We start from the raw sequence: 896309 nt of genomic DNA on the forward strand, positions 1-896309 counted from the left end.
CCAGAGACAGCAGCATCAAGCGCTTGTACAGCACGCTGGCGGTGGGGCCGTCGTCGATGCCGCGCGTCTCGTCGAGATAGCGGTTCTCGGCGGCATAGCGGAACAGCTGGTGGCATTCGAACCACAGGCCGGCCGGCATCGCCATGCAGACACGGCTGCTGGTCTGATACAGCCGGTAGTAGAGCGCCAGGATCTGATGCACCAGCTGCGGCGCAAGCTTGTTACTGCCGAACAGGAAGCGCTTTTCCAGCCGCTCCATCAGTGCCACCTTGTAGCCGGTGGCGAGCTCCTGCCACAGGCTGCGCACCAGTAGCGCGGCCTGGCGGGCCTTGTCCTTCAGCGGAAAGCCGGTGGCGTGGTACAGCGCCTCGAAGCCGCCGGCCAGCAGCGCCAGCGCGCTGTGGTATTCCTCCAGCAGCTTGACTCGTATCTCGGCGTCGATGTCCACCCGGTTGCAGCTGGCCAGTGCGTCGAGGATCTGGCGCCCGGCGTCCAGCGGGCTGTTGTTGGGCAAGGCGGCGAGCCAGGCGCGCAGCTCGTGCGGCCGTGTCTCGACGAAGCCGGCGAGCTTGGGATCCTTGGGGGGCAGTTCAAGCGACAGCAACATCATGACCTCTCGCGCCGGCGGCAAGCGCGGCGTCCAGTGCGGCACGGGCAGCGGCGGCCAGGTGGGCGGCTTCGTTGTCCGACAGTGTGTAGGGGGGCATCAGGTAGACGGTATGGCCGATCGGCCGCAGCAGCGCGCCGTGCGCCAGCGCGGCAGCGAAATAAGCCTGGGCGAAGCCGGCTGGCGCATCGGCCACATCGAAGGCCCACACCATGCCGTGATGACGGAAGTGGCGGACCTGTGGGTGGTCGGCCAGTGGGCGGAACAGTGCATCCCAGCGCGCGGCGCGTGCGCGGTTGGCTACGAGCACATCGTCGGCATCGAAGATATCGAGCACCGCCAGCGCGGCGGCGCAGGCCAATGGATTGCCGGTGTAGGAGTGCGAATGCAGGAAGCCGCGTGCCACGTCGTCGTCGTAGAAGGCGGCGTAGATCTCATCGTTGGTCAGCACGGCCGCCAGCGGTAGGAAGCCACCGGTGATGCCTTTGGACAGACAGACGAAATCGGGGCGGATGTCGGCCTGCTCGCAGGCGAGGAAGGTACCGGTGCGGCCGAAGCCGACAGCGATCTCGTCGGCGATCAGGTGCACGCGATAGCGGTCGCACAGCGTGCGGGCACGGGCGAGATAGGCCGGATCGTGCATCGCCATGCCGCAGGCGCCCTGGATCAGCGGCTCGACGATCAGCGCGGCGATCTCGTGGTGATGTTCGGCCAGCAGCGTTTCCAGGCCAGCCGCGGCACGCCCGGCGACATCGGCAGCGCTCTCGCCAAGCCGTGCGTTGCGGGCGTCCGGGCTGGGGGCGGTGAGGCCCGGCTGCAGCAGCGGCGCGTAGGCTTGGCGAAAGACCGGCACATCGGTGACGGCAAGGGCGCCGGCGGTCTCACCGTGATAGCTGCCTGCGAGGTGGATGAAGCGGTGTTTGGCTGGCTCACCCCGGTTACGCCAGTAGTGTGCGCTCATCTTCAGCGCGATTTCGGTAGCAGAGGCGCCATCCGAGGCATAGAAGGCATGGCCAAGACCGGTAAGCGCGGCCAGCCGTTCGGAGAGCTCGACCACCGGCCGATGGGTGAAGCCGGCCAGCATCGCGTGTTCCAGCGTATCGAGCTGGGCGCGGATCGCCGCCTTGATGCGTGGCTCGCCATGGCCGAACAGATTGACCCACCAGCTGGAGATACCGTCGAGATAGCGGCGGCCATCCATATCCACCAGCCAGACCCCGTCCCCGCTTGCGAGCGGGATCAGCGGCAGGCTTTCGTGCCGCTTCATCTGGGTACATGGGTGCCACACTGCAGCGAGGCTGCGAGTGAGCAGGTCGGCGTTGGACATGCGCGAGTCTGACGACATGGGAAGTGGCAACGATTTTGCCAAGTTAAGCCATGTTGCGCCATTGCGGCGCATCTTGCCATGCCGGCTAGGGGTGCATTGGTCGGCTCCGAACGGCAAATTTGGTGGTGTGGTGTCAGCCATTTGCTGACAAGCAGAAAGCTGAAGCTTGCAGGGTTATCCTGCATTGCTGCTGTGGCAGCGCAGGCGCAGCATGTATAGCTACTTCCGGAGAAGCACCATGATCGATTTGCGCAGCGATACCGTAACCCAACCGACCCCGGCGATGCGCCGGGCGATGTCCGAGGCGGAGGTGGGGGACGACTGCTATGGCGACGATCCGACGGTGCTGCGGCTGGAGCAGAAAGCTGCTGGCCTGCTGGGCAAGGCAGCGGCTTTGTTCGTGCCCTCCGGTACCTTCGGCAACCAACTGGCGCTGGCGACACATTGTCAGCCTGGCGACGAGGTCATCGTTGGCGACGATTGCCACATCGTCCAGCATGAGGTCGGCGCGGCCGGGTTGATCGGCGGGGTGCAGCTGCGCACGCTGGATAGCCAACTGGGCGCGCTCGATGCCGAAGCCATCCGCCGCCGCATCCGTATCGGTGACGACATCCATATCCCGCGCACCGGGCTGATCTGCCTGGAAAATGCCCATTCCAACGGCCGGGTGATCCCGCTCGCCGCGATGCGTGATGCCGCCGCCGTGGGGCGTGAACACGGCGTGCCGCTGCATCTGGATGGCGCGCGGATCTTCAATGCAGCAACTGCGCTCGGTGTGGACGCCGCCGAGATTGCGGCGCATGCCGATACGGTGATGTTCTGCCTGTCCAAAGGACTGGCGGCGCCGGTGGGCTCGCTGCTGGCCGGACCGGTCGACTTCATCGCGCGGGCACGCAAGCGGCGCAAGCTGCTGGGCGGTGGCCTGCGCCAGGCCGGGGTACTGGCGGCCCCGGGGCTGATCGCGCTCGACGCGATGCGGCTGCGGCTAGGTGAGGACCACGCCCGCGCCCGCGCGCTGGCGACGTGCCTCGCCGCCTTGCCGGGCATCGAGCTCGACCTGGGAAGCGTCCAGATCAACATGGTGTGGTTCCGCTTCACAAGGGCCGTCGATGAAGTGGCGCTGATGACAGCGCTGGCTGCGGCCGGCATCAAGGCCAATCCGCCCGAGTTTGGCTGGATGCGGCTGGTGACGCACTGGCAGATCGACGATGCCGCGCTCGATACGGTGATCACCGTGCTGGCGAATGTGCTGCGCCGCTGAGCCGGACTTGCCGGCTCCGCTTGCTGGCGTCTAGCTTGGACATGCCAACTACATGGAGGGCAAAGACATGGGCTTGATCATTGCCATACTGGTCGGCGCGCTGATCGGCTGGATCGCCAGCAAGATCATGGGCACCGACAGCCAACAGGGCGCAATCGCCAACATCCTGGTTGGCATCATCGGCTCGGCGCTGGGTTCCTGGCTGTTCGGCTCGGTGCTCGGCATCGGCGCGGCCGGCGCCGCCGGTGGTTTCTCGCTGGCCGGTCTCACCTTTGGTGTGCTGGGCGCCGTGGTGCTGATCTTCATCCTCAAGGCGCTCAAGGTGTTCAAGTAGCCGGTACGCGGTCCGGCTTTCAAATCAACGGCCGGGTTGCTACCATTGCGCGTTTGAACCTGGGGTGCCCGGCCATGTATAAGTGCTTGTTTTCCCTGATGCTTGTTGCCAGCGTCGCCCAGGCGGGACGCATCCTGCCGCCGCAAGGCACGTATGGCGAGCTGTCGCTTTACAGCCCGACCACGCGCGAGGCCAAGATCGACGACAAGAAGTACACGCTGGCCCCAGGCCTGCGCGTGCTCGGCACGCAGAATACACTGCTGATGCCGGCCGCGATTCCACAGAAAGCCTATGTCTGGTACCAGATCGAGGGCAACACCGGCTTCCTGTGGCGGATGTGGATCCTCACCGAAGCCGAGTATCAGCAGTACAAGCACATGGCCAAGCCCACGCCGACACCCACTCCCGCGCCGACCGCAACGCCGACGCCCACTTCCAGCAATTGATTCCTGAAGTTAGCCATGAGCAAGAAAGTATTCATCAAGACCTTCGGCTGCCAGATGAACGAGTACGACTCGGACAAGATGGTGGATCTGTTGAACGCAACCGAAGGGCTGACCAAGACCGACGATCCGGCCGAGGCCGACGTCATTCTGTTCAACACCTGTAGCGTGCGCGAAAAGGCGCAGGAAAAGGTGTTCTCCGATCTGGGCCGTGTGCGCGAGCTCAAGCTTGCCAACCCCAATCTGGTGATCGGCGTCGGCGGCTGCGTTGCCTCGCAGGAAGGCGATGCCATCGTCAAGCGTGCACCCTACGTGGACGTGGTGTTCGGCCCGCAGACGCTGCACCGCCTGCCCGAGCTGATCGCCAGGAAGCGCCAGACCGGCAGCGCCCAGGTCGATATCTCCTTCCCGGAGATCGAGAAGTTCGACCATCTGCCACCCGCGCGTGTTGAGGGCGCCACCGCCTTTGTCTCGATCATGGAAGGCTGTTCCAAGTTCTGCAGCTTCTGCATCGTGCCGTATACCCGCGGCCAGGAAGTGAGCCGTCCGTTCGAGGATGTGCTGGCCGAAGTGGCCGGGCTCGCGCAGCAGGGCGTGAAGGAAGTGACGCTGCTCGGCCAGAACGTGAACGCCTATCGCGGCCGGATTCTGGACGGTGAGGACGACGACATCGCCGACTTCGCCATGCTGCTCGAATACGTGCATGAAGTGCCCGGCATTGAGCGTATCCGCTATACCACCAGCCACCCGCGCGAGATGACGCAGCGCATCGTCGATTGCTATCGCACACTGCCCAAGCTGGTGTCGCACCTGCACCTGCCGGTGCAGAGTGGCTCTGATCGCACCCTCGTCAACATGAAGCGCGGCTATACCTCGCTCGAATACAAGAGCCTGGTGCGCAAGCTACGCGATGCCCGGCCGGATATCTGCCTCTCAAGTGACTTCATCGTCGGCTTCCCCGGCGAGAGCGACGACGATTTCGAACGCACCATGAAGCTGATCGAGGACGTGCAGTTCGACGCGAGCTTCAGCTTCATCTACAGCGAGCGCCCCGGCACACCGGCGGCCGACCTGAAGGACGATGTGCCGGCCGAGGTGAAATCGGCCCGGCTGATGCGCCTGCAAAAACGCATCGACGAGCTCGCCAGCGAAGTGAACCGCTCCATGGTCGGCACCGTGCAGCGTGTGCTGATCGAAGGCCATGCGCGCAAGAACGCCGAGGAGCTGGCGGGCCGCACCGACAACAACCGCATCGTCAACTTCGCCGGCCCGGCACGTCTGATCGGCCAGTTTGCCGAGGTGATCGTCACCGAAGCCTTGCCGCACAGCCTGCGCGGCGAGATCCTGACCCGCGAAACCGTCACCCACTGAGGATAACCATGGCCAGCAAGGGCTTTGCCAAAACCACCGTCGCACCGCTCTCCGAGGCTGAACTCGACGAGCTGGCCGAATTCCTGACCTCGGACGCCGTCTCGGATGAGTGCATGGATCTATCGATGCTGCACGGTTTCCAGACCGCACTGCTGATCGGTCCGGAAGAGCCGCTGCCCGACGCCTGGCTGCCGCAGGTCTGGGGCGAGGCCGACCAGAAGCCCAGATTCGCATCGACGGCGCAGCAGACGCACATCGAGGACCTGATCCTGCGGCTCTACAACCAGCTCGCCGATGAGCTGACCAGCGAGCCGCCGACGTTCACGCCCATGGTCTACGTCGACGAGGAAACCGGTCGCGACATCGTCCAGCAGTGGTGCTACGGCTTCATGCTGGGTACTGCGCTGGATCAGGAAGCCTGGCAGTCGATGTTTGACGACGAAGATGGCGCGCAACTGCTGGCGCCGATCTTCGATTGCGCCGACGAAGAGGCGCGCGAGGAAATCGCCGCCGAAGGCGAGGACCTGACCGAGTTCGAGCATGAACTCGCCAGCATCCTGCCAGAGGCCATTTCCGAGATCCGCAGCTGGTGGCACGCCAGCCAACCGGTGGCGCCCGCGCCACGGCAGGGGCGTCGTCGGCACTGAGCGCCGTGCCCGGTTTCATCCGCCCTGTCGTCGCAATCCTGGCTGCGAGTGCGGCGATCGCGCTGGCGTGGTGCTGGGATCAGCCGTTCTTCGATCACGATGATCTGGCTCTGGTGCGGCAGCTGGGCACCCACCTGATGATTGGCTACACCGACGAGACCGCGCTGCTGCCCTTGTTGGAGCGCGGAGCGGTTGGTGGTGTCTTCGTCACCCGCCGCAATATCGAAGGGCTGAATGCGGCGCAGATCACCGCGACGATCTCGCGTTGGCAGGCCTTGCGCCGGGCGCGGCAGCTGCCGCCGCTCGTCGTCGCTACCGACCAGGAAGGCGGCATCGTTTCCCGCATGGCGCCCCCGTTGCCGCAGCAACCGCCGTTGCGACAGCGGTTCGCAGACCACGTCGACGACGTGGCGGTGGCCGAGGCCTACGGCGCGGTGCAGGGGCAGGGCCTTGCCGTGCTGGGCATCCAACTCAATTTCTCTCCGGTGATCGATCTGGATTGGGGCATCAGCAACCCGGACGACCGCTATTCGCGGATCGGGCTGCGGGCGCTGGGCGCGCAGCCGGACGAGGTGACCCGGCGTACCCGGGGCTATTGCGCCGGCTTGCGTCGCTTCGGTGTGGACTGCACGCTCAAGCATCTGCCGGGATTGGGACGGGTGTATGAGGATACACATGCGCAATCGGCGCGCATCACCGCGCCGCTATCCGCGTTGCAGCAAACCGATCTCAAGCCGTTCCGGCAGTTGATGAGCGAAGGGGCCGGCATGGTGATGCTGTCCCACGCCACGGCAACAGCCATCGATCCCGACCATCCTGCTTCCAGCTCACCCACGCTGATCGGTGATCTGGTGCGCGGTCAGTGGCGTTACCAGGGCCTGTTGATCACCGACGATCTCTCGATGTCCGCTGCGCGCGAGCAGGCTGGCGGGCTGGAGGATGCAGCGGTGCGCTCGCTGAACATCGGTGCCGACTGGCTGCTCATCGCCTGGGACCCTGCCTTGTACTACCCGGTGATGGCGCGCCTGTTGGAGGCCGCGCAGCAAGGCGAGCTGTCACAAGGCCGCCTTGCCGCGAGCCGGCAGCGCATTGCGCGCTGGCAGTCGCGGTTCGCCGCACACTGAAACGCGCCCAGCTCCCAAGACTAGGATTGTGCCGGCTGCTTGGCGTACTGATCGATGGCCGCCTGTGCATTGAACAGCAGGCGCTCGCGGCCGAGGCGCTCAGCCAGCGTGGTGTGGCGCACTGCATCGAGCACGCCGGGGTTGAGCCCCGCCAAGCAATAGACGATACCGAGCGCAGCGAGCTTGTCCTCTGCTTCGACCAGCATCTGCAGGGCCGAATACTCGACATCCTGCACGGCGCTTAGATCGAGGACCAGCACGCGTGGCTGGTGCGCCTCTACCTGTGCGCGCAACTGGTCGGCCAGGCTTTGCGCATTCAGGAAGAAGATGCGTCCTTCCGGGCGCAGCACCAGTACGTCGCCGAACGATTCGTCCTCGGGGTGCTCGTCCGAACGCGGTCGCAGGATGTCGGTGCCTGGCTTGCGCCCCAGCACCGAGAGGCGCGGATTGGCGCTCTGGCTGGCGAGCCCAAACAGGGACACGATGATGGCGATGACGATGCCCTGCAGCGTGCCAAACAGCAGTACGCCCAAGCAGGCGACCAGCGCCCAGCGGAATTCCATGCTGCGCACGCGGCGGATCGCCATGAATTCGCCCGGCTGGATCAGACCCACCGAATAGACGATGACGACGGCGGCGAGCGTGGCATTCGGCAGCTTGGCCAGCAGTGGTGCAAGCAACAGCATCACCGCCAGCGCGACCGCTGCGGTAACGAGGCTGGCGCGTTGCGACACCGCGCCGGCTGCGCGAACCACCGCCGTCTGCGAGGTGCCGCCGCCGGCCGGCATCGCGCCAAGCAGCGCGCCTGCGGCATTGGCTGCACCGGTGGCGGCCAGTTCGCGATTCGGGTTGACGTAGGGATCACCATCACGGGCGAAGGCACGTGCGGCGGCGATCGATTCGGTGAAGCTCATCAGTGCGATGCCGACCGCGCCGGGGATCAGCTGCCGTACCAAGTCCAGGTCGGGCAAGGTCAGTGCTGGCAGGCCTTGCGGAATGGGGCCGACCACTGAGACGCCGAGCGCGGGCAGGCCGAACAGTGCAGTCGCAGCAATGCCTCCGGCCACGGCGACCAGCGGTGCTGGCGAGTGTGGCCACAGTTTTTCCATCAGCAGCAACAGCCCCAGCGTGGCGAGCGCCACGGCCAGCGTCAACAGTGAGGTCTGCGGCACGCTTTGCACCAGTGCCAGCAGGTCGTGGAAGAAATCCTGCTTGTGGATGTGCACGCCCAAGAGCTTGGGCAACTGGTCCAGCACGATCACGAGGCCGATGCCGGTCTTGAAGCCGGTGAGCACCGGCGTCGAGATGAAGTTGGCGATGAAGCCCAGCCGCAGCACGGACGCCAGCACCAGCACGATGCCCACCAGCAGGGTCAGCGTGGCGGCGGCGGCCAGCATGCGCTCGGGATTGCCATCGGGTACCACCATTGCCAGCTCGCTACCGACCAGGATGGCAAGCGTGGTGGTCGAGGTGACGCTGAGCACCCGCGACGAGCCGAGCAGCGCATACACCACCAGCGGGATCAGCGCGGTATAGAGCCCCGCGGCGACCGGTAGGCCGGCAACGGTGGCATAGGCCATGGCCTTGGGCAGCACCACGGTCGCGGCGATCAGGCCGGCAACCAGATCGAGCCGCAGGGCAGGGGCGGTGGTGTGTGGCGTGGCATTCATCTGCGGGATTCCGATCGGGCAGTGCGTGGGGCGGCGAGCAAGAAAAAACCCCGCCGCGTAAGCGACGGGGTCGGCACGTCAGGTGAGTATGACGTATGACTTAACGCTCGGACAACGCCACCACGCCTGGCAGGGCCTTGCCTTCGAGGAATTCCAGTGAGGCGCCGCCACCGGTGGACACGTGGCTCACCTGCTCTTCCAGGCCAGCCTTCTCGATCGCGGCAACCGAATCGCCGCCACCGATCACGGTGATGGCACCGCTGGCGGTGACATCGGCCAGCGCGTGGGCGATGGCGAAGGTGCCGGCGGCCGAAGCGTCGATCTCGAACACGCCCATCGGGCCGTTCCACAGGATGGTCTTGGCGTTCTTGATGATTTCGGCGTAGCGCGCGCGGGTGGCGCTGCCGATGTCCACGCCTTCCTGGTCGGCCAGGATGGCGCTGGACGGCACTTCGACGAGGCCGTCGAGCGTACGGGCATCAAAATCGAGGTGCTTGGTGACCATGGTGTCGATGGGCAGCTCCAGCTTGTCGCCGGCTTTGGCCATCAGCTCGCTGGCCAGCTCGACCTTGTCGTTCTCGCACAGCGACTTGCCGATCTCGAAGCCCTTGGCCTTGAGAAAGGTGAACGCCATGCCGCCGCCGATCAACAGCTTGTCGACCTTGGGCAGCAGCGCCTCGATCACGTCGATCTTACCGGAGATCTTGGAGCCGCCAATGATGGCCACCAGCGGGCGCACCGGGCTGTTCACCGCTTCGCCGAGGAAGTCGAGCTCCTTCTTCAGCAGGTAGCCCGACGCGCGCGGCAGGTTCACGCCGACCATGGACGAATGCGCGCGGTGTGCGGTGCCGAAAGCATCGTTGACGAACACGTCGCCCAGCTTTGAGAGGCTGGCACGGAACGCTTCGACCTTGGCCGGATCGGCCTTCACGCTGTTGCCCTCGGCATCTTTGGCCTTGCCTTCTTCCTCGATATGGAAGCGTACGTTCTCCAGCAGCACCACCTGACCGCTACCGAGCTGGGCGCAGGCCGCTTCGACCTCGGCGCCGACACAGTCGCTCAGGAAGGTGACGGGCTTGCCCAGCAACGCTTCCAGACGCTGGGCGACTGGCGCCAGGCTGTACTTCTCGACGCGCGCGCCGTTCGGGCGGCCGAGGTGGCTCATCAGCACCACCGAGGCCCCCTGGGCCAGCGCGTACTGGATGGTGGGCAGAGCCGCGCGGATGCGCTTGTCGCTCTCGACCACGCCATTCTTCACCGGCACGTTGAAATCGACGCGGATCAGCACGCGCTTGCCCGCCAGTTGCAGGTCTTCGATGAACAGCTTGGTCATGGTGGCTCCAGATCAGTCGGATGGGGAATGGCGCGATTGTACCGCCTGAGCGTGGGCCGGCAGTAGCGCGAAATCAAACCGGGACGGCAGAATGGCGCGCCGTTTTCTTCCACTCCTTCCCGAGAGCGTGACCTGTGTTCCGAATTCTGCGCTGCATCGTGTTTGGCTTGATGGGCCTGTTGTTGCTGGCGCTGGCGGGGATCTGGCTTTGGCGGCAGTTCGACGAGCCCTTGAGCGCGGAGTCTCAAATCTGGCTGGAGCCGGATCGCCGAGCCGTCGCCGATACGGACAATGCCTATCTGGCAATGCTGGCGTTCGAGTCGACCGCGCAGCAGCCCTTGCAGCGTGCTGCGCAGGTGCAGGCAAGGCTTGATGAACTGAACCGTTTGTCTCGGCCAGTGAAGCAGTATGAATACGATGCTGTTCTGACTGATTTGCAGCTGCGGAAGGCCAGCGGCGAGTTCCCCAAGCTGTGCAAGCGGGATGCTCCATCGTGCCTGAATGATTTGCAGCAACATCGCGCCGAACTGCTGAGCTGCGTGATCGGCGCGCGCAGAGTCTTGCGCGCTATCAGGCAATGCTGGCCATGCCGCAATTCCTCAATCGCACCCCACTCTGCGTGGCCTCTTTGTTGCAGCATGCACCGGTGATGCAGGCGCACACCTTGTACGACAGTCTGATCGTCGAGGATGTGCTGGCTGGAAACGAGCGCGATGCCTTGGTCAAGTGGAGTACTCAGCAGCAGTTCTGGTGGCGCATTGCTGAGCATGCCGGCGATCTTTTGACCTTGATGATTGCAAACGCGCATCTGGATCGAGGTGCGCGCCTGCTCAACGAGCTGTTGGAGCGGCGGCCCGGATTTGCGGCATCGATCGGTGAGCGCGAGCGTGATGTGCTGGCAATGAGTGCACACGAGAACCATTGGCTCCTGCAAGCTGCGCACGGCGAGTTTCGGTTCTTCGCGCATATCATCCAGCGTGCGACGCCGATCAACGCGTTGCGGGAGCATTGTTGGCGTTCATTACCGGAGGCGCTGATCACCGCCATCTGGCTGCGGCCCCACCACACGATCAATCGGTATCAGCGGCAGCTGGCCGGCGAGATGGCGCGCCTGGGGCTCGCCCCCGCTGTCAGCAATGAGCTGGAGCAATACACGTGTGGCGGCCCGATCCGGTGGTGGGCAGCGGACTGGGTGGGTGAGCAGATGGCTTGCGCGGGCACGACGGACTGGTCGCGCTATCTGCAGAGGGTGGAACAACTGCGCAAGCACAGCCAGTCCGTGCTCGATCGCCTAGATCGCGTGAACGGCGCCGGAGCTGAGCATCATGCCGTGCGATAATTGCGGTTCAACCGTTTGCAGGCACTCTTTTGCATACTGATACCATTTCCTTCCTGCCCGCCGACAATACCCGGCTGGCCAATCTCTGCGGCGTGCTCGATGAGAACCTCAAGCAGATCGAGAACGCGCTCGATGTGAACATCGCCCGGCGCGATGCGCATTTCCGGGTGTCCGGCAAGGCGCAGCAGGTACGCTTTGCGCTCGATGCGCTCGAATACTTCTACAACGAATCGCATGAGGCGCTGGAGCTCGACGACATCCAGCTGGGCCTGATCGAGATCACCCGTGGCCCAAGCGAGGAAGCGGCAGATGCAGATGGACCGCAGCTGCGCACCCGGCGCAGCGATCTGCGAGGCCGCACGCCGCGGCAGACGCAGTACATCAAGGCGATCCAAGAGCACGACATCACCTTCGGCATCGGGCCGGCCGGTACCGGCAAGACCTATCTCGCGGTGGCGTGCGCGGTCGATGCGCTGGAGCGCGATGTGGTGAAACGGCTGGTGCTGGTGCGCCCGGCAGTCGAGGCCGGCGAGAAGCTGGGCTTTCTGCCGGGTGACCTGGTGCAGAAGGTCGATCCTTATCTGCGGCCGCTCTACGACGCGCTGTACGACCTGATGGGCTTTGACAAGGTCACCCGCTGCTTCGAGAAGGGCATCATCGAGATCGCACCACTGGCCTTCATGCGCGGCCGCACGCTGAACCACAGCTTTGTCATCCTCGACGAATCGCAGAATTCCACGCCCGAGCAGATGAAGATGTTCCTCACCCGCATCGGCTTTGGCTCCAAGGCGGTGATCACCGGCGATCCGACGCAGATTGACCTGCCGAAGAACCAGAAATCCGGCTTGGTGGATGCGCAGGAGGTGTTGAAGGACGTGCGTGGCATCGCGCTGCATCACTTCACCAGCGAGGATGTGGTCCGCCATCCACTGGTGCAGAAGATCGTCGATGCCTACGAGAAGAAGCACAAGGAGCGTGAGCTCGAGGCAGCGCAGAAGAAGGCGGAGCGCGAGGCGGCCCGCCAGGACGGAGCGCGGGAATGAGCTGTAATGGGGCCGGTGGCTATCGTGCCGGCCTGCTGCTTGCCCTGCTTTGCCTAGGGCAGGCATCGCCAGCCATTGCCGAGCAGTCCTACCCGGGCGAAACCCGTGTGGTGCCGAAAGCGCTGGCGCTGGATGCCGATATTGATGGCTTCGAGGACGGTGAGTCGCGCCAGTTGGCGGCGGCCGGCTGCCGCAAGATCCGCCTCGATGGCTACCCGACCCCACCCTGCCTGTATGCCTACACCAGCGGGCAGGCGCTGCACCTGTGGTTCAATCCCAGCCAACCCAATGAGCGCAAACTGGCGATCAGTTCCTGGTACCACAGCAATCGGCTCGGGCCGCTTGCGCTATTCAGCGGCCGGGCACCGCTGCTGAGCCTGACCACGACCGGTGTGCGCGGTACCGGCGTGCACCAGCGCCTGTGGCTGCTGTTAGGCGCGGAAGCGGCGCGGTGCCGGCCGCTGCTGCTGGAAACGCTTTCCGCCCACCAGTGGGTGATCGGCGATGCCGATTACCGCTTGACCGTGATGCCGACGCTACAGGCTGGCCGTTTGCCGCGCATCGTCATCGACTATGAACTGCGTCGCGTCCCCAACGACGACGGCGAAAGTCGCGTCACGCATCGCTGGCGCGATACGCTGCGCTGGCAGGCAACAACGCAGCGCTTCGAGCTGTTGACACGCAGCGGCCAGCCGTTTGCGCCAGCGGTTGCCGAGATCGATGTGACCCGCGCGCGCCTGAGCCGGCTCGACTGCGGCGACTTCGATACCGGTGGCAAGGCGTGGCAGATGTTGCCCATCATGAGCGTGCTCGATGGGGTATCCAAAGACCTTTCCGCTTCACCGCAATCCGATTGAATCCGCACCATGAGCCGACGCCTGACACTGAGCCCGCAAATCGCCAGCACCGCTGCCATCCTGCCCGGCAGGGCCGAGCTGAATGCCTGGGCCGAAGCAGCCCTGCAACCTAGTGTGAAGCTTGCGGAGATCACCGTGCGCTTCGTCGATGCCGAGGAAGGCCAGCAACTGAATCGCGACTATCGCGGCCGCGATTACGCGACCAATGTGCTGACCTTCACGTTCGACGAGGGCATGCCTGATATCCCCGGCCTGCCGCTGATGGGCGATCTGGTGCTATGCGCGCCGGTCGTCGAGCGCGAGGCGGCAGAGCAGGGCAAGCTGCTGCTCGCTCACTATTGCCATATGGTGGTGCATGGCGTGTTGCACCTGCAGGGTTACGACCATCTGGAAGATGCCGAGGCGGAGGAAATGGAGGCGCTGGAAACGCAAATCGTCACCACCCTCGGTTATGATGACCCGTATCGAGACGACAGGGCCTGACCCCGCTACCCGATGGACGACAGCCCATCCCAGAAGAACTGGCTGGAACGCCTGACTCATTTCCTGCTGCGCGAGCCCGAAAACCGTGGCGAGCTGGTGGATATCCTGCATTCGGCCTTTGAGCGCCATCTGCTCGACGCCGATGCGCTGGCCATGATCGAAGGCGTGCTCAACGTCGGTGACCTGCAGGTGCGCGACGTGATGGTGTCGCGCTCGCGCATGGACGTGATCGATCTCACCACGCCGCACGCCCACCTGATCGCCCATGCCATCGATACCGCGCATTCACGCTTTCCGGTGGTCGACGGCAGCCTCGACGAGGTGATCGGCATCCTGCTGGCCAAGGACCTGCTGCGCTATGCGAGCGGCCGGCAGATGCTGGATCTGCGCACGATGCTGCGCCCGGCGGTGTTCGTGCCGGAAACGCAGCGGCTCAACGTGCTGCTCAAGGCCTTCCGCGACCAGCGCAACCACATGGCCATCGTCGTCGACGAGCACGGCAGCGTGGCGGGGCTTGTCACCATCGAGGACGTGATCGAGCAGATCGTCGGCGATATCGCCGATGAACATGACGTGACCGAGCAATTGATCGTGCCGGCCGGTGCCACGCGTTGGCGGGTGCAGGGCGCCACCGAGTTGGATGCGCTCAACCTGGCGCTGGGCAGCGAGTTGCCGCGCGGCGACTACCGCACGGTGGCCGGCCTGGTGATCGACCATTGCGGCCACGTGCCGCTGCGGGGAGAAAGCGTGGTCATTGATGGCTGGCGGCTGCGGGTGATCCGCGCCGACCGGCAACGCGTGCATGCCTTGCTGGTCGAACGCCTGCCGCAGCCGGTGGTGCCGGAGGAAGCATGAGGCGCACGTTGCCGGGCTGGGCTCGCCATGTCGTGCTGGCCGCCTGCGGGGCGGCCAGCGTGCTTTCGTTTGCGCCACTGTATTGGGCGCCGCTGATGTGGCTGTCGCTGCTGGCGCTGTTCCTGGCGCTGGCACAGGCCCAAGGTGCGCGCTCGGCCGCATTGCGTGGCTTGGTCTGGGGCATTGGCTATTTTGCGGCCAACGTGCACTGGATCTTCATCAGTCTGCACACCTTCGGTGGCATGCCGGCCTGGATGGCGGCGGGATGCACGCTGCTGTTCGCGCTCTATCTCGCACTGTTCCCGGCGCTGACCGGCTGGCTGGCGTGGCGGCTGCCTTGCCCGGCAGTGCTGCGCTTGCCGCTGCTGATCCCCACGTTGTTCGTCGCCACCGAATACCTGCGCGGCTGGTTGTTCACCGGTTTCCCCTGGGCCAGTGTCGGCACCTCGCAATTGCCCATCACCCCACTGGCGGGGTACGCGCCGCTGGTCGGTGCCTATGGCGTAGGTCTGATTCTGGCGCTGTGCATCGGCCTGCTGGCTCAGGGTTGGCGCGTGCCGCGGCGTTGGGCCGTGGTCGCGGCGGTCTGGTTGGTTGGCCTGGGCTTGCTGCAGGTGGAGTGGACGCGGCCACTGGGCAAGCCGGTCACGGTGTCACTGGCACAGGGCAATATCCGGCAGGATCTGAAGTGGGATGCCGCGCATTTCGTCGATAACCTGCGCACCTATCTGTGGCTCACGCGAGAAGCGCGTGGCGAGATTGTGGTGCTGCCGGAAACCGCGATCCCGGCCTTCCTCACCGATGTGCCGGCCTGGTATCTCGCTGAACTGCGTCAGGCGGTGGGCAAGCGTCATCTGGTCAGCGGCGTGCCCATCCTCGGCCCCAAACCGATGGAGTACTACAACAGCGTGCTGGCCCTGAGCGCGATGAAGCAGCCGGCCTACAGCAAGCACCACCTGGTGCCGTTTGGCGAATTCGTGCCGGTGCCGGCGCTGTTCGGCTGGATGTACGACTTCCTCAACATGCCGTTGTCCGGCTTCACGCCGGGTTCGGCCCGGCAACCGCCGTTCGTATTGGGGCCAACCCGGCTGGCTGCCAACATCTGCTACGAGGACGTATTCGGCCGCGAGATCATCCGCGCCTTGCCGCAGGCGACCATGCTGGCCAACTTCAGCAACCTTGCCTGGTTCGACGGCTCGTGGGCTGCAGATCAGCATGGTCAGATGAGTCAGGCCCGGGCGTTGGAGACGGGGCGCTACATGCTGCGTGCCACCAACACCGGGCTTACCGCCATCATCGACCAGAAGGGCCGCATTGTTGCGCGGCTGGCGCCGATGAAAAAGGGCCTGCTCGAAGGGCAGGCCCGCAACTTCATCGGCATGACGCCGTATGCCCGCCTAGGTGACTGGGCTTTCCTGTTGGCCTGCGGCCTGTTGCTGCTTGGCCTTGGTTGGCGCCAGCACCAAGCGCGTACCCGCGAAACGGTCGTGCAGTAGCAGTCGCTCGCGGTCGACGATGGCCCAGAAGAACGGTGCAATGAACCAGGCCAGCGCCAGCCAGGCGTAGGGAATCCACTGTGGATCGCGCCGCGCCAGCATCCAGAGCGGCAGCAGCGGCAGGTAGCAGAGGGTGGCGAGACCGAACCGACCCAGCATCTGCGATAACCGGGGCGTGTGGCCTTGCGCGTCGACCAGGCGTAGTCGCCAGGTCTTCATTGCCAGCGTTTGGCCACTGCGCAGCCAGCACCAGGCGAAGTAGCCGAAACTGGCGGTGATGAACCAGGCGAAATTGAGGGCGTGGGCCAGTGGCGTATCGATGGAGCCATCGACCTTGCTGCCCAGCACCAGTTGCACCAGCGCCTGCGCTGCAACGGGCGGAATCGCCAGCAGCAGCAGCACCGGAATCAGCAGCAGTAGCTCGTACCACCACGCGAAAAACCGACGCCACCAGCCGGCGGGTTGCAATGCCGTCATTACCTGTCCTTGTCGCGTGGGCCGCCGCCGTGCCGTCCACGCGGTGGGCCATCATCGTGCTCGCGCCGATAGCGCTCGATCGCATCGCGTCGCTGATCCGGCGGCATTTCCTTGAAGCGTTGGTAGTTCTCGCGTGCCCGGGCGCGCTCGGAGGGCGACAGCGTCGCCCAGCGCCCGATGCGCTCGCGCACTCGTGCCTGCTTCTCCGGCGGTAGCTGCGGATAGCGCTCGGCGAGGTGCGACAGCCGTTGCTGTTCCTCGGCATCGAGCGAGCCCCACTGCGAGGCCAGCGGCGCCAGCACTGCGCGCGCGCCGGGGCTCAGGCTACCCCATTCCTGGGCGCAGGCGAAAGCCGGCAGTGCCAGCAGCAGGGCGATCAGTTGGTGGCGGCAGTCCATTTCTCGAAATCGTTGCTTACGTACATGTCGAGTGGCACGTCGTCGGCCAGCAACTGCAGGTCGACATTGGCGTCGAGCGCGCGCACCTGCTGCCATTGCCACACGCCGCCAAATGCGATGGCCAGCCCGAAGGCCAGACCGGCGCCCCAAGCGGTGGGATGGGAGCCGAACTGGCGTGACAGCCAGTGGGTCAGCGAAAACGGTCTTGCTGCCGGCGCAACGGCACGCTGGCGTGCCTGGGCCAGGCGGGTGGCGACGGCCGGGCTGAGCGGGGCTGCGTCGAGTGCAGTGCACACGCAAGCCACGACCGCATCGTCGTGCAGATTGTCAGCCATGATCGCCTCCCCGAGCTTCCGTCTGTTGCCAGTTTATACCGTGCTGCCGCATCCAGTCCGCCAATGCCTGCGTGGCACGCGAACAGTGCGTCTTCACGCTGCCTTCCGAGCAGCCCATGATGCGGGCGGTCTCGGCGGTGTCGAACTCTTCCCAGTAACGCAGCAGGAAGGCTTCGCGTTGACGTGCCGGCAAACGTGCGACACCAGCCTCGATCAGCGCCATGGTCTGCGCCTGGATGCGCTCGTCCTCGGGGTTGGCCGCCTGCGGCTGTTCGGGCAGCCAGTCGAGCGGGTCGCTGCCGTCCTCGTCGTCGTCCTTGCGGAACGACGAGAACAGCGTCACCCACCAGTTGCGTACCTTCTGCCGTCGCATATGGTCGCGGATGGCATTCTGCAGTATGCGCTGGAACAGCATCGGCCACTCTTCATGCGGCTTGTCGGCGTAGCGCTCAGCCAGCCGCATCATCGCGTCCTGCACGATGTCGAGCGCCGCCTCGTCGTCGCGCACGGCATAGGCGGCGTGCTTGTAGGCACGGCGCTCGACCGAGGCGAGGAACTGGGACAATGCGGACTGCGCGGCGTGCATCGCGGATGGCTTCGAGAGGCGGAAATACGAACCGGCAGATGCTAGCACGGTCGAGGCGACGACCGGTTGTGCTTGCTACCAGCCGCAGGGTGACGCGGCTCACGTCCGGCGACGCATGCAGCAGGGGCTTGCGCGGCGCAGCAAAACTTGCCAAGTCCTTGTCTATCCGTTACCTTTTGCGGTTCGCGCACTATCCAGATGCGCGAGATTGCGGTCCCGTTCCATCACCGGGCCCGCACACCGAATGGCACCGCCCGCGCAACACCGCAGTCGTCCTACTCGGGCCACAAGCCCGATTCAAGGCGGACAGTCCGGTTTCGGTGGCAAAGCTCGCTTTACCACCTGAGGAAGGCCGATCGGCACTGCCGATGCCCAGCAGCAAGTGGATCGTTGTGTTACCGCACCGCGATCCGGACCCGGAACACGCCCGTTCCCGGACCACCCGCTGCCCTGGTGCTCAAGCAGGTCGTCAGGTCGCATTGCCCTGCCCAACACGGGGTAATGTTTTCTGAAAACGTTGATACCCGATCGATCGGCCAAGCCGGATCGGGAAAGGGTGACTCATGGAACACCTCTCTGGTGCCGAGATCGTCACGCGTTGCCTGCAGGAAGAGGACGTCGAATTCGTCTTCGGTTATCCCGGCGGCGCAGTGCTCGAGATCTACGACGCGATCTTCCGTCAAACCAATTTCAAACACGTGCTGGTGCGCCACGAACAGGCCGCCGTCCACGCTGCGGACGCGTATTCGCGCTCCAGCGACAAGGTGGGCGTCGCGCTAGTGACGTCGGGTCCTGGCGCGACCAATGCCATTACCGGCATTGCCACCGCCTACATGGATTCGATTCCGCTGGTGGTGATCTCCGGCCAGGTGCCCTCCGGTGCCATCGGCCTCGATGCCTTCCAGGAAGTGGACATGGTCGGCTGCTCGCGCCCGATCGTGAAGCACAATTTCCTGGTGAAGGATGTGCGTGACCTCGCCGCCACCTTCAAGAAGGCGTTCTACATCGCCGCATCCGGCCGTCCCGGTCCGGTGGTGATCGACATCCCCAAGGATGTGACGATCGCCAAGTGCGCGTACGAATACCCGGAAAGCGTCAACATTCGCAGCTACAATCCGCCGACCAAGGGCCACCCGGGGCAGATCAAGAAGGCGGCGCAACTCTTGGCCGAAGCCAAGCGCCCGTACATCTACGTCGGTGGTGGCGCAGTGCAGGGTGGCGCGTCGGCGCAGGTGACCGAGCTCGTTCGCATGCTAAACGTGCCGTGCACCAATACGCTGATGGGTTTGGGTGCGCTCGACGGCACCGATCCCAATTTCGTCGGCATGCTGGGCATGCACGGCACCTACGAAGCCAACTTGGCGATGCAGTACTGCGATGTGCTGATCGCCATCGGCGCGCGTTTCGATGATCGCGTGATCTCGGTGCCCAACCAGTTCCTGTCGAACCCGAAGAAGATCGTCCATATCGACGTCGATCCCTCCTCGATCGCCAAGCGGGTGAAGGTGGACGTGCCCATTGTCGGTGACGTCAAGCATGTGCTGACCGACCTGATCGCAGTGCTGAAGGAAACCGGCGCTAAGCCGAACGCCGATGCGCTCGCCAACTGGTGGAAGCAGATCGACGAGTGGCGCAAGCCCAATTCGCTGCTGTACACGCCGTCGACCGAAGTGATCAAGCCGCAACACGTGATCGAGTCGCTGTGGAAGGTGACCAATGGCGAAGCCATCGTCACCTCCGACGTCGGTCAGCATCAGATGTGGGCGGCGCAGTACTACAAGTTCCGCCGGCCCAAGCAGTGGATCAACTCCGGTGGCCTTGGCACCATGGGCTTCGGCCTGCCGGCCGCCATGGGCGCGCAGCTCGCCAACCCGGATGCTCAGGTGGCCTGCGTGACCGGCGAAGGCTCGATCCAGATGAACATCCAGGAGTTGTCCACCTGCAAGCAGTACCACACGCCGGTGAAGGTGCTGTCGCTGAACAACCGCTACCTCGGCATGGTCCGCCAGTGGCAGGAGTTATTCTACGGCACCCGCTATTCCGAGTCGTACATGGATGCGCTGCCGGACTTCGTGAAGATCGCCGAGGCTTATGGTCACGTCGGCTTCAAGGTCGAGAACCCGGCCGATGTCGAGCCGGTGCTGAAGGAAGCCTTCGGCCCAGCGCTCAAGGAGCGTCTGGTGTTCATCGACTTCCGTACCGACCCATCGGAGAACGTGTTCCCGATGATCCAGAACGGCAAGGGCCTGAACCAGATGGATCTGCCGGAACACATGCGCGGCCTGCAGCAGACGCCGTTCGAAAACAACCGTGACTACGGCAACCTGTGCTGAGGAGGGATTGAGCATGCGACATATTCTTTCCGTCCTGATCGAGAACGAAGCCGGCGCGCTGAGCCGTGTTACCGGCCTCTTTTCCGCACGCGGCTACAACATCGATTCGCTGACGGTGCAGACCACCGAAGATCCGACGCTGTCGCGGATGACCATTGTCACCCACGGCTCGGACGACGTGATCGAGCAGATCACCAAGCAGCTGAACAAGCTGATCGAAGTGGTGAAGGTGATCGACCTGAACGAGGCCGATCACATCGAGCGCGAGCTGATGCTGATCAAGGTGCGCGCAGCCGGTCGCGATCGCGACGAAATGAAGCGGATGGCGGACATCTTCCGCGGCCGCATCATCGATGTGACCGAGAAGACCTACACCGTCGAGCTGACCGGCACCGGCGAAAAGCTGGATGCCTTCATCAAGGCGCTTGATCCGGCAGCCATTCTCGAAACCGTGCGTACCGGTGCCTCGGGCATCGCGCGCGGCGAACGTATCCTGAAAATCTGAAATCGAGTGGGGAGCGAGGCGGTCAAGGTAAACCCGCCTCACCCCTCTTCCCTCACACAGCAAGGAGCTTTATCCCATGGCACTGAACGTTTACTACGACAAAGATTGTGATATCTCGATCATCCGCGGCAAGAAGGTCGCCATCATCGGCTACGGCTCGCAAGGCCACGCCCACGCCTGCAACCTGAAGGATTCGGGTGTCGACGTCACTGTCGGCCTGCGCCTGGGTTCGGCCACCGTGAAGAAGGCAGAAGCCCACGGCCTGAAGGTCACCGACGTGAAGACTGCCGTAGCCGGCGCCGACGTGGTCATGATCCTGACCCCGGACGAGTTCCAGTCCAAGCTGTACAAGGATGAGATCGAGCCGAACATCAAGCAAGGCGCAACGCTCGCCTTCGCCCACGGCTTTTCCATCCACTACAACCAGGTCGTCCCGCGCAAGGATCTGGACGTGATCATGGTTGCACCGAAGGCCCCGGGCCACACCGTGCGTTCGGAGTTCGTCCGTGGCGGCGGCGTGCCTGACCTGATCGCCATCTTCCAGGATGCATCGGGCAAGGCCAAGCAGACCGCACTGTCCTACGCTTCCGGCGTGGGCGGCGGCCGTACCGGCATCATCGAAACCACCTTCAAGGACGAGACCGAAACCGATCTGTTCGGCGAACAGGCCGTGCTGTGTGGTGGCGCCGTCGAGCTGGTGAAGATGGGTTACGAGACCCTGGTCGAAGCCGGCTACGAGCCGGAAATGGCCTACTTCGAGTGCCTGCACGAACTGAAGCTGATCGTCGATCTGATGTTCGAAGGCGGCATTGCCAACATGAACTACTCGATCTCGAACAACGCCGAGTACGGCGAGTACGTGACCGGCCCGCGCGTGATCAACGAAGAATCGCGCAAGGCCATGCGCCAGGCGCTGAAGAACATCCAGACTGGCGAATACGCCAAGCAGTTCATCCTGGAAGGCCAGACCAACTACGCATCGATGACCGCTGCACGCCGCAACAACGCGGCACACGGCATCGAAGTGGTCGGTGCCAAGCTGCGCGCAATGATGCCGTGGATCCAGGCGAACAAGATCGTCGACCAGTCCAAGAACTGATCGCCGTAGCGGGTGTTCAGCCCGCGGTTCGACCAGAAAAGGCCTGCAGCAATGCAGGCCTTTTTCATATGTGGCAGTGGACGGGCCATCAGGCGATGGCAGCGCCAGCATCTGTCGCTGCACTGGCGTCCACAGTGACGGGCGTGGCTACGTCCGCTCCGATTGTGACCGCGGCCTCGCTCGTCGCCGGGCTGGCGTTTGATGCGCCCTCGGTTGATTGGCCACCTTCGTCGGCCTGCTTGGCCAGTTGTTCGATCTCGGCCAGTTCCTGATCGATCTTCCTGGCGTTTTTCTCCTTGTCCTCGACGATCTGGCTCTTGAGCAGCGCCATCAGGCTCTTCAGTTTTCGTGCCGCGCTGCGGATCAGGTCGCCATCACCGCTACCGGCATCGCCTCGGCCGGTGGCTGTTACGCTGGCACCGGAGGCAATGGGGCGTTCTTCGCCCTTTTCGCTTTCCTTGGCGAGCGCGTCGGCGGTGGGCGACGTCGCTTCCTGCAGTGCCGTCTCGGCTTGTTGTGTCGCGGTCACAGCCTGTTCGGCGACTGCGGCATCAGTCGGTGTACTGCCGGTTGGGGCTGCTGCAGCCTCGGGTGCTGTGCTACCGGTATCCGTATTCGCAACTGCGCCCTGTGCGGTCGGCGCCGCGCTGCCTGTTGCGCCTTGCACCGCAACGGGCAGTTGCGCCAGGTTGCCGGTCGCGCCACCTCCCGAGTTGGCGAGCGTGGCGGCGGCAGCTTTCAACTGCGCGGCAAGACCGCGTAACTGGCTGAGCATGGCCTTGGCCGCCTTGGGGTCGAGGCCCGCGGCAAATTGCTGCATCTGCTCGATCTGTGCCTTGATCATGGCAATGCGTGCCCTGGCGGCTGCCTTGCGCTGGTCGTCCGAGAGCAGGCCGCGGCGCCGTTTCAGCTGGCTCAGGTCGGTCAGTTGATCGAACAGCGAGGTGGCGCGGGTTTCGCGTTCACAGGACAGGGTGACGTAGGTGGAAGGCGAGGCCGCTGATTCGCTGGCTGCTGCCTCTGGCGCTGTCGTTCCCGCTGAAGTCATAAAGCGTTGCACGAATGGAAGAGGGTCGCTGGGTGCGATCTTCATGAGGCGTTCCCGATGGGTGATGTCCTTCCTATCGGGCCAGGAGCAGGCTTCTTGAGTGCAAAGTGCGTGTTGTGCGCGCTACAGGCGGACCGATGTGCCCGATTGCGCAGGCTGGGCACATTCGCGTGGCTTAAAGGCTCTGGTGTTCGCGCAGACCCTCGACCAGGTGGTCGATCAAGACCCTGAGCTTGGGCGCGATATAGCGCTTGGGTGGATAAAGCGCCCAGGCGGTGCCGGTATAGGCACCCATGAACACCCAATCCGGCAGCACCTGCACGATGGTGCCGGCGGCGAGCGCGTTCTGCGCGGTGAAATGCGGCAGGCAGCCAATACCGAGATCGGCCATCACTCCTTCCAGCCGGATCTCGCTGTGGTTGGCGACGTAGCGGCCTTCCACGGCGACGGTCACCCGCTCCTTGCCGCGACGAAAGCGCCAGCGTCGGTCATCGGGATGTTCGCCGAGGTAGAGGCAGCTGTGGCCGGCCAGTTCGCGCGGGTGCTCCGGTGTGCCTTGCGCCTGAAGGTAGGCAGGCGTTGCGCACAGCACGTGGGTGACCGTCATCAGTGGCCGTCCGGCCAAGCCTGGCGGCGGGGCATCGGTGATGCGGATGGCCAGATCCACATCGAACGCGACCGGATTGAGCACCTGGTCGGTGACCACCATCTGCACGTCCACTTCCGGATAGCGGCGCAGGAAGGCCGGCAACAGCGGGTGGATCACCTGCCGGGCGAAGGCCTTGGGTGCGGACAGCCGCACCTTGCCGCGCGGCGCTTCGCTGAACTTGCCGGCCGCCTCCAGCGCACCGCGTGCTGCTGCCACCATTTCCCGGCCGTACTGGTAGACCTCGCTGCCCGATTCGGAGAGCCGCAGCTGCCGCGTGGTGCGCTCCAGCAGCCGGGTCGACAACGTGCGCTCCAGCCGCGCGATCTGTCGGCTGACGGCTGAGGGCGTCAGCCCCAGCTGCCGGGCTGCGGCCGAGAAGCTGCCGCTGTCGACCACGGCGGCGAAGGCGGCGAGATCGGACAACAACGTGGTGGGTTGATTGATTCCCATGGCGCAAAAGAATTATTCCCAAGCATCGGATTATCGCATTTGAAAGCGAATCGCATAATCCCCGCCTGTCACTAGCTTTCACCAGAATTCCGAGGGGGCGGACGAAATTATGCAGAACAGCATCAGGAGCAGGGCGGATCTCGATTGGGTCGGCACGCACTGCGATCACGTACTCACGCTATTCAGCGGCGGGCTCGACAGCAGCTATGTGCTGCATGCGCTGGCGGGTCAGCGCTGCAAGGTCACCGCGCTGACCATCGATCTGGGTGACGGCGTCAATGTGCCGGACCTGCAGCAGATTGCATCGCATTTCGGCGCGGAACTGCGGGTCATCGACGGTTGCCAGCGCTTTGCCGAGGAGGCGGTGCTGCCGGCGGTGCGTGCGCAGGCGCGCTACATGGGGATGTATCCGATCAGCTCGTCGCTGTCGCGGCCGGTGATCGCGCAATACGCGGTGCAGCTGGCGCACGAGCTCGGCTGCGATGCCATCGTGCATACCGCCAATCAGTCGCAGAACAGCCTGCGCCGGCTCAACGGCGCGCTGGCGCAATTGGGCTACACCGGACACTACGGCACGCCCTACGAGTACACCGCCATCTCGCGCGAGGAAAAGATCGAAGCCTTGCGTGCCGAGGGGCTCACTCGCTTCCAGGCGCGCGGCATCAGCGGCGACGCCAATCTGTGGTGCCGCGAGTTCGAATCGGGCTCGCTCGACAACCCGGAGGCGTTCTGGGTGCCGGAAACGCTGTTCGAATGGACCCGCCCGCGCTCGCAGTTGCCGGATACCGAGATCACGCTGCATTTCGCTGCCGGCCGGCCGATCGCCGTCGACGATTTCGCCCTGCCGCTCACCGAGCTGATCGCGGCGCTCAACGAGCGGGTCGGTTCCTTCGGCGTCGGGCGCTACAGCGGGCTGGAGCACCTGGCCGGCGGCGAGAAGGTGCTGGAAGTGCGCGAAGCCCCGGCCGCCACGCTGCTGATGGATGCCTATCGCCATCTGGAAACTGCGACGATCGATGCGGAAACGCTGCGCGAAAAGCAGGCCATGGAACAGCTGTGGGTGCGCGAGGCGCTGGAAGGGCGCTGGTTCGGCGGGCTGCGGGCTGCCTGCGAGGCCTTCATCCAGGCCACCACCCGCACCGTCAGTGGCACCGTCGGCTACCGCCTGCGTGCTGGCGCCGCGGACGTGTGCTCGATCCGCGCCAATTCGCCGCGCTATCTCACCGATCGCGATGGCTGGGAAAAACAGGCCGCCCGGCATAGCGCCAGCCGCGGTCTGGCCGAGCTGATGCAGTCGCATCGGGAGGCCGCATGATGGACGCCGTCGCGCCGATGTCGCTGGCCGACACCATGAGCGCAGGCCTGGTGACCGCGCTGCGTAGCAAACAATACGCCTTCGTACCGGGCCGTTCCCTGCAGGCAGCCTGCGGCCTGGAGCCCGAAGTCTGGGCCGAATTCGCCGATTGCTGGGAGCGGCTGACGCTCGATCACTACATGGGCGACGGCGGCCGTTATCGCTATCGCCGCTACGGCGCCTTCCTGCTCGGCGCACACGGCGAATTGGTGCTGCAACCGCATGGCCCCTATGAGCAGCCGCGCTACATCAACACGCTCAATGGGGGCGTCGCCCGCCATTTCGATCCGCTGGAACCGAGTTTCGTCCACAACCGCTTCCTGCGCGGCCTGTTGCGTGCACTGGGCCGGGCATTCGATGCGGCCGAAGGCACGAACGCGCCGTGGCTGGTGCGGCTGCATCCGTATCGCATCCGTGCCGACGGCGCCATGCTGGGCCAGCCGACCCCCGAGGGGCTGCACCGCGACGGCGTCGACTTCATCTGCACGCTGATGGTCGAGCGCCACAACGTCGAGGGTGGCGAAACCCGCATCACCGATGCCGCTGGCAACCTGCTGCACGCGCTGACGCTGTCCGATCCGCTCGATCTGCTGGTCGCCAACGACGTGACCACCATGCACGGCGTCAGCCCCATCACCGCCGCCCGGCCCGACCGCGCGGCCTGGCGCGACGTGCTGGTGATCGCCTATGCCCGCCCCTGAATCCGGAGTCCTTATGAATCGCCCCCTCAGCTCGCTCCCGTGGCTGGCCGATCTCATGTTGTTGCTGGTTGCCGTGGTCTGGGGCACCAGCTATGGCGTCGCCAAGTCTGCGCTCGCCTTCTACCCGGTGCTCGGCTTTCTTGCCGTGCGCTTCTGTCTCACCTTCGTGCTGCTGCTGCCCACGCTGCGCGAACTGGCCGCAGAACGCGGGCAGCAGGCGCTGAAGGCCGGCCTGCCGCTCGGCCTGATCCTGCTGTGCATCTTTCTGTGCGAGACCTTCGGCGTGGCGCTGACCAGCGCCAGCAATGCCGCTTTCCTGATCAGCCTGACCGTGGTGCTGACGCCCTTTGTCGAATGGCTGCTGCTGCGGCGCCGGCCTGATAGCCAGGCCTTTGTCGTGGCCGGGATCTCGTTGATCGGCGCCTGGTTGCTTACCGCTTCGGTCGAGTTTGGCCGCTTCAACATCGGCGATGGCCTGATGCTGGCAGCGGCGTTGCTACGTGCACTGATGGTCAGTGCCACACAACGGCTGACCGCCGGCAAGACCATGTCCATGCTCACGCTTACAGCCATCCAGTCCGGCGTGGTCGGCAGTGGCTCGCTGATCGTGGCCACGCTGATGCTGCCGCATGGCCTGCCGGCCTTGCCGCACCAGCCGGCGTTCTGGATCGCCACCATCTACCTCGTGTTGTTCTGCACCATCTTCGCCTTCTTCGCGCAGAACTACGGCGTGCGTCATACCGGCAGCCCCAGCCGGGTATCGCTGCTGATGGGTAGCGAACCGGTGTTTGGTGCATTGTTCGCCGCATTCTGGCTGGGCGAGCGGCTGGCGCCGGAAGCCTGGCTGGGCGGTGCGCTGATCGTGGGCGCTGCGCTCTGGGCAAGCTGGCCGCGCAGCGTGCTGCGCCCCGCGGCGATTGGATGAGCCGGGTGGCGCCAGCGGTTGGTGTGCTACCGGGTGCAGGAATGCGTATGGCGCTCGTCGCCCGGTAGCTGCAACACCAGTCGTTCACTGCTCAGTTCATTGATCTGCAGCGTGATCGTCGGCGGGTCGAACTGCGGTACCGAGAGCGTCAACGCATCGCTGCGTACCCAGCGGTAGCTGCCGTTGAAACGACTCCGCTTGCCCGAGCCTTCGCCGAGGGAGAAGACCAGCATGCCGCCGGGGCTGAATTCATAGCCATAGCGACGGTCGTTACCCACGGTGGTGGTGCAATCCCAGTAGCCATAAAGGTTTTCGTTCACCTCGACCTGGCCGCCGGTAGACGGTGCTTGGGCACGGGGTTGCGGTTCCTCCCCTGGCAACAGCGCGTCGCGGTTGCCGTCACGCTGCGGCAGCAGGGCGATCCACTCGGCCGGCACGGCGAAATTGAGGTTCTGTCCGGTCCTGGATTGGAAGGTGGTGATGCCGACCAGCCCTCCACGTTCGTCGAACAGGCCGCCGCCGCTGGAGCCCGGCGAAATGGCCGCAGTCGTTTGGATCAGCTTGGCCTTGTCGAAGTCGCGCAGCGAGGAGACGATGCCTTCGCTCAGCGACAGCTCCAGCCCCTGCGGAGCGCCCAGCGCAAACACCTTGTTGCCTACCCGCAAAGGCCCACCCAGCCGTGCCGCCGGTGCGTCGAGGCCGGACACCGACAGCTGGCAAAGATCGTGACCGTGATCCTGGTAGCGCACCCGCGCTGAATAGTCCTTGCCCTGGTAAAGGACTTTCACATCGGGTGTTTGCGCCACCACGTGGCAGTTGGTGACGACTTCGCCGCGCTCGATCACCACGCCGCTGCCCAGACTGCTCAACTGGGTATCACCATTGCGGCCGACCACCACCACGATGCTGGGGCTGGTCGCCTCGAACAGCTCGCTGCTCGATAGGATCGCCGGTGGCGCGCTTTCGGGAGTTTCGGCCAGGGCGGGTTGCTGCACGGGCATCGCCTGCCGGCGTTCCGGTTGATTCGAACTGCGATGCCAGCCCCACCAGGCCAGCAACACGAGTGATACCCCGGCCAACAGCCAGATCCAGCGCCGGTCCGGCGCCTCATCGGCGAGGCCGTCGTCGGCCGGGCTGACGCTCACCGGGGCCGGTGTTGCCAGGCGTTGATCGTAGCGGGCGCGCAGCGTGGGGTTGCTCAGCGTATCGAACGCATGGCGGATGAACTTGCGTTGGTTTTCCACGTCCGGATCGGCCGAGTGTTGTGCCAATTCCTCCAGCCGCCCGCGATATTGGGCTTCGATCTCTGCCTGTGTCGCCGTCGCTGGCACGCCCAGCAGATCGTACAACGTCTTTTTCATGCTTCGGCCCCCGACGATATGCAGCGATGATGGCGGCATGGCCGGAGGAAGGAAACTGCCAGCCGCGGAATCGGATGCCATCGTCGTGGCGGCACCACAGTTGGCCCTGATTCAACCCAAGTGCCCGACGTAGCAAGGTTTGAGTGCCAAGCGGCGTGGCTTCAGCAGAAAATGCCTGCCGACCAGATGCCCTGCAACGACCCTGTGTTGTCGTTGCGCCGCTGTTGTGACGCTGGACAAGAAGATTTGCACCCGCGCTGTCATCGCTTCACAGTTGCAGCGACTCATGCTGCAGAAGGCCTGTTGCCTTCGCCCAATCCCCAAGGAGAACTGCCATGAACAAGCCCCTGCTTGCCGCTTCCGCCCTCGCCGCCGTGCTCGGGGCCACTGTTGCGACCCCTGCACTCGCGGCGGAGAAGGAAAAGTGTTTCGGCGTGGCCAAGGCCGGACAGAACGATTGCAAGGCCAATGGCCATTCCTGCGCCGGGCAGGCCGCCGCCGACAACGACAAGGCCGAATGGAAGTTCGTGGCTGCGGGCACCTGCGAGAAGATGGGCGGCTCGCTCAAGGCCATGTGATGGTGGGGCGCGGCCGCGGGCTGCGCCATGCGTGATCGACATGGTCCATCGTTCCGCGCAGGCCGGGCTCGGCCTGCGCTCCCCCCATATCGCCGAGGTGCTGGCTACTTGGCCCGACGTGGCCTGGTGGGAGGTGCACAGCGAAAACTACTTTGGTGGCGGCGAGCCGATCGCCGCGCTGGAGCGCGTTCGCGCGCACTACCCGGTGAGCCTGCACGGTGTCGGCCTGGGCCTTGGCAGTGTCGATCCGCTCGATGCGGTGCATCTGGCGCAACTCGTTGCACTGGTTGAGCGTATCGAGCCGATCAGGGTGTCCGAGCACCTGTGCTGGAATCGCCATGACGGGCGCTACTTCCCGGACCTGCTGCCGGTGCCACGGCTGGAGGGTGTACTGCCCTTGCTGGCCGAGCGGATAGGCGCGGTGCAGGACGCACTGGGGAGCCAGCTATTGCTCGAAAACGTCTCCGGCTACGTCGCGTTTGCCGGTGAAACGCTGACCGAGGCCGAATTGCTGGCCGAGCTGGTAGCCCGCACCGGCTGCGGCGTGCTGCTCGACGTGAACAACCTGCACGTCAATACACTCAACCTTGGTATCGATGCACGCGCCGAGCTCGCGCGGCTGCCCGTTGGCGGGGTCGGCGAAATCCATGTGGCTGGCTTCGAGGTGTTCGACGGCAGGGCCATCGATACCCATGGTGCGCCGGTGTGCGATGCCGTGTGGTCGTTGCTCGATGCCGCGCTGGCGTGCTTCGGGCCGCAGCCGGTGCTGCTCGAACGCGATACCCGGTTGCCGCCGTTGCCAGCGTTGCTGGCCGAGTACGACATGCTGCGTGCGCGCATCGGCGCGGCGGAAGCGCTGCCATGCTGAGCTATGCAACCGCGCTCGCCGATTTCGCCCAGGCGCTCGAAGACCCCGTGCGTGTTCCAAACGGGTTCGCCGATGCGGCGGGGCTCGCGGTCTATCGCAATAACGTGCTGCTGAACCGGGTACATGCACTCACGCAGGCCTATCCGACGGTAGCCGAGCTGGTCGGCGAGGCTGCATTCGCGGCGCTGGCACGCGACTACGTGCGGGCAACACCGGCGGAATCGGCCAACCTGCACGATGACGGCGCACCGCTCGCGGCCTTTCTTGCCGGCTATACGCCGGCGGCCGGGTTGCCGTATCTGGCGGATGTGGCGCGCTTCGACTGGGCGCGTCATCGTGCGTACTACGCTGCTGATGTGGCGCCGCTGGATCCGGTGCGGCTCGCCGGCCTCGATGCCGAGTCCTTGATGTCGGCGCGCTTGCGATTGCATCCGTCGTTGGCCGTGGTGGCATCGAGCCATTGGCCGATCGCCGATATCCAGGTCATGCATGAAGGCGGCATGCCGGCAGCACTCGACGCCGGCGCTCAAACCGTCATGGTCTGGCGCGCGGGTTTGAGCGTGTGCTGGCGGGCGATCGATGCCGTCAGCGCCCACCTGCTGCAGGCGTTGCTGTCCGGCCAACGCGTCGGCGAGGCCCTGACCGACGAGGCGCAGAACGTGGCACTGGCGCTGGTGTTTGCCGAGCAACTGGTCACAGGACTGGAGTGATGATGATGTTGCACCGTTGTGTTGCCTGGTATGCGGCTGCCTGCCGCCTGCTTGATCGCTTGCAGCCGCTATTCGCGCTGGCAGCCAGGATCTATCTTGCGCGCGTATTCCTGCTTGCCGGCCTCACCAAGCTGCGCGACTGGGATGTGACGCTGTTGCTGTTCACCGAGGAATACCATGTACCGCTGTTGCCGCCAGGCGTCGCGGCAGTAGCCGGTACGGTGACCGAGCTCTTCTTTCCTGTCCTGCTGCTGTTCGGCTTGGGCGGCCGTGTGGCTGCACTGGTGCTGTTCGTGTTCAACACCGTGGCAGTGATCTCGTATCCGGGGCTGGAGGCAGTGGAGATCAAGGACCATGTGCTGTGGGGCGTGCTGTTGATGTACCTGGTGGTCCATGGCACTGGTACGTGGTCACTGTCGCGCTGGGTTGGGCGGGGAAGCACATCGAGATGAACGCCAGGGACTGGCACGCCGATGACTACCTTGCCACCTTGCGACGCGATCTGCTGCGCTTTGCCCTGCTGCAGCTGCGCGATCTCGCGGCGGCCGAGGATGCGGTGCAGGAAGCGCTGGCAGCGGCCTGGGCGGGCGAGTCCGAATTCGCCGGCCAGTCGCAACACAAGACCTGGGTCTTCGGCATTCTGCGCCACAAGCTGATCGACACGATGCGCCGGCGGCGGCGCACGGTGAACCTGTCGGCGCTGGAGGACGAGCTGGCCGACGATGCCGCGCTGGACCAACTGCTGTTCAATGCCAGTGGCCATTGGGATGCTGCCGTGCGGCCCCGCGCCTGGCCGCAACCGGAAACCGCCGTGCACCAGCGGCAGTTCTGGCAGCTGTTTCATGCCTGCCTCGATCTGTTGCCGGCACAGACCGGGCGCGTGTTCGCGATGCGCGAGCTGTTGGATATGGAGCCCGACGAGATCTGCGGCGAGCTCGCCATCAGCAGCAACCACTGCAGCGTGCTGCTGTACCGGGCGAGGCTGCGCTTGCGCACCTGCCTCTCCGAAAAAGGCTATGGCGCGAGGGAACTGAGCGATGAAGTGTAGAGAAGCAACCCGGCTGATGTCGGATGCACAGGACCGTGTCTTGACCGCACCGGAGCGGTTGGCGCTGGCGGCCCACCTGCCGCTATGCAGCGGCTGCCGCAACTACCGCAAGCAGCTCGCTGTGATGCGTCATGCGGCGATGGTGCTGCGCGAGGGCGGGGCGGACGAGGACGCGATCGGGCGCTGAGCCGCTCAGCCTGCCATGGCTTCGCCGAGCCGTATCGATCGGGCCGGAGCCCAGTCCGGATTGAAATCGAGTGCCTGCGGGAACAGCAGGACCACGGTGGAGCCCAGCAGGAAGCGGCCCATTTCCTCGCCCTGCTTGAGCGTGATCTGCTGATCGTCGTAGCGCCACTCGCGCACCTCGCCAGCGCGCGGCGGGTTCACCACGCCGTGCCAGACGGTAGCCATGCTGCCGACGATGGTGGCTCCCACCAACACCAGCACGAACGGACCTCGCGCTCCGTCGAACACGCACACCACGCGCTCGTTGCGGGCAAAGAGGCCCGGCACGCCACGGGCGGTGGCGGGGTTTACCGAATAGAGCTCGCCCGGTACATAGATCATGCGGGTGAGCCGGCCATTGCACGGCATGTGGATGCGGTGATAGTCCTTGGGACTGAGATAGATGGTGGCAAAGCTGCCGTGCTCGAACTCCTTGGCAAGGGCCGCGTCGCCGCCGACCAGCGCACGGGTGGTATAGCTGTGGCCCTTGGCCTGGAAGATCTGGTCGCCATCGATGCGGCCGAACTGGCTGATGGCGCCATCGACGGGGCAGACCAGCGTGGAGTCGGCCAGTGGGCGGGCGCCGGGCTTCAGCGCACGGGTGAAGAAATCGTTGAAGCTCTTGTAACTGGTGATGTCCGGATCGGCCGCTTCCGCCATGTTCACGCCGTACTTCCTGACGAAGCGCTGGATGATGCGGGTAGTGACCCAGCCGCGCTGCGGTGTGGCCACCCAGCCGGCGAACACGGTCAGTGCCAGCTTGGGCGCAAGGTGCTGGAGCAGGACGAAGAGACGGTCGGACACGGCTGGCGCTTTTCCACGAGGTAAAGCGCGCCATTGTAACGCATGCGATTGCCGTTACCGCATGCCGGCGGGCTTTAGCCAGACAGCGCGGGCGCGGGTCGGCTACAATTTCCAGTTCTGCCGGCGCGCGTTTGCCGGCCCGTGCCCGAGGCCCGTCATGCATCACCCGATCAAGCGACCGCTCAACTTCAAGCGCCAGAGCATCTACCTCTTGCCCAACCTGTTCACGCTGAGCGCGCTGTTCGCCGGTTTCTACGCCATCGTGCAGGCCATGAACGGGCATTTCGAGCAATCGGCGGTCGCCATCTTCATCGCGATGATCCTCGATGGCCTCGATGGCCGGGTGGCGCGGCTGACGCATACCCAGTCGGAGTTCGGTGCGGAGTTCGACAGCCTGTCGGACATGGTGTCGTTCGGCGTGGCGCCGGCCCTCATCGCCTATGAGTGGATGCTCAAGGATTTCGGCAAGCTTGGCTGGGCGGTGGCCTTCATCTACTGTGCCGGTGCCGCGCTGCGGCTGGCGCGCTTCAACACCAATATCGAAGTGGTGGACAAGCGCTGGTTCCAGGGCCTGCCGTCGCCATCGGCTGCCGCACTGGTGGCGGGCCTCGTCTGGATCGGTATCGAATACGCCAGCGATCTGGCGGTGTTGCGGCCGGCGCTGCCCTATATCGCGCTGTTCTTTACGCTGTTTGCCGGGCTGACCATGGTTTCCAACGTGCGCTTCTGGAGTTTCAAGGAGTTCCACGCGCGCAAGACGGTGCCCTTCGTCGCCATGCTGGTGGCGGTGCTGGTGCTGTTGATCGGCGCGTCGCGCCCGGCACTGGTGCTGTTCTGCTTCTTCATCGGCTATGCGGCGTCCGGTTATGTCTACTGGGTATGGTGCAAGCTGAAACGCCGGCCCAACATGGCTTGATTTGGACTTTTTGTCCGATATTTTTGCGTTTGTCCGGGAGTGTTAAGCACTTCTCGATTAAATTCGCGAAATTTGTTTGACGTTGTGTCGAAGTCGCGTTTATCCTGAGCTCATTGTTAGCCAGGAGTGACGCGTGCAATTCGACATCGACCGCCTGATCGCCGACTTCGGCGGCCCCGCAGCCCTTGCGGACGCGCTGAATCAGGCCTTCCCCGATGATCCTGTCAGCCGCGCCGCAATCTACAAGTGGCGCGAGCGCGGCAGCCTGCCGCTCTCGCAGATCGACAAGCTGGCTCGCCTCGCGGCGCGCCAGAATCGCGACTTCAACATTCACAGCTATCGCGTCGGCGAAGTGCCGACGAACCACACCGGAGCCAGTGCCATGGGCGATCGTTTGTACATTTTCGACACCACCTTGCGCGACGGCGAGCAATCGCCCGGCGCTTCGATGACCCGCGAAGAGAAGATCCGCATCGCCCGCCAACTGGAAAAGCTGGGCGTGGACATCATCGAGGCCGGCTTTGCCGCAGCAAGCCCAGGTGATGCCGACGCGATCCGTGCCATTGCCGAAGTGATCGAAAACAGCACCGTCTGTAGTCTGGCCCGTGCCAATGAGCGCGATGTGCGCGCCGCGGGCGAAGCGATCAAGCCAGCCAAGCGCGGCCGCATCCACACCTTCATCGCCACCAGCCCGATCCATATGGAGAAGAAGCTGCGCATGAGCCCGGATGAGGTGGTCGATGCGGCGGTGAAGGCGGTGAAGATCGCACTCGAATACACCGACGATGTCGAATTCTCGGCCGAGGATGCCGTGCGCTCGGACATGGATTTCCTCTGCCGCATCTTTGGCGAAGTGATCAAGGCCGGTGCCAAGACCATCAACGTGCCCGATACCGTGGGCTACAGCGTGCCGTCGGTCTGGGCCGAGCGCATCCGCGATCTCATTGCCAAGGTGCCGGGTGCCGACCAGGTGATCTGGTCCACCCACTGCCACAACGATCTGGGCATGGCCGTGGCCAACTCGCTTGCCGCCGTACAGGCAGGTGCGCGCCAGGTGGAGTGCACCATCAACGGCCTCGGCGAACGCGCGGGCAATGCCTCGCTCGAAGAAATCGTGATGGCGGTGAAGACCCGCAAGGACATCTTCGGCGTGGAAACCGGTATCGACGCCACCCAGATCGTGCCGACCAGCAAGCTGGTTTCGACCATCACCGGCTATCCGGTGCAGCCGAACAAGGCCATCGTCGGCGCCAACGCGTTCTCGCACGAATCCGGCATCCACCAGGATGGCGTGCTCAAGCACCGTGAAACCTACGAGATCATGAGTGCCGAATCGGTGGGCTGGTCCGCCAACCGGCTTACGCTGGGCAAACTCTCGGGCCGCAACGCGTTCAAGACGAAATTGCAGGAACTCGGCATCGTGCTCGATACCGACGAAGCGCTGAATGCGGCCTTTGCCCGCTTCAAGGATTTGGCCGATCGCAAGCGCGAGATCTTCGACGAGGACCTGCACGCGCTGGTGTCGGATGAGATGGTGTCCATCGAGCAGGAAACCTACCGCTTGAGCTTGCTCAAGGTGGTGTCGGAAACCGGCGAAGTGCCAAGCGCGCAACTGGTAATGGTCGACGACGGCGCGGAGCGCCAGGCCCATGCCGATGGTGACGGCCCGGTCGATGCCACCTTCAAGGCAATCGAATCGGTGGTGAATAGCGGCGCCGAGCTGCTGCTCTATTCGGTGAACGCGATCACCCAAGGCACCGACAGCCAGGGCGAAGTGACAGTGCGCCTTTCCAAGGCGGGCCGGGTAGTGAACGGCCAGGGCGCCGATACCGACATCCTGGTTGCCAGCGCCAAGGCGTATATCTCGGCGCTGAACAAGCTCTCGAACAAAAATACCCGCGTCAATCCGCAGATCGGCGAGGCGGTTTGAACGGAATCGCGGTGCGCCGGGCGTGGCGCGCTGCGATTCAACTACCGGATTTCAGGCAGTAAACCACCGAGGCGGGCGCCCCACCAGGGCGTGAACCGCGCGGCGCAACCCAGGCGCCGCAAGCCAGCGCGCTCCTTCGCGATCCGCGAACGAGTCAGGCCATGGACCGGCGGCAGCAGTAAGAACCCGATCGACGCAGGCCACGTCGACCGGGTTTTATTTTGCCTGCAGCATCCCCGCGTGACGCTGGCGCGGGGGCGTTTTGCTGCTGCACCGCACCCTGGGCTGGATCAAGCGGCCCAAGTTCGGGGTGCAGCGCAATCGATCAGTAGTGCTCGGCGACGAAGCGGAATGGATAGCTGCTGCTGTCGCGGCGCTTGATCTTGCGCTTGGGCAGCTTCACTTCCTCGCGCGGCAACGCCTCGTACGGCACATGGTCGAGGATGTGGCGGAGCACATTGAGCCGCACTTTTTTCTTGTCTTCCGAGCGCGCGACGAACCAGGGCGCCCACGAGGTATCGGTGGCGGCGAACATGTCGTCGCGCGCCTGGGTGTAGTCATCCCAGCGGTCGTAGGATTTCACGTCCATCGGCGAGAGTTTCCAGGTCTTGCGCGGATCGTCGATCCGGTCGCGCAGTCGCCGCTCCTGCTCCTCCGGGCTCACTTCCAGCCAGTACTTCAGCAGGATGATGCCGGATTCGACAATGGCCCGTTCCGCCAGTGGCGTGGATTCCAGGAATTTCTCCACCTGCTCGGCGCTGCAAAAGCCCATCACCCGCTCGACGCCGGCGCGGTTGTACCAGCTGCGATCGAAAATGGTGATCTCGCCTGCGGCCGGCAGGTGCTGCATGTAGCGCTGGAAGTACATCTGGCTCTTTTCCCGCTCTGTCGGGGCCGGCAATGCCACCACGCGGAATACCCGCGGGCTCACCCGTTCGGTCAGTGCCTTGATGGTGCCGCCCTTGCCGGCGCCATCGCGGCCCTCGAACACGATGCAGACCTTGAGGCCCTTGGCGACCACCCATTGCTGCAGCTTGACGAGCTCGCCATGCAGGCGTTTTAGCTCCTTGTCGTATTCCTTGCTGCCCAGCGCTTCAACCGGTGCGGCGGGGGCGAGTGCTTCCTTGCGCTTCTTGCTCATGACGGATCCTCTGTGGATGGGCGATGCATATGGAATGTAGCGCGTATCGTACAGAGATGGCGGATTTCGCAGTGAGGAAGCCGGCGAAATCAGAGGATGCCGCTGGATCGCCTGGCCGCCCGGGCTATCGGCGCTACTATTGCTGCGACAGCGATGGCCGTGTCCAGTATGCGTAGTACACCACCGCGACGAACACCCAGACCGACAGCACGATTTCCAACACGGCCAGTATCTGTGACAGCCCCGATTCGGCCCAGCCGCGCATCACCCCTTCGATGAACCACGCCAGGATGTACATGCTGCACCACTGGTAGGTGTAGCGACGGCCCTTGAGCAGCCCCGGCAGTGGCGCCAACAGCAGCACGGCCTTGAATACCAAGAGCGATCCGCCCGGGCGCAGCGGCGCCAGCCAGAGCTCCCAGGCCAGGCACAGCGCGATCAGCGCGATCAGGCCGATGATGGCGGCCCATTGCGCGCGGGGCCGCCAAAGCGCGAGATCGATGCTCATTGCGCGGCAGCCAGTTTCTGCGCTACTTCGGCCAAGCGCTTGCCCTGGGCGATGGCGAGCTGCTTTTCCGCTTCGCTGATCGGCAGCTTGGATTCCGGCCCGGCCACGTGCGACGGACCATACGGCGTGCCACCGGAGGTGGTGGCAGTGAGCTGGCTCTCGGTGAACGGCGTGCCGACGATCAGCATGCCGTGGTGCAACAGCGGCAGCATCATGGTGATCAGCGTGCTCTCGTTGCCGCCATGCATCGACGCGGTGCTGGTGAACACGCACGCGGGCTTGCCGGACAGTGTGCCCTTGAGCCAGTCGCCGGCGGTGCCATCCCAGAAATACTTCATGCTGGCGGCCATGTTGCCGAACCGCGTCGGGCTGCCCAGCGCGACGCCCGCGCATTCGGCCAAGTCCTTCAGTTCCACATAAGGGGCGCCCGCTTCCGGCACGGTGCTTTCGGTGGCTTCGCATACGGTGGAGACGCGCGGCACGGTGCGCAGCCGGGCGCTGCAGCCCGGCACGGCTTCGATGCCGCGGGCGATCAACTGGGCCAACTGCCGGGTGGCGCCATGGGTGCTGTAGTAGAGGACGAGGATCTCGGTCACGGGGCGGTCCTGTTGGATTCTGGGAGCCATTTGCCCGCGGTGGGGCGGCGGCCCGCTATTATACGGGCTCACCTCACCCTGACGGCGTCGCCATGGTCAGCCCCCGCACCTTTACCCAGTTGCTTACCGTCGAATACTGGCGCCGCGCTGCCGGCTTTTCCCGTTTCGTCGGCCACCGGCTGATCGTGGATCGCTGCCTGCAGACTGCCGGCAGCCTGACCTACACCACGCTGCTCGCCATCGTGCCGCTGTTCACCATCGCGCTGACGATGTTCTCGGCGTTCCCGGTGTTCTCGCGCTATGCCTGGCGCTTTCGCTCCTTCCTGCTGTCCAACCTGGTGCCCGAGACCGGTGGCAAGCTCGTTGGTACTTATATGCGCCAGTTCGCCGACAACGCCGAGCGGCTGACGGCGCTTGGCATGGTTGGCTTGGTGCTGACCGCGCTGCTCTTGGTGTTCACCATCGAGAAGACCTTCAACCAGATCTGGGGCGTGAACCGGCCGCGAAAGCTGATGTCGCGCACCTTGATCTACTGGGCGACGCTGACGCTAGGGCCGGTACTGATCGGCGTATCGCTGTCGCTGACTTCGTGGCTGTTCAAGCAGAGCACCTTCCTCGATGGCCTGCCGTTCGCCGCCGACCTGCTGGTGCGCATCGGCCCGCTGTCGCTGATGTTTGCCATGCTCACGCTGCTCTATGTGGCCGTGCCCAATTGTTATGTACCACGCAGTCACGGCATTGCCGCTGCTGCCGTCGTGGCGGTGCTGCTGGAGCTGATGAAGATCCTGTTCGGCTACTACATCAAGCAGTTTGCTACCTACCAGCTGGTCTACGGCGCGTTTGCCGCCTTCCCCATTTTCCTGGTGTGGCTGTACGTGTGCTGGGTGATCGTGCTCGGCGGCGCGGTATTGTCGGCGTCGCTGTCCTACTGGCACGGCGATGGCTGGCGCTGGGAGCGCCACCATGGCACCCGCTTCGAGCAGGCGGTGCGCATCCTGATGACGCTGGCGCAGGCGCATACCCACGGCGAGGTGCTGCACATCGACGCGCTGCGCCGCCGCGTCGGCCTCGGCATCGACGCCACCCACGGCCTGCTGGAACTGATGAGCGAGCGCGGCTGGGTGGAAGCGTCGCGGGAGGGCGCTTGGCTGCTCGCCACCTCGATCGACCGCATCCGCCTGGTCGACATCTTCGAAACCGTGGTCACGCCGTTGTCGGCCAGTGTTGAGCACGGTATCCGCCTCAATATCAACGGCATGGTGGCGGCGCTGGATGAGACGCTGGCGGATTATGCGGAGCGGCTGGGGCGAGAGGATGAAGGGCAGCCCGCCTAGGCGGCGGTCTGCTCGATGGACAGGACCGGGGTTGCGACAGGGCAGTCGAGGACGGTGCGGTGGCCGAGTTGAAGCTCGAAAGTGGCATGCTGGCCGTGGACCGACACAACCAAGCGCTTTTCGAGCCACTCGATTTCAAGCCGGGGCGTGGTATCAGCCTGGGTAATCAGTTGGTACCTGCCCCCGGCGGTGAGTGAGTATTCAATGCCCCAAGGCTCGACAACAATGGCCTGCACGTGGGCATTGGCCTGAATCACCAGGTGCGCGGACTCCCGGTGCGGATTCCGCCTCAGCCAGCGCTGAAGGTGATTCACGGCGATCTTCATCAAGGCTTGCATCTCATTCAGCTGTGGCGTTGGGGCGAGGAGTGCACGTCTAGCTAGGATGACGGATCAGGCGCAGCCCGCTTCCAGCGCAGCCACCACCTGCTCCCGCGTCAGCTCGCCGATATAGGACTGGCCGAGCTTCTCCATCAGGATGAACTTGATCTTGCCGGCGTCCACCTTCTTATCCTGTGCCATCAGGTCCAGGTAGCGCTCGTTGCCAAGCTGGGGCGAAACGACAGGCAGGCCGGCTTTGACCAGCAGCGCCTTGATCCGCGCGATGTCGGCATCGCTTACCTTGCCCAGCTCGCGCGAGGCGTAGGCGGCCAGCACCATGCCGGCGGCGACGGCCTCGCCATGCAGCCACTCGCCGTAGCCCAGACCCGCTTCGATGGCGTGACCGAAGGTGTGGCCGAGGTTCAACAGCGCGCGTTGGCCGTTTTCCTTTTCATCGGCGGCGACGATGCGCGCCTTGTTCTGGCAGCTGTGTTCCACCGCCTGGGCCAGGGCGTCGGTATCGCGCGCCATCAAGGCGTCGATATTTGCCTCCAGCCACTCGAAGAAGGCCAGATCGTCGATCAGGCCATACTTGATGATCTCGGCCATGCCGGCGGAGAACTCGCGCGGCGGCAGCGTATCGAGCGTGGCGAGATCGGCTAGCACCAGCTGCGGCTGGTAAAACGAGCCGATCATGTTCTTGCCGAGCGGATGGTTGATGGCAGTCTTGCCGCCGACCGATGAGTCTACCTGCGCCAAGAGCGTGGTCGGGATCTGGATGAAGGGCACGCCGCGCTGGTAAACCGCGGCGGCAAAGCCCGTCATGTCGCCGATCACGCCGCCGCCCAGGGCGATCAGCGTGGTCTTGCGTTCGGCACGCGCCTGCAGCAGGCCGTCGAAGATCAGGTTCAGCGTTTCCCCGGTCTTGTAGACCTCGCCATCGGGCAGCACGATGGCCTCGACCTTGACGCCGCGCGCCTCCAGCGCCGATTGCAGTGGTGCGAGATACAGCGGTGCGACAGTGGTGTTGGTAACGATGGCCACGCGCGGCTGCGGCAGCAGCGACACGATGTGCTCGACCTGGGCCAACAGGCCGCGGGCGATATGGATGTCGTAAGGGGCGTGATCGAGGTCAAGCTTGACGGTGCGCATGGTGGTGCTCGAGTTTGGCGAGGAGGGCTTGGGTGAGTTGCTGCACCGATTGGCGACTGGTGTCCACGGTGAGGTCGGCCACTTCGCGGTAGAGCGGATCACGTGCTTCGAACAGCTCGCGGATGCGCTCCTTCGGGTTGGCCGTCTGCAGCAAGGGGCGGTTCTTGTCGTGGGCGGTGCGCTGGTAGATGTCGTCGACGCTGGCGCGCAGGTAGATCACGAAGCCGCCGCGGGCGAGTGCCGCGCGGCTATCGGGATTGAGCACGGCGCCACCGCCAGTGGCGAGTACGATGTCCTTCTGCGCAGCGAGCTCGGCGATCATCGCCGCTTCGCGGGCGCGAAACCCCGTTTCGCCCTCGACCTCGAAAATGGTCGGAATGCGCACGCCGGTGCGCGATTCGATCTCGTGGTCGGAATCATAGAAATGCTTGCCCGTGGCCTTGGCCAACGCGCGCCCCACAGTGGTCTTGCCGGCGCCCATCATGCCGACCAGAAAGTAATTGCCAGGCAGTTTCATGGCCGCAATTCTACCTCGGATAGCGGTGATGGTCGCCAGCCGCTTGCGCGCGGCATGCCGCCGATCCCGCGTCGGCGCACGCTCGACATGACATCGTGCTGCCGCCCAGCTACACCATTCCTATGGACCAGCGAGGTGTGAGATGGGAACGAGGATGATGGGATGGGCCGTCACGCTATTGGCGGTGGGGTTGAGCAGCCCGGTGGGGCTGGCTGCGGACAACGGCAAGCTTGAGCAGGATGCGAAGGCTGCGCTCAACCGGCTTTATGCCCGGGTGCCGGCGGCCAAGACATTGGGTGTAGAGGCACGGGCTACGCTGGTGTTCCCGGCGATCAAGAAGGCGGGGCTCGGCATTGGTGGCCAATATGGCGAAGGGGTGCTATTCCGCGGCGGCAAGGCGGTTGCCCGCTACAGTACGGCTGGCGCCTCGTGGGGCCTGCAGGCCGGCGTGCAGACCTATGGCTATGCGATGTTCTTCATGACCGACGCGGCCTTGAACGCGCTCGATGCCTCCGAGGGCTTCGAAGTTGGCGTTGGTCCCAGCGTGGTGGTGATGGATGAGGGCCGCGCCCGCAACCTCACCACCAAGACGATCCAGGATGACGTCTACGCCTTCGTGTTCAGCCAGAAAGGCCTGATGGCCGGCGCCGGCGTGCAGGGCAACAAGATCACCCGGCTCGACAAGTAGGCCATCAGGCGAACAGCAACGAAGGATTGAACCCTGCTTCGATCAGGCTGTTGCTGCGGTTGAACACGCTGTTGCCGGTACCGCCGCCGGCTACCCAGTCGGCCACGCTACCGAGCACATGCTCGATACCGGTCTGGCCGAGGATGTCGTCGTTGAGATTACGTCCGAACAGCTCGAGCTCGCGATCGGGGAAGGGCATGCCGTACACGCCGCCCTTCACGCTGCCACCGATCACCAGCACCGCGTTGCCGCGGCCATGATCGGTGCCGGCATCGCCGTTGGCGGCGAGCTGGCGGCCGAATTCGCCGTAGATCACGATCACCAGGTTATCGCGCGCGGCCTGGTCCAGCTGCTGCCAGACCAGGTCCAGCCCCTTGCCGCTGGCGAACAGGTCGTCGAGATTGGCCTCGATATCCGCCTGCTGCGCCTTGTGGGTGTCCCAGCCACCGTAGTCCATCGATAGCACTGGGGTATTGAGCACATCGGACAGCGTCAGCACGTCGTGCAGGTTGCGCGCCTGCATGCCCCAGTAGCGGCTCTTCCACGGCAGGCCGTCCGCATACAGCGCGCGGATGGCTGCAGGCACTTCGACCAGCGCGCCGCTGGCAGTGGTTTCACCGCTGCCCAGCCGCGCGGTGACACGGCTGCCCAGATCGCGCAACACCTTCTCGTGGTTGGCGATGCGCGCCAGTGCCGGATCACTGAAGCGCTTGGCTTGGTAATAGGCCTTGAGGCTGAGTGACAGTGCCTTGTCGCTGGAGGCGACCTGCCAAGCCGGGCCACCGGGCGTATATGGTTTTTCCGAGAGCGCCAGCTTGCGCGAGTTGGCAAGGCCGATCACCAGCTCGGCGCTGGCCCGGCCGCCCGCGCCGGGGCCCAGGCACATCGCGCGCGGCGAGCTGGTGAGCGCCGCCACGCGCGCATTGCTGCCCAGCGCTGCCGCCAGTCGCCCGCCCCAGCCGGGCTTGTGGTTGTCGATGGGGCCGGAGCTGCGATCGCCGTGGTCCATCACCAGCAGCGAGTGCGCGTGATCGCGCGAGATGGCGCCGACCACGTTGTGCACGATGGCGAGCTCGCCCGCATCCCAGCGCTGCTTCAGCCAGCCGCAGCTTGCCAGAATGCCGAAGCCGGCCGGCGTGGCGGTGCCCGGGCGGTTCAGTGGCTGGTAGGCATTGCTGTAGCGCTGGTAGTAGCCATCGCGATTGCGCTGGGCGGCATCGATGCCCTGGCTGGCGGCGCGGGCCGCCCACCAGCGAAAGGCGTAGCTGTCGCTGGCTTCGTTAGCGGCGATGGCGGGTGGGAACAGGTGGCGGAAATCAGGCCCGCCGGCGAGTGTGATCGACAGCACGCTGCGCCGGGCCAGCGTGACCGCGGCGGAGGCGGAGGGTACGAGGCCAGGGAAGGCGGAGAGGCCGCCAGCCAGCAGGCCGAAACGCAGGAAATCGCGACGTTGCATGTGGGGTTCCTTATTCGCCGTGCAGCAGCTGCGCCTGCGGCAGCGCGCTGATGAAAGCCACGGCATAGGCCACGCGGCGGTTGGCATCCTTGCGCCGGGTGGCATCGGTGCTGGCCAGGTCCAGCGTTTGTGCCGCCAGCGTGGCGAGGCAGTTGCGGCCGCCTTGGCCGGTGTTGAAATCGGCATCGGTGAAGACGTAATCCGGGTTGGTGCCGGCGGCGCCGTTGCCAGTGCAATAGAAACCGGCATCGCGGCCGGTGGCGAGCAGGCTGTAGGTGTAGAGCCGCTCGAAGTCACCAAAGCCTGCGAGGCGGCTGGCGGTGAAGCGTTGCCATAGCCATTCGGCCACCAGGTCGGTGCGCCAGCTGCCATCGGCTTCGCGCGGTGCCAGCGCCCCCCAGTTCTTCTCCCACGCCGGCGCCTGCTCGGTGAGGCTGGCGTCACCACTGCTCTCCACCCGCGCCACGCGCCACAGGCTGTCCACGCTCCGGTTGTACACGGTCTTGAACAGGTCGGCCGATAGCGATGCCTCTTCGCTGGTCTGGTGGCCGAACACGTTGTGCGTGGGGCTGAACGCGGTGTAGCCCTCTTCCCAGGTAACCAGCGCCATGGGCGAATACCAGCTGGTGAATTCGCTCTCGGTGCGGTTGAGCGCGAAGCGGTTGAGGAAGATGAGATTGCGCTCCAGCGGCGTCAGGTATTTCACCCGGCCCGGCTGGTGGAATTGCCGCGAGATCGCATAGGTCTGCAGGAAGGTGAGCAGGCTCTTGTTCTGGCCCATCTGCTGCCAATAGCTGCGCAGCTGCGCCATGTCCGCTTCGCTGAGGTAATCGTTGGCCAGGCCCTGGATGATTTTCACCGGCAGGTTGGCTTCCGATTCCGGATGGCGGATCGCCACCTCGGCCAATGCAAAGATCTTGTTGCGCGCGGTGGTGCCGGCGATCTGGCTATGCAGGATTTCCAGCGCCGCCGCGTGGTGCCTGGCGGTGCCGAAGGTGAGCTCCTCGGCATCCTCGCTCTGCTCGCTCATGTCGGTGAGCATGCGCGCCGTGTTCTTGACGGTGACCACTTCGTGGTAACTGCCCTGCCCGCCGCGCGCGGGTTGGCATCTTCCGCTCGGGTGGTGCCAAGGATGCCGAAGAACAGCTGGTGGAATTCGCGGGCGAAATCCTCGTTGCCACGGAACACGCCAGTGCTGTTGTTGAACTGATTGCGGTTGTGGCCGTACTGCCGCGCCACCGCGGCCGACATCGCGGCGCGCGCCAACACGCGTGAATACGATTCGCCAGCGGTGAGTGCAGCCAGCAGCGTGTCGTAGTCGCGCGCGATCTGTACCTGGGGCACGCCGGCGCCTTGGTTCACCGCCAGGTGATAGTTCAGCTCCCAGAACAGCACGCGATGCAGGAAGGGATTGAGCCCTTGCGTGATGCCCGCCTGCAGGCCAGTGCGCTGCAGGCCGCCCCAGTCGTTGCGGTAGTCGAATGCGGCGCGGCTGCTGCTGGCGAAGGGGCTGCTGCTGCCACTCCAGTAGCGCGACAGCCCATCGAGCGTGCCGCCGGTGGCGCGCAGCGGATCGGCCTCGCCGCGACCGGGCGACAGCCGGGCGTTGAACGGCGAGAAGGTCAGCATCTCGGTGATGGCGACCTGCGGGTTCATGTCCGCCCAGGCGCGTACCTGTGCATCGCTCGCCTGCCCGCCATAGGCGAAGGCGTGCAGCACATTGCGCACCGCTGTGTCGTCCCATTCGGCATCGGAAACCGGCGGCAGCACGCTGCTTACCGGCAGCGGTGCAGGCGTGGGGGCCGGCGGTGTGCCGCCGCTATCGCCATCTCCACCACCGCCGCCGCAGGCGGACAGCAGCAGCGCCAGCACGGCGCTTGCGGCGATTCGTTTGCAATACATGTTCTCTCCCTCGATACGCCAGTCGACGCATCCTGCATATCAGCGTCTCATGAAGTACGAACAGTCCCGCCGCCGGGCATCCGTGCTTTGTTCACGGTTGGCGGCGTGGGCAGATGGAGGGATGAAAACGAAGTGCCGGCGGTGTGCGCCAAGGCTGGGTTGATGCTGGCCTGCGATCGCCACGGGCCTTGCCTACGGGATGAGATCGCTCCGGGGTTGGGCGGAATCCGGCTTGGCCGCGTGCGATCCGTGCTGCTTCAGGATTCGCGATCGAGCTCGTGCTGCAGCTTTTCCAGCTCGTCCAGGATGCGGATGAATTTGGTACCGAATGGCGTCACCGTGTATTCAACGCGCGGTGGCGATTCGTCGTAGGCGATGCGTTCCAGGATGCCGAAATCCATGTTTCTGCGCAGGCACTCGTTGAGTACCTTGGTCGTCAGGCCCTCCACGCTGCGCACCATCTCGCCGGGGCGGTTGATCCCGTTGGCCAGCAATTGGTAAACAGTCAGCGACCATTTGCAGCCAAAAATGGCTTCCACCATCCGCGCGCTGCGCTCCGGTGCTGATTTCCTGGCATATTTTTTCGCTTGGCTATTCATCAACTTGTACCGATAAGTACCTGCCGTACCAATTTGTGCCTGCTTTTCAGCGGGTAGCACAAATCCATAACCTGCGATCTCCGGTAACAACTTGAGATGGAAGGTGATCTGATGGAGCGCATCATACAACCGCTGGCACTGATCGTTGGCGGCTCCAGTGGCATGGGTTTGGCAACCGCAAAATGCCTGCTGCAACGCGGTATCCCGACGGTGATTGTGGGCAATTCAGCTGAAAAATTGGATGCGGCGAGAAAGACGCTTGAGGTATTCGGCCGCGTTGAGGCCTTGCAGGCCAATCTGTATGAAGAGCGCGATGTGCAGCGCGTGGTTGCCTATGCCGAAGCGCACGATCGCCCCATCAGATATCTGGTGAATGCGGCCGGCTACTTCAAACCGACGCCGTTCCTTGAGCACCAGCGCAGCGACTACGACACGTATCTGGACTTGAACCGGGCGACCTTCTTCATTTCGCAGGCGGTGGCCAGGAACATGGCCGCGAATGGCGGTGGTGCCATCGTGAACGTAGGCTCGATGTGGGCGAAGCAGGCGATCAAGGCTACTCCGTCCTCCGCGTATTCCATGGCCAAGGCGGGCCTGCATGCATTGACGCAGCATATGGCGATGGAGCTGGCCGATTGGCATATTCGCGTCAATGCGGTTGCGCCGGCCGTTGTGAAAACGCCTATTTACCAGGCCTTTATTGAGCCGGACAAAATCGATGAAACGCTGGCTACCTTCAACAGCTTTCATCCGATCGGGCGGATTGGCACGCCGGATGATGTGGCAAATGCCATCGCCTTTTTGCTCAGTGACGACGCCAGCTGGGTTACCGGTGCAGTCTGGGATGTCGATGGCGGCGTGCTGGCTGGGCGCAACTGACGATGGTTCAAACCATTGGCCTATGCCTACATGAGGGCATGCCCAATGCAAAAGCCCCGACCGAAGTCGTGGCTTTTTGGTATCTCGCGGTATGACGGGAACCTGAAATCTCGATGTATGCCGCTATTTTGTTGGGTTTTTCGTATTCGATAAAGAAAATGTACCAACAAATGTACCAACAATCCGTTTGATGTGACGTGTAGGTGCCCACAACGAGGTGCAAGCAGCAGCGCGAAGCGGTACTCCCTTGTCTGCCTCCAAAGTGATCCGCGAGCCATCGTCACAGCTGGGCCGAAGGTGTGGGCGTGGAAGAGGTCTATGCTCGCTGCCCTGGCCGTGAGCACATCCGCGAGCCTGGAGGGAGAAGCGCATGTCCCCAGCCTTTCGCTATCGAAGTAGGGGCCGAGGAAGGGCTGCAGGTGATCCACCAACTCGCCGGGCAGTGCGATCTGGTATTTGCCGGTGATCGTGATCCTAAAGAGCCAATAAGCGAAAACACGGTGGATGCAGTATTGCGCCGAATAGGATACGACACCGAACCGAAATATGCAGCCATGGATTTTTGTACCATGGCATGCAGTGCTTTGAATGAATCCGGACATTGGAGTAAAGATGCGATTGAACGGCAAATGAGCCATCAAGAGCGGAATGGCGTTCGGGCTGCATATATCCACAAAGCGGAATATGTAGCTGAGCGTAGAAAGATGATGCAATGGTGGGCAGATTATTTAAGCTATTTGCAGAAATCCTGGTATGTCGATTCGGCTGATTTTAAGTAATAGCTAACTGCTAGTGTGCCTCTGTATTTGGGGGTGAATTTAATACCACTTTCTCTTGGGCTCTCATGTGCCCCTCCGCCCCCACATTTTTGGGCGGTCCCGCTGGTCCCGACGGTCCCATCCGCATAAATGCTGGGTTTGCGAGCTGGTCCCGACGGAGCTGAAGTGGTCGGCATGGTCCCAGTTTTATTTTGTACTAGATTCTCGTGAATGCAGGAAAAATAAGGCTTTCCGCGAAGTGTGTGCACTCCTGCTCATTGTTTAAAATGGGGTCAGCGTTGAAACTGGGAGTGTGTAGTTCTGCTAGGGTGCTGGGCATATGCCCTGTGGGAGGATGATACCAATTTTGAATTGCTTACGAGTAAGGACGAGAGTTATAGTCAACTCTTTGGTATGAGTACGAAGCATCAGCGCGAAATAAAGAATACGAGCAATATTTTTATCTTGCGGGCTGAAAAATTAACCTTTAACCTCGGTCGTAGCGGTTGAGCCAAGAATTAAGATCATTAAATTCCTTAAGTTCAATTCTATCTCCAATGCGTACCTTCTCTTTAATTGCGTCTTTAGTGAATGATGAAGATGTAATTACTAGTCCAAGGTTGGCGCGATGAAGCTCAGTCACGGCAAAAACACTTCGGATTACCTCAACGCCCACTTTGTTTTCGGGTGAGTATCGCTTGCACTCTGCTAAAAAAACCGGGCTGGCAATTATTCCTTTTATTCGCCCAAAAATATCGTATCCGCCGTCGCGGGTCCGCTTGGTTAATGTCACTTCACAGCCATTATCTTCAAGAAGGCGAGCAACTAATTCTTCAAATTTTCTCGGATCTAGTTGATGCATTAAATGCGGCTGACGTGCAAGCACCTTTAATAATTCTAAATTTATAGAATGGACAATTTCAATTCGATTTGCTAACGGTGCCTTGTCTTCAAAGATTTGGCTGGTTGTTATGTGCTTTCTTTTTAGGAAATCTAAAAGGGTAGATTTGTGTTCATAATCTATAAAAGAATGTTCAGATAAGTTGATGACTCCTGCACTTTGAAATTGAGTAATAAGCTCGGCTACTGGAATTCTGAGTTGATCGGCAAAAAATGCCAAAGAATCCCTTGGATGAATCGACGGCACTTCGCGAAACGGTTGCATTAAAAAGTCGGGCGCTTCAGTCGTCGTAGGTTTGGAAGTTTTTTGAAGACCCAAAAGTGCTTTCCTCGTGGCTTGCCTCATATTTTATACACTAACGTTGAGGTGGTAGGCGGCCGAAGCCAAGTCGCGGCGAAGGAGACCCCCAAGCGTAGCGTGTTGGCGAGTCCATTCGGTGGGGATATTTGGCCAGTTTTGAATCATGCTTGAATTAGTGCTGCGTTTAAACGTAACAAGACAAATTGTGCGAGCGTAAGAGACAGTTGGCGAAGTAAACGTGCTTGGTCAGACTCCGCCATGTAAGGATGGGCACCGGTCTCGCTTAGCAGCCCATATAGCTTGTCTATTGACTCTCGCTCTTTGCGCTCGAACAAGCCCTCTCGCTCCAAGTATTGGCGAACTTCGACTGGCCGCTCAAATATAGATTTATCAAATTTTTGCCCCTTTGATGTAGAAAGCGCTTTTGCTCCTTCTTGAAGAGTCAACTCAAAAAATTTACGGACGTTCGATATACAGTCTGACCATCTGGCTGCAACAAAGTGCTCTTCGCCAAGGCGCAGAAATTCAAAGGCATCATTTGCACGCCCAAGCTTTGCGGAAATAAATAGGCGTTCTAGAGCACTTTTTTCTTCTTCTACATTTAACACATCACTTTGTGGCTGAAGGAGATCGCCGTCTCGAAAAATATAGCCGTCTAGTTCAAGATGTCGTAGCAGGTGTTGTGTATCATCGCCGTAGAACTGCGCATACAAGCCTTCAGACTTTACGGAGTCAAACCATCGAAGGTGGTCACGGGCCATATCACGCAAATATCGCTGCCCTAGATTTCGTCGCTGCTCCCATGACCAGTCTTGTGTAGCAGTGGCGAACGATTCTCCCGTGTGAATTTTCATAAACCATTCTTTTAAGCCCCGAACACTGACATGGCTTTTAGAAAGATTGCAGAACCATGCCTCATATTCGTTTGCATAGAAAAAATCATAAATTTTATCGCGATATACTTTTTCTGTAGACCGCCCGTGTGAACGTGATACGAGTGAAAAACGTGCGGTATATGCTTTGGCAATTGCTAATGAAGTGGGGCGGCTAATCATTGGAAATCTCGAGATGGTGTACCTTCGGAGTTACGCTGCCCGCTTTAACAGATCCACTTGAATTCCTTTTCGGCGGCAAGAGTTATGCTCGGTGCGATTTTAGGCCGTTGAAGAACGCGCTTCGTACAGCCCATCGTACGGCGTCGTCGGTTCTGACGCTTTTCCAATGGTCAGGATGGCGCATCACATCACGTACTTCGTAGCGATCATTCTGCGGATAACGCACCTCTAGAAAACCAATTCGGTACAAGAATCTCGCGAGCGCAATATCGGAATCGCCATACGAAACACCTTTTTGAAGCTTGACTTGTCCGTTCCCAATTAGACCTCGTAGATGCTTGTATAGGTCCGAAGCAATCCACTCCAACGGTTTTCCAGTGAACGACTGCAGACAAATATCTAGACCTATACAAAGCCCACTAAACTCTGTTTTCAAGAATTCAAGCTGGTCAGTTGAATAACTTACTTCGGCGTCTTGAATGGCCGACTCGGGGACGGGAAGTATATCTGCAATGTCAAGTGAAAATTTAGTAAATGCCCGCAAACTACGCGGCGTATACATCGACCTCCGAACAATATAGCTAAAAGAGTCGCTTTTGGATTGGTCTTTTAACTGCACTTCAGGAGTGAAGAATATGTGCCACATGTCATCAAAGGGCAATTTAATATTTTTGGGGTCAGTATTCAAAGCGACTCCAATCGCAAGCCGAAGTCTTTGTGCCATCCATTTTTTTAGATCGCTGACATCCCAATTAAGGTGAACGACACCGCTAACTTTATCTGAGTAATGCCAGCCGGGGCTAATGTTGAGCCATAGATCTTGTCGCATAAACAGGTGGACTTCAGCGTTTTCGTTGTGGTGGGTAATCCTGTCTGCCGCCTCGATAGCATCTCGGATCAAGCGCATATTTGTAGCACCGCCTTCCTCTTGTAGATTATCGAAGTCATCAACATACAGTGCAAAGCTGGTAGCCTGTGCAACACGAGTAATTCTCTCGTCACTGTTCTTTTTCAGTCCGTCGCTCTCGGCAGCAACGGCCTTGGCCCAAGGCACAAGAGTTTTCAGAACATCGACAATACGTTCGCCAAAATCGCGCTCTGTAATTCCATCTGTCTTTGCCCACGCACGAACCGCGATCTCGTCGTCGCTGGTTAGGAGATGCCCACTCATTTCGCGAGCTAGTTTTCGACAAATCATGTCTGCATATATCTGCATCCAATCGGAAACCGCTCCATATCCTCGTGCAGTTGCTTGCGCTAAGCGTTCTGCGTGTAGCGAGGCGAGTTCGTCTGCCGAAGCTTCTACTATTAGTGTTTTGGAGTCTGATTTACGACGTTCAATGCTTGTTAACCGAACTGCGGATTTGCCGGCACCTTTTCGAGCTACGGCGACTGTTACCGCTTTGGATGTCGCGTTTGTAAACCAATCTGGCTTTACGAGCAAATTGTCGAACCAACTATTGTGGACAGTGTCACGTTCCGCATCCGGGTAGCCGATAAAGGATGAATCACCTTTCCAATGGGAGCGAACCACTCGTACTTGTTCTGTTGTTAGTGATTTAATTTCAGAGATCATTTTTCCCCCATAAATTGCACAGTGGTTTGAATTTTTTGCCTAGTTGTAAATAGACTGGCCTCTTTGTCCGTACATGTTTAAATAAGTAAGCACCGACGTCCCCCCAAGTTTGAGTAGCACGCAGCTTTAGAGTCCAATCCCTTCCATCAAGGAGACTGGACGTGAAGAAACGCTTTTCCGAAGAACAAATCATCGGCTTCCTGCGCGAGGCCGAAGCGGGCTTGCCCATCAAGGAACTGTGCCGCCGGCACGGTTTCTCCGAAGCCAGTTACTATCTCTGGCGCAGCAAGTTCGGTGGCATGAGCGTCTCCGACGCCAAGCGGCTCAAGGAACTCGAGGCCGAGAATGCTCGGCTCAAGCGCATGCTGGCCAATTCGATGCTCGAAAACGAGGTCATCAAGGAAGCACTGCAAAAAAAGTGGTGACCGCACCAACGCGACGCGAGCTGGTGCGGTTCCTCGCCGGACGGGGTCTGAGTGAGCGCTGGGCGTTGCGCATCGCCCGAATGAGTCCGAGCGCCTTGCGCTACCGGCCCAAGCCGGATCGGAACGGCATGTTACGGCAGCGGATCGTCGAACTGGCGCAGCGCCATCGTCGCTACGGTGCAGGGATGATCTATCTGAAGCTGCGCCAGAGCGGCTGGGCAGTGAACCACAAGCGGGTAGAACGGCTATATGCACTGGCCGGGCTGCAAGTGCGGCGACGCAAGCGCAAGAAGGTGCCGCCATCGGAGCGGCAGCCGCTGATCCGGCCGCAGGTCGCCAATGCGGTCTGGTCGATGGACTTCGTGTTTGATCGCACGGCCGAAGGACGAGTGATCAAATGCCTGACCGTTGTCGACGATGCCACGCATGAAGCCATTGCGGTGATCCCGGAGCGAGCCATCAGTGGCGAAATTCTGACGCGGCAACTGGATCGATTAGCGGTCTCACGCGGCTTGCCGCAGGTGATTCGCACTGACAACGGCAAGGAGTTCTGCGGTCGAGCGATGCTGCACTGGGCGTACCGGCGCGGCATCACGCTGCGGCAGATTGAACCGGGCAAACCGAACCAGAACGCTTACATCGAATCATTCAATGGCCGGCTGCGGGACGAATGTCTGAACGAGCACTGGTTCACCAGCTTGGCGCATGCGCGGGTGGTGATCGAAGCCTGGCGACGGGAATACAACGAGGAGCGGCCGAAGAAGGCGTTGGGCGGGCTGACGCCATCGGCCTATGCCCGGCAGCTAGCGAGGAAGAAACCGGTAATATCGGGGGCCGGACTCTAAAGCGAAATGCTATTCATGAGGGGGTGACGTCGGCACAGTAAAAGTAGCTTTGTGGTTTTGATACCGAGCGATTTTCTGCGGTGGTGTCCTTATATCCAAGCAGATCGTCTAGTCACATAGACCCTGCAGCAGGTTGACGCTTCTGCATACTTTCTCGTGCTTAAGTACGTTGGCATGAAAGTGTTTATAGCAACGTTTTTGAGCCGTTTTGAACCTGAGAGTAGCGTGCTCCACGCTGGTCTGGGCTCTCCCATCCGCCCGTAACCCGCGCCGTTATTAGCTCCAAGCCCTAACCACCCCGCCTCACCCCCGCCCCGGAAATCCATCCACAGGCGCGTCACACCGGACTGTTGGACATTGCTCCCGTCTCATTCGGAGCACACCAACATGAACATTCCTTCCAACGAACTGGGCTTGCCCACCGATCTGGTGGCGGAGGTCGAGGCGGCTGCCGTGCTGGGCTGGCCGTTGCCGGTGCTGATCGAGCGCCGGGCATTGGGGATCGGGCCGCGCTGCTAGGTCCTGGGCGATAATGGATCATCGCCGGCGCGGCTACGGCCAGGCCGAATTGCAGGCGATGCGGCGCGGGGCGCACTCGCGGCTATCCAATGATGTAGCGGAAGTGTTGTAGCTCGGTATTCATCTCGATCATCTCCATCAACTGGAGCAAAGACCGGCGTCGATCGGGCGTGTACATTGCGCATCCCCCATCGCGCCAACAGGCATGGCGAGCTACTTATTTGTGCGAAACAAGGATCGACTCGATGCTTCACGATCTGCGCAATCTGCGCATTCCCACCGCGCGCTTGCTGCTGCGCACTTTCTCTCAGAATGATCTGACTGCCCTCGTCTCGCTGGTCCGCCAGCCCGAAATCACCACAAACCTGCCCGACTGGGCCATGACGATCGAGCAGTGCGAACAGTGGCTGGCTTGGCAGGAAACCAACTTGGTGCGGTTGGACAGCGACAACCCGGCCGTACCCCTCGCGATCTGCCTGCCCGATGGTGAACTGATCGGCTGGTTGGGGATTTGGCCCAAGCCCAGTGTTCACGTCGATTCGCCTGAGGTTATGTACGCGTTATCGCGCACGTATCGCGGCCGCGGTTACGTCAGTGAAGCTGTTCGCGCTGCAACGCAGTGGCTGTTTGGGCTGTCGCCTCTGCCGCAACTGATGGCCGTGGTGAAGCCGTCTAACCCGGATTCTCGTCGCGTCGTCCTGCGTAGTGGCTTCGCTGCCAGCGGCACGGTCCGGTGCGATGACGACGGCTGGTTCGATTACTTTGTCCTGCAGCGCCCCGAGGCAATGGATGGTTGTCCGCCTGCCTGAATGTTGGCAGTAGGGGCTGACTGCGCGAGCGGCTGAGTCAGTTGCACGAGCGATGCACCGGCAAGGGTGACGACGTGCCAATGCAAAAAGCCCCGACCGAGGTCGGGGCTTTTTGGTATCTGGTGGCTATGACGGGACTCGAACCTGTGACCCCAGCATTATGAGTGCTGTGCTCTAACCGACTGAGCTACATAGCCAAAGAGTCGGGCATTGTGCCGCCGGCCAGAATGGCTGTCAAGCCTACAGCCGCCAGGAATCGTCGGCGCGCGAGAAGCCGGGTAGCAGCGCGGGCAGGGCGAGATTGCGCGAGAAGGCGATCGCCTTGAATAGCTCGCCCATCTCCGCAGGGCTGGTGAGCTTGTTCAGTGCCGAGGCGGCGGCGAGGTATTGGGCCGGTTGCAGTTGTTCCAGCCGCGCGGCGGCGCTGGTATCGAGCAGGTATTGCGCCTGGCTGGTGTAGCCCTCCAGTTGCAGGCCGGCTGCATCGGCGGCGGCATAAACCGCGGAAAAATCGACGTGACAGGTCAGGTCGGTCAGGCCCGGATGCCAGAACGGATCGGTCAGGCTGTGGTGGCGGTAATGCGCCATCAGCGTGCCGGCGTTGCGCTGCGGGTGGTAGTACTCGTTGGCGGGAAAGCCGTAGTCGATGAACAGCGCCGCACCCCGGCTCAGGCTCTGTGCCACGCTGTGGATGAAGCCGCGCATCTGCGGCTGGACCTCGGTGAGGTAGTCACGCGGTAGATCGAGCGCAGTCGCGAGCTCCAGTAACGGGCCAGGGGCCAGCAGCCGGTCTTCGTAGACCAATCCCTCGCGCCAGACCACGCCGCGCTCGAACAGCGCGCCCGCCGCATCACGGTAGACCAGGTTGCAGGGGATGGCATCGAGCACCTCGTTGCCGACGATGCAGCCGACGAAATCCTTGGGCAGCGCGGTCAGCCACTGCACGCGCTCGACCAGGTGTGGCACCAGTGCGGTCAGCGTGGCGCGCTGGCGGGCGGCAAGTTCGGCAGAGAGGTCGACGATGTAATAGCGGCGCGGCAGCCGTTCCCACCGTTCCAGTTCGGCAAGAATCTGCGCGGCGAGCTGGCCGGTGCCGGCACCGAACTCCAGCACATCAGCGTCGCCCAGCGCGAACAGCACCGGGGCGATGGTCTCGGCGACGCAGGCGCCGAACAGCGGGGAGAGCTCCGGCGCGGTGACGAAGTCGCCGGCTTCGCCGAACTTGGTGGCCCCGCCGCTGTAGTAGCCCAGGCCCGGGCTGTACAGCGCCAGCGCCATGTAGTCGGCGAACGACAGCCAGCCATGCGCGTCGATCTCGGCGCGGATATGGGCGATCAGGCGTTGCGACGCATCGAGGGCGTCGGCGTTGGGCGGGGGCAGCGGGGCTGGCTTCACGCGGGGGCTTCCTGGGCGGCGATGGCCTGGATTCTACCGCGCACCGTGGCGGGGCGCGTCGTCGTGCCGGCTTTCCTTTGCTCGGCGCCATGGTCGATGCCATGATCGCAGGCAATGTCTTTCCCAGCTGGTGCCATGCAACAAACAGTTCCGGTGGATCTTGATGTGTTGATCGTGGGCGGTGGCGTCGGCGGGCTGACGGCCCGGCGCTGGCTCAGCGGCCTGGGGCGTCGGGTGGGCGTGATCGAGCGCTCCGCCGTGCTCGGCGGCTGCCTGGCAGCGAGCGACTATCCGCTCAAGTGGTTGCCGGGCTGGGGCGAGATTGCCGGCAGCAGCTACATCGCCAAGCTGGTGGCTGATTCCGGGGCCGGGCCGCTGTGGCTGCAGCAGGAACTGACCGCGGTCGGCTACGAGGGCGGCGTCTGGCAACTGCACGGGCGGGGTGATTTGCGCTGGCAGGCCAGGGCACTGGTGCTGGCCTGTGGCGCCGAGCCCTATTCGCCCTATCCCGCCCATCCACGCCTGATCGTCGGTGCGCAGCGCGAGCATCTGCTTGCTTTGCAAGGCCAGCGGGTGGCCATTCTCGGCGGTGGGGACAATGCGATCGAGCATGCCTTGCTGCTGCATGCTGCCGGCTGCTGCGTCACCCTGCATGCGCGTGGTGCGCTGCGTGGCAATCCGGCAATGCTGGCGCGGCTGCATGCTGCTGCGGTGCCATTGCTTACCGGCTTGGGGCCGATAGCGGTGCAGGCCGATGCGGACGGCGTGACAGTCTGCGGCGCCCGTTACGACCATGCCGCAGTGTTCTTCGGCTATCGGCCGTCATCCTTGCTGCAGCAATGGCCACAGCTGGCGTGCGACGGGCTGCCGGATGCCACGCGGCAGGTGTACTGGGTGGGCGACATGCGTGCACCGCGCTTTCCCAATGTGCTGTCGACCCAGGGCGATGCGGCCGTGGTGGCCAAGGCGCTGGATGCGGCCCTGCCGCCCACAATCGATTGAAAGTCATCAGCCAAAGCCGGCCAAGCGCTGCGCCCGACGCCATGTTACAAAGCGCGCTTTTCCCAGACGGACAACGCAACAATGACGTATCGCATCGACGTGCGCCACGGGGCCGATCATCAGCAATCGGCCAGTGATGACATCAACCGCGCGCTGAGGCAGTTCAACGAGTCGGTGCTCGGCCCGTATACGTTCACGCGGGTCAGTGCCGCTGCCTATAGCGACGATGGTCAGCTGCAAGGCGGTGCCACCGGGTATTACGGCCTGGATTGCCTGCAGGTCGAAGGATTGTGGGTCGATCCCGCGCTGCGTAGCCAAGGGCTGGGTGAGCGCCTGCTGACCGCGATCGAGGCGCAGGCTGCCTCGGCCGGCATACGCCTGGCCAAGCTGGAAACCGCGAGTTTCCAGGCGCGCGGCTTCTACGAGAAGCAGGGCTATGTGGTGTTTGGCGAGCTCGACGACTATCCGCCGGGGCATCGCTATTTCTTCATGCGCAAGGCTCTGCTACCGGCCGAGCGCTGAAGCGAACGCGATTCATGGCGAAGCTGTGCTGATTGAGGGTAAAATCGCCGTCAATTCAAACATCTACGACGGGGCGCTGCGCGCCCCGTCCGCATTCCCACCATGATCCAGCATTCCAGCCCTGAAACCGCCGCCCTCGTCGACGCCGAGAAGAAGGCCCAGTACAACCTCAACAAGCTGTCCAAGCGCCTGCGCCACCATGTCGGCGATGCGATCAACGACTTCAACATGATCGAAGAGGGCGATCGGGTGATGGTCTGCCTGTCCGGCGGCAAGGACAGCTACACCATGCTGGACATCCTGCTCGGGCTGCAGAAATCCGCGCCGATCGATTTCTCCATCGTCGCGGTCAACCTCGACCAGAAGCAGCCAGGCTTTCCCGAACACGTGCTGCCCGAGTACCTCGCCGCGCTGGGCCTGGAATACCGCATCATCGAGGAAGACACCTACAGCATCGTCAAGCGGGTGATCGAGGACGGCAAGACCACCTGTGGCCTGTGCTCACGGCTGCGCCGGGGCATCCTCTACCGCGTGGCGGATGAATTGGGCGCGACCAAGATCGCGCTGGGCCACCATCGCGACGACATCCTGGAAACGCTGTTCCTCAACATGTTCTACGGCGGCAAATTGAAGGGCATGCCACCCAAGCTGGTATCGGACGACGGCCGCCATATCGTGATCCGCCCACTGGCCTATTGCCGTGAGAAGGACATTGAGCGCTACAGCGAAGCCAAGGGCTTTCCCATCATCCCGTGCAACCTGTGCGGCTCGCAGCCGAATCTGCAAAGACAGGTGGTCGGCGACATGCTGCGCGACTGGGACAAGCGCTTCCCCGGCCGGCTGGAAACCATGTTCACCGCAATGTGCAATGTGGTGCCGTCGCACCTCGCCGATACCACGCGCTACGATTTTGCCAGCCTCAAGGCGGACGGCACGCCGCGCGCCGATGGCGACAAGGCCTTCGACAAGGAAAGCTTCGCCGAGCCCAATCGCATTTCCATCCTCGCCTCCAAGCCGCGCGATACGGGCGGTTGCGGGGGCGATGACTGATGCTGTTCCGCTCCAAGCGTGTTTCCGCGGCAGCGGCGGATGAGATCGTCATTGATATCTCGGAGGAGTTCGGCATCCGCAAGCTGCATTTCGGCGGTGACGACACCCAGAGTGCGATGCGGGTGTCCGATCCCGAGGAGCTGGTGCTGGCCTACACCCGCTGCCTGTTCGGCTTCCTGCTGTTCATCGAACCGCCGCGGGAGGCCTTGCTGATCGGTCTCGGTGGCGGCTCGATCGCCAAGTGGATCCACGCCCGCTTGCCGGAAACCCGGCTCAGCTGCGTGGAGCTGCATCCGCAGGTCATCGCCGTGGCCCGCAGCATGTTTGCGCTGCCACCGGACGACGAGCGACTGGCCGTGCTGGCAGGCGATGGCGCCGCACACGTGGCCAAGTTGGCGGATGGCGCCACTGATTTGATCATCATGGATGCCTACTCGGCCACCGGCATCGCGCCGCCGCTGGCATCGGCCGAATTCTTCGCCACCTGTCGTGACAAGCTCAGCGACAACGGCGTGCTGGCAGTGAACCTGTGGGGTTCGGACAAACGTTTTTCCACATATTGCGAGCGGTTGTCCGAGGTGTTCGACGGGCGATTGTTGTGCCTGCCGGCGCGGCAGAAGGGCAATGTGATGGCTTTCGCTTTCCGCCGTGGCCAGAACAGCCCGCAGTGGGAGCGCCTTGCCGAGCGAGCCAGCCGGCTGGAGGCGCAATACGGGCTGGAGTTCCCGGAATTCGTCGCCGATCTGGCGCGGCTCAACCCGCATAACGACCGGCGCCTGTTCGTCTAGCCGTCGATTTGTCCGCCATGCTGCGCTGCCGCGGTTTGCAAGCTGCGCCGGATGTGGAAAAATCAACGTTAACTAACGGTTACAAGGTATTACCCCATGCTCGATCGTGACGGCTATCGCCCGAACGTCGGCATCATCATTCTCAACCAGCAAAATCAGGTGTTCTGGGGCAAGCGGGTGCGCGAGCATTCGTGGCAGTTCCCGCAAGGCGGGATCAAGCAGGGCGAATCGCCCGAGCAGGCAATGTACCGCGAGCTGATGGAAGAAGTCGGTCTCGCGCCCGAGCACGTGCGTATCGTGGGCCGTACCCGCGACTGGTTGAAATACGATGTGCCGACCAACTGGGTTCGCCGCGAGTGGCGCGGCACCTACAAGGGGCAAAAGCAGATCTGGTTCCTGCTGCGGCTGGTCGGTCGTGATTCCGATGTCTGCCTGCGCCGCAGCACGCATCCGGAGTTCGACGCCTGGCGCTGGAACGAGTACTGGGCGCCGCTCGACGCGGTGATCGAGTTCAAGCGCGGTGTCTACGAAGCCGCGTTGTCTGAGCTGTCGCGTTACCTCGACAACGCGCCATTGCGCGCGCAGGGCTGAGAGCGGGCGGCATGCGAGCGCCCATGGTGAGCGAGGTCTACTGGCGCTCGCTCAGCCTGCTCAATACCTTCCGGCTGTTGTCGGTGGTGGCGCTGCTGGTGGGCGTGGGCTGGTATACCCCAGGTGCCTTTGACAGCGAACTCGCGTGGCGTGCCTTCCTGTGGCTGTGCAGCGGTTACACGCTGGCGGCGTTGCTGTTCCTCTTTGGCATCCGCTTCCGCCTGCCGCGCTTCGATCTGCAGCTGACGCTGCACGCGGCGACCGACATCGCCTTCATCGTGGCGCTGGTGCACCTGTTTGGCGGGCTGCGCAGCGGCCTTGGCATCCTGTTGCTGTGTTACATCGCGGCAGCCGGCCTGATTGCCCGTGGCCGCATGACGCTGTTCCACGCCGCGCTTGCGACCATTGCGCTGCTGGTTGAACTGTCTTCGCGCATCTACCTGGGCGGCGCGCGCGACGATGATTACGGCAACGTGGTGCTGCTGTGCGTCGCCAGCTTTGCCGTGGCTTGGCTGGCGCACCGGCTGGCGCGCTATGCACGAGAAAGCGAGGCGCTGGCGCACGCGCGCGGCATCGACCTGGAAAACCTCGGCCAGCTCAACGCGCGCATCCTGCAGGATGTATCGGATGGCGTGCTGGTGGTCGATGCGTCCGGTATCGTTCGCCAGGTGAACGAGCAGGCGATGCGGCTGATCGGCGAGCGGGCCGACGACGACGTCGCGCTGGCCAACTATCTACCGGAGCTCGCCGCGGTGCTGTTCCGCTGGCGTGACGATCCCTATACCAAGCCTGCCCTGGTGACCGCCATGGCCACGCGCAAGACGCTGCGGCCCCGCTTGGTGCCGGCGTCGTTCACCGTCAGTGGCGACGTGCTGATCTATCTCGAGGACATGGACCGGTTGCGTCGCGAATCGCAGCAACTGAAGCTCGCCGCACTCGGGCGGCTGACCGCCAACCTCGCGCACGAGATCCGCAATCCTTTGAGTGCCATCACCCATGCGGCGCAGCTGCTGGCCGAGGAGGCCGGCGACGATCCGCTGGGCCGCAAGCTCACTCGCATCATCAACGACAACGCGGCGCGGCTGGAACGCATGGTGGCCGACGTGCTGGAGCTCAACCGCCGTGATCGCCTCAAGCGGGTCGAGATCGAGCTTGGCGCGTGGCTGAGCACCTTTCTCGATGAGGTGCGGCAAAGCGAAGGCATCACGGTGCCGATCGCCTGTCATTGCCCGGACGAGGCCAGCATCAAGTTCGATCCCGCGCATCTGCAGCAGGTGCTGTGGAATCTGGTACGCAATGGCTGGCGCTATTGCAGCAAGCGGCCGGGCAGCCTGCGCCTGGCGATCGAGCGTGACGACGCAGGCCGCTGGCGGCTCGACGTGCAGAACGACGGCCCGCCGGTGCCGGCCGATGCCCAGACGCAACTGTTCGAACCGTTTTTCACCACGGAATCGAAAGGAACCGGCCTCGGGTTGTATATTGCCCGCGAGATCTGTGCCGCCAATTCGGCCTGGCTCGAATACGTGCCGGTCGAGTCGGGCGCGTGCTTCCGTATCGTTTTCGAGGTGACAGATGGCGAGAAAACCTAGAAATGCCCGCCGTGTGCTGGTGGTCGACGACGAGGTCGATCTTGCCGAGCTGCTCGAACTCACGCTGATCAAGATGGGGCTGGACGTCGACACCGCTGGCGGCGTGGCGGAGGCCCGCGGCATGCTGGCGCGCACCGCCTACGACCTGGTGCTGACCGACATGCGCATGCAGGATGGCGAGGGGCTGGAGATTGTCCAGCACATCCAGGACAAGCGACTCGATGTGCCGGTGGCCGTGATCACCGCCTACGGCAGCACGCAGAACGCGGTGGCAGCGCTCAAGGCCGGTGCGTTCGATTACCTTGCCAAGCCGGTGTCGCTGGAACAGCTGCGCACGCTGGTGAAATCGGCACTGCGCCTGGAAGACTCGGGCGAATCGGCGCCGGTCGAGGTGGCCAGCGCTGATCGGCCGCTGCTCGGCGAATCGGCGGCCATCCGCCAAGTGCTGGAGCTGGTGGAGAAGCTGGCGCGCAGCCAGGCGCCGGTCTACATCACCGGGGAATCGGGCAGCGGCAAGGAGCGCGCGGCGCGGCTGATCCACGCCCGCAGCAACCGCGCCGAGCAGCCCTTCGTGGCGGTGAACTGCGGCGCCATCCCCGAGAACCTGATGGAAAGCGAGTTCTTCGGCTACAAAAAGGGCGCCTTCACCGGGGCCGATCAGGACAGAGACGGCTTCTTTCAGGCCGCTACCGGCGGCACACTGTTCCTCGATGAAGTGGCGGACCTGCCGCTGGCGATGCAGGTGAAGCTGCTGCGCGCGATCCAGGAGCGCAAGGTACGCAAGGTGGGCAGCACGGCAGAGGATTCGGTCGACGTTCGGCTGATTTCCGCCACCCACCAGAACCTGGCGCGCTGTGTGGAAGCCGGCAAGTTTCGCCAGGATCTGTATTACCGGCTCAACGTGATCGAGCTCAAGATGCCGCCGCTACGCGAGATGGGCGACGACATCGTACTGATCGCCCGGCAGGTGCTGGCACGCCTGGCGCAGCAGAACGGCATGACCATGCCGGAGGTATCGAGCGATGCGCTGAGGGCGCTGCGCCAGTATGCATTCCCCGGCAATGTGCGTGAGCTGGAGAACACGCTGGAGCGGGCGCTGGCGCTCTCCGACGGGTTGAGCATCACCGCCGAAGACCTGCAGTTGCAGCCACAGGCCTTCGAGGGCGAGGCAGAAGGTGGCGGCGCGGGCGGCCCGTTGCAGGATTACCTCGACAAGGTAGAGCGCAACGCCATCCTCGACGCGCTGGAAAAGACCAATGGCAACCGTACCCAGGCTGCCAAACTCTTGGGCGTGACCTTCCGCTCGTTGCGCTACCGGATGGACCGGCTGAGTCTGGCCGGCAAGGACTAGCGCGCCATGCTGTTCCGCTTGCCGCGCTGGGTCTGGCTGGGCGGTTTCGTGCTGGCCTGGGTGGCGGGCCTCGTCAATGTGGTTGGCTATCTGAGCTTCGAGCACCAGGCGGTGACCCACCTGACCGGCACCACGACATTGCTCGGTGCCGCACTGGCGCACGGGCAGTGGTCGGCTGGCGGTCATCTGCTCGCCGTGCTGGCATCGTTCGTCGGTGGCGCGTTGTTGAGCGGCCTAGTGATCGGCGATGGCGCGTTGCAGCTGGGCCGGCGCTACGGGCTGGTGCTGGGCCTCGAGACCATTACGCTGGTGCTGGCTGTGCCATTGCTGGAGCGCGAGCTGGTGTGGGGCAGCTATCTGGCCGGGCTTGCCTGCGGGTTGCAGAACGGCATGGGCACCACCTACAGCGGTGCCGTGGTACGGACCACGCACGTGACCGGCATGCTGACCGATCTGGGCCTGGCGCTTGGGTTATGGCTGCGCGGCCGCCCGGTCGAGCCGCGCCGGCTGAGCCTGTGTCTGGTGGTGGTATCGGGCTTCTTTCTCGGCGCCGTGTGTGGTACCTGGCTGTTTGCCGCACTGCACTATGCCGCGCTGTACGTGCCGGCTGCGACCACGCTGGCGCTGGCACTCATCTATTGGCTGTACCGCTGGTGTTCACACCGGCACAGCCCTACGGAACCCAAGCATGCGGATCGATGAACTCGGCTATTGCGACGCGGCCCGTCAGGTCGCCAGCCCCAATTGCGATGCGCGCCAGCCCGGTGAGGTGATCCGGCTGGTGGTGGTGCACAACATCAGCCTGCCGCCGGGGCAGTTCGGCGGCGATGACATCGAGCAGCTGTTCACCAACCGCATCGATCCAGCGGCGGCGCCGGGCTATGACGAGCTGGCGCGGCTGCGCGTGTCCGCCCACTTCCTGATCCGTCGCGACGGCGAGCTGGTGCAGTTCGTGCCGACCGCGGCACGGGCCTGGCACGCTGGGGCGTCGCTATGGTGCGGCCGCGAGCGCTGCAACGATTTCTCGGTGGGCATCGAGCTCGAGGGCAGTGATTTCGTACCGTTCGAGCCGGCGCAATACCAACGGCTGCTCGATCTGCTGGTCACGCTGGCTGAGCGGCACCCGATCGAAGCCATCGTCGGGCACAGCGAAATCGCGCCGGGGCGCAAGACCGATCCGGGGCCGTTTTTCGATTGGTCGCGGGTACATGCTGCATTGCCGCAACTGCGGCCGGCAAATCCGGGTGAGTCTGCGACGGCGCGGCTATAATCCGCGCAACCTCGCATCCACGCCACGCCCACTCCATGCAACCCTCCCAGAATTCTCCTTCCGGCCAGGCCGCGCTGACGCTGGCTGCGCTCGGCGTCGTCTACGGCGACATCGGCACCAGCCCGCTCTATACGCTCAAGGAATGCCTGAACGGCCATGTGCCGCTGCCCATCATTCAGGAGAACGTGTTCGGCATGCTCTCCATGGTGTTCTGGGGGCTGGTGCTGGTGGTGTCGATCAAATACGTGGTGCTGATCCTGCGGGCCGACAACCGTGGCGAGGGGGGGGTGCTGGCGCTGATGGCACTGGCGTTGCGCGAGGCGGGCGGCAACAGCCGCAAGGCGCTGTTCTTCACCGCGCTCGGCATCTTCGGCGCGGCGCTGTTCTACGGCGACAGCATCATCACGCCGGCGATCTCGGTGCTGTCGGCGCTCGAAGGGGTGGGTGTGATCTCGCATCGCTTCGACAGCTACATCGTGCCGGCGACCATTGCCATCCTGATTGCGCTCTTCATCCTGCAGGCACGCGGTACCGCCAGCGTCGGCAAGCTGTTCGGCCCGGTGATGGTGCTGTGGTTCGCCACGCTGGGCCTGCTCGGGCTGTGGCAAGTGATCCAGCATCCCTACGTGCTGGCGGCAATCAACCCGATCTATGCATTCCAGTTCATCTCCCACCATGCCTGGCAGGCCTTCGTGCTGCTGGGCGCCGTGGTGCTGGCGCTGACCGGGGCCGAGGCGCTCTATGCCGACATGGGCCACTTCGGCCGCCCGGCCATCCGTCGCGCCTGGTTCGGCCTGGTGTTACCGGCCCTGGTGCTCAACTATTTCGGCCAGGGTGCACTGCTGTTGCAGGATCCGACCGCCATCAAGAACCCGTTCTTCCTGCTGGCGCCGTCCTGGGGCCTGCTGCCGCTGGTGGTGTTGGCCACTGTCGCCACGGTGATCGCATCGCAGGCGGTGATCTCCGGTGCATATTCGATGACGAGCCAGGCCATCCAGCTGGGCTTTGCGCCGCGGATGAATGTCGAGCACACGTCCGACACTGAAATCGGCCAGATCTACATGCCGGGCATCAACTGGTTCCTGCTGATCTCGGTGATCATCCTGGTGTTGCTGTTCCGCTCTTCCGGCAATCTCGCTTCGGCGTATGGCTTTGCGGTTACCTGCACCATGGTGATGACCACGCTGCTGGCCTTCACCGTGCTCGGCCGCCGCTTCTCCGGCCCGGCGCGGATCGGCATCTTTGCGCTGCTGTCGGTGATGCTGGTGATCGACATCATGCTGTTCTCGTCGAACGCGCTGAAGATCCACGACGGCGGCTGGTTCCCGCTGCTGGTCGGCGTGATCGCCTTCACGCTGATGATGACGTGGAAGCGCGGCCGCGCACTGCTGAACGAGCGACTGCACCAGGGCGAGCTGCCGCTGGAAGGCTTCGTCGACATGATCGAGGCCAGCCCGCCGCAACGGGTGGAAGGCACGGCCATCTTCATGACCGGCGATGCGGACCGGGTGCCGCACGCGCTGCTGCACAACCTGAAGCACAACAAGGTGCTGCACGAGCAGGTGGTGCTGATGACGGTGGCGATCACCGACGAGCCCTATGTGCCGACGCGCGAACAGGTGGTGGTCAAGCGGCTGGGCGAGACCTTCTACCAGATCGTTGCCACCTACGGTTTCAAGCAGGAGCCCAGCGTGCCGGTCATCCTCAAGCAGGTGGCGGCACTGCAGCCGGACCTGGACCTCGATCCGATGCAGACCTCATTCTTCCTGTCGCGCGAGACCATCGTCGCTGCCAAGTACCCGGAGATGGCGCTGTGGCGGCGCAAGCTGTTCGCACTGATGAACCGCAATGCCGCGCGCGCGACCAGCTACTTCAAGATCCCGCCGAACCGGGTGGTGGAGATGGGGACGCAGGTCGAGCTGTAACGGCCGGCCATCCTGCAAAACGGGCACTGCGGTGCCCGTTTTTCATTGCCATGCGCGGCGCAGCGGCAGGTGGTGCAGCGCGGACAGCAGCACGTCCGCCGCCGCATGGCCACGCCGGTGGCGACGTAGCCAGACTGTCTTCATGCCGAGCCGCTTGGCTGTCCGCAGGTTGGCGATGCTGTCCTCGACCATGATGCAGCGGCGTGGCTGCAGCCGCAGCTGGCGACACAGCCGGCGATAGCTGCGGATGAAGGGCTTGGGCAGGTGATCGAGCGCATCGACGCCGATTACCCGGACGAAATGCCGCGAGATCCCGAGCGCTGCCAGCATGGCTTCGCCGTAATAGGTCGGCCCGTTGGTATAGAGCACCTTGCGGCCGGGCAGCCGTGCCAGCGTGCGCTTGAGGCCGGCAGCGGGGTGGGTGGGCGCGAGCAAGCGCGGCAGCGGGTGCACGGCTGTGAGAAAGGCGTCGGGATCGATATCCGGATGATGGCGGATCAGTCCGAGCAGCGTGGCGCCGTAGCGCTGCCAGTAGTGCCGGCGCAGCCAGTCGGCTTCCTCGGCCGGCACCGCCAGCCGGTCGGCGATCCAGCGCGTCATCTCCCCATCGATGACGGGAAAGACATGGCGGTGTGCGTGGTGCAGCGTGTCGTCGAGATCGAACAGCCAGGTGTGCGTGCGGGTAGGCATGGCAAGAAAAAGGCCGGCGCAGGCCGGCCCAAGCTGCGTGCGGGTGGTCAACGCCCGTGAATGTAATGCGAAAGCTGCTCGATCGTGTATTCCTGGTCGGCGATTTTTTCCCGGACCAGATCACCGATCGACAGCACGCCCAGCACGCTGTCGTCGTCGAGCACCGGCAAATGGCGGATGCGTTTTTCGGTCATCAGCGCGAGGCATTCGTCGACCAGCATGGTCGGTGGCACACAGACCAGGCGCCGGGTCATGATGTCGGCAACGGCGGTGCCGGCGGAGGTCTTGCCCATCAGCACCACTTTGCGTGCGTAATCGCGCTCGGAAAAGATGCCGACCAGCTTGTCGCCCTCCATCACCAGCACGGCGCCGATGTTCTTCTCGGCCATCAACTGCAGCGCCTGGTAGACGGTGGCCTGGGGCGAGATGGAAATGGTTTCGTGCAACTGCTTCTCGACCAGGAGGTGACGGGCATTCTTCATGGTGATCCTCGAGCGGTGGACATGCTTCCAATCTAGCCGCGCCCCGGCAATCCGCAAGGCGCTGCGTGCTGCGTCGGGCGGCGATCAGTGGGCGAGCATCTGCACCAGCAAGGCCTTCACACTGTCGGTATCGAAGGGCTTGTCGCAGATCGCGGAGACGCCGGCCTCCTGCACCGCGGCGAGCCGGCCCTCGTTACGCTCGGACGACACCATCAGCACCGGTACGGTGCTCTGAACGCTGCGGTTGCGGATGTGTTCGGTCAGCTCGCGGCCATCGACTTCGGGCATGTTGTAGTCGGTGATGACGAGGTCGAACATCGCTTCGTCGAGCGCTGCCATCGCCTCACGACCGTTCATCGCCTCGGTGAAGCGCTCGAAACCGAGCTTTTCCAGGATGCCGCGGATATGGCGGCGCGCAGTGCTGCTGTCGTCCACCAGCAGCACCTTGAGTTCGTCCACGTGCAGGTCGGCAAAGGCGTCGCGATCGACTTCCGCATTGAGGAAGGACAGCGTGTTGTGGAGCGCGAATGCGAGCTGCTGATGGGTGAAGGGCTTGGGCAGGATGGCGAGCGATCCGGCCTGGCGGATCGGGTCGAGCACCTGCGGGCGCGTCTCGGACGAGATCAGGATGAAGGGCAGGTTGCCATGCTCGGCATCCTCGCGCAGTTGGTAAACCAGCTCGGTGCCGGTCATGTCCGGCAGGTAGAGCGCGCAGAGCAGTGCGTCGAGCGGTGGGCCGCCGACGATGCGCTCCATCGCTGCCTGTCCGCTGGTGACATGCTCGACCCGGGTGACGCCGAGCTTGGCGAGTTCCTGCTGGATGAAATGAGCCTGCACGCCCGATGGTTCGATCAGGCACAGGTTCAGGTATTTGAGCTCGATCATGACTGCCCCCTTGTCAGCTTTGAGCTTTGGCCCGTGGGCGAAGCTTGTCAAGACGGACGGTCAAGCAAAAGGCCACCTCGCGGTGGCCTGTGCTGTATTCGGGCAAGTCCCGCTTACTTGGCGCGGATCATGGTGCCCACGCCCTGCTCGGTCAGCACTTCCAGCAGCAGCGCGTGCTTCACGCGGCCATCGATGATGTGCACCGAGTTGACGCCACTCTTGGCGGCATCGAGCGCCGAGGCGATCTTGGGCAGCATGCCGCCGGAGATGGTGCCATCGGCAAACAGCTCATCAATGCGGCGCGCAGTCAGTTTGGTCAGCAGGTTGCCGTCCTTGTCGAGCACGCCCGGGGTGTTGGTCATCAGGATCAGCTTCTCGGCGTGCAGCACTTCGGCGAGCTTGCCGGCGACCAGATCGGCATTGATGTTGTAGCTTTCGCCACTGGCGTCGACGCCGATCGGCGCGATCACCGGGATGAAATCGGCGGCGTCGAGATGGGCGACGATGGACGGATCGATTTTCTCGATCTCGCCGACCTGGCCGATATCGACCAGCTCATCGGCGTTGGCGCCCTTGAGGAACATCTTGCGTGCGCGGATGAAGTGGCCGTCCTGGCCGGTCAAGCCGACGGCCTTGCCGCCGTGCTTGTTGATCATCGACACGATTTCCTTGTTCACATGGCCGCCCAGCACCATCTCGACCACATCCATGGTTTCGGCATCGGTCACGCGCATGCCCTGGATGAACTCGCCCTTCTTGCCGATGCGATCGAGCAGATCGTTGATCTGCGGGCCGCCGCCGTGCACCACCACCGGGTTCATGCCCACCAGCTTGAGCAGCACCACGTCCTGGGCGAAGCCTTCCTTCAGCTCCTCGTCGATCATGGCGTTGCCGCCGTACTTGATCACGATGGTCTTGTCGAAGAAGCGCTGGATGTAGGGCAGGGCTTCCGAAAGGATGTTGGCCTTTTCTTGCGGGGTGATGGCGACGCTCATGTCGGCTCCTAGGCGGGCAGCGAAAACGGTGCGGATTGTACCGCCGCCATTCGGGCTTGTGCGTGACGAAACTGCACGATGGCGGATTTATCTGTACCGCCGCCGTTCGTCTCCCTGACACGGCACGGACCGTGTCTGTCATTGACGACAGCTGGCCACGCCCAGAATAATAAATGAACATTCATTTATTAATTTCAGGCCGTGCCCATGATCTGCCCACTGAGCAAACGCTGGTCCCGGCGCAAGGAAGCGCGGCCACAGGAAATCCTCGAAGCGGCGCTGGAGGTGTTCACCGAAAAGGGCTACTCCGCCGCCAAGATCGAGGACATTGCCAGCCGCGCCGGGGTGACCCGCGGTACTCCCTACCTCTACTTCAGCAACAAGGAAGAGATCTTCAAGGCGGTACTGCGCGAACTGCTGCTGCCGCAGCTGGGCATGGCCGAGCTTGCGCAGACGCCGCTTGAGGGCAGTGCCACCGACGAGCTGCGCAAGATCGTCGGCCTGTGGTGGGAGCGCATGGGTGCAACGCGTTTCTCGGCGCTGCCCAAGCTGATGATTGCCGAGGCGCGCAATTTCCCCGAAGTCGCGCAGATCTATTACGACGAATTCATCGCGCCCGGGCAGGCGCTGTTCCGGCGGGTGCTCGAATACGGCATCGCCCGCGGCGAATTCCGCCAGGTCGACATCGACAGCCTGCTGCACCTGATTCCCGCGCCCATCGTGATGCTGATGATCTGGCAGCACGCCTTTGCCCCGTGTACCCAGGGCGAACCGCTCGAACCGCAACGCTATCTCGACGCCATGCTGGCCACGCTGCTGCATGGCATCGCCACCGATTCCCCATGATCCGAGGACCTGTTCGATGAAGCATCGAGTTCCCCGCCGGCGGCTGTGGCTGCTGGCCTTGGTGGCGAGCGCCGCGCTCGCCGCCTGCAAGGAAGAAGCCAAGACCGCGCCCGACGTGCGCCCGGTACGCGTCATGCAGGTGGGCGGCCCGGCCGCACAGGCGGGCGCCGAGCTTGCCGGCACTGTGCGTGCGCATGTGGAAACACCTTTGTCATTCCGCATCGGCGGCAAGCTCATCGAACGGCGGGTCGACATCGGCAGCGTGGTCCGGCGCGGTGAGGCGATTGCGCGGATCGATCCGCAGGATGCCTCGCTCAATGCCGCAGCCGCCGATGCCCAATTGGCCTCGGCCAACGCGCGGCTGGCGCAGGCCAGGATGGACCATGACCGCTCGGTACAACTGTTTGCGCAGAAGTTTGTCAGCCAGGCCGAAGTCGACAATCGCAAGACCGCGCTCGATGCCGCACGTGAGGCCGCCCGGCAGGCTGCAGCGCAGCGCGATCTGGCGCGTAACCAGGCGGGCTACACCACGCTGACGGCTGATGCCGACGGCGTGATCACCGAGGTGCTGGCCGAACCGGGCCAGGTGGTCGCGGCTGGGCAGGGCGTGGCCAAGCTGGCGCGCGATGGGGTGCGCGAGATCGCGCTCGATGTGCCTGAGCAGCTGCGCGGCGCAGTCAAGGTCGGCGATGCGGTGCTGATCCGTATCTGGGCGCTGCCGGGGCGGGAGATCAAGGGCCACGTCAGCGAGCTGTCGCCGGCAGCCGATGCCGCCGCGCGGACCTACCCGGCGCGGGTGGCGTTCGACGAGGCAGTGGCCGACGTGCAGCTGGGCATGAGCGCCAGCGTACGGCTGGCACAGGCTGGCAGCGTGACCGCCAACGGCCGTATCCGCGTGCCGCTGACGGCGCTGTTCGGCAATACCGGTGCACAGAAGGTGTGGCGTTTCGACGCCGGCAGCGGCACGGTGAAGGCCGTGCCGGTGAAGGTGGCCGCACTGGTCGATGATGCGGCGCTGATCGAGGGGGTGCGCCCGGGTGACCTCGTCGTGACCGCTGGTGTGCACTTGCTGCGCGAAGGCCAGCAGGTGAAGCGGCTGGCCGACGCGGGAGCCGGCGCATGAACGAGCAGAATGCCCACCCCGCTGCCCATGCCACGCACGGCAATCTGTCGGCCTGGGCGCTGAAGCACCAATCGCTGGTGCTGTACCTGATCGTGGTGCTGTCGCTGGCCGGCATCTTTGCCTATTCCAAGCTGGGGCAGAAAGAAGACCCGGAATTCACCTTCAAGGCCATGGTGGTGCGGGCATTCTGGCCCGGCGCTTCGGCTGGCGAGGTCGAGCGCCAGCTCACCGATCCGCTGGAGAAATCGCTGCAGGGCATCGCTGCCATCGATTTCACCCGTAGCTACTCGCGTGCCGGCGAGACGCTGATCATCATCAGCCTGGAGGAGTGGATACGCGGCCATCAGGTGGATGATGCCTGGTACCAAGTGCGAAAGCGCGTCAACGACCTGCAGCGCCAGGGCGGCTTGCCGCAGGGCGTGTCCGGACCGTTCTTCAACGATGAATTCGGTGACACCTACGGCAATCTCTACGCGTTCACCAGCGACGGCTTCACCATGCCGCAGGTCAAGGCCTATGCCGAGGACGTGCGCCAGGAATTGCTGCGCATCCAGGACGTGAACAAGGTCGAGCTTTTTGGCGTGCAGGATCAGAAGATCTACGTCGAATACTCGGCAGCCAAGCTCGCCGCGCTCGGCATCGCGCCATCGCAGATCAACCAAGTGCTGGCCGCGACCAATGCGCTGTCGGCGGCCGGCGTGGTCGAAGGGCGCGACGAGCGGGTGTTCGTGCGTGTCACCGGCAATTTCGATGCGGTACAGCGCATCGCCGATACCGTGCTCGACGTGCAGGGCAAGCGCTTCCGCCTGGGCGATATCGCCACCGTGCACCGCGCCACCATCGATCCGCCGGAGAGCAAGATGCGCTTCCAGGGGCAGGAGGCGATCGGGCTCGGCGTATCGATGAAGAAGGGCGGCGACGTGCTGGCGATGGGCCGGCAGCTCGACGAGACACTGGCCAAGGTACGCGCCAGCCTGCCGGTCGGCGTGGAATTCCACGCGGTATCGGACCAGCCGGCAGTGGTGAAGAACGCGGTCAGCATCTTCATGCACTCGCTGGCCGAGGCGGTGATCATCGTGTTGGCGGTGAGTTTCCTCAGCCTGGGCTGGCGCACCGGCATTGTCGTCGCACTGTCGATCCCGCTGGTACTGGCACTCACCTTCCTCGGCATGCTGCTTGCCGGCATCGACCTGCAACGCATCTCGCTCGGCGCGCTGGTGATCGCGCTTGGCTTGCTGGTCGACGATGCGATCATCGCGGTGGAGATGATGGCGCTCAAGCTGGAACAGGGCTGGGATCGCTTCAGCGCAGCCACCTTCGCCTATTCCAGCACCGCCATGCCGATGCTGACCGGCACGCTGATCACGGCGGCGGGCTTTCTGCCGGTGGGCCTTGCCAAGTCGAATGCCGGCGAATACACGTTCTCCATCTTTGCCGTGGTCGGCATTGCGCTGATCCTGTCGTGGATCGTTGCCGTGGTGTTCACGCCCTACATCGGCTTCAAGCTGCTGCCGCAGAAGATGCAGGCGCACGATCACGACGTGTACCAGGGGCGCTTCTACCGGCGCTTCCGCGCGCTGGTCACCTGGTGCATCACCTGGCGCAAGACCACCATCGCCGCCACGGTGGCGGCCTTCGTGGTGGCCATGCTGCTGTTCGGCACGGCGGTGCAGAAGCAGTTCTTCCCGGCATCGAGCCGGCCCGAGTTGATGGTCGACCTGTGGCTGCCGTACGCGGCGTCCTATCAGGCGACCGAGCGCGAGGCCAAGAAGCTGGAAGCGGCGCTGATGAAGGATCCGGATGTCGAGAGCGTCACCACCTACACCGGCACCGGCTCGCCGCGCTTCTACCTGCCGCTGGACCAGCAGCAGCCCAACCTGAACTACGCGCAGCTGATGGTGATGACGAAGGGCGAGAAGGTGCGAGAGAACGTCTACACCCGCATCAACCAGCTGTTCGCCAGCGACTACGCCCAAGTGCGCGGCCGGGTCACCCGGCTGGAGAACGGTCCGCCGGTGGGCTACCCGCTGCAGTTCCGCGTGGTCGGTGAAGACCCTGCCAGGCTGCGCCAGATCGGCGAACAGGTGGCAACGGCAATGCGCGCCAATTCGCATACCCGCGATGTGCACTTCGACTGGGGCGAACAGGTGAAGGTGCTGCGCGTGCATGCCGACCAGGACAAGCTGCGCGAACTGGGGTTGACCACGCAGCAACTGGCGCAGTACCTGCAGCTGGCGGTGTCGGGTGTGACGGCGACGCAGTATCGCGAGGACAACGAGCTGATCGACGTGATCGCCCGGCTCATCCCCGAGGAGCGCACGTCGCTGACGGCGATCCGCGATCTGCCGGTCAAGCTCGCCAACGGCCGCAGCGTGCCGCTGTCGCAACTGGGTGAGGTGAAACTGGAGGCCGAGGAGAGCCTGATCTGGCGGCGCAACCGGGTGAAGACACTGTCGGTGCGTGCCGACGTCAACGGCGCGCAGGCCCCGGACGTTACCATGGCGCTGCAACCGAAAGTGGACGAGATCGCTGCGCAACTTCCGTCCGGCTATCACATCGAAGTCGGCGGCACGCTGGAGGCTTCCAAGATCGGCCAGGAATCGATCGCCGCGGTAATGCCGCTGATGCTGCTGGTGGTGATGACGCTGCTGATGATCCAGCTGCAGAGCATGCGCCTGATGGTGATGGTATTGCTGACCGCGCCGCTGGGCCTGATCGGGGTGACGATGACATTGCTGTTGTTCAACGCGCCGTTCGGCTTCGTGGCGCAACTCGGCGTGATCGCGCTATCGGGTATGATCATCCGCAATTCGGTGATCCTGATGGACCAGATCAAGCAGGACATCGCGCAGGGCCATGATCCGTGGACGGCGGTGGTGGAATCGGCGGTACGGCGGTTCCGCCCCATCATGCTGACCGCAGCAGCGGCCATCCTGGCGATGATCCCGCTCACGCGCGACACTTTCTGGGGCCCGATGGCAGTGGCCATCATGGGCGGCCTGCTGGTGGCCACGGTGCTGACGCTGCTGTTCCTGCCGGCGCTCTATGCAGCCTGGCAGCGCATCGCACCACCGGCCACGGCAAACGAATAAATGATGCAGGGGAATGCAATGAAATTGACGTCGATCGCGGCCAGCCTGTTGTTGCTGGCCCCGCTGGCGCAGGCTGCCGACCTGATGGCGTCCTGGCGTGCGGCGCAGCAGTACGACGCCAGCTACCAGGCGGCCAAGTCGGCGCTGGAAGCAGGCCGCGAAAAGAAGGCCCAGGGTCAGGCATTGTGGCTGCCCAAGGTTACCGTGGACGGCAGCGCCAAGACGGTGCGCGAGGTATACGATCCAGGTAACGAGTCCGTCATCACGCCGTCGACGGACGCGCATGGCGAGCAGTACGGCGCCTCGGTCTCGCTGCAGCAGCCGATCTACCGCGCCGACGTGTTTGTCGGCGCCGACCAGCTCTACAAGCAGGCCGACCTCGCCGAGGTGGAATACCGTAGTGCCGAGCAACAGCTGATCCTGCGCGTGGCGCTGGCCTATTTCGAAGTGCTGGCTGCCGAGGAGAAGGTCAAGCTCGCCGTGTCGCAAAAGGAGGCGGTGAGCCAGCAGCTGGCGCAGGCCAAGAAATCGTTCGAGGTGGGGGTGGCCACCATCACCGACACCAACGAGGCGCAGGCGCGTTTCGATGCAATCACTGCTGGCGAGATCGCCGCGCGCAACGAGCTCGATATCAAGCGTAACGCCTTCGAGTTACTCACCGGGCTTGACCCGGCTCAGCTCGCCAAGATCACTGACGGCAAGCGGCCGGCGCCGCCGGCGCCGCCGGTGATGTCGGACTGGACCGCGCGCGCGCAGGCCAACAACTTCGCGGTCAAGGCGCAAGAGCTGGGCCTCGATATCGCCAAGCGTGAGATCGATCGCTACCGCGCCAGCACCGCGCCGACGCTCGATCTGGTCGGCAGCTACGGTTCGAGCTGGAACAGCGATGGCATTTCCCGCTCCGGCGGAACAGATCGCACCACCAGTGGCGTGATTGGCGTGCAGTTGTCGATTCCGCTCTATACCGGTGGCGATCGCAGCTCGCGCCTGCGCGAAGCGATTGCATTGCGTGACAAGGAAAGCTACACGCTCGACGCTGCCAAGCGCGACAGCGTGCAGCAGGCGAAGCAGGCCTTCCTCGGCGTGCAAAGCGGTGCTGCCCAGATCGGTGCCTTGGAACAGGCGGAGAAATCCAGCCTGTCCTCGCTGGAGTCGACCAAGCTCGGTCGCGAAGTTGGCGTGCGGACCACGATCGACGTGCTCGATGCCGAGCAGAATTACTATCAGGTGCGATATGACTTGGTGGTGGCGCGATATCAGTATCTGTATGCGCGGCTGCAACTGGCCAATTCGGTTGGCGAACTCGATGAAGGCGATGTCACCGATGTCAATGCCTGGCTGCAATAGCTGGGTTGATTGAACCTATCGCGGTGTGTTCTTTCCAACGCTGCTTGCTGACACCTCGGTCGATACCGGGGTGTTTCAATATGCGCGATCGGTATTGGATATCAGCAGGTATTAATGTCAATTGCACAATGCTTGTATTCGATTGGCGCGCTGTGCATAATGCCCTTCACCGAAGTACCGAATACCAATCAGATCACACGATATTGGAGAAACCCGATGGACCTGTCCGCACTGTCGCTGCCGCAACTGTTTCAACTGGAAAAAGATCTTGCCCGCGAAATCGAAAAGCGCAAGGTGACCGACAAGCAGAACCTGATTGTGGAACTGCAAAACCTCGCCGCCGCCAAGGGTTTCTCGCTCAATGAAGTGCTGGGCCTCGAAGCCGCCAAGAAGGGTGCCAAGAAGGCCGCCGTGGCTGGCAAGGCGCAATTCCGCAATCCGGCCGATGCCAACCAGACCTGGTCCGGCCGTGGTCGCAAGCCGCAATGGGCGCTGGATTGGATCGCATCGGGCAAGTCGATCGACGATCTGCGCATCTAAGCGACTCGCGCATCGCACTCGGGGCAGCCAGACGGCTGCCCTTTGTTTTTAGTACAATCGTTCTATCAAGCACCCGACTGGCCGTACCGATGACCCACCCGCTTACCGCCTACCTCAATCCTGAACAGGCCGCCGCCGTGACGCTTCCCGCGGAGCACGCGCTGATCCTCGCGGGAGCCGGCAGCGGCAAGACACGAGTACTGACCACGCGCATCGCCTGGCTGCTGTCCACCGGCCAGGTCAGCCCGGCCGGCCTTCTGGCCGTGACCTTCACCAACAAGGCGGCCAAGGAGATGCTGACGCGCATCACCGCGATGATGCCGCTCAACCCGCGTGGATTGTGGATCGGTACCTTCCACGGCCTGTGCAACCGCATGCTGCGGTTGCACTACCGCGATTGCGGATTGCCGGCGACCTTCGTCATCCTCGACAGCCAGGACCAACTGGCCGCGGTAAAGCGTGCGATGAAGACGCTGAATGTCGATGAGGAGCGCTATCCGCCGCGTACGGTGCAGCAATACATCAATGGCCACAAGGAAAACGGCCGCCGCGCCCATGATGCGGAAAGCTGGGACGATTACTCGCGTACCCTGCGGCTTATTTATGCCGAATACGAGGCGCAATGCCGACGTGAAGGCGTGGTGGACTTTGCCGAATTGCTGCTTGCCAGCTATGAATTGCTTTCACACAACGAAGCCTTGCGTGAACATTACCGTGCTCGTTTCCGCCATGTGCTGGTAGACGAATTCCAGGATACCAATCGCTTGCAATATGCGTGGCTGAAGCTGTTGACCGGCGAGCATTCAGCATTGTTTGCCGTGGGCGACGACGATCAATCGATCTACGCGTTCCGTGGGGCCAATGTCGGCAATATGCAGGATTTCCAGCGCGATTTTGCAGTGCGTCATGTGATCAAGCTGGAACAGAATTACCGTTCACATGGCAATATCCTTGACGCAGCCAATGCCGTGATTGCCCACAACCGCGAACGGTTGGGCAAGGAGCTGTGGACTTCAGAAGCGGCCGGCGAATCAATCCGCGTCTATGAGGCGGCGAGCGACTACGAAGAGGCGCATTTCCTCGTCGATGAAATCACCCAGCTGCATCGCGACGGCATCGAGCTGGGCGAGGTCGCCATCCTGTACCGCTCCAACGCCCAGTCGCGCATCGTCGAGCACGCGCTGGTCGAGGCCAATCTGCCGTATCGCGTCTACGGTGGCCTGCGCTTCTACGAGCGGCAGGAAATCAAGCATGCGCTCGCCTATCTGCGGTTGATCGCGTCGAACGACGACGACAACGCGCTGCTCAGGGTGATCAACTTTCCCACACGCGGCATCGGCAATCGCACCGTCGAAACCATCCAGGAGACGGCGCGCATCACTGGGGTCAGCCTGTGGCAGGCGGCGTGCGCCAGTGGCAGCGGCCGCAGTGCAGCGGCGGTGGGGCGCTTCGTGCAACTGATCGAATCCATGCGCCAGCAGAGCAGCGGTTTGCCGCTGCCGGATCTGGTGTCGCTGGTGCTGGAGGCGTCTGGCCTCAACGGGCATTACCGTAACGACAAGGACGGCGAGGAACGCCTCGCCAACCTGGGCGAACTCATCAATGCCGCTGCCAATTTCGTCACCGAGGACGAGAACAACCTGGTGGCCTTCCTCGCCAATGCCAGCCTCGAGGGTGGCGAGCATGAGGCACGCCCCGGCGAATCGGCGGTGCAACTGATGACGGTGCACGCCGCCAAGGGGCTGGAATTCCACGCGGTGTTCCTCACCGGGCTGGAAGAAGGCCTGTTTCCGCACGACAACAGCGCGGCCGATCCCAAGGGATTGGAGGAGGAGCGGCGGCTGATGTATGTGGCGATCACGCGGGCGCGGCGCCGGCTTTATCTATCGCTGGCGCAGAGCCGCATGCTGCACGGCCAGACCCGCTACCCGCTGGCCAGTCGCTTCCTCGACGAGATCCCGCAGGAGCTGCTGCACTTCCTCAACCGGGGCTACGCTCCGCAGGGTGTTTCGCCGGCAAGGGTGGCCAAGCCGCAGGACCCGGGGCACGGCCTGGCCATCGGCATGACGGTGCAGCACCCCAAGTTCGGCGTCGGCGTGGTGATCGACCACGAGGGCGGCGCCACCGGCAATGTACAGGTCAATTTCCGCGACCACGGCGCCAAGTGGCTGGCGGTGGCCTACGCCAAGCTGCAGCCTGTCGTCTAGCCGCGCTACAATCGCGCGCCGCGACGCCCGGTACTGGGCAAAATGGACACTGTAAGCTAGAAATGTAAGACACACGGGATGACCCGCGTCCCGACTCATACCAGGATGGCCATGGCCGATACTCGCCGCCCCCTCACGCTCGCCGGCGGACGCGCGCTGGTGGTCGATCGCGCGAGCGAAATGCGCGCGGCGATCGGGCGCGGGCTGAACGAGCTCGGTGTGGTCGACATCGACTATGCCGCACGCTCCGGCGATGCAGTTGCGCGCCTCAACCAGTCCGGTTACGACATCGTGCTGTGCGAGTTCGATCTGGGGCAGGGCTTCGACGGTGTACACCTGTTCGAAACCTGTCAGCGCCATCAGCTGCTCAAGCCGTCAACCATCTTCATCCTCGTCACCGGCGAGCGCCGCGTGGCGCAGGTGATGAGCGCTGCCGAACTCGCCCCCGACGACTACCTGCTCAAGCCATTTTCTGGCGGAGAGCTGATCGGCCGCATCGAGCGTGCGCTGCGGCGCAAGGGGCGCTTCCGGTTGATCGACGAGGCCGTGCGTGCGGGGGACTACCTGTCGGCACTGACCGCCTGCGATACCGCCACCGCGGGTGACACGCAGGATATTGCCGAATTCCGCAGGATGAAGGGACGGTTGCTGGCGCAGATCGGCGAGCATGCCAGCGCACGAGACCTCTATCGCGAACTGCTGGCCGAGCATGAAACGGTCTGGGCCTTGCTGGGCCTGGGGCGTGCGCAATTCGCGCTGTACCAGTATGGCGAGGCGCAGCAATGCTTCGAGCGGGTGCGTGCTGGTCACGATCTGGTGATCGAAGCCTACGATTGGCTGGCGCGCACGCTGGTGGCGCAAGGCGATCCGGCGGGCGCCCAGGCGGTGCTGGCCGAGGCGGCAGCCAAATCGCCACTGGTGGCGCAGCGCCAACGTGTGCTCGGGCGGCTGGCGCATCGCAACGGCGATCTCGCGGCAGCCGAGGCCGGCATCAACCAGGCAATCGAGCTCGCCCGTACCTCGTTCTGGCGCGATGCGGCGCTCTATGGCGAGCTGGCGCGGGTCCAGCTGGAACGTGATGACCCCGGCGGCGCGCGGCGCACCGCGGCGCGGCTGAAGAATGATTTCCGTGGCGATGCCGCTGCCGGCGTGGTGCATCAGCTGATCGATGCCGCCGTCACCTCGCACCTGGGAGGGGAGAGCCGTGCCGAGCGCGACAAGGCCCGCCAGGTGCTGGAGGAGGCCTGTGGTGTGCTCGATGCCATCGATGATGCGCCCGCATCGGTCCTCCTGGAGGCGGCCCATGCCTGCTATGCGAGCCGCCTGCCCGATGCTGGTGCTGGCTATGCCCGTGCCGCACTGCGTAGCAGCCACGACGATACCGAGTTGATTGCCAGCGTCGAGGGGTTGTACCGGCACATTGGCGATCCGGAAACCGGCGCTGCGCTGATCAAGGCGGCCACGGCTGATATCCTCGAGCTCAACAACGAGGCGGTGCGAGCGGCGCAATCGGGTGATCTCGCCGGCGCTGCCGAGCGCTTTGTCACCGCGCTGGAATCGCTGTCCGGCAATGTGCAGGTGCTGCTCAACGCCGTGAACGCCATCCTTGTGCTGGTGAACCGCGATGGCTGGCACGCCGAATACATGACGCTGGCGCATGGCTATCTGAATCGGGTGCGCAAGCTTGATCCCGGCAACGGCAAGGCACGCCAGCTGCTCGATGCCTATCGTCGCACCTTGCGCCGCTACGGCGTCGATGCTCCGGGTACACTGGTAGCCGCTGCCGCCTAGTTTTCCCACGGAGATCCCATGCAAGCCCTGCTTACCCTCGCGCCGCCGGTTGCCCATGTCCGCCTCGATGGCCAGTTCACCTATGAGGCGCACCGCGCTTTCAAGGAGGCGACCACGCCTGCGCTGGAGGATGCGGCGATCAGCCAAATTGAGATCGACTTCGCCTTGGTGTCCTATCTCGATTCGGCGGCACTCGGCATGTTGCTGTTGCTGAACGAGCGTGCCGGCAGCAAGACGGTGCGGCTGGTCAATGCCAAGGGAACGGTGCGTTCGGTGCTGGAGATCGCCAACTTCGGCAAGATCTTCGAGATCGAATACACCGGCTGAGCGTAATTCTCATAGCAAAAGGCCCGGGCTAGCCGGGCCTTTTGCACGTCCGGTGTTGCTGCCTAGACCTCGCCGTCCATGCCTAGCTCCTGGATCTTGCGCGTGAGGGTATTGCGGCCCCAGCCCAGCAATTCGGCGGCTTCGATGCGCTTGCCGCCGGTGTGCGCCAGCGCGCGCTCGATCACCGTACGCTCGAAGGCGGGCATGATCTCGTCGAGCACCCGGCTCTCGCCACGCGCAAGGCGCGCACCCAGGTCCTCCGCCAGCATCAGCTTCCAGTCGCCGGACGGCGCGAAGTGACCGTTGAGGCTGACGGCCTGCTCGCTGATCTCCGGCGGCAGATCGTCGGCTTCGACCACCGCGCCCGGGGCCATCACGGTGATCCAGTGGCACAGGTTCTCCAGCTGGCGCACGTTGCCGGGAAAGGCGAATGCGGTAAGCCGGGCCATGGCCTCCTCGGACAGGCGCTTGGTCTCGACGCCGAGTTCGGCGGCCGAGCGCACGAGGAAATGCTTGGCCAGCAGCGGAATATCCTGGCGCCGTTCGCGCAAGGACGGAAGGCGCAGCCGGATCACGTTCAGCCGGTGAAACAGATCCTCGCGGAAGGCGCCGGCCTTCACCCGCTCCTCCAGATGCTGGTGGGTGGCGGCGATCACCCGCACATTGGCCTTGATCGGCGCGTGGCCGCCGACGCGATAGTAGAAGCCATCGGACAGCACGCGCAGCAGCCGGGTCTGCAGGTCGGCGGGCATGTCGCCGATCTCGTCGAGGAACAGCGTGCCGCCCTCGGCCTGCTCGAAGCGGCCCTGGCGCCGTGCCTCGGCACCGGTGAACGAGCCGCGCTCATGGCCGAACAGTTCGGATTCCAGCAGCTCCTTGGGAATGGCGGCGGTATTGATGGCGATGAACGGTTTGGCCGAGCGCGGGCTGTGGCGATGCAGCGCGCGGGCGACCAGTTCCTTGCCGGCGCCCGATTCGCCGGTGATCAGCACGGTGGCGGCGGATTGGCTCAGCCGGCCGATCGCGCGGAACACGTCCTGCATGGCAGGCGCCTGGCCGAGAATGTCCGGTGTGGAGACTGGCAGCTCTTCGTGCCCGCTCTGGCGCTCGCCCTCGGCCAGTGCACGCTGCACCAGCGCGATCGCGGCGTCGACATCGAACGGCTTGGGCAGGTATTCGAAGGCGCCGCCCTGAAACGCGGAGACGGCACTTTCCAGGTCCGAGTGCGCGGTCATGATGATGACCGGCAGGCCCGGGTGGTTGCGCTTGACGATGTCGAGGAAGGTCAGCCCCGATTCACCGGGCATGCGGATGTCGCAGACCACGGCCTCGGGCACATCGCGTTCCATGCGCGCCAGTGCCTCGGTGGCGGAGGAGAAGGTCAGGTGAGCGATGCCCTCGCGGGTGAGCGCCTTCTCGAACACCCAGCGGATGGAACGGTCGTCATCGATGATCCAGACGGTACTCATGCGTGGTCTTTTCCTTGTCCATGGGCGACGGGCCAGCCGTTGAGCGGCAGGTGCAGGGTGAAGCAGGTGTAACCGGGGCGGCTGTCGAAATCGACGGTGCCGTGATGTTGGGTGATGAAGGTGTGTGCCAGGTGCAGACCGATGCCGGTGCCGCCCGGGCGGCCGGAGACCAGCGGGTAGAACAGCGTGTCCTTCAGCGCCTCGGGGATGCCGGGGCCGTTATCGACGATCTGCACCACGATGGCGAGCGGGAAGCGCTTGCGGTTCAGCGTCACCTGCCGGGCGATGCGGGTGCGCAGGAAGATCTCGCCGACGCCGGCCATGGCCTGCACCGCGTTGCGTACGATATTGAGCACGGCCTGGATCAACTGCTCGCGATCGCCGATCAGGTTGGGCACGCTGGTGTCGTAGTCGCGTTTCACCGCCAGGCCATTGGGCGTTTCGGCCAGCACCAGGCTGCGTACGCGCTCCAGCACCTCATGCACGTTGATTTCCGACAGCTGCGGCAACCGATGCGGCGTGAGCAGGCGATCGAGCAGGCTTTGCAGCCGTTGCGATTCCTCGATGATGACCTGCGTGTATTCCTTGAGCTGCGGGTTCTCCAGCTCGCGCGACAACAGCTGCGCCGCGCCGCGGATGCCGCCGAGCGGGTTCTTGATCTCGTGCGCCAGGTTGCGGATCAGCTCGCGGTTGGCCTGTTGCTGCGCCTGCAGCCGCTCCTCGTTGGCGATGCGGCGTTGCTGGTCGATCTGGCGGATCTCGACGAGAGCGATGGCCTCGGCGGCCTCGACCGGGCTCGCGGTCAGCGAGACATAGGCTTCGCCTTGCGGCGTCGGCAGCAGGATTTCGTGTTCGGTGATGCTCTGGTTCACCCGGCAGGCATGGCGCACGGCCTGGGTGATGGCGCTGCCGCTGCCAAGGCACGCTTCGAGCGGCAGGCCGAGCTGTTCATCGCGCAGGCCGAGCAGGTCGGCCGCGGCGGGGTTGTGATAGGCGAGGCTACCGTCGCCGGCGATGGCGAGGATGGCCGCGTCGAGAAAATCGAGACCACTGAAGGCGGTATGGGGCATGACAGGGGCCAGGGAGAACGCTTGGGCGCATGCCAAGCAATTTGCGGGCCAGCGGCACAAACGCGCGTGTTTGCGGCACGGCGTGCAAGTGCTTCGCGGATTTGCACCATTGTAGTGCGTGTCGATGTCGGTGTTGGTGCGCGCAGCAGTGGTGGCGCCGTCGCGCGGTGCCCCGAATCGGTTCCGGGGCGCACCGTGTGCAGGGAAGGAGGGGCGGTGCCTGGCTGCGGTCTAGCGTTGGCGGCCGAGTTCGGCGTTGAGCGCGGCGACGTTCTTTTCGTGCATCACTGCTGCTTCGCGCAGCCGTGACAGCCGCTGCACGTACTTCTGCGGGTTCTGCTTTTCCTCGGCTGTCTTGGTGGTCTCGGCGTCGGCCAAAGCCTGGCGCGCCTCGGCCAGCGCACGCTGCTCGGCGGCGAGCTCTTCCTGCAGGATCGCGTTGCGGTTGGTGTCGCGCGCCTTCTGTGTGGCGCTGTCCACCTTAGGGAAGCTGCCCGGCGATGGCGCATTCACGCGCGTTGCACCACCGGCGCTGGCCTTGGTGCGTGGCTTGCTCGGCCCCGGAATCACCGAGATCGAATCCACATAGATGCGCTGTGCGCCTTTCTGCGGGATGTTGGAAAAGGTGACCCGGCCTTCCTCGTCGACGTACTTGTAGATGTCGGCACGTGCCACGGCAGGAGCCAGGCAGACAGCGAGGGCGAGAAGGGCAGGGGTGAGACGCGCGTTCATGGCGAAAACCTTACCACAGCTGCCGTCTATTCGGATTTCCGACGGTCGCTGTGGCCCAGCGACCTGTCGGGCGCGATCAGATCGCGGATGCGTTGCTTGAGCTCGGCGGCCTGGGGAAAGCCATCGTCGCGCTTGCGATCCCAGATCGCCACGTCGTCGCAATCGATGGTGAACACGCCACCGCTTGCCGGGCGCAACGCCACTTCACCCAGCTCCTCGCCGAAGGTGGACAGCAGCTCCTGGGCCAGCCAGCCGGCCCGCAGCAACCACTGGCATTGCGTGCAGTAGGTGATGGTGACGCGCGGTTTCATCGTTTCAGAATTCCAGTCCCAATTCCCGCAGTTGCGCCTCGGTATGGCGCGCATCGACGTGATGGATGCCGTGCCAGCCGACGCGGCGGGCTCCTTCGGCGTTGATGTGACTATCGTCGATGAACACCAGTTCCGCCGGGGTGATATCGGGCAGGTGCCGGGCAATGCGTGACTGCATCAGGGCGTAGATCGCCGGATCCGGCTTCACCAGCTTTTCGTGGCCGGAGACCACGATCTCACCGAAGCGTTGCAGCAGCGGATAGTTGTTCCAGGCATAGGGCCAGGTCTCGGCCGACCAGTTGGTCAGGCCATAGAGCGGAATCCCGGCGGCTTCGAGCTTCTCCATCAGTGCCACGCCTTCGGGCAGCAGCCCGGCCAGCGTTTCCGGCCAGCGGACAAGCCAGGCACGGATGTGTTCGGCGTACTGCGGGTATTCGGCGATCAGTGCTGCCTCGCCGTCGGCGAAGCTGCGGCCGCCATCCTGCTGGATGTTCCAGGCGCCATTGCAGACCTGGCTGAGGAAAAAGCGGCGCTCGGTTTCGTCCGGGATCAGCTTGCGATAGAGATACTCGGGGTTCCAGTCGAACAGGACCCCGCCGAAATCGAACACGACGGCGCGGATGGGCATGGCGGTGATGGTGGCGATGGAAAGCGCGGATTCTACCGTAGTGCGGTGTCGTCGCCGTGGCAGGGCGGTGTGCACCCCTTGCCATCAATCGGTACCGAGTGGCTCGGCATCGATCACCACGCGGTTGCGGCCCGCTCGTTTGGCGGCGTAGAGCGCATCGTCGGCACGCTTGATCAGATCGTCGAGGTCGCTATCGGCAGGGCGCAGCGTGGTCACGCCGATGCTGATCGTCACGGTGATGGGGTCATTGTCGCCATCGGGGACCTGGGCTGCGGCAACGTTGCTGCGCAATTTCTCGGCAACTCGGGCTGCCTCGATCAGCGGTGTGTCCGGCAGCATCACGACGAATTCCTCCCCGCCCCAGCGCCCCAGATTGTCGGTGGTGCGCAGTGTGGCGAGACAGGCCTGGCTCACGGCACGTAGTACCAGGTCGCCGACCAGGTGGCCGTGGTTGTCGTTGACCGATTTGAAGTGATCGAGATCCAGCATCAGCAGGCTGATCGGCTCGCCATTGCGCCGGGCCAGCATCATGGTTTCGGCACCGCGGCGTTGCCATTCGCGCCGGTTGTTGAGCCCGGTCAGCTCGTCGGTGGTCGCCATCTCCGCGAGGCGGGCGTTTGCATGCTGCAGCTCGCGGGTGCGCTCGCTCACCGTGCGCTGCAAGTCGCGCCGCGCCCGGAGCAGCTGCTCCTGCCCCAATGCCAGGTACTGCAGCATGATGCCGACCGAGAACAGGAACAGCTGCAGGTCGACGTGGCGCATGGCGATCACTTGCGCGGCAAAGGGGCCGAAGCCGGCCAGCGTGGCAGCGGACAGCGTCACGGCGACCAGCAGCATGGCGATCATCGCGCCCGGCCAATAGTAGTGGACGGTGACGGCCAGCAATACCGGCAGCAGCAGCACCAGGGCGTTGCCGTGCAGCATCAGCGCCAGCAACAGCACCCCGGGCACGGCCAGCGCCGACCACCACTTGCGCCGCGGCGGCCAGCGCCAGCTCCATTCGGCGCGGTCCCGCCAGGCGACGAGGCATGGCGCCAGCAGCAACGTACCCAGGGTGTGGGCGAGTACCAGATAGGGCAGCTGGTTGAGGTTGGTTGCCGGCAGACTGGGTATGACGAAGCGGAGCATGGTCAGCACGGCGAACAGCAAGGGCAGGCAGAACAGCGGGGGTAGCAGGCAGATGCGCAGCCAGAAGTAGCCCAGTTCGGTCGAGCGCTGCAGGAAGCGGCGGCGGTGCTGGCGTTCGCGTTCACGCCAGGCCCGCGCGGCGAGGCCAGCCTGCAATGTGGCGGCCAGCGCCACCGGCAACTGGCCGATACCCCAGTTGCCCGGTGGGCCACCCTGACCATAGAGCAGGCCATCGGCCAGCAGGCTGCAGCCGAACACCAGCGCGCCACCAACGCGCCCGAAGATCAGAAAGCTGGCCGTCGCGATGCCGGCCGGCAGCCAGTACAGCGGCGGCATGTCGGGCAGGGCCCGCCCCAGCGCCAGGCTGCAGGCGGCGCTGGCGAAATAGGCAACAACGAGGGCCAGCGCGAGGCGCCAGCGCAGCGGCGGGCCGGTCGGGGACGATGGCATGGCGCTTCCCGGTACGGGGGTGCTGCCAGTGTAGCCAATGGAGACGGAATGGGCGTGGCGCTTCAGCGGTTGCTGTTGCGCTGCAGCAGGGCGAGCAAGCGCGCGCCATTCGTGCTGCGGCCACGGTGCCGCATGCCGGCCGGAATCACCAGCAGCGAGCCCGGCATCAGCGTGTGCCGCGCTGTTGTGGTGTCGACGGCGTAGTCGCCTTCCAGCAGCAGGCGCAGCTCGTCGCTGTCCGGATGTGCGTGCCATGGTGCACAGGCGCCGGCCGCTGCGGCATGGACCTCGACATCGGCGCTGTTGAAGCGGGCCAGCAGCGCCTTGTTGTCGTCGGCAAGCGCATGCGCCTGATCGGTGGCGGAAACGGCATGCATGGCATTCCTCGCGACAAAGAAAAACCCGCACAAGCATGGCCTGTGCGGGTTGGCTGGTCCAGCGTGGCCTGCGGGCAGGCCGGATGGATTACAGCGAGTAGTACATGTCGAACTCGACCGGGTGAGTCCACATGCGGATGCGGTTCACGTCGTTCTGCTTCAGTTCGAGGTAGGCATCGATCCACTCGTCGGTGAACACGCCGCCACGGGTCAGGAACTCGCGATCCTTGTCGAGCGCATCCAGGGCTTCGTCGAGCGAGGCGCACACGGTCGGGATCAGCTTGTCTTCTTCCGGCGGCAGGTCGTACAGGTTCTTGTCGGCCGGATCGCCCGGGTGGATCTTGTTCTGGATGCCGTCAAGGCCGGCCATCAGCAGTGCGGCGAAGCACAGGTACGGGTTGGCCAGCGGATCCGGGAAGCGGGTCTCGATACGGCGAGCCTTGTCGGATGCCACGTGCGGGATGCGGATCGAGGCCGAACGGTTCTTGGCCGAGTAGGCCAGCTTCACCGGGGCTTCGTAGTGCGGCACCAGACGCTTGTAAGAGTTGGTACCCGGGTTGGTGATGGCGTTCAGCGCCTTAGCGTGCTTGATGATGCCGCCGATGTAGTACATGGCGGTTTCCGACAGGCCGGCGTAGCCATTGCCCGCGAACAGGTTCTTGCCGTCCTTCCAGATCGACTGGTGCACGTGCATGCCCGAGCCGTTGTCGCCAACGATGGGCTTCGGCATGAAGGTAGCAGTCTTGCCGTACTGGTTGGCCACGTTGTGGACCACGTACTTCAGGATCTGGGTCCAGTCGGCGCGCTCGACCAGGGTCGAGAACTTGGTGCCGATTTCGTTCTGGCCGGCGTTCGCCACTTCGTGGTGGAACACTTCGACCGGCACGCCCAGCTCTTCCAGCACCAGCACCATGGTGGCGCGGATGTCTTGGTGGCTGTCGACCGGCGGAACCGGGAAGTAGCCGCCCTTGACGCGCGGACGGTGGCCGAGGTTGCCGCCTTCGAACTTCTCGCTGGTCGCCCAGGCGCCTTCTTCCGAGCCGATCTTCACGAACGAACCCGACAGGTCTGCACCCCAGCGGATGTTGTCGAAGATGAAGAATTCGGGTTCCGGACCGAAGTAAGCGGTGTCACCGATGCCGCTGGCCTTCAGATAGGCTTCGGCGCGACGGGCGAGCGAGCGCGGATCGCGGTCGTAACCCTTGCCGGTGGCAGGCTCGATCACGTCGCAGGTGATGAATACGGTCGGCTCGTCGTAGAACGGGTCGATCTTGGCGGTGTTGGCGTCCGGCATCAACAGCATGTCGGAAGCCTGGATGCCCTTCCAGCCGGTGATCGAGGAGCCGTCGAAGGCGTGGCCGTGTTCGAACCAGTCTTCGTCCACCACGTGCGACGGCACGGTCACGTGCTGTTCCTTGCCAATGGTGTCGGTGAAACGCAGGTCAACGAAACGGATGTCGTTGTCCTTGATCAACTTGAGAACGTCGGCTGCCGCCATCTTAAGCTCCTTAGCTTGACGATGATGTAATTTGGAATACTGTCCGGTGCGCCTGTCTGACGCGGGATGGCGAATACGTAAGCATGATCCGTGCCAGCCCGGAATTTGGGGACGGATCATTGTGCCACAAACGCTCCACGCTGCCGTGCCGTTTTGATGACGCCCAAGTGAGGTGCATTGCACCGTGTGAGTGCACTTATTTGGTGCGAATTGCCGTCATGGCGGTGCGCGTTAGAATGAAGGCCTCGGCGCACCGGGTGCGCAAAACCGCATGGAGCCAAGCATGACCACCGTCAACGACATCCTGCTGCGAGCCCGCGAGCGCGCGGCCCAGCTCGGCTTACCCTATTCCGGTGCGGTCACGCCTGCCGAGGCGCATGCATTGACCGAAGCGCTGGAGAGCGCGTGCATCGTCGATGTGCGGACCACGGCCGAATGGCAGTTCGTCGGCGTGGTGCCTGGTGCCGAGCTGATCGAGTGGAAACGCTTCCCGGACATGGCGCTCAATCCGGATTTCCTCACGCAACTGCAGACGCGCGTCGATCGGCAGCAGGTGGTGCTGTTCCTGTGCCGTTCCGGTGCGCGCAGCCACGACGCGGCCAACCTCGCGGCCAGCCACGGCTACGCCGAGGCCTACAACATCCTCGAAGGCTTCGAGGGCGACAAGGATGCCGCGCAGCACCGCAACACGGTGAACGGCTGGAAGGCCGCTGGCCTGCCTTGGGTGCAGGGCTGACCATGCGTTACGCCGTGTTTGGCAATCCGATTGCCCATTCCAAGTCGCCGCAGATCCACGCTGCGTTTGCCGCGCAGTTCGGTCTCGCAGATTTCCAGTACGACAAGCTGCTGGCCCCACTCGATGGTTTTTCTTCGGCGGTGCACGAGTTCGTCGCGGCGGGCGGGGCCGGCTGCAATGTGACCGTACCGTTCAAGGAGGAGGCATTCCGCCTTGCCGGCTCGCTCAGTGCCCGGGCCAAGGCGGCGGGCGCGGTCAATACGCTGCAGTTGCTGGAAGACGGTAGCCTGTTCGGTGACAACACTGATGGTGCGGGCCTCGTTGCCGATCTGCTGCGGCACGGTGCGCTGGAGGGCAAGCGCATCCTGCTGCTCGGTGCAGGCGGTGCCGCACGCGGCACGCTGTTGCCGCTGCTGGCCGAGGCGCCGGCGCTCTTGGTAATCGCCAACCGGACGGAGGCCAAGGCGCGCGTGCTGGTCGACGAGGTCGTGACGCCGTGGCTGGCTGCGACCGCGCTGCCGGTGGCGCGGCTGCCGCAGTACGGTGTGGCGACTTTCGATTTCCTGGTCGGTGGCGTCCCGCTGGAACTGCAGGGTGGCGCCGATCCGCTGCATGAACTTGGTGCGCATGGACTGCAATTCGACGTGGTGATCAATGCAACTTCGGCCAGCCTCGGTGGCGCGGTGATCCCGTTGGCGGACGCAGTGTTTGCGCCGGGTGCGCTGGCCTACGACATGATGTACGGCAAGGACGAGACGCCGTTCCTGGCGCAGGCGCGCGTGGCGGGCGTGACAACGTGCATCGACGGGCTCGGCATGCTGGTCGGCCAGGCGGCCGAGGCGTTCGCGCTGTGGACCGGGCGCCGTCCCGATGTGGCCCCGGTGCTGGCCAGCCTGCGCGCTGCGCTGTAACGCAACGTCACGTAGTTCTCGTGCCGGCTCGCCGATAATCGTCGCCGATTCAAGGGCATGGGCGCGCCATGGCAACGCAGGGCAGGCGGGGTTTCGGTTGGTGGTGCAAACGGGTGCTGTTGGCGCTCGTGCTGCTGTTCGTGGTGTGGAATCTGTGGATTCTCGGCCACGTGGTGATGTGGCGTTGGGTCAACCCGTCCGAGACCGCCTTCATGGAGCACCAGCTCGATCGGCTGCGCGACGAGGATCCGCAGGCCGAGCTGCGTCACCAATGGGTGCCCTACGCCAAGATCTCCAATCATCTCAAGCGCGCGCTGGTGGCGAGTGAGGATGCCAAGTTCCTCGAGCACGACGGCTTCGACTGGGAAGGTATCCAGGTGGCCTGGGAAAAGAACCTGAAAAAGGGCCGCATTGTCGCCGGCGGTTCGACCATCAGCCAGCAACTGGCCAAGAACCTGTTCCTCTCCGGGCGTCGCACGCCATGGCGCAAGCTGGAGGAGGCCATCATCACCGTGATGCTGGAGGCGGTGCTCGATAAGCGGCGCATCTTCGAGATCTACCTCAACGTGATCGAGTGGGGCGACGGCGTGTTCGGCGCCGAGGCGGCGGCCCGCCATTACTACGGGGGGCGCGCCGCCAGCCTCAGCCGCGCCCAGTCGGCCCGGCTCGCCGCGATGGTGACGAATCCACGTTATTACGATGTGCATCGCGGCGATCGCCGCCTGGCGCGCAAGGCGGCCATCATCCAGCGCCGCATGGGCTACGCCGACATTCCCTAGGCTGACGAAGGCGCCGCGCTGCCGCCTGTGTGCTTTTCGTCTCAGTTGGTCTTGTTTCCCCGTTTGAAACGCGCGTTGGCAGGCCTATCAATAGTACGATGCGCTTAAAAACAAGGGTGCGGGGCATGGGGATGAAGCGGGGGCTATGGCGGCGGGACTGGGTGGTGGCGCTTGTCGTCACAGCCGTCTTCCTGCCGCTGTGGTTGCTGACGTCGCTGGTGAGCGGCATCGAGAACCGCGCCTACGACATGGGCGTGCGGTTGACGGAGCGCAGCCCCGATCCGCGCATCGCGGTGATCGCGATTGACCAGCAGAGCCTCGACAATATCGGCCGCTGGCCGTGGTCGCGCGAGGTGCATGCCAAGGCCATCCGCCAACTGGCCGGCGGCGGCGCCAAGGTGGTCGCCTTCACCGTATTCTTCACCGAGCCGCAGGCCGACCGCGGCCTGCCCTACCTGCAGCAATTCCAGCGCCGTTTCCGCCAGAACCCTGAAGCGTATCCCGATGGCTTCGGCCGCCAGATCGACGAGGCGCTGATCGCGCTTGACGTCGACAGCCAGCTCGCCACCAGCATCAAGCAGGCCGGCAACGTGGTGCTGCCGATGTTGTTCGCCTTCGGCGAAGGCCAGGGCGAGCCGGACAAACCGCTGCCAGATTACGTCGCCCGTATCGAGCTCGAGCCGGGTGGCGATCCGGCCAACGGCTTGCCATTGCCGGTGAACGCCGCGGTGGTGCCGATTCCGCAGCTCGGCGCCGCGGCGACGGCGGTAGCCAGTGAATCTCTGCTGCCGGACAGCGACGGCGTGGTGCGGCGGGTGCCGCTGGCGGTCAACTACTTTGGCGCACTGTTTCCCACCTATCCGTTGACGGTGGCGGCGCGTACGCTCAACCTCGACACCGGCCGCATCGGCTTCGACCTCGGTCGCAGCGTCACGCTCGGCAATGTGACGCTGCCGGTGGCGAGCGACGCCACCTTCATGCCGTATTTCTACAGCCGCGACGGCAAGCCGGCCTTTACCGTCGATTCTTTCTACGACGTCTACGCCGGCAAGATCCCTGCCGAGAAATACCGTGGCAAGGTGGTGTTGATCGGCGCCACCGCGCTGGGCGTCGGTGCGAGCTATGTCACGCCGGGCTCCGCGGCAACGTCGCCGGTGCTGCTGGCAGCGAACACGCTTTCCTCCTTGCTGCAGCAGCACTATTTCGTGGCACCGCACTGGGCGCCGGGGGCGACGCTGGGGCTGGTGCTGCTGGTTGCGCTCTATCTCACGCTGCTGTTGCCGCGCCTGGGTGCCGGCATGGCGGCTGGCGTCACGCTGGCGCTGCTGGTGGCCTTCCTCGTGGCGCATTTCGCGCTGATGACGCAGGCCATGCTGTGGGTACCGTTGATGGCGCCGGCGTTGCTGTTGTTGCTGGGCCACGCGGTGCTGACCACCAAACGTTTCCTCGTTACCGAGGAGCAAGGCCAGAAGAGCGCTGCCGAATCGGCCGAATCGAACCGCATGCTGGGCCTGGCGTTCCAGGGGCAGGGCCAGCTCGACATGGCGTTCGACAAGTTCCGTCGCGTGCCGCTCGACGACGACGTGATGGAGCTGCTCTACAACCTGGCGCTCGATTTCGAGCGCAAGCGGCAGTTCAACAAGGCCGAGAACGTCTATCGCTACATGGCCAAGCACGACGCCAAGTACCGCGACCTGCCGGAAAAGCTCAAGCGCGCCAAGCAGATGTCCGAGACGGTGATTCTGGGCGGCGGCAGCGCGGCTGGCGGCACGGTGCTGCTGGCCGGCGGCGATGTGGAAAAGCCGATGCTGGGCCGCTACCAGGTGGAGAAGGAACTCGGCAAGGGCGCGATGGGCGTGGTCTACATGGGGCGCGATCCCAAGATCGGCCGCGTGGTAGCGATCAAGACCATGGCACTGTCGCAGGAGTTCGAGCCGGACATGCTGGATGAAGCGCGTAGCCGTTTCTTTCGCGAGGCGGAGACGGCGGGCCGGCTGAGCCACCCCAATATCGTGGCGATCTTCGATGCCGGTGAGGAACATGACCTCGCCTTCATCGCGATGGAGTTCCTCAAGGGACAGGACCTGGCGCCGTTCACCCGGCCAGACCAGTTGCTGCCACTGATCGATACCGTGGCCGTGGTGCGCCAGGTGGCCGAGGCACTCGACTACGCGCACAAGAACGGCGTGGTCCACCGCGACATCAAGCCCGCCAACATCATGTACGAGCCGGAGGGCAAGACGGTGAAGGTCACCGACTTCGGCATCGCGCGCATCACCGATTCGTCGAAGACCCGCACCGGCATGGTGCTGGGTACGCCGTCCTATATGTCGCCCGAGCAGTTGTCGGGCAAGAAGATCGATGGCCGTTCGGACCTGTTCTCACTCGGCGTGATGCTGTACCAGCTCAGTACCGGCCAGTTGCCGTTCACCGGAGAATCGATGGCCGAGCTGATGTTCCGCATTGCCAACGAAAGCCCGGCCGATCCGCGCACGCTCAATCCCCGGCTGCCCGGCATGCTGGCGGCCATCATCATGAAGGCCTTGCAGAAAAAGGCCGAGGAACGCTTCCAGAGCGGCGCGCATTTCGCCGCGGCATGCGCCAAGCTGGAAGCGGGCCTCAAGCAAAGGGCGCAACAGCATGGCTGACCTGAGCCGCATCCTGCAGATCGAAGGCGCGACCGATCCGGGCCTGGTGCGGGACCACAACGAGGATGCGATCGGCTTCGATCCGATGCTGGGCTTCGCCGTGCTGGCCGACGGCATGGGCGGTTACCTCGCCGGCGAAGTGGCGAGCGGCATGGCGATCGAGATGATGCTGCACGTGGTTCGCGGCGCGTTGCAGTCGCGCTCGGCACACCAGCTGGTCGACGCCGAGCCTTACGGCCACCAGGTGCTGGAGGACGCGGTGCAGCAGGCCAATGCTGCCATCTACGGCACCGCGCTCAGCCAGCCGCAATGCGCCGGCATGGGCACCACCGTTGTTGCCACGCTGTTCTACGACGATCGCGTGCTGGCTGCGCATGTTGGCGATTCGCGGCTCTACCGGCTGCGCGGCGAGATGTTGGAGCAACTGACGCGCGACCATTCCTTCCTGCAGGAGCAGATCGACAGCGGCCTGATCACGCCGGAGGAAGCGCGGCACTCGCAGAACCGCAATCTGGTCACCCGCGCGGTCGGCATCGATCCGCTGGCCGAGGTGGAGCTTGCCGAGCATCCGGTCGAGGTCGGGGACCTCTACCTGCTGTGCTCGGATGGCCTGACCGACATGCTGGACGACGAGCACATCGCCGATCTGCTGGTGGCGATGCGCGCCAACCTGCCGCTGGCGGCGCAGCAGCTGGTGCTGGCCGCCAACGATGCTGGCGGGCGCGACAATATCTCGGTGCTGCTGATCGAAGTGAAGAAACCGTTCCCCGGCAAGGGGGCGATCTGGACCAAGGTGTCGTCGCTGCTGCGCGGCACCCGATGAAAACCAGGGCCACGACGGCCCGGAGAGAGAACCATGGCAAAAGTGCTTTTGTGCCTCGATGGCACGGTGATCAAGGAATTTCGCATCACGCGCGATCGCACCAGCGTGGGGCGGCGGCCGAGCAACGACATCCAGATCGAGAACATCGCGGTATCGGGCGAGCATGCGGTGTTCGACCGCGTCGGCCGTGACATCTTCGTCGAGGACCTTGGCAGCACCAATGGCACGCTGGTCAACGGCAAGCCGGTGCAGCGCCAGTTGCTCGCCAATGGCGACGAGATCACCGTCGGCAAGTACACGTTGAAGTACTGGCAGGATGCGCAGCCGGCCGGCGGCGATTTCGACAAGACCATGATCATGCGCCCAGGCCAGGCCGCTGCGCCGCAACCGGCCGCGCGGCCCGCTGCCGCCCCGGTGGCTCACGCGCCGGCTGCACAGGCTGTTGCAGCGGATGCCAACGGCCCGGTCGGCGTGGTCAAGGTGCTGACGGGGGCCAATGCCGGTCGCGAGTTGCTGCTCAACAAGCCGGCCACCACGCTGGGTAAGGCCGGCACCCAGGTGGCCGTGATCAGCAAGCGGCCCACTGGCTATTTTCTGATCCATGTCGAGGGCAAGCAGCATCCCAAGGTCAATGGTGCCGAGATCGGCGCCTCGGCGCGCCAGCTCAAGGAAGAGGATGCCATCGAGCTGATGGGCGTGCAGATGGTGTTCTTCCTGCGCTGAGCTGCGGCAAAGCACCATGCGTCGTCCCGTCCACTGGCCGCAATGGCTGCTTGGCTTGCTGGTGCTGTTGCTGGTTGTCGCGCTGCAGCTCGGCGTGTTGCCGGGGCGCGGCCTCGCAGCGCTCGACGACGATCTGTACGACCTCAGATTGCGCGCCACGGCGCCGGGTGGGATCGACCCGCGCGTGGTCATCGTCGATATCGACGAGAAGAGCCTCGCCGCGCTCGGCCGCTGGCCGTGGCGGCGCGACAAGCTTGCTGGCCTTGTCGATGCGTTGTTCGCACGTTATGGCGTCAAGGCGCTGGGTTTCGACGTGGTGTTCGCCGAGCCCGACGAAAGCGGCCTCTCCCGGCTGCGCGAGCTTGCCGCCGGCCCGCTGGCCGATGTGCAGGGGCTGGCGCCGGCGCTGACCCGGCTCGCGTCGCAACTCGATACCGATGCGCAGTTTGCCGCGTCGTTCCGTGGCCGGGCGGTGGTCACCGGCTTCTATTTCACCGGTAGTGCTGGCGAGCGCTCCAGTGGCGTGCTGCCGCCAGCGGTGCTGCCGGCCGAGGCGCTGGCCGGCACGGCCCAGACGCTGACCTCGGCCAACCACTACGGTGGCAATCTGGCGGTACTGCAGCAGGCCGCGCTGGCCGGCGGGCACTTCGTGCCGGCGATCGATGCCGACGGCGTGACGCGCCGGGTGCCGTTGATCGCGCGCATCGGCGATCACTATTACCCCGCCTTGTCGCTGGCGCTGGTGCGTGCCGCGCTTGGCCAGCCACCGTTGTCGCCGGTGGTGCAGTCGGGCGGTGGGCAGGAGATGCTGGAGGCGCTGCGCGTCGGGCCGATGTCGCTGCCGACCGATGCGCGGGGCTGGGTCGTGGTGCCCTATCGTGGCGAACAAGGCAGCTTCCGCTACGTATCCGCCATCGACGTGCTCGAAGGCAAGGTCGAGCCCGGCTGGCTGCGCCAGCGTATCGTGCTGCTCGGCACCAGCGCGCCGGGGCTGAAGGACCTGCGGGTGACGCCGGTGGGTGAGGCCTATCCGGGCGTGGAAATCCACGCCAACCTGATTGCCGGCATGCTGGACAACGCGTTGCCGCAGCAGCCGGGCTATCTGCTCGGGGCAGAGTTCCTGTTGCTGGTGCTGCTGGCGCCGCTCGCCACCTGGCTGCTGGTGCGCCATCCGCCGCTGACAGCCACCGCGCTGCTGCTGGGGCTGACGCTGCTGGCGGTCGGCTTCAATCTGTGGCTGTGGGCGGCACATCGGCTTGACATGCCGCTGGCGGCAACACTGCTGCTGCTTGGCCTGCTCTACATCGGCAACATGGCCTGGGGCTACGTGTTCGAAGCGCGGCGCAAGCGCCAGCTGACCCGCCTCTTCGGCCAGTACGTGGTGCCCGAGCTTGTCGAGCAGATGAGTGAGGACCCGGAGCAATACACGATGCGCGGGCAGAGCCAGCAGCTCACCGTGCTGTTCACCGATGTGCGCAATTTCACTGCATTGTCGGAAGGCCTGTCGTCCGAGCAGTTGGCGTTGTTCATGAACGAATTCCTCACCGAGATTTCCACGGTGATCCGCAGTCGTTACCTGGGCACCATCGACAAATACATCGGCGATTGCGTGATGGCGTTCTGGGGCGCGCCGGTGTTCGATCCCGATCACGCCGACAAGGCGGTACGCGCTGCGCTCGACATCCAGACCGCCATCGCCGCGCTCAACCCGCGCCTAGTCGCGCGCGGCTGGCCGCAGATCTTGGTGGGCGTCGGCGTCAACACCGGCACGGTGACCGTCGGCGACCTCGGTTCGCGCTTTCGCCTCACCTACACGGTGATGGGCGACGCGGTGAACCTCGCCTCGCGCATCGAGGGGCTGACCAAGGTCTACGGCGTGGGTGTGCTGGTGGGCGAAGACACCCGCACTGCAGCGCCGCAACTGAGTTACCGCGAGATCGATCGCGTGCGCGTACTCGGCCGCGACGAGGCGGTGACGCTGTACGAGCCGCTGCCGCCGAACGACGCGGCGGCACAGGATCGCGCCGCGCTGTTTGCCGAGGCGCTACGCCGCTATCGCGCCCGCGAATGGGATCTGGCCGAACTGCAGCTGTTGCAGCTGCAGGCTGCCGAGCCGCAGTCTGCCGTCTACGCGCTGTACCTCGCGCGGATCAGTCAGTGGCGCGCTGTGCCGCCAGCGGTGGATTGGGATGGGGTTCATAGCTTCGAGCATAAATAAGCGCCTATTCTTGCTGCATGCGGTGGCAGACCACGATTGTGAGGACGATGCGTTGAGGAAGTACGGGGTGGCCGGCAGCTTTGCCGGCGCAGACGGGGCAAGTGGCGGCGCTGGCCGGAGGCGAACATGACGCAGCTGCGTGTGCTCGGCTGCAGCGGCGGCATCGGCGGCACCAATCGCACCACTGCCTTGTTGCTTGGCGATTCGGTGCTGCTCGATGCCGGTACCGGCGTGGGTGATCTGACCTTCGACGAACTGGTGCGTATCGACGATGTGTTCCTCACCCATGCCCACCTCGATCACGTAGCCTGTCTGCCGATGCTGATCGATACGGTGTTTGGCAGCCGCAAGACGCCGATCACCGTGCATGCGACGCCGGCGACGCTCGGCATCCTGAAGCAGCACGTGTTCAACTGGCTGGTGTGGCCCGACTTCACCACCATTCCCAACGTGGAAAACGCCATGCTGCGCTTCGCGCCGATGGACGTCGGCGAATCGCGCGCGGTGCCGGGTGCGGTGCTGACCGCCTTGCCCGCGCTGCACACGGTGCCGGCGGTGGCGTATGCCATCGATTCGGGCAACGCCACCGTGGTGTTTTCCGGCGACACCGCCGATTGCGTCGAGCTGTGGCAGGCCGTCAACGCCATCGACAACCTGAAGACGCTGATCATCGAGACCGCCTTCGCCGATCGCGAGGAAGGGCTTGCCAAGCTGTCGCGCCACTTCTCGCCACGCCTGCTGATCGAGGCGCTGGCCCAACTCGATCGACCCGCCGAAGTCGAGCTGCTGATCACCCACCTCAAGCCGGCCGACCACCAGCTCACCATGCAGCAGGTGCTCGCTGCCGGCCACGCCTACCGCATCGCCCGCCTGGAACAGGGGCAGGTGCTGACCTTCTGAGAGACACGATGAACCAGTCCGTCACCGCCCCCGATGCCCTCGACTTCATGCGCCAGCTGCAGGCGCTGACCACGCGGGTGCATGACACCGCCAACCTCGACGAGATCCTGCTGGAGATCGGCCCGGCCGTGTGCGAGGTGTTCGGCGCCGAGCGCATCACCATCTACATCGCTGGCGACGACGGTAACGAGATCGTCTCCCGGCTCAAGACCGGGCTGGAAGGCTTTCGCGAGCTGCGCATCCCGGTGGATGACCGCAGCATCGCCGGCTACGTGGCCAACCACAAGCGGCTGGTGAACATCCGCAATGTGTACGACGCGCAGGAGCTCGCTGCCTACAGCCCCACGCTGCAGTTCCTGCAGGCGGTGGACAAGCAGACCGGCTTCAAGGCGCGCGAGATGCTGGCCGCGCCCATCCTTGCCGAGGCAGACGGCACGCTGATCGGGGTGATCCAGCTGATCAACCGCCGCAGCCAACAGCCGTTCGACGCGATGGGCGAGGAGGGCGTGCGCCTGTTTGCCAAGACGCTCGCGGTGGCCTTGCGCCAGCGCCAGCAGCCGTTCCCGTTCGGCCCGTACGGCAAGTACCAGGGGCTCGTCACCAGCGGCGCGATGACGCCGTCGGCGTTCCAGGTGGCGGTGCGTGAGGCGCAGCGTGCCAAGCTCGATCTGGAAACGGTGCTGACGCAGAACTACCAGGTGAAGCCGGCGGTGCTGGGGGCTGCGCTGGCGCAGTTCTTCGGCGTGCCCTACGAGCCGTTCCGTGCCGAGCGGGCCAAGCCGCTCGATCTGATGAAATCGATCAAGCGCGAGTACGCGGCCGAGCACGAATGGCTGCCGGTGGAGGGCGACGGCAAACAGCTGACCGTGATCGCGACCGATCCGGAGCGCGTGCGCGCCGGCCACGTGGTCGCCCACGTGTTCCCAGGCCGGCAGGTGGCGTTCCGCATCACCACCCGCGCCGAATTCCAGCAGACGCTGGCGCAGTTCTTCGGCGAGGAAAACGGCATCGGCGGTGGCGACATCGATGCGCTGCTGTCGGGCATGGAAGGCGACGAGATCGAGACGCTGACCAGCGAGGACATCACCGCTGCGCAGGACAACGAGCTGGTGAAGCTGGTGAACCAGATCATCGTTGACGCGCACCGCCAGGGCGCCTCCGACATCCACATCGAGCCCGCCCCCGGCAACGACAAGCTGCGCATCCGCTTCCGCCGCGATGGCGCGCTGTCGGTCTACCGCGAAGTGCCGGCGGCGTACCGCAGCCCCATGGTCACCCGGCTCAAGATCATGTGCGATCTCGACATCTCCGAACGGCGCAAGCCGCAGGACGGCAAGATCAAGTTCAAGAAATTCATGCCGGGCCTCGACATCGAGCTGCGCGTCGCCACCATCCCGACTGCAGGCGGGGTGGAGGACGTGGTGATGCGTATCCTCGCCGCGGGCGAGCCGCTGCCGCTCGACAAGCTGGCACTGTCGCCGTACAACCTGACGACGCTGAAGTCGGTGGTCGCCAAGCCCTACGGCCTGTTCTTCGTCTGCGGTCCCACCGGCTCGGGCAAGACCACCACGCTGCACTCGGTGCTCAAGCACCTCAACACCGACGAGACCAAGATCTGGACTGCCGAAGACCCGGTCGAGATCACGCAGAAGGGCCTGCGCCAGGTGCAGGTGAACGTGAAGGCCGGTCTCACCTTTGCCAGCGTGATGCGCGCCTTCCTGCGCGCTGATCCGGACATCATCATGGTCGGTGAAATGCGCGATGCCGAGACCACCGGCATCGGCATCGAGGCCTCTCTGACCGGCCACCTGGTGCTGGCCACGCTGCATACCAACAGCGCGCCCGAATCGGTGATCCGCCTCCTGGACATGGGCATGGACCCGTTCAATTTCGCCGATGCGCTGCTCGGCATCCTGGCGCAGCGGCTGGCGCGACGGCTATGCAGCTGCAAGAGGCCCTATGTGGCAACGCAGGCGGAGCTGAAGCTGATGCTCGACGAATATGCCAGCGAGCTGCAGCACACCCGGGCCTGGCAGGAGAATCCCAAAGCGAGCTTCGAGGCGATCTACCAGGAATGGATCAAGCGCTTTGGTGGTGAGGACGGCAAGATCACGCTGTATGAGCCGGTGGGCTGCGAGGCTTGCAACAACACTGGCTACAAGGGCCGGGTGGGCCTGCACGAGCTGCTGGTGGGCAGCGACGAAGTCAAGCGGCTGGTGCAGGAGCGCGCCCGGGTGGCGCAGATCCTGGCGCAGGCGCTGGAAGAGGGCATGCGCACGCTGAAGCAGGATGGCATTGAGAAAGTGCTGGCCGGCATCACCGATCTGCACCAGGTGCGCGCCGTGTGCATCAAGTAGCACCGCCGGTCCGAACATCAATGATTGCTAATGTTTGACGGCGTAAGATTAAAGCTTTCGATCTGATGGGGTTGGCTATGCCTTCCGCTGCCCGAGCGGCGCAAGAACCGGTATTGCGACGTGCCACTGTCGGCGTGCTGGCGCTGGTGGCGCTGGTGGCGCTGACGTTGCTGCTGCTGGTCTGGCATGAATACGGCATGAATCGTGTGCTGCGCATCGATGCGCAGTCCAAGGTGGCCTTCCACGCCATTGACGATCGCAGCCAGGGTGGCAGCTCGGTGGCGCGGCTGGTGCGCAGCGAGCGCGGCGTTGGCGTCGACTGCAAGATCGAGATGACCTACCAGTGGCCTTTCTGCGAGCTGAAGATGGTGCTCGCCAAGCCCCCGCAGGGGCTGGACCTCAGCCGCTTCGATACCATTCGCCTCAAGCTGCACTACAGCGGTCAGAGCAAGCGGGTGCGGGTCTATCTGCTCAACCACGATCCGCGCTATTCGCGGGCGGATAACCCGGTCTCCGACAAGATCAACGAGCTCTCGTACGAGCCTGCCCGCTATCCGCAAGGCTTGACGGTGGGCTTGGGCAATTTCTCCGTGGCCGGCTGGTGGCGCGAGGAGATGAACATCCCGCTTGAGCACAGCCAGCCCGATTTTCGCCATATCACTGCCATCGACATCGCCACCGGCGAAATCACCACGCCCGGTGCACACCGCATTGAGGTAGAGTCGATCGAATTCCACGGCAAATGGCTGAGCGCGGCGCAGTTGCGGCTCGCCATCATCGCCATGTGGCTGCTGGCCTCCGTGGTCTACCTGGCGGCCGCTTTCTCGCGCGCCCGGTTGGCGTTGCGATTAGCACGCGATCGCGAAGCCGATCTGCAGGCGCTGAACCAGAGCCTGCAGCTCAAGGGCGAAGAGCTCACCCACATGGCGCATCGTGATCCGCTGACTGGTGCATTGAACCGCGCCGGTGCCCGCGATCTCTTGTACGACGGCTCGGTCGAGGCGCAACAGCAGGGGCGGCATATGTCGCTGTTGTTTGCCGATCTCGACCATTTCAAGCGCATCAACGACAGCCACGGCCACGCCATGGGTGATGCGGTGCTGGTGCGTTTCGTCGAGGTGATCCGCGCCGCAACGCGCGGCCAGGATCAACTGGTGCGCTGGGGCGGCGAGGAATTTCTGCTGGTGCTGCCCGATACCACGCTGGACGCCGCCGCCGCGCTGGCCGGCAAGCTGCGCGATGCAATGCAGTCAGCGCAATGGCCGATCGCCGAGGGCGTGACGGCCAGCTTTGGCGTGGCCGAGCTCAAGCTGGAGCGCATCCAGGATTGCATCAGTCGCGCGGATGCGGCGCTGTACCGGGCCAAGCAGGGCGGTCGGAACCGGGTGGAACTGGCTGACTGACGCTTGCTGGGGACAGGTATGGCGCCAGTAGCAACAGCAGCCGGGCCACGCAGCTGGCGTGATCGAGCACGCTGGTGTCGAGCGCCAGCGCCGCCTGTGGCGGCTCGTACGGCGCATCGATGCCGGTCAGTCCCTTTACCGTGCCGGCACGCGCCGCGGCATACAGGCCTTTGGGATCGCGCGCTTCGCACACGGCCAGCGGCGTGCTGCACCACACTTCGATCAAGGCACCGTCCACTGCCGCGCGCAATGCGCTGCGATGGATTGCACGCGGCGCAATCAGTGCCACCAGCGGCAGGATGCCGTCCTGCCGTAGCTGCTGCGCCATCGCGCCGGCGCGGCGGGCCTGTTCCAGCCGGTCGGCATCGCTGTAGCCAAGATCGGCACAGGGGCCGGCGCGCAGCACATCGCCATCGAGCACCTGGTTGTTGAGGCCGCGCTCGACCAGTGCAAGCGACAGCGCATGCGCCAGTGTCGATTTGCCGGCGCCAGGCAGGCCAGTGAACAGCAGGGCGGGCAGCATGATGGTCACCTCAACGTAAACCCGCCTAGAATGCGGCATCCCCAACCCGATGTCATCCCGAGCATGCCCGCGCTGCCGCTCTGTTCCCGCTTGCCGTTGTCGTTCGATCCTGCGCAGCTGGCAAGCCTCCTGGCCGCCGTGCCCGAGGCGGCATGGCACGCGCACTTCAATACCGGCAACTACGTCGGCGGCTGGTCGGGCGCTGCGCTGGTCGCTCCGGCACAGGCGCCGACGCCACTGGCACCGCCCGGGCGCGACGAGACGGTCATCGAAACGGCGCTGCTACGGGCGCAACCGGGCTGGCGTGCCGTACTGGCGGCATTGCCCGGCACCGCGCGCAGCGCGCGGCTGCTCAAGCTCGCGCCCGGCTCACGCATCCTCGAGCATGCAGATCCGGATCTTGGTGACGCGGACGGCGACCTGCGGCTGCATATCCCGCTGCAGACCGACGACGCTGTCGAGTTCTGCGTGGCCGGCCGGGCCATCCCGATGCGGGTGGGCGAGTGCTGGATGCTCGATCTGTCGTTGCCGCATCGTGTCGACAACGCGAGCCCTCGCGATCGCGTCCATCTGGTGGTCGATGTGCGCCGCGGGCCGGCGCTGCTGGCCGCCATTGCTGCCGGCCTCGCCGGTACCCCGGCGCCACAGCCAGCCCGTGGCGAGCGCGAACTCGCCCGCTTTCGGGATGCGGTATTGGCCGATCCGGCCAGGATGCGGGCATTGGCCGAGCTCACCGACCCATCGGCTTTCCGTGTCGCAGTGCTGGGCGAGGCTGCCGCGATGGACTACCACTTTGGCGAGGATGATCTGGCTGCTGCAATGCGCCGTGGTCGGCGTGACTGGATGACGCAATGGATCGTCTGAGTCCGCCCGCCTTTTTCGCCCAGCCCGGCTGGCTGCCGATCCGCGCCTGGCGCGCCGACGATGCATGGCGTTTCGATTGGGCCTGGTTCGATCGGCAGCCGCTCGATGCGCCGTTCTTTCGCGATAGCGTGGAGGATGCGCTGCGCCTGCCGTTCAACCAGGCATTGCGCCCGTCGTGCACGCCGGAGGCGCTCGCTGCCGGTGACTGGCCGGCGGTGCCGCTGACTGCGCTGGTCTATCATGCCTCGCGCTGTGGCTCGACGCTGATCGCACAAATGCTGGCCAGCCAGCCCAGCCACGCCGTCTACGCGGAGGCCATGCCCATCGACCAGCTGCTGCGGGCGCGCTATCGCGATCCGGGCTGGAGCGAAGCCGAACAGGTCACCGCGCTGCGCCAGCTGGCGCGCGCCTATGGCCGGCCGCGGCGAGGCAGCGAGCGCGCGATGGTGTTCAAGCTCGATGCGTGGAGCGTGGCCGAGGCCGGCCTGCTGCGGGCGGCGTTTCCCGGCGTGCCGGCGCTGTTCGTCTACCGCGACCCGGTCGAGATCGTGGTTTCCCACCTGCACCAGCCCGGCGTGCACACGGTGCCGGGCGTGAACGGCCCGTCGCCGTTGTGGGACGACCTGCCGGTCACCTTGCCGCGTGCCGAATACATTGCCCGGGTGATCGGCCGCATCCTTGCCGCCGGGCTTGCCGAGTGCCGCGCCGGCACCATGCGGCCACTGGCCTATCCCGCGCTGCCGCAGGCGATCTGGGGCGAGCTCGCACCGGTATTCGAGCTGGGCGCGGCTGCGCGCGACGCACTGGCGATCGCTGGCCAGCGCAATGCCAAGCGCCCGGATGAAACGTTCCGCGCCGATAGTGCCGACAAGCAGGCCGCTGCCGATCCGGCGCTGCTCGAGTTGGTCGAGCGCTGGGCCGGCGAGCCCTACCGCGCGCTCGAGGCCCTGCGTGGCGGAGCCAACGGCGGGAACCGACAGGTGGCTGGCTTGCCGTAGCGCAAGGCCGCGCCGCTTCTCCTCGCGTATAACCCCAATGGATTTGTGTGTGCTTCTGTTGTCCGCACGCCGACGAGACGGGATAATGGCTGGTTTTCGCGCGCACGCGCCGCGACCCGTTTTACATCACCAACACTGAGGATTTTCAATGGCTACGCGTACCGATCTCGCCAATGCCATCCGCGCCCTGGCGATGGATGCCGTCCAGAAAGCCAACTCCGGTCACCCCGGCATGCCCATGGGCATGGCCGAGATCTCCGTGGCGCTGTGGGGCGAGGGAAACTACCGCCACAACCCGCAGAACCCGAAGTGGGCCAACCGCGATCGCTTCGTCCTCTCCAACGGTCACGGCTCGATGCTGCAGTACGCACTGCTGCACCTCACCGGCTACAACCTGCCGATCGAAGAGCTGAAGAGCTTCCGCCAGCTGCACAGCAAGACTCCGGGCCACCCGGAATATGGCTACACCGACGGCGTGGAAACCACCACCGGCCCGCTGGGCCAGGGCATTGCCAACGCCGTGGGCTTTGCGCTCGCCGAAAAGCTGCTGGGCCAGGAGTTCAACAAGCCGGGCCTCGATATCGTTGACCACCGTACCTGGGTGTTCCTGGGCGACGGTTGTATGATGGAAGGCGTGAGCCACGAAGCCTGCGCGCTGGCCGCCACCTGGGGCCTGAACAAGCTCGTCGCCTTCTGGGACGACAACGGCATCTCCATCGACGGCCACACCGACAAGTGGTTCACCGAAGACATCCCCGGCCGCTTCGAAGCCTATGGCTGGAACGTGATCCGCTCGATCGACGGTCACAACACCGAAGCCGTGCTGGCTGCCATTGAGCAGGCCAAGCAGGAAAACCAGCGTCCGACGCTGATCTGCTGCAAGACCATCATCGGCAAGGGCTCGCCCAACAAGGCCGACAGCCATGATTCGCACGGCGCACCGCTGGGCGACGCCGAAATCGCCGCCACCCGCGCTGCCATCGGCTGGAACCATGGCCCGTTCGAAATCCCGGCCGATGTCTATGCCGGCTGGGACAAGAAGGAGCTGGGCACCAAGTGGGAAGGCGAGTGGAACGCCCTGTTTGCCAAGTACGAAGCCCAGTTCCCGGAACTGGCTGTTGAATTCAAGCGCCGTAACGCCGGTGAGCTGCCGGCCAACTGGGCCGACGTGGTCAAGGCATCGGTCGCCGAAGCCAACAGCAAGGCCGAGACCGTGGCCACCCGCAAGGCGTCGCAGAACGCACTGAACGCCTACGCCCCGGCGCTGCCGGAATTCCTCGGTGGCTCGGCCGATCTGACCGGTTCCAACCTGACCAACGTCAAGACCAGCGTGCAGCTGACCCGCGAAGCGGACAACTCGCTGTCGGGCAACTACATCAGCTACGGCGTGCGCGAGTTCGGCATGTCCGCCATCATGAACGGCATCCTGCTGCATGGCGGTTATCGCCCGTACGGCGCCACCTTCCTGATGTTCAGCGAATACGCCCGCAATGCGCTGCGCATGGCCGCGCTGATGAAGATCCCGCAGCTGTTCGTGTTCACGCACGATTCGATCGGCGTCGGCGAAGACGGCCCGACCCACCAGCCGGTGGAGCAGACCGCCACGCTGCGCTACATCCCGAACATGGACGTGTGGCGCCCGGCCGACACCGTGGAAAGCATGGTGGCATGGGCTCATGCCATCGAGCAGAAGGCCACGCCGTCGACGCTGATCTTCACCCGCCAGAACCTGCAGTTCCAGGCTCGCAATGATGAGCAGATCGCCGCCATCGCCAAGGGTGGCTATGTGCTGCGTGATGCGGCCAACCCCAAGGTCGTGATCATTGCCACCGGTTCGGAACTCGATCTGGCCGTGAAGGCCCACGAAGCGCTGGCTGCTGAAGGCGTCGCGTCGCGTGTGGTGTCGATGCCGTCGACCAACGTGTTCGACAAGCAGGACAAGGCCTACCAGGCCAGTGTACTGCCGGCCGGTGTGCCGCGTCTGGCGATCGAAGTGGGCGTGTCCGACTTCTGGCGCAAGTATGTCGGCCTCGAAGGCGACGTGCTGGGCATGGACCGCTTCGGCGAATCCGCTCCGGCACCGCTGCTGTTCAAGGAATTCGGCTTCACCGTCGAGAACGCAGTCGCCAAGGCCAAGGCCATCATCAAGTAAGTCGTATCGCTTGATGCAGAACGGGCAGCCTGCAGGCTGCCCGTTTTGTTTTGTCGGTGCAAAACCGGCTCAGCGTGCCTTGCGCGCGAACTCGGCAAAGCCCGCGACAAAGGCACGCAGCTGCTCGCGGGTGCGCTCGTCCACCAGCTTGCCATCGTCGTCGAACGCCTGGTTGGCGCGCGACAGCATCAGTCGCCCACCCGCCCACTGCTGTGCGCCCAGCGTGCGCAGGATGGGCAGCCATGCCGCCTGTGCCAGGATGGTGCCGAATCCGCCGGGCGAGGCGCCGATCACGGCGAACGGCCGGCCCTTGAATACCTTCTCGCTGTCGGCCGGTGGTCGTGACAACCAGTCGATCGCGTTCTTGAACACGCCGGGCACGCCGTTGTTGTATTCGGGCGAAACCAGCAGCACGCCATCTGCCGCGATCACGCGCGCCTTCAACGCCTCGACCGCCTCCGGCATCCCGGCCGCCTCCACGTCGCCGTCGTACAGCGGAATGCCATGCAGCGTGGCGACGTCGAACTCGACGTCTTGGCCGGCCAGCCGCTGGGCCTCCTTCAAGAGCGAGGTGTTGTAGGACTGGGCGCGCAGGCTGCCGGATATGCCAAGAATGCGGGTCATCGCTTGCTCCGAAAAGGAATGGTCGAACCAGACTAGAGCACGCCCCGGCGGGCAGCATGTGAAGATTGCCCGGTGCCGTGCCGGGCGGCGTGTGGCGGGAGCACGACGCTGCCGTCGGCGACGGGCGCGGAGTGGTCTCAAACCGGATACCATCGCGCTACCACTTGCATCCCCTCGTCATGCACCGCTTGCGTCGCCCCTTCTACGGCTGGTTCGCTCTTGTCGCGCTGGCCCTGCACCTGCTGTTGCCGCTGGTCCATGCTGGCACGGCCAGCAGCGGCACGCTCGCGCTTGCCATGTGTTCCAGCATGGGCCAGCAGGTGCAGCTGGTGCCCTTGTCGGGCGACGATGGTCAGGCCGGGCAGGCGCTGGTCAAGACCTGCCCGATCTGCGCCGCGCAGGCGGCACACGGCGTGCTGCCGCTACCCAGCAGCACGCAGGTGGTGCCGCTGGCCACGCACCTGCCGCCGCCCGTAGCGGCAACGGTGGCGCTCTCCGACAGCCATCCCGAACACCACCACCCCCCTGCCCAAGGCCCGCCCGGCGCCTGATCGACCGTTCCCGTTGCCGCCCCGGTTTGCCGCTGCGCCGCGTTCGCGTGTGTCGGCGTTGCTGACCTGTGGGCGGCCCACCAGATCATGGCCGGGCCCAATGAGCCCCGGCCGAGCAGGGGAATACCATGTTTTGCCGTCCCAACCTGGCGGTGCGCGCGCTGGCGCTCGCCGTTGCCTCGAGCTGCGCCCACGCCGCGGATAGCACGCTCGATACCGTCATCGTCTCCGCCGAGCGCGGTGGCGCCGCACTCAAGGACACTGCCGCTGCCGTCGGCGTGGTCAATGCGCAGCAGCTGGAGCAGCTGAAGCCCACCTTCATCGGCCAGGCGCTGAACCAGACGCCGGGCGTGCTGATGCCCAATCTGGGCAACGAGCAGCACAACCTCTCGATCCGCCAGCCGATGACGTACAACGCCTACTACCAGTTCCTGGAAGATGGCGTGCCGATCCGTCCTGTCGGCATCTTCAACCATAACGCGCTCTACGAAGTGAACCTGCCCGGTGCCGACGGCATCGAGGTGGTGCGCGGACCGGCTTCCAGCCTGTTCGGTGCCAATGCCGTTGGCGGTGCGGTCAATTTCAACACCCGCGCGCCGCGGCCGGGATTCGGCGGCGAGGTGGCCGTGCGTGGCGACGATCACGGCTACTGGCGCGGCGACGTGGTGCTGGAAGGCGGACGCGACGATCTCGCGGCCCGTTTTGCCGGCTATGTGGCGCGCGGTCGTTCGGATTGGCAGGACTACGCCGACTTCGACAAGGAAGGCGGTACCTTGCGAGTGGACAAGTGGTTCGGCGACACGCTGTGGAAGACCACCGTCACTGCCAACCACCTGTACACCGACATGGCTGGCAGCCTGACGCCATCGCAGTTTGCCGACGATCCGAGCTTCAGCCAGCAGACCTTCACCTATCGCGAGGTCGATGCGCTGCGCGCCACCACCCAGCTCTCCGGCAGTTTCAACGAGGGCGGCACCAGTACCGCCACGCTGTACCTGCGCGACAACCGCACCGAGCAGCTGCCGAGCTACCTGATCTTCAACACTGGCGCGAACACCGCGTCCGGCCGCACCACCGACAACCGCTTCACCTCCTACGGCCTCGATGCCCGCCATGAACAGGCGCTTGGCGACTGGCGGCTGGTCGGCGGTGCCACGCTGGAACGCAGTCCGGACGAGCAGACCGAATACAACCTTGCGGTGAGCCGCGATGCGGCCAGCGGCAAGTACACCGGCTATACCCGGCTCGGATTGCGCCGTGACTACGAGGTGATGCTGGACAACAGCGCGCTCTATGGCGAAGCGCACTGGCAGGCCGCCCCGGCTTGGCGCGTGTCGGCCGGCCTGCGTTACGACCATATCGGCTACGACTACGAAAACCGGCTGCAGCCCTCAAGCCAGACCGGCGCACCCAGCCAGGACAAGACCTTCTCCGCCGTATCGCCACGCCTGGGCGTCACCTGGCAGGCGAGCGAGGCGATCAATGTCTACGCCAGCATGTCGCGCGCCTTCACCCCGCCCGAAGTCAGCGCGCTGTTCTCGTCCTTGGATGCGCCGGATTTGAAGGAGTCGACCTTCGACAACCTGGAGGCTGGCATCCGGGCCGAGCCGCTGGCGGGCTTGGCGCTGGAAGCCACCGTGTACCGGCTGACCGGGCACGACGAGGTGGTCAACTTCAGCATCCAGCCGGGTCGCTCCGAGCCGCGCAATGCCGGCAAGACCCGCCATACCGGCGTGGAATTCGGCGCGTCGTGGCGCGATGCCCGCTGGGACGCGCGTGTCAGCGGCGCGTGGGCCCGGCACGAGTTCGTCGAGTACCAAGCCTCACCGACCCTGTCCTACGACGGCCGCGACATGCCGGCCGCACCGGACTGGATCGCCAACGCCGAGCTCGGCTTCAAGCCGCTGCCCGCTGCCCGCATCGCGCTGGAAGCGCAATACGTCGGCGAGTACTGGATGAACAACGCCAATACCGAACGCTACGGCGGCTACACGCTGCTGAACCTGCGCGCGAGCTGGCAGCTCAGCCAGTGGGAGCTATGGGGGTCGGTCAGCAACCTGACCGACCGGCATTACGCCGAGATCGCCGCATCCACCTACACCGGTGTCGGCGCCCGCAATCCGGAAGCACAGGACACCTACACCGCTGGCGCACCGCGTACCTTCCTGGTCGGCGCCCGATATCGTTTCGGAGGAGCAGGGCAATGAGCGCACGTGAACCCATTTCCATGGTCGCCCCTGCCCGGCAGCGGACCGTACCGGCCTGGCTGACGCGCTGGCATCGCTGGCTGGCGTGGCCGGCCTTCATTGCAGTGCTGTTGTGGGGCGCCACCGGGGTGATGCACCCGGTGATGTCGGCGCTGACGCCCAGCCCGGCGCGGCTGGCGCCACCACCGGCGCTGCCGGCCGACCTCCAGCCGGTGCCGCCGCCAGCGGTGAAGACGCTCGCCGCGCTACGGCTGACCATGCTCGATGGCCGGCCGGCCTGGCGGCAGCACGGTGATGGCCAGGTGCGCTGGTTCGATGCGGCAAGTGGTGGGGAGATCGCCGGTGCTGATCAGCGCGAGGCCGAGCGGCTGGCGCGAGGTTTCGCTGGCGATGCCGTGAGTCCCATTGCCCGCATCGAGTCGGTCACCCGCTTCGGACCGGACTACCTGCCGATGAACAAGCTGCTGCCGGTCTGGCGCGTTGATTTCGCCCGTGAGGACGGGCTGACCGCCTTTGTCGATACCGACGGCGGGCGGTTGGCGGCGCTGACCAATGACAGCAAGCGCGTGCTGTCGACGATCTTCGTGTTCGTGCACAGCTGGGCCTGGGCGGGGGACGGCGTGGCCAAGCAGGCTGGCATCAGCCTGCTGGTCGGTACGGCTTTCGTCACGTTGCTCGGCGGCTTCACGCTGTACGCATTGCGCTGGCGGGCCGGCACTCTACGCGCAAATCAGCCCACGGGCCGCCGTGTGCATCGCACGCTGGCACTGCTGGTGGGTGCGGCCGGCCTGCTGCTGACAGGCAGCGGCTTGATCCACTTGTGGTTCTCCCGACCCAATCCCCCCGCACCGGCCATCGCGGCGCTGCCTGCCATTCCAGCGCTGGCGAGCGTGCCCGAGGGCGTGACGGCACTGGTTGCGGTCTCGCTTTCCGGTGCGCCAGCCTGGCTGGCCGCTGCGGCGCCGCTGCCGGCGGGTGGCGAGCACGCTCACCACCATGACCATGCCGCGATGTCCGCGCTACCGCGCTATCACGACGGGCGGGCCTGGCTGCCGGAAGGCACGGCCGAGGCTCACGCCGGCCAGCTGGCACGGGCGGCTGGGGCGCCGGATGCACCGATTGCCAAGGTCAGCCTGGTGAGCGAGTTCGGGGGAGAGTACGGCTTCTTCCAGAAGCGGTTGCCGGTCTATCGCGTCGATTTCGCTGCACCCGGGCATCCGGCCTGGTATGTGGAGCCGGCGACCGGTGCCTTCTCCACCCGGGTGGAGGATGCTGATCGCAATGAAGGCTATGTGTTTGCCACGCTGCACAAGTGGCACTGGCTTGATGGTCTCGGCAAGACGCCGCGCGATCTGATCCTGGCGAGCTTCGCCGCGGCGAACGTGGCGGCGGCGGTGGCAGGTATCCTGCTGTGGCGCAGGCGGAGACGCTGATGGGGCAGGGCGGGCTGGTGTCGCCCTAGTTGAACTCCGCGTATTGCGGCAGCGCGTCGGTAATCTCGAACCAGGGCGCCTTGGAGCCGACGAAGATATGCGCCGTGGGGCGCAGGCTGGGCGCATCCTGCAGCGTGCCCAGCGTCACGTGCACGTAGGTGCCGTCGTGCACCACCGAATAAAGCAGCGAGCCGCACCGGCCACAGCGGATGTCGTGATCGGCACCGTCGCCGTAGCGCAGCAGCGCTTCGCCACTACCGTGCACGGTGAGCTTGTCGCGTTTGATGCCGGCGAACGACTTGAACGCGGCACCGGTGGCGCGGCGGCACTGCGAGCAATGGCAGTTCAGTGCGTATTCGAAGGCATCTTCGACCGCGTAGCGTATGGCGCCGCATAGACACTGGCCGAATAGGGTTCGGGTCGGGGCTTGGGTCATTCCGTCAGTGTAGCGCTCGAAGGCTCGCCATCATCGCGAGGCGAGTCGTTCCATCACTCGCGTTGTTCGTGGGGCAGGAGCTGTAGTCGGCTCTGGTGCATGTCCGAAAGTCTGCTGATGCCTGATGCCTGATGCCTGATGCCGACAGCTCAAGGGCGTGGCCGTAGGCTTCGAATAAACCGCAAAAACAATGGCCCGCAGCGCGGGCCATTCCGGGCGGATGCGCGTGTGGTCAGCCTGGTGGATCCTTCAACCGGGTTCGTGATACCGCCACCATGATGCCGATACCGAGCACGATCACGCTGGTGATGCCGACATAAACGGTAGCGACGCCAGCGGTGATCAGGCCCCAGGCGACACCGCCGACCAGTAGCACCAGCCCGAGCAGAAACAGCACGAATGACATGGCGAGACTCCTTGTACCAGCCGGTGACCCGGCAGCCTTCCCACTTTAAGCAGGCGGAGGGGGATGACGGATCGGTACGCTGCTGAGCCTCACGTAGGCAGGGTCCTACTGCGGTCACTGCTTGGGATATGCACGCGGCAATGCCGTATCGCACGGTGCTGGCTCAGCGCGGATTCAGCAGCTTCCAGTTGGTGACGCGGCTGTTGAAGAAGCCGCCGGCCTCGTAGGCCTGACGGATACGGCCTTCGGCACGCAGCCTTGAGAGGCCGATGTCGAGCGCGCGGGAGACGCGCTGGCCGGTGGGTGTGGCGGCGATGGGGAAATGGCGGCTGCCCGGCATTGCCACCTTGTAGCCGGCCAGCGGCATCAGCTTGATGCCTTCCAGCTCGAAGGAAAGATCGGGCGTGGGCTTGAACGAGACCAGCGTGATGTCGGCGCGGCTGGCCTTGAGCATGCGCGCGATCATCGGGAAGGTGGGGGCGCTCTCGATATGATTGAAGCCCAGCCGTTGCAGCGTGGCCACGTCGTTGGTCCACGCCTTGTTGGTGATGGCGGTCTTCTGCGGGAACTGCGCCGGTGGTGTGGCGAGCGCGGCGGGGTTGCCGGCATAGGCATACAGCCCGACCACGTACTCGCCTTCCTCGATCAAGGGGCGCGATAACCGGATCGGGCGGTCGACCACGTCCGCGGCCCATACCGAGGTGCCGCCAGCGACGATGCTGCCGTTTTCCACTTCCTGCAGGATGCGGGCGTAGCTGTTCAGCGTGGAGAATTCCACCGGCTCGTGTTCCCCGCCGAGGCGCAGCGCCTGCTGGAACAGGATGAGCTCGACCGTGTCACGCCGTGCGCCGGGGCCGCTGTAGTCGCGGATGCTGGCGACGCTGCGGCCGGCGACCAGCTTCTCGTAGTCCACCAGCACGTCGTGCGGTACGGCGATGCGCAGCACGGCGTGGGCCGGGCCGGCGCCGAGCGCGAGCAGCGCGGCAAGCATCAGGAAGGTGGAACGGAGCGGACGCATGGCTGCAGTGTAGCTGGCTTACAGGGGATCGTGTCCGCGTGCTGAGCGCGGCCAGAAAAAAGGGCACCGCAGGGGTGCCCTTCACAACGCAGGACAGCCGCGCTCAGCCCTTGGACGAGCGCAGGTTGCCCGGCTTCAGGCGGTTGAACGCCATGCCATCGCGGTCGAACACGTGGAACGAGGCGGCCGGGGCCGACATGGTGATCGCCTGGCCCAGCTCCACTTCGCGCTCGCCATTGCCGCGTACCACGATGTCCTGACCGGTCGACAGCGTCACGTACAGGTAGTTGGCTTCACCCAAGTGCTCGACCAGGTTGACGGTGCCGGCGAAGCGTTCGCTGCCCTCGCTGTTCTCCCACAGGTGCTCGGCGCGGATGCCGATGGTGACCCGATCGCCGATGGTGGCGCGGCTGGCATCGACCTCGGCCTTCAAGAGCTGGCCGCCGGCCAGCGTCACCGTCACGCCAGTGGCGGAGGCTTCGGCGACCACGCCTTCGAGCAGGTTCATCTTGGGCGAGCCGATGAAGGTGGCGACGAACAGGTTGGCCGGGCGCTGGTACAGCTCCAGCGGCGTGCCAGCCTGCTGGATGTGGCCGTCGTGCATCACCACGATCTTGTCGCCCAGCGTCATGGCTTCGACCTGATCGTGCGTCACGTAGACGATGGTGGCGTTGAGGTCGCGATGCAGCTTGGCGATCTCGAGCCGGGTCTGTACGCGCAGCGCGGCATCGAGGTTGGACAGCGGCTCGTCGAACAGGAACAGCTTGGGTTCGCGCACGATGGCGCGGCCGATCGCTACACGCTGGCGCTGGCCGCCGGACAGTTCGCGCGGCAGGCGGGTCAGCAGGTGGTCGATCTTGAGGATGCTGGCGGCGTGCTTGATGCGGCGCTCGATCTCATCCTTGCTCGCGCCATGGATCTTCAGGCCGAACGCCATGTTCTTGTACACATTCATGTGCGGGTAGAGCGCGTAGCTCTGGAACACCATGGCGATGCCGCGTTGGGCCGGCGGCAGGTCGTTCACGCGCTTGTGATCGATCTCCAGGTCACCACCGGAGATTTCCTCCAGGCCGGACAGCATGCGCAGCAGCGTCGACTTGCCGCAGCCCGATGGGCCGACCAGCACGACGAATTCGCCGTCCTCGATTTCCAGGTTGATGCCGGCAAGCACATCGGTCTTGCCGTCGTAGCTTTTCTTCAGGTTTTTCAGCGATACGTGGGACATGGTGGTCTCCATTGTGGGGCGCTGCGCGCTGGCAGCGCCCGGTCATTCTTGAAGCGGGTGGAAGCGTGTTTACTTGACGGCGCCGGCGGTAATGCCGCGGATCAGCTGGCGCGAGAAGAACATGTACAGCACCAGCACCGGCAGCACGGCGAGCGAGAGCGAGGCGAGCACGGCGTTCCAGTCGGTCGCGTACTGGCCGATGAACTGCTGCACGCCCAGCGTGATGGTCTGCGTTTCCTCACCCGGGGCCAGGATCAGCGGGAACCACAGGTCGTTCCAGATCGGCACCATGGTGAACACGGCCACGGTGGCGACGGCCGGGCGGATCAGCGGCAGGATCACCTGGAAGAAGATCTTGAATTCGCCCACGCCGTCGCAGCGCGCGGCTTCCTTCAATTCCTTGGGGATCTGCTGCATGAATTCACTGAGGATCATGATCGCCAGCGGCAGTCCCTGCGCGATGTAGACCAGGATCAGCGCAGTCAGCGTGTTCACCAGCTCCAGCGATACCATGATCTTGAGGATGGACACGGTGCCCAAGCGGATCGGCACCATGATGCCGAAGGCGAACAGTGCCATCAGCCAGCGGTTGCCGCGGAACTTGTATTCCGACAGCGCCCAGGCTGCCATCGCGCCGAACAGCAGGATGAAGAACAGCGAGGTCACGGTGACGATCATGCTGTTGCCGAAGAAGCTGAAGAAGTGCGCGTTCTTCATCGCTTTTTCGAAGCCGATCAGCGACCACGACTCGCTGTTGGGCAGCGCCAGCGGCGAATCGAAGATCGAGGCGCGGTCCTTGAAGGCGTTGATCGCGATCAGCACGATGGGGAACAGCGCCATGATCGAGTAGCCGGCGAGGATCACGTGGGTGAACGTCGATCCGGCGAAGCGGGTTACCTTGTGTTGCATGGCCGGCTCCTCAGAAGCTGAAGCGCTGCAGCTTGCGCTGCACGAAGAAGAAGTACACGCCGACGCCCGCAAGGATCACCAGGAACATCAGCGTGGCCACTGCGGCGCCGAGCGTCGCGCTGCCCAACTGGCTCTGGTAGCCGAAGAAGGCGCGGTAGAAATAGGTGCCGAGGATGTCGGTGCTGTAGTTGGGGCCGGCGAGTGCACCCTTCACCGAGTAAATCAGGTCGAAGGCATTGAAGTTGCCGACGAAGGTGAGGATGGTGACGAGGCCCAGCGTGGGCAGGATCAGCGGCACGCGGATGGTCCAGAAGATGCGCCAGGCCGAAGCGCCTTCCACCACGGCGGCTTCGATGATCTCGTCCGGGATCGCGATCAGCGCGGCGTAGATCAGCATCATCGGGATACCGACGAACTGCCACACCGACATCATCGACAGCGTGTAGAGCGCGGTTTCCTCCTGGCCGAGCCACGGCTGGAACCAGTCGGCGAGGCCAACATAGCCGAGCAGCGTTTCGGAAACGCCCCACAGCGGCGACAGGATCAGCTGCCAGATGAAGCCGATGATCACCACCGACAGCAGCGTCGGCAGGAACAGCACGGTCTGGTAGACCTTGGCACCACGCACGCCGCGCATGCTCAAGAGGGCAGCGAGCAGCAGGCCGATCGGGTTCTGGATCAGCATGTGCACGAGGAAGAACTTCAAGTTGTTCCCCATGGCGTTCCAGAAGCCTTCGGACCAGTGCGGGTCGAACATCAGCATCTTGTAGTTGGCGAGCCAGGCGAAATGCTGGCTGCCGGTGTCGCTCGTCACGTAAAAGCCGAGCCGCAGCGTGTCGATCAGCGGCCATGCGCTGAACACGACATAGATCAGCAATGCCGGGGCGAGGAAGACCACGATATGCCAAGGCAACGGCTTTTTCATGGCAGGTACTCCGAATTCATGGTGCGATGGTTATCAGGCTAGAAGCCCACGTCGCAACAGGCAAAAAAAGGGCCGGCGGCTGGGCCGCCGGCCAAGACGAGTTGAATGGAGAGGAAGACCCATTCGATGCGCCGTGACGCCGCGCTCCAGTACGCGACATCATTGCTCGGTAGGCGGCAGCGCCGCGGGGCGCTGCCGCATGCGGCCGATTACTTGGCCGGCTTGTACCACTTGGAGAAGCCGTTCTGGATGCGGTCGGCGGCTGCCTTCGGCGTCATCTTGCCGTTCAGCACGGCCGAGTTGACGGTCCAGAGTTCGGTTTCCATGTTCGGCTCGCCACGGTTCAGGATCTGGGCGTTCAGGCGGATGGTCGAGCCGCAGGTCTTGCGCCAGTCGATCATCTGCTTGGCCACCGGGTCCTTCACGGCGATCAGGTGGTTGGACAGCGAGAAGAAGCCGGTCACCTTGTTGGTGTAGAGATCGGCGAATTCCTGGCTACCCACCCATTCCAGGAATTTCTGCGCGTCGGCCTTGTTCTTGGACTTGCTGTTCACGCCCAGACCGATGTCGGTGTGGTCGGAGATGTAGCACTTGTCACCGGCCTTGGCGACCGGGGGCGGGAAGGCGCCGAAGTCCACGCCTTGCTGGTTGTAGTAGCCGATGTCCCACGAACCGGCGGCAACCATGGCGGCGCGGCCCGAAGCGAACAGGTTCTGGGTGTCGCCGTAGGTCTGGGCGCTGTAGCCCTTGGCCAGGTACGGGCCCCACTTGCTCATTTCTTCCCAGGCTGCGACGAATTGCGGATCGGTGAACTTGGCCTTGCCGGCGATCAGCGCCTTGCGGCCTTCCTCACCCTTCCAGAAATTGGGGCCGATGCCGGTGAACACGATCTGGCTCGATTCCCACTGGTCGGCGGTACCCAGGGCGATCGGGGTCTTGCCGGCCTTCTTCACGGCCTCGGAAACCTTGTGCAGCTCGTCGATGGTTTTCGGCGGTTGCAGGTTCAGGTCCTTGAAGATCTTCTTGTTGTAGAAGAAGCCATGGATCACCGACGCCATCGGCATGCAGAAGGTATCCTTGCCGTCGTCGGTCTGCCACGCCACCTTGGCCGAGGCCGGGAAGTTCTGCATGCCACCCTTGCCGTCGAGCTTGTCGAGGTTGCCCTTCTTGTAGAGGTCGAGCGACTTGTCGAACGGGCGGCAGGTGATCAGGTCGCCTGCGGTGCCACCGTTCAGGCGGGCTTGCAGGGCGGAGTCGTATTCGGTCGGAGCGGTCGGCGAGAATTTCACCTGGATGCCCGGGTTCTTCTTCTGGAACGCGGGGATCAGCACGTCTTCCCACAGGCCCTTGTCGTCGACGCGCCACGATTCGATGGTCAGCGTGCCTGCCTGGGCGGCACCGGCTGCGAGCATGGCGGCGATCAGGGCGCCTTGGGTCAAGCGAATGTTCTTCATTTCAGGGTATCTCCTCAGATCCTGTAAAAGCCCGCGGATCAATGCGGGACGATGCAACTTAGCACCCGGGTTTTCGTGACGCCATGCGGCGTATCATTAGCTGCTTATTGTTGTTAAGTGTTTGTTATTGAAGGTTTTTGTGTTTGGATTGCCAATGGGGTATGTTGCATTTCTTTACACGGTGCAGCCAGACGAATGGCAAGCACGGTGATGCCACTGGCGTTTGGCTGCGTTGCAAGGAACGGATAAAGCCGCACAAGTGCTGCGTTGACGGACCGTTCATGCAGGGTGGACGCCGTCTTGCAGCGACAAGTGGAAGATTTCCTCCCAGCACAATGCTGCGCAAGAAAATGCAAGGTAATGTTACAAATATGCCGGGATGATTACGCTATGCTCGGCGCCGCAACGGCGGGCAGGCGACAGGTTCAGAACAATGCATGCGATGGGGAGGGCGGGGCAGTGGCTGTGGCGTATGGGCGCCGGGCTGCTGTGCCTGCTGTGGATCACGACGGCTTCGGCCGCGCAGACGCTCGACGTGCTGCATTGGTGGACCTCGCTCAGCGAGCGTCAGGCCGCCAATACGCTCGCGGGTGCGCTGCAGGACGAAGGCATCGTCTGGCGTGACGCCGCCATCCCCGGCGGCGCCGGCATCGGTGCCTTCAAGGTGCTGAAGAGCCGCGTGCTGTCCGGCCGAGCGCCGGATGTGGCGCAGCTGATCGGCCCTACGCTCGACGACTGGGGCGAGCTTGGCCTGCTGCTGGAGCTCGACGATGTGGCGATGGATGAGGGCTGGTCGGCGGCCTTCTTCCCCACCATTGCCGCGCTGGTGCGGGTGCAAGGGCATACGGTGGCAGTGCCGGTGGGCCTGCACCGGATCAACACCCTGTATTACCAGCCCAAGCTGTTTGTCGAGCAAGGCCTGCGCCCGCCGCGCAACTGGGCCGAGTTCGAGCGGGTGGCTGCGCGGCTGCAGCGCGCCGGCATCACGCCGCTGGCCCAGAGCAGCGAGCCGTGGCAGGTGGCGACGTTGTTCGAAACCCTGCTGCTGGCGGAGACCGGTGCCGCCTATTACAAGCAGCTGCTGCAACTGCGCCGCCCGGACGACTGGTTCGATCCACGGGTATTCCGTGCTTTGGAGCGCCTGCGCAGCCTCAAGCGCTGGATGGCGCAACCGGTGCCGCAGCGTGGCTGGGAGGAAGTGGCGCGCAGCTTTGCCCGCGGCGATGCCGCGATGTGGATCATGGGCGATTGGGCGCGGGGGGAACTCTTGAGCCTGGGGCTTGATGTCGACCGCGAGTTCGCTTGCATCGCGGTGCCCGGCACCGGCGGTGCGCATCTTTACAGCGTCGACACCTTTGCCATGATGGCGGGCGGCTACGGCAAGCAGCGCGAGCAGGAAACGATGGCGCGCAGCTTGGCGAGCGTGCCGCTGCAACTGGCTTACAATCGCATCAAAGGCTCGGTGCCGGTGCGGCGCGACATCGACCCGGCCGCGCTCGACAGCTGCGGCCGCGATTCCTGGCAGACGTTCAGCCGTGGCGCAGCGGTACAGGCGCCGAGCATCGTCCACCGCATGGCGACCGATGAAGCGATGAAGGATGCCATCATCGCCCAGATCTACCGTTACTTTACCGATGACCAAGTGGCGGCGACCGAAGTACAACGCCGGCTCGCCACCATCATGCGCGCCCTGCAGAACGATACAGGCGTGCGGAGAACGCCGCGATGAACCGCAAGATCCTGATCGTCGACGACGACCAGAAGACCCGCACCCTGCTCAAGGCCTATCTGGAAAAGAACCAGTTCGAGGTGCGCCTGGCGCAGGACGGCGCCAGCTTCATGCAGGAGTTCGAGCGCTATCGCGACGAGCTCTCGCTGATCATCCTCGACGTGATGCTGCCCGATACCGATGGCTTCCAGCTCTGCGCCTACATCCGCAAGCGCTCACAGCTCCCCATCATCATGCTGACCGCGAGCGCGGACGACACCGACAAGATCGTCGGCTTGGAGATGGGCGCTGACGACTATCTGGGCAAGCCGTACAATCCGCGCGAACTGTTGGCGCGGATCAAGGCGATCCAGCGCCGCAGCGGCCTCGACAACGCCGCACCGCCACGCTATTTCCGCTTCGCGGGCTACGTGCTCGACGTGGTCGGGCGCACGCTGACCGACCCGGACGGCGTCGAGATCAAGCTCACCGGCCTCGATTTCCAGCTGTTGAAGTACTTCGTCGAGCATCCGGGCGAGGTGCTTGATCGCAGCATCCTCGCCGAGGAGACGCGCGGGCGTGATCTGGGCCCGCTCGATCGCTCGCTCGACGTGCAGGTCAGCCGGCTGCGCCAGCGCTTGAACGACGACGGCCGCCAAGCGCAGCTGATCAAGACCGTGCGTGGCAGCGGCTACGTGTTCTCGGCCGAAGTCGCCGCCGAACGGGGCTGATTGCCGGTGCGCTGGTTGCCGCGTTCGCTGTGGGGACGGCTCACGCTGGTGATGCTGGCGGGCGTGCTCGTCACCCAGCTGATCGCCAACCTGATCTGGGCACAGCAGATCCGCGCCCAGGCCGAAGGCGAGGCCACGGCAGCGGCGCAGCATCTCGGGCGCTCGGCGGCGGCGGCGGTACGTTTCTTCAAAAGCCTGCCGGTGAACTACCGCCCGCTCCTGATCGAACAGCTGCGCGAAATGGGCGGCACCCGCTTCTTCGTCAACACCAATGGTGGCGAGATCCCGGTGACGCCGATCGCGCCGACCGAGCTGTCGCAGGCGGTGCTGACGACGCTGGACGCCACGCTCAAGCGTGAATTGCCGCGCCTCGTCGACTACCGCATCGCCTTCGCCTCACCGCAGGACCTGCAGGTGGGCGACAACGGCGTGCTGCTGTCGGATCTGCCGGACGACTGGGTGCAGCACACGCTGATCGTCAAGCCGCGCCCGGCGCCGATCCTGGTGATCCAGGCCGAGCTCGCTGCCGGCGAGTGGGTGTATCTGGCCGCGCTGATGCCCGATCCCTACTTCATGGACAGCGACAACCCGCTGACCGCCGACCGGCTGGCCTTGCAGCTCGCCACGCTGGTTTCGGTACTGTTGCTGTCCTTGCTGGTGGTGCGCTGGTTGACCCAGCCACTGGCCAAGCTGGCCGATGCGGCGCAGGCCTTCGGCCAGGGCGGGCTGACCGAGGCGGTGCCCGAGGAGGGCAGTCGCGAGTTCGTCGCCACGGCGCGCGCGTTCAACGCGATGCAGGATCGCATCCAGCGCTTCATCGACGACCGGGAGCGGCTGTTCTCGTCGATCTCGCATGATCTGCGCACGCCGATCACCCGGCTCAAGCTGCGTACCGAGCTGCTGGATGACGACGAGGCACGCCAGGAATTCCACGAGGATCTCGATGAGCTCGACGTGATGGTGAAGGGCGCGCTGCAAAGCGTGAAGGACACCGACATCCATGAGAACCGTACTGCCATGCGGCTCGACAGCCTGATCGAACGGCTGGTGGCCGATGCCAAGCTGGCGGGGCAGGAGGTGGCGTTCGCCGGTGGCGCGGTTACCGTCGAGGCCAAGCCGCTCGCGCTCAAGCGCGCCATCACCAACCTGATCGACAACGCCGTCAAGTACGGCGGCCGTGCCGAAGTGTTGCTGTCCGAGGCCGGTGACACCGTCGAACTCACCATCCGCGACTATGGCCCCGGCGTGCCCGACGAGGTGCGCGATACGCTGTTCCAGCCCTATGTGCGGCTGGAACATGGCCGCCAGAGCAACAGCGGCGGCATGGGCCTGGGCCTCGGGATTGCCCGCAACATCATCCACGCCCACGGTGGCGAACTCTCCCTCGCCAATCACCCGGACGGCGGCCTCGTCGCCCGCCTGCTGCTACCCGGCCGTCACAGCTGATCCCGCTGTCTTGTTGCGTGCTTGCTGCACCGCGATGGCGCGTATTGCCGTCAAATATTAGTGCGTGTTTATATTTGATCGGCATGGCCATGCCGAAGCATTCTCGCTGTCGTGCACCGCTGAAAAAGCCTGTGAATTCTGCCGAACGGGACTAAGGTGAAAGCGGGCCTGCGGGCCCATACCAGTGCCGGTCTCCGCTTATCTCTAGATGCTGACAAATCCATGCGTATCCCCTCCCTGGTCCTCGCCCTGGTTCAACTCGTCGTCTTCCTGTTACTGGCATCCGTGTGGTGGTGGGGGCTGATCGCCGGCCTGCTGTTCGGCGGCGCATTGCTATGGCTGACACGGCCTGAACCCGCTGCTGTCGTCGAGCCGAACCGCTACGAGCCGGCGCGGCCGGAAGTACCGGTGACGGCGCCACTGGCGGACCTCGTCGAAGGCGTGTTGCCGCTGTGGCACCGCCATGTCGGCCTTGCCCGCAGCCAGACCCAGGATGCCATCGACAATCTGGCCATGCGCTTTGCCGGCATCAACCAGCGTTTGTCCGGCACCGTCGCGCTGGCTGGCGGTGGGCAGAGTGGCGAGGTGATGGACGTGATCCACGACGCCGAGGGCATGCTGGGCCGCATCGTCGACGCGCTGGAGCAGGTGCTGGCGGCACGCGAGGCGCTGCTCAAGGAGATCGAGGGCCTGGGGCAGTTCAACGACGAACTCAAGCGCATGGCGAGCGATGTGGCCGAGATTGCCGGCCAGACCAACCTGCTGGCGCTGAACGCGGCCATCGAAGCGGCCCGTGCCGGCGAGGCCGGTCGTGGTTTTGCCGTGGTGGCGGACGAGGTGCGCAAGCTTTCCAATATGTCGGGCGAGACCGGCAAGCGCATCCGCAGCAAGGTGGATTCGATCAACCAGACCATCGGTGGCGCGCTGGCCACCGCGCAACGGCTGTCGGCCGACGAGGTCTCGATGATCGGCGAATCGAAGAACGTGGTCGGCCAGGTGCTGGGCCGCTTCCAGCAGGCGGCCGAGCACCTGTCGAGCACCGTGGCCCAGCTCGAGGGTGAGAGCCGCGCGGTCGAGCAGGAGGTGCAGGACGTATTGGTCAACCTGCAGTTCCAGGACCGGGTCAGCCAGATTCTCGATCATGTGCAGCGCGACATGGACAAGCTCAATACCTTCGTCGCCGGGCGCGGCACGCTGCCGGCGCGCGAACAGTGGCTTGCCGAGCTCGAACGCACCTACACCACCATGGAGCAACGCCAGGCGCATGGCGGCCGGCAGAACGCCAACGTGGCGAGCTCGCAGGTCGATTTCTTCTGAGCCTTTTCCCGTTTTCCGGTTATTTCTCGCAAGGGTAATTCATGAGCAAGACCATTTTGATCGTCGACGATTCGTTCAGCCTGCGCCAGACCGTGGGCATCGCCCTAAAGGGCGCCGGATACGAGGTGGTCGAGGCCAGCGACGGCCGCGATGCACTCGGCAAGCTCGACGGCCGCAAGTACAACCTGATCATCTCGGACGTGAACATGCCCAACATGGACGGCCTGTCGTTCGTGAAGGCCGCCAAGCAACTGCCCAACTACAAGTTCACGCCCATCATCATGCTGACCACCGAGGGCGACGAGACCAAGAAGCAGGAAGGCAAGGCCGCCGGCGTGCGCGCCTGGGTGCTGAAGCCGTTCCAGCCGCCGGTGCTGCTCGACGCCGTCGCCAAGCTGGTCCTGCCCTGAACCCCAAGCCGGGAGCCGCCATGCCGCTGACCGCGTTAGCCGAAGGTGAAAGCGCCCAGTTCCGCCTCGATGGCGAACTCACCATCTTTCATGCCGCAGAACTCAAGGATGTGCTGCTTGCCGCACTCGGCGAGGGCGGCGGCCCGCCGCTGACCATCGATCTGTCCGGCGTCGACGAACTCGATACCGCTGGCGTGCAGCTGCTGCTGCTCGCCAAGCGCGAGGCGGCGCGGCACGGCCGGGCACTCGCCTACAGCGGCCACAGCCCGGCGGTGATCTCGGTACTGGAGCTTCTCGACCTGGCGGGCACGCTGGGCGATCCGGTGCTCATTCCCAACGCTAGCCGCTGAGGTCGATCATGGACATGGACAACGCACGCGACGCGCTGGTGCAGGAGGCGCGCGAACTCTTGGCCGCCATGGAAATGGCGCTGATGCAGATCGAGGCCGAAGGGGCCAGCAGCGAGGCGATCAACGCGATCTTCCGCGCCGCGCACACCATCAAGGGCTCGGCCGGGCTGTTTGCATTCGAGCGCATCGTCAGCTTCACCCATGTGGCCGAGAGCGTACTCGACAAGGTGCGCAACGGCAGCCTGCCGCTTGATACCAACCTGCTGTCGCTGCTGCTCGAATGTGGCGACTACATTGGCGAGCTGGTCGAAGCCATTGCCGCCCGCCGCGAAGAGGAGGAGCCGGATCCGGTCAAGCGCGGCCGGCTGGAGCTCTCGCTCAACGCCCTGCTCGGCGTAACCGCGGCGGCCCATCCCGCCGTGCATGCCATGGGTGCAGCCGCCGACACCGCGCAGATCGAAGTGGACGACGGCAGCGCCGTCAGCAGCGACAACTGGCATCTTTCGCTGCGCTTCTCGCCCGACGTGTTGCGCAACGGCATGGACCCGCTGTCCTTCCTGCGCTACCTCGGCACCATCGGCCGTATCGTCCATATCGTCACGCTGCCGGATGCATTGCCCGATGCGCGGGTGATGGACCCGGAAGCGTGTTACCTCGGCTTCGAGGTGGACTTCGCTTCGGACGCCGATCGCCAGACCATCGAGGGCGTGTTCGAGTTCGTGCGCGAGGACAGCGAGATCCGCATCCTGCCGCCGCACGGCAAGATCGCCGAATACATCGGCCTGATCCAGTCGTTGGCCGAGCCGGCCGGGCGGCTCGGTGAAATTCTGGTCAAGGGCGGCGCGCTGACGCCGTCCGAGCTCGACAACGTGCTGGCGCAGCAGGCCGCCGAGCCGGTGCCGGCCAAGCCGCTCGGCACGCTGCTGGTCGAGCAGGACAAGGTGCCGCAGGCCGTGGTGGCCGCGGCGCTCACCAAGCAGAAGCAGGGCGAGGAAAAGCGTACCCAGGAGCAGAAGTTCATCAAGGTCGAGGTCAGCAAGCTCGATGCGCTGATCGATCTTGTCGGCGAGCTGGTGATTGCCGGTGCCGCTGCCAACCTGGTGGCCCACCGTGAGAAACACGCGCGTTTCGAGGAGGCCACCCAGGGCATTTCCAGCCTGGTCGAGCAGATCCGCGATGCCGCGCTGACGCTGCGCATGGTGCCGATCGGCGAAGTGTTCCAGCGCTTCCCGCGCGTGGTGCGCGACATCTCGCGCGAGCTTGGCAAGGAAATCCAGCTGCTGGTGACTGGCGCCGACACCGAGCTCGACAAATCGATGGTCGAAAAGCTGTCCGATCCGTTGATGCACATCGTGCGCAATGCGATGGACCACGGCATCGAGAGCAAGGAAGCGCGGGTGATGGCCGGCAAGGCGGTGGAGGGCACGCTCCGGCTCAACGCCTACCACGAGTCCGGCAGCATCGTGATCGAGGTCTCCGACGATGGTCGTGGCCTGGATCGCGACCGCATCCTGGCCAAGGCCATCGAGCGCGGCCTCGTCAGCGCCGAGCAGCAGTTGTCCGATGGCGAGATCTACCGGCTGATCTTCGAGCCGGGCTTCTCCACGGCCGAGCAGGTCACCAACCTGTCCGGTCGCGGCGTCGGCATGGACGTGGTGAAGAAGAACATCGAATCGCTGCGTGGCGAGGTGGAGATCGTCAGCCGCCAGGGCCAGGGCACTACGGTGCGCATCCGCCTGCCGCTGACGCTCGCCATCATCGATGGCTTCCAGGTCATGGTCGGCGATTCGCAGTTCGTGATCCCGCTCGAGCTCGTGATCGAGTGCATCGACATCAGCAGCCACGACATGCGGCACAACATCGTCAAGCTGCGCGGCGAGCCCTTGCCCTTCGTGCGGTTGCGCGAGCTGTTCGATCTGCCCGAAGCCGAGCACGTGCGCGAGAGCCTCGTCGTTGTGCAATACGGCCAGCAGCGCGCCGGCCTTGTCGTCGACAAGCTGTTGGGCGAATTCCAGGCGGTGATCAAGCCGCTTGGCCTGCTGTTCGGCGAGGTCAAGGGCATCAGCGGCTCGACCATCCTCGGCGACGGTCGCGTGGCGCTGATCCTCGACGTGCCGCATCTCGTACAAAGAACCATGCGCGCCAATGTGGCGCAGCTGGCCCACCAACATCACATAACGGGCTGATTTTCAGGGGGAATTGATCATGGGTTGGTTCATGCGGTTGAAATTGGGCACCAAGTTGCTGGCTGCCTTCCTGGTGGTGGCCTTGCTGACGCTGCTGATCGGTGTCTGGGCGCTCGTCAATATCGAAAAGGTCGGCGCCGGTGGTGAATCGATCTACAAGACCAACCTGCTGGCGATCAGCAACATGGATCGGGCCAATCTGTTCATCCTGTTGCATAGCCGTGGCGTCGTGAGATCGATGACGCAGGTCAGCGATCCGGCGGTCTACGCGGAAACGGTGAACCGCGGCAAGAGCCATATCGAGAATTTCTATAAGTACTGGGGCATCTACGCCAAGACCGAGCCGTCCGATGTTGAGGCCAAGTTGCGCGCTGACCTTGATCGGCTCCTGCCCGAGTACCTGCAGCTGTCCGACAAGGTCGATGGCCTGGTGAAGCAGGGGCTGAACGACGAGGCGGTACAACTGGTCAACGGCGATCTGCGCAAGAAGCTGGGCGAGCTCGACGACGTGTTCGAGGGCATTGCCGTAGACAACGAGAAGCAGGCCGATGCCGCCAACGCCGCCAATGCGGCACAGATCGACACGGTACGCACCACCACCATTGCCATCATCGTTGCCTCCTTCCTGCTGTCGGTGGTGCTGGGCGTCCTGCTGGCGCGCATCGTCACCCGCCAGGTCGGTGGCGAGCCGGATGAAGCGGTGCGCATCCTGCAGCAGGTGGCCGATGGCGACCTGACGGTGAATGTGCATCTGCGCCAGGGTGATCAGACCAGCATGCTCTACAGCATGCAGCAGATGATCGCCAAGCTCACCGATGTGCTCGGCGATGTGCGCGGCGCCGCCGGCTCGATCGCCTCAGCGTCGGAAGAGGTGTCCGCGTCGGCGCAGGCGCTGTCGCAGAATGCGTCTGAGCAGGCGGCCAACGTCGAGGAGACCAGCGCCTCGGTCGAGGAGATCTCGGCCACGGTGGCGCAGAACGCCGAGAACGCCCGCGTGACCGACGGCATGGCGACGCAGAGTGCGCAGCACGCGGTGGAAGGGGGAGAGGCGGTGAAGCAGACGGTTTCGGCGATGCGGCAGATCGCCGGCAAGATCGGCATCATCGACGACATCGCCTACCAGACCAACCTGCTGGCACTGAACGCCGCGATCGAAGCCGCGCGGGCCGGCGAGCACGGCAAGGGCTTCGCCGTGGTGGCGGCCGAGGTGCGCAAGCTGGCCGAGCGCAGCCAGGTGGCGGCGCAGGAGATCGGTGAAGTGGCCGCCAACAGCGTGACGCTGGCCGAACGCGCCGGCACGCTGCTCGACCAGATGGTGCCGTCCATCCGCAAGACCGCCGATCTGGTGCAGGAGATCACCGCCGCCAGCCGCGAGCAGACCACCGGTCTCGACCAGATCAACACGGCCGTGAGCCAGCTGGCGCAGACCACGCAGATGAACGCATCAGCCTCGGAGGAACTGAGCTCCACGGCCGAGGAAATGAGCGCGCAGGCGATCCAGCTGCAGGAGCTGATCCAGTTCTTCCGTATCGGCAGTGCGCCGGTGGCGCGTGCTGCTACCACGCGCCGTACGGCGTCGGTTGGCGCCGTGTCGCGCCGCATGCGCAGCGACGACGAGGGCGTGGACGAATCGTCGTTCACCCGTTTTTGAGGGAGGTGACATGGCCAACTATCCGACCACCGCAGGCGGCACCGCACTGGCAGAGCGTGGCATTCCGCGGCAGTACCTCACGTTCACGCTGGCGGGCGAGCTGTTTGCCATGCCGATCGAACGCATCCGCGAAATCATCGAATTCGCCGGCCTTACCGAGATCCCGCTGATGCCCACGTTCCTGCGCGGCGTGATCAATGTGCGCGGCGCCGTGGTGCCGGTGATCGATCTGGCGGTGCGCTTTGGTCGTGAGCGGACCGAGATCGCACGCCGCACCTGCATCGTGATCATGGAGCTCGAGCAGGAAGGCCAGGTGTTGTTGCTGGGCGTGCTGGTCGATGCGGTGAACGAGGTGCTGGATGTGGAGCCCGGCCAGATCGAACCGCGGCCATCGTTCGGTGCGAAGATCCGCGCGGAGTTCATCGAGGGGATGATCAATCTCAACGATCGCTTCGTGATCGCGCTCGATATCCATCAGGTGCTGTCCGTCGACGAGCTTGCCACGCTGATTGGCGTGGCCGCCGGCGAGCCGGAAACGCTGGAATAGGAGGAGGTCGTGGTCGTGATGCAGGCGCCCCCTCTGGTCAGCGACGAGGAGCTCAAGCTCTTCCAGGGCCTGTTCAAGCAGCATATCGGCCTGCACCTGTCGCGGGAGAAGAAGGCGCTGCTGGCGAGTCGGCTCGCCAAGCGCATTGCCGAGCTCGGGCTCGACAGCTTTCGCGACTATCACCGGCTGATCGCCAGCGAACACGCCGAGGCGCAGGCCGAGCGCCAGCGCGCGATCGATCTCATCACCACCAACGAGACCTACTTCTTCCGCGAGAAGAAGCACTTCGATTTCCTGCGCGGCCAGATCCTGCCGCGGCACCCGCGTGACAAGGCCTTCGCGGTGTGGAGCGCGGCGAGTTCCAGCGGCGAGGAGGCGTACAGCATCGCCATGCAGCTCGACGATGTGCTGGGCGAGGCGCCGTGGAGCGTGTTCGGCTCGGACATCAGCCAGCGCATCCTCGCCAAGGCGCGACGCGGGCTCTATCCGATGGTGCGCTGCGAGCAGGTACCGCCCGAATATCTGAAGCGCTACTGCCTGCGTGGCCAGGGCGAATACGCCGGGCAACTGCTGGTCAGTCGCAGCGTGCGTGAACGGGTGAGTTTTTCCCAGCTCAACCTGATGGCGCTGCCGCAGCGACTGGGGCCGTTCGACGTGGTGTTCTTGCGCAATGTGATCATCTATTTCGACCTGCCGACCAAGATCGAGGTGGTGAAGGCCGTGACCCGCCATTTGCGGCCTGGCGGGCATCTGTTCGTCGGGCATTCGGAATCGCTGCACGGCATGCCGTTGCAGCTCGAGACCGTCGCGCCGTCGATTTACCGGAAGCCACCATGAGCCGCCGCGTGTTCCTCAATCCGGGCGAGCTGTATTTCGGCAGCGGCGATGTCGTTGTCGAAACGCTGCTGGGCTCCTGCGTTGCCATCGTGCTGCGCCATCGCGAGCGCGCGGTCGGCGGCGTCTGCCACTTCCTGTTGCCTGAGCGCATCGTGGCGCCCAAGGGAGTGGCCTCCCTCGATGGGCGCTATGGCGAGGATGCATTCCGCCTGCTGCTCGCGCAGCTGCGCCGCGCCGGCCACGGCCCGGAGGATTTCGAGGCCAAGCTGTTTGGCGGTGCGCGGGTGTTCGATACGCCCACCGTCACCGAGAGCGTGGGCGAGGGCAATGCCCGCTTCGCGCGCCAGTTGCTGAAGCAGTCGGGCATGAAGCTGGGTGGCAGCGATCTGGGCGGCAGCGGGTATCGCTACCTGCGGGTGGATGTGGGTCGCGGCGAGGTCTGGGTGCGCTACGGCGGCGCGATGCCGACATCGGAAAAAACCAAGACGGGAGTGAGCGGATGATCAAGGTGATGATCGTCGACGACTCGTCGGTCGTGCGGCAGGTGATGCAGGACGTGCTGGCCAAGCATCGGGACATCGAGGTGATCGCCACCGCGTCCGACCCGATCTTCGCTATGCAGAAGATGAAGGCCAACTGGCCCGACGTGATCGTGCTCGACATCGAGATGCCGCGTATGGATGGCATCACCTTCATGAAGCAGCTGATGACCATCCGCCCGACGCCGGTGGTGATCTGTTCCACGCTGACCGAGCGCGGTGCCGACGTGACCATGCAGGCGCTGGCTGCTGGCGCGCTCGGCATCATCACCAAGCCCACCATCGGGCTGAAGGATTTCCTGCAGGATGCCTCGGCGGATCTGGTCTCGGCGATCCGTGCGGCATCGCAGGCCAAGGTATCGCGGCTGCGGCTCAATCCCGGCGTGACTGGCGGCAGCGCCATGCCGCTGCCTGCGCCAGCGGCTGGCCTCGGCGCGCCGCGACGCGAACCTCCGCCCTCGCACGAACGCATGGGTGGCACCAAGCTCACCGCGGATGCCATGCTGGATGCGCCTTCAGCCAACCAGCACCTGCCCACCACTGACAAGCTGGTGGCGCTGGGCACCTCCACTGGCGGCACGCAGGCGCTGGAAGTGGTGCTGACCGCGCTACCCGCCACCAGCCCCGGCATCGTGGTGGTGCAGCACATGCCGGAGAAGTTCACCCAGAGCTTTGCCGCGCGGCTCAACAGCCTGTCCAAGGTCGAGGTACGCGAGGCCAAGCACGGTGACCGCGTTGCCGCCGGCATTGCGCTGATCGCACCAGGCGGCAAGCACATGATGGTGAAACGCAGCGGGGCGCAATATTACGTGGAGGTGGCGGATGGTCCGCTGGTGAGCCGTCATCGCCCATCGGTGGACGTGCTGTTCCGCTCGGTGGCCAAGGCCGCTGGCCGCAACGCCATCGGCATCATCATGACCGGCATGGGTGACGACGGCGCACGCGGGCTGAAAGAGCTGCACGACACCGGTGCCACCACCTACGCGCAGGACGAGGCGACCTGCGTGGTATTCGGCATGCCCAAGGAAGCCATCCAGTTGGGCGGCGTCAGCGAGGTGCTGCCGCTGGAACGCATTTCATCCGTTATCGAGCGCCTCGCGCGCTGAGTACCCTTTTCATGCAACTGGAAAACCAGCCCCTGTCCCTGCAGCTCGACGCCATTCTGGTGGTCGACGACAGCACCGTGCAGCGGGCGCATACGGTGGGGCTATGCCGCGAGCTGGGTGTTGGCGTCATCTACGAGGCCGGCAACGGCGTCGAGGCGCTGGAAATGCTGGTGCAGCTGCCGATCCCGCCCAACGTGCTGGTGATTGATCTGGAGATGCCGGGCATGGACGGCGTCGAGCTGATCCAGCAGCTGGCGCAGCGCAGCGTGCATGTGCCGCTGATCGTGGCCTCCAGTCGCGAAAGCGCGCTGATCAGCTCGGTGGAGACCATGGTGCAGGCGCTTGGCATGCAAGTGCTGGCCGCGCTGCAAAAGCCGCTGAACCTGCCGCAGCTTGCCGCGGCGCTGCAGCGCTACGGCCGCTCGCAGGCGGCGCGCCCCAGCCGCAAGGAAGCCACCTTCGGCGTGGAGGAGCTACGCACCGCGCTGGAGGCCAACGGCATCGTGCCGTACTACCAGCCCAAGGTGGACGTGCGCACCGGCGTGATCAAGGGGGTGGAGGCGCTGGCGCGCTGGCCACAGGCTGATGGCAGCATGATCCCGCCGGACCGCTTCATCCCGATGGCCGAGCAGCATGGTCTGATCCATGCGCTGACGATGCAGATCGCTGAACAGGCCTGTGGCCAGATCGCCCGCTGGAACAAGCATGGCTTGCGGCTCTCGGTGGCGATCAATCTGTCGCCCATCCTGCTCGATTCGACCAACTTCGTCGGCGAGGCTGCCGAGCTGTTGGAGCACCATGCACTCGGCGCAGACCAGGTGGTGTGGGAGATCACCGAAAGCTCGGTGGTCGCCAATCTTGGCGCGGCGCTGGGCATCCTGGCGCGATTGCGGCTCAAGGGCTTTGGCCTGTCGATCGATGATTACGGCACTGGTTTCTCGTCGATGCAGCAACTGGCACGCATCCCGTTCACCGAGCTCAAGATCGACCGCTCCTTCGTCAATGGCGCGGCCGAGCGGCATCACTTGCGGGTGATCCTGCAATCGGCCTTGGACATGGCCAATCGCCTCAGCCTGATCACCGTCGCGGAAGGCGTGGAAACGGTGGAGGACTGGAAGCTGCTGCAGGATTTTGGCTGCACGCTGGGCCAGGGCTACCTGATCGCCAAGCCGATGCCGGGTGACGAGCTGCCGATCTGGCTGCGCAAGCACACCCAGCACCTGCGCGCACTGCGCGAAGGGCGACTGCACGACAAATCCGACGGCCTGTCCTGAGCCTGCTGCGCGGGTGACCGACACAAAAACGCCCCGCATGCTGCGGGGCGTTTGTCCATCAATGCCTTCAGTTCAGCTGCAGCGTCACGTCGCCCTTGCTGTTGTCGGCACTGATCCGGTAGCGCCCCGGGGCCAGCGTCTGCACCGGCAGCGTGGCGCCAGCCTGGACGGCTTTGGCGGTCGTCACCGGCTTGTCGCTGGTGAATTCCAGCGTCAGCACGGTGGCGTAGCGCTGGCAATCGGCGTTCTGCGGGAAGCGCAGCGTATCGCCGTTCACCACCGACGGACCGCAGGCTTCGCGGGCAAAGCGATAGCGGATCACGTCGGACGGCGGTGCCATCCACAGCTCACCGGCATCGACCTTGGACTTCACGTAGTCGAGGTGGGCGGTGTAGCGGGCCAGCGGGATGGTCTCCCAGGAGCCGTCCTCGACGCCGTGCGCGGTGCGTAGCGCCCAGCCGCCCTGGGCGATGGCGGCATCGACGTGCAGGTTGAGGATTTCGCTGCCCTGCGGATAGAGCGACCAGATGCCCGATTGGGTGAACAGGTCCCACTTGATCGCGTACGGGTCGGCGAAGTTGGCCGCGTTCACGCCAGCGGCGGTGCCGTACTGGATGTTGCCGTTCTCGTCGACGCGGTTGGCGGCGCGGCCACCGAGGTAGCCGGGCTGTGACTTCAGGTAGGCCAGCGGCGCATCGGGCGTGATATCGGACGGCCAGGCGAAGAAGCTCGGCGTATAGCCGTCGAGGTGGGCGGCGATGTCGGCGGCGGAGCCGGCGATCTCGGCCTCGTTGTTCCAGGCAGTGGTATTGCTGTTCACATGGTTGCGGCTGTGGCTGAAGATTTCGTGGCCGGCGGCGACGAAGGATTTGGCCGCTTGCCAGTGGTAGGGCGCGCAGGTGGCGCTGATGATGCCGAAGGCCGCGCGCAGCCCGCGCTTGTCGAGCTCGGGTGCGGCGTGGTGGATCTGGCCATCCGTGATGTAGGCGCACAGGTCATCGTGCACCAGGCTGTAGGCGCCCTTGGCACCACCAGCCCAAGTGGTGGGAGCGACCGCTGTCGCCTGGGGCGGGTTGCACAGGTCGCCGACGCTGCTGGTGCAGCTGCCGAGCGTTTTCCACAGCGACACGGCTGCCACCGGGTTCCAGCCTGCACCTTGCCAGGCAGTGTGCGCCTGCAGTGTCTGATAGCGCTGACCCTGGTATTGCACCACGTTGCCCACGGCGTAGCTCACGCCTTCCTGCCACTGCGGCAAGGCTGCCGCGCCGGCGACACCGGTCGCCAGTGCGGTCAGCACGCCCAATACACCCATCTTGTTCATTCGTCTTCTCCATCCTGTTGTGATCTATGCCGTCATGCTGCGGCAGCGCTGACTATGGCAACGGCATCGTCACAAAGTAAGGGCTGATCACCGGTTACTTCACGAATGGCGAAGGTGAGATTGGCAAGTGATTGATAGGAAAGAAGAAAGGTGTTCTGGAAGACCCACCGTAATTCACGAATTGCAGGCCGGCTGCAATGCAAACCAGTGCGGAAATCGCTGCTTCAGCCCGGCAAGATAAGGCCGGGCGATCGGAATGCGGTGCGGGCCGACCTGCAACTCCATACCACCACCGCGTGCCCGCTGCGCGCCGTCAACGGCGTCGGGTCGCACCAGGTAGGAGCGGTGCACCTGCAGCAGCAATCCCTCGTCGAAGTAGAGCCGCAGTGCCCGCAACCGCAGGGTGATATGCACCGGGCAGGTCAGGTCGGTGGCGTGGATGCCGCTGTAGCCGCGATCCGCGCGGATGAACAGCAGCTTCTCCTTGCGGCAGGCCACCTCGTAGAGCTCCGCGAGCAGTTGCGGCTGGCGGGCCAGCGTCTGCAGCTGGCTGCGGATCAGCACCACTTGGCTCGCCAGGCTGCGGAAGTAGATTTCCTCGGTCTCGGTCAGCGGGGCCTTGAATTGCACCGCGACGTGGTAGTCGGCCAGCGTGGCGTGGCGCACCAGCGCCTCCTGCCGGGTGGCCGACAGCGTCAGCACATCGTCGTCACTGCCGATGGCGACCGTCTCTTCGGGCTCCATCAGCTCGGCGGCGGCCACGCGATCGTCGTCGGACAGGTAGCGCAGCAGCGCTTCCAGCATGCGCTCCAGGCTGCGCTCGCCAGCGAGCTCGGTGGAGAGCTTCTGCAGTTGCAGCAGGTCGTCGCTGGCGGTACGGCGCCCGGCCACACTGCTGGACAGTGGCAACAGCTGGCGGCACAGCACCATGCTGTCGTCGGCCAGCCGGGCAAGCTGGCGCTGTGCCGGTGGCGGCAACACCGCGCGTGCGCGTAGCCGCTGTGCCATATGGGCTGCCATCCGCAGCTCGTCGGGCAGGGTGATCAACGTGCCGACCAGCACCTCCGCAGTCTGCTGCTCCTGGCGCAGTACCAGGCGCCGGCGCCGGCTGGCATGCCAGAACAGGCCGGCTGCCAGCGCGGCGAGGCCAACGAAGGCAAGCACCAGCCAGATCAACCCGTTGCCGGCCCAGCCGCGTAGCGCGAACCAGGCCGAGCGCCAGGGATGCTGGTGGCGGAACACTTGGCCAGTCAGCCCGTCGAGGCCGGGCAGGTCGCTGCTTACCTCCCATAGCGCGATGCCGCCAAGGCCCTGCTCGTCGGCCCACGCCAGTTTCCCGGCGAGTGAGCGCTCGCTTTCATACGACAGCAGCAATCCATCCTGTGCCCGATACAGCGTGTTGGCCTGTGCCAGTTCGTCCCAGTGCTCGACGAAGGCGGGGTCGGCGCGCATGTCGAGCACTTCGCGATAGGTGAAGATACCCGAGGGACCCGTCTTCTCGTTGTCCCAGGTGCCCCAAGGGGAGCCCTTGTGCAGCTGGCCGAGGCCATGGTTGCCTGCCGGCGCGCCCTGCCAGCTGCTGGCCTGCGCCGGCAGCATCAGCACCAGCTTGTCGGCAGGCACCCCGAGCTTGCGCAGGCCGGCAATGCCGGCCGAGATCGAGGGCTGGCCGGTGGGGGCATGGAGGGGGGACTTGTGGCCGGTCTCGCCGCTCCAGCTGCCGCGGAAATCGGTGGCGATCAGCGAGATGAAATCGGCTTCGCGGCTGAGCGCGGCCCAATCGCCGGGGGGGCGGGCCTCCGGTTGCGGGCTGGCGGTCAGCGCCAGCTCGCAGGCCTGGTGCCGTGCCTGGCAGGCAGCGCGCAGCTCGCGCAGCAGCCGCTGGAAGTTGACGAAATCGTCCGGCCGCTTGCCGGCATCCGGATGGCCGCCGACCACGGGAAAGCGCCAGTCGAGCTCGAAACCGTCGAAGCCGTGGCGGCGCGCCAGCGTCAGCGCGCTATCGATGAAGCGCTGGCGTTTGGCTGCATCGGCTGCCACATCCGAGAAATGCAGCGACCAGTTCCAGCCGCCGATCGACAGCAGCACCTTCAGTTGCGGGTTGCGCTGCTTCACCAGCGGGATCAGGCCGTAGTTGCCACGGTAGAGCTGCTTGTCAGCGCCGATGCGGATGCGTACCTGGTCGGCGAAGAAGTCGCCGGGCAGCAGCGTGCCGTCGGGCTGCAGCTTGCCGAAGGCGTAGACCAGGTGGGTAAGCGCTTCGACCGGCGCATCGCTGAGTGCGGCACCGTGGCTGTAGCTGGCCCAGAATGGGAAATAGGCGATCAGCCGCTGCGGCGCGGCGAAGGCGGCAGGGCAAAGCAGGCAAACGAGGAGCAGCAGCCGGTACACCGTCACCATCCCTGAGTCGCAATTGGGTGGCGTCCGATTGTAGTGGCCGTCCCGCCACTACGGCGTTGCGGGCGGCGTGCGCGGCCTAGTCGGTGTGACGGATGGTCGGCAGACGCACCGCCATGGCCAGCACCAGCACTGCCATGGTCAGACCGAACACCGGCATGATCCAGGCGATGCCGACGTGCAGCGACAGCAGCAGGGTCACCAGCGCATAGGAGATTGGCGACAGGCCCATCGAGGCCATGGTGTTGAGGCTCATCACCCGGCCGATCTTGTCCCGATCGGTGTAGTGCTGGATCAGCGACATCATCGGCACGTTGTTGGCCGCCACGCCGAGCCCCAGCAGGAACTGCAGGCATACCGCCACCGGCGTCCAGTGGGTGTGGCCGAGCAGGCCCAGTACCACACCTTCCGCTGCGATCACCAGCACGATCATCAACAGCCGCTTCTTCATCGGCGGGTATACGGTGAGCAGCGTGCCACCGGTGACCATGCCAGCAGCGAACGCGCTTTGCAGGAAGGACAGCGTGCTGGCCTCGCCGGCGAGGTTGTCGGTGACCACAATGGGAATGCCCAAACCCAGCGGCCCCATGAACAGCAGGTTGGCGATGGCGTAGATGATCATCAGCGAGCGCAGCACCGGGCTCGCCAGCGCGTATTTCACGCCTTCCTTCAGCTCCGCCATCATGCGGCTCTCGCCGCGCCGACGTACCACCTCCGGCTCCTTGAGGAAGGCGACGCAGCCGGCGCCGATCGCCAACATTACGCCGGTGAGCGAGAACACCGCTTCGTACGACAGCAGCGCCAGCAGGATGCCGCCCAGCACCGGGCCGAACACCAGGCCGATCTGGTTGGTGGTCAGCATGATGGAATTGGCGCGGGTCAGGTCGCTGTCGCGCACGATGCCGGGCATCACCGCGTCGCGCGCCGGCCAGAAGAAGGCGTCGAGCGCCCCATAGAGGAAGGCGAAGGCCGTGAGCACCCAGATATTGAGGTCGCCCAGCGCCAGCAGCGCCACCAACGCAAACAGCAGCAGCACGCGCACGCTCATCGATACGGCGATGATGCGGCCACGCTTCATGCGATCGGCGATCACGCCGCCGACCGCCATCAGTGCGATGCGTGGCACCGAGCCTGCGATCATCACGAAGCCAAGGTCCTCCTTCACGCCCAGCGTCTTCACCACGTACCAGGTCTCGGCCAGCATGGCGATGGCGAGCGCGAGGTTGCCGATGATGCTGGCAAGCCAGATCAGGAAGAAATTGCGGTTGCGCAGCAGCGGCGCGGCCTGTGGCGAGGCGGGGCCGGCAAGGGGCATGGAGGCGGAGGAATCGTGCATGCCAGCATGTTAAGCGGGTGCTCGCGGCGCTGCGAGACGCACCCGGCGCTAGCGCAATTTGGGCAAAGGTAGCATTGCCACCGCGCAGGCGTGCTCCATGCTGCGGTAACATCGCGGCACAAGCCGCGCATGAACGTGGCACTACCAAACAACAGGATGGAGCCTATGAAACGAATCACGATCACCGCCGCGTTGCTCGCTTGCGCCAGCGGCGCGATGGCCAGCGAATCGCTGATCGAAGCTGCCGTGGCCAAGCGCGACTACACGCTGGCCTTCGCCACCGCCAAGGCCGACCTCGCCGACGGCAGCGCCACCGAATACACCCGCATGGTGATGGCGCAGCTTTACCTGCAGGGCCTCGGTACCGATCGCAATCCGCGCGCGGCCGAGCAGGTGCTGCGGCCGGTGGCCGAGCGCGGCGTGGCCGAGGCGCAGTTCCTGCTTGCCGGCGCATTGATGGGCCTGTCGGCCGAGCAATTGAAGGACCAGGACAGCCAGCTCGACCGCGCCAAGCTGGCGGCCCAGGCGGCCAAGCCCGCCAAGGATCGCCCGCTGGAGCGTGAAGCGGCCGAATGGAACTACAAGGCGGCGCAGCAGGGGCTCGACCGTGCGGTGCATATCGTCGTCACCGAGCTGGGCAATTTGGTGTCGGGTGTACCCAGCGCCGAGCGTGCCGCCTGGTTCGAGCAAGGCAGCAAGCCCGAATGGGCGGCCGCGGTGAGGCTGGGCGAAAGCGTCGCCTCGCTGCGCCAGCGGCGCGAGGCGCTGCAGCACCCGGATATCGAGGCCGAGATACAGCGCCAGCAGCTTGCCGCCGATTGCCCGGACGAGAACGCCAAGATCGTCGCCACCCGGCTCGACGGCCCGGTGGAAGGCGCCGATTACCTGGTGCTGCAAGCGGACAAGCCAGTGAACTACACGCTGCTGGCCGGTCATTGGCGCGAGGTGTGGACCTTCGGCGCCTGTGGCAAGCAGTTCCCGGTGACCGTGGCCTTCCAGGCAGACGGGCTCGGCGGTGCGAAGGCCAGCCTGGCAAAGCCAATCGCCAAACAGTGACGGGGCAACTGGTTTTGCAGCGCAACGCAAACTGGTTTCAGTACTTTCCCCAACGCTGAAAGCCCCGATTCGTAGTGGATTTCGGTGGGACTACATTGGTGTTGCGATGCAACATGAAGGAGTCCTGCCATGCCCCTCGTCAGTCTGCGCCAGGTGCTCGATCACGCCGCCGAAAACGGCTATGGCGTGCCGGCATTCAACGTCAACAACCTCGAACAGGTCCACGCCATCCTGCAGGCGGCCGATGTCACCGACAGCCCGGTCATCCTGCAGGCCAGCGCCGGTGCGCGAAAGTACGCCGGTGAAGCGTTCATCAAGCATTTGATCCAGGCCGCGGTGGAAAGCTATCCACAGCTGGCCATCGTGATGCATCAGGACCACGGCACCAGCCCCGCGGTCTGCGCCAGCGCCATCGAGCTCGGCTTCACCAGCGTGATGATGGATGGCTCGCTGAAAAGCGATGGCAAGACGCCGGCAGATATCGACTACAACGTGGCCGTTACCCGCGAGGTGGTTCAGCTGGCGCATGAGCGTGGTGTGTCGGTCGAGGGGGAACTCGGTTGCCTCGGTAGCCTGGAAACCGGTCATGGCGAAGCGGAAGACGGCGTCGGCGCTGATCGGGGATTGAGCCGCGATGAATTGCTCACCGATCCCGACGAAGCGCGGCGTTTCGTCGAGGCCACTGGTGTCGACGCGCTGGCCATTGCCATCGGCACCAGCCACGGCGCCTACAAGTTCACCCGCCCACCCAGTGGCGAAGTGCTGGCGATCGACCGGGTCCGCGAGATCCACGAGGCCATTCCGCATACCCACCTGGTGCTGCACGGCAGTTCCAGCGTGCCGCAAGGTCTGCTCGACGAAGTGCGGCGCTTTGGTGGCGATCTCAAGCCGACCTGGGGCGTACCGGTAGAGGATATCCAGCGGGCGATCCGCTATGGCGTACGCAAGATCAATATCGATACCGATCTGCGGCTGGCCATGACCGGGGCGATCCGCCGCCATTTCGCCGAACAGCCGGCCGATTTCGATCCACGGCAGTACCTGAAGGACGGCATCGCCGCGATGCGGGCCGTCTGCGTGGGGCGATTTGAAGCGTTTGGCGCGGCGGGGCAGGGCAGCCGCATCTGGCCTGAGCCGCTGTGGCGAGTGGCGCGGCGCTACCGCCGGGGCGAACGGGCAGTGGCCTGAGACGGCGGGCAAGTCGCAGCAAAACAAAACCCGCGCAAGGCGCGGGTTTTCAGCGAAGAGCCCACCCGGCACCGCAATCAGGGGGCGGGGTACGGTGCCGGGTTATTGCGGGCTCGTGCGCTTGCAGTGTCTGGGCGAGACAGGGTGGGCGCGCCGGACACTGCAGGCTAGGCCGGATTACTCGGCCTTCTGTTGCTCAGCCTTCGGCGTGCTGGCTTCATCGGCCTTCGGAGCATCAGCGGCGTGGGCGGCGCCGATGGTGAAGGCGGAGAGGGCGGCAACAGCGGCGAATTTGGCGATCAGGTTGCGGATTTGCATTGTGTAAAGCTCCGTGTTTGCAGATGTGCGTGGCACCGAACCGGGCCACGGCAAGGGTATTAACAACTTCCGTGCCAGCTTATTGAAAGTGACCATTAATCAATGGCTTGATGCCAAAACCGCGCTTTTGGCGCGCGAGCGGTGCCAGCCGCGGACTTCAATTTGTCGCCGCATGGCGACAGGTTGTGCCGACTTTCTGGCAACTGACTGAAATTGCTCAGGTTTTGTTGTCGTGATCTGCCGACGAGCGGTTGGGCACCACTGCGGCGCAAAAAAGCCGCCCAAGTGGGCGGCCAACGAGGGTGGATGCACACGGGCCTGAATCAGGCGAACAGTGTGTCGAGCAAGCTGCTGGTGCTGTCGTCGCTGCTGCCGTAGCGGGTACCAAGCTGGGCGATCAGTTTCTGGATCAGCGCCTCGGCATCGGCTTGCTGGGTTGGTGGCGCGGGGGCCTGCTCGTCGGCCTGGGCGACTTCGTCGCTACTCAGTACGCCGTCGCCATCGGCATCGAGGGCATTGAAAAAAGCTTCGGACTGGGTGCTGTCCGCATCCTTGGGGCCACCGGCCTGGAATTCGCTCAAGCTGATGGCACCATCGTCATCCTCGTCGAGCCCCGACAGCATTTCGGACAGGCTGGGCGGCTGGCTGCGGAACTGCAGCGCGGCCTGCTGGAACTGGCTTTCCATCTGCTTGATGGCTGCGTCGTTTTCATCGCTGTCGATCACGCCGTCGCCGTTGGCGTCGAGCTGCTCGAACAGCGCCGCCCTCTGCTCGGTGGACACGTCGTCCGGCTTGCCGACCGAGAATTCGTCCAGCGTGAGGCCGCCATCCGCGTCGGCATCCAGCGCCTTGAAGCGATCCTGCGGCGAAGGTCGGGTCATGCCGCTGTATGCAGCGGTACTCCAGCTGCTGCTCGATGAGATGCCACTGATCATGATGATCTGCTCCGGGCTGGGCCTGTCCATGGCGTCGGGCCGACAGGCGAGTGGGCGCACGAGGCGCTACGGTGCTCATTGCAGCACGCGGTGCGCAGGGCTGCGTTTGCCAGGCTGGCCGGTTTGTCACGATTTGGTCATCGAGCCCTGCCGCCATTTACAAGCGAGTTACACAGCCACGTGTTCCGCCGTGGGGCGCGGCGTTACCATGGCCCGATGGACAAGGAACATCTGCTGGTCGTTGACGACGACAGCGAAATCCGCGCATTGCTGGGCGACTACCTGGCAGCCAATGGCTACGCCGTGAGCGTGGCGGCCAATGGCACCGAGATGCGCCGCGTGCTGGCGGCGGCACCGATCCGGCTGGTGGTGCTCGATGTGATGCTGCCGGGCGAAGATGGCCTGGCGCTGTGTCGCCAGCTACGCGCCGAGGGGGAGTTGCCGGTGCTGCTGCTCACTGCGCTTGGCAGCGAGACCGACCGCGTGGTCGGGCTGGAGCTGGGGGCCGACGATTATGTGACCAAGCCATTCAGCCCGCGCGAGCTGCTGGCGCGGATCCGGGTCATCCTGCGCCGCGCGCGGCAAGCCGCGCCGACGGCGGAACCGCGCATCAGCCATTTCTCGGGCTGGCAGCTGCAGCACGCGGGACGGCAGCTGATCTCGCCAGCCGGCATTGCCATTGCGCTGAGCCTGGCCGAGTACCGGCTGCTGCGGGTACTGCTCGATCACGCCAACCAGGTGCTCAGCCGCGATCAGCTGCTCGATCTGACCCGCGGGCGAGAGGCCGCGCCGTTCGATCGCAGCGTGGACATGCTGATCAGCCGGCTGCGCCAACGCCTGGCCGACGATGCGCGCGGCCCCGGCCTGATCCGCACCGTGCGCAACGAGGGTTACATGCTATGCAGCAACGTGCAGCTCGAACGCTGATCGAGCGCCTTTTGCCGCGCTCGCTGTTCGCGCGGGTGGCGCTGGTGATGTTCGTCGGCTTCATCGTGATGCAGCTGGTCGGCCTGTCCATCTTCGGCCAGCTGCGCGAGCGCGATGAAGGCCATATGGTCGACCGCAGGGTGGTCGAGCGCAGCCTCGACGTGCTGGCGCTGTTGCAGCAGCAGGATCTGAGCAAGCTCGATCCGGAACTGCTGGCTGCGCGCAAGCTGGCGGTCTTGTCGTCTGCCACCACTGTGCCGAACGATGCGCGGTTGCATGCCGCGCTGCTGGCTGCGGCGCCGGCGGGCTCGCGCTTTGCGCTGTGGGTGGCGCGCAGCCACATCGCCGCCGACCATCAGCCACGGGAAACGCGGGTGACGCTGCAATTGCCCACCCGGGCAGTGGTAACGTTCGCCGTGCCACGCAGCCCCGGATTCGGGCCACCGCCGCCAGCGCCTGGTGGTACCGCTGACGAGCCGCCAGGTCCGCCGCACTGGCTGGGTCTGCCCTGGCCCATCGTGGTCGACCTGTTGATACGTGGTGCCATCCTGCTGGGGTTGTCGCTGCTGGTGGTGCGCTGGTTTTCCCGGCCGCTGACGGCGCTGTCGGATGCAGCGGAGCGTATTGGCAACAACCTGCAGACGCCGCCGCTGGCCGAAATCGGTCCCATCGAGGTGCGCCGCGCCGCCCATGCCTTCAACCGCATGCAGGCGCGATTGCAGCGGGTGATGGAGGAGCAGACCCGCATCCTCGCAGCGGTCTCGCATGACCTGAAAACCCCGCTGACCCGGCTGCGCCTGCGCGCCGAGAGCGTGGAGGGCGAGGTGTTGCGCGGCAAGATCCACCGCGATCTCGACGAGATGGATGCGCTGCTGAACGCGGCACTCGATTTCCTGCGCGGCGAATCGTGGCGCGAGGCCAGCGTGCCGGTCGACATCAATGCGCTGCTGGCCGCGCTGGCGGACGATGCGGTCGCGGGTGGTGGCACCGTCACGCTGCACAGCCTGGCGCGCCAGCCCTATCCGGCGCAGCCCTTGGCACTGAAGCGCTGCCTCGACAATCTGCTGCAGAACGGCCTGAAGTATGGTGGTGGCCGGGTCGACATCGATGTATCCGACCAGCCGGATCGGCTGGTCATCACCTTGCGCGACCAAGGGCCAGGCATTCCCGAGGCGCTGTTCGAGCAGGTGTTCGAACCGTTCTATCGCGTCGAGGGCTCGCGCAGCCGGGAGACCGGTGGCACCGGGCTCGGGCTGGCGATTGCCCGCAGCATTGCCCGCGCGCACGGCGGCGACATCCAGCTCGCCAATCGGGCGGGGGGCGGCCTAGCGGCAACACTCTCGCTGCCGCGGCGCTGAGGGGTGGAGGCCGGCTCAGCCGGCGCGGTGCAGTTCCTCGATCAGCCCGGCGATGCTGCCGACGCCGAGCTTGGCGTAGATCGCCTGGATGTGGTTGCGCACTGTTGCCGGCGAGCGATCCAGCATCTTGGCGATCTCCTTGTATGAGCTGCCTTTGGCTACCAGCTGCGCGATGGTGTGCTCGCGTGCGGTCAGTTCATCCACCCGGCAACGTGTGCGACAGCTGAGGAACAGCAGGCCGTGCTCGGCGCGGTGGGTGATCACGATGTGGCTGCCAAGAAAACGCCCGCGCCCGCTGTGAAAGGCCTGTATCACCCGTGTTGGCAACGGGCCGCCGCGCCAGCCTTCCCATTCGCGCTGCAGCAGTGCGTCGAACAGCGTGTCGCGGTGGTAGACCACGCCGCGCAGATCGGCGATGGCGGCGCCCATGCTTGGCGCGCTGGCCGACAGGCGCTGCAGGTGGATCACCCGGTTCATGGCCAGCGCCTGCATCAGGTGCGGTGCCAAGAGGTCGAGCAGCCGCTCCTCCTCCGGCCGGCAATGGGCATCCGGGTCGGCGCGAAACAGCGAGATCCAGTGCATGAATCGGGTTGGCGCATCGTGCCGCGTGGTGATGAAGATGTTGTTCTGCTCGTAGCGCTGCAGGTAGTCGAGGAATTCGCGCTCGTGTGGTGCGCCGAACCAACTGGCCGAATTGAAGCCCCGAGTGGCCTGCGGCACGGCGTACAGGCTGGCGGCGGCAGTGTCGAAATGCTTCATCGGCGTGTAGTCGAGCATCATCTGCGGCGACTTCTGGTGCAGATGCAGCGTATGCACGTCGATGCCTTCAGGCGCAGTCGTTGCCGTGCCCCACATCGACGCATCGAAAGGCAACACCTGCTTCACCAGCGTGAGCGCAGCATCCTGGAAAGATTCGATGGGGAGTTCGTTGCTCAAACCATACAGTGCGAGCAACAGCTTACTGAAGTCGGCGGCGGTGCTGTTTGCCTGATCCATCATCCCTCGGGCCGAATCTGCAAGAACGGCGAGCTTGCCACCCTATCTGCAGTGATGCATATGCACTATACCAAGCGGAGAAGTTTGTTTACTAATATTGCCAGAGCATAGTTGTGTGCTCTGCAAGTCACACGGATAAACAATTCATATCAGCGGGGATAAGAGATGCATAAGGTTGTGAAGGCAGCGTTGCTCGCGATGAGCACAGGTTTGTTGTTGAACGCTTGTGGCGGCGGTGGTGGTGGTGGCGACGATCCGGTGCCGACCCCTGCGCCGACCCCGGCTCCCAGCCCTTCCATCAGCGGCGTGGCCGCGGCCGGTGCGCCGCTGTCCGGCACGGTAACCGTGAAGGACGCCAATGGCGTGACCCGCAGCGTGCCCATTGGTGCCGATGGCGGCTATCGCGTCGACGTCGCTGGTCTGACCGCACCGTTCGTGTTCCGCGCCGAAGGCGTGGTCGGCGGCCGGCTTTACGTGGTCCATTCGGCGGCGACAGCTGCCGACGTTGGCGGCACCATCAACGTCACTCCGCTGACCGATCTCATCATCGCCAATATCGCGGGTGACCTGGCGAGCAATTTCTTCGACAACCCCAACTTTGCCAGCCTGACCGCGACCGAGCTCGCCGAGCAGTCGAACGCGCTCAAGGCACGGCTGCAGGACGTGCTGACGGGTCTGGGCATCGAGAGCACCATCGATCTGTTGCGCACCAGCTTTGCCACCGATCACTCCGGCCTTGATGCCGCGCTCGACGTGCTGCGCGTCACTGTCGATCCGGCCACGCAGCAGGCGACCATCACCAACCTGTTGACCAATACCGCGATCACCGACGACCTCAAGTCCAAGGCTGATGCCACCAAGCTGCCCGATCCGGGCGATATCAAGGCAGTGGTCACCGATCTGCAGGGCATCGAGGCGGCGCTCAAGGCCTTTACGGGCAAGTTCGCCAACGGCCTGCCGACGATTGCCGAAGTGGAACCGCTGCTGGATGCGGATTTCCGCCAGGAAGACCAGAACCGTGCCAATTTCCTTGCCGATGTCACGTCCGATCCCAACAACGTCGGCATCCAGTTCACCGGCGTGACGCTGGAAAGCCCCGCCCAGGAAACGCAGGACGGCACCATTGCCCGCGTTGGCTTTACCGTCCTGAACAAGGACGGCAAGCTCGACAATATCGAGACCGGTTGGCGCGTGAAGAAAGTCACCGACGGTGGCAGCACCCGCTGGCTGCTGATGGGCAACCGCGCCCGTTTTGTGGCAGAAGCCTATCCGCTGGCGCTGCGCAATTATCACAACGGTGAGGTCACCTACAGCACCGGTATGGAGTTCTGGATCGAGGACGAGAATGCTGGCAACAACAATGGCGTAGTCAGCTATGCCTTGGTGAAGGGGCCGGGCCTGCCCGATACCGGCGTGCGCTACAACGTGCCGCAGCTTGGCGGCCACTTCTGCCTGGCTGGCGGCCCGCAGGGTTATTGCAACACGCAATACGTGCTGAATGATGTGGCGATCAACAGCATTCCGGACAACAGCAGTTACGACTTCGAGTTCTACACCGCTGCTGATCAGAAGCTGAACATCACCACCACCAGCACCAAGCAGACGCGTGTGATCCTGCGTCGGCCGCATACCAATGGCGAACTGGCCAACCTCACCTTCCCGGTGCTGGTGAAGCCGGCGCCGACCGAGGCCGGCCTCTACAACGGTGGTCCGATTGCGATTCAGGCAACCTTCCCCACCGGCTATGCCTTCGGGGTGACCGCCAGCTACGCAACTACCGGCGGATACTCGGAATACGTCGACATCTGGCAGTACGATTCGCCGGCCACGTTCTCTGAAACCTTCGACCTCGCTGCCGTGCCGTCTGGCCAGACCGTCAACTGGGCGCAGATCAAGCTCGACTACTCCGACGAGAAGCTGCGCAACATCCTGTCTGTGTTCACGGTGACCAAGAACATTCAGTAAATCTCAGCGGTTGCTGTTCTCGCGTTGCTGACCGGCCCTTCGGGGCCGGTTTTTTCATGTGCGCTGGAACAGTGCAAGCGCCAGCTGGCGCTGCACCGCGTGATCGACGATGGGCTCGGGGTAGTCGCGACCCAGCACGATGCCCGCCGCAGCGAGATCGATCGGCTTGGCGCGCCACGGCGCGTGCGCGAGCTTGGCCGGCAGCGCGGCCAGTTCCGGGCAGTAGCGCTTGATGAAGCGCGCTTCGGTGTCGAACCGTTCGGACTGGGTGACCGGGTTGAAGATGCGGAAATAGGGCTGGGCATCACAACCGGTGCTGGCGGCCCATTGCCAGCCGCCATTGTTGGCGGCGAGATCGAAGTCGAGTAGTTGCGTTGCGAAGTAGCGCTCGCCCCAGCGCCAGTCGATCAGCAGGTCCTTCACCAGGAAGGAGGCGGCGATCATGCGCAGCCGGTTGTGCATGTAGCCGGTCTGGTTGAGCTGCCGCATCGCGGCATCAATGATGGGATAGCCGGTGCGCCCCTCGCACCAGGCGGTAAACCAGTCTTTGCGATTGGGGAAGGGTAGCGTGTCGTACTCGGGCTTGAAGGCGTGCGCTACCACGTCCGGCCGGTGATGCAGGATCTGGTGATAGAAATCGCGCCAGCACAATTCGGATAGCCAGGTTTCCGCACCCGCGCCGCCCTGTTGCCATGCAAAGCGCGCCAACTCCCGGATCGACACGGTGCCAAAGCGCAGGTGGGTGGAGAGATAGGACGGCCCCTTCACCGCCGGATAGTCGCGTGCCTCGTGGTAGCGGTCCATGCGTTGCTGGAAGTCGGCGAACAGCGTCTCGCCACCGGCCATGCCGGTTGGCAGCTTGAGCGTGGCGAGATTGTTGCGGGTGAAGCCCAGCGTTTCCAGCGTTGGCATCGTTTGCGCCGGTAGCTGTGCGTAATGCGCTTCATACCTCGCGACCGGGTAACTCTTCAGATAGAACGCATCGAGCTTGGCGAGCCAAGCGCGTTTGTACGGCGTGAACACGCTGTACATGCTGCCGGCCTGGGTGAGCACTTCGTCGCGCTCGAAGATCACTTGGTCCTTGAAGGTGTGAAGCGTGACGCCCTGTGCCGCGAGGCTGCCGGCGACGGCGTCGTCGCGCTCGCGCGCGAACGGATCGTCGTCGTGATTGGCGTAGACGGCGACAACATCGAACTCGGCCGAGAGCTGCGGCAGCAGCATGCGGGCACTGCCGTTGCGCACCACCAGGTCCGATCCGCGTTGTTGCAAGGTGCGCTTGAGCTCGGTGACGCTTTCCCAGATGAACTCGACCCGGCGATCGCTACGTGGCAAGGCATCGAGGATATCGGTGTCGAACACGAACACTGGCACCACCCGCTCGTGGCGGCGCAGCGCATGATAAAGCGCGGCGTGATCAAACAGGCGCAGGTCGCGCCGCAGCCAGACGAGGGCGGTATCGCTCATGATCATCCGTTCGGAGAAGGGGGGCTCATGATAGCGGCTCGCTGCGACCGGCCGAGCGTGAGGTTGCACGGCGCTGTTGCCGCGCTGTCACCGACGCTGGCAAAGCCATGTGCGATAATGCCGCCATGGACCTCAATCTCTCCCGCCATTTCCTGATTGCCATGCCCAATCTGGTCGATCCCATCTTCGCCCGGACGCTGGCCTACGTCTGCGATCACAACGAGCGTGGCGCGATGGGCATCATCGTGAACCGGCCGCTGGGCATGACACTGACCACGCTGTTCGAGCAGATCGATGTCGAATTGCATCGGCCCGACGTGGCCGAGCTGCAGGTGTGCTTTGGCGGCCCGGTGCAGACCGACCGTGGCTTCGTGCTGCACAAGCCGCTGGGCGACTGGCAATCGACGCTGCCGGTGTCGGACGATATCGGCCTCACCACGTCCAAGGACATCCTGCTGGCGGTGGGCGAGGGCACGGGACCGGAGCAGATCTTCGTCACCCTCGGCTATTCGGGCTGGGAAGCCGGGCAACTGGAGAACGAGCTGGCGCAGAACGCCTGGATCTCGGTCGAGGCTGATCCCGAGGTGATCTTCTCGCTGCCGGCGACCGAGCGCTACGAGGCGGCGCTGAAGCTGCTCGGCATCGATATGGCGATGCTGTCAGAAGATGCCGGCCACGCCTGAACTGTGCCGTATCGCCGGGCTGCACCGCGCCATGCTGGTGTTTTGTGCTGCCCACACGGCATGCAGCGACACTGCTGCGAAACCAGCGATGACAAGCGCGAAAGCCTGCATCCGCCGTACTATTTCGTGGTTTGAGTGCTTTCGGGGTTTTTGCTGCAAACCCGGCTTGCCGCAGTGAAATCAGCTTTCTATTTCACTTACGAACGCGACTGGCGAGCTGCACCTGCAGCATTCTGGGTACACAAACCTGTTTTTGGGGTCCAAGACGCTTACGAGCCACCTGCTCCGATGGCGATACCGCGTTTCGGCTATGCAATCCTGCATGTGGTCTTTGGAGCTCATGAGCTTCAATTCAGCGCGTTGGCGCAACTGGAGCACGTCATTGACGTTTTGTCGCGCAAGCCGCTTCCAACTTCACGGCAGCTTTCATGTGGCCGAGGCGTGTCGGTGGGGCCGAACGGTCACTGGTTGAGTCGTTTTCCCCGGGAACTTAAATCCCCGCGCAAGCGTGAGAAGCTGGTACGGATGCTCAGTGCGATCCACGTGGATATCGCTGGCAGGTGGTCTAAATAACTGTTTCACTCGGTCAAACGCCGTCTGTAGCGGATGAACTAAACGCTTACTTTGCCCATGCCCTCCATTCTTGCATTCGATTTCGGTGAAGCCCGCATCGGTGTGGCCGTTGGCAGCTCCGAGCTGGGCATACCGCATCCGGTCGAGACCATTGCTGCCGAAGGCAATGATGCGCGCTTTGCCCGCATCGCCGCGCTGATCGCCGAGTGGCAGCCGGAACGGCTGGTAGTAGGGTTGCCGTTGTCGCCGGTCGGCGAGGAGCACGAGTTGACGCGGCTGGCGCGCAAGTTTGCCAATCGGCTGAATGGCCGCTTCGGTTTGCCGGTCGATCTGGTTGATGAGCGCTATTCCTCGGCTGCCGCAAGTCAGGCGCTGAACGAGACGGGCGTGCGTGGCCGCAAGCAGAAGCCGGCGCTTGATCAGGTGGCGGCGATGCAGATCCTGCAGGCCTGGTTCGACGGCACGCGCGCCCCATGATTCGCACCGCCGCAACGACGCTGGTGCGCTAAGCTCAAACTCGGTTACCGGGGATGCATGATGTGGCGCTGTTGGGCATGGCTGCTGTTGTGCTGGGTAGGCTGGGCCAATGCCGCGCCGCAGCCAGTGCCGCTCTATGTCTATCACGATTTTCCGCCCTATATCGTGGGTGGCCAGCCGGATCTGTCGCATGCGCTAGCCGATCAGCTCAGCCGTCGCTCCGCCGGCCGTTATCGCTTCAAGGTGGTGGTGCTGCCACGCAAGCGCGTTGATGTGCTGATCGCCACGCCCGGCTGGCGCGGCGTCGTCGCCTGGGTGAATCCGCGCTGGATCGGCGACAACGCGGCACACTTGGCCTGGACCGCACCGCTGCTTGACGAGACCGAATGGTGGGTGGTGCGCCGCGCCGCGCCACAAAGCCTGCAACAGATTGCGCAGGCCGATGGCTACCGCTTCGGTGGCCTGATCGGCCACCATTACGCCGAGCTCGATGCCGCAGTGCGCGCCGGGCGCATCTTCCGCTTCGACACTGCCAGCATGCAATCGCTGGTCAGCATGTTGCTGGCGGGCCGGGTCGATGTGATCACCATGCCGAGTGCCACCGAGCTATGGTTCCACGGTGCCTGGCCGCGCTGGCGCGAGCGCGTGCTGCTGTTGCCGCGTGGTGCCGCCTATCAGCGCTACCTGGTCAGTGATCGCGGCGATCCGGCGCTGGTGCGCTTCCTGGCCGACAGTGTGGTTGCATTGCGCAACGATCCGGGCTGGCAACCGCTTCCCGCGCCGCTGCCGCCACCGTAAAGCGCCGCCGTGTCGCTACCCGGGGCTGGTCAGCGCCGGCCGGATCACCGAAAATCACGCCATCGCAACCAGCCGCCGGCAAGATAGGGCGGCGTTCCTGCCGAGATTCCCATGTACAACCCCCAACTGAACGCCCAGGGCGAGCTGGTGCACCTGCTCACCACCGAAGGGCTGCCGCGCCGCATCCTGACCCAGATCCTCGATCGTGCCGGCGAATTCATGGCCGAGGTGGACGCCGGCAATAAGAAATTCCCTACGCTCGCCGGCCGCTCGGTGTTCAACCTGTTCTTCGAGAACAGCACCCGCACCCGTACCACCTTCGAGATCGCCGCTAAGCGGTTGTCCGCCGACGTCACCAGCCTCAACATCCAGGCTTCCAGCACGGCCAAGGGCGAGACGTTGCTCGATACCATCCACAACCTGGAAGCGATGGGCGCCGATCTGTTCGTGGTACGCCACGCGCAATCGGGCGCAGCGCACCTGATCGCCGAGCATGTGAAGCCCGGCATCGCCGTGGTGAACGCAGGTGATGGCCGTCACGCGCATCCGACCCAGGCGTTGCTGGACATGTACACCATCCGCCACTACAAGGGCGACTTCACCAATCTGCGCGTTGCCATCGTCGGCGACATCCTGCACTCGCGCGTTGCGCGCTCGCAGATCCACGCGCTCTCCACGCTGGGCTGCCCCGAAATCCGCGTGATTGCACCGAAGACGCTGCTGCCCACCGGCATCGAGAGCCTGGGCGTGCACGTTTACCACGATATGGCCGAAGGCCTGCGTGACGTGGACGTGGTGGCGATGCTGCGGCTGCAGAACGAGCGGATGAGCGGCGCCTACCTGCCGTCCACGCAGGAATTCTTCAAGCACTACGGCCTGACCGAGGAAAAGCTCGCCTACGCCAAGCCCGATGCCATCGTGATGCACCCTGGGCCGATGAACCGCGGCGTCGAGATCGATTCGGCGGTGGCCGACGGCGAGCGCGCCGTGATCCTGCCGCAGGTGACCTTCGGCATCGTCGTGCGCATGGCGGTGATGGAAATCGTGGCGAACAACCAGCAGCAGGCCCGCTAATGAACAAGACCAAGATCACCCGCACCATGAAACAGATCGTCATCCGCAACGGCCGTCTGATCGATCCGCTGCACGGTACCGACACCGTCGCCGACCTTTTCATCGCCGAGGGCAAGATCGCCGGCATCGGCGCGGCACCGGCCGGTTTCGTGGCCGAGGATGCGATCGATGCAACCGGCCTCGTGGTGACCACCGGCCTGGTCGATCTCGCGGCGCGGCTGCGCGAGCCGGGCTTCGAATACAAGGCCACGCTGGAATCGGAGATGGCTGCTGCGGTGGCTGGCGGTGTCACCAGCATCTGCTGCCCGCCCGATACCGATCCGCCGCTCGACGAGCCGGGCCTCGTCACCATGCTGCGCCAGCGTGCCAAGAACCATGACCTGGCGCGGCTCTACCCGGTGGGTGCGCTCACCGTAGGCCTGAAGGGCCGCCAGATCACCGAGATGGCGCAATTGCGCGAGGCCGGCTGCGTGGCGTTCTCGCAAGGTGATGTGCCGATTGCCGACCTGCAAGTGCTGTACCGCGCAATGCAGTACGCCGCCAATTTCGGCTTCGCGCTGCGGCTGCGCCCGGAAGAGGCCAGCCTGGTGAATGATGGCGTCGCACACGATGGCGAATACGCATCGCGGCTGGGCCTCACTGGCATCCCGGTGGTGGCCGAGACCATTGCCATTGCCCAGATCACCCAGCTGATGCGCGCCACCGGCTGCCGTGTGCACCTGGCGCGGGTGTCCAGCGGCGCCGGCGTGGCCATGGTGCGTGAGGCCAAGCAACATGGCCTGCCGCTGACTTGCGATGTCGACATCAACCATGTGCATCTGGCGGACGTCGACATCGGGTACTTCAATAGTCAGTACCGGTTCGATCCGCCGCTGCGTGGCGTGCGCGACCGTGATGCCATCGTCGCCGGCCTGCTCGACGGCACCATCGATGTAATCTGCTCCGATCACAGCCCGGTCGACGACGACGGCAAGTTGTTGCCGTTTGCCGAAGCCGAGCGCGGCGCCACTGGCCTTGAATTGCTGTTGCCGCTGACACTGGCCTGGGCCGAGCGGGCCGGCGTGAGCCTGCCACAGGCGCTGGCCAAGGTGAGCAGCACGCCTGCGGCCATGGTTGGCTTCGAGGCCAGCCTGTCGGTCGGTGCACGTGCCGACCTCACGGTGTTCGATCCGGGCGCCAGCTGGCAGGTGACGACCGACGCGCTGAAAAGCCAGGGCAAGAACACGCCCTTCCTTGGCTACGAGCTCAAGGGCAAGGTGCGGCACACGTTGGTCAAGGGCAAGCGGGTGTTCGACGCCTGAACCGGCAAGACGGAATGCGGTCGTAGCAAGGGCGGGCAGATGCCCGCCTTGTCATTGGGAGGCCGCATGACGCCATTGCTGAATATCGATGTACCCGATCTCGACGCTGCGATCGCGTTCTACACGGATGGCTTGGGCTTTGCACTGAGCCGGCGTTTCGACGACGAGTTCGCCGAGTTGCAGGCCGGCGATCTGCTGGTCTACCTGCTGCAAAAGCCTGTTGGAAGCGAGCCCGCACCCGGCGCTGCGCCGCGCGACTACACGCGGCATTGGACGCCAGTACACCTGGATGTGCGGGTGGACGATGTGACGGCAGCAACCGAGCGCGCCGTTGCAGCAGGCGCCACGCTGGAATCGCCGCCTGCCGCCAAGCCCTACGGCGAGCTCGCGATGCTGGCCGATCCGTTCGGCCATGGCTTCTGCCTGATCCACCTCAATGCTGCCGGTTACGATGTATTCGAACGCCGCAGCTGAGCGTATTGCATCCGGGTTTCCCTCTTTTGCCGAGCGGTGAGCCAGCGCTATACTGGTGCAGTTATCAAACACACGTTTGAAATTTATTGGAGCGCATTACATGTCCGATCTCGCCGCCCGTTTCAAGACTGCCCAGGAAGAAGTCGTCCAGCTCAACGATGCGCCGGACGTGCAGACCAAGCTCAAGCTCTATGCGCTGTTCAAGCAGGCCAGCGAAGGCGACGTCAGCGGCGATCGCCCGTCGGCCATCAATTTTGTTGCACAGGCCAAGTACGATGCCTGGGCCAAGCTCAAGGGGCTGACCAACGAACAGGCGATGCAGCAGTACGTGGCGCTGGTCGAGGAACTGAAGGCCAACGACGACTGAGCGTGCCGCTTCCCAGCAAACAAAACGCCCCGGATTGGGGCGTTTATGTTTTGGTGTATCCGCATTCAGCCACGGGCTAGCAAGGTCTCGACTTCGTCGCGTGTGGCGGCATAGGCGCCATGCTGGGTGCAGGCGATCGCTGCGGTAGCGGCGGCAAAGGCCAGGTGATCGGCCGGTGTGGCATCGGGGCGGGTGAGCACGCTGGTCATCCAGCCGCCCATGCTGGCATCGCCGGCGCCGACGGTGTCCAGCACTTCGACCTTGAACACCGGTCGCTCGACCGCACCGGTGGGACTGAACAGCGTTATGCCATTGCCACCACAGGTATAGAGAATGTCGGCCGTCGGCGCCCACCCGCGCAGCGTGGAGAGTGCCTGTTGTTCGGTCTGGCCGGGGAACAGCTTGCCCAAGTCCTCGTCGGAGATCTTGATGTAGTCGGCGAGGCCCGCCATCGTGCGCAGCGTGGCCTGGTAGCTGTCATCCATCAGGTTGCGATGGTTGGGGTCGAAGCAGATGCGCTTGCCCGCGGCCTTGACCTGCCGTGCTATCCCGATCAGGCGGCTGGCGAGCGGCTCGCGCACCAGGCTGATCGAACCGAAGTGCACGATCTCGGCGGCGTCGAGCCAATCTTGTGGCAGGTGCGCCGGATCGAAGTGCAGGTCAGCCGAGTCGTCGCCGACGAAGAAATAGCTGGGGGGCGATTTGGCGGCAACGATGGCGAGGAATGGCGAGCGATCATATTGCTGCGTATAGCGCGCATCGAGCCCGGCTGCGGCGGTCAGCCTTGCCAGTTCTTCGCCGAACACGTCCCGGCTGTAGGCGCCGGCAAAACCGGTGGGCACGCCGAGCCGCGCACCGACGCGGGCGACATTCCAGCACGAGCCGCCGGCCACGGCACGCCAGTACGCGCCTTCTTCGCGGATCAGGTCGGTGAGTGCTTCACCGAACACGACAAAACGGGCAAGTGGCATTGCAGGGCTCCCAGACGATGCTGCATCTTGCCCTGCCGGGCTTGGCAGCGGCATCCGGTGTAAGCCCTAGCCCACGCGCGGCGCGGTGATTTCCTGCAGCGCAAGGCCAGGATGCTGCTGCAGGAAGTTGCTGAACTCCCGGCTGGGCAGTGGGCGGCTGAAGTAGAAACCCTGGATCGAATCGGTGCCGGCGCCGTGCAGGAAGCCCAGTTGCTCGCGGGTTTCCACGCCCTCGGCGAGCACGGCCATGCCGAGTGTTTTGCCCAGGCCAATGATGGCCAGCACGATGGCGGCATCGTTGGGGTCGGTGGAGATGTCGCGCACGAAGCTCTGGTCGACCTTGAGCTTGTCGAAGGCGAAGCGCTTCAGGTACGACAGGCTGGAATAGCCGGTACCGAAGTCGTCGATCGACAGTTTCACGCCCATGCGCTTCAAGCCATGCAGCATGGACATCACATGTTCCACCTCCTGCATCACCACCGATTCGGTCACCTCGAGCTCAAGGTACTGCGGTTCCAGCCCCGACTCGGCGAGCGCCTCGGCGACGATTTCCAGCAGGTTGGCCTGGTGCAGCTGCAGCGGCGAGAGGTTGACCGCGATGGTGAGCTGCGGCATGCCGCTCTGCTGCCATGCCGCGGCCTGGCGGCAGGCTTCGCGCAGCACCCAGTTGCCGATCGGTACGATCATCCGCGACTCTTCCGCCACCGGGATGAACTTGCCCGGCGGGATCAGGCCCTGTTCCGGGTGGCGCCAGCGGATCAGCGCTTCGGCGCCGATCACGCTGCCGTCGTCCAGGCTCACCTGCGGCTGGTAGTGCAGCTCGAATTCCTCGTTGGCCAGTGCCTGGCGCATGCTGGTTTCCAGCACCAGCCGCTCGGAGGCGCGTACGTTGAGGTCATTGGTGAAGAACTGGTAGTTGCTGCGGCCGTTGGCCTTGGCCTGGTACATGGCGACGTCGGCGTTGCGGATCAGCGTGTCGGTGTCGGCGCCATCCTCCGGATAGACCGCGATGCCGATCGAGGTGGAGCTGGCAAAGCCGCCCGCTTCCAGCTCGAATGGCTCGGCGAACGAGGCCAGCACCTGTTCGGCCACACTGCTGGCGGTCATCGCGTCCTGGATCTCGGTCAGCACCACCACGAATTCGTCGCCGCCCTGGCGCGCCAGGATGTCGGACTTGCCGATGATGCGACGCAGGCGCTCAGCGACCTGAGTCAGCACCTGATCACCGGCTGCGTGGCCGAGCGAATCGTTGATGGTCTTGAAGCGGTCCAGATCGAGGAACAGCACGGCGAGCTTGCGGTTGAAGCGCTCGGCCGCCGCCACGGCAAGCCGCAGCTCGTCGCGCAAGAGGTTGCGGTTGGCAAGGCCGGTGACCGTGTCGAAGTTGGCGAGCTCGGTGATGCGATCCTGCGCTTCCTTGCGCTCGGTGATGTCGGTGACGGTACCGATCAGCCGGGTGGGGCGACTGCGGCTGTCGAATTCGATGAAACGGCCGCGGCATTGAAACCAGTGGTACTCGCCGCTCTTGAGGCGGCGGCGGAACTCGATCACCAGCTGGGTGGCCGCGCCGTTGTAGTAGTCGCGCACTGCGTTGATCACCCGGTCGCGGTCGGACGGGTGCAGCTGGCTCTTCCACTTTTCGAAGGTTTCCAGTAATTCGCCCGGCTCGTAGCCGAGCAGGCGGTCGTATTCCGGGCTGGTGGCGGCGGTGCGGCGGCCTTCCAGCGGCATGTCGAAGAGGCCGGTGTTCGATGCTTCCAGCGCCAGACGCAACTGCTGCTCGCTCTTGACGATGGCCTCCTCGGCGATGCGGCGCTCCGAGATGTCGCGCACCACCGCGCAATTGAACTCGCGGCCCTTGAACACGATGTAGTTCGAGTAGATCTCGATCGGGAACTCGACGCCGTCGCGTGTTTTGAAGCTGACCTCGTCCAGCAGGTGCTTGTGCTCACGCAGCTTCTGCCAGAAGCGTGGCCACTGCTCGGACTTGAAGCCGGGGTTGATGTCCTTCAGCCGCATCGACAGCAGCTCGCGCTCGCTGTAGCCGAGCCGGTGGCAGGCGGTGGCGTTCACGTAGCTGATGCGGCCATCGCTGTCGAGCCAGACCGCGAGGTCGGCGCCGCGCTCGATCGCCACCTTGGTCAGGTAGAGATCGGCCTCGGTCTGCTCCAGCCGGCGCAGCTGGTACAGCACGTAGAACAGCAGGCCGGCGGCGGCGGCCAGCATCATTGCGGTGATGGCGAGGTTGATCAGGTTCTCGCGCTGCCAGCTGGCGAACACCTCGGCGCGGCTCAGGCCCACCGTCACGCCCAGCGGCCAGCCCTGCACGCGGCGCCAGCCGTAGATGCGCTGGATATTGTCCTGGGCGTCGTGGTAGATGCCGGCCGGATCGCGCATGAAGGCATCGGCAAAGAAGGCGCGGCCGGCGATGTTGCGCCCGGCTTCGTCCGGGTCGGCCGGGAAATAGAACAGCGTCGAGCCATCGTCGCGGAACAGCCGCAGTGTCATGCCGCGGCCGGTGTCGATCGATTGGGCGAAATCGGTGAAATAGTCGGGTGCAAGCCCGGCGACCAGCACGCCGGCGAATTCGCCGGCCGGGCCGCCCAGACCGGTGGCGACCGGGATCACCCGGGTGTCGCTGCCGAGATCGGTTTCCACCTCGGCAATGTAGCTGGGGGTGCCCGGCTGGGCCTGGATCGCGCGGAAGTAGCGCTTCTGCGCGAAATTGACGCGCGGTGCTGGATACAGCCGGGTGGTGGCGAGGAGCTGGCCGTCGGCGCCGACCACGGCGAGCGAGCCGAGCTGCGGGTTGCGCAGCGTGACGCGGCGCAGGTAGGCGTGCAGGCAGGCGCCGTCCTGCGCAGCGAAACAGCTGCGGAACAACTGGTCCTGCTGGATGGAGAACAGCGCGGTGGCCGATGCTTCCATGGTACGACCGACATGTTCGTCGGCGGTGCGCGCCAGCAGCAACAGTTGCTGTTCGGCCCGGCTCAGCGTGTCCTGGTAGGAGCGCCAAGCCGACCAGCCGAGTGCGCCGACCGCGAACAACGCCACGGCGACCGACAACACCACCAGCAGCACGCGGAGGCGCGCGAACGAGCGGTCGTCGTCGTGCTCGCTGACGGGCGGGGGGGTCAAGGCACTCCTCTCCTGATTCGTGGGCGGGCAGGCGCGCTGGACGTCATCGTGTTGTCAGGCGCTGCGCCGCCTAGGCGTTTTCCCCATTCTTGGGGCAAAGCCGCGCGGCTGGCAAGCGGGCCGGCGTTCAGTGTGCAATGACGGCACCGAGGTCGTGGCTGCGTTCGATCTGGCGTGCCGCGGCCTCGGCACTGCCGCGGTCAGCGTACGGGCCGAGCCGCACCCGATGCAGGTTGCCGCTGGACTGGATCGTCAGCGATGCGCCCGGCTGCAGCTCGCCAGCCAGGCGTTCGCGGAAGGCTTCGGCATTGCTCAGGCTGGAGAAGGCTCCCAGCTGCACATAGAGTTGACTGCCTTCACGCGCGACCGGCGCGGGTGCGGCTGGTGTCGGCGGCTCACGCTCGACCACCGCCGGCGTGGCCGGTGCACGGCCGTCGGCGGCCAGGCTTTCGACGATGACTTCGCTGCTGCCCTGCATTGCATAGCCCAGGCGGCAGGCGGCGACGAAGGAGAGGTCGATCACCCGGCCCTTGTGGAACGGGCCGCGGTCGTTGACGCGCACGATGACGCTGCGGCCGTTCTTCACGTTGGTGACGCGCGCGTAGCTCGGCACCGGTAGTACCGGCGAGGCAGCGGTCATCGCGAACATGTCGTAGGTTTCGCCGATCGAGGTCTTCTGGCCGTGGAACTTGCGGCCATACCACGAGCCGACGCCCTGCGCCTTGTATTGGCCCACTTCGGCGAGGGGAGTGAAGCTTTGCCCGAGCACCGTGTAGGGGCGGTTGGCGAAGCGGTGCAACGGCTCGGCACGTGGCGTAGGCTCGGGTACCAGGTCGATCCACGGCGGCAGATCGAGCGGACCGTCGTCCTTGTAGAAGCCGCCATTGGCCGCGCGCACGTAGGTACAAGGGTAGTTGGCCGGCTTGTCGGCGAGTGGGGCCGTCGGTGCCGGGGCGGCAGGTGGCTGCTGTGGCGAGGCCGGCGCCGGAGTGCGCGGCGGGCTGCCGCAAGCAGACAGCAACACTGCCAACAGCAAGGGAATACGGGGTAGGGGGCTGCGGATCAAACGTCTGTCCTCATCGCTCGGAGCGGGCGCTGGGCTCGCATCACACCTTCATCAGCTTGCGGTCGCGCTGCACGCTCATCAAGAGGCCAAAGCCCGCCAGGATGGACACCATGGAGGTACCGCCATAGGAAATCAGTGGCAACGGGACACCGACCACGGGCAGAATGCCGGACACCATGCCCATGTTGACGAAGGCGTAGGTGAAGAAGTTGAGCGCGATCGAGCCTGCCAGTAGGCGGCCGAACACGGTCGAGGCATTGTACGAGATCATCAGCCCGCGGCCGATCACGCACAGGTAGAGCAGCAGCAGCAGCGCATTGCCGATGAGGCCGAATTCCTCGCCGAACACGGCGAAGATGAAGTCGGTGGTGCGCTCGGGAATGAAGTCGAGGTGGGTCTGCGTGCCAGCCAGCCAGCCCTTGCCCAGCCAGCCGCCCGAGCCGATGGCGATGGTGCCCTGGATGATGTGGTAGCCGGCGCCGAGCGGGTCGCTGGTGGGGTCGAGCATGGTGGCCACGCGACGGCACTGGTACTCGTGCAGGATGTTGATGCACAGGTCCCAGTGGGTGACCACATAGGCGAGGCCGCCGAAGGCGAGGACCATCAGCGCGATGAAACGCCACGACAGTCCGGCGAAGAACAGTACGTAGAAGCCGCCCGAGGTGATCAGCAGTGCCGTGCCGAGGTCCGGCTGCTTGAGGATGAGCGCGACCGGAATCACGATGATGATGGCGGCGACGATGAAGTGCCGCCAGTTCACCTGCGTCTCGAAATGGTGGAAGTACCACGCCAGCATCAAGGGCAGCGCGATCCGCATCAGCTCGGAAGGCTGGATGCGGGTGATGCCGATGTTGAGCCAGCGTGTGGCGCCGTGGCTGGTGATGCCGAAGAGTTCCACGGCGATCAGCAGCACCACGCCGACGATGTAGGCGGGCAGCGCCAGCCGCATCAGCGTCTGCTGGCGGATATTGGCCACGCACCACATCAGCACCAGCGCGATGCTCATGAAGGTGAGCTTGTCAGACACCCGATCCCAATCCTGGTTGGATGCCGAATACAGCAGCACTGACGACACCAGAAATACCAGCAGGGTGAACAGCAGCAGCCAGGGATCGACCGGCTGTTTGATGCGTTGCCAGAGACGCAGGAACACGGATCAGTCTCCCAGCAGTTGCGGGGCGGCAACCGCCGATGCGGCCGAAGCGGCCTGCGGCGCAGGCTGGTCGGGCTTCTTGCCGGTCAGGTAGTAGTCGAGCACCTTGCGCGCGATCGGCGCAGCGGCCTGGGCGCCGAAGCCGCCATTCTCGACGATGACAGCGAGTGCGATCTTCGGGTGCTCGGCCGGAGCGAAGGCGATGAACCAGGAGTGGTCGCGCAGGCGTTCGTTGATCGCCCGCGCGTTGTACTTGGCGCCCTTCAGCGAGAACACCTGCGCCGTGCCGGTCTTGCCGCCGGAGGTGTACTGCGCGCCGCGGAACACGGTGGCACCGGTGCCGTTGGTCATCACGCTGACCATGCCATGCAGTACGCGATCGATGTTCTCGCGCTGCCACGGCAGTGTACGCACCGGTTTCGGTTCCACCGGCACCCGGATGTTGCTCACCGGGTCGACGATGGAGGCCACGATGTGCGGCTTGTAGACCACGCCGTAGTTGGCGAGCGTGGCGGTGGCGTGGGCCATCTGCAATGGGGTATAGCTGTTGTAACCTTGGCCGATGCCGATGGACACGGTCTCGCCGGCATACCATTTCTGTTGCGCCGGCGTGCGAAAGCGCTGCTTCTTCCATTCCGGGCTCGGCAACACCCCAGGGCGCTCGCCGGGCAGGTCGATGCCGGTGCGGCGACCGAAATCGAGGCCGCTCATGAAGTCTGCGATGTAGTCGATGCCCATTTGCACCGCGAGCTGGTAGTAGTAGGTATCGCTCGACACCGTCAGCGAGCGATCGAAGTTCATGCTGCCGTAGCCACCCACCTTGGAATCGCGGAAGCGGTTGCCGCCGAAGATGTAGTAGCCCGGATCGGGGATGGTCTGGTGCACCAGCGGGAAATTGCCTTCCAGTGCGGCCATCGCCATGAAGGGTTTGAAGGTGGAGCCCGGCGGGTATTCGCCGCGCAACGCGCGGTTGAGCAGCGGGTGGTCCGGTGATTCGTTCAGCTCCTTCCAGGTCTGCGGATCGATGCCGTCGACGAACAGGTTGGGGTCGAACGTGGGCTTGGACACCAGCGCCAGCACGCCACCGGTGGCCGGTTCGATCGCGACCAGCGAGCCGCGACGGCCATCGAACAGTTGCTCGACCACCTGCTGCAGGCCGATGTCGACCGACAGCTGTAGATCCTGGCCGGACTTCGGTGGCATGCGTTTCAAGGTGCGCACGGCACGGCCGCCCGAATCGATCTCCACCTGCTCGAAGCCGGTCACGCCGTGCAGGTAGTTCTCGTAGCTGGCCTCGATGCCGACCTTGCCGATGTGCTCGGTGCCGCGGTAGTTGGCGCGCACGCCGGCCTCGTCGAGCTCGACCAGATCCTTGTCGTTGATGCGGCCGATGTAGCCGATCAGGTGCGAGGCGATTTCGCCGAGCGGATAGTGGCGGAACAATCGCGCCTTGATCTCGATGCCGGGAAACCGGTAGCTCTGCGCGGCAAAGCGTGCTACTTCCTCGTCGCTGAGCCGGGTCTTGATCGGCAGCGACTCGAAATCCTTGCTCTCTTCCTGCAGCTTCTTGAAGCGGCGCCGATCCTTGGGCGTGATCTCTACCACGCCCTTCAGCGCAGCGATGGTGGCATCGAGATCACCAATGCGCGACGGCGTGATTTCCAGCGTGTACGCCGAATAATTGTGCGCCAGGATCACGCCGTTGCGATCGCGGATCACCCCGCGCGACGGTGCCACCGGCACCAGCGCCACGCGATTGGCTTCGGCCAGCGTCATGTAGCGATCATGCTGCAGCACCTGCAACCAGAAGAAGCGCGCCAGCAGCACGCTGAACAGCGCCAGCACGAACAGGATCGCTGCAGCGAAGCGCAGCTCGTAGGCGGTACGCTCGATCCGGTCGTTCTTCAGCTGGTTGCCGCCGCCTCGGCGGGTCCTGCCACGGGCAGGGACGCCGAACAGCGGGCGCCGGTTGGTCGGCCTCATAGCGATTCGGGGATGGGCTTGCGCTGGTAGGCCAGCAACAGGTTGGAGACCGGCACCCACAGGAAGGCGGTGAGCAGCGGGCCGAGGAAATAGCTGAAGCCGGGCAGCTCGGCACCAGCGACGAGGCGCACTGTGGTCATCAGCACCTGGGCCAGCAGCATCAGGCCCAGTACGGCCAGCGCCTGCTGCCAGAACGGGAAGATGTTGAGCTGGCGCTGCCGCGACAGCACAAGGTAGGTGATCACCGAGTAGGCCAGCGCGTGCTGGCCCAGCATGTTGCCGTCGGCCACGTCCATGCAGATGCCCAGCACGAAGGCCCAGCCGACGCCGACCCGGCGTGGCTGATTCAGCGTCCAGTAGAGCAGCATCAGCGCGACGAAGTCAGGGGCGAAATGGTTGCCGATCAGCTGCCAGGGCAACAGGTTGAGCAGCAGCGCGATGATCAGCGTCAGGATGATCTGGCCGGGGCGCACCGGGCGCAGCAGATGACTGGTGACCGGCATCAGGAGGCACTCGCGGCAGCGGTCTCGGGCGCCGGATAGGCCGGGCGCGCGGGCGGGGGGTCGAGGATCAGCAGGAAGCGGTGGTCGTCGATGCCGGCTGCCGGGCGACAGAGGATGCGCGGGAACGGCGAGCCGGATGGGCGCTCGACGCTGACCACCGTGGCCACCGGCAGGCCGGCAGGGTAGGTGCCGTCAAGGCCGGAGGTGACCAGCAAATCGCCGGGCTTGATGTCGGCATTGGGCGCGAGGAAGCGCACTTCCAGCTGCTGGCCTGCACCGCGGCCGTACACCACAGTGCGCAGCTGGCTGCGCTGGTTCATCACCGGCACCGTGTGATTGCGGTCGGTGATCAGGCGGATTTCCGAGGTCATGGCCTGGGTACGCACCACCTGGCCGACCACACCCTGGGTATCGATGGCGATCTGCCCGGCCTTCACCGCCTGGTTCTCGCCGCGGTCGACGATCAGCCGTGCGGAGAATGGGTCACGGCCGCTGTAGAGGATTTCGGCGAGCTGCGACGGCGCTTGGCTGCGGCGGAAGTCGAGCGCACGCAGCTGGGCGTTCTCGGCGGCGAGCCCGTCCAGCCGCAGCGCCTTGGCTTGCGCCACCAGCAACTGGTCGTTGAGCTTGCGGTTCTCCGCGATCAGCTCGGTCTGGCGGGTGAGGAAGTCGCGTGCCGAGTGCAACGCCGCAAACGGCGCCGTGGCGAGCCACTGCAGCGGGTAGAGCACGATGGCGACCTGTTCGCGCACGCGGCCCAGCATCTGCAACTGGGCGTCGCCGATCATCAGCGCGATCGACAGCGTGGAAAAGATCAAAAGCCGCGTCAGCGGCTTAGGGCCTTGCTTGAAAAAGGCAGGTTGGGTCGCTTGCATGGGGTACGGTGCTGGCGAATCAAACAGGCGGGGCCGGGCCCCACCTCACGGTACAAGCGAATCGATCAGTCGTTGATGAAGATCGCGACGCCGCCCTTGTCCAGCTTCTCGAGCGCCCGGCCAGAGCCGCGCACCACGCAGGTCAGCGGATCGTCGGCGACGATGACCGGCAGACCGGTCTCTTCCATCAGCAGGCGGTCGAGGTCGCGCAGCAGTGCACCGCCACCGGTCAGCACCATGCCCTTCTCGGCGATGTCGGCACCCAGTTCCGGCGGGGTCTTTTCCAGCGATTGCTTCACTGCCGAGACGATCTGGTTCAGCGGCTCGGTCAGCGCTTCGAGGATTTCGTTCGACGAGATGGTGAACGAGCGCGGAATGCCTTCGGCAAGGTTGCGGCCCTTCACTTCCATCTCGCGCACTTCGGCACCCGGGAAGGCCGAGCCGATGCGCTTCTTGATGTCTTCGGCGGTGGTGTCGCCGATCAGCATGCCGTAGTTGCGGCGGATGTAATTGATGATGGCTTCGTCGAACTTGTCACCGCCGACGCGCACGCTGGAGGCGTGTACCACGCCGCCCAGCGAGATCACGCCGACCTCGGTGGTGCCGCCGCCGATGTCGACCACCATGGAGCCGGTGGCTTCCTCGACCGGCAGGCCGGCGCCGATCGCGGCGGCCATCGGTTCCTCGATCAGCTCCACCTTGCGTGCGCCGGCGCCCAGTGCCGATTCGCGGATCGCACGCTTTTCCACCTGGGTGGAGCCATAGGGCACGCAGATCACGATGCGCGGGGGCGAGCTGAACAGGCGGCTCGGGTTCACCTTCTTGATGAAGTGCTTGAGCATCTGCTCGGTGATGGTGAAGTCAGCGATCACGCCATCCTTCATCGGGCGGATGGCATTGATGCTGCCTGGGGTGCGGCCGAGCATCTTCTTGGCTTCGGCGCCAACGGCGAGGATCGTCTTCTTGCCCGAGGGGCCGCCTTCCTGTTGGATGGCGACGACGGAAGGCTCGTCGAGCACGATGCCCTTGCCTTGGGTGTAGATCAGGGTGTTGGCGGTGCCGAGGTCAATGGCGATATCGTTGGCGAAATAGCCGGAGAGCATGCCTAGCATTGGGTTCTCGCAGTTCGAATTCGTGGGGGCTGGGCAGCGTGCGGCAGCGCGCCGCCTGGTGTTCGGTTGGCTCTTGCGCCAGCCCCGGGCTGCCATCGCGAAACGGCGCCACGCGGGGCCTCGCAGGGGCCCTCCGCCCGGTTTGGGCGAATCAAGCCCGGTATGATACCCTAAGGCGCCAGAAATCGGGCCGCTTTGTTGCAGCGCATTGCGTGCTTTTTTGGCCCCGATGCGAAAGGAATAACACCCCATGTCGCTCTCCCTCGATGACGTCAAACGCATCGCCAAGCTGGCCCGGATCGCCGTCACCGACGACGAACTCGCGGCCTCGCAGAACCAGCTCAACCGCATCCTCACGCTGATCGATGAAATGCGCGCGGTCGACACCACCGGTATCGAGCCGATGTCGCATGCGCAGGACGTGCAACTGCGGTTGCGCGACGACGCAGTGACCGCGGCCAACCGCCGCGAAGCCTTCCAGGCCGTGGCGCCCGCAGTCGAAAACGGCCTCTATCTCGTGCCCAAGGTGATCGAATGAGTCTTGCCGACGTCCGTGCCCATTTCGACGAGGCCGCCGCGCTGCTGGAGCGTGTGCGTGCCGACGATGGTTTCTTCGCCGCCATTGATGCCGCCGCCAAGGTGCTGGTCCATGCCTTCCAGCACGATGGCAAGGCGATTTCCTGCGGCAATGGGGGCTCGCACTGCGATGCCATGCATTTCGCCGAGGAGCTGTCCGGTCGCTACCGGGGCGATCGCCCGGCGCTTGCCGCGATGGCGGTGTCCGATCCCAGCCATATCACCTGCGTCGGCAACGACTACGGCTTCAACGAGATCTTCTCGCGCCAGGTGGCGGCGTTCGGCCGGCCGGGCGACGTGCTGCTCGGCATCACCACCAGTGGCAATTCGGCCAATGTGATCCGCGCGGTTGAAGAGGCGCGGGCCCGTGGCATGCAGGTCATCCTGCTGATGGGCAAGGATGGCGGCAAGCTCAAGGGCGCGGCCGATGTCGAGATCATCGTGCCGCACTTCGGCTACGCCGATCGCATCCAGGAAATCCACATCAAGGTCATCCACACGCTGATCGATCTGGTCGAGCGTGGCATGGGCTACGTGCCCACCAACTGATATCCCACATGATCGAATCCTCGCTCAAGCAACTGGCCGCCGCACTGGCGGCCAAACAGGTTTCCGCCGTCGAACTCGCCACCGAGTTCCTCCGCCGCGCCGAGCAGTACAACGGCACGCTCAATGCCTACATCACGCTCGATCAGCAAAAGACGCTGGCCGAAGCCCTGGCAGTGGACCAGGCGCGTGCCAATGGCCCGGTCGGGCCGCTCGCCGGTATCCCGGTGGCGCACAAGGACATCTTCTGCCAGGAAGGCTGGCGTACCACCTGCGGCTCGAAGATGCTCGGCAACTTCGTCTCGCCGTACTCGGCGCACGTGGTCGAGCAATGCCAGGCAGCCGGCCTTGTCACGCTGGGCCGCACCAATATGGACGAGTTCGCCATGGGCTCGTCCAACGAGAACAGCTACTTTGGCGCGGTGCAGAATCCGTGGGATGGCGCTGCCGTGCCCGGTGGCAGCTCGGGCGGCTCGGCTGCTGCGGTTGCGGCGCGACTGGCGCCGATCGCCACCGGCACCGACACCGGAGGCTCGATCCGTCAGCCAGCGAGCTTCTGCGGCATCACTGGCATCAAGCCGACCTATGGCGTGGTGTCGCGCTTCGGCATGATCGCCTATGCCAGCTCGCTCGATCAGGGCGGCCCGATGGCCAAGAGCGCCGAGGATTGCGCGCTGCTCTTGAACGTGATGGCGGGCTTTGATGAGCGTGATGCGACGAGCCTCGAGCGCGAACGCGAGGACTACGCCCGCGATCTGGATCGACCGCTGGCCGGCCTGCGCATTGGCCTGCCCAAGGAATACTTTGCCGAAGGCCTGGCGCAGGATGTGGCCGGTGTCATCGATGCGGCGATTGCCGAGTATAAAAAACTCGGCGCCGAGGTGGTCGAGATCAGCCTGCCCAATACCAAGCTGGCGATCCCGTCCTACTACGTGATCGCGCCGGCCGAGGCGTCCTCCAACCTCAGCCGTTTCGACGGCGTGCGCTACGGCCATCGCGCTGCTGCTTTCGACGGCCTCAATGGCATGTACGAACAGAGCCGCGCCGAGGGCTTTGGCTGGGAAGTGAAGCGCCGCATCCTTACCGGTGCGTATGTGCTGAGTCACGGCTACTACGACGCCTACTACCTGCAGGCGCAGAAGATCCGCCGCCTGATCGCCAACGATTTCCAGGCCGCATTCACGCATTGCGACGTGATCGCCGGTCCGGTGGCGCCGACCACGGCGTGGAATCTGGGCGAGAAGAGCAACGACCCGGTGGCGATGTACCTCGCCGACATCTACACGCTGGGCGTGAACCTCGCCGGCTTGCCGGCGATGAGCGTGCCGGCCGGCTTTGGCAGCAACGGCCGTCCGGTGGGTTTGCAGCTGATCGGCAACTATTTCAGCGAAGCGCGGCTGTTGAACACGGCGCATCAGTTCCAGCTGGCGACGGACTGGCACACCAAGGCGCCGGCGCTGTAAGGGGCTGCTGGTGGCTGAAACGCGGATCGCCCTGCTGGAAGCGCTGACGATGTCGGCGTGGCCGGCGCTTAGCACCGAGGTTTTCGATGGCTGGGCGCTGCGCTTCGCCGATGGCTACACCAAGCGCGCCAATTCGGTGGTGCCGCTGTATGACGGCGCGCTGCCGGACGATGCCAAGCGGGCTTATGTCGAGCGCCGTTATCGCGCCGCCGGGTTACCTGCCGTCTTCAAGCTGACGGTGGAGAATGCTGCGCTGGACGAGCAACTGGCGGCACTTGGCTACCAGCAGGTCGATGTGTCCAGCGTTCAGACCCTGGCGTTGGAACAGCGCTACGAGCAGGACCCGGAGGTGACCCTCTGGCGTAAGCCAGACCCGGCTTGGTTTGACGCATTTGCTGCAATGGGCGTGTTGACACCGGGCCAGCGGATAACGGCCCAGCGCATGTTGGCGGGCTATGCCTGCGAAACCGCATTCGCCGCGTTGCATCATGAAGGACGAGCGGTGGCTTGCGGTTTTGCGGTACGGCAGTGGGATAGCGTGGTGCTGTTCGACATTGTCACCGAGCCCGCCTCGCGTCGCAGCGGTTATGGCCGCCGTTTGGTGCACAGCTTGCTGGCCTGGGGCCAGGAGACGGGCGCCACACAGGGATTGCTGCAAGTGGTGGCGGACAACGCCCCCGCTGTGGCGCTATATGCCAGCCTCGGCTTTGCCGAGCAGTATCGATATTGGTATCGCCGTCAGCCCGCCTGACGACGACAGAACGAATCAAAGAGAGCAGACACCATGAAATGGGAAGTCGTCATCGGGCTGGAAGTGCATACCCAGCTCACCACCCAGTCCAAGATCTTCTCGGGCGCCAGCACCGCCTTCGGCGCCGAGTCGAACACGCAGACCGCCGTGGTTGATATTGCCTTGCCCGGCGCGCTGCCGGTGATGAACAAGATGGCTGTCGAGAAGGCCATCCAGTTTGGCCTCGCCATCGGCGCCAAGGTGAACCGCCGCTCGGTGTTCGCCCGCAAGAATTACTTCTACCCCGATCTGCCCAAGGGCTACCAGATCAGCCAGTTCGAGCTGCCGGTGGTCGAGGGCGGCAGCATCACCATCAATGTCGACGGCGTCGACAAGGTGATCAACCTGACCCGCGCCCACCTGGAAGAGGACGCAGGCAAATCGGTGCATGAGGATTTCCACGGCGCATCGGGCATCGATCTGAACCGTGCGGGCACGCCGCTGTTGGAAATCGTGTCCGAGCCGGAAATGCGCTCGGCCGCCGAGGCGGTGGCGTATGCCAAGGCGCTGTACTCCTTGGTGACCTGGATCGGCATCTGCGACGGCAATATGCAGGAAGGCTCGTTCCGCTGCGATGTGAACGTCTCGGTGCGCCCTGAAGGCCAGGCCGAGTTCGGCACCCGCCGCGAGATCAAGAACCTCAACAGCTTCAAGTTCATCGAGCAGGCCATCGCCGCCGAGGTGCGCTATCAGATCGAGCTGATCGAGGACGGCGGCAAGGTGCAGCAGGCCACCGTGCTGTTCAACCCGGATACCGGCGAAACGCGCGCCATGCGCAGCAAGGAAGACGCGCACGACTACCGCTATTTCCCCGACCCGGACCTGCCGCCGCTGGTGATAGCCGAGGAGTGGATAGCGCGCGTACAAAGCGAACTGCCCGAGCTGCCGGCCACGATGCAGGCGCGTTTCACGCAGCAATACGGCATTCCGGCCTACGATGCGGTGACCCTGACGGCATCCAAGGCGCTGGCCGCCTATTACGAAGCCACGGTGGCTGCCGGCGCCGATGCCAAGCTCGCCAGCAACTGGATCATGGGCGACATCAGCGCCACGCTGAACCGCGAGGAAAAGGAGATCACGCAAAGCCCGGTCTCGGCGCAAGCACTGGCCGCGCTGATCCGTCGCGTGATGGACAACACCATCAACAACAAGACCGCCAAGGATGTGCTCAAAAAGATGTGGGAAAGCGGTGATTCCGCCGACACCATCATCGAGCGTGACGGCCTGAAGCAGGAAACCGATACCGGCGCGATCGAAGCGATTGTCGATGCGGTGCTGGCCGCCAACCCCAAGGCGATCGAGGAATATCGCAGCGGGAAGGAGAAGGCGCTGAATGCACTGGTGGGGCAGGTGATGAAGGGATCGAGCGGCAAGGCCAACCCGGCGATGGCGCTGGAGTTGTTGAAGAAGAAGGTGGGGTAAAAACAAAGCCGGCTTTGTTTTTTCGGCGCTAAGGGAGGGACGTTGCTTTGATGGGTTCCTTCCACTGAGCATCGTGCCTATCTTCCATTTACCTCTCTATTTCCCATACGCAATGATGCTGCTGCGTGGTTGGTTGAAGGACGTTCCATAGCGATCATGGTGTCTGATCACTGCTAAAACTCGGAAATAGGTAAGGAAAAGACGCAAAATCAGCCGCTGCCGCACTTGAGCGAGAAATGAAATGCGGGCGTGCAAGGTTTTGGACAGCACCGGCTTCTGCGAACAGGTTTTTCAGCAGCCTGTTGATGCAGGCAGATAGGAAAAGGCAGTGGAGCTGATCATTTTTGTCGGCCCGCAGGGTGCGGGCAAAAGTACGTTTTATCAAACCACGTTTGCTGATACTCATATCCGTATCAATCGCGACATGCTTAAGACCCGCCACCGCGAGCGGCTGCTGTTTCAGGCTTGCCTGGAGATGAAACAGCCTTGTGTGCTCGATCGCACCAATCCGACGCTTGAGGAGCGCGCGCCCTTCATTCAGGCGGCTCGGGCGCAGCATTTTCGGGTGCAGGCCTACCATTTCGTCACCAGTTATGAGGATGCCTTACAGCGCAACAACCAGCGCGAAGGCAAGGCGCGGATTCCCGAGGTAGGACTGAAAGCCGTATTCAAGCAATTGTGCCCGCCGACGCGCGGGGAAGGCTTTGATGCCGTGTTTGAGGTGCGTTGCTTGCCTGCAGGGCAATTTGATGTGAAGGAAGTCGACAATGCGATTTGACGAACTCGATAGCCGGATGCGGGTATATGAAACAACCCACGATCACTATGTGATGCCTGGCATCTATATGGTGGTGCGCCTTGATGGTAGAGGTTTTACTCGTAATACCAAGGATGTCTGGCAGTTTGAGGCACCGTTCGATGAGCGATTTCGCGATCTCATGCTGGAGACGACCAGCCATTTGATGAATTGTGGCTTCAACGTCGTCTACGGCTATACCGAAAGCGACGAAATTTCATTGTTGCTGCGCCAGGATGAGGACACTTTCAATCGCAAGACCCGTAAGCTCATCTCGATTCTGGCGGGTAAGGCCAGCGCGCGTTTTTCGCTTAGCCTTGGGCAGATGGCCTGCTTCGACGCCCGGATGTGCGAGTTGCCCAACCGCAATCTGGTGCTGGATTACTTCCGCTGGCGACATGAGGATGCGCACCGTAATGCGCTCAATGCGCATTGCTATTGGCTTCTGCGCAAGCAGGGCGAGGAGCCGAATGTGGCAAGTGGTCGGATCTCTGGCATTTCCACCGCGGACAAAAACGAGCTGCTGTTCCAGAACGGCATCAACTTCAATAATCTGCCGGCTTGGCAAAAGCGGGGGATGGGTGTGTACTGGGAAACCTATCAAAAGCCGGCCGTGAACCCACAGACGGGCGAGGCGACACTCAGCGGGCCGCGCCGACGCTTGACTACTAATCTGACCTTGCCGCTGGGCGATGCCTATGCCGATTTCGTCAAAGGTATGATCGAGGCGGCAACGGCGGTGTAAGCTCGTAAGCAGTGCCGCGTGGTCAAATCTTGGACGGCTACAACCTCGCTCACCGCTGCGGCAGCAAATGCCGGCGCAGCATCGGCGCCAGTGCGTTGCGGCGTTGCAGCGCGGCGATGCCGGCGTCGAGTTCGGCGAGCAGTTCGGCGGCTCGCGGGTGCTTGCGGCTGACCATGAAGTGGATGGGCACCGGCGTGGCGCCGGGCAGGGCGATCACGCTGAATTGTCCGCGCGCGAAGCCGTGCCGCTGCAGGTGAATCAGCGCCTGCCCGACTTCCACCTGGTCGAGCACGGCGTCGCAACGGCCGCGCCGCAGCTTCTGAACCACCGATACATAGTCGTTCGATAGCGTATCGATGCGTTCGGGGGCAATGCCGGACCAGCTGTAGTTGAAGGCGTTGATACCGCAAACACGCTCGTGTTGCAGCGCGGCAGCGGGCTTGGGGTCGTCGGCGCGGCGCGGGCCGAAGCGCACATAGCCCGGATGCAGCAGATAGTAGGGGCGGCTGTAGTAAAAGTCGCGCGCGCGTTCCTCGCTGTAGAAGGCGCTCATCGCAATGTCGATATCGGCCTGGCGTACCGCCTGCAGGCAGCGTGCCCACGGCAGCAGCGTGATTGCCACGCCGTGCTCGCGTGCCAGCAGCGCGGCGCGCAGCACGTCGATCGAGTAACCGACGGTTTCGGTCTCGCCATTCGCGCCGGTGACAAAGTACGAGGCTGGCGGCCATTCGTTGGCGCCCCCGCAGGCACGCAGGCCGTCGTGGGCCTGGGCGGCACAGGCCAGCAGCACACTGGCCCAGTACAGTTGGCGCAGGCGGGTCATCATGCTCGGGAGCGGTGGAATGGGGCTTGAAAAGGGGCGGAATCAACCCACATAGTGGGCGCCCTCCTTGTTCCGTGCAATTTTTCTCATGGCTAACGCAAATCCTCGTGGAGTTTCCCCGCCGCCGCATGGCTCCCGCATCGGCATGGTGATTTTCTGGAGCCGCTGGCTGCAGCTGCCCATTTACCTTGGATTGATCGTCGTTCAGGGCGTGTATGCCTACAAGTTCCTCGCCTCGCTGTGGACGCTGCTGAGCAATCTCACCACGCTGACCGAAACCGAGATCATGCTGGCGGTGCTGGGCTTGATCGATGTGGTGATGATCGCCAACCTGCTGCTGATGGTGACGGTGGGCGGTTACGAAACCTTTGTGTCGCGGTTGCGCATCGATGCGCACCCGGATCAGCCCGAATGGCTGAGCCATGTGAATGCTTCCGTGCTGAAGGTGAAGCTGTCGTTGGCCATCATCAGCATCTCGTCGATCCACCTGCTGCAGACCTTCATCAATGCGCCCAAGCTGCCGGGCGAGACCATGATGTGGCAACTGTTGCTGCATCTCGGCTTCCTTGTCTCCGCGCTGGCAATCGCTTACACGGATCGTATCGTCCATATGACGCAGGCGGGTAAATAAGTCACTTTCCCCGCAGGCGGACCCTGGTTTGCAATGGGTGTTTTGCAAGCCGGAGCGGGCAATGAAGTGGCTGATCCTGGTGCTGTTCATCGTCAGCGCGGTCTACGTGCACTACCGCGGTCGGGTGCGGCACGGGTTCTGGCGGCAGCTGACCGATCACTCGACCTTCATGGCGCCGATCAACTGCTTCATGTACCTGTTCTCGCGGGTGCCGACCACACCCTATGTGCCGGTGGCGGCGTTTCCCGATCTGGAGCAACTGCGCGCCGCCTGGCCGGCCATGCGGGCCGAGGCCGAAGCGCTGTTCTCGGAAGGGCATATCAAGGCCTCGGCCAAGCGCGACGACGCGGGCTTCAATTCCTTCTTCAAAAGCGGCTGGAAGCGTTTCTATCTCAAGTGGTACGGCACGCCGCATCCGTCGGCGCAGCAGTTGTGCCCCGAGACATCCCGCCTGTTGGCGGCGATGCCGGGGGTGAAGGCGGCGATGTTCGCGGCACTGCCGCCGGGTAGCCGACTGGTGCGCCACCGCGATCCGTATGCCGGTTCGCTGCGCTATCACCTGGGCCTCATCACGCCGAACGATGACGACTGCTTCATCGAGGTGGATGGTCAGCGCTACAGCTGGCGAGATGGCGACGCAGTGGTCTTCGACGAGACCTACATCCACTACGCCGACAACCAGACCGACACCAACCGCATCATCCTGTTCTGCGATCTGGAGCGCCCGATGCGCTACCGCTGGGCGCAATGGGTAAATCGCGCCGTGGGCCGCGTGTTGTTGGCCGCCGCGGCGGCGCCGAATCAGGAAGGTGACAAGACCGGTGCGCTCAACAAGGCCTTCGGCACGCTGTATGCCATCCGTCAGGTCGGCAAGGCGATCAAGCAGCGCAGCAAGCCGCTCTACTACCTGATCAAGTGGGCGTTGATCCTGGGCATCCTGGCCCTGATCTTCTGGTAACACAGCGGCCTCGGGATTGCGCTACGCTGCAGGGCTATCCCATCCCGTCGGAGGTCTGACATGCGATTGTTGATTGGCAACAAGAACTACTCGTCCTGGTCGCTGCGGCCCTGGCTGGTGCTGAAGCATGCTGGCATCGCCTTCGAGGAAACGCTGGTCCCCCTGTATCAGGATGACAGCAAGGCGCGCATCCTCAAGGACAGCCCGTCCGGCAAGGTACCAGCGCTCAGCGATGGCGATCTGGTGGTGTGGGACAGCCTCGCCATCGTCGAATATCTGGCGGAGAAATTCCCCGAGCGCGGCATCTGGCCGGCCGATCCGGCGGCACGCGCCGTGGCGCGTTCGGTCTGCGCCGAGATGCACGCAGGCTTCACGCAGCTGCGCACCCATCTGAGCATGGACATCCGCGGTCGCAAGACCGCCCAGATCGATGCGGCGACACAGGCTGAAATCGACCGCATCCTGGCGATCTGGACCGACTGCCGCAACCGCTTCGGCGATACCGGCCCCTTCCTGTTCGGGACCTTCTCGGCGGCGGATGCGTTCTACGCGCCGGTAGTCACCCGCTTCGTCACCTACGGTGTGGCTGTGCCGGACAGCGCACGACAATACATGACGGCGGTGCTCGCGTTGCCGGCGATGCAGCAATGGCTGGCAGATGGCGCAGCCGAGCCCTGGTCGCTGAGCTTCTGATCCGGGGTTTCCGGAAACGACAAGGCCGCCCTCGGGCGGCCTTGTCGTTGGGCGTGGCGCCTTCACCCCTTGCGGCGGATTAGCGAGACCACGAACAGGATCAGGAAGATCACGAACAGTACCTTGGCGATCCAGGCCGCGGTACCGGCCACGCCGCCGAAGCCGAGTACCCCGGCAATCAGCGCGATCACGAGAAAGACGATGGCGTAGTGCAGCATGTGTAGTTCTCCTCTAGTTGGTTGCGTCCTTCACGGCGTCCTTGGCGTCGCCAGCCGCGTCCTCGACCTTGTCGCCGGCATCTTCGACGGCGTCCCTTACCGGCTCGGCCGGGCGGCGATCGAGCGCGTCGTCGACCTTGTTCTCGACCTTGTCCATCGTGGTTTCCGGCTTGTCGCTGCAGGCAAGGAGCGGCAGCGTCAGCGCGGTGGCAAGCAGCAGGCGGATCAGCATCGTTCACCTCGTTGGCGTTACGGTGCTGTCAGCCTAGGGGCGAAGTGAAGGCGGGAGATTGTAAATAGTGGCGGCTGCTGTCCGGTGCTAATCGGGTGGGGGCAGTAGTTGCAGCAGCTCACGGCGGATCGCGTCGAACTTGTCGCCCTGCTCGAAGGTGCTGCAGTTGGCCGCGATCTGGCGTTCCGGTGCTTTGCCGGTCTGTGCCAGCACCATTTCGCAATCGCAACGCAGCCGGGCTTTCAGCTGACGTTTGCGATCGTGTACCTCGGCAATCCAGCAGGCATCGGCGCAACCGCAGCTGCGATAGCGTGCCGTCTCCTGCCGGTTGGGCCAGTCGAGTGGCTGCCAGGTGCCGGCGGCGTGGGCGAGCGGCATGGCGATGAACAAGGGGAGGAGCAAAGCGAGGGCGGTGCGCATCGCGACAGCATAGAGCGATTTCGCATGAACACCGACGGTATGATGCGGATCGCCCTCATTTGCCCGGAGTTGAAGATGCGTGCGCTGTCGCTTGTCGTCGTGCTCTACCTGTTGGCGCCGTTGCTGCATGCCGAGTCAACGGTGCCGGAGCGCAAGCAGATCCTCGATGCGGCCCGGCCCGCCATCGAACGGGTATTGCGGCAGCCGGTGCAGTTCGTGGTCGATCGGCTCAACGTCGATAGCGATTGGGCGCTGCTGACCGGGGAGCTGCGCCAAACTAGCGGCAAGCCGATCGACTGGCGCAAGGCGCCGCCCGGGTTCTGCGAGCCCGATCTCGACAAGATGTTGTGGCTGGTGCTGGCCAAGACCCATGGGCGCTGGCGGGTGGCGCAGTTCGAGGTCTGCGCGGCCGAGCCGCCATATTGGTATCTGGACGAGCGTGGCGGCTACCTGTGGCCGTGCGGCCTGTATGCCGGGTTGCGTGGTGGCGAAGGGATCGACCTGGCCGCCGATTGCCGCCGGCAGGCCGCGCCACGCTGATGTCCACGGGTGCTTGCCGACAGCCCGACTTTTCTGCAATTGCGGTTTTTGTCTTGGCGCTTCTCATGCGTTGACCTTGATAGTTTTTGACTATAGATTGGCCTGGGCATGGCCGATTGATGGCAAACGGCCATGCTGAAACCGGAACGCGAACATGGCTTCGCCTATTTTTTGCCGGTTTCGATAGCAAAAAACAATTCAAAACAACAATTCAATGGTTTTCTTATCTATTGAATGATGGTTGGAGGCAATCATGAAAAACGGACACAAACCCGCACTCGCGCTGGCGATGCTGGGCCTTGGCGGCATCGTGCATGCGGCCTGCGCGAGCTGGAGCGAGGGTGGGTCATACATGGCGGGCCAAGTGGTGCAGCACCGGAGTCAGGCCTATACCGCGCTGGTCAGTCATACCGCTTATATCGGCGCCGGCTGGTCACCCGAGGCGGGTAGCAGCCTGTGGCGCGTGGGCGGCAGCTGCGAGGGCAGCCCGGCCGCCACGCCGCAACCCACCGCGGTGGCGACGCCACGACCGAGTACCCCGACCAGCGCACCGACCCCGGCTGCCGGCAGCTGTAGTGATCCGGCCTGGAGCAGCGCCAGTACCTATACCGGCGGCCAGCGGGTGCGCCATCTGGGGCAGCGCTACGAGGCGCGCTGGTGGACGCAGAACGAAGACCCGACGAAGTCCGGCGCCTGGGGGGTGTGGAAGCTGCTGGGGCCATGTGAAACCACCACACCCACGCCGACTGTCACCCCGAGCCCGACCCCAACGCCGCAGGTCACACCGGCCGGCGTACTGGCGCAGGTGAATCACGGTGGCCGGCTGCAGCCCGATAGCCGCGAGCAGGTGAGCTTTAGCTGGCCTGGCGTGTATTTCGAAGGACGCTTCAGCGGCACCGGCGTGGGCCTGGTGCTCGACGACAGCGTGGGCCACTACAACGTCGAGATCGATAGCAAACCCTGGGGCAAGATCGCGCAACCGGGCCGCACCACCTACTGGATCGATCAGCTGCCGGCTGGCGAGCACACGGTCAGGCTATCCAAGCGCACCGAATCGATGTGGAGCGCGGCGCGCTTCGGCGGCCTGGTTGCGGCGAGTGGTGGGCAGATCCTGCCGCCGGCAGCGCCGCCGCTGCGGCAGATCGAGTTCATCGGCGATTCCTACACCGCGGGCCTTGGCGCGGAATCCGGCAAGCGCGAATGCACCGATGCCGAACTCACGGCCAGCACCAACGCCGACGCCACCTTTGGCGTGCGCACCGCCCGCCACTACGGTGCGGCCTACCAGCTCAACGGCTATTCCGGCCTGGGGCTGGTGCGCAACTACGGTGGCAACCTCGCCACGGTGAACTATCGCAGCTACTACGACCGCGCCATCGTCGCCGATGCGGCCAGCGTGTGGCAGAACCCCGGCAATTGGCGGCCGCAGGTGGTGGTGGTGGGTCTTGGCATCAACGACTTCTCTACGCCGGTGGCGGCGGGCGAGGCGTACACCGCCGAAACGCTGCGCAGTGCCTACAAGAGCGCATATCGCGACTTCATCGCCAAGCTGCGCCAGCAGTACGGCAATCCCTATGTGGTGGTGAGCGCAACTGCGCTGTGGCCGGACAACACCTTCCGCGAAGTGGCGCAGGAGATCGTGAACGAGGCCAAGGCCGCCGGCGACAGCCGCATCGCCTACTTCTACTACGACGGCCTCGATAGCCTGGGTTGCCAGTGGCACCCGTCGGTCAAGGACCACCAGCTGATCGCCGACAAGCTGATCGGCCTGCTCGACGGCCTGCAGGTCTGGCAGTAACGCACGAGGGGGCCGCCGTGCCGGGCGCGGCGGCCTTGCGCATGCCCGCCATCGTGGCGGGCGATCGGAACTGGAGGTTTGCCTGATGGTTCAGCTCATCGAGGACAATGGCTGGTATCTCACCCCGCAACAACAGCTGCGCCAAGCCGAAGTCGCGATCGGTCGGGCCGCCGATGCGGCCGATCCGCTGGCGCTAGCCGGTGGCCTGCTCGACGCCGGGCGTTGCCTGGAGGCACTGTGGCAGCCGCAGCAGGCGTTGCATGCATTCGAGGAGGCGCAATCGGCCGCCGCGCGGCTGGATGGCCCACAGGCTGGCCAACTGCGCTGCCACGCTCGCCTTGGCAGTGCCGCCATCCATTACGCGCACGCCGACTATGCACGTGCGCTGGGCGACTGGGGCCAGGCACTGACGCTGGCGGATGCCGTGCACGATCCGGTGGCCCAAGGCGAGGCACTGGTCGGCATAGGCAGGATCTGCCAGGTGTGGAACCGCGCCGATGCCGCGCTGGGCCTGCAGCAGCGGGCATTGGCGCTGCCGGGGCTCGATGCGCGGATGCAGGCGATGGTGGCGCTCAATGTGGTCTCCAACCTCAACGCGCTGCATCGTCACCATGAGATGCTCGGCCAGTTGGCCGAGGCGCGTGCGCTGATCGATGCCACACCGGGCACGCCCTTCCTCGCTGAATGGCATGTGTACTGCGCGCTGGCGCACGCCGGGATTGGCACGCTGCAGATCTCACGCCGGCATCTCGACGCTGCGCTCGCGCTGGCTGACGGCGCCAACAACCACTGGGCCCGGGCGTTCTGCCTGCTGGAAACCGGCAAGCTGGCCATGCGTGCGCACCAGCCGGTTGTCGCCCGGCAGGCGCTGGAGCAGGCGCTGGAAATCGCCGAGGCGCTGGGGCTGGTGCACACGCTCAAGGACATCCACCAGGCGCTGACGCAGCTGTGCGAGCAACAGGGCAATGTCGCCGAAGCGTTCGAGCATCACAAGCTGTTCCACCAGTACTACGCCTGGGCGCAGCAGGGGATGCAGCACAGCCTGCTCAGCGACTGGCTGCAGTAGGCGGCGACCGGTTCAGTCCACGCCCACGCGGGTGGTGTCGTCCATGCCAAGGCGGCCGACGAAGGGCAGGCGCAGGCCGGGCCGGTTGAGATCGACGCCGGCATTCAGCCCCAGCAGGTTGAGTTCGATGCCTTCCTCCAGCCCCAGGTTCAGCCCCAGCAGGCCGAACAGCGAGAACTGCAGGCCACGGCCCGATGGCGACAGGCCGAGTGGCCGTGTCAGCGGGCGATAGTCCTTGCCGATGGCATTGGCCGGCAGGTCCAGCCCCAGTGCCGGCACCTCGCGGCCGATGTGGGCAAGGAAGGTGTTGCTGTTGGGGCCGGGATAGGCGCGGTACTCGTGCGGGTAGGGATAGCTGCCGATGGCGGCCTCGATCCGGGCAATCAGCGCATCCACGCCCTCGCCGCGACGGTCGAGCAGCAGCTGCGGCTGCGCGCCGTACCACAGGCCGTCGGGCAGCGCGTAATCGCGCTGGACCACGTCGCTGCCGGCCCAGCCGACCACCTCGTAGCGGGTGTAGCTGTGCTCGCCGCTGCGCTTGAAGATGAGCCACGGGTGCACGGCAAACAGGCCGCGCCAGCCAAAGGTGGGCGCCATGTAGACCTGGATGATGGCGGTATCGGCCAGCTGGACCGGATCGGGGGCCACGCCGGCCGAGTGTCGCGGCGCCGTCATCCAGCTTTGCCCGGATGCGCCTTGGCCGGCACGCGAGGCATTGGCCACGCTGAGGCCGAACGACAGCAGCAGCGCGAGCAGCAGGCCAACGGCGAGGCGACGGGTAGACCGCATCGGATGCTCCGGATCGGGGAATGCGGCCATGATACCGGCCGGTTTCCGCAGCGTGCCAGCGCCTGTGCTCAGCGTAGCTGGCGCGTGGGAGCATCGGAGAAGCGCGCATCGCGCGGCGCCAGCGCGCCCGGCATCGGCGCAGTCAGCAGGCCATAGAGCTCGGGGCGGCGGCCACGCAGCCAGCGCTGACCAGTGCAGCGATCGAGCAGCCCCAGATCCAGCCGCGCGCTGACCATGGCGTCGGCCGCCTGCCAGGTTTCGCTGAGGATGCGGCCGTAGGGATCGAGGATCATTGCGTTGCCGGTGCGCACCTCGTCCTCGTCCGGGCCCACGCCATTGCTGAACACCAGGAAGAAACCATTGTCGTGCGCGCGCGCCGGCAACCAGCGCAGCAGCCATTCGCGCCCGCTCGGGCCGCGGAATTCGGCCTCGATGGCGGCCGGGTCCTCGTGGCGTCGCAGCCATTTTTCCAGGGCAATGGGTTTCATCGCGTGCGGGCTGCGGCTGTGGGTGCCACCGGTCTGGTGTGGCGCCAGCAGCAGCTCCGCCCCCAGCAGTGCATTGGCGCGCGCGTTCTCGACCAGATTGTTGTCCCAGCAGATCAGGATGCCGACGCGGATACCCCAGGGCGTATCGAACACCGTGTAGCGATCGCCGCTGGCGATGTCCGGATGCTCGAAGGCGTGCAGCTTGCGATGGCAGTGCCGCTCGCCGCCGGGCAGGCATACCGCGTAGCTGTTGAAGAAGCGGCCATCGTCGGCGCGCTCCAGCCAGCCCACGCCGATGGCGATGCCGAGTTCGGTTGCCAGCGCGGCCACCCGTTGCAGCGAGGGGCCATCGATCGGCTCGGCCAGCGCCGCCAGCCCAGCCCGGTCCAGCCGTGGCACATGCCAGTAGCCCGTCACGCACATCTCCGGGCAGACCACCAGCTGGCTGCCGGCAGTGGCGGCGGCCCGGGCGTAGTGCTCGATGCGACCGAGGTTGTACGCCTTGTCGCTGGCGCGATGCTGGAATTGAACGGAAGTCACTTGCAGGTCCATCTTGCTGCTCCTTGGAGTGGAAATGCAGCGAGATTGGAGCAGGTGTCATATCCATTCGTATAATGAATTGTTTGAAATAAAAAATTCCTCAATAGAATGGAAATCAAGCTGCTCCGTGCATTCTCGGTGCTGGCGGGGCTGGGCCACTATGGTCGGGCGGCCGATCAGCTGTGCATGACGCAATCGACGCTCACCAAGCAGATCCAGACGCTGGAAGCCACGCTCGGCGTTGCGTTGTTCGAGCGCGGCCGCCACGGCGCGGTGCTGACGCCTCAGGGCCGGTTGTTCCGCAAGGATGCGCAGGCGCTGCTCGACCAGCACGCGGCGCTGCTGGCACGGATGGGCCAGGTGAGCGCCGGGACAGTGGGCCAGCTGGCGCTGGGCTTCGGCTTGTCCACGCTCGAGCGCGCGCCAGCGCTGATCGCGGTTTTTCGACAGCAGGTACCCGATTGCCGGATCACGCTTGACGATGTGCCGTCGGTCGAGCAACACCGCCGTTTGCTGGCGGGCAGCCTCGATGCCGGCTTCTGTCGTGCGCCGGTGGCGGGCAGCGGTCTGGCCTTTTTGCCGCTGATGGAGGAGCGGCTGGCACTGGCGTGGCCGATGCATCTGGTGTTGCCTGCCCAGCGCGAGGCGCTCAACACGCTCGGCTTTATCGCGCTGTCTCCGGCGCGCGGGCCAGGGCTCACCGCGCAGATCGCGCAGTGGTCGCGCGCTGCTGGCTTCACGCCCAGGGTGACGCAATACGCCGACGATCTGCTGACCGTGCACGCCGTCGTTGCCGCCGGGCTCGGCGCGGCGCTGCTGCCGTGGCACGGCGCATCGGCGCTGGCACAGCGCACGCAGCTGCAGCCGTTGCCGGAGGCAGCGGCCTGCTGGCCGGTGGGGCTGTGCTGGCGCGAAGGCGACAGTCATCCGCTGTTGCAGCGTTTTGTCGCCTTCGTGCGCGATCAGCGCTAGAACTTGATCGTCATTCCCGGTTGCGCCTGCGCCTTGGTGTAGGTCACGCCGTCCACGCGCAGCCCGTCCGGGTTGAGCAGCGTGATCAACCCGCCCTTGTTCGGCAGCATGGCGGGTGCCTGCAGCGTGATGCGCAGCGTGTCGCCGGCGCCGATCCGGCCCGACAGCGGCATGGCGTGCTTGTCGCGATCGAGCAGCCGCCAGCCCGCGAGATCGATTTCCTCGCCGGTGACGTTGAGCAGCGTCACCGTTTCCACCTCGGGGGACACCAGCGCGTTGGCCAAGGCCGCAACGATGCGGATCGCGCCATCCGGCGCCTGCGGCGTAGGCAGGCCACCGGGCTCGAACGGATCGGGGGTGTTGCCGGTGTCGGACGGCGGGCCGCTCACATCCGGCTGCAACTGGTGGCCATTCACGTCGTCGGTGTGCCAGGTCTGCGACTGGAACTTGAGGAACACGCCCACCCATTGGTCCTGTCGCGGGAAGTGCAGCAGCAGCGCGCCATCCTGGTACACGCCATCGTCCTTCACGTAGGGGCCGACGTTGCCCTGGTTCATGTGGATGTCGTGCACGCCGTTGCCTGGCAGAAAGCCGAAGATCTTGTCCTTCTTGCCGGCTTCCGGGCCCCAGCGTTCGCCAAACGCATAGATCGTCGCCTCTTCGTCGGCGAGCGCGCGCTGGATGTAGTGGTCGATCTTCTCGTTCAGATCGTTGTCCGGGCCGGGCACGTTGAACGGCAGTGGCACCAACTTGCGCGGATCGAACAGGTTGGCGCGGATGAAGTCGAGCGCCGGCCCGCCCGGTTGGTGGGGCAGCGTATGCCAGCCGATCGGTAGCGCCGCCAGCTGGTCCAGGAAGGGGTGCTGGAAGTGCGATTCGATCAGGTATTCCAGTTCCGATGGCGAAAGCGCGGAGGCGACGTTGACAGCGATGCGGTAGTCGGTGGTGTCGTCGACGACATGGACCTGGTAATGCGGGCTTTGCCCCGCGCCCAGCTTGCGCGCGACCGGGCGTCCCTTGAGGACGCCGTAGTTCTTCAAAGGCATGCGATTTGCTCCTGTGACGAGGATTGGGGCACGTCTGCCGACGGCGCGTGCCACGTAAGCTTGGCGCTACCGAGCGCCCGGGGAGCAGTGGGGTTACGGCGGGCACGCAAGGACGCTTGCTCACTATGCAATCGGCTTATTGGGCTGGTTTTACGTCTTGATGACACGCGACTGGCGGCACATTCCGGCTGGGCAAGGTGGCGCGCCATCGGCCTGGAGGCGGCGTGCAGGCTGGTTCGGAGAGCAATGCTGTGGAAAGGCTGGCGCGATTCGAGGCGAGGCAGTGCTCACCCCGCTGATGGCTCGTGCACTAGATGCGGTGCGCGAAATGCAACAGGTAAAAATTACAAGAAAGCACTTTGCTTTCAAAAAAAACATTCAAGTCTATATATCAGGTTACGCGGGCTGTTTTTGACTGGAAGGTGATGGGCCGGAGCGGATGGCGCCGGCAGGGGGGCGGGGAAAGCATGGTCAAACGGGTCAAGATCCGCTTGGGCGATATTCTGGTGCAGCACGGCATCATCAGTGATGACCAGCTGAAACAGGTACTGGCCGAGCAGCACCGCACCGGTCGCCGGCTGGGCAAGCTGCTGATCGAGCAAGGGCGCGCCAGCGAGCAGGACGTCTGTCAGGCGCTCGCCATCCAGCTCAACATCCCCTTCATCAGCCTGACCCATTACCCCCTCGATCCGACCTTCTCGCGTCGCCTGCCTGAAGCCGCAGCACGCCGCACCCGTGCGCTGCTGCTGGAAGAGCGACAGGGCGCCCTGCTGGTCGGCATGGTCGATCCAGGCGATCTCCATCTATACGACGAGCTGTCACGCGCGCTGAAGCAGGAGCTGATGCTGGCCGTGGTGATGGAGAGCGAACTCAATGTCGCGCTCGATCATGTGTACCGCCGCACCGAGGAGATCAGCGGGCACGCCCGGGCGCTGGAGCAGGACCTGAGCGACCTGGATGCCGCCGCGGCCGAAGAGGCCGGGCAGGACGAAGCGCCGGTCGCTAAGCTGGTGCAGTCGCTGTTCGAGGATGCAACGCTGGCCCACGCATCCGATGTGCATATCGAGCCGCAGAGCGATCGCATCAACATCCGTTTCCGCATCAACGGCGCGCTGCAACTGCAGACGGTGGCCGACAGCCGCATTGCGCCGGCATTGGCGCAGCGGCTCAAGCTGATCGCCGGACTCGATATCTCCGAGCGGCGGATGCCGCAGGATGGCCGCTTCCAGATCGCAGTGCGCTCCGGCCCGCTCGATGTGCGGATTTCGACCATGCCGACGCCGCACGGCGAATCGATCGTGATGCGCTTGCTGAGCCAGTTTGACCAGGTGCTGCAGCTCGATCGGCTCGGCATGGGCGAGGATGTGCTGCGCAAACTGCGCGCACTGCTGGCCAAGAGCAGCGGCATGCTGATCGTCACCGGGCCCACCGGCAGCGGCAAGACCAGCACCCTGTACGCGGCGGTGCACGAGGTCAACGATGTCAGCACCAAGATCGTCACGGTCGAGGATCCGATCGAATACCGGCTGCCCGAAATCACCCAGATCCAGGTTAACGAGAAGATCGACCTGAGCTTCGCCCGGGTGCTGCGCTCGGTATTGCGCCACGATCCGGACGTGATCCTGGTCGGCGAGATGCGCGATCAGGAGACCGCGCAGGTCGGCATGCGCGCCGCCATCACCGGGCACATGGTGCTGACCACGCTGCACACCCGCAACGCCGCGACCACGCCGGTGCGGCTGATCGACATGGGCGTGCCGCCCTATCTGGTTTCGGTGGCGCTGCAAGGGGTGATTGCCCAGCGGCTGGTACGGCTGATCTGCGACCAGTGCAAGCACAGCGCCCAGCCCGACACCAAGGAGCGCGAGTGGCTGACGCGGACCTATGGCGAGCAGGCCAGCCGGCTGCAATTGATGACCGGCAGCGGTTGCACCTATTGCAACAACACCGGCTATGCCGGGCGCGCCGGCATCTACGAGATGCTGGAGATGAATGCCCAGCTGACCGAGCTGATCGGCCGCGGCGACAGCGCTGCCTTCGTTGCCGCCGCGCAGGTGCAGATGAAGGGCCACACGCTGTATGACCAGGCCCTGCGGCTGCTGGAAGCAGGCCGGACCACCGCGCGCGAAGTGATGCGCCTCGCCAACCTGCTGGAGGAGTGAGGGCATGCAACGCTTTCGCTACCGGGGACGCAATGCGCAGGGCGAGCTGGTGAGCGGCCACCAGATGGCGCTGAGCCCGGACAGCCTCGCCAGCCAGTTGCTGAACAGCGGCATCGTGCCGATCGAGGTGGTCGAGGAAGCGGAAGCCACGGCACAGGGCGGGCTGCTCGGGGGGCTGTTCGCCCGCATCGGTGCCGAGGACATGCTGCTGTTCACCCGGCAGATGCACGCGATGCTGAAGGCCGGCATTCCCTTGATGCGCGCGCTGGCCGGGCTGCAGCGCACCAGCGCCAATCCGCGGCTGGCCGCGGTGATCCAGTCGCTGCGCAACCGGCTCGACGAAGGCCGGCAGTTGTCGCAGGCGATGCGCCAGCATCCAGCCGTGTTCTCGTCGTTCTTCGTCAACCTGGTGCAGGTGGGCGAGCTGACCGGCCGCCTCGACGAGATCTTTCTGCGGCTGTTCCATTACCTGGAGTTCGAGCACGCCACGCGGCGCCAGATCGGCTCGGCGATGCGCTATCCCACCTTCGTGCTGGTGGCCGTGGTGGCGGCCATCATCACCATTAACGTATTCGTGATCCCGGCGTTTGCCCGGGTCTACCAGAGCTTCAATGTCGAGCTGCCGCTGCTCACGCGGGTGCTGATCGCGATCTCTGAATTCACCGTGGCCCATGGCGCGTTGCTGGCCACGGCCGCCGTCGCCGGGGTGCTGGCGCTCGGCTACTACCTGCGCACCGAACAGGGCCGCTATCGCTGGCATCGCCTGAAGCTGCGTCTGCCCATCGTCGGCCCCATCCAGCAAAAGGCCAGCCTCGCCCGTTTTGCCCGCGGGCTGTCGATCACGCTGCTCAGCGGTGTGCCGGTGCTGCAGGGCATGGCCGCGGTGGCCCAGGTGGTCGACAACGACTACATCGCCCGGCGCATCGAGCAGATGCGGCTCGGCATCGAGCGCGCCGAAAGCATGACGCAGACGGCGACCGCCGCCGGCGTGTTCACGCCGGCCGTGCTGCAGATGATCGCGGTCGGCGAGGAAACCGGCGAGCTCGACGCGCTGATGGCCGAGGTGGCCGCGCTCTACGAGCGCGAAGTGGACTACGCCGTCGCCACGCTGGGCGCGCGGATCGAACCGCTGATGATCGTGGTGCTGGCGGGCGTGGTGCTGGTGCTGGCGCTCGGCGTGTTCCTGCCGATCTGGGATCTGGGCCGGGTGGCCATGCATGGCGGAACGTGAATCGGGGAAAGGACATTCGGGACGGGGCTGATGGTCAGCGCCGCCCATGGAGGACGTCACCGCCGGTGGCGCATTGCAAGGAGGAAGGGCAGATGAAACGGCATCAAGGCGGCTTTACCCTGCTGGAACTGGTGATGGTGATCGTGATCCTCGGCATCCTGGCGGCCGTGGCGTTGCCACGGTTCTTCGATCTGTCGGGCGACGCCAGCAAGTCGTCGCTGGCAGGCACGGTGGCGGCGATCAATTCCGGCAACACCATCAACTACGCGGCGCGCAGCCTCGATACCGCCAACGGCGTATCCACCAAGCGCGGCGTGGCGGTGGACGATTGCTCCGATGCCTGGGGCCTGATCGGCAACGGCTCGGCCGCGGCGCCGGCGGGCTACAGCATCACGCCGGTCGCTACCGTGCCGAGTGCCACCGGTGCCCAGTTCAACTGCACCGTGAGCGATTCGCACAGCAACACCGGGACCGTGATCCTGACCGTGATCCCTTGAAGCGGCGATGCGGCATTCCTCCGGCTTCACCCTGATGGAGCTCGTCATGGTGCTGTTGTTGCTTGGCATCCTGCTCGGCATCGCCGTGCCGCGGATGTTCAGCGGCGAACGCTTCGCCGCGCATGGCTACGCGGACCAGTTGCTGGCGGGCCTGCGCTTTGCGCGCAGCCTCGCCATCGCGCAGCGCACGCCGGTGTATGTGGTGGTCACCAGCAGCGAGGCGCGCTTCTGCTTCGATCTGGCCTGTGCCACGCCGGCGATCGGCCCGGATGGCAGCCGGCCGTTCCGCCTGCGCGCGCCGGCCTCGGTGGCGCTGGGCTATGCCGGCAGCTTCAGTTTCGATGCGCTGGGCGCGCCCGACTTTGCTACCGCGCTGCAGTTGCCGGTGACGGGCGACGTCACCCGCGTGCTGACGGTGGAAGCGGAGACCGGCTATGCGCATTGAGTTGGCGGAAGCACGGCAAGACGGCGTGACGCTGCTCGAACTGGTGTTCGCGCTGCTGATCATCGCCATCGCCGTGGCGGGCGTGGCGCAGGTCTACGCGGTGACGGCCGGCGCCAGTGCCGACCCGCTCAGCCGCAAGCAGGCGCTGATGATTGCCGAGGCGCTGCTGGAGGAGGTGACGCTGCAGTCCTTCGCCGTGCCAACCGGTGGCTACAGCGGTGGCAGCCGGGCGTTGTTTGACCATGTGTCCGCCTACGACGGCTACAGCGCCACCGGCATCCGCGATGCGGACGGCAATGCGGTGGCGGGGCTGGAGGCCTACCGCGTGGCGGTGGCGGTGGCGCACCCGGCGGCCGCCATCGGCGGCATCGCCACCGACCGGATCTGGGTGGTGACGGTGACCGTCACCGATGGCCTCAACCGGATGACGGTGCTGACCGGCTACCGTTTCAACTATGGGTGAGCCCGCCGTCATGCCGCCCCGCGCCGCCGGTTTCTCGCTGCTGGAGCTCACCATCGTGCTGACCATCCTCGCGGTGGCCACCGCGACCATGGCGGTGTTCCTCGATGGGCCCATCCGCAGCTACTTCGCCAACCGGCAGCGCAGCGACCTGGCGTCGTCCGCCGATGCGGCGATGCGGCGGCTGGCGCGGGATCTGCGGCTGGCACTGCCCAACAGCATCCGCCTGGCGAGCGTCGGCGCCGGGCAGACCTATCTCGAGTTCCTGCCGGTGCGCACCGGCGGGCGCTACCGCGACCAGGCGAGCGATGGCAACCAGGGCGATCCGCTGTCGTTCGGCGGGGACAGCGCCTTCGATACGCTGGGCACCCTGCCGGCTTCCGGACGCAGCGCCGTGGTGCCGGGGCAGGACCAGCTGGTGGTCTACAACCTTGGCTTCGCCCCGGCCGATGCCTATGGCGGACAGAACCGCAGCACGATACGCAGCGTGAGCAGCGGCGCGCTGGCGGGCGAGAGCCACCTGGTGTTCGACAGCAGCGCGCTGTCGCTGGCCTCGCCGTATTCGCGCTTCCAGATCATCAGCGGCGCCGCGAGCTATGTCTGCCAGCCGGGGGCAGTCGATGCCCAGGGCGACGCCAGCGGCACGCTGAGCCTGTGGTACGGCTACCCGATCCAGACTGCGCAGCCCACCAGCCTGCCGGGGAGCGGCCGCACTGCGCTGCTCACCCGTTATGTGAGTCGCTGCAGCATCAACTACGCGCCATCGCCCAGCCTTGCGCAGCAACGCAACGGCATCGTCAGCGTGCAGCTGGCATTGACCCGTGCCAACGAGACGGTTTCGCTCTATCAGGTGATCCATGTCGCCAACCTGCCGTGACGCCGGCTTCGCGCTGATCAGCGCGCTGTTCCTGCTGCTGGTGCTCAGTACCATGGCGGCGTTCACGCTCACGCTCTCGAGCAGTGCGCAGCAGGGCGCCACGTTGGATGTGCAGGGCAGCCGCGCCTATCAGGCCGCCCGTGCCGGCATCGAGTACGGCGCCTTCCAGGCGCTGCAGAACGGGCAGTGCGCCAGCAGCAGCCAGCTGACGCTGCCCGCGCCGATGGCGGATTTCTCGATCAACCTCGCCTGCAGCAGCAGCGCGCACAACATCGCCGGCAATACCGTCACGCTGTACCGGCTGACCGCCACCGCCTGCAACCTGCCCGCCGGCAGTGGCTGCCCTCCAGCGACCCGCACGCTCAATTACGTGGAGCGGCAGATCAGCGCCACGCTGTCGCGCTGCACCGAAGCCGGGGGAGGGGGGTGCGCATGAGCGTGTCCCGCCGCCTGCTCGCCCTAGTTTGCGCCGTGCTGGTGCTGCTGTACAGCGCGGACGCCGCGCGGGCCGCCATCACCCAGGTGGCGGCCAGCGTCGCGCAGCAGCTGGTGCCCACCAACAGCACGCTGACCATTCCAGTGCCGGCAGGTACGGTGGCGGGCGACGTGCTGCTGGCCCAGGTGACCGGCTCGGCGAACCCACTCATCATCACGCCGCCCGCCGGCTGGACGTTGATCCGCTCGAATAGCCAGAACCTGCTGGCCGCCGGCATCACGCAGGCGCTGTACTACCGCGTCGCCACGGGCAGCGAACCGGCGTCGTACACCTTCACGCTGTCGGTCGCGGCCTGGGTGGCGGGCAGCATGATCACCTTCCGCGGCGTGAACACTACTACGCCGGTGCTGGGCCACGCCGGGCAGGGCGGGGTGCTGCTGCTGGCCACCGCCCCGGCCGTGGCGGGCTGCCCGGCGGGGGCGATGCAGGTGGGCTTCTTCGGCTTCAACACCGGCGCGCTGGGGCTGACCATTGGCGCGGGTCAGACGCCCTATGCCACCACCACCACCAATGCGTTGCTCGGCGTCACCATCCTCAATGGCGGGGTGATCCTGGGCAGCGCCGGCAGCTGCACCGCTGTGACCACGCTGGCGGTGAATGTCACCGCCAACGTGGCGCAGCAGGTGGTGCTGAACCCGTCACCGGTACCGGCGCCGACCATCCACCACTTCGAGATGAACCCGCCGACCACCGGCATCACCTGCAAGGCGCAGAGCATCACGATCAAGGCCTGCATGGATGCCGCCTGCAGCAGCGTCTACAACGGCGCCGTCACGGCCACGCTGGCGCCGGCGGCCGGCTGGCGTACCGGCGCGGTGCAGGTGCTGGCAAGCGGCAGTGGGGTGGTGCCGTTCCAGCCGCTCACCGCCGGCACCTATACGCTGTCGGTCACCGCCTCGACACCGGCACTGGCCAGCGGTGGCGGCACCACGTGCCCCACCGGCGGCGACGGCACCTGCACCATCCGTGTCTACGACACCGCGCTGGCGTTCAGCACACCCAATCTCGTGGCCGCGCTCAATTCGCCGACCATCACCGTGTCGGCACTCGGGACCGATCCACAGACCAAGCAGTGCATCCCGGAATTCGCCAGCGTGACGCGCGCGGTGTCGTTCTGGACCAGCTACACCAACCCGGCCAGCGGCACGCGTGCGCTCACGCTGATCGCCAACCCGGCCGGCAGTGCCACCTCGACCGTGCTGGCGACGAGCTCGCCCGGCACAGCCGTCAGCCTGGCCTTCAACGCGTCCGGCCAGGCGCAGATCCAGCTCAATTATCCGGACGTGGGCCAGCTCGCACTCAATGCCGCCTACACCGGCACCCTCGCCAACAACGATGTCGGCCTCAGCATGACCGGTAGCAGCAGCTTCATCACCAAGCCCTATACGCTGGTGCTGAGCAACATCCGGCGCACCAGCGATGCCAGCGCGCCCCCCGCCAATCCCACCACGGCCAGCTCGCCGCTGTTCGCGCGGGCTGGCGAGTCGCTGACGATGACGGTGACCGCGCAGAACGCACTGGGCGCTGCCACGCCGAACTACGGCCGGGAAACGCCGGCACACCGCGCCGTGCTGATCTCCAGCCTGGTCGCGCCCGCTGGCGGCAGCAATGCGCTGGCACAGCCGGCCGCCGGCGTGAGCCAGTTCGGTGGTTACTTCGCCAATGGCAGCTATAGCAGCGGCGCGACCACGCTCACTGATCTGGTCTGGAACGAGGTCGGCATCTTGCGTCTGACCCCGCACGTGGCGAGCGCCAGCGGGCTGGGCTATCTCGGCCTGGGTGACCTCGGCAGTGGCGATGGCTCGGTGCTGACTGCCTCGGCCAATATCGGCCGCTTTGCGCCGCACCGTTTCATGTTGTCCTCGCCCGGCCTCGTCAACCGCCAGGCGCTCGGTTGCAGCCCCGCTTCGCCGTTCACCTACCTGGGTGAGGCAATGCGGCTGCAGGGCCAGCTCACCGCGGTGGCTGTCGGCGGCACCACCACCACCAACTATGACAGTGCGCTGGGTTTCGCCAAGCTCGGCAGTGCTTCGGCGCTGGGCATCGCCGCAGCCAATGTCAACGGCGGCACCATCACGCCGTTGTCGGCCCGGTTGACCACGGGGGGCGCTGCACCCAGCTGGTCGGGCGGCACCACCACTTTGCTGCAGACGGCCACGGTGGCGCGCACCAGCGCACCGGACGGCCCATTCCTCAACGCCCGGCTCGGCATTGCCCCGACCGACAGCGATGCCACGGCGCTGGCTGCCAGCGCGCTCAATCTCGACGCGCAGAACAGTGGCAGCGCCAGCCACGCCAGCCTTGGCACCACCCAGTTGCGTGCCGGCCGGCTGAAGCTGTCGAACGCCCTGGGTTCGGATCAGCTCGACTTGCCGGTGCCGGCGCAGCTCGAGGCCTGGAACAACGGCTTTACCCGCAACACGCTGGACAACTGCACGCCGGTGGTCCCGGCCGGCATCGGCGTGGCCACGTTCGGCAATTACCTGGGCGGGCTCAACAGCAGCAACCTGGGCGCGAGCCGTCTGCAGTTCGGCACGCCACCGCAGCTGGCGAGCCAGGGGCGGGTCGGCGTCACGGTCACGCGGCCCGGTACTGCCGTGCGCGGCAGTGCCGATCTCACCTTCGACCTGGATGCCAATGGCTACGGCTATCTGAAGGGCTATGTCGCGGGTGGCAACTACACCGCCACGCTGCAGCCGTGGGCGCGCGTGACGTTCGGTGGCTACGACCTGAAGCAGCCGTTGATCTTCATCCGGGAAAACTATTGATGGCCGGCCGGCGGCCATGGAGGCAGGCAGATGATGCGGTTCCCCTTCGGCAAGCGGTGGTTGCGACGGCGACGCGAGCAATGGCTGGCGATCGCGCCCGTGGCCGGCGAGTGGGCGGTGATGCGGCTGGTGGCCGATGGCAACGGCGTGCGCATGCAGGCCTACCGCAGCTACAAGCCGGACGAGACCGCCTTGCTGCGTGTTCCGGCGCAGCAGCAGGTGACCACGCTGCTCGACGCGGGCGACTACCGCCTGCTGCAGCTGGAAGCACCCAACGTGGCACCGGATGAGCTGCAGGCGGCCGTGCGCTGGCGCCTGCGCGAGATGCTCGATGGCCCGGTGGATGACCTGATCGTCGACGTGATCTGCATCCCGAACGGCCCCAGCGGCCTTGGCCGGCCGGCGCTGCTGATCGCGGTGACCGCCCATACCAATGTGGTCCGTGGCCGGACCGAGGCGTTTCGCGAGGCGCGGCTCAAGCTCGATGCGATCGACATTCCGGAGCTGGCACTGCGCAACGTCGCCACCCTGTTCGAAACCCAGGGCGAGGCGGTGGTGCTGCTGTGGTTCGACCAGCAGCACGGGCACCTGCTGCTGGTGTATCAGGGCGAGCTCTACATGTGGCGCACGCTCGACGGTGCCGCGCCAGGGATGGACCAGCCGCAGCGGCTCGAGCGCATCGTTCGCGAGATCCGCCGCACGCTTGATCATGTGAGCCACCATTTCAGCGACCTGGAACCCGGGCGCATCGTGGTGCTGACGCCCTATGCCGCGACGGCGCTGCTCGAATACCTGGCCGAGCAGATCGATCTGCCGGTGGTCGAGGGCGACCTGACGACGGTGATCGGCGGTCTGACCGATTTCGTGCCGGAGCGGGTGCGGCAGGTCGAGCTGTCGCCATTGATCGGCGCGGCGCTGCGGCGTAGCGGCGGGAGGGCGTGATGGCGCAGCAGATCAACCTGCTCTCCCCGTTGTTCCAGCAGCGCGCCACGTCGTTCGGCGCGCGGTTCTGCCTGACCGTGATCGTGATGGTACTGCTGGTGTTGGCGCTGATGGGCGTCGGCGAATATCGCCAGCTGCAGCAATTGCGACAGCAACTGGCTGATCTGCAGGCCGCCAAGTCGCAGAAGACTGCCAGCGTGGAGGCTTATTTCAAGAGCCATACCACCAGCCAGAATGCGGCGCAGCAACTGGCCGACAGCGAACGCATGCTGCAGACGCGGCTGCAGATCCTGCAGCGCTTCCAGCGGGATGAGCGCCGGGCACCGTTCTCGGCCTATCTCGATGCATTCGCCCGCATCCATGTCAACGGCGTGCGTCTGGCCCGCATCCGCGTGGCCGGCGACGCGCTGGAACTGGAAGGCCGGGCGCAGACGGCCGAGCAGATCCCGCGCTACCTGTTGGCGCTGCAGGCCCAGCCGGTGTTTCACGGCCGCCAGTTCGCCGCCATCCATATCGACCAGACCCCCGATGCGACCGGTACCGGCTTGCGTTTCCAGCTGACCAATCCCGGGGCCACGGCACCCACGCCAGTGGCGGGAGGAGCGCGATGATGCGGGCACTGCGCAATCTGCTTTCCAGGCTGGGCTTTCGCCTTGACAGCGTATCGCTGCGGCAGCGGTTGCTGATGCTGGGCACCGGCGTGATGCTGCTGGTGCTGGTGATCGACTATATGGCGCTGCGCCCGCTGGAACGGGAGCAGACGCAGACACTGCAGCAGATCCGGCTGGTCAGCGGCGAACTGGTGGCGCTCGATCGTCGTGTCAGCCAGGAAAGCCGCACACGCAGCGGGCAGGAGCAGGCGCGCATCAGCGGCATCCAGCGTGACATCGTGGTGCGCGATCAGGCACTCACCGAATTGCGCCGCCGGCTGATCTCGCCGGCGCAGGCCGACCAGATGCTGCAAGGTCTTGTCAGCGCCGATCCGCGCCTTGCGTTGCTGCAGCTGGAAAGCATTCCGCCCACGCCACTGGGCACCGGGGATGGTGCGCAGCAGGCGCTGTGGCAGCACGGCCTGCGGCTGGCGCTGCGCGCCGACTACTTCGCCATTCGCGACTACCTGAAGGCGCTGGAGTCGAGCGACTGGCCGATCTACTGGGAGTCGCTGCAATTGCAGAGCGACGGCACCAGCCCGGTCACCGCGAACCTTACCCTGTCCACGCTGAGCGAGGCCGCACCATGGCTGCAACTGCAGTGATCCGCCTGCTGGTGCTGCTGCTCGGGCTCAACTGCGCTGGCGCGGCCGAACCCGGGCTGCGCGATCCGATGCGCCTGCCTGCGGTGCCCGTCGCACGGGTGGCCTCGGGCCCCGCGGCCGCACCGACGCCCGCGCCCAAGCTCACGCTGGTCCGCATCCGCGCTGGTCAGCGCACGGCCTGGATCAACAACCGCCCCTACCAGATCGGCGACCAGCTCGACGATGCACGCATCGTGGCGATCGATCTCAAGGGCGTCACCCTGCAACGCGGCAGCAGCCAGCAGCGCCTGCCGCTGCAGGACACCCGCTATGTCCAGCCGGTCGGCACGCTCAAGCGGCCGCCGCTTCCTTCACCTGCCACCAAGACCACGCCATGACTCCAACCCGACTCTGCCTCATCCTTGCGCCCATCTGGCTATCCGGCTGCGCCTCCACGGTGGACCGGGAAGCCAATCTCGCCGAGATCCGCCGCGCCGTGGCCGAAGCGCAGGCCGCCCAGGTGCCGAGCGATGCCGCGGTGCAGGCAGCGCTGCTGCCGCCGCTGGCCGTGCCGCCGCCGAGCCAGAGCGCCCGCGAGATTGTCTCGCCCAGGTTCGACCTGGTGGTGAACGATGCGCCCATCCAGCAGATGCTGATGGGCATGGTGGTGGACACGCCATACAACATGCTGGTCCATCCCGAGGTGAAGGGCTCGGTGACGTTGCAGCTGAAGAACGTGACGGTGCCCGAGGTGATGCAGGCGCTGCGCGATGTCTACGGCTACGACTACCGCATCGACGGCAATCGGGTGATGGTGCAGCCAGCCGGCCTGCGCTCGCGGGTGTTCCATATCAGCGCGCCCACGCTGATGCGCAATGGCGAATCCGAAGTACGGGTGATCTCCGGCGCCATTTCGGACAGCACCAGCGGCGGCGTTACCGCCACCGGGGCGACTACCGGCACCACCAGCAATACCGTGGTCAACAGTACCCGCGTGCGCACCACCAAGCAGGCCAATTTCTGGGAAACGCTGCCAGCGTCGCTCTCTGCGCTGGTCCCAGCCACCGAGGGGCGCAGCGTGGTGATCAATGCCATGGCCAATCTGGTGGTGGTGCGCGCCATGCCGGACGAGCTGCGCGCAGTGGAGGATTTCCTGCGCCAGGTGCAGGGCAAGATGGTGCGGCAGGTGACGCTGGAGGCCAAGATCCTGGAAGTGCGGCTCAGCGATGGCTTCCAGAGCGGCATCAACTGGGCGGCGTTCGGCTCGGTGAACGGTCATGCGTTCGGCTTCGGCAGCGGGGTGAACGGCAATGCGCTGAGCTTTCCCGGTGTGGGTACCAGCACCACCAACGGCACCACGCTGGCCGCTGCACTGGGTGGCGGGCTGGCGGCCACCGGGCGTACCGCAGGCGGCTTGTTCGCCATGGCGCTGCAGACCGACGACTTCAGCGCCATGCTGCAGATCCTGAGCACCCAGGGCTCGGTCGAGGTGCTGTCGAGCCCGCGCATCGCGACCTTGAACAATCAGCAGGCGGTGCTCAAGGTCGGCACCGACGAATTCTTCGTCACCGGGGTGACCAGCAACAACACCAGCAACGGGCTGTCGACCACCTACTCGCCGTCGTTCACCACGCAGCCGTTCTTCTCCGGAGTGGCGCTGGACGTGACCCCGACCATCGACGACGAGGGCTTCGTGGTGCTGCATATCCACCCCTCGGTCAGCGACGTGAATACGGTCACCAAGCAGATTGACCTCGGCGAGGCGGGTACCTTCACGCTGCCGCTGGCGTCGAGCACCATCAAGGAGACCGACAGCATCGTGCGGGCGCGCCATGGCCAGGTGATTGCCATCGGCGGCCTGATGAGCCGCGTATCCAGCCGCACCCGCAATGCGGTGCCAGGCCTTGGCGACCTGCCGCTGGTGGGTTCGCTGTTCAGCAACGATGCCACCGCCAGTGCCAAGCAGGAGTTGGTGATCCTGTTGAAGGCCTCGTTCGAGGAAGATGAGCTGAACACCATGCTGCAGCTGTCCGACCGCTTGTCGCAGATGGCGGCGCCACCACAATGAAACACGCTGTCTGGATGCTGCTCGGGGTGCTGAAGGTGGCAGGTGCAAGCCCGGTGACGCCGCCGCCGGTGAAACACATCTCGCCACAGCAGCAGGATGAGTACCGCTGTGCGGCGGCCTTGGCCGTGCCCAACCAGCCTGCCAGCGCCTCGGCGCGGCTCGACGCGCTGCGCGGCTGCCTGGCGCGCCTGCCCCGCCATGCCGCGGCACGGCTGGAACTCGCGGCCATGCAGCTCGGCCAGGGCAATTTGGTGGAGGCGCAAGCCGTGTTGCAACAGGGGCTGGCGGTGAATCCAGGCGACACCAGCATGGTGCTGGCACTGGCGCGCATCCAGTATGCCGAGGGCCAGGCCGCGACGGCGTTGACCACGTTGCAGAACTACCACCTGGTTGGCGCCCGCCTGCCCGAAACGCTGGCGTTCGAAGCTGCGCTGCAACTGGAGCTGGGCGATGCCGAGGCTGCTGTCGCCACCTATCGCTTGGTGCTGGCGCGGGTCAACGTCAATGGTGTGTGGTGGCTGGGGCTGGCACGGGCGCTGGCGCAGACCGGCCAGCTGGATGCCTCGCGCCAGGCCTACCAGCAGGCGCTGCAGACCGGCACCCTGCCGCCGGGGCTGATCGCCTATGCCCGCGCTGAACTCGCCAAGGCGACGCCCCCCCACTGAGCCGGACGATCAGCTGCTGCTGCGGCGCTTGAACAGCACGTTCAACTCGTGCTGGTGGAAGGCCTCGCGCATCTGCTGTACCAGCTGCGTCTTGTCCCATGGCTTGGGCACGTAGCGGAACACGGCCCCTTCGTTCAGTGCGCGCTGCGTCTGCTCGACGTCGATATAGGCGCTCATCGCCACCCGCACCACGTCCGGATAGCGCTGGCGGATCTCGCCGAGGATGGCACCGTCGTTCTGCAGCGTCACCTTGGGATCGACCAGCACCACCGCCACATCGTTGATCGCCAGCATGTCGAGCGCCGCTTCGGCGCTGTCGACGTTGAGGAAGTGATACCCCTCGGCGTTGAGGTCGGTGTAGACGTGTGAATGGATGCGCGGCTCCGCGTCGACTACCAGCAGGATGCGCGGGTCGAGCTCCAGCGCCACGTCCGGCAGGTGCAGCGAGCCGCTGCGCGCCAGCAGTTGGCTGCAGCTTTCCGCCGGTAGCGGCGGCGAATAGCAATAGCCCTGGATCTGCTCGCAGCCCGATTGCAGCAGGAAGCTGAGCTGCTCGACCGTTTCCACGCCTTCGGCGATCACCTCGATGCCAAGCGAGGCGGCGAGGCCGATGATGGCGCGCGTCATCGCCGCGTTGTCGACATCGCGGTAGACATCATCGACGAAGCGCTTGTCGATCTTGAGCTGATCGATGGGGAACTGGCGCAAATCGCTCAGCGCGGCTTGGCCGGTGCCGAAATCGTCGATCGCCCATTGCACGCCGTGCTGGCGCAGCGCCGGCATCACGCTGCGGGCGAGATCGTGGTGCTGCACTAGCAACGTTTCCGAGGCTTCCAGCGTCAGCGTGTGCGGCGGCACCTGGTGGCGCGCCAGCGCAGCGCAGACCCGGTCGATCAGATCCGGCTGCTGTATCGTCAGCGTGGAGAGGTTCACCGCGATGCGCGGTACTTCCACATCGTCGGCGAGCCAGGCTGCGGCCTGTGCCAGGGCAATGTCGAGCACGTGGAAATCGAGCTCGGCGACAAAGCCGCCTTCCTCGGCCAGCCGCACCGCTTCCGCCGCCGGCAGCGGCAGGCCGTGTGGCCGCCAGCGCACCAGCGCTTCCATCCCGCACAGCGTGGCGCGGCGCAGGTCGAGCTGCGGCTGGTAGTACACCTGCAACTGGCCAGCCAGCAATGCCTCGTGCAGGCTCTGCCGCAGCGTGCTGCGGCGGGCGATGCTCTCGTCCATTGCCGGCTCGAAACGGGCACGCCGTTGCACGTGGTCCGGGCCGGTGGCGGCGAGTGCGGCGTGGCGCAGCAGCTCTTCGGCATGCTGGCCGTCGGCCGGATAGAAACAGTAGCCGATGCGGTAGCCGGGCTTGAGCTGGCCGTGCCCCGGCACGTTGACGGCCTCGGCCAGCGCGATGTCGATCTGCTCGAGCAACAGCTGCAGCCGTGGCTCATCGCGGGCGTCGGGCAGCAGCAGCGCGAATTCGTCGTCGGCGACGCGGGCCAGGGTATCGAATTCGTGCAACAGACCGCGCAGCCGCTCGACCTGTTCGCCCACCATCTGCTCCAGCGCCACGGTACCGAGCCGCTCGGCCAGCCCGCCGTAGTCGTCGAACAGCACCACGGCCAGCGCGAACGATTCCTGACGGCGGTTCGACTGCAGCGCGGCCTGGCTCAAGCGATCGAGCAGCAGGTTGCGATTGGGCAGGCCGGTGCGCACGTCGTAGCAGGCGTGGTGCGCTGCCTGTGCGCCATCGAGCTTGCTGGCGGTCACGTCGTCGATCACGCCCACGTAGTGGGTGATGCGCCCCTGGGCATCCGGCGCCGGCAGCACATGCAGCGCGTTCCAGAACATCGAGCCGTCCTTGCGGTAGTTGCGCAGCAGCGCCTTGCCCTCGGTGCCCTGCGCCACGGCGCGGCGGATGAATACCAGATCGGGCTGGTCGCGGTCGCGCCCCTGCAGGAAACGGCAGTTGCGCCCGAGCACGGCTTCCTTGCTGTAACCGGTGATGCGCTCGAAGGCCTGGTTCACGTAGACGATGGGCTGCTCCGGATGCAGCAGGTCGGTGACGAGGATGCCGCTGGCGCCGGCATCGATCGCCTTGTTGCGGATGCGCAGCTCGCGGTCCACCACCTGCTGCGCGGTGATGTCCTGCGCCATCACGATCGCGCCCTGGATCTGGCTGCGGTCGTTGGCGAGCGGTACCGCCGACACCAGCAACGTGCGCTCGCTACCGCCGCTGTGCACGCTGACTACCTCGCCGAGCACCGAATCGCCGAGCTTGAGTGCACGCTTGACGGCACGGGCCACCGGCTCGATCTCGTCGGCGCTGCCATCCGGCATCAGCTCGGGCAGCAGCGGCCTATCCCAGATGCGCAGCGCCTCGGGGGTCTGGCGGATCACCCGGCCCTCGTTGTCGGTGACCCAGACGCCGAGTGGCAGCGTATCGAGTACCTTGGCCATCAGCGCCTCGCCCTGGCGCCAGGCAAGCTCGGCGCGCGAGCGCTCGGCCATCTCGCTGCGCAGCGCGGCCGTGCGCTCCTCGACCTGTGATTCGAGCTGGCCGAAGAAGCGGACCCGCGCCAGCGCGATCGACAGCTGCTGGCCCGCCACGTTGAAGCTGGCGAGCTCGTCCTCGCTCCATGCCGCACCGTCGGCACGTGCCACGTTCAGCATGCCCAGCAACTGCTCGCCGCTGCGCAGTGGAATGCAGGCATGGTTGGCATTGCCACCGGCGTGCGGCGCGCGGCAGTCGCTCACGTTGTGTGCATTGAGCAGGCTCTGCCCCAGCTGGCAGGCGCAACTGAGCGAGGTCGATGTCGGCAGTGCCGACGCATCGGCATCGCCGCTGCAGCCGGCCGGAATCAGGTCGTTGGTCTCCGGGCGATAGAGCCAGAGCCAGGCTGCGCGGAACAGCGGGAAGGCGGCGGCGGCCTGCAGCGCCTGCGCGATGACGCCGGCTTCATCCGGCTGCTCCGAGAGCCGGGCGGAGAAGTGATACAGCGCGTCGACGACCGCGTGCGACTGGAACAGCTCGGCGTGCTTGGACTTGAGCTGGCTTGCCAGCATGCCGCGCTGCTCGTAGGTGGACATCAGCAATTCGAGGATCTGCTGGCGCCCGGCCGTGATGAAATGGCGTTCGCCACCGAGCACGATATCGACGCCCAGGCTGCCTGGCCGCTCCGGCTGGCGATTGGCCTGGTTGGCGAGGAAGGCGCGGATGCGCGAGATCAGGTATTTCTCGTCGTAGGGCTTCAGGATGAAGTTGTCGGCGCCGCAGGCGAGGCCCTGCACCACGTCGCGCGCATCGGCCATCTCGGTGATCAGGATGACCGGCACATGGCGCGAATCCGGGGCGGACTTGATCGCCCGGCATAGCTCGTAACCGCCCATCTTGGGCATGATCACGTCGCTGACGATCAGCGTGGGCGCGCGTTCGGCAACGCGTTCCAGGGCTTCCAGGCCGTTGCGCGCCAGCCGCACGGTGCAGCCCTGCGTTTCCAACAGGCGCTGCAACAGAACGGCCTGGCTGACGCTGTCTTCCGCGATCAGGATGTCCACGCCACTGAGCATCTGCAATCTCCTCGTCGATGGGTTGACTGGTTTTCGCTTACAACAAACCAAGTTCCATCTTAGTGGACATCGCGGACAACCGCGTATGGACCGCCGATCAGGCCGGGCCGCTCGACGTTTGTGGTGGTGGCGGGCACACGGTTTGCCGGGTGTTGTTCTCGCCCAGCTCAGCCCAGCCGCATGGACAGCTCGACGTCGCTGGCGAAGGGTACCGACAGATATCCTGCCGCTGGCGCGCGTACCCGCGCCAGGTAGTCGGGGCTGTAGTCGGCGTTGTCGGCAACCACCAGCGCGCCTGGACGCAGCTGCGCTTCCACCAGCGCGAGGATCTCCGGATAGAGCGCCTTGGCGCCATCGAGCAACAGCAGGTCGATGGCGTCTGGCAGCGCGCTGGCGAGCGTCTGCAGTGCATCGCCTTCGCGGATTTCCACGAGGTCCGCCAGGTCTGCGGTGGCCAGGTTCCGCCGTGCCTGTGCTGCCTTGGCCGGCTCGAACTCGGTGCTGATCAGCCGGCCGCCGCCGTTGTCGCGCAGTGCAGCGGCAAGATGCAGCGTGGAGATGCCGAACGAGGTGCCGAACTCGACGATGGTGCGTGCCTTGCCGCTACGCGCCAGCAGGTACAGCAGCGTGCCAGTCCCGCGCGACACGGCGAGCGGGAAATCCTTCAGCTGGTGATAGAGCTCGCGATAGCCGGTCTTGCTTTGCATCAGCTGTGAGACATCCTCATCGGACAAATCGGCGAAGGCCGGGCTCGAGCCTGGCGCTGAAGCTTGGTCTTCGGCAAACAGTCGATCCAGTAGCGAGGCGACGGGGGCGGAGGTCAGGGTATTCATGCGGATTCCGGTTCGGTTTGAGCGCGACAGTGCGCCGAACTAGAATGCGACGAATCATTCGCATTTCCTATTCGCATTAACAGACCCCCGATGAGCGAACGCAAGCCCCCCGCGATTTCCCTGAGAAAACAGCCCAAACAAGCCCGATCGAACGAACTGGTCGCCATCATCCTGGAAGCGGCTATTCAGGTTTTAGCCAAGGAAGGCGCCCAACGCTTCACCACCGCCCGGGTCGCGGAGCGTGCTGGCGTCAGCGTCGGTTCGGTCTACCAGTATTTCCCGAACAAGGCGGCCATCCTGTTTCGCCTGCAGAGCGATGAGTGGCTGGAAACCACGACCCTGCTGCGCAGCATCCTCGAGGACACGACCCAGCCGCCGCTCTCGCGGCTGCGCCGCCTGGTCCACGCCTTCATCCAGTCCGAATGTGCCGAAGCGCAGATGCGCGTGGCACTGCACGATGCCGCGCCGCTCTATCGCCATGCGCCCGAGGCGCAGCAGACCAAGGCATCCGGCGCGCAGACGATCCAGCGCTTCATGGATGAAGTCCTGCCACATACGCCTGCCGCGGCCCGCGTGCTGGCGGGCGAGCTGATCACCACCACGCTCAGCACCGTCGGCAAGCACTACTCGGAAACGTCCAGGACCGAGGCGGAGATCGAGGTCTACGCCGATGCGATGGCCGACATGTTCTGCGCCTATCTGCGCGGGCTGGATGTGGCAATGTCATCAGACCGCCCTGGTGCAGGAAGCGCTGGTTCTGAACCTGGTTGATGTGGGTTTCATGACTCAAAACGCTGCAGTAACAATGCTGCTTTAGCGTTCCCGGTTTTTCCGGACCCCTCTGCCGTGCTGCCCATCCTGCTGAAGACCTTTCTCGAAGTCGCCCGCCAGGGCGGAGTGACGGCGGCGGCGCGGCAGTTGCGGCTGAGCCAGCCGACGGTGACGGCGCAGATCCGGCAGCTGGAGAACAGCTACCAGGTGGAGCTGTTCCAGCGCCGTGCCGGGCGCCTGCTGCTGACCGACACCGGGGCGGCGCTGCTGCCCAAGGTGGAAGCGCTGATGCAGCAGGAGGCGGAGCTCGATTTCATGCTGCGCCACGCCAGCCAGGCCCAGGCAGCCAGCCTGCGCCTGGCCGCCACCGGGCCGTACTATGTGCTGCCGCAGGTGGCGGCGTTTCGCCGGGCCTATCCGGCGGTGACGCTGACGGTGGAGTTCGGCAATTCGCAGCAGGTGATCGAGGCACTGGGCGACTACCGGGTGGATCTCGCGGTGTCGTCGCAACGGCTCGATGACAGCCGGCTGGCGCGGTGGATGCTGGCGCAGAGCCCGTTGGTGCTGGTGGTGCACCGCGAGCATCCGCTGGCGGCATTCAGCGAGATCGACGTGGCGGAACTGGCAAACTGCGCGCTGCTGCTGCGCGAAGTCGGCTCGATGACGCGGCAGCACACCGAGGCGTTGCTAAACGCGGCCACCGTCACGCCGTTGTCGTGCTTCGAGCTCGGCAGCCGCGAGGCGATCCGCGAAGCGGTGGTGCATGGCCTGGGTTGTTCGATCATGCCGCTGCACGAGATTGCCTCGCACCCGCAGCTGCGCATCATCATGCTGCGCGGCAGCGATGCCCATGTGGCCGAGTACCTATATTGCCTAGAGAGCCGGCGCCAGTTCCGGCCGGTGCAGCTCTTTGTGGAAAAAGCCCTGGCGGGGCAGGCTCCCGGCCAGGGCTGAAAGGGCGAAGCAGTGCTTACTGCGCTGTGAAACTGCCGCTGGCGCTGTACGGCGACCAGTTGAGGCCGCGGTCACGCACCCGCACGCGGTAGTACCAGGTCTCGCCGCTTACCGCCTTGAACACGGCCGGCTTCACATTGCCGAAGCGGTCGTAGGTCGAGCGGTGCGTGCACTGCCCGCCACGGGCACCGCTGGTGGTCCAGCAGGTGGGGCCCTTGGACAATGACCAGCGCTCGAACTCCTCGTTGCCGCCGTCGGCCAGCAGCTCGCGGCTGGCCAGCAGGTTGCCCAGCTCCAGGCGCGTTACCAGCTTGCCGGCGCGGGTGTTGCTGTACGAGCTGCCGCTGCTGCTGGTGTAGAACCAGTTATCAATGCGCGTCTCGTTGCCCCACACGTCGAAGGCATCGGCAAAATCGGGCGAGCGTGACAGCTGCCAGTGCGCTTCGAGCACGTCGACCCCGGCGGGCGCCAAGTAGTCGAGGTTAAGTGTGCTCACCGCCACGGTGCCACGGTTGGGGGTAACCAGCTGCGGCGGGGTGCCCACCGCGCCGGCGGTGAAGGCCACGCTGTCGGTCACCGGGAAGCTGGTATCGGTGCCGGCACCGCCGCTGGAGCGGCGCTGCATCGCCAGGCCGGGCTGCGGGCCGAAGCTGAAATTGAGCGTGTTGTAGCCGAACTCGTCGTGGGTGACGACGAACACGCCCAGGTCCTTGCCATCGCTGCCCTGGTTGCCCCCGCCTTCCAGCGCGCCGCTGGCGCTGGCCGCGTTCAGCCACAGGTGCTTCACGTCCATCGAGTGGCCGCGGCCGTAGCTGTGCACGTGGCCGAACAGGTTGCCGGTGATGGCGTTGCTGCGGCGGCTGTAGCCTTCCAGCTCCGCAACGAATTCGCAGGCGGCGATCACCTCGCCGTTGCGCCACTTCTCGGACAGGCACGGCGCATGGTCGATGCTGAACACGAAGGGCTTGCCCGCGCCCTCGGCACTGGCCACCTGCTGCTTGAACCAATCGAGCTGCTCGACGCGGAAGGCATCCCAGTACATCGACAGCGGCGACCAGTTGCCGTGCGTGTGGCGGCCGGAGATCGGCGTGGAATCGAGTACGATCAGCTTGAGCCCCAGGTAGTCGGTGCTGTGCCAGAAGCCACGATACCTGGCCGAACCGTTGTCCGGCACACCAGCGAAGTACTTGCGGTAGGTCTTCATCGCGTTGGCGATATTGGGCGTGGCGGTGGTGGCCGGGTTGCCCATCTCCTCGCCGAAGTACTCGTGGTTGCCCGGCGCCGCGATCACCGGCACATAGGCCGACAGCGCCTGCATGCGGCTGAAGAACTGGCTGCGCCACTGGTCACGCGAGTTGCCCGAGGCCACCAGATCGCCCGAGATCAGGATGCCGGCGACGTTCTGCGCGCAGCTCACCGGCTGGGCGCCATCGCAGTCGTGCTTCATCACGCCCTGGTTCACGATGTCGTTGAAGATGGTGCCGCGGCCGTCCTGGGTATCGCTGAACACCACGAACTTGGCGTTCTCCACGCCGTCACCGGCCTTGGGCCAGCTCCTGAACGCATAGCGCGGGCTGACGTAGGCCGTGGCGCCATCGCTCGACTCGGTGCGTACGTAGTACTCGTACAGCGTGTTCGAGGCGAGGCCGGCGAGACGGGCGTGGTAGACGGTGGCGTCGGTCGGATACACCGTGGCGTTCACGCGCTGGAACGCGTCGCCGCTGCCGTAGCGGCGCAGCCAGATCTGTGGCTTGGCCTGGGCGGTTTCCAGCAGCACCGTCATGCCGTCGGCGGACGGCGCCTGCAGCACCGGGCCGATGGTCAGCGCGGGCTGGCCGCTGCCAATGGGCGGTACATCCGGCGCCGGCGTCGGCGCAGGGGTTGGCTGTGGTGTGGGCGAGGGCTGCGGGGTGGGTGAAGGTTGCGGTACCGGCGTCGGGTTCAGGCTGGACAGCGGCGCGCGGCCTTCGGCGAGCTGGGCGATCTCGGCCGCGCTGAGGTTGCGGTTCCACACGGCGATGTCGTCGTAGTCCAGCGTGAAGCGCTCGGCCGGATAGCGCGCGTAGTAGTCGCCGCGCGCATCCTCGTTGAAGGCCCAGCGCTGGTAGCTCGGGTAGATGTTGCCGAGCGCGCTGTAGTTGAGCGTGGTGGTATTGAGCTTGCCGGTCGCGTCGGTCGCCCAGGCCTTGATCGATTTGCTCACCGGATCGACGGCGATGGCGACGAAGCCCCATGCCTTGGCCGGGCCGGCAAGGTAGGCATCGACCCGCTTGGTGCCGTCGCCCACGTTGAATTTGTAGCGGCCATCGTTGTTGCGGCCGATCGAGATGCCGGCGTTCAGCCCGGTGCCCCAGTCCTTGTTGGCGGCGACGCTGGCGAGCTTGGTGCCCATCTCGTCCGGCATCCGTACCCAGAACGCCAGCGTGTAGGCGCCGGTGAAATCGCGCGGCAGGAATTGCGCTGCGCCTTGCAGCGCGGGCAGGCTGCTGCCGCGACCGAAGCGTGCGTCGGCATAGACGACCGGGCCGACTGCCTGCAGCGGCGTGGCACCGACACTGTCGCGGCCTTCGCCATCGAGCGTGTAGTAGTGCGCGAGGCCGCTGGCCAGCGCCGGATCGAGTACTGCGACCGGAGTCGGGGTCGGTTGCGGCGTAACGGTGGGCGTCGTGGTCGGCGTCACCGTCGGCACGGCAGTGGGCGTGGGGGCCAGCGTTGGCGTCGGCGTCGGTACCGGTGTCGCAGTGGGTAGTGGCGTCGGGCTGGGGGTCGGTGCTTGCGTGGGCGTGGCCACGCTGCAGGCGCCCAGGTTGCGCCAGGGGCCCCACTGGCCGGACTTGCTCGGATCGTCACCCTGGGTCCACCACTTGGCCTCATAGCTGATGCCGCCATGGATCACCCGCTGCCCGGCCACGTAGACGGCACTGGCCGACCACGCGGTGCTGCAGCCGCTGCCGGCCGGTGTCGGCGTAACGGGCGTCGGCACTGTGGTCGGGGTCGGCGTGGCCGCTTCGCCCTCGTTGCCGTCGCTGCGCCACAGCACCGGCGTGGCGGCCGGATTCCAGTTGGCGCCGACATAGGCGGTGTGCGTGACCAGCGCCACGTATTCCAGCCCCTGGTAGCTGACCACGCTGCCGGCGTTGTAGCTCACGCCCTCGCGCCAGGCCGGGGCGGCGGCAGTCGCCACGCCGGCCACCGTGGCCAGTGCCACTGCGGCGGATATCCAGTTCCGTTCCATCGTTTCTCCATCCCTGTGATCAAGCCGGCACCCCTGCCGGCGGGCCCATGATCGCGGATGGCGATGATGGGCCCGTGTCACCGAGCGTGGATTTGCCTATGGAACGATCGGCGTTTTATGGCGCTGGTACAGGAAACGGGTTGCTCATCGCCGGCGGTGCGTCTCGGGTAGGAAGACGGTTGCCAAGCCCAGCAATGGCAGATAGGACGTGAGCTGGTAGACCCAGGCGAGGCCATGCGAGTCGGCAAGATGGCCCAGGCCGGCCGCGCCGATGCCGCTGATGCCAAACATCAGGCCAAACATCAGACCGGAGACGAGGCCCACGCGTCCCGGTACGGCTTCCTGTGCATACACCACCAGCGCGGCGAAGGCGGACGACATGACGAGGCCGACGGTGATGGCGAGTACTGCCGTCCAGAACAGGTTTGCATACGGCAACATCAGCGCAAACGGTGCCACGCCAAGGAACGACACCCAGATCACCGCCTTGCGGCCGATCCGGTCGCCCACCGGGCCTCCGGCGAAGGTACCGGCAGCCACTGCGGCGAGGAACACGAACAGGTAGAGCTGGCTGTGCTGCACCGACAGGCCGAAGCGCTGGATCAGGTAGAAGGTGAAGTAGTTGGTGAAGGCCGCGATATAGACGAATTTCGCGAACATCAGCGTGGCGATCACGGCCATCGCACGCACTACCTGTGGCCGGTCGAGCCCGACCACCGCGTGGCGGGCCGCAGCGCGGGCGTGCACATGGCTGTGGCGCTGGGTCCAGCGAGTGATGCGCAGCAGCACCCAGATCGCCAGCGCGGCGGCGAGTATGAACCAGGCGATCGCGGTCTGGCCATGAGGTATCACGATGGCCGCCACCAGCAGCGGACCGATCGCCGAGCCGGCATTGCCGCCTACCTGGAAGCACGATTGCGCGGTACCGAAGCGGCCACCGGAAGCGGTGCGCGCAGCGCGCGATGCTTCCGGATGGAAGGTGGCGGAGCCGATGCCGACCACGGCGGAAGCGAGCAGCAGCAGCGGATAGCTGGTGCTGAACGCCAGCATGGCCAGCCCGGCCAGCGTGATGACCATGCCGCAGGGCAACAGGTAGGGCTTGGGGTGCTTGTCGGTATAGAAGCCCACCCACGGTTGCAGCAGCGAGGCGGTGACCTGGTAGCACAGGGCAATCCAGCCGATCTGCGCGAAGCTCAGCGCATATTGCGATTTCAGCATCGGATAGATCGATGGCAGCACTGCCTGGATCAGATCGTTGAGCAGGTGGGCGAACGCGGCCGCGCCAACGATCTGTACGATGAAGCCCTGGGCGGGCTCGATGGTGGTGTCGGGTACCGGCGCCGGGCCGGGCTGGAGCAAGGTGGCGGGTTGTGAGGCCATGGCAGTCGCAAGAGGAAGGGGTGGCAAACGCGGCAGGCCACTGGTGCGGGCAAGGCGGCAGCGGGCTCCAGATTAGGGGCGATCGGCTTCGTCCGTCTCTCTCTGCTCTGCCAGAACCTGTAGAGTTCGGGACATGGAACACACACCTGCCCGCGCTCACTTCGCCTATCACGACACGGCCCGCCCTATGGCGGCCATGGTCGCGAACTGGCCCGCCGGTGCGGCCACCGGCTGGCACAGCCATCCGCGCGGCCAGTTGCTGTATGCGATCACCGGCGTGATGATCGTGCAGTCGGCCGCCGGATCGTGGGTAGTGCCGCCCAATCGCGCGTTGTGGCTCGAAGCCGGCGTCGAGCACAACGTGCGCATGTCCGGCGATGTGCAGATGCGAACGGCCTTCATCGATGCCGCGCGGGTCAGTGGCTTGCCGACAACCAGCTGCGTGATCAATGTATCGCCCTTGCTGCGCGAATTGCTGGTGGCTGCCGTCGCAGTCCCGGTCGACTACCTGGAGGGTGGCAGGGACGACCGGCTGATGCGGCTGCTGGTTGACGAGCTGCAGGTTTCCGCCGCACTGCCCCTGCACTTGCCGACACCAGCAGATGCGCGTGTCAGATCGATCTGCGATGCCATCGTGGCGCAGCCCGCCGATACGAGTACGGTAGGGCAATGGGCGGAGCAGCTCGGCGTGAGTACCAAGACCATCCACCGATTGTTCCTGCGGGAAACGGGCATGACCTTCGCGCAATGGCGCGAACAGGCGCGGCTGTTGTTCGCGCTGCGCCAGATCGCGGAAGGCCGGCGCATTCTCGACGTGGCCATCGATTCCGGCTATTCCAGCCAGAGCGCATTTACCGCGATGTTCCGCCGCCACTTTGGCGTGACGCCGACCGATTTCTATCGCTGAGCGTGCGTTATGCGCTTGCCGATACGGCGGGGCAAGGCGCGCGCCGTGCTTTCGGGCATCCGGAACCGTGGCTCGCTCGGCATCCGCCGCCGCACGCCATGCAAGCAACGGCGGCATGCCGGGGTTTTCATGACATCCCGACCAGCGTTTCCGCGCGCACCGCCGCAGCCAGTTCAGCCGGCGCCACGTAATGCAGCATGTGGCCGACGCCCGGCAGCAGCTTGAGCGTGCTGGTCGGCAGATCACGATGCAGCCGCACGCTGTGCCGCTCCGGGTCCACCACCTGGTCCTCACGCCCGCACAGCAACACCGTCGGCACGGTGAGCTCGCCGTAATGGCGCGCCAGATGCATGGCCGCGCTCAACATGCCCGCGCTTTCCTGCGCCGCCGCCTTCAGCTGCCAAGGCCGCAGCATCATGCCATCCGGGACGTGGGCGTTGAACGCCGGTGCCACCTTGTGCGGAAAGAACAGCTTGCGCTTGAGCCCCGGCAGCATCAGCCGGCTGAGCAGCGGCGACAGCGTATAGCGCAACAGCGTGCCGAGCAGCGGGATGGCCGGGGCCCCGAACAGCAGCGCATCGAGCCGGGGCTGCGGGTAGTAGTAGCCGCTGGCGAGCACCAGCCGTTGTAGTGGAAGACGGCTATCGAGCGCAATGGCCAGCGCGACCAGCGTGCCCCAGGAATGCCCGACCACGACGGGCCGTTCGATGCCGAGGCGCTGCATCGCCTCGATCAGCAAGACGGCCTGCTGCCGCGGATCGTGTAGCGGCGCTGCTGCGTTCTCGCTGTAGCCGAACCCGGGTCGATCGAACGCAATCACCCGGTAGCTGCGGGACAGATCCGCCATCAGGCCGCAGCCGATGAAATCGTTGGCGAATGCCCCATTGCCATGCAGCAGCACCACCGGCTCGCCGCTGCCTTGTTCCAGGTAGTGCAGCTGCGTGCCGTCGACGTCGACAAAGCCACCACGCGGTGGATGTGCAACCTCGGCCTGCCTGGCCTTGCGGGTGAACCATACCGCGCCCGCCGCGGCGAGTGCGCCGACGGCCAGGACGATCGACAGGCCGCGATTCCGTTCTGCTGCCATTGCAAGCCTCCATTGATGTGATGCGACCTCTCAGCAAGCAGCGCGCCCATGAGGCTGCATTCAGGCGTGGTGGCGGTGCTGTAACTTCTGCCAAAGGCGTTGTAAACGCTGCGTGGCGTGCGACGGCGGTCCGTCAGGCGTTGAGCGAGGCCGCCGCGGGCGAGCGGCATGGGGCTTGCCCAGCCTGGGACACCCAAACCGAGGAGGGATTTACCATGGCTCAAACCGATGCTCGGCGCGTCAGCAAGACCGCCAATCCGACCACACCCGGCCAGCAGGACGCCCGGCGTATCGATGCCGATCTGGATGCGCAAGAGGGAGATCAGCTTGGTTTCGGCCAGGAGGCGTACCCCGGCAGCCTTGTCGGCGGTCAGGGGCAAGCCGGCGAAGGGCAGGGCAGCTATCCGGTTCGCAACGCGGGCAATCCCGGCAATCTGGCCAGCCAGGGTGGCTACGGCCAGAACGATACGCTGGAAGGCACCGTAGGCAGCCCGCTCGCGGACAGCGAAACCCATCACCACTACCGGCGCTGGCGGGATGCCCACCTCAACCGCCTCGACGACGACTACTCCGCCTGGATGGATGAGCGTAAGGCGCATTTCAGCGAGGAATTCGAGGCATGGCGGCGCGAGCGCAAGCCATCCTGATCATGGGCGGCGCGCGGCGCAGGGGTTGGTTTTCTCGCGTTGCCGACAGCGTTGCGCACACGGTCCGCAGGATATGTGATCCTATGCGCCGATTGCCCGAACGAAGGCGCGGTTTTGGCAGCAGCCCGCCAAGCGACTATAGAGCCGACGCCGGGTGCGCTCGATGTGATCAAATGCGGCTTGGCGCGGGCGGTTTGCTTCGGCCCGCGCGAAAAACCAGGGATGGGAAGCGCCGGCCCGGCCGGCGCGGAACGGAGGAAGAGATACACCCATGTATACGGCGACTTTCACCTTTGCCAAGGGCGAGTACGACGCTGAATTTCATGCCCTCGACCAGGCGATCGCCGAGTTTGCCAAGGCGATCCCCGGCTATGCGGGCGAGGAAGCCTGGGAAAACGCCGAAACCGGTCTGATCTCGACCGTGTATTACTGGGAAACGCTCGAAGCACTGCAGCAGCTGATTGCCCACCCCAAGCACCTCATCGCCAAGCAGCAGCAGGCGAAATGGATCAACGGCTATCAGATCGTGATCGGGCAGGTGCTGCGCAGCTACGGCGATGGCGGCATCCCGCACCCCTTGGCCGCATCCCCGCAAACGGCCGCAGCGGCGGACAGGTCCGCTTGAAGCCCGCCGACATCGACGCGTTGCTGGCACTGCTTGGCGGCATCGCCATGTACAACGACAAGGGGTATATCTGGACCAACCATTCACCCGAGCAGATCGCTGAAGTGCGGGCGAATGCCAGAGTCGCGATTCATGCCTTCATTGCACGGGTCGGTGCCGAAAACATCCCTGCGGCCGTGCTCGCCGAGATCGAAGCGGCCGAGGCCGTGGAGGATGGCAATGGCCGCGTGCACGAGACGGTTCAAGGCATGCTGCTGGATCGGCAGTGACCTCAATCAACAAGGGCGGGGGAGAGCAGGTTGCAGCGAGTGGCGGCATCCATCGTGAACTCCTGTTGCGACGCATGATGGCAATCCGATCCATCGCGCTGGCGGCCGTGCTCAGCGCCCCATTGCTTGCCCAGGCTGAGCCCAGCGTACAGGTGGGCTTCTCCCCTGAGGGCTCGGCACGGGAATTGGTCCTGGCAACGATCGGCGGCGCAAAGCACAGCATCCAGATGCTGGCCTACACATTCCAGGCGCCTGATATCGCGCAGGCACTGGTGGACGCCCAGCGGCGGGGCGTAGAGGTGCGCGTGGTCATCGACCAGCAACGCAATCGGGGGAAGGCAAGCAAGGCTGTGATGGATTTCGTCACCCGCCATGGTGTGCTGCTGCGCACGAACGATCAGTTCCACCTCCACCACGACAAGACCATCATCGTTGACGGCAACACGGTCGAAACCGGGTCTTTCAACTTTGCGCCGTCCGCCGAGACGGCCAATTCCGAGAACGTGGTCGTCATTCGAGATATGCCGGAAATCGCACGGCAGTATCTCGTGCACTGGCAATCCCGCTGGGATCTCGGCAAGCCGTATCCCGCGCGCTGACACAGCAGCATCCGGCGTGCACCGGCCAGGGTTGCCATTCGCCAGAGACGGCGCTGCGTATTTGAAAAACCATTGTTGGTGAACTCGGCGCGCTGTTCCGGGTGGCCACTACGCCTGGCGATTTCAAGTTGTTCCTCGTTGAACCGACGTCAAGGAGGGTTGCCCTATTCCCTTGGGGGCATTTCGCCAGGAGCATCTTCATGGAAACCCAAGCGCTACATCGCGGCCGTCTGATCGATCATGTGCAGTTGGTGGTCAAAGACCTTGCGGCAAGCCAAGCCTTCTACACTGCCATCCTCGAGGTGTTGGACGTTCCTGTCGGCGGCACTGGCGACGGGTTCTTCTGGGCGGATGAACTATGCATTTCCAGCGCAGATAGCCCCGCCGCGCAAGGCCACCTCACCGGGCGGAATCACCTGGCGTTCCAGGCCAAGGATCGCGCCATGGTGGATGCCTTTTTCAAGGCTGCACTGGCACACGGCGGCAAGGACAACGGTGGCCCTGGAATCCGCGAGTACCATCCCGGCTACTACGCCGCCTTTGTGCTCGATCCCGATGGGAACAATGTCGAGGCGGTGTTCCATGGCGATGCAACGCGGAGCGCGCCTTCGGTGCGGATCACGTTTTAGCGTGTTCGCTGTACTGAACGTGGGATACGGTGCCTGAGCCTGATTGCGAAGGCGCCGCGCGGATTGCGTTCAATGGACCATTTTGTTGCGACGGGATTTGGGGTGGTGGGATCGTGCCGCCCCATTCACCACTTCCAGACGTAGAAACCAACCGCGCCCACCATGGCGCCGGCAAGCACGATCAAGGTCGACGGACCGGGGCGCAACAACAGGCTCTTCTTGGGGCGCTTGGGGTTGTAGTAGACATCGACGTTGCCGTGCTCATCGGCCGTAACTTTTTTTGGAAGCATGTAGGCCGTGTTTTTCAGCAAGCCGGAAGCCGACATCTTCCAGACCGATATTTCCGTGCCTTGGTATTCCACGTCGTCCACCTGATAGAGGTAGAGCGCGTCGGGCACGTAGTCGCGGTTGGAAGCACCCCCATCCGTTTCACCGAGCGCCCGAATGCCCACGCGCAGCAATCTTCCTCGTGTTTTTGACCAGCGGCGTTGGCGAAGGCACTGCCAGAGCGATCCGCCCAGAACAAACGCCACATACAACGTGGCGAAGAAGTGTATGCCCTGCAGCTCCTTGCGGAGTGTCAGGTCAACCATCTGCTTGAGGTATTCAACCACTCAACAGTGCTCTGCTACTGGTTTTGCAAGCGCAATCTTTCGAGCGCCTGCTCGGCCTGGCGGACTTTGGCAATGGCCATAAAGCCACGCAGCTTGCTTTTGCTCCCGCCGGGCTCTTCCGCCTCCTTTGCAAAGAAGAGGCTGCCAGAACCATCCGGGTGTTCCTTCCGCTCCAATCGCGTTAAATCAGCGGGCCAAAAAGATTGCACCGAGAAGGTCTTTTCGCCTTGCAGGATGAGTGCCCTCAGGCTGGTGGTTGCATAGACGATGTGTTTTGCTTTTCGCCATAAAAAGTATGGCGTACCGAGGCCTCCCAGCCCGATCAGCAAGAATGGCAGGCCAAACAGCGGGAAGAAGCTCCAGCCATGACTGAAGTCGGGCAACGTGAAGCCCGAGGCGCCTGCCATCCAGAACACGGAAAAAGCAGTCCATGGTATGAAAAACAACCAGAGCCCAAATCCTGACCGCATGAAGTGGCTCGGAATCGGTTGCCCAGCCCAGACGACGATCTCCCCCGGCTTGAGCTCGGCATGCAGCCTTTTTTGCAATGAAGCCGGAAGCGTAGAAACACCACTCATTTCATTGTCCTGGACGATCGGTCTTGTATGTTCGACGCAGCCATGGGGCCGAATCGCGCTGGATTCCAGGCCGGCATGACAGCAAACCGATGGCTGCCGTCGCCCCTGGGGTAGATGAGCACGGCGGTGTGCATGCACAAATCGCCGAGTAATCCGGCGACAGCATAGCTTGCGCACATGCTGGCTGGCACGCCAGGCTGCAATTGAAATGGGCGTGGACCTGAAAAACGCCCTGATCGCGATGATCCGGGCGTTTCAGTTTCCCTCCATTTGGCGCAAGTGCTTCGGCCGGGAATGACTGCTTTATTTACGCCCCTTGCAGCCCGCATGTGCGGTCCATTTGCGCACCAGCCATTTTTCCAGCTCCACCACCACGAACAGGCAGGCGGCGATCGCGAGCGAGATGCCCCAGTACGTCAGCGGCAGCGGCGTGGTACCGAACATTTCGTTCATCGCCGGCAGATAGACGATGGCCAGCTGCAACAGCAACAGGATGCCGCTGACCAGCCACAACCCCTTGTTGCGCCAGATCGCGCGGGTCAGCGAGAAGCGCTCGGCAAGGCGACAATTGAACATATAGGCCCATTGTCCGGCGACCAGCGTCTGCAGCAACATGGTGCGCACGAAGTCGCTGTCATGGCCGCGCGCCAGTAGCTGTGACTCCAGCACAAAGCCGCAGGCAGCCAGCATCAGGCCGACGAAGGCGATGCGCCAGATGCCATAGGTGCCGAGGATGTTGGCACTGGCCGGGCGCGGCTGGCGCTGCATCAGGCCGGGCTCGGCCGGCTCGAAGGCCAGGCCGAACGACAGCGTCACCGACGTGGCCATGTTCATCCACAGGATCTGCAGCGGCGTCAGCGGTACGGTGGCGCCGGCCAAGAGCGCGATCAGCACCAGCAGCCCCTGGCCGAGGTTGGTCGGCAGGATGAAGAGGATGGTCTTTTTCAGGTTGTCGTAAACGCGGCGGCCTTCCTGGACTGCACGGGCAATGGTGTCGAAGTTGTCGTCGGTCAGCACCATGTCGGCCGCCTCCTTGGTCACTTCGGTACCCTTGATGCCCATGGCGATACCGACGTCGGCCTGCTTCAGCGCTGGTGCGTCGTTCACGCCGTCCCCGGTCATGCCGACCACGTTGCCGGTGGCCTGCAGCGCGCGGACCAGCCGCAATTTATGTTCGGGGCTGGTGCGGGCGAAGATGTCGCAATCGCGGGCCACGGCCACCAGTTCCTCATCCGAGAGCCGTTGCAGCTGGGTGCCGGTGACCGCGGTGTGGCCGTCGCCGATGCCCAGCATGGCGCCGATGGCCATGGCGGTGCCCTGATGATCGCCGGTGATCATCTTCACCCGGATACCGGCGGCCTGGCATTGCCGGATGGCGGCGATGGCCTCGGGGCGTGGTGGGTCCATCATGCCGGCCACGCCGAGGAAGACCAGCTCATCCTTGAGGTCGTCATGCGTCAGTTCGCCATGATCAGCGGGCAAGGGTTTGTAGGCTGCGGCCAGCATGCGCAGGCCGTTTTCGGCATGGCTGGTAATCTGTGTGTCCCAGTAGTCGAGACGGTAGGGCTGGGGTCCTGCAGCCCCTTGCTCGGTCTGGCAGAGTGCGGCGATCACGTCCGGTGCACCGGTCACCAGCACCATGGCCTCACCATCGACCATGTGATGGCTGGCCTGATACTTGTAGGCGGAGTCGAAGGGAATCTTGTCGAGCTGCCGCACATCATCGAACTGCAGCCCCGCCTTGGCAGCCAGCACCTGCAGCGCACCGGCCGTGGGGGCGCCGACGATGCACCAGCGGCCATCATCACCCCGCGCCAAGCGGGCGTCATTGCACAGGTGGATGGCAGTGATGAAGCGCTGGAACGGCGTACCGGGGGTGAGATCCGGCATGCTGCCATCGTCGGCACGGATCTCGCCGACCGGATCGTAGCTTTCGCCCCCCACCGCGTATTGGCCGTCGGCCAGGATCACGGCCTTCACCGTCATCTCGTTCATCGTCAGCGTGCCGGTCTTGTCCGAGCAGACGATGGTCATGGCACCCAGCGTTTCCACCGTCGGCAGCTTGCGGATGATGGCGTGGTTGCGCGCCATCCGCTGCACGCCGAGCGACAGGATGATGGAGATGATGGCCGGCAGCCCTTCCGGCACCGAGGCGACCGCCAGGCTGATCAGCGACAACAGCAGCTCGCCCAGCGGGATGTCATGCAGCAGCCGGGCGTAGACGAACAGGCCGGCCATCATGGCCAGGATCAGGAAGAAGATGACCTTGCCCAGTTGCCGGATCTGCCGCAACAGCGGCGTGGTGATGGCATCGACCTCGCCCATCATGCGATTGATCTGGCCCAGCTCCGTGGCAGAGCCCGTGGCGATGACCACGCCACACGCAGTGCCAGCGCTGACCGTGGTGCCGGAATAGGCGAGATTGAGCCGGTCGCCGATGAGGGCCTCGCCGGGCAGTGCAGCGCTGCGCTTGTCGACCACCGTCGATTCGCCGGTGAGGATGGCTTCCTCCACCTTGAGGTCGTGCACTTCCAGCAGGCGCAGATCGGCCGGAATCTTGTCGCCGGGCTTCAGATGAACGATGTCGCCGGGCACCAGCGTGGCGGCGTCGATATCGCAGCGCTCGCCGGCGCGGCTGACCATCGCATGGTTGGACAGCATGCCGCGTATGCGCTCCAGCGATTTTTCCGCGCTGTTTTCCTGCAGGAAGCCGATGGCAGCGTTCACTACCGTCACGCCGAGGATGACCAGGGTATCGACCCAATGCCCCATCAGCGCCGTCAGCACGGCGGCCACCAGCAGCACATAGATCAGCATGTCGTTGAACTGCCGCGCAAAGCGCAGCCAGCCAGGATCACGCGGTTTGTTTGGCAGGCTGTTGGCGCCATGCTGCACCAGCCGTTCCGCCGCCTCGGCGGGGCTGAGGCCATCGGGCCTGGATTGCAATTGATGCAGGGTTTCCTGCGGCGAAAATCGATACCACGGTGCCGTGGCGGGCGGGGAGTCTTGATTCATTGGGTTTCCTCGGTCGGTCGAGATGGCGTGGCGACGAATTCCTCCGCTACTTCACCAGGGTGATCGGGCAGGGCGTGAGGTGGGCAACCTGGTAGGCGGTCGAGCCCAGCATGAAGTGCTGCCAGGCGCCCTGGCCTTGGCAGCCGAGCACCAGCAGGTCGTAGGCGCCTTGGCGGGCGTGCTCGACGATGGCCGGGGCCGGTTGACCAAACGCCACGCTGCCGGTGGCTTGCACCCTGGCCGCGCGGAGCAGCTCGATGGCCGGCGCCAGAGCCTGTTCACCCAGATCCAGGAAATGCCGGTCCAGCGTGGATTGGGACACGATGCGATTGAGCGAAAGCTTGCTGCGCATGGGTTGCTGCACGTTGAGCACATGCACGCTGAGTGCTTGCCCCGAGTGGGCCAGATCGATCACGTGTTCAACGGCGCGCAAAGCGCAGTCTGATTGATCGACGGCGAGCAGAATGCGGATCATGGCGGCCTCCTCAGCGAACCAGCGTGACGGGGACGGGCGACAGCGACACCACCTTGGTGGCCACCGAGCCCAGCAGCAACGAGGCGGCGGCGCCCCGACCGCGTGTGCCCATATAGATCTGGTTGGCGCCGGTATCCTGGGCGCAGGCGACAATGCCCTCCGCGGGCGATCCCTTGACGATATGGCTGGAGAACGCAATGCCCTGTTGCCGCAATAGCGCCACAGCTTCGGCGAGTTCGGCTTCGCCATCCTGCTGTTGCATGGTCGCGATCTCTTCGGCGCTGAGGCAATTACGGCCGGGCAGCAAGGCAGGCTGCACGTTCACGAGGTGGATCTGGCCTCGTTGCGGCGATGGGGTGAGCTTGAGCAGAGCGGACAGCGCACGCAGTGATGGAGCGGAGCCATCAATGGCGATGACGTGATTCATGACGACCTCCTGAGGGCGCGGGGCGATCATGAATCCAAAGCGAGAACTACCCGTTGGCCCTGTATTGGCGAATGGCGCAAATGCGTCGTATGCAATTGCACTATGGAAAGCGCGCATGCCTGTTGATTTGAATCAGAATGTGCGGCCTGGGGTTGTGATGTGGGCTTGGGGTAGGAATTGATTGATCGTGAATATTGTTTTGACTTGTTCTGAAAAAAGTAGCCCTGTTCATCAGAAGGTAAAAATTAACGAATTTGGCTGGGGTATTTTCGCAGACAACGCGAGGCAGGAAGAAACGGAAATGCGTTGTGGCGATATTTACTCGCGCTGATTCGGCTTGATGAAATGAGGGTTATATTTGGCTTGCTGTGTTTTTGAATGGAACCACCTGCAGTGGCTGAATTGCATGCGCTGGAGGCGGCTTAAGAACGTTCGTACTCAGTCGTAACGCGGCATGCATAGGCGGCCTTGCCGTGACGGCTCACCCAAGAGAACTTGGCAAACTTTGCAGAATTGATTGAGCGGGACGGGCGAGATGGCTTTCAGCAAGACGAGGTATGAGATGATCATCGCCCTTTGCGCTAAACTGGATTCCTCGTTTTGTCGCTAATCTTCCCAGCGCCAGGAGGGCGGCTCGCCTTTCAGCCAGCAAATGGCAACAGCGATCACGCTGATCAGCGCGGTATATCCCAGAAATGCCACAGCGCTCTTTTCCGGCGGGAACAGCGAGCCCAGCGCCAGCAGCGCGAAGTAGCCCAGAACACCACCAAACCTTCAGCGCACTCGACAACCCCAACCCCAGCCATACTGCTTTGCAGGAAACCAGTACTTACCGTCATCGTGCATGCTTCGTCTCCTTCGCCCATGTCGCAACGGCAAAGGGCGCGGGTGCCAGTTCCGCGCCTGCGACGCAATGGCAGCGTTTACCAGCAAACAATGTATTGTGCTTCCAGCATCGGCGCCGAGCGGGGCGTCGGCACGCCGGTGCTTGCAAGTTGCTTGAGCCCCATCCTGGGCGTGAGGAGCTATGGGTCAAAGTCCTGAATTGTTGAGGCGGTTGTTGCGCGCCAAGGATCGGATTGATGAAGCGCCCCATGAGGATTGGCTTGTCCCTCGCCTGGCGCAGATCAGCGCGGTTTCGCCGGCGCATTTCGCACGCGCGTTCAAGCAAGCCTTTGGCGTTCCCCCGCATCGCTATGTACTCACGCGGCGTATCGAGCGCGCCACCGGCCTGCTCCGTGAAACAGCTTTACCCATCACGGAAATAGCGTTCCAGACCGGCTGGACGAGCTTGGGCACCTTTGGCCGCGTGTTTCAGGATATCAACGGGGCCAGCCCGAGTGAGTTCCGCGAACGCGCGCAGGCCAGTGCGCTTCAGCTGCAACATGTTCCGGAATGCATCCTGAGGGCAGCCCACCGCCCCGACCTCACGACAGCAGTTTCGGAGAAGCGGCAGCAGAAATCGATTGATATAACAACGACCTCATCCACTGAATGTCCATCAAAGGAGAGCATATGACTCAAGGGATAGGCGTTGTAGGCCTGTATGTGCGGGACCAGGACGAAGCGCTGGCATTCTATGTTGAGAAGCTGGGATTTCGGGTCCATACCGACGCCCGCAATGGCGACTACCGCTGGCTTACCGTGCAGCATCCGGAGCAAGCCTCGTTTCAACTCGGCCTGTTCCTGCCTGGGCCGCCGATTCACGACGCCGCCACTGCACAGACCCTGCGCGAGATGGTGGCCAAGGGCGCGATGCCACCCCTGGTATTGATGGTCGACGATTGCCGTGCCACCTGCGAGCGGCTGGATGCGCTCGGCGTCGAATTCACGCAAAAGCCGATGAATCGCTATGGCACCGTCGATGCAGGCTTCCGAGACCCATCGGGCAATGGCTGGAAAATCATCGAGCTGGTGGTGCCCAAGTCTCCGTCGCAGGTGTCGCAATGAGCTGGAGGATAACGATACGGCACAGTCATCGTTGGATATCCATACTGTTCACGCTCACGGTGCTGCTGAACTTCATCGTGAGAGCGCTGGTTCCAGGAGAGCCTTCGCCGATGGTGACCTACTCACCCTTGCCGCCGCTTTTTCTGCTGCTGCTGACGGGCCTGTATCTGTTCTTGCTTCCATATCTTGCCAAGGCGCGATCACAGGCATAAGCAAACGGCGCCTACTTTGGGCGCCGTTTTCGTTTGAGTGTTGAATCCCCAGCGAGCGCGAGGCATGGCTCTGGTTTACGAGTTGATCATTTGCAGACAAGTGCTGGCTACACCGGTGCGCACATCAGCTGATGTTGGTGATCAGCTCATTCTGGAATTCGAATTCAGAACGGCCAGAGATAATCAGGACTTTTCCCTTTTTCAAACCATGGGATAGGTCAGCAGCGATCGCGCCGCGAAAATCGATACTGGCCGTTGCTGCAACACCATTCAGGTCGAAAGCGCTGCTCGATTGATTCCGTTCTGAAAAGCGCGCCAGCGACTGCTGGGCGAGAGCCCGGAGCGCATCGATACTCACCGCTGTTCGTACGTGTGCATACGGTCAAACCTGCAGCGCTGTCTCGCCGCTTCAAGCCGTCGCATTCGTACGCGTTCGCACAATCCTCGCAAAGCGTCGCCCGAGCTCCACGGTTTAAGCTCTGGGGCATGCATGAACTCATACAACGCCCTTTGACCGTCGACACGCTGGATTCCATTTGGTCGCTGGACCGGCGCGAATCGATTGATGGTTTCTATCGTTGGCATGACGGCGCGCTCGAATTGACTGCGACCGAATGCGGGGTTGCAGGATGGCCGCCCGGTGAAGCGGCCCACAGCACGCCGCGCCTGAAGCAAAGTCTCGCCGACGGCGGGTGGGCCATGGGCTGGTTCTCAGGCAAACAGCTTGCAGCTGCCGTCGTGGTTGCGCCGTATCCGCTCTGTGGGGTGCTCAATCTGCGGCAACTGCAATTTCTGCACGTCGGCCGTGACTGGCGTGGTCGCGGTGTTGGCACGTGCAATGTTGACCCAGGCGCGGCAACAACTGCTCTCGTTGGGCGGTAGCGGGCTGTACGTGTCGGCTACGCCGAGTCGACGCACCATCGACTTCTACCTGGCGCATGGCTGCTGCGTGCTCGCCCAGCCCGATCCCGAGCTGTTCGATCGCGAGCCCGATGACCTGCACCTGTGGGGATGAGTGGTGCAGCGCGGCTCGTGCAATCCGTATTCCCGGCATGTTTACCACCTGGTTGGCCGGACAAGGAGACTGCGCTTGAGAACCTACTTTGGCTCATGCCACTGCAATGCGGTCCAGTTTGAAGTGGAGGCGGGGCTCGACCATGTGCGCAGCTGCGATTGTTCTGTCTGCACCAAGCGAGGGGCGCTCACCTTTCGGGTTGCACCTGAACAACTGCGCTTGCTCACGTCCTGGGAGGCGCTGGCGACCTATCAATGGGGAACGCACACCGGTTGCGACTACTTCTGCCGATGCTGCGGCGTACTCCCTTTTCGCAGGCCGAGCGCGCCAACCGCGGATGAGCTTCGCGATGGCGTGCCCCGCTTCGATGGGTGGGCAATCAATGCGCGCTGTCTTGAAGACGTCGATGTCGATGCATTGCCGGTGAAGCGCATCCAGGGCAGCCTCCTCACGATTTGACTGCGGGCGCACATCACGCCGGTCTGCAGATGCTCCGGCGTAGCAGCGCTTACTCACACGGCAGACGCTTGCTCCCAGCGGGCGGGCACGCCCTCCATGCCGGCCGTTGAGCACACGGTGAGCTGGCGCCAAGCGCGAAGCCAAGCCTGATTTCGTAGAATGCATGCGTCTACCGCACACGCCGCTCCCATGCTCGCCGTTCTCAAGCAAGAGCAGTTCCTGATTGTCGCTGCTGCTGTGGCCTTCGCGGCACTGCCGCTGGAGCACGCCATCCTGGCGGCGGGGCAGCTACCTTCGCTGGTCGCGGCATTGTTGCTCGTCGGAACCATCCTGCTGGTTTCGCTGCGTGTCGCGCATCACGCCGAGGTTCTCGCCGAAAAGGTAGGGGAGCCCTACGGCACCATGATCCTGACCCTGGCCGCGGTCCTGGTCGAGGTCGTGATCCTGGCCATCATGATGACCCACACCAGTTCGCCCACGCTGGTCCGCGACACCATCTACTCGGCCGTGATGCTTGATATGAACGGCATTCTCGGTATCGCCGCCATCCTGGGCGGACTGCGGCATGGCGAGCAGCCGTACAACGTCGATTCAGGCAACACCTATATCGTGATGATCCTTACCGCGATGGGCGTATCGATGATCGTGCCGGAGTTCATCCCGCAAACGCACTGGCAGGCGTATTCGGTCTTCACCATCATCATCATGCTGGTGCTGTACGGCATGTTCCTGCGTCTGCAGACCAGCCAGCACAGTTACTTCTTCAGCTACAGCTACGCCGAAACCGGCGAACATGGCCCACGCCACCCTGGCAGCCGTGGGCAGTCCATTGTGCTGCTCATCACCGGTGTCGTACTGATCGGCTTGCTGGCCGAAGTCATGGCCAAGACCCTGGACGAAGGTTTGGCCGGCACTGGCGTGCCGCCGATGACGGCTGCGCTGTTGGTGGCCGCGATCTCGGCCAGCCCGGAGATCCTGACCGCGGTGCGTGCCGCACTGGCCAACCGGATGCAGCCCGTGGTCAATATCGCCCTCGGTGCTTCGCTTTCCACCGTGATCCTCACCATCCCGGTGATCGAGACGCTGGCCCTGATCCAGGGCCAGCCCATCCATATGGCGCTGACGCCGGCACAAACGGTGATGACGTTGCTGACCCTGGTCATTGCTGCCATCAACCTGCATGACGGTGAAACCAACGCCATCGAGGGCATGACGCACTTCGTGCTGTTTGCCACCTTCCTGATGCTGGCGTTTCTGGGGCTTTAGCCGTCACGCCCGCCTCTGCACGCGCATCAGTGATGCCCAGGACCACGCCGCGTTCAGCGAGTGGCAATCAGCGCCAACTCGCCCTTCAGTCTTGCAGTCCGCCGTCATAGACTGAATCAACGACGCTGCCACACCGTAGCCCCTCGCATACCAGTACAAGAAACCGATAGAGGCCATTTCGCATGTCCTACGAGACGATCCATGTCATCGGCTCCACGGTGTACTTCGTGTTTCTATTGCTGTTCCTGTGGGTGAGCCGGACTCCCCGGACCAACCCCGGGGCGGGGTGGTGGGCTGCCGCGATGCTGTTTGCCCTCTGCGCGCGCCTGGCCTTCCTGGTTCTGCTGCAGCACGAAAGCACGCTGACCGTCTCTGCCTACAGTGCGTTGAACATCGTGGAGAAGCTGTGCCTCGTCATGGGGCTGGTCCGGTTCTTCAACATGACCACCGCCACGCGTTGGCTCTGGATTGCGCTGATCGCCGTGGAGGGATGGATCCTGCTGGTTGCCTTGGCTGAACTCCCCGCCCTGGCACGCAACCTCGTCGTTGCCGCCTTCAATGCCGGTGCGCTGTCGTTTGCCGCGTGGCTCGCCTTCCAGAGACGCGCAGAGCTCAGTGCCAGGCTGATGCTGGTGACGGCATGCTCCAGCGCGCTGCTGGCGTTGCACTGGGTGACGGCGTTTCCGATCATCGCGCTGGAACCGGACTGGTTCCGCCATGGCTTCATGCTGGGCACCTTGCTGGTGCTGGTTCAGTATTTCTCGTTGCTGGCCGCCATTCTGCTGAACTTCCAGAATCGCCTGCTGGAGGCCGAATCCAAGGCGCTGGACATGGCGTTCCAGGATCCGCTGACGGGGCTGAGCAACCAGCGCTACATGACGGCGTTGTTCGAGAAGGCATTGTTGCTGGCGAATCGCCCGCACCAGTTGGCCGCGCTCTTTTACATCGACCTCGACAACTTCAAGCCGATCAACGACCGCGCCGGGCACCACGTGGGGGATGAAGTACTCAAGATCGTCGCCGTTCGCTTGCGGCAATGCACGCGCAGCACCGATATCTGCGCCCGGGTTGGCGGGGACGAATTCGTCGCCATCTGCACGCAGCTGGACGATGCCAACCACGCTCACGACATCGCCAGCAAGCTGCTGCACAGCCTGACAGACGCCATCATCGTGGAAGGCCGGCACTACCACGTGGGCGCCAGCATCGGCGTGAGCCTCTATCCCCTGCACGGCAACTCATTGCCCACGCTGCTGGAATATGCGGACCAGGCGATGTACCAGATGAAGAAGAGCGGGAAAAACGGCTACTGCGTGCACGAGGCCTCGCATCCGGCGGATGAAGCAAACCGCGGCGCATAGCGCTGCCTGCTCGCCGAATACAGAACTTTGCTTTCCACCATGCGAAGTGGGGCGTAGTTCGATGTGTTTGCCATGCGGGCCCATCGGCATACCCTGGCCTGGAGGCACTGTCCCTTAAGGCCTGGCCCGCCGCGCCGGCTTACTGCGAGTAGTGCTGCTGAACCTCGGCGCGGACCAGCGCAGACAATTTATCCGGGCCGAACTCGGTGAGTGGCTTGCCGTTCACGAAAAAGCTGGGTGTGCGTTCAATCTTGAGCGCAGCAACATCCGCAGTGTCCTGGGCCAGCCGTGCCGCGATTTCCGGACTGCGCATCTCCTGCTGGGCCCGGCTCACATCGATGCCGGCGTTTTGCAGTGCGGGCCAGATGCGCTCCGGCTGCGGGGCGCCATGGTCGGCCCATTCCGGCTGGGCTGCGAGCACGGCCTCGACCGCCTCCCAGTACTTGCCTTGCAGCCGGGCGGCCTCGAGCGCCTTGGCGACGTAGTCGGAGCCGTGGTGGAACGTGGCATAGCGCAGCGACAGCCTGACCTTGTCACCACTGAAGTTCACCAATTGCTTCACATACGGGTAGAACGCGCGGCATGCCTCACAGGCCGGGTCGAAGAATTCGACGAGGTGCACCTTGGCCGCTTCGCTCCCCAAACTAGGCGAGCCTTGCCGATTCAGCGCATCCACATTGGCCTGCGCGTTCTGGCTGAGCTCAGCCTTTTCGTTGGCCTTGAATGCAAAACCGGCAACGACAAAGAAAACCAGCAGTACCGCAGCACTGCCGACGACAAGGGTGGAACGCTTCATTATTTTGGACCTTTGAGCGCCGCGACGAGCAGCAGGATCAGTAGTGAAAATGCGAGCAGCGATAGCAACGGGATCGACACGAACCCCAGCAACTGCAGCTCGGCATCCTTGCAGGAAACACCTTGGGTGCACGGCGCCAGCGTTTCCGGGATCACGCCGTGGTAGAGCAGCCAGTGGTACAGCGCGGTGAGCCAGCCCCCGATTGCCAGCGGCAATGCATAACGGATGCCCCGTGGATCGAACGGCAACAGCGCCATGCCAAGCACCGGCACCAATGGGTACATGAAGATGCGCTGATACCAGCAGAGCATGCAGGGCGTCATGCCCATGACCTCGCTCATGAAAAGGCTACCCAGTGTGGCTACCATGGCCAGCAGCCAGGCAGCGAAGATCAACGCCCAGCGCCGGGATTGCAGGTCAACCTGGTGATTCAAACTGACGTCCTCGTTCTTGTTATTCACCGCGCAACACGCGTTGCGTGGCCTCGTCGACCTGCATCGGCGCAAAGGCGCTGACGTTCGCGCGGCCGGTATTGCCAAGGGGCAGGCGCCCGGTGAGATGCCCGAGCGGCGTGAGCGCCAGCCTCAACAACTGTCCCCGGATTTCCCGACTATCGTATTGCGACGCTGCCAACAGCAGCATGAGCCAGTGCACGTGCAGATGCTGCGTGAAACGCCGCTGACCAAGCACATGGGCCCTCTCCAGCGCCGCAAATGCCTGATCGATCTCGCCTGCAGCGCGTGCCTGCCTGGCCTGCGCGAGGCAGGCCAGATATGCGTCTGTGAGCAAAGACATCATGCTTCTCCTTTGGTTCGCCATTCCCCAGCCATCGCGAGCTGCCACGCGCTCGGTTGCAAAACGCACACCGGCGTTGCTAGGCAGTAGCGATGCCAGCGAGGCCTTCAGGCTTGGTATGTTGACAGTAAAAACCTTGAAGCCACTTCAAGGTCAAGCACGGTATGAGTCGTATCAGGAGGTTGGTCGCCAATGCGCGCAAGGGCAAAGCAATGAGCGCGCTCAATCAAGCGGGATGTCCACGCCCTATGATGGCGGTACGAGATCCGCGCACACCGTGGTTTGCCAAGCGGCTGGCGCTGGTGCGGCCGCTTATGCGTTGTTGCTGCGATCAGGACTGCGTATCTCGCCGTGCGATCCGCAGTCCTCAACACGGCAAGCGTGAGCGTCACCTTCAACTGCGGGTTTCTGTCGCAACAGGAAGTGCCAGATCTGCAGCCCACTCGCTGAAGCCCAGATTAATAGACGCCGGCTTGTTCGGATCCGGCGGCTGCCGCGATGGGTCCGGCAAATGAACCGCGTCCACCGGAACCGCAGTACGTGATGATCTCTTGGGGATCAAACCCTGCTGCATGGAGGATACTCATCAGCGCCTCAGAGGGCCTGACAAAGCCTGCTTCATCGAAGAACTGGCGGTGAGCCAGATTGATCCCTCCAGGGGCATGACTGCTTCTGGCGAAGTCCGGGGCGGGCGCCCCGGACCGCGCCTCAAGGGCGGTTTACCACTGATGCCCTCTCACTCCACGCCGAACGTGACCGACCGGTAACCCTGTCAGTGGCCCGACACCGGTCACCTGATAGGTCGTGGTCGAGTTGAGTTCACTGCCGGACGCGATGGTATCCATGCCGTGTACATCACGCCAAGCAGTCCACGTCTTGTTCCGGCCATTACATTCCGTGTCCTTGAACGCATAGGCGTGCGTGCTTTCAACGAAATTGGCCGACACCGCAATCTGCGTATTGAAGTTGGGCGGCTCGCTTTGGCAGGACAAGCCGCTATACGCCGGCTTGGCGCGTGCGCTCAGCGTGTTGTAGCTGATGCGCGTGCCATAGCTGCCTGGATTGAAAGGCCCCCAGTTCATGTAAATGCTTTGCCCGACCACAGTGTTGTGATGCACATCGTGGTTTTGCATCGTGCAGCCGTTGCTGGCAAAACATTGCAGGCCGAGATAGATACCGGCATTGACCAGCAGGTTGTGGTGGACTTGCATATTTTTCGATCCAGCCTGGGCGGACACCTGAATTCCCAGTGGCGTGGTCTTAGTGGCGGGGAATTCGATGTAGTTCTCGCGGTGGGTGTTGTCTTGCGAGTTGTCCTTCTCATGAATTCCGCCGCCGATGCCGTCCTGAAGCGCTCCGGCGCCGAGGCGGATCTGGTTGTTTTCCACCAGCGAATTCCCGGCGTCGAAAAATACCATCGCGTAGGCACCGAAGTTGACCTTGTTGAATGGGCCAAAATCGTTGTCCTGGATCAGCAGCTTGTGGCGTGGCGTGGTGGCCGCGTGCCCCCAGCCTTCGATGAAAGCCGGATTGTCGTGCCCGGTCGAATCGCTGCCCACGCCATCGACAAAGCGCACGTTGCGGACCACCAGGCCTGTCGTAGTGGTTTCACTTTTGATGCCGTAAAGCTTCACATGACTGATGTCGAGGCCTTCGATCCGCGCGGCCGGCCCGGTGACCGAATACACGTTGAGAACCTGATAGTTGAGGTCGAGGGTGGCAACCTCGTCCGGATAGGCCAGCAGCTGTTGCGACCTGCTGTCGTAGAGCGTGAAGCCGTTGGTGAGATATGTTCCTTGGCGCAGCACGATCGCCTGGCTGGGCGTGGAATTGGCGATCGCGTAGGCGACCGACTGATAGGGTTGCGCCAAGGTGCCGCGCCCCACGGCATCTACTCCGTTGGGCGCTACGAATTTGAACTGATCGGCACTCGCAGTGATGGTGAAGCTTTGTTCCAGTGTTTTCTGCGTGTTGCCGCTATCGCGCACTTCCAACGTCAGCACATAGCTGCCGGCGCTCGCCGGCGTGAAGCGCACGGCGCCGGTACGGAAATCCAGCGACACATCGGCAGTGCTCTGCGGTACCCCATCAAGGGTAAAACTCTTGATGCGGTACTCGTAGGGGAAGATCCCGCCGACGATCCCCGGCCGGCTTTCATAGGGAATGCCGGGGTATGCGTACTCACGCAAGCCGAAGTTCGCAGTCAGTGGTGCATTGGGCAGGGTATCGGGTTGAGCGACGGTCGCGGTTTCGTTGTGGACGCATCGCACGAAGAGCGCACTGCCGTCTTGCGGAATCGAGGCCGAAGTACCCTCGGCCACCTTGCAGGTTTGCCCAGCGGGTTGAGTGGCCACCTGCAGGTTGGCTACGGCTCCGGCCGGTAGGGTAAAGGTATGGGCGCCGTTCAACTGGACCGGAAAAGTCGAGGTGCCATAGGCCAACGCCAGCTCCTTGCCGAGTGCAAGCCCCTTTACCCGAAGATTCAAGACCGTCGGGCTTTGCGATTGCGACGGCGGGGTCGATGCCTGCAACGACTTCGCTGCAGAGGGTGAATCAACGGCGTTGTCAGTCTCACCGTCACACCCGGTCAATAATGAAAAAGCCGCCAAGGTGGCCCAGGCGGCAGCAGTACGGCAGAAATGGTTTGCTTCGGACATGACACGCTCCATCAAGAGAGATCAAGGACAAGCTAAAGGCAGACAATGGGGTACATGCGAAGCGTCAAACGGGTTGTTCCATTTTCAATCGCTCCTTTCGAATATAAGAATGCATTTCTTTGCCCCAGCCTGGAGGCCAGCCGAATTCCAGTGCATTTGCAAATTCAACACAGCAACACAGGCAAAACCATTCTAAGGAGGTGATCGATCGGAAAAGAATGTCCCATCTTTTCCGAAAATTTGTTCGATTCTTCGGCCCATCAAATAGAGCCAAAATGAGATAAATGCGAAGAGACTCAATGCGCTTGGGGTATGGCGTGCTGCCAATTTATAGGTGCCAATAGATGGAATTACCGGTCATTACCTCGTCAGACTCATGCCTTTATGGTTGGTGTTGCAGGGTCGTGCTGAGCTCAGCCGGCCCCTGACTGACTACTTCCGGCCTGTTTGCATTTGCCGAGTGCTGGAAGATCGACCTTGTGCTTGAGTGGAATACCCTATTAAATGCGGGCTGGTTTCACCACATCAGACAAAGGAGAGTTCAATGGACCTGTCTAAACTATCGTTGCCGGAAATGTTCCAACTGCAAAAAGATCTCGGTGCCGAGATCGAAAAGCGCAAGGTCAGCGATAAGAAGAACTTGATCGCTGAGCTGCAGAACCTCGCCGCTGCCAAGGGTTTCTCGCTGCAGGACGTGCTGGGCGGTGCCGTGAGCACCAAGCCCGCCAGGAGTGCCGGCGTGGCACAGTTCCGCAACCCGGCAGATAGCAGCCAGACCTGGACTGGTCGCGGCCGCAAGCCGCAATGGGTGCAGGATTGGCTGGATGCTGGCAAGCCGCTGGATGGCCTCCGGATCTAACGCTAGCCCACCAACAAAAAGCCCCGCGATGTGCGGGGCTTTTTGTTGGTGAGTTAAGTTAGGCCGTAGTTGCCAACGCCCACGCGACCAGTAAATTCAGCATGCAGATCAGTTGGGCTGCACTTCCCAAGTCCTTGGCGCGCTTGGCCAATACATGCACCTCCAGCGAGGTGTGATCGACGGCCGCCTCGATCGCGGAATTGACGAGCTCGACCATCAGGCAAAGAAAGTGACTCAGGATCACGATGGAGCGCGCCCAACCTGGCATGTCGAAAATCAGGGCCAGCGGAATACCTAAGCAAGCAATGATTGTGATCTGCCTGAACGCAGGCTCGTGGCGCCAGCCCGCTTGCAAGCCATCGAGCGAATACCCGAATGCATGCAGGAGACGCCCAAGGCCGACACGGCCTTTGAAAGGACTTCGGTGCTGATCCTGTTTGGTGCTATGTGAGCCGGCCTGATGTTTATTTTGCACGACGGCCCTCTGGGGTCGACGGCGGGTAGACGCAATAGAGCACCAGCAACACCATCCACACCACCCACGCAGACCACAGGGTATGTGAAGGGAAATGTGCCCCTCGCATGGTTTGGGTCCATCCCATTCCCCAACCGAGCAGCAGTCCAAGCCAAAGCGCCCATTTCGCTTTGCGTGCGTCGAAATCCCGCAGGCCAAAGTAGAAGGCCATCAGAGCGAAGCCACCGGAGGCATGCCCTCCTGGAAAGCAGCGACCTGGCACCAAGCCGGTCGGGACTTGGGCAAATAATCCAAGATGCGGGGCATAGCCGCCGTATTCCGAAACATCCCACGGGCAATGATGGACGCTGTGCGCCTTCAGCAGACTCACCATGCCGCTCGACAACACCATGGCACTGAAAATCCAGAACGAGCGCCGCCGCTGTGGGCGCCATACGTCATCGAGGAATGACCAAAGCCACAAGCCGAGTGCGGTCATCCCAATCGCCACCACGAGCAGTTTGGCGTCGGTGTGGAGCACTTCGTTGAAGAACGGGCTGTGCTGAAGGGGGAAATGATGCGTCGAGGAGTCGAAAAAGAGGCCAACAACCCAGTCGTCGAGACCAGTCAGTGGATACACAAACAGCAGTACGGCACCCAAGGCAAGCGGAAGCGCCAAGTGCCATATCCAGAAGGAAGTAGTGCGTTGGAGTTGTGCTCGAAAACGACCAAAGCGCTGCGTGGCAGGCATCATGACCCGCTCCTGCACGGCGCAAACAGATCGAGCTGAGGGCTGTACGCCTTGGTTTGGATTTGGAGCAGTCCAAGCACGGAGTGGAAAAGGTTATCTTGCGAATAGGCCTCCTGCCGGCGTGCCATCAGGCAAGTCTGGTCGATACCGAAGTTCCGCTTGAATCCATCGGAGAACCACATCACTGCGGGAACATGCTTTTGAGCATCGGGGGCGAAAAGATACGGCGTACCGTGGAGATAAAGGTTGCCCTCGCCCAGCGACTCGCCGTGATCGGAGAGGTAAATCATCGCCGTATCGACCTTGTCGGCTTTGCTGCGCAGCAGATCGATCAGGCTGGACAGTACGTAATCGGTGTAGCGCAGCGAATTGTCGTAACCGTTGATGATCTGCTGTTGCGAACATTGGTCGAGCTGGCTGGATTTGCACTCCGGCTGATACAGCTTGAACTCGTCTGGAGAGCGACTGAAATATGCGGGGCCGTGGCTGCCCATCATGTGCAAGACGATGACTGTGCTGCGATCCAGGGTGTCGATACGTTCGCCGAGGCCGGCAAGAAGCACCTCATCAAAACATTCCCCCGGTTTTGGGCAGGCTTTTGCGATCTTGCTGTCTCGTACATCCTCTGTCGGAACCCGCGCGCATACCCCTTTGCAGCCCGACTGGTTGTCACGCCACAGCACGCCGATGCCAGCTTGGCCCAGCACGTCCAGAAGGTTGCCTTGGGATTCAGCTTTTTCCCGGGAAAAGCCATCACGACCGAGATTGGAGAACATGCAAGGCAGCGATACAGCGGTCTCGGTACCACATGACCACATGTTGGTGAAGTTGATCAGGTTGGCCTGTTTGGCCAATCGGGGCGCTGTGTCCCGTTCATAACCATTCAACGCGAAATGGTCCGCCCGCGCGGTTTCTCCAACAACAATGACGGTGACCGATCTCCGCTCACGGTGCTGCCATGCGGGCGCCGACTTTGCATCAGCCCCGATTGGGGTGAATGCGACAGCAGACTTGCTCAGCCGTTTGAGGTAGATCGAGGTGGCCTGGATATAGTTGGTTGGCGTGAGCAGGAAACGCAGGTCGCGATGGTTTCGGGCTACCGAGGCGAACGTCTGGTAGTAGCTCAAGGCGATTGCCAGTACCGCTGCAAGGGATATCGCAACGACGAGCAGCTTCACCAGCAGCTCACGTACGGGCGGACGCCATTGGATGGGCATCCGCCAGAGCAGCCAGGTTGGCAGCACGCCGAGAATGGCCACGTAGAGCGCCATTTTGACGGTGAGTAGATCCCGTACTTCGCCCGGATCGGTTTCCACCGCATTGCGCACCATGCCGACATCGATCATCACACCGTACTGGTTCATGAAGTAGGCAATGAACGAGGTCGCGAGCAACAGCAGGCTCAGGAACGGACGCAGCACATAGGGCCAGGCCAATAGGGTCAGCAGCAGGTTCAGGAGCGCCAGCAGCATCGCAAAAGCGGCGACAAAACTCAGCCAGCTCGTACCTGTGAGTGGTTGGACAGTGAACAACCGTGACCAGAACGGAACGTTGCAGAACAGAAGGAGAAAACCAACGACCACCAGTGTGACCCACTCGGGTCGGAGTGCCGGCAATGCGGGCCAGCGGAGCACTTTGTTGAGCATGTGTTGCCAACACGAATGAACGGGATGGCGGCCACACTAACGACAGGCCTGTGAGCTGCTGCGGAGGGATTTGTGAGGGAAGTGTGTTGACGCCGAGCCGACGAGGGCTGCCGCGGCGCATGTCCGACAAGTGGTTATCTGGAGTACCACCACATGTCGTGCGGTGTCTTCCCAAGAAGGTACCGCCGGCCGAGCGGCAACTGCTGCTGCGCCCGCTGACCGCCAACGAAGTCTGGTCGATGGACTTCGTGTTCGACCGCACCGCTGAAGGCCGGGTGGTCAAATGCCTGACCATGGTGGACGATGCCACCCACAAAGCCGTCGCGGTGCTTCCGGAACGCGCTATCAGCGGCGAAGTGCTGACGCGGCAACTGGATTGATGAGCGGTCTCACATACCTTGCCGCAGATCATCCGGACCGACAATGGCAAGGCATTCTGCGGTCGGGCGATGCTGAACTGGGCGCACCGGTGGCATTACGCTGCGGCAGATTGAACCGGGCAAGCCGAACCAGAACGCCTACATTGATCTGGGCGCTGGCTGGCAGACAGCCTGTTGGATGCTGAAAACACAGCACGTTGAGCAGTTGATGCGCAGATTCAAGCAGGTCGATGGGGCAAGATGATGGCTGCAAACGGCTTGGACCCTGGCATGGCCCTTGCTGCCCTCATGCCTTTTGCCGGAACCCCGCCATGCCGCCGCGCCTCGTCGCCATCCTGCAGCTGTTGCTACTCATCCTGTCCGGCTCCCTGATGGTGGTGCTGAGCAAGGGCGTGCTGCGTGCGGTGCCGGCCCACACCTTCTACTGGTTGCAGCTGGCGGTAGCCCTGGTCACTCTGACGCTCTACCAGCTTGTACGCGCGGGAACGCTGCGCGTGCCCCGGCTCGATGCCCGCAGCTGGACCTATGTGGCCGCCATCGGCATCAACACTTTCCTGGGCTGGCGTTTGTTGTTCCTGGTAGGCCTCTATGACCTGCCGGCCACCACGCATGCGTATCTGGTGAACTTCGTCGGCATCGCCACCATGGTGCTGTCGGTATTGCTGCTGCGCGAGCACCCCTCGCTGTGGCAAATGGTCGGCGCGCTGGTGGCGCTAGCCGGGGTCAGCGTGTTCTTTCGTAGCGCGCCGCCACCGGGCGAACTCTATGGCGCCAGTCTGCTGGTGATCGGCATCATGCTCCTGGCGTTGAACAACATCCTGGTACGCAAGCTCGCCTTGCGCGTTGGCGAGCGCGTGCCGGCGGCGCAGTTGACCATGCTCACGCTGTGGCTGGGTGGGCTGCCGGTGATCGTGCATGGCGCATGGACCAGTCATGGCCTGCCCGCTGTCGAGGGCGAGCACCTGCTGGTGATTGCACTTTACGCGGTGGTGGGGATCGCCTTCGGCCAGAGCGTGTACCAGCACTTGCTGCGCACGTTGCGCTCCTACGAGGCCGCCGTGTTCTCCGCCTGCGGCGTGGTGTTCAGCGCGCTGTTTGCCCTGCCCATTCTGGGCGAGCAGCTGGGCTGGCATCAGGTGGCCGGCATTGTGCTGATGCTGGTCGGCATCGCGCTGGCGCAATGGCGCGGTGTATTCAAGCTGCGGATGTGGGCGCGTGCTTGAGCGAGTGTGGTGCCATCTTGCTCAGCTGCAGCGCTGGCGGCATCAATGCTGCCCGGCCAGCAGCGAGGCGGGCCGGCGCCACCCAAAACGCAGCATGGCCGCGCGTGCGGCTGCGTGCTCGTTTGCAGTGATCAACGCGCCGGCGCCCCGGCGCAGGTAGAACGCCCGTGCCGCGCGGTTCGTCGGCAGCAGCCACAGGTAAAGCCCATCGTCGGGTGCCACAGCCGCCGACCAGCCTGCAATATCGCGCAGCAAGGCGCTGCCTACACCTTGTGTCTGCCAGGCCTTGGCCACATGCAGGTTGTCGAGCAGGCTGCCGAACTGCGGATCACGCCGGGCGTATGCGCAGGCAAAGCCAATGGGCTCGCCACCCGATTCGGCCACCACCAGCCGCGTTGCCGGATCGGTCCGGGCGCTGCGTTCTCGCCAGAGTGCCTGCCGCTCGCTCACGATGGTGCGCGCCAAAGCCTTGTCGGCTGCTTCGCCCAGCCAACATTGCGCGTGCAGCAGTCCGATGGCTGCCCCATCGGCGGCAGAGGCCTCGCGATAGAGGATGGCCCCGCCTTTACTTGTCGATGCTTTGCTCATCGCCTGGCGTGTTCTGCTGAGGGATGCGAGCACCGAGCAAGACACATGCCACACTCCGGGTCACCTGCCACGGCCCGGTCGTGGGCCGGGGTGGTGAAATCCAGTCAGCAATCTCGCCGACCTGTTCAAACCACAACACCGATCAGCTGGTCAGCATGCAGGCAATGGCCTCGCGGTACGGCCAAGGCAGCGCGTGGGGCAAGCGATCCGGCGCAAAGACTTGCCACGCCTGGTGTTCGTCACTGAGGCGTGGTGCGTAGTTTCCAGCCAGCGCACAGCGATAGCAGGCAAGAAACATGTGCCGCCCAGGAATGACCTCGAACAACGCCGTACTGAGCGTGATCACCTGCAGGCCCAGCTCTTCATCGAATTCACGCGCCAGGCGTTCTTGCGGTGTTTCTCCCATCTCGATGCGCCCGCCGGGCAACTCCCATTCGTCGCGCTCGTTGCGCAGCAGCAGGATCTGTCGCTCGGGGTTCGACAGCACGCCCTTGATCGAAACAGCGAACATCAGGTGCCATCCTTGCCGACAAGCTGCGCTAAAAACCGGCTTTGCTCGGTACGCTGGTAGCCGAGGTGTTGGTAGAAGGCGTGCGCTTCGGGGCGGTGGTTGCCGCTGATGATCTCGATTCGCACCGCGCCTTGGCTGCGGGCGAATCGGGCCGCAGCATCCAGCAGCGCACGGCCCACGCCCTGGCCGCGAGCATCGGCCGTAACGACGAGCCCGGTTACCTTGCCAAGCAACCCGGGCGCGTGCAGCTGCGGTAGCAGGTGGATGGCGATCAGGCCCAGCAAGCCGCTGCCGCTGTCGGCCAACAGCAGGCGGTCGTGTGGGCCATGCAGCCGGGTCAATACCGTGGTCATGTGGGCCAGATTGGCTTGTGGATAGCCCAGCTCGGCAAGCAGACTCGCCATGGCGGCTTCATCACCGGCTTGCGCGGTACGGAGCTCAAAAACGGGCACTTTGCACCTCTCCTGCGAAGGCCAGGCAGTCGCGGATGCGCCGTTGCTGCACCGGGCTGAGGTCGGCAGTGACCCAGTAAGCGTGTTCGCTGTGTTCGCTGCTGAGCCTGATCCGGGCGCCCTGGGGCAATTCGCAGCGGAACACGAAGGCCTGGGCGTTGTAGGTGGCGTGGTAATACACGCCGGTCAGGTGGCGAATGCGGATCTCCACCCCCAGCTCCTCGTAACACTCGCGCAGCAAGGCCTCGTGGATGGTTTCGGCAGGATCGAGCGCACCGCCGGGCAGGCCCCAGCCTTGGGTGCCGTAGGTGGATTTGAGCAGCAGTACACGGCCTTGATCGTCGGTGATCACGGCGTGACAGCTGAGGCGGAACAGGTCATCGAAGGCCATGACGGTATGAAGGAATCTCGTTGTTGGGCGTGCCGGTTCGCTCTGGATCACTTTGCCCGCGAAGGGGGGTGGCAGCGAGCAGTCGCTCGGCCTCGGCCGGTGTGTGCAACACGATCCAGCGCAGGTGCGGATAGGCGTCGCTGCGCTGCAGCTGCCGGTATTCGCGCCGCCGTCGGTGATAGGTGGTCAGCAGCCACCACAGGATGGATTGCCGTGAGCTGAAGGTGGCGCGCCATGATTCGCGATTGCCCTGCCACAGCACCTCGCGGTGAAGCAGGCGGCGCACCGAGCGCACGAACAGACGGCTGAACACGGTGGCAAAGCGGTAGTCCAGCCAGATCAGCGTGGTGGCGCGCGACCAGAGCAGCTCGCGCACGCTCTGGTAGTTGCCCGAGGCGGTCCAGACTTCGCCCGTGGCAGCCTGTTGCAGGGCGCCGACGAATTCGTCGCGCGGCTTTGGTGTCCAGTCCGGGCCCCAGTGGAGTTCGTCGAGATCGAACATGGCCGCGTTCAATCGCCCCGACAGCTGCCGCGCCAGCGTGGTTTTGCCGGCGCCGCTGCTGCCGATGATGACGATGCGCCGATCGAGGGCAGGATCAAGCGGGGCGGTTTCTGGCATGGGTTTTCAGTTGCGTGCGAGGTGCACTCATTTTACTTTGCTGTCCATCCATCGTACCCCACCGCTTGATCTGCGCCAGATCATTCAATGTACCGGCCTGCACCCAGGCCGAGTCGGGTGGGGCGGGGCAGTTTTTCAGGTCCTGTACGCACCCTATTTCAGTAATGGATGGTTCCCGGCGAGCCGCCTCCCACAGCGATGGCATCGCCGTTGATGGCCACCGACAGCGGCGAGGCGAGGAAGGCGATCACTGCGGCGACTTCGCTGGCGTCGACGATTCGGCCGATGCTGTTGCCTTGCGCGGCGCGGGCTTCGGCGGCCGAGTCGGTACGCTCGGTGCGGGTGGCGCCAGGATGCACCGCGACGACATTGACACCCTTCGGCCCCAGTTCATCGGCCAGGTTCTTGGTGATGGCGGCCACGCCCACGTTGCGCAGCGTGGCCACCGGCCGGCCGGTCTTGTGGATGGCGAGGCCACCGACGTTGATGATGCGGCCCCAGCCCTGTTCGACCAGCAGTGGCGCCACGGCACGGGCGGTGCGCAGATAGCCGACCACCTTCACGTCGAGGTCGAGCAGCACATCGTCATCGATGATTTCGCTGATGCCGGTGGCCGTGGAAATGCCGCCGGGCAGGGCGGCGGCATTGACGAGGATGTCGACACCGTCGAGCGCCTCGACGGTGCGTGCGACCAGCGCGTCGACCTCGGACTTGCTGGTGGTATCAGCCACTACCGGCACGATGCGGCGGCCGGTCTCGGCTGCAAGCTCCTGCGCAGTGCGCTCCAGTGCCTCGCGGCCACGCGCGGAAATCACCACGTCGACGCCTTCCAGCGCCAGCGTGCGGGCGATCACGCGACCGATGCCGCGGCTGCCGCCGGTGACGATGGCGCGCTTGCCCTGCAGTTGATAGTCAGCCATAGCGGTACTCCTGTGGGGTAGTGGGTCGAATCAGCGGAATCAGGTGATGGTGGATCTGCAGCAGTTGCGGGCTGCTGAAATCGGCACTGGCGTCGGTGAGCGGCGATTTCCACAGCGTGGTCCAGCCTTGGGTGCGCGCAGGACGGATGTCGTGCGCCAGGCTGTCGCCCACGATGGCAACGTCGGCGGGGCGCAGGCCGGGGCGCAAGGCGGCCAATTGGCAGAACAGGGCTTCGAACAGCGTCGCGGCGGGCTTCCTGGTGCCGGCGGCGCCGGAGGTCAGCACCACGTCGAAGGCGGATGCGAGGCCGAGACCGGCGAGCTTGCTGCGCTGGAAGGCATCGCGCCCGTTGCTCAGCAGCGCCGTCAGCGCACCGGCGGCCCGGGCTTCATGGACCAGCTCCCGCGCACCGGGAAACGGCACGGCATGAAGACCAAGGCGGTGATCGAAATCGGTGGCGAGCGTGTCGACGAGCTCAGCCGGCAGTCCGAAGCCCTGGCCCAGTGCCAAAAAGACCGCGGGCTTGGGCAACAGCTCCGTGTGTAGCGCTACGTAGCGTGCCAGCCAGTCGCGTTCGCCCACGCCGTGCTGGCGCAAGGTGTAGCGGTCGTACTGCTGCAGCGCGAACAGTCGCAACGTGGCCGACTTGTCGTGCAGGGTGTCGTCGAGGTCGAAGACAACGGCGGCGATGGACATCAGCCGATCACGCCAAAGAGCTCGCCTTCCAGCGGCTGCGAGCGAAAGCCATCGGGCCCTACCGGCAATTCGCCAGCCACCGTAATGCGGCGCACCGTGCGTGGCGCGTCGAAGTGGGCATAGTCGATTGGGCCAGCGTGGGCGGTGGCCTGGTTGTCCCAGATCACCAGTGCGTGCGGGCTCCAGTGAAAGCGCACCTGGTATTCGGGCCGGGTTACCTCTTCGGCGAGCAGATCGAGCAGCGCCTGGCTTTCGCGCTCGCGCAGGCCAACGATGTGACTGGTGGTGCCCGGGTTGACGAACAGCACCTTCTCGCCGGTGTGCGGATGGACGCGCACCAGCGGGTGCAGCGCGGCGAAGGGGCCGGCCGGCTTGCCATCGCGTCGCACGCGCGGGCCACTGCCTGCGTCGTAGCTGCCGGTGCGATGTACCGCCTGCAGGCCGTCGATCAGCGACTGGATGCGCGGCGACAGCCCATCATAAGCGGCCACCAGATTGCTCCACAGCGTATCGCCGCCGTAGGCGGGAATCTCGATGCCGCGCAGGATGGAATAGCTGTTGGGATTGGCGACAAAGGTGATGTCGATATGCCAGCCCTTGTAGTCGCGCGGCGGCTTGCTGGTGGGGATGCCGAGGTCCGGCCGGTGCTTCTTGTACTCGCTGGCGTGGCGCTCCCAGATTTCCGGATGGGATTCCAGGCCGTCGGCGATGGGGTGGGCCGGCGTCAGCGGGCCGAAGTAGCGGCCTAGGCGCAGATGGTCTTCGTCGCTGATGGGTTGATCACGAAAGAACAGCACTTTCCAGCGGTTGATCGCGGCCTGAAGTTCGGCGACGGTATCGGCATCGAGCGGCTGGCGCAGGTCGATGCCGCTGACTTCGGCGCCGATCACCGGGGTGAGCGGGCGCAGGGCGAGGCGGTTGCGTTGCAGGAGGGTCATGGCGGCGCGCTGGCGAAATGGAGCTTTGCCTTGAGCAAGCTTCGTTCCAGCCTGCAAGCCGCGATATGACTGGCAGTTGAACCATCTACTGCGTTTTTTGCAGCAACCCGATACGCAGCCTGCTGCAATCTGGCGACAAGTAAAAAAGGCCGGCGCTGGGCCGGCCTCAAGTGCGTGCAAAAACGATCAGCGCCGCGCGTGCGCCAGCCGACTCACGACATTTACCAGCGTATCGATCTCGGTGCAGGTGTTGTAGAACGCCAGTGACGGCCGCACGCTGGCTTCCAGCCCGAAGCGGCGCAGGATGGGCTGCGCGCAATGGTGGCCGGAGCGAACGGCGATGCCTTCCTCGTTCAGCGCATGGCCGACTTCCTCGGTACGGTAACCCGGCAGCACGAAGGAGAGCACGCTGGTCTTCTCGCGCGCCGTGCCGATCAGCCGCAGACCGGGGATGGTCTTGAGGCCCGCCGTGGCGTATTCGAGCAGACCATGCTCATAGGCCGCGATATTGTCGAGCCCCAGCCGCTCCACATACTTGAGCGCAGCGCCCAGCCCCACGGCATCGGCGATGTTGCCGGTACCGGCCTCGAAGCGCATGGGGGCTGGCTGGAACACTGTCTTCTCGAAGGTGACGTCGGCAATCATGTTGCCCCCGCCTTGCCAGGGGGGCAGCGTCTCCAAGAGCTCGGCCTTGCCATAGACCACGCCAATGCCGGTGGGCCCGAACACCTTGTGGCCGGAGAACACGAAGAAGTCGGCATCGAGCGCGGCCACGTTCACCCGCAGGTGCGACACCGATTGCGCACCATCGATCAACACCCTGGCACCTGCCGTGTGGGCAAGCTGGATGATTTGCTCGATTGGCGTCACCGTGCCCAGCGCGTTCGACACATGCGTCACTGCCACGAGCTTGGTACGGCTGCTCAGGAGCTTCTGGTACTCGTCCAGCCGCAATTGGCCATCGTCGTCGACTGGGATCACGCGGATCTTCGCGCCTTTTTCGGCCGCCAGCTGTTGCCAGGGCACGATGTTGGCGTGGTGTTCCAGGTGCGAGACGATGATCTCGTCGCCGGCGCCGATCTGCTGCTTGCCGAAGGTCTGCGCCACCAGATTGATCGCCTCGGTGGCGCCGCGCACGAAGATGATCTCCTCGGGCGAACGGGCGCCGATGAAGCGGGCGACCGTCTGTCGCGCATCCTCGTAGGCATCGGTGGCACGGGCAGCCAGCTCGTGCGCCGCACGGTGGATATTGGAGTTCTCGTGCTCGTAGAACTCCGCCAGGCGATCGATCACCGCACGTGGCTTCTGCGTGGTTGCCGCATTGTCCAGCCAGATCAATGGCTTACCGTTGACCCGCTCGGCCAGGATAGGGAAGTCGCGCCGCACCGCGTTCACATCGAACGGTGGCCGTGTCGCTTGCGGGTGGGCGGTGGCATCGTTACCGCGCTGCAAGCCATCCGGCGTCAGGAAGTAGTAGCTGCCTGCCGGCGCGAACTGCGCGTGCGTGGTTCTGGGCCGGCCGAAGTCGATATCCAGCACCAATGCGGCCAGCGCGTCGTTGCCGGGCAGGCCATTCGGCCCGCCACGCAATGCATCGCCACCGAGTGCCTGGGCGGCCAGGCCGTCGAGCGGATCGCTGCCGGTTTCGCCGAGGAAGTAATACGGCGTGCTCGGCGCGCCGGGCAGGGCGCCGCCACCAACGGCGGGCTGGTGCGAGGCCGGAGCCTGCGGCACGGCCAGCGTCTGCTGGCCGGCACGACCGGCATCGACCGGGATGCTGGCGCCGGTCGGCTCCAGCGTCGGCGCAGCGCGTTGTGGCGCGGACGAGGCTGCGGATTGGCCCGGCAGCAGCGCGAACAGCTCGCTCGCCAGCCGGGAGAGTTCCCCTTCACCCGGCAAGCCCGCAGCGCCCCCTGCGGGCAGCAGCAGATTACTTGTAGGTGTCTGGATAGTCATGGTACTTGCCAATCTCCACGTCATCGAGCACGGCCAGGGCATCGTCCGTGAGCACGGCCAGCGAGCAATACAGCGAAATCAGATAGGACGCGATGGCATTGCGGTTGATGCCCATGAAGCGTACCGACAGGCCTGGGCTCTGTTCGCCGGCGAGGCCCGGCTGGAACAGGCCGACCACGCCCTGGCGCTTTTCGCCGGTGCGCAGCAGCAGGATCTTGGTCTTGCCGTCGACGATGGGCAGTTTGTCCGACGGCACCAGCGGAATGCCGCGCCAGGTGAGGAACTGCGAGCCGAACAGGCTGACCGTGGGCGGCGGCACGCCACGACGGGTGCACTCGCGGCCGAAGGCGGCAATGGCGAGCGGGTGGGCGAGGAAGAAGCCCGGCTCCTTCCACACGCGGGTGAGCAGGTCATCCATATCGTCAGGCGTCGGTGCGCCGGTCAGCGTCGAAATCCGCTGCGATTCGGCCACGTTGGCCAAGAGGCCGTATTCCGGGTTGTTGATCAGCTCGGATTCCTGGCGCTCCTTGATCGTTTCGATCGTCAGGCGTAGCTGTTCCTTGATCTGGTCGTGCGGGCTGGAGTAGAGGTCCGAGACGCGGGTGTGTACGTCGAGCACGGTGGTGACGGCATTCAGGAACAGCTCACGCGGTGCCTCGTCGTAATCGACGAAGGTGCGCGGCAATTCTGCCTCGTCACGCTGCGAGCAGCCGACACGCACATCGAGCGGGTTCTTCACCTTGTTCAGGCGATAGATGCCAGCCTCGACCGGTAGCCATTGCAGCAAATGGACCAGCCAGCGTGGAGAAATGGTGGAAAGCTGGGGAGCGGTTTTGGTGGCGTTGGCTAACTGGCGGGCGGCGTTGTCGCCCAGGGCCAGTTGCACGTCTTGGTCGGCCATGGTGGTGTCCTGCGGGTGGTTGGAATAGTGCTGAAAAGTTATAAGCAAATATCCAAAAAGCAGGATGACGACTCAACATGCTATCGCCATCAAAATCGAGAAATATTTGTTTCGGCAGGCTGAATTGGGGCTTGAGTCGTGGCAGCAAGCGTCGCCATGGTCCATGCAGCACAACGCAACGCCACATGCGCGCGGCGATTGATCACGTCAGCAAGTGGACCGATGACACCGAGCGGGCTGTTTATTCGCAGAACGCAATCAGCACCGAGAGCTTCACCCCCAGCGCGCGCGCCAGCTTGGCCGCAGTATCGAGCGAAGGCATGGCATCGCCGCGCTCGATCTCGCCCAGATAAGAGCGGTTGAGGTCGGCGCGCTCGGCCAGTGCCTCCTGCGACCAGTGGTGCTGGCGCCGCCAGCGGCGGATCACCTGGCCGAACTGCCGGCCAAGCACTGGCGGGGCGGCATTCATGCGGGCACTCCGCTGCGGGTATCGGCATTCGCCTGGGTGATGTGGCTGCCGTTCGGCACGCTGCGGGTCAGCCAAACGTTGCCGCCGATGATCGAGCCCTGGCCAATGGTGATGCGGCCAAGCAGGGTGGCGCCGGCATAGATCACCACATCGTCCTCGACGATAGGGTGGCGGGCATTGCCTTTCTGCAGCGATCCATCTTCGCTGTAATCGAAGCGCTTGGCGCCGAGCGTCACCGCTTGGTAGAGCCGGACGCGCTGACCGATGACAGCGGTCTCGCCGATCACGACGCCGGTGCCGTGATCGATGAAGAAATCGCTGCCGATCTGTGCACCGGGATGGATGTCGACCCCGGTCTCGGTATGCGCGATCTCGGCGATGATGCGTGCGAGCAGCGGCGCATCGAGCCGGTAAAGTTCATGCGCCAGCCGGTGCAGAATGATGGCGTGCACGCCCGGATAGCACAGCAGCACCTCATCGACGCTGCGCGCGGCCGGGTCACCCCGGTAGGCCGCTTCGATATCGGTGTCGATCAGGGCGCGCAGGGCAGGCAGGGCGGCGGCGAAGCGGCCGACGATGTCCTGCGCCTGGGCGGCGATGCCAGTAGCGGCGTTGCGGGGCCGCACCAGGCCCAGTTCCAGCTGCAGCTGCTTGAGCAGCGCGTTCAGCGTCTGGTTCAGTGTGTAGCCGACGTAGTAATCCTCGTCCTGCTGACGCAACTCCACCGGCCCCAGCCGCATCGGGAACAGCACGCCGCACAGGTCATGCACGATGATGCGCAAGGCATCGCGCGAAGGGAACTCGCGCTCGCCCGACGATGGACTGCGCTGGTGCTTGGCGCGCCAACGACGACGGGCGTCGTGCAACTCGGTAACCACCTGGTCCAGATCCCAGGACCAATCCTGGTCGTTGCGGGCGGGCGGGGTGAAGGTCATGGGCAGATTTCCGTAGGTGGGTCAGTCCTGCACCCAGGGCAGACCAGCATGGCGCCAGCCGTTGGATGCGCCACGCTGCTGTCCGGCATCGAGATCGCCCTCGAAGCCTTCGAGCACGTTGAATACGTCGGTGTAACCGGCGCGGGTCGCTGCCTCGGCGGCGGCGGCTGAGCGCTTGCCGCTACGGCACAGCAGCAGAATGGTGTCGGTCTTGCGAGCGAACTTGCCCAGTTCAAGCGCGAAGCGCGGATTGGGCTGCAGCGCGGCGCCGATTTGCCAGGCAACGTGGCCACTGCCTGGTACATGGCCGACGAACTTGCGCTCCTCGGCGGTGCGCACGTCGATCAGTTTGGCGGCGCCGCTGGAAAACAATGCCCAGGCCTCGGCCGGCTGGATGCCACCGGCGTAGCCCAGCTGGGAGGCGCGGGCTTGGGCACGCGCCGATTCGAGGACCGCGGAGGGTTCTGGCGTCGTACTTCCGACGTCTTGGAGCACTTGGGGCATGGCGGCACTTCCTTTGCATTTCGTCTTCGGGGGGACGAGGTCATGCGGCCACTATATGGGGGAGTCTATATTTCAAAAAATAATTTGATTTTATGTCTTAATAATTTTTTATGAGTATCGGTTAGAAAAATGAATCGCGTCAGCGCAAGGCATCGATCTCGCCGTTCTTGATCAGCCGCGCCCGCAGGATGTTGCGGCTGATGCCAAGCAGCTTGGCTGCCTGCACCTGGTTGCGATGGCAGTGATGGTAGGCAGTGCGCATGACGATCTCCTCGATCTGCTCGAACAGCGCCTCGCGGTTTTCCTCGAACAATGCGAGCAGTGCCTGTTCCAGCTGTACTGTGGCATCGGGCGGTACGCTGGCCGCGGTGCCGGCGCGTCGCAACTGTAGCGACGACAGATGCAGATCATCGCCGCGCAATACCTGGTTGCGGCAGACCAGCAGGCCATGATGCACGGCGTTTTCCAGCTCGCGAATATTGCCCGGCCAAGGATGTTGCAGCAGCTTGTGCTCGGCATCGGCGGCGATGCCCACCTTGCCATAGCCCAGGCGCCGCCGGTATTCATCGACGAAGTAGCGGGCCAGCGGCAGGATGTCGCCCGGCCGATCGCGCAGGGCGGCGAGCTCCAGGTTCACCACGCGCAAGCGGTAGAACAGATCCTCACGGAAATGCCCGGCGGCCACCGCTTCCTCCAGCCGTACGTTGGTCGCTGCGATCACCCGGACATCGATCGGTACCGCCTTGCGCGAGCCCAGCCGCACCACTTCACGCTCCTGCAGCACGCGCAGCAGCTTTACCTGGATGCTCATGGGCAGATCGCCGATCTCATCCAGGAACAGCGTGCCGCCGCTGGCGGCTTCGAACCAGCCGGCCTTGGCCGAGAACGCGCCGGTGAAGGCGCCTTTCTCATGGCCGAACAGCTCGCTTTCGACCAGCGATTCGGAAAACGCGCCGCAGTTCACGGCCACGAAGGGCCCGTTTGCCCGATGACTGAGCGCGTGCACATGCCGTGCGATCAGCTCCTTGCCGGTGCCGGTCTCGCCAATGATCAGCACATTGGCTTCGCTGGGTGCCACCTGGCGAATCCGGCCCAGCAGCGCCACTGATTTGGGATCGTCGAACACCTGGGCGGTGGCGCGGATCGACGTGGCCAGTGCCTGTGAGTTCGGCAGGGTGATCAACGGGGCGTCATCGCCGTCCTGGTCGCGGTAGCGTGCGTTCATGAGTAGAAGCTCGGAGTGGGATAGTGTTGCAGCAGCGCCCACTCGCCCAGTTCACGCAGCTTGTAGTCGACCGGGTCGTGCAGGGAGTGGGTACGCAGGTTGCGCCAGTGGCGATCCAGCCGCAGCCCGGCATGGGTGGAGCGGGCGCCGGTGACCTCGAACATGCGGCTGGTTACATCGAGGCCCACGCGCGTGGCCGCCACCTTGGCTGCTGCGATGGCCAGTGCCACCTCGCCACGACCGGCCTCGTTCAGTGCCTCGCCCTGGCGCCAGGCCGCATCGAAGTGCTCTGCCGCCCGCTCGATCAGGCAGCGCACGCCTTCCAGCCCGGCCCAGAACTCGCCGTAGTGGTTGAGCACATACGGGTCCTGCCAGGGCTGGTCGACCTGAGCGCGGTGCCAGGCACGGGCCTCGTTCAGCGTGTAGTACCGGGCATCGCTGTACGCACCCTCGGCGATGCCGAGGTAGATGTTGGCCAGGATCAACTGCGCCAGCAGCGGGCGCAGGCAGGAAAACGGCGTCGACAAAGGGCCGGGATCGGCCAGGATCTCGTGCTCTTCCACGCGTACCCGTTCGAAATCCACGCTGCCGCTGTCAGTCTGGCGCTGGCCGATGTTGTCCCAGTCGGCCAGCACGGTGATGCCGCTGCGCAGCGTGGGCACGGCCGCGACCAGCAACTGGCGCGTGTCCTGATCGAGTGCGGAGGCGATCAACATCTCCGAATCCAGCGCGCCCGAGCAGAAGCTCTTGCGGCCAGAGAATTCGCGCCAGCCGTTGCAGCGTCTGGCGACAGTGCGCTCGTCGAGCGGATTGAGCGCGTTGCCCCAGAACCAGTCGTGCGCAGCGGTGTGCTCATACCAGGGCTGCCACTGCTCGGGGCGGGAAAACAGCCGCACCGTCGCCAGCATCAGGTGGTGAAAGGCATAGACATGCGCCACCGAGCTGTCGCTGGTCGCCAGAAGGCGCACCGTACGCATCACGGTGGGCCAATCGCCGCCGGCGCCGCCGAATTCGGCGGGAATGGCCAGGCGCAGCAGGCCACTGGCGCGCAGCGCATCACGCTCCATCTTGGGCGTGCCGCCGCGATGGTCGCGCTCGGCTGCGGTCGCGGCAAAGGCCAGCGCCAGCTGACGGGCGATGTCTTCGGCGGACTGGGTACGCTCGGAATCGAGCAGGTAGGACGGTGGCAGGTGCGGACTGTTCAAAAGGCTTCCTCAACGATTGCTGCGCAGGCAGCACCCGCTTGCTGGAGCACGCTTCGTGCCAGAACCTTGCCGCGCTGCGATAGGCGAAACATGAGGCGTACATGCGGATCGGTGTGCTGAAAAATCAGCAGATGCGTGCTGTTGTTGCTGGTTTTTGTGCACGCTGCCTGAACCGAGGAAGTCTCAAGGCAGGAGCGTTCGTGTCCGCGGGGCGCAGCCCGGGTCAAATCTGCTGCTGGAGAAGCAGAAGCGGCAGCCGATTGCTGTTGCATCAGCATGCTGGAACCTGTGGCGCGGATCGATTCCCTGCAAATGCCAGCAGTGCGGGGCTTGGCACGCTCCCTGCTCTGGATAGCCGCCTGATTCCCGCTCCAGGAGTGTTTCATGCAGTTGTTCTGGTTTCTCCCCACGCATGGCGATAGCCGCTATCTCGGCACGAGCCTTGGTGCGCGCGTGGTCAATCACGCCTACCTGCGGCAAGTGGCGCAGGCGGCGGACGAGCTCGGCTTCGAGGGCGTGCTGATTCCCACCGGCCGTTCCTGCGAGGATGCGTGGGTGGTGGCTTCCTCGCTTGCTGCGCTGACCGAGCGCCTGAAGTTTCTGGTCGCTATCCGCCCTGGCATCATCTCGCCCACGGTTTCGGCACGCATGGCTGCCACCCTCGATCGTTTATCTGGCGGACGGTTGTTGCTCAACGTGGTGACCGGGGGCGATCCGGACGAGCAGCATGGTGATGGCAGCTTTTTGACCCACGCCGAGCGCTACGAGGTGACCGACGAATTCCTGCGCATCTGGCGCGGCGTGGCCGCCGGCGAAACGGTGAATTTCAGCGGCAAGCACCTGCGCGTCGAGAACGCCAAGGCGCTGTATCCACCGGTGCAGCGGCCTTACCCGCCCTTGTGGTTCGGCGGCTCATCCGATGCGGCGGTCGAACTTGCCGCGGAGCAGGTCGATGTCTACCTCACCTGGGGCGAGCCGCCGGCTGCGGTGGCGCAGAAGATCGCCGCGGTGCGCGAACGGGCTGCTGAGCTTGGCCGCACCGTGAAATTCGGCATTCGGTTGCATGTGATCGTGCGCGAAACCAGTGCCGAGGCGTGGCGTGCTGCTGAGGAGCTGATCCAATACGTGACCGACGACACCATCGCCGCCGCACAACAGGCATTCGCTCGCTTCGACTCAGTGGGGCAGCAACGGATGGCTGCTTTGCACGGCGGCTCGCGCGATGCGCTGGAAATCTCACCCAACCTGTGGGCCGGTGTCGGCCTGGTGCGCGGTGGTGCCGGCACCGCCCTGGTCGGTAGCCCCGAGGAGGTGGCGGCGCGAATGCGGGAGTATGCCGACCTCGGCATCGAGACCTTTATCTTCTCCGGCTATCCGCACCTGGAAGAAGCCTATCGCGTGGCCGAGCTGCTGTTCCCGCTGTTGCCCATCGTGCAGCGCGAGCGGGCAGGGCAGACCAACCTCACGGGCCCGTTCGGCGAAATGATCGCCAATGACATCCTGCCCGCCAACGCGAAGGAGCCCGCCTGATGCACGCATCCCCGAATACCGCTCCCGATCCGGCGCAACGCCGCGCGCTGACTGTGCGTGAGCTGTGCGATAGCTTTGCCCGTACGGCCGCCCAGCGCGATCGCGACGGTGGCAGCCCCAAGGCCGAGCGCGATCTGCTGCGCGCCAGTGGCCTCTTGGCGATGTCGGTGCCGCAAGCACACGGTGGCGACGGCGCCAACTGGCAGGAAACGCTGGCTGTGGCCCGCGAGATCGCGCGCGTCGATAGCTCGGTTGCTCATCTGTTCGCGTTCCACCACCTGCTGCTGGCCACCACACGGCTATTCGGCCGGCCCGCGCAGTGGCAGCCCTGGTTCGAGGCCACCGTGCGCCAGCGCTGGTTCTGGGGCAATGCGCTCAATCCGCTGGACGAGCGCACCGTGAGCACGCCGCACGCCGGCTGGCGCGAATTCAATGGCCGCAAGAGCTTCTGCTCCGGCGCAACCGATTCGGACATGCTGATCGCCTCCGCCATCCAGCCCGGCGCCGACAAGCTGGTGATCGCTGCCGTGTCCACCAACCGCGCTGGCATCACCGTGTTCCAGGATTGGGACAATATGGGCCAGCGCCAGACCGACAGTGGCAGCGTCTCCTTTGAGGCGGTACGCGTCGAGGAGGACGAAATCCTGTCCGACCCCGGCCCGCTGTCCACGCCATTCGCCAGCCTGCGCCCGCTGCTGGCGCAACTGGTGCTGGCCAACCTCTACCTGGGGCTGGCCGAAGGCGCCATTGCCGAGGCGGGGCATTACACCCGCACGCAGACGCGGCGCTGGTATACCTCGCCAGCCGAATCGGCGAGCGAGGATCTCTATATCCTCGCGCACTACGGCGAATTCCACGTCGGCCTCGAAGGCGCACGGCTGCTGACCGACCGCGCTGCCGCGCTGTTTGATGCCGCCTGGGCGCGCGACGTGGCATTGACCGAGGCCGAGCGTGGCGAGGTGGCGGTGGCTGTGGCTACGGCCAAGGTGGCCGCTGGGCGCGTGGGGCTGGATCTCACCAGCCGCATGTTCGAGGTATGCGGCGCGCGTGCCACCACCGCCGCGCTGCGCTTCGATCGCTACTGGCGCAACCTGCGCGTGCACACGCTGCACGATCCATTCGACTACAAGTTGCGCGAGCTCGGTGACTGGCGGCTCAATGCCCGCCATCCCAAGCCGTCGTTCTACTCATGACCGGAGCCGACATGAACGAGCGTTTCGACGAGATCGATGCCGCCGTCGCCGCCATCGCGGCCGGCGGCTTCGTGGTGGTGGTGGACGATACCGACCGCGAGAACGAAGGCGACCTGATCATCGCCGCTGACGCGATCACTACCGAGCAGATGGCCTTTCTGGTGCGCCACAGCAGCGGCGTGGTATGCGTGGCCTTGCTGCCCGAGCGGCTGGATGCGCTGCGCCTGCCGTTGATGGTGGCGGAGAACAGTGAATCGCATGGCACGGCGTTCACCGTCAGCGTCGATTACCGGCATGGCACCAGTACGGGGATCAGCGCGGCCGACCGAGCCGCCACGTTGCGCGCGCTGGCGGACCCCTGTATCGGCCCAGACGATTTCGCTCGCCCCGGTCACGTATTCCCCTTGCGCTATCGCGCAGGCGGCGTGCTGAGGCGGCGCGGCCATACCGAGGCGGCGCTCGATCTGGCGGTGCTGGCCGGGCGCACACCCGCCGGCGTGCTGTGCGAAATCGTCGACGACGACGGCAGCATGGCGCGCCGGCCGGCGCTGTTCCGCTTCGCGCGGCGGCATGACCTGCCCATCGTCAGCATCGCTGCGCTGGTGGCGTACCGGCTGCGATTGCAGGCGTCCGACGAGAGAGTGCTCCAGGCCGTGGCCTGACAGGAACGGGCGGCGGCAAGGCCGCCCGTGTACGTCATGCGGCTTGGGCACCACCCAGGTAGAAGGCGTGCAGATCCTGGTGTGCGGCCAGTGCCTCGGCGCTGTCGTGTGCCGCGATCACGCCGTTTTCCAGCACGTAGCCATAGTCGGCATAGCGTAGCGCGACGGCGGCGTTCTGCTCGGCGAGCAGAAAGCTCACGCCCTCGTCGCGGTTCAGCGTGTGCACGATCTCGAAGATTTCCTCGACGATCTGCGGCGCCAAGCCCATTGACGGCTCGTCCAGCAACACCAGGCGCGGCTTGGCCATCAGTGCGCGGCCGATGGCGATCATCTGCTGCTCACCGCCCGAGGTGTAACCGGCGAGGCTACGCCGCCGTGTCTTGAGACGCGGAAAGTGCTGGTAGATACGTTCCAGGTCGGCTGACAACTCGCCGCGTGATGGCCGCCGCAGAAAGGCACCGGTGCGCAGGTTGTCCTCGACCGTGAGATGGCCGAAGCAATGGCGGCCTTCCAGCACCTGTACCAGGCCAGTGGCGGCGAGCCGAGCCGGGTCGGCGCCGGTGATGTCTTCGCCGGCGAGGCGCACCCAGCCGCGCACCACTTCGCCACGCTCGGCGCGCACGAGGCCGGATATGGCCTTGAGCGTGGTGCTCTTGCCGGCGCCGTTGGCGCCCAGCAGCGCCACAATCCGGCCTTGCTCCACCGAGAGCGACACGCCGCGCACGGCAAGGATCACGTTCTCGTAGATGACTTCGATCTGTTCCAGTTCGAGCAGGGGCATGTCTTGCTCCAGGGGTGAAAAAGGCGGGCCGCGTCGCGGCCCGCCGTGGGGGGCTCAAGCATCCGATGTCGATCTTTCCCGGCTCGCTGCTGCCGCGAAAGAACGATCAGCCGATGCTCAGCTTTCCTTGCTGCAATCGCGGGGGGTGATGCCTTTCTCTTTCGCGTACTTCTTCGACGATTCCTCGATGATGGGCCGCAGCAGCTTGCGGTCGGCCTGCACCCAGTCGGAGATCACGTTCCACTTGGCGCCGTCCCATTGCTGGAAGCGCACCGCGCCGCCGCCTTCGTGGTCGGCGCAAGACAGCTTGAGCGGCTGCACCAGACCATAGGCGCCGAGTTCCTTCAGGCGCTTGTCGTCCAGGTTCAGGTGCTCGAAGCCCCAGCGCACCTGCTCGCCGGTGAGCGGCTTTTTGCCGAACTTGGCTTGTGCCAAGCGTACGGCCTCGACATTGAGGATGCCGTTGACCACGCCGAGGTTGTAGTAGACGTTGCCGAAGCGCTTGGGATCGGCGAGGTTGCCCTTGCCCGCGTCGATCACCGTCTTCTTGATGTCCTGCAACACCGGGAACTGCGTGCCCGATGGGTGGGTGGTGATCGAGATGTAGCCCTTGGCGGCGTCGCCGGCCGGTGCGGCGTCATCCTCGGAATTGCTCCAGATGTTGCCGATGATGTGATCGACCGGGAAACCGGTCTTCTTGGCCGTCTTGAGCGCCACCGGGTTCATCACGCCCCAGCCGCGCAGGATCACCCAGTCCGGTTTGATGCGGCGGATGTTGAGCCACTGCGATTGCTGCTCGTTGCCGGGGTGCGGCACTTCCAGCAAAGTCAGCTCGAAGCCGTATTTCTTGGCCAGCAGCTCCAGGATGGGGTTGGTCTCCTTGCCGTAGGGCGAGCCGTGGAACAGCGTGACGATCTTCTTGCCTTTGAGCTTGTCCAGCCCGCCCGATTTCTGGCCGATGTAGTTCACGATGGCCGACACCTCGGAATACGGGTTGAGCTGCAGCGGGAACACGTAGGGGAACACGCTGCCGTCGGTGGAGTCGGTGCGGCCGTGGTTGATGGTGATCAGCGGCAGCTTGTCGGCGGTGGAGCGATCGAGCGTGGCGTAGGCGATGCCCACCGACAGCGGATTGGTGGCGGCGGCCGGCGCGCCGTTCAGGCCCTTCTTCAGCCGCTCGTAGCACTCGACGCCTTTCTCGACCACGTATTCGGTCTCGCACTCGCTCCAGGTGAGCTTGACGCCGTTCACCCCGCCCTTGGCGTTGACGTACTGCAGGTAATCGATGAACCCGCCGAAGAAGCCGGTGCCGCCGGCGGCGTAGGGGCCGACGCGGTAGCTTTGCAGCGGGAAGTATTGCTCGTTGGCGGCGTGCGCGGAGGTCGCGAGCAGGCCCGCGGCGAGCAGTGCCGCGAGGCGGCGGAAGGTGGCGTGCTTCATGGTGATACTCCCTGTGGTTGAGGTTGCCGCTGTGACGCGGCTGATGCTTTGGGGGGAAATGGATTGGATGGCCGCGCTCAGTAGCGGAGCGGCCAGACGCGAGCCCGCTCGCGCAACTGTTGCCAGAGCCGGGCAAGCCCTTCCGGCTCCTTGATCAGAAAGCCGATGATCAGCAGGCCGAACACGATCTTCTGCAGGTTCTCCAACTGGCCCGCGTCGATCACGCCGGGTGGCAGCAGGCCGGAGAGGAGAGATAGGGCTATGGGCAGCAGCACGATGAAGGCCGCGCCGAGGAAGTTGCCGGCGATGCTGCCGAGACCACCGATGATGATGATGAACAGCACTTGGAACGAGCGGCTGAGGTCGAATCCATGCGGCTCCACGGTGCCGAGATAAGTGAACGCCCACAGCGCACCGGCCACGCCGAGGATGAAGCCGCTCAGGGCAAACGCCAGCAGCTTGGTGCGCGCCAGCGGAATGCCGATCACCGCGGCGGCGGTATCCATGTCGCGCACCGCCATCCAGTTGCGGCCCAGCTCGCTCTTCACCACGTTGCGCGCCAGCAGTGTGAGCGCCACCACGAAGCCCAGCGTCAGCAGGTAGCGCCCGGCCGGGCTGGAGAGATCGTGGCCGGCGATCTGCAGCGGCGGTGCGGTGATCACGCCGGAGGCGTTGTCGTTGGAGAACCAGCTCACCTTGGTGAACAGCCATTGCACGAAGAACTGGGCAGCCAGTGTCGACACCAGCAGGTAGAAGCCCTTGATGCGCAGGCTGGGCAGGCCGAACAGCACCGAGGCGGCTGCGGCGAACACGCCGCCGAGCGCGATGCTGGCGAGCAAGGGCAGCTCCGGCACGCGTAGTTCCAAGTTGTAGGTGGCGAAGGCACCGACGGCCATGAAGGCGGCCGAACCCAGCGAGAGCTGCCCGGCATAGCCAGTCAGCAGGTTGAGCCCCAATCCGGCGAGCGACAGCACCAGGAAGGGAATGAGGATGGCGTTCAGCCAGTAGTCCGAGCCAATGAAGGGGACGACGGCGAACGCGAACAACAGCAGCGCGTAGAGCGCATAGCGATCCTGCCGCAAACGGAACAGGCGGCGATCGGCGCGATAGTGGCTGCTGAACTGGCCGGCTTCGGTGTAGAACATGGTGGGCTCCGATGTCTTGGTCTTGTTGGGTCAGACCCGTTCGATGGCGCGCTCGCCAAAGAGGCCGGCTGGCCGCACCAACAGGAACAGCAGCGCCAGCGCATAGGGGAACCAGTTCTCGATGCCACCGCCCACCAGCGGCCCGAGATAGACCTCGGCCAGCTTTTCGCCGGCACCGACGATCAGGCCGCCGACGATGGCGCCGGTCATGGAGGTAAAGCCGCCGATGATCAGCACCGGCAAGGCTTTGAGCACTACCAGCGAGAGCGAGAACTGCACGCCCAGCCGGGCGCCCCACAAGAGGCCCGCCACGAGGCCAACGAACCCTGCCACTGCCCAGACCACGGCCCAGATGCGCGGCAGGCGGATACCGATCGCGAGCGCGCCGAGCGCATCATCGGCCACCGCACGCAGCGACAGGCCGAGCCGGGTGCGGTTGAACAGAAAGGACAGCATGGCGACCAGCAACGCGGCGGTGCCGGCGGCGAACAGGTCGAACTGCGACAGCAGCATGCCGCCCAGCTCCAGCGGCTCGTCGGCGATGCCCAGATCCAGCCCGTGCACCTGCGCGCCCCACAACGCCTGCGCCGCGCCTTCGATCACGTAGGAGAGACCCAGCGTGGCCATAAAGAGGGTGATCGGCGAGCGGTTCACCAGTGGGCGGAGTACGGCGCGCTCGATCAGCAGCGCCAGCGCCACCATCGCCGCGAGCGTCAAAGCGAATGCGGCCCAGAACGGCACGCCGCGCTCGAGGAGGCTGACGAAGGTCAGCGCGGCGAACAGCACCATCGCGCCCTGGGCGAAATTGAACACGCCCGAGGCCTTGTAGATCAGCACGAAACCGATGGCGACCAGCGAATACATCACCCCGGCCAACAGGCCACCGGTCAGTACTTCGAAAAAGAAATCCATGCGTTGCTCCAGGCAAGCCGGGCCCTGCCGGCCGCATGGATGCGGTCGGGGCAGGGGAAACCGGCGGGGTTGGAGCCGCTGACAAAACCCAGCGAAGCGGTCTGGCAAGAAGCGCGAAACGTCCTGAACGGCGATAAACCGGACTTCCTTCGGTCGCAGACAGTACGTGTAGTACGGCAAGTTCGCGCGACGCGGCCAGGAGGGTTTTGTCAGTGGCTCCTAGTGGCGCGTACCCAGGTACGCGGCAATCACCTCGGGGTTGCGGCGCACCGCGTCGGGCGGGCCGTCGCCGATCTTGCGGCCGTAATCGAGCACCACCACGTGGTCGGACAGGTTCATCACCACGCCGATGTCGTGCTCGATCAACACCACCGTGGTGCCGAACTCGCGGTTGACGTCGGCGATGAAGCGGCTCATCTCGCGTTTTTCCTCGGCATTCATCCCGGCCATCGGCTCGTCGAGCAGCAGCAGCTTGGGCTCGGCCGCCAAGGCCCGCGCGAGTTCCACGCGCTTTTGCAGGCCGTAGGGTAGCTTGCTCACCAGCGTGTGCCGCCATGGTTGCAGGTGCAGGAAAGCGATCACTTCCTCAGCACGCTGCCGTTGCGCATCGTCCTCGGCCGGCGCGCGGCCGATGCGCAGCGCCTGCTCCAGCCAGCTGCTGCGGCGCTTCAGGTTGCGGCCGGTCAGTACGTTGTCGAGCACGCTCATGCCCTTGAACAGGGCGATGTTCTGAAAGGTGCGGGCAATGCCGCGCACTGCCGCGCGATGCGGGTCCATGCGCTGGCGCACTTCGCCGTCGAATACGATGCGCCCGGCCTGCGGCCGGTACACGCCATTGATCACGTTGAGCAGTGAGCTCTTGCCGGCCCCGTTGGGGCCGATCAACGCGGTGATGCGGCCGCGCGCCACATCGAAGCTGATGTCGCCGATCGCCTTCACGCCCTTGAACGAGAGCGAAATGCCCTCCAGGCGCAGCAGCGGGGATGAAATCTCGGTCATGTGCGGTTCCTCAACCGGGTTGCGGCAGCGCCGCACCGTAATCGGGCGCCTGCCAGCCGGTGATGTGGACGGCGGGGCCGGTGGTGCCATGCCATTGCGCCGGGTCCGGCCAACCGCGCACGACCACCCCGAGTTGCGTTAGCAGGCGGGCGGCAGGCTCGGTCAGCGGGTCGCCAACCAGTAACGGCACCCGCGTGCGGGTGAGCCCCAGTACATCGCGCAGTGGCCGGCGCACCAGCCAATGCCCGGCAATGCCGTGCCAGAGTCGGCCATGCCAGCTGCGTGGCGGCGTAAGTGCCGCATCGACCAGCCAGCGGCGCAACGAGCCTGGAAGCGGCAAGCGTTGCTGCACCTGATCGGCGAGCCGCCCCCAGGTTTCGCGCGTGCCGGCCACCAGCGTGGGGCCGAGTTCGCGCCGATCCTGGTCGCGCGTGGCGGTGCTTTCCGGGAAGTTGAGGCGGAACCCTGCCAGCAGCCACGGCGCCAGCAGGTAGCGCGCCTGCCCGCCAGCGGCGAAGGCGCGGGCCGCCAATGCTTCCTCGTGCTCGGTCAATCCCTCCGCGGTGACGAGACGCACGCCTTCCTGCAGCAGCTCGGCATGGCTGATGGCCTGGCGCTCGATGTTCCCCCCGGGCTGCACCCGGTAGAAGGCGAAGGCCGGTTGCGCGGAGCGTGCCTGCGGTTCGGCCGGCGCAGCGTCGCCGTGGAGCTCCGCATAGGCGGTCCAGCCGGCGATGCCATTCAGTCCCCGTGCATCGCCATAGATGGCGAGCCGGTAAGCGCCGTGGTTCACGCGTTGCCACTGGGTTTCGTCTTCGGCAAACAGGTAGTGTGGCGACAGCTGCTGCAGCACGGCGTGCAGTTCGGCATCCGGCAAGTCCGGGGCCAGCGGCACCGCCACGCCCCCCAGCCATTGCGCAGCCAGCGACAGCAGCAGCGCCTCCGGGCGCGGCTGCGTCAGCAGCACCAGCGCGTCGCCTGCGCCGAAGCCGGCTGTGGCGAGCGCCGCCGCGAGGCGAGCCGTTTCATCGGCCAGTTCGCGCCAGCGGCGCGCCTGCCAGATGCCGAGCCGCTTGTGGCGCAGGGCAATCTCGCCGCTGCGTTGCCGCGTCTGGACAAGTAACTGCTCTGGCAGGGTGTTAGGGGCGGTGTGGTGCATGCGGATCAGGCCGCCACGGTTTCGGCCACCTGCTGCGCTTCCAGCTCGCGCACCAGCGGCAGCACATGCTGACCGAAGTAGACCACTTCCTCGTGATAGTGCAGGAAGCCCGTCAGGATCAGGTCCACGCCCACCGCCTTCAGCGCAACGATGCGTTCGGCGATCTGGCGCGGCGTGCCGATCAGGTTGGTCTTGAAGCCGTCGTTGTACTGCACCAGGTCTTCGAAGGTCGATTTGGCCCAGTTGCCCTCGCCCTCGGGGCTGGCACGGCCGGCCTGCTTCACCGCGTCGCCGAAGGCGTTCACCGCTTCCGGATCGGCTTTTTCGATGATCTCGGCCAGCACAGCGCGCGCTTCTTCCTCGGTTTCGCGGGCGATGACGAAGGCGTTCACGCCGACCTTGACGCTGTGATTGTTGGCGGCTGCCTTGGCGCGGATATCGTCGATCTGCGCCTTGATCCCTTCGACGGTATTGCCGTTGGTGAAGTACCAGTCGGAAACGCGCGCAGCCATGTCGCGTGCGGCACGCGAACTGCCGCCCTGGAAGATTTCCGGATGCGGTTGCTGCAGCGGCTTGGGCTTGAGCGTGTAGTCGGAAAAGCGGTAGAAGTCGCCGCGGAAACTGAAATTGTCGGTGGTCCAGATGCCCTTGAGCGCACGGATGAATTCCTCCGAGCGGCGATAGCGCTCGTCGTGTTCCAGCCACGGCTCGCCAATGGCCTGGAACTCGCCCTTGAACCAGCCCGAAACGACGTTGACCGCAACACGTCCGCCACTGAGCTGGTCAATGGTGGCGATCTGCTTGGCGGCGACGGCCGGGTTCCACGGTCCGGGCAGGAGGGCTGCGATCACCTTGAGCGTGGTGGTGGCGGCGAGCAGCGCGTGCGAGAACGCCACCGGCTCATGCTGGAACTCTGCGCCGTAGCCCGCCGTGAAGCGGATCTGGCTCAATGCATAGTCAAAGCCATTGGCTTCGGCCAACTGCGCCAGCTTGCGGTTGTAGTCGATGTCCCAGCTGGTGCGTTGTTCGATCTTGCTGACGACGAGGCCGCCACTGACGTTGGGTACCCAGTAGGCGAACTTGATCTGGCTCATGGGGTGGTTCCTGTGTGTTGAAGGCTGGGGGATCAGGCTGCGACGGCGGCGGAAACTGCCGCTTCGCGATGGGAAAGCAGCGGCAGCGCACGTTCCACCGCCAAGGCGATGCGCGCCTGCAAGGCCGTGTCCTGTACGCGGTAGTCGCTGAACTCGCGCTCAGCGCCATACACACCGATCGGCAACGTCAGTGCCTGGAAGAAAGAGAACAGCGGCCGCAGTTGGTGATCGATGACGAGTGCGTGGCGATCGCTGCCGCCGGTGGCAGCGAGCAGCACTGGCACATTGGTCAGTGCTTCGTGATGGACAAAGTCGAACAGGTGCTTGAACAGGCCGGTGAAGGAGGCGCGATAGACGGGGGTCGCCACCACCAGGAGATCAGCCGTCTCGATGGCACGGATGTCCTCGGCCACGCTTACCGGCAACTGGTCGCGCCGCAGGGCGCCGGCGAGCGACGGACCGATCTCGCCGAGCTCGATCAGTTTGATGTCCACCGCGATGCGATCGGCCAACTGGGCCAGGATGGCCTCGGTGAGGGCCAGCGTGCGCGACGGTCGTTGCAGGCTGCCAGTCACGGCGACGACGTTCAGTTTCTTGCTCATAGTGTCCTCTTGGCGGGATGCCGATGATGGCAATCTATGAGCACTAACCGTGCCAATCCTGTTTTTGATTTTTAATCAAACAGTTAGTTCGTTTTTTAGCTGGACGGCGAATGTTGCGCCCGCTGCAGCGTGCTGCTGGGTTGCTGCTCACGCAGCAATTCATGGCAATTTGGGCATGACGGTGAAAGGTGGGCCGCAAGAGTGCTGATTGAGCAGCATCGTTGCAGCAGTGCGTTGCGAATCGCACCTGCCGCCCCGGTCTGGTAAACGGGTTTTTCCTTCTAAATCAGCGGGATGTATCGATGGCATGAAGTGTGCATTTGCTTGGGTAGACCGCAACCTTTGCTGCGGCATTCTTTTACTGAGGAGCACCATTCATGTCCGAGCTTGCCCACGCCAGCGCGCCAGCCACCACTTCCCGACCCAAGGCCCATGTGATCCGCGACGATGCCGAGGCGATCGCCATTGCCCGCGAGCTGGCGGCTGAGTTCCGTCAGGAGGCCGCCCAGCGCGATGCCGAACGCCGCCTGCCGCGTGCCGAGCTCGATCGTTACTCGCAAAGCGGCTTGTGGGGCATCACCGTACCCAAGGAGTACGGCGGTGCTTTCGTTTCCAACGTGACGCTGGCCGAAGTGGTGAAGATCGTGTCCGAGGCCGATCCCAGCATCGGCCAGATCCCGCAGAACCATCTCTATATGGTCGAGGGGCTGCGGCTCGATGGCAGCGACTGGCAGAAGCAGCACTTCTTCAAGCTGGTGCTCGACGGCGTGCGTTTTGGCAACGCGTTTTCCGAGATCGGCACCCGCAGCGTCAACGATGTGCAGACACGTTTGATCCCAACCGAGGGCGGTTACGTGCTGTCGGGCAAGAAGTTCTATTCCAGCGGCGCGTTGCTCGCTGACTGGGTGCCGGTGGTGGCCAAGAACGAACACGACGACACGGTGGTGGCTTTCGTGGAGAAGGGCAGCAAGGGCCTGACGGTGATCGATGACTGGTCGAGCTTCGGCCAGCGCACCACCGCGAGTGGCACCACGCTGCTGGAGAACATCTTCGTTCCCAGCGAATACGTGCTGCCGCACCACCTGGCGTTCGATCGGCCGACGGTGATGGGCCCGATCGCGCAGATCATCCAGGCCGCCGTCGATGCCGGCATCGCCCATGCCGCGCTGAACGACACCATCGCCTTCGTGCGCCAGCACACCCGCCCATGGATCGACAGCGAGGTCGAGCATGGCTACGAGGACCCGCTGATCATTCGCGAGATTGGCGATCTGACCATCCGCGTGCATGCCACTGATGCACTGTTGCGCCGCGCCGGCGAAGCGATCGACCTCGCGCAGGCCGAGCCGACCGAGGCCAATGTGGCCGCCGCGTCGATCGCCGTCGCCGAGGCCAAGGTACTGAGCACCGAAACTGCCGTGCTCGCCGGCAGCAAGCTGTTCGAGCTCGCCGGCACGCGCTCGACGCTGAACCAGTTCAACCTCGATCGCCACTGGCGCAATGCCCGTACCCACACGCTGCACGACCCGGTGCGCTGGAAGTACCACCACGTGGGCAACTACCACCTCAACGGTGTGTTTCCGCCGCGCCATCCTTGGTTGTAAAGCACGCATTCCCGGTGAGCCTGCGGCAGGGCGCCGATCAGGCCACCGGGTTGCGAGCTGCAGGGGGCGCTAGCCGAACGAACTGAGCGTGGGAACCGCAGACAGCAGCGCGTGGGTGTACGGGTGGGCCGGGGTGCAGAACAGCGTGTCGGCATGTGCGACTTCCACCACCCGTCCTGCCTGCATCACCGCGACGCGTTCGCACACATGGCGCACCACGGCGAGATCGTGGCTGATGAACAGCAGGGCCAGGCCCAGCTCGCGCCGCAGGCTGTGCAGCAGGTTCAGCACCTGCGCCTGGACCACCACGTCGAGCGCGGCGGTCGCTTCATCGCACACCAGCAATTGCGGGCGCAAGGCGAGCGCACGGGCGATGCCCACCCGCGCCCGCTGCCCGCCAGAGAGCTGGTGCGGGTAGCGGTTGGCGAGCGCTGCGGCAAGGCCGACGCGTTCGAGCGCTCCGGCGACGAAATCGTCGGGCCTGCCAGCGATGAGACCATGCAGTAGCGGCGCCTCGGCGATCTGCCGGCCGATGCGCAGCCGTGGATTGAGCGCGCTGCCCGCATCCTGGAACACCATCTGGATGCCCGGATGCGGGCCGGGTGGCATAGCTGCGCCCAGCCAGCTGCGCGTGCCACGGCTGGGCGGCAAGAGGCCGGTGGCGATGCGCGCCAGCGTCGATTTGCCGCTGCCCGATTCCCCCACCACGCCCAGGGCTTCGCCCGCCGCGATCGACAGCGTGACGGCATCGAGCGCGGTGATATGTCGTCGCTGCCATGGCAGGCCGCCAGGCAGCGTGAAATCGCAGCCCAGCTCCGCAACGGCGAACAGCGGCGGGCTCATGACATCACCAGTGGAAAGAAGCAGCGCACCTGCCGCCCTTCGCCCAGCGGATGCAATGCAGGCCCGGCTGCGCACTCGGCACGGGCGATCGGGCAACGTGTCTGAAAGCGGCAACCCGGTGGCGGCGGTGCCAGATCCGGTGGCTGGCCGGGCAGCGTGACAAGCTCAGCGCACGGCTCGGTGCGCGATGGAATGGCTGCGAGCAGCGCGGCGGTGTAGGGGTGTGCAGGCTGCTGCAGCACCCGTTCGGCGGGGCCGGTTTCGATCAACTGCCCGCCGTACATCACCAGTACGCGATCGGCGAAACCGGCTGCGACTGCCAGATCGTGGGTCACCCACAGCACCGCCGTGCCATGTACATGCCCGTGGGTGCGTACTAATGCCAGGATCTGCGCCTGCAGCGTCACGTCGAGTGCGGTGGTGGCTTCGTCGGCGATCAAGAGCGCGGGCTCGTTGATCAGCGCGGCGGCGATGGCCACGCGCTGGCGCATGCCGCCTGACAACTGGTGCGGATAGGCGCGCAGCCGCAGTTCCGGCTCCGGCAGGCCGACTGCCTGCAGCGCGGACACCGCCCGCCGCCGCGCCTCCTGCCGGCCTACACGGCGATGCGCCAGCACGGTTTCCGTCAGTTGCGTGCCTATGGTCAGCACCGGGTTCAGCGTCGCCATCGGGTCCTGGAACACCACGGACAGCGCGGCGCCGCGCAGCCGGCGCAAGGCACGCTCGGAGAGATCGGTGAGTTCCTCGCCATGCAACCGTATACTGCCGCCCACCCGTTGCACGGCGGCTTCGTTGAGCCCGGCCAGCGCCAGCGCCGTCAGCGTCTTGCCTGAGCCTGATTCGCCGACCAACGCCACCACCTCACCGGGTGCGATGGCGAAGCTCACGTCGTCGACCGGGTAGACAGTGCGCTGCGCACCGGGGATGCGCAGGGAGAGCTGCTCGACCGCCAGGACCGTCACCGTACCGCTTCTCGGGGATCGGCCAGCCGGCGCAACGCGTCTGCCAGCACATTGCAGCTCACCAGCAACAGTACCAGCAGCACGCCGGGAAACACGCTGATCCAGTAGCGACCAGACAGCAGGTACTGGAAGCCGTTCGCGATCAACAGGCCCAGAGAAGGCTCGGTTACCGGCAGGCCGACGCCGAGAAAGGACAGCGTGGCCTCCAGCGAAATGGCGGCGGCCAGCTGCAGCGCGGCCACCACCAAGAGCGTTGGCAGGCAGTTGGGCAGCAGGTGATGCGCCAGCACGCGCCAGGTTGGTAGCCGCAACAGTCGGGCGGCGGCGATGTAGTCCTTGTTGCGTTCGACCAGTGCCACACCCCGCGTTGCCCGGGCGTAGTAGGCCCACTGCGCCGCGACCAGCGCCAGCACGATCTTCGCAAGGCCCGGCCCGGTGACGGCCAGCAACACCAGCGCCAGCAGGATGGCGGGGAAGGACAGTTGCACATCGACGATGCGCATCACCAGCGCGTCGACCCAGCCACCACGCCAGGCGGCGACAAGGCCGAACACGATGCCGATCAGCAGCGCGAGCACGGTGCTGGCAAAGCCGACCACCAGGCTGATGCGCAAGCCATAGAGCATGGCCGACAGCATGTCGCGCCCCTGGGCGTCCGTGCCCAGCCAGTAGCGCATCTGGCCGGAATAGGCGGCGCTGCCGGGTGGCAGGCGCGCGTCGAACACGTCGAGCACTGCGAGATCGTAGGGGTTCTGCGGTGCGAGCCAAGGGGCGAAGAGGGCGCCGCCGACCAGCAGCGCCAGTGCGATCAGTGCCGTGTAGCCGCTGCGGCTCATGCCGCGCTTCCCAGCCGCACGCGTGGGTCGAGCAGGGCATAGAGCAGATCGACCACCAGGTTGATGGCGACGAACAGCGCCACGGTGATCAAGAGGTAGGCCACCACCACCGGACGGTCGAGCACGGCGATGGCATCGATCAACAGCTTGCCCATGCCGGGCCAGGCAAACACGGTTTCCGTCACGACAGCGAAGGCGATCAGCGAGCCGAACTCCAGCCCGGAGACCGTGACGATGGGGATCAGGATGTTCTTCAACACATGCACGCCGACGATGCGGGCCGGAAACAGACCACGGGCACGGGCAAAGCGCACGTAGTCCTGCCGCATTGCCTCGCGCGTCGCGCCCGCGGTCAGCCGGAGAAGCAAGGACCACTTGAACAGCGCCAGCGTGACCGCGGGCAGCAGTAGGTGGCGCCAGCCTTCAATCCCGGTGATCGACAGCGGCATCCCGAACACCGGCTCGGTCGGCCCGCGCCCGCCGGTGGGCAGCCATCCGAGGCCCACGGCGAACAGCATGATCAGCATCATGCCGACCCAGAATGTAGGCAGCGAAAACCCCAGCAAGGCGAGGCCGTTGACCAGCCGCGCCGACAGGCTGTTCGGGCGCAGCCCTGCCCATAGCCCCAGCGGCACGCCGGCGACGAGCGCGATCAGCAGCGCGGCACTGGCCAATTCCAGCGTGGCGGGCATGCGCGCGAGCACCAGCCGGATCGCCGGCTCGCCGTGGGTGAAGGTCTGCCCCAGATCGCCGCGGCCGGCGGCGGCGAGGAAGTGCCCGTACTGCGCCCACCACGGCGCATCGAGACCCAGGCTCGCGCGTACGCGCGCAATATCGCGCTGGTCGGCCTGCGGATCGACCAGCAACGCGATCGGATCGCCAATCGCGTAGACGGCGATGAACACCAAGAGCGACATCACCAGCAATACCACGGCGCTTTGCAGCAGGCGGCGCAGGATCAAATTGATCATGGGCTCGCCGCGCGTGACCAGCCCGGCATGGCGCCGGACCAAGCAAGGCCCGCGCTCATTCGGGCCTGAATTGCCAGGCGAAGGTGAATTCGTCGATGCGCGGCGTGTAGCGGATGCCTTTCTTCACCGCCCAGCTGGCGTACTGGTGATAGAGGGGGATCACCGCATAATCCTTCAGCCCCACCGTCGCGGCCTCCTCGGCCAGCTTCTCGCGCTGCGCCGGCTCGGTGGCGGCAAGCGATGCGGCCACCAGCTGGTCGACCTTGGCATTGCTGTACTTGCCCCAGTTCCAGCTGCCCCAGCCGGTATCGGGGTTGACGGTGCCGACGAGTGAACGCAGCGCGAAATCGCCCGCCAGCGAGCCCCAGCCCAGCAGCGCCACGCTGTATTCGCCGGCGCGTGCCTTGCCGAAGTAGGCCGACAGCGGCAGCGTTTCCACCTTGGCATCGATGCCGACACGGGTCAGCAGTTGCGCCACCGTCTGTACCACCTGCTCATCGTTGATGTAGCGGTTGTTGGGGCCATGCAGCGTGAGCCGGAAACCGTCCGGATAGCCCGCTGCGGCCAGCAGCTTCTTCGCGCCCTCCGGATCGTACGCTTCGGGCTTGAGCTTCTCGGCGTGGCCCAGGATGCCCGGCGAGACGATGTTGGCCGCCGGCGTTGCCAAGCCTTCGAGCGTGCGCTCGGTGAGCGCTTCGCGGTTGATCGCTTTGGAGAGCGCCTGGCGCACGCGCACGTCCTTGAGCGGGTTTTTCGCGAGCGGCTTGCCCGCCTTGTCGGTCACGTCGGGAGTGATATCGCGCACTTGATCCAGATGCCAGAACAGCGTGCGCCACGATGCGCGCTGCGCCAGTGTGAACTTGGGGTTGGCCTTCAACCGTGCGATATCGGCGGTGGGGATGTTCTCGATGGCGTCGACGTCTCCCGCCAGCAGCGCGGCCAGGCGCGGCGCATCGCTGGTCAGGATGCGGAAGGTGACCTTGTCCCAGGCCGGTTTCTCGCCCCAGTATTGCGGATTCTTCACCAGCTCGATGGCCTCGCCGCGCTTGAAGCCGCCAAACTTGAACGGGCCGGTACCCACGATGGCCTTGCCAGAGTTGAAGTCATCCGCACTCGCATTCTGCACCGCCTTTTTCGAGACAATGAAGATGGAGTTGAGATCAAGCGGTAGCGGGCCGTAGGGTGTGGCGGTCTTGAGCCGCACCGTGTAGCGATCGACCGCCTCCTTGGCAACGATGGGCTTGGTGTAGCTGGTGAAAGGGCCGGGGCTGTTGGTCAAGGTAGCGGGCCTATCGAGTGAGAACAGCACGTCATCGGCCGTCAGCTCGCTGCCATCGTGGAATTTCACGCCGCGACGCAGCTTGAACTCCCAAGTAGTCGGATCGATCGCCTTCCAGCTCACGGCAAGGCCCGGCTGCAGCTTGCCATTGGCGTCTACGCTGGTCAGCGCCTCGAATAGGTGGGACGACAGCGCGATGTTTGGCGCGATATTAACGAAATGCGGGTCCAGCGAAGAGACATCGGCCGCCAAGCCAATGCGTAGGTCAGCTGCGTGAGAAGGCACAAGCGTTGCCAACGAGAGCAACAGAGCAAGCAAGGAGCACCGGAACAGGGCCATGGCAGATTCTCGAAATCGGGAGAACCGATCTCAGCAAGCTCTGTTCCAGCGGATCGTTGGTAAGTTTGCTCAGTGGTGTGGTGATTACCTGCTGGATTTTCAACGGAACAAGACGAAACTTGTCGTTTTATCCACAGCGTCAGCGTTGTGGTCACTATGCACTACCGGCGCGCGCTGAATTCAAACGATAGCATCCGCAATGTACCCATTAGCCGGCATTGATTGCACAGAACAACAACACATATCAAACGATCACAGACTCATTCCACTGTGACCGACTTCGCGAGATTGCGCGGCTTGTCCACATCCGTGCCCTTGCGGCAGGCGGTGTGATAGGCAATCAGCTGCAGCGGCAGAGTCATGGTGATGGGGGAGAGCGGGCCTGGGGCGGCGGGCACGGTGAGTACACGGTGGGCGCCGTCGAACTCGGCCTCGGTGCCGGGCTCGGCCAGTACGAACACCTTGCCGCCACGTGCCTGGACCTCGTGCACGTTGGAAATCAGCTTGTCGAGTAGCGCGTCTCGGGCGGCGCACACGATCACCGGCATATGTTCGTCCACCAGCGCCAGTGGGCCATGCTTGAGTTCGCCGGCGGCGTAGCCCTCGGCATGGATGTAGGCGATCTCCTTGAGCTTGAGCGCGCCTTCCAGTGCGATCGGGTACAGCGTGTTGCGGCCAAGGAACAGCGCATGCTGGTAGTGCGCCAGCTCCTGCGCCCAGCGGTCGATCTCGGCATCGAGTGCCAGCGTGTCGAGGATCTGGTGCGGCAACGTTGGCAGCGCGTCGCCCAGCGCGGTGAGTTCGGTTTCCGGCAGGCTGCCGCGGGTGCGTGCCAGCGCGGCAGCGAACACGTAGAGCCCGACCAGCTGGGTGAGGAATGCCTTGGTGGAGGCGACGCCGATCTCGATGCCGGCCTGGGTGAGGAACAGCAGATCGGCTTCACGGGTCAGCGTGGCGTGCGGTACGTTGCACAGCGCCAGAATCTTGACCGCACCGCGTTCGCGGGCTGATCGCACTGCGGCGAGCAGGTCGGCGGTTTCGCCCGATTGCGAGATGGCGACGATCAGCGTGCCGTCCTGTTCGTGGCTCTTGCGGTAGCGGTATTCGCTGGCGATGTCGACGCTGACCGGCAACCCGGTCCATTCCTCGATCCAGTAGCGGGCGACGAGGCCGGCGTGGTAGCTGGAGCCGCAGGCAACAATGCGGATGGCTGGCGCGGCGGCGAAGGCGACCTCGGCTTCATGGCCGAACAGCTCCGCGCGGCAGCCCAGCTCGGTGGCGCGCGCCAGCGTATTGGCGACGGCGGAGGGCTGCTCGAAGATTTCCTTTTGCATGAAGTGGCGATAGCTGCCGAGCTCGGCGGCATCGGCCGAGACATCGACGGTGCGCGCGTTGCGCTTCACCAGGTTGCCGGCCGCATCGAACACTTGCACCTCGCTGCGTGTCAACTCGGCGATGTCGCCTTCTTCCAGGTAGACCATGCGCTGCGTCACCGGCAGCAACGCGGCGATGTCGGAGGCGAAGAATTGTTCGCCGAAACCCAGGCCCAGCACTAGCGGGCTGCCACGGCGGGCGCAGACCATCCGGTCCGGCCAATCACGGCAGATCACGCCGATGGCGAAGGCGCCGGTCAGCCGGGCCATGGCGGCACGCACCGCGCCGAGCAGATCGGTGCTGGTTTTCAGCTGGTGATGGATCAGGTGGGCGATTGCTTCGCTGTCGGTGTCCGAGGTGAAGCGGTAGCCCAGATCGCTGAGCTCTCCGCGCAGTTCGCGGTGATTCTCGATGATGCCGTTGTGCACGATCAGCACGCTGTCGCCGCCAAGGTGCGGGTGGGCATTGGCTTCGGAAGGCTCGCCGTGAGTGGCCCAGCGGGTGTGGGCGAGGCCTACCCGACCGGCGAGCTGGCCGCCGCGCTGCGCCAGCTCGGCGACCCGACCGGCCACGCGCAGCCGTGTCATGTCCGAGCGTTCGATCAGCGCAAGGCCACTGGAATCGTAGCCACGGTATTCCAGGCGGGCGAGGCCGGCCAGGAGCATGGGAACCACATTGCGATCCGAGATCGCACCGACGATGCCGCACATAGCTGAACTCCGTTGTTGCTATGCACAAAATCTACGTGGCGTCGCCCGGCTTGTCGTTATAGGGAATCCCTTAAGGGTTTTTTGCAGATGCGAAATAACGACGTAAGCATATGAGGCCCGCAGCATGACAACCGACAGGCGGACAGGAAAGCCCTGGCAGCGCTGTCTAGATTGGAACAAAGCGCCGTAAAGGCAAGGAGAGCGCGATGCACATGCTTGCGATGGGGCCGATCGGCATCCGGTTGTATGCCCGTATCCTGACCGCCGAAGCCAGCCGACCGGACGAATTGGCCGATCACGTTGTTGACGAGATCAACTGCTATCTGCCGCGCGCCAGCAGCGAGGAGCAGGTGATGCTGTTCCAGCTGGCTTGCGAAACCCACGAACTGCTGGGCGATGCCTTCGAGCGGGTGGACGACTTGGCCGTACGGCGCCAAGTCATCGATCTGCTGTCCAACGTGATCCAACCGGTCCGCGCGCTGCCGCCCGCGGAGGGCTGATCGCTTCAGCTGGCTTCGGTCTGCGCTGACTGTCGCAGCAGCCGTTCCAGCGCATGGCGGCGCGCCCGCTCGGCCTTGTCACGGGCGCGCTCATCCTCGCTCAATGCCTTGTAGAGCGACACGCACAATCCCACCATCACCAGTGCGAACGGCAGGGCGGCGACGATCGATAGCGTCTGCAGGGCCTTGAGGCCGCCGGTGAACAGCAGCACCACCGCCATGGCCGCCATCAACACGCCCCAGATCAACTTGATCCGTGCCGACGGATTATGCGAGCCGCCGGACGACAGCATGCCCAGCACGAAGGTGGCCGAATCGGCGGATGTGACGAAGAAGCACAGGATCAGCAGCAGGGCGGCACCGGACAGTAGCGTGGACAACGGCAGCGCATGCAGCAGTGCGAACAGCGTCTGCGCATAATCCTGCTGCTGCACGGCCAGCAGGTTCACGCTGTCGAACAGCTGCTGGTGCAGCGCGGTGCCGCCGAAGACCGCAAACCAGATAAAGCTGACCAGCGTAGGCGCAAGCAACACACCGAGCACGAACTCGCGGATGGTGCGCCCGCGTGAGACGCGCGCGATGAAGATGCCCACGAACGGCGCCCAGGTGATCCACCAGGCCCAGTAGAACAACGTCCAGTCCGCCACCCAAGTGCCTTGGCTGAACGGCGTCAGGCGCAGGCTCATGCCTGCGATGTTGTGCAAGTAGCTGCCCAGCGTGGTGGTCAGCGTCTCGGTGATGAAGAGCGTCGGCCCCAGCAGTGCCACCGCCAATAGCAGCGCCAGTGCCAGCAGCACATTGGCGTTCGACAGCCATTTGATGCCGCGCTCCAGCCCAGTCAGCGCTGAAATCAGCGCCAGGCCCACGGCCAGCACGATGATCACCACATGCAACAGGTTGCTGTCCGGCACGCCCAGCGCCAGCTGCAGCCCGCCGGCAATCTGCAGCGTGCCGAGCCCGAGCGAAGTCACCACGCCGCAGGCGGTGGCGATGACGGCCAGGATGTCGATTGCCTTGCCGATCGGCCCGTGGGCATGCCGCCCCAGCAGCGGCTGAAACGCGGTGCTCACCAGTACCGGCTGTTTCCGGTTGAAGCCGAAGTAGGCAATGGCCAGTGCCATCACGCCGTAGATGGCCCACGGGTGCAGGCCCCAGTGGAAGAAGGTGAAGCGCATCGCATCGCGCGCGGCAGCAGCGGTCTGCGGCTCGGCCAACGGCGGCGCTGCATAGTGAGCCAGCGGCTCGGCCGCGCCCCAGAACACCAGCCCGATGCCCATGCCGGCGGAGAACAGCATGGCAAACCAGCTGGCCCGCGAGAAGGTCGGCTCCGCGTCGTCGCCTCCCAGGCGGATGCGGCCGAAGCGGCCAAAGGCTAGATAGAGCGCGAAGCAGAGGAAACCGAACACCGACAGCAAGTAGAACCAGCCAAAGTGGCTGATGGTGAAGCCCAGCATGGCCTGCGTGGTGGCGCTCATCGCGTCGGGCATCAGCGCACCCCAGGCGACGAACAGGGCGGCGAGCGCGACCGAGATCCTGAAGACCATCGCTTATCTCCCTGATTTTGTTGATTACTTTTTCAGCATAACAGCCGACTCAGGGCGATTTTCCCGTCAAGTGCAATAGTCCCGCGGGAAGTGATGGGATCATGCCGAAATGTTGTGGAGTGCTTTGGTTGATGCGATACGGCAGCGGGCCGCTGCGTGCGTGCTCAGGGTGTGAGTTCGGGGGCGGCCAGCGCCAGCTGCAGATCGCGGTGCGAGGTGGGGAAGGCCTCGGCCTCCACATTGATGCGCCGGTATTCCTCGTACAGCGCGGTGTAGTTCTCCCACAGCGCGCCGACGTCTTCGGGCAGGTCCGCCTGCTTCTGCAACAGGTTCTTGGCCCGGCGTGCGATGTCGATATAGCGGTTGCCGATGGCGCGATGGCCTTCGGCGGTCTTGTGGAAGTTGAAGAAGGTCTGTACTGCGGAAAGGCTGGCGGCGCAGAAGGCGAGCAGGGTGGAGATCAGCGACAGCGCGTCGACCGCCCGGCCGCCAAGCGCCAGGCTGGCGGGATCGAGCTCGCCGCTCAGGTTGATATTGCCGCCCTGCAGGTTGACCAGCACGATACCAACGAACAGGTTGGCCAGGATCACTGGCACACCGCACCAGCGGTGCAGGGTCAGCTTGCGGTCGGCCGCGGCGAAGTGGCGACCCTTGCAGATGCGGGCGTCGCGGCGCAGTTCTTCCAATGCGGCAAGTGCGCCCAGCCCGTGTTGTACCTGGTCCATATGCTCATCCGGTTCGATCCCGGCGGCATCTTAATCCAGCGCAATCGGGCCAGCCATAGCAAAACCCGGCCGCGAGGGCCGGGTGGGTGTAGTGGTGTGTAGCGATGTCAGTTGGCGCTGAGGTCGCCGCCGATATCGCGAACCGACTGTCCCTGGTGGAAGGCCGGCTGCTGCTCGTACTTATAGCTACGGCTGCTGCCGTCTTCGAATGCCACGTCGACTTCGTACACGGTGCTCTTGCGCACCTGCTTCTCGATCTGGTGCCCGGCAACGGCGCCACCGATGGCACCGAGTACCGTGGCGGCCTTGCGGCCATTGCCCTTGCCCACTTGGTTGCCCAGCACGCCGCCGACCACGCCGCCGGCAATGGCGCCACCACCGCTGGCGTTCCCGGCCACTTCCACTGCGCGTACCGCAGTCACCGTGCCGCAGCTGGCGCAGGTCTGCTTCACCGGGGTCGGGTCAGCATGCGGCACCGAGGTCGGTCGCGCCGTCGGTCGCGGCTTGGGTGTGGGGCGCGGTGTCGGGGCTGCCGTGGGTTCCGGCGTGGGGGAGGGGGTCGGTGTGAGCGTAGGCTCCGGAGTTGGTGTCAGCGCGGTCACCGGGGTGATCATCGAGGCGGACGCTGGCATGCTGGCCATCGGCTGCGGTGCCGGCTCGGGCTGGCCGATCCAGCCCATCCAGTGCGCGATACCGACGCCGGAAAACAGAATCACCGCGACGGTGGCGGCCAGGACCAGCGGATGCAGCTTGTTCGAAGTTGAGGTATCCATACGTTTCTCCTGTTGTCGCACCCGATCGAGCCGGGCTGCTTATGAGAACGATGATGCGCCCCACCCCGACGACACGCGAGTGACAGGCGGCACAAACCCGGCGGCATTTTTTACCTCGTGTTCGATGGTATTCCGCCGGGTTTCGCCGGCATTCAGGCCATTGCCGGCTCAGGCAACGTTCGTTTCAGACCGTCCTGCCACCCGGTCAGGCCGAGGATGCGCTCGCCCAGTGGCGTGAGCGCCGCACGAGGATAGCGGGCCTGTTCCCAGCCGCGTGGATCGCCGGGGAAGGCATAGCCGCGCGCCGGTTCGCGCCGGTGCCAGCTGCCGATGCGCCAGTCACGTAGCTCGGTATCGGTCTCGTTGGCCGGGGTGAACGAGATGTACTGAGCTAGGCGCACCCGGTCGGTCGAGGTATTGGGCCGGATGCCGTGGGCCAGCAGGCTATTGAAGATCAGCAGATCGCCGGCTTGCATCGGGATGAAGCGTGGCGCCCAAGGCACGGTGTCGAGCTCCGGTCGCCACGGGTTGCGACCGGCCGGGGCGCCGCGTCGCCAGTCTTCGAAATGCTCGAACAGCTCGGGAATGCACTGGAAGCCGCCGCCTTCTTCGCTGGTATCGGATAGTGCCAGTACGCCCTGCACATTGACTGGCAGCGGATCCAGCGTGGTATCGGCGTCCCAATGGATGAAGCCGCCGAATTTGCGCACGCCGGCATTGGGTGTGTTGAGATTGGCGCGATCGATCGTTACCCACAGGTCCTCGCGATCCCAGATGTCGACGAAGGCGTCGTAGATGCGCGGCGTCTGACGGTTGTCCCACAGCGTCTGGTGCTGGTAGGCCTCGACCATGCCGGAGCCATTGAGCTCACGCATCTCGTTCTCGCGGAGCTGCGGCCGGCTCCAGCTGGCAGGGTCGTGTGGATCCAGTTCCTGGAATTCCCACAGGAAGTCGGCCGTGCACGCTACTTGTTCAACACTGACTGCCTGGCGCACGATCACGTAGCCATAACGTTGCCAGTGAGCGAAATCAGCGTCGCTCAACACGCGCAAGGGCAACCGTTTCTTCAGATCGCGCAGCTGGGTCTGCTCGGTATAGGCCACCGAAGGATTGCCGGGGCGTTGATCGCCGTAGCCGTAGTTCATCGTGATCTCCTGGTTGTCGGCACCGGGCCGTGGCAACCAGTCTCGTCGTCCGGCATATGCCGTATTGCGCGGTATTGGGCGACTATTGATACGATCGTGATGTTTGAATGACCAATGGTGGTCACGATGCGTCCGCAATTCGAACATGTGCTGGTGCCGGCTGGGCAATCGTGGTCCTTGTTGTGGCGCGAGCTGCCCGAGCTGCCATTCCAGTGGCACTACCATCCCGAGTTCGAGCTGACGCTGACACTCAATGCCCGAGGTCAGCGCTTCATTGGCGACGATGTCGCGGATTTCGACGACGGCGATCTGGTGCTGGTCGGCCCCAACCTGCCGCACACTTGGGCGGCGCAGCAGCGCCTGCGCGACGATAGGCCGATGCTGGCGGTGGTCGCCTGGTTCGATCAGGGCTGGCTGGCACAACTGACCACCGTGTTGCCCGAGCTGGCGCCGCTGCATCAGCTCGCGCGCTCGGCGGGGCGTGGCCTCGTGTTCTCGCCTGCTACCCGCGAGCGGGTACGCACCGACCTGCTCCGCTTGGGGCCGCTCGCGCCGGCGCAACGGTTGCCAGTCCTGCTTGATGTATTGCTGGCGCTGGCGGCGGATCGGGAGGCGGTGCCGCTGGCGTCATTGGCGCCGCCAGGCGGCATGGCCGACGGCCAGCGCGAGCGGATCGGCCGCATCCTCGACCATTTGCATGCGCATTTTGCCGAGGACATCGTGGTGGACGAACTGGCGCAACGGGCGTCACTCTCGGTAGGTGCTTTCCACCGCTTCTTCAAACGCCACACGCTGACTACGGTGATCGACTACGTCACCCGCTTGCGGGTAGGGCGTGCCTGCCAGCAACTGATCCAGACCGACAAGGCCATCGGCGCGATCGCCGAGGAATCCGGCTGGCGCAATCTCGCCCACTTCAATCGGCAGTTCCTCGCCGCCAAGGGCATGACACCGCGTGCTTTCCGCGCCCGGCAACGGCAGCTGGAGGCGAGGGTAGTGCGCTAGACGCGGACAATCTGATATGCAGTGCGCAGCCATCGCGAGAGAAGTGCGATGGCAGACCGCTGGCTTTCACCGCCCTGCGCACTACGTACTGCGCCGTGAAGCCGTATGACGACTGGGGCCCGTACGCGTCGCGCGGCGAACGGGAAAAATTCCCTTGTCGATCAGCGGAGTGGCGAATTTTCTTGCCGCCCGGCCGAAAACAATTTGACATGATTTGGGTCGTTGACCATAATGCGCAGCTCTTGCGGTGGGGTGGCCGAGTGGTTAAAGGCAGCAGACTGTAAATCTGCCCTCTCTGAGTACGCTGGTTCGAATCCAGCCCCCACCACCAAATGCGCTTCGCGGTGTGAAGTCTGCGTTAACTGCTAGTGAAGCTAGGATCCTGCGGGTGTAGCTCAATGGTAGAGCAGAAGCCTTCCAAGCTTATGACGAGGGTTCGATTCCCTTCACCCGCTCCAGGTTAAGCTGTTGTAGCTCAGGGGTAGAGCACTCCCTTGGTAAGGGAGAGGTCGTGGGTTCAATTCCCACCAACAGCACCATCTCTCATCAATGCTGGTGTATTTCAGGTTCTCGAGAAGGAAATATCATGGCAAAGGAAAAGTTTGCGCGGACGAAGCCGCACGTGAACGTGGGCACCATCGGTCACGTTGACCATGGCAAGACCACTCTGACCGCAGCGATCACCACCATCCTGTCGAAGAAGTTCGGCGGCGAAGCCAAGGGCTACGACCAGATCGACAGCGCGCCGGAAGAAAAGGCTCGCGGTATCACGATCAACACCGCCCACGTCGAATACGAAACCGAAAAGCGCCACTACGCGCACGTCGACTGCCCGGGTCACGCTGACTATGTGAAGAACATGATCACCGGTGCCGCCCAGATGGACGGCGCGATCCTGGTCTGCTCGGCCGCTGATGGCCCGATGCCGCAAACCCGCGAACACATCCTGCTGTCGCGCCAGGTTGGCGTGCCGTTCATCATCGTCTTCCTGAACAAGGCTGACCTGGTGGACGACGCCGAACTGCTCGAGCTGGTCGAAATGGAAGTGCGCGAGCTGCTGTCCAAGTACGACTTCCCGGGTGACGACACCCCGATCATCACCGGCTCGGCGCGTCTGGCCCTCGAAGGCGACCAATCGGAATACGGCGAACCCGCCATCTTCCGTCTGGCCGATGCCCTCGACACCTACATCCCGGAGCCGGAGCGTGCCATCGACGGTACCTTCCTGATGCCGGTGGAAGACGTGTTCTCGATCTCGGGTCGCGGTACCGTGGTGACCGGTCGCGTTGAGCGTGGCATCATCAAGGTCGGCGAAGAAATCGAAATCGTCGGTATCAAGCCGACCACCAAGACCACCTGCACCGGCGTGGAAATGTTCCGCAAGCTGCTGGACCAAGGCCAGGCTGGCGACAACATCGGCGCGCTGCTGCGCGGCACCAAGCGTGAGGAAGTCGAGCGCGGCCAAGTGCTGGCCAAGCCGGGTTCGATCACCCCGCACACCAAGTTCGAAGGTTCGGTCTACGTGCTGAGCAAGGAAGAGGGCGGTCGTCACACCCCGTTCTTCAACGGCTATCGTCCGCAGTTCTACTTCCGTACCACCGACGTGACCGGTGCGGTCGAGCTGCCGGCAGGTACCGAAATGGTGATGCCGGGTGACAATGTGGAAGTGACCGTGTCGCTGATCGCACCGATCGCCATGGAACAAGGTCTGCGCTTCGCCATCCGTGAAGGCGGTCGTACCGTCGGCGCCGGTGTCGTTGCCAAGATCATCGAGTAAGTAGTTCACAAGAAAGGGTGGGGTTGTTATAATCCCGCTCTTTCCCTGTAGGCGATTAGCTCAATTGGTAGAGCACCGGTCTCCAAAACCGGGGGTTGGGGGTTCGAGACCCTCATCGCCTGCCACAGAATAGACAGGGCCGTTTCCTCTGGGAACGGCCCTGTACTATCGGCAATCCAGAAGCGGGCACATGGAAAGCGTAGATAAATTCAAGGTTGCGGCAGCATTGTTGCTCGTCGTGGCAGGTGTGGCAGGCTATTACGCCGTGCCGGCCGATCAAGGTGTGTTGCGCGTTGTCGCGGTTGTGGTCGGCTTGTTGCTGGCGGCGACGGTGCTGTGGTTCTCTTCGCCGGGGCGCTCGTTCGTCGATTACGCGCGCGACTCGGTGAAAGAGGCGCAGAAAGTGGTCTGGCCAAGCAAGAAAGAGACTTGGCAGGTGACTGGTGTGGTATTCCTGTTTGTCGGCGTATTGGCGCTGTTCATGTGGGCGGTCGATTCGGGTCTGGCGTGGTTGTTCTATGACGTGATCCTGGGTCGCGGCCGGTAAGTAACGGGGTAATACGATGGCAATGCGTTGGTATGTGGTGCACGCTTACTCGGGCTTCGAGAAGAGCGTGCAAAAGGCATTGAAGGAGCGCATCGAGCGCGCCGAAATGCAGCACCTGTTCGGCCAGATTCTGGTGCCGGTCGAAGAGGTGGTCGAGATCAAGGCCGGTCGCAAGGCGCTGACCGAGCGCAAGCTGTTCCCGGGCTACGTCTACGTCGAGATGGATATGACCGACGATTCGTGGCATCTGGTGAAGTCCACGCCCAAAGTGACCGGTTTTCTGGGTGGGGTCGGCAATCGCCCCACGCCGGTGTTGCCGCGCGAAATGGATGCGGTGCTCAAGCAGATTCAAGAGGGTGTGGAAAAGCCACGCCCCAAGGTGTTGTTCGAAGTCGGCGAGACGCTGCGCGTCACCGACGGTCCGTTTGCCGACTTTCAGGCAACGGTCGAGGATATCGACTACGACAAGAGTCGCCTCAAGGTGTCGGTGCTGATCTTTGGTCGCGCCACGCCGGTCGATGTGGATTTTGCGCAGGTCGAGAAGGTTTAAGCGGCCTGTGTGTTGGTCCGGTGCCAAGGCGCCGGTTTGGACGGGGAGCGGGGCGCGAGTCCCGCGTTTGACCCATTTAAGGAGTTAGATCGTGGCAAAGAAGATCATCGGCTACATCAAGCTGCAAGTGCCAGCTGGTAAAGCCAATCCGTCGCCGCCCATTGGCCCGGCCCTGGGTCAGCGCGGCCTGAACATCATGGAATTCTGCAAGGCGTTCAACGCCCAGACCCAAGGCGTCGAGCCGGGTCTGCCGATTCCGGTGGTGATCACCGCTTTCGCGGACAAGTCCTTCACCTTCGTGATGAAGACTCCGCCGGCGACCATTCTGATCAAGAAGGCTGCCGGCATCCAGAAGGGTTCCAGCAAGCCGCATACCGACAAGGTTGGCACCATCACCCGTGCCCAGCTGGAAGAAATCGCCAAGACCAAGCAGCCTGATCTGACCGCTGCCGATATCGATGCCGCCGTGCGTACCATCGCCGGTTCCGCGCGTTCGATGGGCCTGAATGTGGAGGGCGTGTAAATGGCTAAGGTTTCCAAGCGTCTGGCCGCACTGAAGGCCAAGGTTGACAGCACCAAGCTGTACGCCCTCGACGAAGCGCTGGCGCTGATCAAGGAAGGTGCTACCGCCAAGTTCAACGAATCGATCGACGTGTCGGTCAACCTCGGCGTCGACCCGCGCAAGTCGGACCAAGTGGTTCGCGGTGCTGTCGTGCTGCCCAAGGGTACCGGCAAGAGCGTTCGCGTTGCTGTGTTCACCCAGGGTGCCAATGCCGAAGCCGCCAAGGCTGCCGGTGCTGACATCGTCGGCTTCGAAGACCTGGCCGAGCAAGTGAAGGCTGGCAACATGGATTTCGACGTGGTGATCGCCTCGCCGGACGCCATGCGTATCGTCGGTCAACTGGGCCAGATCCTCGGCCCGCGCGGCCTGATGCCGAACCCGAAGGTCGGCACCGTGACCCCGAACGTCGCCGAGGCCGTGAAGAACGCCAAGGCAGGTCAGGTCCAGTACCGTACCGACAAGGCCGGTATCATCCACGCCACCATCGGCCGCGCTTCGTTCGAAGCCGCCGACCTGAAGGCGAACCTGGTTGCGCTGATCGATGCGCTGCAGAAGGCCAAGCCGGCCGCTGCCAAGGGTATCTACTTCAAGAAGGTCGCCGTATCCAGCACCATGGGTATCGGCGTGCGCGTGGATACCACCACGGTTACGCAATAAAGAACTTTGGGCCTGTGTCCGTCGCAAGGCGGGCGCGGGATTGTCAAAGACCGTAGGCGCGTGAGGGATATATCCCGATCGCTTAATTAACGAGGGCGCAAGCACTCGCTGGCCCACGCAGACGGTGCACCCAATCTAGGTTTTTCCCGGTGGCGCAAGCCGCCGGGCGCTCCTGAATGAAGGTCGCCGTTAGGGGGTGCAAGCAATTGCACCGTTCTCTCGCTAATGGAGGTAGACCTTGAGTCTTAATCTCGAAGACAAGAAGGCCGTCGTTGCTGAGATCTCGGCAGAAGTTGCCAAGGCTCAGACCATCGTCGTCGCCGAGTATCGGGGTATCGGGGTTGCCAACATGACTCAGCTGCGCAAAGACGCGCGCGAGTCCGGCGTGTACCTGCGCGTTCTGAAGAACACGCTGGCACGCCGTGCGGTCGAAGGCACGCCGTTTGCCGGTCTGGCTGACCATATGGTCGGCCCGCTGGTATATGGCCTGTCCGAAGACCCGGTTGCCGCAGCCAAGGTACTGAACAGCTTCAGCAAGAAGGACGACAAGATCGTCATCAAGGCTGGCTCTTATGAAGGCAAGGTTCTGGATGCCGCCGGAGTTGCCGAGCTGGCCTCGATCCCGAGCCGCGAAGAGCTGCTGTCCAAGCTGCTGTACGTCATGAAGGCACCGCTGTCGGGCTTTGCCCGTGGTCTCGCTGCCCTGGCGGAAAAGAAGCAAGCAGAAGCTGCTTAACCCGATTTCATTACGAATTACCGATTTTCAGGAGTTTTACAAATGGCTCTGTCCAAAGAAGATATCCTCGAAGCCGTTGCTGGCTTGACCGTCATGGAACTGAACGACCTGGTGAAGGCGTTCGAAGAGAAGTTCGGCGTTTCGGCTGCTGCTGTTGCTGTTGCTGCTGGCCCGGCTGCCGGTGGCGCCGCTGCTGCTGCAGAAGAGAAAACCGAATTCGACGTGATCCTGACCGGCGCTGGCGCCAACAAGGTTGGCGTGATCAAGGTCGTCCGCGAAGTGACCGGCCTGGGTCTGAAGGAAGCCAAGGATCTGGTCGACGGCGCTCCGAAGCCGGTCAAGGAAGGCGTGTCGAAGGCTGATGCCGAAGCCATCCAGAAGAAGCTGGTTGAAGCTGGCGCTACCGCTGACGTGAAGTAATTGCGTTAGCCAGATGTGCAGGCAGGCGGAGCAATCCGCCTGCCCTTTTGCGTTTTGTCGTTCCGCACCGGGGCTGGCCCGGGTAGAAGGCAAATCACAGGGCGCGCGCGATGCGCACTTTGGATTTTGTCTTTTGCGCCTCACTCCATGGAGAGCTTGTGAGTATGAATTACTCGTTCACTGAGAAGAAACGCATCCGTAAGAGCTTCGCCAAGCGGGCGAACGTACTGGATGTGCCGTTTCTCCTTGCGACTCAGATTGACTCTTACACGGATTTCTTGCAACAGGAAGTCCCGGTCGCCGAGCGCAAGAATGCCGGTCTGCAGGCCGCATTCAGCTCCATCTTCCCGATCGTCTCGCACAACGAGAACGCTCGCCTGGAGTTTGTGCATTTCAACCTCGGCGAGCCGCCGTTCGACGTGATCGAATGCCAGCAGCGCGGCATCACCTTTGCTGCCCCGCTGCGCGCGCGCGTGCGCCTGGTGATCATGGACCGCGAAGCCGCCAAGCCGACCGTGAAGGAAGTGAAGGAGCAGGACGTTTACTTCGGCGAAATTCCGCTGATGACGCGTAACGGCTCGTTCGTGATCAACGGTACCGAGCGTGTCATCGTGTCGCAGCTGCACCGCTCGCCAGGCGTGTTTTTCGAGCACGACAAGGGCAAGACCCACAGCTCGGGCAAGCTGCTGTTCTCGGCCCGCGTGATTCCTTACCGCGGCTCGTGGCTGGACTTCGAATTCGATCCGAAGGACTTGCTGTTCTTCCGGATCGACCGCCGCCGCAAGATGCCGGTCTCGGTGCTGCTGAAGGCGCTGGGCTACACGCCGGAACAGGTGCTGACCGAGTTCTACGACACCGACACCTTCAACATGGGCAAGAAGGGCCTGTTCCTGGAGCTGGTGCCGGAACGCCTGAAGGGCGAGGTCGCCAAGTTCGACATCGTGTCCGACGATGGCAAAGTGCTGGCCCAGGAAGGCAAGCGCATCACCGCCAAGACCATTCGCGACATCCAGACCGCTGGCCTCAAGCAGCTGCCGGTGCCGGTCGATTTCCTGATCGGCCGTATCCTGGCGCACGATGTGGTCAACGCCGATACCGGTGAAGTGATCGCCCGCGCCAATGACGAGATCACCGAAGACCTCGCTATCAAGTTCGACGCCGCTGGCGTCGCGCAGGTCAAGGTGCTGTTCGTCAATGATCTGGACCAGGGTGCCTATATCTCGGCCAGCCTGCGTTCGGACGAAACTGCCGACCAGTACGCCGCCCGTGTCGCGATCTACCGCATGATGCGCCCCGGCGAGCCACCGACGGAAGACGCCGTTGAAGGTCTATTCCAGGGCCTGTTCTTCGCCGAAGAGCGCTATGACCTGTCGGCCGTCGGCCGCATGAAGTTTAACCGCCGTGCCTATGCCGAGCTCGACGACAAGGCTCCGGGCTGGCGTCGTCGCTTTGCCGAGCGTGCCGGCGCGCCGGGCGACATCGGTCCGGGTGTGCTGTCGGTCGAGGACATCCTCGCCGTGATCGGCATCCTGATCGAGCTGCGCAATGGCCGTGGCGATGTCGATGACATCGATCACCTGGGCAACCGCCGCGTGCGTTCGGTTGGCGAACTGGCCGAGAACCAGTTCCGCGCCGGCCTGGTGCGTGTCGAGCGCGCCGTGAAGGAGCGCCTGTCGCAAGCCGAGTCCGACAACCTGATGCCGCATGACCTGATCAATGCCAAGCCCGTTTCGGCCGCGATCAAGGAATTCTTCGGTTCGTCGCAGCTGTCGCAGTTCATGGACCAGACCAACCCGCTGTCGGAAATCACCCACAAGCGTCGTGTCTCGGCACTGGGCCCGGGCGGTCTGACCCGCGAGCGCGCCGGCTTCGAAGTCCGTGACGTGCACCCGACCCACTATGGCCGCGTCTGCCCGATCGAAACGCCGGAAGGCCCGAACATCGGTCTGATCAACTCGCTGTCGTGCTACGCACGTACCAACGAGTACGGCTTCCTGGAAACCCCGTACCGCCGCGTGGTGGACGGCAAGGTGACCGACCAGATCGATTACTTGTCGGCCATCGAGGAAGGCAAGTACGTGATCGCCCAGGCCAACGCTGAAGTGGCCGGTGACGGCACGCTGACCGACGAACTGGTGACCTGCCGTGAACACGGCGAAACCATCATGGCCAGCCCGGACCGCGTGCAGTACATGGACGTGGCACCGAGCCAGATCGTGTCCGTCGCGGCCTCGCTGATCCCGTTCCTCGAGCACGACGATGCGAACCGCGCGCTAATGGGCGCCAACATGCAGCGCCAGGCCGTGCCTTGCCTGCGTGCCACTGCCCCGTACGTCGGTACCGGTATCGAGCGTACCTGCGCGGTCGATTCGGGCACGGCCGTGGCTGCGCTGCGTGGCGGCGTGGTCGACTATGTCGATGCCAACCGTATCGTGGTCCGCGTCAATGACGACGAGACCCTGCCGGGCGAAACCGGCGTCGATATCTATAACCTGGTGAAGTTCACCCGTTCCAACCAGAACACCAATATCAACCAGCGCCCGATCGTGAAGAAGGGCGATAAGATCGCCCGCGGCGACGTGGTGGCTGACGGCGCTTCGACCGACCTCGGCGAAATGGCGCTTGGTCAGAACATGACCATCGCGTTCATGCCGTGGAACGGCTACAACTTCGAAGATTCGATCCTGATCTCCGAAAAGGTCGTGGCCGACGATCGCTATACCTCGATCCATATCGAGGAGCTGAACGTGATGGCTCGCGACACCAAGCTCGGGCCCGAGGAAATCACCCGCGACATCTCCAACCTGTCCGAGCGCATGCTGGGCCGGCTGGATGAGTCGGGCATCGTCTACATCGGTGCCGAAGTCGAAGCGGGTGACGTGCTGGTCGGTAAGGTGACGCCGAAGGGCGAAACCCAGCTGACCCCGGAAGAGAAGCTGCTGCGCGCGATCTTCGGCGAGAAGGCGTCCGACGTGAAGGACACCTCGCTGCGGGTGCCGTCGGGCATGACCGGTACCGTCATCGACGTGCAGGTGTTCACCCGTGAAGGCGTGGAGCGCGACAAGCGCGCCCAGTCCATCATCGATGACCAACTGCGTCGCTATCGCCAGGATCTGAACGATCAGCTGCGTATCGTCGAGAACGATCTGTTCGAGCGGATCGAGCGCCAGATCGTCGGCAAGAAGGCCAATGGCGGCCCGCAGAAGCTGGGCAAGGCCGAAGTGACCAAGGATTACCTGGCCAGCCTCGCCTCCAAGCACGATTGGTTCGACATCCGTCTTGCCGACGAGGAGGCTGCACGCCAGCTTGAGGCGATGAAGGACCTGATCGCCCAGATGCGCGCCGACTTCGATCTCAAGTTCGAAGACAAAAAGCGCAAGCTGACCCAGGGCGATGAGCTGCCACCGGGCGTGATCAAGATGGTCAAGGTCTACGTAGCCGTGAAGCGCCGTCTGCAGCCGGGTGACAAGATGGCCGGCCGTCATGGTAACAAGGGCGTGGTCTCGAAGATCCTGCCGGTGGAAGATCTGCCGTACATGGCCGATGGCTCCCCGGTCGACATCGTGCTGAACCCGCTGGGCGTGCCGTCGCGGATGAACATCGGCCAGATCCTGGAAGTCCACCTCGGGTGGGCGGCCAAGGGCATCGGCCAGCGTATCGAGGCGATGTTGCGCGAGCAGCAGAACGCCGCTGCGATCCGCAAGTACCTGGATGAGATCTACAACAGCGCCGGCAAGGCCGAAGATATCGCCGGTCTGTCCGACGGTGAAGTGCTGGAGCTGGCCAACGGCCTGCGTACTGGCATGACTTTTGCCAGCCCGGTGTTTGATGGCGCCAAGGAATCCGAGATCCGCACCATGCTGGACTTGGCCTACCCGGACAGCGACGCACGGACTGGCCTGTTGGGCTTCAACGATTCGAAGACCCAGATGCAGCTGTTCGATGGCCGCAACGGCGAGCCGTTCGAGCGCAAGGTCACTGTGGGCGTGATGCACTACCTGAAGCTGCATCACTTGGTCGACGACAAGATGCATGCGCGTTCGACCGGCCCGTACTCGCTGGTCACGCAGCAGCCGCTGGGTGGTAAGGCGCAGTTCGGTGGCCAGCGCTTCGGTGAGATGGAAGTGTGGGCACTGGAAGCCTATGGTGCTGCGTACACGCTGCAGGAAATGCTGACGGTGAAGTCCGATGATGTGAATGGTCGTACCAAGATCTACGAAAACATCGTCAAGGGCGACCACCGTATCGATGCCGGCATGCCGGAATCCTTCAACGTGCTGGTGAAGGAAATCCGCTCGCTCGGTATCGATATCGATCTGGAAACGTACTGATCTGTGTGAGGTGTGGGCAGGCGCCCTCGGGCGCCTCACACCTGACGACCACCCCTCACAGGAGAAAGATTGAATGAAAGGCCTACTCGAACTCTTCAAGCAAGTCACCCAGGACGAGGAATTTGACGCGATCAAGATCGGGCTCGCATCGCCCGAGAAGATCCGTTCCTGGTCCTTCGGTGAAGTGAAGAAGCCGGAAACCATCAACTACCGTACGTTCAAGCCGGAACGCGACGGCCTGTTCTGCGCCCGTATCTTCGGGCCGATCAAGGATTACGAGTGCCTGTGCGGCAAGTACAAGCGCCTGAAGCATCGCGGCGTGATCTGCGAGAAATGCGGCGTTGAAGTCACGCTGTCCAAGGTGCGTCGCGAGCGCATGGCCCACATCGAGCTGGCCAGCCCGGTTGCCCACATCTGGTTCCTGAAGAGCCTGCCGAGCCGTCTGGGCATGGTGCTGGACATTCCGCTGCGCGACATCGAACGGGTGCTGTACTTCGAAGCATTCATCGTGGTCGAGCCGGGCATGACCCCGCTGAACCGCGGCCAGCTGCTGACTGAAGACGACTACTTCAACAAGGTTGAAGAGTATGGCGACGAGTTCGTCGCCATGATGGGCGCCGAAGCGGTACGCGAACTCCTGAAGGCGCTGGATGCCGATCGCGAGATCGCCACGCTGCGCCAGGAGCTCGAATCGACCGGTTCGGACACCAAGATCAAGAAGATCGCCAAGCGCCTGAAGGTGCTCGAGGCTTTCCAGAAGTCCGGCATCAAGCCCGAGTGGATGATCATGGACGTGCTGCCGGTACTGCCGCCGGAACTGCGCCCGCTGGTTCCGCTCGATGGCGGCCGCTTCGCCACGTCCGATCTGAATGACCTGTATCGCCGCGTCATCAACCGGAACAACCGTCTGAAGCGCCTGCTTGAACTGCGCGCGCCCGACATCATCGTGCGTAACGAAAAGCGCATGCTGCAGGAATCGGTCGATTCGCTGCTGGACAACGGTCGTCGCGGCAAGGCCATGACCGGCGCCAACAAGCGTCCGCTGAAGTCGCTGGCCGACATGATCAAGGGTAAGGGCGGTCGTTTCCGTCAGAACCTGTTGGGCAAGCGCGTCGACTATTCCGGCCGTTCCGTGATTACCGTGGGCCCATACCTGCGTCTGCATCAGTGCGGCCTGCCCAAGCTGATGGCGCTGGAACTGTTCAAGCCCTTCATCTTCCACAAGCTCGAAGTGCTCGGCCTCGCCACCACCATCAAGGCGGCGAAGAAGATGGTCGAATCGCAGGAAGCCGTGGTGTGGGACATCCTGGAAGACGTGATCCGCGAGCATCCGGTGCTGCTGAACCGCGCGCCGACGCTGCACCGTCTGGGCATCCAGGCGTTCGAGCCCGTGTTGATCGAAGGCAAGGCCATCCAGCTGCACCCGCTGGTTTGCGCGGCGTTCAACGCCGACTTCGACGGTGACCAGATGGCCGTCCACGTGCCGCTGTCGCTGGAAGCGCAGATGGAAGCCCGCACGCTGATGCTGGCCTCGAACAACGTGCTGTCGCCCGCCAACGGCGAGCCGATCATCGTGCCGTCGCAGGATATCGTGCTGGGCCTCTACTACATGAGCCGTGAGGCCGTGAACGGCAAGGGCGAGGGCATGAAGCTCGCTGACGTGCAGGAAGTGCATCGTGCCTACGCCAACAAGGCGGTCACGCTGCAGACCCGCGTCTCGGTACGCCTGAAGGACTGGTACAAGGACGACAACGGCGACTGGCAATACAAGCTGGTTCGCCGCGATACCACCGTTGGTCGCGCCATCCTGTCGGAAATCCTGCCGAAGGGCCTCGACTTCAGCCACATCGACAAGTCGTTGAAGAAGAAGGAAATCGGCAAGCTGATCAACGCCTCGTTCCGTCGCTGCGGCCTGAAGGACACCGTGGTGTTCGCCGACCAGCTGATGTACACCGGCTTCAGCTACTCGACCCGCGGCGGTATCTCGATCTGCGTCGACGACATGCTGGTACCGAAGGAAAAGGTCGAGTTGCTGGCTGCCGCCAACGCGGAAGTGAAGGAAATCGAGCAGCAGTACACCGCCGGTCTCGTGACCCAAGGCGAGCGCTACAACAAGGTGGTCGATATCTGGGGCCGTGCCGGTGACCAGATCGCCAAGGCCATGATGGCGCATCTGGGCAAGGAAAAGGTCGTCAACGCCGAAGGCAAGGAAGTCGACCAGGAATCGTTCAACTCGATCTATATGATGGCCGACTCGGGCGCGCGGGGCTCCGCAGCCCAGATCCGTCAGCTGGCCGGGATGCGGGGCCTGATGGCCAAACCGGATGGCTCGATCATCGAGACGCCGATTACCACCAACTTCCGCGAAGGCTTGACCGTTCTGCAGTACTTCAACTCGACGCACGGTGCCCGTAAGGGTCTGGCCGATACCGCGTTGAAGACCGCGAACTCCGGTTACCTGACGCGTCGTCTGGTCGACGTGACGCAGGATCTGGTGGTGATCGAGGACGATTGCGGTACCAAGTACGGCGTGACCATGAAGGCCGTCGTGCAAGGCGGTGACGTGATCGAAGCGCTGCGCGACCGTATCCTTGGCCGCGTGACTGCTGTCGACCTGATCGATCCGGCCTCGCAAGAGACCGTGATCGAAGCCGGCTCGCTGCTGACCGAAGAACTGGTCGACCAGATCGACGCCGTCGGTATCGACGAGGTCAAGGTCCGCACCCCGCTGACCTGCGAAACCCGCTACGGCCTGTGCGCCAAGTGCTACGGCCGTGATCTTGGTCGCGGCCATCTGGTGAACTCGGGCGAAGCGGTCGGCGTGATCGCTGCGCAGTCGATCGGTGAGCCGGGTACCCAGCTGACCATGCGGACCTTCCACATCGGTGGTGCCGCATCGCGGGCTGCTGCAGCGAGCCAGGTCGAAGCCAAGTCCAACGGCAAGGTGGCCTACAGCGACAAGATGCGCTACGTCACCAATGCCAAGGGCGAGCCGGTGGTCATCGCGCGTTCGGCCGAAGTGCTGGTGCTGGACGAGCAGGGTCGCGAGCGCGAGCGCCACAAGGTGCCGTATGGTGCCACGCTGCTGGTGAAGGATGGCGATGCGATCAAGGCCGGTACCGTGCTCGGGACCTGGGATCCGCACGCCCGCCCGATCATTACCGAGTACGCCGGTCAGGTGAAGTTCGAGAACGTCGAGGAAGGTTTCACCGTCGTCAAGCAGGTGGACGACGTGACCGGTCTGTCGACCCTGGTCGTGATCAACGTGAAGACCAAGGCCGGCGCCAAGGGTGTCCGTCCGCTGGTCAAGTTGCTCGACGAGAAGGGCGCTGAAGTCAAGCTTGCCGGTACTGAAACGCCGGTCACCATCGGCTTCCAACCGGGCGCGATTATTACCGTGAAGGATGGCCAGCAGGTCAACCCGGGTGAGGTGCTGGCGCGGATTCCGCAGGAATCGGCCAAGACCCGCGACATTACTGGCGGTTTGCCGCGCGTGGCCGAGCTGTTCGAAGCCCGTTCGCCGAAGGATGCCGGCATGCTGGCCGACATCACCGGTACCATCAGCTTCGGCAAGGAAACCAAGGGCAAGCAGCGCTTGGTGATTACCGATCCGGATGGCACGCCGCACGAATACCTGATCCCGAAGGAAAAGCACGTAATGGTGCACGAGGGGCAGGTGGTGAACCGCGGTGAAATGATCGTCGATGGCGCAATCGATCCGCACGACATCCTGCGTCTGCAGGGTATCGAGGAGCTGGCGCGCTACGTGGTCCAGGAAGTGCAGGAGGTTTATCGTCTGCAGGGCGTGAAGATCAACGACAAGCACATCGAGGTGATCGTTCGCCAGATGCTGCGTCGCGTGGTCATCACCGATGCGGGTGGTTCCGACTTCATCCAGGGCGAGCAGGTCGAGCGTGCCGAGGTGATGATCGCCAACGACAAGCTGGCTGCCGATGGCAAGGAACTGGCCAAGTTCGACAACGTGCTGTTGGGTATTACCAAGGCCTCGCTGTCGACTGACTCGTTCATCTCGGCCGCGTCGTTCCAAGAAACCACGCGCGTGCTGACCGAGGCTGCCATCATGGGCAAGGTCGACGATCTGCGCGGTCTGAAGGAAAACGTGATCGTCGGTCGTCTGATCCCTGCCGGTACGGGTCTCGCTTACCATCGCAGCCGCAAGCAGGCCGCGCCGACGCTGGAGTTCGCGACCGAATCGGTCAGCGACGAGGCGGCGGTCGCCAGCAGCGAGGAAGCACTCTGATCAGACGTCACTTGACGTCAAGGGCTTGATTTTTCTAAAATCCCAAGTCTTTTCTAAGGCGGCACCTGGATTTCCAGGTGTCGCCGGCTTTATTTGGGCCGCCGACCGTAAGCGTCGGCCCGAAGGTCCCCGCAAGGGGTTGTTAACTGAGGAAGTACAAATCAATGCCAACTATCAACCAGCTGGTCCGCAAGGGCCGCGAGAAGGAAGTGGCGAAGAGCAAGGTTCCCGCGCTCGAAGCCTGCCCTCAAAAGCGTGGCGTGTGCACCCGTGTGTACACCACCACCCCGAAGAAGCCGAACTCCGCTCTGCGTAAAGTGTGCAAGGTTCGTCTCACCAACGGTTTCGAAGTCATTTCGTACATCGGCGGTGAAGGCCACAACCTGCAGGAACACAGCGTGGTGCTGATCCGCGGTGGTCGTGTGAAGGATTTGCCGGGTGTGCGTTACCACACCGTGCGCGGTTCGCTCGATACGGCCGGCGTCAAGGATCGTAAGCAGTCGCGTTCGAAGTACGGCGCCAAGCGTCCGAAGTAATACTTCGAGCAAGCGGCGGACCATCCCGCAAGGGGGCCGTCGAGTAAGTGGCCGTCCGATTGGCCGGCCGTGGGGATAACCCCGACTGAATGTCACATTAAGGAAATAGAGTCATGCCAAGACGTAGAGAAGTTCCGAAGCGCGAAGTGCTGCCGGATCCGAAGTTCGGTTCCACGGAACTGACCAAGTTCATGAACGTGGTGATGATCGACGGCAAGAAAGCCGTGGCTGAGCGCATTGTTTACGGCGCGCTCGCCCAGATCGAAAAGAAGGCTGCCGGCAAGACCGCGCTGGAAGTCTTCACCGCCGCCATCAGTAACGCAAAACCGGTCGTCGAGGTGAAGAGCCGTCGCGTCGGTGGTGCAAACTATCAAGTGCCGGTCGAAGTCCGTCCCAGCCGTCGTTTGGCATTGGCGATGCGCTGGTTGCGTGACGCGGCCCGCAAGCGTGGCGAGAAGTCCATGGATCTGCGTCTGGCTGGCGAGCTGCTCGATGCAGCAGAAGGCCGTGGTGGCGCGATGAAGAAGCGCGATGAAGTGCACCGCATGGCAGAAGCGAACAAGGCGTTTGCCCACTACCGCTTCTAATGCATAACGCTTAAGGATAAAACCGTGGCTCGTAAGACCCCCATTGAGCGGTACCGCAATATCGGTATTTCCGCTCACATCGACGCCGGCAAGACCACCACGACCGAGCGTATCCTGTTCTACACCGGCGTGAACCACAAGATTGGTGAGGTTCACGACGGCGCTGCCACCATGGACTGGATGGAGCAAGAGCAAGAGCGTGGCATTACCATCACTTCGGCTGCGACCACCACCTTCTGGAAAGGTATGGGTCTGCAGTTCCCGGAGCACCGCTTCAACATCATCGACACCCCGGGGCACGTTGACTTCACCATCGAGGTGGAGCGTTCGATGCGCGTTCTGGATGGCGCCTGCATGGTGTACTGCGCGGTGGGTGGCGTTCAGCCGCAGTCGGAAACCGTGTGGCGTCAGGCCAACAAGTACCAGGTGCCGCGTCTGGCGTTCGTGAACAAGATGGACCGTCAAGGCGCCAACTTCTTCCGCGTCGTCGAGCAGATGAAGACCCGTCTGAAGGCCAACCCGGTGCCGGTGGTGATCCCCATTGGTGCCGAAGACACCTTCGTCGGCGTGGTCGACCTCCTGAAGATGCAGGCCATCTTCTGGGACGATGCCTCGCAAGGCATGAAGTTCGAGTACAAGGACATCCCGGCTGACCTGCAGGCAACTGCCCAGGAATGGCGCGAGAAGATGGTTGAATCGGCCGCCGAGGCGACCGAAGAGCTGATGAACAAATATCTGGAAGAAGGCGACCTCACCGAGGCCGAAATCGTCCAGGCACTGCGTCAGCGCACCATCGCCTGCGAAATCCAGCCGATGCTGTGCGGCACCGCGTTCAAGAACAAGGGCGTGCAGCGCATGCTCGACGCCGTGATCGAATTCCTGCCGTCGCCGGTCGATATCCCGCCGGTCAAGGGTACCGACGAGAAGGAGCAGCCGGTCACTCGCGAGGCTTCGGATTCGGCGCCGTTCTCGGCGCTGGCATTCAAGCTGATGAACGACCCGTACGTTGGCCAGCTGACCTTCTTCCGCGTCTACTCGGGCGTGGTGAAGTCGGGCGACTCGGTGCTGAATTCGGTCAAGGACAAGAAGGAACGGATCGGTCGTATCGTGCAGATGCACGCCAACGAACGTCAGGAAATCGATGAGGTTCTGGCAGGCGACATCGCTGCCGGTATCGGCCTGAAGGACGTCACCACCGGTGAAACCCTGTGCTCGCCGGATCACCCGGTCATTCTGGAGCGCATGGTGTTCCCGGAGCCGGTGATTCACGTCGCCGTCGAACCGAAGACCAAGGCTGACCAGGAAAAGATGGGCGTCGCCCTGAACCGCTTGGCCAAGGAAGATCCGTCGTTCCGCGTGCGTACCGATGAAGAGTCGGGCCAGACCATCATTTCCGGTATGGGCGAATTGCACTTGGAAATTCTGGTCGACCGCATGAAGCGCGAATTCGGCGTGGAAGCCAACGTCGGCGCGCCGCAAGTGGCCTACCGCGAAACCGTCACCCAGACCGTGAAGGATGTGCAGGGCAAGCATGCCAAGCAGTCCGGCGGTAAGGGCCAGTTCGGTGATTGCACGATCACGCTCGAGCCGTCCGGCGAGGGCAAGGGCTACCAGTTCATCGACGAAATCAAGGGTGGCGTGATTCCACGCGAATTCATCCCGTCGGTGGACAAGGGTATCCAGAACACGCTGAAGTCCGGTGTGCTGGCTGGCTTCCCGGTGGTGGACGTGACCGTGCGCCTGACCTTCGGTTCGTACCACGACGTCGACTCGTCGCAGATCGCCTTCGAACTGGCTGGCTCGATTGCCTTCAAGGAAGCAATGCGTCGCGCCGGTGCGGTGATTCTCGAGCCGATGATGGCCGTGGAAATCGAAACGCCGGAAGAGTATATGGGCGACATCATGGGTGATCTCTCGTCCCGTCGCGGCATCATCCAGGGTATGGATGACAACCCGGCTGGCGGCAAGATGATCAAGGTGGAAGTGCCGCTGTCGGAAATGTTCGGCTACTCGACCACCCTGCGCTCCATGTCGCAAGGTCGTGCCACCTACTCGATGGAATTCAAGCACTACTCGGAAGCGCCGAAGCACGTCGCCGACGCCATCATCGCCAACAAGAAGTAACGGTTAACGAATAAGGAATACAGCAATGGCAAAAGAAAAGTTTGCGCGGACGAAGCCGCACGTGAACGTGGGCACCATCGGTCACGTTGACCATGGCAAGACCACTCTGACCGCAGCGATCACCACCATCCTGTCGAAGAAGTTCGGCGGCGAAGCCAAGGGCTACGACCAGATCGACAGCGCGCCGGAAGAAAAGGCTCGCGGTATCACGATCAACACCGCCCACGTCGAATACGAAACCGAAAAGCGCCACTACGCGCACGTCGACTGCCCGGGTCACGCTGACTATGTGAAGAACATGATCACCGGTGCCGCCCAGATGGACGGCGCGATCCTGGTCTGCTCGGCCGCTGATGGCCCGATGCCGCAAACCCGCGAACACATCCTGCTGTCGCGCCAGGTTGGCGTGCCGTTCATCATCGTCTTCCTGAACAAGGCTGACCTGGTGGACGACGCCGAACTGCTCGAGCTGGTCGAAATGGAAGTGCGCGAGCTGCTGTCCAAGTACGACTTCCCGGGTGACGACACCCCGATCATCACCGGCTCGGCGCGTCTGGCCCTCGAAGGCGACCAATCGGAATACGGCGAACCCGCCATCTTCCGTCTGGCCGATGCCCTCGACACCTACATCCCGGAGCCGGAGCGTGCCATCGACGGTACCTTCCTGATGCCGGTGGAAGACGTGTTCTCGATCTCGGGTCGCGGTACCGTGGTGACCGGTCGCGTTGAGCGTGGCATCATCAAGGTCGGCGAAGAAATCGAAATCGTCGGTATCAAGCCGACCACCAAGACCACCTGCACCGGCGTGGAAATGTTCCGCAAGCTGCTGGACCAAGGCCAGGCTGGCGACAACATCGGCGCGCTGCTGCGCGGCACCAAGCGTGAGGAAGTCGAGCGCGGCCAAGTGCTGGCCAAGCCGGGTTCGATCACCCCGCACACCAAGTTCGAAGGTTCGGTCTACGTGCTGAGCAAGGAAGAGGGCGGTCGTCACACCCCGTTCTTCAACGGCTATCGTCCGCAGTTCTACTTCCGTACCACCGACGTGACCGGTGCGGTCGAGCTGCCGGCAGGTACCGAAATGGTGATGCCGGGTGACAATGTGGAAGTGACCGTGTCGCTGATCGCACCGATCGCCATGGAACAAGGTCTGCGCTTCGCCATCCGTGAAGGCGGTCGTACCGTCGGCGCCGGTGTCGTTGCCAAGATCATCGAATAAGGACTGGATGCAATGCAAAGCCAGAAAATCCGTATCCGCCTGAAGGCGTTCGATTACGCACTGATCGACCGTTCGGCCCAGGAAATCGTCGAGACCGCCAAGCGCACCGGCGCCGTGGTCAAGGGCCCGGTTCCGCTGCCGACCAAGATCGAGCGTTTCGACGTGCTGCGTTCGCCGCACGTGAACAAGACCTCGCGCGACCAGTTCGAGATCCGTACCCATCTGCGCCTGATGGACATTGTCGATCCTACCGACAAGACCGTTGACGCGCTGATGAAGCTGGATCTGCCGGCTGGCGTCGACGTCGAGATCAAGTTGCAGTAATTCGAATGTCGCAAGCACGCTAAGTGCTTGCGACATAAGAAAAAGCTGTGCTAGTATCGCGGGCTTGCCGTCTTTGGGCGGTAAGCCCGTTTATTTTTAACTGGTTATTAGCCGATCAATCGCAATCGGCCCTGTAAAGGAAATAACTATGAGCTTAGGTCTTGTCGGTCGCAAAGTCGGCATGACCCGCGTCTTTGCCGAGGATGGTGCATCCATTCCGGTAACGGTGCTGGACATGTCGGCCAATCGCGTCACGCAAATCAAGTCCGCAGAAACCGACGGCTATGCAGCTGTTCAGGTGACTTTCGGTGCCAAGAAGGCCAACCGCGTCAACAAAGCGGAAGCCGGTCATTTTGCCAAGGCAGGCGTTGAAGCCGGCCTCGGACTCGTCGAGTTCCGGGTTGCCGCTGAAAAGCTGGCTGATCTGAAGGCAGGTGATGCGCTTTCCGTTGAGCTGTTCGCTGCTGGTCAGCTGGTCGACGTCACCGGAACCTCGCAGGGTAAGGGTTTCTCGGGCGTTATCAAGCGTCACAACTTCAGTTCCAACCGTGCCACCCACGGTAACTCGCGTTCGCACAACACGCCGGGTTCCATTGGTCAGGCGCAGGATCCGGGTCGTATCTTCCCGGGTAAGCGCATGGCTGGTCAGTACGGCAATGTGAAGTCCACCGTGCAGAACCTCGAAGTGGTTCGCATCGATGTCGAGCGCCAGTTGCTGCTCGTCAAGGGTGCGGTTCCGGGTTCCAAGGGCAACGACGTTGTCGTGCGCCCCAGTGTCAAGGCAGGTGCGTAATGGAACTGAAAGTCATCAATGCATCGGGCGAGGCGCAAGCCGCCGTCGCCGGTTCCGATGCCCTGTTCGCGCGTGAGTTCAACGAAGCGCTGGTGCACCAGGTCGTAACGGCCTACTTCGCCAACGCGCGCAGTGGCAATCGTGCTCAGAAGGATCGTTCCGAAGTCAAGCACACCACCAAGAAGCCGTGGCGTCAGAAGGGTACGGGTCGCGCTCGTGCCGGTATGAGCTCGTCGCCGCTGTGGCGTGGTGGTGGTAAGACCTTCCCGAATAGCCCGGACGAGAACTTCAGCCAGAAGGTCAACCGCAAGATGTTCCGTGCTGGCATTGCGACCATCCTGTCGCAGCTAGTGCGCGAAGACCGTCTGGTGGTGGTCGATTCGTTCGCGCTCGAAGCGCCGAAGACCAAGGCTTTCGTGCAAAAGCTCGAAGCGCTCAAGCTGGATTCGGCCCTGATCGTGACCAAGGAGCTGGACGAGAACCTGTATCTCGCTTCCCGCAACCTGCCGAACGTGCTCGTACTCGAGCCGTCCCAAGTCGATCCGGTTAGCCTCGTCCGCTTCAACAAGCTGGTCCTGACCCGCGATGCGCTCCAGGCTCTCGAGGAGATCTACGCATGACGCAATTTACCGAAAACCGTCTGCTGCAGGTTCTGCGTGCACCCATCGTCTCGGAAAAGAGCACGTTGGTTGCCGACAAGAACGAGCAGATCGTATTCCGCGTCTCCACCGATGCGACCAAGAGCGAGATCAAGGCAGCGGTCGAACTGCTGTTCAAGGTCAAGGTCCAGGGCGTGACCGTGGTGAACGTCAAGGGCAAGTCCAAGCGTTTTGGCCGCTTCAACGGCACCCGCAAGGACTGGAAGAAGGCTTATGTCAGCCTGGTTCCGGGTCAAGAAATTGACCTTGCAGCCGCGCAATAAGGAGACTTGAACATGGCATTGGTTAAAGTAAAACCGACGTCCGCTGGTCGCCGCGCCGTTGTCAAGGTGGTGAACCCGGATCTGCACAAGGGCGCCCCGTACGCCCCGCTGCTGGAATCGCAAAGCAAGACCGCTGGCCGCAACAACCGCGGCGTGATCACTACCCGTCACAAGGGTGGTGGCCACAAGCAGCACTATCGCGTGATCGATTTCAAGCGCAACAAGGATGGCATCCCGGCAACGGTTGAGCGCCTGGAATATGACCCGAACCGTACCGCCAACATCGCACTGCTGTGCTATGCCGATGGCGAGCGCCGCTACATCATCGCCCCCAAGGGTCTGAAGGCGGGTGCCGTGGTGCTGTCCGGTCCGGAAGCGCCGATCAAGGTTGGCTCGGCCATGCCGATCCGCAACATCCCGGTGGGTTCGACCATTCACTGCGTCGAGCTGCAACCTGGCAAGGGTGCCCAGCTGGCCCGTTCAGCTGGTGCTTCGGTCCAGCTGCTGGCTCGCGAAGGTGCTTACGCCCAGCTGCGTCTGCGCTCCGGTGAAATCCGCAAGGTGCACATCGACTGCCGCGCCACCCTGGGCGAAGTGGGTAACGAAGAGCACATCCTGCGCTCGTACGGCAAGGCCGGTGCGAAGCGTTGGCTGGGTATTCGTCCGACCGTCCGCGGTACTGCGATGAACCCGATCGATCACCCGCACGGTGGTGGTGAGGGTCGTACTGGTGAAGGTCGTGTGCCGGTTAGCCCGTGGGGCCAGCCGACCAAGGGCTACCGTACCCGCAACAACAAGCGTACCGACGGCATGATCGTTCGTCGTCGTCCTGCGAACAAGGGGTAATTGAACATGGCACGTTCTGTCAAGAAGGGTCCGTTCGTCGACCTGCACCTCATCAAGAAGGTCGAGGCTGCCCGTACGTCGAACGACAAGCGCCCGATCAAGACCTGGTCGCGTCGTTCTACCGTTCTGCCGGACTTCGTCGGTCTGACGATCGCTGTGCACAACGGCAAGCAACACGTTCCGGTCTATGTGAACGAAAACATGGTTGGCCACAAGCTGGGCGAGTTCGCGCTCACCCGCACGTTCAAAGGCCATGCCGCGGACAAAAAAGCCAAGCGCTAAGGTGAAGACATGCAAGTATCCGCTGTACTGAGCAATGCTCGCCTCTCCGCACAGAAAGCTCGGCTGGTCGCAGACCTGGTTCGTGGCAAGCCTGTGGAGCAGGCCATCAACATCCTGACCTTCAGCCCGAAGAAGGCCGCAGTCCTGATCAAGAAGGTGCTGGAATCGGCTATCGCCAACGCTGAACACAATGACGGCGCCGATATCGACTCCCTCAAGGTCAAGACCATCTTTGTGGACAAGGGTCCGTCTCTCAAGCGTTTCTCCGCTCGTGCCAAAGGCCGCGGCAACCGCATCGAGAAGCAGACCTGCCACATCACGCTGACTGTGGGCGACTAAGGAGCGATTATGGGTCAGAAAATTCATCCGACGGGTTTTCGTCTCGCCGTCACCAAGAACTGGGCCTCGCGCTGGTACGCCAACAGCCGTAACTTCGGCAAGATGCTAACCGAGGACATCGAAGTCCGCGAGTTTCTGAAGAAGAAACTGGCGAACGCTTCGGTGAGCCGCGTCGTCATCGAGCGCCCGGCCAAGAATGCCAAGATCACCATCTACACCGCACGTCCGGGTGTGGTGATCGGCAAGAAGGGCGAGGACATCGAGCTCTTGAAGAAAGAGCTGCAGAACGTCCTCAAGGTGCCGGTGCACGTCAACATCGAAGAGGTGCGCAAGCCGGAAATCGACGCGCAGATCATTGCCGACAGCATCTCGTCGCAGCTGGAAAAGCGCGTGATGTTCCGTCGTGCCATGAAGCGCGCCATGCAGAACGCCATGCGTCTGGGTGCCCAGGGCATCAAGATCATGTCGTCCGGCCGTCTGAACGGCATCGAAATCGCCCGTACCGAGTGGTATCGCGAAGGCCGTGTGCCGCTGCACACCCTGCGTGCCGACATCGACTACGCGACCAGCGAAGCCAAGACCACGTACGGCATCATCGGGATCAAGGTTTGGGTTTACAAGGGCGAAGTGAAGCCTGGCGAGAAGGCCGCTGAGCCGGCGCCGGAAACCCAGCGTAAAGCACGAAAGGGGCCTCGCAATGCTGCAGCCAACTAGACTCAAGTACCGCAAGGTACAAAAGGGCCGTAACACCGGTATCGCCACCCGTGGCAATAGCGTTGCGTTCGGCACCTGGGGCCTGAAGGCCACCAGCCGTGGTCGCCTGACCGCCCGCCAGATCGAATCGGCGCGTCGTGCCATCACCCGCTACATCAAGCGTGGTGGCCGTGTGTGGATCCGTGCGTTCCCGGACAAGCCGATCTCGACCAAGCCGGCCGAAGTGCGTATGGGTAACGGCAAGGGTAGCCCGGATTACTGGGTTGCCGAAATTCAACCTGGCAAGGTGCTGTACGAACTGGACGGCGTGAGCGAAGAAATCGCCCGCGAAGCGTTCCGCCTGGCTTCGGCCAAGCTGCCGTTCGCGACGACCTTCGTCACTCGTCAAGTGGGGCAATGATGAAAGCTGCTGAACTTCGTCAAAAGTCGGTCGACGAGCTCAAGGGCGAACTGACTGCCCTATTGCGTGCACAGTTCGGTCTGCGCATGCAGGCCGCTACCGGCCAGCTCGCCAAGAACACCGAGATCAAGCGTGTGCGCAAGGACATTGCGCGCGTCCGTACCATCCTGGCCCAGAAGGCGGCGTAACATGAGCGAAGCAAAACTGAAGCGCACGCTGACCGGTCGAGTGGTCAGCGACAAGATGGACAAGACTGTCACCGTTCTGGTTGAGCATCTGGTCAAGCACCCGCTCTACGGCAAGGTGATGCGTCGTTCCAAGAAGTATCACGCGCACGACGAAACCAATCAGTATCACGAAGGTGATCTGGTCACGATCGCGGAAGGTCGCCCGCTGTCGAAGACCAAGAGCTGGGTGGTTACCGAGCTGGTCGAAAAGGCACGCGTGGTCTAATTCTTTAGACTGCTCAAGTGCTTGCACGGGCATTGTACTTCGCGTACAATGCCCGTTTTTCCGTCTTGCGATGGAGTCAAATCCATCGTGTTTTTCCCCTTCGGGGTCCAAAACTGGCTGCGTCTTGGCCCGGTTTTGCCGGGCACTGTTCCGGTCTTTGCCGAAACATTCGCAGATTAAGTTGGAGGTTGTTTTTCCATGATTCAAATGCAATCCATGCTGGAGGTTGCTGACAACACCGGGGCGCGTCACGTGATGTGCATCAAGGTGTTGGGTGGCTCCAAGCGTCGCTATGCAGCAGTGGGCGACATCATCAAGGTGACCATCAAGGATGCGGCCCCCCGTGGTCGTGTCAAGAAGGGCGACGTCTACAACGCCGTGGTGGTTCGTACCGCCAAGGGCGTGCGTCGCGCCGATGGCTCGCTGATCAAGTTCGACGGCAATGCCGCCGTGCTCCTGAACAACAAGCTGGAGCCAATCGGCACCCGCATCTTCGGACCGGTAACGCGTGAACTGCGTACCGAGCGCTTTATGAAGATCGTGTCGCTGGCGCCGGAAGTGCTGTAAGGGGAACGGGATGAACAAGATTCGCAAGGGTGACGAAGTCATCGTCATCACCGGTAAGGACAAGGGTCGTCGCGGCACCGTGCTGCGCGTTCTGCCGACCGAAGACCGTGTCGTGGTCGAAGGCATCAATGTGGTGAAGAAGCACCAGAAGCCGAACCCGATGCGCGGCCAGCAAGGCGGCATCGTGGAAAAGACCATGTCGATCCACGTGTCCAATGTGGCGATTTTCAATGCGGCTGCCGGCAAGGCTGACCGCGTGGGCTTCAAGGTCCTCGAAGACGGCAAGAAAGTCCGCGTCTTCAAGTCGACCGGCGAAGTGATCGGCGGCTAAGGGGTAGAACATGGCTCGTCTGCAAGATATTTACCAAGAAAAGATCGTTCCGGCGCTCATCGAGCAGTTCGGTTACAAGTCGATCATGGAAGTGCCGCGCATCGAAAAGATCACCATCAACATGGGTGTGGGTGAAGCGGTCGCTGACAAGAAGGTCATGGAACACGCTGTCGGTGATCTGGAAAAGATCGCTGGCCAGAAGGTGGTCGTGACCAAGGCCAAGAAGTCGATCGCCGGCTTCAAGATTCGTGACGGTTACCCGGTTGGCTGCAAGGTCACCCTGCGTCGTGATCGGATGTATGAATTCCTGGACCGCCTCGTCACCATCGCGCTGCCGCGCGTGCGTGACTTCCGTGGTATCTCGGCCAAGTCGTTCGATGGTCGCGGTAACTACAACATGGGCGTGAAGGAACAGATCATCTTCCCGGAAATCGAGTACGACAAGATCGATGCTCTGCGCGGGATGAACATCACCATCACGACCACCGCCAAGTCCGACGACGAAGCGCGCGCCCTGCTGGCCGCCTTCAAGTTCCCGTTCAAGAATTGAGGCGAACAACATGGCTAAACTCGCACTGATCAAACGCGAAGAAAAGCGCCGCGCCACCGTCGCCAAGTTTTCCGCCAAGCGCGAAAAGCTGTTGGCCGTGGCCAATGACGTGAACGCGAGCGAAGAAGAGCGCTTTGCTGCTCGCCTGTCGCTGCAAAAACTGCCGCGCAACGCCAGCCCGGTTCGCACCGGTACCCGTTGCTCGATTACCGGCCGCCCGCGCGGCGTGTTCCGCAAGTTCGGCCTCGGCCGTAACAAGCTGCGCGAACTGGCTATGAAGGGTGAAATCCCCGGCATGGTCAAGGCTAGCTGGTAATAGGAGAGAAATAACATGGCAATGCATGATCCTATCGCCGATATGCTGACCCGCATCCGTAACGCGCAGCGTGCGGACAAGGGCACCGTGACTATGCCGTCTTCCAAGTTGAAGGTGGCTATCGCCAAGGTGCTGCAGGACGAAGGCTATATCGAATCGTTCGCCGTCGCTGGCGAAACCAAGCCCGAGCTCACCATCGAGCTCAAGTACTACGCCGGCCGTCCGGTCATCGAGCGCATCGAACGCATCTCGAAGCCTGGCCTGCGCATCTACAAGGGCGCTGCGGACATCCCGCAAGTGATGAATGGTCTTGGCGTGGCAATCCTGTCGACGTCCAAGGGTGTGATGACCGATCGCAAAGCGCGTGCCAACGGTGTTGGCGGCGAGCTGCTTTGCATCGTCGCGTAATGAGGTGAACCAATGTCTCGTGTAGCGAAGAACCCGGTCGTCATCCCGTCCGGCGTGGAAGTGAAGATCGCTGACGGCGCGATCGTGGTGAAGGGTGCCAACGGCAGCCTGTCCCAGGTGCTCGCCGCCAACGTCGAAGTCAAGGTCGAGAACAACGAAGTCAAGTTTGCCGCCAAGGATGGCAGCAAGCCCGCCCGTGCCATGTCCGGCACGCTGCGCGCGCTGGTCAACAACATGGTGACCGGTGTGAACAAGGGCTTCGAGCGCAAGCTGAACCTGGTTGGCGTGGGCTATCGTGCCCAGGCCCAGGGCGACCTGCTGAATCTCACTCTCGGTTTCTCCCACCCGGTGGCGCACCCGATGCCCGCTGGCGTCAAGGTCGAAACCCCGTCGCAGACCGAAGTCATCCTGAAGTCTGCCAACAAACAGCTGCTTGGTCAGGTCGCTGCTGAAATCCGCGCTTATCGCGCGCCGGAACCCTACAAGGGCAAGGGCGTTCGTTATTCGGACGAAGTGGTTGTTCTGAAAGAAACCAAGAAGAAGTAATCGAGGCTGAATCATGGACAAGAAAGAGACTCGACTCCGCCGTGCACGTAAAACCCGTGCCAAGATTGCGGAGCTCAAGGTGGTGCGCCTGTCGGTGCACCGTACCAACAGCCACATCTACGCGCAGGTCATCGCTGCCGACGGCAGCAAGGTGCTTGCCAGCGCTTCGACCGCCGAGAAGGAACTGCGTGAGCAGGTCAAGAACGGCGGCAGCGTTGAAGCAGCTACCCTGATCGGCAAGCGCATCGCCGAGAAGGCTCGTGCTGCGGGTGTGGAAAAGGTTGCGTTCGACCGCTCCGGTTTCCATTACCACGGTCGCGTGAAGGCATTGGCTGATGCTGCTCGCGAAGGCGGCCTCGTCTTCTAATTTGGAGTGATCAAATGGCTAGGAACGAAGTAGAAGATCGCGGCGACGGCCTTCGCGAAAAGATGGTGGCCGTGAATCGCGTCACCAAGGTCGTGAAGGGTGGCCGTATTCTCGGCTTCGCCGCACTGACCGTCGTGGGTGACGGCGATGGCGGCGTTGGCATGGGCAAGGGCAAGTCGAAGGAAGTGCCGGTTGCCGTGCAAAAGGCCATGGAAGAGGCGCGTCGTCGCCTGACCAAGGCCCCGCTGAAGAATGGCACCGTGCCGCACACCGTCGTGGGCCGTCATGGCGCTACCACCGTGTTCATGCAGCCGGCGCCGGAAGGTACCGGCATCATCGCCGGTGGCCCGATGCGTGCCGTGTTCGAAGTGGCTGGCGTGCAGAACGTCACCGCGAAGATCCATGGTTCGACCAACCCGTACAACGTGGTTCGCGCCACGCTGGACGGTCTGGCCAAGCTGAATACCGCGAGCGAAATCGCGGCCAAGCGTGGCAAGACGGTCGAAGAAATTCTGGGGGATGCGTAATGTCCGAAGCGAAGAAGATCAAGGTGACGCTCGTCAAGAGCGTGATCGGTCGCCTCGAATCGCACCGTGCCTGCGCACGTGGTCTCGGTCTGCGCAAGCTGAACAGCTCGGCTGAAGTGATCGATACCCCGGCCAACCGCGGCATGATCAACAAGATCAGCTATCTGCTGAAGGTGGAGGGCTAACCATGTCTCTCGTACTGAACAACCTCAAGCCTGCCGAAGGCGCAACCCACGCCAAGAAGCGTGTCGGTCGCGGCATCGGCTCCGGCCTGGGCAAGACTGCCGGTCGCGGCCACAAGGGTCAGAAGTCCCGCGCTGGTGGCTTCCACAAGGTTGGCTTCGAAGGCGGTCAAATGCCGCTGCATCGTCGTCTGCCGAAGCGCGGCTTCGTGTCACTGGCCAAGGGCAAGAGCGCCGAGGTTCGCCTGGGCGATCTGAATGCACTGCCGGTCAACGAAATCGACTTTGCAGTGCTGCTGCAGGCCGGCGTGATCGGTCAGCATGCGCTCACCGTCAAGGTCATCGCCTCGGGCAAGATCGAGCGTGCCATCACTCTGAAGGGCGTCGCCGCCACCAAGGGTGCCCGCGCCGCGATCGAAGCCGCTGGCGGTAGCATCGTCGAGTAAACGCGCTTAAAGCAGAGGCGATCACGTGGCAAATCCCGGTATGGCAGCCGCAGGCAGCAAGTTTGCGGATCTGAAGAAGCGAATCTGGTTTCTGATCGGCGCGTTGATTGTGTACCGCATCGGTGCACACATCCCCGTGCCGGGCATCAACCCGGTCGAGCTGGCTAAGCTGTTCAACTCGTCGCAGACGGGCCTCCTGAACATGTTCAACATGTTCTCCGGTGGTGCGCTGTCGCGTTTCACGGTGTTTGCCATCGGGATCATGCCGTACATCTCGGCGTCGATCATCATGCAGCTCGGCGCCGAGGTGTTCCCTTCGCTCAAGCAGCTGAAGAAGGAAGGCGATGCCGGTCGTCGCAAGATCACGCAGTACACGCGCTACGCGACCGTGCTGTTGGCGACCGCGCAGAGCTTCGGTATCGCCATGATGCTGTTCAAGCAGCCTGGTCTGGTGCTGCTGCCGCAGACGCTGTTCGTGTTCACCACGGTGGTTACGCTGGTGACGGGTACCATGTTCCTGATGTGGTTGGGTGAGCAGATCACCGAGCGTGGCATCGGCAACGGTATCTCGATCCTGATCTGTGCCGGTATCGCCGCAGGCGTACCGAGCGCAATCGGCAAGACGCTGTCGCTGGTCCAGGCCGGCAGCCTGCACGAGATCATGGCGCTGGTACTGGCCGTCGGTGTGGTGTTGCTGACTGCTGCCGTGGTCTTCGTCGAGCGCGGCCAGCGCAAGGTGCCGGTGCAGTATGCCAAGCGCCAGGTGGGCAACCGCGTGATGCAGGCGCAGAGCACGCACCTGCCACTGAAGATCAACATGGCAGGCGTGATCCCGCCGATCTTCGCGTCGTCGATCATCCTGTTCCCGGCCACCCTGCTGTCGTGGACCGGCAATAGCGAATCGCTGGGCTGGCTCAAGGTCATTGGCGATGAGCTGCACCCCGGCAAGCCTGTCTACGTGTTGCTCTACGCCGCTGCCATCATCTTCTTCTGCTACTTCTACACGGCCCTGGTTTTCAATCCCAAGGAAACCGCGGACAACCTGAAGAAGAGCGGGGCGATGATTCCGGGCTATCGTCCGGGTGACAACACCGCGAAGTACATCGAGAAGCTGATTCTGAAGCTGACCTTGATTGGCGCGGTGTACATCACCGTGATTTGCCTGATTCCTGAATTCCTGATTCTGAAGTGGAACGTGCCGTTCTACTTCGGTGGCACCTCGCTACTGATTCTGGTGGTGGTGACCATGGACTTCATGGCTCAGATGCAGTCCTACGTACTGTCGCATCAGTACGAAAGCCTGCTGAAGAAGGCAAATTTCAAGGGCGCCTAGGACGCTTAACAGACCAAATCTTTATGGCTAAAGAAGACGTCATTCAGATGCAGGGCGAAGTCCTGGAAACGCTGCCCAACGCAACGTTCCGGGTCAAGCTTGAAAACGGACATGTGATCCTCGGTCATATCTCCGGCAAGATGCGGATGCACTACATCCGCATCCTCCCCGGTGACAAGGTTACGGTGGAACTTACGCCGTACGATCTGACCAAGGCTCGCATCGTATTCCGGACGAAGTGATTCTCCGGGATTTCACTTAAGTAGAAAGGACCAGAACGATGAGAGTTCAAGCATCGGTCAAGAAAATCTGCCGCAACTGCAAGATCATCCGTCGCAATCGCGTCGTTCGCGTGATCTGCACCGACCCGCGGCATAAGCAGCGTCAGGGCTGATTGAGCTGTACGGCTCCTGTTGCTATAATCCGCAACTTTTTGGAAGAACCTGGGGTAAAGAAGTATGGCCCGTATTGCTGGGGTTAACATCCCTAATCATCAGCATACTGTGATCGGCCTTCAGGCAATCTACGGCATTGGTCGCACCCGCGCCCAAGCCGTTGTCGCCGCCGCCGGCATCGAGCCGAGCAAGAAGGTCAAGGATCTCAGCGAAGCTGAACTCGACAAACTGCGTGAAGAAGTCGGCAAGTACACCGTCGAAGGTGACCTGCGTCGTGAAGTCACCATGAGCATCAAGCGTCTGATGGACCTTGGCTGCTTCCGTGGTTTCCGCCATCGCAAGGGTCTGCCGGTTCGTGGTCAACGCACGCGTACCAATGCGCGCACCCGTAAGGGCCCGCGCAAGCCCATCGCCGGCAAGAAGTAATTCCGGCCGGTTGAATTAAAGGATTTTTAGTATGGCTAAAGCAAACACAGTGCGTGTACGGAAGAAAGTCAAAAAGAGCGTGTCTGAAGGCATTGCGCATGTTCATGCGTCCTTCAACAACACGATCGTGACCATCACCGATCGCCAAGGGAATGCACTTTCTTGGGCTACCTCGGGCGGTGCTGGTTTCAAGGGCTCTCGGAAAAGTACACCCTTCGCGGCACAGGTTGCTGCGGAGCACGCTGGTAAAGTTGCCCAAGAATATGGTGTGAAGAACCTTGAAGTCCGTATCAAGGGTCCTGGTCCGGGTCGTGAATCCGCTGTGCGTGCTCTGAACGCGCTCGGCTTCAAGATCACCAGCATTTCGGATGTGACGCCTGTGCCGCACAACGGCTGCCGTCCTCCGAAAAAGCGTCGTATCTAATCCCGGAGTAGAACATGGCTCGTTATATTGGACCCAAGTGCAAACTCGCACGTCGCGAAGGCACGGATCTTTTCCTCAAGAGCGCGCGTCGTTCGCTCGACAGCAAGTGCAAGCTGGAACAAGCCCCAGGCCAGCACGGCGCTAAGAACACCCGCTTGTCGGACTACGGCGTTCACCTGCGTGAAAAGCAGAAGATCCGTCGCATCTACGGCGTGCTGGAACGTCAGTTCCGTCGCTATTTCGAAGAAGCCGCGCGCCGCAAGGGCTCGACCGGCGAGAACCTGCTCAAGCTGCTTGAGTCGCGTCTCGACAACGTCGTGTACCGCATGGGCTTCGCCTCGACTCGTGCCGAAGCGCGCCAGCTGGTGTCGCACAAGGCTGTCGTGGTGAACGGCAAGGTCGTGAACATCCCGTCGTTCCAGGTCAAGACTGGCGATACCGTTAGCGTTCGCGAAAAGGCGAAGAAGCAGGTGCGTATCCAGGAAGCCCTGTCGCTGGCCGAAGGTATCGGCTTCCCGAACTGGGTTGCCGTCGACAGCAAGAAAATGGAAGGCGTGTTCAAGAGCGCGCCAGAGCGTTCCGATCTGTCCAGCGACATCAACGAATCGCTGGTCGTGGAATTCTACTCCAAGTAATTAGCTGCCCCGGAAAGGCCAAGGGATACTGATACATGCAAAACCTCGCTAATGAGTTGCTCAAGCCGCGCATCATCGACGTGCAGGCTCAATCGGCCGCCCAGGCTCGGGTGGTGATGGAGCCGTTCGAGCGCGGTTACGGCCATACGCTCGGTAACGCCCTGCGCCGCATCCTGCTGTCTTCGATGCCCGGATATGCGCCGACTGAGGTGAAGATCGAAGGTGTCGTCCACGAATACAGCGCGCTCGATGGCGTGCAGGAAGACGTGGTCGACATCCTGCTGAATCTCAAGGGCGTGGTGCTCAAGCTGCACGGCCGTGAGGCCGTGACGCTGACGCTGACCAAGGATGGTGCTGGCGTGGTCAAGGCTGCCGACATTCAGGTGCCGCACGACGTGGAAGTGGTCAATCCCGACCACGTCATTGCTCACCTGTCGACCGGTGGCAAGCTGAACATGGAAATCAAGGTCGAGAAGGGGCGTGGCTATCAGCCGGCACCTGCTCGCCTGAACCGCGAGGAATCGCGCAGCATCGGCACCATTCAGCTCGATGCCTCGTTCAGCCCGATCCGCCGCGTGGCCTACTCGGTCGAGAGCGCCCGCGTGGAACAGCGTACCGACCTGGACCGCCTGATCCTCGAAATCGAGACCAATGGCATCCTGACCCCGGAAGATGCAGTGCGCCAAGCCGCCCGCATCCTGGTGGATCAGCTCGCCGTGTTCGCAGATCTCGAAGGCACGCCGGTCGAGGAAGAGAAGCCGGCCGCGCCGCAGATCGACCCGATCCTGCTGCGCCCGGTGGATGATCTCGAGTTGACCGTTCGCTCGGCCAACTGCCTCAAGGCAGAGAACATCTACTACATCGGCGATCTGATCCAGCGCACCGAAACCGAGCTTCTCAAGGCGCCGAACCTCGGCCGCAAGTCCTTGAATGAAATCAAGGAAGTGCTGGCATCGAAGGGCCTCAGCCTGGGCATGCGCCTCGAAAACTGGCCGCCGGCCGGCTTGGACAAGCCGTAACCGGTCAAGGTAAAGGAACTGACAAATGCGTCACCGTTTAGGTAATCGTAAACTCAACCGTACCTCCAGCCATCGCCAAGCGCTGCTGCGCAACCTGGCGAACGCGCTGCTGCGTCACGAAGTCATCAAAACCACGCTGCCGAAGGCCAAGGAACTGCGTCGTGTCGCAGAACCGCTGATCACCCTCGGCAAGGCACCGTCGCTGGCGAACCGTCGCTTGGCGTTCGACCGCACCCGCGATCGCGAGATCGTGGTCAAGCTGTTCGACGTGCTGGGCCCGCGCTATGCAGCCCGTAACGGCGGCTACCTGCGTATCCTGAAGTGCGGTTTCCGCGCTGGCGACAATGCCCCGATGGCATTCGTCGAGCTGGTCGACCGTCCGGAAGATGCCGAAGTGGTCGAAGCCGGCGAGTAATCGCGGCTAAGATGACGACAAAGGCCAGTGCTTGCACTGGCCTTTGTTTTTGCGCGCTATCCGGCGTCGGGGATGGTCGGTACGTCGCCTGGGCGTGGTTCGAGGGGCCGCATCGCCAGCGCCGGCAACGACTGGTAGCCGCTCCAATGCCTGGCGGCGTGCTGTGCAGCGTCGCGCACCAGCGCATAGGCGGCATCGTGCGGCAACAGCGTGAGATCGGCTACGGCGCGGTAGTCGTCGGGCAATGCGGGATCGTACCAGCCATTCGCCAGATGTCGCGCCAGTGCGGCGGCAACCATCACCAGTCGTACGCGCGGTTCAGTCAACTGACGTTCGTCCATCAAGTGAGCAAGCAGTCGAGGTAGCCGCCAGCGATGGACCAGTTCCAGCTGGATCTCGAACAGCGTATGCCCCAAAACCTGTCGTTGGGCGTCGCGGCTGCGCAATCCGGGCTGGGCACTCAATAGCTGTTCGATCTGCGTGGCCAGCGCCGGCGCGTGCAGCCATAGCAGGATCTCGGCCGTATCGTGTAGCAGCGAGGCCGTGACTACCTCGCTGGGGTCGATGTCATGACGCCGTGCCGCGATCCGTTCGGCGATCCTGGCGGCGAAGGTGGCGCGTTCCAACATGCGGCGCGTGCCCGCGAGCGCATCGGGGTGCTGTGCCAGCACGGTTTCCAGGATGGTGGTGCCGCCGAAGTGGCGGACGAAGCCGCGCGTGCCGATCATCATCAGTACGCGGTCGACCGTGTTCACGTCGGTGACTTGGCTATGCTGGCGATGGTGTTGCAGATAGCGGATCACCTGCAGCGTGAGCAGGGCATCCTGATTGATGGGGCCGGCGATGTCATGCAGGCTGATCTCGTCGGCGCGGCCTTGCAGTGCTTGCAACTGCCTCAATGTGTGTTGCAAGATCGGCAGCTCGCGATCGGCCAAGTAGCTGACCCAGGCTTCCAGGGACGGCAGGGGAGTGGTGAGCATGGTGTCCGGTCGCAGGGAGGATGATGTTCATTGTAGAGAGTGAGGACGATGGCCCGCTACGCGATCGGTGATATCCAGGGGTGCTGGGACGAACTGCAGGCCCTGCTGTTTGCCATCGATTTCGACCCGGCGCGGGACGTGGTGTATCCGGTCGGTGACCTGGTGAACCGCGGGCCCGGATCGCTGCAGGTACTGCGCTGGGCACGTGAACAGGGTGATGCAGTGCAGGTGGTGCTGGGCAACCACGATCTGCATCTGCTGGCCTGCTTCGCGGGCCATGGCACGCTGAAGGGAGGGGACACGATCGGCGACGTGCTGGCGGCACCCGATGCCGAGGCGCTGGCCGACTGGCTGCGGCGTCAGCCTTTGCTGCGGGTGCTGGACGATACCGTGATCGTGCATGCCGGCGTTTGGCCGCGCTGGAGCCTGAAACAGGCGGTGGCAGCGTGTGCCGAGGTGGAGGCCGCACTGGCCGTTCCGGACTGGCAGGCGGCGTTCGTCGAGATGTACGGCAATAAGCCGGCCCACTGGAAGCAGGCTGAAAGCCGGATCGAGCGCTGCCGCTTCACCATCAACGCCTGCACCCGGATGCGTTTTGTCGATGAGGAGGGCGCGCTGCAGCTCAAGTTCAAGGGGGAGGTGGCGGATGCGCCCAAGGGGTTGACGCCCTGGTTCGACGCCCCCCGCAAGGCGCTGCCGCGCGTGGTGTGCGGCCACTGGTCCGCCCTCGGCCTGATGATGCGGGATGAAGTCTGGGCGCTGGATACGGGCTGTATTTGGGGCGGACTGCTGACCGCAGTCGACCTCGATACCAGCCGCATCATTCAGGTTCCGGCGCAGAAGGCGTATCAGGCCTTGGAGTGATGGTGTCGGCAGAGCGCTTCGTGTGCTGCCTTGATCCGTGCCTCGGCAAAGCGTGTGACGGTGCGCCGGTCTTCCTTGCCGACCGGGAACGGCGCCAAGAAGTTGATCTCGGCGACCAGCCCGCGTGCGCCCAGCAGCTTCCATAGCGATTCGGTCAACGTCATCTCGTTGATATAAGCCGCTGCATCGCACCAGTTGCCGTCACGGTCGGTGTAGCGCAGGTAGACCGGCTGGATGGTTGCTTGCGCGTCGATCGCGGCTTGTAGCAACGACGAGCGGAACGGCAGGATGCCCTTGCCGTCCGAAGTCGTTCCCTCTGGAAATACGGCCACGCAGTGCCCACCTTGCAGTGCTTCGATCATGTCGTTGTTGACGCGCGCGGTGTCGCGCTTGCGTTCGCGCTCGATGAACAGCGTACCGGTGGCATGGCACAGCCGCCCAACGACGGGCCAGTCGCGGATCTCCGCCTTGGCGACGAAGCGCGATACGGTCACCGTGTTCAGCACGAAGATGTCCAGCCAGGAGATGTGGTTGGACAGCAACAGGTGGTTGGCTGGATACAGGCCGGGCGCAATGCCCTGGACCCGGATCGAAATGCCCAGCTTGTGGGTCAGCGCCAGCGACCACGACTGGATGCGGCAAAGACGCTCCGCCTCGGAAAGCCGCGGAAAGCGCCAGGCAGCAACGGCGATGCCGCGGGCGAGATGAAGCAGCACACTGATGAGGCGCCGCGTGCGCAACCAATTGGAAGACATGGACTGAAACCGGCTTTTGCCGTGCTTGCGGGATAGGGTGGAAAACCCCGCGAGTGTAGCGGCATCGTCCGGATCAGGCCATGTGCTTATTGCGTCCAGCGGTTCCAGTTCGAATTCAGCGTATGAAGTGCCGGGCGTAACGGGCATCGATCTTTTGCATGGGCAGGAGGACGAACAGGTCGGCGGTATTGAAGTCCGGATCCCAGGCGGGTTCGCCGCAGATCAGCGCACCGGCGCGCAGGTAACCCTTGATCAGCGGCGGGACTTCCACCGGGGTCTTCTGATCCAGCGCGGCGAGCGGCAGTGGGCAGCGGGGAAATACACGCCATTCCACCGGCGACATCGCGGTTTCCGCCAGCTTGCGATAGAGGCTGGCCGCATGATGGCCACCATCGGCCAGCGACATCGAAGCACAGCCGATCAGGTACTGGTAGCCATGGCGGTGCATGTATTCGGCAAGGCCCGACCACAGCAGCGCAATGGTGGCGCCGGTACGGTAATCCGGGTGCACACAGGAGCGTCCGACTTCGACGAACTGATTGCGCAGATGTTGCAGCCGGGTCAGGTCGAACTCGGTGTCGGAGTAGTAGCTGCCAAGCTTGCGAGCCTGGTGCGGGGGCAGAATGCGGTAGGTGCCGACTACCTCGCCGGTCTCGTCGTCGAGCACCAAAAGGTGTTCGCAATAGGCGTCGAACAGATCCTGATCGAGGCCCGGTTCCTTGGCATTGAGGCGGGCACCCATCTCTTCGGCGAAAACCCGATAGCGCAAGGCCTGCGCTGCACGAATGTGATCCTGGGTGCTGGCGAATGCCAGCGACAGTGCGCGTCTGCGTTTTTCGGTGCCGGTTTGCAGTTGCTGCAGCATCGGTATTCCTCCGTGTGTGAGGCACACAGTAAGGCGATCCAATGACGAGCAGATGACGAATTATTGGCGCTGTGATGACAGCGTGTGAACCCTCACGCTAGGTGTTCAGTTGCCGTTTGGGTCTTCGTTGGCCGAGTCGCTGCCTGGGATGCGGTAGCGCTCTTCCGCCCAGCCGGCCAAGTCCTCGGTGCGACAGCGGGCCGAGCAGAACGGTCGGTACGGATTTTCCGGGGAGAACGCGGCAGGGGTGCCGCAGGCGGGGCAGGGAACGAGGCGAGGTTTCACAGATTGCAATAACCGAGACCGAATTCGATGTCGCTATCGACCACGCGCGCGCGTTCGCCACTGGTTGACGGATGTACGAAACGGACGTTGATGGCGTAGCGGTTGGCTGACAACTCCGGAACCACTGGGAGATCAGAGGGCAGGGTGACACGCAGCATCTGGATGGTCTTGCCGCCGGACATTTGCTGGAACGTACCTTGATGAGCGGTGTAATGGCTGACCCGAGCTGAATCGCGCAGCAGGCGCAACACGATATCGATGCCCTGTTTGATCGGCGTGAGCGGACGGAACCAGCGGTCGATGTCGGCCTGCCGGCGCTCGGCCGGCAACTGCTGCCAGTAATGATAGGACGGCAGGTCGAACTCGCAGGCGCCACCGGGAATCGACAGGCGCTGCTTGATCGTCATCAGCCACTCGTTCTCGCGCAGGTACTGGCCGAACTTGCCGGTCATGTCCAGCATGCGCGCATGGGTGACCTCGATTTCGCCCAGCACGTCTTCCAGCGCGGCTTCGGAGATATGTGGATTGTTGCGCAGCGCGGCGAGGGCCTGGCGTTGACGTTCCAGCTCCTGCAACAGATCCGACTTCAGATCTGCCCGGCTGGCGACTTCCATGATCTCGAAGATGCCCAGCAGCGCCGTATGGTGGTCGACGGCTTCCTGTCGACCGGCGAACAACGCCGTGCGGTCGTACAGATGCTCCAGCCGCAGCAGAGTGCGGATGCGCTCGTTGATGGGGAATTCGTAGCTGATCACGACGAGCCGGGTGCAGAAAGATAAGCAATTCTGCAGTATGTACGCAGCTTTGAAAACCCGCTACGTAAGCTTTGTTTCATCATCACGCGTCCAAGCCAGGTATTGGACATGGAGTTTTGCAACCGCTTGCTTCAGCGCATCGAGATCGCGGTCGTTGATCAGGATATCGTCCGCCTGCTGCAAGCGGAGCGCTCGACTTGCCTGTTGCGCGATGATGCGCCTGGCCATGGCGTCATCTAGCCCGGGGCGAGCAGCCACTCGCGCAAGTTGGACGGCTTCCGGCACATCGATTACCAGAATCCGGTCGACCAGATCGATGAAGCCCGGTGCTTCCAGCAGCAGGGGTACAACCAGCACGGCGTAGCGATGGGCCTTGGCGAGCGCAGCCAGTTTCTCCGTGCTGCGCGCGAGGATGCGGGGGTGCAGGATATGTTCGAGTTGCGCCTTGGCTGCGGAATCGGCAAACACCAGTTCGCGCAACGCGGCCCGATCCAGCTCGCCGGCGGGGGTAATGAAATGCGAGCCGAACGTTGCGGCGATTTGTGCAAGTGTCGCCGCGCCCGGGGCGACTTCGACGCGCGCAATCTCATCGGTGTCGACCACTGGTACGCCGAGCTCGGCGAAGTAGAGGCTGGCAGCTGATTTTCCGCTACCCACACCACCGGTGAGCCCGACGACGCGCATGGCTAGAAGGTGGGGAACAGCAGTTGTTGCAACTGTGGCCCACATAACAGCGTGAGCCAGCCGGCGATGCCCAAGTAGGGGCCGAATGGCATCGGCTTGCCGAAACCACGCTTTGCGGCGAGTACCAGTGCAATGCCGATGACTGCACCGGCCAGCGACGACAGCAGAATGATCACCGGTAGCACTTGCCAGCCGAACCAAGCGCCAAGTGCGGCAAGCAACTTGAAGTCGCCATAACCCATGCCCTCCTTGCCGGTGAGCAGTTTGAATGCCCAGTAGACGGTCCATAACGACAGATAGCCAGCAACTGCACCAACCACCGCGCTTGTCAGCGAGGTGAAGCCAGCGTCACCTAGATTGATCAGCAAACCCAGCCAGAGCAGGGGCAGCGTGATCGAATCCGGCAACAGGTAGGTATCCGCATCGATGAAGATCAGTGCGATCAGCGCCCAGGTGAGCACGACCGCGGCAAGGCCAGCCAAGCTGGGGCCAAACATCCACGCCACTGTGGCACTGAGCAGCGCGGTGAGTAATTCGACCAATGGGTAGCGCGGGCTGATTCGTGCGTCACAGCCGCGGCAGCGGCCGCGCAGCACGAGATAACTCACGATCGGGATATTCTCCAGCGCGGTGATCTGATGCCCGCAGTGCGGGCAGGCCGAACGGGGGACTACAAGGTTATAGCTCGCTCTGGCAGGCGGTGGCGCATCGTCGCCCAGGTTGAGCGTCGCGCATTCGTGGCGAAATTCCGCCTCGATCATCTTGGGTAGGCGATGGATGACGACGTTGAGAAAACTGCCCACGAGCAGACCGAGTAGGAACAAAAACCCGCTATAAGGCAGCGGGTCTTCAACAAGTGAATCGATCATTATTCTTAGCCTACTGCTTCGCCCATTTTGAAAATTGGCAGATACATTGCAATGACCAAGCCCCCGATCAACGTGCCAAGCACAACCATGATGATGGGCTCCATGAGGCTTGAGAGGGCCTCGACGGCGTTGTCCACTTCTTCTTCATAGTAGTCGGCAACTTTGCTTAACATGGCATCTAGCGAGCCGGACTCTTCACCAATAGAGGCCATTTGTAGCACCATGTTCGGAAAGACTTGAGCATTTTGCATGGCCACGGTTAGGCTTACCCCAGTGGCCACTTCCGTTTGAATCTTCTTGGTTGCCATTTTATATATATAATTTCCAGACGCTCCTGCCACGGAATCAAGCGATTCTACCAGTGGTACACCGGCGGCGAACATTGTGGATAACGTACGGGACCAACGTGCAATAGTCGCGTTCTTCATGATCTCGCCAATAATCGGTAATTTCAACATAAAGCGGTCCATTGCGATTTGCATAGCCTCGGAGCGGCGCCATGCTTTTAGAAAAGCCCAAATGCCGCCAAATATACCTCCGAAGATGGCCCACCAGTAGCTCACGAAGAAATCCGATAGGGCAATAACTAACAAAGTTGGGGCTGGCAAATCTGCGCCAAAGCTTGAAAAAAGATCCTTGAATGCAGGGATGACGAAAATCATGATCACAGCGGTGATCACAAATGCAGCTACAATCACCGCCGTCGGGTAAAATAGGGCTGACTTGATTTTTTTCTTGACTGCCAGGATTTTTTCTTTATATGTTGCAAGCCGGGCCAATAGGCTATCCAAAATGCCTGCCTGTTCGCCGGCTTGAATCAAATTGCAGTATAAGCTATCGAAGTAAGCTGGGTGTTTACGAAATGCCTGGGTCATTGAAGAGCCAGTTTCAATGTCTGATTTGATCTCCATTAGTAGCTTGGTCATTGAGGCGTTGTTGTGGCCCTTGGCGACAATGTCGAACGCGGTGAGCAAGGGGACGCCGGATTTCAGCATGGTGGCTAATTGGCGGGTAAACATCGTTACGTCGAGTTCTGTGATGCGTCGGCCGGCCTTTAGGCGCTGTTTTTTGATTTTAACAACGTTGATGCCCTGCCGACGCAGGTGATTGCGCAATACGGCTTCACCCGTGGCGCGCATTTCACCTTTGATCACCTTGCCACTGCGATCCTTGCCTTCCCAGGCGAAGGTGAACTCTTTGACCTTGGCGGCTGCGGCACGAGCTGGAGGTCTTGCCATAATCTAACTCCCTGTTATTCGTTGGTGACAGCCATCACTTCTTCGAGTGAGGTCAGGCCTTGCTTGACCTTGATCAAGCCGGAATGCCGCAAATCGCGTACGCCTTCACGCCGCGCCTGGTCTGCGATATCGATGGCCGTGCCATTCTTCATGATGATGCGATTCATCTCGTCGGAAATTGGCATGACCTGGTAAATGCCGACCCGGCCCTTATAGCCGGTACCCTTGCAGGCATCACAGCCAACGGGTCGATACGGTTGCCAGCTGCCATCGAGATCGGCGTTGCTGAATCCAGCGTCGAGCAGTGCCTCAGGAGGGATATCTACCGGCACCTTGCATTGTGCGCACAGGCGTCGGCCCAGCCGTTGCGCGGTAATCAGAATGACTGACGAGGCCACGTTGAACGGCGCGACACCCATGTTCAACAGACGGGTCAGCGTGGTCGGTGCGTCGTTGGTGTGCAGCGTCGAGAACACCATGTGGCCGGTCTGTGCGGCCTTGATCGCAATATCGGCGGTTTCGAGGTCACGGATTTCACCGACCATGATCACGTCCGGATCTTGGCGCAGAAAGGCCTTGAGGGCTGCCGAAAAAGTCAGCCCGGCCTTGTCGTTGACGTTGACTTGGTTGATGCCCGGCAAATTGATTTCCGCCGGATCCTCGGCGGTCGAAATATTGATGCCCGGTTCGTTCAGGATATTGAGGCAGGTGTAGAGCGACACCGTCTTGCCCGAGCCGGTCGGTCCTGTGACCAGCACCATGCCGTAAGGACGTCGGATTGCCTCCATCAGCGCTTCTTTCTGGTCCGGGTCGTAGCCTAGGGCATCAATGCCGAGGGTGGCCGAGGTCGGGTCCAGAATCCGGATACAGATCTTCTCGCCGTGCAGGGTTGGTAGCGTCGAGACCCGGAAATCGATGGCGCGGCTCTTGGAGAGGACGAGTTTCATCCGGCCATCCTGCGGCACGCGCTTTTCCGAGATGTCGAGCTTGGAGATCACCTTGATCCGCGATGCAAGCTTTTCCTTGATCGCCAAAGGGGGCTGGGCGATCTCGCGCAATATGCCATCTTGGCGATAGCGGATGCGGTAGTACTTCTCGTACGGCTCGAAATGGATATCCGAGGCGCCAGCATTGATTGCATCAAGCAGAATCTTCTGCAGGTATTTCACTACCGGTGCATCGTCGACGTCGGCACTGACGGCATCCGGGGCGGACGGTTCATCGCCAGCACTGATATCGAGATCGGCCTCGTTGACGTCGAGATCCTTGAGTGTGGATCCGGTCGCTTCGAGCAATTTGCCGAGCAGCACCACCAGTTTCCCATCCTCGACGACGATGGGTTCGACCTGCAAGCCGGACTGGAAACGAACTTCTTCGAGTGCCTGCAGGTTGGTGATGTCCGAGATGCCGACGAACAGCTTGGTGCCGCGCTTGTATAGCGGTACTACCCGCTGGGCCTGCATCACCTTGGGGTCGAGCACGCCTTGCGGGATATAGCTGCTGTCAATCTGGTCGAGATCGAACAAGGGATAGCCAAACGCCTGGGCGCCAAATTCCGCAACGTCCTTGGCGGACATCTTCTTGCTGCTGATTAGTTGCTCGATAAAGCTGAGCTTGTTGCTCGTCGCGCTCTGGTGCAAGGCTTCGGCGTCGGCCTCGATCAGGCGGCCGTGCTGGACCAGGAGGCGGGCGAGTCCGGAAAGCGGGGCAGTGGTGGTGGACATGAGTAAGCTAGTGAGGCGCTACATGAACGGCCCGGATGGCCTTTGGGGCAGTCTAGCAAATGTCGCCCGGTGCTGCGCATCCGCGTGTAAGGCTGATCGGTGGCGCGGTCGGTTGCGTTGAATGTGGTGATGAAGTAACTGCGGCGGGACGGTGATCAGCCCGAGCGACCAGGTTGCCAAGAGTCCGGCCAGTTGAAGAAAGTCGGGCGGCTACCCGCTATTTTGCTGGGCTTGATGCCGCGAGTGCTGGGCGGGGAAGTGGAGCGCAAACGTGGGGGAAAGAACTTAGCGGTGCAGAATCGCTTCGAATACCACGCGTGTGCCGATGTAGCCCAACAGCAACAGTCCACAACCAGCCAGGGTCCAGTTGGTGGCGGTGCGGCCACGCCAGCCCTTGAAATGACGGCCGAGCAGCAGCGCGCCGAAGGTAAGCCAGGCGGCCACGGATAGCAGCACTTTGTGATTGAACTCCACGGCTTTGCCGTAGATCGTCTCGCCGAACAACGCGCCGGTGAGCAGGGCCAGCGTCAGCCAAGCAAAGCCCAGGGTGATGCACGAGAACAGCAGTCGTTCCAGCGCCATCAGCGGCGGCAACTTCTGCACTAAGAGGTGCGCGTCGGCGTGGTGCAGTCGTTTGTCGGCAAAGCGCATCAGTACGGCGAGGCCTGCAGCATTCGCAAGCAGTCCCTGGGCCAGCATCGCAGCAAGGAAGTGCAGCCGGGATAGCGTGTTCTGCGGGTAATCAAGCGCGTGGCCGGTTGGCAGTAGGAGGCTGGCGCCGAGCAGCAGCGCCACCACGGCCAGCAGTGGTGGCTGCAGGCCGTCGAGGCGCAGTGTGAGCTGGCCGAGCAGGTAGACCAGCAGCGCCAACCAGCCTGTCATCGACAGCGCTTCGGCGGCACCGAAGTGCAGTGGCGCTTGGGTCAGTGGCGGCCACAGCGCCAGGCCGTGCAGCACGAAGGCAAGCAGCAGCGTGCCGTGCTCGAGCCCCGGCCGCGCTGTGGCGTGGCCGGAAAGTCGGGTGCGGCAAAACTGCCAGCCGAGCAACGCGTAGATCGCAAGAGCGGTAAGGGCAAGCCAGGGCACGGGGCTGTGGGGTAAAATCGGCGGATTCGACAGTCTAGCAGAGCGGGTTGCGCCGTCCAGCGCGCCGCGTGCTTTGAGGAAAATCCATGTTTGAGAATCTCTCCGGCCGGCTGGGTGGGGTCGTCAAGTCGCTGCGCGGCAACGCCCGTCTCACCGAGGCCAATATCCAGGACACCTTGCGTGAGGTGCGCATGGCGCTGCTGGAGGCGGATGTCGCGCTGCCGGTGGTCAAGCAGTTCATCGCCGACATCAAGGTGCGCGCACTGGGCCAGGACGTGATCGGCAGCCTCACGCCGGGTCAGGCTTTCGTCGGTGTGGTCTACGAAGAGCTGACCAAGCTGATGGGCGCGCAGAACGATGCGCTCAATCTCGCGGCAGTGCCGCCGGCTGTGGTGCTGATGGCTGGCTTGCAGGGCGCGGGTAAGACGACTACGTCGGGCAAGCTGGCCAAGCGCCTCAAGGAAGAACAGAAGAAGAAGGTGCTACTGGTATCGGCCGACGTCTACCGCCCGGCGGCGATCGAGCAACTGAAGACCGTGGCGGCCCAGATCGAGGTCGAGTGGTTCCCATCCGATGTCAGCCAGAAGCCGGTCGATATCGCGCTGGCCGCGCTTGATCATGCCAAGCGCCACTTCCATGACGTGCTGATTGTCGATACCGCCGGCCGCTTGGCGATCGACGAGGCGATGATGGCCGAGATCAAGGCCGTCCATGCCGCGATCAAACCGATCGAAACGCTGTTCGTCGTCGACGCCATGCAGGGTCAGGATGCGGTGAATACCGCCCAGGCATTCAACGAGGCATTGCCGCTCACTGGCGTGGTCCTGACCAAGATGGATGGCGATGCACGCGGTGGTGCGGCGTTGTCGGTGCGCAACGTGACCGGCAAGCCGATCAAGTTCATCGGCGTGGGCGAAAAGCTCTCCGGCATCGAGCCGTTCTATCCGGACCGGATGGCGAGCCGGATTCTCGGCATGGGCGACGTGCTGAGCCTGATCGAAGACGTGCAGAAGACCGTCGACGAGGCCGAAGCCTTGAAGATGATGAAGAAGGTCAAGTCCGGCAAGGGCTTCGACCTTGAGGACTTCAAGTCTCAGATCGGCCAGATGAAGAAGATGGGCGGCATGTCCGCATTGCTGGACAAGCTGCCGGGCGCTGGCCAGTTGGGCGAGATCGCCAACAATCATGTTACCGACAAGGCCGTGGCGCGCATCGAGGGCATTATCAATTCGATGACGCCGGAGGAGCGGCGCAAGCCGGAGCTGCTTAAAGCCAGCCGCAAGCGACGCATTGCCGCCGGTGCCGGGGTCTCGGTGCAGGAGGTGAATCGGCTGCTCAAGCAATTCGAGGAGACGCAGAAGATGATGAAGCAGTTCTCCAAGGGCGGCATGATGAAAATGATGCGTGGCCTCAAAGGCATGCTGCCGGGCATGTAGTCGGGTGCGCACAAGTCTTTGTTGCCAAAGTGCTTGTGTTGCCTCGTGCTGTTCGCCTACAATTGCGAGTTTCGCGTAAACCGATTCTGGGTACAAAACAATGGTTGTGATTCGTCTTGCTCGTGGCGGCGCCAAGGACCGTCCGTTCTTCAATATCGTCGTCACCGATTCGCGCAACCGTCGCGATGGCCGCTTCGTCGAGCGCGTGGGTTTCTACAACCCGCAAGCCAAGGATGGCGAAGAGGGCGTACGCTTCTCGCTCGATCGCGTGAACTACTGGGTTGGCGTTGGCGCCCAGACCAGCGATTCCGTCGCTCGCCTGCTGAAGTCGTACAAGCCGGCTGCCTAAGCGCTCGTGTCGCTTAGCAAGGATTCGGCCTCGCCCGCACTGCCCGCGGTCCCTGATGATCTGGTGACCATGGGTTTTGTGAGCGGGGCTTTTGGTATTCGCGGCTGGATCAATGTGGTCGCCGATACCGAGTTCGCCGACAGCTTGTTCGACTACGACACGTGGTGGCTGGGCCGTGACGGCCAATGGCGCGCCTATGTCTTCGAGGAAGGCCAGGTGCAGCCGAAAAAGCTGGCTGCCAAGCTCGAAGGGGTCGATGACCGGGATATGGCCTTTGCGCTCAAGGGTTGCCAAGTGGCGATCCCGCGTAGTGGGATGCCTGCGGCTGGCGACGACGAGTATTACTGGGCCGATCTGGTAGGCCTCGCCGTGGTGAATACCGCGGGCGAAGCGCTGGGGGTGGTCGAGCGGCTGTTCGAAACTGGCGCCAATGATGTGCTGGTGGTGAAGGACGGCGACACAGAGCGGTTGCTGCCCTTTGTCGCCCAAGTGGTGCTCAAGGTGGAGCTCGAAGCCCGGACCATTACGGTCGATTGGGGCCTCGACTACTGAGATGGCAGTGCCCGAGCGTCGCGTGCTGTTCGATGCGGTGAGCATCTTTCCGGAGATGTTCGACGCCATTACTCGCTATGGGGTGACGCAGCGCGCGGTCGAGCTCGGCATTTTCGATTTCAAGGCGTGGAATCCGCGTGATTTCACCCAGGACAACTACCGCAGGGTCGATGATCGGCCCTATGGGGGTGGTCCCGGCATGGTGATGTTGCCCGATCCGCTGACGCAGGCGATCTCTGCCGCGCGATCGCGGCAACAGCAGGTTGGCGTGACACCGCGGGTGGTCTACCTCTCGCCGCAAGGCGCGCCGCTTGACCATGCCAAGGTAGTGGATCTGGCGGCTTGCGATGGCTTGGTGCTGTTGTGCGGTCGCTATGAAGGTGTCGACGAGCGTCTTCTCGCGACGCTGGTGGATGAAGAGGTTTCGGTGGGCGACTATGTATTGTCCGGTGGTGAGCTGCCGGCCATGGTGCTGATCGACGCGGTGATGCGTTTGCTGCCCGGCGTGTTGAACACGGCGGCGAGCGCACAGGAAGATTCGTTCGTGGATGGGCTGCTGGATTGTCCGCATTACACCCGTCCCGAGGTTTACCGCGACATGGCGGTTCCGGAAGTGCTGCTTTCGGGCAACCATGCCGCGATTCGGCGCTGGCGGCTGAAGCAGGCGCTGGGGAGGACGTGGTTACGTCGCCCCGAGCTGCTTGCCAAACGCCAGCTTTCAAAAGAGGAAGCTCGTCTTCTGGCCGAGTTCAAGTCCGAACACCACGTGGCGGATTGACTACGGCGTTACCCGCAAGGGCAGAAGGAACAAGCTTCACACAGGAGTGTTAGGTCATGAACCTGATTCAACAACTCGAGCAAGAAGAAATCGCCCGCCTGGGCAAGTCCCTCCCCGAATTCGCACCGGGCGACACCGTCGTCGTGCAGGTGAAGGTGAAGGAAGGCAATCGCGAACGTCTGCAGGCCTACGAAGGCGTGGTCATCGCCAAGAAGAACGCTGGCCTGAACAGCGCCTTCACCGTGCGCAAGATCTCGGCCGGTACTGGCGTCGAGCGGACCTTCCAGAGCTACTCGCCGCTGGTCGCTTCGGTCGAAGTGAAGCGCCGTGGTGACGTGCGCCGCGCCAAGCTGTATTACCTCCGCGATCGTTCGGGCAAGTCCGCACGTATCAAGGAAAAGCTGCCGGCACGCAAGCAAGCCGCTGCTGCCACCGAGTAATCGGTTGGCCGGTGATGAAAACGCGGGTGTCCTCACTCGCGTTTTTTTTTCGGCTACGATAAGCCCTCGCCATCGTCTGAGCGTGCCATGCCGTACATGCACCCCATCGTTTATGCCGACTATCACGCCATCGCGCCAAGCCCGATCGGGCCGCTGGGCTTGATGGAAGGCGCCGACGTGATCCAGCTGATCGATTTCCTGCCACCGGATGCGCCGCTGCGCGTGGCGCAGACGCCGTTGCTACAGGAAGTGACGCGCCAGCTCGATGCCTATTTCGCTGATCCGAACTTCCGCTTCGACCTGCCTTATCGATTGCAGGGAACGCCACACCAGATCGCGGTCTGGCAGCAGATTGCCGCGATTCCGGCCGGCGACATCGTGCGTTATGCCGAAATCGCCTGGCGCATCGGCTCGGTGCCGCGCGCGGTCGGCACTGCCTGCGGCCGCAATCCGCTGCCGGTGGTGATCCCCTGTCACCGCGTGGTCGCCGCCAACGGCCTGGGTGGCTTCAACGCCAATCGCAATGGCGTGGACTGGCTGCCGCTCAAGCGCATCCTGCTGCGGCACGAAGGCGTGCTGTGACGCTGTCGGCGACGTCCGAGCGCCTGATCGATGAATTCATCGACGCCGTATGGCTGGCCGATGGCTTGGCCAGCAACACCGTGGACAGCTATCGCCGCGATCTGCTGATCTGGGCGCAATGGTTGGAAGGTGAAGGCTGTGCCTTGCTCGCGGCGACGCGCGATCAAGTCCAGTCGTTTCTCGCGCGCCAGGCGCGCGAGGCCAAGGCCGCGACACTGGCGCGGCGTCTGGCTAGCCTGCGCAAGTTCTATCGGCACTGGCGCAGCAGCGAGCGCATTGCGCTCGATCCCACCGAACTGCTCAGCTCGCCACGCAGGGTACGGCCGTTGCCGAAAGCGTTGGAAGAGATCCACATCACCGCGCTGCTGGATGCACCCGATCTCGAACAGCCGGCGGGTTTGCGTGATCGCGCCATGCTGGAGCTGATGTATGCCACAGGCCTGCGGGTGTCCGAGCTGGTGGCTTTGCCGATCGAACATGTGCATCTGAATGAAGGATTCGTTCAGGTGGTTGGTGGCAAGGGCGGCAAGCAGCGTATCGTGCCGATGGGGGCGGAGGCGCAGCACTGGTTGGAGCGCTACTTGCGCGAGGCGCATGGATTGCTCTGCACCGGCCGCAAGGCGCCGACACTGTTCGTCAACCAGCGTGGCGAGCCACTCACTCGGCAGGGGGCTTGGTTCATCATCAAAGGTTATGCCGTGATCGCGGGTATTCCGGCGGAAAAGCTGTCACCGCACGTATTGCGCCACGCCTTTGCTACCCATCTGCTTAATCACGGTGCTGACCTGCGCATTGTGCAGATGCTGCTGGGGCATGCCGACATTGGTACCACGCAAATCTACACACACGTGGCGACGGCACGGCTGCAAGCGCTGCATGGTCTGCATCACCCCCGAGGCTGACATCACATTTGCGATTTTCTTCTGCTAGTTTGAAGCGGTCATTGGTAAATTTTTCAAACTAGGGGGAATCCATGGATCAAGATCTGCTCACGCAGGGCACGGCAACGGTCGGTCGTTATCAGGATATCGTCGTGCAGTACCTCACGGCATTCGGTATCAAGATCCTCGCCGCCATTTTCTTCTGGGTGATTGGCCGCTGGTTGATCGGCTTTGCCGTCGGCCTGGTACGCAAGTCGCTGGAGAAGCAGCACGTCGATCCCACGGTGCTGCGCTATGTCGGTTCCATCATCACCGTCACGCTGAACATCATCCTGGTGATCGGCATCCTTGGTTACTTTGGCATCCAGACCACGACATTCGCGGCCTTGATCGCGGCTGCCGGGGTGGCGATCGGCATGGCGTGGTCCGGCCTGCTCGCAAATTTCGCTGCAGGAGCTTTCATCATCGTGCTGCGCCCGTTTAAGGTGGGGGACTTCATCTGCGCTGCCGGCGTGACCGGCACCGTGATGGAGATCGGGCTCTTCGCGACCACCCTCAACACCATGGACAACGTGCAGACCATCGTTGGCAACAACAAGATCTTCAGCGACAACATCCAGAACTTCACCGCCAACCCATTCCGGCGTGTCGAGTTGAAGGCGCAATTGGCGGGCTCGACCGACGTCGCGGCGGCGGTGGCGCTGCTGAAGAACAAGATCGGCGCGATTCCAAACGTGCTGACCGATCCGCCGATCGAGGTGGACATCCTGGAGTTCAACCTGGTCGGTCCGGTGCTGGCGGTGCGGCCGTTCTGCCACAACGATCACTACTGGCAGGTGTATTTCGAAACCAACCGGGTGATTCGCGAGAGCTTTATCGAAGCTGGCTATGCCGCGCCGATGCCTGCCCAGACGGTGGTGGTGCAGCAGCCTGCCTAGCTGCTGGTGTAACGCCCAAATAAAACGCCCCGCAGTTGCGGGGCGTTTTATTTGGAGGTGACCATCAGGCCGGCACTGGCGCGGCCTCGTCCTCTTCGATCTTCAGGATCACCTTGCCATCGGCATCGAGATCGATGGTGACTTCGCCGCCATGGTTCAGGCGACCGAACAGCAGTTCGTCGGCCAGCGCCTTGCGGATGGTGTCCTGAATCAGGCGCGCCATCGGTCGCGCACCCATCAGCGGATCGAAGCCCTTCTCGGCCAGCATGGCCTTCAGCGCTTCGGTGAAATGCGCTTCCACCTTCTTTTCCTGCAACTGCAGTTCCAGTTGCAGCAGGAACTTGTCGACCACCTGCAGGATGATTTCCGGTGTCAGCGGCGCGAACGGGATCACCGCATCCAGCCGGTTACGGAATTCCGGCGTGAACAGGCGCTTGATTTCCTGCATCTCGTCGCCGGTTTCCTTCTTCGACGTGAAGCCAATCACCGACTTGTTCAAGCCCTCGGCACCGGCATTGGTAGTCATGATGATGATCACGTTGCGGAAGTCCGCCTTGCGCCCGTTGTTGTCGGTCAGCGTACCGTGGTCCATCACCTGCAGCAGCACGTTGAAGATGTCCGGATGCGCCTTTTCGATCTCATCAAGCAACACCACCGCATACGGGTGCTTGTTGATCGCCTCGGTCATCAGCCCGCCCTGCTCGAAGCCCACATAGCCGGGAGGCGCGCCAATCAGCCGGCTGACGGCGTGCCGTTCCATGTATTCCGACATGTCGAAACGGATCAGCTCAATACCAAGCGTATAGGCGAGCTGCCGCGCCACCTCGGTCTTGCCGACGCCGGTCGGGCCCGAGAACAGGAAGGCGCCGATCGGCTTCTGCGGATTGCCGAGGCCTGCACGCGCCATCTTGATTGCCGTGGCCAGTGCATCGATCGCGTTGTCCTGACCGAACACCACGTTCTTCAGATCACGATCCAGCGTCTTGAGCTGAGTCTTGTCGTCAGACGACACGTTCTTCGGCGGGATGCGCGCAATCTTGGCGACGATATCCTCGATCTCACCCTTGCCGATGGTCTTCTTCTGCTTGGAGCGCGGCAGGATCTTCTGCGCTGCGCCGGCCTCATCGATCACGTCGATGGCCTTGTCCGGCAGGTGACGATCATTGATGTACTTGGCCGACAGCTCGGCAGCGGTCGAGAGCGCGGTCAGCGTGTACTTCACGCCATGGTGCGACTCGAACTTTTCCTTGAGGCCCTTGAGAATCTCGACAGTCTGCGCCACCGACGGCTCGGCCACATCGATCTTCTGGAAGCGACGCGACAGCGCGTTGTCCTTCTCGAAGATGCCGCGGAATTCACTGTAAGTCGTTGCGCCGATGCATTTGAGCGTGCCGTTCGAGAGCGCAGGCTTCAAGAGATTGGACGCATCGAGCGTGCCACCTGAGGCCGCACCAGCTCCCACCAACGTGTGGATCTCGTCGATGAACAGAATGGCGTTGCGTTCCTCGGCCAGTTGCTTGATCACGGCCTTGAGGCGTTGCTCGAAATCGCCGCGATACTTGGTGCCAGCGAGCAACGCACCCATGTCGAGCGCGTAGACGGTGGCGTCGGCGAGGATATCGGGTACCTCACCCTCGACAATGCGGCGTGCCAAGCCTTCAGCAATTGCGGTCTTGCCCACGCCAGCTTCGCCCACCAGCAATGGGTTGTTCTTGCGCCGGCGGCACAGGATCTGCACCACCCGCTCCAGTTCGGCGTCGCGACCGATCAGGGGATCGATCTTGCCGGAGAGCGCCTGCTGGTTCAGGTTCAGCGTGAAGCTTTCCAGCGCGCCGCCGGCACTGACTTCGGCATCCTGTTCTTCACCGCTGCTTTCGTTGCGCGGCGCCGGGGAAGGATTGGCCTGGCTCTTGGCGATACCGTGGGAAATGAAATTGACCACGTCGAGCCGGGTGATGCCCTGCTGGTGCAGGAAATACACGGCGTGGCTGTCCTTCTCGCCGAAGATGGCGACGAGTACGTTGGCCCCGGTCACTTCCTTCTTACCCGAGCTTTGCACGTGCAGGATGGCGCGCTGGATCACGCGCTGGAAACCGATCGTCGGCTGGGTCTCCACCTCGCCGGTGCCGGAAACGACCGGCGTGTGCTCGGCGACGAAATCACCGAGTGCCCGGCGCAGCTCATCCATATTGGCGCCGCACGCACGCAATACGTCGGCGGCAGACGGATTGTCGAGCAGGGCGAGCAGGAGGTGCTCCACGGTGATGTACTCGTGGCGCTTCTGTCTCGCCTCCATGAAGGCCATATGCAGGCTCACTTCAAGTTCTTGGGCGATCATTCGTTTACCTCCATGATGCATTGGAGCGGATGTTGGTGTGCGCGGGCGTGCTCGGTTACCTGTGCCACCTTGGTGGCTGCGATGTCTTTGGGGTACACCCCGCAGATACCGCGGCCTTCGTTATGCACTTTGAGCATGACAACGGTGGCTTGTTCTCCCCCCATTGCAAAAAACTCCTGCAGCACGACGATCACGTATTCCATTGGCGTGTAGTCGTCGTTCAGCAAGACCACCCGAAAGAGTGGGGGAGGTGCCGTGCGCTGCTCACGCAGCGCCTGTTCATGCTCGATCTGATGTTGCAGGGCCATGTTTGTCCAACCGGTTTCCCTATCCATTTTGGCCCGTGGGGGGGCTTTTTCAAGCGTTCCAACGATGCAACAGTTTGCTGAAATTCACGGGCGCGCGCTTGACCTGTTTCGTAACTATCGCGTAAAAACAAATCGCGTTTGATGGACAAGTTTCATGCCTTACCGGTACACCCGTCGTTTGGCCTTGACTTCAAACAGGCGGCGCCCGTGGGGGTGCTGTTTCTATGCATATCTTGGAGAAAGACCTGAATGGCTACGGGTACCGTGAAGTGGTTCAATGATTCCAAAGGCTTTGGCTTTATTACTCCGGATGAAGGCGGCGACGATATCTTCGCTCACTTCTCCGCGATCAATATGCAAGGCTTCAAGACCCTGAAGGAAGGCCAGCGCGTTTCGTTCGAAGTCGCGACCGGCCCGAAGGGCAAGCAAGCTGCAAACATTCAGGCTGCCTGATTGTTGCGTTTGTGCTGAAAAACCCCGCGCAAGCGGGGTTTTTCTTTTGGCTGGCTTCGGTTGGCGGCCGACAAAAAACCCCGCCTGAGCGGGGTTTTTGACCACGCCAGCATAACTTACATGCGGGCGATGATGGCCTTGCCGAAGGCCGAGCAGCTCACTTCCTCGGCGCCTTCCATCAGGCGGGCGAAGTCGTAGGTGACGATCTTGTCCTGGATGGTCTTTTCCATCGCCTGGATGATCAGATCGGCGGCTTCCTTCCAGCCCATGTGGCGCAGCATCATTTCAGCAGACAGCAGCAGCGAGCCTGGGTTTACCTTGTCCTGGCCGGCGTACTTCGGAGCGGTGCCGTGGGTGGCTTCGAAGCAGGCCACGTTGTCCGACAGGTTGGCACCCGGGGCAATGCCGATGCCGCCCACTTCCGCAGCCAGCGCGTCGGAGATGTAGTCGCCGTTCAGGTTCAGCGTGGCGATCACGTCGTACTCGGCCGGACGCAGCAGGATCTGCTGCAGGAAGGCGTCTGCGATCACGTCCTTGATCACGATGCCGTTGGGCAGTTGTACCCACGGACCGCCGTCGATCTCGACGCCGCCGAATTCCTTCTTGGCGAGCTCATAGCCCCAAGTGCGGAACATGCCTTCCGTGAATTTCATGATGTTGCCCTTGTGGACAAGGGTCACGGACTTGCGGTTGTTGTCGATCGCGTACTGGATCGCCTTGCGCACCAGGCGCTCGGTACCTTCCTTGCTGACCGGCTTGATGCCGATACTGGACGATTCCGGGAAGCGGATCTTCTTCACGCCCATCTGTTCCTGCAGGAACTCGATCACCTTCTTGGCGCCTTCGCTGGTGGCGTCCCACTCGATGCCGGCGTAGATGTCCTCGGTGTTCTCACGGAAGATCACCATGTCGATCAGCTCGGGCTTCTTCACCGGCGAGGGCACGCCGTCGAAGTAGCGCACCGGGCGCAGGCAGACATAGAGATCCAGCTGTTGGCGCAGGGCCACGTTCAGCGAGCGGATGCCGCCGCCGACCGGGGTCGCCAGCGGGCCCTTGATCGAGACCACGTATTCCTTCAGCGCATCCAGTGTTTCCTGCGGCAGGTAGGTGTCGTTGCCGTAGATCTTGGCCGCCTTCTCGCCGCAGTAGATTTCCATCCAGTTGATCTTGCGTGCGCCGCCGTAGCACTTGGCCACGGCTGCATCGACCACGTCCTTCATCACCGGGGTGATATCGACGCCGATGCCATCGCCTTCGATGAACGGGATGATCGGGTTATCCGGGGTGGCGAGGTTCGGAACGATCTTCGCGCCCTCGGCGGGCACCTTGATATGGCTCATCGTTGACTTTCCCATCTGTTGGATTTTGGACAGCGGCGCGCCTCGTTACGGTGCACGCATCAAACCCCGGATTATCGCGTGAACGCGGGTTTCATGCCAAGTCGCTCAGGCGGGACGGACGGTGCTCGCGCTACAATCGGGCATGGCCAAGCTCATCCTCCTGAACAAGCCCTATGGCGTGATCTGCCAGTTCTCGCCAAGCCCACCGCACCAGTCGCTCGCCGACTACGTGCCGGTGAAGGGCATCTATCCAGCCGGTCGGCTCGATACCGATTCGGAAGGACTGGTGCTGCTGACCGATTCCGGCCCATTGCAGGCACGTATTGCCGATCCCCGGCACAAGCTCGTCAAGACCTACTGGGTGCAGGTGGAGGGCGAGCCGGACGACAACGCACTCGCGCCACTGCGGCAAGGGGTGGACCTGGGCGATTTCGTCACGCTGCCAGCTGAGGTGCGCATCATGGCCGAGCCTGAGGGGTTATGGCCACGCCAGCCGCCGGTGCGTTTTCGCGCCGCCATTCCCACCAGCTGGCTGGAAATCCGCATCGCCGAGGGCAAGAACCGTCAAGTACGGCGGATGACAGCGAAGGTTGGCTTCCCCACGCTACGGTTGATCCGCTGGGCGGTGGGTGAGCACACGCTAGCTGATCTAGCGCCGGGGCAATGGTGCGAATTGCAGGTTGCGGTGCCGGCGACTCAAGCCATGCCGTCGAGGGGGGGGCGCTCCAGGTCCGAAGCGGCGGGGGCGGCGCGGGCCGAATCGCCCACAATGAACAAACTTTAAGCTTGCGAGTGTGGAAAGCGATTCTATGCTGCGGATTGGGTCAACCCCCATAAGGAGCATTGCGATGAAGAAGCTGTTGATGATCTTGGCTGCATTCGGTCTCGCAGGTCATGCGTTGGCCAATGAGGCAGCGCCGGAAAAGGCGGATGGCAAATCTGTCCAGGAATATAAGGCCAAGCAAGAGGCGCAAAAGAAAAAGGATGCCCAGAAGAAGGCCAAGAAAAAGGCAGACGAAGAGCACAAGAAGGCCGAAGGCGAAGCGTCGCATTGACACGCGCTGTTCACGGCAGCGGGCGAGGAGACTCGCCCGTTTCTTTTTGCCAGTCGGTGGAGGTGCCGGATCGGGTAAAATAGCGCTTTGTTTTCAGCAGCATTGCCATGTGGAAGCCCAATGTCACCGTTGCCACGGTTGTCGAGCGCAACGGTCGATTCCTGATCGTCGAAGAGCGCATCCTTGGTGAGCGCAAACTCAACCAGCCGGCCGGCCATGTCGAGCAAGGCGAGAGCATCACCGCCGCGTGCGTACGCGAAACGCTCGAGGAAACCGCGCACCATTTCGCGCCCACCGCGCTGGTCGGCATCTATCAGTGGAGCCCGCCGGAGCGGCCGGAGCTGACTTACCTGCGTTTCGCCTTCACCGGTGAGCTCACCGGCCACGAGCCGGAGCGTGCGCTCGACGATGGCATCGAGACCGCGCTGTGGCTGAGTCGGGACGAGCTGGTCGCCCGCAGCGCCGAGCACCGCAGCCCGCTGATCCTTGCCTGCATCGATGACTACCTGGCCGGCAAGCGCTATCCGCTCGCATTGCTGCGTGATTTTGATCGGCAGGAGGCTGCATGAGCGTGGCCAAGATCGTGGTGGGGCTGTCGGGGGGCGTAGATTCGTCGGTGAGTGCGCACCTGTTGAAGGTGCAGGGCTATGACGTGCATGGTGTGTTCATGCAGAACTGGGAAGACGACAACAACGACGAATACTGCTCGATCAAGGAAGACAGCATGGACGCCATCGCGGTGGCGGACCTGTTGGGCATCGATATCGAGCTGGTCAACTTTGCCAAGGAATACAAGGACCGAGTGTTCTCGTACTTTCTGGCCGAGTATTCCGCCGGCCGTACACCGAACCCGGACATCCTGTGCAACAGCGAGATCAAGTTCCGCTGCTTCCTCGATTACGCGATCGAGCTGGGTGGCGCCAAGATGGCTACCGGCCATTATTGCGGCAACCGGCTGCGTAGCGATGGCCGTACCGAGCTGATCCGCGCGGCGGACCAGGGCAAGGACCAGACCTATTTCCTGTATCGCCTGAGCCAGGAGCAGGTGAGCCAGGCGGTGTTCCCGTTAGGCGGCCTGCAAAAGAGCGAGGTGCGCCGCATTGCCGAGGAGATCGGCCTGCCCAATGCCAGGAAAAAGGACAGCACCGGCATCTGCTTCATCGGCGAGCGCCCGTTCCGTGACTTTCTCAACCGCTATCTGCCGAAAAAACCGGGTGCCATGGTCACGCCGGAAGGCCGGGTGATGGGCGAGCACATGGGGCTGATGTACTACACGCTGGGGCAGCGCTCCGGTCTTGGCATCGGTGGCGACAAGACGGGCAGCGGCGAACCGTGGTTCGTCGGTGGCAAGAATATCGAGACCAACGAGCTGATCGTGGTACAGGGGCACGACCATCCGCTGTTGCTCAAACCCACGCTGCGCGCGAAGGATTGCTCGTGGATACTCGGCGAGCTGCCGATGGAGGGTCGCTACACCGCCAAGACGCGCTACCGGCAGCAGGACGCTGCGTGCACGCTGCGCCACATCGATGGCGGCGTCGAGCTCGATTTCGCCGAGGCACAATGGGCGGTGACGCCGGGGCAATCGATGGTGCTGTACCAGGGCGACGTTTGCCTGGGCGGCGGCATCATCCAGTAGCGGTCCGCGGTGCCTTGCGTGCGCTCACAACGCCATTACCGCCACCCAGCCTGCGGCCAGCAGCGGCAGGTTGTAGTGCAGGAAGGTTGGCACCACCGTGTCCCACATATGATCGTGCTGGCCGTCGACATTCAGGCCCGCCGTGGGCCCCAGGGTCGAATCGGACACCGGCGAGCCGGCGTCGCCCAATGCGCCGGCGGTGCCGATCAGGCAGACGATAGCCGTCGGCGACAAGCCCAGCTGCAGCGATAGCGGCACATACAGCGTGGCGAGGATGGGCACGGTGGAGAACGACGAGCCGATCCCCAGCGTGACCACCAGCCCGACCAGCAGCATCAGGAACACCGCCAGTCCCTTGCTGTCGCCGATTACATCGACCGAAGCGGCCACCAGCCGGGCGACGTCGCCGGTTGCCTTCAGCACCTCGGCAAAGCCCGAAGCCGCGATCATGATCAGGCCGATACCGGCCATCATCTTCATGCCTTCCATGAACACACCATCCGCATCACGCCAGCGTAGCGCGCCACCCGCCACGCACACGGTGAAACCGGCCAGCGCGCCCAGCAGCATGGAGTCGGCCCACAGCTGGGTGATGAAGGTAACGACCACGGCGATGCTGGCAACCAGCAAGGTGCGCGGCGTGTAACGGGCGTCCTCGTGCTCGGCGCGCGCGAGGCGCGCCAGATTGTAGTCGCGCGGCTTGCGGTAGCTGAAACAGGCGATGGCAAGGCCGAGCGCCATGCCCAGTGCCGGGATCGCCATCGCGTGCATCACGTCGACGTCGTTCGCGTCGAGCCCGGCCTTGGCGATGCTGCCGAGCAGGATCTGCTTGAGGAAGATTTCGCCAAAGCCCACCGGCAGAAACATGTAGGGCGTGATCAAACCGAAGGTGATGATGCAGGCCAAGAGGCGCCGGTCCACCCGCAGCTGGCCCAGCGTGAACAGCAGCGGTGGCACCAGAAGCGGGATGAAGGCAATGTGGATGGGCAGCAGGTTCTGCGAGGAGATCGCCAGCAGCAGCAGTGCGCCGAAGATCGCCCATTTCACGCTACGCCCGCCGCCACCGCGTTGCACCGCCCGGGCCAGCCCGTCGGCGAGCGCGTGCGGCAGGCCGGATGACGCGATTGCCATGGCGAAGGCGCCGAGCAGTGCATAGGACAGCGCCACGCCGGCGCCGCCACCCAGGCCGCCATTGAAGGCGGCAAGAGTGGCCGCGAGATCCAGCCCACCCAGCAGGCCGCCGACGACAGCGCTCGCCAGCAAGCTGATCACCACGTTCACACGCGCCAGCGACAACGCCAGCATCAGCAGGACGGCAATCACGACGGAATTCATGGCGGGCTCCTGGACGGGCAAAGGCGGCGATGATCCGCCAAGCTGGGCGGACCTGCATCGCGGCTAACGGCAATGGCAGCATCGGTACGCTGCGCTTTTACGGCGCATTGATGTCGCCGTGCCGGTTCTTGACGGGATGTTTATGCCGGCCTGCCTAGCATGCCGGGGTCGCCATCCTTCAGGACACTGTATGAAACCCGTCGCCATCCTGCGCCACGATCCGCTTCAAGGCCCTGGCTATCTGCTCGACTTCCTTGTGCGTCACGGCATTCCGCATCGCCTGTTTGCCATCGACGCCGGTGATACGCCGCCGACCCGTGCTAGCGAATTCTCCGGCGTGGTGGTGCTGGGTTCGCCTGCCAGCGTCAACGACGGGTTGTTGTGGATGCGGCGCGAGGAACGGCTGCTGGTGGACGCGCTGCACCTGTCAGTGCCCATCCTCGGGCACTGCTTCGGCGGTCAGATGCTGGCTCGCGCACTGGGCGCCGAGGTGCGGCGCAATCCGGTGCCGCAGATCGGCTGGGGCCGGGTGTTCGTGACGCAGTTCGACGAATCGCGTCGCTGGTTCGGGCCGCGCCGCGAACTGCAGCTGTTCCACTGGCACTACGAGACCTTTGCCATCCCGCGCGGTGCGCGCCGGGTGCTGTTCGGCAGCTATTGCATGAACAAGGGTTTTGCCTATGGCCCGCATCTAGGCGTGCAGTCGCACCTGGAGGTGACCGAAGCGACGGTGCGCAGCTGGTGCGCGCAGGGGGTGAGCGAGATCGCGGACCATGCCGGCCCCGCAGTACAAGACGCAGCGGATCTGCTGGCCGACTTGCCGGCCAAGGTGGCGGCGCTGCATTGCATTGCCGACCAGGTGTATGGCCAATGGGCAAGCCGGTTGGCGCGGCCGGTGTTGCTGCGGCCGCACGGCGGCGAAGGCTGGGGACGGGCGCTGAACGGTGGCTGAGCCGGCGTGGTCAGCGGGTCAACAGTTTGCGCAGCGGCGTCGGAATGCCGGCTGCAAGCGCGGCATCGCGACTGAACCAGCGCACGCCAGCCTCCTGCACCGCAGGCGCTGTGTTCAGCACGCTGACCGGCTGTGGAGTGATGGTCAGCCGGAAGTGCGTGAACACATGGACAAAATCGGGCAGGGCGGGCTCGGGCAGCACGGTGAGGCCCCAGCGCTGGCGGCAGCTGTCTTCCGCATCCAGTGTGCTCGCCACTTCGGGCAGGCTCCACAACCCTCCCCAGATGCCGGTGGGCGGCCGCTGCTCCAGCATGAGCTCGCCGACATCGTTGCGGATCAGCAGCATCACCGTGCTGCGTTCCGGCATGGCTTTCTTTGGCTTCGGAGTGGGCAGCTCCAGCTGGCGGCCGGTCTGCCGTGCCACGCAATCGTCCTGCAGCGGACAGGCCAGGCAGGCCGGTTTCTTCGGCGTACAGACGGTTGCGCCAAGGTCCATCTGTGCCTGGGTGTAGGCCGGCATCTGTGTGCCGTTGGCTGGCAACAGCGATTCCGCCAGCAGCCACAGCCGGTTCTCGATCGCCTTCTCGCCGGGAAAGCCGGAGATGCCGGCCCAGCGGGCCAGCACCCGCTTCACATTGCCGTCGAGGATGGGGCTCTTCACGCTGTAGGAAAACGCCGCGATTGCTGCCGCTGTCGAGCGACCCACGCCGGGCAGTTCGGCCAGCAGCACCGGATCTTGCGGAAACGTGCCGCCGAAGCGTTCGACCACCATGACGGCCGCCGCATGCAGGTTGCGGGCACGGCTGTAGTAGCCGAGGCCGCTCCACAGGGCGAGCACATCGTCGAGCGGTGCAGCGGCCAGCACGGCGACGCTGGGGAAGCGCGCCAGAAAGCGCTGGTAATACGGGATGACGGTGGTTACCTGCGTCTGCTGCAACATGATTTCGGACAGCCAGACACGATACGCGTCGGCCACTTGCCAGGGCAGGTCGTGCCGGCCGTGCGTGGCCTGCCAGCCCAGCAGGCGCTCGGCAAAGGAGATCATCGTTTCGCCCCCACTGTGGACTGCGGCGTGGGGCGGCTCTGCCGTTGCAGCAGTTGCTGGCGCAAATTGCCGTAATCCACCCGGTACTCCGGCGCGGCGAGTGAGCCCGTCAGCGTGACCGGCACGATCAGGCCAGCTAGCTGCTGCAGTTCGGGCACGCGCGGATTGGTGCCGGCTTTCATTGTGTAATCGATGCGGCCGGTGCCGAGGTCGAACTCGCCCTGGCCGGACAAGCGCAGCAGGCCGGTGGTGACCGCCAGATCGTCGTTGCGGGCGAGACCATCCTTGATCGCCAGGCTTGCCTTCAGCGTGGAGAAGTGCGTGCTGGCCTGCAGGTCGGCCAGCCGCACCGGTTCGCCGCTCATGCGCTTGAGCTGCTGGTTGGTGGCACGCAACACCGCTTCCAGGTCGATGCCGCGGATCGCGCCACGGTTCAGCGCCAGCTGGACCTGGCCACTGGCGCTGCCGCGAATGTCCGAGATGCGGTTGCCGCTGGCGGTGACGTCGAGCGCCAGCTCGCCGTTGCCTTCGAAGCGCTCGATCGCCAGCAAGTCACGCATCAGCGGATTGATGTCTACACCGCTCAGCCGCTGCTTGACGTGGAACTGCGGCACGCGCCCGCCGGTATCGATGGTCAGCGCCCCGGCAAGCTCGCCGCCGTAGATATGTGCCGATAGCGGATCGAGCCGGGCCACGCCGTTGTTCGCGCTGAAATCGAGCGCGATCTGCTGCAGGTGCAGGTTCTTGACGATGAGCTCGCCGAGCTGCACCCGGCCATTGGCATTGATCTGGCCGAGCCAGCCGAAATCGTATGGTGTTTCGGCGTCAACGCCACGTGCGCCTTCGGCCACCGCCGGCAGATAGGGGGTCAGGTCGAGCCGGGCAAGGTCCAGGTCGAAGCGATAGCGCGGGTCGACGAAATCCTCCGCGGCGAACAGCGTCGCCAGCTGGGCACCATCGAGCGTGCCACGATTGGTTAGCTGCAGGGTCTCGCGCTTGAGATCGAGTTCCGCCTCACCCTCCAGCTCGAACGGGATGGCGCCGCGTGGCAAGGCACGGTTGGCGTAACTGCCGGTCAGCCGGTAGCCGGCAAGGCGGGCTATGGTGCCGCGCTGCAATTCCAGCGGGCTCGCGAATTTCAGCACAAAGGTCTGCTCGGCCGAGCTGACCTTCACGTCGATTGCGGCGTGGTCGGCCCGCAGCGAGCCCTGGCGCGAGCCGGCCAGCGCCGGCAGCTTGAATTCGGCGGTCACCCTGCTTTGCGGGCTGCGGATATCGAGTGCCAGCTTGAGGTTGGTCAGGCGGGCGATGTCGTTGCGCACATCGATGTTCGGCGCGTCGAGCGACCATTGCCACGATTGCTGTGCACGGGTGCCAAGGGCGGACAACTGTAATGATCCGCCAGCCAAGCGCAACGGCTGCCAGCCGTAGACCAGGTTGCCGGTGGCCTCCAGCGTGGCGTTGGTCAGCGCCAGCTGCGGCGCGCTCTTGCCGAGCTGTTGCAGGCCGAGCTTGAGGTCGGCCACCAGCAGGCGCCGTTCGGCGGCCTCATAGCGCAGTGCGGCGCCGGCTTCCAGCGCGGCGCGCCACTGCGGCTGGCCTGATTGCAGGACCGCCAGTTCGCCCGCCAGATCCAGCCGACCGGCCTTGGGGTCGGCCGGCTGATCGAGCAATACGCTGAGGTTTGACAGCCGGGCGGTTTCGGCACTCGCGGCATCGCTGAAATCGATGCGGGCGTCGTCGAACTCGACGCCTTCCAGATCGAAGTGCAGCGGCGAGGCATTGCTGCGGTGGGCCAGCAGGTCGTCGAAGTTGTAGCTGCCGTTGGCTTGGCGGCGCACGGCCAGCTGCGGCCGCGTGGCCTCGAGCCGGGTGATGGTCGCCTCGCCATGGCGCAGCAACGACCACAGCGAGAATTCGATGCGGACCTCGTCGGCATGGGCGAAGCGCGTGCGCCCGTCGGCCTCGGTCAGCCCGACATTGCGCGCGGTGAGGGCAGGGCGGGGCAGCAGCACGACACGTGTCTTGCCGCCCACGCTCAGCGTGCGGCCGGTATCGCGCTGCAAGGCGAGCTTGAGCTCGTTGCGGGCGTACTCGGCGTCGATGAAATAGGGTGCGATGCCGATCAGGGCCAGCGACACTGCGACAAACAGCAGTGCGAGGCGGAACGGCCGCGAATGGCGGAGATCCATCGCTATTCGTGGAGAGCGACTTGAAATGATGCGGCCGATTATGGAGAAGCCGGGCGCGCTTTCATAGTGCACAGTACCGGGAAGCAGTGATTTTCCCCTCTTGCCGTCGGCAACGGCTACGGACCAAGATGCACGGCAACATCGTTTGCCGGAGCCGTCATGCAACGCACCGCCATCAAGGTCCGCGGGTATCACCTCGACCTCTACGGCCACGTCAACAATGCCCGCTATCTGGAGTTCCTGGAGGAGGCGCGCTGGGAATGGATGGAAATCGCCGGCCAGCTGGAGTGGTTCATGCAAGAGCGGCTGGCGCTGGTGGTGAGCCGCATCGATATCCGCTACAAGCGCCCGGCCACCATGGGCGATGAACTGGTCATCGAAACCTGGATGTCGGAAATCGGTGAGCGCCATGGCGTGGTCGCGCAGCGCATCGTGCGCGCCGACAACGGCAAGCTGGTGGCCGAGGCCGATGTCACCTTCGCAGTCGTCCATCCCGAGCAACAGGGCGCACGGCCCTTTGCCGGCGCCATCGCCGAACGGCTGCTGCCCTTGCTGGAGGAGCACTGATGCGCCGCCTGATCATCATTGCCTGCGCGCTGCTGCTGGCTGCCTGTGCCGGCGTGCCCAGTCATTTCGAGAAGCCGCGCGTATCGCTGGCGGGCATTGCACTCAAGGAAGCCGGCATTCTGGAGCAGCGTTTCACACTCACGCTACGGGTAGAAAACCCCAACGACGTAGCCATTCCGATCAAGGGGCTCGATACCACGCTGGAAATCAATGGCCAGCCGCTGGCTTCGGGGGTGGCGGCGAGCGCGGTGACCTTGCCGGCGCTGGGCGAGGCGCGCGTGGCGATCGACGTGACCAGCAATATCGCCACGCTGTTGCGTCAGCTGCGTCGTGCTGCGGAATCGGGCGCGCCGCGCTACAAGCTTGCCGGTAAACTGTTCGTGCCGATGCGGCCAGACGGGCTGCCGTTCAGCGTGGAGGGAGAGGTGCCGGCCATTGACGGCCTGTTCGATCCCAAGCCTAACACCCAGCAGTTCTGAGACAGGCGTGAGCCCATGAGCGATGAACCCATCGTCGAGATCGTCACCACCAGCGAGCCCGCCGTAGAGGTCGTGGACGAGACGGCGCCCGCCAAGGCGTCGCTGCTGCAGCGCTTCCGGCTGCCGTTGATGATTGCCGGTGCCGTATTGGGTGTCCTGTTGCTGCTGGGGTTGGGGCTGGGCCTTGGTTTCTTCATCCGCGAGTTCAACGAAAAGCAGTACGTGGACCAGATCACGCTATTGCGCGGTGCGTTGCAGCGTAACGCCGATGGCTGGCGCGAGGCGCGGCTGGCCAACGAAGCGGCGCAGGCGGAGCTGATCGGGCTCAAGGCCGGCCAACTTGCCGTGACCGCGTCCTACGCCGCCGCACAAACGGAAATCAAGCAACTGCGCGAGGCGCTGGCAACCGCCAGCGCAGCAGCACATGCCGCCACCCAGCCGGCGGCACCTGCTGTCACCGGCGCTGCGCCTTCGTCCGGCAACAAGGGTTATCTGCGCTTTGGCAATACCCGCTGCGTGATCCGCCCCGGCGAGAAGATCGACGACATGGCCAATTGCCTGAAGGGGGAGCCGACCCCGGCTACTGGCAACGGCAGTAGTGGCAAGCCTTCGGCAGCCCCCGCCAAGCCCGCCCCCAGCCCTGCACCGCAGCACGGTCATTGATTACCGGCCGTTACGCAGCGCCCTGTCGGCGCTGCATGCCGGCTGTGTAGAATGGCGCTTTCATTGGTTCATGGGCGAAGTTGCGCCCGAAAAACGTTTGGAGCACCGCATGACCGCCTCGATCTTTGCCGCCGTGGAAATGGCGCCCCGCGACCCGATTCTAGGTCTGAACGAAGCCTACAACGCCGATACCCGCAGCAACAAAGTGAACCTGGGCGTCGGCGTCTACTACGACGACAACGGCAAGCTGCCGCTCCTCGCCGCCGTGAAGGCCGCTGAAGAAGCCCGCCTGAAGAACGCCCCGCCGCGCGGCTACCAGCCGATCGAAGGCCCGGCCACCTACAACAACGCCGTGCAGAACCTGTTGTTCGGCGCAGGCAGCGAGCTGACCGAAGCGGGCCGCGTGGTCACCGCCCAGGCTCTGGGCGGTACCGGTGCGCTGAAGATCGGTGCCGATTTCATCAAGCGCCTGTCGCCCGATGCCACCGTCTACATCAGCGATCCGAGCTGGGAAAACCACCGCGCGCTGTTCGAATCGGCCGGTTTTGTCGTCGAGAACTACCCGTACTACGACGCCACCACCCGTGGTGTGAACTTTGCCGCGATGAAGGCTGCGCTGCTGTCGTACGCGCCGGGCTCGGTCATCATCCTGCACGCCTGCTGCCACAACCCAACCGGTGCCGACCTCAGCGACGCGCAATGGGCCGAAGTGGTCGAAGCCTGCCGCGAGCGCGGCCTGGTGCCGTTCCTCGACATGGCCTACCAGGGCTTTGCCGAAGGCATCGATGCCGACGCGGTCGCTGTGCGTGCCTTCGCCGCCTCGGGCCTGCAGTTCTTCATCTCCAGCTCGTTCTCCAAGAGTTTCTCGCTCTATGGCGAGCGCGTTGGCGCGCTGTCCATCATTACCAGCGGCAAGGAAGAATCCGGCCGCGTGTTGAGCCAACTGAAGCGCGTGATCCGTACCAACTATTCCAACCCGCCGATCCATGGCGGCGCGCTGGTCGCGGCCGTGCTGTCGAGCACCGAGCTGCGCGCGCAGTGGGAAGCCGAACTGGCCGGCATGCGTGACCGTATTCGTGCGATGCGCTCGGGCCTCGTCGAACAACTGAAGGCCAAGGGCGTGGCGCAGGATTTCTCCTTCGTGGTCAATCAGCGCGGCATGTTCTCCTACACCGGCCTCACCGCCGCCCAGGTCGAGGTGCTGCGCGCCGAACACGGTATCTACGCCGTGTCGACCGGCCGTATCTGCCTGGCTGCACTCAACAGCGGCAACATCGGCTACGTGGCAGACGCCATCGCCAAGGCCGTCTAAGCGCTTCGCGCCAAACAAAACGCCCCGCCTAGTGCGGGGCGTTTTGTTTTTGGCCGACATCGTTCGGTGGCGACATCGGGCGGCGAAACGGCAACGGCTCTTCTAAGCTCAAGCAGCTCTCGTCAGAATCCTCGCCATGCCCCAAGCCCATCGCGTCCGCTATCCGCTGCATTTTCACATCGCGTGGTTGTTCCTGCTGCTGATCACCGTGTTTGCCGCAGTCAGCATCATCTACAACGACCGGCAGGCCAGTCGCATGCTGCTGTCGGCCTCGCAATCGCTGTTCGGCCGCATCGGCGAGCAGACCGCGCAACGGGTCAACGCGCTCTACGGCGGCAGCAGTACGGTGGTGGACCTGCTGGCACAACACGATTTCGCCCGTGCCGGCTCGCTGCAGGCGCGCCTGGCAAGCCTGCCCTACCTGGTCCGGGCGTTGCAGAGTCAGCCGGCTCAATCGGCGATCTACGCTGGCGATGCACGTGGCGATTTCTTCCTGCTGCGGCGTTACGACGCGGCGACCATGAAGGCGCGATTCGCACCGCCGCCAGGCACGGTGTGGCTGGTGCAGAGCGTGGAGCGGCCGGCGGGCAGCGTGGTCGGCCGCTATCTGTTCTTCGATGCGGCGCTGAACCCGCTGGGTCAGAAGGACGATCCGGGCTATCTGTTCGATGCACGTCAGCGCCCGTGGTATGCCGCCGCGCTGGCGCGCGAACGGGTGGCCGCGACGGCGCCCTATGTGTTCTTCACCACGCGCGAGGTTGGCACCACGCTGGCGCGGCGCACCGACGACGGCAATGCGGTGGTGGCAGTCGACATCACGTTGTCCGCCCTGTCGAGCGCGCTCGCGGCTGAACGGATCACGCCGGGCACGGAGCTGGCGCTGGTCGATGGCCAGCAGCGTGTCGTCGCCTACCGCGATCCGGCACGCGTGGTGCAGGCCGATGGCGAGCGCGGCTTCCGGTTGGTGGAAACTGCCTCGTTCGGTGTGCCGGCACTGACTGCGACACTGGCGCCGGGGGCAGGCACCCATCGGGTCTCCGCATCGGGGCGGGCCTGGCAGGGGCATATGGCGCCGATCGCCTTGCCCGGCGGCGGCCAGCTGACGCTGCTGCTGGCGGCTCCGGAAGACGAATTGCTCGCCGATGCACGCCGGGTGCGGCGCGAGACGGTGATGATCGCCATCGGCCTGCTGGCACTGATGGTGCCGTTTGCAGTGTGGCTGTCGCGGCTGGCATCGAGCCCGCTGACAGCGCTGACCCGTGAAGCACGCGATATCCAGGCGCTGCGCTTCGATAAGCCGGTGGCGGTCAGCTCCTTCATCACCGAGATCGATGAGCTGGCCCAGGCGATGGGCGTGATGAAGTCGACGATCAGGCAGTTCCTCGACATCGGTGGCGCGCTCGCGTCCGAGCGCAATTTCGATGCGCTGCTGGCGCGCATCCTCGGCGAAACCGTGCATATCGCCGCCGCACACGGCGGCGTGATCTACCTGCGCGAGTCCGACGGCAAGCTGGCGCCGGCCCAGGTGCGTTGGGAAGAGAGCGCTCCGCGGCATCTGCCGCCGCCATTGGCACCGGATGCCGGTCATCCCGCCGCCGAAGCCGTGCGCACCGGCAGGACGATCTCCACCACCCATAGCGTCGCCACGCTGACCGAGTGGTTCGAGGGCATGGCGGAGTTCCCGCACGCGATGACGCTGATCGCCATCCCACTGATCGATCGCCGTGGTGCGCCCTTGGGCGTGCTGCTGATCCTGGAGGATGACCGCGATGCGCTGGGGGGACAACGCACGGTCGGCCCCGAGTTGGTGGCGCTGATCGAGGCGGTGTCCGGCTCGGCGGCAGCAGCGATCGATACCCAACGCCTGATCGCCGAGCAGAAGGCTTTGCTGGAAGCGTTCATCCAGCTGGTTGCTGGCGCCATCGATGCCAAAAGCCCCTATACCGGCGGCCATTGCCAGCGGGTGCCGGTGCTGACACAGATGCTGGCGGATGCCGCCTGCGAGGCGGATCGCGGGCCGTGGGCGGATTTCGATCTCAATGCCGAGGAGCGCGAAGCGCTGCGCATCGCCGCCTGGCTGCACGATTGCGGCAAGGTGACCACGCCTGAATACGTGGTCGACAAGGCGACCAAGCTGGAAACGCTGTACGACCGCATCCACGAGATCCGCACCCGCTTCGAGGTATTGAAGAGCCAGGCGGAACTCGCATACTGGCAAGGGCTGGCAGCAGGTGGCACGTCAGAGGAACTGGCTGTCGTGCGCGATGCCGAGCTCGCCCGGCTCGACGATGATTTCGCTTTCGTCGCCCAGTGCAACGTCGGTGGCGAATACATGGCACCCGACAAGATCGAGCGGCTGCGTGCCATTGCCGCACGTACCTGGCGCCGTACGTTGTCGGATCGGATCGGCATCTCGCACGAGGAGCGGCTGCGCAAGGCGGCGGTTCCTGAGCCCGAACTGCCGGTGGACGAACCACTGCTGGCGGACAAGCCCGAGCACATCATCGCGCGCTCGCCGCACGATGCGCTGCCGCAGGGTTTTGGCTTCACCATGCGCATGCCGGAGCATCTGTATCACCGCGGCGAGCTCTACAACCTGTCGGTGGCGCGCGGTACACTCACCGCGGAAGAGCGCTACAAGATCAACGAGCACATCGTGCAAACCATCGTGATGCTGGAAAAGCTGCCGTTCCCGCGCCATCTGGCCAGCGTGCCGGAGCTGGCCGGCGGCCATCACGAGAAGATGGATGGCACCGGCTATCCCAAGGGCCTGAGCCGGGATGAGATGAGCGTGCCGGCGCGGATGATGGCGATCGCCGACATCTTCGAAGCGCTGACCGCGGTTGATCGGCCGTACAAGGAAGGCAAGAGGTTGTCCGAATCGCTCGCCATCATGGCGCGGATGGCGCAGGAGGCGCATGTGGACGCCACGTTGTTCCGTCTGTTCATCGAATCGGGCGTGTACCGCCGCTATGCCATGCTCTACCTGCAGCCGGGGCAGATCGACATGGTGGACGAGGCTGCGCTGCTGGCAGGCCTCTAGAGCTGGCTATTGCACCGCGCGGCGCGAAAAGTCGCGCGGGCGAAAGCCCAACAGGCCCAGCGTGCCGAAGTAGGCCACGAGACCGGCGGCCACCAGCAGGCCCAGCCAGGTGAAGCGTTGCAGCATGTGGCCGCTGCCGAATTCCGGCAGCAGGTACTGCACGACAAGCAGCGCGGCAGCCATGGCCAACACGGCGGTGACCAGCTTGATGAAGAAGGTGCGCCAGCCGGTCTGTGGCGTGTAGATGCCGTGGCGACGCAGCTGGCGGAACAGCACTGCGGCGTTGAAGCAGGCGCCAAGGCCGATGGCGAGAGCGAGGCCGGCGTGCTTCAGGTGCCAGACGAAGACCAAATTCATCAGCTGCGTCAGCGCCAGCGTGATCAGCGCGATCTTCACCGGTGTCTTGATGTTCTGCCGGGCATAGAAGCCGGGTGCGAGGATCTTCACCATGATCAGGCCGACCAGGCCGACCGAGTAGGCGACGAGAGCCTGCTGCGTCATGGCTGCGTCGTGGGCGGTAAAGGCGCCGTACTGGAACAGCGAGATGGTCAGCGGCTCGGCGATCACCGCCAGTGCCACCGCCGACGGCAGCGCCAGCAGCAGTGCCAGCCGCAGGCCCCAATCGAGCAGGCGCGAATACTCGGCACCGTCGTTGCTGGCATAGGTCTTGGAAAGTGACGGTAGCAGGATGGTGCCGAGCGCCACGCCCAGCACGCCGCTGGGAAACTCCATCAGCCGGTCAGCGTAATACATCCAGGACACTGAACCGGATACCAGGAAGGACGCAAACGCGGTGTTGATCAGCAGCGAGATCTGGCCGACCGATACCCCGAGCAGCGCCGGGCCCATCTTCCTCATCACCCGCCATACGCCCGGATCGCGCCACTTCACCCGTGGCAGCACCAACATGCCGATTTCCTTCAAGGCGGGGAACTGCCAGACCAACTGCAGGATACCACCGGCCAGCATGCCCCAGCCCAGCGCCATCAGGGGCGGGTCGAAATAGGGCGACAGCCACAGTGCGAACACGATCATCGCCACGTTGAGCAGCGTGGGCACGAAGGCCGGCACCGAGAAGCGATTCCAGGTATTGAGCACCGCGCCGGCCAGCGACGACAGCGAGATCAGCAGGATGTAGGGGAAGGTGACGCGCAGGAGATCGACGGTGAGCGCGAACTTGGCCGGGTCGCGGGTGAAGCCGGGTGAGCTCAGCCAGACCACCACTGGCGCCGCAATGATGCCGATCGCGGTGACCACGGCGAGGATCAGGGTCAGCATCCCGGCCACGTGTGCAAGGAATACACGGCTTGCATCCTCGCCCTGCTGGTTCTTGTACTCGGCGAGGATGGGCACGAAGGCCTGCGAGAATGCGCCTTCCGCGAAGATGCGACGCAACATGTTCGGCAGCTTCTGCGCAATAAAAAAGGCATCCGGCCCCATGCCGGCCCCGAACAGCCGCGCGATCAGCATGTCGCGTACGAAGCCGAGCACGCGGGAAACCATGGTCATCGAACTGACGGCGGCAAGCGATTTGAGCAGGTTCATGGCGCGGGGCAGCGAGGAAATGCGGCATGTTACCCTGTTGCCGATACCGCCGCGCAGTGGTTTTGCCCCGGATCCGGTCTTGCAAGAGTGCCCGGCTTGGGATAACATCCGGCGTTTCCGAATCGACTTACCCGGCGCCTTGAGGCTTCGGGTGGTTTCAGACCACAGCTTCAGGAGTTATTCAAGATGGCTAACAGCGCCCAAGCTCGCAAGCGTGCGCGTCAGGCTGAACAAGCCCGCCAGCACAATGCCAGCCAGCGTTCGGCTTTCCGCACCGCGGTCAAGAAGGTGCTGAAGGCAATCGAAGCCGGCGACCAGAGCGCCGCAAAATCGGTGTTCCAGCAGTCGGTTTCCGTGATCGACAGCATTGCCGACAAGAAGATCTTCCACAAGAACAAGGCCGCTCGTCACAAGAGCCGTCTGTCCGCTGCAATCAAGGCCATGGCTGCCTGATTTTCGCTGCGTATTGAAAAGAAAACCCCGGTGCGCCGGGGTTTTTTCTTGCCCGCGCTTTCTGTGTGTCAGGCGCGGCGCTTCATCAGACGGAAAGCACGCATCAGCCGCTGGTAGTCCTCCTCGCCGTATTCGTACCAGTGTTCATCCTCATCCCCCTGCTGCCAGCTGGCGCTGATGCGGGCATAACGACCAATCTCGTTCCAGACGCCGGCCGCCAGCTTGTCGAGGCACCACACCGGACTTTCATCGCGCACCGTGCGTTCGGCCTCGATGCCGAGCAGCAGCAATTCGCCGCCCGCACTCTGGCGGATGGCGCGCACTACGCGCGCCTGCAACGCGGAGACGGCCGCGAGCGCGGCCTCGGCCTCGGCGGGCGCGAGCGGGGCGATGCTGAGGTAAAGCTGGGCGTGTGGCATGGCCACAGTGTATGCCCGGGGCTGTGGTTTACGCCAACCGATGGGCACATGCCGGACGGCGGCTCGGTCAAGCTGGCCCGAGTGTGCTAGATTGGGCGAGATTTGTAAGCAAAGGCCCGCGCCCCTATGCAAGCCGACCATGAACTCGCCAACCGCCCCCGTATCCTGATCGTCGACGATTCGCGCATCGTCCGCGCAACCGTCAGAAAGCATCTGGGCGACCAGTTCGATGTGATCGAGGAAGGCGACGGCGAGGCTGGCTGGCGGCGACTGCTGGCGGACGACACCGTGCAATTGCTGTTGTCGGACCTCACCATGCCCGAGCTCGACGGCATTGGCCTGCTGACACGTATTCGTGCCGCCGGCGACGAACGCCTGCGCCGCCTGCCCATCATCATCATCTCTGGCGAAGAGGACGAAGCCACTCGCCTGCATTGCGTCGAGCGCGGTGCCAGCGATTTCGTCACCAAATCCACTGACCGGGCCGAGATGCTGGCACGGGTCACCGCCAATATCGAGCGCGCCGCCTCGCAGAAGGCGCTGGCCGAGACCCGCAGCGAAGCCGCGCGCTCGGCTACGGTGGACAGCACCACCGGCGCCGGCACCTCGCACCTGCTGATGCTGCAGACCGAGCAGGCACTGGCCTTTGCCCAGCGGCACAACCGCGAGGTGACGCTGCTGCTGGTCGAGATCGATCACTACCAGGCCTTGTCCGATCAGCTCGGCGCACGGGTGGTCGAACAGATGCTGGCCTTGCTGGCCAAGCAACTGGCGGCCAAGTTGCGGCGGGAGGACACACTGGCCCATGTCGAGGGCCCGCGGTTCGCGGTGGTGTCGCCAGCGACCACGCTGGGCGAGGCACGCATCCTTGCCGAGCGGCTGCGGCAGGCGTTGGCCGGAGCCAAGATCAGCTTCCGCGGCAGCCAGCTGCAGGTGACGGCCAGCGTGGCCATCGCCAATTCGCGCGAGGATGATTGCGGCGATGCCGCCACACTGATCGGCGCTGCCAACGACCGGCTCTACGCCACGCCGGGCGAAAACCGGGTGCTGGCGCCGGAAGTGGTCGAAGCACCGCCGGTGCCGACCTTGCCCGAGGCGCTGCTGCTGCTGCACAAGGGCATGCACGACGAGTTGCGCCCCCATCTGCCAGCCTTGCTGGCCGGATTACAGCCGCTGCTGGAATACGCCGATCGCGAGTTGCAGCTCGGCTGGTCGTTCGACAAGCTGCCGCGCGTGCGCTAAGCCGCGCTCGCCTGACCGACCGAGCTTGGGGCGCGTACGCTGCCGCGTCGCTCGACGAAGCAACTCGATCCGGCCGTGCGTTTGGCCATGTGCTTGGCGCGCGTGGCCGCTGCAGCTACCTCGTGATGGCTGTTGTATTCGCCAGCCCCGCCATGCAGCAGACCCACCGACAGGCTGACCAAGGGGTGCTGCTGCACCAGCCCGCGCCGGTCGGTAGCGAGGTAGCCACCACGTTCCAGATGCACCGGATCGAATAGTGCCTGCACCCGCATATCGAATTCGGCAAGCAGCGCAAGGCAGCGCGCCTCGCTGTCGGGTGAGCGGAACAGCACGACGAAGTCGTCGCCGCCGATATGGCCGACGAAGTCAAAGCGGGCATCGGCGAAGCGGGTCAGCAGTTCGCCCACCAGCCGGATCATGTCGTCGCCGCGCGCATAGCCATAGATATCGTTGTATGGCTTGAAATGATCGAGATCGAAATAGCCGATGGTGAAGGCATCACCGCCATCGAGCAGCGCCTCGATCCGTTCCTGGATCGGCACGTTGCCCGGTAGCTGGGTCAGCGGGTTGGCATAGCGCGCTGCCCGTATCTGCAGCTCGGTGATGGCGCGCATCAGGTCGTGGCCGGTGCCGACACCCTGATAGCGACCGTAGCGGGTGATGATGAAGCCGTCGGCGAGGTAGCGACGCTCGGCCGCCGTTACCCGTTGCGATAACTCCTGCAGGCTGAGTGTGGCCTCGACCACCAGCGGCGCGTCGTCCATCAGCACTGTGCACGGTCGGTAACGATAGAGCTCCTTGGAGAAGGGGCGGGCGAAGAACTCCAGTACTTCGTGCCGCTTCAGCAGGCCGACCGGGCGGCCATCGTCGACCACTGGCAGCGCGTAGAGCCGCGCTTCACTGGCGAAGCGCTGGTAGATCTGCTCGCAGCTCTCGCCGGGCGGCACGCTGTCGGCCTCGACCAACAGGCTGCCTGCAGTGCCATCGTTGCTCGATGAGACGCCCGGCTCTGCCGGTTGCAATTGCAGGTGGCGCGCTGGTTGCGCTTGCGGCCGGGCGATCAGGTAGCCCTGGGCCAGCGTGATGCCGATCTGGCGCAAGGCCAGCAATTCCTCGGGCATTTCCACGCCTTCGGCGATTACCCGTGTACCGGTGTTGAGGGCAATGTGCTGGATCGAGCGGACGAACTGGCGCTTTTGTGCGTCGTCGGCCAACCCCTGGATGAAGTATTTGTCGATCTTCACATAGTCGGGCTTGAGCTCGGCCCAGAGCTTGAGCGAGGCAAACCCTTCGCCCAGATCGTCGATGGCAATGCGAAAGCCGGCCTCGCTGCAATGGTTGAGGGCGGCCTTCAGTGCGTCGCCGTCCTCGGCGGGCTGGGTCTCGGTGAGCTCGATTACCACGCGCTGTGGCGCCAGCCCGGCGTCGCCCAAGAGCTGCAGCGTGGCATCGGACCCGTAGCTCGGATGGTCGAGGCTGGAGGGCGTGATATTGAGGAACAGCTTGCCGGGCAGCCGCGCCGCCGCAAAGGCGGAGATCACCGCGCGGCGACAGGCGAAGTCGAGTTCATCGAGCAGCCCGACCTGCTCGGCGGCGCGAAAAAGGTTGATCGGCGAGTGCAGGAAATGCGCCGATGGGCCGCGTACCAGTCCTTCATAACCGAATACCTCGCCATCGGCCAAGGTGGCGATGGGCTGGAACAGCACCGCGAGGCGGCTGCCACGGATGATGTCGGCGAGTTCTTGGCGCAGGGCATCTAGGGCGGGCAGGTCCGGCATAGGGCGGTAAACGGTTTCAAAAGACGCAGCCTAGGCACGTAAGGTTTCTTTTGTGTGACAAGTGATCGGTGAAGACAAAAAAACGGCACCCCAAGGGTGCCGTGCCGAGAGCGGTGGTGGTCAGTGCCGGTAGCCCCAGACCTCGACCAGCCGTTTGCCATCGTCGGCAATGATGCGCAGCGTGTGGCGCATCCTCGCCAGCGTGTGTGAGCTCACCGCGATAGCTGCCATCGGTGCCGCAGCCGGCCAGCGTGAACTCGACTGTCAGCGCGCCCGCCATGGCGCTGGCGCCGGCAGCCTTCACTGGTCGACGACAGCTTGCCATTGGCGCAGGCGGTGAAGGGCAGTGTTGCGCCGTCGGCGATTCTGACGCCGTAGTTTCCTGCAGGCAGCATCGTTTCCTCCGCCGGCTGGGCCACCTGCTGCTGTAGCGTGATGGTGTGGGCAGCTGGTGGCTGCCATGGCCTGCCAGCTGCAATTGGCGCGTTGCTGGTGATGAGGGCAAAGGCAAGACTGGAAGTCTTCATGAGGCGCTCCTTGGAAAAGGGCTCTCATGTAAAAACCAATGTGTATCTTGATGCCTGCCTGGACAATGCGGGTTAGGATTTGTAGCAAATTCCCAACAAAACTCAATAAATTAGCAAATGCTGTTGAATTGTGACGTGAAAACGCAACCAAAAACGAGACACTTACAAACCAGACGATGCTCATATTGTGGTACGGGTTGGACAGTCGGATACAATCGGCCGCATGGCTACCCAGGCACAACGCTCATCGCTTACACAAGGCCGCTTGATCGAAGCGACCACCCGGCTACTCGCCGAGCAAGGGTATGCGGCGCTGGGTGAAGCCAGAGTCTGTGAGCGTGCCGGTGTCAGCCGCGGCGCGTTGCGTCATCACTATCCCAAAGGCCGCTACGACCTGCTGCCGCTGGTGGTGCAGGCGCTGCTCGACGAGGAATGCCGCCGTCTCGATGAACTCGGTCCGCTGACGCCCAAGGAGCGGCTGTTCGTGATGATGAACGGCTTTCTGTTGGAGCCGGACCGCAACGCCACCATCGCCATCCTTGAGATCTGGATGGCCTCGCGTGGTGATGCCAAGCTTGCCGAAAGCACGGCAGCGGCCTTCGAGGGCACGATCGAGCGCTTGTTCGGCCATGGGCCATCCCAGCCGGCCGATGCTGAGGAAATCGCCCTGCGCTGTTTCTTGCACGGCGTGACGCTGCATCGCTTCTCGGTCGACTACGACCAGCAGCGCCTGGCTGCGGCAGTGCGCTGGATGCTGAGCCAGTTGCAGGCGCCGCCGCGTATCACCGAGCTGCTGGCGAGCTGGCAGGCTAATCTCTGATTCGTTGCTTTTCCGATACAAAAAACGCCGGTCCAGCCGGCGTTTGGTTTTTGGGTGACGATCAGTTGGCCCAGCGGTTGGTGATCGGCATGCGCCAGTCCTTGCCGAAGGCGCGGTGCGTCACGCGTGGGCCAACCGGTGCCTGGCGCCGCTTGTACTCGTTCACCTTGAGCAACCATACCACGCGGTCGACATCAGCCGCCGCGTAGCCACGGGCGATAATCTCGGCTTTGGCGCAATTCTCCTCGACATAGGCCTGCAGGATGGCATCGAGCACTTCATAGGGGGGCAGGCTGTCCTCGTCCTTCTGGTCCGGGCGCAACTCGGCCGAGGGTGGCCGGGTGATGATGCGCTCGGGGATCACCTCAGTAAGTGCGTAAGTGGCGGTGGCATTGCGCCAGCGCGCCAGCCGGAACACCAGCGTCTTGGCCACGTCCTTCAGCACCGCAAAGCCGCCGGCCATATCGCCGTAGAGCGTGGCGTAGCCGGTGGTCATCTCGCTCTTGTTGCCGGTGGTGAGCACCAGCCGGCCGCTCTTGTTGGAGAGTGCCATCAGCAATGTGCCGCGGATGCGGCTTTGCAGGTTCTCCTCGGTGGTATCGACGGCGGTGCCGGCAAATTGTGGCGTCAGGCCCAGCATGAACGCTTCGTACATCGGCCAGATCTCGATCTCGGAATACTGGCAGCCGAGGCGGGCGATCATCTCGCGCGAATCGTCCACGCTGATGTCGGCGGTGTAGCGCGAGGGCATCATCACCGCATGCACCCGGTCCACGCCGAGTGCATCGATGGCGATCGCGAGCGTCAGCGCAGAATCGATGCCGCCGGACAGGCCCAGCAGCACGCCAGGAAAGCGATTCTTGCCGATGTAGTCGCGCACGCCGAGCACCAACGCGCGATAGACGCTTTCCTCCTCGCCATACTCGGGCGCTCGCTGCGCTGGTAGCAGGTCACCGTCGGCGAAGTCAACCAGCTGCAGCGTCGTCTCGAACGCCGGCAGCTCGGCCACCAGCGCGCCGCTGCGATCGACCGCGAACGAGTGGCCATCGAACACCAACTCGTCCTGGCCACCGACCAGGTTGACGTAGACCACCGGCACACCGTTTTCGGTGGCGCGTTCGGCCACGGTCTGGCGGCGGCGCGATTGCTTGTCGCGATGGTAGGGCGAGGCGTTCAGCACCAGCAGCAGCTCGGCGCCTTCGTCGCGTGCGGCGGCGGCCGGTTCCACGTCCCACACATCCTCGCAGATCAGCACGCCTGCCCTGACACCAGCCACTTCGAATACCAGCGGCGCGTAACCGGGCGTGAAGTAGCGCACCTCGTCGAATACCGCATCGTTGGGCAGCAGCATCTTCTCGTAGCGGCCGAGCACATTGCCGTCGCGGATCACCGTGGCGGCGTTGAAGCAGTCGCTGCCACTGGCATACGGATGGCCGACCACCAGCGTGATGTCGTCGACCTCATCGATCAGCCGGCCGATGGCGCGGGCGCAGTCCTTGAGGAAGGCCGGGCGCAGCAGCAGGTCTTCGGGTGGATAGCCGGTCAGCGCAAGCTCGGGCGTGACCAGCACGTCGGCGCCTTGGGCGCGCGCTTCGGCGGCAGCCGCCAGGATGAGGTCGAGGTTGCCGGCAAGATCGCCGACCACGGGGTTGAACTGGGCAAGGGCGATGCGCATGGGCGGGCCGGGTGAAGGCAAAGCGTCATTTTATCGCGCGCGGCGACTTCGGCGTGTGCGGCGTTCAGCGCCCGAACAGCGGGATGAACAGCCACGGTTGCAGGTGATCCTCGACCGTGTCCGGCGCCCGCGCCAGCCACCACAGGCCGTGCAGCGCCAGCACCACCAGCGCCAGATAGGCCCAGGACCAGCGCTGATGGTAGCGCGCCAGCGTATCGAGCTCGCCGGTGACGATATAGAACGGCATGCGGCGCGATGGTCGGCGCAGCAGGTGGGTGCCCTGCTCGCGCGGCGCCTGGACAGTTTCCTGGCGGATCTCACGTGCCGCAGCCCGGCGCGCAACCTCCCATTCGTCGGCATCGATCTCGCCGCTGCCATCGGCATCGAAGCGCTGGACGAGGCCGGCCCGGTCGCGCTTCCAGTCGGCCAGGCGGGCGGAGACGCGCTCGCGTTCGCCATGCAGGGAGCGGTCGTTGAGCAGGGTGGTGAATTCGCCGAGCAATTCCACATGTTGGCCAGGGAAGATCCACCATTCGGTACGGCGCAGCTCGCCGTAATAGGTGATGCTGGCATCGCCGACGCGCAGGTCGGCATGGTCCGGGTCGACGAGGCAGCTGCCATTGCCGTCATCCAGTGCAAAGGTATTGCTGCTGGTCACGTCGCTGAGCTTGTGCCAGCCGCGGTTGTTGCCGGGGCCGTCCTGCCGTTCCTCCTCGATGCAGTGATACCAGACGCAGCGGGTGCCAAATGGCGAGACCAGCGGCATGCCGTCGCTGGGGTTTGCCCGGCCGGCCAGCCGGGCATAGCCCTGGCTGGTGCTGGCGATACGGGTGGCGGGCGTATTGTGGATGGCGAGATAGCGCCCGCGCTGGCTGTGCCAGCCGACGACGGCCAGCAGCGTGGTGAGCCCGAGCGCCCAGTTCCAGCCGGTGACCGACCACGAGATCCAGGCGATCAGCCACAGGCCGGCGGCGATGGCCGCGCAGATCCAATCGGCCCAGGCGCGCTGCAGCGCCGTGAGGTTGAACAGCGTCACTTACTGGGCGGCGTTGCTGGCGTCGGACTTGAACAGCTGCTTGAAGTCGACGTCGCGCTTTTCCGCATCCTTGAAGTGTAGCGGTCGCGCCTCGCCGAAGTTCAGGCTGCGGGCGATGATGACGTCGGGGAACTGCTCGATGCGCACGTTGTTGAGGTTGACCGCGTCGTTATAGGTCTCGCGGCGATCGGCGATGCTGTCTTCCAGCTCGGTGATCCGTGCCATCAGGTGGCGGAAGTGCTCATTGGCCGACAGCTCCGGATAGGCTTCGACAGTGGCGAACAACTGGCCAAGACCGGCGCGCAATGCGGTTTCCGCGGTACCGAGCGCGGCGATGTTGCGCGTTTCGCGCGCGTTCGCCACTTGGGCGCGTGCCTGCATCACCCGTTCCAGTGTCTCTGCTTCGAACTGCATGTACTGCTTGCAGGTTTCCACCAGCTTGGGCAGTTCGTCATGCCGTTGCTTCATCAGCACGTCGATGTTGGACCAGGCCCGGGCCACGCCATGCTTGAGCGTGACGAGGTTGTTGTAGATCGAGATCAGATAGAGCGCGACGACGGCGATCAGCGCCAGGAATATCAGCAGTGCCATGGTTTCCCCCCTTGGAGCGGACCATCATAGCGTGCGCCACGGTCTGCTGCAGCACGGAGAGGCTGGAGTCAGCCCGTCGCGCTACACACCGGGCAGTGCGGATCGCGCCGGTAGCGCAGCTCGCGCCACTGCATGCTGCGTACATCGAGCAATTGCAATCGCCCCACCAGCGCCTCGCCGGTACCGATGATGAGCTTGAGTGCCTCGGCGGCCTGCGCCGTGCCGATGATGCCCACCAGCGGCGCGAACACGCCGAAGGTGGCGCAAGGGCCGTCGCCGGCTTCGCCTTCCTCGCCGAACAGACAGTGGTAGCACGGCGCATCGGGCTGGCGCGGATCAAAGGTGGTGAGCTGGCCGTCGAAGCGCACGGCGGCGCCTGACACCAGCGGCGTTTTCAAGGCGACACAGGCGCGGTTCACCGCGTGGCGGGTGGCGAAGTTGTCGCTGCAGTCGAGTACCACGTCGGCAGCGGCGATGAGTTCATGCAGTCGTTCGCCGCTGGCGCGCTCCTGCAGCGCCTGCAGCGTGGTGTCTGGATTGAGTGCTGCCAGCGTGGCTGCGGCCGAGGCCACCTTGGGGCGGCCGATGCTGGCCTGCTGGTGGGCGATCTGCCGCTGCAGATTAGTCAGCTCGACCACATCGTCGTCGACCAGTGTCAGCGTACCTACGCCGGCGGCAGTGAGATAGAGCGCCGCCGGGCAGCCCAGGCCGCCTGCGCCGATTACCAGCACGTGGCTGGCGGCGATGCGCTGCTGGCCTTCGATGCCGATCTCGTCGAGCAGGATATGGCGGCTGTAGCGCAACAACTGGGTGTCGTCGAGGTCGAGCTGCGCGGAACGGGTGGGGCAGGCGGTCATGGTGGCAGGCCGGGTCGGGGCGATCATTATAACGAGCGCGCCGCTCGGTGCCCCGGCCACGGTCAAAGGTAGCGCCGCAGCTCCTGGGGCGTGTCGTCGTGATCGCCATGCGGATGGTGCTGCCAGACCTGGCGGTACACGCCATCGGTCTTGAGATCATGCTTGGCTTCGCCCAGATTGTCGTGGGCGAGTTCGTCCAGATAGTGAGCAATTGCCCGGCGTGTCCTGGCCACCAGCCGACCGGAGAGCAGATGGCCTGCGCGGAGCAGCAGTGCCTCCAGCTCCCGTAGTGTGTAGTCCTCCGGGTGGTAGCACAGCTGCAGGCGCTGCCCGGTAACCGCCACCTTCAGGCCGGGCAGGGTGGCGAGCAATTCGGCGGCGTCCTTGCCGTGGCCGGCCAGTTCGATCAAGCGGGTATGCTCGGCGTGCATCGCAGGCTCCTTCGGCGATTGCTTTCAGCCTAGCCGGCCCGCCAACAAAAAACCCCGCAATCGCGGGGTTTTTTGTACTGCTGGTCGCTGCTTACTTCTTGGCGGCGGCCTTGACTGGCTGCTTCTGCTGCATCAGCAGCTGCTGCACCTTGAGGACCGACAGCGCCTGCTGCAACTGGTAGTCGTTCTTCGATGCCAGCTCGCGCGGGTTGTATTCCGCTTCCTCGGTACCGGAGGCCGGCTTGGCGGCAGGTGCCTTGATCTCGGCCTTCGGCGTGACGGCAGGCTTCGGTGTCGGCACCGGCGCATTCTCGCCAGCCGGGTTTTCCAGATGGCGTTGCAGGTCGGCTTCACGCAGCATCAGGCCGCTTTCTTCCTTGCCATTCAGCGTGGCTTCTTCCACCACGATGTCCGGCGTGATGCCCTTGGCCTGGATCGAGCGGCCATTCGGCGTGTAGTAGCGCGCCGTGGTCAGCTTGAGCGCCGACTTGGCATCGATCGGCAGGATGGTTTGCACCGAGCCCTTGCCGAAGGTCTGGGTACCGACGATGAGCGCGCGCTTGTGATCCTGTAGTGCGCCGGCCACGATCTCAGAAGCCGAGGCCGAGCCGCCGTTCACCAGCACTACCAGTGGCACGGTCTTGGCGTCGGCTGGCATGTTCTTGAAGTAGTCGTCCTTGCCGCCGCGCTGGTAGTTCTCGCGGCTGGCGTTCAGCTTGATCTTGGCGTCCTCGCTGCGGCCTTCGGTGTAGACCACCAGTGCATCCTTGGGCAGGAAGGCAGCGGAAACCCCGACCGCGCCATTGAGCAGGCCGCCCGGATCATTGCGCAGGTCGAGCACCAGCCCCTTGAGCGGGCCCTTGTTGTCCTTGTAGAGCGTCTCGATCGCCTTGGCGACGTTCTCGGTGGTGTGCTCCTGGAACTGCGTGACGCGGATGTAGCCGTAATCCTGCTCGGCGAGCTTGGACTTCACACTCTGCACCTTGATCACCGCGCGCTTGAGGCTCAGCACCATGGGCTTGGCCGCGCCCTTGCGCAACACCGTCAGCGTGACGGCGCTGCCCGGCTTGCCGCGCATCTTGTTCACCGCTTCGGATAGCGACAGCCCCTGCACCTGGGTGTCGTCGATCTTGACGATGTAGTCACCGGCCTTCACCCCGGCGCGGAATGCTGGCGTGTCCTCGATCGGCGAGACCACCCGCACCAAGCCGTCTTCCATGTTCACTTCGAGGCCGAGGCCACCGAATTCACCCTGGGTGTTTTCCTGCAGATCCTTGAAGGCCTCTGCATCGAGGTAGGACGAGTGCGGGTCAAGCCCGGCCACCATGCCCTTGATCGCTTCCGAGATCAGCTTCTTGTCCTCGACCGGCTCGACATAGTTCTGCTTGATGAGGCCGAACACCGTGGAGAAGGCTCGCAGGTCTTCGATCGGCAGCGGGGAGGCCACCGTCTCCTTGTCGGCCATCACGTTGAACGACAGGCTGATCGCCACGCCAAGGCCGGCGCCGGCGGCGAGCAGGGCAATCTTCTGGAACTTCCCGTTTTTCTTGGAAGAGTGAGCGGTCATACCGTGTGGAACTCCGTGTTCTCGTGTCAGCCGGTCCAGGCTAGCGGGTCGATAGGCTGGCCGTTTTTTCTGAGCTCAAAGTATACGCCCGATTCCGCCATGCCACCGCTGTTGCCACTGGTAGCAATGGTGTCGCCCGGGCCGATCTGGTCGCCGACCTGTTTGAGCAGGCTTTCGTTCGCGGCATAGAGGCTGAGGAAGCCGCCACCATGGTCGACGATGATGAGGTTGCCAAAGCCGCGCAGCCAGTCGGCAAACACCACCTCGCCACCAGCCACGGCCTTCACCGGCTGGCCGCTGGCGGCGCGGATGAACACGCCTTTCCAGGTGGTGCCTTCCGCGCGCGTGGCACCAAAGCGGCCAATCACCTCGCCCTTCAGCGGCAGGCGCAACCGGCCCTTCAGCGCGGCGAACTGGCGGCCATTCAGGCTGCGGTCGGGCTCGGCCTGGTTCACCGTGCGTACCGGTTCGGCGGCGGGCTTGCTGCCCTGGGTTGGTTTGCCGCCCTGGGCGGTCGCAGCTTCGGCAGCCTTGACACGGCGCTCGGCCTCCGCGCGGACTCGGCGATCTGCTTCGGCGCGGCGCTTGGCGGCTTCGCGGGCGCGGCGTGCTTCCTGCTGCTTGATGATCACATCGAGCCGCTTCACCAGATCGCTCAGCCGCTTCTCGTCGGCAGCCAGCTTCTGGATCTGTGTGCGCTGCTGGGTGATCTCGCGGTTGAGGCTGGTCACGAGCTGTTGTTTCTCGGCCTGTTCGGACACCAGCAGTGCCTTCTGCCGCGCCTTTGCGGCGGCAATGGCCTTGAGCTCGGCATTCTTGTCGCGGATCTCGGCGGCCAGACGGTTGAGTTCGGTTAGTTGGGCCTCGAGCTGTGCGGCAAGCTGCTGTTGCGCGCGGGCGAGGTAGCGGTAATAGCTGAGATCTCGGCTGGCCTGGCTCGGGTCTTCCTGATCGAGGATCAGCCGCCAGGCTTCCAGCTCGCGCGTCTTGTAGCGGGCGGTCAGCAGCGCGGCGAGCCGTGACTGGCTGGCGCGGATACTGGTGCGCGCACCGGCGATGTCGGCTTCGAGCTGGGCCAGTTCCACCTGGGTGAGCTGGCGCTCCTCGGCCAGCGTGCCAAGCACGCGGTTGGCCTCGGAAATGGCCCGCTCGGATTCCTTCAACGCATCGGCCGCTTCCTTGCGGCTCGATTCATTGGCGGCGAGGTCCTTCTTCAGCGCATCGATCTTGCCGCGGAGGTCCTTCAGCTCGGCCTGACGGGCCTGGCTATTGGCACGCGTGGCCGGCTCCGGCGCGGCCAAGGCCGTACCGGACAGGACACAGAGCAGGGCGAGCGCTGTGGCGCGCAAGGCGTCAGGCGAACTGGACGAGCGAGCGGCCGCTCATCTCGGCCGGCTGTGGCAGGCCCATCATCGCCAGCAGCGTCGGCGCGATATCGCGCAGCGCACCGCTGCCGCGGGCGGCGAGCGTGGCCGGGCGGCCGACATAAACGAAGGGCACCACGTCGGTGGTGTGCTGGGTGTGCGGCTGGTGTTCGGCGTGGTCGTACATCAGTTCGCAGTTGCCGTGGTCGGCCGTGATCAACACTTCGCCACCAGCGCGGGTCATTGCGTCGACGCAGCGGCTGACTGCGGTGTCGAGCGCTTCGACCGCCTTCACTGCGGCGTCGAACACGCCGGTGTGGCCGACCATGTCGCCGTTGGCGAAATTGCAGATGATGGCGCCGTACAGGCCCGATTCGATTGCCGCGATGATCTTGTCGGCGACTTCGGGGGCGCTCATCTCGGGCTGGAGGTCATAGGTGGCGACCTTAGGGCTCGGCACCAATACGCGGTCTTCGCCTGGGAATTCCTTTTCCTCGCCGCCGGAGAAGAAGTAGGTCACATGCGGATACTTTTCGGTTTCGGCGATGCGCAGCTGCTTGATGCCAAGGCCGGCGATGTATTCGCCAAAGCTGTTGCTGACCTTTTCCTTGTCGTAGCCGACCGGGAACGGGTAGGCCTCGGCATAGCGGGTGGCGGTGACGAAGCTGGCGAACTGCGCTACGCGCTGGCGGGCAAAGCCGCCGAAGGCCGCGTCGGTGAGTGCCACCGAGATCTGACGGGCGCGATCAGCGCGGAAGTTCATGAAGATGGCGACATCGCCATCCTCGATGCGGGCCGGTGCGCCGATGTTGGTGGCGCCGACGAATTCATCGTTCTCGTCGCGGGCGTAGGCCGCCTTCAGGCCTTCGATCGCGGTTTCGGCGTGATGCAGGCCCTGGCCGTCGACCATCAGGTTGTACGCCGGCTCGACGCGCTCCCAGCGCTTGTCGCGGTCCATCACCCAGTAGCGGCCGACGATGCCGACGATGCGGGCGACGCCCGTCTCGCGACAGGCGCCTTCCAGCTTGACGAGGTACTTCTCGGCACTGCGCGGCGGGGTGTCGCGGCCATCAAGGAAGGCGTGGACGTGGATATTGGCGACACCGGCGCGGGCCGCATCCTTGATCAGCGCGTGAATGTGCGCCTCATGACTGTGCACGCCACCGTCGGAAACCAGGCCCAGCACGTGCAATGTCTTGCCGCTGGACTTGGCAAGTTCGATCGCCTTGGCGAATTCTGCGTTCTGGCCGATCTTGCCATCTGCGACATCCACATCGATGCGGCTGATGTCCTGCAGCAGCACGCGGCCGGCGCCGATGTTGAGGTGACCCACTTCCGAATTGCCGAACTGTCCGTCGGGCAAACCGACGTAATGCTCGGATGCATTGATCGTGGTCCACGGATTCTGTGCGAGGATGCGATCGAGGTTGGGCTTGCTGGCCGCTGCGATCGCGTTGTCCTCTTTTTCCTCGCGATAGCCGTAGCCGTCGAGTATCAATAACAGGACCGGCTTAATTGCGGGTGTGGCTTGCGTCATACTGGGGTGTACCTCAAGCAAAATCGGCGCTGTCGCGGGCAGATCGCCCGTTGCGGTGGGGTTCCAAAGATGGGTAGTATTCTACCGCAACGACATAGGCTTGCCTTGTCACAAATCCAATAAAATGAACGTCTAATGGACGCCGAAAAGTGCAGAGGATGATGCTTCCCCCTACCGAATTGATGAGCGACGAGCACATCCAGCAGGCGTCGCGCGCCATGAAGGCGATGTCGCACCCGCTGCGCTTGAAAATCCTGTGCGTGCTCGGTGAGCACGAGGTCAGCGTCCAGGACATCGTCGAGCAGGTCGGGACCACCCAATCCAATATCTCGCAGCATTTGGCGCTGATGCGCGAAAAGGGCGTGCTGCGCACCCGCAAGGACGCCAACCGCGTCTATTACCGCGTGGGCGACACTCGCACGCTGGAAGTGATCGCCATGCTGCGTGACGTGTTCTGCGCGTTTTCCAAGTAAGCGCAACCGTACCGCAAGCCCCGAGCAGCCACGTAAGTGGCTGTTTTTGTTTGTATTGACGATGCGTGGCGTTTGACGCGCCGCATTAGCCGCTGCTAAATTGGCTGCGCCGTCGCGGCAATGTGGCTGTGACGGACGTTCGGTTGTGTTAACAGGCCGGCAGCCCCACAGGCTGTCCGCGCGGCCGGAGACGACACTCCGGCAACGAGTTGCCCGATCCGGTTTTCCGGTGGGGGCGACACCTGTCAGCAAAATCTGCGACGTAGATAGTGAAACCTTCGAAACGAGGAGATCGCAATGCGATTCGACTTCCTGGAAGGCTTAGCGAGTACGGTCAACGATGCGTTGATGAACTTGTTCCGGGCCTTCAAAACCCCTGCCAATCTCGACCACGACGATACGAGGAATCTTGCCCTCGAGATCGCCGAACCGTATCGGTAGCTGCCGGAACATAAGACCTAATCCGTAAGGACAAAGGGGCGTAATGCCCCTTTGTCCTTTTTCATGCCCGCCGCACGTCGGCGTTTCCTATGCGAGCGGCAGGTGGATCAGCGTGACGAGCTCGGCCGGTGGCGTGGTCTTGGGATCGTTCAGGTATTCCTCGTAGACCGGGAAATCGCGCGTTTCCTCACCGCTTTGTGGCAGCCAGTGGCCGAACAACCAGGCGTAGGCTTCGGGCAGGTCCGAGTACGGGCCGGTGTAGCGCAGCACGGCGCAGCGGCCAGGCAGGATGGCCAATGCTTCGAATGGGGCGGCCAGCGCTGCAGGGGTGGTCGGTACGCCGAGCGTGGCATGTGAGTGCAACTTCTCTTCGGGCACCTGGCTTGGGTCGTCGTAGAAAATACCGATGCAACGCTGCTGACCTGAGAGCCAGCCCGCGGAGCCCGCGTGCAGGAACAGCTTGTTGAAGGCGATGTCGATGCGGTGGTAATCCCCCGCGTGGGCCAGCCCGATCAGTGGGGTGCCGGCTTCCTCGGTGATCTCGATGGGGTACATGTCGTGCTCCTCTGCATAGGGAAAGGGCAGCGCACGCACCGCCCGGTAACGGCCGGGCGGTGCGCCGTAGCGCTGCTGGAAAGCCCGGCTGAAAGCCGGCAAGGAGCCGAAACCGGCGCGCTCCGCGATGCGCGTGAGTGGCACGCGGGTGCGTGCGAGCTCGCCCGCCGCTTTGCGAAGCCGGATGTCCTTCAGCGTGTCCCCCAGTGTTTCGCCCATCAGCCCGCGATAGACGCGGTGGAAGTGATAGGGCGAGAGGCAGGCCACATCGGCCAGCGTATAAAGATCGGGCTCGCTGTCGCTGTGGGCATACAGGTAGTCGAGCACCTTGCAGATGCGCTCGGTGTAGCGGGCCAGGGTGTCGGGTTTCATGCTGAGCTCCTCGCCCCCGATGCTAGGCGGGGCGGATTGATCGCATTTGCGGTTTTCACGGCTGGCCTAGCTTCGGGGTGCCAGCATGATGATGGCCATGCCGGTGAGCGCCACCGCCCCGCCGATGAGATCCCAGCCCGTGGGACGGATGCCGTCCACTGCCCACAGCCAGAAGAGCGCCACGACGATGTAGACGCCGCCATACGCGGCGTAGGTGCGGCCTGCCGCAGCCGGGTGCAGCGTCAACAGCCAGGCGAACAGCGCCAGCGATAGCGCGGCTGGCAGCAGCAGCCAGGACGAGCCGTCCTTCTTCAGCCAGAGCCACGGCAGGTAGCAGCCGACGATCTCGGCAACCGCAGTGGCAATGAATAACAGGGTGGTATGCAGCAGGGTCATCGTGGATGCCAAAACGGGCGCCGCGGCGCCCGTTTCTCATATCAAAGTCCCTCGCGGCGGCGACGCCCAGGGGTTTCTGAGTGCGCAGCGCGTGCGGGGGAAATGGACCAGAGAGAGCCGATGCTTCGTCTTCAAAGGCTGGTGAACCCCCGGCTTGGCCGGGGGCTGGAGCTCGGCTGATTCGCACTTCAGCCCGAGAGTACATAACAGGCGCTTAGCTGCGGTAGTCCGCGTTGATCTTCACATAGTCGTAGCTGAAGTCGCAGGTCCACACCGTGGCGGCCTCGCTGCCGCGGCCCAGCTTCACGGTGACGGTGATCTCGGCCTGGTTCATCACGCGCTGGCCTTGTTCCTCGGTGTAGCTGGCGGCGCGGCCACCCTTTTCGGCGACCAGCACATCGCCCAGCCACACTTCCAGCTGCTCGACATCGAGATCGTCCACCGCCGAGTAGCCGATCGCACACAGGATGCGGCCGAGGTTGGGGTCGGAAGCGAAGAATGCGGTCTTGATCAGGGGGCTCTTGGCGATGGCGTAGCCGACGGCCTTGCACTCGTCCCAGTGCTTGCCGCCCTCGACCTGCACCGTCATGAACTTGGTCGCGCCTTCGCCGTCGCGGATGATGGCCTTGGCCAGCGTCTGCGCTACGTCCAGCAGCGCCTCGCGGAATGCGGCGAAATCGGCGCCTGCTTCATCGGTGATCTCGGTATTTCCGGCGGCGCCCGTCGCGATCAGGATGTAGCTGTCGTTGGTGCTGGTGTCGCCATCGACGGTGATCGAGTTGAACGAGCGATCGGCCGTCCATTTCGCCAGCTTCTGCAGCACGGCCTGCGACACCGCGGCATCGGTCGCCACATAGCCCAGCATGGTGGCCATGTTGGGGTGGATCATGCCGGCGCCCTTGCTGATGCCGGTGATGGTCACCGTCTTGCCGCCGATCACGACCTGGCGGCTGGCGGCCTTGGGGGCGACATCGGTGGTCATGATGGCGCGTGCCGCCTCGGCCCATTGCGCGGGCTTGAGATCGGCCACGGCCGCCGGCAGCGCGGCGACAATCTTGTCGGCCGGCAGCGGCTCCAGGATCACGCCGGTAGAGAAGGGCAACACCTGCTCGGGTGCCACACCCAACTCGCTGGCGAGCGCCGCACTCACTTTCCTGGCGCGGGCGAGGCCATCGAGGCCGGTGCCGGCGTTGGCGTTGCCGGTATTCACCACCAAAGCACGCACCGGGTGGCCGGCGGGCAGGATCTCGCGGCACACGCGCACCGGCGCGGCGCAGAACTTGTTCAGGGTGAACACGCCTGCCACTTGCGTGCCCTCGCTCAATCGCATCACCAGAACATCGCGGCGGCCGGGCGTCTTCACGCCGGCGGAGGCGATGCCGAGTTCCACACCGGCAACGGGGTGGAGCTGGCTGGGATCGAGTTCGGGCAGGTTCACGGGCATGGTCGGCTTCCTCTGGCGCACGGTCAAAACGGCGATTGTACCTGTCATGGATGACAGCCGGGAGGCGCGGCGAGCCGGTTCAGGCCGGATCGCCCTGGCGACTTGAAACGAGCTCCCGCCGTGCCTGCCGCAGCACCTGGAATGCCGCCGACAACGCCAGCAGCGCCATGATCCCGGCCACCGCGAGATCCGGCCACGCCGTGCCGGTGCCGAATACACCGAGCGCCGCCAGCAGCACCGCAAGATTGCCGAGCGCATCGTTGCGGGTACACAGCCACACGCTGCGCATATTGCTGTCGCCATTGCGGTGAGCGTAGAGCAGCAGCGCCACGCCCAGGTTGGCGGCCAGCGCCAGCGTGCCGACTGCACCCATCACCGGCGCGCTCGGCACTTCGCCGGCCGCTGCATGCCAGATTGCGCTGCCGAGCACGGCCACGCCGAATACCGCCATCGAGCCCGCCTTCAGCAGCGATGCCTTGGCGCGGATGGCGAGCCCCAGCGGCAGCACCCACAGGCTGATACCGTAGTTGGCGGCATCACCAAGGAAATCGAGTGCATCGGCCAGCAGCGATACCGAGCCGGCCTTGAACCCGCTGCCGACCTCGATCACGAACATCGCGGCGTTGATCCACAGCGCCAGCCACAGTGCGCGGCGGTAGCGCGGATCGGGCGAGTCGGGGCGGAGGGCGGTCTGATGGTTGCAGCAGTGGGCGCTCATGGTCGGCTCCGGGAAGGGATGCGGGTATGCTGAAGCCTGTAGCGACTACAAGGTCAAGCGATGGCATCCGCGATCTCGATCGGCCGATTGGGCAAGGCCGCCGGCGTGCAGCCGGAAACCATCCGTTATTACGAACGCATCGGCCTGCTGGCCCCGCCTGCGCGTACGGCCTCCGGCTATCGCCACTACGACGCGGCCGCCGTACAACGCCTGCGCTTTGTGCGCCGGGGGCGGGAACTGGGTTTCTCGATCGAGGAAATCAGGACGCTGCTGCAGCTGGCCGACCATCGCGAGCAACCCTGCGGGCAGGCCGATGATCTGGTCCGGCAGCACCTGGCCGAGGTGGCTGCACGGATCGCCGACCTGCAGGCACTGCAGGCCGCGCTGAGCCGGCTCAATGAATGCAGCAGCGACAACGCCGAGCACTGCAAGCTGATCGAGGCGCTGGAGGCGCGGCAGTGTTGCGGCACGCAAGCAGCATGACCTGAGCGTCGGTGTAGCGCTGTCTCATCGTGGCGCAAAGGCTGGCCTTGCTGAGCAGGTAGTACTTATTCTTTCTGTATTTGTTTGAAATCGGAAAACAATTGAAAGCAATGAGTGGTTGCCTTAGGCTGCGCCTTTTTGCCTGCTATCGATCATGAGTTCCGCTTTTCCTGCCTTTGCCAGCTTGCGACTTCGGTGGCTGATGCTGTGGTATCTGCTTGGAGGCATCGTGATGATGCCGTTCCTGCCCGCTGCAGCTGATGGGTTGCGTATCGCTCCGGCATGGGGCCGGGATTTGATCGGTTTTGTTCTGGCCTTGATTGGGCTGTATGCATTGCCATTAGGCTATCTCTGTTATGCCAAGCGTCGTGCCGCCGTGCCGTGGGGCGAGCTGATGGGGCGGTGGCGCGGGTGGCCGCACGATGGCCGGTATGCGTTGGCCGGGCTGGTGACGCTGTCCACCTCCATTGCAATGAGCACAATTGCGGCCATGCTATTGGCCAGCTGGTGGCCGGACTGGGTCGAGCGCTATCTGCTCAATCAATATTGGAAAGCTAGCCAACCGAGCGCGTTGGCAGTCGGCCTCTCGGTGCTGCTGCTGGTCGTGGTTGCCCCGGTTTGCGAGGAGTTGTTCTTTCGCGGATATCTGCTGCGTCGCTGGAGTACGCGCTGGGGTTTACGCCGTGCCGTGCTGTTCTCCTCGTTCTTGTTTGGCCTGCTGCATGCGCAGAATTTTTTGTGGATCACCTGCCTTGGCGTAGCGATGGCCTTGCTGACCTTGCATGCCCAGAACCTGTGGGTGCCCATCTTGGCGCACGCAACCAACAACGCCCTGGTACTGGTGGTTGGGCGGTTGTTCAACGATGGTTCTTCGACGCGTGCCACTGTCGAGCAGTTGTACCAACAAGCCTGGCTGCTGCAGCCATTCGGCACCATCGCTGTTGCGGGCTGGGGCTGGTTCATCCTGCGTCATTGGCGTGCCGCAGAAAGGCGGTCGCTCTGGCCTGTGGATGGCCGATCGTCTGTAGTCGATATCCAGCAGCCGGCAGCGCTTGCTGCGGCTCATTCCTGACCGCTTGCCGATCCATCTTGGCCCGCGTTTTGACGCGGGCTTTTTTATATCCCGTTTACACCTCGCTTCGCGGCCTTTACCCCGTTTTTATATCCCGTCGACCACCATTCAGACCCCGGCTACTGGCCGGTGAACTGCAAGGGAGAACGACATGGATGGGCTGTATCTCGCGCTGGGCCTGGCCTGCTGGGTGGCCACGGCGCTGCTGGTGGCCGGCTGCGGCCGGCTGGGAGGTGGGCGATGAGCTGGATCTATCTGGTGGGGGGCATCACTGCCGTGCTGCTGTTCGTCTACCTGGGCTACGCGCTGCTGCGCGCCGAGGAGTTCTGACATGGGCACACAAGCGTTGATCCAGCTCGGGCTTTTTCTCGGGCTGTTGCTGGTGCTGGCCTGGCCACTGGGGCGTTATCTCGCCGCCGTGATGGCCGGCACCTCGCGCGTCGTCACCGGCCCCTTGGGCGGGATCGAGCGCGCGTTCTACCGCCTGGCCGGCATCAAGGCTGACGAGGAAATGGGCTGGCAAGACTATGCGAAGGCGGTGCTGCTGTTCAGCCTCGTCGGTGTGTTGTTCGTCTATGCCTTGCAACGGCTGCAGGGTGGGCTGCCGCTCAATCCACAGGGCTTCGGGGCGGTATCGCCCGATTCAGCGTTCAATACCGCGATCTCCTTCGTCGCCAATACCAACTGGCAAGGCTATGTGGGCGAGGCGACGATGAGCTACCTCACGCAGATGCTGGCGCTGGTGGTGCAGAACTTCGTCTCGGCCGCCACCGGCATCGCCGTGGTGTTTGCGCTGATCCGCGGCTTTGCCCGCCACGGCGCAGGCCGGCTCGGCAATTTCTGGGTCGATCTCACCCGCAGCACGCTCTACGTGCTGTTGCCGCTGGCTACGCAGATCGCCGTGTTGCTGATGGGCCAGGGGGTGATCCAGAACTTCGATGGCTATCGCACCGCGCACTCCGTCGATGTGATCGAGTACAGCCAACCCAAGCTCGACGCCGAAGGCAATCCGGTGCTCGATGCCACAGGCGTGCCGCAGCAGGAAGTGGTGAAGAAGCACGAGCAGCAGCTCGCCATGGGCCCGGTTGCGTCGCAAGAGGCGATCAAGATGCTGGGCACCAATGGCGGCGGCTTCTTCAACGCCAACTCCGCGCATCCGTTCGAGAATCCGACGCCGCTGTCCAACCTGATCCAGATGCTGGCGATTTTCCTGATCCCTGCCGCGCTGTGCTTCGCCTTCGGCCGCGAAGTAGGCGATCTGCGGCAAGGCTGGGCGGTGCTGGGCGCGATGACGCTGCTGTTCGTTGCGTTCGCGCTGTTCGCGATCTGGGCCGAGCAGCAGGGCAATCCGGCGTGGCATGCACTCGGCGTCGATCAGCAGGCGAGTGCTCTGCAGGCCGGCGGCAATATGGAAGGCAAGGAAACGCGCTACGGCATCGTCGCCTCGGGCCTGTTTGCCACTGTCACCACAGCGGCGTCGTGCGGTGCGGTCAATGCCATGCACGATTCCTTCACCCCGCTGGGGGGCTTGGTACCGCTGTGGCTGATGCAGCTGGGCGAAGTGGTTTTCGGCGGCGTCGGTTCTGGCCTCTACGGCATGCTGGTGTTCGCGGTGCTGGCGGTGTTCATTGCCGGGCTGATGATCGGCCGCACGCCCGAATACCTGGGCAAGAAGATCGAAGCCTTCGACATGAAGATGGTGGCCATCGTCATCCTTGCGACGCCCGTGCTGGTACTGGCGGGGACCGCGATTGCGGTGATGACGAAAGCCGGCCTCGCAGGTATCTACAACCCGGGAGGCCATGGTTTCTCCGAGGTGCTGTACGCGTTCTCCAGCGCGGCCAACAACAACGGCTCGGCCTTCGCGGGCCTCGGTGCCAACACCCCGTTCTACAACGTGATGCTGGGCCTGGCGATGTGGTTCGGCCGCTTTGCCGTGATCGTGGCCGTGCTGGCACTGGCCGGTTCACTCGCCGCCAAGCCGCGCCTCGCGGTCACCCCCGGCACGCTGCCCACGCATGGCCCGCTGTTTGTGGTGCTGCTGATCGGCTCGGTGCTGCTGGTTGGCGCGCTGACCTACGTGCCGGCGCTGGCCTTGGGGCCGATTGCCGAACATTTCGCGCTGTGGAGGTAAGCCATGCATCGCGATGCCATTCCCCCTTCATCCGTTGGCGCGCAGCGCGCGCCTGGAGCGAATCAAGTGAGCAAGCAGCTGTCGCTGCTCGATCCGGCGCTGGTCAAACCGGCCCTTGTCGACAGCATCAAGAAACTGGCGCCGCAGGCGCAGTGGCGCAACCCGGTGATGTTCGTCGTCTACGTCGGCAGCATGCTCGTCACCGGGCTGTGGATCGCGGCGCTGCTGGGCGCCGCCGAGGCGCCGGCGGGCTTCATCCTCGCCGTGGCTTTGTGGCTGTGGTTCACCGTGCTATTTGCCAACTTCGCCGAGGCGCTGGCCGAAGGGCGCAGCAAGGCGCAAGCGGCGAGCCTGCGCGCCGCCAAGAAGAGCGTGCTCGCCAAGAAACTGTCGGCACCCACGCACGACGCCGGTTACCAGCTGGCCGACAGTACCGAGCTGGTGAAGGGCGATGTGGTGCTGGTGCAGGCGGGGGACGTGATCCCCGGTGACGGCGAGGCGATCGAGGGCGTGGCCTCGGTCGATGAATCGGCCATCACCGGTGAATCGGCGCCGGTGATCCGCGAATCGGGCGGCGATTTCTCGGCGGTGACTGGCGGCACCCGCGTGCTGTCGGACTGGATCGTGGTGCGCATCAGCACCCATCCTGGCGAGGCCTTTCTCGATCGCATGATCGCCATGGTCGAGGGCGCCAAGCGGCAGAAGACGCCCAACGAGATCGCGCTGACCATCCTCTTGGTGGCGCTGACCATCGTGTTCCTGCTGGTGGTCGTCACGCTGCTGCCGTTCTCGCTGTTTGCGGTGTCGGCATCGGGGGCCGGCTCGGCCATCACGGTGACGGCGCTGGTGGCGCTCCTGGTGTGCCTGATCCCGACCACCATCGGCGGCCTGTTGTCCGCCATCGGTGTGGCCGGCATGAGCCGGCTGATGCAGGTGAACGTGATCGCCACCTCTGGCCGCGCGGTCGAGGCGGCGGGCGACGTGGACGTGTTGCTGCTCGACAAGACCGGCACCATCACGCTGGGCAATCGCCAAGCCACGGCCTTCATCCCGGCGCCTGGGGTCAAGGTGTCCGAACTGGCCGACGCAGCACAGTTCGCCTCGCTCGCCGACGAGACGCCGGAAGGCCGCAGCATCGTGGTGCTGGCCAAGCAGCAGTTCAAGCTGCGCGAGCGCGAGCTCGCCAGCCATGAGGTCGGCTTCGTGCCATTCACGGCGCAGACGCGCATGAGCGGCGTCGACTGCGACGGCCAGGTGATCCGCAAAGGCGCGGCGGAGGCGATCCGCAGCCATGTCGAGGCGCTCGGCGGGCACTTTCCGGCCGATGCATCCCGCGCAGTCGAGGAGGTGGCGCGGCGCGGCGCGACGCCGCTGGTGGTGGCCGACGGCAACCGCGTGCTCGGCGTGGTCGAGCTCAAGGACATCGTCAAGGGCGGCATCAAGGCGCGTTTCGCCGAGCTGCGCGCCATGGGCATCAAGACGGTGATGATCACTGGTGACAACCGGCTCACTGCCGCAGCCATCGCCGCCGAGGCCGGCGTCGACGATTTCCTTGCCGAAGCCACACCCGAGGCCAAGCTCAAGTTGATCCGCGATACGCAGGCCGGCGGCCGGCTGGTGGCGATGACGGGCGATGGCACCAACGATGCGCCGGCGCTGGCGCAAGCCGATGTGGCGGTGGCGATGAACACCGGCACCCAGGCCGCCAAGGAGGCCGGCAACATGGTCGATCTCGACAGCAATCCGACCAAGCTGATCGAGATCGTCGAGATCGGCAAACAGCTGTTGATGACGCGTGGCGCGCTGACCACCTTCAGCGTGGCCAACGACGTGGCCAAGTACTTTGCCATCATCCCGGCCGCCTTCGTCGCCACCTATCCGCAACTGGCCGCGCTCAACGTGATGGGGCTAGCCAGCCCGCAGAGCGCCATCCTCTCCGCAGTGATCTTCAACGCGCTGATCATCGTGTTCCTGATCCCGCTGGCGCTGCGTGGCGTGCGCTACCGCGCTGTCGGCGCTGCCGCGCTGCTGCGCCGCAACCTGCTGATCTATGGCCTGGGCGGCCTCGCTGTGCCCTTTGTCGGCATCAAGCTGATCGACCTGGTGCTGGTTGCGCTGGGCCTGGTTTGACGATCCGCCCCTCCCCAAACGGGAGGGGCCTACAAGGAAAAACAAGATGAAACTGATCCGCCCCGCAGTGACGATCTTCGCGCTGCTTACCGTCATCACTGGCGTCGCTTATCCGCTGGCCGTCACCGCCATTGCCGAGGTAGGCTTCAAGGAACAGGCCCACGGCAGCCTGATCGAGCAGGACGGCCGCGTGGTCGGCTCGCGCCTGATCGGCCAGTCGTTCACCGACCCGCGCTATTTCTGGGGGCGTCCGTCCGCCACTGGGCCGATGGCCAACAACGGCGCCGCCTCCAGCGGCAGCAACCTCGGGCCGTCCAACCCGGCGTTGCACGGTGCGGTCAAGGCGCGCGTCGCCGCGCTCCGGGCCGCAGATCCCGGCAATACCGCGCCGGTGCCGGTCGATCTCGTCACCGCGTCGGCCAGCGGGCTCGATCCGCATATCAGCCCGGCGGCCGCCGCCTACCAGGCGCCGCGTATCGCGCGCCTGCGCGGCGTTGCGCTGCCGCAGGTGCAGGCATTGATTGCTGCGCATACCGAGGGCCGGCAATTGGGCGTGCTCGGTGAAGCGCGGGTCAACGTGCTGACGCTGAACCTGGCGCTTGATGCACTGCAGAAGACCGCGTGAGCCGCAGGCGCTTGGTTGATAATCGATTTGCTCCGACTTCAGAAACCCCATGCCCACCACTCGCCCCGATCCTGATCAATTGCTGGAAACGCTGCGCCGTGACGAGGAGGCCGCCGCACGTGGCCGTCTGAAGATCTTCTTTGGTGCTTGCGCTGGTGTTGGCAAGACCTGGGCGATGCTGGCGGCTGCCCAGGCGAGCGTGGAAGAGGGTGTCGATGTGCTGGTCGGCGTGGTCGAGACCCACGGCCGCGCGGAAACGGCGGCGCAACTGGCCGGCCTGCGCCAGCTGCCGCCGAGTACCGTGGAATATCGCGGGCGCCAGCTGGCCGAGTTCGATCTCGATGCCGCACTGGCGGCCCGTCGCGGCCTGCTGCTGGTCGATGAGTACGCACACGCCAACGTGCCGGGCAGCCGCCATGCCAAGCGCTGGCAGGATATCGAGGAGTTGCTGGCGGCCGGCATCGATGTCTACACCACGCTCAATGTGCAGCACCTGGAAAGCCTCAACGACATCGTTGGCCAGATCACCGGCATCGTGGTGCGCGAGACGGTGCCCGACCGGGTGTTCGATGCCGCAGCCGAGGTCACGCTGGTCGACTTGCCGCCAGACGAACTGCTGGCCCGGCTGCAGGACGGCAAGGTCTACCTCGGCCCGCAGGCCGAGCGCGCCGCGCAGCACTTTTTCCGCAAGGGCAACCTGCTGGCGCTGCGCGAGCTGGCGTTGCGCCGCGTGGCGGATCGGGTCGATGCACAGATGCGCGCCTACCGCGCCGACCAGGCGATCGCCCAGGTGTGGCAGGCGCGTGAACGGCTGCTGGTGTGCGTCGGCAGCGGCGAAGGCAGTGATCGACTGCTGCGCAGTGCGGCGCGGCTGGCGGCCAGCCTGCATGCAGATTGGCTGGCGGTGCATGTGGAGACGGCTGGCCGCGCCAGCCCGCAGCAGCTCGAACAGGTACGGCGCGCGTTGGCGCTGGCGCAGGAGCTGGGCGCCGAGACGGCGATGCTGGCGGGCAGCGATGTCGTCGCCACCCTGCTGGCGTACGCGCACAGCCGCAATGTGTCGAAGCTGGTGGTTGGCAAGACCCGGCGCCGTGCCTGGTGGCAGCCAGCGGCATTGTCCGAGCGCCTGGCCGAGCAGGCCCGCGACGGCGATGTGTACGTGGTGGCCACCACGACGGATGAGGAGCCGGAAGACGACGGGCGCCTGCGCTACTACGCCGACGCCGAGGCCACCGCACGCAACCGGCGCGGCGTGGTGGCGGCGGTGCTGGCCTGCGTGGCAACGACCGCGCTGGCCGCGGCGCTGAGCCAAGTGTTCGACCTCGCCAACGTGGTGATGCTCTACCTGTTGGCCGTGGTGTTTGTCGCCATCCGCTACGGCCGCCTGCCCGGTGCGGTGGCGTCGGTGCTGGCGGTGGCCTGCTTCGATTTCTTCCTGGTGCCGCCCACGCTGTCGTTCACCGTATCCGACACGCAATACCTGCTGACCTTCGCGGTGATGCTGGTGGTGGCGCTGGTGATCGGCCAGCTGGCGGCGCGGCTGCGTTTCGAGGCGCAGGCGGCGACGCAACGCGAGCGGCGCACCCGTGCGCTGTTCGAGCTGACGCGGGAGCTCGGTGCCGCGCTCACCACCGAGCAGATCGTCGAGATCGCCACGCGCAACCTGGAAGCGGTGTTCGCCGCCCGCGCCGGCCTGTTGCTGCCGGACAGCGACGAGCGGGTGCGTGCTGCCGGCAGCACGTTGCCGGTCGATGCCGGCGTGGCGCAGTGGGTGTATCAGCGTGGCGAGCCGGCCGGGCGCGGCACCCGCACGCTGCCGGCGAGCGACGCGCTCTACCTGCCGCTGAAGGCGCCGATGCGCACGCGCGGCGTACTGGCGCTGGCAGCCGATGCGCCCGTGCTGGCGCAGCCCGAGCAGCGCCGGCTGCTCGATACCTTTGCCGCGCAGATCGCGCTGGCGATCGAGCGCGTGCACTACGTCGAGGTGGCGCAGGACGCCATCGTGGCGATGGAAGGCGAGCGTTTGCGCAATAGCGTGCTCGCCAGCGTATCGCACGATCTGCGTACGCCGTTGACTTCGCTCACCGGGCTGGCCTCGCTGCTGGTCGAGCGCGAACTGCCACCCGAACGCCAGCGCGAGATCGCCAGCAGCATCCGCGACGAGAGCGAACGGCTGGGCCGGCTGGTAACCAATCTGCTGGAGATGGCGCGACTGGAGGCCGGCGTGCGGCTCTCGCTGGAGTGGCAGCCCGTGGACGAGGTGATCGGCGCCGCGCTGCGGCTGAGCGCCAGTGTGCTGGCGCGGCACGCTGTGGTGACCGACGTGCCCGCCGACCTGCCCATCCTGCAGTTCGACGCGGTGTTGATCGAGCGGGTGCTGGTGAACCTGCTGGAGAACGCGGCCAAGTACACGCCGCCCGGCAGCACCGTCACCGTGTCGGCACGGGCGCAGGGGGCATGGCTGGCGGTGACCGTGGCCGACGATGGCCCGGGGCTGCCCGCAGGCATGACGAGCCGGGTGTTCGACAAGTTCGCCCGTGGCGAGGCGGAGTCAGCCACCCCGGGTGTCGGGCTGGGGCTGGCGATCTGCCGCGCCATCGTCAGCGCGCACGGTGGCAGAATCGAGGCGCTGAACCGCGCGCCGCATGGCGCCGCCTTCGTCTTCACGCTGCCGGTGAAACCGGCACCCAGCCTCCCCGAGTGAGCCTAAACCTTCATGAACGAACATCCGGTCCATATCGTCGTGATCGAGGATGACCAGCCGATCCGCCGTTTCCTGCGGGTGACACTGGAAGCCGAGGGCTTCGTGGTGCACGAGGCCGAGACCGCCGGCGCCGGGCTGACTGCCGTCGGCAACCGCAAGCCCGATCTGGTGATTGTCGACCTTGGCCTGCCCGATTTCGACGGGGTGGAGCTGATCCGCCGGCTGCGCGCCTGGGCCACGCTGCCGGTGCTGGTGCTGTCGGCGCGTACGCAGGAAACCGAGAAAGTGGCTGCGCTCGATGCCGGTGCCGACGATTACCTGGTCAAGCCCTTCGGCACCGCCGAGTGCCTCGCGCGCATCCGCGCGCTGCTGCGCCGCCACGCCGGCAGCGCGGCCGGCCCAGCACAGCGCTATGCCTTTGGCGATGTGGCCATCGATCTCGCGGCGCGGCTGGTTACCCGTGCCGGCGAGCCGGTGCACCTGACGCCGATCGAATACCGGCTGCTTGCCACGCTGATCCGCCACGCCGGCAAGGTGCTGACGCACCGCGAGCTGCTGCGCGAGGTGTGGGGGCCGTCGCATGCCGAGAGCAGCCAGTACCTGCGGGTCTACATGGGCCATCTGCGGCAGAAGCTCGAGCACAACCCGGCCAATCCGCGCTACATCGTCACCGAGACCGGCGTCGGCTACCGGCTGGTCGAATAGCTGCTGCCGGTTGCGTCCTACACCATTCGCCTGCGCTGGCTGACAGCGCGGGCGCCGCCTGCGCACGACAATGCAGGCATGGACGATCCCGGGAGTGCCGTCATGTTGAGCGAAATGATTTCCGGCGAGCATGCGCGTACCAAGGTGGCAGCGGTGTTCGATTCCCAATCCGGCGCCGAGGCCGCGGCGGAAGCGGTGCGCGTAGCCACTGGCGCCCAGCCTGAGCAGGTGGAGCTGGTCGGGCCGGGCGACGAGCAGTTCGGTCGTAAGATCGAACCCGAAAGCCACGGCATCGTGCGAACCGCCATTCGTGCCCACCTGACGATGGCCGTGCTGGGCGTGACGGTGGGGCTGGTGGTGTATGCCGGTTTCTTCGCCGTTGGCGAGCGTGCCATCCTCAGCAGCCCGATCGCCTCTGCCGCGGTGCTGGCGGCGTTGGGGGCGATCTTTGGCCTGCTGGCGGGCGGGCTGGTCACCGCAAGGCCCGACCATTTGGCCGTGGTGGCGCCGGTGCGCAAGGCGATCCGCGCCGGGCGCTGGGCGGTGGTGGTGCACCCGGTGTCGTCACGCCAGACCAACGAGGCCTTGCGCGTGCTGCACCGCTCGTCGCACGAGGTGCTGCGCACGCTGTAGCGATGGCCCGGCTTGCCTTGATGCCACATGGCGCTGGCAAGCCGCCGCCCCGCCCGTTATCGTCGGCATTTTCCGGCGAGAAACGGCATGGCGATGCAGACGGTGATGTACGACGACGATGGGGTGACACTGGTCGGTAGCCAGGATATGCCGGTCGGCCCCACCCAGGACATCGTGCTGCTGCAGCACGGCTTCACCGGACACCGGATGGAGCTGGCCTATTTCTTTGTCGACCTTGCTCGCCGCCTCACTGCGCGCGGTGCCATGGTCTACCGCTTCGATTTCCGTGGTTGTGGCGAAAGCGGTGGCACGTTCGATGCCATCACCGTGGCCGACCAGGCTCGCCAGACCCATGCCTTGCTCGATTTCCTGCGCGCCCGCCACGCCGATGCACGGCTGCATCTGGCCGGCTTCAGCATGGGGGGGCTGGCCGCGAGCTTCGCTGCCGCGGAGCGCGACGACCTTGCCACGCTCAGCCTGCTGGCGCCCGCTGGCAACTTTGCCGAGGTGCTGCTGCGCAACTGTGCGGCCGGTCAGCCCAGGCCCGACGGCCGGTACGATCTACTGGCGCTGCCGATCGGTCTGCCGCTGCAGCAGGAGGCGCACACGCTCGACGCCTGGACGCCATTGTCGCGCATCCGCGTTCCCACGCTGGTGGTACAAGGTAGCGATGATGCTGCCGTACCGCTGGCCGTGGGCCGCCGCTACGCAGAACAAATCAGTGGCGCGCGCTGGCTGGCGATTGAAGGAGCTGACCATATCTTCGGCCGGATCGAGGCGCGCGACGTGCTCGCCCAGGCGATGAGCGAGCACATCGACTTGTAAGTTTCATCCTTGCAACCACTATACTGCTGTCATGGCGGGTGGGGGCATGGACATGGCGACAAGGAAGGCGATCAAAAGACGGCGCGGCGAGCTGGAGCCGCAGGTGCAACTGCTGGCCTTTCCCGCGCACTGTCCGCAGTGCGGCCAGTGCTACGCCAGCTTCGACGACTACCTGCACGACACCACCGGTGGCGTGGTCGAAGCCGTGAACGGCGGCAGCATGCTGACCATGCAGGCGCGGCGTGATTGCCGTTGCGGCACCAGCCTTGGTGCCTGTCTGACCGACCGGCGCAGCACCGAACCGCTGCGCGCGTCCTTTGATTTCACCTTGTCGCTGCTGGCCGAGCAGGGCCTGCGCAGCGAGGATGTACGGATCGAGCTGCGCCAGGTGATCCGCGGCGAGCCGGGCGCCTTGCTTGGCTGGCTGTACCAACCGGTGATGCGCTGATCGACTAGCAGGCGCTGTCGAACCAGTCCGCGTCCGGCAGCGTGGCAAAGGCCTGGCGCAGACCGGTGCTCCAGGCTTCGCGGATGCCGGCGAAGTAGCTGTCCTGCTCGGTTACGCGGTAGCTGAGGCTAGGGGTGTGGCTGTCTCGGCGGTAGGTGAGCAGGTCGATCGGCAAGCCGCAGGAGAGATTGGAGCGGATGGTCGAATCGAACGAGATCAGCGTGCACTTCACCGCTTCCTTCAATGGTGTGTCGTACTCGACCACCCGGTCGATGATGGGCTTGCCATACTTGGCTTCGCCGATCTGGAAATACGGCGTGTCCTCGCTCGCCTCGATGAAGTTGCCTTGCGGATAGACATTGAACAGCCGCGCATCCTCGCCTGCGATCTGGCCGCCGACGATGAAGCTGCCGCCAAAATCGATGCCCTGGTTCGAATTGGCGTAGTTGCTGTCGCGGCTGACCACTTCCTTCACCGTATCACCGACGAGAGCGGCGGCGTCGTACAGCGAGCCGAGGTTCATCAGGTGCAGGCCGTCGTGCAGCGTGCGTGCCCGCAGCAGGCTGATCACCGATTGCGTGGTGGCGAGGTTGCCGGCCGACAGCAGCACGATCAGCCGGTCGCCCGGCGATTCGAATACATGCATCTTGCGGAAGGTGGCGATATGGTCGACGCCGGCATTGGTGCGCGAGTCGGAAGCGAACAGCAGCCCTTCCTTCAGGGCCATGGCAACGCAATAGGTCATCGGGGTATCAGGAGAAGGGGTCGTGGGGGATGCGGTCATTGTATGACCGCGGTGGGGCGCTGCCGGCGGCACCCGCCCTGATCGCGCGATGAATGGGGGCTCATTGCTGCTGCTGTTGCGCCTGGGTGACCAATGCGCGCGACACCAGCGTCTCCTCGCCGCCGCCGCGGCGCACGCCGCGCACGGGGCTGGCCTCCAGATAGTCGAGGCCGATGGCGAGCCGCACGTAACGCTCGTCCGGCACGCAGCCGTTGCTGGCATCGAAGCCGTACCAGCCGTCGCCGCACCAGACCTCGGTCCAGGCGTGGCTGGCCACGTGCTCGTCGTGATCGGTATAGAGGTAGCCGCTGACATAGCGCGCCGGCAGGCCAAGCTCGCGGCTGGCGGCAAGGAACACGTGGCTGTGGTCCTGGCACACGCCACGGCCTAGCTGGAAGGCGGCGGCGGCCGTGGTTTCGCTGTCGGTCTCGCCCGGGGTGTAGGGCATGCGATCGAGCAGGTCGGCCATCAGGTCCAGCAGGCCATGACGGCCATGCACGGCGACCAGCTGGCGGTAGCGCTCGGCGAAGGCGGCGATCTCATCGTCGGCGCGGGTCAGCGCGGTGCTGCGGCGGAACAGGTCGTGCGGTAGCGCATCGACGTGCGGCCGGGCCGGAAAGGTCTCGACGCGGCCGGCAGCGACGATGCGCAGTTCGTGTGGCACGCCGTCGAGCGTCAACAGGTGCTGGGTGTTGCCGTAGGCATCGTGGCCCTGGCTGGCGCGGCCAGGCAGCTGCAGCGCCCAGCCCAGCACCACCTGGCTGCTGTCCTGGCGTGGTGTCAGCCGCAGCACCTGCGCGCTGTGTGCCAGCGGCGCGGCGTAGCGGTAGACGGTTTCGTGGTGGATGTCGAGCAACATGGTCAGGCCGCCTTCAGGTACGCCCGGTAGATGGCGTCGCCCAGCGCGTTGATCTCGATCAGCCGCATGCCGAGGTAGTCATGCAGCCCGTCGCCAAGGATCTCGTCGACGGTGGCGAATTTCAGCAGGTTCAGCAGTGCATTGGCCTGGCGCTGCGCCACCCGGCTGTGGTCGCCCTCGATCTGGGTCAGGATCTTGCAGATCGCTTCCATGCAGGCGCGTAATGAGCGCGGCAGTCGCGGCGACAGCACGGTGAGCTCGACCACCTCGCGCATGGCGCGGCCCTCGCGATAGAGCTCCAGGTAGGCCTCATAGGCCGACAGTGCCCGCAATAGCGCGTTCCACGCGTAGTCGTCCTCGCCGCCGTCCTCGTGCTCCATCAGGCTGGCCTTCACGTCCAGCAGCCGTGCAGTGTTGTCGGCGCGCTCGATGAAGGTACCCAGGCGGATGAAGCTGTAGGCATCGCCACGCAGCACGGTGCCGTAGGCCACGCCACGGAACAGGTGCGAGCGCTGTTTCACCCAGTCGAAGAATTCGCCGGCGTTGGCGATGCCCTGGCTCTCGAAATCCTTGGCTTCCAGCCAGGTGGCATTGATGTGTTCCCACAGCTCGCCGGTGATCTTGCCCCGCACTGCGTGCGCGTTCTCGCGGGCGCGGCGCAGGCAGGCGACGATGGACGCGGGGTTGCCACGGTCGAGCGCCATGAAGTGCAGCAGGCGGTCGGCGGTCAGCTCTTGGTAGCGCGCGTTGTAGGCGTCCAGCGTCTCGGTGATCACCAGCGGTGCCTGCATCTCGGCGCGCGCGCCCTTGGAGCGCGGCAGCAGCGACAGGCTGAAGCTCACGTCCAACAGGCGCGCCAGGTTCTCGGCACGCTCCAGATAGCGGCTCATCCAGTACAGGTGATCGGCGGTGCGGCTCAGCATCATGATGGGTTGCTCCGTTCCGTGGGCTCAGGCTTCCAGCACCCAGGCATCCTTGGTTCCGCCGCCTTGCGACGAGTTGACCACCAGCGAGCCGCGCTTGAGCGCCACCCGCGCCAGGCCGCCGGGTACGATGTGCACGTCCTTGCCCGACAGCACGAAGGGGCGTAGGTCGATGTGGCGCGGCGCGATGCCTTCCTCAACAAAGGTGGGGCAGGTGGACAGCGCCAGCGTCGGCTGGGCGATGTAGTTGCTGGGGTTGGCGATCAGCCGCCGGCGGAATTCCTCGATCTCGGCGCTAGTGGCCTTGGGGCCGATCAGCATGCCGTAGCCGCCGGCACCGTGGACTTCCTTCACTACCAGCGTCGGCAGGTGGGCCAGCACGTAGGAGAGCTCATCTGGTTTGCGGCATTGCCAGGTCGGCACGTTCTTGAGGATCGGCTCCTCGGCGAGATAGAAGCGCACCATCTCCGGCACATAGGGGTAGATCGACTTGTCGTCAGCCACGCCGGTGCCGATGGCATTGGCGAGCACCACGTTGCCGGCGCGGTAGGCGGCGACAAGGCCGGGCACGCCCAGCATCGAATCGCTGCGGAAGGTGAGCGGATCGAGGAAGGCATCGTCGATGCGGCGGTAGATCACGTCCACCCGGCGCGGGCCGGCGGTGGTGCGCATGTAGACGCAATCGGCATCGACATAGAGATCGCGGCCTTCCACCAGCTCCACGCCCATCTGCTGGGCGAGGAAGGCGTGCTCGAAGTAGGCGCTGTTGAAATGGCCCGGCGTCATCACCACCACGGTCGGGTTGTCCACCTGGCTGGACCGCCGCAACGTATCGGCAAGCAGGCGCGGGTAGTGCTCGACCGGTGCCACGGCGTGCCGGGCGAAGAGCTCGGGGAAGAGCCGCATCATCATCTTGCGGTTCTCCAGCATGTAGGACACGCCGGAGGGCACGCGCAGGTTGTCCTCCAGCACGTAGTACTCGCCGTCGGCATGACGGATCACATCCACGCCGGCGATGTGTGCGTATACCCGGTGTGGCAGCGCGAGCTCGCGCATCGCCACCTGGTACTGGTCGTTCACGTAGACCTGCTCGGCCGGCACGATGCCGGCCTTGAGGATGCGGCCCTCGTGGTAAATGTCATGAAGGAAGGCATTGAGCGCGGCCACGCGCTGGCGCAGGCCCGCTTCCAGCTTCTGCCATTCGGCGGCGGGAATGATGCGCGGGATGGTATCGAACGGAATCAGCCGTTCCGCACCGGTGTCGTCGCCGTACACGGCAAAGGTGATGCCCACCCGGTGGAACAGCAGCTCGGCTTCGCGGCGCTTGTGGGCGAGCTTGTCCATGCTCTGGCTGTTGAGCCATTGCAGGAAGGGAAGGTAGTGCTCGCGCACGCTGCGGTCGGGGGCGAGCATTTCGTCGTAGCAGCCGGTGGTCGGCGGGTCGATCTGGTGCATGGCGCGCTCCTCTCGGGGAATGTGCAGCACTCGTCTCGCAAGGCGCGTGCCAGTTTTCACATTGCGCGCCGAATCAAGGGCTTGGGTTCTTACACGGCCAGGCCGATAGCTTCGCTGCACCTTGGTGGTGCGGTGCAACGCCATTGCCGGCAGGCTGCGCTGCAAACGCGGGCATCGCGACTTGTCCCTAGGCGAAATTCCCGATGCCGCCGATGCTGCGCTGCGCAAAACTGGTCGCATCCCCTTCATCGTAGGACGCTTCCATGCCCAAGAACGCGTTGTATGCCCAGTCCGGCGGCGTCACCCCGGTGATCAATGCGTCCGCCTGGGGGGTGATCGCCGCAGCGCGGCGTCATCCCGAAGCCATCGGCACGGTCTACGCCGCGCAGAACGGCATCCTCGGTGCACTCGACGAGGTGCTGGTCGACACCGTGCAGTTGCCGGATGCGCTGTTGGCCCGGCTCAAGCACACGCCGGGCGGTGCCTTCGGCTCGTGCCGGCACAAGCTCAAGCACGGCGCGGAGCTGAAGCGCCTGTTCGAGCTGTTCCAGGCCTGGGATATCGGCTACCTGTTCTACAACGGGGGCGGCGATTCGGCCGACACCTGCCTCAAGGTGGCCGAGTTCGCGCAATACCACGGCATCGACCTCACCGCGGTACATGTGCCCAAGACCATCGACAACGATCTGCCGCTGACCGACAACGCCCCCGGATTCGGCTCGGTGGCCAAGTACGTTGCCACCTCGGTGCGCGAGGCAGGGCTCGATACCGCGTCGATGGCGGCAAGCTCCACCCGCGTGTTCATCCTGGAGGTGATGGGCCGCCATACCGGCTGGATCGCGGCATCCGCGGGGCTGGCCGCCGATGTGCCGCATGCTGCGCCACACGTCATCCTGACCCCAGAGGTGCCGTTCGAAGCCGGGCGCTTCCTCAAGGCGGTCGAAGCTGCCATCGATCGCGTCGGCTACTGCGTGGTGGTGGCCGCCGAAGGCATCCGCGATGCGCACGGCGTGTTCCTGTCCGAGGCGGGCAGTGTCGATGCCTTTGGCCATGCGCAGCTCGGCGGCGTGGCGCCCATCCTCGCCAATCTGGTGAAGGAGAGCCTCGGTCACAAATGCCACTGGGCCGTGGCCGACTACTTGCAGCGCGCGGCGCGCCACATTGCCAGCGCCACCGACCTGGCGCAGGCGGTGGCAGTCGGTGAAGCGGCGGTGAGCTATGCGATTTCCGGCTTGAAGAGCGTGATGCCGGTCATCGTGCGCGAGGACAGCGAACCGTATCGCTGGCGGATCGAGGCGGCGCCGCTGGCTGACGTGGCCAACCGCGAAAAGCCGTTGCCGCTGGAGTTCCTCACCAGCGACGGCCTGCACTTGTCGCCGGCCGGGCGTGAGTACTTCCTGCCGCTGATCCAGGGCGAGGCACCACCGCCGTTCCGCGATGGCCTGCCCGATTATCCGCACTGGGGTTGGGTGCCGGTGGAGAAGCGGCTGCCGCCGTTCAATCGCGGATAAGAACCTGTTCACGTTTTTTCACGCTCACGCCTGCCCGTAAAACGGCCAAGCACAAGGCATGCGACGCCGTGAACAACCCAAGGGATTGGCAAGGAGCACAACGCAGTGATTGATCGTTTTACGGGCTGGTCCTTCGGGTTTGCGACGTTGCCAACAGCGCGCAGCGTTAGGATCTGCCCTATGGGCAGCGGCGGGCGATCTGGTCCATGCTGTGGCAAACCCGGCGCCACGGAGGCCGCATGCTGCAGGAACTGATCGCTACCTTCCTCGCCACCATCACGGCGCTGCTGCCCATCGTCAACCCGCTCTACACCGCCACCGTGCTGCCCAGCATGGTGGTCAACCTCTCGCCCGAGGAGCGCGAGCGCCAGCTCACCCGTGCCTGCTATTACGCGGCCGGCATCCTGATCACCTTCCTGCTGGTTGGCGCGCTGATCATGGATTTCTTCGCGATTTCCATCCCCGGTTTGCGCATCGCTGGCGGGTTGATCGTCGCCTACATCGGCTTCACCATGCTGTTCCCCAACGAATCGGGCACCTTGCCCGACGCCGCCCAGCGCGAGGCCGAATCCAAGCGCGACATCTCGTTCACGCCGCTGGCGATGCCCTCGATCGCGGGGCCGGGCTCGATCGCCGTGGTGGTGTCGCTGTCGTCGTCGATGCACAACAACACCGACCTGCCGCTGTGGCTGGGCTATCTGGTGGTGATCGTTGGCATCGTCACCGTGATGTGGCTATCGTGGCTCAGCCTGCGCGCGGCCAAGCGGCTGTACGCGCTGTTGGGGGAAAACGGCATCAACGCCGTATCACGGGTGATGGGCTTCTTGCTGATCTGCATCGGCGTGCAGTTTTTGATCAACGGCGTACGCGACTTGCTGCACGACCCGGCCTTCATCCCGCAGCGACCAGCAGCTGCCGTGTCCGCGCCAGCACAGCCGTGACGAGATCGGGCTGCAGGCAATCGAGGGCTTCCACATCGTCCATGCCGCGCAGCCAGGTGAGCTGGCGCTTGGCGAGCTGGCGCGTTGCCGCGATGCCCTTGTCGCGCAGCGTGGCGAGATCGATCTCGCCATCGAGGTATTCCCAGGCCTGGCGGTAGCCGACGCAGCGCATCGACGGCAGATCGAGCGACAGCGCATAGCGACTGCGCAAACCGGCGACCTCCTCGACGAGGCCCTGCGCCAACATGGTGTCGAAGCGCTGCGCGATGCGCTGGTGCAGCACCGCGCGGTCGTTCGGCAGCAGCGCAAGCTTGGTCAGCGCATAGGGCAGTGGCTGCGACGCTGGTTGTGCCAGCAGCTCGGACATCGGCCGACCGGCAGTGAGGCAGATCTCCAGCGCGCGCTCGATCCGCTGCTGATCGTTGGGTGACAATCGCGCTGCAGTTGCCGGATCGAGCGTGGCCAGACGCGCATGCAGCGCTGGCCAACCGAGTCGCTCGGCATCGGCATGCAGCTGGGCGCGCAGCGCCGGATCGGCCTGCGGCAGATCGTGGATGCCGTGCTGCAGCGTGTTGAAGTAGAGCATTGTGCCGCCGACCAGCACCGGCAGCCGGCCGCGCGCGGTGATGTCCGCCATCAGCCGCAGCGCGTCGTCGCGGAACTGCGCCGCCGAATAGGCCGCCTCCGGGCTGATGATGTCGATCAACTGGTGCGGCGCTCGCTCGAGCTCAGCTACTGTGGGCTTGGCGGTGCCGATATCCATGCCGCGGAACACCAAGGCGGAATCGACCGAGATCAGCTCCACCGGCAGCCCGGCCTCGACCAGCGCCATGGCGCAGGCGGTCTTGCCCGAGGCGGTCGGGCCCATCAGGAAGAGGGCGGGGCTCATCGGGCAACCCGCTGCATCAGCCAGTTGGCGCCAAAGGCGCTGAAAACAGCAATCACGATGGCGATGGGCGCGGCCCAGGCATCCAGATAGCTGGCCAAGGGCGCAAGGCTGAGCAGGCTCGTGCCCATGCCGACCAGCCCGATCAGGAATCCGCGCATCTGCAGCAGTACCGCGTCGCCGCCGGCGTTGGCCATGGTGAAGGCGGGCAGCACGGTGGCGACCACGGGGCTGGGCGCAAGCAGGCCGGTCAGGCTCGGGCCGAGCAGTTGCGTCAGCCCGGTCAGCACCGAGACCAGCAGCAAGGCGGCCATCATGCGCGCGAATAGTTCGATGCGGGGCAGCGGGACCACGCGCGGTGCGGCTTTGGGGGACGGCAGCAGATAGCGCGCCGACAGCAGCAATGACGGTAGTACCGCCAGCCCCCAGAACAGGCTGCGCGCTATGCCGGCGTACACGACCAGCAACGCAACGGCCGCATAGCTGGCCCAACCGCACAGCAGGATGCCCAACCAGCTCCAGCGCCTGCCGTCCAGCCATATCGCTGCATAACCGACCACCAGCATGTAAACCAGATTCCCCCACAGGCCGACCGGCGATGCGCCCGCCACCTGCGTGGCGTAGTCCTGCCCGTATTGCAACCACAGCGCGGCGATCACGCAACCGGAAATCAGCGGCATGCCACCCAGGAGACCGGCAACACCTGGTCCCCAGCGCCTGCCAACCAGGCTGGCAAGGGCGATGACTGCCGGCCCCGCGAACAGTTTGACCAGTACAGCGCTGTCCATCACTGTCCTCGCATGAAGAGCCCGTCGAGCTCCTTCATCGTCAGGCGGAACCAGGTGGGGCGGCCGTGGTTGCACTGGCCGCTGCGCTCGGTGGCTTCCATCTCGCGCAGCAGTGCGTTCATCTCCGGAATGGTCAGGCTGCGGTTGGCACGCACGGCGCCATGACAGGCCATGGTGGCAAGCAGCTCGTTCTGCCGGCCGGCCAGCACCTGGCTCGCACCGACCTCGCGAATGTCCTTCAGCACGGCGCGGGCGAGTTCGATGGCGTCCGCGTCCTTCAGCAGCATGGGTACCGAGCGGATCGCGAGCTGGGTGGGTGAAGTGGGCGAGAGATCGAAGCCCAGTTGCGCCAGTACGTCCTGGTTGTCCTCTACCGTGGCGACATCGAGCCTTTCCGCTGGGAACACATGCGGGATCAGCAGCGGCTGCGTCGGCATGCGATCAAGATCCAGCGCGGTCTTGAGCTTTTCGTAGACCACCCGCTCGTGCGCGGCATGCATGTCGACCACAATCAGCCCGTCGCGCGATTGCGCAAGCACGTACACGCCATGGATCTGCGCCACCGCGAAGCCCAGTGGCGGAATGCCCTCGTCGTCGGTGGTAGGCAGCGGTACCGGCGCAGCCGCAACGACGCGCTCGAGCACCGCAGTGTTCGCTGCCATCGGATCGCGCTTGAGATCGCCGAACAGCCGGTCATAGACGGCCAGTGGTTCCTGCACCACGGGCAGAGGCATCGCCTGCTGGCGGTAGGCAGCGGTCACGTAGTCCTGTGGTTTCATCGCCTGCGCGGGCGAGGCCGCGAAGCCGGTGGGCTGGAAGGTGATCTCGCCGGTGTCCGGATCGACCTGACCGGGTGTGCTGCCGGCGCGTGTGGCGGATAGCGCCTTGGTCAGCGCGGAGAGCACGAAGCGATAGATGGCCTGGCTCTCGCGAAAGCGCACCTCGATCTTGGTCGGGTGCACGTTGACGTCGACACCTTCCGGATCGAGCTCCAGGAACAGCGCGTAGGCCGCATGGCGGTCGTGATGCAGCACGTCGCGATAGGCCTCGCGCAGCGCGTGCTGGATCACCTTGTCGCGCACAAAGCGACCATTCACGAAGAAATACTGCGCATCGCGACTGCCTTTGGAGAGCGTCGGTGAACCGGCGATACCCCACAGCCGCAAGGGGCCGATGCGCTCGTCGACCACCACGCCAGATTGCACGAATTCCTCACCCAATAGCTCGCCCGCGCGGCATGCCAGATCGCCGCGCGTAAGGCGCAGCTGGGCACGGCCGTTGTGCAGCAGCGTGAATTGCTTGTCCGGATGTGCCAGCGCCAGCCGCTTGACCGCATCCTCGCAATGGGCGAACTCGGTGGCATCGGACTTCAGGAACTTGCGGCGCGCCGGGGTCTGGTAATAGAGCTCGTGCACCTCGATGGTGGTGCCGACGGCGAGGGCGGCCGGTTCCGGCTCGGAGAGGCCGCCGTGGTCGGCCTCGACACGCCAGGCATGGCCGCTGCCGTCGAAACGGCTGGTGAGCACCAGCCGTGAGACCGAGGCGATGGAGGCGAGCCCCTCGCCGCGAAAGCCCAGCGTGGCGACGCGGGAGAGGTCATCGAAGCTGCGGATCTTGCTGGTGGCGTGGCGATGCAGCGCCAGCGCAAGGTCTTCGCGCTCGATACCGCCGCCGTCGTCGACCACCTTGATCAGCTTGGTACCACCGGCCAGGAGCTCGATATTCAGGTTCTGCGCACCAGCATCCAGGCTGTTTTCCAGCAACTCCTTCAGCGCATTGGCCGGACGTTCTACCACTTCGCCGGCGGCGATCTGGTTGACGAGGGTATCGGGCAAAACCTGGATGCGGGGCATGGCAGCAACGAGAACAGCGCAAAGGGCGAGTATATCAGCGCGCCGCGCGGCCCCCGCGCCAGCAAAACGGCAGCCTGCCGGCGACGATCCGATGAATGGTGATTATGTGGCTGATTTGGAACAATAATTTACCTCGCATTGTCGGATGACGGCGCTAGAATCTGAAACGTATCGAGGAGAACCGCCATGAACGTCTCGCAGCTGCCGTCGACCCCCGTCGTGCCGAACCGTCCCGCCCAGCTTCCCACCGTCGAGCGCCAGCCCGAGGTGGCAGCCCGCCCGGAAGATGCTTCCCTGTCGCAGGATCAGAAGGATGTGGTTGAAGCGCTGTATGTCGGCCAGCAACAGCAGAACCAGGTCGATATCTACATGGCCGTGGCTGCGGCGCAGCAGGACGACAGCGCAACGGTGACCGTGCAGCAGGACAGCAACCTTGATCTGTCGGTCAACATCAATCGTCCCAATGGCGAGCAGGTCTACCCCTATCAGAGCGGTAGCGTACTCGATACCCGCGCCTGATCCAGCACCTGACAAAAAAGCCCCGCAACGCGGGGCTTTTTCATCGGCTGGCGACCTTGGTGCGCGCCAGCGGCGGGTTAGCGGCGAAGTAGCGCTTGATGCCGGTAAAGAGCGCCAGCGCCATCTTCTGCTGATAGTCGTCCGACACCAGCCGGCGTTCCTCATCCGGGTTGGAGATGAAGGCGGTCTCCACCAGCACCGAAGGAATATCCGGCGCCTTCAGCACCGCAAAGCCGGCCTGTTCCACTTTGGCCTTGTGCAGCCGGTTGATCGAGCCGAGCTCGCCCAGCATGTGCTTGCCGAGCTTGAGGCTGTCGTTGATGGTGGCAGTCTGGGTGAGATCCATCAGCGTGCGCGCCAGATGCGCATCCTTCACGTCCAGCTTCACGCCGCCGATCAGATCGGCGTCGTTCTGCGTCTGCGCCAGCCAGCGGGCCGCAGTCGAGGTGGCGCCGCGCTCGGATAGCGCGAACACCGACGAGCCGTTGGCGTCCGGCCGGGTAAAGGCATCGGCGTGGATGGAGACAAAGAGGTCGGCCTTGGCTGCACGCGCCTTCTTCACCCGCGTGCCCAGCGGCACGAAGTAGTCGCCATCGCGGGTCAGCACGACCCGCATGTTGGGCTCGGTCTCCAGCATGCTCTTCAGCCGTTTGGCGATCTGCAACACCACCGTCTTTTCGTGGTTGCCGTTCGGGCCGACGGCGCCAGGGTCCTCACCGCCGTGACCCGGATCGAGCACCACGGTGACGAGGCGATCGACCTTGAGATCCTCATGGCGCAACGGCTGATCCGGCTTGGACGGTTCCACCTTTGCCGCTTCCGGCTTGTTCTGGTCGGCCTGCGGCGGGACTGGGGTGTGCTGGTCGTCGAGAAAGGCGAGCAGCGGATCGGTCTGCACGGCCGGGTAGGCGTCGATCACCAGCCGGTGCTGGTAATCGGCCACCGGCGGCAGGGTGAACACCTGCGGCTTGATCTCGGTCTTGAGATCGATCACCAGCCGTACCATGCCGGGCTTGAAACGGCCGGCGCGCATCTGCTGGATGTAGGGGTCGTCCGCGCTGACCTTGCCAGCCAGGCTCTGCAGTTCGCCACTGAGCTCCACGCCTTCCAGGTCCACCACCAGCCGATCCGGATTCTTCAGCAGGAACTGCTTGAAGCTGAGTGGCGCATCCGATTCGATGGTGATGCGGGTGTAGGCCTGGGCTGGCCACATCCGCACCGCCACCACCGAGGGCGTGGCAGCCCGGGCGCCGACCGGCAGCACCGACAGCAGCAGCACGCCGCCGGCTGCGCCCAGCAACTGGCGGCGGGTGGTATTCAGTTCGGCAGGTCGAGTCGGGCGAGCCATCGGGTTCCGTTTTCGGTTCGGGCGGCGATTTCAGCTTGCCTGCCTTCGCCGTGAGGCGAGAGCCGGATCAGCCAATCGGGCTCGGGCAATAGCGCCGCAGCCTTGTCGGCCCATTCGATCAGGCAGACGCTGTCCGGATTGAAGTAATCGCGAAAGCCGGCGTCTTCCCATTCGGAAGGGTCGTGAAATCGATACAAATCAAAGTGATACAAGTATAAATTCGAAACAACATAAGGTTCAACCAGCGTATAGGTGGGGCTTTTCACGCGGCCGGTGTAGCCAAGCGCGCGCAACAACCCGCGCGTGAGCGTGGTTTTGCCCGCGCCGAGGTCGCCTTCGAGGAAGACGACGAGGCCCGGCGCCAGTGCCTGCGCCAGCGCGGCGCCCAGCGCCAGCGTGGCCGCTTCGTCGGCGAGAAACAGCTTTCGCGTATCATCAACGGTATGCATGAAGAGCTCGGAATCCTGGATGGCGTAGAAGTGGCGGCGCAGATCAAGCGCTGGGCCACGGAGCTGGGGTTTGCCCGCGCGGCCATTACCGGCACCGATCTCAGCCATGCCGAGGCAGGGCTCACCGCGTGGCTGGAGGCGGGCTTCCATGGCGAGATGGATTATATGGCACGCCATGGCCTCAAACGCGCCCGCCCGGCTGAGCTGGTACCGGGCACACGTTCCATCGTCAGCGTGTTCCTGCCCTATTTGCCGCCTTCGTCGGCGCAGAGCGAGGCGGTGCTGGCCGATGGTGCCAAGGCCTATCTGTCGCGCTATGCGCTGGGGCGCGACTACCACAAGGTACTGCGCAACAAGTTGCAGCAGCTGGCTGATCGGCTGGCTGAGCGGATCGGGCCGTTCGGCCATCGCGTGTTTGTCGATTCGGCGCCGGTGCTGGAGGTGGAGCTTGCCGAGCGGGCCGGCCTGGGTTGGCGCGGCAAGCACACGCTGTTGATCAACCGCGATCATGGCTCGTTTTTCTTTCTGGGCGAGCTGTTCACCGACCTGGCGTTGCCGCTCGATCCGCCGACCGAGAACGAGCATTGCGGTCGTTGCACCCGTTGCCTCGAGCTGTGCCCGACCCGCGCCATTGTTGCGCCGTACACGGTCGATGCGCGCCGCTGCATCTCCTACCTGACCATCGAGCTCAAGGGCAGTATTCCCGTCGAGTTCCGGCCCATGCTGGGCAATCGTGTCTATGGTTGCGACGACTGCCAGCTGGTCTGCCCGTGGAACCGCTTCGCCGCGCAGACCGGCGAGGGCGATTTCCATGTGCGCCATGGCCTCGACGACGTGGAGCTGGTCGAACTGTTTGCCTGGAGCGAGTCCGATTTCCAGCAGCGCATGGCCGGCAGCGCCATCTACCGCATCGGCTACGAGCGCTGGCTGCGCAACCTGGCGGTCGGGCTTGGCAACGCCCCACGCTCGGCGCCAGTGATCGCTGCGCTGCGCACCCGGCAGGATGATGCCAGCGCGCTGGTACGCGAGCACGTGGTCTGGGCGCTGGCACAGCATGGAGAAGCGGTTTGAGCGACGCGCAACTGACGATACAGCCGGTTGGTGAAACGGCGCTGACGCTGTCGGCCGGCGAGGGCCTCGCCACGCAGCGCCGGCTGTGGGCGGCTTGGCATGCCTTGCGCCAGCGCCTGCCGGAGGTGGAGTGGATACTGGGCGTCGGCAACCTCACCGGGCACTACGATCCGCTTGCCACTCCGGCGCGGCTGATCGAGAAGGCGCTGGAAGGCGCTTGGACGCACAGCGCCGGCAGCGAGTTCGAGCAAGGCCGCACCATCGAAATCCCGGTGCGCTACGGCGGCGAACACGGCCCTGATCTCGCCCCGGTCGCCGAGCAGACCGGCCTCACCGAAGATGAGGTGATTGCGCTGCATGCTAAGCCCGATTACGTGGTGTATTGCCTGGGTTTTCTGCCGGGCTTTGCCTATCTCGGTGGGCTCGACGCACGCATCAGCGTGCCTCGCCGGGCAACGCCGCGGCTGCGGGTACCTGCTGGCGCGGTGGGTATTGCCGGCAATCAGACCGGCATCTATCCATTGGCGTCGCCAGGAGGCTGGCAACTGATCGGCCGTACCGATACACCGCTGTTCGATCCCTATCGCGAGACGCCGGGCCTGCTGGCGCCGGGCGATACGGTGCGCTTCGTGGCGGCGGCATGAGCGTTGTCATCCTCAAGGCCGGCCCGCAGGCCACGGTGGAGGACCTCGGCCGGCCCGGCTACCGGCCGCTCGGCGTGCCCGGCGGTGGCGCGTGCGACGCACCGGCCTTGCGGATTGGCAACCTGCTGGTCGGCAATGCGGAGGGCGCTGCCGGGCTGGAAATCACCCTCGGCGGGCTGCAACTGCGGTTTGAACGCGCTGGCCTGTTCGCGCTGACCGGTGCCGCGGTGCCTGCCAGCCTGGATGGTATGCCGATTGCCGGCTGGTGCAGCGTGCAGGCGCGGGCTGGCAGCGTATTGCGGCTGGGCTTTGCAAGCGAAGGTGCACGTGCCTACCTGTGCCTGGCCGGCGGCATTGCCGTGCCACCGGTGCTGGGCAGCCGATCGACCGGGTTGCTGGCCGGTCTGGGCGGGCATCACGGCCGTGCGCTGCAGCCGGGTGATGTCTTGGTGCTTGGCGAGCCTGTCCCGGCGCCAGTCGGCAGGGCCGTGCGTGCGCCGCACCGTGGCGAAGTGCTGCGCGTGCTGCCTGGGCCGGAATGGCCGCTGCTCACGCGCGAGCAGCAGAAGGCGCTGCTCGGCGCGGTCTGGTCGGTGAGCCCGGACAGCAACCGCATGGGCGCACGGCTGGCCGGCCCGGCGCTGGCGGTGGAGGCCGCATCGCTGCCGTCACACGCGGTACTGCCGGGCGTGGTACAACTGCCGCCATCGGGCCAGCCCATCGTGCTGCTGGCCGATGCGCAGACCACCGGGGGCTACGCCAAGCCACTGGTGGTGATTGCCGCCGACCTGTGGCGCGCGGCGCAATTGCGGCCCGGCGATGCCCTGCGCTTCGCCGAGGTCTCGACACAGGCCGCACTGGTGGCGCTGGGTGTCCAGCAGGATTGGATCAACCGCATCGCAAGGAGGTTGTCGTGGGCCATGTGATCGATCTCAATGCCGACCTCGGCGAAGGCTACGACTACGACGCCGAACTGATGCCGCTGATTTCGTCGGTGAATGTGGCGTGCGGCGGCCATGCCGGTGACGTCGACACCATGCGGCACACGGTGCGGCTGGCCAAGCATCACGGTGTGGCGATCGGCGCGCACCCGAGTTATCCGGATCGTCAGCACTTCGGTCGGGTATCGCTCGATCTGTCGCCGATGCTGCTGGTCGAAGTGCTCACCTCGCAGCTGTGGGCGCTGAACGCCGTCTGCATCGAGGAGGGCATCAGCATCGCCTACGTGAAACCGCACGGTGCGCTCTACAACGACGCCGCCCGTGATCCCGCACTGGCGCGGCTCCTGGCCGACACGGTGCGCGAGATCGATCCGGACTTGGCGCTGATGGGGCTGGCCGGCTCGGCGATGATGGCGGCAGCGCGCGAGGCGGGTCTGCAGCCGGTGGCGGAAGCCTTTGTCGATCGCGCCTACCGTGCCGACGGCACGCTGGTGCCGCGTTCGTTGCCGCACTCGGTGCATCACGATGAGGGCACGGCCGTCGGCCAGGCCTGCGATCTGGTCGAGCAGCGCGGCGTGCGCGACGAACACGGCGCCTGGCTGCCGGTCTCGGCGCAGAGCCTGTGCCTGCATGGCGACACCCCGCAGGCGCATCGCTTCGCCGAACAGCTGCGTGCCGAATTCGCCCGCCGCGACATCCGCGTGGCGCCCGTCTGGCTGGAAACCTGCGGCCTGGACTGACGCGGTCGCGGCGAACAATCTGTTGCCCGGCCGCGTGCGCGCCCAGGGGCCGAGCGCGTAGAATCCCGCCTTTCGGGAGCCGTTCCATGTCCACCCCCCAAGCCCATCATGCCATCGGTGTCTTCGATTCCGGCGTAGGCGGCCTCACGGTCGTGCGCGCGCTGATGGACAGACTGCCGTTCGAGCACATCACCTATTTTGGCGACACCGCGCGCGTGCCCTACGGCGTGAAGTCGGTCGCCACCATCGAACACTACACCCAGCAGATCGCCGATTTCCTGCTGCAGCGCGATGTGAAGATGCTGATCATCGCCTGCAACACCATGGCCGCCGTCGCCGCAGAAAAAGTGCGCGAAAACGCCACCGTGCCGGTGCTCGACGTGATCGAGGCCGGGGCGAAGAACGCCGTTGCGCACACCCAATCCGGCGGCATCGGCGTGATCGGTACGCCGACCACCATCAATTCCAACGCCTACGCCCGCGCCATCCACCAGCTCAATCCGGATTGCCGCGTCTATTCGCAGGCCTGCCCGCTGTTCGTGCCGCTGGTGGAAGAAGGCTGGCTCGACCATCCGGTCACCAAACTGACCGCACAGGAATACCTGAAGCCGGTATTCGTCGAGCGTATCGATACGCTGGTGCTCGGCTGCACCCACTACCCGCTGCTCAAGCCCTTGCTGCTCGACGTGGCCGGCAGCCGCATCGGCCTCGTCGATTCGGCGATTTCCATCGCCGACCAGGCTGCCGAACTGTTGCAGCAGCAAGGCCTCGCCAATCCCAGCCGCACCCGGCCGGACTATCGCTACCACGTGACCGATGTGCCGGTGAAGTTCCAGACCATCGGCGAGCGCTTCCTCGGTCGTAGCCTGGGGCAGGTCGAGCTGGTGCAGTGGTAAGCGAGATGGACGCGTGGCCGGCGCTGTTTGAGCTGGAGGCCTTTCTTGGCACCGTAGCGCTGTTCCCGGCAGAGGGTGGTGAACATTGGTTTCATCAAGGCGTGCGCTTCAATCGCGTGGCCGCCGATGAGCAGATCCGGTGTGCGATGCTGCCGTTCGACGGACAATTCATGTTTCGCTGGTCCGTTGCTGGCGAAGACCGTATCGATCTACAGCTGCAGTCCGTTCGCAAGCTGGAAATTCGTCGCGATGTCGGCGGCGAGCGCCTGGCTTGCTTTGTTCGGGAAGGCGGGGTGGATCAGTGCTTCACGATTACACTCGACCCCACGGTGCGGCTGCAGGTAACCGCTGCGCGCTGACCACGTGAATGATCGCATCAGACACTATTGCCGTGCCCTTTTCGCGAAGACTCCTCTAAGGTTGCAGGGTCGATCTGATTCCCAACCCAGATGCTCTACGGCCTCACCGTTCTCTTTGCCTTCCTGCTCGCCGGCGAGATGATTGTCCGCACTGCCGGCCTGCCCATTCCGGGTAGCGTGCTCGCCATGTTGCTGCTTACTGCGTGGTTGCTGCTGCGCCGCGGCGTGGAGCCGCGGGTGGCCAAGGTGTCGTCCGGGTTGATGCGCTACATGCCGCTCTTCTTCGTGCCGGCCGGGGTCGGCGTGATGGATCTGGGGCCGCAGCTGGCCAGCGAAGGCTGGTCCATGCTGGCGGTCATCGTGCTCTCCACGCTGATCACGCTGGCGGTCACCGCGCTCACGCTGCAATGGCTGCTGAGGCGGCAACGATGAACGAGCTGTCCGCACACTGGCAGCTGGCGCTGGCTTGGCTGCGTGATTTTCCAGCACTGTGGCTGGTGGCTACCGCCGCAGTGTTCTTGCTGGCCGACAAAGCCTACCGGCTGAGCCGGCACTTCCCTCTGTGTAATCCGCTGTTGCTCAGCGTGGCTGGCCTCGCGGTGCTGCTGACGCTGTTGCATGTGCCCTATGCCGACTACTTCCACGGCGCGCTGCCGTTGCACTGGGTGCTGGGCCCGGCCACGGTGGCGCTGGCGGTGCCGCTGTACCTGAACCTGCACCACGTGCGCGCCTCGCTCGCGCCATTGAGCATTGCATTGGCGGTGGGGGGCCTCACTGGCATTGTCAGCGCACTGCTGTTGGGGCAGTTGTTCGGCCTTTCACCGGCCTCGCTGATCTCGTTCGCCCCCAAGTCGGTGACGACGCCGATCGCAATGGCGATTTCCGAACACCTCGGTGGCTTGCCGGCGCTGACGGCCAACGTGGTCATCATCACCGGCATCTTCGGTGCCGTGATCGTGGTGCCGCTGATGCGGCTACTGGGCGTACGCGACCTGATGGTGCAGGGCTTTGCGCTGGGTGTTGCCGCCCATGGCCTGGGGACCGCACGCGCGGTGCAGCTCTCCGAAACTGCTGGCGCCTTTTCCGGTCTTGCCATGGGATTGAACGCCGTGCTGACCTCGCTGGCCTTGCCCCTGATCCTGGCGGTGTGGCCGTTGCATTGATTCAAGCTGCGGCCTGGAACACCGAGGATGGCGTGTCCTCCTCAACACGGTAAGTTGCGCCCAGTTGCCGTTGCCCGGGGGTCTGCTGCGCCAGCTCGGCCTGGGCCTGTTGTTCCATCGCTCGGGCCTGGGCGGCGATGGCGCGGTCCGCGCCGGAAGGATCGACCGGGGCGAGCGCGGCAGCCTGGATGATGCGCGCCTTGCGGATGGTTTCCTCGGGCGAATGGGCGGGGGAGACATCGATGCGTACTTCGCCGGCCACCGCATAACGCTGGCCGTCCTGCCCGGTCACCATCTGAAAGCTGGCACCGCCCATTGCCAAACCACCGGCGGCGGCGAGATGGGCTTGCTCATGGGCGCGCACGTTGCGATCGGTGGTGGCGAGCTCGCGCACCATCGCGTGGTCCTCGGCGCTCAGCTCCTCGCCAGGCGAGAGTCGCCGGGGCGTGGTGTGCGCGTAGCGCGACGACGACGTCCCCAGCCCGGAGCAGGCAGGGCAGCTGCAGCCGGGGCCGTGAACGCTACTGAACGAAGTGGTCGCGATCTCCATGCTGGGGCTCACATCCAAGTAATTGAATGTTAAGCACAAGTCGGTGGCTTATGTTGCATCCGCAGGCAGCGCTGGCCGCGTGGATGCCGCCGTCCGTCGCCAGCCTCCGATAGCCGGCGTTCAGACGCGCAGCAGCGCCTCGCGACCCGGTAGCCAGCGGTCCAGATGGGCGATGGCGGTGCCCGCATCCTGCGCCAGCAGCGTCTCCGCAGCCTCGCGTGCGGCCTCGACCAGATCGGCGTCCGCTTCCAAATCGGCAAAGCGCAGCATGGGTACGCCCGATTGGCGCACGCCGGCGAGTTCGCCCGGCCCGCGGATGCGCAGGTCTTCCTGGGCGATGACGAAGCCGTCGGTGTTCTCGAAGATCACCCGCAGCCGCTCCTTGGCGGTGTCGCCAAGGGGCCCGGTGTAGAGCAGCACGCACAGGCTGGCGTGGGCGCCGCGGCCGACGCGGCCGCGCAGCTGGTGCAATTGCGCAAGGCCCATGCGCTCGGCGTGCTCGATTACCATCAGGCTGGCATTGGGTACGTCGACGCCGACCTCGATCACCGTGGTGGCCACCAGCACCTGGATGCGGTTGGCGAGGAATTCGCCCATCACCTCCGCTTTCTCGTCCGTTTTCATCTTGCCGTGCAACAGGCCCACGGCCACGCCTTCCAGCTCCTCGGCCAGCTGCGCATGGGTATCGACCGCGGTCTGCAGCTGCAACGCTTCGGATTCCTCGATCAGCGGGCACACCCAGTACACCTGACGGCCTTCGGCGACCTTGGCGGCGATGCGGGTGATCACCTCGTCGCGGCGGGCGTCCGACACCAGCTTGGTGACGATCGGCGTGCGCCCCGGCGGCAACTCGTCGATCACGCTCACGTCGAGATCGGCGTAGAAGCTCATCGCCAATGTGCGCGGGATCGGCGTGGCGCTCATCATCAGTTGGTGCGGGCTTTGCCCCTTGGCGCGCAGCGCCAGCCGCTGCGCGACGCCGAAACGGTGCTGCTCGTCGACAATGACGAGGCCCAGATTCTTGAACTCGACCTGCTGCTGGAAGATGGCATGGGTGCCGACCACCAGCGCAGCGGTGCCAAGCGCAGCATCCTCGATCGCGGCACGCTTGTCCTTGGCTTTCAGCGATCCGGCCAGCCACACCACCTTGATGGAGAGCGGCGCGAGCCAGGCGGCGAGCTTGCGGTAGTGCTGTTCGGCCAGGATTTCGGTCGGCGCCAACAGCGCCACCTGGTAGCCGCATTCGATGGCATGGCAGGCCGCGATGGCGGCGACGATGGTCTTGCCCGAACCTACGTCGCCCTGCAGCAGCCGCTGCATCGGGTGCGGGGTTTTCAGATCGCGCGCGATATCGAGCAGCACGCGGTTCTGGGCTTTGGTCAATGCGAACGGCAGGCTGGCGACAAGCTGGGCGGCGAGCCGGCCGTCGGCGGCGATGACCGGGGCATTCTTCTCGCGCCGTGCCGCGCGCGCCATGCGCAGGCTGAGCTGCTGCGCCAGCAGTTCGTCGAACTTCAACCGGCGCCAGGCCGGGTGCGTGCGGTGCTGCAGCAACACGTTGGGAATATCCGGCGTTGGCGCGTGCAAGAGCTGCACGCTGTCGGCAAAGCCGGGCAGGCCGTAGTCGGCCAGCACCGCAGCGGGCAGCGTGTCGGAGAGTCGGCATTCGCGCAGCGCCTTGCCGATCAGCTTGGTCAGCGCCGCCTGGTTGAGCCCGGCGGTGGTCGGGTAGACGGGCGTCAGTGCTTCGGACAGCGACGAGCCATCGCCGACGTTGCGGATCTTGGGGTGGACCATCTCGTCGCCCCAGAAGCCGCGGCGGATTTCGCCATACAGCCGCACGCGCTTGCCGACGGCAAGCTGTGCCGCCTGATTGGGGTAGTAGTTGATCAGCCGCACCACCAGCATGCCGCTGGCGTCTGCCACGCGCGCCACCAGCTGCTTCTTGGGGCGGAACATCACGTCCAGCGTCTGTACCTCGCCCTCGACCAGTACGCTCGTGCCCATCAGCGCATCGGCAATTGCCACCAGATGGGTCTCGTCCTCGTAGCGCAGCGGCAGGTGCAGCACCAGATCGAAGGCGCGGTTGATCCCGAGCTTGGCCAGCCGGGCCTTAACGGCGGGAGCGAGGGCAGAGAAATCCATTGAGGTTAGTTGAGTTGAACGGTCGTTCTGGGTGCGGCTACTTTAGCCGGTTTGCCGGAGAGCGCAAAGTCACATCAAACCGTCATCGCCCGGTTTCAAGATGTGTGGCGCACCGGCTGCTATGGTGACACCCGGGCCGTGGGCGGCGGGGCCCGACAACAACACGATCGAAAGGAGTGCAACGATGCAAGTCCAGAACTATCTGTTTTTCGCCGGCCGCTGCGAAGAGGCGTTGGCCTTCTACCACGATGTGCTCGGTGCGCAGACTGGCTACCTGATGCGTTTTTCCGATGCGCCGGAAGGCCAGCAAGGCGAGGCGGAATGGCACGATAAGGTGATGCATGCCAACGTAACCATTGGCCAGACGCAGCTGATGGCATCCGATGGCATGCCGGGCCAGCCGGTGGCGATGAGCGGCTTCAGCCTGTCGCTCAGCCCCGATACGGTCGATGAAGGCCGCCGGCTGTTCACGGCGCTGTCGCGTGGCGGCGAGATACAGATGCCGTTTGGCCCCACTTTCTGGGCGCAGGGCTTTGGCATGCTGCGCGATCAGTTTGGCGTGCCGTGGATGGTGAACGTCGAGCGCGGATAAGCGCCGCCAACCACCCCCTGAAGCCATGTCGCACTCACCTGCCGTACACCTTGTACGGCCTGCGGCTGGGGGAGATGGGGTTTATCGCCTTTGAGGACATTGCGCGCGCCAGCCAGCACCGCTGTGCTGGGTTTTGCTGGCCGCTCTCAGCCGTGGCCGGGGCAATTGCCCCGGCTGCCCGATCAGGCCAGGAATTGCTGCATGGTCACATGGCGCGGGTGGCTGGCGATGCGGGCGAGCCAGGCGCGCACGGCCGGAAAGTCGTCCAGCGAGAAGCCGCCTTCGTGTGCCACATGGGTGTAGGCGTAAAGGGAGATGTCGGCGATGGTGTAATCGTTGCCGGTCAGGTAGGGCGTGCGCGCCAGTTGCTGCTCCATCACCGCCAATGCCTTCAGGCCACCGGCCTGCTTGGCATCGAACTCGGCACGCCGCGCCTCGGGCAGGCCGAGGTAATGCTTGATGAAGCGCGCCACCGCGATATACGGCTCATGGCTGTATTGCTCGAAGAACTGCCACTCCAGCACCCGGGTGCGGGCGAGCCGACCGGTTGGCAGGAACGGCGTGCCGTCGGCCAGGTAGTTGAGGATGGCATTCGATTCGCTGATAGAGGTGCCATCCGCCAACTGCAGCACCGGGATCTTGCCGTTCGGATTCATCTGCTGGAATTCGGCGCTGCGGGTATCACCCTGCAGGATGTTCACATGGCGCCATTCATGCGCCTGGCCGAGCAGGGCCAGCAGCAGCTTGATCTTGTAGCAGTTGCCCGAAGCGATATCGCCGTAGACGATCACGATGTGGTTCCTTGCGTTGCGAGTGGAGGAGCCGGCTACGCCGGCCTCATTCTTCGTAGTAAATACGGAAGGCCCGCAGCACCTTGGGTTGGCTCTTGTAGCGCTGCTTGATGCGGCTTACATCCCGCTGATGGTATCGCAACGCAGCTGCGCCATCGTCTTGTTGACCTCCTTGTCGTGCGCCGAACCATCGCCGTTGAATTCGCCGGCGAAATGGTTGCAGTTCACACCGCGATCGAGCGCTACAGAAGCATCCTTGGGCAGCGTACGCAGTTCCTGGTCGTAGCGCTGCCAGGGGTCGGTTTCAGCGCAGGCCAGTGCGCTGGTCAACGCAAGTGTGAGGGCGATCCACTGCAGATACGGTTTCATGGATGCGCCGCTGCGGTACCGCGCAGGACGAAGCCGGCCACTCTGCGGGCGCCAAACAGGAAGCCCCCGCCGATTAGCACCTCGACCATGGTTCCGGCCATGCCAGCCCGTTGTTCGCTGTTCAGTGTCCGCATCAGGTCCAGATCGACCGAGGACAGTAGTTTGAGCAGGGTGATCCAGTAAACCGCATCGGGAATACCCCGACTCAAGATCCACACGCCCAGCAATGCAACGCCGAGCGTTGCCCATTGGGTCGCGGAGATGGTGCTTGGTACCACTATTCTGGCGCGATCGCGCAGCAGCAGCGATGCGGCCGTGGCCGGGAATATCCACATCAGGAGGCTGGCGAGCAGTTGTGCTGCAATCACGGCCCAGGTCAGCGCCAGGCCCATGCGGGATAGCTCGGTCCGTTCCGCCAGATTGAGGGCTTCGGTGACTTGGCCCAGTGTGTGAAGCACCCAGGCGACAGCCACAAGGCGCAGTGCGACGGCCAGGATTTGGTGGGGCGTCATGTCATTTCAACTCGGTGTGGACGCGTGATGAGGTATCAGCCCAGGCCTATTGCTGGCGGAGCATTGCCCAGTGGCAACGCTCCGCTGTCGGGTGTTACTGGAACGGCAGCGTTGCCGGGCTCTGATCGCCCTTGGCCTGGGTGTCGCGCACATTCTTCTGCACCGCTACGGCGCCGAACAGGCTCAGCAGGAAGGCCATCGCATAGAAACCCTTCTCGGAATTGGCGAGCGTGGCGTTCCACAGGCCGATCGCCAGCAGGGCAATGGCGAGCACCACCGACAGCCAGGCAAGGCCGTAGTAAAGACCGGTGACGGGAATGTCTTCCAGCCGGTCGCGCACCGATTTCTGCAACGACACTGCGGCGAACAGGCCGTAAGTGAGCAGCACGAAGTAATAGCCTTTCTCGTTGAGCTGCATCTGGGCGTTCCACAGGCCGATCAAGTAGACGACAGCGCCGATCAGCAGTGCCGCCCACGAGGCGGCGACAAAGGCGCCGGAGGGGCGCTGGGTGTGTTCGGTCTTGGGCATCGTATCCTCCTTGGGTTTCTATTGACTTGGGCCGCGCGCAGACCGATCGGATTGCCGATGTCATGGCTGCGCGGCAGTCGGTTTGTAACATATGCCCCAAGGATTGACGAGCGATTTGTCAATTTCCAGTCAGAATTGGAAGCCCATCGTGGAGGCGATACAGCGCTCAGTTGCGCCGCCCTACCAGCTGTAGCCGCTGCAGCGCCAGTGCGGCGCGCGGTTCGAACTGGCGCCAGATCCTGGCGCGCACCGCATCGGCCTCGCGCGCGTAGCGGGTATCCAGCAGGGCGTCGGTGCCATGTTGATCCCAGCCTGCACGGTTCACCCGGTATTGCGCCAGCCGCAGGTTGCAGTACTCGGCCATCCCGGTGGCCAGCCGGGCATCACCGGTATCCAGCTGCCAGGGCTGGTCCATGCCCGTCACGCACTGCTGCCATGATTGCTGCGCTGCATCGAATTGCTCGGCGCGCTGGCCATCCTGGCCGGCCAGCCAGAAGCCGCGGAAATCGCCATAGCGGCCATCGGCAACGATCAGGTGCTCGATGGCACGGTCGAAATGCAGTGCGTCGGTGCGGCCTAACTGAACGGTCCCCCAGCACGCCAGCGTGGCGACGACGGTGACAGCGATGTACCCCACCCATGGTCGCCAGCGTTTGGCCGCGCCGACATACGCCGCCGCCAGCAAGGCGCCACCGACCAGACCGCCGAGGTGGCAGGCATTGTCGATGCCGGGAATGGCGAACCCCATGCCGATGTTGAGCACGATGACGACAGCCAGTTGGCGGATCGCTGCCGTGGCATGCGGCAAGTGGTCGCGGAACAGCAGCAGCAGCGCGAGATAGGCGCCCGCCAGTCCCATGATGGCGCCGGAGGCGCCGGCGCTGATCACCACCGGGTTCCACAGCGCGCTGGTCAGCCCGCCGGCAAGACCGGCCCCCAGGTAGATCGCGCTGTAGCGTGCGCTGCCGACGAAGCGCTCGACCATCGGCCCCAGCACCAGCAGCGAATACATGTTCACCACCAGATGCAGCACGCCGATGTGCAGGAACATGCTGCTGAACAGCCGCCCGGGTTCGTCGCCCAAGGTCAGCACCGACAGATTGGCGCCCCAGTTCACCAGCTGGGCGCCATGCGCGCCGTCGATGGGCACGCCACTGGCGAGCTGCAGCAGGAAAACTGCCACGTTGGCGGCGATCAGCAGGGCGGTAACGGGAAAGCGGCGTATCCAGGCAGGCACGGGCGAGTATCAGCGAGCGGATGGGGCAAGCGATGCTATCCGGCTGGCCAGTCGCGGACAAGCGCAAGCGCTTGGCATGCGCTGTGGGAATGGGCTGACGCCACGTTGCGTGCCTGCCCGGCGGTGCTTCCCCTACAGGACGCATAAGGTGTGCTCACAGCGGCAGGGCGCCGCGATGGACAACACTACAAAGGTAAAACTGTCATGAAACTCGTCAAACTGTTGTTGCTGGGCGTGATCTCCGCCACCCTGCTCTCCGCATGCGGTGGTGGTGATGACGATGACCTCGACGATCGTCTGGATATCGCGGATCCGAAAGTGCGCTTCGTGCATGCCATCCCGGCTGGTCCGAACGTGACGCTGTACCGCAATGGCGCGGCCTCGGCCGATGCGACCAATGTCGGCTACAAGTTCGCCTCGCAATACTTCGACGTGAGCGAAGGCCAGAGCGAGCTCTCGGTGAAGAGCACCGACGGCGCGACCAGCTATGGCACTGTCACCTTCGACGCCAAGCGCGGCGACAAGTACACCGCCGTGGCGCTGATCGGCGACAACGTCACCGACGTGCTGCTGATCGAGGATCCGTACAACAAGGAACTCACCAGCAATGATGCCCGGGTACGTGTGGCCAATGCCGCGTTCAACGCCCAGAACATCGACGTCTACCTGACCGAGCCGACCGTCGACATCAACACGGTGACGCCGAGCTTCGCCGCAGTCGGCTACAAGACGGCCAACCCGGCTTCGGGCAACGATTCGCAATCGCTGGAAGGTGGCGACTACTTGCTGCGCATCACCGCGGCCGGCAGCAAGACGGTGATCTTCCAGTCGCCGGTGACGCTGGCCAAGAACGCTGACTGGCTGCTGCTGCCGATCCCGGTCGATGGCATCGGAGCTCTGGTACCCAACAGCATCAAGGTGCTGGTTGCGAAGTCGGACGACGAATCCAAGGCCACCATCGAGCTGACCAACACGCCGTAATTGCCGCAGCGTTTCAAGTCTACAACCAGCCCGGCTTAGGCCGGGCTGGTTGTTTGTGTACGAACGAAAGGGGCGCCCATCTGGCCATCACTACGCGATCGTCGGCATCCCTTCGGTGAACTGCAGCGCCGCCAGCCGCGCATACAGTGGCGAGCTCACCAGCAGCGCGGCATGGCTGCCTTCGGCCACGATGCGGCCGTGCTCCAGCACCACGATGCGGTCGGCCTGCTGCACGGTGGCGAGGCGATGGGCGATTACCAGCGTGGTGCGGTTATGCGCCGCATTGTCCAGCGCCTGCTGTACCGCGCGTTCGCTGGCGGCATCGAGCGCGCTGGTGGCTTCGTCCAGCAACAGGATGGGCGGATTCTTGAGGATGGCGCGGGCGATGGCGATGCGCTGGCGCTGCCCGCCCGAAAGCCGCACGCCGCGCTCGCCGAGGAAAGTGTCGTAGCCTTCGGGCAAGGCATCGATGAAGTCGTGGGCGGCGGCCATCTCGGCCGCAGCGCGCACCTTGGCATCGCTCGCGTCCAGCCGGCCGTAGCGAATGTTATCCGCCACGCTGCCGGCAAAGATCACCGTTTCCTGCAGCACCACGCCGATCTGCGTCCGCAGCTCGGCCAGCGCGAGATCGCGGGTGGCCACGCCATTGAAGCTGATGCGGCCCTGCTGCGGGTCGTACAGCCGCAACAGCAGCTGGAACAGCGTGGTTTTGCCGGCGCCGCTCGGGCCCACCAGCGCCACGTGCTCGCCGGGGCGGATATGCAACGTCAGCTCGTCCAGCGCTGCAATGCCGGGGCGCGATGGATAGGCGAAGCCCACCGCGTCGAAGCGGATACCGTCGCCCAGTTGCGGCAGGGATATTGGCTCCGGGGCGTCAGCCACCGGCGATTGCAGCGCCAGCAATTCCTGCAGCCGCTCGGCTGCGCCACCGGCGCGTTGCAGGTCGCCCCACACTTCGGCGATGCCGCCCACCGCACCGGCGGTGACCACGGCATAGAGGATGAATTGCGACAGCTCGCCCGCGCTCATCCGGCCATCCATCACCGCCTGGGCGCCCAACCACAGCACGAACACCACGGCGGCGAACACCAGCAGGATCACCACGGCGGTCAGCCAGGAGCGGGCACGGATGCGCTGCAGTGCAGTGGCGTAGGCCGATTCCACCGCGCCGGCGAAGCGCGCCGCCTCAAACGGCTCGCGGGTGAACGACTGCACGGTGGGCATGGCGTTGAGGATTTCGCCGGCCAGCGCGCTGGCGTTGGCCACCTTGTCCTGGCTGGCCTTGGACAGCCGCCGCACCTGGCGGCCGAACACCAGGATGGGCGCGATCACCAAGAGCAGCGTCAGCAGGATGTAGCCGGACAGCGCGGGGCTTGTGACAACCAGCATGGTGAGCCCGCCCAGCAGCAGGAAGGCATTGCGCAGCCCCATCGACAGGCTGGTGCCGACCACCGTCTGGATCAGCGTGGTATCGGTGGTGAGCCGCGACAATACCTCGCCGGTCTGCGTGGTTTCGAAGAATTGCGGGCTCATGCGCAATACGTGCTCGTACACCGCGCGGCGCAGGTCGGCCGTGGTGCGCTCACCCAGCCACGACACCCAGTAGAAGCGCAGTGCGGTGGCGGCGGCCAGCACCATCGATACCGCGAACAGCGCGATGAAATAGCGATCAATGTGCCCACGGTTGCCGGCGGCAAAGCCCTGATCGATCAAGTGGCGAAACGCCACCGGCAGCGCCAGCGTGGCACCCGCGGCCACGGCCAGTGCGGCAAAGGCGGCGATCCAGCGGCTCAGATACGGCCGCAGGAAAGGCAACAGGCCCAGCAACGGCGTGGCTCGGCGGGTAGGGGAGGGTGTCGACATCGGGATTCCTGGCTGCTTCACGGCAGGGCGTGCGATGGGCTGCGGTAGCTAAGCGGGTTGGCCATCAGGTGAGGGTGAGTCCGCGCTTTTGCCAGTGCCGGCGTATCAAGCGGTAACCTGCCACCTGCAGCGCGCTGGCTAGAATGGCGGCTCCGTTGTACTGCCGCTCTCCTCATGATTGTCCGTCCCCCCCAGCACTGGTTGCGCATGGTGTTCACCTGGCGCGGCTCCGTGCTGTCCGCCATCCTGCCCCGGCTGGGGCTGAATCTGGTGTTCGCGCTGGCGGTGGTGCTGCTGTACGGCAGGCTGGAAGGCTTCGGCATCACGTTGTCGATCGGCCCGTTCAGCCTGATCGGCATCGCGCTCGCCATCTTCCTCGGCTTTCGCAACAACAGCAGCTATGACCGTTTCTGGGAAGCACGCAAGCTCTACGGCGGCGTGCTGGTGCAAACCCGATCGCTGCTGCGCCAGGCGATCACGCTGACCGGCCGCGCACCGGATGATCCCGAGATCGCCCGTTTTCGCGATCTGCTGGTTGCCTACACCTATAGCCTGAAGCACCAGCTGCGCCAGACCGACCCGGCTGCGGACCTGCAGCGGCTGCTGACCGCCGAGCTCGCGCACCGGCTGCAATCGGCCCAGTTCCGGCCGGCGCTGGCGCTGCGTGAGCTCGGCGCCTGGGTGGCGGCGCAGCGCGACGCTGGCCGACTCAGCGATGTGCTGGTGCAGGCACTCGATGCCAACCTCGACAAGCTCTCCGACATCCTCGGCAGCTGCGAGCGCATCGCCAACACGCCGCTGCCCTATGCCTACAGCGTGCTGCTGCATCGCACGATCTACCTCTACTGCACGCTGCTGCCGCTGGGCCTCGTCGACAGCATCGGCTGGCTCACTCCGCTAATCTCGGTGTTCGTCGCCTACACCTTCATGGCGTTGGAAACCATCGCCGGCGAGCTGGAAACGCCCTTTGGCACCGAGCCCAACGATCTGGCGCTCGACGCCATCAGCCGCAGCATCGAGCGCTCCTTGCTGGAGCTGACCGATGCCGCCGAGCTGCCGCCACCGCTGCTGCCGGATGGCGACTATATCCTGCGGTGAGCCCATGATCCTGCGTGCAGTCCATTACCAGATGTTCGATCACGAGCGCCGGGTGTCGGGGCTCGAATCCTGGCACCAGCTCGATGGCGAGGTGGCGTTGCGGTTCGATGGTGACGAGGTGCGCTTTGTCTCTTGGGCCGGCGCACCCGGTGGGTATTGCATCGCGCTGCAGGCACAGTCGTTTTTCAACGAGGGCGCGCTCTCCGCGGTGGAAATGACGACGCATCCTTACTGGGCGCCGCTGATCGGCAAGCCGATTCAGACGCGATACGCAGATGCGCTGCACGAGGTGCTGGTGCTGGAAAACAGAGAAGAGCGCCTGTACCTAGCCGCACAATACGGCGATGGCACGCAGGGCGGGGATTGCATCCGGATCGCGAAACACCCACCTTGCTGATGCTGGCTTGATCGGCCTGCTCAATGATCAGCACAAAAAAAGCCGACCCTCAGGTCGGCTTTTTGCTGATGGCAGCGGCAAGCCTCAGATTTCCTCGTACAGCGGCAGCGTGAGGAACTCGGCGAACTCGGTGCTGGTGCTCATCGTTTCAAAGATGGCCGCAGCGCGGACGTAGGGCACGCGTTCGAACACTGCATCGCCGTGCTCGGCGCGGATGGCACCCAGCACCTGCGGGATCATTGCGCGCACCAGCTCGGCGGTCACCTTGCGGCCGTTGTCCAGCACGCCCTTCGGGCTGCGGATCCACTGCCACACCTGCGAGCGGCTGATCTCGGCGGTGGCGGCATCCTCCATCAGGTTGTGAATCGGCACGCAGCCATTGCCGGCCAGCCATGAGCCCAGGTACTGGATACCCACGTCGATGTTCATCCTCAGGCCCGCCTCGGTGATGGGGGTTTCGGGCTGGAAGTTGAGGATGTCGGCGGCGCGGGTTTCCACATCGTCGCGCTGCTTGCCGATCTGGTTGGGCGCATCGCCCAGCACCTTCACCCATTCCTCCATCGCGATGGGCACGAGGCCGGGGTGGGCCACCCAGCCGCCGTCGAAGCCGTCGCCGGCATCGCGCGTCTTGTCGGCGCGCACTGCGGCCATGGCCTTTTCATTGGCGGCCGGATCGTTCTTGATCGGGATCAGCGCGCTCATGCCGCCGATGGCGGGCGCGCCACGCTTGTGGCAGGCCTTCACCAGGTTCAGCGCATAGGCGCGCATAAAGGGCACGGTCATGGTGATCTGCGCGCGGTTGGCCAAGCAGAAATCGGCATTGGTCTTGAACTTCTTGATGCAGCTGAAGATGTAGTCCCAGCGCCCGGCGTTGAGCCCGGCCGAATGCTCGCGCAATTCATAGAGGATTTCTTCCATCTCGAACGCGGCAAGGATGGTCTCGACCAGCACGGTGGCCTTGATCGTGCCCTGGGCAAGTCCAAGCTCGGCCTGCGCCGCGACGAAAATGTCGTTCCACAGCCGCGCTTCCAGGTGCGATTCCATCTTGGGCAGGTAGAAATACGGCCCGGTGCCGCGCGCCAGCTGCTCCTTGGCGTTGTGGAACAGGAACAGCGCGAAATCGAACACGCCGCCCGATACCCGCTCGCCATCGACGGTCACATGCTTTTCATCCAGGTGCCAGCCGCGCGGGCGCACCACCAGCGTGGCGATCTTGTTGTTGAGCTTGTATTCCTTGCCCGCCTCGTTGCGGTGCGCCAGTGTGCGGCGCACGGCGGCCGTGAGGTTCACCTGGCCCTGGATCTGGTTGGACCAGTTCGGCGTGTTGGAATCCTCGAAGTCCGTCATGTAGCTGTCCGCGCCGGAATTGAGCGCGTTGATGATCATCTTGGCCTCGACGGGCCCGGTGATCTCCACGCGGCGCAGCGCCAGATCGGCCGGCACTGGCGCGATCTGCCAATCGCCATTGCGGATGTGCGCCGTCTGCGGCAGGAAATCCGGCAGCTTGCCGGCATCGAGCTCGGCCTGGCGCAGCACGCGCGCAGCCAGCAGCTCCTGGCGGCGGCTATTGAAGCAGCGGTGCAGGCGGGCGACGAAAGCCAGCGCATCGGGCGTGAGGATCTCGGCAAAGGCGGGGGTGATTTCGGCGTGGAGTTGAACGCCGGCGGGCAAGGTGGACATGCGGTGCTCCTGGGTTTTGCAGCTGGATGTTGCATTGCAGTGTAGTGCGCTGCGGCATCACAAAAAAGCGCTAAACTGCGACAGGTTCTTTTACTTTTAAGTACATAATGGATGCGCTCAAGCAGCTGCAAACGTTTGTTTCGGTGGTGAATCTGGGCAGCCTTTCCGCCGCTGCCCGTGCCGAGGGCGTGGTGCCCGCCGTGATCGGCCGCCGGCTTGATGCGCTGGAAGAGCGCCTTGGCGCCAAGCTCTTGGTGCGCACCACGCGGCGCGTCACCCTCACGCAGGAGGGCGCTGCCTTTTTCGAAGATGGCCAGCGCATCCTGGCGGACCTCGCCGATGCCGAGGCAGCCGTCGGCTCCGGCAGCGCGCGGGTGCGTGGCCACCTGCGCATCAGCGCCCCGGCCGGCTTCGGCCGCCGCCATGTGGCGCCACATGTGGCCACCTTCCAGCGGCTGCACCCAGAATTGCGCGTCACGCTCGATCTATCGGATCGATTGGTAGACCTCGCCGGCGAGCGCATTGATTGCGCCATTCGCATCAGCGAGCTGGCTGATTCCAGCCTGGTGGCGGTGCGGCTGGCGGAGAACCGCCGCGTGGTGGTGGCGGCGCCCAGCTACCTCGCCGCACGCGGCGTGCCGCAGACGCTGGACGACCTGGACCGTTTTGAGTGCCTGTCGCTGGGCGCGAGCCAAGCCCGCGGCTGGATCTTCAAGGTCGATGGCGAGCTCGTCAGCCGCAAGGTGAGCGGCGTGCTGGAGTGCAACGACGGCGCCGTGCTGCACGAATGGGCACTGGCAGGCTACGGCCTGGCGTGGCGCTCGCTGTGGGAGGTGAAGGACGACCTCACCGATGGCCGCTTGGTGACGGTGCTCGATGGCTACGCCTCGCCCGACTACCCGGTCTACGCGGTGATGCCGCAGCGCAAGCACCTGCCGCAGCGGGTGCGGCGGTTTGTGGATCACTTGAGGACTGCTTATGGGGCGGTGGGGTATTGGGATTGAGGGTGGTTATGCGCTTTGGGCGCATGTTCGGGGGCGATTTGCGCCTGCGGTGCCATGTTTGGATGCCGGTTCCGCCCGGCGGACGGGTTCATTTCTTTTGCTTCGCCAAAAGAAACGAACCAAAGAAAAGGCGACCCCGCATCCGCGCCCCTTCGGGGTTCCCTCACTGCGGACAATCGAGGCGGCGCCTGCGGGACTCGGCCTGCGGCCTCAAACATCCTCGGCGAAACCCCGCCCCGCTTGTTCCTCGCTCGGCGCTCCTGAGGGGAATTCGGGTGGTATGCCAAGGTCGCTGGGTGCATCCCCTACATTTTGCGTACCGCGTTTCCTCCTTGGCGCAAGGGGAATAAAGGCGGATTTTGCTGGTACCCAACTTGCGATGAATGTTCCAGCCCATATCGGCGCGTGGTTTTCTTCCCCTTGGCCAGCGCCGAAGGAGTGGAGCGAGACCTTAGGCTCGCGACCGACTGAGGGCAGCCCGGAGGGCCGCAAGGCGGGGTCGCCTTTTCTTTGGTTCGTTTCTTTTGGCGAAGCAAAAGAAATGAACCCGTACGCCGGGCGGAACCGGCATCTTAGAAGATAGTGCGCGTAGCGCTTAACAACTATGCAATGTACGAAGCCAACGAATTTATGAAAAATCAGATAGCATATGTATTCATGCGCCTAGAGAAGAGGCTCTCGCCAAAATCCAGATCCTCGGTTGGTAAACATTGAACTCTTAATAGCGCTCAAGTCTTCGTATTGCTCTAAATACAATGGAAACGGTAGTTTCGATGGAGGTCCTTTTGCTCAAACCAGAACTACATCACTTTGAACGTGCGGCTCGTGAAATTGCGAAGCATGGCGATAACGACACGTTGCCATTCGACATCGACGTTCGGTTTTGCGGCGACGAGGCCGAGGCACTTGCATCAATCGCCTACGGTTTCTATTCGGAGCTTCGAGATAGCCAAGAAGTTAAGGACAACAACAACCGCATAGCTGAACTGCATGTCCACAGCGAACGGCTTCTGGCTCCATCTGGTCCGGCCGGGTTCAGAGTGGTGACGAAGATCCATTTGTTCTGGAATATTTATCTCAATGGGCTGGCTATCGCAATCGCAGAGACGCTTGAGCCGCGTCGTTCTCCTTGCGTCCATTCCTATCGCTTCTTGCCGGCTGGCGGTGAGCGGCTCTTCGATGAAAATAAATCCTGGCGCGCCTTCAAAGAGGCTACGGCTGTTGAGGCGAGTAAGGTTGGTGACGGAGCAATTATCGTTCAAACAGATATATCGAGCTTCTATGAACACGTCTCTCATCACTACATCGAGAACCTCATCAATGGTCTCGGTGGTGATGCGGGCCCAGTCTCAAAGCAAGTCAATGCTCTTCTAAGTAAACTCTTCGCGGGAAGATCATTCGGTTTGCCTGTCGGTGGTCAAGGAGCTCGTGTTCTTGCAGAGCTTTTCCTCAATCAAGTTGATGCCGCACTTACAGCTCGCGGAGTGCAGTGGCATCGCTATGTCGACGACTATGTATTGATTGCAACAAACACTGCGGGAGCGTACCGAGCACTAGGTATTCTAGCGCAAGGACTGATGGACTATGGCTTGAGTTTGAACAAGTCAAAGACTGTATTTTTGTCCTCGAAACATTATAGAGACTATGTCGCTTCGCAACTTGGAGGTGATGATGTCGAAGCAGCGAAGCTACGAAGCATCGATATCAAGTTTGATCCGTATTCGGATAACCCAGAGGATGAATATGAGTCACTTGTAGAAACGGTTGAGACACTCCAGGTGCGCCAGCTTTTGAATCGTGAATTGGAGAAGGCTCTCCCAGACTCTTTCTTGGTGACCCAAATTGGTCGAACAATACGGCTTCATGAGCCAAATGTCGCGCTCGAAATTGCGGCGACCCTTCTGAAACAGAGAAACCTTCACGCATTCCGCTCATCATTCTCCACAATCATGCGAGGCATTTCGAACCTACGAGGAGATGATCGGTTCTCCAGTATTCACGGTGTACTCGATTCTTTGCTCGACGCTATCCCCGTCAACTCTGAGCACTTGCTGAAAGCGGAGACCAGCATGCTTCATTATCTGCGTTGCTTGCGCTTTCAAAGTACGCCGGTGAGAGTCCAGTTCATACACAGGCTGTTCGAAACGACGCAATTGGATACTGTACGCCGTGCGTGCATCGACTGTTGGAGGAGCTGGCATGACAGCGTTGCATTCAACTCTCTCCGCAATCGCTGGCAGCAAATGTCCCCCGAAAGTCAGCGGCTTTACTGGCTTGCTACCTACGCATTTGCTGATGAGGGGGATAAGGCGAGGTTGCAAGCAAAGCGTTTGGCGACGCAATCTTGGGCGCTTGGAGTCGAACTTCCATTCGACCCAATAACTGACAAATCAAAACTTAGTCAGTTGGTTCGTGGCGCAGAGCCACGTTTTGCGACGTTGTTCATGAAATGGGCAAAAGAGTTTAGCAATGCAATTTGATCCGCGCACAGTGGCTCGCGAAATCCCCGGGGTGTTCGATGAAGTGTTTCCGCAGCTGACACCAGGCATTGTTGCGCACCTAAATAATTTGGCATCACCTGTCCAGGTGCAGCCAGTCCTACAGGAACTGCTGCTTCAATCTGGCTTGCAGCGCGCCATGTTGTTTGAGCTCGGGTATGTCGTAGGGGAGCGATTACTTGAAGGCGAAGTCGTCATCGACTGGCCAAATTGCTTCGCTGAGACACTTCGGCGACAGCGTGGATATTTTGATGCAAAATTGCCCGATCAATTATCTGTATTGGATCAATCCTTGGCCGAAACTGTAGGCAGAAATCTTGCCGACTCGATGAGAGAAATGAGCCGAGAGAGTGGGTGTTCGATCGTAGTTCGACCAAAAATACCAGGCCTTGAGTGGATTGCTAGTGGCTACGGGGACTTTGCATTGGGAAATACTTTGGTGGAGGTGAAATGCACTGCTAAGCGTTTTGCCGCCGCCGATTACCGTCAGGTTGCTATCTATTGGCTATTGAGCTACGCGGCATCGATCGAACGAAACGGCGCTGAGTGGGAAAATTTCGTGCTACTTAATCCGAGAAGTGGGAAAAAGGTCGTGATGAAGTTCGAGGCTTTTTTGTCGATTGTCAGTAGCGGCCGTACCAAGGTAGATATTCTTCAGTTATTTCAGTCACATGTTGGATCACGCCTTATGCGTTGACATAAAGCGTCGTATAGATTCTTTCACTGCGGCCTTTTGTAAAAAAGGCAGAAGTGCTGGAGCAACCCGCATTTAGGGGCGGTTACGCCATATGGTTTCGTGATCGGGTTTCTAGGCCTGAATCGATCCGGTTTGGCGCTTGAACCATAAGTCTGTTGGCCCGCATCTCCCTAGCTCCCTACCAAGAGTCTCCCCATGCCCCATCTCACTCTCGAATACACCCGACGTCACCCCCTCATGAATAGCATTTCGCTTTAGAGTCCGGCCCCCGATATTACCGGTTTCTTCCTCGCTAGCTGCCGGGCATAGGCCGATGGCGTCAGCCCGCCCAACGCCTTCTTCGGCCGCTCCTCGTTGTATTCCCGTCGCCAGGCTTCGATCACCACCCGCGCATGCGCCAAGCTGGTGAACCAGTGCTCGTTCAGACATTCGTCCCGCAGCCGGCCATTGAATGATTCGATGTAAGCGTTCTGGTTCGGTTTGCCCGGTTCAATCTGCCGCAGCGTGATGCCGCGCCGGTACGCCCAGTGCAGCATCGCTCGACCGCAGAACTCCTTGCCGTTGTCAGTGCGAATCACCTGCGGCAAGCCGCGTGAGACCGCTAATCGATCCAGTTGCCGCGTCAGAATTTCGCCACTGATGGCTCGCTCCGGGATCACCGCAATGGCTTCATGCGTGGCATCGTCGACAACGGTCAGGCATTTGATCACTCGTCCTTCGGCCGTGCGATCAAACACGAAGTCCATCGACCAGACCGCATTGGCGACCTGCGGCCGGATCAGCGGCTGCCGCTCCGATGGCGGCACCTTCTTGCGCTTGCGTCGCCGCACTTGCAGCCCGGCCAGTGCATATAGCCGTTCTACCCGCTTGTGGTTCACTGCCCAGCCGCTCTGGCGCAGCTTCAGATAGATCATCCCTGCACCGTAGCGACGATGGCGCTGCGCCAGTTCGACGATCCGCTGCCGTAACATGCCGTTCCGATCCGGCTTGGGCCGGTAGCGCAAGGCGCTCGGACTCATTCGGGCGATGCGCAACGCCCAGCGCTCACTCAGACCCCGTCCGGCGAGGAACCGCACCAGCTCGCGTCGCGTTGGTGCGGTCACCACTTTTTTTGCAGTGCTTCCTTGATGACCTCGTTTTCGAGCATCGAATTGGCCAGCATGCGCTTGAGCCGAGCATTCTCGGCCTCGAGTTCCTTGAGCCGCTTGGCGTCGGAGACGCTCATGCCACCGAACTTGCTGCGCCAGAGATAGTAACTGGCTTCGGAGAAACCGTGCCGGCGGCACAGTTCCTTGATGGGCAAGCCCGCTTCGGCCTCGCGCAGGAAGCCGATGATTTGTTCTTCGGAAAAGCGTTTCTTCACGTCCAGTCTCCTTGATGGAAGGGATTGGACTCTAAAGCTGCGTGCTACTCAAACTTGGGGGGACGTCGCACCCACAACCTCCCCGACTACGACGCCCATGCCGCGTTGCATACCCTCGCGCAGGCCATGTTCGAATCGGGCCTGTTTGGCGAGGCCGACATCAAGGGCCGGGCGCATTGCTTGGCTACTTGGCTGGTCGGCACTTCGGATACCGAAACGGCGTTCGTCCACCTGCAGGTGGCGCTGCTCTCGGGCCGCACGGCCGAGCAGAAGCAGGCGTTGGGCCAGCGTTTGCTGGCGGCGCTGCATACCACCTTGCCAGCTGGTCACGGCCCGGTGCAGCTCACCGTGGATACGCGGGATATGGAGAGGGAGAGCTACGCCAAGGCGGTGCTGGAGGCCGCCAGTTGATCGCCCCCGAAGGTTATTCGCGCTGATCGCCGACTCCGGCGTCATGATCAGCAAAAGCTGCTCCCGGACATCCTGCACGCTGGGGCGGTTCTGAATTGAAAAAGGCTCGCCGGTTGGCGAGCCTTTCTTCTGTGAGGGGCGAAGCGATCACGCCGCGTTCAGTTCCCGTTCCGCAGCTTCGATGACTTCCTCGGAAACGCCCTGGCGCTTCAGTGCTTCGATCAGGCGGGCCTGCTGGTGGCTGGCGAATTGGGCTTCGTCGCGGCGTAGGCCTTCGCTGAGGTAAGACTTCAAGAGCGCTTGGTAGCCTGAGAAGCCGCGTTGCGGGGCAATGGCCTTCATCGATTCCACCACATCCACCGGGATGCGCAGGGTGATCGAGGTCATCGGGCGATCTTTGGTCAAACGGGATTTGAGACGGTCACTCAACATAGCGATGTTCCTCATCGGTCGTTGCGCGCCGCGCTGAAATGATGCGGATGTGGGCATCCTCGATTTCGATGTGCACCACAAACAGCAGTCGGCCGGCGGCGCTCAGGCCAATGACTGCATCACGTGCTTCGTCGTTGCGGGACGCATCCACCAGCTGGAACAGCGGGTCCGCAAAGACCGTAGCGGCCTCTTCAAACCGAATGCCGTGCTTGCGCAGGTTCAGGTCGGCTTTGTCCGCGTTCCAGACAAAGTCTTCCCCATTCAACTTGAAGTGAAGGTCCATGACCGAAGCCTAGGTTTGTGTATTGCACTTGTCAATACATTCCGCACCGCTTGAGCTTGCGCTCGCAGAAGCGCTTCCAGCACCACCAAGCCAGGCCACAGGGGATCAACACCAGTGCCCCGATCTTGTTTTTGGGTGTCCACATTAGCGCCAGCAGCTCTGATGCGTATGTCTGGAGAGCAACGATCAGCAGAATGCCGACGCCGAAGAAAATCACTGGGGAGAGCTGGGCATAGACCAAGCGCGGCCAGCCTTCCAGCGGGCTCCAGCGCCACAGCACAATGAAGAAGGCCAGCGAGCTGATCGAGATCATGGAGAGATCGGTGGCCGTCATCATCGACGCGTAGGAAGGCAAACCGGCATTTTCTATCAATTTTCAGCCCGGATGGATTATCAGAGCCGGATCAGCCCATGCCCACCAAGCCGCGCTAGGCAACGGCCCGGTGCAGCTCACCATCGATACACGGGATATGGAGAAGGAGAGCTACGCCAAGGCCGTGCTGGCGGCAGTCAGTTGACTGGCTTGTGCTTGCTGGCCGTTACAAGCGGGATGGACTGCACGGTGAACGGCACTTGGTCCGGGATCGCGGCGGGGTTCTGGGCGTGGCGCAGCAGCAGGTCGTACTTGGATTCGATGAACCACACCCGGCCTTGCGCGTAGGTGCCGGAGGAGGGCGCGTCGAGCCCCTGCACTAGCGTGTGCAGCATGGCTTGGTCGCCATCGAGGTGCAGCCGGGTGATGGCGCCTTCGTTGTGCTTGTCGCCAAAGGCGTTGCTCTCGAACACCAGCAACTCGTTCCGGCCAAGCACGCGCAGTGCATCGGCGTTGCGCAGCGGGCGTGGCATGTCCAGCCGCGTGCTCGCGCCCGCTGTGCCGTTCGCGCCGATCTCGATGCGCCATAGCCACGGCACGGCGGCGACGGCGCTCAGGTAGAGCCGGTCGCCATCAAGGGCGATGCCGTTGAAGGTGAAGCGCTTGCCGTTCATTTCCAGCTTGGGGCTGTCGGTCAATAGCTCGGGCCGGTCCAACCAGACCGAGAGTGCGGTATCGCCCCGCCGCAGCCGCAACACGCGCGGATGATAGGAGTCGGTGAGGTAGACCGTGCCGGCGCCATCCACCACCAGATCGTTGCAATAACCGTCGTCCGGCAGCGGGTAGCTCGCCTGTGCTTCGCCGGTGGCGAGGTCGTAGCGCTTCAGCGCGCTGGGTGTGGCGGGCACCGTGGTCAGGCCCAGGTTGCCCGAGCACACCCATAGCGTGCGCCGCGCCTCGTCGAGCGCGATGCCCTGCGTGTTGGCGAGCCCGCCGCGGCCGGGCGGCACCAGCAGGCGCGTGATGCCGTCCGGGTGGATACGCACCACGGCACCTTGGCGCCAGCTGCCGATGTAGAGCGTGCCGTCCTGCGCGGCCGCCACGCTTTCCGGGTACCAGTCCGGCGGCAGCATATGGGCGTTGGGGGCGGCCAGGGCGATGGTGCTGGCGAGCAGGCCGGCGATCAGGGTCATTCCAGAGAAGAAGGTGCGCATGTCGCACTCCGGGTGAGGGGATGCGCTGCATTCTTTTCCGTGCGCGATTCTTGATAAAGAATGCACGGATTGGATCAATCACAAGCATGGGTTGGGAATGGATCAGCTCACCAGCATGGCCGTATTCGTCTGCGTGGCCGAGCGCGGCAGCTTTGCCGCGGCGGGAATGGCATTGCAGCTGTCGGGCACCATGGTGGCCAACCATGTGGCGGCGCTGGAGCGGCGCCTTGGCGCCACGCTGATCCACCGCACCACGCGGCGCCACGCACTCACAGTCGTCGGCACGGCGTATCTGGAGCGCTGCCGCGATGTGCTGGCCAGCGTGGCGGCGGCCGATCGCGTGGCCGATCAACTCACCGCCGAGCCTAGCGGCCTGCTGCGGGTGACCGCGCCGGTCACCTACGGCGTGCATCGGTTGACGCCGCTGGTCACCGCCTACCAGCAGCGTTATCCAGCGGTGACGGTGGAGCTCCATCTCAACGACAGGCTGGTGGATCTGGAAGAGGAGGGCTACGACCTCGCCATCCGCTCGGGTGAGCCGCCCAAGGATTGCCCCTTGATCGCACGCCTGCTGCAAACGAGCCAGATGCGGATTGCCGCGAGCCCGGATTACCTGGTTCGCCATGGGGTGCCGGATCATCCGCAGGCGCTGGCAGCGCATCAACTGCTCGGCTTTGCGGCATGGGGCGACGCGCCACAGCTGCGCTTCAGCCGCGATGGCGAAACGGTGTGCCTGCCGTTCAAGCCCGCCCTTACCATCAACAACGGCCAAGCGCTGCTGGTGGCTGCGCTCGCCGGGCACGGGATCGTGGTGCAGGCGGATGTGCTGCTGGACGAACCGATCGCAGCCGGGCTGCTGCAGCCCTTGCTGCCCGATTGGTCGCTGCCGCAGCGGCCGATCTATGCGATGCGCAAGCCGGATCGGGCGCCGGGCGCGCGGGTGCGCAGCTTTGTCGATTTCCTGTTAGCCGAACTGGCGGGCGAGCGGGGCTAGCCATGAAAAAATGCCGCCCGTCCCCGTGGGAGCGAGCGGCATCGTGGTGCGGCTGCCGACACCCAGGCTTGAGGTGCCGGCGGCTTGCGCTGTTGGCGCAAGCAGGCGGGTTGCTGGCGATGCGGCGGGTGCGGGATGGTCCGCCGCGCCAGCAATCCACTTTCGGGTACAGCCGGCGCTCGCTGCATCCGCCCGGTTTGCGGGTGGGCCGGGTGGATGGGCGCGAGTGCTTTACTGCAAGACGGCGGGCATCGCCAGGCGATGCGCGTCGCTTAGTGGAACTGTTCTTCTTCGGTGGATCCGGTCAGCGCTGTGGTCGAGCTCTGGCCTTGCTGGATCACCTGCGTCACCTGGTCGAAGTAGCCGGTGCCCACTTCGCGCTGGTGCTTCACGGCGGTGAAACCCCGGTCGGCAGCGGCGAATTCGGCCTGCTGCAGCTCCACGAAGGCAGTCATGCCCTGGCGGGCGTAGCCGTAGGCGAGGTTGAACATGCCGTAGTTGAGTGCATGAAAGCCCGCCAGCGTGATGAACTGGAACTTGTAGCCCATGGCGCCCAGTTCCTTCTGGAACTTGGCGATGGTGGCGTCGTCCAGGTTCTTCTTCCAGTTGAAGCTTGGCGAGCAGTTGTAGGCCAAGAGCTTGCCCGGAAACTTGGCGTGGATGGCCTCGGCGAAGGCGCGGGCGTATTCCAGGTCTGGCTTGCCGGTTTCGCACCAGATCAGATCGGCATACGGTGCGTAGGCAAGGCCACGGCTGATCGCCTGCTCGAGGCCCGGCTTGGTGCGATAGAAGCCTTCGGGGGTGCGCTCTCCGGTGCAGAACGGCTTGTCGTTGTCGTCCACGTCACTGGTCAAGAGGTCTGCAGCTTCGGCATCGGTGCGGGCGATGAGAATGGTCGGCACGCCCAGCACGTCGGCGGCGAGGCGGGCGGCGGACAGCTTTTCCACCGCTTCGCGTGTCGGCACCAGCACCTTGCCGCCCATGTGGCCACACTTCTTCACCGAGGCGAGCTGGTCTTCGAAGTGCACGCCGGCAGCGCCCGCTTCGATCATGCCCTTCATCAGCTCGAAGGCGTTGAGCACGCCGCCGAAGCCGGCTTCGGCATCGGCCACGATGGGTGCATAGAAATCGATGCTGTCGTCACCCTCGGCGTGGTGGATCTGGTCGGCACGCTGGAAGGTGTTGTTGATGCGGCGCACCACCGCCGGCACCGAGTTGGCCGGGTAGAGCGATTGGTCCGGGTACATTTCGCCGGCGATATTGGCATCGGCCGCCACCTGCCAGCCGGAAAGGTAGATGGCCTTGAGGCCGGCCTTCACCTGCTGCATGGCCATATTGCCAGTCAGCGCGCCGAGTGCGTGCACGTAAGGCGTTTCGTGCATCAGCGCCCACAGCTTGTCGGCGCCACGGCGCGCCAGCGTGTGTTCGATCTGTAGTGAGCCGCGCAGTCTTTCAACATCCGCTGCGCTATAAGTGCGCTGGATGCCGTTCCAGCGCGGATTCTCGCGCCAGTCCTTCTCTAGTTGTGCAATGCGTTCTTCCCGCGTACTCATGGCTTTCTCCCGCAAAAAAGCTGGCCTTCAGGCCTTGGTTGATAGGGTTTTGGAGCGCCGCACCGCTGCGGTGCAATAAATTTTGCGCTGCACCATGAGAGTGTAGTTTGTGATTTGTGACTACAAGTTGGGGATTGCACTTACCGCGATGTTTCAAGCGGACACGGCGTGCGCAGCCGCGGTTTTGCTACAGCTGCACATGCTTCAACGACGTGTTGTGCGCGCAACCAGGCTGCGAACGATGCACCAGCTGGCAGCAGCGGCGAGCAGATGCTTGAGCGTGTGCCCGCTGATGGTGTCCGTCGCGAGCAGCAGGGGGTGATCGGCCAGTTCGGCCACCTTGGCGATCGCGTAGAGGCCGATGGCGGCGGCGAAGGCCAGCCGGTCGCGGCGTGGGGCGTGCCACTGCCACAGCGGGATCAGCACCAGCGGCGCCAGCTGCAGCGCGAGGTAGGGGCGCAGGTCGCCACTGCAATGCCACCACAGCACGCTCAGTACCGCACATACCGCGAGCTCGATCAGGTGGCGGCTGCCATGGGTATCGGCGTGCACGGCGGCAAGCAGGCTGGCGCAGGCGAGCGCAATGGGCAGCCTGTCCCACAGCAGGCGGGCGTCGTCCGGCGCCAGGTGGTAGAAGCCGGAGCCGGCTGCAGTCAGCATCAGCGCGACGAGGAACAGCGAATAGCCATTCCAGCCGGCCTGCAGCGCCGGCGCGTGGCGGTGCGGCCATAGTTTCACCAGGCCCCACAGCCCGACCAAGGCGAACGGCAGGTTGGAGAGCACATCGGCGGCGTGGGCAAGGCCCAGCCAACGGCGCTGGTCGGCAAAGGCGTGGTAGTCCGGCCATTGGGCGATGGGGCCGTGCCAGGCCAGAGCGGCAATGGCCATCAGGGAGATGAACAGGGTGAGCGTGTGTTGCCAGCTGCGCATTGCGGGTCTCCTTCGGGAATGTGGTGCGCGCAGTGTGGTCGGTCAGCATTCTGGATGAAACCTTGTTTAGAATCGTAGCGCTGGATAAGCTTGAAAGTATCAATTGGCGATACTTTCATGGACGAAACCCAGCGTTTGCTCCAGACGCTCAAGCGTCAGTTCAAGGTGGCGGGGCTCACCTACCGGCATGTGGCGCAAGCCAGCGGTTTATCCGAGCCCAGCATCAAGCGGCTGCTCAACGGCGGCGGTATCACGCTGGAACGGCTGTGCCAGTTGGCCGCGCTGGCGGGGCTCACCGTGGCCGAATTGGCCGAAGCAGCGGCGCATGCCGAACCCGAGCTGCATCGGCTGACCGTGGCCCAGGAGGCCAGCCTGGTGGCGGACGACCGACTGCTGCTGGTGGCGGTGTGTGCGCTCAACCACTGGTCACTGACGGAGATCACCGCCTGCTATCGGCTCGAGGAACTCGACGTGCTGCAGCGATTGTTGCAGCTCGATCGCATGGGCCTGATCGCACTGCTGCCCGGCAACCGCATCCGGCTGAATGTGGCCCGCGATTTCGACTGGCTACCGGATGGGCCGATCCAGGGTTTTTTCCGCGAGCGCGGCCAGCCCGATTTCCTGGCTGATGATTTTGCCGGTGACAGCGCCAGCCTGCAGTTCGCGCATGCCATGCTGAGCCCGGCCGCACTGGCGCAACTGCAGCGCCAGTTGCGGCGCCTGCGCCAGGATCTTGCTGAGCTGCATCGCGACAGCCTGGCGGTGCCGCTGGCACAGCGGTGCGGCGTCGGCCTGTTGCTGGCGCTGCGCGAATGGGAGCCAGCGGCGTTTGCGGGGCTGCGCCGTTGATGGTCATTAACCCCGAATCAAGTAGGGCCTCTTGAAATGTCGCTCATGGCGCCCATCTGCCGGTGCATTGCAAAGTTTTTGGGGAGCAAGACCATGAGTCACGAACAGAAACCTGAAGACCTGAACCCGGTTGAGCAGGACGTCAACGCCGAAGCCGGCGAAGCCCAGCTGAATGCCGCCGAGGATAGCCTCGACGCGCGCATGGCCGAGGTGGCTGCCGAGCTGGAAAAGGCACGCCAGGACGTGCTGTATGCCAAGGCCGAAGGCGAGAACATCCGCCGCCGCGCTGCCGAAGAAGTGGACAAGGCGCGCAAGTTTGCCGTGGAGAAGTTCGCCCGCGAGCTGCTGTCGGTGAAGGATGCGATGGATATGGCGCTGCTGGATCAATCCGGCAATTTCGACGCACTGAAGATGGGCGTCGATCTCACCGCCAAGGCACTGACCAGCGCTTTCGAGAAGTTCGAGCTGCTGGAGATCGCGCCGCAGACCGGCGACAAGCTCGATCCCAACCTGCACCAGGCCATCTCGATGGAGCCGGCCGAGCAGGAAGCCAACACCGTGGTGCGCGTGCTGCAGAAGGGCTACACGCTGGCCGGCCGCGTGCTGCGCCCCGCGATGGTGATCGTCGCCGCACCGAAGTGAGCCGCGGCGCCTTGTCCCGGCTTGTCATGCCGGTGACTTGAAACAGGCGCCGCCATCCCCACTTTCGGAACAAGGTTATTGAACTTGATGCCTCGCCCAGGCGGGGCGTGAACAGGAAAGGAATCCAGACAATGGCAAAAATCATCGGTATCGACCTTGGTACGACCAACAGCTGCGTATCCGTCATCGAAAACGGCCAACCCAAGGTGATCGAGAACGCCGAAGGCGCTCGCACCACGCCGTCCATCATCGCCTATCAGGAAGACGGCGAAATCCTGGTCGGCGCGCCGGCCAAGCGCCAGGCCGTGACCAACCCGCGCAATACGCTGTACGCGGTGAAGCGCCTGATCGGCCGCAAGTTCACCGAGAAGGAAGTACAGAAGGACATCGACCTGATGCCCTACAGCATCGTCAAGGCCGACAACGGCGATGCCTGGGTGGAAGTGCGTGGCGACAAGAAGGCCCCGCCGCAGATCAGCGCCGAAGTGCTGCGCAAGATGAAGAAGACCGCCGAGGATTACCTGGGCGAGGAAGTGACCGAAGCCGTGATCACGGTGCCGGCCTACTTCAACGATAGCCAGCGCCAGGCCACCAAGGATGCCGGCCGCATCGCCGGGCTGGATGTGAAGCGCATCATCAACGAACCGACCGCCGCAGCGCTGGCGTTCGGCATGGACAAGCACGAGAAGGGCGATTCCAAGATCGCCGTGTATGACCTGGGCGGCGGCACCTTCGACATCTCCATCATCGAGATCGCCGATGTCGACGGTGACAAGCAGTTCGAAGTGCTGGCCACCAATGGCGACACCTTCCTCGGTGGCGAGGACTTCGACCAGCGCCTGATCGACTACATCATCGGCGAGTTCCAGAAAGAGCAGGGCATCAACCTGAAGCAGGACGTGATGGCGCTGCAACGGCTGAAGGAAGCCGCGGAAAAGGCCAAGATCGAGCTCTCCAGTGCGGCCCAGACCGAAGTGAACCTGCCCTACATCACCATGGACGCGACCGGTCCGAAGCACCTGGTGCTGAAGATCACCCGCGCCAAGTTCGAATCGCTGGTGGAAGAGCTGATCGCCCGCTCGATCGAGCCGTGCCGCATCGCGCTGAAGGATGCCGGCCTCAAGGCATCCGACATCGACGACGTGATCCTGGTCGGCGGCCAGACCCGCATGCCGCTGGTGCAGGAAAAGGTGAAGGAATTCTTCGGCAAGGAAGCGCGCCGTGACGTGAACCCGGATGAAGCCGTGGCCGTCGGTGCCGCGATCCAGGGCGCCGTGCTGGGTGGCGATCGCAAGGACGTGCTGCTGCTCGACGTGACCCCGCTGTCGCTGGGGATCGAGACGCTGGGCGGCGTGATGACCAAACTGATCAACAAGAACACCACGATCCCGACCAAGGCATCGCAAGTGTTCTCCACTGCCGACGACAACCAGAACGCCGTGACCATCCACGTGCTGCAGGGCGAGCGCGAGAAGGCTTCGGCCAACAAGAGCTTGGGCCAGTTCAACCTGTCGGATATCCCGCCGGCACCGCGCGGCACGCCGCAGATCGAAGTCACCTTCGACATCGATGCCAACGGTATCCTGCACGTGAGCGCCAAGGACAAGGCCACCGGCAAGGAAAACAAGATCAAGATCCAGGCATCGTCGGGTCTGTCCGAGGCCGAGATCGAGCAGATGGTGCGCGATGCCGAGCTCAACGCCGAAGAGGACAAGAAGCTGCATGAGCTCGTCACCGCCCGCAACCAGGGTGATGCGATGATCCACTCGGTGAAGAAGTCGCTGGTCGAGTTCGGCGACAAGATCGCCGCCGACGAGAAGGCTGCCATCGAGACCGCGATCAGCGAGCTGGAAGCCGTGGTGAAGGGCGACGACAAGGACGAGATCGAAGCCAAGACCAACGCGCTGATGCAGGCCAGCCACAAGCTTGCCGAGCAGATGTATGGCCAGCAGGGCGCCGAAGGTGCGGCAGCGGCCGGTGGTGCGGCTGGCGGCGAAGCCGGCAAGGGTGACGACGGCAATGTGGTCGACGCCGAGTTCACCGAAGTGAAGGACAACAAGTAAACTCCTGCCGGAGTCATCGGGAAAGGCACGCGGCGCGCGGGGCGTGTCGTCGTGCCTTTTCGCTTAGGTGGAATCCATGTCCAAGAAAGATTTTTACGATGTGCTGGGCGTCAACCGCGACGCCAGCGACGACGACATCAAGAAGGCTTATCGCAAGCTGGCGATGAAGTACCACCCGGACCGCAATCCGGACAGCAAGGAAGCCGAGGAGAAGTTCAAGGAGGCCAAGGAGGCCTACGAGATACTCTCCGAGCCGCAAAAGCGTGCCGCCTACGACCAGTACGGCCACGCCGGGGTCGACCCGCAGGCCGGCATGGGTGGGGGTGGTTTTGGTGGCGGCGGCTTTGCCGACGCGTTCTCCGACATCTTCGGCGATATCTTCGGTGGTGGCCGTGGCGGCGGCGCAGGTGGGCGTTCCAACGTCTACCGCGGCGCCGACCTGCGCTACAACATGGAGATCACGCTGGAAGAGGCCGCGCGCGGCGTCGAGAAGCAGATCAAGATCCCGTCGCACGAGGAGTGCGACAACTGCCACGGCACCGGCGCCAAGCCCGGTACCGAGGCCAAGACCTGCCACACCTGCGGCGGCCATGGCCAGGTGCGCGTGTCGCAGGGCTTCTTCAGCATCCAGCAGACCTGCCCCACCTGCCATGGCTCGGGCAAGTACATCCCCGATCCGTGCCGCAAGTGCGGTGGCAGTGGCCGTGTGCAGACGCACAAGACACTGGCGGTGAAGATCCCCGCCGGCGTGGACGAGGGCGATCGTATCCGCCTTTCCGGTGAAGGCGAGCCGGGCGTGAACGGTGGCCCACCGGGCGACCTTTACGTGGTGGTGCACCTCAAGCCGCACGGCGTGTTCGAGCGCGAAGGCAGTGACCTGCATTGCGAGATGCCGATCAGCATCACCGTGGCGGCGCTCGGTGGCGAGATCGAGATCCCCACGCTCGACGGCAAGGCACGCATCAGCATTCCCGCAGGCACCCAGACCGGCCAGGTGTTCCGCCTGCGCGGCAAGGGCATCAAGGGCGTGCGCAGCGCGGTGAACGGCGATCTGATGTGCCACGTGGTGCTGGAAACGCCGGTCAACCTCACCAGCCGGCAGAAGGAATTGCTGCGCGAGTTCGAGGAGATCAGCGCCGGCGATTCGGCCAAGCACAATCCGCGCGCCAAGTCCTTCATGGACAAGGTGAAGGATTTCTTCTCCTGAATGCGGTGTAGTGAGAACAAAACCCCGGTTTGCACCGGGGTTTTGTTTTTTCCGCAGCAGGCGACACTTGGTCGGGCGTTGAGGCTTTTCGTCGTGGCAGGCCGCAGCTTGTCGCAGTGGTGCTGGCGGAAAAGAGCGATGGCATACGCTGGCGACTTCTCCCTGGCCAAGGTGCTGCCATGTCGCTGCGTTTCATCCCCATTGCCCTGCTGCTGTCCGCCACCGCCGGTGCGGCCGATTTGATCGTCGATATCGCGCCGCTCGAACGCCCGCAAGGCGCGGTGCGGCTGGCGCTCTATCAACGCGCGGAACATTTCCTGCAACTGGCAAGGGCGATGCAGTTGCGTGAGTTACCCGCCACAACGGGCAAGCTCAGCGTGCGGTTTGCCGATCTGCCGCCTGGCCAGTATGCGGTGGCCGCCTACCTGGATAGCAACCAGAACGGCGAGCTCGATGAGAACTGGCTGGGCATTCCCAGCGAGCCCACCGGCTTCAGCCGCAATCCGTCCACGCGCATGGGGCCGCCGGATTGGGCAGACAGCATGGTGGCCATTGGTGATACGCCGGTCGTGCTGACGTTGCGGTTGAAATAAGGCTGGGCCGACCTTTGAATGCTCAGGTCGGGGCCGTCATGTACGGCACCCGACCGATTGCCAGGGTTGACGATGCGGGCATTCGGGCGCGACGGCTGGGCACCGACGACACACGTTACGCCTGGAGCACGCGGAGACCCACGAGGCAGTCGCACGACGGGCGCAGCGTTGAGCAGCGCCTGGACTGGGTGTGGCTTAGGGGCGCGATACAGGCATTCAGCCGAAGCGATACACGTCCATCGCCAGCACCTGATCGGTGATTTCATCATGCAGCCGGGTCACCGGCTCGCCCGATGCGGCGCCGAGCGCGACGTAGAGCGGCAGGAGGTGCTCTTCGCTGGGATGGGCGCGCACGGCATGCGGCGCCTGGTGGCGGTAGTCGAGCAGGGCGTCGATATCGTGCGCGTCGAGCCGGGCATGCATCCAGTCCTGGAACGGCGTCACGTAGTCCGGGATCACCGCAGGCGGTGCGAACACATCACGCAGATTGTGGGTGAGGCTGCCCGAGCCGACGATCAGGATGCCGCTCGCACGCAACGTCGCCAGCGCCTGGCCCAGCCGGTGGTGCCAGGTGGGGCCCTGGCGCATGTCGAGTGCCAGCTGCAGTACTGGCACATCCGCCGCCGGGTACATCACCTGCAGTGGCACCCAGGCGCCATGATCGAGCCCGCGTTCAGGGTCGATCACCGGGACGTAGCCGTGCTCCGCCAGCAGGGCGGCTACCTCTCGGGCAACGTCAGGCGCGCCGGGGGCATCGTAGTGCAACGTGTAGAGCTCGGCCGGGAAGCCGCCGAAATCATGGATGGTTTCCGGTTTTGCCGTGCTGCCGACCGCACTGCCAGGGTGGTGCCAGTGGGCGGACACCATCAGTACCGCGCGCGGGCGTGGCACATCGTGACCGATGGCGGCCCACACCTTGCCGGCATTGCCGGCATCGAGCGCCAGCATCGGCGAGCCGTGCGAAACGAAGAAGGTGGGCAGGCGGTTCATGGTGCACTCCAGTGGGATTGCCACCAGTCTGCCATCGCGCAGCGGCACCATAAACGCTCTAAAGCGTCTTGGTTTGTTGCATAAATCGGGTTAATCGCGCAGCGATATGGCCGGGGTGATTTAGGGGCGGTACCACGCGGTATCGGTGTGCACGGCGCGAGGCCTGAACAAACGCTACGCCACGTCAGCACGGCTCTTCACGCCGACGCAGTTCGCCTCATTGCGCGCCGCGGCTCCCGCATGCGATCAAAGATTGCACGGCGACGGCAGGCCGCGGGCCGGTACGGTATCGCGAAAGGCCACCTTGTCGCGCCGCAGCGCCGCGACACGGGCGCCGACTTCGGCCGGGCTGATGACCTCGCCGGGGACATGCAGCACCCAGTCGACCTGCTCGAGGTAGTCGCGCGGCTGGTCGCTGTCCGCGCCGAGTCCGCTGAACCACAGGTTGAAATTGATCGACATCGGTACTTCCGGGTAGTACTGGCCGCCATGCCGGGCGATCGGCGTGCCGTCGAGGAAGTATTCGATGCGCCCGCCAGCCACCTGCATCACCAGCGTGCGCCAGCCGGCCTGGCTGCCGCGCAGCCGGTCGTACTGGTTGTCTTTCCAGAACTTGGGCGCCGGGATGAAGGTTTCCCAGCTGGTCACATAGAACGTGGCGCCACTGGCGCCCCAGCCGCCATTGGGCAGGTATTCGAAATCGAGCTCGCTGTAGTCAGGGTCGGCTGGCGCCTTGAGCGGGCTGATCAGGTAGAAGGTCTGCACGATTTCGTCGCCGTCCGGCCCGCGCGTCGGGGCGTCGGTGAAGCGCACGCGGGCAGCGTAGGTGCCTTCCAGGTACTTGCGGGCGTGACACAGCTGCGCCTGTCGCGTGCCCTTGGCGCTGCCGTCGCTGCTGGAGGAAAGCTGCAGCAGGCGGTTGCCCGGCGTGGCGGGATCGGGCACCAGCCGCACGCCCTCGGCGGCCCAGCGTGCCCCTTCGACACCGGGCCAGCCCAAGCCGTTGCGCACCTTCCAGCCATTGGCGGCCAGGGCCTTGGCGTCGGCATACAGGAAATCATCGAAGAACAGCGATTCGGCGCCGGCCTGACTGGCGAGCAGCAGGCTGGCAGCAAGCGCGGCGAGGCGGCATGGCTGGGTGAACGGCATGGGCGAACTCCTCTCTGGCTGACCGGATCTCTTGGCTGGACCGGTTCGCGTTGCCGGATGGTGCAACATCGGCAGCATAGGCGCGTTTACCGATGGCCGCTGTGCCGGATTTGCCAAGTGTCGGCAGCAGGGGAGGGCGCAGGCCGGCGGGCTCGTCATATAATCGACGCACACAAGACAGACCGGATGGTGCGATGGACGATCGCCTGACAGGCAACCCGCTGTATCCGGCCGCCGATGCGGCCGCCGACTGGGCCGACAAGCGCGTGGAGCCGCGCTACCTCGTCAACTGGCGGGTGGCTATCGTCTACGAGGAGCGCGACCAGCGCATGTCGTTCCGTGGCCGGGCTTTCGACGTATCGCGCGGCGGCTTCAGCCTGCACTCCGATTTCAGCCTGCCGGTGTCGGACCGGGTCACCGTGCTCTTGTCGATCCCGCCGATGGCAGCCGGCCAGCGCCCCAAGGTGGTCGAGGTGAAGAGCCGGGTGATCTACACCGTGCTGTCCAACGAGTTCAGCACCTTCCGCACCGGCGTGCAGTTCGTCGACTTCAAGGCGGACGGTCGCCAGGTACTCGACTACAACCTGGCCTGCCGCAATCCGGCTCCGGGCAGCACCCGCAGCGACTAGCCGGCGTACACCACACGGCTGCGCCAACCCAGCCAGCCGGCGAACACGGCCATTAGCGCCAGCAGCACCATGGCCCACTGCGCCACCGCATACCAGCCCTGCACCTGATAGACCCAGCCGGCTAGGCCGGCAGCCACGGCGGTGCAGCCGAAAGTGAGGAATTCGTTGGCCGATTGCAGCCGCGCCCGCGCCGCAGGCGACGTTTGCGAGACCAGCGTGCTGCCGCCCATGTACATCAGGTTCCAGGCGAGCCCCACCAGCGTGAGCGACAGGTGGAAGTGCAGCAGTGTGAGTCCTGCCAGCGCCAGTAGGCACGCGAGCAACATCAGCACCCCGCCCGCAGCGGCCACCCGGCCCGCGCCGAAGCGCGCGATCAGCCTGCCCGTCACCAGGGATGGTGCGAACATGCCCAGCATGTGCCACTGGATCACGCTTGCCGCCGCGGCATGGCCGAAGCCGCAGCCCGTTACCGCAAGCGGCGTGGCCACCATCAGGAACATCATCAGTGCATAGCCGCCGGCGCAGGCCAGCATGCCGGCCTTGGCGCCGGGCGCGCGCAGGGCGGCGGCGAGGTTCAGCCGGTCCAGCCCGCTGGCGGTGGGCGGGCTGGGCAGGCGCGCCACCATGATCGGCAATAGTGCGAGCAGCGCGATCGCGATCACCGCGGCAAAACTGCCGGCATACGGCACGCCGGGCACCGCGGTGGCAGCGTGGCTGGCGAGCAAGGGACCGGCAAACGCGGCGAAGATGCCGCCGGACAACACCCAGGCCATGGCCGAACCCTTGTCGCGATCGGAGGCCGTTTCGGCTGCGGCGTAGCGATAGTAGAGCGCGCTCGCCTGATAGCAACCCTGCAGCGGCGAAGCAAGGCAGAACAGCCAGAACGAGCCGGCATGCAGCGCCAGCACGCTGATGGTGCCAGAAGCGGCGCCAGCGAGCGCGCCCGACGCGAACAACCGGCGGTAGCCGTGGCGGCCGATCAGCCTGGGCAGCCACAGCGTGGCCACGGTGGTGCTGACGGTGATCAGCAGGTAGGGCACCGTGGCCCAGGCTGGATCGGGTGCCAGCCGTGCGCCGACGAGGCCGGCGAAAGAGATGCCGACTGCCGTGGCCGCCATGTAGCAGAACTGGCATAGTCCGAGCAGGATAGCGTTTTGTCTGGATGTCATTGCGGGCTCCGAGGCGTTTGTCTGGAAATGCGATGCAACAGGGAATCGAGCGCCTGCCGTGCTGCAACCCGGCAGGCCTTACGGCCGCTTGTGCCGATCGCGATGGGCCATCTGGCGGGCGCGTGCGACACTGTCTGCCTGTTTGATCGATTCATCTATATTTGTCCTATGACAAAATAAATTATTTGCATGGTACAAACACTTTTTCTCGACGGCAAGGCCTGCGGGGCAGAGGCCATCTATGCCCGGCTGCGCGCCGCCATCGAAGCGGGCGAGCTGGCGCAGGGCGAAGCGCTGCCGACCATCCGTGCGCTGGCGGAGCAACTGGCCGTCAACCGCAATACCGTGGCGGCCGCCTATCGGCGGCTGATCGTGGCCGGGCTTGCCGAGTCGGCCGGGCGGGGCGGCACCCGGGTGGCGCCGCGTTCACGCGTCGGGCTGCCGGCAGGCGTGCATGCGTATGTGCCGCAGCCGGGCCTGGCGGAGCTGGCCTCCGGCAATCCCGATCCGGCCTTGTTGCCGGATTTCGGCCCGGCGCTGGCGCGGCTGGTGTCGCCGCCCGCGCTCTACGGCCAGCCCTGCTACGAGCCGGAGCTGCTCGCCTATGGTCGTGATTGGTGGCAGCGCACCGGGCAGATCGACGCGGAATTCGTCGACCCCTTGCTGGTTCATGGCGCGCTCGACGGGATCGAGCGCGTGCTGGCGGCCTGGCTGGCGCCGGGCGATACCGTACTGGTCGAGGACCCGTGCTTTCCCGGCTCGCTCGCGTTGCTGAAGCAGGCTGGCTACAACCTGATCGGCCTGCCGCTCGACGACGAAGGCATCGTGCCCGAGGCGCTGGAGGCGGCGCTGGCACGCAAGCCCAAGGCGCTGGTCTGGACGCCGTACTCGCACAATCCGACCGGCATTAACACCACGCCGGCACGCGCCGCGCAATTGCGCGCCGTACTCGCTGGCGTGCCGGACCTGCTGCTGGTCGAGGACGATCACTTCGCAGCCTTCGCCCCGGCAGCGACGCCGTCGCTGGTCACCGCCGGGCACAGCCGCTGGGCGGCGCTGCGTTCGCTGTCCAAGCACCTGGGCCCCGACATGCGGCTCGCGTTTCTGGTCGGCGACGCGCTGACGCTGGCCCGGGTCCAGCGCCGGCAATACCTGGGGCCGCGCTGGCCCAGTTTCGTGCTGCAGCGGCTGGCCCTGGCGCTGCTCGCCGATCCGGCGACCGACACGCTGCGCAATCGCGCTGCCGCGCTCTACGCCGAGCGCCATGCCGCGCTGTGCACTGAGCTGGCCGCGCTGGACCTCAAGCCACAGCCGGGCGGCGGCCTCAATGTCTGGCTGCCGCTGGCGGACGACGCAGCCGTTGCCCAGGCGTTGGCGGCCCGTGGCTATCTGGTGCGCACCGGCGAGGCTTTCCGCGTGACGCGCACGCTGTCGGCGCTGCGCATCACCTCGGCGGCGCTGACTCCGGCTGCGGCCCGCACGCTGGCGACCGCGCTGGCGCAATGCCTGGGCGGGTTGGGGGTGGCGGCCTGATGCGCTATCGCCTGTCGTTCCGCCAACTGCTGCTGGTTGCCTTCCTGCTGGTCGGCGTGGTGCTGTCGGCGAGCTCGGTCCAGGTGTGGCTGTCCTTGGAGCGCATGGCCGGGCACAGCCGGCAGTCCGCGCGCGATGCGGTACGGCTGACCGAGGCGGCGGAGCGGCTGGCGGAGCGTACGCTGACGATGGAACGCAGCGCCCGCCAGTATCTGGTGCTGGACGACGAAGCCTTCAGGCTGCGTTTCGTCGAGGCCGGCGCCGAGGCTGGCAAGGCGCTGGGCACGCTGGCGCAGACGCTGACCGAAGTGGCGCCGAATGAATTCGCCAGCTGGCGCGAGCATGCCGCGGGTACCGCCGAGCTCTTGCAACAGCGCCAGCTCAAGGGCGACGAGCCCTTGCTGTTCGATCACTTCGCGCAATTGCGAGGCATCAACGAGCGGCTGGCGTTGGCGGTGAAGCGGCGGGTGGAGCGCAGCAATACCGAGCTGCTGCTGGAGCTGGAGCGCCAGCGCGCGGTGCTGGGTGGGCAGGCGGTGGTCGCCGCCGTGCTGGCGGTGGTGCTGGCACTGGGCTTTGGCCTGTGGCTGACCCGGCCGCTGGCCCGCATCGAGCGCGCGATCGCCAGGCTCGGTCGCGGCCGCTACGACGAAGCGATTGCCATCCGCGGCCCGGCCGACTTGCGCCGGCTGGCCGAGCAGCTCGACTGGCTGCGCCAGCGGCTGGCCGCACTGGAAGCGGACAAGGCGCGCTTCCTGCGCCATGTGTCGCACGAATTGAAAACGCCGCTCGCCGCATTGCGCGAGGGGGTGGCGCTGCTCGACGACGGCGTGGCCGGGCCCTTGGCGCCGGCGCAGCGCGAGGTGGTCGATATCCTGCGGCAGAACGTCGCTGCGCAGCAGCGCCAGATCGAGGACCTGTTGCGCTACAACGCCGCAGTGTTCGATGCCACCCAGGCGGCACCGCGCCCGCTGGCCGTACGCGCCTTGCTCGACGCAGTGATCGAGGCGCAGAAGCTGCAATGGCAGGCACGCCATCTGTCGGTCAGCGTGAGCGGCGACGAATGCAAGCTCGCGGCCGACCCCGACAAGCTGCAGGTGGTGTTCGGCAATCTGTTGTCCAATGCCATCCGCTTCAGTCCCGACGGCGGAGCCATCCGCTTTGAACTCGCCCGCAGCGCGGGCAGTCTGCTGATTGACTGCCGCGATGACGGCGCCGGGGTGGACCCGGCTGATGCCGAGCGCATCTTCGAGCCGTTCTACCAGGGCCGTCGCCAGCCGCCGGGTGCGCGTCACGGCAGCGGCATCGGCTTGTCCATCGTCTGTGAATACATTGCCGCCCACGGCGGCACCGTCGCGCTGCAGCCCAGTGCGCGCGGTGCTCATTTCAGGATCGAATTGCCCGCATGAAACCCTGGACTCTGCTCCTGGCCACCGGCCTGTTGTCGGCCTGCCAACTGTTACAGCCGCCCCCGCCTCACACGCCGGTGCCTACGCCGGTGCCTACGCCGGAACCGGTGATCTATGTCGAGGAAGTGCCCAATGCCGTCGACGAGGTGCTGGGCTATGCGGCCCGCGTGCGTGGCCTTGCCAACGGCGATCTGGCCAAGGAGCTGGCGGCGCTCGCCGGCGAGCCGGTCGATCCGGCCAACACCATCAAGCGTGCGCTGCTGCTGGCCCGCAGCCATGGCGAGCTGCCGCGCGCCATCTCCCAGCTCGACCTGGTGATCAAGTCAGTCGATCCGGACGCCGCGGCATTCAAGCCGTTGGCGCAGCTGTTGCAGAGCCAGTGGCAGGAGCGACGCAAGCTGGAGGACCAGGCGGACAAGCTGGCCCAGCAGCTCAAGGACGAGCAACGCCGCGCCGACGAGGCCACCACCAAGCTCGAGGCGCTGAAAAAGATCGAGAACACCTTGCCGGCGCGCCCGTCGGCATCGGGGAAGTGACATGAGCGACAGCCGCCCGCTGATCCTGGTGATCGATGACGATCCGGACATCCTGCGCCTCTTGACCATGCGGCTCAGTGCCACCGGCTACCGGGTGACCACGGCCGAGCATGCGCAGGCAGCGCTCAACCGGCTGGAAGTCGAGCACCCGGCGCTGGTGTTGTCCGATATCCGCCTGCCGGACAGCGACGGCCTCGCCCTGTTCGACCAGATCCGCGCCCGACACCCCTCGCTGCCGGTGATCCTGCTGACCGCGCACGGCACCATCCCGGATGCGGTGGAAGCTACCGCACGCGGCGCCTTTGCCTACCTGACCAAGCCCTTTGACGGCAAGCAGCTCACCGACAAGATCGCCCAGGCGCTGCAACTGGCGGCACCGAGCAGCACGCGCACGCCCGAAGGCGAAGCGTGGCGCAGCGAGCTGATCAGCCGCAGCCACCGGATGGAGGAGTTGCTGGCCGAGGCGCGGCTGGTGGCGGCGACCGATGCCAGCATCCTGATCCGCGGCGAAAGCGGCTCGGGCAAGGAAGTGCTGGCCCGGGCCATCCACCGCGCCAGCCCGCGCGCCAAGGCGCCCTTCGTCGCGGTGAACTGCGGCGCCATCCCGGAGCAACTGCTGGAATCCGAGCTGTTCGGCCATATCAAGGGCGCATTCACCGGCGCTGTGGCCAACCATCGCGGCCTGTTCCAGGCAGCGCACGGCGGCACGCTGTTCCTCGACGAGATCGGCGATATGCCGCTGCCGCTGCAGGTGAAGCTGCTGCGCGTGCTGCAGGAGCGGGCAGTACGGCCGGTGGGCGCCAGCGAATCGATGGCGGTGGATGTGCGCATCCTCTCCGCCACCCACCGCGATCTCGACGCGGCGATGGCAGAAGGGCAGTTCCGCGAGGATCTCTATTACCGGCTCAACGTGGTGAGCCTGCAGTTGCCGCCGCTGTCCGAGCGGCGCGAGGACATCCCGTTGCTGGCCAACCATTTCCTCGCCACCGTGAGCGAGAAGTACGGTCGCCAGGTCAACGGCTTTGCGCCGGATGCGCTGGAGGCGCTGTCGACCGCACCTTGGCCGGGTAACGTGCGCCAGCTCTACAACGTGGTCGAGCAGGTGTGCGCATTGTCGACCGCGCCGCTGGTGCCGCTGACGCTGGTGCAGCGTGCGTTGCGGGTGCCCACCATCGAGGTGCTGAGCCTTGCCGAAGCCAAGACCCGCTTCGAGCGCGACTATCTGGTGAGGCTGCTCAAGCTCACCAATGGCAATGTGGCCGACGCTGCGCGTCTTGCCGAGCGCAACCGCACCGAGTTCTACCGGCTGCTGCAAAAGCATGGGCTGACGCCAGAACTGTTCCGCGCCGACGATGTTGCCGACGGGCGACAGGAATAATTTACAAAAAATCAGTTGGTTATGCAGCCTTACGCCGACGCTGTCGCTAGTTGGCGACAAATTCGGCCCCGTCGATGGCGCGGTTGAGCCTGCAACTGCGGCGCATTTCGCGCAACCGCCTGTTTTTCATTGGGTTTCTCCTTGCTGGCACGCTGCTTGCAAGTAACTTGGGGCAAGCCTGGACTTGCTGCCAAATACACAAAGGAGAACACCATGAAGATCAACCAACTGCTCGCCCGCGGTCTTGCTGCCCTGGCTTTTTCGTCGGTCACCATTGCGCCGGTGATCGCGGCCGACACCGCCGATACCAAGACCTCGACCGAATCGGTCGCGGCCTATATCGACGACGCGACCATCACCACCAAGGTGAAGGCTGCGCTGGCTTCCGACAAGCAGGTGTCGGCGCTGGACGTGAAGGTTACGACCGAAAACGGCGTGGTGCTGCTGTCCGGTAACGTCGATACGCCCGATGCCGGTGTGCGCGCCATCGAAATCGCTGCTGGCGTCGAAGGCGTGAAGGACGTGAAGAGCGCGCTGACCGTCAAGGCCGGCTGACCGTAGTGGACCGGGCCTGCCGCGCGCGGGTCTGATCCATCCTCGTCTGAGCAAGGCGGCCACGGGCCGCCTTGCTGATGCCCGGAGCGAGCATGCGCCGCCACGATCCCCATCAGTTCGAGCACCCTCCCGTTGCCCCCCGCCATGCGGCCTGGGGGCGCTTCATTGTCAGTGCCACGCCGAAGCCGCCGTGCGTTGCCCGGCTGTTCCAGGGCCGCGGCTGGCAGACCGCGGTCCACCTGCAGTTCGGCGAAGTGGGTGGATCGCCGGTGATCGGGCGTACCCCGTTCATGTTCGTGCTGCATTTCCATACCGAGGATGGCCCCTGGCAACTCGACGGGCTGGATCTGCCGGCGCCCGTGCGCTGGCCGGCTGGCTGGTCGGGCCACCTGGCTGGCAGCAGCTGGGCGCTGGCTGCGCGACAACCGGATGTGCTCCCCAGCCTGCTGCCGCTGCTGGCAGCGCCGGGCCTGCCGGGTTGCTACAGCCAGCTCACCGTGTACGCGGCACGGCCGTATGGCCTCGTCGACGCGGCGGGCCGCAGTCATCCGGTCTGGTTGCGGCTTGCCGCCTGCCAGACTGCGCATTGGACCGAGGCCGCCGGCATGCAGGCGTGGCACTTTGGCCGGCGGATCGCGCTTGGACACACGCCGCGCTGGCGTTTGCAGGCTGCGGCCGGTGCGGCCCAGCCTGAGCCGCAGGCGCAATGGCAGGATCTGGGCGTGATCGAGCTCGACGACCTGCCCGCGCATGCCGGCCCGCCCGCCTTGCTCGATGCCGCGAGCACCGTGCCGGGCATCGTTGCGCTGTCGCCGGCAGCGGCATTGCCGGGCCGGCAGGTGCTGGCCGGGATGGATGCGCCGGGTCAGCAACGCTTGTTACGCAACATGGCCGCCGGCTTGCGCCGCGTCGCCGAGCGCGAGGTGGTGCTGGCCGTGCTCGAACAGGCGATGGCGCTGGACGCGGGGTTTGGTACCGCCTTGGCGGCCGAGCTCGATTTCGCGCCAGCGCGTCAGCGGCGGGCAGTGCCGGCCTGAATCACCACCAGGCGTGAAAGTGGTGGACCGGGCCGATGCCGTGGCCGACGTCGAGCCGGTCCGCCGCACCGAGCGCTGCCTGCAGGTAGTCGCGCGCTGCGGCCACCGTGGCGGGCCAATCGGCGTGGCGCGGCCGCAGTGCGGCAAGCGCAGCCGATAGCGTGCAGCCGGTGCCGTGGGTGTGGCGGGTGGCGACCCGCACCTTGGCGTAGCGTGTTTCGCCGGCTGGCGTCACCAGCCAGTCGGGGCTTTCCTCGCCGCCCAGGTGCCCCCCTTTCATCAGCACTGCCTGTGCGCCAGCGGCCAGCAAGGCATGGCCCTGTTCGCGCATCTCGGCCTCATTGCTGGCGATGTCGCAGCCGAGCAGGGCGGCGGCTTCGGGCAGGTTGGGCGTGATCAGCGAGGCCAGCGGCAACAGCCGCTCGCGGATCGCAGAGACGGCTTCCGGTGCCAGCAGCGGATGGCCGCCCTTGGCGATCATCACGGTATCCAGCACCACGTGGGTCGGGCGATGGCGGACGAGGCCGTCGGCCACGGCGTGCACGATCTCTGCATTGGCCAGCATGCCGAGCTTGACCGCATCGACGCGGATGTCGGCAAACACCGCATCGAGCTGCGCTGCGACGAAATCCGGTGGCACCGGGTGCACGGCAGTCACGCCCTGGGTGTTCTGCGCGGTCAGCGCGGTCAGCACGCTCATGCCGTAGGCGCGGAGCGCGGAAAAGGTCTTCAGGTCCGCCTGGATGCCGGCGCCGCCGCCCGAATCCGAACCGGCAATGGTGAGGGCGTGGGCGATCATGCGCGGGCTCCTTCGATTTCCTGCAGCAGCGTGGTGGTGGCTGCGGCGATGTCGGCTTGGCCGCAGATGGCTGAAACGACAGCCACGCCGTCGGCACCAGCCGCAATGATGGGTGCCGCGCCGCCTTGCTTGATGCCACCAATGGCAACCACCGGCAGCGGTCTGGCTGCCATCAGCTCGGCGAAATGCGGCAGCCCAATCACCGGCGAGGCGTCGAGCTTGGTGCCGGTGGGGTAGACCGGGCCGACGCCGAGATAATCGGCCAGTGCGGTCGGTGCGTCGGCGAGCTGGGCGGCATTGGATGCCGACAGCCCGACGATCTTGTTCGGCCCGACGAGGCGCCGTACCGCGGCGATGGGCAAATCGGCCTGGCCGACATGGACGCCGGCGGCATCGACGGCCAGCGCGACATCGACGTGATCGTTGATGATCAGCGGCACGCCCAGCGGGTCGAGCACGGCCTTGAGCACGGTGGCGGTTTCCAGCCACAGCCGCTTCTTCCACTTGGGCGCGCGCAGTTGCACCACGGTGGCGCCGCACTCGGCGGCAATGCGGGCGGTGTGGATCATGCCCTCCGGCCCACCACACAGGTCCGGATCGAGCACCAGGTACAGCGACAGGTCCAGCCTCATGGTTGCCACTCCCGCAGCTGTTTGGGGCTGATCTGATAGAGCGCATCGAGGAAGGCCATCTTGAACGAACCCGGGCCGTCGCACGCCGATTCGGCACGTTCGCCGCAGATACCGGCCACCGCGCAGGCGGCGGCCACCGCGTTCAGCCGCTCGGGTGCGTGCGCGGTGAAGGCGGCGACGAGCGCGGAAAGCGCGCAGCCGGTGCCGACCACACGCGTCATGATGGGGTGGCCCCATGGCGTGGCCCAGCTCTGCTCGCCATCGGTGATGTAGTCGGTTTCGCCGGTGACGGCGACGATGGCGCCGGTATCGCGCGCCAGTTGCTCGGCGGCGGCCAGCGCAGTCTGTGAGCCGGTGGTGCTGTCCACGCCGCGGCCCGAGGCGCCAAAGCCCGCCAGCGCCAGGATTTCGGAGGCATTGCCGCGGATGGCCGTGGGCCGCAGCGTGATCAGCTCACGGCAGGCGTCGGTGCGGTAGTCGAGCACGCCGACGGCGACCGGGTCCAGCGTCCAGGGCACGCCGGCGGCGTTGGCGGCAGTCACTGCATCGCGCATCGCGGCGAGCCGTTCGGGGTAGAGCGTGCCGACGTTGACCAGCACGGCGCCGGACAGCGCGGCGAAGGCGGCCGCCTCCTCGCGTGCGACGATCATCGCGGGCGCGGCGCCAACGGCCAGCAGCACGTTGGCGGTGATTTCCTGCACCACCTCGTTGGTAAGCACATGGGTGAGCGGGTGTTCGGTACGCAGCCGCTCCAGTTCGTCGGCGACGATGGCGAGCGGCAGTGTTTGCGGCGTGGTCATGAAGGGCTCCTTGGCACAGGCAAGCCCTCTGGACTTCCCTACGCCGGCATGATCCGGATCAGGTGATGCGGGTGTATCTCAGCCCGCGCCTGGATGAATGGCGGGGCACCCCGAGTCAGGCTGCGATTGTCCGCCCGCACGCGGAAGCGGACAAGCGGTTGGATCAAACTCGCATCAAAACGCCTGCATCGTGTGCAACCCTGATTCAGCCCGCCGTCATGCCGGACTAAACTCGGCGAAACGGGGGCGGCAATATGGGCGATATCTGGCGCGGTCTGATCGAATGGTTCATTCCCGATGGCGTGCGGGCCGAGGCGCTGGCGTACAGCCGTGCCCGCAACGTGGTGGGCGCGGCGCTGCTGGCGGCATTGCTGGTGCCGGTGTTCTCGGTCAACTACTTCAAGCTGGGCCACGCTGCGATGGGCTGGGGCATCCTGGCGGCGGGTGGCGCCATGCTGCTGTCGGCGCTGCTGTTGCGGCTGACCGGCGTGCTGGCGCTGGCGCGCGAATGCCTGATCGCCAGCTTCTACGGCATGGTGGTGTGGATGTGCCTCGTCAACGGCGGCATCGAGTCGTCGTCGGCGCCGTGGTTTTTGCTGCTGCCGGTGGCGGCCACCTTCATCGGCGGCAAGCGCGACGGCGTGTGCTGGAGCGTGCTGAGCCTCGTCGCCATCGTGCTGTTTGCCATGGCCCATGCGCAGGGCTGGGTGCTGCCACGCAGCCCGCTCGGGCCGGAGCACCATGTCGGCCTTGTCACCCGCTCGCTGATCGGGTTGACGCTGGTGATGTTCGCGCTGGGCTGGATGTTCGAAAGTGGCAAGCAGGCGAGCCTCGCGCGGACCGAGCGGGCGCGCGGTGAGGCCGAACAACATCGTGTGGCGATGCAGGCGCTGCTGGCGCAGATCACCGCGGCGGTCGGCACGGCATCGGCGCAGTCGGCACAGATTGCCGGTAGTGCCCGTGCGGTGAACGCCACCATCCACCACCAGGCCTCGCAGGTCGAGCGCATGGCTGACGTGGTGCAAGGTGTGGCAGGCATGAGCCGGGGCAACGCCAGCCTTACCGGCGAGGCCGCGGCAACGGCGGGCGAGGCCGGGCGGCTGGCCGATGATGGGGGCGCAGCCATGCGTGGCACGCGCGATCACCTCGACGACGCGACGCGGGTGGTCGCGCATTCGGCCGAGCGCATCGAGGCACTGGGCCAGCGTAACGACGAGATCGGCCACATCGTGCAGGTGATCCGCGATATTGCCGGGCAGACCAACCTGTTGGCGCTCAATGCCGCGATCGAGGCGGCGCGTGCCGGCGAGGCCGGCCGCGGCTTCGCGGTGGTGGCGGACGAGGTGCGCAAGCTGGCCGAGCGTACCGGCGGTGCTACCCGCGAGATCGAGGGCAAGATCGGCAGCATCGTTGCCGGCACGCGCGATGCGGTCGAGGCGATGCGTAGTGGTGCGGGGTGGCTGCAGCAGAGCAAGGAGAGCGTGGCCGAAGCCGATGCCAGGCTAGCTGCCATCATCACCGCAGCCAGCACGCTGACGGCGCGTACCGGCGAGGTGGCGCACAACGAGGCGGAACAGGCCCGGCATTGCGCCGGCTTGGCGAATGACATCGAGCGGCTGCGGCAGGATCTGGCCGCCGCCCGCGATGCCAGCGACCAGATTGCCCAGGCGGTGGCGACGCTGGATGGATCGATGCAGCAGCTCGATCGGGTGACTCGCCAACATTGAGTGAGTAGACAGCAGAAAGCCGCCCGAGGGCGGCTTTCTGCTTTACCTGCGACGTGGTCAGGCCGCCATGTCCAGCATCAGGCCGTTGAGCCGCTTGACGAAGCCGGCCGGGTCATCCAGCTGGGCACCTTCGGCGAGCAGCGCCTGGTCGAACAGGATCTGCGTCCAGTCGCCAAAACGCACGCCGCCAGTCTCTGCCTTGAGCTTCTTCACCAGCAGGTGATCCGGGTTGATCTCCAGGATGGGCTTGGTGCCTTGCACGTCCTGGCCGACCGATTTGAGCAGTCGTTCCAGGTTGCCACTCATGTCGAAGTTCTCGACCACGAGGCAGGCGGGACTGTCGGTGAGGCGGCTGGTGACGCGCACGTCCTTCACCTTGTCGCCGAGCGCGGTCTTGATCGATTCGACCACGTCCTTCAGTTCCTCGGCGGCTGCTTCCTGCTGCCGCTTCTCCGCCTCGTCGTCGAAGGCCGACAGGTCGAGCTCGCCCTTGGCGACCGACTGCAGCTTCTTCTCCTTGAACTCGGTCAGGCCCGAGATCGTCCACTCGTCCACGCGGTCGGACAGCAGCAGCACCTCGATGCCCTTCTTCTTGAACACTTCCAGGTGCGGACTGTTGCGCGCGGCGGCGTGGGTCTCGGCGGTGATGTAGTAGATCTTGTCCTGGCCTTCCTTCATCCGGCCGATGTAGTCGGCCAGGCTCACGTCCTGCGCGTCGTCCTCGTTGTGGGTGGAGGCGAAGCGCAGCAGGCCAGCGATGCGTTCCTTGTTGGCGGCATCCTCGCCGACGCCTTCCTTCAGCACCTTGCCGAATTCCTTCCAGAATACGGCGTAGTCGTCCTTGCGGTTTTCGCCGAGGTCTTCCAAGAGGCCCAGCACCTTCTTCACGCAGCCGGACTTGATGGTGTCCACATCCTTCGATTGCTGCAGGATCTCGCGCGAGACGTTGAGCGGCAGGTCGTTGGAATCGATCACGCCGCGCACGAAGCGCAGGTACTGCGGCATCAGCTTGTCGTGGTCTTCCAGGATGAACACGCGCTTCACGTAGAGCTTCACGCCGTGGCGGCGATCACGGTCGTACAGATCGAACGGCGCGCGCTTGGGGATGTAGAGCAGCTCGGTGTATTCCTGGCGGCCTTCGATGCGGGCGTGGCTCCACGCCAGCGGCTCGTCGAAATCGTGGGCGACGTGCTTGTAGAATTCCTTGTACTGCTCGTCACTGATGTCGCCCTTGTTGCGGGTCCACAGCGCATTGGCCTGATTCACCGCTTCGAGTTCGTCGCTGGCAATTTCCTTGCCTTCGTCGTCGTACTCGGGCCGCTTCTTCATCAGGATGGGCAGGCTGATGTGGTCCGAATACTTGGTGATGATGGAGCGCAGTCGCCAGTCGTTGAGGAACTCGTCCTCGCCTTCCTTCAGGTGCAGCACGATCTCGGTGCCGCGGCTGGCCTTCTCGACGCTTTCAATGGTGAATTCGCCGTCGCCGGTGGATTCCCAGCGCACGGCGTCGGTTTCGCCAGCGCGGCGAGTGGTCAGCGTGACCTTGTCGGCAATGATGAAGGCCGAGTAGAAGCCGACACCGAACTGGCCGATCAGGTGCGAATCCTTGGCAGAATCACCGGTGAGCTGGCTGAAGAATTCCTTGGTGCCGGAGCGGGCGATGGTGCCGATATTGGCGATCACCTCGTCGCGACGCATGCCGATGCCGTTGTCGACGATGGTGATGGTGCGCGCGTCCTTGTCGAACGACAGCAGGATCTTCAGTTCACCGTCGCCTTCGTACAGCGTGCCGTTGTTGATCGCCTCGAAGCGCAGCTTGTCGCAGGCGTCCGACGCGTTCGAAACCAGTTCGCGCAGGAAGATTTCCTTGTTGGAATACAGCGCGTGGATCATCAGGTGGAGCAGCTGCTTCACCTCGGTCTGGAAGCCCAGGGTTTCCTTGCTCATTGCTCAACAACCTCCAAAACGTGGGGCAGGGGAAGATCGAGCTCGAATAGTGGGGTTGGCGGCAGGGTTTTCAAGTCGCCCCACGCAAAAACGGCGCCCGTAGGCGCCGTTTTTGTTGCAGATCAGCTTGCTCAGAAGCGGGTCTTGAGGCCGGCCATCAGGCGGCCAGTGTTCTCGCCCGGTGCGCCCACATACTCGAACACATTGTTGGTCGGGCCGTAGCTGGCGTTGTCTTCGTTCCAGACATAGCGGCCTTCCACGTAGGCGGTCGATTGCTTGGACAGGCTGTAGTTGTAGCGTGCGGCCATCGATTGGGCGCCGGAATCGCTCACGTCGGCCTTGTCGCCGAGCTGGGCGTAGGTCAGGTAAGCGCCGTGCTTGCCGGCGGTATAGCTGCCCTGGGCAAACCACAGGTCCTGGTCGACCTTGCTCGCACCGGTGGGCGTGTATTCCATCGCCTTGTAGCCGCCGTTTACACCGAAGCCGTTCTGGAATTGATAGCCGGTGGCGACGTACCAGTTTTCACTGTCGAACTCGTTGACGTTGCCGACGGTGATGTCGTCGCTGCCATCGGCGTTCTTGCGATTCTGGTAGGCGCCGTCGACGAAGAAACCGCCTTGGGCGTAGCGTGCGGCCAGATCGTAGCCGTAGTGATCGCTGGTGCCGCTGTCGAGGTCATACAGGCCGGAGAAGCTGAAGCCGCTGAAGTTCGGGCTGTCGTAACGGATGGCGCTGCCCGGACGGTAGTTCTGGCCCAGGCCGTATTCGGAAAGCAGGAACTTGGCGCCGGTGTCACCGTAGCGGTTGTCGAGCGCTTCGAACAGCGGCGACTTCATCTTGCCCAGGCGTACCGTGCCGGCTTCGCTTTCGTAACCGATCCACGCTTCACGACCACCGAAACTGGCCGCGCCGTCGGCATTGTCGCCGCCGTCGCTCAGCAGGTTTTCATTGCTGATGCCTTGTTCGAGGCGCCATTTCACCTTGCCGCCGGCATCGAGCTGGTCGCTGCCACCAATGCCGATGGTGGCGTTGTAGTTCACATGGGACTCGGTCTGGTCGCCCATGTCGTTGACGTTCACGCCACCGTCGAACGAACCATCGATATAGACATCGGCATGGGCGAGGCCGGCGCCGAGCAGCAGGGCGACGGCGATTGGGGTGAGCTTGAGCTTCTTCATGGTCTGGTCTCCTTTGTAGAGCTGGGATGGACAGGCATCTGCCGGCCATTGCTGCGCAGTGTACGGAGGCTGCCTTCCCCTCGGAGTGGACAAGTTACCGAGCGATATCGTGACTTTTTCCGGGAACTTCGTCGATCGTCGCCGTTCATGCGTATGGGATGGCAGCGCGGAAAGCTGCTATAGTGCTGCGAGATATTGCGATGCAGCATTGGAGAGGCGGATGCGCAAGCGGGTGGTGTTCAACCAGAAGGGCGGGGTCGGCAAATCGACCATCGTGGTCAACCTCGCGGCAGCTGCGGCGGCTGCGGGCCAGCGCGTGCTGGTGGTTGACCTCGATCCGCAGGGCAATGCCAGTCACTACCTGCTCGGTGATGCGGCAAAGACGATCAGCCCGGCGCTCGATGCCTTCTTCGATCAGGTACTCAACTTCAGTCTCTATGCCAAGCCGACTGCGGCGTTCGTGCACGCCACGCCGTTCGAGGGGCTGAGCCTGATCGCCTCGCACCCGGCCATTGCCGAGCAGCAGGCCAAGCTCGAGGCGCGCTACAAGATCTACAAGCTCAAGGAGTCGCTGGCCGAGCTTGCCGATGCGTTCGACGAGGTCTGGATCGATACGCCGCCCGCGCTCAACTTCTTTACGCTCTCCGCGCTGATCGCTGCAGACAGCTGCCTGATTCCATTCGACTGCGATGCGTTCTCGCGCGAAGCCTTGCTGGGCCTGCTGGCCCGGGTTGACGAAATCAGGGCCGATCACAATGCCGCGCTCACGGTCGAAGGCATCGTCGTCAACCAGTTCCAGCCACGCGCCAGCCTGCCGCGCCAGCTGGTCGACGAACTGGTGGCGCAGCAGCTGCCGGTGTTGCCGGTTTACCTGTCGAGCTCGGTCAAGGTGCGTGAATCGCACGAGCGGGCCACCCCGCTGGCCTGGCTTGATGCCCGCCACAAGCTCGCGCAGGAATTCGCGGCGCTTTACGCCGCGTTGCCGCAAGCGGTTTGAGTTCGCGCAACGGCACATCATCAAACGCTTTTGCTCGATTCCGGCTAACGCTATAGTGCGTTTAGCAAATGGCGAGGAGAGGTCATGTCGGGGGAGCAAACCAAGGGGCGCGTGCTGGTCGTCGACGACGAGCCGTTCAACCTGGAAATCCTGAGTGAGCATCTCCTCGACGCCGGCTATCTCGTGGAAACCGCTGAAGACGGCGAAATTGCCTGGGATGTACTCGCGCGCGACCAGCATTTCGACGCCATCCTGCTCGACCGCATGATGCCGCGCATGGACGGCATGGCCTTGCTGGCGCGGGTGAAGCAGCAGCCCGAGCTCGCTGAAGTCCCGGTCATCATGCAGACCGCGGTCGGTGCCGCCGAGAATGTGCGCGAAGGCTTGGCTGCAGGCGCCTACTACTACCTGATCAAGCCGTTCCAGCGCGACATGCTGCTGGCCATCATCGCCGCCGCGGTCGGTTCGCGTCGCGAGCGCCAGCAGCTGGAGTCGCAACTGGCGGAGCAGGCCAGCTGCTACCAGCTGCTGCGGCGTGGCGAATTCCATTTCCGCACCCTGCAGGAGGCGCGGCAGCTCACGCTGTTGCTGTCGCAGGCCTGCCCGGAGCCGCAACGTGTGGCGCTGGGATTGTCCGAGCTGCTGGTGAACGCCGTCGAGCACGGCAACCTGGGGATCAGCTACGGCGAGAAGACCCGCCTGCTGCAGCAGGGGCGCTGGCAGGATGAAGTCGAGTCGCGGCTGGCGCATGACGAATTCACCGAGCGCAAGGTGACCGTGCTGTTCAGTCGTGATGAGGCGCTCGCCACCTTCGTCATCACCGACGAGGGCGATGGCTTCGACTGGAAGCCGTTCCTCGAATTCTCGCCGGAGCGCGCTTTCGATCCGCACGGTCGCGGCATCTCGATGGCGCGTATGTTGTCGTTCGATTCGGTCGAATACCAGGGCTGTGGCAACCAGGTGGTGGCCAAGGTCAGGCTGTGCGACTGATCCGGCGCGTCACGGCATGAAAAAAGCCACCGTCACGGTGGCTTTTTTGTTGATGGCCGTTCCCGGTCACGGGCGGATGATTTCGGCCAGCGCCTTCACCAGTGCCTCGCACTCGGCATCGGTGCCGATCGAGATGCGCAGGAACTGGTCGATGCGCGGCAGCTTGAAGTGGCGCACCAATACCGCGCGCGCGCGCAGGCCAGCGGCCAGCGTGGCGGCATCGTGGCCAGGATGGCGGGCGAACACGAAGTTGGCCGCGCTCGGCAGAACTTCGAAGCCCAGTTCCTGCAGATCCTCGATCAGCCACTCGCGGCTGGCGATCACCTTGGCGCGGGTTTCCTGGAAGTAGGCTTCGTCCTCGAACGAGGCGATCGCCCCTGCCTGCGCCAAACGGTCGAGCGGGTAGGAGTTGAAGCTGTTCTTCACCCGCTCCAGCCCCTCGATCAGTGCGGCATCGCCGATGGCATAACCAACACGCAGGCCGGCCAGCGAGCGGGATTTCGATAGCGTGCACACGACCAGCAGGTTGGGGTGGCGCTCGACCAGCGCCACGGCGCTTTCGCCGCCGAAATCGATATAGGCTTCATCGACCACGACCGGCACGTCGGGCAGCCGGGCAAGCAGGGTGTGGATCGCCTCCAGGGCCAGTAGTCGCCCGGTCGGCGCATTCGGGTTGGGGAAGATGATGGCGCCGGCACCGCCATAGGCGGCAAGATCGATCTCGAAGCTGTCGGTCAGCGCCGGCGTCACCGCTGCAATGCCGTAGAGGTCGCAATACACCGGGTAGAAGCTGTAGCTGATGTCCGGGAAGTAGAGCGGCTTCTCCTGCTTGAGCAACGCGCAGAAAGCGTGCGCCAGGACTTCGTCCGAGCCGTTGCCGACGAAAACCTGTTCGTGCTTCACGCCGTGATAGCGGGCGACGGTGGCCTTGAGCGCGTCCGCATTGGGATCGGGGTAGAGCCGCAGCGCATCGCTGTTGGCGTCGCGAATGGCGGTCAGCACCTTGGGCGAGGGGCCGTAGGGGTTTTCGTTGGTATTGAGCTTGATCAGGTTGTTGATCTTCGGCTGCTCGCCCGGCACATAGGGGGTCAGCGTGTGAACGACGGGGCTCCAGTAGCGGCTCATGGGGTCTCGGCTCGGGTGATCGGGTTCCTGCATTCTACGGTGAATCGCGCCCGGCGCGGCGGCTGGCATGGCCACGAACGACATCGGCGATGCGGAGGCCACCCATCGGTGCCGGATGGTGGCGGTCATGCAATACGAACATTTGTGATTTAAAAAGGAAGGCCCAGCATCCGATCCCGGAATGATCAAGGAAGCCTCATGAAGCCTCCCTTATTCGGTGCCGCGCCCTATGACTGGTTGCGGGAGCTGACCGTTGCCGAGCTTGAACAGCTTGACCGCGGCTTGGCCGAGCTGCTGCGCCAGCGTCCCGGCGCCTTTTCGCTCTACCGCGCGCACAGCATGCGCAACGCCATCCACTGCACCCTCTACGACAAGCTTGGCGGTGGCCGCCGCGCGGCTTGAGCGGATGCGCTAGCGGGCGTAGAGCACGAACACGGTGGGGCGCTTGTTGATTTCGGGCCTTGCTCGTTGCTTCCATTCGTTCACGGTGTGAGTGACCACGCCTTGCTGGGCGGTGGTCAGCCCGCAGGCGATGGTCAGCGCCGTGCCGGGTCGACAGTTCGCCAGCAGCGCCGTGAGCAGCGCATCGTTGCGGTACGGCGTTTCGATGAAGAGTTCTGCCTGGCCGTACTTGACCGAATCCTGCTCCAACCGGCGAATCGCTTCGCTGCGCGCTGGTTCCTGTGCCGGCAGGTAGCCATTGAAGCGGAACTTCTGACCATTGGCGCCCGAGGCCATCAGCGCCAGCAGGATGCTCGATGGCCCAACCAACGGCGCCACGGTGATTCCATGCTGATGCGCCAGTCGGACCAGGTTGGCACCGGGGTCGGCCACGCCAGGGCAGCCGGCTTCGCTCATCAGGCCAATATCGTGACCCTGCAACAGTGGGGCCAGCAGTTCAGCAAGTTCGCTGTCCTTGCTGTGCTCGTTCAGTTCGCGCATCCAAAGACTGCGTAGTTCGTGCGGCGTGCCGAACTGCTTCAGGTGCGCGCGTGCGGTCTTGGCATTCTCGACCACGAAATGAGTCAGCTGCTGCGCAATGCCGACAACATCCGGCGGCAGGACATCATTGAGCGTATCGCCGCCGAGCGGGGTCGGGATCAGGTAGAGCGTTCCGGTCATCACAGCAAGGCCACTCCTTCGGCGCGCAGCATCTCGCACAGCGCCAGCAGCGGTAGGCCGATGATGGCGGATGGGTCGCGATTGGCGATGGCGGTGATCATCACGCTGCCCAGGCCCTCGACCTTGGCACTGCCCGCGCAGTCGTACGGCTGCTCGCGGCGCAGATAGGCCTCGATCTCGGCATCGCTGTAGTCGCGCATCGTCACCGTGGTGATATCGATGTGACGGCGTGTCTGGCCGGTGCTGCTGTTGTGCAGGGCAACGGCGGTGTGGAACACGATGTCGCGCCCGCGCATTGCTGTGAGCTGTGCCGCCGCTTGCTCATGGCTGCCCGGCTTGCCGAGTTGTGTGCCGTCGAGCAGTGCTACCTGGTCCGAACCGATCAACAGTGCGCCGGGAAAGCGCGGCGCCAGTGCTTCGGCTTTGGCGATTGCCAAGCGCAGGCTGGTGGCGCTGGCGGTTTCGCCGGGCTGGGGCGTCTCGTCGACGCCGGGTGCGGCGCAGTCGAAGGCCAGGCCGAGCCGGGCCAGCAAATCCTTGCGGTAGCGCGAGGTGGAGGCGAGCACCAGCTGCGGCGAAGTCGTTTGTTTTTCCATGGTTTTTTGCCTGGGCAACAGGCGATCAAAAGCTTTGACAGCGCAAGGTGGGCGATTGTATCATGCGCGGTTTATTGCTTCGTCCGCTCAGAGTATGGCCGTCATCCATAGCGCCGAATTCGCCAAGGAGAAACAGTCGCTCGAGGGGTCGATCGAGGCGGCGGCGCTGTCGCGCCTTGCAGATCAACTGGCCGATCAGGCTGGTGCCGTGAATTGGCGGTTGGTCGGCGGGGTGGATCGGTATCAGCGACCGTACCTGGTGTTGTCGCTCACCGGCGAGTTCAACCTCACGTGTCAGCGTTGCCTGAAGCCGATGGCTTGGCAGCTGGAGCGCGAGGCGGTACTGACCCAGTTTGCCGACGAGGAAAGTCTCGATGATGCGGAAGGCGTCGACGAAGACCTCGAAGGCATGCTGATCGAGCCCGAGCTTGATGTCGACGTGCTGATCGAGGACGAAGTGCTGTTGTCGTTGCCGCTGGCGCCGCGTCATGCCGCGTGCGGTGGCGATAGCGAGGCCGCGTTGGTAGCGGCCAAACCGAATCCGTTTGCTGTCCTGGCAGGTTTGAAAACCAGGAAAGCGGAATAACTGAACTGAAACTGGTTTTCAAGGAGCTTTACCATGGCCGTTCAACAGAACAAAAAGTCCCCGTCCAAGCGTGGCATGCACCGCGCCCACGACTTCCTGACCGCCCCGGCGCTGGCCGTCGAGCCGACCACCGGCGAAGCGCACCTGCGTCACCACATCAGCCCGAACGGCTTCTACCGTGGCCGTCGCGTGCTCAAGGCCAAGGGCGAGTAATAATCGCTGCATAACCAATCGGTTATGAAAACGGCGCACTCAGGAGACCCCTGTTTGCGCCGTTCGCCATTCTGGACAACCCCACCAGGCATTCCATGGATATCACCGTAGCGGTCGACGCGATGGGTGGCGATCACGGCACCCACGTGACCGTGCCCGCCGTGCTGCGTTTTCTCGACGACCATCCCGACGTCAATGTCGTGCTCGTCGGCCTGCCCGACGCGATCGAGGCCGAACTCAAGGCCAGCCGCAAGCAATGCGGCCCGCGCCTGCGCATCCATGCCGCGACCGAAGTAGTCGCGATGGACGAAGCGCCGCAATCCGCGCTGAAGAACAAGAAGGATTCGTCGATGCGCGTGGCGATCAACCTCGTGAAGTCCGGCGAGGCCAGCGCTTGCGTGTCCGCCGGCAATACCGGGGCCCTGATGGCCACGGCGCGCTTCGTGCTCAAGACGATTCGCGGCATCGAGCGTCCGGCCATTGCGCGCATGATGCCGTCGCGTACCGGCAGCGAGACCTGTGTGCTGGATCTGGGCGCCAACGTTGACTGCACGCCCGAGCATCTGCTGCAGTTCGCCGTGATGGGCGCCGCGCTGGTGTCGGCGGTGAAACACAAGCCGCGTCCCACCGTGGGCCTCTTGAATGTCGGCGAGGAAGACATCAAGGGCAACGAGCTCGCCAAGCAGGCCGCAGAGTTGCTGCGCGCGTCCAAGCTGAACTTCCAGGGCAATGTCGAGGGCAACGATCTCTTCAGCGGCGTGGTGGATGTCATCGCCACCGATGGCTTCACCGGCAATGTGGCGCTGAAGTCGTCCGAAGGTTTGGCCAAGATGTTGGCCGATTTCCTCAAGCAGGAATTCGTGCGCTCGTGGTGGACCAAGGCGCTGGCGGGCCTGGCCTGGCCGGTGCTCGGCCGCTTCAAGAAGCGGGTCGATCCGCGCCGCTTCAACGGCGCATCGTTGCTCGGGTTGAACGGGATTGTGGTAAAAAGCCACGGCAGCGCCGACCGGCTGGCGTTCTACTGGGCGCTCAAGCAGGCGGTCGACGAGGCGCGTGCCGGTGTGGCGCAGCGCACCGCCGAGCTGGTGCAGCAGCAGCTCGCCGTCCACGAAGCCCCGCAGTCCGCGCACTAACCCATTCCGAGGCCCGCATCATGTACGCCCGCATCGTCGGTACCGGCTCCTACCTGCCCGAACAGATCGTCACCAACAACGATCTTGCCCAACGGATCGACACCAGCGACGAGTGGATCGCCAGCCGTACCGGCATCCGCCAGCGCCATATTGCGCAGCCCGAGCAGCTCACCTCCGATCTTGCGCTGATCGCCATCGAGCGCGCGCTCGAATCGGCCGGCGTGGCGCGCGAGGAGGTTGATCTGCTGATTGTCGCCACCACCACCCCCGACAATATTTTCCCATCGACCGCCTGCCTGCTGCAGGAACGCCTCGGCGTACACGGCTTCCCGGCGTTCGATGTGCAGGCAGTGTGTGCTGGCTTCGTATACGCGCTGGCGACCGCCAACGCCATGATCAAGAGTGGCGTGGCCAAGTGCGCTGTCGTGGTCGGTGCCGAGAAGCTGTCGAACCTGATCAACTGGGAAGACCGTGCAACCTGCGTGCTGTTTGGCGATGGCGCCGGCGCCGTGGTACTCAAGGCCTCCGACGAGCCAGGCATCCTGCATGCGCAGCTGCATGCCGACGGCCGCTACAACGGCATCCTCAAGGCCGAGGGCAGGGTGAAGCAGGGCGCTGTCGACGGCAATCCGTGGATCTATATGGAAGGCAACGCCGTCTTCAAGTTCGCGGTGCGCGCGCTGGCCGATGTGGCCGAGCAGACGCTGGCCGCCGCGGGGCTGGAGAAATCCGACATCGACTGGCTGGTGCCGCACCAGGCCAATCTGCGCATCATCGAATCGACTGCCAAGCATCTGCAGCTGCCGATGGAGCAGGTTATCGTCACCGTCGACAAGCACGGTAACACGTCCGCCGCTTCGATCCCGCTGGCGCTCGACGAGGGCGTGAAGAGCGGCCGCATCCAGCCTGGGCAGACGCTGCTGCTGGAAGGCATAGGTGGCGGCTTCGCCTGGGGTTCGGTGTTGCTGAAGTATTGATGGAAACGGCGCCCAGGCGCCGTTTTTGATTTCAAACGATTGTTTCAAGGAGCGACCATGTCTCTCGCATTCGTGTTTCCGGGCCAGGGCTCGCAATCGCTGGGCATGATGAAAGGCTTTGCGGGCGATGCCTCGGTGCGGCAGACCTTCGAGGAAGCCAGCGATGCACTCGGCCAGGATCTATGGGCAATGTGCGACGAAGGCGCTGATACGGCCGTCATCAATGCCACGGTGAATACCCAGCCGCTGATGCTGACCGCTGGCATCGCCGTGTTCCGTGCCTGGCGGGCCAACGGTGGTGTGCAGCCTGCGTTGGCAGCTGGCCATTCGCTGGGGGAATACACGGCGCTGGCCGCTGCCGGCAGCATTGCCTTCACCGACGCGGTGAAGCTGGTGCGCCTGCGCGCCGAGGCGATGCAAAGTGCCGTGCCGGAAGGTGTCGGGGCCATGGCGGCGATCCTGGGTCTGCCGGATGAGGTGATCGTTGCGGCCTGTGCCCAGGCGGCCGAAGGCGAGGTGGTCGAGGCCGTGAACTTCAATTCCGCCGGCCAGGTGGTGATTGCCGGCAACAAGGCCGCGGTCGAACGGGCGATGGCGTTGTGCAAGGAGCAGGGTGCCAAGCGCGCACTGCCGCTGCCGGTGTCGGTACCCTCGCATTGCGCATTGATGAAGCCGGCCGCCGAGCAGCTCGCCGCTGCGCTGGCGGGGATTGCTGTCGCCGCACCCGAATTCCCGGTGATCCACAATGCCGATGTTGCTGCCTACACCGACGCGGCGCAGATCCGCGACGCGCTGACGCGCCAGCTGTATCAACCAGTACGCTGGGTCGAGACGGTGCAGCAGATGGCCGCCGACGGCGCCAGCGTGATCGCCGAATGTGGTCCGGGCAAGGTGCTGGTCGGCCTCAACAAGCGCATCGCAGACGGCGCGCAGCATATTCCGCTCACCGACCTTGCCGCGTTCGACGCGCTGAAGTCGGTGCTGTGATTCCGAAACCGTCCGAACAAGGAACCAAGATGAGTCTTGCAGGAAAAGTGGCACTGGTGACCGGCGCCTCGCGCGGCATCGGCCAGGCCATCGCGCTGGAGCTGGCGGCCCAGGGCGCGATCGTGATCGGCACTGCCACCAGCGATGCCGGCGCTGAAGCGATTGATGCGTATCTGAAGGAGGCGGGCGCGCAGGGCGCTGGCCTCAAGCTCAACGTGACCGATGAGGGCGCGTGTGAGGCCATCGTGACCGACATCGAGAAGCAGCATGGCGCCATTGCCGTGTTGGTGAACAATGCCGGCATCACCCGCGACAATCTGTTGATGCGGATGAAGGATGAGGAATGGGACGCCATCATGGAGACCAACCTCAAGCCGGTGTACAAGCTCTCCAAGGCAGTATTGCGCGGCATGATGAAGGCCCGCTGGGGCCGCATCATCAATATCGCCTCGGTGGTCGGCGCCACCGGTAACCCGGGGCAGACCAATTATTCGGCGGCCAAGGCGGCATTGTTTGGCTTTACCAAGTCGCTGGCGCGTGAGATCGGCTCGCGCGGTGTCACCGTCAACGCGGTCGCGCCGGGCTTCATCGATACCGACATGACCCGAGGCCTGCCCGACGAGCAAAAGGCCGCGCTGGTGCAGAGCATTGCACTGGGCCGGCTGGGCGAGGCGAAGGAAATCGCCGATGCGGTGGGTTTCCTCGCGTCGGACAAGGCCAGCTACATCACCGGGCAGACGCTGCACGTGAACGGCGGCATGTACATGAATTGACGGGTATCCGCGCCATGGTGGTGCGGTCCTGACTCTGCGCGTTGTGCAGGATCAGACGGACGGTTGGGCTCGCTTGGCGGCTCCCGTTTTTTTGGTACAATGCCGACGCTTTTTATCTGAATTCCTCAAAAAGGCTTGGGTTAAATCCATGGAAAACATCGAACAGCGCGTGAAGAAAATCGTTGCCGAGCAACTTGGCGTGCCGGAAACCGACGTCAAGACCGAATCGTCGTTCGTGAACGACCTCGGCGCGGACTCGCTCGACACCGTTGAACTCGTGATGGCCCTCGAAGAAGAGTTCGAGTGCGAAATCCCGGACGAAGAAGCCGAAAAGATCACCACGGTTCAGCAAGCGATCGACTACGTCACCGCTCACCTGGGCAAGTAATCCTTCCGCGATTCCCGCGTCGGCCGCCCCTGGTGGCCGCGCCTGGAGCGGCGTGCAGCATCGATCCCGCATGATGGACCGCCAGCCGGTCCAGCATGTTGTTTCGGGCCTGCAGGCCGCTCTTGTTCCATCTGGCTTACCCCTCGGAGATTCCCATGTCCAAACGCAGAGTCGTCGTCACCGGTCTGGGCCACATATCCCCGGTCGGCAATGACGTCGCGACCGGCTGGGCCAACCTGCTCAACGGCCAATCCGGCATTGCCACCATCACGCGCTTCGATGCAAGCGATATGGCCTGCCAGATCGCTGGTGAAGTCAAGGGCTTCGACATCACCCAGTACATCAGCGCCAAGGAAGCGCGCCGTATGGATCTGTTCATCCATTACGGCATCGCGGCCGCGTTGCAGGCCATTGCCGATTCCGGCCTTGATGATGTGCCTGGCCTCGACAAGACCCGCGTGGGTGTGAACATCGGCTCGGGCATCGGCGGCCTGCCGCTGATCGAGGAGACTGGTGTCGACCTGATCAATGGCGGCCCACGCAAGATCGGCCCCTTTTTCATTCCCGGCTCGCTGATCAACTTGATCGCTGGGCATGTGACCATCCTCAAGGGTTATCAGGGTCCGAGCTACGGCATCGTCTCCGCGTGCACCACCGGCGCGCATTCGATTGGCGACGCCGCACGGATGATCCAGTACGGTGATGCGGACATCATGGTGGCTGGTGGCGCCGAGGGCGCGATCTCGCGCCTTGGTATCGGTGGTTTTGCTGCGATGAAGGCACTGTCGACCCGGAACGACGATCCGGCGACTGCCAGCCGTCCGTGGGACAAGGGCCGCGACGGCTTCGTGATGGGCGAAGGCGCTGGCGTGCTGGTGCTGGAAGAGTACGAACACGCAGTCAAGCGTGGCGCCAAGATCTACTGCGAGTTCGCCGGTTTCGGCATGAGTTCGGATGCGCACCACATCACCGCGCCAAATGCCGAGGGGCCTGCTCGTGGCGTGACCAACGCGTTGCGCGACGCGGGCATCAACGTCGACCAGGTGCAGTACGTCAACGCGCACGGCACCTCGACCCCGCTGGGTGATGCCAACGAGACCAATGCGCTGAAGCTCGCTTTTGGCGACCACGCAGCCAAGCTGGCGGTGAACTCGACCAAGTCGATGACCGGCCACTTGCTGGGCGGTGCCGGTGGCGTCGAGGCCGTCTACTCGATCCTTGCCGTGCACAACCAGGTGGCGCCGCCGACGATCAACCTCGTCGAGCAGGATATCGAGGGCGGTTGCGATCTTGACTACGTGGCCAATGCCGCGCGCGAGATGAAGATCGACGTGGCGATCTCCAACTCCTTCGGTTTTGGTGGCACCAATGGCACGCTGGTGTTCAAACGCGTCTGATGCAGCGTGCTCGTGAACAACAAAAAACCCGCAGCACGCTGCGGGTTTTTTGTTGTTCTATCAACGCTGTGTTGCGCGTCCTCAAGCGTTTGCAGAGGGACGGACGTTGGATTCGCCCTGATTCCCTTCGGCGAGGGTGGTGCGGGTGGACGATTCGCCCTGGTTGCCCTCAGCCAGGGTCGTACGAGTGGACGATTCGCCTTGGTTGCCCTCAGCCAGTGTCGTGCGGGTAGACGACTCACCCTGATTGCCCTCGGCAAGGGTAGTGCGGGTGGACGATTCGCCTTGATTGCCTTCAGCCAGCTTGTAAGAGACGGCAGTCGTGCCTTGTGCGCCTTCGGAATAGTTTTGGGCGGGATTGGCTTGGGCATATGCGCCGAGTGCAAGGGTGGCACCGGCGATCAGGGCGGAGAGTTGGGTCAAGGTTTTCATGTCTGCAAGTCCTCATGTATCGGTTGGTGATCCACGTTGTCCTGGAGGCTTGTGGCTTCCTGCGCCGTGGTTCGTGAGTGCATTAAACGCCTAACGCAAATAGTTGTAAAGTAAATTATATTGTTCCAGACGAAATGCTGTTTTGCAAAATGCGGAGCAATTCCACACAAAGACTTGTTGCTGAACGGTTTTGAGGAATTAACGCAAGTCCTGTGACGGGATTGGCAGGCTTGTCTTTCCCGATAAACGGCATGCTGTAATGGCTTTGCTCCAGGAGCAGCGGGTGGAGTGGGCGTCGACATGGTCAACGAACCCATGACAGCCGCCTGCATCCGCGTTTACCCTGCAAGCAAAGAAACAGGGGAGCGGGCGATGTGGAAGGTGGTGGCAGGCGTATTCGGGTTGGTGTTGTGGGCGGTGGTCGGAGATATCGGTTGGCTGACTGCTGCGTTGTTGTTCGGGTTCTGGCTCGATGGCCGTGCGCGTTGGCAGGCGCTGGAGGCACGACTTGCCGCGCTGGAGGGCGCTCCACGTGTAGAGTCCACGCTGAAGACCCCTGCAGTGCCAATTCAGGCCATTGCCGAATCGTCACTGCCCACGCCGGTTGCCGACGTGCCACCCCCACCCGTGTCGGCGGTAGCTCCTGCTCAGGCTGAATCGCCAGCGGTTGTTGAGGTACCTGCGCCTGCCCAGGTCGCGGCGCCAGCCCCGCTGACGAAGCCGGTCGCCATGCCCGTCTCCGCGCCGCGAACCGGGCCCGGCCCGCTCGAGCAGGCTTGGGACGCCGCACGGGCCTGGCTGTTTGGTGGCAACACCGTGGTGCGGATCGGCATCCTCATCCTGTTCTTCGGTGTCGGCTTTTTGATCAAGTACGCGGCTGATCACAGCCTGCTACCGATCGAGCTGCGGCTCGCTGGTGTGGCTTTCGGGGCGATCGCCTTGCTGGTGACGGGCTGGCGCCTAGTCGAGCGGCGGCGTGGTTACGCGCTGGTGTTGCAGGGCGGCGGCATAGGGCTGCTGTACCTGACTGCCTTTGGCGCGCTCAAACTGTACCAATTGTTGCCGGCGGCGTATGCGATGGCCTTGATGGTGGCCTTCTGCGGGCTTTCCGCGTGGCTGGCCATCCGCCAGGACGCGCGCTCGCTGGCGGTGATGGGCAGCATCGGCGGCTTCCTTGCGCCCATCCTCGCCTCCACCGGCAGTGGCAACCATGTACTGCTGTTCAGCTACTACGCGTTGCTGAACGCCGGCATCTTTGCCATCGCCTGGTTCAAAGCCTGGCGGCCGCTGAATCTGGTCGGCTTCGTATTCACCTTCGGAATCGGCACCGCGTGGGGCGTGCAGTCGTACCAGCCGGCGTTGTTTGCCTCGACCGAACCCTTCCTGATCCTGTTCTTCGCCGCCTACCTCGCCATTGCCGTGCTGTATGCGCTGCGACAAGGGCCGTTGCGCGGCGCGGTCGACAGCACGTTGGTGTTTGGCACCCCGCTGGTCGGCTTCGGCCTGCAGGCGGCGCTGGTGGCGCGTTACGAATTCGGCCTGGCCTACAGTGCCGTGGCGCTGGCCGCGGTCTACCTCGGGCTGGCCGGCTGGCTGCTGCGGCGCGGCGAGCAGGGGTTGCGGCTGCTGGCCGAGACTTTCATCGCGCTCGGGGTGATCTTCGCTACGCTGGCGATTCCGTTGGCGCTCGATGCACGCTGGACCAGTGCCGCCTGGGCAGTGGAGGGCGCGGGCGCCGTCTGGGTGGCGCTGCGCCAGCAACGCCGGCTGGCGCTGTGGTTCGGCCTGGCCTTACAGCTCGCTGCCGGGGTCGCGCTGGCGATCGACAGCCCTATGCCGGTGGACGTGGCCTGGCTCAATCATCGCTGTGTCGGCGGCGTGCTGCTGGCGGCGAGCTGGTGGTTCAGCGCCTGGCGCTTGCAGACGGTGGTGCGACCGCTGTACCGCGGGCTGTCGATCGGTTTCGCGGCACTGGGGCTGCTGGCATGGCTGGTGGCCTTGCTGGCGGAGATCGAGCGACTACAGTTCATCCTGCTGCCTGCCGGCCTGTGGCTGGCCGCGGCGACGGCCTTGCTGGCCTGGCTTGCCCACGAGCGCTTGAGCTGGCGCGATGCACGCTGGCCCGCGCTGCTGTTGCCGCTGGCCCTAGGCTGGATCGCGCTGGTGGATGGGCTCAATGTGCTGGATCGCTACGACCCGGCGTGGTGGCAGCCGTTGCGTGGCTGGGCACTGCTGGCCTGGCCGGCAGCGCTGCTGGTGGCCTGGTGGCTGCAGCGGCGCCTCGCCGAACCGGCGCTCGTCACGTTGCAACAGGTACTGCATGTCGTGCTCGCGATGTTGCTGCCCTTGCTGCTGGCCTTCCAGGTTGCGGGCTGGGTCAGTGCCTGGCAACCGCAGGGCGACTGGGCAGCGGCGAGCTGGGCCGCCGTGTTGGCCGCCGTCGTGCTGGCACTGCGCGGCCCGCTGCGGCAGCGGGAGGGCTGGCCGTGGCGGCCGTTCCATGCCGCGTACAGCGAATGGGCGGCGGGTGGACTGGCGCTGCTGATCGCGATCTGGACGCTGCCGGCGGCAAGCTGGTCCGCCGCGATGGCGCCACTGCCGTATCTGCCGCTCTTCAACCCGCTGGACCTCGTGACCATTCTGGCCGGGTTCGCATTGTGGCGCTGCCTGCCGCTGCTGCCTGAGCGCAGGGTGGGCTGGGCACTGTTCGCTGCCCTGGCGTTCATCTGGTTGAATGCCGTGCTGCTGCGAACCTTGCACCACTGGGCACAGGTGCCGTGGCATGTCGACGCGCTGGCGCATTCGACGCTGGTCCATGCCACGTTGTCGCTGTGCTGGACGGTGCTGGCGCTGGCCGTGATGGTCCTCGCGCATCGCCGCGCCTGGCGCGTGGTCTGGTTCGTGGGCGCGGGCCTGCTGGCCGTGGTGGTGGTCAAGCTGTTCCTGGTCGACCTGTCGCAGCTTTCCGGGGTGACGCGCATCGTGTCCTTCCTCGGTGTTGGCCTGCTGCTGTTGCTGATCGGTTACGTGTCGCCATTGCCGCCCGCCAGGGAGGAATCGGCATGAGGCACGGGTTGGGTTTGTTGCTGTTGGCTACCGGTATCGCCACGGCTGCGCCGGCACCGCAGGATTTTGCCCGCTATGCGCCGCTGCAGACGCAAGATGCGGCGGCGCTCTATCGCGCTGCACTGAACGCCGATGTATATCGCCATGCCACCGAGGCCGGGCTGGGGGACATGCGGGTGTTCAACGGCCAGGGCGAGATCGTGCCGCATGCGCTGGAACCGATGCCGCCGGTGACACGGCCGCCTTCGCCGATCAGCGTGCCGTTCTTCGCCGAGGCGCGTTCTGCCACCACCGAAGGCCGGGTCGCGGTCAGCGTGGAGGCGCGGGCCGACGGTACGCTGGTCTCGGTGCAGCCGGGTCGGCCCATCCCCCTGGCCAGGGCACAGCGCGTGTTGGTCGACGCCAGTGGCGTGAAGCGGCCGCTGGCGCGGCTGGATCTCGATTGGGCCGAGGCGCGCTTCCAGGGCCAGCTGCGGCTGGAGGCCAGCGATGACCTGCAATCCTGGCGCGCCATCGCCGAAGCCGAGTTGCTGCGCCTGCAACAAGGCGGGCAGCGGCTGGAGCGGCGCAGCATCAGCTTTGAGCCGACCACTGCACGCTACCTGCGCTTGCAATGGAGCGGCGCCGCGCCGACGCTGACCGCCGTGCGCGTGGTGCCGCAGGCCGAGGCCGCCTTGCCGGCTCGGGTCTGGTTGAGTCCTCAGCCCGTCGACGATCCCGATGGTTACCATTTCGTCCTCGCCAATGTGGCGCCGGCCGATCGCCTACGTATCCGGCTGCCACAAACCAACACCGTGGCGCAGGTGACGATCGAAGCCCGCTTTGCCAGCAATGGGCCGTGGCACCCGATTGCCCGCGCTCGGCTTTACCGGTTGCAGCAGGGCGGGGCCGAGGCCCGCAATGGCGATCTGGTGGTCCCGGCCCGGATATATCGCGAATGGCGTGTGCGGGTCGATGGTGGCAAGACCTTGCTGGGTGCAGGTCAACCCACGCTGCAGATCGGCTGGGTGCCGCAGCAGCTGGTGTGGCTGGCGCGCGGCCAGCCGCCGTTCGTGCTTGGCTATGGCCAGCGTGATCTGCCGACAGCGGCGGGTGGCAACCTGAGCGTGGCCGGCGCCCAGCCGGGCAATGCCACGCTGGGCCCGGCGCGTGACGGCACGCCGCAGCCGGAGCCATGGCTGGCTGGCGACGCGATGCGCCGCTGGGTACTGTGGGCGGTGCTGCTGCTGGCGGTTGCCGTACTGGGCGGCATGGCCTGGCGGCTGGCGCGGCGCAGTGACGGTATGTGACAGCCGCTAAGTCGGCGCTGGCGCTTGCTACAATCGCGCCATGTTTTCGCAAGCCCTGCCTGCCGTTCCCGATCTCGCCGCGCTCGCCGCCGTGCGGTCGGCGGCCTTTCCCGCGTTGTTCCAGTCCAGTCAAGACAAGGGCTGGGACATCCTGTTTGCCCTGCCCGGGGTGCGGCGCTGCTTTGCCGCCCACGAGCAACAGGCCTTCCTTGCCGAGCTCGATGGCCTGCCGCTGGCCGGCGAGCCGGCCGGACCATGGCCGTTTGCCGGTGGCTGGGTGGTCTATGCCGGCTACGAGCTGCTGGAGGCGTTCGAGCCGACGGTGCCGGCGCGCCAGGACGACGGCCCGCGTGCCGCGCTGATCCGCTGCCCGGCGGCGGTACTGGTCGAGCGCGCCACGCAGCAGGCCTGGCTGGTGGCCGAGACCGCTGCGCAGCTCTCCGAGCTCGCCGAGCTCGTCGCCGCCGCGCCAAAGTGGCAGCCGCAGCCGCTCGTGGTGGCATCGGTGACCGAGGACGATCCGCAAGCCTTTCTCGATGGCGTGGCTGCGTGCCAGCGCTACATCGTCGAGGGCGATGTGTTCCAGGTGAACCTGTCGCGCGGCTGGGATGTGGCGCTTGCCGCCGGTGGTGCGCATGATCTCTACGCCGCGCTGCGTCGGGCCAATCCCGCACCGTTCTCGGCGCTGTTCGATCTGGGCGAAGGGCGGCATATCGTCAGCTCGTCGCCGGAGCGGTTGGTGAGCGTGCAGGGTGAGCTGGTACAGACCCGACCCATCGCCGGCACCCATCCACGCGGTGCCACGCCGGACGAGGACGCCGCGCTCAAGGCCCGGCTGATCGGTACGGTGAAGGAACGGGCCGAGCACATCATGCTGGTCGACCTGGAACGCAACGATCTCGGCCGCATCGCCGTGCCGGGCTCCGTGCAGGTGGATGAGCTGATGGCGGTGGCGAGCTATGCCTTTGTCCACCATATCGAATCCAATATCCGCGCCCGGTTGAGGTCTGGCATCACGCCGCGCCAGCTGCTGCGCGCGCTGTTTCCCGGTGGCACCATCACCGGCTGCCCCAAGGTGCGCTGCATGCAGATCATCCGCGAGCTGGAGGATCGGTCCCGGCTGGCCTACACCGGCAGCGTCGGCTACATCGGCGTCGATGGTCAGGCCGATTTCAACATCCTGATCCGCAGCTTCATGCAGTGCGGATCGCAGCTGTATTTCCGCGCCGGTGCCGGCATCGTTGCCGATTCGGATGCTGGGCGCGAGCTGCAGGAAACGCGGCACAAGGCGCGCGGATTGCTGCGGGCGCTGGGAGTGGCAGGATGACGCGGTTGGTCGATGGCGTACCGGCAGAGAGCTTGCCGCTGACGGATCGCGCGGTGCAGTTCGGCGATGGCGTGTTCCGTACCGTGCGTTGCGATGGCGGGGGCGTGCGCTTCTGGCGCAGGCAATACGACAAGCTCGCCGCCGATGGGGCCGCGCTCGGCATCGTGGTGCCTCCGCGCGAGGTGTTCGAAGCGGATATCCGATTGCTGGCGCTCGGCGACGCTGCGCTCAAGTTGATCGTGACCCGCGGCGAATCGGTGCGCGGCTATGCCGTGCCGGCCGATTGCCACCCGCATCGCATCGTGCAGGCCAGTGCATTGCCGCCACCATTGCCGGTGGAGGGCGTGCGCGTGCGCTGGTGCGAGACCCGCGCGGGCTGGCAACCGGCGCTGGCAGGCATCAAGCACCTGAACCGGCTGGAAAACGTACTGGCACGGCGCGAATGGTCGGATCCGACCATTTTTGAAGGCTTGCTGCTCGATCGGGATGGCCATGTGCTCGAAGGTGTGCTGAGCAATGTGCTGGCCCTGTCCGGCAAGGTGCTGTTCACGCCGCGGCTCGATGGCGCAGGCGTGGCTGGCGTGATGCGTGCGGTGCTGTGCGAAGCGGCGGCCCGCTGCGGCTTGCAGGTGCGGCATGCCGCGTTGACGCCAGCGGCGTTGCTGGCAGCCGACCGGCTTTATCTATGCAACAGCCTGATTGGCCTCACGCCGGTGCGCGAGCTGGCCGGCCAGCACTGGGGCGCACATGCGCTTGACGCCACGCTGCAGGCGCAATTGCAATCGATGATCGAGGAAGAAACGTGGCGGTACGAACGCTGACGCTGGGCGCGTTGCTGCTGGTGGCGGGTGCCGCCAGTGCTGCGGACAGTCGTTACAACCCGGAGAAACTGGCGGCGCTGGATCGGCAGCGTTGCGAAAAGCTGGTAAAGGAACGCGAGGTGATCGACAAGCGCCTGGTCCGCGAGCGCCAGCCGTACAACGTGCGCAAGCTCGAGGAGCGGCGCGGGCAGGTGGAAGAGGAGTACGCGCGCTATGGCCGCTGCGCCAAGGTGATGGCACCGACGCCCACGCCACCGGTGACCGCTGTGCCGGTGACGCCTGCCAAATCCAGATAGTGTCAGGCGGCCAGACGCTGCAGCACGGAAAAGCGCGAGATTGCGGCATTCACCGTCTGTTCCAGCGCCGGATCGAGCCGGATGCGATAGCTCTTGCCCTGGGCCGAGAGCTGGAACTCGCGGTTGGCGGCGAAGAAGGCCTGCGGCAGCATCAGGAAGCGGCCCTGCGCGGTGGCGCCGGTTTCCGGTGAGTACAGGCCGAAGAAGCTGCGTTCGCTCTGGCTGGGTTTGAGTTCCACTACCACCGGGTTGGCGGCGAGGTTCTCGATGCCCACCTCGACCTGGCCGTCGCGGCGCCGGGTGATGCGGCGGATCACCCCGATGGTCAGGCCGTGTGCCTCGGTCTGGCCAAGCCCGACGATCTCGCCGACCAGCAACCGGTCGTCGCCCTTGCCGCTGTAGTTCACGCCATAGCCACCAGCGCTCTCGTTGGCGACTTCCCAGTGCTCAGTGTCCACCCGGCGAGGCTGCCCACTCGGCGAGCGCAGGAAATGGATCACCTCCTCCAGCCCACGCACCACCTGCAGCCGCTTGCGCGTCATATGCCGCTCGTGGCGCCGTACCGGCGTCGGCACATCGCGTGACCACAGGTTGACGAGCTTGAGCATCAGCGCGAGGTTGGCAGGTTCCGCGGATTCCACCGGCAGCCCATGATCGAGCGGACTCTCACCACGCTGCAGCCGGTCATGCTGCTCCCGCACGTGCAGCACCAGCGCCTCGGTGAACCAGTAGCGCCAGTTCTCGCCGACCATGTCGCGGCGCAGCCGTTTCGGCGCCGAGGAGCCGGCGATGTTGATGGCGAACAGCTGGCGGTTGGGGCGGATCTGTGTTTCCAGCTCCATCCGCCCGGACCAGCGCTTCAGCCATTGCGCGGCGAGCTCGATCTGCGCGGGCTGCAGCTTGTCCGGCTGCGCCAGCGACAGCATCATCGCCTGCATGTACTCGCGCCGGGCATCGGTGATCTCGGTGTGGGCGTAGGTCTGCAGCGGGGTCAGCGCGAACTGGTGTTGCTCGGCGTAGTGATACAGCCGGTGCAGGTTGCGCCAGACCTTGGCGTCGACCTCCATATAGCGCAGGTAGGCCCACTTCACTTCCTGGCTGAAATGGGAGAGTGCGCGCAGGCCGAAGATCTGCAGCTGCTTGTCAAGGCCGCGGGCGCCGGTCTGGGTGGCCTGCTTGATGCAGAGCCGGTACGCCTCGCCCATCTGACGCCAGTAGGCAAGGATGGAGGGCAGTACCTGATGCGGGGCGGCGTGGTCGTCGATCAACTGGCCGAAATACACGTCGACCAGGTGGTTCTGCAGTGCCCGGGCCTTGTCGTCCAGATAAGGCACGGTGCGCATCCGCTCCTTCAGGCTGATGCGCGCATTGCCGTTGAGCTGCTGCAGCGCCTTCACGATCTCGATATGCGCTTGCAGGATGTCGCTCTCGGGCAATTCCTGCATGAACATCGTTGCCGATTTGAAGTCGTGTACGCCTTCCTGCGGTTCGCGGTTGAACAGCGCACCGATGAGGCCTTTGAAGTCGAACATGCGCTATTCCTCTCCGCCCGGGACTCGCGTGTGTCGCGAATATTGTCGTCAGCTTTAAGGTTAATGGCCGCTGTCAGCTTGTGCAACCGTGCGCCAACGAGCGGCGCAATCGTTCTCCCGCCTCGACGAGCCGCGCAATCGGCTGCGTGTAGGCAAACCGCATGAATGCTGGGTTGTCGCCGAAATCACGGCCCGGTGTCAGCGCGATGCTTTCGACGTTGAGCAGACGTGCGGCAAGCGTCTCCGTGTTGTCAGTAAAGGCACTGCAATCGGCCCACAGGTAGAAGGCACCTTGCGCCGGTGATGGCAGCGTCAGCCCGATGTCGGTCAAAATCTTACAAAGCGCCCGCCGACGTGTGTCGAGCTCGCTGCGACGCGCTTCCAGCAAGGCCAGCGTGTCGGCGGAGAAGGCTGCGAGCGCGGCGTGCTGGGCCGGCGTGGGGGCGGCAAGGAACAGGTTCTGCGCCAGCTTTTCCAGTTCCGGGATAGCCCATTCCGGCGCGACCAGCCAGCCCAGACGCCAGCCCGTCATCTGGAAGAACTTGGAGAAGCTGTTGACGATGAAGGCATCGGGCGCAACGGTCAGTGCTGTCTCCTGCGCTCGCTCGTAAACCAGCCCCTGGTAGATCTCATCGACGATCAGCGCGACGTTCTTCTTCCGACAAGCGGCAGCCAATTGGGCAATTTCGGCGAGTTCCAGCACCGTGCCGGTGGGGTTGGCCGGGCTGGCGACCAGGGTTGCGACGGTGCGCTCGCCGGCATGGTGTTCGACATGGCGCGCCAGCAGCTGGAAGCGGCTGTCCGGGCCCACGGCGATGTTCACCGGCCGGCCTTCGCATAGCGTAACCAGGTGGCGGTTGCAGGGATAACCGGGATCGGCCAGCAGCACCTCGTCGTCGCGGCCGACCAGAAGCGCCAGGATCAGTTGCAGTGCGCCGGAGGCGCCGGGGGTGACGATGACGCGGCGCGCATCAATGTGCACGCCGAAGCGGTCGGCGTAGAAGCCGGCAATGGCTTCGCGCAGCGCAGGCAGGCCGCAGGCACCGGTGTAGAAGGTCTGGCCGGCCTGCAGCGCGCGGATGCCAGCCTCGATGATTTGCGGCGGCGTGGCGAAATCGGGTTCACCGACCTCCAGGTGGATCACGTCGCGTCCTTGCGCTTCCAGCTGCTTGGCCGCTTCGAGGATGCGCATCACGTGAAAGGGTTCGATCTGGGCCAGGCGCGGCGCGGAACGAAGAACGGGGGAGGGCGCGTGGCGCATCGGGTCAGCTCGCTATGATAAAATCCAAAACTTTCAGCGTTTTGCGGCCGGGCTCACCGGTTTCGCGCAACGACGCTCCGGATTTTATTCGCTTCGCCCCGATGGCGAAGTGCAGGGAAACCCAAGTCTATGATCAGCACTTCCAATATCACCATGCAGTTCGGCGCCAAGCCGCTGTTCGAGAAGGTCAGCGTCAAGTTCGGCGACGGCAACCGCTATGGCCTGATCGGCGCCAACGGCTGCGGCAAATCCACCTTCATGAAGATCCTCGGCGGCGATCTGGAACCCACTGCGGGCAACGTGGCGCTGGAGCCGGGCGTGCGCCTGGGCAAACTGAAGCAGGATCAGTTCGCCTACGAAGACCAGCGCGTGATCGATGTGGTGATGCAGGGCCATGTGGAGCTGTGGGCGGCAATCCATGAACGCGACGCCATCTATGCCAATCTCGAAGCGACCGAGGATGATTACATGCGCGCGGCTGAGCTCGAGGGCAAGGTCGCCGAATACGATGGCTACACCGCCGAAGCACGCGCAGGTAGCCTGCTGATGGGCGCCGGCATTCCGATCGAGCTGCACAACGGGCCGATGTCCGAAGTGGCGCCGGGCTGGAAGCTGCGGGTGTTGCTGGCGCAGGCGCTGTTCAGCAACCCGGACGTGCTGCTGCTCGATGAGCCGACCAACAACCTGGACATCAACACCATCCGCTGGCTCGAGGAAACGCTGAACCAGCGCGAATCGACGATGCTGATCATCTCGCACGATCGCCACTTCCTGAACCAGGTGTGCACCCACATTGCCGACGTCGACTACGGTGAGATCCGCATCTATCCGGGCAACTACGACGACTACATGCTGGCCAGCACCCAGGCGCGTGAGCGCCTGCTGGCGGACAACAGCAAGGCCAAGGAAAAGGTCGCCGAGCTGCAGGCCTTCGCCGCGCGCTTTGCCGCCAACAAGTCGAAGAGCCGCCAGGCCACCTCGCGCCTGAAGCTCGCCGACAAGATCAAGGACAACATGGTCGAGGTGAAGCCGTCCTCGCGCCAGAACCCGTACATCCGCTTCGATCTGGAAGACAAGCAGAAGCTGCACCGCCAGGCCTTCGAGGCGAACAATCTCTCCAAGTCGTTCGACAAGCCCTTGATCCAGAGCCTGAGCCTGATCTTCGAAGCCGGCCAGAAGCTGGCGGTGATCGGTGGCAACGGCGTTGGCAAGTCGACGCTGATGAAGCTGTTGGTAAACGAGCTCAAGCCGGACGCCGGCTTCGTCAAATGGGCCGACAAGGCCGAGCCCGGTTACTTCGCGCAGGATCACGAAGAGGACTTCGCCGAGGACATCACCCTGTTTGACTGGATGAAGCAATGGGGCCAGCCGGGCGACGACGACCAGGTGATCCGCGGCATCCTCGGCCGCCTGCTGTTCGGGGGCGATGATGTGAAGAAGTCGGTGAAGGTCCTGTCTGGTGGTGAGAAGGGCCGGATGCTGTATGGCAAGCTGATCCTGCAGCGCCCCAACGTGCTGCTGATGGATGAGCCGACCAACCACATGGACATGGAATCGATCGAATCGCTGAACCTGGCGCTCGATCTGTACAAGGGCACGCTGATCTTCGTCTCGCATGATCGCCAGTTCGTGTCGTCGCTGGCGACCCAGGTGCTGGAGCTGAACGGCGATGGCACGTTCACCCACTACCTCGGCGGCTACGAGGAATACCTGCACAGCCGCGGTATCGAGTAAGGCCTACTGGGCAGCCATGCCCGGATATGTCACGACGGCCACCGCTTGCGGTGGCCGTTTTCATTGTGGCGTCTGCCAATGCCAGTAGTGGGGTGCCAGCTTACGCCAGCCGTGTGCGTCGATTCCATCGCCGACGTCGAACAGCAGCGCACCGTCGTGATCGGTGCGCAGCGCCTGCGTGCCGTGCGCGGCATAGCGTTCGACGATGACGCGGTTCGGGTGGCGGAAGCGGTTGAGATAACCGGCCGAGTACGCGACCCAGGCCGGATCGGTCGCCGCGATCAGTGCCTCGCTCGACGAGGAGCGGCTGCCGTGGTGAGGCGCAACGACGATGGTCGTGGCGGCTAGGCCCGCCTCGGCAAGCTGGATTTCCTCGGCGCGGCCGATGTCACCGGGCAGCAGTAGCGCGTGCCGGCCGTTGCTGATACGCAGCACACAGCTGTGCGCATTGTCGTCGCGACCGGCGTAGTCGGGCGCCGGCCAGGTCACGTCAAAGTGCATGCCATCCCATTGCCATTGCTGGCCCGTTTGGCAGTGCTGATGGGGCACCGGTCGCAGGCGCGCCGGATGCGTCTGCGGCAGCTGGCTCAGCCAGGCGCTCACCGGAAAAGCGGCCAGCACCGCATCGGCTCCGCCGGCATGGTCGTTGTCGTTGTGCGATACCACCAGCCGATCAAGCCGCTTCACCCCAAGCGCCCGCAGGCTGGGCAGGATCTGGCGCTCGGCGCTGCCCGGCGGGCCGGTATCGTAGAGCAAGGCGTGGTTGCGGGTCTGCACCAGCACGGCGAGGCCCTGGCCGACATCGAGCACGACGGCGCGGTAATGACCGGCAGGTAGCGGTTCGCTGCGCGGCAGCAGCATCGGCAGCAGGAAGGCCGGTGCCAGCCATCGCCCGGCGAAGCCGGCCGGCATCAGCAGCAGCAATACACCGCAGCCGGCTGGCAGCAATGTCCATAGCGGTGGTGCCGGCAATGTGACGCTGGCGTGTGGCAGGGCGGCCAACCAGCCAAGCAGCCAGTCGGTGACGGCGAAAAGGCGCTCTGCGGCCAGCAGCAGCATACCGCTGGGGTCCAGCGCGCCAAGCAGCGCCAACGGCGTGACGACGAGACTGACCAGCGGGATCGCGACGGCATTGGCCAATGGCGAGACCAGCGGCAGCTGCTGGAACAGGAACAGCAGCAGCGGGAACGAGGCCAGCGTTGCCGCCCACTGCGTGCCGGCCCAGCCGCGGAGCCAGTGCAGCCGGCCGGTGCGGCGGGCGGACAACCACAACAGCGCGCCCACGGTGAGAAACGATAGCCAGAACCCGGGCGCCAGCACGGCAAACGGATCGAGCAGCACCACGGCGAACAGCGCCAGCAGCCAGATCAGGCTGACCGGCAGCCGTCGCGCCCGCAGCAGGGCCAGCCCGGCGATCAGCAGCATCAGCAAGGTACGCTGGGTCGGTACGGCGAAGCCCGCGAGCGCGCTGTAGCCGAAGGCCGCGAGCATGCCGGCGACCAGTCGGGCGCGCGGCGCACCGATCCGCCCGGCCAGCCTTGGCACGCGCCGCCACAACGCACCGACTGCCAGTGCGACCAAGCCGGCCACGAGCGTGATGTGCAAACCACTGATGCTGACCAAATGGGTGACGCCTGTGGCGGCGAAGCGCTGCCACTGTTCGGGCGGTGGACGATTACATTAAAGTCTTGGTCTGTTACAAAGAGTTTTGTACTGGACAAAAGCTCGTGAACTGGTCAGCCCACCGCCCCAAGCGAAGCTGCCAAGGGCTTGCAGCGGTTTAGTCAGCGCAGCCCGGGAGCGTAGTCCCTACCGAAGACCGCTGAGCGCGCTGTATGGGCCGCTAAGACGGTTTTCCTTCAGCTGGATTTCTGCGACTTCCATCGCTGCCATGCATTGCAGGAAAAAAGCGAAGCTGAACTTGCCTCGAGAGATGCGGTTTGCGATGGCCGTGGGGCTGTCCTTTATTCCCATATCCGCAAGCTTGTTCGCCAGAACTTGGTAGGTCATCCCCGACAGTACCAGCTCCGCCTTGAGAATCCGTTTGGCGTGCTGCTCCCAATCCTCAGCAATTTGGCGCTGCTTTTTCTTCTCGTTGTTAACGCTTTCCTGCGGCTCTTCCATTCAACTCGCCTCAAACATTATCAACTGATGGAGTATGGATAAACGGCCCTGCTCTGACAACAGTATCGTATACGACATAAAAATTTATATAGAGACGTAAAAGCTACATGTACGGCAAGATATAAAGAGGAGGAGGTAGATAGTTGTGCGTCGGCCACCTTTAGGTGGCCGAATGTCATAACTTAAGGAGCAGTGGGATGCCGGGGTACAGAATCAAGTGGAATGAAAGGAAGATTGCTGAGCTGAGAAGCGAAGGCGCTGGACAAGGAAGCGGCGCGTCTTACCAGCCGTGGCTACAGTCACACATGCTCAGCAGCCAGGGGCGCACACACCGGGAACCGAGCTGGAAAACTGGCCGTACCCATCATCTGTTCTCTGACGTCGAGCACCGGCTGTTCTTGTTGTTGGAATGGCAAAGGGATGTCGTTGACGTTCGAGAGCAGTACCCCTTGGACCGGGAGCTGACCAAAGAAGTGGCCTTGAGTCTGAACCTCCGCCACCCGGTCTACCCTGGGACCAAATGCCCGGCTGTGATGACCGTCGACTTGATGGTGACCCGCTTAGTGAACGGCGAGTATGTCTACGAGGGCTATGACGCCAAGCGGGCTGAGGAGGCTAAGAACCAAGTCTCCATGGACAAGTTGGAAATCCATGCGACAGCCCTACGAGCTATGGGGATGTCACACACGGTGGTTTTCCATACCGAGATACCGCTGCGCACCGTACGGAACATCCAGTGGATTCGGAGTGCCGCCGCCTTGGCCGGCACGGAGCAATGCCTGAACGAGTTCGACCGGCATAAAGAAATGTTTGTCACGGAGCTGTGCGAGCAAGAGGAAATGCAAAGTTTCTTCGAGTTTTGCCGTGCCTACGACAAAAAACATGGCCTGCCACAAGATTCAGCTTTCCGGTTGGGATGCTGGCTTTTGCAATATGGGCCGTTGTCGGCGGAGCTTGGATTACAGCGAATGCCGGATGTGCCGATTTCGTCATTCGTCTCGAATCAAGACAGCATGGAGGTACGCCATGCGGTTTAAGAACGAGATTATTCTCCTGAATGGGGTAAAGCACCGCCTCCTGCACTTCCAATACGATTGCAACGCTGCGGTAGTTATCGATTTGGAAGACCCTCACAGCTGGCCAAAGCCGATTGCCTTGAGTGCGATAAATGGCCTGGAGCCAGTCTCACAAAAGGTGAATTTTCTCGAGCCGACTGCCGCGATGCTTCGAGTGCAGGCCGCATCGTTCGCACGGCTTGGCAACTTGCACGAGCAAGTTCCGGAAATATTTGATTCGTTCTCTCGCGGCCAGCTCATCAAAAAACGAGCCGAGCTGCTTGGATGCTCACGCTCACTACTATATCGAGATTTACGTCGGTGGTGGGTCGGTGGGCAGACGCGTTCTGCTCTTTTAGGGCGTTTTACACAATGTGGCTGGCGAGAAGACGAAACGACTGCTAAGCGGGGTAGAAAGCCGACGTCTGAAAGAGATATATACCAGCTGACTGACATTGATGTCCATAGGTTCAAGCACGCTATTGAGAAGATGTATTTCAAAGATGAGCGAAGGCTTTTACGGCAGGTTTATAACGAAATGGTAGGGCAGCATTATTTATGGTCGGACGGAGTGAGGGCATTTATTCTGCCGATTGGCCAGCGGCCTACATATCGTCAATTCGACTACTACTTCCGTAAAAACTATCCACCTTCGGTTGTTGCTCGGGCGCGAAAAGGTGAAGCTGAGTTCTGCATGAAGCATCGCGCTGTGCTTGGAACAGTGATGCAGGACTGCGAGGGGGTTGGGCATATATACGAGGTTGACGGGACAATCAGCGACGTTGTTCTTGTCGCTAAAGGAATTTTGAAGCTGTTATTGAAGAAGGTTTGTATATATGTTGTTGTGGACAGATTCTCAAGGCTGATTGTTGGATTCTATATCGGCTTGGAGAATTTGAAATGGGCAGGAGCTGCGCAAGCTATTTGCAGCGTGTTCGAGGATAAGCAAGCGTTGTGCGAAGAGTATGGCGTCGAGTATCGCGAAAGCGATTGGCCAGCGCATGGGCTGCTGCCTCAAGAGTTTTTGGCCGACCGTTCCGAGCTGCATACCCAAGCGAGCAGCACTCTCGGGGATAATCTTGGCGTGGAGGTTGCCGTTCTCCCTGCCCGCCGTCCTGACCTGAAGCCTATTGTCGAATCGACCTTTAAGCGACTTCGCCAAAGTCTCCAGGGTGTGAAAGGCTTCAAGCTTCCGGAGAACTACAAAAAACGGCAGGCGAGTAAAACCCACGATAAAGAGGCGTGTTTAACGCTTGAAGAGTATCGGAAAGTTTTTCTCGAAGCCGTCATTATGTTGAACCGTTCCCCTATGACCGACTATCCGCAGGACATCTCTTCCATCGTGGATAGTCACGTTCCTACACCCATCTCGGTTTGGAACAGGAATATCGAACAAAGAAGGAATTGCTTGAGGCGGGCGACTGCGGAGGAAGTATGTATGGCTTTAATGCCTGCTGAAAAAGCATCTGTCACGCGATATGGCATCGAGTTTAAAAACTGCTTTTACACATGCCCTGAGGTAGAGGGTCTGCATTGGTTCGAGACGGCTCGAGCAAAAGGCGTAACCCAAGTTGATGTTAGGTACTTTGACGCAACTGCCGATTTCATTTATGTGACTGACCCGAAGAAGAAGGGGCAAGTTTATCAATGTCACTTGACTGAAAGAAGTGCAGAGTTTAGAGGGAAGTCTTTTGCCGAGGTAGAGGTGATTTTCGACCAGAAAAAACTTGGTAGAGATGGCATTGAGCAAGGACGAATTCAAGAGAGGATGGAATTTAATAAGAGAATAGCGGACACAATTGATAGAGCTGGAACTCAGCAGATTGTCACCAAAAAAGGAAAGGTGCCGAAGACAGCGCCATCTGAAAGGCGGCAACGCGAAATGGCCGAAGACCAAAAGCAACGGGCAGAGAAAAGCGCACAGCAACTCGCCACATCTCAAATGGTCTCGGAGGCCAAGCCGCTTGAGTTCCTGCCACTTATTAATATTGAGAACTCGAAGCCGCAGCGTGCATTCAGCTCTGCTCGCGAGAAAATGAAAGGAGGGCAGAAATGAATCATCGCCAATTTTCTCCAGGGGCCGTCCTTGCCGACTACAAGCCTCAACTTAACTCTAAATTCCAGGGCAACCCATTTATTGAAGCCTTGCCGCCTAGCCTGTCAGAACAAGAGTTAGGTGAGTTGCTCGCTCTCGGACCAGATTTTAGTCCCGAGCAAAGAAATTGGCCGGATGTCGAACGAATTCAGAAAGCGTTCGGATTGGGCAATATCATGATTCCACTTGAACGGCATATAGCCGTAGCAAACTGCGTGGATTCAATGCTTCGCAATGGTTACGTCGGGCGGGAGCCTTTGACCAAGAGAGATGGCGAGCGCATGCAGGCACTCTACGAGGGGCGCTCTTGCAGCCAAGGTTTCGTCGGCGCCTACTCCGACGGCACAGCGCAGCTGTCAGCCATGTTAATGGGGCTGCCTGGCATGGGCAAAACTGCGCTGGTGAAGCGTATTTTTTCCTATCTGCCCCAGGTTATTTACCACCCTGAGAGTAACCGTTATCAGGTCACACGGTTGCATGTAGAGATGCCGAGTGATGGTTCATCAGTCAAGGGATTAGCTCATGGCATCTTGTCCCAACTCGACCGAATAATCCCTGGTGCCCAGTATTACCAAGAGTGCGCGCTGAAAGGCCGCCCAGGTGCCGATGCCTTGATGCGCAGCGTAGCGCGGCTGATGCATCGCCATGCAGTCGGATTCCTCATCGCTGATGAAGTCCAAAACGTGGTCCATGCTCGCAAGAACAGCCAGGTTGTGATGACGGAGCTGGTGTCTGCTTGCAATGAGCTGGGGGTGCCCATCCTGTTTATTGGGACAAACAAGGCAGCCCAGGTTTTTTCCCTTGATTTCCGACAGTCTCGGCGAGCCTGCGGCCACGGCATCCCTCTCTGGAACGCATTGGACAGGGCGAGTGGTGAATGGGAGGAGTTTCTCGAAGTGCTGTGGGGCTATCAGTGGGTACGCAAGCCCGTCGAGTACTCCGAGAAGATGAGCGAGCTGATGTTTGAATTGAGCCAGGGAATCATCGACGTCGCCATCAAGCTCTTCGCTGCCGCACAGGTGGGAGCCATCAGGAGCGGCGATGAGATGCTCACCCCGTCCCTGCTTGAAAGCGTGTACATGCAGCAAATGCACATGCTGCACCCGATGCTGAGTGCGCTTAAGCGTGGTTCGTATGAGGACATCTTGCGGTACGAAGACATCGCCGCACCCTCCATGGCGCAGGTCTGGGCTGCGTCGCAGCAGTCAGCAGCGTGGAAGCAGAAATATGGGGCTGCCGCTGGCTTCTCTGGCGAATAGCGGGGCTTGCCTGAAGCACGCCCCAATGAGTTGCATAGCTTGCGCGGGAGGTCATCTTGCCGTTACTGCCAAAGCCGTACCCGGACGAAGTCATAGGAAGCGTGCTCGTCCGGGCCATACGCCATACAGGGCTGCCTTCCAAGCGGCTGCTAACGCAGGTTTTCGGTATCTTTCGAAGCCGCGCCTCGTTTCTGATGGTCGGAGCGGCCAAGCGCGTAGGGTCGTATGCGGGCATGGACCCTGAAGAGCTGGTGCTACGGCATACGATGTTTCCGTATGCCGTAGCTTTTATGCCTGCTGATGTACGTGCTGCGCTCAAGACCAAGGTCCTTGCGTTGAGCTCCGACGAGAGTCTGAGCTCGCTCACGAAAAGCATCTCCTATGGAGTGCCCTACAAGCGGGTCTGCGTCTCATGCATTGCCGACGACCTTGAGCGATGGGGAGAATCATATTGGCGACGCTCCCACCAGCTTCCTGCGGTGCTTTTCTGCCCAGAGCACGGGACACGCCTGCACGACTCATCCAGCCCGCTGAAGAGAGAAGCGTGTATGCGCACCTTCCCCATCCCGCACCAAGGGTCGCTCCAATCCGAAGTAATGCCCGCAGATGCTGCGGCTCAAGGCAGGCTGGAGAGGTTGGCACTACGGGCCCTGCGAGGCGAGGTACCCCCTAGGGACGACTGGCTGGAGTTCTACCGCGAATCGGCAAGAGCGCTGGGGTACCTCCGTCGTACCGGAGACACGGCATCTGCAGCCCTCGCCTCGGCACTGGAGCAGATGTTTGGCCAACATCTCCTGCAGCAGGCTGGCTGCAGTCTTCAGGCAAACCGCAGCAAGGCGTGGCCGGCGCGGATGGTACGAGTCGGTAGCGGCATACCCTTCGCGCCGGCCAAGCACGTTTTTCTGCAATCGTTCTTCGAATGTGGGCTCCTGGCAGCTTCGACGCTGACTGATGCATATCGCCCCCCTGGGAAGGCGGCACGAGATGCCACGGCCTTCGATATCAGCGTTGAGCGTCGTCTTGGGCGTCTTGTGCAACGGGCCGCAGAAAAGGGTGAGCGGTTGTCCGTCCGAGGGATGCTGTCTGAGCTCGGCGCATACACCTTCTATCGGCACAACAGGGACCGGATGCCCAGAACGCAGGCCTTTCTCAACGCCTTCAAGCTCAGTGACCAATCAGAACGGCAGATAGGACTGCGAGCGGCCTGGCGTGGCCGCTCCAAGGCTAGAACACAGGCCTCGGCCGAATTCCGGGAGCGGTATATCAACGAAACACTGGGAGGCACGCATGGCGAGGAAAGCTAGCTCAAGGCGCCAGGTTCTGTATCTCGACTACGACCAAGTCCTGCACGGAACTGATGTCGTGTTGACCAACCATGGGCCAGCAGCGACACAACCTGGTGTTACTCTGTTCGAACATGCCGCGACGCTTGATGAGCTCCTGCGCCCATATTCTGCGGTTGAAATCGTGCTCTCAACATCCTGGGTCCCGCATCTCGGCTTCGAACAGGCGGTGCGAGCACTCCCGCTGGAGACGCTTCGTCGAAGGGTCACAGGCTCAACGTTCGAGCCGCAACTTGATGGACCCCTGACGTTCCTCACCTTGCTCCGAGGCCAGCAGGTTCTTCTTCATGTGAAGCGTCACGGCATTCAGTCGTGGCTCGCTATCGATGACCAGAGTCTAGGCTTCGAGGGCTGCCGGGACCGCTTGGTGCACTGTCAGCAGTCGGTCGGACTGGGCGCGGCAGATGTGCAGACCGTGCTGAAGATGCGGCTCCAAGCGGTGTTCGGGGGCCAACCGCCAGGACGATAGGCTGATACAGCAAGACACTCCCTCCTACTGCAGGGGATGGCCCTGACGACCCAAGAGGAATTTCTGTTCACATGAATTAGCGCTGGCTCTGCCGGCGCTTTTCTTTGCCGCACCGGCGAGACCGCGTCTAAAGCCCATTAGCTACTCATCTCATCGATATGGAGATGGGTATGGAGTGGGTAGCTGACTTAACGAACGAGGGAGACACTGTCGTTGCTCGGATAGTGAAGGACTCAGGGGAGGTTGAGACCGTACCCCTCAAAGACCTTCACCTGCGTGGCGTGCCTGACCTGACGCCTGACTTCACCCAACGCCTTCGTGTCGACTTCCGAGATTTCACGCCGGTGAACCCCACGCCGGAACTAGCAAAACTCGGTGTTCAAATGCCTGCTCTTCTGGCGAACAAGCACTTCGCCTACGAACTGGACGTGGACGGGGTACGCCTGATTGTTCCGGCTTTGGCGCTGATGCGCGAGTTCTTTAACCCTTCACGCTATTTCCTCTACGACGCATTAATGCCCCAAGTGCTGGACCGCGTATGTTGGCTGAAGCATGGAGAGTCTGGAGTGCAAGCGGTCTTCTGTGCTCCTTGGGCTACCGATGCTCGCGCACGAAAACTCTATAACTGCGAGCGCAACTTGGAATGGATGGCGTTGTATCCGTCGGGGCGTCGCTTAGCGAACAGCGTCCATCACAATGCTTCTTCGGGGTGCCTTCAGCTTTCACTACCCGCCGCTGGTGTCGACATGATTTTTCGCGGCGTCATCATCGAAGGCGCAGTGTTCGTGACGAGCGTCGCGCTTATGACTATGGATATCGAGGAAGAGCCTCTCTTTGAAGTGGAGAGGCCCCTTAAGAAGCTGATGTTTCGGAGCCGTTCGGTGCAAAAGAGCGCCTCTAAGCTAGATATCCCTTGCCATCCCGATGGTACGGTAGCTGTGACCCCTTGCGAATGGAATGAGATATGTCACTTGATTTTCGTCCCGCGCGGCCCAGAAGCGCAGCTAGACCAGCGTCTAGTTCTCGACGGCATTCTGAGAAAGTTCCATTGCGGCACCGGCTGGCGAGCTAGTACATACGGCGAGGGAAGCTGGTGGAACGCGAGTTCTTTATACCGGCAGTGGAAAGTGGCTGGCGTGTTCGAGAACATCATGGATGTGTTGAGGCGAAGTCGGCCTGCGGACTCGAACTCATGACCGAGGGTTTGCAAGCGATTCTGAAAAGGGCGAAAGCCCTTTTCTCTTTTAGCGGCTGCCGAGAATTGCTATATAAATAAATGCACTTCGTAGCGACAGGGGCGCTCGAACTGGGTTTGGTTTCAAGCTTTTTATGTCTTCTTGTCTGGGAATCGCTAGACGTGCCCGACACTGGGTGTGAGGCAGTTGCGTGTTGATGTGCCACGGGCTACTACGTAAGGAGTTCAATTGAGCGCAGCAAAGGTAGCTGCGACGAAAGTTAATCTAAGTGTTGGTCGAAACTGAGTCAACGACATCATGAGCAAACTCTCGAAAGATGAGCAATTTATACAAGAAGTTTTCAAATATTTTGGCTTCGAGCTCGACCGACTCACTGGAGAGGCGAATCCAGATTTTCTGACGAATGATGGGCAGTACACAATTCTTTTGGAGCTCAAAACAAAAGGAGAAAACCCAGGGCGAGCAGAGAAAAGGGCTGCAGAGCTTGAGAAGAACGAAATTGCGACAGAAGTGGTTCCTCTAGGCAGGAATAACAGAATAGCAAAACTCTCTCAGAAGGCAGCTGGCCAACTTCGCTTAAAAAAGAGCATCCACGCGGCTGGCTTTTGCTTTGTAGTGCTTCAGGCATTAGGGAGAAGTGAAGCTGAGCACATGGAGCAGTTCGAGTCATCCGTGTACGGTTCAACTAACTTGTTTACGTTTGGTTCTTCGGACGAGCCCGTTAAGAAGTGCTACTACTTTTACAATAGTGATTTCTTCAATTTTCGAGACATCTTGGATGGGGCAATCCTCGTCGGTGAAGGTCGCGTGACGTTTTGCATAAACGACCTGTCGCCAAGATATGAGTCAGTACGAGACAGTGCTTTTGTGCGTGCGTTTGCCGAGGGCGTTATTGACCCTGTCGCCAAAGAGGCTGCCGGGAAGGCCTATTCAGTACGAACTGATGTGGATAGAAATGATGAAGAAGCCGTGTTGGCACACTTGCGTGAAAAATATAGGCTAGACAAGGTTATGAGCTTCGATTTCGCGATGCATTCTGCCATAACTAAGGTCAAAGACTTTCGTACATAGCAGAGGTATTTAGGGGGCTGGATGGCATCTCTCACTCGTACTGAATACAACCAGCTTCAGCGTGAAGATGGAGGGCCATTCCTTTTTCTTGATAGTGACATTCACCCAGAAACCCTTGAAGAGTTGGGAGTGGTAGCTTACTTTTCAGATGTTTCGTTTGAACAAGACGGCTTTCCTGAGGATGCGAAGCCTATTTTGTATGTAACGCCAGAAGCGCTTGAGATATATCCTATTAATGTGAAGAAAGGTACGTTAGGATATCTCGCGTCGCCATACGGGAGAATCGAAAGAATTGTCGTTGCAAGGCACAAGGATTATAGCTTCGATTTGCCTAATGCCCTTGAGGAGGTTGATGACCTGCTCGCTCAACTTCCTGCAGGGTTTTCCAAAAATTGGCGGTCGGGTCTCGGCTTTAAGTGGGAGTACCGGTTTATCTGTGAATACATTGCAAAACTGGAAGTGAGTATTCTGACTGTTGTGATTGATGGGGGAGACTCTGAACGAATCGACGGGCAGACATACTATTTGCCGCTCAGCCGTTTTCATTGGTACCGAAAGCAAATTGACCAAATCACTAACCGTGCCAGAAGTATTGCTAGAGCTAGGAAGGATTACTTTTTTTACAATGAAATATTAAGAGTCCATGATTCTGCGAATTTTCCGCCTAAACCATTCAAGCCTCCTCTTGGGGTCATGGCGGAGCTGGCAGGAGGAGGAGAAACTGAGGTTCAGCTTTCTGCTAGCGATAAGAAAGCAGTTGTCCAGATTGTTGCAGATAACGTAGAAGAACTTGCTGCTGGTGAGCCTGCTCGGTTGCTACAGCTAAAAGAAGATATTGAGGTGGTTACTCTCAGCCAACTCATCGAACAATTTTCATCAATGCTGGGAAAGCTGCTAGATGAAACGCGATGGCAGAGCTTTTTCGCTAAAAATCCGTTTGTTTTAAGTTTGGCTTTTTCTGTGCCATTTGTTTTGTTCCAAAAGCAGGCTTATGCGGGCGGAAAGAGAATAGACGGAAAAGGTGGAAAGCACCCGGATTTCATATATTCTGCTGAAAAAACTGGAAATCTTGCCATTGTGGAGATTAAAAAGCCTAGCACTCCTCTATTGGGGGCATGTTATCGCGAGCCTGATGTATATGCACCATCTGCAGAACTAGTCGGGGGAGTTGCACAAATCCTCAGTCAACGTTTGGCACTGCGTGGCTCACTCGCTGATTTGAAGGATACATCTAATCGGTACGACATTCAGGGTTACTCCACTCCATGTATCGTCGTCGCAGGCAGCACGCCTACGGAACGCGAAAAGCAACGAGGCTTCGAGTTGTACCGTCACGCGCTAACAGATGTTTCCATCATCACGTTCGACGAGCTTCTCGCAAGGTTGGTTGCTATTCGAGATGCGTTAAAGCCCCCAACCTCCGGAACCAACGAGCATTTTGATTCAGAGCCACCTTTTTAGTAGGCGGTTTCTCGCTGAATCCCTAGGCGCTCATCGGCCTCACGCTGCTCTCGTGCATAGATTTCGTAGCAGGGCGCTGTGGCTAGACCGTGGCGAGCCCGACAGAACCTCTCGAACTCCTTTAGTTCGGGCGGCGTCAGGTGCTCAATCGGCTCTACGTCACACTCTCCGCATAGCACTGTGTTTCGGAAGACCACTTGGAACATAGGGCGTTGCTTGATGAACAGCTCGCTCCTGTCGCCATCGTGGTTGTATATCTTCTCGTATCCGATGAAGAGCCAACCGGCCAGCACCGCTGCCAGCGCAAATCCAATCACAATGGGCTTACGTTTCATTGTTTGCTTCGGGTCTTATGTTGTGGTCTTGCAAATCATGTCGCCAAGTCCATGCCGTAGCAGCAGCCGGGGCATGTACGGTCTTCAACAGAGGCGAATCTCTGGAATGCCGGAGGCTGCCAGTCTGTGTGTTCTTTGTTTCTCGCCCTAAACAAGAGCATCGATAGCTACTTCCGTCGTGTTAACGGCCCCAAATTCTGTTAGATTTTTACTTGGATTTATCGATAGAGCGAACCCTATGTTTGTTGCCACCAACGACTTGGTTATTAGGCCCTTTGAAGAAGGCGATGTAGATTCATTCGTTGCAGCAGCCAGAGAGTCTGTATCAACAGTTGGAGCATGGATGCCTTGGTGCACTACCGCATACTCGCCAAATGAAGCGAAGTCGTGGTTCGACTTATGTACAAAAAATATACGTGCAAACGTGGCCTATGATGTTGGGATTTTTTGCGCTAGTAGCGGGCTGTTAGTGGGTGGGGTGTCAATCAACCAGATTAATCGACAGCATAACTTTGGGAACATTGGATACTGGGTACGCCAATCGCACCAGAAAAAAGGATTCGCCTCTCGCGCAGTATTAGCTATTGCTCAGTTTGGCTTCACAGAACTCAAGCTCACTCGCTTGGAGATAGTTGCAGCTGTAAATAATGTTCCAAGTAGGCAGGTCGCAGAGAAGGTAGGTGCATCATTTGAATGCATTGCCCGCAACCGCCTGATTGTATTTGGAAAGCCATGTGACGCAGCCGTTTATTCGCTGGTTCCAACATGACTTAAACATATGCCCTTAATCGGATTTCCCGAGATTACGGCGCACCTGTTTTTGCCAGTCGTCGTAGATTTTGTAGCAGGCCGCGACGTCATTTAGGCCGTGGCGAGCCCGGCAGAACCGCTCGAACTCCTTCAGCTCCGGCGGCGTCAGGTCCTCAAGCGGCTCTACATCACACTCCCCACAATGGACCGGGTTGCGGTAGACGAACTGGAACGACGGGTACTTCTTCACAAAGAATTCGCTCACATCGCTATCGTGGCGGTCAATCTGCTCGTACCCGATGAACAACCGGAAGCACACTGCTACTAAGACGCCTACAGCTAGCATGACTAGTTGGGAGCGCTTGACCCTCATTTGGCGGGTATCTTCATGTTGAGGTCTTTCCGAATCATGTTTACCAAGTCCATGCCGTAGCGGCCGGGACATGCGCGGCCTTCACCAGTAGCGTTTCTTTGGAACTCCTGGTGGCCGCCAAAGACTTCGAGGAAGAAAACGGTCTTCAGCACTTCGACCAGCTTGTACAGCGCCTTGATTTGCGCGTCTGTGGGCTCATCCGTTGCGGTGTCGGCTTTATCTGCAATCCAGCCTGCGGCGCCTTTTATCTGTTCCCACGTGGACTTCTCCTTGTACTCTTGCTCGTAGGCTTCGCCGTGAACGCTGAAGTCCGCGAGCATCACGATGCCAAGTACGCCGGTGTTTCCGCCGGAAATATGCGCGCCTTTATACCGGACGTCTAAGGCCTCGTAGATGGTACCGGCGCAATCAATCGCGTAGTGGTACGAGAGCTGCTGGAACTTGCCGAAGTCGATTTCCTCGGCCTTCTTCAGCTGCTCCACGCCGTCGGCATGGCAGCTGAAACTATTGCCGGCATGATGAAGGGCGATGGAATCGTAATCCCAGTCCTCTTTTGCTTTGCCTGGCTTTGCCCCCCACTCAGAACGCGTCTTGAACGTGAAGCCGGCGCGCCGCAAGGCCAGAATGATGGCCTGCCTGGTTGCCGCCTTGTCGTTCACCGTTATCTTGTGCGGAACAATTTTCTGGCCAGTGACGCGCTCGAGCACGGCTACGGTTTCGAAGTCGCTCTCTTTGAGCGGTTTGCTCATATTCTGACTTCCTTCTTCTCGAGCATCCGTTTGGGGGCCTTGAATAGGACGCTGATGGATACCGATTCGGCCTCGTTGCCCTGAATAGCTTCAGTCAGGCCGTTGGAATCGGTCTTGCCCAGCTTGGTGGAGCCATCTGCGCGCGTGAGCAGGTAGTCCCGATACGGGAGAGGATTGCCGTCGTCGTCCTCGACGAGGAACTGCACCTCGTGCGCGGCATCGCTCGGTGCACCGGGGGCTAGCAACTGCGCCGCCGCTGCGGCCGACGCCGCTTTACTTGAAATCGCGGCTGCTGCGCCACTGCCGCCTCCGGCTTGTTCATGCGTTCCCCTGGTTTGACCACCAGCAAGTAGCACTGCGCCACACGCTGTTTTGTCCCCGTCGCGAGCAAGCTGCCGCCCCAAGAGCGAGATGTTCCCGCCGCCTTGGACGATGGCGAAGCTGCCTTTGCACTGCGGACAGACCGTCATGTCACCGATGGTGGCGATAGGTTTGCCATCGAAGGCCATCGGGCTTTGCGCGGAGACCACCGTGCCCCCATGGCTGGTCTTATCGCCTAGAACTACGAAGAGCTTGCCGGCCATAACTGTGATTTCGTAAGTTTTGCGAAATTATGTTGCACTGCACAGCAGAAGCGCAAAACCCATTGCACTCCGTGTCGCGTTTTGGTTATTCAGCGAGTGCTAATGCGTGTACGTTATTGCGGAGGTCGGTAATACAGCCCATCAAGCATTGCGACACGAGAATCCCATAACTCGGGTTCACGCCTGCGGCTGATTCTGTGGCTCGGCCTGGTGCTATTCCACCATCGTGACCCTAGAATTGGCTGAACTACTCGCTCCCAGTAGTTCGCCAAGGTCAGTGACGACGCTGCATAACCCAAGTCCGCTGCAAGCCCTCTGCTGTTTTCTCTGTTCACGCAGACAAAATAATCGGGTCTTTTCATCGCAAGCAGTCGACTTGCTGATGGCACACCGCCTACACGTTTTTTACCCTCAAAAGCGCGTTGGAACTTCTCGCAAAACTTCTCGTAGTGCCCATGGTGAATAGGACCTGCAAGCGGAATGCACTTTAATGCTTTTGCGATTGAGGCTGGTTTGGAATTGATTATGTTGTAAAAGGTGCCGAAGCCCGTCATGGAACCGAAGAGCTTCCAGTCAATATCGCTTTTATCGCTTGCTCTAGGGACCCCTGCAATTGCGCGATGCTCGGCGGGCAACAAGTACTTGAAGTTCGGTTCGTCTCTGCAAAACATGCTTTCAGCTGATTTTAAAAGGTCCAGCCTAGCTGCATATAGGCTATCGTTGGCTATATTCTCGACGAAGTCTTCCCACGAAAGACTCAGCAACTCGGTAGCGCCAGGCGGAAACTGGGGCTTCAACGCATGCAAGAGCTGCTGCCTAATCTCCCAATCTACCTTGTAGTCCGCCAATAGCTCTGCGGTGATACGCTGGCCAGATTCCCACCAGCCCTCACACCGCGCTTTTAGCGATTGGAAGATTTCGCTATGCCATCCCCCAAGGAGCTTAACGTTTGCCTCTTCGTTTTTTGCTAAACCGCCCTGGGTAAAATTGCTACTACCAACCAGCGCAATGCCGATGTCACCTTTTCGAAACAAGTAAATCTTGGGGTGGAAGGTGAAGTTCTCAGTGAAGTAAACCCGTGCCACATCGCTATCCTGCCACTCCTCTAAAAATTGTGGGTCAGTATAGGCAAAATCAATCCCTACAACGAGGTGCTTTATTCGCCGCCTATTTTTAAGCAGGGTTGGATTTGCCGGATTGCTCTTTGCCCACGCGACTGCAAACCACGCGGCATCGCACATGTTTAGCTCAGTAGCTATTGCAGTTGAAGTTTCTACGGAATTGAGTAGCTGTATATGCATTGGGTACGCCGCCGCCTGCAAGGGGAATTCGGAATGTACTTCTAAGCCGCTGCACCACTTTAGGCCATGTCAGCAGCCATCCGAGTTCCACCCCCATGCCTGCTTGATGGGGTCATAACAGTAAGCCGCCTGGAAATGGATGCTGCAGCCGTTCTCAAAGGTTCGAATGCAGTCCCCGTTGTTGCACGTCTCGTCGAACCGTACCGCACGACCAGTTGGTGGTTGGCACTGCTTTGCCTTGGCTTGGGGCTTGCCGTTGTTCGCCACGCCTACGCTGTCGTAGAACCAGCTCACGTGCTCATTGCATTGGCCAAATGTAGCGGTGCACTTCTCTGCAGCCAAGTCGACCGCCGTCTGCTGCTCGACGTGGAAGACATAGCTGAACCCTGACTGGTTGGCGCTCTTCGCAACGGCGAGATAGCCAGGGCCTGGGTAGGTCGCCAGTATCTTGCACTTCAACTCGGCCTTTGGCCCCAAGGCCTTTCGGGCCTCTTCCCGGCAAGCGGCCAGTGCTGATGCCTCGGCTTCTGCCTTGGTCGCGCTATTCCAGGTGTTGCCCAGAAACACATCTCCTTCGACCGACATGCTCGCGATGGAAGAGACCGCTGACGCTTGCAGCGGGACGAGCGATGCCAGAGCGGCAGCCAGAGCTACTCGGAGATTCCTCATTTTGCGGCCCGTGTACGTTATCAAAAACTACGCAAATCGTAGTCATTGTTAAGTACGGACGCAACGAAATTCGTAGTTTTGGTGAAAGTGCTCACTGTTGGAGCGCACGCCGTGCTGAAGCAATCTGAGCGGACAATCCATTGGTCTGCAGTGCCTTGACCTTGTTAGGTCAACGGCATATTTCTTTCTTCCATCTGCCGCCTCACCAACTTTGACTGGAAGGTGGGCGGTATACATGGCCTAGCGCGGTGGCGGGCTGCGCTGGATTGAGTTGAACCACCCATGCCTTTTGAGAGGACGACATGGAACGCTTCATACGTAGAGCAGAGCCCTCCGCCCTGAACTTGCACGACTTGCTCGAAGCCCGCGACCACTACTACGTCCACATCGCGAATCTGCCCACTGTGATTGGCACGGCGGTGGGCCGGTACCGGATTCGTCAGCGCGACCTCAACTTCTCATCGCCTGAATTCACTCCGGGTGACATCGACCTGGGCCCAAGGACGCTGGATAACAGCGACTTCAAACCTTGGTCATGGCCTTGCGTGCTCGTGTTCGTGAACGAATGGCTCGACAAGGAAACGATTGCGCGCCACCCCGAATTGTCCGTTCCTCCGGTGTTGTATCTGCCCGATGGACGCCAGGTCAGAACCTGTCCAATCCTGGTTGAAAAGCGCCAGAACAACCTGCCGCCGGCGGAAACAACAGCTTTTGCATCGGACAACTTTGGCCCAGGGTTCCAGGTCTACGTTGCCGACCAAGGCTCCACGCGGATGGGGGTCGCTTCAGCCATCGTCGAGGATGGCGCCAGTGCCTACGCGCTTGCGAGCCGACACTTGGTCGCAGACGTGGACCCCGGTAGTGCTGTCTTTGCGCTCCCTCGAGGAAAGCGCCTGGACATCGGTCGGGTTACCAGTCGAGCCGTCGATACGTTACCGCTGCAGGAGGTTTACCCAGGGTTCGCGGGCAGGTCCTCGCGCCTCACCTTGGATGCCGCCTTGGTGAAGCTGGATTCGGTCGCATCGATATCGTCCCAGTACGTCGATGTGGGCCGCATGGGCGAGCTGGTCGACATCAGCGCCGACAAGATGAGCCTCAGCTTGATTGGCTGCCCTGTGTTTTCCGTGTTGCCTGGCGGCCATCGCGTCGAAGGGATTGTCCACGGTTTGTTCTACCGGCATGCAACGCTTGGCGGTGTGGATTCGCTTTCTGAGTTCCTCATTGGACCTCGAGATGCCGGCCAGAGCGTGGAGACGCGTCCCGGTGATTCTGGTGCCGTCTGGTTCTGGGACCATATCGCAGACCGGAAACCCCGGCCGGACGATGCGCCTCCCGCAAAGCAAACGGATGCGGCAGGTGACGATGAGACCTACCGGCCATTGGCCGTGCAGTGGGGAGGTCAAGGGTTCTCCGCCAATAGTGGTGGCCCGGCTCGCGAGTTTGTTCTAGCGACCAGCATGACGGCCATCTGCAAGACCCTGAGCGTCCAAGTTGTTCAGGAATGGGACACGAACCAAAGCCGCTATTGGGGAAAGGTGGGCCATTACAACATCGGCTACGCTGCCTGCTTTGCGCTGCAGAGCCCCAAGGCGCAGGCTTTGTTCGCAGCGAATGCAACGGCGATTGGTGTGAGCGACCAGGACATCGTGGCCAAGCGCCTGCCCAGTGCAAAGCAGAAGACACAGTTCATCGCGCTTGCCGATGTTCCGGACCTGGTCTGGCGCAGCTCGCGTGGCAAAGACAAAGCCAACCACTTCGCAGATATGGACGAGCCTGGTAGCGGCCGGTTTGCCGGGAAAACGTTGCTCGACCTGTGGAACAGCGATATCTCGTCACGGGACCCGCAGGTGTGGAACGAGTTCTACAGCAGCATCGACCCCGACAGAAAGCCGGAGCATCGAGGCGCATTGCCGTTCCGCGTGGCGCAGCTTTACGAGGTGATGGTCGAGGCGGTTCGTGAAGGCCACATCGACAAGTACGTCTGCGCCGCAGGTGTACTGGCCCATTACATCGGCGACGCATGCCAACCACTCCACGTTTCGTACCTGCACCATGGGCAGCCGCACGATGAGGGTGACGACAAGGTCCACGCAGTCTACGAGGACGACATGCTCCAGTTTGCAGCGGTCGAAGTCGTTGGTGGCGTGAAGCAGCGTGTCGCAGACCGAGAGCCATTGACCATCACTCGAGGTGGAATGGCTGCCGCAGACGCAGTCGTGTCGCTGATGCGCCGGACCGTTGCCGAGCTACCGCCTGCTGAGGTGGTGGAGGTCTACCAACGGGTCCGAGGTTCCGGACAGTCCTCAGCGATGTGGCGAGAGCTCGGCGAGAAGACCCTGAACCGTATGGCCGACGGCGCTATCACGCTGGCCACGGTTTGGCAGTCAGCGTGGACCGAGGGCGGTGGCGATGAGCCGGGCCGCTTTACTGAAAGCGAGTTGAAAATACCCATACCGGTCGAGCTGTTGAAAAAGCTCTACGACGCGAAGAGCTTTGCAGAGTCAAAGTGGCTCTTCGAAATGAGCGTGCCGAGGTAACGCGCGCGTTCGAAAAAGAAAGCCCAGCTCCGAGAGCTGGGCTTTTCATTGCACCTCTGATTCAGCCCTTCCTTGGCTACGAAACTCGTAGTATCTGCCCACATAGTCATCAACGGATATTCGTAGCCTTTCTAAGGTGGACGAGGTCTCGAGGGTGGCTGAACAGGCTGAGGGTTCTCTTTTTGGGCGACGGCTGAAGCACATCCGCCTTGAGGCCGGCTTGTCTCAGAAGGCGCTCGGCATCCGAGCGGGGCTCGACCCTTTCGTGGCGAGTGCTCGAATCAACCGCTACGAACGCGGAATCCACAAAGTGGACTATCAGTTCGTGACCCGCCTGGCTGAGGTCCTCAACGTGCCGAGCGCGTACTTCTATGCGGAAGACGATGACTTGGCCGACCTGATTCTTGCTTTTGGGCGAGAGGATGCGGCGACTCTGGAAGCCCTACTCGCTAGCGTCAGGGCACGATAGCGCTCTTACGCGCGCGTCCTACGCGCTGCCCTCGGAGTACCCCCATCCACACTGGTTGCTCTCTTGTTCTCTGGCATAGCCTACAAATAAGCTTGGATTTCACAACAAAACAAGCTTGATTGGGGGCGCCTGTGCTACCGATAGACTTCGCACGTATACGAAGCACACCAAAAAGTCGTAACGATAGTTTCGAAGCACTAGCGGTGCAGCTTTTTCGGAAGAGCTGCCAAGCTCCTCAGGATTCGACCTTTGTTAGCTTAAGGGGGGACGGAGGCGACGGCGGTGTAGAGGCATACTTCCGAGCCCCTGACCTACAGGTTATCGGCGTCCAAGCAAAATATTTTTTCCAACTTGGAACGAAAGAGCTTGAGCAAATAGACGGCTCATTAAAAAGCGCGCGTACAAATCATCCGACATTGTCCGAATATTGGATATACATCCCATTCGACTTGACTGGACGTGTTGCCGCTGGAAAGCGAGGCAAGAGTGAGGCGGAGCGCTTCGAAGAGTGGAAAGCCTCTGTCGAGGAGAAAGCCGAAGTAGAAGGAGCGGCGCTTAGCATTGTTCTATGTAGCGCAGCCATAATTCGGCAGCAAATACTAGCAATAGATGAGCACGGAGGTTTGCGCCGTTATTGGTTTGATGACTCAATACTCACATCAGCTCAAATTCAAGAGTGCCTAGCTAGCGCGGCTGCTTTTGCGGGCCCAAGATATTCGGCCGGGCTAGATGTCGTGACAAGTGCTTATACTGGCCTGGACTTTTTCGGTGGAGCTGGAGACTTTAGCGCGTGGCAGAAAAATACATTGGCTCCGCCATTTAATGGGCTGCGGTCGCTTATGCATTCTTCCAACGCTCTGGAAATATTAGGGGCCGAAGTTTCGGCTAAAGCACGCAGTTTGGTGGAAGCTGTTTTGACGGAATGTCGAGCAATTATTAGGGCAGAGCATGCTGCAAGTAGCGTAGAGAGTGCGCTCAAGTCGATTTCTGAATTGGTTCCAATTCTCATGGCGGCGCGCGACAGTCAAGAGCGTGAATTTAATGCGGCTCATGGGAAGGAAAGTGATACGCCAGCATTCCGGCAGTTTCACGCTGAATATATGTGTACTTTCCCTGCCGCCAATATGGACTCTGCTCGCGATTGGGTGCGTTGGACACAAAATCTACATGATGTGCTTGCTTCCCCAATACTAGGCACCACCATAGCACAGTCTTTACTTCTGGTAGGGCCGGCAGGTGCTGGGAAAACCCACGCATTAGTTAGCGCTGCGTTTAGGAGGCTTAAGTCTGGCGCTTTGTCTTTAGTGGTTTTTGGTGAGGATTTTGGTAGGGCCGAACCGTGGGAAGTACTGCGTAGCAAGCTAGGGTTTGGTGACGCTATGGCACGTTTCACGCTGTTTGAATGTTTGCAAGCAGCCTCGGAACATACAGGATTCCCATTTGTGATTTTTATTGATGCACTCAATGAAAGCCCAAGAAGTGCCAGATGGAAAGACAAGCTCCCCGAGCTCCTCTCTCAGTGTAGGCCGTATTCTGGGGTAAAAATTTGTGTATCAGTCCGGGATACTTTTAAAGATTTGGAGGTTGACTCTAGATTTCCCGGGATAGCCTTCGAGTACAACGGCTTTGAGGGGACGGAGTTCGAGGCTCTTCAGGAATTTGCAAAGTACTATGAAATTGACGCAGAAATCACCCCACTTTTTTCTGCGGAATTGAGCAACCCACTGTTTCTGCATTTGGCCTGTAAAGTCATAAAGGCTGAGGGACGGACCTCTTTAGATATTTCCTTGCCTGGTTTTACAGCATTGTTCGAGCGTCATCTTAAGCACTGTGATGACTTGGTCCGAGCGCGCCTAAATTACGCGAATCCTAGGAATGTAGTTCGGCAGGCGATGTTGCGTGTGACAGATGTAGTTACGCAGAAAGAACCCCAGCATCGGACATGGGATGCCTGCGTTGCGGCTATCTCAACGATTGCTGGTGCCGAAATCAAGCCCGAAGAGTTACTTCGAGAACTTGAACATGAGGGTTTAGTAATTCTCTCGTCTGAGGACGATGATACGTGGCTCGTAAGGCTAGGATATCAACGGTATGGCGATGTGCTACGTGCAACTAGCTTAATTGAGAGCCTGGACAAGGCTTCTGAAGAGATATTTTCCGTGCTAGCTAAAAAGATAGCGGGATTCTCTTCCGATGATGAAGGAGTATTGGAAGCCTTGGCTATCCTTCTACCGGAAAAGCTAGGAGTGGAAATAACAATAGAGGACTTAGGGCTTGATGAAAAACTAGCTCACCGTTTGTTTTTAGATTCGCTTGTTTGGCGTTCGCGTGTAAGCATGGGGCAAGACATTTACGCACATGCGCGAGCGGCCCTAAATGCGCCAAATCTCTGGATGCACGCATATGACATATTTTTCCGTCTCTGTTTGGTGCCCGAGCATCCTCTCAACGCTCGAAACTGGTTAAGTCCACTGTTTCAGCGACATGGGATGGTAGAGCGAGATGCTTTCCTTTCTATTGCTGCTTATAAATCTTTTGATGCCAATGGAGGGGTCCGGTCTCTCATTGAATCTTCTCTATTCGCTGAGATTCCGCGCTGGCCTGCAGAAAGCCGGATGCTAGCGACTTTTTCCTTGGCATGGCTAAGCTCGGTAGCAGACAGACGAGTAAGGGACCAAGCATGTAAAGGGTTGACTAGGTTGCTTGCATATCAGCCTGACTTGGCTTCTGATTTGTTAATGGAGTTTCAAGGGTGTGCTGACGATTACATCGTGGAAGGTATTGCTCTGTCTATTTATAGCGCAGCTCTTCTCGAGCGAGGAAAAGCCGTTGAATTTGTACCCGCGCTAGATAGACTACTTACTCATTTTTCTGATTATCAGAATATTCTTGTTAGAGATTCTATTAGATTGCTTGGAGCCCGGCTAGCCAGGTTTGGGTTGCCTGACTCTGTTGCGGTCAAGCTTAGCGATTTCCCACCTAAGGCCTCTCTTCCGGAACGTTGGCCTGTTTTGGCTGATGCTAAGCCGTTGTTGGAGCTGGAGCGACTGCCAACTGATATGAAACTTTGGGGGCAGCAGCTGCTACCTGATTTTTGGAGATATCAAGTTGAATCCAAACTGTGGAACTTTGACATCAAGTCGGCGGGTGTAAGCAACGAAAATATCGCATGTTGGATAATGATGGAGGCGCTACGAGTCGGGTTTCCAGGGCAAGACCAGTGCGCCCACGTGCATGACCAGACGATAGTTAGGGAATTCGGTTCGGGTAGAGGAAGAGTGGGTTATGCCGAGAGAGTTGGGAAAAAATATTATTGGTCGGCTCTCCATCGTCTTATCGGAATTTTTGCTGAGAATGTTCCACTTAAAAAGGAACGATTTGCCGATTGGGAGCCTCCCACTGGCTATTTTTGGTCGATTCACCTTCGCAAAGCAGACCTCACCGATATACGCGACATCGTTGCTCCAAATGAGTATCCATCAATACTTTACCTTCCGAATTTTATTTTCCCTCCTCGCGATAAAGATATTAAAGATTGGGTTCGGGGTGGGAAATTACCCGAAGACCATGAATGCCTTATCTGCTTGGATGAAGGCGGTCAGGAGTGGGTTGCCCTTGAGTTAAATATTCGCGGGGATGACCGGTCAGAGGACGACGAATCTTGGAGAGACCCTCATTTAAGCGTGAACGTGTTTTATAACAGCGTATTCTTCTCTGGAGACCTTCCGAACTTTAGCTCGGATGAGGAGCGGAATGATTACTTCGACAGCAATCACACGAGTTGTTATCGGGGATATCTGGCCGAGTATCCAGATGGAATAGTTTTTGACCAACTGGCTGACGAAGGTTACTTCTTTGAGGGTGACGAGAAGTCACTGGTTTCTACATTTACGCTGTCACGCGGCGGAGAGTGGGAGTACGACTTTTCATTCACAACGCCGGAAAGACAGGGTGATTTGAATGCACCATGTAGAGAGCTAGTTGATATTTTGATGTTGCAATGGGATAAAAATAACGGGTGGGTGGACATCACCGGCACTTTGGTTGCCTTCGCCGCGCAAGCGGAGGGAAGTAGTGGTGTATTTATCAGGAGAGATAGCTTAAATAAATACTTGTCCACAATTGGAAGGCGGCTCGTTTTTCGCCGATTTGTAAATCGTGGTTACTATACAAACGGTGTAGACGACAATTCTCAAATTGATATTGTTACGTGGCTTCTTTATAAGCAACAGACAAAAATGGATTTCCTAGGTTTTAAAGAGGTTCCCTATAATTGTTGAGCTTAATTGACTCGGGAAACATGCTTGTGGTTTATCGCGAGCAGGTCGTCATCTCCTATTCAGCTACAGTGATAGAGGCGGCAGTTAGCGTTGCGCTTCAACGCGAAGAGCCGGGCTGTGTAAGTAGCTTAAGAAGCGCGATGCGACTTTACAAAGAAATCGGTCGACAGCGCTGCGTTTTCAGGATACCTGGATGCAAACATAAATCTATGTTCGCCAGTTAACAGGTCTGCTTGCCATCGGCCTGCTCTAGGCCGTAGCACTCAAGCGCCTTCCGCATATAGCCCTTCCCGAGCTTCCCGAACATGTAGCTGAGTTCCCAGTTCTGACCAGCTATGCTTTCTGTATGCGCTCTTGTGGCACCAACTTTGACGTGCCCACGAGCAATATCCACGAGAGTCATGAACTCAGCTCTCTGTGGTTTTGTCATCCCGCTCAGCAACTGCCAGGCCCTTTTTTCAGAAGTACTTTGTTCTTTGTTGAGAAGCTTGCGGATATCCGAGGCACCGCTCACCGATTTGATGATGCCTCCTTCACCATGCCTCTCGTCTAGAAGAGCATCGTCTATTTCGATGAGCTGTTTAAGTAGCTTTGCGTCGATATGTTCAAGTGCAAGTTCGTGCCCTGCATCGGCAGTGCTCTGTAAAAGGCGTACCTTACGTCGCCAAGTAGGTGCATTTGCTCCACGCGCCTTGTTTTCGAGGTTAGCCACCTGCTTTTCAAATAGTGAGCGAAGCTGTTCTGCCTTGCCGACGGTTCCCATATAGTCATCGATTTGGTTAAAAACGCCCGTAGTCGGTGCAATTATAAAATCCCCACCTTTAAATCTACGCTCGCAAAATTCCCCTTCTTTCGCGTTGAGCGTTTCCCCGTCAAATGCATCTTCAACTACATAATCTGAGTCATTCAGCCTCCACAGGTATTCAGCCTCTTCAGACGCATGGTGTTTATCTGCACCAAGCGGGTCCATCGACGTCACCCCCTCATGAATAGCATTTCGCTTTAGAGTCCGGCCCCCGATATTACCGGTTTCTTCCTCGCTAGCTGCCGGGCATAGGCCGATGGCGTCAGCCCGCCCAACGCCTTCTTCGGCCGCTCCTCGTTGTATTCCCGTCGCCAGGCTTCGATCACCACCCGCGCATGCGCCAAGCTGGTGAACCAGTGCTCGTTCAGACATTCGTCCCGCAGCCGGCCATTGAATGATTCGATGTAAGCGTTCTGGTTCGGTTTGCCCGGTTCAATCTGCCGCAGCGTGATGCCGCGCCGGTACGCCCAGTGCAGCATCGCTCGACCGCAGAACTCCTTGCCGTTGTCAGTGCGAATCACCTGCGGCAAGCCGCGTGAGACCGCTAATCGATCCAGTTGCCGCGTCAGAATTTCGCCACTGATGGCTCGCTCCGGGATCACCGCAATGGCTTCATGCGTGGCATCGTCGACAACGGTCAGGCATTTGATCACTCGTCCTTCGGCCGTGCGATCAAACACGAAGTCCATCGACCAGACCGCATTGGCGACCTGCGGCCGGATCAGCGGCTGCCGCTCCGATGGCGGCACCTTCTTGCGCTTGCGTCGCCGCACTTGCAGCCCGGCCAGTGCATATAGCCGTTCTACCCGCTTGTGGTTCACTGCCCAGCCGCTCTGGCGCAGCTTCAGATAGATCATCCCTGCACCGTAGCGACGATGGCGCTGCGCCAGTTCGACGATCCGCTGCCGTAACATGCCGTTCCGATCCGGCTTGGGCCGGTAGCGCAAGGCGCTCGGACTCATTCGGGCGATGCGCAACGCCCAGCGCTCACTCAGACCCCGTCCGGCGAGGAACCGCACCAGCTCGCGTCGCGTTGGTGCGGTCACCACTTTTTTTGCAGTGCTTCCTTGATGACCTCGTTTTCGAGCATCGAATTGGCCAGCATGCGCTTGAGCCGAGCATTCTCGGCCTCGAGTTCCTTGAGCCGCTTGGCGTCGGAGACGCTCATGCCACCGAACTTGCTGCGCCAGAGATAGTAACTGGCTTCGGAGAAACCGTGCCGGCGGCACAGTTCCTTGATGGGCAAGCCCGCTTCGGCCTCGCGCAGGAAGCCGATGATTTGTTCTTCGGAAAAGCGTTTCTTCACGTCCAGTCTCCTTGATGGAAGGGATTGGACTCTAAAGCTGCGTGCTACTCAAACTTGGGGGGACGTCGCAGCAGCTCTGTCCGCGCCAAGTCAGCCCAATCAAAGGGCTGGAATGCTTATAGGAGCGGAAATAACAGCAGTCAAAGTGTGCGGCCTAGTACATTTATGCTCTCTAGGCCGTGACCTCTGCAGGGTCTGTGAGTGATGGTAAAATCTTCCGAATATGAGAGATTGCTGTTTCGGCTGTCATCACTTGGCGTGTTCTTCCATCTGCAGGGACGAGCTCAAGAACATTGCTTGACTGTGGGGTTCCATACCAAATACAAAACTTTTTGGCTCGAGTTGCTGCAACATACGCTACGCGAAATGCTTCATCACGTTGCGCTTCGTCAAACGATTGTGGGAAGTTTGCCGCGCGGTATAACGAATTTTTTAGATTGTTTGTACCGAATGCGACGGGGGCTCCGAAGAGAACGACGTAATCTGCCTCTAATCCCTTGCTTTGGTGGAATGTAGTTACAGTAAACCGCGGATCTTGAATGTCTTCAAATAGCTTGACATCCTCTTTCGTTCGGGCGAGCAAATATACTTCTTCATTTTCTCCGGCTAGCTCCAAGATGCTGCACAATCCTTTCTGAATGTCGGAGAGCTTGTAATCTTCTACTGCGATGATGCTATATGGTAAATCTTTAACAGCAAGCCTGCTAGCGATTCCTTTCTTATGGCTTCGATTTTGCACTTGATTAATAAATGATTCTCCACAATCAATAATTAATTGAGAAGACCGAAAGTTCTCCTGCATCAACATCGGTTCTTTTTCTGATCCGGGAAAATCTTGTGCAAAATTTGTCAGTAAAAAATGTGGTGAACTTCCACGCCATCCATAAATTGATTGCCAATCGTCCCCAACACACATCAATGACGGTTGCTGTGTATGCCCCGATTTTTGTTCTAACTCTGTGTGCATCCCTAGGACGAAATTTACTACAAGTGGAGAAATATCCTGGAATTCATCAATCATCAAGTGTTTTACGCCCATGAGAGCGGGTAAGCCAACTTGCCTTAAAGTGTCGCTATTTTTGCCTAACATTGCGAATATTTGGTTGAACGAAACCATGTTTTTTCGCTTTAGTGTTGAGTAAAATTCAGTATAAAAAATGGAAACTGCCTCGATTGCAGCTTTTTCCGATATAGAGAGGGTGTATGAGGAAAGGTTTGCAGATAAATTAGCTGGATTAAGGCCGAGGTTTTCAGTGAACATGCCAAAAGCATATAGGCACGAAAATGCGGGGCTGGATTTTTCGCCGGGGAGAATCAATTCAACTGCAGGGGCTGATAAAAGAGTGCCGATGCTTGCCAATTCCAATTGACGGCGGAAGTGCGCAGCATCTTGTTTGCTTTTAATGTACCTTATCGGCTTGTCGCAACCGGCTAGCAATACGATTTTTTTATCATTCACCGCATAGCTTGGGCTTATCTTGCATTTTCCTTTTGATATTTCATTTTTTGTAATGCCATCGTAGCGACCGAGAACGACATACAAATTTAATGAGGGGACATAACCATTTGCATGTAATTTATGGTCTCCAACCATAAGTGGATATCTCGACCCATCTGACTGCAGCGTTTGAACGCCGTCTATTGGCCAGCTGCCTTGTTCTTTCCAGCGGCTTTCTAGATGCTCACAAAGAAAAATATCCTTCCGTTCCATCTTGTCCAGATGAGATGCTTTTTCGTTGTATTTCTCATCCTTCATGTGAACGGGACTTCGAAATGACTGCTCATAAAGAGTGGCAATCGCTTGCCTAAATGTGTCACTTGTTTGATAGCAATGTGCGTATACTTCTTTTAAAATTTCAGCTTGTTCAGGGCTTTCCTTTAGTTCCACGAACCCCTCAATGTTGTTTGCTTCTTCTTCTGCATCTGACAAGGGGGCTGTAAAATATTCCTCATCATGAGATTTCTTATGGGGCGTGAAGTTTTTTTTCTTCTTGCCAAGAAATTCAAATATTAACGCGTCTTCGGGAAGTGTGCTTGAGGCAACTTGTAGGGCTTTTGAGTGGAAGGTCCGAACTATTTTTTCTGCTTCTTTCGTAGAAAGAGGCACTTGCCAATGTTGGGCATCTTTTACGAGTTTTTTAACGAAGTCGGCTCGGGATTTTCGAGTGAACGTAAAGACGGCCATGTTGGCAAAAGGAATGCCAAGAACCTTTCTCATAAAAAGAAGGCGGCTGACCAAAGTGGTCGATTTGCCGGAGCCAGCGCCAGCTAGAATAGATATGGCAGCGGCTTCATTAAATACAACTTTTTGTTGTGCTGGGGTTGGCCCCATTCGTTTTGAACCTTCTCCTTTAAATAAATAGATGCTGGCTTTGTTGATATGTTCGTTCGTAACTGAAAAGGCTTTCGTTTCATACAGTTTTCGAGTGGGAAGGGCTGGATGGCCAGCAGGAACGGATTCACCACCTGGCGCTGATGACGGTTTGGAAACTAGGTTCTTTAATACGCCGATCCATTTGAGCAACCGTTTCCAAATTTCCTTCAACATCGATTATAACTCCGAGAAAACACGGCCGCTTCTCGCGGCCGTGCTAGGGTTAATAGAGTTTCCATGTTGGCCTTGGCGGTTTAGAATCGCCGTTGCCGAATTCAAAAAAAAGGATGACCAAATCTTCGTGGGGTGTAGAGATTTCAGCCTGAAGTCTTAAGCGAAGATACATTTTAACTTGTGTCGAAAGCGAGCTGCCCTCGTTAGAATGGCCTTCAGGTTCAGCAAGCATGTGCCAGTCTAGCTTGTTCAGTGCATCCCAGTACAGAGGAAGCGGCTGCAAAATTACGCAGTACCGTAAGGCCTTTGAGCAGGTAAAGAGCGTCGTTAATGCGGCCACAAGCATGCGAGGGGTACATTTTAACCAATGCAACAGCGAGTGTTCGTGCAACATGATTTTTCCTCAGGATCGTTGTTCCTGAAGACGTATAGTGCGAAAGGCGGCTAATGAGGGCGGTTGGAACGGTCGTTTTCAGATTCTTCGAAAAATTAGTACTCTGATGCAAAGCAACTTCTAGCGCTCCCGTGCATCGAGCCTAGTTAGGCGCAGAACAACGATTGTGCTGTTCGACTCCTACCGGTGGCTAGCCAGATAGCCAAAGGTCGATTGATGACGGTGTTGATTGGAGAATCGAATGCATCAACACACTCGTACGCGCTTCATCATCTTTAATTGCGGTCAGATGCACCTGCTCCGCTTCAGCGACCAGAAGAAGCTTTCATCGTGGTGCGAGCGCCGCGCCCCCAGCTGGCAGGATTTTAATGCCCTGAAAGTTTGCAGCGCGTTTTGTCACTGAAAGCTGAGCAACTGCTCGAATCCCAGTGCCTCTTGCGGAAACCACCGCCCGGCCCTCCACACGTCTGCCACTATCGTGCCCAACTCGATCCCCAACCAATCGACTGCGTCCTGGCAATCGGCGTTTTGGCATTCATGCTTCTCTCTGTGAACGCCAGACCCAAGCAGCCACTTGTACCACTCTAGGGCTGGTGCAACTCTCGGCTCACCAGGGCCGGAGACACGGTTGAAGGCAAGCGGAATGCCGATACCCTTGGGGTCCAAATCCCCGAGGTACTGTGCGCCAACACCTCCAACCTCACGGAGCACTTGCCCCAGCGCAGCACCTGTGCTGCGAAAAGCCTCCCCGGCGCCGTACACCACCGCAGAGTAGCGCAGCGCACGTTGATTCCACTCACCAAAGCTCCAGTAGCTGTTGTGATTTTCAACAACCAGCACTGGTTTGCCGGGGGCTGGCGCGATGCGATAAGGCAAAGGCAGCGGCACAACGAACGCGCCTAAGGTGCCTAACTCTAGGCGCCTCGAGAACAGCGAATTGCCGGACCGCATTGCATCGAGCCGCTTTTCGTCGCCAAAAATTTCGAGCGAACGCTCTTTAATTGGAACGACGGTTAAGCCTCCACGGCGGCGCAGCAGGAAGTCGTTGATGGCTTTGGCCGCTACAAGCTGTGGTGATTTAAGCTCCGGCCAAAAGCCGAGCTCCGGAACCCAAGGAACTTTCGAGAAGTCGTCCTGAGGAGCCTCGACGCGCTCACGTACCAGCGCGACCCAAAGGGGCAACGCTGGTCGACCTATTTTCTCCCAGCTGGCACGGGCAGGCAGCGAGATAGCGCCTGAAGCAGCAAGCTCTTGCAGCACCTGCAGCAGACGTGCTCCACGCTCTGGGTGATTTCGGAGCTCAGGGTGTAGCTCGAAGTACAGCTGCTTCACCTGTGCAAGCTCGACGCGCTTGCGTGGGGACAGCGCAAGCCTGGCGGCGAACTCTACAGACATCAGGCTACCTCGGCGCTAGAAGTCACCTGATCGTTGAGACGATATCGGACCGTCTCTAAGTGCCACCGGCCTGTCTTGCTGTTCTGCCCGGCCCGTCGCAGCCGCACGAATGCGGAGAACTCAGCCAGCGCGTTGTAGTCCTGAATCGCCGTCGCGAATATCAACTGCACGCCCATCGCCTGGGCCAGCAGGCGCTGTGCTTTCCACATCGTTGGCGATGTCGCCTTGGCAAACGGATTGTCCAAGATGAGTGGACCTCCGGCGATTTTCTGAAGCTTAGCTTGTGTCTCGGCCCGCAACTGAGTGATGACGACGTAGAGAAATAGCGCCATTACCACGCCTTCGCCGCCAGAGTTTGAAATCTTCTCAACTGGGAGGTATTGCTGGCTCTCGTCAATGACCATGCGTAGCACCTGCAGGCCTAGAGGGCGGCCGCCATGGATGCGGAGCACCGACTCAGCGACTAAGTCCGAGCCCTTTGCAGGAACGACGTTGGCCTGGATGAGGCTGTCGAGGTAATGTGTGATTGCCTGACGCCGTGTTTCTAAGTTGATAGCGCTGAAGTTGGCGCGCATCTTCAGTACTGCCTTGCCAGCGACGTACGGTGCCGTGGCTGGGACGCGTTTGTCCATCGCCGCACTAAGCAGGCTCAAAGCGACGCGTGAGAGGTTGGCCATCTCGGTGACGCATGCCTCGAAGTCGGCCTGCATTTTGTCCAAGTTGTCCTTGGTGGTGCTGATGCGGTCGTCGAGACCTTCCAATAGTCTGCCTGCATCGCTGCACGCAGCTTTGAACTCGTTCGCCAGCATTGCCGCGGCCAGCTCAGGCTCAACCTTCTGAAGCTCTTTCTCCGCTGCGGCCGTCTTAACCGTGTCGAACTGTTCTCGAGCCTTGTCTTGCGCCTTGTCACTGGCCTTCGCCTTCTCACCATGCGCGCGAACGATGCGCGTCACCTGTTCGCTTACATCATCCTCCAGTACCAGCTCTGGCAGCTCGTTAAGTGCCATCGGCGGCTGACCTAGCATGTGGGCGAGTTCAAGGTTGAGCAACTCTAAGTTCGGCTGAACCTCCAATTTCATGGCGCTCGTGGTAACTTCAGCGAGTTGAGCGTCCAAGGCCGCGGCGTCGCCGAGACGCTTTGCCCTGTCGCGAGCCTGGTCTGCTTCACCTAACGCCTCCATCTGGCGCTTTCCAGCCGCTTCGCTTAGGGCGGAGGCTTCGTCGCGCCGTCCTTCGAGTGCTGCATCATCTAGGGCCTCTATATCTGGAGTTGCTGCAGGGATGTCCCGGTTCTTCCGGTGCCATTCAGTGGACGCTGTCTGCGCTCCACCGCTTGCTGCCGCAGCAGAGACGTGTTCCTCCATGGCTTGTGTATGTTTTGCCTCAAGGCCAGGAAGCATTGCGCTGTGATCCATTCCATCGTAGGGCTCGACATGAGAGCGCATGATGGTGGGGTAGTCGCGTGTGTACTCCTCCCTTTTCTGGTCTCGTCGCTTGCGCGCCTCGGACATTTGGACGGCTAGGACGCCAAGCCGGTCCTGTTCGTTCGTTTTGTAGAGCGTGAGGGTGTCTGAGTAGGTGCCACGCAGCTCTTCGAGGGTCTGTGGGTTTGCCCTCAACAGCTGGTTGGCGTTGAGCGCTTTGTCATAGAACTCGATACGGGCACGCTCCATTGCTAAGTCCTGAGCGCTGCTCTCAATGCGGACGGAGAGCTTGTTCTGTTCGAACGTCTCTGTCTCAAGCCGCTCGATTTCCCGCTGGGTGGCTTCCCGGCGAATTTCGATATCCTCCAGGCTTATCTCGAGCTCGGTGATGCGCTCAAGGCGCTGCTCTCGGCTAGCTTCGTATTGCTCAATGAAGTGCTGCAGTGCCTGCGCGTGAATGCGTGCGTCGCGTGCGTGACGGTCGCGTTGTGCCGCGGCCTCACGGCTTTCGCCCGCCGCAACAGCTTCCGCAGCCGCTTTGGTATGAGCACCCTCTTTGTGATCTTGAGTGAGCTGTCGCTCGGCCTGTAGCTGGTCCCGACGGATGACAGCCTGCGCTAACTGTCCTTCACCAAATCGCTTGACGTATGCCCGGAGAGTCTCGAGTGCCGCAAGTGCGCCGGTCTGACGCTGGTAGTAGTCCCCGCGTCGTCGTTCTTCCTGGCGAATACTCTCCGCCAGTGTGCCCGCAAGTGCTTCAGCGGCGACTCGGTTGTAGGCCGCGTCGCTGTCGGTTGGCGCGACGAGTCGGGTGGCCGCTTCTGCGCTGGGCTCGAGGGCCAGAGGCGAAATGACGACGGGACGGGAGAGCTTCTGACCCTTCCAATTGACCGCGCGCGCCTTGTCCATCTCGCTCTGGGCCAGCGAAACGCCAAGAAAGCGTGCGGGGTCGCTGAGCACCAGGGCGCGCGAACGCTCTGCATCTGGAAGCGCGTCAGCAAGATATTCGTTGTATGGTCGGACTGAGCGGATGCCGGCTTCGCGCAGCTTCGAAACAACAAGGGCCACATCTGGGTTGTTCCCCGCGACGCCGGTCTCTTCGATTGAGCGCATCGTCGCTTTAAGCTCGGCAAGTCGCACGTCTACAAGAGACACCTCCAACGCGGAAGCTGTGATCACGCGTTGGAGAACTGCCGGGAGGGCCGGGGAGTCGGGGTCTGCCGTGTCAGATTCAACCGCCTGTAGAATGGCGGGAAGCTGTGAGAGCCGCTCGCGTTCGGCGGTGCCTTCCCCGATGAAGTCGGTAGCCGCGTGAATCTCGGCGTCCAGGCGGCCGAGTTCGTTGCCGAGGCGCACTTCCTCCATACGCCAGTGTTGCTCAAGCAGCTCGTGTTGGCTGGTCTCGAGCTTGTGGGCCTCTTCCTCCCGACGCATTTGCTGTTCCGTCGCGTTCCAGCGAGTCAGCGCATTCTCGGCCGGCTCGTCGTCGCTGCATAGGAGCCCTGATGCCATCATGCGGTCGCGCTCGAAGGCCCAAGTCTTCTCCTCCTGAGAAAGTTTGGCTCGCTCATCGCCTAGAGGCCATCGGCGCTTTTCGTCTTCTCCAAGTGCGGTGCGGTACGCTTTCACTTGGTCGCCTCGCTCTTCGGACTCCTTCTCAATCTTGCGCTGCTTCTCGCGAAACACCTGTTCGTGCTGGTACAGCGCGGCACGGAGTAGCGCCCCTCGCATGTCGAGACGGTCTTTGAACGGCTTTAGGCCTTCTTGTGCAAGCTCAGCTTGAGCCTCTAGCTCGCTCAGACGAAGCTCCTCGGCTTTGACCTCGGTCAGCAATCGTGCCGCCTTCACGTGGGTGATGCGGTCTTGTGCAGCTTTCAATGCCTGAGCCGCTTGACCCACTCGCACTTCTGCGGCCCGAACGGCTCGTACGTGCAGGAGCGATGTCATGCTGGAAGCTTGCCGTGAAGAGCTGAGGACCTCGGCTGCAGCGACTGCAGCCACCGACCTCTGAGTATCCTCGTATTCCTTCTCCTGCTTCTGTTTGTCGCGTCGGGTGGCAGAGCGCTCTTGCAATCCGAGGCTGAGTCTCGCGCCGGCGAAGATGACGTTGGTCTCGTCACCCAGCGCAAGACGGTAGTTGTGAGCCAACTGCTCGAAGGCGTGAAGCACAACCCGAAACTTTGTCAGCTCGTTGAGCTGGGCTTGGTAGAACGGCTTACGACGAAGTTTGTCGCAGGCGATAGCCACCGCTTCCCGGACAGCACCAGCCCGTTGGGCATCTAGCGTCAGGTGGAAAAACTTTTGGAGGAATGCTGCTTCGCTATTGAAGTTGAGGAAGCCGGTGTCGATCCCGCCCTCTTGCACCGAGAAGTTGACCTGCATCTGCAGCATTTCAAGATCGATGAGCCGCTCTTCGCGAAGGTGACGCTGCCAGTCGGCCTGCTTGCGGGTCACATAGACATCGGGGTGCCGTTTCTGCTCGTCGTGAACCCAGTTCGAGAACTCGGCCAGGGATACAGACGGCTTGGTGCCGAGCTTGGGCGCCGGCACAGCCTCCAGGCTCAATGGTCCCATCGCTTCGAAACTGAAGAAGATTCGGTCGCTCTCTGGGGCGTCATTTCCTGCCTTGATGGACACGACCTGACCCATGACAAGGCGGTAGGGCTGGCCGCCCCCCGTACGCGAAGGCATCTCCCACTCGATGAGGATGAAGCCGGGTAGGCCGTCCTGAGCAAAGTACTGTGAGAAGTGGTTATTTTTGTTCTGTAGATGCTTTAGGAAGCGGTCTTGGCTCGTGTCAAAGCACGAGAAGATCAGGCTGAGCAGCGAGGTCTTACCGCCGCCGTTCTCGAGGTTGATGATGGTGTCCGTAGGTAGATACGTATCCGGGTCTGTGAGGTCCAGTAGAAGCCCGTCGTACCAAGCCATCGAGTAGCCACAGTTGCCGAGGTAGATACGCGAAATCCGCTGCATGTCAGGCCTCCGCCATCGATGACGTTCGGATAGCCTCCTGAGCGATGTCGAACAGTCGACGCAGCGCAAGCTCTCGAAGCTGAATACGCAGCCGGTGCGTCGGAGTGTAGGTCACCGACGCGTCATCCTCCGCGTCCCGGTCCAGCCGGACTAAGCCGTTTGCTTGCATGTGTCCTAGCGCGATCTTCACGATGCCTACTAGCGAGTTGGGCGACGCACGTTGTCCCGCTGGCAGAACCAGCGGCATTGCTGAAATGGCCTCCCAGCCAGGAGCCAGTTCAGAGGGAACATCGGCCGGCAGGGCCGAGGACTCCTTCAGGCGTCGAGCCAAGGCATAGAGTGCGTCTCGGCAGTTTGATACTGATGACGGAGGCGGCGTGTAGTCGTCGTCATCCAAACCGTCGGTGGTTGGATAAAAAACGGCAGCGATGGCGACGTGTGCGAGTAGTAGGCTTGCCTTCTGGCCAGCATCCATGTTGTTCCGGATATCCGTCATGCGAAGGGCGAACCGGCTCTCTCGGGAGGAGGGTACAACGATGAGCCCACGCTCGCTGACATCAAGTATTAGGAGTTCCATGCCCGTAGCTACGTCCTGAACCTGGCTCGCGAACTCTGGATTGGCACGGAAATGCCCGAGCAACTCTCGATACTCTGCGTCGTTCACTGGTGACAGCGTGGTGTGCAGCGCTTTGTAGACGAGGCGTGCGGCATGCCTAACGCCAAACTGGATGTCCGTCACGGATGCACTCCTTTGGGTGTGAAGCTTAAATTTGTTCCGCGCGCAACGTCGGCGACGAACTCTTCTAGTGCCTCGGCTCGCATGTTCTTGAAGTCAGATTCGGAGTGCGCATATGCGCGGAACAAGGTAAGGACCAGACAGCGACGCATTGTCCAATCGAATCCGGCCTCCTCTGCCTGATACAGCAACTCATCGAGGCGCCATGACTGACCTAGCGAGAACTTACCTCCCAGCCACGCGGCGGCCTGCTTGATGACGGCTTCGTCGAACTGCAAGGGTGGAGGCTCGTACGGCTTGATTTCGCCATCATCCTCTTCGGATTCCTTGTCTTCTGCACGCTGTTCCAGCAGGAGCGAGAACAATGAGTTGAGGTCATAGACGCGAGGCTGGGTCGGCGGATACATCGCGCTGAGCATATGCTCGGCGTGCTTGACCAGATAGGGGATCGGAAGCTCGATGAGCTGCGGAAGCAGCCGCGACTCAAGGTCGGGTAACCCGGTGGCCCGCCGCGCTCGGAATACTGCACGCTGCGATTCGAGGAAGCGGTCGTTGGCGCCACTGATGTCGCCGACCAGTTGAGTGCGCAGCATGCTGGCACCCTGGAGCGTTTTGAGCAGCAAGGCGAGATTGGTCCTCGCCCGCGGCTCTTCAGCCTGTCGGAGTGCTTCTAAGACGGACTCCTCCATCCATTGGTCCTCAGCTTGACGCTGTCGAACGTGATCGCGCGCGCGGTCTAGGCCAGGCCCCATGTCGCGGGTCCAGTTCACCGTGCCAGGTGCGCGGTATGCTTGGTGCAGCTTGTCGCGAATGAGCTGACGGTACTCGATGGAGAGCGTCCGAGCCCGTTTGGCGATTTCCAAGGCGGCATCGAACCTGCCTCGTTGCACGAGTAGGTCAAGCATCTTTTCCATCAGTTCTTGGGCGTCTTCCGGGGCAAGGTCCAGCATGCCGAGGTAGACCAGATAGCCTTCAGGGGTTGGCTTGTACCGGTAGATATCTTCAAGGTCCGGTACATAAGTTACAAGTCTGAACCGCACCATACGCGGCCCTTTATAGGCCGCCTCGAAATGCTCGAACGCGAATTCCTTGTATTGGTTGGACTTGTTGTCGAGAGCTGCCAACACGGTTTCGGCAACCTTCAGAAGCTCAGCCTTGTTCAACGCGGGCTTCATAATCGCAGCCACACCGGCGATATGCGTCAAGACCTCGTCGCTCGTGCAGCCGGTAGACACTGTCGTGCCTTCCATCATCTGGTCGAGTGCCGATAGAGCAAGGTAGTGGGTGTCAATACCCAAGAAGAGCGAACCATCCTCACCTATCCGTTGCTTGCTGAGTTCCAGCGCAAAGAGTGGACGTAGTAGCAATAGGTTGCGCTGCTGTCGGGAAAGGTCGAGCAGTCCTAGCGTAGGCGCAACGTAGGCCATATCCGATGCAACTTCCGTCTCGACGTCCAATTTATGCGTCACCGAGGCGAAGAGCATATCCACCAGCTGCCAAGCTGTAGGTCAATAACGAGCACGGAATATACACAGTAGGCGAACCTGATGAGCAGTAGTTGGAAATGTATATATAAATATTATTATGCTATTCGCGGCATAGATGCCGGGCGGTAATTGCAGAAAATCTGCTTTGCATCAAACTCACAGGGGCTCAATTTCGTAATAAGCCCAAGGGCGGGTTCGTGGATGAGCAGCCCGCCTCGTTCTACTCTGCGGATCGAGAATCGGATGATCCAGGTCTGAGGGGTCGTAAACTATCCAATGCCAATATCCAAACCCAGATTTAACATTGAGTTTGTAATTTACTGCCACCAACGCCAATGCTGCTGGTCCTGCAGACCAGCTGTTAAATGCAACTTCTTCTTTCAACCGAAAACCTAACTGTGCAAGTACTTCTTTTATGTCATCGGGGCTCGTACGGAAACTTCGTGCTGTTTCCTCCAGCCCGAGAAGCGCTAGAACTTTTTTCCTGCGTGCTCCCGTGATGGAGCAAATGCATGCGACTCCACAATCGGTTCCTTTTTCCTGTCTAACGTGCTTTATTTTTCGCAAATAACCCCCTCGCAAATTTCGTTGCATATTGATGAGCAATTTGGCGCATCAAATTTCGACTGGGTTGAGTGAAGCGGGGAGCATGGCTCTCCATGCTTGCCCAGTTTGAAGTTTTCTTCGAACCAGTTGGTTAGCGATTCAACAAGAATCGGCGGCAGATCACTCCTGAAGCCTGAATATCGCTTGAATAAGCGATTCGGTGAAAACGTCGCAGGGAGGGTGGCGCCCTCAATTGCACTCCTACCAAAATAGAAGAAATGGTGTGAAACCAAAGCAAACAAATTCCCGCTGCATAGGTCTATATGGTCGATTCGCCCTGAGAAACGGGAATCCTCAAGAAATTCATGGAAATGCAGTTTTTCATCAACACGCATTAGGTAAATGATTTTCCGATTTCCTGCACTTTGCGCGCTCCCGCCACCTGAGCCAAGAATCCAATCCCCTACCTGTGCGAACTCAACGATGTTACGTCGTCCCTTCTCTCCACCAAACTTGCAATGAACAAGGGTGCAAACGCCGTTGCTTGGGTTAGGAGCGAACCCGTTGTCATGATCCACGACATATGAGAATAGTTTGGTCACCGCTTGGAGCCTGTGCAAGACGAGCCGAGTACGCTCATCGGGTTTATTTCAAACGATGTCCGAGGTTGTGCAGTTGGCTTAAACGTAGCTCTCCGCCCTCATAATTATGAGTTGCAAGGCTAGTGCTGCTTGCCCATCATTTAGCGGCAGATAATCCTCCTCCAAAGGGTCTGGTTCGGAAGAGTCATCTTGGCTGCGCACCCATTTCGCAGTATCAAAACCCGATGGGTCGACGATTCAAGTACGAGCAGTCCAGCCTTATCGATGAGGTACGCAAAGCCTAGCAATGCCCGTTTGCGACTCGTTCAAATGGTCTTCTCGGAAGCTTAGCCGATGAGCACATCGTGGGCGAGATTATTAAGCGAGCCGCATACTAGCTTAGGAGTTCCCTATTTCGCGTGCTCTAGAGGAACTGACGCCCAGCCTTAGTTGCGCTGACCCGCTCAAATCAAAGCACTCGCGATCACCTAGACCTTGCCCCACCAGTCGATGCTGTCTTGTGCATGCGTGGACGGGCATCGCTTCAGGTCATCTTCGCGAATTAGTATGGAGAAGGTAGTCGCTCCGGCCGCGCTTGCGGCCCTTGGCAGCTCAGCTCGCCCGCATCGCGCCGAGCCACTTTCCCTCCCCGTTTGTCAGAATAACTACCTACTCACGAAAATCCGCTCGTCGTTTCAGCGGACACCCAACGTCGAGAAGCGACGCTGTATCTATGTGTGTGCAGCGTGCAAGCAGCTTCTTTGCTTCGCGATGGATAGCTGCAAACACTAGCCTCCAGTGGTTATCCCTGCTTCCTAGCTCTGCGCCTCGGACAGCGTATCCAGCACATCGCATCTGCCGAGGTGGCAATCTGCTGATCGTTGTCCATACTTATGCGTATGGCATGTGTCAGAAATGTGCGTGCTCTGATACACATTCAAACTAGCAGCTCACACATAGCACAACGACCCGGAATATCCAGAGAGGGAACGCAACGCATGGCTGGCGAGCGCCTCGGCACGATCAATACCTCCGCCGCCTCGGGCGCGTTGCATTTGGCACGTTTGTCCCAGCGAGTTCAGCAAATTGGTTTTGCCCTTGAGACGACCGCGTGGGCGGGATGGAAGGGAAGTTATGCAATGCGCTGCCCAGCGGGGCATCACTTCAAGGCCTCCGCGACGCTGTTGTTACACCGGCCTATCCATTGCCCCTGTTGTGAGGCTGGATCGTTTATTCAACGCCTGCAGCTGCTCGCAGCACAAAAGAGTGGCAAGTACCTAGGGCCTTGCACGCACGATCCTCATCAACATCGCTTTGAATGTGCCGAGGGTCATACTTGGCAATTGGTCGCACAACGCGCGTTAGCGGGAGTGTGGTGCGCGAAATGCGCTTACCGCCCGGAGCAGAAAGCCAGTCTGTATGTAAAGGGCTTGCGGCGCCTGCAGTTGTTTGCGGAGCACCGCAGGGGAGTTTGCTTGGCAACGGAGTACACCCGCGCTCGTTCCACCTATTCGTTCAAGTGTGCACGAGGGCATGTTTGGGAAGCATCTGGGCAGGCGGTGCTTGCTAAAGGGGAGTGGTGTCCTGAATGCGAAGGCTTGGTGGGGAGCGCCTGCGAATGAGGTGGGAGAGGGGCGAGAGATAGCGAAGGACTGTGTTTGATGGGAGCAGTCTTTAACAAGGTAGGAAAGCGTGTGGAGTGTGAGGAGGGCCGGTGACAGGGGATGGAATATGAATATACGGACCCGGCCGCAAGGAAGTTGTTGGAAATTATGTGGCTACGATGAATTTTGGGTGCCCACATTATTGATGGATGTACCGGCCGCTGGGCCAGTCTATTACCTGTTAGGGGTAGTAATGAGCACAGAATTAGCCATCATAATAAGCACTTTAATCTATAAGCTTGCTTCTCTGGGTATTGGCCTAATTTTCTGCATATTGGGCTACAAGCTTTTTACGCTAGGAATCTGGGGAAGGGCTGGGAATTTTGAAACAAACTTACGAGACATAAAAATTGTTCTTAAAAGCGCTGCCCCCGGAACATTTTTTGCTGTTTTAGGTGCCTTCATCGTTCTATACACAATAAGCCAAGGACTTAACTACAACTGGATCGATGGAAATCAGGACAAATCTATAAACACAGAAAAAAAATTAGAACAAATAGACAAACCTAAATTACCGTAAAAGAGGAAATAAATTTATGAGCAGTCGTTTTTTAATTTTTTTACTATTGGCGCTTGCTTCGAGCTTTAGCTCGGCAGACCTTAGCAATCCTAAGTATTTATTAGCCAAAAATTATTACTCATCAGGAAAATGGCAGGAAGCAATAAATGCTCTGTCTGAATACAAAGAGGTAGATGGTGAGTTTTTGTCAAAGAATAAAAATACATTGGATGCCATTGATATGGTCATTGGGTACTGTAATTCCAAGCTACCAAAGAAACCGTGCAAAGGTGTTTGTTTTAATGTTGGCGCGGTAACAACAGGAGAAGGCGAACCTCCAAAACTACCTTAACAAGTCGCTCAAGCACCGCGCACTTCGTGTGCTGGACAGTTTTTAAGTCGCAGTTTTGTGGTTTTGCTGCGCATAAAGTGTTCCACAAAACCGCAACTTAAAAACTGCCGCTTAGCTCGGCGTTGGGCGTCAAGAATGGCGCAGTTCTCGATCTATCTTCAACGATCCATCAACGGTTGATTTCGTCAAAGAGGGACTTCGATTTGGCATGCTTGAGCGGTTCTGGTACAAGCACATAGCCTCCGCTTGGGAGCGGGAGTTTCGACTAGCAATATCTCTCCGCGGAGCGGAGGAATTTGTAGTTTCAGTGCCGGCGAACGGCATCAATGTTGATTTCGATGTGGCGCGACTCATAGAGTGCATCTTCATTGGTCCGTCATTGTCGAAGCTGGACACAGATGCTGTACGTGAAGCCGCGCGCTTTGCCGGTCTCGCTGAGCGGGTTCGGGTATCAATCATGCTCGGGCAACCGAGGTATACGTAGTTCGGCCCAACTGTCGTAGCTTGGATGATAATTTCATTCCGTGAAGCTGGCGGCTGTTTATGTCGCCTCAGATTTCATTTTGGCTGCCTGTAACAAAGAAGTCGACGTGACCTCAATTCTTATTTGATGCATCACGAAAGAGCAGAACTGGAAACTTCAGCGAAATAGCCAATTTGGTGACGTTGACGAGCACAGGTTTCATTTAGAGCTGTCCAGCGGAATCGCCGATTGCTCGCCGACCACCAGCGCGACGATCACCGGCGCGTAGGGCCGTTCGCCCAGCGCGCGCTGGATGCGGGTGGCGATCACGGCGCGCAGCCGGTCGATGGTGGCCGTGTAGGCGTGTCCCGGCAAGCGTTGCCCGCCGCGTACGCTCGCCGTGGCGCCGATGTCTTCCTGTAGCAGCCAGCGTTCCAGGTCGAACCCGCCCGGGTTGACCGCGCCATGCACTTGCCGCAGCCGCAAGGCGAGTTGCCAGCGCTCTCCAGCAGCCGGGGGCGTGGCGGGCCGGTACCAGGTGACCTGGATGCGTTCGGGCAGCGGGCCAGTATCGGGCATGAAGGTGAAGCGGGTGCCGAAGCGGGTCGGTTGCGGCAACCCGCTGATATGGCCGCTTGCCGTGATCACCTGGTTTTCCAGCGCGGAAGGCAGGCGATCGGCCATTCGCGCTTCGGCGCGCCAGGCTGCCCAGCTCCAGCCGGCGGCAAGGCAGGCCAGCGCGATCAGCCAGGGGCGCCCGCGCGGCAGGGCCGCAGCAAGCAGGGCCATGAGCAAGAACATGGCGATCCCAGGCCACCACGGTGGCAGGGCTGGCTGCAATTGCAGCAGGCAGACGCCGAGCACGAAGGCGGCGAGGGGAAGCAGGGTGCGCCATAGCATCCGGACAGCCTAGACCATCCATGCTCTTGGCATGATGGCCAGCGCGTCGACCGTGCTGGCCCGACCCGGTACACTGCCGCCCATGCACAGCTACGATGCCGATCTCATCATCGTCGGTGGCGGCCTGGTCGGCGCCGCCCTGGCCGCTCGCCTTGCGCACACGCCGCTCTCGGTGTTGCTGCTCGAAGGCCGCGCGCCACACTTCGATTTCGAGCCGGGTTCGTGGGATGCACGGGTCTACGCGATCAGCCGGGCCAGCCGGCGCTTGCTGACCGAGATCGGTGCCTGGCAACGGATGAACCCGGCGCGGTTGCAGTCGGTGTCGACCATGCGCATCTTTGGCGACGATGCGCGCGCCAGGCTGGAGTTCGCCGCACCGGAGGCCGGTGTCGACGAGCTGGCCGTGATCCTGGAAAACCGCGAACTGCAACGCGCCTTGTGGCAGACCGCAACCGATTGCCCGAATGTCTCGGTGCTGGCGCCGGCAATGCCGACCGCGCTGGCAGTCGACGCCGAAACGGCGACGGTGACGCTGGCCGACGGCCGTGTACTGAAGAGCCGTCTGGTGATCGGTGCCGATGGCGCCCAATCCTGGGTGCGCGCGCAGATTGGCAGCGAGGTGGCGGCCCATCCCTATGGCCAGTGGGGTGTGGTGGCCAATTTCGAATGCGACAAACCTCATCTGGGCGTGGCGCACCAATGGTTCTTTGACGACGGCGTGCTGGCGTGGCTGCCGCTCGCCGGTGGGCGCATGTCCATGGTCTGGTCGTGTGATGAGGCCAGGCGCGCCGAATTGCTAGCGCTGGGGCCGGCCGAGTTGGCGGAATGCGTGGCGCAGGCCGGCGGTCGGCGACTGGGCGACTTGCGTCAGATCGGCGCGACAGCAGCCTTTCCCTTACAGTTGAATCGCGTGGCTAGGACCGTGGCTGCGCGGGTCGCCCTGATCGGCGATGCGGCGCACACCGTGCATCCGCTGGCCGGGCAGGGCGTGAATCTGGGTTTTGGCGACGTCGCGGAACTTGCGCGTGTCCTGTCCGCCGAACTCCCGGCGCGTTGCGGCGACTATCTGGTGCTGCGACGCTACGAGCGCGCCCGGCGTGAGCCGGTGGCGCTGATGCAGACCGTGTGCGACGGCCTGCAAAAGCTGTTCAACAATACCAACCCGCTGCTCAAGACCCTGCGCAATGCCGGGCTGGGGCTGACCGACCAACAGGCATGGCTCAAGCATCGACTGATCCGCCATGCCATGGATGCCTGAACCAAGGAAACACCCATGCTGATCCCGAACCGCTTCATCCGTACCGCCATCGCCGGCGGCATGATCGCGCTGACCGCCTGCTCGGCTTCGGCCGACACGGCCAAGGAACCCAAGGAAGCGAAGGCGTTGCGCACCAACCTCGAAAAGCAGCTGCAGGGGCGCAAGGTGCAGAGCGTGCGTGCCACGCCGCTCAAGGGCATCTATGAAGTGGTGCTCGAAGGTCGCCAGATCGTGTACACCGACAACAAGGGTGACTACGTGCTGATCGGTGATCTGGTCGATGTGGCCAAGAAGCAAAGCCTGACCGAAGCGCGCATGGCTGAGCTGATGAGCACGGATTTCTCCAAGCTGCCGCTCGACAAGGCCGTCAAGGACGTGCGTGGTGACGGCAGCCGCAAGCTGGCGGTGTTCTCCGATCCGGATTGCCCATTCTGCAAGAAGTTCGAGCGCGAAAGCCTGGATGGCGTCGACAACGTCACCATCTACACCTTCCTGTTCCCGCTGCCGATCCACCCGGATGCACCGCGCAAGTCGGCACTGATCTGGTGTGCGGCCGACCGCAAGGCCGCCTGGCATGACTGGATCCTGAACGAGAAGCTGCCGGAAGACGGCAAGACCGATTGCCCGACGCCGCTGGAAGACAACGCCAAGCTGGCCGAAGCACTCGGCATCAGCGGCACCCCGGCGTTGATCTTCGGCAATGGCCGCATCGTTTCGGGCGCGATCCCGAAGGAGCAGCTGGAGCAGGCACTGGCTGAAAACGCCAAGAAGTAAGCGCAGCAGCGAGGAAAAAAACGCGGCCTAGGCCGCGTTTTTTCTTTGGGCGATCACGCACTGGTACACACCGCCGAACAGTGTGCTCTTGCGCCATTGATAGTCGTCGGCATGGCTGGCGTAGACGCGGATCTCGTGTTGCCACATGGCGTGGGCAAATGGCTCGAGCCAGGCGTTCACCAGCCGCAGCAACCAGCCTATCGGTTGCCACGGCGCCGGGCGGTGGTAGTCGACGAACACCGCCTCGCCGTCGTCGGTGAGGTGGGCCAGCATGTTGTCGACCACGGCGCGCTTGGTCTCCTCCGGCACCTCATGCAGCAGGAAGAAGCTGCAGACCAGGTCATAACGCCCTTCGCTGCCAAAGTGTGCGGCATCCGCACGCATCACCCTGGCCCAGGGAATGCCGCCGAGCTTGGCGTCGGCCTGCTCCAGCTGGGCCGGGGCGATGTCGGTCAGGTGGAATGCGCCGTGTGGCCCGACCCGTCCGGCTGCGCGCTGGACCAGATCGCCATAGACGTGCGCCACCTGCCAGACCCGGCTGCCAGAGCGGATACGCTCCAGATAGCGCCGCATCAAGCGGTTGTCCTGGCCGAACAGCAGCGTCTTCACCACCGCGGGGCGATCCAGCAACCGCACGTGCCGCGGATTGACGTAGGCCCAGTCGTAGATGTCGACCAGATAGTCGGGCACGCCGTCGTAGTAGTCGGCGGGGTTGGGGGTGTGCGTGGCTTCGATCGGTTGCATGGCGCGCTCCTGTATTTGCCTACAGGCTAGCGGCGACGATGACGCTGCAATTTGCGCTGGGCCAAGTTCCGCATGATGTAGTCGCCACAGTTCGACTACCACTTGTCGGGCTGCCATACCCATCTGGTGCATGCCAAAGGCATCTTGGTGCGCGCTGCGTTACACCAGTGCATAAGCAGAAACGGGAGGAGATCAACATGGACGAATTGAAGGCGGCCTGGATCAAGGCCGGATGGATCGCGTTGTCGTCGGCGGTTGTCGCATCGGCGTTCACGTTGCTGTTGCAGGGGCTGCGCGGCTGATTGCCACGGCGGTGGCGGCGCGGCATCATCGGCGCTTTTTTGCTGAGGAGCAGCGCCGATGCGGCCAAGACTGAATCTCATTGTGCTGGGCGTGCGCGACGTGGCGCGCTCGGCCGCATTCTTCGAAGCGCTGGGCTGGCCCAAAGCCGCGACCAGCCATGACAGCTTCGTCAAGTTCGACCTGGGCGGCGTGGTGCTGGCGATCCAGCCGCGCGATGCTTTTGCCCGCGATGCCTGCTATGCCGAGGTGCAGGGCAGCGGCTTTGCTGGCATCGCACTCGCCTATATCGCTCGCCACCCCGATGACGTGCCGCGCGTGCTCGACAAGGCGGTGGCGCTCGGCGCCGAGCTCGTCAAGCCGGCGACCACAAATGCCTGGGGCGTGGCCGGCTACTTCCGCGATCCGGACGGGCACCTGTTCGAGGTGCTGTACGAGGACGGCTGGCAGTTCGATGCCGACGACAACCTCGTCGTCTGAGCAGGCTCCCGCCGCACTTCCCCTGTCGCTGGCGGGCTCTGCCATGTTCGTCTATGTCCTTTAAGTAGGCCTGAGCGACAAGTTGCGCCCCATGTCAGCATGGGGCGACTCGCCGGTCAGCTTGGCCGGCCTTGTCCTGCATCAACGCGCAGCCCGACAAAGTTTTCCACAGTGGAGCCTCTGTCGCGCGATGCCGCGGCCCAGGCGGGTCCAGTCCCGATAACGGGTCGTGGCGCCGGCTCATCACATGCCGGGTTCGTGCTCCCGTTCAACCGACTACGCGGAGTCTGCCCATGCGCCGTACCTCGTTCCTCCTTGTGCTCGCCGCCGCAGCGGTTTTGGCTGCCGGCAGTGCTGCCGCCGCAGGCAAGACGCTGATCTTCTGCTCTGAGGGCAGCCCGGCCGGGTTCGATCCCGCGCGCTACACCACCGGCACCGATTTCGATGTATCGGCCGAGACGGTGTTCAACCGCCTCGTCGAGTTCGAGCGCGGCAGCACCAAGGTGCGCCCGGCACTGGCCGAGAAGTGGCAGGTCAGTGAGGACGGGCTGAGCTATACCTTCCAGCTGCGCCGCGCAGTGAAATTCCACACCACGCCATACTTCAAGCCTGGGCGCGACTTCAATGCCGATGACGTGGTCTTCACCTTCCAGCGGCTGATCGACAAGAACCTGCCATTCAACAAGGCCGCGCCGGCCGAGTATCCGTACGCCACCGACATGGGCATGGACAGCAACATCGCCGGCGTCGACAAGGTCGATCCTTACACGGTGCGCTTCCGCCTCAAGCAGGTGGACCCGGCCTTCATTCAGAACCTGGCGATGTCGTTCGCCTCGATCCAGTCCGCCGAATATGCCGACAGGCTGCTCAAGTCCGGCAAGGCGGCAATGATCAATATCGAGCCGATCGGCACCGGTCCTTTCGTGTTCAAGAGCTACCAGAAAGATGCAGCAATCCGTTACGACGCCAATCCGCAGTACTGGCGCAAGGAGGAGCTGCTGCTGGGCAAGCTGATCTTCGCCATCACCCCCGATGCCTCGGTCCGGGTGCAGAAGCTGCAGAAGGGCGAATGCCACGTGATGGCGTACCCGCGCCCGGCCGACGTGAAGCAGCTGCAGGCCGACAAGAACCTCAGCGTGCCGAGCCAGGCCGGCTTCAACCTCGGCTGGGTGGCGTACAACGTCAAGCACAAGCCGCTGGACAAGGTCGAGGTGCGCCAAGCGCTCGACATGGCGATCAACAAGAAGGCGATCATCGCTGCCGTCTACCAGGGCGCCGGCCAGCTGGCGACCAACCCGATGCCGCCCACGCAGTGGTCGTACAACAAGGCGCTGAAGGATGCACCGCTCGACGTGGCCAAGGCCAAGGCGCTGCTCGCCAAGGCGGGCCTCCCCAACGGCATGGAGATCACATTGTGGGCGATGCCGGTGCAGCGGCCGTATAACCCCAATGCCAAGCTGATGGCCGAGATGATCCAGGCCGACTGGGCCAAGATCGGGGTCAAGGCCAAGATCGTCACCTATGAGTGGGGCGAATACATCAAGCGCGCCAAGGCCGGCGAGCACGACACCATGCTGATCGGCTGGAACGGCGACAACGGCGATCCGGACAACTGGCTGGGCGTGAACCTCGGCTGCGACGCAGTCGGCGGCAACAACTACTCCAACTGGTGCTACAAGCCGTACGACGAGCTGATCGTCAAGGCACGCCGCGTCGCGTCGCAGGCCGAGCGCATCAAGCTCTACGAAAAGGCGCAGGCGGTGTTCAAGGAGCAGGTGCCGTTCACGCCGATCGCCCACTCCACCATCTACCAGCCGCTGCGCAAGGATGTGCAGGGCTTCAAGATCAGCCCGTTCGCGCTCAACTCGTTCTATGGCGTGAGCCTGAAATAACGCCGCGGCGCCCACCGGCGCTGCGTGGCCCGACGGCCCGCGTTGCACCACGTGGGCCGTTTTCGTTGGCTGCATGAGCCCGCTCCGGCCCGATTGCATGCAGCGATCGGTAGGGGGGCTTGGGGAGCATTCCATGTTCGCATTCCTGATCCGCCGGCTTGCCGTGGTGGTGCCGACCTTCCTCGGCATTACCGTGCTGGCGTTCGCGCTGATCCATCTGATTCCGGGTGATCCCATCCTGGTGATGATGGGCGAGCGCAATCTCGATCCGGCGCTGTACCAGGCCGCGATGCAGCGGCTCGGCCTCGATCAGCCGCTGTACCTGCAGTACTGGCATTACCTGGTGAACATGGTACATGGCGATCTGGGGCAATCGATCGTCACGCAGGAGCCGGTGCTGTCCGAATTCCTCAAGCTGTTCCCGGCCACGCTGGAGCTGTCGGTCTGCGCCATGGTGTTTGCCACCATGCTGGGGCTGATGGCGGGCATCGTCGCGGCCACCCGGCGCGGTACGGTGGTGGACCACACGGTGATGGGCGCCGCGCTCACCGGTTATTCGATGCCCATCTTCTGGTGGGGCCTGATCCTGATCATCTTCTTCTCGGTGCAGCTCGACTGGACGCCGGTCTCCGGCCGCATCGCGCTGGAGTTCGATGTGGAGCCCGTCACCGGGCTGATGCTGGTCGATACGTTGCTGGCCGGCGACATCGACGCGTTCAAGTCCGCGCTGATGCACCTGATCCTGCCGACGGTGGTGCTCGGCACCATCCCGATGGCGGTGATCGCGCGGATGACGCGCTCGGCCATGCTGGAAGTGCTGCGCGAGGACTACATCCGCACCGCGCGCGCCAAGGGCCTGTCGCGCACTCGCATCGTGCTGGTGCATGCGCTGCGCAATGCGCTGATGCCGGTGGTGACGGTGATCGGGCTGCAGGTAGGCGCGCTGCTGGCCGGCGCCGTGCTGACCGAGACCATCTTTTCCTGGCCGGGCATCGGCAAGTGGCTGATCGATTCGATCTCGCGCCGCGACTATCCGGTGGTGCAGGGCGGCATCCTGCTGGTAGCCACCATGATCATCGTCGTCAACCTGCTGGTCGATGTGCTGTATGGCGTCATCAACCCGCGCATCCGCCACGCGAGGTAAGGCCATGAGCACCGTCGCGACCGCCTCGCCGGTCTATCCATCGCCGTTGAAGGCCTTCTGGCGCGCGTTTCGCGAGAACACGGGCGCCACCGTCGCGCTCGGCTATTTCGCGCTGCTGGTGCTGGTGGCATTGCTGGCGCCGTGGCTGGCACCGCATTCGCCGACCGAGCAGTACCGCGACGCGTTGCTGGCGCCGCCGGCCTGGTCCGACGGCGGCAGCTGGCGCTTCGTGCTCGGCACCGACGAGGCCGGGCGCGACATCCTGTCACGCCTGCTGCACGGCGCGAGGCTCTCGCTGATGATCGGCTTCACCTCGGTGCTGCTGTCGCTGATTCCCGGCGTGGTGCTCGGGCTGGTGGCGGCGTTCCGTCCCGGCGCGCTCGGTACCACCATCATGCGGCTGATGGACATCATGCTGGCGCTACCCTCGCTGCTGCTGGCGATTGCCATCGTCGCGGTGCTCGGGCCGGGCCTGGGCAACACCGTGCTGGCCATCGCCATCGTCGGTCTGCCATCTTATGTGCGGCTGGCGCGCGCGGCGGCGATGACCGAGCGCTCCAAGGATTACGTGATCGCCAGCCGGTTGGCCGGCGCCGGTACGCTGCGACTGATGTTCGACACCGTGCTGCCCAACTGCATGGCGCCGCTGATCGTGCAGGCGACGCTGGGTTTTTCCTCCGCCATCCTCGATGCGGCCGCGCTCGGCTTTCTCGGCCTGGGCGCGCCGCCGCCGCTGCCCGAATGGGGCACCATGCTGGCCACCGCGCGCGAGTACATCCAGAGCGCCTGGTGGGTGGTGACCATGCCGGGCCTGGCCATTCTGGTGACGGTGCTGGCGCTCAACCTGATGGGGGACGGCCTGCGTGATGCGCTCGACCCCAAGCTGAAGAAAGGGTGAGCGATGAGCCTGCTGCATATCCGCAACCTCAATGTGAGCTTCGGCGCCTTCCGCGCCGTGTCCGGTGTCGACCTGTCGGTGGACAAGGGCGAGATCGTCGGCATCGTTGGCGAGTCGGGCTCGGGCAAGAGCGTGACCATGCTGGCGCTGATGGGCCTGATCGATGCGCCGGGCGTAGTGCGTGCCGATGCGCTGCAGTTCAACGGCCAGGACCTGCTGCGTGCCAAGCCGCGCCAGCTGCGCCGCATTGTCGGTGCCGACGTGGCGATGATCTTCCAGGATGCGCTTACCAGCCTGAACCCGGCTTATACCGTGGGTGCCCAGCTGGCCGAAACGCTGAAGCTGCATCTCGGGATGTCGCGCCGCGCCGCGCGGCAACGGGCGCTGGCGCTGCTCGACATGGTCGAGATTCCCGATGCCAAGGCGCGTTACTCGGCGTATCCGCACCAGCTCTCGGGCGGCATGAGCCAGCGGGTGATGATCGCGATGGCGATCGCCTGTAACCCCAAGCTGCTGATTGCCGACGAGCCGACCACTGCGCTCGATGTCACCGTGCAGGCGCAGATCATGGAGCTGCTGGTCAATCTGCAGCGACAGAACGACATGGGGCTGATCCTGATCACGCACGACCTGGCCGTGGTGGCCGAGGTGGCGCAGCGGGTGGTGGTGATGTACGCCGGCGAAGTGGTCGAGCAAAGCCCGGTGCCGGACATCTTCAATACGCCGCGCCATCCGTATACGCAGGCGCTGCTGGCCTCGATTCCGGAACACAGCAAGGGCGCTGAGCGGCTCGCCACGCTGCCCGGCGTGGTGCCCGGGTTGTATGACCGGCCCAATGGCTGTTTGCTGAGCCCGCGCTGCCCTTACGTGCAGCCGGTCTGCCACCGCGAGCATCCTTCGCTGGCCGCCACTGCCAATGGCAGTGCCCGTTGCTTCTTCGCGCTCGACGATGCCGGGAGGCCCAGCCATGGCTGATCACCCGCTGCCTACCACCGACGCTGTCATGCCTGATACGCCCGTGATGATCGCCCGTGCGCTGTCGCGCCATTACACCGTGTCGCGCGAACTGTTCAAGGGCCAGGCCACGGTGAAGGCGTTGAACGATGTGTCGTTCGAGCTTGCCCATGGTCGTACGCTGGCGGTGGTCGGCGAATCAGGCTCGGGAAAATCGACACTGGCGCGCCAACTTACGCTGATCGAGGAGCCCAGCGGCGGCAGCCTGCAGATCGGTGGAATCGAGATCGCCGGTGCCAGTCGCGACCAGTTGCGTACGCTGCGGCCGACGGTGCAGATGGTGTTCCAGAATCCCTATGCGTCGCTGAATCCGCGCAAGCAGGTGGGCGCGATGCTGGCCGAGCCGTTGCGGCTGAATACGACTTTGAGCGCGGTGGAGCGGGAGGGGAAGGTGCGCGCGATGATGGCCAAGGTCGGCCTGCGCCCGGAGCACTACCACCGCTATCCGCACATGTTCTCCGGCGGGCAGCGCCAGCGCATCGCCGTTGCCCGTGCCATGATGCTGCAGCCACGCATCGTGGTGGCGGATGAGCCGACCTCCGCGCTGGATGTGTCGATCCAGGCACAGATCCTCAACCTGTTCATGGATCTGCAGGACGAGCTCGGGACTGCGTATGTGTTCATCAGCCACAACCTGGCCGTGGTCGAGCACGTGGCGGACGAGGTGATGGTGATGTACTTCGGCAGCACCGTGGAATACGGCGACAAGGCCGCTGTGTTCGCGCGGCCACTGCATCCATACACCCGTGCGCTGATGTCGGCCACGCCGGCCATCCATAAGGAAGACCGGCAGATCAAGCTCAAGCTGGTGGGCGAGTTGCCGTCGCCGCTCAATCCGCCGACCGGCTGCGCTTTCCATACGCGCTGCCCGTTTGCTGCCGAGCGTTGCCGGGCTGAGGCCCCGCCGCTGAGACCCTTCGAGGGCCGGCTGGTGGCGTGCCACCGGGTCGAGGAAATCTGACCGGAAGCCAAAGACGAGGTGCGACATGATGATGGAATGCGATATTAGCTTTCCTTAAACTTTCACGTCTATCGGGTAGGCATCGGCACGTAGCCGGACTGAAAACAAGATTGCGTTAAGCTCGGGCCTCCGATCCCATGGAGGTTCCCATGCAGTTGCGCTCGCACACCGTCCTGATGTCCTGCCTGCTTATCCCTGCCGCCTGGGCGGACCAGGTGCCCGAACCGGGCTTTCGGGGCAACGTGAGCCTGCACGCGGGCTGGGCGCAGGAACGCTCGCAGTCCAATACCGACAGCAACCAGCGCATCACCGAGCTGGGCCGCGCGCCGCAGAGCGACGACACGGTGCTGGTGTTGCCGATGTGGGATCTGGCTTATCGCTTCGAAGGCTTCACCGGCGAGGTCTACTTTCAATCGGCGCTCGGCGGCATGGCGGACAACTTCTATATGGAAGCGGGTTATCGCCACTACCTGCCCGATGGCTCGCGGCTGGGCATCGGCCTGATTCCGGGTGTGCCGGCGCGCGATGCGTGGGAAGACCCGTTCGCGCTCAATGTCGACCGGGTTGAGACCGACATGACCGTGTCCGGCGCCATGCTGCACTACGATGCCATTCTCGGTTCCGGCTTCAACCTGGAGCTGGGCTATGGCGAGCGCAAGCTCGATGTCGAGCGCAGCGGCGAGCAGGGATACAGTGCGGTGCAGCAATCGCAACTGCGCCGGGAAGGCGATCTGCTGTACGCGTCGCTGGGCCATGGGTTCGATCTGGGCGAGCAGACCTCGCTCGATGCCCGGCTGCGCTACCTCGATGACAACGCCGATGGCGAAGCCATGGCCAACCAGCGTGTCGGCGTCGAGTTCGAGCTGACCCACTCGATCGGCCGCCATGTGCTGCAGTTCGCCGGGGAGTGGACCGAGCGCGATTACGATGCCACGCATCCAGTATTCGACAAGAAGCGCGACGACACACTGTGGGGCGCCTCGTTCGCCTATATCTATGCCGAGCCGTTCTCCTGGAAGCAGACCTCGCTGATTGCCCGTGTCGGTTGGAGCGAACTCGATTCCAACATCGATTTCTACGACGAAGAGAACGTCCTCGTCTCGCTGGGCATTGGCTACGACTTCTGAGCCGAGTCGTTTTTCGCCTCGAGCATCGACGCCCTGGAACCCGGCAAAGCCGGGTTTCTGCACGTCTGAAGTGGAAACAGCGGCATTCGCTGTTCGATTCCTCACCGCCTGCCGTCGGGTGCGGCTAGGGCCTTCGCGGTCACTCGTCAGCAACCCTGGCTTGAGCTCCGGATGCAGATAGCAGGGCCACAACAGCTTCAATCGCAGTCACCAAGCCGGTGGTGCAATGCGTCACACCTCAATCAACAGCGCCGCCTCGCGCAGCAGGCCAAGCGCGGCTTCCCCGCTCATGCGCTCGGGCTGGAAGCTGTCGTTCACGCCAAAGCGCAGCAGCACTGGCACGGTGAGGGCATCGTCATCGAGGTAACCGGCACTCCAGTCGGTATAGAGTCGCTCATGGGCATCGCCGAAGTGCAGCAAAGTCACATTGCAAAAGCCGCTGGCGCGGACTACGCCGTTGTAGGCCTGGTTCACCGCCATGCGCGGGCCTTCCAGCAGCTCCAGATACTTGCCGGACTGGGTGATCAACAGGCCGGTGAGATGGTTTTCCTGGCACAGCCGTCGCCGTTGCTCAAGGTAGGCGAGGTGATCCGCTTCGGAGAGCTCTCGTGTGGCGTGGCAGGCATGGACCAGTCGGACCAGGTACATGGCATCCTCTTTTGCCTGGATTGCTACTGTGTATTGGATGCCTGTTGCCAGTGCGATGCAAGCGCTTGCAGTATCAACGGCCGAATCCTTTGATGCGGAACTGGCGCCGGCCTTTACGCGTCTTTCGAACCACCCTGACCAAGGAGTGAACGATGAACGACATCCTGTCCCAGCTCACCACCGACCGCCGCACTTTCCTCACCGGTTCGCTGGCCGCCGGCTTTGCGCTGGCTACCCAGCCGGTGGCTGCCTCGGCCATCCAGACCAATACCGCGGGCCTGATCGCCGGCCCGGTGTACATTCCGCGCGGCGACGTGTCGTTGCCGGCCTATCGTGCCCAGCCCGACCAAGCCGACGCCGCGCTGCCGGTTGTGCTGGTGATCCAGGAAATCTTCGGCGTGCACGAGTACATCCAGGACGTGTGCCGACGCCTGGCCAAGCAGGGCTATCTGGCCATCGCACCGGACCTGTTCTTCCGCCAGGGCGATGCATCCAAGTACAGCGACGTGCAGACGCTGATCAGCGAGCTGGTCTCCAAGGTGCCGGATGAGCAGGTGCTGGCCGATCTGGATGCCACCGTGGCCTGGGCCACTGCCAATCACGGCGATGCCAACCGTGTTGCAATCACTGGCTTTTGCTGGGGGGGCCGCATCACCTGGCTGTATGCCGCGCACAACCCCAGGCTCAAGGCCGCCGCTGCCTGGTATGGCCGGCTGGTGGGGCAAGCCTCGGCCAACAACCCCAAGCATCCGATCGACGTGGTCAGCAAGCTGCAGGCACCGGTGCTGGGTCTCTACGGGGGCAAGGACCAGGGCATTCCGCTGGACACCGTCGAGCAGATGCGCGAGGCGCTCAAGCGCAATCGCAAGACTGGCCAGTTCTACGTCTACGACGAAGCCGGCCATGCTTTTCACGCCGACTACCGCCCCAGCTACCTGGCCGCCGCGGCACAGGACGGCTGGAAGGAGATGCTGGCCTGGTTCAAGCGCTACGGCGTTTGAGTCAGTGATCAACAAAAAAGCCGGCATTCGCCGGCTTTTTTGTTGATCACTGCAGTGTCAGCTGACGGCCTTCAAGCCCACCACGCCGACGACGATCAGTGACAAGAATGCCACTCGCGCCATGCCTAGCGGATCGCCGAACCAGATGATGCCGCCGATGGTCACGCCGACCGCACCAAGGCCGGTCCAGATCGCGTATGCAGTACCGGCGGGAATGCCGCGCATCGCGAACGACAACAGTGCCATATTGATAAAGGACAGCAGCACCGATCCCGCAATGACCCAGGGGCTGGGGTGGGACTGCACATATTTGAGCGAAAGCGCCCAGACGATTTCGGTGAACACGGCCAAGCCGAGCACCAGCCAGTAGTTGGACATGCATACTCCTGCGGGCTCGGAAAAGAGGCGACCCAGCGGAAACCCGAAAGAGCTGGTTGGCCCGGAAAACGAAACGGGCGGCCTGGGCCGCCCGTTCTGATGATCCAGCTTGGCCTTACTTGGCGGCGTTGATCATATAGAGGGCTGCTGCCTTGAACTCCTCATCGGAGCCCTGGTAGCCACCCTTGGGCGGCATGGCATTCAGACCCTTGATGCCGATGGCGACGGCGGCATCGATACCGTCCTTCAGGCGCGGCGCCCAAGCCGCCTTGTCACCGAATTTCGGCGCACCCGAGATGCCGGCAGCGTGGCAGGCCATGCAGACGGAATCGTAGATCTCCTTGCCCTTGGTGGCCGGATCGATGGCGCCACCTGCGGCCGCAGCAACCTTGGGCTCCTCGAACTTGGCACCGGCGGCATTGGCCATGAAGGCCACTGCACGCTTCACTTCATCGTCGGTCAGGTCGGCAGCGCCGCCCTTGGCCGGCATGGCATTGAAGCCACCGATGGCATGCTTGGACAACGTGTCGTAGCCCTGCGCGATCCGGGCGCCCCAGGCACCAGCGTCGCCAAACTTCGGGGCGCCGGCGAGGCCGGCGTCATGACAGGACATACAGACGGCTTCATACACCGATTTGCCGCTGCGCGAGCCGGGGGCCGCCGCATCGACGACCTTCACGCTGCCCACCGGTTGCAGCCGGGCCGAAATGGCCTCGCCTGTCATGGTGGCAAGGCCCAGATCGACGCCACTGCCGGACGTGAACAGCTTGGCCACCAGGAAAATAAGCAGCGGAAAACCGATCAACGCTGCCACGATCATGCCTACAACTTTTTGTGCGCCGCTAGCGACATTGGAACCGCTCATGCTGCCATCCCTAGTCATTGTTTGGATTTGATGCAAAGGGTGGGAACCCCTTGCCTGATAACCGCGCGGATTATACCGGCAAAGCCTTGCACCAGAAAGCAGCGCATGGACGCACCGTTCGATTCGCGCTATGATCCGCTCCCTTGACGCGCTCGTAGCTCAGTTGGATAGAGTGTCAGTTTCCGAAGCTGAAGGTCACAGGTTCGATCCCTGTCGGGCGCGCCACTTCCCTCCTGCAATACCCCATTCCACGTTGTAGTCCCGATTCCAGCCAAGGCACTTTGTTTTGTGGCAAGGCGAGCCTGCTTGCGCTGAAATCACTCAGGTGGCGTGCTAAATTGGCAACAATCAAGCACGGAGCTGACTATGCCTTACGTCCAACGCGGGCTCGGCGGCGAGATCACAGCGCTGTATGCGCAGCCGCATCCCGGTGCCGAGGAATTCGTGCCCCACGCCAGCCCGGATGTGCTGGCCTTTCTTGGCCAAGCCGAAGATCGGGCGCTGTTCGGTGAGCTCGACATCGAGTTCGTGCGCGTGATCGAGGATCTGATCGATGTACTGATCCAGAAGAACGTGTTCAAGCTGACCGATCTGCCGCCGCAGGCCCAGGCCAAGCTGCTGGCGCGACAAAGGCTGCGCAAGCGGCTGAATGGCCCGTCCTTGCTCGGGAGCGGCAACGACGTGATCTGAACGATTTGCGCCTGGCGTAGTCCCGTGTGTAACCGTGCACATGAGTATGAGCGGTTAAATTTTGGGAGTGGACGGTAGAATGCCGGCCATGATCGAAGCGGAGATCGCCCTTGCAATAGGGGCGGCACAGGATGGAAACAAGCGATGACGGGCACTGAACAGGCTCGCAATACCGACTGGCAAATGGCTGGTCGCCACGGTCATTTCGACCCCTTGCTCGATTGTCTGGTCGAAGTGACCCGCATCCATGGTTCGCCCTCCACGCGGGAGGCGCTGTCCGCCGGCCTGCCACTGGTGGATCAGCGCATCACGCCGTCGCTGTTGCCGCGTGCTGCGTCTCGCGCTGGCTTCAGCGCCCGTGTGGTCCGGCGCGGGCTCGCTGAACTGCCCGATCAGCTGATGCCGATGATCTTGCTGCTGGATGACCGGCAGGCCTGCGTGCTGCTGGAACATCTGCCGGGCGAACGGGTGCGCGTGCGTTTCCCGGAAAGCGGCGAGACGGCCGAGGACATGAGCCGGCGCGAGCTGGAGCAGCGCTACAGCGGCGTGGCCATCTTCGTGCGACCACGCTTCCGCTTCGAGGCGCGTGCGCCGGAGCTGGGCAAGATCCGCGAGCGGCACTGGTTCTGGGGTGTGGTGTTCGAGAACTGGCGGCTCTATCGCGACACATTGCTCGCAGCATTGTTGATCAATGTATTCGCGCTGGCGATGCCGTTGTTCTCGATGAATGTCTATGACCGCGTGGTGCCCAACCATGCGACCGAAACGCTGTGGGTGCTTGCCATTGGCGCGTTGCTGATCCTGTTGTTCGATTTCGTGCTGCGCACTGTGCGTGGCTACATCGTCGATGTCGCGTCCAAGCGCATCGACGTCAAGCTGTCGGCGCTGATCATGGAGCGAGTGCTCGGTATCCGCATGGAATATCGGCCGGCGTCGGTTGGCGCGTTTGCCGCCAACCTGCGTGCCTTCGAATCAGTGCGCGATTTCATCGCTTCGGCGTCCGTCACCACGCTGATCGACTTGCCGTTCGTATTCGTCTTCCTGTTGGTGCTGATCTGGCTGTCGCCGTGGTTCCTGCTGCCACCGCTGGTGGGCATGCTGTTGATCATCGGCTTCACCTACCTTGCACAGCACAAGATGCACGAGATGGTGGAGCTGACGCAGCGCGCCTCGTCGCAGCGCAATGCCACGCTGGTGGAAAGCCTTGTCGGCATCGAGGCGATCAAGGCGACCTGTTCGGAAAGCCACTTCCAGCGTCGCTGGGAACGCGCCGGCCTTTTCATCGCGCAGATCGGGGGCCGGCTCAAGCTGTTGTCGAGCACCACGGTGAACTTCGCCAACTTTATCCAGCAGCTGGTCAATGTGGTCACCGTCATTGTCGGTGTCTATCTATTGATTGACGCGCAGATCTCGATGGGCGCGATCATCGCGGCCTCCATGTTGTCTGGCCGTGCCCTGGCGCCGCTGGGACAGGTGGCTGGCGTGATGATGCAGTACCAGAACGCGCGCACCTCGCTGGCCGGGCTCGAGTCGCAGATGACCTTGCCGGTGGAGCTGCCCAACGACGCCAATTTCCTGCACCGCAAACAGTTCAAGGGTGACATCGAGTTCCGCGAGGTGAGCTTCGGCTACCAGGACGGCCAGCAGGTGTTGCGCAACGTTTCGTTCCGCATCAAGGCTGGTGAGCGCGTCGGCATCATCGGCCGGATCGGCTCGGGCAAGACCACGATCGAGAAATTGCTGCTCGGCCTCTACCACCCCACCCAGGGCGCCGTGCTGGTCGACGGTATTGATACGCGCCAGATCTACCCGGCCGAACTGCGCCATGCCATTGGCTACGTGCCGCAGGAACCGCTGCTGTTCTACGGCACGCTGCGCGAGAACATCGCCTTGGGTGCTCCGTTCACCGACGATGCGATGCTGCTGGCCGCCGCCGCCGTGGCGGGGGTCAGCGAGTTTGCCCATGCCCACCCGCGTGGCTTCGACATGCCGGTGGGCGAGCGCGGCGAGTCGTTGTCCGGTGGTCAGCGCCAGGCCGTGGTGATTGCCCGCGCATTGCTGAACGATCCGCCGATGCTGCTGCTGGACGAGCCGACCAGCTCGATGGATCACCAATCCGAAGAGCGCCTGAAGACACAGCTACGCGCATTGATCGCCGGCAAGACCATGCTACTGGTCACGCACCGCACCTCGCTGCTCGATCTCGTCGACCGGCTGATCGTGCTCGATCGCGGTACCGTAGTGGCGGATGGCCCCAAGGCACTGGTGATTGAGGCGCTGCAACAAGGCAAGGTGGGGCGCGGATGATGAACAAACTGCTCGTGATCTGGCGCCGAATGACCGGGCGCCTGCTGGAAACCAGCTCGGCGTGGTTCGACCGTTATCTGTTCTCCAATGAACGGCGCGATGTGGCGGCTGCCGATTCCGATTTCATTGCCGATGCCGATTGGGCCATCGTGCAGCAGAACCCACGCGGTTCGCGCATCCTGGTCTGGCTCGCTGCGGCAGCCTTGTTGGTGTTGCTTGCCTGGGCGGCGCTGGCCAAGGTCGATGAAGTCACCCGGGGCGAAGGCAAGGTGATCCCGTCGCGGCAGATCCAGATCGTGCAAAGCCTCGACGGTGGCATGGTGCAGGAAATCCTGGTGCGCGAAGGCCAGCAGGTCGCCAAGGGGCAATTGCTGCTGAAAATCGATCCGACGCGCTTTGTTTCCTCCTTGCGGGAAAACCAGGCGCAGTTCCTGTCGTTGAAGGCCAAGGCCGCACGCTTGGAGGCGCTGGCTTCAGGCAAGGCGTTCGAGGTACCGCCGGAGGTGTCCCAGCAGGCGCCGGATCTGGTCGAGCAGGAACGGCTACTGTATCAGTCGCGCGTGGCGGAACTCGATGCCACATTGGGCGTGGCGCGTCAGCAGCTGGCGCAACGCAGCCAGGAAATGAACGAGGTGCGTGCCAAGCGCGATCAGGCGAGCCAGAGCTATGAGCTCACCCGCCAGGAGCTCGATGCGACCAAGCCGCTGCTGAAGAGCGGTGCGGTATCCGACGTCGAAGTGCTGCGCCTGGAGCGCGACTTGGCCCGCTTCCGTGGTGACCGAGATGCGGCTGCTGCACAGATTCCCCGGATCCAGGCGGCCATCGGCGAAGCCAGCCGCAAGCAGCAGGAAGTGGAGCTGGCATTCCGCAACCAGGCCAGCAGTGAGCTTTCGGAAACGCTGGGCAAGCTCGCCAGCCTGTCCGAAGGCAAGGTGGCGCTGGCGGACCGGGTGAAGCAATCGGATGTGCGCTCGCCGGTGAAGGGCACGGTGCAGCGCTTGCTGGTCAATACCGAGGGTGGCGTGGTCCAGCCAGGCAAGGATGTGATCGAGATCGTGCCTGCCGATGATGCACTGCTGCTCGAAGCGCGCATCCAGCCGCGCGACATCGCATTCCTGCGGCCGGGCCAGCCGGCGCTGGTCAAGTTCACCGCCTACGATTTCGCCACCTATGGCGGGCTGGAAGCCACGCTGGAGCAGATCTCCGCCGATACCATCACCGATGAAAAAGGCAATGCCTTCTACGTGGTGAAGGTGCGGACCAAGACCAGCTACCTGGGGCATGAAGCGCATCGCATCATTCCCGGCATGGTGGCGGAGGTCGACATTCTGACCGGCAAGAAGACCATTCTTTCCTACCTGTTGAAACCGGTGCTGCGCGCCAAGGCCAATGCATTGACCGAGCGATGACGATTACGCTGCTTTCCCAAGATATTGCGCTGCTGGCGCACTGGCGTGGGCTTACCGATGTGCTACCCAGGCTGAGTGCCGATCCGGTTCAACTGCTCGATGCGCTGCCGGATCGCACCCTGGTGCTGTGCGATCTCGATTGCCCCGGCTTGCCGTCCTTGTCTGATGTGCGCTGGCTGAGCTGGAACAACCGCCTGCGGCTGATCGCTGCGAGCAGCCTGCCGCACGCGGATCAAAACGTGGCGGCGTTGTCTGCCGGTTTCCATGGTTATGCACACGCTTATGCTTCGTTGTCAGACTGGAGACAGATTTTGGCGACAGTGGAAGCGGGTGGATTCTGGATCGGGCCGGAAATCATGGCTCGCCTGTTGGGCACATTGCGGCAAGCGGCCCAACCCAACGTTTCCGCTGGCTGGCGTACGCAGCTTTCCTCGCGCGAGGCAGATGTGGCCGAGCGCGCAGCGCGCGGCCTGCCGAACAAGCAGATTGCCCGCGAGCTCGATATCACCGAGCGCACGGTGAAGGCCCATCTCACGGCGGCATTCGGCAAACTGGGCGTACACGACCGCCTGCAGCTTGCCCTGCTGATCAATGGCATGGGCTGAATCAGTATTTGATGATGTAAGTGACGAACGGTCGATCGCTTGTACTTAGGTACAATCGATTTTCCACCTGACGGCGCCTAGGCTGTGATCCATCCCTTCATGGATTCTGGATCACCCCATGGCTACCACTCCCGACCACGCCTCCATCGTCCGTATCCTCGGTGCCGCCTATGTGCGCGATGCCGATGGCAAGCTCACGGCACTCAAGCCCGGCGACCAACTGACCGAGCAGCAAGTGCTGGTCACGGCGGCGGATGGCAGCGTGGTGCTGCTGTTGCCCAACGGCGAGCAGGTCACGGTTGGCGCGGATCGCAGCGTGCTGATCGATGGCACCTTGCTCGGGACGGCTCCAGCCGACCCGGTCGATGCCGCACTGGCTGAGGTGAATGCTGAAACGGCCAAGGTCGAGCAGCTGCTGGCGCAGGGGGGGGACCTTTCCACCGAGCTCGATCCCACTGCAGCGGGTTTGACGGCAGGCGGCCAGGAAAGCGGCCACTCTTTTGTCCGCTTGATGCGGATCGTCGAGTCACTCGACAACGACACCTTCAATTTTGCCGATGTCGCGCAGGACCAGCGCCCAGAGCTGTTCAATGACAGCGGCAATGTGCAGGCCCAAGGTGATGTCGTCACCGAGACACCCACGCCCGCACCTGTACCTACCCCGACGCCTACCCCGGGCAATTCGGCACCCGATGCGCAGGATGTCAGCGTTACAACTACTGAAGACACCGCGCTGAACGGCCAGCTGACCGCCACCGATGTCGACGGCGACCCGCTGAGCTTCAGCAAGGGCAGCGACCCGGTGCACGGCACGGTCACGGTCAACCCGAACGGCAGCTGGACCTACACGCCGAACCCGGACTACAACGGCAACGACAGTTTCACGGTGGTAGTCAGCGATGGTAAGGGGGGTACCGATACCGTCACCGTCAATGTCGGCGTCACACCGGTGAACGACGCACCGGTGCTGACCGACACCAACGGCAACCCGCTGGGCAACGACCTCAGCGTCACCACCCCGGAAGACACCCCGGTGAACGGCCAGCTGACCGCCACCGACGTCGACGGCGACCCGCTGAGCTTCAGCAAGGGCAGCGACCCGGCGCACGGCACGGTCACGGTCAACCCGGACGGCAGCTGGACCTACACGCCGAACGCCAATTACAACGGCAGCGACAGCTTCACCGTCACGGTCAGTGACGGCCAGGGCGGCACCGACACCGTCACCGTCAACGTCGGCATCACCCCGGTGGCCGACCCGGCCGTGATTGGCGGCGACGACCAAGGCGCCGTCACCGAAGACCTCGGCGTGGTCGCCGGCAAGCTCAGCGACACCGGCACGCTCACGGTGAGCGACCCGGATGCCGGGCAATCGAGCTTCAGCGCCGGTGCCGCCACCCCGGTGGGCGCCACCCTGGGTGGCCTCACCATCGATGCGGCCGGTCACTGGACCTACCAGGTCGACAACGCCGCCGTGCAATACCTCAAGGCCGGCGAGACCAAGACCGAACAGTTCACGGTGCAGAGCGCCGACGGCACCAGCCACGTCATCAGCGTGGTGATCACCGGCACCAACGACGGCCCGGTGGCCAATGCCGACGTCGCCAGCACCGCCATCAACACCCCGCTCAGCAACATCGACGTGCTGGCCAACGACACCGACGTCGACGGCAACCCGCTGACGGTGACGAATGCCAGCCTGGTCGACCCCAGCAAGGGCACGGTCACGCTCAACCCGGACGGCACGCTCAACTTCGTGCCGGCCAGCAACGTCACCGGCCCGGTCAGCATCAGCTACCAGATCAAGGACAGCGAAGGCGCCACCGCCACTGGCACCTTGACGGTCAACGTCGGCGCCAACACCCCGCCGACCGGGGCCGACCAGACCGTCACGCTGCTGGAAGACGGCAGCCACGGCTTCAGCGCCGGCGACTTCGGCTTCAACGACAGCGATGTGGGTCAGACCTTCCAGGCGGTGCGGATCGACAGCCTGCCGGGTGCCGGCAGCCTGACGCTGAACGGCGTCCCGGTCAGCGCCAACCAGGTGATCAACGTCGCCGACCTTGGCAACCTGGTGTTCACGCCGGCCGCCAACGCCAACGGCGTGGGCTATGCCAGCTTCACCTTCAGCGTGCAGGACAGCGCGGGTGGGTTCGACACGGTGCCGAACACGGTGCGCTTCAACGTCACGGCGGTGAACGACGCACCGGTGCTGACCGACACCAACGGCAACCCGCTGGGCAACGACCTCAGCGTCACCACCCCGGAAGACACCCCGGTGAACGGCCAGCTGACCGCCACCGACGTCGACGGCGACCCGCTGAGCTTCAGCAAGGGCAGCGACCCGGCGCACGGCACGGTCACGGTCAACCCGGACGGCAGCTGGACCTACACGCCGAACGCCAATTACAACGGCAGCGACAGCTTCACCGTCACGGTCAGTGACGGCCAGGGCGGCACCGACACCGTCACCGTCAACGTCGGCATCACCCCGGTGGCCGACCCGGCCGTGATTGGCGGCGACGACCAAGGCGCCGTCACCGAAGACCTCGGCGTGGTCGCCGGCAAGCTCAGCGACACCGGCACGCTCACGGTGAGCGACCCGGATGCCGGGCAATCGAGCTTCAGCGCCGGTGCCGCCACCCCGGTGGGCGCCACCCTGGGTGGCCTCACCATCGATGCGGCCGGTCACTGGACCTACCAGGTCGACAACGCCGCCGTGCAATACCTCAAGGCCGGCGAGACCAAGACCGAACAGTTCACGGTGCAGAGCGCCGACGGCACCAGCCACGTCATCAGCGTGGTGATCACCGGCACCAACGACGGCCCGGTGGCCAATGCCGACGTCGCCAGCACCGCCATCAACACCCCGCTCAGCAACATCGACGTGCTGGCCAACGACACCGACGTCGACGGCAACCCGCTGACGGTGACGAATGCCAGCCTGGTCGACCCCAGCAAGGGCACGGTCACGCTCAACCCGGACGGCACGCTCAACTTCGTGCCGGCCAGCAACGTCACCGGCCCGGTCAGCATCAGCTACCAGATCAAGGACAGCGAAGGCGCCACCGCCACTGGCACCTTGACGGTCAACGTCGGCGCCAACACCCCGCCGACCGGGGCCGACCAGACCGTCACGCTGCTGGAAGACGGCAGCCACGGCTTCAGCGCCGGCGACTTCGGCTTCAACGACAGCGATGTGGGTCAGACCTTCCAGGCGGTGCGGATCGACAGCCTGCCGGGTGCCGGCAGCCTGACGCTGAACGGCGTCCCGGTCAGCGCCAACCAGGTGATCAACGTCGCCGACCTTGGCAACCTGGTGTTCACGCCGGCCGCCAACGCCAACGGCGTGGGCTATGCCAGCTTCACCTTCAGCGTGCAGGACAGCGCGGGTGGGTTCGACACGGTGCCGAACACGGTGCGCTTCAACGTCACGGCGGTGAACGACGCACCGGTGCTGACCGACACCAACGGCAACCCGCTGGGCAACGACCTCAGCGTCACCACCCCGGAAGACACCCCGGTGAACGGCCAGCTGACCGCCACCGACGTCGACGGCGACCCGCTGAGCTTCAGCAAGGGCAGCGACCCGGCGCACGGCACGGTCACGGTCAACCCGGACGGCAGCTGGACCTACACGCCGAACGCCAATTACAACGGCAGCGACAGCTTCACCGTCACGGTCAGTGACGGCCAGGGCGGCACCGACACCGTCACCGTCAACGTCGGCATCACCCCGGTGGCCGACCCGGCCGTGATTGGCGGCGACGACCAAGGCGCCGTCACCGAAGACCTCGGCGTGGTCGCCGGCAAGCTCAGCGACACCGGCACGCTCACGGTGAGCGACCCGGATGCCGGGCAATCGAGCTTCAGCGCCGGTGCCGCCACCCCGGTGGGCGCCACCCTGGGTGGCCTCACCATCGATGCGGCCGGTCACTGGACCTACCAGGTCGACAACGCCGCCGTGCAATACCTCAAGGCCGGCGAGACCAAGACCGAACAGTTCACGGTGCAGAGCGCCGACGGCACCAGCCACGTCATCAGCGTGGTGATCACCGGCACCAACGACGGCCCGGTGGCCAATGCCGACGTCGCCAGCACCGCCATCAACACCCCGCTCAGCAACATCGACGTGCTGGCCAACGACACCGACGTCGACGGCAACCCGCTGACGGTGACGAATGCCAGCCTGGTCGACCCCAGCAAGGGCACGGTCACGCTCAACCCGGACGGCACGCTCAACTTCGTGCCGGCCAGCAACGTCACCGGCCCGGTCAGCATCAGCTACCAGATCAAGGACAGCGAAGGCGCCACCGCCACTGGCACCTTGACGGTCAACGTCGGCGCCAACACCCCGCCGACCGGGGCCGACCAGACCGTCACGCTGCTGGAAGACGGCAGCCACGGCTTCAGCGCCGGCGACTTCGGCTTCAACGACAGCGATGTGGGTCAGACCTTCCAGGCGGTGCGGATCGACAGCCTGCCGGGTGCCGGCAGCCTGACGCTGAACGGCGTCCCGGTCAGCGCCAACCAGGTGATCAACGTCGCCGACCTTGGCAACCTGGTGTTCACGCCGGCCGCCAACGCCAACGGCGTGGGCTATGCCAGCTTCACCTTCAGCGTGCAGGACAGCGCGGGTGGGTTCGACACGGTGCCGAACACGGTGCGCTTCAACGTCACGGCGGTGAACGACGCACCGGTGCTGACCGACACCAACGGCAACCCGCTGGGCAACGACCTCAGCGTCACCACCCCGGAAGACACCCCGGTGAACGGCCAGCTGACCGCCACCGACGTCGACGGCGACCCGCTGAGCTTCAGCAAGGGCAGCGACCCGGCGCACGGCACGGTCACGGTCAACCCGGACGGCAGCTGGACCTACACGCCGAACGCCAATTACAACGGCAGCGACAGCTTCACCGTCACGGTCAGTGACGGCCAGGGCGGCACCGACACCGTCACCGTCAACGTCGGCATCACCCCGGTGGCCGACCCGGCCGTGATTGGCGGCGACGACCAAGGCGCCGTCACCGAAGACCTCGGCGTGGTCGCCGGCAAGCTCAGCGACACCGGCACGCTCACGGTGAGCGACCCGGATGCCGGGCAATCGAGCTTCAGCGCCGGTGCCGCCACCCCGGTGGGCGCCACCCTGGGTGGCCTCACCATCGATGCGGCCGGTCACTGGACCTACCAGGTCGACAACGCCGCCGTGCAATACCTCAAGGCCGGCGAGACCAAGACCGAACAGTTCACGGTGCAGAGCGCCGACGGCACCAGCCACGTCATCAGCGTGGTGATCACCGGCACCAACGACGGCCCGGTGGCCAATGCCGACGTCGCCAGCACCGCCATCAACACCCCGCTCAGCAACATCGACGTGCTGGCCAACGACACCGACGTCGACGGCAACCCGCTGACGGTGACGAATGCCAGCCTGGTCGACCCCAGCAAGGGCACGGTCACGCTCAACCCGGACGGCACGCTCAACTTCGTGCCGGCCAGCAACGTCACCGGCCCGGTCAGCATCAGCTACCAGATCAAGGACAGCGAAGGCGCCACCGCCACTGGCACCTTGACGGTCAACGTCGGCGCCAACACCCCGCCGACCGGGGCCGACCAGACCGTCACGCTGCTGGAAGACGGCAGCCACGGCTTCAGCGCCGGCGACTTCGGCTTCAACGACAGCGATGTGGGTCAGACCTTCCAGGCGGTGCGGATCGACAGCCTGCCGGGTGCCGGCAGCCTGACGCTGAACGGCGTCCCGGTCAGCGCCAACCAGGTGATCAACGTCGCCGACCTTGGCAACCTGGTGTTCACGCCGGCCGCCAACGCCAACGGCGTGGGCTATGCCAGCTTCACCTTCAGCGTGCAGGACAGCGCGGGTGGGTTCGACACGGTGCCGAACACGGTGCGCTTCAACGTCACGGCGGTGAACGACGCACCGGTGCTGACCGACACCAACGGCAACCCGCTGGGCAACGACCTCAGCGTCACCACCCCGGAAGACACCCCGGTGAACGGCCAGCTGACCGCCACCGACGTCGACGGCGACCCGCTGAGCTTCAGCAAGGGCAGCGACCCGGCGCACGGCACGGTCACGGTCAACCCGGACGGCAGCTGGACCTACACGCCGAACGCCAATTACAACGGCAGCGACAGCTTCACCGTCACGGTCAGTGACGGCCAGGGCGGCACCGACACCGTCACCGTCAACGTCGGCATCACCCCGGTGGCCGACCCGGCCGTGATTGGCGGCGACGACCAAGGCGCCGTCACCGAAGACCTCGGCGTGGTCGCCGGCAAGCTCAGCGACACCGGCACGCTCACGGTGAGCGACCCGGATGCCGGGCAATCGAGCTTCAGCGCCGGTGCCGCCACCCCGGTGGGCGCCACCCTGGGTGGCCTCACCATCGATGCGGCCGGTCACTGGACCTACCAGGTCGACAACGCCGCCGTGCAATACCTCAAGGCCGGCGAGACCAAGACCGAACAGTTCACGGTGCAGAGCGCCGACGGCACCAGCCACGTCATCAGCGTGGTGATCACCGGCACCAACGACGGCCCGGTGGCCAATGCCGACGTCGCCAGCACCGCCATCAACACCCCGCTCAGCAACATCGACGTGCTGGCCAACGACACCGACGTCGACGGCAACCCGCTGACGGTGACGAATGCCAGCCTGGTCGACCCCAGCAAGGGCACGGTCACGCTCAACCCGGACGGCACGCTCAACTTCGTGCCGGCCAGCAACGTCACCGGCCCGGTCAGCATCAGCTACCAGATCAAGGACAGCGAAGGCGCCACCGCCACTGGCACCTTGACGGTCAACGTCGGCGCCAACACCCCGCCGACCGGGGCCGACCAGACCGTCACGCTGCTGGAAGACGGCAGCCACGGCTTCAGCGCCGGCGACTTCGGCTTCAACGACAGCGATGTGGGTCAGACCTTCCAGGCGGTGCGGATCGACAGCCTGCCGGGTGCCGGCAGCCTGACGCTGAACGGCGTCCCGGTCAGCGCCAACCAGGTGATCAACGTCGCCGACCTTGGCAACCTGGTGTTCACGCCGGCCGCCAACGCCAACGGCGTGGGCTATGCCAGCTTCACCTTCAGCGTGCAGGACAGCGCGGGTGGGTTCGACACGGTGCCGAACACGGTGCGCTTCAACGTCACGGCGGTGAACGACGCACCGGTGCTGACCGACACCAACGGCAACCCGCTGGGCAACGACCTCAGCGTCACCACCCGGAAGACACCCCGGTGAACGGCCAGCTGACCGCCACCGACGTCGACGGCGACCCGCTGAGCTTCAGCAAGGGCAGCGACCCGGCGCACGGCACGGTCACGGTCAACCCGGACGGCAGCTGGACCTACACGCCGAACGCCAATTACAACGGCAGCGACAGCTTCACCGTCACGGTCAGTGACGGCCAGGGCGGCACCGACACCGTCACCGTCAACGTCGGCATCACCCCGGTGGCCGACCCGGCCGTGATTGGCGGCGACGACCAAGGCGCCGTCACCGAAGACCTCGGCGTGGTCGCCGGCAAGCTCAGCGACACCGGCACGCTCACGGTGAGCGACCCGGATGCCGGGCAATCGAGCTTCAGCGCCGGTGCCGCCACCCCGGTGGGCGCCACCCTGGGTGGCCTCACCATCGATGCGGCCGGTCACTGGACCTACCAGGTCGACAACGCCGCCGTGCAATACCTCAAGGCCGGCGAGACCAAGACCGAACAGTTCACGGTGCAGAGCGCCGACGGCACCAGCCACGTCATCAGCGTGGTGATCACCGGCACCAACGACGGCCCGGTGGCCAATGCCGACGTCGCCAGCACCGCCATCAACACCCCGCTCAGCAACATCGACGTGCTGGCCAACGACACCGACGTCGACGGCAACCCGCTGACGGTGACGAATGCCAGCCTGGTCGACCCCAGCAAGGGCACGGTCACGCTCAACCCGGACGGCACGCTCAACTTCGTGCCGGCCAGCAACGTCACCGGCCCGGTCAGCATCAGCTACCAGATCAAGGACAGCGAAGGCGCCACCGCCACTGGCACCTTGACGGTCAACGTCGGCGCCAACACCCCGCCGACCGGGGCCGACCAGACCGTCACGCTGCTGGAAGACGGCAGCCACGGCTTCAGCGCCGGCGACTTCGGCTTCAACGACAGCGATGTGGGTCAGACCTTCCAGGCGGTGCGGATCGACAGCCTGCCGGGTGCCGGCAGCCTGACGCTGAACGGCGTCCCGGTCAGCGCCAACCAGGTGATCAACGTCGCCGACCTTGGCAACCTGGTGTTCACGCCGGCCGCCAACGCCAACGGCGTGGGCTATGCCAGCTTCACCTTCAGCGTGCAGGACAGCGCGGGTGGGTTCGACACGGTGCCGAACACGGTGCGCTTCAACGTCACGGCGGTGAACGACGCACCGATCGCCGCCCCGGACAGCAACACCACCGCTGAAGACACCCCGCTGACGGTCACCGCCGCCAATGGCCTGCTGGCCAACGACAGCGATGTCGACGGCAACCCGCTGACGATCACCCAGTTCTCGGTCGCCAACGTGGCAGGGACCTTCACCGCCGGCCAGACCGCCACCATTGCCGGTGTCGGCAGCCTGACCATCAACGGCAACGGCAGCTACAGCTTCGTGCCGGCCGCCAACTACAACGGCCCGGTCCCGGTGGCGACCTACACCGTCTCGGACGGCACCACCACCGCGACCAGCACGCTGACGCTGAACGTCACCGCCGTGGCCGACCCGACCGTGACCGCCCCGGACACGCTGACGGTGGCCGAAGACTCTGGCACCAGCACCGGCAACGTCCTGAGCAACGACAGCGATCCGGATGGCCCGCTGTCGGTATCGCAGTTCGTGGTCTCGGGCACCACCTACACCATCGCCGCCGGAGGCAGCGCCACCGCCACGCTGGCTGGGGTCGGTACCCTGGTGATGAACAGCAACGGCAGCTACAGCTTCACGCCGGCGACCAACTACAACGGCAGCGTGCCGCCAGTGACGTACACCGCCACCGACGGCACCAGCTCGGCCACCAACACGCTGACCATCAGCGTGACGGCGGTGGACGATCCGTCGGTGCTGGCCCCGGACAGCAAGACCGTGGCCGAGGACAACGTGGCCAGCGGCAACGTGCTGAGCAACGACAGCGACGTCGACAACGTCCTGAGCGTGGCCAGCTTCAGCGTGACCGGCGTGCCTGGCAGCTTCAGCGCGGGCCAGACCGCCACGCTCGCCGGGGTGGGCAGCTTCACCCTGGGCAGCAACGGTGACTACACCTTCACGCCGGTGGCGAACTGGAACGGCAACGTCCCGCAGGTCAACTACACCACCAACACCGGTTCGAGCAGCACGCTGAACATCACGGTGACGGCGGTGAACGATGCACCGATCGCCGCCCCGGACAGCAACACCACCGCTGAAGACACCCCGCTGACGGTCACCGCCGCCAATGGCCTGCTGGCCAACGACAGCGATGTCGACGGCAACCCGCTGACGATCACCCAGTTCTCGGTCGCCAACGTGGCAGGGACCTTCACCGCCGGCCAGACCGCCACCATTGCCGGTGTCGGCAGCCTGACCATCAACGGCAACGGCAGCTACAGCTTCGTGCCGGCCGCCAACTACAACGGCCCGGTCCCGGTGGCGACCTACACCGTCTCGGACGGCACCACCACCGCGACCAGCACGCTGACGCTGAACGTCACCGCCGTGGCCGACCCGACCGTGACCGCCCCGGACACGCTGACGGTGGCCGAAGACTCTGGCACCAGCACCGGCAACGTCCTGAGCAACGACAGCGATCCGGATGGCCCGCTGTCGGTATCGCAGTTCGTGGTCTCGGGCACCACCTACACCATCGCCGCCGGAGGCAGCGCCACCGCCACGCTGGCTGGGGTCGGTACCCTGGTGATGAACAGCAACGGCAGCTACAGCTTCACGCCGGCGACCAACTACAACGGCAGCGTGCCGCCAGTGACGTACACCGCCACCGACGGCACCAGCTCGGCCACCAACACGCTGACCATCAGCGTGACGGCGGTGGACGATCCGTCGGTGCTGGCCCCGGACAGCAAGACCGTGGCCGAGGACAACGTGGCCAGCGGCAACGTGCTGAGCAACGACAGCGACGTCGACAACGTCCTGAGCGTGGCCAGCTTCAGCGTGACCGGCGTGCCTGGCAGCTTCAGCGCGGGCCAGACCGCCACGCTCGCCGGGGTGGGCAGCTTCACCCTGGGCAGCAACGGTGACTACACCTTCACGCCGGTGGCGAACTGGAACGGCAACGTCCCGCAGGTCAACTACACCACCAACACCGGTTCGAGCAGCACGCTGAACATCACGGTGACGGCGGTGAACGATGCACCGATCGCCGCCCCGGACAGCAACACCACCGCTGAAGACACCCCGCTGACGGTCACCGCCGCCAATGGCCTGCTGGCCAACGACAGCGATGTCGACGGCAACCCGCTGACGATCACCCAGTTCTCGGTCGCCAACGTGGCAGGGACCTTCACCGCCGGCCAGACCGCCACCATTGCCGGTGTCGGCAGCCTGACCATCAACGGCAACGGCAGCTACAGCTTCGTGCCGGCCGCCAACTACAACGGCCCGGTCCCGGTGGCGACCTACACCGTCTCGGACGGCACCACCACCGCGACCAGCACGCTGACGCTGAACGTCACCGCCGTGGCCGACCCGACCGTGACCGCCCCGGACACGCTGACGGTGGCCGAAGACTCTGGCACCAGCACCGGCAACGTCCTGAGCAACGACAGCGATCCGGATGGCCCGCTGTCGGTATCGCAGTTCGTGGTCTCGGGCACCACCTACACCATCGCCGCCGGCGGCAGCGCCACCGCCACGCTGGCTGGGGTCGGTACCCTGGTGATGAACAGCAACGGCAGCTACAGCTTCACGCCGGCGACCAACTACAACGGCAGCGTGCCGCCAGTGACGTACACCGCCACCGACGGCACCAGCTCGGCCACCAACACGCTGACCATCAGCGTGACGGCGGTGGACGATCCGTCGGTGCTGGCCCCGGACAGCAAGACCGTGGCCGAGGACAACGTGGCCAGCGGCAACGTGCTGAGCAACGACAGCGACGTCGACAACGTCCTGAGCGTGGCCAGCTTCAGCGTGACCGGCGTGCCTGGCAGCTTCAGCGCGGGCCAGACCGCCACGCTCGCCGGGGTGGGCAGCTTCACCCTGGGCAGCAACGGTGACTACACCTTCACGCCGGTGGCGAACTGGAACGGCAACGTCCCGCAGGTCAACTACACCACCAACACCGGTTCGAGCAGCACGCTGAACATCACGGTGACGGCGGTGAACGATGCACCGATCGCCGCCCCGGACAGCAACACCACCGCTGAAGACACCCCGCTGACGGTCACCGCCGCCAATGGCCTGCTGGCCAACGACAGCGATGTCGACGGCAACCCGCTGACGATCACCCAGTTCTCGGTCGCCAACGTGGCAGGGACCTTCACCGCCGGCCAGACCGCCACCATTGCCGGTGTCGGCAGCCTGACCATCAACGGCAACGGCAGCTACAGCTTCGTGCCGGCCGCCAACTACAACGGCCCGGTCCCGGTGGCGACCTACACCGTCTCGGACGGCACCACCACCGCGACCAGCACGCTGACGCTGAACGTCACCGCCGTGGCCGACCCGACCGTGACCGCCCCGGACACGCTGACGGTGGCCGAAGACTCTGGCACCAGCACCGGCAACGTCCTGAGCAACGACAGCGATCCGGATGGCCCGCTGTCGGTATCGCAGTTCGTGGTCTCGGGCACCACCTACACCATCGCCGCCGGAGGCAGCGCCACCGCCACGCTGGCTGGGGTCGGTACCCTGGTGATGAACAGCAACGGCAGCTACAGCTTCACGCCGGCGACCAACTACAACGGCAGCGTGCCGCCAGTGACGTACACCGCCACCGACGGCACCAGCTCGGCCACCAACACGCTGACCATCAGCGTGACGGCGGTGGACGATCCGTCGGTGCTGGCCCCGGACAGCAAGACCGTGGCCGAGGACAACGTGGCCAGCGGCAACGTGCTGAGCAACGACAGCGACGTCGACAACGTCCTGAGCGTGGCCAGCTTCAGCGTGACCGGCGTGCCTGGCAGCTTCAGCGCGGGCCAGACCGCCACGCTCGCCGGGGTGGGCAGCTTCACCCTGGGCAGCAACGGTGACTACACCTTCACGCCGGTGGCGAACTGGAACGGCAACGTCCCGCAGGTCAACTACACCACCAACACCGGTTCGAGCAGCACGCTGAACATCACGGTGACGGCAGTGAACGACGCGCCGGTACCGCAAGCCGTCACCGCGTCGGGTAACGAAGACACGGTTATTGCAGTCAACCTGAGCGGTACCGATGTCGATGGCACGGTGGCCAGCTTCAAGCTGACTGGCCTGCCGGCCAACGGCACGTTCTACAGCGACGCGGCGGCTACCAACCCGCTGACGCTGGCCAGCGTGATCAACGCCACCAGCAACGGCGCCACGATCTACTTCAAGCCGAACGCGGATTGGAATGGCACCAACAGCTTCCAGTACAGCGCCACCGACAACAACGGCCTGGTGTCGACCAGCAATGCGACTGGCACCATCACCGTCAACTCGGTGAACGACGCCCCGGTGCCGCAAGCGGTTACCGCAAGTGGCAATGAAGACACCGTGATCGCCGTGGCGCTCAAGGGCACCGACGTCGACGGTACGGTGGCCAGCTTCAAGCTGACCGGCCTGCCGGCCAACGGCACGTTCTACAGCGACGCTGCCGCCACCAACCCGCTGACGCTGGCCAGCGTGATCAACGCCACCAGCAACGGTGCAACGATCTACTTCAAGCCGAACGCGGACTGGAACGGCACCAACAGCTTCCAGTACAGCGCCACCGACAACAACGGCCTGGTGTCGACCAGCAACGCGACCGGCACGTTGACGGTGCTGCCGGTAAACGACGCCCCGGTTGCCGTGAACGATCCGGGCACTTTGAGTGGGTTGTCCGCGCAGTACTACGCCTACCACGAGGGTACCGACGGTGCGAACCTGACTTCGTTGACCATGGTGCGCAATTTCATTGCCGCCAATACCGCAGACGCGACCTTCGTGGCCAAGAGCTTCAACTACACGCTCGGTAATGGTGATCTGGGTGGCAATGGCAACTTGCAAACCTTCTTGGGTTCCGACTCGGCGTCGCTCAACGTTGATCCGGAAAACAGCAGCGATGCCATCATCCGCATGGCCGGCACCGTGCAACTCGCCGCAGGGACCTACAACTTCAAAGTCACCGCTGATGATGGCTATATCATTCTGATCGATGGCGTGATGGTGGCCCAGGTCAATGCCAATCAGTCGCCCACCGGCACTGTGCACCCGACCTTCACGGTGGCTGAAGGTGGTGCGCATACCATCGAGATACTGTACTGGGATCAAGGCGGTCAGGCGGTCTTCAAGCCGGAGCTCAGCAACAACGGGGGTACCAGCTATCAATCGCTGGGCAGCTACACGCTAGGGCAGGAACAACCGGCCTTCGTTACCACCGAGGACAACGCGCTCACGATCAGCCCGGCCGCGTTGCTTGGCAATGATAGTGATGTCGATGGCGATATCCTGACCATTGTCTCGGTCCAGGCTGCCACTCACGGTTCGGTAGCGCTGGTAAACGGCAACGTGGTGTTCACGCCGGCCAGCAACTATTTCGGCCCGGCGTCGTTCACCTATACGATTTCCGATGGGCACGGTGGCACCAGCACGGCCACCGTCAACCTGAACGTGACTTCGGTGAACGATGCCCCGGTACCGCAAGCTGTCACCGCGTCGGGTAATGAAGACACTGTCATTGCAGTCAACCTGAGCGGTACCGATGTCGACGGCACGGTGGCCAGCTTCAAACTGACTGGCCTGCCGGCCAACGGCACGTTCTACAGTGATGCTGCCGCCACCAACCCGCTGACGCTGGCCAGCGTGATCAACGCCACCAGCAACGGCGCCACGATCTACTTCAAGCCGAACGCAGATTGGAACGGCACCAACAGCTTCCAGTACAGCGCCACTGACAACAACGGTCTGGTATCGACCAGCAATGCGACTGGCACCATCACTGTCAACTCGGTGAACGACGCACCGGTACCGCAAGCGGTGACCGCGACGGGTAATGAAGACACCGTGATCGCCGTGGCGCTCAAGGGCACCGACGTTGACGGCACGGTGGCCAGCTTCAAGCTGACCGGCCTGCCGGGCAACGGCACGTTCTACAGCGACGCTGCCGCTACCAACCCACTGACGCTGGCCAGCGTGATCAACGCCACCAGCAACGGCGCCACGATCTACTTCAAGCCGAACGCGGATTGGAATGGCACCAACAGCTTCCAGTACAGCGCCACCGACAACAACGGCCTGGTGTCGACCAGCAATGCGACTGGCACCATCACCGTCAACTCGGTGAACGATGCGCCGGTACCACAGGCGGTGACTGCGACGGGCAACGAAGACACGGTGATCGCAGTCAACCTGAGTGGCACCGACGTCGATGGCACGGTGGCCAGCTTCAAGCTGACCGGCCTGCCGGGCAACGGCACGTTCTACAGCGACGCTGCCGCTACCAACCCACTGACGCTGGCCAGCGTGATCAACGCCACCAGCAACGGCGCCACGATCTACTTCAAGCCGAACGCGGATTGGAATGGCACCAACAGCTTCCAGTACAGCGCCACCGACAACAACGGCCTGGTGTCGACCAGCAATGCGACTGGCACCATCACCGTCAATGCGGTGAATGACGCGCCGACCACTACCGGCGGTTCGGTCACCGGCACTGAAGACACGCCGCTGGTGCTGACCTGGAGCCAGTTCAACGCCAGCGATGTTGATACCCCGGCCAGCGGCCTTTCGGTGAAGATGATCGGCCTGCCGGCCGATGGTACCGTGCAGTACAACAACGGCAGCAGCTGGGTCACCGTCACTGCCAACCAGCTAGTCAGCAAGGCGGACATCGATGCTGGCAAGCTGCGCTTCGTGCCCGATACCCATGAATCGGGCAGCAATGCCTACAGCACTACGGGTACCGGTGATCAGAAGTCCGACTACGCCAAGTTCACCTACCAGATCAGCGATGGCAGCGTCACCAGCAGCACCGCCACCATGACGGTGGACATCACGCCGGTGGCTGACAAACCGACGTTGACGCTCAATGCGCCGGCCGCCCAGACGGTGTTCAACACCACCTGGGAATCGGTCGCCAACAGCGATGACAGCTCGGAGGGCGTCAACGCCACCACGCTGGAAGGGTGGACGTTGGTCACCACGCCCGACTCGTTCTCGGGCGGCCTCAACCGCTTTGAGGTGTGGTCGAGCGGTGACCAGATCAGCAACCAGGCTGGCACCATGATCACTGGCGTCGGCGCACCGGGCGGCAACGGCAACTGGCTGGAGCTGAACAACGCATCCTCCAACAGCCTGCCGCAGACGCTGGGCATTGAGCGCAGCGTCAGCACGGCGGTGGGGCAGGTCTACACCCTGTCGTTCGATTACGCCGGCCGCTCGGGCTACAGCACCGCCTACACGCAGATCGCCATCCTGGTCGACGGTGTGAAGGTGGCAACGTATTCGAGCACCAGCCCGCAAGGCGGCTTGAACTGGGAAGAGCTGAAGTACAGCTTCACCGGTGACGGCAACGCACACACCATCCGCATCATCACCGATGCGACAAGCTTCGACAGCTCGGGCCGTGGCGCGATGATCGACGACATCAAGATCGAGTCGAGCTCCGGCATCGTTGCGGGCAACGCCAGCGGCGGCAAGACGGAAGTAACGCTTGCCAACTACGTGAGCGGCCAACTGGTCGATACCGATGGCTCGGAAAGCCTGACCTATCGCTTTACCGGCCTGCCGACCGGCACCGTGATCACCACGTCCGGCAACAGCAGCGGCTACGTGATCAGCAACGGTGGCATCACCATCTCGGCCGCTGAGCTCGCGTCCGCCAAGCTGGTGCTGCCGAGCAGCTACACCAGCGGCACACTCAATGTCGGCGTGTCGTCGATCGCGACCGAAGGCGCCAACGCCAGCAGCGACAGCACCAGTGGCACGCTGACGCTGAACGTGATGGCGACCGGCCTTTCCAAGACCACGGTGACCGATACCGGCTCGCCAGTGGCGGTGGCGGACAGCTACACCACGCCGGAAGACCAGAGCATCACCTTCAATCCGCTGTCCAACGACACGTTGCGCGATGGCGCACGCATTGCCGGCTTCACCCAGCCAGCCAATGGCAGCCTCACGTTGAACGCGGACGGCACGCTCACCTACAACCCGCCGGCCAACTACAACGGCACGACCACGTTCAGCTACACACTGATTGATGGCAACGGCCAGAACAGCACGGCTACGGTTACGCTCAATGTCACGCCGGTGAATGATGCGCCGGTGGTCGACAGCCACAGCATCACGGCCAAGGAAGGTGTGCCGACCGCACTGGCGATCGCTGCACCAACCGATGTCGATGGCGACAGGCTCACCGTCACCATCACCGGGTTGCCGACGCAGGGCACGGTGATGACCGAGGGCGGCACGGTGGTGCAGAACGGCCAGGTGATCTCGATCAACCAGTTGCAAAACCTGGTCTACGTCAGCCCGACCACCATCACGTCGACCACCAACGTGGGCAGCCTCAGCTACAGGGTCAATGACGGCACCACGAGCACCAACGGCGCCATCGCGATCACGGTGACCGACAACCCGAACGTGATCACCGGCCACGACGGCGTGGGCACCTACTACGTCGATGGGGCCGAGTCGGGTGCTGGCAATACCTTCTACGTGGCGAGCTCGGCGTACAACGCTGGCAACGGCCAGCCGGCAGGGGGCTACGATCTGCGCACGGTGACGACCACCGGCAAGGAGCAGGTCATCTTTACCGGCGGCAGCAACGACCATGTGGAGGCCGGTGCCGGCAACGACATCATCTTCATGGGCGAAACGCAGAGCAACGACAACTCGGTGGCGCTGACCACCCAGGCGGAGATGTTCACCGGCTCGCGCAACATGTTCATGACCACGGCCGACAGCAACCTGCTCAACAGCAGCGACAAGCTGGTGCAGACCGTCGTCAACCAGATGCAGCCGGTGTCCGACCTTGCCAATGCCGGTAGCGGTGACGACGTGATCTACGGCCAGGGCGGTACCGATGCGCTGTACGGTGGTGCCGGTGATGACAAGCTGTATGGCGGCGATGGCATCGACGCGTTGCGTGGCGGCGCCGGCAACGACCTGATCGTGGGTGGTTCCGGTAGCGACCTGCTGCGTGGCGACATGGGCGACGACGTGTTCAAGTGGACACTGGGTGACCAGTCGGCAACAGCGGGTGTGTCCAACGCCGGTGGCAGCAATGGGCTCTACTTGCCAAGCAGCACCAAGATTGTGGCCGGTGCGACCGACCTGATCGTGGATTTCAACGCCAGCACCACCAGTGGCAACAACGACAAGCTGGACCTGCGCGACCTGTTGCAGAACGAGTCGCACACCGGCACCAACGTTGGCAACCTGGGCAACTACCTGCACTTCGAAACCATCAGCAACACCGCCGGCGGCAAGAGCACCATCGTGCATATCAGTCACGATGGCGACTTTTCCGGCGGCTACAACAACGGGGCGGCGGAAGACCAGACCATCGTCCTGCACGGTGTGGACCTGGGCGCCACCGGCAACAACGATGCCGCGGTGATCCAGGATCTGCTGACCAAGGGCAAGCTGATCACCGATTGAGGCTGCGGCCCCATTGAAAACGGCGCTCCGCGGAGCGCCGTTTTTTTATGCAGGTGCCGATCAGGTGGAAGCGCGGTTGGTCGTCACTGGACCGGTCATGCCCTGCACTCCGAGTTTGGCGAGCATGTCCCATTCGGCATTGGTCTGCACGCCCTCGGCGATGGTAAGCAAGCCGTTGCCGTCGGCCACGCCGACGATGGCCTTGATCAGCTGCTGGTTGCCGGCGTGCGCCTCGATGCCCTGGACGAAGCTGCTGTCGATCTTCAGGTAATCGAGCTGCAGTTCGAACAGCTGCGGAATGCTGCCGAAATGGCGGCCGAAGTGCTCGATGCCCACCTTGCAGCCCAACGGACGCAGCCGGCGGGCGAACTCGGCGAGCGCCAGCATTTCGTCGCGGAAACCGAATTCGTTCACTTCCAGCCACAGCCTGCCGGTATGCGCCTTCTGGCTGCGCAGCAGCTCCAGCAGTTTGTCGACGAACTGCACATCGGCAATCGAGACGGCGGACAGGTTGACCGCCACATCGGCCTGGCTGTGCGCCAGTTCGGCGCAGGCGAGGCGCACGGTTTCCAGATCCAGCGCGCTGGTCATGCCCAGCCGGCTGGCCATGGGCATGAAGGTGCCGGCGGTCAGCAGCTGGCCATCTGCTTGCTGCAGCCGCAGCATCAGTTCGCGATGCCAAAGCTCACCATCGCGGCGCAGGACCGGGTAGCTGGCGAGCCGGAACGCGCCTTCGTCGAGTGCGTGGCGCAGTACCTGCTGCCAATCCTGGCCGGAACGGGCGGGCAGGGCACTGCCCAGTTGCGCCGCGTGGATGCCGTTGCTGCTGCCTTCAGCCTGGGCCAGCGCTTCATCGGTGCGCGCCAGCACGGTGCCGATGGCCTCGCCGGCGCGGTATGGGGTGATGCCGATGGCGGCGAGGTCGTGCTGGTCGGCGAGCTCGGCGCGTCGCAGCTCGGCGAGGCCCGCCTGCATGCGCTCGGCCAGTTCGCCGGCGCGCGCCGCATCGTCGCCCGGGAGCAGCACGGCGAAGTCGGCGCCGTTCAGCCGGGCCAGCAGCGCATCGGGCTCATGGCCGAGCACGGCACCAAGCTTGCCGGCCACCGATTGCAGGAACTGGTCGGCCCGTTCGCGGCCGAGCCGGCGGTTGAGTCCCATCAGATCGCGCAACCGCAGCAGCAGCAGGGCGCCTTCCGGGGCCGATTCCTCGTCGCCCAGCGCCTGTGCCAGTCGCCCCATGAAGAAACTGCGGTTGGGTAGCTGGGTGAGCGCATCGCGGTTGGCTTCGCTGCGCAGTGCGTCGATGCGTGCTGCCTGTTCGGCGAACATGGTCTTCACCCGCTCGACCATGGTGTTCATCGCCTGCACCACGGCGCGCAGCTCGGTCACCCGCGGTACGGGGATGGTGACGAAACGACGCTCGCTGATCGCTTCGGCCTGGCCCACCATCTGCACGATCGGGCGCTTCACCCACAGGAACAACCGGTGCAGCACCAGCCCTGACAGTAGGCCGGCGGCGCTGATCCACAGCAGCAGCTTGACTGCGCCATCCCACAACGACTGGTAGGCGAAGCGCGAGTGCGCCATCACGGTGACGCGGCCTGCCTGCTTCCAGCCATCGCTGACATCGGCCTGCCCGGCACTGACCTCGATCGGGAACAGGTCGATGAACCATTGCGGCACGCTGCCAGTCTCCCCGGGATTGACGCGCTCGGCGACGACCTTGCCGCCAGTATCGCTGTAGCGCACCACCTCGAAGTGGCCGCTGTCGAACAGCGCAGTGACCATCAGCTCAATGGTGGCCTCGTCCTTGGGCTGCTGCGTCATCGACAGCGCCAAGCTGGCTGCGCTGTCGGTGCTTTGCGCGTACAGCTGCTGTTCCAGGTAGTTGCGTGCCGTATAGAGGCTGACAATGAAGCTGCCAAGGAAGGCGATCACGGTGGCGGTGATCACCAGCAGCCAGAGTTGTCGGAGCAATGACATCGTTGAATCCTCAAGGATCGTAGCCCTGCGCCTGCATGCGCAGTAGCAGATTGGTCCAGCGCGACAGTCGTTCGACCGGCGCAGGGGCCGCGCCGCCGACATACACGCCGTCGCGGTTGAAGCTGAACACCGGCAGCAGGTCCGGCCGGCGCGAGGCCGGGCGGATCTCGCCGATCAGGTTGTCGAGTACCAGCGGCTCGGCCTGCGGGGTGTCGTAATAGGTCAGTACCATGTGCGCCTGGGTCACCTTGCTTTGTGGCCCGCCGATGCGGGCCTTGACGTAGGTGAGGCGCAGCTTGGCCGGCTCGACCCCGGCCTCGACCAGGGTGAAGTACTTGGCAATGGTGAAATCCTCGCAATCACCGCCCATCTTGCCGATGGTTTCCAGCGGTGTCGCCCAGTAGTCGGCTTCACCCCAGAGCGCACTGTCGTCTAGAAAGGCGATATGGCGGTTGAAGAGATCATTGATGCGGGCCAGCCGTACGTCGTCGGGCGCGCCACGCAGCTCGCCGATCAAGCGACGCCAGTCGGTATACAGGGTGATGGGCTTGCTGCCGAAGCGCTCGCCAAGAAAGGCCTGCATGCGCGCGGTGTTGACGGCGGCAAGGGCAAGGCCCAGCGACAGCAGGATTGTAAGAAATCCGCTGAATACTGGGAAAGGTTTTATCCGGTAACCGGAACTAAACCACACGTTGGTAAGCTCTATGCTGACGGATTAAAAAGGGTTGGTCCTACGCGCAATGCCGGCAAAACGGTTGTTTTCGCAGACAGCAGGCCAGAATGCACGCCTGTTCTCTGCTAGAATCGGGGAAAAAATATTGTCGATATTGTCAGAAAAACGAACATCTTCGAAGGGGTAGTCCATGCGATGCCGACCGTTGTTACTCGCTCTCTCCCTGGCCTTGGCCGGGACCGCTCAAGCAACCACGCTCGATCAAGCCGTCGAAAAGACCATCCTGCGCAACCCGGATGTAAAGACCCGCTGGTACCAGTTCCGCGCCAGTAGCGAAGCACAGCGTGTTGCCGAAGGCGGCTTCCTGCCCCGCGTCGACCTGCAGGCCGGTGCCGGTCAGGTCTGGCAACATGATGAGGGTAGCAGCAAGGATAACTATTACAACCCGAGCGCCACGCTCTCGTTGCGCCAGTTGCTGTTCGATGGCTTCGCCACCCGCGATCAGGTTCGGCGCCTCGGCTACGACAAGCAATCCGCCTATTTCGAACTGCTGGCGAGTTCCGATGAATTCGCGCTGCAGGCTGTGGCCGCCTACTACGACGTGCTGCGTTATCGCGAACAGGCCGATCTGGCCCGACGCAACCTGGCAACCCACCAGGATATCTACAAGCTGATCGAGGAGCGCACCCAGGCCGGCGTTGGCCGTCGGGTCGACCTCGAGCAGGCTGCCGGTCGCCTGGCTCTGGCCGAATCCAACCTGATGACCGAACAGGCCAACCTCTACGATGTGTCGGCACGCTATGCCCGGCTGGTCGGCGAAGAGGCCGACGAGCTGACCCGTCCGGCTTCGCTCGATACCGCGCTGCCGCAGGCCAGCGAACTGCTGTCCCTGGCGGTGAAGCAGAATCCGTCGTTCCAGGCCTCGGTTGCGGCCATCCGCGCGGCACGTGCCGGGGTGGGCGTGAGCAAGTCTGGCTACTACCCGACACTGGAGCTGCAGGCGAGCCAGGGTTACGAGCGCAATCAGGACGGTGTCGATGGAGACTACCGGACCAGCCGCGTGATGCTGATGCTCAACTACAACCTGTTCAGTGGCGGCGCCGACCGCGCCCGCGAGCGGCAATCGCTGGAGCAGCTGAATGCGTCGTTCGAAGTGCGCGACAAGGCCTGCCGCGACATCCGTCAGAGCACGGCCATTGCCTGGAACGATGTGCAGCGGCTCAATCGCCAGCTGACCTACCTCGAGCAGCACGAGCTGTCCACGCGCAAGGCGCGTGATGCCTATCGCCAGCAATTTGATATCGGCCAGCGTACCTTGCTCGACGTGCTCGATACCGAGAACGAACTGTTCGATGCGGCGCGCTCGCTGGTCAATGCCCGCATCGATCGCGAAATCGCAGTGGCGCGCGTGCTGGCACAAACTCACCAGCTGCTACCGACGCTGAAGCTGGCGCCGCTGCAAGGCGACATCAACACCAACGAATTCGGCGGCGGCGAACTCACCGACGAGCAGATCGGCTGCGCGCTCAACCTGCCGGACAGCTCGGCGCAGTATGCCGAGCCGCTGCCGCTGGCGCCGCTGAAACAGGGCGCGCCCGATGCCGTGCCGCGTAGCATCGAGCCGGCCGCGGTCAAGCCGGTGTCTTCTGCCCCGGTTGCGCCGCAGTCGCTGCAGCAGTCGATCGACGGCTGGGCCAAGGATTGGTCGAACAAGAACGTGCAGGGCTACCTCGCCCGCTACGGCAGTGAGTTCAAGCCCGAAGGTGGGCTTGATCGCGCGAGCTGGGAAGCGCAGCGCGGCGACCGGCTGAATCGGCCCGGCGCGATCACCGTGAAGCTTGAGGACATGAAGGTACTCAAGCAATCGTCGCGTGCGGCCGAGGTCCAGTTCACCCAGCATTACGCCGCAGCTGGCTACAGCGACAGCGTGCAGAAGCAGCTGATCCTGCAGCAGGAAAAGGACGGCTGGAAGATCGTGCGCGAGCGCGTACTCGATTGAGTCGACTTCCGCTTCACGAAAACGGGCGCCGTGGCGCCCGTTTTTCTTGCCCGGCTAGCGTGTTGCGCGGTGCTGCAGCCAGAACAGCCCGGAGACTGTCTTGGCATCGGTGATGCGGCCGCTCCGCACGCCGTCCACCAGCTCGTCCATGCCCATGGCCACCGTTTCGACAAACTCGCCCTCGTCCAGTCGGGCTTCTCCGGCAGTGAGGCCGCGCGCGATGAACAGGTGTATCTCCTCGGTGGTGTAGCTGATGATGGGGTGCAGCACGCCGAGGTAATCCCAGTCCCGCGCGGTGTAACCGGTTTCTTCCAGCAGCTCGCGCTGGCCGCAGGCAAGCGGTGTCTCGTCCGGATCGAGCTTGCCGGCCGGGAACTCGATGAATACCCGATCGAGCGGATAGCGGAACTGGCGCTCCATCAGCAGGCGCCCGTCGTCCAGCACCGGGATCACCATCACTGCACCGGGGTGCAGCACGTATTCACGAGTGGCCAGCCCACCGTCGGGCAGGCGGACGGTGTCGCGGTTGATGTGCAATAGAGCGCCGTCGAAGACGCGCTCGCTCTCGACTCGGGTTTCGATCAGGTGCTGGTCGTTGGCCATGGCGGGAACCGGTTGAGGGGATGGCCGATTGTCCATGGCGTGGCAGTCAGTGGGAAGGGGCGGCGCTTGCGCCGGCGCAAAAAAATGGCCCACCGTATCCGGAGGGCCTCAAGGTTACTGCCGTGACTGGTTACTACAATCTGCCGCCTGTTCCGATCACAGTGCGCTGTGGCGCAGCTGCTCCAGAATGGCCGGGTTTTCCAGCGTCGAGACGTCCTGGGTGATCTCCTCACCCTTGGCGATCACGCGCAGCAGGCGGCGCATGATCTTGCCCGAACGGGTCTTGGGCAGGTTGTCGCCGAAGCGGATCTCGTCTGGCTGGGCGATCTTGCCGATCTCGTGGGCAACCCATTCGCGCAGCTCCTTGGCGAGCTTCTTCGCTTCCTCGCCTTCCGGGCGGGCGCCCTTGAGCACCACGAAGGCAACGACGGCCTCACCCTTGATCTCGTGCGGCTTGCCGACCACGGCGGCTTCGGCCACCAGCGGGTTGGCAACCAGGGCCGATTCGATTTCCATGGTGCCCAGGCGGTGGCCAGAGACGTTCAGCACGTCGTCGATGCGGCCCATGATCCAGATGTAGCCATTCTCGTCGAAGTGGGCCGAATCGCCGGCGAGGTAGAGCTTGCCGTTGAAATCATCCGGGAAGTAGGTCTTCTTGAAGCGCTCGGCGTCGTTCCAGATGGTGCGGACCATGGATGGCCACGGCTTCTTCACCACCAGGAAACCACCCTTGCCCGGCTCGACCGGTGCACCGGCCTCGTCGACGATGTCGGCGATGATGCCCGGCAGCGGCAACGTGCACGAACCCGGCTTGGTGGCGACGGCACCCGGCAGCGGCGCGATCATGTTGGCGCCGGTTTCGGTCTGCCACCAGGTATCGACGATGGGGCAACGGCCGCCACCGACGGTCTCGTGATACCACATCCAGGCTTCGGGGTTGATCGGCTCGCCGACGGTGCCCAGTAGGCGCAGGCTGGACAGGTCATGCTTCTTCGGCAGGTCGCCGCCGAGCTTGATCAGCGAGCGGATGGCGGTCGGCGCGGTGTAGAAGGTGGTGACGCTGTGCTTCTCGATCATGGACCAGAAGCGGCCGGCATCCGGATAGGTCGGCACGCCTTCGAACACCACTTGCGTCGCGCCGATGGCCAGCGGGCCGTAGGTGACGTAGCTGTGGCCGGTGATCCAGCCCACATCGGCCGTGCACCAGTAGACGTCGGAATCCTTGTAGTCGAACACCCACTTCATGGTCACCAGCGCGCCCAGCAGGTAACCGCCGGTGCTGTGCTGGATGCCCTTGGGCTTGCCGGTCGAGCCGGAGGTGTAGAGGATGAACAGCGGGTGCTCAGCGTCGACCCATTCCGGCTCGCATTCGTCAGCTTGGCCCTTGACCAGGTTGTGCCACCAGATGTTGCGCTCTTCGGCCCAGTGCTCCGGCTTGTTGCTGGTGCGCTGGAACACCACGACCTTCTGCACCGTTTCGCAACCACCGAGGCCCAGGGCCTCGTCGGTGGTGGCCTTCAGCGGTACGGCCTTGCCGCCACGCACCGATTCGTTGGCGGTGATGATGATCTTGGCTTCGGCATCGGCGATGCGGTCACGCAGCGCGCCGGCCGAGAAGCCGCCGAACACGACCGAGTGGATGGCGCCGATGCGGGCGGTGGCCTGCATGGCCACTACGGCTTCGATGCCGTGCGGCATGTAGATGACCACGCGGTCGCCTTTGCCGACTCCCAGGCTCTTCAAGCCATTGGCAAACTGGCAGACGCGGTGGTGCAGGTCGCGGTAGGTCACCTTGGTGACCGAGCCGTCGTCCGCTTCGAAAATGATGGCGACCTTGTTGGCGCGTGCTTCCAGGTGGCGGTCGATACAGTTGTACGACACGTTGAGGATGCCATCCTCGAACCACTTGAAGTAGGGTGCGTTGTCCTGGTTCAGGACCTTGGAGAATGGCTTTTTCCAGGCAACCAGCTCACGGGCCTGGTCGGCCCAGAAGCCTTCGTAATCGGTGCTGGCCTTGTCGCACAGGGCGTTGTAGCCCTCCATGCCCGAGACATTGGCCTTGACGCGGAAATCGTCGCTCGGCGGGAAAAGGCGGGTTTCCTTGAGGACGGAATCGATGCTGCTCATTGCTGCTCCTTCTTGCCGAAAGTGTCAGTAACGCGAGGATGCGCGCTAATGTAAAACCCTTAGCCGCTGCAATCCAATCGTGTTTTCTGATCCGGGGTATCAGTTCTGCTGATCTAAGTTGCACCAACTTGGTGCAAAAACAGGGCGCCTCAGCGCCCTGTCGTTGGGGGAGCGTGGTTCAGTCGTCGGCGTAGATATCGCGATCCTTGGTTTCCGGCACGCAGAACACGCCGATCACGAAGGTGGCCAGTGCCACGACGATGGGATACCACAGGCCGTAGTAGATGTTGCCGGTCGCGGCCACCATGGCGAAGGCCACCGTCGGCAGGAAGCCGCCGAACCAGCCGTTGCCGATGTGGTAGGGCAGTGACATCGACGAGTAGCGGATGCGGGTGGGAAAGAGCTCCACCAGCCAGGCCGCGATCGGGCCGTACACCATGGTCACGAACAGTACCAGGATGGTCAGCAGCACGATCACCATCGGCGTGTTCATCTGCTCCGGATCCGCCTTGGCCGGGTAGCCGCCGGTGGTCAGCGCGGCGCCGAGTGCGAGGTTGAACGCATCGGACTTGGCGGTGAACTCCTCCTTCGGCAAACCCACGCCCTCGAAGCTCTCGATGCGAGTGCCGCCCACCGTGACAGTGGCGACGGTGCCGGCCGGTGCGGCTTGGTTGGTATAGGGCACACCCTTCTTCGCCAGCGCGGTCTTGATGATGTCGCACGATTGCTTGAAGGACGCCTTGCCGATCGGATCGAACTGGAAGGCGCAGCGTTCAGGATCGGCCGTGACCACCACAGGTGCGGTGGCAACTGCCTGTTCCAGGGCCGGATTGGCGAAGTGGGTGAGCCCCTTGAAGATGGGGAAGTAGGCGAGCGCGGCGATCAGGCAGCCGGCCAGGATGATGCGCTTGCGGCCGATCCGGTCCGACAGCGAGCCGAAGAAGATGAAGAACGGCGTGGCAATCGCCAGCGAGACGGCGATCAGGATGTCGGCGCGGTTGGCATCGACGCCTAGCGTCTTGGTCAGGAAGAAGAGGGCATAGAACTGGCCGGTGTACCACACCACGGCCTGACCGGCCGTGCCGCCGAACAGCGACAGCAGCACTACCTTGAGGTTGGGCCAGCGCAGGAAGGCTTCGGTCAAAGGGGCCTTGGAGTGGCGGCCTTGCTCCTTCATCTTCTTGAACACTGGCGATTCGTTCAGCTGCAGCCGGATGTACACCGACACGATCAGCAGCACGATGGAGACGAGGAAGGGCACGCGCCAGCCCCAATCCTCGAAGGCCTCCTTGCCGAAGCTGTTGCGGCAGATCCAGATCACCAGCAGCGACAGGAACAAGCCGAGCGTCGCCGTGGTCTGGATCCAGCTGGTGAAGAAGCCGCGCTTGCCGTGCGGCGCATGCTCGGCGACATAGGTCGCGGCGCCGCCGTACTCGCCACCGAGCGCCAGGCCCTGCAGCAGCCGCAGGATGATCAGGATCACCGGCGCCGCCACGCCGATGCTGGCGTAGCCCGGCAACAGGCCGACGATGGCGGTGGAAGTGCCCATGATCAGGATGGTGATCAGGAAGGTGTACTTGCGGCCGATCATGTCACCGAGGCGGCCGAACACGATGGCGCCGAACGGGCGCACCGCGAAGCCTGCCGCGAAGGCCAGCAGCGCGAAGATGAAGGCGGTGGTTTCGTTGACGCCGGCAAAGAAATGCTTGGCGATGATGACTGCGAGCGAGCCGTACAGGTAGAAGTCGTACCACTCGAACACCGTGCCCAGCGAAGACGCGAAGATGACGCGCTTCTCGTCCTTGGTGAGGGGTTGCTTTTCCATTGCCATCTCCAGTGTGCCCCGACGCGCGGGCTGAGAATTGGGGTGTCATCATCGCAAGGATGATTGCGACTGAATCTAAGAAGCGGTTTGGGGACATGCCAATCGGATTTTCTGATGCACCAAATCAGCATTTCTGATGGTGCATCGCGTCAGCTGGTGGTGCAAGAAGGGCGTGGGAAAGATTGCAGGGTTTGTCATCCGCGTTGCGACTGGTGTGGGCATGAAAAAGGCGCGGCCGTGGCCGCGCCTTGTAAAGACCGTTACCGGTCAGTGTTGTGATGCGCCTTCTGCGCCGATACCGGTCATCGCCCGGATGAACTGCGGCAGGAACAGCGCTTTTTCCCGCGCCGCCTGCGCGCTGGTATCGAGTACCGACACCAGCCAGATGCTGATGAAGGCGAGCGGCATCGAGAAGATGGCCGGATTTTCGTACGGGAAGATCGCAGCGGCGTGGCCCAGCGTCTTCACCCATACGGCCGGCCCCAACACGATCATCACCACGGCGCTGACGAGGCCGATCAGGCCGCCGATCACCGCGCCGCGCGTGGTCAGCCCCTTCCAGAACATCGAGAGGAACAGCACCGGGAAGTTGGCGGAGGCTGCGATGGCGAACGCGAGGCCGACCATGAAGGCGACGTTCTGGTTCTCGAACGCGATCCCGAGCACGATGGCAACGAGGCCGAGCACCACGGTGGCGATCTTGGAGACGCGGATTTCCTTCGCCTCATCGGCATGGCCACGGGCGAATACATTGGCGTAGAGGTCGTGCGACACCGCCGATGCACCCGACAGCGCGAGGCCCGAAACCACGGCGAGGATGGTGGCGAAGGCCACGGCCGAGATGAAGCCGAGGAAGTAGTCGCCACCGACGGCTCCAGCCAAGTGTACCGCCGCCATGTTGGCACCACCGATCAGCTGCTGCACCGGGTTACCGTCCTTCATGATGGTCTCGGTGAATTCGGGCTTGCCGAGTACCAGCATGATGGCGCCGAAACCGATGATGAAGGTCAGGATGTAGAAGTAACCGATGAAGCCGGTGGCGACGAACACACTCTTGCGCGCTTCCTTGGCGTCCTTCACCGTGAAGAAGCGCATCAGGATGTGCGGCAGGCCGGCGGTGCCGAACATCAGGCCCACGCCCAGTGAGATCGCGTCGATCGGATTGGAGACCAGGCCGCCCGGACTCATGATGGCCTGTGCCTTGGGGTGACCGGCCACGGCGGTCTGGAACAGGCTCTCGAAGCTGAAACCGGTGGCCGCGAGCACCATCACCGCCATGAAGGTGGCGCCAGCCAGCAGCATGATGGCCTTGATGATCTGCACCCAGGTGGTCGCCAGCATGCCGCCGAAGGTGACGTACAGCACCATCAACACGCCGACGAGAACTACCGCCGAGCTGTAGCTCATGCCGAACAGCAGCTGGATCAGCTTGCCGGCACCGACCATCTGTGCGATCAGGTAGAGCGCCACCACCACCAGCGTGCCGACGGCGGCAAAGGTGCGCACTGGTGTCTGCGCCAAGCGATACGAGGCGACATCGGCAAAGGTGAACTTGCCGAGGTTGCGCAGCCGCTCGGCTACCAGGAAGGTGATGATGGGCCAGCCGACCAGGAAGCCGATCGAGTAGATCAGGCCATCGAAGCCGCTCGTCATCACCAGCGCCGAGATACCCAGAAAGGACGCCGCCGACATGTAGTCGCCAGCGATCGCGAGGCCGTTCTGGAAGCCGCTGATGCCGCCGCCCGCCGCGTAGAAATCCTTGGCCGAGCGGGTGCGCCGCGACGCCCACCAGGTGATGCCCAGTGTGAAGGCGACAAAGACGAAGAACATCACGATGGCGTGCCAGTTCAGGCTGCGCTGGTGTACTTCGCCACTGATGGCATCGGCGGCCCAGGCGGGCAGGGCAAGGGCCTGTGCGGCGAGCGCGACGGCGAGGTTGCGGTGGCGGCGGTTCATGCGCGCACCTCCCGCACCAGTTCGGCATTGAGCTGGTCGAACTCGCGGTTGGCGCGGCGTACGTAGATGCCGGTGATGACGAAGGCCGACACGATCACGAAGATGCCGGCGGGGATGCCGATGGTGGTCACGCTGCCCGCCGCGATCGGCGTGCCGAAGGTGGCCGGCGAGAATGCGATGATGAGGATGAAGCCGTAGTAGATGGCCAGCATCACGATCGACAGCAACCAGCCGAAGCGGGTCTTCTTACGCACGAGTTCGGCGAACTTGGGGTTGTCCTCGATTCGGCGGATCAGGGTTTCATCCATGCTTGTCTCCGGTGGAGCGCGGACCGGCCGCGCCAGCGAAGCCAATCTAAAAGTCGCGCTCGGCCCCTCGCCAATCGCAATTTCTGATATTGCGGATCAGCAATCCTGATGTTGCGCCGCAAAAATGGGTCAAGGGCTTTGTACGTCTGGCTTGGCGGGGTGACCGTTCCGCGCACCAGAAAAAGACAGGGTGCGCCAAACTAGGGATAATCCTGATATGGAAATCTACCAACTGCGCACGCTGGTCGCGGTTGCCCAGCAGGGGCACCTGACCCAGGCTGCCGAGCTGCTGCACCTGTCGCAGCCGGCGGTGACCGCCCAGATCAAGGCCTTGGAAGAGGAACTCGGCATCGCCTTGTTCGAGCGCTATCCGGGTGGTGTCCAGCTCACCGAAGCAGGCAAGATGCTATTGCCTGATGCCGAGCGCATCCTGGCCCTGTCACGCGACATGCTGCACCGCGCCCGGGCGATGGCGGGCGAACCCAAAGGCAAGCTGCGCATCGGCACTATCGGTGTGCCGGCCCGCCTCAAGCTGGGGCCGCTGCTGGCGGTGCTGCGCGAGCGCTATCCGCTGATCACCGTGCAGACCCAACACGCGATCTCCGGCGTGGTGCTGAACGACGTGCGCAAGAAGGCCTTGGATGGCGGCTTCTACCTTGGCCGCAATCCCTATCAGAACGTGAACACGCTGGCATTGTCCGAGCTGCGTTTTTGCGTGGCGATGCCAGCTGCATGGGTCGATGCCTATGCTGAGGCGGACTGGAAAGTGCTCGGCCAGGCGCCATGGCTGGGCTTGTCGCAGTTCACCAGTCTGTCGTCGATCACGCAGGAGCTGTGGCGCGAGCGCAATATCGCGCCCAAGAAGGTGGGCGAGTTCGACGAGGAGGCGACGCTGGTGGAGATGCTGAAGGCGGGCGTCGGCATCTCCATCCTGGCGGAGCGCACCGCGCAGCGCTTTGCCGCCGATGGCTCGATCACCCTCTGGCGTGGCGGCGAGATCGTGATCACGGCGCCGCTGCAGTTCATCTATTCGGCAGAGCGCGAGATGGATCCGATGATCGGCATGCTGCGCGAAGTGCTGCGCGAAGTCTGGTCGCTCTAGCCTTGCTTCACAGCTGATCCCGGTTCCGTGCAGCCAAACAAAAACCCCGCCGAGGCGGGGTTTTTGTTCAAGTCCCAGCAGCCAGGGAGCGGCTTACTTGAGCTTGGTTTCTTTGTACATCACATGCTTGCGAGCGACGGGATCGAACTTCTTGATCTCCATCTTCTCAGGCATGGTGCGCTTGTTCTTGGTCGTGGTGTAGAAGTGACCAGTACCGGCGGACGATTCGAGCTTGATCTTTTCACGCATGATCGGTCAACTCCTTACAGTTCGCCACGAGCGCGCAGATCGGCCAGGACGACGTCGATGCCGTTCTTGTCGATGGTGCGCAGGGCTGCGTTGGAAACGCGCAGGCGTACCCAACGGTTTTCGCTCTCAACCCAGAAACGGCGCGATTGCAGGTTCGGGAGGAAGCGACGCTTGGTCTTGTTGTTGGCGTGGGAAACGTTGTTCCCGGTTACCGGGCGCTTGCCGGTAACTTTGCATACTCGTGCCATGATTGAAGTTCCCTGACTTCCGGAAAAACCGAGTTTATAGCATGGATGGCCATGCCCGTTCAAGTCGAGTTTCCCGGCTGTGGTTTATGCTATTCGGACGGTGGTGCCAGCACCGTGCGGTTGCCGTTGGTCTCCATCGGGCTCACCAGGCCGGCAGCTTCCATCTGTTCGATCAGACGGGCGGCGCGATTGTAGCCGATGCGCAGCTGGCGTTGCACCGATGAGATCGACGCCCTGCGGCTCTTGATGACAAAGGCTACTGCCTCGTCGTAGAGCGCATCCGCTTCTGGGTCGCCGCTGCCGCCACCTTCCCACGGCGCACCACCGCCACCGGCGGCCTCGGCCTCGAACCCGCCATTGAGGATGCCCTCGACGTAATCGGGCTCGCCGAACTGCTTCAGGTGCTCCACCACGCGGTGCACTTCGTCGTCGGCGCAGAAGGCACCATGCACCCGCTGCGGGTAACCGGTGCCCGGCGGCAGGAACAGCATGTCGCCCTGGCCCAGCAGTGCCTCGGCGCCCATCTGGTCGAGGATGGTGCGGCTGTCCACCTTGCTGGACACCTGGAATGCGATCCGGGTAGGGATGTTGGCCTTGATCAGGCCGGTGATCACATCGACCGACGGCCGCTGCGTCGCCAGGATCAAATGAATGCCGGCCGCGCGGGCCTTCTGCGCCAGACGGGCGATCAGCTCCTCGATCTTCTTGCCGGCCACCATCATCAGGTCGGCGAACTCGTCGACCACCACCACGATGAAGGGCAGGTGGCTCAAGGGTTCCGGATCGTCTGGGGTCAGGCTGAACGGATTGGTGAGCTTTTGCCCGGCCTTCTCCGCATCCTTCACCTTCTGGTTGAAGCCGGCGAGGTTGCGTACGCCCATCGCGCTCATCAGCCGGTAGCGCTTCTCCATCTCCGCCACGCACCAGTTGAGCGCATTGGCAGCCAGCTTCATGTCGGTGACCACCGGCGCCAGCAGATGCGGGATACCGTCGTAGACCGAGAGCTCCAGCATCTTCGGATCGACCATGATGAAGCGCACGTCCTCGGGGCTGGCCTTGTAGAGCAGCGACAGGATCATGGCGTTGACCCCGACCGACTTGCCCGAGCCGGTGGTGCCGGCCACCAGCATGTGCGGTGCCTTGGCCAGATCGGTGACGATGGGCTTGCCGGTGATGTCCTTGCCCAGCGCCATGGTGAGGCGGCTGCTCATTTGGTGATACGGCTCGGATGAAAGGATTTCCGAGAGGCGGATGGTTTGGCGGCTGGGGTTGGGCAGCTCCAGGCCCATATAGGTCTTGCCGGGGATGGTCTCGACCACACGAATCGACACGAGGCCCAGTGCGCGGGCCAGATCCTTCATCAGGTTGACGATCTGGCTGCCCTTCACGCCGACGGCAGGTTCGATCTCGTAGCGGGTGATCACCGGGCCCGGGTAGGCTGCCACCACCTTCACCTCGACATTGAAGTCAGCGAGCTTGCGCTCGATCAGCCGCGAGGTGAATTCCAGCGTCTCCAGGCTGATGGTTTCCTGCGCCACCGGCGCCGGTGCCAGCAGCGACAAGGCGGGCAGCGCCTCGTTGGTACTGCCGCGAGGCAGCGGCTTGGCGGGTGGCGGCAAGTCATCGAGATCGAACAGGCTGGGCTGTGCGGCCTGTTGCTCGGCAACCTGCTGCTGCTTTTCCTGCTCCTTCTTTTCCTTCTCCAGCCGCTTTTCCGCCTGCTTGGCGATCGGGACCTCGAGCTGCGGCGTTTCGATCTTCAAAGGGGCCTTGTCTTCCTGCTTCTTCTTTTCCTCGGAAACCTTGACCTCGCGTTTGACTGCCGCCTCCCGGCCGATCTTGCGGTCCTGCGCGGCCTGCCAGGTGTCGATGCTCTTGAAGCACAGCCACTCGAGCGCAGCACCCAGTTTTTCCATCACCGCGAGCCAGGACAGCCCGGTGAACAGCGAGACACCGATGGCCCAGGCGGCGATCAGCGTCAGCGTGGCGCCGGCAAAGCCGAGTGCGCGATAGAGCCAGCCGCCGAGGCCCAATCCGAGCACGCCGCCGGGCGCCAGTGGCAGTGCAATCTGCAGCGAGTGCAGCCGTAGCGCTTCAAGGCTGCTGGAGGACAGCAGCACCAGCGCGAAGCCGAGGCAGGCGAGCAGTACCACCGGTTTGTGCGGATTGTCGCTGACACGGTCGATGCGACGATAACCCCACCAGATGGCGGCGAAGCAGAATGCCACCCACCACCAGGCCGACAGGCCGAACAGCGCGAGCAGGATGTCGGCAGCCCAGGCGCCGACCATGCCGCCACGATTGTGCACCTGCACGCTGCTGGCGCTGTGTGACCAGCCCGGATCACCCGGGTGATAGCTCGCCAGTGCGAGCACCATGTAGAGCACCACGGCCACCAGCAGGAACCACCACGATTCGCGCAGCGCGTTGGCGATCTGCGGCGGCAGTGCGGCGCGGGCCGAGGCGTTGGCGACGTTCTTCTTGCGCAGCAGTGGCATGACGGTCCCGAGGGGCGAGAAGGTGGAGATTATAGCGGGATGTGCGCCGTGCCCGAGTGCGCGAGCGCGAGTTCGGCCATGGCGAAATCGATGAAGGCGCGCACGCTGGCCGACCGGTGGCGGTGTTGCGGGTAGAGCAGCGTGAACGGGCGGGCGCGGCCGGCGTAGGGCTGCAGCACCTCGACCAGCTCGCCGCGTGCCACGTATTCGGCGGCGATGTAGTGATACATCTGGCACAGCCCGCCGCCCGCACGGGCGTGGCCGACGCAGGCGAGCACGTCCTCCTCGACCCACAGCCGCGCGGCGATGGCGTGCTCGATGTCCTTGCCCAGCACCTGGAACGACCACGGCATCATCCGGCCGCTGCTGGGCAGTACGAAGGCGATGCAATCGTGATGGGCCAGATCGTCCAGCGATGCAGGCGTGCCGCGTGCGGCGAGATAGGCTGGGGCGGCGAACACGCCCAGCGTGGCGTGTTCGAGCACGCGGGCGATCAGCCGGCCGTCTTCGGGCAGGCCCAGTCGGATGGCGAGATCGTAGCCATCCTGGACGAAATCGATGTTGCGGTTGCCGACATGCACCTCGACCCGCACCTGGGGATACAGCGCGAGGAAGCGCGGCAGCACCGGCAGCAGCCGGTGATGGCCATAGGTGGTTGGCACCGAAATGCGCACGGTGCCTGCCGGTTCGCTCTGCCGCCCGGTCAGCGCGCGCTCGGCGTCCTCGATCTGGGCCAGTGCCTGGCTGCATTGCCGGTAGTAGTCCTGGCCGGGCTCGGTGAGCTGGATCTGCCGGGTGCTGCGGGTAAAGAGCTGCACCGCAAGCCGCGCCTCCAGTCGGCCGATCGCGCGGCTGACCGCCGCCGGCGTCACGCCCAGCGCACGCGCGGCAGCGGTAAAGCCGCCGAGCTCGGCGGCCTTGCAAAAGAGTTCGATGCTGGAGAGCTGTACCGGGGCGAGATGGCGTTGCATTGATTACATCATGTAAATACTGAAGTGATGTTAACCCGGTTTATCTGCGCCGTGTGCAGCCATAACATGGGTGGCGTTGCAGGCGGATCGGCCGCCTTCCTTCCTTTCGCGAGACCACACCATGAGCAAGCACATCCTGATGATCATCACCTCCAACGACCGCATGGGCGATACCGGCAAGCCGACCGGCGTCTGGGCCGAGGAGCTGGCGGTGCCGTACTACGCGTTGATTGATGCGGGCCACACGGTGACGCTGGCTTCCCCCAAGGGCGGGATGATTCCGCTCGATCCATCTAGCGTGACCGGCGAGGCCAGCCACGATCCGGCCGTGGTGCGCATGAATGGCGACGCCGCGCTGCAGGCCTTGCTGGCCGCGACTCGGCCGGTTGCGGACATCGAATTCGCTGGTTTTGATGCGGTGTTCTTCCCCGGTGGCCACGGCACGATGTGGGATCTGCCGGGCAATGCCGACGTGCGCCGGCTGGTCGAGGCAGCGCATGCGCAAGGCAAGTGGATCTCGGCGGTCTGTCACGGCGTGGTCGGCCTCGTTGACGCGCGCCGCACCGATGGCCAATCGGTGGTCGCCGGCCAGCACATCAGCGCATTCACCGATGCCGAAGAAGCGGCCGTGGGCCTGACGGCGCTGATGCCGTTCCTGCTCGAATCGCGCTTGCGCGAACTGGGCGCGGATTTCCAGCCGGCCGCCAACTGGCAGGCCTTTGCCGTGCGTGATGGCCAGTTCATCACCGGGCAGAATCCACAGTCATCCAAGCAGGTGGTCGAGCTGCTGCTGGCGGCACTCGCCGAATAAGGATTACTCGAGGAAGCGCTGCTGCCAGGCTTGGTAGCAGTGGTAGACGTGGCTGCTATAAGCCTCGCGGTCGGCGAATTCGGCCGGATCGAATGCGTCGAACACGTGGTAGTTGGCGACCGGGTTGGGGCTGGTGACGATGTGCCAGATCTTCTGCAGCAGCGTCTCGCCCTCGGCCCATTCGAACGCCTGTTGCGCCTCGTAGTGCAGGAACACCGGCACGATGGGCACGCCGGTTTCCAGCGAGACGGTGAAGGCGCCATAGAGGAAGTGATCCCACAGCCGGCGGCCCTTGCAGCCGCCTTCCGGGTAGAGCGCGACGTTATGCCCGGCGCGGACGGCATCGATCAGCGCGGCCTGCGCGGCCTGGCGCGAATCCTTGCTTTCGCGCTGCACGAACAGCGTGCCGGCTGCTGCCGCGATACGGCCGACCAGCCACCAGTCGCGCACCTCGATCTTGGCGAGGCTCACTACCGGAAACAGCGCGGGGATGCCGACATCCTCGAACGCCGACGGGTGATTGGCGATCAGGATGTAGTGGCGCGGCAATGGCCGAGCATGGTGCTGGTGCAAGCGCAATTCCACGTTCAGCGCACGCACGAAGCAGCGGCACCACGCGTGGAACAGCCGTGGATACCAGCCCAGCCAGGACAGCGGCAGCAGCGCCAGCAACACCATCAGCAGCGTGAACAACACGAGATCGATCCAGGCGACGAACAGGCGAAAACGAGCGAGCAGCCACAACATATTGATCCCCCTGGCGCGGTCTGGTGTGCCGCATGCATCGGTCCCGCCGTGCCGGTGACCGCCGTTGGAGCCGGACCTGGGCCTTCAACGCTCAGCGAAGCCCGCCGACGACGCCCTCAGTGCAGGAAGCCGGCCAGCTTGCTTTCCAGCATCCGCGGATTTTCGCCGTTGGCGATGGTGACGAGGCCTTCGAGCAGCATTTCGCGGCGGCGTGTTTCGCTGGCGATATGGTGTTTGAGCTTGGTGGAGATCGGCAAGAAGATCAGGTTGGCCGAGCCGACGCCGTAGATGGTGGCGACGAAGGCCACGGCGATGCCGGCGCCGAGCTTGGACGGATCGGACAGGTTCTCCATCACATGGATCAGCCCCATCACCGCGCCGATAATGCCGATGGTGGGTGCATAGCCGCCGGCGGATTCCCAGATCTTGGCGGCGGCGCGGGCGCGCTCTTCGTAGGCGTCGATGTCGAGCTCCAGCGCACGGCGGATCATGTCCGGCTCGGCGCCATCGACCAGCATCTGCAGGCCGCGCCGTACGAACGGGTCCTTCTCACCGGCAACATAGGCCTCCAGCGCCAACAAGCCGCCACGCCGCGCCTGCTGCCCCCAGTTCACCATCACGTTCAGCACCTGGCGGAAATCATGCTGTGGTGGCACGAACACCCATTTGCCGAGCTTCACGCCGGCGATGAAGTCGGTGGCCCGGCTTTGCAGCATCACCGCGCCGATGGTGCCGCCGATCACGATCAGGAACGCCGTCGGCTGTACCAGCGAAGCGATGTGGCCGCCTTCGAGCACCTGTCCGGCCACGATGGCGATCAGGCCCAGCAGCAGGCCGAAGATACTGGTCTTGTCCATGTTCATGTGGGGCTCAGCCAATCGGTGAGTCGGGACCGCAAGCGCGCGATGGCCTGGCTATGGAGCTGGCATACGCGCGATTCGGAGACGCCGAGGACGGCGCCGATTTCCTTGAGGTTGAGTTCTTCGTCGTAATAGAGCGACATCACCAGCTGTTCACGTTCCGGCAGCGCCGAAATGCCCTCGACCAGCACGTCGCGAAAGCCGGCGTCGGACAACTGCTCGAATGGATTGGCGCGCTCGTCGGCGGTGTAGTGGTCGAGCTGGTCGTTGTCGCCGTCGTCGCCGAAATCCTCGTAGTAGACGAGCTGGTGGCCGCGGGCGTCCGCCAGGCGCGCCTGATATTCGGCCAGCGGCAGGTTCAGCCCCTGGGCGACCTCGCCCTCGCTGGGCGCGCGGCCCAGCGTCTGCTCCAGCTTGTGGATTTCCTGTTCGATCTCGCGCATGTTGCGCCGCGCCTGGCGCGGCATCCAGTCGGCCTGGCGCAGCTCGTCGAGCATGGCGCCGCGGATGCGCTGGGTGGCGAAGGTCTCGAACTGCACGCCGGCGGCCGGATCGAAATTGCGCGATGCCTCCATCAATCCCATCAGGCCGACCTGGATCAGGTCTTCCACGTCCACGCTGGCCGGCAGGCGCGACACCATGTGGTAGGCGATGCGCTTGACCAGCGGCGCATGCGCGCTGACGCGATCGTCCTCGGTGGAGGCCTGGGTCTGGCGGTAGAGATGGATGGCGCGGGGTGAGGGCATTCCGGGGTGGCTGTAAGGGGGCAGCTCCAGTTTAGCGGGAAAGCGCCGGGTCTGTGAGGGCGAGTGCGGCTTCGTACTGGCGGAACGCGTTGCCGAGCGCGGCATCGGCGGCAGCGGCGATGCCATCGCCATCCATGCTGCTGATCGGCGCTGCGGCGGTGATGTTACGGCTGTCGCGCAACTGGCCGTCCCGACTCAGTACCAGATTGAGTCGCACCACGACCTGGCGTTCGCCGTTCGGGCGCAGGTCGGCGTACAGTGCGTCGAGCCGGCCGGCCAGCGTCCAGTCGACGGCATCGAGCTGCGCGCCCAGCACTTCGCCGAACAGGCCGCTGGCAGCGATCCAGGCGCTCAGCCGCTCGGTGACGAGCTGGGCCGGTGGCGCGACAAAGCCGCGATACGGGTCGCTGGCATAGCGGTAGTCTGTTTCGCGATAGACGAAGCGCCAGTCGCGATAGCCTTCGGCGGCGCGCAGCGGCGCAATGCGCAGCTTGCCGGCAAAGCGGGGCGCGCTGGCGGCGGTGCCGCTGCGCTCGGCCTCGACGCGGTAGTGCGATTCGGCAGGCGGATTGCCGGCGCAGGCGGTGAGGAAGGCGGCAAGGCAGAGGCAGGCGAGGCGCATCATCGGGGCAGCGGATAGGGAGTAGGATCGGCACCGAACAGCAGGCCGGCCGGGTTGTGGCGGGCGCGTTCGGTCAGTGTTCGCAGCTCGGTACTGATGGCATGCAGGTTGTCCAGCGTGTCGGCCAGTTCGTCGTCGCGACTGCCGACGAGAGCATCGAGCCGGCTGGTTACCCGCTCAAGATGTTGCAGCGTGCGCGGCAGCGCTGGATCGTTCAGCACGCTCTTCGCGCCCTGGGCGGCAGCGGCGACGTCGCTGGCGGCACGCTGCCACGCCGGGTCGGCCACCAGTTGCTGCAGGCTGGCGTTGGTGGCGCGCAGCTCCACCAGCAGCGATTGCGCATCCTTGCCGATCTGGTCGGTGGGCACTTTCTCCAGTCGTTCGCTCACACGCAGCAGCGAAGCAGCCAGATCCTTGAACGGGACGTCGCCGAGCTGGCGCTCGGCGGTGTCGAGCAGCTTGTTCAGCCGGGCGACCGTGCCCTCGATGTCGAGGTTCTGCGTCTTGGTGATCAGGTTCTGCGCGGCTTCCATGATCTGCGCCACCGCGCTGTGGGCGGAGGGAATATAAAGCGCATCGGGCTTCCAGCCGATCGGCAGTGGTCGGTTGCTCTTGGTGTCGACGTAGTCGATTTCCAGATAGTTGGTGCCGGTAAGGCCCTGTGGGGCCAGCCGCACCCGCAGGCCGCGCTCGATCTGGCGATCAAGCAGACCCTGGTCCGGCACGTCGCCGCCGCCAGCCTGGAAGCGATCGGGCTTGAGTTCCATTTCCACCAGCACGTATTGCGGTTGGCCGCGCTCGTGATCGTATTTGTTGCCGGTGAAGCCGATCTTGCTGACGGTGCCGAGTGCCACGCCGCGGTATTTCACCGGCGAGCCGACGTCGAGCCCCTGCACCGATTCGTCGAAGTAGGTCTCCAGCGTGATGGTGCTGGCGAACCAGCGGCCGGCGCCGAAGGCGACGAACAGCACCGCGCCAATGGCGAGGCCGATGACGATGAACAGCCCGAGGCGGAAATAGGGAGTCTTGGCTTGGCTCAAACGGTCTCCTCACCGCGGCGAAAGAAGCGGGTCACGCGGGGATCGGGGTGATGATCACGCAAGTCGGCGGGTTTGCCGACGGCGATGATGCCTTTTTCCTGTTTATCCAGCATCAGGCCGCGGTCGGCAATGGCGAAAATACTGGCAAGCTCGTGTGTCACCACGACGAAGGTCAGGTGCAATGCCCGTGCCAGCCGCAGGATCAGCGCATCGAGCTCGCTCGAAGTGATCGGATCGAGCCCGGCCGAGGGTTCATCGAGAAAGATGATGGCCGGATCGAGCGCCAGCGCGCGGGCAATGGCGGCGCGCTTTTGCATGCCGCCCGACAGATTGGCCGGCGCGTAGTCGGCGTATTGCTCGAGCCCCACTTCCCGGAGCTTGAGCCGTGCGACCAGCTCGCGCGCCGGTGCATCGAGCGCGGTATGCTCGGCGAGTGGCAGCATCACGTTCTCCAGCACGCTCATCGAGCCGAACAGCGCACCGGCCTGATAGGCCACGCCGAACGAGGCGAGGATGGCGCGGCGGGCTTCGCCGGTCGCCTCGGTCAGCTCCTGGCCGTTCAGCCAGATGCGGCCGGCAGCCGGATGCTCCAGCCCGATCAGGTGCTTGAGCAGCGTGGACTTGCCGCAGCCGGAGCCACCGAGCACCGTCAGCACCTCGCCGCGCGCCACCTCAAAGCTCACGTCGCGCAGCACCACGTTGTCGCCGTAGGCGCAGGTCAGATCTGCCACGCGGATGATGGGCTCGCTCATCACCACCCCAGGTAGTAGAAGGCGACGGCAAACAGGCCATCGGCGACCACCAGCATCACGATGGCCTGAACGTCGGCACTGGTGGCCGAGGCACCAACGGCGCGGGCGCCGCTGCCGGTGCGCAGGCCGCGCAGGCAGCCGATGCCGGCGATGCCCAAGCCGAACACGAAGGCCTTGCCCAGGCCGGTCAGGTAGTCGCTCATGTCGACGAAGCCCTGGATCTGGGTGGCCGAGGTGGCGAGCGGGATATCGAAGCCGGTGAGCACCAGGGCCGCGCCGAACATGCCGATCAGCTCGGCATAGAGGGTGAGGATAGGGGCGGTCAGCGCCACGGCGATCAATCGCGGCAGCACCAGGAAGCGCAAGGGGTCGAGACCGAGCGTGGTCAGCGCATCGATCTCCTGATTGACCTTCATGGTGCCGATCTCGGCCGCGAACGCGGCGCCGGTGCGCCCGGCCAGCAGCACGGCAGTCATCAGTGGCGCGAGTTCGCGCACCAGCGACAGCCCCACGAGGTTGGCCACGAACAGCTCGGCACCGAACTGGCGCATCGGGATCGCCGACTGGAAGGCGAGGATCACGCCCAGCAGGAAGGCGATCAGCGAGACGATGGGCAGCGCGTCGGCGCCGGCGCTGGCGGCTACGCGCAGTGTCTCGGCCACGCGCAGCTCGCCTGGGCGGCGCAGCACCGCAGCGCTGGAGGCGACGGTTTCGCCGATGAAGGCGATCACGTCGCGGGTCTCGCGCCACCAGCTGGCGGCGGCATGGCCGAGTGCGGTGACGCGGCCTTCCGGCGGCGGCGTCTCGGGGATCACCAATGGTTGGTCCGGATCGAGTTCGGCGAGCAGCGGGGCGAACTGTTCGGCCAGCCCCTCGATGTGCACGCCGCGCTGGCTGAGATCGAACAGCAGGGCGGCACCGATGCCGTCGCAATAGTCGACGGCGCTGGCATCTGCGGTGCGACCGTCGCTGGCCGCTTCGCGTGCAGCCGGCCAGATCTGGGCACAACCGGCGGCGTCGAGCCGGCCGGCCAGCTTCAGGCGATCACCGTCGAGGGTCAGTGTGGCGCTCATGGCTGGCCCAGCCTGTCGTTGAGGATACGGCTCGATTCGACGAGCCGGTGCACGAAGTTTGCCGGGCTGCTGCCTTGCGGGCGCTTCCAGCGCAGCATGCTGTCGGCGAGCTGGCGGAAGGCCAGCGTGGATTCGGTTTGCGGGAAGGCATCGAGCACGGTCTTGCCGAGCCGGGTGGCCCGCTTGAGTTTTTCGTCCTCCGGCACATAGCCGGAGAGCTTGAGCTTGACCTTGTCGCCGAGGTACTGGCGCGATACGTCGCGGATGCGGCCGAACACCAGCTGCGCCTCGGCAAGGCTGTCGACGCGATTGGCCAGCACGCGGAAATCACGCCGGGCGTATTCGGTGTACAGCAACTTGATGGTGGCGTAGGCGTCGGTGATCGATTCGGCGCGGTTGGTGACGATGACGACCACGTCGTCGGCGGCGAGCGACAGGCCGGGCACCGCCGCGCCGGTGGCGGGGCGGCTGTCCAGCAGCAGGTAGTCGCAATCACCGGTCACGCTCTCGAACTCGGCGGCCAGCCAGTCGAGCTCGCGCTCGTTCAGCGCCGCCAGTTGTTCCGGTCGTGCCGATACCGGCAGGATGCCGAAGCCGGCCGGCACGGTGATCAGCGTGTCGGCGAGCGAGGCTTCGCGTCGCAGCGCGTGTTCCAGTCGCCATTCCCCGGCCAGCCGCAGGCGGGCGGCCGCGTTGGCGAGGCCGTCGAATTCGTCGAGCAGGATCACGCTGCGCTGGCGTTCGGCGAGCGCGGCGGCGAGGTTGATCGCCAGCGTGGTGCTGCCGCTGTCGCCACGGCCGCCATTGAAGCTGATCGAGCGGCAACTGGGCTTGGCCACCAGCGCCCGCAAGCCGGCCGCCTGGTCGCGCGACCAGGAAGGGCTGCTGCTCATGACCGGCGCTCCGCGCATGATCGGGAAAGGGTGGGGCGGGGTAGCACGGTCAGCTCCGCACCGAGGGGGCGTGCCGCATGCCCATGTAGACGCAGCCCTGTGCCAGTTCGCTAAGCATCTGGTCGAGCCGCTTCTGCCGGGTAGCGGCCTGCTTGGCCCGGCTGATCCAGCCCAGGTAGTCGTTCTGCTGGTAGGTGGGGCGCGCGTGGTCGTCCGCCATCAGGTTGCGCTGCGCCAGCGCCTCGGCCACGTCGGCAGGCATCGTCTGGCTGTCGCGCTTCAAACCCGAAAAGTCGCTGCTCATGGCGTGCTCCTCGCTGCCGTCGACGCTCAGCTACGGATTCCCCCGACATTCAGCGTGAAGTCGAGTGGGGCATCTTGGCTGCCCATGTAGAGGGGGTATTCGTCGCGCTTCAACTCGAAGGCGCCGCGATCGGTCTGGGTACGGAAGGCCCGGTCGATCAGGTAGTCGACGCGGGCCACGTGCAGGTCTTCCGGCACGCGCTGGCCGTTGGTGACGAAGTGCAGCTTGAGCTTGTGGCGGATGGCGATGTCGAGGCAGCCACCCAGGCTCATCGCCTCGTCGAGCTTGGTGAGAATGCAGCCGGTAAGGTGTTCGTTCTTGTAGCGGCGGGCCACGTCGTCGAGCGTGGCGGGCGCAGCGTTGGCGGCGAGCAGCAGCACGGTCTGCACTGCATCGGCGCCGAACAGCTTCAGTTGTTCGGTGATACGCTGGTCGCGCTGGCCCATGCCCACGCTGTCGATCAGCACCAGATGGCGGTCGGCCAGATCGGCCAGCGTCAGCTCGAGATCGGTGTCGTCCTTCACGTCGTGCACCGGCACGCCGATGATGCGGCCGTAGATGCGCAGCTGGTCCTGCGCACCGATCCGGTAGCTGTCGGTGGTCAGCAGCGCCACCGATTGCGGGCCGTGGGTCAGCGCACAGCGCGCGGCGAGCTTGGCTACCGTGGTGGTCTTGCCGACCCCGGTGGGGCCGATCAATGCAACGATGCCGCCTTGCGTGATCAGGTCGTCGCCCCCCTGCACCGAGGCAAGGTTGTGTGCGAGGGCGGCCTTCACCCAGCGCATGCCGGCATCCAGCGTGAGATTGCCGGGCATCTTGTCGATCAGCTGGCGTGACAGCGCCGGGCAGAAGCCGGCGGCCAGCAACTGGCGCAAGGCCTCGAGTTTTTCCGGCGCGTGCTTGGAAAGTTCGCCCCACGCCATGCCGGCGATCTGGCTTTCCAACAGGCCCCGCAGCAGGCGGATCTCGCGGGCGATGTCCTCCATGGCCTCGGCCGAGGCCGGCGGCTCGGCCGGTGTTTCATCGTCGAAGCTGAAGGAGGCCGGCGGCAGGCGCGGTTCGGCCACGCGGGCAACGGGGCGCGGTGCAGGCGCGGCAGGGCGGGGTTCGAGGCGCGGTTCCGGGCGCGGACTACGGTTGCTGCGCACCACCAGCGGCGCTGCGTCGGCCAGTGTGTCGTCCAGCGTCGGCTCCTGGTCCTCGTCGGCGATCGCATAGGAGCGGGCCAGCGCGCGGTTCACCGGCGCGGCGGGCGCGGGCACCACCGGGGCGCTGGCCTGTGCGCTGTTGATCAGCTTGGCACCGTTCTGTGCCGCACGAGGGCTGGGCTTGGTCGGGGTGCTGGGAATGCTGGTGAGGGCCGCGACATCGGAGTCGGCCACGGCCATGATTTCGACCCCGCCGCCGGCGATCTGCCGGTTGGAAAGGATCAGCGCATCGGGGCCCAGTTCGTCGCGAACCTGGCGCAGCGCATCACGGGTGGTGGCTCCGTAGAATTTCTTGACGACCATTGGGGTCCAGTCTGGCGTGAGAGCCGATCTCATTGGGGGCTGGAAACCGCGCTATTATCGCCACCTCCCCGCCATTGCACAAACTTGACAGTACGGCCTTGCCGACGCTGTTGTTTGTGCGTTGCGCCGATATGCAATTGGATTAGCCAGACCTTCGCAGTGAGCCACTACCAGCCTCCGGCCGATACCGGCCTCGACCTCGTTCATCTCGATGACCACCTGCTGGTGCTTGCCAAGCCCGCTGGCCTGCTCGCCGTGCCCGGCCGCGGCGAGGACAAGGCCGATTCGCTGGCAACGCGCGCCGCCGCACGCTATCCGGGCGTGCTGATCGTGCACCGGCTGGACATGGACACTTCCGGGCTGATGGTGCTGGCGCGCAATCCGGACATCCACCGCAGCTTGTCCAAGCTGTTCCACGATCGCATCGTCGACAAGCGCTATGTCGCCGTGGTCGAGGGCAAGCCGAAGCACAGCATGGGCGAGGTGGACCAGCCGCTCAATGTCGACTGGCCGAACCGGCCGCTGCACATCGTCGATCATGAGAACGGCAAGCGCGCGCTCACTCGTTACTGGCTGCAGGACTACGACGCGGCGCTCGACGCCACGCGGGTGCTGCTGGAGCCAGTGACCGGCCGCACCCACCAGCTGCGCGTGCACATGCAGTGGCTGGGCCATCCCATTCTCGGCGACACGCTGTATGCGCAGCCGGCCGCGCAGGCCAAGTCCGGACGGCTGCTGCTGCATGCTGCGGTGCTGGAGCTGCCACACCCGGTGACCGGCGAGGCGATGCGCTGGGAAAGCCCGGCGCCGTTCTGAGCCGGCTTACTCGTCGATCCGCTCGCCAGCCTGTGGCAGATAGCGCAGCGAGAAGAACACGCTATCACCGCCGCAGGGTGCGCGCTGCTGCAACAGTGGCCGGGCCGTGGCGAGGGGCAGGCGTTCGGCTTTGAACGCTTCATCCGGCGCGGTCTGGCGGAACAGCTCGTAGACCACGCCTGCTGCCGCCGGATTGGGGCAATCGCCCACTGCCTTGAGGTAGAGCGCCCGCTCGGCTGCATTCAGTTTTCCCACACCCCGGCCGTCGTGTACCCAGACGTGCGCGCCACGGGCGGCCACGTCGGCGACCAGGCCGCGGTACTGCGCTGGCGCCATGTTGCCGACGAAGAAACTGCTGATGTAGACCGGCCGCGGCAACAACTTGCGCAGTTCGCCCACGTGCTGGCCGAGGCCATCGAGCAGCAGCTTGCGGGCGGCGGGATCGCGCCAGCGGGCGTCGTCGAGCTCGGAGGGCAGGTACCAGCCGGCGATCGCATCGGGGCCCAGCCGCTGCAGCCAGCTGCGCGCGGCCTGCAGGTCGTTGCGGCGCAGGGTGGCGAGATAGCTGCCGAGCTCCTGCACCGGCGCCTGCTGGCGGGCGAAGAAATCCGGATCGGCGGCGAGGCCAACCACCAACTGCAGGCCGGCGGCGCGCGCCTCGATAAGCCGTGCGGCCAGCCAGTCCTGCTGGGCTGGGGTGGCAAGACCGTTGCCGTAGCGCGTCCATTGTACCACCAGGGTGTCGAAGCCGAGTTGGCGCGTAGTGGCAAAGAGTCGTGGCCAGTTTTCCGCGGGCTGGCTCAGATCGCGCGTTTGAGGCTGGTAGAACAGCGCGGTCATGGCCTGTGCCGGCGCGGCGAGCGCCAACAGCATGGTGAGCAAGAGAGCGGCCCGTCGCATCACCAGAGTCCTCCGAAGGTCAGCATCAAGGTGTTGTCATCGGCCAGGTAGGTGTCGAGCGCGTGCTGGAATTCCACGCCGACGGTGAATTTGTGGCGCCAGGCATCGTAGCGGGTGGCGCCGTACCACACGTGCCAGCGCACGCCGATGCCGGCGCGCAGGTCGGTGCTGTCGCCGTCGTCCTGGACCAGGTTGTACTGCAGGTGGGCATAGGGCTCCAGCGTCTGGCCGTCGCCCAGCTTGCGATGGTAGCCGAGCCGGTAATCCGCAGTGGCGGCAAAGCGCTGCTGTTTCAGGTAGTAGGCGGCATCCAGATACAGATTCTGCGCCAGCCAGCCGCTGCCGCTGGGATGCCATTCATCGGCGAAGCGACCGTCGTTGAGCAGCGAGGCGCTGGCGCGCAACATCAGGTCGGTGTCGCCCGTACCACCGAGCGGCGTCTGCGCCTCGGCGGATAGATAGAGGATGTGGTCGCGCAGCGGCTTCCAGCGCAGTCCGGCACCCAGCATCGCATCGTGCACCGGTAGCGCGGCGAGGCCGCCATCGCCGTCGCTGCTGCCGGCGAAGACGCGGGCATAGGCCGACAGCGTGCGGCCATCACGGATCGGCGGATCGCCGAGCCGGTAGTCGAACTCCAGCTGGCCATAGCTGCGGTAGGCCGTGCCCGGCTCGCCACCACGGCCGACCGCGCCGCTGTTGCTGCCGACGAAGCCGCCGTAGTTCAGCGTCCAGCGTCGGCCCAGATCCTCGTGCAGCCGGCGCAGCGCGTATTCCTTGTCGCGCTCGGCATCGGTCCAGTCGTCCTGATGCGTTTGCAGCGTGTCGACGGCGAGGCGTGCGTACAGGCGCGCCGATTCGTTGTCGGCGAGGCGCTGCTCGATGTACACCAGTTGCTCGACGAGGGCAGGGTTGTCCGGATCGGCCCAGCGCGCGTTTTCCAGGCTATCGCGTGCCCTGGCTGCATCCCCGGCCTGCCAGTAGGCATAGCCCAGTGCGGCCAGCAGCTGGGCGTTGTCCGGATCGAGCGCCTGCGCGGCTTCGAGCGACTGGAGTGCGCCCCGGTGCTCGCCCGCTTCGCGTTGCAGTGCGGCGAGCGCCATGTAGTAACGCACGTCGGGATGCTGTTCGAGCGCTGCCTGCAGCGCGGCACGGCGCTCGGCGGGGACTGCGCTGCTCTGGGCACGCAACCACCAATACTCGTCGTTGCGCGTTGCGCCGAGGTCCTGGTAGCGGTCCAGCCACCGGCGGGCGTTGGTCTGGTCCTCGGCGGCCAGTGCCGTGGTTGCGGCCGACAGCAGTTCGCCCGGCATCAGGTCGTTGGCAGGCAGCGATTGCCAGGCGGCCTGTGCCGCCGCGTAGTCGCCATTGGCAAAGGCCTGGTAGGCGAGGGTGCGTGCGGCATAGCCGCTGTCGTCCAGCGCTGCGGCTTGGGCGTAGGCGTATTGCGCGAGCCCGGGCATCTCTTCGCGATAGCAGTCGCCCAACCGCATCCAGTCCTGCTCACGATACTCCGGCGAGAGATCACCGAGCAGGCTGCGCACGGTGTCGCAACGGCCGAGCGAGGCGAACAGCACGGCCTGGCGGGCGCGCTCGCCCGCGCCTTCCAGCGGCTGCGCCAGCGTACGGCGATCCGCCTCATTCATCCGTTCCGGCCGCTCCGCAATCAGCGCGGCCAGCCGATCGGCGAGCACGATGCGGCGTTCGTCCCGGCCGCTGCCGAACGGGTAGGCATCGAGCAGCAGGCGCGCGGCCTGATCGCTGCCTCCGGCCTGGAGCAGTTGGTAGCTGAGGCGGTCGAGCAGGGCGAGATCGGCGCCAGCGCGGCTCATCCAGCGCTCGGCCAGCCGGCCGGCGGTGTCGAGCTCGCCACGCTGCAGCGCGATGGTGAAGCGCTCCGGCACCAGCACGTCGAGCGGCAATGGAGAAAGCAGGCGCCATGCGGCATCGATCCGGCCCTGCTGCACCAGGCGCGGCACCAGCGCCTCGGCCTGGCTGCGGCGATTCTGTGCAAAGTGTGGCGTATAGCTGGCGTACTGCACGTCGACGGCCTGGCCGAGCAGGCCCATCCATTGCGCTTCATCGGCCGCAGTCTGGAAGGCCGGGCGGGTGGCTGCGAGATAGCGCGCCAGCGCGGCGGTATCGCCGCGCCGGGCCAGCGCATCGGCGTAGGCGAGCTGGTCGCGTGCAGCGCTGGACGCTTTGATGACCTGACTGGCTGCGGCGATCCGGCCTTGCTTGAGCAGCACGTTGAGCCACTGGCTGCGCTCGCGGGCGGTCAATCGGCCCGCGGCTTGCAGTGCGTTGAGCTGGGCCTCGGCCGCGGCCCAGCGCTGCAGGTAGATGGCGCGCTGCGCGTAGGCGCGGCGCAGCGTCACGCCTTCACTGCTGGTGGCGAAGGCGGTGTCGGCCAGCACGGCATCGGCTGCGGCGAAGTCGCCGCGTTGCACGGCGGCCAGCGCGGATTGCAGCGCGGGGGAAGGGCCGGTTGCGGCCGGGGCGCTTTCCAAGGGAGAGGCGGGAGCGGGTGTCGGCGTAGTCACCGTGGCGATCCCGCTGGCCGGTACAGGCGCAGGCGCGAGATCGGCGCGCAGCGCCAGCAGGGCGTCGCGTGCCTTGGCGTCGTTCGGCGCCAGCCGCAGCGCTTCGTGCAGCAGCGGTTCGGCCCGGCTGGGCTCACCGTTGTGTCGATAGGCATCGGCCAGGTAGAGCAGGATGGTAGGGCTGTTCGGCGCCAGCCGGCGTGCAGCCTCGAATTCCTGGATTGCGCGTGCCAGGTCGCCCTGCGCTTGCGCGGCGAAGGCCTTTTCCAGGCGAGGGTAGACGATGAAGCGACGATAGCTGCTGACTTCGGCGCCCAGATCGGCAGGGCGCTCGTTGGCGGTGAACGCAGGGGCGGCGAAAGCGATCAACAGCAGCGTGGCGAGGTGGCGCGGCATCATGCTTCAGCGGCTCCATCGGCAAGGTGAAGGCCGGATTGCTGCAGCAGCGCGGGCATCGACAGCTGCACGGTCTGCTGCTGCTGGAGCACGGCGGCCAGCGTGTCGGCGCTGATCACGTTCTGCCCGACCAGGAACTGGCCCAGCGCCATGTCCTCGCGCTCGTGGCGTAGCAGCAGTGATTTGAGCGCGGCATCCTCCAGGTGGCCGAGTGAGATCAGGATGTCGGCAAACATGATCTGGCGGGCCACGTAGCGCTGCCACAACCGGCGCACCTGGTCCTGTGGCAGGCCGTAGCGCGCTGCGGCGGCGTGCAGCTGGGCGCGTGGATCGGCGTCGCGCCGCCGCGCATACCAGTGGCGCAGGCCTACGGTGACTTCGCCGATGCCGGCGATCACATAGCGCACCGGCCGGCCGAGCTTGCGCCCGAGCGCGGCGAGCGACACCGGATCGATGAAGGCTTCGCTCGCCAGCACCAGCGTGTCGCCCTCCTCGCGCAGCGGCAATACCGCGTAATGCAGCGCCAGTTCGTCTGGCACCAGCGCGCGCAGCGATTCGGGCAGGGCATAGGCGTCGACTTCCTCGTGCGCCACGCCGCTTTGCTCGGCGACGGCGCGCGCCAGCGTGGCGGCATCAACCACGCCGTGGTGCACCAGCCAGCTGCCGAGCTTGAGCCCGCGGGCGCGGTGCTCCAGCAACGCGCGCTCCAGCTGTGCTTCGCTGACGGCGCCGTGGGCCAGCAGGATCTGGCCCAGCGGCCGGCGGGCGCGGTTCTCGCCGCCGACACTGGGGAAGTCATGCGTGGTCTTGTCCCAGGCGACGCGGCGCGGATCGCCCTGCGCAATGATCTGCTTGATGGCGCGCCAATTGGCGAGAAAGTTGATCAGGTTGCCCCAGAACAGCCGCGGCACCACCATCAGTCCCTGCGCCAGGCCGTAATAGCCGGTGACGAACAGCATGCGCTGCAGGATGCGATTGCTCATCAGCACGAAGTTCACCTTGAGCAGCCATACCAGCCAGGCGTCGCCCTCGAAGATGGACATGAAGTGATAGGCATCCGGCCAGAAGCGCTGGTATAGCCACAGCGCCAGCAGCTGGGTGAAGATCAGGATGGCGAGGAAGCTGACGAAATTGCTGATCGCCCCTTTGCGGTCGCGCCACAGGAAGTAGTTGAGCACCCAGTTGTTGGTCCAGCCATGGGTCTTGAAGCCCTGGTAGACGATGCCGATGATCCAGCGCGATTTCTGCCGCACTGCAGTCTGCAGCGTGTCCGGAAAGTACTCGCGCACGCAGATCACGTTGGCGCTGCGCCTGCGCTGGCCCAAGGGCGCGGGCTTGTGCTCGTCCTCCCGCACCACCGGAAAGCGCACGAACACTTCGGCCATGCCTTTTTCCTTGAGCCGGAAGCCGATGTCGTAGTCCTCGGTGAGGCTCTGCACATCGAAGGCGATGCCGTCGCCATCGGCCAGGAGCGCCAGCACCGCGCGGCGGCTGAAGCAGGTGCCGACGCCGGCACTCGGCACCTGCCCGGCCAGCGCCTCGCGCACCGGCACGTCCTTGCCGTGCAGCTCGGTGAATTCGTCGAGATAGGTCAGGCTGGTGAAGCTGGTCCAGTTGCGTTCGAACGGATAGACCGGGATCTGGATCAGATCCTTGCGATCGACCAGGAAGTTGTAGAGCCGCAGCTCCATCGGCGAGACCACGTCCTCGGCATCGTGCAGGATGAAGCCGGCAAACTGCACGTTCGCCGCGCGCTCGAACTGCAGGATGGCATCGAGGATGTTGTTGAGGCAGTCGGCCTTGCTGGTGGGCCCCGGGCGGGCGCATACCACCTTGTGCACGTTGGGAAAGCGCGCGCAGACCACGTCGACATCGCGCTGGGTATCCGGATCGTTGGGATAGGTGCCAACGAAGATGTGGTAGTTCTCGTAATCGAGCGTGGTGGCGGCAAGCTCGGCCATCTGGCCGATCACGCCGGTCTCCTGCCAGGCCGGCACCATGATGGCGAGCGGCTTCTCATCCGGCACGTAGAGCGCGCGGTAGTCCATGCGGTCGTGCTGGCGATACACGGTGAGGCTGCGCCAGAGGCGCCGCGCCCAGTAGACGATGTCGATGACGAGATCATCGATGCCGCTCACCAGCATCGCCACTGCGGTGATGATGGCAACGAGCTTGAGCCCGTAAAGATAGGTTGAGAAGAGATCAAGCAGGCTCATCCACGCCCCCCGCGACGGTTATGCGGAAAAGAAGGGCTGGAGCAGAAGCCGCCAGAGGCGATGCCGGCCGGATCGCCGTTCGGTGGCGAGATCAGATTCGCATTCATCGTTCTCTTATATATCGGCTAACACGTGATCAGCCAGATGGAAATTCCCCAGCGGTGATTTTCCATCATGGACGCCCATGTGCGGCCTTGCACCGTTCATCCAGCCTGCAGCGCTTGCATGCCCCTCCCGGCGACTTATAAAGGTGACAAACAGCATCGTTTGTTCTTGCTGGAAATTGTCGCGATTTTATCTGCCGGCTTTCGAAGTGGCAGGGTTTGGAGAGGAGGATGGTCATGGGCTGGTTCATGCGTTTGCGATTGGGTACCAAGCTGTTGGCGGCATTCCTGCTGTCGGCGTTGCTCACGTTGTTCATCGGTTGGTGGGGGCTCGACAACGCCGAGCGTGCCGGCGACCAGATGCGCGGCATGTACGACAACAACCTGATGGGCATCAGCTACTTGTCGCAGGCCAATCTCTCCATCGTGCTGCATGGACGCTCGACGGTGCGGCTGCTGTCGCAGGTGGATAATCCCGAACAGTTCGCCGGCTCGCTGCAGCGGGGCGAGCAGTACCTCGCCGATTTCAACAAGTATTGGCAGCTGTACCTCGCCACCAAGGCCAACCAGCAGGAAGAGGAACTCCGGGAGGCGGCGAAGGCGGCCCTGCCGGCCTACCTGCGGCAGACCCAGCGTGCGATCGATCTGCTCAAGGGCGGCCAGCAGGCCGAGGCGGTGGCGCTGGTCAACGGCGCCTTGCGCGCTGATATCGAGAAGGTCGACGAGGGCTTGCGCCAGCTCAGCGCGCACAACCAGAAGCAGGCGGCCAATGCCAACGCCAGTAACGAGGAACGGCTGGCGCAGGCCCGGCGCAGCACGCTTTGGGGCATAGGCGGGGCGCTGGTGTTTTCGGTGGTGATGGGGCTGGTGCTGACCCGCTTGATCACCCGGCAAGTCGGGGGCGAGCCCGATGCCGCGGTCCGGGTGATGCAGCGGGTGGCGATCGGCGATCTGTCGCAGAACGTGCAGGTCCGCGAGGGCGACACCACCAGCATGCTCTACAGCATCCAGCAGATGATCGAGCACCTGCGGCTGTCCGCGCATGCGTTGCAGCGGGTTTCGGAAGGCGACCTGACGGTGGAGGTGCCGGTGCCGGCGGGGGACACCATCAGCATGCTGTATCACATCAAGGGCATGATCACCCAGCTCAACAGCGTGCTCGGTGAAGTCAGCACGGCAGCGAGCGCCATCGCCTCGGCCTCGGAGGAGGTATCCGCCTCGGCGCAATCGCTCAGCCAGAATGCATCGGAGCAGGCGGCGAACGTCGAGGAAACCAGCGCCTCGGTCGAGGAGATCTCGGCCACGGTGGCGCAGAATGCCGAGAACGCCCGCGTGACCGACGGCATGGCCACCAGCAGTGCCGGCGATGCCACCGACGGTGGCGAGGCAGTGAAGCAGACGGTGGCGGCGATGCGGCAGATCGCCAGCAAGATCGGCATCGTCGACGACATCGCCTACCAGACCAATCTCTTGGCGCTCAATGCCGCCATCGAGGCGGCGCGGGCGGGCGAGCACGGCAAGGGGTTCGCCGTGGTGGCGGCCGAAGTGCGCAAGCTGGCGGAGCGCAGCCAGGTGGCCGCGCAGGAGATCGGCGAAGTGGCGGCCAGCAGCGTGACGCTGGCCGAGCGCGCCGGCAGCCTGCTCGACCAGATGGTGCCCTCGATCAGGAAGACGGCCGATCTGGTGCAGGAGATCGCTTCCGCCTCGCACGAACAGACCAGCGGGCTCGACCAGATCAATGCCTCGGTCAGCCAGCTGGCGCAGACCACCCAGATGAATGCCTCAGCCTCGGAGGAGCTGAGCTCCACGGCCGAGGAGATGAGCGCGCAGGCGATCCAGTTGCAGGAGATGATCCAGTTCTTCCAGATCGATCGCGGCGAGCGCGTTGCTGCCAGTCGCAAGAAGCGCAAGGCCAAGCCCATCGCCAAGCCAGTGCCGGTGGTGGAAGACGGCGAGGAGGTGGACGAGGCGTCGTTCAACCGCTTCTAGCCTTCACGCGGTCCACCGACAAAAAACCCCGGCATCAGGCCGGGGTTTTTGCTGATCAGTCGCGCAGCCGGTTGGGCCGCGCGGAGATCATTCCCACTCGATGGTCGCCGGCGGCTTGCCGGATACGTCGTAGACCACGCGGTTGAGGCCGCGTACTTCATTGATGATGCGGTTCGACACGCGGCCCAGCAGGCTGTACGGCAGCTCCGCCCAGTGGGCGGTCATGAAATCGCTGGTGACCACGGCGCGCAGCGCCACCACCCATTCGTAGGTGCGGCCATCGCCCATCACGCCGACTGATTTCACCGGCAGGAACACGGCAAAGGCCTGCGAGGTCAGGTCGTACCAGGTCTTGCCGCTGTGCTCGTCCACGGTATTGCGCAGCTCTTCGATGAAGATGGCGTCTGCCCGTTGCAGCAGTTCGGCATATTCGGCCTTCACTTCACCGAGAATCCGTACGCCGAGACCCGGGCCCGGGAATGGGTGGCGGTAGACCATCTCGTGCGACAGGCCCAGCGCCACGCCGAGCTCGCGCACTTCGTCCTTGAACAGGTCGCGCAGCGGTTCGAGCAGCTTGAGGTTCAGTGTTTCCGGCAGGCCACCCACGTTGTGGTGGCTCTTGATCGCATGCGCTTTCTTGGTCTTGGCGCCGGCCGATTCGATCACATCCGGGTAGATGGTGCCCTGTGCCAGCCACTTGGCGGCCGGCAGCTTCTTGGCCTCAGCCTGGAACACCTCGACGAACTCGCGGCCTATGATCTTGCGCTTGGCTTCCGGATCGGTCACGCCAGCCAGATGGCCCATGAACTGGTCGCGGGCATCCACGCGGATCACCTTCACGCCGAGGCCGCGCGCGAACATGTCCATCACCATGTCGCCTTCGTTCAGGCGCAACAGGCCGTGATCGACGAACACGCAGGTGAGCTGGTCGCCGATGGCGCGGTGGATCAGCGCGGCCGCCACGCTGGAGTCGACCCCGCCCGACAGGCCGAGGATCACTTCCTCGTCACCGACCTGGTCGCGGATCTTCTTCACCGCTTCGTCGATGTAGTTGGGCATGGTCCAGCTGGGCTGCGCGCCGGCGATGCCGAGCACGAAGCGGTGCAGCATGTCGGTGCCGCGCTTGGTGTGGGTCACTTCCGGGTGGAACTGCACGCCGTAGAAATGGCGGTTCTCATCGGCCATGGCCGCCACCGGGCAGGATGGGGTCTCGGCGATCATCTTGAAGCCATCGGGCAGCGCGGTGACCTTGTCGCCGTGGCTCATCCACACGTCCAATAGGCCGTGGCCTTCGGCATTGCTGCGATCCTGCAGGCCGTTGAACAGCTGCGAGTGGCCGCGGGCGCGGATCTCGGCATAGCCGAACTCGCGCTTGTCACCGCTTTCCACCTTGCCGCCCAACGATTGCGCCATCCACTGCATGCCATAGCAGATGCCGAGCACCGGCACGCCGAGCTCGAACAGCGCCGGGTCGGCTTGGTAATCCGATTCGTACACCGAGTTCGGGCCGCCGGACAGGATGATGGCCTTGGGCGCGAATTCGCGGATGAAGTCCATGCCCACGTCGAACGGATGCAGCTCGCAGTACACGTGTGCTTCGCGCACGCGGCGTGCGATCAGCTGGGTAACCTGGGAGCCGAAATCGAGAATCAGGATCTTGTCCATGCCTGGCCTTGAGTGTGCCCGTTGCGCATGGCGGCTTCCGCGCGGATCGTCGCGATCCAAATGGAAACCGCCCTTGAGCAAGGGCGGATGGAAAAACGCATTATTTTACCGTGACTTGCCGCGCCGGGCGAGCCTCGCTGACCCAGCGCAGCAGCGCGTCGAGCGTCGGTGCGCCGCCGGGCGCCTGCGCGTGGTTGAGCACGCCGACCACCGCATAGCGCTCGCCATCCTCGGCCAGCACGTAGCCGGCCACTGCGCGCACGTTCTTCAGCGTGCCGGTCTTGACGTGGGCGGCGACATCCGCGCCCTTGAGCCGGCGCTTCATGGTACCGTCCACGGCAACGATGGGCAGCGAGGACATGAACTCGGGCGCATAAGGGCCGGCAGCGGCCTGCAGCAGCAGTTCGGCCAAGTGGCGCGCCGATACCCGCTCGCGGCGCGACAAACCGGAGCCGTTCTCCAGCACCAGTTCCGGCCAGTTGAGCCGGTTGTCCTTGAGCCATTCGCGCACGATGCGGGCGGCGGACTGTGCATCGTCGGCCTCGCCCTGCCGATTGCTGGCGCCCAGCGTGAGGAACAGCTGGCGGGCCATCAGGTTGTTGCTGAACTTGTTCACGTCGCGGATCACGCTCACCACGTCGGGCGAGCGGGAGCTGGCCAGCGAGCGGGAGCTGGCCGGCGTTGCGCCCTGACGCGTGCTGCCGGCGATCTCGCCGCCGAGCTCGCGCCAGATGGCGCGCACGAGGCCGCCGGTGTAGCTGAGGGTATCGAGCACCGACACATAGCGCTCGCTGCTGCAGCCCTCCGCCAGGTTGCCGCTGACGCGCACCCTGGCGCGCGTGGCCTCGCTGTCGGCGCTGATCGCCGCGTTGCAGCCGCTGCCGGCCACCTTCGCGGCATTCTCGATCGAGATCTCGGCGATCGGCGGCTCGACGCTGACGCGCACGATGCCGCCATCGGCGAGCACCCGTACCCGTACCGATTTGAAGTTGGCGAGCAGCGCATCGGGCGCGACCAGGAAGGGCCGTGCCGGATCACCTTCGTCGTCGTCGAACGCACCGGCTGGCGGCAGCCGCAACGCGGAGCGATCGAGCACCAGATCGCCGGCGATGCGCTTCACTCCGGCCGAGCGTAGATCGCGCAGCAGCAGCCACACCCGCTCGTAAGTAAGCTTGGGATCCCCGCCGCCCCTCAGGTACAGGTTGCCCTTGAGCACGCCCTCGACCACCGGGCCATCGGCCAGCAGCTCGGTGGTCCAGGCATACGCGGGCCCCAGCCGCTCCAGCGCCACCTGGGTGGTGACAAGCTTCATCACCGAGGCCGGGTTCACGGCGGCGTCGGCATTGAAATACAACGCATCCTGCGGCCGCGATAGCGGCACGACGGCCAGCGACAGTGCGCCGGCTGGCAGCTTGGCGCTGCGCATGGCATCGAGTACCGGACCAGGCGGGCCGGAGAGCTCGGCGGCGCCGGCGTGGGCCAACAGGCCAGCCAGCGCGATACAGATCAGGGAACGGATCATGGGTTTCCTAGCCGGGCCGCCTGGCGGGCCTGCCACTCGGCAAGCTGGCGCCGGTACTGCTGCAGCGCAGCGTTGTAGGTATCGAAAATGCAGGGATCGCAGCCGTTGCCGCAGCATTCTTCGAAGGCGGGCTCGTACGGCGGCTCGGGTGGTGGATCATCAGCCGGATAGTCGGGAAGTGGTTCGGTCATGGTCGTCGCTGAAGGCCGGGAGCGATCTGCTAGAATCGCCGCCATGGCCTATCAAGTTCTCGCCCGCAAGTGGCGCCCCCGCAATTTTGCCCAACTCGTCGGGCAAGAGCACGTGATCCGCGCACTGGCGAACGCATTCGCCAACGGCCGGCTGCACCATGCCTACCTGCTGACCGGTACGCGCGGCGTGGGCAAGACCACCATCGCGCGCATCATGGCCAAGGCGCTCAATTGCGAGACCGGCGTTACCGCCGAGCCCTGCGGCACCTGTTCCGCCTGCACCCAGATCGATGCCGGTCGTTTCGTTGACCTCTTGGAAATCGATGCCGCGTCCAACACCGGCATCGACAATATCCGCGAGGTGCTGGACAACGCCCAGTACGCGCCCACCGCAGGCCGGTTCAAGGTCTACATCATCGATGAAGTGCATATGCTCTCCAAGAGCGCCTTCAACGCGATGCTGAAGACGCTGGAAGAGCCACCCGGCCACGTGAAGTTCATCCTCGCCACCACCGATCCGCAGAAGATGCCGATCACGGTGCTGAGCCGCTGCCTGCAGTTTTCGCTGCGGCAGATGACGCCGCAACAGGTGGCCGGCCACCTGCAGAAGGTGCTGGACGCCGAGCAACTGCCATTCGAAGCCAGCGCGCTGCCGCTTCTGGGCCACGCCGCCAATGGCTCGATGCGCGATGCGCTCTCGCTGCTCGACCAAGCCATCGCCTACGGCGCTGGCAAGGTGGAGGAGGCCGGCGTGCGCGCCATGCTCGGCGCCGTCGACCAGAGTTACCTGTTCGACATCCTCGCCGCGCTGATCGCCAAGGATGGCCTGCGTTTGATGCAGGCCGCGGATGGCATCGCCGCGCGTGGCCTCTCTTACGAAGCCGCCCTGCATGAATTAGCACACGTGCTGCATCAGATCGCCTTGGTCCAGGCTGTGCCTGGCGCACTCGGCGACGAGCTGCCGCAGCGTGCCGACATCGAAGCCGTCGCCGCTGCACTTGCGCCCGAGGATGCACAGCTTTACTACCAGATCGCGCTGCATGGTCGGCGTGATTTGCCACTGGCGCCGGACGAGTACGCCGGCTTTTCGATGACGCTGCTGCGGATGCTGGCCTTTGCTCCGGCGGAGCCAGGGCAAGTAAGTCGAGCAAACTCCCCGGCAGCGCCGGGGCAGGTGAGTCGAGCGAGTTCGTCGGTCGAACCAGGGCCAACGACTCGACCTAGTTCACCCACGGATGCGGGGTTGGCCGCTCGCGTTGCATCTCCTACGGCGACGATCAGCAGTGCTGGCACCGCTAGCGCTGCGGCCCAGCCCATGCAGGCAACAGCTGAAGCAACGCCTGCGACTGCCCAGGCTGCCGTGCCCGCGCCGCAAGCAGCTGCGGTGCAGGTGCCGAGGCCAGCACCCACGCCCGTCGTCGCAGCCAGCAAACCGGTGCCGCTCCCACAGCCGGCCGTGACTGAACCTGCTGCCTATGCCGCTCCAGGCAACGCGCCGATTCCACCGTGGCAGGATGAAGCGCCTGCCGTGATCGATGCCGCGGAGCTGGCCTTGCAATCGTTCGGCGTGGCATCGTCGCCAGCGATAGAGTCTGAGCCCGCTGCCCCTGCGATACCGGCCGGCCCCCCTCCCGAATTCGATGGCGACTGGCGCAGCCTGGTGGTGCAGTTGAAGCTGGGTGCCGCCGGCATGCTGGCGCAGCACGCCGAGTTGGTCGACTATCGTCCCGGTCATTTTGAGCTGCGCGTATCCGCCGAGCACAAGGCCGTGGCCACGCGTGACTACCAGGATAAATTGCGCGCAGTGCTGGCGGAGTATTACGGCCGCGACATCAACGTGAACGTCACCCTTGGCGAATCGACCGGCGATACGCCAGCGGCGATCGCCACCCGTGAGCGGGCGGCGCGCCAGGCGGCCGCCGTCGACGCTATCCAGAACGACCCCTTCGTGCAGGCCATGGTGCGCGATTTTGGTGCCACCGTGGTGCCAGATACCATCCGGCCGCTCTGATCCATTCAATCCAAGCTCTACAGGAGTTACCCCCATGTTCAACAAAGGCGGTTTGGGCAACCTGATGCAACAGGCCCAGAAAATGCAGGACAACATGAAGAAGGCGCAGGAAGAGCTGGCCAATGTCGAGGTGGAAGGCCAGGCCGGCGCCGGCATGGTCAAGGTGGTGATGACCTGCGGTCACGCGGTCAAGCGCGTCTCCATCGACGATTCGCTGCTGTCGGACGACAAGGACATGCTGGAAGACCTGATCGCTGCCGCCTTCAACGATGCGGCCCGCAAGGCCGAAGCCACCAGCCAGGAAAAGATGGCCAGCTTCACCGCTGGCCTGCCGCTGCCGCCGGGCTTCAAGCTGCCGTTCTGATCCTCTGAGGCGCCATGCCGCATTGCACGCAGCGTGGCGCCTACCGCCGTCACCATGACCCCGTCTTCCCTCAACCAGCTGATCGAAGCGCTACGCGTGCTGCCTGGCGTCGGCCCCAAATCCGCCACGCGCATGGCCTACCACCTGCTGCAGCGCGACCAGGGCGGCGCAGTGAACCTGGCGCATGCGATCGAATACGCGATCGCCACGCTCAGGCATTGCCGGCGCTGCAACACCTTCACCGAGGCCGAGGTCTGCGACATCTGCGCCGACGAGGGGCGTGATGTCAGCCGGCTGTGCGTGGTGGAAATGCCGACCGACCTGATGATGGTCGAGCAGACGCTGGCCTATCACGGCCTCTACTTCGTGCTGATGGGGCGCTTGAGCCCGCTCGACGGCATCGGCCCCAAGGACATCGCGCTCGCCCGCCTGCTGGAGCGCGCCGGCGATGGCATGGTGGAGGAAGTGGTGATCGCCACCAACTTCACCGTCGAGGGCGAAGCCACCGCGCACTATCTGGCCGAAACGCTGCGCGCGCGCGGCCTCACTGTCAGCCGCATCGCCCGCGGCTTGCCGGTCGGTGGCGAGCTGGAGCATGTCGATCCGGGCACGCTGGCGCAGGCGCTGGTGGAGCGGCGGACTTTATAGCTGTCAGTTTTGAATGGGGGGTGGGTTCGTTGCAATCAGTTTTTTTGCAAGCTCCGTCGAACGTTCACGTGTGGGTTGGCAAGCATTCGGGAAGCGCAGGCATGGATACATCCCCACTTCCGCTAGTTAGGAAATCAATTGAGCTGGTAGCAGGTATTGCGGGCGCAATTCTATGCATGATCTGTTTCGGTTACATCGAGCAGACCATGGCGAAAGCGGGTTGCAACAATGATGGCTTGCCGATGTACGGTATCAGGACTGCAGCATCCATCGCGTTGTTCATCTTCTGGTTTTTCCTCTTCCGCCTCTTAGGCAAGGTGCTTTGGCGATACTTGCAGCCAGATCCGGTTGGCAAGGATGAAGATTAGATCGAAGGCTTGATACGCTTTGTGAGTTCAATCCGCTGGATTGGCACCGGATTGGCACCTCGTTACAGGTGAGTCCCGATCACCTTCAGGAAATCATCGCCATACTTCTCCAGCTTGCGATCGCTGACGCCGCTGATTCGCGATCAGCTCGTTGTCCGAGCACTTGTACGCCCTATCGATGCAACCCAATCTAACCATCGAGTCAGCCATGCCAAATCCGATATCCCTGCGTTATTCGTGCTGCGCGCTGCTGTGTTCCCTGGCCGTCGTTGCAACTGCGGCCCCCGCCGAAGAGCAGGAAAACCAGTCGGAAATCGAGCAAATCACCGAACAGGCTAAAGCCGGGGACCCGGCATATCAGTTCAGATTGGGCGCGGCCTATGAGCTTGGCTTGGGCGTGCCCAAGAATACGAAGCTGGCTATCCACTGGTATCTGACTGCGGCAGAGCAGGGCTACGCGCTGGCCCAGTACAGCCTGGGACAGATCTACATCAATGCCCGAGGTGTGCCACGCGACTTCGCCGAGGCTGCGCGTTGGCATCGCAAAGCTGCGGAACAGGGCAATGCCGCCGCGCAAATTGCCATCGGACGCCAGTATGCATATGGCTGGGGCGTGAGACATAACGGGAAAACGGCTCGGAACTGGTTCATCACTGCAGCGCAGCAGAAGCCTAAGCAGGCGTACGAAGAGCTGGCCACCTTGTACGAGCGGGGGAATGTCGTGCCGAAGAATCTGGTGGTGGCCTACGCGCTACACAGCATCGTCGCAGAGGGTGGGGATGAACTTGCGAGAGACGCCATGAATGGCATCGAGCCTGCTTTGGACGAGAAGGCGTTTCATGCTGCGAAGCAGATGGCAGCAAGGCTGATCGAGAACCCCTCCTTCTTGCAAACCGAGCTGGAAGGAGTTGTCGAATAAGCGCCGTTCACAAATCGCGGTGTAATGGCGCTGGCAAGGCTGTACGCAACGTCCAAAGGGGATCAATCGGCCCCCTTTGGCCACAATCTGGCCGTGGGCTGGACGGCCTCATCGGCTTGCCTGCCGCACTACAGATGCGTCCCGATCACCTTCAAAAAATCATCCCCATACTTCTCCAGCTTGCGATCGCCCACACCGCTGATCCGCGATAGCTCGTAATGATCGCCTGGGCGCTGGCGCACCATCTCTCGCAGCGTGGCATCGCCAAAGATCACGTAGGCCGGCACGTTCTGTGCGTCCGCGAGTTCCTTGCGCAGCTTCTTCAACGCCTGCCACAGGGCGGTGTCGGCGCTGGTGGCAAAGCCGCTGTCGCGCTCGCCACGGTAGTGGAATTTCTCGGCGCGGGCGCGTAGTGCCAGCGGGGCGTCACCCTTGAGGTAGCTGCGTGCGGCATCGGTCAGCTCCAGCCCGCCGTGGCCTTCGGGGTTGAGCCGCAAGGCGCCGCGGGCCAGCAGTTGGCGGTAGATGGCGCGCCAGGTGGGCTCGTCGGTGTCGCTGCCGATGCCGAAGGTGGAGACGCGGTCGTGGCAGAACTCCTTCACCTTGGGCGTAGGCTTACCCTGCAGCACGTCGACGAGATGGCCGACGCCGAAGCGGTTGCCGGTGCGGAACACGCAGGACAGCGCCTTCTTGGCATTCTGGCTGTGGTCGATCAGCTGCGGTGGATTCAGGCAGTTGTCGCAGTTGCCGCAGGCGCCGGTCTCCTCGCCGAAATAGCCGAGCAGCGCGATGCGGCGGCAGCCGGTGGCTTCGCACAGGCCGAGCATGGCCGAGAGCTTGGCGCGCTCGACCGCCTTTTGCTCATCGGCGCTGTTGCCGCCCTCGATCATCTCGGTGAGCAGCATCACGTCGTTCAGGCCATAGGCCAGCCAGGCATCGGCGGCGGCGCCATCACGGCCGGCACGGCCGGTTTCCTGGTAGTAGTTCTCGATGCTCTTGGGCAGGTCGAGATGGGCGACGAAGCGCACATCTGGCTTGTCGATGCCCATGCCGAAGGCGATGGTGGCGACCATGACCACGCCTTCGTCGCGGATGAAGATCTGTTGGTTGCGCGCGCGCGTTTCGGCATCCATGCCGGCGTGGTAGGGCAGGGCCTTGATTTCCTTGCTGCGCAGCCAGGCGGCGGTGTCCTCCACCTTCTTGCGCGACAGGCAGTAGACGATGCCCGAATCGCCCTCGTGCTCACGGCGGATGAAGGCGAGCAGCTGCTCGCGCGCGCTTTTCTTCTCGACGATGGTGTAGCGCAGGTTGGGTCGATCGAAGCTGGAAACGAACTGGCTCGCCTCCTCCAGCCGCAGCCGGCCGATGATGTCCTGGCGCGTGGCGTGATCGGCGGTGGCGGTGAGCGCGATCCGCGGCACACCGGGGAACTGCTCGGCCAGGACCGAGAGCTGCAGGTATTCCGGGCGGAAATCGTGGCCCCAGGCCGAGACGCAATGCGCCTCGTCGATGGCGAAGAGCGCGATGCGTGCGCGGGTCAACAACGACTGGAACCGCGGTGTGACGAGGCGCTCGGGTGCAACGTAAAGCAGCTTGAGCTCGCCGGTGACAAAGGCGCGCTCCACCTCGCGGGCGGCATCCGCATCGAGCGTGGAATTGAGGAAGGCCGCGGCCACGCCCAGCTCGCGCAGCGCATCGACCTGGTCCTGCATCAGCGCGATCAGCGGCGACACCACCACGCCACAGCCATCGCGCAGCAACGCCGGCACCTGGTAGCACAGTGATTTGCCGCCGCCGGTGGGCATCAGCACCAGTGCATCGGCGCCAGCGGCCAGCGTGTCGACGATGGCGGCCTGCGCACCGCGAAAGGCGCGGTAACCGAACACGTGTTCCAGCACTTGCTGGGCGGTGGGGGAGGGCTGGGCAACGGTCGACATCAGGCGGGCGATTCTACCGCAATGCGCCCGTCCCGGCCCGGCAAGCAGGTGGGCGGAATCCGGTAGAATGGCGCTTTTGCGATTTGCCCGAGACCCTCATGACCTTGCACGAGCTCCTTTCCAGCCGCGTGGCGGCCGCCCTGGCCGCCGCCGGTGCGCCCGACGCCGCCCCGGTGGTCCAACCGTCGTCCAAACCGGAGTTCGGTGACTATCAGGCCAATGGGGTGATGGGCGCAGCCAAGGCGCTGAAGTCCAATCCGCGCGAGCTCGCTACCAAGGTGGTGGCTGCGCTGCAGCTCGACGGGATTGCCAGCAAGATCGAGATCGCCGGTCCGGGCTTCATCAACATCACGCTGGCCGACGATTTCCTCGCCGGCACCGTGATGCGCCAGCAGGCGGATGTGCAGCTCGGCACCGGTCGCCACGCTGGCGACAAGGTGGTGATCGACTATTCGTCGCCTAACCTCGCCAAGGAAATGCACGTCGGTCACCTGCGCTCGACCATCATCGGCGACGCGCTGGCGCGGGTGCTGGCCTTCCGCGGCGACCAAGTGGTGCGGCAGAACCACGTGGGTGACTGGGGCACGCAGTTCGGCATGCTGACTGCTTACCTGGTCGAGACCGAACAGGCCGGCAGCGACGAGCTGGCGCTGGATGACCTGGAAGGTTTCTACCGCGCTGCCAAGCAGCGCTTCGACGAAGACGCTGCCTTCGCTGATCGCGCCCGCGACTACGTGGTGAAGCTGCAGGGCGGCGATGTGCGGGTGCGCGCGCTGTGGCAGCGTTTCCTCGAAGTGTCGCTGGCCCACTGCGAGGCAGTGTACGAGCGCCTGGGCGTGCAACTGCAACGCGACGACGTGATGGGCGAATCGGCGTACAACGACGATCTGCCGCGCGTGGTGACCGACCTGCGTGCCAAGGGCTTGCTGACCGAGGATCAGGGCGCTCAGGTGGTGTTCCTCGACGAATTCAAGAACAAGGAAGGCGAGGCGCAGGCCTACATCATCCAGAAGCAGGATGGTGGTTATCTCTATTCGACCAGCGATCTCGCCGCGCTGCGCTATCGCGCCGGGAAGCTCGGTGCCCGGCGCCTGTTGTACGTGGTCGACGCGCGCCAGGGCCTGCATTTCCAGCAGCTCTTCACGCTGGGCCGCAAGGCGGGCTTCATCGGGGACGACATCGCCACCGAGCACGTCGCCTTCGGCACCATGATGGGCGAGGACGGCAAGCCGTTCAAAACCCGCTCCGGCGGCACGGTGAAGCTGGTGGAGCTGCTGGACGAAGCCGAGCGCCGCGCGTTTGATCTCGTCAGCGAGAAGAATCCGGATCTGGCCGAGGAGAAACGCCGCAGCATCGCCCGCGCCGTCGGTATCGGCGCGGTGAAGTACGCCGACCTCTCGAAGCACCGCACCAGCGATTACATCTTCGACTGGAACACCATGTTGTCCTTCGAGGGCAACACTGCACCCTACCTGCAGTACGCGTATACGCGGCTGGCCAGCATCTTCCGCGCCGCCGGTAGCTTCGATCACCACGCCAAGCTGGTACTGACCGAGCCTGCCGAGCACGCGCTGGCGCTGCAGCTGGCGCAGTTCCCGGATCTGCTGTCGCAGGTGGCGGCAGAAACCTGCCCGCATTTCCTCTGCGCCTACCTGTATCAACTGGCGACGCGATTCAGCCGCTTCTACGAGGCCTGCCCGGTGCTGAAGTCGGATGGCGAAACCCGCGCCAGCCGCTTGGCGCTGTGCGCTGCTGCGGCCAACACGCTGAAAACAGGCTTGGGCCTGTTGGGTATCGCGGTGCTGGAAGAAATGTAAGCGAGCGTTGATGCAATAAAAAACCGGCCCAGAGGCCGGTTTTTTATTGGTGCCGCAGAAGGCCTATTCGTCGTCTGCGTCGCTCGGCTCGCACAGCAGATTGTCGCGGATCACGTCGCGCGTGAGGTGCGGGGCGAACAGCTCGATGAAATCGAAGGCGTAGCCGCGCAGATAGGCATCCTTGCGCACACCGATGTGGGTGGTCGATTTCTCGAACAGGTGGCCTGCGTCGATGCAGACCAGATCGCGGTCGTGATCGGGCTCGTAGGCCATGGCGGCGATCAGGCCGATGCCAAGGCCGAGCCGCACGTAAGTCTTGATCACGTCGGTATCGATGGCAGTGAGCACCACGTTGGGCGTGAGCGCCAAGCGCTCGAAGGCCTGGTTGATCTTGCTGCGGCCGGTGAAGGCAAAGTCGTAGGTGATCAGCGGGTAGGCGGCGATGTCGGCCAGCGTGAGCGTGCGGCCAAGCGCCGCCAGCGGATGCGCATTGGGCACGACCACGCTGCGGTTCCAGTCGTAGCAGTCGAGCATGGCGAGCTCGGGGTAGTGATCGATGCCCTCGGTAGCGACGGCGAGATCCGCTTCGCCATCGACGACCATCTCGCTGATCTGCGTCGGGCTGCCCTGCTTGATCGAGAGCCGCACCTTGGGATAACGCTCGAGGAAGGCCTTCACGGTGGCGGGCAATGCGTAGCGGGCCTGGGTGTGGGTGGTGGCGATGGTCAAACTGCCTCCTTCCACGTTGACGAATTCTTCGCCGATGCGCTTGAGGTTCTGCGCCTGCAACAGGATGCGCTCGGAAATCTTCAGGATCTCGCGGCCCGGCGCGGTCACGTCGACCACGCGCTTGCCGTTGCGGATGAAGATCTGCACGCCGAGCTCGTCTTCCAGCAGGCGGATCTGCTTGGAAATCCCCGGCTGCGAGGTATGCAGTTTTTCTGCCGCTTCCGAGACATTCAGCCCCTGGCGCGCCACTTCGACCAGATAGCGCAGTTGCTGCAGCTTCATGGCCTTTCCCCCAATTCAATCGTCAAAATAACCTGTGCTTCTAAAATCGTAACACATCAGTATAAGGACGAATATTCCCGCTGCTATCATCGCCGCTTCATTTAAGATCGGCGCAACATGGAAATCGGATTCATTGTTGCCGGCCTCGTGGTCGGCTTTATCGTGGGCATGACCGGTGTCGGCGGCGGGTCGCTGATGACCCCCATTCTGCTGTTCTTCGGGGTTAATCCGGCCACGGCCGTGGGCACCGATCTGCTGTATGCGTCGATCACCAAGGCGGGTGGGGTCTATGTCCACCAGAAGCAGCGCAATATCGACTGGAAGATCTGTGGCTGGCTGGCAGCCGGCAGCGTGCCCGCCGCCCTGCTGACCGTGCTGGCGCTGCACGCACTGCGCGCCGATACCGCCGTGGTGAATGCGGTGATCAAGCACTCGCTCGGCATTGCACTGCTGGTGACGGCAGTTGCCATCGTCTTCAAGCAGCAACTGCTGCGCTTTGCCCAGCACCACATCGGCGTCGGCGAGACGCTGTATGGCGGCCCACGTCGGCTGTGGGCCACCGTGGCCACCGGCGTGCTGCTCGGCGTGATTGTCACGCTGTCGTCGATCGGCGCCGGTGCCATCGGCACCATCGCGCTGTTCCTGCTGTTCCCGCTGCTGCCGACCGCGCGCCTCGTCGGCACCGAGATCGCCCATGCCGTGCCGCTGACGCTGGTTGCGGGCCTGGGCCACGCTGGGCTCGGCAATATCGACTGGCATCTGCTCGCCAACCTGCTGATCGGCTCGCTGCCCGGCATCTACGTGGGCAGCAAGCTTACCGGTCGCATGCCCGATCACATTCTGCGTCCGGTCCTGGCTGGCATGCTCGCCCTGATCGGTGCGAAACTGGTGTTTTGATCGCGCAGCGGTCTCCTGGAGCACATGATGGATCTGGAACAGAAGCTCGCCGAAACGCTGGCGGTGCTGCGACGCGTCGAGGCCGAGTTCAGCCCGGCGGTGTTTGCCAATTCGTTTGGCGCCGAGGACATGGTGATCACCGACCTGATCGCCCGGCACCAGCTCAATATCGAGGTGTTCAGCCTCGATACCGGCCGGCTGCCGGCCGAAACCTACGACCTGATGGCCAAGGTGCGCGAAACCTATCCGGCGGCGCAGGTGGTCACTTTTTTCCCGAGCGCTGCCAGTGTCGAGCGCTACGTGAACCAGAACGGCATCAACGCCTTTTACGAATCGGTCGAATTGCGCAAGGAATGCTGCCGCATTCGCAAGCTCGAACCGCTGGCCCGCGCGCTCGAAGGCAAGAAGGCCTGGATCACCGGCCTGCGTCGCGAGCAGTCGCCGACGCGCACCGACATGGCGCACCAGGAATGGGACGATGGCAACGGCCTTGCCAAGTTCAACCCCTTGCTGGAGTGGACCGAGAAGGACGTCTGGGCCTACATCAAGGGCAACGACGTGCCGTACAACAAGCTGCACGACCAGTTCTACCCGTCGATTGGCTGCGCACCCTGTACCCGGTCCGTCGCGATGGGCGAGGATGTTCGCGCCGGACGCTGGTGGTGGGAGAACCCCGAGTTCAAGGAGTGCGGGCTGCACGCCAAGCATTGAACCGCCCGGCAAAGCGAGCCGCCCCGAAGAGGGCGGCTTTTTTACGCACATGTTCTTTCGGGTGATATGCCGCTGACTTATATTCATGTCACTGCTGACATGAAAGGGAGCAAACCATGAGTCGTGCCATACGTACCGTGCTGTTGTTGTTTGCCCTGTGCCTGGGCATGCCCTGGGCACAGGCGGACGACGCCAAACCGTTCAAGCCCGAGCAGCTGGAACAGCTCGCCGCGCCGATCGCCCTGTATCCGGATGCCCTGGTGGCGCAGATCATGATGGCCGCGACCTACCCGCTGGAGGTGGTCGAGGCGGCGCGCTGGTCCAAGGCCAACCCCAACGTCAAGGACAAGGCGCTGGAAGACGCGATGACCAAGCAAAGCTGGGACGCCAGCGTGAAATCGCTGGCTGCCTTCCCGCAAGTGCTGCAGATGATGAACGACAAGCTCGACTGGACGCAGCAGCTGGGCGATGCGGTGCTGGCACAGCAGAAGGAGGTGATGGATGCGGTGCAGCGCTTGCGCGCCAAGGCACAGGCCGAAGGCAACCTGAAATCCGGCAAGGAGCAGAAGGTCACCACCGAGGCATCCTCCTCCGGCACCACAGTGATCAAGATCGAGCCGACGCAACCCGAGGTGGTCTATGTGCCCACCTACAATCCCACCGTGGTCTATGGGGCCTGGCCGTATCCGGCCTACACGCCGTATTACTGGTATCCGCCGGGCTACACCGCTGCTGCGAGCTTCTTTTCCTTCACGGTCGGCGTGGCCATTGGCTCGGCGCTGTGGGGCAACTGCAACTGGGGTGGCGGCGACATCGATATCGACGTGAACCGCTACAACAACTTCAACCGCACCAACATCAGCAACCGCGAGTGGAATCACGACAGCACGCACCGCAAGGGTGTGCAGTACCGCGATAACGCCACCCAGCAGAAGTTCAACCGCAGCGGCAAGCAGGGTGCGGACAGCCGTGAACAATTCCGCGGCCGGGCCGATGCCGAGCGCAAGAACCTGAATCAGGTCGATCGCGATGCCGTCGATCGCACCACTGCGCAGAGCCGCGAACGGGATCGCGCGCAAGGCGGTGATCGGGCACAGAGTGGTCAACGCCCGCAGAACCGTGATGGGCATACCCGTGATGTCCAGTCGCGCGATACCCAGTCGCGAGATCGCCAGAGCGGTGCTGCATCGACCAATCGTGCCCCGCAGCGTGACCAGGCCTTCCAAGGCTCCGACCGGGGCGCCGATGCGACCCGTGCCGCCAGCAACCGTGGCCAGGCCAGCCGTTCCACCGCACAACGCCCCACCCGCTCCACCGGCGGTGGCGGCCGCGGCGGCCGTCGCTAAGGAGGACCACCATGACCCATACCATTCAAAACCTGCTGCCACGCGCCCTGACCGCCCTGACTCTGCTGCTGTCGCTGGCAGTGCCACAGGCCCATGCTGCTGAGCGCCATTTCGCCACACCCGAGGAAGCAGTGGCCGCACTGCAAGCAGCACTGGAGCAGCATGACGAGAACGCACTGCTGGCATTGTTCGGCGACGAGGCGCATACGCTGTTGGATTCCGGCGACGCTGTGGCTGATCAACAGGCGCGCGAGCGCTTCCTGACTGCGTTGAAGGCGGGGCAGAAGTTGAGCGAAACGGGGCCGGGCGCTCGCGTGCTGGAAGTGGGGGAGGACGGCTGGCCGTTCCCGATTCCGCTGAAGAACGCCTTCGGCACTTGGGCCTTCGATACTCCGGCTGGCGCTGAGGAGCTGATCAATCGCCGTATCGGTTTCAACGAGCTGTCGGCCATCCAGGTCAGCCTCGCGCTCGTTGATGCACAGCGCGAGTACTATCAGCGCAACCCGGACAATGCGAAGCTGCTGCACTACGCCCGTCGCATCGTCAGCAGCCCGGGCAAGCGGGATGGCCTTTATTGGTCGGACGCGGTGAAGGCGCCGGATGGGCAACCCAGCCCCTTGGGCGAGCTGGTGGCCGACGCGTTCCGCGAAGGCTATCGCAAGCGTGGCGAGGTGGCGACGCCGTATCACGGCTACTACTATCGCTTGCTGACCCGCCAGGGCCCGGCAGCAGAGGGCGGCGCCTATGACTACGTCGCTAAGGGTTATCTGCTCGGTGGCTTCGCCGTGGTCGCCTGGCCGGCGGAATACGCGGTATCCGGGGTGAAGACCTTCATCGTCAACCACGAGGGCGTGGTGTACGAGCGTGACCTGGGCGAGCGTACGGCCGAGCTCGCACCTGCGCTGAATGCCTTCAATCCGGACGAAGGCTGGAGCCAGGCCGACGACACCTTGCATTGAGCTACGGCCGCCTGCGGGATTTCCGCAGCGGCTCGGTTGCATCCGCTGCGGTTAGCATGGGGCATCGCCCTTGTCCGGTTGCCCCATGCTGACCCGCTCCCACGCCCTTGCGCTCGACGCCCATGATGAACTCGCGTCGCTGCGCAACGCCTTCGATCTCCCCCCTGGCATCTATCTCGATGGGAACTCGCTCGGCGCACTGCCGCATGCGGCCAAGGCACGGATCGCCGCGCTGATCGAGCACGAATGGGGGCAAGGGCTGATCGCCAGCTGGAACGCGGCCGGTTGGTACGCTGCGCCACGCCGCATTGGCGACCGGTTGGCACCGTGGATCGGCGCTGCGCCCGGTGAAGTGGTGGTCACCGATTCGATCTCGGTCAACCTGTTCAAGCTGCTGTCCGCTGCGCTCACGCTGCAACGCGAGCGCACGCCGCGACGCCGGGTGATCGTGTCCGAGCGCAGCAACTTCCCCACCGATCTTTATATCGTGCAGGGCCTGATCGCCCAGCTCGATGCAGGTTACACGCTACGCCTGGTCGACGATGCGGCTGACCTGGCGAAGGCCATCGACGACGACGTCGCCGTCGTGTTGCTCACCCACGTCAACTATCGTACTGGTGCCATGCACGATATGGCCGGCCTGACTATCCAATGCCACGCCCAGGGCGCGCTGGTGATCTGGGATCTGGCGCATTCGGCCGGGGCGGTGCCGGTCGATCTCAACGGCTGTGGAGCCGATTTCGCCGTCGGCTGCAGCTACAAATACCTGAATGCAGGCCCCGGCGCGCCGGCTTTCCTCTGGGTGCCCAAGCGGCACCAGCACCTGCCGCAGCCCTTGTCCGGCTGGTGGGGGCATGCCGATCCATTCGCGATGGCGCCACAATTTCAGGCGGCCGATGGTATTGCCCGCTTTCTCTCCGGCACGCCGTCGCCATTGGGCTCTGCGTTGCTGGGTGTTTCGCTGGATGTGTTCGAACACACCACCATGGCCATCTTGCGCGCCAAGTCGCTGGCGCTGACCGATCTCTTCATCGCGCTGGTCGAGGCGCAATGCCCGGCGCTGCAGCTGGTCACGCCGCGCGAGCACGCGGCGCGGGGCAGCCAGGTCAGCCTCTACCATGAACAGGGCTATGCCATGGTTCCAGGCACTGATCGCGCGCGGCATCGTCGGCGACTATCGCGAACCGGGCATCCTGCGCTTCGGCTTCACCCCGCTCTATACCCGCTTCGTCGACGTGTGGGATGCCGCCGCGGCGTTGACCGACGTGCTGGCGAGCCGGGCATGGGATAATCCGGCCTTCATGCAACGCGCCACGGTCACCTGATGACTCATCCCTATGCCGCGCTCACGCCCGATTGCGTGCTCGATGCCCTCGATTGCATCGGCTATCGCACCAGCGGCAGCCAGTTCCCCCTCAACAGCTATGAGAACCGTGTCTACCAGGTTGGCATCGACGACGAGCCGCCAGTCATTGCCAAGTTCTATCGCCCGGGGCGCTGGAGCGAGGCGCAGATCCTCGAAGAACATGCATTCGCCGCCGAACTGGTGGCACACGAGATTCCGGTGGTCGCGCCGCTGGCACAGGATGGCCGCACGTTGTTCGCGCATCAGGGTTTTTTGTTCGCGGTGTTTCCCCGCCGCGGCGGGCGGGCGCCGGAGCTCGACCAGCCGGACACGCTGGAATGGCTCGGCCGCTTTCTTGGCCGCATCCATGCCGTCGGCGCGGTACGGCCGTTTGCCGAACGCCCAGCGCTGACACCGCAGACCTTCGGCGCGGCGCCACGCGATCTATTGCTCGCCGGCAGCTTCGTGCCGGATGACCTGCTGCCGGCCTATCGCAGCGTGGTCGATCAGGCGCTGCAGGGGGTGGCGTATTGCTACGAGCGCGCCGGCACGGTGCCCGCGATCCGGCTGCATGGCGACGTGCACGGCGGCAACATGCTGTGGACGCCCGATGGCCCGCATTTCGTCGACCTGGATGATGCCCGCATGGGCCCGGCGGTGCAGGACTTGTGGATGCTGCTATCCGGTGAGCGCGAGGACCGGGTGCGGCAACTGGCTGATGTGCTGGCGGGCTACGAGGATTTCTGCGAGTTCGATCCGCGCGAGCTTTACCTGATCGAAGCACTGCGCACATTGCGGCTGATCCACTACGCCGGCTGGCTGGCCCAGCGCTGGGACGATCCGGCGTTCCCGCACGCCTTCCCCTGGTTCAACACCCAGCGCTATTGGCAGGATCACATCCTGGCGCTGCGCGAGCAGGTGGCAGCGATGGACGAGCCGCCACTGTGGCCGGTGTGAGCGCGCGGGCCTAGTGCCGCTGGCGCGCCGCCAGCCACTCCGTCAGTTCGTTCAGCGGCATCGGCTTGGCGTAGAAATAGCCCTGCGCCTCACCGCAGCCCAGTGCACGCAGGAAGCCCGCCTGTTCCGGCGTCTCGACGCCTTCGGCCACGATGCCGAGTCCCAGCTTCTTGGCCAGCGTGACAATGGTTTCGGCAAAGAGGCCGCCCTTGCCGTCGCGGATCTCGTCGACGAAGGCGCGGTCGATCTTCAGCCGGTCGATTGGCAGTGCGCGCAGCTGCGCCAGCGACGAGTAGCCGGTGCCGAAGTCGTCGATGGCGATGCTGATGCCGAGCATGCGCAGGCTTTCCAGCGCGGCCACCACCGTCTTCGGCTCATCCATGGCGATGCTCTCGGTGATCTCCAGCTCCAGCGCCGAGGGCGGCACACGGCGGCTGCCGAGCAGGCTCGCCACGCGTTCGGTGAGATCGCCGGCGCGGAACTGCGGCATCGACACGTTCACGGCAATGCGCACCGGACGGTCCTGCACGGCGGCGAGCGCCAGATAGGCAGAACAGGCCTCGTGCAGCACCCAATCGCCGATTTCGACGATCAGGCCGGAGTATTCGGCCAGCGGGATGAACACCGACGGTGGCTGGACGAAGCCGTTCTCGCCCGGCCAGCGCAGCAGCGCCTCGACACCGATCACCGCGCCGCTCTGGATTTCCACCTGCGGCTGGTACCAGACGACGAGGCGTCCGGCATGGAAATCGTGCTTCAGCTGGCGGATCAGGTCGAGCCGCCAACGGGTGTGCTCCTCCATCTCGCTGCTGAAGTGGTCGAAATCGCTGGAGACATGCTTCTTCGCCCGGTTGAGCGCGATGCTGGCACGCTTGAGCAGCATGAAGCCGGAGCCGCCGCCCTCGCGCAGCCGGCAGTAGCCGAGCTTGACCGAAACCGGTAGCAGGTGCTCGCCGACCTCGAACGGGATGTGGAACAGCGTCAGCAACTGCTGCGGCTGCAACTGGTCGGTCGGGCCAAGCACGCCGAACACATCGGCGCCGATGCGTGCCAGCCGGCAGGCCGGTGACAGGTTGGTCTCCAGCCGGGTGGCGACGGCCACCAAGAGTTCGTTGCCAACGTCATGGCCTAGACCGTCGTTGATGTCGGCGAAGTGATCGATGTCGATCAGCAGCGCCACCTGGTCGCCGTTCCCATCACGCAATGCCTGTTCGAGCTGGACGATGAAGCGCGACCGGTTGGACAGATGCGTGAGCGCATCGTGATAGGCGGCGAAATTCAGTTTCTCGACGTAATTGAGGTTGGAGAAACAGGCCGAGATATTGGCGGCGAACACCTCCACCAGCTGGCGATCGGCGTCGGACAGCGGCTGGCGGGTTTCGAGGAACACGGCACCTTCCTGCTCGGCGCCGCGCAGATAGAGCGTGGTGTGGTCGTCGGCGAACTGGTGCACACCGAACTGGATGGTCTGCTCGATGGCCTGCCGGACCCGGGCGTCATCCAGCGATTCGAGCGGGGCGGCGATCAAGGGCGCAAGCCGCCCGGCTGCGCCGACGATGTAGAGTCGCTCGCGTTCCGAATCGTCGAACGGCGAGCCGCGCTGCGCGCAGACGATGCCGTCGAGCGGCAGCTTCAAGAGCGCGGTGAGCTGGGTCAGCACGCCTTCGGCGAACTGGGTCAGCGCGTGCTGTTCCATCAGGTCCGCCACCGCGCGCACGATCAGCTCCAGGCCGCGCCGGTTCTCGGCGATGGTGCGGATCTGGTCGTAGCTGCGCAGCGCCGCGGTGATGGCGGTGATCAGCCGGGTGTGGGTGAGCTCGGCCTTGGTGCGATAGTCGTTGATGTCGTAGTTGTTGAAGACGGTGAGCTCGGGCGCGTAGCCCGGTTGCCCGGTGCGCAGGATGATGCGGCACTCGGTGAGCTTGAGCACGTCGCGGATGTAGCCGACCAGGGTGAGGCCGGCATCGCCGGTTTCCATCACCACATCAAGCAGGATCACCGCGAAGTCTTGCCGCTGCGCGAGCACTGTGCGGGCCTCGGCAGCGGAGCGGGCATGCACCAGCTCGAGCTCGCGGCCGAGGATGAGGTGATGCGACAAGGCGAAGCGGGTCGCGGCGTGGACTTCGTCGTCATCGTCGATCACCAGCACGGCCCAGCGCTCGTGCGGCACATGCGGTCTGGCGCCGTCTTCGGCGATCAGCTGCAGGTCATCGTCAGGATGATGGCTCATGGTCTTCCTGCGGTTGCGGAGCAGTCAACGGCAGCAGCACGGTGAAGCGGGCGCCACCGCCTGGCGCGTCGTCCAGGGCCAGCTTGCCGCCCAGTACGCCATATATCAGGTTGTAGACGATATAGAGGCCGAGGCCGCTACCGCCCTGGCCGAGCCGGGTGGTGAAGAACGGGTCGAACACCCGCCGGCGCAGTGTTTCCGGAATGCCGCAGCCGTTGTCCTGATAAACCAACTGCACCGTGCGTTCGTCGGCCAACGCTGCACTGATGCGGATATGGCCGGGCCTCTCGGCCGAGAGGCCGTGCGCCAGCGAGTTGGTCACGAGGTTGGTCAGCACCTGTTCCAGCGGGCCGGGATAGCTCTCCAGCTGCACGCCGGGTGGCAGCGCCACGTCGACCTGGTGCGGGGTGTGCTTGAACTGCGGGCGCAGCGTGGACATCACTTCGTCGACAGTCTGCTTGAGGTCGAACACCCGGCGGCGCGTACTGGCGGTATCGACCGCCACCTGCTTGAAGTTGCTGATCAGCTCGCTGGCGCGCTGTGCACTTTTCTCGATCAGCAGTGCCGCCTCGGTGCTGGTCTCGATAAAGGCTTCCAGTTCCGAGCGCTTGAGCCGGTTTTCGTGCAGCAGCGTGCGGAACTCGGCGACCTTTTGCTTGAGCGTGGACGAGACAGTGACCGTATTGCCGAGCGGCGTGTTCAGCTCGTGGGCGATGCCGGCGACCAAATTGCCGAGCGAGGCGAGCTTTTCGGATTGCACCAGCTGGGCCATTGCCTGCTTGAGCTCGATATTGGCCGCCGACAGCTCGCCGGTGCGTTCTTGCACCAGGTCTTCCAGCCGGTCGCGCGTCTGGCGCAGCTCGTCTTCGTACTGCTTGCGCACGGTGATGTCGACATCCATGCAGACATAGGTCGGCGCGCCATTGGGCCGGGTGATCTGGAACTGCGTCGACAGCGTCCAGGCGGTGCTGCCGTCGCGCCGCGTCACCGGCCATTCGGTCGGCTCAGTGGCCTCGCCGGTGTTGGCGATATGGTGCAGCACGCCGAGGAAGTTGTGATGGTCCACTTCGCTGAACATGAACTCCGAGGCCAGCCGGCCGACTGCCTCGTGCTCATGCCAACCGAACAGCTTCTCACTGGCGCGATTCCAGAACAGCACACGGCCTTCGGCATCGTAGCCCTGGATTGCCACGTTGGGAGTGTTGTCGACGATGGCGCGCAGCGTGGCGCTGGCCTCGGCCTGGGCGGCCTCGGCGGCCTTCTTTTCGCCGATGTCGAGCAGCACGCCGTCGATCACCCGCTCGGTCCCCAGATGGATGCTGCGGCCCCGCTCGTATACCCAGCGTACCTCACCGTCGGGCGGCAACAACCGGTACTCGATCTCGTAGGTTTCCTCGCTGACGAGGGCATGGCGGATCTCATGCGCCACCAGCTGGCGATCAGCTGGATGGATCAGGTCGGCGAAGGTGAGGTCACGATTGTGGATCAGCGCATCGGGCGGCAGGCCGGTCAGCGAGGTGATGGCGGGGCTCAGGTAGAGCATGGTCCATTGTGCGTCCGCCCGGCAACGGAACACGGCGCCGGGCAATTGGTCGACCAGCGTGCGGTAATGCCATTCGCTTTCCTCGAGCTGGCCGCGTGCCAGCTCCAGTGCCAGCTCACGGCGTTGGCTGCGCGCGTAGAGCTCGAGCAGCACCAGCGTGCCCACGCCCAGCAGCAGGATGGTCAGCAGCCCGCCCCAGCGCACTGCATTGGCAAGCCAGTGGCCGTAGTCCTCGCCACCGAGCCCGCCGGCCGTGACGTCGCCCAGCCAGCGCCAGCGACTGTTGCTGCGCATGGTTTCCTGGTTGATGGTGAACAGCGTGCCCGGCGCCGCCCGTGCCTCACCGATCACGAACACGGGTGTGCGGCTGTCGCTGGCGACGGCCAGCCGCAGCTGCAGCCCAAAGCGGGGCAGGGCGGCAGCCAGGTCGTCGAAATCCACCCGGGTGAACACCAGCGCGCGCCGGCCCTGGCGCGCCAGTGGGTAGGCGTAATAGGCCCAGGTCTCGCCACCGGCGGCCTGGACCACAGGGCCGAGCAGCACCTGCACGTTGCCGACCTGCGCTTGCGGCAGCAACCCGGTCAGCGCGGCATCGCGCGTGAGGTCCGCGCCGATCGGCGCATTGATGCCACGGGCGTTGTAGCGCAGCCGCAGCACCCCATGGGCATCCTCCTCGGCGTAGGCCAGGCCCACGGCACGGCCGCCTTCGGCTGCGGCCTGCAATACCGTGGCCGCGCGCGCGTATTCCTGTGCGGAAACGTCGTCGGAGGCGAGAAACAGTGCCGCCACGCCGCGCAGCGCCTGCTGGCGGACATCCAGCCAATGGTTGACCAAGGTGATGTTGCGCTGCAGATCCTGCTCGGCACGAATGCGCAGGCTGTCACGGGCGTGATGCTCGAGCCGGCTTGCCAGCATGAAATCCAGCGCGATCACGCTCAGCGCCAAGGCGATGACGGCAAGGCGCAGCAGGTGGTGGAGGCGGGGGCGCATCGGCATGACGGGCGAATCGCTCGGCGGGTTCCTACCTTGATAAGCCATTGGCCGTTCCCGCGCCACGCGGCAACGGTAGGCTTATGGATTTTGCTGCTGTGGCGGGGTCGAGCGCTTGGTGAGTTCTGCCTCGAGCAGCAGCAGGTCGCGCCAGGCGCGGGCCTTGTCAGGCAGGTTGCGCAGCAGATAGGCCGGGTGATAGCCGACCACCACCGGGATGCCGTCGACTTCATGCACCTTGCCACGCAACGCGCCGACCGGTGCCTCGGTCTGCAGCAGCGTCTGGATGGCGAAGCGGCCGACGGCGAAGATCAACCGGGGCTGGACCAGCGCGATCTGGCGGGCAAGGAACGGCGCGCATTGCAGCACCTCCTCGGCCTGCGGGTTGCGGTTGCCCGGTGGGCGGCATTTGAGCACGTTGGCGATGAACACGCGTTCGCCGCGCTTCTCGCCGATGGCGGCGAGCATGTTGTCGAGCAGCTTGCCGGCGGCGCCGACAAAGGGCTCACCCAGGCGATCCTCCTCGGCACCCGGCGCTTCGCCCACCACCAAGAGCTCGGCCTGCGGGTTGCCGACGCCGAACACGGTCTGCGTACGGGTCTGGCACAGGCCACAGGCGGTACAGCTGGAGACTTCAGCCTGCAAGGCCTGCCAATCGAGCTGCGCAATGCGCATGGCGCGCTCGCCTTCTCCGACCGACAGCTTGGCATGCTGCACCGGTGCACCAGCCCGCTGTGCAGCCGACGGCACAGGTGTGGTCGCGGCGACAGGGGCAGGCACGGGCATGCGTGGCGCTGTCGGGGCTTCCGCCACCAATGCGGCACGCGCCTGCGCGGCACTAGTGGTCGCAGCCACAACGGGCGGGGAGGAGGTGGCGGATGTCGCGGCCTGCGGGGGGGGCGGAGCAGCTTCGACCGGGGCTGTCGAGATCAGCCTGGGGCGCACCCACAACGGCGTGAGCCCGAGTTCGGCGAGCACCAGGTCGCGGCGGCTCATGCGAAGTGGCCTGCCAGCGTGAAGGCGTAGAGCCGCGCATCCTCGCGACCGCCACCCGGCTGCGGATAGTAGTTGCGGCGCACGCCGGTCTCGCAACCACCGGCCGCCTCGTACAGCGCCTGCGCACGACCGTTGCCGGCGCGTACTTCAAGGAACAGGCTGGCGGTGCCGGCCTGTGACAGCTGCCGGAATATCTCGCCCAGCAGCGCCTTGCCGAGGCCTTGGCCCTGGCGGGCCGGATCGACGGCAATGGCAAGCAGCTCGGCTTCGTCCAGCACCCGGCTGGCGACGGCGAAGCCGATCAACTGCTCGCCATCGAACAGGCCCAGGCAGAGGTGCTGCGCCAGCGAATCACGCCAATTATCCGGATGCCACGAGTGGCTGTTGGTCGCCGCGTCGAGCAGCAGCAGTGCCGGCAGATCGCCGGCCCCGAGCACGCGGTAGTCCAACACCGGGCTGCTCATGCCTTGGCGCGCTCGTGCGTTTTCAGCGCGACCTTGTCGCGCAGATAGGTGAGCGGTGCATCCTCTGGCGCCAGCGCTTCGCCGCGGGCAAACACCGGCAAGGCCAGTGCCAGCAGATGGCGGGCGTGCGGGAATGGTTCGGGCCGCACGCCAGCGAGCGTATCGCCCAGCCGGGCGGCCAATGCGTCGCCATAGGCGCCGAAGCCGCTGCCCACACCGATCCAGTCCTGGCTGTCGGGCACGGCTACCGTATCGGGGTCGCAGACGACCGGGGCGATCGCTTCGCGCCAGCCTTCGCCGTCACGCTGGTAGGCGGCGGCGTAGACCTGGTTCATCCGTGCATCGAGACAGGTGTAGACACGTTCGGCACCACAGCCTTCGGCCAGTGCCAGCAAGGTGGATACGCCGACCAGCTTGATGCCGAGGCCAAAGGCCAGTCCCTGGGCGATGCCGCAACCGATGCGCAGCCCGGTGAAGGAGCCCGGGCCCATGCCGTAGACGATGCCTTCGAGATCGGCGCGGCCGATGCCGCCATCGGCGAGCAACGCTTCGATCTCCGGCAGCGTGCGTTCTGCGTGCTTCTGCCCAACCAGCCAATCGCGCGCTAGCACGCCGGCGGGCGTCGTCACGGCCAGCGAGAGGTGTTCGGTAGTGGTGTCGAGCGCAAGATAGGGCATGGAACGCGGGGCGGTGAAAACTCGCGCCGATTCTATCACGCGAGCTGGTTGGCGCCCCGGTGTTGCGGCAAGCGCGCGCCGTGTAGGGCACGAATCGACCCTGCCTCAAGTGCGAGCTATGATGGGTCGCATGCTGCGCCTTGTGCCCATCCTGTTGCTGCTGAGCCTGTCGTTGTCGCCCGCTGCCCGGGCGGCACACGCTTTTGCGCTGGGTTATGCGCCCAAATACCCCTCGGGATTCGCCCATTTCGACTATGTGAACCCGGATGCGCCCAAGGGCGGCGCCTTGACGTTACCCAACCCGGACCGACGCACCAGTTTCGACAGCTTCAACCCCTTCCTGCTGAAGGGCACGTCGGCGGCGGGCCTGGGCAATCTGATGTTCGAAACCTTGCTGATCGGCAGCGACGATGAGCCTGCCACCAGCTATGGTCTGCTGGCCGAGGATGTCGACGTGGCGCCGGATGGGCTATCCGTCACCTTCAGGCTGCATGCCAAGGCGCGCTTCAACGACGGCAGCCCGGTGACAGCGGCCGACGTGAAGTACAGCTTCGATATCCTGAACAGTAAGCTGGTCTCGCCGCAGTTTCCGGCGCAATTGGTGGATGTGAAGAGCGCCCAGATACTCAATGCGCGCGCCATCCGCTATGTATTCCGCCGCAAGAACCCCGAGTTGCCTATCGTGCTGGGCGGTTTGCCGGTGTTTTCCAAACGCTGGGGCGGGGGCAAGCTGTTTGACAAGATCGCGCTGGACAAGCCGATCACCAGCGGCCCGTATTTGATCGAGCAGTACCAGAATGGGCGCCAGCTCACCTATCGGCGCAACCCGGACTACTGGGGCAAGGATTTGCCGACCCGCCGCGGTATGTTCAATTTCGACCGCATCACCTACCGCTATTACAAGGATGAGGTGGCGCGGCTGGAGGCGTTCAAGGCCGGTGAATTCGACTTCATCGTCGAATACAGCGCCAAGAACTGGGTGCGTCAGTACATCGGCGGCAAGTTCGCCACCGGCGAGCTCGTCAAGCGCGCCTTCCGCCACCACAACACGGCCGGCATGCAGGGCTTCATCCTCAATACCCGCAAGCCGCAGTTCGCCGATCTGCGGGTGCGACGAGCATTGGCGCTGGCACTCGACTTCGAGTGGATGAACCGGCAGTTCTTCTACAACCAGTACACCCGGCTCGACAGCTTCTGGTCCAACGGCGAGCTGGCTGCGCGTGGCCTGCCGGATACGGACGAACTCAAGCTGCTCAATCCGCTCAGGCGCAAGCTTGATCCGGCTGTGTTCGGCCCGGCACCGCAGCCGGCCACAACCACGCCGCCGGACAGCCTGCGCGACAACCTGCGCCAGGCCCGTGCGCTGTTTGCCGAAGCGGGCTGGACCTACCGCGACGGCGCCTTGCGCAATCAAAAGGGTCAGCCATTCGAATTCGAGTTCCTCGACGATTCCGGCCCCATGCTGCGGGTGTTCCTCGCCTACGCGCGCAATCTGGAGAAGCTCGGCATCCAGGCACGGCCGCGCCAAGTGGACTACGCGCTGTACCAGCGCCGCATGGACAGCTTTGATTTCGATATGACCACGCTGCGCTTCCCCGACAGCCAGAGTCCGGGCAACGAGCTGTACGACTATTACGGCAGCAAGGCGGCGACGACCAAGGGCAGCGGCAACTTCACCGGTGTGCGCGATCCGGCGGTGGATACGCTGATCGACGACGTGATTGCAAGCGAGACCCGGGCGCAGCGCATCACCGCCGTGCATGCGCTCGACCGGGTGTTGCGCCACGGCGCCTACGTGATCCCGCAGTGGTTCAGCGCCGAGCACCGGGTTGCCTATACCCGGCGTATGTCGCCGCCAGCGCAATTGCCGCTGTATTACTCGCCCGAATCATGGATGGTGGCGACATGGTGGCTGCAGCGATGAAGCCGCGGCGCATCCACCGGCAAGGTAGGGACTGACCATGTTCCACTACATCCTCAAGCGCCTGGCGCTGATGATTCCCACGCTGTTCGGCGTGATGCTGATGTCGTTCGCCGTGGTGCAGTTCGTGCCCGGCGGGCCGGTAGAGCAACTGGTGTACGAGATGAAGGCCCACGGCGCAGGCGGCGGCGAAGCGTCGGGCGGTGGCCGTTCCAGCAGTCTCTACCAAGGCCAGCGTGGGCTGGACGAGGAGCAATTGGCTGAGATCCGCAAGATGTACGGCTTCGACAAACCGGCGATCGAGCGCTTCTGGGAGCTGGTCAAGCGCTGTGCCACCTTCGACCTGGGCGAAAGCTACTACCACCACGAAAGCGTATGGTCGCTGATGGTCTCTAAGCTGCCGGTGTCGGTCTCGCTCGGGTTGTGGACCTTCTTCCTCACTTATCTGATCTCGGTGCCGCTCGGCGTGGCCAAGGCAATGCGCAATGGCAGCCGCTTCGATTTCGTCACCACGGTGATGTTGATGGTGGGCTATGCGATTCCCGGCTTCGTCCTGGGCGTGGTGCTGCTGGTGCTGTTCGGCGGCGGCAGCTTCTGGCAGCTGTTTCCCTTGCGCGGCCTCACCTCAGACGACTGGGAGCAGCTCTCCTTCCTGGGCAAGGTCACCGACTACCTGTGGCACCTGGTGCTGCCCGTCACTGCCATGGTGCTGGGCAGCTTCGCCACGGTGGCCATGCTGACCAAGAACAGCATGCTGGAAGAGATCCGCAAGCAATACGTGCTCACCGCTCGGGCCAAGGGGCTGGGCGAGCGGCAGATCCTGTACCGGCACGTGTTCCGCAACGCAGTGATTCCCATCGTCACCGGCTTCCCGGCCGCCTTCATCGGCGCCTTCTTCACTGGCAGCCTGCTGATCGAGACGCTGTTCTCGCTCGATGGTCTGGGCCTGTTGTCGTACGAATCGGTGGTGCGGCGCGATTACCCGGTAGTACTCGGCTCGCTCTATCTGTTCGCGCTGCTGGGGCTGTTTACCCGGCTGGTGTCCGACCTGTGCTACGTGCTGGTCGATCCGCGCCTGCGCTTCGAGGGGGCTGGCCGATGAGCAGCAATCCGCAAGGGCCGTGGCGGCGTGCCTGGGCGCGCTTCAAGCGCCAGCGGCTGGGTTACTACAGCCTGATCGTGTTCCTGGTGATGCTGGTGCTGAGCGGCGTGGCCGAACTGATTTCCAGCGACAAGCCCATCGTGGTGCGCTATCAGGGTCAGCTTTACTTCCCGCTGATCCATGATTATCCGGAAACCACGTTCGGTGGTGATTTCCCGACCCCGGCCGATTACCACGACCCTTACGTGCTGACGCGCATTACACAGGGAGGCAACTGGGCGTTGTTCACGCCCAACCGCTATGGTCCGAACACGCTCAACTACTTTGCCAGCCAGCCCAATCCGGCGCCGCCCTCGCGTGAGAACTGGCTGGGTACCGACGAGAAAGGGCGCGATGTGCTGGCGCGGTTGATCTACGGCTTTAGAGTGTCGGCGCTGTTTGGCCTCGCGCTGACCTTCGTCGGCACGCTGCTCGGTATCTTCTTCGGCGCGCTGCAGGGCTATTTCGCCGGCAAGGTCGATCTCGTCGGCCAGCGCCTGATTGAGGTGTGGGGCGCGTTGCCCGAGCTGTACCTGTTGCTGATCATCGTGTCGATGTTCGAGCCCAGCGTGTGGATCCTGTTCGTAGTGCTGTCGGTGTTTGGCTGGATGGGCTTATCCGACTATGTGCGCGCCGAGTTCCTGCGCAATCGCAACCTGGAATACGTGACTGCTGCACGCGCGATGGGTCTGTCGGACTGGCAGATCATCCACCGCCATCTCTTGCCCAATTCGCTGACCTCGGTGATCGCCTTCCTGCCATTCCGCAAGTCGGCCGCCGTGCTGGCGCTGACCGCGTTCGATTTCCTCGGCCTTGGCGTGCCGCCATCGACAGCGTCGCTCGGAGAACTGCTGGCGCAGGGCAAGGCCAACCTCGATGCGTGGTGGATCTCGCTGTCGACCTTTGCCGTGCTGGTGACCTTGCTGATGCTGCTGGTCTTCATCGGCGAAGCCGCCCGCGCGGCGCTGGACCCGCGCGCCGATTGAACGCTACTGCAGCTGGTGGCGTGCCTTGAACGCCTGCTCCATCCGCTGCAGATCGCCACTGGCTTTCAACGCGGCCATGCCGGCATCGAAGCGGGTGCGTAGTCGTTCGGCTTCCGGATGTTTGAGCGAGAAGCCGAGAAAGAAGCGGGCACGGTTGACCTGGCCCACGCGCTTGATCTTGCCGCGAAAGGCCGGCTCCTGCCGGATCAGGAGCTGCGCTGGCGTGGCGTTGAGCAACGCGTAATCGACCCGGCCGCTCAGCAGCTTGCGCAACTGCGCCTCGTCGCTGGGCGAGTTGTCCTTGAGGATGCCGGCATCGTTCATGATCACCGATGGGTAGGTGTAGCCATTGGTCAGCGCCACGGTCTTGCCGACGAGATCGCTGCTGCCAAGGTTCTGCCCGCGGCTGTCTGCCCGCGCATAGATGGCGAGATCTTCCTCGATCAGCGGCGTGCGGGGCCAGAGGAAGCGGTCGCGGTTATAGCCGGTGATCTCGATGTTGAAGCAGGCCACGCTGGCGCCCTGTTCCACCTCGCGCAGGCAGCGGGCAAAGGGCACCACGTTGTAGTGCACGGTGATGCCTTGGCTGGCGAACGCTGCGCGCACGAGCTCGGTGGCGTAGCCCTGCGCCTGGTTGCGCGCGCCGCGCCAGGAAAAAGGCTTCCAGTCGTCCTCGGCATTGATGGTGATGGTTTCGGCACTGGCGAGCACACTGGTCAGCAACAGCGCGCCGCAGGCGATCCATCTCGTCAGGCCGTCCACCATCGTGCTCCCTCGCGTCGCCACCGGAGAGGTCCGGTACTGGTACAACCTTACAACATATGGCCACGAGGTCGAAACCGGACAGCCCGGCGGCGCGCCGGCCGTTTAGAGGAAGAACGGCACGAAAATCATCACCAGGCAGGCGATCCAGGCGTAGCCCAACCCGCGTGTGAAATGGCACCAGTAGCGGTGTCGCGCACTCGGCAGCTCGGCGATGTAGGCCGAGCGCAGCAGCGGTGGCATCACCGTGATCGCGCGAAATTCCTGGCCGATGTTGCTGTCCATGGCGCCGAGGATGTTGTCGACCAGTTGTGGGTAGTGGCGTTGGAACACGTCGTAAAGCCGCACGCATAGATATAGGTAAGCGATCGAACCCAGCAGTGTGCCGAGGATGCAATAGCCGACCACGTATTCGACTAGGAACTCACGCATGTGCTGCCTCCTCGGCGGCTGGCATCACGGTATCGCCGATGTGGCGCGCCATATAGAGATAAAGCGCGACATACCAAGCCATGCCGAACAGCGTGAACATCGCGTCGGAACCGCGCTCTGCAGCGGGATGGATGGCTGCGAGCAGCGCAAAAAGTACGACGATGGCCACGATGCCGATCACCAGCACCATGATGAAATGCAGCATGGCGACGAAACCGATGCTCAGGTACTTGGCGAGAAACTGGGTGCCTTGTTTGCCACCGTTGGCGTTGAAGCACCACCAGGTGCCCCAGATCGGAATGGCGATATTGGTGGCGCTGTTCAGGTAGCGCCAGAAACCGCTGGTGTCATCGGGGGAATAGCCGATCAGCTCGACCGCCGCAGCGTTGAGCGCGACGAATATCAACTAAATAGAGAAACTGCTGGTACTCGGAAAGACCATGTGTACGCAGGTGCTGCTTCAGCGGTTGGAGTCGCCAGAAATACATGGGGTGCCTCGTTGGGTCGGATGGCGTTGTCAGCCGCGTGCGCGTTCGAGCAACAGCAACATGGTCAGCGCCAGCGTGATGGCGCGTTCGGGCTCGTCGCCCAGTGGAACGTGGCGCTCCAGCACGTAGCGGCCTTCGAAGAAGGCGGCTTCCTTGCGCAGGCTCATCAGCACACGGCCGGTGTGGTCGCGCACGTCATACTGCGGATGCAGGAAGTACCCCGACAGCATCCCGACTACCGGAATCTCCTCGACGAGACCGTTGGCAAAGCGCACCCAAGGGTTGGCCTCGCTGACCTCCAGCGTGCCGAGCCCCGGCAGCTCGATCTCGTAGCTGGCGCGCCACAGCGAGCGCATGCCGCGCCGGCGCAGCTGCGCCAACCGGCTGCCCGCCTGATCGGAGACGCTATAGCTTGCCGAGAAATCGATGATGCGATCGGCATCGATGCGATAGAGCGGCCGGGTCTGTGCCTCGTCGGCAAACAGCGTGACCGATTCCTTGAACTTGAACAGCTTTTGCTTGGCATGAAACAGCAGCGTGCCATCGGCATCGCGGGCGGACAGCTGCTGGGCGATCGCGAGAATCTTGAACGAAAACTCGACGGGAAAGCGGGTGGGCATGGCTGTTACTCCGTGGTGTCGGCCTTGGCCGGCTTTCTGGTGGCGCGATTGAGCGTCGCATCCATGGTCTTGATCTGTTCGCCGATCAGTTTGACCTTGTCCCAGATGTCATGGTCGAGTCGGATCTTGTGCTGCATGGCGCTGATCACGGGGATCAAGGCGTTTTCATAGGCATGACCCAGCGCCTGCAGCACTGACAGCAGCTCCGGCTGTGGCGGCACGGTGATCTGCGGCTGGCTGTCGCGCAGCGCCTGCTCCAGCGCAACGAGCCCGTCGCGCCAAGTGCGGGCCAGCAGCTTGCTGCTGGTTTCGCCGGTGGCCAAGTGCTTTTCGATCTGGCCGATGGCGGCGGCGATCTGCTGGCCGCTGTCCTGGTTGGCGAGCCGCGCGCTGATGTCGCCGAGCGCGCTGACGATATGCGAGACCTGCTGCGCCAGCTTGGTGGCACCGTCGGCGTCCGAGCCGCCCATGCGCTTGTGGTGCAGGAAATCGCGCTTGATCTGCGCCCAGCGCTCGGCCTCTTGAGCGGTGAGGACGCCTTGCAGCTCGGCCAGCTTCAACAGGTTTTCCTCGGCGCCGTGGGTGAGTGTCTGTGCTTCGCCGAGGTAGTGATCGCGCACCATGGCGGCAAGCTCGGTCTCGTTCATGATGGCGGAGACCTTGATCGCCAGCTTGGCCATGTTGCGATAGCTGCCCTGCAGCTTGAATGGTGGCTCCACACGGTAGGCATCGGCTTGCGCCGCCGAGGCGATATAGGCGGCGTTCACCTTCATCAGCACTTCGCGCACGGCGAACAATTTTTGCAGCACCGCCACGATCTCGCCCGCTTCGGCCGCGCTGTAGCCGTGCTTGAAGTCGGTGAGCGGCACGGCGTCGCCGCTGGCCTGGCGCAGGAACAGCTGGATGTCGGCCGGATCGCGGTGTGACAGCGGCGCAAGCACCGGATTGGCGGTGAGGCTGTTCTCGATGTACGACAGCGCGAACAGTGCTTCCTTGCCGGAGAGCACATCGCCCAGGTTGTAGATGTCGGCGCGGTTGGCCAGCATGTCTGGGATACGGAAGGCTTCGCCAGTCTCGGTATACGGGTTGCCGGCCATCACCACGCAGAAGCGTTTGCCGCGCAGATCATAGCTCTTGGCTTCACCTTTCCAGATGCCCTCAATGCGACGGGTGCCGTCACACAGCGCGATGAAACGCTGCAGGAATTCGGGCGAGGTGTGCTGGATGTCGTCGACGTACAGCATCACGTTGTTGCCCATTGCCAGGCCAAAGTTCAGCCGCTCCAGCTCTTGGCGCGCCGCGCTGCTGTCGGCCTGGGCCGGATCGAGCGAGGTGACCTTATGGCCGAGTGCCGGGCCGTTCACGCGTACGAACACCAGACCCAGCCGGTTGGCCACGTACTCCATCAGCGTGGTCTTGCCGTAACCCGGTGGCGAAATCAGCAGCAAGAGGCCCATCAGGTCGCCACGCCGCGATTCGCCAGCGGTGCCGATCTGCTTGGCGAGATTGTCGCCGATCAGCGAGAGGTAGACCTCGTCGATCAGCCGGTTGCGCACGAAGCCTGAGAGCGGCTTGGCCTGATATTGCTCCAGCCGTAGCGTCCGGCGGGTGCTGTCGACGATGTCCTGACGCAGCGCCTGCAGCGTGGTGAAGGCGGGTACCACGGTGGCGTCGTAATCGGTCAGCCGCGCGCGGAATTCGTTGAGATCGAGCGCGAGCCCGCCATTGACGACGCGCGGATGCGCGCCGACGAGGCCGTCCACGGTGCCGGTCAGCGCCACGCTGAGCCGGTTGCGCGGCAGCTCCGTCAGCAGCAGCGCCGCGGCTTCCGGTGCGTAGCCCACGGGCAGGCCGTGGCTGCTCGCCAGCGCTTCGCACCAGTGCAGCGCCAGCGCCCAGCGCTCATGCAGGCTGCCGGTCTGCAGCCCGTCGCGCAGCACGCCGATCACGCCGCGCCGCTCCAGCTCGGTTTGCAGTGTGGACACCAAGTGCTGGGCATCGCCGCTGGCGAGCCATTCGGCGCTGCCACTGGTCAACTCGGCAATCAGGTAGTCGACCAACTGCTCGCGCGTTGCCGGCTCGAGCGTGAAGCCTTCACGCGCGCAGAACGCGTCGAGCTGGCCGGCAAGGTTGTCCACCAGTGCCTGCAACGCCTTGCCTTCACCGAACTCGGCACGGATGCGGTGCGCGTTGTCGGCACGGGTACGCCAGCCCGCCTTGTCGTTCTCCCAGATGCCATGCGCCCAGAACAGCGCGGCAAGGCCACGCGGTAGCGGGCCGAAACGCAGCAGCCCGGCTTCGCGATCCATCGGTAGCAAGGCGGCGAGCAGGGCGGCAGCGTCCACATCGTGTACGCCCTTCTGGTAGCCCTCGTGATAGCGGGTTGCAGCGAAGTCACGCACCAGCGGCGTGAGCCCGGTGTCCGACAATCGCGCCGCTTCCAGCGCGGCGGCATCGAGCTCGCCCGCATGCATGGCGGCGAGCATGCGCCAGGCCAGGTATTCGGCGCGGTAGACCAGGTCGTTCTCCGACACCAGCTGCTGCGGCCAATAGGGCCGGAGTGCCAGCAGGCGTTCGTCGGCGAGCGGTTCGAAGTAGTCGGTGCCGGTCAGGTGCAGCGCCAGCGCATCGTCGCGATGCACCAGCGTCAGATCGAACGGTTGGGTGGTAACGGCAAAGGTGTGGCGACCCAGGCGGATGCCGTCGGCGCTGAACAGCTCGCCCTTGTCGCGCTGAATGCGCACCGCGTTGTCGCGCAGCGAGGTGAGCCGGCCTTCCAGCGTATCGGCTTGCACCGTGTCGTTCAGTCGGCGCAGATCGCCGATCAGGCCGCGCAGCTTGTGCACCATCGGATCGGCGGCGAAGTAGCTGTGCAGCTCCTCGGGCGAGCTGAAGCGCGAAAGCCGCTTCTCGATGCTCTCGACGATGCGGCGGGCGGCGGCGGCCAGCGATTGGGCGCGTTGCTGGCGGGCATCGAGCAGCGTCTGCCGCCGGCTGGCGAAAGCGTCGTAGACGGCATCGCGCTTGGCGACGATGTCGGCGAGGAAGGTGTCCTGACCGCCGAAGCGGGTTTCCAGCTCTTCCAGCTGGGTCAACAGCTGCGTGAGCGCTTCGTCGCAGCGTTCCGGGCTGTCGGCCAGGTCGAGTGCGTTGGCTACGCTCTGGCCGAACAGCTTGAACTGCGCGCCAAATTCGGCACTGGCCTCGCGTACTGCGAGCTGGTCGCGCTGGGCCCGGGCGCGGGCGCGCACCTGGTTGAGTCGGGCATAGACCTCGCCGATATCATCGAGGATGCGGGTGCGCACGGTGGCATCGCCGCTGTCCAGTCCGGCCAACAGCTCGGTCAGCAGGTCGAGACCGCTGGCGGTGCCGTCGAGCGCGGTCAGTTGCGGCGTCAGCGCGGCCACGGTCGGGATGCCCGGCAGGGCCGTGGCGATCGCATCAAGCTCGCCGTGGTAGCCGGCGAAGGCCTGTGGCGCGCCGAGAAAGCGCACCGTCTCGTCGGACAGCCGCTTCTGTTCGGCGGCAAGGCCAGCGTCGATGGCCTGCAGCCGTGCCGCATCGATATAGCGCTGCTCGGAGAGGCCCAGCAGCTCGCCGCGCACGGCGCGCAAGCGGGCCAGTGCATCGACGAACTGCTGCGGCGCCTTCCAGATGGTGGCGGCGATGTCGGTGAGCAGCGCCTTGTTCTGCGCTTCCATCTTTGCCAGCGCGGTATCGGCAGCGTGGCGGATGGCGGTGACCTTGTCGAACTCGTCGAGCGTCAGCCGCGCGGTGTCGGCGATGGTCTTGAGCGCGCCGCCGAGCTGGCCGGCTTCGGCCTCGTCCAGCCAGAAGTAGCCATCCTGCAGCCGGGTGATGGCGCGGATCAGGTCCTCGTAGTGCAGCCGGCTCGGGCTCTGTTCGCGCGTGGCGCGGGCGATGGCATAGAGCTCGGACAGTCCACGCACCAGCTCCGGATTGCCGATACGGCCGAAGAAGCCGGGTGGTGGCGCCTTGGCGGCGTATTCGTCGCTGCAGAATGGTGTGGTCCACAGCTGCATCGCGTGATTGCGTGTCGCTTCCTCGCCTTCGGCGTTGAACAGCAGCACGCGGCCATCGTCGAAGCGGGCGTAGCCGTTGCTGAACAGCGGTGAGGACAGTGCCTTGTCGATCAGGTTGTAGGCCAGCAGCGCATAGCGGCCGGCCTCGGCATCGTGGAACACGTACAGCACATCCTCGCCATTGGGCGAGCGCAGCATGCGCTTGAACCGCAGGCCGGTGACATCCTCGGTGAAGGTCTTGTATTCGCCGCTCTGCAGGTAGCAGCCACCGGGAAAGACGATGCCGTGATCCTCGGGCAACTGCACGCAGGAATCGCCGATGCCATCGATGCGTGTCACCGCCTGGGTACGGGTGTTGAACACCAAGTAGCGATACGCCGTTTCGCGATAGGGCAGGATCTTGAGCAGGATCAGCGCGCCCAGTCGGGCGTAGCTGATCTCGGCGTCGGTCAGCGACTGGCTGGCATCGTCCACCGGCTCGCTGTAGATGCCACGGCCGACATCGGTGTTGTTCTCGACCTTGATCGTCAGGTCGCCGTTGATGGTTTCGACGAACAGCGCATCAAGGATGTTGATATGCGGATGCTTGCCGTTGACATGCTGCTCGCGGCCGGTGGCGATCCATTCGAAATCGTGCGACGGCGGCGGTGCGATATCCCGCTCGCCCCGGTTGTCGATGTATTGGGTGACGGCCCCATCGCGCCCAAGCTGCCAGCGGAACACCCGCAGGTCGCTGGCGCGGGCGCCGATCTGGAACGCGGCGAGCAGCTTGTCGCCAGTGACACGCAGCTGGCGCAGGCTGGCGTGCTTGTAATAGGCGTAGAGCTCGCGGAAGTCGGCAGCGAAGCGTGGGTCATCGAGAAAGGTGCCAGCCGTGGCGACGGCTTCCAGCTCGACCGCATCGTCATTGCCGGCAAGCCGGTACAGGCTGAACACATCGTCGACGCGCGTTTCCTGGCGCAGGCCGATATAGACGTTGTAACCGAACAGCAGCAGCTCTCCGACCCGCACGATGTCGCGCGCTACGCAATTGTTCTCGGTGCGGGCACGGGTGCGTGCCAGCAGGCGCAGGTCGGCCCGGCCGAAGGCGGCGAGCCGCGCCTCGTTCAGCGTGCCGGCTGCGCCCAGCAGTACCTCACCCTGCTGGGACAGGCGCTGCTTCAGCAACTCGTAGCCGCCGCTGGCGGCGATGTCCTGGTCGATTTCCGGAAAGGTGCTCATCAACGATGGCCTTGTAGACGGGGCAGGGTGGGCAGGTGGCTGGATCAGCCCAGCGTGGAATCGCTTGCCTGCAGGTAGGCCAGCAGCACAGCGCGCAGCGGGTGGCCGGCCAGCCAGGCGCGCACGCGCTGCGCCTCGGCGTAGTCGGCCTCACCCAGTCGGGCGCGCCAGGTGGCATCGAGCCGTTCGCGCGATTCGGTTTCACGTACCTCGCGCTGGCCGCGATCGCTGAGGATATGCAGCAGCGAGTGCGTCAAACCCTGGGCGCGCAGCGCCGGCCATTCCTCGCCATCGAGCCAGACCTTGCGGCAGGCGCTGCAGCGATCGAGCCTGAACTTGAGGTGCCCGGCAACACGGTACTTCTGCAGCAGCTGTGCGCAGTCTGGGCAGCGCAGCGCGCGCGGCGAGGTCTCCTCCAGCAGCTCGGCAGTGGCCGCCAGCGCCTCGGTAGCCTGCTGCGGCGCTTGTGCCACCCAGCGGCGATAGTCGTCGAGCGCGAGCCAGGTGCCTTGGCAGGTGGGGCATTGCTCGGCCATCAGGCCGGGCTCCAGCGATTCACGGCGGGTTTCGGTGTTGCAGCTGAGGCAATACATGGGTATGTCCTACCAGTAGACGAAGAAGTAGAGCAACAAGGCAGTGGCATTGCCGAGCATGGTGTAGCGCAGCAGGCGTACTCGCCGAAACAGGCGCCGCTCCAGTTCCGGAATCCGGCTCCAATCGGGATTGCTATCGGCGAACTCGTTGACGAGGCTCATGCTTTTGGCGATACCGCAGGCGGGATCAAAGTCAGCAGGCGGTGCCTTGTCATCTGCACTGAGCAGGTCCGGGCAACGGTGCAGGATCACCCGGTAAGCGCGGTTGCACTGATCCGAGTACAGGGCGAACAGCAGGAACAGGAGCGTGAACAGGGCAAGACCCACGGCGCTTCTCCGGTGATACCTGAGGCGGGGCACGCCATGGGCGGCCCCGCGTTGCTTATTTGCGACCCAGCGAGCCGAGCAGCTTGCCGAGTGCCTCCTGTGTTTCCGCGTTGCCATCCTTCATCACCCGATGCAGCAGTGCGGCGGCGGACAGGTTCTGCAGCTCGTCGGCGGACTGGCCGAGGCCGCCGAGCAATTTGCCGGCGTCGTCGATCAGGTTGCGCTCGCCGGCGCGATGCGGTGCGGTGGCGAGCTGCAGCGTTTCGCTCTTGCCGATGGCGCCGTCGATGGCCTTGCCGATGCCCAGCGCATTGACGAAGCGCTGGAAGTAGTCGCCCTCGCCGCCGACGATGTCGATACGCGCGTTGCCCAGCGCCTTGCCCAGCACCTCGGCCTGTTCCCGGGCAATGCTGGTGTTGGCGTCGATGGCCTTGAGCGTCTGCACATGGGCGTTGTCGAGGCGCATGCGGAATTCCTCGTGGGCACGGGTGTCCTCGCTCATTGCCTTCATTGCTTCGAACTTCGAATGCAAGCCCTTGGCTTCGGCGGCGAACTTGGCTTCGATCGCGTGCGCGTCGGCCGTCTTGACCGTGACGTCGGCGAGGCCCAGCTTCTCGCGGCCCGACGCTTCGGCTTCCAGCTTGAGGCGCAGCGCCTCGGCCTCCGCTTCGCCCATGCGGCTGACCGCGTCGGCGTCGGCCATCTTCACCTTGGCGGCGATCATGCCGTCCTTCTCCTTGGCATCGGCCGTTACCAGCATCACCTTGGCGTCCGCCAGGCCCGGGGCGGCGGACAATGCCTCGACGCCCTCAGCTTCACGCTTCTTGGCCTCGGCCTCCTTCTCGGCGACCTTGAGCTTGGCGTCGGCCAGCGTGGTTTCCTCGACGGCCTTGTGCTTGGCGCGGCGCTCCTCGGCTTCGGCGGCCTTCACTTCCAGCACCAGCTTTTCCTCGGCCTTGGCTTCGGCCGCAATCACCGTGGCCTTGCGGGTGCGATCGGCCTCGGCGACCACGCGCAGCTCCTTGATCGCCTCTTCCTGCTCGGCCACCGTGCGTTCCACCACGATGCGCTCACGGATCACGTCGGCGATGGCCTTCTTCTCGATCTCGATCGCCTTGTCGGCCTCGATGCCCTGCAGTGCCACTTCGCGCTCGCGGTCGACCACTTCCAGGTCGCGGGCACGGGTGACCTTTTCCTCTTCGATGGCGACGGCGCGCTTGCGGTTGTTCTCCGCCACTTCCTTCTCGCGCTGCATGTTCTCCTGCTGCACGGCGATCAGCTGCTCGGCCTGGATGCGCGCAACCTCGGCCTTGGCGTGTTCCTCGGCGGAGACGCGGTCGGCCTCGGCCTGCTCGCGGGCCCGTACGCTGGCAATCTCGCGCTGCTGGCGCGCCTCGGCGTCGGCCTGCTGGCGCTGCAGCTCGAGGATGGTCTCGGCGGTTTCGACATCCTTCTTCTTGATCTGCATTTCCTCGTTGCGCTGCAGTTCATTGGTGGTGACGTGCTGCACCGCGGTGAGCTCAGTGATCTTGCGGATGCCCTGCGCGTCAAGGATGTTGTTGCGGTCGAGCTTGTCCATCGGTGTCTGCTCGAGGTAATCGATGGCCGCGTCTTCCAGCACGTAGCCGGAGAGGTTGTCACCGATCTGGCGGATGATCTCGTCGCGGAACTTGTCGCGCGCCATGTAGAGATCCTCGAAATCCATCGCCTTGCCGACGGTCTTCAGCGCCTCGGCGAACTTGGCGGCGAACAGCTCTTCCAGCGTGTCCTGGCTGGAGGCACGCTCACAACCGACGGTCTGCGCCACGCGCAGCACATCCTCGGCTGTCTTGTTCACGTGGACGAAGAAGGTCACTTCGATGTCGGCGCGGATGTTGTCACGACAGATCAGGCCGGCGTTGCCCGAGCGCTTGATGACGATGGTCTTGAGCGAGATGTCCATCAGCTCCATCTTGTGGATCACCGGGTAGACCATGCGACCGGTGAAGGTGACTTCCGGCTCGCTGCGCAGCGTGTTCACGATCATGCCGCGGCCCTGTTCGACCTTGTGATAGAACTTCACGAACAACAGGAATGCGCTGAAGACGAAGAAGGCGATGATGGCAATCGCCGTGATGATGGCGGTCATGGTTGCTCCCTGATGAGAAGGCGATACGTCGCTGCGGGCCCGCGCGGGGCGGGTCTGTTGTACGGGGTTGAAATTGCGGGATCAGCTGTCGTCGAGTGCGGCGATGGTGTAGCTGCCGCTGGCCGCGTCGTAGTCGACGATGACGGCGCGCGTACCGCGGGTGAGGGTGTTGGGGGTGCTGGCGCGGACCCGCAGGTTGATGCTGGCGCCGGCTCCTGCCACCTCGGCCTGGCCGAAGCGCTCGGTCACTTTCAGCGTCAGTACCTTGCACGCGCTGCCGACCAGTGCCGGATTGCGGATGGCGTTGTGGCTGACGAACAAGCCGCGCATCGGCCGCAGCACGGCGGCGGTGACCGGCAGGGCCACCGCGAAGCTGAGCAGCAGCAATGCTGCGCCGGCCAGGTAGTGCAGCCAGCCGGGCAGCCAGCCCACCAGATATTGATCGGCAAGGCAGGACACCAGCCATCCGGTTAGCGTGATCAGGCTGATGACGATGGAGAACGGCACGCCGCCCAAGCCCAGCGCCATCAGCTTGCCGGAAAGGTCGCCAAAGTCGCCGGCTTCCCCATCGACATCGAGCGCATCGATATCGACGAAACCGACCATGGCCGCGATCCAGTACAGCAGCACCACACCTAGCAACACCGTCCAGATGGCGGTGGGGAAGCGGCTGATGGTGTCGAGGAAACTGCTCATGGCGTGGCTCCTTCTATTTGCCCGGCGCGGATCAGCCGTGGCGTACCTAGGTGCGACAGATAGAGCGTGCCGCGCAGGCCGCGCTGCGCATCGATTACGTCAACTTGCCAGCCGCTGTACCAGACATGGCGCAACGTATCTGGCTGCAGCACGAAAGCCGGGCCGCCGATCTGCTCCGGCGTGGCGTAGAGCGCTACCTTGTTGTTGCGCCCGATGGCGATCACGGTGTGCGCATACACCTGCCGTTGCGGCACGGCAGCGACCATGCCGGTCGGCGCCCAGAACGTGGCCGGCAGTTGCGCCACCGGCACATCCGCGAGGCTGACGCCAGAAAACGTAGGGTGCGTGTCGTCGGCGCTACCGAGCGAATAGCTGGCGACTGTTCCGGATTGGGTACCCGCCGGTTGCTGCAGTCGCGGCCACTGGTTGTAGGCCACCAATGCCAGCAGACCGGTGATGCCAGTGAGCACAAGCAGCGTGCGAGCGCGACGGCGCAATACCGGCAATCGATGGAGCCAGTCGGTAAACCAGGCGCTGCCCATGGCCAAGCCGGGGGGCAGCATGTCGCGTGATTCGCGTTGAGTCATCGGTGGGCCTTCGGGTTGATGAGGTCAGGTGTGCGGTGCTTGTTGTCGGGCGAATACCAGCAGTTCGCCCTGCACCCGCTCCTTGATTTCCAGCCGTTGTTCCGGGGCGAGCCCGAAGCGCGCGGCGAGTGCGATGTAATCGTCGTCCGACAGCGTGACGGTGAGCCTGGGGCGCTTGGGGCGGCTGGTGACCGGCAGGTCGAGCACCTTGCGGATCTGGTCCGAGTTGCTGAGGTTGTGCTCGAAGGCGGCGCGGCGCACGGCCTGCATCACTTCCTCTTCCACGTCGAAGGCCACCTGCACCGCGCGGATGGCGGGCGCCGAGCTCTCCCAGCGCGGTGGCAGCCTTTTGTTGCTCATTCGGCTTGCTCGCCGTGGCCGGCTTCACGTCGCGCCTTGAGGCGGGCGAGCACGGCCTCCTTGCGGTTGGCGTTGTCACCGATGCCGGCCGCGGCCAGTTTCTGTTCCAGCGCCTTGTTGCCGAACTCGGCATCGAGCTCCTCGGCGGCCTTCATCCGGTCCGCCATCTGCGTATGCCGCTCCTTGATCCGTTCCAGTGATTCGCGGGCATTGCCGAGCTTGGAGGCGCCGCTGCCCATGCTTTGCGAGATCGATTCGGTGGCGCGGTAGACGCTTTCGGTGGTCTTGGCGACGGCGAGTTCGCGCTCGTGCTCGCGCACCCGGGTCTCGGCCTGCCGGATCAGATCCTTCAGGTTGGCAATGTGGCCGGCGAATTCACGTTGTGCCTGCTGCTGGGCGGCGCGCTCTGCCTCCAGCTCGGCAATGCGGCTGGCAACATCGACGGCGAGGTTTTCCTCGGCCTTGTCGAGCGCGGCCAGCGCGTGTTCCTCAAAGCGGGCGATCTCCTTGTCGAGTCGCTCGATCTCGCGGCCGGCGGCTTTTTCCTGCGCCATGACCAGCGTCAGGTCCTGCTTGGCGCGCACCAGCGCGGCCTTCGATTCGTGGATTTCCTGCTCGTAGATGCGGGTGGCATTGGCGTCCACCACACTCTCGCCGATTTCGCGTGCGCTGCCCTTGAGGGCGGTCAGGATCTTGCTGAAGACGGACATGTTGGGCTCCTAGTCGATCAGTGCAGGTAGTCGGCCATGGCTTCGAGGGCATCGACTGCGTTGTCGCTCAGCGCCAGCAGATCCTGGGCGAGATCGTCGGCACCGGCATCGCGGGCCAGTGCGCCGTACAGCAGGTACTTGTCGCCGATGCGGCCGAACGAGGACAGTGGAATGGCCACATTGAGGTCGAGCATGGCTTCGAGCAGGGCGGTACGGCGGGCTGGGGCAATGTCGTGCTCGGTCCAAAGGTAACAGATGCACAACAGCTGGCTGTCAGCTTCCGTGATGAAGATCGGCAGCTCTTCCCGGCCGCTGACCGCGACCTTGTACACCACGACCTCGCCAGGAATGCGCTCGACGTCAAATGCGCCCAGCTGGCTGGCAAGTCGTTGTCCTGCCTCGGAAATGCGCTGTTGCAATGCGTGGTCCATGGCGACTCCTCGTGATGGATGCATTCAACATAATCGGCTTGACATATGATGTCAAGACATTTTATGTCTTGGTGGTGCGTGAAACCCGACACGGTGACAGCCTGCGTAGACTGGCTTGCGCTAGGTTGATGTGTAAGTTTTTAAGAGAGTAGCTTGCGTCAGGCTGCGATGGTGCAGCCTGTCTTTCGGTCGATGCAAGCAGCGTGACGGAGACGGGTGTGGTTGCAACAGGCGGTCAACGGCGGCGCGAGCGGAAGTAGCTGTGATTCGCGTAAAAGCTGGCGTCTTGCTGCGGCCACCAGCCCGGGATGCCGAGGTAGGGCAGCGGCGGCAATTGGCGCGGTGTGGTCAGCCAGCCCGCGGAGAGGGATGTGCAAACCTGGCTATCCAGCTGTGCCATGCGCGCAGCCAGCGGCAAGGCGAAGAAGGCAGGCTCGACCTGCACCGGCCAGCATTTGCCGGTGAGGCCGGTGAATGGCGCCAACAGGTTCTCGAAGGTGGCGTGGCCGAATACCAGTGCATCGATATGGCGACCCCAGTCGTCACGGCGGTCGACGAACAGTGTGGACCATTCATGCCCGACCAGCAGCTCCAGCAGGGCCGGATCGCTGTAGGGCACGATCAGCCCGCATTCGTCGAACAGCGTGGCGGCATCGCGCACCGGCCCACGCGGCCCTTGGCCGGTATCCGGCAGCAGTCGATAGTGCAACGCATTGAGCGCGGCCTTGCTGCGGGGGTAGCTGTGCCAGACCAGCGCGTTGAAGCAGTCGTGCCAATCATCGCGCGTAGCAATGCGGCCCAGCTCGTAGATCTCCGCCTCGTAGTAACGACTGAGGCTGGATGGATCGACGCACTGCAGTGGCAGGCCGGACTGGGTGTGGACCGGTGGCAGGCGTTGCCAGTCGGCGAGCGCTGGCACGCGTGGCAGCTGCGCCGTGAGCGGCGCGAGCAAAGCAAAGGCCGGATGCGCCAGCGCATCCGGCCAGTGTTGCCCTGCGATTCCCGGCATTTACAGCTTGCCGAGTTCCAGCCGGCCCTCGCCAAGTACCGGGGCGCCAGCGTTGGCGTCATCGAGCGCCTTTACGGTCAGGAAATAGGCCTTGCCCGGGGTGCAGGGCGGCAGGTAGTTGCCGTCGCCGCCTTGCGGGCCGGAAACCAGCGAAAAGCCACCGGGCAGCTTGCCCTGCGCCTGCACGCTGGGTACCTGCGCGCTGGCGACGCCCTTGTTCACCGCGAACAGCAGCTTGCCATTGCTGCCTCCGCCGCGCTCGTTGAATTCCAGCAGGATGGCACCGGTGCCGGGGGGCAGGTCGAACACATTGAGGGCCGGCGTCGAGCCTTGGCCGCCGAGCTTGGCGCATTGCTGGCCGGGTGGCACGGCCACGCCGTTCCAGGCCGGGTTGGCGAAGCGCACCGTCAGTCTGGGGCCGGCCAGGGCGGGCAGCGCGGTGAGGGCGAGCAGGGCACAGAGCAGAGGGCGTTTCATGGTCCGTTCATTCCATATGACGACAGGGGCATACCCTTTACGCGAATTGTAACGGATATGCCCCTGCCGTAACGGTGATCGGGTCAACAGCGTTGACGACTCACCGTGTGAAAACGCACGCGATCAGGAGAGCGCGGCGAGCGCGGTGCCGTAATTCGGCTCGTTCTTGATCTCGGCGACAAGTTCGCTGTGCAGCACCTTGTCGTTCTCGTCGAGCACCACCACGGCACGAGCAGCCACGCCGGTGAGCGGACCCGAGGCGATATCGACGCCGTAATCGTTCAGAAACTGGCGACCGCGCATGGTCGACAGCGTCACCACGTTGGCGAGGCCTTCCGCGCCGCAGAAGCGGTTCTGGGCGAACGGCAGGTCGGCCGAGATGCACAGCACCACGGTGTTGCTGAGCTGGCTGGCGGCTTCGTTGAAGCGGCGCACCGAGGTGGCGCAGGTGGGGGTGTCGATGCTCGGGAAAATATTCAGTACCTTGCGCTTGCCAGCAAAGCTGGCAAGGGTGACATCGGCGAGGTCCTTGCCGACCAGGGCGAAGGGTTTGCCGGTGTCGCCGGCCTTGGGGAACTGGCCATTGACCGTGACGGCGTTGCCGCCGAGGGTGACTTCAGACATCGTTTTCTCCAGTGGGCTTGAAACGGGGGTGAACAAAAGGCCCTGCCTCCAGATGGGGGCAAGGCCCATGATGACAAGCGGGAATGACGATCAGGCTTCGGTCTCTTCCTCGACCACCGGTTCGGGTGGGAACAGCGCCTGCAGCATCAGGTCGTAAAGCGGTTCGCTGTTGATGTCCGCAACCAGTTCCGCATAGCGCACGTTGTCGTCGGTATCGAGCGCGATCAGCGCGGTGGCCATCAGTCCGGACAGCGGCACGTCGGTGATCATCACGCCGTAGTCCTTGTGGAAATCCCGGCCACGCAGCGTGGAGAGCAGCTGCAGCCGGTGCAACCCTTCCTGTTGCGCCACGCGCGCCAATGCATACGGCGTATCGACCGACACCACCAGCACCACGGTGTTGTCGAGCTGTGCTGCGACGGCATCAAGCCGCTTGGCGATGGCAAGGCCGATCGCGGCATCGATGCTGGGCACCACCGCGATCACCTTGCGTCGGCCCCAGAACTTGGAAAGCGGTACGTCCTGCAGTTGCATGTCGACCAGCATGAAGCTGTGCGCGGTTTCGCCGACATGCGGGAAACGACCGCCGACGCTGATCGGGGTACCGTTGAGCATCACGGTGGCCATGCTGTGGTCCTCGTTGTCCGGTTGACGTTCCAGTATCGCCAGCACCCCCGTCGAATACAAGGCGGGGCTTACGGGTAGAACCAGTAGATGGTGTAGCCGGTGGACGACAGGTCGCCTACATCGATCTGCAGCATGGCATGCAGCTCGTCGTTCGAGCCCAGCTCGCCGCGGCCCTTCTCGCTGTTCACGAGGTATTCGGCGGGCGGAAAGCGCTTCTTGGCGACCACTTCCTCGCGGGCATTGGTCAGCGTCAGCTCCAGTGTCGGCAGTGCCTGGGCATACGGCGCCAGATTGCGCACCGAGGCCGACAGCTGGATCAAGTTGTTGTGATCGGGCAGGTAGGTCAGCTCGGAATAGTCCGAGCGCAACAGCTCGGCATTGCGTGGCAACGGCATGGCGCAGCCCAGCTGGGCGCAGGCGGCGACCAGTGGCGGACGCAGCCAGGGGAAATCGGTGGCCAGCTGGTTGCGGAAATAGAGGCCGGCCTGGGCGATCAGGGCCAGGGTCAGCAACAGGCACAGCGGGATGGCCAGCCAGCGCCAGCGTGATGGCGGCTCGGGGGGCGTGAGCAGCGCCTCGTCTTCCAGCGAGCGGATCGGCCGATACACCGAGTTGAGCGTGAGCGGTGATTCCTTCAGTGCTGCCTTCAGCGCTTCCTGGTCGCGTGGATCGGCTTTGGGCTTCTCGCTGATCGGCGATGGCACCGGCACCGGTATCGGGGCGGGTACGGCTTCGGTGCGCGCTTCCTCCTGTTCGCTGGCCGCTTGCGCGGCCACGGCCTTGGCAGCCAGTCGAGCTTTGCGGGCAGCAATCACCATCTCGGCGACGCTGGGCTCCGGTGCCTGTGCGCCTTCGGCTGGCGCATGGGCTACCGCAGCAGGTTCGTCGGCCACTGGTGGCTCGACAGGTGCCGGCGCGGGTGGGGTGGATGCGATCGGTTCGGGCAGCGCTATGGGCGGTGCAGGGACAGCGGCAGGCGTCGCAACGGGGGCGGGCGCTGGCTCGACGGCCACCTGCTGCGGGACCGGCTCTGGCTCGGCCAGCGTTTCCTCCAGGCAGGCGCGGGCGTTGAACACGAAGCTGCACTTGCCGCAACGCACCTTGCCGCCGTGGGCAGCGAGCTGGGACTCGCTCACCTTGAAGGCGGTCTGGCAGTTGGGGCAGCGCGTCACATGGTTCATGGGGCTCGATTGTAGCGGCCTTGCGGGCCAGCGCAATCGTCGCGGCGTAGAAAACGCGTCGCTGTGGTATCAGCGCTTGCTGCCGGACAGGCAGACCCAGCCTTCCTCGATCACCGGCGGGTTCAAGTCGAACCAGGCGGCGTAGATCGCGGTGACGTCATCGGCCTGCTCGGCGAGGATGCCCGAGAGCGCAATGCGTCCACCGGCGCGCACCCGGCTCGCCAGCATCGGTGCCAGTGCCTTCAGCGGGTTGGTGAGGATGTTGGCGATCACCACGTCGTATTCGCCCTCAGGCGCCTCATCCGGCAGGAAGAAGGCGATGTCGACGCCATTTTGCTCGGCGTTCTGCCTGCTGGCGATCATCGCTTGCGGATCGATGTCGACGCCATGGGTCTGACCGGCGCCGACTTTCTTCGCCGCGATGGCGAGAATGCCGGAGCCGCAGCCGTAGTCGAGTACGGTCTCGTTCGCCTGGATATGCGCATCCAGCCAGCGCAGGCACAGCCGGGTGGTCGGATGGCTGCCGGTGCCGAAGGCGAGGCCTGGATCGAGCGCAATGTTGATCGCATCGGCGTCAGGTGCCTCGTGCCAGGTCGGGGTGATCCACAGCCGAGCGGAAATCGGGATGGGATCGAACTGCGACTGGGTCAGCCGTACCCAGTCCTGATCCTCGACCGACACGGTCTCGAACGCCGGCGGCGCAATGCCAAGCTGATTGGCCGCCGCTGTCACCGTCAGTGCCGGGTCCATCTCGTCGCCCAGGTGGGCGACCACCACGCTGTGGTCCCACATCTGATCCACGGGTTCGCCCGGCTCGCCGAAGATCGGTTTTTCCTCGTCGGTGCCGGCCGCGGCGTCCTCGATGCTGACCGACAACGCGCCCAGGTCGAACAATGCGTCGGACAGCGCCTCGGCATGCTTGGAATCGGTGGTAATGCGCAGTTCGGTCCAGGGCATGGCAATACTCGAAAACGGGAGGGTAGAAACGCAGAGTGAGGCTTGCGCCTCACTCTGTCACCTGATTGGATGGACTCAGTTGCCTTCCAGGATGGCCCGGATCGCCGGCATCTGGTGTTCCAGGTAGTGGATGCTGGTACCGCCCTTGGCGAACTCGGCATCCAGCAGCAGCTGCTGGTGCAGCGGGATGTTGGTGTGGATGCCCTGCACCACCATTTCCGACAGCGCGATGCGCATCCGGGCCATGGCCTGGGCGCGGGTGTCGCCGTAGGTGATGATCTTGCCGATCATGCTGTCGTAGTTGGGCGGCACGAAATAGCCCTGGTAGACGTGCGAATCGACGCGCACGCCCGGGCCGCCCGGCGTATGCCAAGTGGTGATGCGGCCAGGGCTGGGCACGAACTTGAGCGGGTCTTCGGCGTTGATCCGGCACTCGATGGCGTGGCCCTTCAGCTTCACGTCCTTCTGCGTAAATTGCAGCGGCAGGCCGGCGGCGATGCGGATCTGCTCCTGCACGATATCGATGCCGGTGATCAGCTCGGTGACCGGATGCTCGACCTGCACGCGGGTGTTCATTTCAATGAAATAGAACTCGCCGTTCTCGTACAGGAATTCGAAGGTGCCGGCACCGCGGTAGCCGATCTCGCGGCAGGCCTTGGCGCAGGCTTCGCCGATCTTCTTGCGCTGTGCATCGGTAATGCCGGGTGCCGGCGCTTCCTCGATCACCTTCTGGTGGCGGCGCTGCATCGAGCAGTCGCGTTCGCCCAGGTAGATGGCGTTGCCATGCTCGTCGGCCAGGATCTGGATTTCGACGTGGCGCGGGGTCTGCAGGAATTTCTCCATGTAGACCACCGGGTTGCCGAAGGCGGTTTGCGCCTCGCTCTGTGTCATCTCGACCGAGCGCAGCAGCTCTTCCTCGGCGTGCACTACACGCATGCCGCGACCGCCGCCGCCGCCGGCGGCCTTGATGATGACCGGGTAGCCCACCTTCTTGCCGAGCGCGATGATTTCCTTCGGGTCTTCCGGCATGGCGCCGTCCGAACCCGGCACGCAGGGCACGCCGGCCTTCTTCATCGCATCCTTGGCCGATACCTTGTCGCCCATCAGGCGGATCGATTCCGGGCGCGGGCCGATGAAGACGAAGCCCGATTCCTCGACGCGTTGCGCGAAATCGGCATTTTCCGAAAGAAAGCCGTAGCCGGGGTGGATGGCCTGGGCACCGGTGACCTCGGCAGCCGAGATGATGGCGGCCATGTTGAGGTAGCTCTGCGGCGACGGGTTGGGGCCGATGCAGACCGATTCGTCGGCGAGCTTCACATACTTGGCTTCGCGGTCGATCTCGGAATGGACGACCACGGTCTTGATGCCCATCTCGCGGCAGGCGCGCAGCACCCGCAGCGCGATTTCGCCGCGGTTGGCGATAAGGACTTTTTCAAACATCTGGTTTTCCCGGGAAGAGGGAAGAGGGAAGTGGGAAAGGGGCTGGACGGACAGCCGGCGGGCGTTCGATCACGCCTGCCCGCGGTGGTTCCACTTCCCCGATACCCTGGGCTTCATCCTCTCCGAAGGATTAGCCAATCACGAACAGCGGCTCGCCGTATTCGACCGGCTGGCCGTTCTCGACCAGGATGGCCTTGATCACGCCGGCGTGATCCGCTTCGATCTCGTTGAGGAGCTTCATCGCCTCGATGATGCACAGCGTATCGCCGACGTTCACCGACTGGCCGACTTCGGCGAAGGCCTTGGCGCCCGGCGAAGCCGAGCGGTAGAAGGTGCCGACCATCGGCGACTTCACGACAAAGCCTTCCGGCAGGCCGCTGGCGGCAGGCGCGGCTTCGGCTGCAGCGGCCACGGGCGCGGCAGCGGGGGCTGCCTGGTATTGCACCGGTGCCTGCGCGTAAACCGGCGCGGCGTTCTGATTGACGCGGGTGATGCGAACCTTTTCCTCGCCCTCGGTCACTTCGAGCTCGGCGATGCCGGACTCTTCGACGAGGTCGATCAGTTTTTTCAGTTTGCGCAGATCCATACGGCAACCCTTCTTAGATGTATATGGAATTGCGTCCGTTCAGGACGCTTGTGGTATCGGATACTCGAGCGCGAAGGCGAGGGCATATTCATAGCCCTTGGCACCCAGCCCGCAGATCACGCCCACGGCGAGATCGGAGAAGAACGAGTGGTGACGGAATGCCTCGCGGGCATGCACGTTCGACAGGTGCACCTCGACAAACGGCTTCTTCACCCCCGAGATCGCATCGCGCAGCGCAACGCTGGTATGCGTGAACGCGGCCGGATTGATCACGATCACATCGGTGCCGTCATTCAGCGTGGCGTGGATGCGCTCGATCAATTCGTATTCGCGGTTCGACTGGAAGGTGTCGACCTTTGCGCCGGCAGCCTGGCCTTGAGCGACCAGTCGGGCATTGATCGTGGCGAGTGTGTCCGCGCCATAATGCTGCGGTTCACGTACGCCCAGAAGGTTGAGATTGGGACCGTGCAATACCAGTACCTTGCGGTCGTTGGGCATGGCCACCTCGTGTTGTTCTGTACTCCTGAGATGGGGCGGAGTTTGCCGAGCCGATTTCGCGTTGTCCAGCCATTTCGACGAAATTCCCAGCAAATTGCAGTCAAAACACTCGTTTGATTTTGCGATATGGCCAGCGTTGGTGCGGGCTGCCGACAGGTTATGCTGTTACAATTCGCCCCCTGTTTACGGCTGATCGGCACGCTGCCGGCTCTCTTTTTCGATGCAAGTTTCCGATTTCGACTACCACCTGCCCGAACACCTGATCGCGCAGTTTCCTCCCACTGAACGCGGCGCCAGTCGGTTGCTGCATGTCGATGGGACGCAGCTGGATGACGGCTGGTTCCGCGAGTTGCCTCGCTTGTTGCGCGCCGGCGATGTGCTGGTGTTCAACGACACCAAGGTGATCAAGGCCCGACTGTTCGGCCACAAGGCCTCGGGTGGGGCGATCGAGGCGCTTGTCGAGCGCGTGCTCGATACCCGCTGCGCGCTCGCGCATGTGCGGGCCTCCAAGGCGCCCAAGCCGGGAGCGACGCTGTTGTTCGACGGTGGTTTTGCAGCGGAGATGGTCGAGCGGCGCGGTGATCTGTTTTTGCTGAAGTTCGCCGGCGATGTCAGCGTGCTCGACATGCTCGACGCCGCCGGGCGGCTGCCGCTACCGCCCTACATCACGCACACGCCGGATGATGAGGACGCGCGTCGTTACCAGACCGTGTACGCGCGCGATCCCGGCGCCGTTGCCGCACCCACTGCCGGCCTGCATTTCACTGATGCGCTGCTTGAGCAGTTGCGTGCCATGGGCGTATCGACGCATTTCCTCACGCTGCATGTCGGTGCCGGCACTTTCCAGCCGGTACGGGTCGACAATATTGCCGACCACACCATGCACCATGAACGCTACGCCATTCCGTCGTCGACCATCGAGGCGATCCGGGCGGCCAAGGCGAGCGGCGGCCGGGTGATCGCGGTGGGCACCACCAGCCTGCGCGCGCTGGAGGCCGCCTCGCAGCACGGCCTGCTGGCCGAACCGGAAGGTGATACCGATATCTTCATCACGCCGGGCTACCAGTTCCGCGTGGTCGACCGGCTGATCACCAATTTCCACCTGCCGAAGTCGACGCTGTTGATGCTGGTGTCGGCCTTTGCCGGCTTCGAGACGATGAAGGCTGCGTATGCGCATGCCGTCGCCGCCGAATACCGCTTCTTCAGCTATGGCGATGCCATGCTGCTGGAGCGTGCCGCAGGCGCTGGGCAGCCGGGCTGAACGCGCGTTTGCCCTGGATCAAGCCGCTGTCATTTACCGACGGCAAGCCTGGCTGAGAGGTGCAGAATCGGCCTGTTTCCATCGTGGCGATGGTCGATGCGCATCTTGCTGTGTTGCCTGATCTGGACGCTTGCCGTGCTGGCTTGGCCTGCGGGCGCACGGGTCGTTGCATGTCACGAATCGGCGCAAACGGTCGTTGCCGCGCCTGCCCATGCGCCTGTGCACAATGTCGATTGCAAGGCCGCCACGCGTTGTTGCTTGGCACCAGTGCCGCTTGCTGCGTTGCCCGTGCTTATCGTGCCAGCAGGTTTTTCGGCGGTGCGCCTTACCCATGAGCCGGCTGGCCGCACGCTGGAGCCGGTCGCGCCGCCGCTACCACCGCCGCGCTTGCTCGCCTGATTGTGTTTGCCCGCCGCCTGCCGCGGCGGATTGCGCCGCATGGCGCTCACGATCATTGCGAGACTTGAATCATGGACATGACGCATTACATGGCGCTGCTGGCCGCCAACCAGCCGTGGAACCTACTGATCTTTATGGCGGTGCCGGTGATCCTGGCTGAAACCGTGGCGATCACGGAACTCTTCATCCTGCTGCGACGCCAGATGGCGGGTACGCTGCGCCGCATCAACCGCGCTGCCAGCATCGCCGCCGGCGTGTATTTCAGCGGGGTATTCGTGTACCTGCTGTTCACCGCAGTGATCCCGCTGACACGCGACGGGTTGTGGCGCGGACCGGCGGACTGGATTGCGGTGGGGTTCTACCTGGCCGGCGTGATCCCGCTCGGTGGCTTGGCCTTGCTGGATCTGGGCTTGATCTATCGCCAGGCCGATGCCGAGCGGCGCATGGCGGTGCATGCCGCGCTGGTGGCGGTGTTCCTGGTGGTGGCCCATGTCGCGATGGTATTCGGCATGCTCGATCCCACCGTGCTTGGCGCGCCGTCGCTCGCCATGCACGCCGGGCACTGAGACCCGGCGGTGATGTGTTGGCGGGCCTGGCTCAGTACGGGTTCTGACCAACGTAGTTGCCCGCGGGGAGGTAGTTGCAGACCCAGACCTCCCCCTGGGCGCAGCGGGCGCGGCCGCAGCCGACGGCTGTCGTGGTCTTCCAGACGATTTGCGTGTAGTGTCCGCACGCCTTGCCGGCCGCACAGCTCTTGGTGGCGAAGTCGTAATCGGCTTTCTCGCCGGACCAGGAGGCAATGACGTCGGTAGCGCTCCAGCGGTAGCCGCTGTAGGCCGACGAGACCCATCCGGCGAACAGGTTTTCGCCGGTGGTCGTGCCACCCAGCTGGCGTTCGCTGCCGCTGCGGTGCGTCAGGCCGCAGTTGTTGTCGTTGGCCAGATGATTGGCCCAGGTCTGGGCGAAGGCCGCGAGCTCGTTCGACCAGGTGAGGTCGGGCAGCCCGGCATGCTCGGCACGACGCACGCTGTTGTGCTGATCGAGCAGGTTGCTGGCGAGCGTATCCACCGGCGTGGGCGTCGGTGCAGTGGCGACTGGCGTGGGTGTCGGCGTGGCCGCGGTGTCCTCACCGCCGCCCCCACCGCCGCAGGCGGTGAGGAACAGGCACAGCAGCATGCTAGGCAAACGCATTGGTTGATCCTTTGGGGGAGAAACCACAGGTTTTCAAAGCCGCACAGGGTGCGGCAAGCGTGGATTGCCTCAGTGGCGATCTGCGTGGTGTGAATGGCGCCGGACTGTTTTCCGGTGGCGACATGGAGTGAAAGACGATGGTCGAACAAGGCCTGCAGTTCACGCTGCACAAGACGAGCGGCGGCGCGCGCCGCGGCACGGTGGAACTCAACCACGGCAAGGTGGAAACCCCCGTGTTCATGCCGGTGGGCACCTACGGCACGGTGAAGGCGATGACGCCGCGTGACCTGAATGACATCGGTGCGCAGATCGTGCTCGGCAATACCTTCCACCTGTGGCTGCGCCCGGGGCTCGACGTGATCGGCCAGTTCGGCGGCCTGCACCGCTTCATGGGCTGGGACAAGCCCATCCTCACCGATTCAGGCGGCTTCCAGGTGTTCAGCCTCGGCGAGATGCGCAAGATCACCGAGGAGGGCGTGAAGTTCCAGAGCCCGGTAAACGGCAGCAAGCTCTTTCTCACGCCGGAAGAATCGATGCGCATCCAGACGGTGCTGAACTCGGACATCGTGATGATCTTCGATGAATGCACGCCGTATCCGGCGGATCGTCGGCAGGCGGCGGAGTCGATGCGGCTGAGCCTCAGATGGGCACGCCGCTCGAAGAGCGAATTCACCGCACGCAACAATCCAAATGCGCTGTTCGGCATCGTGCAGGGTGGCATGTACGAGGAGCTGCGCGACGAATCGCTCGCCGGGCTCGACGACATCGGCTTCAACGGCATGGCCATCGGCGGCCTGTCGGTGGGCGAGCCCAAGGAGGACTTCGCCCGCATCCTCGCACACACCGCGCCGAAGCTGCCGGTGAACAAGCCGCGCTACCTGATGGGGGTGGGTACGCCGGAAGACCTGGTGTACGGCGTGAGCCAGGGCATCGACATGTTCGATTGCGTGATGCCCACCCGTAATGCGCGCAACGGCATGCTGTTCACCCGCTACGGCGACATCCGCATCAAGAACGCCAAGTACCGGCTCGACACCCAGCCGCTCGATGCCTCGTGCGACTGCTACACCTGCCGCAATTTCAGCCGCGCCTATCTGCACCACCTGTTCCGGGCCGGCGAGATCCTCGGTGCGCAGCTCAATACCATCCACAACCTGCGCTACTACCAGGTGCTGATGCGCGAGATGCGTGCCGCCATTGAGGCCGATGGCTTCCCCGGCATGGTGTCGCGCTTTCATGCCGATCGTGCGCGGGGTGTCGATTGATGCGACGATAGGCAGTCAGTTTCAAGCTGACTGGCATGACAGTGGGAACCGAATGCGGGTATTAGCGGTCGGTGTGCGGGTGGATTTAGCCACCCGCGCGGGCTAGAATGTCCCGCTTTGTTCAGACCCTCATAGACAATAAAAGGTAGTTCCGAATGTTCCTCATCGAACCTGCATACGCTCAGGCGGCGCCCGCTGGCGCGGAAATGGGCTTCATGTCCTTCCTGCCGATGATCGTGATCTTCGTGCTGTTCTGGTTCCTGATGATCCGGCCGCAGCAAAAGCGCATGAAGGAAATGAAGGCGATGATCGACGCGCTGCAAAAGGGCGACGAAGTCGTGACCAATGGCGGCGTGCTTGGCAAGGTGGCCAAGGCTGGCGATCAGTTCCTGACGCTGGAAATCGCCGATGGCGTCGAAATTGTCGTGCAGCGTTCCGCAGTCTCCCAGCGCCTGGAAAAAGGCACCATCAAGAACAACAAATAACGATGGAAAGGCGGTATGACCGCCTTTCTTTCATGGATGCCCCACCATGAACCGCTACCCGTTCTGGAAATACCTGCTGATCGCCGTTTCGCTGATCGCAGCCTTGCTCTACACCCTGCCCAACTTCTTCGGCGAAAGCCCGGCCGTGCAGATTTCGCCGGCCCGCTCGACCGCCAAGGTCGATCAATCCACGCATGAGAAGGTGATGGCCGCGCTCAAGGGCGCAGGTATCACGCCGGATGAGGATATCCCGGACGTCGCTTCCTTCAAGCTGCGCTTTCGCGATGCCGAAACCCAGCTCAAGGCCAAGGATGTGATCCAGACTGCGCTCGGCGATGACTACATCGTCGCGCTCAACCTGCTGCCGCAAACGCCGTCCTGGCTGGCCAGCATCGGTGGCAAGCCGATGTTCCTGGGCCTTGACCTGCGCGGTGGCGTGCATTTCCTGCTGGAAGTGGACATGAAGGCTGCGGTCGACAAGCAGCTGGAAAAGGTCGCCGGCGATATCCGCCGTGAACTGAAGGACCAGAAGATTCGCTACGGCCGTGTGACCCGCGAACGCGACAGTGTTTCGGTCGGCTTGCGCGACGAGGACACGCTGGCCAAGGCTGCCGGCGCCGTGCGCCGTGTGCTGCCCGACCTCAAGATCGAGGAAAGCCGCAACCCGGGCGACTATCGCCTGACGGTGCGCTTCTCGCCCGAGGCACAGGCCAAGCTGCAGAACGATGCAGTGGCGCAGAACATCACCACGCTGCACAACCGGGTGAACGAGCTTGGCGTGGCTGAACCCATCATCCAGCAGCAGGGCCAGGGCCGGATCGTGGTGCAGCTGCCGGGCGTGCAGGACACCGCCAAGGCCAAGGACATTCTCGGCCGTACCGCCACGCTGCAGATCCGCATGGTCGAGGACGACCAGCAGAAGCTGGCCGATGCCATGGCCGGCAAAGTGGCACCGGGGCTGGAACTGGTGCCAGTGGCTGGCGTACGTGCCGGTCAGCCGGGAGCCGAACTGCTGAAGACCGAGGTTGAACTCACCGGTGACAACATCACCAAGGCCGAGCCGACCTACGACCAGAACAACAACCCGGTGATCGGCCTCGGCCTCGACTCCACTGGCGCTTCGATCTTCCGCGCGCTGACCCGCGAGAACATCGGCAAGCGCATGGCCATCGTGCTGGTCGAGAAGGGCAAGGGCCAGGTCATCACCGCGCCGCGCATCAATGCCGAGCTCGGTGGCAGCTTCGTGATCGAAGGCGGCGGCATGACCGTGCAGGAAGCGAATGACATCTCGCTACTGGTGCGTGCAGGCTCGCTGGCCGCGCCGATGAACATCGTCGAGGAACGCACCATCGGCCCGTCGCTCGGCAAGGAGAACATCGAGAAGGGCTTCCACTCGACCCTGTGGGGCTTCATCGCCATCGCCATCTTCATGATCCTGTACTACCGCATCTTCGGCGTGGTGTCGGCGATCGCGCTGTCGGCCAACGTGCTGTTCCTGCTGGCGCTGCTGTCGGCCATCGGTATCACGCTCACGCTGCCGGGCATTGCCGCCATCGCGCTGGCGCTGGGGATGGCGATCGACTCCAACGTGCTGATCAACGAGCGGATCCGTGAGGAACTACGTAATGGCATGAGTCCGCAGATGGCGATCCAGAACGGTTACGGCCACGCCTGGGCGACCATCCTGGATTCCAACATCACCACGCTGATCGCTGGTATCGCGCTGTTCATCTTCGGCTCGGGCGCGGTACGTGGCTTTGCCGTGGTGCACTGCCTGGGCATCCTCACCTCAATGTTCAGCGCGGTGATGGTGTCGCGCGCGATGATCAACCTGATTTACGGCTACCGCCGCCGCCTGACCGGTCTGTCGATCGGCCAGGTGTGGGTGCCGCAACAAAAGCAAGCATAAAAGGGGCGCCGACATGGAGTTCTTCCGCATCAAGCAGGACATCCCGTTCATGAGCTACGGCAAGCTCACGACGGCGATCTCGTTGCTCACCTTCATCGCTGCCGTGTTCTTCCTGATGACCAAGAGCCTCAACTTCGGCGTCGAGTTCACCGGTGGCACGGTGCTGGAGCTGCGTTACGCGCAGCCTGCCGATCTGAACCAGGTACGCAGCGCCGTCGACAACCTGAAGTACGGCGAATCGCAGGTGCAGGCGCTCGGCACCACGCGCGACGTGATGGTCCGGTTGCCCAACATCAAGACCAAGTCCAGCGCTCAGCTGTCGAACGAAGTGCTGACCGTGCTCAAGCAGCAGCGCAGCGACGTCGAGCTGCGCAAGGTCGAATTCATCGGCCCGTCGGTGGGCGAGGAGCTGGTCAGCCATGGCCTGCTGGCACTGGCGCTGGTGTGCGTCGGCATCATCGCCTACCTCGCCATCCGCTTCGAATGGCGCTTCGCGGTCTCCGCCGTGATTGCCAACATGCACGATGTGGTGATCATCCTGGGCTGCTTTGCGCTGTTCCAGTGGGAATTCTCGCTGACCGTGCTCGCCGGTATCCTCGCCGTGCTCGGCTATTCGGTGAACGAATCGGTGGTGGTGTTCGACCGGATCCGCGAAAATTTCCGCAAGCCCAATCTGCGCGGCAAGACCGTGCCGCAGGTGATCGACAATGCGATCACCGCGACGATGAGCCGGACCATCATCACCCACGGCTCGACCGAGGCGATGGTGCTGTCGATGCTGCTGTTCGGCGGCCCGGCACTGCATGGTTTCGCCATGGCACTGACCATCGGCATCGTGTTCGGCATCTATTCGTCGGTGCTGGTCGCGTCGCCCTTGCTGCTGATGTTCGGCGTCACCCGCGAGAACATGGTGAAGCCGGTGACGGTGAAGGAAGAAGCCGTCGTCTGATCGCCCGGTGGGCGGTCAATCCGGCAGACCGGCGGCTGAGCCGCCGGTTTTTGCTTGTGTCTGACCGTCATCGCCAACCATTAAGCTGCAACCTCCACTGCACCTGAGCCCAAGCCATGGATTTCAACCCGATTGATCTGTTCCTGCATCTCGACACCTACCTGGAAACCTTCGTGCGCGAGTACGGGGTCTGGGCCTATGCCGTGCTGTTCGCCGTGATCTTCTGTGAGACCGGCCTGGTGGTGATGCCGCTGCTGCCCGGTGATTCGCTGCTGTTCGTGGCCGGCATGCTGGCGGGGGGCGGGCTCTTCAACGTACACCTGCTGTGCCTGTTGCTGTTCATCGCTGCCGTCGCCGGGGATGCGCTCAACTACACGATTGGCCGCTATTTCGGCCACAAGCTGTTCGCCAATCCGAATTCCAAGGTGTTCCGCCGCGACCATCTGGAAAAGACCCATGCCTTCTACGAGAAGCATGGCGGCAAGACCATCATCATTGCCCGCTTCGTGCCCATCGTGCGCACCTTCGCGCCCTTCGTTGCCGGCATGGCCGAGATGAGCTACGCCAAGTTCTTCACTTTCAACGTGGTCGGCGCCTTCGTCTGGGTGTATTCGCTGACCTTCGCCGGCTACCTGCTCGGTGGCATTTCCTTCATCAAGGACAACCTGACGCTGATCATCCTCGGCATCATCTTTGTCTCCATCCTGCCGGGCCTGATCGAAGTGGCACGCCACAAGCTGCGCCGCGCTCCGGCCTGAGTCCTGTTCCGCTGCATGTCCGAATCGTTCTATACCGACAAGGCCGCGATGCGTGCGGCCTTCGACAAAGCGGCTACCGGCTACGATGCCGCAGCCGTGCTGCAACGCGAGGTGGCCGATCGCATGGCCGAGCGCCTCGACTACATCAAGCTGGTGCCAGGCCGGGTACTCGATGCCGGCTGTGGCACGGGGTATGCCAGCCCCATGCTGCGCGCCCGCTACCCGGAAGCCCAGCTCGTCGAACTCGACCTCGCGCCCGGCATGCTGCAGGTGGCGCGGCAGAAAGGGCAGGGCGGCATGTTGCAGCGCTGGTTGCACCTGTTCGAGCGCAATCGCGTGCTGCAGGTGTGTGGCGACGTCGAGCGCCTGCCGATGGCCAATGCCTCGGTCGAGCTGATCTGGTCCAATCTCACGCTGCAATGGTGCAACACGCCCGATGCTGCGTTTGCCGAATTCTTCCGCGTGCTGAAGCCGGGCGGCCTATTGATGTTCTCGACGCTGGGCCCGGACACGCTGAAGGAATTGCGCACCGCGTTCGACGGCATCGACGGCCATAGCCACGTGAACCGCTTCATCGACATGCACGACTTGGGCGATGCGCTGGTGAAGGCCGGCATGGCCACGCCGGTGATGGATATGGAACAGATCACGCTGACCTATCCCGATGCCAAGGCGGTGATGCGCGACCTCAAATCGATCGGTGCGCATAACGTTACCGAGGGCCGTGGCCGTGGCCTGATGGGCAAGGCGGCCTGGCAACAGGTGGTGGCGCAATACGAGCGCTTCCGCCACGCCGGTGAGCTGCCGTGCAGCTATGAAGTGGTCTACGGCCATGCCTGGAAGCCCGAGCCACGCCCCGGCCAACTGGCCGATGGCAGCCAGGTGATCGAATTCAGGCCGCGCCCGCGCGGCTGAGGCGAGGGCCGGTGTTGAACGTCACATCCAACTTCGACAACGCGCGCCACGCGGTGGGGTTCGTGTGTTTCGATGCGACCATCGCCGAGTCGCCGACGCTGCCCGATGTGGACGCAGCGTGCTGCGCTGCTTCCATAAGTGGGCGTGTCTTGGCATCGCACTGCGAATCCGGCCGCAGCGACGATTTCACCCGCCCGGCGCTGAGCATCCATTCGGTGCGCGCGTGAGTATCCGCTACTTCATCACTGGCACCGACACTGAAGTCGGCAAGACTGTGGTCACCTGCCAGTTGCTGCGGGCCTTTGCCGCGCACAGCTTGCGGACAGTGGCGATGAAGCCGGTGGCCTCCGGTTGCGAGCTGGTTGCTGGCGATCTGGTCAATGCCGATGTGGTGGCGCATGCCGCTGCCGGCAACGTCGACGCGCCGCTGGCCTGGCGCAGCCCCTATCGCTTCGCCCCGCCGATCTCGCCGCACTTGGCGGCGCGCGAGGCCGGTGTCACTGTCAGCCTCGATCACCTGGCCGATTGCGCGGATCGGCTCGGATGCCTGGCCGACGTAGTACTGGTCGAAGGGGCCGGGGGCTGGTATGCGCCACTGACCGAACATGAGACGATGGCGGACCTCGCGGTGCACCTTGCCGCACCGGTCATCCTGGTGGTGGGGATGCGGCTTGGCTGCATCAACCACGCTTTGCTGACAGCGGAGTCGATCGCCGCACGAGGTGTGCGGCTGGCCGGCTGGATCGCCAATGCGGTCGATCCCGGCATGGCGCGATATGCTGACAACGTGGCAGCGCTGCAACAGCGCATCACCGCACCGCTGCTGGCCGAGGTGGGCCACTCGTCAGATGCAGAACGGGGCAGCCTTCCGTCGCCTGCCGTGGTAACCTTGCTGCCCTGAATGCTTGCGTCAGCTAAGTGCCGGGCGCACACTTGCCGATAATAGATATCAGTCATCGCTTATAGAGCATGCAACCATGATTGTCCGTTTGTTGCGCCTGCTGGTGTTGGTGGCCGCCATCGTGGCGCTGGCCGCCTGCTCGCGCCCGCCGTTCAAGGGCAGCGACCTGACCGGCGCCAATTTCGGCGGTGATTTCCAGCTGGTCGACCATACCGGCAAGGCCCGGCTGCTTTCCGACTACCGCGGCAAGGTGATTGCGCTGTTCTTCGGCTACACCCATTGCCCGGATGTCTGCCCCACCACCATGGCCGAGTTGTCGGCTGCGATGAAGCAGCTCGGCGACAAGGCTGGCGAGGTGCAGGTGCTGTTCGTTTCGGTCGATCCCAAGCGGGATACGCCGGCGCTGCTTTCGCAGTACGTGCCCGCCTTCAACAAGCGCTTCGTCGGCCTGACCGGTACCGAGGCGCAGGTCAGCGCAGTGGCCAAACAGTACAAGGTGGTTTACCAACGTCAGGATCAAGCTGACAGCTATACGGTCGACCATACTGCAGGCACCTATCTGCTCGATCGCAAGGGGCGGCTGCGCGTGCTGGAGAACTACGGCGCCGGCCCGGACGTGCTGGCCCATGATCTGGCGTTGCTGGTCGAGGAATGAGACCGACCATGGAAGACGAACGCACTCTCGCACAGTTGCCGGACGATCCCGATCTCGAACGGTACCGCATGGTGAATCCGCTCGAGATCGGTGCCGTGTTGCGGCAGCTGCTGTCCCGCGGCGACTTTGTCACCGTGCATTTCGGTCGCGGCCAGATGATGATCACCCGCATCCTGCAGGTGGACGTCGCCTCGCGCAGCTTCTGTTTCGACTGGGCCGGGCAGGAAGAGTTGAATCGAGCGTTGCTCGCTTCCGAGCGCAATATCTGCGTGGCGGCGCCCGATGGCGTGCGCGTGCAGTTCGTGCTGCCCCGGCCGCGCGAGGCGAGGGTGGATGGCCGCCCGGCGTTTATCGTTGCCTTCCCGCCGGATCTCATCAAGCTGCAGCGCCGCGAGTTCTTTCGCATCGAAACGCCGCTGGCCCATCCCTTTGTCTGCCGCTTCGGCCTCGCCGAAGGCGCGCGGATGACATTGTCGCTGCATGATCTGTCGCTTGGCGGCATCGGGCTGTGGGCGACGCAGGATGATGCGCAACGGCTGGAGCGCGGCCTGCTGCTCCACGATGCGGTGATCGAGCTCGGTGCGGCAGGCACCGTGCAGACCGACCTCGAAATCCGCTCGCTGCGCCCGATGACCTCGCGCACCGGCGAGGTTCGCATCCATGTCGGTTGCCGCTTCCTCAACCTGACCCGTGGTGCCGAGGCGAGCGTGCAACGGTTGATGGCGCAGCTGGAGCGCGAGCGCAAGGCGCTCACCGGCTAGGATGCCCATGCAAAAAGCCGCTCCATCGAGCGGCTTTTTTTTTGCGGCTCGCTATTGCAGGTCCAGCACCACCCGGCCCAGCAACTCACCGCGTTCCATCTTGGCGAACACGTCGTTGATGTCGGCCAGCTTGGCGAGCGTGTAGTGCGCCTTCACCTTGCCGGCGGCGGCGAACGCCAGGGCTTCCTTCAGATCCTGGCGGGTGCCGACGATGGAGCCGCGGATGGTCTTGCGGGCGAGCACGATGTCGAAGATCGGTGTCTTGAAATCTCCCGGTGGCAAGCCGACCAGCGACATGGTGCCGCCACGGCGCAGTAGCGCGATGCCCTGGTCGAACGCGGCGGGCGATACGGCGGTGACCAGCACGCCATGCACGCCGCCGACATCGCGTTGCACTTCGGCCGCGACATCGCCCTGCGTGTAGTCGTAGGCAAGATCGGCGCCTAGCTCCTTGGCCAGTTGCAGCTTGTCGGCGCCACGATCGATCGCGATCACGTTGAAGCCCATGGCTTTGGCATACTGCACGGCCACATGGCCCAGGCCACCAACGCCGGAAATAGCCACCCACTGACCTGGTCGGGCATCAGTTTCGATCAAGCCCTTGTAGGTAGTGACACCGGCGCACAGGATGGGCGCCGCATCGAACGGATCGAGCCCCTTGGGGATGACGCCCACGTAATCGGCCGCCGCCAGGCTGTATTGCGAGAAGCCGCCGTTCACCGAATAGCCGGTGTTGTGCTGTTCGGCGCAGAGCGTTTCCCAGCCGGTGGTGCAGGGCGTGCAGTGCCCGCATGCGTCATGCAGCCATGGCACGCCGACAATGTCGCCGACCTTGATGCGGCTGACGCCAGCGCCGAGCTTCACCACTTCGCCTACGCCCTCGTGGCCCGGGATGAATGGTGGCGCTGGTTTCACCGGCCAATCGCCGTGCGCCGCGTGCAGATCGGTGTGGCAGACGCCGCAGGCGATGTTGCGGATCAGAACCTGGCCGGGGCCAGGATCGGGGATGTTTACCTGGGTGACGTCGAGCGGTTGCTTGAATTCGCGCACCAGCGCGGCGAGGGAGGCAGTGGACATGACAGGCTCCTTGGAATCCGCCGTGGCTTGTCGGCACACGACGGCTGGACTGGTCGAAGCGCCGGGATCACCGGCTTGCCCGATCAGTCTAGTCGCTGGACCTATCTTTTCCTTTGATTTGCCGCAAGCTCGGCGTGTGCGGCAAAAAAGTCGTCGACCGTGGCGTAGCGCAGCCGCATGCCTAGCTCGACCTTGAGCCGATGGTTGATCATCCGCCGCGATTCGTTCAGATACGACAACATGGCCGGACTGAGCCGCGTTTGCGCCTCGCTGCGGCTGACGCGCGGTGGCCGCGCCAGCCCGGCTGCATCGGCCACCCGGTCGAACCAGTCGGCCATTGGCTGCGGTGCGTCGTCGCTGGCGTGGTAGCACCGCAACGGGCGGGCGCGGAACAGCGCCAGGCTGACAATGCGGGCGAGGTCATCGGCGTGGATGTGGTTGCTGTAGCTGTCCTCGGCGGCATGCAGCACCACGTCGCCGCGCGCCACGCGATCCACCGGCAGCCGGTTGGTGGCATAAATGCCCGGTGCGCGTAATAGGCCGAGCTCCACATGCCGACGGCGGGCCCATCGTCGCAGTTGCTGTTCCGCGTCCAGCCGGCGCCAAGCCCTGTCGTTGTTGGGGCGGGCCGGCCGGGTTTCAGGTAGCCACGCACCGGCGCAGTCGCCATAGATGCCGCTGGTGCCGATGTAGACGGCGCGGCGGGGTGCTAGAATCGGGCCATTGCCGCGCGGGCGCGCTAGTGCTGCCAGCAGCCGGCGGGTTCGGCGGTCGGTTCGGCCGGTCGCTGCAGGCGGCGCGCTGTGGATCAGCGCATTGGCGATGCCGGCCAGTCGAGCCAGGCTGGCGCGCCGGTCGAGATCGGCCGGAACTGGTACCACGCCGAGCGCGCGCAGGCGCGCTGCTGCTTCGGCGGTACGCGCGGTGGCGTAGAGCCGGAAGCGCCGTTCCAGCCAGGGCAGCGCGCGTTCGAGCACATCGCCACAGCCGATCAGCAACAGGCGTCGCGCAGCCCTTCGTTTTTGCATTGCAATCCTAAGATTCCAGAATGACCAAGCAACTTACCATCCAGCCCTCGGGCCAGCAAATCACCGCGGACGACGACGAAACCATCCTCGCCGCGGCCCTGCGCGCCGGTTTCAACATGCCCTACGGCTGCAAGAACGGCGCCTGTGGTGCTTGCAAGGGGCAGGTGCTGTCGGGCGAAGTCATGCATGGCGACCACGCGGAATCCGCGTTGTCGCACACCGAGATGAGCCGGGGCGTGGCGCTGTTTTGCTGTGCCAAGCCGGTGGGCGACGTGGTGATCGAATGCAAGGAAATCTCGGCGACCAAGGATATCCAGATCAAGACGCTGCCGTGCCGGGTGGAGGCCATCGATAAGGTCTCGCACGATGTGGCGGTGCTCAAGCTCAAGTTGCCCACCACCGAGCGGCTGCAGTTCCTCGCCGGCCAGTACATCGATATCCATGCCAAGGGCGGCAAGAAGCGCAGCTTCTCGATCGCTAACGCGCCGCACGAGGACGATCACATCCAGCTACACATCCGCCATGTGCCGGGCGGCGAGTTCTCCGAATACGTATGGAGCACCATGCAGTTGAAGGAGATCTTCCGCTTCACCGGGCCGCTGGGGTCGTTCTTCCTGCGCGAGGACAGCGACAAGCCCATCCTGTTCATTGCCACCGGCACCGGCTTTGCGCCGATCAAGGGCATGCTGCAGTACGCCTTCCAGAAGGGCATCGAGCGCGAGATGGTGCTGTACTGGGGGGCTCGCACGCTGGCCGATCTCTATATGCCGGAGCTGCCCAGCGAATGGCAGCAGCAGCATCCCAACTTCACCTTCATCCCGGTGCTGTCCGAACCCAAGCCCGAGGACAACTGGCCGGGCCGGATCGGCTTCGTGCACGAAGCGGCGCTGGAGGATTTCGGCAGCCTCGCCGGTTACCAGGTCTATGCCTGTGGCGCGCCGGTGATGGTGGAGGCCGCGTACAAGCACTTCGTAGCGCGCAAGCTGCCCGAGGACGAGTTCTTCTCGGACGCCTTCTTCACCACCAAAGACCTCGCGACCAAGTTGTGAGCGGCGATGGCGATGCACATCCTGATCGTCGAAGACGACGCCGACATCGCCGCCAACCTGCATGACTATCTCTCCGCGCGCGGCCATCAGGTCGACGCCGCGCCCGGTGGACTGGTCGCGCTGCATCTGGCGGCCAGCACGCCGTTCGACGCCATCGTGCTCGATCTCGGCCTGCCGGGCGTCGATGGCCTGACGGTGGCGCAACGGCTGCGGCAGGATGCGCGCCTCGCCACGCCCATCCTGATGCTGACTGCGCGTGACACGCTCGACGACAAGCTCGACGGTTTCGCGGCCGGTGCCGACGACTACCTCGTCAAGCCATTCGCGCTCAAGGAAGTGGAAGTGCGGCTGGCCGCGCTGGTGAAACGGGCACAGGGCCGGGTGGTCGATGGCAGCTTGCATCTGGGAGCGCTCGACTACGATCCGGTCAGCGGCGTCGCCTGCTGGCACGGCGATGAACTCGCGTTGCCTCCCAAGGCGCTGCAACTGCTGGTGATCTTGCTGGGGCGTCCCGGCCAATTGTTCAGCCGCAGCACGCTGGAACTGGCGATCTGGGGAGAGGAGCAGGAGACCAGCGATGCATTGCGCACCCAGCTGTCGGTATTGCGCCGGGCGCTGACGGCGCCAGCATGGGCCTGCCCGCTGATCACCGTGCATGGCCGCGGCTACAAGCTGGTCGACCCTGATGCGGCCTGAACGCCAGACTCGCCGACGCAGCCTGCGCTGGCGACTCGCCCTTGCCTTTGCGCTGCTGACCACGCTGGCGCTGGTGGCGCAGGCCGTGGCGCTGTTCGTTGCCAGCGAGGAGCAGGAAGAGGATCTGATCGACGAGGTGGTGAACACGGCGCTCGATGGCGTGATCGCCGCCCGGGCGCGGGGCGAGCAGCCGACGCTGGCGGCCCACCTCACCACCTTCGACGCGCCTGCAGGAGCCTGGCCGCCCGGCCTGCCCGAGCCGCTGCGCGCCTTCCCGGTCGGCAACCACGAGTGGTACGCCGGCGAGACGGAGTTCCATGTCGGGGTGCGTGATACGGCAGGGCGACGTTTCTACGTGCTGTACGACACGGCGGCGCACGAAGCCCGGCTGGACATGCTGCTGGTGGCACTGGCAGCCGGCGTGGTGGTGCTGGCGCTGCTTGCGTTGTGGCTGGGCATCTGGCTGTCTGGCGCGCTGCTGCGGCAACTCGGTGAGTTGGCGCAGCGGGTAACGGCCGATGCGGCAGAGCCATTGGCCCGACCGGATCAGGATCTGGAAGTGGCAAGCCTGGCAATGGCACTCGACGAGTATCGGCAGCGCAATGCCGAGTTGATCGCGCGTGAGCGCGAATTCACCGCCAATGTCAGTCATGAACTGCGCACGCCGCTGACCCGGATCCGGACCGGCGCGGAGCTGCTGGCGGAGCAGGGCGATGCGCGGGCACAGCGGGTGATGTCGGCGGTCGATGAGCTGGAGCGGCGCTTGCGCGGGCTGCTGTTCCTCGCGCGGGCCGAGGCCGAACCGCGCCCCGAACCGGTGTGGTTGCACACGTTCGTGGCCGAGGTGCTGGCGAACCACGCAAAGCCTGCGGAGGCCAAGGGCCTGGCATTGCACAATCGGGTTGCCACTGATGTCGTGCTCGAGGCTGATCCGGCACTGCTCGGGTTGGCGCTCGACAACCTGGTCGGCAACGCGGTGCGCTATACCATGGTGGGTTCGGTCAGCCTCGATTTCGCTGCCGGCTGGTTGAGCGTCACCGATACCGGGATTGGCATTGCCAGCGAACGCCAGCAAGCGGTATTCGAGCGCCATGTGCGCCTGACCGATGCGGGCGACGGCATGGGCTTGGGGCTGGCCATCGTGCGGCAAGCGGCTGATCGCTGCGGCTGGGCATGCCGGCTCGACAGCGCGCCGGGGCAGGGCAGCGTTTTTGCGTTGCGGCTGGCGAGCCTCACGGAATCCTCATACAACCCCGTGTAAAGTACGCGGCCCACCTCACTATCGTGGCGGCTGTCTTAATCTGGGCGTGCTGCCGGCCTGGCTGGTGTGGCGTGTACCGCTGGCATGGTGCCCGCTGCCCACTGCGCCGGGAGCCTGTCTTCAAACTGGCGTTGATCTGTGGCTCGCTGTTGCTGATCCTGCTGACCGCGCTGCTCTACTACCAGATCTTTGCCTCGGTGGTACGCAACCATCGCGAGTTGCGCTGGCTGCTGACGCCGACCAACTATCTCCAGGCGGCCGACAGTTATGTACGCCAGCGTCTGAGGCGACCGCGCCAGCTCGTGCCGATCACGCCCGATGCCTGCCGCGCTGCAGTATGAACTACGCATGCGCGCAAATCGCTGACGGTGATCGTGGTGGGCGAGACCGCACGGGCAGATCACTTCGACCTCAATGGCTACCCACTCGACACCACGCCGCAGCTGGCGGGCACTGCCGGTCTGATCAATTACGACATCTTCTGGTCCTGCGGTACTGAAATCGCAGTCTCGGTGCGAGCATGTTCTTGGGGCTGGGGCGGGAGCCTCGGGCGGCTTTGCCTTGCTGGCATTCTATTTCGCGCTGCGCGAGCGCAAACCCCGCTGTGCCTATGCTGCCGGTGCCGCTGCACTGATGCTGGGTGGGGTCATGGTGGGGGCAGGCCATGCGTGGCGCGCACGTCCTGTCGCATGCGCTGTGGTCTGCCCGGTGGGTCTGGATGGTGTTGCTAGGCCTCTACATCGCGTATCCACCACTTGATTATCCATAAATAATGGATTACTAATATTAAAGTGTAGCGCATGCTGCACTCCTTTCGAATTCACCCCGCGAGCAGTCGCGGGGTTTTTTTATGCGCTGCGTCCGTTGACACGGTATGACCCCCTCTCTAAATTGGCATCTCGGTCGCCGTGTGCGGCGACCAGAAGAACAAGGCATGCCGTGCCTTGGCCGACCATGTGCGGGCAAAGCGACGGCAAGTGGTATGGGAACAGCTGGCAAGTGGTCTGCCCGGAAAGCGGATGGACCCACGAATCGAGGGAGTGCGGCATGAGCAATATCGAATATCTGATCGGCGTGGACGGCGGCGGTACCGGGACCCGGATCTGCATTGCCGATCTATCCGGTAAGGAGCTGGTACGCGCCGATGGCGGCGCCTCTGCGCTGGGGCAAGGTATCGACAAGGCGTGGACCAACATCACGCTGGCGATCCGCGCAGGTTTCGAGAAGCTGGGCGTCGAGCGCCCCGATTTCAGCCGCTGCGCCGCAGGCTTTGGTTTGTCCGGCGTCACCGTGAAGGCTTGGGCGCAGGAGTTCGAGAACAAGAATCCGGGCTTTGCTCGCATCGTGGTCGAGACGGATGGTTTTTCCACGCTGCTGGGCGCACACAACGGCGCGCACGGCGGCATCATCGCCATTGGTACGGGTTCGATCGGCGAAGCATGGCTGCCGGACGGCAAGCGACTGGAAGTCGGCGGCTGGGGTTTCCCGACCTCGGACGAAGGCTCGGGCGCCTATCTGGGCCTCAAGGCCATCAACCTGGTGCAGCGTGTGGTTGATGGCCGTGCGCCGCATACCCCGTTCACCCGCAAGCTGACGAGCGTGACCGGTGACAGCCGCGAAACCGTGTTCGAGTGGATGGCCGGCATGAAGCAGGGCGAGTGTGCTTCGCTGTCGCCCATCGTCGTCGAGTTCGGCCAGTCGGACGAAACCGCGCGCCATTTCCTGCACGAAGCCGGGCGCGAGATCGAGATCATCGGCCAAGCACTGCGTGCCGATGCGCCGTCGCTGCCAATCGCCTTGTGTGGCGGCGGGCTGTCGCAAGCGATCCGGCCTTATATCCCGGCCGCATTCCTTGCATCCACCACGTTGCCGGTCAAGGATTCCTGCGCCGGTGCGCTGATACTGATCCATCGCGCTGTCTCGGCTTGATCGAGAGGAAGCCGCCATGCTGGCCCAGCAGAAACTGCTCGTCCTGAAACCCGACCCGGATAGTGCAACGCCGCTGTACCTGCAACTGGGCCACAAGCTGGCGGCGGCGATCAATGCCGGATTCTGGAAGGCGGATGAGCCACTGCCTTCCGAACGGACCTTCTGCGAGTTGCTCGGTGTTTCGCGGGTGACTGCACGCAAGGCACTCGACCTGCTGTTCGAGCAGGGCATGATCCTGCGTCGCCAGGGCTCGGGGACCTATATCACGCCCAAGCTGGAGCAACCGCTGGAGCGGCTGACCAACCTGTCCGAGATGCTGAAGCTGCGGGGGTTCACGCCAGGCTCGCGCTGGCTCAAGCGTGAAGTGGCGACGGCATCGAGCGAGGAATTGCTCAAGCTCAACCTCGCGCCCAACAGCCGTGTCAGCCGCTTGCAACGTGTGCGTCTGGCCAACGACACCGTGATGGCAGTCGAAGAAACCGCGCTACCCTATCACTTGGTGCCGGACCCACTGGTGATCGGCGATTCGCTCTATGAATACATGCGCAACGCCAAGCTCACTGTTGTACGCGCGATACAAAATATCGGTGCAGTCAACGCCAGTCCGGAGCTTGCCGCGCTCGCCGGAATCCCTGTGGGCGAGGCGATGTTGCACCTTGTTCGGGTCGGATATCTGGAAAACGGCCTGGCGGTTGAACTCACACATTCATGGTTTCGCAGCGATTACTACGATTTCACGGTTGAGTTGCATCGATAAATTGCTGTTGTAACTAGGGTTTTTACTTATCCACTGCGGCGGTTTTGTAGTTGTCCTGCGCTTGTGCGAAAACGGGGCTACAAAACCGCCGTTTTGGTGCGTGCCGCACCAGGATGGATGGGGTGTGTGGTTATTGCGTTGCATCATGTTTTGCTTGCGGTATCGGTATTCACCCGTACGGGCAGTTGTTGTAACCTGCTTCGGCGTCGAATTCCGTCGGACAGTCGGCAGAACCGTTGACGCGAAACGCGCGACGGCCGGGCGGTCAAGGGGAGCGCCCGGCTCGCCGGCATATCCGACGTGGTAGATAAAGAGGCGATGCGTGGCCATGCCGCGCGGGAAGTCGTCCAGATTGCGAGAGTGGTTTTCGACTGTTTGACGGTCGTTGTTGCAGCAGGCCCTGCTGGGCAGGGGCGCAACACGACGTTCACAAAACAAGGAAATTCTGGAGTCGATATGAAATTGAAGCCGTTTCTCGCCATCGCCGCTGCGCTGTTCGCAGCATCCACCGCTCATGCTGCTGACAAGGTGAAGGTGGAGTATTGGTCCAACAGTCTGTCGCCGAAGTTCGACGCTGTGATGAAGGATCTGACCGCCAAGTTCAACAAGTCGCAGACCGGCATCGAAGCAGTCTGGGTCGATGTGCCTTGGGATGCCTTCCAGGCACGCGTGGTGTCGTCGGTGGCCGCCGGTAACGTGCCGGGCCTCGTGAACCTGCCGAAGCCCTGGATGGACCAGTTTGCCCAACAGAAGATCATCCAGCCGATCACCAAGCAGGTGGGCGGCTTCAAGAATGTCTATACCAACGGCGCCCTGAAGGACGTGACCTACGAAGGCGAGATCTATGGCCTGCCGTGGTATCAGGTCACTGCCGTGCTGTTCTTCAACAAGGAATTGCTCGCCAAGGCCGGCGTGAAGGAAGCGCCGAAGTCGTTCGACGAGCTGCTGAAGACTGCACGCGTCGTCAAGGAAAAGACCGGCGTGGCCGGTTTCGCGCCGAAGCTGAACGACGGTTTCGCCGGCTGGTTCCTCTATGACGGCCTGCCCGTGGTGCAGAACGGCAAGGCCGTGTTCAACAGCCCGGCTCACGTCAAGCTGGTTGAGGAATTCAAGAAGGCCTACGCCGATGGCGTGATCCCGAAGGATGCCTTCAAGATGCAATTCGAAGAGCAGATCGCTGCCTTCGGTAGTGCCAAGGTCGCCATGTTCGGCGAAGGTGCGCACGCACTGAAGCGCACCCAGACTGATTCGCCCAAGGTGTACGCCCAGACTGGCGTGGCTGGTTTCCCGGAAGGCAAGGGCAATACCCCGTTCGGTGGCTTCCTGTTCCTGTGGTCGGTGCCCAAGGGCTTCAAGAACGTCGATGCAGCTGTGAAGGTCGGTCAATTCATCTCGAACGATGAGTCACAGCTCGCCTTTGCCAAAGCCTCGGCCACCTTCCCGTCGACCAACAAGGCGCTGGACGATGCGTTCTTCCAGGCCGGCGCCAAGTCCAAGGATCCGGTGGAGCAGGCGACTGCCGTAGCCGCTTCGGCAATCAAGAGTTCGCGCACGCTGACCGTTTCCGGTCTGCCTGACGAAGCCGCGATGAACAAGAAGATGAATGATGAAATCGAAGCCGCCATCATCGGTCGCAAGCCGGTGAAGCAGGCGCTCGACGAAGCCGTGGCGTTCTGGAACAGCAAGTTCGCCGCTGGCAAGTAATAAACCGTATTGACTCTCTGAGCAGAGTCAAACTATGTGGAGGGGGTTTCTGGTAGACTCCCGTCCACAATAAAAATCCGCATGGTTTGGTGAATCAGCACTGAGTCATATGTGGTGTATCGCGAGGAAGCGATTCCGAGCGTTTTTTGTCGATAACTCCAAGAGGAAGACAAGATGAAGCTGAAGAAGATGTTGGCCGTTGGCGCTGCGGTGTTCGGTTTCGCTGCTGTTCACGCACAAGCTGATACCGAGCTCGAATTCTGGACCATGAACCTGGCTCCGAAGTTCAACGGCTACTTCGAACAGGCCGTCACCAAGTTCAACGCCGCCAACCCGGGCCTGAAGGCCAAGTGGGTTGACATGAACTGGGACCAAATCCAACCGAAGCTGATCGCCTCGATCGCCGCTGGCAACCCGCCTGCTCTGGTTAACTTCAACGTGCCTTGGGTTCACGAATTTGCCGCTCAAGGCAACATCGTCGCCCTCGACCAGTACGTTGGTGGCGCCAAGAGCGTCTACTCGGCTGGCGCCATCAAGGACGTGACCGTCAACGGCAAGCTGTACGCCTTCCCGTGGTACAACTCCGTTTCGATCATCGCCTACAACAAGGACATCTTCGCCAAGGCTGGCGTGAAGTCCGCTCCGAAGAACTTCGAAGAGCTGGTGGCTACCGCCAAGCAAGTGACTGCCAAGACCGGCACTGCTGCTTTCGCTCCGAAGCTCGACAACTTCGAAGGCTGGTTCTACTACGCCGGTCTGCCGATGGTTCAGAACGGCAAGGCCGTGTTCAACTCGCCGAAGCACGTCGCTTTCGTGCAGAAGTTCGCTGACCTGTACAAGGCCGGCGTGCTGCCGAAGGACGTCTTCAAGATGGCCTTCGAGCAAGAAATCGCTGCGTACAACTCGGGCCGCATCGCCATGATGACGACCGCTCCGCAAGCGCTGAAGCGTACCGAAACCGACGCTCCGGCCGTTTATGCGAAGACCGAAGTTGCTTCGTTCCCGACCGACGCTGGCCAACGTGCTTTCGGCGCATGGCTGATGGACTTCGTGGTGCCGAAGGGCTTCAAGAACCCGGCAGAAGCCGCCAAGCTGGGTCTGTACCTGACCGGCGACGAGCAGCAAGTTCTGTTCTCGAAGGCTACCGAATCGACCTTCCCGTCGACCAAGAAGGCTAACCTGGATCCGTACTTCCAGTCGGGTGCCAAGAGCGCCGATGTGGTTGAGCGCGCACGTGCCGTGGCTGCCAAGTCCATGGACAACGCCCGCACTCTGACCATCCCGCCGGGCGTGCTGCCGGACGGTGCTGCGATGAACAAGAAGCTGCAAGACGAAATCCAGAACGCCATCGAAGGCCGCAAGCCGGTGAAGGCTGCCCTGGACGAAGCTGCTGCTGATTGGAACGCCAAGCTCGCCAAGTAAGTCACTAGCTACTCGCTAGCGTAGTACCGAACGGAACCGTCGGCGACGGCGGTTCCGTTTGTTTCTTGCATTACAAAAAATCACAGTCGAGTTGCGCCGTGAAAACCTCCAGTTACACCGCCATCGCCTATCTGTTCTTGGCGCCAGCCTTGATCCTGATGGGTGTCTTCACCTTCTGGCCCGTCGGTTACAACGCCTACCTGGCGTTCAACGACTACAGCATCGCCGATGCAACCGCCACCTGGAACAACTTCGAGCACTTCAAATATCTGTATGGCGAAGACCTGTTTCACCAGGCGCTGAAAAACTCGCTGCTGTTCCTGCTGGTCGTGCCTGTCATTCAGGTCGCCGCACTGCTCGTTGCCAAGCTCGTCAACAACAAGTTGCCGGGCATGACTTTTTTCCGGGCTGCGTTTTATATCCCTGTCATTACCGCCATCTCGATTGCCGGTATCGTGTGGCTCAACGTCTATAAGTACGACGGTATCCTGACTTGGTTCCTGCAATCGCTGGGCCTGATCGAAGAGCAGGTGAACTGGCTCGGTGAGCCGAAGATCGCCATCTACATGGTGATGATCTTCACCTTCTGGAAGGGTATCGGCTACTACATGGTGCTGTATCTTGCCGGTCTGCAGGCCATCCCCACCGAGGTCGAGGAAGCCGCGGTGCTGGACGGTGCCAATGCCTGGCAGCGCTTCTGGAAGATCACCGTGCCCATGGTCAAGCCGACCATCCTCTTGTGCACGCTGCTGTCGACCATTGCCGCACTCAAGGCGTTCCAAGAAGTGGTGGTGCTGACCCGCGGTCAGGCCGACACTTATACCGCCCTCTATTACGTGTATGCCCAGGCGTTCACCAACTTCAACTTCGGCCGCGCTGCCGCAGCGGGTCTGGTGGTCACCTTCTTCTGCGTGCTGCTGGCCATCGTCCAGTTCCGCTTCTTCGGTGAAAAGAAATAATCGCTTCCTGGGTACAACGTCATGAGTAAATCCTTTACACGGGCACTCGAGCTCACCGGTCAGTACGCCGGGCTGATTGCCTTCACCATCTTCACTACTTTCCCATTCATCTGGGCAACCTCGGTCGCCATTTCCGAAGATCCGTCGAACATCTGGCTGTTCCCGGGCGCCTTCCTGCCTACGGATCCCGGACTGATGTGGTTCAAGCGGGTGATCACGGACATTCCGTTCAAGGATTACCTGCTCAACTCGACCATCATCTCGTTCTGGACCATCATCTTCACCGTGATCATCTCGGTGATGGCAGGTTACCCGCTGGCGCGACTGCGCTTCCCGGGGCGCGGCCTGATCTTCATCGGTATCATCGCCACCATGATGCTGCCGTCCGAAGTCGCCATCATCCCGAACTTCGTCACGCTCAAGCACATCGGTGATTTCTTCGAAGCCGCCATCGGGTACAAGCTGATCGGCCTCAACACCTTCGCCGGTGTCTATCTGCCGACCGTGGCTGGTGCCTTCGGCATCTTCCTGATGAAGCAGGCCTTCGAGCAGATTCCGCAGGATCTGATCGATGCGGCCCGCGTCGATGGTGCCAAGGAACTGCAGATCCTGTGGCGCGTGATGGTGCCGGTGTCGGCGCCGTCGATTGCGGCACTGGCGATCTTCACCCTGGTCAACGCGTGGAACGAGTTCATCTGGTCGGGCATCGTGCTGACCTCGCGTGACAAGTACCCGCTGGCCGTCGGTATGTTCAACGACCTGACCGGCCCGTTCGCGGTCTCGACCAGTATGGTCATGGCCGGCATCGTGCTCTCCGTGCTGCCGGTGCTGATCTTCTTCGCGTTCACGCAGCGTTACTTCATCAGCGGCCTCGATGGCGCGGTGAAATAAGTCCACGCCCCGCGACAGATACAGAATTCAGAAAGGAATCGATTCATGGCTTCCGTTAAGCTCAAGAACATCAAGAAGAACTACACCAAGGACGTTCAGGTCATCAAGGGCGTCAACCTCGAGATCCAGGACGGCGAGTTCGTCGTGTTCGTCGGCCCGTCGGGCTGCGGCAAGTCGACCATGCTGCGCATGATCGCTGGCCTCGAAGACATCACCGAAGGCGAGCTGCTGATCGGTGAGAAGGTTGCCAATGATATCCACGCTTCCAAGCGCGGTATCGCCATGGTGTTCCAGAGCTACGCGCTCTACCCGCACATGACCGTGGCCGAGAACATGGGCTTCGCGCTCAAGCTCGCAGGCAACCCGAAGGCGGAGATCGATGGCCGCGTGAAGCGCGCCGCCGAAATCCTGCAGATCACCCACCTGCTTGATCGCAAGCCCAAGGCCCTGTCCGGCGGCCAGCGTCAGCGCGTGGCGATCGGCCGTGCCATCGTGCGTGAGCCCAAGGTGTTCTTGTTCGACGAGCCGTTGTCCAACCTGGATGCTGCGCTGCGCCTGAACATGCGTGTTGAGCTGTCCAAGCTGCACCAGGACCTCAAGACCACCATGATCTACGTGACCCACGATCAGGTGGAGGCCATGACCCTGGCCGACCGCATCGTGGTGTTCAACGCCGGTATCATCCAGCAGGTCGGCTCGCCGCTCGAACTGTACGAGAACCCGTCCAACCTGTTCGTGGCCGGCTTCCTCGGTTCGCCCAAGATGAACCTGCTAGACGCCTCGGTCGTGGCTTCCGACAACCGCTCGGCGACCGTGCGTCTGCCCAAGGGCATCGCCGTGAAAGCGGGTGTTGATGCCGGCCGTGCCAAGGCCAACGATCGCGTCACGCTGGGTATCCGTCCGGAACACATCCAGCTGGCGACCGATGCCGATGCCAACGCGATCCCGGCCCGCGTCGACCTGATCGAGCATCTGGGTGACCACGTGCTGGCCTACATCGAGATCCCGGGCATCAACGAGATCATCAGCGTCAAGCTGCCGGGCAACAGCACCACGCTGAAGTATGGCGACGCGATCAAGGTCGTGTTCCCGGAAAGCGAGTGCATGCTGTTCGACGCTGAAGGCCTTGCCTTCAAGCGCGTACGCTGAGCACATCGCACCGCCGATCAGGCCCGCCGTAAGGCGGGCCTTTTTCATGCAGCTCATGCATGGCAGGCTTGAGTGGTGGGCATGGCGAAGCGCAATTTGGGAAAAATCGTGATGCGGCAGGCTGCGTACACTCTGCTCATCCACATCGCAAGGAGTCCGATCATGCAAGGCAAACTTCCCGGCTATGGCTTGCTGGCCGCGCTGCTCGCGTTGTCGATACCGCTGGCCTCGGCTCAGGAGCAGCGTATCCGCACGCCCTATCTGGAAGGCTGGCAACAGGTTGAACTGCAGGTGATGGAGGGGCAGGCCGCAGCCTTTCCAGGCGTGTACTGGATCGCCGGGCCAACGGAGCGCAAGGTGGTGGCGCTGACTTTCGACGATGGCCCTAACGACAGCAATACGCTGGCGCTGCTCACGGTGCTGAAGAAGCATGGGGTGCGCGCCACCTTCTTCGAGCTGGGCATGTGGGTGGAGAAGTATCCGCAGCTCGCCAAGGCAGTGCTGGCCGACGGGCACGTGATCGGCAACCACAGCTATGATCACCCGTATTCCAGCCGGCTCACGCCGACCGCACTCTGGGACAACCAGGTCGCCAAGACCCAGGGCATCATCAAGCAGACGCTGGGTTTCGAGCCGACGCTCTATCGTGCACCGTATGGCGAGATCACCGATGAGCAGGTGAAGCTGCTCGGCAGTAGGGGTCTGAAGGTGATCTCGTGGTCGGTCGACACCCGTGACTGGCTGGCGGCACGCAGCTTCAACGGTGACAACATGATCGAGCGCATGGCGCTTGATCACATCAACGAGGAGGCCATCGTGCTGATGCATGATGGTGGCGGGCCGCGCCAGCACACCATTGCCGCAGTGGACAAGATGATCACAAAGCTCAAGGAGGCTGGCTACGGCTTTGTCACCGTCGACGAGCTGCTCGGTGTACCAGCCAAGCTGCCGGAGGCTCCCAAGGTGGAGGCTGCGGCAAAGCCTGAACCCGCCCAGGCTGCAGCCAAGTAGTCACTGGAGCCAACCCAACAAAAAACCGGCTGTCAGCCGGTTTTTTGTTGGGTGCGCACAGCTCAGCGATCGAGGTGGGAGGCGACGTAGCGCTTCAGGGCCTCGGCATCGGCTTCCAGCACATCGAAGCGTTGCGGCAGCGCTTCCAGGCCGGCCAAGTCCTTCGGGCGTTGCGGGGCGGTGCCCAGTGCCTCCTGCATCGTCGCCTCGAACTTGGCGGGCAGGGCGGTTTCCAGGATCACCATGGTCACGCCGGCTTCGCGATGCGCCTTGGCAGCCAGATAGCCGTCGGCAGTGTGTGGGTCGATCTCGATGCCGTACTTGGCCTTCACTTCGCGGATGCTGGCGATGCGGTCAGCGTGGCTGCTCTTTTCCGAGCGAAAGCCATACTCGTCGTGCATGCAGGCGAAATCGGCGTCGGACAGTTTGAAGCCACGACCGGCATCGACTTCGCGCCACAGCGCGGCGAGCTTGGTGCCATCGCGGCCGATCAGGTCGAACACGAAGCGCTCGAGGTTGGAGGCCTTGGTGATGTCCATCGACGGGCTGGAGGTCTCGTAGGTGCGATCGAGGCCGCGCGGGAAGTAGCCGCCGGTCTTGAAGAACTCGTCGAGCACGTCGTTCTCGTTGGTGGCGACGATCAGGCGACGAATCGGCAGGCCCATCTGACGGGCGATATGGCCGGCGCAGACGTTGCCGAAGTTGCCCGACGGCACGCAGAAGTCGACCGGCTCGCCCACTTCCCTCGCCACGGCGAAGTAGCCCTTGAAGTAGTACACCACCTGGGCGACCACGCGGCCCCAGTTGATCGAGTTGACGGCGCCGATCTTGTATTGCGCCTTGAACGCGGCGTCGTTGTTCACCGCCTTGACCATGTCCTGGCAGGCGTCGAAAAAGCTGGTTACCGCGATGTTGTGGATGTTGCTGTCCTGCAGGCTGAACATCTGCGCGCGCTGGAACGGGCTCATCTTGCCGTGCGGCGAAAGCATGAACACATTCACGCCGTGCTTGCCGCGCATCGCATATTCGGCAGCCGAGCCGGTATCGCCCGAGGTGGCGCCGACAATGTTGATCACCTCGCCGCGCTGCTCGAGCACGTACTCGAACAGGTTGCCCAGCAACTGCATCGCCATGTCCTTGAACGCCAGCGTCGGGCCGTTCGACAGCTCTTCGATATAGAGGCCGTCTTCCAGCTGTACCACCGGGGTGATCTCGCCCGCGCGGGCAGCATCGCGGCCATGGCGGTAGACGTCGGCGGTATAGGTTCTGGCGATCAAGGCCTTGAGATCATCAGCGGGGATGTCGTCGACAAAGCGGCTGATCACGGCGAACGCGAGGTCGGGGTAGTTCAGCTCTGCCAGCGCCTTGAGCTCGGCGAGTTCCAGCTTGGGGTAGGCCTCGGCAATGGAGAGGCCACCATCGGGGGCCAGGCCACCCAGCAGGATGTCGGAGAAGCGTTGCGGGGCCATGCCGCCGCGGGTCGAAATGTAATGCATGTTCGGGCTCGTGTAGGGCAGGGCACGGGCCCTGCCGCTCAGGTTCGGATTAGCCGTTCAGGTGTTCCAGCCGCAGCTTGACCACCTGGCCGTTGACGGCAGGCAGCGCTTCGATCTGGGCGATGGCGGCATCGACACGCTTTTCCACCGCGAGGTGGGTGACGATGGCGATGTCGTCGCGGCCGTCGTCGTTGCCGTCGTGACCCGGGCGCTGCAGCATCGCGTCAACGGAGATGCCGTGATCGGCCAGCGTGCGGGTGATGTCGGCCAGCACGCCGGTCTGATCCTGCACGTTCAGGCGCAGGTAATAGCAGGTCTCGACTTCCGAGATCGGCAGGATGGGCAGGTCGGCGAGGGCCGAGGGCTGGAACGCCAGGTGCGGCACGCGATGTTCTGGATCGGCGGTGGCAAGACGGGTGATGTCGACGAGGTCGGCGATCACCGACGAAGCGGTCGGCTCGGCGCCGGCGCCCGGGCCGTAGTACAGCGTGGCGCCGACGGCGTCACCCTTCACCAGCACGGCGTTCATCACGCCGTCGACATTGGCGATCAGCCGCTTTTCCGGGATCAGCGTCGGCGCGACGCGCAGCTCGATACCCTCGGCGCGACGGCGGGTGACGCCCAAGAGCTTGATGCGATAGCCCAGCTCTTGCGCGTACTTGATGTCGGCAGCTTGCAGCGTGCTGATGCCTTCAAGGTAGGCCTTGTCGAACTGCACCGGGATGCCGAAGGCGATGGCGCTCATGATGGTGAGCTTGTGCGCGGCGTCGTGCCCTTCGATGTCGAAGGTCGGATCGGCCTCGGCATAGCCCAGGCGTTGCGCTTCTGCCAGCACGTCGGCAAAGGCAGAGCCCTTGTCGCGCATCTCGGTCAGGATGAAGTTGCTGGTGCCGTTGATGATGCCGGCTACCCATTCGATGCGGTTTGCGGTCAGGCCTTCACGCAGCGCCTTGATCACCGGAATGCCGCCGGCAACGGCGGCTTCGAACGCGACCATCACGCCTTTTTCCTGGGCGCGGGCGAAGATCTCGTTGCCATATTCGGCGATCAGCTTCTTATTGGCGGTGACCACGTGCTTGCCGTGCTCGATGGCGGTCAGCACCACCTCCTTGGCAACGGTGGTGCCGCCGATCAGCTCGACCACGATTTCCACGTCGGGGTGGCGGGCAACAGTGAGCGCGTCGTCGATCAGCTCGATGCTGTCACCGAGCGCGGCGCGGGCTCGCTCCAGATTGCGGTTGGCGGCAATGCGCACCACGATGGGCCGGCCAGCACGACGCGCGATTTCCTCGCAATTACGTTTCAACACGGTAGCGGTACCGCCACCGACGGTACCGACGCCACACAAACCGACCTGGATGGGTTTCATTGCAATGCCTTCCTGAAGCTGTACGAGGCGATCGTCATCCCCTCGCGAAAATAGAATTTATGTGCGCCGCTGCGTTGCACACCTGAATCGAGCGCCAGTACCGCGCAGTCCAGCGAGCCTGCCTGGGTTTCCAGCCAGCCCAGCAGCAGCTGGCCAACGCCAAGAGAGCGTTGCGCTTGGTCCACGATCAGGTCATCGACGTAAAGCCGGCGGCCCTCGTAGGTGTTCTCGATCAGGCGCCACAGCGCCAATCCGACGACGGTGTCGCCATCGACGGCGGCGATCAACCGCCCGCCATTGGCGCAGACCTCGGCCATCCGTCCGGGGTAGTCGACGGGGAGCTGCGGGCGCAGTTGCCGGTGTACCGGTTCTGCGCGGCCCAGCCAGTCGGGCGCGATCAGGCGGCCCGCATCATCGGTCAGCGGCAAAACCCGCATTATGCGGTACCGTGGCGTTTTCGGTAACCGGCGAGGAAGCGCTCGATGCGACCGACCGCATCGGTCAGGTCGTCGAGGTGCGGCAGGAAGGTGAGGCGGAAGTGGTCCGGTGCGATCCAGTTGAAGCCCGTGCCCTGCACGATCAGCACCTTTTCCTCCTGCAGCAGCTCCAGCGCCAGTTGCTGGTCGTCCTCCAGCGGATAGAGCTGGGGATCGAGTCGCGGGAACAGGTAAAGCGCGGCCTGCGGCTTGGCGACCGAGACCCCGGGAATGGCATTCAACAGCTCGCAGGCCAAATCTCGCTGCCGTGCCAGACGCCCGCCCGGCACCACCAGATCGTTGATGCTTTGGTAGCCGCCGAGCGCGGTCTGGATCGCGTACTGCGCCGGCACGTTGGCGCACAGCCGCATGGTCGAAAGAATGTTGAGGCCGTCGATGTAGTCGCGCGCGATCTTCTTGTTGCCCGACACGATCATCCAGCCGGCGCGGTAGCCGCAGGCACGGTAGTTCTTTGACAGTCCATTGAAGGTGACGAACAGCACATCGTCGGCAAGCGACGCGATTGAGGTGTGGCTTGCGCCGTCGTACAGCACCTTGTCGTAGATTTCGTCGGCGTAGATGATCAGGCCATGCTCGCGGGCGATCTCGACGATTTCCTTCAGCACCTCGTCCGGGTACAGCGCACCGGTGGGATTGTTCGGGTTGATCACCACGATGGCGCGGGTGCGCGGCGTGATCTTGGCGCGCATGTCGTCGAGCGCGGGCAGCCAGCCGTTGGCTTCGTCACACAGGTAGTGGCGCGGAGTGCCACCGGCGAGGCTCACCGCGGCGGTCCATAGCGGGTAATCGGGCGCCGGCACCAGCACCTCGTCGCCATTGTTCAGCAGGCCCTGCATCGACATCACGATCAGCTCGGATGCGCCGTTGCCGATGTAGATGTCGTCGACCGTTACATCGGCGATGCGCTTCTGCTGGGTGTAGTGCATCACCGCCTTGCGCGCGGGGAACAGGCCCTTGGAATCGACGTAACCGGCCGCGCTGGGCAGGTTGCGGATCACGTCCTGCACCACCTCGTCCGGTGCATCGAAGCCGAACGGCTGCAGGTTGCCAATGTTGAGCTTGATGATGCGATGACCTTCCTCCTCCATCTGCCGCGCTCGCTCCGGTACCGGGCCACGGATTTCGTAGCAGACGTTGAGGAGCTTGTTCGACTTGTGGATGGGGTTCATGGCGACGGCCCGGCCGTTAGGGGAAACCACGTATTCTAGCGAAGTCGGGCGCCGGGGGTGGATACAGCGTGTGAGGGCGGGCGGGGCTACAGTTTGCGGGTAGAATCGGGGCTCGATTCACGGACGTTCCGCCATGAAACTGCATCGCAGCACCACCACGCATCTGAACCAGTTCACCGGCTACGGCGAGGGCTACGTACTCGTCAACGAGGAGCGTTTCGATGGCAGCGTGATCGTGACCACCAGCGAGGTGCGCGAATGGCGCCCGGCCGATTTCGCCGCGCTTGAGGAGGGCGACTTCGCCGAGCTGTTGCAGCTCGATCCAGAGATGGTGCTGCTGGGTACCGGCGATCGTATCCGTTTTCCGCATCCGCGGCTGTCGCGCGCACTGATGGCGGCCCGGGTTGGGCTCGACGTGATGGACAACGGCGCGATGTGCCGCACCTTCAACGTGCTCGCCGCGGAAGAGCGGCGCGTGGTGGCGGTGGTGCTGGGCGCCTGAGGCGCCTGCTGCACCGTCTCAGGCGGCTCCCAGCACGCCGACGATGCGGATGGTCTTGTTGTCCGGGATCTCGGTATGCGAGATCACCCGCAACCCTGGAATGGAGCGGCGCAGGAAGCGGCTCAGCATCGGTCGCAGCTGGGCCGGGGTGATCAGCACGGTGGAGAGGCCCTGCGCTTCCAGATTCTCGGTCAGTTGCGAGGCCTGTTTCAGCAGGCGCTCGGCAAGGCCCGGCTCCAGTCCACCCGGCGACTTGCCGCTGGCGGCCGAGAGCAGGATGTTCTCCAGCTGCGGTTCCAGTGCCACGACCGGCAGTTCGTTCTCGCCTGGGAACAATTGGTGAACGATGGCGCGGCCCAGCGCCACGCGCACGGCGGCGGTGAGGTCGTCCAGATCTTGGCTGCGCGGGAAATGTTCGCCCAGCGTTTCCAGGATGGTGCGCAGGTCACGGATGTGCATGCCTTCGTCGAGCAGGTTCTGCAGCACTTTCTGCAGCGTGGCGAGCGGCACCACCTTGGGCACGATGTCCTCGACCAGCTTGGGCGATTCCTTCGCGAAATGGTCGAGCAGTGCCTGCACTTCCTCGCGGCCCAGCAGCTCGGCGGCGTGGCCTTGCAGCGTGTTGGAGATATGCGTGCCGACCACGGTGGAGGTGTCGACCACTGTGTAGCCCATGGCCTGCGCCTGTTCACGCAGGCTGGCATCGATCCAGGTGGCGGGCAGGCCGAAGGTGGGGTCCTTGGTCTGGGTGCCGGCGAGTGAACCGGAGGCATTGCCCGGATTGATCGCCAGCCACTGTCCGGCATAGGCCTCGCCGACGCCGACATCGACGCCCTTGAGCAGGATGCGGTATTGGTTGGGCTTGAGCTCCAGGTTGTCGCGGATGTGCACGGCGGGCATCAGAAATCCCAGCTCCTGTGCCAGCTTCTTGCGGATGCCGCGGATGCGGCGCAGCAGTTCGCCATCCTGGTTGCGATCGACCAGCGGAATCAGCCGGTAACCCACTTCCAGCCCCACCGGATCGACCGGCTGCACGTCGGCCCAGCTGACTTCCTGCAGTGGTTGCTCTGCCGGGGCCACTGCGCCTGGTTGCCCCGGTTGGCCGGGTTTGGCGCCGGGGGTTGGTGGCGGTGCCAGCAGTTTTTCCTTCTCCCGCTTCTCCAGATACCAGGCAAGGCCGCCAGCGACCAGGGCCATGGTGAGGAAGGCCAGGTGCGGCATGCCGGGGATGATGCCGAGGATGGCCATCACGCTGGCCACGATGTAGAGCACCTGCGGATTGGCGAACAACTGGCCCAGCAACTGCTCGGAGATGTCCTTGTCAGTGCCGACACGCGACACCACGATACCGGCCGCGACCGAGATGATGAGGCCAGGTACCTGGGCGACGAGGCCGTCGCCGATGGTCAGTAACGTGTAGGTGCGGCCGGCTTCGGCGAGGGCGAGATCGTGCTGGAGCACACCGACGATCAAACCACCGACGAGGTTGATCACCATGATCAGGATGCCAGCGACCGCATCGCCGCGCACGAATTTGGAGGCACCATCCATGGAGCCGAAGAAATCGGCTTCCTGTGCAATCGTGCTGCGGCGACGGCGGGCTTCTTCCTCGCCGATCAGGCCGGCGTTGAGGTCGGCGTCGATCGCCATCTGCTTGCCGGGCATGGCATCGAGCGTGAAGCGGGCGCTCACCTCGGCAATCCGGCCGGCACCCTTGGTGATCACGACGAAGTTGATGATGGTGAGGATGACGAAGGCGACGATACCGACGGCCAAGTTGCCGCCGATCAGCACATGGCCGAAGGCCTCGATCACCTTGCCGGCGGCATCGCCGCCGGTGTGCCCCTCGGTCAGCACCAGCTTGGTCGAGGCCACATTCAGCGACAGCCGCAGCAGCGCGGTGAACAGCAGCACGGTGGGAAAGCTGGAGAACTCCAGCGGCTCGCGCGTGTAAAGGCTCACCATCAGCACCACGACCGACAGCGCGATATTGAAGGTGAACAGCAGATCGAGCAGCAGCGGCGGCAGCGGCAGGATCATCATGCCGAGCACCAACAGCACCAGCACGGGGCCGGCGAGCTTGGTGTAGTTGAAGTTGCGCCACCACATGGTCTACGTCTGGGTCCTGCTCGGGATTTGCAGCGATTCTACCGGAATGCTCAGGCCGTGGTGTCCGGCGCGCCCGGGTCGAGTTCGACCGGAACCGGCAAGGTGTCGTTCAGCTTCGGTTCCAGGCCGCCATGCTTGCGGAATTCGCGCAGCTGGAAGATATACGCCAGCACTTCGGCCGCTGCGGTGTAGAGCGCGGCGGGGATTTCCTCACCGAGCTCGGCGTGGTGGTACAGTGCCCGCGCGAACGGCGGAGTGCGCACCACGGTGACCTTGTGTTCCTGGCCAATCTCGATGATGCGTTCGGCCAGCAGGAACGCGCCCTTGGCCACCACCACTGGCGCACGCATCTTGGAGGTGTATTGCAGTGCCACGGCATAGTGGGTCGGGTTGGTGACGATGACGTCGGCCTTGGGGATGTTGGCCATCATGCGTTTCCTGGCCGCTTCGCGCTGCAGCTGGCGGATGCGGCCCTTTACCTGTGGATCGCCTTCCTGTTCCTTGTATTCGCGCTTGACCTCTTCCTTCGTCATCCGCAGGCCCTTGTAGTAGTCCCACAGTTGGTAGGGCACATCGATCAGCGGGATCAGCATCATGCCGCCGACGACCAGCAGCAGCGTGTGGCGGATCATCTGCCACAGATAATGGAAGCCCACGTCCTCGGGCATGCTGATCAGCTGGATGAACTGCTCCTTCTCGTGCCACAGCACCGCTGCGGCCACGCCACCGATCAAGGCAGATTTGAGGATGGTCTTGGTCATTTCGACCAGCGAACGGACCGAGAACATCCGCTTCAACCCGGTCATCGGGTTCATCCGGGCAAAGTTGGGGACCAGTGTCTCGGTGGTGAGCAGCAGGCCGCCGATCGCTAGCGGCGTGATGATGGCTACCACGGCGCAGACCAGGAACAAAGGCAGGACCGCTTTCAATGCCTCACCGCAGGCAGCGATGAACTGCGTCAGCATCACTTCGGGGTTCTTGAGCTCGGCCCGATCGAAGGTCAGCTCGGAAATGAAGAGCTGGCGGAACACATCCATCAGGTCCGGGCCCATCACCAGGATGGCGACGAGGCCGGCCAGCAGTACGGTGAAGGTGGAGAGCTCCTGTGAGCGCGGGATTTGGCCCTTGCGGCGCGCCTCTTCCAGGCGCCGGGGCGTCGCCGATTCCGTTTTTTCTGCGTCTGAATCTTCTGCCATGCGCCCCGCTCCTTGCTGCGGGGCAGTCTAGCATGCGGGGCTGGCATCGGATTTGCTTTAACGCGAGGCGAACCAGCAAACAGGGATTCCACCATGGCCAGCGCCGTCAACCTGATCAGCAACGCCAACTCCAAGCCCGCCAGCCCGCCTGCGCCTGCAGCACAGGGCGAGCAGGACGAGAGCTTCGGCAAGGTCTTTGCCAACGAAATGGGCGAAGATAAAGCGGAGCCGGTGAAGGGCAAGCAGCAAGGGAGCAGTGACGAGGCCGGCGACGATACGGGCCAACAGGCAGCGCACGCCTGGCTGGCGGAGCTGCAGCTCACCAGTGCCGCGCAGATGATCAAGCTGCCGCAGTCGGGGGAAGAAACCGACGCGGCCGACCCGGTTGCCGCGATGAAGGCCTGGCTCGCCAATGCCACCGGCAAGGTGGGGGCGGCGACCAAGGAGGACGCAACCAGTTCGGCACAACTGGCCCAGGCCGCCGTGAAGGATGGCAAGGCAGAACTTGCCGCCGACGGCAAAGCCTTGCCGCTGCTGGCCCGGCAGGAGCACGAGGATTTGCCGCTCGAGACCGATGCCGAAACCACGCCGACCTGCCGCGTCGCCAACAGCGAAACGGTCAGCCAGCCGGTTGCGCCCAAGAACGAGGCGCAGGCGGTGAAGTCCAGCCACTATGTGCCCGAGCCAGTCGGCAGCAATCGCTGGGGTGATGCGGTGGCGCAACGGGTGGCATTGATGCTGGGCAAGCAGGAGCAGCAGATCGAGATGCAGCTCAATCCGCCGCATCTGGGCCCGATGGAGGTGCGCCTGTCGCTGGCGGCTGACAACGCCAGCGTGGTGTTCGCCAGCCAGCATGCCGGCGTGCGCGAGGCGCTGGCGGCGGCCACGCCACGGCTTTCCGCGCTACTGGCCGATCAGGGTATCCAGCTGGTGAACGTACAGGTGGCATCCGATTCGCTGAACCAGCAGACCCAACAGCAGGCCTCCGCGCAGCAGCAACAGGGTGGGCAGCAATCGGGCGGTGGATTCGCGTCCGCGCAGGGCGAGCAGACCGGCCAGGTGATCGATGCGGAGCAGCTGGCCGGTGCCGTGCATTTGCCGGTGGCGAGATCAGGATTGAGCCTTTACGCCTAATGCAAGAAAGCGGGTGAGGACGTAAGCCTTAATGCTTGTTTTTCTTACAGTTTTGGGTTATAAACCACGCGAGTGGAGAACCCGGAACGGCCCTTGGTTTGCGGCCCGATTCCAGTAGCGGAAGAGGTGAGAATGGCAGAGGCGAAAGTCGTGGAGCCCGCGGGTGGCAAGGGCAAGAAGACGTTGATGATCGTCATCATCGTCGCTGTCGTGGTGCTGGTGCTGGTGGTGGCGCTTGGCGTCGTTGCCTTCCTGTTGCTGCGCTCGCCAGCGCCCGCCGAAGGCGGCGAGCAGGCAGCGTCGCAATCCGAGGCTGAAGGCGGCCACCAGAAGAAAGAGAAGAAAAAGAAGGACGCCGAGCACGATACCCCGCCCGTCTACGAAAAACTGCAGACCATCACCGCCAACCTCAGCAGTGAGGAAGAGGATGCGGTGGTGCAGACCGAGATCGTGCTGGAAGTGGCCGATGCCGAGACGCAGACCCAACTGAAGAACATCATGCCCAAGATTCAGGCCGAGACGATCAAGCTGATCCGTGGCAGAGCCCCGGCAGAGTTGCGCACCGTGGCCGGCACCGACAAGCTCGCCGGCGACATTCGCGGCATGGTGAACGGTCTTCTGGACGTGCACGACAAGGACGAGGGCGTGCTCTCGGTCAATTTCACTACATTTATCATGCAATAGGCCGATAACGCGCTAAGGTAACCTGCAAGCGGCAATCATGGCGGACGATATCCTTTCCCAGGAAGAGGTCGACGCGCTACTGCGCGGTGTGACCGGCGAGGAGGATCAGGGCGACGAGCAACTCGACGCCTCGTCCGTGCGCGCCTACGACATCGGTCGTCAGGAGCGCATCGTGCGTGGGCGCATGCCCACGCTGGAAATCATCAATGAGCGTTTCGCCCGTTACTTGCGCATCGCGCTGTTCAACTTCATGCGCCGCAATGCCGAGATTAGCGTTGGTCCGGTCAAGGTGCAGAAGTACAGCGAGTTCATCCGCAATCTGGTGGTGCCCACCAACCTCAACCTGATCCACATGAAGCCGTTGCGCGGCACCGGGCTGTTCATCTTCGACCCGGATTTCGTGTTCCTGGTGGTGGACAACCTGTTCGGCTCGGATGGCCGCTACCACGTGCGTGTGGAAGGTCGGGACTTCACACCGACCGAGCAGCGCATCATCCAGCGCTTGCTTGAGGTGGTGTTCGAGGAATACCAGAAGGCCTGGAAGCCGGTGTTCGAGTGCGAGTTCGGCTATGTGCGCTCGGAAATGAATACGCAGTTCGCCAACATCGCCACGCCGACCGAGGTGGTAGTGTCGTATACCTTCAAGATCGAGTTGGGCGCCGGCGGCGGGGATTTCCACGTCTGTTTCCCGTACTCGATGATCGAACCCATCCGCGACATCCTCTACAGCTCGATGCAGGCGGACCGGATCGAGGCGGACAATCGCTGGCTCAAGCTGTTGCAGAAACAGGTGCAGAACGCGGAGGTCGATCTCGTGGCGACGCTGGGCAATGCCAAGATCACGCTGGGTGACATCGTCAATCTCAAGTCGGGCGATGTGATCTCGCTGGAGATCCCGCAAGCCATCGTCGCCGAGGTCGACGGTGTGCCGGTGCTCGAATGCAAGTATGGTATTCTCAACGGCCAATACGCGTTGCGCGTGAACAAGGTGTTGAGCTCGCCGGAAGGCGGCCTCGGCGCCGACGATGAGAAGCAGGGAGAGCGAAATGGCTGACGACACGCCGCAGCAAGATGGCGACGTGATGGACGACTGGGCGGCGGCGCTGGCCGAACAGGCCGAGGAAGAAGCCACCGCCGCTCCCACGCCTACGGCGAACGTCCAGCCGGCCGATATCTTCGAGCGCTTCGATGCGCAGATGCCCGGCAGCGGCGGCCCCAACAACATCGACATGATCCTGGATATCCCGGTCACCCTGACCGTGGAGCTGGGACGTACCAAGATCGCCATCCGCAGCCTGCTGCAGCTGGCGCAAGGCTCGGTGGTCGAGCTCGACGGCTTGGCCGGCGAGCCGATGGATGTGCTGGTCAACGGCTGCCTGATCGCCCAGGGCGAGGTGGTGGTGGTGAACGACAAGTTCGGCATCCGCCTCACCGACATCATCACCCCGGCGGAACGGATTCGCCGCCTGCACAAGTAACCATGTTCCCACGCCATGCCGCATGGCTCGCGGCCTTGCCGTTCTATGTCCGTGCGGCTGCGGCCGAGATGCCTGGCCCAGGTATCGCCCAGTTTGGTCAGACGCTGCTCGCCCTGTTGTTTGTCATCGCGCTGATCGTGGCCGCAGCCTTGCTGATGCGCCGCTTCTCGCTGCTACCCATGGCGGCTGGCGGACGTCTGCGCGTGGTGTCCGGCGTGATGGTTGGCGCCAAGGAGCGGGTGGTCATCGTCGAGGTTGAATCGACCTGGCTGGTGGTCGGCGTGACCGGCGAGAACGTCAACCTGCTGCATACTCTGCCGCGGCCGGCCGATGCACCGCCGGCGCCGCAACCGGCGATGCCGGTGTTCGCCGAGAAGCTGGCGGCGCTGATGAAGCGGGGCAAGCCGAATGCGTAAGTGGTTGCCTTGGCTGGCGGTTGCCCTTGCTGCGCTGCCTGCCGTGGCGGCCGAACCCGGCGTGCCGTTCATGACGGCGACCCAGGGTGCTGCCGGCGGCACGGCCTACAGTCTGACCATCGAGACGCTGCTGTTCCTGACGGCGCTCACGTTCCTGCCAGCCATGTTGCTGATGATGACGGCGTTCACCCGCATCGTCATCGTGCTGTCGCTGCTGCGCCAGGCGCTCGGCACCATGCAGGCGCCGCCCAACCAGGTGATCGTCGGCCTGTCGCTGTTCCTCACGCTGTTCGTGATGTCGCCGGTACTCGACCGCATCTACAACGAGGCGTACAAGCCGTACGGCGAGCAGCAGCTCACCTTCATGCAGGCGGTGGAGAAGGGCTCGGTGCCGCTCAAGGACTTCATGCTGAAGCAGACGCGGCAGAAGGACCTGGCGTTCTTCATCGAGCTTTCCGGTACAGCCCAGCCCAAAGGGCCGGAGGATGTGGGCTTCAAGGTACTGGTGCCGGCTTTTGTCACCAGCGAGCTGAAGACCGCGTTCCAGATCGGCTTCATGGTGTTCATCCCGTTCCTGATCATCGATTTCGTCGTTGCCAGCATCCTGATGGCGATGGGGATGATGATGGTGTCGCCGGTGATGATCTCTTTGCCATTCAAGTTGATGCTGTTCGTGCTGGTCGATGGCTGGACGCTGCTACTGGGATCACTGGTGCAGAGCTTCTACGTCGGATAGGGGAAGGTCGATGACACCGGAAACCGTGGTATCGCTGGTGCAGCGCGGCATGGAGATCATGGTGCTGGTGGCTGGGCCCATCCTGCTGGCCATCCTCGTGACCGGCCTGATTGTCAGCGTGTTCCAGGCCGCGACGCAGATCAACGAGGCGACGCTGTCGTTCATTCCCAAGCTGCTGATCGCCTTCCTGGTGTTCGTGTTCGCCGGATCGTGGATGGTGCAGATCATGGTCGACTTCACCATGCGGCTGTATGAAAGCATCCCGCAGATGATCGGCTAGTGCTGCCGTGCTGACTGTCACCCAGGCGCAAATCGACCTGTGGCTGGCCCTGCTATGGTGGCCGTTCCTGCGCATTCTCGGCTTCATGCTAGCCGACCCATTTTATTCCAGCCGTTCCATCGGCGTGCAGGTGCGCGTGCCGCTGTGCCTGTTCCTGGCGGTACTGGTGGCGCCGCTGTTGCCGCCTATGCCGACTTTTCCCGTGGTGTCGGCCCAGGGCATCCTGATTGCGGTCAACCAGTTGCTGGTCGGTGTCGCCATCGGCTTCGCGGTGCGCCTGGTGTTTACCGCGATCGAGATGGCCGGCAATATCGCCGGCCTGCAGATGGGCATGGGCTTCGCCATGTTCTACGATCCGCAGATCTCGGCCAACACGCCGGTGGTGGGGCAGTTGTTCAGCCTGCTCAACATCCTGGTGTTCCTCGCGCTGGGTGGGCATCTGGTGATGATCAAGGTGCTGGTGGATAGCTTCGGCCAGCTACCGATTGCCGCTGGACCGATCGGCGCGGAGGGTTTTCGACTGCTGGCGGAGCAAGGCGCTGCGATCTTCCGCATGGGTGTGTTGCTGTCGCTACCGGTGATCGGCTCGCTGCTGATCACCAACCTCGCCATCGGCGTGATGACGCGCGCGGCGCCGCAGCTCAATGTGTTCGCGGTTGGTTTTCCGCTGATGCTGGTCATCGGCGTGGCCACGCTCTATCTGATGCTGCCGTTCCTGGTGCCGCACATCGAGCTGATGCTGGCTGGGCTCGTGGAGCGGATTGCCCAGATGATGGGGCTGATGGCCGGGACGGTGGTGTCGTCGCAGTGATGACCCCACCGGTATACTGGCCGACCTTGTCGTTCCAGTGCCGCGTGCCATGTACATCATCCTGATCGGATATCTCTACGTCATCGTCATGTTTGCTGCCGGCACCGGCGACGTGATCAAGGGCGGGCTGCTGTTTTTCTTCCTCGGCGTGCTGCCGAGCTGGCTGCTGTTCTGGCTCAAGCGCCAGGGCCAGCTGACCCGAGCCCGCAAGCAGGCCGAGGAAGGCGCAACGCCCGCCCGGCCCGACGATGCCGCTGACGGTGTCGACTAGCGCGTTTCGGCGATCGGGCCGCGTTGCACCGGCAGGCTGGTAAATCGACGCGCGAACTCGGTCCCGATGAAGAGCTGCGGATTCGAGTGCTCGTACTCCTCGGCCGTTTCGCGCTTGAGAATGGCGGCCTTGGCCGCATTGAAGGCGGGCTGCAGCCGGCTTTCCTTGCCCAATGCATCGACGACGAAGGCACGGCCGAAATAGGTGTACTCCTCGTCATCCGAGCAGCCGAACGACGTATGGGTGGCATCGGCCGCGGTGACCACGGCGCTGTAGGGGCTGGACAGCGGCTTGAGGTAACCCCCGGAATAACACGCGGAAACAGCGACCAGCTTCCAGCGGATGCCGGCGGCCTTCAGCGTATCGGCCAGCCATTGCGGCGTGATCGGTGCGAGCTCGAGATCGGGATAGGACAGGCTGAACGCGTGATCGCTGCCACCATGGCTTGTGAGGTAGAGCACCAATAGATCCTCGTCGGGGTTCATCACCTCGCCTACTTCGCGGATCGCGGCGGCCAGCGTGTCGCGGCTGGCCATCGGCAGGCGGTCGGCACTGGTGGCTGCGTTGGCGAGCAGCACGTCGTGCCCGCCGCGCGGATCGGCAAAGCGCTGGCGTGCAGCTTCAGCCTCGCGCAGGAACACCGATTGCCCGCCGTAGCCGGCCACGGTGATGGTGTAGACGTCGGCGACGCCAGGGGTCTCCGGACTCAGCCGATCCAGCGCCTGGCGCAGCAATTCGGGTTGCCGGAAGAATAGCGCGGTCTCCGGCAGTGGCGGGGCCAAATCGACCGGCTCGGCGATGTCCTGAGTGTCCGGCGTATCGGCCAGCCACAGTTGCGAGTCGGGGTAGTAGAGCTGAAAGCCAAGCAGTCCGCCGATCGTGACCAGCGTGGCGACCAGTGCCCGTAGCCGCCCGCTTGGCCACAGCTGGCGCAGCAGCGCGAGGCCCAACCAGCAGAATGGCAGTAGCAACAATGCCCACGACAGCCGATAGCGCCACAGCTGGGCTGGGCGACCGTCCCACCAGGGCTGGCGCAGCAGCTCATAGCCACCGATCAGTATTGGTACCAGCAGCAGTGACAGGGCCAGCCACATCACTGGCACGCGTTGCGCCCAGCGCTGTTCGCTGGGGCCGAACAACTGGCCGACCAGCAGCAGCCACAGCAGCGGCATCAGCGCCGCCGGCAAGGCGAAAACGTTGATCTCGCCAGGGTAGCCATGCCACCAGATCTGGGCGCCGATCTCCACACCCAGCGACAACACGGTCAGCCAGATCAGCCAGAACAGCGATGCGGGCCAGTGCTCGATGGGATTGCCGCGCAGCGCGAGGCTGCGCAGGGCAATGGCGATCAGTCCAGGTCGGGAACGGTACATGGCAGCTGGCGATGTTGAACTGCCGCCGAGCTTACCACGAGGCTGGAGGCATACCGCCCGGTGGTCGCTCAGTGCGGCAGAAAGAGGTGGGGCAGGGCGATCAGCAGTACGCCAGCGGAGATCAGCGCCACTTGCTGGACCGTATCCGAGAGCCGGGTGCGCTTGTGCAGGCCGGGAATCAGGTCGGCGATCGCCACGTAGATCAGGCTGGCCGCGCCGAGCGCCAGGATGTAGGGCTGCAGCGCCTGCACCGTCTGCAGCGAGAAGTAGGCGAGCAGGCCGCCGGCCAGCGCGGCCAGCGAGGAGACGACATTGAACAGCAGTGCCTTGGCCTTGCTGTAGCCCGAATGCAGCAGCACGATGAAGTCGCCGACTTCCTGCGGGATCTCGTGGGCGATGATGGCCAGTGCCGTGGCGATGCCGACGGAGGTATCGGCCATGAAGGCGGCGGCGATCACCGCGCCATCGAGGAAGTTGTGGAAGGTGTCGCCGATCATGATCATGGCGCCCGCCCGGCCGTGGTCGTGCTCGTCGTGGTGGTGCCCGTGGCCATGCCCGTGGTGGTGCTGGTCGTGTGTCTGGCCATCATGGGCTTCGCATTGCTGGTGGTGGCAATGCCGCCAGATCACCAGCTTTTCCAGCACGAAGAACAGCAGGATGCCGGCGAGCAGCGTGGCCGATACGCCGGCGATATTGACTGCGCCATCCTCTAGGCCGTGCTCGTGTTCTTCCTCACCGTGCGCGTCGTGGTCGTGATGATCGACATGCGTTTGCTGCGCGATGGCGGCGGCGCCGTGCATCTCGCCGTGCTCGTGTCCGCCGAAGGCGTGCGGCAGGATTTCGAGGAATACCGCAGCGAGCAGCGCACCGACGGCGAAGCTGACGAGCTTGGGCACCCAGTGCGGCTTGGCGAGATAGGCGATGACGCAGGCAGCGCCTACGCTCAGCAGGCTGCCCAGCAGGCTTGCGGTGATGATCCAGCTCAGGGTGCTCATGGCGTGCGACGGATTGGCGGGTAACGAAGTCCGTCAGTATACCCACAAATGCAACTTTGTGGCGTAATGCAAGTGCTGCCGAGGCGTGAGCCGAACCCGTGCGATGGCTGCGCCTAAGCCGTCACTTGGACAAGGACTGGCTGACGATTAGGTTTGCAGCCAGATCAGCGAAGCCATTCTGCCGGTCTGCCCGTCCCGGCGGTAGGAGAAGAAGCGAGCGTCATCGGTCACGGTGCAATGCTGCCCGCCGTAGACAGCCTCGATGCCAAGACGGGCGAGCCGTTGGCGGGCGAGCAGGTAGATGTCGGCCCACCATTTTCCAGCTTGCTTGCCAGGGCGAAAGGCTGCTGCGGCTGTAGCGTCGTGAGCAACGAAGGTCGCCCGGACTTCGTCACCGACCTCGAACGCATCGGCTCCGATGGCCGGGCCCAGCCAAGCCATCAGTTCGCCGGTCGGGCATTGCATGGCGGCGACTGTCGCTTCGATCACGCCATCGGCCAGGCCACGCCAACCTGCGTGTGCGGCACCGACCACGCTGCCGGCGCGATCGCACAGCAGCAACGGCAGGCAATCGGCCGTCATGATGGCGCAGACGACGCCCGGCGCCCGTGCGGCAGATGCATCGGCTTCGGCGCCGATTATGTCGACGCCGGCCTCGGCCACGCGGGTGCCGTGCACCTGCGTAAGCCACAGTGGCTCTCCCGGCAGCAGCGCCGCGACGCGACGCCGGTTCTCGGCAACGTGCGCCGGGTCATCGCCGACATGATCGCCGAGGTTCAGCGCATCGAACGGCGCGCTGCTGATGCCACCGGCGCGCGTGGTGACGAGGGCACGCACCCGTGGTGGCGCCGGCCAGTCGGGCACGAGTACTGGCAAGGCTTCAATCGCGGACATACACCACCTCGATGCCATCGTCGTCCTCATCGTCCCAATCGTCGTCCCAGTCCTCTTCGGCGAGCCCCTGCTCGGCGCGCAGTGCTGCGATCAGCAGCTCGAAATCCTCGGGTAGCGGCGCGCGCCAGGTCATGGTCTTGCCGCTGACCGGGTGTACCAGTGCCAGCTTCTTGGCGTGCAACGCCTGGCGGGAAAAGCCTTCCAGCGCCAACATGATTTCGGGAGCGAACAGCTTGGGACGGCCGCCGTAGACCGGATCGGCGGCGAGCGGATGGCCGAGATGCGCCATATGTACGCGGATCTGGTGAGTGCGTCCGGTTTCCAGCCGACACTCGACCAGCGTGTGCGCCGAAAAGCGTTCCAGCACCCGATAGTGCGTGACGGCAGGCTTGCCGGTGCCGGTGACCGCCATCTTGATCCGCTCGCGCGGGTGGCGGCCGATCGGCGCATCGACCGTACCATCGGCACGGACCAGCCCCTGCGCGACCGCGAGGTAGTGGCGCTTCACGGTGCGGGCTTGCAACTGCTGCACCAGATGGTTCTGTGCGGATAAGGTCCGGGCGACCACCATCAGGCCACTGGTGTCCTTGTCCAGTCGGTGCACGATGCCGGCGCGCGGCACTGCCTTCAGTTCGGGATAGCGATGGAGTAGACCGTTGAGCACGGTGCCGGACCAGTTGCCGCTGCCGGGATGGACGACCAGCCCGGCTGGCTTGTTCAGCACCAGGATGGCGTCGTCCTCGTAAACGATGTCGAGCGGCACATCCTCGGCCTGAAACGCCACCGTTTCCGGATCCGGTTCGGCGTCCACCAGCAGCTTCTCGCCGCCCCACAGCTTGGTCTTGGGACTGGCGGTCTCACCATCGATGGTGACGCGGCCATCCTTGATCCAGCTGGCAAGCCGGCTGCGGGAGAACTCCGGCAGCAACTTGGCGAGTGCCGCATCGAGCCGTTCACCGGCAATATCATCCGGCGCGGTCAGGACACGCGTATCGGCGAACTCGTTATAATCGTCGGATTCGATTTCGGAATGCATCATGAACAAGATTCTACCGCGTTTCCTTGCTGCTTCGATTGCTGCCGCCCTGATCGTCGGCTGCTCCTCCACCCCCACCGAGCAGGACGAGACGCGCGGCTGGTCGGCCGAAAAGCTCTATGCCCAAGCCAAGGCCGAGCAGGCCGACAAGAACTTCGAGGCATCGAACAAGCTGCTGGAAAAGCTGGAGGCACGCTATCCCTACGGCCGCTATGCGCAGCAGGCAATGCTGGAGTCGGCGTACAACCACTACAAGGATCAGGAGCCGCTGCTGGCGCTGTCGTCGATCGATCGCTTCATCAAGCAGTACCCGGCGCATCCGTCGATGGACTATGCGCTCTACCTGCGTGGTTTGGTCCATTTCAACGAATCGCAGGGTTTCCTGTCGTGGTTGGCCAAGCAGGACATGTCCGAGCGCGATCCGCAGGCGGCGCGTGATTCATTCGAAAGCTTCAAGCAACTGGTTACCCGTTTCCCCGAGAGCCGCTATGCAGGCGATGCCGAGGCGCGGATGGGTTACCTGATCGGCGCGCTGGCCAACTACGAGCTGCATGTCGCCAAGTATTACTACAAGCGCGGCGCCTACCTTGCTGCCGCCAATCGTGGCAAGTATGTGATCGAGACCTATACCAACACTAAACAGGTTGAGCCCGCACTCGGCATGATGGTGCTGGCCTACGACAAGCTGGGCCTCAATGACTTGCGCGACGACACCAAGCGGGTGCTGGCCCAGAACTATCCGAACAGCACAGTGCTGTCGGCCGATTTCCTCGATGATCGTGCCTGGTGGGCACCCTGGTAAGCCGCGCTGCGAAAAAATTGCTGCAATGGCTTGACGAAGGGGGCGGTGGCGTCTAATATGCGCATCTCTTTCGGGGCTATAGCTCAGCTGGGAGAGCGCTTGCATGGCATGCAAGAGGTCAGCGGTTCGATCCCGCTTAGCTCCACCAAAATCCCAGAGTCGGTCGCTTCGGCGACCGATTTGATTCTGAAAGTGAAGTTTTAGACGTCCCCATCGTCTAGAGGCCTAGGACACCGCCCTTTCACGGCGATAACCGGGGTTCGAATCCCCGTGGGGACGCCAAGTTAATCTTGGCTCGGGCTTGGCAATATCGGCCTACCAGTAAAGTTTGCTGCGCACCCGTAGCTCAGTTGGATAGAGTATCTGGCTACGAACCAGAGGGTCGGGCGTTCGAATCGCTCCGGGTGCGCCACCTACATGTCGCGTTGTTGTCCGTATGAAGCAGCGTCGCCTCAGTCCCCATCGTCTAGAGGCCTAGGACACCGCCCTTTCACGGCGATAACCGGGGTTCGAATCCCCGTGGGGACGCCAATACGTTGGTCCGACCATGTCGTATCGACGCCAGCATTGTGGGGCTATAGCTCAGCTGGGAGAGCGCTTGCATGGCATGCAAGAGGTCAGCGGTTCGATCCCGCTTAGCTCCACCACCCTTACATCGGTTTCGCTACCGGTGTCACTACGAAGCCGGCCTTGTGCCGGCTTTGTCGTTTTCAGCTTTCGCTCCCGCAGCATTTGTACATCGTCGACAGCGCCCGGCTTGATGCGTGTCAACACGCGCCGACCCGCCAAGATGAAAAATGAGAACCACTATCAATACGGAGTGGCGATCATGCAACTGTCGGCGATGCAGTCGGGCGAGCGCGGTACCGTGCTGGCCTACGGGGCAGGGCAAAAGGCCTATCGCCAGCGCCTGCTGGCGATGGGGCTGATGCCGGGCACCGTATTCACCGTGGTGCGGGTGGCGCCACTCGGTGATCCGTACGAGCTGACCCTGCGCGGCTACACGCTGAGCCTGCGCAAGCACGAGGCAGCGATGTTGCTGGTGGAGCCGGTGCGATGAGCACCCCGCGCACGGTCGCGCTGATCGGCAACCCCAATAGCGGCAAGACTACCCTGTTCAACGTGCTGACCGGCAGCAACCAGCAGGTCGGCAACTGGCCGGGGGTGACGGTCGAGCGCAAGAGCGGCGTGCTGCGGCATGGCATGGCGCGCATCGAGCTGGTCGACCTGCCCGGTGTCTACACGCTGAACACAGCCGGTGATGGTGCGGCGGACGAGCGCGTGGCACGCGACTACCTGCGTAGCGGCGCGGCCGATCTGGTAGTTGATATCGTCGATGCCGCCAACCTCGAACGTAATCTCTACCTCACCACCCAATTGCTGGCGCAGGGCGTGAAGGTGCTGGTGGTGCTCAACATGGTCGATGTGGCCCAGGCAGCCGGGGTCGAGATCGATACCGAGGTACTGGCGGTGCGCCTCGGTTGCCCGGTGCTCGCCGTTTCCGCGGCGCGGCGGCGTGGCATACGCGAGCTGAAGGCGGCCATTGCCGCCGGGCAGGGCGCTGCGCCGGGCGTGGCGCTCGATCTGCCGGCTTCGGTGGAGCATGCCGTCACGATGCTGGCCGCCGAAATGGACGCGGGCAGGGTTGCGACAACTCAGACTGCGCTACGCCTGCTCGAGGGCGATGCCGAGGCCGAGCGGCAGCATGCAAGGCTGTTGCCGCAAGTCGCCTTGGCCCAGGCACAGATCACCGCAGCGGAAGGGCTGGAGCCCGACATCCTGATTGCCGATGCCCGCTATCGTTTTGCCGGGGATGCATGCCGCGCCGCGCGCAGGGTCTCTGGCCTGGCATCCCACTCGCTGACCGAGTGCATCGATCGCATCGTGCTCAACCGGTGGCTGGGTTTACCGGTATTCATCGGCGTGATGTATTTGATGTTCCTGTTCACCATCGACGTCGGCAGTGCCTTTATCGACGTGTTCGACCAGGGTTTTGCCGCGCTGCTGGTCGATGGCCCGGCTCACTGGCTGGCGCAGGCTGGCATACCCGAATGGTTGATCGTGCTGCAGCGCGGTGCTGGCAGTGGGGTACAGACGGTGGCGACCTTCGTGCCGGTGATCGCGAGCCTGTACTTGATCCTGTCCGCGCTGGAGGACAGCGGCTACATGGCGCGGGCCGCCTTCGTGATGGACCGCGCGATGCGTGCGTTGGGCCTGCCCGGCAAGGCCTTTGTCCCCTTGTTGTTGGGCTTTGGCTGCAACGTGCCCGCCATCATGGCGACACGCACGCTGGAAAACCGGCGCGACCGCATCCTGACCGCGATGATGGCACCGTTCATGTCCTGCGGCGCGCGCTTGCCGGTCTACACGTTGTTTGCGGCCGCCTTCTTCCCCGCCAGCGGCCAGAACGTGGTGTTCGCGCTGTATCTCGTCGGCATGGCCTGCGCGGTGGCGACGGCCTGGCTGCTGCGCCACAGCCTGCTGCCGGGCGACGGGGCGCCGCTGGTGATGGAGCTGCCGCGCTATCACCTGCCCAGTCCGACGGTGATCGCCCGCCGTGCGATGCAGCGGTTGCGCGATTTCGTGATCGGCGCCGGGCGCATCATCGTGCCCATGGTGGTGGTGCTGTCGCTGCTGAACAGCATGGGCACCGATGGCTCGCTGGGCCACGAAGACAGCGAGCAGTCGGCCCTGGCCTCGGTTGGCAAGGTGCTGGCCCCGGCCTTCGCACCGCTCGGCATCGCCGAGCACAACTGGCAGGCCGCGGTCGGCCTGTTCACCGGGGTGCTGGCCAAAGAGGCCGTGGTGGGCACGCTCAACGCGCTCTATACGCCCGCTGCCCCGGCGGAGGAAGGGTTCGACCTGGGCGAGCGGCTGCAGGCGGCCTGGCAGACGGTGCCCGACAACCTGGCCGCACTCGGCGGCAAGCTGGGCGATCCGCTCGGGCTCGATGTCGGTGATCTCTCCGACAGTGCCAGCGCTGCGGCAGGGCTGGAGGCCTCGGTCTCGACATTCTCGGTGATGCGGGCAAGCTTCGATGGCGGGGCTGGCGCATTTGCCTACCTGCTGCTCATCCTGCTCTACACGCCGTGCCTCGCCACCCTGGGGGCGATCCGCGGCGAACTCGGCACGCGCTGGGCGCTGTTCGCCGCGGGCTGGACCTTCGCTGTCGGCTATGGCGTTGCCAGTGCCTATTACCAACTGGCCCGCGCCGGCTGGTGGTCCTGGCAGGGCGGGCTGGCATTGGGCGCTTGCGCGTTGGGCATCGCTGTCTTGCTTGCCGTACCGCGCTGCTGGCCGCGCATCACGGAGGTGTGATCATGGGACTGCTCGAACTGAAACAGTATCTGCAGGGACGTGGCACCGTCGATACCGGTCAAGTGGCGCTGCATTTCGGCGTTGAGACCTCGGCTGTGCAGCAACTGGCAGAGGACTGGGCTGCGCGGGGGCGCCTACAACTGATGCAGCCGGCCGCACGCTGTGGCGCCAAGCGCTGCAGTGGTTGCTGCACCTCGCCGCCGGCCACGCTGCTGCGCTGGCTGGAGTAGGTACAATCGTGGTTTTTGCGATGGGTGGAGGCCACGATGGCGCGTTACGCAGTACTGATGGTATGCACGGGAAACATCTGCCGTAGCCCAACGGCCGACGGTGTGCTGCGCCAGCTGGTACGCGATGCCGGGCTCGCGGGCGAGATCGAGGTCGATTCGGTGGGCACGCACGACTACCACGTCGGCGAGGCGCCGGACCGCCGCGCGCAGTCGCACGCCAAGCGCCGTGGTTATGACTTGTCCACCTTGCGCGCACGCGAAGTCAGCGCCGCTGACTATCGCCATTTCGACCTGATCCTGGCGATGGACGAGGGACATCTCTCCATTCTGCAGCGGCGTTGCCCAGCCGAGCTCCGCCACAAGATCCATTTGTTCCTGGAGTTTGCCAGCGCGCATGCCGAGCGCGAGGTCCCCGATCCCTACTACGGCGGGCCGGAAGGTTTCGAGCATGTGCTCGACCTGGTGGAGGACGGCTGCGCCGGCGTGCTGCAGCATGCGCGCGAACAACTGGCGCGCTGACCAGTGGCAAAGTCCGCGATTGCCGTTGTAAGGAAGCGCCGGTACACTGCCCGCTTTTGCCCTTCGGGGGAGTAGCCGCCCGCGCGCCAGTCGCCGCGGGGGATGCGTCAACATACTTGGGCCGCAGCCCATGGCGCACCCGGCCTCGCAGTCTGCGAGGCTAGGCAAGACCTGAGGACCATGTACGCACGCTCTGGGTGGGCCGTGTGGCATGGCCTCACGTTGCCCACCCCCGGAGTATGCCCCGCATGGATGCCTTCCTCGTTTCGACCGGTGTGGTCGCCCTCGCTGAAATCGGTGACAAGACCCAGCTACTGGCCCTGATCCTTGCCGCCCGGTTCCGCCGCCCCTGGCCCATCGTGGCCGGCATCTTCGTCGCCACCATCCTCAATCATTTTGCTGCCGGCTGGGTTGGCCAGTGGGTTGCCCACTTCGTCAATGCCGACGTGCTGCGCTGGGTGATCGGCATCGGCTTCCTCGCCATCGCCGCCTGGGCCTGTATCCCGGACGAGATGGACGAGGGCGATTCCGAGGTCAAGCCCTATGGCGCCTTCATCGCCACCGCCATCGCCTTCTTTCTCGCCGAGATCGGCGACAAGACGCAGGTTGCCACCGTGGCGCTGGCCATCAAGTATTCGCCGCTCTGGATGGTCGTGGTCGGCACCACCGTGGGCATGATGATCGCCAATGTGCCGGCGGTATGGCTGGGCAAGTGGATCAGCGACCGGCTGCACATCCTGCGCTATGTCCGCTTTGCCGCGGCAGCGGTGTTCGCTGTGCTTGGCGTGCTTGCGCTCGCCAACTTCGGCGTCTAGCGTGGCGAATAAACCGCAAGACCCAACTACAAGAAATCAAATCGTTAACCGATCGACAGTCGCACTCAGGGAGCCCAGCATGCTGGAATCGTTCTTCAAGCTGAAGGAGCATGGCACCGACGTCAGGACCGAGGTTCTGGCCGGTTTCACCACGTTCCTGACGATGGCCTACATCATCTTCGTGAACCCCTCGATCCTGGCCATCACAGGCATGGATTTCAGCGCCGTGTTCGTTGCCACCTGCCTGGCAGCGGCGCTGGGCACTGCCATCATGGGCCTCGTGGCCAACTACCCGATCGCGCTGGCACCGGGCATGGGCCTCAATGCCTATTTCACCTTCTCGGTGGTGAAGGGCATGGGCGTGAGCTGGCAGGTGGCGCTGGGGGCGGTGTTCATCTCCGGCATCATTTTCCTTGCGGTCAGCCTCTTCAAGGTGCGGGAAGCCATCGTCAACGCGATTCCGCAGTCGCTGAAGTTCGCCATCTCCGCCGGCGTCGGTTTCTTCCTCGCCATCATCGCGTTGAAGAACGCCGGCGTGATCAAGGGCTCGGAGGCCACGCTGGTGACGCTGGGCGACATCCACGCCCCGACCACGCTGCTGGCCATCTTCGGTTTCTTCCTGATCGTGGCACTGGAATACCGCCGCGTGCACGGCTCCATCATCATTGGCATCCTGGCGGTGACCGTGCTGTCGGTGCTGTTGGGCCTCTCCAAGTTCGAAGGCGTGTTCTCCGCGCCGCCGTCGCTGGCGCCGACCTTCATGCAGATGGACCTCGCCGGTGCGCTGAACGTGGGCCTGCTGGGCGTGGTGTTCGTGTTCTTCTTCGTCGACCTGTTCGATACCACCGGCACGCTGGTGGGGGTGTCGCACCGCGCCGGGCTGCTCGACAAGGATGGCAAGCTGCCGCGGCTGAAGAAAGCGCTGCTGGCCGATTCGATCGCCATCTCGGCCGGCGCCGCGATGGGCACATCGTCGACCACCGCCTATATCGAATCGGCCGCCGGCACTGCGGTCGGCGGGCGTACCGGCCTGACTTCGGTCGTCGTCGCACTGTTGTTCCTTGCCGCGCTGTTCCTTTCGCCGCTGGCTGCCACCGTGCCGGCCTACGCCACTGCGCCCGCGCTATGCTACGTGGCGGTGCTGATGGCGCGCGGCTTGGCCGAGATCGAGTGGGGCGACCTCACCGAATCGGCCCCGGCGGTGATGACTGCACTCGCCATGCCTTTTACCTTCTCGATCGCCGACGGCATCGCGTTCGGTTTCATCAGCTATGTGCTGATCAAGGTGTTGGCCGGCCGCTTCCGTGATCTGACCCCGGCCGTGGTGATCATCGCCGCGCTGTGGGTGGTGAAGTTCGCCTTCTTCCACTAAGCGCCACGCTACCGAACAGGCCCACCATGCCGATGCTGCCCGACGATCTGCCGCTTTACGCCGACTACATCCAGTCCCGCATCCGCACGGTGCCGGACTGGCCGGAGCCGGGCGTGATGTTCCGCGACATCACCCCGCTGCTGCAGGACCCGAAGGCCTTCCGCCTTTTGGTCGACACCTTCGTCCATCGCTATATGGACCTCGAGCTCGACTTCGTCGCCGGCGTCGATGCGCGTGGCTTCATCCTCGGTGCGGTGGTGGCCTACGAGCTCAACCTCGGCTTCGTGCCGATCCGCAAGAAGGGCAAGCTGCCCTACTTGACCGAGGCCGAGGAATACGAGCTGGAATATGGCTCGGCAACGGTCGAGATCCACACCGATGCCTGCAAGCCGGGCGATCGCGTGCTGCTGATCGATGATCTCGTTGCCACTGGCGGGACCATGATCGCGGCCGCCAAGCTGCTGCAGCGGTTGGGTGCCACTGTGGTCGAGGCCGCGGCCATCGTCGATCTGCCGGAGCTCGGCGGCTCGAAGCTGATTGCCGACAAGCACATCCCGCTCTATACGATTTGCAATTTCGCCGGCCACTGAGCCGGCCCCCACTGGACGACAAGCATGACGCTGGAACTGCCCGCAGCCCTCACCATCATCGACAACGCCGACTGCCTGCACAGCGAGGCCGAGGTGCATGCCGCGCTCGATCGCATGGCGGCCGGCATCACCGCGCGCGTCGCCAGCAGCAACCCCATCGTCTACACGATCATGAACGGCGGCCTGATCGTGGCCGGGCACCTGCTGCCCAAGCTGCGCTTCCCGCTGGAGTGCTCGTACCTGCATGCCACGCGCTACCGGCATGAGACCAGCGGCGGCGCGCTCAACTGGAAGGTGGCGCCGACCGAGGAGCTGAAGGGGCGCACCATCGTCATCATCGACGACATCCTCGACGAGGGACATACGCTCGCGGCAGTGATCGACTACTGCAAGCGCCAGGGCGCCAAGGAAGTGCTGGTGGCGGTGTTGGTCGACAAGCAGCATGACCGCAAGGCACCGGGTGTCAGCGCCGATTTCGTCGGCCTCAAGGTCGAAGACCGCTTCCTGTTCGGCTGCGGCATGGATTACCAGGGCTACTGGCGTAACACGCTGGCGATCTATGCCGTGAAGGGGCTGTAGGCCTTTCGCTGAGCGCACAGGGCGGCCGCATGGCCGCCTTTTTTATGCCCGCTTGATGATCGATCCTATAGCATGAGCCGCCTTACGGCTTTGCTGCCTTGTTCCTGGATATGCCATGACTGCCGATCCGCTCGTCCGCCATTTCCGCCAGGTGTTGATCTGGCCGCTGCAACTGATGCCGATGCCGGGGGCCGGCCTGATGGGGCAGCAATGGCAGGCGATGCAGGCGCTGGCAAGGCAGGGCTCGCCGTGGCAGCCGCGTCCGACCGAATTCCATGGCGATCCGGCGGCTTTCCAGGAACGGCACTACCGCGAGTTCGTTACCTTCCTGCCCTACGTGCAGCGCTTCCTCTACGGCGAGGGCGGCAGCGAGTGCACTGACGCGGCGAGTGCGGGCAAATCACCACTGCATGTGTTTCGCCGTACCGACGTGCAACGGGTGCGGGTGACGCTGGCTGACGGGGCGCCGATCGAGCTGCAGGTCGCCCACATCGACCTGTATTTCTTCTTTGACCTCGATATTGCCATCCTCGCCTTCGAGGTGATGGGCGGGGACGAGCCCTTGTCGCGGGTGCAGGATCTGCTCTATCGCTTTGGCCGCGCCTATCCGGCGCAATGGGACGACGACGGCAGTGCCAGCAATTGCCCGCGCCGAGTGGAGTGGCTCGATGCCGACGGCGTGGAGTTGGCGGTTTCCGATTACGAAGCACGTAGCGAATATCTCAGCCACATGGGCACCTGGCGGGCGCCGCGCATGGCCGCACACTGGGATTGGCTGCTGCAGCCGATGGCGCTGCACCATTCGGAGGACGGCGGCGGGGTGCGCTATCGCCAGCTCGAATACCACCGCATGCCGCTGATGGCCTACCTCGCTGTCGACGATCCATTCGCGCTGTCCGAGGAGCAGTTCTATCGCCTCGGCATGGTCACCCGGCCCAGCGAGGGGTTGCCGCATTCGACACGGATCTACCAGGAGTTCCTGCGCGACTGCTGCTTCGAGCGCTTCTGGTCGCCCGATCGCAGCGATGCCGCAGCGTCCACCCGCATGCTGTGCAACGGCTATGCCTTCGTGGTGGTCGGCATGCATGGCAATCCGTTCTTCGCCAACGCACTGACTGGCGTGCTAGGGCAGTTTCGCCATCAGTATTTCCTGCTGACGCTGATCGCTCATTTCCACAAGGCGGTGCTGCTGCTGTTCTCCGAGCGGCTGGCCGGCGCGCTCGCGCGGCTCAATGTGCACGATCCCTTGTCGGTGCGTCTCTTCAAGCGCGAGACGCGCATCCTGATGGCGGTGTTCCTGCGCTTCACGCAGCGCTACTGGTTCCGTGAAGTCTCCAACCAGCTGGTCGCCGACAAACTCTTCGTGATGCTGCGCCACCACCTGGATACTCAGGCGTTGTTCGACGAGGTGCGCGAATCGATGCAGCGCATGAACCAGTACCTGGAAAACGATGACCTGCGCCGCCAGGCCGATACCGTGGTGCGGCTGACCGTGGTGACCATCCTCGGCCTGATCGGTACTACCGCCACCGGCTTTCTCGGCATGAACATCTTCGACCTCGCCGCCGAGCCTGGCTGGAAGCGTTTCCTTTACTTCATGGCGGCGCTGGTACCGACGTCGGCGCTGACGTTCTACACGCTGTTGAAGTCGCGCGGCCTCTCCGAATTCCTCGACAGCGTGTCGGATGAACGCGTGCCCTGGCGTTGGCGCATCAAGGCTTTTCTCGGTATCTGGAAGCGCCGCCGCCGCGCCAGCGATCAGCGCGCGCCATGAATCGCTTTCATGGGGGCTTGCCGCATTCCACGGTGATAGCGAGGCGCAGCGTGTTAGAATTGCGCCAGTTTTTTCAATCGCCTACGGAAAACGGAACCCATGTTCTCCAAGTCTGTATCCATTGCCCAATACGATCCCGACCTCGCCGCCGCCATCTCCGGTGAAGTGGTGCGCCAGCACGAGCACCTGGAACTGATCGCTTCGGAAAACTACACCAGCCCGGCCGTAATGGAAGCCCAAGGCTCGCAGCTGACCAACAAGTACGCCGAAGGTTATCCGGGCAAGCGCTTCTACGGCGGTTGCGAATATGTCGACGTGGTCGAGCAACTGGCCATCGATCGCGTCAAGGCGCTGTTCGGCGCCGAATATGCCAACGTGCAGCCGCATTCGGGCTCGCAGGCCAACCAGGCGGTGTACTTCTCGATCCTGAAGCCGGGCGACACCGTGATGGGCATGAACCTGGGCCATGGCGGTCACCTGACCCACGGCTCGCCGGCCAACCTGTCGGGCAAGCTGTTCAACATCGTGCCCTACGGCCTCAACGAAAACGAAGAGATCGATTACGACGAGATGGAACGCATCGCGCTTGAAACCAAGCCGAAGCTGATCATCGGTGGCGCCTCGGCCTATGCGCTGCGCTTCGACTGGGCACGCATGCGCGAGATCGCCGACAAGGTTGGCGCCTACTTCATGGTCGACATGGCGCACTATGCTGGCCTGATCGCCGCAGGCGTCTACCCGAACCCGGTGCCGTATGCAGATTTCGTCACCTCGACCACGCACAAGACGCTGCGCGGTCCGCGCGGCGGCATCATCCTGGCTAAGGCGGAGTTCGAGAAGAGCCTGAACAGCAACGTGTTCCCGACCCTGCAAGGCGGCCCGCTGATGCACGTGATCGCCGGCAAGGCTGTGGCGTTCAAGGAAGCGGCGACGCCGGAATTCAAGGCCTATGCCGAGCTGGTGATCAAGAATGCCCAAGCCATGGCCAAGACCCTGGCCGAGCGCGGCGTACGCATCATCTCGGGCCGCACTGAATCGCACGTGTTCCTGGTTGACCTGCGCCCCAAGGGCCTGACCGGCAAGGCCGCCGATGCAGCGCTGGGCAAGGCGCACATCACCGTGAACAAGAACGCGATCCCGAACGACCCGGAAAGCCCGTTCGTGACCTCGGGCATTCGCATCGGTGCTCCGGCGATCACCACCCGCGGCTTCAAAGAAGCCGAGGCCATCGAAGTGGCCAACCTGGTGGCCGATGTGCTCGACAACCCGAACGACGAGGCCCACCTCGCCGCCGTGGCCGAGCGCGTGAAGGCGTTGACCGCGCGCTTCCCGGTCTACGGCTGATCCGTTGCCGGCGCAGGCCGGTGACAAAAACAAACCCCGTTGCACGCGCACGGGGTTTGTTTTTGTCCCTCACCCCGGAAGACCATCATGGATGCCTCACTCAACGTCGTCGTCAGCTGGTCTTCCGGCAAGGATTCCGCACTGTCGCTGCTGCGGTTGCGCGAGGACGCGCGCTACAACGTCGTTGGCCTCTGTACCACCCATGTCGATGGCTGGGTGCCCTACCAGAACACGCCACTGGCAGTGGTCAAGGCGCAGGCGCAACGGCTGGGGCTGCCACTGGTCGCCATCGCGCTGCCGCAGGTGTTCCCGGCCAATACGGTATACCAGCGCTGCGTGGTCGACGGGCTTAAGGTGAGTGGACTTGCCATCGAGGCCATTGCCTTCGGCGATCTGTTCCACAACGGCATCGCCGACTACCGCCGCAGCTATATCGAGCCCGCCGGCTGGCAGAGCGTGTTTCCGCTGATGGGTGAGCCACCGACAGCGCTGGCGGCGGAGATCCTTGGGCGCGGCATTCGCACCCGCGTGGTCACGGTCGATACCGATCAGCTCGATGGCCGCCATTGCGCTGCCTGGTATGACGCCGCCTGGCTCGCCAGCCTGCCGCCGAACGTCGACCCTTGCGGCGAGAACGGCGAGTTCCACACGCTGGTGACCGACATGCCGGGGTTTTCCCGGCCGCTGACCCTGCTGCCGGGCGAGGTCGACCGCAGCGGGCGTTTCCACGTACTGCGCTTCACCTGCCCGGGCTGAGCGGTTCTTGCCGTTACCGCCACAGGCTGTAGCCGATGCGGAACTGCGCGTTGCTGCGCTGGTTGTAATCGATCAGGGTCTCGCCCCAGCCTTCGAAGTAGCTCAGGTAGAGGTAGCCCATCATGCTGGGCACCCATTGCGACAGCGGGTAGGTCGCTTCCAGCTTGCCGCTGGTGTAGCCCTTGGTGCCGGTACGCAGCGTGGCGGCGAGCTCCAGCGACTGCGGGTGGCCAAAGGTGAAGCGGTAGTCGCCGTAGCCGCGATAGTCCTCGATGTCCTGGTTGTAGTCGCCCTTCTTCGCGTAGTAGTAGAGCTTGGGGGAAAAGGTCCAGTGCCAGTCGGCCGGGTCGCCGAGGTAGAAGGTCGGCTTGACGAACAACAGCTCCACCGCGCGTGAATCGGCTTCGTCCTCGCCATTGGATTCATGCTCGTAACCGGCTGCGAACGAGGTGCGGGTCAGCCAGCCGGCGTTGAGGCCGGTGTCGGGCAGGTAGTAGTAGAGGCTGGGGTTGTACAGCGAATCGTGGATCGGATAGGAGTCGGCTGCGAGGTCCATCAGCGCGGATTGGGTGTAGCCGATGTAGAGATTGTCGAGCAGTGAGCGCGATTGCGGGGTGTCGGGCTCGAACAGGCGGAACTTGAAGCTGAACTGGAACTGCGTGTATTCCCGGCCGTTGACGCCGACAGCGAAGTACACCGGATCTTGGAACGACAGTCGCGAGAGTGCCGCCGGGTTTTCCTGCGGCGCGCGTGCCGCACCGGCTGCTGGGGGATCGACCACGGCGGTGGTGGCGACGGTGGCCTCGCTTACCACTGGCAGTGGCGCCGGCTCGGCATCGGTGCGCCGCGCAAGGCCGATCATCATCGGCGCCACATCGAGATCGAGCAGTTCGAGCCGCACCTCGCCGCGCACCGTGGGCGGCACCGTGCCCGAATAGCGCACCTTGCGCGGCTGGCCGGGCACCGCTGGCGGATCGGCCATGCGATTCAGCGTGATCGCCACTGGCGGCTGAGGATAAGCGGTAAGGCTGGCCTGCAGCGCCGCAGGCGGCTCACCGGCCTGACCGTCGTCGAATACCAGCAGCGTCACGTCGAGCGTGTCGGTCACATCGACCTGACGTGGCATCGGGGCGACGGCGATCGATGCCAGCGCCGTGCCTGGCAGAACCAGGGCGGTGAGCAACGCACCACGGCAGAGCGTGGCGCGCAGGGGAACGGTTCGAACCGAGTTGGACTTGGGCATTGGGCATATCCGGCAAGCGGCTCCGGCTGGAGCCTGTTGCAGACAGCAAAGCATGCCGATTGCACGGTGCGGCTGTGAAAAATGGCATGGCAGCGCGGGTTACACACCCGCGATGAAGCGCGATTTCGCCGGGTCAGGGCCGCAGCCAACCGGCAAAGCGTGGGTCGTGCCGCAAAGGGGCCAGGCGCCAGCGTTGGCTGAGCAGCGGCTGCCAGTCGTGCGCCGGCAGAGGGGCAAGATTGGCCAGTGCCTGCTCGACCTCGCCGGCAGGGGCTCATGCTTCGGCGGCGAGCACGCGGAACCACGGATCGAACTCGCGGGCGGCCTCGTAGTGCAACGCCCAGTCGATGTATTCGGCGCGGCTCAAGGCATCGGGTGATTCAGCCGGCAGCAGCGCACTGTGGGCGGCGTAGTGTGCAAAGGGCAGAAAGCCACAGCGCTGGGCAAGCGCCAGCGATGGCCGGTTGTTGGCAAGGCTGTGCCAGCCTACCTCGGTGCTGCACCACCTGCCGGCCGAGGCCTTGCCGCCGTTTTTCCGGCATGACCCAGACGCCAAGCTCGGCACGTTCATTTGCCACCAATTCGGTCAGGCAAAGGGCAAGCAATTGCTTACCGTCGAACAGCGCGTGGCCGATATTGCCTGCGAGTGCTGTGTCGACATCGGTGCCGCGATCGTTTTCCAGCCAGCGATCAAGGGCGTGCCGGTCACTGGCATCCAGCGCAGTATCATCGGCATCCAGTGGCACGGTGCGATATGGCACCGGCGCTGGATATGGCTCGGCTGGGACGAGCGTGCGGCGCAGCACGATGCGGGGGTGGGGACGGGCTACCTGGTTGTGCAGGAAGAGCGGGAACTGGGCGAGCCAATGCGGCCCATCGTGGATCAGGTAGGCGGTGGATGGGATCAATCCACCGAGGGCAATAAGGTCGGTCGCCGGGCCGGGTGTGCCGCCGAGGTACCAGCCCAGGTCGCAGCCGACCAGGACGATGCAGGGGGAGGGCAGGGTATCGACCCAGAGTGAGCCGGGTCGTTGTCCGTGCCGGACCGCGTGTACGGCGAGATGCCGTGCGGCAAGCGGTTCAAGCAGTGCGTGGGCGAGGTTGATGTCGTGCAGGGCAAGCTGGCGCATGGGTAGTCCGGTAGGGCGCAAGGGCGCGTAGGGTGGGAGTGCAGGTTGGGCTGAGTGTGGAAAGGACGGTGCGCATACCTGCCTCCTGGCCTGAGCGGCCTCCGGTGTTGAACAGCGCTGCCATGCTAGCGCGTGGTACGGGCTGAGCGTGCCTGGCAGGCCCATGCCGACAAGGCTGGCAAATCGCGCTGCGACGCTTGCACGTGGAGGCACCGTTTCGCCGTACCGCGGATGCGGGTTATCCTCGCGGCAGACCAACACAACCGGTGAACCGCTCCCATGAAATGCCCGTTCTGTGGATCACCCGATACCCAGGTGGTCGATTCGCGCGTGTCCGAGGAAGGCGATACCGTGCGTCGTCGGCGCCGCTGCGCCGTGTGCGACAAACGCTTCACCACCTATGAGACTGCCGAGGTGCGCCTGCCGCAGGTGGTCAAGGCCAACGGCCAGCGCGTCGATTTCGATCGCGAGAAGATCCGCACCTCTTTCCATCGCGCGCTGCACAAGCGGCCGGTGCCGACCCAGCTGGTCGACGAGGCGATCGCCCGCATCATCCAGAAGGTGCTCACCGTCGGCGATCGCGAAATCATGTCGCGCCAGGTGGGCGAGATGGTGATGAATGAGCTCGCCAAGCTCGACAAGGTGGCCTATATCCGCTTCGCTTCGGTCTACCGCAGCTTTTCCGACCTCGACGACTTCCGCGACGTGATCAAGGAAGTGGACAAGTCCAAGGATTGAGCCATGCGTCCACCCACATTGCCCGAGCAGCTGGGCTTCGTCTCAGGCCAGCGCTATGCGCTGGTTGCGTTGCCCGATGCGATAAGGCCATTGTTCTCGGTGCTGCCCGACGGCACCCAGCAGGCCGACTGCAACCTCGATATTGCCGTGCTGTTCGTCTCGGACAGTATCATGCTGGCTGCCCGCTGGGCCGATCTGGCGCCGATGCTCACGCCGAGCAGTCTGGTCTGGCTGTGCTGGCCGCGGGCCGGGGTGCTGCGCAGCGATCTAGACCAGCCACGGGTCGAGGAGATGATGTCGGCCCGTGGCTTCCATCCCGCGCGCGCGCAGGCGGTCGATGAGGTCTGGACCGCGCTGCAATTGTCGCCGGTGGCGCGCCCATGAGCTTTTCGGCGGCAGACCACGGCCACATGCAAGAGGCGCTACGCCTAGCCGAGCGTGGCCAGTGCCTGACCAGCCCCAATCCCAGCGTCGGTTGCGTACTGGTGAAGGGCGGCGTGGTGGTCGGCAGTGGCCACAGCCAAGCGGCCGGCGGCCCGCATGCCGAGGTGATGGCGCTACGCCAGGCCGGCGAGGCGGCGCGCGGCGCGACCGCTTACGTGACGCTGGAACCCTGCAGCCACCATGGGCGCACCCCGCCGTGTGCCGATGGCCTGATTGCTGCCGGTGTGGCGCGTGTGGTCGCGGCGCTGCGCGATCCCAACCCGCTCGTGGCGGGGCAGGGGCTGGCGCGGCTTGCTGCAGCGGGTGTCGCGGTGCAGTCGGGACTGTTGCGCGAACAGGCGCTGGTGCACCACCGTGGCTTCCTCTCGCGTATGGTGCGCGGCAGGCCGTGGCTGCGGCTTAAGCTCGCGGCCAGCCTCGATGGGCGCGTTGCGCTGGAGAGCGGCGAATCGCAATGGATCACCGGGCCGGCCGCGCGGGCCGATGTGCAGCGGCTGCGGGCGCGTTCCTGCGCCATGCTGACCGGCGTAACCACGGTGCTGGCCGACGACGCGCAACTGACAGTGCGTGAGCCGCACGGCGTGCTGTGGCAGGGGCGCCAGCCCATGCGCGTGGTGCTCGACAGTACGCTGCGCACGCCGGCTTCGGCCAAGCTGCTGCATACCCCGGGCGTGCTGATCGTCGGCGCGTTCGACAACCCGAACCGGGCGCTGCTTGAGGCGGCCGGTGCCGAAGTCATCCTGCTGCCGGGCGCGGACGGGCGCGTTGATCTGGCCGGCGTGCTGGCCGAGCTCGGCCGGCGCGGACTCAACGAGGCGACGGTGGAGGCCGGCGGCGTGCTGGCCGGTGCCTTGCTCGCTGCCGGCCTTATCGACGAGATCGTGCTGTACCAGGCGCCGGTGCTGATCGGACGCGGCAAGCCGTTGGCCGACTTCACGCTGGCGAGCCTCGCGGACCGGATTGCACCGCAGCTGATCGAGCGGCGCATGGTCGGCGCGGACCAGCGAATCACGTTGCGGATGACCGATCCCGCATCGTTGTCGGGAGATGTCGCATGAGTGAACAGGCCATACCCTGCCCCGATTGTGGCAAGCCGCTGGACGTGATGCAGGCCTGCGGTGCGAAGAGCTACTTCTGTCCGCACTGCAACGAGCTCAAGTCCAAATCGCGCGTGGAAGCGCCGCCGCCGCCGAAGCAGCCCTAGGCGAGCAGCGCCAGCGCATCCATCAGCTGGGCGAAGCGTTTTTCGCCTGGCGAGAGCTGGTTGGCGCGCAGCAGTGCCTGCCGGCTCTCGGCCACCAGGGCGCGGTCAGGCCCCTCGCGCTGCAGGTACAGCACGGCGACCGAGGCGAAGTTGAGCAGCACGCGGGCATTGTTCGGCAAGGCCGTGCTGGCCGCGCGCATTGCGTCGATGGCTTCGCTGAGCTTACCGTCGCGCGCCAGCAGCACGCCGCGGTTCATCAGGTCCAGCGCTTCACGCCGGCTACCCTCGACCAGCTGGGCACCTTCCTGGCGCATGCCGGCGCTGTCGAATACCGTCTGCACCTGGGCGATCAGGCCCTGGTTCTCGTGGTTGTTCTTCACCACCTGCTGCAACAGCCTCACCGCGCTGTCCTTGCGCCCGGTGGCCAGCAGCAGCTCGGCCGCCTCGATGCTGGCGGCGTCGTCCGGCTGGCCGCCGCCGCCCTTCAGCAATTCGTCCACCTCGGCGGCCAGCGTGTTGGCCTTGGCCAGCTGGTGCTCCTGCTTGTAGATCAGCCCCTCGGCCGACTTGGCGCGCAGCTTCACGTCGTCGCTGTCGAACTGGCGCTGCACGGCACCGAGCACCTTCAGCGCCTCGGCATTGTTGTCGCTGGCGCTGCAGACCTTGGCGAGCCCGATGTAGGCATCCGGCGTCTTGAGGATGGAATGCTCGCCAACCAGGATGCTCTTGCGGAACGCGGCGTCGGCAATGGCGAGGTCGCCGCGCTTCATCGCGAGCTGGCCCAGGTTCTTCTGCCGCTGCGGCGAATTGGGCGAGAGCTTCAGTGCATCGGCGAGCACGGCCTCGGCCGCCTCGTCGTCGCCCAGCGCCTGCTGCGCGCGGGCCAGCCAGTCGTAGGCTTCCAGATAGGTGCGCTGCGCGGCGATCACCTGCGTGAGGTGATCACGCGCGGCCGTGTAGTCGCCCCGCTCGTAGCAGACGCGGCCGAGCCCGGTGCGTGCCCAGGCGAGTTCGCGCGCCGCGAGCACCTGCTCGAACAGCGTGCGTGCTGCGTCGAGATTGCCGGCGGACAGCAGCAACTGGCCCTTGATGCGCTGCAGCTCAGCGGCGTTGGCGGCGTCGGTCTTCAGCCTGTCGTCGCACAGTGCGATGGCGCGCAGGAACTGCTTGTTGACGATGGCCTGGTCGATGTCGGCAAACGCGCGTTTCTTGGCGGCGATGCGTTCCAGCCGGTTCAGCAACAGCTCGGTGGTGATCGGCTTGATCAGGTAGGCGTCGGGTTGGTACTCCACTGCCCCCATGATCCAGTCGGCGCTTTTCTCGGCGGTGATCATGATCCAGGTACAGGCCGGGCCGATCAGGTTGCGCAGCTTGGCTTCTTCCAGCACCTGCTGGCCATTCCGCCCGGCACCGAGGTTGTAGTCGCACAGCACGATGTCGAACTTGCGCTCCGCCAGCAGCGAGATCGCCTCCTTGCCGCTGGCGGCCATCTCGATGTCCTTGGCACCGCATTCGCGCAGCATGTCCCGCAGCATGCTGCGCATGCCCTGGAAATCGTCGATGACGAGGCACTGATAGCGGGCGAGCGGATGGAGAGAGGTAGCCATGGAGTCGAATCAGGGAAGGGTGAGCACGAAACAGCCGCCGCCCAGTACGCCGCCGTTTTCCAGGCGCAGGCTGCCGAGATGGTCGCGGTTGCGGTGCAGGCGCGCGACTTCGTGCGCGAAATAGAGCCCGAGCCCTGTGCTGCCGCTGAAGAAGTCGACGCCGGTGAGGCCGGCACGGCTGTCGAGCAGCATTGCTGGCGGATAGCCGCGGCCGTTGTCTTCCACCCGCAGTTCGAGCTCGCCGTGCTGTTCGCGCGCAGACAGCCGGACGGTGTCACGCGTGTAGTTGGCGGCGTTGACGAGGGCGTGGCCCAGCACGCCGGCGATCAGGTCGACGTCGAAATAGCCGGTGAGGTCGTCCGGCACATCGATGTCGAGCTGCAGCTGGCGGGTCTGGTACAGCACCCGGTTCTGCACCACCAGATCGGCATAGAGATCGGCGACCAGCGCGGGCACCGGGTCGAACGGGTAGAGTGCGTTGCCGAGCTTGTACACGGTGAGCAGGTGCATCAGGTTGCCATTGATGCGCTTGAGCTCGTACAACATGTGTGCGTAGTCGGCGCGGTCGGCGCCGCTGTCGGGCGGCAGCTCGCCCACCAGCTTTTCCACCATGCCGCCGAGCAGGCCCAGCGAATTCTTCATGTCGTGTACCGACGATGCCAGGAACAGCGTGATGTCGGCCTGCGAACTCGTCTCCACCGTCGATCTCCTCCTGAACCTGGCCTGGTCGATCCCGTCATTGTCGGACATGACGGCGTGCTGCGAATGAATATTATCAATTTCGAATATACGGCACGGACTGCTGCAGCGTAAACCGGAGGCATCAGGACTTTCACTGCAGCCAAGGCAGGCACAACAAGGTATCCTTGCCAGACTTTTGCTCTTTGCCGCACGCCATGCCGATTTCAGCCATCCAGGACATCATCGCCGATATCCGCAACGGGAAGATGGTCATCCTCGTCGACGAGGAAGATCGCGAGAACGAGGGCGACATCGTGATCGCTGCCGAGTTCGTCACCCCGGAGGCGATCAACTTCATGGCCAAGCACGCGCGTGGCCTGATCTGCCTGACGTTGTCGGCCGAGCGTTGCAAGCAGCTCAACCTGCCCCTGATGGTGAACCATAACGGTTCCAGCCACGGCACCAACTTCACGGTGTCGATCGAGGCAGCCGAAGGCGTATCCACCGGCATTTCCGCCTATGACCGCGCGCTCACCGTACAGAAGGCGGTGGCGTTCGACGCCAAGCCCAGCGATATCGTTTCCCCTGGTCATATCTTTCCGCTGCTGGCCCAGCCGGGCGGCGTGCTGGTGCGTGCCGGTCATACCGAGGCCGGTTGCGATCTGGCGCAGCTTGCCGGACTGCAGCCCGCATCGGTGATCTGCGAGGTGATGAACGACGACGGCACCATGGCGCGGCTGCCCGAATTGCTGGCCTTTGCCGAGCAGCACGATCTCAAGGTCGGCACTATCACTGACCTGATCCATTACCGTAGCCAGCACGAATCGTTGATCGAATGCATCGGGCGCCGCCGGGTGGATACCTTTGCCGGCGAATTCGAGATGGCGGTGTTCCGCGACAAGATGAGCGATGCCACCCACCTGGCGCTGGTCAAGGGCCAACCGCAGCCCGATGCGGAAACGCTGGTGCGGGTGCATGAGCCGCTGTCGGTGATCGACTGGCTGGACCTGGGCGCATGCAATCATTCCTGGAGCGTGCGCCAGACGCTGACCTCGATCGCCGATGCCGGCTGCGGCGTGATGGTGCTGCTGCACCGGCCCGAAGGTGGCCAGGAGCTGCTGGCCCGCGCCTTGCCCGAGCTGCAGCTCGAGACGCCGCGCAAGTGGGATCTGCGCACCTTCGGCATCGGCGCGCAGATGTTGCGCTACTTGGGCGTGGGCAAGATGCGCGTGCTCTCGCCCGAGCGGCGGATACCCAGCATGGCCGGCTTTGGCCTCGAGATTACCGGCTTCGCCTCGCCGGCGTGCTGAGCGAGTCGGACCGATACCCCTGTCCCGGCGTGCAGCCGGGGCGCTTCATTGCAGGATGCAACCATGAGCTTTACCCCCAACCGCGAACAGACGCTGCCCGACCTTGACGGTCGCGGCTTGCGCATCGGCATCGTCACCTGCCGCTTCAACGAGGCCATCTGCGGTGCGCTCAATGCCGCGTGCAGCAGCGAGCTGCAACGGCTTGGCGTCACCGAGATCGCCCACTACCCGGTGCCGGGCGCGTTGGAAGCCCCGCTGGCGCTGCAGGCGCTGGCCCGCACTGGCCGGTTCGATGCGCTGGTGGCCCTCGGCTGCATCATCCGTGGCGAAACCTATCACTTCGAACTCGTTGCCAACGAATCGGGCGCCGGGGTGACGCGCGTCGGGCTCGACGCCGGCATTCCGATTGCCAATGCCATCCTCACCGTCGAGAACGAAGAGCAGGCCATAGCCCGCCAGACCGACAAGGGCGTCGATGCCGCGCGCGTCGCCGTCGAGATGGCCCAACTCCTGAAACAGATCGCCGCATAAGGCCAGACCATGACCGAAGAGCAACACATCCCCATTCCCGCTGAACCGGCCAAGCCGAAGTCGGCCCGCCGCCGCGCCCGCGAGTTTGCCGTGCAGGGCATCTACCAGTGGCAGCTGACCGGCGATACCGTCAGTGGCATCGAGCGCTACCTGAAGGAAAGCAGCACCGCCTTCGGCCGCGCCGATGAGGCGCTGTTCCGCACCATCCTCTACGGCGTGCTGAAGGACCCGGCCGCGCTGCGCGATGCGCTGGAACCGCATATCGACCGCCCGTTCGAGGAAGTGAGCCCGGTGGAGGCGGCGGTGTTGTTTGCCAGCGGTTTCGAGATCCTGCACACGCCCGACACGCCGTACCCGGTCATCGTCAACGAGGCGATCGAGCTTGCCAAGACTTTCGGCGGCACCGACGGTCACCGTTTCGTCAACGGCGTGCTCGACAAGCTGGCCGCCACCGTGCGGGCGGCCGAGGTAGAGGCGGTCCGCGCCAAGCGCCGCGGCTGACCGTGAACGAATTCGAGCTGATCGCCCGCTATTTCCAGCGCCCCGCCAAGCGGGCGCTGCTGGGTGTCGGCGACGATTGCGCGCTGTTGGCGCCGCGGCCCGGCATGGCGCTCGCGGTGTCGGTGGACATGCTGGTCGAGGGGCGCCATTTCTTCGCCGACGTCGATCCCGAAGCGCTGGGGCACAAGGCGCTGGCGGTCAATCTATCCGACCTCGCGGCAATGGGCGCGCAGCCGGCGTGGTGCACGCTGGCGCTGGCCTTGCCGCGCGCCGATGCCGACTGGTTGGCCGCGTTCGCCCGTGGTTTCTATGCGCTGGCCGAAGCGAGCGGCATCGAGCTGGTTGGTGGCGACACCACGCGCGGCCCATTGACGATCTCGATCCAGGTTGCCGGTGAAGTGCCGCTCGGCCAGCCACTGCTGCGCAGCGGTGCCCAGCCGGGTGACGAGGTATGGGTGTCCGGTGAGCTGGGCGCGGCTGCAGCTGCGGTGATGGTGCGACAAGGTCAGCAACTGGTCCTCGATGCGTCGGCAATGGCGCATTGCGCCGAGCGGCTCGACCGGCCGACACCGCGCCTTGAGCTCGGTCAGCGGCTGCGTGGGCTGGCCACGGCGGCGCTCGATCTCTCCGATGGCCTGGTCGGCGATCTGGCGCATATCTGTGAGCGCTCGTCCTGCGGCGCGGTGCTCGATTGGTCACGCATTCCACGCTCCCCGATGCTGGCGGGCTTGCCGGAACCGCTGCAGCAGCAACTGGCTTTGGCGGGCGGGGATGACTACGAGCTGTGCTTCACCGCGCCGGCGGCACGTAGCGCACGAATTCGCGAGCTGGCCCAGGCATTGGGGCTGCCGTTGAGCTGCGTCGGCCGGATCGAGGTTGGCAGCGGCGTGCGGGTCGAGGATGGCCGGGCGCAGGCAGTGACGCTGGCGCAGCACGGCTACGACCACTTCGCTGCATGACGCACCCCGCTTCCAGTCTGGTCCGCCCGACCTGGCGCTTCCTCACGGCCCACCCGGCCCACTTCATCGCACTGGGTTTCGGCAGCGGACTCGCCCGGCGCGCACCGGGCACCTGGGGCACGTTGCTGGCCCTGCCGCTCTACGCAGTGTTGGGGTTGCTGCTGTCGCCCATTCAGATTGCCTGGTTGTGCCTGCCGGCATTCGCGCTGGGGTGCTGGGCGGCTTCGCGTACCGGGCGGGCGCTTGGCGTGCATGACCATGGCGGCATCGTCGTCGACGAGATCGTCGCCATGTGGCTGGTGTTGTGCACGGTGCCGTTCACCGTGCTCGGCTGGGGCCTGGCATTTGCCACGTTCCGCCTGTTCGACATCGTGAAGCCATGGCCGATACGCTGGTTTGATCGCAAGGTGCACGGCGGTTTTGGCGTGATGTTCGACGATATCGTGGCAGCAGGCTACGCGATTGCGCTGCTCTGGGTGCTGTTGCACTGGCTGTGAACCGAAAGGGATAAACAAAAACGGGTGGCTGAGCCACCCGTTTTTTTTGGCGTTGCGCCGATCAGCGTAACTGGGATTGCAGCGCCGATAGCAGCTTGCCCCGATTGTCCGCATCGACTACGGAGCCATCTTTGCCGGCCACGGTGAGCAGGGTGCCGTTGACCTGCGGGGCCAAGCGGATTTCGTACTCTGGCTGAACTTTCGCCGTAGCTTCGTCCTTGCCGCCGAAACCCAGGTTGGACCAGAAGCCGGTTTTCTTTTCCTCGGCGATGTCGGTATCGGCGTGGCGCACGAAATAGACACCCTTGCTGCGGTCGCGGTCATAGACCACGTAGCCGACCCGATCGAGTGCCAAACCGACACGACGCCAGGCACGATCGAAGTTGTCGTCAATGGCAAGCGCGGCATTGTTCTGTACCAGCGTGGCGCGTGGTTTGGCTATCGCAGCCGGCTTGACCACTGCCTTGGCCTGCTCCTCGGTCATGCCAAGGCGCTGCAGCATCAGCGACAGCATTTCTGCCTCGAGCTCCGGGTCGGTGGAGCGAGGCACCCACACGGTCTTGGTCTGGGCATCAGCAGCGCCGATCATGGCTTCGTTCGAGCCATCTGCAAACACTTCTTCCATTCCACGATGTGAAATGTAGATTTCGGTAGTGCCCGCTTCAGCACCTTGCTCAATGCGGGTGCGGAATTTGTCCAGCAGGCCGGTCGTGATGAACTGATCGGCCACCTTGCGCAGCATCTTGGTCACCCAGTCCTGCGGCAGGTTGGCGCGATTTTCCAGCCAATCGGTTTCCATGATGCCGATGCCCGGATTGTCGATCGCTAGCAGGAAACCCTGATCCAGCCAGAATTCGCGGATTTCCGGCCAGACCTTGGCGGGATCACCTTGCACCACCAGCCAGCGTTGGCCGCCGGCCTGCATCAGCTGGGCCTTGGCGCTCTGTGCAGGTGCTGCCTTCTCGCCTTCGGAGGGTTTAGCCTTGGCGACCGGTTCGACCACGGTCTTGCCGGGCAGCACGTAGCCACCAGCGTTGGCAGGGGCGGTCAAATCCGGTGGGATTTCGAGACTGTTCTTGGAGATGTTGTCGCTGCCGGAGCGGTAATCGACCTTGCGTTGCATCAGGATGTCGTCCGAGCTGCAGGCAGCGAGGGCTGCGGTGAGCAGGACGAACAGCAGGCGGGGCTTCACGTTCATGAACTGGCTTCGCGTTAAGGGTTGCGGTTACAGCGCACCGGCCATCTGCATGGCCTGGCGGACGACGTCTTGGGCACCGTCGGACAAGCGGGTGAGCGGCAGGCGGATGCCGGGCCCGATCAGGCCCATTTCCTCCAGCGCCCACTTCACCGGAATGGGGTTGGCTTCGACGAACAGGTGCTTGTGCAGCCCCTGCAGGCTGTTGTTGAGTTCGCGGGCAGTGGCGATGTCCCCGGCGAGTGCAGCGGTACACATCTGCTGCATGCGACCGGGTGCAACATTGGTGGTGACCGAGATCACGCCATGGCCGCCCAGCAATAAGAAGGCGAGGGCCGAGCCGTCATCGCCGCTGTAGAGCAGGAAATCCTTGGGAGCACGGCGAACCAGATCGGCAGCGCGTTCGAGGTTGCCGGTGGCTTCCTTGATGCCGACGATGCCGGACACTGCCGCCAGGCGCAGCACGGTATCGTTGCTCATATCGGCAACGGTGCGACCGGGGACGTTGTAAAGCAGCGTCGGCAGGCCGCCTTGTTCGGCGATGGCCTTGTAGTGCTGGTACAGGCCTTCCTGGGTCGGCTTGTTGTAGTAGGGCACGACCGAGAGGCCATAGGCGGCGCCAACGGCCTTGGCGCGTTGCGACAGGTGGATCGCTTCGCGGGTGGAGTTGGCGCCGGTGCCGGCGATCACTGGCACCCGGCCAGCGGCCTGTTCCACCACCACGCGGACGACCTCGATGTGCTCTTCGACATCCACTGTGGGCGATTCGCCGGTGGTGCCGACTGCGACGATGGCTTGCGTGCCTTCCTTGATGTGCCAGTCGACCAGTTTGCGCAGACGGTCGAAATCGAGACGTCCGTCGTCAAACATGGGGGTGACAATTGCCACCAGGCTACCTGTCAGCATGGGCCGCTTACCTGTCCGAATGGGTTGGATCGAAGTGGGGCATTCTAACCGAAGCGACGAGCGCCGGGAAACACGGTGCCGTGTGGCATTGCTGACATCCGGCCCGACGGCGCTTCAGTCGGTTTTCTGCGTGAAACCGGTCTTGCGCTGCAGCCAGCTGCCCAGGTCGTCGAGCCAGGTGAACACCACCGGCACCACCACCAGCGTGAGCAACGTGGAGGTGATCACCCCGCCGATGATGGCATGTGCCATCGGTGCGCGTTGTTCGGCGCCGTCGCCGACGGCGAGTGCCAGCGGCAGCATGCCCATCACCATGGCGGCGGTGGTCATCAGGATGGGGCGCAGCCGCTCGCGCCCGGCTTCGGCGATCGCCTCGGCGCGCTCGCGTCCTTCGCGGCGCAGGTGATTGACGAAATCGACCAGCAGGATGGCGTTCTTGGTGACGAGGCCCATCAGCATGATCACGCCGATGATGGAGAAGATGTTCAGCGTGCTGCGCATCAACAGCAGCGCCAGCAGCACGCCGACCAGCGATAGCGGCAACGACGTCATGATGGCGAGCGGCTGCAGGAAATGGCCGAACTGCGAGGCGAGGATCATGTAGATGAAGATCACGCCGAGCGCCAGCGCGGCCATCGCGTAGCCGGCCGATTCGGCCATGTCCTTGGCATCGCCTTCGGCGACGAAGCGGTAGCCCGGCGGCAGCTTGAAGCCGGCCTGCAGCTTGTCGATCTCGGTCTGGACCTCGCCGGTGGTGCCGTCGGCGACGTTGGCGGTGATGTTCACCTCGCGAAACAGGTTGCGACGGCTGATCTGCACCGGCGTTGTCGATTCGGTGACCCGGGCGAGCTCGGACAGCGGCACCATGTTCGGATTGCCGGCCGCGTCGGTGCGCGGGCTGGCGAGGTAGAGCGTGCCCAGCATGGCATTGTCGCTGCGCGCGGCCCGATCGAGCCGCACGTTCACGTCGTAGTTCTCGCCATCGGGTGCCTGCCAGGTACTGGCAGCGTCGCCGGCGATCAGCGGTCGCAGTGCATTGCCGATTTGCTGCGGGGTCAGGCCCAGGCTGGCGGCGCGATCACGGTCGATGTCGACATTGAACGCTGGTTGTGGCGCCTTCATGCTCGAATCGATGTCGACCACACCGCGGATCTTGCCGAGCTCGGCGGTGAAGCGTTGCGACAGCCGTGATAGTTCGTCGAGGCTGGGGCCCTGCAGCGAGATGCGGATCGGCTTGCCGTCCGGCCCGCCGCCGCCGAAGGGCTCCAGCGAGCGGATCTCGACACCGGCCACCCGCGTGATCGCCGTGCGCATCAGTGGCAGCAGCACGTCCTGACCGCGGGTGCGTTCCTTCTTCGGGGTGAGGAAGATCATCATCGTGCCGTTGTGCTTGCCTTGGGCGTGACCGGTATTGATGGTGACGTAGGTGCTGCGCACTTCGGGGAAATCGCGTTTGAGCACGGTTTCGATCTGCCGTGATTTGGCGGCGGTGTAATCGAGGTTGGAGCCAACCGGGGTGGAGAACTCCAGCGACAGCTTGGACAGATCGGCCTTGGGCACGAATTCACTGCCGATGAAGCGGGCCAGCGTGAACGCGGCGACCAGGCTGGCGATGGCGATGGCGATCACGGCGATCCGGTGCGCCAGGCTCCAGCGGATCAGCCGGCTGTAGCGCTCGGCCAACCAGGTCATGCCGTCTTCCAGCTTGTCGAGCAGCTTGCCGAGCGGGCGCTTGCCGCCATGCACATGCGGGTCTGGCCACACCGACGACAGCATCGGATCGAGCGTGAACGACACGAACATCGAGATCAGCACCGCCGCACATACGGTGATGCCGAACTGGTGGAAGAACTGGCCGATGATGCCGCCCATGAAGCCCACCGGCAGGAACACGGCGACGATGGTCGAGGTGGTGGCAAGCACTGCGAGGCCGATCTCGGCGGTGCCGTCGAGCGCTGCACGTGTGTGGTTCTTGCCCATGGCAGCATGGCGCACGATGTTCTCGCGTACCACGATGGCATCGTCGATCAGCAGGCCGATGCACAGCGATAGCGCCATCATCGTCATCACATTGATCGAGAAGCCCGACACCGACAGCGCGAAGAAGGTGCCGATCAGCGCCACCGGCAGGGTGAGGCCGGTGATCACCGTGGAGCGCCAGGAGCCGAGGAACAGGAACACGATGGCGACGGTGAGCAGCGCCCCTTCGATCAGCGTGGCGCGCACGTCCGACAGCGAGGCGCGGATGCCTTCTGCATTGTCGTACAGCGTGGTGAGCTTGACCCCGGTGCTGGCCAGCTCCTGATTGAGCTCGGCGGCCACTTCCTGCACGCTGTCGCTCACTGCCACGGTATTGGCCTTGCTCACCTTCATCAGGTCGAGCGTGATGGCACGCTTGCCGTTCACCAGCGCCAGCGTCTCGTCTTCGGCCTGGCCGTCCTCGATGGTGGCGACGTTTTCCAGATAGATCGGCGCGCCGTTGCGCCAGGCCACCACGATGCGGCCGAAATCAGCCGGCGTCTTCAGCCGGCCACGGATCTGGATCACCCGCTCCTGGTTGGCAGTGGTCAGCGTGCCGACCGGAATCTCGGTGTTCTGCGCGCGGATCGCGTCCATCACTTCGTTCACGCCAAGCTTGAGCGAAGCCAGTTCGGCTGGATGCAGGCGGATGTTCACCTGCCGCGCCAGGCCGCCGATCAGCGCAGCCTGGCCGATACCCTGGATGGTCTCGAAGCGCTTCTTGATCACCTGGTCGGCCAGCGTGGTCATTTCGCGTGGCGTCATGGTGTCGCTCTGGATTGCCAGCGACACGATGGGCGCATCTTCGGGGCTGAAGCGGGTGATCACCGGGTCTTCGACTTCGTCGCGAAATCCCGGCGTGACGGCGGCGATCTTCTCGCGCACGTTCTGCACCGCGATCTCGGGGTCGACGCTGAGCTCGAACTCGGCCACGACCACCGACAGGCCCTGGTAGCTGTATGAATACAGTGTCTTCAGCCCACTGACGGTATTGGCCGCCTCCTCGATCTTGCGGCTGACATCGCTTTCCACGATCTCGGGCGAGGCGCCGGGATAGCTGGTCGAGACCACCACCACCGGAAACTTCACATCCGGAAATTCCTCGACCGGCAGCCGGTCGATCGAGAACAGGCCCAGCACCAGCAACGACAGCATCATCATCGTTGCGAAGACCGGATTCTGGATACTGATGCGGGTGAACCACATGGGGGGACGGTCCTGCGCGGAAGGGGGGAGGGGTTACTGCTTCGGGGTGCCGACGATGGCAACGGCGGTGCCTGGCGGCAGGCTGATGTTGCCGGCCAATACCTGCGTACCGGTGGCGATGCCGGTTGCGATCTCGACCCGATCGCGCTTGGGATCGCTGGCGCCCAGCGTCACGTTGCGGCGTACCAGCTTGCCCTGCTCGATGGCGAGCACGTAGTGCTGTTTGCCATCGGCATGCACCGCCTGCAGCGGCAGGCTGGGTACGGCACGACGGGTATCGAGCACCAGCAGGCCATCGGCAAACAGGCCGCTGCGCAAGGCACCATCTGGATTGGGGACGCGCAGGTACAGGGCAATCGTTTTGGTCGACTCGTCCACAGTGGGATTGATGCGGTTGATGGTGCCGGTGAAGGGCTGCTGATAGCCCTGCACGTTGAAGGTCACCGTCTGGCCCAGCGCGACTTCGGCGATCTGCGCGGATGGAACATTCGCGACCAGTTCCAGCTCGGCAAGGTCGACCACGGTCAGCAAAGAGCTGTTGATGCCCACATGCTGGCCCGGCTCGATCTGGCGGCTGGCGATGGTGCCGTTGAATGGTGCGCGTACGGTGGCATTGGCGATGGCTTGTTCGGAGAGGCCCAATTGCGCCAGTGCTGCGCGCTCGTCCGCCGCAGCAGCTTGCAGCTCGCTCTGCGTGTTGTCGAAGGCATTTTTGGAAATGAAGTTCTGCGCCAGCAGGTCCGCGTTGCGGCGTGACAGTTTCTGTTGATAGGCGAGCTGCTCGCGGCTTTTGGCGAGTTGGGCCGCCGATACCGCGCGTTGGCGTTCCAGATCGGCGGTATCAAAGCGAGCCAGCACCTGGCCGGTGCGTACCGCGTCGCCTGGCCGCACTTCCACCGCAGCAATCCGCCCTTCCACCTGTGCGGTCAGCGTTGTTTGCTGCAACGCAGCCAGCGTGCCGGTCAAGGGCAGTGCGCGCTCCAGATCCGCCGGTGCCACGCGGGCGACATCGACGGCTGCCAGCTCTACCGCGGCTCGTGTCGAGGTTTGTTTGGCCGCTGGCGGTGCCTTGCCGTTGGCCAAGCTCAGCCACACGGCGACCCCCACGGCGACGATGGCGACGGTGATGATGGCAATGCGCACTTTCATGATGGGACTCGGCTGGTAGCTGCGCGGCCATTGTACGCAGCGGCTTCGCGTTTTTATTCGGGCAGATGATGCGAAATTGTTACGCAGTGTGGGTACTGGCCAGGGTTTGCGCCAGCGCAATAAATGTAAGAAAGCCAGGTGGCATGCTGAGGACGTGCCAGCCTAGGGCTGCAATCCATCAAGACGCGCGAGCCGGCTTTTTGTTTCAATCATCTTTGATTTCAAAAGGCTACCGCATTGCAGCAATTTTCTATCTGGTTGCTGACATTGCAGCGCTAAAGGGCCGGTGGAATAATCGGCCGAGGTTTACAGGGGCCTATTTGCCGATTACAACGGCTACAGGTTACGAACCTACCATTATCAAAAGTCAGACAGGAGGCAACGATGAGTTTGCTGGGCGGTCTTCAAAAGCTGGGGCGGTCGCTACAACTGCCTATTGCAGCGCTACCGGTCGCGGCAATCATGCTGCGGGTGGGGCAACCGGACATCATGCACCCGGATATCTTCGGCCAAGTTGGTGCATTCGTCGCAGCAGGTGGCGATGCATTGTTCAGCAATCTTGCGTTGCTGTTCGCGATCGGTGTGGCGGTCGGCTGGGCCAAGGACAATCACGGCGCCTCTGCGCTGGCAGGTGCTGTTGGCTTTTTCGTTCTGACCAAGTGCATGGCCGTGATCGACAAATCGATCAACATGGGCGTGCTGGCCGGTATTCTGGCGGGGGTGTTGGCGGGGGCGCTGTATAACAAGTACCACGACATCAAGTTGCCGGATTGGGCCGCCTTCTTTGGCGGCAAGCGCTTTGTGCCGATCATCACGGGTCTGGCAATGCTGGTGCTGGCGCTGATCCTCGGCTACGTCTGGCCGCCGGTACAAGCGGCGATCAAAGCGGCTGGTGACTGGATGGTGGCGCAGGGCGCACTGGGCGCCGGTGTGTTCGCCACGGTGAACCGCTTGCTGATCCCGACCGGCCTGCACCAAGTGATCAACACCATCGCCTGGTTCCAGATCGGCGACTTCACCACGGTGAAGGATGGTGTCGAGACCGTGGTCCACGGCGATCTGTCGCGCTACTTTGCTGGCGACAAGACCGCAGGCATGTTCATGACCGGCTTCTTCCCGGTGATGATGTTCGGCCTGCCGGGTGCCGCGTTGGCGATGTATTTCGCCGCGCCGGCCCATCGCCGCGCTGCCGTCGGTGGCGTGTTGTTCTCGGTGGCCTTCACCGCCTTCCTCACGGGCGTGACCGAGCCGCTGGAGTTCCTGTTCATGTTCCTGGCCCCGGTACTCTATGTGCTGCACGCACTGCTGACCGGTCTGTCGGCCTACATCCTCACGGCACTTGATTCGCACCTGGGCTTCGGCTTCTCGGCTGGCGCCTTCGATCTGTTCCTGAACTGGGGTCAACCGGCGTCCAGCAACCAGATCTACGTGATCATCGTCGGTGCCGTGTGGTTCGTGATCTACTTCGCGCTGTTCTCGTTCTTCATCAAGCAGTTCAACCTCAAGACCCCGGGTCGCGAGGATGATCTGCCGGAAACGAGCGGCGCTGCACCGGTTTCGGATGACATCGAGCAACTGGCCCGCTCCTATGTCGGCGTGATCGGTGGCGCGGCCAACGTTGCGGCGATCGATGCGTGCATCACCCGCCTGCGCCTGACGCTGAACGATGCGGCCAAGGTGAACGAGGCCGAAGCCAAGCGCCTGGGGGCTTCTGGCCTGATCAAGCTCAACAGCAAGAACGTGCAGATCATTGTCGGCCCGAAGGCGGAAATGATCGCCGGTGCCATGCGCCGTGCACTGACCGGCGGCGTGCCTGCCCCGGCCGTGATCGAATCGGCTCCGATCGCTCCGGCGCAAAAGGCTGCCGTGGCCCAGACCGTGGCTGCGCCGGCTCCGCAAGCCGCTGGCGACTTGGTGTTGCTGGCACCGGTGAGTGGTGAAGTGGTGCCGCTGGATCAGGTGCCCGATGCGGCATTCGCCAGCAAGGCTGTCGGTGATGGCATCGCCATCCGCCCGACCGGCAAGCTGGTGGTGGCGCCGGTGGCAGGTACGCTGGTGAAGATATTCAACAGCAACCACGCCTTCGCGCTGGTGGCCGACAATGGGGCGGAAATCATCGTCCATATCGGCATCGAGACCGTGAAGCTGGGGGGTCAGGGCTTCAAGCGCCTGGCTGAACAGGGTGCACGCGTCAACGCGGGCGACCCGGTGCTGGAACTGGATCTGGATTATCTGTCCGCCCATGCCCAGTCGCTGATCAGCCCGGTGGTGGTGAGCAATGTCGACCAGTATGTCGGTATCGCCAACCCGGCAGGTGGTCAGGTTCAGGCCGGCCACACGCCGCTCTACACGCTGAAGGGCAAGTAAGGCCACCTTGCCGGGAACCCCGGCAAGGCACCACCCTCAAAACCCCCTGCCTCGCAGGGGGTTTTGTTTTTTCGCAGGTGAAGCGCCGCCATGATCCCCGCCATCGTCATCCATACTCATCTGTTGCTGTCGGACTGGATGGGGGGCCGGTGTTTCGGTCCTCTGATACTGATTCGGCCCTCGCAACGTGATCGGATCGCATTGCGTGCGCATGAGCTCGAGCATGCGCGGCAATGGTGGTGGCTTGCCACGCCGTGTCTGGTGCTGGCTGTGTTATTCAATGCGTTACCGCTGGCCCAGCCGGTGTGGCCATGGAGCCTGAGCCTCGGTGTGCTGGGGCTGATTGTCCAGGCTCCGCTCTATCTGCTGTTGCGCTCGTACCGGATGTGGGCGGAGGTCCGTGCTTACCAGGTGACGTTGTCTTACGCTCCAGCCGGAAGCGCGGCGGCGGCGCTTGAACGTGCAGCGGTTTCGCTGGCCAGCCACTACTGGCTGCAGATATCACCCTCCTGTGCCCGCATGCTGCTGGAGGAAGGCAGGCAACCGTGGTGGCGTTACTGGCGGGTGCCGCGGTTGCGGGGCCGGGAAGCGGGGGAGGGCGCGCCTGGAAAGTGACCGAGCGTGCTCGCACATCACGTTGATGCCGTCTTAGTGACTGATTTGTTTCGATTTTTTTGCAGCGAGCTTGCCCGGTGTCACCCGCTGGGGCAAAATGACGCGCTTTTCGGGCTGGATGATCTGGTCATCCGGCATTTTTGATTGATGGCTTGCCCACCCATCTGTCCAAGGACACAAAGTGGCAAGACCTTCTGGCCCAGGGGGTTTGCGATGAGCAATCTGGCTACGGCTGCGGCATTGCAGCTGGATATGTCGACCCAATTGCCGGTGTCGGCATACTTTGATGAACGGCTCTACCAGCTGGAGCTCGAGCGCTTGTTCGAGCGTGGTCCCAAATATGTGGGCCATGAATTGATGGTGCCCAACGTGGGTGACTATCACGTGCTGGAAATGAGCAACGGCGCCCGCTACCTCAAGCGGAACGACAATGGCGTCAAACTGATCTCCAATATCTGCCGTCATCGCCAAGCCACGATGCTGACTGGCCGCGGCAATGGCACGCATACGGTCTGCCCGCTGCACCGCTGGACTTACGACGGTGAGGGGCAATTGCTGGGGGCGCCGCATTTTCCGGGCAACCCGTGCCTGCACCTGCCGCAGACCGAGCTCGTGCAGTGGAATGGCCTGTTGTTCGAGCAGAATGGCCACGATATCGAGGCCCATCTCAAGGATCTGGGCGTGGCTCGCGATCTGGATTTCTCGAACTACGTGTTCCACAGCGTGCAGGTCGACGAATATCAGGGCAACTGGAAGACCTTTATCGAGGTCTACCTTGAGGACTACCACGTCGTGCCGTTTCATCCGGGCCTTGGCCAGTTCGTCAGCTGCGAAGACCTGCGCTGGGAATTCAGTGATTGGTATTCAGTGCAGACCGTGGGCGTGCATAACGCGCTGGCCAAGCCTGGCTCCAAGGTCTACGCCGAGTGGCATCAGCAGGTGCAGCGCTACTACGGTGACAAGCTGCCGCGCCACGGCGCGATCTGGCTGACGTATTACCCTAACGTGATGATCGAGTGGTATCCGCACACGCTGGTGATTTCCACCATCGTGCCGACCGGCCCGCGCAGCTACAAGAATGTGGTCGAGTTCTACTATCCCGAGGACATCGCCTACTTTGAGCCCGAGTTCCTTGCGGCCGAGCAGGCGGCCTATGCCGAAACCGCAGTGGAGGATCAGGAGATCATCGACCGCATGGAAGCGGGGCGGCAGGCGCTTTATCTGGCTGGTCGCAACGAGATCGGGCCCTACCAGAGCCCGATGGAGGATGGCATGCGCCACTTTCATCAGTTCCTGCGGCGCGAGTTGGGTGACGCGTTGCGGTAAGCAAAATGGCAACTTCCCCGAAAGGTGGCGGAAAATCCGCCCGTCATGCAATGCAAGCGGACAAGTGCCGCCGAGAAGCGCATACTGGGGGTTCACCAAAACAGGGGGAGCTGCGATGAGTGATGCAAGTCGTGCGGTACAGGAGGCGCTGGACGAGCTGCGGGAAGCCGAGGTCAGCAGCAAGCGACGCGGCCCGACACGGGAATCCATTGCCAAGGCCAATCAGGCTGCAGTCCAGCGTCGCCGGGAGCTCGAGGCCTTGCTGGAAGACCGCAAGCAGGCTTCGCAGGAAATCTTCTGAAGCAAACGACGCGACGTCGCACCAATGCCAAAGGCAGCGCAAGCTGCCTTTGTCCATTTCGGGGAATCGTTCGATGAGGATGTCATGGCGCGCGCTGGCGCAGTCCGGGCCGTTCTGGATGGTGGTGGCCGGCTTGTGCTTCGGTGTCATGGGGGTGTTCGTCAAGCTCGGCAGCCACAGCTTCTCCACCGCGGAACTGGTGTTCTACCGTTGCCTCGCCGGCTTTATCGGCATCCTGCTGATCGCGTTGCCGGCCCGTCGGCCGTTGCGGGTTGGCTGGTCGGCTTTGCGGGTGCATCTGTCGCGCAGCGTGTCCGGCTTCGTATCGCTGATGCTTTACTTCTATGCGATCGCGCATCTGCCGCTGCCGACGGCGGTCACGCTCAATTACACCTCGCCGCTCTGGTTGATGCTGGTCACGGCGCTGTGGCTGCGACAGCGACCCAGCGCGGGTCAAGTCGCGGCGATCATCGTCGGATTTGCCGGTGTCGCACTGCTATTGCAGCCGACTTTCGATGCCGCCGCCTGGTTGCCCGGCTTGCTCGGCCTGTTGTCGGGCTTGCTTGCCAGCGTGGCCTACATGAACGTGCACGAGCTGGGCCGGTTGGGCGAGCCCGAATGGCGCACGGTGTTCTATTTCTCGCTGGTGTCTTCGTTGGGTGCGGGCGTGGTGATGTTGGCGCAACGCGCGCCGTTGGCGCCGATCACCATCGATAGCGTCGGCATCGTGCTCGGCATGGGCGTGGCCGCCACTTGCGCGCAACTGGCGATGACGCGGGCCTATCGCAAGGGCAAGTCACTGGTGGTCGCCAGCCTCGCCTACCTGACCGTGGTGTTCTCCACGCTGTTTGGCGTGGCGATCTGGGGGGATGCGTTGCCAGCCGCGAGCTACCTCGGGATCGCCGCCATCATCGCCTGTGGCGTGCTCTCCAGCGTGGCAGCCCGGCGCAGCTGAGCGTGAAGGCCACGCAGGGTTGATCCCGATTTTGCGGCACCGGGGCGGCTCGCTAGAATAGGCGCGGACGGGGGACCTATGCGCATCCTGATTTCGAACGACGACGGCTATTTCGCCACCGGCATCGCCGCGCTGGCGGGTGCATTGGCACCGCAGCACCAGGTGACTGTGTGCGCGCCGGAGCGTGATCGTAGCGGCGCGAGCAATTCGCTGACGCTGGACCGCCCGCTGACGGTGCGCCAAGCGCCGTCCGGTTTCTACTACGTGAACGGCACGCCCACTGATTGCGTCCACCTCGCGGCCACCGGCTTTTTGCCGGAGCCGCCGGACATGGTGGTCTCCGGCGTCAACCATGGTGCCAATATGGGCGATGACACCATTTACTCCGGCACGGTCGCCGCCGCCACCGAAGGCTATCTGCTGGGCGTGCCGGCCATCGCCGTTTCGCTCGCTTCGCGTAATCCGCAGCATTTCGAAACCGCTGCCCGCGTCGCAGCCGAACTGGTCGAGCGTGCCGCGCGCGAGCCATTTCGCGGCGCGGTGTTGCTGAATGTGAATGTGCCGGATTTGCCATACAGCGCGCTCAATGGGTTCAAGACCACCCGGCTTGGGCGGCGCCACAAGTCCGCGCCGGTGATCCGTGATGAGAACCCCCGCGGCGAGCCGATCTGGTGGATCGGCCCGGTCGGCGCAGTGGCCGACGCCGGCGAGGGCACCGATTTCCACGCCGTCGCTGCCGGCTTCGTCTCGGTGACGCCGCTGTCGATCGATCTGACGGCCCATGCCCAACTGGACTTCGTCGCGTCATGGCTATGCGCATGAACTTCAAGATACCCGGCGGCAGTGGCATGACGTCGGCCCGGACCCGCACGCGGCTGGTCGAGCGCTTGCGCTCAGCCGGGATCGCCAATGAGGACGTGCTCGCCGTGATCGGCGAAGTGCCGCGACACATATTTGTCGACGAGGCATTGGCTCATCGTGCCTATGACGACGTTTCGCTGCCCATTGGCCACAACCAGACCATTTCCCAGCCCTATATCGTCGCGCGAATGACCGAGCTGGTGCTTGGCGGGCCAGGCAGGGCGCGGATGCTGGAAATAGGTACCGGCTGCGGCTACCAGACCACGGTGCTGGCGCAGTTCTACAAGACCGTGCACTCGATCGAGCGCATCGGTGGGCTGGCACGTGGCGCACGTGAACGGTTGGTCGAGCTTGGTGTGCACAACGTGCGGTTGCGCCATGGCGACGGCAGCCGTGGCCAGCCGGAAGCGGCGCCGTTCGACGCGATCATGATCACCGCCGCTGCCCCCATCGTCCCAGAGCAGCTGGTCGACCAGCTCGCCATTGGCGGCCGGCTGGTGTTTCCGGTCGGCGTCGAGGAGCAGGAGCTGCGCATGATCGAGCGCCTGGATGACGGGTATGCCGAAACCCGGCTGGAAAAAGTCCGCTTCGTCCCGCTGTTGCCTGGTGTAGCCTGAGCGCGCGGCAAAGCTGCCGCCCCGAATTCGTCATAAAGGAGTGTCTCCGTGAGCCGGCCGTGCCTCATCGTCTCTTTTGCCATTCTGCTCGCCGCGTGTGCCAGCGAGCCGCGCCAGCCGGCGCCGATCGTCGATGGCACCAGCCGCCCGCCAGTAGTCACACCTGCACCGACGGTGGCCGCAAGTACGCCGGCTCCCGAAGCGCCTGCCGGCAGCTACATCGTCAAGCGCGGCGACACGCTGTATCGCATCGCGCTCGACAACGGCCTTTATTACAAGGAGCTCGCGGCCTGGAACAACCTAGCCGATGTCAACGACATCAAGGTCGGTCAGGCGCTGCGCCTGACCGCTCCAGGTACGCCCGATGGGGTGGTGGTGAAGCCCCTCACCGACGATGCGCCAGTCGCCGTGCCAGCCAAACCGACGCCGGTGCCGCTGCCATCCACCGCAGTGCTGTCCTATCCCAAGGCGGTGCGCCTGCCCTATAGCCCGCAGGCGGAAGCACAGATTGCGGCACAGGCGGAAGGTTCAGGCGTTGTATCCAAGCCACAGCCGACTGTCGTGCCGGCGGCGGTTCCCGGCAGCGTGCCTACGCCGCTGCCGACGCCGAAACCCGCCGAAAAGCCTGCATCAGCACCGGCTGATGAGACGACGTCTGTCGGCGATTGGATCGCGCCCACTGCTGGGAAAGTAACAAAAAGTTTCAGTACGGAAACGAAAGGTATTGATATCGGCGGGAAAATCGGCCAGCCTATTGTTGCGTCAGGTTCCGGCAAGGTGGTCTACGCCGGTGCAGGGCTGAGGGGCTACGGAAAGATGATCATCATCAAGCACAACAACGAATATTTGACCGCCTATGCCCATAACAGTAAGTTGATTGTCAAGGAGGGGGATGTCGTCAAGCGCGGCGAAAAGATCGCGGAAATGGGCGACAGCGATAGTGATCAGGTCAAGCTTCATTTTGAAATCCGCAGGTTTGGCAAGCCGGTTGATCCGGCCAAATATATCCAGACGGACTGAATCCCATGAATGAGCAAATGGATATCCTGGAAGACGCCGAGCTCGACAGCGAAGAGGCGCTGGAGCTCGGGGAAGTGGAACAGGATGATGAAGCAGACGAGGAGTCGGGCACCTCGGCGGAGGTCGAGCAACCGGCCTACGAAAGCACCGGTGACGTCACACAGATCTACCTCAATGAAATCGGGCAAAGCCCGCTTTTGACACCGGACCAGGAGCGTGCGCTCGCCCGCCGCGTGGTCCAGGGCGATTTCGAAGCCCGGCAGAAGATGATCGAACACAATCTTCGGCTGGTGGTGAACATCGCCAAGCACTACATCAACCGTGGCATGACGCTGCTCGACCTGATCGAGGAGGGCAACATCGGCTTGATGCACGCGCTGGAAAAGTTCGATCCCGAACGCGGGTTCCGTTTCTCGACCTATGCCACCTGGTGGATCCGCCAGAGTATCGAGCGCGCGATCATGAACCAGAGCCGCACCATCCGGCTGCCGGTCCATGTGATCAAGGAGCTGAACGTCTACCTGCGGGCACAGCGCCATCTCGAGGCCACCATGGGCCACGAGCCCACGCTGGAGGACATCGCCCACCTCGTCGGTAAGGACGTCGAGGACGTGCGTCGGGTGATGGGCTTGAACGAACGTGTAGCCTCGCTCGATGCGCCGCTCGATATCGACCCCATGCTTACCATCGGCGAATCCATCCCCGACGAGCAGACCGACGGCCCCGAAGCCATTCTGCAAAGTGCCGAGGTCGAACGCTATGTGCGCGAATGGCTGAAGCAACTGAACGACAAGCAGCGCATGGTGATCGAGCGCCGCTACGGGCTCAACGGCCATGAAATCTGTACGCTGGAGGACTTGGCCGCCAGCCTCAGCCTTACTCGTGAACGCGTGCGGCAGATCCAGATTGAGGCGCTGGAGCAACTGCGCCGCATCCTGCGCCGGTACGGCGTGACACGCGACGTGGTGCTATAGCAAGCCAGTAGTTCAGGTGCCAAAAACAAACCCCGCAAGTGCGGGGTTTGTTTTTGCGTTCACCCGATTCAGAACCCGGTCCATGTTCCAACGAGCAAGCGGGTCACGTTGTCCTCATGCCCGATGCCGTCGAGCTGGTAGCTTGCATGCATGACGCTAGGCTGACCGGCAGTGTCGAGCATGTGGTGGCGCAGTTGGACAAAGCCGACCGTTTGCTTGGATAGGGTATAGGTGTACTGGAAGTTGATGGCCTGTATGCCATCGTTTCGTGTGGCTCCGTCGGTTTCGCTATCGTCGATGAATTGATACGCAAGAATGAAGTTGTGTTTGCCTGCCGTATATCCGCCTCGCACCAGGTATTGATCCACCGTGGTTTTATCGGCGCCAGCTGCATGGATATTCGGCACATCGCCTCGCCATTCATGGCGCATGTAGGCACCGCCAACTTCGAACCCCTCGCCAAACCGGAAACGTCCACCAATAAAATACTCGCGTGCTTTATTGTCCGCGTTATACAGGCCTCCGCTACCCCAGCCGCTGCCGCCGAAGGATGCCGCCTCCGAGTCCATGCTCTCGCTGTTTTTTCCTTGGTAGTAACCTGCGTCGAAACTAAATGCCTCGGCAGCATAGGCGGCAGTGACTTCATAAGCGTTGGCATCGCTGGTGCCAGACCCTAGTTCGTACTGAGCACCAAAGGAGAACCCGGAAAACTTTGGCGACATATAGGTAATGGCGCTTGGGTAATCGACCTCATGTGCGCCGAAGTCCCCGGTCAGATTGGTTACGCCATTGGCGCCGTAAGGCCAGTCCAGCATGGTGAGATAGAGCGTGGAGAATTGGTTGCCGAAGCGAACGGTACCCCAGGAGGTGTCGTAGCCTATCCAGGCCTCGCGTTGTCCCCAGCTATCGAAGCGGTAGTTGGTTGCGACCTTTTGCGCCAATCGCCAAGACAAAGAATTGCCATTGTCCAAACGGTCCTTGCCGTCGATGTTGACCACGATGGCGATTTCTTCAAGCAGTTTGCCGGTCGTATCGGTATCGGCAAAGTTGTCGCCATTGTTGGTCCGGTAAAACAGATCCATTTCGGCCGAGCCGCCGATGCTGATCTCCGCGTAGGCCGGTGCGCCGATCATGGCAAGCAGCGCAGCAATCGGAACTAGTTTGCTCATGATTTCTCCAGACAGAGTGGGAACAGAAATATGACCATCCATTTTGCATAGAGCTTGCAGCTAACTAGGTCAAGCTAATCGACGGGCAGGGTTTCGCGAGGGCATGCTGGGGATAGTCCGCATTGGTCCGGCCGCGGGGCGGTTGCTACATTGCAAGGCGATCAAAGGAGTGCTGCGCCCATGTTGTTTCGAACCATTGCCGCCGACGATCTCGCGGCTTTGCTGGCGTTGGCAAGCGAGGCGGGCGTGGGCGTCACCACGCTGCAGCCGGACCGGCAGCGGCTGGCGGCGCGCATCGAAGCGCACCTCGCCTCGGTGAATGGCACGCCGGAGCTCGGCGAGGCGAGCTATGTGTTCGTGTTGGAAGAGGAGGGCAGCGGCCGCATCGTCGGTAGCTCGGCGATCGAGGCGGCTGTGGGCATGCACGATACCTGGTACAACTATCGCGTTGGCTTGTCGGTGCACGCGTCGCGCGAACTGGGTATCTACAAGCAGTTGCCGACGCTGTTCCTGACTTCGGATCTTACCGGCTCATCCGAGCTGTGCTCGCTGTTCCTGTTGCCCGACTGGCGCCACGACGGCAATGGCGCATTGCTGTCCAAGGCCCGTTTCCTTTTCATGGCGGAATTCCCCGAGCGTTTTGCCGAGCGGGTAATCGCCGAGATGCGCGGCATGTCGGACGACGAAGGGCGTTCACCGTTCTGGGAGAGCCTGGGCCGGCACTTCTTCAAGATGGATTTCGCGCGCGCGGATTTCCTCTCCTACGTGGGCAGTAAGTCCTTCATTGCCGAGTTAATGCCCAAATACCCGATCTACACCACCTTGCTGTCGGAAGAGGCGCAGGCTGCGCTTGCAGAGGTACATCCGGCCACCCGACCGGCGCGGCGCTTGCTGGAACATGAGGGGTTTCGTTACCAGGGCTACATCGACATCTTCGATGCGGGCCCCAGCCTGGAGTGCTCGCTGGCGGATATCCGCGCGGTGCGCAAATCCGCCTGCTTCGATGCGCTGTCGGTCACCAGCGAGCCCAAGGGCAGCACGGCATGGCTGGTCAGCAACCGGCGGCTTGCCGATTTCCGCGCGGTGTTGGCAATGACCCGGCCGCTGGAAAATACCTTGCCGCTGACCCCGTCCGTGCTGGCGCAGCTCGATCTCGCCGATGGCGACAGCGTGCGCGCGGTACCGCTGGCCTCCGGCAGCAGTCACAAGGAGTAAATCATGTTGTTGATCAATGGCGAGTGGCGCCCCGGCGGCGGCGCGGCGTTTTCCTCGCGTAACCCGGTGGATGGCGGCATCGTCTGGCAAGGTCAGGGGGCTGCGGCGGACGACGTTGCGATGGCCATTGCGGCGGCACGCGCCGCGCTGCCGCAGTGGATGGAAACGGACTTGGCCGAGCGTATTGCCGTCTGCCGCTGTTTCGCCGACCTGTTGCGCGACAACCAGACGGCACTGGCCAACATCATCGGCCGCGAAACCGGCAAGCCGCGCTGGGAAGCGCTGACCGAAGTCACGACCATGATCAGCAAGGTCGACATCTCGGTGCGTGCGCTGGAAGAACGCACCGGTACCCGCGAGGCACAGCAAGGCGATGCCATGGCCGTGCTGCGGCACCGTCCGCACGGCGTGGTAGCGGTGTTCGGCCCCTACAATTTTCCCGGCCATCTGCCCAATGGCCATATTGTGCCGGCCTTGTTGGCGGGCAACACCGTGTTGTTCAAGCCGTCCGAGCTCACCCCCATGGTCGCGCACAAGACTGCTGAGCTGTGGCAGGCTGCCGGATTGCCTGCTGGGGTGCTGGCGGTATTGCAGGGCGGTCGAGAAACCGGCCAGGCGCTGGCCGGGCACCCGGATATAGACGGACTTTACTTCACCGGTAGCGCCGCGACCGGCTACCACCTGCACCAGCAGTTCGCCGGGCGGCCAGACAAGATCCTGGCGCTGGAAATGGGCGGCAACAATCCCTTGATCGTCGAGCCGGTAGCCGATGTCGATGCCGCGCTGCATCACGTGGTGCAGTCCGCCTACATTTCGGCTGGTCAGCGCTGCACCTGCGCCCGGCGTCTACTGGTGCCGCAGGGCGACTGGGGCGATGCCTTCCTTGCGCGCTTGACCGCGGTGCTGCAGACATTGCGGGTCGACGCCTGGGATGCCGAACCGTCGCCGTTCATGGGCGCGGTGATCTCGCTACAGGCTGCGGATGCGTTGCTGGCGGCACAGCAACGCCTGCTGGCGCTCGGTGGTGTGCCCTTGCTGGCGATGCAACGGGTCCGGGACGGTACGGCCTTGCTCAGCCCTGGCCTGATCGACGTCAGTGCGGTGGCCGAGTTGCCGGACGAGGAATACTTCGGGCCGCTGCTGCAGGTGCAGCGCTATGGCGATTTCGATGCTGCATTGCAGCTGGCCAATGCCACCCGCTTTGGTTTGGCAGCCGGCCTGATCTCCGATGCCGAATCGCAATACCGCCGCTTCTGGCGCGCGGCGCGCGCCGGCATCGTCAACTGGAACAAGCCGCTGACGGGTGCGTCGAGCGCCGCGCCGTTCGGCGGCATCGGCGCCTCCGGCAACCACCGCCCGAGTGCCTACTACGCAGCCGATTACTGCGCCTATCCGGTGGCCTCGCTGGAAGCCGAACAGCTGGCACTGCCGGCGCAATTGCCGCCAGGCCTGATCCTTTGAGGTGCGCATGAACGCGTTCGAAGCCAATTTCGATGGCCTGGTTGGCCCGACCCATCACTACGGCGGCCATTCCTTCGGCAACGTTGCCTCCACTGGCAACGCGGGGCAATTGGCCAATCCCAAGGCCGCAGCGTTGCAGGGCCTGGCCAAGATGAAGGCGCTGGCGGACCTCGGTTATCGGCAAGGCGTGTTGCCGCCGCAGGAGCGGCCGGCCGTGTGGGCGTTGCGCCAGGTGGGCTTTGTCGGCACCGATCCGGAAGTGCTGCTGGCGGCGGCACAAGCCGCGCCACAACTGCTGTCTACTCTTTCGTCAGCGTCCAGCATGTGGACCGCCAACGCCGCCACGGTCAGCCCCTCTGCCGACACCGCCGATGGTCGCGTGCATTTCACCGTGGCCAACCTGCAGAACAAATACCACCGCAGCATCGAGCACGCGCAAACCGCGCGCAGCCTGCGTGCCATCTTCAGCAACGCTGCGCATTTTGCCGTGCACGACGCGCTGCCCATGCATCCGGCTTTCGGTGACGAGGGCGCGGCCAATCACACCCGGTTCTGCCACGATTACGGCGCGGCTGGCGTCGAGCTCTTCGTCTACGGCCGTCGCCATTGGGGCGGCACGACCGAGCCACAGCGCTACCCGGCGCGGCAGACGCTGGAAGCGAGCGAGGCGGTGGCGCGGCTGCATGGCCTCTCAGCTGAATGCACCGTTTACGCGCAACAGAATCCGGCGGTGATCGACGCCGGTGTGTTCCACAACGACGTAATCGCCGTCGGCAATCGCAACGTGTTGTTCTGCCACCAGCAGGCTTTTGTTGAGCAGCAGGCGGTATACCACGAGCTTGATTCCAAAATGGGCGGCGGCCTCACGGTGATCGAAGTGCCAACTGCCGAAGTCGGGGTAGAGGATGCGGTACGCAGCTATCTGTTCAACAGCCAGCTGCTCGATGCCGGCAACGGCCGCATGCGGCTGGCCGTGCCCGAGGAGTGTCGCAAGCAATCGGCAGTGTGGGCCTATCTGCAAGCGCTGGAGCGGCAGGGCCGGATCGCCGAGGTGCTGGTGTTCGATCTCAAACAGAGTATGCAGAACGGGGGTGGCCCGGCCTGCTTGCGGCTGCGCGTGGCATTGACCGAGGCTGAGGCAACGGCGGTGAATCCCAAGGTGTGGTTGAACGATGAGCTGCACGCGCGGCTTACCGATTGGGTCGAGATCCACTACCGCGATCGGTTGGGCGTGGCTGATCTGGCCGATCCGCAACTGTTGCTGGAAGTGCGGACGGCGCTCGATGAGCTGACCCGCATCCTGGGGCTTGGCAGCATTTACCCGTTCCAATATGGCGGAACCGGGCTAAGCTGACGGCTATCCGTAGCCCGATCCGACACCATGCCCTTGACCCGTTTCCTGCAAGACACCCTCGCTGGCCGTACTGCCACTGCATTGCCCTATACCCTGCCGAACGGCGTGCGGGTACAGGTGATGGACGAGGGGGTGATCCGCTTCGAGCCCAAGGACAGCGAGGCGCGCAAGCTTGATCTGGTGGTTTCCAGTGGCATCCACGGCAACGAGACCGCACCGGTGGAGCTGGTCGACCAGCTGATCGGCGAGTTGTTGCGCGGCGAGCTGCGACTGCGCTCGCGCGTGTTGTTCCTGTTCGGCAATGTCGAGGCATTGCGGCGCGGCGAGCGTTTCGTCGAGACCGACATGAACCGCTTGTTCTGCCGCATTCCAGAAGTGAGCGACGGCACCGAGCAGCGCCGTGCCACCATGCTGGAAATCCATGTAATGCGCTTCTTCGCGCGCGCGATGCAGGATGGCAAGCCGCGCCTGCATTACGACTTGCACACCGCCATCCATGGCAGCCTGCTCGAGAAGTTCGCCATCTACCCGCTGCCGCCAGCCGGGCGCGATTTCGATCCGCAGCAGATTGCGCGGCTCGCCGATGGCGGTGTCGAGGCGGTGCTGTTGCAGTCGACGCAGGCGCCCACGTTCTCCTTCTATTCCAGCCGCCATTGCGATGCTGCTGCCTTCACCATAGAGCTGGGCCGGGCCATGCCGTTTGGCCAGAACCAGGGCATCGATCTCTCCCGCATGGGCGATTACCTGCGTGGTCTGATTGCCGGCGAGATCCCGCAGCCGGAACGGGTGCCGGCCGGCCTGCCGGTCTATCGGGTATCGCGCGAGGTGGTGAAGCAGAGCGAGGCATTCCGCCTGCTGATCGATGGCAAGACCGACAACTTCACGCCATTGCCGCAAGGCATGCTGCTGGCTGAAGATGGCGAAACGCGCTGGATAGTCGACGAGGCGGACGCACGCATCATTTTCCCCAATCCCGAGGTTGCCATCGGCCAGCGCGCCGGGCTGATCATCGTGCCGGACCGGCGCTTCCAAGACACCTGACCAGAAAAAACGCCGCAATCAGCGGCGTTTTTTCTTGGTGGCCAACTTGGCCTTGGGTTTGGCGCTGCTGCTTGAGCAGACTTCCACGGTCTTTGTCTTGCCTTTGACCTTGCGCTTCACGGTGCGGCACTGCCGGCTGCCGGCGGCGCGCACTGCGGTCTCGGTGGGCTGGCCGGCGCTGGCGAGCAACCCGGCGACGTTCAAGCCCTCGCCGTTGATACGCCGGGCGCCATTCCAGCGGTTCTTCCAGTAGGCCATCTGGATGTTCTCCACCTGCACGCTCTTGCCGGCGCGCGGGGAATGGATGAACTTGTCGTCGCCCAGGTAGATGCCAACGTGGGAGAAGGCGCGGCCCAGCGTATTGAAGAACACTAGATCGCCCGGCTTCAGCGCTTCGCGTTCGACATCGGCACCGATACGGCTCATCGCCAGCGCGTTGTGCGGCAGTGCCACGTTCAATGAGCTCTGGAACACATAGCGCACGAAACCGCTGCAATCGAGACCCGATGCTGGATCGTTGCCGCCGTACTTGTACTGCACGCCGATTAGGCTCATTGCCTGCAGCAGCAGGCCTTGTGCTGCGGCGTGTTCGTCGACTGCGGGCTCTGGCTGTGGACGCTTGCTCTGGCTGGCCCAGGCGTTGCGGCGCTCTGCCTCGATACCTGCTTCCGGCGCCGCTTCCGTGCCTTTTACCGGTTCACCGCTGCCATCGACAAGGCGCGTGCCGGTTTCTCCCTGCGCGTGCGGCTGGGCGATTTCATCGGCATAAACGGGGGACAGCCACAGCGCGCCGAGCAGGGCGCACAGGACGTAGTGGCGGTGTTGCAATTTCATGGAGGGCAAATGTATCGGTGCTTTTGTAAGCTGTAAAGCGCTGCGGCAACACGACCACTTGCATAGTCCACGCCGCGGCGAGCGCTGTACCGGCGAATCCGGCTAGAATCGGGCAACCGTTCAGGCCCCCAGATGGAGCCCCATGCTCAAGGAAACGTTCACCGTCATGCGCGATCTGCCGCGCGTGCGCGAGATCATCGCCGTGCTGATGCGCCACGGCCTCGGCAACCTGGTGCACCGGCTAGGGCTGGCACGCGGGCTGGAGCGCAGTGCCGACATCCTGCATCTGCCGGGCAACCATGAAATCGAGGCGCTGGATGCACCGGTACGGGTGCGCCGCGCGCTGGAGGAGCTGGGGCCGACCTTCATCAAGCTGGGCCAAGTGCTGGCCACCCGGGTCGATGTGTTCCCGCCCGAATGGATCTTCGAATTCGAGAAGCTGCAAAGCCATGTGCCGGCGCTGCCCTATGGCACCATCGTGGCCGAGCTCACTGATATCCTCGGCGCCGATCCGCACACCATCTTCACTGAGATTGATCCGGAGCCGGTCGGCTCTGCCTCGATCGCCCAGGTGCACCACGCGCGCCTGTCCGGCGGCGAAGAGGTGGTACTGAAAATCCGCCGACCGGACATCACGCCCAAGATCGAAGCCGACCTGCGCATCCTGCGGCACATCGCCGGCCTGATGGAGTTCGAGTTTGCCGACGTGCGCCGCTACCAGCCGGTGAAGATCGTCGACGAATTCGCCAAATCGCTACGGCGCGAGCTGAACCTGTCTGTCGAGGCACGCAACCTGGAGCGTTTCGCCCAGAACTTTGCCGGCCAGACCGATATCATCATTCCCGACATCCACTGGGGTTACACCAGCGAGCGGCTCAACGTGCAAAGCTGGGTCGGCGGCGTGGCCGGCAACCAGATCGAACAGCTGGCGGTGCTCGGTTACGACCGCAAGGTGCTGGCGGCACGGGGCGCCGATGCCGTGTTGAAGATGGTGCTGATCGATGGCTACTTCCATGCCGATCCGCACCCCGGCAACGTCAAGTACCTGCCGGGCGATCGGATCGCCTTCCTTGATTTCGGCATGGTCGGCCGCCTGCCGCACCCGCGGCGTGACCAGATCGTCGACCTGTTGGCGGCGCTGGCCGAGCGCGATGAGCGCGGTATTCTCAACGTATTGCTGGAGTGGACCGGTGACGTGGTGGTCGACGAGGAAAAGCTCGCCGCCGACATCGCCGACTTCATGTTCAACTATGAGAACCTGTCGCTGAAGGACATCCAGTTCGGCCACCTGTTGAACGACGTGGCGGTGATCATGCGCGAGCACGAGATCACGCTGCCGTCCGACCTCACGTTGCTGTTCAAGGCGCTGATCACACTGGAAGGCCTGGGCCGGCAGCTCGATCCGGATTTCCAGATGGTGCATCACCTCACGCCATTCGTGCGCGAGGTGATCATCGCCCGCTATCACCCCCGGTCATTGTTCAAGACCGGCAAGGAATCGCTGTTTGAGGCCGTGGGCCTGATCGCCGGCCTGCCGCGCGACGTGGGCAAGCTGATCAAGCAGGTACGGCGTGGTCAGTTCAAGGTCGACCTGGACCTGAAGCGACTCGACCATTTCGGGCTGCAGCTCTCCAAGAGCGCCAACCGCCTGACCATGGGCATCGTTACCGGTGCGCTGATCATCGGTTCTTCCATCGTGATGACGGTCAAGACCGGTCCCATGCTGTTCGGCCTGCCGGCGTTGGGCTTCATCGGTTTTCTGATCGCCTTCTTCAATACACTGTGGATCATTTTCTCGATCTGGGTTTCGAGCAAGGAGGAGCGCTGATGAGCACACACATCATCGCTTTCAACGGTGTGCAACCAGAGGCAGTCTACGATCGGCCGCGACCGGATCGGCTGGTGAGTGGCAATCCGCTGCGTACCACCTGGGAGCATTACGCGCAGCGTGGCGTATCGAGCGGAGTCTGGGCCTGCGAGGTAGGGAGCTGGAATATCCGCTTCGCCGACGACAAGGACGAGTTCTTCTGCGTGATCGAGGGGCGGGTGCGGCTGTGGAACGAGGCCGGTGAGGCGACCGAGGTCGGGCCGGGTGAAGCGGCGGTGATTCCCTGTGGCTTTGTCGGTCGCTTCGAGGTGGTCGAGCCAGTGCGCAAGTATTTCGTGGTGGTGGAGCGGGGCGGCTAGGGCGCTTCGTCCATGTGGCAGGACGATGTGGCGTACTCCCAGGCGCTACCCGCGTCGAGGCAACGGTCGATTGCCCAAAAATCCTGCAACTGGTGGTACAGCAATGCAGCAATCATGGCGGTGCTGCACGCGAGCAGCGTGGCGTAAAGCACGATCTGTCGATTTCGCCGGGACATCATTTGCTTCTGGTTGAGCGACCTTCTTCCACCCGTTGACGCCTGACGTCCTTGGGGTCCGCCTGTAGCGGACGATAAATCTCGACCCGGTCGTGATCGCGCAATACGGTCTCTGGTTTCACGATCTTGCTGAAGATACCGATCGCGCTGCGGGCAAGATCGATCTCGGGAAAGGCCTGCAGCAGGCCGGAGCGGGCAATGGCGTCGGCGGCGGTGCTGCCGGCCGCCAGTGTCAGGGTGACCAGCTGTTGCCGGTCAGGCAGCGCATACACCACCTCGACGCGCAGCAGCTCAGCCATGGAGCTGGTCGGCACGCGCGATGAAGGCATCGACAAAGGTGGCTGCGATCTTGCTGAACACCGGGCCGATCACCGCTTCCAGCGTCCGGCTGGAGAATTCATAGTCCAGATCGAACTCGATGCGGCACGCATCCTCCATCAGCGGGGTGAATCGCCATACGCCCTTGAGCGCCTTGAACGGGCCATCGACGAATTCCATGTCGATTCGGTTCTCGCTCTTGATGTCGCGGGTGCGAAAGAACGACTTGACCCGGAGGAACTCGATGCGGATGGTGGCATCGAGCAAGGTGTCGCTGCGCTCGTGGATTTCTACGCCGCCACACCAAGGCAGGAACTTGGGATAGTCCTCGACCCGGTCGACCAGCTGATACAGGTGTTCGGCCGAATGGGGGACCAGAACGGACTTGCGGATGCGCTGCATGGAAGGGCGAATGGCGTCGCCCCGAAGGGGCTGCACTGTTAGAATGGCCTGCCGTCTTGTAATGCCAGACCGATGACCGAGCATCCTACCGCCACCGCTTACGAGCTGCAACCCGCGTTCCCGCAGCCTGAGCGGGATTACGTGCCGCCGGCCTATGCCGCTGGGGCTGCCAGCGAGATCGCAGCGATCAAGCTGCCGCCGCACTCGCTGGAGGCCGAGCAATCGGTGCTGGGTGGTTTGCTGCTGGAGAACACCGCGTTCGACAAGGTGGCCGACGTACTTGCCGAGAGCGATTTCTATCGCGACGATCACGCGCGCATCTGGCATCACATCCTCAAGCTGATCGAGCACAATCGCCCGGCCGACGTCATCACTGTCGCCGAGTCCCTCGACAATGCCAACGAGCTGACCTACGTCGGTGGACTCGCCTATCTGGGCTCGCTGGTGGCCAATACGCCATCGGCGGCCAATATTCGCCGCTACGCCGAAATCGTGCGCGAGAAGTCGGTGATGCGCCAGCTGGCCAGCGTTGGCACCGAGATTGCTGATTCAGCCTACAACCCGAATGGCCGCGACGCGGCCGAGGTGCTGGACGAGGCCGAATCGCGCGTGTTTCAGATCGCCGAGCAGCAGCAGAAGGGCAAGCAGGGCTTCATCGCCATGCCACCCATCCTCAAGGAAATCGTCGAGCGGATCGACTATCTGTACCAGCAGGACAACCCGTCCGAAGTGACCGGTGTGGCATCAGGCTTCATCGATCTGGACAAGATGACCTCGGGCCTGCAAAAGGGTGACCTGATCATCGTCGCAGGCCGGCCTTCGATGGGCAAGACCGCGTTCTCGGTGAACATCGCCGAGCATGTTGGCTGCGAACTCAAGCTGCCGGTGGCCATCTTTTCGATGGAAATGGGGGCGGCCCAGCTTGGCATGCGGATGGTCGGTTCGATCGGTCGCATCGACATGCACAAGCTCAAGACCGGTCGCTTCGAGGATGAGGACTGGATGAAGCTCACCCACGCGGTGAACAAGCTCTCGGAGGCGCCGATCTACATTGAGGAAACCGGCGCGCTCACGGCGCTGGATCTACGTACCCGCGCCCGTCGGCTGGCGCGGCAGGTCGGCGGGCAGCTTGGCCTGATCGTGATTGATTACATCCAGCTGATGGCGGGCCGCGCTGGCGGCAAGGACCAGAATCGCGCGGCGGAAGTGTCGGAAATCTCCCGCTCGCTGAAGTCCTTGGCCAAGGAGTTGCAGGTACCGATCATTGCGCTGTCGCAGCTTTCCCGGCAGGTGGAAAGCCGCACCGACAAGCGCCCAATGATGTCCGATCTGCGCGAATCGGGCGCCATCGAACAGGATGCAGACTTGATCATGTTCATGTACCGCGACGAATACTACAACCCGGATTCGCCCCACAAGGGCTTGGCCGAATGCATCCTGGGCAAGCACCGGAATGGCCCGGTGGGCAAGGTGCCGCTGGTGTTCAAGGGTATGTACTCACGCTTCGAGAATGCGCTGATTCGCCCGGAAGGCTGGTCGAGCGATCTGGAGTAGGTGCTTGTCGGTTTGAGTAGTCGTATTCGCCGCGATGTGAATGGCCAAAGACAACGGGGAGCTAAGCTCCCCGTTGTCTTTGCTGCGAGTTCGACTTAGAAGTCGGTGCGCACGCCCAGCGAAACGATGCTCAGATCGTTACCGTTCGCAAGGGTCAGGCCCGGGCCTTCGGTCTTGAACTTGGCGTTGCTATCGTTATCGACCTTGGTGTAGGTCAGGTAGACACGCGATTGCTTGGACAGGCTGTACTGGCCACCCAGAGTGAACTGTTGCGCGCCGGAGTCAGCAACGTTGTCCAGTTCATCTGCAACCAGATAGGCACCTTGAACGGTGAACTTGCCGAATTTGTAGGTGCCGGCCAGTGCATAGCTGTCCTGGTCCGCATCGGTCGTGCCGTTATCGAAATTGACGCGTTCCCACACGGCGCTGATCGAGCCGTCGCCCAACTTGACTGTACCGCCAACTTGCCAGCCAGTGTTCGAGGCATTCGCTGCCTTGGTGCCCAGCTTGGATTGGTCGTCGGCCAAGGCATAGGCGCCACCGATGCTGAAGGTGTCGTTGCTATAGGAGCCGGTCACAGCTGCAGTGCTGGCATCGAGGCCATCAGTCTGATCCGGGTCGAGGTTGTAGCTGGCCTTGACCTTGAATCCGCCCCAGCTCGGGCTGTCGTAAGCAATGATTTGCGGCTGGCGATCACCGAGGCGACGCAGGATTTGATCCTTGCCGTAGTAGCTGGCGTCATCGTTGAATACGGCTTCCAGTGCCTGCAGGTAGTCTGCCGATGCGAGCTTGTAAGCGTTGTCGCGCTTACCGAATGCCAGGAGACCCAGATCGCTCTTGTAGCCGATGAAGGTATTACGCGAACCCCAAGTCGTATCGCTCGAGCCAACGCCGATATTGAAGCGGCTTTCCAAGTGCACAAGCACCGAAGCGCCGTTGTCCAGCTTGTCTTCGATCTTGAAAAAGATACGCGAAGACTGGTCGGCGATGCGGAACTGGCTGTCCTTGTTGCTGGTGCCGCTGTAATCGACATAGTCCAGCGCAGAGCGAGCGCTGCCGCCAATAGTCACGTCGGCGAAAACGAGCGGGGCGGCGAACGCGGACGCGAGTGCGAGGGCGATCAGCTTCTTCATTGCAAATTTCTCCTGTTGCTTAAAATTTCGCCACGTGGATGGCACGGTGACGATGGATTCGGGCCGGGCAGCGAAGCGCTGACCTAACGCCCCCGGAGCATATCCGGAGGTGCCTTTATTTCAAAATAACATAAAGGCATTTGTTCTTATTCGAAAGTTTTTGTGCCTGTCGAATGAACAGTGGCGAGGATAGATGGGGCTCGTGACGCTTATATGACAACGCCCGCGTAAGCGGGCGTGGTGGTGGTCTGCCTGGCGCTAAACGCTATTGCGCTGGAAACAAGGATTGAAGCGCCTTTCCGGGCTGTTGCTGACGCATGAATGCCTCGCCAACCAGAAAGGTATGCACATGGTTTTGTTGCATCAGCGCAACATCATTTACTGTATGAATGCCGCTCTCGGTCACCACGATGCGGTCGGCAGGGATGCGTTCCAGCAGGCCCAGCGTGGTATCGAGGCTGACCTCGAAGCTGCGCAGGTTGCGGTTGTTGATGCCGACGAGGGGCGTGGCCAGTTCGAGTGCGGCATCCAGTTCCTCACCGTTGTGCACCTCGACCAGCACCGCCATGCCGAGCGCATGGGCAATCGCTTCGAAGTCGCGCATTTCGGCGAGGCTCAGTTCGGCGGCGATCAGCAGCACACAATCCGCGCCCCAGGCACGCGCTTCGAACAGCTGGTATTCGTCGACCATGAAGTCCTTGCGTAGCGCCGGCAAGGTGCAGGCAGCGCGCGCGGCCTTGAGGAAGTCCGGGTGGCCTTGGAAATAAGGCGTGTCGGTCAGTACCGACAGGCAGGCCGCGCCGTGGGCAGCGTAGTCGGCAGCGTGCTCGGCGGGATTGAAGTCGGCACGGATCACGCCCTTGGACGGGCTGGCCTTCTTGATCTCGGCAATGACTGCGGCTTGTTGGGCTGTGTGCTTGGCGCGGATGGCGCCGACGAAATCGCGCAGGTCAGCGCCGTTGGCCTCTGCCTGCTCACGGATTACGGCGAGCGGGATGGCGCGGCGGGCGCTGGCGACTTCCTCGCGCTTGGTGGCCCAGATTTTCTTCAGGATGTCGGACATGGTCACTGCTTCGCAAACTGTTGGGTGAATTGCACCAGCGCGTCGAGCTTGGCGCGGGCGGCACCGCTCTTTAGCACATCATTGGCGGCGCTGATGCCGTCTTCCAGCGTGACGGCCAGGTTGGCGGTGTAGATGGCGGCGCCGGCGTTCAGCAGCACGATGTCGCGGCAGGGGCCGGTCTCGCCGGCCAACACGCCTTCGATGATGGCCTTCGATTGCTGTGCATCACCGGCGTGTAGCGCCTTCACGTCGCAGAATTCGAAGCCGAGCTCGCGCGGATCGAGTTCGTATTCGGTGATATCGCCATCCTTGAGCTCGGATACCAGTGTCTTGTCCATCAGGCTGATTTCGTCGAGCCCGTCACGGCCATGGACGATCATCACGTGCCTGGAGCCGAGCTGCTGGAGCACACGCGCCTGGATGCCGACGAGATCGGGGTGGAACACACCCATCAGCTGGTTGTCTGCGCCAGCCGGGTTGGTCAGCGGGCCCAGGATATTGAAGATGGTGCGCACGCCCATCTCGCGGCGGATCGGTGCCACATACTTCATCGCCGGATGATGGTTGGGTGCGAACATGAAGCCGAGGCCGACTTCGTCGATGCAGTGGCCAGCCTGTTCCGGTGTGAGCTGCAGATTGACGCCGAAGGCTTCGAGCACGTCGGCCGAACCGGAGCTCGACGACACTGAGCGCCCGCCATGCTTGGCGACCTTGACTCCGGCAGCCGCAGCTACGAAGGCCGAGCAGGTGGAGATATTGAAGGTGTGCGCGCCATCGCCGCCGGTGCCACAGGTGTCGACCAGGTGACGGCGATCTACTACTTGCACCTTGGTCGAGAACTCGCGCATCACAGTCGCCGAGGCGGCGATCTCGGATACGCTCTCGACCTTGGTGCGCAGGCCTATCAGCAGCGCTGCGGTCTGCACCGGGGTGATCTCGCCGGTCATGATCTGCCGCATCAGGTGCAGCATTTCGTCGTAGAACAGCTCGTTGTTGTCGATCAGGCGATTCAGGGCCTGCTGGACGGTGATCATAGTGCGTCTCCTAGGCGAGGCGTCGGCATTGCCGCGCAGGGTCAGGCATGTTCCTTGAGGAAATTATCCAGCATGGCGTGGCCATGCTCGGTCAGGATCGATTCGGGATGGAACTGCACGCCCTCGATCGCCAGCGTCGTGTGGCGCACGCCCATGATTTCGCCGTCTTCCGTCCATGCGGTGACTTCGAGGCAGTCGGGCAGCGTTTCACGTTCGATGGCCAGCGAGTGGTAGCGGGTCACGGTGAAGGGGGAGGGCAGGTTGCGGAACACACCCTGATTGGTGTGCTCGATTGGTGACACCTTGCCGTGCATCAGCGTCTTGGCGTGGATCACCTTGCCGCCCAGCGCCTGGCCGATGGCCTGGTGGCCGAGGCAGACGCCAAGGATGGGCAGCTTACCGGCGAAGTGCTGAATGGCTGGCACCGAAATGCCGGCCTCAGTGGGCGAGCAGGGGCCGGGTGACACCACCAGATACTTGGGGGCGAGCGCCTCGATCTGGTCCAGCGTGATCTCGTCGTTGCGGTAGACGCGCACGTCCTGGCCGAGCTCGCCAAAGTACTGCACCAGGTTGTAGGTAAAGGAGTCGAAATTGTCGATCATCAGCAGCATGGCAGTATCCTCTTGATCCGGAATCAGGCGTCGAGCCCGCGTTGAACCAGCTCGGCGGCGCGCAGCACGGCGCGGGCCTTGTTCAACGTCTCCTGCCATTCGCTGTCGGGGACAGAGTCGGCAACGATGCCGGCGCCGGCCTGCATGAACAGCGTGTCGTTCTTGACCACGGCGGTACGCAGCGCAATCGCCACGTCCATGTCGCCGTTGAAGCCGAGGTAACCCACTGCGCCGGAATAGACGCCACGCTTGGTCGGTTCCAGTTCCTGGATGATTTCCATCGCTCGCACCTTGGGTGCGCCGGATACAGTGCCAGCGGGGAAGGTGGCCTTGAGTACGTCGATGGCGCTTTGGCCTTGTTTCAGGCGGGCTTCGACGCTGGAGACGATGTGCATCACGTGCGAGTAGCGCTCGATGATCATCTTGTCGACCAGCTTGACCGAGCCGGTCTCGGCGACGCGGCCGGCGTCGTTGCGGCCCAGATCGATCAGCATCACGTGCTCGGCGATCTCCTTGGCATCGGCCAGCAGCTCCTCGGCCAGTGCTTCGTCCTGATCGCGGGTCTTGCCGCGCGGACGGGTCCCGGCAATCGGGCGCACGGTAACCGTCTCGCCTTCGAGCCGGACCAGGATCTCCGGCGAGGCACCGACGATATGCATGTCGCCGAAGTGATAGAAGAACATGTACGGCGAGGGGTTGATCGAGCGCAGCGCGCGATAGAGTGCCAGCGGCTCCTGCTCGAATGGCATGGTCATGCGCTGTGCCAACACGACCTGCATCACATCGCCGTCGCGGATGTAGTCCTTGGCCTTGAGCACCGCGGCTTTGAACGGCTCCTCGCCGAATTCGGAAACCGGCGTATGCACTTCGGCGGCGGGGCCACTGAACGGTACGGCCACCGGCTCGCGCAGCTTGAGCCGCAATGCATACAGCCGCTCCTCGGCGCGGGCGTAGGCATCGGTTTCGCTCGGGTCGGCGTAGACCACGAGGTAGAGCTTGCCTGAGAGGTTGTCGACGACGACCAGCTCCTCGGACAGCAACAGCTGGATGTCCGGCGCACCGATGGGGTCGGGCTTGTGCTGCTCGGCCAGCTTCTTTTCGATGTAGCCGATGGTCTCGTAGCCGAAGTAGCCGACGAGGCCGCCGAGAAAGCGTGGCAGGTTGTCGCGATGCGGCGCCTTGAAGCGTGCTTGGAACTCGGCGATGAAGTCGAGTGGGTTGCCGTCGAAAGTCTCGATCACCTGATCGTCGCGGATCACGTCGACGTGGCGGCCTGTCACGGTAAGGCGGGTGCGCGCTGGCAGGCCAATGAACGAATAGCGGCCGAAGCGCTCGCCGCCGACGACCGACTCGAGCAGATAGGAATAGGGGCGGTTGGCGAGCTTGAGATAAACCGACAGGGGAGTGTCGAGGTCGGCGTAGAGCTCAAGGATCACAGGGACGCGGTTATAGCCCTGCGCGGCAAGCGCCGCGAATTGTTCACGGGTGGTCATGACGAACTCCAAACGATGGGAAAGGCGACAGGAAGGGGCGTGCGGCCGTTATTGCCAGCGACGCCATCGCCATTCGAGCCAGATCTCGTTGGAGTGGAAAGCCATGATATGCGGGAAAACCACGAATTGAACGTAAGCCTGCATCTTGCCCAAGCCGGCACGGGCGGTCAACTTTGCGACCCACCCGTGCAACAGGCTGCACGACAGCCGCTTATTGCGGCGGCGGTGCACCCTTGGGCCACAGCAGCCAGAGCTTGCCCGGCTGCTTCATCCGGCCGGCGAGCTCACCGGCGGCATCGCCGGTGCCGTAGAAGAAATCGGCGCGGACCTGGCCACGGATCGCACCCCCGGTATCCTGGGCGGCGGCCAGTCGCTGCAGCGGCGCACCGTCCGGCGTGGTGGTGGCGATCAACATCGGGCTGCCCAGTGGCACGGCCTTGGGATCGATCGCCAAGCTGTAGCCGGCGGTGAGCGCCACGCCCATCGCGCCGATGGGGCCATCGTTCGAGGCGGGCAGCGTGCGGAAGAACACGAAGCTGGGGTTGCTGGCGAGCAGTTCCGCGAGGCGAGTGGGGTTGGCGCGGGCCCATTGGCGGATCGATTGCATCGAGACTTCGCTTGCTGGCAGCACACCTTGCTCGACCAGCCAACGCCCCACTGGCTTGTAGGGGTGGCCGTTCTGGTCGGCGTAGCCCAGCCGTAGCTCGCTGCCATCAGCCAGCCGGACCCGGCCCGAACCCTGAACCTGCATGAATTGCAGGTCCACCGGGTCGGTCAGCCAGGCGAGCGCCGGCGTGGCAAGGCCCTCACGCTGGATGGTGCCGGCGTCGGGATATGGCACCAGCTTGCGGCCTTCGACGCGGCCGCGCAGCCGCTTGCCCTTGAGTTCGGGATAGATGCTGGCGAGCTCGACCGTGATCAGGTCGTCCGGCACGCCGTAGACCGGCACGCTGGCCGCGGCGCTGCGTTCCCGGCTGCCGGGGTAGACCGGTTCGTAATAGCCGGTGATCAGGCCGCTATCGCTGCCATCATCGTTGCGCAATGCATACGGCGTGAGACGCGATTGCAGGAATGCGCGGATCGCCGCCGCATCCGGCGCGATCTTGGCAGCGTCGGCGCAAACCGGCTTGAAGGCCGACTCGCGGGCCTTGCTGCAGTGGCGGCGCCAGGCATCGAAGCCGGCAACGAGGTCGGTATCGGCAGTCTGCGGCAGTGCCGACCAGTCGGTAAGCTGATAACGGGCGACCGGTTGTGACGTCGGTGTGACGGTGCCTGGCGTGTGGCCAGTGACGGGCGTCGTCGGGGTGCTTGGCGGTGTGGTGCAGGCAGCCAGCAGCAGCGTGCTGGCGAGGACAGGGGCGAGGAGGCGGGTCATGCGTCTTGGTCAGGTGGATGGCCCTTGGGTTCCAGTCCCTGCTTGAAGGCGGCTAGGCCAGCCTTTTGCAGCTCCAGTGTCTTCACCGTCATCTGCAGCATGCCGACCTGCATGGTCAGCCATTGCTCAACGGTGCGGCATTCGAGGATCTTGCGATCGAGTTCCTCTTCGCTGAGCGGCGGCATGAAGGGATTGGCTTGGCCGGGCTTGAAGAACTGGCCGAAGAAACCGAAAGGGTCGCTGGGGTTGAATTCGCTCATGGCGCGCTCCGTCACGGCGCCACCGGGCGCCTGCCGCCATTGTAGGCGGCAGGCCGGGCTCTGGCGATGGTCAGGATTTGGTCGCGGCTTCCACGGCGGCGAGCGCCGCCATGTTGACGATGCGCCGTACCGAGGCGGTGGGCGTGAGGATGTGCGCCGGCGCGGCGATGCCGAGCAGGATGGGGCCGATGGTCACACCGTCGCCGGCGGAGATCTTCAGCAGGTTGAACGAGATATTGGCCGCATCGATATTGGGCATCACCAGCACGTTGGCTTCGCCCTTCAGCGTGGAATTGGGGAAGACCTGGGCGCGGATATCAGCCGACAGCGCGGCATCGCCGTGCATCTCGCCATCGATTTCCAGATCCGGCGCGCGCTCGCGCACCAGCGCCAGCGTCTGCTGCATCTTGCGTGCCGAGGTGCTGTCGAGCGTGCCGAAGCTGGAATGGCTCAGCAATGCCACCTTGGGCTGGATGCCGAACTTGCGCACGGTGTTGGCGGCCATCAGCGTGATCTCGGCCAGCTGTTCAGCACTGGGGTCGGGGTTTACATAGGTGTCGGCGATGAAGATGTTGCCATTGGTCATCAACAGCGCGTTCATCGCCGCGGTGGTGCTGACGCCGGGCTCGCGGCCCAGCACGTTCTGCAGATACCAGTGGTGGCGGTGATATTGGCCGTGGGTGCCGCAGATCAGCGCATCGGCCTCGCCGCGTTTCACCATCAGCGCACCGATCAGCGTGGTCTTGCCACGCACCTCGGACTTGGCCAGCTCCTCGGAAACGCCACGCCGCTCCATCAGCTGCAGATACATGGTCCAGTATTCACGGTAGCGCGGGTCGTCCTCCGGATTGCACAGCTCGAAATCGACCCCCGGCTTGATGCGCAGCCCCGCCTGTTCGATGCGCATCTCGATCACCCGTGGGCGGCCGATCAGGATGGGATAGCCGAGCTTCATGTCGACCACTTCCTGCACCGCGTGCAGCACGCGCGCATCCTCACCCTCGCAGAACACCAGGCGCTTCTGCACCTTGCGCGCGGCCGAGAATACCGGGCGCATGAACAGGTTGGACTTGTAGACGAACTGCTGCAGCTCCTCCACGTAGGCACCCATGTCGGCGATCGGCCTGGTAGCGACACCGGCATCCATGGCTGCTTGCGCCACGGCGGGCGCGATCTTCACGATCAGCCGTGGATCGAAGGGCTTGGGGATCAGGTAGTCCGGCCCAAAGCGCAGGTTCTGACCGACATAGGCATCGGCCACGACGTCGGATTGCTCGGCATGCGCCAGCTCGGCGATGGCATCGACCGCGGCGTGCTTCATGCTCTCGGTGATGGTGGTGGCGCCCACGTCGAGCGCGCCACGGAACATGAAGGGGAAGCACAGCACGTTGTTGACCTGGTTCGGGTAGTCAGAACGGCCGGTGCACACCACGGCGTCGGCGCGCGCGGCGCGTGCCTCGGGTGGGGTAATTTCAGGATCGGGGTTGGCCAGTGCCAGGATCAGCGGATGCTCAGCCATGGCCTTGACCATGTCCGGACTGACAAGCCCGGCGCCGGAGAGGCCCAGGAAGATATCCGCGCCAGCGATGGCATCGTTCAGCGTGCGATGCGGTGTGTCGCGTGCGTAGCGCTGCTTGGTCTCGTCGAGCCCGCTACGCTCACTGTGGATCACACCCTTGGAATCGCACACCAGCACGTTTTCGCGCCGCACGCCGAGTGAGACCAGCAGGTCCAGACAGGCGATCGCTGCGGCGCCGGCGCCACTGGCCACCAATTTCACCGAGCCGATGTCCTTGCCAACCAGACGAAGGCCGTTCTTCACCGCCGCGCCGACGATGATGGCGGTGCCATGCTGGTCGTCGTGGAACACGGGGATCTTCATGCGCTCGCGCAGCTTCTTCTCGACGTAGAAGCACTCGGGCGCCTTGATGTCTTCCAGATTGATGCCGCCGAAGGTCGGCTCCAGGCTGGCGATGATCTCGACCAGCATTTCCGGGTCCTTCTGTTCGATCTCGATGTCGAATACATCGATACCGGCAAACTTCTTGAACAGCACGCCCTTGCCTTCCATCACCGGCTTGCCGGCCAGTGGGCCGATGTCGCCGAGACCCAGCACCGCGGTGCCGTTGGAGACGACCGCGACGAGGTTGCCGCGGGCAGTGAGGTTGCGCGCCTGGTTCGGATCTTCGACGATGGCCATGCAGGCAGCTGCGACGCCGGGCGAATAGGCCAGCGCCAGATCGCGCTGGCTGGACAGCCCCTTGGTCGGCACGACCTGGATCTTTCCCGGTCGCGGCAGCAGGTGGTATTCCAGGGCTTTCTTCTTCAGTTCCTCGTCCATTCCGCGCGTCCTATGCCGGGCTCGGCCAGTTCAAGTGATTTCTTAAATGCTGGACGCGTGAAGTAGGCTTTACAAGCTAGGGTTTTGCCGAATGGGGAAGGTCGGGATGGCAGAGGTGTTGCGGCCCGGCGCCCTGCGGTCGGGCAGGGGCGCCGGTGACGGTTTGTACGGCTTGTCGTAACGAAGGCCGATCAGACCGGCAGGTGCGGCAGCAGCTCGAGCGGATGGCGGATGCTGAAATCGGCGCCCCATTCGTGCGGTCGGTCGGCATCGGCGATATAGCCCCAGCCGGCGAGCACGGTCTTCATCTCGACTGCACGGCCCGCTTCGATGTCGCGTTCGGCGTCGCCAACGTACCAGCACAGGTTGGCGGGGAGACCCAATTGCTCGGCGGCGAAGCGCATCGGCTTGGGGTCGGGCTTGGCGACGCCAACGGTGTCGCCGGAGACAATGACTGCCGGCGGTACCGGCCAGGAGAGCTGTGCCACCAGCGGATCGGTGAAGCGCGCCGGCTTGTTGGTGACGATGCCCCATGCCAGGTCGCGCGCCGCCAGCTGCTCGATCAGCGGCGCAATGCCATCGAACAGCGTGGTTTCGGCGGTGAGGCAGTACGCGTAGTGATCGAGGAAGCGCTGACGCAGCTCGGCGAAGCGGGGATCGGCTGGCGTCACGCCAAAGCCCAGTTCCAACAGGCCGCGTGCGCCGTGGCTGGCAATGGGGCGGATGGCCGAATAGGGCTGGATCGGTAGGCCTTCTTCGAGCAGCAGGCGGTTGAGTGCGCCGCCGAGGTCGGCTGCGGTATCGGCCAGCGTGCCGTCGAGATCGAACAGGACGGCCTTGATCATGCCGGCTTCCTGCAAGCGACGAGGTAGTTCACATCGGTGTCGCCGCCCAGTTCGTAGATGCGGCCGAGCGGCTTGTAGTTGAGGCCGGTGAGGCTGACGGTATCGAGCCCCGCGGTACGCGTCATGCGGCCCAGCTCGGATGGCTTGATGAACTTGGCATAGTCGTGCGTGCCGCGTGGCAGCATGCCAAGCACGTATTCGGCGCCCAGCACCGCCAGCAGATAGCTCTTGGCGTTGCGGTTCAGCGTGGAGAAGAAAATCCAGCCACCCGGGCGGGCGAGTTCGGCGCAGGCTGCGACCACGCTGGCGGGCGAGGGCACATGCTCCAGCATCTCCAGGCAGGTGACCACGTCGAAGCTACCCGGCGCCTCGGTAGCCAGCTCCTCCACCGGCACCTTGCGGTAATCGATGACGAGATTCGATTCCATCGCGTGCAGCTTGGCGATCTTCAGCGATTTATCAGCGAGATCAATGCCGGTGACCAGCGCGCCGCGCTGCGCCAACCCTTCCGAGAGGATGCCGCCGCCGCAACCGACATCGACCACTTTCTGCCCGGCAAGCGGCACGTGCTGCTCGATGAAGTCGAGTCGCAGTGGGTTGATGTCGTGCAGTGGCTTGAACTCGCTGTCCTTGTCCCACCACTTGTGGGCAAGGGCGGAGAACTTGGCGAGTTCGGCGGCGTCGGCATTGACGATGGGGGCGGCGGTATCGGACATGGTCAGGCTCGGGCGATGATTCGATCGTGCCAGCGCCGGGCGCGCTGCTGGATGTCGGGCAGATCGAGGCTCAAATGGCGATGTTCGGCATACACCGCGCGCCCGGCGATCCAGACATGGCTGACCTGGTTGCGGTCGGCCGCATACACGAGATGGGAGACCGGATCGTAACATGGCTGCGTCCCGGCCGCGGAGAGGTCGACCGCGATCACGTCGGCCTCCTTGCCCGCTTCCAGGCTGCCGATGCGCGTATCCCAGCCCAGCGCGCGGGCGCCGCCCAGCGTGGCCATTTCCAGTGCCTGCCAGGCCGGCAGCACTTCAGGATTACCGCTGGCGCCCTTGGCCAGCAGGGCGGCGAGCCGCAATTCGGCGAGCAGGTCGAGCTTGTTGTTGCTGGCGGCGCCGTCGGTGCCGATGCCGACATTGATGCCAGCGGCGAGCTGGTCGGCGATGCGGGCAAAGCCCGAGGCCAGCTTGAGATTGGAGGCGGGATTGTGCGCCACGTGCACGCCGTGCCGTGCCAGCAGTGCCAGCTCGTCGTCGCTGGTGTGCACCATATGCGCGGCGATCAGGTTGCTGCCCAGCACGCCGAGACTGGCCAATCGCGCCAGCGGGCGCACGCCATGTTCCCTGAGGCTGCCGGCGATCTCGTCCTGTGTTTCGTGGATATGGCAATGAATGCCGACATCGAGCTCGTCGGCCAGCGTGACCACGCGGCGGAAGGTGTCGTCGCTGACCGTGTACGGCGCGTGCGGCGCCAACGTGAAGCCGACGAGCGACTCGCCGCGAAATTCGTCGATGCAGGCCCGCGCCTTGCCAATATAGCCGTCGGCATTCGCTGCATAGGGCGTGGGGAATTCCAGGATGGAGCAGCCAACCATCATGCGAAAATCGCTGGCTAGCGCCGCCCGGGCCACCGCGCCATGGTGGAAATACATGTCGTTGCAGCAGGTCGTGCCGCCGGCGATCATCTCGGCGATGGCGAGCAAGGTGCCGTCGAACACAAACTCGTCCGATACATGCCGCCCCTCGGCGGGCCAGATGTGCTCGTTCAGCCAGGTCATCAGCGCGAGGTCGTCGGCATAGCCGCGCAGCAGCGTCATCGCCGAATGCGCATGCAGATTGACAAGGCCGGGCAGCAACACGTGTTGCGGCAGGCGGGTGACGGTGGCTTCCGGGTATTGGGTGAGCGCGTCGCTGGCGGGCAGCAGATCGACGATACGGGAATCGTCGATGATCAGTGCATGCGCTTCAAGAATGACGCGAGGCTGGATGGGAATGATCCAGCGGGGCAGCAAGATCTGCATGGGGCGACATGGGCAATGGCAGGGAGCGCATTGTGCCGCAAAAACAAAAAGCCGACCTTGCGGTCGGCTTTTCGCGATTCGCTAAGCGCGAATTACTTGGCAGCCGAAGCAGCCGAAGCAGCCGGGGCCGAAGCCGGAGCCGAAGCAGCAACCGGAGCCGAAGCGACCGGAGCCGAAGCTTCAACCGGAGCCGAAGCAACTGCCGAAGCTTCAACAGCCTCATCTTTCTTGCCGCAAGCGGACAGGGCAACAGCGAACAGAGCAGCAACGATCAGCGATTGTTTCATTTTGAATAGCCTTATGTTTAAGGGTAGAAAACCGTTTAAGCTCGACGCCGATTTGCCAATTAACTTGGGGCCTTGCGGCTGCGTCGATTTATCAACGCAGCGGATTCTAGCTATAAAGCGCGGGTAGCCAAATGGCGGAAACGCTACGCCGTGTAACGGCATGCAACACCAAAGGCTAAAATAGCGGCATGGGCGTGGCCCGTGCGATGGAGAGCGCCGTGCCGGAGCGAGAAACATTGAAGCCATTGCGGGTCGGATTGCTGGGGTGTGGCGTCGCGGCGCGCGAGCTGCATTGGCCGGCGTTACAAAAGCTGGCTGGTCGTATTCAACTGGTGGCGGTCTGCAACCGTACGGGCGCCAAGGCGCAGGCTTTTGCCGATCTGGTCGGCGGGATCGATTGGTACGAGGATTGGCAACAGCTGCTGGCGCGCACCGATATCGATGCCGTCGATATCGTGCTGCCGGCCACGCTCAATCTCGCTGCGACGAGGGATGCGCTGGCTGCCGGCAAGCATGTGCTGGTTGAAAAGCCGCTGGCTGCCACGCCAGCGGATGCGCTGGCGATGCAGGCATTGGCAGATCGCTACCCGCAGCTTGTCACCATGGTGGCGGAGAACTATCGCTATGCCTGGTTCGTGGAACGGCTGCGAGCCTGGATTGCCAGTGGCGAGGCGGGTCGACCGTACGCGTTGCACTGGAATGCCATGTCGCGGATGGCACCGGACAACCGCTACATCATCAGCGGCTGGCGTAGCAGCGATGCCTTCCCGGATGGATTGTTGCTGGATGCGGGAGTGCACTACGTGGCGGTGGTGCGGGCGCTGCTGGGCGAGATCACCCGGGCCACGCTGTTGCCTTCGCGCGTTCAACCGCATCTGGGGCGGTTCGACGGTGGCAGCCTGCAGTTCCAGACCGAAACCGGTGCGCATGGCTCGCTCAACCTGTACTTTTCCGCCGTGGGCAGCCAGGAGTGGCGCTTGCAGCTGTTGGCCGAGCATGGCTGTGCCGAGTATGACGGGACTTGTCTGCGGATTCGCACGCTTGGCGGTGAAACGGTGGAGCAGCGCCCCGACGACGATGGTTATGCCGCAGAGTTCCAGGCGTTTGCCGATGCGGTGGCAGGAAAAGCGGCGCATCGTTCCGGTTTCGACGAGGCGTGGCGTGATATGCAGGTGATCAGTCAGTCATTGGCGCAGCCAGGTGTCCAGCAATCGTTCGGGTTTTGATTCATCTGCCCAGGGCAAGCCCAATAAAAAACGGCCGAAAGGCCGTTTTTTATTGGGCGGAGCATCATCACACGCGGTAACGGCTGACGGTTTGTTCCATGTCTCGCGCCAGTTGCTGCAGGCGTTCGGCTGATTGCGAAGTGTGGCCGGCAGCGGCGCTGTTTTCCTCGGCCATCTGTGCGATGCGTTCGACTACCTGGGCGATGTTGTTGCTGGCAACGCTCTGCTCGCGGATGGCGCCGTTGATATCGGCCACGCGTGCGACCACCTCGCCGGAACCTTGGCGGATCTGGCGGATGGCATCGCCGGCGGCACGGGCTTCGCCGACGCCTTCCTCGACCTGGCCGACGGCATTCTGCATCCGTGCCACCGCGGAATCTGCACCTTGCTGGATGGCGAGGATGGTGCCGGCGATTTCCTGGGTGGATTGCGAGGTGCGCTCGGCAAGCTTGCGGACTTCGTCGGCCACCACCGCGAAGCCGCGGCCCTGTTCGCCGGCTCGTGCGGCTTCGATGGCAGCATTCAGTGCCAGCAGATTGGTCTGGTCGGCGATTTCCTTGATGACGTTCACCACGGCGGAGACGTCGGCGCTCTTGGCCTGCAGCGCGGCGATCTCGTCGGCGGCGGCACGCACGGTGTCGGCGATGCCATCGATCTTGGCGACGGTGCCCTCGATCACGTGGCCGCCATCCTGGGCCAGTTGGCCGGACTTGCGTGACAGCTGGTCGGCTTCGCCGGAACGATCGGCCACGTGGTTGATGCTGACGGTGACCTCCTCGACGGTAGCGGCCATGTTGGAGGCTGCTTCGCTGGCGTGGTGGGCGGTCTGCGACAGTTCATTGGCGGTTTGCGACAGCTGGTTGGCGGAACCCGAGACTTCGGTGATCTTGCCGCTGACTTCGCGCAGGCTGCGCTGCAGGCGTTCGATCAGGCCGTTGAAGGCGGTCACGGTCTGGCCGATCTCGTCATTGCTCGATACCTGCACGCGGCGGGTGAAATCGAGTGATTGACCGATGTCGGTGACGGTCTGCTGCATTCGCGTCAGCGGGCCGGTGATCGCGCGCAACAGGATGGTGCCGAACACCGCGAGGCCGGCCACGGCGGCGAGGATGACAACGGTGAACAGGATCTTGCCGTTGCGTTGGCTGGCCTCGACCTCGGCCCGGTAAACCTGGCCGCGCTTGACGTTGTAGGCGACGAGCTGCTGCAGCGATGTCTCGGCGGCAAGGGCGGCTTCGCGCATCTTGCCAAGCGAGGCCGCTACATCGCCAAAATCATCGGCCTGCTGGATCACCTCGGCGGCGGCGGCGTTGAATGCGGCGAGCTTGGGCTGGAAGGCGCTGTACAGCTGGCGCTCTTCGGTGGAGACCACCGTGGTTTCGTAGGTCTTGAGGTTTTCCTGGATGGTCTTGGTGTTGTTTTCGAGCGAGGCGTTGAGCTTCTGGCGCAAGCTCGCATCGAAGGAGCCGCCCAGCTGGTAGAGCACCAGCTGCTGCACCTTGTAGCTGTTGTTCACCGCGTAGAGCTTCTCCAGCCCAGCGAGCGATTCGTCGGCCAGGTGCGTGATCGAGGTTTCGGTGCGGCTCAACTGCACGAAGGCGATGCCGCCCACCACGCAGAGCGCTAGGATGGCCACCCCGATCAAAAGCAGGATGCGCTGGCTGATCTTCATCGTGTTCTCCAGTAGCGGATAGCTATATAAGCCGTTACTTTAACTTACAAGGTGGCAGGCCAGATACCCGGTATTGCCCTGATGAACTGCGTTTTCTTACATGTTGCCGTCATGCCGGGGCTGGTGCGCACCAGCAGTCGCGGGTGTGATCGTTCACCAGGCCGGCGGCCTGCATGAAGGCATAACAGATGGTGCTGCCGACGAACTTGAAGCCGCGTGCCTGCAGCGCTTTGCTCATGGCATCCGACGTGGCGGTACGTGCTGGTACGTCGGCAAGTGTAGTGGGGTGGCTCAGCTGCGGCGCATGGTCGACGAAACCCCAGATCCACTGGGCGAAGTCGATGCCATCATCGCGCAAGGCCAGCCAAGCCCTGGCGTTGCCGATAAAGGCGGCCACCTTGGCGCGATTGCGCACGATGCCTGGGTCAAGCAGCAAGGCGGCGACCTTGTCGTCGCCATAGCCGGCCATGCGTTGTGGGTCGAAACCGTCGAACACCTCGCGGTAGCGTGCGCGTTTCTTCAGTACGGTGATCCAGGACAGCCCCGCCTGCGCACCCTCCAGGCACAGCAGTTCGAACAGCGCTTGGCTGTCGCGGCAGGGCACGCCCCATTCCTGATCGTGGTAGGCCTGGTAGAGGGGATCGGTGCTGCACCAGGCGCAGCGGGTCGGCGAGGTCGTCATGGAATCAGCTTAGTGCCTGCTGGTCGGCTTGCCAGCGGCTTGTCGGGTCAAATGAGCCGGGCTTGGTGCAGCAGCGAGATGGCGATGGCGAACATCATGCCGGCGATGACGAGATCAAGCACGCGCCAAGCGGCAGGTTTGCGAAACAGCGGCGTGAGTCGGCTGGCACCGAAGGCCAGGGTGAAGAACCAGGCAAAGGCATAGCCGACGGCACCCAGCAGAAACCAGGGGCGTGCCGCCAGCGGCTGCTGTGCGCCGATGCCCCCGACCAGCACCACGGTATCGAGAATGGCGTGCGGGTTAAGCACCGAGAAGCCGATGCCGGCCAGCACCACTGCGCCAGGCCGGGCGAGGCCCTGCTGGGTGGTCAACGTCAATGGCGTGGGCTTCAGCGCCTTGCGCAGCGCCAGCACGCCATACCCCGCGACGAATACCGCGCCGGCGATCGCCATCCAGAACTGCAGCTGTGGGAATCGGGTGAGCAGCGCGCCCATGCCGGCGACGCCGGTACTCATCAGCACCAGATCGCATAGCGAGCAGGTCAGGGCAGTGAGCAACACCTGCTGCCGGGCGATGCCCTGGCGCAGCACGAACGCATTCTGCGCGCCAATGGCCATGATCAGGCTGGCGGACAAAGCTGCGCCGTTGAGGGTGATGGCAAGAGCTTGCATTGCAGGGATTGGGTTTGCAGTGCCGCGATGCTAGCTGTTTCGCGCGCTGTCGGCCATGCAATGCGGGGGTTCCGAGAGGGGAAGGGTGGCGGAGGTTCAATCGGGGGCTTGATCCAGATCAAACTCGAATTTACAATTTTCAAAAATTCTTGAAACTTCACAAAATGCAACTCACACCACTGACCGAACGCTTTGTCCTGCACTTTGGCGAGATGGGCAGCCGCTGGGGCATCAACCGCACCGTGGGCCAGATCTACGCGCTGTTGTTCATTTCGCCGCTGGCGTTGAACGCCGACGAGATCGCCGAAACGCTGAGCTTTTCCCGTTCCAACGTCAGCATGGGGATGAAAGAACTGATGGGCTGGCGCCTGGCCAAGCTTATCCATCGCTCGGGCGATCGACGCGATTATTTCGAGGCGCCGAAGGATATCTGGGAGATCTTCCGCACGCTGGCCGAGGAAAAGCGCCGCCGCGAGATTGAGCCCACGCTGTCGATGCTGCGTGAAGCCTTGCTGGAAACGCCGCAGACCGACGAGGAGCGCTACGCCCAAGGCCGCATGCGCGAGATGTACGAATTGATCGAGATGGCCACCGCCTGGTTCGACGAGGTGCAGCGCCTCTCGCCCGAAACACTGGCCGGGCTGATGCGGCTGGGCGCCAAGGTGCAGAAGGTGCTCGGCTTCACCGATCGCCTGCGTGGCGAGGGCTGAAATGAAACCGGGTGTGCTGCGCACCGGCCTGCCGCTCTGGGCGGAGATCACGCTGGTGCTGCTACTGAAGATCGCGCTGCTCTGGGGCGCCAAGACGCTGTGGTTCTCCGAGCCGCTGACCCGTACCAAGAAAATGTCGGTGCCGCAGTCGGCCATCAGCCAGCAGCTGATCGGCCCGGCTGCGGCGGCTTCAACCCGGCCCGAGGCCCGATCGGCCAACGGCTCTCTTCCCGAGGATACCCATGCTGCCCGCCCTTGAAGTGGTGGAGTTGTCGCGGCTGCAATTCGGCTTGACCGCGATGTTCCACTTTCTGTTCGTCCCGCTCACGCTCGGGCTTTCCTGGATCCTGGTGATCTGCGAATCGGTCTACGTCATGACTGGCCAGCAGATCTACAAGGACATGACCCGCTTCTGGGGCAAGCTCTTCGGCATCAACTTCGCCATGGGTGTCACCACCGGGATGACGCTGGAGTTCCAGTTCGGCACCAATTGGGCCTACTACTCGCACTACGTCGGCGACATCTTCGGCGTGCCGCTGGCGATCGAAGGGCTGATGGCGTTCTTCCTGGAGTCCACCTTCGTTGGTCTGTTCTTCTTCGGCTGGAACCGGCTCTCCAAGGTGCAGCATCTGTTCGTCACCTTCCTGGTGGCGCTGGGTTCCAACCTTTCCGCACTGTGGATATTGATCGCCAACGGCTGGATGCAGAACCCGGTCGGCGCCGAGTTCAATTACCAGACCATGCGCATGGAGCTTGTCAGCATCGCCGAGGTGATCTTCAACCCGGTAGCGCAGGCCAAGTTCGTGCATACGCTGGCGGCGGGCTACGTGGCGGCGTCGATGTTCGTGCTCGGCGTATCGGCCTGGTATCTGTTGAAGGCGCGCGACACCGGCTTTGCGCTGCGCTCGTTCGCGGTGGCAGCGGGCTTCGGCCTGGCGTCGGTCTGTTCGGTGATCGTGCTGGGCGACGAATCGGGCTATACCACCGGCGAAGTGCAGAAGGTGAAGCTCGCCGCGATCGAGGCGGAATGGGATACCCACCCGGCGCCGGCGGCGATCACCGCGTTTGGCCTGCCCAACCAGGAAGAGGAGCGCACCGACTATGCAGTACGCATCCCCTATGTGCTTGGCCTGATCGCCACCCGCTCGGTGGATCAGCCGGTGATCGGCATTAAGGAGCTGCGCCGCGAACATGAGGCGCGCATCAAGAGTGGCATGCTGGCCTACGAGGCGCTGGTGGCCTTGCGCGCCGGTACGGCGACCGAGGATCTGAAGCGCCAGTTCGAGCGCCACAAGATGGACCTCGGTTTTGGCCTGCTGCTGAAGAAGTACACGCCCAACGTGGTCGATGCCACTCCGGCGCAGATCAATGCGGCGGCGGGCGATACGATTCCGCGCGTGGCGCCACTGTTCTGGTCGTTCCGGGTGATGGTGGGACTCGGCATCCTGTTCCTGTTCATCTTCACCGCGTCGTTCTGGTTCCTCGCCAGGAAGAACCTCGCGCCGCAGCGCTGGCTGCTCAAGCTCGCCGTGGTGTCGATTCCGCTGCCATGGGTGGCCATCATGGCAGGCTGGTTCGTCGCCGAGTACGGTCGCCAGCCCTGGACGATCTCCGGCGTGCTGCCGACCTTCCTATCGGCCTCGGCCGTCGATGCCGGCCAGGTGTGGTTCAGCCTGATCGGGCTGCTGACGATGTACGTGCTGCTGTTCGCCATCGAGATGTATCTGATGCTGAAGTACATCCGCCTGGGGCCATCGAGCCTGCATACCGGTCGCTACTTCCGCGAGACCGGTGCTCAAACCCAGAGCGCGCTGGCTGCGCAATCGAACGCATCGTAAGGGGATGACCATGCTCGACTATGAAACGCTGAAACTGGTGTGGTGGGGGCTGATCGTCCTTCTGATGCTGGGCTTTGCCCTCACCGGCGGCTGGGATCTCGGCGTGGCCACCTTGCTGCCGTGGATGGGCCGTACCGACGACGAGCGCCGCGTGGTGATCAACACCATCGGCCCTACCTGGGAGGGCAACCAGACCTGGCTGATCACCTTCGGCGCCGCGCTGTTCGCGGCCTGGCCGCTGGTGTATGCGGCGGCGTTCTCGGTGCTATACGTGGCGCTGGTCTTCACGCTGTTCGCACTGTTCCTGCGCCCGGTGGGCTTTGACTACCGCAGCAAGCTGCCAGACCCGCGCTGGCGTGGTGCCTGGGACTGGGGGCTGTTCGTCGGAGGTGTATTCCCGGCGCTGGTGTTCGGCGTGGCCATTGGCAACCTGTTCCTCGGCCTGCCATTCCGCTACGACGAAACCTTGCGGGTGAGCTACCACGGGGGCTTCCTCGGCCTGTTCAGCGGCTTCACCGTGCTGACCGGCGTGCTGGCGGTCGCCATGCTGGCACTGCACGGCGCGGCTTTCCTCTACTTGAGAAGCGACGCCCACGTGGCCGAGCGGGCACGGCGCGCCACGGTGGTAGCGGGGTTGGTCACCGCCGGCCTGTTCGCGATGCTCGGTGTCTGGATGCAATCGCTGTCCGGGTTCGGCATCGGCAGGATCGGCGACGTGAACGGCGTGGTCACGCCGCTGCAGAAGGAAGTGGTACGCGGGGTCGGGCTATGGCTGGCCAACTACCGTGCATTGCCGCAACTGTGGCTGATCCCGGCGGCGGGCGTGCTGTTGCCGCTGTTGGCGTGCCTCGCGGCGTGGCTGCGCTGGCGCTGGGCGGCGCTCGCGGCCACCGGTGGCAGCGTGGTTGCCATCATCGTCACCGCCGGCATCGCGCTGTTCCCGTTCGTGCTGCCGTCCAGCATCGACCCGGTGTCCAGCCTGACCGCGTGGGATGCCGTGTCCAGCCACAAGACGCTGACCATCATGCTGGCGGTGGTGGCGATCTTCGTGCCGCTGATCGCCATCTACACCAGCTGGGTATACCGCGTGATGCGCGGCACAGTGACGATCGAGCAGATCCAGCGCGAGACCCACACCAGTTACTGAACGGGCAGGGCAGCTTGCTGCCGCCGCGCTTTTCAACGCTGGCCGCCACGGCGGCCTTGTACAGACTCAAGGAGAACCCCATGTGGTACTTCGCCTGGATACTGGGGCTCGGCCTGGCGCTCGCCTTCGGCATCATCAACGTGATGTGGCTGGAAAGCCACTATGCCTTTGGCGCGCGCACTGCCGACGCCACCCAGGAAAAATTCGAGCGCTATCGCAACAAACGCAAGAAAAGGAAGTGACCATGCATCAGGCCGTTGCCGTGCCACTGATCAAAAGCTACCTGCTGCTCAACCATGGCCCGGTGACGTTGGTGGCGAGCGCCCATGGCGGCGTACGCAATGTGATGGCTGCCTCCTGGGCGATGCCGCTCGATTTCGATCCGCCCAAGGTGGCAGTCGTGATCGATGCCGGCACGCACAGCCGCAAGCTGATCGAAGCGTCCGGCGAGTTCGTGCTGGCGATCCCGGCCCGGCACCAGGCCGCCATGGTCGAGGCCGTGGGCAACAGCAGCGGTCGCGACCACGACAAGTTTGCCCACCATGGCCTGGTGACGCACCCGGCCAGCCTCGTTGGCGCGCCATTGATCGAAGGTTGCCTGGCGTGGCTGGAGTGCAAGGTCATGCCCCGGCCGGACAACGAAGCACGGCACGATCTGTTCCTTGCCGAGGTGGTCGCCGCCTGGGCCGACCCGGCCGTGTTCTCGGCCGGCCGCTGGCATTTCCCCGATGCCGCGCGCAACAGCATCCACTACGTGGCAGGCGGGCAGTTCTTTGCCACCGGCGAACCATTCCAGGTGGGCCGGGAGTAGCCGCGCTTCGCGGCAGTGGCTTGGGATCCGCCGGGCCGGTGCAGCTGCTTCTGCATGCGGGCTGCGGCTCACAGTTCGTCGATCTCCTGTGCGCTCGTCGGTTGTTCTCTGCAGCTGATTGACTGGATCATGCCTGCGGTGGATTATGCGAATGAATATTCCGTCTTTGAATTGATCCATGCGCACCCGTAACGAAACCCTGGCCGATGTCCGCCGTGAACAGATCCTCGCTGCTGCCAAGCGGGTATTCCGGCTGCGCGGTTTCCACGCTGCGCGCATGGAGGAAATCTGCAAGGAAGCCGAGCTCAGCCCTGGCTCCATGTATCGGCACTTCACCAGCAAGGACGCAATCATCGATGAATTGGTCGAGCGCGAATTCGATGACTATCTCGCGCTGGTGCGACGCTATCTGGGCAGTGCCGAAGGCATTGCCGCGCTGCTCGATTTCAAGGCGGCTGACCTGGCCGATTTGCTGCAAGGGGCTCAGGACGATATCGGAGTGGAGAGCTGGGCCGAGATCGCCCGCAATCCCGGTCTGATGCAGCGCGTGGCTGAACGCGACGGCCAGTTGCGCCGGGAAGTGGTGGACGCGCTGCGCAAGGCGCAGCAGGACGGCCTGATCCGCGCCGACCTGCCTAGCCTCGATGGTCTGGCCAATGTGCTGTCCGCACTGGTATCCGGGCTGCAGGTCGATTTCCACGTCAATCCCGGCCTGGACCGGGTGGCGACCGCGCGTGCGCTGGCCGATGTGCTGCGCAGCTATCTGAAGCCCTGAGTCGAGCGGATGACGATGAAAGCCAATGATGCGCTCTTTTTGCGAAGGAATATTCCTTTTTGCATTGCCTTACGGTGGAGCGGCCGATGAGCAAGGTGTCGCTGGCTCGGGCTTCGCTGCGCTACGAATGGCGACGTTATCTCGCTGCCGTGCTGGCGGTGACGTTTGCCGGGCTGCTGATCGTAGTACAGGTTGCCTTGTTGCTGGGTCTGCTCGGCAGCGTGTCGGCTGTGATCGACCAGTCGGGGGCGCAGGTATGGATCGGCTATCGGGGCACGCAGAGCGTGGATCTGGGGCGGGGCATCCTGCCGTCGGCGGATCTCGATGCGCGGTTGCATCCGGCCGTGGCTCGGGTGGAGCCGCTCTATCAGGGTTACGGCGACTGGCGCCGCGACGATGGCGTGGCGGTGACCGCGGTCATCAATGGCATCGATGCCCGCCCGGATGGCCTGGCCTATGCGCACCTGCTGACGCGCGCGCAGCGTGCGCTGCTCGATGAGCCGGGTGCAGTGCTGATCGATGTGGCGGATCGCGACAAGCTCAATGCCTACGTCGGTGCACCGGTGGAAATCAACGGCAAGCGGGCGCGCATCGCCGGTTTTGTCGAAGGCGTGCGCGCGGTGGGCGGTGTGACGGTGCTGATGGGGCAGCCGACCCTGCGGCAGGTGCTGCAGGCGACGCCCGATGCGCAGGACATCACTTATTTGCTGCTCGCGCTGCGCCCCGGCAGCGATGGCGAGCGGGTGGTCACCGATCTGGCGGGATCGAGCAGCGGGCGCCGCCATTCGCTGTGGCTGGCCGACGATTTCTCGCTGCAATCGCAGCTCTACTGGTTGTTCGAATCCGGGGCCGGTATCGGCGCCGGCGTCGCATCGCTGCTGGGCTTGGTGGTCGGGGCGGTGATCACCAGCCAGACACTGGCGTCGGCCATCCTTGCGTCGCTGAAGGAATTCGCCGCCATGCGCGCGCTGGGCGTATCGCGCCAGGCACTACGCAACATCGTGCTGGAGCAGGCGTTCTGGATCGGTACCTGCGGCCTTGTGCTGACGGGAGTGCTGTCGCTCGGCATTGGGGTACTGGCGAACTGGGCACAGGTGCCGATGTTGTTTCCCAGCTGGCTGCTGCTGGGCTGCACCGCGATCATCCTGGCCATTGCCTTGCTGTCGGGCCTGTATGCGCTGCGGCCGCTGTACAAGGCCGATCCGGCCACGTTGCTGAGGTAGGGGTGCGCATGGCCAAGGTCGTGATCCGGTGCGAGGGCATTGCCAAATCATTCGGCGCGGGCGAGCTGACCCAGCGAGTGATCCGTGACGCTTCGCTGGCGCTCAATGCCGGTGAGCTCACCCTGATGATGGGGCCATCCGGCTCCGGCAAGAGCACTTTTCTTGCCATGCTGGCCGGTCTGATGCGGCCCGATCAGGGAACGGTGACGGCGTTGGACAAGGCGCTGTGGCAACTGGACGAGGGCGAGATCGATCGCTTCCGGCTGCAGCACTGCGGCTTCGTGTTCCAGGGGTTCAACCTGTTTGCCGCGCTCACTGCCGTGGAGAACGTGGTCTTCCCCTTGCAGTACGGCGATCTGCCGCAGGCCGAAGCCCGCGAGCGGGCCATGGCCGCGCTGGAGGATGTCGGCCTCGCGGCACGGGCGCACTTGCGGCCGATCGAGCTCTCCGGCGGGGAAAAGCAGCGGGTGGCCATTGCTCGGGCGCTGGTCAAGCACCCCGAACTGATCTTTGCCGATGAGCCGACCAGTGCGCTCGACAGCCACAACGGCGCCATCGTCGTCGACCTGCTGCATCGGATTGCCCGTGAGCGTGGTGCCATGGTGCTGGTGGTCACCCACGATCCGCGGCTGCACCAACGTGCGGACCGGCTGATCGAGCTTGAAGACGGCCAGATCCGGCGCGACGAGCGCATCCAGCACAACGAAGCTGCCGCCGATGGCGGACAGGAGCACGCATGAACTGGCGGAAACCGACGATATGGGGGGCAGGCCTGGCGCTGGTCTGCGCCCTGACGGCCATCTGGGCACTGGCGGACCGGGAGCAGCCGGAGTCGGTGGCGAAACCGGCCGAGTTGGGGGCCGTTGCCCGCGGCCGTGTCGATGTCGAAGGGGGCATCGTCAAGCTGGCGGCCCAGCGCGACGGCGTGATCAAGTCGGTGCCGGTGGGTGAGGGCGACCAGGTCCGCGCCGGACAGGTGCTGGCGGTGCTGGACGATGAACAGGCCCGCCTGCAGGCCGGTCTCGCTGAAGCCGAGTACCGCGCGGCGCGGGCGGAAACGGCGCCGTTGCGCGCCAAGCTGACTGCCGCCCGCCGCGAGGTGGAGCGGTTGCAGCAGGCGGTGTCGGCTGAGCTGGCGCCAGGCCAATCTTTGGACACGGCGCGCGATGACGTCGCCGCCTTGCAGGCCGAGCTGGGCGTGGTGGATCAGCGTGCGCAGGTGCTGCAGCGCAAGTGGCAGGTGGCCGAGCATGAAGTCTCGCGGCATACGGTGCGGGCACCCAGCGATGGCCAGATCGTACGCCGCGACGTGCGGCCCGGCGATGGCGTCAGCACGTTGAACGTCACTCCGTTGTTCCTGTTCGCCCCGGCCCGGCCCCGTGTGGTGCGCGCCGAATTCGAAGAGCGCTTCATCGCCCAGCTGAAACCTGGTTCACCGGTCGAGATCGCGCTGGAAGTGGATGAGTCGCGCAAGTTCGCGGGGCGGCTGCTGCGCGTGTCGCCGGCCGTGGGCCTGCGCACGCGCAGCGACGATCCGGCGGAAAAACAGGACGTACGGGTGGTCGAAGCCGTGGTGGCGCTGCAGGCACCGCAATTGTTGATCGGCCAGCGTGTCATCGTGCGGCTGCCTGCTGCGGCCGGGGCGCCGCGATGAAGTCCCGCATTGCCCCGGTGTTGGCGCTGCTGCTCGGCGGCTGCGCCAGCATGGTGAACGAGTCGCCCACCCAGCCACCGGCTGCCCCCGCGGGCTGGCGCAACGCTGCTGCTGTCACGCCGCTGGCACCGGCGACGCCCTGGTGGCAGGCCTACGGCGATCCTCAACTCGATGCACTGGTCGCCGCGGCGCTCGCTGCGAATGCCGACATCGCGATCGCTGTCGAGCGCGTGGCCATTGCCCGCGGCCATGCCGGCGTGGCCGACGCATCCGGCATGCTGACGATGCGCGCCGGCGCCGATGTGCAGCGCACCCGCGTGCCGCGGCAGCGGGTGTCCGATCTCGACGAGGCGGGTCAGCTGATTTTCTGGGATATCCCCGGCTATGAGGAAAACCGGCGGAACGTCGGCGTCGCACTGAGCTACGAGCTCGACCTGTTCGGCCGGGTGGCCCGCGCCCGTGCCGCTGGCCAAGCCAGCCTGACGGCGGCCGAGCAGGATGCAGCGGCACTCCGGCTGTTGATTGCCCGCGAGGTGGTGCTGGCCTACACCGATCTGCGTCTGGCCCAGGTCCGGCTGGCCCTGCTGCAACAGCAACAGGGGCTCGCCGGGCGCATGCAGCACGACGCCGTGGCGCGCAAGCGGCTCGGCCTCGTGGATCGGCAGGCCGAAACTTCGGCACTGAATCAAGGTGACCGGGTACAGCTGGGCATGCTGGCCGAGCGACGGCAGGCGGCCCAGGCCCAGGCTCGGTTGGCCATGCTGCTTGGGCAGGATGCGGCGTCGTTGCCGTTGGCCGATGGGCCGCTGCCACAGGCGGTGTTGCAGGTGGCGCCGGACTTGCCCGTCACTGTGCTGGGCCGCCGCCCCGATCTGCTGGCCGCCTGGCAGCAGGTCGAGGTGCAGCGCATCGGCATCGAGCAGGCGCGCTTGTTGCGCTATCCGCGCATCGCCCTGACCGGCAGTGCCGGCTTTGCCAGCAATGCGCTGGGTTCGTTCCTTGATCACGACTACCTGACCTGGGCGCTGGGGGCGGGTGTGGACTGGCTGCTGTTCGATGGCGGGCGTACCGAGGCCGAAGTGGCAACTGCACGGGCGGAACATGCGCTGGCGATTGCCCACTATCGCAAGACCATGCTGAACGCGCTGCGTGAGGTCGAGGAGGCCTTGGCCGAATGGCAGCAGGCGCAGCAAGCGCTGCCGCTGCTGACCGCTGGCGAAGCGCGGGCGCAACGCCTGCTGGACGACGCCGCGGCCAACCAGCGGCTTGGTCGCGCTGATCGGGCGGCCCGGCAGGAGGCGGAACTCGCTTGGCTGGAGGCCAGGCTGGACGAGGTCGAGGGCCAGGCAGCGCGCTCGCGCAGCTTCGCCCAGCTTAATGCCGCACTTGGCTGGTGAGGCTGTCGGTCAGGGGCAGCTTGGCGCCGCACCCTGCCAGGGTTCGAGCACCATGCTCTCCGCCAGCCATTCCGTGCCGACGAAAGCCAGCAGTTTCAGCTTGTCCTGGGTCTGCTTCAGCGTGGCGCTGTAGCGCTTGGCCGATTCGGGATCGTAGACCCAGCCGCCACGCCAGACGCCGACACCATCGGGCTTGAGATCACCCAACAACGGCTTGCCGCACCAGGAGGGCGCTTCACGTTGCTGCGTGGCCGAGAGTGTGGCGAGTGTCTTGGCATTGGGCAGCTTGCGCAGCACTGCGCAGAGCGCATCGCCGTCGCAACGCTTGAACTCGATCACCGAGTCGTCATCGACGAAGCGCCACAGGCCGGCAGGCGCGTCTGCTGCCATGGCCGGAGCGATCAGCGGCACCAGCAACAGTATCAGAATGGTCTTCATCGGCTGACCCCGCTCAGGTTGAGTCCGGCGATGCCGGCAACGATCAGCAGCAGCGACACGATCTTGCCCGTGGTCGCCGGCTCCTTGAAATACATCATGCCGATCAGCGCGATCAGCGCGGTGCCGACGCCGGCCCAGATGGCATAGGCCACTGCGATCTCCAGCTGCTTGAGCGCGAGCGTGATGAAGCCGGCACACAGGCTATAGCAGACGAAGATCAGGATGCTGGGCCAGAGCCGGGTGAAGCCTTCCGACAATTTCATGCTGGTGGTGCCAGCCACTTCGAACACGATGGCGAGAATCAGGTAGACCCAATGCATGCAGACTCCAGACAAGATAAAAGCACAGCCGCATGGCGCGGCTGCAGCAAGGGGGAGTGTCCGGTGAAGGCGGCAGGCGGCACTGCCGCCTGCCGTGGCGGGATTAGCCGTTGACCGCGAAATCCACGTAGTAGTGGGTGAAGCGGGCATCGCACGGCGGGCACCAGGCCTTGAACTGCGTCGAGTGGTCGTTCTCGATGTGGCGGAACATCGCATTGAGCTGCTTGTCGAGCTTGGGCGATACCACCGATTTCAGCAGCTTCACGCTGACGCGGTTGGTCTGGCGGATGTAGTCCTCGTAGCGATCGAGGAATTCAGTCAGCGAGACCAGCTCGATGCGCGGGTGCGTCTTCTTGAAGTACGTCGCCACATCGCGCCACTTGAGCGGCTCAGGGTTGTAGAAGGTGTAGCTGGTCTTGCGCTCGTCGGCCGGCAGCGTGGTGGTGGTGACGATGGCCTTGGCGGCATACTCGACCGGGGTGAGGTCGAAATCGGCATCCATGTCGGGGAAGGCACCGATCTGCGGGATCACCGAGAGGAAGTTCTCGAAGGCGTCGGCGTCGATGATCAGCTCCTCGTCGAGCTCGCCGTAGGCTGCTTCCACCTGCTTCAGCAGTTGGTCGAACGAGGCATTGTCGGGCACGTTCTGCACCCGCAGGTTATAGAGGTAGCCGAGGCGATAGTTCACCACCGGGTAACCGCGCTCGGCCAGCTCCAGCATGATCTGCTCGACGACGAATTTGCTCTGCGCGTAGCCGTTGACCAGGCCGACGACCTCGGTGTTCTCTTCCTGCCTTTCCAGCATCGAAACGGCGCAGCTGGAGATATAGAAGATGGGTTTGAGCCGGGTGTGCAGCGCGAAGTCCAGCACCTCGATCGCGCCCAGCACATTGGTCTTGCGCATCACGCTGTAGGGCAGATAGAAGTTATCGATCGCGGCGCAGTGGTATACGCTGTCGATCTCGGCGGTGTAGCGCTGGTATTCGGCTTCGGTGAGGCCGAAGCGCGGCTTGGACATGTCGCCGATCATCACCGAGACGCGCGCCTCCCAGCCATCGGGCAGCGTCAGCGCGTACTTGGCCGAGGTATTGCGGATGCGCTTAAGCGCGGCGGCCTCGTCGGCGGCGCGCACCATGCACACCACGTCGGCATCGGTGCGCGCAAGGATTTCCTTCAGCAGGGCCACGCCGACGAAGCCCGATGCGCCCGTCAGCAGCGTGCGGCGCCCGACGCTGCCGTCGGAGCTGTGCTTGACCTTGTCGAGTTTCTCGGCGAGGTAGGCCACCGATTGATCGACTTCCTCGCGCAGCGTGCTGCCTTCGGCGATGCGGCGGTCGAACTGGCTGCGGTCGGTCATGCCGACCACGATGTCGTCGATCATCTCGACCACGGTATTGGCGTGGAAGAACGCCACGGTCGGAATGCTGCGCTCCAGCTTCTTTTCCATCTCGGCGTGGATGTCGATGATGCTCAGCGAATCGATGCCATAGAAGAAGATCGACTTGTCGATATCGAAATCCGCCATGCGCACCTTGTAGCGCGCAGTGAGGATCTGGGTGAGCAGGCTGAACACGCGCAGGTGTTCCGGGCCCATGTCGGTGATGCGTTGCAATGCCTTTTCAATGTTGTACATCGGCTGATTCCTTTCCTCTGGGGCGGTGGGGCTGGCGCTCGGCCATTGCGCGAGTCGCTCGGGGTGTTGCTGCAAGAAACGTTGCTTGCATTCCTGGCGCCGCACCTTGCCGCTGGAGGTCTTGGGCAATTGCGTGGGCTTGAGGAACACGATGTGATCGACGGCAAGCTCGAAGTGCTGGCTGACCGCGGCGCAGACCTGCTCGGCGACGGCCTCGAGCACCGCTGGCTCGTTCGCTGCGCGCTGCGCGGTGTCCTTGTCCACCTCGGCGAACAGCACCAGCCGCTCCGAGGTACCGTCGCTGACGCCGAACGCGGCGCTGCCATCGCGGCGCAAGGCTGGGTGGCTAGCCTCGATGCACTGCTCGATATCCTGTGGATAGAAGTTGGCGCCGTTGATGATGATGAGGTCCTTGATCCGCCCGGTGATGAAGAGCTCGCCGGCCTCGTCGACGAAGCCCAGGTCACCGGTACGCAGCTGGTGGCAGATATCGCCGTCCAGCGTGCCGAATGCTTCGGCGTTGGCTTCCGGGCGCTTGTAGTAGCCGGTCATCACATTGGGGCCGCGGACCCAGATCTCGCCGATCCGGTTGGCGGGCAGCGCTTTGCGTGTCTGCGGATCGACGATGCTGAGCTGCTGCAGCAATTTGCTGTGGCCGCAGCCCACCAGCTCGCGCACTTCGTGGCCGTCCCTGGCCGGGCGTGCCACGCCATCGGTGTAGAGCGTCATCGCGTCGATCCGCCGGTATATCGGCTCGTCGGCGAGGGTGCCGGAGGCGACGAACACCGTGGCCTCGGCCATGCCGTAGGCCGGCAGGAACATCCGCGGCTCGAAGCCGCTGACCGCGAAGCCGGCGCAGAAGTCACGCACCGTCTGGGCATGGATGGGCTCGGCGGCATTGATTGCCATCTTCAGGCTGGAAAGATCGAGCCGCTGCCGCTCCGCTTCGCCGATGCGATCAAGGCAGAGCTGGTAGGCGAAATTGGGCGCACCGGTGTATTGCCCGCGGTAACGGCTGATCGCTCGCAGCCATTGCACCGGCTGCGCGACGAAGGTGGCGGGGGCCAGCACCACGCAGTGGCTGCCGCAGTAGAAGCTGTGCAGCAGGTGGGCGACGAGACCAAGGTCGTGGTAGTGCGGCAGCCAGCTGACGAACACCGAATCCGGGCGTGCACCGCTGACCGAGCGGGCCATCTGCAGGTTGTAGAGGCAGGCGTCGTGGCTGATCATCACGCCCTTGGGCAGCGAGGTCGAGCCCGATGTGAACTGGGTGAAGGCGTGCGCCTCGGCATCGCTGCGAGCGGGCGCAGACCAGTGGGTCGATCGGCCATCCACCGTATCGGTGGCGAGAAAGGCGACCTCACTTGGCCAGTCTGCCTCCCGGGTGAGCACCTCGCTCATCCACGCCAGCGTGCCGACGCTGCTCAGCACCAGTGCGGCATCGGAGGCGGCCACCATCTGCGCCAGCCGCGCGTTGGGGCGATTGCGCTTGGGCAGCGGCACCGGTGCGGCGACGAGCCCGGCATACATGCAGCCAAAGAAGGCCACCATGAAGTCGACCCCGGCGGGATACGCCAGGATCACGTGTCGCCCCGGTGTAGCCATCGTGCGCAGTACTGCGGCCACGGCCTGGGCCCGGCTGGCGAGCTGGCCGTAGCTGATGCTGTCGACTTCGGCCCCTTCGCCATCCAGCTCGGTATAGGCCTTGCGCCGGGGCTGCTGCTCGGCCCAGTAGGACAGGACCTCGTCCAGCCGGGCCATGTTGCCATGCTGATCCATGATGTGCGGGCTCCCTGATCAAACTCTGAAGTTCTTGAATTGCCACGGGTCGGTGTGATCGACCTCTTCGGGGAAGATCCAGCCTCGCCCCTGCAGCGGATTCCAGCTGGTGTAGGCACCGACCAGTTCGCCAAGGTAAGGCCGGCAGAAGGCGATGATCTCGTCGTGCGGCAGGTCTTCCGGCTCGACGATGCCCTGGTTCGGGTGACGAATCGCCCAGTCCATGGCGGCGACCACGGCGGAGGTCACCTGCAGGCTGGTGGCGCCGTTGTGCGGCGCCAGCCGGCGTGCTTCCGCGATATCGAGGCGTGAGCCATACCAATAGCCGCCCCAGGCGTGCCCGAGCAGCAGCACGCCCAGTTCGTCATGGCCATGTTCGATCTCTTCCTTGACCAGCTTGACCCGTGATTGCAGCTGCCAGTTGCGGCCGGCCAACTCGTGCAGCGACAGCACTGCGTCGTCGCACGGGTGATAGGCGTAGTACACGGTCGGGCGGTATTCCGGCGCCTCGCCGTTGCCGACGGTGAGGTAATCGGCGATCGAGATTGCTTCGCTGTGGGTGATCAAGAACCCATGGTAGGCGCCGGCCTGGGGTGTCCAGCTGCGCACGCGGGTCGCGGCGCCCGGCTGGTTGAGGTAGATGGCCGAGCGGCAGCCATGTGGATGGCGCTGGCCATCGTGCGGGAAATGCTGCTCATGGCTGCCCCAGCCGAGTTCGGCCGGCTGGCAGCCCTCGCCGACAAAGCCTTCCACTGACCAGGTATTGATGAATTCATCGGGTTGCTTGCGCGAGTGCGTCTGCTGGAAATCCCGTTCCGCCACCTGGATCACGCGGATGCCGAGATGCCGCGCCAGTTGTGCCCAGCCTGCCCGGTCACTGGGCGGGTAGATTTTCTGGTGACCGGCGTCGGCCAGATCCATCAGCGCCTGTTTGACAAAGTGCGAGACCAGTCCGGGATTGGCGCCATGGGTCAATACGCTGGTGGGGCCATTGCGAAAATCCTTGCGCAGCGTCAGCACCTGTTCGCGCAATGCGTAATTACTGCGTGCCTGCGGCGAGACACGCGTATCGGTGTAGCCGCCTGCCCAAGGCTCAATGCAGGTGTCGATATACATTGCCCCCAATCGTTGGCAAAGCTCAATCAAGGAGAAACTGGCGACGTCATTGGAAACGTTCACCAGGAAATCCCCTTGGTCCATCATGGGGGTCAATACCTGGCGGTAATTGACTTCGGTCAATTCAATCACGGAAAGACGTATTCCGTATTGGGCAGCGACTTCGCTGCCTTCATGATCGGCAGCCACGATATGGAGCTGCGAAGGTTTGAGTTGGAAATGCCTGAGCAATAACGGAAGTACGCCTTGCCCTATCGATCCGAAGCCGATGATGAGGACTTTTCCGGGGAATTCACGGTGAGTTTCGATCATTTTTTCGCCCTGCCTGGTTGGATGGCCAGCGGCCAGTGCAATGGGAGCAGCGATTGGGGGAGTCGCAACGGTGCTTGCAAACGGATGCATTGCAGCGGGTTGGATATTGACGAGCGGGGAGGGGAAGAGGCAAATCATCAATTCATCATCTGCTGATGCTTTTGAAAGCAAGATGGGACTGGTGTTACAACAGAGGAAACATACAAATATTATTGAAAACTATTTGGGTAAGCATATGCAGTAATGGTTTTTGAAGGCTGATGCTGCGCCGCAACAAAAATGAAAGACGATTGAAGGTTTTAAGCCAAGTATTCTTACGTAAGAAAAATTCCAATGAAAATGGAATAAGAAAAATGGCAAACGGATAAACGGTCGATATCGCTTGCCGGGCGTGCTGAGGGGGAAAGGCCAGTTTGGGCAATCAAGGGAGGCGTGCTGCGTTCAGCACGCCTCGGGCCTTGCGATTGCCATGTGGCTGCGCCAAGCTGCGGGGCAATATCCACACTCCCTGGAGTTGCCATGCTCGACGCCGTGCTTGCCGCCTGTCACTTTCTGGCCATTTTCGTGCTGATCACCTTCCTTGCGATCGAGACCGTGCTGGTCAAGCGCGAGTGGATGCCGGCCGCAGCGGCGCGGCTGGCACGTTACGACATCGCCTATTTCCTTAGCGCCATGGTGGTGCTGGCCACGGGCCTTGCGCGCTTGTACTTCGGGGCCAAGGGGGCGGGCTTTTACCTGCCCAATCCGGTGTTCCACGCCAAGATCACGTTGTTCGTGATCATTGGGTTGATGTCGGTTTATCCGACCCGGCGTTTCCAGGCATGGCGCCGGGCTGCATTGGCCGATCCCGGTTTCGTGCCGGAAGCGAGCGACTTGGGCAAGGTGCGGCGCTGCCTGATGATCGAATGCCATCTGATCATCCTGCTGCCCATTCTTGCGTCGTTCATGGCCCGTGGCTGGGGGCTGTAAACCCGAACCGATAGGCGCGGCTTTTGTCTCGTTTGATGTATGATGAATAACCAAATGAGACAAGGAGGCCATCGTGGCCCAGAACGCGATCCGCCTCGCCCGGCGTGGCGAGCCCGATGAAGCCAGCACGTTCCGCCTGCTGTCGAGCGAGCTGGCCCAGGCTTCGCCCGCCCGGCGCATTGCGCTGATCCGGGAAGGCATGCCGGCCGAGGTGGTGCAGGGCATCTCGGATGAGTTCGACATCCCGAAGCAGGCGGTCTACGGCGTATTGCACCTGCCGGCCTCGACCGCAGCGCGGCTGGCCAAGGAAAACAAGACGCTGGGCGTGGCCGAGAGCGAGCGCGTGGCGCGCATCGCCGAGATCACCGATCGCGCGATCCAGGCTTTTGGCGATGCGGCGCAAGCCAAGCGTTGGCTGACGCAGCCGTCGCGCGCCTTCAACGGGGCGACGCCGTTTTCGCTGCTCGATACCGAGATCGGCGCGCAGGAAGTGCGCCGGGTGCTGGTGACCATCCAGTATGGGGGCGTGTTTTGAGGGCTTGGCGTATCGCCCGCGCCGCCTACGCCACCGATCTGTCCGGCTATGGCGCCGCGCTGGAAGGCGGCCGCTGGAATCATCGCGATGTGCCCGCCGTCTATGCCGCGACCAGCCGGGCGTTGTGTGCGCTGGAGGTGCTGGCCCATCTGCCCGAGCCCGGCCTGATGCCGCGCGACTATCAACTTGTGGTGATTGATCTGCCGGACGATGCGGCGCTCTACACCACGGTGACGCCGCCGCCAGACTGGGATGCGGTCCCGCCCAGCGATGCCAGTCGCGAGGTCGGTACGCGCTGGCTGCGCGAGGCCGGGCAGGTTGGACTCTATGTGCCGTCGGTCATCGTGCCGCTTGAGGCCAACCTGATGCTGAATCCGACACAACTGGCCGCCCATGGCGTGAACGCGCGCATCGAAGCGCCGTTCGATTTCGATGCGCGCCTGCTGAAGTAGCCCGCGCGCATCCTGCCCGGATCAGGCGCCGGCTTCGCCGCCCAACGCCTCGATCAGCGTCGGCATCAGGCCGCGCAGCTCGCCGATCATCAGCACGAGCCCACTGTCGAATAGCGCTGCCTGGTCGGCAGCATCCAGGTCCTTCACCGCATCGGCCAGCGTATCGAGCATGGCCACGCGCTTGAGCTCCAGCTTCTCGGTGAGCTGGAAGGCGATGCGATCCTGCCAGGACAGCGCCACGCGGCTGACCAGCTTGCCGGCATCGAGGTGGCGCTTGATCTCGTCGCTGTCGAGCGGCTGGCGTGACACACGGGCAATGGCGCCATCGTCGCCAGGCACCCGCAGCTCGGCATCCTGGCCCAGATCGAACTCACCGGCATCCGCCGTTTCCAGCCATAGCGTCATCGCCGTTTGCGGCGTGGTCTGGGTATCGATCAGACGAGTGGGCAGGCTGCCCAGTGCTTCGCGCAATGCGGAGAGCAGTTGCTCCGCCTTGGCAGCAGCACCGGCATCGACCAGCACCAGGCCGGACTCCAGGTCGACCAGCGCGCGCTGCACGCGCGAGCGGGTAAAGGCCTTGGGCAGCAGCTCGTGGGTGATCTGGTCGCGCAGGTCCTTGGCTTCCTTGCGCCCGACCTTGCGGTTTTCCTCCGCCTCAATCTGCGCAATGCGGTATTCGGCTTCCTGCTTCACCACGATGGCGGGCAGGATCTTCTCTTCGGTCTTCAGCGCGACCAGCACCGCACCTTGCTGCGCATAGCCGAACACCTCGACAGCGTGCGGCGCAGGCGGAATCCAGCCCTGTGATTGCAGGTCCATGGCGCCGCACGGCAGCCACGGCCGCTTGGCGAGGCAGTCGTTGATCGAATCGGCGCTCAGCGCGTGATCGGCGGCGAGGCGATAGAGTTGCAGGTTGCGAAACCAGAGCATGGGACTTCCTAGGACGAGCGGGCGGGCGATTGTACTGCCGTGCCGGCCCGGCACCAACCGGGTGATCCCGCATTGGCGGCTCCGCCTGACGCTGGGAACTTGTTGCAGCGGGGTCGATCCGAGGCTGCACTAATCGCAATTGAGAGCGATTGCTGATTGCGGTATAAACCGCAGCATCCGTTTCCCCGCCTTTCCAGGAGCTGATCTTGAAGCGTTTCCTCGTTCTGCCGCTTGCCGCGGCCATGCTGGCCGGTTTTGCCCAGGCTGAATCCGTCACCGTGTATTCCGCCCGCAACGAGCAGCTGATCAAGCCGCTGTTCGACGCCTTTACCAAGGAAACCGGTATCGATGTGAAGCTGCTGACCGACAAGGAAGGCCCGCTGATGGAACGCCTGAAGGCCGAGGGCAAGAATTCGCCGGCCGACATCCTGATGACGGTTGATGCCGGCAACCTGTGGCAGGCTGCCGAGCAGGGGCTGTTCCAATCGACCAAGTCGGGCGTGCTCGATGCCAACGTGCCGGTGCACCTGCGCGATCCCAAGGGCCAGTGGTTCGGCCTGTCGCAGCGCGTGCGCACCATCTTCTACAACCCCAAGACGGTGAAGCCATCCGATCTTTCCAGCTATGAGGATCTTGCCAATCCGAAGTGGAAGGGCAAGCTGTGCCTGCGTACCTCGAAGAAGGTCTACAACCAGTCGCTGGTGGCGATGATGATCGCCCAGCATGGCGAGGCCAAGACCGAACAGGTGGTGAAGGGCTGGGTCGCCAACCTTGCGACCGACGTGTTCGCCGATGACACCAAGATGCTGGAAGCCATCGCCGCTGGCCAATGCGCCGTGGGTATCGCCAACAGCTACTACTTCGGCCGCATCGTCGACAAGAAGCCGGACTTCAACGTCAAGATCTTCTGGGCCAACCAGAACGCCGAGGGCGTGCATGTGAACGTGTCGGGCGCCGGCGTGACCAAGTACGCCAAGAATCCCAAGGCTGCGGTCCGGCTGATCGAGTGGCTGTCGTCCGATAAGGCGCAGAACCTCTACGCGACCAAGGATTTCGAATACCCGGTCAACCCCAAGGTGAAGCCGGATGGCCTCGTTGCCGACTGGGGCAGCTTCAAGCCCAATCCGATCAATGTGTCCAAGGCTGGCGAGCTGCAGGCCAAGGCGACGCAGCTGATGGATCGCGTTGGCTACAAATAGGCGCGAAGGTGGTACAAAAAGCCCGGCCCAGGCCGGGCTTTTTGTTGGGCCGTTCCCAGAGGCAATTGAGAATCACTCTTGTAAGCTATTGTTCGAGCACGCATAATCCGGCTTGGGCGGCTGCGGTCGCCCGCATTCTTTCCCGCCCGGCACCGCATGTCCGAATCCACCCTGTCCGAAGCCGCACTGATTGCCGCGCCGCCGTTGCTGCGTGCCGAACGCCATGGCCGGCGCGCGTGGCGCGGCGTGCTGTATGCGTTGCCCATCGCGCTGTTGACGTTGATCCCGCTCGCGGTGGTGCTGGCCTCCTTCCTTGATCCGCAGCCGGAGATCTGGGCCCACCTTGGGCAATACGTGCTGCCCAGCGTGCTGAAGAACACTGCCATCCTGCTGGTGGGCGTGACGATGGGCGTGCTGCTGCTCGGCGTGCCGCTGGCTTGGCTCACTGCGGTATGCGAGTTTCCCGGCCGGCGCTTCTTCGACTGGGCGTTGATGCTGCCATTGGCGATGCCGGCTTATGTGCTCGCCTTCGTGCAGATCGGCCTGTTGGATTTCACCGGGCCGGTGCAGACCTGGCTGCGCGATACCTGGGGCGATAGCAGCTGGTTTCCCAATATCCGTGGTACTGGCGGCGTGCTGCTGGTGCTGTCGCTGGCGTTCTACCCCTATGTCTACCTGCTGGCGCGCAATGCCTTTGCCACCCAAGGCAGGCGCGCGCTGGAGGCGGCGCAGATGCTGGGGGTCTCGCGCCGGGCGGCGTTTTTCCGCGTTGCCATTCCGATGGCGCGGCCGTGGATCATCGCCGGGGTGACGCTGGCGCTGATGGAAACGCTGGCGGACTTCGGCGCCGTGTCCATCTTCAATTTCGATACCTTCACCACCGCCATCTACAAGGCATGGTTTGCACTCTTCAACCTGCCGGCCGCGTCGCAACTGGCCTCCTTGCTGGTGCTGTTCGTGCTGGTACTGGCGGTTGTCGAGCAGCGGGTGCGTGGCGCCCGCCACTACCACGTGAAGAGCAGCCACGCCGAACGCATCCGTCTGGCTGGCGCCGCGCGCTGGGGGGCAATGCTGTGGTGCGCGCTGGTGCTGGCGGTCGCCTTCATCATCCCGCTGATCCAGCTCTTGTTGTGGGTAAAGGGTGTGTGGGTGGACGATTTCGATGATCGGTATCCCGCCTTCATCGGCCGGTCGGTGGCGCTGGCGGCCATGGCCGCCGTGCTGCTCGCCGCGCTGGCGCTGGCGCTGGCCTATGCCCGCCGCCGCTACCAGGGCCGGGCCACGCAATGGCTGGTGCGTCTGGCGATACTCGGCTATGCCGTACCCGGTACCGTGCTGGCGGTGGGCGTGTTCATCCCCGTGGCGTGGCTGGACAACCTGCTGCTCGCTGCGCTGCAGCCGCTGGGCTTCGAGGGCTTTCAGGTGCTCAAGGGCACGGTGGCGGTGATGCTGCTGGCACTAGCGGCGCGCTTCATGGCCGTGGCGTTCCAGCCGGTAGATACCGCCATGCAGCGTATCACCCGCAATCAGGAGGAAGCGGCGCGCTCGCTGGGCCTCTCCTCCGGCCAGGTGCTGCGCCGACTGCATTTGCCGCTGCTGCGCGGCGGCCTCTTCACCGCGATGCTGATGGTGTTCGTCGACGTGATGAAAGAAATGCCGATTACGCTGATGACGCGCGCCTTCGGCTGGGACACGCTGGCCGTACGGGTGTTCGAGATGACCTCCGAGGGCATGTGGGATCGTGCCGCCTTGCCCAGCCTCTTTATCGTGCTCGCCGGCCTGTTGCCGGTGTTCCTGCTGATCCGCCACAGCGATCGCCATTGAAACCATGCTGAACGTTCAGGACATCACCCTGCGCTATGGCGCCAAGACCGTGGTCGAAGCGCTGTCCTTCCACCTGGCCGAAGGCGAGATCGGTTGCCTGCTCGGCGCCTCCGGCTGCGGCAAGACCACGGTACTGCGTGCCATTGCCGGCTTTGAAACCGTCGCCGCCGGCCGCATCGTGCTGGGCGGGCAGACGGTGGCCGACCAGGAGGCCAGCGTGCCGCCGGAGGCGCGGCAGATCGGCATGGTGTTCCAGGATTACGCGCTGTTCCCGCACCTGACGGTGGCCGGCAACATCGGCTTCGGCCTCACCCGCTGGCCGCGCGCCGAGCGCGAAGCACGGCTGAACGAGCTATTGGCACTGGTCGGTCTGGAAGGGCAGGGCGAACGTTATCCGCATGAGTTGTCCGGTGGCCAGCAACAACGCGTGGCGCTGGCGCGTGCGCTGGCGCCCAAGCCGCGCCTGCTGTTGCTGGACGAGCCGTTCTCCAACCTGGATGTGGAGCTGCGCGAGCGGCTGGCGCAGGATGTGCGCGCCATCCTCAAGGCCGCTGGTACCACGGCCATCCTGGTCACGCACGATCAGCACGAGGCCTTCGCCGTGGCCGATGCCGTCGGCGTGATGGCAGGTGGCCAGATCCGGCAATGGGCCAGCCCCTATCAGCTCTACCACGAGCCGGCTGATCGCTTCGTTGCCGATTTCATCGGCGAGGGCGTGTTCCTACCGGGCCGGGTGACCGGGCCGCAATGCGTAGAGATCGAGCTGGGCCAGATCTGCCGCACCGTGCCCATCCACTGCGGCGCAAACTGCGACGTGGACGTGCTGATCCGCCCCGACGACATCCAGCATGTCGACGCCAGCCCCATTCAGGCCCGTGTCGTCGCCAAGGCCTTTCGCGGCGCCGAGTTCCTCTACACGCTGGAACTGGCCTCCGGCGCCCGGGTGCTCTCGCTGGTGCCTAGCCATCACAACCACGCGATAGGCGAAATGATTGGCATCGAGGCCGAGATTGATCATGTGATTGCGTTTGCGCGGTGAGATCGCCGGGCCTGAATCTGCTGTTCAAACGCTGAAGGACATGAGGCGCTGACCGGGCAACGACTCTGTTTGCGTAGAGAGTAGATAGCGTCGGGCGGGTGAGAAGCGCGGCGTCGAGCATGCAGCCGGGGCATTCCGCTCAATGCATCTCGATCAAATCGCTCTCTTTCTGGCCTGCGCCTTGGCGACCGCGTGCCACTTTTCCTCATCCGGTTCCAACTCCGGAAAGGCCGCGACAACTCGAATCACGGTTTCGTCCAAGACGGCAGCCATGGCACGACCGATTGAGCGTTTCACATCGGCATGCATATCGCTAGGAAGCTCGGCTAGCAGCTCGGTAAGCGCCGAATTCAATGCGGCGCAGGCGTCAATGCCCCCGTTTCTCAATATGCACGCTGCAGAGATTGGCAAAAGCACGAGAGTGTTCCTTCTTTAAAAAGGGACTCGGTTAGTCGGCAAGCCTCTTCCCCGTTGCTGTTACCCATACTCCGGCGCAATCATGTCCGCGTATTCATACAGCTGCGCCAGCAGCTTTTCGCCGCGCTCGTCGGCGAGCTCGGCCAGCACATCGATTTTCTCGCAGTAGGCTTCCAGCGTCAGATAGCCATCGCGGCCTTCGAACAGGCGCTCCATGCGCAACTGGTTCCAGCGTTGCTGCTCGGCGTCGGACAATGTGTCGGGGAAGTTGCGCGCACGGTAGCGGAACAACAGTTCCGGCAGGCGCTGGTCGTCGAAGCTGAAGCGCTCGCGGGCGAGTTCGATGCCGGATAGCGTACTGGCCCGCGCCAGCGTGCGTCGGTCGTTGTTGCCGAGGAAGCCGCCGTAGAGATCCTCGTCCACGTCGTACGGTGCTTGCGGTTCGCGCTGGTACACGGCCTGCCAGCGGGCGGCGAGATCGGGGCCGGCCTGCAGCGCGGTGGCATGGACCAGGGCCTGCTCTACATCGATGCCCCAGTGCGCGGCGCGCTCGGGCGAGAGCGTCTTGAGATTCCCGATGACGATGGGCGACTTGTTGATATGGATGGTCTTGACCGGCAAGCGCGTCATGCCTTCCGGCAACTCGGCCGCGCGGGTGAACATCCGCGCGCGCATGGTAGGCGCGTCGAGTTCGAACAGCTCGGCGGGATCGAATGCCAGGTCCCAGACGATCAGCTCGTTCTTGTTCTGCGGATGCCAGGCCAGTGGCCAGACGAGGGCGAGGCAGCCACGCTCGGTGCCATACATGCCGGAGATATGCAGCAGCGGCTTGGGTTCCACGCCGATCTCGCGTTGCACAGCGTCCTTCTTGCGCAGCGAGAGGCAGAAATCGAACAGCTTGGGCTGTTGGGCGCGGATCAGCCGGGCCAATGCGATGGTGGCACGTACGTCCGACACCGCATCGTGCGCGGCCTCGTGGCCGATTCGGTTGGCGCGGGAGAGGTCTTCCAGCTTGAACGAGGGGCGGCCATCCTCGTGGCGTGGCCAGTTGATGCCGTCCGGGCGCAGCGCCCAGGCGGTACGCACCACGTCGAGCAAATCCCAGCGGCTGCAGTCGTTCTGCCATTCGCGCGCGTACGGGTCGCGCAGGTTGCGCCACAGCAGGTGGCGGGTGACTTCGTCGTCGAAGCGGATGGTGTTGTAGCCGACGCCGATGGTGCCAGGCGCCCCCAGCTCGGCCTCGATGCGGGCGGCAAATTCATGTTCGGCCACGCCACGCTGCAGGCAGCGCTGCGGCGTGATACCGGTGAGCAGGCAGGCTTCGGGCTCGGGCAGCCAGTCCGGGGTGGGGCGGCAATACAGTTCAATCGGCTCGCCGATCTCGTTGAGCTCGGCATCGGTGCGGATGCCAGCGAACTGGGCGGGGCGATCACGGCGCGGGTTGACGCCGAAGGTTTCGTAGTCGTGCCAGAGAAAGGTGTGCATGGGCCGGGCCGGGTGTGCAATCGCGGCATTCTACCCGGCCTGCCCAAGCCGTCGCATCAGTGCGGCGGCCGCGTCTTGGGGAGCGGCAGTCGTTCGGTCTCGTGCGGCACTTGGCCGAAGCGCTCGCCGTTTTCCCAGTCCTGTGCGGCTTCGTCGATCAGCTCGCGCCGGCTGGAGACGAAGTTCCACCACATGGCACGCGGCGCATCGAGTGGCGCCCCCCCGAACAGCGCGAACAGCGTGTCGCCGTGCGCGGTGGCGATGATGGGCTCACCCTCGGGCAGGGCGGCGAGTTCGCGCGCGGCAAAGCGCTCGGTTGCGAGCGCCAGTTCGCCTTCGACGATGTAGACGCCGCGCTCGGCATAGTCGGCCGGTAGCGTCAGGCTGCTGCCGGCGGCGAGGCGCACCACGGCGTAGAGCGTGGGGCTGGCTACGGCCACCGGCGAGGTCGCACCAAAGGCGCTGCCGATCAGCACATTGATCCAGGCGCCACCTTCTTCGAGTATCGGCAGGCTGGCCGCAGGGTAGTGGCGGAAATCGGCCTGGCCATCCTCGACGGGCACCGGCAGCGCCAGCCAGGTCTGCAGGCCGTGGATGCGGCGCGCGGTATCGCGTTCGCTGGCGGGGCTGCGCTCGCTGTGGGCGATGCCATGGCCGGCCGTCATCAGGTTGATGTCGCCCGGCGTGATGGTGAGCTCGGTGCCCAGACTGTCGCGATGCTCGATGGCGCCCTCGAACAGGTAGGTGACGGTGGCGAGGCCAATATGCGGATGCGGCGGCACATCGACGCCGGCACCCGGCGGCAGCTCGGCCGGGCCCATGTGATCCCAGAACACGAAGGGGCCGATATGGCGGCGGTCGCGATGCGGCAGCGCGCGCGTCACCGGCAGATTGGCGCCGACGATCTCGTTGCGGCCATTGAGGCGGAGCAGGGTGGTCATGGAAACTCCGGGGTGAGAAGAAAAAGGCAGGCGCCGCGCTTCACCTTAGCGTTCGGGCTTGGTGTCTGCCAGGGTGAGGACGGGGCGGTTGCCCGCCCCACTACCAGAACCGGTGCTCGCTCTTGCTGCGAGGCTGTGATCAAGGTTTGTGCGCTGCTCGAAATCCTCATGTACCCGTGTACATTCCGGTTTCTGCGCTGCTGACGCACCTCGCTGACAGCCTCTCGCGACAGAGCGAGAACCGGTTCTCAGAAGCGGCCGTTGCGGAAATCGTCGACCGCCTGCTCGATCTCCTCACGGCTGTTCATCACGAACGGCCCCCATTGCGCGATCGGCTCGCGCAGCGGCTTGCCGGCGATCAGGATCAGCCGCGTGTCCTCGGCCGCCCGCAGCGTGACGCCGTCACCCTCGTTGTTCAGCACGCCCATCTGCTTGTCGCGCACCGGCCGGGCCAGATCCCCCGCCGTGAGCGCACCGCGATAGACGTAGACGAAGGCGTTATGCCCCGCCGGGATGGCGACCGCATATTCGCCACCGGCCGGGATCGTCAGATCCAGGTACAGCGGCTCGGTATCCGGCCGGGTCACCGCGCCTTCCTCACCACCGAGCTGGCCGGCGATCAGCTTGAGCGCACCGCCGCCCGCGAGCGCGAACTCGGGGATGTCGGCAGCCGGGATGTCGCGGTAGCCGGGCGCCGTCATCTTGTTCTTGCCTGGCAGGTTCACCCACAGCTGGAAGCCCTCCATCAGGCCGTCCTCCTGCTCGGGCAGCTCGCTGTGCACGATGCCGCGCCCGGCAGTCATCCATTGCACGCCGCCGTTCTGCAACAAGCCCTCGTTGCCCGCGTTGTCGCGGTGCCGCATGCGGCCGGCCAGCATATAGGTCACGGTCTCGAAGCCGCGGTGCGGGTGGTCGGGAAAGCCGGCGATATAGTCATCGGCGTTGTCCGAGCGGAATGCGTCGAGCATCAGGAACGGATCGAGCCGGCGCTGCAGGTCGTGCGTCAGCACGCGGGTCAGCTTCACACCGGCGCCGTCGCTGGTCGGCATGCCGTTCACGATGCGTTCGATCTCGCGTGAGCGGGTGACGGTGGGAAGATTCAGCGTACGCATGGCAGGCTCCTGGTTGGCCCGGCGCTTTGATGTCACCGGGGGTGATTCAGATCTTGTTCAGATCCTAAACCAGCGTGCCCGCTAAAGAAATCGAAGAGTTATGAGTAAGTTATTCAGAAATTTGGAACTAGCCTGCGCCACGCCATGGTGGAGGGTCAGGGTTTGTCGCAGGGGGATATCGAGGCATCCGGCCAATCACTTAGCAGCGCATACCCCAGCTTGAGCGCCGCCTCGATCTGCCGCTCCGGAAGGGTGAATACCACGATCCTACTGGTATCTGCGCCGCAGGTTGCGGGAAAAACCAAGCCATTGCTACCACACGCCGTGCCAAGCACGGTCAGCCCGGCGCGTTTCAATGGTTTGCGTAGCTGCGCGATCGTTTTACCGCCGCCGAGGCATTGGCGTTCACCCCGGGCCTTGAAAACCTGCACCGTGCCCGGCCGCGGTGTCGGTGTCGGTGGCGCGGCGAGCGCAATGCCGCCCAGCACCGCAATGGCCACGGCAATACCCCAATGGGACGGGCTCAAGGTTGTGCCGGGAGTGTGTAGTCGAAGGTGTAGTAGTGCTTGCCGCCCTCGATGCGGATGGTCATCGCACCGGTCAGGCCAAGTAGCTCACCGCTGGCCGAGTCGGGCACCACCTCGAGTACCAGGCGTGGCGTGCCGTGGTCCATGGTACCGAAGTGCTGCAGCACGAAGCTGCCACTTCGCCCATGCAGGCGGCCGTGTACCTGTTCGATTGCCACATAGCCGGCGGAGCCGGGCACGGTGGTGACCGCGCTCAGCATCTCACCCTGGCTTAGTCCATCCAGCTCGCCGTGGAAGGTCTTGGCTATGCTCATGCGGCCGAGGGCGATGCCATCGCTGCCGCTGGCATGTATCGTTTGTGGCTGCAGTTTCACGTCAAACTCGCCGGTGGCCTGCATGGGGAGGCTCGTAGGTGAAGAAGGAACCGGCACTATAGGACCGGCAGATTGCAGGCCGGCGATCGCCCGGCCCAGCGGCGAACCCGCAGGGCCGGACGGAATGGGTGATCAGGCGTCCGCCTGCATCGCCGGGCGGGCCTGTACCCGGGCCAGCCAGTCGCGGACATGGCCGTGATTGGCAAGGGGGGCGCCCAGGTAGGCGCTGTAGCCGATCACGGAGCCGACAATGAGGTCGACCAGCGAATAGTCGTTGCCGAGCATCCACGGTTGCGTGGCCAGTCGGGCATCGAGCAGGCCGAGCAGCGCGTCTAGTCCGGCGCTGGCCGCCTCGGCGTGGCGGGCGCTGCGCAATGCTTCCTCGCCCTGCGTGGCGACCTGTAGCCGCACCAGCACGGCGCCGTAGGTGACATAGGACCAGGTGCTCCACGACATTGCCTGCAGGTGCTCGGGCGTGCCGGCCTTGGGCCACAGGCCGCGGTCCACGCCGAAGCGCTCGCCCAGCCACAGGTGGATGGCCAGCGCCTCGAACATTGGGGCGCCATCCACCGTTAGCGTCGGCACCTTGCCGTTGGGATTGAGCGCAAGGTAATCCGGGCGACGCTGCTCGCCAGCCTTGATGTCGACCTTGATATGTTCGTGCGGCACATCGAGTTCGGCAAGGGCGCAGGCGATCGGGGTTGCGCTGGACATGGGGTGCCAGTACAGGACGATGGACATGACGGTTCTCCAGTGAATTGATGGTGCAGGGTGGGGCGGGTGGTGTGTCCGCGATCTGCAGACCACTGTACACTGCATTGCGGACAGATTCCGTCCTTGATATTGATTGCCATGCTCACTGCCACGAACCGCCTGTTGCGGCTGCTGTCCCTGCTGCAGACCCGCCGCCATTGGGCCGGAAACGAACTCGCCGAGCGGCTCGAGGTCCACCCGCGCACCTTGCGGCGAGACATCGACAAATTGCGCGAGCTCGGATATCCCATTCATGCCAGCAGCGGCGTGGCCGGCGGCTATGCCTTCCGAGCGGGCCAGGCGTTGCCGCCGCTGCTGCTGGACGACGACGAAGCGCTGGCCACGGCGCTGGCCCTGCAATTGGCAACCTCCGGCCCCATCGATGGGGTGGAGGAGCCGTCACTGCGGGCCTTGGTCAAGCTGGAACAGGTGATGCCGCCACGGCTGCGCAGTCGGGTGAAGGCATTGCGCAGTGCCATCGTACCGATGGGGCAGACGGAGGCCGGGGTGGAGGCCGCCTTGCTGGCCACGCTGGCCTCGGCCTGCCGCGACCAACTGCAGCTGCGCTTTGATTACGCCGATGGCCGAGGCCAGACCAGCGTACGCATCGTCGAGCCGCAGGGCGTGGTACATACCGGCCGGCGCTGGTATCTGGTTGCCTGGGATCCGGCGCGTGACGACTGGCGTACCTTCCGGGTTGACCGCATCCAGGGGGGCGCCGAGCTTGGCCGCCATTTCGCGCCGCGTGCCGCGCCCGAAGGTGATCTGCGTGCGTATGTCACGCGCTCGGTGGCTGTTGCGCCCTTTGAAGCGCGGGCTCGCGTGGTGCTGCACGCGCCGCACGCCGAGATGGTGCGGCGTATTCCCCCATCAGCCGCATTGCTCGAACCGCTGGAAAACGGGCATTGCCTGATGCAATGCGGCATCCATGCGCTCGATCACCTCGTCTACTGGCTATTGGCGCTGGAAGTGGAGTTCGACGTGCAATCGCCGCCGCTGCTGATCGAGCGCCTGCAGCTGGCGACCGAACGGGTGGTTCGCGCGGTGACGCGCCTGCAGGATAAACCGAAGTGACCGCTCAATCGGGATCGGGTAGCTGCTTCAGTTCGGCAATGAACGCGCCGAGCGGGCCTTTCAAGCTGGCGAGCAGCGCATCGTCGCGATGCAGCAGCACTTGTTCCGATAGCAGCTTGAGGCCAATGGCGATCGCCGCGGCATCGTCGTCGGACCAGCGCTCGCGGCTGCGCAGCCGCGTGACGATGGCTGAGAGGTCGTCGTGATTGGTGGCGTGAAAGCGCAGCGGCGGTGCCAGCGCGTCGCCAGGGTCCTTGCCGGCGACGTGTTCCACGGTGATGCGGTAGCGATGCTGTTTCATGGGGCTTCCAGTGCCAACAGCCCGCGTGGGCGGGCTGTTCAGAGGTGGTGAGGGAATCAGTAGGCGACAGTGAAGCGGCTACGGCGGTGCTTGGGCTGTTCCACCTCGTCGAGCAGGGCCATGGCGAAGTCCTCCAGCGAAACGGTGCTTTCGCCGTTGGCATCGGTCAGCAACTGGTCGGTACCAAGCCGGAACTGGCCGGTGCGCTCACCCGGCACGATGTGGGCGGCGGGGCTCAGCATGGTCCAGTCGAGCGTGGTTTCCGCGCGCAGCAGGTTCAGCGCATCGCGGGCGCCCAGTGCGGTGCCTTTCCATTGATCCGGGAATTCCGGCGTGTCGACCAGTTGCACGCCGGGGGCAATCTCCAGGCTGCCGGCACCGCCGACGATGACAAAGCGCGGTACCTTGGCGGCCTTGACCGCGGTGACGATGCCCTTGAAGCCAGCGAGGTAGTAGTCGTAGACATCGGCCTGGGCGTGGCCGCTGAAGGCGCTGATCACCACGTCGTGGCCGGCGAGTTGGCCAGCGAGTGCGTTGCTGTCGGTCACGTCGGCGGCGATGCCGGTGAGCTTGGCGTGTGCCGGCAGCTTTTCCGGATGCTGGACGATGGCGGTGATGTCATGGCCGCGGGCCAGGGCCTCGGCGAGCAGTTTGGAACCGATGTAGCCGGTGGCGCCGATCAGGGCGAGTTTCATGCGGTGCTCCTTGTGTGGCGTTGCGATGGAAGCATGATGCGCCGCTGGATTGATCGGATAAACGTGCATATCGTAAATTTACTGTATTCAATTCAAGAACAAAGTCATGCGCGAACTGCTGCGGATCGACCTCAATCGGCTGGTGTATTTCATGGCGGTGGTCGAGGCGGGGAGCTTTACCGCGGCGGCGGAGCGGCTGGGCGTGGCCAAGGGCATGGTCAGCCAGCAGGTGGCGCGGCTGGAGCGCGAGCTTGCCGCCACGCTGTTCACCCGCACCACGCGGCGGGTAACCCTGACCGAGGCCGGTGAGCAGTTTTATGCGGAGTGTCGGCCCCTGCTGGCGGGCATGGAGCAGGCGATCGAGCGGGCGGGCGAAGGGCAACAGGCGCCGCGTGGCCTGCTGCGGCTGACGGCGCCCACCGACTACGCCGGCAGCGTCATCGCGCCGGTCGTGGCCCGGCTTGCCAAGCTGTACCCGGCGATGCAGATCGAGCTGATTGCCAGCAACGAGGTGATGGATCTGGTCGAGGCGCGCATCGATGTGGCGATTCGTCTCGGCTGGCTGAAGGATTCCTCGCTACGCGCGGCGAGCCTCGGTGATTTCGAGCAGTGGGTGGTCGCGGCGCCCGGTTATCTCGCAGCCGCCCCGGACATCGGCCAACCGGCCGACCTGGCGCAGCATGATTGGCTGGCGCTGACCTTGCTATCGTCGCCGTTGGCATGGACCTTCACCCACTTGCTGGGGCAGCAGGAGACCGTGCGGATGCACGGCCCGATCAAGGTGAACTCGCCGCAGGCGCTGCAGGCCCTGCTGTTGAACGAGGCGGGCATCGGTGTGCTGCCGCATTACCTGGCGGAGCAGGATGTGATGGCAAGGCGCCTGGTGCGGCTGTTGCCGGAATGGTCGTTGCCGCGGGGTGGCATCTACGCGGTTTATCCGGCTAGCCGCCACGTACCGGCCAAGGTGAGGGTGCTGATCGATGCGCTGCGCGAGACGCTGACCCCGCAGCGGCGTGGCTAGACAGCAACCTGCATGCCGGTTTCGAGAAACCAGTGGGTGAGCGGTGAGGGCGGCGACGGCTTGGCAAAGAGGTAGCCTTGCGCCTCATCGCAGCCCAGGCTGCGCAGCAAGGTGGCCTGCGCCGGTGATTCCACGCCTTCGGCGATGACCTTGATGCCCAGCTTGTGGCCGAGGTTGATCACCATCTCGGCGATGCTATACGGGTTCTCGCCGAGGCCCATGTCACGGATGAAGGCGCGATCGATCTTGAGCCGGTCCGCCCCCAGCTTCTGCAGGTAGGCGAGCGAGGAAAAGCCGGTGCCGAAATCGTCGATGGCCACCGAGACGCCGAGCGCCTTGAGCCGGGCGATCTTGGCGATCACGTCTTCCGGCCGGGTCATCGCGACGCTTTCGGTGATCTCGACTTCGATCAGCTCATGCGGCAGGTGGTAGCGCTCGAGCGTATCGCCCAGCAGGTCGATCAGCCCTTCGTGGTTGAACTGCACCATCGAGACATTGATGGCGACCCTCAGCTCGCTGAGCCCGGCATCGCGCCAGGCGATCAGTTGCTGGCACACGGTATCGAGCAGCCAAGTGCCGAGTTCGATGATCAGGCCGGATTGTTCGGCCAGCGGGATGAAGCGATCAGGCGGGATGAAGCTGCCATCGGGCTGGGGCCAGCGTACCAGCGCCTCGACGCCGACGATGGCGCCGCTGTCGAGTTCGATCTGCGGCTGGTAGTAGACGGTGAGCTGGCGCTGGCGGATGGCGCTTTCCAGGTCATGCAGCAGATCGAGCCGCTGGCGTGACGCACGGCTCATCGCTGGCGAATACCACATCAGCTTGCCGTCCTCGGCACGCTTGGCCTGGTTGAGCGCGATGGTCACGTCCTTGAGGCAGCCGATGCCGGTCGGCTCTGTGTCGGCCAGGTGGGCCGCAGCGCTGACCACCTGTACCCGCAGCCGGTGCGAGGCGACGGCGAACGGGCGCTCGAAGGATTCGAACAGTGCGCCGAGTTGCATGTCGGGCAGCGGGCCGACCAGGCCGAACACATCGACCCCGACCCGGGCCAGGGTGACCGTTGGCGCAATGAAAGGGCGCAGCCGTTGCGCGACGCTCTGCAGCAATTGGTCGCCGATCAGGTGGCCGAGCGCATCGTTGATCTGCGAGAAGTGGGCGACATCGAGCATCAGCACCAGTTCGTTGCCGACCGGTTGCTTGAGGATGCGATCGAGTTGGCTGACGAATTGCGTGCGGTTGGGCAGGTGGGTCAGTGGATCGATATAGGCCAGCTCCTGCAGCTGGCGAAAGAGCGCGACGTTCTCGAAGCCGATCGCCAGATTGGCGCAGAACACTTCCAGCAGCTGGCGATCCTCGTCGCTCAGTGCCTGCTGGGTCGGCAGGTAGACTGCGGCCTCCTGATCGCGCATGCGATTGAGGTAGAGCACCAGGAAGCGATCGTCGTACAGCGAGCTGCGCGAGCGCAGCGCATGCTCGATGGCATTGACCACGATGGCGTCGTCGAGCTCGGTGAGCGGTTTGCCGATCAGTCGCTGCATGTCACCGGCTGCGCTGGCGATCATCCACTCGCACTTGTGGCGTCGTGCCGGTGTGGCCGGCTGGCGCATGCAGATCAGGCCGCCTGGCGGCAGGCCGAGCAGCGCGGCGAGCTGGATCAGCGCACCGGAGGCGAAGCTCTCGGGCGAACGGCGCTCGAACAGGGTGCTGGAGGCTTCGACGATCATCTCCAGCCCACGCCGGCTGGTGTTCATCGCCTTCAGTTGCTGGTACGAGCGGATGGCAGTGGTCAGCGTGGTCTGCAACCGGATCTGGGTCAGCTCGGACTTGGTCTTGTAGTCGTTGATGCCGAAATCACGGATCACGCGGTATTCCGGTGCGTAACCGGGGTGGCCGGTGCGCAGCACGATGCGTATTTCGTTCAGATTGAGCTGCTGGCGAATAGCGCGGGCGACGGTGAGGCCGTCTTCGTCGCCTTGCATCACCACGTCGAGCAGCACCACGGCGATGTCCGACTCGCGCGAGAGCAGTTGCAGCGCTTCGTCGCCGTTGTAGGCATGCAGGAATTCGAGCGGGCGATCGAGGATGATCTCGCCCTTCAGTGCAAAGGTGGTGGCCTGGTGGACATCGGGCTCGTCGTCGACGATCAGGATGCGCCAGCAGCGCTGTGCCTGGCCCGTACCGCTGTGCTCGGCGGCAAACGCGAGTTCGTCCTGACCGCCAAGACTCATTGCGCGCCCCCGGCTTTCTTTTTGGGTAAGTTGACCGGGTGAACTTGATGCGCGGGGGGAAGAGACACCGCCAGACTCCAGCACGTCGCGTGGGAAACACTTCCTCATTGATAGCCGAGCCCGGCAAGGCTTGCCAGCACGGCAGCGCAACGGTGGTCAGATTGTCTCGTCGGAGCCGCCTACCACGCGATAGACTACGTCGAGCGCAAACCCCCGTGCCGCAAGAAAGCGCAACTGGCGTGCGCGTTCACGGGCGTCGCGCGGCGGCTCGCCGAACTTGCGTCGCCACACTTCACGGGCACGCGCTTCCTCGCTGTCGGCCATGCTGACGAGTGCATCGCCGATCAGTTCGTCATCCACGCCCTTGGCCCGCAATTCTGCACGCAGGCGCTGGCTCCCATAACGTGCGCCGCGGCCATGCGCCCAGGCTTCGGCAAAGCGGGCATCAGAAAGCCAGCCGCGTGCGGCAAAATCGTCGAGCAGTGCATCAAGCGTGGCTTCGTCGCCGTCGGCATGGGGTAGCAGCTTCTGCCGCAGTTCGGTGCGGGCATGCTCGCGTCGCGCCAGATGGGCGAGGGCACGCTGGCGCAGGGAAGTGGGGGCGGGCATGGCGGACGGAGAAATGGAAAAGGGCGGCTTGCGCCGCCCTGTCTGGCCTTATTCGGCGAGCTCGGCTTCGTCGTCGAGCGGGTTGCCAGGTTCGATCGGCAACTGGGCGCCGCCAATCTTCTCGCGGATGCGGCGCACCACTTCGTCGGTCAGCTCCGGATTGTCCTTGAGGAACTGGCGGGCATTCTCCAGGCCTTGGCCGATCTTGTTGCCGTTGTAGCTGTACCAAGCGCCGGATTTCTCGACGACCTTGTGCGTGACGCCGTGATCGATGATTTCGCCCTCGCGCGAGATGCCCTCGCCGTAGAGGATGTCGAAGGTGACGATGCGGAACGGTGGCGCCACCTTGTTCTTGGCGATCTTTACCTTGGTCTGGTTGCCGATGATCTCGTCGCCTTTCTTCACTGCGCCGATGCGGCGGATATCGAGGCGTACCGAGGCGTAGAACTTGAGTGCATTGCCGCCAGTGGTGGTTTCCGGGCTCTGGCCGGGCATCATCACACCGATCTTCATCCGCAGCTGGTTGATGAAGATGACGAGGGTGTTGGTGCGCTTGATGTTGGCGGTGAGCTTGCGCAATGCCTGGCTCATCAGGCGGGCCTGCAGGCCTGGCAACTGGTCGCCCATCTCGCCTTCGATTTCAGCCTTGGGGGTGAGCGCCGCGACCGAGTCGATGACGATGATGTCGACACCACCCGAGCGCACCAGCATGTCGCAGATTTCCAGCGCCTGCTCACCGGTATCCGGCTGCGAGATCAGCATGTCGGTGACGTTGACGCCGAGCTTTTGCGCATAGATCGGGTCGAGCGCGTTTTCCGCGTCGATGTAGGCGGCGACCCCGCCGGCTTTCTGGATTTCGGCGACCACATGCAGACACAGCGTGGTCTTGCCCGACGATTCCGGCCCGAAGATTTCCACGATACGGCCGCGTGGCAGGCCGCCGACGCCCAGGCCCAGATCCAGGCCCAGCGAGCCGGTGGAGACCACCTGCAGATCGTTTTCGATCTGGTTTTCGCCCATCTTCATGATGGCGCCCTTGCCGAATTGGCGTTCGATCTGCGCGAGCGCTGCGGCGAGCGCCTTGCTCTTGTTGTCGTCCATGCGAGCGGGTCCGTGGTCGGGTTGAATTGCAGTGATTATAGAACGAATGTTCTGTAAAAGAAAAGGCTTGTTTCTGGTTCAAGCGGAACGAGGTTTGCGAAGCACTTGCCAAACCCGAGCAAGCCATTGATCGCGGCCGAGTGAAAATGCGCCATAGCGCGGCCTAGTCGCGCGGATCGGGCAGCGTGAAGTAGAAGGTGGCGCCGTTGCCCGGCGTGCTCTTGGCCCAGACGCGGCCGTCGTGGCGCTGGATGATGGCCTGGGCGATGGCCAGGCCAATGCCATTGCCGCTGCCTTCCTCGGTTTGCTGCAACCGCTGGAAAGGCAGGAACAGCCGCATCACGTGGGCCATGTCGAAGCCGATGCCATTGTCCTTGACGTGGAACACCACCTGGCCATTGACGGTGGCGCAATCGACCTCGATCTCCGGCTGGCCGGCTTCGCTGGTGAATTTCCAGGCGTTGTCGAGCAGGTTGTAGAGCGCAACCCGCACCAACTTGGGATCGGCGTAGGTCGGCAGGGCGGAGGGCAGGCGCAGCGCGACGTTGCGATCCGGCTGCAGCGCGTGTAGTTCCTCCAGAATGTCGCGGGCGACCTGCGCGAGATCGAGCTCCTGGCGGCGTACCTCGCTGCGCGCCAGCTTGGAGAGGGTCAGCAGATCGTCGATCAGCGAGCCCATGTGGCGCAACGTGCCGCGCATGCGGGCGATGTAGTTGCGTGCGCGATCGTCGAGCTGTTCGTCGAAGTCTTCCAGCAGCACCTCGACGTAGCCTTCCATGGTGCGCAGCGGCGAGCGCAGGTCGTGCGAGACCGACTGCGACAGCGTTTCCAGCTGGTGGTTGGCGGCGGCGAGCGCTCGGGTGCGCACCTCGATGCCTTCCTCCAGGTGGTTGCGGTAGCGCTCCAGCTCCAGCTCGGCCTCCTTGCGCGCGGTGATGTCGATCAGGAAGCCCTGCAGGTGGTGGCCATCCTCGTCGTGGCGGTGCTCGGCGATCAGCTGGACCCATACCGTGCGTTCGTCGCGCGCCAGCAGGCGCAGCTCGAACTCCACCGGGGCATCGTTGCGGGCCTCGGTGAACAGCTGGTAGGCGAGATGGCGGTCGTTCGGGTGCAGATAGGTGGTGAGGAAGTTCTCGTGGTACCAGGTGGCGAGCGGATGCCCGAGCAGGCCTTCGGCCTGCGGCCCGATGTAGACGAAGCGCCATTCCTCGGGGTTGGCATCCCAGGGGATCACCCGGGTCGACTCCACCAGTCGCTGGAAGCGATCCTGGCTGGCGCGCAGTGCCGATTCGATATGGCGCCGGCTGATCAGGTCGGCTTCGAGCTGCAGGTTCTTCTGTTCCAGCGTATCGATCAGCGCCTTCAGCGACTGACGCGTGGTTTCCAGGCTATGGCCCAGTTCGCCGAGCTCGTCCTCGCGGCGCCAGATGAAGGGCTCGTCGAGCTGCTTGTCGGCCAGCCGTTTCGATTGCCGCGACAGTGCGGCGAGCGGCCGCACCACGCGCGAGCCGAGCAGGAACAGGATGAGGCCAAGGCTGACGGCGAGCTGCAGCAGCACCGCGACGATGGTCTGGCGCTGTTCACGGCGGATGTCGGAGAACACCGGGCCATCGTCGAATTCAACCGAGACCTTGCCGATCTGCGCGCCTTGCTTGTTCACCACGCGGGTCAGGGTGTGCAGCTGGCCACTGCGGCGCTCGGGCCGATCGGCGGTGAGGAAGGCGCCGAGTGCGTTGTCGCTGACCACGATGCGCACCACGCGCTCATCGCTCATCACCGATTCGAGCAGCGGCCGGCCCGATTCGGGCGACAGGTTCCACAGCGGCTCCTGCATGCCCAGCACCAGGATGTCGACGATGCGTGCATGATCGCGCTTGATCAGCGCGCGCGCATCGCCGTACTGCGCCTGCAGGCGAAAAAAGCCGGCGATCGCAGCCGGCAGCAGCAGGCCGGTCAGCGTTGCCAGGATCAGGGCGGTGCGCAGCGAAAGTTTCATTCAGGGCCATGAACGGGGACGCGTGCATAGTCTAGCGGTCCGCACGCCTTGTCGCTCGCTTTCCGCGGTGCGTGTTGCGTGCATGGTTTGACCTCGCGCAGCCCGCGTCTGCCCCGCCACGGCATAATGGCGGCCTCATCTGGGAGGTGGCGATGCGGGTCGTGGTGCTGGGGGCGGGGGTGATCGGGGTGACGTCGGCGTGGTTCCTGGCCCGGGCCGGCTTCGAGGTGACGGTGATCGAACGCGCGCCCGAGGTGGCCCGCGAGACCAGCTATGCCAATGGCGGCCAGATCTCGGTATGCCACGCCGAGCCTTGGGCCAACCCCAAGGCGCCGTTCAAGGCACTGCAATGGTTGGCCGAGGAAGATGCGCCGCTGCTGTTCCGCCCGCGGCTCGATCCGGCGCAGTGGCGCTGGGGGCTGGCCTTCCTGCGCGAATGCACAGCCGCGCGTACCCGGCGCAACCTGCAGGCGCTGGTGCGGCTGGGACTCTACAGCCGTGCCACGCTGCAAGAGCTACGTCAGGCGTTGGGGCTGACCTATGACGCCAGTACCGTCGGCATCCTGCATTACTACACCGATCCGGCCGAGTTCGAGGCGGCCATTCCGGCTGCCGCCTTGATGAACGAGGTGGGGCTGGATCGGCAGGTAAAGACTGCTGCCGAATGCATCGCCATCGAGCCGGCGCTGGCTGCTTCGCGCCGCCCCATTGTAGGCGGCACCTATACGCCATCCGACGAATCGGGCGATGCCCGCAAGTTCACCGATGCGTTGGCTGTGCATTGCGAGCAACTGGGCGTGCAGTTCCGCTACGGCGCGGTGCTGCAGGGTGTCGAGCACGAGGGTGGGCGCATCACGGCGGTCCGCTTGCAGGAGGGCGAGGCCATCGAGCGGTTGCAGGCCGATGCCTTTGTCGTCTGCCTCGGCAGCTACAGCCCGCTGCATCTGGCGCCGCTGGGCATCCACCTCAATATCTACCCGGCCAAGGGCTACTCGGCGACGATCCCGGTGCGGCCCGGCCAAGCGGCACCGACGGTTAGCCTGACCGACGACGGTGCCAAGCTGGTGTTCTCGCGCCTGGGCGAACGGCTGCGGGTGGCTGGCACGGCGGAATTCAACGGCTACAACCTGGAGCTCAATCCGGTGCGCTGCCGGGCGCTGATCGAGCGCACGCGCGAGATCTTCCCCGATGCCGCCGACTACGATGCCGCCGAGTTCTGGTGCGGTCTGCGCCCGGCCACGCCAAGCAACCTGCCCTATATCGGCCGCACCCGCTATGCCAACCTCTATCTGAACACCGGCCACGGCACGCTGGGCTGGACCGAAGCCTGCGGTTCGGGCCTGGCAATTGCCGACATCGTGGCCGGGCGGGTGCCAGAAGTGGATTTCCCATTCCAGGTGTCGGGCGGGTGAACGCGGTATCGTGCTGGTGTGTGACCGGGCGTATCAAGCCAGCTATGACAACTTCCTGTGCAGCGTGCTTGGCCCGGATGGAACACTGCTGGCGATCGTCAGCACGAAGGGGCGGGCTTGGGAAGCGGTGATCGACTGGCTGGTGCGCGATCTGGATCATGCGGTGCTGATCTCCACCCACGACGACGATCAGCTGGACGACGTGATCGACTTCGCCCATGCCTGGGCACGGACCCAGGAACACCGCTGTGCGATCCGCGTGCAACGCTTGCCATTGCTGCAGTAACAGTCAATAAAAAACCGCGCCAGGCGCGGTTTTTTATTGACGCTCAGTCTTCCGCTTCGCGCTCGGCCTGGCGTGCTTCCCACGCGGCGCGCTTGGCAGCGCGTTTTTCCTCGCGCGCGGCGACAAGCTCGGCTTCTTTCGCGGCCTTCGCCGCCTTGGCCGAGGCGGCAGCGTCCTTCTCGCGGCGTTTGGCCGCTTCACGCTCCGCTGCTTCCTGCGCCTCCAGCGCAGCGACTTCCTCGCGGGAGAGACCAGGCCCGGTCTTCTCGAACCAGGCAATCGATTCGACGTGGGCGGTGTGCGGGAACATGTTGATCACGCCGGCGGCCTTCAGCGTGTAGCCCTTCACGTTGACCAGCACGTTGGCGTCACGCGCCAGCGTGGCGGGATTACAGGACACGTAGACAATGCGCTTGGGGCCATGCTCGGCGCTGATGGCCTTTACCAGCGAAATGGCGCCGTCACGCGGCGGATCGATCAGCATGCGATCGAAGTGGCCCAGCTTGTCCAGCCATTCCTCGGTCATGTCGAAGAGGTTGGCCACGGTGAAGTCGGTGCGCTCGGCCAGCCCGTTGTGGCGGGCACTTTCGAAGGCGCGCTCGACCAGTTGTGAACTGCCTTCCATGCCGAGCACCTTGGCGCCGCGGCGGGCAATCGGCAGCGTGAAGTTGCCAAGGCCGCAGAACATGTCGGCGATGGCTTCACCCGGCTGCGGATCGAGCAGGTTGATCGCGCGCTCGACCATCACTCGGTTGATCGCATGGTTCACCTGGGTGAATTCGGTGGGCTTGAACGGCATTTCGATGCCGAACTCGGGCAAGGTATAGGAGAGGCGCGGCGCATCAAGCGGATAAAAGGGATAGGCCGTGTCCGGGCCCTTGGGCTGCAGCCAGATCTGCACCTGCCACTGATCGGCGTAGGCCTTCAGATGCGCTTCATCAGCAGCGTTGAGCGCTTCCATGATGCGGAATACCAGCACCGTCACGTTCTCGCCGACGGCAACTTCGATCTGCGGCATGCGATCGAAGATCGAGAGCTTGGCCACCAGTTCGCGCATTGCCGGCAATTGCTTGGCCACGTGCGGCACCAGCACGTGGCACTCGGTCATGTCGGCGATATAGGACGAGCGCTTCTCGTGAAAGCCCACCAGCATGCCGCCCTTCTTGGCCACGTGGCGCACCGATAGCCGCGCGCGGTGGCGATAGCCCCAGGGTGAGCCGTAGACGGCAGGCAGGATGGCCTCGGGCGTGACATTGCCGATGCGGCGCAGGTTTTCCTCGAGCACGCGCTGCTTGGCGGCGACCTGGCCGCTGAACTCCATGTGCTGCATCGAACAGCCGCCACAGATTTCGAAGTGCGGGCAGCGTGGCTTGGTACGCAAATGGCTTTCGCGCAGGATCTGGCCCACCTGGGCGTTCTCGAAATTCGCCTTCTTGCGATAGCTGTTGTAGCTGACCTCCTCGAACGGCAGGGCACCGTCGATGAAGATCACCTTGCCGTCGGCATGGGCGACGCCGTGACCTTCGTGGTCCAGCGATTCGATATGGGCGATGCGGGTCATGGGCGGGTGGGCGCGGCGAAAAACCGGCCATTATACCGGCTCGCCGCCGCTGCGGGCCGCTCGCCCGGCAACGCTTCGTCGGGGCGATGACCACCCTGCTGTTTGCTGCATCGCCATGCATCAATGGCGTTATGATGCGGATACCCATAAGTGCTTACGCACAAATTTCAGGATGAAAAAAACAACCTCGCATTTTCATCTGGGCGAACTCGCACAAGCCCAGGACTGGGAAGCCTTCGCCCGCGAAACGGTCACCCACGCGCTCACTGCCTTCGATGCGCGCCGTGCGCTGCTGGCGTTGCCGCACGAGGGCCGTGCGCTGATCCATGCCCAGGCGATGGCGGGTACGCGGGCGCTGTCGTTCGCCGAACCGCAATCGCCGCTCGATTTCTATGGTGTGGCGAGCGAGGAGCTCGACTGGCAGTTGCGTGAGCCGGCCGTCTCGCTACGTGCCACCGAGTACCCGGCGCGCGAGATCTGGGACGATGTGCCGCTGGCGCGCTCCGAGCTGTATCGCCTGATCCTGCCGCTGTGCCTTGCCGACGGGCTGGTCGGCATGCTGTACGTGGAGTTCAACGATGCACTCCGGGTGAGCCAGCTGCTGGAAAGTGCGGCGTTCCGCGTCGAATGCGAGGCGCTGGCGCACATGCTGATGGAGCGCTGGCAGGCTCATCTGCATGGGCACGTCAGCTCGGTGGACGAGCTCACCGCGCAATTGCAGGCCAGCCTGACCCGCGCCGAGGAATACCGCACGCTGCTGCAGAAATTGCACGGCGTGACGCTGAAACTGACCGAGGCGCACGATCTGGACGAGCTTTACCGCCTGGCGGTGACGCTCGGTATCACCGAGCTCGAGTTCGATCGGATGGCGGTGTTCGAGGCCGATATCGACGGCAACCACATGGGCGGCACCTACGGCACCGACAGTAACGGCCAGGTGACCGACGAGCACTGGTTCCAGAGCGCGCTGCCGCTGCACCCGATGTTCCACGAGGCGTTGAAGAAGCCCGACACCGTGGTCGTCAACGAGGATGCGGCGCTGTACTACGACAAGGTGGTGGTCGGCCGCGGCTGGAATGCGCTAGCCGGACTGTGGGTGGAGCACCGCTTCATCGGCTGGATCGCCTGCGACAACTTCCTGCATCGTCGACCGTTGCAGCCGTACCAGCGTGAAGTGTTGAAGCTGTTCGCCTCCATCCTGGCCCAGCTGATCCGGGTGAAGCGTGCCGAGCAGGAAACCCGCGAGCTCAACGAACGCCTGTCGGCACAAGCGCAGGAACTGGCGTTGGCCCGCGATGCCGCCGAGGCCGCCAACCAGGCCAAGAGCGAGTTCCTTGCCACCATCAGCCATGAAATCCGCACGCCACTCAACGGCATCCTCGGCTTCCTGCAACTGCTGCACCAGACGCACCTCACCGCCGAGCAGCGCGAGTATGTCGCGACCATCGGCCATTCCGGCGAAACCCTGCTCACACTGATCAACGACCTGCTCGATTTTTCCAAGATCGAGGCAGGCAAGCTGACGCTGACGCGCGAGCCGTTCGATCTGCGGGTGGTGGCGGCGCAGGCTTGCGCCATCCTCGCCGCGCGGGCGGCAGAGAAGGAGCTGACGCTGACGCTCGACATCGCCGACGATCTGCCTGCCGGCTATTTCGGCGATGCGGGCCGACTCAAGCAGGTGCTGGTCAACCTGATCGGCAATGCGCTGAAGTTCACCGAGGCCGGCAGCGTCACCGTGGTGCTGGCGCACGAGGCCGGCGCGCCGCGTATCGCGATCACCGATACAGGCATTGGCATTGCTGCTGACAAGCTCGACCAGTTGTTCAACCGCTTCTACCAAGCCGATTCGGGCTCGACCCGCCGCTATGGTGGCACTGGCCTGGGCTTGGCGATCTGCAAGTTGCTGGTCGAATTGATGGGGGGCGAGATCGGCGTTGCCTCGACGGCCGGACAAGGCTCGTGCTTCTGGCTGCAGCTGCCGCCAGCACCGGCCAATTCCGGACCGGAGTGGCAACTGCAGTGGGAGCCGCTGCCGCACCAGCTGGCCTTTCTGGCGGGGCGCCGTATCGGCTGGCAGGGCGCGCTGCCGTGGCGCGCCGAGATCGAGCGCTACCTGGAGCGCGCCGGCGCGATCTGGACTACGCCGGATGCCGCCGAGGTGCTGCTGTGTGACGAGGTACGCGATCCGGGCGAGTTGCCCTGCGTGGTGTTCGCCTGGCACCCGCCGCACGATGAGGATGTGCGCACGCAGTATCTGATCAAGCCGCCGCTCGGCAAGATGGCGCTGGCGCGCGCATTGCATGCCTTGCTGGTGGGGGAGCGCGAGGACGCCAGCGAGCTCGCACCCGAGCGGGTGCAGCGCCAGCGGCGCATCCTGCTGGCCGAGGACAGCGCAGTAAACCAGCGCGTGGTGGTGCGCTACCTGCAGCAGTTTGGCTACGACATCGTCACCGCGGAGAACGGCGCACAGGCGGTGGAGCTGGCCGAGGCGCAGCCGTTCGATCTGGTGCTGATGGACTGGCAGATGCCGGTGATGGACGGGCTGGAAGCCGCACGCCGGCTGCGAACGCGCCCAACCACCCGTACGCTGCCCATCATCGCCCTGACCGCCAATGCCCAGGCCGAAGGTGAAGCGCTGTGCCGCGATGCCGGCATGGACGCCTACCTGGCCAAGCCGCTGGATCTGGCGCGTTTGCGCGGCATGATCGAGCAGTTGCTCGAGGCCGCGGAGACTGTGCCGGTGTTGCGGATCGCCTAGGCGGTCGGCGTAGGCTGACAGCGGTTGCTTATACTGGCTTCTTCCGCAGCAGCAAGGAGTCGCCATGAATACCCCGCAACGGCTGGGCTTTGCCGCCGATGATCGCGTCCTCATCCTGCATGCCGACGACATCGGCATGTGCCAAGCCACCGTGTCGGCCTGGCAAGGCCTGCTCGATGAAGGCCTGCTGACCTCCGCCTCTGCCATGGCACCCTGTCCGTGGTTCCCCGCCGCCGCCAAGCTGGCACGCGAGCGCGGCCCGGCGGCGGATCTGGGCTTGCATCTGACACTGAACTGCGAGTGGGACGCGTATCGTTGGGGGCCGGTAGCTGGTCCTGGTGGCGGGCTGACCGATGCACTGGGCTATTTCCACTCCAAGGCCATTCATACCCACGCCGAGCTCGATCTGACGGTAGCCCGCCGCGAGTTATCCGCCCAGGTGGCGCGCGCCAAGGCCCTGGGCATTCCGTTGTCACATCTGGACAGCCATATGCTGACGCTGTTCCACCCGGGCCTCGCCGCCATCTACCTCGACCTGTGCCGTGAGCACCGGCTGCCGCCGTTGCTGCCTCGTACCGCCGCTGAGGTGTCCAGGTTGGCGGTGGTCTCCAGCGAATGGGGCGATGCCGTGGCGAAACTGGCGCTGGATGCGGAAGCGGCCGGCGACGCCATCCTGCTCGATAGCTGGGAGGTGATGCCGTTCAATGCGCATGTCGAACCGGCGGCGCGGCTGGCATGGGTATGCAATTGGCTGGACCAGCGCGGCCCGGGACTGCATTGCCTGGTGGGCCACCCGGCGGACGATACGCCGGAGCTACGTGCGATTGCACACAAGGACTGGCCCACCAGGGTGGCGGATCGGCATATCCTCGGCAGTTCGGCGCTGCGTGCTGCCATCACCGAGCGCGGCTTTCACTTGAGTGGGCTGCACGCGTTGCGCGAATTGCTGAACTGAAGGTCAGCTTTTCTGCATGTCCTTGGTGACGACCTGATCGTTGACGAAACGGATGGTCACCGTGGTATTGCCCGATTGCCAGGTGGCATGCTCGCCGGAGATGCCCAGCACGCTGGCGCCGTCGCTCCGGTCCGGCTCACCCAGCAGCTCGACGACCTGGCTGCGTGGCATGCCGGTTTCGATCTGGGCGTAGTGCTCGGGTGTGAGGCGGCTGCAGGCGGTCAGCAGCAACAGGCAAGACAGGATGGCGAAGCGCATGGTGGTACGGCATGGAGCGGTGGGACAGCCCACACGATAGCGCACCTGGAGCGGGTAGCGCAGCTTTGCCGCTTGTCGCGGACCGGATGCGCCGGCCCGCGACTTCGGTCATTCGGCGTCGTCGTCGGCTGCCGCGGCCGGCTGTGAGGCATCCCACGGCATCGGTACTTCGCGGCCATTCAGCACGAAGCGGCCGGCAGCGAGCGAGGCGCGCGCGGACAGCGTCTCGCCATCGATGCGGATGAGGTTCTGGCTGGCCATACGCTGCAGTTGGCCTTCGACGAACTGGTTCACCAAGTAGTCGAGATCGGCCTCGGCGATCTGGCTGTCCGCCCCCCCGAACATCACGCGAGCCTGCCAGCTGGCGACGGTTTCCACCACCTTGCGCGGCATGCTGAAGTCGGCGTCGGCATTGAGCTTCTTTACGAACAGCGCCGGCTGCTCCATGTCGCCGCGCTTGAAGCCCTTGAGGCTGACGTGGCCGGCGAAGCGGATATCGCCGTCGGGCACGCGCACGTGCAGCGACTTCACCGCCAGCATCGGATCGTGCTCCAGCAGCGGCATGCCTTCGTCACGCGCGAGTTTGAGCAGAGCATCGGTCAACGCTTCGCGGCTCTTGGCTTCCTGTTGCAGGCGGGTCAGCTCGCGGCCGAGCTTGGCCAGCGTCGGCGCGTGCAGATGGCGGGCTTCGGTCTGCAGCGTGGCCGGGCCGTATTGCTGGTCGTTGATCAGCAGCTTGGCGAGCTGCAGGTCGGCGCTGCCGTCGACATAATCGCCGGCCTCGTTCAGCCGGCTGATGTAGCCGAGGTTTTCCATCCGCAGTTTCAGCGGATGGCCTTCGGCGAGGTCGAGCGAGAGCGAGCGTACATTTGCGCTGGTGGTGCCCAGCATCAGCGTGCTCTTGCCGCGTACCTGATCGAGCTTGAAGGTGAGGCCCTCCAGCGCAAAGCTGCCCTTGTCGCGCACGGTGCCGGTCAGGCCCGGTACCGTGGCATCGAGCTTCACCTTGTCGAAATCGCTGTCGTATTCGAGGTGGGCATCGAAGCCCTGCCATTTCACCTGCACCCCGGCGAGCGTCTCCTCGTAGTCGAATGCTGGCACCTTCACGTCCATCTTGCTGTCGTCGCCGAAGCCGATGCGGTTCTCGAGGCGGATGGGCTTTTGCTCGCCAAACAGCTTGGCGAGGAATTTCTGCGTTTCCGGCGAGAATTCGAAATCGGTGGTGACCACGGCCTTGTACGGCACGGGGTTGCCGGACAACAGCAGCGGCAGCGGGCCGTGCTGCACATGCTGGGTGTAGCGCACCTGGAACTGCGGCAAGGCCTCGCCCTCACGCTCCAGCGCGAAGCGGTAGAGCTGCGGATTGAGCGTGAGCACGGCGGTCTCGGTCGACGAGAACCAGCCGCGCTGGTAGCGGCGATCGGTGATCTTGAAATACGGCAGGCTGGCCAGCCAGTCGTGCTGCTTGGCGAGCGTATGCTCGACCGCGCGGCCGGCCCACCACGCGCCGCCGGCGTAGGCGCCGGCGACTCCCACGACCGCGACGGCGGCCACGATCAGCGCTTTGCGTTTCAAGCGTGCTTTCCTCTGCGGGCGCGTTGGATCAGATACGGCGGGCCAGTTCCTCGGCCTTGCCGAGGTAGCTCGCCGGAGTGAGGGCCTTCAGTCTGTCCTTCTCGGTGGCCGGGATTTCCAAGCCATCGATGAACACGGCGAGCGCCTCGCGGGAGATGCCGGACTTGCCACGCGTCAGCTCCTTGAGCTTCTCGTACGGCTTGTCGACGCCATAGCGGCGCATCACGGTCTGGATCGGCTCGGCCAGCACTTCCCAGTTGGCGTTCAGATCATCCAGCATGCGCTGGCGGTTCACCTCCAGCTTGCCGAGGCCCTTGGCGAGCGAGGTGTAGCCCAGCAGCGCATAGCCGACACCGACGCCCATATTGCGCAGCACGGTCGAATCGGTGAGGTCGCGCTGCCAGCGCGAGATCGGCAGCTTTTGCGAGAGGTGGGTCAGCACGGCGTTGGCGAGCCCCAGGTTGCCTTCGGAGTTCTCGAAGTCGATCGGGTTGACCTTGTGCGGCATGGTCGAGCTGCCCACTTCGCCTTCCTTGGTCTTCTGCTTGAAGAAGCCCAGCGAGATATAGCCCCACACGTCGCGATCGAGATCGATCAGGATGGTGTTGATGCGGGCGAGCGTGTCGTAGAGCTCGCTCATGTAATCGTGCGGTTCGATCTGGATGGTGTACGGGTTGAAGCTGATGCCGAGGCCTTCGACGAAGCGGTGGCAGAAGCTTTCCCAGTCGAATTCCGGGTAGGCCGACAGGTGGGCGTTGTAGTTGCCGACGGCGCCGTTGATCTTGCCGAGGATTTCCACCTTTTCCAGGCGCGCCAGCTGGCGCTCCAGCCGGTAGGCGACGTTGGCGATCTCCTTGCCCATGGTGGTCGGCGTGGCCGGCTGGCCGTGGGTGCGGCTCATCATCGCCGCATCAGCCAGATCGTGAGCGAAATCCTTGAGCTTGCCGGTGATGTCGCGGATGCGTGGCAGCAGCACGGTGTCGCGCGCGCCCTTGAGCATCAGCGCATGGCTGAGGTTGTTGATGTCCTCGGAGGTGCAGGCGAAGTGGATGAACTCGCTCGCGGCGGATACTTCGGCGTTGCCCGACAACCGCTCCTTCAGCCAGTACTCGACGGCCTTCACATCATGGTTGGTCTGGCTCTCGATCGCTTTCACTTCCATGGCGTGTTCGGGCGAGAACTGGGCGACGGCAAGGTCGAGCTCGGTGATGGTGGCGGCAGAGAACGGGCGGATCTCGGCGATGGTGGGTTCGGCAGCCAGGGCCTTGAGCCAGGCCACTTCGACCGCGACGCGGCAGCGGATCAGCGCGTATTCGCTGAAGTGGGGGCGCAGGTCGGCCAGTTGCTTCTCGTAACGGCCGTCCAGCGGCGACAGCGCGGTCAATGCAGTCAGTTCCATCGGGTACCACTTAAGCAGTTGAATCAAACCCGAAATTCTACCACAGCCCTGTGCCGACACCGTGCCGGCATGGGCGCGCCACCGCACGGAGCTGCATGTTTGTTGCAATGCAGCATGTGTTTCCAGGCTACGGGTGTCGCATATCTTGCGCCGCAGCACGGATTGAAGATGACAAGGCCGAAAGAGTGTTGAAGAATGCCTTCACAAGCTTACAAAAAGCATTACTACCTAAAATCTGAAGACGATTCGATGGAGGAAGTTTGTCGATGAGCAAGATCACCCATTTGTCTCCCGAGTGGCAGTCCTGGATCCTAGAGAACCTGGACCGGGGTTGTACGCCGCAGTCGCTGGTCGAGGTCATGGTCGAGAAGAACTTCGACCCGATGTTTGCCAACGCCATCGTGTTCCATTTCGTATCCACCAGTGGCAAGGGCCAGGGCGCGACGGCGGTGACGCTGCCGGGTGCCGAGAGTGGCCAGCAGCGCGCGCTGAAATCCGGTTATGTGTACGAAACGCCGCGCATTCCCATGCATGGTGGCGTGATCAAGACCGCCGATCGCGATGTGAAGGTGGTGATGCGCATCGAAAAGCCGGTGGTGGTGGTGTTCGACAACCTGCTCTCGCACGAGGAGTGCGACGAGATGGTGCGGCTGTCCGAGAAGAAGCTGAAGCGTTCGGCCATCGTTGACCCGACCACGGGCCGCGACGAGATCATCGACGACCGTACCAGCTTCGGCACCTTCTTCCACGTGCGCGAGAGCGAGTTCGTCGCCAAGCTGGACGAGCGCATTTCGCAGCTGATGCACTGGCCGGTGGAGAAGGGCGAGGGCATCCAGATCCTCAACTATCAGGTCGGTGGCGAGTACAAGCCGCACTACGATTACTTCCCGCCACAGGACCAGGGCAGCCACGTGCACCTGCGCAACGGTGGTCAGCGTGTGTCCACGCTGATCATGTACTTGAACGATGTCGAGGACGGTGGCGAAACCATCTTCCCGGAGCTTGGCCTCGCGGTGGCGCCGCGCAAGGGCTCGGCTGTGTACTTCGAGTACTGCAACAGGAGCAGTCAGGTCGACCCGTTGACGCTGCACGGCGGTGCGCCGGTGCGCCGGGGCGAGAAGTGGATCGCCACCAAGTGGATGCGCGAGCAGAATTTCACCTGAATCGAGCATCTTCAAACGACAAACCCGGCCTTGGCCGGGTTTGTCGTTTGTGGCTGGGCGGGAAAGGCGGGGCGCTAGTACGCCCGGCTGCGGGTGCGCAGCCGCCCCAGCCCTTCCGGCATCACCGCCATTGCCAATGCCACGCCGACGGCACACAGCAGCAGCATCAGGTACAGCGCCATTTCCAGGGTGTAGGGCTCTCGGTGGTTCCAGTCACGGGCGATGCCGAGCATAGCGGCGAATAGCCAGCTGGCGCAGGAGATGGCACCCAGCGCGCCGGCGAGGACGCGCTCCTGCAGCGGCAAGTCGCAGAATGCGATGCGCACGGTCAATAGCGGGAACACGATGCGGTGCAGCAGCAAGCCGTTGGCGCTGAGCACCACCACCACGCTGAGCTTGGCCCACAGCTTGGGGTTGGCGAGGTAGTGGCCGCCTTCCTTGGCGTAGCCGAGCACGATCAGCATCAACCCGGTTCCCCACAGGATGACCAGCAAGCGGGTGACGGTGAGCTGCGTGTGTTCGAGATAACGGCGGCGCGAGGTATCGAGCGGCTTGCCGCGCCAGCCCCATAAGCGGTAATCGGCCTTCAGTACAGCGACGAGCGCAAAGCACATCGCGATCAGGTGTGCATACAGCACCCCGAGCTTGATCGTTTCCATAACTCCTCATCCTCTGTCACGGTTCCTTTGCTTGGAACTCTGCTGTCGATCATAGAACCGGCCAAAAGGCGCCGCGAGGCCGTCCGGCACGCCAATGCCGCCGTCCTGCCGGGCGAAGGGAGCGTTCAGCGCGTGTGCCGTTGCAACACGGGCAGCGCGCCGGCTGCTTCGGCAGTGGCAGCGATGGCTCGGCTGGCATCGTCCAGCGCCAGGCCGTGCGCGGCCAGCCAGGCATCGTCGTAGTAGCTGTGGCGGTAGCGCTCGCCGGCGTCGCACAGCAGCGTGACGATACTGCCCAGTTCGCCTTGCTGCTGCATCTCGTGTGCAAGCGCCAGTACGCCGACGAAGTTGCAGCCGGTCGAACCGCCGACGCGGCGTCCCAACCGTTGGGAAAGCCAGCGCATCGCGGCCAGGCTGAGGGGATCGGGTACCTTGAACATGGTGTCGATCACCTGGGGCATGAACGAGGCCTCGACGCACGGCCGGCCGATGCCTTCGATGCGCGAGCCGCCGTTGAGCCGCAGATCCGCATCACCACTGGCGTAGTGCGCGAAGAACACCGAATGATCGGGATCGACGCAGGCAATGCGCGTGGCGTGGCGTCGGTAGCGTACATAGCGGCCCAGCGTGGCGGTGGTGCCGCCGGTGCCTGCACTGGCCACGATCCAGGTCGGCTCGGGGTGTGGTTCCAGTGCCATCTGCTGGAAGATAGATTCTGCGATGTTGTTGTTGGCCCGCCAGTCGGTCGCGCGCTCGGCGTAGGTGAACTGGTCCATGAAGTGGCCGCCGCAGGCCTGTGCCAGCCTGGCTGATTCGACGCGGATGGCGGCTGGATCATCGACCAGATGACAGCGGCCGCCCTGGAGTTCGATCGCGGCAATCTTCTCCGGGCTGGTACTTGCCGGCATTACCGCAACGAAGGGCAGGCCGAGCAGGCGAGCGAAGTGGGCTTCCGAAATGGCGGTGGAACCGCTGGATGCCTCGATCACCGTGCTGCCCTGCCGCAGCCAACCATTGGCGATCGCGTAGAGGAACAATGAGCGCGCCAGCCGATGCTTGAGGCTGCCGGTTGGATGGCTGGACTCGTCCTTCAGGTAGATATCGATGCCGGGGTAGGCCGGCAGCGAGAGCGGGATCAGGTGGGTGTCGGCCGAACGGTTGAAGTCCGCCTCGATAATGCGGATGGCCTCGCTGGCCCAGCTGCGGTGGGACGGCATGATGGGTGCCCGATGGTAGCGATGTCCCAGCTTGGCAGCCGGCGGCTGCCCCGGCCAGTGCCAGCTTCCGGGCTGCCATGCCGTAGCAGTGGCGCGAACAGCACTAGAACAGCTGGGCTTGCTCGCCGGTGCCTTGAGTGACTTGTGCATCGACGGCGCCGTCGGCAAAGCGCAACTTCAACACGTCGCCGCCCTGTAGTGCACTGGCCGCAGTGACTACGGTGCCTTGGCGCTCGATCAACGCATAGCCGCGCGACAGCACCGCTTCCGGATTCAGCGCGGTGAGCCGGGCCTGCAACTGCGCCAGCTGTGCCTGGCGGCGCTCGTTCGCGTGGCGCAGCGCGCCGGGCAGGCGCTGTTTCAGGCCAGCGAGCTGCACCGCGAGCGGCGGCAGATCCGGTCGGGCATAGGCCAGCCGCAGCCGCTGCCGGGCCAGCGCGTCGTCGAGTTGATCCAGGCGGCGTTGGCGCAGTTGGGCCAAGCGCCGCGCCAGGCCATCCAGCCGCATCCGCTGCACAGCAAGCTGTTCGCCCGGGTGGCGCAACCGTCGCGCCAGTGCATCGAGCCGTTGCATGCGCTGTTGCAGCGCGCGCTCCTGACTGCGGGCGAGTTGCCGCGCCAAGTGTTCCAGCCGTGCCAGCCACTCGCCGCGATGGGGGCTCGCGAGTTCGGCAGCGGCAGTCGGCGTGGCTGCACGCAGGTCGGCGACGAAATCGGCGATGGTGAAATCGGTCTCGTGCCCGACGCCACTGACCACCGGCATGCCGCATGCGGCGATGGCGCGAGCTACCACTTCCTCATTGAACGCCCACAGGTCTTCCAGGCTGCCGCCACCGCGGCAGACGATCAGCGTGTCGACCTCGGCGCGCATGCTTGCGGTACGGATGGCTGCGGCGATCTCCGCCGCTGCGCTGGCACCCTGCACCGCGGTGGGGTACAGGATGACCGGCAGACCCGGCATGCGCCGCGCCAGTGCGGTCAGCACATCGCGCAAAGCGGCCGCGCGTGGCGAGGTGACGATGCCGATGGCCCGGGGAAACGCGGGCACCGCACGCTTGCGTTGCGCCTCGAACAGGCCCTCGGCCGCGAGCTGCTTCTTCAAGGCCTCGAACGCCTCGAACAGCGTGCCGAGGCCGGCCGGACGCATCGCCTCGACGGTGAGCTGGAAATCGCCACGTGCTTCATACAGCGTCACCACCACGCGGGCTTCGACCTGGGTGCCTTCGCGCGGCTCGAAATCGAGCAGGGCGGCGCGGTTGCGGAACATCACGCAGCGCACCTGGGCGCTGGTGTCCTTCAGGCTGAAATAGCAATGGCCGGAGCCATAGCGCTTGAAGTTGGAAACCTCCCCCGCCACCCACATCACCGGGAAGCTGCCCTCCAGCAGATCGCGAACCCGACGGTTGAGTTCGGTGATGCTTACGGCATTGTGTGAAGTGCTTGACAATTCGGTGAACACGGCAATCCGTTCCTGGTTAATCCACAAAATCCAAGAGGGGCGGGCGCTTGCGCCCGAATCTAGAAATGTAGTTGATGTAGTCTATGCAACTTATTGATTTTTAAGGTTTGTTGCTCGAGCATAAATTCGCAGCAATTTGTTACCTTCCCAGCATCCATGCGCCCTGGCACCCCTTTGCGCCACCTTGCCCACAAAGTTATCCACAGAATATGTGGGTAAGCGCTGCAAGCGGCGCCGCTACTGGCCCCAGCGATGGACGGTTGGAAATCAGCTCTGTATGTTGCAGTGCACACTACAACTGCATGACAACGGACTAGGCCCGGTTTTCTTTCAGCATCACCGTCGCCGCTCGCCCGATGGCGGATTCCACCGCCGAGCCGGCCCTTCCCGGCGCTGGGCAATCGGGCTAAAGTTACGCGGCTTTCCGACCGGGGCCGGAGATGGTCCGCAGCGCCACCGGCCGATGTCGCATCCCAACGATTACAGCAAGGAATTCCACGCAATGCTCTCGATCATCGAGGCCGCCGGCTGGCCGATCTGGTTGATTATCGCCGCATCCATCGCGGCCGTGACCATCATCTTCGAGCGCCTGCTCAGCCTGCGTCGATCGCTGGTCCTGCCCGAAGGCCTGCTGGCCCACACGGTGAAGGACTACCGCGCCCATGGCGTCACCCCTGATTCGCTGTCCAAGCTCGCCGCCAGCTCGCCGCTGGGCCGCGTGCTGGCCGCCGGTCTCAAGAACGTGAAGAGCAGCCGCGACATCATGAAGGAATCGATCGAAGAAGTGGGCAATGCGGTGGCGCACGACCTGGAGCGTTATATCCCGACGCTGGGCACGCTGGCCACGGTGACGCCGCTGCTGGGCCTCTTTGGCACCGTGATTGGCATGATCGAGATCTTCGGCGCACAGTCGCCGGCTTCGGGCTCCAACCCGGCTGCGCTGGCGCACGGTATCTCGGTGGCGCTCTACAACACCGCGTTCGGCATCATCGTCGCCGTGCCCTGCCTGATGTTCTATCGCTACTTCCGCTCGCGCGTCGATGGCTTCCTGGTCGAGATGGAGCAGCAGGCGGTCAAGCTGGTCGAAGTCGTGCACGGCGAGCGCCAGTAAGGAGCGCGGCATGAATTTCCGCCAACGCCGCCGGCGCGAAGAGCCCGAGATCAACTTCATCCCGTTGATCGACGTGCTGCTGGTCATCCTGATCTTCCTGATGGCCACCACCACCTATTCGCGCTTTGCCGAACTCAAGATCAATCTGCCCACCGCCGATGCCGAGAAGGTCGCCGAGCAGCCACAGGCGATCAACATTGCCGTCTCGGCCACCGGCCAATATAGCGTGAACAACGAGACCGTCGCGTTCGAGTCGCCCGAAGCCTTTGCCGCGCAGCTGCGGCGGGTGGCCGGCGACCAGGCCGATCCGCTGATCATCATCAACGCCGATGCGCAGGCAACCCACCAGAGCGTGGTCAACCTGATGGAGGCGGCGCGGCTGGCGGGCTATGGCAAGCTGACCTTCGCCACCCAGACGCAAGGCAACCAGTAGTCCTGCCGGACTGCACTGCGAAAACGGGGCTGCGGCCCCGTTTTTTGCGATACTGCCGGCCATGCAATTCATCGATCGACTCTGGTATTGCCCCGGTCATCCGCTGTCCTGGCTGCTGCGCCCGCTGTCGTGGCTGTTTGGTTTCGTCGGCATGGTGCGCCGCGGCTGGTATCGCCGTGGTGTGTTTTCGAGCCGGCGCCTGCCGGTGCCAGTGGTTGTCATCGGCAACCTCACCGCCGGTGGCACCGGCAAGACACCGCTGACGGCCTACCTCGCCCAGGCGCTGCGTGCGGCAGGCCACCGGCCGGGCATAGTCTCGCGCGGCTATGGCGGCAAGGCCGCGGCGCCGCAGTTGGTGGCGACTGACAGCGATCCGGCCGAAGTCGGTGACGAACCGCTGCTGTTGGCGCGCATCACTGGCGTGCCGGTGTGCGTCCACCGCCGCCGCGCTGAGGCCGGGCAAGCGCTGCTGGCGGCGCATCCCGAAGTCGACGTGATCCTGTGCGACGACGGCCTGCAGCACTATGCGCTGGCACGCGACATCGAGATCGCCGTGGTCGACGGCGCGCGGGGCTTCGGCAACGGCGCGCTGTTGCCGGCCGGACCGCTGCGTGAACCGCTGCGGCGGTTGGCGGGGGTCGATGCCGTGGTGGTCAATGGCGTGGGCCGCGCCGCGCAGCCGGTCGATCGCCCGACCTTCACCATGCGGCTGCAGCCGGGCCGCAGCTACCGGCTCGACGATCCAGCGCTGACCACGTCGGCGGCTGAGCTCGCCGGGCAGCCGCTCACCGCCGTTTGCGGCATCGGCAATCCGGCCCGGTTTTTTGCCACGCTCACCGCATTGGGCCTTGCGTTCACGCCGCTGGCCTTGCCCGATCACCACCGGTTCACGCCGTCCGACCTGCCGGCCGGCACGCTCATCGTCACCGAGAAGGATGCCGTCAAGCTGGCCGCGCTGCCCGATCTGGCAGCGGCCAGTGCTAGAATCTGGGTCCTTCCGGTCAGTGCCACGCTCGAACCCGAGCTCGCAAGCTGGCTGATGCAACGGTTATCGGAGCTCGTCGATGGACGCGAAACTGCTTGAAATCCTGGTCTGCCCGGTGTGCAAAGGTCCGCTGGTCTACGTGAAGACCGCGCAGGAGTTGGTGTGCAAGGGTGATCGCCTGGCCTTCCCGGTGCGCGATGGCATCCCGGTGATGCTGGAAAACGAAGCACGCGAACTCGCTGCCACTGAAGATGTGCAGGGCTGAGTCGTGAGCTACACCGTCCTCATCCCGGCGCGGCTCAAGTCCACCCGGCTGCCGGACAAACCGCTGGCCGATATCGGCGGCAAGCCGATGATCGTGCGCGTGGTTGAACGTGCGCTGCAATCGAATGCCGCCACCGTCTGCGTGGCCACCGACGACATGCGCATCCAGGATGCGGTGGCGCTGGCGGGTTACGCCTGCATCCTGACCGGTGCCGATCACCCGTCCGGCACCGACCGCCTTGCCGAGGCGGTGGACCTGATGGAGTTACCGGACGACGCCGTAGTGGTGAACGTGCAGGGGGATGAGCCGCTGATCGATCCGGCGCTGATCGATGCGGTCGCACAGGTCCTCACCGCCGATCCGACCCTGCAGATGGCGACGGCGGCCCATGCCATCGCCGAGGCCGAAGATTTCCACAATCCCAATGTGGTGAAGGTGGTGACCGACGCGAAGGGCCGTGCGCTTTACTTCAGCCGTGCGCCCATTCCGTGGGATCGCGATGGTTTCGCTGTGGCGCATCAGCCACGCCTGCCCGATGGTGGTGCACTGCGGCATATCGGGCTCTACGCCTACCGCGCGGGCTTTCTGCGTACCTACCGCGGCCTTGCCCCATCGCCGCTCGAAGGCGTGGAAGCCTTGGAGCAGCTGCGGGTGCTGTGGCATGGTTACGCCATTGGTGTCCATATTGCACCGCACGCACCCGCTGCAGGCGTTGATACGCCCGACGATCTGGCCCGCGTGCGGCTGGCCTTTCAAACGATTTCCAACAACTAAATCCAGGGATACACGATGCGATTGATTCTGCTGGGCGCGCCAGGCGCCGGTAAAGGCACGCAAGCCAACTTCATCAAAGAGAAGTTCAACATCCCGCAGATATCCACCGGTGACATGCTGCGCGCCGCAGTCAAGGCCGGTACGCCGCTGGGTCTGGAAGCCAAGGCGATCATGGATGCGGGCGGCCTGGTACGCGACGACATCATCATCGGTCTGGTCAAGGAACGCATTGCCGAGGCCGATTGCGCCCATGGTTTCCTGTTCGACGGCTTCCCGCGCACCATCCCGCAGGCCGAAGCGATGATCGCCGCTGGCGTCGACATCGACTACGTGGTCGAGATCGATGTGCCTGATGCCGCCATTGTCGAGCGCATGGCTGGCCGCCGCGTGCACGTGGCTTCGGGCCGCACTTACCACGTCAAGTTCAACCCGCCCAAGGTCGAAGGTCGTGATGACGTTACCGGCGAAGAGCTGATCCAGCGCGCGGACGACGAAGAAGAAACAGTGAAGAAGCGTCTGGCCGTGTACCACGAGCAGACCGAAGTGCTGGTGAGCTTCTACGGTAAGCTCGCCGCCTCCGGCGAAGCCAAGGCGCCCAAGTATGTGAAGGTGAACGGTGTCGGCGACGTCGAGCAGATCCGCGACCAGATCTTCGCGGCGCTGGACTGAGTTGTGGCGCAGTACTGACAGCAGCTTTACTGCTGTTGTGATGACGTCATAATGGCGTCATCCGTCCGGGAGAAACCGAACCTGCGGGTTCGGTTTTTTCTTGGCCATTGCCCACGAGGAAAACCATGTCGCTCGACGCCCCAACCCAGCCGCTGCCACCCTTGCCTACCCCCGTTCCCGCTGCCGTGTCCGTACCGACGGATCCAGGCCAGCCCGAGCCCGCCGGCTTCTGGGCCCGCTTTGCCGCGCTGACCATCGACGGCATGGTGCTGGGGATGGCGAGCTGGGTGGTGTTCATCGTCGTTGCCATCGCCATGGGCATTTCGGCTGCCGCGCTCGGTGACGCAGTCGATGGCGGCTCGGCGGCCATCGGTTTCATGGCTGTCGGCTATCTGTTGATGTTCGGGCTGAGCTGGGCCTATTTCGCGTTGCAGGAAGCGAGCAGCGCACAGGCCTCGCTCGGCAAGCGGGCGGTTGGCCTCTATGTGACCGACGGCACCGGCGCGCGCATTGGACTGGGCCGCGCAACTGGTCGCTGGTTTGCCCATGCGTTGTCCAATATCACGCTTTATATCGGCTACCTGATCCAGCCGTTCACCCGACGCAAGCAGGCACTGCACGATCTGGTGTCGGGCACCGTGGTGATGCGCAAGCCCGGTACCAACAACGTGGTCACCATCATCGTGCTGGCAGTTGTCCTGCCGCTGGTGGGGGTCGCAGTGATCGGCATCCTTGCTGCGATCGCCATCCCGCAATATGCGGAATACACGCGCCGCGCCGAGGTAAAGGTGATGGAGCAGGACAGCCGCCAGTTGCTCAAGCTGCTGGAGCACCGCGCTGCCACGAGTGACGAGGTGATCGATACGCTGGAGGATCTCGATCAGCGCTTCAAGACCGCTGCGAGCACCAAGGTGGATTTCGACGATGACTACGTGGTGACGGTGACTTCGACCAAGTCGAACATGCGCGACTACAGCGTGGTGTTCTCGCCAGTGGTGCAGGAGGATGGCTCGGTGCGCTGGCATTGTGAAACCACGCCCGAGGACAAGTTCGATCCGGCGTGGTGCCGCAAGCTGCGCGACGAGATCGAAGCCTGAGCACCGGGTTTTGCAATGAACTGATACTGGCCCCGCGGCGGGAAGGCGGCGACAATACGCGCTTTGTCGCCTGATCGCCGCCATGCCGACCCTGCTTTCCGTCAATCTCAACAAGATCGCGCTGATCCGCAACTCGCGCGGTCGCGATTACCCCAGCATCGTCCATTTTGCGGCGCTGGTACTGGAAGCCGGGGCCGCAGGCGTCACCATTCATCCACGTCCTGACCAACGTCATGCCCGCTATGCGGATGTGGCGGCGCTCAAGGCCGTGGTCGAGCGCTTTCCCGGTGCGGAACTCAATATCGAGGGCTATCCGGACCGACAGTTCCTCGATGTGGTACTGGCCGCCCGGCCGCAGCAGTGCACGCTGGTGCCGGACGAACCGGGCCAGCTCACCTCCGATCACGGCTGGAACATTGTGCGCGATGCCGCCAGGCTCGCGCCCATCGTCGCCGAGCTGAAGGCGGCCGGCATTCGTGTCAGCCTGTTCGTCGACCCTGATATTGCCCAGATCGACGCCGCTCCGGCCACTGGCACTGACCGGGTCGAGCTCTATACCGAGGGCTATGCCCACGGCTACGAGCAGGGCGAGTGGCTCGGCGAATGGCATAAGCACGCCGCCGCCGCCGCCCGTGCCCGCGAGCTGGGGCTGGGGCTCAACGCCGGACACGACCTCAACCTCGACAACCTTGCCAACTTCGTGCGTATTCCAGGCATCGAGGAAGTCTCCATCGGCCATGCGCTGACCGTGGAAGCGTTGCAATACGGCTTTGCGGACGTAGTGCGCCGCTACGTGGCGATCCTCAAAGCCGTTGCTTAAGGTTGCTGCTGCCGGACTGTGCTAGGCGTCATTGCCTAGGTAGTAGTGGCGGATCGGCTTGAGATCGGCATCGAGCTCATAGACCAGCGGCAGGCCATTCGGGATTTCGATGCCGACGATGTCGGTTTCGCTGACGTCGTCGAGGTATTTGATTAGCGCGCGCAGCGAGTTGTTGTGTGCGCTGATCACCACGCGGCGGCCGGCGCGGATGGCTGGGGCGATGTCGCTGTGCCAGAACGGCAAGGCGCGGGCGACAGTATCCTTCAGGCATTCGGTCAGCGGAATCTCGCTACGCGGCACGCTGGCATAGCGCGGGTCGTCGAACGAGGTGCGCGGATCATCCGTACTCATCGCCGGAGGGCGCACGTCGTAGCTGCGGCGCCAGAGCAATACCTGGTCGGCGCCGTGCTTGGCGGCGGTCTCAGCCTTGTTGAGCCCCGCCAGCGCACCATAGTGGCGCTCGTTCAGTCGCCAGGAATTGATCACCGGAATCCACATCTGGTCCATCTCGTCGAGCGCCAGCCACAACGTGCGGATGGCCCGCTTCAGCACCGAGGTGTAGGCCACATCGAAATGGAAGCCGGCTTCGCGCAGCAGTTGCCCGGCGCGGCGCGCTTCGATCATGCCTTGCTCGGTCAGGTCGATGTCGACCCAGCCGGTGAAGCGGTTTTCGAGGTTCCACGCGGATTGGCCGTGGCGGATCAGGACGAGCTGGTACATGGCGGGTCTCCTTGTGCATAGCTACAAGGTAGAACAGCCTGGCGCATCCTGGTTCGCCGTGCCATCGGCAAAATGTCCGATGGCAGCGGCGCTACTGAGTGACCAGCTGTTTCTGCTTGTCCTGCATCTTCTGCCTGATCACCGGCAGCAGCGCCAGCGCGGCCTTTTCGCCTTCGAGGATGGCGACATTGCGCTGGTCGAAATCGGCGGGGCCGATCTTGCCCACGCGTGGGCGGATCACTACATCAGCGCGGGCGAGCTCCTGTTCGCCCAGCTTCTGGCCCATGATCATGATGGCCTGGTTGACGATGCCCAGCATGTTGGAAGGCGCCGTGCCGGTGGCCTTGGACGAGATGTCGATGGCGATGACGAAATCGGCGCCAAGCTGGCGCGCGGCATCGACCGGTACCGGGCTGACCACGCCGCCGTCGACATAGCGTTTGCCGTTGATCAGCACCGGCTCGAATACGCCGGGAATGCTGGAGGAGGCACGCACTGCCATGCCGGCGTTGCCCTTGACGAACACTGTGCGCCGGCCGGTTTCCAATTCGGTGGTGACGGCGGCGAACGGTTTGGCGAACTTCTCCATCGGCTTTTGCTTCACCAGCTCGTTCACGTAGTCCTGCAGCTTCTGGCCGCGCACCAGGCCACCGGAGAGCAGGCTGACATCGCGGATGCGGCTCTCGTCGAGGCTGAACGATTGCTCCTGCAGCTGGAAGGCATCCATGCCCGAGGCGTACAGCGCACCGACCACGCTGCCGGCGCTGGTGCCGGACACGACGGCCGGTTTGATGCCATTGGCTTCCAGCATCTTGATCACGCCGATATGGGCAAAGCCTTTGGCCGCGCCACCGCCGAGCGCGATGCCGACCTTGAGCTGCGGCAGCGGCTTGGGCAGTGGCACCGGCGTTGGCTGCGTGGCCGATTGTTTTTCGCTCGGCGTGGTGGTGCAGGCGGCCAGCCAGCCGGTGAGGAGGAGGGCGGCAAGGGCGGAACGGCGATTCATGCGATATCCAGTTTCAGGACCTGGGCGCCGCCATCGTCGCAGCGCCACTTGATGTCGAATTCGTAGAGCCGTACGCCGTAGACGCGGGCCGCATCGTCGGCGTACGCGGGCCGGGGATCCTGCGCCAGCACTTCGCTGATCAGCGCGCGCAGCTCGGCTGCGCGTGGCCCCAGTGCGGTGAGCGTGGCTTCGGCCGCCGGCGCGAACGCGACCGGCAGCGTGGTGGGCGTGCCATCGACGAAGCCACCGCGTGCATCGGGCACGCTCTCGGCGTAGGGGATGTAGGGCTTGATGTCGACGATGGGGGTGCCGTCGACCAGGTCGACGCCACCCAGCGTCAGCGTCACGCCCTGGCGGGTGTCGATTTCGAGCAGCTCGACCAGCGACAGCCCGAGGCCATTGGGGCGGAACGGGCTGCGACTGGCGAATACGCCAACCCGCGTGTTGCCGCCCAGGCGGGGCGGGCGCACCGTCGGCTGCCAGCGGCCGTGGACCTGATGGAACACGAAGGTGAGCCACAGGTGCGAGAACGCCGACAGACCGCGTACTGCTTCCTCCCGGTCGTACGGCGGCAACAGCTTCAGCACGCCGCGCGCATGCGGCGCCAGTCGCGGCTGGCGTGGAATGCCGAACTTGTCGGGAAAGGGCGTGGCGATATGGCCGAGTGGGTCGAGCGTATGCACGGCGCGATTGTGCCTTGGCAGTCATGGCTTGACCAAGGCATTCGTCACATCCCGGGCACGCTCAGCTCACGCGGAAACGCTGGATCGCGTTGCGCAGGTCGCCGGCCGCTGCCTCGATGTCGGTCGCCAGCTGCGCGGTTTCGTGCACCGTGGCGCTGTTGCGCCCCACAGCGCCGGCAGCGGCATCGACATGGCCGGAGATCTGCCGGGTGGCTTGCGCCTGCTGATCGAGGTCTGCCGAGATATGACCGACCACCGTTGTCACCTGCTGGGCTGCGTCGTTGATGGCGTCGATTACGCCGCTGGCTTCCGCTGCCAGTGCCATGCCGGCGTCGCTCTGGCGGCGTGCCTCGTCCATGCTGGCCAGTGCTGCATCGCGGCTGGCGTGCACGTCGTGCATCATGGTCTGGATCTGCGCCGTGGACTGGGTGGTGCGCTCGGCGAGCTTGCGCACTTCGTCCGCCACCACGGCGAAACCGCGGCCCTGCTCACCGGCCCGCGCGGCCTCGATGGCCGCATTCAGTGCTAGCAGATTGGTCTGCGCCGCGATCTCCTTGATCTCGTCGAGCACACCGGAAATGCGCCCGGTCTGCTCGCCCAAGAGGTCCAGCGTGGTGCCGCTGCGCGACACCGAAGCACCGATGGCGCGGATCTCGTCGACGGTGCGGTGGATCACTGTGCCGCCACTGCGCGCACGTTGCTCGGCGTCCCGGGTGAGCTGCGCGCTACGGTCTGCTTCGCTGGCGATGGCATCGATCCGGGCCAGCATTTCGTCCACCGCGCGGGCGATCGCGCTGGCAGCATCGGCCACCTGTTTGCCGTTGCCCGCCACCTGCGCCGTGCTCTGCGCCAGCTGGCGACTGTCGTGATCCAGCCGGTCCGATTCGCTGCTGACCTCGGTCATCAGCGTGCGCAGGCTGGTCTGCATCTTCAGCACGGTGCGGAACACCGGCGTCATGCCGCCCTCGGTATCGATCTCGGTCGACAGGTCACCCGAAGCGATTACTTCCGCCAAGGCCTGGATGGCCGCAGCTTCCACCGATTCGGCGCGCATGCGCATCGCCAGCAGCACCAGCACCGCCGTTTCCACCACGACGAATACCGCATGGATGATCACGATGGTCGGCGTCCAGTTCTGCGCGAACGCATAGACCGGAACTGCTTGCGCTTGCAGCACGGCGAACAGCACATGATGCACGGCGATCACCACGGCACCGGTGACCAGCGGCTTCCAGTCCCGGTAGTACAGCAGGAAGGCAAGCAGCACGAATACCGAGAAGTGCATCTCGATCAGCCCACGCGCCTGGTGGATCAACAGTGCCGAGAACACCATCAGCGCCGCGGCCATCGCTAGGCGACACACCAGCTGCCCGCCAGCATTGCGGTAGAGCCACCACGCGACGCCGAGCGTCGGTAGCGCGATCAGCAGCGCGGCCAGCCAAGTGCCATACCACGGCGCGAGACAGAGCGAGACCGCTGTGAGTGCCGCCAAGGTCTGCAGCATCCAGCGGTCGGCTTCGCGCCGCAGCGCAGCCATCTTGCGGGTGACCACGGTGTTGTGCGCGTTCATGGGCGTGCCTCCTGCAGAGCCCGACAAAACACCGGAGATGCCGGTTCGAGCCAGGCCAGGGCCGCCAGGCTGTAGGTCAGCCAGAGGCACAGCAGCAACCAGGGGCTTAGCTTGCGCATACGATGATCCTTACGGGGAAAACGCTTGCTGCACTATAGGCACAGCCGATGGCGGGTCGCGTACAGCGTCAGCAAAATGGCCGGCTTGAAGCCGGCCATTGATCGGTTTGCACCGCAGGCTACAGGTTGTGCACCCAGATCACCCCAATGAGGATGGGCGCCACGACCGCACACACCACGCGGAAGGCCGGCAGCACGGCACTGGCGCCCTCGGCTGCGAGCTCGTCCTTCACCCGCGGCCAGATCGCCCAGCCGACGAACAACGCGGCGAGCAGGCCGCCGGCCGGCATCATCACGTTGGAGGCCACGTAGTCCATCAGGTCGAAGGCATTCTTGCCGAAGAACAGCGTATCGGCCATCGGCCCGAACGACAGCGCGGCGGGAATGCCGACGATGAAGCTGGCGATGGCGACCGCGAAGGTGGCGGGGCGGCGAGTCATGCCGAATTCGTCGATCAGGAAGGAGACGATGGGCTCAAGGATGGACACCGACGAGGTCAGCGCGGCGAACAGCAGCAACAGGAAGAAGGCGACGGCAAACAGCTGGCCGCCCGGCATCTGCGCGAAGATGGCCGGCATGGTGATGAAGGTGAGGCCGGGGCCGGCGGCCGGGTCGACGTTGAAGGCGAATACCGCCGGCAGCACCATCAGCCCGGCGAGCACGCAGGCCAGTGTAGCCAGCGTCGATACCCACAGCGTGGCACCGACCAGCTTTGTTTCCTTCGAGACATACGAGCCGTAGGCGATGATCATGCCGCCACCGATCGACAGTGAGAAGAACGCCAGGCCCAGTGCGTCGACGACCATGGCCGATGTCATCTTGGAGAAGTCCGGGGTGATGAAATAGCGCACGCCGTCGATGGCGCCTGGCAGCGTCAGCGCGCGCGCGATCAACAGCAGCATCAGCGCGAAGAGGGCGGGCATCAGCACCTTGCTCATCCGCTCGATGCCCTTTTCCACGCCACCTAGCACCACGGCAACGGTGAGGCCAAGGAAGATAGCGGTGTAGCCCAGTGCCTGCGCCGGGCTGGCGATGAAGCTACCGAAGGCACTGGCGAGCAGGGCGGTATCGGCGGTGATTGCTTCGCCGGTGATGGAGCGGCCGATGTAGGCCACGGTCCAGCCGCCGACCACGCAGTAGTAGCTGAGGATGATGAACACGCACAGCACCGACAGTCGCCCGGCCCATGGCCACAGGCCGCCCTTGAGATCGCGGAAGGCCGTGGTGGCCGATTTCTTGGCGGTGCGGCCGATCACCATCTCGGCCAGCAACAGGGCGATACCAAGTGTGAACACGCACACCAGGTAGGCGATCAGGAAAGCGCCACCGCCGTTCTTGCCGGCCACATAGGGAAACTTCCAGATGGCACCGAGGCCGACGGCCGAGCCGGCGGCGGCGAGGATGAAGCCGAGCTTGGAGCCCCAGTTCGCCCGATTGTTGTCGCTGGACATGAATATAAAGACCTGACGTTTCAAAGGGATAGATTTTCCGGGCTGCGAGGGCTTGGGCAATTGGAGAAATTCCCAGCGCCACATGCGGTTGACTTTTGCGGCGGCGCAATGAAAAAAAGCCCCGCTTGCGGCGGGGCTGTGAGGAGACGGTGCTCTGGTAAGCAAGCGTCATGTTCAAAGCATGGTCAGGTGTTCAGCGAGCGCCGCCCAGCAGCGCGATCAACTGATCGTAGCGGCGGTATAGCGATTTTTCGCGCTCGGCGCGGGCGGCTGCGGCGAGTTTCTCTTCCAAGGTGAGCCGGAACAGCGCGTCGTAAAGCTGTAGGTCGGTTACTTCGCGCAGCTGGCGGTTGCTCGAGGCGAGGAAGCCGTCGAGCTGGTCGGCGTAATAGAGCCGCTCCTTTTCACGCGTTGCCTCCATACCCTTGCGGCCGTAGTCGAGGAAGAAGCGGGTGATCTTCTCCTTCTTGCCGGCAGACAGGCCGCGGCGCAGCACCAGCGGATCGTAGGAGAACTTCGGCGACTCCCACAGCACGCGCACCTGCTTGAAATCGCGCGGGTATTTCTCGGCGAGCTTGATCAGATCGTCGCTGTTGCTGGTGGCCACGTCGGTGCGGTTCTCCACCAGGGCGCGAAAGCGGTCCTCGCTGTTGCCGGTGGTCACGCTCTTGAAAAAGCGCTCGGGCAGTACGTTGTTGCGGGCGAAGGCGTGGTAGCCGGGGATCAGGCTGCCGGCGGTGGAACCGGGGCTGCCGCTGGCATAGCGCAGCTGACCGCTGCGTTTGAGCAGTTCGTCCAGCGTGGCGGGGCCGTTCTGCCGCACCAGCAATAGCGAGCGGTATTCGGCGATGCGGCCGGTCAGCACCAGCCGGGCGAAGATGTCGCCGCTGCCACCTTCCACCGCCTGCAATGCGAGCTGGGTGCTGCCGCGCAGCACATCGATCTCGCCGGCCTTCAGGGCACGCAGCAGTTCGGCCTCGTCCTTGCTTGCCACCACGCGCACCGGCTCGCCGAGCCGGCGCGCGAGATCCTCGGCGATCGGTTCCCAGTCAAGCTGGGTCTCCTCGATGCTGCGATTGGCTACCAGCCCCAGCACCACATCGGCATGGGCCAGTGAGGCAATCAGGGCAAAGCAGAGCGCAAGCAGAGCACGCATGACCACTCCCCAAAACTTACGAAAGCCGGGAGGGTAGTGCGCTGGTGTGACAACAGCATGACAAGTCGGAAAGCGGTTTCCTCAGCGCGCGCCACCGAGCAGCGCGATCAGCCGGGCATGGCGCCGGTAATGCTGCTTGGCCTGCGCATCGCGCTCAGTCGGCGCGAGATGGGTATCGAGCATCAGCCGGAACAAGTCGTGGAACAGCTGCAGATCCGATACCTGCCGCAGCTGCCGGTTATCCGATATGCGAAAGCCGGCGAGGTTGTCGGCGGCCAGCAGCTTTTGCCGCTGCACTGCCGCGTTGGCGCCATCGCGGCCGTAGCGCAGGAAGAAGGAGACGATCTTCTGCCGCCGCAGCGGCGTGAGGTCGCGGCGGACCACCAGCGGATCGAAGGTGTAGCCGGGTGAGCGCCAGGCGATCTGCACCCGGCCGAACTCGATGGGAAACTGTTGCCGTAGCTGGGTCAGGTCGTCGGTGTTGCCGGTGGCGACGTCGACTTCACCGCGGGCAACCGCCAGGAAATTGTCCTTGTGACTACCGGTCTGTACTGACTTGAAGTGCTGTTCGAACAGGATATTGGCCTTGAGAAAGGCCAGGTATTGCGGCAGCAAAAAGCCGGAGAACGAGCTGGGCTTGCCGCCGGCGAAGCGCAGCCTGCCGCGCTGGCCCAGGCTGATGATCTGCACCAGCGTATCGAGATCACCACCACGCCGTGTCAGCAGCAGCGACTGGTAGGTTTCGACGCCGCCCGCCATCACCAGGCTGCCGAACACTTCCGCGTTAGCGTTTTCCACCGCCTGCAGCGCCTGGCGGTTGCCCATGCGCGCCACCTGCACCTCGCCCCGCTTCATCCGTTCGACCAGGGCGTCGTAGTTTTCCAGCGCCACAGCCCTGACCGGCTCGCCGGTAGCCACTGCAAGGTCGTCGAGCACTGGCTGCCAGCGCGACAGCGTTTCGGCTTCGCTGCGGGTGACCACGAGGCCGACCGTGATGTCGGCGCAAGCAAGACTGGCGCATAGCGTGAACAGCACCGCGCAGGCATTGCGTGTGAGCATGGTTGTTCTCCTCCTTGTGGCGCGGCACCTTAAGGCGGAGAAATGACAAGGTTGTGACGTATAGACGATTTGCTGCGGTCATCGATGACCGTGCAATTGCCGGACGGTGACATGAAAAAGCCCACGGCATGCCGTGGGCTTTGGGGCGATGGGTTGCGCCTATTTTTGCAGTGGCAGTGCCAAGGCTTCGGCAAACGGGCCGGCGATGAAATCCGCCAGTTCGGTGAGGCGCTGGCTTGCCTGCTTGCGCTCGGCGGCGGCCTTGACCAGGTCGTCCGGCAGGGCGGCGACGGCGATGCGTGCCTGTGCCAGCTTGGCCTTCAATTCGTCCACCACCTCATGCTTGCCGCGGGTCAGCAGGAACTCCTCGAAACCAGCACCGCCAGCGGCGCCGAGCAGCACGCGTTCCACGGTATCGAGCCCGGCGCTGATGCTCTGGCGGCTCTGGCCGGAACGCCAGTCCGGGAAATCCTGCCGTGCCGGCTTGCTGACCGAGGTGGCCAGCTTCCAGCCTGACAACTCCTTCACCCCGGCGTGGGCGCGGGTCAGCGATTCGGACAGGAAGGGCCGCGGGTATGAGAGGTCGTAGTTGAGGCCGCGACGGATGCCTTGCCATTCGTAGATCAGCTCCTGCGCGCGGCGGGCGAGGCCGGCGGCCACCCAGACGCTGAAGCGGCAGGTGGCGTCGATCTTCTTGGCGGCGAGTGGCGCTTTGGTGGGCTCGGCATTGCCGAACAGCAGGTATTCGAGCGCCGGCAGGCCCTGTTTCAGCTCGCGCGACTGGGCGAGCGCCTGCGGCGAGGTCGGATCGTCCGGCACCTTGTCCATGGCGGCGCGCAGCGCGGCGAGATCGAGCGGCCACGGGTCGAATTGCTGCACGGTCTCGTCCTGCCGGCTGGGGCCCATGCGCACGCTGTCCAGGCGCCGCCAGGACTGGTCCGCAGCGATCCAGGCCTCGCGCGCGGCGGCGAGCCGTTCCGGCGACGGGGTTTCGCACAGCGCGGCGAGCTTGCCGGCGAGCCGGCCATGATGCTCCAGCAGCGATACCTGAGCCGGCAGGTAGACGGTCTCGGTCAGGCTGATGGCGAGTTCTGGGGGGGTGAGACGGGGCAAGCCGGGGGCCGGCGTGGGCGTCGGTGCCTCGTTGGCATGGGCGAGCACGGCCGAGAGCAGCACGGCTGCGATGGGGGCAAAGCGGGGCATAAGCATCCTCCTTGATTCTGGCGAGCGCGGCGCAATGCGCGCGTCTTGGCCTCTGCGGGCACAAGCGGCGATGTTAGTCGATCCATCGCCATCACAACAGCCGGGTGATCGGAACCAAGCCGCCGCCGGGCGGTCGGCTTGCTTTTTGTCCGGGCCGCCGGGAAACTGCGGCCGGGTTTTGCAAGGAGTGGACCATGCCTTTCTATTTTCGTGCCGACGACATGCCTGAGCTCGCCGGTTTGACCCGGTGGGAGCAGCGGATGCTGCTGCGCGGCACCTTCATCAAGGAGCGGGCGATTTCCACGCTGTTCCTGCTGATCGCCGTGATTGGCAGTGTGCAGTTTGTGATCAATCCGCTGATCGAGCAGTTTCAGCCGGGCATGCGCACCAACTCGCTGTCCTATGTGGTGGCGCTGCTGGCGTGGTTGTTCCTGCTGATGTGGCTGCGCGATGTGATCATGATGAACGTGCTGCGGCCCAAGCTCGCGGTCAAGCGAGCCGAGATGAAGCAGGCTGCCGACGATGCCGCGCTCGCCAAGGTTGCCGATGCCGGGCAGAACGGCGAATAACCGGCACCACCGCGCCGTCGGCGCGCTGGCCGGCGTGTTGTTGGCTGGTAGCGCCACGGCGGCGACCATTGCCGTCGATGTCGGTCATTCGCTGAGTGCGCCCGGCGCCACCAGCAGCTACGGCGAAACCGAGTTCAGCTACAACCGTGCGCTGGCGCAGGAGATTGCTCGCGCACTGCGTGGCGCCGGCCACCTCGTGCTGCTGATCGGCGCCGATGGCGATGCCACCAGCCTGCGTGATCGGCCCGCAATGGCGGCGGCTGGCGGCGCCGAGTTCTTTCTCTCCGTTCATCACGATTCGGCCCAGCCGCAGTTCCTGCGCACCTGGCGCTACCAAGGGGTCGAGCGCTACGAAGGCGACCACTCGGGCTACTCGTTCTATGTGTTTCCGCAGCATCCGCGCTTGACTGAGAGTGCCCGCTGCGCCGGTGCGATATCGCAAACGCTGGCGGCGCAAGGCTTCGCGCGGACGTTGCATCACGCAGAAGGCGTGGCAGGCGAGCATCGGCCGCTGCGCGATGCGGCGCTCGGCATCTACGACGCCGATTTCGCGGTGCTGCGAGGCGCCACCATGCCCGCAGTGCTGTTCGAAGCCGGCGTCATCGTCAACAAGCGCGATGCATTGACGCTGGCGCAGCCCGGTACCCGCCAGCGCATCGCGGCGGCGGTTCGCGACGGTCTCGCCGCCTGCCTGTCGCGCTGACGGCGTCGTTTCGCCGGTACGCCACGCCCGCCTGCGGCCCAGCGCGAGGGCCGGCGATGATAAGATGCGCGGTTTGATGCCAACCTGCGCCCCATCGTCATGCGTACCTCCCAACTCTATCTCTCCACCCTCAAGGAAGCGCCCGCCGAGGCGGAACTGATTTCGCACAAGCTGATGCTGCGCGCCGGCCTGATCAAGCGGCTGGGCTCCGGCCTCTATACCTGGATGCCGCTGGGGCTCAAGGTGCTGCGCAAGGTGGAAGCGGTGGTGCGCGACGAGATGAACAAGGCTGGTGCGCAGGAACTGTTGATGCCGACCATCCAGCCTGCGGAGTTATGGCAGGAAACCGGCCGCTGGGCGCTGTTCGGCCCGCAGATGCTGAAGATCAAGGACCGGCATGAGCGCGACTTCTGCTTCGGCCCGACCCACGAGGAAGTGATCACCGACATCGCCCGGCTGGAGCTGCGCAGCTACAAACAGCTGCCGGTGAATTTCTACCAGGTGCAGGTGAAGTTCCGCGACGAGATCCGCCCGCGTTTCGGCGTGATGCGCGCGCGCGAATTCGTGATGAAGGATGCCTACTCGTTCGATGCCAGCTTCGAAGGGCTGCAGGCGAGCTACAGCAAGATGTACCAGGCGTATTCCAACGTGTTCAGCCGCCTGGGCTTGGCTTTCCGCGCGGTGGCCGCCGATACCGGCGCCATCGGCGGCTCGGGCAGCCATGAATTCCACGTGCTCGCCGATGCCGGCGAGGACTTGCTGGCCTATTGCCCGGATTCGGACTACGCCGCCAACGTCGAATTGGCCGAGGCGCTGGCCCCGACCGCGCCGCGCGCATCGGCCAGCGAAGCGCTGCGCGATGTCGACACCCCGAAGCAAACCACTTGTGAGCAGGTGGCCGAGCTGATGGGCATCTCGATCGTGAAGACCGTCAAGCTGATCGCGCTGGTCGATGCCGGCGGCAAGCTGGTGATCGTGCTGCTGCGTGGCGATCACAGCTTGAACGAAGTGAAACTCGGCAAGGTGGAGGGCATGGACGGCTTCCGCTTCGCTACCGAGGAGGAAATCCGCGCCGCCTTCAACTGCCCGCCGGGTTTCCTCGGCCCGGTCGGCGCACCGGCTGGTACCCGCATCATTGCCGACCGGACCGTTGCCGCGATGAGCGACTGGGTGTGCGGCGCCAACAAGCCGAAGTTCCACATCGCCGGCGTGAACTGGGGCCGCGATCTGCCCGAGGCCGATGTCGTCGCCGATGTGCGCAATGTCGTCGCCGGCGATGCCAGCCCGGACGGCAAGGGCGTGCTGGCGCTGTGTCGTGGCATCGAAGTTGGTCACGTGTTCCAGCTGCGTACCAAGTACTCCGAAGCAATGAGCGCCACCTTCACTGATGTCGACGGCCAGTTGAAGCCCTTCGAAATGGGTTGCTACGGCATCGGCGTCAGCCGCATCGTTGGCGCCGCCATCGAGCAGAATTACGACGAGCGTGGCATCAAGTTCCCGGTTGCGCTGGCGCCGTTCGCGCTCGCCGTGGTCGCCGTCGGCTACCACCGCTCGGACGCGGTCAAGGCGGCAGCCGACCAGCTTTACGCCGAGCTGCAGGCCGCCGGTGTCGACGTGTTGCTGGACGATCGCAACGAGCGCCCCGGCTCGATGTTTGCCGACATGGAGCTGATCGGCATCCCGCATCGGGTGACCATTGGCGACAAGGGTCTAGCCGAGGGCATGATCGAGTATGTGGCGCGTGCTGGCGGCGAGATGGAAAAGCTCGCGCTCGCCGATGCTGTGGTTGCGCTGAAGACCAAATTGGCCTGATGGCAGGCCCGGCACGTTGACCGCGATGTCGGGCTCGCTTACATTCGCAGCGTATCGTTCGTTTTCCTGCGTTAAATCATGAAGTTGCCTCGTTTCCTTGCCGTTCTTCTGGCGTTCTTGACCGCCTATGCCTGGGCGGGTGCCCAACGCGAAGAGGCGTTGTCGTCGTCGGTGCAATCGACGATGCAACGCTCGATCTCCGACGGCGCCCAGCCAAGGTTGATTTTCGCCAGCGCCGCTGAAGGCGATGCTTGGCTCGCCGAGATGTCGGAGCGGCTGGAGAAGCGCATCCCGGACGAATTCACGCGCCGCCGCTTGCTGGTGGCGGTGCATTACGAAGCCACCCGCGCTGGCCTTGATCCACAGCTGGTGCTTGGGCTGATCCACGTAGAAAGCCGCTTCAACCGCTATGCGCTCAGCCCGGTGGGGGCACGCGGGCTGATGCAGGTGATGCCGTTCTGGCAACGCCTGATCGGCAGCACGGATCAGAGCCTGTTCGACATCCACACCAACCTGCGCTACGGCTGTACCATCCTGCGGCACTACCTTGATATCGAGAAGGGCGACCTGTTTCGCGCGCTCGGCCGCTACAACGGCAGCCTGGGGCGCGCCGAGTATCCCAACCTCGTGTACGACGCGTGGAAGAGCAACTACGACTGGCAGCCCGGCGCCGTGAACAAGGTGGCGCAGCGCTGAGCCGGCCTGCTTTCAATTTGCTGACTTTCTGCAGCGGTACGTGGTAAAACGGGCGGGACGATGCACATCGGAGCCGCTCATGTCCCACCATCTCGCCCAGCTGAACATCGCCACTTTGCTGGCTCCGCTCGATTCGCCGCAGCTCACCGATTTCGTCGCCAATCTCGATCAGGTCAATACGCTGGCGGAGCAATCGCCCGGCTTCGTCTGGCGGCTCAAGGACGACACCGGCGATGCCACGGCGCTGCGCCCGTATGGCGACGATGTGCTCGTCAATATGTCCGTCTGGACCGATGCCGAGGCGCTGGCCGATTTCGTCTACCGATCCAGTCACACCGAGATTATGCGCCGCCGTCGTGACTGGTTTGCGGCGATGCGCGAGGCACACATGGTGCTGTGGTGGATCCCGGCGGGGCATGTGCCGACGGTGAACGAAGCGGCCGAACGACTCTCCCTGCTGCAACGTGAAGGTCCGAGCCCGGCCGCCTTTTCCTTCCGGCAGCGCTACCCGGCACCTGCGACTGCAGCCCCGGTGCTCGAGCGCGAGTCGTGAATCCGACTACATCCGATACCGTGCTCTTCGACTGGGGTGGCACGCTGATGTCGGAGCAGAGCCGCATGTCTCAATGGCGTGGTAGCTGGAGGTACAAGTGATCGCGGGCGCCGAGCAGACACTGGCGGTGCAGTCTTCCCGCTACCGGGTAGCGGTGGCGACCAATGCCAGCATATCGCGTCGGCCGGAGATCGAGCATGCATTGCAACGCGTCGGCCTGCTGCGCCATATGGCGACGGTGTTCTGCTACACCTAGCTTGGGATAAGAAAGGCCGATGGGCGCTTCTGGGCCTCAGTCTCCGCCTCGTTGCGGGTACCGGCCGAGCGGCTGATGATGGTCGGGGATCCGCTGGAGCAGGACGTGTTGGCGCCGCGCCGCAACGGCCTTGCCGCGATCTGGTTCAATCCGTCTGCGGCGCCCGTGCCGCCGGGTGTGACCAGCGTGACTGCCTTGCCGCAACTGCTGCCGTTGCTGCTGGCAAGGGCTTAGCCGGGCAGTTGCTCGATCGCGATCAGCCGGATGTGCCCATGCTCCTGCGCCACCCAGCCCTGCTCGATCCAGGCGTTGAGCTGCTTGTTCACCGATTCGCGGCTGGCACCCACCAGGTTGGCGATTTCCTGCTGGGTGAGCTTGAGGTCGATCAGCACCGAGCCATCGGCCTGACGATCACCATGTGCGTCGCCCAGCTGGCGCAGCATCTTCCCCAGCCGCTCGGGCAGGTTGAGGAACAGCAGGTCCTGCAGCAGGTCATCGGCGGCACGCAGGCGCTGACACAGCGCATCGATCAGCGCACGCATCACCTTGGGGTGCGATTCCAGATGGCGCAGCACCGCATCGCGCTTGAGCACCAACAGCTCGCAGCTTTCCAGTGCCTCGACGCTGGCGCTGCGCACGCCGCCGTCGAGCATGGCGATCTCACCGAACACTTCACCCGCTTCCAGGATGCACAGCGTAGCCTCGCGGCCATCGTCGGTATTACGGCTGACCTTGAGCCGGCCACGCAGCACCGCGTACATCTCGTCGCCGCTGCTGCCCTGCTGCACCACCACCTGCTTGGGGCGGGTTTCGCGCAGTTCGGCATGCTGGGCGAGCTCGGTCAGTTCCTCGTGGCGCAATTCGCAGAAGAGGGTGCTGCCGGAGAGCAGGCGGGCTTTGTCCATGGCGGGTATCGTGTCAGGTCGAAAGGCGGCTCGATTGTGCCCGATTTCAACAGGGCTCGGGAAACGTGCGTTGCTCAGTCGGCGCGGAACGTCGCCCAGACCGGCGCGTGATCCGATGGGCGCTCGACGCGGCGCGGCTCCTTGTCGATACCGCAGGCCACGAGCTGCGGTGCCAATGCCGCCGAGATCAGCAGGTGATCGATGCGCAGGCCGGCATTGCGCTTGAAGCCATACATCCGGTAATCCCACCAGCTGAACAGCTTTTCCTCCTGCTCGAACGCGCGGAAAGCGTCAGTAAGCCCTAGCCCCATCAGCTTGCGGAAGGCATCCCGCTCCGGTTCCGACACCAGCACTTGGCCCACCCACTTGGCCGGGTCGTGCACATCGCGGTCTTCCGGCGCGATGTTGTAGTCTCCGGCGAGGACCAGCTTGGGATGTTGATGCAACTCGGCTTGCAACCAGCCGGTCAGCGCTTCCAGCCAGGAAAGCTTGTACGGATATTTATCCGAATCGAGCGCCTGGCCGTTGGGAATGTACACGCAGACGAAGCGCACGCCAGCGACTGTCGCGGCAATCACCCGCCGCTGCTCGTCAGCAAAGGCAGGGATGTTGTAGTGCACGTCCTCAAGTGGCAACCGCGAGATGATCGCCACGCCGTTGTAGGTTTTCTGCCCGATATAGGCAACGTGAAACCCGGCGGCCTCGAAGTCGGCACGCGGGAAGTTGTGGTCTTCCAGCTTGGTTTCCTGCAGCGCCAGAGCGGTAAGCTCGGGACGGCTAGCCAGCCATTCCAGTACCTGCGGCAGGCGGACCTTGAGGCTGTTCACATTCCAGGTGGCGAATTGCATGTGGTATGGATAGTCGTTGTAAATCAGTGTATTAACTGGGTGATGGGTAGCTGAAAAATCACCTAGCTACCCATCTGGCTACCCGCAGCGGCCTCGCTGCGACGGCGAGAAAGCGTCGCATCAAAACGACACCGCTGCTACCGGCTACCCAGGCTCCGCTCAATCATAGCTTGTATGCTCGCCGCGGTGATGCCGCTGGATCGTTTGCCGATCTTCACCAGATCCAGCTGGCCATCCTTCACCAAGCGATAGATCGTTGAGCGGGATACCCCCAGTTTGGCTTCCGCCACGTTGATCCGGTAAAGCACCGGTTGGGTCGCCGAAGCGGCTAAAGGGTGTGTGGCAATCCTCGGTTCGCGTTTCATGGTTGCTCCAGGCGTAACAGCCCCTGCCGGTGCGCGGGCGCACGGCATGGGCAGGGGGAAAAGGATTCAGGCGTGTGGGTCGGCGTAGCCGCTGTGGTCGCTGCCGGCAGGGGGCCGGCGCTCCGCCAGCGCGGCCAGATCCTGCTGCAGCCAGCTTTGCAGCTGGTGCTGCCACGGGCGGGATTGGTTGAGCCACGCGGCCTCGGCCGCGCGCAGGGTGTCGACGAACTCGGCGGCCGGTTCCCCGCCGCGCACCACGCGGCGAATGGCCTCGGCCTCCATCACCCGGCAGTGCTCGCGCACCGCTTCGGAGATTTCCAGAATGCGCCGCAGCTCGCCGGCCAGTAGCGGCAGCTGGTGCACTTCAAAGCGCTGCGGTGCCGGGCAATCCGCCGCCTGCCGCAGCACCTGCCAGGTAGCCAGGCGCCATGCCTGGTTGTGCGTGTGCTGGTCGCACACCCACCACACCACCCGTTGCAGGTTGCGCTGATCCGCGCTGCTCAGTTGCTCGCTATGCGGCGCCGGGGCGGCCTCGAAACGGCCGGTCTTGCGGATGGCGGGCAGCACCTCGCTGGTCACCCATTTCTTGAAGTGCTTGGCCTCGGGCTTGCGGCTGCCGAGGATCAGGCTGTACAGGCCTGATTCGTTGACGACGTTTATGGTCGGGTTGCCAGCGCTTCCGTGAATACCCTCGATTGAAACGAGGGCTTGTTCATCGTCGTCCAGTCGGCGCAATGCATCACTGGTATTGCCAATACCAAGCGCTGCGCAAACATCGGCGGCGACAAACCAAGGTTCGCCATCACGCACGATCACGCGCAGTTTCTGGGAGGTGAAATTGAATTCGGCAGGTGTGGGTGTGCCGGTGCTGGAAGCAGCCATGAGGAACGCTCCTGTTCGAGACTTGAGTTGCCTCGCCGGAAGCGTTTCTACGCGCAACCGGTGAGGTGGCCGGGAGGTTAGAAACTCGGGAACAGCCGAGCGGACTTCTTCCCCTTTCGGGTGTTGTATCCGTCGCCCTCCCGGCCATTAAAACAGGATGCAGGACGAGCTCGTAGCAGGACGAGCCCATCGGCCGGGCGCAAAAAAGCCGCAATGCTCTCGGGTGCGGGTACCGCTGTTCCTTCGGAGTTTCTACGCTCCATCCCTCTCGGGACGCTTGGAGCATAGGCCGGGTTGCGGGTTGGGGTCAAGCGGCTATATTTATTTGGAATGTGCAATGCTAAGCGGGCATAGACCTTTTACCCGGCACAATATTTTCTAGAGGGAATCATGTGTGGAATTGGTAATTTATCTTTTAACTTGGACTATCTCGTGTCTCTTAAAAATATTGGATGAGTTGAGACTTATGCTGTTTGATTTTCAAATATCTAGCTTCCAATTTATTATTACGCCAATAGCTACCTTGATTGGTGTTTGGCTTACTCTTAGAAGCAACAATCAAAGATTTTTTTACCAGCTAAAATTCGATGCGGGCCAAAAGAATTTAGATAGGAATGCAGCATTGAAAAAAGATGTTTTCCTAAAATTTGTTGAGGCTGTGAGTGTATCGAATGGTGCTCTATTAGACATGCCGAAGCGAGTTAAGTTGGATGAGGGTGTGGATTGCCGAATAGAGGAAATGTATGCCTCTGCATCTAAATTGTTTATTACTTCCGATCCTGAAACGGTTAAATTGATTTCGTTGTATGTAGGGAATTACATCTCGGCTGTACGCGAACTTCGCGTCGCGTGTGTGCCTGTGGTTAATGCTTTAGAGGAAATTGAAGTTGTGCTGGAGTTAAAAAAATCTCCAGAAGAGCAAATGCGTAAGTTAAAAGAAATTCAAATAGAAAAAGGCGCAAATGAGCAGTTGACGATTGAAGGGGCAAAAGTGCTAAACGAGTTGTTTCAGAGGCAGCACCAATTTGCTGTGGAATATGAAGGGAAGTTGTTGGGGTTGAAAAGTACGTATCAGCATAAAAAATTAGAATACGAGGTAAAAGTGGAAGATAAGTTAAATGCATTGAATATTTTGGTTTTGAATCTGTTGGAGCGCGTTCGATCGGAGTTGGGTTTGCCTGGTGACCTCTCTCAAATTAGAGCATTGATGAACGATTCTGGGGTTTTTGTCGGCAAGGTGCACGATGCGGAAGTTGTAGCTCAGTAGGTTGCTTAGTGATATGTATTGAAACAATTTAGCATTTGGTATGGCAATCTTGTAATTGCAGCGCCTGGGTGGAAATTCGTCTGGCGATATGCGTATTGTTGTTTATTGTAAATGGAGCTGTCTTGGAACCAAAATCCACTCAAAAAAGCGGTGCTAGCTTTTGGCAGAAGGCGCCTTCGAGCGTTACTGGGAAAACGAGCACCGAGCTTGCGCCTATGTCGACGGACAAGGGGCGTCAGCCGGAGAAGCTGAGCCCGATGCAAGGCTCGCCGGGCAAGACAACGACGGAGAGCCAACCGCTCACCACCATGCAGTCGCCGCCCAAGGTGGAAACGCCGAAGCTGAGCCCCATGCAAACGGGGCCGACCACCAGCCAGCAACCGCAACTGGTGAAACCCAAGCCCACCATGCCCAGCTCGGTAAAGCCGTTTACTGAACTGGATGTGCACCCGCAAGTGCAGGAGCAGGGCTATCCGCTGGGCTTTTCCAGCATGAAGGATTTCCGCGACAAGACCCGCACCATTGCGGAGAACAACCGCGATGGCACGGTGATTGTGTCCGGCAGCTCGGTGACGGGATACAGCTTCAAAAAAGGCACGGCCTTCTCGTCAAAAAGCGATGTGGACGTAGGCGTGATGCTGCCGCGTGATTCACAGACCTGGAATCAAGTGAACCAACACGACTTTCCTGGAAGAGGCACGACACAACAACGTGTGGAATGGCATCACCAGGATGGCATGGGCGGGCGCGAATCCGGCGTGAAGTTCTTTGATGGTGAAAGTGAGCCGGACCGATCCTATATCGTGCGGCCGCACACCCCGCCCCGGGAGCGCCGCACACCGCTGGATACAGATCGGCCAACGGTGAAGGAAAAAGCCTGGGCTGAAGAACGGCGCCAATCGAAGTCGAACTCCAAGCAGGGCGGTTACGGTGGCAGTGGTAGCACCAAGAAGAGAACCTACTAGGCTGGCCGCTAGCCTGAAGAAAACCGGGGTTTAAGCCCCGGTTTCTATTTCAACTTGCACTTGCCGCACTCCGGCCAGCAGTGACTCCACCCGTTGCTGCAGTTCAGCGATGCTTGCGGTGTTCTCGATCACCTGATCCACCCGGGAAACCGGAATCGGCAGCTCGGTAACGTGCGCATCGCCCCTGCCGGTACCGGGCCGACGGATCTGCCAGAGCTGGCCGCCAAGCTGCCCGATGAAATCCACTTCGATCAACTGGTGCGGTGTGGGGTTGGTGCGCACATCGGTGATGACGATGCGTGCGCCGGGCAGGGCATCGATCTGGGCCTGCATCTGGGCGAGCCAGTATTGGGGATCGTGGGCGCGGCGCCAGTCGCCCCAGCGCTGGGTGATCCAGCGTGGGCTGCGTGGCAGCGTGAGCTGGTCTGCGCTGTAGGTGCCCATGGCGCGCTCGGCATAGGCCTCGGTGGTTTCCAGCCACCATGCGAGAAATCCGCTTTCCGTGGCGTTGCTCAGCGCCAGGCCACGCAATGGAATTTCCTTCAACTTGCGATCCAACAATACAACGGTGGAGGTGCCCCAGGCGGTGGCTACTTCCACACGCAGGGCGTCGGCGAAGGCGAGCTTGGTATAGCCGTGCTGACGCACGAGGTGATCCGCGACCGTGTCTTTCCCGGCACCTTTGGCGCCGGTGAGTGCGATAGTGCTCAGGTTCATGGCGTTGTTCCTATTGAAGACGCGCCAGCGTTACCGGTGGGCTGTGTTTGGGGTTCAAGCTTTTGGCTCCGCTTCGCGGCGCGACCAACCCGGATCACCTCGTAGAGACATAGGCTGATGACCCAAAGGCCGAGCAAGGCGACGACGCCTAAGGCGCTGGAGAAGGCGTTGGCATCGCGTGGCGGCATGGCGAGGAAGGCCCAGCGGGTGCCGAGCAGGGTGGTCAGTACAACGACTGCTGCGGCGAGCGCGAGCCCGGCCAGCTGGAGTGGGTAGTGATATTTATCCATGGTGCACCGCATCAAAAATTTGCCTGAGGTAGCAAGCGATATGCCCAAGGGATGCTTTTGGGGGCGGTTTTGCACGCCGTTTGTCGCGTACGCCCGGCAGCTTGCCATTCGTCAAAAAACAAACATCGAATGTTTTTAGTAATCATTGTGAATGTATAAAGTCAGCATTCTTGACGAGCCCTATGCGAGTTCCCATGAACGCTCCAATCCGCTTTGCGCTTGGCTGCAGCTTTGATTTCGACCGCAATGGCGTGGCTTTCTACGCCACTCACAATGGCGAGGAGATCCTGTGCCTGGTATCGGAAGAGGCGCTGCAGGAGCACTTTGGCGCCGATGGTGGCGCGCAAGCGTTCATCGATGCGTTTGAGTTCCATCGCATCGAGATCGAGCGTGTGGCGGAGAAGCGGATCAGGAACGGCGATCAAGAGCCCATCATGCTGGTGAGCCGGGATTTCTGATCTTGGCGTGCTCCGCCGGCACGGCTTGGCCTCATCGCCGCCCCCGTTGTTTGTCCTGATGCTCCCGCGTGGCTTTGCACGGCACGCAGATGCCGTATTCCAGGCGGTGCGGTTCCAGATCGTCGCCGCAGTCGATGCAATCGCTGCGGTACAGCTTGGTGGCGTTGCGCGCGTTGGCAATGGCGGCTTCGCGCTCCGCCTGCTCCAGCTCGCTGGCGCGGTCGTATTGGTCCATGGCGGTTCCTGATCAGGCGGCGAGGCGCTCGGCCGGCGCGGGATAAGGCGTAGGGCGGACGGTGATGGTGCGGCGAACGTCGTACACCTTGCCCAGGCGGTCGCCCGCGGCGGGCGTGATCCGAAAGCCGCGCGCGAGGTAGGCCTGGGCCAGGCGCATGAACTGGGCGTCGTCGCCGGTATCGATCAGCGTGAGGTGCTCGGTGAAGGTGCGGATCATGCTGGCGCCCTCACGCTACGCGCCGCGCCGGCGGGCGCCGGTCCAGCTCATCGGTGAGCTGCTCCACCTGCTCGATGGCATCGCCGATCATGCCGCCGCATACCGTGGCGCCCAACACTTCCGCGCCGAGTTGCACGCGCGGCAGCGGCTGGCCAGCCGGCACCTGCAGCACCAGGGTGACTTCCCGCGCGCCGCTGGCCGTGGCAGGTGGTTCCAGCCGCGCCTGATCCAGCTTGCTTTGCGCGTGGCGCAGGTGCTTGTCGATAAAGCTGCGGGTTTGCGCATCCGGCTCGCCAGCGGCGGCCAGATCCACGGCATGACTGAGGTCGCGCATTGCGTTGAGCAGCAGGGGTAACAGGGTAGGGCTCATGGCGTGCTCCTGATGAGGGCGAAAAAAGACGCGCGGGCATCGCTGCCGGCGCGTCGAACGATTGGTACAGAATTTTCTCTTTTAAATCAGATGGGTAAAGCTTTGCTAAGGCAATGGAAATGCGGGTGGTATAGCTTGGGTGTGCAGTTCAAAACCATACGAAAGGAGCATGGCATGGCTGGCACTCGCGTTGAGGTCACCTTCCCGGAGGGGAGTGATGGGTATCAGGTGATCGACAGCATCTACATGGCGCTGGGCGAACAGAAGGCAGACGTTGCGTGGGCGCTGTCCACGTCTGACGATCCATCGCCAAAAGCGAAATTGGATACGGAATATCTGGACATCCCGCAGGATCACTTGGTGGCCGTGAGCAAAATTGCAGAGAACCCGTGGTTTTGGCAGTTCAGCTCCGAGGTGAACAACTATCTGGATGAAGACGGTAACGATTGCTTGCAGATCGATTACCACCTCGACCCAAGCTCAAAGGAAATTGCCCAGGTTGTGGCTTGGATCAAGAGCTTTAATCCGATCAAGGTCGACACCTTGGAAGAGGAAACCTACGACGAAGACGATATGGATTAGCAGAACCGCTGCGATCGTCCAACAGCCCGCGCCGTGCGGGCTTTTTGTTGGACGCCCGAACCGGCTTCTGGGCGCTCGTTGGGGTAGGCCGACGATCGCGGCGGCAGCCGGTTCTTGGCCTCGCTGAAGGTTGAGCGATCGCCATCGGCACCGGTGGCCATGCGGCCCGCACCTGTTTCGCGTTAGGGGGATTTGCGGGGTTGAGTCACATGGCCACCGCTGCGGGTGGCTAGGGTGTGGAACGATTGGAGCTTGTGAGGGAAGCCGATAAGATGTGTACACACATCGAACAGCGAAGAAATGATCTTCGTGTTTAACAGGGGCAGGGGTAAATGAAGAAGCATTGGATTGCGGCGCTCGCGGCCTTGGCAATTGTTGTGCCGATGATAGGGCATGCGAAGGCGAACGAAAAGTGTGAAAAGATAGCGGAATGGTTTTTTGATATACCCTTATCGAAAAGAGCGGTTGAGTTGTCTATATCAACAACGATAGATCAGGCTGTTCGGAGACTCTTGGCCAGCTCGGGGAATAACCCAGATTGGAAAGAAGGCGAGCCACATTGGGAACGGGCTTATGATTTATATGCGCCGGTGCTTGCGCAAGAAGCAATCCTTTCAGTACGCGAAGCCATGAATATTGAGAAGGAGAGGTTCGCGGCTTTGATGGATGCTAGTCGCTGTAATAAGTATGCGGATCTTGTTAAAAACAACACAGGTTTGATCGAGGTAAAAGAAGCTGATTATGCCGGTGCTATCGAGATGCTCAAGGAGTCGGAGGAAAAGAGCAGCTCAAAGACAAAAAGGATGGTTGAAGATTTAAAGCATCAAACTAAAATCGCAGAAATTGAACTTGTAGAGCGCAAAAGTAAAGGTGACATTTATGGGGGTATGAGCAAAGAAGAATATCAGGATTTTTGTAGGGATTTTGAGGGGTTTTCAGATAAATTATCAATAAATGACCTAGGGCATTTGGAAGAGGTTTTAACGGATCATCTTGGGGCCAAGCTTGGGAGGATTATTGAAGAGCAGATGCCGAAAGTGAATAAAATTATTGAAGAATTCAATCGTACTCAAGAATAATAATCTGCCAAATCCATGCCCTGCGTGAGTACCCGGTTTATCCCGGTCTTTTCTTCTGATACCCCGGAAGCTGCAATCAGCTACTTGGCAATTGCGGCTGGCAGCTTTCTGCTCATGCTGCTGGTGCTGAATGTGCATCCGCTCAAGCTGCCCGCCAATCCGCTGCGTTGGTATTGGTTCCTGCTGCACCGGGCTGCTTCTGAGGCTGAATCCTTCTTCATCCTGGTGCTCGGGCTGTGCGTGGTTTCAGTGTGCTGCCTGGTTACTGGCCTTGTGATCTTGCTGGCTTAGTGAGGCTGCCGTGCGGCCGCCCAAACTGATCCAGCCCTATGTGGTGTCATTCGCTGCACAAATCGTCGGCGCTGGGGCTGCATTGCGATATTTGCCTTGCGCTCCGCTCCAGGGCGCGCTGCAAAACGAGCGCTTCGCGGTGGTTGATGCACAGGTTCGTCAGCATGGCGGGCGTGCTCAGTATGGCTGGGCCATTTGGGAGCGCCCCGGTGTCTACATCGAGGCCGAATTCCATGCGGTGTGGTGTAACTCTGCTGGCCAGTGGATCGATATTGCACCGCGTGCCATGCAGGGGCCGCCCATCCTGTTCCTTCCCGATCCATGCCGCACGTACCAAGGCCGGCAGGTAAACAATGTGCGCAAAGTGCTCACTCGAGATGAAGATGTCGAGCAGCTCTTCGCGGTGCTGGACCGCATGTTCATGCTCGCCAACGAAGCAGAGCTCAACTAACAAGGGCATATCAAAGTGCCCCCCGAGTGGTTGGCCTTGGAGCGTAATCGTCAGACCCTGATTCAAAAGATCGGCAATCGTTATGGGCCGCTGGAGCCCGAAGCATTCGGCACTACCGAGTGACTGGTTCTTTACGATGTAAAGGGTCACATCCAGGTGAATTGGCATAGTCGTTTGGCAACAAGGCCAGGCCAATAGCGCCCGGTATATGATGAATGGGTGCCCCAGTGCTGTAGGAGCAGCGCTGGGGCGAGCCAACTACGTCTTAACCTTTGATTGGAGCCCAAGACATGATTGACAACACGATGGTGGCGGCATGAATGACGTCAAGTTTGTGCTTCAGAAACTTAGGCGGCTCATGGATATGGCACGTGATGCTGATGATGATTTCGAGCGCGCCGCAGCCTACGCGGCGTCGATGAGAGTGCTTGATGATCTTCGGGCGGAAAGCCAAGGCCGCGAATCGGAAAGCTTTGAGCGCCTACGTTGGAGCCTTGCCGCGATCCTTGGCTACGATGTCACCAACGACTATGACAACAGCCAGCACTTCGTGTGGGCGCTCGGTGCTTTTGACGTGATCGAGCGCTTGTTCTGCCGTTCGTAAAGCTTCGGCAGCGGCTTTGTAGTGTGCGCAATCGCGTGGATCACCACCGGCCGGGTAGAAAAGTGAGCCCTTGGGCTGGATGTCCAGCAGATACTTAAATTCCTGAGCAGCCTGTATGACTTGCTCAAACGTTGGTGTAATTTGAGACATATGATTTATCCCTTGCCCGCCTTGTGCGGGCTTTTTGTTGGACACCGAAAACGGCTCGTGGGAACCGGTTTGGGGGTGCTGCCGATCGTGACGGGCAGCGGGTCACAGGCCTCGTTACGGTGGCCTGCCGACTCGGGGCGGATTGGCGCGCGCCCGCGCGCTGCCCGGCGGCGTGCATCTCTTCTGCGCATGTGGCTAAAGGCCATCGTCGGCGTGCCGCCCCTGTCGTTGAGCGCGGTTCGCCGACGCGCATCCATACAGGGTCGCCGGGGTTCGTTGTGCCATTTTGTGAAAGAGCGGTGGTGCGTGCTGAGCGAAATATACGAATGCGTATTATGCAAGTCAATACGAAAATGCATTTTTCATCCGTTTGTGTATTGGTTGGGGCAAAGAAAAGCCCGCCGAAGCGGGCTCTGCCAAGCGCTATTGAGGGGTCAGCCCCCGCGCCAGACGACCTTGCCGATTACAACAATCTCCGCGTTCGGCGGGACGATTTCATCGGGGTAGAGCAGCTTGTTGGGGTTGTCGCTGGTAAGGGTGACGGTACCGAAGCTGCGTTGAACGCGTTTGAGGCGGGCCTCGTCATCGATGAGGAACATGTAGACCAGGCCGTTTTCGATGCGCTTCACCGAAAGATCCAGCAGCACTCGGTCGTCCTCGCAGATGTAGGGGAACATGCTGTTGCCGGTGGCACGAACCAGGCAAGTGTTGGCGGGGTTGATGCCGAGCCGGATCACTTCTTTTTCGGGGAAGGGGTAGTGCCGGTCTACCTCAATGTGACCATTGAGGAAGCCGCGGCCACAGGCCGCCTGGGTGGTGTACTCCGGGATCAATACGAATCCATCGTTGGCAAACAGTGATTCGGGTGCTTCCTGGTCCATGGTGGGGAAGCGTTCAAGGTGGTGGGGCTTTGCCTTGACGAAGTGGCGAGCCGGCACGCTCTGCTGTTCGGTTCCGCCATCCGCTGGTGGGCCTTCCAGAAACTGGCCGAGGGTTACCCCGAAGCTTTTGGCCAGCTTGTCGAGCGTGGCACTGCGGGGCGAATCGGTGTCGCCACTGACAATGCGCTGGATGGTGGGCTGAGGGACACCGCTGCGATCGGCAAGGCCGTTCTGGCTGATGCCGATGTGCGCCATCCACAGTTTCAGTGCGGCTTTGGGTTCCATGCGCGGAGTATGCGTGAACGCATAAAAGTTGATCCAATACGTTTGCGTGTTGATTTCAATTCATTTGCGTATTATCTTGGGCGGCATGAGCACGATGACCGTCCGCGACAAGCTCGCGATCCTTACCGCCGCCGGGTTCACTACGCGCCGCATTGCGGCCGAGACCGGCATTTCCCAGCCGAGCATCAGCCGCATCCTCAGCGGCCAGGAGCCCCGCGAACGTAACGTTCGGCGGCTGGACGCGTATTTCAGTGCACACGATCCACGCCCGGCTGATCTGCCCAAACGGGAGGCCGCATGAGTCGCTGCCGCTTCGAGCCTAGGGCTCGTGTTCCCTTCATCCGCACCGCCATTCTCGGGCCGGTGCGGCGTGCTGTCTTCATGAGCGATAGGGGCCGGTAATGAGCCAATACAAGCACGTGGTGGCTGCGGCGCAGCTGCTGGCCAAGCGCTACCACAACGGAATCACCGGTCTGGCGGCGGATATGGGCAAGAGCCCGATCATCCTGATGAACAAGCTGAATCCGAACAACGAGAGCAACCAGCTTTCGCTGGAGGAGGCGGCGGAGATCACGGATCGCACGCAGTCCTCCTCGGTGGCCGATGCCTTGGCGGCGCTGTGCGGTCGGGTGACGGTGGCACTGCCGGTGGCGTCGATGGGTTTCCTCGAGCTATCGCGTGAGTTCTGCCGGCTGACGCAGGAGTGCGGCGAGGTGGGTCGGGAGATTGCAAACGCCCAGGCACCGGAAAGCGAGTGGGGCGAGCGGATCAGCCCGGCGGAGCGTCGGCGCATCGAGCAGGAGCTGCGCGAGCTGCTCTCCGTGGGTGCTGCGCTGTTGCAGCGCGTGAGCGGGTAGGGCGCGGCGATGTCGATCACGATCCTGGCCAGCGAGGCGCTGGCATTGAAGCGCTGCAGCAATCTGGCGGCGTGCGTTTACGTGGGGCTGGTGCGGTTGGCTGACCGCGCTCAGATCCTGGGCCCGCGCCGCGAGCTGCTGAAGCAGTTGAGCGGCCTGATCGGCCCCGTGCAGGCGTTCGGCCGGCCGCTGCAGTTTGGCGAGCTGGAGCGCGAACTGCGCGAGCTGGAGTTTGCCAACGTGGTGACCCAGGGCGATGAGCGTGGGGTGCTGGCGGTGACGTTGTTGCTGCGGGTGGAGGCTCGGAATGGTTGAGGCTGCTCCGCTGATTGTTTCGTACGGCGCGGGTACCAACAGCGTGGCCATGCTCTGCGGTATGAGGGAAAAGGGTATCCACCCCGATTTGATCTTGATGGCGAACACCGGTGGCGAGCTGCCACGCATTTACCGCCATGTTGAGCAGATGCGTGAATGGTGCGCTGCGGTTGGATTTCCCGATATCCAAACGGTGCAACAGGTGAACCGAGAGGGCGAACCGATTACCTTGGAGCAGCTGTGTATTGAACGGCACATGCTGCCGAGCATTGCCTACGGTCGCAAAGGTTGCAGCCTCAAGCACAAGGTCTACCCGCAGGAAAAATTTGTGAACCATTGGCCGCCTGCGCAGGCTGCGTGGGCCAAGGGGCAGCTGGTGAGAAAGGTGATCGGCTACGACGCCGATGAGCCTTGGCGAGCCAAGATCGCAAAAGATGAAAAGTATCTCTACTGGTACCCCCTGATCGATTGGGACTGGGGACGCGATGAATGCGTTGCTGCCATTGAGCGCGCTGGCCTTCCCCAACCTGGCAAGTCCGCCTGTTTCTTTTGCCCCAGCTCGAAGCAGCACGAAATCTTGGCGCTTCGCCGCCAACATCCTGATTTACTCGACCGTGCGATTGCCATGGAGCGGAACGCAGACCTTTCCGTCGTGAAGGGGCTCGGCCGCGATTACGCGTGGGAACAGTTGGTGGACTTTCGTTCCCGGCAGATAGAGCTTATTCCTGAAAGCCGAATTGAGTTGGATTGTGGCTGCTACGACGAGGCCGCCGCATGAACATCCTCCTCAACCAACACGAGCTGGACGCGCTGATGCGCTGCTCGCTGCAGGCTTTCCGGCTGTATGTGGCTGGCCTGCGGCCGCTAATGGATATCGGTACCGGCTTGGTGGGCGTGGCGCATGCCATCGCCTATGGCCGCCTGGGCATCGAGGTGCAGTACGCGCCACCCCAAGGCAGCCGCAGGGCTGCGTGGCGGGCTGGTAAGGACGAGGTGCACAACCTGGTCGACGAGCTGGTGCGCGTGGGGCTGGTGAAGCGCTATTCGATGCGCGATCCCAAGGAGCGCAAGCTCGTTTTGCTCCTCGTTTTGGCCACTAGCCGCCAATCCGCCCAAAAACATGAGGGCAACATGACGGCAACACCGTCAGCCCCCGAGCCAACCCGCGCCAATGCTGGGTTTAAGCGGTGTGAGCACAAGCTTGCGCATCGCCATGAGGGCGATATATCGGGGGTTCGGAGAGAAAACCCTCTTTCCATAGAAGCAGCAGCGGCAATACCACCAGCAGTGACTGCGCGCGTAGCAACAACCGCGCCGCCGGATCGATTGGAACTGCTGTGCAGGCTGCTGCGCACCCACGGTGTGCAGACCACGCCCACGCAGCTGAGCCACGCCGATGTGCTGCCGCTGCTGGATCGCCCCGATGCGGAATGGCTGGCTGCAGTGGCCACGGCCCGCATGCGCAAGGGTACGCAGGCGTTCGGTGTGCGTTACCTGCTGCCGATGCTGAACGAAATGGCGCAGTCGGCTAGCAGGATGGGGAATAGGCCTGCCAGCGGTGCAGACACGATTCGAGGCAAGCCGTGGTTCCTGGCGTGGTCGGGCATCGAGGCCAAAGCCAGTGAACTGGGCATTGTGGCTGGCAGGGATGAAGACCCGCAGCAGTTCAAGGTGCGGGTGTATCAGCAGGCAGGGCTGACGCAAGCGGAATACCGGCGCGGCCTGCAGGACTACGGAGGTCACCGATGACAACGCGTAACCCGTGGCTGATGCCGGCCGGCACCGATGGCCTGATCCCGGTGCAGGTGTTGTGGGAACGGTTGCTGGCGCTGTACGGCGAAGACTGGCGCAGCCGATTTGCTGATGATGCCGCCCGGGTGGGCTGGCAGCAGGAAGCGGCGGCCGTGCTGTACGCCCGAGGCGTGCGATACACCATGGTGAAGCAGGCCCTGGCCAAGCTCGCCGAGGTGCGCTCCCGCGATCGCAGCGCGCTGCCACCGGCCACGGTGGTGGAGCTGGCCGACCTGTGCCTGCCCCTGATCGACTTCGAAGCCGCGTTCGACGAGGCCCGCACTCAGGCGCCGCTGGATGAGCTGGGTATGGCCCAGTGGTCCAGCCCGGCTGTGTACTGGGCCGCGCGGGACTTCGGCCTGCGCCGGATCGAGGGCGCCAGCTGGAGCCGCAACAAGAGCGAGTGGATGCGGGCGCTGACCAACCGGCTTGCCGGCCAGATCTGCCCGCCCATCCCAGCCCAGGCGCCGCGTGAATCGCTGCCGCACAAGCGCACCGAGGTGGGCATCAAGGCACTGGAGGGCCTGCGCAGCGCGCTGGGCCTGCGCGGGGAGGGCACGGTATGTCGCTGAAGCAGGTTTCTGCCCTGGCGGATGTGGTCGGGATCGAAGCTGCGTTGATCCTCTCGGCCTACTTCGGCGGGCGCAATCTCTACGTGCCGCCATCCATCCCGCCAGAGCACGAGCTGGTGAACATCGTGGGCGCCCGTACGGCCAGCCTGATGGCGCGGCATATGGGCGGGGAGACACACACCATCCCGCTGCTGGATCTGCAACCGCTGCGTAACCGGGGGCTGACCGTGTACCTCGCCACCCAGCATCAGATCGATGCGCCGTGGATCGCCCGGCTGCTGAAGCTCTCGGAGCGGCGCGTGCGCCAGTACCTGCAGGAGGCCAATGTGCAGCGGCGCGCCAGTGAGATCACGCTGGGTTGGCAGCACATGGACGAGCCCGCGATGGCGAACCAGATGGTGCGATGGGGCGTGCCGGTGAGGGTGGTGGCTGCTGCCATGCAGGTATCGGAGCCCAGGGTGCGGGAGTGGGTGACACCCAGCGCGGGGCGGCGGCCTACCAGGTGCCCGATCCAGCGCAAACTGCCGCTGCGGTTCAAGCGGGAGCCAAAACGCAAGCGCCCCAAAGCGCCGGGGACCCTATAAGCAATGCGGCTTGCGGGTGAGAACAACCCCAAGCCCGCGCTAGTTCCGGGCCGAAACCGGCTCGGTCATTTTCTCGGTCACTTTGTGGGTTATCGGTCAGTTCGGTCATGGCACAACACAGCACCTTGATGTCCCTTCGCGGCTATGCCACCTCGCGTGGCATGGCGCTTTCCACGCTGCAGCACCACATCAAAACCGGCAAGCTCAAGACCGTAGAAGGCAAGATCGACCCGGATTACGCCGATGTCTGCCTGCGATCGCTGATCGACAAGGCCCAAAGCGCCCGCGGCGCCGGCCAGCGCAAGAAGCGGGAAGGCGAGGGCGACGAAGGCCGCAGCGAGAGCGCCTTCTACCAGCACCGACATCAGCGACATCCGCCGCCTGGTGCCGCGCAACTTCATGGAAGCGCAGTACTTCAACATGCTGGAAGACGTGCAGCGCCGCCGCCTCACCAATGAGCTGGAAGAAGAGCGCCTGGTCTACGTGGACGAAGTCACCCAGGCCCAGTTCGAGATCGCCCGACAGATCCGCGATGCGGTGATGGCCATCCCCTCCCGCATTGCGGACGAGCTCGCCGCCGCAACCACCCCCACGGAATGCGCCCGCATCCTGAATCGCGAGCTGCGCACCGCCCTGCAAGCTGTGGCGGATGCCGCAGACCAGATCGAGCCCGACCCCACGCCCACGGCGGATGAACCCGATCCACCCACCAGCCCGGATAGCCCCACCGCCGCGGCCGAGCAACCCCACCCACAGGAGGCCTGAGCATGCCACTCGCCCAAGGCCGCCGCGTGGTCGGCTCCGCCTGGTGTGCCGGCCTGATGCCGGACCCGGATATCGACGCGCTGGAATGGGCCGACACCTACCGCTTCCTACCGCCCACCAGCGCCGAATCCGGTAAATACCGCAGCGCCCGCACCCCGTTCATGAGCGACGTGATGCGCGATCTCTCGCCGGTGAACGACGAGGTCGACGAAGTCATCCTGGTGAAGGGCGGTCAGATTTCCGGCTCGGAAACCGCCAACAACTTCCTCGGCTTCGTCATGCACATCGCCCCCGGCCCCGCCATGCTGGTGCAGCCCACGGTGGATGCCGCCAAGGAATACGTGAAAGAGCGGATCAACCCACTGATCGAATACACCCCGGTGCTCAAGGAAAAGGTCGCTGGCCAGCGCAGCCGCCAAGGCGAAAACACCGCCCGCTACAAGCGCTTCCCCGGCGGCTTTCTCGCCATCACCGGCGCCAACTCCGCCCAGAGCCTGCAATCGCGCGCCGTGCGCTACCTGGTGCTGGACGAGATCGACCGCTACCCACTGGATGTGGACAAGCAGGGCGATCCGGTCGGCATGGCCACCAAGCGCACCGACACCTACAAGCGCACCCGCAAGGTGTTCAAGCTCTCCACGCCCGGCCTGCTGGACGAAAGCCGCATCTGGAAGGATTACCAGGAAACCGATCAGCGCCGCATCTTCGTGCCGTGCCCCCACTGCGGCCACATGGATTACATTCGCTGGCAAAACATCCGCTGGCCCAAGGGCAAGCCCGAAGACGTGCGCCTCTACTGCGAAGCCTGCGGCGCCGGCATCGAAGAGCGCTACAAAACCTGGATGCTGGAGCGCTACGAAGCGCGCCCCACCGCCGTGAGCAAGCGCCCGCGCAGCCGGGGCTACCACGTGCCCGGTCTGTATTCCCCATTGGGCTGGCGCAGCTGGGCCGATATCGCCCGCGATTGGGAGCAAGCCCAGGCCGAGCTTGCTGTGGGCGAAGACAAACTGCTCAAGAAAGTGGTCACCCTGGATCTGGGCGAACCCTACGAGCGCCAGGGCGAGCAGGCCGTGATGTCCGAGCTGATCGCCCGCGCCGAAGCCTACGATCACCGCATGGTGCCGCATGGCGGCCTCATCCTCACCGCCGCGGTGGATGTGCAGGGCAACCGGCTGGAAATCCAGATCGTGGCCTGGGGCCGGGGTGAAGAAGCCTGGGTGGTGGATTACCACGTGCTGTGGGGTGATCCGCTGCAGCAAGCCGTGTGGCAAGAGCTGGATCAATACCTGCAGAACCCGCTGCGCCACCAGCGCGGCACCGAGATGCGCATCGCCGCCTGTGCCATCGATGCTGGCGACGGCAACCGCTCCAACGAGGTCTATAACTTCTGCCGCCCGCGTGCCCACCGTGGCCTGATGGCCATCAAGGGCGCCAACACCATCAACGCCCCGGAGCTATCCCAACCCAAGCCGGTGGAGCTGGATCAGGCCGGCCAGAAGATCAAGCTGGGGGTGAACCGCTGGCAGGTGGGCGTGCACCGCATCAAGAACACCCTGCACAGCCGGCTGCAGCTCACCGCCCCTGGCCGCAACTACATCCACTTCCCCAAGTGGCTGCCGGAGGATTATTTCAAGCAGCTCACCAGTGAAAAGCTGGTGGATCACCGCATCGGCGGCCGGGTGCAAAAGCGCTGGGAACCGCGCCCCGGCGTGCGCAACGAAGCGCTCGACACCCTCGTCTACAACTACGCCGCCGCACTGCGCCTCGGCATCAATCGCTGGGGCGAGCCCAAATGGCTGGAAGTGGAACAGCGCCTGCTGCAGGCCAGCTTGTTCATGGCGCCGGCCACTTCGGACAAGCCACCGCCCACGCCTGCCGCGCCAGCCTTGCCACCGCCACCCGCTGCGCTGGCGGATCAGCCTGCAGACGTGCCGCTGGGTGTGCCAGTGGTGCGGGCGCTGCCGGCGGCGCGGAGTAGGGCGGTTCGCCGTGCGTCGCGCTCTTTGTATCTCCGGCAGTAAGAAAGGTATGCTGCGCCGCCATTTCAGCGATGCCGGGCAGGCTGTGCTATCACGCAACATAGTGAATGCTGCTCTGGACGCGTAACAATCACATGTATATTGTTTGCAAGCTATGAGTCAGGCACTAATCAATCCTCGCCTCCTTACTTGGGCCCGTGAGCGCGCCGACATGACGCCGGAAGAGATCGCGCGTGCGCTTCCCGTCAAGCCGGAAAAAGTCATTGAATGGGAAGATGGAGAGAGCCATCCAACCTTCAAACAGGCCCAAAAATGGGCCGCGTTAACGCATGTCCCATTCGGTTTTCTTTTCCTTCAAGCGCCTCCAGAAGAAGAATTGCCTTTGCCAGATTTACGCACGGTAGGGGATCAAGCACCCCATAAACCCAGTGTGAATCTGATTGATATAGTGAAAGAGGTGATCAGAAAACAAAGCTGGTATTTAGATTACCTAAAAGATCATGAGTACTCGGCACTTCCTTTTGTTGGTAGATTTAGTGTGGCTGCTACAGTAAGAGAAGTGGTGGACGATATTCGTCATACGTTAGCTATCCCGGCCCTTCAACAACGCCCAACGCACGATGAATATCTACGGTTGTTAATAACTGCAGCAGAAAGAAATGGCATTCTTGTAATGCGCAGTGGGATTGTGGGTTCCAATACTCACCGTAAACTTGATGTTTCGGAGTTTCGTGGTTTCGCCATTAGCGATCGAATGGCGCCCGTGGTGTTTATCAATAGCGCTGATGCGCCGACAGCGCGCTTATTTACACTTGTGCATGAATTGGCCCATATTTGGATTGGAACCAGCGGAATTTCGAGTGTTGCAGTGAATAGCAATCGGCGTGAAGAGTCGTTTTGCAACGCAGTCGCCGGTGAGTTTTTGGCGCCTGAGGTTGAGTTCAGAGAACACTGGAGTAACGATGCTTTCTGGCGTGATAATTTGTCCGTGCTGGCCTCTTACTTTCGAGTGAGCCGGCTTGTGATTGCTCGTCGTGCATGTGACCTGCATATCATTACATCTGAAGATTATTGGGCTTATTATCACGCAGAGCTACAGGCCTATCGCGATAAAGAAAGTGCTGGGGGTAACTACTACGCCAGTGCCGGAGCGAAAAATAGTCTGCGTTTTAGTCAGGCTCTACTTGCTGAAACCTTTGGCGGGAATGTGTTGCTGCGCGATGCAGCAAAGCTGCTTGGTTTGCAGCCTTCTAAAATAAAATCGTACGCAAATCGTCTAACTAATGAAGCATCTACTCGACTCTAATACGCTGATTGAGGCGAAGAATCGCTATTACAGCATGAGCTTCTGCCCTGCCTATTGGCAATGGATACTGATGCAAAATCAAGCGCTTGAAGTGGCAAGTATCAGCTTGGTGGCAGAAGAATTAGGTAGGGGCAATGACGATTTGGCACAATGGAGTCATGACAACCGAGATATGTTCTTGGCTGTCGATGACGAAGCGACTCAGCAGGCATATGCAAGTATTGTAGCAAGTATTGCGGCTCGGGCACCCCAGATGAAGATTGGTGCTTTCGAGGATTTTCTTTCGGGGGCCGATCCTTGGTTAATCGCAAAGGCAATGGCGACCGGGGCCGTTGTTGTTACACATGAATCCTACGATGTAAATGCAAGAAGGAAGTTTCTTATTCCAAACGTGTGCGAGGAATTTCACGTTTCTTGGATAAATACGTTCGAGCTTCTACATAAACTCGATGCTAGGTTCGTGCTAGCGGGGTGAGGCCACCTTGCATCCAGGCCCAAAACTCCAACGGGCTGTTGAGCTTAAAAAATAATCATATTTGGACGCCAGATTTCTTGAGCTTTTGGCTAAAGTGGAAATTTGCTTGTGAATGGCTAGTGCTTGGTTGTACCGTAGCCATCCCTGCTTATCATCGCATTCCGGGGTGTCGCTCAAGTTCACTCCTGTCTCGGCAAACTGATTCATTAATGCACGAATTTCCCCATCAGTTTGTTTTTCCTGTTGCAGCGGCATAAGAGCGGTAGCAAGACCTGATATTTGCTCCTCCCGTTTCCCCATTGTTGAAGCCTTTTCCGCAAGCAGGGTCTCGACTTCTTGCAAGCTTTTTTCGCGAGCCTCTAGCTTTTCCAGCTTTGTGCTGAGTTCTAATTTTAGCTTTTCAAGCGCAAGTTCATTTGTTCGAAGCTGCGCTTCCTCTTTGCGTATTTTCTCTATAAATTTATTTAGGTCATTGGTTTGCTTTTTGTTAAATTCAGCTTCTTTGTCTTTTAATGAAATTGTTCCATTGAGGTTGTAGGCAGACCAGCCGCCTAGTAGGGAAAGAGCAAAAATAAAGCTAATAAAATGTTTTTTTATGGTGGCTAAATCAAGCATTCTGGTATCAGCTGTTAATAGAGTTGAGTTGGAAAATCATATAGCAGGGGCTTAATTTTTTCCACACCCGTCATAGAATGGTCACCGGCGCTCAACACACCCATCCACTAGCGGTTACCCCATCGCATCCGAAATCGGGGTTTTTTTGCGTCCATAGCTTTTGGCTCGAGCGCGTGCGCCGCCGCCGCCGCTAATCCTCGAATCTTAAAAGAGAATATTTTCTAGACAGGGTGCTCGAATGTGTGTAGGGTTACCCCGGTCTTGAGTTGTCCTCCCCTCATCAAGACGACCGTAGTTCGAGCAGTCTCTAGCCTTTCAGCCTCTTCGGCTGGTCTTCGCCCCCTCTGCGAACACCCCCCTTTGATGCCTAACGCTTAGTGCCTTTTGCTGTGCTCCAGCATGTTGGCCCGGCTGCGCTCATCCATTCGATTGCGCTTGCCTGGTGTCGCTGGCACAGCGTGGCTCAGGGAAATAGTCATGAAAGAGAAGGAAGGCACACTGGAGCTGGAAGGCTTGGTGATCGATGCGTTGCCGGAGTCACGCTTTCGCGTGCAGCTCGATAACGGCGTCACCGTGTTGGCCTACTGCGCGGGAAGACTGCGTACGCACCGTATTCGGATTTTGCTGGGTGACAGAGTGAAGGTGGAAATGTCCCCCTATGACCTCAGCAAGGCCCGCATCGTTTATAGAAACCCTACAAGTAAAGTTGTCAGTACGCCGCAGCAAAGGCGGCGCTGAAAAGTTGGAAAAAATGCATATCAACACATTGAAAGCTGGAGACTCGTTCTCCCAAAAAACCGAAGGCAAAGTGGTTCGATTTGAAGTGATCGACATCAAGCCGATCGGCCGCGATTTCGAAGTGACGTTCCGCTCCGCCCTTGGCATGAGCAGCGCGCGTTACCAAGGCAATGCGGTGATCGTGGACTCGGTGCGTAGCAAGCACTGATCCGTCGCACGATCGACAAACCCCGTTTGGACGGCGCTCGCGGCTTGACCGCGTCGCGCTGGCGGGCCTAAGCTGGCGGCAGGTGCTCAACACACCATCCGCAAGCGGTAGCCCCACCGTCCGATAACGGGGTTTTTTTGCGTCCATAGCTTTCTGGCCCAGGCGTTTCTTCGCCTGCCGTGCGGTTATGGTCGGGTAGCGCGCAGTCATAAAACACTCGGCTTGCCGGGGAAAGCTGCGGGCCGTCTTGCGGCGGTGTTGAAGTACCTGACCACCCTCTCAACAGGGGTGACCTCAACGAAACCGCAAGGAGGCCATCATGGCTGCTCAAACCGCCTCGCTCATCCCGAGCGATCAACTCATCCCCGTCCACGAACAACAGATCGGCGACAGCGTTGTGCATGTCTGCCGCGCCAGTGATCTGCATCAGTTCCTGCGTGTACAGAGCAGGCTCGCGGATTGGATCAGGGTGCGGATTCGCAAATATCTGTTTGTCGAGAATCAGGACTTTGTACTTGCTTCTGAAAATCCAGAAGCAAGTTGGGGTGGCCAAAACAAGCGCGACTACCTGCTGACCCTCGACATGGCCAAAGAGCTCTCCATGGTCGAGAACAACGAACAGGGCAGGGCCGCGCGCCGCTACTTCATCCTGTGCGAGAAACAGGCCCTCGCCAGCCACGCGCCCCAAGCCGACCGCGATCAGCTCCACGCCATCCAGACCGCCTACCTCGATTGGTCCGAAGCCGCCGCCGTCGAAATCCAGCGCCTGCAAGGCAACGTGCCGCCACCCCCAGCCGCCCTCAAAGACCCCGCCGCCGCCCTCGCCGCGCTGGCCCATGTGCTGAGCAGCCACCGCTACTTGCTTACCTTCAGCGCAGATCTGCGCGCCCAGCTCACCCCCATCGCCCCAGGCGCCCTGATGATCCCGCCCGGCGACCTCCCCAACACCATCGCCACCCCCGGCTCCCCCATACCCCGCAACCTGATGCCCGACATCATCCGCGCCGCCGCCGGCCGGTTATGAAACAAAAAGCCCCGTGATGAACCACGGGGCTTTAAGCAACGTGCCTACTATTAACCATACTCGTTGTGGGGTACATATCGGAAAGATTGCGGTGGATGCCGAATACCGAACATGGCATGCAACTCTTGCGGTTCTTCGAAGAGTTGCGTCTTTTCTACTCGAATTGCATACCCTAGGTTGCGACCCGCAAAATATTCCCAGAAGTAATCTTCCGTGATGCCGGCGCCGAGGTTGGTTTCTTCCCAGAGTGTTGCCGGGGCACGCTCAATAATTTCATCTACATCGAAAGTACCGATCACTTTGGATATTGGAGCCGACGCGTAGACGTATATCTTTTTGACGGTTTTGTCCTTGAAGACAGCCTTGCGAAATTCGAAGGTCTTGTCTCCGGAAAAGATGGCGTTTGCAAATTCTGGCTTAATCGACAATAAGACGGCGGTCGACACGTGAGCCTCCTAGTAGCAAATCAAATTGTTCGTTCGTCATCGGCTCAAAGCCTCTGATGGAAGTATTCGAAATAATACCGCCTTCAATTAAGGCTTGTCTATTCATTCTTTTGGGGAAAGAATAAATATAAAGGAAGTTTACGACGAACGGCCTGTTTCGAGGGTCGTAATTCCAAAGTTCGGCTAATTTTTGATCACTAAATACACTGCGCCTTCGACATAGCTCTATAAAATGCTGCTGGTCTTTTATGTCGGTTATCACTTCTTGCACTACGCCCAGTGTAGTAGTTACTGCAGTGCGCCAAGCAGAGCCGCCGCTTGCAGTCCTGTAAAATACGACGACATCACTAGGTTTTAAGTCTCGATTCACTGAACGGCAGGTATACACTTTCGATAGTGCATTTCGGTTCGGAGCATTTTCTACAAAATCAGCTGGGGATTCGGTATTTAATACCGAGTCAGGGAAGAGGTCGGTGTGGTACTCAGGGTAAATTGAGACAATCCACTTTTGAGTATCTGGCCTTATGTAAGGGTATACCCGCCTAGGCTGGGTCTGTGTTCCTGCATATTTCGCTGTACAGGGCCGAACGAGAACCTTTTCTTCGCCAGCGATACCATTTTTTGTTCCATGTGGCACGAAGCCCCAGTCCTGCAGCAGCTGTATAAGGCGTGTATGGTTGTCGCTGTGATCGAAGATCGTGACGTATATTTCGTCTACGGTAAATCGGATCGCGTTGTCAAAGATCACTTTGATGAAGCGTTCTCCGATTTTGTAACCGTTCGATATGACTTTAAATGTGCCAATTTTTAGTCGCCTAGCCGGAGTCAAGGCTGGCGTTATTTCCCGGTGATCTTCATCGGCGCCTTCCACCTTCAAGTAGAGAAAGGCAACAACATTGTCTTGATCGTCGGCACAGTAGTAGGCTACTTCGTCGGCCTTTCTGTTAAACCAGATGTCGAAGCCCGGATAGTCTTGTCGGAATGAGTCAAAGAAAGTGTCTTTAAGATTGATGTTGCCAAAATATTCCTTTTTAACTGAAAGGACTCGATAGTCGGCAAGCTCTGGGTTCTCTGCTGTCGCTTTTTCAAGAAACCCGTCAATCGTGAATACGTGAGAGCTAAGGCCGATAAGTCTTGCTTTGCGATGTATGTTTCGATCTTCGGTAATAAGTAAATCAACGCGATTTTGGGCTAATTCGTTCAACAAGCTTGAGTCGTTGACGTCATTGACTGTTTTGTCTCTGGTTGCCTTTATTTCAGCAATTTTGGCGGTGTCTGGTGCCGTAGTTTTAAGTACGTAATAGCTGCTTAGCTTTGTGTTAAATGTGCGAACAACATCTTCATCTTTGTAGCCAGATATCTCTTGAATTGTGAGAGGGTGAATGCATTTTTGGTGGTGCAGGCTGTCCAGCCATCGAAAAAGGATGCCAATATCGGATCGAACGACCTTATTGGTTTCCCGATGAATAACGATGTTGGTGTCTAACAAGACTTTCATGCATTACCCACCTGGGTAAGGTGTTGCTGTGCGAGATTAAGCGCGCTAGTTATCCCCTCACCGCCAACGTCGAGCTGAAGTACTGTTAGCCCTAAAGACACTCCGACCTTATGTGCATGTTGAGCTTCAGCCTCTTGCAAATTAGCGACCTGTTGTATCGACAAGCTCACGTTGCTGCCGTCTCGTTGTTGAAGCCGCGAGTAGATAATTTCTGGCTCGGCAGTAAGAAGCAGAATGTGGTTGATGCCGAGTAGCCTATAGACTTCAGCTGGGATCGGCTCAATCTCCATGCGTAAGTTGTACAAGCAGAAATGGCCGTCAAGAATCACCCGAGGCGTTGTTGCCTGTAGTTTGGAAAACTCTTCTATCAAGATGGCCTGGTTGTTATCGATACCGTCGACGGCCTTGGCGGGACCGATGTCTTTTCGTCCACGGATTAGGCTGCTTGCGGAGTAATGCTCCGCCTTGATTCGAGGAGCCAGCGCTGAGCAGAAGTGTCCCTTGCCGGCCCCATGTGCCCCGCCAACGAACGCTGTGATTTTGTTCATAATGTAAGGAAAGTTATCGTTATTTGATATTTTTCCTTTCTAGCGCCGAAGTTTGATTCCGTCCATCAACGCTGAGCGGTACGTATCGACGCTGCAACACTTTCAACCTTCCATGTCTGTAATGCCCCCGGAAATCCATCCACAGGACTGCGCGTAGCCGCCGCGCCACCATCGCTGCAACTTCACCGAGCAGGAGCGGGTTGTGGCGGTTTCCGAGGCAGACATTCAGGCGCTGCGCCAAGCGCTGGCCAGCGGCGAGCGGTTGGTGTGGCTGGGCGACAAGCGCATCGAGTACCGCTCGGTTGGCGAGATTGAGCAGGCGCTGAACCGGCTGCTGCGCGAGCAGGCGGCGGAGCAGGGCACCGGAGCCCGGCCGCGGCAGACGCGGCTGTATCACGGCGGGCGGGGCTTCTGATGGCGAAGAAGCTCAAGAAAGCCCGCGCGGATGCGCCCAAGCCCAAGGTGGCGGGCACCAGCAACACGCTGGTCAAGGCGCAATACGATGCCGCCGGCCACGGCCGCCGGTTGCGTGGCTGGAGTGCGCCGCAAACCGGCCCCAACCGTGCCACCCAAGGCGCGGCCACCTTGCGGGCCCGTTCACGCGATGCGGGCCGTAACGAGTGGGCGGCCGATAGCGCCGTTACTCAATGGGCCGTGAACCTGGTCGGCACCGGTATCCAGCCCCGCCCGCGCACGCGGGATGCGGCGCGCAAGCAGGCGCTGCTGGCGCTGTGGCTGCGCTGGTGCGGCGAGGCCGATGCGGATGGCGTCTACGATTTCTACGGCCTGCAGAACCTGGTGGCGCGCAACTGGATCGAGGCCGGCGAGCTGTTCGTGCGCCTGCGCTGGCGCCGTCCGGAGGATGGGCTGGCGGTGCCGCTGCAACTGCAGCTGCTGGAATCGGAAATGGTGCCGGATCAGGATGGCCTTGCCCGCAATGGCAACCCGATCCGCCGCGGTATCGAGTTCGATGCCATTGGCCGCCGGGTGGCGTATCACGCGCTGCGCCATCACCCCGGTGATGGGGTGGGCGATGCCTCCACCACCGTGCGCATCCCGGCAGACCAGATCCTGCACATCTACGAACCAACGCGGCCGGGGCAACTGCGCGGTGTGTCGGATTTCGCGCCCATCCTGGCCAAGCTGCGTGGTGTGGGCAATTTCGATGATGCGGTGCTGCACCGGCAGGAGCTGGCCAACCTCTTTACCGCGTTCATCAAGAAAACCGGCATGGCCGGCATTCCGCATGATCCATCGCTGGACCCGGTAAGTGGCTTGCCGGTGCAGCTGGATGCCTCCGGCGTGCCGCTGGCAGCCATGGAGCCGGGCATGACGCAGGAGCTGCTGGAAGGCGAGGACATCGTCTTCAGCAACCCGCCCGGCCCCGGCGCGGAATACGACCAGTACATGCGCGTGCAGGGCATGCAGATCGCCGCTGGCAGCCACCTGCCGTATGAGCTGCTCACCGGCGATCTGCGCGATGTGAGTGATCGCACGCTGCGGGTGTTGATCCAGGGCTTTCGCCGGCACTGCGAACAGCGGCAATGGCTGGTGCTGATCCCGCAGCTGTGTGAGCCAGTGCGCCGCGCCTGGGCCACCGCCGCAATGCTGGCAGATGCGCTGCCGCTGGATATGCGCGACGACGCGCTCGATACGCTGTGGGTGCCGCAAGGCTGGGACTACATCCACCCGCTGCAGGATGTGCAAGCCGATGCGCTGGCGGTGGAGAAGGGCTTGCGTACCCGCTCCAGCGTGATCACCCGCCGTGGTGACGACCCCGAAGCACTGGATGAAGAAGCCGCCGCCGACCGCGAACGTGAGCAGCGGCTGGGCCTGAACTTCGCCGCGCCGGCCCCGGCGCCAGCCAACCAAGCCCCCGAAGAAACCGAGCCGGAAATCCATCCACAGGACCGCGCAGCGCCCTAGGGCCAGCATGCGGCCATTGCAACAAGGAACCAGACCATGCCCAAGAAAACCTGGTACGGCATTACCAACAAAGCCGGCAATCAGCCCGAGGCCGAGATCAGCATTTACGACGACATCGGCGCCTGGGGTGTGACGGCCAAGGATTTCATCACCGATCTCAAAGCCATCCATACCGAAGTGATCCGTCTGGAGATCAGCAGCCTGGGCGGCAGCGTATTTGATGCGCTGGCCATGTTCAACGCGCTGCGGGCGCACCCGGCCAAGATCCACGCCAAGGTGATGGGCGTGGCGGCCAGCGCGGCGTCGTATGTGCTGATGGCGGGCGACACCATCGAGATGCCCGAGAACGCCTTTCTGATGGTGCACAACCCGCTCTCCGACGCCTTCGGCAATGCCGAAGCACTGCGGGATATGGCGGAGGTGCTGGATAAGTTCGGCAATGCGCTGATCGGCACCTATGTGGCGCGCTCCGGCCAGCCGGAAGAAAAGGTGCGCGAACTGCTGGATGCCGAAACCTGGCTTTCCGCGGCGGAGGCCAAGGCGCTGGGCTTTATCGACCAGATCACGGCCAGCCTCAAGGTCACCGCGTGCTTTGAGCAGGAGCGCGTGCCGGAGGCGGTGCGTGCCGTGTTCCAGGCCGCTGCTGCGCCTGCGCCGGAAGCATCGCCAGCCCCTGCGCCGCCGCCTGAACCGGATGCCAACGTGCCCGCCGCGCTGACCACGCTGGCCGCCCAGCATGGCCTGCTGGCCCATGTGGGCACCTGGCTATCGGACGCCACCATCCGCGATGCCGTCACCGCCGAAGCGGTGGTGAACGATGCCGTTGCCATCCGCACCCTGTGTGCCGATGCCAAGCACGATGCCCTGGCCGCCACCTTCATCAACGCTCGCACTCCGCTCGCCGCGGTGCGGCAGAGCCTGCTCGCCATCAAGGCGGCGCAGGACGAATCCGCGCCGGTGAATCACCACCAGCCGGCCCCCAGCGCTACCCCGCCGACCCAGCACGCGCCGCAGTCGGCATTACGGGCCACCAGCGTGTATGCCAAGCGGCGCCATCAACCGAGGAACTGATCATGACCATCCTGAAGCAAGGCCGGCGCGATGCCGAACACATCATGGGCGAAGGGCCCGGCACGCTCTCGCGCGAAGCCATCCTGATCACCGCCGGCCCGGCGCTGCCGCCCGGCCAGGTGCTGGGCATTGTCACCACTACCGGCCACTACGCCCCCTACGACAAGGACAACACCGACGGCAGCGAAGACGCAGCCGCGGTGCTGTACGCCGGCATTCCGGCTTCCGCCGAGGTGCGCACCGGCGCCGCCATCGTGCGCCATGCCGAGCTGAACGGCGCCTTGCTCACCGGCTTTGACGAAGAAGCCCGCCCCGCGCTGGAAGCGCGTCAACTCATCGTGCGCTGATCCGCGCCACCACAGGAGAACACCATGCCGCTCGCAATGGACATTTTCAACGACGAAGCCTTCGGCGTTGCCGAGCTCACGGCCGCCATCAACAACCCGCCGGAGGGCGAACGGGTTTCCAACCTGATCGATTCGCTGTTCGAGGAAGAGGGCATCCCGACCACGCACGTGATGATCGAGCGCAAGGGCGATAACCTGAGCCTGGTGCCGACGGCGGATCGTGGTGCCCCGGGTGATGTCACCAACCTCGGTGGCCGTGATCTGATCCCGTTCAACACCGTGCACCTGCCAACGCAATGGTCGGTGATGGCCGATGAGGTGCTGGGCGTGCGCGCCTTCGGCAAGGTCACCGAGCTGGAAATGCTGCAGGACCGCGTGAACGCCAAGCTGGCCAAGGCCCGCCGCCGGCTGGAAATCACGCTCAGCTATCACCGCCTGGGCGCACTCACCGGCAAGGTGTTGGATGCCGATGGCCAATCCGAACTGCTGAACCTGTTTGAGCGCTTTCAGATGCAGCAGCAGGTGCAGCCGTTGGATCTGCTCAACACCTCCAGCGATGCGCCGCTGAAGAAGAAGATCAAGGACGCGATCCGCATGAGCGAAGACGCGCTCACCGGTGAAACCATCTCCGGCTGGATGGCGATCTGCGGCCGCGGCTTCTACGACGCGCTGGGCGAGAACAAGGCGATCAAGACTTCGTTTGATCGCTGGAACGACGGCCAATTCTTCCGCGAGCAGCAGAACGGCGGCTTCCGCTGGGGCGATGTGGAATGGAAGGAGTACTACAGCAAGGTGGGCGGTATCGAATTCATCGGGGCCGACGATGCCTACCTGATCCCGCTGGGCGTATCGGAACTGTTCATCACCCGCTTCGCGCCGGCCAACTACGTGGAAACCGTGGGCACCAACGGCCTGCCGTACTACGCCAAGCAAGAGCTGATGCCGTTCGGCAAGGGCGTGCGGGGTGAGGCGCAGTCCAACCCGCTCAACCTCTGCACCAAGCCGCGCGCCATCATCAAGCTGAAGAAGGGCAACAGCTAAGCCATGGCGGGCAATCCTTTCGCCCGCATGGCAGGCCGGCTGCTGCATCACCTGGGGCGGCCGGCCCTGCTGCGCGGCACCGTGGCCACCCAGGCAGCGCTGGAGCATGGCGTGCTGGTGTACGGCGAGTATGGCCAGGTTACCGGCACGGTTTCCGTGGCCACGCTGCCGGTGGAAGCCAGCCCGCGCCAGCACGATGCGCTGGAGGTGGATGGCGTGGCCTATGTGCTGGATAAGCTGGAGCGCAGCGATGGCTACCTGCTGCGCTTCATCCTGCGGGGCGCGTGATGGCGCGCATCGTGGGCGGCCAGCGCCGCGTGCTCGATCTGGGCGTGAGCCCGCAACGGCTGGCGGAACTGGCCGGCCGGCTGCGCGCCACGCCGGATCAGCTCGCCGCCGCCGGCGTGCAGGCGGTGAATGCGGTGCTGCCGGAACTGTTGAACGAAAGCCGCGCCACCATCAGCCGCACCGTGCGGCTGAACGCTGCCTACATCCGTGAGCGCACAGACCTGCGGCTGGCGGCGCAGGCCACCGCCGGCGTGGGCTACCTGATCGCCCGCGAGCGCGAAACCCGGCTCGCCACCTATCAAAGTCGCCAGGTCACTACCGCGGCGCCGCGCGCCAAGGGCGATTCCCTGCGCGGCATCGCGCCCGGTCGCAAGCAGGCTGGGATTTCGGTGGCCATCCTGCGCAGCGAAAGCCCCAGCGCCGGCAGCGGCCGGTGGTTCTACGTGCCGCTCAAGCGCGGCAAGGTGGGCCGTGGCAACGGCTTTGGCATCTTCGAGCGCACGGGGCCGAGCCGCGACGACATCCGCCACCTGTACGGCCCATCAGTCGCCCGCGTGTTCGGCTGGGAGCTGCCCGGCCTGCGCGAAATCGGCGTGCAGCGGCTGGAAACCGCGCTGCGCAGCCAGCTCAACCAACTTGGATTTGTTGCCCCATGATCAGCCTGGAACACGATCTTTCGCTGGCGCTCTCCACGCGCCTGGCAGGCATCCGCACGGCGGATGGTTTTCACACCGACATCGGCGCCGAAGTGTTCCGCGGCCGCGTCGCCTTCGATCCCGACCGCGTGCCCTGCGTGGTGCTGGTGGAAAAAGACGACGTGCCGCTCGAGCAAAAGCGCAGCGCTGTGAAGCTGGGCCTGCCGTACCTGCTGATCGGCTACGCCTGCTGCGATCCGGCACACCCCAACGACACCGCGCACCAGATCATCGCCGACATCAAACGCGCCCTCTTCAGCCCGGCTGATCCGCTACACCCCAAGGTGCGCGAGATCCAGTACCAAGGCCGCAGCATCCTGCCGCGCGAGGATGGGCTATCGCTGGTGTCGGCCGTGGTGGAGATCAGGCTGGAGGTGGTGGGGGAGTTGTAGTCTGGATCATTTATCGGCATGCCACTTTCGTACGGCTTCTGTGCTGGAATCCACTGTTCCTGGATATCCTGGCTTGCCGTGATAGGTCTGTGCCTGCTCATAGGGTGTGCGATCTATCCCGGATGGCACCTCAAGTTCCCCGGCGACTTTGGTTTGCGTATGAAAGGCATTGTGCTCGGCCATGAGGCGATGCTCCGGGACGCTGAGGTCCAGCTTCCCTTTCAGATGGTCGTAAGCATGGCGCATTTCGTGGGCTGCGTAGGGCACGTTAGTTGGGTCAACCAACTCAATTCGTTTGTCCTGAGGGCTAAAGAAGTTCTGCGCAACGCCCCGCTCTATCTTTAGTTTCCCCTTGCTACCTGAACTGCTGGCCATCGTGGACAACATTTGTTCCATGGAGCGATCCGCAGCACCGAAGTTATATCCCCTGCTGGCTAGCCGCTGAACAAAGGCATTTCGTTGGAACATGCTGCTTAATCCTTCGTCTCCGAGGTTCTTCTTGATTGCCTCAAAGTGAGGGCTTGCTGTCGGGGCTGCTAAATGTGCGGAATGCGTATCAAAGCCGATTGTGGACATCCGTAGTGCTTGGGTCCGTTGTTGCACCAATGGTCCAAGGCCCTTGGGGGCATCCATAGGGGTGAGCTCTGCTTGGCGAGTTGATTTTTGACGCGCAAGTATTGCATCTACATTGGCATCTACGTTTGCGCCTGTATACGGCTTTCGCGGGCCGGAGGATGACATGGTTGCTTCCTAGGTGTTTTATTTGTTTTTCGATTTCGAAGTGATATCTCTATTTTGAGATGGTGATTTTTTCTCATCAAGTTTCTTGATCTTGGGTGTTGGTGTCTTTAGTGACAGAGATGGTTTGTTTGAGGGCGAAATTTCTTTTCGTTTTTTGGATTCCTTCGATTTGATGTCGCTGGCGTCCGGAACTGGACGCCCATTGTAGAAAGAGGATTCTATTCCATGGCGTTTGAATTTTCTGTTTACATAAGCATTGGCGAGATCATGGAAATTCTTTTTGTCTTGAAGCTTCGCTTCGTTTTTATTCCACCATTTGCTTAACTCCGATGCATCTCCATTCCTCTGGAAATTTTGAAGTTTTACGTTAAAGCGATCAATCGCATGTTTGCGTGCTTTTTCGTGCACCTTGAAAATGCTGCCGTCTTGCCCTGTATGATGACTGTCAATTTTATTTTTCCCCCAAGAGAGAACAGCACTTATCCCTGTTGGCTTTCCATCGTCGTTCTTTACTTTTTTCTTCCCAAGTTGAGGGAAGAGCGACAATTGCTTTTTGCCAAAGCCCTCTTTAGTGGTAGCAGTATCATCTCCTCGTGCTTGCTTGTTTTGCATTTTCCACTTTGCAGCCATTAATGAGGCGCGCATGGAAGAGCCAACGAAATCGAGGCCAATGGCTCGTTTGGCCGTTATATCTTCTAGGAAAGAGCCTATTGCATAATTTCCTAAATATTTAGATTCACTTTGATCAAATTCACTCAATTTTTTGGGAGGGGAGTATGTATCCTTGATCATGTACTTCAGGGATCTGCTCTCCAGGGTGGCCCGCTTCAAGGAAAGGTCAGATGGAATGACTTGCCCTTTTTTGGTGTCTGAAAAATAGGCGGTATTGTTCTGTTCATTTTTAAGCATGCCTTGTTCCCAAGGCTGATCCGTAGGGTGTGGTTGTATTCCGTAAGTTACTTTTCTGTTCTGATTGTTGGTGTTATCGACAAATTTGTTGATTGGTAGTTTCGTAGAGACAGGCTGATATTCACCGAATTGCTTTAGATTTTCGATGCCTTGCGTGAAAGTCCTTCCCTGCGAATAAGTCAATGAAGGGGGCTTGACTGTTACTCCGGGGAAGGTAAACCCTCCTGTGTTTTTCTTTCCATCGCTACTACTCATCTGCGTTCTCGATAGTACGAAGTTGCAGATTGAATTAGCAAAGTCTGTGCCAAATTTTATCGGTGATAAATCGAAGAAAATGGTAGCGAAGTGAGATGATTTTTTCCCATTAATGGGTAAAAATCATCCCGTTTTCGAGGGGGCATGGAGGAAAGGCTTGCCGGATGGCGAGCCTTTCTCCTGTGGGTGGCGAAGCGATCAAGCCGCGCTCAGTTCCCGCTCCGCGGCCTCAATGATTTCTTCGGAAACGCCTTGGCGCTTCAGTGCTTCGATCAGGCGGGCCTGCTGGTGGCTGGCAAACTGGGCTTCGTCGCGGCGCAGGCCTTCGCTGAGGTAAGACTTCAGGAGCGCCTGGTAGCCTGAAAAGTCGCGTTGCGGCGCAATGGCCTTCATCGATTCCACCACATCCACCGGAATGCGCAGGGTGATCGAGGTCATCGGGCGATCTTTGGTTAAACGGGATTTGAGACGGTCAATCAACATGACTGAAGCCTAGGTTTTTGTATTGCACTTGTAAATACGTTCTAGTGAATCGCGACCGCTTGAGCTTGCGCTCAGGGCGGCGCGCGCGCTACGCTGGCGGCAAGAGTGTAAGAGCTTGAGTGCCTGCCGGAACCCCGCGCCCGAAAGCGTGGATTTTTTACGCCCGTAGTCCGCCCGGACTGCGCGCGCCCAGCCGTCTTGCGGCCGGGAGGGTGACGGATACAAGACCCGCAAGGGGAAGAAGTCCACCGTGCAGGCACGGCTCTTAACCTCCCGGCCACCTCATGCTGAGTGTGGTCAACCCGTTTAAGAGCGGAGCCTGATCATGAATGCACTCGTTTTCCACGATACCCAGTTCGACATTGTTGACCGTGACGGCCAGCCTTGGCTGAAAGCCTCTGATGTTGCCCGAGCTTTGGGCTATGCCCGAGAGGACTCGGTAAGCCGTATCTACGACCGAAACACTGGCGAGTTCACTGCAACCATGACCGGGACCGTCAATTTGACGGTCCCGGGAAACATCATGCCAATCCCGGTGCGCATCTTCTCGCTACGCGGTGCACACCTTGTTGCGATGCTGGCGCGCACCAAGGCCGCAGCCGAGTTCCGCCGCTGGGTGCTGGATGTGCTGGAAAGCAAAGCGGCGCCCGCGCCGGTCACGCCACTGGCCAGCGCGCGCAACGCCATGATTGAATGGACCGATCAGCTGCGCCAGCAATTGATCGCCGCCGGCATCCAGCCCGCCGCGCTTCCGGCGCTGGACCGCCCCAGTTTGGCGGCTGCCGCGGCGGCCGAATTCCTGGCCTCCACTCGCTTTGTGCTCAGCGTGAACGACGATCTCTCCATGCACCTGCGGCCCGTCCCCGCCGGCGCCCGCATGATCGCCCCCGAAGAACTCCCCGCCCTGATCGCCGACCCCGGCGCCATGATCAGCAAGAAACTGATCCCAGATATCCTGCGCGCGGCGGCGGGGCGGTTATGAGTTGAAAAAGGCTCGCCGGATGGCGAGCCTTCTATTTTTGATCCCAACCTGAAACAACTCCATTGTCTAGCACAATCCTTAAGCGATATCTGTTTGCACCTTGATGTTGGTATTTCCAGGTTTCTTTCTTTTTGGTTTTTAATACTTTTTGATCAATGTCGTGTGGGTGCCCAAGAGAGTCAATGAGTTGTTCATCTGTTTGGCCAATCCAGAAGCGCTCCGCAAGAATGTTTTGGACAATTTCTTCATCTTGGTACTTGGCACGCAGATGGGCAATGCGCTGGGCGCGATTTTGCTTTTTTATAAAAACGATTAAGCCTATTACTGCAACAACGGCAACGGTTGGAATTACCCATCCAACTGCCTCAAATAGCTTTGATACAAGGTATATTGGCAGCGCTATAATGGCGACGATGCCAATAAAGGTGTTCTCTGCTTTTGTTGTTCTGGCCACTTTTCCGCTCTCTGATAAATGCTTTTATGTCTTTATGCTTGTATGGCTTGCTCTTCGGATTCTTGGGTGACTTTGTATTTCCTGAATGACATATATTTAGTAAAAGTGGCGTGAATAAAGAATTTATCGAGTCCCTCAGGTTTGTAGCCGTGGCCAACAATTATGACATCAGCGCCATGGAGCTCATCAAGTGATTGTAGCTTGAAGTTACGAATTAAGTCGTCATGCAGGTAAGGTGGCACAATTATAGTGGCATCTTTCTTGCCGCCCGAATTCAAGAAAGTGTTTTCTTCTCTTATGATTGTGTGATTTATTTCTCCCCAGAAAATTGCATTTTCTGGTAGCTCTATATTTCCCATTTCACTGAAGTGAAAAAGGACGTCTTTAAAAGAACCGTCTATGACTGGCCTTCCCGAATCCGCAACAATCATGATTTCTTTTTCCAGCGGTACTTCGGCGTTGCGCTTGCACAGCATTGTCAGGATTTGGCGGAGTGTTTTGTTCACGCTGAAGCCTGAGTCTCCTCCTGCAACAATTTTCTTCCGATCTCTCTTATCTACTTTGTCGGCATGTTTGTTGGCTGGTGTAGATACATAAATTCCAGAGCCTTTGCTTTTATCCAAATCAACATAAAAGTCCGGTGCATCAGCTCCTCCCTCTTCAGAGTCGTCCCCTTGCTCGACCTCGAGAGTTTCAGTTTTATAGTTACAACCTTCGATATGATGCGCAGCAAAACAAGCGCTTCTTTTGGCGCGTATTGTCTCGTAGGAACGTACGTACCAAGCTTTTTTGTCACACCCGTGACACGCGATGGAGCCTAAGTATTTTTCGGGATTCTCTGCATACATCGGTGTGTTGCAGTTACTACCATCTTCTAAGTACTTAACGTCGAGCATTTCCTTCCCTGTAATCCAAACACTTACAAGGTTGTGTATAGGAATCGGTCTGCGGATGTGCAAGCTTTCTTGTATGCATGTGTGAGTGGCGTCTCCTTAAAGCGGAAATCCATCCACAGGCGCGTTCACGCTGTCCTTGCGATGCTCCCTGTCATCCCGCCCCGGCGGGCATCCACAGGAGCATTGCACCATGGCCAATTCCCCCGCCGTTCTCGCCGCCGGCGATCTGTTCGTTCAGCGCTACAACGAGACCAACGGCCAGTACGAGGCCGAAGAGGGCCCGTTCGAAGTTGAGCGCTTCGAAATCACCGTTTCCAGCGAGCTGAAAAAGAAGACCAGCCGCAGCCGCGCCAACTATGGCCAGACCATCGCCAGCGTGGTGATTCCTGGTTCCACTGAGCTGGCGATCACCTGGGGCGAGGTCAACGCCACCGCGCTGGCTTTTGCGCTGGCGGGTGAAACCACGGCCAAGTCGCAGACCGCAGGCGTGATTGCGGCCGGCGCTGCGCTGGAACTCACCGCAAAGATCAGCAAGCCGGTTGCCACTGGCTTCCGCCACTGGACGAACAGCGTCGTCATCACCAATGACGCGGGCACCGACGTCCCCCCAAGTTTGAGTAGCACGCAGCTTTAGAGTCCAATCCCTTCCATCAAGGAGACTGGACGTGAAGAAACGCTTTTCCGAAGAACAAATCATCGGCTTCCTGCGCGAGGCCGAAGCGGGCTTGCCCATCAAGGAACTGTGCCGCCGGCACGGTTTCTCCGAAGCCAGTTACTATCTCTGGCGCAGCAAGTTCGGTGGCATGAGCGTCTCCGACGCCAAGCGGCTCAAGGAACTCGAGGCCGAGAATGCTCGGCTCAAGCGCATGCTGGCCAATTCGATGCTCGAAAACGAGGTCATCAAGGAAGCACTGCAAAAAAAGTGGTGACCGCACCAACGCGACGCGAGCTGGTGCGGTTCCTCGCCGGACGGGGTCTGAGTGAGCGCTGGGCGTTGCGCATCGCCCGAATGAGTCCGAGCGCCTTGCGCTACCGGCCCAAGCCGGATCGGAACGGCATGTTACGGCAGCGGATCGTCGAACTGGCGCAGCGCCATCGTCGCTACGGTGCAGGGATGATCTATCTGAAGCTGCGCCAGAGCGGCTGGGCAGTGAACCACAAGCGGGTAGAACGGCTATATGCACTGGCCGGGCTGCAAGTGCGGCGACGCAAGCGCAAGAAGGTGCCGCCATCGGAGCGGCAGCCGCTGATCCGGCCGCAGGTCGCCAATGCGGTCTGGTCGATGGACTTCGTGTTTGATCGCACGGCCGAAGGACGAGTGATCAAATGCCTGACCGTTGTCGACGATGCCACGCATGAAGCCATTGCGGTGATCCCGGAGCGAGCCATCAGTGGCGAAATTCTGACGCGGCAACTGGATCGATTAGCGGTCTCACGCGGCTTGCCGCAGGTGATTCGCACTGACAACGGCAAGGAGTTCTGCGGTCGAGCGATGCTGCACTGGGCGTACCGGCGCGGCATCACGCTGCGGCAGATTGAACCGGGCAAACCGAACCAGAACGCTTACATCGAATCATTCAATGGCCGGCTGCGGGACGAATGTCTGAACGAGCACTGGTTCACCAGCTTGGCGCATGCGCGGGTGGTGATCGAAGCCTGGCGACGGGAATACAACGAGGAGCGGCCGAAGAAGGCGTTGGGCGGGCTGACGCCATCGGCCTATGCCCGGCAGCTAGCGAGGAAGAAACCGGTAATATCGGGGGCCGGACTCTAAAGCGAAATGCTATTCATGAGGGGGTGACGTCGCTTCGACGAATCCGTACTGCTTGATGCGGTCCTTGATCCACGTGGCAAAGTCGCGGCGCACCTGTAGATAGGCGTGCAGCGCACGCGCATCGCAGAGCAGTTGTGGTTGATCCTGGATCGGCCCGGTGAACACCGGGATAAGGTCTTGAGCAGCCATGATGGCCTCCTTAGGCGTCTGAGATGAGATCCACTGTAACGGGGTGGGGGCGCTCTCAACGGGCCTAAGTCCGTCCGGGTCCTTACGGATACCCGACGCCCCCGAAGACGGAGGAGCACGCGCTCCGCCGACCATTCCCAGTACATCGACGCGAACGGAGATCGGCACAACACGCGCCCATGAATTCGATGGGCACAAAAAATCCGCGTGGTTACAACACTGACGCGGGACAGCTTAGGACTTGAGAGAACTTGCAGGGTAGCGCGGGCGGGGCGGGGTGGCAAGCCAGTCGGCTTGGCGGCGCTATACCGGGGTGGGGTGAGGCTATCCTACGCGCCTAAGGCGCGCCGGGTCCTTGCGGATACCCGCAGCCTCGCGGGGAAAGGTGCGGGTGCTCCCAACGCACGACAGCACGTCCGGGGCCTCACGGCTAGCCGACACCCCACCTGCATTTTATGACATCGTGATCTATGGTGGATGAATGTCCGTAATAAATATTTCGACTGTGCAGCAATTGTTAAGGATGTGCAATGTGGAATAGATATGATGATGTTTATGCAGCAAATGATTTGCCGGAAGGGGCCATCACAAGTGACGGTGACATCAATAACGAGTGGATAAAAACTGCGGAGCCTTTCGAGGTTGAAATCGCACTGCGTGTTTGGTTTGGAGCGCGTTTTTGCGATCCTGCGGAGGACACACCTTATGATGGAGGTGAGGGTGGATATCAATATATTCACGGTGGGCCGTTTGACGCAGCTGATGAGCTTTTTGGCCGATTTGGACGTCTCGTATCAGAAGAAATTATTGAAGCAGTCGTGGAAGAGCTAGAGTCCGACGGGATTATATATTGGGCACCATTAAACCCTGATCGAGATTACGACGAGTCAGAATACAACGAGCTCTTCTCACTGCAATTGATGTCTGCAGACGAGCCTTTGCAGCGCTTGCGAGAAAGGCTCCAAGGTTTTGTTGGCTTGCTTGATATTGAAGTGACTCCGCCGCAGAGAAGAAGTTTGGAGCATATGGTTTTCAGTTCCACCATTGGAGCATTAGAGGCATTCCTATGGGAAACTGTCAGCTTTTGGGTGTCGCAGCGACGCGAGATTGAGATGAATATTGTCAAACGTATGCCGATATTCCGCGAGCAATCCATCAAGTTATCTGAGGTGTACGATAAATTCGAGTCTATTGGGGATATTGTCAGTTCGTATTTGCAGAATTTAGTCTGGCATAGATGGGATATCGTCGGTCCGTTACTGCAAAAGGGATTGGATATAGATATTCCGTCGCTAAAGCAGTTTGACGATGCTTTGAAAGTGCGACATGACATAGTACACAGGAGTGGTCAAGATAAAGACGGTAGAGATGTTGATGTTTCAGCGGATCAGGCACGCAGGCTAATTGAATCAGTAGTACAGTTTGCAACCAACGTAGATGCCTCATTGCGTGAGAAGTACAATTCAATCATGGAAGACGATGAGCCCTTCTAGAACTCAAGAGTGCCGTTTGTAGCTTTTTTTCTTGGGATTGGGCTAGGTTCAGCATGCATTAATTCAGCGGAGTAGGACTGTAGAAAAGTCCGCGCGATTTCTGGATTGCGGCATTTCAGCCAAGCGTCGTAATCCGTTTCCGGCACGACTACCAGGCTGCGTTTTTCGTCGCCCTATTTGTGAAACCGACGCATCAGGGGGTGATCGTCGGCATTGACGTTTCCTGCCGCCACTCGTGGTCTGGTGGCAGCCCCTGGAATTTGCTGGCCAGGATTCGCTTCGGGGTAGGGATGTAGTTCACGCACATGGCGATGCTCCTAGGGCAAGGTGGGGTGCTATCCAATGTGCCAGACAATAGCCGTACGTCCCGAGGGCGCGGATGTGGCTATCCAACGTGTGGGCCAATAAAACGGCGCCGCGAGTCCTATTGTGCAACCGAGCCACGAGGGGACTGTGCATTGGTCAGTATACGGGCGCGAATCAGGGCGCTGACTTCCATAGTCCGTATAGGGGACCGATTCAACTAGCGCGGCGCTGATCGCCGCGGTTATCCCAATGTGAGCTAGATCGTTCCACCGCTATCCGCCCTGGTCGATCCTCAACCGCGCTTCTGCCTCGCCGGCGTCGAGTGCGTCTTCGGCAGAGGTGAAGGCCCCGTCGCCTGGGAGGGGCGGTAACACCAGCTCGTGCAGTCTGCCCGGCAAAACCACTGCTGCCGTGTAATCCCAGCCTGCGCCGGCAGTGAGGGGGATTGCAACGATTTCGTACGAACCGCCGTTATGCGCGCCGGTCCTGCGGGTGTTGGGGATGTTCATGTGGGCTTCCGGCCTGAACCGCTACCGGCATCCAGGCGTGGTAAATAGCGTGATGAGCAGTCCAATGAAGGTGGCGATGGCAACCATGCAGTGCTGCGCGCGGCGAGGGCATCGTTCAGCTGCAGGTCGATTCGCTTTCCTGATCGGCTGCCTGCGTGGCTGCGATGCTTAACGCAACGCGGATGCCGGCTGTTGGGCTGCCGCCACCGAGCGTGGTGGCAATTGCCCAAGTCTTGTCGTCCAGGATCAAGCAGCGCCGCTTACCTTTTTCGGGCTTGCCGAGAGCGGCCGTCATCTCAGGGGGCATTGCCGCCTCGAGTGCCACGGTGGGAAGGCGCCTGATCACGCCAAAGTAGACCTGAGCGTATGTGCCGGAGCGGCGCATGATGGCGAGGGCGCTGGTCTTGCCATCTGGCCCGGTAACGGTTCCCAGTGGCTCCAAGCCATCAGGCATCGTTGGGCAGAAGTCTTGCCAGCGGCCCTGCGGATTGACGGTGAATTTGCGAGGTTTCCGATTGGGCATTCGTCGCCTTGGTCTATGGCTGTCCTAATGCGTTTTGCATTTTTTGAACAGCATAGATCGTGCAGCAGCAGTTTTCCTTCCTGCTGAATGCGGGCTCTCGGGATTGGGGAGAAAACGTTGCCGAAGGGCTGTTTGCCGATGTGCGCTACGCGGCGGCGCTCAGCGGGATGATGTTGCCTCGCGTAGGGGCTGGCTCGCCACGCTCGCAGGCCAGCAGGAAATTGGCCCACAGATTCAGCGCCTCCCGGCGTTCCGGGATTTCCTCGCGCACGTCATAGATGGCATCCATGCCCTTGAGGGTGTGATTCAGCGCCACTTCAGAGATATCGCGCGATATCCCGAGATTACGCATATGCCCCTTAGCGGTGCTGCGCGTGTCGTGTGGGGTGAAGCGGCGGATCTCGATGGCATTGCGCTCAAACAGCCGCTTGATCGCTGCCAGTAGCGTGGTTTCACCCACGTGCGTATCCCCGCCATGGTTGCGGATGCGGCGTTCATCGCGGGCTGGCAATACGTAGGCCGAATCCCCGGAGAGCGCAATCAGCTGCCGAAACCACGCTACGACGGCCGGCGCGAGCGGGACAAGAAAGCCCCGCCGTGTCTTGGTTGATTCGTCGGGCACCCACCACGCGGCGCGATCAAGGAAGACGTCGGTTTTTTTGGCGCGCACCAGCTCGATGCCGCGCACGCAGGTGGCCAGCAGGATGCGGAGCGCCAGGGCGTTTTCGAACCCGATCATGTCGATATCCGGCAGCAATTGCCGAAGCTCGTCTTCCTGCAGCATCACGCGTTTCCGGATCGGCGGCCGCGGGCCCAGCACTGCGGAAAGCCGGATGCCGGCGCACGGGTTGGACGTGACCAGTCGCAGGCCGAAGGCGTGATCGAACAGCTTGGAGGTAGAGGTGAGGACGCGCTTGGTGATTGTCCATGGCCGCTTGCAGTTGATCAGCATGGAAACCACGTCTTGGGCGGTTATCGTGTTGATCGGGGCTGAGCCGAGATAGGGCAGCAGGATGTTGTCGTAGTCGTAGTTGCGGTAGTCGATGGTGTTTTGCGAATACAGGGAAAGCACCAGGCATTTTGAGCGGAAGTCTTCGATCAGATCGCGCATTTGCCATTCGGCCTGGGCGCGGCGTTTCTCGCTTTGCTTCTCAATGGCTGGATCTCGGCCTTCGTCCACGGCGACGCGATAGCTGCGGGCCTTCTCGCGCGCGGCCGAAAGGGAAATATCCGGGTAGTTGCCGATGGTGATTTCTCGCCTGCGCCCGTTTCCGATGCGATAGCGAAGCACCCAGGAGGCGGTGCCAGCGGCAGACAGGGTAAAGGTCAGGCCGTCGCCATCAGATCGCGCGATGGCGGCGCCTTTTGAAATCCAGCTCCGGATCTGTATGTCCGTGAGTACGTGCGAAACCTTGGCCAAGTGCCCTCCCTACCGGGTGGGTAGCTCAGCAAAGAATCAGCGTTTAGCTACCCACCTAGCTACCCAATTTGGGTGTGATGTAGGGTGGCATCGTGACACGCTGGGAAACGCCGATTCAATGGTTTAGCGGGTTTGGCCGGGTATGCGATCCGTATTGAGACGCCGTGAATCAATAATATGGATTGCAGGTGGGAAATAGCATGGTGCTCACTTCTTCTCGGGCGTTTTGGTCGGTTCGGCGATGGTGAACCCGGCTTGACGCAACACTGCGCTCCAAGTGAAGCGGTCCCAGCTTTTGAGGAACTGGCCGTCTATTTCCAACAAGGGTAGCTGGGGGCTGACACCGGGCCCGAGTCGGCTTATCAAATCCCGCGTCCGTTGTGGATCTTCGGTGGGGAATTGCAGGTCGTAAGGCAGCTGATTGCTATCGAGTAGGTTTTTGGCTTCATCACATGGAGCGCAACCGCGCGCGCTATACAAGACCAGCTTGGCACTTGGCGCCCCTGGTCGCTTGGCAGGCTGCCCGCTGTTGATCACATTGGGCTTGATGGTGCGCTCGTGGCCGTTCTGCCCGGCAGGCGGGGGCTGGTCGCTGTAGTGGACGTTGCCGTTGGCGTCGCGCCACTGGTAGACCTTGGCATAGCTGGCCGTCGCGACGAAGGCGAGGGCAAGGGCGATCAGGGTTTTCATGGATGAGAATTATCGCCCATCGTCACGTCGTCGTCAGCTTGCCGGAGTGGTGGAGGTCGAACGCGTGTCGATCTCGACGACATGCCCATCAAGGGTGAGGCGCAAGAGCCAGTCGTTGCGCGCCGCGCTGCACAGCGGCAGCGCCGTGCGCAGCTTCACGCCGCCGGAGGCGGCGGGCTCGAAGCGCGCCGAGTTTGGCACCATCTCCATGTCGCGCATTTGCCATTCGGCACGAGCCTCATGCACGGGGCCATGCAGCTCAAGCATAAAGGCGGTTGCTGGCCGCAATGGCTGGTCGCTGCGCAGCTGGAAAGACTGGCCTGCGATCTCGAAATGGCAACTGACCGACAGATCCGCGCAACCGATACGAAGCGCCGAAACCGAGCGCTGGCCGAAGTACCAGGGTGGCTGCCACGCGCCGAAATACTGTGCGGCGTAGAGCAGGATGGCCAGCAAGGGCAGCAGCGCTGCAGCGGCGCGCAGCGCGCGTTTCAGTGCCACGCGCCGCTCAGTTGTGCAACGCCGTATCCGCCGTGCTGCCGTGCCCGCGCCATATCGTGATTCGTCAAGCCGCCGATGGCGTAGATCGGGAAGGGCCAGCCTGCACCAACGGCCTCGGCGAAACCGGCCCAGCCCAGCGGCGGTTGGTCGGGGTGCGATGTCGTCGGGAGCACATGGCCGACTGTGGCGTAGTCTGCGGCGAGACGCTGGGCTGTCGTCAGCTCCTCGCGGTTGTGGGCCGAAACGCCCAGCCAGTGCAGGCCGTCCGGACGCCGCTGCAGTTGGGCTGCCGTGCATGCGCTGAGGTGGACGCCATCGGCACCGAGGTCACGCGCAAGTTCGATTGCGTCGTGCAGCAGCACGCGGCATCCAGCCGCCTGGGCACGGACGAGGACCTGAGTGACCAGGGCGGTGTAGTGGGCTGCGTTCAGTTGTGGCTCGCGCAGTACCAGCATGCGCAGTCCGCCCGCGAGTGCGACATCCAGCCGTGCCAGCCATTCTGCTTCACCAAGCCCCGCCACGTTGGAAAGCGCCAGCTGCGGCGGCAATGCCAAGCCACGCAGGATGGGGCCGTTGGCCGGCAGAATGGGCGAGCGCGTCAGTGCGCCGGGGGTCTGCCAGTCGAACGACTGGCCTTCGCGCGGATGCGGCTCGCCTTGCCAGCCGGTCACGAGGAAGAACTGCAGCCGCACCGTGGCATGCGGGTAGGTGAAGGTTTGTACGACCCAAGGCGTGGCGTCGGTGACGATGATGCCCATTTCCTCGTGCAATTCGCGCACCAGCGCCGCATGACCGCTCTCTCCGGCTTCGAGTTTGCCACCTGGGAATTCCCAGTAACCGGCATAGGCCTTGCCGGCAGGACGGCTGGCGAGCAGGAAGCGGCCTTCGGCATCGATCAGGATGCCGGCTGCAACGTGGACAACGGAACGGGCTTCGGCCATGGAAGGTGAAAATCCTGGTTTATTTCAATAATTGAAAGCCTATGCTGGCTTTATCAGAAGTGTGCAAGGGGGTGCACATGGAGATCCTGCGCGAACAGCGGTTGCCCTTCAAACCCACGCGGTGCCAGCCGGCGAGGCCCTCGATTGTAGCGCATGTGGCAGGCAGTCCTGGCGGGCGAGACGCGCGCGCCGGCGTAGGGAGGGATCAGCCATGCCAGGGATGATTGCATCGGCCGATGCGCGAGCCTGGCGCTTGTGCGAGCCGCACCGTCCCGGTTCCGGCTTCGGTCCGCCCGATGGCACCCAGTCGACTTTCCAGATCACGCTGTGGGACGAAAAACGCTCGCGGGAGCTACCGGATGGTGGGCATCTGTCGCGTGCACTGGTGACGCAGAGCTATCGCGGCGCAATGACTGGCAAGAGTGCGGTTGAGTACGTGATGGTGCACCGGCTCGACCAGACTGCGACTTTCGTCGGTATCGAGCATTTTTCCGGCACCATCCACGGCCGCACCGGAACCTGTTTGTTCCAGCATGCCGGCAGCTTCCAGGGCCGGGCCGCCATCAGTCGCTGGTCGGTGATCCCGGAATCGGGCACCGATGGGCTCAAGGGCATAGGCGGGCACGGCTCGTTCGTCGTCGGACTGCATGGCGATGCGACGGTGATCTTCGAGCCGGCTTTCGATGAGGATGGCTGACGGCGTCAGTCGCTTAGTGGCTCCCGGCCCAGTCGCGGGCGAACTGCCAGGCGACACGGCCGCTACGGGCGCCGCGGCCTTGCGCCCACTGCAATGCCGCACGCTCGGTGTCCTCACTCCACGCTGTCACGCCGAACTCGCCCAGCCATTGCCTGACGGCTGCCAGGTATTCGTCCTGCGAGAAGCCATAGAACGACAACCACAGGCCGAAGCGCTCGGACAGCGCGACCTTTTCCTCGACCGCTTCGGCAAAGTGGATTTCGCCGTTCTTGTACTGTGTCTGGGCATTTTCGCTGAAGTACTCCGGCACCAGGTGGCGGCGGTTGGAGGTGGCGTAGATCAGCACGTTGGGGCTGGTGGCGGCGATGGAGCCGTCGAGCGCCGTCTTCAGTGCCTGATAGCCATGATCGCCTTCCTCGAACGACAAGTCGTCGCAGAACACCACGTAGCGCTCGTTCCGGCTGGCCACGAGTTCGACGATGTCGGGCAGGTCCACCAGATGGGTTTTTTCCACCTCGATCAGGCGCAGGCCCTGGTCGCGGAATTCATTCCACACCGCCTTGACCAGCGAGCTCTTGCCGCAGCCGCGCGATCCGGTCAGCAGCACGTTGTTGGCGAGCCGCCCGGCCACGAATTGCCGTGTGTTGGCGGTCAGGCGGTCGCGCTGCAGCTCGACGTTCACCAGTTGATCGAGCCGGATTGCATGCGGATGGCGTACCGCTTCCAGTTGGCCGATGCCCTGGCGCACACGCCAGCGATATGCTGAGGCACTCCAGTCGGTGGTGGCGGCGCTGCCAGGCAGCAGCGGTTCGGCCCGATCGAGAAAGGCTTCGAAGCGGTCGAGAAAGCGGTTGAGGCGATCGGTCATTTTTTAGCGGGCGCGGTGACGAGTTTTTTCAGGATGCCGTCGAGCTTGCTGCCTTTCAATCGGCCGAGCTCGGCGGCGACGCGGTTGCCCCGTGCATCGTAGACGGTGGTGAACGGCAGCCCGCCGACCACGTTGCCCTCGGCCTGCATCGCCTTCATCGCGTCGGCTTCCCCGATCAGGCTGGGGTAGTTCACCTTGTACTGGCGAATGAATGCGCGCACAGATTCGGCATCGTCGATGGCGAGGCCGACGAACTGCACCTTGCCGGCGTATTGCTTCTGCAGTGCGACGAACTCGGGGATTTCCTCGCGGCACGGCGCGCACCACGTAGCCCAGAAATTCACCACCAGTGGTTTGCCACGCCATTGCGCCACGGCAGCCTGCTTGCCATCCAGGGTCTTGAAGCGTTGCTGATACAACGGCGCTTCCGCCTGGGCAGGCAGGGCGCAGACGAGGGCAAGCAGGGCGGGGAGCAGGAGACGGGTCATGAGGTGAGGGAGCGCAGCGTGGCGGAAAAGGTGGCGGCGTTCTGAAAGCCGATCACACGGCGTGACAGCAACTGGCCGTCGCGATCGAAGAACAACAGCGCTGGTGGGCCGTACAAGCTGTAGCGCCGCAGGATGGCGGCTTGTGCCGGCGTGTTCGCGGTCAGATCAGCACGCACCAGCGCGTAGCCGGCCAGTGCGCGGCGTACCGTCGGATCGGGCAGCGTCTCGCGCTCGAATTCGACGCAGCTGGTACACCAGTCGGCATAGAGATCGAGCAATACCGGCTTGCCGCGCGCCGCAACGAGCGCGGCATCGAGTTCGGCCTCGTTGCGCACCGTGTGGAAGGCAGGGATGTCCGGCGCCGGCAGGTAATGCAGCCACAGCGGGCGGGATAGCCAGACTGCGGTGCCGAGCAGAGCAATGCCGAAGGCGATCTTCACACCGCGCATCACGTTGCGCGGCAAACGCGGCAGCACCGCCGCGCCGAAGGCCCCGACCAGGATCAGCGGGGTGCCGATACCGAGCGCCAGCGCATACAGCGCGCTGCCGCCGAGCAGTGTGTCGCCGGTGCGGCCCAGATAGGCGAGCGCAGCCACCAATGGCGGGGCGACGCAGGGGCCGACGATCAATGCCGAGATCGCACCCATGACGAACACCGGCAGCAGCTTGCCGCCGGGCAGGCGATGCGCGAGCTGGTTGAAAATGGTCTGAATGCCGCTGGGCAACTGGAACTGGAACGCACCGAACATGGCGAAAGCCATCGTCGCGAACAGGAGCACTGTCGCCGCGATCACCCAGGGCTGTTGCAGCGCCACGGTGAGCAGCGTGCCGGTCGCCGCCGCCACTACGCCGGCGAGCGTGTAGGTCAGCGCCATACCCTGCACGTAGACGAGGCTCAGCAGCAGCGCCCGGCCACGGCTGCTGTCGCTGCCGACCACGATGCTGGAGACGATGGGCAGCAGCGGATACATGCAGGCGGTCAGCGCCAGACCGATGCCGGCGAGGTAGAACAGGCCTAGCGTCAGTGCCATGCTGCCGCCGAAGAAGCCGGCGCTCTCGTCGTCGAGCACGGCAGTAGGCGCCGCAGGCTTGCCGAACAGCGATTCCACCGCACCGATCTTGCCGCTGTGCTCGCCCGGTGCCAGCGTCGCGGTCTGCGGCGGATAGCAGATGCCGGCGTCGGCACAACCCTGGAAGCGGATGGTGAGGCGCGCATCGCTGGGCAGCGTTGCGGGTGTCTTCAACTCGGCAGCCACATCGCGGTGGTAGACCTCGACCTTGCCGAAGCTGGGGTCGTCCTTGATCTCGCCAGTCGGCAATCGTGCCGTCAAGGCTTGCGCCGGCTGCAGCGCAAAGCTGATCCGGTCGCGATAGAGGTAATAGCCGGGTGCAACGCTGAACTGCACTTCCAGCGTGCGCTCGCCGGTTTGCACCAGCGTGGCACGGAAGGCCTGGTCGGGTGGCAGCAGCTCGGTTTCGGCACGGGCGACCAGGGTGAGCAGACAGAACAACAGGAGGGACAGCAGGCGCAGCAAGATCAGTTTTCCTCGTGCACGACGTCATCCACCCATTGCAGATACGTCGGCAGCCCCGATATCACGGGAAGCGCAACGATCTCGGGCACCTCATACGGGTGTTGCTCGGCAAGCCAGGCCTGCAGCAGCGGATAGACGTCCAGCGTCGTTTTTACCAGAAGTGGAACTTCGCTGGCGATTTCGGTTCTTCCCTGCCAGCGGTAGACTGACTCCACAGCCGGCAGCAGGTTCACGCATGCGGCAAGCCCGGCATCGACCGCACCCTGTGCCAGCCGCCGCGCTACATCGATGTCCGGACAGTTGCACAGCACCATACATACTCGGAATTCCTTCATGCCTTATCTGGTCCTTCTGTTGCTTGCCTACCCGGCGGCGGAAATCGTTGCCTTCATCCTGGCCGCCAAGGCCGTGGGCGTTGGCTGGCTGCTGGCCTGGATCGTGCTCTCCGCGATTGCCGGCGGCCTGATGCTGCGGCATCACAAGCTGGCGGTGGCCTTCTCGCTGGTCAGCGACCTGCGCAGCGGCAAATTGTCCGTCGGCAGCCTGATCTGGGTCGCCCGATACTATCTGGCCGCGGTGTTGCTGCTGATGCCGGGTTTGATCGGCGACGCCATCGGTTTGATTTTGCTGCTGCCTTGGGGCCGGCGTGCTGGTCCGCTGCAACCGCCTTCCGAGATCATCGATGGCGAATATCGCCGCATCGACCCTTCCGTAGCGGCCGATCACCGCATCAAGCGCTGAGCAACGCGGCGGGATCGCAGCCGCCGTTCACCCTCACCAGCTTGCGGCGCGATGTGGCGCCGCTTTTCAATTCCAGAGCGCGTCGCGGCAGGCCAAGACGTTCGGCCAGGTAATGCAACAAGGCCTCGTTGGCCTTGCCGTCGACCGGTGGCGCGGCCAGGCGAAGCTTCAGCGCGCCATCGTACAGGCCTGCGATTTCGGTCTTGCGGGCGCCCGGCTGGATGTGCAGGCTGAGCAGCCAGCCGTCACCCTCTGCCTTCACCCAGCTGCTCACCGCGGCGCCGCGATCGAGATGTACTGCAGGATGGCAGGCTCGAGCCGGGCGATGAACACGCTCAGCACCAGCTGGATGGCCAGCAGCAGCACGATGGGCGTGATATCGACCCCACCGACCGGCGGAATCACCCGGCGCAGCGGACGCAGGAATGGCGCGGTCAGCGTGTCGAGCAGCGGCATCAACGGGTTGTACGGTGCGACCCAGGACATCAGTGCTTGGCCGATCACCGCAGCAAACAGCAGGTACAGCGACATCCGCACCAGTTCCAGCACTGCCACCAACGCGAGTGCCACCGCCGACAAGGGCGAGGTGAAGACGAAGGGCCATGGCGACAGTGCCAGCAGCAGCAGGTGCATCAGCAGCGCGGTCAGCCACGCCAGCAGCATGCTGGCCGTGTCGTAGCCACGCAGCGGCGGCAGCAGCCGTCGTGCTGGCAGCACTGCCCAGTTGGTGAGCGCCAGCACGAATTGGCCAAGCGGGTGGCGGAACGGCGCACGGAGGGCCTGCAGGTAGAAGCGCGCCAGGAACAGTAGGATCAATAAACCACCGATGCTGCGCAGCAGGAAGACGAAGGCGTCGATCAGCATGCCGGCTCCTCAGTCGGCGTCGCGGCCGAGTTCTTCGCCCAGCTCACGCGAGCGCGCTGCTGCGGCCGATGCGGCGGCGATGATGGTGGCGCGCAGCTGGCTGGTCTCGAACGCATTGATCGCCCGCTCGGTGGTGCCGCCCTTGCTGGTGACCTTGGCGCGCAGCGTGGCTGCGTCGTCGTCGCTGGCCAGCGCCAGCTTTACCGCGCCGGCGAAGGTCTGATAGGCGAGGCGCCGCGCGGTGTCGGTCTCGAAGCCTTGGGCACGCGCCGCGGCCTGCAGTGCTTCCATGAAATAGAACACATAGGCAGGGCCGCTGCCGGAAATCGCGGTGATGCCGTCGATCTCCTCCTCCTCGGTCACCCAGACCACCTCGCCGATCGAGGCGAGGATGCGTTCGGCCAGTGCCTTGCCTGCTGCATCCACTGCTGGCGCGGCATAGGCGCCGGAGATGCCGGCCTGAACCAGCGCTGGGGTGTTGGGCATCACACGGACCACGTTGCCGTGACCGCCCAGCCAGCGCGACAGCGAGTCGGCACGGATGCCGGCGGCAATCGAGATGATCAGCGCCTTGCCTGCCGCCGGTGCGAGTTCGTGGGCGACCGCTTTCAACTGCTGCGGCTTGACCGCCAGCACGATGACGTCGCTCTGCGGTAGCGCCGTGCCTGGCGCGGCGACGCTGACGCCATGCTGGGCGGCCAGCTCGGCGCGCTTGGCGTCATCCGGGTCGACCACGTGGATCTCGGCGGCCGCAAAGCCTTGGCCGAGCATGCCGCCCAGCATGGCCGTTGCCATGTTGCCGCCACCGATAAAGCTGATTTTCATCGCGATTCCCTGTTCTTCAAGTTCTGGCGCCAAACAGCGCCGTACCGACGCGGACCATGGTGGCGCCTTCCTGGATTGCAAGTTCCAGATCAGCCGACATGCCCATGGACAGCGTGTCGAGCGCAAGCCCCTCGCGCTCCAGATCTTCCTTCAACTGCCGTAGTGTGGCGAATTGCGCAGTGAGCCGTTCGTCGTCGCCGGTCGGCTCGGGAATGCACATCAGGCCCCGCAGCCGCAGCCGCGGCAGCTTCGCCACGGCAAGCGCGAGTGCGGCAGCCAGCTCTGGCGTCACGCCCGACTTGCTGGCCTCGCCCGATACATTCACCTGGATGCAGACATTGAGCGGCGCCAGCTGCGGCGGGCGTTGCATCGACAGGCGCTCGGCAATCTTCAAGCGGTCCACCGTGTGTACCCAGCTGGCGATTTCGGCCACCGGGCGAGTCTTGTTGCTCTGCAAGGGACCGATGAAATGCCAGGCCAGTTCGGGCAGATCGACCAGCTGTGCTGCCTTGGTCACCAGTTCCTGCACGTAGTTCTCGCCGAAGGCGCGCTGCCCGGCGTCGTAGAGCTCGCGCACGGCTTCGGCCGGAAAGGTCTTGCTGACCGCGAGCAGATCAACCTCGCCGCCACCGTGACGAGGGCGTTGTAATGCCGCTTCTATCCGCCCCTTCACGCCTTGCCACGCCGTAAAAATCGTTGCCATAATGCCTCGAGAATTGCACGCCAGACCTAGGTTTCTAGCCGCTTGCAGTGCCGATCACGCAGTTTTCCGCGCCTTGCCGAAGGACAAAATTATAAATGGAAATCTCCGAACTCTTGGCTTTCTCCGTCAAGAACAAGGCCTCCGACTTGCACCTGTCCGCCGGCTTGCCGCCGATGATCCGCGTCCATGGCGACGTACGCCGTATCAATCTGCCGCCCTTGGAGCACAAGGACGTACACGACATGGTGTACGACATCATGAACGACGGCCAGCGCAAGATATACGAGGACACGCTTGAGGCCGACTTCTCGTTCGAGATCCCCAACCTGGCGCGTTTCCGGGTCAATGCCTTCGTGCAGAACCGCGGCGCCGGCGCCGTGTTCCGGACCATTCCGTCCAAGGTGCTGACGCTCGAAGAGCTCAACGCCCCCAAGGTATTCCAGGACATCTCGGAGAACCCGCGTGGCCTGGTGCTGGTGACGGGGCCTACCGGTTCCGGCAAGTCGACCACGCTGGCGGCGATGGTCAATTACATCAACGAGAATGAGTACGGTCACATCCTCACCGTCGAGGATCCGATCGAATTCGTGCACCAGTCCAAGAAGTGCTTGATCAACCAACGCGAGGTTGGTCCGCATACGCTGAGTTTCTCCAATGCGCTGCGCTCCGCGCTGCGGGAGGATCCGGACGTGATCCTGGTCGGTGAAATGCGTGACCTCGAAACCATTCGCCTGGCACTGACCGCCGCGGAAACGGGCCACTTGGTGTTCGGCACGCTGCATACCAGCTCGGCCGCCAAGACCATCGACCGCGTGGTCGACGTATTCCCGGCGGCGGAAAAGGAAATGGTGCGCGCGATGTTGTCCGAATCGCTGCGCGCGGTGATCTCGCAGACGCTGCTCAAGACCAAGGACGGTAACGGCCGCGTGGCGGCGCACGAGATCATGATCGGCATCCCCGCCATCCGGAACCTGATCCGCGAGAACAAGATCGCCCAGATGTATTCGGCGATCCAGACCGGCAGCCAGTTCGGCATGCAGACGCTCGATCAGGGCCTGCAGACCCTGGTTCAGCGCAATGTCGTGTCGCTGGCCGAGGCCCGCACCAAGGCCGCGATTCCGGACAATTTCAAGGGTTGAGCCCAGCGTAGGCCCGCCTTAGCACGTATAACGAATCAACCGCTCCAGCACGGTCAGGACGATGGAAAAAGAGCAGGCAGCCAAATTCATGCAAGACCTGCTGCGCCACATGCGCAGCAAGGGAGCCTCGGACCTGTTCATCACCGCGGATTTCCCGCCGGCGATGAAGATCGACGGCCGGGTCACGCCGGTGTCGGCGCAGGTGCTGACCGCCCAGCACACCAAGGAGCTGGCGCGTTCCATCATGAACGATCGCCAGGCTGAGGAGTTCGAGGCCAGCAAGGAGTGTAACTTTGCGATCAGCCCCGGTAATCTCGGGCGCTTTCGCGTCAATACCTTCATGCAGCAAAGCCGCGTCGGCATGGTGTTGCGGACCATCAATTCCGAAATCCCCAAGCTGACCGAGCTTGGCCTGCCGCCGGTGCTGCAGGACATTGCGATGACCAAGCGTGGGTTGGTGATCTTTGTCGGCGGCACGGGCTCGGGCAAGTCGACCTCGCTCGCCGCCATGATCGGCCACCGCAATGAGAGCTCGTACGATCACATCATCACCATCGAAGACCCGATTGAGTATGTGCACGAGCACAAGAACTGCATCGTCACCCAGCGTGAAGTGGGCGTCGATACCGACAGCTGGGGCGCGGCACTGAAGAACACGCTGCGCCAGGCCCCAGACGTGATCCTGATCGGTGAGATCCGTGATCGTGACACCATGGACTACGCCATCGCCTTCGCCGAAACCGGCCATTTGTGCATGGCGACGCTGCACGCCAATTCGTCGAACCAGGCGCTCGACCGCATCATCAACTTCTTCCCCGAAGAGCGGCGCGCGCAACTGTTGATGGATCTGTCGCTCAACCTCAAGGCCTTCGTGTCGCAGCGGCTGGTGCCGCATCGCTCGGGCAAGGGCCGCGTCGCTGCGGTCGAGGTGATGCTCAATTCGCCGCTGATTTCCGATCTGATCTTCAAGGGCGAGGTCCACGAGATCAAGGAGATCATGAAGAAGTCGCGCGAGCTCGGCATGCAGACCTTCGACCAGAGCCTGTTCGACCTGTACGAGGCGGGCAAGATCAGTTACGAGGATGCGCTGCGCAACGCCGATTCGGTGAACGATTTGCGGCTGCAGATCAAACTGCAGGGTTCGGAATCGAAGCAGCGCGACGTGCTCTCCGGGATCGATCATCTCGACATTGTTTGAACGCGCTTTCGCGAGACGGCCAAGGTACCTGATGCCCTTTTCTGTTTCACCGTCCCGCCTTACCTTGTCACTGATGGCCTTGGGCTGGGCCAGTGCAGCGTGCGCCGGTTCTCTGGGCGATTTGCAGCTGGGCTCGGCCCTCGGCGAGCGTTTTGATGGCCGCATCGCCGTCAGCACCACGCCCGATGAAGAACTGTCGACCCGCTGCTTTCGCCTGATACCGGGCAGTGGCGAGGGCACCCAGCTACTGCGTGCCCAGCTGCTCTACGAAGGCGGGCAGCTCTTCATCCGTAGCGACAGCACCATCGAAGAGCCGTTGCTCAACCTGACCGTACGCCTGTCGTGTCCCGGCCAGGAAGGTGCCGATTTCCAGCGCGACTACACCGTGCTGCTCGATCCACGCGACTATGCCGCACCGGTGGTGCCGCGCCGTGGCACCGGTAGCCGTGCGGGTAACAGCAGCGCTGAGATGCGGCGTGCCCTACCGGCGCTGGGCAATCTCTGGCGCAGCGAAGCCGGTGACAGCGTCGAGCAGATCGCGCGGCGTTATTTCCCCCGTGATGCCCAGGAACGGTCGTGGCTGATCGACGAAATCCACAGCCTGAATCCGGACCTGCCGCAGAATTCCAGGGCCCGACTGGAATCGGGGCTTGCAATCTACCTGCCTGCGCCGCGAGTGCGGCCACAGGCGCCGCAGCTGGGCCAATTGCAACAGCCTGTCGATACCTCGCCGGCCTTGCGTATCGAACCGTTGCCCGCCGTCCAGCCATTGCCGCAGCCCGCGCCGCGCCTGCCACAAGGGGACGGCGAATTCCGTCTGCGACTCTCGGGGCCGGACCTCAACATCGAGCACCAGAGCAGCCTCACGCCGGAGGAGAGCCTGCGCCTGCGCGAGAACCTGTTGCTGCTTGAATCGGACGACCAGACTGCGCAGCTGATGCAGTTGAAGTACCAGATCGCCCAGATGGAAAAGCAGCTGGCGCAGCTGAAGTCCCGGCCGGCCACTGCCGAGGCTGCGCCCGTTGCTACCGAGTCCGTACTGGCGGGGCTCGGCAGCAGCTGGGTGTGGGGCGGATTGCTGTTACTGGTACTGCTGCCGGGGGGCTATGCCTACTGGCGGTGGCGCGAACGGCGCATTGCCGAGGAGGTTGAGGCCTTCTCGCTGGCGACCAACCTCGAGCCGCGCTTCGGCCCGACCTTGCGTCCCAGCACGGGCCTGGGCGAGGCGGCGCCGGTGATGCCGCAGAGCACCGGCATGCGCGATCTTGCGCACAACATCGCGCAGATGGCCAATGAGTGGCACAACGATGAGGTCGATGTGGTGTTGCCGGGCAATGTGTCGGAAGAGGCGCAATTGCTGATCGACCACGGCTTGGTGCAGCAGGCGGTGAATCTGCTGTCGCACGAGATCGAGCAGCATCCGACCACGTTGGCGTTGTGGATGAAGCTTTTCGACGTGCTGCGGCAGAACGATATGGCGCAGCAGTTCCAGGAGCGCGCGGTGGCGTTCCGGCTGCAGTTCGCCAGCGATGCATTGTGGCAGCAGGTGCAGGCGCAGGGGCGCGAGCTCGATGCAGGCAATCCGCTCTACGAAGCGGTCGACGAGACCGAGGCGCCGGTGCCCCGCATGCCGGAGATCAAGCCGGTGGCCAGCGGTGTTTCCAGCCTGAATGCGGTGACGATTGCCGGTCCGCCATCGGTGCTGGAATTCAGTCTGGAGCCGCTGGAGGCCGAATCCGGGGGCGACGATGCACCGCCGATGCTGCCGGACGACGAGGTCGAGGAAGTGGAGGCCGTCGCTGTCGACAGTCAGGGCGAGGGTGAGCCGCTGTTTTCGCCGGCAGATTTCATGGTCGCGACCGAGGTCAACCAGGTTGGCATGGAGCGGGCGGAGGTCGACCCAGCGGAGTTCATCACCGACGATCCAGCCCTCAAGCCGGTGGCCGATCTGCTGGCGCGTGGCGAGAACAACAGCGTGTTCCGCCTGCTGGAAGAGACGCTGTACAACGGTACGCTGGAGCAGCGCCAGACAGCACTGCGCTGGCTGGACAAGCTGTTCCCGATCAAGCACCGCTAAGGTGGTTGGGTGACGCAACAGGGGCGCCGTGGCGCCCCTGTTTGTTTGTATCCGCGGCCGATCAGGCCCAGTCGCCACGAAGACCGCGAACGCGTGACTCGAGCAGTTCGGCTGTCGATTCGCTGGCGGGGACTGGTTCGCCGACGGCTAAGCCAATGCGCGACCAGGCGCGGCGCGGCCACTTCATCATGGCTGCCCCATCCTTGCGGCTGAAGAAGCTGCCCCACAGGCCTTGCAGCGCCATCGGCACTACCGGTACCGGGGTGCGGCGGATGATCTCGTCAATGCCGGGGCGGAACGGCTGGATGGCGCCGTCGCGGGTAATGCCGCCTTCGGGGAAGATGCAGACCACTTCGCCGGCTTCCAGGTATTCGGCTACTCGATCGAAGGCCTTGGCCTTCATTGCTGCGTCTTCCTTGGCCGGTGCAATCGGGATGGCGCCCGCGGTCTTGAAGATGAACTTTAATACCGGAATCTTGAAGATACGATGGTCCATCACGAAACGCACCGGGCGGCGCACTGCACCGGCGATGATCAGCGCATCCATGAAGCTAACGTGGTTGCACACCAGCACGCAGGCGCCTTCGTCCGGAATGCGTTCGAGGTCCTGGTGGCGTACCCGGTACAGCGTGTGGGTGGCGATCCACACCAGGAAGCGCATCAGGAATTCGGGGATGAGCGTGTAGATGTAGAGCGCGACGGCAATGTTCATCAACGACACGGTCAGCAGCAGTCCCGCCACCGTCAGGCCGGCGTTCAGCAGCACGATGCACATGCCGGCGGCGACTACCATGAACAGCGAATTGAGGATGTTGTTGGCGGCGATCGCACGCGACACGAACGCTTTCTCGGTGCGCGTCTGCACCAAGGCATACATCGGCACGATGAAAAGGCCGCCGAAGCCGCCGAGCAGCACGATGTCAATCATTACCCGCCAGTGCGCGGCCACGCTGACAAAGCCGGCCAGATCGTAGAGCTGTGTCGGTGCCGCGAGCGCGGACAACGCAAAATAGAGGTCAATGCCGAATACACTCATGCCGATCGAGCCGAACGGCACGAGGCCGAGCTCGACCTTGCGGCCGGACAGCTTCTCGCACAGCGTGGAACCGACCCCGACCCCGGCGGAGAACAGCGTGATCAGGAAGGTATACACGCCGGGGTTGCCACCGATGGTATTGCGAGCAAGATCCGGCAGTTGGGTCAGATAGACCGAGCCGAAAAACCAGAACCAGGAAATGCCCATCAGTGAATGGAACACCGTGCGGTTGCGATGCACGTGGCTGAGGATGTGCCAGGTTTCGCCAAACACGTTCCAGTTGATCTTGATATCGGGCGCGGGAGGGGCGGCTGGGGGCATGGAGCGACTGGTCAGCCAGCCGGCGACGGCCACGCCGACGCAGGCGTAGATGATCAGCATCTCACCGTGCGGCTGATGCTGGATGATCAGCGTGCCGGCGATCTGCCCGAGCAGGATGGCGATGAAGGTACCGGCCTCGATCAGGCCGTTGCCACCCAGCAGCTCCTCTTCCTTCAAATACTGTGGCAGCACCGAGTATTTCAGCGGCCCGAACAGCGTGGAGTGCAATCCCATCAGGAACAGGCAGGTGAACAGGATGGTGGCGTTCTTCTGGTAGAAGCCCATGCCCGCCAGCACCATGATGGCGATCTCCAGGAGCTTGATCCACTGGGCCAGCCGCGCCTTGTCGTATTTCTCGGCCAACTGCCCGGCGAAGGCGGAGAACAGGAAGAACGGCAGAATGAAGATGCCGGCTGCGGCATTGACCAGCGTCTTGGCGTCGAGCCCGGCGGTGGATAGCCCGTAGAACGCAATCATCACCAGGAAGGCGTTCTTGAACAGGTTGTCGTTGAAGGCGCCGAGGAACTGAGTACCGAACAGCGGCAGGAAGCGGCGCGAGGCAAACAGGTCGAACTGGTTGGGCTTGTGCATGACGGCCTGATTGGATGGAGTGGCGACAGTCTAGCCCAAGCCCCACGCGCTGCGCATCCGCACGCAGCGCGTGTTGCAGCGCTGCCTCGCGTCAGACGCGGAACACCGAGATCTTCTCGCGCAGTGCCTCGGCCTGACTGCGCAGCGCGCGGGTGGCGTCGCGATTGCTGGCGGCAATGCGCGAGTTCTCCTCGGCAAGCTGCGCCACGCTTTCCACGCCTTGCGCCAGTTGGGTGCCAGCCTGCGATTGCTCGCGGGTGGCGCCGGCGATGTCGGCGATCACGGCCACCACATGGTCGGCATGCTCGCGGATGGCGCTGAGCCCTGCGTCGGTGCGCTCGGCAAAGCCCACGCCATCGCCCATCCGATCCGACACCTCGACGATCTGCGTGGCCATCTGCTGGGTTTCGCCGACGATGTCGCCGATCAGTTTGCCAATCTCCTCGGTGGAATGGCCGGTACGCTCGGCGAGCTTGCGCACTTCGTCCGCGACCACGGCAAAGCCACGACCCTGCTCACCGGCGCGGGCCGCCTCGATGGCTGCGTTCAGCGCCAGCAGGTTGGTCTGGTCGGCGATCTCCTTGATCACGCTGACGATCTGCCGGATCTCCGAGGAGCGCGCGCCGAGGTCGGCGATGCGCTCGGCCGATTGCTGCGTGGCGCCGGCAATGGTGCGCATCTCGCTGACCATGTGCTCGACCGTATCCTTGCCATCCAGTACCGCGCCGCGCGCGGACTGGCTGGCATTGGCGGCATCGCTGGCGTTGTCGGCGATATGGCTGATGCTCACCGAGATCTGCTCGACGGTGGCCGCCATGGTCGAGGCCGATTCGCTCTGGTGCCGGCTTGCCTCGCTCATCTGGCCGCTGGCCGCTTCCAGCTCGCCTGCGGTGCGCTCCACGTGGCTGGCGGTCTGGCGGATATCGGCCACCAGCTTTTCCAGTTTTTCCGCCGCTTCATTGAAATGCAGTGCCAGCCGGTCGAGCTCGTTGCGGCTGTGGTGATCGCTGCCGGCCGGCAAGCGTGCAGTGAGATCGCCGCCGCCGAAGCGATCGAGCGTGGCCACCACCGTTGCCAGCGGCTTGAGCTGGTGCTTGAGGCCCAGATGCAGCAGCACCAGCATGGCAAGGCCCATCAGCGCGCTGATCACGATCAGCCGGTTGCGCAGCGCGATGCCTTCGGCGATGAATTCGTCGACGTAGCTGCCGCTGGCGACGATCCAGTCCCACTTCGGCACCTTGGCATAGGCGACGAGCTTGCTGCGGGTCTGGCCGTCGGCATCGGGCCAGTCGTATTCGTAGCGGCCGTTGCCAGTGTCGACCAGGTGCTTGATCACCACCAGTTCCTCACCACCGAGCACTTCGCCCGCTGCTTTGTTCTCCTGACTGGGATGGGCGATGAAGTTGGCGACGCCGTCGCCCTCGGTCGGCGCCAGCACGAACACGTAGCCGGTCTTGCCGACGACCACGCGCTTGAGCATCTCGCGCAGCGCACCGATCTCCTGGTCCAGCCCAATGCGCACCTGATACCAGCCGGCGATCTGGCCGGCCGCGTTGCGCAGCGGCGTGGCCCGCGTCATGTAGTGCTTGCCGCTGCGCATCACTACGCCGGTGTAGTCCTCACCCTTGGCCATGGCTTGTGGAATGGGATCGTGGGACTTGACCTCGCTGCCAAGCATCGATTTGCCAGCCTTGTCCTTCAGCAGTGTGGCTACCCGCAGCCAACGGCCATCCTTGGCCTTGGCCACGATGGCGGCTTCACCACCGGTGAGGGTCTTGTAGCGCTCCAGCAGGTCGCTGCGGCCATTGATCGCTTCGCTGCCGGCCATCACCTGCGGTGCGCTGGCCTCGCCAGTGGTGACTTCGGTATCGGTGATCGAAAGTTCGCCCGGCAGTTGGCGGGCAAACAGATCGAGCAGGCCCTGCGAGCGGGCCACGGCGCCGCGGTACGCGAGTTCCAGACTGCCGTTGACCAGCTGCACCTGGTTGTCGAGTTCATGCTGGGCTACGCCGAGCGCCGAGCGTTTGACACTGATGCTGGTGAAGACGATCAGCGCGCCAAAGATCAGCACGCAAACCAGGGTGCCGAGCAACACCGTCTGTTCGACGATGGGGCGTTGCCGGAATCGGACCATGATGCGCTCCCGCGCCCGACGGGGCGCCTGAGCACGTTATAGCCAGCGCTGCCTATGCCGGCCAGATGGCGCCGAGTATTCGCGGGCCCTTGGCGCCGGTGACCTGCGCAAGATTGCCGGGCTGGCGACTGACGCAGCGTTGCGCCAGCCAGGCGAAGGCATAGGCCTCGACCCAGTCCGGCTCGACACCCAGCGCGGCAGTGGTTGCGACCACCACACCGGGCAAGGCCGCCGTCAGGCCGTGCATCAACAGTGCGTTGTGCGCACCGCCGCCGCAGACATAAACCTCGTCCACGCTTGGCGCCTGCAGCAGCACGGCATCGGCAATGCTGCGCACGGTGAGCGCTGCCAGCGTGGCCTGCACATCCTGTGGCGCATCGCTGCGACCGGAAAGACGGCTTTGCAGCCAGCGCAGGTGAAAGAGATCGCGGCCAGTGCTCTTGGGGGCAGGCAACAGGAAATACGGTTCGGCCAGCAATAGGTCCAGCAGGTCCTCGCGCACTTGGCCGCTGGCGGCCCATTGTCCGCCCAGATCGTAGCGCTGGCCCTGGTGCTGCTCAATCCAGGCGTCGAGCAACACGTTGCCGGGCCCGGTGTCGAAGCCGGTGGCATCGCCACGGACTGGCAGGTCAGTAAGGTTGGCAATGCCGCCGATGTTGACGATGACGCGATGCCGGCCAGGATCGGCGAACACAGCCTGGTGGAAGGCGGGCACCAGCGGTGCGCCCTGGCCACCGGCGGCGACATCGCGTGAGCGGAAGTCGCCGACCACGCTGATGCCGGTCAGCTCGGCAAGCCGGGCATGGTTGCCGAGCTGCAGCGTGTAGCCGGCTTCCGGTTGGTGGCGCACGGTCTGGCCATGGTTGCCGATGGCGACGACCCGGGCTGGATCGACGCTAGCGCGCAGCAGCAGCGCCAGCACGGCTTCGGCATAGCAATCGGCGAGCTGGTTGCCGGCGATGGCCGCCAGATGCAGTTCGTCGTTGCCGCTACGCTGCAGCTGCATCAAGGTGGTGCGTAGTGACTGGGGCAGCGGGCGACCCTGCGCAGCGACCAATCGCGGCGTGACGGTGGAGAAGTCGACCAGGGCGGCGTCGACGCCGTCAAGGCTGGTACCGGTCATCAGGCCGATATAGAAGGGCGCGTCGGACATGGCGGGGCAGGGCCGTAGTAAGGTTGGGTATGATGCCCGAGTTTAGCCAAGCCCGGCTAAACCGTCGCCACCGCTCGGCCCAAGATGCCGTCGTCCTGTCCGCTGTCGCGCCGCAATGAAACAGGGGCGCCATGGCGCCCCTGTCGGTTGGGCCATCGGGCGGGCTTAATCCAGCCGGGCCACTTCCACGCGTGCCAGCAGGTCGAGTTGCGCGTTGAGTTGTTGTGCCTGCGGGCGGAAACGCGCGAACTCGCGTACGTCCAGCGCCTTGGCGTGTGGCAGGTTGAGCTTGGTCGGGTCGACTTGGTTGCCGGCGATCTTGAACTCGTAGTGCAGGTGCGGCCCGGTGGCGCGACCGGTGCTGCCGACGAAACCGACCAGATCGCCTTGGCGGATGCGCTGGCCTTGCTTGAGGCCCGGTGCAAAACCGCTCATATGGCCGTAGAGCGTGCTGTAGGCGCCCTGGTGCTGGATTTCCACGGCATTGCCATAGGCCCCCTTGACGCCGGCGAAGGTGACGACGCCATCCGAGGCCGCACGGATGCGGGTACCGGTCGGCGCAGCGTAGTCGATGCCCTTGTGCTGCTTCCACTCCCTGAGAATCGGGTGGAAGCGCATCGAGAAGCCGGAGGAAATCCGCGAGAACTCGACCGGCGTCTGCAGGAAGCTTTTCTTCAGGCTCTCGCCCTTGGGCGAGTAGTAGGCACCGTCGCCTGGCTGCGATTCATACCAGAGGGCCTGCAGCTTGCGGCCGGAATTGACGAACTCGGCAGCAAGGATGCGACCGGTCTTCACCACCTGACCGTCGAGCGTATAGGTCTCGTAGACCACACCGAAGCGATCGCCCTTCTGCAACTTGCGGTGAAAGTCGATCTCGCCTTCGAAGATCTCGATCAACTGGCGGGTCACTTCGTCCGGCAGCTCGACCCGGTCGGTCGCGGCGAACAGCGAGCTGTTGATGGTGCCGGACTTGAACGCGGTCTCGCGGGCAAGCGCAGCCGGCGCTTGGTTAACGACAAAGCCGTCACCGGCGGCGCGCAGCTGCAGCTCGGTGTTGTCCACTGCCACATAGCGCAGCTGCAACAGCTTGCCTTCAGGCGTGGTCTGCGCGCGGATCACACGGCCGGCCCGCAACTCGTACAGCGGCTTGGCCGTGGCATCCCGGCGGATGAAATCGGTGGCGGCATCGTCGTCGACACCGAGGCGCACGATAAGTGCGGACAGCGTATCGCCGGGCCGGATCACTTCCTCGCGCCAGAACGGCGTGCTGGCGACGCGGCTGACGAGCTCGGGCGCGGACAGCGACTCCGTCACCGGAGTGACTGCTACCGCTTCCTGCGGGCCGAATTCGGCCACGCCATAGGCGGCAAAAGTCACCAGGGTGGGCAGTGCCACTGCGGCGGCGAGCCAGGTACGGCGGCCGGCAGACTGGGGGGCGGAGGGCTTTTCGGGTAGAATTTGTGGGCTGTACATCGTATCGGGCGTGCTTCCAAGTGCGCGGCAAGCGTAACAAAACTTGTACGCGCTGCCAAATCCAATTTGGTGTAATTTCCTTTATTTCCATAGGCTTACCAGCCGCTGATCCCCCATGGCCGAACAAGAACAAGCTCCCCTGCATCCGGAAATCGAAGCCGCGCTCGCGATCATCAAGCGCGGCGTGGAAGAGCTGATTCCGGAAGACGAACTGATCCGTAAGCTGGAAAAGAGCCGGGTCAGCGGCGTGCCACTGAAGATCAAGGCCGGGTTCGACCCGACCGCGCCGGACCTGCACCTCGGGCACACCGTGCTGATCAACAAGATGCGCCAGCTGCAAGACCTTGGCCACGCGGCACAGTTCCTGATCGGTGACTTCACCGGTCGAATCGGGGACCCGACCGGCAAGAACACCACCCGTCCGCCGCTGACCGAAGAAGACGTGAAGCGCAATGCCGAGACCTACGAGCGGCAGGTGTTCAAGATACTCGATCGCGAAAAGACGCAGGTGCTGTTCAATTCGGCTTGGCTCACCGATCTGGGGGCTGTCGGCATGCTCAAGCTGGCATCGAGCATTACGGTCGCGCGGATGCTGGAGCGCGATGACTTCTCCAAGCGCTTCGCGGGCAACCAGCCGATCGCCGTCCACGAGTTCATGTATCCGCTCCTACAGGGTTATGACTCGGTGGCGATGCAAAGCGACATGGAGCTGGGCGGTACTGACCAGAAGTTCAACCTGCTGATGGGCCGCATGCTGCAGCAACAGCACGGCCAGGCACCGCAGGTGGTGCTGATGATGCCGCTGTTGGTGGGACTCGACGGCACGAACAAGATGAGCAAGTCGCTGGGCAACTACATCGGCATCGACGAGCCGGCGACCGAGATCTTCGGCAAGATGATGAGCGTGTCCGACACGCTGATGTGGCGTTACTTCGAGTTGTTGTCGTTCCGGGCTATGAGCGAGATCGAGCAGTTCAAGGCCGATATCGACGGTGGCCGCAATCCGCGTGATGTGAAGGTGCTGCTGGCGCAGGAGATCGTCGCTCGTTTCCATGGTCAGGCGGCGGCTGAGCATGCGCTGGCCGATTTCGAGGCCCGCTTCCAGAAGGGCGCCATGCCCGACGAGATGCCGGAGTTCACGCTGGCGGCCGATGGGACTGGCCTTGTCGTGACTGCGGTATTGAAAGAAGCCCAGCTGTGCCCGTCGACCAGCCAGGCGATGCGCGACATCCAGGCGGGCGCGGTCAAGCTGAACGGTGAAAAGGTCGCCGACAAGGCGTTGCAGGTCGCCAAGGGCGAGACCGTGGTATTGCAGGTAGGCAAGCGCAAGTTCGCACGCGTCACCATAGCCTGATCTGCTCTGCGTCCACAGCAAAACACCCGCTATAAGCGGGTGTTTTGCTTGTGCGGACTGTTGTTACTGCGCCGCAGCGATATGGTCGACCTGCAGTTGCGGCAGCAGCAGGCCATTTGCGGGCGGTGGCCGGATCACCTTGCCGCTGACGCGCACCGCCTGTCGCTGCCAGCTGCTGCGCTGTTCCGCGCTCAATCCGAGTAGTTCCCAACGGCCCTGATCGGCAGTCTCCAGCACCACGCTCACATGCGGGGCGTTGCCCTTGAGCAGCAGCTGCCCCCTCAGCGTGGTGGCGTCGCCCGCCGTCGGCGCCGCGCAGGCAACGACGGCAAGCGGGAACAGCAGTGTAAGCAACAGGCGGCCACGACTCATTGCACAATCACCGACAGCGTGGTGCCCGGTGGCACGCTGATGGTTTCGTTGTAGCTATTGCCCGCCGGCGTACGCACGACTGGGAAGTGCGCATAGCCTTGCAGCATTGATGGTACCGACGAGGGCAGCACGCGATCAGCCAGGTAGTCAGGCCCATTGATGCCCGGCAAGGTGTAGCCGCTATCGATGCGCTCCGGATAGCCGAAGGTGGCGGGGGTACCGAGAGCAGGTAGCAGCGCAATGCTGGTGCCCCAGCGGCGTACCGCGTCAGCCAGGCCCAGGCCGCCGACGCCGCGGATCGCGTTGTCGAGCAAGGTCACCGAATTGCTGCTGCTGTCGTCGCGTAGCAGGCGCCTATAGAACTCGACACCATAGTAGCGCAGCAGGTAGCCGCCGAAGCTGCCATTCACGCTGTAGCTGAAGCAGGCGGAGCCCGAATCGTCGTCCCAGGTCGTCACGTTGCAGTTGTACCCGGCCTGGTTCAGCCAATCCGGGAAGCGACCATCGCGAATCGGGTGGTAGTCGGGATCAATCCGCAGGCCAACGATGTCCTCCATCATCAGCGCGCTGGTTTCCTCGAGGAAGGTATCGAAGGTGTTATCCAGCACCACTCCACGCTGATAGAAATTGATCATGTGGGTGAGCTCATGCGCCAGCGTATTGAGCTGGGTCTTGAGCCCGGTATCGCCCGCAGTGCGGTAGATGGTTTCAGTATCGAGGTAGAGCGACAGCGATTCGTTGCTTTGTGGTGTGCTCGTCGAGCGCTTGAAGTTGTTGTAGCTCCAGAAGTAGCCCATCAGGCCATAGGGTTGGTTGTCGTGATCGAAGTTGACCAGCACGATATCCAATTCCTGGTTGGGCCCAATCAGATCATTCAAGCTATGAGCGCCCCACGGCTCCCCTGCAAGCCCGGTGACCATGCCGTAGATTGCGTTGCTGCCGGTGCTGAACCGGCTGGCAATGGTGTCAAGCTGGGTCTCAGTCAGCCGGTCACCTGCGAATTCCCCATTCTCGACCCAGAAGTTGATGATGCGTCCATCGGCTGCAGTCAGCTTGCGACGTAGCGTCGCGGTGCGTGTCTCCATCTGATCGACATGGACATACCAGATCTGGTTATTGCCGACGATTGCCGCTGAAGGTTTTTCTGCGCTGGAAACGTTGCGACTGATCTGCGGCGTGGTTCGATCCAGCGGTGGATTTCGGTTGAATTCGCGGATCTGGGCCGGGATCTGGTTGACAGGCTGTGCGGCATCGTCCCGAGCCAGCTGTGCGCGACGGGGCGAGCGCTGGAGTAGCGAGAGGGTGATTGGTGGCATCGATACTGCCGTTGACCGCTGGTTGGTGAACACCAGCGTCACCGTTTTGCCGCTGACGCCGGTGAGATTGACTGGTACGCCGGTGAACCCATTTGTGGTGTTGGTATAGCGCCAGAAGCCGACGCCGCTACCGGAATATTGAAGGTTGCTGGCAGCACAGCCAGCCCCACTACAATCGACGCCAAAAGAATTGTTGGCAACGGGTTGTGGAGGGAGCGGGGTGGGGGGGACGGAAGTAGGTGTCACCGAAGGTGTCGGTCCGGCGACGTTATCCCCCCCCCTCCGCAACCTGCGAGCAGGGTGATCGAAAGCAGGATCGCCGAACATACAGCTGCAGTTGGCTCATTTTTATAATGCTTCATGGCAAGGCTCCGGCGAGCAGATTAAAGCCTAATTTCGCTTGGTTAAGTACCAGCTTAGTCCGACTGTCATAACGTCAAGGCTGCAAATACGTTGGAACGCACAGATGCTGTCAGTAGAGCATAGGACCAAACGTGCTGCTGAATCGTGGCTGGCTAAAACCTGACTTTTTGCCTTGAAACTTCTGCTCCGTCACGCCAAACCGTTGTGCCGCAGCAGTGCGTCGATCTGCGGGGCACGGCCGCGGAAGGCGGCGAACGATTCGGCGGCGGGGCGGCTGCCGCCGACTGCAAGGATTTCGCCGCGGAAGCGCTTGCCGACTATCGGGTCGATCACGCTGCTGCCTTGGGCTGCTGATTCCTCGAAGGCGGCATAGGCGTCTGCGGAGAGTACTTCGGCCCACTTGTAGCTGTAGTAGCCGGCGGCGTAGCCACCCGCGAAGATGTGGCTGAAGCTTTGTGGGAAGCGGTTGTAGGCAGGTGGCAGCGGGATGGCCAGTTCGCGCTGGATGTCCTCGGCCAGTGCCTGGACTGCCAGTGCATCCACCCGGCCATGCAGCGCCATATCGAAGATCGAGAAATACAGCTGACGCTGGAAGCCCGAACCGCTCTGGAAGTTCTTGGCAGTGAGCATCTTGTCGAACAGTGCGCGCGGCAGTGGTTCGCTGCTCTCCACATGGCGGGTCAGGTTGGGTAGCAGTTGCCATTCCCAGCAGAAATTCTCCATGAACTGGCTCGGCAGCTCGACCGCATCCCATTCCACACCGCTGATGCCTGATACCGACAGCTCGTCAACCTCGGTCAGCAGGTGGTGCAGCGCGTGCCCCATTTCGTGGAAGGTGGTGATCACGTCGTCGTGCGGCAGTAGCGCCGGCTTGCCGTTCACGCCACGGGCGAAGTTGCAGACGATGAGCGCCACCGGTGTTTGCAGGCGACCGTCGGCAAGGCGGCGGCGACCGCGCACGTCGTTCATCCAGGCGCCGCCCTGCTTGCCTTCGCGGGCATACAGATCAAGGTACAGCCCGCCGACTTCGGAACCGTCGAGGTTTTCCAGCCGGTAGAACGCTACGTCCGGATGCCAGACCGGGGCCTCGGCACGCACGAAACGCAGGCCGTAGAGTTGCTCGATCAGGTGAAACAGGCCCGAAAGCACGGTGGGCTCGGTGAAGTATTGCTTCACCTCCTGCTCGCTGAACGCGTACTTGGCTTCGCGGATGCGTTCGGACACAAAGGCGACGTCCCAGGCTTGCAACTGGTCGTAGCCCAGTGTCTCGACCGCATAGCGCTCCATCTCGGCGCGATCAGCCAGCATGTGCGGCTGCGCGCGCGCAGCCAGATCGCGCAGAAAGCCAAGCACTTGCTCGGGCGTATCGGCCATCTTGGTGGCGAGCGAGCGCTCGCTGTAGCTGCCAAAGCCCAGCAGTCGGGCTGCCTCCTGGCGCAGCGTGTGAATCTCGTTGATCAGTGGGGTGTTATCGCGCTCGGTCGGGCCGAACTCGGAGGCGCGCGTCACGTAGGCGTGATACAGCGCCTCGCGTAGCGGGCGATGTGCGCCGAACTGCATCACCGGGAAATAGCTCGGCATCTTCAACGTGACTTTCCAGCCGGCCTGGCCGTCGGCCTCCGCCGCCGCCCGGGCTGCCGCCTTCCAGTCGTCCGGCAGGCCGGCGAGTTCGGCCTCGTCGGTCACATAGAGGCTGTAGGCATCGGTGGCGTCGAGCACATTCTGTGCGAAGCGGGTGGTCAGCTCGGACAGCCGCTCTTCGATCGCCTTGTAGCGGGCCTTCTGTTCATCCGGCAGCTCGGCGCCGGCCAGCTTGAAGTCGCGCAGCGCATCCTCGACGATGGTTCGGCGCGCCCGATCGAAGCCGGTGAATTCCGCGCCGGTGGCGAGCTTCTTCCAGCCGGCATATAGCGCTTCGTTCTGCCCCAGGTCGGTGTAGAAGTTGGAAATGCGCGGGATGTTGGCGTTGTAGACCTCGCGCAGCTCGGGGGTATTGACCACGGCTTCGAGGTGGGCAACTGCGCCCCAGGCGCGGTTCAGTTGCTCGAGGGCGTTTTCCAGCGGGATGACGAAGCCATCCCAGGTCGGCGCGGCGGTTTCGGCAGCGATGACCGCCTGGCGTGCCGCCTCTAGCAGCGCATCGAGCGCCGGGTTCACGTGATCGGGGCGGATCGCGTCGTAGCGCGGCAGGGCGGAGAAATCGAGCAGCGGGTTGGCCTGGGTCATCGTCGGTCTCGGTTTAGAATGCGTTAATCATTCAGATGCGCGCCGGGGCGCATCATTTCAAGCTGGCTGCAAGGAAGTCTAATGGCAATCGAAGAATTCGACGGCATCGTGCCGCAACTGGGTCAGGGTGCCTGGGTGCACCAGGCTGGCCAGGTGATCGGCGATGTGGTGCTGGGCGACAACGTGTCGGTCTGGCCTGGCGCGGTGATCCGCGGCGACGTCAACCACATCCGCATCGGCAGCGACAGCAATGTGCAGGACTGCAGCGTGCTGCATGTGACGCACAAGCGGCCGGACGATCCGGCAGGGGCGCCACTGCTCATCGGCGAGCGTGTCACCATCGGCCACGGTGTGATGCTGCATGGTTGCACTATAGGCAACGAGGTGCTGGTGGGCATGGGCAGCATCGTGCTCGACCGGGTGGTGGTCGAGGACAGGGTGATGATCGGTGCCGGCTCGCTGGTACCGCCGGGCAAGGTGCTGGAATCGGGGTGGCTCTATGTCGGCAGGCCTGCCAAGGCAGTGCGGCGGCTCAGCGACGAGGAACTGGCGCACTTCAACTATTCGGCAGCGCACTACGTGCGGCTGATGCAAAAGTATCGCGACCGCTGAAATGCACCGGGCCGCCCAAAGGCGGCCCGATTTACATTGGTGCGTGGTCAGAAATAGGTGCCGAAGCGTGCCCACAGCTGCGGTGTCGGTCGGCAGACGTTGCCGGCGCTGCACAGCCACACGGTAACCCTGCTGGCGCTGCTGATTGCGCTGGCCGGCAAGGTGGCCGTCGCGCTCCAGGCGAAGTTGGCTTCGCAGGCCGGTGCGCCGTTCTGCGGCGGCGGGCAATCGCTCACCAGCTGATGGAACTGGCTGCCGCTCGCGACTTCGACGCCATCGACATGGACTTTCCAGCGCGCCGGGGCGGGCAGATTCACTCGCGTCAACGCGGTATTGATGAACAGGTCGTATTGTTGCGGAGTGCCGTTGGCCAGCCGGCGATAGAGGTTGGCGAGGAAGGCTTGCGGCAGGCCAGAAGGCGGCGTCACGCCGACTTGCAGTGTCCACGGGCCGTTGGCTGTGCCGGGTGTATCGCCTTGGGTCCACCAGCGGGCCTGATAGACCAAACCGGCGTACACCACTTGGCTGCCACCGGCGTAAGCGCGGCTGTTCGACCATTCGGCCGGCCCGGTACTGCTGTCGACGGCTTCCCAGGCACCCCAGGCATTGCTGCCCGGTTGTTCGCCCTGGTTCCACCACTTGGCACGCCAAGCTTGGCCGGCAAAGCTGGCTGTGTCGCCGGTGTTGTAGACCTTGCCGCTGTCCCAAGCGCCGGGCAAGGGGGTGCCGCCGTTGAACAACACTTGATATTCGCTATCACCGATCGAGGGCAATGGCGCTTCATCGCCGTATTGACTGGGAACAGGGCAGGGATGGATCTTCGGGTCGTACCAACCGGTGGAGCGGACCACGGGCTTGACCAGCGGCAACTGGCCTTCGGGGCCGGCGGGCGCCGGGTTGAGCGGCACCAGCGGTGGGGGCTGGCAAGCCCAGGCCGACTGGGCCGCGAGCAAGGTCAACAACGAGGCGGCGAGCTTGCCGCACGCAATGCGGTTCATCGGAACTCCTCCTGTTATGCAGTGCCATGCGTTTGGCATGGTCCGCAGCAGCATCGGGCTGAACAGGAGTGATGTCAATAAACATCAGTAAAACAGCATATTGCCTGCGGTTTTGACTGGGGTTGCGGTTGGTTCAGCTAGGGTTCTGGCTGACCCGCTTCTCCACTTCCCAGGTCACGATCTGGCCATTGTTGAGCCCGCACTTCAGCCACAGGGGCACTTCGGTACGTTCGCGCCAGCCGGTGCCGCGAATGATCACCCGGGCATCCACCGGCTGGCTGATCCGCGATGAAAACGCGCTCCGCTGGCGTTCGACCTGGCCGGCGGCGAGCTGGGATTCACTGGCGAGAATACTGCTGTAAGGGGTGCGCTTGGGAACGCGTTCGAGCAGGCGTTCGTAGCAGCGGATGACATCGGCGCTGACAGCCTGTGGTGCCTCAGCGGCCGAAGCCAACAGAGGTGCTGCGAGCAGTAGCGGCAGAAGAAGGCGGTTCATCGTTGTCGGCGAGAGTCAGCACTCTCACAGGATTGGCGATGAACGGTGGTGATGCAAGCTGCATACGTGATCCGGCAACGCTACTGCGTATGCTCTTGCGCGGTGTGGGCCGCAGATGCGGTTGTGAGGGTCGTGAAGGCGGGGGCAGCGAGTGGTGCCGCCCTCGCCTGGGCTCAATCGGGCTTGGATTGCCCAAGCAGCTTGGCGACGAGGGGGTTCAGCGCCTGCTTCTGCCCATCGCCGGTCTGCGTGTAGCGATCCGGCACGGCGGAGGTCTTGAGCTTGTTGTTGATCTTGAGGCCGCGGCGCTTTTCCAGCTCGGTGCGTTTCATCGTCATGGCGACGGTTCCATCGAAAGCAAAAGTGCAATTCTAAAACAGACGCCGTGCGCCGCGTGGCAAAAGCGAGCCGGCCGGGGCGGGCTCGCCGATCTAGGCATTACTGCTTCTGGCCGCCGACCGTTTCCAGCACCGTCCACTGGCCCTTTACCACCTTGTAGACGGTGATGGCGCCGTCCTTCAGGTCGCCGCGTTCGTCGTAGCTGATGTTGCCGGAGGTGACGCCGGCGTACTGGATCTTGGCGAGCTCGGGCAGGTACTTCGTCGGGTCGGCGGAATCGGCGTTCTTCATCGCCTGGATCAGCGTACGCGCCGCGTCATAGCCGTAGGGCGTATAGATTTCCAGCTCACCGTACTTGGCCTTGTAGCGGGCTTCGAATGCCTTGCCGCCGGGCATCTGCTCCAGCGGCAGGCCGGCGAGCGAGGCGATGGTGCCTTCTGCTTCGGCGCCGGCCAGCTTGAGGAAGGTGTCGGAGCGCGTCATCTCGCCCGAGACCAGCGGCGCGGTCATGCCGAGGCGCTTCTTCTGCTTGGCCATCGGGCCCGATTGCGCATCGGTGCCGCCATAGAAGATCAAATCAGGCCGCTGCGCCTTGATCGCGGTGAGGATGGCCGAGAAGTCGGTTTCCTTGTCGGTGGTGAATTCGCGCTTCACGATCTCGCCGCCGGCTGCCTTGGCAGCCTTCTCGAATTCGTCGGCGAGACCCTGGCCGTAGGCGGTGCGGTCGTCGATGATGGCGATTCGCTTCGCGCCGAGCTTGTCGATGGCGTAGCGGCCCATCACCGAGCCCTGCTGCGTGTCGGAGGTCATCGAGCGGAAGGTGGTCTTGAAGCCCTGTGTGGTGTAGGCGGGCGCCGTGGCCATGGCGATCTCGGGAATGCCGGCATCCGAGTAGATCTTGGAGGCCGGGATCGAGGTGCCGGAATTGAAGTGCCCGATCATGCCGGCCACCTTGCTGTCGACGAACTTCTGCGCCACTTGGGTTGCAGTGCGCGGGTCGGCCATGTCGTCCTCGGCGAGCAGCACGAAGTGCACCGGCTGGCCGCCGAGCTTCGGGTGCTCGGCGTTCACGTCGTCGATCGCCATCTGCACGCCGTTCTGGTAGCCCTTGCCGTAGTGCGCCTGGTTGCCGGTCAGCGGGGCGGCAAAGCCGATCTTGATCTCGGCTGTACCGCTTTGCGCCGCGGGCGCGGCGACAGGAGTGGAGGCTGCCGTCGGTTCGGCCTGCTTGCCGCAGCCGGCCAGGGCCACGCCCAGCGCCAGCACCATGCTTGCTCGGATCATGCTCATCACCTCTTTGATTGGGTTGTGGCGACGATTGTGCCGTCGCTCGCCCCCCCGGCAATTAGGGATAGCCCGTTGCTGTCGGCATGCGCATTGCTGCAAGGGCTGGCACCCGACGGTCAGGGCGCGATGGTCCAGCTTAGCGCATCGACCACGCGCTGAAAGTCGTCCGCCAGCGGGCTGCGCACGGTGAACGGCACGCCGGTGATTGGGTGTGGCAGCGTCAGTGCGGTGCAGGCGAGCAGCATGCGATTCACGCCGAAGGCCTCGGCGAAGGCGCGGTTATGCTTGCCCTTGCCGTAGGTGGCGTCGCCGATGATGGGATGGCTGATGTGCTTCAGATGGCGGCGCAGCTGGTGGCGGCGCCCGGTCTCGGGCTTGAGCGCGAGCAGCGCGTAGCGGCTTTGCGGGTAGCGGTCGATGGCCCAGGGCAGCTCGATGGTGGCGAGCCGCCGGTAGCGGGTCAGTGCCTCCTGCGCGCCGGTGGGCAGCGGCCCGCCCCAGATCTCGGCGTCGTCGATGCGCCGCTCCAGCGGGTGATCGATCTCGCCGGTGGGCTCGGGCCAGCCGCGTACCACCGCCAGGTATTCCTTGTCGATGCGCCGCTGCTCGAACAGCGACGACAGTTGGCGCCCGGTGTCGGCATCGAGTGCGAACAGCAGCACGCCGGAAGTGCCCTTGTCGAGGCGGTGCACCGGATAAACGCGGCGGCGCAGCTGGTTGCGCACCATCTGCATGGCGAAGCGGGTTTCGTGCGCGTCGAGCGAGGTGCGGTGCACCAGCAGGCCGGAAGGCTTGTGCACGGCGACGAGGTGCTCGTCGCGGTAGAGCAGGGGCAGGGCGGTCATGCCGCGATGATACGCCGCCGCGGTCCGCCATCACCGTTGTGATGCCGTTCACACGGCGTGTGTCATCGCCGGAATGCGCTGCCTCGTTGTTGCCGCACAGGGTGCATAGACGCCCACACGATCAAGGAGAACACGCATGAACACGCACTTTGCCTTTATCCGCCACGCCGTGCTGGTGGCATTGAGTGGCGCGGCCCTGATTTGGGCAGCGCCGGCCAGCGCCGATGTCGACGTGGATATCCGCTTCGGTTATCCGTATCCGCCGCCCCCGCCGCGCGTGGTGTATGCACCACCGCCCCGTGTCGACTATGTGTGGGTGCCTGGGCGCTGGGTGTACTACGAGCGGCCTCGCCCGTACTGGGCGGATGGCTACTGGGTGCACAAGCGCGACTACCGCGGTCCGCGCCATGGCTGGGATAAACACCGGCGGCCGCCGCATTACCACGGTCACGGGCGTGGCCGGGATCGCGACGATGATGATTGATCGCGCCTGAAGCAGAACGGCCCGCCAACAGGCGGGCCGTTTGCCATCCGGAGCGTGGCGTCTAGTTCAGCTGCGTCAGCAAGCGTACGCGGCGGATCTGGAAGTGGATGTTGCCGGCCTGATCATCCCAGGCGGGCAGTAACTCCAGCACCGAGCTCAGCTTGGCCGGATTCCAGCTGGCGTCGTAGCCGGCGCCGGAGAATGGCAGCTTCACCGTGGTCCACACCCCGACTGCGGGGCGACCTACCAGCGTGGTCAGATCACCGGTGCGGCAGCTGTCCGGCTTGCGCTCGCAAACCAGCTTCACCCAGAACGGCTGCGTGCTGCCGCCGTAGTCGAGTACCCGGATTTCGAAGCTCACACCACCGGTGGCCGCCGAGCCACTGACGTCGATCAGGTTGGGCGACTTCACCGGGAAGAAGATGGAGCCGTTGCCGCCGCCTTCCTTCAGCGCGTTGAAGGTTACGTCCACCACCTTCTCGCCGCCGACATTGACATTGGCATCAAGGGCGATGGTGCCGCCGCCGTAGGACCAGCTGCCCGGGTTGTCGAATAGCGCGGGGTCGGCGTTGCCGTTGACGAACACGTCGCGGTTGGCGGTCAGCACCGTGACCGGGTCGGCGCTGGCGCCGTCGCACGGCACGTTGCCGGCACGATTGGGCTCCCAGCGCACATTGGCCACCGACAGTTCGAACTGGCCCGAGCTGTAGAGCAGCATCGGCGTATTGATGCTGGTGTAGTCGGTACCCTTGTCGGCAAAACACTGCAGCGGAATCGCCACCTCGCTCCAGCTGCCCACCGGCAGGGCCTTCACCGCGGTGGTGACATCGATTTCGCCGATGCACGGGTAGACGCAGTCGATGCGGGCCTTCACCGAGGCGGTCGGCGCCACGCCGACGCGGGCGTCGAATACCAGCGCGCCACCTGCATTCAGATAGGCCTGCAGGTTCTGCGTTTCCGATTCGACCACGCTCTGGATATACAACTGGCCCTCGGCATTGTTCCAGGTGACCTTGACGGCGCCCCACTGGATGCCGTTCTTGTCGTCGACTGGCGTGGCGGTGATTTCGCCATTCGGCGTCGAGGTGCTGGCGCTGCTGGCCTGGGTGATGGGTACGCCGCTCCATTGCGACGGCGCCGCCACCTTCATGTTCCAGCCGTCTGCATTGCCGCGGTCGAAGAAGGCGATCGGGTTGTCAGCGGTGCCACCACCACCGGTGATGCCGCAACCGACATCGGCGCTGGTTTCATCGAGTGCGGCCAGCTCGGCGCCCTTGGCGTAGCTGAGGCCGTAGCCGTAGCGGAATTGCGGTGCGTACTCGGCATCGCCGACGTTGACCGGGGTCTGGCAGGCAGCACCTGGCCACGAGTAAGACAGCTTGCCGTGGAAGTCCAGGTTCACCGCGCCGCTGGTGCTGCGGAACAGCACGTCGGCGAGGCCGTCGCCCTCGGTGCCCGGCAGCCAGGCGGCGACGAAAGCATCCGAGCGGTTCAGCTCCTTGTTGGCGTAGAGCGGCCGGCCCGAATACAGCACGGTGACGATCTTCTTCACGCCCTTGGCTTTCAGCGCATCGATCAGCGCAATGTCCTCGGGGCGCAACTTGGCGAGTTCCAGCGTCTTGTTCTTGCCGAGGTCACCAATGCCTTCGGCGTACGGCGTCTCGCCGATCACCACCAGCGCGGCGTCGAAACTGGCATCGGCCAGCGCGCCGTTGGTGCTGGTATCGAGCACCGCCTTGGGGGCGATCTTCTGCACGGCTGCCCACAGCGTGGTGCCGCCGCCGAAATCGGCATTGACGTTGCCGGTGCCCTGCCAGGAGAGCGACCAGCCGCCGGTCTGGTTGGACAGGCTGTCGGCGCTCTTGCCGGCGACGAGGATCTTCGCATCGCGCGACAGCGGCAGCACGTTGCCGTTGTTCTTCAACAGCACCAGCGATTTCTGCACTGCCTCACGTGCGACGGCACGGTTGGCCGGCGTGCCCACTTCGTGCACCGTCAGGCGGGCCGAGGGCTTGGGCTTGTCGAAGAGGCCCGCACGATACTTCACGCGCAGGATGCGGCGCACCGCGTCGTCGATGCGCGCCTGCGAGATCTCGCCCGACTGCACGCTGGCGATGGTATTGGCGATGAAGGCCTTCCACTCGGCACGGTAGGGCACCATCACCATGTCGATGCCGGCGTTGATCGCCTGCGGGCAATCGCTGTTGCTGCAATTGCGCGGGCTGTCGCTGTTGTCGGTGGTGACCTGGCCGTTGCCGTTCCAGTCGGAGACCACAAGGCCATCGAAGCCCATCTTGGTCTTGAGCACGTCGGTCAGCAGGTACTTGTTGCCGTGCATCTTGTAGGCCTTGGCGTTCTCGCCGGCGGCCTTGTCCTTCCAGCTGCTGAACGACGCCATCACCGTCTGCGCACCGGCATTGAGCGCCGGGTAGTAGCCCTTGCCGTGGACGTTGATCAGCTCCTTCTCGGTGGCGATAGTCACGCCCTGGTCCTTGCCCAGGTCAGTGCCGCCGTCGCCGATGAAGTGTTTGGCGGTGGCGATCACGCGCTCGTTGGACTTGGCATCCTTGCCGAGCTTGCCTTGCAGGCCCTCGATGATCTTGCCGCCGTAGGAGGCGACGATCTCCGGGTGCTCGCCAAAGCCTTCGTAGGTGCGGCCCCAGCGATCGTCGCGCACCACGGCCAGCGTCGGGGCGAAGGCCCAGTCGATGCCGGTGGCGGCCACTTCGCGCGCGGTGACTTCGGCGATGCGGCGCAGCAGCTCCGGATCGCGTGCTGCACCAAGGCCGATGTTGTGCGGGAACATCGTCGCGCCGCGCACGTTGTTATGGCCGTGCACGGCATCGGTACCCCACATCAGCGGAATCTGGTGCGGGTTGGCCGGGTCCATCGATGCGTCCCACAGGCTATCGGCCAGGGCCAGCCAGTCGGCGACGCTGGCCGCCTTGTTCTGGTTGGGGAAGGAGCCGCCGCCGTTCAGCACCGAGCCGATGTGGTACTGGCGGATTTCCGCCGGCGTGACTTCGGCGATTTCCACCTGCGTCATCTGGCCGACCTTCTCGGCCAGCGACATCGTGGCGAGCAGTGCATCGATCTTGCCCTCAATGACGGGGTCGCGCGGGATTGCGCTGTTGATCTTGGGCCAATCCTTCAAATCACTGCTCGGCGGGGTGGTGGGCGTGTCCGGATCTTGCTGAATGCAGCCGGCCAACGCCAGCGTGGCGAGCGCGGCGGCTGTGAGCCGCCAACGCCATGACATCGGTTCCATGGTATCTCCTGGCTGGGGTGAAGGCTGTACGGCGAGGAGCGGGGTGCTGCTTTATTCTTGCAGCGCCTCATTGTGAAAGCGCTTTCAAATATGCATGTTATGACAGCAATGTGCAAGACCTGTGCATGATTGAATGGATGACCGGTGAATCCAGTGCGATGTGCGCAATTTTGGTGCGGCATCGAAGCTGCAACAGCGCCAGCGGGGATGCCGGCTGGCTTGACGCCATGCCGGACAGATGCCGAGAATGCCCGGATGAACGATAGAGCCACGATCACGCTGGAACAGGTCGCCCGCAAGGCGGGGGTGTCGCCCAGCACCGTTTCGCGCATTCTCAATGGCACGGCCAAGGTCAGCGACGCCAAGCGCCAACGGGTGGAAGCCGCGATCTCCGCGCTCAACTACCGCCCCAATGTGATGGCGCAGAACCTGGCGCGCGGCCGCTCGATGACGGTGGGCGTGATCACCCAGGACATTGCCAGCCCGTTCTATAGCGAATCGCTGAAGGGCATCGAGGCCGAGCTCGCCGGCAGTGGCTATGCGCCGCTGTTCGTCAGCGGCCACTGGAACGAGGCGGATGAGATCGACGGCGTGACGCTGTTGGTCGACCGCCGGGTGGATGGCCTGATCGTGCTGACCGGCATGCTGCCGGACGAGATACTGGTCGAGACCGCCGAACGGGTGCCGCTGGTGGTGACCGGCCGCCAGCTGGCTGCGCCGCGCGTGCTGTCGCTCGATATCGACCACGAGGCTGGCGCCTACACCGCCACCCGCTACCTGATCGACCTCGGCCATCGCCGCATCGCCCATCTTTCTGGTGTGCAGGGCCACCCCGATGCCCGGGCACGATTGGCTGGCTATCGGCGCGCGCTCGAGCAGTCGGGGATCACCTACGATGAGCGACTGGTGGTCGACGCACAATTCAACGAGGAAGGCGGCCTTGCTGCGATCGAGCATCTGATCGGCAACGGCATCGATTTCAGCGCTGTGTTTGCCGCCAATGACCAGTCTGCGATCGGTGCGCGGCTCGCGCTGTACCGCCGGGGCATCGCCGTGCCAGGGCAGGTCTCGCTGGTCGGCTTCGACGATTTGCCCGGCTCGACCTATTGCACGCCGCCGCTGACCACAGTGCGCCAGCCTGCCTACGAAATCGGTCGCCGCGCGGTGCGCGCGCTGCTCGACATGATCGATGGCAAGCCGAGCCCCGATCTCGGCCTGTCGGTGGAATTGATCGTCCGTGAATCGGCGGCAGCCGTCACAGGCTGAGGAATAAAGGCGGCCCAGCCGCCCATGGACGGGGAACCGGACCCCGATCCATGCGTGCATGTAAAAAATAATCCGGTTGTGGATGGACACGGGCCTCGCCCGTGCATCGCCGTACCGCATGGTGGCGCGCAGAACCACCTGTAGGAGCGAATGCAATGAAGCTGGATCGCATGCTGGCCACCCTGCTGCTGGGGTTGGCTGCTGCTGGCGGCTGCCGGGCGGGAGAGGCCCTGGTGGTCGCGACCTATCCCAACCTCGATCGCGTGGTCAGGTTGGTCGAGCCTGTCTGGCGCCAGCGTCATCCGGATGTCCCGATCAAACTGGTGGCTCGCAGCTATGCCGACCACCACACTGCCATGACCACGGCGCTTGCCGCCGGCAGTGGCCTGCCGGACCTGATGGCGATCGAGGTGAGCTACGTGGCGCGGTTCGCCGCATCGGGGGCGTTGACTGATCTCAATGCGCCGCCGTTTTCCGCCGAGCGCTGGCGCGACGACTATCCCCGTTATGCCTGGGCTCAGGCGAGCTCGGGCAAGCGACTGGCCGCGTTGCCGGTCGACATCGGTCCCGGCACGCTGTTCTACCGGCAGGACCTGCTCGCTGCTGCCGGGGTGAAGGACGACGCGCTATCTCGCTCGTGGGAGAGCTACCTCGACGCGGGCCGCAAGCTCAAGGCGCGCAGCGTCTACCTGATGGCGCACGCGCGCGATCTGAAGGATCTCTACCTGCGGGCCAACCTCAAGGATGGCGAGGGCGTGTATTTCGACGGTGCCGGCAAGCCGCAGGTGCGTTCGCCGCGTTTCGAGAAAGCGTTCGAGCTGGCGCTCACCGCACGCAAGGCCGGGCTCGACGCGCGACTAGGCGCCTACAGCACCGCCTGGGGCGACGCGATCCGCAAGGGGCGCATCGCCACCCAAGCCAGCGGCAGCTGGATGGCCGGGCACCTGGAAACCTGGCTCGCGCCGCAGACACGCGGCCTGTGGCGGGTGACCGCGATGCCGGCGGGCGCGCACGCCACCTGGGGGGGCTCGTTCTACGCCATCCCGCAGGCCAGCAAGCAAAAGGCGCTGGCCTGGGAGCTGCTGCAACTCCTGGCCCACGACAGGGATACCCAGCTGGCCGCGCTGAAGAACAAGGAAGTGAACGCGTTCCCGGCGCTGATCGCTGCGCAGGATGACCCGCTGTTCGCTTCGCCAGTCGAATTCCTCGGCGGACAACGCGCCTGGCTGCTGTGGCGGGCCAGCGCCAATGCTGTGCCGGCGCTGGCGGCGAACCGCAACGACGCGCTGGCCGAGGAGATCGTCAACAACGAGCTCGATGCAGTGCTGCTGCAGGGCAAATCGATCGCCACCGCGCTTGCCGATGCCGAGCGCCAGATCGTGCGCCGGGCGCGGCGCTGACGCGACATGAACGCGCCGCGCTGCTCGCTGGCGCCCTATGCCTTTCTGGCACCGTTCTTCGCGTTGTTCGCGGGTTTCGTGCTGTTGCCATTGGCCAGCACGGCGGGGCTGTCGTTGTTCCGCTGGAACCCAACGGAGGGCTGGCAAGCGCTTACCTTCGTCGGCTTCGAGAACTATGCCTTCGTGCTGGACGACCCGTGGTTCTGGCACACGCTGCGTACCAGCGCCTGGCTGACCCTGGTGGGCGGCCTGCCACAGCACCTCTTGGCGCTGCCGCTGGCTTGGTTGGTGTGGCGCCACGCCGGGCGTGGCCAGGCGCTGGTGTCCGGCATTTATTTCCTGCCTTTCGTGACCTCCAGCGTGGCGGTCGCGCTGGCGTTCTCCACGTTGTTCGCCAGCGATACCGGCCTTGCCAACCAGCTGCTGGCCACGCTGCGCGGCTGGCCGGGGCTCAGCCTATTGCTGCCTGCCGAGGCCGTGCACTGGCTGTCCGAGCCTGATGCCGCGCGCTGGGTGGTGGCCATGCTGATGTTCTGGCGCTACCTCGGCTGGAACCTGGTGCTTTACTTGGCTGCGCTGCAGGTATTGCCGGAAGACGGCTTCGAGGCCGCCACGCTCGATGGGGCCAGCGGCTGGCAGCAGTTTCGCCATATCGCGCTGCCGCAGCTGCGGCCGACCATCGCCTTCGCGGTGACGCTGACCTGGATCGGTGGGCTGCAGCTCTTTGACGAGCCATTGATCCTGGCGCAGGACGGCCGGGCGGGTGCGGCGCAGACCACGGCGATCTACGTGTACCGCAACGCTTTCGAATACGGCGATTTCGGCGCGGCTGCAGCGATGGCCTGGCTGCTGCTGGCGCTGATCGCAGTTGGCGCCGCGCTGCTGTTGTGGCTGTTGCGCACACGGGAACCCGCATGAAGCGGCTGCTTGCCTGGGGCCTGATCGGTGCCGGCGCGCTCACCATGCTGGCGCCGTTCTGGCTGATGCTGGTGTATGCCAGCCATGGCAAGGGTGCACTGTTCGACGCGATGCCACCGCTGTGGTTCGGCGATCAAACCGGCGTGAACCTCAGCTTGCTGTTCGGCCAACTGCCGTTCTGGCGCAATCTCGCGCTGAGTTTCTATGTGGCGGCGATGAGCACAGTGCTGGCGCTGGTGCTGTGCAGCAGCGCTGGTTTTGCCTTCGCCGTCTACCGCTTTCCCGGCCGCCGGCTGCTGTTCGCCTTGGTGCTGGCTGGCATGCTGCTGCCCCCGTATATGGCGATGATCCCGAGCTATATGCTGATCGATGCGCTGGGCTGGATCGATACTCCGCGCGCGTTGTGGCTGCCGACGGCCGCCTGCGCACTGGGCGTGTTCCTGATGCGGCAATACATCGCCAGTATCGTACCGGCGAACACGCTGGATGCCGCCCGCATCGATGGCTGCAGCGAATGGCAGCTATTCCGCCACGTGGTGTTGCCGCAATGCGGCCCGGCATTGGCGACGCTGGCGCTGATCGTGTTCGTGTCGTCGTGGAACAATTTCATCATGCCGCTCACCGTGCTGCGCACGCCTGAGATGTATACGGTGCCACTGGCGCTGCGCAGCCTGCAGAACCCCACCAACACCGAATGGGGTACTGTGATGGCGGGCGCTGCACTGGCGTCGCTGCCGCTGATGCTGCTGTTCGCTTGCACCGCCCGCCGCATGATGAGCGGGATGATGGCCGGCGTGCCGCGCGACTGAGCTTGCATTGCGATGGCGCCTGCCCCATCTGCAAGCCAGCTGCAGCTCGCCTTTAAGCCCACTCGTCATCGGATCGCCGCGTGAACTACCTTGCCCATCTCTATCTCGCCGGCCCCGCAGCCGCCGACCGCGTCGGCGGGCTGATGGGCGATTTCGTGCGTGGGCTCTTGCCCGGCGTATTGCCGGCCGATCTGGCTGCTGGCGTGGCGCTGCATCGTGCCATCGATGCCTGGGCCGACACCCATCCGGCTTTCCAGGCCAGCCGTGCCCGGGTGAGCACGGCGCGGCGGCGTGTGGCCGGCATCATGGTCGACCTGTTCTACGATCATTTCCTCGCTCATGGCTGGCAGCGCCATCACGACCTGCCTTTGATCACGTTTACCGCGCTGGCTTATGCCGAGACGGCAGCACGCGCCGAGGCCCTGCCGGAACGCTTGGCGCAGCAGCTGCCGAATATGCGGCAGTACGACTGGCTGGCGTCCTACGCCGACCCGGCCAACATCGGCTACGCGCTGGATCGCATGGCGCAGCGTTTGCGCCAGCCCAACCCCTTGGTGGGGTCCGGCGAGGAGTTGCTGCGCGACTACACCGGGTTTGCCGCCGATTTCGCTGTCTTCCTGCCCGATGCCGTGCGCTTTGCCGAGGAACACCGGCGCACCCGGCCAGCTTGAGCTAACCGAGACGCGCGCTGTGCGCGGCCAGCAGCTCCCGCAGTATCGAGCGATGGCAGCGTGCCTCATCCTCGCAGTAGCAGCCCACCGAGAAATTGCTGTGTTGCGACAGTGCCGCCAGCAGTGCCAGTGTGTGCTTGTTCTCCGGTGTGGCCATTTCGGCCCGATAGTGCCGGGCGAAGGTGGCCCATTCGGCTGGCGTTTCCGCGGCCTGCGCCTGTTTCACCAACTCTGCGCTGGGCGCGAGATTGGGATACCAGACGTCATACCAGTCCTGGCTGGCGAACTCGTGCTTGGGCACGCCGCGCGGCGGCCGGCGCACAGTGCCGATGCGCAGCCCCTCGCCGGGTAGGCGCGGGCTGCCGAGACGGACGATGCGAACACTCATGCGTTGCTCCTGCAAGGGATAGGCCATCTTCGGCCGACGCCCGCCTGCTGTTCAAGCCTCGACACGACCTGTGGTCGGCTGACAGCCGCTGTGCAAGCTGGCGGCAACCTCTTTGCAATGATGCGGCATGACGATGGGTTTTCCCCCAGCGCAGGAGCGCCGTCATGCCGCACGACATCAGCTTTGCCAGCTTCAACCTCTACAACTTGCAGTTGCCTGGTCTTGCCACCCATCCTGGTGCTGCGCCGTTCACCGAGGAATCGTATGCCCGGCGGCTTGGCTGGGCAGGCGATCTGCTGAAGGCGGCGGATGCCGATGTGATCGCGTTCCAGGAGCTGTGGTCACGCCAGGCGCTGGTCGACCTGTTCGAGCGCAGCGGCCTCGCTGCCGACTACCAACTGTGCTTCATCGCCAACGACTGGTACGACATTGCGGTAGCGGCTGCCGTAAAGCGGCCGTGGGTCATCAAGGGGCAGCAGCTGCACAAGCGCTTCCCGGAAGCGTTCCGGCTGCTCAAGCGCGGCCATGGCGAGGCAGGGGCCGATACACATCGTACCGACGACGATATCGATGTGCAGATCGACATCTTCTCGCGCACCGTGCTGCAGCTCACCGTGGGCAAGGAAGAGGCGGGGGCGCCTGAACTGGACGTGTTCTGTACCCACCTCAAGTCCAAGCTGGCGACGCAGCTCGACAAGCCGGAGCAGCAGGACGACGCATTGAAGCCGCATCGCGCCGCGCTGGGCGCGGCATTGTCGACGGTGCGCCGCACGGCCGAGGCGGCTGCGCTGCGCATGATCCTCACCGGCCTGATGAAGGGCTCCGACCGCGCCGTGGCGGTGATCGGCGATTTCAACGACGGCAACCATTCCAACACGCTGTCCATCCTCACTGGCCAGCCGGCCTATCGGCAGTACTACGCACACCGTGCCGGCATCAGCAGTGATGCCGGGCTGTATTCGGCGAGCTTTCTGCAGGCGCTGGGCGATTTCCAGGACGTGGCCTACTCGCACATCCACCAGGGCGTGCGCGAGCAACTGGATCATGTGCTGGTGTCCGAGCAGTTCTATGACCATTCAAAGCACCGGCTGTGGTCATTTCACGATCAGCGCATCTGGAACGACCATGTGGTGGAGGAAGGGCCGAATGGCCCGGCACGCACTACCAGCGATCACGGCATCGTGCGGGCGCGGTTCGATTGGCAGGGACCGCAGTGAGTCATCGCGGCAAAAACAAAAAGACCGCGGCGACGCGGTCTTTTGCTAGGGGCCGCAGCCTCAGGCAGCGGCACTTGCCAGCGTATCGTTGCGGCGGCCGGTTCCGGGAATCGGTACCAGTGCGCACACCATGCCCAGCACGCTAAGGGCGGCCACGTAGTGCGCCGGGGCGAGGGCATCGGTCTTGAGCCACAGCGTCAGCATCACCGGGGTGAGGCCGCCAAAGATGGCATAGGCGACGTTGTAGCTGAAGGACAGCCCGGAGAAGCGCACCACGGCCGGGTAGGCGCGTACCAGCACGTAGGGAATCGCGCCGACGGTGCCGACGAAGAAACCGGTCAGCGCATAGCTCGCCACCAGTTGCGTCGGTGAGGTGGGCAGGTGGCCGTAGAACAGATAGCTGGTGGCAAGCAGGCCGAGGCTACCCAGGCCCAGCGTCAGCTTGCTGCCGAAGCGATCTGCCGCCATGCCGAACAGCACACAGCCGATGGTCAGCATCACGATGGCCACGCTGTTGGCCTGCAGCGCCAAGGCTGGTGCCACGGCGAACTGTTTTTGCAGATAGGTCGGCGTGAACAGGATGACGACGACGATGGCCGCCGACAGCACCCAGGTCAGCAGCATCGACAGCACCACGGCGGGCAGGTGCTTTTTCAGGATGAACTTCAGCGGCAGGCCGTCGGCCAGCGCCTTGCGCGCCTGCATCTCACGGAACACCGGCGTTTCCTCGAGAAAGCGCCGCAGGTAGACCGCGAACAGGCCGAATACCCCGCCGAGCAGGAAGGGGATGCGCCATGCCCAGTCGTGCACCTCGGTCTGGCTGAAGCTGCTGTTGATCACGGTGGCGATCAGCGAGCCTAGCAGGATGCCTGCGGTGAGCCCAGCGGTCAGCGTGCCGACGGCCAAGCCGGTATGGCGCGCCGGTACGTGCTCGGAGACGAACACCCAGGCGCCGGGCACCTCGCCACCGATGGCTGCGCCCTGCAGCACGCGGAACAGCAGCAGCAACAGCGGTGCGGCGATGCCGACGCTGGCGTAGGTGGGCAACAGGCCCATCGCCAGCGTCGGCAACGCCATCATGAAGATGGACAGCGTGAACATGCGCTTGCGACCCAACAGGTCGCCGAAGTGGGCAATGATGATGCCGCCCAGCGGCCGGGCCAGATAACCGGCGGCGAAGATGCCGAAGGTCTGCAGTTGGCGCAGCCAGTCCGGCATCTCGGGCGGAAAGAACAGCGCGCCGAGCACGGCGGCGAAGAACACGAAGACGACAAAGTCGTAGAACTCCAGCGCGCCGCCGAGTGCGGCGAGCGACAGGGTCTTGTAGTCGTTGCGATTGAGGCCGCGCGAGGCGGGTTCGAACTGGGTTTCGGCGGTCATGGCGGACTCGGCAGGTGTTGGGCAAGGCCGCGTCGGGTGCGACGTGCACGGTCGAGGCGTCAGCCAGTCCGGGTGGGAGGGCTGCAACATGCCCCCAATCGGAGCGACCCGCCTCGATCCGGTGCGGGGATGCGCGATTCTAAGGCGCGCCGCGTCTGGCGTGCCATCGGGGTAAACGTCAGCGTTGCTGAAATAGTTCAGTGGTGTAACGGCTCGGCGCCGTTCAATGGCCGAACAGCCCCTTTACCGTATCGCCGACGCCCTCGACCAGGCCGCGTACGCTCACACCCAGGCCCTCGGCAAGGCCGGCGGCCAGCCGTTGCTTCAGGTCCTCGTTTAATGTGAATTGCGGATCGTCGAGTTGGCCGGCCAGCGTGAAATCGAGCACGATGCGGCCATCGCGATTCTTCAGCGCGGCAAGCACGGCCTGGCGCGGCACACCCATGAAGCTCGCCTGCCAGCCGCGGCCCGGCGCCAGCTGCAAATCGGTCAGCGTCAGTTGGCCCGGCGCGCGCAGGTGACCGGCCTTCACGGTGCTGGCGAGCTGCAGATCCAGCGTGCCGCGCTTCACCCCGGTCTCGGAGGCCTTGATCAGATAGGGCTGCAGCGCCAGCAGGTCGACATGCTGCAGCGCGAGTTTGAGCTGAGAATCGTGGTTGGCAAACCGCATGCGGCCATCGAGTGTGAAGCGGCCATCGTGGCGTACGCCCTTGATCACGCCGGCGAGCTGCAGTGCGGTGTCGTCCGACAGCTCCGGCCAGCGCAGCGTGCCCAGCTTGGCGTCGAGCGCGTCGAAGGCCACGCGCAGCGGCTTCTTGCGCACGCTGCCGTCGAACCACTCGACCCGTGCGCCATTGAGCGCGATGCGGTCGATCAGCACTGCCACGCCAGCATTGGCGTCGCTCGCGGCGCTGGCCGTGGGGGCGGGCGGTGTATCGCGCTCCAGCAGGCTGGGCAGTAGCCGTACCTTGCCGGTGCGTTGCCGCCAGACCGACAGGTAAGCGCCGTCGACGGTGATGCTGCGGATGCGGATGCGTTCGGAAAGCAGCGTGCGCAGTTCCGGCCGCAACACGACGCGTTCGGCGGCCAGCGTCTGCGCAGCGGGCCAGCCCTCCGGTGCCTTCACGCGCAGGCCGTGGATTTCCAGCGTCGACCAGCCGAGTTCCAGGCTGGCGATCTCGGCCTCCGGCCCCAGCGCGGCCAACACCTCGGCTTGCAGTTGCTGCGTAGCGAGGCGAAAGCCCAGCATGGCCAACACGGGAAGAACGACGATCAGGAGGGCAAGGCCAATAAGCAGGCGGCGCTTCATGCGGAGGCAAACCGGACAAAACCGGCACGATAGCGCGGCGGTTCTGCTGTCACAATCTTGATTGCCCATGCGTCTTGATGTCGTTCCCCCCATTTGCGTATACCCCATGAGCGATCTCGCCACCTTCAACACCCATCGTCCCCGGCTGTGGGGTCTGGCCTACCGCATGCTCGGTATCCGGGCCGATGCCGACGACGTGCTACAGGAAGCCTGGCTGCGCTGGCGCGAAGTCGACAGTGCGGCGCTTGCTTCCAGCGAAGCCTGGCTTGTTACCGTGACCACGCGGCTGGCCATCGACCGTTTGCGGCTGCAGAAGCGCGAACGCGAGCGGTATCCCGGCCCCTGGCTGCCGGAACCTGTCACTGAGTTCGCTGCGCCGCCGGAGGCGGCGTACGAGTTCGTCAACGATGTGTCGCTGGCGTTTCTCGCGGTACTGGAGCGGCTGTCGCCGCAGGAGCGCGCGGCCTACCTGCTCTACGAAGTGTTCGACACCGGATACGACGAGATTGCCGCCATGCTGGACAAGAGCGCAGCCGCCTGTCGCCAGATCGTGCACCGGGCGCGCGAGCGGATCCAGGCCGCCAAGCCGCGCTTTGCCGTCAGCCAGGATCAGCATCGCGCGCTGCTGGCGCGCTTTGCCGCGGCAGCACAAAGCGGCACCGCCGAGCAGCTGCTGGCGGTGTTCGCCGAAGAAGCGATGCTGGTGTCGGATGGCGGCGGCAAGGCCGTTGCGGCACGTCGGCCGTTGCATGGCGCCGAGCGCCTGATGCGTTTGTTCCAGGTGCTGGCGCGGCAACGCGATGGCCAGCAGCAGCGCTTTATGATTGCCAGCTTCAATGGCGAGCCGGGCCTGCTGCATTACCTCGATGGCGTACTGGTCACCGCCTATGCGGTGGTGGGTGATGGCGAGCGTATCCACGCGCTCTACGCGGTGCGCAATCCGGACAAGCTGGCGGCACTGTCACAAGCGTGAGCGCGGGTGCGTCTTTGGTTAGGAAGGCCAGCAGTTCGCTGGCCTGCCATCCCAAGGAGCATCTCATGTCTGGACCGCGTATCGCCTACACCGATTTCGTCCCTGCCGCCTACCGTGGCCTTGCCGCCGCGAGCGAAGCCTTGAGCCACGGCGTGCTTGGCCAGCGTTTCGTCGAGCTGGTCTGGCTGCGGGTCTCGCAGATCAACGGCTGCGCCTACTGCGTTGATCGTCACGCCCGCGCGCTGTTGGCCGAGGGTGAGGATTTCCAGCGTATCAATAGCCTGGTGACCTGGCGCGAGGTCGATTTCTACACGCCACGCGAGCGGGCGGCATTCGCCTGGGCCGAGGCGGTGAATGCGCTCAATCACACGGCGATCGACGCACGCTTCGAAAGCCTGGCCGAGCATTTCGACGGCCGGGAAGTCGCCGAACTGACCGCCGCCGTGGCGCTGATGAACGCCTGGAACCGCATCGCGATTGCCGGGCATAACCCGGTGGCGCGTGCGCCGCTACAGGCGAGCTGAGCTAATCCGCAGCGTCCAGCCACTGTGCGGCGCCGTGGCAGGCATCGGCGATGCGCTGCATCAATGCGGGCGCATCGCTGATCCGTACGGAAAAGCCCAGCGCAACTGCATCGGCGTGTTCGACCTCGCCGAGCTCGGCGCCCGCTTCTTGCAGCAGCCGGCGCACCGCGCCTTCCTGGGCGTAGGGCACGCGCACTGTCAGCGCTTGGCGCGGCACGATCGCCACCTTCTCGGCGCCGATCAGCGCCTGCGCCACCGCGTCGGTATAGGCGCGGGCCAAGCCGCCCGCGCCGAGCTTTACCCCGCCGTAGTAGCGCACCACCACGGCCAGCACCTGTTCCAGATCCTGATAGCGCAGCACGTCCAGCATCGGCCGCCCAGCGGTGCCGCTGGGTTCGCCGTCGTCATTGGCGGCGGAGTGGCCACCGGCGAGCAGCGCCCAGCAGACGTGCGCTGCCTGCGGGTGCTCGGCGCGCAGCGCGGCCAGCGTCGCCTGTGCTGCGGTGCGATCCGCCATCGGCATCACCAGCCCGAGAAAGCGGCTTTTCTTGATCTCGGTATCGCTGCGGCCTGCCGCAGCCAGCGTGTATGGCATGCCTTACTTCATGCGGTTCCAGGCCGCGATCGCATCCTTGCGATTGGGCTGCGGCGCGCAGATGACGCTGCAATTGCCATTGGCGCCGAACTTGGCGCATTGCACCCATACCCGGTTGGCGCCGGCCTTGCGGATGTCGGCGGGGGCGCCGCACTTGGGGCAGCGCTGGGGCTGGATAGGCGTGGTGGTCATGGCTTGAGGTCTGTTCAGCGGTGGCGATAGGCACAGTAGCCGGGCCGTGGCCCGATCTGCGGGTGGTTGCGACAGGTATTGGGCCGCACTTCATAGATGCTGCAGCGCCGGCTCGCTGCATCCAGGTAGCGACAATCGCCGTTGGCGCGTTGCGCCAGCGTATAGATGCCGTGCTTGAAATTGAAATGGCGGATCACCCCGGCTTTCTCCAGCCGCTTGGCGATCTGCTTGGGTGCCTCGTGCTCGGCTTCGAAGGCATCGACCACACCCATGCGCACCAAGTCCGGCAGCTTCACCTCGACCGGCATCGTGCAACAGGTGGCCTGGCAGTCATTGCACAAGCCGCCGCGGTAGCGCACCCAGGTGGATAGGTCATCCAGCACCGACAGGTGCAGCAGTTTTTTGGCGGGCACGGGCATGATGTGCTTCAGGTCGCTTCGTGCTGGTGACCCAGCCAGCGGAACGTGAGGTGGCAGGTGGCGGCACCCAAGAGGCTAGGCCCGATCAGGCCCAGCAGCGGTACCAGCATCACCAGGCCGACGACGGCGCCCAGGAGCAGCATGGTCGGGCGCTGCGTCGTCACGAAGCGGCGCTGCAACGGTTCGGCCACCACGCCATCGAAGGCATCGTTCACCAGACCACGCACGTTCAGGTACGCCGTCAGCAGAATCAGTAGTGCGCCGCCGATCAGCGGGATGCACAGGCAGAGCAACGAGCCGACCAGCCATGTGCCCAGGTTGCCGGCCAAGTCGCGCAGATCGGCGCGCCAGGGGCGTTCCACCGAGGCGGCCAGCTTGGGATAGTGACTGAGCACGCGGCGCTGCACCTGGCCCATCAGCACCAGTTCCAGGATCACCCGGGCCAGCAGCAGTACGCCGACGGCGAACAGCGCTGCCAGCAGCAGCCACTGCAGCGCTGTTTCGGCGTAGCCGGCAAGCTCACTCAGGAACCCGCCCGTCGCCGGTGTCCATCCCAGCCAGCCGGGCAGGCCCAGCACCGCGAACTCGGCGACGCCTTCCAGCGCCGGTGCCAGCCAGGACCAGCCCAGGGCGTAGAGCGCGGTCATCACCAGGAAGGCGAGTGCCCAGACGCCGAGCGACAGCGTGATCAGTGCCGGGTGCAGCGCATCGCGCAGCCCGAGCAAGGCGCAATGCAGCGCTTCGGCCAGCGGGGAGGGGGAGTTTGCGCGCATGCTGCTCAGTCGGCTTCGACGATGACGAAGTCGTGCGTCACGTCGGCCGTCTTGGCCAGCATGATGGTGGCCGAGCAGTACTTCTCGGCCGACAGCTTGATCGCACGCTCCACCAGCTCGGGCTTGAGGCCACGGCCGGTGACGGTGAAGTGCAGGTGGATGCGGGTGAACACCTTGGGATCTTCCCCGGCACGATCGGCATCGACATCGACCACGCAATCGCGCACGTCCGCGCGCGACTTCTTCAGGATATGGATCACGTCGTAGGTGGAGCAGCCGGCGGCCCCCATCAGCATCATCTCCATCGGCCGCGGGCCGAGGTTGCGGCCGCCGCCTTCAGGTGGTCCATCCATCAGCACCGCGTGGCCGGATTCGGATTGGGCGAGAAAACTGACCTGTTCCACCCACTTGAGGCGCACTTTCATGGCAAGCCCTTCGATCGATTGGGAAAGCCCGCATTCTAGCGCCAGAGCGGCTTGCAACGACAATGCAGGTCACCCAGATGGCAAATTAGTGTAACGACGTTGACATAAGGGATTTTTCTTATGCTGCGATGCACAAGAAGTACTTGCTAATGCCTGGGGGCTGGCATACACTGAAGGCTCAACGTCAGGGCTTGCCTTGATGTTGTCTCCTCCATCCTCCTTCTTTGGTGGAATTCAGCGCAATCCGATCCGGGTTGCGTTTTTTTTGCTGCTGGTCGCCAGCATTCCCGCCACAACGATACGCCGATAGTGTTTGACACCCCTGGCGTCGGGCGCTAAAATCCGCGACTTTCTCGAATTCTGAATCTGGACCGAGCTGTCATGAAAACCTTTTCTGCAAAGCCGCACGAGGTAAAGCGCGAGTGGTTCGTCGTGGACGCTACCGACAAAGTGCTGGGTCGTCTCGCCGCTGAGATCGCCAAGCGCCTGCGTGGCAAGCACAAGGCCGAATATACTCCGCACGTCGATACGGGCGACTACATCGTCGTGGTCAACGCAGACAAGCTGCGCGTGACCGGCGACAAGGCCACCTCCAAGAAGTACTACCGTCACTCGGGTCACCCGGGCGGCATTTACGAGCGCACCTTCACCGAACTGCAAAACAAGTTCCCGGGTCGCGTGCTGGAAACCGCGGTCAAGGGCATGCTGCCGAAGGGCCCGCTTGGCTACGCCATGATCAAGAAGATGAAGGTGTACGCTGGTGGCGAACATCCGCATACCGCGCAACAACCTCAAACTCTGGACATCTAAGGATAGCCACCATGGTAGGCAAATATCACTACGGTACCGGCCGTCGCAAGAGCGCAGTTGCTCGCGTGTTCCTGGCCAAGGGTACGGGCAGCATCGTTGTCAACGGCAAGCCGCTTGACCAATACTTCGCTCGCGAAACCGGCCGCATGGTCGTTCGCCAGCCGCTGGAGCTCACCCAGAACCTCGAAGCGTTCGACATCCTCGTCAACGTGCAAGGTGGCGGTGAAACTGGTCAAGCCGGTGCCGTGCGTCACGGCATCACCCGTGCTCTGATCGACTACAGCGCGGACTTGAAGGGTGCTCTGAAGGCCGCTGGCCTCGTCACTCGCGATGCACGTGAAGTCGAACGTAAGAAGGTCGGTCTGCACAAGGCCCGCCGTCGCAAGCAGTTCTCCAAGCGTTAATCGGAGCTGCCCCTGCAAAAAGCCGCACTTTGGTGCGGCTTTTTGTTTTTGCATCACGCCTGGCTAGGGTGGAGCAGTCGCAATCCTTACTTGGGTGCTGCTAGAATCAGCCCCCTATGCCGCCATCCCCTGTTTAGCCACATGGTCGTGACTCTGGTTTGCTTCTTCGCCACTCGCCTTGCTTTGCCCGTTCGGAGTTTCGCGGCATGCCATTGAGGCGCCTGTACCGCTTGCAGCGGGCACGCCTGACTGCGGCGCCGTTGGTGCTGCGGCCGGCATTGGGTTGGCGTGGCAGGGTAGGACAGGCGCTGCTGTGGTTGCTGATTCTTGGTGGCATTGCCGGCGGTGCGGCGTGGTGGGCTTACCACGAGGGCGAGGCCCGCGCGTTGGGCCGCCTGAGTTCCAGCGAGGCGGATGTTGCCGACGCACACCGTCGCTTGCTGGGGTCCCGCGAGAACGAAGCGCGACTGCGGCAGCAATTGCAGGTGGCGGAGGCGGCGCGTGCATCCCTCGCGCAATCGCTCGACGCAGCTCAGCGCGATGCGGCGCAGGCGCGCGAGGCACTGGCCTTCTTCGATACCTTATTAACCAGCAACGATAGAACCGAGCCGGTCCGTTTCGTCGCCTGTGAGTTCGATCCGACCACAGACGCCGCGCATTGGCGTTACCGGGTGCTCCTGGTCCAGGGGGTCGATCGCACCGAGGAAATCAAGGGTGATCTGGTGGTGAGCATCCAGCTCCGGCAGGGCGCCGCCACGCGCAAGACGATCGATTTGCCCAAGCAGGCGATCAGCGTGCGCCACTATCGTCGGATCGAGGGCGAGGTGGCCTTGCCGTCCGATACGCGGCCGGTCGTGATGGATGTCCGCATGCAGGGCAGTTCCGGCGTACTGGCGCAATGCCAGAAGAAAATGGGAGGAGTGTGATGTTCAAGAACAAGAAAGGCAGCCAGCGCATTGACAGCCTGATCGGCAACGGCACCACGGTGACCGGCGATGTGCAGTTCGTCGGCGGCTTGCGCGTCGACGGCAACGTGGTCGGCAATGTGATCGCTGCCGACGAGAAGAACGGCACCCTGGTGGTGTCGGAGAAGGCGCAGGTCCGCGGCAAGGTCAGCTGCAGCCACCTGATCCTCAATGGCGAAATCAATGGGCCGATCACGGTGAGCCAATACGTCGAGCTGCAACCCAAGGCGCGCGTGGCCGGCGATCTCACCTACAAGACGCTGGAGATGCATCCGGGCGCGGTGATCGAAGGCCGCTTGATCCCGCTGGCAGGTGCCAGATTGGTAACGCCGGAAGTGCCCGCCGAGGAAGTGTGAATCGGCCCGCGTTGACCTCAGGTGGCGCCGCGCGCGATAATCCTAGTTGTTTAGTCAACTATTCTGAGCGGAGCGCCCCATGAACATGGCCACCGACATGCCGAGCCCCTTCCTCTTCACCGACAATGCGGCCAACAAAGTCAAGGAACTGATCGACGAAGAGGGTAATCCGGACCTCAAGCTCCGCGTGTTCGTCACCGGCGGCGGCTGCTCCGGCTTCCAGTACGGCTTCACCTTCGATGAAATCAGCAATGATGACGATACCGAGGTGAAGAAGGGCGGTGTTACGTTGCTGGTCGATCCGATGAGCTACCAGTATCTGGTTGGTGCCGAGATCGACTATGTCGAAAGCCTCGAAGGCTCGCAGTTCACCATCAAGAACCCGAATGCCCAGTCCACCTGTGGTTGTGGCTCGTCGTTCTCGGTCTGAGCGATCGGCCTCTCGGTAAAAAAAGGAAGCCAAACTGGCTTCCTTTTTTATTGCCGTTCATCGGTCGATAATGAAAGCTTCAAGATCGAGGAGTGGTCATGTTCGAATCGGCCGAGCTGGGACATCAGATTGATCGCGATACCTATCGCGAGGAAGAGGCAAAACTGCGCCAGGCCCTGTTGGCGGCCCAGTTCGAGCTCAAGCAACGCGGTGACTTTCCGGTCATCATCGTGCTCGCTGGCATGCCGGCCGCTGGCAAGGGCGAAGTAGCCAACCTGCTGCTCGAATGGCTGGATCCGCGCCATATCACCACGCTGGCGTTCGACGCGCCGAGTGACGAAGAGGCGGATCGTCCGCCGTTCTGGCGCTTCTGGCGTGCCTTGCCGGCCAAGGGCTCGCTCGGTGTGCTGTTTGGCGCTTGGTATGCCGATCCGCTGTGGCACTGGGATCACGACAGCGAGGCGGCGGTCAGCCGACGTGTCGAGCGCATCGTGCGTCTGGAAAAGATGCTGACGGACGATGGCGCGCTGGTGCTCAAGTTCTGGCTGCACCTGTCGCGCGACCGCTTGAAGAAGCGCCTGAAGGCGCTGCAGGACGATGCGCTCACGGCCTGGCGGGTCAGCAAGGAGGACAAGCAGTTCCTCAAGGACTACGACGCGCACGCGGCGCATGCCGAAACCCTGCTTACCCGTACCAGTCTGGCTGATTCGCCTTGGCGCATCGTCGAGGGCTGGGATGCGAACTATCGCGCCTTGTCGGTGGGGCGGCAGTTGCTCGACGCGATCGAACACCATCTGGCGCGTGACTCGGTCAAGCAGCGGCGGGTCGAGGCCGGGCCGTTGCTGCCCTCCGTTGATGGCGTGCGCCTGCTCGATACCTTGCAGCTCGATTCGGACCTCGGCAAGGTCGAATACCGCGAGCGGCTGGAGCGCTTGCAAGGGCGACTCAATGGCCTGACCCGCGAACCAGGCTTTGCCAAGCTCGCCGTGGTGGCGGTGTTCGAAGGCATGGATGCTGCCGGCAAAGGGGGGGCGATCCGCCGCATCACCGCGGCGCTTGATGCGCGGCGTTATCGGGTGGTGCCGATCGCCGCCCCGACCGACGAGGAGCGGGCACAGCCCTATCTCTGGCGATTCTGGCGCCATGTGCC

At 63.6% G+C, this 896309-nt stretch carries 894 protein-coding genes, 11 tRNA genes, 7 pseudogenes and 2 riboswitches (2 of these 914 running past the window's edge); of the genes and pseudogenes, 507 read left to right on the top strand and 405 right to left on the bottom strand.

All coding sequences use genetic code 11. The annotated features are described in order from the left end of the window. On the bottom strand, positions 1-610 hold the 5' end (the start) of the coding sequence (locus tag FLM21_RS03735) for a cyclic-di-GMP receptor FimW-related protein (protein WP_148714283.1). 932 nt of this gene lie to the left of the window's left edge; the window shows 610 of its 1542 coding nt (coding positions 1-610); its start codon is at positions 608-610; the stop codon falls past the left edge of the window. After that, complete coding sequence (locus FLM21_RS03740) at positions 591-1934, bottom strand: adenosylmethionine--8-amino-7-oxononanoate transaminase (protein WP_148714284.1); 1344 nt, start codon at positions 1932-1934, stop codon at positions 591-593. Before FLM21_RS03740 ends, FLM21_RS03735 begins: the two co-directional genes overlap by 20 nt. Positions 1935-2172: 238 nt before the next feature. Here FLM21_RS03740 and FLM21_RS03745 point away from each other — a divergent pair, with 238 nt between their 5' ends. From FLM21_RS03745 to FLM21_RS03770, 6 genes are all read left to right on the top strand, one after another. Next, positions 2173-3195 (top strand): threonine aldolase family protein, encoded by a 1023-nt coding sequence (locus FLM21_RS03745; RefSeq protein WP_148714285.1) that lies wholly within the window; start codon positions 2173-2175, stop codon positions 3193-3195. A 67-nt stretch (positions 3196-3262) separates the two neighbouring features. Next, on the top strand, positions 3263-3529 hold the full coding sequence (locus FLM21_RS03750; protein WP_148714286.1) for a GlsB/YeaQ/YmgE family stress response membrane protein: 267 nt from the start codon (positions 3263-3265) through the stop codon (positions 3527-3529). A 74-nt stretch (positions 3530-3603) separates the two neighbouring features. Then, complete coding sequence (locus FLM21_RS03755) at positions 3604-3975, top strand: hypothetical protein (protein WP_148714287.1); 372 nt, start codon at positions 3604-3606, stop codon at positions 3973-3975. Positions 3976-3990: 15 nt separating this feature from the next. Beyond that, positions 3991-5343, top strand: coding sequence for a tRNA (N6-isopentenyl adenosine(37)-C2)-methylthiotransferase MiaB (gene miaB / locus FLM21_RS03760; protein WP_148714288.1), 1353 nt, complete (start codon positions 3991-3993; stop codon positions 5341-5343). Positions 5344-5351: 8 nt separating this feature from the next. Continuing rightward, complete coding sequence (locus FLM21_RS03765; RefSeq protein ID WP_148714289.1) at positions 5352-5990, top strand: UPF0149 family protein; 639 nt, start codon at positions 5352-5354, stop codon at positions 5988-5990. Further along, positions 5933-7114, top strand: a complete 1182-nt coding sequence (locus FLM21_RS03770) for a glycoside hydrolase family 3 N-terminal domain-containing protein (RefSeq protein ID WP_148714290.1) — start codon at positions 5933-5935, stop codon at positions 7112-7114. The genes FLM21_RS03765 and FLM21_RS03770 overlap by 58 nt, the downstream gene beginning before the upstream one ends. A 20-nt stretch (positions 7115-7134) precedes the next feature. Here the strand turns inward: FLM21_RS03770 and FLM21_RS03775 are convergent, their stop codons facing one another. Both FLM21_RS03775 and FLM21_RS03780 read right to left on the bottom strand, forming a co-directional pair. Beyond that, positions 7135-8784, bottom strand: coding sequence for a SulP family inorganic anion transporter (locus FLM21_RS03775; protein WP_148714291.1), 1650 nt, complete (start codon positions 8782-8784; stop codon positions 7135-7137). A 100-nt stretch (positions 8785-8884) separates the two neighbouring features. Continuing rightward, positions 8885-10117 (bottom strand): phosphoglycerate kinase, encoded by a 1233-nt coding sequence (locus FLM21_RS03780; protein ID WP_148714292.1) that lies wholly within the window; start codon positions 10115-10117, stop codon positions 8885-8887. 134 nt (positions 10118-10251) lie between these two features. On the opposite strand from FLM21_RS03780, the gene FLM21_RS03785 reads away from it, so the two are divergent. Genes FLM21_RS03785 through lnt form a run of 7 tightly spaced genes read left to right on the top strand, consistent with a single transcriptional unit; the run spans position 10252 to position 16190 of the window. Then, a complete protein-coding gene (locus FLM21_RS03785) occupies positions 10252-10767 on the top strand; it encodes a hypothetical protein (protein WP_148714293.1) in 516 nt (171 codons plus the stop codon). Next, positions 10704-11456, top strand: coding sequence for a hypothetical protein (locus FLM21_RS03790; RefSeq protein ID WP_148714294.1), 753 nt, complete (start codon positions 10704-10706; stop codon positions 11454-11456). Before FLM21_RS03785 ends, FLM21_RS03790 begins: the two co-directional genes overlap by 64 nt. A 29-nt stretch (positions 11457-11485) precedes the next feature. Beyond that, on the top strand, positions 11486-12499 hold the full coding sequence (locus FLM21_RS03795; RefSeq protein WP_148714295.1) for a PhoH family protein: 1014 nt from the start codon (positions 11486-11488) through the stop codon (positions 12497-12499). Next, positions 12496-13356 (top strand): hypothetical protein, encoded by an 861-nt coding sequence (locus FLM21_RS03800; protein WP_148714296.1) that lies wholly within the window; start codon positions 12496-12498, stop codon positions 13354-13356. The genes FLM21_RS03795 and FLM21_RS03800 overlap by 4 nt, the downstream gene beginning before the upstream one ends. Before the next feature lie 9 nt (positions 13357-13365). Then, the gene (gene ybeY, locus FLM21_RS03805) at positions 13366-13839 is read left to right on the top strand and encodes an rRNA maturation RNase YbeY (RefSeq protein WP_148714297.1); all 474 of its coding nucleotides are present in this window, start codon (positions 13366-13368) and stop codon (positions 13837-13839) included. Positions 13840-13851: 12 nt separating this feature from the next. Next, on the top strand, positions 13852-14694 hold the full coding sequence (locus tag FLM21_RS03810; protein WP_148714298.1) for a CorC family transporter: 843 nt from the start codon (positions 13852-13854) through the stop codon (positions 14692-14694). Continuing rightward, entirely contained in the window at positions 14691-16190 is a 1500-nt protein-coding gene (gene lnt / locus FLM21_RS03815) for an apolipoprotein N-acyltransferase (protein ID WP_148714299.1), read from the top strand. The genes FLM21_RS03810 and lnt overlap by 4 nt, the downstream gene beginning before the upstream one ends. Here the strand turns inward: lnt and FLM21_RS03820 are convergent. Genes FLM21_RS03820 through FLM21_RS03835 form a run of 4 tightly spaced genes read right to left on the bottom strand, consistent with a single transcriptional unit; the run spans position 16092 to position 17986 of the window. Continuing rightward, entirely contained in the window at positions 16092-16667 is a 576-nt protein-coding gene (locus FLM21_RS03820) for an RDD family protein (protein WP_148714300.1), read from the bottom strand. The genes lnt and FLM21_RS03820 overlap by 99 nt on opposite strands. Beyond that, positions 16667-17065, bottom strand: coding sequence for a DUF3106 domain-containing protein (locus FLM21_RS03825; protein WP_187360072.1), 399 nt, complete (start codon positions 17063-17065; stop codon positions 16667-16669). The genes FLM21_RS03820 and FLM21_RS03825 overlap by 1 nt, the downstream gene beginning before the upstream one ends. Next, positions 17044-17400, bottom strand: coding sequence for a DUF3619 family protein (locus FLM21_RS03830; protein ID WP_148714302.1), 357 nt, complete (start codon positions 17398-17400; stop codon positions 17044-17046). The genes FLM21_RS03825 and FLM21_RS03830 overlap by 22 nt, the downstream gene beginning before the upstream one ends. Then, a complete protein-coding gene (locus tag FLM21_RS03835) occupies positions 17393-17986 on the bottom strand; it encodes an RNA polymerase sigma factor (RefSeq protein WP_148714303.1) in 594 nt (197 codons plus the stop codon). The genes FLM21_RS03830 and FLM21_RS03835 overlap by 8 nt, the downstream gene beginning before the upstream one ends. Before the next feature lie 563 nt (positions 17987-18549). Between FLM21_RS03835 and ilvB the strand changes: the two genes are divergently transcribed. The 3 genes from ilvB to ilvC all read left to right on the top strand — a co-directional run bounded on the left by ilvB (position 18550) and on the right by ilvC (position 21923). After that, on the top strand, positions 18550-20319 hold the full coding sequence (gene ilvB / locus FLM21_RS03840; RefSeq protein WP_148714304.1) for a biosynthetic-type acetolactate synthase large subunit: 1770 nt from the start codon (positions 18550-18552) through the stop codon (positions 20317-20319). A gap of 13 nt (positions 20320-20332) precedes the next feature. Continuing rightward, the gene (gene ilvN, locus FLM21_RS03845) at positions 20333-20824 is read left to right on the top strand and encodes an acetolactate synthase small subunit (RefSeq protein ID WP_148714305.1); all 492 of its coding nucleotides are present in this window, start codon (positions 20333-20335) and stop codon (positions 20822-20824) included. A gap of 82 nt (positions 20825-20906) precedes the next feature. Beyond that, positions 20907-21923 (top strand): ketol-acid reductoisomerase, encoded by a 1017-nt coding sequence (gene ilvC, locus FLM21_RS03850; RefSeq protein WP_148717436.1) that lies wholly within the window; start codon positions 20907-20909, stop codon positions 21921-21923. An 88-nt stretch (positions 21924-22011) separates the two neighbouring features. Here ilvC and FLM21_RS03855 read toward each other — a convergent pair whose 3' ends face one another. Both FLM21_RS03855 and FLM21_RS03860 read right to left on the bottom strand, forming a co-directional pair. Beyond that, positions 22012-23016 carry a hypothetical protein gene (locus FLM21_RS03855; protein ID WP_148714306.1) on the bottom strand — a complete coding sequence of 335 codons (1005 nt, stop codon included), beginning with the start codon at positions 23014-23016 and terminating at the stop codon, positions 22012-22014. A gap of 130 nt (positions 23017-23146) precedes the next feature. Then, positions 23147-24070, bottom strand: coding sequence for a LysR family transcriptional regulator (locus tag FLM21_RS03860; RefSeq protein WP_148714307.1), 924 nt, complete (start codon positions 24068-24070; stop codon positions 23147-23149). Positions 24071-24179: 109 nt separating this feature from the next. Between FLM21_RS03860 and FLM21_RS03865 the strand changes: the two genes are divergently transcribed. From FLM21_RS03865 to FLM21_RS03875, 3 genes are read left to right on the top strand one after another with little or no spacing between them, the layout of a single operon-like run. After that, the gene (locus tag FLM21_RS03865; RefSeq protein WP_148714308.1) at positions 24180-25385 is read left to right on the top strand and encodes an argininosuccinate synthase-related protein; all 1206 of its coding nucleotides are present in this window, start codon (positions 24180-24182) and stop codon (positions 25383-25385) included. Further along, positions 25382-26125: a 2OG-Fe dioxygenase family protein gene (locus FLM21_RS03870; RefSeq protein WP_148714309.1), complete on the top strand. Its 744-nt coding sequence runs from the start codon at positions 25382-25384 to the stop codon at positions 26123-26125. Before FLM21_RS03865 ends, FLM21_RS03870 begins: the two co-directional genes overlap by 4 nt. A 13-nt stretch (positions 26126-26138) precedes the next feature. Beyond that, positions 26139-27050, top strand: coding sequence for a DMT family transporter (locus tag FLM21_RS03875; protein ID WP_148714310.1), 912 nt, complete (start codon positions 26139-26141; stop codon positions 27048-27050). Between the two features lie 26 nt (positions 27051-27076). Here FLM21_RS03875 and FLM21_RS03880 read toward each other — a convergent pair whose 3' ends face one another. Further along, positions 27077-28411: a trypsin-like peptidase domain-containing protein gene (locus tag FLM21_RS03880; protein ID WP_187360073.1), complete on the bottom strand. Its 1335-nt coding sequence runs from the start codon at positions 28409-28411 to the stop codon at positions 27077-27079. Positions 28412-28746: 335 nt separating this feature from the next. Between FLM21_RS03880 and FLM21_RS03885 the strand changes: the two genes are divergently transcribed. Genes FLM21_RS03885 through FLM21_RS03910 form a run of 6 tightly spaced genes read left to right on the top strand, consistent with a single transcriptional unit; the run spans position 28747 to position 31802 of the window. Further along, entirely contained in the window at positions 28747-28989 is a 243-nt protein-coding gene (locus FLM21_RS03885) for a BufA1 family periplasmic bufferin-type metallophore (protein ID WP_148714312.1), read from the top strand. A 40-nt stretch (positions 28990-29029) separates the two neighbouring features. Continuing rightward, positions 29030-29857, top strand: a complete 828-nt coding sequence (bufB, locus tag FLM21_RS03890; RefSeq protein ID WP_148714313.1) for an MNIO family bufferin maturase — start codon at positions 29030-29032, stop codon at positions 29855-29857. Next, positions 29851-30567 (top strand): HvfC/BufC N-terminal domain-containing protein, encoded by a 717-nt coding sequence (locus FLM21_RS03895; RefSeq protein ID WP_148714314.1) that lies wholly within the window; start codon positions 29851-29853, stop codon positions 30565-30567. Before bufB ends, FLM21_RS03895 begins: the two co-directional genes overlap by 7 nt. After that, complete coding sequence (locus FLM21_RS03900; RefSeq protein WP_148714315.1) at positions 30567-31019, top strand: DoxX family protein; 453 nt, start codon at positions 30567-30569, stop codon at positions 31017-31019. Before FLM21_RS03895 ends, FLM21_RS03900 begins: the two co-directional genes overlap by 1 nt. Further along, positions 31016-31615: a sigma-70 family RNA polymerase sigma factor gene (locus FLM21_RS03905; protein ID WP_148714316.1), complete on the top strand. Its 600-nt coding sequence runs from the start codon at positions 31016-31018 to the stop codon at positions 31613-31615. The genes FLM21_RS03900 and FLM21_RS03905 overlap by 4 nt, the downstream gene beginning before the upstream one ends. Next, positions 31605-31802, top strand: a complete 198-nt coding sequence (locus FLM21_RS03910) for a zf-HC2 domain-containing protein (RefSeq protein ID WP_148714317.1) — start codon at positions 31605-31607, stop codon at positions 31800-31802. Before FLM21_RS03905 ends, FLM21_RS03910 begins: the two co-directional genes overlap by 11 nt. A gap of 5 nt (positions 31803-31807) precedes the next feature. On the opposite strand, the gene asd is transcribed toward FLM21_RS03910, so the two are convergent. Then, the gene (gene asd, locus FLM21_RS03915; protein WP_148714318.1) at positions 31808-32644 is read right to left on the bottom strand and encodes an archaetidylserine decarboxylase; all 837 of its coding nucleotides are present in this window, start codon (positions 32642-32644) and stop codon (positions 31808-31810) included. Between the two features lie 157 nt (positions 32645-32801). Here asd and pssA point away from each other — a divergent pair, with 157 nt between their 5' ends. Continuing rightward, the gene (pssA, locus tag FLM21_RS03920) at positions 32802-33560 is read left to right on the top strand and encodes a CDP-diacylglycerol--serine O-phosphatidyltransferase (protein ID WP_148714319.1); all 759 of its coding nucleotides are present in this window, start codon (positions 32802-32804) and stop codon (positions 33558-33560) included. Positions 33561-33693: 133 nt separating this feature from the next. Then, entirely contained in the window at positions 33694-35490 is a 1797-nt protein-coding gene (locus tag FLM21_RS03925) for a 2-isopropylmalate synthase (RefSeq protein ID WP_222846763.1), read from the top strand. Between the two features lie 325 nt (positions 35491-35815). On the opposite strand, the gene ppk2 is transcribed toward FLM21_RS03925, so the two are convergent. From ppk2 to wrbA, 3 genes are all read right to left on the bottom strand, one after another. Then, positions 35816-36631, bottom strand: a complete 816-nt coding sequence (gene ppk2 / locus FLM21_RS03930; RefSeq protein WP_148714320.1) for a polyphosphate kinase 2 — start codon at positions 36629-36631, stop codon at positions 35816-35818. A 136-nt stretch (positions 36632-36767) separates the two neighbouring features. After that, on the bottom strand, positions 36768-37139 hold the full coding sequence (locus FLM21_RS03935; protein WP_148714321.1) for a DUF2069 domain-containing protein: 372 nt from the start codon (positions 37137-37139) through the stop codon (positions 36768-36770). Next, positions 37136-37765 carry an NAD(P)H:quinone oxidoreductase gene (gene wrbA, locus FLM21_RS03940; RefSeq protein ID WP_222846764.1) on the bottom strand — a complete coding sequence of 210 codons (630 nt, stop codon included), beginning with the start codon at positions 37763-37765 and terminating at the stop codon, positions 37136-37138. Before wrbA ends, FLM21_RS03935 begins: the two co-directional genes overlap by 4 nt. Before the next feature lie 62 nt (positions 37766-37827). Here wrbA and FLM21_RS03945 point away from each other — a divergent pair, with 62 nt between their 5' ends. Beyond that, positions 37828-39069, top strand: a complete 1242-nt coding sequence (locus tag FLM21_RS03945) for a YihY family inner membrane protein (protein ID WP_148714322.1) — start codon at positions 37828-37830, stop codon at positions 39067-39069. On the opposite strand, the gene FLM21_RS03950 is transcribed toward FLM21_RS03945, so the two are convergent. The 3 genes from FLM21_RS03950 to FLM21_RS03960 all read right to left on the bottom strand — a co-directional run bounded on the left by FLM21_RS03950 (position 39066) and on the right by FLM21_RS03960 (position 41058). Next, on the bottom strand, positions 39066-39398 hold the full coding sequence (locus tag FLM21_RS03950) for a hypothetical protein (RefSeq protein ID WP_148714323.1): 333 nt from the start codon (positions 39396-39398) through the stop codon (positions 39066-39068). The two genes, FLM21_RS03945 and FLM21_RS03950, sit on opposite strands and share 4 nt — an antisense overlap. Positions 39399-39461: 63 nt before the next feature. After that, on the bottom strand, positions 39462-40541 hold the full coding sequence (aroB, locus tag FLM21_RS03955; RefSeq protein WP_148714324.1) for a 3-dehydroquinate synthase: 1080 nt from the start codon (positions 40539-40541) through the stop codon (positions 39462-39464). Beyond that, positions 40522-41058 (bottom strand): shikimate kinase, encoded by a 537-nt coding sequence (locus FLM21_RS03960; protein ID WP_222846765.1) that lies wholly within the window; start codon positions 41056-41058, stop codon positions 40522-40524. Before FLM21_RS03960 ends, aroB begins: the two co-directional genes overlap by 20 nt. A gap of 154 nt (positions 41059-41212) precedes the next feature. On the opposite strand from FLM21_RS03960, the gene FLM21_RS03965 reads away from it, so the two are divergent. Further along, on the top strand, positions 41213-41746 hold the full coding sequence (locus FLM21_RS03965; RefSeq protein WP_222846766.1) for a lipid-binding SYLF domain-containing protein: 534 nt from the start codon (positions 41213-41215) through the stop codon (positions 41744-41746). Between the two features lie 4 nt (positions 41747-41750). Here FLM21_RS03965 and FLM21_RS03970 read toward each other — a convergent pair whose 3' ends face one another. The 4 genes from FLM21_RS03970 to FLM21_RS03980 all read right to left on the bottom strand — a co-directional run bounded on the left by FLM21_RS03970 (position 41751) and on the right by FLM21_RS03980 (position 45793). Beyond that, positions 41751-43202: a DUF1501 domain-containing protein gene (locus FLM21_RS03970; protein WP_187360074.1), complete on the bottom strand. Its 1452-nt coding sequence runs from the start codon at positions 43200-43202 to the stop codon at positions 41751-41753. Between the two features lie 10 nt (positions 43203-43212). Next, positions 43213-44244 (bottom strand): hypothetical protein, encoded by a 1032-nt coding sequence (locus FLM21_RS20740; RefSeq protein WP_187360075.1) that lies wholly within the window; start codon positions 44242-44244, stop codon positions 43213-43215. After that, positions 44229-45104: a hypothetical protein gene (locus FLM21_RS03975; RefSeq protein ID WP_148714328.1), complete on the bottom strand. Its 876-nt coding sequence runs from the start codon at positions 45102-45104 to the stop codon at positions 44229-44231. The genes FLM21_RS20740 and FLM21_RS03975 overlap by 16 nt, the downstream gene beginning before the upstream one ends. A 257-nt stretch (positions 45105-45361) precedes the next feature. Beyond that, entirely contained in the window at positions 45362-45793 is a 432-nt protein-coding gene (locus FLM21_RS03980; RefSeq protein WP_222846767.1) for a winged helix-turn-helix transcriptional regulator, read from the bottom strand. Positions 45794-45814: 21 nt separating this feature from the next. Here FLM21_RS03980 and FLM21_RS03985 point away from each other — a divergent pair, with 21 nt between their 5' ends. Together FLM21_RS03985 and FLM21_RS21220 are read left to right on the top strand one after the other, a co-directional pair. Then, a complete protein-coding gene (locus FLM21_RS03985) occupies positions 45815-46582 on the top strand; it encodes an SDR family NAD(P)-dependent oxidoreductase (protein ID WP_148714329.1) in 768 nt (255 codons plus the stop codon). A 305-nt stretch (positions 46583-46887) separates the two neighbouring features. Further along, complete coding sequence (locus FLM21_RS21220; RefSeq protein WP_148714330.1) at positions 46888-47361, top strand: tyrosine-type recombinase/integrase; 474 nt, start codon at positions 46888-46890, stop codon at positions 47359-47361. Between the two features lie 466 nt (positions 47362-47827). Here FLM21_RS21220 and FLM21_RS03995 read toward each other — a convergent pair whose 3' ends face one another. The 3 genes from FLM21_RS03995 to FLM21_RS04005 all read right to left on the bottom strand — a co-directional run bounded on the left by FLM21_RS03995 (position 47828) and on the right by FLM21_RS04005 (position 51172). Beyond that, positions 47828-48559 carry a restriction endonuclease gene (locus FLM21_RS03995; RefSeq protein ID WP_187360076.1) on the bottom strand — a complete coding sequence of 244 codons (732 nt, stop codon included), beginning with the start codon at positions 48557-48559 and terminating at the stop codon, positions 47828-47830. 143 nt (positions 48560-48702) lie between these two features. After that, entirely contained in the window at positions 48703-49596 is an 894-nt protein-coding gene (locus FLM21_RS04000) for a hypothetical protein (RefSeq protein ID WP_148714332.1), read from the bottom strand. A gap of 82 nt (positions 49597-49678) precedes the next feature. Next, entirely contained in the window at positions 49679-51172 is a 1494-nt protein-coding gene (locus tag FLM21_RS04005) for a P-loop ATPase, Sll1717 family (protein ID WP_148714333.1), read from the bottom strand. Positions 51173-51333: 161 nt separating this feature from the next. Between FLM21_RS04005 and FLM21_RS21225 the strand changes: the two are divergent. The 4 genes and pseudogenes from FLM21_RS21225 to FLM21_RS04015 form a co-directional block, all read left to right on the top strand. Next, positions 51334-51483: pseudogene (locus FLM21_RS21225) on the top strand (transposase); the annotation flags it as partial. Beyond that, on the top strand, positions 51411-52442 hold the full coding sequence (locus tag FLM21_RS04010; protein ID WP_246120704.1) for an IS3 family transposase: 1032 nt from the start codon (positions 51411-51413) through the stop codon (positions 52440-52442). The pseudogene FLM21_RS21225 and the gene FLM21_RS04010, both read left to right, overlap by 73 nt. Before the next feature lie 387 nt (positions 52443-52829). Continuing rightward, positions 52830-52961, top strand: coding sequence for a hypothetical protein (locus tag FLM21_RS21485; RefSeq protein WP_281284964.1), 132 nt, complete (start codon positions 52830-52832; stop codon positions 52959-52961). Between the two features lie 245 nt (positions 52962-53206). After that, entirely contained in the window at positions 53207-53770 is a 564-nt protein-coding gene (locus tag FLM21_RS04015; protein ID WP_148714334.1) for a GNAT family N-acetyltransferase, read from the top strand. A gap of 120 nt (positions 53771-53890) precedes the next feature. Here the strand turns inward: FLM21_RS04015 and FLM21_RS04020 are convergent. Together FLM21_RS04020 and FLM21_RS04025 are read right to left on the bottom strand one after the other, a co-directional pair. Continuing rightward, positions 53891-53967: transfer RNA gene (locus FLM21_RS04020), tRNA-Met, on the bottom strand. Between the two features lie 43 nt (positions 53968-54010). Then, on the bottom strand, positions 54011-55165 hold the full coding sequence (locus FLM21_RS04025; RefSeq protein WP_187360077.1) for a class I SAM-dependent methyltransferase: 1155 nt from the start codon (positions 55163-55165) through the stop codon (positions 54011-54013). A gap of 135 nt (positions 55166-55300) precedes the next feature. Here FLM21_RS04025 and FLM21_RS04030 point away from each other — a divergent pair, with 135 nt between their 5' ends. The 10 genes from FLM21_RS04030 (at position 55301) to FLM21_RS04075 (ending at position 65253) form a co-directional block, all read left to right on the top strand. Further along, a complete protein-coding gene (locus FLM21_RS04030; protein ID WP_187360078.1) occupies positions 55301-56167 on the top strand; it encodes an FAD-dependent oxidoreductase in 867 nt (288 codons plus the stop codon). 81 nt (positions 56168-56248) lie between these two features. Next, positions 56249-56689 (top strand): GNAT family N-acetyltransferase, encoded by a 441-nt coding sequence (locus FLM21_RS04035; RefSeq protein ID WP_148714336.1) that lies wholly within the window; start codon positions 56249-56251, stop codon positions 56687-56689. A gap of 102 nt (positions 56690-56791) precedes the next feature. Continuing rightward, positions 56792-57739, top strand: coding sequence for a tRNA 2-thiocytidine(32) synthetase TtcA (gene ttcA, locus FLM21_RS04040; protein WP_148714337.1), 948 nt, complete (start codon positions 56792-56794; stop codon positions 57737-57739). Next, positions 57739-58527: a polyamine aminopropyltransferase gene (locus tag FLM21_RS04045; protein ID WP_148714338.1), complete on the top strand. Its 789-nt coding sequence runs from the start codon at positions 57739-57741 to the stop codon at positions 58525-58527. Before ttcA ends, FLM21_RS04045 begins: the two co-directional genes overlap by 1 nt. 96 nt (positions 58528-58623) lie before the next feature. Next, positions 58624-59118, top strand: coding sequence for an RNA pyrophosphohydrolase (locus FLM21_RS04050; RefSeq protein ID WP_148714339.1), 495 nt, complete (start codon positions 58624-58626; stop codon positions 59116-59118). A gap of 11 nt (positions 59119-59129) precedes the next feature. Then, positions 59130-60707: a two-component system sensor histidine kinase NtrB gene (locus FLM21_RS04055; RefSeq protein ID WP_148714340.1), complete on the top strand. Its 1578-nt coding sequence runs from the start codon at positions 59130-59132 to the stop codon at positions 60705-60707. Beyond that, positions 60691-62058 (top strand): sigma-54-dependent transcriptional regulator, encoded by a 1368-nt coding sequence (locus FLM21_RS04060; protein ID WP_148714341.1) that lies wholly within the window; start codon positions 60691-60693, stop codon positions 62056-62058. The genes FLM21_RS04055 and FLM21_RS04060 overlap by 17 nt, the downstream gene beginning before the upstream one ends. Before the next feature lie 6 nt (positions 62059-62064). Beyond that, positions 62065-62760: a YoaK family protein gene (locus tag FLM21_RS04065; RefSeq protein ID WP_148714342.1), complete on the top strand. Its 696-nt coding sequence runs from the start codon at positions 62065-62067 to the stop codon at positions 62758-62760. Next, positions 62747-63328: a 1,6-anhydro-N-acetylmuramyl-L-alanine amidase AmpD gene (gene ampD, locus FLM21_RS04070; protein ID WP_148714343.1), complete on the top strand. Its 582-nt coding sequence runs from the start codon at positions 62747-62749 to the stop codon at positions 63326-63328. The genes FLM21_RS04065 and ampD overlap by 14 nt, the downstream gene beginning before the upstream one ends. A 35-nt stretch (positions 63329-63363) precedes the next feature. Then, positions 63364-65253: a potassium transporter Kup gene (locus FLM21_RS04075; protein ID WP_148714344.1), complete on the top strand. Its 1890-nt coding sequence runs from the start codon at positions 63364-63366 to the stop codon at positions 65251-65253. 42 nt (positions 65254-65295) lie between these two features. Here the strand turns inward: FLM21_RS04075 and FLM21_RS04080 are convergent, their stop codons facing one another. From FLM21_RS04080 to argB, 4 genes are all read right to left on the bottom strand, one after another. After that, positions 65296-65943: a pyrimidine 5'-nucleotidase gene (locus FLM21_RS04080; protein ID WP_148714345.1), complete on the bottom strand. Its 648-nt coding sequence runs from the start codon at positions 65941-65943 to the stop codon at positions 65296-65298. Between the two features lie 47 nt (positions 65944-65990). Next, positions 65991-66425: a CBS domain-containing protein gene (locus FLM21_RS04085; RefSeq protein ID WP_148714346.1), complete on the bottom strand. Its 435-nt coding sequence runs from the start codon at positions 66423-66425 to the stop codon at positions 65991-65993. Positions 66426-66509: 84 nt separating this feature from the next. Further along, on the bottom strand, positions 66510-67310 hold the full coding sequence (locus FLM21_RS04090; protein ID WP_148714347.1) for a response regulator: 801 nt from the start codon (positions 67308-67310) through the stop codon (positions 66510-66512). 113 nt (positions 67311-67423) lie between these two features. Then, positions 67424-68305 (bottom strand): acetylglutamate kinase, encoded by an 882-nt coding sequence (argB, locus tag FLM21_RS04095; RefSeq protein WP_148714348.1) that lies wholly within the window; start codon positions 68303-68305, stop codon positions 67424-67426. A 207-nt stretch (positions 68306-68512) separates the two neighbouring features. Between argB and FLM21_RS04100 the strand changes: the two genes are divergently transcribed. The 8 genes from FLM21_RS04100 (at position 68513) to FLM21_RS04135 (ending at position 79578) form a co-directional block, all read left to right on the top strand. Then, entirely contained in the window at positions 68513-69151 is a 639-nt protein-coding gene (locus FLM21_RS04100; RefSeq protein WP_187360079.1) for a TetR/AcrR family transcriptional regulator, read from the top strand. Between the two features lie 16 nt (positions 69152-69167). Next, positions 69168-70274: an efflux RND transporter periplasmic adaptor subunit gene (locus FLM21_RS04105; protein WP_187360080.1), complete on the top strand. Its 1107-nt coding sequence runs from the start codon at positions 69168-69170 to the stop codon at positions 70272-70274. After that, complete coding sequence (locus FLM21_RS04110) at positions 70271-73366, top strand: efflux RND transporter permease subunit (RefSeq protein WP_148714350.1); 3096 nt, start codon at positions 70271-70273, stop codon at positions 73364-73366. Before FLM21_RS04105 ends, FLM21_RS04110 begins: the two co-directional genes overlap by 4 nt. Before the next feature lie 18 nt (positions 73367-73384). Then, a complete protein-coding gene (locus FLM21_RS04115) occupies positions 73385-74713 on the top strand; it encodes a TolC family outer membrane protein (RefSeq protein WP_187360081.1) in 1329 nt (442 codons plus the stop codon). Positions 74714-74929: 216 nt separating this feature from the next. Next, the gene (locus tag FLM21_RS04120; protein ID WP_187360082.1) at positions 74930-75253 is read left to right on the top strand and encodes an H-NS histone family protein; all 324 of its coding nucleotides are present in this window, start codon (positions 74930-74932) and stop codon (positions 75251-75253) included. 89 nt (positions 75254-75342) lie between these two features. Continuing rightward, a complete protein-coding gene (locus FLM21_RS04125) occupies positions 75343-77460 on the top strand; it encodes a UvrD-helicase domain-containing protein (protein WP_148714353.1) in 2118 nt (705 codons plus the stop codon). A gap of 111 nt (positions 77461-77571) precedes the next feature. Continuing rightward, a complete protein-coding gene (locus tag FLM21_RS04130) occupies positions 77572-79251 on the top strand; it encodes a response regulator (protein WP_187360083.1) in 1680 nt (559 codons plus the stop codon). Positions 79252-79269: 18 nt separating this feature from the next. Next, entirely contained in the window at positions 79270-79578 is a 309-nt protein-coding gene (locus tag FLM21_RS04135) for an STAS domain-containing protein (protein ID WP_148714355.1), read from the top strand. Between the two features lie 62 nt (positions 79579-79640). Here FLM21_RS04135 and ntrC read toward each other — a convergent pair whose 3' ends face one another. The 8 genes from ntrC to glnA all read right to left on the bottom strand — a co-directional run bounded on the left by ntrC (position 79641) and on the right by glnA (position 87241). Beyond that, a complete protein-coding gene (ntrC, locus tag FLM21_RS04140) occupies positions 79641-81047 on the bottom strand; it encodes a nitrogen regulation protein NR(I) (protein ID WP_148714356.1) in 1407 nt (468 codons plus the stop codon). After that, the gene (gene glnL, locus FLM21_RS04145) at positions 81044-82117 is read right to left on the bottom strand and encodes a nitrogen regulation protein NR(II) (RefSeq protein WP_148714357.1); all 1074 of its coding nucleotides are present in this window, start codon (positions 82115-82117) and stop codon (positions 81044-81046) included. The genes ntrC and glnL overlap by 4 nt, the downstream gene beginning before the upstream one ends. Before the next feature lie 231 nt (positions 82118-82348). Further along, entirely contained in the window at positions 82349-82849 is a 501-nt protein-coding gene (locus FLM21_RS04150) for a DUF4124 domain-containing protein (RefSeq protein WP_148714358.1), read from the bottom strand. Positions 82850-82875: 26 nt separating this feature from the next. Continuing rightward, positions 82876-83160: an Rdx family protein gene (locus FLM21_RS04155; RefSeq protein WP_148714359.1), complete on the bottom strand. Its 285-nt coding sequence runs from the start codon at positions 83158-83160 to the stop codon at positions 82876-82878. A 4-nt stretch (positions 83161-83164) separates the two neighbouring features. After that, a complete protein-coding gene (locus FLM21_RS04160; RefSeq protein WP_148714360.1) occupies positions 83165-83788 on the bottom strand; it encodes an HAD family hydrolase in 624 nt (207 codons plus the stop codon). Between the two features lie 84 nt (positions 83789-83872). Then, positions 83873-85366, bottom strand: coding sequence for a sensor domain-containing diguanylate cyclase (locus FLM21_RS04165; protein ID WP_148714361.1), 1494 nt, complete (start codon positions 85364-85366; stop codon positions 83873-83875). A gap of 62 nt (positions 85367-85428) precedes the next feature. After that, a complete protein-coding gene (locus tag FLM21_RS04170; RefSeq protein ID WP_148714362.1) occupies positions 85429-85743 on the bottom strand; it encodes a cupin domain-containing protein in 315 nt (104 codons plus the stop codon). 88 nt (positions 85744-85831) lie between these two features. Further along, positions 85832-87241: a glutamate--ammonia ligase gene (glnA, locus tag FLM21_RS04175; RefSeq protein WP_148714363.1), complete on the bottom strand. Its 1410-nt coding sequence runs from the start codon at positions 87239-87241 to the stop codon at positions 85832-85834. A 283-nt stretch (positions 87242-87524) separates the two neighbouring features. On the opposite strand from glnA, the gene FLM21_RS04180 reads away from it, so the two are divergent. The 10 genes from FLM21_RS04180 (at position 87525) to FLM21_RS04225 (ending at position 100739) form a co-directional block, all read left to right on the top strand. Then, a complete protein-coding gene (locus FLM21_RS04180) occupies positions 87525-87977 on the top strand; it encodes a rhodanese-like domain-containing protein (protein ID WP_148714364.1) in 453 nt (150 codons plus the stop codon). A 2-nt stretch (positions 87978-87979) separates the two neighbouring features. Next, entirely contained in the window at positions 87980-88888 is a 909-nt protein-coding gene (gene aroE / locus FLM21_RS04185) for a shikimate dehydrogenase (protein ID WP_148714365.1), read from the top strand. 68 nt (positions 88889-88956) lie between these two features. Further along, the gene (gene mtgA, locus FLM21_RS04190; protein WP_148714366.1) at positions 88957-89667 is read left to right on the top strand and encodes a monofunctional biosynthetic peptidoglycan transglycosylase; all 711 of its coding nucleotides are present in this window, start codon (positions 88957-88959) and stop codon (positions 89665-89667) included. A gap of 125 nt (positions 89668-89792) precedes the next feature. Continuing rightward, a complete protein-coding gene (locus tag FLM21_RS04195) occupies positions 89793-92315 on the top strand; it encodes a CHASE2 domain-containing serine/threonine-protein kinase (protein ID WP_148714367.1) in 2523 nt (840 codons plus the stop codon). Beyond that, entirely contained in the window at positions 92308-93138 is an 831-nt protein-coding gene (locus FLM21_RS04200; RefSeq protein WP_187360084.1) for a Stp1/IreP family PP2C-type Ser/Thr phosphatase, read from the top strand. The genes FLM21_RS04195 and FLM21_RS04200 overlap by 8 nt, the downstream gene beginning before the upstream one ends. 33 nt (positions 93139-93171) lie before the next feature. Continuing rightward, positions 93172-93861 carry an FHA domain-containing protein gene (locus tag FLM21_RS04205; RefSeq protein ID WP_148714368.1) on the top strand — a complete coding sequence of 230 codons (690 nt, stop codon included), beginning with the start codon at positions 93172-93174 and terminating at the stop codon, positions 93859-93861. A 16-nt stretch (positions 93862-93877) separates the two neighbouring features. Beyond that, positions 93878-96079, top strand: coding sequence for a CHASE2 domain-containing protein (locus tag FLM21_RS04210; protein ID WP_148714369.1), 2202 nt, complete (start codon positions 93878-93880; stop codon positions 96077-96079). A gap of 126 nt (positions 96080-96205) precedes the next feature. Further along, positions 96206-96979, top strand: coding sequence for an MBL fold metallo-hydrolase (locus FLM21_RS04215; RefSeq protein ID WP_148714370.1), 774 nt, complete (start codon positions 96206-96208; stop codon positions 96977-96979). Positions 96980-96987: 8 nt separating this feature from the next. After that, the gene (locus tag FLM21_RS04220) at positions 96988-99336 is read left to right on the top strand and encodes a GspE/PulE family protein (RefSeq protein WP_148714371.1); all 2349 of its coding nucleotides are present in this window, start codon (positions 96988-96990) and stop codon (positions 99334-99336) included. A gap of 77 nt (positions 99337-99413) precedes the next feature. Next, entirely contained in the window at positions 99414-100739 is a 1326-nt protein-coding gene (locus FLM21_RS04225; protein WP_187360085.1) for a GGDEF domain-containing protein, read from the top strand. On the opposite strand, the gene cysC is transcribed toward FLM21_RS04225, so the two are convergent. After that, positions 100669-101262, bottom strand: coding sequence for an adenylyl-sulfate kinase (cysC, locus tag FLM21_RS04230; protein WP_148714373.1), 594 nt, complete (start codon positions 101260-101262; stop codon positions 100669-100671). The two genes, FLM21_RS04225 and cysC, sit on opposite strands and share 71 nt — an antisense overlap. A gap of 63 nt (positions 101263-101325) precedes the next feature. Here cysC and FLM21_RS04235 point away from each other — a divergent pair, with 63 nt between their 5' ends. The 3 genes from FLM21_RS04235 to tkt all read left to right on the top strand — a co-directional run bounded on the left by FLM21_RS04235 (position 101326) and on the right by tkt (position 105276). Further along, entirely contained in the window at positions 101326-102126 is an 801-nt protein-coding gene (locus FLM21_RS04235) for an aspartyl/asparaginyl beta-hydroxylase domain-containing protein (protein ID WP_148714374.1), read from the top strand. After that, positions 102114-103124 (top strand): sulfotransferase family protein, encoded by a 1011-nt coding sequence (locus tag FLM21_RS04240; protein WP_148714375.1) that lies wholly within the window; start codon positions 102114-102116, stop codon positions 103122-103124. Before FLM21_RS04235 ends, FLM21_RS04240 begins: the two co-directional genes overlap by 13 nt. Positions 103125-103272: 148 nt before the next feature. Next, a complete protein-coding gene (gene tkt / locus FLM21_RS04245) occupies positions 103273-105276 on the top strand; it encodes a transketolase (protein ID WP_148714376.1) in 2004 nt (667 codons plus the stop codon). Positions 105277-105345: 69 nt separating this feature from the next. Here the strand turns inward: tkt and FLM21_RS04250 are convergent, their stop codons facing one another. Then, positions 105346-105900 (bottom strand): NADPH-dependent FMN reductase, encoded by a 555-nt coding sequence (locus tag FLM21_RS04250; RefSeq protein WP_148714377.1) that lies wholly within the window; start codon positions 105898-105900, stop codon positions 105346-105348. Between the two features lie 179 nt (positions 105901-106079). On the opposite strand from FLM21_RS04250, the gene FLM21_RS04255 reads away from it, so the two are divergent. The 3 genes from FLM21_RS04255 to FLM21_RS04265 all read left to right on the top strand — a co-directional run bounded on the left by FLM21_RS04255 (position 106080) and on the right by FLM21_RS04265 (position 110091). Continuing rightward, the gene (locus tag FLM21_RS04255) at positions 106080-106451 is read left to right on the top strand and encodes a DUF2946 family protein (RefSeq protein WP_148714378.1); all 372 of its coding nucleotides are present in this window, start codon (positions 106080-106082) and stop codon (positions 106449-106451) included. 128 nt (positions 106452-106579) lie between these two features. Further along, positions 106580-108658, top strand: a complete 2079-nt coding sequence (locus tag FLM21_RS04260) for a TonB-dependent receptor family protein (protein WP_148714379.1) — start codon at positions 106580-106582, stop codon at positions 108656-108658. Then, positions 108655-110091, top strand: a complete 1437-nt coding sequence (locus FLM21_RS04265; protein ID WP_148714380.1) for a hypothetical protein — start codon at positions 108655-108657, stop codon at positions 110089-110091. The genes FLM21_RS04260 and FLM21_RS04265 overlap by 4 nt, the downstream gene beginning before the upstream one ends. 25 nt (positions 110092-110116) lie before the next feature. On the opposite strand, the gene FLM21_RS04270 is transcribed toward FLM21_RS04265, so the two are convergent. The 7 genes from FLM21_RS04270 to FLM21_RS04295 all read right to left on the bottom strand — a co-directional run bounded on the left by FLM21_RS04270 (position 110117) and on the right by FLM21_RS04295 (position 116464). Then, positions 110117-110527, bottom strand: coding sequence for a GFA family protein (locus FLM21_RS04270; RefSeq protein ID WP_148714381.1), 411 nt, complete (start codon positions 110525-110527; stop codon positions 110117-110119). A gap of 232 nt (positions 110528-110759) precedes the next feature. Beyond that, positions 110760-110933, bottom strand: coding sequence for a hypothetical protein (locus FLM21_RS20745; protein ID WP_187360086.1), 174 nt, complete (start codon positions 110931-110933; stop codon positions 110760-110762). A 163-nt stretch (positions 110934-111096) separates the two neighbouring features. Beyond that, positions 111097-111951, bottom strand: coding sequence for a transporter substrate-binding domain-containing protein (locus tag FLM21_RS04275; RefSeq protein WP_148714382.1), 855 nt, complete (start codon positions 111949-111951; stop codon positions 111097-111099). 103 nt (positions 111952-112054) lie between these two features. Beyond that, a complete protein-coding gene (locus tag FLM21_RS04280) occupies positions 112055-113176 on the bottom strand; it encodes an ABC transporter ATP-binding protein (protein ID WP_148714383.1) in 1122 nt (373 codons plus the stop codon). A 69-nt stretch (positions 113177-113245) separates the two neighbouring features. After that, complete coding sequence (locus FLM21_RS04285; protein ID WP_148714384.1) at positions 113246-114085, bottom strand: carbohydrate ABC transporter permease; 840 nt, start codon at positions 114083-114085, stop codon at positions 113246-113248. 10 nt (positions 114086-114095) lie between these two features. Beyond that, the gene (locus FLM21_RS04290; RefSeq protein ID WP_148714385.1) at positions 114096-115010 is read right to left on the bottom strand and encodes a carbohydrate ABC transporter permease; all 915 of its coding nucleotides are present in this window, start codon (positions 115008-115010) and stop codon (positions 114096-114098) included. Between the two features lie 209 nt (positions 115011-115219). Beyond that, on the bottom strand, positions 115220-116464 hold the full coding sequence (locus FLM21_RS04295; protein ID WP_148714386.1) for an ABC transporter substrate-binding protein: 1245 nt from the start codon (positions 116462-116464) through the stop codon (positions 115220-115222). A gap of 472 nt (positions 116465-116936) precedes the next feature. Here FLM21_RS04295 and FLM21_RS04300 point away from each other — a divergent pair, with 472 nt between their 5' ends. The 13 genes from FLM21_RS04300 (at position 116937) to FLM21_RS04360 (ending at position 130566) form a co-directional block, all read left to right on the top strand. Beyond that, complete coding sequence (locus FLM21_RS04300; protein ID WP_148714387.1) at positions 116937-118193, top strand: ABC transporter substrate-binding protein; 1257 nt, start codon at positions 116937-116939, stop codon at positions 118191-118193. Then, positions 118190-118903, top strand: coding sequence for a response regulator (locus FLM21_RS04305; RefSeq protein ID WP_148714388.1), 714 nt, complete (start codon positions 118190-118192; stop codon positions 118901-118903). Before FLM21_RS04300 ends, FLM21_RS04305 begins: the two co-directional genes overlap by 4 nt. Positions 118904-118909: 6 nt before the next feature. After that, positions 118910-120349 carry an ATP-binding protein gene (locus FLM21_RS04310; protein WP_246120821.1) on the top strand — a complete coding sequence of 480 codons (1440 nt, stop codon included), beginning with the start codon at positions 118910-118912 and terminating at the stop codon, positions 120347-120349. Between the two features lie 222 nt (positions 120350-120571). Next, the gene (locus FLM21_RS20750) at positions 120572-121666 is read left to right on the top strand and encodes a methyl-accepting chemotaxis protein (protein WP_187360087.1); all 1095 of its coding nucleotides are present in this window, start codon (positions 120572-120574) and stop codon (positions 121664-121666) included. 41 nt (positions 121667-121707) lie between these two features. After that, positions 121708-122076, top strand: a complete 369-nt coding sequence (locus FLM21_RS04320; protein ID WP_148714389.1) for a response regulator — start codon at positions 121708-121710, stop codon at positions 122074-122076. 20 nt (positions 122077-122096) lie between these two features. Continuing rightward, positions 122097-122426, top strand: coding sequence for an STAS domain-containing protein (locus FLM21_RS04325; RefSeq protein ID WP_148714390.1), 330 nt, complete (start codon positions 122097-122099; stop codon positions 122424-122426). Between the two features lie 8 nt (positions 122427-122434). Beyond that, positions 122435-124612 (top strand): chemotaxis protein CheA, encoded by a 2178-nt coding sequence (locus FLM21_RS04330; RefSeq protein WP_148714391.1) that lies wholly within the window; start codon positions 122435-122437, stop codon positions 124610-124612. Positions 124613-124643: 31 nt separating this feature from the next. Next, the gene (locus FLM21_RS04335; RefSeq protein ID WP_246120822.1) at positions 124644-126263 is read left to right on the top strand and encodes a methyl-accepting chemotaxis protein; all 1620 of its coding nucleotides are present in this window, start codon (positions 124644-124646) and stop codon (positions 126261-126263) included. A 10-nt stretch (positions 126264-126273) separates the two neighbouring features. Beyond that, positions 126274-126810 (top strand): chemotaxis protein CheW, encoded by a 537-nt coding sequence (locus tag FLM21_RS04340; RefSeq protein WP_148714393.1) that lies wholly within the window; start codon positions 126274-126276, stop codon positions 126808-126810. Between the two features lie 18 nt (positions 126811-126828). Next, positions 126829-127647 carry a CheR family methyltransferase gene (locus FLM21_RS04345; protein WP_148717444.1) on the top strand — a complete coding sequence of 273 codons (819 nt, stop codon included), beginning with the start codon at positions 126829-126831 and terminating at the stop codon, positions 127645-127647. Next, a complete protein-coding gene (locus FLM21_RS04350; RefSeq protein ID WP_148714394.1) occupies positions 127644-128150 on the top strand; it encodes a chemotaxis protein CheD in 507 nt (168 codons plus the stop codon). The genes FLM21_RS04345 and FLM21_RS04350 overlap by 4 nt, the downstream gene beginning before the upstream one ends. Then, positions 128147-129292: a protein-glutamate methylesterase/protein-glutamine glutaminase gene (locus tag FLM21_RS04355; protein WP_148714395.1), complete on the top strand. Its 1146-nt coding sequence runs from the start codon at positions 128147-128149 to the stop codon at positions 129290-129292. The genes FLM21_RS04350 and FLM21_RS04355 overlap by 4 nt, the downstream gene beginning before the upstream one ends. 11 nt (positions 129293-129303) lie before the next feature. Continuing rightward, positions 129304-130566, top strand: coding sequence for an EAL domain-containing response regulator (locus FLM21_RS04360; protein WP_148714396.1), 1263 nt, complete (start codon positions 129304-129306; stop codon positions 130564-130566). Between the two features lie 67 nt (positions 130567-130633). Here FLM21_RS04360 and FLM21_RS04365 read toward each other — a convergent pair whose 3' ends face one another. The 3 genes from FLM21_RS04365 to FLM21_RS04375 all read right to left on the bottom strand — a co-directional run bounded on the left by FLM21_RS04365 (position 130634) and on the right by FLM21_RS04375 (position 135599). After that, positions 130634-131887, bottom strand: coding sequence for a carbohydrate-binding protein (locus tag FLM21_RS04365; RefSeq protein WP_148714397.1), 1254 nt, complete (start codon positions 131885-131887; stop codon positions 130634-130636). Between the two features lie 174 nt (positions 131888-132061). Beyond that, positions 132062-134287: a glycosyl hydrolase family 18 protein gene (locus FLM21_RS04370; RefSeq protein WP_148714398.1), complete on the bottom strand. Its 2226-nt coding sequence runs from the start codon at positions 134285-134287 to the stop codon at positions 132062-132064. Between the two features lie 76 nt (positions 134288-134363). Continuing rightward, the gene (locus tag FLM21_RS04375; RefSeq protein WP_187360088.1) at positions 134364-135599 is read right to left on the bottom strand and encodes an MFS transporter; all 1236 of its coding nucleotides are present in this window, start codon (positions 135597-135599) and stop codon (positions 134364-134366) included. Positions 135600-135785: 186 nt separating this feature from the next. Between FLM21_RS04375 and FLM21_RS04380 the strand changes: the two genes are divergently transcribed. Next, positions 135786-136676: an SEL1-like repeat protein gene (locus tag FLM21_RS04380; RefSeq protein ID WP_148714400.1), complete on the top strand. Its 891-nt coding sequence runs from the start codon at positions 135786-135788 to the stop codon at positions 136674-136676. A gap of 129 nt (positions 136677-136805) precedes the next feature. Continuing rightward, positions 136806-137864: a class II fructose-bisphosphate aldolase gene (fba, locus tag FLM21_RS04385; protein ID WP_148714401.1), complete on the top strand. Its 1059-nt coding sequence runs from the start codon at positions 136806-136808 to the stop codon at positions 137862-137864. Between the two features lie 177 nt (positions 137865-138041). Here the strand turns inward: fba and FLM21_RS20755 are convergent, their stop codons facing one another. Further along, on the bottom strand, positions 138042-138182 hold the full coding sequence (locus FLM21_RS20755; RefSeq protein ID WP_187360089.1) for a hypothetical protein: 141 nt from the start codon (positions 138180-138182) through the stop codon (positions 138042-138044). A 13-nt stretch (positions 138183-138195) separates the two neighbouring features. Between FLM21_RS20755 and FLM21_RS20760 the strand changes: the two genes are divergently transcribed. Next, positions 138196-138393 (top strand): hypothetical protein, encoded by a 198-nt coding sequence (locus FLM21_RS20760; RefSeq protein ID WP_187360090.1) that lies wholly within the window; start codon positions 138196-138198, stop codon positions 138391-138393. A 112-nt stretch (positions 138394-138505) separates the two neighbouring features. On the opposite strand, the gene xopAW is transcribed toward FLM21_RS20760, so the two are convergent. Then, positions 138506-139117 carry a XopAW family type III secretion system calcium-binding effector gene (gene xopAW / locus FLM21_RS04390; RefSeq protein WP_187360091.1) on the bottom strand — a complete coding sequence of 204 codons (612 nt, stop codon included), beginning with the start codon at positions 139115-139117 and terminating at the stop codon, positions 138506-138508. 216 nt (positions 139118-139333) lie between these two features. Between xopAW and FLM21_RS04395 the strand changes: the two genes are divergently transcribed. Then, on the top strand, positions 139334-140044 hold the full coding sequence (locus FLM21_RS04395) for a response regulator (protein ID WP_148714403.1): 711 nt from the start codon (positions 139334-139336) through the stop codon (positions 140042-140044). Beyond that, a complete protein-coding gene (locus FLM21_RS04400; RefSeq protein ID WP_148714404.1) occupies positions 140017-141402 on the top strand; it encodes an ATP-binding protein in 1386 nt (461 codons plus the stop codon). The genes FLM21_RS04395 and FLM21_RS04400 overlap by 28 nt, the downstream gene beginning before the upstream one ends. Before the next feature lie 15 nt (positions 141403-141417). On the opposite strand, the gene FLM21_RS04405 is transcribed toward FLM21_RS04400, so the two are convergent. Further along, positions 141418-142401: a helix-turn-helix transcriptional regulator gene (locus FLM21_RS04405; RefSeq protein ID WP_222846770.1), complete on the bottom strand. Its 984-nt coding sequence runs from the start codon at positions 142399-142401 to the stop codon at positions 141418-141420. Positions 142402-142563: 162 nt separating this feature from the next. Between FLM21_RS04405 and FLM21_RS04410 the strand changes: the two genes are divergently transcribed. Beyond that, positions 142564-144363, top strand: a complete 1800-nt coding sequence (locus tag FLM21_RS04410; RefSeq protein WP_148714405.1) for a hypothetical protein — start codon at positions 142564-142566, stop codon at positions 144361-144363. A 54-nt stretch (positions 144364-144417) separates the two neighbouring features. On the opposite strand, the gene FLM21_RS04415 is transcribed toward FLM21_RS04410, so the two are convergent. After that, complete coding sequence (locus FLM21_RS04415) at positions 144418-145827, bottom strand: cryptochrome/photolyase family protein (protein WP_148714406.1); 1410 nt, start codon at positions 145825-145827, stop codon at positions 144418-144420. Between the two features lie 125 nt (positions 145828-145952). Here FLM21_RS04415 and FLM21_RS04420 point away from each other — a divergent pair, with 125 nt between their 5' ends. From FLM21_RS04420 to FLM21_RS04455, 8 genes are all read left to right on the top strand, one after another. Next, positions 145953-146510, top strand: a complete 558-nt coding sequence (locus FLM21_RS04420; RefSeq protein WP_148714407.1) for a YqgE/AlgH family protein — start codon at positions 145953-145955, stop codon at positions 146508-146510. A 150-nt stretch (positions 146511-146660) separates the two neighbouring features. After that, positions 146661-147083 carry a hypothetical protein gene (locus tag FLM21_RS04425; protein ID WP_187360092.1) on the top strand — a complete coding sequence of 141 codons (423 nt, stop codon included), beginning with the start codon at positions 146661-146663 and terminating at the stop codon, positions 147081-147083. A 57-nt stretch (positions 147084-147140) separates the two neighbouring features. After that, complete coding sequence (gene ruvX, locus FLM21_RS04430) at positions 147141-147560, top strand: Holliday junction resolvase RuvX (RefSeq protein WP_148714409.1); 420 nt, start codon at positions 147141-147143, stop codon at positions 147558-147560. Between the two features lie 57 nt (positions 147561-147617). Next, positions 147618-148358 carry a substrate-binding periplasmic protein gene (locus FLM21_RS04435; protein WP_148714410.1) on the top strand — a complete coding sequence of 247 codons (741 nt, stop codon included), beginning with the start codon at positions 147618-147620 and terminating at the stop codon, positions 148356-148358. A 111-nt stretch (positions 148359-148469) separates the two neighbouring features. Beyond that, positions 148470-149432, top strand: a complete 963-nt coding sequence (locus FLM21_RS04440) for an aspartate carbamoyltransferase catalytic subunit (protein WP_148714411.1) — start codon at positions 148470-148472, stop codon at positions 149430-149432. Further along, positions 149432-150733 carry a dihydroorotase gene (locus FLM21_RS04445; protein WP_246120823.1) on the top strand — a complete coding sequence of 434 codons (1302 nt, stop codon included), beginning with the start codon at positions 149432-149434 and terminating at the stop codon, positions 150731-150733. The genes FLM21_RS04440 and FLM21_RS04445 overlap by 1 nt, the downstream gene beginning before the upstream one ends. 66 nt (positions 150734-150799) lie before the next feature. Continuing rightward, the gene (locus FLM21_RS04450; protein ID WP_148714412.1) at positions 150800-151207 is read left to right on the top strand and encodes a VOC family protein; all 408 of its coding nucleotides are present in this window, start codon (positions 150800-150802) and stop codon (positions 151205-151207) included. Positions 151208-151307: 100 nt separating this feature from the next. Then, a complete protein-coding gene (locus FLM21_RS04455) occupies positions 151308-151574 on the top strand; it encodes an acyl-CoA-binding protein (protein WP_148714413.1) in 267 nt (88 codons plus the stop codon). Between the two features lie 65 nt (positions 151575-151639). Here the strand turns inward: FLM21_RS04455 and FLM21_RS04460 are convergent, their stop codons facing one another. From FLM21_RS04460 to FLM21_RS04495, 8 genes are all read right to left on the bottom strand, one after another. Beyond that, positions 151640-152545, bottom strand: coding sequence for a carbohydrate kinase family protein (locus FLM21_RS04460; RefSeq protein WP_148714414.1), 906 nt, complete (start codon positions 152543-152545; stop codon positions 151640-151642). Between the two features lie 66 nt (positions 152546-152611). Further along, entirely contained in the window at positions 152612-155683 is a 3072-nt protein-coding gene (locus tag FLM21_RS04465) for a bifunctional diguanylate cyclase/phosphodiesterase (protein WP_148714415.1), read from the bottom strand. Positions 155684-155810: 127 nt separating this feature from the next. Further along, the gene (locus tag FLM21_RS04470; protein ID WP_222846771.1) at positions 155811-156749 is read right to left on the bottom strand and encodes a septal ring lytic transglycosylase RlpA family protein; all 939 of its coding nucleotides are present in this window, start codon (positions 156747-156749) and stop codon (positions 155811-155813) included. Between the two features lie 40 nt (positions 156750-156789). Continuing rightward, positions 156790-157902: a rod shape-determining protein RodA gene (rodA, locus tag FLM21_RS04475; RefSeq protein ID WP_148714416.1), complete on the bottom strand. Its 1113-nt coding sequence runs from the start codon at positions 157900-157902 to the stop codon at positions 156790-156792. Between the two features lie 3 nt (positions 157903-157905). Further along, entirely contained in the window at positions 157906-159885 is a 1980-nt protein-coding gene (mrdA, locus tag FLM21_RS04480; protein ID WP_148714417.1) for a penicillin-binding protein 2, read from the bottom strand. Then, entirely contained in the window at positions 159882-160388 is a 507-nt protein-coding gene (gene mreD / locus FLM21_RS04485) for a rod shape-determining protein MreD (RefSeq protein ID WP_148714418.1), read from the bottom strand. The genes mrdA and mreD overlap by 4 nt, the downstream gene beginning before the upstream one ends. Next, the gene (gene mreC, locus FLM21_RS04490) at positions 160388-161263 is read right to left on the bottom strand and encodes a rod shape-determining protein MreC (RefSeq protein WP_148714419.1); all 876 of its coding nucleotides are present in this window, start codon (positions 161261-161263) and stop codon (positions 160388-160390) included. The genes mreD and mreC overlap by 1 nt, the downstream gene beginning before the upstream one ends. Positions 161264-161328: 65 nt before the next feature. Next, the gene (locus FLM21_RS04495; protein ID WP_148714420.1) at positions 161329-162375 is read right to left on the bottom strand and encodes a rod shape-determining protein; all 1047 of its coding nucleotides are present in this window, start codon (positions 162373-162375) and stop codon (positions 161329-161331) included. Positions 162376-162625: 250 nt separating this feature from the next. Between FLM21_RS04495 and gatC the strand changes: the two genes are divergently transcribed. From gatC to FLM21_RS04530, 7 genes are all read left to right on the top strand, one after another. Next, positions 162626-162913, top strand: a complete 288-nt coding sequence (gatC, locus tag FLM21_RS04500) for an Asp-tRNA(Asn)/Glu-tRNA(Gln) amidotransferase subunit GatC (RefSeq protein WP_148714421.1) — start codon at positions 162626-162628, stop codon at positions 162911-162913. Beyond that, positions 162910-163500 carry a D-sedoheptulose 7-phosphate isomerase gene (lpcA, locus tag FLM21_RS04505; protein WP_148714422.1) on the top strand — a complete coding sequence of 197 codons (591 nt, stop codon included), beginning with the start codon at positions 162910-162912 and terminating at the stop codon, positions 163498-163500. The genes gatC and lpcA overlap by 4 nt, the downstream gene beginning before the upstream one ends. Positions 163501-163508: 8 nt before the next feature. Continuing rightward, positions 163509-164960 carry an Asp-tRNA(Asn)/Glu-tRNA(Gln) amidotransferase subunit GatA gene (gatA, locus tag FLM21_RS04510; protein WP_148714423.1) on the top strand — a complete coding sequence of 484 codons (1452 nt, stop codon included), beginning with the start codon at positions 163509-163511 and terminating at the stop codon, positions 164958-164960. Between the two features lie 10 nt (positions 164961-164970). Then, the gene (locus FLM21_RS04515; protein ID WP_148714424.1) at positions 164971-165711 is read left to right on the top strand and encodes a GNAT family N-acetyltransferase; all 741 of its coding nucleotides are present in this window, start codon (positions 164971-164973) and stop codon (positions 165709-165711) included. 33 nt (positions 165712-165744) lie between these two features. After that, positions 165745-167172 carry an Asp-tRNA(Asn)/Glu-tRNA(Gln) amidotransferase subunit GatB gene (gatB, locus tag FLM21_RS04520; protein WP_148714425.1) on the top strand — a complete coding sequence of 476 codons (1428 nt, stop codon included), beginning with the start codon at positions 165745-165747 and terminating at the stop codon, positions 167170-167172. Between the two features lie 328 nt (positions 167173-167500). Beyond that, positions 167501-167950 carry an ATP-binding protein gene (locus FLM21_RS04525; protein WP_148714426.1) on the top strand — a complete coding sequence of 150 codons (450 nt, stop codon included), beginning with the start codon at positions 167501-167503 and terminating at the stop codon, positions 167948-167950. After that, complete coding sequence (locus FLM21_RS04530; RefSeq protein WP_148714427.1) at positions 167940-168713, top strand: tRNA(His) guanylyltransferase Thg1 family protein; 774 nt, start codon at positions 167940-167942, stop codon at positions 168711-168713. The genes FLM21_RS04525 and FLM21_RS04530 overlap by 11 nt, the downstream gene beginning before the upstream one ends. Before the next feature lie 49 nt (positions 168714-168762). Here the strand turns inward: FLM21_RS04530 and FLM21_RS04535 are convergent, their stop codons facing one another. Further along, positions 168763-169539 carry a substrate-binding periplasmic protein gene (locus tag FLM21_RS04535; protein ID WP_148714428.1) on the bottom strand — a complete coding sequence of 259 codons (777 nt, stop codon included), beginning with the start codon at positions 169537-169539 and terminating at the stop codon, positions 168763-168765. A 142-nt stretch (positions 169540-169681) separates the two neighbouring features. On the opposite strand from FLM21_RS04535, the gene FLM21_RS04540 reads away from it, so the two are divergent. The 3 genes from FLM21_RS04540 (at position 169682) to FLM21_RS04550 (ending at position 171818) form a co-directional block, all read left to right on the top strand. Next, positions 169682-170167, top strand: a complete 486-nt coding sequence (locus tag FLM21_RS04540; protein WP_148714429.1) for a TIGR00645 family protein — start codon at positions 169682-169684, stop codon at positions 170165-170167. Between the two features lie 61 nt (positions 170168-170228). Beyond that, positions 170229-171125 carry a lipid A hydroxylase LpxO gene (gene lpxO / locus FLM21_RS04545; protein ID WP_148714430.1) on the top strand — a complete coding sequence of 299 codons (897 nt, stop codon included), beginning with the start codon at positions 170229-170231 and terminating at the stop codon, positions 171123-171125. 60 nt (positions 171126-171185) lie between these two features. After that, positions 171186-171818, top strand: a complete 633-nt coding sequence (locus tag FLM21_RS04550; protein WP_148714431.1) for a glutathione S-transferase family protein — start codon at positions 171186-171188, stop codon at positions 171816-171818. A 62-nt stretch (positions 171819-171880) separates the two neighbouring features. Here FLM21_RS04550 and FLM21_RS04555 read toward each other — a convergent pair whose 3' ends face one another. The 3 genes from FLM21_RS04555 to FLM21_RS04565 form a co-directional block, all read right to left on the bottom strand. Continuing rightward, a complete protein-coding gene (locus FLM21_RS04555; RefSeq protein WP_148714432.1) occupies positions 171881-172036 on the bottom strand; it encodes a DUF1328 domain-containing protein in 156 nt (51 codons plus the stop codon). A gap of 13 nt (positions 172037-172049) precedes the next feature. Beyond that, positions 172050-172268, bottom strand: a complete 219-nt coding sequence (locus FLM21_RS04560) for a hypothetical protein (RefSeq protein WP_148714433.1) — start codon at positions 172266-172268, stop codon at positions 172050-172052. Between the two features lie 87 nt (positions 172269-172355). Further along, the gene (locus FLM21_RS04565; protein ID WP_148714434.1) at positions 172356-172688 is read right to left on the bottom strand and encodes a hypothetical protein; all 333 of its coding nucleotides are present in this window, start codon (positions 172686-172688) and stop codon (positions 172356-172358) included. A 75-nt stretch (positions 172689-172763) separates the two neighbouring features. Here FLM21_RS04565 and FLM21_RS04570 point away from each other — a divergent pair, with 75 nt between their 5' ends. The 3 genes from FLM21_RS04570 to FLM21_RS04580 all read left to right on the top strand — a co-directional run bounded on the left by FLM21_RS04570 (position 172764) and on the right by FLM21_RS04580 (position 176092). Further along, entirely contained in the window at positions 172764-173228 is a 465-nt protein-coding gene (locus tag FLM21_RS04570) for a hypothetical protein (RefSeq protein WP_148714435.1), read from the top strand. A 253-nt stretch (positions 173229-173481) separates the two neighbouring features. Continuing rightward, the gene (locus tag FLM21_RS04575) at positions 173482-175026 is read left to right on the top strand and encodes a carbohydrate-binding protein (RefSeq protein ID WP_148714436.1); all 1545 of its coding nucleotides are present in this window, start codon (positions 173482-173484) and stop codon (positions 175024-175026) included. Between the two features lie 85 nt (positions 175027-175111). After that, positions 175112-176092 (top strand): hypothetical protein, encoded by a 981-nt coding sequence (locus FLM21_RS04580; protein ID WP_148714437.1) that lies wholly within the window; start codon positions 175112-175114, stop codon positions 176090-176092. A gap of 12 nt (positions 176093-176104) precedes the next feature. Here FLM21_RS04580 and FLM21_RS04585 read toward each other — a convergent pair whose 3' ends face one another. Both FLM21_RS04585 and FLM21_RS04590 read right to left on the bottom strand, forming a co-directional pair. Continuing rightward, positions 176105-176881 carry a DUF3750 domain-containing protein gene (locus FLM21_RS04585; protein WP_148714438.1) on the bottom strand — a complete coding sequence of 259 codons (777 nt, stop codon included), beginning with the start codon at positions 176879-176881 and terminating at the stop codon, positions 176105-176107. A 68-nt stretch (positions 176882-176949) separates the two neighbouring features. Further along, complete coding sequence (locus tag FLM21_RS04590; protein WP_148714439.1) at positions 176950-177921, bottom strand: nitrilase-related carbon-nitrogen hydrolase; 972 nt, start codon at positions 177919-177921, stop codon at positions 176950-176952. Positions 177922-178017: 96 nt separating this feature from the next. Here FLM21_RS04590 and FLM21_RS04595 point away from each other — a divergent pair, with 96 nt between their 5' ends. Then, entirely contained in the window at positions 178018-178881 is an 864-nt protein-coding gene (locus FLM21_RS04595) for a LysR family transcriptional regulator (RefSeq protein ID WP_148714440.1), read from the top strand. Here FLM21_RS04595 and FLM21_RS04600 read toward each other — a convergent pair. Beyond that, positions 178878-179927, bottom strand: coding sequence for a DUF2278 family protein (locus FLM21_RS04600; RefSeq protein WP_148714441.1), 1050 nt, complete (start codon positions 179925-179927; stop codon positions 178878-178880). The two genes, FLM21_RS04595 and FLM21_RS04600, sit on opposite strands and share 4 nt — an antisense overlap. A 160-nt stretch (positions 179928-180087) precedes the next feature. On the opposite strand from FLM21_RS04600, the gene FLM21_RS04605 reads away from it, so the two are divergent. The 15 genes from FLM21_RS04605 to FLM21_RS04675 all read left to right on the top strand — a co-directional run bounded on the left by FLM21_RS04605 (position 180088) and on the right by FLM21_RS04675 (position 193772). Further along, positions 180088-180342, top strand: coding sequence for a hypothetical protein (locus tag FLM21_RS04605; protein ID WP_148714442.1), 255 nt, complete (start codon positions 180088-180090; stop codon positions 180340-180342). Between the two features lie 52 nt (positions 180343-180394). Further along, positions 180395-182089 (top strand): GspE/PulE family protein, encoded by a 1695-nt coding sequence (locus FLM21_RS04610; protein ID WP_148714443.1) that lies wholly within the window; start codon positions 180395-180397, stop codon positions 182087-182089. A gap of 4 nt (positions 182090-182093) precedes the next feature. Continuing rightward, positions 182094-183320 (top strand): type II secretion system F family protein, encoded by a 1227-nt coding sequence (locus tag FLM21_RS04615; RefSeq protein WP_148714444.1) that lies wholly within the window; start codon positions 182094-182096, stop codon positions 183318-183320. Positions 183321-183412: 92 nt separating this feature from the next. Next, positions 183413-183817: a type II secretion system protein gene (locus FLM21_RS21490; protein WP_148714445.1), complete on the top strand. Its 405-nt coding sequence runs from the start codon at positions 183413-183415 to the stop codon at positions 183815-183817. 7 nt (positions 183818-183824) lie between these two features. Next, the gene (locus FLM21_RS04625; protein ID WP_148714446.1) at positions 183825-184262 is read left to right on the top strand and encodes a GspH/FimT family protein; all 438 of its coding nucleotides are present in this window, start codon (positions 183825-183827) and stop codon (positions 184260-184262) included. After that, positions 184252-184725 (top strand): type IV pilus modification PilV family protein, encoded by a 474-nt coding sequence (locus tag FLM21_RS04630; protein WP_148714447.1) that lies wholly within the window; start codon positions 184252-184254, stop codon positions 184723-184725. Before FLM21_RS04625 ends, FLM21_RS04630 begins: the two co-directional genes overlap by 11 nt. A gap of 10 nt (positions 184726-184735) precedes the next feature. Further along, positions 184736-185599, top strand: coding sequence for a prepilin-type N-terminal cleavage/methylation domain-containing protein (locus tag FLM21_RS04635; protein ID WP_187360094.1), 864 nt, complete (start codon positions 184736-184738; stop codon positions 185597-185599). Beyond that, positions 185580-186035 carry a pilus assembly PilX N-terminal domain-containing protein gene (locus FLM21_RS04640; RefSeq protein WP_148714449.1) on the top strand — a complete coding sequence of 152 codons (456 nt, stop codon included), beginning with the start codon at positions 185580-185582 and terminating at the stop codon, positions 186033-186035. Before FLM21_RS04635 ends, FLM21_RS04640 begins: the two co-directional genes overlap by 20 nt. After that, complete coding sequence (locus FLM21_RS04645) at positions 186032-188863, top strand: DUF6701 domain-containing protein (protein ID WP_148714450.1); 2832 nt, start codon at positions 186032-186034, stop codon at positions 188861-188863. The genes FLM21_RS04640 and FLM21_RS04645 overlap by 4 nt, the downstream gene beginning before the upstream one ends. A gap of 30 nt (positions 188864-188893) precedes the next feature. Next, on the top strand, positions 188894-189805 hold the full coding sequence (gene pilM, locus FLM21_RS04650) for a type IV pilus biogenesis protein PilM (protein ID WP_148714451.1): 912 nt from the start codon (positions 188894-188896) through the stop codon (positions 189803-189805). Then, on the top strand, positions 189805-190416 hold the full coding sequence (locus tag FLM21_RS04655; RefSeq protein WP_148714452.1) for a PilN domain-containing protein: 612 nt from the start codon (positions 189805-189807) through the stop codon (positions 190414-190416). Before pilM ends, FLM21_RS04655 begins: the two co-directional genes overlap by 1 nt. Then, positions 190413-191060, top strand: a complete 648-nt coding sequence (locus tag FLM21_RS04660; RefSeq protein ID WP_148714453.1) for a hypothetical protein — start codon at positions 190413-190415, stop codon at positions 191058-191060. Before FLM21_RS04655 ends, FLM21_RS04660 begins: the two co-directional genes overlap by 4 nt. Continuing rightward, the gene (locus FLM21_RS04665; protein WP_148714454.1) at positions 191042-191437 is read left to right on the top strand and encodes a hypothetical protein; all 396 of its coding nucleotides are present in this window, start codon (positions 191042-191044) and stop codon (positions 191435-191437) included. Before FLM21_RS04660 ends, FLM21_RS04665 begins: the two co-directional genes overlap by 19 nt. Next, positions 191434-193107, top strand: coding sequence for a pilus (MSHA type) biogenesis protein MshL (mshL, locus tag FLM21_RS04670; protein WP_148714455.1), 1674 nt, complete (start codon positions 191434-191436; stop codon positions 193105-193107). Before FLM21_RS04665 ends, mshL begins: the two co-directional genes overlap by 4 nt. Continuing rightward, the gene (locus FLM21_RS04675) at positions 193104-193772 is read left to right on the top strand and encodes a tetratricopeptide repeat protein (RefSeq protein ID WP_148714456.1); all 669 of its coding nucleotides are present in this window, start codon (positions 193104-193106) and stop codon (positions 193770-193772) included. The genes mshL and FLM21_RS04675 overlap by 4 nt, the downstream gene beginning before the upstream one ends. 9 nt (positions 193773-193781) lie before the next feature. Here the strand turns inward: FLM21_RS04675 and FLM21_RS04680 are convergent, their stop codons facing one another. Then, positions 193782-197336: an EAL domain-containing protein gene (locus FLM21_RS04680; RefSeq protein ID WP_148714457.1), complete on the bottom strand. Its 3555-nt coding sequence runs from the start codon at positions 197334-197336 to the stop codon at positions 193782-193784. Positions 197337-197503: 167 nt separating this feature from the next. After that, the gene (locus tag FLM21_RS04685) at positions 197504-198169 is read right to left on the bottom strand and encodes an O-methyltransferase (protein ID WP_148714458.1); all 666 of its coding nucleotides are present in this window, start codon (positions 198167-198169) and stop codon (positions 197504-197506) included. A gap of 90 nt (positions 198170-198259) precedes the next feature. Between FLM21_RS04685 and FLM21_RS04690 the strand changes: the two genes are divergently transcribed. Further along, on the top strand, positions 198260-198940 hold the full coding sequence (locus FLM21_RS04690; RefSeq protein ID WP_148714459.1) for a TetR/AcrR family transcriptional regulator: 681 nt from the start codon (positions 198260-198262) through the stop codon (positions 198938-198940). Positions 198941-199015: 75 nt separating this feature from the next. Next, positions 199016-199894 carry a LysR substrate-binding domain-containing protein gene (locus tag FLM21_RS04695; protein WP_148714460.1) on the top strand — a complete coding sequence of 293 codons (879 nt, stop codon included), beginning with the start codon at positions 199016-199018 and terminating at the stop codon, positions 199892-199894. Positions 199895-199910: 16 nt separating this feature from the next. Here FLM21_RS04695 and FLM21_RS04700 read toward each other — a convergent pair whose 3' ends face one another. Continuing rightward, positions 199911-203129 (bottom strand): carbohydrate-binding protein, encoded by a 3219-nt coding sequence (locus FLM21_RS04700; protein WP_148714461.1) that lies wholly within the window; start codon positions 203127-203129, stop codon positions 199911-199913. A gap of 144 nt (positions 203130-203273) precedes the next feature. Next, positions 203274-204509 carry an MFS transporter gene (locus FLM21_RS04705; RefSeq protein WP_148714462.1) on the bottom strand — a complete coding sequence of 412 codons (1236 nt, stop codon included), beginning with the start codon at positions 204507-204509 and terminating at the stop codon, positions 203274-203276. A 133-nt stretch (positions 204510-204642) separates the two neighbouring features. On the opposite strand from FLM21_RS04705, the gene FLM21_RS04710 reads away from it, so the two are divergent. Then, positions 204643-205416 carry an AraC family transcriptional regulator gene (locus tag FLM21_RS04710; RefSeq protein WP_148714463.1) on the top strand — a complete coding sequence of 258 codons (774 nt, stop codon included), beginning with the start codon at positions 204643-204645 and terminating at the stop codon, positions 205414-205416. 127 nt (positions 205417-205543) lie between these two features. On the opposite strand, the gene FLM21_RS04715 is transcribed toward FLM21_RS04710, so the two are convergent. After that, a complete protein-coding gene (locus FLM21_RS04715) occupies positions 205544-206503 on the bottom strand; it encodes an alpha/beta fold hydrolase (RefSeq protein WP_148714464.1) in 960 nt (319 codons plus the stop codon). Between the two features lie 215 nt (positions 206504-206718). Between FLM21_RS04715 and FLM21_RS04720 the strand changes: the two genes are divergently transcribed. From FLM21_RS04720 to FLM21_RS04740, 5 genes are all read left to right on the top strand, one after another. Further along, positions 206719-207150: a hypothetical protein gene (locus FLM21_RS04720; RefSeq protein WP_148714465.1), complete on the top strand. Its 432-nt coding sequence runs from the start codon at positions 206719-206721 to the stop codon at positions 207148-207150. A 271-nt stretch (positions 207151-207421) separates the two neighbouring features. Then, complete coding sequence (locus FLM21_RS04725) at positions 207422-207775, top strand: antibiotic biosynthesis monooxygenase family protein (protein WP_148714466.1); 354 nt, start codon at positions 207422-207424, stop codon at positions 207773-207775. Further along, complete coding sequence (locus tag FLM21_RS04730) at positions 207772-208044, top strand: hypothetical protein (RefSeq protein ID WP_148714467.1); 273 nt, start codon at positions 207772-207774, stop codon at positions 208042-208044. The genes FLM21_RS04725 and FLM21_RS04730 overlap by 4 nt, the downstream gene beginning before the upstream one ends. Continuing rightward, entirely contained in the window at positions 208041-208643 is a 603-nt protein-coding gene (locus FLM21_RS04735) for a phospholipase D family nuclease (protein WP_246120824.1), read from the top strand. The genes FLM21_RS04730 and FLM21_RS04735 overlap by 4 nt, the downstream gene beginning before the upstream one ends. 200 nt (positions 208644-208843) lie before the next feature. Next, positions 208844-209272 (top strand): VOC family protein, encoded by a 429-nt coding sequence (locus FLM21_RS04740; RefSeq protein WP_148714468.1) that lies wholly within the window; start codon positions 208844-208846, stop codon positions 209270-209272. Positions 209273-209397: 125 nt separating this feature from the next. Here the strand turns inward: FLM21_RS04740 and FLM21_RS04745 are convergent, their stop codons facing one another. From FLM21_RS04745 to FLM21_RS04765, 5 genes are all read right to left on the bottom strand, one after another. Beyond that, positions 209398-209886: a DUF3592 domain-containing protein gene (locus tag FLM21_RS04745; protein WP_148714469.1), complete on the bottom strand. Its 489-nt coding sequence runs from the start codon at positions 209884-209886 to the stop codon at positions 209398-209400. A 14-nt stretch (positions 209887-209900) separates the two neighbouring features. Next, positions 209901-210464: a hypothetical protein gene (locus tag FLM21_RS04750; protein ID WP_148714470.1), complete on the bottom strand. Its 564-nt coding sequence runs from the start codon at positions 210462-210464 to the stop codon at positions 209901-209903. A gap of 303 nt (positions 210465-210767) precedes the next feature. Further along, positions 210768-213479, bottom strand: coding sequence for a cation-transporting P-type ATPase (locus FLM21_RS04755; protein WP_148714471.1), 2712 nt, complete (start codon positions 213477-213479; stop codon positions 210768-210770). A gap of 46 nt (positions 213480-213525) precedes the next feature. Then, positions 213526-213954: a universal stress protein gene (locus FLM21_RS04760; protein WP_148714472.1), complete on the bottom strand. Its 429-nt coding sequence runs from the start codon at positions 213952-213954 to the stop codon at positions 213526-213528. A gap of 10 nt (positions 213955-213964) precedes the next feature. Beyond that, entirely contained in the window at positions 213965-214381 is a 417-nt protein-coding gene (locus FLM21_RS04765) for a universal stress protein (RefSeq protein ID WP_187360095.1), read from the bottom strand. 1027 nt (positions 214382-215408) lie between these two features. Here FLM21_RS04765 and FLM21_RS04775 point away from each other — a divergent pair. Genes FLM21_RS04775 through FLM21_RS04785 form a run of 3 tightly spaced genes read left to right on the top strand, consistent with a single transcriptional unit; the run spans position 215409 to position 216543 of the window. After that, positions 215409-215900 (top strand): helix-turn-helix domain-containing protein, encoded by a 492-nt coding sequence (locus tag FLM21_RS04775; RefSeq protein WP_148714474.1) that lies wholly within the window; start codon positions 215409-215411, stop codon positions 215898-215900. Further along, entirely contained in the window at positions 215897-216331 is a 435-nt protein-coding gene (locus FLM21_RS04780; protein ID WP_148714475.1) for a VOC family protein, read from the top strand. The genes FLM21_RS04775 and FLM21_RS04780 overlap by 4 nt, the downstream gene beginning before the upstream one ends. Positions 216332-216390: 59 nt before the next feature. Further along, positions 216391-216543 carry a hypothetical protein gene (locus FLM21_RS04785; protein WP_222846772.1) on the top strand — a complete coding sequence of 51 codons (153 nt, stop codon included), beginning with the start codon at positions 216391-216393 and terminating at the stop codon, positions 216541-216543. A 124-nt stretch (positions 216544-216667) separates the two neighbouring features. On the opposite strand, the gene FLM21_RS04790 is transcribed toward FLM21_RS04785, so the two are convergent. After that, positions 216668-216901 (bottom strand): hypothetical protein, encoded by a 234-nt coding sequence (locus FLM21_RS04790; protein WP_148714477.1) that lies wholly within the window; start codon positions 216899-216901, stop codon positions 216668-216670. A gap of 128 nt (positions 216902-217029) precedes the next feature. Between FLM21_RS04790 and FLM21_RS04795 the strand changes: the two genes are divergently transcribed. The 5 genes from FLM21_RS04795 (at position 217030) to FLM21_RS04810 (ending at position 220644) form a co-directional block, all read left to right on the top strand. Further along, positions 217030-217425, top strand: a complete 396-nt coding sequence (locus tag FLM21_RS04795; RefSeq protein ID WP_222846773.1) for a hypothetical protein — start codon at positions 217030-217032, stop codon at positions 217423-217425. Continuing rightward, positions 217382-217558, top strand: a complete 177-nt coding sequence (locus FLM21_RS21085; protein ID WP_222846774.1) for a hypothetical protein — start codon at positions 217382-217384, stop codon at positions 217556-217558. The genes FLM21_RS04795 and FLM21_RS21085 overlap by 44 nt, the downstream gene beginning before the upstream one ends. Positions 217559-217633: 75 nt before the next feature. Then, entirely contained in the window at positions 217634-218017 is a 384-nt protein-coding gene (locus FLM21_RS04800) for a GFA family protein (RefSeq protein WP_148714478.1), read from the top strand. Positions 218018-218206: 189 nt separating this feature from the next. Continuing rightward, positions 218207-219283: a calcium:cation antiporter gene (locus FLM21_RS04805; RefSeq protein WP_148714479.1), complete on the top strand. Its 1077-nt coding sequence runs from the start codon at positions 218207-218209 to the stop codon at positions 219281-219283. A gap of 236 nt (positions 219284-219519) precedes the next feature. Beyond that, entirely contained in the window at positions 219520-220644 is a 1125-nt protein-coding gene (locus FLM21_RS04810) for a GGDEF domain-containing protein (RefSeq protein WP_222846775.1), read from the top strand. A 139-nt stretch (positions 220645-220783) separates the two neighbouring features. Here FLM21_RS04810 and FLM21_RS04815 read toward each other — a convergent pair whose 3' ends face one another. The 4 genes from FLM21_RS04815 to FLM21_RS04835 form a co-directional block, all read right to left on the bottom strand. Beyond that, positions 220784-221440: a DsbA family protein gene (locus FLM21_RS04815; protein ID WP_148714481.1), complete on the bottom strand. Its 657-nt coding sequence runs from the start codon at positions 221438-221440 to the stop codon at positions 220784-220786. After that, a complete protein-coding gene (locus FLM21_RS04820) occupies positions 221440-221874 on the bottom strand; it encodes a disulfide bond formation protein B (protein ID WP_222846776.1) in 435 nt (144 codons plus the stop codon). The genes FLM21_RS04815 and FLM21_RS04820 overlap by 1 nt, the downstream gene beginning before the upstream one ends. A 19-nt stretch (positions 221875-221893) precedes the next feature. Further along, a complete protein-coding gene (locus FLM21_RS04825; RefSeq protein WP_148714482.1) occupies positions 221894-222238 on the bottom strand; it encodes a DUF3703 domain-containing protein in 345 nt (114 codons plus the stop codon). Between the two features lie 716 nt (positions 222239-222954). Further along, the gene (locus FLM21_RS04835) at positions 222955-224892 is read right to left on the bottom strand and encodes a right-handed parallel beta-helix repeat-containing protein (RefSeq protein WP_187360096.1); all 1938 of its coding nucleotides are present in this window, start codon (positions 224890-224892) and stop codon (positions 222955-222957) included. A 544-nt stretch (positions 224893-225436) separates the two neighbouring features. Between FLM21_RS04835 and FLM21_RS04840 the strand changes: the two genes are divergently transcribed. Next, the gene (locus tag FLM21_RS04840) at positions 225437-225751 is read left to right on the top strand and encodes an H-NS histone family protein (protein ID WP_148714484.1); all 315 of its coding nucleotides are present in this window, start codon (positions 225437-225439) and stop codon (positions 225749-225751) included. Between the two features lie 58 nt (positions 225752-225809). Here FLM21_RS04840 and FLM21_RS04845 read toward each other — a convergent pair whose 3' ends face one another. The 3 genes from FLM21_RS04845 to FLM21_RS04855 are packed head-to-tail and all read right to left on the bottom strand — an operon-like array spanning position 225810 to position 228602. Next, a complete protein-coding gene (locus FLM21_RS04845) occupies positions 225810-226226 on the bottom strand; it encodes a diacylglycerol kinase (protein WP_148714485.1) in 417 nt (138 codons plus the stop codon). After that, a complete protein-coding gene (locus tag FLM21_RS04850) occupies positions 226216-226959 on the bottom strand; it encodes a phosphatase PAP2 family protein (protein ID WP_148714486.1) in 744 nt (247 codons plus the stop codon). Before FLM21_RS04850 ends, FLM21_RS04845 begins: the two co-directional genes overlap by 11 nt. Further along, a complete protein-coding gene (locus FLM21_RS04855; protein WP_148714487.1) occupies positions 226956-228602 on the bottom strand; it encodes a phosphoethanolamine transferase in 1647 nt (548 codons plus the stop codon). The genes FLM21_RS04850 and FLM21_RS04855 overlap by 4 nt, the downstream gene beginning before the upstream one ends. A 173-nt stretch (positions 228603-228775) precedes the next feature. Here FLM21_RS04855 and FLM21_RS04860 point away from each other — a divergent pair. Both FLM21_RS04860 and FLM21_RS04865 read left to right on the top strand, forming a co-directional pair. Further along, a pseudogene (locus FLM21_RS04860) lies at positions 228776-229130 on the top strand (DDE-type integrase/transposase/recombinase); the annotation flags it as partial. 163 nt (positions 229131-229293) lie between these two features. Next, the gene (locus FLM21_RS04865) at positions 229294-230205 is read left to right on the top strand and encodes a DMT family transporter (RefSeq protein ID WP_187360097.1); all 912 of its coding nucleotides are present in this window, start codon (positions 229294-229296) and stop codon (positions 230203-230205) included. Between the two features lie 42 nt (positions 230206-230247). On the opposite strand, the gene FLM21_RS04870 is transcribed toward FLM21_RS04865, so the two are convergent. The 16 genes from FLM21_RS04870 to FLM21_RS04945 form a co-directional block, all read right to left on the bottom strand. Beyond that, complete coding sequence (locus FLM21_RS04870) at positions 230248-230793, bottom strand: GNAT family N-acetyltransferase (RefSeq protein WP_148714489.1); 546 nt, start codon at positions 230791-230793, stop codon at positions 230248-230250. A 142-nt stretch (positions 230794-230935) separates the two neighbouring features. Further along, positions 230936-231304, bottom strand: coding sequence for an NUDIX domain-containing protein (locus FLM21_RS04875; RefSeq protein ID WP_148714490.1), 369 nt, complete (start codon positions 231302-231304; stop codon positions 230936-230938). Then, complete coding sequence (locus FLM21_RS04880; protein ID WP_148714491.1) at positions 231304-231708, bottom strand: GNAT family N-acetyltransferase; 405 nt, start codon at positions 231706-231708, stop codon at positions 231304-231306. Before FLM21_RS04880 ends, FLM21_RS04875 begins: the two co-directional genes overlap by 1 nt. A 34-nt stretch (positions 231709-231742) precedes the next feature. Continuing rightward, on the bottom strand, positions 231743-232147 hold the full coding sequence (locus FLM21_RS04885) for an NUDIX hydrolase (RefSeq protein WP_148714492.1): 405 nt from the start codon (positions 232145-232147) through the stop codon (positions 231743-231745). After that, positions 232134-232766 carry a P-loop NTPase family protein gene (locus FLM21_RS04890; protein WP_148714493.1) on the bottom strand — a complete coding sequence of 211 codons (633 nt, stop codon included), beginning with the start codon at positions 232764-232766 and terminating at the stop codon, positions 232134-232136. Before FLM21_RS04890 ends, FLM21_RS04885 begins: the two co-directional genes overlap by 14 nt. 158 nt (positions 232767-232924) lie before the next feature. Continuing rightward, positions 232925-233686, bottom strand: coding sequence for an SDR family NAD(P)-dependent oxidoreductase (locus tag FLM21_RS04895; protein ID WP_148714494.1), 762 nt, complete (start codon positions 233684-233686; stop codon positions 232925-232927). Continuing rightward, entirely contained in the window at positions 233679-234383 is a 705-nt protein-coding gene (locus FLM21_RS04900; protein ID WP_148714495.1) for an HAD family hydrolase, read from the bottom strand. Before FLM21_RS04900 ends, FLM21_RS04895 begins: the two co-directional genes overlap by 8 nt. Then, entirely contained in the window at positions 234383-235321 is a 939-nt protein-coding gene (locus tag FLM21_RS04905; protein WP_148714496.1) for a TauD/TfdA dioxygenase family protein, read from the bottom strand. The genes FLM21_RS04900 and FLM21_RS04905 overlap by 1 nt, the downstream gene beginning before the upstream one ends. Positions 235322-235507: 186 nt before the next feature. Continuing rightward, positions 235508-237277 carry a family 2A encapsulin nanocompartment cargo protein cysteine desulfurase gene (locus FLM21_RS04910; RefSeq protein WP_148714497.1) on the bottom strand — a complete coding sequence of 590 codons (1770 nt, stop codon included), beginning with the start codon at positions 237275-237277 and terminating at the stop codon, positions 235508-235510. After that, positions 237252-238178 (bottom strand): family 2A encapsulin nanocompartment shell protein, encoded by a 927-nt coding sequence (locus FLM21_RS04915; RefSeq protein ID WP_148714498.1) that lies wholly within the window; start codon positions 238176-238178, stop codon positions 237252-237254. Before FLM21_RS04915 ends, FLM21_RS04910 begins: the two co-directional genes overlap by 26 nt. A gap of 241 nt (positions 238179-238419) precedes the next feature. Beyond that, positions 238420-238647 (bottom strand): helix-turn-helix domain-containing protein, encoded by a 228-nt coding sequence (locus tag FLM21_RS04920; protein WP_148714499.1) that lies wholly within the window; start codon positions 238645-238647, stop codon positions 238420-238422. Beyond that, entirely contained in the window at positions 238644-239582 is a 939-nt protein-coding gene (gene epsC, locus FLM21_RS04925) for a serine O-acetyltransferase EpsC (RefSeq protein ID WP_148714500.1), read from the bottom strand. Before epsC ends, FLM21_RS04920 begins: the two co-directional genes overlap by 4 nt. Before the next feature lie 21 nt (positions 239583-239603). Beyond that, positions 239604-240086, bottom strand: coding sequence for a rhodanese-like domain-containing protein (locus FLM21_RS04930; protein WP_148714501.1), 483 nt, complete (start codon positions 240084-240086; stop codon positions 239604-239606). A 139-nt stretch (positions 240087-240225) separates the two neighbouring features. Further along, the gene (locus tag FLM21_RS04935) at positions 240226-241311 is read right to left on the bottom strand and encodes a sigma-54 interaction domain-containing protein (protein ID WP_148714502.1); all 1086 of its coding nucleotides are present in this window, start codon (positions 241309-241311) and stop codon (positions 240226-240228) included. Then, positions 241308-242516, bottom strand: a complete 1209-nt coding sequence (locus FLM21_RS04940) for an acyl-CoA dehydrogenase family protein (RefSeq protein ID WP_222846777.1) — start codon at positions 242514-242516, stop codon at positions 241308-241310. Before FLM21_RS04940 ends, FLM21_RS04935 begins: the two co-directional genes overlap by 4 nt. Continuing rightward, positions 242513-242902, bottom strand: a complete 390-nt coding sequence (locus tag FLM21_RS04945; protein ID WP_148714503.1) for a hypothetical protein — start codon at positions 242900-242902, stop codon at positions 242513-242515. The genes FLM21_RS04940 and FLM21_RS04945 overlap by 4 nt, the downstream gene beginning before the upstream one ends. On the opposite strand from FLM21_RS04945, the gene ssuD reads away from it, so the two are divergent. The 3 genes from ssuD to ribB are packed head-to-tail and all read left to right on the top strand — an operon-like array spanning position 242901 to position 245901. Continuing rightward, positions 242901-244046, top strand: a complete 1146-nt coding sequence (gene ssuD, locus FLM21_RS04950; protein ID WP_148714504.1) for an FMNH2-dependent alkanesulfonate monooxygenase — start codon at positions 242901-242903, stop codon at positions 244044-244046. The two genes, FLM21_RS04945 and ssuD, sit on opposite strands and share 2 nt — an antisense overlap. Then, the gene (locus FLM21_RS04955; protein WP_148714505.1) at positions 244046-245239 is read left to right on the top strand and encodes an acyl-CoA dehydrogenase family protein; all 1194 of its coding nucleotides are present in this window, start codon (positions 244046-244048) and stop codon (positions 245237-245239) included. Before ssuD ends, FLM21_RS04955 begins: the two co-directional genes overlap by 1 nt. Next, positions 245236-245901, top strand: coding sequence for a 3,4-dihydroxy-2-butanone-4-phosphate synthase (ribB, locus tag FLM21_RS04960; protein WP_246120825.1), 666 nt, complete (start codon positions 245236-245238; stop codon positions 245899-245901). Before FLM21_RS04955 ends, ribB begins: the two co-directional genes overlap by 4 nt. Positions 245902-245935: 34 nt before the next feature. On the opposite strand, the gene FLM21_RS04965 is transcribed toward ribB, so the two are convergent. The 8 genes from FLM21_RS04965 to msuE all read right to left on the bottom strand — a co-directional run bounded on the left by FLM21_RS04965 (position 245936) and on the right by msuE (position 254033). After that, positions 245936-246682: an ABC transporter ATP-binding protein gene (locus tag FLM21_RS04965; RefSeq protein WP_148714506.1), complete on the bottom strand. Its 747-nt coding sequence runs from the start codon at positions 246680-246682 to the stop codon at positions 245936-245938. 117 nt (positions 246683-246799) lie between these two features. Then, on the bottom strand, positions 246800-248122 hold the full coding sequence (locus FLM21_RS04970; RefSeq protein WP_148714507.1) for an ABC transporter substrate-binding protein: 1323 nt from the start codon (positions 248120-248122) through the stop codon (positions 246800-246802). 77 nt (positions 248123-248199) lie between these two features. After that, positions 248200-249267: a branched-chain amino acid ABC transporter permease gene (locus tag FLM21_RS04975; protein WP_148714508.1), complete on the bottom strand. Its 1068-nt coding sequence runs from the start codon at positions 249265-249267 to the stop codon at positions 248200-248202. Between the two features lie 30 nt (positions 249268-249297). Then, positions 249298-250179 carry a branched-chain amino acid ABC transporter permease gene (locus tag FLM21_RS04980; protein WP_148714509.1) on the bottom strand — a complete coding sequence of 294 codons (882 nt, stop codon included), beginning with the start codon at positions 250177-250179 and terminating at the stop codon, positions 249298-249300. 219 nt (positions 250180-250398) lie between these two features. Beyond that, positions 250399-251178: an ABC transporter ATP-binding protein gene (locus FLM21_RS04985; RefSeq protein ID WP_148714510.1), complete on the bottom strand. Its 780-nt coding sequence runs from the start codon at positions 251176-251178 to the stop codon at positions 250399-250401. A gap of 10 nt (positions 251179-251188) precedes the next feature. Continuing rightward, positions 251189-252337, bottom strand: coding sequence for an AMP-binding protein (locus FLM21_RS04990; RefSeq protein ID WP_148714511.1), 1149 nt, complete (start codon positions 252335-252337; stop codon positions 251189-251191). A 5-nt stretch (positions 252338-252342) separates the two neighbouring features. Further along, complete coding sequence (gene sfnG, locus FLM21_RS04995) at positions 252343-253431, bottom strand: dimethylsulfone monooxygenase SfnG (protein ID WP_148714512.1); 1089 nt, start codon at positions 253429-253431, stop codon at positions 252343-252345. 32 nt (positions 253432-253463) lie between these two features. Continuing rightward, positions 253464-254033 carry an FMN reductase gene (msuE, locus tag FLM21_RS05000; protein ID WP_148714513.1) on the bottom strand — a complete coding sequence of 190 codons (570 nt, stop codon included), beginning with the start codon at positions 254031-254033 and terminating at the stop codon, positions 253464-253466. Between the two features lie 377 nt (positions 254034-254410). Between msuE and FLM21_RS05005 the strand changes: the two genes are divergently transcribed. Beyond that, on the top strand, positions 254411-255637 hold the full coding sequence (locus tag FLM21_RS05005; RefSeq protein ID WP_148714514.1) for an SfnB family sulfur acquisition oxidoreductase: 1227 nt from the start codon (positions 254411-254413) through the stop codon (positions 255635-255637). Positions 255638-255706: 69 nt separating this feature from the next. Here the strand turns inward: FLM21_RS05005 and FLM21_RS05010 are convergent, their stop codons facing one another. The 6 genes from FLM21_RS05010 to glmS all read right to left on the bottom strand — a co-directional run bounded on the left by FLM21_RS05010 (position 255707) and on the right by glmS (position 262951). Then, a complete protein-coding gene (locus FLM21_RS05010) occupies positions 255707-256480 on the bottom strand; it encodes an ATP-binding cassette domain-containing protein (RefSeq protein ID WP_148714515.1) in 774 nt (257 codons plus the stop codon). Beyond that, entirely contained in the window at positions 256477-257442 is a 966-nt protein-coding gene (locus tag FLM21_RS05015; protein ID WP_187360098.1) for an ABC transporter ATP-binding protein, read from the bottom strand. The genes FLM21_RS05010 and FLM21_RS05015 overlap by 4 nt, the downstream gene beginning before the upstream one ends. Further along, positions 257439-258278 carry an ABC transporter permease gene (locus FLM21_RS05020; protein ID WP_148714517.1) on the bottom strand — a complete coding sequence of 280 codons (840 nt, stop codon included), beginning with the start codon at positions 258276-258278 and terminating at the stop codon, positions 257439-257441. Before FLM21_RS05020 ends, FLM21_RS05015 begins: the two co-directional genes overlap by 4 nt. Next, positions 258275-259249: an ABC transporter permease gene (locus tag FLM21_RS05025; protein WP_148714518.1), complete on the bottom strand. Its 975-nt coding sequence runs from the start codon at positions 259247-259249 to the stop codon at positions 258275-258277. Before FLM21_RS05025 ends, FLM21_RS05020 begins: the two co-directional genes overlap by 4 nt. Before the next feature lie 55 nt (positions 259250-259304). Then, positions 259305-260813, bottom strand: a complete 1509-nt coding sequence (locus tag FLM21_RS05030) for an ABC transporter substrate-binding protein (RefSeq protein ID WP_222846778.1) — start codon at positions 260811-260813, stop codon at positions 259305-259307. A gap of 314 nt (positions 260814-261127) precedes the next feature. Beyond that, positions 261128-262951 (bottom strand): glutamine--fructose-6-phosphate transaminase (isomerizing), encoded by a 1824-nt coding sequence (gene glmS / locus FLM21_RS05035; RefSeq protein ID WP_148714520.1) that lies wholly within the window; start codon positions 262949-262951, stop codon positions 261128-261130. A 206-nt stretch (positions 262952-263157) separates the two neighbouring features. On the opposite strand from glmS, the gene FLM21_RS05040 reads away from it, so the two are divergent. Further along, positions 263158-263451 (top strand): hypothetical protein, encoded by a 294-nt coding sequence (locus tag FLM21_RS05040; RefSeq protein WP_148714521.1) that lies wholly within the window; start codon positions 263158-263160, stop codon positions 263449-263451. Between the two features lie 5 nt (positions 263452-263456). Here the strand turns inward: FLM21_RS05040 and FLM21_RS05045 are convergent, their stop codons facing one another. The 4 genes from FLM21_RS05045 to FLM21_RS05060 form a co-directional block, all read right to left on the bottom strand. Then, on the bottom strand, positions 263457-264995 hold the full coding sequence (locus FLM21_RS05045; protein WP_148714522.1) for a glycine betaine uptake BCCT transporter: 1539 nt from the start codon (positions 264993-264995) through the stop codon (positions 263457-263459). Between the two features lie 164 nt (positions 264996-265159). Next, positions 265160-265720 carry an SLATT domain-containing protein gene (locus FLM21_RS05050; RefSeq protein WP_148714523.1) on the bottom strand — a complete coding sequence of 187 codons (561 nt, stop codon included), beginning with the start codon at positions 265718-265720 and terminating at the stop codon, positions 265160-265162. A 107-nt stretch (positions 265721-265827) separates the two neighbouring features. After that, entirely contained in the window at positions 265828-266493 is a 666-nt protein-coding gene (locus tag FLM21_RS05055; protein WP_148714524.1) for a glycine zipper 2TM domain-containing protein, read from the bottom strand. A gap of 152 nt (positions 266494-266645) precedes the next feature. Then, positions 266646-267638 carry a phytanoyl-CoA dioxygenase family protein gene (locus FLM21_RS05060; protein ID WP_148714525.1) on the bottom strand — a complete coding sequence of 331 codons (993 nt, stop codon included), beginning with the start codon at positions 267636-267638 and terminating at the stop codon, positions 266646-266648. A gap of 126 nt (positions 267639-267764) precedes the next feature. Between FLM21_RS05060 and FLM21_RS05065 the strand changes: the two genes are divergently transcribed. From FLM21_RS05065 to rplQ, 47 genes are all read left to right on the top strand, one after another. Beyond that, positions 267765-268643 (top strand): helix-turn-helix domain-containing protein, encoded by an 879-nt coding sequence (locus tag FLM21_RS05065; protein WP_148714526.1) that lies wholly within the window; start codon positions 267765-267767, stop codon positions 268641-268643. Between the two features lie 246 nt (positions 268644-268889). Then, positions 268890-268974: transfer RNA gene (locus FLM21_RS05070), tRNA-Tyr, on the top strand. 53 nt (positions 268975-269027) lie between these two features. Beyond that, positions 269028-269101: transfer RNA gene (locus FLM21_RS05075), tRNA-Gly, on the top strand. A gap of 6 nt (positions 269102-269107) precedes the next feature. Continuing rightward, positions 269108-269182, top strand: a tRNA-Thr gene (locus FLM21_RS05080). Between the two features lie 47 nt (positions 269183-269229). Beyond that, positions 269230-270420 carry an elongation factor Tu gene (gene tuf / locus FLM21_RS05085; RefSeq protein ID WP_148714527.1) on the top strand — a complete coding sequence of 397 codons (1191 nt, stop codon included), beginning with the start codon at positions 269230-269232 and terminating at the stop codon, positions 270418-270420. A 49-nt stretch (positions 270421-270469) separates the two neighbouring features. Continuing rightward, positions 270470-270545 (top strand) — tRNA-Trp (locus tag FLM21_RS05090). A gap of 65 nt (positions 270546-270610) precedes the next feature. Beyond that, entirely contained in the window at positions 270611-270967 is a 357-nt protein-coding gene (gene secE, locus FLM21_RS05095; RefSeq protein ID WP_148714528.1) for a preprotein translocase subunit SecE, read from the top strand. A 16-nt stretch (positions 270968-270983) separates the two neighbouring features. After that, the gene (gene nusG / locus FLM21_RS05100) at positions 270984-271517 is read left to right on the top strand and encodes a transcription termination/antitermination protein NusG (protein WP_148714529.1); all 534 of its coding nucleotides are present in this window, start codon (positions 270984-270986) and stop codon (positions 271515-271517) included. A gap of 91 nt (positions 271518-271608) precedes the next feature. Next, the gene (rplK, locus tag FLM21_RS05105; protein WP_148714530.1) at positions 271609-272040 is read left to right on the top strand and encodes a 50S ribosomal protein L11; all 432 of its coding nucleotides are present in this window, start codon (positions 271609-271611) and stop codon (positions 272038-272040) included. Beyond that, complete coding sequence (gene rplA / locus FLM21_RS05110) at positions 272041-272736, top strand: 50S ribosomal protein L1 (RefSeq protein ID WP_148714531.1); 696 nt, start codon at positions 272041-272043, stop codon at positions 272734-272736. 238 nt (positions 272737-272974) lie between these two features. After that, the gene (rplJ, locus tag FLM21_RS05115; protein ID WP_148714532.1) at positions 272975-273472 is read left to right on the top strand and encodes a 50S ribosomal protein L10; all 498 of its coding nucleotides are present in this window, start codon (positions 272975-272977) and stop codon (positions 273470-273472) included. Between the two features lie 42 nt (positions 273473-273514). Beyond that, positions 273515-273892 (top strand): 50S ribosomal protein L7/L12, encoded by a 378-nt coding sequence (rplL, locus tag FLM21_RS05120; RefSeq protein ID WP_148714533.1) that lies wholly within the window; start codon positions 273515-273517, stop codon positions 273890-273892. Positions 273893-274056: 164 nt separating this feature from the next. Beyond that, the gene (rpoB, locus tag FLM21_RS05125) at positions 274057-278223 is read left to right on the top strand and encodes a DNA-directed RNA polymerase subunit beta (RefSeq protein WP_148714534.1); all 4167 of its coding nucleotides are present in this window, start codon (positions 274057-274059) and stop codon (positions 278221-278223) included. A 73-nt stretch (positions 278224-278296) separates the two neighbouring features. After that, positions 278297-282484 carry a DNA-directed RNA polymerase subunit beta' gene (gene rpoC, locus FLM21_RS05130; protein WP_148714535.1) on the top strand — a complete coding sequence of 1396 codons (4188 nt, stop codon included), beginning with the start codon at positions 278297-278299 and terminating at the stop codon, positions 282482-282484. Positions 282485-282648: 164 nt separating this feature from the next. After that, positions 282649-283020: a 30S ribosomal protein S12 gene (rpsL, locus tag FLM21_RS05135; RefSeq protein WP_148714536.1), complete on the top strand. Its 372-nt coding sequence runs from the start codon at positions 282649-282651 to the stop codon at positions 283018-283020. Between the two features lie 113 nt (positions 283021-283133). Continuing rightward, positions 283134-283607: a 30S ribosomal protein S7 gene (gene rpsG, locus FLM21_RS05140; RefSeq protein ID WP_148714537.1), complete on the top strand. Its 474-nt coding sequence runs from the start codon at positions 283134-283136 to the stop codon at positions 283605-283607. 24 nt (positions 283608-283631) lie between these two features. Further along, positions 283632-285731: an elongation factor G gene (fusA, locus tag FLM21_RS05145; protein WP_148714538.1), complete on the top strand. Its 2100-nt coding sequence runs from the start codon at positions 283632-283634 to the stop codon at positions 285729-285731. A 25-nt stretch (positions 285732-285756) separates the two neighbouring features. Then, a complete protein-coding gene (gene tuf, locus FLM21_RS05150; protein WP_148714527.1) occupies positions 285757-286947 on the top strand; it encodes an elongation factor Tu in 1191 nt (396 codons plus the stop codon). Positions 286948-286959: 12 nt separating this feature from the next. Then, positions 286960-287271 (top strand): 30S ribosomal protein S10, encoded by a 312-nt coding sequence (gene rpsJ / locus FLM21_RS05155; protein ID WP_148714539.1) that lies wholly within the window; start codon positions 286960-286962, stop codon positions 287269-287271. A 148-nt stretch (positions 287272-287419) separates the two neighbouring features. Then, complete coding sequence (rplC, locus tag FLM21_RS05160; RefSeq protein WP_148714540.1) at positions 287420-288064, top strand: 50S ribosomal protein L3; 645 nt, start codon at positions 287420-287422, stop codon at positions 288062-288064. Next, entirely contained in the window at positions 288064-288684 is a 621-nt protein-coding gene (rplD, locus tag FLM21_RS05165) for a 50S ribosomal protein L4 (RefSeq protein WP_148714541.1), read from the top strand. Before rplC ends, rplD begins: the two co-directional genes overlap by 1 nt. Beyond that, positions 288681-288986, top strand: coding sequence for a 50S ribosomal protein L23 (gene rplW / locus FLM21_RS05170; RefSeq protein WP_148714542.1), 306 nt, complete (start codon positions 288681-288683; stop codon positions 288984-288986). Before rplD ends, rplW begins: the two co-directional genes overlap by 4 nt. A gap of 12 nt (positions 288987-288998) precedes the next feature. Beyond that, positions 288999-289832 carry a 50S ribosomal protein L2 gene (rplB, locus tag FLM21_RS05175; protein WP_148714543.1) on the top strand — a complete coding sequence of 278 codons (834 nt, stop codon included), beginning with the start codon at positions 288999-289001 and terminating at the stop codon, positions 289830-289832. A 6-nt stretch (positions 289833-289838) separates the two neighbouring features. Continuing rightward, complete coding sequence (gene rpsS, locus FLM21_RS05180) at positions 289839-290114, top strand: 30S ribosomal protein S19 (RefSeq protein WP_148714544.1); 276 nt, start codon at positions 289839-289841, stop codon at positions 290112-290114. A 9-nt stretch (positions 290115-290123) separates the two neighbouring features. Beyond that, positions 290124-290453: a 50S ribosomal protein L22 gene (gene rplV / locus FLM21_RS05185; RefSeq protein WP_148714545.1), complete on the top strand. Its 330-nt coding sequence runs from the start codon at positions 290124-290126 to the stop codon at positions 290451-290453. Between the two features lie 9 nt (positions 290454-290462). Further along, complete coding sequence (rpsC, locus tag FLM21_RS05190) at positions 290463-291167, top strand: 30S ribosomal protein S3 (RefSeq protein WP_148714546.1); 705 nt, start codon at positions 290463-290465, stop codon at positions 291165-291167. Continuing rightward, positions 291151-291567: a 50S ribosomal protein L16 gene (rplP, locus tag FLM21_RS05195; protein WP_148714547.1), complete on the top strand. Its 417-nt coding sequence runs from the start codon at positions 291151-291153 to the stop codon at positions 291565-291567. The genes rpsC and rplP overlap by 17 nt, the downstream gene beginning before the upstream one ends. Beyond that, positions 291567-291755, top strand: a complete 189-nt coding sequence (gene rpmC / locus FLM21_RS05200) for a 50S ribosomal protein L29 (protein WP_148717452.1) — start codon at positions 291567-291569, stop codon at positions 291753-291755. Before rplP ends, rpmC begins: the two co-directional genes overlap by 1 nt. A gap of 1 nt (position 291756) precedes the next feature. After that, positions 291757-292020: a 30S ribosomal protein S17 gene (rpsQ, locus tag FLM21_RS05205; RefSeq protein WP_148714548.1), complete on the top strand. Its 264-nt coding sequence runs from the start codon at positions 291757-291759 to the stop codon at positions 292018-292020. Positions 292021-292218: 198 nt separating this feature from the next. Beyond that, a complete protein-coding gene (rplN, locus tag FLM21_RS05210) occupies positions 292219-292587 on the top strand; it encodes a 50S ribosomal protein L14 (protein WP_148714549.1) in 369 nt (122 codons plus the stop codon). Between the two features lie 10 nt (positions 292588-292597). Then, positions 292598-292918 (top strand): 50S ribosomal protein L24, encoded by a 321-nt coding sequence (gene rplX / locus FLM21_RS05215; protein ID WP_148714550.1) that lies wholly within the window; start codon positions 292598-292600, stop codon positions 292916-292918. Between the two features lie 10 nt (positions 292919-292928). After that, positions 292929-293468 (top strand): 50S ribosomal protein L5, encoded by a 540-nt coding sequence (rplE, locus tag FLM21_RS05220; protein ID WP_148714551.1) that lies wholly within the window; start codon positions 292929-292931, stop codon positions 293466-293468. 10 nt (positions 293469-293478) lie between these two features. Next, a complete protein-coding gene (gene rpsN / locus FLM21_RS05225; RefSeq protein ID WP_148714552.1) occupies positions 293479-293784 on the top strand; it encodes a 30S ribosomal protein S14 in 306 nt (101 codons plus the stop codon). Between the two features lie 15 nt (positions 293785-293799). Next, positions 293800-294192, top strand: coding sequence for a 30S ribosomal protein S8 (gene rpsH, locus FLM21_RS05230; RefSeq protein ID WP_148714553.1), 393 nt, complete (start codon positions 293800-293802; stop codon positions 294190-294192). Positions 294193-294204: 12 nt separating this feature from the next. Then, positions 294205-294738: a 50S ribosomal protein L6 gene (rplF, locus tag FLM21_RS05235; protein WP_148714554.1), complete on the top strand. Its 534-nt coding sequence runs from the start codon at positions 294205-294207 to the stop codon at positions 294736-294738. Positions 294739-294751: 13 nt separating this feature from the next. Continuing rightward, positions 294752-295105 carry a 50S ribosomal protein L18 gene (gene rplR, locus FLM21_RS05240; RefSeq protein WP_148714555.1) on the top strand — a complete coding sequence of 118 codons (354 nt, stop codon included), beginning with the start codon at positions 294752-294754 and terminating at the stop codon, positions 295103-295105. Positions 295106-295119: 14 nt separating this feature from the next. After that, positions 295120-295632 (top strand): 30S ribosomal protein S5, encoded by a 513-nt coding sequence (rpsE, locus tag FLM21_RS05245; protein WP_148714556.1) that lies wholly within the window; start codon positions 295120-295122, stop codon positions 295630-295632. After that, positions 295632-295817: a 50S ribosomal protein L30 gene (rpmD, locus tag FLM21_RS05250; RefSeq protein ID WP_148714557.1), complete on the top strand. Its 186-nt coding sequence runs from the start codon at positions 295632-295634 to the stop codon at positions 295815-295817. The genes rpsE and rpmD overlap by 1 nt, the downstream gene beginning before the upstream one ends. A 2-nt stretch (positions 295818-295819) precedes the next feature. Next, positions 295820-296260: a 50S ribosomal protein L15 gene (gene rplO / locus FLM21_RS05255; protein WP_148714558.1), complete on the top strand. Its 441-nt coding sequence runs from the start codon at positions 295820-295822 to the stop codon at positions 296258-296260. A 40-nt stretch (positions 296261-296300) separates the two neighbouring features. Beyond that, positions 296301-297593, top strand: a complete 1293-nt coding sequence (gene secY / locus FLM21_RS05260; RefSeq protein ID WP_187360186.1) for a preprotein translocase subunit SecY — start codon at positions 296301-296303, stop codon at positions 297591-297593. A gap of 23 nt (positions 297594-297616) precedes the next feature. Next, complete coding sequence (gene infA / locus FLM21_RS05265) at positions 297617-297835, top strand: translation initiation factor IF-1 (RefSeq protein ID WP_148714560.1); 219 nt, start codon at positions 297617-297619, stop codon at positions 297833-297835. A gap of 38 nt (positions 297836-297873) precedes the next feature. Beyond that, positions 297874-297987 (top strand): 50S ribosomal protein L36, encoded by a 114-nt coding sequence (rpmJ, locus tag FLM21_RS05270; protein ID WP_018748524.1) that lies wholly within the window; start codon positions 297874-297876, stop codon positions 297985-297987. Between the two features lie 64 nt (positions 297988-298051). After that, on the top strand, positions 298052-298414 hold the full coding sequence (gene rpsM, locus FLM21_RS05275) for a 30S ribosomal protein S13 (protein WP_148714561.1): 363 nt from the start codon (positions 298052-298054) through the stop codon (positions 298412-298414). Between the two features lie 31 nt (positions 298415-298445). Then, the gene (rpsK, locus tag FLM21_RS05280; protein ID WP_053939957.1) at positions 298446-298838 is read left to right on the top strand and encodes a 30S ribosomal protein S11; all 393 of its coding nucleotides are present in this window, start codon (positions 298446-298448) and stop codon (positions 298836-298838) included. Positions 298839-298852: 14 nt separating this feature from the next. Next, positions 298853-299473, top strand: a complete 621-nt coding sequence (gene rpsD / locus FLM21_RS05285; protein WP_148714562.1) for a 30S ribosomal protein S4 — start codon at positions 298853-298855, stop codon at positions 299471-299473. 35 nt (positions 299474-299508) lie between these two features. Beyond that, positions 299509-300492 (top strand): DNA-directed RNA polymerase subunit alpha, encoded by a 984-nt coding sequence (locus tag FLM21_RS05290; protein ID WP_148714563.1) that lies wholly within the window; start codon positions 299509-299511, stop codon positions 300490-300492. A 25-nt stretch (positions 300493-300517) separates the two neighbouring features. After that, positions 300518-300907, top strand: coding sequence for a 50S ribosomal protein L17 (gene rplQ / locus FLM21_RS05295; RefSeq protein ID WP_148714564.1), 390 nt, complete (start codon positions 300518-300520; stop codon positions 300905-300907). A 56-nt stretch (positions 300908-300963) separates the two neighbouring features. On the opposite strand, the gene FLM21_RS05300 is transcribed toward rplQ, so the two are convergent. After that, entirely contained in the window at positions 300964-301887 is a 924-nt protein-coding gene (locus FLM21_RS05300) for an HDOD domain-containing protein (RefSeq protein ID WP_148714565.1), read from the bottom strand. A 48-nt stretch (positions 301888-301935) separates the two neighbouring features. Here FLM21_RS05300 and FLM21_RS05305 point away from each other — a divergent pair, with 48 nt between their 5' ends. Further along, positions 301936-302751, top strand: coding sequence for a symmetrical bis(5'-nucleosyl)-tetraphosphatase (locus FLM21_RS05305; protein ID WP_148714566.1), 816 nt, complete (start codon positions 301936-301938; stop codon positions 302749-302751). Here the strand turns inward: FLM21_RS05305 and FLM21_RS05310 are convergent. From FLM21_RS05310 to FLM21_RS05350, 9 genes are all read right to left on the bottom strand, one after another. Beyond that, positions 302736-303506, bottom strand: coding sequence for a lysophospholipid acyltransferase family protein (locus FLM21_RS05310; protein ID WP_187360099.1), 771 nt, complete (start codon positions 303504-303506; stop codon positions 302736-302738). The two genes, FLM21_RS05305 and FLM21_RS05310, sit on opposite strands and share 16 nt — an antisense overlap. 115 nt (positions 303507-303621) lie before the next feature. Continuing rightward, positions 303622-304371, bottom strand: a complete 750-nt coding sequence (locus FLM21_RS05315) for a GNAT family N-acetyltransferase (protein ID WP_148714568.1) — start codon at positions 304369-304371, stop codon at positions 303622-303624. A gap of 105 nt (positions 304372-304476) precedes the next feature. Continuing rightward, positions 304477-304656, bottom strand: a complete 180-nt coding sequence (locus tag FLM21_RS05320) for a DNA gyrase inhibitor YacG (protein WP_222846779.1) — start codon at positions 304654-304656, stop codon at positions 304477-304479. Continuing rightward, positions 304653-305411: a cell division protein ZapD gene (gene zapD / locus FLM21_RS05325; protein ID WP_148714570.1), complete on the bottom strand. Its 759-nt coding sequence runs from the start codon at positions 305409-305411 to the stop codon at positions 304653-304655. The genes FLM21_RS05320 and zapD overlap by 4 nt, the downstream gene beginning before the upstream one ends. Positions 305412-305471: 60 nt before the next feature. Next, a complete protein-coding gene (gene coaE / locus FLM21_RS05330) occupies positions 305472-306095 on the bottom strand; it encodes a dephospho-CoA kinase (protein WP_148714571.1) in 624 nt (207 codons plus the stop codon). A gap of 2 nt (positions 306096-306097) precedes the next feature. Next, a complete protein-coding gene (locus tag FLM21_RS05335; RefSeq protein ID WP_148714572.1) occupies positions 306098-306964 on the bottom strand; it encodes a prepilin peptidase in 867 nt (288 codons plus the stop codon). A 5-nt stretch (positions 306965-306969) separates the two neighbouring features. After that, entirely contained in the window at positions 306970-308202 is a 1233-nt protein-coding gene (locus FLM21_RS05340; RefSeq protein ID WP_148714573.1) for a type II secretion system F family protein, read from the bottom strand. A gap of 14 nt (positions 308203-308216) precedes the next feature. Further along, positions 308217-309926 carry a type IV-A pilus assembly ATPase PilB gene (pilB, locus tag FLM21_RS05345; protein ID WP_148714574.1) on the bottom strand — a complete coding sequence of 570 codons (1710 nt, stop codon included), beginning with the start codon at positions 309924-309926 and terminating at the stop codon, positions 308217-308219. A gap of 285 nt (positions 309927-310211) precedes the next feature. After that, positions 310212-311012 carry a cytochrome C assembly family protein gene (locus tag FLM21_RS05350; protein WP_187360100.1) on the bottom strand — a complete coding sequence of 267 codons (801 nt, stop codon included), beginning with the start codon at positions 311010-311012 and terminating at the stop codon, positions 310212-310214. Positions 311013-311098: 86 nt separating this feature from the next. Between FLM21_RS05350 and ffh the strand changes: the two genes are divergently transcribed. The 8 genes from ffh to FLM21_RS05390 all read left to right on the top strand — a co-directional run bounded on the left by ffh (position 311099) and on the right by FLM21_RS05390 (position 316968). Then, positions 311099-312448 carry a signal recognition particle protein gene (gene ffh / locus FLM21_RS05355; RefSeq protein WP_148714576.1) on the top strand — a complete coding sequence of 450 codons (1350 nt, stop codon included), beginning with the start codon at positions 311099-311101 and terminating at the stop codon, positions 312446-312448. A 100-nt stretch (positions 312449-312548) separates the two neighbouring features. After that, on the top strand, positions 312549-312797 hold the full coding sequence (rpsP, locus tag FLM21_RS05360) for a 30S ribosomal protein S16 (RefSeq protein WP_148714577.1): 249 nt from the start codon (positions 312549-312551) through the stop codon (positions 312795-312797). Between the two features lie 69 nt (positions 312798-312866). Continuing rightward, positions 312867-313349, top strand: coding sequence for a ribosome maturation factor RimM (rimM, locus tag FLM21_RS05365; RefSeq protein WP_148717453.1), 483 nt, complete (start codon positions 312867-312869; stop codon positions 313347-313349). 22 nt (positions 313350-313371) lie between these two features. Next, positions 313372-314127 (top strand): tRNA (guanosine(37)-N1)-methyltransferase TrmD, encoded by a 756-nt coding sequence (gene trmD / locus FLM21_RS05370; protein ID WP_148717454.1) that lies wholly within the window; start codon positions 313372-313374, stop codon positions 314125-314127. A 56-nt stretch (positions 314128-314183) separates the two neighbouring features. Further along, positions 314184-314567, top strand: a complete 384-nt coding sequence (gene rplS, locus FLM21_RS05375; RefSeq protein WP_148714578.1) for a 50S ribosomal protein L19 — start codon at positions 314184-314186, stop codon at positions 314565-314567. A gap of 87 nt (positions 314568-314654) precedes the next feature. Continuing rightward, positions 314655-315149: a methylated-DNA--[protein]-cysteine S-methyltransferase gene (locus tag FLM21_RS05380; RefSeq protein ID WP_246120826.1), complete on the top strand. Its 495-nt coding sequence runs from the start codon at positions 314655-314657 to the stop codon at positions 315147-315149. Continuing rightward, positions 315146-316051 (top strand): site-specific tyrosine recombinase XerD, encoded by a 906-nt coding sequence (gene xerD / locus FLM21_RS05385; protein WP_308418778.1) that lies wholly within the window; start codon positions 315146-315148, stop codon positions 316049-316051. The genes FLM21_RS05380 and xerD overlap by 4 nt, the downstream gene beginning before the upstream one ends. A gap of 71 nt (positions 316052-316122) precedes the next feature. Further along, on the top strand, positions 316123-316968 hold the full coding sequence (locus tag FLM21_RS05390) for a mechanosensitive ion channel family protein (RefSeq protein ID WP_148714579.1): 846 nt from the start codon (positions 316123-316125) through the stop codon (positions 316966-316968). Between the two features lie 64 nt (positions 316969-317032). Here FLM21_RS05390 and clpA read toward each other — a convergent pair whose 3' ends face one another. Together clpA and clpS are read right to left on the bottom strand one after the other, a co-directional pair. Then, positions 317033-319306, bottom strand: a complete 2274-nt coding sequence (clpA, locus tag FLM21_RS05395) for an ATP-dependent Clp protease ATP-binding subunit ClpA (RefSeq protein ID WP_148714580.1) — start codon at positions 319304-319306, stop codon at positions 317033-317035. Next, a complete protein-coding gene (gene clpS / locus FLM21_RS05400) occupies positions 319303-319614 on the bottom strand; it encodes an ATP-dependent Clp protease adapter ClpS (protein WP_148714581.1) in 312 nt (103 codons plus the stop codon). Before clpS ends, clpA begins: the two co-directional genes overlap by 4 nt. Before the next feature lie 249 nt (positions 319615-319863). On the opposite strand from clpS, the gene FLM21_RS05405 reads away from it, so the two are divergent. Continuing rightward, positions 319864-320067 (top strand): cold-shock protein, encoded by a 204-nt coding sequence (locus FLM21_RS05405; protein WP_148714582.1) that lies wholly within the window; start codon positions 319864-319866, stop codon positions 320065-320067. Positions 320068-320183: 116 nt separating this feature from the next. On the opposite strand, the gene icd is transcribed toward FLM21_RS05405, so the two are convergent. Beyond that, positions 320184-321407 (bottom strand): NADP-dependent isocitrate dehydrogenase, encoded by a 1224-nt coding sequence (icd, locus tag FLM21_RS05410; protein ID WP_148714583.1) that lies wholly within the window; start codon positions 321405-321407, stop codon positions 320184-320186. Between the two features lie 142 nt (positions 321408-321549). On the opposite strand from icd, the gene FLM21_RS05415 reads away from it, so the two are divergent. The 4 genes from FLM21_RS05415 (at position 321550) to mnmA (ending at position 324101) form a co-directional block, all read left to right on the top strand. Then, positions 321550-322191, top strand: coding sequence for a pseudouridine synthase (locus FLM21_RS05415; protein ID WP_148714584.1), 642 nt, complete (start codon positions 321550-321552; stop codon positions 322189-322191). Positions 322192-322255: 64 nt separating this feature from the next. After that, positions 322256-322462, top strand: coding sequence for a hypothetical protein (locus tag FLM21_RS05420; RefSeq protein WP_148714585.1), 207 nt, complete (start codon positions 322256-322258; stop codon positions 322460-322462). 107 nt (positions 322463-322569) lie between these two features. After that, entirely contained in the window at positions 322570-323031 is a 462-nt protein-coding gene (locus FLM21_RS05425) for an NUDIX hydrolase (protein WP_148714586.1), read from the top strand. Further along, on the top strand, positions 323028-324101 hold the full coding sequence (mnmA, locus tag FLM21_RS05430; RefSeq protein ID WP_148714587.1) for a tRNA 2-thiouridine(34) synthase MnmA: 1074 nt from the start codon (positions 323028-323030) through the stop codon (positions 324099-324101). Before FLM21_RS05425 ends, mnmA begins: the two co-directional genes overlap by 4 nt. Before the next feature lie 24 nt (positions 324102-324125). On the opposite strand, the gene FLM21_RS05435 is transcribed toward mnmA, so the two are convergent. Further along, positions 324126-325436, bottom strand: a complete 1311-nt coding sequence (locus FLM21_RS05435; RefSeq protein ID WP_148714588.1) for a Na+/H+ antiporter family protein — start codon at positions 325434-325436, stop codon at positions 324126-324128. 190 nt (positions 325437-325626) lie between these two features. On the opposite strand from FLM21_RS05435, the gene FLM21_RS05440 reads away from it, so the two are divergent. Beyond that, entirely contained in the window at positions 325627-326388 is a 762-nt protein-coding gene (locus FLM21_RS05440) for a type 1 glutamine amidotransferase (RefSeq protein WP_148714589.1), read from the top strand. Between the two features lie 10 nt (positions 326389-326398). On the opposite strand, the gene mutY is transcribed toward FLM21_RS05440, so the two are convergent. Together mutY and FLM21_RS05450 are read right to left on the bottom strand one after the other, a co-directional pair. Next, positions 326399-327433 (bottom strand): A/G-specific adenine glycosylase, encoded by a 1035-nt coding sequence (gene mutY, locus FLM21_RS05445; protein WP_148714590.1) that lies wholly within the window; start codon positions 327431-327433, stop codon positions 326399-326401. Then, positions 327430-329625, bottom strand: a complete 2196-nt coding sequence (locus tag FLM21_RS05450) for an AsmA family protein (RefSeq protein ID WP_148714591.1) — start codon at positions 329623-329625, stop codon at positions 327430-327432. Before FLM21_RS05450 ends, mutY begins: the two co-directional genes overlap by 4 nt. A 159-nt stretch (positions 329626-329784) precedes the next feature. Between FLM21_RS05450 and FLM21_RS05455 the strand changes: the two genes are divergently transcribed. From FLM21_RS05455 to FLM21_RS05475, 5 genes are all read left to right on the top strand, one after another. After that, positions 329785-330192: an acyl-CoA thioesterase gene (locus FLM21_RS05455; RefSeq protein WP_148714592.1), complete on the top strand. Its 408-nt coding sequence runs from the start codon at positions 329785-329787 to the stop codon at positions 330190-330192. Then, positions 330192-330671: an LEA/WHy family protein gene (locus FLM21_RS05460; protein ID WP_148714593.1), complete on the top strand. Its 480-nt coding sequence runs from the start codon at positions 330192-330194 to the stop codon at positions 330669-330671. The genes FLM21_RS05455 and FLM21_RS05460 overlap by 1 nt, the downstream gene beginning before the upstream one ends. Before the next feature lie 15 nt (positions 330672-330686). Beyond that, on the top strand, positions 330687-331334 hold the full coding sequence (locus tag FLM21_RS05465) for a hypothetical protein (RefSeq protein WP_148714594.1): 648 nt from the start codon (positions 330687-330689) through the stop codon (positions 331332-331334). 109 nt (positions 331335-331443) lie between these two features. Further along, positions 331444-332646 carry an amino acid aminotransferase gene (locus tag FLM21_RS05470; RefSeq protein ID WP_148714595.1) on the top strand — a complete coding sequence of 401 codons (1203 nt, stop codon included), beginning with the start codon at positions 331444-331446 and terminating at the stop codon, positions 332644-332646. A 136-nt stretch (positions 332647-332782) separates the two neighbouring features. Beyond that, the gene (locus tag FLM21_RS05475; protein WP_148714596.1) at positions 332783-335689 is read left to right on the top strand and encodes an HD domain-containing phosphohydrolase; all 2907 of its coding nucleotides are present in this window, start codon (positions 332783-332785) and stop codon (positions 335687-335689) included. Between the two features lie 6 nt (positions 335690-335695). Here FLM21_RS05475 and murJ read toward each other — a convergent pair whose 3' ends face one another. After that, positions 335696-337234, bottom strand: coding sequence for a murein biosynthesis integral membrane protein MurJ (gene murJ / locus FLM21_RS05480; protein WP_148714597.1), 1539 nt, complete (start codon positions 337232-337234; stop codon positions 335696-335698). A gap of 186 nt (positions 337235-337420) precedes the next feature. Here murJ and rpsT point away from each other — a divergent pair, with 186 nt between their 5' ends. Further along, positions 337421-337687, top strand: a complete 267-nt coding sequence (rpsT, locus tag FLM21_RS05485; protein WP_148714598.1) for a 30S ribosomal protein S20 — start codon at positions 337421-337423, stop codon at positions 337685-337687. Positions 337688-337755: 68 nt separating this feature from the next. On the opposite strand, the gene FLM21_RS05490 is transcribed toward rpsT, so the two are convergent. Beyond that, positions 337756-338106 (bottom strand): hypothetical protein, encoded by a 351-nt coding sequence (locus FLM21_RS05490; protein ID WP_148714599.1) that lies wholly within the window; start codon positions 338104-338106, stop codon positions 337756-337758. 126 nt (positions 338107-338232) lie between these two features. On the opposite strand from FLM21_RS05490, the gene FLM21_RS05495 reads away from it, so the two are divergent. Continuing rightward, the gene (locus FLM21_RS05495) at positions 338233-339348 is read left to right on the top strand and encodes a diguanylate cyclase domain-containing protein (protein WP_148714600.1); all 1116 of its coding nucleotides are present in this window, start codon (positions 338233-338235) and stop codon (positions 339346-339348) included. Here FLM21_RS05495 and FLM21_RS05500 read toward each other — a convergent pair. Together FLM21_RS05500 and FLM21_RS05505 are read right to left on the bottom strand one after the other, a co-directional pair. Next, complete coding sequence (locus tag FLM21_RS05500; RefSeq protein WP_246120828.1) at positions 339345-341126, bottom strand: GGDEF domain-containing protein; 1782 nt, start codon at positions 341124-341126, stop codon at positions 339345-339347. The two genes, FLM21_RS05495 and FLM21_RS05500, sit on opposite strands and share 4 nt — an antisense overlap. Before the next feature lie 212 nt (positions 341127-341338). Next, positions 341339-341653, bottom strand: coding sequence for a hypothetical protein (locus FLM21_RS05505; RefSeq protein WP_148714601.1), 315 nt, complete (start codon positions 341651-341653; stop codon positions 341339-341341). 223 nt (positions 341654-341876) lie between these two features. Between FLM21_RS05505 and FLM21_RS05510 the strand changes: the two genes are divergently transcribed. Further along, on the top strand, positions 341877-342473 hold the full coding sequence (locus FLM21_RS05510) for a TetR/AcrR family transcriptional regulator (RefSeq protein WP_148714602.1): 597 nt from the start codon (positions 341877-341879) through the stop codon (positions 342471-342473). Between the two features lie 61 nt (positions 342474-342534). On the opposite strand, the gene FLM21_RS05515 is transcribed toward FLM21_RS05510, so the two are convergent. The 8 genes from FLM21_RS05515 to gpmI all read right to left on the bottom strand — a co-directional run bounded on the left by FLM21_RS05515 (position 342535) and on the right by gpmI (position 351531). Beyond that, complete coding sequence (locus FLM21_RS05515; protein WP_148714603.1) at positions 342535-344148, bottom strand: NAD+ synthase; 1614 nt, start codon at positions 344146-344148, stop codon at positions 342535-342537. A gap of 64 nt (positions 344149-344212) precedes the next feature. Next, positions 344213-345184 (bottom strand): hypothetical protein, encoded by a 972-nt coding sequence (locus tag FLM21_RS05520; protein ID WP_148714604.1) that lies wholly within the window; start codon positions 345182-345184, stop codon positions 344213-344215. Next, positions 345185-345775 carry a LemA family protein gene (locus FLM21_RS05525; RefSeq protein ID WP_148714605.1) on the bottom strand — a complete coding sequence of 197 codons (591 nt, stop codon included), beginning with the start codon at positions 345773-345775 and terminating at the stop codon, positions 345185-345187. A gap of 68 nt (positions 345776-345843) precedes the next feature. Beyond that, a complete protein-coding gene (locus FLM21_RS05530) occupies positions 345844-346632 on the bottom strand; it encodes a HesA/MoeB/ThiF family protein (protein WP_148714606.1) in 789 nt (262 codons plus the stop codon). Between the two features lie 62 nt (positions 346633-346694). Beyond that, positions 346695-347063: a hypothetical protein gene (locus tag FLM21_RS05535; protein ID WP_148714607.1), complete on the bottom strand. Its 369-nt coding sequence runs from the start codon at positions 347061-347063 to the stop codon at positions 346695-346697. A gap of 91 nt (positions 347064-347154) precedes the next feature. Then, positions 347155-348630 (bottom strand): S41 family peptidase, encoded by a 1476-nt coding sequence (locus tag FLM21_RS05540; protein WP_148714608.1) that lies wholly within the window; start codon positions 348628-348630, stop codon positions 347155-347157. A 26-nt stretch (positions 348631-348656) separates the two neighbouring features. Next, the gene (locus FLM21_RS05545; protein WP_148714609.1) at positions 348657-349979 is read right to left on the bottom strand and encodes a murein hydrolase activator EnvC family protein; all 1323 of its coding nucleotides are present in this window, start codon (positions 349977-349979) and stop codon (positions 348657-348659) included. A gap of 4 nt (positions 349980-349983) precedes the next feature. Then, positions 349984-351531 carry a 2,3-bisphosphoglycerate-independent phosphoglycerate mutase gene (gpmI, locus tag FLM21_RS05550; protein WP_148714610.1) on the bottom strand — a complete coding sequence of 516 codons (1548 nt, stop codon included), beginning with the start codon at positions 351529-351531 and terminating at the stop codon, positions 349984-349986. Between the two features lie 158 nt (positions 351532-351689). On the opposite strand from gpmI, the gene FLM21_RS05555 reads away from it, so the two are divergent. Together FLM21_RS05555 and FLM21_RS20765 are read left to right on the top strand one after the other, a co-directional pair. Continuing rightward, on the top strand, positions 351690-352004 hold the full coding sequence (locus FLM21_RS05555; protein ID WP_246120830.1) for an ArsR/SmtB family transcription factor: 315 nt from the start codon (positions 351690-351692) through the stop codon (positions 352002-352004). Positions 352005-352301: 297 nt separating this feature from the next. Further along, positions 352302-352445: a hypothetical protein gene (locus FLM21_RS20765; protein ID WP_187360102.1), complete on the top strand. Its 144-nt coding sequence runs from the start codon at positions 352302-352304 to the stop codon at positions 352443-352445. Positions 352446-352532: 87 nt separating this feature from the next. On the opposite strand, the gene FLM21_RS05560 is transcribed toward FLM21_RS20765, so the two are convergent. The 4 genes from FLM21_RS05560 to FLM21_RS05575 form a co-directional block, all read right to left on the bottom strand. Then, positions 352533-353372, bottom strand: coding sequence for an AraC family transcriptional regulator (locus FLM21_RS05560; RefSeq protein WP_148714611.1), 840 nt, complete (start codon positions 353370-353372; stop codon positions 352533-352535). 66 nt (positions 353373-353438) lie between these two features. After that, positions 353439-353768, bottom strand: a complete 330-nt coding sequence (locus tag FLM21_RS05565; protein WP_148714612.1) for a YnfA family protein — start codon at positions 353766-353768, stop codon at positions 353439-353441. 214 nt (positions 353769-353982) lie between these two features. Continuing rightward, complete coding sequence (argJ, locus tag FLM21_RS05570; RefSeq protein ID WP_148714613.1) at positions 353983-355212, bottom strand: bifunctional glutamate N-acetyltransferase/amino-acid acetyltransferase ArgJ; 1230 nt, start codon at positions 355210-355212, stop codon at positions 353983-353985. 79 nt (positions 355213-355291) lie between these two features. Beyond that, positions 355292-355930: a cation efflux transmembrane domain-containing protein gene (locus tag FLM21_RS05575; protein ID WP_148714614.1), complete on the bottom strand. Its 639-nt coding sequence runs from the start codon at positions 355928-355930 to the stop codon at positions 355292-355294. Positions 355931-355990: 60 nt separating this feature from the next. Between FLM21_RS05575 and FLM21_RS05580 the strand changes: the two genes are divergently transcribed. The 11 genes from FLM21_RS05580 to FLM21_RS05630 all read left to right on the top strand — a co-directional run bounded on the left by FLM21_RS05580 (position 355991) and on the right by FLM21_RS05630 (position 367689). Then, complete coding sequence (locus FLM21_RS05580; RefSeq protein WP_148714615.1) at positions 355991-356413, top strand: MerR family transcriptional regulator; 423 nt, start codon at positions 355991-355993, stop codon at positions 356411-356413. Positions 356414-356567: 154 nt separating this feature from the next. Next, the gene (locus FLM21_RS05585) at positions 356568-357485 is read left to right on the top strand and encodes a CPBP family intramembrane glutamic endopeptidase (RefSeq protein WP_148714616.1); all 918 of its coding nucleotides are present in this window, start codon (positions 356568-356570) and stop codon (positions 357483-357485) included. A gap of 240 nt (positions 357486-357725) precedes the next feature. Then, positions 357726-357815 carry a K(+)-transporting ATPase subunit F gene (gene kdpF, locus FLM21_RS05590; protein WP_148714617.1) on the top strand — a complete coding sequence of 30 codons (90 nt, stop codon included), beginning with the start codon at positions 357726-357728 and terminating at the stop codon, positions 357813-357815. Between the two features lies 1 nt (position 357816). Beyond that, positions 357817-359619, top strand: coding sequence for a potassium-transporting ATPase subunit KdpA (kdpA, locus tag FLM21_RS05595; RefSeq protein WP_148714618.1), 1803 nt, complete (start codon positions 357817-357819; stop codon positions 359617-359619). Between the two features lie 66 nt (positions 359620-359685). Beyond that, the gene (gene kdpB / locus FLM21_RS05600; RefSeq protein ID WP_444542102.1) at positions 359686-361749 is read left to right on the top strand and encodes a potassium-transporting ATPase subunit KdpB; all 2064 of its coding nucleotides are present in this window, start codon (positions 359686-359688) and stop codon (positions 361747-361749) included. A 46-nt stretch (positions 361750-361795) separates the two neighbouring features. Next, positions 361796-362374: a potassium-transporting ATPase subunit KdpC gene (gene kdpC, locus FLM21_RS05605; RefSeq protein ID WP_148714620.1), complete on the top strand. Its 579-nt coding sequence runs from the start codon at positions 361796-361798 to the stop codon at positions 362372-362374. 49 nt (positions 362375-362423) lie between these two features. Beyond that, positions 362424-365078 carry a DUF4118 domain-containing protein gene (locus tag FLM21_RS05610; protein WP_148714621.1) on the top strand — a complete coding sequence of 885 codons (2655 nt, stop codon included), beginning with the start codon at positions 362424-362426 and terminating at the stop codon, positions 365076-365078. A 12-nt stretch (positions 365079-365090) separates the two neighbouring features. Then, positions 365091-365783: a response regulator gene (locus FLM21_RS05615; protein ID WP_148714622.1), complete on the top strand. Its 693-nt coding sequence runs from the start codon at positions 365091-365093 to the stop codon at positions 365781-365783. 102 nt (positions 365784-365885) lie between these two features. Beyond that, entirely contained in the window at positions 365886-366416 is a 531-nt protein-coding gene (locus tag FLM21_RS05620; RefSeq protein ID WP_148714623.1) for a riboflavin biosynthesis protein RibA, read from the top strand. 27 nt (positions 366417-366443) lie between these two features. Next, on the top strand, positions 366444-367241 hold the full coding sequence (locus tag FLM21_RS05625; RefSeq protein ID WP_148714624.1) for an alpha/beta hydrolase: 798 nt from the start codon (positions 366444-366446) through the stop codon (positions 367239-367241). A 52-nt stretch (positions 367242-367293) separates the two neighbouring features. Continuing rightward, positions 367294-367689 carry a hypothetical protein gene (locus tag FLM21_RS05630; RefSeq protein ID WP_148714625.1) on the top strand — a complete coding sequence of 132 codons (396 nt, stop codon included), beginning with the start codon at positions 367294-367296 and terminating at the stop codon, positions 367687-367689. Positions 367690-367693: 4 nt separating this feature from the next. Here FLM21_RS05630 and FLM21_RS05635 read toward each other — a convergent pair whose 3' ends face one another. The 4 genes from FLM21_RS05635 to FLM21_RS05650 form a co-directional block, all read right to left on the bottom strand. Further along, a complete protein-coding gene (locus FLM21_RS05635; RefSeq protein WP_148714626.1) occupies positions 367694-368434 on the bottom strand; it encodes a proteasome-type protease in 741 nt (246 codons plus the stop codon). A gap of 100 nt (positions 368435-368534) precedes the next feature. After that, complete coding sequence (locus FLM21_RS05640) at positions 368535-369332, bottom strand: transglutaminase family protein (RefSeq protein ID WP_148714627.1); 798 nt, start codon at positions 369330-369332, stop codon at positions 368535-368537. Between the two features lie 2 nt (positions 369333-369334). Further along, on the bottom strand, positions 369335-370258 hold the full coding sequence (locus FLM21_RS05645) for an alpha-E domain-containing protein (protein ID WP_222846780.1): 924 nt from the start codon (positions 370256-370258) through the stop codon (positions 369335-369337). Between the two features lie 24 nt (positions 370259-370282). Beyond that, positions 370283-371710 (bottom strand): circularly permuted type 2 ATP-grasp protein, encoded by a 1428-nt coding sequence (locus FLM21_RS05650; protein ID WP_148714628.1) that lies wholly within the window; start codon positions 371708-371710, stop codon positions 370283-370285. Between the two features lie 263 nt (positions 371711-371973). On the opposite strand from FLM21_RS05650, the gene FLM21_RS05655 reads away from it, so the two are divergent. Further along, entirely contained in the window at positions 371974-373221 is a 1248-nt protein-coding gene (locus FLM21_RS05655) for a 6-phosphofructokinase (RefSeq protein WP_148714629.1), read from the top strand. A gap of 239 nt (positions 373222-373460) precedes the next feature. Next, positions 373461-374162, top strand: a complete 702-nt coding sequence (locus tag FLM21_RS05660) for a MarC family NAAT transporter (RefSeq protein WP_187360103.1) — start codon at positions 373461-373463, stop codon at positions 374160-374162. On the opposite strand, the gene miaA is transcribed toward FLM21_RS05660, so the two are convergent. From miaA to mutL, 3 genes are read right to left on the bottom strand one after another with little or no spacing between them, the layout of a single operon-like run. Further along, positions 374113-375051: a tRNA (adenosine(37)-N6)-dimethylallyltransferase MiaA gene (gene miaA / locus FLM21_RS05665; RefSeq protein WP_148714631.1), complete on the bottom strand. Its 939-nt coding sequence runs from the start codon at positions 375049-375051 to the stop codon at positions 374113-374115. The genes FLM21_RS05660 and miaA overlap by 50 nt on opposite strands. Further along, positions 375048-375836 (bottom strand): hypothetical protein, encoded by a 789-nt coding sequence (locus tag FLM21_RS05670; protein ID WP_148714632.1) that lies wholly within the window; start codon positions 375834-375836, stop codon positions 375048-375050. Before FLM21_RS05670 ends, miaA begins: the two co-directional genes overlap by 4 nt. After that, a complete protein-coding gene (gene mutL / locus FLM21_RS05675) occupies positions 375836-377689 on the bottom strand; it encodes a DNA mismatch repair endonuclease MutL (protein WP_148714633.1) in 1854 nt (617 codons plus the stop codon). The genes FLM21_RS05670 and mutL overlap by 1 nt, the downstream gene beginning before the upstream one ends. Before the next feature lie 186 nt (positions 377690-377875). Between mutL and FLM21_RS05680 the strand changes: the two genes are divergently transcribed. Further along, entirely contained in the window at positions 377876-378208 is a 333-nt protein-coding gene (locus tag FLM21_RS05680; protein WP_148714634.1) for a hypothetical protein, read from the top strand. Between the two features lie 40 nt (positions 378209-378248). Here the strand turns inward: FLM21_RS05680 and FLM21_RS05685 are convergent, their stop codons facing one another. Further along, complete coding sequence (locus FLM21_RS05685; protein WP_148714635.1) at positions 378249-379556, bottom strand: N-acetylmuramoyl-L-alanine amidase; 1308 nt, start codon at positions 379554-379556, stop codon at positions 378249-378251. Beyond that, on the bottom strand, positions 379526-380005 hold the full coding sequence (gene tsaE / locus FLM21_RS05690) for a tRNA (adenosine(37)-N6)-threonylcarbamoyltransferase complex ATPase subunit type 1 TsaE (protein ID WP_148714636.1): 480 nt from the start codon (positions 380003-380005) through the stop codon (positions 379526-379528). The genes FLM21_RS05685 and tsaE overlap by 31 nt, the downstream gene beginning before the upstream one ends. Between tsaE and queG the strand changes: the two genes are divergently transcribed. From queG to FLM21_RS05725, 8 genes are all read left to right on the top strand, one after another. Continuing rightward, complete coding sequence (gene queG / locus FLM21_RS05695; protein WP_148714637.1) at positions 380000-381076, top strand: tRNA epoxyqueuosine(34) reductase QueG; 1077 nt, start codon at positions 380000-380002, stop codon at positions 381074-381076. The genes tsaE and queG overlap by 6 nt on opposite strands. After that, on the top strand, positions 381073-381720 hold the full coding sequence (gene pxpB, locus FLM21_RS05700) for a 5-oxoprolinase subunit PxpB (RefSeq protein ID WP_148714638.1): 648 nt from the start codon (positions 381073-381075) through the stop codon (positions 381718-381720). Before queG ends, pxpB begins: the two co-directional genes overlap by 4 nt. After that, entirely contained in the window at positions 381717-382646 is a 930-nt protein-coding gene (locus tag FLM21_RS21090; RefSeq protein ID WP_222846781.1) for a 5-oxoprolinase subunit C family protein, read from the top strand. The genes pxpB and FLM21_RS21090 overlap by 4 nt, the downstream gene beginning before the upstream one ends. After that, entirely contained in the window at positions 382634-383401 is a 768-nt protein-coding gene (pxpA, locus tag FLM21_RS05705; RefSeq protein WP_222846782.1) for a 5-oxoprolinase subunit PxpA, read from the top strand. The genes FLM21_RS21090 and pxpA overlap by 13 nt, the downstream gene beginning before the upstream one ends. Before the next feature lie 86 nt (positions 383402-383487). Then, complete coding sequence (murI, locus tag FLM21_RS05710) at positions 383488-384297, top strand: glutamate racemase (RefSeq protein WP_148714640.1); 810 nt, start codon at positions 383488-383490, stop codon at positions 384295-384297. Between the two features lie 5 nt (positions 384298-384302). Next, positions 384303-384656: a hypothetical protein gene (locus tag FLM21_RS05715; protein WP_148714641.1), complete on the top strand. Its 354-nt coding sequence runs from the start codon at positions 384303-384305 to the stop codon at positions 384654-384656. A gap of 90 nt (positions 384657-384746) precedes the next feature. After that, complete coding sequence (locus FLM21_RS05720; RefSeq protein WP_148714642.1) at positions 384747-385088, top strand: CidA/LrgA family protein; 342 nt, start codon at positions 384747-384749, stop codon at positions 385086-385088. Continuing rightward, positions 385085-385819 carry an LrgB family protein gene (locus FLM21_RS05725; RefSeq protein ID WP_148714643.1) on the top strand — a complete coding sequence of 245 codons (735 nt, stop codon included), beginning with the start codon at positions 385085-385087 and terminating at the stop codon, positions 385817-385819. The genes FLM21_RS05720 and FLM21_RS05725 overlap by 4 nt, the downstream gene beginning before the upstream one ends. Before the next feature lies 1 nt (position 385820). Here FLM21_RS05725 and FLM21_RS05730 read toward each other — a convergent pair whose 3' ends face one another. Together FLM21_RS05730 and recG are read right to left on the bottom strand one after the other, a co-directional pair. Beyond that, positions 385821-386369: a putative metalloprotease CJM1_0395 family protein gene (locus FLM21_RS05730; protein ID WP_148714644.1), complete on the bottom strand. Its 549-nt coding sequence runs from the start codon at positions 386367-386369 to the stop codon at positions 385821-385823. A gap of 120 nt (positions 386370-386489) precedes the next feature. Beyond that, positions 386490-388523: pseudogene (gene recG / locus FLM21_RS05735) on the bottom strand (ATP-dependent DNA helicase RecG); the annotation flags it as partial. A 175-nt stretch (positions 388524-388698) separates the two neighbouring features. On the opposite strand from recG, the gene FLM21_RS05740 reads away from it, so the two are divergent. Further along, positions 388699-389106, top strand: coding sequence for a VOC family protein (locus FLM21_RS05740; protein ID WP_148714646.1), 408 nt, complete (start codon positions 388699-388701; stop codon positions 389104-389106). Positions 389107-389288: 182 nt separating this feature from the next. Here FLM21_RS05740 and FLM21_RS05745 read toward each other — a convergent pair whose 3' ends face one another. From FLM21_RS05745 to FLM21_RS05765, 5 genes are all read right to left on the bottom strand, one after another. Further along, positions 389289-389897, bottom strand: coding sequence for a glutathione S-transferase family protein (locus tag FLM21_RS05745; RefSeq protein WP_246120831.1), 609 nt, complete (start codon positions 389895-389897; stop codon positions 389289-389291). Between the two features lie 117 nt (positions 389898-390014). Next, positions 390015-390266, bottom strand: a complete 252-nt coding sequence (locus tag FLM21_RS05750; protein WP_148714648.1) for a hypothetical protein — start codon at positions 390264-390266, stop codon at positions 390015-390017. Then, positions 390263-390778 carry a hypothetical protein gene (locus FLM21_RS05755; protein ID WP_148714649.1) on the bottom strand — a complete coding sequence of 172 codons (516 nt, stop codon included), beginning with the start codon at positions 390776-390778 and terminating at the stop codon, positions 390263-390265. The genes FLM21_RS05750 and FLM21_RS05755 overlap by 4 nt, the downstream gene beginning before the upstream one ends. Positions 390779-390872: 94 nt before the next feature. Beyond that, positions 390873-391307, bottom strand: a complete 435-nt coding sequence (gene yiaA / locus FLM21_RS05760; protein ID WP_148714650.1) for an inner membrane protein YiaA — start codon at positions 391305-391307, stop codon at positions 390873-390875. A gap of 166 nt (positions 391308-391473) precedes the next feature. Beyond that, complete coding sequence (locus FLM21_RS05765; protein ID WP_148714651.1) at positions 391474-392544, bottom strand: rhomboid family intramembrane serine protease; 1071 nt, start codon at positions 392542-392544, stop codon at positions 391474-391476. 204 nt (positions 392545-392748) lie between these two features. Between FLM21_RS05765 and FLM21_RS05770 the strand changes: the two genes are divergently transcribed. After that, on the top strand, positions 392749-393525 hold the full coding sequence (locus FLM21_RS05770) for a DUF4397 domain-containing protein (protein ID WP_148714652.1): 777 nt from the start codon (positions 392749-392751) through the stop codon (positions 393523-393525). 90 nt (positions 393526-393615) lie between these two features. On the opposite strand, the gene FLM21_RS05775 is transcribed toward FLM21_RS05770, so the two are convergent. After that, a complete protein-coding gene (locus tag FLM21_RS05775; RefSeq protein WP_148714653.1) occupies positions 393616-395388 on the bottom strand; it encodes an ABC transporter transmembrane domain-containing protein in 1773 nt (590 codons plus the stop codon). A 174-nt stretch (positions 395389-395562) separates the two neighbouring features. Here FLM21_RS05775 and FLM21_RS05780 point away from each other — a divergent pair, with 174 nt between their 5' ends. Both FLM21_RS05780 and FLM21_RS05785 read left to right on the top strand, forming a co-directional pair. Next, positions 395563-396486 carry a bestrophin family protein gene (locus FLM21_RS05780; RefSeq protein WP_148714654.1) on the top strand — a complete coding sequence of 308 codons (924 nt, stop codon included), beginning with the start codon at positions 395563-395565 and terminating at the stop codon, positions 396484-396486. A 4-nt stretch (positions 396487-396490) separates the two neighbouring features. Next, a complete protein-coding gene (locus FLM21_RS05785) occupies positions 396491-396883 on the top strand; it encodes a hypothetical protein (protein WP_148714655.1) in 393 nt (130 codons plus the stop codon). 84 nt (positions 396884-396967) lie between these two features. Here FLM21_RS05785 and aceB read toward each other — a convergent pair whose 3' ends face one another. Next, positions 396968-398563, bottom strand: a complete 1596-nt coding sequence (aceB, locus tag FLM21_RS05790) for a malate synthase A (protein WP_148714656.1) — start codon at positions 398561-398563, stop codon at positions 396968-396970. Positions 398564-398670: 107 nt separating this feature from the next. Here aceB and FLM21_RS05795 point away from each other — a divergent pair, with 107 nt between their 5' ends. From FLM21_RS05795 to FLM21_RS05810, 3 genes are all read left to right on the top strand, one after another. Beyond that, positions 398671-399567 carry a LysR family transcriptional regulator gene (locus tag FLM21_RS05795; RefSeq protein ID WP_148714657.1) on the top strand — a complete coding sequence of 299 codons (897 nt, stop codon included), beginning with the start codon at positions 398671-398673 and terminating at the stop codon, positions 399565-399567. 785 nt (positions 399568-400352) lie between these two features. Next, positions 400353-402047: an RNA-directed DNA polymerase gene (locus FLM21_RS05805; protein WP_148717460.1), complete on the top strand. Its 1695-nt coding sequence runs from the start codon at positions 400353-400355 to the stop codon at positions 402045-402047. Beyond that, complete coding sequence (locus tag FLM21_RS05810; RefSeq protein WP_148714658.1) at positions 402037-402762, top strand: hypothetical protein; 726 nt, start codon at positions 402037-402039, stop codon at positions 402760-402762. The genes FLM21_RS05805 and FLM21_RS05810 overlap by 11 nt, the downstream gene beginning before the upstream one ends. Before the next feature lie 254 nt (positions 402763-403016). On the opposite strand, the gene FLM21_RS05815 is transcribed toward FLM21_RS05810, so the two are convergent. Both FLM21_RS05815 and FLM21_RS21240 read right to left on the bottom strand, forming a co-directional pair. After that, positions 403017-404048, bottom strand: a complete 1032-nt coding sequence (locus FLM21_RS05815) for an IS3 family transposase (protein WP_246120704.1) — start codon at positions 404046-404048, stop codon at positions 403017-403019. After that, positions 403976-404125, bottom strand: a pseudogene (locus FLM21_RS21240) (transposase); the annotation flags it as partial. The gene FLM21_RS05815 and the pseudogene FLM21_RS21240, both read right to left, overlap by 73 nt. Before the next feature lie 54 nt (positions 404126-404179). On the opposite strand from FLM21_RS21240, the gene FLM21_RS05820 reads away from it, so the two are divergent. Continuing rightward, positions 404180-404536 (top strand): 5-carboxymethyl-2-hydroxymuconate Delta-isomerase, encoded by a 357-nt coding sequence (locus FLM21_RS05820; protein WP_148714659.1) that lies wholly within the window; start codon positions 404180-404182, stop codon positions 404534-404536. Positions 404537-404683: 147 nt separating this feature from the next. Here the strand turns inward: FLM21_RS05820 and FLM21_RS05825 are convergent, their stop codons facing one another. The 4 genes from FLM21_RS05825 to FLM21_RS05840 form a co-directional block, all read right to left on the bottom strand. Then, positions 404684-404923 carry a BrnA antitoxin family protein gene (locus FLM21_RS05825; protein ID WP_222846783.1) on the bottom strand — a complete coding sequence of 80 codons (240 nt, stop codon included), beginning with the start codon at positions 404921-404923 and terminating at the stop codon, positions 404684-404686. 34 nt (positions 404924-404957) lie between these two features. Beyond that, positions 404958-405251 carry a BrnT family toxin gene (locus FLM21_RS05830; protein ID WP_148714661.1) on the bottom strand — a complete coding sequence of 98 codons (294 nt, stop codon included), beginning with the start codon at positions 405249-405251 and terminating at the stop codon, positions 404958-404960. Between the two features lie 31 nt (positions 405252-405282). Further along, on the bottom strand, positions 405283-405588 hold the full coding sequence (locus tag FLM21_RS05835) for a hypothetical protein (protein WP_148714662.1): 306 nt from the start codon (positions 405586-405588) through the stop codon (positions 405283-405285). Between the two features lie 173 nt (positions 405589-405761). Continuing rightward, entirely contained in the window at positions 405762-406778 is a 1017-nt protein-coding gene (locus FLM21_RS05840) for an SMP-30/gluconolactonase/LRE family protein (RefSeq protein ID WP_148714663.1), read from the bottom strand. Between the two features lie 97 nt (positions 406779-406875). Here FLM21_RS05840 and FLM21_RS05845 point away from each other — a divergent pair, with 97 nt between their 5' ends. Further along, positions 406876-407772: a LysR family transcriptional regulator gene (locus FLM21_RS05845; RefSeq protein WP_148714664.1), complete on the top strand. Its 897-nt coding sequence runs from the start codon at positions 406876-406878 to the stop codon at positions 407770-407772. 272 nt (positions 407773-408044) lie between these two features. Here the strand turns inward: FLM21_RS05845 and aceA are convergent, their stop codons facing one another. Further along, the gene (gene aceA, locus FLM21_RS05850) at positions 408045-409325 is read right to left on the bottom strand and encodes an isocitrate lyase (RefSeq protein WP_148714665.1); all 1281 of its coding nucleotides are present in this window, start codon (positions 409323-409325) and stop codon (positions 408045-408047) included. A gap of 204 nt (positions 409326-409529) precedes the next feature. Next, complete coding sequence (locus FLM21_RS05855; protein WP_148714666.1) at positions 409530-410255, bottom strand: hypothetical protein; 726 nt, start codon at positions 410253-410255, stop codon at positions 409530-409532. 117 nt (positions 410256-410372) lie between these two features. Here FLM21_RS05855 and FLM21_RS05860 point away from each other — a divergent pair, with 117 nt between their 5' ends. The 5 genes from FLM21_RS05860 (at position 410373) to FLM21_RS05880 (ending at position 415609) form a co-directional block, all read left to right on the top strand. Beyond that, positions 410373-411104: a helix-turn-helix domain-containing protein gene (locus tag FLM21_RS05860; RefSeq protein ID WP_148714667.1), complete on the top strand. Its 732-nt coding sequence runs from the start codon at positions 410373-410375 to the stop codon at positions 411102-411104. 93 nt (positions 411105-411197) lie between these two features. Further along, positions 411198-411746, top strand: a complete 549-nt coding sequence (gene grpE / locus FLM21_RS05865) for a nucleotide exchange factor GrpE (protein ID WP_148714668.1) — start codon at positions 411198-411200, stop codon at positions 411744-411746. Between the two features lie 131 nt (positions 411747-411877). Then, positions 411878-413809 (top strand): molecular chaperone DnaK, encoded by a 1932-nt coding sequence (dnaK, locus tag FLM21_RS05870; protein ID WP_148714669.1) that lies wholly within the window; start codon positions 411878-411880, stop codon positions 413807-413809. 76 nt (positions 413810-413885) lie between these two features. Next, the gene (dnaJ, locus tag FLM21_RS05875) at positions 413886-415016 is read left to right on the top strand and encodes a molecular chaperone DnaJ (protein ID WP_148714670.1); all 1131 of its coding nucleotides are present in this window, start codon (positions 413886-413888) and stop codon (positions 415014-415016) included. Positions 415017-415195: 179 nt separating this feature from the next. Then, positions 415196-415609, top strand: a complete 414-nt coding sequence (locus FLM21_RS05880) for a DUF2141 domain-containing protein (RefSeq protein ID WP_148714671.1) — start codon at positions 415196-415198, stop codon at positions 415607-415609. A 216-nt stretch (positions 415610-415825) separates the two neighbouring features. Here the strand turns inward: FLM21_RS05880 and FLM21_RS05885 are convergent, their stop codons facing one another. Together FLM21_RS05885 and FLM21_RS05890 are read right to left on the bottom strand one after the other, a co-directional pair. Further along, positions 415826-416599 carry a DODA-type extradiol aromatic ring-opening family dioxygenase gene (locus tag FLM21_RS05885; protein ID WP_148714672.1) on the bottom strand — a complete coding sequence of 258 codons (774 nt, stop codon included), beginning with the start codon at positions 416597-416599 and terminating at the stop codon, positions 415826-415828. A 246-nt stretch (positions 416600-416845) separates the two neighbouring features. Continuing rightward, positions 416846-417748 carry a glycoside hydrolase family 16 protein gene (locus tag FLM21_RS05890; protein ID WP_148714673.1) on the bottom strand — a complete coding sequence of 301 codons (903 nt, stop codon included), beginning with the start codon at positions 417746-417748 and terminating at the stop codon, positions 416846-416848. A 194-nt stretch (positions 417749-417942) separates the two neighbouring features. Between FLM21_RS05890 and FLM21_RS05895 the strand changes: the two genes are divergently transcribed. Continuing rightward, positions 417943-418377 carry a PilZ domain-containing protein gene (locus tag FLM21_RS05895; protein WP_187360104.1) on the top strand — a complete coding sequence of 145 codons (435 nt, stop codon included), beginning with the start codon at positions 417943-417945 and terminating at the stop codon, positions 418375-418377. Here FLM21_RS05895 and FLM21_RS05900 read toward each other — a convergent pair. After that, the gene (locus tag FLM21_RS05900) at positions 418374-419546 is read right to left on the bottom strand and encodes an MFS transporter (RefSeq protein WP_148714675.1); all 1173 of its coding nucleotides are present in this window, start codon (positions 419544-419546) and stop codon (positions 418374-418376) included. The genes FLM21_RS05895 and FLM21_RS05900 overlap by 4 nt on opposite strands. A gap of 189 nt (positions 419547-419735) precedes the next feature. On the opposite strand from FLM21_RS05900, the gene FLM21_RS05905 reads away from it, so the two are divergent. The 6 genes from FLM21_RS05905 to FLM21_RS05930 all read left to right on the top strand — a co-directional run bounded on the left by FLM21_RS05905 (position 419736) and on the right by FLM21_RS05930 (position 425994). Next, positions 419736-421079 (top strand): aminotransferase class I/II-fold pyridoxal phosphate-dependent enzyme, encoded by a 1344-nt coding sequence (locus FLM21_RS05905; RefSeq protein ID WP_148714676.1) that lies wholly within the window; start codon positions 419736-419738, stop codon positions 421077-421079. Beyond that, positions 421079-422488, top strand: coding sequence for a sensor histidine kinase (locus FLM21_RS05910; RefSeq protein WP_148714677.1), 1410 nt, complete (start codon positions 421079-421081; stop codon positions 422486-422488). Before FLM21_RS05905 ends, FLM21_RS05910 begins: the two co-directional genes overlap by 1 nt. Continuing rightward, on the top strand, positions 422485-423024 hold the full coding sequence (locus tag FLM21_RS05915) for a permease (protein WP_148714678.1): 540 nt from the start codon (positions 422485-422487) through the stop codon (positions 423022-423024). The genes FLM21_RS05910 and FLM21_RS05915 overlap by 4 nt, the downstream gene beginning before the upstream one ends. Before the next feature lies 1 nt (position 423025). Further along, positions 423026-424402 (top strand): sigma 54-interacting transcriptional regulator, encoded by a 1377-nt coding sequence (locus tag FLM21_RS05920; RefSeq protein WP_148714679.1) that lies wholly within the window; start codon positions 423026-423028, stop codon positions 424400-424402. Positions 424403-424615: 213 nt separating this feature from the next. Next, on the top strand, positions 424616-424957 hold the full coding sequence (locus FLM21_RS05925) for a BON domain-containing protein (RefSeq protein ID WP_148714680.1): 342 nt from the start codon (positions 424616-424618) through the stop codon (positions 424955-424957). Between the two features lie 92 nt (positions 424958-425049). After that, positions 425050-425994, top strand: coding sequence for a hypothetical protein (locus tag FLM21_RS05930; RefSeq protein ID WP_148714681.1), 945 nt, complete (start codon positions 425050-425052; stop codon positions 425992-425994). 1 nt (position 425995) lies between these two features. Here FLM21_RS05930 and thiD read toward each other — a convergent pair whose 3' ends face one another. Genes thiD through thiM form a run of 3 tightly spaced genes read right to left on the bottom strand, consistent with a single transcriptional unit; the run spans position 425996 to position 428225 of the window. After that, positions 425996-426793, bottom strand: coding sequence for a bifunctional hydroxymethylpyrimidine kinase/phosphomethylpyrimidine kinase (gene thiD, locus FLM21_RS05935; protein ID WP_148714682.1), 798 nt, complete (start codon positions 426791-426793; stop codon positions 425996-425998). Further along, entirely contained in the window at positions 426790-427425 is a 636-nt protein-coding gene (gene thiE / locus FLM21_RS05940; protein ID WP_148714683.1) for a thiamine phosphate synthase, read from the bottom strand. The genes thiD and thiE overlap by 4 nt, the downstream gene beginning before the upstream one ends. Continuing rightward, complete coding sequence (thiM, locus tag FLM21_RS05945; protein WP_148714684.1) at positions 427422-428225, bottom strand: hydroxyethylthiazole kinase; 804 nt, start codon at positions 428223-428225, stop codon at positions 427422-427424. Before thiM ends, thiE begins: the two co-directional genes overlap by 4 nt. An 18-nt stretch (positions 428226-428243) precedes the next feature. After that, positions 428244-428348, bottom strand: a riboswitch (TPP riboswitch). Positions 428349-428479: 131 nt separating this feature from the next. On the opposite strand from thiM, the gene FLM21_RS21495 reads away from it, so the two are divergent. Next, positions 428480-429952 carry a methyl-accepting chemotaxis protein gene (locus FLM21_RS21495; protein ID WP_222846784.1) on the top strand — a complete coding sequence of 491 codons (1473 nt, stop codon included), beginning with the start codon at positions 428480-428482 and terminating at the stop codon, positions 429950-429952. Positions 429953-430009: 57 nt separating this feature from the next. On the opposite strand, the gene htpG is transcribed toward FLM21_RS21495, so the two are convergent. Together htpG and FLM21_RS05960 are read right to left on the bottom strand one after the other, a co-directional pair. Continuing rightward, positions 430010-431899, bottom strand: coding sequence for a molecular chaperone HtpG (htpG, locus tag FLM21_RS05955; RefSeq protein WP_148714685.1), 1890 nt, complete (start codon positions 431897-431899; stop codon positions 430010-430012). 131 nt (positions 431900-432030) lie between these two features. Continuing rightward, positions 432031-433077, bottom strand: a complete 1047-nt coding sequence (locus FLM21_RS05960; RefSeq protein ID WP_148714686.1) for a porin — start codon at positions 433075-433077, stop codon at positions 432031-432033. A 220-nt stretch (positions 433078-433297) separates the two neighbouring features. Between FLM21_RS05960 and FLM21_RS05965 the strand changes: the two genes are divergently transcribed. Together FLM21_RS05965 and FLM21_RS05970 are read left to right on the top strand one after the other, a co-directional pair. Next, positions 433298-434074, top strand: coding sequence for a ParA family protein (locus tag FLM21_RS05965; protein ID WP_148714687.1), 777 nt, complete (start codon positions 433298-433300; stop codon positions 434072-434074). An 84-nt stretch (positions 434075-434158) separates the two neighbouring features. After that, the gene (locus tag FLM21_RS05970; protein ID WP_148714688.1) at positions 434159-435064 is read left to right on the top strand and encodes a response regulator; all 906 of its coding nucleotides are present in this window, start codon (positions 434159-434161) and stop codon (positions 435062-435064) included. 66 nt (positions 435065-435130) lie between these two features. On the opposite strand, the gene hisC is transcribed toward FLM21_RS05970, so the two are convergent. Further along, the gene (gene hisC / locus FLM21_RS05975; RefSeq protein WP_148714689.1) at positions 435131-436189 is read right to left on the bottom strand and encodes a histidinol-phosphate transaminase; all 1059 of its coding nucleotides are present in this window, start codon (positions 436187-436189) and stop codon (positions 435131-435133) included. Between the two features lie 198 nt (positions 436190-436387). On the opposite strand from hisC, the gene FLM21_RS05980 reads away from it, so the two are divergent. Beyond that, positions 436388-436591, top strand: coding sequence for a hypothetical protein (locus FLM21_RS05980; RefSeq protein WP_148714690.1), 204 nt, complete (start codon positions 436388-436390; stop codon positions 436589-436591). Between the two features lie 9 nt (positions 436592-436600). Here FLM21_RS05980 and FLM21_RS05985 read toward each other — a convergent pair whose 3' ends face one another. Continuing rightward, on the bottom strand, positions 436601-437311 hold the full coding sequence (locus FLM21_RS05985) for an SAM-dependent methyltransferase (protein ID WP_148714691.1): 711 nt from the start codon (positions 437309-437311) through the stop codon (positions 436601-436603). Beyond that, positions 437311-437907, bottom strand: coding sequence for a Maf family protein (locus FLM21_RS05990; protein ID WP_148714692.1), 597 nt, complete (start codon positions 437905-437907; stop codon positions 437311-437313). The genes FLM21_RS05985 and FLM21_RS05990 overlap by 1 nt, the downstream gene beginning before the upstream one ends. 94 nt (positions 437908-438001) lie before the next feature. On the opposite strand from FLM21_RS05990, the gene FLM21_RS05995 reads away from it, so the two are divergent. The 8 genes from FLM21_RS05995 (at position 438002) to fabF (ending at position 444361) form a co-directional block, all read left to right on the top strand. Then, entirely contained in the window at positions 438002-438493 is a 492-nt protein-coding gene (locus FLM21_RS05995) for a YceD family protein (RefSeq protein ID WP_148714693.1), read from the top strand. A 33-nt stretch (positions 438494-438526) separates the two neighbouring features. Beyond that, positions 438527-438706: a 50S ribosomal protein L32 gene (gene rpmF, locus FLM21_RS06000; protein WP_148714694.1), complete on the top strand. Its 180-nt coding sequence runs from the start codon at positions 438527-438529 to the stop codon at positions 438704-438706. A gap of 95 nt (positions 438707-438801) precedes the next feature. Further along, positions 438802-439839 (top strand): phosphate acyltransferase PlsX, encoded by a 1038-nt coding sequence (plsX, locus tag FLM21_RS06005; RefSeq protein ID WP_148714695.1) that lies wholly within the window; start codon positions 438802-438804, stop codon positions 439837-439839. A gap of 17 nt (positions 439840-439856) precedes the next feature. After that, positions 439857-440816, top strand: a complete 960-nt coding sequence (locus FLM21_RS06010; protein WP_148717461.1) for a beta-ketoacyl-ACP synthase III — start codon at positions 439857-439859, stop codon at positions 440814-440816. A 57-nt stretch (positions 440817-440873) separates the two neighbouring features. Beyond that, a complete protein-coding gene (fabD, locus tag FLM21_RS06015; protein WP_148714696.1) occupies positions 440874-441803 on the top strand; it encodes an ACP S-malonyltransferase in 930 nt (309 codons plus the stop codon). 29 nt (positions 441804-441832) lie between these two features. Further along, a complete protein-coding gene (gene fabG / locus FLM21_RS06020) occupies positions 441833-442576 on the top strand; it encodes a 3-oxoacyl-ACP reductase FabG (RefSeq protein ID WP_148714697.1) in 744 nt (247 codons plus the stop codon). A gap of 148 nt (positions 442577-442724) precedes the next feature. Beyond that, positions 442725-442964: an acyl carrier protein gene (gene acpP, locus FLM21_RS06025; protein ID WP_148714698.1), complete on the top strand. Its 240-nt coding sequence runs from the start codon at positions 442725-442727 to the stop codon at positions 442962-442964. 155 nt (positions 442965-443119) lie between these two features. After that, positions 443120-444361: a beta-ketoacyl-ACP synthase II gene (fabF, locus tag FLM21_RS06030; RefSeq protein WP_148714699.1), complete on the top strand. Its 1242-nt coding sequence runs from the start codon at positions 443120-443122 to the stop codon at positions 444359-444361. Positions 444362-444442: 81 nt separating this feature from the next. Here the strand turns inward: fabF and FLM21_RS06035 are convergent, their stop codons facing one another. Beyond that, positions 444443-444793, bottom strand: a complete 351-nt coding sequence (locus tag FLM21_RS06035) for a hypothetical protein (protein WP_148714700.1) — start codon at positions 444791-444793, stop codon at positions 444443-444445. Between the two features lie 372 nt (positions 444794-445165). On the opposite strand from FLM21_RS06035, the gene FLM21_RS06040 reads away from it, so the two are divergent. The 5 genes from FLM21_RS06040 to FLM21_RS06060 are packed head-to-tail and all read left to right on the top strand — an operon-like array spanning position 445166 to position 451592. Then, the gene (locus FLM21_RS06040) at positions 445166-447859 is read left to right on the top strand and encodes a DUF2339 domain-containing protein (RefSeq protein WP_148714701.1); all 2694 of its coding nucleotides are present in this window, start codon (positions 445166-445168) and stop codon (positions 447857-447859) included. Beyond that, on the top strand, positions 447856-449148 hold the full coding sequence (locus tag FLM21_RS06045; RefSeq protein ID WP_148714702.1) for a DUF3999 domain-containing protein: 1293 nt from the start codon (positions 447856-447858) through the stop codon (positions 449146-449148). The genes FLM21_RS06040 and FLM21_RS06045 overlap by 4 nt, the downstream gene beginning before the upstream one ends. A 40-nt stretch (positions 449149-449188) precedes the next feature. Continuing rightward, positions 449189-450475: an aminodeoxychorismate synthase component I gene (locus FLM21_RS06050; protein ID WP_148714703.1), complete on the top strand. Its 1287-nt coding sequence runs from the start codon at positions 449189-449191 to the stop codon at positions 450473-450475. Continuing rightward, positions 450472-451296 carry an aminodeoxychorismate lyase gene (gene pabC, locus FLM21_RS06055; protein WP_148714704.1) on the top strand — a complete coding sequence of 275 codons (825 nt, stop codon included), beginning with the start codon at positions 450472-450474 and terminating at the stop codon, positions 451294-451296. The genes FLM21_RS06050 and pabC overlap by 4 nt, the downstream gene beginning before the upstream one ends. Continuing rightward, positions 451278-451592 carry a hypothetical protein gene (locus FLM21_RS06060; protein WP_148714705.1) on the top strand — a complete coding sequence of 105 codons (315 nt, stop codon included), beginning with the start codon at positions 451278-451280 and terminating at the stop codon, positions 451590-451592. Before pabC ends, FLM21_RS06060 begins: the two co-directional genes overlap by 19 nt. A gap of 2 nt (positions 451593-451594) precedes the next feature. On the opposite strand, the gene FLM21_RS06065 is transcribed toward FLM21_RS06060, so the two are convergent. Further along, positions 451595-453124, bottom strand: a complete 1530-nt coding sequence (locus tag FLM21_RS06065; protein WP_148714706.1) for a cyclic-di-GMP receptor FimW-related protein — start codon at positions 453122-453124, stop codon at positions 451595-451597. A gap of 73 nt (positions 453125-453197) precedes the next feature. After that, positions 453198-454385 (bottom strand): aminotransferase class I/II-fold pyridoxal phosphate-dependent enzyme, encoded by a 1188-nt coding sequence (locus FLM21_RS06070; RefSeq protein ID WP_148714707.1) that lies wholly within the window; start codon positions 454383-454385, stop codon positions 453198-453200. Between the two features lie 129 nt (positions 454386-454514). Here FLM21_RS06070 and FLM21_RS06075 point away from each other — a divergent pair, with 129 nt between their 5' ends. Further along, positions 454515-456119: an ABC-F family ATPase gene (locus FLM21_RS06075; RefSeq protein ID WP_148714708.1), complete on the top strand. Its 1605-nt coding sequence runs from the start codon at positions 454515-454517 to the stop codon at positions 456117-456119. Positions 456120-456179: 60 nt separating this feature from the next. Here FLM21_RS06075 and FLM21_RS06080 read toward each other — a convergent pair. Further along, positions 456180-457775: pseudogene (locus tag FLM21_RS06080) on the bottom strand (DNA internalization-related competence protein ComEC/Rec2); the annotation flags it as partial. 153 nt (positions 457776-457928) lie between these two features. After that, positions 457929-458243, bottom strand: coding sequence for a DUF6471 domain-containing protein (locus FLM21_RS06085; RefSeq protein ID WP_148714710.1), 315 nt, complete (start codon positions 458241-458243; stop codon positions 457929-457931). 305 nt (positions 458244-458548) lie between these two features. Here FLM21_RS06085 and FLM21_RS06090 point away from each other — a divergent pair, with 305 nt between their 5' ends. From FLM21_RS06090 to FLM21_RS06125, 8 genes are all read left to right on the top strand, one after another. Then, positions 458549-459280, top strand: coding sequence for a PDDEXK family nuclease (locus tag FLM21_RS06090; protein WP_187360106.1), 732 nt, complete (start codon positions 458549-458551; stop codon positions 459278-459280). After that, the gene (locus FLM21_RS06095) at positions 459270-461354 is read left to right on the top strand and encodes a TnsB C-terminal domain-containing protein (RefSeq protein WP_187360107.1); all 2085 of its coding nucleotides are present in this window, start codon (positions 459270-459272) and stop codon (positions 461352-461354) included. Before FLM21_RS06090 ends, FLM21_RS06095 begins: the two co-directional genes overlap by 11 nt. Next, positions 461351-462652, top strand: a complete 1302-nt coding sequence (locus tag FLM21_RS06100) for an AAA family ATPase (protein ID WP_148714713.1) — start codon at positions 461351-461353, stop codon at positions 462650-462652. The genes FLM21_RS06095 and FLM21_RS06100 overlap by 4 nt, the downstream gene beginning before the upstream one ends. 56 nt (positions 462653-462708) lie before the next feature. Then, positions 462709-463956: a TnsD family Tn7-like transposition protein gene (locus FLM21_RS21650; RefSeq protein ID WP_148714714.1), complete on the top strand. Its 1248-nt coding sequence runs from the start codon at positions 462709-462711 to the stop codon at positions 463954-463956. Next, positions 463940-464464 carry an HAD domain-containing protein gene (locus tag FLM21_RS06110; RefSeq protein WP_148714715.1) on the top strand — a complete coding sequence of 175 codons (525 nt, stop codon included), beginning with the start codon at positions 463940-463942 and terminating at the stop codon, positions 464462-464464. The genes FLM21_RS21650 and FLM21_RS06110 overlap by 17 nt, the downstream gene beginning before the upstream one ends. 170 nt (positions 464465-464634) lie before the next feature. After that, a complete protein-coding gene (locus tag FLM21_RS06115; protein ID WP_187360108.1) occupies positions 464635-465660 on the top strand; it encodes a transposase in 1026 nt (341 codons plus the stop codon). Positions 465661-465957: 297 nt separating this feature from the next. Then, positions 465958-466731 (top strand): hypothetical protein, encoded by a 774-nt coding sequence (locus FLM21_RS06120; RefSeq protein ID WP_148714717.1) that lies wholly within the window; start codon positions 465958-465960, stop codon positions 466729-466731. A gap of 21 nt (positions 466732-466752) precedes the next feature. Next, positions 466753-468192: a Shedu immune nuclease family protein gene (locus tag FLM21_RS06125; protein WP_148714718.1), complete on the top strand. Its 1440-nt coding sequence runs from the start codon at positions 466753-466755 to the stop codon at positions 468190-468192. Here FLM21_RS06125 and FLM21_RS06130 read toward each other — a convergent pair. Then, positions 468189-468527 carry a hypothetical protein gene (locus FLM21_RS06130; RefSeq protein WP_148714719.1) on the bottom strand — a complete coding sequence of 113 codons (339 nt, stop codon included), beginning with the start codon at positions 468525-468527 and terminating at the stop codon, positions 468189-468191. The genes FLM21_RS06125 and FLM21_RS06130 overlap by 4 nt on opposite strands. 238 nt (positions 468528-468765) lie before the next feature. Here FLM21_RS06130 and FLM21_RS06135 point away from each other — a divergent pair, with 238 nt between their 5' ends. Continuing rightward, the gene (locus FLM21_RS06135; protein WP_148714720.1) at positions 468766-469296 is read left to right on the top strand and encodes a GNAT family N-acetyltransferase; all 531 of its coding nucleotides are present in this window, start codon (positions 468766-468768) and stop codon (positions 469294-469296) included. A 15-nt stretch (positions 469297-469311) separates the two neighbouring features. On the opposite strand, the gene FLM21_RS06140 is transcribed toward FLM21_RS06135, so the two are convergent. From FLM21_RS06140 to FLM21_RS06160, 5 genes are all read right to left on the bottom strand, one after another. Beyond that, positions 469312-469542 carry a hypothetical protein gene (locus FLM21_RS06140; protein ID WP_148714721.1) on the bottom strand — a complete coding sequence of 77 codons (231 nt, stop codon included), beginning with the start codon at positions 469540-469542 and terminating at the stop codon, positions 469312-469314. Positions 469543-469646: 104 nt separating this feature from the next. Continuing rightward, positions 469647-470399, bottom strand: a complete 753-nt coding sequence (locus FLM21_RS06145) for a peptidoglycan recognition protein family protein (RefSeq protein ID WP_148714722.1) — start codon at positions 470397-470399, stop codon at positions 469647-469649. Next, on the bottom strand, positions 470396-470983 hold the full coding sequence (locus FLM21_RS06150) for a PAAR domain-containing protein (RefSeq protein ID WP_148714723.1): 588 nt from the start codon (positions 470981-470983) through the stop codon (positions 470396-470398). Before FLM21_RS06150 ends, FLM21_RS06145 begins: the two co-directional genes overlap by 4 nt. 113 nt (positions 470984-471096) lie before the next feature. Beyond that, positions 471097-472224 (bottom strand): phospholipase D-like domain-containing protein, encoded by a 1128-nt coding sequence (locus FLM21_RS06155; RefSeq protein ID WP_187360109.1) that lies wholly within the window; start codon positions 472222-472224, stop codon positions 471097-471099. 129 nt (positions 472225-472353) lie between these two features. Continuing rightward, a complete protein-coding gene (locus FLM21_RS06160) occupies positions 472354-472869 on the bottom strand; it encodes a DUF4189 domain-containing protein (protein WP_187360110.1) in 516 nt (171 codons plus the stop codon). A gap of 386 nt (positions 472870-473255) precedes the next feature. Between FLM21_RS06160 and FLM21_RS06165 the strand changes: the two genes are divergently transcribed. From FLM21_RS06165 to FLM21_RS06175, 3 genes are all read left to right on the top strand, one after another. After that, positions 473256-475490, top strand: coding sequence for a phospholipase C/P1 nuclease family protein (locus FLM21_RS06165; protein WP_148714726.1), 2235 nt, complete (start codon positions 473256-473258; stop codon positions 475488-475490). Positions 475491-475626: 136 nt separating this feature from the next. Next, positions 475627-475959 carry a helix-turn-helix domain-containing protein gene (locus FLM21_RS06170; protein WP_246120832.1) on the top strand — a complete coding sequence of 111 codons (333 nt, stop codon included), beginning with the start codon at positions 475627-475629 and terminating at the stop codon, positions 475957-475959. A 131-nt stretch (positions 475960-476090) separates the two neighbouring features. After that, complete coding sequence (locus tag FLM21_RS06175; protein ID WP_148714727.1) at positions 476091-480239, top strand: NACHT domain-containing protein; 4149 nt, start codon at positions 476091-476093, stop codon at positions 480237-480239. Between the two features lie 220 nt (positions 480240-480459). Here FLM21_RS06175 and FLM21_RS06180 read toward each other — a convergent pair whose 3' ends face one another. The 10 genes and pseudogenes from FLM21_RS06180 to FLM21_RS06220 form a co-directional block, all read right to left on the bottom strand. Continuing rightward, positions 480460-481209, bottom strand: a complete 750-nt coding sequence (locus FLM21_RS06180; protein ID WP_148714728.1) for a hypothetical protein — start codon at positions 481207-481209, stop codon at positions 480460-480462. 32 nt (positions 481210-481241) lie between these two features. Continuing rightward, entirely contained in the window at positions 481242-482273 is a 1032-nt protein-coding gene (locus tag FLM21_RS06185; RefSeq protein WP_246120704.1) for an IS3 family transposase, read from the bottom strand. Continuing rightward, positions 482201-482350: pseudogene (locus FLM21_RS21250) on the bottom strand (transposase); the annotation flags it as partial. The pseudogene FLM21_RS21250 and the gene FLM21_RS06185, both read right to left, overlap by 73 nt. 172 nt (positions 482351-482522) lie before the next feature. Next, entirely contained in the window at positions 482523-484898 is a 2376-nt protein-coding gene (locus FLM21_RS06190) for a UvrD-helicase domain-containing protein (protein ID WP_148714729.1), read from the bottom strand. 49 nt (positions 484899-484947) lie between these two features. Continuing rightward, on the bottom strand, positions 484948-485292 hold the full coding sequence (locus FLM21_RS06195) for a hypothetical protein (protein WP_148714730.1): 345 nt from the start codon (positions 485290-485292) through the stop codon (positions 484948-484950). A gap of 396 nt (positions 485293-485688) precedes the next feature. Continuing rightward, entirely contained in the window at positions 485689-486687 is a 999-nt protein-coding gene (locus FLM21_RS06200; protein WP_148714731.1) for a hypothetical protein, read from the bottom strand. Further along, entirely contained in the window at positions 486687-491084 is a 4398-nt protein-coding gene (locus tag FLM21_RS06205) for a coiled-coil domain-containing protein (protein WP_148714732.1), read from the bottom strand. Before FLM21_RS06205 ends, FLM21_RS06200 begins: the two co-directional genes overlap by 1 nt. A gap of 1 nt (position 491085) precedes the next feature. Continuing rightward, entirely contained in the window at positions 491086-491823 is a 738-nt protein-coding gene (locus FLM21_RS06210) for a hypothetical protein (RefSeq protein WP_148714733.1), read from the bottom strand. Then, positions 491820-493304: a hypothetical protein gene (locus FLM21_RS06215; protein ID WP_222846786.1), complete on the bottom strand. Its 1485-nt coding sequence runs from the start codon at positions 493302-493304 to the stop codon at positions 491820-491822. Before FLM21_RS06215 ends, FLM21_RS06210 begins: the two co-directional genes overlap by 4 nt. A gap of 557 nt (positions 493305-493861) precedes the next feature. Beyond that, positions 493862-494455, bottom strand: coding sequence for an Nmad2 family putative nucleotide modification protein (locus tag FLM21_RS06220; protein ID WP_148714734.1), 594 nt, complete (start codon positions 494453-494455; stop codon positions 493862-493864). Positions 494456-496243: 1788 nt separating this feature from the next. On the opposite strand from FLM21_RS06220, the gene FLM21_RS06225 reads away from it, so the two are divergent. Further along, complete coding sequence (locus FLM21_RS06225) at positions 496244-496618, top strand: hypothetical protein (RefSeq protein ID WP_148714735.1); 375 nt, start codon at positions 496244-496246, stop codon at positions 496616-496618. A gap of 16 nt (positions 496619-496634) precedes the next feature. Next, positions 496635-496949, top strand: a complete 315-nt coding sequence (locus FLM21_RS06230) for a hypothetical protein (protein ID WP_148714736.1) — start codon at positions 496635-496637, stop codon at positions 496947-496949. A 682-nt stretch (positions 496950-497631) separates the two neighbouring features. Here the strand turns inward: FLM21_RS06230 and FLM21_RS06240 are convergent. After that, positions 497632-498312: a ComEC/Rec2 family competence protein gene (locus FLM21_RS06240; protein ID WP_148714737.1), complete on the bottom strand. Its 681-nt coding sequence runs from the start codon at positions 498310-498312 to the stop codon at positions 497632-497634. Between the two features lie 82 nt (positions 498313-498394). Here FLM21_RS06240 and FLM21_RS06245 point away from each other — a divergent pair, with 82 nt between their 5' ends. Both FLM21_RS06245 and FLM21_RS06250 read left to right on the top strand, forming a co-directional pair. Next, on the top strand, positions 498395-499570 hold the full coding sequence (locus tag FLM21_RS06245) for a UbiH/UbiF family hydroxylase (protein WP_148717464.1): 1176 nt from the start codon (positions 498395-498397) through the stop codon (positions 499568-499570). Positions 499571-499585: 15 nt separating this feature from the next. Continuing rightward, the gene (locus FLM21_RS06250) at positions 499586-500344 is read left to right on the top strand and encodes a DsbC family protein (protein ID WP_148714738.1); all 759 of its coding nucleotides are present in this window, start codon (positions 499586-499588) and stop codon (positions 500342-500344) included. A gap of 27 nt (positions 500345-500371) precedes the next feature. On the opposite strand, the gene rquA is transcribed toward FLM21_RS06250, so the two are convergent. After that, the gene (gene rquA / locus FLM21_RS06255; protein ID WP_148714739.1) at positions 500372-501088 is read right to left on the bottom strand and encodes a rhodoquinone biosynthesis methyltransferase RquA; all 717 of its coding nucleotides are present in this window, start codon (positions 501086-501088) and stop codon (positions 500372-500374) included. Between the two features lie 360 nt (positions 501089-501448). Between rquA and FLM21_RS06260 the strand changes: the two genes are divergently transcribed. The 7 genes from FLM21_RS06260 (at position 501449) to FLM21_RS06290 (ending at position 508904) form a co-directional block, all read left to right on the top strand. Beyond that, the gene (locus FLM21_RS06260) at positions 501449-501868 is read left to right on the top strand and encodes a VOC family protein (protein ID WP_148714740.1); all 420 of its coding nucleotides are present in this window, start codon (positions 501449-501451) and stop codon (positions 501866-501868) included. 293 nt (positions 501869-502161) lie between these two features. Beyond that, complete coding sequence (locus tag FLM21_RS06265) at positions 502162-503760, top strand: ABC transporter substrate-binding protein (RefSeq protein ID WP_148714741.1); 1599 nt, start codon at positions 502162-502164, stop codon at positions 503758-503760. Positions 503761-503893: 133 nt separating this feature from the next. After that, the gene (locus FLM21_RS06270; RefSeq protein ID WP_148714742.1) at positions 503894-504904 is read left to right on the top strand and encodes an ABC transporter permease subunit; all 1011 of its coding nucleotides are present in this window, start codon (positions 503894-503896) and stop codon (positions 504902-504904) included. Between the two features lie 4 nt (positions 504905-504908). Beyond that, complete coding sequence (locus tag FLM21_RS06275) at positions 504909-505802, top strand: ABC transporter permease subunit (RefSeq protein WP_246120833.1); 894 nt, start codon at positions 504909-504911, stop codon at positions 505800-505802. A 3-nt stretch (positions 505803-505805) separates the two neighbouring features. Continuing rightward, positions 505806-506777 (top strand): ABC transporter ATP-binding protein, encoded by a 972-nt coding sequence (locus FLM21_RS06280; protein WP_148714744.1) that lies wholly within the window; start codon positions 505806-505808, stop codon positions 506775-506777. Beyond that, positions 506770-507777, top strand: a complete 1008-nt coding sequence (locus FLM21_RS06285) for a peptide ABC transporter ATP-binding protein (RefSeq protein ID WP_281284966.1) — start codon at positions 506770-506772, stop codon at positions 507775-507777. The genes FLM21_RS06280 and FLM21_RS06285 overlap by 8 nt, the downstream gene beginning before the upstream one ends. Positions 507778-507926: 149 nt before the next feature. After that, a complete protein-coding gene (locus FLM21_RS06290) occupies positions 507927-508904 on the top strand; it encodes a DUF2860 family protein (RefSeq protein WP_187360111.1) in 978 nt (325 codons plus the stop codon). A gap of 231 nt (positions 508905-509135) precedes the next feature. Here FLM21_RS06290 and FLM21_RS06295 read toward each other — a convergent pair whose 3' ends face one another. Next, positions 509136-509552 carry a BLUF domain-containing protein gene (locus tag FLM21_RS06295; RefSeq protein WP_148714746.1) on the bottom strand — a complete coding sequence of 139 codons (417 nt, stop codon included), beginning with the start codon at positions 509550-509552 and terminating at the stop codon, positions 509136-509138. A gap of 152 nt (positions 509553-509704) precedes the next feature. Between FLM21_RS06295 and FLM21_RS06300 the strand changes: the two genes are divergently transcribed. Then, positions 509705-510553 (top strand): dienelactone hydrolase family protein, encoded by an 849-nt coding sequence (locus FLM21_RS06300; protein ID WP_148714747.1) that lies wholly within the window; start codon positions 509705-509707, stop codon positions 510551-510553. 57 nt (positions 510554-510610) lie between these two features. Here the strand turns inward: FLM21_RS06300 and FLM21_RS06305 are convergent, their stop codons facing one another. Continuing rightward, positions 510611-510931 carry a DMT family transporter gene (locus FLM21_RS06305; protein WP_148714748.1) on the bottom strand — a complete coding sequence of 107 codons (321 nt, stop codon included), beginning with the start codon at positions 510929-510931 and terminating at the stop codon, positions 510611-510613. 115 nt (positions 510932-511046) lie between these two features. Next, a complete protein-coding gene (locus FLM21_RS06310) occupies positions 511047-511796 on the bottom strand; it encodes a c-type cytochrome (protein WP_148714749.1) in 750 nt (249 codons plus the stop codon). 148 nt (positions 511797-511944) lie between these two features. Between FLM21_RS06310 and FLM21_RS06315 the strand changes: the two genes are divergently transcribed. The 7 genes from FLM21_RS06315 (at position 511945) to FLM21_RS06345 (ending at position 534609) form a co-directional block, all read left to right on the top strand. Then, positions 511945-512021: transfer RNA gene (locus tag FLM21_RS06315), tRNA-Arg, on the top strand. Positions 512022-512162: 141 nt separating this feature from the next. Further along, a complete protein-coding gene (locus FLM21_RS06320) occupies positions 512163-512486 on the top strand; it encodes a hypothetical protein (RefSeq protein ID WP_148714750.1) in 324 nt (107 codons plus the stop codon). A 144-nt stretch (positions 512487-512630) separates the two neighbouring features. Next, positions 512631-514793, top strand: coding sequence for a type I secretion system permease/ATPase (locus FLM21_RS06325; RefSeq protein WP_148714751.1), 2163 nt, complete (start codon positions 512631-512633; stop codon positions 514791-514793). Next, a complete protein-coding gene (locus tag FLM21_RS06330; RefSeq protein ID WP_148714752.1) occupies positions 514790-516202 on the top strand; it encodes an HlyD family type I secretion periplasmic adaptor subunit in 1413 nt (470 codons plus the stop codon). The genes FLM21_RS06325 and FLM21_RS06330 overlap by 4 nt, the downstream gene beginning before the upstream one ends. Then, entirely contained in the window at positions 516199-516807 is a 609-nt protein-coding gene (locus FLM21_RS06335) for a response regulator transcription factor (protein WP_148714753.1), read from the top strand. Before FLM21_RS06330 ends, FLM21_RS06335 begins: the two co-directional genes overlap by 4 nt. Positions 516808-516925: 118 nt before the next feature. After that, the gene (locus tag FLM21_RS06340) at positions 516926-524068 is read left to right on the top strand and encodes a retention module-containing protein (RefSeq protein WP_148714754.1); all 7143 of its coding nucleotides are present in this window, start codon (positions 516926-516928) and stop codon (positions 524066-524068) included. Then, entirely contained in the window at positions 524065-534609 is a 10545-nt protein-coding gene (locus FLM21_RS06345; RefSeq protein ID WP_148714755.1) for a cadherin-like domain-containing protein, read from the top strand. Before FLM21_RS06340 ends, FLM21_RS06345 begins: the two co-directional genes overlap by 4 nt. A gap of 60 nt (positions 534610-534669) precedes the next feature. Here FLM21_RS06345 and FLM21_RS06350 read toward each other — a convergent pair whose 3' ends face one another. Together FLM21_RS06350 and FLM21_RS06355 are read right to left on the bottom strand one after the other, a co-directional pair. Continuing rightward, positions 534670-536592, bottom strand: coding sequence for a bifunctional diguanylate cyclase/phosphodiesterase (locus tag FLM21_RS06350; protein ID WP_187360112.1), 1923 nt, complete (start codon positions 536590-536592; stop codon positions 534670-534672). A 10-nt stretch (positions 536593-536602) separates the two neighbouring features. After that, positions 536603-537283 (bottom strand): transglutaminase-like cysteine peptidase, encoded by a 681-nt coding sequence (locus tag FLM21_RS06355; protein ID WP_246120834.1) that lies wholly within the window; start codon positions 537281-537283, stop codon positions 536603-536605. Between the two features lie 172 nt (positions 537284-537455). On the opposite strand from FLM21_RS06355, the gene FLM21_RS06360 reads away from it, so the two are divergent. After that, positions 537456-539264: a TolC family outer membrane protein gene (locus FLM21_RS06360; RefSeq protein ID WP_148714757.1), complete on the top strand. Its 1809-nt coding sequence runs from the start codon at positions 537456-537458 to the stop codon at positions 539262-539264. Positions 539265-539318: 54 nt separating this feature from the next. Here FLM21_RS06360 and FLM21_RS06365 read toward each other — a convergent pair whose 3' ends face one another. The 5 genes from FLM21_RS06365 to FLM21_RS06385 form a co-directional block, all read right to left on the bottom strand. Further along, positions 539319-539867, bottom strand: coding sequence for an NUDIX domain-containing protein (locus tag FLM21_RS06365; RefSeq protein WP_148714758.1), 549 nt, complete (start codon positions 539865-539867; stop codon positions 539319-539321). A gap of 156 nt (positions 539868-540023) precedes the next feature. Beyond that, on the bottom strand, positions 540024-541994 hold the full coding sequence (acs, locus tag FLM21_RS06370) for an acetate--CoA ligase (RefSeq protein ID WP_148714759.1): 1971 nt from the start codon (positions 541992-541994) through the stop codon (positions 540024-540026). Between the two features lie 178 nt (positions 541995-542172). Beyond that, positions 542173-543819, bottom strand: coding sequence for an MFS transporter (locus tag FLM21_RS06375; protein WP_246120835.1), 1647 nt, complete (start codon positions 543817-543819; stop codon positions 542173-542175). A 267-nt stretch (positions 543820-544086) separates the two neighbouring features. Then, positions 544087-545775: a cation acetate symporter gene (locus FLM21_RS06380; protein ID WP_148714761.1), complete on the bottom strand. Its 1689-nt coding sequence runs from the start codon at positions 545773-545775 to the stop codon at positions 544087-544089. Continuing rightward, the gene (locus FLM21_RS06385) at positions 545772-546083 is read right to left on the bottom strand and encodes a DUF485 domain-containing protein (RefSeq protein WP_148714762.1); all 312 of its coding nucleotides are present in this window, start codon (positions 546081-546083) and stop codon (positions 545772-545774) included. The genes FLM21_RS06380 and FLM21_RS06385 overlap by 4 nt, the downstream gene beginning before the upstream one ends. Before the next feature lie 217 nt (positions 546084-546300). Between FLM21_RS06385 and FLM21_RS06390 the strand changes: the two genes are divergently transcribed. Then, entirely contained in the window at positions 546301-547185 is an 885-nt protein-coding gene (locus FLM21_RS06390) for a LysR family transcriptional regulator (RefSeq protein ID WP_148714763.1), read from the top strand. A gap of 93 nt (positions 547186-547278) precedes the next feature. On the opposite strand, the gene rpmG is transcribed toward FLM21_RS06390, so the two are convergent. The 4 genes from rpmG to FLM21_RS06410 form a co-directional block, all read right to left on the bottom strand. Further along, positions 547279-547434, bottom strand: a complete 156-nt coding sequence (gene rpmG, locus FLM21_RS06395; protein WP_013441158.1) for a 50S ribosomal protein L33 — start codon at positions 547432-547434, stop codon at positions 547279-547281. A 14-nt stretch (positions 547435-547448) separates the two neighbouring features. Next, positions 547449-547682 (bottom strand): 50S ribosomal protein L28, encoded by a 234-nt coding sequence (gene rpmB, locus FLM21_RS06400; protein ID WP_148714764.1) that lies wholly within the window; start codon positions 547680-547682, stop codon positions 547449-547451. A gap of 89 nt (positions 547683-547771) precedes the next feature. Next, positions 547772-550180 (bottom strand): DNA translocase FtsK, encoded by a 2409-nt coding sequence (locus tag FLM21_RS06405; RefSeq protein WP_148714765.1) that lies wholly within the window; start codon positions 550178-550180, stop codon positions 547772-547774. Between the two features lie 29 nt (positions 550181-550209). Beyond that, positions 550210-551151 carry a LysR family transcriptional regulator gene (locus FLM21_RS06410; RefSeq protein ID WP_148714766.1) on the bottom strand — a complete coding sequence of 314 codons (942 nt, stop codon included), beginning with the start codon at positions 551149-551151 and terminating at the stop codon, positions 550210-550212. 121 nt (positions 551152-551272) lie between these two features. Here FLM21_RS06410 and FLM21_RS06415 point away from each other — a divergent pair, with 121 nt between their 5' ends. After that, on the top strand, positions 551273-551962 hold the full coding sequence (locus FLM21_RS06415; protein WP_148714767.1) for a type 1 glutamine amidotransferase domain-containing protein: 690 nt from the start codon (positions 551273-551275) through the stop codon (positions 551960-551962). 3 nt (positions 551963-551965) lie between these two features. On the opposite strand, the gene FLM21_RS06420 is transcribed toward FLM21_RS06415, so the two are convergent. From FLM21_RS06420 to flhF, 10 genes are all read right to left on the bottom strand, one after another. Then, the gene (locus FLM21_RS06420) at positions 551966-552709 is read right to left on the bottom strand and encodes a lysophospholipid acyltransferase family protein (protein ID WP_148714768.1); all 744 of its coding nucleotides are present in this window, start codon (positions 552707-552709) and stop codon (positions 551966-551968) included. Between the two features lie 116 nt (positions 552710-552825). Continuing rightward, positions 552826-553566: a flagellar motor protein gene (locus FLM21_RS06425; RefSeq protein ID WP_148714769.1), complete on the bottom strand. Its 741-nt coding sequence runs from the start codon at positions 553564-553566 to the stop codon at positions 552826-552828. A 2-nt stretch (positions 553567-553568) separates the two neighbouring features. After that, positions 553569-554315 carry an RNA polymerase sigma factor FliA gene (locus tag FLM21_RS06430; protein WP_148714770.1) on the bottom strand — a complete coding sequence of 249 codons (747 nt, stop codon included), beginning with the start codon at positions 554313-554315 and terminating at the stop codon, positions 553569-553571. A gap of 31 nt (positions 554316-554346) precedes the next feature. Further along, positions 554347-554940, bottom strand: coding sequence for an ABC-type transport auxiliary lipoprotein family protein (locus tag FLM21_RS06435; RefSeq protein ID WP_148714771.1), 594 nt, complete (start codon positions 554938-554940; stop codon positions 554347-554349). After that, the gene (locus FLM21_RS06440; protein ID WP_148714772.1) at positions 554937-555977 is read right to left on the bottom strand and encodes an MlaD family protein; all 1041 of its coding nucleotides are present in this window, start codon (positions 555975-555977) and stop codon (positions 554937-554939) included. Before FLM21_RS06440 ends, FLM21_RS06435 begins: the two co-directional genes overlap by 4 nt. Continuing rightward, positions 555974-556729 (bottom strand): ABC transporter ATP-binding protein, encoded by a 756-nt coding sequence (locus FLM21_RS06445; RefSeq protein ID WP_148714773.1) that lies wholly within the window; start codon positions 556727-556729, stop codon positions 555974-555976. The genes FLM21_RS06440 and FLM21_RS06445 overlap by 4 nt, the downstream gene beginning before the upstream one ends. Beyond that, a complete protein-coding gene (locus FLM21_RS06450) occupies positions 556729-557802 on the bottom strand; it encodes an ABC transporter permease (RefSeq protein ID WP_148714774.1) in 1074 nt (357 codons plus the stop codon). The genes FLM21_RS06445 and FLM21_RS06450 overlap by 1 nt, the downstream gene beginning before the upstream one ends. Beyond that, positions 557799-558695: a MinD/ParA family ATP-binding protein gene (locus tag FLM21_RS06455; protein WP_187360114.1), complete on the bottom strand. Its 897-nt coding sequence runs from the start codon at positions 558693-558695 to the stop codon at positions 557799-557801. Before FLM21_RS06455 ends, FLM21_RS06450 begins: the two co-directional genes overlap by 4 nt. 49 nt (positions 558696-558744) lie before the next feature. Next, positions 558745-558999 carry a YdeI/OmpD-associated family protein gene (locus FLM21_RS06460; protein WP_148714776.1) on the bottom strand — a complete coding sequence of 85 codons (255 nt, stop codon included), beginning with the start codon at positions 558997-558999 and terminating at the stop codon, positions 558745-558747. A 26-nt stretch (positions 559000-559025) separates the two neighbouring features. After that, the gene (gene flhF, locus FLM21_RS06465) at positions 559026-560510 is read right to left on the bottom strand and encodes a flagellar biosynthesis GTPase FlhF (protein WP_148714777.1); all 1485 of its coding nucleotides are present in this window, start codon (positions 560508-560510) and stop codon (positions 559026-559028) included. Between the two features lie 159 nt (positions 560511-560669). Between flhF and FLM21_RS06470 the strand changes: the two genes are divergently transcribed. After that, positions 560670-561326: an RluA family pseudouridine synthase gene (locus FLM21_RS06470; protein ID WP_148714778.1), complete on the top strand. Its 657-nt coding sequence runs from the start codon at positions 560670-560672 to the stop codon at positions 561324-561326. 6 nt (positions 561327-561332) lie between these two features. Here the strand turns inward: FLM21_RS06470 and FLM21_RS06475 are convergent, their stop codons facing one another. From FLM21_RS06475 to FLM21_RS20770, 4 genes are all read right to left on the bottom strand, one after another. Next, positions 561333-562226, bottom strand: a complete 894-nt coding sequence (locus FLM21_RS06475; protein ID WP_148714779.1) for a DUF4434 domain-containing protein — start codon at positions 562224-562226, stop codon at positions 561333-561335. Continuing rightward, complete coding sequence (locus tag FLM21_RS06480) at positions 562226-565165, bottom strand: NfrA family protein (protein WP_148714780.1); 2940 nt, start codon at positions 565163-565165, stop codon at positions 562226-562228. Before FLM21_RS06480 ends, FLM21_RS06475 begins: the two co-directional genes overlap by 1 nt. Further along, positions 565162-567378, bottom strand: coding sequence for a cyclic di-3',5'-guanylate-activated glycosyltransferase NfrB (gene nfrB / locus FLM21_RS06485; protein ID WP_148714781.1), 2217 nt, complete (start codon positions 567376-567378; stop codon positions 565162-565164). Before nfrB ends, FLM21_RS06480 begins: the two co-directional genes overlap by 4 nt. Positions 567379-567492: 114 nt before the next feature. Beyond that, positions 567493-567642 carry a hypothetical protein gene (locus FLM21_RS20770; protein ID WP_187360115.1) on the bottom strand — a complete coding sequence of 50 codons (150 nt, stop codon included), beginning with the start codon at positions 567640-567642 and terminating at the stop codon, positions 567493-567495. Positions 567643-567719: 77 nt separating this feature from the next. On the opposite strand from FLM21_RS20770, the gene FLM21_RS06490 reads away from it, so the two are divergent. Continuing rightward, positions 567720-569471 carry a methyl-accepting chemotaxis protein gene (locus FLM21_RS06490; RefSeq protein WP_148714782.1) on the top strand — a complete coding sequence of 584 codons (1752 nt, stop codon included), beginning with the start codon at positions 567720-567722 and terminating at the stop codon, positions 569469-569471. A gap of 87 nt (positions 569472-569558) precedes the next feature. Here the strand turns inward: FLM21_RS06490 and guaA are convergent, their stop codons facing one another. The 3 genes from guaA to FLM21_RS06505 all read right to left on the bottom strand — a co-directional run bounded on the left by guaA (position 569559) and on the right by FLM21_RS06505 (position 572849). Continuing rightward, positions 569559-571136, bottom strand: a complete 1578-nt coding sequence (gene guaA / locus FLM21_RS06495) for a glutamine-hydrolyzing GMP synthase (RefSeq protein WP_148714783.1) — start codon at positions 571134-571136, stop codon at positions 569559-569561. Positions 571137-571236: 100 nt separating this feature from the next. After that, on the bottom strand, positions 571237-572658 hold the full coding sequence (gene dacB, locus FLM21_RS06500; protein WP_148714784.1) for a D-alanyl-D-alanine carboxypeptidase/D-alanyl-D-alanine endopeptidase: 1422 nt from the start codon (positions 572656-572658) through the stop codon (positions 571237-571239). After that, positions 572655-572849, bottom strand: coding sequence for an oxidoreductase-like domain-containing protein (locus FLM21_RS06505; RefSeq protein ID WP_148714785.1), 195 nt, complete (start codon positions 572847-572849; stop codon positions 572655-572657). The genes dacB and FLM21_RS06505 overlap by 4 nt, the downstream gene beginning before the upstream one ends. Positions 572850-572892: 43 nt before the next feature. On the opposite strand from FLM21_RS06505, the gene dnaX reads away from it, so the two are divergent. From dnaX to FLM21_RS06535, 5 genes are all read left to right on the top strand, one after another. Next, positions 572893-574860 carry a DNA polymerase III subunit gamma/tau gene (gene dnaX / locus FLM21_RS06510; RefSeq protein ID WP_148714786.1) on the top strand — a complete coding sequence of 656 codons (1968 nt, stop codon included), beginning with the start codon at positions 572893-572895 and terminating at the stop codon, positions 574858-574860. A 34-nt stretch (positions 574861-574894) separates the two neighbouring features. After that, positions 574895-575224: a YbaB/EbfC family nucleoid-associated protein gene (locus FLM21_RS06515; RefSeq protein WP_148714787.1), complete on the top strand. Its 330-nt coding sequence runs from the start codon at positions 574895-574897 to the stop codon at positions 575222-575224. A gap of 54 nt (positions 575225-575278) precedes the next feature. Further along, complete coding sequence (gene recR / locus FLM21_RS06520) at positions 575279-575872, top strand: recombination mediator RecR (RefSeq protein WP_148714788.1); 594 nt, start codon at positions 575279-575281, stop codon at positions 575870-575872. Between the two features lie 101 nt (positions 575873-575973). Continuing rightward, on the top strand, positions 575974-576240 hold the full coding sequence (locus tag FLM21_RS06525; protein WP_148714789.1) for a hypothetical protein: 267 nt from the start codon (positions 575974-575976) through the stop codon (positions 576238-576240). A 208-nt stretch (positions 576241-576448) separates the two neighbouring features. After that, positions 576449-577159, top strand: a complete 711-nt coding sequence (locus FLM21_RS06535; protein WP_187360116.1) for a tetratricopeptide repeat protein — start codon at positions 576449-576451, stop codon at positions 577157-577159. 128 nt (positions 577160-577287) lie between these two features. On the opposite strand, the gene recQ is transcribed toward FLM21_RS06535, so the two are convergent. After that, positions 577288-579096 (bottom strand): DNA helicase RecQ, encoded by a 1809-nt coding sequence (gene recQ, locus FLM21_RS06540; protein ID WP_148714791.1) that lies wholly within the window; start codon positions 579094-579096, stop codon positions 577288-577290. A 98-nt stretch (positions 579097-579194) separates the two neighbouring features. On the opposite strand from recQ, the gene argS reads away from it, so the two are divergent. Further along, positions 579195-580913, top strand: a complete 1719-nt coding sequence (gene argS / locus FLM21_RS06545) for an arginine--tRNA ligase (protein WP_148714792.1) — start codon at positions 579195-579197, stop codon at positions 580911-580913. Between the two features lie 63 nt (positions 580914-580976). Here argS and cysB read toward each other — a convergent pair whose 3' ends face one another. After that, entirely contained in the window at positions 580977-581924 is a 948-nt protein-coding gene (cysB, locus tag FLM21_RS06550) for an HTH-type transcriptional regulator CysB (protein ID WP_148714793.1), read from the bottom strand. Between the two features lie 117 nt (positions 581925-582041). Between cysB and FLM21_RS06555 the strand changes: the two genes are divergently transcribed. From FLM21_RS06555 to FLM21_RS06580, 6 genes are all read left to right on the top strand, one after another. Next, positions 582042-582821, top strand: a complete 780-nt coding sequence (locus tag FLM21_RS06555) for a sulfite exporter TauE/SafE family protein (RefSeq protein WP_148714794.1) — start codon at positions 582042-582044, stop codon at positions 582819-582821. 27 nt (positions 582822-582848) lie between these two features. After that, positions 582849-583532 carry a phosphoadenylyl-sulfate reductase gene (locus FLM21_RS06560; protein ID WP_148717468.1) on the top strand — a complete coding sequence of 228 codons (684 nt, stop codon included), beginning with the start codon at positions 582849-582851 and terminating at the stop codon, positions 583530-583532. Between the two features lie 116 nt (positions 583533-583648). Further along, entirely contained in the window at positions 583649-584878 is a 1230-nt protein-coding gene (locus tag FLM21_RS06565; protein ID WP_148714795.1) for a DUF3300 domain-containing protein, read from the top strand. An 11-nt stretch (positions 584879-584889) separates the two neighbouring features. Continuing rightward, positions 584890-585837, top strand: coding sequence for a DUF2950 domain-containing protein (locus tag FLM21_RS06570; protein ID WP_148714796.1), 948 nt, complete (start codon positions 584890-584892; stop codon positions 585835-585837). A gap of 85 nt (positions 585838-585922) precedes the next feature. After that, on the top strand, positions 585923-587128 hold the full coding sequence (gene kynU / locus FLM21_RS06575; RefSeq protein WP_246120837.1) for a kynureninase: 1206 nt from the start codon (positions 585923-585925) through the stop codon (positions 587126-587128). 33 nt (positions 587129-587161) lie between these two features. Continuing rightward, the gene (locus tag FLM21_RS06580; protein WP_148714797.1) at positions 587162-588139 is read left to right on the top strand and encodes a serine/threonine protein kinase; all 978 of its coding nucleotides are present in this window, start codon (positions 587162-587164) and stop codon (positions 588137-588139) included. Positions 588140-588149: 10 nt separating this feature from the next. Here FLM21_RS06580 and FLM21_RS06585 read toward each other — a convergent pair whose 3' ends face one another. The 5 genes from FLM21_RS06585 to tsaB all read right to left on the bottom strand — a co-directional run bounded on the left by FLM21_RS06585 (position 588150) and on the right by tsaB (position 595039). Next, a complete protein-coding gene (locus FLM21_RS06585) occupies positions 588150-590369 on the bottom strand; it encodes a putative bifunctional diguanylate cyclase/phosphodiesterase (RefSeq protein ID WP_148714798.1) in 2220 nt (739 codons plus the stop codon). Further along, positions 590353-592902: a PAS domain-containing sensor histidine kinase gene (locus FLM21_RS06590; RefSeq protein WP_187360117.1), complete on the bottom strand. Its 2550-nt coding sequence runs from the start codon at positions 592900-592902 to the stop codon at positions 590353-590355. Before FLM21_RS06590 ends, FLM21_RS06585 begins: the two co-directional genes overlap by 17 nt. 81 nt (positions 592903-592983) lie before the next feature. Further along, positions 592984-593898, bottom strand: coding sequence for a uracil-DNA glycosylase (locus tag FLM21_RS06595; RefSeq protein WP_148714800.1), 915 nt, complete (start codon positions 593896-593898; stop codon positions 592984-592986). After that, positions 593895-594362: a ribosomal protein S18-alanine N-acetyltransferase gene (gene rimI / locus FLM21_RS06600; RefSeq protein WP_148714801.1), complete on the bottom strand. Its 468-nt coding sequence runs from the start codon at positions 594360-594362 to the stop codon at positions 593895-593897. Before rimI ends, FLM21_RS06595 begins: the two co-directional genes overlap by 4 nt. Next, positions 594359-595039, bottom strand: a complete 681-nt coding sequence (tsaB, locus tag FLM21_RS06605) for a tRNA (adenosine(37)-N6)-threonylcarbamoyltransferase complex dimerization subunit type 1 TsaB (protein WP_148714802.1) — start codon at positions 595037-595039, stop codon at positions 594359-594361. Before tsaB ends, rimI begins: the two co-directional genes overlap by 4 nt. A gap of 130 nt (positions 595040-595169) precedes the next feature. On the opposite strand from tsaB, the gene FLM21_RS06610 reads away from it, so the two are divergent. Genes FLM21_RS06610 through FLM21_RS06620 form a run of 3 tightly spaced genes read left to right on the top strand, consistent with a single transcriptional unit; the run spans position 595170 to position 599087 of the window. After that, the gene (locus tag FLM21_RS06610) at positions 595170-596963 is read left to right on the top strand and encodes an extracellular solute-binding protein (RefSeq protein WP_148714803.1); all 1794 of its coding nucleotides are present in this window, start codon (positions 595170-595172) and stop codon (positions 596961-596963) included. Between the two features lie 37 nt (positions 596964-597000). Continuing rightward, a complete protein-coding gene (locus tag FLM21_RS06615) occupies positions 597001-598062 on the top strand; it encodes a microcin C ABC transporter permease YejB (RefSeq protein WP_148714804.1) in 1062 nt (353 codons plus the stop codon). Beyond that, complete coding sequence (locus tag FLM21_RS06620) at positions 598059-599087, top strand: ABC transporter permease (protein WP_148714805.1); 1029 nt, start codon at positions 598059-598061, stop codon at positions 599085-599087. Before FLM21_RS06615 ends, FLM21_RS06620 begins: the two co-directional genes overlap by 4 nt. A 3-nt stretch (positions 599088-599090) precedes the next feature. Here FLM21_RS06620 and FLM21_RS06625 read toward each other — a convergent pair whose 3' ends face one another. The 22 genes from FLM21_RS06625 to aroQ all read right to left on the bottom strand — a co-directional run bounded on the left by FLM21_RS06625 (position 599091) and on the right by aroQ (position 619884). Beyond that, on the bottom strand, positions 599091-599852 hold the full coding sequence (locus tag FLM21_RS06625) for a substrate-binding periplasmic protein (protein WP_148714806.1): 762 nt from the start codon (positions 599850-599852) through the stop codon (positions 599091-599093). Between the two features lie 102 nt (positions 599853-599954). After that, positions 599955-600281 carry a hypothetical protein gene (locus tag FLM21_RS06630; protein WP_148714807.1) on the bottom strand — a complete coding sequence of 109 codons (327 nt, stop codon included), beginning with the start codon at positions 600279-600281 and terminating at the stop codon, positions 599955-599957. Next, the gene (locus tag FLM21_RS06635) at positions 600274-600687 is read right to left on the bottom strand and encodes a hypothetical protein (protein WP_148714808.1); all 414 of its coding nucleotides are present in this window, start codon (positions 600685-600687) and stop codon (positions 600274-600276) included. The genes FLM21_RS06630 and FLM21_RS06635 overlap by 8 nt, the downstream gene beginning before the upstream one ends. A 111-nt stretch (positions 600688-600798) precedes the next feature. Next, entirely contained in the window at positions 600799-601389 is a 591-nt protein-coding gene (locus FLM21_RS06640) for an LURP-one-related/scramblase family protein (RefSeq protein WP_148714809.1), read from the bottom strand. Between the two features lie 5 nt (positions 601390-601394). Beyond that, entirely contained in the window at positions 601395-606653 is a 5259-nt protein-coding gene (locus tag FLM21_RS06645; RefSeq protein ID WP_148714811.1) for a DNA repair ATPase, read from the bottom strand. A 44-nt stretch (positions 606654-606697) separates the two neighbouring features. Next, positions 606698-607246 carry a TFIIB-type zinc ribbon-containing protein gene (locus FLM21_RS06650; RefSeq protein ID WP_148714812.1) on the bottom strand — a complete coding sequence of 183 codons (549 nt, stop codon included), beginning with the start codon at positions 607244-607246 and terminating at the stop codon, positions 606698-606700. A 9-nt stretch (positions 607247-607255) separates the two neighbouring features. Further along, complete coding sequence (locus tag FLM21_RS06655) at positions 607256-607573, bottom strand: hypothetical protein (RefSeq protein WP_148714814.1); 318 nt, start codon at positions 607571-607573, stop codon at positions 607256-607258. A gap of 55 nt (positions 607574-607628) precedes the next feature. Then, complete coding sequence (locus tag FLM21_RS06660; protein ID WP_148714815.1) at positions 607629-609701, bottom strand: flotillin family protein; 2073 nt, start codon at positions 609699-609701, stop codon at positions 607629-607631. 81 nt (positions 609702-609782) lie between these two features. Next, positions 609783-610397 carry a ubiquinone biosynthesis protein gene (locus tag FLM21_RS06665; RefSeq protein ID WP_148714816.1) on the bottom strand — a complete coding sequence of 205 codons (615 nt, stop codon included), beginning with the start codon at positions 610395-610397 and terminating at the stop codon, positions 609783-609785. Next, positions 610394-610984 carry a hypothetical protein gene (locus FLM21_RS06670; RefSeq protein ID WP_148714817.1) on the bottom strand — a complete coding sequence of 197 codons (591 nt, stop codon included), beginning with the start codon at positions 610982-610984 and terminating at the stop codon, positions 610394-610396. The genes FLM21_RS06665 and FLM21_RS06670 overlap by 4 nt, the downstream gene beginning before the upstream one ends. Before the next feature lie 24 nt (positions 610985-611008). Continuing rightward, positions 611009-611344 (bottom strand): hypothetical protein, encoded by a 336-nt coding sequence (locus tag FLM21_RS06675; protein WP_148714818.1) that lies wholly within the window; start codon positions 611342-611344, stop codon positions 611009-611011. Further along, positions 611341-612054 (bottom strand): PspA/IM30 family protein, encoded by a 714-nt coding sequence (locus FLM21_RS06680; protein ID WP_148714819.1) that lies wholly within the window; start codon positions 612052-612054, stop codon positions 611341-611343. The genes FLM21_RS06675 and FLM21_RS06680 overlap by 4 nt, the downstream gene beginning before the upstream one ends. Positions 612055-612071: 17 nt before the next feature. Continuing rightward, positions 612072-612485, bottom strand: a complete 414-nt coding sequence (locus FLM21_RS06685) for a DUF2170 family protein (RefSeq protein WP_148714820.1) — start codon at positions 612483-612485, stop codon at positions 612072-612074. 235 nt (positions 612486-612720) lie between these two features. After that, on the bottom strand, positions 612721-613494 hold the full coding sequence (locus tag FLM21_RS06690) for a DUF3025 domain-containing protein (protein WP_148714821.1): 774 nt from the start codon (positions 613492-613494) through the stop codon (positions 612721-612723). Beyond that, complete coding sequence (locus tag FLM21_RS06695) at positions 613495-613971, bottom strand: hypothetical protein (RefSeq protein WP_148714822.1); 477 nt, start codon at positions 613969-613971, stop codon at positions 613495-613497. It abuts the gene before it with no gap. A gap of 123 nt (positions 613972-614094) precedes the next feature. Then, the gene (tpx, locus tag FLM21_RS06700; protein WP_148714824.1) at positions 614095-614595 is read right to left on the bottom strand and encodes a thiol peroxidase; all 501 of its coding nucleotides are present in this window, start codon (positions 614593-614595) and stop codon (positions 614095-614097) included. A gap of 90 nt (positions 614596-614685) precedes the next feature. Then, entirely contained in the window at positions 614686-615222 is a 537-nt protein-coding gene (gene tpx, locus FLM21_RS06705; protein ID WP_148714825.1) for a thiol peroxidase, read from the bottom strand. A gap of 68 nt (positions 615223-615290) precedes the next feature. Continuing rightward, the gene (locus FLM21_RS06710; protein ID WP_148714826.1) at positions 615291-616403 is read right to left on the bottom strand and encodes a DUF3426 domain-containing protein; all 1113 of its coding nucleotides are present in this window, start codon (positions 616401-616403) and stop codon (positions 615291-615293) included. 69 nt (positions 616404-616472) lie between these two features. Further along, the gene (gene prmA, locus FLM21_RS06715; protein WP_148714828.1) at positions 616473-617360 is read right to left on the bottom strand and encodes a 50S ribosomal protein L11 methyltransferase; all 888 of its coding nucleotides are present in this window, start codon (positions 617358-617360) and stop codon (positions 616473-616475) included. A gap of 75 nt (positions 617361-617435) precedes the next feature. Further along, positions 617436-618800, bottom strand: a complete 1365-nt coding sequence (gene accC, locus FLM21_RS06720; protein WP_148714830.1) for an acetyl-CoA carboxylase biotin carboxylase subunit — start codon at positions 618798-618800, stop codon at positions 617436-617438. Between the two features lie 130 nt (positions 618801-618930). Next, the gene (gene accB, locus FLM21_RS06725; RefSeq protein ID WP_148714831.1) at positions 618931-619386 is read right to left on the bottom strand and encodes an acetyl-CoA carboxylase biotin carboxyl carrier protein; all 456 of its coding nucleotides are present in this window, start codon (positions 619384-619386) and stop codon (positions 618931-618933) included. Between the two features lie 39 nt (positions 619387-619425). Next, positions 619426-619884, bottom strand: a complete 459-nt coding sequence (aroQ, locus tag FLM21_RS06730) for a type II 3-dehydroquinate dehydratase (RefSeq protein WP_148714833.1) — start codon at positions 619882-619884, stop codon at positions 619426-619428. Between the two features lie 220 nt (positions 619885-620104). Here aroQ and queA point away from each other — a divergent pair, with 220 nt between their 5' ends. Further along, positions 620105-621145, top strand: coding sequence for a tRNA preQ1(34) S-adenosylmethionine ribosyltransferase-isomerase QueA (gene queA / locus FLM21_RS06735; RefSeq protein WP_148714835.1), 1041 nt, complete (start codon positions 620105-620107; stop codon positions 621143-621145). 173 nt (positions 621146-621318) lie between these two features. Here the strand turns inward: queA and FLM21_RS06740 are convergent, their stop codons facing one another. Beyond that, positions 621319-621600, bottom strand: coding sequence for a hypothetical protein (locus tag FLM21_RS06740; RefSeq protein WP_148714836.1), 282 nt, complete (start codon positions 621598-621600; stop codon positions 621319-621321). Positions 621601-621615: 15 nt separating this feature from the next. Here FLM21_RS06740 and FLM21_RS06745 point away from each other — a divergent pair, with 15 nt between their 5' ends. Then, a complete protein-coding gene (locus FLM21_RS06745; protein ID WP_148714838.1) occupies positions 621616-622110 on the top strand; it encodes a DUF6803 family protein in 495 nt (164 codons plus the stop codon). Positions 622111-622141: 31 nt separating this feature from the next. Here the strand turns inward: FLM21_RS06745 and FLM21_RS06750 are convergent, their stop codons facing one another. Continuing rightward, the gene (locus FLM21_RS06750) at positions 622142-622735 is read right to left on the bottom strand and encodes a CAP domain-containing protein (protein WP_148714840.1); all 594 of its coding nucleotides are present in this window, start codon (positions 622733-622735) and stop codon (positions 622142-622144) included. A 137-nt stretch (positions 622736-622872) separates the two neighbouring features. Between FLM21_RS06750 and tgt the strand changes: the two genes are divergently transcribed. The 10 genes from tgt to FLM21_RS06800 all read left to right on the top strand — a co-directional run bounded on the left by tgt (position 622873) and on the right by FLM21_RS06800 (position 631333). Then, complete coding sequence (tgt, locus tag FLM21_RS06755; RefSeq protein WP_148714841.1) at positions 622873-624000, top strand: tRNA guanosine(34) transglycosylase Tgt; 1128 nt, start codon at positions 622873-622875, stop codon at positions 623998-624000. 155 nt (positions 624001-624155) lie between these two features. Next, complete coding sequence (gene yajC, locus FLM21_RS06760; protein ID WP_148714842.1) at positions 624156-624485, top strand: preprotein translocase subunit YajC; 330 nt, start codon at positions 624156-624158, stop codon at positions 624483-624485. A gap of 46 nt (positions 624486-624531) precedes the next feature. Then, positions 624532-626394 (top strand): protein translocase subunit SecD, encoded by a 1863-nt coding sequence (gene secD / locus FLM21_RS06765; protein WP_148714844.1) that lies wholly within the window; start codon positions 624532-624534, stop codon positions 626392-626394. Between the two features lie 13 nt (positions 626395-626407). Further along, a complete protein-coding gene (gene secF / locus FLM21_RS06770) occupies positions 626408-627343 on the top strand; it encodes a protein translocase subunit SecF (protein WP_148714845.1) in 936 nt (311 codons plus the stop codon). Between the two features lie 116 nt (positions 627344-627459). Beyond that, entirely contained in the window at positions 627460-628101 is a 642-nt protein-coding gene (locus FLM21_RS06775; protein ID WP_148714846.1) for a DedA family protein, read from the top strand. 15 nt (positions 628102-628116) lie between these two features. Then, complete coding sequence (gene bioC, locus FLM21_RS06780) at positions 628117-629016, top strand: malonyl-ACP O-methyltransferase BioC (protein ID WP_148714847.1); 900 nt, start codon at positions 628117-628119, stop codon at positions 629014-629016. An 11-nt stretch (positions 629017-629027) separates the two neighbouring features. Beyond that, a complete protein-coding gene (locus tag FLM21_RS06785; protein WP_148714848.1) occupies positions 629028-629243 on the top strand; it encodes a hypothetical protein in 216 nt (71 codons plus the stop codon). Next, the gene (gene bioD, locus FLM21_RS06790; protein WP_148714849.1) at positions 629240-629917 is read left to right on the top strand and encodes a dethiobiotin synthase; all 678 of its coding nucleotides are present in this window, start codon (positions 629240-629242) and stop codon (positions 629915-629917) included. Before FLM21_RS06785 ends, bioD begins: the two co-directional genes overlap by 4 nt. Before the next feature lie 76 nt (positions 629918-629993). Continuing rightward, positions 629994-630572, top strand: a complete 579-nt coding sequence (locus tag FLM21_RS06795) for an SCO family protein (RefSeq protein WP_148714850.1) — start codon at positions 629994-629996, stop codon at positions 630570-630572. Between the two features lie 8 nt (positions 630573-630580). After that, positions 630581-631333: a flagellar brake protein gene (locus FLM21_RS06800; RefSeq protein WP_187360118.1), complete on the top strand. Its 753-nt coding sequence runs from the start codon at positions 630581-630583 to the stop codon at positions 631331-631333. 51 nt (positions 631334-631384) lie between these two features. Here FLM21_RS06800 and adhP read toward each other — a convergent pair whose 3' ends face one another. Beyond that, positions 631385-632410, bottom strand: coding sequence for an alcohol dehydrogenase AdhP (gene adhP, locus FLM21_RS06805; RefSeq protein ID WP_148714852.1), 1026 nt, complete (start codon positions 632408-632410; stop codon positions 631385-631387). 101 nt (positions 632411-632511) lie between these two features. Continuing rightward, on the bottom strand, positions 632512-633438 hold the full coding sequence (locus FLM21_RS06810; protein ID WP_148714853.1) for a Rossmann-fold NAD(P)-binding domain-containing protein: 927 nt from the start codon (positions 633436-633438) through the stop codon (positions 632512-632514). A gap of 20 nt (positions 633439-633458) precedes the next feature. Between FLM21_RS06810 and FLM21_RS06815 the strand changes: the two genes are divergently transcribed. From FLM21_RS06815 to FLM21_RS06870, 13 genes are all read left to right on the top strand, one after another. Further along, complete coding sequence (locus tag FLM21_RS06815) at positions 633459-634487, top strand: CDP-6-deoxy-delta-3,4-glucoseen reductase (protein ID WP_148714854.1); 1029 nt, start codon at positions 633459-633461, stop codon at positions 634485-634487. A 12-nt stretch (positions 634488-634499) separates the two neighbouring features. Continuing rightward, complete coding sequence (locus FLM21_RS06820; RefSeq protein ID WP_148714855.1) at positions 634500-635183, top strand: response regulator transcription factor; 684 nt, start codon at positions 634500-634502, stop codon at positions 635181-635183. Then, complete coding sequence (locus tag FLM21_RS06825) at positions 635143-636444, top strand: sensor histidine kinase (RefSeq protein WP_148714856.1); 1302 nt, start codon at positions 635143-635145, stop codon at positions 636442-636444. The genes FLM21_RS06820 and FLM21_RS06825 overlap by 41 nt, the downstream gene beginning before the upstream one ends. Positions 636445-636515: 71 nt before the next feature. Further along, entirely contained in the window at positions 636516-636785 is a 270-nt protein-coding gene (locus tag FLM21_RS20775; RefSeq protein ID WP_187360119.1) for a phosphoethanolamine transferase domain-containing protein, read from the top strand. A 36-nt stretch (positions 636786-636821) separates the two neighbouring features. Then, positions 636822-637175 (top strand): hypothetical protein, encoded by a 354-nt coding sequence (locus FLM21_RS21655; RefSeq protein ID WP_373281829.1) that lies wholly within the window; start codon positions 636822-636824, stop codon positions 637173-637175. Positions 637176-637491: 316 nt separating this feature from the next. Further along, entirely contained in the window at positions 637492-638373 is an 882-nt protein-coding gene (locus FLM21_RS06835; RefSeq protein WP_148714858.1) for a glucosamine kinase nucleotide-binding domain-containing protein, read from the top strand. A 16-nt stretch (positions 638374-638389) separates the two neighbouring features. Continuing rightward, entirely contained in the window at positions 638390-639130 is a 741-nt protein-coding gene (locus FLM21_RS06840) for a GntR family transcriptional regulator (RefSeq protein WP_148714859.1), read from the top strand. 456 nt (positions 639131-639586) lie between these two features. Further along, complete coding sequence (locus FLM21_RS06845; RefSeq protein WP_148714860.1) at positions 639587-640834, top strand: ABC transporter substrate-binding protein; 1248 nt, start codon at positions 639587-639589, stop codon at positions 640832-640834. Positions 640835-641008: 174 nt separating this feature from the next. Continuing rightward, positions 641009-642256, top strand: a complete 1248-nt coding sequence (locus tag FLM21_RS06850; RefSeq protein WP_148714861.1) for an ABC transporter substrate-binding protein — start codon at positions 641009-641011, stop codon at positions 642254-642256. A gap of 98 nt (positions 642257-642354) precedes the next feature. After that, positions 642355-643215, top strand: a complete 861-nt coding sequence (locus tag FLM21_RS06855) for a carbohydrate ABC transporter permease (RefSeq protein WP_246120840.1) — start codon at positions 642355-642357, stop codon at positions 643213-643215. A gap of 21 nt (positions 643216-643236) precedes the next feature. Next, positions 643237-644106: a carbohydrate ABC transporter permease gene (locus FLM21_RS06860; RefSeq protein WP_148714862.1), complete on the top strand. Its 870-nt coding sequence runs from the start codon at positions 643237-643239 to the stop codon at positions 644104-644106. A 45-nt stretch (positions 644107-644151) separates the two neighbouring features. After that, positions 644152-645255 carry an ABC transporter ATP-binding protein gene (locus tag FLM21_RS06865; protein WP_148714863.1) on the top strand — a complete coding sequence of 368 codons (1104 nt, stop codon included), beginning with the start codon at positions 644152-644154 and terminating at the stop codon, positions 645253-645255. Between the two features lie 162 nt (positions 645256-645417). Further along, positions 645418-646266: a polysaccharide deacetylase family protein gene (locus FLM21_RS06870; RefSeq protein WP_187360120.1), complete on the top strand. Its 849-nt coding sequence runs from the start codon at positions 645418-645420 to the stop codon at positions 646264-646266. Positions 646267-646328: 62 nt separating this feature from the next. Here FLM21_RS06870 and thrC read toward each other — a convergent pair whose 3' ends face one another. Genes thrC through FLM21_RS06890 form a run of 4 tightly spaced genes read right to left on the bottom strand, consistent with a single transcriptional unit; the run spans position 646329 to position 650797 of the window. Continuing rightward, complete coding sequence (gene thrC, locus FLM21_RS06875) at positions 646329-647762, bottom strand: threonine synthase (protein WP_148714865.1); 1434 nt, start codon at positions 647760-647762, stop codon at positions 646329-646331. Between the two features lie 49 nt (positions 647763-647811). Then, positions 647812-649131: a homoserine dehydrogenase gene (locus FLM21_RS06880; RefSeq protein ID WP_148714866.1), complete on the bottom strand. Its 1320-nt coding sequence runs from the start codon at positions 649129-649131 to the stop codon at positions 647812-647814. Beyond that, positions 649128-649568: a GNAT family N-acetyltransferase gene (locus FLM21_RS06885; RefSeq protein WP_148714867.1), complete on the bottom strand. Its 441-nt coding sequence runs from the start codon at positions 649566-649568 to the stop codon at positions 649128-649130. Before FLM21_RS06885 ends, FLM21_RS06880 begins: the two co-directional genes overlap by 4 nt. Further along, complete coding sequence (locus FLM21_RS06890; RefSeq protein WP_148714868.1) at positions 649568-650797, bottom strand: pyridoxal phosphate-dependent aminotransferase; 1230 nt, start codon at positions 650795-650797, stop codon at positions 649568-649570. Before FLM21_RS06890 ends, FLM21_RS06885 begins: the two co-directional genes overlap by 1 nt. Before the next feature lie 133 nt (positions 650798-650930). On the opposite strand from FLM21_RS06890, the gene FLM21_RS06895 reads away from it, so the two are divergent. Further along, positions 650931-651299 (top strand): Mth938-like domain-containing protein, encoded by a 369-nt coding sequence (locus FLM21_RS06895; protein ID WP_148714869.1) that lies wholly within the window; start codon positions 650931-650933, stop codon positions 651297-651299. An 18-nt stretch (positions 651300-651317) separates the two neighbouring features. Here the strand turns inward: FLM21_RS06895 and flhA are convergent, their stop codons facing one another. Together flhA and flhB are read right to left on the bottom strand one after the other, a co-directional pair. Beyond that, complete coding sequence (gene flhA / locus FLM21_RS06900; protein ID WP_148714870.1) at positions 651318-653408, bottom strand: flagellar biosynthesis protein FlhA; 2091 nt, start codon at positions 653406-653408, stop codon at positions 651318-651320. Between the two features lie 50 nt (positions 653409-653458). Continuing rightward, positions 653459-654604 (bottom strand): flagellar biosynthesis protein FlhB, encoded by a 1146-nt coding sequence (flhB, locus tag FLM21_RS06905; RefSeq protein WP_148714871.1) that lies wholly within the window; start codon positions 654602-654604, stop codon positions 653459-653461. A 93-nt stretch (positions 654605-654697) separates the two neighbouring features. Here flhB and FLM21_RS06910 point away from each other — a divergent pair, with 93 nt between their 5' ends. The 9 genes from FLM21_RS06910 to FLM21_RS06950 all read left to right on the top strand — a co-directional run bounded on the left by FLM21_RS06910 (position 654698) and on the right by FLM21_RS06950 (position 660414). Beyond that, complete coding sequence (locus tag FLM21_RS06910) at positions 654698-655738, top strand: flagellar hook-length control protein FliK (RefSeq protein WP_148714872.1); 1041 nt, start codon at positions 654698-654700, stop codon at positions 655736-655738. A 132-nt stretch (positions 655739-655870) separates the two neighbouring features. Continuing rightward, positions 655871-656422, top strand: a complete 552-nt coding sequence (locus FLM21_RS06915) for a flagellar basal body-associated FliL family protein (RefSeq protein ID WP_148714873.1) — start codon at positions 655871-655873, stop codon at positions 656420-656422. A 37-nt stretch (positions 656423-656459) separates the two neighbouring features. Further along, on the top strand, positions 656460-657476 hold the full coding sequence (gene fliM, locus FLM21_RS06920) for a flagellar motor switch protein FliM (protein ID WP_148714874.1): 1017 nt from the start codon (positions 656460-656462) through the stop codon (positions 657474-657476). Next, positions 657469-657900, top strand: coding sequence for a flagellar motor switch protein FliN (gene fliN, locus FLM21_RS06925; RefSeq protein WP_148714875.1), 432 nt, complete (start codon positions 657469-657471; stop codon positions 657898-657900). The genes fliM and fliN overlap by 8 nt, the downstream gene beginning before the upstream one ends. Before the next feature lie 2 nt (positions 657901-657902). Continuing rightward, the gene (fliO, locus tag FLM21_RS06930) at positions 657903-658316 is read left to right on the top strand and encodes a flagellar biosynthetic protein FliO (RefSeq protein WP_222846789.1); all 414 of its coding nucleotides are present in this window, start codon (positions 657903-657905) and stop codon (positions 658314-658316) included. After that, positions 658309-659052 carry a flagellar type III secretion system pore protein FliP gene (gene fliP / locus FLM21_RS06935; protein ID WP_148714876.1) on the top strand — a complete coding sequence of 248 codons (744 nt, stop codon included), beginning with the start codon at positions 658309-658311 and terminating at the stop codon, positions 659050-659052. The genes fliO and fliP overlap by 8 nt, the downstream gene beginning before the upstream one ends. A gap of 10 nt (positions 659053-659062) precedes the next feature. Beyond that, positions 659063-659332: a flagellar biosynthesis protein FliQ gene (gene fliQ, locus FLM21_RS06940; protein ID WP_148714877.1), complete on the top strand. Its 270-nt coding sequence runs from the start codon at positions 659063-659065 to the stop codon at positions 659330-659332. Between the two features lie 7 nt (positions 659333-659339). Beyond that, positions 659340-660143 (top strand): flagellar biosynthetic protein FliR, encoded by an 804-nt coding sequence (gene fliR / locus FLM21_RS06945; protein ID WP_148714878.1) that lies wholly within the window; start codon positions 659340-659342, stop codon positions 660141-660143. 49 nt (positions 660144-660192) lie between these two features. Next, complete coding sequence (locus FLM21_RS06950; protein ID WP_148714879.1) at positions 660193-660414, top strand: hypothetical protein; 222 nt, start codon at positions 660193-660195, stop codon at positions 660412-660414. Here FLM21_RS06950 and FLM21_RS06955 read toward each other — a convergent pair. The 4 genes from FLM21_RS06955 to rluD form a co-directional block, all read right to left on the bottom strand. Beyond that, positions 660411-661787 carry a C13 family peptidase gene (locus FLM21_RS06955; protein WP_148714880.1) on the bottom strand — a complete coding sequence of 459 codons (1377 nt, stop codon included), beginning with the start codon at positions 661785-661787 and terminating at the stop codon, positions 660411-660413. The two genes, FLM21_RS06950 and FLM21_RS06955, sit on opposite strands and share 4 nt — an antisense overlap. Positions 661788-661855: 68 nt before the next feature. Then, complete coding sequence (locus FLM21_RS06960; protein WP_187360121.1) at positions 661856-662782, bottom strand: ZIP family metal transporter; 927 nt, start codon at positions 662780-662782, stop codon at positions 661856-661858. Between the two features lie 147 nt (positions 662783-662929). After that, positions 662930-663676, bottom strand: a complete 747-nt coding sequence (gene pgeF / locus FLM21_RS06965) for a peptidoglycan editing factor PgeF (protein WP_148714881.1) — start codon at positions 663674-663676, stop codon at positions 662930-662932. Next, the gene (rluD, locus tag FLM21_RS06970; RefSeq protein ID WP_148714882.1) at positions 663663-664715 is read right to left on the bottom strand and encodes a 23S rRNA pseudouridine(1911/1915/1917) synthase RluD; all 1053 of its coding nucleotides are present in this window, start codon (positions 664713-664715) and stop codon (positions 663663-663665) included. The genes pgeF and rluD overlap by 14 nt, the downstream gene beginning before the upstream one ends. Here rluD and FLM21_RS06975 point away from each other — a divergent pair. The 17 genes from FLM21_RS06975 to FLM21_RS07055 all read left to right on the top strand — a co-directional run bounded on the left by FLM21_RS06975 (position 664714) and on the right by FLM21_RS07055 (position 676811). Further along, complete coding sequence (locus FLM21_RS06975; protein ID WP_148714883.1) at positions 664714-665514, top strand: outer membrane protein assembly factor BamD; 801 nt, start codon at positions 664714-664716, stop codon at positions 665512-665514. The two genes, rluD and FLM21_RS06975, sit on opposite strands and share 2 nt — an antisense overlap. 72 nt (positions 665515-665586) lie before the next feature. Next, a tRNA-Ala gene (locus tag FLM21_RS06980) sits at positions 665587-665662 on the top strand. A 58-nt stretch (positions 665663-665720) separates the two neighbouring features. Next, positions 665721-665796 (top strand) — tRNA-Glu (locus tag FLM21_RS06985). Between the two features lie 53 nt (positions 665797-665849). Then, positions 665850-665926, top strand: a tRNA-Arg gene (locus FLM21_RS06990). A 43-nt stretch (positions 665927-665969) separates the two neighbouring features. After that, positions 665970-666045: transfer RNA gene (locus tag FLM21_RS06995), tRNA-Glu, on the top strand. Positions 666046-666085: 40 nt separating this feature from the next. After that, positions 666086-666161, top strand: a tRNA-Ala gene (locus tag FLM21_RS07000). 143 nt (positions 666162-666304) lie between these two features. Continuing rightward, a complete protein-coding gene (locus tag FLM21_RS20780) occupies positions 666305-666574 on the top strand; it encodes a FeoA family protein (protein WP_187360122.1) in 270 nt (89 codons plus the stop codon). Further along, positions 666571-668832 carry a Fe(2+) transporter permease subunit FeoB gene (gene feoB / locus FLM21_RS07010; protein WP_148714884.1) on the top strand — a complete coding sequence of 754 codons (2262 nt, stop codon included), beginning with the start codon at positions 666571-666573 and terminating at the stop codon, positions 668830-668832. The genes FLM21_RS20780 and feoB overlap by 4 nt, the downstream gene beginning before the upstream one ends. Before the next feature lie 2 nt (positions 668833-668834). Next, the gene (locus tag FLM21_RS07015; RefSeq protein WP_148714885.1) at positions 668835-669062 is read left to right on the top strand and encodes a FeoC-like transcriptional regulator; all 228 of its coding nucleotides are present in this window, start codon (positions 668835-668837) and stop codon (positions 669060-669062) included. 36 nt (positions 669063-669098) lie between these two features. Further along, positions 669099-669581, top strand: coding sequence for a low molecular weight protein-tyrosine-phosphatase (locus tag FLM21_RS07020; RefSeq protein WP_187360123.1), 483 nt, complete (start codon positions 669099-669101; stop codon positions 669579-669581). Between the two features lie 60 nt (positions 669582-669641). Further along, positions 669642-669744, top strand: a riboswitch (yybP-ykoY riboswitch). Positions 669745-669829: 85 nt separating this feature from the next. Continuing rightward, positions 669830-670396 carry a TMEM165/GDT1 family protein gene (locus tag FLM21_RS07025; RefSeq protein WP_148717474.1) on the top strand — a complete coding sequence of 189 codons (567 nt, stop codon included), beginning with the start codon at positions 669830-669832 and terminating at the stop codon, positions 670394-670396. Positions 670397-670475: 79 nt separating this feature from the next. After that, a complete protein-coding gene (locus FLM21_RS07030) occupies positions 670476-671768 on the top strand; it encodes an NCS2 family permease (protein ID WP_148714886.1) in 1293 nt (430 codons plus the stop codon). Between the two features lie 32 nt (positions 671769-671800). After that, positions 671801-672358 carry an adenine phosphoribosyltransferase gene (locus FLM21_RS07035; RefSeq protein ID WP_222846790.1) on the top strand — a complete coding sequence of 186 codons (558 nt, stop codon included), beginning with the start codon at positions 671801-671803 and terminating at the stop codon, positions 672356-672358. Positions 672359-672382: 24 nt separating this feature from the next. Further along, positions 672383-672937, top strand: a complete 555-nt coding sequence (locus tag FLM21_RS07040; protein WP_148714888.1) for a hypoxanthine-guanine phosphoribosyltransferase — start codon at positions 672383-672385, stop codon at positions 672935-672937. A gap of 115 nt (positions 672938-673052) precedes the next feature. Further along, complete coding sequence (locus FLM21_RS07045; RefSeq protein ID WP_148714889.1) at positions 673053-674711, top strand: magnesium transporter CorA family protein; 1659 nt, start codon at positions 673053-673055, stop codon at positions 674709-674711. A 99-nt stretch (positions 674712-674810) separates the two neighbouring features. Continuing rightward, on the top strand, positions 674811-676055 hold the full coding sequence (glyA, locus tag FLM21_RS07050) for a serine hydroxymethyltransferase (protein ID WP_148714890.1): 1245 nt from the start codon (positions 674811-674813) through the stop codon (positions 676053-676055). Between the two features lie 87 nt (positions 676056-676142). After that, the gene (locus FLM21_RS07055) at positions 676143-676811 is read left to right on the top strand and encodes a Dph6-related ATP pyrophosphatase (RefSeq protein WP_148714891.1); all 669 of its coding nucleotides are present in this window, start codon (positions 676143-676145) and stop codon (positions 676809-676811) included. A 13-nt stretch (positions 676812-676824) separates the two neighbouring features. Here FLM21_RS07055 and FLM21_RS07060 read toward each other — a convergent pair whose 3' ends face one another. After that, a complete protein-coding gene (locus tag FLM21_RS07060; protein WP_187360124.1) occupies positions 676825-678054 on the bottom strand; it encodes a phospholipase A in 1230 nt (409 codons plus the stop codon). Positions 678055-678434: 380 nt separating this feature from the next. Beyond that, positions 678435-679184: a hypothetical protein gene (locus FLM21_RS07065; protein ID WP_148714893.1), complete on the bottom strand. Its 750-nt coding sequence runs from the start codon at positions 679182-679184 to the stop codon at positions 678435-678437. Positions 679185-679463: 279 nt separating this feature from the next. On the opposite strand from FLM21_RS07065, the gene nrdR reads away from it, so the two are divergent. The 4 genes from nrdR to FLM21_RS07085 are packed head-to-tail and all read left to right on the top strand — an operon-like array spanning position 679464 to position 681570. Continuing rightward, positions 679464-679922 (top strand): transcriptional regulator NrdR, encoded by a 459-nt coding sequence (nrdR, locus tag FLM21_RS07070; protein ID WP_148714894.1) that lies wholly within the window; start codon positions 679464-679466, stop codon positions 679920-679922. Between the two features lie 3 nt (positions 679923-679925). Continuing rightward, positions 679926-680306 (top strand): hypothetical protein, encoded by a 381-nt coding sequence (locus tag FLM21_RS07075; protein ID WP_148714895.1) that lies wholly within the window; start codon positions 679926-679928, stop codon positions 680304-680306. After that, a complete protein-coding gene (gene ribD, locus FLM21_RS07080) occupies positions 680303-681424 on the top strand; it encodes a bifunctional diaminohydroxyphosphoribosylaminopyrimidine deaminase/5-amino-6-(5-phosphoribosylamino)uracil reductase RibD (protein ID WP_148714896.1) in 1122 nt (373 codons plus the stop codon). Before FLM21_RS07075 ends, ribD begins: the two co-directional genes overlap by 4 nt. After that, positions 681421-681570 (top strand): YfgJ family double zinc ribbon protein, encoded by a 150-nt coding sequence (locus FLM21_RS07085; RefSeq protein WP_148714897.1) that lies wholly within the window; start codon positions 681421-681423, stop codon positions 681568-681570. Before ribD ends, FLM21_RS07085 begins: the two co-directional genes overlap by 4 nt. Here the strand turns inward: FLM21_RS07085 and FLM21_RS07090 are convergent. Next, the gene (locus tag FLM21_RS07090) at positions 681567-683177 is read right to left on the bottom strand and encodes a tetratricopeptide repeat-containing response regulator (RefSeq protein ID WP_148714898.1); all 1611 of its coding nucleotides are present in this window, start codon (positions 683175-683177) and stop codon (positions 681567-681569) included. The genes FLM21_RS07085 and FLM21_RS07090 overlap by 4 nt on opposite strands. Positions 683178-683186: 9 nt before the next feature. After that, positions 683187-683876, bottom strand: a complete 690-nt coding sequence (locus tag FLM21_RS07095) for a sensor histidine kinase (RefSeq protein WP_246120842.1) — start codon at positions 683874-683876, stop codon at positions 683187-683189. A 197-nt stretch (positions 683877-684073) separates the two neighbouring features. Here FLM21_RS07095 and ribBA point away from each other — a divergent pair, with 197 nt between their 5' ends. From ribBA to FLM21_RS07120, 5 genes are all read left to right on the top strand, one after another. Continuing rightward, positions 684074-685168 carry a bifunctional 3,4-dihydroxy-2-butanone-4-phosphate synthase/GTP cyclohydrolase II gene (gene ribBA, locus FLM21_RS07100; RefSeq protein WP_148714900.1) on the top strand — a complete coding sequence of 365 codons (1095 nt, stop codon included), beginning with the start codon at positions 684074-684076 and terminating at the stop codon, positions 685166-685168. Positions 685169-685231: 63 nt separating this feature from the next. Further along, positions 685232-685699 (top strand): 6,7-dimethyl-8-ribityllumazine synthase, encoded by a 468-nt coding sequence (gene ribH / locus FLM21_RS07105; protein ID WP_148714901.1) that lies wholly within the window; start codon positions 685232-685234, stop codon positions 685697-685699. 9 nt (positions 685700-685708) lie between these two features. Beyond that, on the top strand, positions 685709-686200 hold the full coding sequence (gene nusB, locus FLM21_RS07110) for a transcription antitermination factor NusB (RefSeq protein WP_148714902.1): 492 nt from the start codon (positions 685709-685711) through the stop codon (positions 686198-686200). A gap of 2 nt (positions 686201-686202) precedes the next feature. After that, complete coding sequence (gene thiL, locus FLM21_RS07115) at positions 686203-687159, top strand: thiamine-phosphate kinase (RefSeq protein WP_148714903.1); 957 nt, start codon at positions 686203-686205, stop codon at positions 687157-687159. Further along, positions 687156-687656, top strand: coding sequence for a phosphatidylglycerophosphatase A family protein (locus FLM21_RS07120; RefSeq protein WP_148714904.1), 501 nt, complete (start codon positions 687156-687158; stop codon positions 687654-687656). Before thiL ends, FLM21_RS07120 begins: the two co-directional genes overlap by 4 nt. 61 nt (positions 687657-687717) lie before the next feature. On the opposite strand, the gene bamC is transcribed toward FLM21_RS07120, so the two are convergent. From bamC to FLM21_RS07140, 4 genes are all read right to left on the bottom strand, one after another. Next, positions 687718-688854, bottom strand: coding sequence for an NlpB/DapX family lipoprotein (gene bamC, locus FLM21_RS07125; RefSeq protein ID WP_148714905.1), 1137 nt, complete (start codon positions 688852-688854; stop codon positions 687718-687720). Positions 688855-688881: 27 nt separating this feature from the next. Next, a complete protein-coding gene (gene dapA, locus FLM21_RS07130; RefSeq protein ID WP_148714906.1) occupies positions 688882-689757 on the bottom strand; it encodes a 4-hydroxy-tetrahydrodipicolinate synthase in 876 nt (291 codons plus the stop codon). A 114-nt stretch (positions 689758-689871) separates the two neighbouring features. Beyond that, positions 689872-692982, bottom strand: coding sequence for an efflux RND transporter permease subunit (locus FLM21_RS07135; RefSeq protein WP_148714907.1), 3111 nt, complete (start codon positions 692980-692982; stop codon positions 689872-689874). A 33-nt stretch (positions 692983-693015) separates the two neighbouring features. Further along, positions 693016-694131, bottom strand: coding sequence for an efflux RND transporter periplasmic adaptor subunit (locus tag FLM21_RS07140; protein ID WP_148714908.1), 1116 nt, complete (start codon positions 694129-694131; stop codon positions 693016-693018). A gap of 384 nt (positions 694132-694515) precedes the next feature. On the opposite strand from FLM21_RS07140, the gene nagE reads away from it, so the two are divergent. The 9 genes from nagE (at position 694516) to rpoS (ending at position 703167) form a co-directional block, all read left to right on the top strand. Then, positions 694516-696498, top strand: coding sequence for an N-acetylglucosamine-specific PTS transporter subunit IIBC (gene nagE, locus FLM21_RS07145; protein ID WP_148714909.1), 1983 nt, complete (start codon positions 694516-694518; stop codon positions 696496-696498). Positions 696499-696588: 90 nt separating this feature from the next. Continuing rightward, a complete protein-coding gene (locus FLM21_RS07150; protein WP_148714910.1) occupies positions 696589-697113 on the top strand; it encodes a hypothetical protein in 525 nt (174 codons plus the stop codon). Between the two features lie 213 nt (positions 697114-697326). Next, positions 697327-698439, top strand: a complete 1113-nt coding sequence (locus tag FLM21_RS07155; RefSeq protein ID WP_148714911.1) for an aromatic ring-hydroxylating oxygenase subunit alpha — start codon at positions 697327-697329, stop codon at positions 698437-698439. Positions 698440-698554: 115 nt separating this feature from the next. Next, a complete protein-coding gene (locus tag FLM21_RS07160; protein ID WP_148714912.1) occupies positions 698555-698740 on the top strand; it encodes a hypothetical protein in 186 nt (61 codons plus the stop codon). A 73-nt stretch (positions 698741-698813) separates the two neighbouring features. Next, positions 698814-699695 carry a DMT family transporter gene (locus FLM21_RS07165; RefSeq protein ID WP_246120843.1) on the top strand — a complete coding sequence of 294 codons (882 nt, stop codon included), beginning with the start codon at positions 698814-698816 and terminating at the stop codon, positions 699693-699695. A gap of 78 nt (positions 699696-699773) precedes the next feature. Further along, positions 699774-700517 carry a 5'/3'-nucleotidase SurE gene (surE, locus tag FLM21_RS07170; protein ID WP_148714913.1) on the top strand — a complete coding sequence of 248 codons (744 nt, stop codon included), beginning with the start codon at positions 699774-699776 and terminating at the stop codon, positions 700515-700517. Further along, positions 700514-701173 (top strand): protein-L-isoaspartate(D-aspartate) O-methyltransferase, encoded by a 660-nt coding sequence (locus FLM21_RS07175; RefSeq protein ID WP_246120844.1) that lies wholly within the window; start codon positions 700514-700516, stop codon positions 701171-701173. The genes surE and FLM21_RS07175 overlap by 4 nt, the downstream gene beginning before the upstream one ends. Before the next feature lie 48 nt (positions 701174-701221). Beyond that, positions 701222-702193 (top strand): peptidoglycan DD-metalloendopeptidase family protein, encoded by a 972-nt coding sequence (locus tag FLM21_RS07180; protein ID WP_148714915.1) that lies wholly within the window; start codon positions 701222-701224, stop codon positions 702191-702193. 5 nt (positions 702194-702198) lie between these two features. Continuing rightward, on the top strand, positions 702199-703167 hold the full coding sequence (gene rpoS / locus FLM21_RS07185) for an RNA polymerase sigma factor RpoS (RefSeq protein ID WP_148714916.1): 969 nt from the start codon (positions 702199-702201) through the stop codon (positions 703165-703167). A gap of 68 nt (positions 703168-703235) precedes the next feature. Here rpoS and FLM21_RS07190 read toward each other — a convergent pair whose 3' ends face one another. Continuing rightward, entirely contained in the window at positions 703236-704336 is a 1101-nt protein-coding gene (locus FLM21_RS07190; protein WP_187360125.1) for a porin, read from the bottom strand. 180 nt (positions 704337-704516) lie between these two features. Here FLM21_RS07190 and astA point away from each other — a divergent pair, with 180 nt between their 5' ends. Genes astA through astE form a run of 4 tightly spaced genes read left to right on the top strand, consistent with a single transcriptional unit; the run spans position 704517 to position 709407 of the window. Further along, a complete protein-coding gene (gene astA / locus FLM21_RS07195; RefSeq protein ID WP_148714918.1) occupies positions 704517-705551 on the top strand; it encodes an arginine N-succinyltransferase in 1035 nt (344 codons plus the stop codon). A 3-nt stretch (positions 705552-705554) separates the two neighbouring features. Further along, positions 705555-707012 carry a succinylglutamate-semialdehyde dehydrogenase gene (gene astD / locus FLM21_RS07200; RefSeq protein WP_148714919.1) on the top strand — a complete coding sequence of 486 codons (1458 nt, stop codon included), beginning with the start codon at positions 705555-705557 and terminating at the stop codon, positions 707010-707012. 7 nt (positions 707013-707019) lie between these two features. After that, entirely contained in the window at positions 707020-708366 is a 1347-nt protein-coding gene (gene astB / locus FLM21_RS07205) for an N-succinylarginine dihydrolase (protein ID WP_148714920.1), read from the top strand. A gap of 27 nt (positions 708367-708393) precedes the next feature. Beyond that, on the top strand, positions 708394-709407 hold the full coding sequence (gene astE, locus FLM21_RS07210; RefSeq protein WP_148714921.1) for a succinylglutamate desuccinylase: 1014 nt from the start codon (positions 708394-708396) through the stop codon (positions 709405-709407). A gap of 18 nt (positions 709408-709425) precedes the next feature. On the opposite strand, the gene FLM21_RS07215 is transcribed toward astE, so the two are convergent. Then, entirely contained in the window at positions 709426-710241 is an 816-nt protein-coding gene (locus FLM21_RS07215) for a C40 family peptidase (protein ID WP_187360126.1), read from the bottom strand. A 142-nt stretch (positions 710242-710383) separates the two neighbouring features. On the opposite strand from FLM21_RS07215, the gene FLM21_RS07220 reads away from it, so the two are divergent. Next, complete coding sequence (locus tag FLM21_RS07220; protein WP_148714922.1) at positions 710384-712069, top strand: ABC1 kinase family protein; 1686 nt, start codon at positions 710384-710386, stop codon at positions 712067-712069. Beyond that, positions 712069-712428 (top strand): cupin domain-containing protein, encoded by a 360-nt coding sequence (locus FLM21_RS07225; RefSeq protein WP_148714923.1) that lies wholly within the window; start codon positions 712069-712071, stop codon positions 712426-712428. The genes FLM21_RS07220 and FLM21_RS07225 overlap by 1 nt, the downstream gene beginning before the upstream one ends. A gap of 175 nt (positions 712429-712603) precedes the next feature. On the opposite strand, the gene FLM21_RS07230 is transcribed toward FLM21_RS07225, so the two are convergent. Further along, positions 712604-712903 carry an RnfH family protein gene (locus FLM21_RS07230; protein WP_148714924.1) on the bottom strand — a complete coding sequence of 100 codons (300 nt, stop codon included), beginning with the start codon at positions 712901-712903 and terminating at the stop codon, positions 712604-712606. Then, the gene (locus tag FLM21_RS07235; RefSeq protein WP_148714925.1) at positions 712896-713324 is read right to left on the bottom strand and encodes a type II toxin-antitoxin system RatA family toxin; all 429 of its coding nucleotides are present in this window, start codon (positions 713322-713324) and stop codon (positions 712896-712898) included. The genes FLM21_RS07230 and FLM21_RS07235 overlap by 8 nt, the downstream gene beginning before the upstream one ends. 72 nt (positions 713325-713396) lie before the next feature. Between FLM21_RS07235 and dnaB the strand changes: the two genes are divergently transcribed. Next, a complete protein-coding gene (dnaB, locus tag FLM21_RS07240; protein ID WP_246120845.1) occupies positions 713397-714878 on the top strand; it encodes a replicative DNA helicase in 1482 nt (493 codons plus the stop codon). 95 nt (positions 714879-714973) lie between these two features. Here dnaB and FLM21_RS07245 read toward each other — a convergent pair whose 3' ends face one another. The 12 genes from FLM21_RS07245 to FLM21_RS07300 all read right to left on the bottom strand — a co-directional run bounded on the left by FLM21_RS07245 (position 714974) and on the right by FLM21_RS07300 (position 727343). Next, positions 714974-716011, bottom strand: a complete 1038-nt coding sequence (locus tag FLM21_RS07245; protein ID WP_148714926.1) for a porin — start codon at positions 716009-716011, stop codon at positions 714974-714976. Between the two features lie 265 nt (positions 716012-716276). Continuing rightward, positions 716277-717074, bottom strand: coding sequence for an indole-3-glycerol phosphate synthase TrpC (gene trpC / locus FLM21_RS07250; RefSeq protein ID WP_148714927.1), 798 nt, complete (start codon positions 717072-717074; stop codon positions 716277-716279). Positions 717075-717076: 2 nt separating this feature from the next. Continuing rightward, a complete protein-coding gene (trpD, locus tag FLM21_RS07255; RefSeq protein ID WP_148714928.1) occupies positions 717077-718108 on the bottom strand; it encodes an anthranilate phosphoribosyltransferase in 1032 nt (343 codons plus the stop codon). A 41-nt stretch (positions 718109-718149) separates the two neighbouring features. Continuing rightward, complete coding sequence (locus FLM21_RS07260) at positions 718150-718719, bottom strand: aminodeoxychorismate/anthranilate synthase component II (RefSeq protein ID WP_148714929.1); 570 nt, start codon at positions 718717-718719, stop codon at positions 718150-718152. Positions 718720-718742: 23 nt separating this feature from the next. Then, a complete protein-coding gene (gene trpE, locus FLM21_RS07265; protein ID WP_148714930.1) occupies positions 718743-720212 on the bottom strand; it encodes an anthranilate synthase component I in 1470 nt (489 codons plus the stop codon). 211 nt (positions 720213-720423) lie between these two features. Beyond that, positions 720424-721587: a murein transglycosylase A gene (mltA, locus tag FLM21_RS07270; protein ID WP_148714931.1), complete on the bottom strand. Its 1164-nt coding sequence runs from the start codon at positions 721585-721587 to the stop codon at positions 720424-720426. Further along, a complete protein-coding gene (locus FLM21_RS07275; RefSeq protein WP_148714932.1) occupies positions 721584-721847 on the bottom strand; it encodes a PhaM family polyhydroxyalkanoate granule multifunctional regulatory protein in 264 nt (87 codons plus the stop codon). Before FLM21_RS07275 ends, mltA begins: the two co-directional genes overlap by 4 nt. 70 nt (positions 721848-721917) lie before the next feature. Next, positions 721918-724188: an NADP-dependent malic enzyme gene (locus tag FLM21_RS07280; protein ID WP_148714933.1), complete on the bottom strand. Its 2271-nt coding sequence runs from the start codon at positions 724186-724188 to the stop codon at positions 721918-721920. A 191-nt stretch (positions 724189-724379) separates the two neighbouring features. Beyond that, positions 724380-725033 (bottom strand): HAD family hydrolase, encoded by a 654-nt coding sequence (locus tag FLM21_RS07285; RefSeq protein WP_148714934.1) that lies wholly within the window; start codon positions 725031-725033, stop codon positions 724380-724382. Next, positions 725030-725749 carry a bifunctional 2-polyprenyl-6-hydroxyphenol methylase/3-demethylubiquinol 3-O-methyltransferase UbiG gene (gene ubiG, locus FLM21_RS07290; protein WP_148714935.1) on the bottom strand — a complete coding sequence of 240 codons (720 nt, stop codon included), beginning with the start codon at positions 725747-725749 and terminating at the stop codon, positions 725030-725032. Before ubiG ends, FLM21_RS07285 begins: the two co-directional genes overlap by 4 nt. Positions 725750-725751: 2 nt before the next feature. Then, positions 725752-727056, bottom strand: coding sequence for a TRZ/ATZ family hydrolase (locus FLM21_RS07295; RefSeq protein ID WP_148714936.1), 1305 nt, complete (start codon positions 727054-727056; stop codon positions 725752-725754). Between the two features lie 92 nt (positions 727057-727148). Beyond that, positions 727149-727343 (bottom strand): hypothetical protein, encoded by a 195-nt coding sequence (locus FLM21_RS07300; RefSeq protein ID WP_148714937.1) that lies wholly within the window; start codon positions 727341-727343, stop codon positions 727149-727151. Between the two features lie 188 nt (positions 727344-727531). On the opposite strand from FLM21_RS07300, the gene FLM21_RS07305 reads away from it, so the two are divergent. Then, complete coding sequence (locus FLM21_RS07305) at positions 727532-728569, top strand: Gfo/Idh/MocA family protein (protein WP_148714938.1); 1038 nt, start codon at positions 727532-727534, stop codon at positions 728567-728569. Between the two features lie 67 nt (positions 728570-728636). On the opposite strand, the gene FLM21_RS07310 is transcribed toward FLM21_RS07305, so the two are convergent. The 3 genes from FLM21_RS07310 to FLM21_RS07320 all read right to left on the bottom strand — a co-directional run bounded on the left by FLM21_RS07310 (position 728637) and on the right by FLM21_RS07320 (position 731594). Further along, positions 728637-730241, bottom strand: coding sequence for a methyl-accepting chemotaxis protein (locus tag FLM21_RS07310; protein ID WP_148714939.1), 1605 nt, complete (start codon positions 730239-730241; stop codon positions 728637-728639). Between the two features lie 109 nt (positions 730242-730350). After that, on the bottom strand, positions 730351-730923 hold the full coding sequence (locus FLM21_RS07315) for a DNA-3-methyladenine glycosylase I (protein WP_148714940.1): 573 nt from the start codon (positions 730921-730923) through the stop codon (positions 730351-730353). A gap of 47 nt (positions 730924-730970) precedes the next feature. After that, the gene (locus FLM21_RS07320; RefSeq protein ID WP_148714941.1) at positions 730971-731594 is read right to left on the bottom strand and encodes a LysE/ArgO family amino acid transporter; all 624 of its coding nucleotides are present in this window, start codon (positions 731592-731594) and stop codon (positions 730971-730973) included. Positions 731595-731758: 164 nt separating this feature from the next. Between FLM21_RS07320 and FLM21_RS07325 the strand changes: the two genes are divergently transcribed. The 11 genes from FLM21_RS07325 (at position 731759) to FLM21_RS07375 (ending at position 741149) form a co-directional block, all read left to right on the top strand. Then, a complete protein-coding gene (locus FLM21_RS07325; RefSeq protein WP_148714942.1) occupies positions 731759-732304 on the top strand; it encodes a GbsR/MarR family transcriptional regulator in 546 nt (181 codons plus the stop codon). A 1-nt stretch (position 732305) separates the two neighbouring features. Further along, the gene (locus FLM21_RS07330) at positions 732306-732563 is read left to right on the top strand and encodes a hypothetical protein (RefSeq protein ID WP_148714943.1); all 258 of its coding nucleotides are present in this window, start codon (positions 732306-732308) and stop codon (positions 732561-732563) included. Next, positions 732547-734142 carry a cytochrome ubiquinol oxidase subunit I gene (locus FLM21_RS07335; RefSeq protein ID WP_148714944.1) on the top strand — a complete coding sequence of 532 codons (1596 nt, stop codon included), beginning with the start codon at positions 732547-732549 and terminating at the stop codon, positions 734140-734142. Before FLM21_RS07330 ends, FLM21_RS07335 begins: the two co-directional genes overlap by 17 nt. Positions 734143-734152: 10 nt before the next feature. After that, the gene (gene cydB / locus FLM21_RS07340) at positions 734153-735289 is read left to right on the top strand and encodes a cytochrome d ubiquinol oxidase subunit II (protein WP_148714945.1); all 1137 of its coding nucleotides are present in this window, start codon (positions 734153-734155) and stop codon (positions 735287-735289) included. Between the two features lie 80 nt (positions 735290-735369). Continuing rightward, on the top strand, positions 735370-735531 hold the full coding sequence (gene cydX, locus FLM21_RS21660; protein ID WP_148714946.1) for a cytochrome bd-I oxidase subunit CydX: 162 nt from the start codon (positions 735370-735372) through the stop codon (positions 735529-735531). A gap of 2 nt (positions 735532-735533) precedes the next feature. Beyond that, a complete protein-coding gene (locus FLM21_RS07350; RefSeq protein WP_148714947.1) occupies positions 735534-736100 on the top strand; it encodes a flavin reductase family protein in 567 nt (188 codons plus the stop codon). 178 nt (positions 736101-736278) lie between these two features. Further along, positions 736279-736875: a TetR/AcrR family transcriptional regulator gene (locus tag FLM21_RS07355; protein WP_148714948.1), complete on the top strand. Its 597-nt coding sequence runs from the start codon at positions 736279-736281 to the stop codon at positions 736873-736875. Between the two features lie 86 nt (positions 736876-736961). Then, complete coding sequence (locus tag FLM21_RS07360; RefSeq protein WP_148714949.1) at positions 736962-738098, top strand: ABC transporter permease; 1137 nt, start codon at positions 736962-736964, stop codon at positions 738096-738098. A gap of 8 nt (positions 738099-738106) precedes the next feature. Next, on the top strand, positions 738107-738838 hold the full coding sequence (locus FLM21_RS07365; protein WP_148714950.1) for an ABC transporter ATP-binding protein: 732 nt from the start codon (positions 738107-738109) through the stop codon (positions 738836-738838). Further along, positions 738835-739752, top strand: coding sequence for an HlyD family secretion protein (locus tag FLM21_RS07370; RefSeq protein WP_148714951.1), 918 nt, complete (start codon positions 738835-738837; stop codon positions 739750-739752). The genes FLM21_RS07365 and FLM21_RS07370 overlap by 4 nt, the downstream gene beginning before the upstream one ends. Further along, on the top strand, positions 739749-741149 hold the full coding sequence (locus FLM21_RS07375) for a TolC family protein (protein ID WP_148714952.1): 1401 nt from the start codon (positions 739749-739751) through the stop codon (positions 741147-741149). The genes FLM21_RS07370 and FLM21_RS07375 overlap by 4 nt, the downstream gene beginning before the upstream one ends. 9 nt (positions 741150-741158) lie before the next feature. Here FLM21_RS07375 and FLM21_RS07380 read toward each other — a convergent pair whose 3' ends face one another. The 4 genes from FLM21_RS07380 to FLM21_RS07395 all read right to left on the bottom strand — a co-directional run bounded on the left by FLM21_RS07380 (position 741159) and on the right by FLM21_RS07395 (position 746885). Further along, complete coding sequence (locus tag FLM21_RS07380) at positions 741159-741587, bottom strand: DUF2147 domain-containing protein (protein WP_148714953.1); 429 nt, start codon at positions 741585-741587, stop codon at positions 741159-741161. Then, positions 741584-741907, bottom strand: coding sequence for a DMT family transporter (locus tag FLM21_RS07385; RefSeq protein ID WP_148714954.1), 324 nt, complete (start codon positions 741905-741907; stop codon positions 741584-741586). Before FLM21_RS07385 ends, FLM21_RS07380 begins: the two co-directional genes overlap by 4 nt. 103 nt (positions 741908-742010) lie before the next feature. Then, a complete protein-coding gene (locus FLM21_RS07390; RefSeq protein ID WP_148714955.1) occupies positions 742011-745319 on the bottom strand; it encodes an AMP-binding protein in 3309 nt (1102 codons plus the stop codon). Positions 745320-745337: 18 nt separating this feature from the next. Then, complete coding sequence (locus tag FLM21_RS07395) at positions 745338-746885, bottom strand: homospermidine synthase (RefSeq protein WP_308418779.1); 1548 nt, start codon at positions 746883-746885, stop codon at positions 745338-745340. Positions 746886-747266: 381 nt separating this feature from the next. Between FLM21_RS07395 and FLM21_RS07400 the strand changes: the two genes are divergently transcribed. From FLM21_RS07400 to FLM21_RS07410, 3 genes are all read left to right on the top strand, one after another. Further along, positions 747267-747716, top strand: a complete 450-nt coding sequence (locus tag FLM21_RS07400) for a DUF2214 family protein (RefSeq protein WP_148714957.1) — start codon at positions 747267-747269, stop codon at positions 747714-747716. Positions 747717-747789: 73 nt separating this feature from the next. Then, positions 747790-748251, top strand: a complete 462-nt coding sequence (locus tag FLM21_RS07405) for an Xre family toxin-antitoxin system antitoxin (protein ID WP_187360127.1) — start codon at positions 747790-747792, stop codon at positions 748249-748251. Then, positions 748248-748703, top strand: a complete 456-nt coding sequence (locus FLM21_RS07410; protein ID WP_187360128.1) for an RES family NAD+ phosphorylase — start codon at positions 748248-748250, stop codon at positions 748701-748703. The genes FLM21_RS07405 and FLM21_RS07410 overlap by 4 nt, the downstream gene beginning before the upstream one ends. Positions 748704-748724: 21 nt before the next feature. Here FLM21_RS07410 and FLM21_RS07415 read toward each other — a convergent pair whose 3' ends face one another. Then, entirely contained in the window at positions 748725-749633 is a 909-nt protein-coding gene (locus tag FLM21_RS07415) for a recombination-associated protein RdgC (protein WP_148714960.1), read from the bottom strand. A 242-nt stretch (positions 749634-749875) separates the two neighbouring features. Between FLM21_RS07415 and FLM21_RS07420 the strand changes: the two genes are divergently transcribed. From FLM21_RS07420 to FLM21_RS07430, 3 genes are all read left to right on the top strand, one after another. Then, entirely contained in the window at positions 749876-750832 is a 957-nt protein-coding gene (locus FLM21_RS07420) for a Fe(3+) ABC transporter substrate-binding protein (protein ID WP_148717478.1), read from the top strand. A 156-nt stretch (positions 750833-750988) separates the two neighbouring features. Beyond that, positions 750989-752656 (top strand): ABC transporter permease, encoded by a 1668-nt coding sequence (locus FLM21_RS07425; protein ID WP_148714961.1) that lies wholly within the window; start codon positions 750989-750991, stop codon positions 752654-752656. Positions 752657-752660: 4 nt separating this feature from the next. Next, complete coding sequence (locus FLM21_RS07430) at positions 752661-753695, top strand: ABC transporter ATP-binding protein (protein WP_148714962.1); 1035 nt, start codon at positions 752661-752663, stop codon at positions 753693-753695. Positions 753696-753848: 153 nt separating this feature from the next. On the opposite strand, the gene FLM21_RS07435 is transcribed toward FLM21_RS07430, so the two are convergent. The 7 genes from FLM21_RS07435 to FLM21_RS07465 all read right to left on the bottom strand — a co-directional run bounded on the left by FLM21_RS07435 (position 753849) and on the right by FLM21_RS07465 (position 759292). Next, positions 753849-754112, bottom strand: coding sequence for a hypothetical protein (locus FLM21_RS07435; RefSeq protein WP_148714963.1), 264 nt, complete (start codon positions 754110-754112; stop codon positions 753849-753851). 60 nt (positions 754113-754172) lie between these two features. Further along, on the bottom strand, positions 754173-755597 hold the full coding sequence (gene sbcB, locus FLM21_RS07440) for an exodeoxyribonuclease I (protein ID WP_148714964.1): 1425 nt from the start codon (positions 755595-755597) through the stop codon (positions 754173-754175). Positions 755598-755653: 56 nt separating this feature from the next. Then, positions 755654-756538 carry a pirin family protein gene (locus FLM21_RS07445; RefSeq protein ID WP_148714965.1) on the bottom strand — a complete coding sequence of 295 codons (885 nt, stop codon included), beginning with the start codon at positions 756536-756538 and terminating at the stop codon, positions 755654-755656. A 248-nt stretch (positions 756539-756786) separates the two neighbouring features. Next, complete coding sequence (locus FLM21_RS07450) at positions 756787-757650, bottom strand: pirin family protein (protein WP_148714966.1); 864 nt, start codon at positions 757648-757650, stop codon at positions 756787-756789. Positions 757651-757805: 155 nt separating this feature from the next. Continuing rightward, entirely contained in the window at positions 757806-758150 is a 345-nt protein-coding gene (locus FLM21_RS07455; RefSeq protein WP_148714967.1) for a hypothetical protein, read from the bottom strand. 23 nt (positions 758151-758173) lie between these two features. After that, the gene (locus FLM21_RS07460) at positions 758174-758575 is read right to left on the bottom strand and encodes a DUF3224 domain-containing protein (protein ID WP_148714968.1); all 402 of its coding nucleotides are present in this window, start codon (positions 758573-758575) and stop codon (positions 758174-758176) included. A 108-nt stretch (positions 758576-758683) separates the two neighbouring features. Further along, positions 758684-759292: a glutathione S-transferase family protein gene (locus tag FLM21_RS07465; RefSeq protein WP_148714969.1), complete on the bottom strand. Its 609-nt coding sequence runs from the start codon at positions 759290-759292 to the stop codon at positions 758684-758686. 111 nt (positions 759293-759403) lie between these two features. Between FLM21_RS07465 and FLM21_RS07470 the strand changes: the two genes are divergently transcribed. After that, positions 759404-760378: a helix-turn-helix transcriptional regulator gene (locus FLM21_RS07470; protein ID WP_148714970.1), complete on the top strand. Its 975-nt coding sequence runs from the start codon at positions 759404-759406 to the stop codon at positions 760376-760378. Positions 760379-760382: 4 nt separating this feature from the next. Here FLM21_RS07470 and FLM21_RS07475 read toward each other — a convergent pair whose 3' ends face one another. Both FLM21_RS07475 and FLM21_RS07480 read right to left on the bottom strand, forming a co-directional pair. Next, positions 760383-760679, bottom strand: coding sequence for a DUF3861 domain-containing protein (locus tag FLM21_RS07475; RefSeq protein ID WP_148714971.1), 297 nt, complete (start codon positions 760677-760679; stop codon positions 760383-760385). Between the two features lie 56 nt (positions 760680-760735). Then, positions 760736-761374, bottom strand: a complete 639-nt coding sequence (locus FLM21_RS07480) for an NAD(P)-dependent oxidoreductase (RefSeq protein WP_148714972.1) — start codon at positions 761372-761374, stop codon at positions 760736-760738. Between the two features lie 106 nt (positions 761375-761480). Between FLM21_RS07480 and FLM21_RS07485 the strand changes: the two genes are divergently transcribed. After that, the gene (locus FLM21_RS07485) at positions 761481-762395 is read left to right on the top strand and encodes a LysR family transcriptional regulator (protein ID WP_148714973.1); all 915 of its coding nucleotides are present in this window, start codon (positions 761481-761483) and stop codon (positions 762393-762395) included. Here the strand turns inward: FLM21_RS07485 and FLM21_RS07490 are convergent. From FLM21_RS07490 to FLM21_RS07505, 4 genes are all read right to left on the bottom strand, one after another. Then, positions 762392-764623, bottom strand: coding sequence for a GGDEF/EAL domain-containing response regulator (locus tag FLM21_RS07490; protein ID WP_187360129.1), 2232 nt, complete (start codon positions 764621-764623; stop codon positions 762392-762394). The two genes, FLM21_RS07485 and FLM21_RS07490, sit on opposite strands and share 4 nt — an antisense overlap. 156 nt (positions 764624-764779) lie before the next feature. Next, positions 764780-765232: a recombination regulator RecX gene (gene recX / locus FLM21_RS07495; RefSeq protein ID WP_148714975.1), complete on the bottom strand. Its 453-nt coding sequence runs from the start codon at positions 765230-765232 to the stop codon at positions 764780-764782. 48 nt (positions 765233-765280) lie between these two features. Beyond that, on the bottom strand, positions 765281-766333 hold the full coding sequence (recA, locus tag FLM21_RS07500) for a recombinase RecA (protein WP_148714976.1): 1053 nt from the start codon (positions 766331-766333) through the stop codon (positions 765281-765283). A gap of 163 nt (positions 766334-766496) precedes the next feature. Next, a complete protein-coding gene (locus FLM21_RS07505) occupies positions 766497-768329 on the bottom strand; it encodes an ATP-binding protein (protein ID WP_148714977.1) in 1833 nt (610 codons plus the stop codon). A gap of 152 nt (positions 768330-768481) precedes the next feature. Here FLM21_RS07505 and FLM21_RS07510 point away from each other — a divergent pair, with 152 nt between their 5' ends. Together FLM21_RS07510 and FLM21_RS07515 are read left to right on the top strand one after the other, a co-directional pair. Further along, a complete protein-coding gene (locus tag FLM21_RS07510; protein ID WP_148714978.1) occupies positions 768482-769741 on the top strand; it encodes a D-amino acid dehydrogenase in 1260 nt (419 codons plus the stop codon). A gap of 10 nt (positions 769742-769751) precedes the next feature. Continuing rightward, the gene (locus FLM21_RS07515) at positions 769752-770027 is read left to right on the top strand and encodes a hypothetical protein (RefSeq protein ID WP_148714979.1); all 276 of its coding nucleotides are present in this window, start codon (positions 769752-769754) and stop codon (positions 770025-770027) included. A 43-nt stretch (positions 770028-770070) separates the two neighbouring features. Here FLM21_RS07515 and rlmD read toward each other — a convergent pair whose 3' ends face one another. Beyond that, positions 770071-771588 (bottom strand): 23S rRNA (uracil(1939)-C(5))-methyltransferase RlmD, encoded by a 1518-nt coding sequence (gene rlmD / locus FLM21_RS07520; protein WP_148714980.1) that lies wholly within the window; start codon positions 771586-771588, stop codon positions 770071-770073. Positions 771589-771760: 172 nt separating this feature from the next. Between rlmD and FLM21_RS07525 the strand changes: the two genes are divergently transcribed. Both FLM21_RS07525 and FLM21_RS07530 read left to right on the top strand, forming a co-directional pair. Then, a complete protein-coding gene (locus tag FLM21_RS07525) occupies positions 771761-774346 on the top strand; it encodes a hybrid sensor histidine kinase/response regulator (protein ID WP_187360130.1) in 2586 nt (861 codons plus the stop codon). A gap of 64 nt (positions 774347-774410) precedes the next feature. After that, complete coding sequence (locus FLM21_RS07530; protein ID WP_148714982.1) at positions 774411-775301, top strand: ChbG/HpnK family deacetylase; 891 nt, start codon at positions 774411-774413, stop codon at positions 775299-775301. A 3-nt stretch (positions 775302-775304) separates the two neighbouring features. On the opposite strand, the gene bamE is transcribed toward FLM21_RS07530, so the two are convergent. The 3 genes from bamE to purB all read right to left on the bottom strand — a co-directional run bounded on the left by bamE (position 775305) and on the right by purB (position 778533). After that, on the bottom strand, positions 775305-775559 hold the full coding sequence (gene bamE / locus FLM21_RS07535) for an outer membrane protein assembly factor BamE domain-containing protein (protein ID WP_148714983.1): 255 nt from the start codon (positions 775557-775559) through the stop codon (positions 775305-775307). Between the two features lie 108 nt (positions 775560-775667). After that, positions 775668-777134, bottom strand: coding sequence for a YdgA family protein (locus FLM21_RS07540; RefSeq protein WP_148714984.1), 1467 nt, complete (start codon positions 777132-777134; stop codon positions 775668-775670). 28 nt (positions 777135-777162) lie between these two features. Next, positions 777163-778533 (bottom strand): adenylosuccinate lyase, encoded by a 1371-nt coding sequence (gene purB, locus FLM21_RS07545; RefSeq protein WP_148717479.1) that lies wholly within the window; start codon positions 778531-778533, stop codon positions 777163-777165. A 266-nt stretch (positions 778534-778799) separates the two neighbouring features. Here purB and FLM21_RS07550 point away from each other — a divergent pair, with 266 nt between their 5' ends. After that, a complete protein-coding gene (locus FLM21_RS07550; protein ID WP_148714985.1) occupies positions 778800-779696 on the top strand; it encodes a 2OG-Fe(II) oxygenase in 897 nt (298 codons plus the stop codon). Positions 779697-779770: 74 nt separating this feature from the next. Here FLM21_RS07550 and FLM21_RS07555 read toward each other — a convergent pair whose 3' ends face one another. The 3 genes from FLM21_RS07555 to xseA form a co-directional block, all read right to left on the bottom strand. Beyond that, entirely contained in the window at positions 779771-780355 is a 585-nt protein-coding gene (locus FLM21_RS07555) for a hypothetical protein (protein WP_148714986.1), read from the bottom strand. Positions 780356-780480: 125 nt separating this feature from the next. Then, on the bottom strand, positions 780481-781572 hold the full coding sequence (locus tag FLM21_RS07560) for a PLP-dependent cysteine synthase family protein (protein ID WP_148714987.1): 1092 nt from the start codon (positions 781570-781572) through the stop codon (positions 780481-780483). 103 nt (positions 781573-781675) lie between these two features. Further along, entirely contained in the window at positions 781676-783031 is a 1356-nt protein-coding gene (gene xseA, locus FLM21_RS07565) for an exodeoxyribonuclease VII large subunit (RefSeq protein WP_148714988.1), read from the bottom strand. 502 nt (positions 783032-783533) lie between these two features. On the opposite strand from xseA, the gene FLM21_RS07570 reads away from it, so the two are divergent. The 8 genes from FLM21_RS07570 (at position 783534) to FLM21_RS07605 (ending at position 789185) form a co-directional block, all read left to right on the top strand. Then, the gene (locus FLM21_RS07570) at positions 783534-784142 is read left to right on the top strand and encodes a MotA/TolQ/ExbB proton channel family protein (protein WP_148714989.1); all 609 of its coding nucleotides are present in this window, start codon (positions 783534-783536) and stop codon (positions 784140-784142) included. Positions 784143-784152: 10 nt separating this feature from the next. After that, on the top strand, positions 784153-784575 hold the full coding sequence (locus FLM21_RS07575; RefSeq protein WP_148714990.1) for an ExbD/TolR family protein: 423 nt from the start codon (positions 784153-784155) through the stop codon (positions 784573-784575). A 61-nt stretch (positions 784576-784636) separates the two neighbouring features. After that, a complete protein-coding gene (gene lpxK, locus FLM21_RS07580; RefSeq protein WP_148714991.1) occupies positions 784637-785659 on the top strand; it encodes a tetraacyldisaccharide 4'-kinase in 1023 nt (340 codons plus the stop codon). Continuing rightward, complete coding sequence (locus FLM21_RS07585) at positions 785640-785825, top strand: Trm112 family protein (protein WP_148714992.1); 186 nt, start codon at positions 785640-785642, stop codon at positions 785823-785825. The genes lpxK and FLM21_RS07585 overlap by 20 nt, the downstream gene beginning before the upstream one ends. Positions 785826-785828: 3 nt before the next feature. Continuing rightward, entirely contained in the window at positions 785829-786599 is a 771-nt protein-coding gene (gene kdsB / locus FLM21_RS07590; RefSeq protein WP_148714993.1) for a 3-deoxy-manno-octulosonate cytidylyltransferase, read from the top strand. Between the two features lie 15 nt (positions 786600-786614). Continuing rightward, positions 786615-787268: an adenylate kinase gene (gene adk, locus FLM21_RS07595; RefSeq protein WP_148714994.1), complete on the top strand. Its 654-nt coding sequence runs from the start codon at positions 786615-786617 to the stop codon at positions 787266-787268. Between the two features lie 125 nt (positions 787269-787393). Continuing rightward, positions 787394-788365: an RDD family protein gene (locus FLM21_RS07600; protein WP_148714995.1), complete on the top strand. Its 972-nt coding sequence runs from the start codon at positions 787394-787396 to the stop codon at positions 788363-788365. 82 nt (positions 788366-788447) lie between these two features. Further along, positions 788448-789185, top strand: a complete 738-nt coding sequence (locus tag FLM21_RS07605; protein WP_148714996.1) for a pyridoxine 5'-phosphate synthase — start codon at positions 788448-788450, stop codon at positions 789183-789185. Positions 789186-789206: 21 nt separating this feature from the next. Here FLM21_RS07605 and gpmA read toward each other — a convergent pair whose 3' ends face one another. From gpmA to FLM21_RS07645, 8 genes are all read right to left on the bottom strand, one after another. Continuing rightward, entirely contained in the window at positions 789207-789905 is a 699-nt protein-coding gene (gene gpmA / locus FLM21_RS07610) for a 2,3-diphosphoglycerate-dependent phosphoglycerate mutase (RefSeq protein ID WP_148714997.1), read from the bottom strand. Between the two features lie 91 nt (positions 789906-789996). Further along, positions 789997-790911, bottom strand: coding sequence for a patatin-like phospholipase family protein (locus tag FLM21_RS07615; RefSeq protein WP_148714998.1), 915 nt, complete (start codon positions 790909-790911; stop codon positions 789997-789999). After that, a complete protein-coding gene (tsaA, locus tag FLM21_RS07620) occupies positions 790908-791594 on the bottom strand; it encodes a tRNA (N6-threonylcarbamoyladenosine(37)-N6)-methyltransferase TrmO (RefSeq protein ID WP_148714999.1) in 687 nt (228 codons plus the stop codon). Before tsaA ends, FLM21_RS07615 begins: the two co-directional genes overlap by 4 nt. Positions 791595-791655: 61 nt before the next feature. Continuing rightward, the gene (locus tag FLM21_RS07625) at positions 791656-793164 is read right to left on the bottom strand and encodes a methyl-accepting chemotaxis protein (RefSeq protein WP_148715000.1); all 1509 of its coding nucleotides are present in this window, start codon (positions 793162-793164) and stop codon (positions 791656-791658) included. 238 nt (positions 793165-793402) lie between these two features. Continuing rightward, positions 793403-794734 carry a sodium-dependent transporter gene (locus FLM21_RS07630; RefSeq protein WP_148715001.1) on the bottom strand — a complete coding sequence of 444 codons (1332 nt, stop codon included), beginning with the start codon at positions 794732-794734 and terminating at the stop codon, positions 793403-793405. 193 nt (positions 794735-794927) lie between these two features. After that, the gene (locus tag FLM21_RS07635; RefSeq protein ID WP_148715002.1) at positions 794928-795890 is read right to left on the bottom strand and encodes a PhnD/SsuA/transferrin family substrate-binding protein; all 963 of its coding nucleotides are present in this window, start codon (positions 795888-795890) and stop codon (positions 794928-794930) included. Between the two features lie 81 nt (positions 795891-795971). After that, positions 795972-796949: a phosphate/phosphite/phosphonate ABC transporter substrate-binding protein gene (gene phnD, locus FLM21_RS07640; protein WP_148715003.1), complete on the bottom strand. Its 978-nt coding sequence runs from the start codon at positions 796947-796949 to the stop codon at positions 795972-795974. A 159-nt stretch (positions 796950-797108) separates the two neighbouring features. Continuing rightward, positions 797109-798152, bottom strand: a complete 1044-nt coding sequence (locus FLM21_RS07645; RefSeq protein WP_187360131.1) for an imelysin family protein — start codon at positions 798150-798152, stop codon at positions 797109-797111. Positions 798153-798346: 194 nt separating this feature from the next. On the opposite strand from FLM21_RS07645, the gene FLM21_RS07650 reads away from it, so the two are divergent. The 7 genes from FLM21_RS07650 to FLM21_RS20790 all read left to right on the top strand — a co-directional run bounded on the left by FLM21_RS07650 (position 798347) and on the right by FLM21_RS20790 (position 802975). Next, on the top strand, positions 798347-798721 hold the full coding sequence (locus FLM21_RS07650; RefSeq protein WP_148715005.1) for a hypothetical protein: 375 nt from the start codon (positions 798347-798349) through the stop codon (positions 798719-798721). Continuing rightward, positions 798699-799424, top strand: a complete 726-nt coding sequence (locus tag FLM21_RS07655) for an N-acetylmuramoyl-L-alanine amidase family protein (RefSeq protein ID WP_187360132.1) — start codon at positions 798699-798701, stop codon at positions 799422-799424. The genes FLM21_RS07650 and FLM21_RS07655 overlap by 23 nt, the downstream gene beginning before the upstream one ends. 99 nt (positions 799425-799523) lie before the next feature. Continuing rightward, complete coding sequence (locus FLM21_RS07660) at positions 799524-801236, top strand: proline--tRNA ligase (RefSeq protein ID WP_148715007.1); 1713 nt, start codon at positions 799524-799526, stop codon at positions 801234-801236. Positions 801237-801314: 78 nt separating this feature from the next. Next, complete coding sequence (locus FLM21_RS07665; protein ID WP_148715008.1) at positions 801315-801932, top strand: lytic transglycosylase domain-containing protein; 618 nt, start codon at positions 801315-801317, stop codon at positions 801930-801932. Between the two features lie 79 nt (positions 801933-802011). Beyond that, positions 802012-802485 carry a DUF3291 domain-containing protein gene (locus FLM21_RS07670; protein ID WP_148715009.1) on the top strand — a complete coding sequence of 158 codons (474 nt, stop codon included), beginning with the start codon at positions 802012-802014 and terminating at the stop codon, positions 802483-802485. 97 nt (positions 802486-802582) lie between these two features. Continuing rightward, complete coding sequence (locus tag FLM21_RS20785; RefSeq protein ID WP_187360133.1) at positions 802583-802741, top strand: HAD family hydrolase; 159 nt, start codon at positions 802583-802585, stop codon at positions 802739-802741. A 6-nt stretch (positions 802742-802747) separates the two neighbouring features. After that, a complete protein-coding gene (locus FLM21_RS20790) occupies positions 802748-802975 on the top strand; it encodes an HAD hydrolase-like protein (RefSeq protein WP_222846845.1) in 228 nt (75 codons plus the stop codon). On the opposite strand, the gene FLM21_RS07675 is transcribed toward FLM21_RS20790, so the two are convergent. From FLM21_RS07675 to FLM21_RS07690, 4 genes are all read right to left on the bottom strand, one after another. After that, positions 802972-803646 (bottom strand): Crp/Fnr family transcriptional regulator, encoded by a 675-nt coding sequence (locus tag FLM21_RS07675; protein WP_148715010.1) that lies wholly within the window; start codon positions 803644-803646, stop codon positions 802972-802974. The two genes, FLM21_RS20790 and FLM21_RS07675, sit on opposite strands and share 4 nt — an antisense overlap. Positions 803647-803720: 74 nt before the next feature. Beyond that, positions 803721-804494: an exodeoxyribonuclease III gene (xth, locus tag FLM21_RS07680; protein ID WP_148715011.1), complete on the bottom strand. Its 774-nt coding sequence runs from the start codon at positions 804492-804494 to the stop codon at positions 803721-803723. A gap of 137 nt (positions 804495-804631) precedes the next feature. After that, on the bottom strand, positions 804632-804859 hold the full coding sequence (locus FLM21_RS07685; RefSeq protein WP_148715012.1) for a helix-turn-helix transcriptional regulator: 228 nt from the start codon (positions 804857-804859) through the stop codon (positions 804632-804634). 66 nt (positions 804860-804925) lie between these two features. After that, on the bottom strand, positions 804926-805741 hold the full coding sequence (locus tag FLM21_RS07690; protein ID WP_148715013.1) for a BRO-N domain-containing protein: 816 nt from the start codon (positions 805739-805741) through the stop codon (positions 804926-804928). Between the two features lie 466 nt (positions 805742-806207). Here FLM21_RS07690 and FLM21_RS07695 point away from each other — a divergent pair, with 466 nt between their 5' ends. Together FLM21_RS07695 and FLM21_RS07700 are read left to right on the top strand one after the other, a co-directional pair. Then, the gene (locus FLM21_RS07695) at positions 806208-807008 is read left to right on the top strand and encodes a hypothetical protein (protein WP_148715014.1); all 801 of its coding nucleotides are present in this window, start codon (positions 806208-806210) and stop codon (positions 807006-807008) included. 122 nt (positions 807009-807130) lie between these two features. Beyond that, positions 807131-807973, top strand: a complete 843-nt coding sequence (locus FLM21_RS07700; protein ID WP_187360135.1) for a hypothetical protein — start codon at positions 807131-807133, stop codon at positions 807971-807973. Between the two features lie 30 nt (positions 807974-808003). On the opposite strand, the gene FLM21_RS07705 is transcribed toward FLM21_RS07700, so the two are convergent. Beyond that, complete coding sequence (locus FLM21_RS07705) at positions 808004-808690, bottom strand: deoxynucleotide monophosphate kinase family protein (protein ID WP_148715016.1); 687 nt, start codon at positions 808688-808690, stop codon at positions 808004-808006. Further along, the gene (locus FLM21_RS07710; RefSeq protein ID WP_148715017.1) at positions 808687-808980 is read right to left on the bottom strand and encodes a hypothetical protein; all 294 of its coding nucleotides are present in this window, start codon (positions 808978-808980) and stop codon (positions 808687-808689) included. Before FLM21_RS07710 ends, FLM21_RS07705 begins: the two co-directional genes overlap by 4 nt. Positions 808981-809174: 194 nt before the next feature. On the opposite strand from FLM21_RS07710, the gene FLM21_RS07715 reads away from it, so the two are divergent. Further along, the gene (locus FLM21_RS07715) at positions 809175-809438 is read left to right on the top strand and encodes a DUF1488 family protein (RefSeq protein ID WP_187360136.1); all 264 of its coding nucleotides are present in this window, start codon (positions 809175-809177) and stop codon (positions 809436-809438) included. Positions 809439-809469: 31 nt separating this feature from the next. Here FLM21_RS07715 and FLM21_RS07720 read toward each other — a convergent pair whose 3' ends face one another. Genes FLM21_RS07720 through FLM21_RS07730 form a run of 3 tightly spaced genes read right to left on the bottom strand, consistent with a single transcriptional unit; the run spans position 809470 to position 810262 of the window. Next, positions 809470-809673: a TraR/DksA C4-type zinc finger protein gene (locus FLM21_RS07720; RefSeq protein WP_148715019.1), complete on the bottom strand. Its 204-nt coding sequence runs from the start codon at positions 809671-809673 to the stop codon at positions 809470-809472. A gap of 12 nt (positions 809674-809685) precedes the next feature. Continuing rightward, positions 809686-809892: a hypothetical protein gene (locus FLM21_RS07725; protein WP_148715020.1), complete on the bottom strand. Its 207-nt coding sequence runs from the start codon at positions 809890-809892 to the stop codon at positions 809686-809688. Positions 809893-809902: 10 nt separating this feature from the next. Beyond that, on the bottom strand, positions 809903-810262 hold the full coding sequence (locus FLM21_RS07730) for a hypothetical protein (RefSeq protein ID WP_148715021.1): 360 nt from the start codon (positions 810260-810262) through the stop codon (positions 809903-809905). A 174-nt stretch (positions 810263-810436) separates the two neighbouring features. On the opposite strand from FLM21_RS07730, the gene FLM21_RS07735 reads away from it, so the two are divergent. Further along, positions 810437-810844 carry a hypothetical protein gene (locus FLM21_RS07735; RefSeq protein ID WP_148715022.1) on the top strand — a complete coding sequence of 136 codons (408 nt, stop codon included), beginning with the start codon at positions 810437-810439 and terminating at the stop codon, positions 810842-810844. Here FLM21_RS07735 and FLM21_RS20795 read toward each other — a convergent pair. Continuing rightward, positions 810841-811005: a hypothetical protein gene (locus tag FLM21_RS20795; protein WP_187360137.1), complete on the bottom strand. Its 165-nt coding sequence runs from the start codon at positions 811003-811005 to the stop codon at positions 810841-810843. The genes FLM21_RS07735 and FLM21_RS20795 overlap by 4 nt on opposite strands. Before the next feature lie 171 nt (positions 811006-811176). On the opposite strand from FLM21_RS20795, the gene FLM21_RS07740 reads away from it, so the two are divergent. The 4 genes from FLM21_RS07740 to FLM21_RS07755 all read left to right on the top strand — a co-directional run bounded on the left by FLM21_RS07740 (position 811177) and on the right by FLM21_RS07755 (position 813269). Beyond that, a complete protein-coding gene (locus FLM21_RS07740; protein ID WP_148715023.1) occupies positions 811177-811923 on the top strand; it encodes a hypothetical protein in 747 nt (248 codons plus the stop codon). 24 nt (positions 811924-811947) lie between these two features. Next, positions 811948-812214 (top strand): hypothetical protein, encoded by a 267-nt coding sequence (locus FLM21_RS07745; RefSeq protein ID WP_148715024.1) that lies wholly within the window; start codon positions 811948-811950, stop codon positions 812212-812214. Between the two features lie 10 nt (positions 812215-812224). Continuing rightward, positions 812225-812665 (top strand): hypothetical protein, encoded by a 441-nt coding sequence (locus FLM21_RS07750; RefSeq protein WP_148715025.1) that lies wholly within the window; start codon positions 812225-812227, stop codon positions 812663-812665. 316 nt (positions 812666-812981) lie between these two features. Then, positions 812982-813269, top strand: a complete 288-nt coding sequence (locus FLM21_RS07755) for a hypothetical protein (RefSeq protein WP_148715026.1) — start codon at positions 812982-812984, stop codon at positions 813267-813269. A gap of 584 nt (positions 813270-813853) precedes the next feature. On the opposite strand, the gene FLM21_RS07760 is transcribed toward FLM21_RS07755, so the two are convergent. Continuing rightward, entirely contained in the window at positions 813854-814555 is a 702-nt protein-coding gene (locus FLM21_RS07760) for an XRE family transcriptional regulator (protein WP_187360138.1), read from the bottom strand. A gap of 58 nt (positions 814556-814613) precedes the next feature. On the opposite strand from FLM21_RS07760, the gene FLM21_RS07765 reads away from it, so the two are divergent. The 7 genes from FLM21_RS07765 (at position 814614) to FLM21_RS07795 (ending at position 818704) form a co-directional block, all read left to right on the top strand. Further along, positions 814614-814886: a helix-turn-helix domain-containing protein gene (locus FLM21_RS07765; RefSeq protein WP_148715028.1), complete on the top strand. Its 273-nt coding sequence runs from the start codon at positions 814614-814616 to the stop codon at positions 814884-814886. Between the two features lie 100 nt (positions 814887-814986). Continuing rightward, positions 814987-815442, top strand: coding sequence for a phage regulatory CII family protein (locus FLM21_RS07770; protein ID WP_148715029.1), 456 nt, complete (start codon positions 814987-814989; stop codon positions 815440-815442). A gap of 9 nt (positions 815443-815451) precedes the next feature. Further along, positions 815452-815757 carry a hypothetical protein gene (locus FLM21_RS07775; RefSeq protein ID WP_148715030.1) on the top strand — a complete coding sequence of 102 codons (306 nt, stop codon included), beginning with the start codon at positions 815452-815454 and terminating at the stop codon, positions 815755-815757. Further along, positions 815750-816535, top strand: coding sequence for an adenine nucleotide alpha hydrolase family protein (locus FLM21_RS07780; RefSeq protein WP_246120847.1), 786 nt, complete (start codon positions 815750-815752; stop codon positions 816533-816535). The genes FLM21_RS07775 and FLM21_RS07780 overlap by 8 nt, the downstream gene beginning before the upstream one ends. After that, positions 816532-817506, top strand: coding sequence for a hypothetical protein (locus FLM21_RS07785; RefSeq protein ID WP_148715031.1), 975 nt, complete (start codon positions 816532-816534; stop codon positions 817504-817506). Before FLM21_RS07780 ends, FLM21_RS07785 begins: the two co-directional genes overlap by 4 nt. Continuing rightward, positions 817503-818120 carry a hypothetical protein gene (locus FLM21_RS07790; RefSeq protein WP_148715032.1) on the top strand — a complete coding sequence of 206 codons (618 nt, stop codon included), beginning with the start codon at positions 817503-817505 and terminating at the stop codon, positions 818118-818120. The genes FLM21_RS07785 and FLM21_RS07790 overlap by 4 nt, the downstream gene beginning before the upstream one ends. After that, positions 818111-818704 (top strand): hypothetical protein, encoded by a 594-nt coding sequence (locus tag FLM21_RS07795; RefSeq protein ID WP_148715033.1) that lies wholly within the window; start codon positions 818111-818113, stop codon positions 818702-818704. Before FLM21_RS07790 ends, FLM21_RS07795 begins: the two co-directional genes overlap by 10 nt. An 89-nt stretch (positions 818705-818793) precedes the next feature. Here the strand turns inward: FLM21_RS07795 and FLM21_RS07800 are convergent, their stop codons facing one another. Then, entirely contained in the window at positions 818794-819078 is a 285-nt protein-coding gene (locus FLM21_RS07800; RefSeq protein WP_148715034.1) for a hypothetical protein, read from the bottom strand. A gap of 10 nt (positions 819079-819088) precedes the next feature. Here FLM21_RS07800 and FLM21_RS07805 point away from each other — a divergent pair, with 10 nt between their 5' ends. The 4 genes from FLM21_RS07805 to FLM21_RS07820 all read left to right on the top strand — a co-directional run bounded on the left by FLM21_RS07805 (position 819089) and on the right by FLM21_RS07820 (position 823229). Next, entirely contained in the window at positions 819089-819469 is a 381-nt protein-coding gene (locus FLM21_RS07805; protein WP_148715035.1) for a hypothetical protein, read from the top strand. 2 nt (positions 819470-819471) lie between these two features. Beyond that, positions 819472-821490 carry a phage terminase large subunit family protein gene (locus tag FLM21_RS07810; RefSeq protein ID WP_148715036.1) on the top strand — a complete coding sequence of 673 codons (2019 nt, stop codon included), beginning with the start codon at positions 819472-819474 and terminating at the stop codon, positions 821488-821490. A gap of 169 nt (positions 821491-821659) precedes the next feature. Then, positions 821660-822754, top strand: coding sequence for an ImmA/IrrE family metallo-endopeptidase (locus FLM21_RS07815; protein ID WP_222846791.1), 1095 nt, complete (start codon positions 821660-821662; stop codon positions 822752-822754). Continuing rightward, positions 822732-823229 carry a DUF4411 family protein gene (locus FLM21_RS07820; RefSeq protein ID WP_148715038.1) on the top strand — a complete coding sequence of 166 codons (498 nt, stop codon included), beginning with the start codon at positions 822732-822734 and terminating at the stop codon, positions 823227-823229. The genes FLM21_RS07815 and FLM21_RS07820 overlap by 23 nt, the downstream gene beginning before the upstream one ends. Here the strand turns inward: FLM21_RS07820 and FLM21_RS07825 are convergent. After that, complete coding sequence (locus FLM21_RS07825) at positions 823218-823844, bottom strand: hypothetical protein (protein ID WP_148715039.1); 627 nt, start codon at positions 823842-823844, stop codon at positions 823218-823220. The genes FLM21_RS07820 and FLM21_RS07825 overlap by 12 nt on opposite strands. 477 nt (positions 823845-824321) lie before the next feature. On the opposite strand from FLM21_RS07825, the gene infA (FLM21_RS07830) reads away from it, so the two are divergent. From infA (FLM21_RS07830) to FLM21_RS21100, 3 genes are all read left to right on the top strand, one after another. After that, positions 824322-824582, top strand: coding sequence for a translation initiation factor IF-1 (gene infA / locus FLM21_RS07830; RefSeq protein ID WP_148715040.1), 261 nt, complete (start codon positions 824322-824324; stop codon positions 824580-824582). A gap of 13 nt (positions 824583-824595) precedes the next feature. Beyond that, positions 824596-824790: a hypothetical protein gene (locus tag FLM21_RS07835; RefSeq protein ID WP_148715041.1), complete on the top strand. Its 195-nt coding sequence runs from the start codon at positions 824596-824598 to the stop codon at positions 824788-824790. 319 nt (positions 824791-825109) lie between these two features. Next, the gene (locus tag FLM21_RS21100) at positions 825110-825814 is read left to right on the top strand and encodes an antA/AntB antirepressor family protein (RefSeq protein ID WP_222846792.1); all 705 of its coding nucleotides are present in this window, start codon (positions 825110-825112) and stop codon (positions 825812-825814) included. A 50-nt stretch (positions 825815-825864) separates the two neighbouring features. Here FLM21_RS21100 and FLM21_RS07845 read toward each other — a convergent pair whose 3' ends face one another. The 3 genes from FLM21_RS07845 to FLM21_RS07855 are packed head-to-tail and all read right to left on the bottom strand — an operon-like array spanning position 825865 to position 828306. Continuing rightward, the gene (locus FLM21_RS07845) at positions 825865-826260 is read right to left on the bottom strand and encodes an ASCH domain-containing protein (protein ID WP_222846793.1); all 396 of its coding nucleotides are present in this window, start codon (positions 826258-826260) and stop codon (positions 825865-825867) included. Further along, positions 826232-827758 carry a PIN domain-containing protein gene (locus FLM21_RS07850; RefSeq protein ID WP_148715042.1) on the bottom strand — a complete coding sequence of 509 codons (1527 nt, stop codon included), beginning with the start codon at positions 827756-827758 and terminating at the stop codon, positions 826232-826234. Before FLM21_RS07850 ends, FLM21_RS07845 begins: the two co-directional genes overlap by 29 nt. Beyond that, on the bottom strand, positions 827755-828306 hold the full coding sequence (locus tag FLM21_RS07855) for an AAA family ATPase (RefSeq protein WP_148715043.1): 552 nt from the start codon (positions 828304-828306) through the stop codon (positions 827755-827757). The genes FLM21_RS07850 and FLM21_RS07855 overlap by 4 nt, the downstream gene beginning before the upstream one ends. 202 nt (positions 828307-828508) lie before the next feature. On the opposite strand from FLM21_RS07855, the gene FLM21_RS07860 reads away from it, so the two are divergent. Genes FLM21_RS07860 through FLM21_RS07895 form a run of 8 tightly spaced genes read left to right on the top strand, consistent with a single transcriptional unit; the run spans position 828509 to position 834066 of the window. Continuing rightward, positions 828509-828721, top strand: coding sequence for a phage head-tail joining protein (locus FLM21_RS07860; RefSeq protein ID WP_148715044.1), 213 nt, complete (start codon positions 828509-828511; stop codon positions 828719-828721). Next, positions 828721-830232 carry a phage portal protein gene (locus FLM21_RS07865; protein ID WP_148715045.1) on the top strand — a complete coding sequence of 504 codons (1512 nt, stop codon included), beginning with the start codon at positions 828721-828723 and terminating at the stop codon, positions 830230-830232. The genes FLM21_RS07860 and FLM21_RS07865 overlap by 1 nt, the downstream gene beginning before the upstream one ends. Before the next feature lie 36 nt (positions 830233-830268). Continuing rightward, entirely contained in the window at positions 830269-831303 is a 1035-nt protein-coding gene (locus FLM21_RS07870; RefSeq protein WP_148715046.1) for a head maturation protease, ClpP-related, read from the top strand. 2 nt (positions 831304-831305) lie between these two features. Further along, positions 831306-831650, top strand: coding sequence for a head decoration protein (locus FLM21_RS07875; protein WP_148715047.1), 345 nt, complete (start codon positions 831306-831308; stop codon positions 831648-831650). A 24-nt stretch (positions 831651-831674) separates the two neighbouring features. Next, positions 831675-832691: a major capsid protein gene (locus tag FLM21_RS07880; protein ID WP_148715048.1), complete on the top strand. Its 1017-nt coding sequence runs from the start codon at positions 831675-831677 to the stop codon at positions 832689-832691. A gap of 3 nt (positions 832692-832694) precedes the next feature. Then, entirely contained in the window at positions 832695-832979 is a 285-nt protein-coding gene (locus tag FLM21_RS07885) for a hypothetical protein (protein ID WP_148715049.1), read from the top strand. Beyond that, on the top strand, positions 832979-833635 hold the full coding sequence (locus tag FLM21_RS07890; RefSeq protein ID WP_148715050.1) for a hypothetical protein: 657 nt from the start codon (positions 832979-832981) through the stop codon (positions 833633-833635). Before FLM21_RS07885 ends, FLM21_RS07890 begins: the two co-directional genes overlap by 1 nt. Next, positions 833632-834066, top strand: coding sequence for a hypothetical protein (locus tag FLM21_RS07895; RefSeq protein ID WP_148715051.1), 435 nt, complete (start codon positions 833632-833634; stop codon positions 834064-834066). Before FLM21_RS07890 ends, FLM21_RS07895 begins: the two co-directional genes overlap by 4 nt. 6 nt (positions 834067-834072) lie before the next feature. Here FLM21_RS07895 and FLM21_RS07900 read toward each other — a convergent pair whose 3' ends face one another. From FLM21_RS07900 to FLM21_RS07910, 3 genes are all read right to left on the bottom strand, one after another. Then, entirely contained in the window at positions 834073-834807 is a 735-nt protein-coding gene (locus FLM21_RS07900) for a type III secretion system effector protein (RefSeq protein WP_148715052.1), read from the bottom strand. 18 nt (positions 834808-834825) lie between these two features. Then, a complete protein-coding gene (locus FLM21_RS07905; RefSeq protein ID WP_148715053.1) occupies positions 834826-835971 on the bottom strand; it encodes a hypothetical protein in 1146 nt (381 codons plus the stop codon). A gap of 198 nt (positions 835972-836169) precedes the next feature. Beyond that, positions 836170-836454 carry a hypothetical protein gene (locus FLM21_RS07910; RefSeq protein ID WP_148715054.1) on the bottom strand — a complete coding sequence of 95 codons (285 nt, stop codon included), beginning with the start codon at positions 836452-836454 and terminating at the stop codon, positions 836170-836172. A gap of 325 nt (positions 836455-836779) precedes the next feature. Between FLM21_RS07910 and FLM21_RS07915 the strand changes: the two genes are divergently transcribed. Further along, positions 836780-837436 (top strand): BRO-N domain-containing protein, encoded by a 657-nt coding sequence (locus tag FLM21_RS07915; RefSeq protein ID WP_148715055.1) that lies wholly within the window; start codon positions 836780-836782, stop codon positions 837434-837436. A gap of 31 nt (positions 837437-837467) precedes the next feature. Here the strand turns inward: FLM21_RS07915 and FLM21_RS07920 are convergent, their stop codons facing one another. After that, positions 837468-837890, bottom strand: coding sequence for a hypothetical protein (locus FLM21_RS07920; protein ID WP_222846794.1), 423 nt, complete (start codon positions 837888-837890; stop codon positions 837468-837470). A 32-nt stretch (positions 837891-837922) separates the two neighbouring features. Continuing rightward, positions 837923-838786, bottom strand: coding sequence for a hypothetical protein (locus tag FLM21_RS07925; protein WP_148715056.1), 864 nt, complete (start codon positions 838784-838786; stop codon positions 837923-837925). A 190-nt stretch (positions 838787-838976) separates the two neighbouring features. Between FLM21_RS07925 and FLM21_RS07930 the strand changes: the two genes are divergently transcribed. The 3 genes and pseudogenes from FLM21_RS07930 (at position 838977) to FLM21_RS07935 (ending at position 840560) form a co-directional block, all read left to right on the top strand. Beyond that, positions 838977-839420 (top strand): phage tail tube protein, encoded by a 444-nt coding sequence (locus tag FLM21_RS07930; RefSeq protein WP_148715057.1) that lies wholly within the window; start codon positions 838977-838979, stop codon positions 839418-839420. A gap of 31 nt (positions 839421-839451) precedes the next feature. Then, positions 839452-839601 (top strand): annotated as a pseudogene (locus FLM21_RS21260) (transposase); the annotation flags it as partial. Then, entirely contained in the window at positions 839529-840560 is a 1032-nt protein-coding gene (locus tag FLM21_RS07935) for an IS3 family transposase (RefSeq protein ID WP_246120704.1), read from the top strand. The pseudogene FLM21_RS21260 and the gene FLM21_RS07935, both read left to right, overlap by 73 nt. Before the next feature lie 9 nt (positions 840561-840569). On the opposite strand, the gene FLM21_RS07940 is transcribed toward FLM21_RS07935, so the two are convergent. Beyond that, positions 840570-840749, bottom strand: a complete 180-nt coding sequence (locus tag FLM21_RS07940) for an antA/AntB antirepressor family protein (protein ID WP_148715058.1) — start codon at positions 840747-840749, stop codon at positions 840570-840572. A 530-nt stretch (positions 840750-841279) separates the two neighbouring features. Between FLM21_RS07940 and FLM21_RS07945 the strand changes: the two genes are divergently transcribed. Continuing rightward, positions 841280-842242, top strand: a complete 963-nt coding sequence (locus FLM21_RS07945) for a hypothetical protein (RefSeq protein ID WP_148715059.1) — start codon at positions 841280-841282, stop codon at positions 842240-842242. Between the two features lie 578 nt (positions 842243-842820). Here the strand turns inward: FLM21_RS07945 and FLM21_RS07950 are convergent. The 6 genes from FLM21_RS07950 to FLM21_RS07975 form a co-directional block, all read right to left on the bottom strand. Then, entirely contained in the window at positions 842821-843057 is a 237-nt protein-coding gene (locus tag FLM21_RS07950; RefSeq protein WP_148715060.1) for a hypothetical protein, read from the bottom strand. 115 nt (positions 843058-843172) lie between these two features. Continuing rightward, on the bottom strand, positions 843173-843580 hold the full coding sequence (locus tag FLM21_RS07955) for a hypothetical protein (RefSeq protein WP_148715061.1): 408 nt from the start codon (positions 843578-843580) through the stop codon (positions 843173-843175). 145 nt (positions 843581-843725) lie between these two features. Beyond that, a complete protein-coding gene (locus FLM21_RS07960) occupies positions 843726-845000 on the bottom strand; it encodes a tyrosine-type recombinase/integrase (protein WP_148715062.1) in 1275 nt (424 codons plus the stop codon). 207 nt (positions 845001-845207) lie between these two features. Continuing rightward, the gene (locus FLM21_RS07965) at positions 845208-845690 is read right to left on the bottom strand and encodes a glutaredoxin family protein (RefSeq protein ID WP_148715063.1); all 483 of its coding nucleotides are present in this window, start codon (positions 845688-845690) and stop codon (positions 845208-845210) included. Positions 845691-845723: 33 nt separating this feature from the next. Next, positions 845724-846191, bottom strand: coding sequence for a hypothetical protein (locus FLM21_RS07970; RefSeq protein ID WP_148715064.1), 468 nt, complete (start codon positions 846189-846191; stop codon positions 845724-845726). Further along, complete coding sequence (locus FLM21_RS07975) at positions 846182-847132, bottom strand: Nudix family hydrolase (RefSeq protein WP_148715065.1); 951 nt, start codon at positions 847130-847132, stop codon at positions 846182-846184. The genes FLM21_RS07970 and FLM21_RS07975 overlap by 10 nt, the downstream gene beginning before the upstream one ends. 211 nt (positions 847133-847343) lie before the next feature. On the opposite strand from FLM21_RS07975, the gene FLM21_RS07980 reads away from it, so the two are divergent. Beyond that, positions 847344-847829: a DUF3224 domain-containing protein gene (locus FLM21_RS07980; protein WP_148715066.1), complete on the top strand. Its 486-nt coding sequence runs from the start codon at positions 847344-847346 to the stop codon at positions 847827-847829. Positions 847830-847842: 13 nt separating this feature from the next. Here the strand turns inward: FLM21_RS07980 and FLM21_RS07985 are convergent, their stop codons facing one another. From FLM21_RS07985 to cutA, 4 genes are read right to left on the bottom strand one after another with little or no spacing between them, the layout of a single operon-like run. Continuing rightward, positions 847843-848697 carry an ATP-binding protein gene (locus FLM21_RS07985; protein ID WP_148715067.1) on the bottom strand — a complete coding sequence of 285 codons (855 nt, stop codon included), beginning with the start codon at positions 848695-848697 and terminating at the stop codon, positions 847843-847845. Then, entirely contained in the window at positions 848694-849185 is a 492-nt protein-coding gene (locus FLM21_RS07990) for a TlpA family protein disulfide reductase (protein ID WP_148715068.1), read from the bottom strand. The genes FLM21_RS07985 and FLM21_RS07990 overlap by 4 nt, the downstream gene beginning before the upstream one ends. Beyond that, complete coding sequence (gene dsbD, locus FLM21_RS07995; protein ID WP_148715069.1) at positions 849182-850720, bottom strand: protein-disulfide reductase DsbD; 1539 nt, start codon at positions 850718-850720, stop codon at positions 849182-849184. Before dsbD ends, FLM21_RS07990 begins: the two co-directional genes overlap by 4 nt. Positions 850721-850722: 2 nt before the next feature. Beyond that, entirely contained in the window at positions 850723-851055 is a 333-nt protein-coding gene (cutA, locus tag FLM21_RS08000) for a divalent-cation tolerance protein CutA (protein ID WP_148715070.1), read from the bottom strand. Between cutA and FLM21_RS08005 the strand changes: the two genes are divergently transcribed. Further along, positions 851054-851461, top strand: coding sequence for an FxsA family protein (locus FLM21_RS08005; protein ID WP_187360139.1), 408 nt, complete (start codon positions 851054-851056; stop codon positions 851459-851461). The genes cutA and FLM21_RS08005 overlap by 2 nt on opposite strands. Here the strand turns inward: FLM21_RS08005 and FLM21_RS08010 are convergent. From FLM21_RS08010 to FLM21_RS08025, 4 genes are read right to left on the bottom strand one after another with little or no spacing between them, the layout of a single operon-like run. Beyond that, a complete protein-coding gene (locus tag FLM21_RS08010) occupies positions 851451-851735 on the bottom strand; it encodes a DUF167 domain-containing protein (protein ID WP_148715072.1) in 285 nt (94 codons plus the stop codon). The two genes, FLM21_RS08005 and FLM21_RS08010, sit on opposite strands and share 11 nt — an antisense overlap. Continuing rightward, positions 851732-852325 carry a YggT family protein gene (locus FLM21_RS08015; protein ID WP_148715073.1) on the bottom strand — a complete coding sequence of 198 codons (594 nt, stop codon included), beginning with the start codon at positions 852323-852325 and terminating at the stop codon, positions 851732-851734. The genes FLM21_RS08010 and FLM21_RS08015 overlap by 4 nt, the downstream gene beginning before the upstream one ends. A gap of 9 nt (positions 852326-852334) precedes the next feature. Continuing rightward, a complete protein-coding gene (gene proC, locus FLM21_RS08020) occupies positions 852335-853150 on the bottom strand; it encodes a pyrroline-5-carboxylate reductase (protein ID WP_148715074.1) in 816 nt (271 codons plus the stop codon). A 16-nt stretch (positions 853151-853166) separates the two neighbouring features. Beyond that, on the bottom strand, positions 853167-853853 hold the full coding sequence (locus FLM21_RS08025) for a YggS family pyridoxal phosphate-dependent enzyme (RefSeq protein WP_148715075.1): 687 nt from the start codon (positions 853851-853853) through the stop codon (positions 853167-853169). Positions 853854-853948: 95 nt separating this feature from the next. Between FLM21_RS08025 and FLM21_RS08030 the strand changes: the two genes are divergently transcribed. The 3 genes from FLM21_RS08030 to FLM21_RS08040 all read left to right on the top strand — a co-directional run bounded on the left by FLM21_RS08030 (position 853949) and on the right by FLM21_RS08040 (position 858267). Continuing rightward, positions 853949-854992, top strand: coding sequence for a type IV pilus twitching motility protein PilT (locus FLM21_RS08030; RefSeq protein WP_148715076.1), 1044 nt, complete (start codon positions 853949-853951; stop codon positions 854990-854992). Between the two features lie 61 nt (positions 854993-855053). Then, entirely contained in the window at positions 855054-856190 is a 1137-nt protein-coding gene (locus tag FLM21_RS08035) for a PilT/PilU family type 4a pilus ATPase (protein ID WP_148715077.1), read from the top strand. Positions 856191-856263: 73 nt separating this feature from the next. Further along, positions 856264-858267, top strand: coding sequence for a type IV pilus assembly protein FimV (locus tag FLM21_RS08040; protein ID WP_187360140.1), 2004 nt, complete (start codon positions 856264-856266; stop codon positions 858265-858267). A 61-nt stretch (positions 858268-858328) separates the two neighbouring features. Here FLM21_RS08040 and FLM21_RS08045 read toward each other — a convergent pair whose 3' ends face one another. From FLM21_RS08045 to FLM21_RS08060, 4 genes are all read right to left on the bottom strand, one after another. Then, entirely contained in the window at positions 858329-860215 is a 1887-nt protein-coding gene (locus FLM21_RS08045; protein WP_148715079.1) for an MFS transporter, read from the bottom strand. 91 nt (positions 860216-860306) lie between these two features. Continuing rightward, on the bottom strand, positions 860307-862349 hold the full coding sequence (locus FLM21_RS08050) for a methyl-accepting chemotaxis protein (protein WP_148715080.1): 2043 nt from the start codon (positions 862347-862349) through the stop codon (positions 860307-860309). Between the two features lie 52 nt (positions 862350-862401). Next, positions 862402-863502: an anhydro-N-acetylmuramic acid kinase gene (locus tag FLM21_RS08055; protein ID WP_148715081.1), complete on the bottom strand. Its 1101-nt coding sequence runs from the start codon at positions 863500-863502 to the stop codon at positions 862402-862404. 165 nt (positions 863503-863667) lie between these two features. Further along, the gene (locus FLM21_RS08060) at positions 863668-864975 is read right to left on the bottom strand and encodes a M23 family metallopeptidase (protein WP_148715082.1); all 1308 of its coding nucleotides are present in this window, start codon (positions 864973-864975) and stop codon (positions 863668-863670) included. A gap of 115 nt (positions 864976-865090) precedes the next feature. On the opposite strand from FLM21_RS08060, the gene tyrS reads away from it, so the two are divergent. Next, positions 865091-866329 (top strand): tyrosine--tRNA ligase, encoded by a 1239-nt coding sequence (gene tyrS, locus FLM21_RS08065; protein ID WP_148715083.1) that lies wholly within the window; start codon positions 865091-865093, stop codon positions 866327-866329. Positions 866330-866392: 63 nt separating this feature from the next. On the opposite strand, the gene FLM21_RS08070 is transcribed toward tyrS, so the two are convergent. The 3 genes from FLM21_RS08070 to FLM21_RS08080 form a co-directional block, all read right to left on the bottom strand. After that, on the bottom strand, positions 866393-866701 hold the full coding sequence (locus FLM21_RS08070) for a hypothetical protein (protein ID WP_148715084.1): 309 nt from the start codon (positions 866699-866701) through the stop codon (positions 866393-866395). After that, the gene (locus tag FLM21_RS08075) at positions 866698-868344 is read right to left on the bottom strand and encodes a M30 family zinc metallopeptidase (RefSeq protein WP_148715085.1); all 1647 of its coding nucleotides are present in this window, start codon (positions 868342-868344) and stop codon (positions 866698-866700) included. Before FLM21_RS08075 ends, FLM21_RS08070 begins: the two co-directional genes overlap by 4 nt. A 225-nt stretch (positions 868345-868569) precedes the next feature. Then, positions 868570-870606, bottom strand: a complete 2037-nt coding sequence (locus FLM21_RS08080) for a M3 family metallopeptidase (RefSeq protein WP_148715086.1) — start codon at positions 870604-870606, stop codon at positions 868570-868572. Between the two features lie 81 nt (positions 870607-870687). Between FLM21_RS08080 and FLM21_RS08085 the strand changes: the two genes are divergently transcribed. After that, positions 870688-871218: a gamma carbonic anhydrase family protein gene (locus tag FLM21_RS08085; RefSeq protein WP_148715087.1), complete on the top strand. Its 531-nt coding sequence runs from the start codon at positions 870688-870690 to the stop codon at positions 871216-871218. A gap of 47 nt (positions 871219-871265) precedes the next feature. Here FLM21_RS08085 and FLM21_RS08090 read toward each other — a convergent pair whose 3' ends face one another. The 5 genes from FLM21_RS08090 to FLM21_RS08105 form a co-directional block, all read right to left on the bottom strand. Next, a complete protein-coding gene (locus FLM21_RS08090; RefSeq protein WP_187360142.1) occupies positions 871266-872216 on the bottom strand; it encodes a carbohydrate-binding protein in 951 nt (316 codons plus the stop codon). Positions 872217-872349: 133 nt separating this feature from the next. Beyond that, positions 872350-872712 (bottom strand): BspC domain-containing protein, encoded by a 363-nt coding sequence (locus tag FLM21_RS08095; RefSeq protein ID WP_148715089.1) that lies wholly within the window; start codon positions 872710-872712, stop codon positions 872350-872352. Positions 872713-872885: 173 nt separating this feature from the next. Further along, positions 872886-873050 (bottom strand): hypothetical protein, encoded by a 165-nt coding sequence (locus FLM21_RS20800; RefSeq protein WP_187360143.1) that lies wholly within the window; start codon positions 873048-873050, stop codon positions 872886-872888. Between the two features lie 100 nt (positions 873051-873150). Beyond that, positions 873151-874341, bottom strand: coding sequence for a branched-chain amino acid ABC transporter substrate-binding protein (locus FLM21_RS08100; protein ID WP_148715090.1), 1191 nt, complete (start codon positions 874339-874341; stop codon positions 873151-873153). Positions 874342-874454: 113 nt separating this feature from the next. Then, the gene (locus FLM21_RS08105) at positions 874455-875183 is read right to left on the bottom strand and encodes a pseudouridine synthase (protein WP_148715091.1); all 729 of its coding nucleotides are present in this window, start codon (positions 875181-875183) and stop codon (positions 874455-874457) included. A 136-nt stretch (positions 875184-875319) separates the two neighbouring features. Between FLM21_RS08105 and FLM21_RS08110 the strand changes: the two genes are divergently transcribed. Beyond that, positions 875320-875667, top strand: a complete 348-nt coding sequence (locus FLM21_RS08110) for a hypothetical protein (RefSeq protein ID WP_148715092.1) — start codon at positions 875320-875322, stop codon at positions 875665-875667. Between the two features lie 61 nt (positions 875668-875728). On the opposite strand, the gene FLM21_RS08115 is transcribed toward FLM21_RS08110, so the two are convergent. Continuing rightward, positions 875729-878935 carry a glycoside hydrolase family 3 protein gene (locus tag FLM21_RS08115; protein WP_148715093.1) on the bottom strand — a complete coding sequence of 1069 codons (3207 nt, stop codon included), beginning with the start codon at positions 878933-878935 and terminating at the stop codon, positions 875729-875731. 255 nt (positions 878936-879190) lie between these two features. Between FLM21_RS08115 and FLM21_RS08120 the strand changes: the two genes are divergently transcribed. From FLM21_RS08120 to FLM21_RS08140, 5 genes are all read left to right on the top strand, one after another. Next, entirely contained in the window at positions 879191-880201 is a 1011-nt protein-coding gene (locus FLM21_RS08120) for a LacI family DNA-binding transcriptional regulator (protein ID WP_148715094.1), read from the top strand. Between the two features lie 155 nt (positions 880202-880356). Beyond that, on the top strand, positions 880357-881601 hold the full coding sequence (locus FLM21_RS08125; protein WP_148715095.1) for an ABC transporter substrate-binding protein: 1245 nt from the start codon (positions 880357-880359) through the stop codon (positions 881599-881601). A gap of 6 nt (positions 881602-881607) precedes the next feature. Then, complete coding sequence (locus tag FLM21_RS08130; protein ID WP_148715096.1) at positions 881608-882519, top strand: carbohydrate ABC transporter permease; 912 nt, start codon at positions 881608-881610, stop codon at positions 882517-882519. Then, entirely contained in the window at positions 882516-883328 is an 813-nt protein-coding gene (locus tag FLM21_RS08135) for a carbohydrate ABC transporter permease (protein ID WP_148715097.1), read from the top strand. Before FLM21_RS08130 ends, FLM21_RS08135 begins: the two co-directional genes overlap by 4 nt. 80 nt (positions 883329-883408) lie before the next feature. Continuing rightward, positions 883409-883999: an acyl carrier protein phosphodiesterase gene (locus FLM21_RS08140; RefSeq protein ID WP_148715098.1), complete on the top strand. Its 591-nt coding sequence runs from the start codon at positions 883409-883411 to the stop codon at positions 883997-883999. A 1-nt stretch (position 884000) separates the two neighbouring features. Here FLM21_RS08140 and FLM21_RS08145 read toward each other — a convergent pair whose 3' ends face one another. Next, complete coding sequence (locus FLM21_RS08145; protein WP_148715099.1) at positions 884001-884387, bottom strand: DUF488 domain-containing protein; 387 nt, start codon at positions 884385-884387, stop codon at positions 884001-884003. 164 nt (positions 884388-884551) lie between these two features. On the opposite strand from FLM21_RS08145, the gene FLM21_RS08150 reads away from it, so the two are divergent. After that, positions 884552-885604, top strand: coding sequence for an endonuclease/exonuclease/phosphatase family protein (locus FLM21_RS08150; RefSeq protein WP_148715100.1), 1053 nt, complete (start codon positions 884552-884554; stop codon positions 885602-885604). 60 nt (positions 885605-885664) lie between these two features. On the opposite strand, the gene FLM21_RS08155 is transcribed toward FLM21_RS08150, so the two are convergent. Next, complete coding sequence (locus tag FLM21_RS08155) at positions 885665-886984, bottom strand: MFS transporter (protein ID WP_148715101.1); 1320 nt, start codon at positions 886982-886984, stop codon at positions 885665-885667. Positions 886985-887207: 223 nt separating this feature from the next. Then, on the bottom strand, positions 887208-888293 hold the full coding sequence (locus FLM21_RS08160) for a DUF748 domain-containing protein (RefSeq protein ID WP_187360144.1): 1086 nt from the start codon (positions 888291-888293) through the stop codon (positions 887208-887210). 106 nt (positions 888294-888399) lie between these two features. On the opposite strand from FLM21_RS08160, the gene sigJ reads away from it, so the two are divergent. Both sigJ and FLM21_RS08170 read left to right on the top strand, forming a co-directional pair. After that, positions 888400-889266, top strand: coding sequence for an RNA polymerase sigma factor SigJ (gene sigJ, locus FLM21_RS08165; protein ID WP_148715103.1), 867 nt, complete (start codon positions 888400-888402; stop codon positions 889264-889266). Between the two features lie 65 nt (positions 889267-889331). Further along, entirely contained in the window at positions 889332-889790 is a 459-nt protein-coding gene (locus FLM21_RS08170) for a carboxymuconolactone decarboxylase family protein (protein WP_148715104.1), read from the top strand. A 1-nt stretch (position 889791) separates the two neighbouring features. Here the strand turns inward: FLM21_RS08170 and FLM21_RS08175 are convergent, their stop codons facing one another. Genes FLM21_RS08175 through FLM21_RS08195 form a run of 5 tightly spaced genes read right to left on the bottom strand, consistent with a single transcriptional unit; the run spans position 889792 to position 892194 of the window. After that, entirely contained in the window at positions 889792-890385 is a 594-nt protein-coding gene (locus FLM21_RS08175) for an IMPACT family protein (RefSeq protein ID WP_148715105.1), read from the bottom strand. A 3-nt stretch (positions 890386-890388) separates the two neighbouring features. After that, complete coding sequence (locus tag FLM21_RS08180; protein WP_148715106.1) at positions 890389-890577, bottom strand: hypothetical protein; 189 nt, start codon at positions 890575-890577, stop codon at positions 890389-890391. A 14-nt stretch (positions 890578-890591) separates the two neighbouring features. Next, complete coding sequence (locus FLM21_RS08185) at positions 890592-890996, bottom strand: YkgJ family cysteine cluster protein (protein WP_148715107.1); 405 nt, start codon at positions 890994-890996, stop codon at positions 890592-890594. Positions 890997-891004: 8 nt separating this feature from the next. After that, positions 891005-891769 (bottom strand): EI24 domain-containing protein, encoded by a 765-nt coding sequence (locus tag FLM21_RS08190; protein WP_148715108.1) that lies wholly within the window; start codon positions 891767-891769, stop codon positions 891005-891007. A 5-nt stretch (positions 891770-891774) separates the two neighbouring features. Next, on the bottom strand, positions 891775-892194 hold the full coding sequence (locus tag FLM21_RS08195; RefSeq protein WP_148715109.1) for an OsmC family protein: 420 nt from the start codon (positions 892192-892194) through the stop codon (positions 891775-891777). A 381-nt stretch (positions 892195-892575) separates the two neighbouring features. On the opposite strand from FLM21_RS08195, the gene rplM reads away from it, so the two are divergent. From rplM to pap, 6 genes are all read left to right on the top strand, one after another. Next, on the top strand, positions 892576-893004 hold the full coding sequence (gene rplM / locus FLM21_RS08200) for a 50S ribosomal protein L13 (RefSeq protein ID WP_148715110.1): 429 nt from the start codon (positions 892576-892578) through the stop codon (positions 893002-893004). Positions 893005-893015: 11 nt separating this feature from the next. Next, positions 893016-893408, top strand: coding sequence for a 30S ribosomal protein S9 (rpsI, locus tag FLM21_RS08205; protein ID WP_148715111.1), 393 nt, complete (start codon positions 893016-893018; stop codon positions 893406-893408). A 206-nt stretch (positions 893409-893614) separates the two neighbouring features. Beyond that, positions 893615-894334, top strand: coding sequence for a DUF6776 family protein (locus FLM21_RS08210; protein WP_148715112.1), 720 nt, complete (start codon positions 893615-893617; stop codon positions 894332-894334). Continuing rightward, positions 894334-894729, top strand: coding sequence for a bactofilin family protein (locus FLM21_RS08215; protein WP_148715113.1), 396 nt, complete (start codon positions 894334-894336; stop codon positions 894727-894729). The genes FLM21_RS08210 and FLM21_RS08215 overlap by 1 nt, the downstream gene beginning before the upstream one ends. 79 nt (positions 894730-894808) lie before the next feature. Then, positions 894809-895159 carry an iron-sulfur cluster insertion protein ErpA gene (gene erpA, locus FLM21_RS08220; protein WP_148715114.1) on the top strand — a complete coding sequence of 117 codons (351 nt, stop codon included), beginning with the start codon at positions 894809-894811 and terminating at the stop codon, positions 895157-895159. Between the two features lie 98 nt (positions 895160-895257). After that, on the top strand, positions 895258-896309 hold the 5' portion of the coding sequence (gene pap / locus FLM21_RS08225; protein ID WP_148715115.1) for a polyphosphate:AMP phosphotransferase. 436 nt of this gene lie beyond the right edge of the window; only the first 1052 of its 1488 coding nucleotides appear in the window; the start codon lies at positions 895258-895260; its stop codon lies off the right edge, out of view.

Source organism: Chitinolyticbacter meiyuanensis (genome assembly GCF_008033135.1).
Taxonomy (GTDB): Bacteria; Pseudomonadota; Gammaproteobacteria; order Burkholderiales; family Chitinibacteraceae; genus Chitinolyticbacter; species Chitinolyticbacter meiyuanensis.

Bases quoted from the DNA above. Each gene is read 5' to 3' on its own strand.
- FLM21_RS03740 (WP_148714284.1), bottom strand. From the start codon at position 1,934: ATGTCCAACGCCGACCTGCTCACTCGCAGCCTCGCTGCAGTGTGGCAC.
- FLM21_RS03745 (WP_148714285.1), top strand. From the start codon at position 2,173: ATGATCGATTTGCGCAGCGATACCGTAACCCAACCGACCCCGGCGATG.
- FLM21_RS03750 (WP_148714286.1), top strand. From the start codon at position 3,263: ATGGGCTTGATCATTGCCATACTGGTCGGCGCGCTGATCGGCTGGATC.
- FLM21_RS03755 (WP_148714287.1), top strand. From the start codon at position 3,604: ATGTATAAGTGCTTGTTTTCCCTGATGCTTGTTGCCAGCGTCGCCCAG.
- miaB (WP_148714288.1), top strand. From the start codon at position 3,991: ATGAGCAAGAAAGTATTCATCAAGACCTTCGGCTGCCAGATGAACGAG.
- FLM21_RS03765 (WP_148714289.1), top strand. From the start codon at position 5,352: ATGGCCAGCAAGGGCTTTGCCAAAACCACCGTCGCACCGCTCTCCGAG.
- FLM21_RS03775 (WP_148714291.1), bottom strand. From the start codon at position 8,784: ATGAATGCCACGCCACACACCACCGCCCCTGCCCTGCGGCTCGATCTG.
- FLM21_RS03780 (WP_148714292.1), bottom strand. From the start codon at position 10,117: ATGACCAAGCTGTTCATCGAAGACCTGCAACTGGCGGGCAAGCGCGTG.
- FLM21_RS03790 (WP_148714294.1), top strand. From the start codon at position 10,704: ATGCCGCAATTCCTCAATCGCACCCCACTCTGCGTGGCCTCTTTGTTG.
- FLM21_RS03800 (WP_148714296.1), top strand. From the start codon at position 12,496: ATGAGCTGTAATGGGGCCGGTGGCTATCGTGCCGGCCTGCTGCTTGCC.
- ybeY (WP_148714297.1), top strand. From the start codon at position 13,366: ATGAGCCGACGCCTGACACTGAGCCCGCAAATCGCCAGCACCGCTGCC.
- FLM21_RS03810 (WP_148714298.1), top strand. From the start codon at position 13,852: ATGGACGACAGCCCATCCCAGAAGAACTGGCTGGAACGCCTGACTCAT.
- lnt (WP_148714299.1), top strand. From the start codon at position 14,691: ATGAGGCGCACGTTGCCGGGCTGGGCTCGCCATGTCGTGCTGGCCGCC.
- FLM21_RS03820 (WP_148714300.1), bottom strand. From the start codon at position 16,667: ATGACGGCATTGCAACCCGCCGGCTGGTGGCGTCGGTTTTTCGCGTGG.
- FLM21_RS03825 (WP_187360072.1), bottom strand. From the start codon at position 17,065: ATGGACTGCCGCCACCAACTGATCGCCCTGCTGCTGGCACTGCCGGCT.
- FLM21_RS03830 (WP_148714302.1), bottom strand. From the start codon at position 17,400: ATGGCTGACAATCTGCACGACGATGCGGTCGTGGCTTGCGTGTGCACT.
- FLM21_RS03835 (WP_148714303.1), bottom strand. From the start codon at position 17,986: ATGCACGCCGCGCAGTCCGCATTGTCCCAGTTCCTCGCCTCGGTCGAG.
- ilvB (WP_148714304.1), top strand. From the start codon at position 18,550: ATGGAACACCTCTCTGGTGCCGAGATCGTCACGCGTTGCCTGCAGGAA.
- ilvN (WP_148714305.1), top strand. From the start codon at position 20,333: ATGCGACATATTCTTTCCGTCCTGATCGAGAACGAAGCCGGCGCGCTG.
- FLM21_RS03855 (WP_148714306.1), bottom strand. From the start codon at position 23,016: ATGAAGATCGCACCCAGCGACCCTCTTCCATTCGTGCAACGCTTTATG.
- FLM21_RS03860 (WP_148714307.1), bottom strand. From the start codon at position 24,070: ATGGGAATCAATCAACCCACCACGTTGTTGTCCGATCTCGCCGCCTTC.
- FLM21_RS03865 (WP_148714308.1), top strand. From the start codon at position 24,180: ATGCAGAACAGCATCAGGAGCAGGGCGGATCTCGATTGGGTCGGCACG.
- FLM21_RS03870 (WP_148714309.1), top strand. From the start codon at position 25,382: ATGATGGACGCCGTCGCGCCGATGTCGCTGGCCGACACCATGAGCGCA.
- FLM21_RS03875 (WP_148714310.1), top strand. From the start codon at position 26,139: ATGAATCGCCCCCTCAGCTCGCTCCCGTGGCTGGCCGATCTCATGTTG.
- FLM21_RS03880 (WP_187360073.1), bottom strand. From the start codon at position 28,411: ATGAAAAAGACGTTGTACGATCTGCTGGGCGTGCCAGCGACGGCGACA.
- FLM21_RS03885 (WP_148714312.1), top strand. From the start codon at position 28,747: ATGAACAAGCCCCTGCTTGCCGCTTCCGCCCTCGCCGCCGTGCTCGGG.
- bufB (WP_148714313.1), top strand. From the start codon at position 29,030: ATGGTCCATCGTTCCGCGCAGGCCGGGCTCGGCCTGCGCTCCCCCCAT.
- FLM21_RS03895 (WP_148714314.1), top strand. From the start codon at position 29,851: ATGCTGAGCTATGCAACCGCGCTCGCCGATTTCGCCCAGGCGCTCGAA.
- FLM21_RS03900 (WP_148714315.1), top strand. From the start codon at position 30,567: ATGATGATGTTGCACCGTTGTGTTGCCTGGTATGCGGCTGCCTGCCGC.
- FLM21_RS03905 (WP_148714316.1), top strand. From the start codon at position 31,016: ATGAACGCCAGGGACTGGCACGCCGATGACTACCTTGCCACCTTGCGA.
- FLM21_RS03910 (WP_148714317.1), top strand. From the start codon at position 31,605: ATGAAGTGTAGAGAAGCAACCCGGCTGATGTCGGATGCACAGGACCGT.
- pssA (WP_148714319.1), top strand. From the start codon at position 32,802: ATGCATCACCCGATCAAGCGACCGCTCAACTTCAAGCGCCAGAGCATC.
- ppk2 (WP_148714320.1), bottom strand. From the start codon at position 36,631: ATGAGCAAGAAGCGCAAGGAAGCACTCGCCCCCGCCGCACCGGTTGAA.
- FLM21_RS03935 (WP_148714321.1), bottom strand. From the start codon at position 37,139: ATGAGCATCGATCTCGCGCTTTGGCGGCCCCGCGCGCAATGGGCCGCC.
- wrbA (WP_222846764.1), bottom strand. From the start codon at position 37,765: ATGGCTCCCAGAATCCAACAGGACCGCCCCGTGACCGAGATCCTCGTC.
- FLM21_RS03945 (WP_148714322.1), top strand. From the start codon at position 37,828: ATGGTCAGCCCCCGCACCTTTACCCAGTTGCTTACCGTCGAATACTGG.
- aroB (WP_148714324.1), bottom strand. From the start codon at position 40,541: ATGCGCACCGTCAAGCTTGACCTCGATCACGCCCCTTACGACATCCAT.
- FLM21_RS03960 (WP_222846765.1), bottom strand. From the start codon at position 41,058: ATGAAACTGCCTGGCAATTACTTTCTGGTCGGCATGATGGGCGCCGGC.
- FLM21_RS03965 (WP_222846766.1), top strand. From the start codon at position 41,213: ATGATGGGATGGGCCGTCACGCTATTGGCGGTGGGGTTGAGCAGCCCG.
- FLM21_RS03970 (WP_187360074.1), bottom strand. From the start codon at position 43,202: ATGCAACGTCGCGATTTCCTGCGTTTCGGCCTGCTGGCTGGCGGCCTC.
- FLM21_RS20740 (WP_187360075.1), bottom strand. From the start codon at position 44,244: ATGCTCACCGACATGAGCGAGCAGAGCGAGGATGCCGAGGAGCTCACC.
- FLM21_RS03975 (WP_148714328.1), bottom strand. From the start codon at position 45,104: ATGTATTGCAAACGAATCGCCGCAAGCGCCGTGCTGGCGCTGCTGCTG.
- FLM21_RS03985 (WP_148714329.1), top strand. From the start codon at position 45,815: ATGGAGCGCATCATACAACCGCTGGCACTGATCGTTGGCGGCTCCAGT.
- FLM21_RS04000 (WP_148714332.1), bottom strand. From the start codon at position 49,596: ATGATTAGCCGCCCCACTTCATTAGCAATTGCCAAAGCATATACCGCA.
- FLM21_RS04005 (WP_148714333.1), bottom strand. From the start codon at position 51,172: ATGATCTCTGAAATTAAATCACTAACAACAGAACAAGTACGAGTGGTT.
- FLM21_RS21485 (WP_281284964.1), top strand. From the start codon at position 52,830: ATGAACATTCCTTCCAACGAACTGGGCTTGCCCACCGATCTGGTGGCG.
- FLM21_RS04015 (WP_148714334.1), top strand. From the start codon at position 53,207: ATGCTTCACGATCTGCGCAATCTGCGCATTCCCACCGCGCGCTTGCTG.
- FLM21_RS04030 (WP_187360078.1), top strand. From the start codon at position 55,301: ATGCAACAAACAGTTCCGGTGGATCTTGATGTGTTGATCGTGGGCGGT.
- FLM21_RS04035 (WP_148714336.1), top strand. From the start codon at position 56,249: ATGACGTATCGCATCGACGTGCGCCACGGGGCCGATCATCAGCAATCG.
- ttcA (WP_148714337.1), top strand. From the start codon at position 56,792: ATGATCCAGCATTCCAGCCCTGAAACCGCCGCCCTCGTCGACGCCGAG.
- FLM21_RS04045 (WP_148714338.1), top strand. From the start codon at position 57,739: ATGCTGTTCCGCTCCAAGCGTGTTTCCGCGGCAGCGGCGGATGAGATC.
- FLM21_RS04050 (WP_148714339.1), top strand. From the start codon at position 58,624: ATGCTCGATCGTGACGGCTATCGCCCGAACGTCGGCATCATCATTCTC.
- FLM21_RS04055 (WP_148714340.1), top strand. From the start codon at position 59,130: ATGCGAGCGCCCATGGTGAGCGAGGTCTACTGGCGCTCGCTCAGCCTG.
- FLM21_RS04060 (WP_148714341.1), top strand. From the start codon at position 60,691: ATGGCGAGAAAACCTAGAAATGCCCGCCGTGTGCTGGTGGTCGACGAC.
- FLM21_RS04065 (WP_148714342.1), top strand. From the start codon at position 62,065: ATGCTGTTCCGCTTGCCGCGCTGGGTCTGGCTGGGCGGTTTCGTGCTG.
- ampD (WP_148714343.1), top strand. From the start codon at position 62,747: ATGCGGATCGATGAACTCGGCTATTGCGACGCGGCCCGTCAGGTCGCC.
- FLM21_RS04075 (WP_148714344.1), top strand. From the start codon at position 63,364: ATGCAACCCTCCCAGAATTCTCCTTCCGGCCAGGCCGCGCTGACGCTG.
- FLM21_RS04080 (WP_148714345.1), bottom strand. From the start codon at position 65,943: ATGCCTACCCGCACGCACACCTGGCTGTTCGATCTCGACGACACGCTG.
- FLM21_RS04085 (WP_148714346.1), bottom strand. From the start codon at position 66,425: ATGAAGAATGCCCGTCACCTCCTGGTCGAGAAGCAGTTGCACGAAACC.
- FLM21_RS04090 (WP_148714347.1), bottom strand. From the start codon at position 67,310: ATGATCGAGCTCAAATACCTGAACCTGTGCCTGATCGAACCATCGGGC.
- argB (WP_148714348.1), bottom strand. From the start codon at position 68,305: ATGAGCGTCGCCATCACCCCGCAAGAAAAGGCCAACATCCTTTCGGAA.
- FLM21_RS04100 (WP_187360079.1), top strand. From the start codon at position 68,513: ATGATCTGCCCACTGAGCAAACGCTGGTCCCGGCGCAAGGAAGCGCGG.
- FLM21_RS04105 (WP_187360080.1), top strand. From the start codon at position 69,168: ATGAAGCATCGAGTTCCCCGCCGGCGGCTGTGGCTGCTGGCCTTGGTG.
- FLM21_RS04110 (WP_148714350.1), top strand. From the start codon at position 70,271: ATGAACGAGCAGAATGCCCACCCCGCTGCCCATGCCACGCACGGCAAT.
- FLM21_RS04115 (WP_187360081.1), top strand. From the start codon at position 73,385: ATGAAATTGACGTCGATCGCGGCCAGCCTGTTGTTGCTGGCCCCGCTG.
- FLM21_RS04120 (WP_187360082.1), top strand. From the start codon at position 74,930: ATGGACCTGTCCGCACTGTCGCTGCCGCAACTGTTTCAACTGGAAAAA.
- FLM21_RS04125 (WP_148714353.1), top strand. From the start codon at position 75,343: ATGACCCACCCGCTTACCGCCTACCTCAATCCTGAACAGGCCGCCGCC.
- FLM21_RS04130 (WP_187360083.1), top strand. From the start codon at position 77,572: ATGGCCGATACTCGCCGCCCCCTCACGCTCGCCGGCGGACGCGCGCTG.
- FLM21_RS04135 (WP_148714355.1), top strand. From the start codon at position 79,270: ATGCAAGCCCTGCTTACCCTCGCGCCGCCGGTTGCCCATGTCCGCCTC.
- ntrC (WP_148714356.1), bottom strand. From the start codon at position 81,047: ATGAGTACCGTCTGGATCATCGATGACGACCGTTCCATCCGCTGGGTG.
- glnL (WP_148714357.1), bottom strand. From the start codon at position 82,117: ATGCCCCATACCGCCTTCAGTGGTCTCGATTTTCTCGACGCGGCCATC.
- FLM21_RS04150 (WP_148714358.1), bottom strand. From the start codon at position 82,849: ATGAACGCGCGTCTCACCCCTGCCCTTCTCGCCCTCGCTGTCTGCCTG.
- FLM21_RS04155 (WP_148714359.1), bottom strand. From the start codon at position 83,160: ATGAAACCGCGCGTCACCATCACCTACTGCACGCAATGCCAGTGGTTG.
- FLM21_RS04160 (WP_148714360.1), bottom strand. From the start codon at position 83,788: ATGCCCATCCGCGCCGTCGTGTTCGATTTCGGCGGGGTCCTGTTCGAC.
- FLM21_RS04165 (WP_148714361.1), bottom strand. From the start codon at position 85,366: ATGCCATCGTCCCCGACCGGCCCGCCGCTGCGCTGGCGCCTCGCGCTG.
- FLM21_RS04170 (WP_148714362.1), bottom strand. From the start codon at position 85,743: ATGCATGCCGTTTCCGCCACCGATCAGGCGCATGCGCTTGCCGACGAC.
- glnA (WP_148714363.1), bottom strand. From the start codon at position 87,241: ATGGCGGCAGCCGACGTTCTCAAGTTGATCAAGGACAACGACATCCGT.
- FLM21_RS04180 (WP_148714364.1), top strand. From the start codon at position 87,525: ATGACCACCGTCAACGACATCCTGCTGCGAGCCCGCGAGCGCGCGGCC.
- aroE (WP_148714365.1), top strand. From the start codon at position 87,980: ATGCGTTACGCCGTGTTTGGCAATCCGATTGCCCATTCCAAGTCGCCG.
- mtgA (WP_148714366.1), top strand. From the start codon at position 88,957: ATGGCAACGCAGGGCAGGCGGGGTTTCGGTTGGTGGTGCAAACGGGTG.
- FLM21_RS04195 (WP_148714367.1), top strand. From the start codon at position 89,793: ATGGGGATGAAGCGGGGGCTATGGCGGCGGGACTGGGTGGTGGCGCTT.
- FLM21_RS04200 (WP_187360084.1), top strand. From the start codon at position 92,308: ATGGCTGACCTGAGCCGCATCCTGCAGATCGAAGGCGCGACCGATCCG.
- FLM21_RS04205 (WP_148714368.1), top strand. From the start codon at position 93,172: ATGGCAAAAGTGCTTTTGTGCCTCGATGGCACGGTGATCAAGGAATTT.
- FLM21_RS04210 (WP_148714369.1), top strand. From the start codon at position 93,878: ATGCGTCGTCCCGTCCACTGGCCGCAATGGCTGCTTGGCTTGCTGGTG.
- FLM21_RS04215 (WP_148714370.1), top strand. From the start codon at position 96,206: ATGACGCAGCTGCGTGTGCTCGGCTGCAGCGGCGGCATCGGCGGCACC.
- FLM21_RS04220 (WP_148714371.1), top strand. From the start codon at position 96,988: ATGAACCAGTCCGTCACCGCCCCCGATGCCCTCGACTTCATGCGCCAG.
- FLM21_RS04225 (WP_187360085.1), top strand. From the start codon at position 99,414: ATGCCTTCCGCTGCCCGAGCGGCGCAAGAACCGGTATTGCGACGTGCC.
- cysC (WP_148714373.1), bottom strand. From the start codon at position 101,262: ATGCTGCCCGCCCTGCTGTTCACTGGCCTGCCTGGCGCCGGCAAATCG.
- FLM21_RS04235 (WP_148714374.1), top strand. From the start codon at position 101,326: ATGCCCGCGCTGCCGCTCTGTTCCCGCTTGCCGTTGTCGTTCGATCCT.
- FLM21_RS04240 (WP_148714375.1), top strand. From the start codon at position 102,114: ATGGATCGTCTGAGTCCGCCCGCCTTTTTCGCCCAGCCCGGCTGGCTG.
- tkt (WP_148714376.1), top strand. From the start codon at position 103,273: ATGGCTACGCGTACCGATCTCGCCAATGCCATCCGCGCCCTGGCGATG.
- FLM21_RS04250 (WP_148714377.1), bottom strand. From the start codon at position 105,900: ATGACCCGCATTCTTGGCATATCCGGCAGCCTGCGCGCCCAGTCCTAC.
- FLM21_RS04255 (WP_148714378.1), top strand. From the start codon at position 106,080: ATGCACCGCTTGCGTCGCCCCTTCTACGGCTGGTTCGCTCTTGTCGCG.
- FLM21_RS04260 (WP_148714379.1), top strand. From the start codon at position 106,580: ATGTTTTGCCGTCCCAACCTGGCGGTGCGCGCGCTGGCGCTCGCCGTT.
- FLM21_RS04265 (WP_148714380.1), top strand. From the start codon at position 108,655: ATGAGCGCACGTGAACCCATTTCCATGGTCGCCCCTGCCCGGCAGCGG.
- FLM21_RS04270 (WP_148714381.1), bottom strand. From the start codon at position 110,527: ATGACCCAAGCCCCGACCCGAACCCTATTCGGCCAGTGTCTATGCGGC.
- FLM21_RS20745 (WP_187360086.1), bottom strand. From the start codon at position 110,933: ATGTCATTCGTGCTGTTTCTGCTCGGGCTGGTGCTACTGGTCGGCGGT.
- FLM21_RS04275 (WP_148714382.1), bottom strand. From the start codon at position 111,951: ATGCGTCCGCTCCGTTCCACCTTCCTGATGCTTGCCGCGCTGCTCGCG.
- FLM21_RS04280 (WP_148714383.1), bottom strand. From the start codon at position 113,176: ATGTCCCACGTATCGCTGAAAAACCTGAAGAAAAGCTACGACGGCAAG.
- FLM21_RS04285 (WP_148714384.1), bottom strand. From the start codon at position 114,085: ATGCAACACAAGGTAACCCGCTTCGCCGGATCGACGTTCACCCACGTG.
- FLM21_RS04290 (WP_148714385.1), bottom strand. From the start codon at position 115,010: ATGAAAAAGCCGTTGCCTTGGCATATCGTGGTCTTCCTCGCCCCGGCA.
- FLM21_RS04295 (WP_148714386.1), bottom strand. From the start codon at position 116,464: ATGAAGAACATTCGCTTGACCCAAGGCGCCCTGATCGCCGCCATGCTC.
- FLM21_RS04300 (WP_148714387.1), top strand. From the start codon at position 116,937: ATGGGCGCCGGGCTGCTGTGCCTGCTGTGGATCACGACGGCTTCGGCC.
- FLM21_RS04305 (WP_148714388.1), top strand. From the start codon at position 118,190: ATGAACCGCAAGATCCTGATCGTCGACGACGACCAGAAGACCCGCACC.
- FLM21_RS20750 (WP_187360087.1), top strand. From the start codon at position 120,572: ATGCGTATCCCCTCCCTGGTCCTCGCCCTGGTTCAACTCGTCGTCTTC.
- FLM21_RS04320 (WP_148714389.1), top strand. From the start codon at position 121,708: ATGAGCAAGACCATTTTGATCGTCGACGATTCGTTCAGCCTGCGCCAG.
- FLM21_RS04325 (WP_148714390.1), top strand. From the start codon at position 122,097: ATGCCGCTGACCGCGTTAGCCGAAGGTGAAAGCGCCCAGTTCCGCCTC.
- FLM21_RS04330 (WP_148714391.1), top strand. From the start codon at position 122,435: ATGGACATGGACAACGCACGCGACGCGCTGGTGCAGGAGGCGCGCGAA.
- FLM21_RS04335 (WP_246120822.1), top strand. From the start codon at position 124,644: ATGCGGTTGAAATTGGGCACCAAGTTGCTGGCTGCCTTCCTGGTGGTG.
- FLM21_RS04340 (WP_148714393.1), top strand. From the start codon at position 126,274: ATGGCCAACTATCCGACCACCGCAGGCGGCACCGCACTGGCAGAGCGT.
- FLM21_RS04345 (WP_148717444.1), top strand. From the start codon at position 126,829: ATGCAGGCGCCCCCTCTGGTCAGCGACGAGGAGCTCAAGCTCTTCCAG.
- FLM21_RS04350 (WP_148714394.1), top strand. From the start codon at position 127,644: ATGAGCCGCCGCGTGTTCCTCAATCCGGGCGAGCTGTATTTCGGCAGC.
- FLM21_RS04355 (WP_148714395.1), top strand. From the start codon at position 128,147: ATGATCAAGGTGATGATCGTCGACGACTCGTCGGTCGTGCGGCAGGTG.
- FLM21_RS04360 (WP_148714396.1), top strand. From the start codon at position 129,304: ATGCAACTGGAAAACCAGCCCCTGTCCCTGCAGCTCGACGCCATTCTG.
- FLM21_RS04365 (WP_148714397.1), bottom strand. From the start codon at position 131,887: ATGAACAAGATGGGTGTATTGGGCGTGCTGACCGCACTGGCGACCGGT.
- FLM21_RS04370 (WP_148714398.1), bottom strand. From the start codon at position 134,287: ATGGTGACGGTGTACCGGCTGCTGCTCCTCGTTTGCCTGCTTTGCCCT.
- FLM21_RS04375 (WP_187360088.1), bottom strand. From the start codon at position 135,599: ATGCCCCTTGCCGGCCCCGCCTCGCCACAGGCCGCGCCGCTGCTGCGC.
- FLM21_RS04380 (WP_148714400.1), top strand. From the start codon at position 135,786: ATGAAACGAATCACGATCACCGCCGCGTTGCTCGCTTGCGCCAGCGGC.
- fba (WP_148714401.1), top strand. From the start codon at position 136,806: ATGCCCCTCGTCAGTCTGCGCCAGGTGCTCGATCACGCCGCCGAAAAC.
- FLM21_RS20755 (WP_187360089.1), bottom strand. From the start codon at position 138,182: ATGCAAATCCGCAACCTGATCGCCAAATTCGCCGCTGTTGCCGCCCTC.
- xopAW (WP_187360091.1), bottom strand. From the start codon at position 139,117: ATGATCAGTGGCATCTCATCGAGCAGCAGCTGGAGTACCGCTGCATAC.
- FLM21_RS04395 (WP_148714403.1), top strand. From the start codon at position 139,334: ATGGACAAGGAACATCTGCTGGTCGTTGACGACGACAGCGAAATCCGC.
- FLM21_RS04400 (WP_148714404.1), top strand. From the start codon at position 140,017: ATGCAGCAACGTGCAGCTCGAACGCTGATCGAGCGCCTTTTGCCGCGC.
- FLM21_RS04405 (WP_222846770.1), bottom strand. From the start codon at position 142,401: ATGATGGATCAGGCAAACAGCACCGCCGCCGACTTCAGTAAGCTGTTG.
- FLM21_RS04410 (WP_148714405.1), top strand. From the start codon at position 142,564: ATGCATAAGGTTGTGAAGGCAGCGTTGCTCGCGATGAGCACAGGTTTG.
- FLM21_RS04415 (WP_148714406.1), bottom strand. From the start codon at position 145,827: ATGAGCGATACCGCCCTCGTCTGGCTGCGGCGCGACCTGCGCCTGTTT.
- FLM21_RS04420 (WP_148714407.1), top strand. From the start codon at position 145,953: ATGGACCTCAATCTCTCCCGCCATTTCCTGATTGCCATGCCCAATCTG.
- ruvX (WP_148714409.1), top strand. From the start codon at position 147,141: ATGCCCTCCATTCTTGCATTCGATTTCGGTGAAGCCCGCATCGGTGTG.
- FLM21_RS04435 (WP_148714410.1), top strand. From the start codon at position 147,618: ATGATGTGGCGCTGTTGGGCATGGCTGCTGTTGTGCTGGGTAGGCTGG.
- FLM21_RS04440 (WP_148714411.1), top strand. From the start codon at position 148,470: ATGTACAACCCCCAACTGAACGCCCAGGGCGAGCTGGTGCACCTGCTC.
- FLM21_RS04445 (WP_246120823.1), top strand. From the start codon at position 149,432: ATGAACAAGACCAAGATCACCCGCACCATGAAACAGATCGTCATCCGC.
- FLM21_RS04450 (WP_148714412.1), top strand. From the start codon at position 150,800: ATGACGCCATTGCTGAATATCGATGTACCCGATCTCGACGCTGCGATC.
- FLM21_RS04455 (WP_148714413.1), top strand. From the start codon at position 151,308: ATGTCCGATCTCGCCGCCCGTTTCAAGACTGCCCAGGAAGAAGTCGTC.
- FLM21_RS04460 (WP_148714414.1), bottom strand. From the start codon at position 152,545: ATGCCACTTGCCCGTTTTGTCGTGTTCGGTGAAGCACTCACCGACCTG.
- mrdA (WP_148714417.1), bottom strand. From the start codon at position 159,885: ATGAGGCCGACCAACCGGCGCCCGCTGTTCGGCGTCCCTGCCCGTGGC.
- mreD (WP_148714418.1), bottom strand. From the start codon at position 160,388: ATGCCGGTCACCAGTCATCTGCTGCGCCCGGTGCGCCCCGGCCAGATC.
- mreC (WP_148714419.1), bottom strand. From the start codon at position 161,263: ATGCAAGCGACCCAACCTGCCTTTTTCAAGCAAGGCCCTAAGCCGCTG.
- FLM21_RS04495 (WP_148714420.1), bottom strand. From the start codon at position 162,375: ATGCTAGGCATGCTCTCCGGCTATTTCGCCAACGATATCGCCATTGAC.
- gatC (WP_148714421.1), top strand. From the start codon at position 162,626: ATGTCGCTCTCCCTCGATGACGTCAAACGCATCGCCAAGCTGGCCCGG.
- lpcA (WP_148714422.1), top strand. From the start codon at position 162,910: ATGAGTCTTGCCGACGTCCGTGCCCATTTCGACGAGGCCGCCGCGCTG.
- gatA (WP_148714423.1), top strand. From the start codon at position 163,509: ATGATCGAATCCTCGCTCAAGCAACTGGCCGCCGCACTGGCGGCCAAA.
- gatB (WP_148714425.1), top strand. From the start codon at position 165,745: ATGAAATGGGAAGTCGTCATCGGGCTGGAAGTGCATACCCAGCTCACC.
- FLM21_RS04530 (WP_148714427.1), top strand. From the start codon at position 167,940: ATGCGATTTGACGAACTCGATAGCCGGATGCGGGTATATGAAACAACC.
- FLM21_RS04535 (WP_148714428.1), bottom strand. From the start codon at position 169,539: ATGATGACCCGCCTGCGCCAACTGTACTGGGCCAGTGTGCTGCTGGCC.
- FLM21_RS04540 (WP_148714429.1), top strand. From the start codon at position 169,682: ATGGTGATTTTCTGGAGCCGCTGGCTGCAGCTGCCCATTTACCTTGGA.
- lpxO (WP_148714430.1), top strand. From the start codon at position 170,229: ATGAAGTGGCTGATCCTGGTGCTGTTCATCGTCAGCGCGGTCTACGTG.
- FLM21_RS04550 (WP_148714431.1), top strand. From the start codon at position 171,186: ATGCGATTGTTGATTGGCAACAAGAACTACTCGTCCTGGTCGCTGCGG.
- FLM21_RS04555 (WP_148714432.1), bottom strand. From the start codon at position 172,036: ATGCTGCACTACGCCATCGTCTTTCTCGTGATCGCGCTGATTGCCGGG.
- FLM21_RS04560 (WP_148714433.1), bottom strand. From the start codon at position 172,268: ATGCTGATCCGCCTGCTGCTTGCCACCGCGCTGACGCTGCCGCTCCTT.
- FLM21_RS04565 (WP_148714434.1), bottom strand. From the start codon at position 172,688: ATGCGCACCGCCCTCGCTTTGCTCCTCCCCTTGTTCATCGCCATGCCG.
- FLM21_RS04570 (WP_148714435.1), top strand. From the start codon at position 172,764: ATGCGTGCGCTGTCGCTTGTCGTCGTGCTCTACCTGTTGGCGCCGTTG.
- FLM21_RS04575 (WP_148714436.1), top strand. From the start codon at position 173,482: ATGAAAAACGGACACAAACCCGCACTCGCGCTGGCGATGCTGGGCCTT.
- FLM21_RS04580 (WP_148714437.1), top strand. From the start codon at position 175,112: ATGGTTCAGCTCATCGAGGACAATGGCTGGTATCTCACCCCGCAACAA.
- FLM21_RS04585 (WP_148714438.1), bottom strand. From the start codon at position 176,881: ATGCGGTCTACCCGTCGCCTCGCCGTTGGCCTGCTGCTCGCGCTGCTG.
- FLM21_RS04590 (WP_148714439.1), bottom strand. From the start codon at position 177,921: ATGGACCTGCAAGTGACTTCCGTTCAATTCCAGCATCGCGCCAGCGAC.
- FLM21_RS04595 (WP_148714440.1), top strand. From the start codon at position 178,018: ATGGAAATCAAGCTGCTCCGTGCATTCTCGGTGCTGGCGGGGCTGGGC.
- FLM21_RS04600 (WP_148714441.1), bottom strand. From the start codon at position 179,927: ATGCCTTTGAAGAACTACGGCGTCCTCAAGGGACGCCCGGTCGCGCGC.
- FLM21_RS04605 (WP_148714442.1), top strand. From the start codon at position 180,088: ATGACACGCGACTGGCGGCACATTCCGGCTGGGCAAGGTGGCGCGCCA.
- FLM21_RS04610 (WP_148714443.1), top strand. From the start codon at position 180,395: ATGGTCAAACGGGTCAAGATCCGCTTGGGCGATATTCTGGTGCAGCAC.
- FLM21_RS04615 (WP_148714444.1), top strand. From the start codon at position 182,094: ATGCAACGCTTTCGCTACCGGGGACGCAATGCGCAGGGCGAGCTGGTG.
- FLM21_RS21490 (WP_148714445.1), top strand. From the start codon at position 183,413: ATGAAACGGCATCAAGGCGGCTTTACCCTGCTGGAACTGGTGATGGTG.
- FLM21_RS04625 (WP_148714446.1), top strand. From the start codon at position 183,825: ATGCGGCATTCCTCCGGCTTCACCCTGATGGAGCTCGTCATGGTGCTG.
- FLM21_RS04630 (WP_148714447.1), top strand. From the start codon at position 184,252: ATGCGCATTGAGTTGGCGGAAGCACGGCAAGACGGCGTGACGCTGCTC.
- FLM21_RS04635 (WP_187360094.1), top strand. From the start codon at position 184,736: ATGCCGCCCCGCGCCGCCGGTTTCTCGCTGCTGGAGCTCACCATCGTG.
- FLM21_RS04640 (WP_148714449.1), top strand. From the start codon at position 185,580: ATGTCGCCAACCTGCCGTGACGCCGGCTTCGCGCTGATCAGCGCGCTG.
- FLM21_RS04645 (WP_148714450.1), top strand. From the start codon at position 186,032: ATGAGCGTGTCCCGCCGCCTGCTCGCCCTAGTTTGCGCCGTGCTGGTG.
- pilM (WP_148714451.1), top strand. From the start codon at position 188,894: ATGATGCGGTTCCCCTTCGGCAAGCGGTGGTTGCGACGGCGACGCGAG.
- FLM21_RS04655 (WP_148714452.1), top strand. From the start codon at position 189,805: ATGGCGCAGCAGATCAACCTGCTCTCCCCGTTGTTCCAGCAGCGCGCC.
- FLM21_RS04660 (WP_148714453.1), top strand. From the start codon at position 190,413: ATGATGCGGGCACTGCGCAATCTGCTTTCCAGGCTGGGCTTTCGCCTT.
- FLM21_RS04665 (WP_148714454.1), top strand. From the start codon at position 191,042: ATGGCTGCAACTGCAGTGATCCGCCTGCTGGTGCTGCTGCTCGGGCTC.
- mshL (WP_148714455.1), top strand. From the start codon at position 191,434: ATGACTCCAACCCGACTCTGCCTCATCCTTGCGCCCATCTGGCTATCC.
- FLM21_RS04675 (WP_148714456.1), top strand. From the start codon at position 193,104: ATGAAACACGCTGTCTGGATGCTGCTCGGGGTGCTGAAGGTGGCAGGT.
- FLM21_RS04680 (WP_148714457.1), bottom strand. From the start codon at position 197,336: ATGCTCAGTGGCGTGGACATCCTGATCGCGGAAGACAGCGTCAGCCAG.
- FLM21_RS04685 (WP_148714458.1), bottom strand. From the start codon at position 198,169: ATGAATACCCTGACCTCCGCCCCCGTCGCCTCGCTACTGGATCGACTG.
- FLM21_RS04690 (WP_148714459.1), top strand. From the start codon at position 198,260: ATGAGCGAACGCAAGCCCCCCGCGATTTCCCTGAGAAAACAGCCCAAA.
- FLM21_RS04700 (WP_148714461.1), bottom strand. From the start codon at position 203,129: ATGGAACGGAACTGGATATCCGCCGCAGTGGCACTGGCCACGGTGGCC.
- FLM21_RS04705 (WP_148714462.1), bottom strand. From the start codon at position 204,509: ATGGCCTCACAACCCGCCACCTTGCTCCAGCCCGGCCCGGCGCCGGTA.
- FLM21_RS04710 (WP_148714463.1), top strand. From the start codon at position 204,643: ATGGAACACACACCTGCCCGCGCTCACTTCGCCTATCACGACACGGCC.
- FLM21_RS04715 (WP_148714464.1), bottom strand. From the start codon at position 206,503: ATGGCAGCAGAACGGAATCGCGGCCTGTCGATCGTCCTGGCCGTCGGC.
- FLM21_RS04720 (WP_148714465.1), top strand. From the start codon at position 206,719: ATGGCTCAAACCGATGCTCGGCGCGTCAGCAAGACCGCCAATCCGACC.
- FLM21_RS04725 (WP_148714466.1), top strand. From the start codon at position 207,422: ATGTATACGGCGACTTTCACCTTTGCCAAGGGCGAGTACGACGCTGAA.
- FLM21_RS04740 (WP_148714468.1), top strand. From the start codon at position 208,844: ATGGAAACCCAAGCGCTACATCGCGGCCGTCTGATCGATCATGTGCAG.
- FLM21_RS04750 (WP_148714470.1), bottom strand. From the start codon at position 210,464: ATGAGTGGTGTTTCTACGCTTCCGGCTTCATTGCAAAAAAGGCTGCAT.
- FLM21_RS04755 (WP_148714471.1), bottom strand. From the start codon at position 213,479: ATGAATCAAGACTCCCCGCCCGCCACGGCACCGTGGTATCGATTTTCG.
- FLM21_RS04760 (WP_148714472.1), bottom strand. From the start codon at position 213,954: ATGATCCGCATTCTGCTCGCCGTCGATCAATCAGACTGCGCTTTGCGC.
- FLM21_RS04765 (WP_187360095.1), bottom strand. From the start codon at position 214,381: ATGAATCACGTCATCGCCATTGATGGCTCCGCTCCATCACTGCGTGCG.
- FLM21_RS04775 (WP_148714474.1), top strand. From the start codon at position 215,409: ATGGGTCAAAGTCCTGAATTGTTGAGGCGGTTGTTGCGCGCCAAGGAT.
- FLM21_RS04780 (WP_148714475.1), top strand. From the start codon at position 215,897: ATGACTCAAGGGATAGGCGTTGTAGGCCTGTATGTGCGGGACCAGGAC.
- FLM21_RS04795 (WP_222846773.1), top strand. From the start codon at position 217,030: ATGCATGAACTCATACAACGCCCTTTGACCGTCGACACGCTGGATTCC.
- FLM21_RS21085 (WP_222846774.1), top strand. From the start codon at position 217,382: ATGTTGACCCAGGCGCGGCAACAACTGCTCTCGTTGGGCGGTAGCGGG.
- FLM21_RS04805 (WP_148714479.1), top strand. From the start codon at position 218,207: ATGCTCGCCGTTCTCAAGCAAGAGCAGTTCCTGATTGTCGCTGCTGCT.
- FLM21_RS04815 (WP_148714481.1), bottom strand. From the start codon at position 221,440: ATGAAGCGTTCCACCCTTGTCGTCGGCAGTGCTGCGGTACTGCTGGTT.
- FLM21_RS04825 (WP_148714482.1), bottom strand. From the start codon at position 222,238: ATGATGTCTTTGCTCACAGACGCATATCTGGCCTGCCTCGCGCAGGCC.
- FLM21_RS04835 (WP_187360096.1), bottom strand. From the start codon at position 224,892: ATGTCCGAAGCAAACCATTTCTGCCGTACTGCTGCCGCCTGGGCCACC.
- FLM21_RS04840 (WP_148714484.1), top strand. From the start codon at position 225,437: ATGGACCTGTCTAAACTATCGTTGCCGGAAATGTTCCAACTGCAAAAA.
- FLM21_RS04850 (WP_148714486.1), bottom strand. From the start codon at position 226,959: ATGATGCCTGCCACGCAGCGCTTTGGTCGTTTTCGAGCACAACTCCAA.
- FLM21_RS04855 (WP_148714487.1), bottom strand. From the start codon at position 228,602: ATGCTCAACAAAGTGCTCCGCTGGCCCGCATTGCCGGCACTCCGACCC.
- FLM21_RS04865 (WP_187360097.1), top strand. From the start codon at position 229,294: ATGCCGCCGCGCCTCGTCGCCATCCTGCAGCTGTTGCTACTCATCCTG.
- FLM21_RS04870 (WP_148714489.1), bottom strand. From the start codon at position 230,793: ATGAGCAAAGCATCGACAAGTAAAGGCGGGGCCATCCTCTATCGCGAG.
- FLM21_RS04875 (WP_148714490.1), bottom strand. From the start codon at position 231,304: ATGTTCGCTGTTTCGATCAAGGGCGTGCTGTCGAACCCCGAGCGACAG.
- FLM21_RS04880 (WP_148714491.1), bottom strand. From the start codon at position 231,708: ATGGCGAGTCTGCTTGCCGAGCTGGGCTATCCACAAGCCAATCTGGCC.
- FLM21_RS04885 (WP_148714492.1), bottom strand. From the start codon at position 232,147: ATGGCCTTCGATGACCTGTTCCGCCTCAGCTGTCACGCCGTGATCACC.
- FLM21_RS04890 (WP_148714493.1), bottom strand. From the start codon at position 232,766: ATGCCAGAAACCGCCCCGCTTGATCCTGCCCTCGATCGGCGCATCGTC.
- FLM21_RS04895 (WP_148714494.1), bottom strand. From the start codon at position 233,686: ATGGCTGACTATCAACTGCAGGGCAAGCGCGCCATCGTCACCGGCGGC.
- FLM21_RS04900 (WP_148714495.1), bottom strand. From the start codon at position 234,383: ATGTCCATCGCCGCCGTTGTCTTCGACCTCGACGACACCCTGCACGAC.
- FLM21_RS04905 (WP_148714496.1), bottom strand. From the start codon at position 235,321: ATGACCCTCCTGCAACGCAACCGCCTCGCCCTGCGCCCGCTCACCCCG.
- FLM21_RS04910 (WP_148714497.1), bottom strand. From the start codon at position 237,277: ATGACTATCCAGACACCTACAAGTAATCTGCTGCTGCCCGCAGGGGGC.
- FLM21_RS04915 (WP_148714498.1), bottom strand. From the start codon at position 238,178: ATGGCCGACCAAGACGTGCAACTGGCCCTGGGCGACAACGCCGCCCGC.
- FLM21_RS04920 (WP_148714499.1), bottom strand. From the start codon at position 238,647: ATGAATGCCGCCCCGCCAGTGCTTGGCCGGCAGTTCGGCCAGGTGATC.
- epsC (WP_148714500.1), bottom strand. From the start codon at position 239,582: ATGACCTTCACCCCGCCCGCCCGCAACGACCAGGATTGGTCCTGGGAT.
- FLM21_RS04930 (WP_148714501.1), bottom strand. From the start codon at position 240,086: ATGCCCCAAGTGCTCCAAGACGTCGGAAGTACGACGCCAGAACCCTCC.
- FLM21_RS04935 (WP_148714502.1), bottom strand. From the start codon at position 241,311: ATGAACGCACGCTACCGCGACCAGGACGGCGATGACGCCCCGTTGATC.
- ssuD (WP_148714504.1), top strand. From the start codon at position 242,901: ATGCAGTTGTTCTGGTTTCTCCCCACGCATGGCGATAGCCGCTATCTC.
- FLM21_RS04945 (WP_148714503.1), bottom strand. From the start codon at position 242,902: ATGAAACACTCCTGGAGCGGGAATCAGGCGGCTATCCAGAGCAGGGAG.
- FLM21_RS04955 (WP_148714505.1), top strand. From the start codon at position 244,046: ATGCACGCATCCCCGAATACCGCTCCCGATCCGGCGCAACGCCGCGCG.
- ribB (WP_246120825.1), top strand. From the start codon at position 245,236: ATGACCGGAGCCGACATGAACGAGCGTTTCGACGAGATCGATGCCGCC.
- FLM21_RS04965 (WP_148714506.1), bottom strand. From the start codon at position 246,682: ATGCCCCTGCTCGAACTGGAACAGATCGAAGTCATCTACGAGAACGTG.
- FLM21_RS04970 (WP_148714507.1), bottom strand. From the start codon at position 248,122: ATGAAGCACGCCACCTTCCGCCGCCTCGCGGCACTGCTCGCCGCGGGC.
- FLM21_RS04975 (WP_148714508.1), bottom strand. From the start codon at position 249,267: ATGTTCTACACCGAAGCCGGCCAGTTCAGCAGCCACTATCGCGCCGAT.
- FLM21_RS04980 (WP_148714509.1), bottom strand. From the start codon at position 250,179: ATGGATTTCTTTTTCGAAGTACTGACCGGTGGCCTGTTGGCCGGGGTG.
- FLM21_RS04985 (WP_148714510.1), bottom strand. From the start codon at position 251,178: ATGACCGAGATTTCATCCCCGCTGCTGCGCCTGGAGGGCATTTCGCTC.
- FLM21_RS04990 (WP_148714511.1), bottom strand. From the start codon at position 252,337: ATGCACCACACCGCCCCTAACACCCTGCCAGAGCAGTTACTTGTCCAG.
- sfnG (WP_148714512.1), bottom strand. From the start codon at position 253,431: ATGAGCCAGATCAAGTTCGCCTACTGGGTACCCAACGTCAGTGGCGGC.
- msuE (WP_148714513.1), bottom strand. From the start codon at position 254,033: ATGAGCAAGAAACTGAACGTCGTCGCCGTGACTGGCAGCCTGCAACGA.
- FLM21_RS05005 (WP_148714514.1), top strand. From the start codon at position 254,411: ATGTCCGAGCTTGCCCACGCCAGCGCGCCAGCCACCACTTCCCGACCC.
- FLM21_RS05010 (WP_148714515.1), bottom strand. From the start codon at position 256,480: ATGAGCCCGCCGCTGTTCGCCGTTGCGGAGCTGGGCTGCGATTTCACG.
- FLM21_RS05020 (WP_148714517.1), bottom strand. From the start codon at position 258,278: ATGAGCCGCAGCGGCTACACGGCACTGATCGCACTGGCGCTGCTGGTC.
- FLM21_RS05025 (WP_148714518.1), bottom strand. From the start codon at position 259,249: ATGATCAATTTGATCCTGCGCCGCCTGCTGCAAAGCGCCGTGGTATTG.
- glmS (WP_148714520.1), bottom strand. From the start codon at position 262,951: ATGTGCGGCATCGTCGGTGCGATCTCGGATCGCAATGTGGTTCCCATG.
- FLM21_RS05040 (WP_148714521.1), top strand. From the start codon at position 263,158: ATGCACATGCTTGCGATGGGGCCGATCGGCATCCGGTTGTATGCCCGT.
- FLM21_RS05045 (WP_148714522.1), bottom strand. From the start codon at position 264,995: ATGGTCTTCAGGATCTCGGTCGCGCTCGCCGCCCTGTTCGTCGCCTGG.
- FLM21_RS05050 (WP_148714523.1), bottom strand. From the start codon at position 265,720: ATGGACCAGGTACAACACGGGCTGGGCGCACTTGCCGCATTGGAAGAA.
- FLM21_RS05055 (WP_148714524.1), bottom strand. From the start codon at position 266,493: ATGGATACCTCAACTTCGAACAAGCTGCATCCGCTGGTCCTGGCCGCC.
- FLM21_RS05060 (WP_148714525.1), bottom strand. From the start codon at position 267,638: ATGAACTACGGCTACGGCGATCAACGCCCCGGCAATCCTTCGGTGGCC.
- FLM21_RS05065 (WP_148714526.1), top strand. From the start codon at position 267,765: ATGCGTCCGCAATTCGAACATGTGCTGGTGCCGGCTGGGCAATCGTGG.
- tuf (WP_148714527.1), top strand. From the start codon at position 269,230: ATGGCAAAGGAAAAGTTTGCGCGGACGAAGCCGCACGTGAACGTGGGC.
- secE (WP_148714528.1), top strand. From the start codon at position 270,611: ATGGAAAGCGTAGATAAATTCAAGGTTGCGGCAGCATTGTTGCTCGTC.
- nusG (WP_148714529.1), top strand. From the start codon at position 270,984: ATGGCAATGCGTTGGTATGTGGTGCACGCTTACTCGGGCTTCGAGAAG.
- rplA (WP_148714531.1), top strand. From the start codon at position 272,041: ATGGCTAAGGTTTCCAAGCGTCTGGCCGCACTGAAGGCCAAGGTTGAC.
- rplL (WP_148714533.1), top strand. From the start codon at position 273,515: ATGGCTCTGTCCAAAGAAGATATCCTCGAAGCCGTTGCTGGCTTGACC.
- rpoB (WP_148714534.1), top strand. From the start codon at position 274,057: ATGAATTACTCGTTCACTGAGAAGAAACGCATCCGTAAGAGCTTCGCC.
- rpoC (WP_148714535.1), top strand. From the start codon at position 278,297: ATGAAAGGCCTACTCGAACTCTTCAAGCAAGTCACCCAGGACGAGGAA.
- rpsL (WP_148714536.1), top strand. From the start codon at position 282,649: ATGCCAACTATCAACCAGCTGGTCCGCAAGGGCCGCGAGAAGGAAGTG.
- rpsG (WP_148714537.1), top strand. From the start codon at position 283,134: ATGCCAAGACGTAGAGAAGTTCCGAAGCGCGAAGTGCTGCCGGATCCG.
- tuf (WP_148714527.1), top strand. From the start codon at position 285,757: ATGGCAAAAGAAAAGTTTGCGCGGACGAAGCCGCACGTGAACGTGGGC.
- rpsJ (WP_148714539.1), top strand. From the start codon at position 286,960: ATGCAAAGCCAGAAAATCCGTATCCGCCTGAAGGCGTTCGATTACGCA.
- rplC (WP_148714540.1), top strand. From the start codon at position 287,420: ATGAGCTTAGGTCTTGTCGGTCGCAAAGTCGGCATGACCCGCGTCTTT.
- rplD (WP_148714541.1), top strand. From the start codon at position 288,064: ATGGAACTGAAAGTCATCAATGCATCGGGCGAGGCGCAAGCCGCCGTC.
- rplW (WP_148714542.1), top strand. From the start codon at position 288,681: ATGACGCAATTTACCGAAAACCGTCTGCTGCAGGTTCTGCGTGCACCC.
- rplB (WP_148714543.1), top strand. From the start codon at position 288,999: ATGGCATTGGTTAAAGTAAAACCGACGTCCGCTGGTCGCCGCGCCGTT.
- rpsS (WP_148714544.1), top strand. From the start codon at position 289,839: ATGGCACGTTCTGTCAAGAAGGGTCCGTTCGTCGACCTGCACCTCATC.
- rplV (WP_148714545.1), top strand. From the start codon at position 290,124: ATGCAAGTATCCGCTGTACTGAGCAATGCTCGCCTCTCCGCACAGAAA.
- rpsC (WP_148714546.1), top strand. From the start codon at position 290,463: ATGGGTCAGAAAATTCATCCGACGGGTTTTCGTCTCGCCGTCACCAAG.
- rplP (WP_148714547.1), top strand. From the start codon at position 291,151: ATGCTGCAGCCAACTAGACTCAAGTACCGCAAGGTACAAAAGGGCCGT.
- rpmC (WP_148717452.1), top strand. From the start codon at position 291,567: ATGAAAGCTGCTGAACTTCGTCAAAAGTCGGTCGACGAGCTCAAGGGC.
- rpsQ (WP_148714548.1), top strand. From the start codon at position 291,757: ATGAGCGAAGCAAAACTGAAGCGCACGCTGACCGGTCGAGTGGTCAGC.
- rplN (WP_148714549.1), top strand. From the start codon at position 292,219: ATGATTCAAATGCAATCCATGCTGGAGGTTGCTGACAACACCGGGGCG.
- rplX (WP_148714550.1), top strand. From the start codon at position 292,598: ATGAACAAGATTCGCAAGGGTGACGAAGTCATCGTCATCACCGGTAAG.
- rplE (WP_148714551.1), top strand. From the start codon at position 292,929: ATGGCTCGTCTGCAAGATATTTACCAAGAAAAGATCGTTCCGGCGCTC.
- rpsN (WP_148714552.1), top strand. From the start codon at position 293,479: ATGGCTAAACTCGCACTGATCAAACGCGAAGAAAAGCGCCGCGCCACC.
- rpsH (WP_148714553.1), top strand. From the start codon at position 293,800: ATGGCAATGCATGATCCTATCGCCGATATGCTGACCCGCATCCGTAAC.
- rplF (WP_148714554.1), top strand. From the start codon at position 294,205: ATGTCTCGTGTAGCGAAGAACCCGGTCGTCATCCCGTCCGGCGTGGAA.
- rplR (WP_148714555.1), top strand. From the start codon at position 294,752: ATGGACAAGAAAGAGACTCGACTCCGCCGTGCACGTAAAACCCGTGCC.
- rpsE (WP_148714556.1), top strand. From the start codon at position 295,120: ATGGCTAGGAACGAAGTAGAAGATCGCGGCGACGGCCTTCGCGAAAAG.
- rpmD (WP_148714557.1), top strand. From the start codon at position 295,632: ATGTCCGAAGCGAAGAAGATCAAGGTGACGCTCGTCAAGAGCGTGATC.
- rplO (WP_148714558.1), top strand. From the start codon at position 295,820: ATGTCTCTCGTACTGAACAACCTCAAGCCTGCCGAAGGCGCAACCCAC.
- secY (WP_187360186.1), top strand. From the start codon at position 296,301: ATGGCAGCCGCAGGCAGCAAGTTTGCGGATCTGAAGAAGCGAATCTGG.
- infA (WP_148714560.1), top strand. From the start codon at position 297,617: ATGGCTAAAGAAGACGTCATTCAGATGCAGGGCGAAGTCCTGGAAACG.
- rpmJ (WP_018748524.1), top strand. From the start codon at position 297,874: ATGAGAGTTCAAGCATCGGTCAAGAAAATCTGCCGCAACTGCAAGATC.
- rpsM (WP_148714561.1), top strand. From the start codon at position 298,052: ATGGCCCGTATTGCTGGGGTTAACATCCCTAATCATCAGCATACTGTG.
- rpsK (WP_053939957.1), top strand. From the start codon at position 298,446: ATGGCTAAAGCAAACACAGTGCGTGTACGGAAGAAAGTCAAAAAGAGC.
- rpsD (WP_148714562.1), top strand. From the start codon at position 298,853: ATGGCTCGTTATATTGGACCCAAGTGCAAACTCGCACGTCGCGAAGGC.
- FLM21_RS05290 (WP_148714563.1), top strand. From the start codon at position 299,509: ATGCAAAACCTCGCTAATGAGTTGCTCAAGCCGCGCATCATCGACGTG.
- rplQ (WP_148714564.1), top strand. From the start codon at position 300,518: ATGCGTCACCGTTTAGGTAATCGTAAACTCAACCGTACCTCCAGCCAT.
- FLM21_RS05300 (WP_148714565.1), bottom strand. From the start codon at position 301,887: ATGCTCACCACTCCCCTGCCGTCCCTGGAAGCCTGGGTCAGCTACTTG.
- FLM21_RS05305 (WP_148714566.1), top strand. From the start codon at position 301,936: ATGGCCCGCTACGCGATCGGTGATATCCAGGGGTGCTGGGACGAACTG.
- FLM21_RS05310 (WP_187360099.1), bottom strand. From the start codon at position 303,506: ATGTCTTCCAATTGGTTGCGCACGCGGCGCCTCATCAGTGTGCTGCTT.
- FLM21_RS05315 (WP_148714568.1), bottom strand. From the start codon at position 304,371: ATGCTGCAGCAACTGCAAACCGGCACCGAAAAACGCAGACGCGCACTG.
- coaE (WP_148714571.1), bottom strand. From the start codon at position 306,095: ATGCGCGTCGTCGGGCTCACCGGTGGTGTGGGTAGCGGAAAATCAGCT.
- FLM21_RS05335 (WP_148714572.1), bottom strand. From the start codon at position 306,964: ATGATCGATTCACTTGTTGAAGACCCGCTGCCTTATAGCGGGTTTTTG.
- FLM21_RS05340 (WP_148714573.1), bottom strand. From the start codon at position 308,202: ATGGCAAGACCTCCAGCTCGTGCCGCAGCCGCCAAGGTCAAAGAGTTC.
- pilB (WP_148714574.1), bottom strand. From the start codon at position 309,926: ATGTCCACCACCACTGCCCCGCTTTCCGGACTCGCCCGCCTCCTGGTC.
- ffh (WP_148714576.1), top strand. From the start codon at position 311,099: ATGTTTGAGAATCTCTCCGGCCGGCTGGGTGGGGTCGTCAAGTCGCTG.
- rpsP (WP_148714577.1), top strand. From the start codon at position 312,549: ATGGTTGTGATTCGTCTTGCTCGTGGCGGCGCCAAGGACCGTCCGTTC.
- rimM (WP_148717453.1), top strand. From the start codon at position 312,867: ATGGGTTTTGTGAGCGGGGCTTTTGGTATTCGCGGCTGGATCAATGTG.
- rplS (WP_148714578.1), top strand. From the start codon at position 314,184: ATGAACCTGATTCAACAACTCGAGCAAGAAGAAATCGCCCGCCTGGGC.
- FLM21_RS05380 (WP_246120826.1), top strand. From the start codon at position 314,655: ATGCCGTACATGCACCCCATCGTTTATGCCGACTATCACGCCATCGCG.
- FLM21_RS05390 (WP_148714579.1), top strand. From the start codon at position 316,123: ATGGATCAAGATCTGCTCACGCAGGGCACGGCAACGGTCGGTCGTTAT.
- clpA (WP_148714580.1), bottom strand. From the start codon at position 319,306: ATGATCGCCCAAGAACTTGAAGTGAGCCTGCATATGGCCTTCATGGAG.
- clpS (WP_148714581.1), bottom strand. From the start codon at position 319,614: ATGGCCCTGCAACATCAGATCGAGCATGAACAGGCGCTGCGTGAGCAG.
- FLM21_RS05405 (WP_148714582.1), top strand. From the start codon at position 319,864: ATGGCTACGGGTACCGTGAAGTGGTTCAATGATTCCAAAGGCTTTGGC.
- icd (WP_148714583.1), bottom strand. From the start codon at position 321,407: ATGAGCCATATCAAGGTGCCCGCCGAGGGCGCGAAGATCGTTCCGAAC.
- FLM21_RS05415 (WP_148714584.1), top strand. From the start codon at position 321,550: ATGGCCAAGCTCATCCTCCTGAACAAGCCCTATGGCGTGATCTGCCAG.
- FLM21_RS05420 (WP_148714585.1), top strand. From the start codon at position 322,256: ATGAAGAAGCTGTTGATGATCTTGGCTGCATTCGGTCTCGCAGGTCAT.
- FLM21_RS05425 (WP_148714586.1), top strand. From the start codon at position 322,570: ATGTGGAAGCCCAATGTCACCGTTGCCACGGTTGTCGAGCGCAACGGT.
- mnmA (WP_148714587.1), top strand. From the start codon at position 323,028: ATGAGCGTGGCCAAGATCGTGGTGGGGCTGTCGGGGGGCGTAGATTCG.
- FLM21_RS05435 (WP_148714588.1), bottom strand. From the start codon at position 325,436: ATGAATTCCGTCGTGATTGCCGTCCTGCTGATGCTGGCGTTGTCGCTG.
- FLM21_RS05440 (WP_148714589.1), top strand. From the start codon at position 325,627: ATGAAACCCGTCGCCATCCTGCGCCACGATCCGCTTCAAGGCCCTGGC.
- mutY (WP_148714590.1), bottom strand. From the start codon at position 327,433: ATGATCTCCTTTGCCGAGCGCCTGCTGGGCTGGCAGGCCACGCACGGC.
- FLM21_RS05450 (WP_148714591.1), bottom strand. From the start codon at position 329,625: ATGGATCTCCGCCATTCGCGGCCGTTCCGCCTCGCACTGCTGTTTGTC.
- FLM21_RS05455 (WP_148714592.1), top strand. From the start codon at position 329,785: ATGCAACGCACCGCCATCAAGGTCCGCGGGTATCACCTCGACCTCTAC.
- FLM21_RS05460 (WP_148714593.1), top strand. From the start codon at position 330,192: ATGCGCCGCCTGATCATCATTGCCTGCGCGCTGCTGCTGGCTGCCTGT.
- FLM21_RS05465 (WP_148714594.1), top strand. From the start codon at position 330,687: ATGAGCGATGAACCCATCGTCGAGATCGTCACCACCAGCGAGCCCGCC.
- FLM21_RS05470 (WP_148714595.1), top strand. From the start codon at position 331,444: ATGACCGCCTCGATCTTTGCCGCCGTGGAAATGGCGCCCCGCGACCCG.
- FLM21_RS05475 (WP_148714596.1), top strand. From the start codon at position 332,783: ATGCCCCAAGCCCATCGCGTCCGCTATCCGCTGCATTTTCACATCGCG.
- murJ (WP_148714597.1), bottom strand. From the start codon at position 337,234: ATGAACCTGCTCAAATCGCTTGCCGCCGTCAGTTCGATGACCATGGTT.
- rpsT (WP_148714598.1), top strand. From the start codon at position 337,421: ATGGCTAACAGCGCCCAAGCTCGCAAGCGTGCGCGTCAGGCTGAACAA.
- FLM21_RS05490 (WP_148714599.1), bottom strand. From the start codon at position 338,106: ATGCCACACGCCCAGCTTTACCTCAGCATCGCCCCGCTCGCGCCCGCC.
- FLM21_RS05495 (WP_148714600.1), top strand. From the start codon at position 338,233: ATGCAAGCCGACCATGAACTCGCCAACCGCCCCCGTATCCTGATCGTC.
- FLM21_RS05500 (WP_246120828.1), bottom strand. From the start codon at position 341,126: ATGCCGGACCTGCCCGCCCTAGATGCCCTGCGCCAAGAACTCGCCGAC.
- FLM21_RS05505 (WP_148714601.1), bottom strand. From the start codon at position 341,653: ATGAAGACTTCCAGTCTTGCCTTTGCCCTCATCACCAGCAACGCGCCA.
- FLM21_RS05510 (WP_148714602.1), top strand. From the start codon at position 341,877: ATGGCTACCCAGGCACAACGCTCATCGCTTACACAAGGCCGCTTGATC.
- FLM21_RS05515 (WP_148714603.1), bottom strand. From the start codon at position 344,148: ATGCGCATCGCCCTTGCCCAGTTCAACCCCGTGGTCGGCGATCTTGCC.
- FLM21_RS05525 (WP_148714605.1), bottom strand. From the start codon at position 345,775: ATGGCACTGCTGATATTCCTGGCGCTGATCGCCGTCGTCGCGCTCTAT.
- FLM21_RS05530 (WP_148714606.1), bottom strand. From the start codon at position 346,632: ATGACCGCCTGCCCCACCCGTTCCGCGCAGCTCGACCTCGACGACACC.
- FLM21_RS05535 (WP_148714607.1), bottom strand. From the start codon at position 347,063: ATGCACGCCGAGCATACCCGCTTGATCGAACTGGCCGGCCACGGCAAG.
- FLM21_RS05540 (WP_148714608.1), bottom strand. From the start codon at position 348,630: ATGACCGCTCACTCTTCCAAGAAAAACGGGAAGTTCCAGAAGATTGCC.
- gpmI (WP_148714610.1), bottom strand. From the start codon at position 351,531: ATGACGCAAGCCACACCCGCAATTAAGCCGGTCCTGTTATTGATACTC.
- FLM21_RS05555 (WP_246120830.1), top strand. From the start codon at position 351,690: ATGATGCTTCCCCCTACCGAATTGATGAGCGACGAGCACATCCAGCAG.
- FLM21_RS20765 (WP_187360102.1), top strand. From the start codon at position 352,302: ATGCGATTCGACTTCCTGGAAGGCTTAGCGAGTACGGTCAACGATGCG.
- FLM21_RS05560 (WP_148714611.1), bottom strand. From the start codon at position 353,372: ATGAAACCCGACACCCTGGCCCGCTACACCGAGCGCATCTGCAAGGTG.
- FLM21_RS05565 (WP_148714612.1), bottom strand. From the start codon at position 353,768: ATGACCCTGCTGCATACCACCCTGTTATTCATTGCCACTGCGGTTGCC.
- argJ (WP_148714613.1), bottom strand. From the start codon at position 355,212: ATGCCCGTGAACCTGCCCGAACTCGATCCCAGCCAGCTCCACCCCGTT.
- FLM21_RS05575 (WP_148714614.1), bottom strand. From the start codon at position 355,930: ATGAGCGCCCACTGCTGCAACCATCAGACCGCCCTCCGCCCCGACTCG.
- FLM21_RS05580 (WP_148714615.1), top strand. From the start codon at position 355,991: ATGGCATCCGCGATCTCGATCGGCCGATTGGGCAAGGCCGCCGGCGTG.
- FLM21_RS05585 (WP_148714616.1), top strand. From the start codon at position 356,568: ATGAGTTCCGCTTTTCCTGCCTTTGCCAGCTTGCGACTTCGGTGGCTG.
- kdpF (WP_148714617.1), top strand. From the start codon at position 357,726: ATGAGCTGGATCTATCTGGTGGGGGGCATCACTGCCGTGCTGCTGTTC.
- kdpA (WP_148714618.1), top strand. From the start codon at position 357,817: ATGGGCACACAAGCGTTGATCCAGCTCGGGCTTTTTCTCGGGCTGTTG.
- kdpC (WP_148714620.1), top strand. From the start codon at position 361,796: ATGAAACTGATCCGCCCCGCAGTGACGATCTTCGCGCTGCTTACCGTC.
- FLM21_RS05610 (WP_148714621.1), top strand. From the start codon at position 362,424: ATGCCCACCACTCGCCCCGATCCTGATCAATTGCTGGAAACGCTGCGC.
- FLM21_RS05615 (WP_148714622.1), top strand. From the start codon at position 365,091: ATGAACGAACATCCGGTCCATATCGTCGTGATCGAGGATGACCAGCCG.
- FLM21_RS05620 (WP_148714623.1), top strand. From the start codon at position 365,886: ATGTTGAGCGAAATGATTTCCGGCGAGCATGCGCGTACCAAGGTGGCA.
- FLM21_RS05625 (WP_148714624.1), top strand. From the start codon at position 366,444: ATGGCGCTGGCAAGCCGCCGCCCCGCCCGTTATCGTCGGCATTTTCCG.
- FLM21_RS05630 (WP_148714625.1), top strand. From the start codon at position 367,294: ATGGCGACAAGGAAGGCGATCAAAAGACGGCGCGGCGAGCTGGAGCCG.
- FLM21_RS05635 (WP_148714626.1), bottom strand. From the start codon at position 368,434: ATGACCTATTGCGTTGCCATGGCCCTGAAGGAAGGGCTGCTGTTCGCT.
- FLM21_RS05640 (WP_148714627.1), bottom strand. From the start codon at position 369,332: ATGTTGCTCGACATCCACCACGAAACCGTCTACCGCTACGCCGCGCCG.
- FLM21_RS05645 (WP_222846780.1), bottom strand. From the start codon at position 370,258: ATGATGCTGAGCCGCACCGCCGATCACCTGTACTGGATGAGCCGCTAT.
- FLM21_RS05650 (WP_148714628.1), bottom strand. From the start codon at position 371,710: ATGCACCAGATCGACCCGCCGACCACCGGCTGCTACGACGAAATGCTC.
- FLM21_RS05655 (WP_148714629.1), top strand. From the start codon at position 371,974: ATGCCCAAGAACGCGTTGTATGCCCAGTCCGGCGGCGTCACCCCGGTG.
- FLM21_RS05660 (WP_187360103.1), top strand. From the start codon at position 373,461: ATGCTGCAGGAACTGATCGCTACCTTCCTCGCCACCATCACGGCGCTG.
- miaA (WP_148714631.1), bottom strand. From the start codon at position 375,051: ATGAGCCCCGCCCTCTTCCTGATGGGCCCGACCGCCTCGGGCAAGACC.
- FLM21_RS05670 (WP_148714632.1), bottom strand. From the start codon at position 375,836: ATGGACAGCGCTGTACTGGTCAAACTGTTCGCGGGGCCGGCAGTCATC.
- mutL (WP_148714633.1), bottom strand. From the start codon at position 377,689: ATGCCCCGCATCCAGGTTTTGCCCGATACCCTCGTCAACCAGATCGCC.
- FLM21_RS05680 (WP_148714634.1), top strand. From the start codon at position 377,876: ATGAACGTCTCGCAGCTGCCGTCGACCCCCGTCGTGCCGAACCGTCCC.
- FLM21_RS05685 (WP_148714635.1), bottom strand. From the start codon at position 379,556: ATGGCTCGCCCGACTCGACCTGCCGAACTGAATACCACCCGCCGCCAG.
- queG (WP_148714637.1), top strand. From the start codon at position 380,000: ATGCATGAAGAGCTCGGAATCCTGGATGGCGTAGAAGTGGCGGCGCAG.
- tsaE (WP_148714636.1), bottom strand. From the start codon at position 380,005: ATGCATACCGTTGATGATACGCGAAAGCTGTTTCTCGCCGACGAAGCG.
- FLM21_RS21090 (WP_222846781.1), top strand. From the start codon at position 381,717: ATGAGCGTTGTCATCCTCAAGGCCGGCCCGCAGGCCACGGTGGAGGAC.
- murI (WP_148714640.1), top strand. From the start codon at position 383,488: ATGTCCACCCCCCAAGCCCATCATGCCATCGGTGTCTTCGATTCCGGC.
- FLM21_RS05715 (WP_148714641.1), top strand. From the start codon at position 384,303: ATGGACGCGTGGCCGGCGCTGTTTGAGCTGGAGGCCTTTCTTGGCACC.
- FLM21_RS05720 (WP_148714642.1), top strand. From the start codon at position 384,747: ATGCTCTACGGCCTCACCGTTCTCTTTGCCTTCCTGCTCGCCGGCGAG.
- FLM21_RS05725 (WP_148714643.1), top strand. From the start codon at position 385,085: ATGAACGAGCTGTCCGCACACTGGCAGCTGGCGCTGGCTTGGCTGCGT.
- FLM21_RS05730 (WP_148714644.1), bottom strand. From the start codon at position 386,369: ATGGAGATCGCGACCACTTCGTTCAGTAGCGTTCACGGCCCCGGCTGC.
- FLM21_RS05740 (WP_148714646.1), top strand. From the start codon at position 388,699: ATGCAAGTCCAGAACTATCTGTTTTTCGCCGGCCGCTGCGAAGAGGCG.
- FLM21_RS05750 (WP_148714648.1), bottom strand. From the start codon at position 390,266: ATGAAACCGTATCTGCAGTGGATCGCCCTCACACTTGCGTTGACCAGC.
- FLM21_RS05755 (WP_148714649.1), bottom strand. From the start codon at position 390,778: ATGACGCCCCACCAAATCCTGGCCGTCGCACTGCGCCTTGTGGCTGTC.
- yiaA (WP_148714650.1), bottom strand. From the start codon at position 391,307: ATGCCCAAGACCGAACACACCCAGCGCCCCTCCGGCGCCTTTGTCGCC.
- FLM21_RS05770 (WP_148714652.1), top strand. From the start codon at position 392,749: ATGAAACTCGTCAAACTGTTGTTGCTGGGCGTGATCTCCGCCACCCTG.
- FLM21_RS05775 (WP_148714653.1), bottom strand. From the start codon at position 395,388: ATGTCGACACCCTCCCCTACCCGCCGAGCCACGCCGTTGCTGGGCCTG.
- FLM21_RS05780 (WP_148714654.1), top strand. From the start codon at position 395,563: ATGATTGTCCGTCCCCCCCAGCACTGGTTGCGCATGGTGTTCACCTGG.
- FLM21_RS05785 (WP_148714655.1), top strand. From the start codon at position 396,491: ATGATCCTGCGTGCAGTCCATTACCAGATGTTCGATCACGAGCGCCGG.
- aceB (WP_148714656.1), bottom strand. From the start codon at position 398,563: ATGTCCACCTTGCCCGCCGGCGTTCAACTCCACGCCGAAATCACCCCC.
- FLM21_RS05795 (WP_148714657.1), top strand. From the start codon at position 398,671: ATGGATGCGCTCAAGCAGCTGCAAACGTTTGTTTCGGTGGTGAATCTG.
- FLM21_RS05810 (WP_148714658.1), top strand. From the start codon at position 402,037: ATGCAATTTGATCCGCGCACAGTGGCTCGCGAAATCCCCGGGGTGTTC.
- FLM21_RS05825 (WP_222846783.1), bottom strand. From the start codon at position 404,923: ATGACCTCGATCACCCTGCGCATCCCGGTGGATGTGGTGGAATCGATG.
- FLM21_RS05830 (WP_148714661.1), bottom strand. From the start codon at position 405,251: ATGGACCTTCACTTCAAGTTGAATGGGGAAGACTTTGTCTGGAACGCG.
- FLM21_RS05835 (WP_148714662.1), bottom strand. From the start codon at position 405,588: ATGATGACGGCCACCGATCTCTCCATGATCTCGATCAGCTCGCTGGCC.
- FLM21_RS05840 (WP_148714663.1), bottom strand. From the start codon at position 406,778: ATGCGCACCTTCTTCTCTGGAATGACCCTGATCGCCGGCCTGCTCGCC.
- FLM21_RS05845 (WP_148714664.1), top strand. From the start codon at position 406,876: ATGGATCAGCTCACCAGCATGGCCGTATTCGTCTGCGTGGCCGAGCGC.
- aceA (WP_148714665.1), bottom strand. From the start codon at position 409,325: ATGAGTACGCGGGAAGAACGCATTGCACAACTAGAGAAGGACTGGCGC.
- FLM21_RS05855 (WP_148714666.1), bottom strand. From the start codon at position 410,255: ATGCGCAGCTGGCAACACACGCTCACCCTGTTCATCTCCCTGATGGCC.
- FLM21_RS05860 (WP_148714667.1), top strand. From the start codon at position 410,373: ATGGACGAAACCCAGCGTTTGCTCCAGACGCTCAAGCGTCAGTTCAAG.
- grpE (WP_148714668.1), top strand. From the start codon at position 411,198: ATGAGTCACGAACAGAAACCTGAAGACCTGAACCCGGTTGAGCAGGAC.
- dnaK (WP_148714669.1), top strand. From the start codon at position 411,878: ATGGCAAAAATCATCGGTATCGACCTTGGTACGACCAACAGCTGCGTA.
- dnaJ (WP_148714670.1), top strand. From the start codon at position 413,886: ATGTCCAAGAAAGATTTTTACGATGTGCTGGGCGTCAACCGCGACGCC.
- FLM21_RS05880 (WP_148714671.1), top strand. From the start codon at position 415,196: ATGTCGCTGCGTTTCATCCCCATTGCCCTGCTGCTGTCCGCCACCGCC.
- FLM21_RS05885 (WP_148714672.1), bottom strand. From the start codon at position 416,599: ATGAACCGCCTGCCCACCTTCTTCGTTTCGCACGGCTCGCCGATGCTG.
- FLM21_RS05890 (WP_148714673.1), bottom strand. From the start codon at position 417,748: ATGCCGTTCACCCAGCCATGCCGCCTCGCCGCGCTTGCTGCCAGCCTG.
- FLM21_RS05895 (WP_187360104.1), top strand. From the start codon at position 417,943: ATGGACGATCGCCTGACAGGCAACCCGCTGTATCCGGCCGCCGATGCG.
- FLM21_RS05900 (WP_148714675.1), bottom strand. From the start codon at position 419,546: ATGACATCCAGACAAAACGCTATCCTGCTCGGACTATGCCAGTTCTGC.
- FLM21_RS05905 (WP_148714676.1), top strand. From the start codon at position 419,736: ATGGTACAAACACTTTTTCTCGACGGCAAGGCCTGCGGGGCAGAGGCC.
- FLM21_RS05910 (WP_148714677.1), top strand. From the start codon at position 421,079: ATGCGCTATCGCCTGTCGTTCCGCCAACTGCTGCTGGTTGCCTTCCTG.
- FLM21_RS05915 (WP_148714678.1), top strand. From the start codon at position 422,485: ATGAAACCCTGGACTCTGCTCCTGGCCACCGGCCTGTTGTCGGCCTGC.
- FLM21_RS05920 (WP_148714679.1), top strand. From the start codon at position 423,026: ATGAGCGACAGCCGCCCGCTGATCCTGGTGATCGATGACGATCCGGAC.
- FLM21_RS05925 (WP_148714680.1), top strand. From the start codon at position 424,616: ATGAAGATCAACCAACTGCTCGCCCGCGGTCTTGCTGCCCTGGCTTTT.
- FLM21_RS05930 (WP_148714681.1), top strand. From the start codon at position 425,050: ATGCGCCGCCACGATCCCCATCAGTTCGAGCACCCTCCCGTTGCCCCC.
- thiD (WP_148714682.1), bottom strand. From the start codon at position 426,793: ATGATCGCCCACGCCCTCACCATTGCCGGTTCGGATTCGGGCGGCGGC.
- thiE (WP_148714683.1), bottom strand. From the start codon at position 427,425: ATGAGGCTGGACCTGTCGCTGTACCTGGTGCTCGATCCGGACCTGTGT.
- thiM (WP_148714684.1), bottom strand. From the start codon at position 428,225: ATGACCACGCCGCAAACACTGCCGCTCGCCATCGTCGCCGACGAACTG.
- FLM21_RS21495 (WP_222846784.1), top strand. From the start codon at position 428,480: ATGGGCGATATCTGGCGCGGTCTGATCGAATGGTTCATTCCCGATGGC.
- htpG (WP_148714685.1), bottom strand. From the start codon at position 431,899: ATGAGCAAGGAAACCCTGGGCTTCCAGACCGAGGTGAAGCAGCTGCTC.
- FLM21_RS05960 (WP_148714686.1), bottom strand. From the start codon at position 433,077: ATGAAGAAGCTCAAGCTCACCCCAATCGCCGTCGCCCTGCTGCTCGGC.
- FLM21_RS05965 (WP_148714687.1), top strand. From the start codon at position 433,298: ATGCGCAAGCGGGTGGTGTTCAACCAGAAGGGCGGGGTCGGCAAATCG.
- FLM21_RS05970 (WP_148714688.1), top strand. From the start codon at position 434,159: ATGTCGGGGGAGCAAACCAAGGGGCGCGTGCTGGTCGTCGACGACGAG.
- hisC (WP_148714689.1), bottom strand. From the start codon at position 436,189: ATGAGCCGCTACTGGAGCCCCGTCGTTCACACGCTGACCCCCTATGTG.
- FLM21_RS05980 (WP_148714690.1), top strand. From the start codon at position 436,388: ATGAAGCCTCCCTTATTCGGTGCCGCGCCCTATGACTGGTTGCGGGAG.
- FLM21_RS05985 (WP_148714691.1), bottom strand. From the start codon at position 437,311: ATGACCGGAACGCTCTACCTGATCCCGACCCCGCTCGGCGGCGATACG.
- FLM21_RS05990 (WP_148714692.1), bottom strand. From the start codon at position 437,907: ATGGAAAAACAAACGACTTCGCCGCAGCTGGTGCTCGCCTCCACCTCG.
- FLM21_RS05995 (WP_148714693.1), top strand. From the start codon at position 438,002: ATGGCCGTCATCCATAGCGCCGAATTCGCCAAGGAGAAACAGTCGCTC.
- rpmF (WP_148714694.1), top strand. From the start codon at position 438,527: ATGGCCGTTCAACAGAACAAAAAGTCCCCGTCCAAGCGTGGCATGCAC.
- plsX (WP_148714695.1), top strand. From the start codon at position 438,802: ATGGATATCACCGTAGCGGTCGACGCGATGGGTGGCGATCACGGCACC.
- fabD (WP_148714696.1), top strand. From the start codon at position 440,874: ATGTCTCTCGCATTCGTGTTTCCGGGCCAGGGCTCGCAATCGCTGGGC.
- fabG (WP_148714697.1), top strand. From the start codon at position 441,833: ATGAGTCTTGCAGGAAAAGTGGCACTGGTGACCGGCGCCTCGCGCGGC.
- acpP (WP_148714698.1), top strand. From the start codon at position 442,725: ATGGAAAACATCGAACAGCGCGTGAAGAAAATCGTTGCCGAGCAACTT.
- fabF (WP_148714699.1), top strand. From the start codon at position 443,120: ATGTCCAAACGCAGAGTCGTCGTCACCGGTCTGGGCCACATATCCCCG.
- FLM21_RS06035 (WP_148714700.1), bottom strand. From the start codon at position 444,793: ATGAAAACCTTGACCCAACTCTCCGCCCTGATCGCCGGTGCCACCCTT.
- FLM21_RS06040 (WP_148714701.1), top strand. From the start codon at position 445,166: ATGTGGAAGGTGGTGGCAGGCGTATTCGGGTTGGTGTTGTGGGCGGTG.
- FLM21_RS06045 (WP_148714702.1), top strand. From the start codon at position 447,856: ATGAGGCACGGGTTGGGTTTGTTGCTGTTGGCTACCGGTATCGCCACG.
- FLM21_RS06050 (WP_148714703.1), top strand. From the start codon at position 449,189: ATGTTTTCGCAAGCCCTGCCTGCCGTTCCCGATCTCGCCGCGCTCGCC.
- pabC (WP_148714704.1), top strand. From the start codon at position 450,472: ATGACGCGGTTGGTCGATGGCGTACCGGCAGAGAGCTTGCCGCTGACG.
- FLM21_RS06065 (WP_148714706.1), bottom strand. From the start codon at position 453,124: ATGTTCGACTTCAAAGGCCTCATCGGTGCGCTGTTCAACCGCGAACCG.
- FLM21_RS06070 (WP_148714707.1), bottom strand. From the start codon at position 454,385: ATGCGCCACGCGCCCTCCCCCGTTCTTCGTTCCGCGCCGCGCCTGGCC.
- FLM21_RS06075 (WP_148714708.1), top strand. From the start codon at position 454,515: ATGATCAGCACTTCCAATATCACCATGCAGTTCGGCGCCAAGCCGCTG.
- FLM21_RS06085 (WP_148714710.1), bottom strand. From the start codon at position 458,243: ATGGAAGAGCCGCAGGAAAGCGTTAACAACGAGAAGAAAAAGCAGCGC.
- FLM21_RS06090 (WP_187360106.1), top strand. From the start codon at position 458,549: ATGCTCAGCAGCCAGGGGCGCACACACCGGGAACCGAGCTGGAAAACT.
- FLM21_RS06095 (WP_187360107.1), top strand. From the start codon at position 459,270: ATGCGGTTTAAGAACGAGATTATTCTCCTGAATGGGGTAAAGCACCGC.
- FLM21_RS06100 (WP_148714713.1), top strand. From the start codon at position 461,351: ATGAATCATCGCCAATTTTCTCCAGGGGCCGTCCTTGCCGACTACAAG.
- FLM21_RS06110 (WP_148714715.1), top strand. From the start codon at position 463,940: ATGGCGAGGAAAGCTAGCTCAAGGCGCCAGGTTCTGTATCTCGACTAC.
- FLM21_RS06115 (WP_187360108.1), top strand. From the start codon at position 464,635: ATGGAGTGGGTAGCTGACTTAACGAACGAGGGAGACACTGTCGTTGCT.
- FLM21_RS06120 (WP_148714717.1), top strand. From the start codon at position 465,958: ATGAGCAAACTCTCGAAAGATGAGCAATTTATACAAGAAGTTTTCAAA.
- FLM21_RS06125 (WP_148714718.1), top strand. From the start codon at position 466,753: ATGGCATCTCTCACTCGTACTGAATACAACCAGCTTCAGCGTGAAGAT.
- FLM21_RS06130 (WP_148714719.1), bottom strand. From the start codon at position 468,527: ATGAAACGTAAGCCCATTGTGATTGGATTTGCGCTGGCAGCGGTGCTG.
- FLM21_RS06135 (WP_148714720.1), top strand. From the start codon at position 468,766: ATGTTTGTTGCCACCAACGACTTGGTTATTAGGCCCTTTGAAGAAGGC.
- FLM21_RS06145 (WP_148714722.1), bottom strand. From the start codon at position 470,399: ATGAGCAAACCGCTCAAAGAGAGCGACTTCGAAACCGTAGCCGTGCTC.
- FLM21_RS06150 (WP_148714723.1), bottom strand. From the start codon at position 470,983: ATGGCCGGCAAGCTCTTCGTAGTTCTAGGCGATAAGACCAGCCATGGG.
- FLM21_RS06155 (WP_187360109.1), bottom strand. From the start codon at position 472,224: ATGTGCGATGCCGCGTGGTTTGCAGTCGCGTGGGCAAAGAGCAATCCG.
- FLM21_RS06160 (WP_187360110.1), bottom strand. From the start codon at position 472,869: ATGTCGGTCGAAGGAGATGTGTTTCTGGGCAACACCTGGAATAGCGCG.
- FLM21_RS06165 (WP_148714726.1), top strand. From the start codon at position 473,256: ATGGAACGCTTCATACGTAGAGCAGAGCCCTCCGCCCTGAACTTGCAC.
- FLM21_RS06180 (WP_148714728.1), bottom strand. From the start codon at position 481,209: ATGGACCCGCTTGGTGCAGATAAACACCATGCGTCTGAAGAGGCTGAA.
- FLM21_RS06190 (WP_148714729.1), bottom strand. From the start codon at position 484,898: ATGTTGAAGGAAATTTGGAAACGGTTGCTCAAATGGATCGGCGTATTA.
- FLM21_RS06195 (WP_148714730.1), bottom strand. From the start codon at position 485,292: ATGTTGCACGAACACTCGCTGTTGCATTGGTTAAAATGTACCCCTCGC.
- FLM21_RS06200 (WP_148714731.1), bottom strand. From the start codon at position 486,687: ATGTCTGTAGAGTTCGCCGCCAGGCTTGCGCTGTCCCCACGCAAGCGC.
- FLM21_RS06205 (WP_148714732.1), bottom strand. From the start codon at position 491,084: ATGCAGCGGATTTCGCGTATCTACCTCGGCAACTGTGGCTACTCGATG.
- FLM21_RS06215 (WP_222846786.1), bottom strand. From the start codon at position 493,304: ATGCTCTTCGCCTCGGTGACGCATAAATTGGACGTCGAGACGGAAGTT.
- FLM21_RS06225 (WP_148714735.1), top strand. From the start codon at position 496,244: ATGGATGTACCGGCCGCTGGGCCAGTCTATTACCTGTTAGGGGTAGTA.
- FLM21_RS06230 (WP_148714736.1), top strand. From the start codon at position 496,635: ATGAGCAGTCGTTTTTTAATTTTTTTACTATTGGCGCTTGCTTCGAGC.
- FLM21_RS06240 (WP_148714737.1), bottom strand. From the start codon at position 498,312: ATGCTATGGCGCACCCTGCTTCCCCTCGCCGCCTTCGTGCTCGGCGTC.
- FLM21_RS06245 (WP_148717464.1), top strand. From the start codon at position 498,395: ATGCACAGCTACGATGCCGATCTCATCATCGTCGGTGGCGGCCTGGTC.
- FLM21_RS06250 (WP_148714738.1), top strand. From the start codon at position 499,586: ATGCTGATCCCGAACCGCTTCATCCGTACCGCCATCGCCGGCGGCATG.
- rquA (WP_148714739.1), bottom strand. From the start codon at position 501,088: ATGCAACCGATCGAAGCCACGCACACCCCCAACCCCGCCGACTACTAC.
- FLM21_RS06260 (WP_148714740.1), top strand. From the start codon at position 501,449: ATGCGGCCAAGACTGAATCTCATTGTGCTGGGCGTGCGCGACGTGGCG.
- FLM21_RS06265 (WP_148714741.1), top strand. From the start codon at position 502,162: ATGCGCCGTACCTCGTTCCTCCTTGTGCTCGCCGCCGCAGCGGTTTTG.
- FLM21_RS06270 (WP_148714742.1), top strand. From the start codon at position 503,894: ATGTTCGCATTCCTGATCCGCCGGCTTGCCGTGGTGGTGCCGACCTTC.
- FLM21_RS06275 (WP_246120833.1), top strand. From the start codon at position 504,909: ATGAGCACCGTCGCGACCGCCTCGCCGGTCTATCCATCGCCGTTGAAG.
- FLM21_RS06280 (WP_148714744.1), top strand. From the start codon at position 505,806: ATGAGCCTGCTGCATATCCGCAACCTCAATGTGAGCTTCGGCGCCTTC.
- FLM21_RS06285 (WP_281284966.1), top strand. From the start codon at position 506,770: ATGGCTGATCACCCGCTGCCTACCACCGACGCTGTCATGCCTGATACG.
- FLM21_RS06290 (WP_187360111.1), top strand. From the start codon at position 507,927: ATGCAGTTGCGCTCGCACACCGTCCTGATGTCCTGCCTGCTTATCCCT.
- FLM21_RS06295 (WP_148714746.1), bottom strand. From the start codon at position 509,552: ATGTACCTGGTCCGACTGGTCCATGCCTGCCACGCCACACGAGAGCTC.
- FLM21_RS06300 (WP_148714747.1), top strand. From the start codon at position 509,705: ATGAACGACATCCTGTCCCAGCTCACCACCGACCGCCGCACTTTCCTC.
- FLM21_RS06305 (WP_148714748.1), bottom strand. From the start codon at position 510,931: ATGTCCAACTACTGGCTGGTGCTCGGCTTGGCCGTGTTCACCGAAATC.
- FLM21_RS06310 (WP_148714749.1), bottom strand. From the start codon at position 511,796: ATGAGCGGTTCCAATGTCGCTAGCGGCGCACAAAAAGTTGTAGGCATG.
- FLM21_RS06320 (WP_148714750.1), top strand. From the start codon at position 512,163: ATGCCTTACGTCCAACGCGGGCTCGGCGGCGAGATCACAGCGCTGTAT.
- FLM21_RS06325 (WP_148714751.1), top strand. From the start codon at position 512,631: ATGACGGGCACTGAACAGGCTCGCAATACCGACTGGCAAATGGCTGGT.
- FLM21_RS06330 (WP_148714752.1), top strand. From the start codon at position 514,790: ATGATGAACAAACTGCTCGTGATCTGGCGCCGAATGACCGGGCGCCTG.
- FLM21_RS06335 (WP_148714753.1), top strand. From the start codon at position 516,199: ATGACGATTACGCTGCTTTCCCAAGATATTGCGCTGCTGGCGCACTGG.
- FLM21_RS06340 (WP_148714754.1), top strand. From the start codon at position 516,926: ATGGCTACCACTCCCGACCACGCCTCCATCGTCCGTATCCTCGGTGCC.
- FLM21_RS06350 (WP_187360112.1), bottom strand. From the start codon at position 536,592: ATGTCATTGCTCCGACAACTCTGGCTGCTGGTGATCACCGCCACCGTG.
- FLM21_RS06360 (WP_148714757.1), top strand. From the start codon at position 537,456: ATGCGATGCCGACCGTTGTTACTCGCTCTCTCCCTGGCCTTGGCCGGG.
- FLM21_RS06365 (WP_148714758.1), bottom strand. From the start codon at position 539,867: ATGGCCAACGACCAGCACCTGATCGAAACCCGAGTCGAGAGCGAGCGC.
- acs (WP_148714759.1), bottom strand. From the start codon at position 541,994: ATGAGCAGCATCGATTCCGTCCTCAAGGAAACCCGCCTTTTCCCGCCG.
- FLM21_RS06375 (WP_246120835.1), bottom strand. From the start codon at position 543,819: ATGGAAAAGCAACCCCTCACCAAGGACGAGAAGCGCGTCATCTTCGCG.
- FLM21_RS06380 (WP_148714761.1), bottom strand. From the start codon at position 545,775: ATGAACCGCCGCCACCGCAACCTCGCCGTCGCGCTCGCCGCACAGGCC.
- FLM21_RS06385 (WP_148714762.1), bottom strand. From the start codon at position 546,083: ATGGATGAAACCCTGATCCGCCGAATCGAGGACAACCCCAAGTTCGCC.
- FLM21_RS06390 (WP_148714763.1), top strand. From the start codon at position 546,301: ATGGAAATCTACCAACTGCGCACGCTGGTCGCGGTTGCCCAGCAGGGG.
- rpmG (WP_013441158.1), bottom strand. From the start codon at position 547,434: ATGCGTGAAAAGATCAAGCTCGAATCGTCCGCCGGTACTGGTCACTTC.
- rpmB (WP_148714764.1), bottom strand. From the start codon at position 547,682: ATGGCACGAGTATGCAAAGTTACCGGCAAGCGCCCGGTAACCGGGAAC.
- FLM21_RS06405 (WP_148714765.1), bottom strand. From the start codon at position 550,180: ATGCCACTGCTGCGCAAGAAGAACGTCGCCAACGCCTCGGCCCGCGCC.
- FLM21_RS06410 (WP_148714766.1), bottom strand. From the start codon at position 551,151: ATGCAACGCCATCTCGCCCCGGTACAGCTCTCCAGCATCGAACTCTTT.
- FLM21_RS06415 (WP_148714767.1), top strand. From the start codon at position 551,273: ATGAGCAAGCACATCCTGATGATCATCACCTCCAACGACCGCATGGGC.
- FLM21_RS06420 (WP_148714768.1), bottom strand. From the start codon at position 552,709: ATGTTGTGGCTGCTCGCTCGTTTTCGCCTGTTCGTCGCCTGGATCGAT.
- FLM21_RS06425 (WP_148714769.1), bottom strand. From the start codon at position 553,566: ATGGACAAGACCAGTATCTTCGGCCTGCTGCTGGGCCTGATCGCCATC.
- FLM21_RS06430 (WP_148714770.1), bottom strand. From the start codon at position 554,315: ATGCCCTCACCCCGCGCCATCCATCTCTACCGCCAGACCCAGGCCTCC.
- FLM21_RS06435 (WP_148714771.1), bottom strand. From the start codon at position 554,940: ATGATGCGCCTCGCCTGCCTCTGCCTTGCCGCCTTCCTCACCGCCTGC.
- FLM21_RS06445 (WP_148714773.1), bottom strand. From the start codon at position 556,729: ATGAGCGAGCCCATCATCCGCGTGGCAGATCTGACCTGCGCCTACGGC.
- FLM21_RS06450 (WP_148714774.1), bottom strand. From the start codon at position 557,802: ATGAGCGCCACACTGACCCTCGACGGTGATCGCCTGAAGCTGGCCGGC.
- FLM21_RS06455 (WP_187360114.1), bottom strand. From the start codon at position 558,695: ATGAGCAGCAGCCCTTCCTGGTCGCGCGACCAGGCGGCCGGCTTGCGG.
- FLM21_RS06460 (WP_148714776.1), bottom strand. From the start codon at position 558,999: ATGAGCAGCGACTTTTCGGGTTTGAAGCGCGACAGCCAGACGATGCCT.
- flhF (WP_148714777.1), bottom strand. From the start codon at position 560,510: ATGGTCGTCAAGAAATTCTACGGAGCCACCACCCGTGATGCGCTGCGC.
- FLM21_RS06475 (WP_148714779.1), bottom strand. From the start codon at position 562,226: ATGCGACGGGCCGCTCTCTTGCTCACCATGCTGTTGGCGCTCGCCGCG.
- FLM21_RS06480 (WP_148714780.1), bottom strand. From the start codon at position 565,165: ATGATGCCGCGCCACCTCGCCACGCTGCTGTTGATCGCTTTCGCCGCC.
- nfrB (WP_148714781.1), bottom strand. From the start codon at position 567,378: ATGAGCCTGCTTGATCTCTTCTCAACCTATCTTTACGGGCTCAAGCTC.
- FLM21_RS20770 (WP_187360115.1), bottom strand. From the start codon at position 567,642: ATGCTGTTTGTCACCTTTATAAGTCGCCGGGAGGGGCATGCAAGCGCT.
- FLM21_RS06490 (WP_148714782.1), top strand. From the start codon at position 567,720: ATGGGCTGGTTCATGCGTTTGCGATTGGGTACCAAGCTGTTGGCGGCA.
- guaA (WP_148714783.1), bottom strand. From the start codon at position 571,136: ATGGACAAGATCCTGATTCTCGATTTCGGCTCCCAGGTTACCCAGCTG.
- dacB (WP_148714784.1), bottom strand. From the start codon at position 572,658: ATGATCCGTTCCCTGATCTGTATCGCGCTGGCTGGCCTGTTGGCCCAC.
- FLM21_RS06505 (WP_148714785.1), bottom strand. From the start codon at position 572,849: ATGACCGAACCACTTCCCGACTATCCGGCTGATGATCCACCACCCGAG.
- dnaX (WP_148714786.1), top strand. From the start codon at position 572,893: ATGGCCTATCAAGTTCTCGCCCGCAAGTGGCGCCCCCGCAATTTTGCC.
- FLM21_RS06515 (WP_148714787.1), top strand. From the start codon at position 574,895: ATGTTCAACAAAGGCGGTTTGGGCAACCTGATGCAACAGGCCCAGAAA.
- recR (WP_148714788.1), top strand. From the start codon at position 575,279: ATGACCCCGTCTTCCCTCAACCAGCTGATCGAAGCGCTACGCGTGCTG.
- FLM21_RS06525 (WP_148714789.1), top strand. From the start codon at position 575,974: ATGGATACATCCCCACTTCCGCTAGTTAGGAAATCAATTGAGCTGGTA.
- FLM21_RS06535 (WP_187360116.1), top strand. From the start codon at position 576,449: ATGCCAAATCCGATATCCCTGCGTTATTCGTGCTGCGCGCTGCTGTGT.
- recQ (WP_148714791.1), bottom strand. From the start codon at position 579,096: ATGTCGACCGTTGCCCAGCCCTCCCCCACCGCCCAGCAAGTGCTGGAA.
- argS (WP_148714792.1), top strand. From the start codon at position 579,195: ATGACCTTGCACGAGCTCCTTTCCAGCCGCGTGGCGGCCGCCCTGGCC.
- cysB (WP_148714793.1), bottom strand. From the start codon at position 581,924: ATGAAGCTGCAGCAACTGCGCTATCTGGTCGAAGTGGCGCGCCAGGGG.
- FLM21_RS06555 (WP_148714794.1), top strand. From the start codon at position 582,042: ATGGAAATCGGATTCATTGTTGCCGGCCTCGTGGTCGGCTTTATCGTG.
- FLM21_RS06560 (WP_148717468.1), top strand. From the start codon at position 582,849: ATGGATCTGGAACAGAAGCTCGCCGAAACGCTGGCGGTGCTGCGACGC.
- FLM21_RS06565 (WP_148714795.1), top strand. From the start codon at position 583,649: ATGAGTCGTGCCATACGTACCGTGCTGTTGTTGTTTGCCCTGTGCCTG.
- FLM21_RS06570 (WP_148714796.1), top strand. From the start codon at position 584,890: ATGACCCATACCATTCAAAACCTGCTGCCACGCGCCCTGACCGCCCTG.
- kynU (WP_246120837.1), top strand. From the start codon at position 585,923: ATGCTGACCCGCTCCCACGCCCTTGCGCTCGACGCCCATGATGAACTC.
- FLM21_RS06580 (WP_148714797.1), top strand. From the start codon at position 587,162: ATGACTCATCCCTATGCCGCGCTCACGCCCGATTGCGTGCTCGATGCC.
- FLM21_RS06585 (WP_148714798.1), bottom strand. From the start codon at position 590,369: ATGAGCCATCATCCTGACGATGACCTGCAGCTGATCGCCGAAGACGGC.
- FLM21_RS06590 (WP_187360117.1), bottom strand. From the start codon at position 592,902: ATGCGCCCCCGCCTCCACCACCTGCTGCGCCTTGCCGTCATCGCCTTG.
- FLM21_RS06595 (WP_148714800.1), bottom strand. From the start codon at position 593,898: ATGAGCCGCCGCGACCTGGTGCTCGCCGAACTCGGGCTCACGCCGTTG.
- rimI (WP_148714801.1), bottom strand. From the start codon at position 594,362: ATGAGCAGCCCGGTGTTGGACTACCGCGTGCTCGGGGCCGGCGATCTG.
- tsaB (WP_148714802.1), bottom strand. From the start codon at position 595,039: ATGCCCTATCTTGCGCTCGACACCACTACCGAACACCTCTCGCTGGCC.
- FLM21_RS06610 (WP_148714803.1), top strand. From the start codon at position 595,170: ATGCTGCGCCTTGTGCCCATCCTGTTGCTGCTGAGCCTGTCGTTGTCG.
- FLM21_RS06615 (WP_148714804.1), top strand. From the start codon at position 597,001: ATGTTCCACTACATCCTCAAGCGCCTGGCGCTGATGATTCCCACGCTG.
- FLM21_RS06620 (WP_148714805.1), top strand. From the start codon at position 598,059: ATGAGCAGCAATCCGCAAGGGCCGTGGCGGCGTGCCTGGGCGCGCTTC.
- FLM21_RS06625 (WP_148714806.1), bottom strand. From the start codon at position 599,852: ATGGTGGACGGCCTGACGAGATGGATCGCCTGCGGCGCGCTGTTGCTG.
- FLM21_RS06630 (WP_148714807.1), bottom strand. From the start codon at position 600,281: ATGCGTGAGTTCCTAGTCGAATACGTGGTCGGCTATTGCATCCTCGGC.
- FLM21_RS06640 (WP_148714809.1), bottom strand. From the start codon at position 601,389: ATGCCCACCCGCTTTCCCGTCGAGTTTTCGTTCAAGATTCTCGCGATC.
- FLM21_RS06645 (WP_148714811.1), bottom strand. From the start codon at position 606,653: ATGAGCACCTTTCCGGAAATCGACCAGGACATCGCCGCCAGCGGCGGC.
- FLM21_RS06650 (WP_148714812.1), bottom strand. From the start codon at position 607,246: ATGTATTGCCTCAGCTGCAACACCGAAACCCGCCGTGAATCGCTGGAG.
- FLM21_RS06660 (WP_148714815.1), bottom strand. From the start codon at position 609,701: ATGACCGCCATCATCACGGCGATTGCCATCATCGCCTTCTTCGTCTTC.
- FLM21_RS06665 (WP_148714816.1), bottom strand. From the start codon at position 610,397: ATGAGCAGTTTCCTCGACACCATCAGCCGCTTCCCCACCGCCATCTGG.
- FLM21_RS06670 (WP_148714817.1), bottom strand. From the start codon at position 610,984: ATGACTCAACGCGAATCACGCGACATGCTGCCCCCCGGCTTGGCCATG.
- FLM21_RS06675 (WP_148714818.1), bottom strand. From the start codon at position 611,344: ATGAGCAACAAAAGGCTGCCACCGCGCTGGGAGAGCTCGGCGCCCGCC.
- FLM21_RS06680 (WP_148714819.1), bottom strand. From the start codon at position 612,054: ATGTCCGTCTTCAGCAAGATCCTGACCGCCCTCAAGGGCAGCGCACGC.
- FLM21_RS06685 (WP_148714820.1), bottom strand. From the start codon at position 612,485: ATGGACCACGCATTGCAACAGCGCATTTCCGAGGCAGGACAACGACTT.
- FLM21_RS06690 (WP_148714821.1), bottom strand. From the start codon at position 613,494: ATGCCGGGAATCGCAGGGCAACACTGGCCGGATGCGCTGGCGCATCCG.
- FLM21_RS06695 (WP_148714822.1), bottom strand. From the start codon at position 613,971: ATGAAACGCCCTCTGCTCTGTGCCCTGCTCGCCCTCACCGCGCTGCCC.
- tpx (WP_148714824.1), bottom strand. From the start codon at position 614,595: ATGTCTGAAGTCACCCTCGGCGGCAACGCCGTCACGGTCAATGGCCAG.
- tpx (WP_148714825.1), bottom strand. From the start codon at position 615,222: ATGGCCACCGTGATGCTCAACGGTACCCCGATCAGCGTCGGCGGTCGT.
- FLM21_RS06710 (WP_148714826.1), bottom strand. From the start codon at position 616,403: ATGAACCATGTGACGCGCTGCCCCAACTGCCAGACCGCCTTCAAGGTG.
- prmA (WP_148714828.1), bottom strand. From the start codon at position 617,360: ATGCCCTGGACCGAACTGCGCATTACCACCGATTCCAAGCATGCCGAG.
- accC (WP_148714830.1), bottom strand. From the start codon at position 618,800: ATGTTTGAAAAAGTCCTTATCGCCAACCGCGGCGAAATCGCGCTGCGG.
- accB (WP_148714831.1), bottom strand. From the start codon at position 619,386: ATGGATCTGCGCAAACTGAAAAAACTGATCGACCTCGTCGAAGAGTCC.
- aroQ (WP_148714833.1), bottom strand. From the start codon at position 619,884: ATGCCCAACGACCGCAAGGTACTGGTATTGCACGGTCCCAATCTCAAC.
- queA (WP_148714835.1), top strand. From the start codon at position 620,105: ATGCAAGTTTCCGATTTCGACTACCACCTGCCCGAACACCTGATCGCG.
- FLM21_RS06740 (WP_148714836.1), bottom strand. From the start codon at position 621,600: ATGATCGTGAGCGCCATGCGGCGCAATCCGCCGCGGCAGGCGGCGGGC.
- FLM21_RS06745 (WP_148714838.1), top strand. From the start codon at position 621,616: ATGGACATGACGCATTACATGGCGCTGCTGGCCGCCAACCAGCCGTGG.
- FLM21_RS06750 (WP_148714840.1), bottom strand. From the start codon at position 622,735: ATGCGTTTGCCTAGCATGCTGCTGTGCCTGTTCCTCACCGCCTGCGGC.
- tgt (WP_148714841.1), top strand. From the start codon at position 622,873: ATGGTCGAACAAGGCCTGCAGTTCACGCTGCACAAGACGAGCGGCGGC.
- yajC (WP_148714842.1), top strand. From the start codon at position 624,156: ATGTTCCTCATCGAACCTGCATACGCTCAGGCGGCGCCCGCTGGCGCG.
- secD (WP_148714844.1), top strand. From the start codon at position 624,532: ATGAACCGCTACCCGTTCTGGAAATACCTGCTGATCGCCGTTTCGCTG.
- secF (WP_148714845.1), top strand. From the start codon at position 626,408: ATGGAGTTCTTCCGCATCAAGCAGGACATCCCGTTCATGAGCTACGGC.
- FLM21_RS06775 (WP_148714846.1), top strand. From the start codon at position 627,460: ATGGATTTCAACCCGATTGATCTGTTCCTGCATCTCGACACCTACCTG.
- bioC (WP_148714847.1), top strand. From the start codon at position 628,117: ATGTCCGAATCGTTCTATACCGACAAGGCCGCGATGCGTGCGGCCTTC.
- FLM21_RS06795 (WP_148714850.1), top strand. From the start codon at position 629,994: ATGATTGTCCGTTTGTTGCGCCTGCTGGTGTTGGTGGCCGCCATCGTG.
- FLM21_RS06800 (WP_187360118.1), top strand. From the start codon at position 630,581: ATGGAAGACGAACGCACTCTCGCACAGTTGCCGGACGATCCCGATCTC.
- adhP (WP_148714852.1), bottom strand. From the start codon at position 632,410: ATGTCCACTGCCTCCCTCGCCGCGCTGGTGCGCGAATTCAAGCAACCG.
- FLM21_RS06810 (WP_148714853.1), bottom strand. From the start codon at position 633,438: ATGCAAAAACGAAGGGCTGCGCGACGCCTGTTGCTGATCGGCTGTGGC.
- FLM21_RS06815 (WP_148714854.1), top strand. From the start codon at position 633,459: ATGACCAAGCAACTTACCATCCAGCCCTCGGGCCAGCAAATCACCGCG.
- FLM21_RS06820 (WP_148714855.1), top strand. From the start codon at position 634,500: ATGCACATCCTGATCGTCGAAGACGACGCCGACATCGCCGCCAACCTG.
- FLM21_RS06825 (WP_148714856.1), top strand. From the start codon at position 635,143: ATGGCCGCGGCTACAAGCTGGTCGACCCTGATGCGGCCTGAACGCCAG.
- FLM21_RS06835 (WP_148714858.1), top strand. From the start codon at position 637,492: ATGAGCAATATCGAATATCTGATCGGCGTGGACGGCGGCGGTACCGGG.
- FLM21_RS06840 (WP_148714859.1), top strand. From the start codon at position 638,390: ATGCTGGCCCAGCAGAAACTGCTCGTCCTGAAACCCGACCCGGATAGT.
- FLM21_RS06845 (WP_148714860.1), top strand. From the start codon at position 639,587: ATGAAATTGAAGCCGTTTCTCGCCATCGCCGCTGCGCTGTTCGCAGCA.
- FLM21_RS06850 (WP_148714861.1), top strand. From the start codon at position 641,009: ATGAAGCTGAAGAAGATGTTGGCCGTTGGCGCTGCGGTGTTCGGTTTC.
- FLM21_RS06860 (WP_148714862.1), top strand. From the start codon at position 643,237: ATGAGTAAATCCTTTACACGGGCACTCGAGCTCACCGGTCAGTACGCC.
- FLM21_RS06865 (WP_148714863.1), top strand. From the start codon at position 644,152: ATGGCTTCCGTTAAGCTCAAGAACATCAAGAAGAACTACACCAAGGAC.
- FLM21_RS06870 (WP_187360120.1), top strand. From the start codon at position 645,418: ATGCAAGGCAAACTTCCCGGCTATGGCTTGCTGGCCGCGCTGCTCGCG.
- thrC (WP_148714865.1), bottom strand. From the start codon at position 647,762: ATGCATTACATTTCGACCCGCGGCGGCATGGCCCCGCAACGCTTCTCC.
- FLM21_RS06880 (WP_148714866.1), bottom strand. From the start codon at position 649,131: ATGAAACCCATCCAGGTCGGTTTGTGTGGCGTCGGTACCGTCGGTGGC.
- FLM21_RS06885 (WP_148714867.1), bottom strand. From the start codon at position 649,568: ATGCGGGTTTTGCCGCTGACCGATGATGCGGGCCGCCTGATCGCGCCC.
- FLM21_RS06890 (WP_148714868.1), bottom strand. From the start codon at position 650,797: ATGAACCCCATCCACAAGTCGAACAAGCTCCTCAACGTCTGCTACGAA.
- FLM21_RS06895 (WP_148714869.1), top strand. From the start codon at position 650,931: ATGAAACTGCATCGCAGCACCACCACGCATCTGAACCAGTTCACCGGC.
- flhA (WP_148714870.1), bottom strand. From the start codon at position 653,408: ATGTGGTGGCGCAACTTCAACTACACCAAGCTCGCCGGCCCCGTGCTG.
- flhB (WP_148714871.1), bottom strand. From the start codon at position 654,604: ATGGCAGAAGATTCAGACGCAGAAAAAACGGAATCGGCGACGCCCCGG.
- FLM21_RS06910 (WP_148714872.1), top strand. From the start codon at position 654,698: ATGGCCAGCGCCGTCAACCTGATCAGCAACGCCAACTCCAAGCCCGCC.
- FLM21_RS06915 (WP_148714873.1), top strand. From the start codon at position 655,871: ATGGCAGAGGCGAAAGTCGTGGAGCCCGCGGGTGGCAAGGGCAAGAAG.
- fliM (WP_148714874.1), top strand. From the start codon at position 656,460: ATGGCGGACGATATCCTTTCCCAGGAAGAGGTCGACGCGCTACTGCGC.
- fliN (WP_148714875.1), top strand. From the start codon at position 657,469: ATGGCTGACGACACGCCGCAGCAAGATGGCGACGTGATGGACGACTGG.
- fliO (WP_222846789.1), top strand. From the start codon at position 657,903: ATGTTCCCACGCCATGCCGCATGGCTCGCGGCCTTGCCGTTCTATGTC.
- fliP (WP_148714876.1), top strand. From the start codon at position 658,309: ATGCGTAAGTGGTTGCCTTGGCTGGCGGTTGCCCTTGCTGCGCTGCCT.
- fliQ (WP_148714877.1), top strand. From the start codon at position 659,063: ATGACACCGGAAACCGTGGTATCGCTGGTGCAGCGCGGCATGGAGATC.
- FLM21_RS06950 (WP_148714879.1), top strand. From the start codon at position 660,193: ATGTACATCATCCTGATCGGATATCTCTACGTCATCGTCATGTTTGCT.
- FLM21_RS06955 (WP_148714880.1), bottom strand. From the start codon at position 661,787: ATGTACCGTTCCCGACCTGGACTGATCGCCATTGCCCTGCGCAGCCTC.
- FLM21_RS06960 (WP_187360121.1), bottom strand. From the start codon at position 662,782: ATGAGCACCCTGAGCTGGATCATCACCGCAAGCCTGCTGGGCAGCCTG.
- pgeF (WP_148714881.1), bottom strand. From the start codon at position 663,676: ATGTCCGCGATTGAAGCCTTGCCAGTACTCGTGCCCGACTGGCCGGCG.
- FLM21_RS06975 (WP_148714883.1), top strand. From the start codon at position 664,714: ATGAACAAGATTCTACCGCGTTTCCTTGCTGCTTCGATTGCTGCCGCC.
- rluD (WP_148714882.1), bottom strand. From the start codon at position 664,715: ATGATGCATTCCGAAATCGAATCCGACGATTATAACGAGTTCGCCGAT.
- FLM21_RS20780 (WP_187360122.1), top strand. From the start codon at position 666,305: ATGAAAAATGAGAACCACTATCAATACGGAGTGGCGATCATGCAACTG.
- feoB (WP_148714884.1), top strand. From the start codon at position 666,571: ATGAGCACCCCGCGCACGGTCGCGCTGATCGGCAACCCCAATAGCGGC.
- FLM21_RS07015 (WP_148714885.1), top strand. From the start codon at position 668,835: ATGGGACTGCTCGAACTGAAACAGTATCTGCAGGGACGTGGCACCGTC.
- FLM21_RS07020 (WP_187360123.1), top strand. From the start codon at position 669,099: ATGGCGCGTTACGCAGTACTGATGGTATGCACGGGAAACATCTGCCGT.
- FLM21_RS07025 (WP_148717474.1), top strand. From the start codon at position 669,830: ATGGATGCCTTCCTCGTTTCGACCGGTGTGGTCGCCCTCGCTGAAATC.
- FLM21_RS07030 (WP_148714886.1), top strand. From the start codon at position 670,476: ATGCTGGAATCGTTCTTCAAGCTGAAGGAGCATGGCACCGACGTCAGG.
- FLM21_RS07035 (WP_222846790.1), top strand. From the start codon at position 671,801: ATGCTGCCCGACGATCTGCCGCTTTACGCCGACTACATCCAGTCCCGC.
- FLM21_RS07040 (WP_148714888.1), top strand. From the start codon at position 672,383: ATGACGCTGGAACTGCCCGCAGCCCTCACCATCATCGACAACGCCGAC.
- FLM21_RS07045 (WP_148714889.1), top strand. From the start codon at position 673,053: ATGACTGCCGATCCGCTCGTCCGCCATTTCCGCCAGGTGTTGATCTGG.
- glyA (WP_148714890.1), top strand. From the start codon at position 674,811: ATGTTCTCCAAGTCTGTATCCATTGCCCAATACGATCCCGACCTCGCC.
- FLM21_RS07055 (WP_148714891.1), top strand. From the start codon at position 676,143: ATGGATGCCTCACTCAACGTCGTCGTCAGCTGGTCTTCCGGCAAGGAT.
- FLM21_RS07060 (WP_187360124.1), bottom strand. From the start codon at position 678,054: ATGCCCAAGTCCAACTCGGTTCGAACCGTTCCCCTGCGCGCCACGCTC.
- FLM21_RS07065 (WP_148714893.1), bottom strand. From the start codon at position 679,184: ATGCGCCAGCTTGCCCTGCACGACATCAACCTCGCCCACGCACTGCTT.
- nrdR (WP_148714894.1), top strand. From the start codon at position 679,464: ATGAAATGCCCGTTCTGTGGATCACCCGATACCCAGGTGGTCGATTCG.
- FLM21_RS07075 (WP_148714895.1), top strand. From the start codon at position 679,926: ATGCGTCCACCCACATTGCCCGAGCAGCTGGGCTTCGTCTCAGGCCAG.
- ribD (WP_148714896.1), top strand. From the start codon at position 680,303: ATGAGCTTTTCGGCGGCAGACCACGGCCACATGCAAGAGGCGCTACGC.
- FLM21_RS07085 (WP_148714897.1), top strand. From the start codon at position 681,421: ATGAGTGAACAGGCCATACCCTGCCCCGATTGTGGCAAGCCGCTGGAC.
- FLM21_RS07090 (WP_148714898.1), bottom strand. From the start codon at position 683,177: ATGGCTACCTCTCTCCATCCGCTCGCCCGCTATCAGTGCCTCGTCATC.
- ribBA (WP_148714900.1), top strand. From the start codon at position 684,074: ATGCCGATTTCAGCCATCCAGGACATCATCGCCGATATCCGCAACGGG.
- ribH (WP_148714901.1), top strand. From the start codon at position 685,232: ATGAGCTTTACCCCCAACCGCGAACAGACGCTGCCCGACCTTGACGGT.
- nusB (WP_148714902.1), top strand. From the start codon at position 685,709: ATGACCGAAGAGCAACACATCCCCATTCCCGCTGAACCGGCCAAGCCG.
- FLM21_RS07120 (WP_148714904.1), top strand. From the start codon at position 687,156: ATGACGCACCCCGCTTCCAGTCTGGTCCGCCCGACCTGGCGCTTCCTC.
- bamC (WP_148714905.1), bottom strand. From the start codon at position 688,854: ATGAACGTGAAGCCCCGCCTGCTGTTCGTCCTGCTCACCGCAGCCCTC.
- dapA (WP_148714906.1), bottom strand. From the start codon at position 689,757: ATGCTGACAGGTAGCCTGGTGGCAATTGTCACCCCCATGTTTGACGAC.
- FLM21_RS07135 (WP_148714907.1), bottom strand. From the start codon at position 692,982: ATGTGGTTCACCCGCATCAGTATCCAGAATCCGGTCTTCGCAACGATG.
- FLM21_RS07140 (WP_148714908.1), bottom strand. From the start codon at position 694,131: ATGAAAGTGCGCATTGCCATCATCACCGTCGCCATCGTCGCCGTGGGG.
- nagE (WP_148714909.1), top strand. From the start codon at position 694,516: ATGAGTTTGCTGGGCGGTCTTCAAAAGCTGGGGCGGTCGCTACAACTG.
- FLM21_RS07150 (WP_148714910.1), top strand. From the start codon at position 696,589: ATGATCCCCGCCATCGTCATCCATACTCATCTGTTGCTGTCGGACTGG.
- FLM21_RS07155 (WP_148714911.1), top strand. From the start codon at position 697,327: ATGAGCAATCTGGCTACGGCTGCGGCATTGCAGCTGGATATGTCGACC.
- FLM21_RS07160 (WP_148714912.1), top strand. From the start codon at position 698,555: ATGAGTGATGCAAGTCGTGCGGTACAGGAGGCGCTGGACGAGCTGCGG.
- FLM21_RS07165 (WP_246120843.1), top strand. From the start codon at position 698,814: ATGAGGATGTCATGGCGCGCGCTGGCGCAGTCCGGGCCGTTCTGGATG.
- surE (WP_148714913.1), top strand. From the start codon at position 699,774: ATGCGCATCCTGATTTCGAACGACGACGGCTATTTCGCCACCGGCATC.
- FLM21_RS07175 (WP_246120844.1), top strand. From the start codon at position 700,514: ATGAACTTCAAGATACCCGGCGGCAGTGGCATGACGTCGGCCCGGACC.
- rpoS (WP_148714916.1), top strand. From the start codon at position 702,199: ATGAATGAGCAAATGGATATCCTGGAAGACGCCGAGCTCGACAGCGAA.
- FLM21_RS07190 (WP_187360125.1), bottom strand. From the start codon at position 704,336: ATGAGCAAACTAGTTCCGATTGCTGCGCTGCTTGCCATGATCGGCGCA.
- astA (WP_148714918.1), top strand. From the start codon at position 704,517: ATGTTGTTTCGAACCATTGCCGCCGACGATCTCGCGGCTTTGCTGGCG.
- astD (WP_148714919.1), top strand. From the start codon at position 705,555: ATGTTGTTGATCAATGGCGAGTGGCGCCCCGGCGGCGGCGCGGCGTTT.
- astB (WP_148714920.1), top strand. From the start codon at position 707,020: ATGAACGCGTTCGAAGCCAATTTCGATGGCCTGGTTGGCCCGACCCAT.
- astE (WP_148714921.1), top strand. From the start codon at position 708,394: ATGCCCTTGACCCGTTTCCTGCAAGACACCCTCGCTGGCCGTACTGCC.
- FLM21_RS07215 (WP_187360126.1), bottom strand. From the start codon at position 710,241: ATGAAATTGCAACACCGCCACTACGTCCTGTGCGCCCTGCTCGGCGCG.
- FLM21_RS07220 (WP_148714922.1), top strand. From the start codon at position 710,384: ATGCTCAAGGAAACGTTCACCGTCATGCGCGATCTGCCGCGCGTGCGC.
- FLM21_RS07225 (WP_148714923.1), top strand. From the start codon at position 712,069: ATGAGCACACACATCATCGCTTTCAACGGTGTGCAACCAGAGGCAGTC.
- FLM21_RS07230 (WP_148714924.1), bottom strand. From the start codon at position 712,903: ATGGCTGAGCTGCTGCGCGTCGAGGTGGTGTATGCGCTGCCTGACCGG.
- FLM21_RS07235 (WP_148714925.1), bottom strand. From the start codon at position 713,324: ATGCAGCGCATCCGCAAGTCCGTTCTGGTCCCCCATTCGGCCGAACAC.
- dnaB (WP_246120845.1), top strand. From the start codon at position 713,397: ATGACCGAGCATCCTACCGCCACCGCTTACGAGCTGCAACCCGCGTTC.
- FLM21_RS07245 (WP_148714926.1), bottom strand. From the start codon at position 716,011: ATGAAGAAGCTGATCGCCCTCGCACTCGCGTCCGCGTTCGCCGCCCCG.
- trpC (WP_148714927.1), bottom strand. From the start codon at position 717,074: ATGTCCGACATCCTGAAGAAAATCTGGGCCACCAAGCGCGAGGAAGTC.
- trpD (WP_148714928.1), bottom strand. From the start codon at position 718,108: ATGATCACCGTCCAGCAGGCCCTGAATCGCCTGATCGACAACAACGAG.
- FLM21_RS07260 (WP_148714929.1), bottom strand. From the start codon at position 718,719: ATGCTGCTGATGATCGACAATTTCGACTCCTTTACCTACAACCTGGTG.
- trpE (WP_148714930.1), bottom strand. From the start codon at position 720,212: ATGACCACCCGTGAACAATTCGCGGCGCTTGCCGCGCAGGGCTATAAC.
- mltA (WP_148714931.1), bottom strand. From the start codon at position 721,587: ATGACCCGCCTCCTCGCCCCTGTCCTCGCCAGCACGCTGCTGCTGGCT.
- FLM21_RS07275 (WP_148714932.1), bottom strand. From the start codon at position 721,847: ATGAGCGAATTCAACCCCAGCGACCCTTTCGGTTTCTTCGGCCAGTTC.
- FLM21_RS07280 (WP_148714933.1), bottom strand. From the start codon at position 724,188: ATGGACGAGGAACTGAAGAAGAAAGCCCTGGAATACCACCTGCTGCCG.
- FLM21_RS07285 (WP_148714934.1), bottom strand. From the start codon at position 725,033: ATGATCAAGGCCGTCCTGTTCGATCTCGACGGCACGCTGGCCGATACC.
- ubiG (WP_148714935.1), bottom strand. From the start codon at position 725,749: ATGTCCGATACCGCCGCCCCCATCGTCAATGCCGACGCCGCCGAACTC.
- FLM21_RS07295 (WP_148714936.1), bottom strand. From the start codon at position 727,056: ATGCAGATCTTGCTGCCCCGCTGGATCATTCCCATCCAGCCTCGCGTC.
- FLM21_RS07300 (WP_148714937.1), bottom strand. From the start codon at position 727,343: ATGAAACAATCGCTGATCGTTGCTGCTCTGTTCGCTGTTGCCCTGTCC.
- FLM21_RS07305 (WP_148714938.1), top strand. From the start codon at position 727,532: ATGGGCGTGGCCCGTGCGATGGAGAGCGCCGTGCCGGAGCGAGAAACA.
- FLM21_RS07310 (WP_148714939.1), bottom strand. From the start codon at position 730,241: ATGAAGATCAGCCAGCGCATCCTGCTTTTGATCGGGGTGGCCATCCTA.
- FLM21_RS07315 (WP_148714940.1), bottom strand. From the start codon at position 730,923: ATGACGACCTCGCCGACCCGCTGCGCCTGGTGCAGCACCGATCCCCTC.
- FLM21_RS07320 (WP_148714941.1), bottom strand. From the start codon at position 731,594: ATGCAAGCTCTTGCCATCACCCTCAACGGCGCAGCTTTGTCCGCCAGC.
- FLM21_RS07325 (WP_148714942.1), top strand. From the start codon at position 731,759: ATGCAACTCACACCACTGACCGAACGCTTTGTCCTGCACTTTGGCGAG.
- FLM21_RS07330 (WP_148714943.1), top strand. From the start codon at position 732,306: ATGAAACCGGGTGTGCTGCGCACCGGCCTGCCGCTCTGGGCGGAGATC.
- FLM21_RS07335 (WP_148714944.1), top strand. From the start codon at position 732,547: ATGCTGCCCGCCCTTGAAGTGGTGGAGTTGTCGCGGCTGCAATTCGGC.
- cydB (WP_148714945.1), top strand. From the start codon at position 734,153: ATGCTCGACTATGAAACGCTGAAACTGGTGTGGTGGGGGCTGATCGTC.
- cydX (WP_148714946.1), top strand. From the start codon at position 735,370: ATGTGGTACTTCGCCTGGATACTGGGGCTCGGCCTGGCGCTCGCCTTC.
- FLM21_RS07350 (WP_148714947.1), top strand. From the start codon at position 735,534: ATGCATCAGGCCGTTGCCGTGCCACTGATCAAAAGCTACCTGCTGCTC.
- FLM21_RS07355 (WP_148714948.1), top strand. From the start codon at position 736,279: ATGCGCACCCGTAACGAAACCCTGGCCGATGTCCGCCGTGAACAGATC.
- FLM21_RS07360 (WP_148714949.1), top strand. From the start codon at position 736,962: ATGAGCAAGGTGTCGCTGGCTCGGGCTTCGCTGCGCTACGAATGGCGA.
- FLM21_RS07365 (WP_148714950.1), top strand. From the start codon at position 738,107: ATGGCCAAGGTCGTGATCCGGTGCGAGGGCATTGCCAAATCATTCGGC.
- FLM21_RS07370 (WP_148714951.1), top strand. From the start codon at position 738,835: ATGAACTGGCGGAAACCGACGATATGGGGGGCAGGCCTGGCGCTGGTC.
- FLM21_RS07375 (WP_148714952.1), top strand. From the start codon at position 739,749: ATGAAGTCCCGCATTGCCCCGGTGTTGGCGCTGCTGCTCGGCGGCTGC.
- FLM21_RS07380 (WP_148714953.1), bottom strand. From the start codon at position 741,587: ATGAAGACCATTCTGATACTGTTGCTGGTGCCGCTGATCGCTCCGGCC.
- FLM21_RS07385 (WP_148714954.1), bottom strand. From the start codon at position 741,907: ATGCATTGGGTCTACCTGATTCTCGCCATCGTGTTCGAAGTGGCTGGC.
- FLM21_RS07390 (WP_148714955.1), bottom strand. From the start codon at position 745,319: ATGGATCAGCATGGCAACATGGCCCGGCTGGACGAGGTCCTGTCCTAC.
- FLM21_RS07395 (WP_308418779.1), bottom strand. From the start codon at position 746,885: ATGATTTGCCTCTTCCCCTCCCCGCTCGTCAATATCCAACCCGCTGCA.
- FLM21_RS07400 (WP_148714957.1), top strand. From the start codon at position 747,267: ATGCTCGACGCCGTGCTTGCCGCCTGTCACTTTCTGGCCATTTTCGTG.
- FLM21_RS07415 (WP_148714960.1), bottom strand. From the start codon at position 749,633: ATGCTCTGGTTTCGCAACCTGCAACTCTATCGCCTCGCCGCCGATCAC.
- FLM21_RS07420 (WP_148717478.1), top strand. From the start codon at position 749,876: ATGCTGGCCGGTTTTGCCCAGGCTGAATCCGTCACCGTGTATTCCGCC.
- FLM21_RS07425 (WP_148714961.1), top strand. From the start codon at position 750,989: ATGTCCGAATCCACCCTGTCCGAAGCCGCACTGATTGCCGCGCCGCCG.
- FLM21_RS07430 (WP_148714962.1), top strand. From the start codon at position 752,661: ATGCTGAACGTTCAGGACATCACCCTGCGCTATGGCGCCAAGACCGTG.
- sbcB (WP_148714964.1), bottom strand. From the start codon at position 755,597: ATGCACACCTTTCTCTGGCACGACTACGAAACCTTCGGCGTCAACCCG.
- FLM21_RS07445 (WP_148714965.1), bottom strand. From the start codon at position 756,538: ATGACCACCCTGCTCCGCCTCAATGGCCGCAACGAGATCGTCGGCGCC.
- FLM21_RS07450 (WP_148714966.1), bottom strand. From the start codon at position 757,650: ATGCGTACGCTGAATCTTCCCACCGTCACCCGCTCACGCGAGATCGAA.
- FLM21_RS07460 (WP_148714968.1), bottom strand. From the start codon at position 758,575: ATGCAGGCCACCGGCGAGTTTGACGTGAAACTGCAGCCACAAACGATA.
- FLM21_RS07465 (WP_148714969.1), bottom strand. From the start codon at position 759,292: ATGTCCATCGTCCTGTACTGGCACCCCATGTCCAGCGCAACCCCGATC.
- FLM21_RS07470 (WP_148714970.1), top strand. From the start codon at position 759,404: ATGCTCACTGCCACGAACCGCCTGTTGCGGCTGCTGTCCCTGCTGCAG.
- FLM21_RS07475 (WP_148714971.1), bottom strand. From the start codon at position 760,679: ATGAAACAGCATCGCTACCGCATCACCGTGGAACACGTCGCCGGCAAG.
- FLM21_RS07480 (WP_148714972.1), bottom strand. From the start codon at position 761,374: ATGAAACTCGCCCTGATCGGCGCCACCGGCTACATCGGTTCCAAACTG.
- FLM21_RS07485 (WP_148714973.1), top strand. From the start codon at position 761,481: ATGCGCGAACTGCTGCGGATCGACCTCAATCGGCTGGTGTATTTCATG.
- FLM21_RS07490 (WP_187360129.1), bottom strand. From the start codon at position 764,623: ATGAGTCTTGGCGGTCAGGACGAACTCGCGTTTGCCGCCGAGCACAGC.
- recX (WP_148714975.1), bottom strand. From the start codon at position 765,232: ATGCCCGCCCCCACTTCCCTGCGCCAGCGTGCCCTCGCCCATCTGGCG.
- recA (WP_148714976.1), bottom strand. From the start codon at position 766,333: ATGGACGACAACAAGAGCAAGGCGCTCGCCGCAGCGCTCGCGCAGATC.
- FLM21_RS07505 (WP_148714977.1), bottom strand. From the start codon at position 768,329: ATGAAACTTTCGCTGCGCACCGCCCTGATCCTGGCAACGCTGACCGGC.
- FLM21_RS07510 (WP_148714978.1), top strand. From the start codon at position 768,482: ATGCGGGTCGTGGTGCTGGGGGCGGGGGTGATCGGGGTGACGTCGGCG.
- rlmD (WP_148714980.1), bottom strand. From the start codon at position 771,588: ATGACCCGCATCGCCCATATCGAATCGCTGGACCACGAAGGTCACGGC.
- FLM21_RS07525 (WP_187360130.1), top strand. From the start codon at position 771,761: ATGAAAAAAACAACCTCGCATTTTCATCTGGGCGAACTCGCACAAGCC.
- FLM21_RS07530 (WP_148714982.1), top strand. From the start codon at position 774,411: ATGAATACCCCGCAACGGCTGGGCTTTGCCGCCGATGATCGCGTCCTC.
- bamE (WP_148714983.1), bottom strand. From the start codon at position 775,559: ATGCGCTTCGCCATCCTGTCTTGCCTGTTGCTGCTGACCGCCTGCAGC.
- purB (WP_148717479.1), bottom strand. From the start codon at position 778,533: ATGGAACTGACTGCATTGACCGCGCTGTCGCCGCTGGACGGCCGTTAC.
- FLM21_RS07550 (WP_148714985.1), top strand. From the start codon at position 778,800: ATGAGCAAGATCACCCATTTGTCTCCCGAGTGGCAGTCCTGGATCCTA.
- FLM21_RS07555 (WP_148714986.1), bottom strand. From the start codon at position 780,355: ATGGAAACGATCAAGCTCGGGGTGCTGTATGCACACCTGATCGCGATG.
- FLM21_RS07560 (WP_148714987.1), bottom strand. From the start codon at position 781,572: ATGCCGTCCCACCGCAGCTGGGCCAGCGAGGCCATCCGCATTATCGAG.
- FLM21_RS07570 (WP_148714989.1), top strand. From the start codon at position 783,534: ATGCTCTCGATCATCGAGGCCGCCGGCTGGCCGATCTGGTTGATTATC.
- FLM21_RS07575 (WP_148714990.1), top strand. From the start codon at position 784,153: ATGAATTTCCGCCAACGCCGCCGGCGCGAAGAGCCCGAGATCAACTTC.
- lpxK (WP_148714991.1), top strand. From the start codon at position 784,637: ATGCAATTCATCGATCGACTCTGGTATTGCCCCGGTCATCCGCTGTCC.
- FLM21_RS07585 (WP_148714992.1), top strand. From the start codon at position 785,640: ATGGACGCGAAACTGCTTGAAATCCTGGTCTGCCCGGTGTGCAAAGGT.
- adk (WP_148714994.1), top strand. From the start codon at position 786,615: ATGCGATTGATTCTGCTGGGCGCGCCAGGCGCCGGTAAAGGCACGCAA.
- FLM21_RS07600 (WP_148714995.1), top strand. From the start codon at position 787,394: ATGTCGCTCGACGCCCCAACCCAGCCGCTGCCACCCTTGCCTACCCCC.
- FLM21_RS07605 (WP_148714996.1), top strand. From the start codon at position 788,448: ATGCCGACCCTGCTTTCCGTCAATCTCAACAAGATCGCGCTGATCCGC.
- gpmA (WP_148714997.1), bottom strand. From the start codon at position 789,905: ATGTACCAGCTCGTCCTGATCCGCCACGGCCAATCCGCGTGGAACCTC.
- FLM21_RS07615 (WP_148714998.1), bottom strand. From the start codon at position 790,911: ATGAATCGCCGTTCCGCCCTTGCCGCCCTCCTCCTCACCGGCTGGCTG.
- FLM21_RS07625 (WP_148715000.1), bottom strand. From the start codon at position 793,164: ATGAACGCGCACAACACCGTGGTCACCCGCAAGATGGCTGCGCTGCGG.
- FLM21_RS07630 (WP_148715001.1), bottom strand. From the start codon at position 794,734: ATGTCCAGCGACAACAATCGGGCGAACTGGGGCTCCAAGCTCGGCTTC.
- FLM21_RS07635 (WP_148715002.1), bottom strand. From the start codon at position 795,890: ATGCGTGCTCTGCTTGCGCTCTGCTTTGCCCTGATTGCCTCACTGGCC.
- phnD (WP_148715003.1), bottom strand. From the start codon at position 796,949: ATGCTCACACGCAATGCCTGCGCGGTGCTGTTCACGCTATGCGCCAGT.
- FLM21_RS07645 (WP_187360131.1), bottom strand. From the start codon at position 798,152: ATGCCCCGCTTTGCCCCCATCGCAGCCGTGCTGCTCTCGGCCGTGCTC.
- FLM21_RS07650 (WP_148715005.1), top strand. From the start codon at position 798,347: ATGCCTTTCTATTTTCGTGCCGACGACATGCCTGAGCTCGCCGGTTTG.
- FLM21_RS07655 (WP_187360132.1), top strand. From the start codon at position 798,699: ATGCCGGGCAGAACGGCGAATAACCGGCACCACCGCGCCGTCGGCGCG.
- FLM21_RS07660 (WP_148715007.1), top strand. From the start codon at position 799,524: ATGCGTACCTCCCAACTCTATCTCTCCACCCTCAAGGAAGCGCCCGCC.
- FLM21_RS07665 (WP_148715008.1), top strand. From the start codon at position 801,315: ATGAAGTTGCCTCGTTTCCTTGCCGTTCTTCTGGCGTTCTTGACCGCC.
- FLM21_RS07670 (WP_148715009.1), top strand. From the start codon at position 802,012: ATGTCCCACCATCTCGCCCAGCTGAACATCGCCACTTTGCTGGCTCCG.
- FLM21_RS07675 (WP_148715010.1), bottom strand. From the start codon at position 803,646: ATGGACAAAGCCCGCCTGCTCTCCGGCAGCACCCTCTTCTGCGAATTG.
- xth (WP_148715011.1), bottom strand. From the start codon at position 804,494: ATGCAATTCGCCACCTGGAATGTGAACAGCCTCAAGGTCCGCCTGCCG.
- FLM21_RS07685 (WP_148715012.1), bottom strand. From the start codon at position 804,859: ATGAAACGCGAACCGAGGATTGCCACACACCCTTTAGCCGCTTCGGCG.
- FLM21_RS07690 (WP_148715013.1), bottom strand. From the start codon at position 805,741: ATGGCTGCTTCCAGCACCGGCACACCCACACCTGCCGAATTCAATTTC.
- FLM21_RS07695 (WP_148715014.1), top strand. From the start codon at position 806,208: ATGCTGTTTGATTTTCAAATATCTAGCTTCCAATTTATTATTACGCCA.
- FLM21_RS07705 (WP_148715016.1), bottom strand. From the start codon at position 808,690: ATGAACCTGAGCACTATCGCACTCACCGGCGCCAAAGGTGCCGGGAAA.
- FLM21_RS07710 (WP_148715017.1), bottom strand. From the start codon at position 808,980: ATGGATAAATATCACTACCCACTCCAGCTGGCCGGGCTCGCGCTCGCC.
- FLM21_RS07715 (WP_187360136.1), top strand. From the start codon at position 809,175: ATGAACGCTCCAATCCGCTTTGCGCTTGGCTGCAGCTTTGATTTCGAC.
- FLM21_RS07720 (WP_148715019.1), bottom strand. From the start codon at position 809,673: ATGGACCAATACGACCGCGCCAGCGAGCTGGAGCAGGCGGAGCGCGAA.
- FLM21_RS07725 (WP_148715020.1), bottom strand. From the start codon at position 809,892: ATGATCCGCACCTTCACCGAGCACCTCACGCTGATCGATACCGGCGAC.
- FLM21_RS07730 (WP_148715021.1), bottom strand. From the start codon at position 810,262: ATGAGCCCTACCCTGTTACCCCTGCTGCTCAACGCAATGCGCGACCTC.
- FLM21_RS07735 (WP_148715022.1), top strand. From the start codon at position 810,437: ATGGCTGGCACTCGCGTTGAGGTCACCTTCCCGGAGGGGAGTGATGGG.
- FLM21_RS20795 (WP_187360137.1), bottom strand. From the start codon at position 811,005: ATGGCCACCGGTGCCGATGGCGATCGCTCAACCTTCAGCGAGGCCAAG.
- FLM21_RS07740 (WP_148715023.1), top strand. From the start codon at position 811,177: ATGAAGAAGCATTGGATTGCGGCGCTCGCGGCCTTGGCAATTGTTGTG.
- FLM21_RS07755 (WP_148715026.1), top strand. From the start codon at position 812,982: ATGAATGACGTCAAGTTTGTGCTTCAGAAACTTAGGCGGCTCATGGAT.
- FLM21_RS07760 (WP_187360138.1), bottom strand. From the start codon at position 814,555: ATGGCGCACATCGGCATCAGCCAGAACGGCCTTGCCGATCGCAGCGGT.
- FLM21_RS07770 (WP_148715029.1), top strand. From the start codon at position 814,987: ATGAGCCAATACAAGCACGTGGTGGCTGCGGCGCAGCTGCTGGCCAAG.
- FLM21_RS07775 (WP_148715030.1), top strand. From the start codon at position 815,452: ATGTCGATCACGATCCTGGCCAGCGAGGCGCTGGCATTGAAGCGCTGC.
- FLM21_RS07780 (WP_246120847.1), top strand. From the start codon at position 815,750: ATGGTTGAGGCTGCTCCGCTGATTGTTTCGTACGGCGCGGGTACCAAC.
- FLM21_RS07785 (WP_148715031.1), top strand. From the start codon at position 816,532: ATGAACATCCTCCTCAACCAACACGAGCTGGACGCGCTGATGCGCTGC.
- FLM21_RS07790 (WP_148715032.1), top strand. From the start codon at position 817,503: ATGACAACGCGTAACCCGTGGCTGATGCCGGCCGGCACCGATGGCCTG.
- FLM21_RS07795 (WP_148715033.1), top strand. From the start codon at position 818,111: ATGTCGCTGAAGCAGGTTTCTGCCCTGGCGGATGTGGTCGGGATCGAA.
- FLM21_RS07800 (WP_148715034.1), bottom strand. From the start codon at position 819,078: ATGTCGCTGATGTCGGTGCTGGTAGAAGGCGCTCTCGCTGCGGCCTTC.
- FLM21_RS07810 (WP_148715036.1), top strand. From the start codon at position 819,472: ATGCCACTCGCCCAAGGCCGCCGCGTGGTCGGCTCCGCCTGGTGTGCC.
- FLM21_RS07815 (WP_222846791.1), top strand. From the start codon at position 821,660: ATGACGCCGGAAGAGATCGCGCGTGCGCTTCCCGTCAAGCCGGAAAAA.
- FLM21_RS07820 (WP_148715038.1), top strand. From the start codon at position 822,732: ATGAAGCATCTACTCGACTCTAATACGCTGATTGAGGCGAAGAATCGC.
- FLM21_RS07825 (WP_148715039.1), bottom strand. From the start codon at position 823,844: ATGCTTGATTTAGCCACCATAAAAAAACATTTTATTAGCTTTATTTTT.
- infA (WP_148715040.1), top strand. From the start codon at position 824,322: ATGAAAGAGAAGGAAGGCACACTGGAGCTGGAAGGCTTGGTGATCGAT.
- FLM21_RS07835 (WP_148715041.1), top strand. From the start codon at position 824,596: ATGCATATCAACACATTGAAAGCTGGAGACTCGTTCTCCCAAAAAACC.
- FLM21_RS21100 (WP_222846792.1), top strand. From the start codon at position 825,110: ATGGCTGCTCAAACCGCCTCGCTCATCCCGAGCGATCAACTCATCCCC.
- FLM21_RS07850 (WP_148715042.1), bottom strand. From the start codon at position 827,758: ATGAAAGTCTTGTTAGACACCAACATCGTTATTCATCGGGAAACCAAT.
- FLM21_RS07855 (WP_148715043.1), bottom strand. From the start codon at position 828,306: ATGAACAAAATCACAGCGTTCGTTGGCGGGGCACATGGGGCCGGCAAG.
- FLM21_RS07865 (WP_148715045.1), top strand. From the start codon at position 828,721: ATGGCGAAGAAGCTCAAGAAAGCCCGCGCGGATGCGCCCAAGCCCAAG.
- FLM21_RS07870 (WP_148715046.1), top strand. From the start codon at position 830,269: ATGCCCAAGAAAACCTGGTACGGCATTACCAACAAAGCCGGCAATCAG.
- FLM21_RS07875 (WP_148715047.1), top strand. From the start codon at position 831,306: ATGACCATCCTGAAGCAAGGCCGGCGCGATGCCGAACACATCATGGGC.
- FLM21_RS07880 (WP_148715048.1), top strand. From the start codon at position 831,675: ATGCCGCTCGCAATGGACATTTTCAACGACGAAGCCTTCGGCGTTGCC.
- FLM21_RS07885 (WP_148715049.1), top strand. From the start codon at position 832,695: ATGGCGGGCAATCCTTTCGCCCGCATGGCAGGCCGGCTGCTGCATCAC.
- FLM21_RS07890 (WP_148715050.1), top strand. From the start codon at position 832,979: ATGGCGCGCATCGTGGGCGGCCAGCGCCGCGTGCTCGATCTGGGCGTG.
- FLM21_RS07895 (WP_148715051.1), top strand. From the start codon at position 833,632: ATGATCAGCCTGGAACACGATCTTTCGCTGGCGCTCTCCACGCGCCTG.
- FLM21_RS07900 (WP_148715052.1), bottom strand. From the start codon at position 834,807: ATGTCATCCTCCGGCCCGCGAAAGCCGTATACAGGCGCAAACGTAGAT.
- FLM21_RS07905 (WP_148715053.1), bottom strand. From the start codon at position 835,971: ATGAGTAGTAGCGATGGAAAGAAAAACACAGGAGGGTTTACCTTCCCC.
- FLM21_RS07910 (WP_148715054.1), bottom strand. From the start codon at position 836,454: ATGTTGATTGACCGTCTCAAATCCCGTTTAACCAAAGATCGCCCGATG.
- FLM21_RS07915 (WP_148715055.1), top strand. From the start codon at position 836,780: ATGAATGCACTCGTTTTCCACGATACCCAGTTCGACATTGTTGACCGT.
- FLM21_RS07925 (WP_148715056.1), bottom strand. From the start codon at position 838,786: ATGCTCGACGTTAAGTACTTAGAAGATGGTAGTAACTGCAACACACCG.
- FLM21_RS07930 (WP_148715057.1), top strand. From the start codon at position 838,977: ATGGCCAATTCCCCCGCCGTTCTCGCCGCCGGCGATCTGTTCGTTCAG.
- FLM21_RS07940 (WP_148715058.1), bottom strand. From the start codon at position 840,749: ATGGCTGCTCAAGACCTTATCCCGGTGTTCACCGGGCCGATCCAGGAT.
- FLM21_RS07945 (WP_148715059.1), top strand. From the start codon at position 841,280: ATGTGGAATAGATATGATGATGTTTATGCAGCAAATGATTTGCCGGAA.
- FLM21_RS07950 (WP_148715060.1), bottom strand. From the start codon at position 843,057: ATGAACATCCCCAACACCCGCAGGACCGGCGCGCATAACGGCGGTTCG.
- FLM21_RS07955 (WP_148715061.1), bottom strand. From the start codon at position 843,580: ATGCCCAATCGGAAACCTCGCAAATTCACCGTCAATCCGCAGGGCCGC.
- FLM21_RS07965 (WP_148715063.1), bottom strand. From the start codon at position 845,690: ATGAAAACCCTGATCGCCCTTGCCCTCGCCTTCGTCGCGACGGCCAGC.
- FLM21_RS07975 (WP_148715065.1), bottom strand. From the start codon at position 847,132: ATGGCCGAAGCCCGTTCCGTTGTCCACGTTGCAGCCGGCATCCTGATC.
- FLM21_RS07980 (WP_148715066.1), top strand. From the start codon at position 847,344: ATGCCAGGGATGATTGCATCGGCCGATGCGCGAGCCTGGCGCTTGTGC.
- FLM21_RS07985 (WP_148715067.1), bottom strand. From the start codon at position 848,697: ATGACCGATCGCCTCAACCGCTTTCTCGACCGCTTCGAAGCCTTTCTC.
- FLM21_RS07990 (WP_148715068.1), bottom strand. From the start codon at position 849,185: ATGACCCGTCTCCTGCTCCCCGCCCTGCTTGCCCTCGTCTGCGCCCTG.
- FLM21_RS08005 (WP_187360139.1), top strand. From the start codon at position 851,054: ATGCCTTATCTGGTCCTTCTGTTGCTTGCCTACCCGGCGGCGGAAATC.
- cutA (WP_148715070.1), bottom strand. From the start codon at position 851,055: ATGAAGGAATTCCGAGTATGTATGGTGCTGTGCAACTGTCCGGACATC.
- FLM21_RS08015 (WP_148715073.1), bottom strand. From the start codon at position 852,325: ATGCTGATCGACGCCTTCGTCTTCCTGCTGCGCAGCATCGGTGGTTTA.
- proC (WP_148715074.1), bottom strand. From the start codon at position 853,150: ATGAAAATCAGCTTTATCGGTGGCGGCAACATGGCAACGGCCATGCTG.
- FLM21_RS08025 (WP_148715075.1), bottom strand. From the start codon at position 853,853: ATGGCAACGATTTTTACGGCGTGGCAAGGCGTGAAGGGGCGGATAGAA.
- FLM21_RS08030 (WP_148715076.1), top strand. From the start codon at position 853,949: ATGGAAATCTCCGAACTCTTGGCTTTCTCCGTCAAGAACAAGGCCTCC.
- FLM21_RS08035 (WP_148715077.1), top strand. From the start codon at position 855,054: ATGGAAAAAGAGCAGGCAGCCAAATTCATGCAAGACCTGCTGCGCCAC.
- FLM21_RS08040 (WP_187360140.1), top strand. From the start codon at position 856,264: ATGGCCTTGGGCTGGGCCAGTGCAGCGTGCGCCGGTTCTCTGGGCGAT.
- FLM21_RS08045 (WP_148715079.1), bottom strand. From the start codon at position 860,215: ATGCACAAGCCCAACCAGTTCGACCTGTTTGCCTCGCGCCGCTTCCTG.
- FLM21_RS08050 (WP_148715080.1), bottom strand. From the start codon at position 862,349: ATGGTCCGATTCCGGCAACGCCCCATCGTCGAACAGACGGTGTTGCTC.
- FLM21_RS08055 (WP_148715081.1), bottom strand. From the start codon at position 863,502: ATGTCCGACGCGCCCTTCTATATCGGCCTGATGACCGGTACCAGCCTT.
- FLM21_RS08060 (WP_148715082.1), bottom strand. From the start codon at position 864,975: ATGTACAGCCCACAAATTCTACCCGAAAAGCCCTCCGCCCCCCAGTCT.
- tyrS (WP_148715083.1), top strand. From the start codon at position 865,091: ATGGCCGAACAAGAACAAGCTCCCCTGCATCCGGAAATCGAAGCCGCG.
- FLM21_RS08070 (WP_148715084.1), bottom strand. From the start codon at position 866,701: ATGAGTCGTGGCCGCCTGTTGCTTACACTGCTGTTCCCGCTTGCCGTC.
- FLM21_RS08075 (WP_148715085.1), bottom strand. From the start codon at position 868,344: ATGTTCGGCGATCCTGCTTTCGATCACCCTGCTCGCAGGTTGCGGAGG.
- FLM21_RS08080 (WP_148715086.1), bottom strand. From the start codon at position 870,606: ATGACCCAGGCCAACCCGCTGCTCGATTTCTCCGCCCTGCCGCGCTAC.
- FLM21_RS08085 (WP_148715087.1), top strand. From the start codon at position 870,688: ATGGCAATCGAAGAATTCGACGGCATCGTGCCGCAACTGGGTCAGGGT.
- FLM21_RS08090 (WP_187360142.1), bottom strand. From the start codon at position 872,216: ATGAACCGCATTGCGTGCGGCAAGCTCGCCGCCTCGTTGTTGACCTTG.
- FLM21_RS08095 (WP_148715089.1), bottom strand. From the start codon at position 872,712: ATGAACCGCCTTCTTCTGCCGCTACTGCTCGCAGCACCTCTGTTGGCT.
- FLM21_RS20800 (WP_187360143.1), bottom strand. From the start codon at position 873,050: ATGACGATGAAACGCACCGAGCTGGAAAAGCGCCGCGGCCTCAAGATC.
- FLM21_RS08100 (WP_148715090.1), bottom strand. From the start codon at position 874,341: ATGAGCATGATCCGAGCAAGCATGGTGCTGGCGCTGGGCGTGGCCCTG.
- FLM21_RS08105 (WP_148715091.1), bottom strand. From the start codon at position 875,183: ATGACCGCCCTGCCCCTGCTCTACCGCGACGAGCACCTCGTCGCCGTG.
- FLM21_RS08110 (WP_148715092.1), top strand. From the start codon at position 875,320: ATGAACACGCACTTTGCCTTTATCCGCCACGCCGTGCTGGTGGCATTG.
- FLM21_RS08115 (WP_148715093.1), bottom strand. From the start codon at position 878,935: ATGGAACCGATGTCATGGCGTTGGCGGCTCACAGCCGCCGCGCTCGCC.
- FLM21_RS08120 (WP_148715094.1), top strand. From the start codon at position 879,191: ATGAACGATAGAGCCACGATCACGCTGGAACAGGTCGCCCGCAAGGCG.
- FLM21_RS08125 (WP_148715095.1), top strand. From the start codon at position 880,357: ATGAAGCTGGATCGCATGCTGGCCACCCTGCTGCTGGGGTTGGCTGCT.
- FLM21_RS08130 (WP_148715096.1), top strand. From the start codon at position 881,608: ATGAACGCGCCGCGCTGCTCGCTGGCGCCCTATGCCTTTCTGGCACCG.
- FLM21_RS08135 (WP_148715097.1), top strand. From the start codon at position 882,516: ATGAAGCGGCTGCTTGCCTGGGGCCTGATCGGTGCCGGCGCGCTCACC.
- FLM21_RS08145 (WP_148715099.1), bottom strand. From the start codon at position 884,387: ATGAGTGTTCGCATCGTCCGTCTCGGCAGCCCGCGCCTACCCGGCGAG.
- FLM21_RS08150 (WP_148715100.1), top strand. From the start codon at position 884,552: ATGCCGCACGACATCAGCTTTGCCAGCTTCAACCTCTACAACTTGCAG.
- FLM21_RS08155 (WP_148715101.1), bottom strand. From the start codon at position 886,984: ATGACCGCCGAAACCCAGTTCGAACCCGCCTCGCGCGGCCTCAATCGC.
- FLM21_RS08160 (WP_187360144.1), bottom strand. From the start codon at position 888,293: ATGAAGCGCCGCCTGCTTATTGGCCTTGCCCTCCTGATCGTCGTTCTT.
- sigJ (WP_148715103.1), top strand. From the start codon at position 888,400: ATGAGCGATCTCGCCACCTTCAACACCCATCGTCCCCGGCTGTGGGGT.
- FLM21_RS08170 (WP_148715104.1), top strand. From the start codon at position 889,332: ATGTCTGGACCGCGTATCGCCTACACCGATTTCGTCCCTGCCGCCTAC.
- FLM21_RS08175 (WP_148715105.1), bottom strand. From the start codon at position 890,385: ATGCCATACACGCTGGCTGCGGCAGGCCGCAGCGATACCGAGATCAAG.
- FLM21_RS08180 (WP_148715106.1), bottom strand. From the start codon at position 890,577: ATGACCACCACGCCTATCCAGCCCCAGCGCTGCCCCAAGTGCGGCGCC.
- FLM21_RS08185 (WP_148715107.1), bottom strand. From the start codon at position 890,996: ATGCCCGTGCCCGCCAAAAAACTGCTGCACCTGTCGGTGCTGGATGAC.
- FLM21_RS08190 (WP_148715108.1), bottom strand. From the start codon at position 891,769: ATGCGCGCAAACTCCCCCTCCCCGCTGGCCGAAGCGCTGCATTGCGCC.
- FLM21_RS08195 (WP_148715109.1), bottom strand. From the start codon at position 892,194: ATGAAAGTGCGCCTCAAGTGGGTGGAACAGGTCAGTTTTCTCGCCCAA.
- rplM (WP_148715110.1), top strand. From the start codon at position 892,576: ATGAAAACCTTTTCTGCAAAGCCGCACGAGGTAAAGCGCGAGTGGTTC.
- rpsI (WP_148715111.1), top strand. From the start codon at position 893,016: ATGGTAGGCAAATATCACTACGGTACCGGCCGTCGCAAGAGCGCAGTT.
- FLM21_RS08210 (WP_148715112.1), top strand. From the start codon at position 893,615: ATGCCATTGAGGCGCCTGTACCGCTTGCAGCGGGCACGCCTGACTGCG.
- FLM21_RS08215 (WP_148715113.1), top strand. From the start codon at position 894,334: ATGTTCAAGAACAAGAAAGGCAGCCAGCGCATTGACAGCCTGATCGGC.
- erpA (WP_148715114.1), top strand. From the start codon at position 894,809: ATGAACATGGCCACCGACATGCCGAGCCCCTTCCTCTTCACCGACAAT.